This is a genomic window from Pyxidicoccus xibeiensis, assembly GCF_024198175.1.
Taxonomy (GTDB): Bacteria; Myxococcota; Myxococcia; order Myxococcales; family Myxococcaceae; genus Myxococcus; species Myxococcus xibeiensis.
In genome coordinates this window covers 1-922746 of the sequence record NZ_JAJVKV010000003.1, presented here as the reverse complement: position 1 = coordinate 922746, position 922746 = coordinate 1, and the positions used below count along the sequence as shown (strand labels likewise).

728 protein-coding genes, 32 tRNA genes, 2 other RNA genes and 8 pseudogenes (1 of these 770 only partly in view) are annotated in these 922746 nt (G+C 70.7%); 411 read left to right on the top strand and 359 right to left on the bottom strand.

All coding sequences use genetic code 11. The features are described from left to right. From LXT23_RS16635 to ggt, 3 genes are all read right to left on the bottom strand, one after another. Positions 1-286: the start of a M3 family metallopeptidase gene (locus LXT23_RS16635; RefSeq protein WP_253981398.1), read on the bottom strand. Its footprint begins 1751 nt before the window's first position; only the first 286 of its 2037 coding nucleotides appear in the window; its start codon is at positions 284-286; its stop codon lies off the left edge, out of view. 196 nt (positions 287-482) lie between these two features. After that, positions 483-1265, bottom strand: coding sequence for a TatD family hydrolase (locus LXT23_RS16630; RefSeq protein WP_253981138.1), 783 nt, complete (start codon positions 1263-1265; stop codon positions 483-485). Positions 1266-1268: 3 nt separating this feature from the next. Next, positions 1269-3053 (bottom strand): gamma-glutamyltransferase, encoded by a 1785-nt coding sequence (gene ggt / locus LXT23_RS16625; RefSeq protein ID WP_253981137.1) that lies wholly within the window; start codon positions 3051-3053, stop codon positions 1269-1271. A 467-nt stretch (positions 3054-3520) separates the two neighbouring features. On the opposite strand from ggt, the gene glmU reads away from it, so the two are divergent. Further along, complete coding sequence (gene glmU / locus LXT23_RS16620) at positions 3521-4915, top strand: bifunctional UDP-N-acetylglucosamine diphosphorylase/glucosamine-1-phosphate N-acetyltransferase GlmU (protein ID WP_253981136.1); 1395 nt, start codon at positions 3521-3523, stop codon at positions 4913-4915. A 113-nt stretch (positions 4916-5028) separates the two neighbouring features. Next, the gene (gene glmS, locus LXT23_RS16615; protein ID WP_253981135.1) at positions 5029-6864 is read left to right on the top strand and encodes a glutamine--fructose-6-phosphate transaminase (isomerizing); all 1836 of its coding nucleotides are present in this window, start codon (positions 5029-5031) and stop codon (positions 6862-6864) included. A gap of 77 nt (positions 6865-6941) precedes the next feature. Here the strand turns inward: glmS and LXT23_RS16610 are convergent, their stop codons facing one another. From LXT23_RS16610 to LXT23_RS16590, 5 genes are all read right to left on the bottom strand, one after another. Further along, positions 6942-7877, bottom strand: a complete 936-nt coding sequence (locus LXT23_RS16610) for a serine/threonine-protein kinase (RefSeq protein WP_253981134.1) — start codon at positions 7875-7877, stop codon at positions 6942-6944. A gap of 431 nt (positions 7878-8308) precedes the next feature. Further along, positions 8309-8833, bottom strand: coding sequence for a hypothetical protein (locus LXT23_RS16605; RefSeq protein WP_253981133.1), 525 nt, complete (start codon positions 8831-8833; stop codon positions 8309-8311). Positions 8834-8913: 80 nt separating this feature from the next. Then, entirely contained in the window at positions 8914-9402 is a 489-nt protein-coding gene (locus tag LXT23_RS16600; protein WP_253981132.1) for a DUF3106 domain-containing protein, read from the bottom strand. Next, positions 9399-9875, bottom strand: a complete 477-nt coding sequence (locus LXT23_RS16595) for an anti-sigma factor family protein (protein WP_253981131.1) — start codon at positions 9873-9875, stop codon at positions 9399-9401. The genes LXT23_RS16600 and LXT23_RS16595 overlap by 4 nt, the downstream gene beginning before the upstream one ends. Beyond that, entirely contained in the window at positions 9872-10483 is a 612-nt protein-coding gene (locus tag LXT23_RS16590) for an RNA polymerase sigma factor (RefSeq protein WP_253981130.1), read from the bottom strand. The genes LXT23_RS16595 and LXT23_RS16590 overlap by 4 nt, the downstream gene beginning before the upstream one ends. Before the next feature lie 58 nt (positions 10484-10541). Here LXT23_RS16590 and LXT23_RS16585 point away from each other — a divergent pair, with 58 nt between their 5' ends. The 4 genes from LXT23_RS16585 to LXT23_RS16570 all read left to right on the top strand — a co-directional run bounded on the left by LXT23_RS16585 (position 10542) and on the right by LXT23_RS16570 (position 15807). Continuing rightward, entirely contained in the window at positions 10542-11525 is a 984-nt protein-coding gene (locus LXT23_RS16585; protein ID WP_407692887.1) for a hypothetical protein, read from the top strand. 112 nt (positions 11526-11637) lie between these two features. Continuing rightward, positions 11638-12726, top strand: a complete 1089-nt coding sequence (recA, locus tag LXT23_RS16580) for a recombinase RecA (protein ID WP_253981128.1) — start codon at positions 11638-11640, stop codon at positions 12724-12726. 231 nt (positions 12727-12957) lie between these two features. After that, positions 12958-15111: an alkaline phosphatase D family protein gene (locus LXT23_RS16575; RefSeq protein ID WP_253981127.1), complete on the top strand. Its 2154-nt coding sequence runs from the start codon at positions 12958-12960 to the stop codon at positions 15109-15111. Positions 15112-15273: 162 nt separating this feature from the next. Continuing rightward, positions 15274-15807 (top strand): GNAT family N-acetyltransferase, encoded by a 534-nt coding sequence (locus LXT23_RS16570; protein WP_253981126.1) that lies wholly within the window; start codon positions 15274-15276, stop codon positions 15805-15807. A 43-nt stretch (positions 15808-15850) separates the two neighbouring features. On the opposite strand, the gene LXT23_RS16565 is transcribed toward LXT23_RS16570, so the two are convergent. Next, positions 15851-16582 (bottom strand): hypothetical protein, encoded by a 732-nt coding sequence (locus LXT23_RS16565; protein ID WP_253981125.1) that lies wholly within the window; start codon positions 16580-16582, stop codon positions 15851-15853. 284 nt (positions 16583-16866) lie between these two features. Between LXT23_RS16565 and LXT23_RS16560 the strand changes: the two genes are divergently transcribed. Together LXT23_RS16560 and LXT23_RS16555 are read left to right on the top strand one after the other, a co-directional pair. Beyond that, positions 16867-19236 carry a Tex family protein gene (locus tag LXT23_RS16560; protein ID WP_253981124.1) on the top strand — a complete coding sequence of 790 codons (2370 nt, stop codon included), beginning with the start codon at positions 16867-16869 and terminating at the stop codon, positions 19234-19236. A 113-nt stretch (positions 19237-19349) separates the two neighbouring features. Beyond that, on the top strand, positions 19350-19613 hold the full coding sequence (locus LXT23_RS16555) for a hypothetical protein (protein WP_253981123.1): 264 nt from the start codon (positions 19350-19352) through the stop codon (positions 19611-19613). A 25-nt stretch (positions 19614-19638) separates the two neighbouring features. On the opposite strand, the gene LXT23_RS16550 is transcribed toward LXT23_RS16555, so the two are convergent. After that, positions 19639-20754 carry a hypothetical protein gene (locus tag LXT23_RS16550; RefSeq protein ID WP_253981122.1) on the bottom strand — a complete coding sequence of 372 codons (1116 nt, stop codon included), beginning with the start codon at positions 20752-20754 and terminating at the stop codon, positions 19639-19641. Beyond that, positions 20754-22604 (bottom strand): HSP90 family protein, encoded by a 1851-nt coding sequence (locus tag LXT23_RS16545; protein WP_253981121.1) that lies wholly within the window; start codon positions 22602-22604, stop codon positions 20754-20756. Before LXT23_RS16545 ends, LXT23_RS16550 begins: the two co-directional genes overlap by 1 nt. Before the next feature lie 275 nt (positions 22605-22879). Here LXT23_RS16545 and LXT23_RS16540 point away from each other — a divergent pair, with 275 nt between their 5' ends. Next, a complete protein-coding gene (locus tag LXT23_RS16540) occupies positions 22880-23734 on the top strand; it encodes a metal-dependent hydrolase (protein WP_253981120.1) in 855 nt (284 codons plus the stop codon). A gap of 171 nt (positions 23735-23905) precedes the next feature. Beyond that, on the top strand, positions 23906-25285 hold the full coding sequence (locus LXT23_RS16535) for an LETM1 domain-containing protein (RefSeq protein WP_253981119.1): 1380 nt from the start codon (positions 23906-23908) through the stop codon (positions 25283-25285). Between the two features lie 46 nt (positions 25286-25331). Here LXT23_RS16535 and LXT23_RS16530 read toward each other — a convergent pair whose 3' ends face one another. Together LXT23_RS16530 and LXT23_RS16525 are read right to left on the bottom strand one after the other, a co-directional pair. Beyond that, on the bottom strand, positions 25332-26456 hold the full coding sequence (locus tag LXT23_RS16530; RefSeq protein ID WP_253981118.1) for a hypothetical protein: 1125 nt from the start codon (positions 26454-26456) through the stop codon (positions 25332-25334). A gap of 494 nt (positions 26457-26950) precedes the next feature. After that, complete coding sequence (locus LXT23_RS16525; protein ID WP_253981117.1) at positions 26951-27877, bottom strand: NmrA/HSCARG family protein; 927 nt, start codon at positions 27875-27877, stop codon at positions 26951-26953. A gap of 131 nt (positions 27878-28008) precedes the next feature. Between LXT23_RS16525 and LXT23_RS16520 the strand changes: the two genes are divergently transcribed. The 3 genes from LXT23_RS16520 to LXT23_RS16510 all read left to right on the top strand — a co-directional run bounded on the left by LXT23_RS16520 (position 28009) and on the right by LXT23_RS16510 (position 31752). Next, positions 28009-28635, top strand: coding sequence for a TetR/AcrR family transcriptional regulator (locus tag LXT23_RS16520; protein ID WP_253981116.1), 627 nt, complete (start codon positions 28009-28011; stop codon positions 28633-28635). A 247-nt stretch (positions 28636-28882) separates the two neighbouring features. Then, positions 28883-29587 (top strand): alpha/beta hydrolase, encoded by a 705-nt coding sequence (locus tag LXT23_RS16515; protein WP_253981115.1) that lies wholly within the window; start codon positions 28883-28885, stop codon positions 29585-29587. A gap of 23 nt (positions 29588-29610) precedes the next feature. Next, positions 29611-31752, top strand: a complete 2142-nt coding sequence (locus LXT23_RS16510) for an FUSC family protein (protein ID WP_253981114.1) — start codon at positions 29611-29613, stop codon at positions 31750-31752. 7 nt (positions 31753-31759) lie between these two features. Here the strand turns inward: LXT23_RS16510 and LXT23_RS16505 are convergent, their stop codons facing one another. Further along, positions 31760-33355, bottom strand: a complete 1596-nt coding sequence (locus tag LXT23_RS16505) for a HEAT repeat domain-containing protein (RefSeq protein WP_253981113.1) — start codon at positions 33353-33355, stop codon at positions 31760-31762. 103 nt (positions 33356-33458) lie between these two features. Between LXT23_RS16505 and LXT23_RS16500 the strand changes: the two genes are divergently transcribed. From LXT23_RS16500 to rsmB, 4 genes are read left to right on the top strand one after another with little or no spacing between them, the layout of a single operon-like run. Continuing rightward, positions 33459-34040: a signal protein gene (locus LXT23_RS16500; protein ID WP_253981112.1), complete on the top strand. Its 582-nt coding sequence runs from the start codon at positions 33459-33461 to the stop codon at positions 34038-34040. A gap of 30 nt (positions 34041-34070) precedes the next feature. Continuing rightward, positions 34071-35018, top strand: coding sequence for a methionyl-tRNA formyltransferase (fmt, locus tag LXT23_RS16495; protein ID WP_253981111.1), 948 nt, complete (start codon positions 34071-34073; stop codon positions 35016-35018). Positions 35019-35050: 32 nt separating this feature from the next. Beyond that, positions 35051-35998 (top strand): type II 3-dehydroquinate dehydratase, encoded by a 948-nt coding sequence (locus LXT23_RS16490; RefSeq protein WP_253981110.1) that lies wholly within the window; start codon positions 35051-35053, stop codon positions 35996-35998. Continuing rightward, positions 35998-37317: a 16S rRNA (cytosine(967)-C(5))-methyltransferase RsmB gene (gene rsmB, locus LXT23_RS16485; protein WP_253981109.1), complete on the top strand. Its 1320-nt coding sequence runs from the start codon at positions 35998-36000 to the stop codon at positions 37315-37317. The genes LXT23_RS16490 and rsmB overlap by 1 nt, the downstream gene beginning before the upstream one ends. A gap of 9 nt (positions 37318-37326) precedes the next feature. Here the strand turns inward: rsmB and LXT23_RS16480 are convergent, their stop codons facing one another. Together LXT23_RS16480 and LXT23_RS16475 are read right to left on the bottom strand one after the other, a co-directional pair. Continuing rightward, positions 37327-38232: a LysR family transcriptional regulator gene (locus tag LXT23_RS16480; RefSeq protein WP_253981108.1), complete on the bottom strand. Its 906-nt coding sequence runs from the start codon at positions 38230-38232 to the stop codon at positions 37327-37329. A gap of 130 nt (positions 38233-38362) precedes the next feature. Next, complete coding sequence (locus tag LXT23_RS16475; protein WP_253981107.1) at positions 38363-38674, bottom strand: hypothetical protein; 312 nt, start codon at positions 38672-38674, stop codon at positions 38363-38365. Between the two features lie 71 nt (positions 38675-38745). On the opposite strand from LXT23_RS16475, the gene LXT23_RS16470 reads away from it, so the two are divergent. Then, on the top strand, positions 38746-39843 hold the full coding sequence (locus LXT23_RS16470) for an MJ1255/VC2487 family glycosyltransferase (RefSeq protein ID WP_253981106.1): 1098 nt from the start codon (positions 38746-38748) through the stop codon (positions 39841-39843). Positions 39844-39856: 13 nt separating this feature from the next. Here the strand turns inward: LXT23_RS16470 and LXT23_RS16465 are convergent, their stop codons facing one another. Further along, positions 39857-40903 (bottom strand): SDR family NAD(P)-dependent oxidoreductase, encoded by a 1047-nt coding sequence (locus tag LXT23_RS16465; protein ID WP_253981105.1) that lies wholly within the window; start codon positions 40901-40903, stop codon positions 39857-39859. A 38-nt stretch (positions 40904-40941) separates the two neighbouring features. Beyond that, on the bottom strand, positions 40942-41415 hold the full coding sequence (locus tag LXT23_RS16460) for a peroxiredoxin family protein (RefSeq protein ID WP_253981104.1): 474 nt from the start codon (positions 41413-41415) through the stop codon (positions 40942-40944). Positions 41416-41575: 160 nt separating this feature from the next. Between LXT23_RS16460 and LXT23_RS16455 the strand changes: the two genes are divergently transcribed. The 3 genes from LXT23_RS16455 (at position 41576) to LXT23_RS16445 (ending at position 45114) form a co-directional block, all read left to right on the top strand. Next, entirely contained in the window at positions 41576-42697 is a 1122-nt protein-coding gene (locus LXT23_RS16455) for an aminotransferase class I/II-fold pyridoxal phosphate-dependent enzyme (protein ID WP_253981103.1), read from the top strand. A 194-nt stretch (positions 42698-42891) separates the two neighbouring features. After that, positions 42892-43776 (top strand): hypothetical protein, encoded by an 885-nt coding sequence (locus LXT23_RS16450; protein WP_253981102.1) that lies wholly within the window; start codon positions 42892-42894, stop codon positions 43774-43776. A gap of 21 nt (positions 43777-43797) precedes the next feature. Continuing rightward, positions 43798-45114 carry a choice-of-anchor X domain-containing protein gene (locus LXT23_RS16445; protein ID WP_253981101.1) on the top strand — a complete coding sequence of 439 codons (1317 nt, stop codon included), beginning with the start codon at positions 43798-43800 and terminating at the stop codon, positions 45112-45114. Positions 45115-45135: 21 nt separating this feature from the next. On the opposite strand, the gene LXT23_RS16440 is transcribed toward LXT23_RS16445, so the two are convergent. After that, complete coding sequence (locus LXT23_RS16440; protein ID WP_253981100.1) at positions 45136-46158, bottom strand: hypothetical protein; 1023 nt, start codon at positions 46156-46158, stop codon at positions 45136-45138. Between the two features lie 429 nt (positions 46159-46587). On the opposite strand from LXT23_RS16440, the gene LXT23_RS16435 reads away from it, so the two are divergent. Further along, entirely contained in the window at positions 46588-47331 is a 744-nt protein-coding gene (locus tag LXT23_RS16435) for a PP2C family protein-serine/threonine phosphatase (RefSeq protein WP_253981099.1), read from the top strand. A gap of 18 nt (positions 47332-47349) precedes the next feature. Here the strand turns inward: LXT23_RS16435 and LXT23_RS16430 are convergent, their stop codons facing one another. Beyond that, positions 47350-47949, bottom strand: coding sequence for a hypothetical protein (locus tag LXT23_RS16430; protein WP_253981098.1), 600 nt, complete (start codon positions 47947-47949; stop codon positions 47350-47352). Between the two features lie 276 nt (positions 47950-48225). Between LXT23_RS16430 and LXT23_RS16425 the strand changes: the two genes are divergently transcribed. Beyond that, on the top strand, positions 48226-50019 hold the full coding sequence (locus LXT23_RS16425; protein ID WP_253981097.1) for a methyl-accepting chemotaxis protein: 1794 nt from the start codon (positions 48226-48228) through the stop codon (positions 50017-50019). A gap of 20 nt (positions 50020-50039) precedes the next feature. Here the strand turns inward: LXT23_RS16425 and LXT23_RS16420 are convergent, their stop codons facing one another. From LXT23_RS16420 to LXT23_RS16405, 4 genes are all read right to left on the bottom strand, one after another. Beyond that, positions 50040-51587, bottom strand: coding sequence for a PQQ-like beta-propeller repeat protein (locus LXT23_RS16420; protein ID WP_253981096.1), 1548 nt, complete (start codon positions 51585-51587; stop codon positions 50040-50042). Between the two features lie 131 nt (positions 51588-51718). Next, positions 51719-52480 (bottom strand): SDR family NAD(P)-dependent oxidoreductase, encoded by a 762-nt coding sequence (locus tag LXT23_RS16415; protein WP_253981095.1) that lies wholly within the window; start codon positions 52478-52480, stop codon positions 51719-51721. A gap of 47 nt (positions 52481-52527) precedes the next feature. Then, positions 52528-53355, bottom strand: a complete 828-nt coding sequence (locus LXT23_RS16410; protein ID WP_253981094.1) for a sterol desaturase family protein — start codon at positions 53353-53355, stop codon at positions 52528-52530. 180 nt (positions 53356-53535) lie between these two features. Further along, positions 53536-54102, bottom strand: a complete 567-nt coding sequence (locus LXT23_RS16405; RefSeq protein ID WP_253981093.1) for a DUF2058 family protein — start codon at positions 54100-54102, stop codon at positions 53536-53538. A 465-nt stretch (positions 54103-54567) separates the two neighbouring features. On the opposite strand from LXT23_RS16405, the gene LXT23_RS16400 reads away from it, so the two are divergent. From LXT23_RS16400 to LXT23_RS16390, 3 genes are all read left to right on the top strand, one after another. Beyond that, positions 54568-55605, top strand: coding sequence for a hypothetical protein (locus LXT23_RS16400; RefSeq protein ID WP_253981092.1), 1038 nt, complete (start codon positions 54568-54570; stop codon positions 55603-55605). A 226-nt stretch (positions 55606-55831) separates the two neighbouring features. Beyond that, on the top strand, positions 55832-56359 hold the full coding sequence (locus tag LXT23_RS16395; protein WP_253981091.1) for a hypothetical protein: 528 nt from the start codon (positions 55832-55834) through the stop codon (positions 56357-56359). Positions 56360-56508: 149 nt separating this feature from the next. Continuing rightward, the gene (locus tag LXT23_RS16390) at positions 56509-56871 is read left to right on the top strand and encodes a hypothetical protein (RefSeq protein ID WP_253981090.1); all 363 of its coding nucleotides are present in this window, start codon (positions 56509-56511) and stop codon (positions 56869-56871) included. An 18-nt stretch (positions 56872-56889) separates the two neighbouring features. Here the strand turns inward: LXT23_RS16390 and LXT23_RS16385 are convergent, their stop codons facing one another. Continuing rightward, positions 56890-58410, bottom strand: a complete 1521-nt coding sequence (locus LXT23_RS16385) for a gluzincin family metallopeptidase (protein ID WP_253981089.1) — start codon at positions 58408-58410, stop codon at positions 56890-56892. Between the two features lie 209 nt (positions 58411-58619). Between LXT23_RS16385 and LXT23_RS16380 the strand changes: the two genes are divergently transcribed. Continuing rightward, entirely contained in the window at positions 58620-59582 is a 963-nt protein-coding gene (locus tag LXT23_RS16380; RefSeq protein ID WP_253981088.1) for an RluA family pseudouridine synthase, read from the top strand. Positions 59583-59657: 75 nt separating this feature from the next. Here LXT23_RS16380 and LXT23_RS16375 read toward each other — a convergent pair whose 3' ends face one another. Then, positions 59658-60677, bottom strand: coding sequence for a glycosyltransferase (locus LXT23_RS16375; RefSeq protein WP_253981087.1), 1020 nt, complete (start codon positions 60675-60677; stop codon positions 59658-59660). 22 nt (positions 60678-60699) lie between these two features. Here LXT23_RS16375 and LXT23_RS49695 point away from each other — a divergent pair, with 22 nt between their 5' ends. Further along, entirely contained in the window at positions 60700-65853 is a 5154-nt protein-coding gene (locus LXT23_RS49695; protein WP_256560823.1) for a hypothetical protein, read from the top strand. Positions 65854-65855: 2 nt separating this feature from the next. Here the strand turns inward: LXT23_RS49695 and LXT23_RS16365 are convergent, their stop codons facing one another. Next, positions 65856-66707 carry a hypothetical protein gene (locus LXT23_RS16365; protein WP_253981086.1) on the bottom strand — a complete coding sequence of 284 codons (852 nt, stop codon included), beginning with the start codon at positions 66705-66707 and terminating at the stop codon, positions 65856-65858. Positions 66708-66895: 188 nt separating this feature from the next. Between LXT23_RS16365 and LXT23_RS16360 the strand changes: the two genes are divergently transcribed. The 5 genes from LXT23_RS16360 (at position 66896) to def (ending at position 77378) form a co-directional block, all read left to right on the top strand. Next, positions 66896-67651, top strand: a complete 756-nt coding sequence (locus tag LXT23_RS16360; RefSeq protein WP_253981085.1) for a hypothetical protein — start codon at positions 66896-66898, stop codon at positions 67649-67651. 53 nt (positions 67652-67704) lie between these two features. Continuing rightward, a complete protein-coding gene (locus LXT23_RS16355) occupies positions 67705-68331 on the top strand; it encodes a glutathione S-transferase N-terminal domain-containing protein (protein WP_253981084.1) in 627 nt (208 codons plus the stop codon). A 211-nt stretch (positions 68332-68542) separates the two neighbouring features. Next, positions 68543-70930, top strand: a complete 2388-nt coding sequence (gene priA, locus LXT23_RS16350) for a replication restart helicase PriA (protein ID WP_253981083.1) — start codon at positions 68543-68545, stop codon at positions 70928-70930. A gap of 14 nt (positions 70931-70944) precedes the next feature. Continuing rightward, positions 70945-76794: a DnaJ domain-containing protein gene (locus LXT23_RS16345; protein ID WP_253981082.1), complete on the top strand. Its 5850-nt coding sequence runs from the start codon at positions 70945-70947 to the stop codon at positions 76792-76794. A 50-nt stretch (positions 76795-76844) separates the two neighbouring features. Continuing rightward, positions 76845-77378 (top strand): peptide deformylase, encoded by a 534-nt coding sequence (gene def / locus LXT23_RS16340; RefSeq protein WP_253981081.1) that lies wholly within the window; start codon positions 76845-76847, stop codon positions 77376-77378. On the opposite strand, the gene nth is transcribed toward def, so the two are convergent. Continuing rightward, positions 77332-78084: an endonuclease III gene (nth, locus tag LXT23_RS16335; RefSeq protein WP_323378981.1), complete on the bottom strand. Its 753-nt coding sequence runs from the start codon at positions 78082-78084 to the stop codon at positions 77332-77334. The genes def and nth overlap by 47 nt on opposite strands. A 69-nt stretch (positions 78085-78153) precedes the next feature. On the opposite strand from nth, the gene ltaE reads away from it, so the two are divergent. Together ltaE and LXT23_RS16325 are read left to right on the top strand one after the other, a co-directional pair. Beyond that, positions 78154-79179: a low-specificity L-threonine aldolase gene (ltaE, locus tag LXT23_RS16330; protein ID WP_253981079.1), complete on the top strand. Its 1026-nt coding sequence runs from the start codon at positions 78154-78156 to the stop codon at positions 79177-79179. A 121-nt stretch (positions 79180-79300) separates the two neighbouring features. Further along, a complete protein-coding gene (locus LXT23_RS16325) occupies positions 79301-80302 on the top strand; it encodes a M23 family metallopeptidase (RefSeq protein WP_253981078.1) in 1002 nt (333 codons plus the stop codon). A 60-nt stretch (positions 80303-80362) separates the two neighbouring features. On the opposite strand, the gene LXT23_RS16320 is transcribed toward LXT23_RS16325, so the two are convergent. Beyond that, a complete protein-coding gene (locus LXT23_RS16320; RefSeq protein WP_002635502.1) occupies positions 80363-80632 on the bottom strand; it encodes an HU family DNA-binding protein in 270 nt (89 codons plus the stop codon). Between the two features lie 419 nt (positions 80633-81051). Here LXT23_RS16320 and LXT23_RS16315 point away from each other — a divergent pair, with 419 nt between their 5' ends. Continuing rightward, entirely contained in the window at positions 81052-82659 is a 1608-nt protein-coding gene (locus LXT23_RS16315) for a hypothetical protein (RefSeq protein ID WP_253981077.1), read from the top strand. 21 nt (positions 82660-82680) lie between these two features. Here the strand turns inward: LXT23_RS16315 and LXT23_RS16310 are convergent, their stop codons facing one another. Next, positions 82681-83823 carry an alpha/beta fold hydrolase gene (locus LXT23_RS16310; protein WP_253981076.1) on the bottom strand — a complete coding sequence of 381 codons (1143 nt, stop codon included), beginning with the start codon at positions 83821-83823 and terminating at the stop codon, positions 82681-82683. A gap of 118 nt (positions 83824-83941) precedes the next feature. On the opposite strand from LXT23_RS16310, the gene pssA reads away from it, so the two are divergent. The 4 genes from pssA (at position 83942) to LXT23_RS16290 (ending at position 88461) form a co-directional block, all read left to right on the top strand. Further along, positions 83942-84811: a CDP-diacylglycerol--serine O-phosphatidyltransferase gene (gene pssA, locus LXT23_RS16305; RefSeq protein WP_253981075.1), complete on the top strand. Its 870-nt coding sequence runs from the start codon at positions 83942-83944 to the stop codon at positions 84809-84811. Positions 84812-84928: 117 nt separating this feature from the next. Beyond that, on the top strand, positions 84929-86194 hold the full coding sequence (locus tag LXT23_RS16300) for a CinA family nicotinamide mononucleotide deamidase-related protein (protein WP_253981074.1): 1266 nt from the start codon (positions 84929-84931) through the stop codon (positions 86192-86194). A 368-nt stretch (positions 86195-86562) separates the two neighbouring features. Then, the gene (locus tag LXT23_RS16295) at positions 86563-87900 is read left to right on the top strand and encodes a hypothetical protein (RefSeq protein ID WP_407692886.1); all 1338 of its coding nucleotides are present in this window, start codon (positions 86563-86565) and stop codon (positions 87898-87900) included. 57 nt (positions 87901-87957) lie between these two features. Further along, positions 87958-88461, top strand: a complete 504-nt coding sequence (locus LXT23_RS16290) for a DUF1285 domain-containing protein (protein ID WP_253981073.1) — start codon at positions 87958-87960, stop codon at positions 88459-88461. On the opposite strand, the gene recA (LXT23_RS16285) is transcribed toward LXT23_RS16290, so the two are convergent. Continuing rightward, positions 88458-89486, bottom strand: coding sequence for a recombinase RecA (gene recA, locus LXT23_RS16285; protein WP_253981072.1), 1029 nt, complete (start codon positions 89484-89486; stop codon positions 88458-88460). The two genes, LXT23_RS16290 and recA (LXT23_RS16285), sit on opposite strands and share 4 nt — an antisense overlap. 418 nt (positions 89487-89904) lie before the next feature. Here recA (LXT23_RS16285) and LXT23_RS16280 point away from each other — a divergent pair, with 418 nt between their 5' ends. Further along, positions 89905-91287: an NAD(P)/FAD-dependent oxidoreductase gene (locus LXT23_RS16280; protein WP_253981071.1), complete on the top strand. Its 1383-nt coding sequence runs from the start codon at positions 89905-89907 to the stop codon at positions 91285-91287. Positions 91288-91304: 17 nt separating this feature from the next. Here LXT23_RS16280 and LXT23_RS16275 read toward each other — a convergent pair whose 3' ends face one another. Beyond that, on the bottom strand, positions 91305-92936 hold the full coding sequence (locus tag LXT23_RS16275; RefSeq protein WP_253981070.1) for a YifB family Mg chelatase-like AAA ATPase: 1632 nt from the start codon (positions 92934-92936) through the stop codon (positions 91305-91307). 197 nt (positions 92937-93133) lie between these two features. On the opposite strand from LXT23_RS16275, the gene LXT23_RS16270 reads away from it, so the two are divergent. After that, positions 93134-93805 (top strand): hypothetical protein, encoded by a 672-nt coding sequence (locus LXT23_RS16270; protein WP_323378978.1) that lies wholly within the window; start codon positions 93134-93136, stop codon positions 93803-93805. Here the strand turns inward: LXT23_RS16270 and LXT23_RS16265 are convergent. From LXT23_RS16265 to LXT23_RS16245, 5 genes are all read right to left on the bottom strand, one after another. After that, positions 93706-94329 (bottom strand): DUF2378 family protein, encoded by a 624-nt coding sequence (locus tag LXT23_RS16265; protein WP_253981068.1) that lies wholly within the window; start codon positions 94327-94329, stop codon positions 93706-93708. The genes LXT23_RS16270 and LXT23_RS16265 overlap by 100 nt on opposite strands. A gap of 80 nt (positions 94330-94409) precedes the next feature. Continuing rightward, positions 94410-94919, bottom strand: coding sequence for an ExbD/TolR family protein (locus tag LXT23_RS16260; RefSeq protein WP_253981067.1), 510 nt, complete (start codon positions 94917-94919; stop codon positions 94410-94412). Next, positions 94919-95332, bottom strand: a complete 414-nt coding sequence (locus LXT23_RS16255; RefSeq protein WP_253981066.1) for an ExbD/TolR family protein — start codon at positions 95330-95332, stop codon at positions 94919-94921. The genes LXT23_RS16260 and LXT23_RS16255 overlap by 1 nt, the downstream gene beginning before the upstream one ends. 131 nt (positions 95333-95463) lie before the next feature. Beyond that, on the bottom strand, positions 95464-96147 hold the full coding sequence (locus tag LXT23_RS16250; protein ID WP_253981065.1) for a MotA/TolQ/ExbB proton channel family protein: 684 nt from the start codon (positions 96145-96147) through the stop codon (positions 95464-95466). A gap of 65 nt (positions 96148-96212) precedes the next feature. After that, positions 96213-96956, bottom strand: coding sequence for an energy transducer TonB (locus LXT23_RS16245; RefSeq protein WP_253981064.1), 744 nt, complete (start codon positions 96954-96956; stop codon positions 96213-96215). A 226-nt stretch (positions 96957-97182) separates the two neighbouring features. On the opposite strand from LXT23_RS16245, the gene LXT23_RS16240 reads away from it, so the two are divergent. The 4 genes from LXT23_RS16240 (at position 97183) to LXT23_RS16225 (ending at position 103941) form a co-directional block, all read left to right on the top strand. Beyond that, entirely contained in the window at positions 97183-100431 is a 3249-nt protein-coding gene (locus LXT23_RS16240; RefSeq protein ID WP_253981063.1) for a TonB-dependent receptor, read from the top strand. A gap of 36 nt (positions 100432-100467) precedes the next feature. Then, on the top strand, positions 100468-101262 hold the full coding sequence (locus LXT23_RS16235; protein ID WP_253981062.1) for a hypothetical protein: 795 nt from the start codon (positions 100468-100470) through the stop codon (positions 101260-101262). A gap of 115 nt (positions 101263-101377) precedes the next feature. Then, entirely contained in the window at positions 101378-102937 is a 1560-nt protein-coding gene (locus LXT23_RS16230) for a radical SAM protein (RefSeq protein ID WP_253981061.1), read from the top strand. A gap of 92 nt (positions 102938-103029) precedes the next feature. Then, the gene (locus LXT23_RS16225; RefSeq protein WP_253981060.1) at positions 103030-103941 is read left to right on the top strand and encodes a hypothetical protein; all 912 of its coding nucleotides are present in this window, start codon (positions 103030-103032) and stop codon (positions 103939-103941) included. Positions 103942-104006: 65 nt separating this feature from the next. Here LXT23_RS16225 and LXT23_RS16220 read toward each other — a convergent pair whose 3' ends face one another. Continuing rightward, entirely contained in the window at positions 104007-104615 is a 609-nt protein-coding gene (locus LXT23_RS16220; protein WP_253981059.1) for a hypothetical protein, read from the bottom strand. 4 nt (positions 104616-104619) lie between these two features. Then, the gene (locus LXT23_RS16215) at positions 104620-105258 is read right to left on the bottom strand and encodes a DUF4920 domain-containing protein (protein ID WP_253981058.1); all 639 of its coding nucleotides are present in this window, start codon (positions 105256-105258) and stop codon (positions 104620-104622) included. 89 nt (positions 105259-105347) lie between these two features. Between LXT23_RS16215 and LXT23_RS16210 the strand changes: the two genes are divergently transcribed. Both LXT23_RS16210 and plsY read left to right on the top strand, forming a co-directional pair. Then, the gene (locus LXT23_RS16210) at positions 105348-105779 is read left to right on the top strand and encodes a DUF2752 domain-containing protein (RefSeq protein ID WP_253981057.1); all 432 of its coding nucleotides are present in this window, start codon (positions 105348-105350) and stop codon (positions 105777-105779) included. 10 nt (positions 105780-105789) lie between these two features. Further along, the gene (gene plsY / locus LXT23_RS16205; protein WP_253981056.1) at positions 105790-106368 is read left to right on the top strand and encodes a glycerol-3-phosphate 1-O-acyltransferase PlsY; all 579 of its coding nucleotides are present in this window, start codon (positions 105790-105792) and stop codon (positions 106366-106368) included. Here plsY and LXT23_RS16200 read toward each other — a convergent pair. The 3 genes from LXT23_RS16200 to LXT23_RS16190 all read right to left on the bottom strand — a co-directional run bounded on the left by LXT23_RS16200 (position 106285) and on the right by LXT23_RS16190 (position 111103). Next, positions 106285-107541 (bottom strand): THUMP domain-containing class I SAM-dependent RNA methyltransferase, encoded by a 1257-nt coding sequence (locus LXT23_RS16200; RefSeq protein WP_253981055.1) that lies wholly within the window; start codon positions 107539-107541, stop codon positions 106285-106287. The two genes, plsY and LXT23_RS16200, sit on opposite strands and share 84 nt — an antisense overlap. 78 nt (positions 107542-107619) lie before the next feature. Continuing rightward, positions 107620-107904, bottom strand: coding sequence for an antibiotic biosynthesis monooxygenase family protein (locus LXT23_RS16195; protein ID WP_253981054.1), 285 nt, complete (start codon positions 107902-107904; stop codon positions 107620-107622). 106 nt (positions 107905-108010) lie between these two features. Beyond that, a complete protein-coding gene (locus tag LXT23_RS16190) occupies positions 108011-111103 on the bottom strand; it encodes an FtsK/SpoIIIE family DNA translocase (protein ID WP_253981053.1) in 3093 nt (1030 codons plus the stop codon). A gap of 259 nt (positions 111104-111362) precedes the next feature. Here LXT23_RS16190 and LXT23_RS16185 point away from each other — a divergent pair, with 259 nt between their 5' ends. The 4 genes from LXT23_RS16185 to gatB are packed head-to-tail and all read left to right on the top strand — an operon-like array spanning position 111363 to position 114955. Next, positions 111363-111698, top strand: a complete 336-nt coding sequence (locus tag LXT23_RS16185) for a TFIIB-type zinc ribbon-containing protein (protein WP_253981052.1) — start codon at positions 111363-111365, stop codon at positions 111696-111698. A gap of 12 nt (positions 111699-111710) precedes the next feature. Beyond that, positions 111711-111998 carry an Asp-tRNA(Asn)/Glu-tRNA(Gln) amidotransferase subunit GatC gene (gene gatC, locus LXT23_RS16180; RefSeq protein WP_253981051.1) on the top strand — a complete coding sequence of 96 codons (288 nt, stop codon included), beginning with the start codon at positions 111711-111713 and terminating at the stop codon, positions 111996-111998. A gap of 20 nt (positions 111999-112018) precedes the next feature. After that, complete coding sequence (gatA, locus tag LXT23_RS16175; RefSeq protein WP_253981050.1) at positions 112019-113488, top strand: Asp-tRNA(Asn)/Glu-tRNA(Gln) amidotransferase subunit GatA; 1470 nt, start codon at positions 112019-112021, stop codon at positions 113486-113488. Between the two features lie 24 nt (positions 113489-113512). After that, a complete protein-coding gene (gene gatB / locus LXT23_RS16170) occupies positions 113513-114955 on the top strand; it encodes an Asp-tRNA(Asn)/Glu-tRNA(Gln) amidotransferase subunit GatB (RefSeq protein WP_253981049.1) in 1443 nt (480 codons plus the stop codon). Here gatB and LXT23_RS16165 read toward each other — a convergent pair. The 3 genes from LXT23_RS16165 to LXT23_RS16155 all read right to left on the bottom strand — a co-directional run bounded on the left by LXT23_RS16165 (position 114930) and on the right by LXT23_RS16155 (position 117541). Then, positions 114930-116006, bottom strand: a complete 1077-nt coding sequence (locus LXT23_RS16165; protein WP_253981048.1) for a carbon-nitrogen hydrolase family protein — start codon at positions 116004-116006, stop codon at positions 114930-114932. The genes gatB and LXT23_RS16165 overlap by 26 nt on opposite strands. Positions 116007-116152: 146 nt before the next feature. Next, positions 116153-116533 (bottom strand): hypothetical protein, encoded by a 381-nt coding sequence (locus LXT23_RS16160; RefSeq protein WP_253981047.1) that lies wholly within the window; start codon positions 116531-116533, stop codon positions 116153-116155. Positions 116534-116578: 45 nt separating this feature from the next. After that, a complete protein-coding gene (locus LXT23_RS16155; protein ID WP_253981046.1) occupies positions 116579-117541 on the bottom strand; it encodes an isopenicillin N synthase family dioxygenase in 963 nt (320 codons plus the stop codon). Positions 117542-117718: 177 nt separating this feature from the next. Between LXT23_RS16155 and LXT23_RS16150 the strand changes: the two genes are divergently transcribed. Then, positions 117719-119941, top strand: a complete 2223-nt coding sequence (locus tag LXT23_RS16150; RefSeq protein ID WP_253981045.1) for a protein kinase domain-containing protein — start codon at positions 117719-117721, stop codon at positions 119939-119941. A 41-nt stretch (positions 119942-119982) separates the two neighbouring features. Here the strand turns inward: LXT23_RS16150 and LXT23_RS16145 are convergent, their stop codons facing one another. Next, positions 119983-120330 (bottom strand): hypothetical protein, encoded by a 348-nt coding sequence (locus LXT23_RS16145; protein ID WP_253981044.1) that lies wholly within the window; start codon positions 120328-120330, stop codon positions 119983-119985. A 256-nt stretch (positions 120331-120586) separates the two neighbouring features. Between LXT23_RS16145 and rplU the strand changes: the two genes are divergently transcribed. The 7 genes from rplU (at position 120587) to LXT23_RS16110 (ending at position 126882) form a co-directional block, all read left to right on the top strand. Then, positions 120587-120895, top strand: coding sequence for a 50S ribosomal protein L21 (rplU, locus tag LXT23_RS16140; RefSeq protein ID WP_164007355.1), 309 nt, complete (start codon positions 120587-120589; stop codon positions 120893-120895). Between the two features lie 38 nt (positions 120896-120933). Further along, a complete protein-coding gene (rpmA, locus tag LXT23_RS16135; RefSeq protein WP_253981043.1) occupies positions 120934-121206 on the top strand; it encodes a 50S ribosomal protein L27 in 273 nt (90 codons plus the stop codon). A gap of 127 nt (positions 121207-121333) precedes the next feature. After that, complete coding sequence (obgE, locus tag LXT23_RS16130; RefSeq protein WP_253981042.1) at positions 121334-122758, top strand: GTPase ObgE; 1425 nt, start codon at positions 121334-121336, stop codon at positions 122756-122758. Positions 122759-122762: 4 nt separating this feature from the next. Continuing rightward, on the top strand, positions 122763-123440 hold the full coding sequence (locus LXT23_RS16125) for a TrmH family RNA methyltransferase (RefSeq protein ID WP_253981041.1): 678 nt from the start codon (positions 122763-122765) through the stop codon (positions 123438-123440). Between the two features lie 79 nt (positions 123441-123519). Continuing rightward, on the top strand, positions 123520-124449 hold the full coding sequence (locus tag LXT23_RS50635) for a LolA family protein (protein WP_407692885.1): 930 nt from the start codon (positions 123520-123522) through the stop codon (positions 124447-124449). Further along, positions 124397-125896 (top strand): hypothetical protein, encoded by a 1500-nt coding sequence (locus tag LXT23_RS16115; RefSeq protein WP_253981040.1) that lies wholly within the window; start codon positions 124397-124399, stop codon positions 125894-125896. The genes LXT23_RS50635 and LXT23_RS16115 overlap by 53 nt, the downstream gene beginning before the upstream one ends. 11 nt (positions 125897-125907) lie before the next feature. Continuing rightward, positions 125908-126882, top strand: a complete 975-nt coding sequence (locus tag LXT23_RS16110) for a hypothetical protein (RefSeq protein WP_253981039.1) — start codon at positions 125908-125910, stop codon at positions 126880-126882. An 84-nt stretch (positions 126883-126966) separates the two neighbouring features. Here LXT23_RS16110 and rimO read toward each other — a convergent pair whose 3' ends face one another. Genes rimO through LXT23_RS16090 form a run of 4 tightly spaced genes read right to left on the bottom strand, consistent with a single transcriptional unit; the run spans position 126967 to position 131671 of the window. Then, positions 126967-128364, bottom strand: a complete 1398-nt coding sequence (gene rimO, locus LXT23_RS16105; RefSeq protein ID WP_253981395.1) for a 30S ribosomal protein S12 methylthiotransferase RimO — start codon at positions 128362-128364, stop codon at positions 126967-126969. A gap of 32 nt (positions 128365-128396) precedes the next feature. Then, a complete protein-coding gene (locus tag LXT23_RS16100) occupies positions 128397-129500 on the bottom strand; it encodes a hypothetical protein (protein ID WP_253981038.1) in 1104 nt (367 codons plus the stop codon). 11 nt (positions 129501-129511) lie between these two features. Continuing rightward, positions 129512-130009: a YajQ family cyclic di-GMP-binding protein gene (locus tag LXT23_RS16095; protein WP_253981037.1), complete on the bottom strand. Its 498-nt coding sequence runs from the start codon at positions 130007-130009 to the stop codon at positions 129512-129514. A gap of 21 nt (positions 130010-130030) precedes the next feature. Then, complete coding sequence (locus LXT23_RS16090; RefSeq protein ID WP_253981036.1) at positions 130031-131671, bottom strand: ribonuclease J; 1641 nt, start codon at positions 131669-131671, stop codon at positions 130031-130033. Positions 131672-131870: 199 nt separating this feature from the next. Between LXT23_RS16090 and LXT23_RS16085 the strand changes: the two genes are divergently transcribed. Then, a complete protein-coding gene (locus tag LXT23_RS16085) occupies positions 131871-132788 on the top strand; it encodes a MaoC/PaaZ C-terminal domain-containing protein (RefSeq protein WP_253981035.1) in 918 nt (305 codons plus the stop codon). 58 nt (positions 132789-132846) lie between these two features. Here LXT23_RS16085 and LXT23_RS16080 read toward each other — a convergent pair whose 3' ends face one another. After that, positions 132847-134058, bottom strand: coding sequence for a polysaccharide deacetylase family protein (locus tag LXT23_RS16080; protein ID WP_253981034.1), 1212 nt, complete (start codon positions 134056-134058; stop codon positions 132847-132849). Positions 134059-134272: 214 nt separating this feature from the next. Between LXT23_RS16080 and LXT23_RS16075 the strand changes: the two genes are divergently transcribed. Together LXT23_RS16075 and LXT23_RS16070 are read left to right on the top strand one after the other, a co-directional pair. After that, positions 134273-134845 (top strand): hypothetical protein, encoded by a 573-nt coding sequence (locus LXT23_RS16075; RefSeq protein ID WP_253981033.1) that lies wholly within the window; start codon positions 134273-134275, stop codon positions 134843-134845. A 238-nt stretch (positions 134846-135083) separates the two neighbouring features. Further along, positions 135084-140570 (top strand): CARDB domain-containing protein, encoded by a 5487-nt coding sequence (locus LXT23_RS16070; protein ID WP_253981032.1) that lies wholly within the window; start codon positions 135084-135086, stop codon positions 140568-140570. Between the two features lie 61 nt (positions 140571-140631). Here the strand turns inward: LXT23_RS16070 and LXT23_RS16065 are convergent, their stop codons facing one another. The 31 genes from LXT23_RS16065 to LXT23_RS15915 all read right to left on the bottom strand — a co-directional run bounded on the left by LXT23_RS16065 (position 140632) and on the right by LXT23_RS15915 (position 155938). Then, positions 140632-143454, bottom strand: a complete 2823-nt coding sequence (locus LXT23_RS16065) for an AAA family ATPase (RefSeq protein WP_253981031.1) — start codon at positions 143452-143454, stop codon at positions 140632-140634. A gap of 117 nt (positions 143455-143571) precedes the next feature. After that, on the bottom strand, positions 143572-144204 hold the full coding sequence (locus tag LXT23_RS16060; RefSeq protein ID WP_253981030.1) for a cytochrome C: 633 nt from the start codon (positions 144202-144204) through the stop codon (positions 143572-143574). 257 nt (positions 144205-144461) lie between these two features. After that, a tRNA-Ser gene (locus tag LXT23_RS16055) sits at positions 144462-144546 on the bottom strand. Positions 144547-144557: 11 nt separating this feature from the next. Further along, a tRNA-Ser gene (locus tag LXT23_RS16050) sits at positions 144558-144644 on the bottom strand. A gap of 161 nt (positions 144645-144805) precedes the next feature. Beyond that, the gene (locus LXT23_RS16045; RefSeq protein ID WP_253981029.1) at positions 144806-145348 is read right to left on the bottom strand and encodes an HNH endonuclease; all 543 of its coding nucleotides are present in this window, start codon (positions 145346-145348) and stop codon (positions 144806-144808) included. 21 nt (positions 145349-145369) lie between these two features. Then, positions 145370-145443, bottom strand: a tRNA-Leu gene (locus LXT23_RS16040). A gap of 62 nt (positions 145444-145505) precedes the next feature. Next, positions 145506-145579: transfer RNA gene (locus LXT23_RS16035), tRNA-Leu, on the bottom strand. A gap of 98 nt (positions 145580-145677) precedes the next feature. Next, positions 145678-145749: transfer RNA gene (locus tag LXT23_RS16030), tRNA-Met, on the bottom strand. Between the two features lie 16 nt (positions 145750-145765). Next, positions 145766-145840, bottom strand: a tRNA-Arg gene (locus tag LXT23_RS16025). Positions 145841-145853: 13 nt separating this feature from the next. Next, positions 145854-145927, bottom strand: a tRNA-Arg gene (locus tag LXT23_RS16020). A 6-nt stretch (positions 145928-145933) separates the two neighbouring features. Then, positions 145934-146004 (bottom strand) — tRNA-Ala (locus tag LXT23_RS16015). Between the two features lie 24 nt (positions 146005-146028). Continuing rightward, positions 146029-146102 (bottom strand) — tRNA-Thr (locus LXT23_RS16010). Positions 146103-146215: 113 nt separating this feature from the next. Beyond that, positions 146216-146288 (bottom strand) — tRNA-Phe (locus LXT23_RS16005). Positions 146289-146395: 107 nt separating this feature from the next. Further along, positions 146396-146468: transfer RNA gene (locus LXT23_RS16000), tRNA-Asn, on the bottom strand. Between the two features lie 18 nt (positions 146469-146486). Further along, positions 146487-146560: transfer RNA gene (locus tag LXT23_RS15995), tRNA-Gln, on the bottom strand. 8 nt (positions 146561-146568) lie between these two features. Beyond that, positions 146569-146639: transfer RNA gene (locus LXT23_RS15990), tRNA-Gly, on the bottom strand. A 5-nt stretch (positions 146640-146644) separates the two neighbouring features. Further along, positions 146645-146715, bottom strand: a tRNA-Lys gene (locus LXT23_RS15985). 77 nt (positions 146716-146792) lie between these two features. Then, a tRNA-His gene (locus LXT23_RS15980) sits at positions 146793-146863 on the bottom strand. A 7-nt stretch (positions 146864-146870) separates the two neighbouring features. Further along, positions 146871-146941 (bottom strand) — tRNA-Ile (locus LXT23_RS15975). Between the two features lie 17 nt (positions 146942-146958). Then, positions 146959-147033: transfer RNA gene (locus LXT23_RS15970), tRNA-Pro, on the bottom strand. Between the two features lie 32 nt (positions 147034-147065). Then, positions 147066-147151 (bottom strand) — tRNA-Tyr (locus LXT23_RS15965). A 95-nt stretch (positions 147152-147246) separates the two neighbouring features. Further along, positions 147247-147408, bottom strand: coding sequence for a hypothetical protein (locus LXT23_RS15960; protein ID WP_253981028.1), 162 nt, complete (start codon positions 147406-147408; stop codon positions 147247-147249). Between the two features lie 107 nt (positions 147409-147515). Next, entirely contained in the window at positions 147516-147881 is a 366-nt protein-coding gene (gene mnhG, locus LXT23_RS15955; RefSeq protein WP_253981027.1) for a monovalent cation/H(+) antiporter subunit G, read from the bottom strand. After that, the gene (locus LXT23_RS15950) at positions 147878-148156 is read right to left on the bottom strand and encodes a K+/H+ antiporter subunit F (protein WP_253981026.1); all 279 of its coding nucleotides are present in this window, start codon (positions 148154-148156) and stop codon (positions 147878-147880) included. The genes mnhG and LXT23_RS15950 overlap by 4 nt, the downstream gene beginning before the upstream one ends. Next, positions 148153-148641, bottom strand: coding sequence for a Na+/H+ antiporter subunit E (locus LXT23_RS15945; protein WP_253981025.1), 489 nt, complete (start codon positions 148639-148641; stop codon positions 148153-148155). Before LXT23_RS15945 ends, LXT23_RS15950 begins: the two co-directional genes overlap by 4 nt. Next, a complete protein-coding gene (locus LXT23_RS15940) occupies positions 148638-150293 on the bottom strand; it encodes a monovalent cation/H+ antiporter subunit D (RefSeq protein ID WP_253981024.1) in 1656 nt (551 codons plus the stop codon). Before LXT23_RS15940 ends, LXT23_RS15945 begins: the two co-directional genes overlap by 4 nt. Next, positions 150290-150625, bottom strand: coding sequence for a Na+/H+ antiporter subunit C (locus tag LXT23_RS15935; RefSeq protein ID WP_253981023.1), 336 nt, complete (start codon positions 150623-150625; stop codon positions 150290-150292). The genes LXT23_RS15940 and LXT23_RS15935 overlap by 4 nt, the downstream gene beginning before the upstream one ends. Next, positions 150625-153546 carry a monovalent cation/H+ antiporter subunit A gene (locus LXT23_RS15930; RefSeq protein ID WP_253981022.1) on the bottom strand — a complete coding sequence of 974 codons (2922 nt, stop codon included), beginning with the start codon at positions 153544-153546 and terminating at the stop codon, positions 150625-150627. The genes LXT23_RS15935 and LXT23_RS15930 overlap by 1 nt, the downstream gene beginning before the upstream one ends. Positions 153547-153625: 79 nt before the next feature. Continuing rightward, complete coding sequence (locus LXT23_RS15925; RefSeq protein WP_253981021.1) at positions 153626-154207, bottom strand: HesA/MoeB/ThiF family protein; 582 nt, start codon at positions 154205-154207, stop codon at positions 153626-153628. A gap of 9 nt (positions 154208-154216) precedes the next feature. Beyond that, on the bottom strand, positions 154217-154465 hold the full coding sequence (locus tag LXT23_RS15920; protein ID WP_253981020.1) for a type 1 periplasmic-binding domain-containing protein: 249 nt from the start codon (positions 154463-154465) through the stop codon (positions 154217-154219). A 183-nt stretch (positions 154466-154648) separates the two neighbouring features. Then, a complete protein-coding gene (locus LXT23_RS15915) occupies positions 154649-155938 on the bottom strand; it encodes a S8 family peptidase (RefSeq protein WP_253981019.1) in 1290 nt (429 codons plus the stop codon). A gap of 256 nt (positions 155939-156194) precedes the next feature. On the opposite strand from LXT23_RS15915, the gene LXT23_RS15910 reads away from it, so the two are divergent. After that, on the top strand, positions 156195-157034 hold the full coding sequence (locus LXT23_RS15910; protein WP_253981018.1) for a phytochelatin synthase family protein: 840 nt from the start codon (positions 156195-156197) through the stop codon (positions 157032-157034). A gap of 10 nt (positions 157035-157044) precedes the next feature. On the opposite strand, the gene LXT23_RS15905 is transcribed toward LXT23_RS15910, so the two are convergent. Together LXT23_RS15905 and LXT23_RS15900 are read right to left on the bottom strand one after the other, a co-directional pair. Beyond that, positions 157045-158403, bottom strand: coding sequence for a hypothetical protein (locus LXT23_RS15905; RefSeq protein ID WP_253981017.1), 1359 nt, complete (start codon positions 158401-158403; stop codon positions 157045-157047). A 37-nt stretch (positions 158404-158440) separates the two neighbouring features. Continuing rightward, on the bottom strand, positions 158441-159469 hold the full coding sequence (locus tag LXT23_RS15900; RefSeq protein ID WP_253981016.1) for a hypothetical protein: 1029 nt from the start codon (positions 159467-159469) through the stop codon (positions 158441-158443). A gap of 212 nt (positions 159470-159681) precedes the next feature. Between LXT23_RS15900 and nfi the strand changes: the two genes are divergently transcribed. The 4 genes from nfi (at position 159682) to LXT23_RS15880 (ending at position 164636) form a co-directional block, all read left to right on the top strand. After that, positions 159682-160383, top strand: a complete 702-nt coding sequence (gene nfi / locus LXT23_RS15895) for a deoxyribonuclease V (RefSeq protein WP_253981015.1) — start codon at positions 159682-159684, stop codon at positions 160381-160383. Positions 160384-160711: 328 nt separating this feature from the next. After that, positions 160712-163054 (top strand): GMC family oxidoreductase N-terminal domain-containing protein, encoded by a 2343-nt coding sequence (locus LXT23_RS15890; protein ID WP_253981014.1) that lies wholly within the window; start codon positions 160712-160714, stop codon positions 163052-163054. 107 nt (positions 163055-163161) lie between these two features. Further along, the gene (locus LXT23_RS15885) at positions 163162-163671 is read left to right on the top strand and encodes a DUF2267 domain-containing protein (RefSeq protein WP_253981013.1); all 510 of its coding nucleotides are present in this window, start codon (positions 163162-163164) and stop codon (positions 163669-163671) included. Between the two features lie 767 nt (positions 163672-164438). After that, on the top strand, positions 164439-164636 hold the full coding sequence (locus LXT23_RS15880) for a hypothetical protein (RefSeq protein ID WP_253981012.1): 198 nt from the start codon (positions 164439-164441) through the stop codon (positions 164634-164636). 174 nt (positions 164637-164810) lie between these two features. Here the strand turns inward: LXT23_RS15880 and LXT23_RS15875 are convergent, their stop codons facing one another. The 7 genes from LXT23_RS15875 to LXT23_RS15845 form a co-directional block, all read right to left on the bottom strand. Next, on the bottom strand, positions 164811-165257 hold the full coding sequence (locus LXT23_RS15875) for a hypothetical protein (protein ID WP_253981011.1): 447 nt from the start codon (positions 165255-165257) through the stop codon (positions 164811-164813). 165 nt (positions 165258-165422) lie between these two features. Beyond that, on the bottom strand, positions 165423-165794 hold the full coding sequence (locus LXT23_RS15870; RefSeq protein WP_253981010.1) for a hypothetical protein: 372 nt from the start codon (positions 165792-165794) through the stop codon (positions 165423-165425). 20 nt (positions 165795-165814) lie between these two features. Further along, positions 165815-167176 carry a hypothetical protein gene (locus LXT23_RS15865; RefSeq protein WP_253981009.1) on the bottom strand — a complete coding sequence of 454 codons (1362 nt, stop codon included), beginning with the start codon at positions 167174-167176 and terminating at the stop codon, positions 165815-165817. Positions 167177-167288: 112 nt separating this feature from the next. Next, positions 167289-169061, bottom strand: a complete 1773-nt coding sequence (locus LXT23_RS15860) for a VWA domain-containing protein (RefSeq protein WP_253981008.1) — start codon at positions 169059-169061, stop codon at positions 167289-167291. Positions 169062-169178: 117 nt separating this feature from the next. Continuing rightward, a tRNA-Lys gene (locus LXT23_RS15855) sits at positions 169179-169282 on the bottom strand. A 6-nt stretch (positions 169283-169288) separates the two neighbouring features. Further along, a tRNA-OTHER gene (locus tag LXT23_RS15850) sits at positions 169289-169410 on the bottom strand. Further along, a complete protein-coding gene (locus LXT23_RS15845) occupies positions 169366-170073 on the bottom strand; it encodes a metallophosphoesterase (protein WP_253981007.1) in 708 nt (235 codons plus the stop codon). Before LXT23_RS15845 ends, LXT23_RS15850 begins: the two co-directional genes overlap by 45 nt. A 437-nt stretch (positions 170074-170510) precedes the next feature. On the opposite strand from LXT23_RS15845, the gene LXT23_RS15840 reads away from it, so the two are divergent. Both LXT23_RS15840 and LXT23_RS15835 read left to right on the top strand, forming a co-directional pair. Then, a complete protein-coding gene (locus LXT23_RS15840; RefSeq protein ID WP_253981006.1) occupies positions 170511-171179 on the top strand; it encodes an RNA polymerase sigma factor in 669 nt (222 codons plus the stop codon). A gap of 46 nt (positions 171180-171225) precedes the next feature. Then, entirely contained in the window at positions 171226-172407 is a 1182-nt protein-coding gene (locus LXT23_RS15835; protein ID WP_253981005.1) for a hypothetical protein, read from the top strand. A 64-nt stretch (positions 172408-172471) separates the two neighbouring features. On the opposite strand, the gene LXT23_RS15830 is transcribed toward LXT23_RS15835, so the two are convergent. From LXT23_RS15830 to LXT23_RS15815, 4 genes are all read right to left on the bottom strand, one after another. After that, a complete protein-coding gene (locus LXT23_RS15830; protein WP_253981004.1) occupies positions 172472-173644 on the bottom strand; it encodes an AraC family transcriptional regulator in 1173 nt (390 codons plus the stop codon). 11 nt (positions 173645-173655) lie between these two features. Beyond that, complete coding sequence (locus LXT23_RS15825) at positions 173656-174201, bottom strand: zf-HC2 domain-containing protein (RefSeq protein ID WP_253981003.1); 546 nt, start codon at positions 174199-174201, stop codon at positions 173656-173658. After that, positions 174194-174835, bottom strand: a complete 642-nt coding sequence (locus tag LXT23_RS15820; RefSeq protein ID WP_253981002.1) for an RNA polymerase sigma factor — start codon at positions 174833-174835, stop codon at positions 174194-174196. The genes LXT23_RS15825 and LXT23_RS15820 overlap by 8 nt, the downstream gene beginning before the upstream one ends. Positions 174836-174958: 123 nt before the next feature. Next, entirely contained in the window at positions 174959-175444 is a 486-nt protein-coding gene (locus tag LXT23_RS15815; protein WP_253981001.1) for a PaaI family thioesterase, read from the bottom strand. Positions 175445-175569: 125 nt separating this feature from the next. Between LXT23_RS15815 and LXT23_RS15810 the strand changes: the two genes are divergently transcribed. The 6 genes from LXT23_RS15810 to LXT23_RS15785 all read left to right on the top strand — a co-directional run bounded on the left by LXT23_RS15810 (position 175570) and on the right by LXT23_RS15785 (position 181822). Beyond that, the gene (locus tag LXT23_RS15810; protein ID WP_323378974.1) at positions 175570-177879 is read left to right on the top strand and encodes an ATP-dependent helicase; all 2310 of its coding nucleotides are present in this window, start codon (positions 175570-175572) and stop codon (positions 177877-177879) included. A 185-nt stretch (positions 177880-178064) separates the two neighbouring features. Next, a complete protein-coding gene (locus LXT23_RS15805) occupies positions 178065-178523 on the top strand; it encodes a hypothetical protein (protein WP_253981000.1) in 459 nt (152 codons plus the stop codon). A 20-nt stretch (positions 178524-178543) separates the two neighbouring features. Then, positions 178544-179410, top strand: a complete 867-nt coding sequence (locus LXT23_RS50375) for an AraC family transcriptional regulator (RefSeq protein WP_253980999.1) — start codon at positions 178544-178546, stop codon at positions 179408-179410. A gap of 220 nt (positions 179411-179630) precedes the next feature. Further along, complete coding sequence (locus LXT23_RS15795; RefSeq protein WP_253980998.1) at positions 179631-179900, top strand: hypothetical protein; 270 nt, start codon at positions 179631-179633, stop codon at positions 179898-179900. After that, on the top strand, positions 179901-180503 hold the full coding sequence (locus LXT23_RS50370; RefSeq protein WP_253980997.1) for a helix-turn-helix domain-containing protein: 603 nt from the start codon (positions 179901-179903) through the stop codon (positions 180501-180503). A 113-nt stretch (positions 180504-180616) separates the two neighbouring features. Beyond that, positions 180617-181822 (top strand): FAD-dependent oxidoreductase, encoded by a 1206-nt coding sequence (locus LXT23_RS15785; RefSeq protein ID WP_253980996.1) that lies wholly within the window; start codon positions 180617-180619, stop codon positions 181820-181822. A 9-nt stretch (positions 181823-181831) separates the two neighbouring features. On the opposite strand, the gene LXT23_RS15780 is transcribed toward LXT23_RS15785, so the two are convergent. Continuing rightward, positions 181832-182908, bottom strand: coding sequence for an outer membrane protein assembly factor BamB family protein (locus LXT23_RS15780; protein WP_323378973.1), 1077 nt, complete (start codon positions 182906-182908; stop codon positions 181832-181834). Between the two features lie 59 nt (positions 182909-182967). On the opposite strand from LXT23_RS15780, the gene add reads away from it, so the two are divergent. From add to LXT23_RS15760, 4 genes are all read left to right on the top strand, one after another. After that, positions 182968-184128, top strand: a complete 1161-nt coding sequence (add, locus tag LXT23_RS15775; protein WP_253980994.1) for an adenosine deaminase — start codon at positions 182968-182970, stop codon at positions 184126-184128. 91 nt (positions 184129-184219) lie between these two features. Further along, a complete protein-coding gene (locus LXT23_RS15770; protein ID WP_253980993.1) occupies positions 184220-184999 on the top strand; it encodes an SDR family NAD(P)-dependent oxidoreductase in 780 nt (259 codons plus the stop codon). A gap of 163 nt (positions 185000-185162) precedes the next feature. After that, positions 185163-186590, top strand: coding sequence for an RtcB family protein (locus LXT23_RS15765; protein ID WP_253980992.1), 1428 nt, complete (start codon positions 185163-185165; stop codon positions 186588-186590). Positions 186591-186707: 117 nt separating this feature from the next. Next, entirely contained in the window at positions 186708-187163 is a 456-nt protein-coding gene (locus LXT23_RS15760) for a hypothetical protein (protein ID WP_253980991.1), read from the top strand. Here LXT23_RS15760 and LXT23_RS15755 read toward each other — a convergent pair. Both LXT23_RS15755 and glgC read right to left on the bottom strand, forming a co-directional pair. After that, positions 187156-187695, bottom strand: coding sequence for a GNAT family N-acetyltransferase (locus LXT23_RS15755; RefSeq protein ID WP_253980990.1), 540 nt, complete (start codon positions 187693-187695; stop codon positions 187156-187158). The two genes, LXT23_RS15760 and LXT23_RS15755, sit on opposite strands and share 8 nt — an antisense overlap. Positions 187696-187702: 7 nt before the next feature. Beyond that, the gene (glgC, locus tag LXT23_RS15750) at positions 187703-188932 is read right to left on the bottom strand and encodes a glucose-1-phosphate adenylyltransferase (RefSeq protein WP_253980989.1); all 1230 of its coding nucleotides are present in this window, start codon (positions 188930-188932) and stop codon (positions 187703-187705) included. 209 nt (positions 188933-189141) lie between these two features. Here glgC and LXT23_RS15745 point away from each other — a divergent pair, with 209 nt between their 5' ends. Together LXT23_RS15745 and LXT23_RS15740 are read left to right on the top strand one after the other, a co-directional pair. Continuing rightward, positions 189142-190023: a GGDEF domain-containing protein gene (locus tag LXT23_RS15745; protein WP_253980988.1), complete on the top strand. Its 882-nt coding sequence runs from the start codon at positions 189142-189144 to the stop codon at positions 190021-190023. Positions 190024-190026: 3 nt separating this feature from the next. Then, positions 190027-190179 (top strand): hypothetical protein, encoded by a 153-nt coding sequence (locus LXT23_RS15740; RefSeq protein ID WP_253980987.1) that lies wholly within the window; start codon positions 190027-190029, stop codon positions 190177-190179. Positions 190180-190209: 30 nt separating this feature from the next. Here the strand turns inward: LXT23_RS15740 and LXT23_RS15735 are convergent, their stop codons facing one another. The 5 genes from LXT23_RS15735 to LXT23_RS15715 are packed head-to-tail and all read right to left on the bottom strand — an operon-like array spanning position 190210 to position 198992. Beyond that, positions 190210-191238, bottom strand: a complete 1029-nt coding sequence (locus tag LXT23_RS15735) for an NAD-dependent epimerase/dehydratase family protein (RefSeq protein ID WP_253980986.1) — start codon at positions 191236-191238, stop codon at positions 190210-190212. After that, the gene (locus LXT23_RS15730) at positions 191235-195659 is read right to left on the bottom strand and encodes an AMP-binding protein (RefSeq protein WP_253980985.1); all 4425 of its coding nucleotides are present in this window, start codon (positions 195657-195659) and stop codon (positions 191235-191237) included. The genes LXT23_RS15735 and LXT23_RS15730 overlap by 4 nt, the downstream gene beginning before the upstream one ends. Positions 195660-195667: 8 nt before the next feature. Continuing rightward, positions 195668-197278 (bottom strand): lactate racemase domain-containing protein, encoded by a 1611-nt coding sequence (locus LXT23_RS15725; RefSeq protein ID WP_253980984.1) that lies wholly within the window; start codon positions 197276-197278, stop codon positions 195668-195670. 13 nt (positions 197279-197291) lie between these two features. Beyond that, the gene (locus tag LXT23_RS15720; protein ID WP_253980983.1) at positions 197292-197957 is read right to left on the bottom strand and encodes an HAD family hydrolase; all 666 of its coding nucleotides are present in this window, start codon (positions 197955-197957) and stop codon (positions 197292-197294) included. 54 nt (positions 197958-198011) lie between these two features. Continuing rightward, positions 198012-198992: an NAD-dependent epimerase/dehydratase family protein gene (locus LXT23_RS15715; RefSeq protein ID WP_253980982.1), complete on the bottom strand. Its 981-nt coding sequence runs from the start codon at positions 198990-198992 to the stop codon at positions 198012-198014. A 385-nt stretch (positions 198993-199377) separates the two neighbouring features. Here LXT23_RS15715 and LXT23_RS15710 point away from each other — a divergent pair, with 385 nt between their 5' ends. The 6 genes from LXT23_RS15710 to hemH all read left to right on the top strand — a co-directional run bounded on the left by LXT23_RS15710 (position 199378) and on the right by hemH (position 207764). Then, positions 199378-199698 (top strand): SWIB/MDM2 domain-containing protein, encoded by a 321-nt coding sequence (locus tag LXT23_RS15710; RefSeq protein ID WP_253980981.1) that lies wholly within the window; start codon positions 199378-199380, stop codon positions 199696-199698. Between the two features lie 190 nt (positions 199699-199888). Next, entirely contained in the window at positions 199889-202993 is a 3105-nt protein-coding gene (gene treY / locus LXT23_RS15705) for a malto-oligosyltrehalose synthase (RefSeq protein WP_253980980.1), read from the top strand. Then, positions 202990-205134, top strand: coding sequence for a glycogen debranching protein GlgX (gene glgX, locus LXT23_RS15700; protein WP_253980979.1), 2145 nt, complete (start codon positions 202990-202992; stop codon positions 205132-205134). The genes treY and glgX overlap by 4 nt, the downstream gene beginning before the upstream one ends. Before the next feature lie 124 nt (positions 205135-205258). Beyond that, positions 205259-206209, top strand: a complete 951-nt coding sequence (locus LXT23_RS15695) for a TerC family protein (protein WP_253980978.1) — start codon at positions 205259-205261, stop codon at positions 206207-206209. A gap of 74 nt (positions 206210-206283) precedes the next feature. Beyond that, positions 206284-206670, top strand: coding sequence for a Co2+/Mg2+ efflux protein ApaG (gene apaG / locus LXT23_RS15690; RefSeq protein WP_253980977.1), 387 nt, complete (start codon positions 206284-206286; stop codon positions 206668-206670). Then, positions 206670-207764 (top strand): ferrochelatase, encoded by a 1095-nt coding sequence (hemH, locus tag LXT23_RS15685; RefSeq protein ID WP_253980976.1) that lies wholly within the window; start codon positions 206670-206672, stop codon positions 207762-207764. The genes apaG and hemH overlap by 1 nt, the downstream gene beginning before the upstream one ends. On the opposite strand, the gene LXT23_RS15680 is transcribed toward hemH, so the two are convergent. From LXT23_RS15680 to LXT23_RS15670, 3 genes are all read right to left on the bottom strand, one after another. Then, on the bottom strand, positions 207709-208755 hold the full coding sequence (locus tag LXT23_RS15680) for a hypothetical protein (RefSeq protein WP_253980975.1): 1047 nt from the start codon (positions 208753-208755) through the stop codon (positions 207709-207711). The genes hemH and LXT23_RS15680 overlap by 56 nt on opposite strands. A gap of 81 nt (positions 208756-208836) precedes the next feature. Then, the gene (locus tag LXT23_RS15675; RefSeq protein WP_253980974.1) at positions 208837-209409 is read right to left on the bottom strand and encodes a hypothetical protein; all 573 of its coding nucleotides are present in this window, start codon (positions 209407-209409) and stop codon (positions 208837-208839) included. Between the two features lie 276 nt (positions 209410-209685). Continuing rightward, the gene (locus tag LXT23_RS15670; protein WP_253980973.1) at positions 209686-210648 is read right to left on the bottom strand and encodes an L-threonylcarbamoyladenylate synthase; all 963 of its coding nucleotides are present in this window, start codon (positions 210646-210648) and stop codon (positions 209686-209688) included. 31 nt (positions 210649-210679) lie between these two features. Between LXT23_RS15670 and LXT23_RS15665 the strand changes: the two genes are divergently transcribed. The 5 genes from LXT23_RS15665 (at position 210680) to LXT23_RS15645 (ending at position 216802) form a co-directional block, all read left to right on the top strand. Beyond that, positions 210680-212098, top strand: coding sequence for a TIGR01777 family oxidoreductase (locus tag LXT23_RS15665; protein ID WP_253980972.1), 1419 nt, complete (start codon positions 210680-210682; stop codon positions 212096-212098). Positions 212099-212170: 72 nt separating this feature from the next. Continuing rightward, complete coding sequence (locus LXT23_RS15660) at positions 212171-213100, top strand: ABC transporter ATP-binding protein (RefSeq protein WP_253980971.1); 930 nt, start codon at positions 212171-212173, stop codon at positions 213098-213100. Next, on the top strand, positions 213097-213819 hold the full coding sequence (locus tag LXT23_RS15655; protein ID WP_253980970.1) for an ABC transporter permease: 723 nt from the start codon (positions 213097-213099) through the stop codon (positions 213817-213819). The genes LXT23_RS15660 and LXT23_RS15655 overlap by 4 nt, the downstream gene beginning before the upstream one ends. Beyond that, on the top strand, positions 213816-215687 hold the full coding sequence (locus tag LXT23_RS15650) for a motility-associated ABC transporter substrate-binding family protein (protein ID WP_253980969.1): 1872 nt from the start codon (positions 213816-213818) through the stop codon (positions 215685-215687). Before LXT23_RS15655 ends, LXT23_RS15650 begins: the two co-directional genes overlap by 4 nt. Continuing rightward, positions 215684-216802: a DUF4340 domain-containing protein gene (locus tag LXT23_RS15645; protein ID WP_253980968.1), complete on the top strand. Its 1119-nt coding sequence runs from the start codon at positions 215684-215686 to the stop codon at positions 216800-216802. The genes LXT23_RS15650 and LXT23_RS15645 overlap by 4 nt, the downstream gene beginning before the upstream one ends. Positions 216803-216843: 41 nt before the next feature. On the opposite strand, the gene LXT23_RS15640 is transcribed toward LXT23_RS15645, so the two are convergent. Then, positions 216844-217404 carry a TetR/AcrR family transcriptional regulator gene (locus LXT23_RS15640; RefSeq protein ID WP_253980967.1) on the bottom strand — a complete coding sequence of 187 codons (561 nt, stop codon included), beginning with the start codon at positions 217402-217404 and terminating at the stop codon, positions 216844-216846. A gap of 136 nt (positions 217405-217540) precedes the next feature. On the opposite strand from LXT23_RS15640, the gene LXT23_RS15635 reads away from it, so the two are divergent. Further along, positions 217541-217984 (top strand): methyltransferase family protein, encoded by a 444-nt coding sequence (locus LXT23_RS15635; RefSeq protein WP_253980966.1) that lies wholly within the window; start codon positions 217541-217543, stop codon positions 217982-217984. Between the two features lie 13 nt (positions 217985-217997). Here LXT23_RS15635 and LXT23_RS15630 read toward each other — a convergent pair whose 3' ends face one another. The 4 genes from LXT23_RS15630 to LXT23_RS15615 all read right to left on the bottom strand — a co-directional run bounded on the left by LXT23_RS15630 (position 217998) and on the right by LXT23_RS15615 (position 221816). After that, on the bottom strand, positions 217998-218882 hold the full coding sequence (locus tag LXT23_RS15630) for a GvpL/GvpF family gas vesicle protein (protein WP_253980965.1): 885 nt from the start codon (positions 218880-218882) through the stop codon (positions 217998-218000). A 159-nt stretch (positions 218883-219041) separates the two neighbouring features. After that, a complete protein-coding gene (locus LXT23_RS15625; RefSeq protein WP_253980964.1) occupies positions 219042-219452 on the bottom strand; it encodes a response regulator in 411 nt (136 codons plus the stop codon). Continuing rightward, a complete protein-coding gene (locus LXT23_RS15620; protein ID WP_253980963.1) occupies positions 219449-221593 on the bottom strand; it encodes a PAS domain-containing sensor histidine kinase in 2145 nt (714 codons plus the stop codon). The genes LXT23_RS15625 and LXT23_RS15620 overlap by 4 nt, the downstream gene beginning before the upstream one ends. 4 nt (positions 221594-221597) lie before the next feature. Beyond that, the gene (locus LXT23_RS15615) at positions 221598-221816 is read right to left on the bottom strand and encodes a hypothetical protein (RefSeq protein ID WP_253980962.1); all 219 of its coding nucleotides are present in this window, start codon (positions 221814-221816) and stop codon (positions 221598-221600) included. 239 nt (positions 221817-222055) lie between these two features. Here LXT23_RS15615 and LXT23_RS15610 point away from each other — a divergent pair, with 239 nt between their 5' ends. The 5 genes from LXT23_RS15610 (at position 222056) to LXT23_RS15590 (ending at position 226099) form a co-directional block, all read left to right on the top strand. After that, positions 222056-223567, top strand: a complete 1512-nt coding sequence (locus tag LXT23_RS15610; protein ID WP_253980961.1) for an FAD-dependent oxidoreductase — start codon at positions 222056-222058, stop codon at positions 223565-223567. 56 nt (positions 223568-223623) lie between these two features. Further along, complete coding sequence (locus LXT23_RS15605; protein WP_253980960.1) at positions 223624-224112, top strand: hemerythrin domain-containing protein; 489 nt, start codon at positions 223624-223626, stop codon at positions 224110-224112. Between the two features lie 61 nt (positions 224113-224173). Next, the gene (locus tag LXT23_RS15600; protein ID WP_323378970.1) at positions 224174-224416 is read left to right on the top strand and encodes a hypothetical protein; all 243 of its coding nucleotides are present in this window, start codon (positions 224174-224176) and stop codon (positions 224414-224416) included. 100 nt (positions 224417-224516) lie between these two features. Next, positions 224517-225668, top strand: coding sequence for a zinc-dependent alcohol dehydrogenase (locus LXT23_RS15595; RefSeq protein ID WP_253980959.1), 1152 nt, complete (start codon positions 224517-224519; stop codon positions 225666-225668). Between the two features lie 38 nt (positions 225669-225706). Next, positions 225707-226099, top strand: coding sequence for a hypothetical protein (locus LXT23_RS15590; protein ID WP_253980958.1), 393 nt, complete (start codon positions 225707-225709; stop codon positions 226097-226099). Positions 226100-226180: 81 nt separating this feature from the next. Here LXT23_RS15590 and LXT23_RS15585 read toward each other — a convergent pair whose 3' ends face one another. Both LXT23_RS15585 and LXT23_RS15580 read right to left on the bottom strand, forming a co-directional pair. Then, positions 226181-226960, bottom strand: coding sequence for a hypothetical protein (locus tag LXT23_RS15585; protein WP_253980957.1), 780 nt, complete (start codon positions 226958-226960; stop codon positions 226181-226183). Between the two features lie 173 nt (positions 226961-227133). Then, on the bottom strand, positions 227134-228384 hold the full coding sequence (locus LXT23_RS15580; protein ID WP_253980956.1) for an MFS transporter: 1251 nt from the start codon (positions 228382-228384) through the stop codon (positions 227134-227136). 200 nt (positions 228385-228584) lie between these two features. Between LXT23_RS15580 and LXT23_RS15575 the strand changes: the two genes are divergently transcribed. From LXT23_RS15575 to LXT23_RS15565, 3 genes are all read left to right on the top strand, one after another. Further along, positions 228585-230021, top strand: coding sequence for an APC family permease (locus LXT23_RS15575; protein ID WP_253980955.1), 1437 nt, complete (start codon positions 228585-228587; stop codon positions 230019-230021). Then, the gene (locus tag LXT23_RS15570; RefSeq protein ID WP_253980954.1) at positions 230018-230617 is read left to right on the top strand and encodes an SAM-dependent methyltransferase; all 600 of its coding nucleotides are present in this window, start codon (positions 230018-230020) and stop codon (positions 230615-230617) included. Before LXT23_RS15575 ends, LXT23_RS15570 begins: the two co-directional genes overlap by 4 nt. A 311-nt stretch (positions 230618-230928) precedes the next feature. After that, positions 230929-231411, top strand: coding sequence for a hypothetical protein (locus LXT23_RS15565; RefSeq protein WP_253980953.1), 483 nt, complete (start codon positions 230929-230931; stop codon positions 231409-231411). A 65-nt stretch (positions 231412-231476) separates the two neighbouring features. Here LXT23_RS15565 and LXT23_RS15560 read toward each other — a convergent pair whose 3' ends face one another. Beyond that, a complete protein-coding gene (locus LXT23_RS15560; protein WP_253980952.1) occupies positions 231477-232769 on the bottom strand; it encodes a pyridoxal phosphate-dependent aminotransferase in 1293 nt (430 codons plus the stop codon). A 169-nt stretch (positions 232770-232938) separates the two neighbouring features. On the opposite strand from LXT23_RS15560, the gene LXT23_RS15555 reads away from it, so the two are divergent. From LXT23_RS15555 to LXT23_RS15545, 3 genes are read left to right on the top strand one after another with little or no spacing between them, the layout of a single operon-like run. Then, positions 232939-233370 carry a VOC family protein gene (locus LXT23_RS15555; protein ID WP_253980951.1) on the top strand — a complete coding sequence of 144 codons (432 nt, stop codon included), beginning with the start codon at positions 232939-232941 and terminating at the stop codon, positions 233368-233370. A gap of 14 nt (positions 233371-233384) precedes the next feature. Continuing rightward, positions 233385-233738: an ArsR/SmtB family transcription factor gene (locus LXT23_RS15550; RefSeq protein WP_253980950.1), complete on the top strand. Its 354-nt coding sequence runs from the start codon at positions 233385-233387 to the stop codon at positions 233736-233738. Then, entirely contained in the window at positions 233735-234247 is a 513-nt protein-coding gene (locus LXT23_RS15545; protein ID WP_253980949.1) for an SRPBCC domain-containing protein, read from the top strand. Before LXT23_RS15550 ends, LXT23_RS15545 begins: the two co-directional genes overlap by 4 nt. Here the strand turns inward: LXT23_RS15545 and LXT23_RS15540 are convergent. The 4 genes from LXT23_RS15540 to LXT23_RS15525 all read right to left on the bottom strand — a co-directional run bounded on the left by LXT23_RS15540 (position 234244) and on the right by LXT23_RS15525 (position 236946). Continuing rightward, positions 234244-235053: a hypothetical protein gene (locus LXT23_RS15540; protein WP_253980948.1), complete on the bottom strand. Its 810-nt coding sequence runs from the start codon at positions 235051-235053 to the stop codon at positions 234244-234246. The two genes, LXT23_RS15545 and LXT23_RS15540, sit on opposite strands and share 4 nt — an antisense overlap. A gap of 201 nt (positions 235054-235254) precedes the next feature. After that, on the bottom strand, positions 235255-235731 hold the full coding sequence (gene dps / locus LXT23_RS15535) for a DNA starvation/stationary phase protection protein Dps (RefSeq protein ID WP_253980947.1): 477 nt from the start codon (positions 235729-235731) through the stop codon (positions 235255-235257). A 129-nt stretch (positions 235732-235860) separates the two neighbouring features. Continuing rightward, the gene (locus tag LXT23_RS15530; RefSeq protein WP_253980946.1) at positions 235861-236385 is read right to left on the bottom strand and encodes a carboxymuconolactone decarboxylase family protein; all 525 of its coding nucleotides are present in this window, start codon (positions 236383-236385) and stop codon (positions 235861-235863) included. A 6-nt stretch (positions 236386-236391) separates the two neighbouring features. After that, complete coding sequence (locus LXT23_RS15525) at positions 236392-236946, bottom strand: peroxiredoxin (RefSeq protein ID WP_169348557.1); 555 nt, start codon at positions 236944-236946, stop codon at positions 236392-236394. 218 nt (positions 236947-237164) lie between these two features. Between LXT23_RS15525 and LXT23_RS15520 the strand changes: the two genes are divergently transcribed. Then, positions 237165-238772, top strand: coding sequence for a sigma 54-interacting transcriptional regulator (locus LXT23_RS15520; protein WP_253980945.1), 1608 nt, complete (start codon positions 237165-237167; stop codon positions 238770-238772). 15 nt (positions 238773-238787) lie between these two features. On the opposite strand, the gene LXT23_RS15515 is transcribed toward LXT23_RS15520, so the two are convergent. The 6 genes from LXT23_RS15515 to LXT23_RS15490 all read right to left on the bottom strand — a co-directional run bounded on the left by LXT23_RS15515 (position 238788) and on the right by LXT23_RS15490 (position 246356). After that, positions 238788-240101 carry a cation:proton antiporter gene (locus LXT23_RS15515; protein ID WP_253980944.1) on the bottom strand — a complete coding sequence of 438 codons (1314 nt, stop codon included), beginning with the start codon at positions 240099-240101 and terminating at the stop codon, positions 238788-238790. A gap of 80 nt (positions 240102-240181) precedes the next feature. After that, complete coding sequence (locus LXT23_RS15510; protein ID WP_253980943.1) at positions 240182-241543, bottom strand: hypothetical protein; 1362 nt, start codon at positions 241541-241543, stop codon at positions 240182-240184. 49 nt (positions 241544-241592) lie between these two features. Then, complete coding sequence (locus LXT23_RS15505) at positions 241593-244466, bottom strand: CHAT domain-containing protein (RefSeq protein ID WP_253980942.1); 2874 nt, start codon at positions 244464-244466, stop codon at positions 241593-241595. A 66-nt stretch (positions 244467-244532) separates the two neighbouring features. Next, complete coding sequence (locus LXT23_RS15500) at positions 244533-245084, bottom strand: hypothetical protein (protein ID WP_253980941.1); 552 nt, start codon at positions 245082-245084, stop codon at positions 244533-244535. Positions 245085-245121: 37 nt separating this feature from the next. Continuing rightward, complete coding sequence (locus LXT23_RS15495) at positions 245122-245862, bottom strand: hypothetical protein (RefSeq protein WP_253980940.1); 741 nt, start codon at positions 245860-245862, stop codon at positions 245122-245124. Continuing rightward, on the bottom strand, positions 245859-246356 hold the full coding sequence (locus LXT23_RS15490; RefSeq protein ID WP_253980939.1) for an RNA polymerase sigma factor: 498 nt from the start codon (positions 246354-246356) through the stop codon (positions 245859-245861). Before LXT23_RS15490 ends, LXT23_RS15495 begins: the two co-directional genes overlap by 4 nt. 382 nt (positions 246357-246738) lie before the next feature. Between LXT23_RS15490 and LXT23_RS15485 the strand changes: the two genes are divergently transcribed. Both LXT23_RS15485 and LXT23_RS15480 read left to right on the top strand, forming a co-directional pair. After that, positions 246739-248169 carry a flavin monoamine oxidase family protein gene (locus LXT23_RS15485; RefSeq protein ID WP_253980938.1) on the top strand — a complete coding sequence of 477 codons (1431 nt, stop codon included), beginning with the start codon at positions 246739-246741 and terminating at the stop codon, positions 248167-248169. Positions 248170-248294: 125 nt separating this feature from the next. Then, on the top strand, positions 248295-248870 hold the full coding sequence (locus tag LXT23_RS15480; protein ID WP_253980937.1) for a Uma2 family endonuclease: 576 nt from the start codon (positions 248295-248297) through the stop codon (positions 248868-248870). 5 nt (positions 248871-248875) lie between these two features. On the opposite strand, the gene LXT23_RS15475 is transcribed toward LXT23_RS15480, so the two are convergent. After that, positions 248876-249754, bottom strand: coding sequence for a 5-oxoprolinase subunit C family protein (locus LXT23_RS15475; protein WP_253980936.1), 879 nt, complete (start codon positions 249752-249754; stop codon positions 248876-248878). Further along, positions 249754-251040: a LamB/YcsF family protein gene (locus LXT23_RS50120; RefSeq protein ID WP_267146694.1), complete on the bottom strand. Its 1287-nt coding sequence runs from the start codon at positions 251038-251040 to the stop codon at positions 249754-249756. Before LXT23_RS50120 ends, LXT23_RS15475 begins: the two co-directional genes overlap by 1 nt. A gap of 385 nt (positions 251041-251425) precedes the next feature. On the opposite strand from LXT23_RS50120, the gene LXT23_RS15455 reads away from it, so the two are divergent. Further along, complete coding sequence (locus tag LXT23_RS15455; RefSeq protein WP_253980935.1) at positions 251426-252562, top strand: aminotransferase class V-fold PLP-dependent enzyme; 1137 nt, start codon at positions 251426-251428, stop codon at positions 252560-252562. Between the two features lie 3 nt (positions 252563-252565). Here LXT23_RS15455 and cysK read toward each other — a convergent pair whose 3' ends face one another. Together cysK and epsC are read right to left on the bottom strand one after the other, a co-directional pair. Beyond that, positions 252566-253489: a cysteine synthase A gene (gene cysK / locus LXT23_RS15450; protein WP_253980934.1), complete on the bottom strand. Its 924-nt coding sequence runs from the start codon at positions 253487-253489 to the stop codon at positions 252566-252568. Between the two features lie 48 nt (positions 253490-253537). Next, complete coding sequence (gene epsC, locus LXT23_RS15445) at positions 253538-254383, bottom strand: serine O-acetyltransferase EpsC (protein ID WP_253980933.1); 846 nt, start codon at positions 254381-254383, stop codon at positions 253538-253540. Between the two features lie 149 nt (positions 254384-254532). Between epsC and LXT23_RS15440 the strand changes: the two genes are divergently transcribed. Together LXT23_RS15440 and LXT23_RS15435 are read left to right on the top strand one after the other, a co-directional pair. Next, a complete protein-coding gene (locus LXT23_RS15440) occupies positions 254533-255426 on the top strand; it encodes an Fpg/Nei family DNA glycosylase (protein WP_253980932.1) in 894 nt (297 codons plus the stop codon). Positions 255427-255430: 4 nt separating this feature from the next. Further along, entirely contained in the window at positions 255431-257080 is a 1650-nt protein-coding gene (locus LXT23_RS15435) for an AMP-binding protein (protein WP_253980931.1), read from the top strand. A 41-nt stretch (positions 257081-257121) separates the two neighbouring features. On the opposite strand, the gene LXT23_RS15430 is transcribed toward LXT23_RS15435, so the two are convergent. Further along, positions 257122-258969 carry an AMP-dependent synthetase/ligase gene (locus LXT23_RS15430; protein ID WP_253980930.1) on the bottom strand — a complete coding sequence of 616 codons (1848 nt, stop codon included), beginning with the start codon at positions 258967-258969 and terminating at the stop codon, positions 257122-257124. A 64-nt stretch (positions 258970-259033) separates the two neighbouring features. On the opposite strand from LXT23_RS15430, the gene LXT23_RS15425 reads away from it, so the two are divergent. After that, positions 259034-259762: an AraC family transcriptional regulator gene (locus LXT23_RS15425; RefSeq protein ID WP_253980929.1), complete on the top strand. Its 729-nt coding sequence runs from the start codon at positions 259034-259036 to the stop codon at positions 259760-259762. A gap of 56 nt (positions 259763-259818) precedes the next feature. On the opposite strand, the gene LXT23_RS15420 is transcribed toward LXT23_RS15425, so the two are convergent. From LXT23_RS15420 to LXT23_RS15405, 4 genes are all read right to left on the bottom strand, one after another. After that, the gene (locus LXT23_RS15420) at positions 259819-260304 is read right to left on the bottom strand and encodes a TfoX/Sxy family protein (RefSeq protein WP_253980928.1); all 486 of its coding nucleotides are present in this window, start codon (positions 260302-260304) and stop codon (positions 259819-259821) included. A gap of 19 nt (positions 260305-260323) precedes the next feature. Then, the gene (locus LXT23_RS15415; RefSeq protein WP_253980927.1) at positions 260324-261112 is read right to left on the bottom strand and encodes an endonuclease/exonuclease/phosphatase family protein; all 789 of its coding nucleotides are present in this window, start codon (positions 261110-261112) and stop codon (positions 260324-260326) included. An 86-nt stretch (positions 261113-261198) separates the two neighbouring features. After that, entirely contained in the window at positions 261199-261561 is a 363-nt protein-coding gene (locus LXT23_RS15410) for a hypothetical protein (RefSeq protein ID WP_253980926.1), read from the bottom strand. A 142-nt stretch (positions 261562-261703) separates the two neighbouring features. Beyond that, positions 261704-262633: a LysR family transcriptional regulator gene (locus LXT23_RS15405; RefSeq protein WP_253980925.1), complete on the bottom strand. Its 930-nt coding sequence runs from the start codon at positions 262631-262633 to the stop codon at positions 261704-261706. Positions 262634-262704: 71 nt separating this feature from the next. On the opposite strand from LXT23_RS15405, the gene LXT23_RS15400 reads away from it, so the two are divergent. Next, positions 262705-264081 carry an MFS transporter gene (locus LXT23_RS15400; protein ID WP_323378968.1) on the top strand — a complete coding sequence of 459 codons (1377 nt, stop codon included), beginning with the start codon at positions 262705-262707 and terminating at the stop codon, positions 264079-264081. Positions 264082-264139: 58 nt separating this feature from the next. Here LXT23_RS15400 and LXT23_RS15395 read toward each other — a convergent pair whose 3' ends face one another. Then, positions 264140-265897 (bottom strand): hypothetical protein, encoded by a 1758-nt coding sequence (locus LXT23_RS15395; RefSeq protein WP_253980924.1) that lies wholly within the window; start codon positions 265895-265897, stop codon positions 264140-264142. Positions 265898-266045: 148 nt separating this feature from the next. Further along, the gene (locus LXT23_RS15390; protein WP_253980923.1) at positions 266046-267596 is read right to left on the bottom strand and encodes a hypothetical protein; all 1551 of its coding nucleotides are present in this window, start codon (positions 267594-267596) and stop codon (positions 266046-266048) included. Between the two features lie 305 nt (positions 267597-267901). Here LXT23_RS15390 and LXT23_RS15385 point away from each other — a divergent pair, with 305 nt between their 5' ends. Beyond that, the gene (locus tag LXT23_RS15385; RefSeq protein WP_253980922.1) at positions 267902-268612 is read left to right on the top strand and encodes a DUF2339 domain-containing protein; all 711 of its coding nucleotides are present in this window, start codon (positions 267902-267904) and stop codon (positions 268610-268612) included. 1 nt (position 268613) lies between these two features. Further along, on the top strand, positions 268614-269285 hold the full coding sequence (locus tag LXT23_RS15380; RefSeq protein ID WP_253980921.1) for a hypothetical protein: 672 nt from the start codon (positions 268614-268616) through the stop codon (positions 269283-269285). Here LXT23_RS15380 and LXT23_RS15375 read toward each other — a convergent pair. Then, positions 269269-270285: a serine/threonine-protein kinase gene (locus LXT23_RS15375; protein WP_256560819.1), complete on the bottom strand. Its 1017-nt coding sequence runs from the start codon at positions 270283-270285 to the stop codon at positions 269269-269271. The genes LXT23_RS15380 and LXT23_RS15375 overlap by 17 nt on opposite strands. A gap of 66 nt (positions 270286-270351) precedes the next feature. Beyond that, the gene (locus LXT23_RS15370; protein ID WP_253980919.1) at positions 270352-271512 is read right to left on the bottom strand and encodes an oxygen-binding di-iron domain-containing protein; all 1161 of its coding nucleotides are present in this window, start codon (positions 271510-271512) and stop codon (positions 270352-270354) included. A 402-nt stretch (positions 271513-271914) separates the two neighbouring features. Between LXT23_RS15370 and LXT23_RS15365 the strand changes: the two genes are divergently transcribed. Continuing rightward, complete coding sequence (locus LXT23_RS15365) at positions 271915-272385, top strand: YqaA family protein (RefSeq protein ID WP_253980918.1); 471 nt, start codon at positions 271915-271917, stop codon at positions 272383-272385. A 169-nt stretch (positions 272386-272554) separates the two neighbouring features. Continuing rightward, positions 272555-274267, top strand: coding sequence for a lamin tail domain-containing protein (locus LXT23_RS15360; protein WP_253981392.1), 1713 nt, complete (start codon positions 272555-272557; stop codon positions 274265-274267). 80 nt (positions 274268-274347) lie between these two features. Here LXT23_RS15360 and LXT23_RS15355 read toward each other — a convergent pair whose 3' ends face one another. Then, positions 274348-275529: an AI-2E family transporter gene (locus LXT23_RS15355; RefSeq protein ID WP_253980917.1), complete on the bottom strand. Its 1182-nt coding sequence runs from the start codon at positions 275527-275529 to the stop codon at positions 274348-274350. A 121-nt stretch (positions 275530-275650) separates the two neighbouring features. Here LXT23_RS15355 and LXT23_RS15350 point away from each other — a divergent pair, with 121 nt between their 5' ends. Next, positions 275651-276067, top strand: coding sequence for a DoxX family protein (locus LXT23_RS15350; protein ID WP_253980916.1), 417 nt, complete (start codon positions 275651-275653; stop codon positions 276065-276067). Positions 276068-276086: 19 nt separating this feature from the next. Here LXT23_RS15350 and LXT23_RS15345 read toward each other — a convergent pair whose 3' ends face one another. The 4 genes from LXT23_RS15345 to LXT23_RS15330 form a co-directional block, all read right to left on the bottom strand. Continuing rightward, entirely contained in the window at positions 276087-277343 is a 1257-nt protein-coding gene (locus LXT23_RS15345; protein ID WP_256560818.1) for a threonine/serine exporter family protein, read from the bottom strand. 92 nt (positions 277344-277435) lie between these two features. Next, entirely contained in the window at positions 277436-278758 is a 1323-nt protein-coding gene (locus tag LXT23_RS15340) for a hypothetical protein (RefSeq protein WP_253980914.1), read from the bottom strand. Beyond that, positions 278704-279204 carry a phage holin family protein gene (locus tag LXT23_RS15335; protein WP_253980913.1) on the bottom strand — a complete coding sequence of 167 codons (501 nt, stop codon included), beginning with the start codon at positions 279202-279204 and terminating at the stop codon, positions 278704-278706. Before LXT23_RS15335 ends, LXT23_RS15340 begins: the two co-directional genes overlap by 55 nt. A 14-nt stretch (positions 279205-279218) precedes the next feature. Next, a complete protein-coding gene (locus LXT23_RS15330) occupies positions 279219-279641 on the bottom strand; it encodes a hypothetical protein (protein ID WP_253980912.1) in 423 nt (140 codons plus the stop codon). A 187-nt stretch (positions 279642-279828) separates the two neighbouring features. On the opposite strand from LXT23_RS15330, the gene LXT23_RS15325 reads away from it, so the two are divergent. Then, positions 279829-280614, top strand: coding sequence for a pseudouridine synthase (locus LXT23_RS15325; protein WP_253980911.1), 786 nt, complete (start codon positions 279829-279831; stop codon positions 280612-280614). Between the two features lie 57 nt (positions 280615-280671). Here LXT23_RS15325 and LXT23_RS15320 read toward each other — a convergent pair whose 3' ends face one another. From LXT23_RS15320 to LXT23_RS15310, 3 genes are read right to left on the bottom strand one after another with little or no spacing between them, the layout of a single operon-like run. After that, positions 280672-281496: an aminotransferase class IV gene (locus LXT23_RS15320; RefSeq protein WP_253980910.1), complete on the bottom strand. Its 825-nt coding sequence runs from the start codon at positions 281494-281496 to the stop codon at positions 280672-280674. Positions 281497-281513: 17 nt separating this feature from the next. Beyond that, positions 281514-282083, bottom strand: a complete 570-nt coding sequence (locus tag LXT23_RS15315; RefSeq protein ID WP_253980909.1) for an anthranilate synthase component II — start codon at positions 282081-282083, stop codon at positions 281514-281516. Beyond that, on the bottom strand, positions 282080-283534 hold the full coding sequence (locus tag LXT23_RS15310; RefSeq protein ID WP_253980908.1) for an anthranilate synthase component I family protein: 1455 nt from the start codon (positions 283532-283534) through the stop codon (positions 282080-282082). The genes LXT23_RS15315 and LXT23_RS15310 overlap by 4 nt, the downstream gene beginning before the upstream one ends. Positions 283535-283673: 139 nt before the next feature. On the opposite strand from LXT23_RS15310, the gene LXT23_RS15305 reads away from it, so the two are divergent. Then, positions 283674-283958 (top strand): hypothetical protein, encoded by a 285-nt coding sequence (locus LXT23_RS15305; RefSeq protein ID WP_253980907.1) that lies wholly within the window; start codon positions 283674-283676, stop codon positions 283956-283958. A gap of 4 nt (positions 283959-283962) precedes the next feature. Here the strand turns inward: LXT23_RS15305 and LXT23_RS15300 are convergent, their stop codons facing one another. The 5 genes from LXT23_RS15300 to LXT23_RS15280 form a co-directional block, all read right to left on the bottom strand. After that, complete coding sequence (locus LXT23_RS15300; RefSeq protein ID WP_253980906.1) at positions 283963-287520, bottom strand: ATP-binding protein; 3558 nt, start codon at positions 287518-287520, stop codon at positions 283963-283965. 21 nt (positions 287521-287541) lie between these two features. Beyond that, positions 287542-288543: a hypothetical protein gene (locus tag LXT23_RS15295; protein ID WP_253980905.1), complete on the bottom strand. Its 1002-nt coding sequence runs from the start codon at positions 288541-288543 to the stop codon at positions 287542-287544. Continuing rightward, positions 288530-289732 (bottom strand): endonuclease domain-containing protein, encoded by a 1203-nt coding sequence (locus LXT23_RS15290; RefSeq protein WP_253980904.1) that lies wholly within the window; start codon positions 289730-289732, stop codon positions 288530-288532. Before LXT23_RS15290 ends, LXT23_RS15295 begins: the two co-directional genes overlap by 14 nt. A 216-nt stretch (positions 289733-289948) precedes the next feature. Continuing rightward, positions 289949-291532: a bifunctional 3-(3-hydroxy-phenyl)propionate/3-hydroxycinnamic acid hydroxylase MhpA gene (gene mhpA / locus LXT23_RS15285; protein WP_253980903.1), complete on the bottom strand. Its 1584-nt coding sequence runs from the start codon at positions 291530-291532 to the stop codon at positions 289949-289951. Between the two features lie 564 nt (positions 291533-292096). Next, positions 292097-292855, bottom strand: a complete 759-nt coding sequence (locus LXT23_RS15280; protein WP_253980902.1) for a hypothetical protein — start codon at positions 292853-292855, stop codon at positions 292097-292099. Positions 292856-293198: 343 nt separating this feature from the next. Between LXT23_RS15280 and LXT23_RS15275 the strand changes: the two genes are divergently transcribed. The 5 genes from LXT23_RS15275 to LXT23_RS15255 are packed head-to-tail and all read left to right on the top strand — an operon-like array spanning position 293199 to position 302678. Then, positions 293199-294881, top strand: coding sequence for a nuclease-related domain-containing DEAD/DEAH box helicase (locus tag LXT23_RS15275; RefSeq protein WP_253980901.1), 1683 nt, complete (start codon positions 293199-293201; stop codon positions 294879-294881). A 9-nt stretch (positions 294882-294890) separates the two neighbouring features. Further along, the gene (locus LXT23_RS15270) at positions 294891-298043 is read left to right on the top strand and encodes a helicase-related protein (protein ID WP_253980900.1); all 3153 of its coding nucleotides are present in this window, start codon (positions 294891-294893) and stop codon (positions 298041-298043) included. After that, complete coding sequence (gene drmB / locus LXT23_RS15265) at positions 298040-299908, top strand: DUF1998 domain-containing protein (RefSeq protein ID WP_253980899.1); 1869 nt, start codon at positions 298040-298042, stop codon at positions 299906-299908. The genes LXT23_RS15270 and drmB overlap by 4 nt, the downstream gene beginning before the upstream one ends. Continuing rightward, positions 299905-301002 (top strand): 3'-5' exonuclease, encoded by a 1098-nt coding sequence (locus tag LXT23_RS15260; RefSeq protein WP_253980898.1) that lies wholly within the window; start codon positions 299905-299907, stop codon positions 301000-301002. Before drmB ends, LXT23_RS15260 begins: the two co-directional genes overlap by 4 nt. After that, on the top strand, positions 300999-302678 hold the full coding sequence (locus LXT23_RS15255) for a hypothetical protein (RefSeq protein WP_253980897.1): 1680 nt from the start codon (positions 300999-301001) through the stop codon (positions 302676-302678). The genes LXT23_RS15260 and LXT23_RS15255 overlap by 4 nt, the downstream gene beginning before the upstream one ends. Positions 302679-302990: 312 nt before the next feature. Here the strand turns inward: LXT23_RS15255 and LXT23_RS15250 are convergent, their stop codons facing one another. From LXT23_RS15250 to LXT23_RS15235, 5 genes are all read right to left on the bottom strand, one after another. After that, positions 302991-304178, bottom strand: a complete 1188-nt coding sequence (locus tag LXT23_RS15250) for a DNA cytosine methyltransferase (protein ID WP_253980896.1) — start codon at positions 304176-304178, stop codon at positions 302991-302993. Then, entirely contained in the window at positions 304093-304590 is a 498-nt protein-coding gene (locus LXT23_RS50630) for a very short patch repair endonuclease (protein WP_407692890.1), read from the bottom strand. The genes LXT23_RS15250 and LXT23_RS50630 overlap by 86 nt, the downstream gene beginning before the upstream one ends. A gap of 460 nt (positions 304591-305050) precedes the next feature. Then, a complete protein-coding gene (locus LXT23_RS15245; RefSeq protein WP_253980895.1) occupies positions 305051-306208 on the bottom strand; it encodes a cupin-like domain-containing protein in 1158 nt (385 codons plus the stop codon). A 102-nt stretch (positions 306209-306310) separates the two neighbouring features. Continuing rightward, positions 306311-307255 (bottom strand): SDR family oxidoreductase, encoded by a 945-nt coding sequence (locus tag LXT23_RS15240; RefSeq protein ID WP_253980894.1) that lies wholly within the window; start codon positions 307253-307255, stop codon positions 306311-306313. After that, positions 307252-308073 (bottom strand): lysophospholipid acyltransferase family protein, encoded by an 822-nt coding sequence (locus tag LXT23_RS15235; RefSeq protein ID WP_253980893.1) that lies wholly within the window; start codon positions 308071-308073, stop codon positions 307252-307254. Before LXT23_RS15235 ends, LXT23_RS15240 begins: the two co-directional genes overlap by 4 nt. Positions 308074-308184: 111 nt before the next feature. Here LXT23_RS15235 and LXT23_RS15230 point away from each other — a divergent pair, with 111 nt between their 5' ends. The 4 genes from LXT23_RS15230 to LXT23_RS15215 are packed head-to-tail and all read left to right on the top strand — an operon-like array spanning position 308185 to position 312862. Next, positions 308185-309138: an ABC transporter ATP-binding protein gene (locus LXT23_RS15230; RefSeq protein WP_253980892.1), complete on the top strand. Its 954-nt coding sequence runs from the start codon at positions 308185-308187 to the stop codon at positions 309136-309138. Then, positions 309135-310163, top strand: a complete 1029-nt coding sequence (locus tag LXT23_RS15225) for an ABC transporter permease (protein WP_253980891.1) — start codon at positions 309135-309137, stop codon at positions 310161-310163. The genes LXT23_RS15230 and LXT23_RS15225 overlap by 4 nt, the downstream gene beginning before the upstream one ends. Positions 310164-310177: 14 nt before the next feature. Continuing rightward, entirely contained in the window at positions 310178-311677 is a 1500-nt protein-coding gene (locus LXT23_RS50115; RefSeq protein WP_323378965.1) for a methyltransferase family protein, read from the top strand. 18 nt (positions 311678-311695) lie between these two features. Further along, positions 311696-312862 carry a pyridoxal phosphate-dependent aminotransferase gene (locus LXT23_RS15215; protein WP_253980890.1) on the top strand — a complete coding sequence of 389 codons (1167 nt, stop codon included), beginning with the start codon at positions 311696-311698 and terminating at the stop codon, positions 312860-312862. A gap of 14 nt (positions 312863-312876) precedes the next feature. Here the strand turns inward: LXT23_RS15215 and LXT23_RS15210 are convergent, their stop codons facing one another. Further along, positions 312877-313848 (bottom strand): fatty acid desaturase family protein, encoded by a 972-nt coding sequence (locus tag LXT23_RS15210; protein WP_253980889.1) that lies wholly within the window; start codon positions 313846-313848, stop codon positions 312877-312879. A gap of 105 nt (positions 313849-313953) precedes the next feature. Further along, positions 313954-315525, bottom strand: a complete 1572-nt coding sequence (locus LXT23_RS50110) for a class I SAM-dependent methyltransferase (RefSeq protein WP_267146693.1) — start codon at positions 315523-315525, stop codon at positions 313954-313956. 154 nt (positions 315526-315679) lie between these two features. On the opposite strand from LXT23_RS50110, the gene LXT23_RS15200 reads away from it, so the two are divergent. The 3 genes from LXT23_RS15200 to LXT23_RS15190 are packed head-to-tail and all read left to right on the top strand — an operon-like array spanning position 315680 to position 319873. Then, entirely contained in the window at positions 315680-317746 is a 2067-nt protein-coding gene (locus tag LXT23_RS15200; protein ID WP_253980888.1) for an FtsX-like permease family protein, read from the top strand. Positions 317747-317750: 4 nt separating this feature from the next. After that, positions 317751-319064, top strand: a complete 1314-nt coding sequence (locus tag LXT23_RS15195; RefSeq protein WP_253980887.1) for an ABC transporter permease — start codon at positions 317751-317753, stop codon at positions 319062-319064. Next, positions 319064-319873 (top strand): outer membrane lipoprotein-sorting protein, encoded by an 810-nt coding sequence (locus tag LXT23_RS15190; protein WP_253980886.1) that lies wholly within the window; start codon positions 319064-319066, stop codon positions 319871-319873. Before LXT23_RS15195 ends, LXT23_RS15190 begins: the two co-directional genes overlap by 1 nt. Before the next feature lie 20 nt (positions 319874-319893). On the opposite strand, the gene LXT23_RS15185 is transcribed toward LXT23_RS15190, so the two are convergent. Together LXT23_RS15185 and LXT23_RS15180 are read right to left on the bottom strand one after the other, a co-directional pair. Next, the gene (locus LXT23_RS15185; protein ID WP_253980885.1) at positions 319894-335355 is read right to left on the bottom strand and encodes a non-ribosomal peptide synthetase; all 15462 of its coding nucleotides are present in this window, start codon (positions 335353-335355) and stop codon (positions 319894-319896) included. 18 nt (positions 335356-335373) lie between these two features. Continuing rightward, positions 335374-337383 carry a hypothetical protein gene (locus LXT23_RS15180; RefSeq protein WP_253980884.1) on the bottom strand — a complete coding sequence of 670 codons (2010 nt, stop codon included), beginning with the start codon at positions 337381-337383 and terminating at the stop codon, positions 335374-335376. 209 nt (positions 337384-337592) lie between these two features. On the opposite strand from LXT23_RS15180, the gene LXT23_RS15175 reads away from it, so the two are divergent. The 5 genes from LXT23_RS15175 (at position 337593) to LXT23_RS15155 (ending at position 342890) form a co-directional block, all read left to right on the top strand. Then, positions 337593-337769 (top strand): Xan family putative trans-acting RiPP leader peptide, encoded by a 177-nt coding sequence (locus LXT23_RS15175; RefSeq protein ID WP_253980883.1) that lies wholly within the window; start codon positions 337593-337595, stop codon positions 337767-337769. Continuing rightward, on the top strand, positions 337766-338782 hold the full coding sequence (locus LXT23_RS50365) for a Rieske 2Fe-2S domain-containing protein (RefSeq protein ID WP_253980882.1): 1017 nt from the start codon (positions 337766-337768) through the stop codon (positions 338780-338782). Before LXT23_RS15175 ends, LXT23_RS50365 begins: the two co-directional genes overlap by 4 nt. 11 nt (positions 338783-338793) lie before the next feature. After that, entirely contained in the window at positions 338794-339756 is a 963-nt protein-coding gene (locus LXT23_RS15165) for a c-type cytochrome (RefSeq protein WP_253980881.1), read from the top strand. Positions 339757-339864: 108 nt separating this feature from the next. After that, a complete protein-coding gene (locus tag LXT23_RS15160; protein WP_253980880.1) occupies positions 339865-341769 on the top strand; it encodes a hypothetical protein in 1905 nt (634 codons plus the stop codon). Positions 341770-341786: 17 nt separating this feature from the next. Further along, positions 341787-342890 (top strand): hypothetical protein, encoded by a 1104-nt coding sequence (locus LXT23_RS15155; RefSeq protein ID WP_253980879.1) that lies wholly within the window; start codon positions 341787-341789, stop codon positions 342888-342890. Positions 342891-342897: 7 nt separating this feature from the next. Here LXT23_RS15155 and LXT23_RS15150 read toward each other — a convergent pair whose 3' ends face one another. Further along, on the bottom strand, positions 342898-344175 hold the full coding sequence (locus tag LXT23_RS15150) for a TldD/PmbA family protein (protein ID WP_253980878.1): 1278 nt from the start codon (positions 344173-344175) through the stop codon (positions 342898-342900). 339 nt (positions 344176-344514) lie between these two features. Here LXT23_RS15150 and LXT23_RS15145 point away from each other — a divergent pair, with 339 nt between their 5' ends. After that, positions 344515-345873 (top strand): metallopeptidase TldD-related protein, encoded by a 1359-nt coding sequence (locus LXT23_RS15145; RefSeq protein ID WP_253980877.1) that lies wholly within the window; start codon positions 344515-344517, stop codon positions 345871-345873. Between the two features lie 20 nt (positions 345874-345893). On the opposite strand, the gene LXT23_RS15140 is transcribed toward LXT23_RS15145, so the two are convergent. Continuing rightward, positions 345894-347264: a cupin domain-containing protein gene (locus tag LXT23_RS15140; RefSeq protein ID WP_253980876.1), complete on the bottom strand. Its 1371-nt coding sequence runs from the start codon at positions 347262-347264 to the stop codon at positions 345894-345896. A 121-nt stretch (positions 347265-347385) separates the two neighbouring features. On the opposite strand from LXT23_RS15140, the gene LXT23_RS15135 reads away from it, so the two are divergent. After that, entirely contained in the window at positions 347386-348273 is an 888-nt protein-coding gene (locus tag LXT23_RS15135) for a pirin family protein (protein ID WP_253980875.1), read from the top strand. 168 nt (positions 348274-348441) lie between these two features. Then, positions 348442-349086 (top strand): hypothetical protein, encoded by a 645-nt coding sequence (locus LXT23_RS15130; RefSeq protein WP_253980874.1) that lies wholly within the window; start codon positions 348442-348444, stop codon positions 349084-349086. A 6-nt stretch (positions 349087-349092) separates the two neighbouring features. On the opposite strand, the gene LXT23_RS15125 is transcribed toward LXT23_RS15130, so the two are convergent. Both LXT23_RS15125 and pdxR read right to left on the bottom strand, forming a co-directional pair. Then, positions 349093-349560: a carboxymuconolactone decarboxylase family protein gene (locus tag LXT23_RS15125; protein ID WP_253980873.1), complete on the bottom strand. Its 468-nt coding sequence runs from the start codon at positions 349558-349560 to the stop codon at positions 349093-349095. A 118-nt stretch (positions 349561-349678) separates the two neighbouring features. Beyond that, complete coding sequence (gene pdxR / locus LXT23_RS15120; protein WP_253980872.1) at positions 349679-351157, bottom strand: MocR-like pyridoxine biosynthesis transcription factor PdxR; 1479 nt, start codon at positions 351155-351157, stop codon at positions 349679-349681. A 216-nt stretch (positions 351158-351373) separates the two neighbouring features. On the opposite strand from pdxR, the gene LXT23_RS15115 reads away from it, so the two are divergent. From LXT23_RS15115 to LXT23_RS15100, 4 genes are all read left to right on the top strand, one after another. Beyond that, complete coding sequence (locus LXT23_RS15115; protein ID WP_253980871.1) at positions 351374-351685, top strand: TetR/AcrR family transcriptional regulator; 312 nt, start codon at positions 351374-351376, stop codon at positions 351683-351685. Positions 351686-351932: 247 nt separating this feature from the next. Beyond that, positions 351933-352139 (top strand): cold-shock protein, encoded by a 207-nt coding sequence (locus LXT23_RS15110; RefSeq protein WP_253980870.1) that lies wholly within the window; start codon positions 351933-351935, stop codon positions 352137-352139. 77 nt (positions 352140-352216) lie between these two features. After that, positions 352217-352399, top strand: coding sequence for a hypothetical protein (locus LXT23_RS15105; protein ID WP_253980869.1), 183 nt, complete (start codon positions 352217-352219; stop codon positions 352397-352399). Between the two features lie 138 nt (positions 352400-352537). Continuing rightward, positions 352538-354217, top strand: a complete 1680-nt coding sequence (locus tag LXT23_RS15100; RefSeq protein ID WP_253980868.1) for a hypothetical protein — start codon at positions 352538-352540, stop codon at positions 354215-354217. A gap of 151 nt (positions 354218-354368) precedes the next feature. Here LXT23_RS15100 and LXT23_RS15095 read toward each other — a convergent pair whose 3' ends face one another. After that, a complete protein-coding gene (locus tag LXT23_RS15095) occupies positions 354369-355013 on the bottom strand; it encodes a helix-turn-helix transcriptional regulator (protein WP_253980867.1) in 645 nt (214 codons plus the stop codon). Positions 355014-355215: 202 nt separating this feature from the next. Here LXT23_RS15095 and LXT23_RS15090 point away from each other — a divergent pair, with 202 nt between their 5' ends. Both LXT23_RS15090 and LXT23_RS15085 read left to right on the top strand, forming a co-directional pair. After that, entirely contained in the window at positions 355216-357624 is a 2409-nt protein-coding gene (locus LXT23_RS15090; RefSeq protein WP_253981389.1) for a ribonuclease H-like domain-containing protein, read from the top strand. 14 nt (positions 357625-357638) lie between these two features. Continuing rightward, positions 357639-358565 carry a hypothetical protein gene (locus tag LXT23_RS15085; RefSeq protein WP_253980866.1) on the top strand — a complete coding sequence of 309 codons (927 nt, stop codon included), beginning with the start codon at positions 357639-357641 and terminating at the stop codon, positions 358563-358565. Positions 358566-358605: 40 nt separating this feature from the next. Here LXT23_RS15085 and LXT23_RS15080 read toward each other — a convergent pair whose 3' ends face one another. Next, on the bottom strand, positions 358606-359769 hold the full coding sequence (locus tag LXT23_RS15080; RefSeq protein ID WP_253980865.1) for an FIST signal transduction protein: 1164 nt from the start codon (positions 359767-359769) through the stop codon (positions 358606-358608). Between the two features lie 280 nt (positions 359770-360049). Between LXT23_RS15080 and LXT23_RS15075 the strand changes: the two genes are divergently transcribed. From LXT23_RS15075 to LXT23_RS15065, 3 genes are all read left to right on the top strand, one after another. Beyond that, on the top strand, positions 360050-360415 hold the full coding sequence (locus LXT23_RS15075; RefSeq protein ID WP_253980864.1) for a hypothetical protein: 366 nt from the start codon (positions 360050-360052) through the stop codon (positions 360413-360415). A 240-nt stretch (positions 360416-360655) separates the two neighbouring features. Beyond that, complete coding sequence (locus LXT23_RS15070; RefSeq protein ID WP_253980863.1) at positions 360656-361384, top strand: alpha/beta fold hydrolase; 729 nt, start codon at positions 360656-360658, stop codon at positions 361382-361384. Between the two features lie 101 nt (positions 361385-361485). Further along, positions 361486-362229 carry a hypothetical protein gene (locus LXT23_RS15065; RefSeq protein ID WP_253980862.1) on the top strand — a complete coding sequence of 248 codons (744 nt, stop codon included), beginning with the start codon at positions 361486-361488 and terminating at the stop codon, positions 362227-362229. 58 nt (positions 362230-362287) lie between these two features. Here the strand turns inward: LXT23_RS15065 and LXT23_RS15060 are convergent, their stop codons facing one another. Together LXT23_RS15060 and LXT23_RS15055 are read right to left on the bottom strand one after the other, a co-directional pair. Then, the gene (locus LXT23_RS15060) at positions 362288-362551 is read right to left on the bottom strand and encodes a hypothetical protein (protein WP_253980861.1); all 264 of its coding nucleotides are present in this window, start codon (positions 362549-362551) and stop codon (positions 362288-362290) included. A gap of 31 nt (positions 362552-362582) precedes the next feature. Continuing rightward, complete coding sequence (locus LXT23_RS15055; RefSeq protein ID WP_253980860.1) at positions 362583-363014, bottom strand: DUF2752 domain-containing protein; 432 nt, start codon at positions 363012-363014, stop codon at positions 362583-362585. Positions 363015-363250: 236 nt separating this feature from the next. On the opposite strand from LXT23_RS15055, the gene LXT23_RS15050 reads away from it, so the two are divergent. Then, positions 363251-363703 carry a GFA family protein gene (locus tag LXT23_RS15050; RefSeq protein WP_253980859.1) on the top strand — a complete coding sequence of 151 codons (453 nt, stop codon included), beginning with the start codon at positions 363251-363253 and terminating at the stop codon, positions 363701-363703. Between the two features lie 6 nt (positions 363704-363709). Here the strand turns inward: LXT23_RS15050 and LXT23_RS15045 are convergent. Next, a pseudogene (locus LXT23_RS15045) lies at positions 363710-363847 on the bottom strand (AraC family transcriptional regulator); the annotation flags it as partial. A 15-nt stretch (positions 363848-363862) separates the two neighbouring features. Further along, the gene (locus tag LXT23_RS15040; protein ID WP_253980857.1) at positions 363863-364528 is read right to left on the bottom strand and encodes a helix-turn-helix domain-containing protein; all 666 of its coding nucleotides are present in this window, start codon (positions 364526-364528) and stop codon (positions 363863-363865) included. Positions 364529-364734: 206 nt separating this feature from the next. On the opposite strand from LXT23_RS15040, the gene LXT23_RS15035 reads away from it, so the two are divergent. Then, entirely contained in the window at positions 364735-365133 is a 399-nt protein-coding gene (locus LXT23_RS15035; protein ID WP_253980856.1) for a DUF3224 domain-containing protein, read from the top strand. Positions 365134-365250: 117 nt separating this feature from the next. Then, entirely contained in the window at positions 365251-365916 is a 666-nt protein-coding gene (locus LXT23_RS15030) for a DUF4386 domain-containing protein (protein ID WP_253980855.1), read from the top strand. A gap of 54 nt (positions 365917-365970) precedes the next feature. Here the strand turns inward: LXT23_RS15030 and LXT23_RS15025 are convergent, their stop codons facing one another. From LXT23_RS15025 to LXT23_RS15015, 3 genes are all read right to left on the bottom strand, one after another. Beyond that, a complete protein-coding gene (locus LXT23_RS15025; RefSeq protein ID WP_323378961.1) occupies positions 365971-366951 on the bottom strand; it encodes a serine/threonine-protein kinase in 981 nt (326 codons plus the stop codon). 9 nt (positions 366952-366960) lie between these two features. Beyond that, positions 366961-369939 carry a serine/threonine-protein kinase gene (locus LXT23_RS15020; protein ID WP_253980853.1) on the bottom strand — a complete coding sequence of 993 codons (2979 nt, stop codon included), beginning with the start codon at positions 369937-369939 and terminating at the stop codon, positions 366961-366963. Between the two features lie 81 nt (positions 369940-370020). Continuing rightward, entirely contained in the window at positions 370021-373596 is a 3576-nt protein-coding gene (locus LXT23_RS15015; RefSeq protein WP_253980852.1) for a DUF4781 domain-containing protein, read from the bottom strand. Between the two features lie 171 nt (positions 373597-373767). Here LXT23_RS15015 and LXT23_RS15010 point away from each other — a divergent pair, with 171 nt between their 5' ends. Then, positions 373768-375090, top strand: a complete 1323-nt coding sequence (locus LXT23_RS15010) for a sigma 54-interacting transcriptional regulator (RefSeq protein WP_253980851.1) — start codon at positions 373768-373770, stop codon at positions 375088-375090. A 162-nt stretch (positions 375091-375252) separates the two neighbouring features. Here the strand turns inward: LXT23_RS15010 and LXT23_RS15005 are convergent, their stop codons facing one another. Beyond that, positions 375253-377046, bottom strand: a complete 1794-nt coding sequence (locus tag LXT23_RS15005) for a serine hydrolase domain-containing protein (protein WP_253980850.1) — start codon at positions 377044-377046, stop codon at positions 375253-375255. Positions 377047-377195: 149 nt separating this feature from the next. On the opposite strand from LXT23_RS15005, the gene LXT23_RS15000 reads away from it, so the two are divergent. Next, positions 377196-379184 (top strand): ankyrin repeat domain-containing protein, encoded by a 1989-nt coding sequence (locus LXT23_RS15000; RefSeq protein WP_253980849.1) that lies wholly within the window; start codon positions 377196-377198, stop codon positions 379182-379184. A 14-nt stretch (positions 379185-379198) separates the two neighbouring features. On the opposite strand, the gene LXT23_RS14995 is transcribed toward LXT23_RS15000, so the two are convergent. Further along, positions 379199-380056 (bottom strand): SDR family NAD(P)-dependent oxidoreductase, encoded by an 858-nt coding sequence (locus LXT23_RS14995; RefSeq protein WP_253980848.1) that lies wholly within the window; start codon positions 380054-380056, stop codon positions 379199-379201. A 139-nt stretch (positions 380057-380195) separates the two neighbouring features. On the opposite strand from LXT23_RS14995, the gene LXT23_RS14990 reads away from it, so the two are divergent. Beyond that, complete coding sequence (locus LXT23_RS14990; protein ID WP_253980847.1) at positions 380196-380783, top strand: TetR/AcrR family transcriptional regulator; 588 nt, start codon at positions 380196-380198, stop codon at positions 380781-380783. A gap of 149 nt (positions 380784-380932) precedes the next feature. On the opposite strand, the gene LXT23_RS14985 is transcribed toward LXT23_RS14990, so the two are convergent. Both LXT23_RS14985 and LXT23_RS14980 read right to left on the bottom strand, forming a co-directional pair. Then, a complete protein-coding gene (locus tag LXT23_RS14985; RefSeq protein WP_253980846.1) occupies positions 380933-382246 on the bottom strand; it encodes a glycosyltransferase in 1314 nt (437 codons plus the stop codon). Positions 382247-382378: 132 nt separating this feature from the next. Continuing rightward, entirely contained in the window at positions 382379-383350 is a 972-nt protein-coding gene (locus LXT23_RS14980; RefSeq protein WP_253980845.1) for a zinc-binding dehydrogenase, read from the bottom strand. A gap of 159 nt (positions 383351-383509) precedes the next feature. Between LXT23_RS14980 and soxR the strand changes: the two genes are divergently transcribed. The 11 genes from soxR (at position 383510) to LXT23_RS14925 (ending at position 395989) form a co-directional block, all read left to right on the top strand. Continuing rightward, positions 383510-383950 (top strand): redox-sensitive transcriptional activator SoxR, encoded by a 441-nt coding sequence (gene soxR, locus LXT23_RS14975; RefSeq protein ID WP_253980844.1) that lies wholly within the window; start codon positions 383510-383512, stop codon positions 383948-383950. Positions 383951-384054: 104 nt separating this feature from the next. Next, positions 384055-384897 carry an enoyl-CoA hydratase-related protein gene (locus LXT23_RS14970; RefSeq protein ID WP_253980843.1) on the top strand — a complete coding sequence of 281 codons (843 nt, stop codon included), beginning with the start codon at positions 384055-384057 and terminating at the stop codon, positions 384895-384897. Further along, complete coding sequence (locus tag LXT23_RS14965; RefSeq protein ID WP_253980842.1) at positions 384894-385562, top strand: TetR/AcrR family transcriptional regulator; 669 nt, start codon at positions 384894-384896, stop codon at positions 385560-385562. The genes LXT23_RS14970 and LXT23_RS14965 overlap by 4 nt, the downstream gene beginning before the upstream one ends. Continuing rightward, positions 385559-386386 carry an SDR family oxidoreductase gene (locus LXT23_RS14960; RefSeq protein WP_253980841.1) on the top strand — a complete coding sequence of 276 codons (828 nt, stop codon included), beginning with the start codon at positions 385559-385561 and terminating at the stop codon, positions 386384-386386. The genes LXT23_RS14965 and LXT23_RS14960 overlap by 4 nt, the downstream gene beginning before the upstream one ends. 48 nt (positions 386387-386434) lie before the next feature. Further along, positions 386435-388273, top strand: coding sequence for an AMP-dependent synthetase/ligase (locus tag LXT23_RS14955; protein WP_253980840.1), 1839 nt, complete (start codon positions 386435-386437; stop codon positions 388271-388273). Positions 388274-388303: 30 nt separating this feature from the next. Beyond that, entirely contained in the window at positions 388304-389443 is a 1140-nt protein-coding gene (locus tag LXT23_RS14950; RefSeq protein ID WP_253980839.1) for an acyl-CoA dehydrogenase family protein, read from the top strand. A 17-nt stretch (positions 389444-389460) separates the two neighbouring features. Beyond that, complete coding sequence (locus LXT23_RS14945; protein ID WP_253980838.1) at positions 389461-390609, top strand: acyl-CoA dehydrogenase family protein; 1149 nt, start codon at positions 389461-389463, stop codon at positions 390607-390609. A gap of 32 nt (positions 390610-390641) precedes the next feature. Further along, entirely contained in the window at positions 390642-391853 is a 1212-nt protein-coding gene (locus LXT23_RS14940; protein WP_253980837.1) for an acetyl-CoA C-acetyltransferase, read from the top strand. Between the two features lie 39 nt (positions 391854-391892). Then, positions 391893-394070 (top strand): 3-hydroxyacyl-CoA dehydrogenase NAD-binding domain-containing protein, encoded by a 2178-nt coding sequence (locus LXT23_RS14935; RefSeq protein ID WP_253980836.1) that lies wholly within the window; start codon positions 391893-391895, stop codon positions 394068-394070. A gap of 181 nt (positions 394071-394251) precedes the next feature. Further along, positions 394252-395049: a zinc-dependent metalloprotease gene (locus LXT23_RS14930; protein WP_253980835.1), complete on the top strand. Its 798-nt coding sequence runs from the start codon at positions 394252-394254 to the stop codon at positions 395047-395049. Between the two features lie 34 nt (positions 395050-395083). Further along, positions 395084-395989, top strand: coding sequence for an oxygenase MpaB family protein (locus tag LXT23_RS14925; protein ID WP_253980834.1), 906 nt, complete (start codon positions 395084-395086; stop codon positions 395987-395989). Between the two features lie 14 nt (positions 395990-396003). Here LXT23_RS14925 and LXT23_RS14920 read toward each other — a convergent pair whose 3' ends face one another. From LXT23_RS14920 to LXT23_RS14910, 3 genes are all read right to left on the bottom strand, one after another. Continuing rightward, on the bottom strand, positions 396004-396786 hold the full coding sequence (locus LXT23_RS14920; RefSeq protein ID WP_253980833.1) for a hypothetical protein: 783 nt from the start codon (positions 396784-396786) through the stop codon (positions 396004-396006). A 130-nt stretch (positions 396787-396916) separates the two neighbouring features. After that, positions 396917-397810: a hypothetical protein gene (locus LXT23_RS14915; protein ID WP_253980832.1), complete on the bottom strand. Its 894-nt coding sequence runs from the start codon at positions 397808-397810 to the stop codon at positions 396917-396919. Positions 397811-397883: 73 nt separating this feature from the next. Continuing rightward, positions 397884-399263: a serine/threonine protein kinase gene (locus LXT23_RS14910; protein ID WP_253980831.1), complete on the bottom strand. Its 1380-nt coding sequence runs from the start codon at positions 399261-399263 to the stop codon at positions 397884-397886. Positions 399264-399655: 392 nt separating this feature from the next. Here LXT23_RS14910 and LXT23_RS14905 point away from each other — a divergent pair, with 392 nt between their 5' ends. After that, on the top strand, positions 399656-401029 hold the full coding sequence (locus tag LXT23_RS14905; RefSeq protein ID WP_253980830.1) for a sensor histidine kinase: 1374 nt from the start codon (positions 399656-399658) through the stop codon (positions 401027-401029). Between the two features lie 111 nt (positions 401030-401140). Next, a complete protein-coding gene (locus LXT23_RS14900) occupies positions 401141-401668 on the top strand; it encodes a hypothetical protein (RefSeq protein ID WP_253980829.1) in 528 nt (175 codons plus the stop codon). A gap of 157 nt (positions 401669-401825) precedes the next feature. On the opposite strand, the gene LXT23_RS14895 is transcribed toward LXT23_RS14900, so the two are convergent. Then, positions 401826-402593, bottom strand: coding sequence for an MmyB family transcriptional regulator (locus tag LXT23_RS14895; RefSeq protein ID WP_253980828.1), 768 nt, complete (start codon positions 402591-402593; stop codon positions 401826-401828). A gap of 119 nt (positions 402594-402712) precedes the next feature. On the opposite strand from LXT23_RS14895, the gene LXT23_RS14890 reads away from it, so the two are divergent. Then, positions 402713-403099 (top strand): hypothetical protein, encoded by a 387-nt coding sequence (locus LXT23_RS14890; RefSeq protein WP_253980827.1) that lies wholly within the window; start codon positions 402713-402715, stop codon positions 403097-403099. A 160-nt stretch (positions 403100-403259) separates the two neighbouring features. On the opposite strand, the gene LXT23_RS14885 is transcribed toward LXT23_RS14890, so the two are convergent. Then, the gene (locus tag LXT23_RS14885) at positions 403260-403787 is read right to left on the bottom strand and encodes an alpha-ketoglutarate-dependent dioxygenase AlkB (RefSeq protein ID WP_253980826.1); all 528 of its coding nucleotides are present in this window, start codon (positions 403785-403787) and stop codon (positions 403260-403262) included. A gap of 85 nt (positions 403788-403872) precedes the next feature. Here LXT23_RS14885 and LXT23_RS14880 point away from each other — a divergent pair, with 85 nt between their 5' ends. Then, positions 403873-405468 (top strand): hypothetical protein, encoded by a 1596-nt coding sequence (locus tag LXT23_RS14880; protein ID WP_253980825.1) that lies wholly within the window; start codon positions 403873-403875, stop codon positions 405466-405468. A gap of 17 nt (positions 405469-405485) precedes the next feature. Here LXT23_RS14880 and LXT23_RS14875 read toward each other — a convergent pair whose 3' ends face one another. Both LXT23_RS14875 and LXT23_RS14870 read right to left on the bottom strand, forming a co-directional pair. After that, a complete protein-coding gene (locus LXT23_RS14875) occupies positions 405486-406682 on the bottom strand; it encodes an acyltransferase family protein (RefSeq protein ID WP_253980824.1) in 1197 nt (398 codons plus the stop codon). 80 nt (positions 406683-406762) lie between these two features. Then, on the bottom strand, positions 406763-406987 hold the full coding sequence (locus tag LXT23_RS14870) for a WG repeat-containing protein (protein WP_253980823.1): 225 nt from the start codon (positions 406985-406987) through the stop codon (positions 406763-406765). 68 nt (positions 406988-407055) lie between these two features. On the opposite strand from LXT23_RS14870, the gene LXT23_RS14865 reads away from it, so the two are divergent. From LXT23_RS14865 to LXT23_RS14840, 6 genes are all read left to right on the top strand, one after another. Next, the gene (locus LXT23_RS14865) at positions 407056-407613 is read left to right on the top strand and encodes a hypothetical protein (RefSeq protein ID WP_253980822.1); all 558 of its coding nucleotides are present in this window, start codon (positions 407056-407058) and stop codon (positions 407611-407613) included. Positions 407614-408111: 498 nt separating this feature from the next. Continuing rightward, positions 408112-410625, top strand: coding sequence for a M4 family metallopeptidase (locus LXT23_RS14860; RefSeq protein WP_253980821.1), 2514 nt, complete (start codon positions 408112-408114; stop codon positions 410623-410625). A gap of 221 nt (positions 410626-410846) precedes the next feature. Continuing rightward, positions 410847-411350, top strand: a complete 504-nt coding sequence (locus LXT23_RS14855; protein WP_253980820.1) for a hypothetical protein — start codon at positions 410847-410849, stop codon at positions 411348-411350. Between the two features lie 481 nt (positions 411351-411831). Then, entirely contained in the window at positions 411832-413226 is a 1395-nt protein-coding gene (locus LXT23_RS14850; RefSeq protein WP_253980819.1) for a DUF4082 domain-containing protein, read from the top strand. Positions 413227-413640: 414 nt separating this feature from the next. Further along, positions 413641-414876, top strand: coding sequence for a M12 family metallopeptidase (locus tag LXT23_RS14845; protein ID WP_253980818.1), 1236 nt, complete (start codon positions 413641-413643; stop codon positions 414874-414876). 240 nt (positions 414877-415116) lie between these two features. Beyond that, positions 415117-416529 (top strand): DUF2314 domain-containing protein, encoded by a 1413-nt coding sequence (locus LXT23_RS14840; protein WP_253980817.1) that lies wholly within the window; start codon positions 415117-415119, stop codon positions 416527-416529. Between the two features lie 4 nt (positions 416530-416533). On the opposite strand, the gene LXT23_RS14835 is transcribed toward LXT23_RS14840, so the two are convergent. The 5 genes from LXT23_RS14835 to LXT23_RS14815 form a co-directional block, all read right to left on the bottom strand. Next, the gene (locus tag LXT23_RS14835) at positions 416534-416692 is read right to left on the bottom strand and encodes a hypothetical protein (RefSeq protein WP_253980816.1); all 159 of its coding nucleotides are present in this window, start codon (positions 416690-416692) and stop codon (positions 416534-416536) included. A 114-nt stretch (positions 416693-416806) separates the two neighbouring features. Then, positions 416807-417073, bottom strand: a complete 267-nt coding sequence (locus LXT23_RS14830) for a hypothetical protein (RefSeq protein ID WP_253980815.1) — start codon at positions 417071-417073, stop codon at positions 416807-416809. A gap of 229 nt (positions 417074-417302) precedes the next feature. Then, positions 417303-419324 carry a rubber dioxygenase RoxA gene (gene roxA / locus LXT23_RS14825; RefSeq protein WP_253980814.1) on the bottom strand — a complete coding sequence of 674 codons (2022 nt, stop codon included), beginning with the start codon at positions 419322-419324 and terminating at the stop codon, positions 417303-417305. Between the two features lie 132 nt (positions 419325-419456). Continuing rightward, positions 419457-421460, bottom strand: a complete 2004-nt coding sequence (locus LXT23_RS14820) for a WD40 repeat domain-containing protein (RefSeq protein WP_253980813.1) — start codon at positions 421458-421460, stop codon at positions 419457-419459. 44 nt (positions 421461-421504) lie between these two features. Continuing rightward, positions 421505-422110, bottom strand: coding sequence for a LysE family translocator (locus LXT23_RS14815; protein WP_253980812.1), 606 nt, complete (start codon positions 422108-422110; stop codon positions 421505-421507). A gap of 123 nt (positions 422111-422233) precedes the next feature. Between LXT23_RS14815 and gcvA the strand changes: the two genes are divergently transcribed. Further along, entirely contained in the window at positions 422234-423115 is an 882-nt protein-coding gene (gene gcvA, locus LXT23_RS14810; protein WP_253980811.1) for a transcriptional regulator GcvA, read from the top strand. A gap of 4 nt (positions 423116-423119) precedes the next feature. On the opposite strand, the gene LXT23_RS14805 is transcribed toward gcvA, so the two are convergent. After that, entirely contained in the window at positions 423120-425372 is a 2253-nt protein-coding gene (locus LXT23_RS14805) for a S9 family peptidase (RefSeq protein ID WP_253980810.1), read from the bottom strand. Between the two features lie 53 nt (positions 425373-425425). On the opposite strand from LXT23_RS14805, the gene LXT23_RS14800 reads away from it, so the two are divergent. The 4 genes from LXT23_RS14800 to LXT23_RS14785 all read left to right on the top strand — a co-directional run bounded on the left by LXT23_RS14800 (position 425426) and on the right by LXT23_RS14785 (position 431868). After that, entirely contained in the window at positions 425426-426334 is a 909-nt protein-coding gene (locus LXT23_RS14800; RefSeq protein WP_253980809.1) for a LysR family transcriptional regulator, read from the top strand. 532 nt (positions 426335-426866) lie between these two features. Next, positions 426867-430211, top strand: a complete 3345-nt coding sequence (locus LXT23_RS14795) for a hypothetical protein (RefSeq protein WP_253980808.1) — start codon at positions 426867-426869, stop codon at positions 430209-430211. A gap of 56 nt (positions 430212-430267) precedes the next feature. Beyond that, a complete protein-coding gene (locus tag LXT23_RS14790; RefSeq protein ID WP_253980807.1) occupies positions 430268-430867 on the top strand; it encodes a dihydrofolate reductase family protein in 600 nt (199 codons plus the stop codon). Then, entirely contained in the window at positions 430864-431868 is a 1005-nt protein-coding gene (locus LXT23_RS14785) for an RNA polymerase sigma factor (RefSeq protein ID WP_253980806.1), read from the top strand. Before LXT23_RS14790 ends, LXT23_RS14785 begins: the two co-directional genes overlap by 4 nt. Before the next feature lie 21 nt (positions 431869-431889). Here the strand turns inward: LXT23_RS14785 and LXT23_RS14780 are convergent, their stop codons facing one another. Both LXT23_RS14780 and LXT23_RS14775 read right to left on the bottom strand, forming a co-directional pair. Further along, on the bottom strand, positions 431890-432489 hold the full coding sequence (locus LXT23_RS14780; RefSeq protein WP_253980805.1) for an aminotransferase-like domain-containing protein: 600 nt from the start codon (positions 432487-432489) through the stop codon (positions 431890-431892). 151 nt (positions 432490-432640) lie between these two features. Continuing rightward, entirely contained in the window at positions 432641-433012 is a 372-nt protein-coding gene (locus tag LXT23_RS14775; protein WP_253980804.1) for a winged helix-turn-helix transcriptional regulator, read from the bottom strand. Positions 433013-433150: 138 nt separating this feature from the next. Here LXT23_RS14775 and LXT23_RS14770 point away from each other — a divergent pair, with 138 nt between their 5' ends. The 6 genes and pseudogenes from LXT23_RS14770 (at position 433151) to LXT23_RS14750 (ending at position 440562) form a co-directional block, all read left to right on the top strand. Next, entirely contained in the window at positions 433151-433927 is a 777-nt protein-coding gene (locus tag LXT23_RS14770; protein ID WP_253980803.1) for an SDR family NAD(P)-dependent oxidoreductase, read from the top strand. Positions 433928-433949: 22 nt separating this feature from the next. Next, positions 433950-434027, top strand: a pseudogene (locus LXT23_RS50625) (TetR family transcriptional regulator); the annotation flags it as partial. Positions 434028-434031: 4 nt separating this feature from the next. Then, the gene (locus LXT23_RS14765) at positions 434032-435000 is read left to right on the top strand and encodes a WD40 repeat domain-containing protein (RefSeq protein ID WP_253980802.1); all 969 of its coding nucleotides are present in this window, start codon (positions 434032-434034) and stop codon (positions 434998-435000) included. Between the two features lie 66 nt (positions 435001-435066). Then, positions 435067-437208, top strand: coding sequence for a M28 family peptidase (locus tag LXT23_RS14760; protein WP_253980801.1), 2142 nt, complete (start codon positions 435067-435069; stop codon positions 437206-437208). A gap of 133 nt (positions 437209-437341) precedes the next feature. Then, positions 437342-438376, top strand: coding sequence for an NADP-dependent oxidoreductase (locus tag LXT23_RS14755; protein ID WP_253980800.1), 1035 nt, complete (start codon positions 437342-437344; stop codon positions 438374-438376). A 293-nt stretch (positions 438377-438669) separates the two neighbouring features. Next, a complete protein-coding gene (locus tag LXT23_RS14750; RefSeq protein WP_253980799.1) occupies positions 438670-440562 on the top strand; it encodes a golvesin C-terminal-like domain-containing protein in 1893 nt (630 codons plus the stop codon). A gap of 108 nt (positions 440563-440670) precedes the next feature. On the opposite strand, the gene LXT23_RS14745 is transcribed toward LXT23_RS14750, so the two are convergent. Beyond that, complete coding sequence (locus LXT23_RS14745; protein ID WP_253980798.1) at positions 440671-441879, bottom strand: hypothetical protein; 1209 nt, start codon at positions 441877-441879, stop codon at positions 440671-440673. Between the two features lie 147 nt (positions 441880-442026). Between LXT23_RS14745 and LXT23_RS14740 the strand changes: the two genes are divergently transcribed. The 9 genes from LXT23_RS14740 to LXT23_RS14700 all read left to right on the top strand — a co-directional run bounded on the left by LXT23_RS14740 (position 442027) and on the right by LXT23_RS14700 (position 451244). Then, the gene (locus tag LXT23_RS14740; RefSeq protein WP_253980797.1) at positions 442027-442719 is read left to right on the top strand and encodes a TetR/AcrR family transcriptional regulator; all 693 of its coding nucleotides are present in this window, start codon (positions 442027-442029) and stop codon (positions 442717-442719) included. Between the two features lie 420 nt (positions 442720-443139). Next, positions 443140-444807 carry a fatty acyl-AMP ligase gene (locus LXT23_RS14735; protein WP_253980796.1) on the top strand — a complete coding sequence of 556 codons (1668 nt, stop codon included), beginning with the start codon at positions 443140-443142 and terminating at the stop codon, positions 444805-444807. Beyond that, positions 444804-445715, top strand: coding sequence for an acyl-CoA desaturase (locus LXT23_RS14730; protein WP_253980795.1), 912 nt, complete (start codon positions 444804-444806; stop codon positions 445713-445715). The genes LXT23_RS14735 and LXT23_RS14730 overlap by 4 nt, the downstream gene beginning before the upstream one ends. A gap of 21 nt (positions 445716-445736) precedes the next feature. Further along, positions 445737-446729 (top strand): acyl-CoA desaturase, encoded by a 993-nt coding sequence (locus LXT23_RS14725; RefSeq protein WP_253980794.1) that lies wholly within the window; start codon positions 445737-445739, stop codon positions 446727-446729. Positions 446730-446792: 63 nt separating this feature from the next. Continuing rightward, positions 446793-447128, top strand: a complete 336-nt coding sequence (locus tag LXT23_RS14720; RefSeq protein WP_253980793.1) for an acyl carrier protein — start codon at positions 446793-446795, stop codon at positions 447126-447128. Positions 447129-447155: 27 nt separating this feature from the next. Beyond that, positions 447156-448262 carry a fatty acid desaturase gene (locus LXT23_RS14715; RefSeq protein ID WP_253980792.1) on the top strand — a complete coding sequence of 369 codons (1107 nt, stop codon included), beginning with the start codon at positions 447156-447158 and terminating at the stop codon, positions 448260-448262. A gap of 43 nt (positions 448263-448305) precedes the next feature. Then, entirely contained in the window at positions 448306-449154 is an 849-nt protein-coding gene (locus LXT23_RS14710; RefSeq protein WP_253980791.1) for an alpha/beta fold hydrolase, read from the top strand. 48 nt (positions 449155-449202) lie between these two features. After that, positions 449203-450954: a fatty acyl-AMP ligase gene (locus LXT23_RS14705; RefSeq protein ID WP_253980790.1), complete on the top strand. Its 1752-nt coding sequence runs from the start codon at positions 449203-449205 to the stop codon at positions 450952-450954. Further along, a complete protein-coding gene (locus tag LXT23_RS14700) occupies positions 450951-451244 on the top strand; it encodes an acyl carrier protein (protein WP_253980789.1) in 294 nt (97 codons plus the stop codon). The genes LXT23_RS14705 and LXT23_RS14700 overlap by 4 nt, the downstream gene beginning before the upstream one ends. Positions 451245-451248: 4 nt before the next feature. Here LXT23_RS14700 and LXT23_RS14695 read toward each other — a convergent pair whose 3' ends face one another. After that, complete coding sequence (locus tag LXT23_RS14695; protein ID WP_253980788.1) at positions 451249-452154, bottom strand: alpha/beta hydrolase; 906 nt, start codon at positions 452152-452154, stop codon at positions 451249-451251. A gap of 487 nt (positions 452155-452641) precedes the next feature. Here LXT23_RS14695 and LXT23_RS14690 point away from each other — a divergent pair, with 487 nt between their 5' ends. Beyond that, complete coding sequence (locus LXT23_RS14690) at positions 452642-453223, top strand: DUF2378 family protein (RefSeq protein ID WP_253980787.1); 582 nt, start codon at positions 452642-452644, stop codon at positions 453221-453223. A 115-nt stretch (positions 453224-453338) separates the two neighbouring features. Here the strand turns inward: LXT23_RS14690 and LXT23_RS14685 are convergent, their stop codons facing one another. From LXT23_RS14685 to LXT23_RS14670, 4 genes are all read right to left on the bottom strand, one after another. After that, complete coding sequence (locus LXT23_RS14685) at positions 453339-455792, bottom strand: ATP-binding cassette domain-containing protein (protein WP_253980786.1); 2454 nt, start codon at positions 455790-455792, stop codon at positions 453339-453341. Positions 455793-455837: 45 nt separating this feature from the next. Then, positions 455838-456272: a RidA family protein gene (locus LXT23_RS14680; RefSeq protein WP_253980785.1), complete on the bottom strand. Its 435-nt coding sequence runs from the start codon at positions 456270-456272 to the stop codon at positions 455838-455840. Between the two features lie 172 nt (positions 456273-456444). Beyond that, a complete protein-coding gene (locus LXT23_RS14675) occupies positions 456445-457515 on the bottom strand; it encodes a S41 family peptidase (protein ID WP_253980784.1) in 1071 nt (356 codons plus the stop codon). Positions 457516-457681: 166 nt separating this feature from the next. Further along, on the bottom strand, positions 457682-458587 hold the full coding sequence (locus LXT23_RS14670) for a LysR family transcriptional regulator (RefSeq protein WP_253980783.1): 906 nt from the start codon (positions 458585-458587) through the stop codon (positions 457682-457684). Between the two features lie 282 nt (positions 458588-458869). Between LXT23_RS14670 and LXT23_RS14665 the strand changes: the two genes are divergently transcribed. From LXT23_RS14665 to LXT23_RS14645, 5 genes are all read left to right on the top strand, one after another. Continuing rightward, positions 458870-460027 carry an aldo/keto reductase gene (locus LXT23_RS14665; protein ID WP_253980782.1) on the top strand — a complete coding sequence of 386 codons (1158 nt, stop codon included), beginning with the start codon at positions 458870-458872 and terminating at the stop codon, positions 460025-460027. A gap of 44 nt (positions 460028-460071) precedes the next feature. Beyond that, complete coding sequence (locus LXT23_RS14660) at positions 460072-460968, top strand: (R)-mandelonitrile lyase (RefSeq protein WP_253980781.1); 897 nt, start codon at positions 460072-460074, stop codon at positions 460966-460968. Next, complete coding sequence (locus tag LXT23_RS14655; RefSeq protein WP_253980780.1) at positions 460968-461258, top strand: alpha/beta hydrolase family protein; 291 nt, start codon at positions 460968-460970, stop codon at positions 461256-461258. Before LXT23_RS14660 ends, LXT23_RS14655 begins: the two co-directional genes overlap by 1 nt. A gap of 160 nt (positions 461259-461418) precedes the next feature. Beyond that, positions 461419-462015: a carboxymuconolactone decarboxylase family protein gene (locus tag LXT23_RS14650; RefSeq protein ID WP_253980779.1), complete on the top strand. Its 597-nt coding sequence runs from the start codon at positions 461419-461421 to the stop codon at positions 462013-462015. An 8-nt stretch (positions 462016-462023) separates the two neighbouring features. Beyond that, entirely contained in the window at positions 462024-462995 is a 972-nt protein-coding gene (locus LXT23_RS14645; RefSeq protein WP_253980778.1) for an RNA polymerase sigma-70 factor, read from the top strand. Positions 462996-463084: 89 nt separating this feature from the next. On the opposite strand, the gene LXT23_RS14640 is transcribed toward LXT23_RS14645, so the two are convergent. After that, positions 463085-463612, bottom strand: a complete 528-nt coding sequence (locus LXT23_RS14640) for a MarR family winged helix-turn-helix transcriptional regulator (RefSeq protein WP_253980777.1) — start codon at positions 463610-463612, stop codon at positions 463085-463087. Between the two features lie 110 nt (positions 463613-463722). Here LXT23_RS14640 and LXT23_RS14635 point away from each other — a divergent pair, with 110 nt between their 5' ends. After that, positions 463723-464064, top strand: a complete 342-nt coding sequence (locus tag LXT23_RS14635) for a hypothetical protein (RefSeq protein ID WP_253980776.1) — start codon at positions 463723-463725, stop codon at positions 464062-464064. Between the two features lie 211 nt (positions 464065-464275). Then, positions 464276-464455: a hypothetical protein gene (locus LXT23_RS14630; RefSeq protein ID WP_253980775.1), complete on the top strand. Its 180-nt coding sequence runs from the start codon at positions 464276-464278 to the stop codon at positions 464453-464455. A 159-nt stretch (positions 464456-464614) separates the two neighbouring features. Here the strand turns inward: LXT23_RS14630 and LXT23_RS14625 are convergent, their stop codons facing one another. Further along, positions 464615-465199, bottom strand: a complete 585-nt coding sequence (locus LXT23_RS14625; RefSeq protein WP_253980774.1) for a hypothetical protein — start codon at positions 465197-465199, stop codon at positions 464615-464617. Between the two features lie 95 nt (positions 465200-465294). On the opposite strand from LXT23_RS14625, the gene LXT23_RS14620 reads away from it, so the two are divergent. Next, the gene (locus LXT23_RS14620; RefSeq protein ID WP_253980773.1) at positions 465295-466959 is read left to right on the top strand and encodes a TIGR02996 domain-containing protein; all 1665 of its coding nucleotides are present in this window, start codon (positions 465295-465297) and stop codon (positions 466957-466959) included. Positions 466960-467022: 63 nt separating this feature from the next. Here LXT23_RS14620 and LXT23_RS14615 read toward each other — a convergent pair whose 3' ends face one another. Further along, positions 467023-468630 (bottom strand): DUF1552 domain-containing protein, encoded by a 1608-nt coding sequence (locus tag LXT23_RS14615; RefSeq protein ID WP_253980772.1) that lies wholly within the window; start codon positions 468628-468630, stop codon positions 467023-467025. After that, on the bottom strand, positions 468627-470192 hold the full coding sequence (locus LXT23_RS14610) for a DUF1592 domain-containing protein (protein ID WP_253980771.1): 1566 nt from the start codon (positions 470190-470192) through the stop codon (positions 468627-468629). Before LXT23_RS14610 ends, LXT23_RS14615 begins: the two co-directional genes overlap by 4 nt. 289 nt (positions 470193-470481) lie before the next feature. Between LXT23_RS14610 and LXT23_RS14605 the strand changes: the two genes are divergently transcribed. The 4 genes from LXT23_RS14605 (at position 470482) to LXT23_RS14590 (ending at position 473566) form a co-directional block, all read left to right on the top strand. Beyond that, the gene (locus LXT23_RS14605) at positions 470482-471384 is read left to right on the top strand and encodes a hypothetical protein (RefSeq protein WP_253980770.1); all 903 of its coding nucleotides are present in this window, start codon (positions 470482-470484) and stop codon (positions 471382-471384) included. A 49-nt stretch (positions 471385-471433) separates the two neighbouring features. After that, positions 471434-471994 carry an RNA polymerase sigma factor gene (locus LXT23_RS14600; protein ID WP_253980769.1) on the top strand — a complete coding sequence of 187 codons (561 nt, stop codon included), beginning with the start codon at positions 471434-471436 and terminating at the stop codon, positions 471992-471994. Positions 471995-472124: 130 nt separating this feature from the next. Next, positions 472125-473018 (top strand): FecR domain-containing protein, encoded by an 894-nt coding sequence (locus LXT23_RS14595; protein WP_253980768.1) that lies wholly within the window; start codon positions 472125-472127, stop codon positions 473016-473018. Continuing rightward, entirely contained in the window at positions 473015-473566 is a 552-nt protein-coding gene (locus LXT23_RS14590; protein WP_253980767.1) for a hypothetical protein, read from the top strand. The genes LXT23_RS14595 and LXT23_RS14590 overlap by 4 nt, the downstream gene beginning before the upstream one ends. 439 nt (positions 473567-474005) lie before the next feature. Here the strand turns inward: LXT23_RS14590 and LXT23_RS14585 are convergent, their stop codons facing one another. From LXT23_RS14585 to LXT23_RS14550, 8 genes are all read right to left on the bottom strand, one after another. After that, positions 474006-474905, bottom strand: a complete 900-nt coding sequence (locus tag LXT23_RS14585) for a hypothetical protein (RefSeq protein ID WP_253980766.1) — start codon at positions 474903-474905, stop codon at positions 474006-474008. Between the two features lie 4 nt (positions 474906-474909). Further along, positions 474910-476010: a PAAR-like domain-containing protein gene (locus tag LXT23_RS14580; RefSeq protein ID WP_253980765.1), complete on the bottom strand. Its 1101-nt coding sequence runs from the start codon at positions 476008-476010 to the stop codon at positions 474910-474912. After that, positions 476007-477074: a hypothetical protein gene (locus tag LXT23_RS14575; protein WP_253980764.1), complete on the bottom strand. Its 1068-nt coding sequence runs from the start codon at positions 477072-477074 to the stop codon at positions 476007-476009. The genes LXT23_RS14580 and LXT23_RS14575 overlap by 4 nt, the downstream gene beginning before the upstream one ends. Continuing rightward, positions 477071-478195, bottom strand: a complete 1125-nt coding sequence (locus tag LXT23_RS14570; RefSeq protein ID WP_253980763.1) for a DUF2169 family type VI secretion system accessory protein — start codon at positions 478193-478195, stop codon at positions 477071-477073. The genes LXT23_RS14575 and LXT23_RS14570 overlap by 4 nt, the downstream gene beginning before the upstream one ends. A 14-nt stretch (positions 478196-478209) precedes the next feature. Then, entirely contained in the window at positions 478210-479505 is a 1296-nt protein-coding gene (locus LXT23_RS14565) for a TIGR02270 family protein (protein ID WP_253980762.1), read from the bottom strand. Positions 479506-479516: 11 nt separating this feature from the next. Then, positions 479517-480212: a DUF6484 domain-containing protein gene (locus LXT23_RS14560; protein ID WP_253980761.1), complete on the bottom strand. Its 696-nt coding sequence runs from the start codon at positions 480210-480212 to the stop codon at positions 479517-479519. Between the two features lie 984 nt (positions 480213-481196). Then, on the bottom strand, positions 481197-481892 hold the full coding sequence (locus LXT23_RS14555) for a hypothetical protein (RefSeq protein ID WP_253980760.1): 696 nt from the start codon (positions 481890-481892) through the stop codon (positions 481197-481199). A 113-nt stretch (positions 481893-482005) separates the two neighbouring features. Further along, positions 482006-482078 (bottom strand) — tRNA-Asn (locus tag LXT23_RS14550). A gap of 163 nt (positions 482079-482241) precedes the next feature. Here LXT23_RS14550 and LXT23_RS14545 point away from each other — a divergent pair. From LXT23_RS14545 to LXT23_RS14520, 6 genes are all read left to right on the top strand, one after another. Continuing rightward, a complete protein-coding gene (locus LXT23_RS14545; protein WP_253980759.1) occupies positions 482242-483417 on the top strand; it encodes an RsmB/NOP family class I SAM-dependent RNA methyltransferase in 1176 nt (391 codons plus the stop codon). A gap of 108 nt (positions 483418-483525) precedes the next feature. After that, complete coding sequence (locus tag LXT23_RS14540; protein ID WP_253980758.1) at positions 483526-484437, top strand: S66 peptidase family protein; 912 nt, start codon at positions 483526-483528, stop codon at positions 484435-484437. Further along, complete coding sequence (locus LXT23_RS14535; RefSeq protein ID WP_253980757.1) at positions 484434-485615, top strand: serine hydrolase domain-containing protein; 1182 nt, start codon at positions 484434-484436, stop codon at positions 485613-485615. Before LXT23_RS14540 ends, LXT23_RS14535 begins: the two co-directional genes overlap by 4 nt. Then, positions 485608-487080 carry a UDP-N-acetylmuramate:L-alanyl-gamma-D-glutamyl-meso-diaminopimelate ligase gene (gene mpl / locus LXT23_RS14530; protein WP_253980756.1) on the top strand — a complete coding sequence of 491 codons (1473 nt, stop codon included), beginning with the start codon at positions 485608-485610 and terminating at the stop codon, positions 487078-487080. The genes LXT23_RS14535 and mpl overlap by 8 nt, the downstream gene beginning before the upstream one ends. Before the next feature lies 1 nt (position 487081). Further along, positions 487082-487657 carry a TlpA disulfide reductase family protein gene (locus LXT23_RS14525; protein ID WP_253980755.1) on the top strand — a complete coding sequence of 192 codons (576 nt, stop codon included), beginning with the start codon at positions 487082-487084 and terminating at the stop codon, positions 487655-487657. Between the two features lie 20 nt (positions 487658-487677). After that, a complete protein-coding gene (locus tag LXT23_RS14520; protein ID WP_253980754.1) occupies positions 487678-488493 on the top strand; it encodes an inositol monophosphatase family protein in 816 nt (271 codons plus the stop codon). Between the two features lie 26 nt (positions 488494-488519). Here the strand turns inward: LXT23_RS14520 and LXT23_RS14515 are convergent, their stop codons facing one another. The 12 genes from LXT23_RS14515 to mglB form a co-directional block, all read right to left on the bottom strand. Beyond that, entirely contained in the window at positions 488520-489131 is a 612-nt protein-coding gene (locus LXT23_RS14515; RefSeq protein WP_253980753.1) for a polysaccharide biosynthesis/export family protein, read from the bottom strand. 41 nt (positions 489132-489172) lie between these two features. Then, positions 489173-490438 carry a porin family protein gene (locus LXT23_RS14510; RefSeq protein WP_253980752.1) on the bottom strand — a complete coding sequence of 422 codons (1266 nt, stop codon included), beginning with the start codon at positions 490436-490438 and terminating at the stop codon, positions 489173-489175. A 153-nt stretch (positions 490439-490591) separates the two neighbouring features. After that, positions 490592-491155, bottom strand: a complete 564-nt coding sequence (locus LXT23_RS14505) for a hypothetical protein (RefSeq protein ID WP_253980751.1) — start codon at positions 491153-491155, stop codon at positions 490592-490594. A 71-nt stretch (positions 491156-491226) separates the two neighbouring features. Continuing rightward, positions 491227-491673: a cyclic nucleotide-binding domain-containing protein gene (locus LXT23_RS14500; RefSeq protein ID WP_253980750.1), complete on the bottom strand. Its 447-nt coding sequence runs from the start codon at positions 491671-491673 to the stop codon at positions 491227-491229. Positions 491674-491686: 13 nt separating this feature from the next. Then, positions 491687-493030 carry a TonB family protein gene (locus LXT23_RS14495; protein ID WP_253980749.1) on the bottom strand — a complete coding sequence of 448 codons (1344 nt, stop codon included), beginning with the start codon at positions 493028-493030 and terminating at the stop codon, positions 491687-491689. A gap of 4 nt (positions 493031-493034) precedes the next feature. After that, entirely contained in the window at positions 493035-493316 is a 282-nt protein-coding gene (locus LXT23_RS14490) for a hypothetical protein (RefSeq protein WP_253980748.1), read from the bottom strand. A gap of 7 nt (positions 493317-493323) precedes the next feature. Next, positions 493324-494718, bottom strand: coding sequence for a tetratricopeptide repeat protein (locus LXT23_RS14485; protein ID WP_253980747.1), 1395 nt, complete (start codon positions 494716-494718; stop codon positions 493324-493326). Further along, entirely contained in the window at positions 494715-498167 is a 3453-nt protein-coding gene (locus tag LXT23_RS14480) for a tetratricopeptide repeat protein (RefSeq protein WP_253980746.1), read from the bottom strand. Before LXT23_RS14480 ends, LXT23_RS14485 begins: the two co-directional genes overlap by 4 nt. Further along, complete coding sequence (locus LXT23_RS14475) at positions 498167-500593, bottom strand: tetratricopeptide repeat protein (RefSeq protein ID WP_253980745.1); 2427 nt, start codon at positions 500591-500593, stop codon at positions 498167-498169. Before LXT23_RS14475 ends, LXT23_RS14480 begins: the two co-directional genes overlap by 1 nt. Positions 500594-500603: 10 nt before the next feature. Beyond that, positions 500604-501350 (bottom strand): dihydrolipoamide acetyltransferase, encoded by a 747-nt coding sequence (locus LXT23_RS14470; protein WP_253980744.1) that lies wholly within the window; start codon positions 501348-501350, stop codon positions 500604-500606. A gap of 117 nt (positions 501351-501467) precedes the next feature. Further along, positions 501468-502055: a gliding-motility regulator Ras-like GTPase MglA gene (mglA, locus tag LXT23_RS14465; RefSeq protein ID WP_015347803.1), complete on the bottom strand. Its 588-nt coding sequence runs from the start codon at positions 502053-502055 to the stop codon at positions 501468-501470. A gap of 11 nt (positions 502056-502066) precedes the next feature. Beyond that, the gene (mglB, locus tag LXT23_RS14460) at positions 502067-502546 is read right to left on the bottom strand and encodes a gliding-motility regulator GTPase-activating protein MglB (RefSeq protein ID WP_002637270.1); all 480 of its coding nucleotides are present in this window, start codon (positions 502544-502546) and stop codon (positions 502067-502069) included. A gap of 234 nt (positions 502547-502780) precedes the next feature. Here mglB and LXT23_RS50105 point away from each other — a divergent pair, with 234 nt between their 5' ends. The 4 genes and pseudogenes from LXT23_RS50105 to LXT23_RS50620 form a co-directional block, all read left to right on the top strand. Beyond that, complete coding sequence (locus LXT23_RS50105) at positions 502781-504319, top strand: carboxypeptidase regulatory-like domain-containing protein (protein WP_407692884.1); 1539 nt, start codon at positions 502781-502783, stop codon at positions 504317-504319. Beyond that, positions 504316-506313, top strand: a complete 1998-nt coding sequence (locus LXT23_RS14450; RefSeq protein WP_253980743.1) for a FecR family protein — start codon at positions 504316-504318, stop codon at positions 506311-506313. Before LXT23_RS50105 ends, LXT23_RS14450 begins: the two co-directional genes overlap by 4 nt. Before the next feature lie 2 nt (positions 506314-506315). Beyond that, positions 506316-507588: pseudogene (locus tag LXT23_RS14445) on the top strand (serine/threonine-protein kinase); the annotation flags it as partial. A 332-nt stretch (positions 507589-507920) separates the two neighbouring features. Beyond that, positions 507921-508226, top strand: a pseudogene (locus tag LXT23_RS50620) (AgmX/PglI C-terminal domain-containing protein); the annotation flags it as partial. Positions 508227-508260: 34 nt separating this feature from the next. Here the strand turns inward: LXT23_RS50620 and recR are convergent. The 5 genes from recR to LXT23_RS14420 all read right to left on the bottom strand — a co-directional run bounded on the left by recR (position 508261) and on the right by LXT23_RS14420 (position 513663). Beyond that, complete coding sequence (recR, locus tag LXT23_RS14440) at positions 508261-508854, bottom strand: recombination mediator RecR (RefSeq protein ID WP_253980741.1); 594 nt, start codon at positions 508852-508854, stop codon at positions 508261-508263. Positions 508855-508860: 6 nt separating this feature from the next. After that, positions 508861-509178: a YbaB/EbfC family nucleoid-associated protein gene (locus tag LXT23_RS14435; RefSeq protein ID WP_253980740.1), complete on the bottom strand. Its 318-nt coding sequence runs from the start codon at positions 509176-509178 to the stop codon at positions 508861-508863. Positions 509179-509269: 91 nt separating this feature from the next. Beyond that, positions 509270-510466 carry a DNA polymerase III subunit gamma/tau gene (locus tag LXT23_RS14430; RefSeq protein ID WP_253980739.1) on the bottom strand — a complete coding sequence of 399 codons (1197 nt, stop codon included), beginning with the start codon at positions 510464-510466 and terminating at the stop codon, positions 509270-509272. Positions 510467-510842: 376 nt separating this feature from the next. Further along, positions 510843-512054, bottom strand: coding sequence for a DNA polymerase III subunit gamma/tau (gene dnaX, locus LXT23_RS14425; protein WP_253980738.1), 1212 nt, complete (start codon positions 512052-512054; stop codon positions 510843-510845). A 70-nt stretch (positions 512055-512124) separates the two neighbouring features. Then, positions 512125-513663, bottom strand: coding sequence for a phytoene desaturase family protein (locus LXT23_RS14420; RefSeq protein ID WP_253980737.1), 1539 nt, complete (start codon positions 513661-513663; stop codon positions 512125-512127). 108 nt (positions 513664-513771) lie between these two features. Here LXT23_RS14420 and LXT23_RS14415 point away from each other — a divergent pair, with 108 nt between their 5' ends. Then, a complete protein-coding gene (locus tag LXT23_RS14415; RefSeq protein ID WP_323378948.1) occupies positions 513772-515235 on the top strand; it encodes a glycosyltransferase family 39 protein in 1464 nt (487 codons plus the stop codon). Between the two features lie 72 nt (positions 515236-515307). Here LXT23_RS14415 and ffs read toward each other — a convergent pair. The 9 genes from ffs to LXT23_RS14370 form a co-directional block, all read right to left on the bottom strand. Then, positions 515308-515400, bottom strand: an RNA gene (gene ffs, locus LXT23_RS14410) — signal recognition particle sRNA small type. 31 nt (positions 515401-515431) lie between these two features. Next, a tRNA-Ser gene (locus LXT23_RS14405) sits at positions 515432-515518 on the bottom strand. 12 nt (positions 515519-515530) lie between these two features. Beyond that, positions 515531-515617, bottom strand: a tRNA-Ser gene (locus LXT23_RS14400). A gap of 5 nt (positions 515618-515622) precedes the next feature. Then, positions 515623-516090, bottom strand: a complete 468-nt coding sequence (tadA, locus tag LXT23_RS14395) for a tRNA adenosine(34) deaminase TadA (protein WP_253980736.1) — start codon at positions 516088-516090, stop codon at positions 515623-515625. A gap of 21 nt (positions 516091-516111) precedes the next feature. Next, positions 516112-516188: transfer RNA gene (locus LXT23_RS14390), tRNA-Arg, on the bottom strand. Between the two features lie 29 nt (positions 516189-516217). Beyond that, positions 516218-516307: transfer RNA gene (locus LXT23_RS14385), tRNA-Ser, on the bottom strand. Between the two features lie 42 nt (positions 516308-516349). Next, positions 516350-516436, bottom strand: a tRNA-Ser gene (locus LXT23_RS14380). A 94-nt stretch (positions 516437-516530) separates the two neighbouring features. After that, positions 516531-517811 carry a serine--tRNA ligase gene (gene serS / locus LXT23_RS14375; protein ID WP_253980735.1) on the bottom strand — a complete coding sequence of 427 codons (1281 nt, stop codon included), beginning with the start codon at positions 517809-517811 and terminating at the stop codon, positions 516531-516533. Positions 517812-517924: 113 nt separating this feature from the next. After that, positions 517925-522571, bottom strand: a complete 4647-nt coding sequence (locus LXT23_RS14370; RefSeq protein WP_253980734.1) for a tetratricopeptide repeat protein — start codon at positions 522569-522571, stop codon at positions 517925-517927. A 235-nt stretch (positions 522572-522806) separates the two neighbouring features. Here LXT23_RS14370 and LXT23_RS14365 point away from each other — a divergent pair, with 235 nt between their 5' ends. From LXT23_RS14365 to LXT23_RS14355, 3 genes are read left to right on the top strand one after another with little or no spacing between them, the layout of a single operon-like run. Further along, positions 522807-524120 (top strand): protoporphyrinogen/coproporphyrinogen oxidase, encoded by a 1314-nt coding sequence (locus tag LXT23_RS14365; protein WP_253980733.1) that lies wholly within the window; start codon positions 522807-522809, stop codon positions 524118-524120. A gap of 39 nt (positions 524121-524159) precedes the next feature. Further along, positions 524160-524870, top strand: coding sequence for a glycosyltransferase family 2 protein (locus LXT23_RS14360; RefSeq protein ID WP_253980732.1), 711 nt, complete (start codon positions 524160-524162; stop codon positions 524868-524870). Between the two features lie 20 nt (positions 524871-524890). Next, positions 524891-525829 carry a polysaccharide deacetylase family protein gene (locus LXT23_RS14355; protein WP_253980731.1) on the top strand — a complete coding sequence of 313 codons (939 nt, stop codon included), beginning with the start codon at positions 524891-524893 and terminating at the stop codon, positions 525827-525829. A 12-nt stretch (positions 525830-525841) separates the two neighbouring features. Here LXT23_RS14355 and LXT23_RS14350 read toward each other — a convergent pair whose 3' ends face one another. Then, positions 525842-526489, bottom strand: coding sequence for an esterase/lipase family protein (locus LXT23_RS14350; protein ID WP_253980730.1), 648 nt, complete (start codon positions 526487-526489; stop codon positions 525842-525844). Positions 526490-526690: 201 nt separating this feature from the next. On the opposite strand from LXT23_RS14350, the gene LXT23_RS14345 reads away from it, so the two are divergent. After that, positions 526691-527545, top strand: a complete 855-nt coding sequence (locus LXT23_RS14345; RefSeq protein WP_253980729.1) for a lysophospholipid acyltransferase family protein — start codon at positions 526691-526693, stop codon at positions 527543-527545. A 100-nt stretch (positions 527546-527645) separates the two neighbouring features. Next, positions 527646-528569, top strand: a complete 924-nt coding sequence (locus LXT23_RS14340) for an SDR family oxidoreductase (RefSeq protein WP_253980728.1) — start codon at positions 527646-527648, stop codon at positions 528567-528569. 413 nt (positions 528570-528982) lie between these two features. On the opposite strand, the gene LXT23_RS14335 is transcribed toward LXT23_RS14340, so the two are convergent. Then, positions 528983-529306 carry a hypothetical protein gene (locus LXT23_RS14335; RefSeq protein ID WP_253980727.1) on the bottom strand — a complete coding sequence of 108 codons (324 nt, stop codon included), beginning with the start codon at positions 529304-529306 and terminating at the stop codon, positions 528983-528985. Positions 529307-529494: 188 nt separating this feature from the next. Between LXT23_RS14335 and LXT23_RS14330 the strand changes: the two genes are divergently transcribed. Together LXT23_RS14330 and LXT23_RS14325 are read left to right on the top strand one after the other, a co-directional pair. Further along, positions 529495-533178, top strand: coding sequence for a tetratricopeptide repeat protein (locus tag LXT23_RS14330; protein WP_253980726.1), 3684 nt, complete (start codon positions 529495-529497; stop codon positions 533176-533178). A 1-nt stretch (position 533179) separates the two neighbouring features. After that, the gene (locus tag LXT23_RS14325; RefSeq protein WP_253980725.1) at positions 533180-533557 is read left to right on the top strand and encodes a hypothetical protein; all 378 of its coding nucleotides are present in this window, start codon (positions 533180-533182) and stop codon (positions 533555-533557) included. 16 nt (positions 533558-533573) lie between these two features. On the opposite strand, the gene LXT23_RS14320 is transcribed toward LXT23_RS14325, so the two are convergent. From LXT23_RS14320 to LXT23_RS14305, 4 genes are all read right to left on the bottom strand, one after another. Beyond that, positions 533574-535658 carry a RecQ family ATP-dependent DNA helicase gene (locus LXT23_RS14320; protein ID WP_253980724.1) on the bottom strand — a complete coding sequence of 695 codons (2085 nt, stop codon included), beginning with the start codon at positions 535656-535658 and terminating at the stop codon, positions 533574-533576. 46 nt (positions 535659-535704) lie between these two features. Further along, the gene (locus LXT23_RS14315) at positions 535705-535956 is read right to left on the bottom strand and encodes a DUF3006 domain-containing protein (RefSeq protein WP_253981386.1); all 252 of its coding nucleotides are present in this window, start codon (positions 535954-535956) and stop codon (positions 535705-535707) included. 2 nt (positions 535957-535958) lie between these two features. After that, positions 535959-536738: a RadC family protein gene (gene radC, locus LXT23_RS14310; protein WP_253980723.1), complete on the bottom strand. Its 780-nt coding sequence runs from the start codon at positions 536736-536738 to the stop codon at positions 535959-535961. A 151-nt stretch (positions 536739-536889) separates the two neighbouring features. Then, a complete protein-coding gene (locus LXT23_RS14305; protein ID WP_253980722.1) occupies positions 536890-537348 on the bottom strand; it encodes a Crp/Fnr family transcriptional regulator in 459 nt (152 codons plus the stop codon). Positions 537349-537420: 72 nt separating this feature from the next. Here LXT23_RS14305 and trxB point away from each other — a divergent pair, with 72 nt between their 5' ends. The 4 genes and pseudogenes from trxB to LXT23_RS14285 all read left to right on the top strand — a co-directional run bounded on the left by trxB (position 537421) and on the right by LXT23_RS14285 (position 541090). Continuing rightward, positions 537421-538383, top strand: coding sequence for a thioredoxin-disulfide reductase (gene trxB / locus LXT23_RS14300; RefSeq protein WP_253980721.1), 963 nt, complete (start codon positions 537421-537423; stop codon positions 538381-538383). Positions 538384-538484: 101 nt separating this feature from the next. Then, complete coding sequence (locus LXT23_RS14295; protein WP_253980720.1) at positions 538485-539669, top strand: trans-sulfuration enzyme family protein; 1185 nt, start codon at positions 538485-538487, stop codon at positions 539667-539669. Then, positions 539666-540133, top strand: a pseudogene (gene moaC, locus LXT23_RS14290) (cyclic pyranopterin monophosphate synthase MoaC); the annotation flags it as partial. The gene LXT23_RS14295 and the pseudogene moaC, both read left to right, overlap by 4 nt. A 699-nt stretch (positions 540134-540832) precedes the next feature. Further along, complete coding sequence (locus LXT23_RS14285) at positions 540833-541090, top strand: hypothetical protein (protein WP_253981385.1); 258 nt, start codon at positions 540833-540835, stop codon at positions 541088-541090. Positions 541091-541100: 10 nt separating this feature from the next. Here LXT23_RS14285 and LXT23_RS14280 read toward each other — a convergent pair whose 3' ends face one another. The 5 genes from LXT23_RS14280 to LXT23_RS14260 all read right to left on the bottom strand — a co-directional run bounded on the left by LXT23_RS14280 (position 541101) and on the right by LXT23_RS14260 (position 545232). After that, complete coding sequence (locus tag LXT23_RS14280; protein ID WP_253980719.1) at positions 541101-541682, bottom strand: DUF2378 family protein; 582 nt, start codon at positions 541680-541682, stop codon at positions 541101-541103. Between the two features lie 167 nt (positions 541683-541849). Continuing rightward, the gene (locus LXT23_RS14275) at positions 541850-542413 is read right to left on the bottom strand and encodes an NUDIX hydrolase (protein WP_253980718.1); all 564 of its coding nucleotides are present in this window, start codon (positions 542411-542413) and stop codon (positions 541850-541852) included. A 24-nt stretch (positions 542414-542437) separates the two neighbouring features. Continuing rightward, positions 542438-543262 carry a SirB1 family protein gene (locus tag LXT23_RS14270; protein ID WP_253981384.1) on the bottom strand — a complete coding sequence of 275 codons (825 nt, stop codon included), beginning with the start codon at positions 543260-543262 and terminating at the stop codon, positions 542438-542440. Positions 543263-543346: 84 nt separating this feature from the next. Next, a complete protein-coding gene (locus tag LXT23_RS14265; RefSeq protein ID WP_253980717.1) occupies positions 543347-543622 on the bottom strand; it encodes a hypothetical protein in 276 nt (91 codons plus the stop codon). 8 nt (positions 543623-543630) lie between these two features. Then, the gene (locus LXT23_RS14260; protein WP_253980716.1) at positions 543631-545232 is read right to left on the bottom strand and encodes a YiiX/YebB-like N1pC/P60 family cysteine hydrolase; all 1602 of its coding nucleotides are present in this window, start codon (positions 545230-545232) and stop codon (positions 543631-543633) included. A 197-nt stretch (positions 545233-545429) separates the two neighbouring features. Between LXT23_RS14260 and LXT23_RS14255 the strand changes: the two genes are divergently transcribed. The 3 genes from LXT23_RS14255 to LXT23_RS14245 all read left to right on the top strand — a co-directional run bounded on the left by LXT23_RS14255 (position 545430) and on the right by LXT23_RS14245 (position 547193). Further along, positions 545430-545747 (top strand): DUF2795 domain-containing protein, encoded by a 318-nt coding sequence (locus LXT23_RS14255; protein WP_253980715.1) that lies wholly within the window; start codon positions 545430-545432, stop codon positions 545745-545747. Positions 545748-545814: 67 nt separating this feature from the next. Then, positions 545815-546753, top strand: a complete 939-nt coding sequence (locus LXT23_RS14250; protein ID WP_253980714.1) for a hypothetical protein — start codon at positions 545815-545817, stop codon at positions 546751-546753. After that, positions 546750-547193 (top strand): CoA-binding protein, encoded by a 444-nt coding sequence (locus tag LXT23_RS14245; RefSeq protein WP_253980713.1) that lies wholly within the window; start codon positions 546750-546752, stop codon positions 547191-547193. The genes LXT23_RS14250 and LXT23_RS14245 overlap by 4 nt, the downstream gene beginning before the upstream one ends. A 330-nt stretch (positions 547194-547523) precedes the next feature. Here LXT23_RS14245 and LXT23_RS14240 read toward each other — a convergent pair whose 3' ends face one another. Together LXT23_RS14240 and LXT23_RS14235 are read right to left on the bottom strand one after the other, a co-directional pair. Continuing rightward, positions 547524-551522, bottom strand: a complete 3999-nt coding sequence (locus tag LXT23_RS14240; RefSeq protein ID WP_253980712.1) for a tetratricopeptide repeat protein — start codon at positions 551520-551522, stop codon at positions 547524-547526. 668 nt (positions 551523-552190) lie between these two features. Next, positions 552191-553798, bottom strand: a complete 1608-nt coding sequence (locus LXT23_RS14235; protein WP_253980711.1) for a S8 family peptidase — start codon at positions 553796-553798, stop codon at positions 552191-552193. 613 nt (positions 553799-554411) lie between these two features. Between LXT23_RS14235 and LXT23_RS14230 the strand changes: the two genes are divergently transcribed. Further along, the gene (locus tag LXT23_RS14230) at positions 554412-555278 is read left to right on the top strand and encodes a hypothetical protein (protein WP_253980710.1); all 867 of its coding nucleotides are present in this window, start codon (positions 554412-554414) and stop codon (positions 555276-555278) included. A gap of 581 nt (positions 555279-555859) precedes the next feature. After that, complete coding sequence (locus tag LXT23_RS14225) at positions 555860-557914, top strand: kelch repeat-containing protein (protein ID WP_253980709.1); 2055 nt, start codon at positions 555860-555862, stop codon at positions 557912-557914. 53 nt (positions 557915-557967) lie between these two features. On the opposite strand, the gene LXT23_RS14220 is transcribed toward LXT23_RS14225, so the two are convergent. Then, entirely contained in the window at positions 557968-558846 is an 879-nt protein-coding gene (locus tag LXT23_RS14220) for a patatin-like phospholipase family protein (RefSeq protein WP_253980708.1), read from the bottom strand. A gap of 97 nt (positions 558847-558943) precedes the next feature. On the opposite strand from LXT23_RS14220, the gene LXT23_RS14215 reads away from it, so the two are divergent. The 3 genes from LXT23_RS14215 (at position 558944) to LXT23_RS14205 (ending at position 564152) form a co-directional block, all read left to right on the top strand. After that, the gene (locus tag LXT23_RS14215; protein ID WP_253980707.1) at positions 558944-559840 is read left to right on the top strand and encodes an ArsR/SmtB family transcription factor; all 897 of its coding nucleotides are present in this window, start codon (positions 558944-558946) and stop codon (positions 559838-559840) included. Next, the gene (gene metH / locus LXT23_RS14210; RefSeq protein ID WP_253980706.1) at positions 559837-563352 is read left to right on the top strand and encodes a methionine synthase; all 3516 of its coding nucleotides are present in this window, start codon (positions 559837-559839) and stop codon (positions 563350-563352) included. Before LXT23_RS14215 ends, metH begins: the two co-directional genes overlap by 4 nt. Positions 563353-563459: 107 nt before the next feature. Continuing rightward, on the top strand, positions 563460-564152 hold the full coding sequence (locus tag LXT23_RS14205; RefSeq protein ID WP_253980705.1) for a hypothetical protein: 693 nt from the start codon (positions 563460-563462) through the stop codon (positions 564150-564152). A 6-nt stretch (positions 564153-564158) separates the two neighbouring features. Here the strand turns inward: LXT23_RS14205 and LXT23_RS14200 are convergent, their stop codons facing one another. Next, the gene (locus tag LXT23_RS14200; protein ID WP_253980704.1) at positions 564159-564713 is read right to left on the bottom strand and encodes a porin family protein; all 555 of its coding nucleotides are present in this window, start codon (positions 564711-564713) and stop codon (positions 564159-564161) included. Between the two features lie 143 nt (positions 564714-564856). On the opposite strand from LXT23_RS14200, the gene LXT23_RS14195 reads away from it, so the two are divergent. Continuing rightward, entirely contained in the window at positions 564857-565948 is a 1092-nt protein-coding gene (locus LXT23_RS14195) for a uroporphyrinogen decarboxylase/cobalamine-independent methonine synthase family protein (RefSeq protein WP_253980703.1), read from the top strand. 8 nt (positions 565949-565956) lie between these two features. Here the strand turns inward: LXT23_RS14195 and LXT23_RS14190 are convergent, their stop codons facing one another. The 3 genes from LXT23_RS14190 to LXT23_RS14180 form a co-directional block, all read right to left on the bottom strand. Next, positions 565957-566181, bottom strand: a complete 225-nt coding sequence (locus tag LXT23_RS14190; protein ID WP_253980702.1) for a DUF2934 domain-containing protein — start codon at positions 566179-566181, stop codon at positions 565957-565959. A 205-nt stretch (positions 566182-566386) separates the two neighbouring features. After that, positions 566387-567757, bottom strand: a complete 1371-nt coding sequence (gene mutY, locus LXT23_RS14185; protein ID WP_253980701.1) for an A/G-specific adenine glycosylase — start codon at positions 567755-567757, stop codon at positions 566387-566389. After that, a complete protein-coding gene (locus LXT23_RS14180) occupies positions 567754-568566 on the bottom strand; it encodes an SDR family oxidoreductase (protein ID WP_253980700.1) in 813 nt (270 codons plus the stop codon). The genes mutY and LXT23_RS14180 overlap by 4 nt, the downstream gene beginning before the upstream one ends. Before the next feature lie 123 nt (positions 568567-568689). Between LXT23_RS14180 and LXT23_RS14175 the strand changes: the two genes are divergently transcribed. Further along, positions 568690-569661: a PD-(D/E)XK nuclease family protein gene (locus LXT23_RS14175; RefSeq protein ID WP_253980699.1), complete on the top strand. Its 972-nt coding sequence runs from the start codon at positions 568690-568692 to the stop codon at positions 569659-569661. 13 nt (positions 569662-569674) lie between these two features. Here LXT23_RS14175 and LXT23_RS14170 read toward each other — a convergent pair whose 3' ends face one another. Then, the gene (locus LXT23_RS14170) at positions 569675-570568 is read right to left on the bottom strand and encodes a tRNA threonylcarbamoyladenosine dehydratase (RefSeq protein WP_253980698.1); all 894 of its coding nucleotides are present in this window, start codon (positions 570566-570568) and stop codon (positions 569675-569677) included. Between the two features lie 27 nt (positions 570569-570595). Further along, on the bottom strand, positions 570596-571393 hold the full coding sequence (locus tag LXT23_RS14165; RefSeq protein WP_253980697.1) for a TatD family hydrolase: 798 nt from the start codon (positions 571391-571393) through the stop codon (positions 570596-570598). Positions 571394-571515: 122 nt separating this feature from the next. On the opposite strand from LXT23_RS14165, the gene LXT23_RS14160 reads away from it, so the two are divergent. After that, a complete protein-coding gene (locus LXT23_RS14160; RefSeq protein ID WP_253980696.1) occupies positions 571516-573057 on the top strand; it encodes a TolB family protein in 1542 nt (513 codons plus the stop codon). Between the two features lie 188 nt (positions 573058-573245). Further along, positions 573246-573500 (top strand): hypothetical protein, encoded by a 255-nt coding sequence (locus LXT23_RS14155; RefSeq protein WP_253980695.1) that lies wholly within the window; start codon positions 573246-573248, stop codon positions 573498-573500. A gap of 79 nt (positions 573501-573579) precedes the next feature. Here LXT23_RS14155 and LXT23_RS14150 read toward each other — a convergent pair whose 3' ends face one another. Beyond that, positions 573580-573822, bottom strand: coding sequence for a hypothetical protein (locus LXT23_RS14150; RefSeq protein WP_253980694.1), 243 nt, complete (start codon positions 573820-573822; stop codon positions 573580-573582). A 528-nt stretch (positions 573823-574350) separates the two neighbouring features. On the opposite strand from LXT23_RS14150, the gene LXT23_RS14145 reads away from it, so the two are divergent. Beyond that, the gene (locus LXT23_RS14145) at positions 574351-575295 is read left to right on the top strand and encodes a zinc ribbon domain-containing protein (RefSeq protein ID WP_253980693.1); all 945 of its coding nucleotides are present in this window, start codon (positions 574351-574353) and stop codon (positions 575293-575295) included. A gap of 12 nt (positions 575296-575307) precedes the next feature. Continuing rightward, positions 575308-576270: a DHH family phosphoesterase gene (locus LXT23_RS14140; protein WP_253980692.1), complete on the top strand. Its 963-nt coding sequence runs from the start codon at positions 575308-575310 to the stop codon at positions 576268-576270. A gap of 8 nt (positions 576271-576278) precedes the next feature. Here LXT23_RS14140 and LXT23_RS14135 read toward each other — a convergent pair whose 3' ends face one another. Then, positions 576279-576860, bottom strand: a complete 582-nt coding sequence (locus LXT23_RS14135) for a Maf family protein (RefSeq protein ID WP_253980691.1) — start codon at positions 576858-576860, stop codon at positions 576279-576281. A 107-nt stretch (positions 576861-576967) separates the two neighbouring features. Here LXT23_RS14135 and LXT23_RS14130 point away from each other — a divergent pair, with 107 nt between their 5' ends. Continuing rightward, positions 576968-578200 carry a metallopeptidase family protein gene (locus LXT23_RS14130; protein ID WP_253980690.1) on the top strand — a complete coding sequence of 411 codons (1233 nt, stop codon included), beginning with the start codon at positions 576968-576970 and terminating at the stop codon, positions 578198-578200. A gap of 9 nt (positions 578201-578209) precedes the next feature. After that, entirely contained in the window at positions 578210-579397 is a 1188-nt protein-coding gene (locus tag LXT23_RS14125) for a class I SAM-dependent rRNA methyltransferase (RefSeq protein ID WP_253980689.1), read from the top strand. A gap of 27 nt (positions 579398-579424) precedes the next feature. On the opposite strand, the gene LXT23_RS14120 is transcribed toward LXT23_RS14125, so the two are convergent. Both LXT23_RS14120 and LXT23_RS14115 read right to left on the bottom strand, forming a co-directional pair. Further along, complete coding sequence (locus LXT23_RS14120; protein ID WP_253980688.1) at positions 579425-579922, bottom strand: caib/baif family protein; 498 nt, start codon at positions 579920-579922, stop codon at positions 579425-579427. A 30-nt stretch (positions 579923-579952) separates the two neighbouring features. Next, positions 579953-580423: a hypothetical protein gene (locus LXT23_RS14115; protein WP_253981383.1), complete on the bottom strand. Its 471-nt coding sequence runs from the start codon at positions 580421-580423 to the stop codon at positions 579953-579955. A 124-nt stretch (positions 580424-580547) separates the two neighbouring features. Between LXT23_RS14115 and LXT23_RS14110 the strand changes: the two genes are divergently transcribed. The 4 genes from LXT23_RS14110 to LXT23_RS14095 all read left to right on the top strand — a co-directional run bounded on the left by LXT23_RS14110 (position 580548) and on the right by LXT23_RS14095 (position 585224). Continuing rightward, positions 580548-582611, top strand: coding sequence for an ATP-dependent helicase (locus tag LXT23_RS14110; protein WP_253980687.1), 2064 nt, complete (start codon positions 580548-580550; stop codon positions 582609-582611). A gap of 215 nt (positions 582612-582826) precedes the next feature. Next, positions 582827-583273, top strand: a complete 447-nt coding sequence (gene rplM / locus LXT23_RS14105) for a 50S ribosomal protein L13 (protein ID WP_253980686.1) — start codon at positions 582827-582829, stop codon at positions 583271-583273. A 15-nt stretch (positions 583274-583288) separates the two neighbouring features. Next, complete coding sequence (rpsI, locus tag LXT23_RS14100; RefSeq protein ID WP_164006768.1) at positions 583289-583690, top strand: 30S ribosomal protein S9; 402 nt, start codon at positions 583289-583291, stop codon at positions 583688-583690. Positions 583691-583829: 139 nt separating this feature from the next. Next, positions 583830-585224 (top strand): type IV pilus twitching motility protein PilT, encoded by a 1395-nt coding sequence (locus LXT23_RS14095; protein ID WP_253980685.1) that lies wholly within the window; start codon positions 583830-583832, stop codon positions 585222-585224. A 130-nt stretch (positions 585225-585354) separates the two neighbouring features. Here the strand turns inward: LXT23_RS14095 and LXT23_RS14090 are convergent, their stop codons facing one another. Further along, a complete protein-coding gene (locus tag LXT23_RS14090; protein WP_253980684.1) occupies positions 585355-586092 on the bottom strand; it encodes a hypothetical protein in 738 nt (245 codons plus the stop codon). Between the two features lie 35 nt (positions 586093-586127). Here LXT23_RS14090 and LXT23_RS14085 point away from each other — a divergent pair, with 35 nt between their 5' ends. The 13 genes from LXT23_RS14085 (at position 586128) to LXT23_RS14025 (ending at position 593766) form a co-directional block, all read left to right on the top strand. Continuing rightward, complete coding sequence (locus LXT23_RS14085) at positions 586128-586667, top strand: regulatory protein RecX (protein WP_253980683.1); 540 nt, start codon at positions 586128-586130, stop codon at positions 586665-586667. A gap of 10 nt (positions 586668-586677) precedes the next feature. Next, positions 586678-587454 (top strand): outer membrane protein assembly factor BamD, encoded by a 777-nt coding sequence (locus LXT23_RS14080; protein ID WP_253981382.1) that lies wholly within the window; start codon positions 586678-586680, stop codon positions 587452-587454. After that, a complete protein-coding gene (locus LXT23_RS14075; RefSeq protein ID WP_253980682.1) occupies positions 587451-588155 on the top strand; it encodes a hypothetical protein in 705 nt (234 codons plus the stop codon). The genes LXT23_RS14080 and LXT23_RS14075 overlap by 4 nt, the downstream gene beginning before the upstream one ends. Positions 588156-588194: 39 nt before the next feature. Then, the gene (locus LXT23_RS14070; RefSeq protein WP_253980681.1) at positions 588195-588917 is read left to right on the top strand and encodes a tetratricopeptide repeat protein; all 723 of its coding nucleotides are present in this window, start codon (positions 588195-588197) and stop codon (positions 588915-588917) included. A 5-nt stretch (positions 588918-588922) separates the two neighbouring features. Then, a complete protein-coding gene (locus LXT23_RS14065) occupies positions 588923-589858 on the top strand; it encodes an FHA domain-containing protein (RefSeq protein ID WP_253980680.1) in 936 nt (311 codons plus the stop codon). Positions 589859-589903: 45 nt separating this feature from the next. Beyond that, entirely contained in the window at positions 589904-590968 is a 1065-nt protein-coding gene (gene selD / locus LXT23_RS14060; RefSeq protein WP_253980679.1) for a selenide, water dikinase SelD, read from the top strand. A gap of 60 nt (positions 590969-591028) precedes the next feature. Beyond that, positions 591029-591841 (top strand): N-acetylmuramoyl-L-alanine amidase family protein, encoded by an 813-nt coding sequence (locus tag LXT23_RS14055; protein WP_253980678.1) that lies wholly within the window; start codon positions 591029-591031, stop codon positions 591839-591841. Between the two features lie 83 nt (positions 591842-591924). Continuing rightward, positions 591925-592638, top strand: a complete 714-nt coding sequence (rph, locus tag LXT23_RS14050) for a ribonuclease PH (protein ID WP_253980677.1) — start codon at positions 591925-591927, stop codon at positions 592636-592638. Further along, on the top strand, positions 592635-593234 hold the full coding sequence (locus tag LXT23_RS14045; RefSeq protein WP_253980676.1) for an XTP/dITP diphosphatase: 600 nt from the start codon (positions 592635-592637) through the stop codon (positions 593232-593234). Before rph ends, LXT23_RS14045 begins: the two co-directional genes overlap by 4 nt. Before the next feature lie 85 nt (positions 593235-593319). Continuing rightward, positions 593320-593393, top strand: a tRNA-Pro gene (locus tag LXT23_RS14040). Between the two features lie 36 nt (positions 593394-593429). Continuing rightward, a tRNA-Arg gene (locus LXT23_RS14035) sits at positions 593430-593506 on the top strand. An 88-nt stretch (positions 593507-593594) separates the two neighbouring features. Then, positions 593595-593668: transfer RNA gene (locus LXT23_RS14030), tRNA-His, on the top strand. Between the two features lie 24 nt (positions 593669-593692). Continuing rightward, positions 593693-593766 (top strand) — tRNA-Arg (locus LXT23_RS14025). A 94-nt stretch (positions 593767-593860) separates the two neighbouring features. On the opposite strand, the gene bet is transcribed toward LXT23_RS14025, so the two are convergent. Then, entirely contained in the window at positions 593861-595033 is a 1173-nt protein-coding gene (gene bet, locus LXT23_RS14020; RefSeq protein ID WP_253980675.1) for a phage recombination protein Bet, read from the bottom strand. A gap of 383 nt (positions 595034-595416) precedes the next feature. Here bet and LXT23_RS14015 point away from each other — a divergent pair. From LXT23_RS14015 to LXT23_RS13940, 16 genes are all read left to right on the top strand, one after another. Next, positions 595417-595489, top strand: a tRNA-Lys gene (locus LXT23_RS14015). Positions 595490-595591: 102 nt separating this feature from the next. Beyond that, a tRNA-Leu gene (locus tag LXT23_RS14010) sits at positions 595592-595673 on the top strand. A 101-nt stretch (positions 595674-595774) separates the two neighbouring features. Continuing rightward, positions 595775-597052 (top strand): trigger factor, encoded by a 1278-nt coding sequence (gene tig, locus LXT23_RS14005; protein ID WP_253980674.1) that lies wholly within the window; start codon positions 595775-595777, stop codon positions 597050-597052. 48 nt (positions 597053-597100) lie between these two features. Continuing rightward, complete coding sequence (clpP, locus tag LXT23_RS14000; protein WP_253980673.1) at positions 597101-597721, top strand: ATP-dependent Clp endopeptidase proteolytic subunit ClpP; 621 nt, start codon at positions 597101-597103, stop codon at positions 597719-597721. A 215-nt stretch (positions 597722-597936) separates the two neighbouring features. Beyond that, a complete protein-coding gene (gene clpX, locus LXT23_RS13995) occupies positions 597937-599217 on the top strand; it encodes an ATP-dependent Clp protease ATP-binding subunit ClpX (RefSeq protein ID WP_253980672.1) in 1281 nt (426 codons plus the stop codon). A gap of 188 nt (positions 599218-599405) precedes the next feature. Beyond that, entirely contained in the window at positions 599406-601604 is a 2199-nt protein-coding gene (locus tag LXT23_RS13990) for a prolyl oligopeptidase family serine peptidase (RefSeq protein ID WP_253980671.1), read from the top strand. A gap of 197 nt (positions 601605-601801) precedes the next feature. Beyond that, complete coding sequence (gene lon / locus LXT23_RS13985) at positions 601802-604264, top strand: endopeptidase La (RefSeq protein WP_253980670.1); 2463 nt, start codon at positions 601802-601804, stop codon at positions 604262-604264. Between the two features lie 339 nt (positions 604265-604603). After that, positions 604604-606133, top strand: coding sequence for an RCC1 domain-containing protein (locus tag LXT23_RS50360; RefSeq protein ID WP_253980669.1), 1530 nt, complete (start codon positions 604604-604606; stop codon positions 606131-606133). A gap of 339 nt (positions 606134-606472) precedes the next feature. Continuing rightward, complete coding sequence (locus LXT23_RS13975; protein WP_253981381.1) at positions 606473-608059, top strand: peptide ABC transporter substrate-binding protein; 1587 nt, start codon at positions 606473-606475, stop codon at positions 608057-608059. Between the two features lie 67 nt (positions 608060-608126). Then, positions 608127-609011 carry an ABC transporter permease subunit gene (locus LXT23_RS13970; protein WP_253980668.1) on the top strand — a complete coding sequence of 295 codons (885 nt, stop codon included), beginning with the start codon at positions 608127-608129 and terminating at the stop codon, positions 609009-609011. Further along, positions 609008-609820, top strand: a complete 813-nt coding sequence (locus tag LXT23_RS13965) for an ABC transporter permease subunit (protein ID WP_253980667.1) — start codon at positions 609008-609010, stop codon at positions 609818-609820. Before LXT23_RS13970 ends, LXT23_RS13965 begins: the two co-directional genes overlap by 4 nt. A 100-nt stretch (positions 609821-609920) precedes the next feature. After that, positions 609921-610382: a response regulator gene (locus LXT23_RS13960; protein WP_253980666.1), complete on the top strand. Its 462-nt coding sequence runs from the start codon at positions 609921-609923 to the stop codon at positions 610380-610382. 90 nt (positions 610383-610472) lie between these two features. Further along, positions 610473-611018, top strand: a complete 546-nt coding sequence (locus tag LXT23_RS13955; protein WP_253980665.1) for a YqgE/AlgH family protein — start codon at positions 610473-610475, stop codon at positions 611016-611018. Beyond that, a complete protein-coding gene (locus tag LXT23_RS13950; protein WP_253980664.1) occupies positions 611018-611275 on the top strand; it encodes a BolA family protein in 258 nt (85 codons plus the stop codon). The genes LXT23_RS13955 and LXT23_RS13950 overlap by 1 nt, the downstream gene beginning before the upstream one ends. 14 nt (positions 611276-611289) lie before the next feature. Next, positions 611290-611610: a Grx4 family monothiol glutaredoxin gene (grxD, locus tag LXT23_RS13945; RefSeq protein WP_253980663.1), complete on the top strand. Its 321-nt coding sequence runs from the start codon at positions 611290-611292 to the stop codon at positions 611608-611610. A 120-nt stretch (positions 611611-611730) separates the two neighbouring features. Continuing rightward, positions 611731-613164 (top strand): DUF2914 domain-containing protein, encoded by a 1434-nt coding sequence (locus LXT23_RS13940; protein WP_253980662.1) that lies wholly within the window; start codon positions 611731-611733, stop codon positions 613162-613164. Between the two features lie 3 nt (positions 613165-613167). On the opposite strand, the gene LXT23_RS13935 is transcribed toward LXT23_RS13940, so the two are convergent. Both LXT23_RS13935 and LXT23_RS13930 read right to left on the bottom strand, forming a co-directional pair. Next, positions 613168-614706 (bottom strand): aminopeptidase P family protein, encoded by a 1539-nt coding sequence (locus tag LXT23_RS13935; RefSeq protein ID WP_253980661.1) that lies wholly within the window; start codon positions 614704-614706, stop codon positions 613168-613170. Positions 614707-614740: 34 nt separating this feature from the next. After that, entirely contained in the window at positions 614741-615505 is a 765-nt protein-coding gene (locus tag LXT23_RS13930; RefSeq protein WP_253980660.1) for a 16S rRNA (uracil(1498)-N(3))-methyltransferase, read from the bottom strand. Positions 615506-615667: 162 nt separating this feature from the next. Between LXT23_RS13930 and LXT23_RS13925 the strand changes: the two genes are divergently transcribed. Together LXT23_RS13925 and LXT23_RS13920 are read left to right on the top strand one after the other, a co-directional pair. Further along, positions 615668-617797 (top strand): DUF4114 domain-containing protein, encoded by a 2130-nt coding sequence (locus LXT23_RS13925; RefSeq protein ID WP_253980659.1) that lies wholly within the window; start codon positions 615668-615670, stop codon positions 617795-617797. Between the two features lie 138 nt (positions 617798-617935). Beyond that, positions 617936-619126, top strand: coding sequence for a tRNA-uridine aminocarboxypropyltransferase (locus LXT23_RS13920; protein WP_253980658.1), 1191 nt, complete (start codon positions 617936-617938; stop codon positions 619124-619126). Between the two features lie 320 nt (positions 619127-619446). Here the strand turns inward: LXT23_RS13920 and LXT23_RS50100 are convergent, their stop codons facing one another. Both LXT23_RS50100 and LXT23_RS13910 read right to left on the bottom strand, forming a co-directional pair. After that, positions 619447-621087 carry a FecR domain-containing protein gene (locus LXT23_RS50100; protein ID WP_267146692.1) on the bottom strand — a complete coding sequence of 547 codons (1641 nt, stop codon included), beginning with the start codon at positions 621085-621087 and terminating at the stop codon, positions 619447-619449. Then, positions 621074-621739 carry an RNA polymerase sigma factor gene (locus LXT23_RS13910; RefSeq protein ID WP_253980657.1) on the bottom strand — a complete coding sequence of 222 codons (666 nt, stop codon included), beginning with the start codon at positions 621737-621739 and terminating at the stop codon, positions 621074-621076. The genes LXT23_RS50100 and LXT23_RS13910 overlap by 14 nt, the downstream gene beginning before the upstream one ends. A 238-nt stretch (positions 621740-621977) precedes the next feature. Between LXT23_RS13910 and LXT23_RS13905 the strand changes: the two genes are divergently transcribed. Next, entirely contained in the window at positions 621978-623165 is a 1188-nt protein-coding gene (locus LXT23_RS13905) for an EB domain-containing protein (protein ID WP_253980656.1), read from the top strand. A 21-nt stretch (positions 623166-623186) separates the two neighbouring features. Here LXT23_RS13905 and LXT23_RS13900 read toward each other — a convergent pair whose 3' ends face one another. Beyond that, positions 623187-624176, bottom strand: a complete 990-nt coding sequence (locus tag LXT23_RS13900) for a class I SAM-dependent methyltransferase (RefSeq protein ID WP_253980655.1) — start codon at positions 624174-624176, stop codon at positions 623187-623189. A 20-nt stretch (positions 624177-624196) separates the two neighbouring features. On the opposite strand from LXT23_RS13900, the gene LXT23_RS13895 reads away from it, so the two are divergent. After that, the gene (locus LXT23_RS13895) at positions 624197-624340 is read left to right on the top strand and encodes a hypothetical protein (RefSeq protein WP_253980654.1); all 144 of its coding nucleotides are present in this window, start codon (positions 624197-624199) and stop codon (positions 624338-624340) included. Between the two features lie 56 nt (positions 624341-624396). Beyond that, positions 624397-624849, top strand: coding sequence for a DUF2147 domain-containing protein (locus tag LXT23_RS13890; protein ID WP_253980653.1), 453 nt, complete (start codon positions 624397-624399; stop codon positions 624847-624849). Positions 624850-624873: 24 nt separating this feature from the next. On the opposite strand, the gene LXT23_RS13885 is transcribed toward LXT23_RS13890, so the two are convergent. After that, the gene (locus LXT23_RS13885) at positions 624874-625659 is read right to left on the bottom strand and encodes a TetR/AcrR family transcriptional regulator (protein WP_253980652.1); all 786 of its coding nucleotides are present in this window, start codon (positions 625657-625659) and stop codon (positions 624874-624876) included. 58 nt (positions 625660-625717) lie between these two features. On the opposite strand from LXT23_RS13885, the gene LXT23_RS13880 reads away from it, so the two are divergent. From LXT23_RS13880 to LXT23_RS13845, 8 genes are all read left to right on the top strand, one after another. Next, positions 625718-626902: an epoxide hydrolase family protein gene (locus tag LXT23_RS13880; protein WP_253980651.1), complete on the top strand. Its 1185-nt coding sequence runs from the start codon at positions 625718-625720 to the stop codon at positions 626900-626902. A gap of 68 nt (positions 626903-626970) precedes the next feature. Next, positions 626971-627504 carry a hypothetical protein gene (locus LXT23_RS13875; protein WP_253980650.1) on the top strand — a complete coding sequence of 178 codons (534 nt, stop codon included), beginning with the start codon at positions 626971-626973 and terminating at the stop codon, positions 627502-627504. Between the two features lie 105 nt (positions 627505-627609). Then, entirely contained in the window at positions 627610-627906 is a 297-nt protein-coding gene (locus LXT23_RS13870) for a cupin domain-containing protein (RefSeq protein ID WP_253980649.1), read from the top strand. 32 nt (positions 627907-627938) lie between these two features. Beyond that, positions 627939-628700: a crotonase/enoyl-CoA hydratase family protein gene (locus tag LXT23_RS13865; RefSeq protein ID WP_253980648.1), complete on the top strand. Its 762-nt coding sequence runs from the start codon at positions 627939-627941 to the stop codon at positions 628698-628700. Positions 628701-628761: 61 nt separating this feature from the next. Next, positions 628762-629910, top strand: coding sequence for a cystathionine gamma-synthase (locus tag LXT23_RS13860; protein WP_253980647.1), 1149 nt, complete (start codon positions 628762-628764; stop codon positions 629908-629910). 179 nt (positions 629911-630089) lie between these two features. Then, positions 630090-631958, top strand: a complete 1869-nt coding sequence (locus LXT23_RS13855) for a metallophosphoesterase (protein ID WP_253980646.1) — start codon at positions 630090-630092, stop codon at positions 631956-631958. Positions 631959-632212: 254 nt separating this feature from the next. After that, positions 632213-634837: an FG-GAP repeat domain-containing protein gene (locus LXT23_RS13850; protein ID WP_253980645.1), complete on the top strand. Its 2625-nt coding sequence runs from the start codon at positions 632213-632215 to the stop codon at positions 634835-634837. Between the two features lie 97 nt (positions 634838-634934). Then, complete coding sequence (locus LXT23_RS13845) at positions 634935-635384, top strand: MaoC family dehydratase (RefSeq protein ID WP_253980644.1); 450 nt, start codon at positions 634935-634937, stop codon at positions 635382-635384. Between the two features lie 97 nt (positions 635385-635481). Here LXT23_RS13845 and LXT23_RS13840 read toward each other — a convergent pair whose 3' ends face one another. Continuing rightward, the gene (locus LXT23_RS13840) at positions 635482-636849 is read right to left on the bottom strand and encodes a pyridoxal-phosphate dependent enzyme (RefSeq protein WP_253980643.1); all 1368 of its coding nucleotides are present in this window, start codon (positions 636847-636849) and stop codon (positions 635482-635484) included. A gap of 338 nt (positions 636850-637187) precedes the next feature. Here LXT23_RS13840 and LXT23_RS13835 point away from each other — a divergent pair, with 338 nt between their 5' ends. Further along, positions 637188-638228 carry an aminoglycoside phosphotransferase family protein gene (locus LXT23_RS13835; protein ID WP_253980642.1) on the top strand — a complete coding sequence of 347 codons (1041 nt, stop codon included), beginning with the start codon at positions 637188-637190 and terminating at the stop codon, positions 638226-638228. 31 nt (positions 638229-638259) lie between these two features. Then, positions 638260-639291 carry a nucleotidyltransferase family protein gene (locus tag LXT23_RS13830; RefSeq protein ID WP_253980641.1) on the top strand — a complete coding sequence of 344 codons (1032 nt, stop codon included), beginning with the start codon at positions 638260-638262 and terminating at the stop codon, positions 639289-639291. A gap of 75 nt (positions 639292-639366) precedes the next feature. Here the strand turns inward: LXT23_RS13830 and LXT23_RS13825 are convergent, their stop codons facing one another. Together LXT23_RS13825 and LXT23_RS13820 are read right to left on the bottom strand one after the other, a co-directional pair. Beyond that, a complete protein-coding gene (locus tag LXT23_RS13825; protein WP_253980640.1) occupies positions 639367-640131 on the bottom strand; it encodes a Stp1/IreP family PP2C-type Ser/Thr phosphatase in 765 nt (254 codons plus the stop codon). A gap of 89 nt (positions 640132-640220) precedes the next feature. Continuing rightward, complete coding sequence (locus LXT23_RS13820; RefSeq protein ID WP_253980639.1) at positions 640221-640604, bottom strand: DUF192 domain-containing protein; 384 nt, start codon at positions 640602-640604, stop codon at positions 640221-640223. A 16-nt stretch (positions 640605-640620) separates the two neighbouring features. On the opposite strand from LXT23_RS13820, the gene LXT23_RS13815 reads away from it, so the two are divergent. The 5 genes from LXT23_RS13815 to rsmA all read left to right on the top strand — a co-directional run bounded on the left by LXT23_RS13815 (position 640621) and on the right by rsmA (position 651567). Further along, positions 640621-641124, top strand: a complete 504-nt coding sequence (locus LXT23_RS13815) for a tRNA (cytidine(34)-2'-O)-methyltransferase (protein ID WP_253980638.1) — start codon at positions 640621-640623, stop codon at positions 641122-641124. 33 nt (positions 641125-641157) lie between these two features. Further along, on the top strand, positions 641158-646713 hold the full coding sequence (locus LXT23_RS13810; RefSeq protein ID WP_253980637.1) for a J domain-containing protein: 5556 nt from the start codon (positions 641158-641160) through the stop codon (positions 646711-646713). A gap of 215 nt (positions 646714-646928) precedes the next feature. Beyond that, positions 646929-649655 carry a response regulator gene (locus LXT23_RS13805; protein ID WP_253980636.1) on the top strand — a complete coding sequence of 909 codons (2727 nt, stop codon included), beginning with the start codon at positions 646929-646931 and terminating at the stop codon, positions 649653-649655. Positions 649656-649700: 45 nt separating this feature from the next. After that, positions 649701-650696, top strand: coding sequence for a tRNA (adenosine(37)-N6)-threonylcarbamoyltransferase complex transferase subunit TsaD (gene tsaD / locus LXT23_RS13800; RefSeq protein WP_253980635.1), 996 nt, complete (start codon positions 649701-649703; stop codon positions 650694-650696). 10 nt (positions 650697-650706) lie between these two features. After that, entirely contained in the window at positions 650707-651567 is an 861-nt protein-coding gene (gene rsmA, locus LXT23_RS13795) for a 16S rRNA (adenine(1518)-N(6)/adenine(1519)-N(6))-dimethyltransferase RsmA (RefSeq protein ID WP_253980634.1), read from the top strand. A 4-nt stretch (positions 651568-651571) separates the two neighbouring features. Here the strand turns inward: rsmA and LXT23_RS13790 are convergent, their stop codons facing one another. Further along, positions 651572-651850, bottom strand: a complete 279-nt coding sequence (locus tag LXT23_RS13790) for a hypothetical protein (RefSeq protein WP_253980633.1) — start codon at positions 651848-651850, stop codon at positions 651572-651574. Positions 651851-652074: 224 nt separating this feature from the next. Here LXT23_RS13790 and LXT23_RS13785 point away from each other — a divergent pair, with 224 nt between their 5' ends. The 5 genes from LXT23_RS13785 to LXT23_RS13765 all read left to right on the top strand — a co-directional run bounded on the left by LXT23_RS13785 (position 652075) and on the right by LXT23_RS13765 (position 655716). Continuing rightward, entirely contained in the window at positions 652075-652719 is a 645-nt protein-coding gene (locus LXT23_RS13785; RefSeq protein WP_253980632.1) for a deoxynucleoside kinase, read from the top strand. 165 nt (positions 652720-652884) lie between these two features. After that, on the top strand, positions 652885-653805 hold the full coding sequence (gene panB, locus LXT23_RS13780; protein WP_253980631.1) for a 3-methyl-2-oxobutanoate hydroxymethyltransferase: 921 nt from the start codon (positions 652885-652887) through the stop codon (positions 653803-653805). A gap of 2 nt (positions 653806-653807) precedes the next feature. Further along, on the top strand, positions 653808-654665 hold the full coding sequence (gene panC, locus LXT23_RS13775) for a pantoate--beta-alanine ligase (protein WP_253980630.1): 858 nt from the start codon (positions 653808-653810) through the stop codon (positions 654663-654665). A 16-nt stretch (positions 654666-654681) separates the two neighbouring features. Continuing rightward, positions 654682-655170, top strand: a complete 489-nt coding sequence (smpB, locus tag LXT23_RS13770) for an SsrA-binding protein SmpB (RefSeq protein ID WP_253980629.1) — start codon at positions 654682-654684, stop codon at positions 655168-655170. A gap of 33 nt (positions 655171-655203) precedes the next feature. Then, on the top strand, positions 655204-655716 hold the full coding sequence (locus LXT23_RS13765; RefSeq protein WP_253980628.1) for a ClpXP protease specificity-enhancing factor SspB: 513 nt from the start codon (positions 655204-655206) through the stop codon (positions 655714-655716). A 27-nt stretch (positions 655717-655743) separates the two neighbouring features. On the opposite strand, the gene LXT23_RS13760 is transcribed toward LXT23_RS13765, so the two are convergent. From LXT23_RS13760 to LXT23_RS13735, 6 genes are all read right to left on the bottom strand, one after another. Next, positions 655744-657546, bottom strand: coding sequence for a serine/threonine-protein kinase (locus tag LXT23_RS13760; RefSeq protein WP_253980627.1), 1803 nt, complete (start codon positions 657544-657546; stop codon positions 655744-655746). A gap of 31 nt (positions 657547-657577) precedes the next feature. Next, complete coding sequence (locus LXT23_RS13755) at positions 657578-657931, bottom strand: DUF971 domain-containing protein (RefSeq protein ID WP_253980626.1); 354 nt, start codon at positions 657929-657931, stop codon at positions 657578-657580. A gap of 96 nt (positions 657932-658027) precedes the next feature. After that, positions 658028-659743 (bottom strand): HD domain-containing phosphohydrolase, encoded by a 1716-nt coding sequence (locus LXT23_RS13750; RefSeq protein WP_253980625.1) that lies wholly within the window; start codon positions 659741-659743, stop codon positions 658028-658030. A gap of 19 nt (positions 659744-659762) precedes the next feature. Then, complete coding sequence (locus LXT23_RS13745) at positions 659763-660647, bottom strand: LysM peptidoglycan-binding domain-containing protein (RefSeq protein WP_253980624.1); 885 nt, start codon at positions 660645-660647, stop codon at positions 659763-659765. After that, entirely contained in the window at positions 660644-661093 is a 450-nt protein-coding gene (locus LXT23_RS13740; RefSeq protein ID WP_253981380.1) for a FecR family protein, read from the bottom strand. Before LXT23_RS13740 ends, LXT23_RS13745 begins: the two co-directional genes overlap by 4 nt. Before the next feature lie 98 nt (positions 661094-661191). Next, complete coding sequence (locus LXT23_RS13735) at positions 661192-661995, bottom strand: carbon-nitrogen hydrolase family protein (protein WP_253980623.1); 804 nt, start codon at positions 661993-661995, stop codon at positions 661192-661194. A 207-nt stretch (positions 661996-662202) separates the two neighbouring features. Here LXT23_RS13735 and LXT23_RS13730 point away from each other — a divergent pair, with 207 nt between their 5' ends. From LXT23_RS13730 to purB, 16 genes are all read left to right on the top strand, one after another. Next, complete coding sequence (locus LXT23_RS13730) at positions 662203-662688, top strand: ribosome maturation factor RimP (protein WP_253980622.1); 486 nt, start codon at positions 662203-662205, stop codon at positions 662686-662688. Positions 662689-662750: 62 nt separating this feature from the next. Continuing rightward, positions 662751-664451, top strand: coding sequence for a transcription termination factor NusA (nusA, locus tag LXT23_RS13725; RefSeq protein WP_253980621.1), 1701 nt, complete (start codon positions 662751-662753; stop codon positions 664449-664451). An 82-nt stretch (positions 664452-664533) separates the two neighbouring features. After that, positions 664534-664779 (top strand): YlxR family protein, encoded by a 246-nt coding sequence (locus tag LXT23_RS13720; protein ID WP_253980620.1) that lies wholly within the window; start codon positions 664534-664536, stop codon positions 664777-664779. A 108-nt stretch (positions 664780-664887) separates the two neighbouring features. Further along, on the top strand, positions 664888-668112 hold the full coding sequence (infB, locus tag LXT23_RS13715; protein ID WP_253980619.1) for a translation initiation factor IF-2: 3225 nt from the start codon (positions 664888-664890) through the stop codon (positions 668110-668112). Between the two features lie 113 nt (positions 668113-668225). Beyond that, entirely contained in the window at positions 668226-668858 is a 633-nt protein-coding gene (locus LXT23_RS13710; RefSeq protein WP_253980618.1) for a DUF503 domain-containing protein, read from the top strand. Next, a complete protein-coding gene (rbfA, locus tag LXT23_RS13705) occupies positions 668855-669214 on the top strand; it encodes a 30S ribosome-binding factor RbfA (protein WP_253980617.1) in 360 nt (119 codons plus the stop codon). Before LXT23_RS13710 ends, rbfA begins: the two co-directional genes overlap by 4 nt. A 34-nt stretch (positions 669215-669248) precedes the next feature. Continuing rightward, on the top strand, positions 669249-670118 hold the full coding sequence (gene truB / locus LXT23_RS13700; protein ID WP_253980616.1) for a tRNA pseudouridine(55) synthase TruB: 870 nt from the start codon (positions 669249-669251) through the stop codon (positions 670116-670118). A 21-nt stretch (positions 670119-670139) separates the two neighbouring features. Continuing rightward, positions 670140-670463 (top strand): hypothetical protein, encoded by a 324-nt coding sequence (locus LXT23_RS13695; RefSeq protein ID WP_253980615.1) that lies wholly within the window; start codon positions 670140-670142, stop codon positions 670461-670463. A gap of 123 nt (positions 670464-670586) precedes the next feature. After that, the gene (gene rpsO, locus LXT23_RS13690) at positions 670587-670859 is read left to right on the top strand and encodes a 30S ribosomal protein S15 (RefSeq protein ID WP_223755689.1); all 273 of its coding nucleotides are present in this window, start codon (positions 670587-670589) and stop codon (positions 670857-670859) included. A 388-nt stretch (positions 670860-671247) separates the two neighbouring features. Then, positions 671248-673422, top strand: a complete 2175-nt coding sequence (gene pnp, locus LXT23_RS13685; protein ID WP_253980614.1) for a polyribonucleotide nucleotidyltransferase — start codon at positions 671248-671250, stop codon at positions 673420-673422. Positions 673423-673572: 150 nt separating this feature from the next. Further along, positions 673573-674370, top strand: a complete 798-nt coding sequence (locus LXT23_RS13680; protein ID WP_253980613.1) for a hypothetical protein — start codon at positions 673573-673575, stop codon at positions 674368-674370. A gap of 8 nt (positions 674371-674378) precedes the next feature. Beyond that, positions 674379-675392 carry a M23 family metallopeptidase gene (locus LXT23_RS13675; protein WP_253980612.1) on the top strand — a complete coding sequence of 338 codons (1014 nt, stop codon included), beginning with the start codon at positions 674379-674381 and terminating at the stop codon, positions 675390-675392. A 51-nt stretch (positions 675393-675443) separates the two neighbouring features. Then, positions 675444-675899 (top strand): dUTP diphosphatase, encoded by a 456-nt coding sequence (dut, locus tag LXT23_RS13670; protein ID WP_253980611.1) that lies wholly within the window; start codon positions 675444-675446, stop codon positions 675897-675899. A 108-nt stretch (positions 675900-676007) separates the two neighbouring features. Further along, positions 676008-678695 carry an SUMF1/EgtB/PvdO family nonheme iron enzyme gene (locus tag LXT23_RS13665; protein WP_253980610.1) on the top strand — a complete coding sequence of 896 codons (2688 nt, stop codon included), beginning with the start codon at positions 676008-676010 and terminating at the stop codon, positions 678693-678695. Continuing rightward, positions 678692-679636, top strand: a complete 945-nt coding sequence (locus LXT23_RS13660; RefSeq protein ID WP_253980609.1) for an ABC transporter substrate-binding protein — start codon at positions 678692-678694, stop codon at positions 679634-679636. Before LXT23_RS13665 ends, LXT23_RS13660 begins: the two co-directional genes overlap by 4 nt. Then, the gene (gene purB, locus LXT23_RS13655; RefSeq protein ID WP_253980608.1) at positions 679633-680946 is read left to right on the top strand and encodes an adenylosuccinate lyase; all 1314 of its coding nucleotides are present in this window, start codon (positions 679633-679635) and stop codon (positions 680944-680946) included. Before LXT23_RS13660 ends, purB begins: the two co-directional genes overlap by 4 nt. Before the next feature lie 59 nt (positions 680947-681005). On the opposite strand, the gene LXT23_RS13650 is transcribed toward purB, so the two are convergent. Together LXT23_RS13650 and LXT23_RS13645 are read right to left on the bottom strand one after the other, a co-directional pair. Continuing rightward, complete coding sequence (locus LXT23_RS13650; RefSeq protein WP_253980607.1) at positions 681006-681965, bottom strand: phosphoribosylaminoimidazolesuccinocarboxamide synthase; 960 nt, start codon at positions 681963-681965, stop codon at positions 681006-681008. Between the two features lie 74 nt (positions 681966-682039). After that, complete coding sequence (locus LXT23_RS13645; RefSeq protein WP_253980606.1) at positions 682040-682636, bottom strand: hypothetical protein; 597 nt, start codon at positions 682634-682636, stop codon at positions 682040-682042. A 53-nt stretch (positions 682637-682689) separates the two neighbouring features. Here LXT23_RS13645 and LXT23_RS13640 point away from each other — a divergent pair, with 53 nt between their 5' ends. Beyond that, positions 682690-683430, top strand: coding sequence for an RNA methyltransferase (locus LXT23_RS13640; protein WP_253980605.1), 741 nt, complete (start codon positions 682690-682692; stop codon positions 683428-683430). Between the two features lie 49 nt (positions 683431-683479). On the opposite strand, the gene LXT23_RS13635 is transcribed toward LXT23_RS13640, so the two are convergent. The 3 genes from LXT23_RS13635 to LXT23_RS13625 all read right to left on the bottom strand — a co-directional run bounded on the left by LXT23_RS13635 (position 683480) and on the right by LXT23_RS13625 (position 685508). After that, positions 683480-683746 (bottom strand): vegetative protein, encoded by a 267-nt coding sequence (locus LXT23_RS13635; protein ID WP_253980604.1) that lies wholly within the window; start codon positions 683744-683746, stop codon positions 683480-683482. A 142-nt stretch (positions 683747-683888) separates the two neighbouring features. Beyond that, the gene (locus LXT23_RS13630) at positions 683889-685148 is read right to left on the bottom strand and encodes a S1C family serine protease (protein WP_253980603.1); all 1260 of its coding nucleotides are present in this window, start codon (positions 685146-685148) and stop codon (positions 683889-683891) included. Positions 685149-685226: 78 nt separating this feature from the next. Next, positions 685227-685508 carry a hypothetical protein gene (locus LXT23_RS13625; RefSeq protein WP_253980602.1) on the bottom strand — a complete coding sequence of 94 codons (282 nt, stop codon included), beginning with the start codon at positions 685506-685508 and terminating at the stop codon, positions 685227-685229. Between the two features lie 102 nt (positions 685509-685610). On the opposite strand from LXT23_RS13625, the gene LXT23_RS13620 reads away from it, so the two are divergent. Then, on the top strand, positions 685611-686687 hold the full coding sequence (locus LXT23_RS13620) for a CFI-box-CTERM domain-containing protein (RefSeq protein WP_256560815.1): 1077 nt from the start codon (positions 685611-685613) through the stop codon (positions 686685-686687). 50 nt (positions 686688-686737) lie between these two features. Next, on the top strand, positions 686738-687262 hold the full coding sequence (locus tag LXT23_RS13615) for a TlpA family protein disulfide reductase (protein ID WP_253981379.1): 525 nt from the start codon (positions 686738-686740) through the stop codon (positions 687260-687262). 48 nt (positions 687263-687310) lie between these two features. Here LXT23_RS13615 and LXT23_RS13610 read toward each other — a convergent pair whose 3' ends face one another. From LXT23_RS13610 to LXT23_RS13600, 3 genes are all read right to left on the bottom strand, one after another. Next, positions 687311-689164, bottom strand: a complete 1854-nt coding sequence (locus LXT23_RS13610) for an OmpA family protein (RefSeq protein WP_253980600.1) — start codon at positions 689162-689164, stop codon at positions 687311-687313. A 76-nt stretch (positions 689165-689240) separates the two neighbouring features. Continuing rightward, entirely contained in the window at positions 689241-690869 is a 1629-nt protein-coding gene (locus LXT23_RS13605) for a M16 family metallopeptidase (RefSeq protein WP_253980599.1), read from the bottom strand. Then, positions 690869-692227: a M16 family metallopeptidase gene (locus tag LXT23_RS13600; RefSeq protein WP_253980598.1), complete on the bottom strand. Its 1359-nt coding sequence runs from the start codon at positions 692225-692227 to the stop codon at positions 690869-690871. Before LXT23_RS13600 ends, LXT23_RS13605 begins: the two co-directional genes overlap by 1 nt. Positions 692228-692451: 224 nt before the next feature. Between LXT23_RS13600 and ssrA the strand changes: the two genes are divergently transcribed. Next, positions 692452-692814: a transfer-messenger RNA gene (ssrA, locus tag LXT23_RS13595) on the top strand. A gap of 102 nt (positions 692815-692916) precedes the next feature. On the opposite strand, the gene LXT23_RS13590 is transcribed toward ssrA, so the two are convergent. From LXT23_RS13590 to LXT23_RS13580, 3 genes are all read right to left on the bottom strand, one after another. Beyond that, positions 692917-693159: a hypothetical protein gene (locus LXT23_RS13590; protein ID WP_253980597.1), complete on the bottom strand. Its 243-nt coding sequence runs from the start codon at positions 693157-693159 to the stop codon at positions 692917-692919. Between the two features lie 69 nt (positions 693160-693228). Beyond that, complete coding sequence (locus tag LXT23_RS13585; RefSeq protein WP_253980596.1) at positions 693229-693678, bottom strand: hypothetical protein; 450 nt, start codon at positions 693676-693678, stop codon at positions 693229-693231. 148 nt (positions 693679-693826) lie between these two features. After that, complete coding sequence (locus LXT23_RS13580) at positions 693827-693997, bottom strand: hypothetical protein (protein ID WP_253980595.1); 171 nt, start codon at positions 693995-693997, stop codon at positions 693827-693829. Between the two features lie 443 nt (positions 693998-694440). Between LXT23_RS13580 and LXT23_RS13575 the strand changes: the two genes are divergently transcribed. Beyond that, positions 694441-696867 (top strand): hypothetical protein, encoded by a 2427-nt coding sequence (locus LXT23_RS13575; protein WP_253980594.1) that lies wholly within the window; start codon positions 694441-694443, stop codon positions 696865-696867. 184 nt (positions 696868-697051) lie between these two features. Here LXT23_RS13575 and LXT23_RS13570 read toward each other — a convergent pair whose 3' ends face one another. Both LXT23_RS13570 and LXT23_RS13565 read right to left on the bottom strand, forming a co-directional pair. Then, positions 697052-697258 (bottom strand): hypothetical protein, encoded by a 207-nt coding sequence (locus LXT23_RS13570; RefSeq protein WP_253980593.1) that lies wholly within the window; start codon positions 697256-697258, stop codon positions 697052-697054. A 134-nt stretch (positions 697259-697392) separates the two neighbouring features. Then, positions 697393-697830, bottom strand: coding sequence for a hypothetical protein (locus LXT23_RS13565; RefSeq protein ID WP_253980592.1), 438 nt, complete (start codon positions 697828-697830; stop codon positions 697393-697395). Between the two features lie 134 nt (positions 697831-697964). Between LXT23_RS13565 and LXT23_RS13560 the strand changes: the two are divergent. Continuing rightward, a pseudogene (locus LXT23_RS13560) lies at positions 697965-698222 on the top strand (helicase C-terminal domain-containing protein); the annotation flags it as partial. Positions 698223-698287: 65 nt separating this feature from the next. Here LXT23_RS13560 and LXT23_RS13555 read toward each other — a convergent pair. Then, entirely contained in the window at positions 698288-701407 is a 3120-nt protein-coding gene (locus LXT23_RS13555) for a CARDB domain-containing protein (protein WP_253980591.1), read from the bottom strand. Between the two features lie 118 nt (positions 701408-701525). Here LXT23_RS13555 and LXT23_RS13550 point away from each other — a divergent pair. Next, positions 701526-701708 (top strand): annotated as a pseudogene (locus tag LXT23_RS13550) (double-CXXCG motif protein); the annotation flags it as partial. A 294-nt stretch (positions 701709-702002) separates the two neighbouring features. Here LXT23_RS13550 and LXT23_RS13545 read toward each other — a convergent pair. From LXT23_RS13545 to LXT23_RS13535, 3 genes and pseudogenes are all read right to left on the bottom strand, one after another. Beyond that, the gene (locus LXT23_RS13545) at positions 702003-702677 is read right to left on the bottom strand and encodes a hypothetical protein (protein ID WP_253980590.1); all 675 of its coding nucleotides are present in this window, start codon (positions 702675-702677) and stop codon (positions 702003-702005) included. 430 nt (positions 702678-703107) lie between these two features. Beyond that, complete coding sequence (locus tag LXT23_RS50355; RefSeq protein ID WP_253980589.1) at positions 703108-704619, bottom strand: DUF4253 domain-containing protein; 1512 nt, start codon at positions 704617-704619, stop codon at positions 703108-703110. 132 nt (positions 704620-704751) lie between these two features. Continuing rightward, positions 704752-705007, bottom strand: a pseudogene (locus LXT23_RS13535) (ISKra4-like element ISMfu2 family transposase); the annotation flags it as partial. A 240-nt stretch (positions 705008-705247) separates the two neighbouring features. On the opposite strand from LXT23_RS13535, the gene LXT23_RS13530 reads away from it, so the two are divergent. Next, complete coding sequence (locus LXT23_RS13530) at positions 705248-706222, top strand: hypothetical protein (protein WP_253980588.1); 975 nt, start codon at positions 705248-705250, stop codon at positions 706220-706222. Positions 706223-706434: 212 nt separating this feature from the next. Then, positions 706435-706878: a hypothetical protein gene (locus LXT23_RS13525; RefSeq protein WP_253980587.1), complete on the top strand. Its 444-nt coding sequence runs from the start codon at positions 706435-706437 to the stop codon at positions 706876-706878. A gap of 38 nt (positions 706879-706916) precedes the next feature. Here the strand turns inward: LXT23_RS13525 and LXT23_RS13520 are convergent, their stop codons facing one another. Next, positions 706917-708512: a serine hydrolase domain-containing protein gene (locus tag LXT23_RS13520; RefSeq protein ID WP_253980586.1), complete on the bottom strand. Its 1596-nt coding sequence runs from the start codon at positions 708510-708512 to the stop codon at positions 706917-706919. A gap of 320 nt (positions 708513-708832) precedes the next feature. Further along, complete coding sequence (locus LXT23_RS13515; protein WP_253980585.1) at positions 708833-710233, bottom strand: ELWxxDGT repeat protein; 1401 nt, start codon at positions 710231-710233, stop codon at positions 708833-708835. A 179-nt stretch (positions 710234-710412) separates the two neighbouring features. Here LXT23_RS13515 and LXT23_RS13510 point away from each other — a divergent pair, with 179 nt between their 5' ends. Then, on the top strand, positions 710413-711864 hold the full coding sequence (locus LXT23_RS13510) for a galactose oxidase-like domain-containing protein (RefSeq protein WP_253980584.1): 1452 nt from the start codon (positions 710413-710415) through the stop codon (positions 711862-711864). A gap of 6 nt (positions 711865-711870) precedes the next feature. Here the strand turns inward: LXT23_RS13510 and LXT23_RS13505 are convergent, their stop codons facing one another. Next, the gene (locus LXT23_RS13505) at positions 711871-712071 is read right to left on the bottom strand and encodes a hypothetical protein (RefSeq protein ID WP_253980583.1); all 201 of its coding nucleotides are present in this window, start codon (positions 712069-712071) and stop codon (positions 711871-711873) included. Positions 712072-712205: 134 nt separating this feature from the next. On the opposite strand from LXT23_RS13505, the gene LXT23_RS13500 reads away from it, so the two are divergent. Then, on the top strand, positions 712206-713330 hold the full coding sequence (locus tag LXT23_RS13500) for an SMI1/KNR4 family protein (protein WP_253981378.1): 1125 nt from the start codon (positions 712206-712208) through the stop codon (positions 713328-713330). 5 nt (positions 713331-713335) lie between these two features. Here the strand turns inward: LXT23_RS13500 and LXT23_RS13495 are convergent, their stop codons facing one another. Both LXT23_RS13495 and LXT23_RS13490 read right to left on the bottom strand, forming a co-directional pair. Next, positions 713336-714433 carry a glycosyltransferase family 4 protein gene (locus LXT23_RS13495; RefSeq protein WP_253980582.1) on the bottom strand — a complete coding sequence of 366 codons (1098 nt, stop codon included), beginning with the start codon at positions 714431-714433 and terminating at the stop codon, positions 713336-713338. 380 nt (positions 714434-714813) lie between these two features. Beyond that, positions 714814-715065 carry a hypothetical protein gene (locus LXT23_RS13490; protein WP_253980581.1) on the bottom strand — a complete coding sequence of 84 codons (252 nt, stop codon included), beginning with the start codon at positions 715063-715065 and terminating at the stop codon, positions 714814-714816. 831 nt (positions 715066-715896) lie between these two features. Here LXT23_RS13490 and LXT23_RS13485 point away from each other — a divergent pair. Further along, positions 715897-717300, top strand: coding sequence for a leucine-rich repeat domain-containing protein (locus LXT23_RS13485; RefSeq protein WP_253980580.1), 1404 nt, complete (start codon positions 715897-715899; stop codon positions 717298-717300). Between the two features lie 206 nt (positions 717301-717506). Next, positions 717507-719831: an FG-GAP-like repeat-containing protein gene (locus LXT23_RS13480; RefSeq protein ID WP_253980579.1), complete on the top strand. Its 2325-nt coding sequence runs from the start codon at positions 717507-717509 to the stop codon at positions 719829-719831. Positions 719832-719987: 156 nt separating this feature from the next. Here LXT23_RS13480 and pcaD read toward each other — a convergent pair whose 3' ends face one another. Then, positions 719988-720794: a 3-oxoadipate enol-lactonase gene (pcaD, locus tag LXT23_RS13475; protein WP_253980578.1), complete on the bottom strand. Its 807-nt coding sequence runs from the start codon at positions 720792-720794 to the stop codon at positions 719988-719990. A gap of 100 nt (positions 720795-720894) precedes the next feature. Between pcaD and LXT23_RS13470 the strand changes: the two genes are divergently transcribed. Continuing rightward, a complete protein-coding gene (locus LXT23_RS13470) occupies positions 720895-721836 on the top strand; it encodes a LysR family transcriptional regulator (RefSeq protein ID WP_253980577.1) in 942 nt (313 codons plus the stop codon). Between the two features lie 148 nt (positions 721837-721984). Here the strand turns inward: LXT23_RS13470 and LXT23_RS13465 are convergent, their stop codons facing one another. Beyond that, positions 721985-722743 carry a hypothetical protein gene (locus LXT23_RS13465; protein ID WP_253980576.1) on the bottom strand — a complete coding sequence of 253 codons (759 nt, stop codon included), beginning with the start codon at positions 722741-722743 and terminating at the stop codon, positions 721985-721987. A 202-nt stretch (positions 722744-722945) separates the two neighbouring features. On the opposite strand from LXT23_RS13465, the gene LXT23_RS13460 reads away from it, so the two are divergent. Continuing rightward, positions 722946-723326, top strand: coding sequence for a carboxymuconolactone decarboxylase family protein (locus LXT23_RS13460; protein WP_253980575.1), 381 nt, complete (start codon positions 722946-722948; stop codon positions 723324-723326). A gap of 347 nt (positions 723327-723673) precedes the next feature. Here the strand turns inward: LXT23_RS13460 and LXT23_RS13455 are convergent, their stop codons facing one another. Further along, positions 723674-724603, bottom strand: a complete 930-nt coding sequence (locus LXT23_RS13455) for an AraC family transcriptional regulator (protein WP_253980574.1) — start codon at positions 724601-724603, stop codon at positions 723674-723676. A gap of 139 nt (positions 724604-724742) precedes the next feature. Between LXT23_RS13455 and LXT23_RS13450 the strand changes: the two genes are divergently transcribed. From LXT23_RS13450 to LXT23_RS13440, 3 genes are all read left to right on the top strand, one after another. Beyond that, positions 724743-725162 (top strand): putative quinol monooxygenase, encoded by a 420-nt coding sequence (locus tag LXT23_RS13450; protein WP_253980573.1) that lies wholly within the window; start codon positions 724743-724745, stop codon positions 725160-725162. After that, on the top strand, positions 725159-725662 hold the full coding sequence (locus LXT23_RS13445) for a group II truncated hemoglobin (RefSeq protein ID WP_253980572.1): 504 nt from the start codon (positions 725159-725161) through the stop codon (positions 725660-725662). The genes LXT23_RS13450 and LXT23_RS13445 overlap by 4 nt, the downstream gene beginning before the upstream one ends. Positions 725663-726135: 473 nt before the next feature. Further along, positions 726136-727089: a C39 family peptidase gene (locus LXT23_RS13440; protein WP_253980571.1), complete on the top strand. Its 954-nt coding sequence runs from the start codon at positions 726136-726138 to the stop codon at positions 727087-727089. A 3-nt stretch (positions 727090-727092) separates the two neighbouring features. On the opposite strand, the gene LXT23_RS13435 is transcribed toward LXT23_RS13440, so the two are convergent. Both LXT23_RS13435 and LXT23_RS13430 read right to left on the bottom strand, forming a co-directional pair. Then, positions 727093-732207 carry a GAF domain-containing sensor histidine kinase gene (locus LXT23_RS13435; protein ID WP_253980570.1) on the bottom strand — a complete coding sequence of 1705 codons (5115 nt, stop codon included), beginning with the start codon at positions 732205-732207 and terminating at the stop codon, positions 727093-727095. 187 nt (positions 732208-732394) lie between these two features. Next, positions 732395-734395, bottom strand: coding sequence for a CBM96 family carbohydrate-binding protein (locus tag LXT23_RS13430; RefSeq protein WP_253980569.1), 2001 nt, complete (start codon positions 734393-734395; stop codon positions 732395-732397). 583 nt (positions 734396-734978) lie between these two features. Here LXT23_RS13430 and LXT23_RS13425 point away from each other — a divergent pair. The 3 genes from LXT23_RS13425 to LXT23_RS13415 all read left to right on the top strand — a co-directional run bounded on the left by LXT23_RS13425 (position 734979) and on the right by LXT23_RS13415 (position 743467). Further along, positions 734979-736118 (top strand): oxidoreductase, encoded by a 1140-nt coding sequence (locus LXT23_RS13425; RefSeq protein WP_253980568.1) that lies wholly within the window; start codon positions 734979-734981, stop codon positions 736116-736118. Positions 736119-736233: 115 nt separating this feature from the next. Beyond that, complete coding sequence (locus LXT23_RS13420; protein ID WP_253980567.1) at positions 736234-737142, top strand: endo alpha-1,4 polygalactosaminidase; 909 nt, start codon at positions 736234-736236, stop codon at positions 737140-737142. Between the two features lie 298 nt (positions 737143-737440). Beyond that, positions 737441-743467: an ATP-binding protein gene (locus tag LXT23_RS13415; RefSeq protein ID WP_253980566.1), complete on the top strand. Its 6027-nt coding sequence runs from the start codon at positions 737441-737443 to the stop codon at positions 743465-743467. 43 nt (positions 743468-743510) lie between these two features. Here the strand turns inward: LXT23_RS13415 and LXT23_RS13410 are convergent, their stop codons facing one another. The 3 genes from LXT23_RS13410 to LXT23_RS13400 form a co-directional block, all read right to left on the bottom strand. After that, entirely contained in the window at positions 743511-744965 is a 1455-nt protein-coding gene (locus LXT23_RS13410; RefSeq protein WP_253980565.1) for a carotenoid oxygenase family protein, read from the bottom strand. 9 nt (positions 744966-744974) lie between these two features. Then, positions 744975-745382 carry a DUF2141 domain-containing protein gene (locus LXT23_RS13405; RefSeq protein ID WP_253980564.1) on the bottom strand — a complete coding sequence of 136 codons (408 nt, stop codon included), beginning with the start codon at positions 745380-745382 and terminating at the stop codon, positions 744975-744977. 109 nt (positions 745383-745491) lie between these two features. After that, positions 745492-746481: a LysR family transcriptional regulator gene (locus tag LXT23_RS13400; RefSeq protein ID WP_253980563.1), complete on the bottom strand. Its 990-nt coding sequence runs from the start codon at positions 746479-746481 to the stop codon at positions 745492-745494. A 226-nt stretch (positions 746482-746707) separates the two neighbouring features. Here LXT23_RS13400 and LXT23_RS13395 point away from each other — a divergent pair, with 226 nt between their 5' ends. From LXT23_RS13395 to LXT23_RS13365, 7 genes are all read left to right on the top strand, one after another. Then, on the top strand, positions 746708-747880 hold the full coding sequence (locus LXT23_RS13395; RefSeq protein ID WP_323378934.1) for an MFS transporter: 1173 nt from the start codon (positions 746708-746710) through the stop codon (positions 747878-747880). A gap of 126 nt (positions 747881-748006) precedes the next feature. Next, positions 748007-748897 (top strand): alpha/beta fold hydrolase, encoded by an 891-nt coding sequence (locus LXT23_RS13390; protein ID WP_253980561.1) that lies wholly within the window; start codon positions 748007-748009, stop codon positions 748895-748897. A 69-nt stretch (positions 748898-748966) separates the two neighbouring features. Beyond that, on the top strand, positions 748967-751075 hold the full coding sequence (locus LXT23_RS13385) for a BTAD domain-containing putative transcriptional regulator (protein WP_253980560.1): 2109 nt from the start codon (positions 748967-748969) through the stop codon (positions 751073-751075). A 159-nt stretch (positions 751076-751234) separates the two neighbouring features. Beyond that, positions 751235-752116 carry an ADP-ribosylglycohydrolase family protein gene (locus tag LXT23_RS13380; protein ID WP_253980559.1) on the top strand — a complete coding sequence of 294 codons (882 nt, stop codon included), beginning with the start codon at positions 751235-751237 and terminating at the stop codon, positions 752114-752116. A gap of 195 nt (positions 752117-752311) precedes the next feature. After that, positions 752312-755065 carry a protein kinase domain-containing protein gene (locus LXT23_RS13375; protein WP_253980558.1) on the top strand — a complete coding sequence of 918 codons (2754 nt, stop codon included), beginning with the start codon at positions 752312-752314 and terminating at the stop codon, positions 755063-755065. Between the two features lie 49 nt (positions 755066-755114). Beyond that, a complete protein-coding gene (locus tag LXT23_RS13370) occupies positions 755115-756458 on the top strand; it encodes a sigma 54-interacting transcriptional regulator (RefSeq protein WP_407692889.1) in 1344 nt (447 codons plus the stop codon). Between the two features lie 88 nt (positions 756459-756546). Beyond that, positions 756547-757308, top strand: a complete 762-nt coding sequence (locus LXT23_RS13365) for a cysteine peptidase family C39 domain-containing protein (RefSeq protein ID WP_253980556.1) — start codon at positions 756547-756549, stop codon at positions 757306-757308. A gap of 121 nt (positions 757309-757429) precedes the next feature. Here the strand turns inward: LXT23_RS13365 and LXT23_RS13360 are convergent, their stop codons facing one another. Beyond that, on the bottom strand, positions 757430-758389 hold the full coding sequence (locus LXT23_RS13360) for a M91 family zinc metallopeptidase (RefSeq protein WP_253980555.1): 960 nt from the start codon (positions 758387-758389) through the stop codon (positions 757430-757432). Positions 758390-758623: 234 nt separating this feature from the next. Here LXT23_RS13360 and LXT23_RS13355 point away from each other — a divergent pair, with 234 nt between their 5' ends. Continuing rightward, the gene (locus LXT23_RS13355) at positions 758624-759934 is read left to right on the top strand and encodes a hypothetical protein (protein WP_253980554.1); all 1311 of its coding nucleotides are present in this window, start codon (positions 758624-758626) and stop codon (positions 759932-759934) included. A 217-nt stretch (positions 759935-760151) separates the two neighbouring features. Here LXT23_RS13355 and LXT23_RS13350 read toward each other — a convergent pair whose 3' ends face one another. Then, complete coding sequence (locus LXT23_RS13350) at positions 760152-761060, bottom strand: hypothetical protein (protein ID WP_253980553.1); 909 nt, start codon at positions 761058-761060, stop codon at positions 760152-760154. A gap of 176 nt (positions 761061-761236) precedes the next feature. Here LXT23_RS13350 and LXT23_RS13345 point away from each other — a divergent pair, with 176 nt between their 5' ends. The 3 genes from LXT23_RS13345 to LXT23_RS13335 all read left to right on the top strand — a co-directional run bounded on the left by LXT23_RS13345 (position 761237) and on the right by LXT23_RS13335 (position 764922). Then, entirely contained in the window at positions 761237-762499 is a 1263-nt protein-coding gene (locus LXT23_RS13345; RefSeq protein ID WP_253980552.1) for an MFS transporter, read from the top strand. Continuing rightward, complete coding sequence (locus LXT23_RS13340) at positions 762496-764004, top strand: pentapeptide repeat-containing protein (protein WP_253980551.1); 1509 nt, start codon at positions 762496-762498, stop codon at positions 764002-764004. Before LXT23_RS13345 ends, LXT23_RS13340 begins: the two co-directional genes overlap by 4 nt. Positions 764005-764151: 147 nt before the next feature. Beyond that, positions 764152-764922: a M57 family metalloprotease gene (locus LXT23_RS13335; protein WP_253980550.1), complete on the top strand. Its 771-nt coding sequence runs from the start codon at positions 764152-764154 to the stop codon at positions 764920-764922. Between the two features lie 75 nt (positions 764923-764997). Here the strand turns inward: LXT23_RS13335 and LXT23_RS13330 are convergent, their stop codons facing one another. From LXT23_RS13330 to LXT23_RS13315, 3 genes are all read right to left on the bottom strand, one after another. Continuing rightward, complete coding sequence (locus tag LXT23_RS13330) at positions 764998-766551, bottom strand: hypothetical protein (RefSeq protein WP_253980549.1); 1554 nt, start codon at positions 766549-766551, stop codon at positions 764998-765000. Positions 766552-767426: 875 nt separating this feature from the next. After that, positions 767427-768056, bottom strand: a complete 630-nt coding sequence (locus tag LXT23_RS13320; protein WP_253980548.1) for an MXAN_6652 family MXYO-CTERM-anchored protein — start codon at positions 768054-768056, stop codon at positions 767427-767429. 32 nt (positions 768057-768088) lie between these two features. Then, positions 768089-769300, bottom strand: coding sequence for an MxcI protein (locus LXT23_RS13315; RefSeq protein WP_253980547.1), 1212 nt, complete (start codon positions 769298-769300; stop codon positions 768089-768091). A 574-nt stretch (positions 769301-769874) separates the two neighbouring features. Between LXT23_RS13315 and LXT23_RS13310 the strand changes: the two genes are divergently transcribed. From LXT23_RS13310 to LXT23_RS13300, 3 genes are read left to right on the top strand one after another with little or no spacing between them, the layout of a single operon-like run. Continuing rightward, positions 769875-770966: a hypothetical protein gene (locus LXT23_RS13310; RefSeq protein WP_253980546.1), complete on the top strand. Its 1092-nt coding sequence runs from the start codon at positions 769875-769877 to the stop codon at positions 770964-770966. An 8-nt stretch (positions 770967-770974) separates the two neighbouring features. After that, entirely contained in the window at positions 770975-771412 is a 438-nt protein-coding gene (locus LXT23_RS13305) for a type 2 periplasmic-binding domain-containing protein (protein ID WP_253980545.1), read from the top strand. A gap of 18 nt (positions 771413-771430) precedes the next feature. After that, entirely contained in the window at positions 771431-773020 is a 1590-nt protein-coding gene (locus LXT23_RS13300; protein WP_253980544.1) for a methyl-accepting chemotaxis protein, read from the top strand. Positions 773021-773101: 81 nt separating this feature from the next. Here the strand turns inward: LXT23_RS13300 and LXT23_RS13295 are convergent, their stop codons facing one another. The 5 genes from LXT23_RS13295 to LXT23_RS13280 all read right to left on the bottom strand — a co-directional run bounded on the left by LXT23_RS13295 (position 773102) and on the right by LXT23_RS13280 (position 776349). Beyond that, complete coding sequence (locus LXT23_RS13295) at positions 773102-773590, bottom strand: SRPBCC family protein (RefSeq protein WP_253980543.1); 489 nt, start codon at positions 773588-773590, stop codon at positions 773102-773104. After that, positions 773587-773721, bottom strand: coding sequence for a hypothetical protein (locus LXT23_RS49660; protein WP_256560814.1), 135 nt, complete (start codon positions 773719-773721; stop codon positions 773587-773589). Before LXT23_RS49660 ends, LXT23_RS13295 begins: the two co-directional genes overlap by 4 nt. 64 nt (positions 773722-773785) lie before the next feature. Then, positions 773786-774685 (bottom strand): alpha/beta fold hydrolase, encoded by a 900-nt coding sequence (locus tag LXT23_RS13290; protein ID WP_253980542.1) that lies wholly within the window; start codon positions 774683-774685, stop codon positions 773786-773788. A gap of 110 nt (positions 774686-774795) precedes the next feature. Beyond that, a complete protein-coding gene (locus LXT23_RS13285; protein WP_253980541.1) occupies positions 774796-775566 on the bottom strand; it encodes a trypsin-like serine peptidase in 771 nt (256 codons plus the stop codon). 3 nt (positions 775567-775569) lie between these two features. Beyond that, positions 775570-776349: a zinc-dependent metalloprotease gene (locus LXT23_RS13280; protein ID WP_323378993.1), complete on the bottom strand. Its 780-nt coding sequence runs from the start codon at positions 776347-776349 to the stop codon at positions 775570-775572. Between the two features lie 469 nt (positions 776350-776818). On the opposite strand from LXT23_RS13280, the gene LXT23_RS13275 reads away from it, so the two are divergent. The 7 genes from LXT23_RS13275 (at position 776819) to LXT23_RS13245 (ending at position 783992) form a co-directional block, all read left to right on the top strand. Further along, complete coding sequence (locus LXT23_RS13275; protein WP_253980539.1) at positions 776819-778003, top strand: DUF6068 family protein; 1185 nt, start codon at positions 776819-776821, stop codon at positions 778001-778003. 126 nt (positions 778004-778129) lie between these two features. Then, entirely contained in the window at positions 778130-778747 is a 618-nt protein-coding gene (locus LXT23_RS13270; protein WP_253980538.1) for a hypothetical protein, read from the top strand. Continuing rightward, entirely contained in the window at positions 778744-780042 is a 1299-nt protein-coding gene (locus LXT23_RS13265) for a sigma 54-interacting transcriptional regulator (protein ID WP_253980537.1), read from the top strand. Before LXT23_RS13270 ends, LXT23_RS13265 begins: the two co-directional genes overlap by 4 nt. 17 nt (positions 780043-780059) lie before the next feature. Further along, positions 780060-780980 carry a tetratricopeptide repeat protein gene (locus tag LXT23_RS13260; protein ID WP_253980536.1) on the top strand — a complete coding sequence of 307 codons (921 nt, stop codon included), beginning with the start codon at positions 780060-780062 and terminating at the stop codon, positions 780978-780980. Further along, a complete protein-coding gene (locus LXT23_RS13255) occupies positions 780974-782656 on the top strand; it encodes a protein kinase domain-containing protein (protein ID WP_253980535.1) in 1683 nt (560 codons plus the stop codon). The genes LXT23_RS13260 and LXT23_RS13255 overlap by 7 nt, the downstream gene beginning before the upstream one ends. A gap of 231 nt (positions 782657-782887) precedes the next feature. Continuing rightward, positions 782888-783130 carry a hypothetical protein gene (locus LXT23_RS13250; RefSeq protein WP_253980534.1) on the top strand — a complete coding sequence of 81 codons (243 nt, stop codon included), beginning with the start codon at positions 782888-782890 and terminating at the stop codon, positions 783128-783130. 154 nt (positions 783131-783284) lie between these two features. Then, complete coding sequence (locus tag LXT23_RS13245; protein WP_253980533.1) at positions 783285-783992, top strand: outer membrane beta-barrel protein; 708 nt, start codon at positions 783285-783287, stop codon at positions 783990-783992. A gap of 73 nt (positions 783993-784065) precedes the next feature. Here the strand turns inward: LXT23_RS13245 and LXT23_RS13240 are convergent, their stop codons facing one another. Further along, a complete protein-coding gene (locus LXT23_RS13240) occupies positions 784066-784920 on the bottom strand; it encodes a LysR family transcriptional regulator (protein ID WP_253980532.1) in 855 nt (284 codons plus the stop codon). Between the two features lie 101 nt (positions 784921-785021). Here LXT23_RS13240 and LXT23_RS13235 point away from each other — a divergent pair, with 101 nt between their 5' ends. The 4 genes from LXT23_RS13235 (at position 785022) to LXT23_RS13220 (ending at position 788263) form a co-directional block, all read left to right on the top strand. Then, positions 785022-785672 (top strand): RNA 2'-phosphotransferase, encoded by a 651-nt coding sequence (locus LXT23_RS13235; protein ID WP_253980531.1) that lies wholly within the window; start codon positions 785022-785024, stop codon positions 785670-785672. A 123-nt stretch (positions 785673-785795) separates the two neighbouring features. Beyond that, positions 785796-786272 (top strand): AtaL-like protein, encoded by a 477-nt coding sequence (locus tag LXT23_RS13230; RefSeq protein WP_253980530.1) that lies wholly within the window; start codon positions 785796-785798, stop codon positions 786270-786272. A 90-nt stretch (positions 786273-786362) separates the two neighbouring features. Then, positions 786363-787430 (top strand): alpha/beta fold hydrolase, encoded by a 1068-nt coding sequence (locus LXT23_RS13225; RefSeq protein WP_253980529.1) that lies wholly within the window; start codon positions 786363-786365, stop codon positions 787428-787430. Next, on the top strand, positions 787427-788263 hold the full coding sequence (locus LXT23_RS13220) for a MerR family transcriptional regulator (protein ID WP_253980528.1): 837 nt from the start codon (positions 787427-787429) through the stop codon (positions 788261-788263). The genes LXT23_RS13225 and LXT23_RS13220 overlap by 4 nt, the downstream gene beginning before the upstream one ends. Before the next feature lie 45 nt (positions 788264-788308). Here LXT23_RS13220 and LXT23_RS13215 read toward each other — a convergent pair whose 3' ends face one another. The 9 genes from LXT23_RS13215 to LXT23_RS13180 all read right to left on the bottom strand — a co-directional run bounded on the left by LXT23_RS13215 (position 788309) and on the right by LXT23_RS13180 (position 798296). Next, positions 788309-788800, bottom strand: coding sequence for a hypothetical protein (locus LXT23_RS13215; RefSeq protein ID WP_253980527.1), 492 nt, complete (start codon positions 788798-788800; stop codon positions 788309-788311). 92 nt (positions 788801-788892) lie between these two features. Further along, positions 788893-790368, bottom strand: a complete 1476-nt coding sequence (locus tag LXT23_RS13210; RefSeq protein WP_253980526.1) for a di-heme oxidoreductase family protein — start codon at positions 790366-790368, stop codon at positions 788893-788895. Continuing rightward, a complete protein-coding gene (locus tag LXT23_RS13205) occupies positions 790365-792119 on the bottom strand; it encodes an RCC1 domain-containing protein (RefSeq protein WP_253980525.1) in 1755 nt (584 codons plus the stop codon). Before LXT23_RS13205 ends, LXT23_RS13210 begins: the two co-directional genes overlap by 4 nt. A gap of 155 nt (positions 792120-792274) precedes the next feature. Further along, a complete protein-coding gene (locus LXT23_RS13200; protein ID WP_253980524.1) occupies positions 792275-793897 on the bottom strand; it encodes a hypothetical protein in 1623 nt (540 codons plus the stop codon). A gap of 164 nt (positions 793898-794061) precedes the next feature. Further along, a complete protein-coding gene (locus LXT23_RS13195; RefSeq protein WP_253980523.1) occupies positions 794062-794886 on the bottom strand; it encodes a sulfurtransferase in 825 nt (274 codons plus the stop codon). Positions 794887-795005: 119 nt separating this feature from the next. Further along, the gene (locus LXT23_RS13190) at positions 795006-795476 is read right to left on the bottom strand and encodes a hypothetical protein (protein ID WP_253980522.1); all 471 of its coding nucleotides are present in this window, start codon (positions 795474-795476) and stop codon (positions 795006-795008) included. Between the two features lie 178 nt (positions 795477-795654). Further along, a complete protein-coding gene (locus tag LXT23_RS13185) occupies positions 795655-796107 on the bottom strand; it encodes a GNAT family N-acetyltransferase (protein WP_253981377.1) in 453 nt (150 codons plus the stop codon). A gap of 145 nt (positions 796108-796252) precedes the next feature. Then, positions 796253-796384: a hypothetical protein gene (locus LXT23_RS49655; protein WP_256560812.1), complete on the bottom strand. Its 132-nt coding sequence runs from the start codon at positions 796382-796384 to the stop codon at positions 796253-796255. Between the two features lie 169 nt (positions 796385-796553). Next, entirely contained in the window at positions 796554-798296 is a 1743-nt protein-coding gene (locus tag LXT23_RS13180; RefSeq protein ID WP_253980521.1) for an N-acyl-D-amino-acid deacylase family protein, read from the bottom strand. Positions 798297-798724: 428 nt separating this feature from the next. Here LXT23_RS13180 and LXT23_RS13175 point away from each other — a divergent pair, with 428 nt between their 5' ends. Both LXT23_RS13175 and LXT23_RS13170 read left to right on the top strand, forming a co-directional pair. Beyond that, on the top strand, positions 798725-800044 hold the full coding sequence (locus LXT23_RS13175; RefSeq protein ID WP_253980520.1) for a DnaA N-terminal domain-containing protein: 1320 nt from the start codon (positions 798725-798727) through the stop codon (positions 800042-800044). 82 nt (positions 800045-800126) lie between these two features. Next, positions 800127-802592, top strand: a complete 2466-nt coding sequence (locus LXT23_RS13170; protein WP_253980519.1) for a helicase-related protein — start codon at positions 800127-800129, stop codon at positions 802590-802592. 340 nt (positions 802593-802932) lie between these two features. Here the strand turns inward: LXT23_RS13170 and LXT23_RS13165 are convergent, their stop codons facing one another. Beyond that, entirely contained in the window at positions 802933-804552 is a 1620-nt protein-coding gene (locus tag LXT23_RS13165) for a bifunctional metallophosphatase/5'-nucleotidase (protein WP_253980518.1), read from the bottom strand. A gap of 375 nt (positions 804553-804927) precedes the next feature. Between LXT23_RS13165 and LXT23_RS13160 the strand changes: the two genes are divergently transcribed. The 4 genes from LXT23_RS13160 to LXT23_RS13145 are packed head-to-tail and all read left to right on the top strand — an operon-like array spanning position 804928 to position 815612. After that, entirely contained in the window at positions 804928-810009 is a 5082-nt protein-coding gene (locus tag LXT23_RS13160; RefSeq protein ID WP_253980517.1) for a non-ribosomal peptide synthetase, read from the top strand. Beyond that, positions 810006-813098, top strand: a complete 3093-nt coding sequence (locus LXT23_RS13155) for a type I polyketide synthase (RefSeq protein ID WP_253980516.1) — start codon at positions 810006-810008, stop codon at positions 813096-813098. Before LXT23_RS13160 ends, LXT23_RS13155 begins: the two co-directional genes overlap by 4 nt. After that, a complete protein-coding gene (locus LXT23_RS13150; RefSeq protein ID WP_253980515.1) occupies positions 813098-813865 on the top strand; it encodes a thioesterase II family protein in 768 nt (255 codons plus the stop codon). Before LXT23_RS13155 ends, LXT23_RS13150 begins: the two co-directional genes overlap by 1 nt. Positions 813866-813869: 4 nt before the next feature. Next, entirely contained in the window at positions 813870-815612 is a 1743-nt protein-coding gene (locus LXT23_RS13145; protein ID WP_253980514.1) for an acyl-CoA dehydrogenase family protein, read from the top strand. A gap of 9 nt (positions 815613-815621) precedes the next feature. Here LXT23_RS13145 and LXT23_RS13140 read toward each other — a convergent pair whose 3' ends face one another. Both LXT23_RS13140 and LXT23_RS13135 read right to left on the bottom strand, forming a co-directional pair. Further along, positions 815622-816941: a metal-dependent hydrolase family protein gene (locus tag LXT23_RS13140; protein WP_253980513.1), complete on the bottom strand. Its 1320-nt coding sequence runs from the start codon at positions 816939-816941 to the stop codon at positions 815622-815624. Positions 816942-817023: 82 nt separating this feature from the next. Continuing rightward, on the bottom strand, positions 817024-817599 hold the full coding sequence (locus tag LXT23_RS13135; RefSeq protein WP_253980512.1) for a GNAT family N-acetyltransferase: 576 nt from the start codon (positions 817597-817599) through the stop codon (positions 817024-817026). Positions 817600-817698: 99 nt separating this feature from the next. Here LXT23_RS13135 and LXT23_RS13130 point away from each other — a divergent pair, with 99 nt between their 5' ends. Beyond that, positions 817699-818247, top strand: coding sequence for a YceI family protein (locus LXT23_RS13130; RefSeq protein WP_253980511.1), 549 nt, complete (start codon positions 817699-817701; stop codon positions 818245-818247). Between the two features lie 43 nt (positions 818248-818290). Here the strand turns inward: LXT23_RS13130 and LXT23_RS13125 are convergent, their stop codons facing one another. Further along, positions 818291-819607: a DUF4082 domain-containing protein gene (locus LXT23_RS13125; RefSeq protein WP_253980510.1), complete on the bottom strand. Its 1317-nt coding sequence runs from the start codon at positions 819605-819607 to the stop codon at positions 818291-818293. A 93-nt stretch (positions 819608-819700) separates the two neighbouring features. Here LXT23_RS13125 and LXT23_RS13120 point away from each other — a divergent pair, with 93 nt between their 5' ends. Both LXT23_RS13120 and LXT23_RS13115 read left to right on the top strand, forming a co-directional pair. Continuing rightward, positions 819701-820333, top strand: coding sequence for a hypothetical protein (locus LXT23_RS13120; RefSeq protein WP_253980509.1), 633 nt, complete (start codon positions 819701-819703; stop codon positions 820331-820333). Between the two features lie 215 nt (positions 820334-820548). Continuing rightward, positions 820549-822240, top strand: a complete 1692-nt coding sequence (locus tag LXT23_RS13115; RefSeq protein ID WP_253980508.1) for a long-chain fatty acid--CoA ligase — start codon at positions 820549-820551, stop codon at positions 822238-822240. A 55-nt stretch (positions 822241-822295) separates the two neighbouring features. Here the strand turns inward: LXT23_RS13115 and LXT23_RS13110 are convergent, their stop codons facing one another. From LXT23_RS13110 to LXT23_RS13095, 4 genes are read right to left on the bottom strand one after another with little or no spacing between them, the layout of a single operon-like run. Beyond that, positions 822296-823438, bottom strand: a complete 1143-nt coding sequence (locus LXT23_RS13110; protein ID WP_253980507.1) for an acyl-CoA dehydrogenase family protein — start codon at positions 823436-823438, stop codon at positions 822296-822298. A gap of 11 nt (positions 823439-823449) precedes the next feature. Next, positions 823450-824655: an acyl-CoA dehydrogenase family protein gene (locus tag LXT23_RS13105; protein WP_253980506.1), complete on the bottom strand. Its 1206-nt coding sequence runs from the start codon at positions 824653-824655 to the stop codon at positions 823450-823452. Positions 824656-824657: 2 nt separating this feature from the next. Further along, on the bottom strand, positions 824658-825836 hold the full coding sequence (locus LXT23_RS13100; RefSeq protein ID WP_253980505.1) for an acetyl-CoA C-acyltransferase: 1179 nt from the start codon (positions 825834-825836) through the stop codon (positions 824658-824660). An 18-nt stretch (positions 825837-825854) separates the two neighbouring features. After that, entirely contained in the window at positions 825855-827945 is a 2091-nt protein-coding gene (locus LXT23_RS13095; RefSeq protein WP_253980504.1) for a 3-hydroxyacyl-CoA dehydrogenase NAD-binding domain-containing protein, read from the bottom strand. A 196-nt stretch (positions 827946-828141) separates the two neighbouring features. On the opposite strand from LXT23_RS13095, the gene LXT23_RS13090 reads away from it, so the two are divergent. Continuing rightward, entirely contained in the window at positions 828142-828699 is a 558-nt protein-coding gene (locus tag LXT23_RS13090) for a QsdR family transcriptional regulator (protein ID WP_253980503.1), read from the top strand. Between the two features lie 7 nt (positions 828700-828706). On the opposite strand, the gene LXT23_RS13085 is transcribed toward LXT23_RS13090, so the two are convergent. The 3 genes from LXT23_RS13085 to LXT23_RS13075 form a co-directional block, all read right to left on the bottom strand. Next, a complete protein-coding gene (locus LXT23_RS13085; protein ID WP_253980502.1) occupies positions 828707-830143 on the bottom strand; it encodes an aldehyde dehydrogenase family protein in 1437 nt (478 codons plus the stop codon). Continuing rightward, positions 830140-832128, bottom strand: coding sequence for a GMC family oxidoreductase (locus tag LXT23_RS13080; RefSeq protein WP_253980501.1), 1989 nt, complete (start codon positions 832126-832128; stop codon positions 830140-830142). The genes LXT23_RS13085 and LXT23_RS13080 overlap by 4 nt, the downstream gene beginning before the upstream one ends. Before the next feature lie 150 nt (positions 832129-832278). Beyond that, a complete protein-coding gene (locus tag LXT23_RS13075) occupies positions 832279-833889 on the bottom strand; it encodes a patatin-like phospholipase family protein (protein WP_253980500.1) in 1611 nt (536 codons plus the stop codon). Between the two features lie 279 nt (positions 833890-834168). Between LXT23_RS13075 and LXT23_RS13070 the strand changes: the two genes are divergently transcribed. Both LXT23_RS13070 and LXT23_RS13065 read left to right on the top strand, forming a co-directional pair. Then, positions 834169-834585: a hypothetical protein gene (locus LXT23_RS13070; RefSeq protein ID WP_253980499.1), complete on the top strand. Its 417-nt coding sequence runs from the start codon at positions 834169-834171 to the stop codon at positions 834583-834585. 209 nt (positions 834586-834794) lie between these two features. Continuing rightward, entirely contained in the window at positions 834795-836108 is a 1314-nt protein-coding gene (locus tag LXT23_RS13065; protein WP_253980498.1) for a hypothetical protein, read from the top strand. 87 nt (positions 836109-836195) lie between these two features. On the opposite strand, the gene LXT23_RS13060 is transcribed toward LXT23_RS13065, so the two are convergent. Both LXT23_RS13060 and LXT23_RS13055 read right to left on the bottom strand, forming a co-directional pair. Continuing rightward, positions 836196-836717, bottom strand: a complete 522-nt coding sequence (locus tag LXT23_RS13060; protein ID WP_253980497.1) for a hypothetical protein — start codon at positions 836715-836717, stop codon at positions 836196-836198. Between the two features lie 19 nt (positions 836718-836736). Next, on the bottom strand, positions 836737-837090 hold the full coding sequence (locus LXT23_RS13055) for a hypothetical protein (protein WP_253980496.1): 354 nt from the start codon (positions 837088-837090) through the stop codon (positions 836737-836739). 157 nt (positions 837091-837247) lie between these two features. Between LXT23_RS13055 and LXT23_RS13050 the strand changes: the two genes are divergently transcribed. After that, positions 837248-837904 carry a glutathione S-transferase family protein gene (locus LXT23_RS13050; protein WP_253980495.1) on the top strand — a complete coding sequence of 219 codons (657 nt, stop codon included), beginning with the start codon at positions 837248-837250 and terminating at the stop codon, positions 837902-837904. A gap of 12 nt (positions 837905-837916) precedes the next feature. On the opposite strand, the gene LXT23_RS13045 is transcribed toward LXT23_RS13050, so the two are convergent. Beyond that, positions 837917-838528: an MBL fold metallo-hydrolase gene (locus LXT23_RS13045; protein ID WP_253980494.1), complete on the bottom strand. Its 612-nt coding sequence runs from the start codon at positions 838526-838528 to the stop codon at positions 837917-837919. Between the two features lie 74 nt (positions 838529-838602). After that, a complete protein-coding gene (locus tag LXT23_RS13040) occupies positions 838603-839625 on the bottom strand; it encodes an aldo/keto reductase (RefSeq protein WP_253980493.1) in 1023 nt (340 codons plus the stop codon). A gap of 114 nt (positions 839626-839739) precedes the next feature. Between LXT23_RS13040 and LXT23_RS13035 the strand changes: the two genes are divergently transcribed. Beyond that, complete coding sequence (locus LXT23_RS13035; RefSeq protein ID WP_253980492.1) at positions 839740-840687, top strand: LysR family transcriptional regulator; 948 nt, start codon at positions 839740-839742, stop codon at positions 840685-840687. Positions 840688-840729: 42 nt separating this feature from the next. Beyond that, positions 840730-840870: a hypothetical protein gene (locus LXT23_RS13030; protein ID WP_253980491.1), complete on the top strand. Its 141-nt coding sequence runs from the start codon at positions 840730-840732 to the stop codon at positions 840868-840870. Positions 840871-840875: 5 nt separating this feature from the next. On the opposite strand, the gene LXT23_RS13025 is transcribed toward LXT23_RS13030, so the two are convergent. Next, on the bottom strand, positions 840876-842144 hold the full coding sequence (locus LXT23_RS13025) for a sigma 54-interacting transcriptional regulator (protein ID WP_253980490.1): 1269 nt from the start codon (positions 842142-842144) through the stop codon (positions 840876-840878). Positions 842145-842237: 93 nt separating this feature from the next. Next, the gene (locus LXT23_RS13020) at positions 842238-843860 is read right to left on the bottom strand and encodes a glycoside hydrolase family 16 protein (RefSeq protein WP_253980489.1); all 1623 of its coding nucleotides are present in this window, start codon (positions 843858-843860) and stop codon (positions 842238-842240) included. A gap of 203 nt (positions 843861-844063) precedes the next feature. Here LXT23_RS13020 and LXT23_RS13015 point away from each other — a divergent pair, with 203 nt between their 5' ends. Continuing rightward, positions 844064-847102 (top strand): serine/threonine-protein kinase, encoded by a 3039-nt coding sequence (locus LXT23_RS13015; RefSeq protein WP_253980488.1) that lies wholly within the window; start codon positions 844064-844066, stop codon positions 847100-847102. A gap of 138 nt (positions 847103-847240) precedes the next feature. After that, the gene (locus LXT23_RS13010; RefSeq protein WP_253980487.1) at positions 847241-849304 is read left to right on the top strand and encodes an alpha-amylase family glycosyl hydrolase; all 2064 of its coding nucleotides are present in this window, start codon (positions 847241-847243) and stop codon (positions 849302-849304) included. Positions 849305-849338: 34 nt separating this feature from the next. Here the strand turns inward: LXT23_RS13010 and LXT23_RS13005 are convergent, their stop codons facing one another. Beyond that, a complete protein-coding gene (locus LXT23_RS13005; protein ID WP_253980486.1) occupies positions 849339-850253 on the bottom strand; it encodes a helix-turn-helix domain-containing protein in 915 nt (304 codons plus the stop codon). Between the two features lie 91 nt (positions 850254-850344). On the opposite strand from LXT23_RS13005, the gene LXT23_RS13000 reads away from it, so the two are divergent. Then, complete coding sequence (locus LXT23_RS13000; RefSeq protein ID WP_253980485.1) at positions 850345-851337, top strand: alpha/beta fold hydrolase; 993 nt, start codon at positions 850345-850347, stop codon at positions 851335-851337. Positions 851338-851428: 91 nt separating this feature from the next. Beyond that, the gene (locus tag LXT23_RS12995) at positions 851429-852391 is read left to right on the top strand and encodes an alpha/beta fold hydrolase (RefSeq protein ID WP_253980484.1); all 963 of its coding nucleotides are present in this window, start codon (positions 851429-851431) and stop codon (positions 852389-852391) included. 356 nt (positions 852392-852747) lie between these two features. Here the strand turns inward: LXT23_RS12995 and LXT23_RS12990 are convergent, their stop codons facing one another. The 3 genes from LXT23_RS12990 to LXT23_RS12980 form a co-directional block, all read right to left on the bottom strand. Further along, positions 852748-852942: a hypothetical protein gene (locus LXT23_RS12990; protein ID WP_253980483.1), complete on the bottom strand. Its 195-nt coding sequence runs from the start codon at positions 852940-852942 to the stop codon at positions 852748-852750. After that, positions 852939-853529: a TetR/AcrR family transcriptional regulator gene (locus LXT23_RS12985; protein WP_253980482.1), complete on the bottom strand. Its 591-nt coding sequence runs from the start codon at positions 853527-853529 to the stop codon at positions 852939-852941. The genes LXT23_RS12990 and LXT23_RS12985 overlap by 4 nt, the downstream gene beginning before the upstream one ends. Positions 853530-853921: 392 nt before the next feature. Continuing rightward, positions 853922-855700 carry a serine/threonine-protein kinase gene (locus tag LXT23_RS12980; protein ID WP_253980481.1) on the bottom strand — a complete coding sequence of 593 codons (1779 nt, stop codon included), beginning with the start codon at positions 855698-855700 and terminating at the stop codon, positions 853922-853924. Between the two features lie 160 nt (positions 855701-855860). Between LXT23_RS12980 and LXT23_RS12975 the strand changes: the two genes are divergently transcribed. After that, complete coding sequence (locus tag LXT23_RS12975; protein WP_253980480.1) at positions 855861-856301, top strand: 2TM domain-containing protein; 441 nt, start codon at positions 855861-855863, stop codon at positions 856299-856301. 114 nt (positions 856302-856415) lie between these two features. On the opposite strand, the gene LXT23_RS12970 is transcribed toward LXT23_RS12975, so the two are convergent. Then, a complete protein-coding gene (locus LXT23_RS12970; protein ID WP_253980479.1) occupies positions 856416-856724 on the bottom strand; it encodes a hypothetical protein in 309 nt (102 codons plus the stop codon). Between the two features lie 396 nt (positions 856725-857120). On the opposite strand from LXT23_RS12970, the gene LXT23_RS12965 reads away from it, so the two are divergent. From LXT23_RS12965 to LXT23_RS12955, 3 genes are all read left to right on the top strand, one after another. Continuing rightward, the gene (locus LXT23_RS12965; RefSeq protein WP_253980478.1) at positions 857121-859352 is read left to right on the top strand and encodes a glycosyltransferase family 2 protein; all 2232 of its coding nucleotides are present in this window, start codon (positions 857121-857123) and stop codon (positions 859350-859352) included. 5 nt (positions 859353-859357) lie between these two features. Then, a complete protein-coding gene (locus LXT23_RS12960) occupies positions 859358-861625 on the top strand; it encodes a glycosyltransferase family 2 protein (RefSeq protein WP_253980477.1) in 2268 nt (755 codons plus the stop codon). A 142-nt stretch (positions 861626-861767) separates the two neighbouring features. Continuing rightward, on the top strand, positions 861768-865364 hold the full coding sequence (locus LXT23_RS12955; RefSeq protein ID WP_253980476.1) for a class I SAM-dependent methyltransferase: 3597 nt from the start codon (positions 861768-861770) through the stop codon (positions 865362-865364). Positions 865365-865478: 114 nt separating this feature from the next. On the opposite strand, the gene LXT23_RS12950 is transcribed toward LXT23_RS12955, so the two are convergent. Continuing rightward, positions 865479-866924, bottom strand: coding sequence for a DUF2142 domain-containing protein (locus tag LXT23_RS12950; RefSeq protein WP_253980475.1), 1446 nt, complete (start codon positions 866922-866924; stop codon positions 865479-865481). A gap of 291 nt (positions 866925-867215) precedes the next feature. Here LXT23_RS12950 and LXT23_RS12945 point away from each other — a divergent pair, with 291 nt between their 5' ends. The 4 genes from LXT23_RS12945 to LXT23_RS12930 are packed head-to-tail and all read left to right on the top strand — an operon-like array spanning position 867216 to position 870639. After that, positions 867216-868577 (top strand): DUF2142 domain-containing protein, encoded by a 1362-nt coding sequence (locus LXT23_RS12945; RefSeq protein WP_253980474.1) that lies wholly within the window; start codon positions 867216-867218, stop codon positions 868575-868577. Positions 868578-868580: 3 nt separating this feature from the next. Then, positions 868581-869588, top strand: coding sequence for a glycosyltransferase family 2 protein (locus LXT23_RS12940; protein ID WP_253980473.1), 1008 nt, complete (start codon positions 868581-868583; stop codon positions 869586-869588). 8 nt (positions 869589-869596) lie between these two features. Next, a complete protein-coding gene (locus LXT23_RS12935) occupies positions 869597-869986 on the top strand; it encodes a DMT family transporter (RefSeq protein WP_253980472.1) in 390 nt (129 codons plus the stop codon). Beyond that, positions 869983-870639: a hypothetical protein gene (locus LXT23_RS12930; protein WP_253980471.1), complete on the top strand. Its 657-nt coding sequence runs from the start codon at positions 869983-869985 to the stop codon at positions 870637-870639. The genes LXT23_RS12935 and LXT23_RS12930 overlap by 4 nt, the downstream gene beginning before the upstream one ends. On the opposite strand, the gene LXT23_RS12925 is transcribed toward LXT23_RS12930, so the two are convergent. From LXT23_RS12925 to LXT23_RS12915, 3 genes are all read right to left on the bottom strand, one after another. Beyond that, a complete protein-coding gene (locus LXT23_RS12925; RefSeq protein WP_253980470.1) occupies positions 870627-873146 on the bottom strand; it encodes a hypothetical protein in 2520 nt (839 codons plus the stop codon). The genes LXT23_RS12930 and LXT23_RS12925 overlap by 13 nt on opposite strands. A 155-nt stretch (positions 873147-873301) precedes the next feature. Continuing rightward, positions 873302-873706, bottom strand: coding sequence for a DUF2304 domain-containing protein (locus LXT23_RS12920; protein WP_253980469.1), 405 nt, complete (start codon positions 873704-873706; stop codon positions 873302-873304). 5 nt (positions 873707-873711) lie between these two features. Next, positions 873712-874410 carry a glycosyltransferase family 2 protein gene (locus LXT23_RS12915; RefSeq protein ID WP_253980468.1) on the bottom strand — a complete coding sequence of 233 codons (699 nt, stop codon included), beginning with the start codon at positions 874408-874410 and terminating at the stop codon, positions 873712-873714. A gap of 248 nt (positions 874411-874658) precedes the next feature. On the opposite strand from LXT23_RS12915, the gene rfbB reads away from it, so the two are divergent. The 8 genes from rfbB (at position 874659) to LXT23_RS12875 (ending at position 889826) form a co-directional block, all read left to right on the top strand. Continuing rightward, entirely contained in the window at positions 874659-875687 is a 1029-nt protein-coding gene (gene rfbB, locus LXT23_RS12910; RefSeq protein WP_253980467.1) for a dTDP-glucose 4,6-dehydratase, read from the top strand. Positions 875688-875694: 7 nt separating this feature from the next. Then, positions 875695-876594 (top strand): SDR family oxidoreductase, encoded by a 900-nt coding sequence (locus tag LXT23_RS12905; RefSeq protein WP_253980466.1) that lies wholly within the window; start codon positions 875695-875697, stop codon positions 876592-876594. A gap of 104 nt (positions 876595-876698) precedes the next feature. Beyond that, positions 876699-877580: a glucose-1-phosphate thymidylyltransferase RfbA gene (gene rfbA / locus LXT23_RS12900; RefSeq protein WP_253980465.1), complete on the top strand. Its 882-nt coding sequence runs from the start codon at positions 876699-876701 to the stop codon at positions 877578-877580. Continuing rightward, on the top strand, positions 877577-878125 hold the full coding sequence (gene rfbC / locus LXT23_RS12895; protein ID WP_253980464.1) for a dTDP-4-dehydrorhamnose 3,5-epimerase: 549 nt from the start codon (positions 877577-877579) through the stop codon (positions 878123-878125). Before rfbA ends, rfbC begins: the two co-directional genes overlap by 4 nt. Before the next feature lie 68 nt (positions 878126-878193). Further along, positions 878194-879453 carry an RNA polymerase sigma factor gene (locus LXT23_RS12890; RefSeq protein WP_253980463.1) on the top strand — a complete coding sequence of 420 codons (1260 nt, stop codon included), beginning with the start codon at positions 878194-878196 and terminating at the stop codon, positions 879451-879453. A 171-nt stretch (positions 879454-879624) separates the two neighbouring features. After that, positions 879625-886920, top strand: coding sequence for a type I polyketide synthase (locus LXT23_RS12885; protein ID WP_253980462.1), 7296 nt, complete (start codon positions 879625-879627; stop codon positions 886918-886920). 5 nt (positions 886921-886925) lie between these two features. Further along, positions 886926-888938, top strand: coding sequence for a c-type cytochrome (locus LXT23_RS12880; protein WP_253980461.1), 2013 nt, complete (start codon positions 886926-886928; stop codon positions 888936-888938). Positions 888939-889025: 87 nt separating this feature from the next. Continuing rightward, on the top strand, positions 889026-889826 hold the full coding sequence (locus LXT23_RS12875; protein WP_253980460.1) for a hypothetical protein: 801 nt from the start codon (positions 889026-889028) through the stop codon (positions 889824-889826). Between the two features lie 4 nt (positions 889827-889830). Here LXT23_RS12875 and LXT23_RS12870 read toward each other — a convergent pair whose 3' ends face one another. Then, positions 889831-891981: a S8 family peptidase gene (locus LXT23_RS12870; protein WP_253980459.1), complete on the bottom strand. Its 2151-nt coding sequence runs from the start codon at positions 891979-891981 to the stop codon at positions 889831-889833. Between the two features lie 198 nt (positions 891982-892179). On the opposite strand from LXT23_RS12870, the gene LXT23_RS12865 reads away from it, so the two are divergent. Further along, on the top strand, positions 892180-893079 hold the full coding sequence (locus tag LXT23_RS12865) for a transporter (RefSeq protein ID WP_253980458.1): 900 nt from the start codon (positions 892180-892182) through the stop codon (positions 893077-893079). 54 nt (positions 893080-893133) lie between these two features. On the opposite strand, the gene LXT23_RS12860 is transcribed toward LXT23_RS12865, so the two are convergent. Continuing rightward, complete coding sequence (locus LXT23_RS12860) at positions 893134-894978, bottom strand: DUF4215 domain-containing protein (protein ID WP_256560810.1); 1845 nt, start codon at positions 894976-894978, stop codon at positions 893134-893136. A gap of 280 nt (positions 894979-895258) precedes the next feature. On the opposite strand from LXT23_RS12860, the gene LXT23_RS12855 reads away from it, so the two are divergent. Further along, positions 895259-896323: an alpha/beta hydrolase gene (locus LXT23_RS12855; protein ID WP_253980456.1), complete on the top strand. Its 1065-nt coding sequence runs from the start codon at positions 895259-895261 to the stop codon at positions 896321-896323. On the opposite strand, the gene LXT23_RS12850 is transcribed toward LXT23_RS12855, so the two are convergent. The 3 genes from LXT23_RS12850 to LXT23_RS12840 form a co-directional block, all read right to left on the bottom strand. Beyond that, the gene (locus LXT23_RS12850) at positions 896286-897488 is read right to left on the bottom strand and encodes a peptidase C39 family protein (RefSeq protein ID WP_253980455.1); all 1203 of its coding nucleotides are present in this window, start codon (positions 897486-897488) and stop codon (positions 896286-896288) included. The two genes, LXT23_RS12855 and LXT23_RS12850, sit on opposite strands and share 38 nt — an antisense overlap. Before the next feature lie 115 nt (positions 897489-897603). Next, positions 897604-898644, bottom strand: coding sequence for an acyl-CoA desaturase (locus LXT23_RS12845; RefSeq protein ID WP_253980454.1), 1041 nt, complete (start codon positions 898642-898644; stop codon positions 897604-897606). Positions 898645-898694: 50 nt separating this feature from the next. Continuing rightward, positions 898695-899198, bottom strand: a complete 504-nt coding sequence (locus LXT23_RS12840; RefSeq protein WP_253980453.1) for a hypothetical protein — start codon at positions 899196-899198, stop codon at positions 898695-898697. Between the two features lie 548 nt (positions 899199-899746). On the opposite strand from LXT23_RS12840, the gene LXT23_RS12835 reads away from it, so the two are divergent. The 3 genes from LXT23_RS12835 to LXT23_RS12825 are packed head-to-tail and all read left to right on the top strand — an operon-like array spanning position 899747 to position 911524. Further along, complete coding sequence (locus LXT23_RS12835) at positions 899747-905980, top strand: type I polyketide synthase (RefSeq protein WP_253980452.1); 6234 nt, start codon at positions 899747-899749, stop codon at positions 905978-905980. Continuing rightward, positions 905977-906804 carry an alpha/beta hydrolase fold domain-containing protein gene (locus LXT23_RS12830; protein ID WP_253980451.1) on the top strand — a complete coding sequence of 276 codons (828 nt, stop codon included), beginning with the start codon at positions 905977-905979 and terminating at the stop codon, positions 906802-906804. Before LXT23_RS12835 ends, LXT23_RS12830 begins: the two co-directional genes overlap by 4 nt. Positions 906805-906844: 40 nt before the next feature. Beyond that, positions 906845-911524 (top strand): MupA/Atu3671 family FMN-dependent luciferase-like monooxygenase, encoded by a 4680-nt coding sequence (locus LXT23_RS12825; protein ID WP_253980450.1) that lies wholly within the window; start codon positions 906845-906847, stop codon positions 911522-911524. Positions 911525-911534: 10 nt separating this feature from the next. On the opposite strand, the gene LXT23_RS12820 is transcribed toward LXT23_RS12825, so the two are convergent. Continuing rightward, positions 911535-912080 (bottom strand): hypothetical protein, encoded by a 546-nt coding sequence (locus tag LXT23_RS12820; protein WP_253980449.1) that lies wholly within the window; start codon positions 912078-912080, stop codon positions 911535-911537. A 134-nt stretch (positions 912081-912214) separates the two neighbouring features. Between LXT23_RS12820 and LXT23_RS12815 the strand changes: the two genes are divergently transcribed. The 4 genes from LXT23_RS12815 to LXT23_RS12800 all read left to right on the top strand — a co-directional run bounded on the left by LXT23_RS12815 (position 912215) and on the right by LXT23_RS12800 (position 922295). Continuing rightward, positions 912215-913477 (top strand): saccharopine dehydrogenase family protein, encoded by a 1263-nt coding sequence (locus LXT23_RS12815; protein ID WP_253980448.1) that lies wholly within the window; start codon positions 912215-912217, stop codon positions 913475-913477. A gap of 75 nt (positions 913478-913552) precedes the next feature. Beyond that, the gene (phnD, locus tag LXT23_RS12810) at positions 913553-914530 is read left to right on the top strand and encodes a phosphate/phosphite/phosphonate ABC transporter substrate-binding protein (RefSeq protein ID WP_253980447.1); all 978 of its coding nucleotides are present in this window, start codon (positions 913553-913555) and stop codon (positions 914528-914530) included. Positions 914531-914538: 8 nt separating this feature from the next. Then, positions 914539-917247 carry an ATP-binding protein gene (locus LXT23_RS12805; protein WP_253980446.1) on the top strand — a complete coding sequence of 903 codons (2709 nt, stop codon included), beginning with the start codon at positions 914539-914541 and terminating at the stop codon, positions 917245-917247. A 50-nt stretch (positions 917248-917297) separates the two neighbouring features. Beyond that, the gene (locus LXT23_RS12800) at positions 917298-922295 is read left to right on the top strand and encodes a DUF3488 domain-containing protein (protein WP_253980445.1); all 4998 of its coding nucleotides are present in this window, start codon (positions 917298-917300) and stop codon (positions 922293-922295) included. Positions 922296-922746: the final 451 nt, after the last annotated feature.

Here is a 922746-nt window from a genome sequence, read left to right as displayed (position 1 = left end):
CGCGCGCGAGCGCGTCCTCCAGCAGCGCCACGGCGTCGTCATACGCGGCGAGGGCCGCCTCCGTGTCTCGCGGCGCGGGCAGCGCCACCAGCCGCTCCACCGCCTCGCGCGCCCGCGCGACGTCCCGCGCACAGGCGGCGAGGAAGCGCTCGGGGGTGGCGACCAGGTGGTGCGCCGCGTCAGGCTCGCCCGGCGTGGCGGCCGGGGGGCTCCGGGCGGGAGGGGCCTGACGGTTCGAGGTCGCGGCGCACCCCGACAGTGTGAGGGTGGCGAGGATGGCGAGCATGGGGCGCAAGTGCCCTCCCGGAGGGGGTAAGGGGCAACGGGCGGCGGTCCGGCCTATTTCCTTCCGCGGCATGCCCCATCGGAGATGACGGACGAAGACCCCGCTCCGTCGCAAGAATGCACACCGGGAGCGCGGGTTTCCGGGGCGACTCTTCGACTGTGAGAAGTTGGAGGGGCGCGCTGCGGGAGCGTGGGCTTCAGCCGGTTATCTGGAAGAAGCGGCCGGCGTTCTCGTGGGCGATGCGGCGGACGATGCGCTCGGAGAGGTTGGCCTTGGCCAGGAGGTTGGCGGTGCGCGCCAGGCCGAGGATGTCTCCGGCGCCGTCGCCCGCGTCCGAGTTGAGCATCAGCCGCTCGCTGCCCAGCCGCCGCACCACGGCCACCGCGCGCTCGGCCTTGAGGGCCTCCGGGTGCAGCGTCAGCCCGGCCCAGTGGCCCACCTCGAGGATGGTGCGCACCGTGCGCGCGTTGGCGTGGTCCACCAGCACGCGCGAGGGCAGCACGCCGGACTGGCGCAGCAGCGTGAGGATGCGCCGGGTGTGGCGCTCCTTGTCGACGGTGGGCGTGTGCACCACCACGCGCAGCTTGAGGCTGCGCGCCAGCGCGAGCTGCTCCAGGAAGGCCTCCTCCTCCTCTTCGCCGCCCGCGTGCAGCCCCGTCTCGCCCAGCGCCACCACGCGGCCACCCTGGAAGTAGTCCGGCAGCGCGGAGAGGACCTCGGACAGTCCGCGCCGGGGGATGCAGCGCGGGTGCACGCCCAGCGCGGCCCAGGCGCGGATGCCGGCCCGCTCCAGCCGGGGGAGCTGGCGCTCCACCAGGTCATCGAAGTGGCGCAGCAGCGCCTTGGACGTGGGCTCCGGGAAGTGGTGCGCCACGACGAGGGCCCGCTCCACCCCGAAGAAGCGCATGGACTCCAGGTCCTGGTCGCTCAGGCCCTCGGGGTGCAGGTGCGCGTCGAAGATGGAGAGGGGCGCCGGCACCGCTCAGTCCTGCCCCAGGGCCACGCCCTCGTTGCGCGGGTCGCTCGCGGAGTAGCGCAGGTTCGTCTTCGGGTCGCTGAACACCGCCTCCGCGTCTCCCCACTGCTCCACCCGGCGAAGCTTGTGGCCCTTCGCCTCCAGCGTGGACAGCGTGGCCGGCTCCAGGCCCCACCGGTCCACCCACAGCTCGTCCGGCAGGTACTGGTGGTGCACGCGCCCCTCGCCCACCGCGCGCGTCAGGTCCATGCCGCTGTCCACCACGTGGCTGATGACCTGGATGACGGTGGTCGGAATCGTCGAGCCGCCCGGGCTGCCCACCGCCAGCATCACCCGCCTGGGGTCCTCCTTGGAGAACACCAGCGTGGGCGACATGGAGGACTGCGGCACCTTGCCGGGCTGAATCGAGTTGGGCTCGCCCGTCACCAGGCCGTACGCGTTGGGCACGCCGGGCTGCGCCGAGAAGTCGTCCATCTCGTCGTTGAGCAGCACGCCCGTGCCCTTGGCCACCACGCACGAGCCGAAGCCGTAGTTCACCGTGGTCGTCATCGCCACCGCGTTGCCGTCCTTGTCGATGACCGAGACGTGCGTGGTGTTCTTCTTCTCCGGCGCGGGGACGGGCGGCGGCGCCGGCTGCTGCGGCAGCGTGGAGCCCTTCGCGCCGGCCACGGGCGCCAGCAGCGACGCGCTGGGCGTGGCCTTCTTCGGGTCGATGGAGCCCGCCAGGTCCGCGATGTGGCCGGGGGACACCAGCCGCGCGGTGGGCACGTCCGAGAAGTCCGGGTCGCCCAGGAACTTCGTCCGGTCCACGTACGCCCGTCGCACCGCCTCCACGTAGAGGTGCAGCGCGTCCGGGTCCCTGAACGCCAGGCCCTGCGGGCGCAGCTTCTCCAGGGCGCCCAGGACCTGGAGCACGGCCACGCCGCCCGCGCTGGGCGGGGGCATGGTGAGGATGCGGTGGCCGCGGTAGCTGCCCTCCAGCGCGGGCCGGGGGCGCGTCTTGTAGGTGGCCAGGTCCTCCAGCGTGAGGATGCCGCCGCCCGCCTGCACCGTGTCCACCATGGCCTTGGCCACCGGGCCCGCATAGAAGGCGCGGGGGCCGCTCTTCGCCATCGCGCTCAGCGTGCGCGCCAGGTCCGGCTGCTTCAGGAGGTAGCCCAGCGGCGGCACGTCCGGCACGCCCTGCTCGTTCTTCACCAGGAACACGCGCGAGGCTTCCGCGTCCTTGCGCAGGCACTCCAGCCGGCCCTTCACCGCCGTCTGGTAGCGCGGCGTCACCCAGAAGCCCTTGCGGGCCAGGTTGATGGCCGGCGCCAGCACCACGGCCGGGGGCAGCTTCCCGTGCTCCTTGAGCAGCTGGAGGTAGCCGGCCACCGCGCCCGGCACCGCCACGCTCAGCACGCCGTCCGTGGACAGGCCCGGCACCACCTGGCCGTCCTTGACGTACATGTCGCGCGTGGCCGCCTTGGGCGCCACCTCGCGGAAGTCGAGCACCTTCGTCTCGCCCGTCTTCCCGTCGTGCACCAGCGCGAAGCCGCCCCCGCCGATGCCCGAGTTGTACATGCCCACCACCGAGCCGACGAAGGCCGCCGCCACCGCCGCGTCCACGGAGTTGCCGCCCTTGTCCAGCATCTCCAGCGCCGCCGCGCTCGCCTGCGGGTACGCCGTGGCCACCGCGCCGCCCCGGTAGGGGCGCGCCGCCTGTGCCACACACGCCGCCAGCAGCACCGCGACTCCCACGGCCCTCGCACCCAGGCGCGAGGCTTCACTCCTGAAGCTCGTGTCCTTCACCGGTCCACCCCTCCTGGCGCCCGTGAATGTCCCTGCCCTCGCCTTCGTCCTGGGTGGTGTGTTACCCAGGAGACAGAAACCCACCCTGCGGGGTCGGGACTCGGGAGCGCCTGTCGGACTACAGGACTCCCGGTATGCACGAACGCGCCTCCCAGAACCAGGATTTCAACTCAGCAGCATTTTTCCTCTTGGATTGTTATCCCGGAGCGTGCATCCTTCAGTCATCATGAGCCGTATTCGGGGGAGCGTATGAGCACGCCTGCCACGCCCGAGCGAAAGACACCACCCGGGTCCGTCCCACCCTCGGGTCAGGTGACAGTCTTCCGGAGACCCTGTTTTGGCATCACCGTCCAGAGCAACGTGCTGGGGGTGGCCGTCAGTGCGGGAACCCAGCCCGTTGAAAACCCGGAGTCTTCGACGCCGGGTGCGGTTGACGAGTCGATTCCCTGTCCCTAATTCTCCGCCGCATGACAGCTCTGGCGGCGGTGGTGTTGTGCGCGGGCAAGGGCACGCGGATGAAGTCGGAGAAGGCGAAGGTCCTTCACCCCATCCTCGGGCGGCCCATCTGCGCCTATCCCCTCAAGCGGGCCCTCGAACTGGGTGCCTCGCACGTGGTGCCGGTGGTGGGACACCAGGCGGAGGCGGTGGAGAAGACGGTTCGCGCCCTCTTCCCGGACGCCCCGCTGCGCTTCGCCCTGCAGCGTGAGCAGCGCGGCACCGCGGACGCGGTGCGCTCCGCCGAGGAGGCCCTGAAGGGGTACTCGGGCCGCGTCCTCATCCTCTATGGCGACGTGCCGCTCTTGCGCCGCGAGACGCTGGAGGCGCTGCTGGCCGCGCACGACAGGACGGGCGGCCCCCTGGCGATGGTGTCCACCACACTCGAGGACCCCACCGGCTACGGCCGCGTCATCCGCGAGGGGGGCAAGGTGGCCCGCATCGTGGAGCACAAGGACTGCACCCCGGAGCAACTCAAGGTTCGCGAGTGCAACGCGGGCATCTACTCGGTGGACGCGGCCTTCCTCTGGAAGGCGCTGGCTCAAATCAAGCCGCAGAACGCGCAGGGCGAGTACTACCTCACGGACCTGGTGGAGATGGCCGCGAAGGTGGGCCCGGTGGGCTCGGTGGACGCGGACGCCACGGAGACCGCGGGCGTGAATGACCGCGTGGAGCTGGCCGCGCGCGCTCGCGTCCTCCAGCAGCGCATCAACGAGGCGCACATGCGCGCGGGGGTGTCCATCCAGGACCCGGCCACCACCTACATCGAAGAGGGCGTCGTGGTGGGCCCGGACACCGAGGTGGCCCCCATGGTGACGCTGGCCGCGGGCACCGTGGTGGGCCGGGGTGTCACCATCGGCCAGGGCAGCGTGCTGACGGCCTCCACCGTGGCGGACGGCACCATCATCAAGCCCTACTCCGTGCTGGAGGAGGCGAAGGTGGGCGAGCGGAACGTCATTGGCCCGTTCTCCCGCCTGCGGCCCGGCACGGAGCTGGCCGAAGATGTGCATCTGGGCAACTTCGTGGAAACGAAGAAGGCCAAGATCGGCAAGGGCTCCAAGGCCAACCACCTGACTTACCTGGGCGACGCGAGCATCGGCGCCGGTTGCAACGTCGGGGCGGGCACCATCACCTGTAACTATGACGGGGTGAACAAGCACGTCACGGAGCTGGGTGACGGGGTGTTCATCGGCTCGGACACGCAGCTCGTCGCCCCGGTGAAGGTGGGAGACGGCGCGTATGTCGGTGCGGGCACCACGGTGACGAAAAATGTGCCTCCTGGGAGCCTCGCCGTGTCACGGGCGCCGCAGGTCACCAAGGAGGGCTGGGTGGCCGCGAAGAAGGCTCGCAGGGCGCAGAAGGCCTAGCCGCGAGTAGGCGCGGCTCTTGCTTGGTGGGCAGGCAGAGAACTGCCCGGATGGTGTGTAGGGGAATGCCCCGGATTGCTCCGGTGGGCGCGGGCGTGAGAGAGAGGTCGGATATGTGCGGAATCGTTGGCTATGTCGGTGACAAGGAGTCGGCTCCCATCCTGGTGTCCGGGCTGAAGAAGCTCGAGTACCGGGGATATGACTCCGCGGGTGTCGCGGTGGTGAGCCGCAATCAGCTCAACGTGGTGCGTGCCACGGGCAAGCTGCGCAACCTGGAGAACCGGGTGGTGGCGGACCAGCCGCAGGGCACCATCGGCATCGGCCACACGCGGTGGGCCACGCATGGGCGGCCCTCGGACGAGAATGCCCACCCGCACACGTACAAGAACGTGGCGGTGGTCCACAACGGCATCATCGAGAACCACCTGGCGCTCAAGGAGCAGCTGCGCGCGCGCGGGCATGTCTTCTCCTCGGAGACGGACACGGAGGTCTTCGCCCACCTCATCTCGGAGGAGCTGGAGCGCGGCCTGGAGCTGCCGGACGCGGTGCGCGCGGCCATCGAGCACGTGAAGGGCACGTACGCGCTGGCGGTGGTGACGGGCAGCGACCCCAACCGCATCGTCTGCACCAAGAATGCGTCTCCCATGGTGCTGGGGCTCGGCCAGGGACAGAACTTCATCGCCAGCGACGTGCCGGCGGTGCTCGAGCACACGCGCGACATCGTCTACATGGAGGAGGGTGACCTGGCCATCGTCACCGCCGCCAAGGTGGACATCTACAACCGCCAGGGGCAGATGGTGAACCGCCCCACGCGCCGCATCGACTGGACGCCGATGATGGCGGAGAAGGGCGGCCACAAGCACTTCATGCACAAGGAGATCTGGGAGCAGCCTCGCGCGGTCGGCGACACGCTGCGCGGCCGGATGCTCCTGTCCGAGGGCGACGTCCACTTCGAGGGCTGGAACCTGTCCCCGGAGAAGGTCCGCTCGCTCACGAAGATTACCATCCTGGCCTGCGGCACCTCGTGGCACTCGGGTGTGGCCGGCAAGCACATGATCGAGTCGCTGGCGCGCATGCCCGTCGAGGTGGAGCTGGCGAGCGAGTTCCGCTACCGCGACCCCATCGTCGACAGCACGCACCTGGCCATCGCCATCAGCCAGTCCGGTGAGACGGCGGACACGCTGGCGGCCTTCAAGGAGGCCAAGGCGCGCGGGGCCACGGCCATGGCCATCTGCAACGTCATCGGCAGCGCGATGACGCGTGAGGCGGAGTTCTCCGTGCTCACCAACGCGGGCCCGGAGATTGGCGTCGCGTCCACCAAGGCCTTCACCACCCAGCTGGTCGCCCTGTACCTGCTGGCGGTGAAGCTGGGCCGGATGCGCGGCACCCTCACGGTGCAGGCGGCGCAGGAGCACCTGACGCACCTGACCGAGATTCCGAAGATGATCGAGGAAGTGCTCAAGTGCGAGCCGCAGGTGAAGCGCGTCGCGCGTGAGTTCATGAACGCGCAGGACTTCCTGTTCCTCGGCCGCGGCCCCATGCACCCGGTGGCGCTGGAGGGCGCGCTCAAGCTGAAGGAAATCTCGTACATCCACGCGGAGGGCTACGCCGGCGGTGAGATGAAGCACGGCCCCATCGCCCTCATCGACGAGAAGATGCCGGTGGTGGTGATTGCGCCGAAGCTGCCGCACGTCGCCTACGAGAAGATCATCGGCAACATCGAGGAGGTCCGCGCGCGCGGCGGCAAGGTCATTGCCGTCATCGACGAGGACGACAACCACGTCACCAGCCTGGCCGACCACGTCATCCGGATTCCCGCGGCCTGCGCGCTGCTGGCGCCGGTGGTGGCCACCATTCCGCTGCAGCTCCTCGCGTACCACGTGGCGGAGATGCGCGGGAATGACGTGGACCAGCCGCGCAACCTCGCCAAGAGCGTGACGGTGGAGTAGCCACCGGCTGATTGCGTGAAGTGACACAGAGCCCGGGTTCCCCAAGTGTGGGGGCCCGGGCTTCGTCATTTCTCCCGCTAGCCGATGAGGCCCAGCGACTCGGCGAGCCAGTGCCGCAGGTCCGCGCGCGTGGGGGACTCGCCGGTGTCCAGGGACCAGGTGAGGAGCGCGCCGGCCAGCTCGCCCGCGGTGCGGTAGCGGGTGGCCACGTCCGGCGCCAGCGCCTTGCGGAGGATGGCGGCCAGCGTCCGGTCCATCGTGAAGGGCAGGTGGAGGCGCGCCGCGCGGATGGCCGCCATCACGATGTCCGGGTCCGTCTGCTCTCGCTGGAAGGGGTGTGCGCCCACCAGCAGCTCGTGCAGGACGATGCCCACCGCGAAGACGTCGGAGGCGGGCGTGAGCGGCTCTCCGCGGGTCTGCTCGGGGGAGAGGTAGTGCAGCTTGCCCGCGGCCACGCCGTCCTCGGGGCCGATGTTCGCTCCCTGCGCCTTGGCCACGCCGAAGTCGCCGAGCTTCACGTCTCCGTCACCGGAGAAGAAGACGTTGGCGGGGTTGACGTCGCCGTGCACCAGCCCCAGCGGCCGGCCGCTGCGCGTACGCGCCTGGTGGAAGTAGGCCAGCCCGCGCAGCAGCTCCAGGCACACGTGCACGGCCATGCCTTGAGGGAAGGGCTGGCGCTGCTGCTTCAGCGTGCGCATCAGCCCGCCCAGGTCGCCGCCCACCAGCAGCTCCATGGCTATGAAGGGCCGGCCGAAGGCCTCACCGACCTCCAGGCGCTGCACGAGGTTGGGGTGCTCCAGCAGGCCCATCAGGTCCGCCTCGTCGGCGAACGCTTCCGCGGGCACGTCCCGGCGCATCAGCTTGAGGGCCACGCTGAAGGGCTGGCCGCGGTGATCCACCGCGTCCGCGAGGAACACCTCTGCCATGCCTCCCGAGCCGAGGCGCGTGCGCAGCAGGTACTGGCCGAAACGGCGAGAGGGCACCTCGACGGGGCGGGGGACCGCGACGAGCATGCCCGCAGTGTACCGCGCGGCCCGCTCCCGTCACCCCGCACACCCCGTGTTTTCACCCCGGCGGCCCCTGGCGCGCAGGCGGGACGCAGGATTCCACCTGACGTGGAAGGAGGCGGACCGAGCCTGCGGTTTGGAGTCCGGTTGCGACTCTGATGCCGGCTGACTCATGACGCGGATGAGGCCTTCAGGGCGTCGAGCCTCAGGCGGAATACACGTTCCTTCCCGGCTCCGAGGCAGGCCTCCGGGTGGAAGGAGCGTTCCTTCCACTCCTGCGGCCGAAGGCGGCTGCGCGGAAGGAGCGTTCCTTCCACCCCTGCGGCCGGAAGGCGGCTGCGCGGAGGGAGCATTCCTTCCACCCCCCTGCGGTCGGAAGGCGGCTGCGCGGAAGGAGTGTTCCTTCCGGCTTCCGCGGCGGCCGGGCCCGGCGGCGCTCACTCCTCCTGGCTCAGCTCCAGCAGCAGCTCCAGGTCCTCCGTCGCGTCCAGGTTCTCGAGCAGCTCCAGGTTCTCCACCACCTCGCGGTCCTCCTCGGACAGCTCGGTCCGCGCGCGCGGCGTGTCGCGCGGGAGCGGTGGCTGCGCGGGGACGGAGGGTGGAGGCACAGGCGGAGCCTCCTGCGCGGCGGCGGGCAGGGCTCCAAGCGCCAGCAGCAGCGCCAACGCACGGCCTCGCTGGGCGCGGCTCAGGGGCATCACCCGCGGCACGCGCACCAGGCCCATCAGGGTGCGGCTCAATGACGCCACCCGGAGCGCGAGGCCCATCAGGGCGCGGCTCAGGGGCATCACCCGCGGCACGCGCACCAGGCCCATCAGGGTGCGGCTCAATGACGCCACCCGGAGCGCGAGGCCCATCAGGGCGCGGCTCAGGGGCGTCACCCGCGACACGCACACCAGGCCCATCAAGGTGCGGCTCAATGACGCCACCCGGAGCGCGAGGCCCATCGGGGCTCGGCGCATCGGCACTACCCGCGATGCGAGCACGTGGACCATTGGAATACTGCGCATCGGCGCGGCCCTGCTTCGTATCGGGGCGGGGCTCACCGGCGCCGCCTCTCGCGCATGCGCTCGCGAACCTCCTGGCGCTGCTCGGGCGACAGCTGCCGCCAGCGGCGCATGTTCTCCAGCATCTGCTCCCGCTTGTCGGGGTTCTCCTTCAGGTACTGGCGCATGCGCTGGCGCATCTCGGCCCGCTGCTCGGGGTCCAGCTTCTTGAGCTCCCGGGCGCGCTCACGCAGCGCCTGTCGCTCGGTGGGGTTGAGCCGCTTCAGCTCACGGAGGTTGGCGCGCATGCGCTCGCGCTCCTCGGGCGGCAGCTTACGCCAGCGCTCCAGGTTGCCCCGGATGCGCTCCTGCTCGTCTTTCGGCATCGCCTTGAAGTCGCGCAGCTTCGCGCGCAGCTGCTCCTTCTGCTCGGGCGTCATGCGCTCGAAGCGCTCGGCCGCCGTCTTCGGCGCCTCCGTCTCCGCGCGCACGACGGTGCCCGCCAGCAGCGCCACCACCAGCCCCAGCGTCGCCAGGCCTCTCATTGCCCCACCTCCAGCTCGTGGAGGTTCGCGACGACCTCCAAATCTTCAGCGCTGTCGAGTCCCAGCACCTCGTAGTCCTCGACCAGCTCCAGGTTGGCGGCCAGCTCCAGCATCACCGGGTCCGCCAGCTCGGGCGGCGCGTCGGCGCCGGGGCCCACCAGCAGCAGCGCCACGCCCACCGCCGCGGCCAGGCCCACGGAGGGCACCAGCACGGCCGGACGCAGCAGCGCCTTCAGCCGCTCCCACCACGGCGCGGGCAGCGCATCCAGCTTCGCCATCACCGCGCGCCGCGTGTTCGCCGAGGGCTCGAAGGCCGGCAGCTCCGCCAGCCGCGCCACGGCATTGCGCAACAGCGCGTGTGTGGCGCGGCACCCGGCGCAGGCGCCCAGGTGGCCCTCCACCTCCGCGCGGCGGGCGGGGGGCAGCTCCCCGTCCACGTACGCCGTCAGGTCTTCCTCGAAACCACAGCTCATGCCCTGCTCCTCGCGGGCGCGGCGCCCGCCTGCAGCTCTTCGATTCTTCGCGCCACCGCCAGCGTCGCGCGGTGGATGAGGCTCTTCACGGCGGCCTCGCTCGCCTCGAGCGCCTCCGCGATGTCCCGGTATGCCATGCCCTCGAAGCGGCACATGGTGAAGGCCGCGCGCTCGCGCTCCGTCATGTCCCCCAGCGCCGCGCCCACCGCCCGCTCCAGCTCCCGTCCCGCCAGCGCCTGGTCCGGCCTGTCTCCCTCCGGGCCCGCCATCTCCACCGCTCCCGTCTCCTCGCCCTCCGGCGTCTCCGACGAGGTGTGCTCCACGCGGTACTCGCCGCGCCGCACCTCGTTGAGGCAGTGGTTGGTGGCCACCCGGAAGAGGAAGGTCTTGAACCGGGCCGTCGGCTTGTAGGCCCTGGCGTTCTTGTAGAGCTTCACGAAGATGTCCTGCGTCAGCTCCTCCGCCCGCTCCCGGTCCCCCACGAAGCGGAACGCGAAGCGCGCCACGCTCGCGTGGTAGCGGTCGAACAGCCAGGCAAACGCCTGGCGGTCTCCCGCGGCCACCTTCAGCATCGCCTGTGCGTCCGAATCCTCGTCCACGACCGACATCAACCCCGTTGCCCGCTGGAAGTTGCGGGGCCGTTCGCTTTGAACCCGGGCCTGCCCCGTGGCTACAGTTTCCTCCGTGCCGGACGCGACGACCCACACACATCCGCCTACGCCCCGGCTCGACGAAGAGGCCCGGGAGGTCCTGCTTCCCGACGTGGCGCCCTGGATTCCTCCGGAGCCTGGAGTGGAGTCCCCAGGCGGGGAGCTCCGGCGCGCGGCCGTGGCGCTGGAGGTTCCGGACAGGGCCGGAGTCGACGCCGAGGCGGCCCTGGCGCCTCCAGGGGAGGAGCTTCCGAGCGGGGCCGGGCAGGTGGCGTGGGAGGCCCCGCCGGCCGGGCCGGACTCCGAGGACACGCTGCCCCCGCGAGCCGACCTGGGCACGCGGCAGCGGCGAGCCCTGCCGGGCAAGCCCACTCCGCAGCTGGATTTGCCGCTGCCGCTGCTGGTGCTGACCGAGCAGGCCCGGCGTGCCTCCTCCATGCCGGAGCGCCAGGAACTGGCCTCGAAGCTGAACGCCCTGCTGGCGCAGATGGCGGCGGAGGGCGGAGACCGTCAGGTGGCGGACACCTTCCACCGGCTGCTGGGGTCCGGGAAGCTGGAGGGCCTGGTGGGCACGGAGGGCCGCACCTGTCGGGCCGCGGCGGTGGAGGCGCTCCTGTCCCTGGGCTTCCCCTATGCCCTGGAGGTGGAGCCGGAGGACCTGGAGTACCTGCGCGCCTCCGGGCAGGAGGGCCCATTGGCGCGCATCCAGCCCCTGGCCGTCCTGGTGACAGGGGTGGGCACCCAGCTCTTCCTGGAGCTGACGCGGTCGGGCGGGCCCGACGGCCTGGTCACCATCCAGGTAGGTCTCTCGGCGCTGGCGATGATGGCCTTGTGGCTTGCCCCGCCCCGGACCCCGGTGTACCGCCTGGGGCTCGGTCTGCTCGCCCTCGTCTCCGTCCTGGGGCTGCTGCTTCCACTCGTGGCGGGCGGCCCCCCGGGCGCCTTGCTGGGGGTGGCCGGGCTGGTGGCCGTCTTCCTGGCTGCCCTCCGCGAGAGCTGAGGACCAGGATGCAGTACGGATGTCAGAGGGGTGGACTAGGGTCTACCCATCGCGTACTAAAAGCGCGTTCAGGTGAGCCGGGGTGGCTCGCCAATACAAGGAGCTGAGAGAAATGGCCGGAAATCAGGAGAAGGAAAAGGCGATCGAACTGGCGATGTCCGCGGTGGAGCGCCAGTTCGGCAAGGGTTCCATCATGCGGCTCGGCAAGGACGAGCCGCTGCTGCGCGACGTTCAGGCCATTTCGACGGGCTCGATCTCCCTGGACATCGCCCTGGGCGTGGGTGGTGTGCCGAAGGGCCGCATCATCGAAATCTTCGGGCCGGAGTCCTCCGGCAAGACGACGCTGTGCCTCCACATCGTCGCCGAGGCCCAGAAGCGCGGCGGCGTCTGCGGCTACGTGGACGCGGAGCACGCGCTCGACGTGGGCTACGCCCGCAAGCTGGGCGTGCGCACCGATGACCTGCTGCTCAGCCAGCCGGACACCGGTGAGCAGGGCCTCGAAATCGCGGAGATGCTCGTGCGCTCGGGCGCCATCGACGTGCTGGTGGTGGACTCGGTCGCCGCGCTCGTGCCCAAGGCCGAGCTCGAGGGCGAGATGGGCGACGCCCACATGGGCGTGCAGGCCCGCCTCATGAGCCAGGCGCTCCGCAAGCTGACGGGCACCATCTCGAAGAGCCAGACGTGCGTCATCTTCATCAACCAGATCCGCATGAAGATTGGCGTGATGTTCGGCAACCCCGAGACGACGACGGGCGGCAACGCGCTGAAGTTCTACGCGTCGCAGCGCCTGGACATCCGCCGCATCGGCGCCATCAAGAACGGCGAGAACGTGGTGGGCAGCCGCACCCGCGTGAAGGTCGTGAAGAACAAGGTGGCCCCCCCGTTCAAGGAGGTCGAGTTCGACATCATGTACGGCACGGGCATCTCCCGTGAGGGCGACCTCATCGACCTGGCCTCCAACGACAACATCGTGGAGAAGAGCGGCAGCTGGTTCTCCTTCAACGGAGAGCGCATCGGCCAGGGCCGGGAGAACGCCAAGGACTACCTCAAGGAGCACCCCGAGGTGGCCAAGGAAATCGAAGCCCGCGTCTTCGAGAAGTACGGCATCAACAAGGCGCCAGTCGCCGCCGCGCCCGCCGCCGAGGAGCCCGCGGCCGAGGGTGGCAGCGAGAAGCGCGCTCGCGTGAAGGCCGTGAAGTAGGACGGCCACGGACCCTCACGGGTCCGCTGAAGCAAGTCATCACAGGAGGGCCGACCGCCAGCACGGGGTCGGCCCTCTGCTTTTTCCGCGGCGCCCGCCCCGGCCCATACCCCTGGTGGATGACACGCCGCGTTGAGAATTGGGGGTTGCTCGGGATGTTTCCAGACGGGCAGACGTGCGCCATAGACTCCGCGCTCCAGTTTCCCCAACCCACGTAGCCGGAGTCCTGCCTTGTTCGACAAATTCAAGCGTCGCAGTTTCCTTCAGGCCGTCGTCGCCGTCGCGGCGAGCACCGCGGTTGGTTGCTCGGACGAGGACGAGTCGGGCGTCGGGCCGTCGGACGAAAGCGCGAAGTACTTCCCGCAGTCGGTGGCGTCGGGAGACCCGCGTGCGGACAGCGTGGTGCTGTGGGTGCGCGCGGTGGACCCGGAGAGCCCCGGGGCCAACACGGCGCTGCGGCTGGAGGTCTCCCCCAACGAGGACTTCAGCGGCGCGGTGGTGAACACGCAGGTGACGGCGCTGGCGGCGAATGACCACTCCCTCAAGGTGAAGGTCACCCGCCTGGCGCCGCGCACCACGTACTACTACCGCTTCACCTTCGAGAAGGGCGGCCAGAAGTTCAGCACCGCGACGGGCCGCACCCGCACGGCGCCGGCGGCCGGTGACGACGTTCCGGTGAAGTTCGCCTTCGCCAGCTGCCAGGACTACATCGGCCGCTACTTCAACGCGTGGCAGCGCCTGCTGCAGATCAACGAGGACCTCGACTTCGTCGTGTTCCTCGGCGACTACATCTACGAGACGACGGGCGACGCGTCCTTCCAGTCCGCCAACGGCCAGCGCTCGGTGGTGTTCAGCCAGCCGGAGCAGGCGATGCGCATGGGCGTGGGGCTGACGGGGTTCTACGCCGCCAACTCGCTGTCCAACTACCGCGACCTCTACAAGAACCTGCGCTCGGACAAGCTCATCCAGCAGGTCCACGAGCGCTACCCGTTCATCGTCATGTGGGACGACCACGAGTTCTCCGACGACTGCTGGGGCCCCAACGCCACGTACACGGACGGGCGCGCGAACGAGCAGCAGGTGGACCGCCGCCGCAACGCGGAGCAGGCCTTCTTCGAGTACATCCCGCTGGACCAGACCAATGCGCCCGAGGGGGCCATCGACATCAACGCGGTGATGGGCCAGCCGACGAAGGTGTACCGGGACTTCGACTTCGGCAAGCACCTGAAGCTGATGGTGGCGGACTACCGCACCCACCGCCCGGACCACATCATCCCCGAGGACGCCTACCCGGGCACGGTGGTCATCGACGCGGCGACGCTCGCCTCCCTGCCGGCGCCGGTGCAGGCCGCCTTCGCGGGGGAGACGTTCGCGTACGTCAACATCGACGCCGCGCCGCTGGCGCCGTACAAGCCCGCGCTCATCGGCGCGTATGTGAACGAGGCCGTCAGGGCGGGCCTCACCCAGGAGCAGGCCGGCGCCAAGGCGACTGCCACCATCACCGGCAACCTGTCGCTGTTCTACGTCAACCAGGTCATCGCCGCGGTCAACCGCACGCTGCCAGCGGCCCAGCAGATTCCCGCCATCGCCATCACCGAGGCGACGCCGCGCGGCGTGGCGTACGTGCACATGGGCAAGAGCGCGCTCTTCAACATCCAGGGCTCGCGCTACATCGTCGTGAAGCCGGTGTTCGACCTGTACGCGGGTCTCAAGTACCGGGCCACGCAGGGTGCCAGCGAGAACGCGCTGGGCACCGAGCAGCAGGCGTGGTTCCAGAACACGGTGAAGGCGGCCAACACCTGGAAGGTGGTGGTGTCCTCCGTGTCGCTGACGTCCATGGTGTTCAACCTGGCGGACAAGACGGACATCCCGGAGGCCAACCTGCGCCAGGCCTTCTACTTCAGCGTGGACCAGTGGGACGGCTTCCCCACCAAGAAGCAGGAGCTGCTGAAGTACATCCGCGACAACCAGCTGGCGCAGAGCACCATCTTCATCTCCGGTGACATCCACGCGTCCTTCGCGTCGGTGGAGTCGGGCGTGCCCGCGCTGACGGCGCCGGCCATCTCCTCCGGCTCCATCAAGGAGCTGGCGGGCCTGGCGCTGCTGGGCGCCGGCTACGGCCAGGGCGCGGCGGTGCACCGCTACATCGTCCAGGAGCTGGAGAAGACGATGCAGGCGGCCAACCCCGGCCTGAAGTTCGCGGACGGCGACGGCCACGGCTTCGTGGTGATGGAGGTGAAGGCGGACGAGGCCATCGCCTCCTTCCACCTCATCCCCAGCACGGAAATCACCAAGGACTACACGCTGCGCCCGAGCACCGAGCTGGCCGCGCGCTTCTCCAACACGCGCTTCAGCATCAAGGGCGGCGCCATCACCGCGCTGTAGTCGCGGGGCGGCACAGTCACCCGAGGGCCGCGCCGGGAGCCTCGTGCTCTCCGGCCGCGGCCCTTGGCCTTTTCAGGGCAGGGCGAAGGTGGGGCACCAACCCGGTGGCTGGCGGGGCCACGGGAGCACCCGGCCTGTCTTCCGGGGGGTAGACTGCCGAGCATGAGCCCCTCCGAGGTGCGTCTCGTCCCCGCGCGGCCCGAGCACGTGGACTACTGGCTGGTGCTGCGGGCCGAGCCCGGCGCGCGGCGCTTCGTGGACACGGAGGACGACTCGCGCGAGCAGCTGCTCCGGCGCATCGCCGAGGCGGGCCGGCTGGGGGAGCCGCATGCGAAGGGCTTCCGCTGGTTCGTGGAGCACGAAGGCCGGCTCATCGGCACGGTGTCGGCGCGCGACGTGTCGCGCACGCACGGCCGGGCGCAGCTGGGCTACATGCTGTCGGACGCGTACCACGGCCGGGGCCTGGGCACGCGCGCGGTGGGGCTGATGCTGGAGCAGCTGTTCACGCTGCCCTTCCTCCAGCGCGTGTGGCTCACGACGCTGGAGGAGAATGTGGCGTCGCAGGCGGTGGCGCGCAAGCTGGGCTTCACGCGGGAAGGCACCCTGCGCGCGCACCTGGCCTTCCTGGGCGAGCGCCGGAGCCAGCAGCTCTGGGGCCTGCTGCGTCCCGAGTGGGAGGCGCGGCGGAGCGGGTAGGGGCTCGTGCTCCGCCACGCCAGGGCTTCAGCGGGACTTCACGCTACAGCGGGCAGAACGAGCCGTCCGAGCAGACGCCGGAGGACGGGCAGCAGGAGCCGTCGGGGCAGACGCTGCCGGAGCAGAAGCTGCAGTCGAACGGGCAGGTGACGGGCTCGTTGCCCTCGCAGATGCCGTTGCCGCACCACTCGGGGGGCGGCGGGGTGTAGCAGCGGTCCGCCTGGGTGGGCGCCGGGCACTTGGAGTTGCACTGGAAGTACTGGCCGTAGCAGATGGGGTTCTCCGCGCAGCCGGGGTGGTTGGTGAAGTAGCAGGGGTAGTCCTTCACCAGCTCCTCGCACACGGAGCAGCCCGTGCCGCGACAGCCGTTCCACTGGCCCGCCGTGCCGTTGCAGGCCGCGGGGTAGGTGCGGTCCGCCTCGGTGGGCGGCGGGCACGCGGAGTTGCACTGGAAGTACTGGCCGTAGCAGATGGTGTTGCGCTGGCACGACGGGTGGTTCTGGAAGTAGTAGGGGAAGTCCTTCACCAGCTCGGAGCAGACGGAGCAGCCGGTGCCCCGGCAGCCGTGCCACTCGCCCGCCGTGCCGTTACAGGCCATGGCGCTCACGGCGCCATCGCCTCCGGCCTCGCCGGGCTCGGTGGACATCATCGGCGTCTCGTCCGCGGGCCCCTGTGAGGCCTCCTCCGCCTTCGACGCGTCCGGTCCGCATGCGCTCCCCACCACGAGGAGCAGCGCCACCCACAGGTGCTTCGGTCCTACCAGGGATGTGTTCATGCAGCCTCCTGGCGTCACTCCCGGGGGAATGACGCCTTCATTCGCCGCTCATGCGGCGAAGTTCCAGAAGGGTTGAAGGCATACAGCGGTGCCTGGGCCTTTCGATGAAAGGCAATACAATCCAAGACGTAAACGGGATATCCCGGCGAAAGTCGCGATTAAAGTCTGCCCTTGCGCGGGCGGGCGTGGGACGGCCCTGGCATGGGGCGTGCTGTCCTACGGGATACCCCGGGGACGGCGGGTCTCTGGGAGCACCGTGGGGGCCGGGTTATAGAAGCCGGGCCATGCACGCCTACGCCGCTGAGCTTTCGAAGGAGCTGGGCCTCCGGCCCGAGCAGGTGGACCGGACCCTCGCGCTGCAGGAGGAGGGGGCGACAGTTCCCTTCATCGCGCGCTATCGCAAGGAAGTCACCGGAGGCCTGGACGAGGTCCAAATCCAGACCATCCTCGACCGGGCCGCCGAGCGCGGGGAGCTGGACTCGCGCCGCGACACCATCCTCCGGACCATCGAGGAGCAGGGGAAGCTGACGCCGGAGCTGGCCAAGGCGCTGAAGGCCGCGAAGACGCGCACCGAGCTGGAGGACCTGTACCTTCCGTACAAGCCCAAGCGCCGCACTCGGGCGGCCATCGCCAGGGAGCGCGGGCTGGAGCCGCTGGCGGACCTGCTCTGGAAGCAGGACGGAAAGCGCGGAGACGACCGGGACGCGAAGGTGCGGCCGTACGTGAATCCCGAGAAGGACGTGCCGGACCTGGACGCGGCGCTCGCGGGCGCGCGAGACATCTGCGCGGAGCGCGTGGCGGAGGACGCCGGCCTGCGACGCGAGGCGCGCGAGGTGTGCGCGAGGCGGGGCACGCTGCGCTCGGACGTGGTGCCCGCGAAGAAGGGCGAGCCCACCAAGTTCGAGAACTACTACGGCCACGAGGAGCCGCTGTCCCAGGCCCCGTCCCACCGCGTGCTGGCGCTGATGCGCGGCGAGGAGGAGGGCGTGCTGAAGGTGAAGCTCTCCATGCCGGACGACGAGGTGAAGGCCCTGCTCGCCGGGCGGGTGGTGACGCGGCCGCAGTCCCTCTTCGCGCCGGAGCTGCGCGCGGCGGTGGAGGACGGGTGGGAGCGGCTGATGGGGCCGTCGCTGGAGTCGGAGCTGCGCGCGGAGCTGAAGGAGCGCGCGGACCGGCAGGCCATTGGCGTCTTCGGTGAGAACCTGCGCCACCTGCTGCTCGCGCCTCCGGCCGGCGCGCGGGCGGTGCTGGCGCTGGACCCGGGCCTGCGCACGGGCGCCAAGCTGGCGATGATGGACGTCACCGGCAGCGTGGTGGAGACGGCGACGCTCTACACCGAGCGCAGCGCGGACGAGCGCGCCCGGGCGGCGAAGCTGCTGGAGGCGGTGCTGAAGAAGCACAAGCCGGAGCTGATTGCGGTGGGCAACGGCACGGGCAGCCGCGAGGCGGAGGTCTTCGTGCGGGACACGCTGAAGGCGCTGGGCTCGACGGTGCCGGTGGTGTCGGTGAGCGAGCAGGGCGCGTCGGTGTACTCGGCGTCGGAGGTGGCGCGCGAGGAGTTCCCGGAGCTGGACGTGAGCCTGCGAGGCGCGGTGTCCATCGGCCGGCGGCTGCAGGACCCGCTGGCGGAGCTGGTGAAGCTGGACCCCAAGAGCATCGGCGTGGGCCAGTACCAGCACGACGTGGACCAGGGCCTGCTGAAGAAGAAGCTGGGCGAGGTGGTGGACTCGTGTGTGAACGCGGTGGGCGTGGATGTGAACACCGCGTCGCCGCAGCTGCTGGAGCATGTGTCCGGCGTGGGGCCGTCGCTGGCGAAGAAGCTGGTGGCGCACCGGGCGGCGAAGGGGCGCTTCACCACGCGCCGTGAGCTGCTGAAGGTGAGCGGGCTGGGACCGAAGACGTTCGAGCAGGCGGCGGGCTTCCTGCGGGTGCGCGGCAAGGAGCCGCTGGACGCCAGCGCGGTGCACCCGGAGCGCTATGACGTCGTGGAGCGCATGGCGAAGGACCTGGGCGTGCAGGTCAGCGCCCTGGTCGGCAACGCGGAGCTGGTGCGCAAGATTGATGCGAAGCGCTACCTGGGCCCGGACCTGGGCGAGCTGACGTTGAAGGACATCCTGTCGGAGCTGGAGAAGCCCAGCAGAGACCCGCGTGGCGACTTCACGGCGCCGCAGCTACGCGATGACCTGCGCTCGCTGGAGGACGTGAAGGAGGGCATGGTGCTCCAGGGCGTGGTGACGAACGTCACCGCGTTCGGCGCCTTCGTGGACGTGGGCGTGCACCAGGACGGCCTGGTCCACGTGTCTCAAATCTCCACGAAGTTCGTGAAGGACCCCTCCGAGGTGGTGAAGGTGGGCGACCGGCTGACGGTGCGCGTGCTCACCGTGGACCTGGCGCGCAAGCGGCTGGCGCTGTCCGTGCGCGCGGTGCAGGAGGGTGGGGCGCCGCAGCCCTCGGGCCGGCCCGCGGTGGGCGGGGCCACGGGGCCGGGGCGGATGACGGAGCGCGGCGGCGGTGGGCCCCGGCAGGACTCGCGGCCTCCGGGCGGCAGACCGTCGTCAGGCCAGAGCGCCTCGGGTGGCAGGCCCGCTTCGAGCCCCGGGGACAAGAAGGGCCCGGAGCCTTTCAACAACCCCTTCAGCAAGCTCAAGCGCTGACGCCCACGGGTTGGACGTTGAACAGAATATCGAGAGAACCAGGGAAATCTTGACCAGAGCCCCGTGCGCGCTGCTCTACTCACCTGAGTACAACAGCAACGGGGTTTCCCATCATGGTTCTACGTGTTCTCGCGCTCGCAGCGTTCGTCTCGGTCGTCGGAGTGGGATGTGGCGGAGGAGAGCTTCCGGAGGGCGCCGAGAGCGGCGCTCCGGTCCAGGAGGAGACCTCTGCCTCCGCCGCCAGGACTTGTGAGTACTACCAGGGCAAGGCCTGCAATCCGGACCGGGAGATTGGCTGTACCTTCGCCAACGGCACCCCGGGCTACTGTTTCTGCCAGGCCATCCCCCATAACAACTGGGTCTGCCTGGCCGACTGAGTGAGGCCCGTCGTTCGCCCTGGCGTCAGTCCAGGGCGAATGGCCGGACCTCGTCCGCGAGCACCCGGTTGCGCGCCAGCAGCCGGGTGAAGCGGTCTGTCCCGTTGCGCGCGTCGAACCGGCCGGCGATGTCCGTCGCCTGCCCGTGTACCCACGCGTGCAGCGCCTTCACCTCGTAGCCGCAGTCCGCGCGGTACTCGGGAAACGCCTTCGTCAGCCGCAGGCTCACCACGTCCCGGCCGCCCTCCACCTGCACCCGCTCCAGGAGGAATGCCGCCGACGCGTAGAAGGCGAACCTGTCCCGGTGGCTCGGGTGGTCCAACGCCCAGCCCAGGTGCTTCTCCAGCAGCGTCAGCCCGCGCGACAGGTTGTCCGTCAGCGCCAGGAACTCCAGGTGCTCGCCCACCGTGGCCAGGAACTCGCGGTTCTTCGCCACCATCGCGTAGCCCCGCCGGTGGATGTCCCGCGCCTGCGCCAGCTCGCCCAGCTTGAACAGCGGATACAGCAGCGTGCCGAACGTCAGGTGCGGAATCTCCGCGCAGGCCTGCCGGCCTTCGAGTATCGGCCGCGCCTTCAGCAGCGCCTGCTCCCACTCGCCCTTGTCCACGTGGTGGTCCAGTTCGTCGTCCAGCTCGCACACGCGGCAGTCCGTGAGGTGGTCCCTTGGTGCCTGCAGCCACGCGGCCCACAGGCGCTCGGCCTCGGCGTCGTCGCCCATGTCCCGCGCCGCCTGGTAGCGCATCTTCAGCACCGCGCGCCGGCCCGCGTCCGCCGTCCGGAAGCACTGCTCCACGTCATCCAGCGCGTCCACGATCTGCTTCCGGGTGATGTGCGGGAACTCCTTGATGCGCCCCACCACCCACTTCTGCTTCCAGAACATCCCCTCCGGGTCGAAGCGCTTCGGGTCCTTCTTCTGCTGCCCCCGGCACCACGCGAAGGCCACCAGCGCCTTGTCCGGAAAGCCGCCGAAGGTCGCCGCGTCGATGAGCGCGTCGCGCAGCATGTACCCCAGGCCCGTGTCCGCGTGCGCGTCCGCCAGCCGCACCGCCTCCTCCAGGAGGCGCACCTTGCCCTCGCCCGCCTCCAGCCCGTCGGCGCGCTCCCACAGTCCCTGCGCCTGCTCGCGCCAGTCGCCGGACATCAGTGGAACCCCCTGGAGCCACCGCCCCCGTCGCCGCCGCCCTCGCCCCCGTCGCCGAGCTGCGCGGAGATGAGCCCCAGCAGGCCCTGGTTCAGCAGCGCCATCTCCTGCGCGTTCAGCGGGTGGTGTCCCAGCAGCAGCGCCTGCACGTAGAGCATCTCCACCGACAGCTTCAGCACCTCCCGGTCCGCCACCGCCGCCAGCCGCCGCACCACCGGGTTGTGCAGGTTGAAGCACAGCTGCGCGCGCTCCGCGCCCGCCGCCGCCATGAGCCCCTCCATCACCCCGGCATAGAGGTCGTCGGACTCGTCGCGCGCCCGCTCGGCGTCGCGGCGGAAGGCGCCCTCCTCGTCCGAGCTGTAGAGCGTGGGCACCTCCGCCGGGAAGAACTTCTTCACCACCACGCCGCAGCGGAACGGCGCCAGCACCCGCTCCGCCATGCGCAGCAGCGGGAAGACGGCCTCGCGCTCGTCCAGCGTCAGCTCCTCGAAGCTCTGCGGCAGGTCCGCCGCGGTGAAGGCCTTCACCTGCGCGTCCGGCACCACGTGCGGCAGCTTCTCCAGGAGCGCCGTGTCATGCGTGTACGCCGCGTTGATGACGCACAGCCCCTGCGCCCCCGCCACCCGCGCCACCTGCCGGAAGCCGTCCAGCGAGGGCGTGTAGCGCACCACCTCGTGCGCGCGCCGGTAGTCCGCCAGCGTCATCACCCCGAGCGACGTCTCGAAGGGCAGCCAGTTGATGACCAGCCGGTAGAAGTCGTCGTCGTCCAGCGCCAGCGCCTTCACGCTCAGCCCGTGCAGCGCAATCAGCCGCTGCAGCGCGCGCGGGTCCTCCTGCGCCAGCTCCACCAGGTACGTGCGCAGGCCCTGTCCCAGCGCCTCGCGGGCCAGCGCCAGGGACTCGTCCTCGTAGAAGGACTCGCGGCTGGCGGTGGGCCGCAGCGCGTTGGCGTTCACCACGCACTTCACGAAGAAGGCCCACTCGGGGAGCAGGTTCTCCGCGCTCTCCGACAGCAGCATGTGCTTGAGGTACACCCGGTGCTTCTGCCGCGCGTTGAAGTGCGGCGAGGCCGGCAGCACGAAGGCCACCCCGTCCACGTCCCCCGCCGTCGAGCGCAGGGGGATGTAGTCGATGAAGTCGGTGCCGAACACCTCGCGCCCGTAGGCCAGCATGGCCGAGCGCCGCTCCGTCGCGCTGTCGTACTCGCGGCGCCAGGGCGGGCCGTCCGGGTTGAGGCGCTCGGTGCGCCCGCCCGCGGTGAGCTGGATGGGGAAGGGGAGCAGGCCGCCGTAGTGCCGGGCCAGGTGGCGCAGGCGCTCGGCGGAGAACCACTCCAGCACGTCCGCGCGCGCCATCAGGAAGACCTGGGTGCCCGGGCGCTCGAGCGGGTGCTCGGACTCCCGCACGGCGTACGTGCCGTCATGCCGGCCGCGCCACTCCAGGGTGCGCCCGTCCCCGCGCGCCGAGCGCGTCACCACCAGCAGCTCGTCGCACACCATGAAGCACGACAGCAGGCCGATGCCGAACTGGCCGATGAAGTCGTTGCGCCGGTCGGCCAGGGCCTCGCGCTTGGAGGACTCGCCGATGGTGGCCAGGAAGCGGTGGATCTCCTCCTCCGTCAGCCCCACCCCATCGTCGCTGAAGAGGAGGGTGGGCGGGCTGCCGTCCTGCTTCTCCATCAGCTCCAGCCGCACGGTGCCGGCGTGGCCGGGCTCCAGCAGCTGGCGCGCGCGGATGGCGTCCGTGGCGTTCTGGAGCAGCTCGCGGACGTAGACCCCCGGCGAGCTGTACAGGTGGTGCGACAGGAGGTCGATGACCCCACGGAGGCTGACTTGGAATCGGTGGTCCACGGATGGCCGGGGACGTTAGCGCACGGGCCGCCCCGGGCGGGGAGGAACCTCAGGGCGTCCGTCGCACTCTGTCGACCGCCCGCGTGCCCCTCGGGTCGACGGTCGAATCGAGCTTGAGCCGTGCCGCCCGTCCGGGCATCTGTCCGCCCCGGAGCAGCCGGTGCTCCAGGCCCTTGAATGGTCGCCCGGGGAATGCAAAGCGGCGACCCGGCCGTGGGGTGCCCCCAGGCACCACGGCGGCGGTTCTATCCCTTCACGCAGAGGAGCGGACAGGTATGCGGACGAAGCTCATGGCAGTGGTCGCGGGTGCGATGCTGGCCTTCGCGGGCACGGCGGCGGCGCAGGGCACTCCGGCCCAGGGCACTCCCCCCACGCCCAAGGGGAGCAACGCCCCGGCGAGCGTGAAGACGCCGGTGGGCCGAGGGAAGACCGAGGTGACGTGGTGGGGCCACGCGGCCTTCGTGGTGCGCACCCCGGGCGGGGCGGTGATTGCCATCGACCCGTGGCTGTCCAACCCCCGCGCGCCCCAGGGCGCCGCGCAGCCGGAGGCGCTGGACGCCATCCTCGTCACCCACGGCCACTTCGACCACGTGGGCGAGACCAAGGCCCTGGCCCAGAAGACGGGCGCGAAGGTGTTCGGCTCCTTCGAGCTGGTCAACCTGCTCGGGCTGCCGGAGGCGCAGGCCGTGGGCGCCAACGCGGGCGGCACCTTCCAGGTGAAGGACGCCACCATCCACCTGGTGGAGGCGGTGCACTCCAGCAGCTACGCCGCGGATCCCAAGTCGCCTGCCCAGTACGCGGGCGCGCCGCTGGGCTTCGTGGTGGCCGTCGCCAACGGCCCCACGCTGTACCACGCGGGCGACACCGGGGCCTTCGAGTCCATGTCGCTCATCGGCACCCAGTTCAAGCCCTCCGTGGTGATGCTGCCCATCGGCGGGCACTTCACCATGGGCCCGGCGGAGGCGGCCCAGGCGGTGCGGATGCTGAACGCCAAGACGGTCGTCCCCATGCACTACGGCACCTTCCCGCTGCTCCAGGGCACGCCCGACGCACTGCGCGGTGAGCTGAAGAAGACGCGCAGCACGGCCCGCGTCATGGACCTGGAGGTTGGAAAGGCGACCTCCCTGTAGTCCTTTTCCCCAGGTCGGCGGGCCCGGACGGCGGGTAGAAGCGCCGGTTGTGGTGCCGCTGACCCGGGGAGGAGCGCCCGCCCGGAGGTCGGGTGGAAACCGCGGCGTGGCTGGGTTACATGGCTCCACCACTGCTCCGGACGCGCCGGCGGCGGGTCCGGGGGTGTTCCGGTGCTGGACTTCAGCAAGGCGGGGTGGCTGGTTCCCCTGCTGGACGAGACGATTGCCTCCGCGAGCGAGCCCTCGCTGCAGCCGTCCGACGTGCTGATGGACTCCGGCCGCGCGCGCGCCCGGGCGTACCTGCGCCGCACGCTGCGCGCCAGCGGGCTGCTGTATGGCACCCCGGCGGACCCGCCCACGCCGACGGACGTGGAGCCTCCCTCGGAGTTCGAGGCGCGGGCGCTGGAGGAGCAGCTCTTCCGCGCGGTGGTGAAGACACTGACGCGGCTGGCGCTGGACCTGGCGTACCTGGTGGGCGCGCCGGAGGGGCGTCGCCGGGAGCAGCTCCTGCTGCTGTTCGCGGTGCTCACCGGGGAGCTGGACCTGGCGGATGCGCTGGGCAAGCGCCTGACGGCTGGAGGGGAAGTCCCCAAGCGGCTGGTGGGCAAGGTGGAGGCCGCGCTGCGCAAGCGCGAGCCCACGCTGGCGGGAGACCCGGTGTACGGGCTGGTGCTGCACAACGGCGCGCAGTATGCGGACGCGCAGCTGTTCTGCCGGCAGGCCATCGAGTACTTCTCCAGCGGGCGGTTCCTGCGCGAGCGGGCGCAGCGGCGGCTGGACTTCGCGGCGAAGCAGAAGGCGCTGCTGGTGGACGTGCTGACGGGGCTGGCGTGCGTGGACCGCCTGCCGGGGGCGCCCGCGCGCCGGGCGATTCTCAAGCAGGTGGAGAACCTCGAGCTGCCGGACGCCATGGAGTCGGAGCTGAAGGCCGCGGTGAAGCAGTCCTTCGAGCGGCGGCGCTCCGTGCGGGACGTGGTGCGGCAGGTGCGCAGCGTGGACATGCGGCACTTCCTGCTGGAGCAGACGCTGCTGGCCGCACTGGTGGACGGCCGGCGCACGCGGCGCGAGCGCGTCTTCATCGGCGAGCTGGCGGACGCGCTGCATGTGCCCGCCGCGGAGCTGCACCGGCTGGAGCTGGAGATGGCCGAGTTCTATGCCCGCCATCGCTCCATCGTGGATGTCTTCACGGTGACGGACGCGGCGGGCGCCATGGGCGAGGACATGGTGTCCGGCATGCAGGAGACGCTGGAGAAGAACTTCCACCGGCTCATGCAGGAGGTCCGTGAGACGGGCGACCTGGCGGTGCTGCTGACCAAGGCGGCGCGGCGTCAGAAGCTGTCGAGTGAAGAGCGCAAGCGGATGCGCGCGCAGCTGCTCGACGTGGCGAAGGCGATTCCGGCGCTCGCCATCTTCGCGGCGCCCGGCGGAATCCTGCTGCTGGCCGCGCTCGCCAAGGTGCTGCCCTTCAGCCTGCTGCCCAGCTCGTTCCAGGACGCCGAGCCCACCGAGGCGGACAACGACGACGGGGTGCCGGAGCGCGAGGCAGGGTGAGGGCGGGCCACCGCGGGCCCGCCCCCGTGGGACGGTGAGCCCGAGCTCAGTTGCAGGTGCCGCCGGAGCAGTTGAAGCAGTTGCTGTCGCAGGTACTGCCCGCGCCGCCCGTGCAGAGCGACACGCCGAGGCCGTTGCAGGTCGGGGACGAGATGTCCGTCATGTCGTAGCGGGTGTAGATGTCGCCGCAGGCGATGATGCGGTCATCGGTGCCGCTGTTGTTCGCGACGGTGAGGATGTTGTCCTGGTAGCTCGTGCCGCTCGGCGGCTTGCCCGTCTTCCAGGCCCCATACGCGACGAAGGTCTGGGCGAGCCCGGGGACAATCGAGGTGCCCTGGGGGTAGTGGAGCATGCCTCCGACGGGCACCTGGACCGAGGTCACATTGTTGCCACGCTGGCGATTGAAGGTGACGGGGCCGTTGCCGGAGCAGACGGCCACGCCGAAGTGCGCCCAGTGTCCCTTGTGGTTGAGTGACGGGCTGCCCTGCGTCGTCGTGCGCAGCCGGATGACCTCCGCCGTTCCCCTCACGATGTTGCACGACTTGAGCGACGGGCTCTGGCAAGCCTCGCCCGGAGGGGCTCCGAGCGTGAAGTCGCAGCCGGAGCTGCAGTAGGTGTCGGACCGGTTGACCGAGTCGATGACGGCGAGGCCCGCCTGTCCGCAGCTGGCGTCCCCGAAGACAGCGCCGGCCCAGTCCCGGAACGAGTCCGTACAGCCGGCGGCGAGCGAAGAGGTCGCCGCGCCCGGGTCGAAGCTCAGCCGCGCCAGGGCCTCCTCATTCTCCTGCCGGAGCTCCGCGCGCAGCACCCGCTCGTTCACGAGGAGCGCCTCCGGTGAGCGCCGCGCGAGGGCGGCGGGCAGCGCGGTGCGCGGCGGGGCCACGGCGAGGAAGACCTCGGCCGGGGTCCGCTTCCGGATGAGCTCCGCCGCCACGAGCGGCCGGTTCGGGAAGGTCGCCGCCACGGCGACGTCCACCTCGCCCTCGGGAGTCTCCACCCATGCGACGTAGTTGCCCGGCTCTTCGCCGGTGACTCGGGCAATCTCGCGCATCTCCGAGGGAGCGCTGATGGCGGAAGCCGCGGACGTCGAAGTGGCCCAGGCGGGAGGGCTTCCCGCGAGGGACAACGCGGTGGCGAGGGACAGGGCGAAGGGACGCAATGAGACGGCCATGGCGGGACTCCAGCGTTCGAGAGAGCGTTGATTCGCCCTCGGGCCCAGGAACGCGTCCTTTCGCCCGACTCCCTCACCTCCATTTCGCGATTTCCTTTTTACGGCTCCCCTGACATGGCTGTGGGTCGCAGCTGAGGGGACGGGAGCTGCAGGAAGAGAAGGGACAGACACCACGCGCATGGCGCAGACTCCGGCTTGTCTAGGGACGAAGTCAGGACGCGGGCAGCCCTCACGCCCCGCCCGGCCCTGGCAACCCGCGCGCCTCCACCCGCGGGCTCCTTCCTGTCTTCAGCCCGGCGGGCCCTGCGCTGGAGCCAGCGGCGGCGCCCGCGTGGGCAGCGCCAAGTGAGCTACACCGCCGCAGTCGCAGCGCGGACATCGATAGGCCAACCGCTAGCCAGCCCCCTCTGGTGGGCCGCTCGACGCTGCGGAACCGTGTCCGCTTTCGGCCATAAGCGGACATCCGCGGACATGCGCGGAAGAGGTACCCAAGCTCAGCCGATGACGAACTTATCGCGGTGCTGCTTGATGAATTGGTCAAGCGTGGTCAGCGGCACGCCCCAGCTACGAACGGCATCGAGGTCCACCTTATAGCCCTCGACGTTGTTCCATACCTGGCTTCTGACGCTCAGCGCATGTTCGCCTCGAGCGAGCATCTCATCCTCTGACGAGGTAACGGCCGAAACCGGCTTTCTGGTGGCCTCTGTCAACTTGGCTGCGATCTCGACCAAAGTGACGGACTCTGCGGCGAGGTCAATCTCGTGACCGTGGAAACGCTCCGGGTCGGCGAAGGCGGCGGCTGCGAACGCGCCGATGTCCTGCGCCGCGATCCAGTCGAGGCGGGTATCCAGCTCAGTCGCAGTGTCGAGCTGGCCGCGGTCGACAAGCGAGGGGTACATGAAGTGCACCATCGGTGGCAGCAGGTTCTCCATGATCAAGGCGGGCTTCAGGATCACCCAGTGGCGGAAACCTTGCGCCTTGACCATCGCGTTCACTGCCGCCTTGTTCTTCCAATACAGCGGCTCCCAGCGCCCCTCATCCCAACCGATGAAGTTCTCATGATCACCCGCACGAGCGACAGAGGTGTGGACGATTACGCGTACGTCCGCGCGGTGAGCAGCCTCGACCAATGCCTTGCCGGTTCGGATCTCGGTCTCTGGGTCATCAGGATGCGATCCCATCTGCATCGAGAAAACGCCGTCCACCCCTACCAGTGCCGCATCGAGGCTGGCGGGATCATGAAAGTCGCCATTCACGACGTCCACGCCCTGGGCTGCGAGCGCCTGCCCTGCAGCCGAGCCCGGATCGCGCGTCAGCGCGCGCACGGAGCGCCCGGCTTGCAGCAGCGCACGGACGACAGCACCACCTTGTTTGCCGGTGGCACCCGTCACGAGGATGGGGCGGCTGACGGGGTTCGACATGGAAAGCCTCTCGTGGAGTGCACGGGCGCCTGGCACCGGGGTCGTTCTCCCCCCATCATGAGGCTGGCCAATACGAAACGCAACTGTTTCGGTACGGTCGCGTTTCGGATGCTTGGAGCTATAGGGTTGCCATGAACGATCAGGCTGAACGACATAAGCGTCGTCTGCCGCCGGCAGAACGGGGGCGCGCCCAAGACAAAAGCCGCGACGACCTCATCATCGGAGCCACGCTCGAGCTGCTCGGTGAGAACGGGTACCACGGGCTGACGATGACCGATGTGGCGGCGCGCGCAGGGGTATCGAAGGCGACGCTTTATCGGCGTTGGACGACCAAAGCGGACCTTGTGGCCGATGCCGTTGCCACACTGAATCCGATGGATCCGCCTCGCTATCCAGGCACATCGCTGCGAGACGATCTCCTGGCGTTGATGGAGCAAGCCGGCAACTGCGACGACCGCCCCGAGATCGTCATCGCGACGATGGAGATGGCGCGGATGCACCCGGACCTTTATCGAACCCTGGCCGAGCGTTTCGGCACGTTCGTTCGGGCAGAACTCGACAAGCTTGCCAGGCGAGCGGCTGATGCGGGACACGTGCCTATGTCGGAGGTTGAACTCGACGTCGTGGGTGACACGGTAGTTGCGCTCCTGGCCCATTACGCCGGACCGGCTGGTGAACCGGTCCCGCAGGAGCGGCTGGTCAGGCTAGTCGACCACGTACTAATGGTCTTGATAACGGGCGCACGTGCCGCGGAATAGGCGGTCTCACTCCAGCGCGGCAGCTTCTCGAGTTCGTGGCCTTCAGGCTGCCGGTCCGCAACCCACGAAACCGGTCATTCCCGAAGTAGCATCCTTTTCGGTGGGCAGGGCGGGGGCCCATCACGGCACCCGGCTGCCGGCTCGTCTTGCCTCCGGGGAGACGCTCCAGCCGGAAGCGCGGAGGAACACCACTTTGGCAGCAGGGTGTCCGGGCACGCGCCGTGCCCGCTCCAGGAGGAGTGTCTCGATGCGCGTACACGAGCGTGACGTGGAGGTGGGCGTCGCCGGGCGGTTGCTGGAAGGGCGGCTCTCGGTGCCTGAGCGGTCCGCGGGCCTCGTGGTGCTCGCCACGGACGGCGCGGGCCAGGACGGCCGCCGGAGCCACCACGTCACGCGGGTGCTCCATGAGGCCAAGCTGGCCACGCTGCTGCTCGGCCTGCGCACGGCCGAAGAGGAGCTGGCCCAGGAGTGGACGCTGCGCGAGGGCGCCAACGTGGAACTCGTCGCCCACCGGCTGGAGGTCGCGCGTGACTGGCTCCAGCGCGACGACACCCTGTCGCTGCTGCCCGTGGGCTACCTGGGCGCGGGCCTGGGCGCCGCAGCGGCGCTCGTGGCCGCCGCGCACCAGCCTCACGGCGTCCAGGCCGTGGTGACGCTGGGCGGCCGGCCCGACCTGGCCGGGGAGCTGCTGCACCACGTCCGCGCGCCCACGCTGCTGCTCGCCCCCGGCAACGACGCGGACCGCATCGCGCTGCACCGCCGTGTGAATGACGCGCTGGAGACGCGCAAGGCCGTCCAGATCGTCGAGGGCGCCAGCCGGGGCTTCCCCGAGGACGACCCGCTCGCCGCGGCCGCGCGGATGGCTGCGGCCTGGTTCTCCGACTGCTTCCTCGCCGCCGCCGGACCCGGGATGCTCGAGTGGACCCACGAGCAGCACACCGGACAGTCCTGAGCTGGAGGGAGTCCCCGCGTCCGATGAGCTCCCTGCGGCGACACCTCGTGTCCTTCCTCCACGTGGAGCCCGGCCGCCCCGCGCTGGGCGCCGGCCTGCGCGCCGCGCTCGCCGTCGGGGTGCCGATGGTGGCCGCCGCCGTGCTGCACCTGCCCGCCGCGACGTGGATGGGCATGGCAGGCCTCTTCGTCGCCCTGGTGGACCGGGGCGGCCCCTACCGCGAGCGCGCGCTCACAATGGGCACCCTCACGGTGCTCGGCGCGTGGGTGAGTCTCGGCTCCGCCTTCCTCCACCTGCCTTCGTGGGCCGCCGTCGTCGTCACGCTCTGCTGGGTGGCGGCCTGTGGCTTCCTGCGCAGCTACGGGGACACGCCCGGATTGATGGGCGTGGTGCTCGCCAACTACGGCGTGGTGTCGCTCGCGCTGCCCGCGAAGGACCTGTCGGAGGCCCTGGTGCGCGGAGGCCTCTTCCTCGTCGGCGGCGCGTGGGCCATGTTGCTCGCGCTGCTCCTGTGGCCGCTGCGGCCCTACCGGCCCGTGCGCCTTGCCATCGCCCGCTGCTACCGAGAGGTGGCGGCCCGCGCGGACGCCGTCAGCCGGTGGCCGCTGTCCGGGCCGGACGCGCAGGTACCTCATGAGAATGGCCCCGGCTCGCAGGGGCGCGTGCGCCAGCAGCTCGAGGCGGCGCGCGCCGCGCTGGCCTCCACGCGCCGGGGCAGGGCGGGGGAGAGTGGCCGGGGCGAGCACATGCTCGTGCTGCTCGAAGGCGCGGACGCGCTGCTCCCCGCGCTGACGGCGCTCACGGAGACGCTGGAGCTGGCGCCTCGCGAGCCGCGCTACCACGCTCTCCGCGCCGAGGTGCAGCGCGCCCTGGGGGACCTGGCGTCGGACGGAAGGCGCATCGCCCGCGCGCTGGAGAAGGAGTGGGACGCGCGCGAGTCGTCGTCATGGGACGTGGAGCGCGTCCACCGGGCCCTCTCGGCGCTGGACGCGGAGGGAGAAGTCCCCATGCAGGCCCGGGCCGCCTATGCCCATGCCGGGGGCCTGCTGCGGCGGCTGCGCGAGTACTCGCGGGCGCTGCTCGACGTCGCCGCGCGGCTGGAGGAGGGCGGGCCCATGCCGGCGGACCTGCCCGTGGTACCGGGGCCTGGCGTGGGCGCGGCCCCCAAGCGCTCCTGGCTGGGGCCGCTGCGGGACAACCTGGGCACCGGCTCGGTCATCTTCCGCCACGCGCTGCGGCTGGGCATCGCCGCCGCGCTCGCCACCGCGCTCATCCGGGGGCTCGGGCTGAACCATGGCTACTGGGTCATCATCACCGTCATCGTCGTCCTGCAGCCCTACTCGGGGCTCACCTTCCAGCGCGGCCTGCAGCGCGCCGCCGGGACGCTGCTGGGCGCGGCCCTGGCCGCGGGGCTCGTCGCGCTGGTGAAGGACCCCGGCATCATCCTGCTGGCCATCGTGGTGCTGTTCGCCATCGCCATCAGCGTGCAGCCGCTCAGCCTGTCCGCCTTCCAGGTTCTGCTCACCCCCGCGCTGGTGCTGCTGGCGGAGCTCCAGTCCGGTGACTGGGACCTGGCCGGGGTGCGCATCCTCAACACGCTGCTGGGCGGAGTGCTGGCGCTCGCCAGCGCCCGGCTGCTGTGGCCCAGCCCGGAGCACCTGCGCTTCCCGGAGCAGGTGGCCAGCGCGCTCCGGGCGGACCGCGACTACCTGCGCCAGGTGGCCACCGCGCGCTCCGACGCCGAGCCCGCCGTGCGCGAGGCCCGGCGCCGGCTGGGCCTGGAGCTGCTCTCCGCAGAGGCGTCCTTTCAGCGACTGCTCGCCGAGTGGCGCGGCCCCGCGCGGCAACTGGAGCCGGTGATGGCGCTGCTCACCTACGCGCGCCGCTTCGGCACGGCGGTGACGGCGCTGGCCGCCAGCCGGCGCATGGAGGACGTGCCGGACCTGTCACCCGTGACGCGCTACGCGGGTCGCGTGCTGGACGAGCTGGCCACGGCCGTGGAGCAGCGCCGCGTCCCGGCTCCACTGCCACCTGGGGCGCCGCTCGCGGAAGGTGCCTCGCCGGGAGCGGACGTGCTGTCCCGCACCCAGGTGGAGCGGCTGGTCCGCCAGCTCTCCGTGCTGCACCACGCGGCGGAGCGGCTGCCGCCCGGGCTGCTGGCGTGAGCGGTGCTCAGGTACGGTCGATGCGCGTCACCAGCCGGCGCAGGTCCTCGTTGACGGCGGCGAACTGCGTCATGCCCTGCTCCTCCTGGAGCTGTTTGCGCAGCGCGGGCAGTGATGCCTCGCGAATCTTCTTCGCCGCATCCTGCGAGTCCTCCAGCAGCCAGCCGGTGGCGAGGATGACGGCCAGGCGCGACTCGGTGTCACGCACGTTCAGCTTCGCCGCCAGCGCGCCCACGTGCTCCGCCGAGCGCGAGCGGCCCAGCTCCAGGGCCGCGCGCTCCAGCGTGAGCGGGTCCGCCTTCTCCAGCCGCTGCGCCCAGCAGGCCGCGTTGCCCGTGCACGCCTGCGCCGCCTCCAGCAGCTTCGTGTGCTTCGCCAGCGCGTCCGCCCGCTTCTTGCCCAGCGCCGCCGCGTCGTCGCAGCCCTCCTCGCCCGTCTTCTTGCAGTCGGCCGCGGTGCGCGCCGGCTCCCCCGCGATGAGCTTCTGCAGCACGGGCAGCTCGCGCGCATCACCCAGCATCGCCAGGCCCCGCACCGCGATTTCCCGCGAGTCGAAGTCGCCGGTGCCCGCCGCCTTCTCCAGCGCCGGCAGCGCGTCCCGGCTGCCCAGCCGCGTCAGGGCGCGCACGTAGGCGTCGCGCACCGTGGGGTCCGTCTCCGTGACGAGGCCCGCCAGCGGCTTGACGGCCTCCTGCGCGCGCATGCGCGCCAGCGCGTCCGCGGCCTGCATCCGCACCAGCGCCTGAATCTGCGGGTCCGAGTGCGTGAAGGACAGCTGCTTCAGCAGCCCCGCCACCGCGCGCTTCTCGCGCAGGTCACCCAGCACCGTGGCCGCCTTCATCGAGTAGCTGGCCGGGTTGACGCCGTTGGACTGCGCCCACTTCAGGAGCTCCGGGTCCTTGCCCTCCAGCGCCGGCAGCAGCGCGTCCGCCGCGGGCTGTCCCAGCTGGAACAGCGCGAAGGAGCTCTCCACGTAGAAGGACTTGCCCTTGCGCTCCTTGGTCAGCATCCGCACGAGCGCGGGCGCCGCGCGCGGGTCGCCGATGTTGCCCAGCGCCTCGATGGCCTTCTTGTTGAGGAACGGCTCCACCGTCTCGTCCGTGGCCAGGGTGATGAGCGCGTCCACCGCCTCCTTGGCCTTCATCGCCCCCAGCACCTGGACGGCCTCGATGCGCGTGTAGTTGTCCTTCGTGCGCAGCAGCGGCACCAGCGCCGGTACCGCCCGTGGGTCGCCGATGGCGCCCAGCGTCGTCACCATCGCCTTGTTGGCCAGCTGCGCGGACATGTCCGACGCCGCCGGGTCCAGCGCCGCCTTCAGCGGCTCCACCGACGAGACGTGCTTCACGTCCCCCAGCGCCCGCGCCAGCGCCGCACGGACCTCCGGCTTGCGCTCGGCGGCGAGCTTCTCGTGCAGCATGGGCAGGAAGGACTCGTTCAGCTTCCCGGATGCCCGCAGCGCCTCCACCATGCGGATGCGGTCCTCCGGGCGCCTCGAGCGCTGGATGTTCGACTCCCAGTACGCCGGAGACCCGGGGTCGTCCGAACAGCCGGTGAGGAACAGGAAGGTCAGAGCGACACACAACGCGGCGAGGGAGCGGAACATGCGGTCTCCTTTGCGTCTGCGGGGTTGTCTTGTCTTCCGAGTAAACCTCTTGTGACGAAGGAAGCAAACCGGGCGGGTCTCCTGGGGTACGCTGGTCAACGACATGTCCGACGACATTCAGAAGGTGACGCGCCCCGGCTATGGCCGCCGGACGTACATCCTGGACCGGGAGTTCCAGCTCAAATACATCCTGCTGCTCGGGGGCATCGGCGCGGGGAGCATCCTCGTGTTCGGGCTGCTGGCGCACCGGGTCCATGTGTCCTCGGTGGCCTCGGGCATGGACGGCGCGGAGACGCTGCTGTGGCTGACGGGCCTGGGGACGCTGGGCATGGCGGTGGCGCTGGGGCTGTTCGGCCTGCTCTTCACCCACCGGGTGGCCGGCCCCGTCCACGTCATGGGCCTCTACGTGGCGGCCCTGGCGGCGGGGCGGTACCCCCGGCTGCGGCCCCTTCGCAAGGGCGACGAGTTGAAGCGGTTCTTCGAGCGCTTCAGCGAGGCCTTCGACCGCATCCGCCAGCGCGAGGCGGAGGAGGCGCATGCCCTGGAGAGCGCCCTGGCCGCCCTCAAGGGCGTGGCCACCACCCCGGAGGCCCGTGAGGCGCTGGACACCCTGTCCGCCCTCCATCACCGCAAGCGTCAGGCGGTGGACAATCCGACTGGCGGCAACTTCAAGTCCGTGGCCTGAGCCGGCCCTCGCAGGAGAAGCGCACCCCCTATGAGTCGACCCCGCATCATCTTCATGGGCACGCCGGAGTTCGCCGTGTCCTCGCTCGCCGCCTGCTTCGAGCTGGGCGACGTGGTGGCCGTCGTCACCCAGCCGGACAAGCCCAAGGGCCGTGGCAACGCGCTGGCCGCGCCGCCGGTGAAGGAGCTGGCCCTGTCCCGGGGCGTGCCCGTCCTCCAGCCCGTGAAGCTGAAGACGCCGCCGTTCTCCGAGGAGCTGCGCAAGTACGCCCCGGACGTCTGCGTGGTGACGGCGTATGGCCGCATCCTCCCGAAGGACATCCTGGAGCTGCCCGTGAAGGGCTGCGTCAACGTCCACGCCTCGCTGCTGCCGCGCTTCCGGGGCGCCGCGCCGATTCAGTGGTCCATCGCCCACGGGGACGCGGAGACGGGCGTGTCGCTGATGGTGATGGACGAGGGCCTGGACACCGGCCCCGTGCTGGCGATGAAGCGGCTGCCGATCACGCCGGACGAGACGAGCGCGTCGCTGCACGTGAAGCTGGCCGCGCTGGGCGGCGAGGTGCTGCGCGAGTCCCTGCCGAAGTACCTCAGCGGCGAGCTGAAGCCCGTGCCGCAGCCTGGCGAGGGCGTGGTGCTGGCCCCCATCATCGAGAAGGACGAGGGCCGGCTGGACTTCACGAAGCCGGCGGTGGTGCTGGAGCGGCGGATGCGCGCCTTCACCCCGTGGCCGGGCGCCTTCACCACGATGGGCGGCAAGCTGCTCAAGGTGCACCGCGCGCGGGTGGGCGGGAGCACGGGCACGCCGGGCACGGTGCTGGCGGCGAACGCCGACGGCGTCGAGGTGGCGTGTGGCGAGGGCTCGCTCGTGCTGCTGGAGCTCCAGCCGGAGGGCAAGCGGGTGATGAGCGCGGGGGACTTCCTGTCGGGCCACAAGCTGGCGGCCGGCAGTCAGCCCTTCAGCGTGGGGCAGGCGGGATAGACGTTGTTGCAACTTCGAGGGTGGAACCGGGGATGGGCATGAAATTGCTGGTGCTGCACGGGCCGAACCTGAACCTGCTCGGCGTACGCGAGGGCACGTCCGGGGGCCGGCTGTCGGACCTGGACGCCGCGCTGAAGGAGCGGGCGGAGGAGCTGGGACTGGAACTCAAAATCTCCCAGTCCAACCATGAAGGCGTGCTGCTGGACACGCTCGCCGCGGAGCGCGAGGCGGTGGACGGCATCCTCATCAACCCCGCGGGCCTGTTCGCCTCGTACCCGCTGAAGGAGGCGCTGGAGGCGGTGGGCCTGCCCGCCATCGAGGTCCTCCTCAAGCCGCCCGCCCGCGAGTCCATCGTGGGCGAGGCCTGCGTCCTCCAGGTGCACGGCACCCAGTCGGGCTTCGAGCCCTACCTCCAGGCGCTGGACACGTTCGCCAGCGGCGTCTTCACGCCCGGCAAGCCGGAGTCGCCGAAGACGCTTGGCCGGAAGAAGGACCGGGAGAAGGAGGAGGCGCCCGCCCCCTCGAAGATAGCTCCGCTCGCGCTGGTGAAGTCCGGCGGGAAGGCCCGGGACAAGGACATCGAGCCCGCCAGGGCCCTGGCCCGCGCCGCCGAGGCGCTGGTGCCCACGAAGACGCTGGGCCGCAAGACGACCTCGGCGAAGGAGGAGGCCTCCGAGGCCGCCCGTCCGGGCAAGACGCTGGGGCGCGGCGCGAAGACGCCGGCTCCGACGGCGGACCTGCTGACGCGGGCGGTGGTGCGGCGGAAGATCTCCGACCGGCTGGCGGGGAAGCTCACCCCGGCCGAGCTGGCCTCCTGGGCCCGCACGCAGTGGCAGGCGGTGCAGCGCGGCGCTCCCGCCGAGAGCGGCCACCGGGACTTGCTGGAGGAGACCCTCCAGAACCTCACCCTCTCCACCCTGCCCGCGACGAAGCTCTCGGATGAGCAGCTCGTGGACATGCTGACCCGGCTCGACGAGTGATGAACGCCCGCGCACTCGCCATCCAGGTGCTCGCGCGCGTCCGCGCCACGGACGCGTACCTCAACGTGGTGCTGGACACGCTGCTGTCCGAGTCACCGCCGAAGGACCCGCGCGACGCCGGGCTCGTCACCGAGCTGGCCTACGGCACCACGCGCCGCCAGCTCGCGCTGGACTACGCCATCACCCGCTTCGCCGACCGCAAGCTGGACGCGCTGGAGGACAAGGTGCTCGCCGCGCTGCGCGTGGGCGCCTATCAAATCTTCCACACCCGCATCCCCGCGCGCGCCGCCGTGGCGGAGACGGTGCAGGCGCTGAAGGAGGTGGGGCTCTCCCGCGCCACCGGCTTCACCAACGCCATCCTCCGCAAGCTGGCGGAGCTGCCCGGGCCGCCGCTGCCTCCGGCGTCCAACACCCTGGAGCACCTGTCCGTCCGCGAGAGCCACCCGAAGTGGCTGGTGGAGCGGTGGATTCGCCAGTTCGGCCCCGAGCGCGCCGAGGCCATGCTGGTGGCCAACAACCTGTCCCCGGCGGTGGTGGTGCGCGCCAACACCGCGAAGGTGACGCGCGACGCGCTGCTCACCCAGCTCCAGGAAGCCGGCGTGGAGGCCAAGGCCACCACCGTGTCGCCATTGGGCATCATCCTGCCGCCCGTGGGCCGGGTGGAGGACGTGTACGGCTATTCAGAAGGGCTGTGGCAGGTGCAAGACGAGGCCGCGCAGCTCGTCGGCGTGTATGGCGCCATTCCGGAGACGGCGCGCGTGCTGGACGCGTGCGCCGCCCCGGGCGGCAAGGCCTGCCACCTGGCGCAGGAGCACGAGGAGGTGGTGGCGGTGGACCTCCACGCCAACAAGCTCCGCAAGATCGAGGCAGAGGCGAAGCGCCTGGGCCTCTCCGGGCGGCTGAAGGCGTACGCGCACGACGCCTCGGAGCCCTTCCCCGAAGCGTGGGGCGAGTTCCACGCCGTCCTCGTGGACGCGCCGTGCTCCGGGCTGGGCACGCTGCGCCGCCACCCGGAGCTGCGCTACCGCCGCAAGGAGGAGGACCTCTCCCGGCTGGCGACGCTGCAGCGGCGGATTCTGGAGAACTGCCAGGAGGCGGTGCCCGGCGGCGGGCTGCTGGTGTACGCGGTGTGCACCGTGGAGGCGCAGGAGGCGCAGGACCAGGTGGAGATGTTCCTGCGCAGCCACCCCGAGTGGACGGCGGAGCCCCCCGTGCTGCAGGGGCTCAAGCTCCCGCTCACCCAGGCGTACCTGCGCACGCTGCCGGGGCCGGAGGGCTTCGACGGGTTCTTCGCCGCGAGGCTTCGAAAGCTCTACTGACGCGGCGGCTCAGGTGTCGTCGGTCGCCGGCAGGTTGGCGGCGGCCTTGAACGCATCCAGGACGGCGGCGGACGCGCGGTCCAGGTACTTGCCCTTGCGGATGAGCAGGCCGATGGGGCGCGACACGGGCCCCTCGGCGAAGGGCTTGGCCACCAGCGAGCCGGCCTTCACCTCGCTGACCGAGGTGGCCATGGGGAGGATGGCCACGCCCAGGCCCATCTCCACCGCCCGCTTGATGGTCTCCACGTTGTCCATCTCCATCACCGGGTTGATGTCGATGTTCTTCTCGCGGAAGAGGCGGTCCAGCGCCTTGCGCGTGGGGGCCTCGCGGTCGAAGGCGATGAAGGGCACGCCGGACAGCGCGGTGAGGCTCACCTTCGCCTTGGTGGCGAAGGAGTGGTTGGGCGCGCAGACGACGGCCAGCTTGTCGTCGCGGAACGGGAGGATGTCCACGCCCGCGCGCGGCTGCGGGTAGGCGACGATGCCAATCTCCGCCGCGCCCAGGATGACGTCGTCGTACACCTGGTCGTTGCGGCGGTAGTTCAGCCGCATGTTCACCTTGGGGTGCGCCTTGAGCAGCTGCTTCTGCACCGCGTTCAGCTCGTGCAGACCCACCGAGTAGATGGTGGACACCGTGCTGGTGCCGGCGACCTCCGTCGCCTGCTCGCGAATCTCCTGCTCCACCTCCGCGAAGCGCGCGAGGATTTCCTTGCAGCCACGGAACAGCCGCTCCCCCGCGGGCGTCGGCGTCACCTGACGCGCGCTGCGCGATAAGAGCTTCTGCTCATAGCGGTTCTCCAGCGCGCGGATCTGCTGGCTGACCGCCGACTGCGTGACGTGGTTGAGCTGGGCAGCCCGGGAGAACGAGCCCGTCTCCACCACGTCGCAAAACATCTTCAGGGATTCGAGCTGCATAAGGCCGTCTCCTACCCTCAAACCCAATGATTAGGCCAGAATTAATTAGCTCGGCTACCGCGCGCCGAGAAATGACCTTACCCGGCGGGGGCCTGTCCGCCTGTTCAGCGCCGGGAGGAGGGAGCGGGCTTCAGGCGCTGGGTCCGGCGTCCTCGTCAGCGTCGGTGGGCTTCGAGCGCAGCAGGACGAAGAGGGAGGCGGCCAGGGCGGTGAGGGCGCCGCCGGAGACGAGCTGGAGGCGGGCGACCTCGCGGGTGGCCTGGGTGATGAGGTCGCACTCGGGGCCGGTGAGGCCGGCGCAGTCCACGGCGGCGAAGAGGCCCCGCAGGCCGGCGACGACGAGGCCGACGCCGCCCAGGAGCAGTCCGCCCGACAGGCCCAGCGCGGCGGAGCGGCCGACGGCAGGGCGCCTGGGGGGCGAGGGCTCGGAGGACGGGGACATGGGCGCGGGTATAGCCGTGCGGGGAGGGTGGGCTCAACGGTGGGGCGGCGGGCGGCATATGCTCCCGGGCCATGCGAATCCTCTACGGTGTCGTCGGCGAAGGCATGGGCCATGCGACGCGCTCGCGCGTGCTGCTCGAGGAGCTCACCAAGGAGCACGAGGTCCACATCGTCGTCTCCGGACGGGCCCAGGACTACCTCAAGAAGCGCTTCCAGAACGTCCACGGCATCTGGGGCCTGACGCTGGCGTACGAGGGCAACTCGGTGAAGAAGTGGCAGACGGTGCTCCAGAACGTCTCTGGCGCGCTGAAGGGCCTGCCGCAGAACATCCGCCAGTACTTCGACCTGGTGGACGACTTCAAACCGGACGTGGTGGTCAGCGACTTCGAGTCGTTCAGCTACCTGTTCGCGAAGACGCACCGGCTGCCCGTCATCAGCGTGGACAACATGCAGGTCATCAACCGCTGCCAGCACGAGCCGGAGCTGCTGGCCGGGTACGAGGACAGCTTCGAGACCTCGCGCGCCATCGTGAAGGCGAAGCTGCCGGGGGCCTTCCACTACCTCGTCACCACGTTCTTCTACCCGCCGGTGCGCAAGCGGCGCACCACGCTGGCGCCGTCCATCCTGCGGCCGGAAATCCTGGAGGCGAAGTCGGAGCCGGGCGAGCACCTGCTCGTGTACCAGACGTCGACGACGAACACCGCGCTGCCGGACATCCTCAAGGCCGCGGGCATCCCCTGCCGCGTGTACGGCCTGCGCCGCGACCTCACCGAGGACCTGGTGGACGGCAACCTCACGTACCGGCCGTTCAGCGAGAAGGGCTTCATCGACGACTTGCGCACCTCGCGCGGCGTGGTGGCCAGCGGCGGCTACACGCTGATGAGCGAGGCGGTGTACCTGCGCAAGCCCGTGCTGAGCGTGCCCCTGGTGGGGCAGTTCGAGCAGATCATCAACGCCCTGTACCTGGAGAAGCTGGGGTACGGGATGTACGTGAAGGAGCTGTCCGTGGACGCGCTGAAGGAGTTCCTCACGCGCATCCCGAAGTGCCAGCAGGCGCTCCAGGGCTACGAGCAGGACGGGAACACGAAGATGATTGCCGCCCTGCGCGAGCAGCTGGCCCTGGCCTACGAGCACCGCGGCCACTGGGCCATGGAGCGGGCCGAGTCGTAGGCCCGGGTGCCCGTCAGTGGATGGGCACCTCGTTCTCGTTGTTGCGCTCGGCGGCGCGGCGCGTGAGCTCGGTGAGCCAGGACTGGGTGAGCGGCGTCTCGCTCTGGCTGCCCGAGTAGCGGTCCTGGCTGCTGTCCTGGGGCAGGACGTGGTTCACCCAGGCGGCGATGGCGGCCGTCAGGTTGGGCGCCAGCGCCCGGCCCACCGCGCCCAGCTTCGCGGGCAGGCCCACCAGGGCCTCCGCGTCCCCGCGCCGGCAGGCCTCCAAAATCTTCCGCGCGGCCCGCTCGGCGTTCATGGACATGAGGGGCAGCGAGTCGCCCACGAGGAACCACGCGTACTCCGCCTCGTGGTTGCCCTTGAAGTGGGAGTTGCGCGGGCTGCCCGTGCGCAGCAGGCCCGGGCACACCGTGGTGACGAGGATGCCGTCCTGGCGCAGCTCCGCGCGCAGGCCGTCCGACAGGCCCACCAGCGCGAACTTGCTCGCCGCGTACGGCACCAGGTGGGGGATGCTCACCTTGCCGCCCACGGAGGAGATGTTGACGATGCGGCCGGCGCCGCGCCGCTTCATCTCCGGCAGCACCGCCAGCGTCGTGTACAGCGGCGCCCACAGGTGCGTGTCCAGGGCCTCGCGGAAGTCCTCCAGCGTCATGGACTCCAGCGGGCCCACCTGGATGACGCCCGCGTTGTTGATGAGCACGTCCACCGCGCCCCAGCGCTCGTGCACGGCGGCCACCATGGCCTCCACCTGCACCTGGTCTCTCACGTCGCACGGCACGGCCAGCACCTCGCCGCCCGCGCGCTCCAGCTCCTCGCGGGCGCGCTCCAGCGTCACCTCGTCGCGGCCGCAGATGGCCACCCGCGCGCCTTCCTTGAGGAGCTGGCGCGCCATCACCAGGCCCAGGCCTCGCGAGCCGCCGGTGATGAGCACCGTGCGTCCGGCGAACTGGAAGCGGGAGCGCAGCGCCTTGCGCAGCCCCAGGGCCGCGCCGACGCCGGCGGCGAGCAGGGTGCCAGGAGAGAAGCGGGAGTCGTCCTTGTCCTTGCGACGGTCTGCCATGAACGGGCCTCCGTGAGTCGGGGTGGATTCGCGTGCGCTCAGGGCGCGGGGGCCGCGGCCGAGGTGTCGTACCGGGTGAAGCGGTCCAGCACCTGCCGCGCGTGGTGCGCGCCGTTGCGGCCGGTGAAGTGGTGGCGCAGCCGGCCGGACTCCGCGTCGAACACCAGCCAGGCCGGCGTCTCCGTCACGCCGTAGGCCTGGGCCATGGAGCCGTCGTCCACGGCGATGGGGTGACGCAGCTCGTGCTTGCGCGCGAAGGCCTCCACCGCGTTGGTGTCTCGCAGCTCCTTCTCGGAGTGCGTGACGTCCACGCTGATGACGCGCAGGCCGCGCGGGGCGAACTCCGCGATGAAGCGCTTCAGCTCGTCGAAGTCCGCGGTGCCGTGCACCTGTTTCATGGAGAAGAAGTGGAGGAGGACGGGCAGCTCATCCAGCTCCGAGACATGGACGGGGGCGTTGACCCAACCGCCCGTCGGGTCCAGCAGTTTGATGGGGATGTCGAGCGTCGGCATGCGGGCTCCACGAGTGGCTTCAGTCAGGAGGACGCGACTCAAGCTATGCATCGCCCGGCGCCGTCCTCCCCCCACGAGCCCGCCGCGGCTGCTCGGCCGCCCGGGCGGCACGGCCTGCTCGGGCTGGACGCCCGCTTCCAAAGACGGCAGAGAGGCAGCCATGCGCATCCCCGACTTCAAGCTGGAGCGGTACTTCGCACGCTGGGAGTTCTCGGCGCCCTACCTCCTGTGCTCCTCGGACATCGAAGGGTGGCGGCAGAAGGACCTGCTGGCGCTCGCCGACGCGGACGCCCTGGCCCGCTGGGAGGGGCTGACGCTCGGCTACACCGAGGCGCCCGGCCTGCCTGCCCTGCGCGCCGAAATCGCCGCCCTGTACCCCGGCCTCTCCGCGGACGACGTGCTCACCTTCGCCGGCGCCGAGGAGGCCGTCTTCGTGCTGATGAACGTGCTGCTGGGGAAGGGGGACCACGCCATCGTCACCTGGCCGGGCTACCAGTCCCTGTACGAGGTGGCGCGCGCCACCGGCGCCGACGTCACGCTGCTGCCGCTGCGCGAGGAGGACGGCTGGGCGTTGGACCTGGACGCCCTGCGCCGCGCGCTCCGGCCCCAGACGCGCCTGCTGGTGGTGAACTTCCCGCACAACCCCACCGGCGCGCTGGCGGACCGCGCCACGTTCGACGCGCTGTGCGCGCTGGCCGAGGAGCGCGGCATCCAGCTGCTGTCCGACGAGGTGTACCGGCTGCTGGAGTACGACGCGCGCGACACGCTGCCCTCCGCCGTCGAGCACACGCCGCGCGGCATCAGCCTGGGCGTCATGTCCAAGGCCTTCGGCCTGGCGGGGCTGCGCGTGGGGTGGCTCGCCTGCCGCGACGCGGAGCTGCTGCGCCGCTGCATGGCCTTCAAGGACTACACGACCATCTGCAACAGCGCCCCCAGCGAGGTGCTCGCGCTCATCGCCCTGCGCGCGAAGGACGCCGTGCTCGCGCGCAGCCAGCGACTCCTCGCCTCGAACCTCGCGCTGCTGGATGCCTTCTTCGCGCGCCACGCGGACACCTTCCGCTGGGTGCGGCCGCGCGCCGGCAGCGTGGCCTTCCCGCGCCTGCTGCGCGACACGCCCGTGGCCCGCTTCGCCCAGGAGCTCGTCGAGCAGGAGGGAGTCCTGCTGCTGCCCGGCGACGTCTACGACTTCCCCGGCAACCACTTCCGGCTGGGCCTGGGCCGCGCCAACCTTCCCGACGCCCTGGGTCGGCTGGAGCGCTTCGTGACGCGCACCGCCAGCTGACGCTGACGCACGGAGACATGACGCGCCGCGTACCTGTTTTTGAGAGGGCGACGCGATGCGTCAGTTATTTCCCCTACTTCGAGATTTCCGTGTTCTCGACCTTTTACACCCCGAGACTCTAAAGTGTGCGCCTCCCTGCCCGGTTCCCCTCCGGGCTGGGAGTGTCCCCCCATCCCAGAGCCGGAGGCGCTCACATGAAGAAGCTGCTTGGAACGGCGGTTGCCGCGGTCACCCTGTTGGCCGGTACGGAGGCCGCCGCGACCAACTACTCCCTGTGGATCCACGGCAAGAACGGCAACACCACGCAGGGGGGCAACTACGCCGACTTCAGCTACTGGGGACCCGCGAGCACCGAGGCGGGGGTGAACAAGAAGGCGGTGAACTGGAACGGCACGCAGCGCATCGGCAGTCAGAACTACCGCGTGCGTGACGCGCTCGACTGTTTCTGCACCGGCACCAACTGGTGCTACATCGCCGTGCACAGCGCGGGGAACCTCCAGATTGGCTACGCGCTGTCGCTGTACGGCGGCTCGGCGCGCTACAAGAAGAACGCGGTGCCCAACGCCAGCGGCGTGTGCGGCAACACGGATGGCACCACGCAGGTGGGCTGGAACATCAAGTGGGTGGACGTGGCGTCCGGCGCCGCTGGCGGCAGCGAGCTGGCGGACGTGGGCGAGTGGGCGGTGAGCGACCCGCTGGTGAGCGACCTGGTCACCACCACCGCGCGCGCCATGTACAACCACAACGCCACGCGCAACCTCTGGTTCTACATGTTCGCGGGCGCCAAGGGCACGGCGTACTCGGGCATCCTCCCGGGCCAGGACGACGAGGCGGTGTCGTATCACTCCACCGGCGGCGTGTCCGGCAGCTCCGGCAGCTCGCAGTGCAACCCGGGTGACTGGTTCTGCGGCGGCACCCTCAACACCGGCACCGCCGCGTGCAGCGATGGCAAGGCGAAGTGGAGCTTCCACTCGGTGGACCTGCGCGATGACGGCGAGGCGTACAACCACTACGCCAACGGCAACTGGGGTGGCATCGTCGCCAAGGTCCGCGAGGACATGGTGACGTACGCTCGCTAGGCGCTGGAGCCCTGACGCCACATGACTCCGACCGGCACCGTCCCGCCTCCCGCCTCCCGCGCCCGCCGTGCCTGGTGGGCCGTCACACTCGTTCCCCTGGTGCTGGGCCTGCTGGGGTGGTGGAGCTGGAGCGGAGGTGCCGGCACGGAGGCGGCACCCGAGCCTCCTCCTCCCACGGAGGAGGCCGCGAGGGCCGGGGCGCCGCCAGCGGCACCGGGCCGGGGCCCCGCACAGGGCATGGCCGCGCGGGCCGCGCCTGGACCTGGACCTGGACCTGGACCTGGCGCCACCGCGCCGACGCCGGCCGTGGCGCGCACGCCCGAGGACGCGGCGCGCGAGGCCGAGCGCACGCTGTGGGAGAAGCGGCTGGAGCGGGCGAAGCGGACGCTGGAGACGTACGTGTCCGCCACGCGCTACCCGCCGCAGTCGCGCCCCAGCAGCGAGCAGGTGGACCAGATGGAGCTGCCCGAGCCGGAGCGCACGCGCCCGCTCAGCCGCGACAACGCGGACGTGCAGCTGCGGCTGAAGCAGGACCGCGTCTTCGTCGTCGGCAGCGAGGCGGTGCACTTCCTCGTCGGCTGCGAGGACGCGCAGCGCCAGGCCCGGCCCTGCCAGGTGGTGTCCGCCTCCGCGAGCGAGGCGGAGCACATGACGCGTGGGGCGGGCGCCGAAGGGGTGCCCCTGGCCTTCCTGGACGACGGCAGCGGAGGAGACCCGCTCGCGGGTGACGGCACGTACACCGGCCGCTTCCAGCCGTCCAAGCAGGGCTTCCCGATGTTCTCCGGCACGCTGCGGGTGGCGGTGCGCGTGCGCTCGGGCAAGGCGGAGGGCACCGCGTTCTTCGACATCCTCTACACGCCGTCACCTCCGGCCCAGTTCACCGGCAGGGTGCGCGAGGTGGTGGAGGGAGGCTCGCTCCAGCTGCTGCTCGGGGTCCATGTCCGGAAGGCGGGACGGTACGTGGTGGCGGGGCGCGTGGACGACGAGAGCGGCGTGCCCTTCGCGCACGTGTCCTTCAACGAGGAGCTGAGGGAGGGGACGCAGGAGGTGAAGCTCACCGTCGCCGGCAACCTCGTGCTGGACGAGTCGCCCACCTTCCCGCTCAAGCTGCGCGACGTGGAGGGCTTCCTCCTCAAGGAGTCCGGAGACCCGGACCGCGAGCTGATGACGACCCTGCGCGGGTACGTGCACACGACGAACGACTACCCCCCGACGGTCTTCTCGCCCACGGAGTGGCAGAGCGAGGAGCGCACGCGCTACGTGGAGGAGCTCACCCGGGACGTGAAGGAGGCCGAGGCCCACCTGGACGCCCTCACCGCCGACGTGACGCCTCCCTGAGCCGACGGGAGGGCGCGCGGCTCAGCCCTCGGATTTCTCCAGCAGGGACGGGTCCACCACGACGGAGCTGTCCTGCGCGGGCTCGACCTCCAGCGTCTCCGCCACCACGTCCACGCCCTGGGACGCGAGCGCCGCGGAGACGGGCACGCCGGCGGCGGCGGGGTTGGCGGCGAGCGGGCCGAGCACGCCGGCCAGGGCCGCGTCACCCATGGACGGCTCCTCGGGAAGCAGGGAGCCCAGGTCGCTCGTGTCCGCGAGGAACGCGTCCGCTCCGGCGGGGCTCACCGCGGGGTCCAGCAGCTCCTGCGCGGCGCGGCGCTCGGCGAGCCGGGCCGCGTACGCGTCTTCCATCGACACGTCGTCGATGCCGCCCACGCCCTCCGGCGTCTCCATCGAGGGCGCGCGCGTGTTGCCCGCGAGCGGCGCCTCCTCGAAGACGTCCTCGAGTCCCAGCTCCAGCGCGGCGTCCCCGGGGCCCGAGGTGCCGGGCGGGTCCAGCATGAAGAGCAGGTCCTCCGGCTCCACCACGCTGGGGGTGGAGGTGTCCAGGTTCTGCAGCTCCCACTCCGCCGCCTCGGGCGAGAGCAGGTCATTCATGTCGCGTCCACCCGAGCCGCGCTCCGCTCCGAGCGGCGCCACGCCACCTCCCGCCTCGCGGGGCGCGCCGAGCGACGACGGAAGCTGCGAGCCCAGCAGCTGCGCGTAGCGCGGCGTCGCGGACTCGAAGGAGCTCTCGAACGAGCTCTCACCGGAGAAGACGCGCAGCTGGGCGGGCGTGGGCGTGCCCGCCGCGCCCGGCGTCCCCGACAGGCCCGGTGCGGAGGCGGCGCCCGTCAGGTGGGGCGCGTGCGCCTCGAGCGACGTGCCCAGGTCATCCACGTCCGCCTGGAAGTCGCTCTCGTCGGAGAAGCCACGCCGCACCGGGGCCACGGGCTCCAGCGGCTCGCCCGGGGTGAGCGGCGTCACGGGCTCCACGTCCACGTTCATCCGGGCGCGGGCGATGGAGCTGGAGATGCCAGAGAGCACACGGCGGATGGAGGACATCGCGCACCTCGTGCGGCACGCAGTCCAGGCCGCATCGGAATTGTCGTCCGGTCCGCGGGAAAGTTGCCAGGAGCCCCCGCGCCGGCGCCGTTTTTCACGCGGGCCTGACGCGTCAGCGAGCAGGCCGCTCATTCCGTCGATGCTCGGAATATCGAAGTCCACGGCCTGGACTTCTCGCCGCCCGGGAGCCTGGATGGGTTTGTGGTTTCAGCTCATACGGAGTGTGGGGGGCACTCCACGCCCGGGCGGCTGAGTGGTTGCTGGAGGGCGGTCCCAGCGTCGTCCACTGGACGGGTGCGGCGGTGATGTCGGGGTCTCATGGCACTCACTCCCCTGGACCCCCCCTCTCAGGAGTATTCCATGGTGAGTGCCCACCGGGGGGCGGGCGCTGGCCTCACGCTTGCTGGGGAGAGGCCCGAGGAGGCAGTCATGAGAATGGACAGCGCGGGACAGAGCCACATCGGTCGGCGGCCGCACAACGAGGACGCATACTGCGTCCTGCCGGAACTGGGCCTGTTCGTGGTGGCGGACGGGCTCGGCGGGCAAGAGGGTGGCGAAGTCGCCAGCCGGTGTGTCGTGGATACCTTCGCGGGCTTCGGGCTGCGGCTCGGGCAGGACCGTGACTCGACGTGGCCCACGGTGCCGGACCCGGCGCGCAGCAGGGAAGAGAACCTGCTCTCCGCGTGCTCGGCGCTGGCGCAGCGCAACCTGCAGGCGCAGCGCGTGGGCCGGCTGCGGGAGATGGCCTCCACGGTGGTGGCACTGGCGGTGGGCGAGCACGGCGCGGCCGTGGCCCACGTGGGTGACAGCCGGCTGTACCGGCTGCGCGCGGGCACGCTGGAGTCGCTGACGCGGGACCACTCGCTCATCGAGGAGCTGCGCGACGCCGGCATGGAGCCGCCGGGTGGGGCGGGCAACTTCCGCCACCTCATCACCCGGGCCCTGGGCACGGACAACGCGGAGCCCACGGTGCAGCGGCTGCGCACGGAGCCCGGCGACGTGTTCCTGCTGTGCTCGGACGGGCTCTATGAGCCGCTGGGCGTGGAGGGGCTGCTGCGGCGCCTGACGCTGTCCTCCGCGCGCGAGGCGTGCGACGCGCTCGTCGCCGACGCGTACGAGGCCGGCGGCAAGGACAACATCACCGCGGTGGTGCTGCGCGTCGCCGACGCGTGAGGCGCACGGCGGCGGGCGCTAGAAGCCCACGCCGAGTGAGAGGCTGGCGGAAGGCAGCCACGTGTCCCCGGGCTTCACCAGGTCCGGGGCATGTGGCAGCCAGGCCATGCCCACGTTGAAGTCGCCCACCAGCTCGAAGCCGGAGGCCAGCGGCCGCAGGAAGCGCAGCCCCAGGCCCAGCTCCGGCCCCGCCGTGGACACGCGGCGCGCGTCCGTGCCGCCCAGCTGCAGGCCCAGGTCGTCCTCGCCCACCTGCGCCTCGGCGAGGCCCGCGGCCACGAAGGGCTGCAGGGTGCCCCAGCCCTCCACGTCGAAGGACAGCAGCCGCAGCTTCGTCCGGAAGTGCGCCACCTCCGGCTCCGGGTCGCCATGGAGGAATCCACTGCCCGTGCCACAGCCTTCCACGGAGAGGAAGGACACCGGAGACAGCTCAAGGCACAGCTCCGGCCGGCCGTTGTCGTTGGCCGTGGAGCCGCCGACGCGCAGGTTGCCGAAGTTGCGCGACGTGAAGGCCGGGTCCGCCTTCGCCCGGGCCTCGCCGACCTTCTCCTGGGCCCGGAGCACACTGGGAGCGAGGACGAGCAGGGCCAGGGCCGGCAGGAGCGTGGACGGGGGCATGGGAGGACGAAGACACGCGGCGGGGCCATCCCGTCAAGGCGGCCGCGCGGGCAGTGTCGACGGTCCGGCGCATGGCCCCACTCGAGCCGGGCCACCGTTCACATCGTGCGCGGGGGGACGACCTCACACATTCCACCTGGCGGCCGGGTCATCGACGCCACCGCTTCCCTGAAGTTGGAGATCGGTACTCCCCATTCAACAGGGCAGGCCCGTCAGGGTAGTGTACGGGTCTCCCCCGGGTTCCCCGACCCGCCATTCCCCCTGGCTTCGCCGCGAATGATGCACAGCCTTGCCGCACGTCTCTCCGCGGCCATCACCCTCGTCGTCCTGGGACTCACCCTCGTGGGCGTCACGCTCACGGGTCTCTCCCTGGGCTCCTGGTCGGATGAGTCCCTGAGCCACCTCCTCGAGCGGGATGAAGCCGCGTGGACCCGCCGCCTGGCGCAGGAGGACCGCCTGCTGGTGTCCCTCTCCCGCGCCGCCGTGCCCGGTCCGGTCGGCGACTCCCTCCAGGCCGCCGTCGACGCGCAGCGCGAGCTGCTCGGCGTGGACCTGCTCCTCTACGCCAGCCTGGAAGGGGGCGTGCGCGCGGTCAGCCCCGCGGCCCCCGTGGCCGGGCTGGACGCGCTGCTGCGGGGCTCGGCTCCTGGCGTGCTCGCCTTGGGAGATGTGCCCTACCGGGCCGTGTCGCGGCGCCTGGAGGTGGACGGGCGCGCCGTGGGCCACCTGGTGGTGGGCAACCGGCTGGGCCCGGTGCTGCTGGAGCTGCTGGCGCAGGAGCGCGGACTGCAGGGCCTGCTCGCCGTGGGAGCGCAGCCCGTGGCGCAGGCGCTGGACGCCGTGACGCCCGAGGCGCTGCAAGTCGCGGCGGACCGGGCGGACTCGGAGGGCGTGGTGACGGTGCAGGGCACGAAGCTCATGCTGCGCCGGCCGGAAGTGGCTCCGGGCTTGAGCCTGGTGCTGGTGCGAGACGTCCGGGCGGAGTCCGCGCGCTTCCGCTCCTCGCTGTGGCTCATCGTCGCGCTGGGCCTCCTGCTCGCGCTGGGCACGGGGGGCGCGGCCTTCCTGCTCGCGCGGTGGCTGCTGGCTCCGCTGCGCCAGCTCACCGCCACCACGGCCCGCATGGTGGCCGAGGGCGACTTTCGCGGCACGCTGGAGGTACGCTCGCAGGACGAGGTGGGCCAGCTCGCCGCGTCCTTCGTGGCGCTGATGTCGCGGCTGCGCGAGCTGCTGCTGGCGCTGCGCAACTCGGCCGAGCACCTCGAGTCCGCCTCCACGCAGCTCACCGACTCCGCGTCGGTGCAGAACGAGGCGGTGTCGCAGCAGGCGATTGCGCTGCACGAGACGCAGCTGGCGGCGCAGCAGCTCCAGGAGGCGTCACGGGCGGCGGCGAAGCGGGTGGAGGCCATCCAGCGCGAGGCGGAGAAGGCCAGCGGGTTCGGCGCGGCGGGCGAGGCCGCGGTGTCCGGCAGCGTGGGCGGGCTCACGCACATCCGCTCGCACGTGGAGACGATTGGCCGCACCATCGCCGAGCTGCACCAGCGCACGCGGCAGGTGGGCGACATCACCCGCACGGTGAAGGACCTGGCGGACCAGTCCAACGTGCTGGCCCTCAATGCCTCCATCGAGGCGGCGCGCAGCGGCGACGCGGGCCGCTCCTTCGCGGTGGTGGCGAGGCAGATGCGCTCGCTGGCGGACCAGTCCGCGGGCGCCACCACGCGGGTGCAGTCCATCCTCGGCGACATCGGCCGGGCCATCTCCGACGCCGTGCGCACCAGCGAGGGCGGTGCGCGCGAGGTGGAGGGGGGACTGGAGCAGGTGCGCGCGGCGGGAGAGAGCCTCCGCTCGCTGGCCGGCATCATCCAGAACAACGGTCAGACGGTGCGCAGCATCGCCGAGGCCGTCAGCCAGCAGGACGCCGGCATCGCGGAGCTGTTCATGGCCCTCAGCTCCATGGCCGACCTGGCGGACCAGATTGTCGACCGCATGGCCGCCACGGACCAGTCCGCCATCCAGCTCTCCGCCGCGTCCCAGGAGCTGAGCGCCATCATCAGCCAGTACCAGGTCTGAGCGCCCCGTCCGGGCGCTCGCTACCGGGCCCGAGCGCTCCGGGGTGGCACCTCGGCGCTGCCCGAGCGCGCATTGCCGCCGCCCGCGCACACCCAGCCGGAGGCGGCGGGCTCGGTGGGCACGGCCAGGTCGAACGCGCGGATGCTCAGCCGCTGCGTCCAGTCGTTGTCCGCGCTCCAGCTCGTCCACGCGCCCAGCACCACGCGGCCCCCGTGCAGCGCGGGCGGGGTGATGTAGGGCGCATCGCCGGGCAGCGCGCAGGCGGACAGCTCGCGCCCGTCCAGGTCCAGCTCGCGCAGGTACGAGCCGTAGTGCGAGTCGTCCCCGGTGCAGCCGTACAGCTCGCACTCCGCATCCACCGGGCGGTCCACCAGCAGCAGCGAGTCGCGCCGGGTGAGCAGCGGTGACATGGGCCAGGCGCCCACCGCGCGGTGCCAGCGCACGGAGCCGTCCACCGGGTCCAGCCCGTAGAGGAACGTGTCACCGGGATGGCGCTGCGTCGGACAGCCCTTCCCTTCGCACGGCAGGTCGGGAAGGACGAGCACGCGCCCCTCCTGGAAGGCCGCGCGGCCGAAGAGGGAGGTGGAGCGCCCCAGCGCGTACGGAGGAGGGGACGGCGTCGCCGTGGCCAGCGTGGCGAGCGGCGTGCCCCGAGACGCGTCCAGCAGCTCGGAGCGGTTCAGCAGCAGCGTCCCGCCATCCACCGCCGTGGGCCGCAGCACCCCGGCGCGGCGCGTGCTCCAGCGGAGCGCGCCGTCCGCCGAGTACGAGAAGAGCGTCGTCTCCGGGAGGGCCTCGTCGACGGAGCCGCCGTAGACGTTGCCCGCCGCGTCCACCACCAGGGGCGACTGCAGGGCCGGCGTCAGCGCCTTCCACGCCACCGCGCCCGTGTCCGCGTGCACGGCCACCAGCAGGTTCTTCCCGTCCGCGTCCGCGAGGGTGTGGCGCACCACCGCCAGCACATACGGCGGACTGAGCACGACGGAGTCGACGCGCAGCGAGTAGCGCTCCAGCGCGTCACCGGTGCGCAGCTCGCCGAGCGGGACGCTCCACAGCTGCCGGCCATCCGCGCGGGCGTGGGCGGACAGGGTGGCGTACCCCGCCGTCAGGTAGACGCGCTCGGCGTCCACCGCGTGCGTGGCCCGCTGGCCGGGCGGTGGCTGCGCGATGCGGTAGCGGATGGCGCCGTCGCGCGTGGCGGACACGAGCTGGCAGTCGAGCTGGCCCGGGTCCTCGTCCGACCAGTACGCGCTCTCACACTCCGTCCAGTACGTGTGGCCATCCGCGTCCATCGTCCCGCGGAAGTCCATGGTGACGTCCCACGCGGCCTCGTAGCTCCACGCCAGGCGCGCCGTGCCGTCCGGGCCCGAGCAGGTTCCGAGAGGGCCGGGCTCCTCGAGAGAGGGCTGCGGCTGCACGGGTTCATCGGATGAAGGAGCGTCCTCCGCGGGCAGCTCGGGGGCGGTGACGGCTGGCGCCTCCGCGTCCGTCGCGAGTGCTTCGCCACCGTCCTCCACCGCGCAGCCCCACAGCCCCACGCCCAGCACCACCGCCCACAGCTGCCTCACGCCCGCCTCCTGACCGCGAACCCCGCTGCCATTCGGGGATGGCGGACACTGTGAACGGGGGGCCTGGGGCGCAACCTGCCCGGCCGCGAGTGGCGGCCCGGCAGCCAGTCAGGCGGAATGGGAGTGAAGTCTCAGCCCAGCTCGCCGCCGTCGATGGCGTAGGCCGCGCCGGTGATGCCGCCGGCCGCCTCCGAGGCGAGGAAGAGGCAGAGCGCGGCGACCTCCTCGGGCTGGATGATGCGGCCCATGGCGTTCATGGACGCCAGCGCCTCGCGCGCCTGCTCCTCCGTGCGGCCCGTCGTCTTGGTGATGGCGCCGGTCGCCGAGGTGAACATGTCCGTCTCCACCCAGCCCGGGTTCACCACGTTCACCGTCACGTGCTTCTTCGCGTACTCCGCCGCCAGCGCGCGCGTCAGCCCCAGCAGCGCGTGCTTGGACGCGCAGTACGCCGACGTGTACTTCATGCCGCGCACCGAGGCCATGGAGCCGATGTTGATGACGCGGCCGCCACCGGCCTGGGCCATGGCGGGCATCAGCTCGCGGCAGAGGATGAAGGGCGCCGTGACGTTGACGGCCATCACCCGCGCCAGGTCCTCCGTGCGCGTCTTCGTCAGCGGCGCGGACACGGTGATGCCCGCGTTGTTCACCAGCACGCGGGGCGCGCCCTCCGCGAGGATGCTCTTGCTGACCGCGAGCAGGGCCGCCTCGTCCGCCACGTCCACCGCGTGCGGGCGGATGCGGTCGCCACCCTCGCTGCGCAGCGACGTCAGCGCATCCGCGTTGCGGGCCAGCGCCCACACGCCGTAGCCCTCACGGGCGAAAGCCAGCGCCAGGGCACGGCCGATACCCCGGCTCGCGCCAGTCACCACCACCGTCTTCTGGGTCGTCGTCATGGCCCGGCAGCCTAGCGCCGGGCTTCGGCGTCGGCATCAAGGCTCGCTCACGCCGTGCCGGTGGTGGACGTGGGCGTGGGGACCAGCGAGGCGGGCTGTTTCGCAGAGCGAACGCGCTCGCCGATTCGCTCCAGTCCCAGTCCGCGCCGGGCGAGGCCGTGGACCTCGGCGTAGTCGTCGAAGGCCGTGCCCAGCCACCGGTCCAGGATGGGAGTGAACAGGCCATAGTGGCCCTGGTAGCGCGCGTGGTGCAGGGCGTGGAACGTGGGCGTGAAGAAGAGGCGCCCGGCGGGGGAGGCGACGAAGCGCTCGGGCAGCCACTCCGTGTTGCCGTGCCCGAAGACGTTGAGCGCGTAGTTGGTGAGGATGTACGCCATGATGCCCACCTGCGTGACGGGCATCACCTGCATGGCCAGGATGACCAGGCCGAACCCGCCGCCCATCAGCACCAGCCGCTCCACCATGGAGAAGGACAGCGACGTGAGCGGGTCCGTCACCTGCGCCACGTGGTGCTGCGCGTGGAAGCGGTAGAGCGCGCGCGTGTGCAGCAGCCGGTGCGACACGTAGAACCACACCTCGAAGCCCACGAACATCCACGCGAAGGTGAGCAGCGACGCGCCCAGGCTGAAGGGCGCAATCTGGCGCTCGAAGGCGGCGCGGAACGCGGTGATGAGCAGCGCGTCGCACAGCACCACGCCCACGGCCGCGCGGGCCTCGCTGCGAAGCTGCCCCGGTGCCAGCGAGCGCCGGTAGACGCGAAAGCGCTCCGCCAGGCGGGTGCGCCCCAGCGCCCAGCCCACCGTCACGGGCACCGCCTTCACCAGCCCCGACACGACGAAGAAGACCGGCAGCATCTTCAGGTACAGAGAGTCCATGGCTGCCCGATGCTAACCCCCGTGCTGGCAGGGAGTTGAGCGGGGCTCTTCGACGGACCTGCTGGCGGCCATCAGCCGCACGCACGGTGCACGGTGTCAGCCAGGGCCCCGGTGTGGCCAGGGCCCACACCCTCCCCCGGACTCAGGCAGGGGAGGGTAGGGTGTTGCCGGGAGTCCCGGTCAGGTGTTGCCGCCCTCGGTGCCGCCCTCGGGCTTCTGCTCGGCGGCGGCTTCGGCGGGAGCCTCGGCCTCGGAGGCGCCTTCACCCTCGGAGGCGCCCTCACCCTCACCACCCTCGTCGCCCTCGGGCTCGTCGGACAGGTCGGGCGCGGTGCCGGCGGCCTCGGCGGCCTGCTGGGCCTTGAGGTCGTCCTCGTTCATGAAGCCGACGGGGTTGTCCTTGCGGTTGAAGAAGCGCACGGCCTTCTTCGACAGCGCGTACATCTGCTCCGCGGCCGCGGCGGGCACCAGCGAGTGCTCGATTTGAGCGGGCTCCGGGCGCTCCACCACGCCCAGCTCACCCTCCTCGAGCTGCTTCGCCTGCGCGGGGCTCAGCTCCAGCCGCCGCAGCTTGCCCTTGCGGGTCATGAAGTAGAACGTCGTCTCGCCCGGCTCGACGGGAATCTGCGACCCGAGCACCAGCTCGCGCAGCGCCCGGTCCAGCTCCACCTGCTTCTTGGACTCCGCGCGCTGGTAGGCCTTGGAGCCCGGCATCGGCGGCAGCTTGGGGATGGCCTTCTCCGCCACGGGCGCCGGGCGTCCCTGCGGGGGCCCTCCGCCGTAGCGCGGCGCACCGCCTCCGCCCGCTGGCCGGCCACCGCCGCCAGGACCGAAGCGTCCGCCACCACCACCCGGGCCGGAGCGACCGCCTCCGCCCGGAGGTGGCCGGCCACCGCCTTCTCGACGGCCACCCCCCTCGCGGGGGGGCGGGCCACCATGTGTCCGGTTCTCGTCACGCGGGGGGGCGGAACGGTTTCCGCCTGGACGACCGCCCTCCGGGGGAGCGGGCCGCCGGGCTTCCGCCTGGCTGGGCTTCGACTCCACCTTCTTGGTCTGTTCCTCGGTGACGAGGCCCGCCTTCAACAACTTGTCGCGCAGGTTCTGCATGAGTTGGGCGTTCTATCCCTTGCACGGCCGCACGCAAGCCACTGCTTGCCGCTCCTGTATGCCCCACGTAACTTGCCGACCCTGTCGTACCCCTCTGGAGGAGTCGTGAGCCGTCTGAAGAAGTCCGCCTTCACCCTCGCCCTGGCGCTGGCCGCCGTGGGCTGTTCCGACCCGGTCGACAAGGCGGCCAAGGCGCGCATCTTCTCGCCGGAGGACCCGCCCAAGGCCGTGGCGTCCGCCAAGGAGAAGCTGCCCCCCGAGGACGTCGCGAGCAACCCGCGGGTGGCCCGCCGCATCCTGGGCATGGACGCCGCCGAGGTGACCGAGCGGCTGGGGCCCCACCGCTTCCAGTCCACCCTGGGCTACGAGTGGTCCGCCGCCGAGTCCAACCCGGTGAAGCTCACCGAGACGCGCACCTTCCGCGCCGGCCCCGGTGGCGTCGCCGGTGACTTCCACGGCGTGCTGGAGAACTCGAGGGACCAGGGCCTGGAGGTCATGCGCGTGGGCGGCCAGGTGTTCGCCCGCAACCGCTACGGCCCGTTCCGCCAGCGCCTCCGCGACCGCGGCATGGCCGAGCGCACCCGCACGGAGCTCACGGGCGCCATCCGGGACTTCGACAACCTCTTCCAGGGGCGCCTCAAGCTCACCCCCAACGGCACCGTCACGTACGAGGGCCGCACCGCGTGGCGCTACGACGTGACGCTCGCCCCCGCCTCGGAGGGTGAGGCGTCCCGTCCGCTGCCCGCGATGATTGCCGCGAAGAGCGGCGCCGACGAGACGACCCGCCGCCGCGCCAACTTCTTCGCCCACCGCGTGCCGCGCTCGCTGGACGGCGAGGTGCTGGTGGACGCCGCCACCTCCGTGGTCCTCAAGGCCCGGCTGGACGGACGCATCGGCGTGCCCGCGGAGAAGACGCCGGAGGCCGCCGAGCTGCGCATGACGCTGGAGTCCGCCCTCACCGAGCTGGGCAATGACCCCAAGCTCCAGCCGCCCCAGGACTTCCTGCCGGACGCCGACAAGCCCCAGGGCATCGCCGACGCGCTGGACGCCTTCGGCATCGAGCGCAAGAAGCCCGAGGGCGCCGAGAAGGACAAGCCCGCCCAGGACGCCCCGCCCGAGCCCGAGGACGAAGAGGGCACCTGATTCGAGGACCCGACACGGCGGCCACGGGTGCGTCGCGCCCCTGGCCCTCGCGTCATGTGTGCGGCAGGCCCGCCCGGCGCGGGGCCCTGCACAGTCGTGAAGGAGGTTGCTCGCCTGCCCTGACGGGCGCGCCCGGACACGGGTGGCGGGCCCCCCTTCGAGCCTCGCAAGCGCCCGACTTCATTGGGCCCGGGGCGTGGCGTGTCCCTTGCTCAACGGTGGGGCCATGCGCCGTCCCGCCTTCCTCCTCAGCTGTCTGGCTGGCCTCTTCGCCCCCGTGGTGCGGGCGGAGCCGCCCCTGCGCAACCTGGGCGTCACCGTGGCGCCGGTGGGGGCGTACGTGATGACGGACACGGACGGGGCCCGGGAGTCGGGCTACAGCGCGGGGGTGGCCTGGGGCTACCGGCGGGGCTTCTCGGTGATGGAGGTGGGCGGCCACGTGGCCTCCAGCCGCCGGCGCACCGAGGCCACGCCCATGTCCATCCGCATCACCCCGTCCGGCCCCCTGCGCGTGCGGCCCTATCTGGGCGTGGGCGCCAGCCTGCTGATGGCCCACGACAAGGAGGACGTCGCCGCGTCTCGCGCCCTGCAGGTGGGGGCGGAGCTGTGCGGCGGGGTGGGGGTGGAGCTGGGAGGGCAGCTCTTCCTGTCCGCCGAGGCCCGGTACCAGAACTTCTCCGCCGGGGGAGACCCGTTCTCCGGTGAACGGCAGGCTCTGACTTCAGGGTACCTGGGGCTCGGTTTCCGCCTGTAGCGGGAGGGTCCTGGCGCTACATCCCGGCAGCGACCTGTTGGAAGAAAATTTGCGCTCACTCTTGCGTCCTCTACAATCCTCGACGGTTGCGGCTCGGACGCGTCCGACATGTACGGGCGTTCAGCGGGCGGCACAGCAAGGGAGCGGCGATGGAGCGCAAGGTCGGAAGTAGCACGGTGACGGCCAAGGAGGTCAAGGCGGCGTTGGAGAAGACGCGCACGCTGGCGGCCGAGGAGGAGAAGGTTCTGCGCATGCGGCACGGTGCCGGCGCTTCCAGCACCCGTGCTCCCCTTCCCCGCGCGGCGGGTGACAACGAGGAGCTTGGCGACGAGCTGCTCGTCATTGAGATGCAGCTGCTGAAGGCGATGCGGGCTCGCGCCGGTGGCAAGCCGGTGGCCAGCGGCAACAACAAGCAGGTGATGACGCCCGCGGCTCCGGCGCCCACCACCAAGGCCCCGGCGGCGAACGCGACGAAGGACAAGATCGTCAGGGCCCTGCGCAAGAAGAAGTAGTCCCGTTGCGCGGGACCCCTACCGGTTGAGGATGGCCACGAGGCGCTCCCCGGCCTCGGGCAATGCCAGCGGCGTGCCCGAGACCTCTGTGGCCAGTCCTTCCGCGTCGTCCGTTCCTCCGCGTGCGAACAGCCCCTTCAGCCAGGCGGCGGCCGCGGGGTTCCTCCAGTAGTCCTCGTTGAAGCGCTCGGTGAGGTGGGCGGTGAGCCGCGTCTCGAGCGCCCAGGCGCGCAGGTAGTGGGCCACGTAGAGCTGCGGGTCCACGTCCTGGAGGAAGAAGCCCGGGTGTGGCTCGACGAAGAGCGCGTGGCGCTGGCCGTCCGCGTACTCCTCCGCGCGCTCGGTGGACGGGCCGCGCGTGGTGAGGGACAGCTCGTAGGACAGCTTCGCGCAGTGGCGGCGGAGCACCGTGAGGGCCTGGAAGGCGGACAGCCGCACCGCGTCCCACGCGGGCAGGGTGGCCAGCTCCAGGTAGCGCTTGAGCCAGCCGGGAGCCAGGAGCAGCCGCTCGAAGACGGCCGCGTAGGCCTCCGTCACCGAGGCATCTCCGAGCCGGCGCAGCTCCATGGGCAGCGTGTCCGAGACATGGGCGCGGTGCTGCGCGTGGCCCATCTCGTGGAGGAGGCTGCCCAGCGCGTCCAGTCCGCCGCGCGGCTGGAGGACGAGGCGCACCTCGCCCGGCACGCGCACGGAGGCGACGAAGGGGCGGGAGGCCTTGCCGGGGCGGTCCTCGTCGTCGATGCGGATGCGGCCGTCGGCGTGGGGGGTGAGGCCCCACTCGCCCAGCCAGCGCACCACGGCGGGGAAGGCGTCCTCACGGCGGAAGAAGGCATCCATCCACGGGGCCTGGAGCGCGGCCTGGAGGTCGTGCCGGCGCGCCTCGCCGAAGGGCAGCGGGCGCAGCAGCGGGTCCACCTTCTTGAGGACGTAGGCGAGCACGTCGCGGTAGGCGTCCTCGGTGCGGCGCAGCGTCTCGGTGGCGGCCTCCGCGAGCTTGCCGAAGGCGATGCCGGTGACGTCCTCGCGCAGGGTGGGGTAGTCCTTCGCGCCCAGCCGCTCGGCGGTGTGGAGTGCGGCCTCGCGCCGGTCTCCGTAGGGGCCGCGGTTCTCCCAGAGGAAGTTGCCGACGGCGCGCTCGAGGAGGGCGCGGCGGCCCCGGGCGGGCTCGCGCGGAATCTGGGCCTGGGCCTCGGAGAAGGAGAGCGTCTGGTCGTCCACGGGCAGGCGCGCCTGGGCCTCCAGCGTGGCGACGACCTCGACGGGCCGGGCGGCGAGGGCTTCCTCCACGTGGGAGGCGACCAGCTCGCGGACGAGCTGGATGCGGCGGACGGCCTGGGGGTCGTCCTTGGTGCGCGCCTTGGCGAGGGCCTCGTTGGTGGCGGCGAAGGTGTCGGGAGCGGACAGCTCGGGGAAGGTGGCGAAGAGGCTGGAGACGGGGAGTTCCGTCGCGAGGCCCGCGCCGTGCCGGTAGTGGAGCGTGGCCAGGTCGGCGAGGAAATCGTCCAGCCGCGTACGGACGGAGTGCAGGGGACGGTCCATGGGGGCGCGGAAGGTAACAGGAAGCGGGCGGCGCGGCAGGCCGATGCGGGCGTAGAGTGCCGCCGCATGACATCTGGGCGTGGCACTGGAATGAACGTTCCTTCCGGCTCATGGCCGCGGGGCGGGGCGGAGGGGCGTGTCCGGGTGGAGGGCCGCGTCGGTGGTGGAATGAACGTTCCTTCCGGCTCGGGGTGGGGCGGAGGCGCATCGTGAAGCGGCGGACATTCCGCGCGGAGGGAGCCCTGGTGGGCCAGTCCGTGGCGAGCGCGGTGGCGTCCGAGCTGGGCGTTCCGGAAACGGAGGCGCGCAAGCTGGTGGACGTGGGCGCGGTGTACGTGGGCGGGAGGCGGAGCCGGGATGCGGCTGTGCGGCTGACGGCGGGGCAGGTGGTGATGGTGGTGCTGGAGGAGGGCGGCACGAGCCCGCTGGCGGAGGCCCCTCCGGCGCCAGTACTTCGCGTGCTGTACGAGGACGCGGAGGTCATCGCCGTGGACAAGCCGGCGGGGGTGACGGCGCAGCCCACGGAGGGGCGCGTGGGCGGGAGCCTCGTGGACCTGGTGGGCGCGCACCTGGGCCGCGAGGCGGGACTGGTGCACCGGCTGGACCGGGAGACCTCCGGCGTGACGGTCTTCGGCAAGACGGCGGACGCCACGTCGGCGCTGGCGGCGGAGTTCCGCGAGGGCCGGGCGCGCAAGCGGTACCTGGCGGCCACGGGCCCGGGGCTGCCGCCGTCGGGGTCGGTGGACCTGCCGCTGTCGAAGGACCCGTCACGCCCCGGGCGCTGGCGGGCAACGCGCGCGGCCAACGGCGTGCCCGCGCTGACGGACTTCCGCACGCTGTACGCAGGGGACGCATTCTGCGTGGTGGAGCTGCTGCCGCACACGGGGCGCACGCACCAGCTTCGCGCGCACCTGACGGCGCTCGGAGCGCCGATTCTCGGGGACTCGCGCTATGGCGGCGCGCCGAAGGCAGGAGGCGTGGAGGCCGCGCGGTGCCTGCTGCATGCGCAGGCGCTGGAGCTGGGGCATCCGCGCACGGGCAGGGTGTTGCGAGTGGAGGCGCCCGTTCCCGAAGACCTGCTGCGGTTCTTCACGGCGGCGGGCATCACGCCACCCCAGGGCCCCATCCCTGTGCCGGCGGACCGGACTGACAGGCCCGTCGGCGAGGACTGACGCGGCGCCGTCAGCAGCCCGCATGGAGTCGGGAGCCGCCTCGTCACGTCGAGTGGAGCCCGCACCCACGAGGCGTCACGCGGCGCAGGTGAAGTCCCGTCCCTCCACCCAGCCTCGCGAAGCGAGGTCCACGCGAATCTCTTCTCGCGCCCAGCGCACGCCCACGCAGACCAGCAGGTGTCCCCGTCCTGGTGGGCCCAGCTCTTCGGGAGACACCACGGGAATGCCCTGCAGGCGCGTGCCCACCTTGCGTGGGTGGACGTCCACGAAGCGCTCCACTTCCGCGCCCTCCTCGCGCAGGAAGCGGGTCAGCGTCTTGCCGCTCGGGCCGGAGCCCCACACGGTGCAGGGCCGTCCGTCCGCGAGGGGCCCACGGCCACGCACCAGGTAGCGGGCCTTCGTCCACGTGAAGCGCCGGACGGCGTAGCGCGGGTCCGTCCAGGTGAGCCGCTGGGAGCTGTCGCGCCAGCGCAGCAGCACCTCCGGGAGGTTCCTCATGCCCTGGCCCCGGTCCATCAGCTCCAGCCAGAGCGCGTAGTCCTCGGGAAAGTATCCGTGCCGCCAGCCGCCCGCGGCGACCACCGCGTCCCTGCGCAGGCAGACCGAGGGGTGGCACACCGGGCTCTCGATGAAGCGCTCGCGATAGAGGCGCTCGGCCGAGGTGAGCCCGTTGAGCCACGCCGCGTAGGCCTGGAGGGAGGGGCTGACGGGCTGGTCCTCGCGGAAGAGCTCCACGCCCGTGCCCACGCCGGCCAGGTCCGGCTCGGCGTCCAGCGCGGCCACGCTCGCCTCCAGCCGGCGGGGCAGGGCCTCGTCGTCCGCGTCCATGCGAGCCACGTAGGGAGAGGTGGCCCTCTCCAGCGCCAGGTTGAGCGCGGCCACCAGCCCCCGGCCTCCGCCGTCAAGGACTTCCACCCGGGCATCCCTGGCCGCCAGTCCCTCGAGCACGGCGCGCGTACCGTCCGTGGAGCCGTCATCCACGGCCAGCACGCGTAGCTCCCGGAGCGTGCCCTCCAGCAGGCTCTCCACGGCGCGCGCCACGGTGCCGGCTGCATTTCTTGCGGGGAGCAGGACGGTGACAACCGGGACGGGCATCGTTGTGTAGACTGCATCACCCATGGGTGGCGTGAGAAACGGCAAGAGCGCCGGCGCTCCGGAGCCCCCGGCCGCCCGACAGGACGCGCCGCGGACCGGTGTGCCCGACGTCGGGCCGGAGGAGGATGCGCAGGATGCGGTGGGCCGGCACCTCCGGTCCGCCATGCGCTTGTTGCGTGAAGGCTCCGCTGCACGCGCGTTCGGCGAGCTGGCCCGGGCCACCCGTACGCAACCCCTGACACCGCGCCTGGCCGCCGCGCTCGTGCGCTACGCGCTGCTCGCGGGGACCGAAGCCGCTGCCATCACCCTCCTCGACGCAGCGACGAGCCCGACGGGTGAAGTGCGCCGAGCGGTGCGACGTCAGCTCGCGAGGGTGCTGCGACGGGTGGGGCAGGTTCCCCGCGCCATCGCCGCGCTGGAGGCGGTGTTGGTCGAGTTCCCCGAGGACCGCCGGGCCCAGCGGGGGATTCAGCTCCTCCGGCGGAGGCTGGAGGGGCCCGAAGGGAAGGCGCCTGGCGACGCGCGAGGTGCCACGGAAGCGGCGGCCAGGAATGGAGAGCCTTCCGGCGGCGCGAGCGCCGTGCTGGCGAAGCTTCCGACCCGGAAGGCGGGAGTCCAGGCCGCCGCGGTCTGGGATGAGGACTCCGACTATCGCGAGGAGACGTTGGTGGAGTCCGGCGCGGGTGTGCCGGCGGAGCCCAGCTCGCCCGAGCCGCGCGAGAAGACCGCGGTGGCGTTCCCGGCAGAGGCAGCCGAGCCGCGTGAGAAGACGGCGGTGGCGTTCCCGGCAGAGGCAGCCGAGCCGCGCGAGAAGACGGCGGTGGCGTTTCCTTCCCTGCCGCCCGCGCAGGACGTGCCCTGGGGTGAGCCAGGAGGGAAGCAGCGGCCGCAGGCGGCATCAGAAGCCGCACCTTCCGAAGCACGGCCGACAGTCGTGGAGATGCCCGCGGTGGGCGCGGCATCGAGCTCGCCACCGCCGGAGGCCCGCCCGACGGTGGTGGAGATGCCTGCGGTGGGCGTGGCCTCGAGCACTCCCCGTCCCGAGCCGGCCAAGACCGCAGTGGGGATGCCCGCGGTGGGCGTGGTCTCGACCTCGCCCAGGTCCGAACCGGCCAGGACCGAGGTGGAGCTGCCTGCCGTGGGCGCGGCTTCGGGTCCAGTCTCGCCCCAGCCGCGCTCCGGCCCTGGGGTGAAGCAGGAGAACCTGTCAGTGCCCTGGCCCGAGCTGAGCACGGAGGGGGCTTTGCCGCCTCTCGCTCCGGCGCCCCGAGGCACCCAGGTGCGGCCTCCGCGCGAAGGCGCCTGGGACGCTGACGAGGACACGGGCGAGGTCACCTCCGAAGCCCAGCCACCCCTCCTGGGCGGATACGTGGCGGAGACACCTCCGCCGGCCGAAAGCGCCCCCCGTCCCGTGCGAGGGGACGCGAAGGCGGCCCTCCCCGCCGCGACTGCCTCCGAGAAGGACCGGCCCGACTCCACCACGGCGCCCCGCTCGGAGACCCAGGAGGTCCCACTGGCGGACCTCGTGGCCGCGCTCGGTGGTGCGGCCGTCCCGGGCGCATCCTCCCGTACGGAGCCACCGCGTCCGGGAGTGCCCGCCGCACCGGGCACGGCCTCTGCCGCCAGTGCCGAAGCCTCGACCGCCGTCCCCGGCCGCGCTCCGGGAGGTCGAGCGGAGCCGACGCCGGCCGAGGCCGAGGAGCTGGCGCGCTCGCAGAAGCTGGAGGCGCAGCTCATCGCGCGTCAGGCCTGGCGCGAGCTGGCCCAGCTCTACCTCAAGCGTGCCGACCGGGCGAAGGACCCGGCAGTGCGAGCGGAGGCCCTGACCCGTCTCGCGGAGGTGATGGAGACCGAGCTCCAGGACCCCGCGGGCGCGGCGCGCATGTACCGGGAAATCGTCGAGCTGACGGGAGACCGCGCCGCGCTCCGTGAGCAGGTGCGGCTGCTGTCCGCGCGCGGGGATGCATCGCTCGTACGTCGTGCGCTCGACGAGGCCATCCAGCGGGCTCGCACGGCCCGGGCCCGCGCGGGTGCGCTCCTCACGCGCGGGGAGCGCTGGCTCCACATGGGGGAGCCGGGCAAGGCCCGCTCGGACTTCGAGGCGGCGGATGCACTCTCGCCGGGGCTGCTGCCCGTGCTCGCCGGCCTCCTCCACTGCGTCACCGATGCCGAGCGCCCGGCCGCCGCCGAGCGGCTCCAGGTCGCGCTGTCGGCGGCCCCTCGTCGCGCGCCGGACCGTGTCGAAGGGCTTCGCGCACTCGCGCGGGCCGCCGAGGACCCGCTGGGTGACCTGCGCATGGCGCAGTGGGCCTGGACGGAGGTGCTCGCGGAGAGCCCAGAGAGTGAGCAGGCGCGCGGGCAGCTCGTGACGCTCGCGCGGAGGCTGGGGGACCCGAAGGCGCTCGGCCAGCTCCTGCGTGCGCAGCTGGCCCGGGAGTCGCGAGGCCCCGCGGCCCGTCAGGCCCGGCTGGAGCTGGTGTCCACGCTGGAGGCCCTGGGCGACACGGAGTCCGCGCTGAACGAGCTGCGCCAGGCGGTGCGCTACGAGCCGGGCCACAAGGAAGCCTGGCTGCTGCTGGTGGAGCGCCTCACCGCGGTCGGCAACATGGGCGAGGCCGCGTGGGCGCTGGAGCATGGCGCCACGGCGATGGAGGACGAGCTGGAGCGCGAGCAGGCCTGGGAGCGGCTCGCGCGGCTCTGGCGGGACGTGCTGCGCAATCCGGAGCGGGCGCAGGTCTATGCCCGTCGCGCCGAAGGACTGCGGCAGGCCCGTGAGGAGCGCGAGGCTCCACTTCCCCCCGAGCCTCCGAGAAGCGCCACACCTCGCCGCGAGCCGAGTGGCCCCCAGTCGCCCCTTGTTCCCGCTCCCTCCACGCTGTCCCTCACGCCCTCGGGCATCGAGGCGCTGGCGAACGAGACCACCTCCACCACGGACCCGGGAGCTCCGGCAGCGACTCTCGAAGCACCTGCCGTCGGCAAGGAAGGGGCGGTCGAGAAGGCACGCAAGGGCGATGAGCGTCCCGCGCCACGCGACGGGGCGGCGCAGGGCGCCGTGCCGGCTCCCGGGCTTCCGGAAGCCCGAGGCGAGAAGCCGTCGAACAGGCCCGCGCAGTCCGCGGGAGTGCGGTCGGAGCGGGCCCTCGGACCGTCGGCCAGTGAAGCGCCCGGTGCTTCCGCCGCCACGTCGAGGCAGGCGCAGAAGGCTCCCGCCCCGGCTTCGCCCGCGGCAGGTGCCGGGGCCAGCGCTCCTGCATCGCACTCCGCACGAACCGAGAGGCTTCCTTCCGTAGCGGGTGTCATCGCTCCGGAGCCGAAAGCGCCCGCCGCGCGCGACGAGAAGCGCTCTTCCGTAGCGGGTGTCACGGCGCCGGAGCCGAAGGCTCCTGCCGCGCGCGATGAGCATCGTCCTGCCGTGCCCGGTGCGACCGCTCCGGAGCCCAGGGCTGCCGCACGCGCTGACAAGCGTCCCTCCGTATCGGGCGTCACCGCTCCAGAGCCCAAAGCCCCCGTCCGCGACGACAAGCGTTCCTCGTTGTCGGGTACTCCCGCCCCGGAACCCAAGGCCCCCGCGCGCGACGACAAGCGCACCGCTGTCTTGGGTGTCAGCGCCCCAGAACCCAAGGCCCCCGCGCGCGAGGACAAGCGCACCGCTGTCCCGAGCGTCAGCGCTCCGGACCTCAAGTCCCCCGCGCGTGATGACAAGCGCCCCGCTGCCCCGGGAGTCAGCGCTCCGGAACCGAAGGCCCCCGCCGCACGTGCCGAGAAGCGTCCGCCCGGAGCCGGCGCCACCGCTCCGGAGCCCAAGGCCCCCGCCGCGCAGAGAGGCGCCGCGCCCCGAGACGAGAAGCCCGCCCCCGCCCCGCGCGGCCGCCAGGCCGTGAGCGATGGCGAGCCGTCCGTCGCCTCCACCCGTCCCCTCGCCGCCAGCGCTCGCGCCTCACAGGGGCGTGCAGGAGCAGGTGAAGCCGAAGCGCCGGCCCGGAGCCCGAGCGGCATGGACCTCATGGCGGGGCAGGAAGCGGACATGGAGCTGGGCTCCGCGCCCGTGGCGGACACCCGCGTCATCTCCTGGGAGGCCCCGCCCGGACGCTTCGAACCGGGGCGCCGTCTGTTCCGCTCGCGCCAGGAGGGCACCGCCGCCCCCGCCCCTGCGCCCGCCCCTGCGAAGCCCGCCGGCGTGAAGCCGCCCGAGCCCCCCGCAAGGGCTGCTCCCGGAGCGTCCGAGACGCGCGAAGCCCCCGCCGTCTCCGACCCCTCCCCGGACACCGAGCCCAACGCCTTCCGCTACCTCCGGGAGCACCCCCTCGAAGCGGCGACCTACCGCGAGCTGTCCGAGTACTTCGACGGCCGGGGCGACGCCGCGCGCGCCTCGCTCATGCGGGAGATTTCCGACGCCCTCCAGGGGAAGGAGACGCCCGCCCAGCGCCACCAGCGCCCGCCGCTCACCACCGAGGAGCGCGCCGGCCTGCGCCACCCGGGGCTCCGCACGCCGTCCGGCGAGCTGCTCGCGCTCACCGGCATTGCCCTCTGCCGCCTCTTCCCCGCGCAGGGCCGCGCCGCCGGCACCTCGGAGCCCCTGCGGGCCTCGTCCGGCCCCGGCGCTCCCGCCGTGCTCGACGCGCTCCACACCGCCGCGCGGCTGCTGGACGTCAACCTGCCGGAGCTGGTCCTCGCCGAGGACGACGGTCCGCCCTTCACCGCCGTCCATGCCGGCAACGCGCGCCTGCTCGTGGGCCGGCTCGCGCTGCGCCAGCCGCCCGCCGCCGCCGAGCTGCGCTTCCACGCCGGCCGCGCCCTCCTGTCGCTGTCCCCGGACCTGCTCGCGCTGCGCGCCCTCAAGGGCGGCCAGCTCCTGCGCGCCCTGGCCCTGCTGTCCACCGTGCTGAAGGACCCGCGCGCCTCGGGCCCCGAGGCCCGCGTGGTGCGCGACTCCCTCTCGCCCCGCGCCCTGGAGCGCGCCATCGTCCTGCTGGAGCCCGGCACCCGCGACTTCGACGCCTCCGCGCTCGCGGACGCCGCGCGGGACTCCGCCAACCGCGCGGGGCTCGTCGCCAGTGGGAGCGTGGGGCCGGCCCTGGCCGTCCTGCGCGCGCGCCGCAACCAGGACGCGGAGCTGGTGGAGCTGCTGCGCTTCGCCGCGTCCGAGCGCTACCTGGAGCTGCGCGCGCCGCGCTGACCTCAGTTCATCTGCAGTCGGAGGGTGAGCGCCAGCAGCCGGCCCTTCCTGCCGCCCAGGTCATGGCGGTAGGCCAGGTCCACGCCGCCGCCCGCCTGCGTCACGAAGCCGAGGCCCGTGCTCAGCTGGGAGACCTTCGCGAAGCCGTCATACGTGTAGCCCGCGCGCAGCGGCAGGACCTGTCCGAGCAGGTACTCCAGGCCTCCGCTGTACGTGAGCGTCGTCTTGTCGTCGGTGATGAGGTCCGCGCGCACGTCACCGGCCACCGTCAGCAGACCCGACAGCACGCCCACGTGCCCGGTGAAGTAGCGCGTCAGCTCCTCGTTGTCCGTGTCGATGAGGTTGTGCGCGGACACGCCCGCGATGAACGCCGGGGACAGCCGCAGCAACAGGCCCGTGTCCACGGTGACGGAGTTGACGTACCGCGACTGGCCGCTCAGCCGCAGGTAGCGGGCCGTCGCGCCCAGCAGGATGACCTGGTTCAGCGGCAGGCCCACCCCCAGCGAGCTGAAGTGGGCGCTCGAGCGCGCGCCGCCGCGGCCCAGGCTCACCCAGTGGTAGTCCACGCCCATGGCGAGCCGGCTGGTGGCCGCGTCCACCACGCTGATGCCCAGCAGGCCCTCCTTCAGCCCGACGTCCCAGGCGCCCGTGGCCTCCACGCGGTAGGCGGGGAACAGGGCCATGGCGGCGGGGTTGCCCAGCACCGCCTCCGTACCCAGGCCCAGGGCCCGGTAGGCCCCCCCCATGCCGTAGGCCCGCGCGCTCATGACGTCGCGCAGTTCCTCGGCGCGCTGGGCCAGGGCGGAGGTGGACACACTCAGGGCGAGCAGCAGGACGATGGGGCGGAGCGGCATGTCGTTCGCATCCTATCCAGCTTGAAGGGGGGGGAGGCCATCAATACATTGCCGGCCCCAACGCCCGCCCACATGACCACCTTCCCGAGGAAGTGTCGCACGGTCCACTGGGCTACATGTTCATGGGACGGCGCTACGTCGCGGTGACGAGGTGCGCTACCTCACAGGCCCATGAAGACGGAGAAACCGTGAAGCGCACCGCAGCCCTGCTGACAGTCCTGGTCTCCTTCGCCGCGGGCGCCTATGTGCTGCCCGGCAGCTCCATCCTCCGCCGCATGGCGGGCGAGCGCGACGAGCTCAAGCTGTCCTCGCTGCGCGTGGACGGCTCGCTCAGCTTCAGCGGCCCGGCCGTGCAGGAGGCGGGGGCGGCGCTGGGCACCCCCACCGACCGCCCCGAGGTCCAGGGCGACGGCACGCTCTACCTCAAGGTCCCCGGCCGCTGCCGCTTCGAGGCCTCCGTGCCGGACGGCAACGCCAAGGCCGCCGCGATTCTGGCGGGCGGCCGGCGCCGCTCGGAGGGCACCGAGATTCCCTCCATGTCGGTGCTCATCTCCCAGGTGTGCCCCATCCTCGCGGCCGGCGGCGGCTCCGTGCAGGACGTGAAGGAGTCGGTGCAGCAGTACCTCCAGGGCCTGGGCGTGGAGACGGGGCGCACCGGCCTGGCGCGCTTCGGCGGCGAGGTGGCGTACGTGCTCGGGGACATGGCCGAGGGCCGCCCGCAGTTCTGGGTGTACAAGGACTCCTTCCGCCCGGCGCGGCTGCGCTACACGGACAATGCGAAGGTGGCCTGGGACGTGCGCTTCCTGGACTACAACTCGCCGGCCACCGGCGAGTGGATGCCGCGCACCATCGAGGTCTGGCGCGGCGGCCAGCGCGCCCTGCGCTTCACCGCGCTCAAGGGCGACAACCGCGCCACCGTGGCGGACAAGCTCTTCACGCCGTAGCCTCCGCGAGTCGGCCGGGGCTCCACCCGGCCCTTCACGAGGAGGAGCAGTCCATGAAGGTCTACGGCCACCCGATGAGCACCTGTACGCGCAAGGTCCTCACCACGCTGGCGGAGAAGGGGCACGAGGCGCAGTTCGTCCTCGTGGACCTGATGAAGGGCGAGCACAAGCAGCCCGCGCACGTGGCCCGGCAGCCGTTCGGTGTCATCCCCGCCTTCGAGGACGACGACGGCTTCATGATTTACGAGTCGCGCGCCATCATTCGCTACCTGGACCGCAAGCTGCCGGGGCCCTCGCTCACGCCGTCCAACCCGCAGGCGTATGGGCGGATGGAGCAGTCCATCAGCGTGGAGCAGTCCTACTTCACGCCGGCGGCGATGAAGGTCATCTGGGAGCGGTTCTTCAAGCCGCACATGGGCGGAGGCACCGCGGACGAGGCCCGCATCGCGGAGGGGCTCCAGGGCGTGGAGAAGGTCTTCGCCATCATCGACCCGGTGCTGGGCAAGCAGCAGTACTTCGCGGGTGACAGCTTCTCGCTCGCCGAGGTGTCGTGGCTGCCGTACATGGAGTTCTTCGTCGCGTCCGGCGGGATGGAGCTCATCGGCAAGTACAAGAACGTGGCCGCCTGGTGGGAGCGCGTCAGCACCCGCCCGTCGTGGAAGAAGGTCACCGGCCGGTAGCGGCTCGCGCTGTCCTTCGCGGGGCCCCTCGTTTCCAGAGGGCCCCTTGCGTGGCACTCCACCCCTCCAGCGACGCCTGCCCGGCCGCAGGGCAGCCCGGGAGCCATGCTCCCGAGGCGCGCGCTTGCATCGGGACATGTCAGACCCTCCAGGCACTGTGGACCCCGGTAGCAGGACGGCCGGGGTCGGGGTGGCGGTTGAAGGGAGTGCCATGGAACAGCAGCCCTTGTGGGACGACACGCGCATGGAGCCGGAGGAGGCCTCCTCCACCCGGGGTTCCATGGCCGTGCGCACGTCCGGTGCGAGGAGCCGCCGGGAACTGTCCGAGCGCGAAGGCGCCGCTACAGTGGGCGCCGCAGTGAGCGCACCCGTCCTGGCCTCCATCGCCGTTGGCCGCCCCGTTCGGGGCGAGTTCACCTATGCCGTGCCGGCGGAGCTCGCCGGCAACCTGGCCCCGGGCCAGCGCGTGCTGGTGCCCTTCGGCCGGGGCACGGCGCTGGGCTTCTACCTGGGGCCCGCGTCTCCTCCCGCCGACGAGACGGTGAAGCTCAAGCCCATCCAGCGCGTGCTGGAGGACTCGCCGTCGCTGCCCAGGGACCTCATCGCCCTGCTGCGCTTCGCGGCCGTGCACTACCGCCATCCGCTGGGCGAGGTCATCCGCGGCGCCCTGCCGCCCGGGCTGTCCAAGGCGGTGGACGAGAAGGAAGCCAGGCCGGACGTGCAGCACTTCGCGGTGGCGCTCGTCTCCGAGGTGCCGCCCGCGCTCACCCGCGCCCCCGCCCAGTCCGCCGCGCTCGCCTACCTCCTCGCCGTGGGAGGCAGCGCGCCGCTGGAGGAGGTGTCCCACGCGATTCCGGGCGCACGCGAGACGCTGAAGAAGCTGGCCGCGCGCGGCCTGGCGCGCATCGAAGAGAAGCAGCTGGAGGCCGGCGTGAAGGAGGGCCTCATCCAGGGCCGTCCCGACCGCCTCACCTCCGAGCAGGACGCCGCGGGCCTCGAGCTGCGCGCGGCCCTGGACGCGGGCGCCTTCCAGCCCTTCCTCCTGCACGGCGTCACCGGCAGCGGGAAGACGGAGGTGTACCTGCGCGCGGCGGAGCACACGCTGGCGCTGGGCAAGGGCAGCCTCATCCTGGTGCCGGAAATCGCGCTGACGCCGCAGTTGGTGGGCCGCTTCCGCAGCCGCTTCGGCGCGGAGGTGGCGGTGCTGCACTCGGGGCTGAAGGACCGCGAGCGGCTCTTCCACTGGCAGGCGCTGCGCCGGGGCGACGTGAAGATTGCCGTCGGCGTGCGCTCGGCGGTGTTCGCCCCGGTGGACAACCTGGGCCTCATCGTCGTGGACGAGGAGCACGACCCGTCCTTCAAGCAGGAGGACAAGCTGCGCTATCAGGCCCGCGACCTCGCCGTGGTGCGCGGCAAGCAGGCCGGGGCGGTGGTGGTGCTGGGCTCGGCCACGCCGTCGCTGGAGACGCTGGAGAACGTCAAGCGCGGGCGCTACCGGCTGCTGGAGCTGAAGAACCGGGTGGATGACCGGCCCATGCCCACCATCGAAATGGTGGACCTGCGCGTGGAGCGTCCCCGCGAGGGGATGGTGACGGAGGAGGCGCCCATCCTCAGCCCGCCGCTGCTGGCGGCCATGGAGGAGACGATTGGCCGCGGGCAGCAGGTCATCCTCTTCCTCAACCGCCGGGGCCACAGCACCGTGCTGCTGTGCGAGGTGTGCGGCCTGTCGCTCAAGTGCAGCGAGTGCGACGTGTGCCTTACGCACCACCGCTCGCAGAACCGGGTGGTGTGCCACTACTGCGGCCTGTCCATGCCGCTGCCGGACCGGTGCCTGGAGTGCACCGGCCCCATGCTCAAGCTGGGCATCGGCACCGAGAAGGTGGAAGCCGAGGTGCTGGAGCGCATCCCCACGGCGCGCGTGGCGCGGCTGGACAGGGACTCGGCGACCAGCGCGGAGCGGCTGACGGAGATGCTGGCCTCGTTCGCCCGCCGGGAGCTGGACGTGCTGGTGGGCACGCAGATGGTGGCCAAGGGGCATGACTTCCCCGGCGTGACGCTGGTGTGCGTCGTCATGGCGGACACGTCGCTGGCCATTCCGGACTTCCGCGCCGCGGAGCGCACCTTCCACCTGCTGACCCAGGTGTCCGGGCGCGCGGGGCGGGGCAAGGACCCGGGCAAGGTGCTGGTGCAGACCTACAACCCGGATGCCGAGCCGGTGAAGCGGGTGCTGGCCCACGACTTCGACGGCTTCGCCAGCCGGGAGCTGGAGTGGCGCCGCGCGCTGGCGTACCCACCCTTCTCGCGCATGGCGGCCATCCGCCTGGAGGGTGAGCACCCCGAGCAGACGGCCAGCGTGGCGCGCTTCCTCGGCAACCTGGTGTCGAAGCACATGCCCCCGGCCTCGGCGGGGGTGCGCCTGTTGGGGCCGGCGCTGGCGCCCATCTCCCGCATCCGGGGGAAGACGCGCTGGCAGCTCCTCCTGAAGGGGCCTACACATGCGGCGCTCGCTCCGCTGCTCGGCAGGGTGGAGGCGGCCCTGGGGGACGTCCCGAACGCGGTGAAGGTCGTCATCGACGTGGATCCGGGAGCCATGCTGTAGACTCGGTGCCCCCCATGGGCGCACCCGTCCTCCTCGTCCACGACGACATCGCCACCATCGCCGCCGTGCGTCGCCTGCTCTCGCGAGCGGGGCATGAGGTCATCCTCGCGACCTCCGCGGCGGATGCCCTCATCGGCTTCGGGCACCACCTGCCCGCGCTCATCGTGCTCGCGCCGGGCGTGGAGGGAGGCCGTGGCCGGCTCGTGCTGGAGGAGTTGCTCCAGCACCCGGATGGCAAGACGGCGCGCGTGCTGCTGCTGGGCGAGGCGATTGAGGGCTTCAGCGCACCGGTGGCGCCGCTGCCCCTGGATGGGACGAGCTTCGTCGCGCTGGTGGACTCGCTCATCCGCGCGGAGGCGGACGCGTGGCACGTGGTGGAGAACCGCACCCTGCCCGCGGCCGGCCCCGACACCGGAGCCCCGGTGGGGGGCGAGGCCGAGGCCTGGCACGCCACCGCTCCGCACCCCGTGGGCGGAGACCCCACGCTGGCGAATGCGCTCTTCGGCGACCTGGCCCCGCTGCACCAGACGGACTGGGAGCTGGCGGCGATGACGCGCGAGGAGCGCACCGCGCACGAGGAGGATCAGCAGCGCGAGCGGCAGACGACGCTGGACATGAACACCGCGATGGAGCGGGCGCACCAGGAGGTCGAGGCGGCGGCGATGGCCTCCATCGACTCGGCGCTCTCCTCCGGGGACGGCTGGGATGACGGGACGCCAGCGGCTCCCGGTGACGATTGGGCCGCGGCCGTGGATGACGCGCGGCGCGATGAGGCGGTCTCGGAGCCGGCTGCTGCCGGCGGCGATGTGGATGGCGCGCGGGGCGATGAGGCAGTCGCGGAGCCGCCTCATGCCGGCGGCGATGTGGACGCGGAGGTGCGCGCGGAGGCCGAGCGGCTGGCGCAGCTCGAAATCGAAGAGGCCCTGGCGCGCGAGCAGGCGGAGCTGGCGGCCGCAGTCTCCCTGCCGGTGGGGAGGCTCGCGTGGACGGAGGAGCCCGTCGCGCAGCCCGTGCCACGAGCCGTGACTCCCGCGCCCCGGCTGGGGGACGAGGGGTTCTTCGACGTCGACACGCCCGTGGAGCCGGGACTGGCCCCGTCGCAGTCAGAGGCGCCCTTCGCCGCGGCGGAGACGCCGTCCTGGATGGAACTGCCCCCGGACCCGGAGATGGAGAACACCGCGCGGATGGCGGTGAGCTTCGCCGGAGCCGCGCCGGAAGCGGGCTGGACGCCGGACGCGTCCTCCCCCACGGCGGGCTCGGAGTGGGGGACGGAAGCCGACCTGGCTGAGGCCGTGTCCGCGTCGGGTGTTCCATCCGAGGCCGGCGACATGGACTGGAGCACCGTGGGCGACCCGGCCCCAGCGGCCGGGAGCACGTCGGGCGGCTGGGACGCCTCGGGAAGTGGAGCTTCGGCGGAAGCGTCGGACGGAGCCGCAACGGCCGGGTGGAACGCCGCGGGTGATGACTACGCCGAGGGCGGTACTCCGGCGGAAGCGTCGGACGGCGCCGCAGCGGCTGACTCGGGCGATGCGTACTTCGAGGCGGGGGCTTCGGGTGAAGCCGCCTCGGCTGACGGGAATGGCACGGGCGATGTGCCTGGTGAAGCGGCCTCCTCGGATTGGAATGCCGCCAACGGTGACGGTGCCTCGACGGCTGCGACTGACGCTTCCGCCACCTCGGCGCTCGAAGCCAGAGACGAGTCGGGGCAAGCCGATTCCGACTCCGAGGGAGCCGACGCCGAGACCGAGAGCGTGCCGTCGCACTGGGACGTGCTGGAGGCGGAGCTGCAAGCCGCGGTACGCGCCCGTGAGGCGGAGGAGGCCGCGGCGGGGCTTGCGAGCGATGGGGACACTGCCCCGTCCACGAGCACGGAGGAGGAGACATTCGACCCGGAGGCGACTTCGAGCACGGGTGAGGACTCGCCGGACCTCGCAGCGAGCCCGAGCTCAGGTGACGACGCGCTCGCTCCGGCCGCGGCCAACACCGTGGTGTCGAGCACGAGTACGGGCGCGGACTGGTTCGACACGGAGCCGGCCGCCACCTCCGAGCACGAGCCCGCCACAGCAGCCCCGCTGGACGAGGCATCAGCTGCTCCGCCCATGACCTCGGGCAGTGGGGCCGCCACCTTCGTGGGTGGCTCGGCGACTCCTGCACTGCTGGCCCAGTGGCAGGCGCAGCAGGAAGAGGCAGAGCGGCAGCTCGAGGAGGCCCACGAGCGGGTCCGCATCGTCCGCGCCGAGCTGGAGCAGGAAGCCGCGCTTCGCCGCGAGGTCGAGAAGCAGGCCGAGGAGGCACGTCAGCTCGGTGAGTCGCTGCGGGGCATCCTCGACCGGGAGGCCACGCTGCGAGTCGAAGCGGAGGCCGCCCGCGAGCAGGAGGCCTCACTCCGCCTCGTGGCCGAGGAGCTGGCCGAAGCGGCCCGGCTGAGGGAAGAGTCGCTGAAGGAGGAGCGCTCCCGGGAGCAGGAGCTGCGGCTCCAAGTGGAGCGCCAGCTCCAGGGGCTGCAGGACCGCGTCGCCGCGCTGGAAGAGGAGCACTCGCGAGAGGCGACGCTGCGCGCGGAGGCCGAGCAGCAGGCCGAGGAAGCCCGAGCGAAGGAAGCGGAGCTCGCGGCTGCCCACCAGCGCGAGGAGCGCCGCCGCCGCGAGGCCGAGGCGGAGCTGGAGGTCGTCCACCAGCGGGATGCCGAGCTGGAGCCCCAGCGCGCGGGAGAGGTGACGCGGCTCCGGGAGCAGGTGGCCTCGCTGCAGGAGCGGCTCGAAGAGGCGGAGTCCCGTGCCGGCACCGAGGCCCGTGCTCGAGCCACGGTGGATGCGGCCGCGAGGGCGGCGCTGGGACGCATCGAGGAGCGGGAGCAGGACTTCACCGACCTGCGAGCCCAGCTCGAGGCGCTGAAGGCCGAGGTCGAGGAATTGACCCGGCTCAGGGCCGAGGCGGAGACCCGTGCGCAGGAGGAAGCAGAGGCGCGCGCGGAGGCGGAGACGCGAGCCATCGACGCGGAGGCGCGAGCCGAGGCGGAGCTGGGCATCCGGATGCAGGCGGAGATTCGCGCGCGGGACGCCACCCTCGCCAGGGACGAAGCCCAGGTGCGCTCCGATGCGGAGGCGCTGGCGCGCAGCGAGACGCAGGTGCGCGCCGAGAAGCTCGAGGCGCGGCTGAGGGAGGAAGTGAAGGCCCGCACCACGGCGGAGACCCGTGCGGCCGCGGCCATGCAGGCGCTGAAGGAGGTCGAGGCCCGGCTCGAATCCGAGGCCGCCGGCCGCGTCGAGTCCGAGGGTCGTGCCGAGACGGAAGCGAAGGCGCGCCGGGACGCGGATGCGCGCGCCGAGGCGGCGGAGACGGCGACGTCGGCGGCGGAGGACCGCGCCGACGCGGAGATTCGCGCCCGGGAGGCGGCGGAGGAGCGCGCAGAGGCGGAGGCGGAGGCAAAGCTCGCGGCGGAAGCCCGTGCGTCCTCGGAGGCCAGGGCCCGCGCGGAGGCGGAAGCCCGCGCGGAGCTGGCGGCCCAGGCGCAGGCCGAAGCCGAAGAGCGCGCGGAGTCCGAGGCCAGGGCCCGTGCGGAGGCGGAGGCGCGCGCGGAGGCGGAAGCCCGCCGCCGTGCGGAAGCGGAAGCGCGAGGCGAAGCCGAAGCAAAGCAGCGCCACGAGGCGGAGGCGCGTGCCGAGGCCGAAGCGAAGCTGCGCATCGAAGCGGAAGCCCGCGCCGAAGCCGCAGAGAAGCTGCGCATCGAGGCGGAAGCCCGCGCCGAGGCTGAAGAGAAGCTGCGCATCGACGCAGAAGCCCGCGCGGACGCTGAAGAGAAACGGCGCATCGAGGCGGAAGCCCTCGCCGCGGCTGAAGCGAAGCACCGTGCCGAGGCAGCAGCGCGCGCGGAAGCGGAAGCGAAGCACCGTGCCGAGGCAGCAGCGCGCGCGGAAGCGGAAGCGAAGCACCGTTCCGAGGCGGAAGTCCGGGCCGAGGCCGAAGCCGAGAAGCGCTTCGACGCTGATGTCCGCGCCGACGCCGAGGCGAAGCAGCGCGCCGAAGCCGAAGCGAGAGCCGAGGCTGAAGCCCGGCTGCGCGCCGAAGCAGAGGCAAAGGCCGAAGCCGAGACGAAGCTCCGTGCCGAAGCCGAAGCGCGCGCCGGAGCCGAAATGAAGCTCCGTGCCGAAGCCGAGGCCCGAGTCGAAGCCGAGGCGAAGCAGCGCGCCGAAGCCGACGCCCGCGCCGAGGCAGGCGCCACGTCCAGCACCGAAGCCGACGCCCGGGCCGAAGCCGAAGCGAAGCTCCGTGCCGAAGCGGACGCGAAGGCCGAAGCCGAAGCGAAGCAGCGCGCCGAAGCCGACGCCCGAGCCGAAGCCGAAACGAAGCTCCGTGCCGAGGCCGAGGCCCGCGCGGAGTCCGAGGCGAAGGCCCGCGCTGAAGCCGAAGCCCGTGCACGCCAGTCCGCGCAGGCAGAAACCGAAGCCGCGGCCCGCGCGAAGACCGAGGGCCGTCACCGCACCGCGCTGGAGGTCCGCCTGGAGGCAGAGACCCACCAGCGGACGACCGCGGAGGCACGCGTCGAGGAAGCAGCCCAGGCCCGGAGCGCCCTCGAGTCCCGGCTCGCCGACGTCCAGGCGCAGGCCCAGCAGGTGCGTGACGAGCTGGCGCGCGAGCGCGAAGCGCGAGAAGCCGTCGAGAAGGCGCTGGAGGCCCTGCGCGCGGAGAAGGCCCAGCTCGAGGTGGAGTCCGCCGAGGAGCGGGCGAGGTCCGAGCGCGAGCGCGTGGAGCTCGAGGAGAAGGGGCGCCGCGAGGCCGAAGAGGCCGCCGCGCAGGCCCGGGCCGCGCTCCTCCCACTGGAGACGCCGCCAGGGCGGCCGGAGCTGGCCGTGTCCCGCAGCGGCAGCGTCACCCAGGATGGCCTGGCGAAGCTGGTGCTCCGGCTCTGCGAGGCGCGCATGGAGATGCGCCTGGAGCTGAAGGTCATCAACGCCCTGCGCGTCCTCTGGCTGCGCGACGGCGCGCTGGTGGGCGCGGTCTCCTCCGCGCCGGGAGAGTCGCTCGTCGACCGGGCCCGCGCGGATGGCCTCATCGACGCGCGGCAGGAGAGCGAGCTGCGCCTGGTGCGAAGCGCCACCACCGCCGCGCTGCTGGACGCGCTGCGCGGTCGCGGCTACCTGCGCGAGTCCGAGGCCGTGCCGCTGGTGCAGCGCTACACCGAGCAGGTCTTCCTCGACGCGCTCGCCGAGCCCTCCACGCTCTACCGGCTGGTGCCGGAGCCGGCGCCGCACGAGGTGGCGCTCGCCGCCGCCACGCGCCCGCCGCTGCACCTGCTGGCCGAGGCCCTGCGCAACACGCTCACCTCCGAGTCCCTGCTGGAGGCCGCCGGCAGCCTGCGCGCGCGCGTCACCCGCGGGGACCTGCACCTGGCCCCCGACGACTTCGGGCTGGCTCCCAGGGACCTGCAGCTCCTCTCCCAGGTGGACGGAGAGCACACGCTGGAGGCCCTGCTCCTGGGCGCGGGCCTGCCCCAGGACTCCGCCCTGAAGGCGCTCGCGGTGGCGCGGACGCTGGGCCTCATCACCCTCCAGGCCGCCAGCAACGAGGACACCGGCGAGCTGCCGCCGGAGCTCGACGTGCGCCGACTGGAGGCGAAGTTCGAGGAAATCCAGGACGCCGACTACTTCACCGTGCTGGGGCTGTCCCGCTCGGCGGGCGGTGAGGAGGTCAAGCGCGCGTACGAGCTGCTGGCCGCCGAGTTCCACCCGCTGCGCTTCGCCGGGCATCCCGACCCGGCCCTCCAGCACCGGGCCCAGCAGATTCGCAGCGTGCTCTCCGAGGCGGCCCAGGCGCTGGGGGATGACCGCCTGCGGGCCGAGTACGCCCGTAGCCTGCTCGACTGAGGCCGGGTTGGCGGTTGCCCGGGCCGTCCCGGTGGGATTATGACGGCCCCATGGTTCGTGAGATCCTCATCTGGCCCGACCCCATCCTCAAGCAGAAGGCCAGACCCGTGGCGAAGGTGGACGACACCCTCCGCACGCTGGTGAAGGACATGTTCGAGACGATGTACTCCGCCGAGGGCGTCGGCCTGGCCGGCCCGCAGGTGGGAGTCCTCCAGCGGGTCATCGTCCTGGACACCACGCCCAGCCAGCCCGACTCCAAGCCCATCGCGATGATCAACCCGGAGATCATCGGCATGGAGGGCGAGACGAGCTACACGGAGGGCTGCCTGTCCATCCCCGGCGAGTCCGAGGACATCGACCGCGCCGCCATCGTCACCGTGAAGTTCCTCGACGTGGACGGCCAGGAGCAGACGATGCGCTGCGACGGGCTGCTCGCCATCGCCGTGCAGCACGAGACGGACCACCTCAACGGCACCGTCTTCGTGGACCACGTCTCCACGCTGAAGCGGGAGCTCATCCGCGGCCGGATGAAGCGCTTCAAGGCCTCGCGCGAGCGGGAGCTGGGCGCGTCCGCTTCGCGGTAGCCGCGCCGGAAGCCTCCGCGAGCGCCGTCGCGGGGCCCTTCGCGCGAGCGGGGGCGCGCACGCCCTTCTTCGGGCACAGCTCCGCCACCACGCACCGCTCGCAGGCGGGCGAGCGGGCGAAGCACGTCCGCCGCCCATGCCACACGAGGAGCTGGTGGCCGAGCGTCCACCGCTCGGCCGGCAGCACGGCCTGCATGTCGGCCTCCACCTTGTCCGGGTCCTCCTGGGTGGTGAAGCCGAGCCGGTACGCCAGCCGCTTCACATGGGTGTCCACGGGGAAGGCCGCATCGCCGCCCAGGTGGATGCACACCACGCCGGCCGTCTTGCGGCCCACGCCGGGGAGCTTCTCCAGCAAGGCGCGCTGGAGGGGGACCTGCCCGGCGTGCTCCTCGACGAGCGCCTTCGCCGCGGCGACGATGTTCTTCGCCTTGGCGCGGTAGAGGCCGCAGGTGCGGATGAACGGCTCCACGTCCGTGGGTTCTGCTCCGGCGTAGGTGTGGGCGTCGGGGAAGCGCTGGAAGAGGGCGGGGGTCACCAGGTTCACCCGCTTGTCCGTGCACTGCGCGGAGAGGATGACCGCGACCAGCAGCTCCAGGGGAGTGCGATAGTCCAGCTCGATGCGGGCATCCGGCATGTCGGCCTCCAGCCGGTCCATCACCGCCAGTGCACGCTGCTTCTTCTCCACCACCGTCTCACGTCGAGGCACGCGGCCGTTGTATGTCACCCCTGACGCGAGCCCAAGCACCGGCTGGGACCAACCCTTTTCGAGAGACCCATGAAGCCCATCGACTTCCGCTCCGATACCGTCACGAAGCCCACGCCCGCCATGCGCCGCGCCATCGCCGAGGCCGAGGTCGCGGACGACGTCTATGGCGAGGACCCCACCGTGCTGCGCCTGGAGGCGGCGGTCGCCGCGCGGCTCGGGCTGGAGGCGGCCGTCTTCACGCCGTCGGGCACGCAGGCCAATCAAATCGCCATCGGCGCGCACTGCCGCCAGGGTGACGAGGTCCTCACCGAGGCGGGCAGCCACATCATCCAGTACGAGGGTGGCGCGGTGCCGGCGCTGTGGGGCGTGCAGCCGGCGCCGCTGCCGGGTGAGCGCGGGCTCCTGACGCCGGAGCAGGTGGAGGCGGCGGTGCGTCAGGAGAACATCCACTACCCGCGCACGCGCCTGCTCTCACTGGAGAACACGCACAACCGCGGGGGTGGCTCCATCTGGCCGGTGGAGCGCTTCCGCGCGGTGGTGGAGGTGGCGCGCAAGGCGGGGCTGGGCGTGCACCTGGACGGGGCGCGCCTGTTCAACGCCGAGGTGGCCGCGGGCGTGCCGGCGTCCTCGTGGTCGAAGCTGACGGACACCACGTCGGTGTGCTTCTCCAAGGGGCTGGGGGCGCCGGTGGGCTCGGTGCTGGCGGGCCGCGCGGACCTCATCCGCGAGGCGCGGCGGCTGCGCAAGCGGCTGGGCGGTGGCATGCGGCAGGCGGGCATCCTCGCGGCGGCGGCGCTGTACGCGCTGGAGCACCACGTGGCCCGGCTCGCCGAGGACCATGCGAATGCGCGCAAGCTGGCGGCGGGGCTGGCGGAGGTGCCGGGCGTGAAGGTGGACGCGGCGCAGGTGGAGACCAACATGGTCTTCGCCGAGTTCTCCCGGCCCGCGCTGGAGATGGTGGCGGAGCTGGCGAAGCACGGCATCCTGACCAACCCCGCGGGCGGCCCGCGCACGTTGCGGCTGGTGACCCACCTGGACCTGTCCGCCGCGGACATCGACGAGGCCGTCGCCCGCATCCGCCGCGTCGTGGCCTGAGCGACCACCGGGCCCGCTCTCCTACATGGGCAGGGGTGGAACGCGGACGCTCGGACACCCCTGGCCTCACTCCCGGCGCGTGAGGAGCGCTCCAGCCCGGGCGTGGTAGGCTCGCGGCGTCGTGCGCCGCCTCGGTCTCCTCGCCCTCACCACTGCCTGCGCCTGCGCTACCCCCCGCGCGGAGAAAATGAGCTTCGAGGAGCTCTATGGCTCCTCACGCTCCCATCCTCCGGAGCCCACGGCGCCTCCCGCTCCATTGGCCGGCGCGGGCCGGGCCGTGCCCCAGTCCTCCCAGGAGCTCCAGGCGGCGCTCGCGTCCTTCGCCGAGCGGGCCCGCGCCTACCGCCAGCAGGTGGAGCGGGGTGGGGCGATGCCGGCGTCACAGGCGGAGAACTGGGAGGCGATGAACCACGCGCTGGACGGCTTCCTGTCGCGGCCGGTGTCGCGCACGGACTCGCATGACGTGGTGCGGGCCCGGAGCGTGCTGGAGGCCGAGCTGGAGCTGGACGGCCGCACCTACGGCGACATGCCCGGGGCGCTGGCGGAGGCGGTGGTGCTGCGCGTGGGGCGGCTGGCCGTGCGCATGGCGGAGCTGCGCCGCCTGGAGCACCCGGCGCAGACGGACGGCCTCCCGCGCCTCGCCTGGCCGCTGGAGCCGGTCTCCATCACCAGCCTCTTCGGACACCGCTGGCACCCGGTGACGGGCCAGCACCGCCGGCACCTGGGCGTGGACCTGGCCGCGCGCCAGGGCCAGGTCATCTACACCGCCGAGAAGGGCGTGGTGCTGCGCGCGGGGTGGAACGGGGACCACGGCAACCAGGTGGAGGTGCAGCACGCGGGCCGCTGGGTGACCCGCTACAGCCACCTGTCGCGGGTGCTGGTGGAGCCGGGCGAAATCCTGGAGCGCGGCAACGCGGTGGGCCTGGCCGGCGAGACGGGGCTGGCCACGGGCGTCCACCTGCACTTCGAGCTCTGGCGTGACGGCCAGGCGATGGACCCGCTGGACGCGCTGGGCGCTGACGACGAGGCCCCGCTGGTGGAGGGGCCTCCCGTTGCCCGGGGCCGCACTGCGCTGGAGCCCGCAACGCATCAGGGGCGCCGCCCCGTGGGTCAGCGCCCCTGAACGTGAGGACCGGTCCGCCGCGCTGCCTCGGAGGCGCGCGGGCAGGACCGTCAGGTACGGCTACAGCGAGTTCTTCAGCTCCTTGGCCGGCCGGAAGCCGATGGTCTTCGACGCCTTCAGCTTCATCATCTCGTTGGTCTGCGGGTTGCGGATCTTCCGCGCCTTGCGCGAGCGCACCGACCACGTGCCGAAGCCGGGGTAGCTGAAGCGGGCGTCCTTCTTCACCGCCTTGCCGATGTTGGTGAAGACGATGTCGAGGATCTGCGCCGCGGACTTCTTGGTGAGACGTGTCTGCGCCGCCACCACCTCGACGAGCTCTGCCTTGGTCATTACGCCCCTCCGTCCATACGACGTTGTCTGGCCTTGAATGTGCTTAACCCGAACGGTGGTAACAAATCGCTCTTTTCCCTGTCAATGCTGGCCGTGCTCCGGGGCCGGAAAATCGGCCTCCGGATGAAAAGTTGGCTCTCTGAAACAGCGCGCGTACAGAGAGGGAGTCAGAGGCTCTTGTTACATCTGGACACTCCACCCACAGTGCAGCGCGAATGCGCTGTGTGTGATCGTGTTTGAAAGAAAGTCTTTGGAATAATGATCACTTGGCAGGTGGTGCTGATCGCATTCCCGGAGGCGACCTGCCGGGAGGCGCTAGAGTGCCCGTCCACGTGCGCTTCCGAACGTTCCTTCCGCTGATCCTGGCGCTGTGTACCTGCCGGGGCCCGGCGCCTCGTGAGGCGTCCCCACCCACCGGGGTGACCCGCACCCACGTGTGGGTGGACGCGGCCTGGTGGAGGCCCGGTGACGGCTCGCGCGAGCGCCCCCTGCGCTCCCTGGCCGAGGCCCTGACGCGGCCCGGGCCGCTGACGGTGCACCTGGCGATGGGCACGTACACGGGGCCCTTCAGCCTGCCCGAGGGTGTCCGCCTGGAGGGGCAGGGGCCCACCTCGGTGCTGGACGTGGAAGGGGCGGAGCCCCTGGTGCTGCGGGCAGGGCAGGGCGCCGAGCTGGCGGACCTCCTGGTGCAGGGGGGCAGTTGGGGGCTGGAGGTGACGGGCGGAGGCCGGGTGCGCCTGGAGCGGGTGGGCTTCCGAGGGCAGCGCACGGGGGCGGTGCGGGTGGTGGCCGGGAGGCTGGAGGCCGAGGGTGCGCGCTTCGACGCCGCCGTGTCGGAGACGACGGGCGTGCTGCTCGAAGGCGCCTTCGAGGAGGCCGAGGCCGGGCAGGCGGGGCCCGGACGGGTGCCCCAGGAGGTGGGAGCGCCCCTCCAGCGGGCGCCCCAGGACGTCGGGTCTCCCTTCCCGCCAGATGAGGCGGCGCCAGCGACGAACGGGGCCGGGCGCGTGGGGCAGGAGAGCGCCCCCCGGGAAGCCGCGACGCGAACCTCCGCGCAAGGAGCACCTGGGCTCTCGACGCAAGCTGCTGGTGCCGCACCATCCCAGCCCGTCGTGCCTTCGGAGGGCCCGACGGCGCGCATCACCGGCAGCTCCTTCACGGGCCCCTTCCGGCGCGCGGTGCGGGTGCGAGGTGTCAACGCCCGGGTGGAGTTGGAGGACGTGCGCTTCTCCGGCCCGGTGTCGGCGGTGGGGGTGGACGGCGGGCACGCGGAGGTCCGGCGCGCCGTGGCGGAAGGGGGGCGGGGCTCGGCCTTCTCGGTGGTGGAGGGCTCGATGCTGCTGGAGCACGTGCAGGTGACGGGGCACGAGTACGGGGTGTCCTCCATGCGGGCGCGGCGCATCGACGTACGGGACTTCACGTCGGTGCGTGCCGAGCGCGCGGGGCTGGGGCTCGCGCAGTCCCGCGGTGTGCTGGAGGGCGTGGTGGTGCGGGACAGCGGCGCCTTCGGAGGCATCCAGCTCGTGGGCGGCGACATGGAGGTGCGGCGCTTCACGGTGGAGGGCGCGGCCGAGTACGGGCTCACGGCGCTGCAGGGGAAGCTGCGGGTGCGTCAGGGCACCATCACCCGGGTCAGCTCGGCGGACGTCGCCGGTGATGGCCTGCACCTGCGTGAGATGGAAGCGGACGTGGAGGACGTGCGGGTGCGCGACGTGGCGGGAACGTGCGTGCTGGCCGCGCAGGACTCCCGCGTCCAGCTGAAGGACGTGGAGCTGGTGGGCTGCCGGCACGCGGGCATCCTGGTGGAAACGCTCGCGAGGGTGGAGGCCCGGAACGTGGACGTCCGCGGCGGAGGAACGGCGCTGGCCGCCCTGGACAACGGCAGGCTGCGGGTGGAGGGGCTCACCGCGCGGCAGCTGGTGGACGGGCTCGTCTGGGCCGAGTGCCAGGGCGACACGCAGGTGAGCCTGAAGCAGGTGCGCTCGGAGGACGTGCGCGGCCTGTCCGCCCCCTGCGTGGAGCGCTGAGCGCCCCCGGTCCGGCGCGCATCACGCCTGCCGCTGCAGGGAGATGGAGGGCTCGGAGGGCTCGGCGGGGGAAGACAGGCGGGTGGCGTGCTGCTCCAGCCACTCACGGATGACGGGATAGACCTCCGAGGGCGCGCCCGTGCCGAAGATGAGGTCCCCGTGTCCGTAGTCCATCTTGTCGCCGTGGTCCCTGCCGAACACGTGCAGCGTGCGGTCGGGCGCGCTGGCGAGCGCGAACTGGGACTGCACGTTCTCCGCGGTGGCCAGCCGGTCCGAGCTGCCGCCCATGACGAGCAGCGGGAGCCGCAGGCGGGTGATGCCCTCGCGCCAGTCCGTGGCGCGGTCGAAGGAGCGGAACGCGTCGTGCTCAATCCAGTCCTGGAACTGGAGCAGCACCTTGCGGCTCATCGACGACATCATGTTCGCGTAGACCTGCCGCTGGATGCGCGGAGGGATGTGCTCCGGGTTCACCAGCAGGTCCGAGAGGGGCAGGGTGACGTAGCCGAGGAAGGGCGCGAGGCTGGCGCTCATCCACTCCTGCCGGAAGCGCGCGGGCCACGCGGCGCGCACGCCCATGGAGATGAGCGCGCGCATCAGGGGCCCGGACTTGAAGTGCACGGGCGCGCCCAGGGTGAGCAGCCCCGCCAGCTTCTCTCCCTGGGGCCCCTGCGCCACGCCGTAGCCCACCAGCCCGCCCAGTGAGTGACCGAGCCAGAAGGCCCGCTTCGCGCCCGTCTCCTTCAGCGCCAGCTCCAGCAGCGCGGGCCCGTCCTGGAGGATGTGGTCGTCGATGGTGAAGTCCGTGTACCGCCGGCCCGGAGGCGGACTTCGCGAGTGGCCGGTGCCGCGCCACTCGACGCTGAAGCAGTCGAAGCCGGCCTCGGCCAGGTAGTGCGCCACGGAGTAGGGCGGCTCGAAGTCGAAGGTGAAGCGGTTGGCGGCCAGCCCGTGGCACAGCAGCACCGGCTCCTCGAAGCGGCGGACCGTGGCGCGCCGCGCGTGGACGGTCAGCTCCCAGCCGTCGGCGCACCGGGCGCGCAGCGTCTGCGGCAGCGTCGTCCGGGGGCGGTACCACCGCCGCACGGCCGCTACCCAGACGACGTTCCACAGAAACAGGGCGAGCATGGCGACCAGCACCCACACGCCCCACCGCCAGGCATCCATTTCGCCTCCTTATCGGACCTCGGGGTGACGATGACGCAAATAAAACCCTGCTAAGGTCGGTTGCACCCGCCGTCCTGCTGCCGGAACTCACGGGCATCAAAGGAAGTCGAGGGAATAGATGAAGCTGCGGAAACTGATGTTCGTGCTTCCGAACCTTTTCACTGTCACGTCCATCTTCTGTGGCTTCTATGCCATCACCCTCTGCACGGGTGAGGCAGGTCCCGTGCAGCTCTACCAGGCGGCCCTGTCCATCTTCTTCGCCATGTTCTTCGACGGGATGGACGGCCGGGTGGCCCGCCTGACGAAGACGCAGAGCGACTTTGGCGTGCAGCTCGACAGCCTGGCGGACGTGATGTCGTTCGGGGTGGCGCCTGGCCTCCTGGTCTACAAGTGGGCGCTCTCGCCGCTGGGCTTCGCGGGCCTGTTCGTCGCCTTCGCCTTCACCGCGTGCGGCGCGCTGCGGCTGGCGCGCTTCAATGTGCTGGCGGCGCGCAACCCGCACGGGGGCGGGGGGCGCTTCTTCGTGGGCCTGCCGATTCCCCTGGCGGCGGGCATGCTGGTGTCGGTCATCATCTCGCACCACGCGGCCGCCGGAGGGCAGCCGCTGCACGAGGCCGCCGCGGTGCCGGTGGCGGCGGCGGTGGTGGGCCTGTCGCTGCTGATGGTGTCGACGGTGCGCTACCGCACCTTCAAGGACGCGCGTCCCAGCCGCAAGAGCGCGCTGACCCTCATGCTGGTGGTGGTCGGCGGCGTGGCGATTGCCACCCGGTTCCACCCGGCCTGGGTGCTGGTGGCCTGCTGCGGGGCGTACCTGGTGCTGGGGCTGGTGGAGTCCGCGGTGCTGGTGCGCAGCCGGCTGGTGGCGCGCAAGGTGGCCCCGGGGGCCGCCGCCGCGGTGGCGGTCGCCGCCGTCATCGATGACGAGGACGAGGAAGAGGACGCCGACGAAGAGGCCGGCCCGGGCAACGACGGTCCCGCGTACCTCTGACGGTTCCTGCCCGGGAGGGTGCCTTCCGGGCCGCACCGTCGGGCTCCGGACCCGGGGGCCGGTGGACTTCCTTCAATCCGTGCCGGCTTCGCGCGGTGCCGCTAGGATGCGCGGCCCATGCGCGTCGAGCTGCTGTGTACCGGTGACGAGCTCGTCACCGGCCTCATCACGGACACCAACAGCACGTACCTGGAAGCCCGCCTCTTCGACCTGGGAGTGAAGGTCGAGCGCGTGGTGACTGTCGGCGACGTGAGGCCGCACATCACCCAGGCGCTCCGCGAGGCGGCCTCGCGGGCGGACGTGGTGGTGGTGTCCGGCGGGCTGGGGCCCACGGCGGACGACTTCACCCTCGAGTGCGCCGCCGAGGCCGCGGGGGTGTCGTTCGGCGAGGACGCCCGGGTGCTCGACTGGCTGCGCGAGCGGTATGCCGCGCGGGGGATGGCCCTCAACCCCGGTGCGCTGCGCATGGCGCGCATCCCCCACGGCGCCGAGCCCGTGCGCAACCCGCAGGGCTCCGCGCCCCTGGTCATCCTCACCCTGGGGCGGTGCCGTCTCTTCTTCCTCCCCGGCGTGCCGCGCGAGTTCAAGGCGCTGCTGGACGGTGAGGTCCTGCCTCGCCTCCGGACCTGGCTGGAGGCCGAGCCCGGCCGCACGTACCGCGCCTTCCGCCTGCTGCGCACGGTGGGCATCTACGAGTCGGAGCTCGACCAGGCGGTGATGCCGCTGGCCCCGAGCCACCCGCGCGTGGTGTTCGGCTTCCGCACACATGCGCCGGAGAACCACCTGAAGCTGATGGCCGAGGCGCCCTCGCAGGCCGAGGCTGACGCCGCGCTCGCCGCCGTGGAGGCGGAGTGCCGCCGGCTGCTGGGCGCGCACGTGTTCGGCGCGGACGCGAACGAGTACGCCCCGGTGCTCCTGGGCCTGCTCGGGCGCGTGGGAGCCACGCTGGCGACGGCGGAGAGCTGCACCGGCGGCCTCATCGCCCAGCAGCTCACCGCGGTGTCGGGGGCCAGCAGCGTCTTCATCGGCGGCGCGGTGGTGTACTCGGAGAAGATGAAGTCCGCGTGGGTGGGCGTCCCCGCCGAGGTGCTCGAGCGCCACACCGCCGTGTCGCGCGAGACGGCCATCGCCATGGCCGAGGGCGTGCGCGCCGCCTGTGGCACCACGTTTGGCCTGTCGGTGACGGGCTACGCGGGCCCGGGAGGCGGGACACCGGAGGACCCGGTGGGCACCGTGTATTGCGCGCTGGCCGGCGCGGGGATGACCACCCGCTGCGACCGCATGACCTTCTCCGGCGACCGCGACCGCGTGCGCCTGTTCGCCGCCTCCCACACGCTGGAGATGCTGCGGCAGCACCTGCTCGCCGCGCCCGCCACCCCATGAGCCGCTCCAAGTCCAAGCGCCCCCGTCCGTCTCCCGCCGCGCCCAAGGGGTCCGGTCCGGTCAACCCGGCGGCCCCCGGTGCCGAGACCCCCGCCGGAGCCTCCTCCTCGGGAATCTCCGCGTCCGGAGAAGCCCGCGCGGCCACCCCGGCGGCCCCCGGAACAGCGCCCATTGCAGGAACCACCGCGCCCGGAGACGCCCGCGCGGCCACCCCGGCGGCGCCCGGCACCTCGCCGGTCTCGGGAGCCTCTGCGCCCGGCGGTACCCACACTGCCGCGCCATCCGCAGTCGCCGACCCCGGCGCGCCCGGAGACAGGGGGACTGCGTCAGCTCCCGTCGCTCCGCCGGCCTCGCCGGAGACGCCGGCCGTGCCGAAGGGGCCCATGGGAGGCCTGCCGCTCAACATCCTGCGCGTGTGGCTGTCCGCCTACCGCGTGGAGGTGGGGCTGTTCCTGGTGGCCTTCGTGGTGCTGGCCAGCTTCAGCTCGCAGCGCTTCCTGCGCCAGAGCGCGGCGCCGCACTTCATCTACCAGTCCCAGTCCTGGCTCGACGGCCGGCTGGACCTGGACCCCCAACTGCTGCCGAACCTGGAGGACTGGGCCTGCGTGCGGGTGGTGGGCGGCGAGAAGGTCCGCTGCGAGGGCCGGCCGCTCCCGACGGACCGCTGGTTCGTGAGCTTCCCGCCGTTTCCCTCGGTGGTGATGCTGCCCTTCGTCGCGCTGCACGGCTACCAGTTCAACGACACCTCCTTCGGCGTCATCGTGGGCGCGCTGGCGGTGGCGCTCTTCTATTCGCTGCTGCGCTTCCTGGCGAAGGAGGGTGAATCGGCGCGCAACCGCGACGAGAACATCGCCCTGGCGCTCATCCTCTCCTTCGGCACCCTGTTCTTCTACTGCGCCATCCGCGGCGAGGTCTGGTTCAGCGCCGAGGTCATGGGCGTGGCCTTCACCTGCCTCTACGCGCGCAACGCGGTGCGCGCCCACCGGCCGCTGCTCGCGGGCCTGTTCTTCTCCATGGCCACGCTCACGCGCACGCCGCTGCTCTTCACGGGGCTCTTCTTCGTCCTGGAGGCGCTGTGCCCCGGGCCGGGCTCCCGGCTGGAGCAGCTCAAGTCCCTGGGGCGGGACTGGAAGCCCGCGGCGCGCAGGCTGGGCCTGTTCGCCCTGGGGGCCGCGCCGCTCGGGGGGCTCGCGGCGGTGTACAACGTCTACCGCTTTGGCCGCCTGGGCGAGTTCGGCCACTCGTTCCTCTTCAACAACCGCGTCAACGTGGACATCGACCGCACGGGCCTGTTCAGCCTGGCGTACCTGCCGCGCAACCTGGAGGCGGCCTTCCTCAAGCTGCCCCGGCTCTCGCTGGAGCCGCTGCGGCTCTCGTATGACCCGCACGGCCTGACGCTGCTGCTCACGCTGCCGCTGCTCGTCTTCCTGCTCATCCCGAAGACGCGCCCGCGTCTGCACTGGCCGCTGTGGCTCACCGTGGCCGTGTGCGCGCTGCCGGGCCTCTTCTACCAGAACACCGGCTACATGCAGTTCGGCTTCCGCTTCAGCCTCGACTACACGCCCTACCTCCTGCTGCTGTTCGCCATCGGTGGCTGGTCCCTGCGCAACCGCGCGGTGCTGGCCGCGGTAGCGCTCGGCGTGCTGGTGAACTTCTGGGGCGCCGCGGCCTTCCGCGGCTACACCGAGCTTGTCCGGAACTGGTAGGCGTCCGGAGTCTCCCGACTTGAATCCTCCGTCCCCCGGTCGCACATAAGAGAGGCCATGCAACCTCCCACCGGACAGCCCCCTCCCGGCAAGCGCTGGCATACCCGCGAGGACAGCGGCATCCGCCTCGACGCAGCGCTGCGCTGGTGGCACGACGACGAGCCCATCCAGCACCCGAAAATCATCGAGCTCTTCAACAGCTCCCTGGTGCTGGACGAGGCCGGCCGCTACCAGCTGCGCATCGGCAACGACTGGTGCTACGTCCAGGTGGAGGACGCCGCCTACGAGGTGCGCACCGTGGACGTCACCCAGGACGAGCGGGTCTCCATCCGCCTGAGTGACCGCACCGCCGAGGCCCTGGACACCGCCACCCTGCGCGTGGCGCCGGATGGCGTCCTCGCCTGCCACGTGAAGCAGGGCCGGGCCCGGGCGCGCTTCTCTCGCGACGCCCAGTACCAGCTGGGACAGCTGTTGGAGGAAGGTCCGGAAGGTGGGCTCGTGCTGTGCGCCGGTCAGCGCCGGCTGCCGTTCCCGGTGTCCCTGGACGCGCTGTCCCCCTAGGCCGCCGCCTCCACGGGAGCAGGAGGGCAGGGGAGCGCCGGCGTGCCCGTGAGCTCCCGGGCGAGCGCTTCCATGACGTCCGGGTGCTCGCGCAGCCACTCCATGGCGCGCTCCCGGCCCTGGCCGATGCGCTCGCCGCGCAGGCTGAAGTGGCTGCCCGACTTCTCGATGAGGCCGGTGGCCACGCCCAGGTCCAGCACCTCGGCCGCGCGGTGGATGCCCACGCCATACAGCAGGTCGAACTCCGTCTCCTGGAAGGGCGGGGCCACCTTGTTCTTCACCACCTTCACCCGCGCCCGCGAGCCCACCACCGCGTCCCCCTCCTTGAGGTTGCCCGTGCGGCGAATCTCCATCCGCACCGACGAGTAGAACTTCAGCGCGTTGCCGCCCGTGGTGGTCTCCGGGTTGCCGAACATCACGCCAATCTTCATGCGAATCTGGTTGATGAAGATGATGCAGGTGCCCGAGCGGCTCACCGCGCCCGTCAGCTTGCGCAGCGCCTGGCTCATCAGCCGCGCCTGCACGCCCATGTGCGCGTCCCCCATCTCTCCCTCGATTTCGGCCTTGGGCACCAGCGCCGCCACCGAGTCCACGACGATGAGGTCCACCGCTCCCGAGCGCACCAGGTGCTCGGTGATTTCCAGCGCCTGCTCACCGGTGTCCGGCTGCGACACCAGCAGCTCCTCCACGCGCACGCCCAGCTTGCGCGCGTAGGACACGTCCAGCGCGTGCTCCGCGTCGATGAAGGCCGCCACGCCGCCCACCGCCTGCACCTGCGCAATCGCATGCAGCGTCAGCGTCGTCTTGCCCGACGACTCGTTGCCGAACACCTCCACCACGCGCCCGCGCGGGTAGCCGCCCACGCCGAGCGCCCGGTCCAGGCCCACCGAGCCGGAGGGAATGACGGCCACCTTCTGCTCCCGCGCCTCTGAGCCCAGCGTCATCACCGAGCCCCGGCCGAACTGCTTCTCGATTGCCGCCACCGCCGCCGCCACCGCCTTCAGCTTCTCCGCAAGCTTGCTCATCGCGTCTCCGGCTCCCTCGCCGCCCTGCCTGTGAGTGGGTGCTGCGCCACGGCGGCTTCGTAGGGCCGCCGCGCGCATCGGCTGCGCACCTGAGCAACGCCCGTGCCGGGCCGTCCTCCCTGGAGCGTGCGAGGGCGTGCCGTCCATGAGCGTGGCCCGGCGTCCCGCGCCTCGGAGTCCACGGGGACGCAGCACCTCTCCGCGCGCCTCCACCGCACACCAGCCCTGACACCCTGGCGTACGGCCACGCTCAGCTCCCGCCTCGGTGCGGCGGAGTCGGTGCGGGTATGTCCTCCGACTCTCGGGAACCCCCGGGCTTCCCGCGCTAATGGGTGGGTGCAGAGGGGGGCTCGCCTGCCTGCTGGCAACATGGCGCTTCGCGTTGAAGTTCGAGGGGCTCGGCATGAACTTCCCTGGCGTGAGCCCGAAACGCGAAGACCTGCCCCATGTGGTCATCCTCGGCGGAGGTTTTGCCGGCCTCTATGCCGCGCGGCACCTCCAGAAGGCGCCGGTGCGCGTGACGCTGGTGGATCGGCACAACCACCACCTGTTCCAGCCCCTGCTGTACCAGGTGGCCACGGCCACGCTCAGCCCCAGCGAGATTGCCTCACCGCTGCGCTCGTTGCTGGGCCCTCGCGGAATCAACGTGCTGCTGGCGGACGTGACGGGCGTGGACACGGCCCAGAAGCGCGTGCAGCTGGCCGACGGTGAGCTGCAGTACGACTACCTCATCATCGCCACTGGCGCGACGCACTCCTACTTCGGCAATGACCAGTGGGCGAAGTTCGCCCCGGGGCTGAAGTCCATCGAGGACGCGGTGGAGATTCGCCGCCGCATCCTGATGGCCTTCGAACTGGCCGAGCGTGAGACGGACCCGGAGCGCCGCCGCGCGCTGCTCAACTTCGTCATCATCGGCGCGGGCCCCACGGGCGTGGAGCTCGCGGGCTCGCTGGCGGAGATCAGCCGCCACTCGCTGCCCGGAGACTTCCAGAACATCGACCCGCGTGACGCGCGCATCATCCTCATCGAGGGTGTGGACAAGGTGCTGCCCGTCTACCCGGACGACCTCTCGCAGAATGCCCGCCGCACGCTGGAGAAGCTGGGCGTGGAGGTCCGCACGGGCGCCCGCGTGACGAACATCGACGAGACGGGCGTCTTCATCGGCGCCGAGTTCATCCCCGCGCGCACGGTGCTCTGGGCAGCAGGGGTGGCCGCCTCGCCCGTGGCACGCTCGCTCGGCGTGGAGCTGGACCGGGCCGGGCGCGTCCAGGTGACGCCGGAGCTGACGGTGCCGGGCCATGACAACGTCTTCGTCGTCGGGGACCTGGCCTCCATCAAGGGCGCGGATGGGCAGCCCGTTCCCGGCCTCGCGCCCGCGGCGATGCAGGAGGGCAAGCACGCCGCGCTGAACCTCCGCCGCAAGCTCGAGGGCAAGCCGCTGGAGCCCTTCAAGTACTGGGACCGCGGCTCCTACGCGGTGATTGGCCGCGGGCACGCGGTGGGCATCGCCTTCCGCCGCTTCAAGCAGACCGGCTTCCCTGCGTGGATGGCCTGGCTCTTCATCCACATCGCCTTCCTCATCGGCTTCCGCAGCCGGCTGGCCGTGCTGCTCGACTGGGCCTACTCGTACCTGACGTTCGCCAAGTCGGCCCGCATCATCACCGGCCCCACGCCCCGACTGGAGGCGCGGCGGAAGGCTCCCGCGCTCGCCACGGATGGGAGCTCGCATCTTCTGGAGGCGGAGGCCACGGCCCGGGCCAGCGTCACCCATCCCGAGCCCACGACGCCGGCCCCCCACTGACGGCTGCGTCGGCGCCGTCAGTGGCCCTCGTGCGGGCTCGCCCGACCGGAGGGCGCCAACGCGCGAGGTGGGTCGTGCTGCCTGTCGGTGCGGGCCAACTGCGCGTTGCCGTGAAGGTAGTTGCGCCGGTCCAGCATCCGGCAGTCCACGGCGAGCTGCATGTCCACGGCCTCGATGCGGGAGTGCCCCTCCAGGTCCGCCCGGGTGAGGGCCAGCTTCAGGAGGCGGTCATGGGCGCGCGCGGACAGCGCGTGGTTCTGGACCGCCCGCGCCAGCATCTCCTCGGCACGCGCACTCATCACGCAGTGGCGGCGCAGCAGATGGGAGGGGAGCTGCGCGTTGCAGTAGATGCCAGGCTCGTCCCGGAAGCGCAGCCGCTGTCGCTCCCGCGCCGCCTGGACCCGCTCACGGTAGTAACGGCTGGTCGGCTCGCGCGCGTCGGCTCGCGCCAGCTCCTGGTACTCCACCGCCCGGGTCTGCATGCTGATGTCGATGCGGTCCATCAGGGGGCCGCTCACCCGCGTGTGGTAGTCGAACACGCGGCCCTGATGGCAGGTGCAGATGCGCCCCGGGACGTTGTAGTAGCCGCAGGGGCAGGGGTTCATCGCCGCCACCAGCATCACCCGGCACGGATAGGTGATGTGCTGGTTGGCCCGGGCCAGGTGGATGACGCCTTCCTCCATGGGCTGGCGCAGCACCTCCAGCACGTGCTTCCGGAACTCGGGCAGCTCGTCGAGGAACAGCACGCCATGGTGCGCCAGGGACAGCTCTCCAGGACGTGCCATCGGCCCGCCGCCCACCAGCCCCGCGTCCGACAGGGTGTGGTGCGGTGCCCGGAAGGGCCGCTCGCGCATCAACGCGTGTCCCTGCTCCAGCAGGCCCAGCACCGAGTAGACCTTCGTCACCTCCAGCGCCTCGGTGAAGGTCATCTCCGGGAGGATGCCGGGCAGCCGCCGCGCCAGCATGCTCTTCCCGGAGCCCGGGGGACCGCACATCAGCATGTTGTGTCCGCCGGCCGCCGCCAGCTCCAGGGCCAGCTTCAGCTCCGGCTGGCCCCGCACGTCCGCCATGTCCGGCTCACCCTGGCCCGGTGCCGACCTCGCCGGGCCACCGTCCCGGACATACGGCGTCACCCGCACGGCTCCCGTGAGGTGGTCCACCGCCTCGCGCAGGTGGGTCACGGGCAGGACCTGGAGCCCCTCCACGAGTGACGCCTCCGCCGCGTTGGCCGCCGGTACCATCACCCCCTCGAAGCCGCCGGCCCGCGCCGCCACCGCCAGCGGCAGCACGCCCTTGATGGGCCGGAGGGAGCCGTCGAGCGAGAGCTCCCCGCCGAAGAGCAGCCGCCCCAGCGGGGCTTCGTCGAGCTGCCGGGCCGCCACCAGCACCCCCAGGGCGATGGGCAGCTCGAAGGCCGCGCCTTCTTTCTTCAACTCCGCCGGCGCGAGATTCACCGTGATGCGCTTCTGCGGCAGCTCGAAGCCCGTGTTCTTCAGCGCGGAGATGACCCGCACCTTGGACTCCCGCACCGCCCCCTCCGCCTGCCCCACGACGTTGAAGTAGGGCAGGCCGAGCGCCATGTCGACCTCGCACTCCACCACCACCGCGTCGATGCCCATCAACGCCCCCGACCGCACCCTCGCCAGCATGTCCCGTCCTCTCCCGAAGCCCTCCGCCAGCCCTTCAGCAATGGCCGTACCGGGAGCCCACCCGGGGCGTAGGGCCACCCGCCCCAATCCGCGGCGACGGATGCCCATCCCACCCGTGAGAGCCTGATTCCAAGCGCACCGGATTAGTGAACCGGGGACTGGCGATGTCCGGTTGAGTCCTGTACGTTGCCGCCCACATGGGGGATGCCATGGGGGCAGAAGTCGCAGTGGAGGCGCAGGCTCGTCAACGCCGTCCGGTCCGCATCCGTCGCGCGGACATGAAGCGCGGCCAGCGCATGAAGCTGGCATTCGCGGTCTTCCGTTTCTGCCTCTACGGGATGATGGGGCTGAGCTCGGAGATCTTCTTCTACAACCTGGTGAGGATTGCCCGGAACGTGCCCCTGCTGGAGGCGCTCTTCCGGTTCCAGTGGCGGGTGGATGAGCGCCTGGGGCTCAATGCCATCTGGGACACGCCCATCTCCGCCGCCTACGGCCAGTGCTCGCTGTGGATGTTCGTCGTCTACGGCGTGGCGTGCTTCTTCTTCGTCGAGCCGCTGTACCGGTGGATGCTGTACCAGCACACCGCCCTGCGCGCCGCCATCTACGGCATCGTCATCCTGCTCTTCGAGGGCTTCTGCGGCGTCGTGCTGTACCGGCTCACCGGCTACCGCATCTGGTACTACGGGGACGCGGGCGCCATCCTCTGGGAGATGACGTCCCTCTACATCCTGCCCATCTGGATGGTGACGGGCCTCATCGCCGAGTTCATCTACAGGGAGATGATGGACCCGGACCTCTTGGCCGCGCTCGAGTCGCCGCTGCCCGCCACGCCCGAGGAGACCGAGGCGTCCCTCCAGCTGATGCGGTAGGTGCAGGCATGGCCGTCGTAGCCTGAGTTCTCGATGACGATGCCCTGCGCGCCGGACACCCGCAGGCCCGCGTGGATGATGCCCGCGGTGAAGGCCGGGTAGGCCCCCACCTCGTTCATCCACAGCTCGAACTGCGTCGGTCCCAGCTCCTTCAGCTTGGACTCGGTGTAGTTGTTGCCGGCGCGGAAGCTCTGGGTGGCCCGCATCAGCGCCCGCCGGGGCCCCAGCACGCGCAGCAGGGATAGCACCGCGCGCCCCAGCATCGTCTCGCGGAAGCCTTCAATGTAGGCCTCCCCCAGCTTCCAGGTGCCCTGCTCCAGGGGCTCCTGGGGGAACAGCTCCTCCGAGGTGATGCGGAGGAACGTCATCCACGACTGGAAGGGGTAGGCGGGCCGCAGCTTCTGGTCCACATCGAGCCCTGCCTGGCGCAGCCGGGCCTTGCATTCGGGCGTCAGCCGCCCCGCGAGTGCCCGGAGGAACAGAGCTTCGATGGTCTGCTCAAAGATGAGAAGCTCGTCGGCCATGAGCTTTTGACTCTAGCCGACGAGCTTCTCGATGTGAACCGCGACTCCAACCCGGAGCGTAGGCTCCGGCGAGGAGGCTCTCAGGGAGCGGGCGCGGGGGCTGGCGCGGGCGGCGCTGCGCCGGGGTCCGCTTCCGTTCCCTGGATGACGGCGTTCTGCGGGAGCTCGGTCGCCATGCCGAGCACCTTCGCTCCGGCGGCCCTTGCCCCGTCCAGGGCCACCACGAGGCGGCCGTAGTTCGTCGCGTCGTCCGCCATGAAGAAGACGATCTTCTCGTCCGGCTTCTTGGCCGCGAGCATGCGCTTGAGGCGGCTGACGTAGTCGGCGGGTTGGATCTTCTCCGTGTTGATGGAGTAGCCGCCGTCCTTGTCGAGCTGCACCACCAGCTGCTGGTCGTCCGGGTCCGGAGGCGGCTGCTCCTCGACCTCCGTGTCGGGGACTCGCACCAGGATGTCCTTCTCCAGGAGCGGCGTCACCACCATGAAGATGATGAGGAGCACCAACACCACGTCCACCAGCGGCGTGACGTTGATCTCGGAGTTCGGCGCGGAAGCGGGCTTCACCCACTGTCTCTGCTTGCGTCCGGCCATTACTTCTTCTCCTCTACGCCGAGCGCGATGGTCTTCGCCTTGGACTTGCGGGCCACGTCCAGCACCTTGCGCACGTCGCCGACGTTCAGGCTGTTGTCACCCTTGAGCAGGATCTTCTTGCCCGGATCCTTTCCCAGCTCCTCGGACAGCCGGTCCTGGAGTGCCTGATCATCCACCTGGTCATTCTCCACGAACACCTTCTTGTCCGGGGTAATGGAGAGGACGAGAGGGTCTGCGTCTTTGCCCCCCTCCTTCTCGATTTCGGTGGCCTTCGGCAGCTCCACGGACTTGCCGCGCTGGAGCATGGGGGTGACGACCATGAAGATGATGAGCAGCACCAACACCACGTCCACCAGGGGCGTGACGTTGATGTCGCTCTTGATGCCCCCCTTGGGGCCTGCTGACATTCCCATGCGTGTACCTGATTCCTGGATGGAGGAGGGCCCGCCCTCGGGCGGAGGCTCCGGCCCCGTCAGGAGCTGGAGCCGTACTCAGCTTGGAGGGCGGACCTCGGGTCGTCCCCGCGGGCTCGCCCCGGCCCTGCTCAGGCCGCGTGCGAGGAGTGCGCGCCGCCGCCCATGTGCCGGGCGACCACGTCCAGGAACTCGTTGGAGGACTCGGAGATGTCCACCGCGCGAGCATCCACCCAGCCCTGCAGGAAGTTGTACGCCATCACCGCGGGGATGGCCACGAGCAGACCGAAGGCCGTGGTGATGAGCGCCTCGGCGATACCGGCGGAGATGGTGCCCAGACCGCCGGAGCCGGAGGCCGCCATGAGCTGGAAGGCGGTGACGATACCCATCGTCGTGCCGAGCAGACCCACGAACGGGGCCGTGGAGCCGACCGTGGCCAGCAGGCCCAGGCCGCGCTTCATGCTCTGCACCTCACGCTGGGCCTGGCGCTCGAGCGCGCGCGCCACAGACTCCACCGCCACGTCCTTGTTGTTCGGGCTGATGCGGTACGCCGTCAGGCCGGCGTTGATGACGCGGCCCAGGTGGCCCACGTCCTTGCCGAGGTTGGTGTTGGCGGCCGTGTTCAGGTCGCCCTTAGCCAGGATGGCCCCCATCTTCGCCGCGAAGTTGCGGCTGTCGGCGCGCGTCTTCCGGAAGACGAGCATGCGCTCGGCCATCACGACCAGCGACGCAATCGACATGATGCCCAGCGTAAAGATGATGCAACGAGCGAAGAGGCCCGTGTGCGCCCAGATTCCAGCGATTGAAAAGTCCATGATTTGGAGCGCTCCTCCTCACGAGCGCGGGTGGTCTGCAGGTGCTTCTGTACAGCGCGCTGGAATCAGCGCGGCAGCTTGAAGTTCAGGGTGAAGGTGTAATCCACCTGGACCGGACGGCCCTGGAAGGTGACCGGCTTGTAACGTGACGAAGTCAGAGCGTCCAGGACGGCCTTCTCCATGTGGGGCAGGGGCTTGATGATCCGGCAGCGCTCCACTCGGCCTTCCACGGTGACGACGCACTTCACGATCATCGTGCCCGCCACACGGGCTTCCAGCGCCTCGCGCGTATACTCGGGCTGGGGACCGGAGACCTTCTCCGGGCGCGTCATGCCGGCGCCGAAGGGGAGCACGTCCGTGCCCGTTCCACCCAGCTGACCACCGACCACGCCACCAATCACTCCACCGACGACACCACCCACCACACCACCGGCGACGCCGCCCTCCACCCCGCCCTCGACCTCTTCCTCGGTGGCCTCTTCCGTGGGCTCCTCGGTAGGCTCCGCCTCCTTGGGAACCTCCTTAGGGACCTCCTTCGGCTGGACGATCTGATCCGGCTTCTTCGGCTTCTTCTGTTGCGTCTTCGGCTTGGAGGAAGACGCCGGAGGAGGCGGGGGGGGAGGCGGAGGCGGCGGGGCCATGGTGGCCTTCAGCGTGACCTCGATCTCCTTCTCTTCCTCGGGGGCCGGTCGCGTGGACAGCCAGAGCGCCAGGGCGAACAGGCCCACGTGGAGGATGACCGAGATGGTAGCCCCGACGCCGAACCGCGACTTGGGCCCCTGGCCACGGTCAAGGACTGAATCGAACATGTAGACTCCTCTTCACCAGTGGACAGCGCCACGCCCTGCCGGACGAAAGGGCGCGTCACCATACAGAAACCGGTTCGGCGTTCAAGCAGCCGTGTCAAACGGTCCGTGGCGTGATCGCGCAATTGCCCCACTGGTCACCAAAAAGCAACGGTCTATTGACAACTGCCCGACCTCGGATATTTTCCCGAGTCATTTTCGGTTGCAGCCCACCTTGGAGGGGTATGGTATGCACTTGAACCGAGTGCTCCGGGAAACCGGAGTTGTCCTGGCCGCAGGTCTGCTTTATGGATCGGCGGCTTTCGCGCAGTCGAGCACGATGATCGGTACGGTCATCGACGCTCAGAGCCGGCAGCCTGTTCCTGATGTCGTCGTCACCGCGACCTCGCCCAACCTTCAGGGTGAGCAGACCGTGGTTACGGACGGACAGGGCAACTACCGTATTCCCCAGCTTCCGCCGGGTGTGTACACCCTGCGGTTCGAGAAGGAGCAGTTCAAGCCGTACGCCCGTTCGGACGTGCAGCTGCGTCTGAACCGCACCATCCGCGTCAACGTGGAGCTCCTGCCGGAGTCCCTCGGTGAGGTGGTGGAGATCGTCGGCGCCCCGCCGACCATCGACGTCGGCTCCACGACCACGGGCGTCAACGTGGATCAGGAGTTCATCAAGCGCATCGCCGTCGCGCGTCCGGGCGGAAAGGGCGGCGCTGCCCGCTCCTTCGAGTCCCTGGCCGAGCTGGCGCCTGGCGCCCAGAACGACCAGTACGGCGTGTCCATCAACGGCGCGACGTCTCCTGAGAACGGCTACGTGGTGGACGGCCTGTCCACGAACGACCCGGCGTATGGCGTCAACGCCAGCCCGCTGAGCATCGAGTTCGTGCAGGACGTGAACATCATCACCGGCGGCTACATGCCGGAGTTCGGTCGCTCCACGGGCGGCGTGATCAACGCGGTGACCCGGTCGGGCTCCAACGAGTTCCACGGCTCCGTGTTCGCCAACTGGACGCCGGGTACGCTGGAGGGTGAGCGCAAGCTGGTCCGCGAGGAGGGTACGGTCATCACCGGCCGTAACGCCCTGCAGAACCTCGGCGACTTCGGCGCCACGCTCGGCGGTCCCATCCTCAAGGACAAGCTGTGGTTCTTCGCCGGCTTCGCGCCGTCGTTCACCCGCTACCAGCACACCCGCGCGCTCAACGCGCTCCAACTGGATGCGAACGGCGACCCGATCCGTGACGACGCCGGCTTCACGCAGGCGAACCTGATCCCCGGTTCCGAGCGTCAGTACTACGCGGACTCCCGCGCCCTGCAGTACATGGGCAAGCTGACGTACCTCATCAACCAGGACCACAACGTGTCGTTCGCGCTGAACGGCACCCCGTCCAGCACGGGCGGCCTGGGCAAGCTGACCCTGGATCCCCGTACGGGCCTGCTGCCGGGCGCGCTGACCTCGCGTCCTGGTGACTTCGGCCTGACGGAGAACACCGCCAACACCACGTCGCTCGGCCTGAAGTACGCCGGCGCGTTCATGGACAAGAAGGTCCTGGTCGACGCGAACCTCGGCTGGTTCCACCAGACGGCGTCCACCCTGCCGGGCGACGGTAGCAAGCTGGGCTCCACGACGGGCCTGGCCGGCTACTCGCGCATGTCCTACTTGAACGAGCGCAACCTCACGGTGTTCGAGGCCCTGCCCGCCGGGCAGGAGGGCGTGTGCGACCCGTACTTCCGGGAGAACGACCCGGCCACGGACGAGGACGATGAGGTCATCCAGCGCTGCCCGGTCACCGGGTACGCGGTGGGCGGCCCGGCCTTCATGAGCGACGCGAAGCTGGACCGTTACCAGATCAACGCGAAGGCCACCTACCTGCTGAACGCGCTCGGCACCCACGTGCTGAAGGCTGGCGTGGACACCGAGTTCCTGGTGTACGACCAGACGAAGGCCTACGGCGGCGGCGTCTTCTACCAGGAGGGCGTGGACTACCTCGGCAACCCCGGTGCCGTGACGGACTTCCGTCGCTACGGGTACCAGACGGGGCCGGACACGCCGATCACCCAGCTGACCCAGCAGGCGAAGTCCACCAGCACCACGGTGGGCGGCTTCGTGCAGGACTCCTGGTCCATCGCGAACCGCGTCACGCTGAACCTCGGCGTGCGCTACGACGTGCAGGCGATGTACGGCGGTGACGGCGAGCTGGCCCTCATCCTCGGCAACCAGTGGTCGCCCCGCCTGGGCGCCATCGTGGACCCGTTCGCCAACGGCCGCGCCAAGTTCTTCGTGAACTTCGCCCGGTACTACGAGCAGGTGCCGCTCAACCTCCTGGACCGCGCCTTCCCGGGTGAGCGCCGCTACAGCGCCCGCCGCGTGCTGGCCGAGCCGGGTGACCCCGAGGGGACGGGCGGTTGCGACCCGTCGAGCCGCGCGAGCCAGGAAGGCGCGTGCCGCGAGACCCGCAACGTCATCGAGAACCCGGAGAGCAGCCGCAGCCCGAACCGCTTCTACACCGGTGGCAAGGTGGAGAACGAGCCGGTGGACCCGGACATCGAGCCCCAGTCGTCCGACGAAGTGGTCGTCGGCGCTGAGTACGAGGTGCTGGCCAACACCCGCGTGGGTGCGAGCTACACCCACCGTGACATGGGTGCGGTCATCGAGGACATGAGCCGCGACGGTGGTAACTCGTACTTCCTCGGCAACCCGGGCAGCGGCTTCGCCAAGGAGTTCCCGACGCCGGAGCGTAACTACGACGCCGTCACCGTCTACCTGAACCGCACGTTCGCGGACGGGTGGCTGGCCCAGGGTAGCTACACCTGGTCGCGCCTGTACGGTAACTACCCCGGTCTGTTCCGCCCGGAGACGGCGCAGCTCGACCCGAACATCCTCTCGGACTTCGACCTCATCGAGCTGCTCGAGAACCGCACGGGTCTGCTGCCCTTCGACCGCACGCACGCCATCAAGGTGTTCGGCGCGAAGGAGTTCAACCTGACGAGCGCGCTGTCGGCGAGCGTCGGCGTGAGCTACCGCGGCAACTCCGGTACGCCCATCAACTACTACGGCGCGCATGACGCCTACGGCACGGACGAGTCCTTCGTCCTTCCCCGTGGCGCCGGTGGCCGGACCCCGTGGATCAACACCATCGACTCCAACATCGGTGTGAACTACCGGGTCAGCAAGGACAGCGTCGTCTCCTTCACCCTGGACGTCTTCAACCTGTTCAACTTCCAGGGCACGGACCAGGTGGACCAGACCTACACGGTCCTCAACGTGCGTCCCATCCCGAACGGTTCGCCGAGCCTGCTCGACAACCCGGTGGGCAACGTCGACTGGCAGGAGGGTTCTGAGCGCCGCATCGACACCGACGGCGACGAGGAGCCCGACACGGACGTGCCGTTCGGCACGGTCGAGGGCGACGTGAACCGGAACTTCAAGAACCCGAGCCGCTACCAGGCGCCGCGTCAGGTGCGCTTCGGTATCCGCTACACGTTCTAATCCCAGGTCATCCACAGAATCGGATCTCAAGCCACAATGACCAAGAACATCCTCAAGACCACGCTGGTGGTCCTCGCCGCCGGCAGCATGCTGGCCGGTTGCGACCTCGAGCAGCCCGAGGCTCCCTGCTTCGTGCAGGACGCGGGCAACTGGTACGCGAAGTACGACCTGGTTTCGGAGCCCCGGACCGCGGCGGGGGCGGCGTGCACCGTCGTTCCGCCCATCGCCGAGCGTCTGGGTATCTACAAGTTCGTCGATCCCGAGAAGCCGAACGAGCCGATCATCACCATCCGTCCGGCAGGCCTTGCCGGTCTGGGTGCTCGGGATTCGGGTCCTTCCACCCGTCAGACGGCCACCGGCCAGCTGGCGACGGAGCCCGATGCCGATGACTTCTGCTCGGGTAGCAACTTCTCGGTCGCCACGGTGGACGCCGCCGTGGTGCCTGCCGTGCCGGACAACCCGGCCACGACCGCGAACGAGGCTCGTCCGGCGGTGCCTGCGACGACCATCACCTACGAGTTCAGCAACGTCCGGGTGTACTCGGCTCCCAGCTCGCCGGGCACGCAGATGACGGGCGAGCTCAAGTACACGCGTGATGGCTGCACCTCGACGTACGTCATCCGGGCCATCTGGCCGGCGGCTGCCTGCATCCAGGGCACCACGGAGCCTGCGACGAACTGCGGCAACGGCTCTGGCCTGAACCCGGACTTCGCGGCCGAGTGCGCGCCCATCGCGAACTGCGGCCTCACGCAGCGCCAGATCGACGACGGCTACAACGGGTGCTGCGTCGCCTCGAAGACGATTCCGTCGTTCGTCGACGCTGCTGAGTAGTCCATAGCCGAGCACGCCACCTCCGGGTGGCTCATCGCGGCCCCGGCAGCCCTCCCTCATGGGAGTGGCGACCGGGGCCGCGGTGTTTACAGAGCTGTACCCTTACTGGAGGCGCATGGAGGGCCGTTACTCACTCGTTGACCACGTCCGGACGCTGCTGGCGGACGAGGAAGGCACGCTCTACAAGGCGGCGTCCTTCCGTGTGGCCCTCTGCTACCCGAGCCCCTACCACGTGGGCATGAGCTCGCTCGGCTACCAGGCCATCTACCGCGAGGTGCATGCGCACCCAGGCGCCACCGCAGAGCGCGTCTTCCTCCCGGATGACGTGGAGGCCTTCAAGCGCACGCGCACCCCGCTGTTCACCTGGGAGTCGCAGAACCCCGTCTCCAGCTTCGACATGCTGGCCTTCTCCGTGGCCTACGAGCTGGAGCTGACGGGGCTGTTCACCCTCCTGGAGATGGCTGGCTTCCCGCTGCTGGCCGAGGAGCGCCGCGAGGGCGGCTACCCGCTGGTGGTGGCCGGAGGGCCGCTGACGTTCTCCAATCCGGATCCGCTGGAGCCCTTCGTGGACGTGCTCGTCCAGGGCGAGGCGGAGGACCTCATCCACGTGCTGGTGGAGACGGCCTCCACCATGGAGCGCGAGGCGGCGCTGGCGCACCTGGCGCGCATCCCCGGCTTCCGGGTGCCTGGCAGGGGAGGTGCCCGCTACCACGTCGCCAAGGCGACGGACGGCCGGCTGCCGGCCCGCTCTCAAATCGTCACCCCGCACACCGAGCTGCGCTCGATGTTCCTCATCGAGCCGGAGCGGGGCTGCTCGCGGGGCTGCCACTACTGCGTCATGCGGCGCACCACCAACGGCGGCATGCGGACGGTGCCTCCGGAGCGCGTGCTGTCGCTCATCCCCGAGCATGCGCGGCGCGTGGGCCTGGTGGGGGCCGCGGTGACGGACCACCCGCGCATCGTCGAGCTGCTGCGCACCATCGTCGACTCGGGCCGTGAGGTGGGGGTGTCCTCGCTGCGCGCGGACCGGCTGACCCAGGAGTTGGTGGATCAGCTGCGGCGGGGCGGGGCCACCAACCTGACGGTGGCGGCGGACGGGCCCTCCCAGCGTCTGCGGGACATGGTGGACCGGAAGCACTCCGAGGAGCAGATCATCCGGGCCGCCGGCTTTGCCCGCACGGCCGGGATGAAGCAGCTCAAGGTCTACAACGTGGTGGGGCTGCCGACGGAAGAGGACGCCGACATCGACGAGCTGATCCGCTTCACCGCCGACCTGTCCCGCATCCTCCCGGTGGCGCTCGGCGTGGCCCCCTTCGTGGCCAAGCGCAACACGCCGCTGGACGGGGCCCCCTTCCTGGGCATCCGCGAGGTGGAGAACCGGCTGGAGCGCCTGCGAAAGGGCCTCAGGGGCCGCGCCGAGGTGCGGCCCACGTCCGCCCGGTGGGCCTGGGTGGAGTACATGCTGGCCCAGTGCGGCCCGGAAGGCGGACTGGCGGCCATGGACGCCTGGCGGGCGGGGGGCACCTTCGCCGCCTGGAAGCGCGCCTTCGAGGCCCGGGGCTGCGAGCCCTACCTCGCCCGCAGGGTGGAGGACGGGCGGCGCAACCCCGTCCTCTGGCCCACCGTCCCCAAGCTGGCTCCCCCGGAGGCCGCCCCTCCGGCGTCCGCCGCCTGACGCGGGGTGCGACACCGCGTGCACGTCCGCCCCCGCTTCCGCTAGAAGGCCGCTGGCGCCGATGGCCGGCGTCCAGGGCAGCGGAGAATCGTGTGAGCACGCAGCGAGTGGACAAGGCGTGGCAGCAGAAGGGCCTGAAGGAGTACTCGACGGAGGCCCTGCTCGGGACGCTCGGCCACTATGGGCTTCCCGTGAGCGAGGAGGACTTCCGCCAGCTGGCGGAGAAGTCCTTCCCGCTGGGCATCGCCCAGCAGTGGCGGGCGAAGTGGAAGGGCACGGGCCCCTTCAAGGACTTCGCGGTGGCGGCGGCCGTGGAGCTGTGGCGCCGCTGGCTGCCGGACCGCGTGGCCCCCATGGAGCTGACGGACACCCTGGGCGGGCTGATGCAGGCGCTGGCGCAACTGCTCAACGGCCAGACGGACGCGCCGGTGGGGCCGGCCTTCGAGAAGATGACCGCGCTGCGCGCCCGCATGCCGCTGGATGAGCGCGGCGCCCCGCAGGAGCTCTTCATGCGCGAGGCCCTGGCGCCCTTCACGGAGAAGCAGGCCGAGGTCTTCGACAGCCTCGCCGAGGCGCTGGCGTCCTCGGGCCACGTGGCCCACGCGGAGTCCTTCGCCGACGTGGAGGAGTTCTTCCTGCCGGACCGCAAGGGCATCTCCCGCGCCATGGTCCGCGCGGCCCGCGGCGAGCTGCGCGACGCCACGGACGACCTGGTGAAGCTCACCCAGGACACCTCTCGCACGCCCATTGCCCGCCTGCTGGCGGTGGATGGCCTCATCCACGTGAAGGCGAACGAGCAGGCCGGCATGGCCGCCCGCGCGCTGCTGGAGCAGGCGGAGCAGGGCGGTGACCTGCACCTCGCGCTGGACCTCGTCCCGCGTCTGGAGCACGTCTACAAGGCCACGAACGACCGCGTCGCGCTGCTGGACCTGATGCGCATCTCCGAGCGCCTGGAAGCGGCCCACGACAAGATCCACCCGGGCCACCGCCGCCACCGTCACTGAGGCCCGAGCGCCCTCCCTGCCGGGCGAAGGCGTGGCTCTGGAGACGTCCGCCCGGCGCGCGCCGTTCAGCCCAGCGCGTCGGGTCCTCCGCCTTCCTCCTTCGCGGTGGGAGGCGGGACGGCGGCCTCCAGCGCAGGCGCCTCCTCCGCGTCCTTCCCCGCGCTGGCCGTGCGCTTGAGCGGCACGCGGAGCACGCCGGGCACGCCCTCGGCCACGTCCCGCACCGGCACCACCGCGCCCACCGTCGTGTAGCGGATGGCGCCCGTCTGCGTGAAGGCGTGCTTGAGCGAGTACTCCTTCGCGCGGGGGAGGAACCACTCGCGCGCGGCCCGCATGGGCAGCACGTGCAGCTCGCCCTGCGAGAGGAAGACGTACACGAGCAGGTCCGCGCCGCTGTAGAGGAAGCAGCCCGGGGTGTCCTTCTCCAGGTTGGACACCAGCTCGAAGAAGTAGCGGCGGCGGGTGGCGTTGCGGTCGCCCTTCACCTCGATGCCGCGCACCTCTCCCGAGGGCAGCTCCCAGAGCAGGTCCACGCCCCGGTGCTGGAAGCGCGGGTCCGCCTGCACGTCGTGCACGCGAGAGCCCGGCTCCGTCTGCAGCAACCATGCGCGGGCGTGCTGGACGGCGCGGTCCGCCGCGCCCTGCACGCCCCGCATGCTGAAGCTTCGCGCCATGCAGTTACCGGCGCAGCTCGACGCCCGTGGCCACCAACTGCACCTCGCGCGGCTTGCCGTCCGTGCCGCGCGGGACGATGGCGCCCTCGGACTCGTAGTGCTTCGCGCGGCTGTCGCTCAGCTCGGCCAGCTTCAGCACGCCCTCCACCCGCGCCTGCGAGCCGGCCGAGTCCAGCGGGACGAAGAAGCCGTAGTCCTTGAACGTCACGCGCACGCCCGGGCCCTTGTCCTTGCCGCTGGCCGCCAGCTCCATCCAGCAGCCCTTGGCCTCGCACGCCTTGCGCACCGTGCCCTCGAGCAGCACCGTCTTGCCGTCGTGCGCCTGGGGCTTGGCCAGCACCTCGGTGAGCTTCACCGCCGGAGCGCCCTTGAGGGGCTCGCCCCGCGTGAGCTTCCAGCCGTCGTTGGCGGGCGCCGCCGCCGGAGCGGGCGTCGTCGCGGCCGGAGCAGGGGCCGCGTCCTTCTTGGTGGCCGCCGGCGCGGAGGCCAGGACGGGCTGCACCTCGGCCTTGGCGGCCTGGGGGGCAGGCGGGTGGTGACAGTCAGGCTCGGCCTTGGCGGCCTTGCCGGACGACTTGTCACCCGCGAGCGCGAGCATGGGAACAGCGACCAGCAGCATCAGGGACGTGCGGAGCGAGTTCATGACCCGTACGCTTAGCCAGAAGTCCTTGCCCCGGCAAGCCGGCACCCGTACTAGAGTGCACCTGTCTCCCAAACGCCGGTGAGGCGCGCATGAAGGTCATCGTCCCTCCCCGCAATCGTCGCTTCGGCACCGTGGATGCCCTCGGGCTGGCCGGCATCCTGGGCCTGCTGGTGGCCCGCTACATCCCGATTGCGCGAATCATCCCCTTCTGGGGCTGCGTGCTGCGCGAGCAGACGGGCTGGCCCTGCCTCGGCTGCGGGCTGACGCGGGTGGCGGACCGGGTGTCCCACCTCAACTTCGTGGGTGCCTGGGAGGCCAACCCGCTGGGGACGGTGGCCGCCATCCTGTTCGCCCTGGCGGGGGTGGCCATGGTGCTGCACCTGGTCTTCGCCGTCCCCATCCCCGAGGTCCGCCTGTCGCCCCGGGAGTGGAACGTGGTGCGGGTGGCGATGCCCATCCTCATCGTCGTCAACTACGCCTACGTGGTGGTGAAGACGCGCTTCCCCCACGTGCTGCTGTAGCCTGTCCTTCGTGTCATACGCGCTCGTCGTGCTGGGCTACCTCGCCGGCTCCATCCCCTTCGGTGTGTTGCTGACGCGGTGGCTGCGCGGCGTGGACGTCCGTCAGCAGGGCAGCGGCAACATCGGCGCCACCAACGTCACGCGCGTGGCGGGCAAGAAGCTGGGCGCGGTGGTGCTGCTGCTGGACGCCCTCAAGGGCGCGCTGCCGGTGGCGCTGGCGCTGCGGCTGCTCCCGGGACAGCCCGTGGTGCACGTGCTGGTGGGCCTGTCCGCGGTGCTGGGCCACGTCTACCCGGTGTGGCTGCGGCTGCAGGGCGGCAAGGGCGTGGCGACGGCACTTGGCGTGCTCGTGGTGCTGGTGCCCCTGGCGGCGCTGGCCGGGGCCGCCGTGTATGCCGTCATCTTCGCGGTGTGGCGGGTGAGCTCGCTCGGCTCGCTGGCGGCGGGCGCCACGGCGGTGGGCACGTCGGCCTTCACCGCTCGCGCCACGGAGTACGCCGGCCTCTCAGCCGTCCTCTTCGCCCTCATGCTGTGGACGCACCGGAGCAACATCGGCCGGCTCGTGCGGCAGACCGAGCGGCGCTTCTGAGCCTGCCCCGGTCCGCGGCTCGCCGCCGCCGCCCGGAGCCCGGTAGCCCAGCAGCGTGCAGGCGATGGGGCCATTCCACATGTCCCGCTTCGCCCAGGGGCGCGCATGGAAGGCGCTCTCGAAGGCCGGGTTGCCGGAGAGCACCCACACGCGCCAGCCCGGCACGCGCAGCGACTCACCCAGCTTGTAATAGAAGCTCTTCATGCCCTTCTGCCCGCCCGAGCCTCCAATCCGGTCTCCGTAGGGCGGGTTGGTGATGAGCAGGCCGCCACGCTCGGGCAGCGGCGGGAGCTTCGTCGCGTCGCCCTCGGCGAGCTGGATTTCCTCCGACAGCTTCGCCGCCCGCACGTTGCGGCTGGCGGCCTCCAGCGCCTCCGGGTCCTTGTCGAAGCCCAGCAGCGCCACCTCCACCTTGCGCTCGTTGCGCCGTGCATCCGCGCGCATGTCGGTGAGCAGCTCGCGCGCCCGCGTGCCCAGTCCCGGCCAGCGCTCCACCGCGAAGTCGCGGTTGAGGCCCGGGGCCCGCCGCCGGGCGATGAGGCCCGCCTCGATGAGCAGCGTGCCGGAGCCGCACATGGGGTCCACCACGGCCTCTTCCCCGGTGTAGCTGGCGGCGCGCAGCAGGGCCGCGGCCAGCGTCTCCTTGAGGGGCGCTTCCGTGGGGCGCACGCGGTAGCCCCGGCGGTGCAGGGGCTCGCCGCACAAGTCCAGGGAGAGTGACAGCGTCTCGCGCGCCAGGTGCGCCACCACGCGCACGTCCGGGTCTCGGGTGCTCACGTCCGGCCGGGCGCCCTCCACGTCGCGCATGCGGTCGACGATGGCGTCCTTCACCTTGAGGGCCACGAAGCCCGAGTGGCTGTGCTCGCTGTCCTTCAGCGTGGCATCCACCGCGAAGGTGGTGTCCGGCGTGAGGTGCTCCTCCCAGGGGATGCTGGCGGCGGCTTCGTAGAGGCCCTCCGCGCCGTGGGATTCGAAGGCGCCCAGCGGGTAGAGCACGCGCATGGCGATGCGCGACCAGAGGGCCACCATCAGGGCCTCGTCGAGCGTGGCCATGAAGCGCACGCCGCCGCGGTCCTGGCGGATGCGGCGCGCGCCGAGCTCCTTCAGCTCGTCGGCGAGGAGGTCCTCGGTGCCGCGAGCGGCGGTTGCGAAGAGGGCAATGCGTTCAGCCATGGGACACCGCCCTTAGACGACATGGGGCCGCTTGGGAACCGGCAACGCGCCTCATGTGCCCACAACCTCCCGGGCACCTCATGTGCCCACCACTTCATAGATGGCGAAGGTGGCGCCCTCCTGCTCGGCGCTCGCCGCCTTCGCGCGCTGGAAGTCCGCGGACTGGAAGTAGGCCCGCATGGACTCCCGGTCCCTCCAGCGCGTCACCAGCAGCAGCTCCGGCGAGCGCTCGAAGGAGCGCAGCACCTCCAGCCCCAGGAAGCCGTCGTAGGCATCCACCTGCCGGGTGCGCTCCTGGAAGCGGGCGACCAGGCGGTCCGCCTCCTCGGGGGCGGGGCGGAAGCGGGAGATGGCGACAATCATGGACACGCGCCTCGCGAAATGAGGCGGGGGCGCCCGGCCCGGACGACCGGAACCGGGGCGCCCCCGTGAGAAGAACCGCCAGGACGCCAGCCCCGTTCCCGGGGGGCTACATGGCTCCGGCGCCGGGCATGTCGCCCACGCCCCGGATGAGCACCTCGCGGGGCTTGGCGCCGTCGGCCGCGCCCACCACGCCGTCGCGCTCCATGCGCTCAATCATGCGCGCCGCGCGGTTGTAGCCGATGCGCATCTTGCGCTGGAGCATGGAGATGGAGACGGCACGCATCTCGCTGACCGTCGCGAGCGCCTGGTCGTACAGCTCGTCGGACAGCTCGTCCTCCTCGCCGCCGCCGCCTTCGCCTTCTTCGTCGCGCGGCTTGAGGATGGACTCGTCGTAGACGGGCTTGCCCTGGGCCTTGAGGTGGTCCACCGCCCGCTTGATTTCGTTCTCCGACACGAAGGCGCCGTGCACGCGCTGCAGGTGCGCGCTCGTGGGCGGCATGATGAGCATGTCGCCCATGCCCAGCAGGGCCTCGGCGCCCACCGTGCCCAGAATCGTCATCGAGTCCGGCTTCGAGCGCAGCATGAAGCTGACGCGCGTGGGGAAGTTGGCCTTGATGACGCCGGTGACGACGTCGGTGGACGGACGCTGCGTGGCGACCATCAGGTGGATGCCGGACGCACGCGCCATCTGCGCCAGGCGGGCCACGTACGTCTCCACCTCGCGGCTGGCCACCATCATGAGGTCCGCCAGCTCGTCGATGATGACCACGATGTACGGCAGCTTCTGGCGCTGCTTCTTCTCCTTCTCGCCAGCCGCGTCCGCGGCCAGGCCCTCCTCGGAGTCCTCCGGCTCGGCCTCCACCTCGGGCACCTCGGCGGCCTCCTCGGACACCACCGCCTCCCGCATGTCCTCGTCGTCGTCCCTCGGCGCGGCCACGCCCATGCCCTCGCCGCCGGAAGAGGCGGACCCGGGCGCATCCAGCACCAGCACGTTCTTGGGCTTGGACTTCTTCTTCGGCGCGGGCTCGGAGTCCTTCACCTCGACGGCGGTGCTCTCCACCAGCTTGTTGTAGCCGGCGATGTTGCGCACGCCGGCCTCGGACAGCAGCTGGTAGCGGCGCTCCATCTCCTCCACCGCCCAGCGCAGCGCGAGCGCCGCCTTCTTCGGGTCCGTCACCACCGGCAGCAGCAGGTGGGGGATGCCCTCGTAGACGGAGAGCTCCAGCATCTTCGGGTCCACCATGATGAAGCGGACCTCCTCCGGCGTGGCCTTGAGGAGGATGCTCATGATCATGGAGTTGACGGCCACCGACTTGCCGGAGCCCGTCGTACCGGCGATGAGCAGGTGGGGCGCCTTGGCCAGGTCGAGGACGTACGGCATGCCCTCGATGTCCTTGCCCACGCACATGGTCAGCTTGCTGGCGCCCTTGTTGAAGGCGTCCTGCTCGGCGATCTCCTTGAGGTAGACCGTCTCGCGGTCCTTGTTCGGGACTTCGATGCCCACCACGCCCTTGCCGGGGATGGGGGCGACGATGCGCACGCGCATGGCCTCCATGGCCATGGCCAGGTCGTCCGCGAGCGAGGCAATCTTGCTCACCTTGATGCCAGGGCCCGGCAGGAACTCGTACATGGTGACGACGGGGCCGGGGCGGATTTCCACCACCTCACCGACGATGCCGAAGTCCGCCAGCTTCGCGCGCAGCTTCTCCGCGGTGATGAGGAAGGCGTCCTTGTCCAGCGCGGTGCGCTCCTGCCGGTCGCACTCGAGCACGTCGAGCGGCGGCAGCGAGAAGCTCTTGCGGTCGCCCACGAACTCGAACTGGTCCTGGCTCTTCTTCGCTGTGGGCTTGGGCGGGGCCTTGGGCTCCACGATGAGCGGCATGCGCGCCAGCGCGGACGCGGGCGCCGGGACGATGGCCGCCGGGGCCGCGGCGGGGGCAGCGGGCGCCACCGGAGCGGCGGCGAGGGGGGCCGCCACCGCCGGAGCGGGCGGCTCGGTGTCCACGGAGCGCGAGGCGGCCAGCGCGGCGGCGGCCACCGGCGGTGTGGAGGCCGAAGGGCCGGTGACGATGTTCGGCTGACGGCGGCGCCCACGCGGCGCGAGCTCGGCGTCCTCCGTGCCCACGGGACGGGGCTCGGGGGCGAGGAAGGACGCGGCCCAGGCCGGGTCCGCGCCAGGGGCCGGACGCTTCTCCGCACGGACGGGCGGCTTCTCGGTGATGGCGATGGCCGCCCCGGGCGGCAGCGAGTCCTCCTCGCGAGGAGCGGGCAGCAGCCGCTTCTCCAGCTTCTCCGCCTTCTCGCGCTCGCGGGCCTCCTTCTGGGCCTGCTTCGCGGCGGCGGCCTGCTCCTTCTCGTTCTGCTTCGCCAGGCGCACGGCCTCCTCGGCCATGGCCTCCGCCTCGGCGGCCTCGGCCTCGGCGGCGAGCCGCTCGGCCTCGGCGAGCTCCTCCTCATCCGCCTCGATTTGCGCGAGGAAGGCGGCCTCCTCCTCCTTCTCCTGCGCGGCGCGCTCCTGGCGCTCCTTGTAGGCGACCTTCTGCGCCTCCCAGAAGACGTGGAAGGACTCGGACAGGCGGCGGCCCAGCACGCACAGCCCGGCCCAGGCCAGCGAGCACAGCTTGAGGAAGGTGTACTGCGTGCCGACGATGAGCGCGGCGGCGCTCACCGCGGTGACGAGGATGACGGTGCCGACGGTGGAGAACAGCCCCTCCAGCAGGCCGCCCAGCCCGGCGCCCAGCGCGCCTCCCGGCGGGTGTGCCCAGCCCTTGTCCCCGGCGAACATGAGCTGCGCCAGCACGGAGACGCTGACCGTCATCAGCACCAGGGCGACAACCTGCGCCCCCCGCTTGCGCTCGCGGTTGCCCACGAACAGCACCATGGCCGTGTAGAGGCCCCCCATCGGAATGAGGTAGGCACACACGCCCAGCAGTCCCCGCAGGGACTCCGCGATGAGGTGGCCCATCGGGCCCACCGCGTTGCGGAAGCCCGGACCCACCCTGTCCTTCGCATCGAACGTCGCGACGGACAGCAGGGCCAACAGGGATGTGGCCAGCAGGAACACGCCGGTGATGGCCCGCCCGGCGACACCCCCGCCCGAGCCAGCCTTCATCCGCTTGTCCGCCAGCTGCCTTCGCCGCGTCGCGATTTCCTGCCGGGACAGCACAGCCTTCTCCGCCCGACCCTTCTTCGCCGTCATGACCGTCTTCCCTCTGCGCGTCTCAGCCGCGTAGCGGGCTGTAGCAATGCCCGCCGCGAGTGTAGGGAGGGAGGGGGAGCGGTCAATTTTCCAGCAGTCCTCCCAGGGGAATCCCGAGGGGAGCGAGGGGAAGCGGAAGGCAGCGGACGGGGCGCCTACATTTCGGCTGCGCACCTTCCTGGAGCGGGTATGGTGCCCCCATCAGCGCCGCCCGGACGCGCCGCGTCGCGGGGTGGCTGGAATTCTGCGGAGGAGCACCATGGCTGACGCCCGTACCGACAAGCCGTCTTCCACCGAGGAGGAGTACTTCGCCCGGGAGGAGATTGAGAAGAAGCGCAAGCTGGCCCTGCAGCAGGCCGCCGAGACTGCGACGAAGCAGCGCGAGGAGCTGAAGCAGCTGCACTGGATGAAGTGCCCCAAGTGCGGCATGGACCTGCAGACGCTGAAGCAGGGCAACGTGGAAATCGACACCTGCTTCAACTGCCACGGCGTCTTCCTGGACGCGGGCGAGCTGGACCAGCTCGTGAAGCAGCACGGCCACGAGGGCAGCGGCAAGGTGATGGGCGCCGTCCTCAACCTGTTCAAGAAGAAGTAGCCCCCCTCGTCCATGGCCCTCACGCTCGAGCAGGTGCGCCACGTGGCCACGCTGGCGCGGCTGGCGCTGACTCCGGAGGAGGAGCAGCGCTTCGCCACGCGGCTGTCGGCGGTGCTGGACGCGGTGGCGCAGCTCCAGGCGCTCGACGTGGAGGCCGTGGAGCCCACCTCGCACGCGACGCTCGCGGCCTCGCTGCTTCGCGAGGACGCGACGCGGCCGTCGCTGCCGCCGGAGAAGTCCCTGGCCAACGCGCCGGCGAAGTCGGGCACCAGCTTCGCCGTGCCGAAAATCATCGAGTAGCCCCGGAGGCTTGCCGTTCCATGCAGCTCACGGACCTCACGATGCTGGAGCTGGCGGCGAAGCTGGCCGCGGGGGCGGTCTCCTCCGAGGAGGCCACCCGCGCGTGCCTGGAGCGCATCCGCCAGGTGGACCCGAAGGTGCGCGCCTTCCTGCGCGTGGACGAGGACGGCGCCCTCGCCGCCGCCCGGGCCAGCGATGCGCGCCGCAAGGCGGGCAGCCCCGCCAGCCCCCTGGACGGCGTGCCGGTGGGGCTCAAGGACCTCTTCCTCACCGAGGGCGTGGAGACCACCGCCGGCTCGCGCATCCTCGAGGGCTTCGTGCCGCCCCTGGATGCCACGGTGGTGCGGCTGCTCAAGGAGGCGGGCCTGCCGCTGGTGGGCAAGCTCAACCTGGACGAGTTCGCGATGGGCTCGTCCAACGAGTCCAGCGCGTACTTCCCCAGCCACAACCCGTGGGACGTGACGCGGACGCCGGGGGGCTCGTCGGGTGGCTCGGCCGCGGCGGTGGCGGCGCGCGAGGTGTTCGGCGCGCTGGGCACGGACACCGGCGGCTCCATCCGCCAGCCCGCGGCCTTCACCAACACCGTGGGCCTGAAGCCCACCTACGGCCGGGTGTCGCGGTACGGCGTCATCGCCTACGCCTCGTCGCTGGACCAGCCGGGCCCCATGACGCGCACGGTGGCGGACGCGGCGGCGCTGCTCCAGGTCATCGCCCGGCATGACGCGCAGGACTCCACGTCCGCGGCGGTGGAGGCGCCGGACTACTCGGCGGACCTGGAGGCCGGCGTGCGGGGCCTGAAGCTGGGCGTGCCGCGTGACTACTTCACCGAGGGCATGGACCCGGAGGTGGAGGCGTCCGTGCGCGCGGCGCTGGCCGAGTACGAGCGGCTGGGCGCGACGCTGGTGGACGTGTCGCTGCCCCACACGAAGTACGCGCTGGCCACGTACTACCTCCTCGCTCCGGCGGAGGCGTCCAGCAACCTGGCCCGCTACGACGGCATCCGCTACGGCCTGCGGGCCAGGGACGCGCGCGGGCTGAAGGAGCTGTATGCCCAGACGCGCGAGCGGGGCTTCGGGCCGGAGGTGAAGCTGCGCATCATGCTGGGGACATACGCGCTGTCCGCCGGCTACTACGACGCCTACTACCTGCGCGCGCAGAAGGTCCGCACCCTCATCCGCGAGGACTTCACGAAGGCCTTCCAGCAGGTGGATGCGCTGCTGTCGCCCACCTCGCCGGTGCCGCCCTTCAAGCTGGGCGAGAAGGTGGACGACCCGCTGTCCATGTACCTCATGGACGTCTACACCCTGCCGTGCAACCTGGCGGGCCTGCCCGGCCTGGCCGTGCCCTGTGGCTTCACGAAGGCGGGGCTGCCGGTGGGACTCCAGATTCTCGGGCGGCCCTTCGACGAGGCCCGCCTGCTGCGCATCGCCCGCGCCTTCGAGCGCGAGCACGACTTCTTCCGCCGCGCCGCGCCCCTCCAGGGTGCGTAGCGGTGCCGCACTGGTGACTCCGCCATGCCCGTGAGCGATTTCCAGCCCGTCATCGGCCTCGAGGTGCACGCGCAGCTCCTCACGAAGTCGAAGATCTTCTGCGGCTGCTCCACCGCCTTCGGCGCCGAGCCCAACCGCAACACGTGCCCGGTGTGCCTCGGCATGCCGGGCGTGCTGCCGGTGCTCAACCAGCGCGTGGTGGAGTTCGCCGTGCGCACCGGCCTGGCGCTGGAGTGCACCGTCAAGAAGACGAGCATCTGGAGCCGGAAGAACTACTTCTATCCGGACCTGCCCAAGGGCTACCAGATTACGCAGTACGACCAGCCCATCTGCGAGCACGGCCGGCTCGTCATCGACACGCCGCAGGGCGAGAAGGTCATCCGCGTCCGCCGCATCCACATGGAGGAGGACGCGGGGAAGAACGTGCACGACGCCGGCGGGGGCCAGAGCCTGGTGGACCTCAACCGCGCGGGCGTGCCGCTCTTGGAAATCGTCAGCGAGCCGGACCTGCGCGACGCGGACGAGGCGGTGGAGTACCTCAAGGCGCTGCGCGACGTGCTCGTGTACCTGGGCGTCAACGACGGCAACCTGGAGGAGGGCAGCTTCCGCTGCGACGCCAACGTGTCGGTGATGCCGAAGGGCTCGTCCACGTATGGCCAGCGCTGCGAGCTGAAGAACCTCAACTCGTTCCGCTTCGTGAAGCAGGCGGTGGAGTACGAGATTGCCCGGCAGGTGGACGTCATCGAGGGCGGCGGGAAGGTGGACCAGGAGACGCGCCTGTGGGACGTCAACAAGGGCGTCACCCGCTCCATGCGCAGCAAGGAGGATGCGCACGACTACCGGTACTTCCCGGAGCCGGACCTGCCGCCCCTGCACGTGAGCGACGCCGCCATCGACGCGGCCGCCCAGGCCCTGCCGGAGCTGCCCCGCGCGAAGCTGACGCGCTTCATCAGCCAGTACGGGCTGCCGGAGTACGACGCCCGCATCCTCACCGCCGAGCGCCCGCTGGCCGACTTCTTCGAGGCGTGCGCGGCGCACTACCCGGACGCGAAGAAGGTCTCCAACTGGTTCCTCGGCGAGCTGATGCGCCTGTTGAAGGAGGAGGGCACGCCGCTGTCCGCGCTGCGCTTCACCCCGGTGCAGCTGGCGGAGCTGCTGGGCGCGGTGGACAAGGGCACGGTGTCCGCCAACGCGGGCAAGGACGTGCTGGGCGAGATGTTCCGCACCGGCAAGGCCCCCGCGGACATCATCGCGGAGAAGGGCTTGGCGCAGGTGAGCGACACGGGCGCCATCGAGGCGGTGGTGGACGAGATTCTGGCGAAGAACGCTGGTGAGGCGGAGAAGTACCGCGCGGGCAAGACGCAGGTGTTCGGCTTCTTCGTGGGCCAGGTGATGCGGGCCATGAAGGGCAAGGGCAACCCCGCCCTGGTCAACGAGCTGCTCAAGAAGAAGCTGGGCGGGGCGTAGGCACCGGCACGGTGGCGAGGAGCACGTCCTCGCCCCGGGGATTCGCCGACTGCGCGAGCACGCGCACCTCTCCGGGGGCCGGGCGCTCCAGGATGAGCGAGGGGGCCTCGAACGTGTTGTCGAGGAAGCCGCCCACGAGCTGCGGATTCACCGCGTAGCGCACCCGGGTGAGCGCGCGGAGCTGGGTGTAGAGGCCCTCGTTGAACCACTGCTCGCGGCGCAGCTGGGACTCACCCGCGTCGTTGAAGGCCCAGGGCGCGTCCCAGGCCCAGGCGTTGGCGGAGGGCTGCGCGATGACGTCCACGCCGAGCGCGTCCAGGTACTGCGCGCAGGGGACGAACCACGGTTCGTTGGAAGTGTGCGGCTCGCGGAAGCCGTCGTAGCAGACGAGCGTCCCCAGCGTGCCGAAGGGCGTGGGCAGCACGGGCAGGTCCTCCGGGCGTCCCGGGCTGAGGTGCAGCACGTCCTCCTGCGTGGGCACCAGGTTCACCTTGCGCGTCACCGCCACGCAGCGCCCCTCTGGCGAGAAGGTGTAGCTGGTGTTGTAGGTGCGCGCGCCGTCAGGCTCGAAGTCCGGGGTGTCCGGCCCCAGGCGGCTCGCGGGGAGCAGCGCACTGCCCGCCACCACCCAGAGGCCGTAGTCCCTCGCGATGCCGGAGAAGGTCTCCCACATGGCCCGGTGGACCTTCGGCGAGAGCGCGGCGTAGAGGCACTCCTCCATGGAGGGTGGCCGGAAGCGGCGCCAGGTGCGCCACAGGGCGCGCCACTCGGCCAGGGCCACGCGCGTCATCGCACGGGTCGTCGTCCGACAGCGCCGCACCCGGGACAGGTGGCCCATGAGTCCCAGCGCCGCGCCCACCATCTCCGGCCATACCGCGAGGGCGGGGTAGAGGGGCCTGCCCGAGGCGTCCCGGGCCCGCAGCGCGTCCACCCGCGCGGCCAGGGCCCGGTGGCGCGCGGCGAAGGCCGCCGGGGAGGCATAGTCCTCCAGCGAGACACGGGGTTGGACGGCGAAGAGCTCGACGTGGGTGGCGGGTTGGAGGACGTCCACGGTGGGGACCCAGGATGGCACCGGCCCGGGAGTCGGTCGAGCTTGCCGCCGGCACGGCGAGCCCGCCAGGCGTGGGGCCTGCCCTCGCCGCCCGGGAGACGTGGCCCGGCGCTCCGACGGAGGAGCGCGGGCCTCGCGCCCGCGGGTCAGTCGTCGACGGTGAACCCGGCAAAGGTCAGGTGGCAGTCGGCGTTGTTCGAGTTGATCTTCCGCGAGGCGGTGTCGGAGCACTGCCTGGCGGCTGCCTTGATGGCATCGACACCCGCGCCGCAGCCGGGAAGGTCACGCAGGCAGTCCATGTAGTCGAACATGACGGCCTCGTCGTCATCCGTGCAGACGTCGTCGATGTGGTCGTTGCAGACGTCGGTGTCCCGCGTCGGGCTCAGGTTCTGCGTGGTGCCACCGCAGTCGCGGACGTGCGCCTGGTAGTCCTCATATGCGCTCTCCATGCCCGAGCACATCGACTCGTCACACCCGGTCAGCCCCAGCGTCAGGGCGGCCAGGGCCGCCGAAAATCCCAGCTTCATGTCACTTCCCCTACGTCGAAGGAGTGAGGCCGGCCCCTCCTCCGATTACTTCAACAGGCCAATCTCCCGCAGGCGCTGCTTGAGGAACGCATCCGCGGTGATGGGTGCATGGCGCGCCGGGTTGTCCGGCGTCTGCGTGCACGGCAGCGGCTCTAGCACACAGTCCGCATAAGGGTGCACGAAGAAGGGCATGGAGTAGCGCACCGTGTCCTCGGCCGTGGTGCGCGGGTTCACCACCCGGTGCGTGGTGGCGGGGATGACGTTGTTCGTCACCCGGCTGAGCATGTCGCCGGAGTCCACGACAATCTGCCCGCGCAGCGTGTCCACCGGCAGCCACTCGCCATCTCGCGTGAGCAGCTCCAGGCCGCCGGCGGTGCCCTCGCACAGCAGGGTGATGAGGTTGATGTCCTCGTGCTCGGCCGCGCGCACGCCACCGGGGATGAAGCGCTCCTTCAGCGGCGGGTAGTGGATGAGCCGCAGCACCGAGTTGCCGTCCGTGGCCATGGTGCTGAAGGTGTCGCGCTCGATTCCGAAGTACTCGGCCAGCGCCTGGAGCATCACCCCCGCCGCGCCGTCCAGCGCGCCGAACAGCGACAGGGTGTGCTCGCGGAAGGAGGGCACCTCCTCCGGCCACACGTTGGGGCCGTAGACGTCCCGGTAGCGGTGGCCGACGGGCAGCTCGCGGCCCACGTGCCAGAACTCCTTCAGGTCGCCCACCTTGCGGTTCTTCGCGTGCTCCTGGCCGTAGCCGATGTAGCCGCGCTGCCCGCCCCGCTCCAGGTCCGCGTAGCGCGCCTTCACCGCCTCCGGCTGGGCGAAGAAGCGCTCCACGTCCGAGTAGGTGCGGCGGATGAGCCCGTCGTCGACGCCGTGGCCCTCCACGGTGACGAAGCCGAACTCCTTGAGGCCGTCGCCGAAGACCTGCACGAAGCGGGCGCGCTCCCGGGGCGTGCCAGCGCGGTAGTGGGACAGGTTGACGACGGGGATGCGGCGTGCGGTTCCGGACATGGGGCCGCACTCTTACCAGCGTGATGGATTGTCGGCACGCGCGGCGTCCTCCGGTAGACCGTCCTCTCCGACCGTGGCTCCGGGTAGCTCGGTACTACGTGACATCCGCCCGCACCGCCAGTGGATGCCTGGGTTCCCCGGTGTCCAAGCTGTGCAGGCAGGCCCGGGGGAAGCGGTATGGCCGAGGTGAGCAACGGTGGTGTGTGCGCGGCGTGCGGCCGGTGGCATGGAGCGTCGGTGACTTGCTCGACGCTGGTGCGCGCGGACGGGGAGGGCGGGGAGCCGCCTCGCCGCAGGTGTGCCCCGGCAATGGAGGAGACGGACCCGCTGGTGGGCACGAGGCTCGGCAGCTTCCGCCTGATGCGCCGCCTGGGACGGGGTGGCATGGGGTCGGTGTACCTGGGCGAGCACGTGTCCATCGGCAGCCGGGTGGCGGTGAAGGTGCTGCACGAGCACCTGGCCATGTACCCGGAGCTGGTGCAGCGCTTCCACGCGGAGGCGCGCGCGGTGAACCTCATCGGCCACGAGAACATCGTCAGCATCTTCGACATGGATGCCGCGCCGCCGCGCCCGTACCTCATCATGGAGTACCTGGAGGGTGCGCCGCTGTCCGCGTGGGTGGGCACGCCGCTGCCGGCCGCGGGCGTGGTGTCCGTGCTGGCGCAGGTGTGCGACGCGCTCCAGGCCGCGCACGCGCGAGGCATCATCCACCGCGACCTCAAGCCGGACAACGTCTTCCTGGTGCGGCGCGGGCGCAGCATGCCCTTCGTCAAGGTGCTGGACTTCGGCATCGCCAAGCTGGCGGACGCGCGGATGCCGCAGACGCATGCGGGCATCATCGTGGGCACGCCCGAGTACATGGCCCCGGAGCAGTCCCTGGGCCGGCGCCTGGACGGGCGCGCGGACCTGTACGCGGTGGGCGTCATCGCCTACCAGCTCGTCACCGGGAAGCTGCCCTTCGACGACGAGGGGCTGACGGCGCAGCTCGTGGCCCACCAGATGCGGCCGCCTCCGCCTCCGCGCTCGGTGCATCCGGGGGTGCCCGCGGCCGTGGAGCGCGTCATCCTCCGCGCGCTGGCCAAGGCGCCCGAGGAGCGCTACCCGACCGCCTCCGCCCTGCGTGCCGCGCTGCAGGCCGCCCTGGCCGAGGAGAACCGGGCACCGGCGCCCGAGGCGAATGCCCTCGCCGCGACTCCACCCGTGTCCGCGGCGGGCCGGGGACCGGCTCCTGCTGACGGCGGGGGGACGGCGCCGTCCTCACGGCCCGGCTCTGCTCCTGCTGACGGTGGGGGGACGGCGCCGTCTTCACGGCCCGGCCCGGCCGCTCCCGGTGCGGAGGGTGGAGGAACGGCGCCGTCCTCTCGGCCCGGCCCGGCCGCTCCCGCCGTCGTGACGCCCCCCCCGGCCGTCGAGCCCGACGCCCCGGCCCCTGCGCCTTCAGCCTCCGGCGGCCCCCGGCCGGGAGGCGCCGCGGAAGCGCCGGCCCGGCCCCGGAGCGTGGAGCTGCCGGTGCAGGTGGTGCTGCGCCCGGGTGAGGGGCCCGTGCGGCTCACCGGCTCGGACCTGTCCCGGGGGGGCCTGTTCCTGCGCAGCGCGGGCGCGCTGCCGCCGCTGTGCGCGAGGCTGCCGGTGGTGCTGGAGCTGGAGTCCGGCCCGCTGTCGGTGCTCTGCGAGGTGGTGCGCCACGTCCCGCCCGAGCAGGCGCGCGTCTGGGGCATGCCCACCGGCTTCGGCGTCCAGTTCGTGGAGGCGAATGCCGCGCTCAAGGCCGCGGTGGATCAGCTCCTCAAGGGCGGGCCGGCCCGCCGTCCGTCCGTGGAGCCCCACGGGGACGACGCGGAAGCCGCCCGCGTGCTGGAGGCCTGGCGCCAGCGCTCCGCGGGGGACCACTACGCCGTGCTGGGCCTGACGCCGGACGCGGACATGGAGGCGGTGCGCGCCCGGACGCGCGAGGCGGCGAGCACCCTGGAGGCCCTGCGCCAGCGGCCGCTGTCCCCCTCCCAGCGGGCGTGGCTGGACGCGGCGCTCGTCCGGGTGCGCGAGGCGGGCGAGGCGCTGGGCGCCCCGGTGCAGCGGGCCCTGTACGACGCCTGGCGCGGCAACCACGCCGGGGTGGCGCGGTGCCTGGAAGGAGGGCTCACGGCCGAGCAGCTGGAGTCGCTGCGGCGGGAGTTCCTCGCCCGCAGGCCCCAGGCCGCGGGCACGGCACGCATCCACTTCCTGTCAGGTGGGGGACTGGAGCGGGACGGCCAGCTCGCGCGAGCGCTGGAGCACTACGAGCGCGGCCTGGCGCTGGACCCGCTGGAGCCGGGGCTGCTGCAGCGCTACCGCGTGGTGCGGCGGGCCCTGGCGGCCCGTTCCCCGCCCGTGCGCGGAAACGACAGGGCCCGGTCCCCTTGAGAGGGAGCCGGGCCTTGGGGTACTCGAGAGGCGGGAGGTGACTAGTTGCAGGTCACGTCGTCGCTCTTCTCGCTGCAGGCCTCGAACTTCTCGGCCCAGTCCGCCTCCTCGCCCGCCTCGCAGTCGGGGAGGTCGTTGATGCAGTCGATGGTGTCGTTGATCTTGTCCTTGTCATCGCCGGAGCAGTCCTCGGACTCCTCCTTGCACTCCTCGATGTCCTCGTCGGTGAAGGTGATCTGCCCGACGATGGCATTGACCTGGGGACAGTCCTCGGTCTTCTCGTCCAGGCCCTCATAGGCGTCCGCGATGTCCTCGCAGATGTCGCCGCCGCAGCCGGTGCTGAAAACGAGAGACGTCGCAGCCACCAGGCTGATCATGAACTTCTTCATTGTGGATTCCCCCTCGTGACGAGGTCGGTAGAACGGCGCCCGTTTTGGCGGCCGTAAGCCCGCTTCCCAGTTAACATCGGAGGCCGGGCTGAGTAAACCACCCCGGGGTGTGCGGGATGATCCTTCATCCGCCTTGACTCCCCAGGGCACATCCCGTAAATCCCGCCGCCTTTGGCGCGATTGGATGGACCACCGTCCGAAATGCGCGGTCGATTCCACGGGTTGACCCAACCCGACAGCTGACAGGGGTTAGACGATGTACGCAGTGATTCGCACGGGCGGGAAGCAGTACCGCGTCGCCGAGGGCGATGTGCTCCGGATCGAGAAGATCGCCGGCGACATTGGCGCCGAGGTGACCTTCACGGACATCCTCATGCTGGGTGGTACGGACAGCCCCAAGGTGGGCCGGCCGACTGTGTCCGGCGCTCGCGTGGTGGGCAAGGTCCTGGCCCAGGACAAGCACCGCCGCGTCCTCCACTTCCGCAAGGAGAAGGAGGGCTGGACGCGCCGCCGTGGTCATCGCCAGCCGTACACCGAGGTGAAGGTCACCTCCATCGCCGGCTAGTCCGGACGGTTTACCCCCAACTTCAGGAGCAAGGTGTCATGGCCCATAAAAAGGGACAGGGTTCTTCGCGCAACGGGCGTGATTCCAACCCGCAGTATCGTGGTGTGAAGGTGTACGCGGGTGAGACGGTTTCGGCCGGCAGCATCCTGGTTCGCCAGGTGGGCACGGTCATCCACGCGGGCACCAACGTGAAGCTCGGCCGCGACTTCACCCTCTACTCGGTGGTGGACGGCGTGGTGAAGTACGAGCGCCTGGGCCGCGACCGGAAGAAGGTCTCGGTCTACCCGGCCGCTGAGCAGGCGAGCGCCTGACGGTCCGCCGGCCCTCGAAGGCCGGCAGCCGCGCGGCACCCACGAGCGGGTCGCTTCTCCAGTCCACGCGCCCTTTCCGGCGGCGGGACGCGAGGGCGGCCCGCTCTGCGTTTTCCAGGAGTTCCAGATGAAGTTCGTCGATGAAGTCCGCATCTTCGTGAAGGGGGGCGACGGCGGCAACGGCTCCGTCTCCTTCCGGCGGGAGAAGTACATCGAGCGTGGAGGCCCCAACGGCGGGGACGGGGGCAATGGTGGCTCCGTCATCTTCGTGGCGGATCCGCAGCTCACCACGCTGCTCGACTACCGCTACCAGCAGCACCACTGGGCGAAGGGCGGCGAGCACGGCATGGGCAACGACTGCAACGGTCGTGGCGCCGAGGACATGATTCTCCGGGTGCCGGTGGGCACGCTGGTGAAGGACGCGGGCACCGAGGAGCTGCTGGTGGACCTGAGCGAGCCCGGCCAGCGCTGGGTGGCGGCGAAGGGCGGCCGGGGCGGCCTGGGCAACATGAACTTCGCCACGTCCACGCGGCAGACGCCGCGCTTCGCCCAGGACGGGACGAAGGGCGAGGAGCACACGCTGCGGCTGGAGCTGAAGCTGCTGGCCGACGTGGGCCTGCTGGGCTTCCCCAACGCGGGCAAGAGCACCTTCATCTCCCGCGTGAGCCGGGCGCGGCCGAAGGTGGCCGACTACCCGTTCACCACGCTGGTGCCCAACCTGGGCATGGTCCAGTACAAGGACGGCCTGTCCTTCGTGATGGCGGACATCCCCGGCATCATCGAGGGCGCCAGCGAGGGCGTGGGGCTGGGCCACCAGTTCCTGCGGCACGTGGAGCGCTGCAAGGTGCTCGTCCACCTCATCGACATGGGCGCGGAGGGCGAGGGGCGCGAGCCGCTGCACGACTTCGACGTGCTCAACCGCGAGCTGGAGAAGTACAGCCAGACGCTTTCGGGCAAGCCCCAGGTGGTGGCGGCCAACAAGCAGGACCTGCCGGATGCGCAGGCGAAGCTGGCGCCCTTCACCGAGGCCCTGCGCGAGCGCGGCATCCGCGTCTATCCCGTGTCCACCGCCACCGGCGAGGGCATGCAGCCGCTGATGGACGCGGTGGCGGAGGTGCTGTTCACCGGCCGCACGGACAAGCTCCGGGTGGAGCCGCCGGCGAAGGCCGCTGGGGCTCGCAAGAGCGCGGGTGCTCCCGCGGCGAAGAAGGCTCCGGCGCGCGAGGCCGTGGGCAATGGCCGGGCGGCGGCGAAGAAGGCTCCGGCGAAGAAGGCTCCGGCGGCGCGCAAGGCCCCGGGCAGGGCGGCCGTGAAGAAGGCTCCGGCGCGCAAGGCCACGGCCACGCGTGGGGCCGCCGTGAAGAACGCGTCCCCGGCGCGCAAGGCCACGGGGGCGGGCAGGGCGGCGGCGAAGAAGACGTCGGCGGTTCGCAAGGCCGCGGTGAAGAAGGTCGCGGCGCGCAAGGCTCCGGCGAAGCGCGCGGCGGCGGTGAAGCAGCGGCCGGCGGCGAAGAAGACGTCGGCGCGCAGGCCGGCCGGCAGGAGGGCCTGAGGCAATGTCCGGCGGCGGTGCTCGCTATGAGCCCTTCGAGAAGGAGCAGCTCGAGCCCGAGCAGTTCCTTCTCGACGTGCGCAAGGAGAAGATCGACCGCGTCGTCAGCCAGCGCACGCGCAACTTCACGGTCGTCCTGGACCGGCTGGAGGACAGCTTCAACATGGCCGCGGTGCTGCGCACCTGCGAGTCCATGGGCGTGCAGGAGGTGCACGTCGTCATCAACCCCGAGGCCCCCTTCGTCCCCAACTCGAGGGTGGCCCAGGGCTGTGACAAGTGGCTGGACGTGAAGCTGTACAAGACGTTCGCCGAGTGCCGGGAGCACCTGAAGTCGCGGGGCTTCCGCCTCTACGCCTCCGCCATCCAGGAGGGGGCCACCAGCCTCTACACGCTGCGCTTCGACGGGAAGATGGCGCTCGTCTTCGGCAACGAGCGCTACGGGGTGAGCACCGAGGTGCTGGAGTCCGTGGACGGCACCTTCTGGGTGCCCATGCGGGGCTTCAGCCAGAGCCTCAACATCTCCGCCGCCGCCTCGGCCTGCATCAGCCGGGCGGTCGCCTGGCGGGACGAGCACCTGGGGAGCTCGGGTGACCTGTCCCCCGAAGAGGCCCAGGCCCTGCGCGAGCGCTTCTACGTGCTGGCCATCAAACAGAGGAAGCGGCTCTTCAAGAAGCGCCCATGAATGCCGGGCCCCCGCTCCCCGTCGGTATGGGCTAGATGGACGCCGCTGGCCTACATGGGCCCGCCTGGAGACGCACGCCATGTTCCTGGAAACCCTGCTCGTCACGCTCCTGTCCGCGCCTGGCACCCAGGCCGCGCCCGGCTCCGAGGGCGTGAAGCCTGTCCTGGTGGCCCAGGCCGCCGCGCCCGCGCCCGTCGCGAAGCCCCCGGCCGACGCCGGCAAGCCCGCGGCCGCGACGCCTCCTCCCGCCGCGAAGCCCTCCGAGGCCGGCAAGCCCGCGGCCGCGACGCCTCCTCCCGCCGCGAAGCCCTCCGAGGCCGGCAAGCCCGCGGCCGCGCAGCCGGGGGCGACTGCTGAGACGAAGCCCGTGGAGACGAAGCCCGCGCAGCCTGCCGCGAAGCCGGCGGCGATGACGCCGGAGGTGAAGTCGCTGGTGGACCGGATGCAGGCCTTCTACGAGAAGACCGGCGACTTCCGGGCGGGCTTCCGGCAGGACTACAAGTACAAGACCTTCCGGCGCACGCAGACGTCCGAGGGCACCGTCACGTACAAGAAGCCGGGCCTGATGCGGTGGGAGTACCAGAAGCCGTCGGCGCGCACCTTCGTGCTGGCCGGCAACAAGGTGTACATGCACGACCCGAGCGCCCAGAGCCTGACGGTGGGCAGCATGGACACGAGCCAGCTCTCCGCGTCGGTGACGTTCCTCTTCGGCCAGGGCAAGCTGGCGGACGAGTTCGCCATCACCAAGGGCGCCTGCAAGGACTGCAAGGGCACGCTGCTGGTTCTGGACCCGCTGAAGGCCGAGCCCCGCTTCCGCCAGGTACGGCTGGAGGTGGACCCCGCCTCGGCCCAGGTGCTCAAGAGCACCGTGGTGGACCCGGACGGCAGCGAGAACACCATCGCCTTCCTGAACCTGAAGACGAACGTGGGTATCGCCGCGGACAGCTTCAAGCTGGATGTGCCGGACGACACGCGCGTGGACGACTTCACCAAGGGCAAGAAGCAGTAACCTGCGCGGCGTGCGCGGCGCGTTCCTGCTCGTAGGATTGATGTGTCTGGCCGGGGCCGGTTGCCGTCGGAGTACGGCTGCCGGCCCTTCGCGTTCCCAGGGCTTCGCGGGGCAGACGCTCCCGCTGCTGGCCTCGCCCGCGCTGCGGCTCACCGTGGCGGGCCGGCTGGGGACGCGTCCGGTGCCGGTGGTGCTCGACGTGGCGCGGCCTCTCTCGCTCGTGTCCCGGGGCTGCTTCCCGGGGGAGGCGCCCGCGCCCGAGGGCACCGTGCGCGCCCCGGAGCCGGCGGGCGGCTTCCGCTCCTGGCCCGTGGTGCCGCTGCCCGCCTTCTCCGTGGGGCCGGTCGTCTCGCCGGTACGCACTGCCGGCCTGTCCGGTGAGAAGGCCTGCGCAGTGACGCTGGGCGCGGACGTGCTGGAGCCGTATGCGCTCACCGTGGACCCGCTGCGGCGCGAGGTGACCTTCTCCGCCTCCCGTCCGCGCGAGGCATACGCCGCCGAGGCCGCCGCGGCCGACCCCGCGCGCGAGGTGTACGTGGTGGAACTCAGCCGCGAGCCCCTCGGCGACTGGCCGCTGTTGGCCGCGCGGGTGAGGCAGGGCGAGGCGGACCTGACCGGGCCGTTCGTCCTCGGCACGCGCGAGCCCTTCTCGAGGCTGGCGGTGGGGCCCGCGGAGGCGCAGGGGCTGCAGCCGCTGGAGACGGCCGCGAACCTGCCGGCGCGCACCTTCGCGGTGGACGCGGTGGAGGTGTCCGAAGGCGTGGGCGCCCGCCCGCTGGTGGTGGAGGCCGCGGGCCGGTGGGCCTCACCCAGCAGCCTGGGACGCCTGGGCCCCGATGTCTGGGGGCGCTTCACCGCGACGGTGGATGCGAAGGGTGGGGCGCTGGTGCTGCGCCGGCCCCGCGTGGGACCGCCGGCCCCAGCCTCGTCCCCTGGCGAGCGTCGGCAGTGCGCGTCCTCCGACGGCACCTACAGCGAGGAGGCGTGCTACGGCCTGCACGTCCGCCGCGAGCCGGACGGCAGCGTCTCCGTGAGCGGCGCCGTGTACCGCGACCTCCCCGAGGGTGGACGCCTGCACCTGGAGCCCGTGAGGCCGGATGGGACGCGCCTGGAGCCCGGCTGCGGCGTAGGCCTCAGCTTCCCCGCCACCAGCCGGGGGCTGACGACCCAGCACCGGGTGCCCTGGGCCTCTCTCTCGCAGGCCCTGCCCGCCTGCCACGCGGCCCTCGCGAGCGCGACTGGCTTCAAGCTGGCGTTGTTCGAGGAAGGCCGCCAGCCCGAGTGCCCCACGGCCTGCGCCTTCGTCACCGAGCAGGCCTCTCGCCGTACCGTGTGTGAATGCCAGCCCACGCCGCTGGGTGAGGGGGTGGGCGTGCCGTCGCGCACTTCACCCTCCCGCGAGCCTCCACCCGAGGAGCGTGAGCTGGAGCCCGAGGACCCGAGGTAGATTCCCCCCGAATGCGCCCGCCCCCGACCGAGTTCGACCGGCAGTACACAGAGCAGCGCCAATACATCGACCTGGCCCGCACCTACCTGGAGAAGGAGGGCTTCGCGCGCATGCAGCGCGTGCTCGTGAAGGACGTGGAGCGCGGCAAGGTGTCCAGGGAAGACGCGGCCGGCGCCGTCCGCTACGCCCTGCTCGCCGTCGTGGAGCGGGTGGCCGCGCGGGTGGGCTACACGCGCTACGTCGACCTCATGAAGGACCCGGAGCTGACGGACGCGCTCCGCTTCGCCATGGAGGACATCAGCGAGCGCCACCGCATCGAAGCGCCCGCCGCGCGCGAGCAGCTGCGCCAGTCCACCTTTCAGACGACGCTGCGCCACTGGCACCTCGTCGTCCACGAGCAGCGCGGCCGCCAGCGCTACGAAATCACGGAGCCGCTCGCCCGCCGCCTCCTGAAGGAGACTCCCGGCACCGTGCCCTGTGACGGGCTGCGGCTGCCCACGGACTCGCTGGTGCTGGTGGTGCCCGCCGAGGCCGGCCTCACCGGGCGCCTGCCCGAAGGCGGCACCGCGCCCATCACCGAAATCTACGCGGTGGAGTCCCCCTCGCCGCAGGGCGCCGGCGCCTACTGGTTCCTGTGGATGTGCATGCGCGAGCCCTCGGGGGCCTCGGCGTACTCCCTCGTCAACGTGGCCCTCGCGCCCGGCGCCACGCTGGAGCAGGCCATCGCCTTCTCCCGGAACGAGGGCGGCCCTGGACAGGACCCGGGCTGGGAGGACTGCTGCCGCCTGCTGGCGGGAGCCGCCCGCTACCTGTCGGAAGGCGGCCTCACGCGCCAGGAGTGGTACGACGAGAGCGCCCGCGAGCTGCACGAGAAGCTCGCGGCCATCCCGAAGGCCCAGAAGCAGGAGCGCGAGAAGCTGCGCGAGCGGCTGCACGCCGTCAGCCCGGGCCGCCGCATCATCCTCGACGACACGCCGTCCCCCTGAACGACAGCGGGCCCGCGCCAGCAAGGCCGCGGGCCCGTCGATGAACCTCCAGGCCGTGTCGCACCGCACGCGGCCCGGAAGCGGCTACTCCACCCGCGTCGCCTCGCGAGGCTTGGGCACGAGCGGCACGGGCGCGGGGTGCGCGTCGCGCGCGGTGTGCTTGCGCTGCTTCGGGTCCGGGCGCTCCACCACGCGGGCGACCAGGTCGTAGTCGTGGGCCTCCGTCACCTCCACCGTGACGAGCTCCCCCGGGTACGCCAGTCCATCGTTGATGTACACGAGCCCGTCGATGTCCGGCGCCTGGCCCTGGTGGCGGCCCACCAGCAGGTGCTCCGTCTCCGGCGCGGGGCCTTCCACCAGCACCTCCAGCCGCTTGCCCACCAGCTTCTTGTTCTGCTCGCGGTTGATGCGCTTCTGGATGGCCATCACCTCGCGCCACCGGCGCTCGATGAGCTTCTGGGGGACCTTGTCCGGCAGGTCGAAGGCCGCGGTGCCCTCCTCGTCCGAGTACTGGAAGACGCCCAGCCGCTCGAAGCGCTGAGCCTTCACGAACTCCTTCAGCATCTCGAAGTCCTCCTCCGTCTCGCCGGGCAGGCCGACGATGAGGGAGGTGCGCATCACCAGGCCCGGCACGCGCTCGCGCAGCTTCGCCAGCAGGCCCTTGAGGAACTCCGAGTTGCGGCCGCGCTTCATGGACAGGAGCAGCTTGTCGCTGACGTGCTGCACCGGCATGTCCAGGTAGCGGGCAATCTTCGGCTCCGAGGCCATCACCTCGATGAGCTCGTCCGGGAACACGCGCGGGTAGGCGTAGTGCAGGCGGATCCACTTCACGTCCACCTTCACCAGCTCCTTGAGCAAGTCGTGCAGCTTCGGCTTGCCCGGCAGGTCATGCCCGTACGCGGTGAGGTCCTGCGCGACGAGGTTCAGCTCCTGCACGCCGCTCTCCGCCAGCCGCTGGGCCTCCAGCATGATGTCGGCGATGGGGCGCGAGCGCTGCCCGCCGCGCAGCGTGGGGATGATGCAGAAGGCGCAGGCGTTGTCACAGCCCTCGGACACCTTGAGGTAGGCGGTGTACTTCGGCATCGAGTTGACGCGCGGCGTGTTGGCGTCGTGGATGTAGTCGGGGTCCGGAATCACCTGACGCGGCGACGCCTCGGCGGCCAGCAGGTCGCCAATCTGGGCGTAGGCGCTGGTGCCCAGGAAGTGGTCGACCTCCGGCATCTCCTTCGCCAGCTCCTCGCCGTAGCGCTGGGACAGACAGCCCGTCACCACCAGCGTGCTGCAGGTGCCCGACTTCTTGAGCTCGGCCATCTCCAGGATGGAGTCCACCGACTCCTGCTTGGCGGGACCGATGAAGGCGCACGTGTTGACGACGATGACCTGGGCCTCGGACGGCTCCTGCACCAGCTTGTAGCCCCGGTGCTGCAGCGTGCCCAGCATCACCTCGGAGTCCACCCGGTTCTTCGGGCAGCCGAGCGTCATCATGTACAGGCTCTTGGTCTCTTGCACCGCGTCTACCGCTTTCCGAGTTCGGTTCGCTCGAAGTGGTCTCCACTCCAGGCGAAGTTCATGGTTGCGCCGTTCGAGTAACCGATGGTCAGCGCTCCCTCTTCATCCAGTTCCATCGACACGGCCCGCCCCAGCGCGCAGGTGGCGGCCGGCCACTCGAGCACTCGAAGCGCCGTCTTCCCCGTCACCAGGTACAGCCCCACCCGCAGCTCGCTTTCGGAATCACACCGACCCGCGACGGCATAGGGATTCTTCCCCGACAGCACCGTGACGATCGGGCGCCCGTCCGGCAGGCTGAGGGTGTCCGGGACGATGACGCCCACCTTCGTGGCGTCCAGCGCGTCCGGCACCACCAGGGCGCGCAGCGAGGCGGGCACCAGGAGCTCGTCTCCCTGGGCCCAGGCCGGGAAGCTGTGCAGGTCCCACCCCAGCCAGCCGTCCTTCGCCGCCTCCAGCGCCGTCACCGTCTCCGGCGGCTTCAGCTTCAGGCCCTTGCGCGGGTCCTCCGGCAGCCGGAGCGCCTCGCCCACCATGGTGCCGCTCTGGCAGTTGGAGACGGGCACCGCCTTGCCGCCCGCTCCGTCCTGGTCCTCGTAGGTGAGGCACAGGTCCATCACCAGGGGGTCGCGCGCGGGGAAGCGGGGGAAGGCGCGCACGGGGATGGCCGCCATCAGCACCAGCGCGTTGCCCCGGCGCTGCACCGCCGCGTTCACCTTCTCCTGCGCGAACTGGGGCGTGCCGTGGTCCGTGCCCGACGCGCGCTTGCCGTCGAAGGCGAAGCGCCACGTGTAGCCGGTGGCGGTGGGGCCCGAGCCCGGGAAGTAGAGCGACAGGGTGAGCAGGTCGGCCGCCACCAGCTGGTCGTCGGTGGCCTCCACGCCCACGTAGAGGGTGTCCTTGCGCAGGCCCACCTTGGCGGTGAACGACGCGCTGGCCCCTTCCGCCGCGACGGGCTTGAGCACCAGCGGCGAGGCCAGGCCCTTGAGGCCGGCCTGGAAGCCCGGGGCCTTGGCGAGGGTCGGCACCGGCCGCGAGGCGCGCTCCTCCTGCGCGGAGGCGACGGCGGGGGCGCACAGCATCAGGAAGAGGAGCGGGGCGGCAGTGCGCATGAACGTCTTTTCTAATCGCGGAAGTTGGTGAACTGCATGTCCAGCTTCAGCCGGTCCTGCTCCTTGCGGAACAGGGCCATGGCGGCCTGCAGGTCGTCCCGGTTCTTCCCGGTGACGCGGAGCTGGTCCGCCTGGATGGAGCCCTGCACCTTCATCTTCGTTTCCTTCAGCAGCTTCACCAGCTCCTTGGACTTCTCCACGGGGATGCCCTGCTGGAGCTTGATGACCTGCTTCACGTTGTGCAGGCCCGTCTTCTCGATGTCGCCGTACTCCAGCGCATGGAGGCTGATGTTGCGCTTGGCCAGCTTGCCCAGGAGGACCTCCTTGGCGGCCTGGACGCGGTCCTCGCTGTTGGCCTTCACGGTGATGGCGGTGTTGTCCGGGGCCAGCACCACGTCCGCCTGGGTGCCCTGGAAGTCGTAGCGGGTGCTGAGCTCCTTCTTGGTCTGGTTGACCGCGTTGTCGAGCTCAGCGAGGTCGATTTTCGAGACGACGTCGAAGGATGGCATCGGCTGCGGCCCTTACCACACCTACACCCTGACGACCATGGGCACCACCAGGGGCCGCCGGGAGGTGTACAGCTTGAAGGCCCGGCGCACCGCCCGGGTGAGTTCCTCTCGCACCAGGGCGTCATCCCCCCGGAGCTGGGTGGACAGCTCCTCGAAGAGGGCACGGGCCTCCTGGGCCACCCGGGGCAGCATCACCTGCTCGTCCAGGTTCAGCCCCTGGCCGGACAGCTGCGGCCCGGCCACCAGCTTCTGGTTGTCCCGCTGGATGACGACCACCGCCGTGACGATGCCCGTCTCCGACAGCTTCACCCGCTCCTGGAGGGTGTCCGGCGTCACCACCCCGCTGCCGAAGCGGTCCTTGAAGACGCGGCCCGCCGGCACGCTGCCGCTGAAGCGCCCCCGGCCGTGCTCGAAGGTGACGACGTCCCCGTCCTGGGCCAGCAGGCACTGCGCCGGCTCCATTCCGGCCTCGCGCGCGGTGGCCAGGTGTCGGTGGAGGTGGCGGCCTTCCCCATGCACGGGGACGAAGTGCTTGGGGCGCACCAGGTCCAGCACCCGCCGCTGCTGGGGCCGGCTGGCGTGGCCGGAGACGTGGACGCCGGGCTCCAGCTGGGCATAGGCGACGCGCGCCCCCCGCCACAGGAGGTCGTCGATGAGGCCGCCCACGGAGCGCTCGTTGCCGGGGATGGGGCGCGAGCTGAGCACCACCAGGTCTCCCGGGTCCAACCGCACCGGCCCCTCCCCGGCGGCCAGCTGCGACAGCCCGGCGCGCGGCTCGCCCTGCGCCCCGGTGGTGATGACCAGCACGCGGTGCGCCGGCAGCTGCTGCACCGTGTCCAGGTGGATGAAGAGCGAGTCGGGCACGTCCAGGTAGCCCAGCTCGCGCGCCATCTCCACGTTGCGAATCATGCTGCGGCCCTGGAGGGCCACCTTGCGCCCCAGCCGCTCGGCCAGTGCGAGGAGATGTCGCACGCGGTGGAGGTTGGAGGAGAAGAGGGCGACGACGATGCGGCCGGTGGCGCCGGTGAAGAGGCGCTCGAAGGTCTGCTCCACCACGCGCTCGCTGCCCGTCTCCTCGGTGATTTCGGAGTTGGTGGAGTCCGACAGGAGGCACAGCACGCCCTCCTCGCCGGCCTCGCCCCAGCGCTCCAGGTCCGTGCGCAGCCCGTCGATGGGGTCCGGGTCCAGCTTGAAGTCCCCGGTGTGGATGACGGTGCCCTCGGGGGTGCGGACGATGAAGCCGACCGCGTCCGGCACCGTGTGCGTGACGCGGCTGGCCTCGACCTTGAAGGCAGTGCCCACGGGGAAGGGCTCGCGCGGCTCGATTTCGCGCAGGTCCGCCTTCAGCCCCAGCTCGCTCAGGCGGTGGCGGGCCATGGCCAGCGTGAAGCGCGTGCCGTAGACGGGGACGGGCACCTCGTTGAGCAGGTAGGGGAGCGCGCCCAGGTGGTCCTCGTGGCCGTGGGTGAGCACCACGCCCTTGAGCTGGGCGGCGTTCTGCTTCAGGTGGGTGAAGTCCGGGATGATGATGTCCACCCCGGGCATCCCCGCGGAGGGGAACATCAGCCCGGCGTCGATGAGCAGCATCTCCCCGCGACAGGCGATGACCATGGAGTTGAGGCCAATCTCGCCAAGGCCGCCCAGGGGAATGACATGAAGCATTTGGGGAAGTCTAAGGACTGAGGCTGTCGCGCGCGGCGGAAAGTTGCATGGAGGGCGTGCGGAAGGGCTGCCGGAGGCGAAAGGGGGTTTCCCTCCACCCGCCCGACGTTCGCCACCCCAGCAGGGGAGAAGGCGCTTCCCGCCGGCCACGACGCATGGTGCCATGCCAGGGCGTCCGTCCCCCTGCCAGGAGTCCTCCGTGTCCACCTCCCCACGTGTCCTCGAGCTTGCCGCGCCCCCACCGCTCGCCCGGGAGCTGCTGCGCGCCGCCGTGGCCCGCCGCCCCTCGCGACCCGGCGAGGTGCCCCGGCTGGAGGTGCGGGTGCGGCACTTCGCGCCGGAGGCCCTCCAGCTCGCGCGCTACCGGGAGGTGTGCGGCTTCGCGGCGGACGGGTACCTGCCGCTGCCCTTTCCCCAGGTGCTCGTCGCGCCGCTGCACATCGCGCTGCTCAACCACCCGGACTTCCCCTACCGGCTGCTCGGCATGATTCACGTGCGCAACCGCATCCATCAGCACCGGCGGCTGCCGGAGGGCACGCCGCTCTCCGTGCGCACGTGGGTGGAGGGCCAGCGCGAGGTGCGGCAGGGCCGTGAGCTGGACCTGCACACCCACGTGGAGGTGGAGGGCACGCTCGTCTGGAGCGCCTTCACCACCATGCTCCGCCGCCTGCCGGGCGCGGAGGAGCGCTCGCGCGAGGCGAAGCCGGCGGGCCCGAAGGCGCCTCCGGAGGAGGACGTCCGCTTCGCCCAGAGCCGCCCCGCGAGCTGGACGGTGCCCGAGGACACCGGCCGCCGGTACGCGAAGGCCTCCGGGGACTACAACCCCATCCACCTGTACGCGCTCACCGCGCGCTTCTTCGGCTTCCCCCGCGCCATCGCCCACGGCATGTGGACCGTGGGCCGCTGCGTGGCGGAGATGGGCGAAGCGGCCGAGGCCCCCGCGCTCACCCTCACCTCGGAGTTCCGCCGGCCGCTGCTGCTGCCCTCGCGCGTGCTGTTCCAGACGGCCCGGCAGGACGACGGCGTGGCCTACCGGGTGAGGGCCGAGGACGGCCAGCTCCACCTCCAGGGTCAGCTGACGCCCGGCGCGGAGCCCCCGGAGCCACGGCCCTCCTGACCCAGGCCGGGCCCCTTGGGCCTCCCGCCGCGAAGGCCCCGTTCGCGAGCGGAAGCCCCTACGGGACGAGCGCGATGTCGTCCAGGTACACCGCGGCCTGGTCCGCGCCCGAGACGTCCTGGACGTACAGGTCCACCAGCGTGCCGGCCGTCACGCCCATGCTGGCGAGGGGAATGGTGACCTTCTGCCACGTGCCCGCGGCGATGGGCGCACCCAGCGCCGTGTCCAGCGAGACGGCCCCGAGTGCCTGCGTGCCGTCGTGGAGCACCAGCTGCACGGCCTGTCCCCCCGTGGTGCCGCCGTGCACCCACAGCTCGAGCGACTGGTAGAGGGACAGGTCCACCCCGGAGTGGTGGAACATCAGCCCCGCCCACGCGTCCGGCTCGAAGCGGATGGAGGCGGAGCCCCCGTGCACCACGCCCGCCTCGTCGAGCGCGTGGTCCGCCCAGCTCCAGTCCGCGAAGCCGGTCTCCAGCCCGTCCGTGTAGATGGGCAGGCCCGCCGTCGGGTCCGGCTGGGTGCGGCCCTCCATCAGCGCCACGCCCTGCGCCAGCGTGACGGTGCGCAGGTTCTTCGTCTTGATGTAGTCGAGGATGGCCGCGAAGTTGGCCGTCTTGTACTGCGTGTCGCGCGTGGGCGTGCCGTCCACGAACTCGTGGAACACGAGGATGAGCCAGCTCTTCTCGGCGAGGGCCTGGTCCACCCACCCGCGCACGGTGCTCACCGTCACGGCGCGGTGCACGTCGTTGGCGCGCAGCTCGTAGACGATGGTGTCGCGGAAGTTGCGGCCGCCGCTCACCGTGCGGCTGCTGGCGTAGCTCTGGCGGATGGCCGTGAGCACGGTGCCGTTGTAGAGGCCGAACGGCACCACGAAGTGGGGCACCGCGGGCACGCTCAGGTTGCTCACCAGCCACGCCTGCGAGTCCTGCAGCTCGGAGGTGAGCTGGGTGGAGGACAGCGTCGTCAGGTCCGGATGGGTCAGCGTGTGGCTGGCGATGTCGTTGCCCTCGGCCACCAGCGTCCGCGCCTGCGCCGTCGTCATGTAGCCGCCCCAGCTCTGGGCGAGCGCCTGCGTGACGAGGGCGTAGGTGGCGTCGATGTTGCGCGAGTTGAGCGCCGGCCGCGCCTTCGTGTACTGCGTGGCCCAGCCGTCATCCAGGGTGATGGTGACCATCCCCTGCTCGAACGGATTGGCCGCCGAAGCCGGCACCGCCAGCACCGCCAGCATCAGCGAGACAATTCCTCTCAACCCCTTGCACGGTCGCGACATGAAGCCCCCTCGCGGGCGCCGCCTTCGTGGGGCGCTCGGCGGCGACGCGATAGCAGAGGTCCGGGATGCTGGGCAATCGACCAGGCGCGCCCCCGAGGCATGGCCCGGAGGACAGGAGCGCTTCACGTGAGGCGAAACTCACCCGGGGATTCTGCGAGTGGGCTCCTGGTGTTCGTGATGACTCTGGCAGTTCGTCACGAAAGGGATACGCCACATGAGGAAGTTCGCCGCGCTCGGATGTCTGCTGGCTCTGTTGGGGGCTCTCCCCGCCCAGGCCGCCGGGCTCGAAGACGTCTTCGGCAAGCAGGTACCCATCGGCCAGGGACGGCCGACGGTGGTGCTCTATGCCAACAAGGGCACCCGTGACGAGCTGCGTCAGCACGCGTACCAGTTCATCTATGACATCCGCGGCGAGAAGCCCATCGTGGTGGTCCGCGTCGACCTGCGCGACGTGCCCGGCCTCTTCAAGGGCATGGCGAAGGGCGAGATTCGCAAGAGCCACCGCGAGTCGCTCGAGCTGATGCGGGACGTGTTCAAGAAGCACGGGCAGCCGGTGCCGGCCGAGCTGGAGTCGTCGCTGTTCATGGTGGCGGACTCCAAGGGCGAGCCGCACAAGGCGGTGGGCCTGCAGAAGGGCTTCAAGCAGGTCTTCGCCAAGGTGCTGAGCCCCAGCGGGCAGGAGGTGGCGAGCGGTCCCTTCCCGCAGAGCGCGAGAAAGCTGGAGCAGTCCATGGCCTCGGCGCAGCGCGAGAGCCCACCAACCAGGGTGGCTGGTCGCATTCGCTGACACAATTTGTCAGCGGTGGGCACCCGCTGACGGAATTTGCTCCGGCGAGCTGCCGAAAAAGGGCTCGTCGCCTGACACACCGTGACCTTCCCGTGAGCTGTCTTCACCCGGCCTGAAGGTCGCGACCCGTGGCGTGCTTCTCCCCATTCCAGCCTGCCTGCTAGGAGGCTGGGCAAGCGTCAGGACTCAGCGCGCGCCGTCGTCGGCGTGCCCGTCTGACGCGGCAATCGGGAGAGACATGCAACGCAAGAAGCCGGTAGCGAGAGCCACGCCTCTGTGGCTGTTGATGGGATTGTTCACGGGCGCGGGGTGTGAAGGAGCAGGGAGCCCACCCGCCCAGGAGCCGCGACCCGCGTCGCGCTCCAGCTCCCTGGAAGCGTACGGACCGGACCTGGTGGTGACGGAGCTGCACGCTCCTCCGAGTATCCGGCCCGGCCAGTACTTCAAGGCCACGGTGACGGTGTGCAACCAGGGCACCCTGGCCTCGGAGACCTATGGCAGCTGGTCCTCGCTGGAGCTGTACCTCTCCACGGACCAGAGCCTCTCGTTCCCCGGGGCGGGGATGCCGCCTCCCACGGACCAGGTGATGCTCTACGGCACCGGCCTGCCCCCGCTGGACCCGGGGCAGTGCCTGACGCAGACGCTGGAGCTGTCGGCCGCGCTGCCGCCGGATGCGCAGGGCAATGGGGCGTACTACCTGGGCGCCATCGCCGACGCGTTCGAGTCGCTGACGGAGCTGCGCGAGGACAACAACGTCCTCGTCTCGGAGCCGGTGGGCGTGGGCTACGGCCCCGACCTGGTGGTGACGCAGGTGAAGGCCCCCGCCAGCGTGCGCCAGGGCCAGTCCTTCACCGCCACGGTGGAGGTCTGCAACCAGGGCACGGAGTCCTCGGGCTCCTACAGCCAGGCACAGCTGGAGCTGTACCTGTCCGTGGATGACAGCCTCACGGTGCAGCAGCCGGGCGGGCCCATGCCCACGGACCAGCGGCGGGTGGGCTCGCTGGGCCTGCCGTCGCTGAACCCCGGGCAGTGCGTGCTGCGGACGGTGAGCGCGAACGCGGAGCTGCCTCCGGACGCGCAGGGTGACGGGGCGTATCACGTCGGCGCCATCGTGGACCCGTACCAGTCCGAGCAGGAGCTGCGCGAGGACAACAACGTCCACGTCGCCGGGCTCGTGGGCGTGGGCCAGCGCGCCGACCTGGTGGTGACGCAGGTGACGGGGCCGGCCAGCGTGGGCTCCGGTGACGCCTTCACCGCCACGGTGACGGTGTGCAACCAGGGCACGGAGTCCTCGGGCTCCTTTGGCCAGTCGCAGGTGGACCTTTACCTGTCCCTGGACGACAGCCTCACGGCGCCGCAGCCCGGCATGCCGCTGCCCACGGACCAGCGGCTGATTGGCTCGCTGAGCGTGCAGTCGCTCAACGCGGGCCAGTGCATCACACGGACGCTGCCGGCCTCCGCGATGCTGCCTCCGGACGCGCAGGGCGACGGTGGCTACTTCCTGGGCGCCATCGTGGACCCGAACCAGTCCGAGCAGGAGCTGCGTGAGGACAACAACGTCCACGTCGCGGGCAGGCTCGGCGTCGGCTCCCGCGCCGACCTGGTGGTGACGGAGCTGAAGGGGCCGGCCAGCGCGGCTCCGGGCGACACCTTCACCGCCACGGTGACGGTGTGCAACCAGGGCACGGAGTCCGCCAATGGCTACAGCCAGCCCGTCGTGGAGCTGTACGTGTCCTCGGACACGGCGCTCACGCTTCCGTCCAGCTCGGGCCCCGGGATGCCGATGCCCGACGACCAGCAACTGCTGGGCTCGGTGAGCCTGCCCTGGCTGGACGCGGGGCAGTGCGTGACGCGCAGCGTGCAGGCCCATGCGGACCAGCCTCCGGCGGCGCAGGGGGACGGCGCCTTCTACCTGGCGGCCATCGTGGACCCGTACCAGTCCGAGCAGGAGCTGCGCGAGGACAACAACGTCCATGTCGCCGGCCTGATGGGCGTGGGCTACGGCCCTGACCTGGTGGTGAAGCGCGTGAGCGGCCCCGTCAGCGTGCGCAGCGGTGACTCCTTCCTGGCCACCGTGGAGGTGTGCAACCAGGGCACGGAGTCCACCGGGGGCTGGTACGGCCAGACGCTCCAGGTGGAGCTGTACCTGTCCCTGGATGCGACGCTCACGCACGCCCAGGCCTCGGGCCCGGCGCCGATGCCCACCGACCAGCGGACGATTGGCGTGGCGGACCTGCCCTCGCTGAGCGCGGGGCAGTGTGTGACGCGCACCCAGAACGTCTACGCCTCCGTGCCTCCCGACGCCATGGGCGGCGAGGGCGCGCTCTACCTGGGCGCCATCGTGGACGTGTTCCGTGAGGAGGAGGAGCTGCGCGAGGACAACAACGTCTTCATCGGCGGATTGATGGGCGTGGGCCACCGCTCCGACCTGGTCGTCACGGACGTGAAGGCGCCCGCCAACGTGCGCCCGGGCGACACCTTCACCGCCACGGTGACGGTGTGCAACCAGGGCACGGAGGCCACCGGCGGGTTCGGCCAGCCGCAGCTGGAGCTGTACGTCTCCATGGACACGGCGCTCACGTTCTCCACGCCGTCGGCCCCGGGCCCGCAGCAGGCCACGGACCAGCGGCTGCTCGCCTCGGTGGGCGTGCCGCACCTCTTCCCGACGCAGTGCGTGCCCCTGACGATGAACGCCTACGCCGGCTTCCCGCCGGACGCGATGGGAGAGGCGGGCGCCTTCTACCTGGGCGCCATCGTGGACGTCTCGCAGACGGAGCAGGAGCTGCGTGAGGACAACAACGTCTACCTCGCCGGGCTCATGGGGGTGGGCACCCACGCCGACCTGGTGGTGACGGAGCTGAAGGGCCCGCCGAGCGTGCGGCCCGGTGACACCTTCACCGCGACGGTGACGGTGTGCAACCAGGGCACGGACCCCTCTGGCGGCGGCTGGTCCGGCCAGGCGCAGCTGGAGCTGTACCTGTCCACCACGACGGCGCTGAAGTTCCACCCGACGTCGGGCCCGGGCACCAACCCGCTGGACCAGCGGATGGTGGCCTCCACCAGCGTGCGGACCCTGTACCCGGGAGAGTGCGAGTCGCAGACGCTCAACGCGAACGCGAGCCTGCCTCACGGCACGCAGCCCGACGGTGCCCTGTACCTGGGCGCCATCGTGGACGCCTTCCAGGTGGAGCAGGAGCTGCGCGAGGACAACAACGTCCACATCGCCGGGCTCATGGGCGTGGGTCACCGCGCCGACCTGGTGGTGACGGAGCTGAAGGGCCCGCCGAGCGTGCGGCCCGGTGACTTCTTCACCGCCACGGTGAAGGTCTGCAACCAGGGCACGGAGGCCACCAGCGGCTGGTATGGCCAGGCGCAGCTGGAGTTGTACCTGTCCCGGGACACGGTGCTCACGCCTCCCTCGACGTCGGGCCCGGGCACGATGCCCACCGACCAGCGGACGGTGGCGACGGTGCCCGTGCAGGAGCTGGGCGCGGGGAGGTGCACCAGCCTCACCGTGAATGCCTCGGCGCAGCGGCCGCAGGACGCCATGGCAGACGAGCCGCTCTACCTGGGCGCCTTCGTCGACGCGTTCCAGGCGCAGCAGGAGCTGCGCGAGGACAACAACCTCCACGTCGGTGGCCTGATGGGCGTGGGCCACCGGTCCGACCTGGTGGTGACGGAGGTGAGCGGCCCGGCCAGCGTGCGCCATGGCGACTCCTTCAACGCCACGGTGAAGGTCTGCAACCAGGGCACGGAGACCACCAGCGGCTGGTACTCGCAGCCGCGCGTGGAGCTGTACCTGTCTCGCGACACGACGGTGACGCCGCCGCCGATGGGCCCGAGCTACCCGGACAATGACCAGCGGCTGATTGGCTCGGTGGAGCTGCCGCCCATGGCCGCGGGCCAGTGTGTCACCCGGACGGTGAGCGCCAACGCGTCTCCGCCGTACCCTCAGGCCCCCGGCGGGCTGGAGACGGCCTTCTACCTGGGCGCCATCGTGGACCCGAACCAGTCCGAGCAGGAGCTGCGCGAGGACAACAACGTCACCGTGGGCACCCTCATCGGCGTGGGCAACCTGGCGGACCTGGTGGTGACGCAGGTGCAGGGCCCGCCGAGCGTGCGCCATGGTGACGCCTTCACCGCGACGGTGACGGTGTGCAACCAGGGCACGTACAGCTCCGGCGGCTGGTATGGCCAGAGCAGGCTGGCGCTGTACCTGTCCGCGGATGACACGCTCGCGGTGCCGTCGACCGGGGGCCCCAATCCGTACCCGACGACGGACGAGCAGGAGGTGGCCTCCGACTACCTGCCGTCGCTGCAGCCGGGCCAGTGCGTGACGCGCGTCCTGACGGCCAACGCCCAGCCGCCTCCGGGGCCATACTCGGACCGGGCCTGGTACCTGGGTGCCACCATCGACACCCAGGCGACGGAGCAGGAGCTGCGCGAGGACAACAACAGCCTCGTGGGCGGTCTGGTGGGCGTGGGCTTCCGCGCGGACCTGGTGGTGACGGAGGTGAGCGGCCCCGCCAGCGTGCGGCCCGGTGACTCCTTCAACGCCACCGTGCAGGTCTGCAACCAGGGCACGTACGGCTCCGGCGGTTGGTATGGGCAGACCCGGCTGGAGCTGTACCAGTCCCGGACTCCCGAGCTGGCCTTCCCTGAGCCGGGGCCGGGCTCCCAGAACCCGGACGTGCAGTGGCTCGTCGGCGGCATCGACGTGATGCCGCTCATGGAGGGGCAGTGCGTGACGCTCACCGTCCCGGCGTCTGCCCATGGCGGCTACGGCTCCAGTGCCCCCCGGGCCTGGTACCTGGGCGCCATCGTGGACGCCCACCAGGGCGAGCAGGAGCTGCGCGAGGACAACAACGTCACCGTGGGCGGCCTGATGGGCGTGGGCAACGACGCGGACCTCGTCGTGACCGCGGTGAGCGGCCCGCCTGCCGTTCAGCGGGGTGGGGCCTTCACGGCGGACGTGACGGTTTGCAACCAGGGCACGGAGCCCAGCAACCACCCGTACGTCAACGGGCACCTGGAGCTGTACCTGTCCCTGGACACGTCGGTGACGGTGCCGGTGCCCGGCGGCCCGGGCCCGATGTACCCGCCGAATGACCAGGTGCTGGTGGGCTCGCTGGACGTGGGGACGCTCGCGCCGGCGCAGTGCGTGACGGTGGCCGTGCCGGCCGCGGCGAACCTGCTCTCCGACCCGGCGTGGGATGACGGGGCCTTCTACCTGGCCGCCGCCATCGACACGGCGTCCACCATCTCCGAGCTGCGCGAGGACAACAACGTCACCGTCGGCGGCCTGATGGGCGTGGGCAGCCGGCCCGACCTGGTGGTGACGTCGGTGACGGCGCCCTCCAGCGTGCAGCATGGCGCGGTCTTCACCGCCTCGGTGGAGGTGTGCAACCAGGGCACGACGCCTGTCGACGGCACCTACGGCGGGCCCATGGTGGAGCTGTACATCTCGCTGGACACCACGCTCACCGCGGGAGGCCCGGGCCCGATGTCCATGGACCAGTACCCCGTCGGCTCCACGCAGCTGGGCGCACTGGCGGCGGGGCAGTGCACGACGCTGAGCCTGTCGGGCAATGCCCATGCGCCGCCGGCGGGGCAGGGCGCGGGCGCCTACTTCCTGGGCGCCATCATCGACCCGCACCACGGCCACGCCGAGCTGCGTGAGGACAACAACTCGAGGGCGGACCACGCCTTCGAGCTGACCTGGTAGCACGCCGCTTCGCCAGGAGGGCGGGGGCCCCACGAGGCTCCCGCCCTTCGCTTCTCCCGGCTCAGCTCCCCGTGGCGGGGGGCTCCGCGGGCGGGCGGGAAATCCACGCGGCGATGAACACGTCCAGCTCGCCGCGCATCACGTCCTTCACGCGCGGGCTGCCGGCGCCGGTGCGCGGGTCCTCCACGCGGGCGCTGCGGCCCACGTAGTAGCGGCGGGCCTCGTCCGTGGAGCCGCCCTGGCCGGCCACCACGCGCGCGGCGATGGTCTTCAGCTCGTCCAGCTCGCCCGCGCCGGTGAGCGTGAGGATGCGCCCGGTGCTCTCGTCCCGCACCGTCACCTCCGTGCGCACGCGCTGGAGGTAGGAGCCCTCGTGGCTCTTCACCGGCCGGCCCTGGACGTCCAGCAGCTCCCGCTCCTCTTCCGACAGCTCGCCGCCGCGGTGCACTCGCACGTAGGCGCGCTGGCGCTTCTCCTCCTCCAGGCGCCGGTGCATGCCGGCCTCGCCCGCCAGGAAGCCGTACGCGCCCGGGCCGATGATGCGCACCACCACGCGCGCGGGCTCCTCCGCCTCGGCCACGGCCACCGCGTCATAGCCGCGCCGCTGCGCCCAGCCCAGGTACATGGTGGCCAGCTCCTGCACCCACGCCTCCTGCAGCTCCGCCGAGTCGCTGGCGCAGATGTCCACCAGCGCCTCGTTGTCCTGCTGCGTGGACCCGGACGCGTGGAGCGCCTCCGCCATCTGCACCTCGCGGGCGACGTCCTCCACCTGCCTGGCCGCGGAGGCGAGCTGCACCTCGTTCTTCGCCTCGCGCACCAGCCGCCGCGCGAAGAGGCACGCGGCCTCCAGCCGCTCCAGCTCGTTGAGGTGCGCCTCCACCGTGCGGAAGGCCCGGATGACCTCGGCCGCGCGCGTGGGGTCGTCCCAGAGGTTGGGCGCCTGCGTCTCCGCCAGCAGCGCCGCGCGCCGCAGCTCCAGCTCCGGCCGGCCCGACGACACCGCCAGCGCGCGCGTCTTGCCCACCAGCCGGTCCATCTCGAACAGGAGCGACTTGCGGTCCAGCCGCCGCTTCACCGGGGCCGCGCGCGCGGACGGCAGCAACAGCTGCGCCGTGGGTGACGGCGCCGCCGCCGGAGGCTCGGCCACCGCCACCACCCGGCCATGGGGCCGCGCCTCCACCCGCACGGGCGTGCCCGGCGGCAGCGGCTTGCGCGCAATCTCCACCGCGAGCGCCGCGGTGAGCGTCTTCTCGATTTCGCGCTGCAGGTAGCGCGCGCCGAACTGCGGCGAGTAGCCGCGCTCCACCAGGAGGTCCACCACCTGGGGCGTCACCTCCACGTCCAGCGAGCGCGCGCGGATGCCCTCGCGCTCCAGGACGCGGCCCACCTCGCGCTGGGCAATCTTGCGGATGTCCACCTTGGACAGCGGCCGGAAGTGACAGATGGCGTCGAAGCGGTTGAGGAACTCCGGGCGGAAGGCCTCGCCGATGCGCCGGTCCACCTCGGAGACAATCTCCTCCGTGCGCTTGTGGATGGTGAAGCCCAGGCCGGACTCGCGGTACACCTCCGCGCCCACATTGGACGTGGCGACGATGAGCGTGTTGTTGCACGACACCGTCTCGCCCGCGCCGTTGACGAAGGTGCCCTCGTCGAAGAGCTGGAGGAAGCGGTCGTGCACGCTGCGCGCCGCCTTCTCGAACTCGTCGAGCAGCAGCACGGTGAACACCTTGCCGTCCAGGAGCGCGCTCAGCTCGCCGCGCCGCGTCTCTAGGGCCGGGGCCCACGCCGCGCCGAACGGGACGCTCTCGTCGCCGTCGTTGGGGTAGTCCGCCATGTTCAGGCGCACCAGCCTGTCCGCCGAGCCGAAGAGGTACTCCGCCAGGAGCTTCGCCAGCTGCGTCTTGCCCACGCCCGTGGGGCCCGCGAAGAGGAACACGCCCAGCGGCCGGCGCGGGTCGTTCAGGCCCGCCTTGAGCAGCGCCACCGAGCGCAGCACCGCGCCCACCGCGTCCGTCTGCCCCAGCAGCCGCTCGCCGAAGAAGCGCTCCGTCTCGTCCAAATCGAGCGGCATCGCGTCGTCCACCACGAAGCGTGGCAGGCGCGTGGCGGCGCAGAAGCGGGTGAGCACGTCCTCGGGACCCACGTGGTCCTTGGCCGCGCCCGCCGCCTCCGCCGCCGTCTCCTTGAGCAGCTCGATGGCCTTGCGCGGCATCCGCTGCGCGAGCAGGAACTTGGCCGACAGGCGCAGCGCGAGGTCACACGCCGCCGGGTCGATGGGCAGCCGCAGCTCCTTCTCGAGCTCCTCGGCCACGCGGCCCAGCACCCAGCGCGCCTTCTCCAGCGGAGGCTCGTGCAGGGGCAGCAGGTGGAGCCGCTCGGCCAGCGCCTCGTCCGAGCGCAGCAGCTCCTGGACGCGCTTGGGCTCCGTCTCGAAGATGAAGCGCAGGCCGCCGGTGCGCAGCGCGCGCACGGCCACGGGGGCCAGGGGCCCGCCCAGGGCCGCCGGGAGGTCACGGATGTAGACGATGGGGCAGGAGTGCCGGCCCAGGTGCGACAGCAGCTCCTCGAAGCTCTCGGCCGCCTGCCGCTGGGTGCTGCGCGCCAGGATGTTGGCGACGGACACCTCCACCAGCCGTGCCTGGGACAGCTCGGCGTCCACGCGCCCCTCGGCGATGCGGCGCGCCACCTCCTGCACGAGCGCGCTCTTTCCCACGCCGGGCTCGCCCGCCAGCAGGGGGTGCTTGCCGCCCCGCGTGAGCAGGCCGAGCACCTCCGTCACGGCCGCGTCGACCCCGTGCGCGGCCGGGAGCTTGCCCTCGCGGCCCAGCGCGGTGAGGTCGCGGTCGATGAGACGCTCCTGGTCCTCGCTCTTCCTCGTCGCCATGTCGTCGGACGCCCCCTCGCGGGCGCACTCTAACCTTGCTGAACCGCTGTGGTGAGCGCGCAATCCCGAAGAGGCTCCAGGCCCGGGGACACAGGGCCCGGCGGCGAGCGGCCTGCCTCAGGGGTAGGGGCCGGGTCCAGGCCCCGGCGTGGGCGGTGGCGTCGTCCCCGGCTGGGCCGGGGGGATGGCTCGCAGATATTCGTAGATGGCCCGCAGGTCCGCATCGCGCATCTTCGAGAAGACGGGCCACGGCATCACCTGGAGGATGCGCCCGCCCGGCGTGCGGCCGGTGCGCATCAGCGCCACGAAGGCCTCATAGGTGAGTCCCGCCGGCAGCCCCTCCGCGCCCGGCGTGAGGTTGGGGGACACGATGCCGGGGCCGAACGGCCGCCCACCCGCGAGGAAGTTCGCGCTGTTGGTCTGCTCCGGCTCTCCCAGGAAGGGGTCTCCCCCGGGGAGATAGGGTGGGTTGGTGTGGCAGTCACTGCACCCGCTCGTGGCGTTGACGAGGTAGCTGCCGAGCCCCACCAGGTCGCGGTCCAGTCCCGTCAGGTTCAGGGGCACCGGGGAGAGAATCAGGCCCCGCTCGATGCGCTCCCGGTCCTCGGTCCCCACGGGGACCTGGGCCTGCTCGTCATCACCGGTCCGCACCGGGGCGCCCTGCGACCCGCAGCCGAGCGCGACGCCGCCCATGACGGCGAGCCACGCCACCCCCGCCACCCACCCAGGGCCCATCCGCAAGTGCCTCATGTCTGTGCTTCCTTTCCCACGACCGGGAAGTCCCGGTGGTGGGGAGGCTAGGGACGGCGAGGCCCGCGGCCATGCTGCGTGGCGGGGTCAGCCCGCCGTCACCCGGCGCACACCCGGGCCATGGACATGGCCCTGGAGGGTGGGGAAGCGGAAGTCGGAGGACTCGAACCTCAAGCCGGAAGTCCGGCTCGCACCCGTTAGCAGCGGGGCCTGGCGCCATCACCAGTCCAACTTCCATGAAACGGACGAAGAGAGAGCGGAGCAGGGTGGAGTCGAACCACGAGCCCCGAAGGGCCCTCCTGGCTTCCAACCAGGCGGCCGGCCACCCGGCCCGCATGCTCCAAAAGAAAAAGAGGAAGGCAGGGGACTCGAACCCCGAGCGCGCCGAGGCGCCCGCACCGCTTTCGAGACGGGCCACCGACCTTCGGTGTCGACCTTCCAGGAAAATTGCCGGCAGCAGCGCTCCCGCCTGCCGGCGCGCGGGGAGGTAGCGCGGGGCGGGAGGCCGCCTCTGGCGGTACCCCCTACCCCCGACGTGCTCCGTCCCGGGACGGAGCGGGGGCGGGAGCCACCTCTGGCGGCCCCCCTTCCACCCGCGACCTCACTCCTCCAGCTCCACGTGCCAGTACGCCATGTCGCCCAGGAACTTCGCCCACGAGGTGGGCATGCCCTTCTCGAACATGAAGGTCAGGTGCAGGGCGTCCGAAACCTTCTTCGGCTTCACCGGCGTGCTGCGCAGCGCCATCTTCGCCACCGCCGGGGTGCGGTTGCCCTTCTTCTGGTTGCAGGGCACGCACGCGATGACGACGTTCTCCCAGCACGTCTTGCCACCCTGCGCGCGGGGGAGGACGTGGTCATACGTGGCCTCGGGCCGGGAGACCTTGAGGCCGCAGTACTGGCAGCGGCAGTTGTCGCGCAGGTAGACGTTCTCCCGGCTGAACTTCACACCCTTGGGGCCCTTGCGCAGCCCGCGGATGAACCGGATGACGGACGGCATGCGCACCGCCACCGTCACCGAGCGCACGAAGCGGTCCTCGTACTCCTCGACCACCTCGACCTTGCCCTGGAAGATCAACATCACCGCGCGCTGCCAGGGGACCCGCGCGACGGGCTCGTAGGACTGACTCAGTACCAGCGTCTCCATGACACGGCGCCTCTCGGGTTGTATCCGCGGCGAGATTCGAACTCGCACTTGGCCGGGTTTGAGCCGGCGGCCTCTCCCGTTTGGGCTACGCGGACGGACTTCGGGAGCTTCCTCTGACGAACCACTGACAACGCACTGCGGCTACGACGACTGCGAGTGCCGAAGGCGGGAGTCGAACCCGCAACCTCCAGGTTCTCGACCTGGCACCTCTACCAATTGGGCTACTCCGGCATGGAGTCCTTGAGAGTGCACGCCCCGGGGATCGAACCCGGCGAGGACGGTATGTGGGACCGTTGCCGTCTCCAGCTGGCTCGGCGTGCATGAGAGAGTTGCGGAGCAGGGAGTTGAACCCTGCAATCCAGGCTTATGAGACCCGGTGGAGCAGCCGGCTCCACTCCGCATGAAAGACGTGACGTGTGCTCCCGGCAGGACTCGAACCTGCGACCGTGCGCTTAGGACGCGCCCGCTCTGAATCCACTGAGCTACGGAAGCGTATGGACTGCAATGCCTCTGGCAGGAATTGAACCTGCGGCCTCACGGTTCGGAGCCGTGCGCTCTCATCCACTGAGCTACAGAGGCGATGAGTGGAACCACCGGGATTCGAACCCGGACGTCTCGGGTGCAAACCGAGCGCTCTCCCGTTGAGCCATGATCCCAGTACTGCACCGCGGTGCTACGAGTGCTCCCGGTCGGGTTCGAACCGACGACCCCCGGTTTACGAAACCGGTGCTGCTACCAGCTGAGCTACAGGAGCGGTTGAGACAGGCCGCCAGGGTGTTGATCCCCGCTGGCTTCGATTTGGAGTCGATGCTGCTCCCCGGAGCGCGGCCTATGAAGGTGCTGCGACTGCGTGCTGCGTGCTGCGAGTGCCGGCCCCCGGAATCGAACCGAGTCCTCCTGTGCTTCAGACAGGCGCGCGGACCACCTACGCCAGGCCGGCAGGTGCTGCGGTGTTGCGAGACAGAGAGGCCAGTGCGGGAGTCGAACCCGCCCCGAGCGGTTTTGCAGACCGCTGCCACCCCAGGTGGAACAGGCCATGTGAATCAGCTCCCCGGGAGGGATTCGAACCCCCAACCCCACGGTTAACAGCCGTGTGCTCTGCCAGTTGAGCTACCGAGGAATGTGCTGCGAGAAAGAGCACCAGGCGCAGGAATCGAACCTGCATCTACGGAGTCAGAGTCCGCCGTCTTGAGGCCATTGGACCAGCCTGGTATGTGTGAAGCGGGTGACGGGATTCGAACCCGTGTCGTCGGTATGGGAGACCGAAATCCTGCCGCTGGACGACACCCGCGTGAGTACCTCCGGAGGGATTCGAACCCTCACCGCCCGGGTAAGAGCCGGGTGCTCAGCCGTTGAGCTACGGAGGTGTATTGCGCGCCGCCCGTACTGAGCTGGGGCGGCGTGCTTCACCACAACGATTCAGTTGTCAGAGAGCTGCTGTCAGGTTGACCGGAGGGAATCGAACCCTCTTCCCCGGAGTCACAATCCGGTGGCTCACCAATCGCCTTCGGCCAACATGGAGTCGGGGCACCCGGACTCGAACCGGGACCGCCCGCTTATCAAGCGAGAGCTCTGCCTTTGAGCCATACCCCGTGCACTGCGACTGCGTATCTGGGTGACAGGATTTGAACCTGCGGCCTCACGGACCCGAACCGTGCGCTCTGGCCAGACTGAGCTACACCCAGAAAAGACACTGCTTCTGCTGACACCGCGGTGATGGGGACGCTGGGAGTTGCACCCAGCGGGCCCTCTCGGGCTCCGGCTCTACAGGCCGACGCGCCTCCTCTAACGCTCTACGTCCCCGAAGGAGGTGGGAGCCCGGAAAGACGAAAGGCCGGGTTCCCTGTTGGGAGCCCGGCCTCTGCGTGGCACTGCGTGTCGGAGACACGGCGGGTGCGTCAGCAGGAGTCGGGCGGGTGGCCGTGATACGAGCGGAATCCCACGGAAAAGCTCGGGGCGATGGCCGGCCGGATGCACGGAAGGGCAACGTTGATGCTGTGCCAGAGGTTGGTGTTCGGATACTGGGACTTCATCAGGCTCTTCTGCGTCGTCGTCGTCATGGCCACCGCTCCTTTCATGGGGGACTGACGCGGAGAAAATCCGTCCCTGACAGCGTGCTGATTTCTTTTCCAAAGGCAGGGGCAGCCGGGGGAGGGGCCCCCCCACCTCAAGCCTGCGGCGGGGGGGCGGGCTGCTCGGTGACGGAGGGGGGCACGTCCTGGCGGGCCAGGCGCATCCGGAACAGCGCCGCGCGCGACAGGAAGACGGTGGTGATGGGCGCCGTCAGGGTGATGAAGAGGGCGATGAGCAGCGCGTGTACGTAGAACTGCTCGCGCACGAAGGAGAACTGCAGCGCCGTGGACAGCGTCAGCAGCCAGCAGGCGCCGGTGGAGCCCAGCGTGGGCGCGTGGACGCGCTGGAAGAAGCCGCGCAGCCGCACCAGACCCAGCGAGCCGGTCAGCGCCAGCAGGGCGGCGGTCACCACCAGCACCGCCGTCACCACGTCCACCCAGGGCGGGAGCGAGGTCGTCATTCGATGACCTCGCCGCGCAGCAGGAACTTCGCCATCGCCATGGAGCCCACGAAGCCGAACACCGAGACGAGCAGCGCCGCCTCGAAGTAGGTGCTGCTGCGGTAGCTCAGCCCCAGCGTCAGCATCACCAGCATGGCGTTGACGAAGAGGTTGTCGAGCGCCATCACCCGGTCCTGCGCGGAGGGGCCGCGCAGCAGGCGCACCAGCCCCAGTCCCATGGCCAGCAGCAGACAGCCGACGGCGATGCGCAGCGCCCAGGCAAGCAGTGGACTCATTCGAAGATCTCCCGCAGGTGCCGCTCGTAGCGGCGCTTGATGGTCTCGATGACGACGGCCTTGTCGGGGACCTCGAGCACGTGGAGGAGCAGCACGCTGCGGTCCAGCGACAGCTCCGCCCACACGGTGCCCGGCGTCGCGGCGACAATCATCGCCAGCACCGCCAGCGCGTTGGGGTCCCTCACCTCCAGGGGGACGTGCACGAAGCCCGAGGGGATGTCCTTGACGCGTTTGGTGAGGATGGCGCGGGCCACCGCGAAGTTCGAGAGCACCACGTCCACGGCGACGTTCAGCACCAGCCGCGCGATGGCCACCGGCCGCCGCATCCGCACCGGCGCGGGCCGCAGCTCCGCGGTGAGCACGGGCCAGGCCAGGGCCTGCGCCACGCCCAGCAGCACCGTGCCCACGCTCACCGACTGGCTGAGCAGCAGCCAGAGCCCGAAGAGCGCGCAGGAGAGGACGGGGGAGGGGAGCAGCCGCTTCATGGCGCCACGCACCTTCCGCCGAGCCGCTGCCCCCGCGTCACGGTGGGCTCCTCGAGGACCGCGTCCACATAGGCCCTGGGCGCGTGCAGGGCCTGGGCCGTCTCGTTCATGTACGCCATCGCCGGGCCCGCCCCCGCCGTCAGCGCGAGGCAGGCCCCGAGCAGCGCCGCCACCGGCAGCCCCTCGGCGAGCCGCAGCCGGGGGGGCTCGCGCGGGGGCGCGGACCAGAAGAGGCGGATGCCCGTGCGAGTCATCGCGATGAGGCTCGCGAGGCCCCCTCCCAGCAGCAGCAGGACCAGGTTCCACGCCCGCCACGACACGCCGGCTCCGTCCCTCTCCACGCCGAGCGCTCCGGACAGCATCCCCAGCTTGCCCACGAAGCTGGACAGCGGTGGCAGCCCCGCCACCAGCAGGGTGCACGTCATGAAGCCCAGGCCCAGCAGCGCCGTGGACGCGGGGAAGGGCCGCCCCACCAGCCGCTCCTCGTCGTCGTCGAGGTTGAAGGCCTGGTCCCCCTGGAGGCTGGGGTTGAGGAAGGGCGCCACGTCATCCACCGTGGCACCGGAGTTGCGCCAGCGCTCCACCAGGTCGATGAGCAGGAAGAGGGCGGCCGCGGCCAGCGTGGAGCTCAGCAGGTAGAAGAGCGCCCCGCCGGTGAGCGCCCACCGCCCGAAGCTCATCGCCGCCACCAGCGTGCCCGCGGAGACCACCACGCTGTAGGCGGCCAGGTGCCCCAGCCGCTGCGAGCCCAGCATGCCCAGCGCCCCCAGCCCGCCGCTCACCAGCCCCAGCAGCAAGAGCCCGTCGGACCCCACTCCCGCGGAGGGCCCCTCGGAGAAGAGCAGGGTCCACATCCGCAGGAGCGCGTAGACGCCCACCTTGGTGAGCAGCGCGAAGAAGCCGGCCACGGGCGCGGTAGCCGCCGTGTAGGCGGGCACCAGCCAGAAGTTGAGGGGCCAGGCCGCCGCCTTGGCCAGGAAAGCCACCGCGAGGATGCCCGCCGCGGCGTGGAACAGGCCCCGGTCGCCCTCGGGGACCAGGGCGGCGCGCAGGGAGAGGTCCGCCATGTTGAGGGTGCCCGTCACGCCGTAGAGCATGGACGCGCCGATGAGGAACAGGGACGAGGCCGCCAGGTTGATGGCCACGTAGTGCACGCTGGCCCTCACCCGCGGCCGCCCCGAGCCATGCAGCAGCAGCCCGTAGGACGCGGCGAGCATGATTTCGAAGAACACGAAGAGGTTGAAGAGGTCCCCGGTGAGGAAGGCGCCCGACAGCCCCATCAGCTGCAGCTGCATGAGCGGGTAGAAGTGCACGCCCGCCTTGTCCCACCGCGCGGCGGCGAAGAGCAGCGCGCACAGCCCCACCAGGCTCGTCAGCACCAGCATCAGCACCGCCAGCCGGTCCGCCACCAGGGCGATGCCGAAGGGCGCAGGCCAGTTGCCCGGCAGGTACACCACGCGCCCGCACGTCTCCACCCACCCCAGCAGCTCCACCGACACCGCGAGCCCCAGCACCGCCGAGCCCACGCTGAGCGTGGCCTTCACGGGCCGCCGGCCCTCGCCCATCAGCAGCAGCACCGCCGCCGTCAGCATGGGCAGCAGGATGGGGGCCACCATCAGGTGCGGCATCATCCACGCGACCCACCCGCTCATGACTCACCGTCCACGTGGTCCGTGCCCGACAGCCCGCGCGAGGCGAGGAGGATGACCAGGAACAGCGCCGTCATGGCGAAGCTGATGACGATGGCCGTCAGCACCAGCGCCTGGGGCAGCGGGTCGTCATAGCTGCCCAGGTCCAGCGCCACCCCTTCGACGAGGATGGGCTCCTTGTCGATGGCCAGCCGCCCCATGCTGAAGATGAAGAGGTTCACCGCGTACGACAGCAGCGTCAGGCCCATGATGACCTGGAAGGTGCGCGGCCGCAGCAGCAGCCACACCCCCGAGCCCGTGAGCACGCCGATGGCCAGCGCCAGGACCAGCTCCATTACTCGCCCTCCGGCCGGCGGTGGGCCCGCACCGACTGGTGCGCCAGCGCCACGAGGATGAACAGCGTCGAGCCCACCACGAGCGAGAAGACGCCCAGGTCGAAGAAGAGGGCGCTCGCCAGGTGCAGCTCCCCCAGCACGGGCAGGTCCAGGTGCCACGTGTGCGAGGTGAGCAGCGGGTAGCCCGCCACGAAGGAGCCGGCGCCGGTGCCCAGCACCAGCAGGAGCCCCACCGCGATGAGCCGGCGCGGGCGGATGTGCAGGTGCGCCTCCACCCACTCCGTGCCGGAGACGATGTACTGCAGCACCACCCCCAGCGACATCACCAGCCCCGCGACGAAGCCTCCGCCGGGCTCGTTGTGCCCCCGCAGGAAGAAGTACACGGCCAGCACGCCCGTCACCGGCAGGAGCAGCCGCACCAGCACCGCCGGCACCATGAGGTAGCCCACGGCGGTGTCACGCGCGTGGCGGGGGTTGAGCAGGTCCGTCTGGAGGTCCGGGGGGAGCGCCTGCTGCTGGGGCGTCAGCGTCAGCGTCTCCGGCGCCGGCCGGAAGCGCCGCAGGAGCGCGTACACGGTGAGCGCCACCAGCGCCAGCACCACGCCCTCGCCGAACGTGTCGAAGCCCCGGAAGTCCACCAGCATCACGTTGACCACGTTGCGGCCACCGCCCTCCGGGAGGGAGCGCTCGAGGAAGAAGGGCGAGAGGCTCTGCGCGAAGTTCCGCGTGGCGACCGCATAGGCGAGCACGGCCATCCCACTGCCCGCGGCGACGGCCACGGCCAGGTCCCGGAGCCGCCGCACGCGGGCGCGCCGCAGCGTCCGGGGGTTGAAGACGCCGCGCACGGGCTCGCGCGCCGGCAGCCAGCGCAGCCCGAGCAGCAGCAGCACCGTCGTCACCACCTCCACCGTCAGCTGGGTGAGGGCGAGGTCCGGCGCGGAGAACCAGATGAAGGTGATGCAGCTGGCCATGCCGGACACCCCCGCCAGCATCAGCGCCGCCAGCCGGTGGTACTTCGCCTGCCAGGCCGCGCCCACCGCGCTCGCCCCGCCGATACACCACAGCACGGCGAAGGCCGGCGCGAACGGCAGCAGGGGCCGGTCGCCCGTGCCCACGCCCCCGCGCAGCGCGCTCCAGGCGAAGGCCAGCGTCACCAGCACCAGCGCCAGCAGCTGGAGCTGAAGGCCCGCGCCGAGCAGGTTCAGCCGCGTCCACCGGCCCGCCCGGGCGAGGCGGGCCAGGCCCCACTCGAAGAGGCGCTTGCCGTCCGCGCGCCCCACCAGCGGCGCCGTGAGCGCGCGGCCGCGCCCCTGCTGCCGGCGCAGCAGCAGGTAGAGCAGCGCGCCGCCCGCCAGGGCCACGAGGCTCATCAGCAGGGGCAGGTTGAAGCCGTGCCACACCGCGAGGCTGTAGGCGGGCAGCGTGCCGCCCACCACCGGCCGTGACGCGGCCTCCAGGAAGCGGCCCACCGAGGCCTCCGGGATGACGCCCACCACGATGCAGACGAGGACCAGCAGGTCCACCGGCACCCGCATCCACCGGGGCGGCTCGTGCGGCACGCGCGGCACCTCCCCCGCGCACGAGGGGCCGAAGAACACGTTCACCGTGAAGCGCAGCGAGTACGCCACGCTGAACACACCCGCCAGCGCCGCGGCCACCGGCAGCCCCCACTCCACCAGGGGGCTGGCCTGGAGGAACACCGTCTCGGCGAAGAACATCTCCTTGGACAGGAAGCCGTTGAGCAGCGGGACGCCGGCCATGGCCGCGCTGGCCACCATCGCCAGGGTGGCGGTGATGGGCATCAGGCGGAACAGCCCGGACAGCCGGCGGATGTCCCGCGTGCCGCTCTCGTGGTCGATGATGCCCGCGGCCATGAACAGCGACGCCTTGAAGGTGGCGTGGTTCATGATGTGGAACACCGCTGCCACCGCGGCCAGCGGGCTGTTGAGGCCCAGCAGCAGCGTGATGAGCCCCAGGTGCGAGAGCGTGGAGTACGCGAGCAGGCCCTTGAGGTCGTTCTGGAACAGCGCCAGGTAGCCGCACAGCAGCAGCGTGACGAGCCCCGCGCCGCCCACCAGCCAGAACCAGGACTCCGTCCCCGAGAGCACCGGCCACAGCCGCGCCAGGAGGAACACGCCCGCCTTCACCATCGTCGCCGAGTGCAGGTAGGCGGAGACGGGCGTGGGGGCCGCCATGGCGTGCGGCAGCCAGAAGTGGAACGGGAACTGCGCGCTCTTGGTGAAGGCCCCCAGCAGTATCAGCCCCAGCGCCACCGGATACAGGGCATGGGCCCGCACGCGCGCCCCGCTGGCGAGCACCGTGTCCAGGTCGTAGGTGCCCACGATGTGGCCGAGCACGAGCAGGCCCGCCAGCAGACACAGCCCGCCCGCGCCGGTGACGGTGAGCGCCATGCGCGCGCCGCGCTGCGCGTCCTTGCGGTGGTGCCAGTAGCCGATGAGGAGGAAGGAGAAGAGGGACGTCAGCTCCCAGAAGAAGGCGAGCTGGAGCAGGTTGCCCGCGAGCACCACGCCCACCATCGCCCCCATGAAGGCGAGGAAGAAGGCGAAGAAGCGGGGGGCCGGGTCCTCCGCGGACAGGTAGTAGCGCGCGTAGAGCACCACCAGCGTGCCGATGCCCAGCACCAGCATGCAGAACATCCACGCGAAGCCGTCCAGCCGCAGCTCCAGCGCGAGCCCCAGCGAGGGCACCCACTCGAAGCGCTGCCGGAGCACCTCGCCCCGGGCAATGGCGGGGAAGTGCAGGGTGGTGACCACCGCGCACGCGAGCGCGGTGAGGCCGGCCAGCAGCGCGCTCCAGTTGCGCGCGCGGGTCGGAACCGTTGCCGCGACGAGGCTCGCGAGGAAGGGGAGACTGAGCAGGACGAGCAGCGGCATGGCGGCCGCACCATAGTGGCGGCGCACGGGGCTCCGAAGGACTCCTTCGGAGACTCGTGAACCGTTCAACGTCCGGGCCCCGGCGGCCCGCCCCACCGCCGGAACCTCAGGTGCCCGAGGTGGGGATGACCGCCGTCAGGTTCACCAGGGCGTCACGCTTCACGCCGTGCTTCACGAAGTCCTGCACGGCGCGGGCGAGCGTCGCGGCGAGCAGCCCCAGCAGGGGCAGGTGCGCGCCGCCCTCGCAGGTGGCCTGGCCCGCCGTGTCCTCGGCGTCCGGGACGAAGCGCTCGTCCCAGCGCACCAGGCCGAACGTCCCATCCGCGCTCACCGCCCCGTGGACCAGCGGCTTGCCCGTCCTGCGCGCGTACTCGCTGAGCAGCAGGCGGCTGGCCTGGTTGTCGAAGCCGTCCACCAGCAGGTCCGCGCCGCCGCACAGCGCCTCCACGTTGTCGCGGGTGAGGCGGACGCCGAAGGACTCGGCCTTCACCCCGTGCAGGTTGAGCAGCTGCAGCTTGAGGGCCTCGGCCTTGTTCTTCCCCACCGAGGGCTTCACGTACGCCTGCGCGAGCAGGTTCTTGGACTCCACCCGGTCGAAGTCTACGAAGGCCAGCGTGGCCTCCAGGTTGCGGCACAGCATGGCCGCCGAGGAGCCGATGGCCCCCACGCCACAGAAGAGGATGCGCATGACGTCACCTCACCGGGCGCCGAACGGCACCTTGGGGCGCAGGTAGATGCGCTCGTCGCCGCGCGCGCCGCGGAACCGGTCCACCACGTAGTGCTGGAACGCGTCCTCGCGCATGTTGGACAGGTGCAGCCCGGGCACCCCGCCGGAGCGCACCAGCTCCGCGGCGATGCGACGCACGTCCGAGTCCGACACCGGCCGGTCCAGCTCCACCGGCACGTCCGCGGACATCCCGTCATAGGTGATGTTGAGCGTGGCCATGGGTCTTCGTGCCTCCTCACACCCCTGGCGGAACGCATGAGCGCGGCCGTCGGGGCACCCCGGCGGGACGCGCCCGGCCGGCACTTCCTGACGGCGTCAGGGGGACGGGGTGGCCCGGAAAAAGGCGGCGGCCCGGCCTCCTTGTCGGGAAGCCGGGCCGCCTGTGTCCGCGGTGAGAGGGGATTACCGCGGAGTCTCGGTGCTGACGGGCGTGGCAGCCGGGGCCTGCTCCTGCTTGACGGTGGGCATCAGCGGCACCGCGCCGATGAAGCCCGAGTAGGCCATCCGGTTGGGCGAGCACCAGCCGGGGTTGGCCACGATGTCGGTGGTGGAGTTGGCGAACAGCTCACCCGCCACGGTTTCGGGCGTGGCAGTGGGGTTGAGCTCCAGGAAGAGGGCGGCCACGCCCGCCACGTGGGGCGACGCCATGGAGGTGCCGCTGAGCTCGCGCGTCTCCTTGTCGCCGTAGTGCCACGAGGAGGTGATCTTGTTGCCGGGCGCGAAGACGTCCACGCAGTCACCCCAGTTGGAGAAGGAGGCCCGGCCGTCCTTGCTGTCGGTGGCGGCCACGGTGATGGCCTCCGGAGTGCGCGCCGGAGAGTGCTTGCACGCGTCCTTGTCCTCGTTGCCGGCGGCGACCACGTAGGTGACGCCCGCGGCGATGGAGCGGCGGACCGCGTCGTCCAGCGCCTGGTCCACGTCGCCGCCCAGGCTCATGTTGGCGACGGCCGGCGCCTGGTGGTTCTTCGTCACCCAGTCGATGCCCGAGATGACGCCGGAGATTGAGCCGGAGCCGTCGCAGCCCAGCACGCGCACCGAGTGGACGAAGGCATTCTTGGCGAGGCCGTAGGTGCTGCCCGCGACGGTGCCCGCCACGTGCGTGCCATGGCCGTTGCAGTCATTGCCCTTCATGCTGTCGCCGATGGCGTCGAAGCCGACGGAGGCCCGGCCGGCGAACTCCCGGTGCGAGAAGCGCACGCCGGTGTCGAGGATGTACACGTGCACGCCCAGGCCGGTGGCGTTGTACATGTAGAGCTTGTCGAGCGGCAGCTTCCGCTGGTCCACCCGGTCGATGCCCCAGGTGGGGCCCGGCTGGCTCTCGAAGAGGGAGACCACGCCGTTCTCCTGCACGTAGTCCACCGCGGGGTCGCCGGCCATGGCGCGCGCCTGGTCCTCGGTCATCTTGCTGGCGAAGCCGCGCAGCGCATGCTCGTACACGGAGAAGGCGCTGCCGCCGTACTTCATGGAGAGGCTCTGGGTCTGCTGGGCCACCTCGACCTGCTGGAGGCTCGCGGCCGGCGTCTTCAGCACGACGATGTACTCACCCGGCACCTTCTTGCGCGCGGTGAGGAACTTCCCGGTCCGCTTCTGGCTCAGCGTGGCCCTGAGCGCCGCCGGGTCCTTGCAGGGGACCTGCTGCGACGCGCACCCACCCAGCAACACCACCGCGCCCAGGCAGAGCGTCCACTTCATGCTGTTTCGAAACATGTTTCACCCATTGGAGGAGAGTTGTCAGGGTGAAACGGACCGACGCTAAATACGGTTTATCCCTGATTCAGCACTGCGGGATGAGACAGCGGTCGTTCAATGAACAGGCGCGGGTGTCCATGGCCGGAAGCGTCAGGGGTGGGGCGTATGGTTTTGTATTGGCGGGGGGCACATGCGGAGCAGCCAGGGGAGCACGGGACGCCAGCTTTCCGCTCCACCGAGGCCATGGCAGGCTGCATCCATGAAGACGCTCCGCACCACGTTGCTCGTCCTCGGTGGTGGGCTCGCCGCCCTCGCGCCGATGACGGCACCCGCCAGGGGCCCCACGCCCGCGGACCCGGGCCTCGTCACGTTCTCCGCCCCCGAGTCCATCAAGCGCATCGAGCGCAGCCGCCACAAGGTGGACTTCTTCCACCTGGCCAACCAGTTCGAGACCCAGGGCAACAAGGCCTTCTGCGGCCCCACCTCCTCCGTCATCGTCCTCAACGCCCTGCGCGTGGGGAATGACGCGGTGGCCAAGCCCCAGGACCCCTCGCTCGTCACCGCCGAGGACCGGAAGCTGCTCCCCGCCGGCGTGGACCCCCTCTTCAACCGCTACACCCAGAACAACTTCTTCGACGACAAAGTCCAGGAGGTGAAGACCCGCTCGGAGGTCTTCGGCCTGCCGCGTGGCGAGGGTGCCAAGCCCGACGGCGGCATCCAGCTGCGCCAGCTCGCCGGCATGCTCGCGGCCCAGGGCCTGGACGTGAAGCTGCGCGTGCTGGACGACTCGCTGAAGGACGCCACCCTCCGCGAGGAGCTCAAGCAGAACCTGAAGACCGAGGGCGACTACGTCATCGTCAACTACTTCCGTCCCGTGCTGGGGCAGAAGGGCGGCGGCCACATCTCCCCGCTGGCCGCGTACGACGTGAAGTCCGACTCGTTCCTCGTCATGGACGTCAACGCCACGGACCAGCGCTGGGTCTGGGTGAAGGCCGCCTCCCTCTTCACGTCCATGCGCACGCAGGACACCCAGGAGAACCGCGGCTACCTCCTGGTGAAGGAAGGCAAGACGGCCCAGGCGGCGCGGAGCACGCCGTAGGTTCCGGACGTCAGGGCGTGTCGCGCTTCACGTTGAGGTCGTCGAAGCGCCCCTCGCGCTCCAGGCGCCAGAGGTCCTCGTCGGTGACGTAGGGCTGGCCGAGCAGCTCCCGCGCCTTCTTCACCTTCGCCAGCAGCAGCGGGTCCGTCACCGGCGTGCTGTTGTCCCGGGTGGGCGCGGGCGGCGGGCGCATCAGGGAGAAGGTGCCCCGGGCCGGATGCCCGTCCAGGGTGTTTCCCTCCAGCGCGTAGGTGACCATGGCGACGTCCGGCTCGGCCTTCGAGTCCAGCGTCACCGTCACCTCCACGCCCCGGCCCTCGGGGACGGCGTCCACGCCCAGGGACACCTCGCTCGCGTCCTCCGGGAGGGGTGGCGCGCCCTGCTCCGGCGTCCGGGCGCGCAGGGCCGTCACCCGCGACAGCCGCACCGGGCCCTTCCAGGCGTGGGACAGGCGGAAGGTCTGCCGCACCACGCCGTCCTCGCCGCGCACGGGGAAGCGCGGGGTACCCCGGGCCATCAGGGTGATGACGCCCTTCTTGTCGAAGTTCTCGAAGGACGTGTTGAGCAGCTGCAGCGACGAGCGGCCCGTCAGCTTCCGGCCCTGCGCGTCGAACACGTCCACCCGGACCAGGTGCTGGAAGTACATGGCCCAGGGCCGCGCGCCCTCGGAGCCCATCGTGTGGCTCACCACCGGGGTGGCCGTCGTCACCGTGTGCTGGTCATCGAAGGTCCACACGTACTTCACCGGCGCGAAGCGCGGACGGGGCGGCGCCTCCCGCTTCGGCACCTCGACGATGCGGGCCAGGAACTCGTAGTCCTCGTCGGCGTTGGGGAGGCGCCGGGAGAAGACCTCCACCAGCCGCTCGGGCTCGCACGGCTTCACCGTGTAGCGGGGCACCGGCACCGAGGTGGCGACGTTGTCCCTGCCAAAGACTGTCACCACCGGCGGCTCGTACGTCCCATCCGGCTCCAGCCAGACGCGCAGGGGAACGCGCATGCCGGTGCCGGTGCCGATGGTGGTGTGCAGGTACGTGTCATTGCCATCCGGCGAGTGCGCGCGGACGCTGATGAGGTTGTCCTCGCCCGAGCACACCTCCTGCTTCTCCACCGTCACCGCGTCGATGACGGGCGGCGGCACCGGCGCCCTGCTGGCGGGGGCCACCACACGGGGAGGCGGAGCGGGAGGCACCGGCGCCTGGGCCCGTGCCGCGTCCCTGGCAGGCACCGGCGCCCGCGCGCCCGGTGGCGCGGGAGGCACGGGCGCCCCGGTGCCATGGGACAGCAGCCACCCGGCGACCAGCAACAGGGTTGCCAGCCCCAGCATCCAGGCCCAGCGTCGCTGCCAGAGGGGACGTTCCGCCGCGCTCATTCGAGGGCTCCTCTCGTCGCTTCGAGGGTGGCGGGGCTCACTGCCAGCAGCCGTAGACGTTGCCGCCCGAGTTCCACTGGAGCTGGTGCGAGTAGTCGCTCGCCCACAGCGTGGTGGAGATGGGGTGGACGCTCCAGCCGCCGACGCGGTCCGGGCTGACGGAGGTGGCGGTGGTGGAGGCGTTGTCGCGCACGCCCTTCCAGATGCTGCTGCTGCTCGTGTCGCAGCGGTTGGCGGACATGCAGTTGGCGACCTGGTTGCCGGCGTTGCCGCACACGTTCCAGAAGATGGGGCAGATGACGCTCAGCGCCGCGTTCTCGAACCACCCGAGCGACGCCTTGCAGTGGTTGTACACGCCCGAGTAGAGCGAGTTGGACGCACTGGCGATGCGCTCATGCGGGTACGTGTACGCGGAGACGAAGCCCCGGCCCGCGTAGTTGTGCGCGTAGGCGAGGAACGTGGAGCACACCATCCCGTTGTTCGCCGCGCTGCCGGGCATGTGGTGGACCGTCTGAAGGTCGCGGTACTGGAACAGCGAGTACGGCACGCGCGCCCCGTTCCACAGCGGCCGGTCGATGTACTGCGAGCCGTCGACGCGCGACACGTCGCTGACGTACGCGTGGTTGAACCAGAGGTTGTCGGCCACCTGGGCCGCGCCCATGGCATCGCCGAGCTGCCACGCCACCCACTCCGGGCCGTGCCCGTCCGGGTTGTACATGTAGTGGTAGATGCCGCCCTGGTTGACCTGCTCCAGGCCCGGGTAGCCGAACTGGAGCTGGTTGGCGTTGAGCGGGGTGCCACACACGGTGGGCCACCCGTTCTGGTCCGGGTCCTCCATGGTGGCGTGGGACACGGTGCCAATGGCGCCATGGGAGAGCATCGAGTGCGTGCGGTACTCGCCGATGGCGTCAATCACGTTGCGGATGGGGCCCTCTCCCCGGTCGAACACCACCGCGCCGTTGGGCGCATTCCAGCCAGCGGAGGTGTAGCCACACTCCGAGGCACCGGCGGGCCGGGCCACCACCAGCGTGGACACTGCGAGACAGCCTGCGAGGAATCGACGCATTCGCACCCCCTGGGAGTGCCCACCCTACGCCCGTCCTTCCCCCATTCCAGGCCGGGCCCCGCGGGGCCGTGAGACATGGAACAGGCGGCTGGCCCCGGGGGGCAGGTGACTCGTCCGGTAGTCCACGGTCGGGTGGGGCTGACATGACGTGCTGGGTTGCCTCGGGGCGCCGGGTCGTCAGATTGCCTCCGGGAGCGCGAGGAGGGTGGTGCATGGAGCTTCAGTCGGAGGTGGGCCGCTGGGACGTGACGCCCTCGGAGGCGGTGGCGCTGCAGCGCCGGCTGCGCGAGCACCTGGTGCTGCGGCCGCCGCCGGGGCTGAAGGTGGAGCGCGTGGCGGGCGCGGACATCTCCACGGAGAAGGGGCGGGACACGGGCTTCGGCGGCATCGTCGTGCTGGATGCGGGGACGCTGGCGCCGGTGGCGCAGGCGGGCGCGGCGGTGGAGCTGCGCTTCCCCTACGTGCCGGGGCTGCTGTCGTTCCGCGAGCTGCCCATCGTCGCCGCCGCATGGGCGCGGCTCACGGTGCGCCCGGACGTGCTCATCTTCGACGGGCAGGGGACGGCGCACCCGCGCCGCGTGGGCATCGCGTGTCACGGCGGGCTGCTGTTCGGCATCCCCTCCATCGGCTGCGCCAAGTCGCTGCTGGTGGGGACGTACGAGAAGCTGGGGGAGGCGCGCGGCTCGACGGCGCCCCTCATGCACAAGGGTGAGGTGGTCGGCATGGCGGTGCGCACGCGCAAGGGCGTGCAGCCGGTGTACGTGTCTCCGGGCCACCTGATGGACCTGCCCACGGCGGTGGAGCTGGTGCTGAAGGTGAGCCCGAAGTACCGCGAGCCGGAGACCACGCGTCACGCGCACCGGCTCGTCAATGCGCTGCGCCGCGCGGGAGGTGAGGCGGCGGAGCTGGAGTAGACGGTGGGACTGGCGCGGGCCGCCGCCGGGCGCTGCCGGTGCCCGTGAGGGGCGAGGCGTGGACCGCGCGCGCTCGCCGCACGGGAAAGGCGTACCCGGAGTGAATGCCGGCGGACGGATGCCGCCGCGCCGCGCGCCCCGCGCCGGATTTTGACCGCGGCCCCGACCCCTTCTATGTCCGAAAAGGGTTTCAGGGCCTCTCGTGCTCAAGGAACGGTGGCTCGGGCGTTTGACTCCCTGGTCGCCCTTCCCCCCGCACCTGCACTGGCGGTAGCACCAGGGCCGCGGGGAAGGGGAGCACGGGCGGGAGAAGCCATTGGGAGCGTCGATGCGGCGGTTGTCCTCACGTTGGAGCGAGCTGGAGGCCCACTACGAGGTCGTGGTGGTGGGGTCCGGGTATGGCGGGGCCATCTCGGCCAGCCGGCTGGCGCGGGCGGGCCGGCAGGTGTGCGTGCTGGAGCGGGGCCGGGAGCTGCTGCCCGGTGAGTACCCCCGCACCGAGGCCGAGTTCCTCAAGGAGCTGCAGATCCACTTCGACGCCGAGAGCGGCGTCGAGCTGGGCAAGCCCACCGGCCTGTTCGAGGTGCACCGGGGCGGTGACGTCTCCGTCGCCAACGGGTGCGGCCTGGGCGGCACGTCCCTCATCAACGCCAGCGTGACGATGCGGCCGGACCCGCGCGTGTTCCTGGACGCCCGCTGGCCGGAGGCCTTCCGCGAGGACGTGGACGCGCTCCTGGAGGACGGCTTCGCATGGGCGGAGCACATGCTGCGCCCCAGGGCGTACCCGGAGTCCTCGCCGCCGCTGGCCTCGCTGAAGGCGCTGGAGCTGGCCGCGAAGAAGCTGGGCGGCACCTTCCGCCGCACGCCGCTGGCCGTCACCTTCGAGGCGGGCGTCAACGCCGCCGGCGTGCGCCAGCCCGGGTGCACCCTCTGCGGCGACTGCATGACGGGGTGCAACGTCGGCGCGAAGAACTCTGTGCTGATGAACTACCTGCCGGATGCGCACCGCCACGGGGCGAAGCTCTTCACCGAGGTGGGCGTGCGCTACGTCGCGCGCGACGGCAACCGGTGGCGCATCTACTACCGGCCGATGAGCGTGGGCCGTGAGAACTTCGATGCCCCGGACCTCTGGGTGACCGCGGACCGCATCATCCTCGCGGCGGGCACCATGGGGACGGCGGAAATCCTGCTGCGCTCCAAGGCGCTGGGCCTGCCGCTGTCGGACCGGCTGGGGCACCGCTTCAGCAACAACGGCGACGTGATGGCGTTCGGCTACAACACGGACGTCCCGGTCAACGGCGTGGGGTTCGGCACGCACCCGCCCGGCTCGCGGGAGCCGGTGGGCCCCACCATCAGCGGCATCATCGACGACCGCGCCACGCCCCGGCAGGAAGACGGGATGATCATCGAGAACGGCGCGATTCCGGGGGCGCTGGGCCGGCCGGTGACGGCGCTGCTCACGGCGGCCGCGGCCCTCTCGGGAGAGGACACCGACCGGGGCCTCAAGGACCGCATGGAGGAGGTCGCGCGCGTGGCGGAGAGCGCGCTTCGCGGGCCGTACTACGGGGCCATGCGCAACACGCAGACGTTCCTCGTGATGTCGCACGACGACGGCGCCGGCGAGCTGCACCTGGTGGGAGACCGGGTGCGCGTGCGCTGGCCGGAGGCGGGAAGGCAGCCCGTCTACACGCGGGTGGACGAGCGGCTGCGCCGGGCCACCGAGGCGCTGGGCGGCACCTTCGTGCGCAACCCGCTGTGGAACAAGCTCACCGGCCACGAGCTGCTGTGCACGCACCCGCTGGGCGGCTGCGCCATGGGGGAGTCCTCGGACGAGGGCGTGGTGGACCACGAGGGCCGCGTCTTCTCGGAGACGTCGGGCACCGCCGTCCACGAGGGGCTCTATGTCAGCGACGGCTCGGTGATTCCGCGCCCGGTGGGCATCAACCCGCTGCTCACCATCTCCGCGGTAGCCGAGCGCTGTGTCGCGCTGATGGCGCGGCGCAACGGGTGGACGGTGGACTACTCACCCGTGCCGGAGGCTCCGTCCCCGCTGCCCGCGCGGCCGCCCGCCGTGCAATTCACGGAGACGATGTACGGGTACATCTCCGAGGCGGTGGACGAGGACTTCCTGCGTGCGGGAGACCGGAGCCGGGATGACACCTCGCCCCTGCGCTTCATCGTCACGGTGGAGGCGGCGGACGTGGAGGCGGTGCTCGCGAACCCGCTGCACCCGCTGAGCATGTCGGGCTGCGTGCTGGCGCCGGTGCTGTCCTCCCGCCCGCTCACGGTGGAGGGGGGCGAGCTGCACCTGATGACGCGCGAGCACGCCCGGCAGGGAGGCCGCCGGATGCGCTACCAGCTGCCGCTGGTCTCCGAGGCAGGCGAGCGCTTCTTCCTCGATGGGTACAAGGACGTCCACGACGACGTGGGGCTGGACCTGTGGGCGGACACGACGCGGCTGCTGGTGTCCATCCATGAGGGCGGGGACGCGACGGCACGGTGCGTGTACCGGGGCTACCTGGGGCTGAACGCGAAGGACTTCACCGTGCAGTTGTCCACGCTGCGGGTGCTGGACGCCCGGGACACGACGCACCGGCTCACGACGCTGGCTCGCTTCGGGCGCTTCTTCTTCGGGGCGCTCTTCGACACCTACGTGCGCAAGGCGGCGTAGCGGGCGGGGAGGCAGCGGTCCGCTTTTCGTGTCGGCGGAGGCGTGCTCCTCCGGGGTGGCGTGGGCACCGTGATGCCCACACAGCTACTTCCGGAGGAAGAACCCCCATGGCCGACAACCGTGAGCAGCAGGGGAAGGGCGCCCCGCAGGAGGGCGACCGGCCGGCCAGCCGCCGCGACGTCCCCATCGAGGTCCGACGCAAGCTTCGGCACGAGTCGCGCACCAGCCAGACGTACAAGGCGTTCCTCAACCACCTGTGCGAGCGCGGGGGGATGTCACCCGCCGTGGCCGAGCAGGCGGCGGTGTCCGTGTTGTGCGCGTTAGAGCAGCGCATCCTCGCCGACGAGGCGCTGGACATGGAGGCCCAGCTCCCCCGAAAGCTGACGGACCTGATTCACCGCTGTGAGAAGCACGAGGAGGAACTGCCGGAGAAGTTCGGCCGGGAGCACCTGCTCAAGCGCGTGGGCGAGGACCTGTCCCTCAACCCCGACGCGGTGGAGCCGGTGGTGCGCGCCGTGCTGGACGCCATCCGCCACCAGATTACCGAGGGCGAGGCCGAGGACGTGATGTCCCAGCTGCCGGAGGACCTGAGGGACCTCTGGGGCAGGGCCGTCTGAGGATTCACGCCGGGAAGCGTCCCGTGGCGTCCTGAGGCTCCAAGCCTGCCCGAAGCCATGGCTCGCGGGAACACGGGAGGAGCATGGGCTCCAGCGCACCGCTTGCCACAGCGTCGGCCAGCGGTCCTCCCGAGCATGTTGCGCGCGGCTCAGCGGCACCGCGTCGAAGACGACGACGGGCATTGGCGCACATGAAGCGGCCGGAGCCGCGAAACCTCCTGATGCTGTTGCCGGGGTACCACGCTCCGACATGGGGACCGAGCTCACAGATAGGTCCCCGGCGACCACGGCCGCGGGGAGTATCTGCTCCAGAATCCAAGGAATACAGTCGCCCTGGAGTCTTGAGTCAGCCATCCACAAGCGTTTCCCTGGCTCGCGTCGGCTGTCCCAGGTCGCGAGGGCTTGCACGGCATGGCGGCGCGGTGGTCGGTCCTCTCCTCATCCTGAGGCTGGAAGGAATCTTCATTCCACGGGAGGCTCGTCCTTCCCTCGGCGAGGGAAGACTCAGCCGCGTCTTGAATGCGTCCGCTCCGAAACCGAGGTGTGGCGCATCGCGACGGGTGTCGACTGAACCGCGCCGTGCCCGTCGAACACGGCGCGGTGGATTGCTGGAGCGTTCGCTACAGGGGTGGGCCAGCCCCATCCAGCTTCAACCTGCCGCTCTGGATGGCGCTGAAGAGCTCGCCGATGAGCTGGTCCTGCTGCGGGATGGACAGTTCGTGAAGGGTGCTACGGAACTGCTCGCGGGCCTCCTGTGACCAGGCGCCGTGGCGAACGGCATCCGCGAGAGCCCTGCTCGCCCGCTCGTGCGCCAGTTGTCGTCGCTGCTCGGCGTCTTCCCCGGGAACGCGTTCCTCGACCTCGTCGTTCGGGGACCGGTATGCCGCGAGCTCGGCTCGCAGTTCTTCACGGATGGCTGCCCGGATGTCCGCGAGCGAGGGGGCGTTGCCCTGCGCCGGGAGTGAGCCGAAGGGACCTGGGGCCGGGCATGAAGGCGCTCCGCGTGGAGTCCGCGACGAGACTTCAGGCGGCCCGGGCTGCTTGTTCGAGGGCATGTCTTCCCAGCCCAGCCCTATCAGGAGCCCCACCATGAGGCACGCGACGGAAGGCATGAGGGGTCGGACCCGCATGGCTCACACCTATCGGGCGCGACAGTAGATGAGGTGGTTGCTTCCAGCGCAGCCGTTGGAGCCGATGGCCTTGACGGCATTGTTTGAATCCAGGATCCAATACTGATGACGCCAGCTGCCTCCAGAGCAGGTGTCGTCGTCCGAGGCGAGCGTGCTGGTATAGAAGATGAAACCACCCCAGAGTGAACCCGTCTGGGGGTTGTCGCTCGCGATGATGTATGGATGCCTGTTGATGAGGCGCAGCCCGTAGTTCCAGTACGCGCAGTTGGTCACTTGTGGCTCGGCCGAGTTGTAGGCCACGCCGTACTCGTAGTGGCTGCTCGGGTAGCTCGGGAGCTGACAACTCCAGCCAATCTGCGTGAGGTTACCGCAAGCAAACCAGTTTCCTGCGTCGGCGGGAGTGGCCGCGAGCAGGGTGGCGGAAATCAATACAAACGAAGCGGCAGAGGCTTTCATGGTCCGTCCTGGGTGGGGATTCAGGGGCGCAAGGCGAGGAGGTCTGCAATGCGCGGGACCAAGGTGGAATTCGAGAGACGTGCCAGCAAGGCAGCCGCGAGTCTTGGCGATTGACTGACGTTCGCAAGGACTATGGACTGCGGGACGGGGCAGGATTGCCCCGGGTCACGCCAGGGCGCGCGGCTCGCGGCGCATGCCGGACACGCGCCGCAGCGGCTCCGCCCACCACGGCTCGTCGGACACGAGCACGTCGCGCCCGTCCACGCGCGCCACCATGCCCCCGGGCGCCACCACGGAGAACCGCAGTGGTCGCCCGAGCGCCGAGGTGAGCGCGGACATGGTGCTCTCGTCCTCGGCGGAGAAGCCGAGCGGGCCGTCGGGGTGGCTGTGCGCCACCTCCGCCAGCTCGTCCCGCAGACTCCAGATGGCCTCCCACCTCTCGCGGGAGTCCGGCAGCACGAAGGGACTGTCGGACTCGTCGCCCCACAGCACCTGACCGTCGCGGCCGATGAGCAGGCAGACCTCTCGCGTCGTCATGGCTTCCTCCTCCTCTTCCGCTACGCGTGCCGCGTAATCACCAGCACGCCCGTGTCGATGGCCTCGCGGATGACCGACGGCAGGCTCTCCAGCGTCACCTCGCCGTCCGCGCCCGCCAGGCACACTCCTGCGTCCACCACCTGGAGCGTGTCCGCGTCCACGATGGAGATGAAGCGCTCGTCCATGAACGAGTACGTCACCTCCAGCCGGTTGCCGCCCAGCCGGCGCATGTCCCGCAGCCGCGCGCCCGCACCGAGCAGCGCCCGCTCCGCCCGGTCCATGCCGTCCTCCCGCGCGGCCCTCCGCCCGTTGCGCCCCGCCCGCCGCTGCGCCTCGGCCACCAGGTTCGCCGTGCGCACCCGGTCCGCCGTGCCGTGCTCCACGGCCCGCCGCCAGGCCTCAGCCTCCCGGCCCGGCACGGCCCCGTGCCGCTCGGCCCGCCGCCGGGCCTCCACCTCCCGGCCCTCCGCGGCCCCGTGCTCCACGGCCCGCCGCCAGGCCTCCGCCTCCCGGCCCGGCACGGCCCCGCGCCCCTCGGCCCGACGCCACGCGTCCGGCGCCTGCCCCGCATGGGCCCCCTGGCCCTGCGCTCGCCGCCAAGACTCCGACTCCCGCCCTGGCACGGCGCCGCGCTCGTCGGCCCACCGGCCCGAGGCTCCGAGCTCCGCCACCCGCCGCTGTGCCTCCGACACGAGCCCCGCCGAGTACTCCCGCGCCTGCGCCGCCTCCCGCTCCTCGTGCGCCCTTGCATCCAGCGCCGCCGCCCGCACCGCCCGCTCGCGCAGGTGCGCCTCGCGCTCGGCCACCAGGTGCCGCAGGCAGGCCTCTGCCTCCGCGCGGCCTCCCTCCGCCACCGCCAGCACGCGGCCCCGCAGCTCCGCCGGCGCGAAGGGAATGCGCAGCGCCCGCGAGGCCGCCTCCAGCAGCGCGTAGCCGAACGCCGCCCGCAGCGGCGCGCTCACGCCCTTCGCGCCCGAGAGGGACTGGCCCTCCTCCAGCGCGCGGCGCGCCGCGTCCTCCGCCTCGCCCTCGAACTCCACGCCGTCGAACACCAGCGAGCCGTCATGCCACCGCCGCGCGCACACCGGCGCCAGCCGTGGCGGCTCCTCCTCCGGCATCAGCTCCAGGGGCTCGGCCACCGCGCCCTCGCGCACCAGCCGGCTGCCCCACACATGGCCCCGCACGCGCGGCAGCCCGTCCAGGCCCTCCGGCCCGGCCGGCTCGCGCGCCGTGGCGACCCGCCCCGACACCTCGAAGCGCCACCACCCCGGGCGGACCGGGGCGGCGACACGGAGGCGGCGCGAGGGGGCGTCCACGGTGCCGCCGCCAAAGTACGGCAGCACCGCCGACTCCACCTTCCCGAGGAACTTCCGGTAGTCCACGCCGCCTCCTCCTTCCTCACTGCAACCGCGGTTGCTTCACACTCACGCCACCTTCGGCCGCGGCGTGCGCATCACCCGCTCCACTCCCACCGCAACCGCGGTTGCTCCACACTCACGCCACCTTCAGCAGCGGCGTGCGCATCACCCGCTCCACCCACCCGGACTGCGTGGAAGGAGCCCCCGGCGCCGCCGGCGCGTCCAGCAGCGCCTTCAGCACCCGCGGCACCTGGTACGGGTCCGCGAACTGGTCCACGTCCACCTCGCTGAACGGCACCTTCAGCTGGCCCGCGCACGTGCGCACCGTGTTGCCGCGCGCACCCGCCACCGACACCAGCAACGCCATGGCCGACACCGTGTAGCCGAAGTCACGGAACGCCCGGGCGAACTGGTCACCCGCCTCGCCCGCCTCGTCTCCCACGACGATGACCACCAGCTTCGCCCCCTCCGGCACCCTCACGCCGTCCCGGTGCAGCGCCTGCACCGCGGCCGCGTGCGTCGTGCCACCCGCTGCCTTCAGCCCCGCCAGCATGTGCTGCACCGCCGTGCGGTTGGCCGCCTTCGGCTTCAGCACCGTGCCCATCGTGTCGAACGCCGCGACATGCAGCTTCTCCATCGGGAAGCCCGCGAGGATGCGCGCCAGCGCCTCCTTCGAGTTCTCGATGGCCCCCTCCATGGAGCCCGACTTGTCGATGAGGAACATCACCCTCACGTCGGTCTCCGCGGTCGCCTCCGCCACCGCCGTGCGCGCCGCGTTGTCGCTCGCCTCCTCCAGCTTCTGCCGCAGCACCTCGCTGCGGACGTTCTTCGCGATGTTCAGCGCCCGCTGGTCCGTCGCCGTCTGCACGGCCTTCTCCCAGCGCGCACGCACCGGGGCCTCCGCCAACAGCCCCAGCTCCTCCAGCGTCGGCGTCATCAGCCGCAAGTCCCGGTCCGACAGCGACGGGAGCAGGGCCGCCATGATGGCCGGCGTCAGGCCCACGTCCTTCGGCAGCCGGCCCACCACCTCCTTGTAGGAGAGGCGCTCCAGCTCGACCCACTCGCAGATCTCCGCCTCCGAGAGCCCGTCGAAGCGCTCCCGCTTGACCAGCGTCAGGCCCGTCAGGCCCACCGTCCGGTGGCCCGCCGTGGACTGCTTCTGCTTCCAGCCGAGCACCTCGAAGAAGGCCTGCGTGGTCGGCTTGTAGCCCGCCTTGCGCGCCAGCTTCTTCAGCGTCTCCTTGTACCCGGCCTTCACCAGTCCCTGGAGCATCGGCAGGTTCGCCTCACGCGCCGCCAGCCACTTGGACGCCACGCGCTTCCAGCGGCCCAGCGGCGCCTTGCGGGACGCGGGGTCACCGAAGCCCGCCTCGCGGTTGAGGCGCGCAATCTCCGGCTGCTCGAGCAGCTCCGCCACCCGCAGCACCGCCTTGGGCGCCAGCATGCGCGTGGACTTGCGCTCGTAGTGGAGCACCATGGCCTCGCCGATGGCCCGCCAGTCGTCGTCGTGGAACGCCACCTGGCCGGTGTCGTCGCGCACGGGCTGGCCCGCGTGCTCCTGCACCAGCATGAGCGCGCACGTGGCGACCTTCAGGTCACGCCAGTCCGTCTGCGTCAGCGCGTACGACGCGAAGTGCGCCATCAGCTCCGAGTTGAGCTGGTAGATGTCCAGCAGCTGCTTGTAGAGCTTCACCGCCGCCGGCACGAAGAGGCCCGGCTTCACCGCCCGCCCGCGCGCCTTCTGCGCCGGGCTGGCGTGCGCCGCCGCGTACCACGTGCCGTCCAGGTCCAGGCCGGGCCGGTTGTGCCACAGGTGCGCCGAGCCTCCGAGCACCAGGTCCAGCAGCCGCTCGGCCGGGCCGCGCTGCGCCTCCGGCAGCAGGTTCGTGTTCTGCGTCTGGGTCGTCATGGGTGTCCCCCTTTCGGGACGTGCCGCGTGTCAGGCGCGGGGCGGACCTCTCGCGTTGCGCGCAAGAGGAGTGCACCGCGCGTGGAGCGCACGGGTGGCCTTCACGGCAGCGAAGGCCGCCCGTGCGAAGTCGGAGTGAAGAAGGAAAAGACGCGCCCGAGTGACGAGGCCGGTTGTCCTCTGGATTAAGGGTCCAGCGCTCTACCGTTGAGCTACGGGGCCATGAGTGGCCCCGGCAGGATTCGAACCTGCACCTCTTTGCGTGTAGGACCCCGTCTGCCGGGCGCGAAAAGCTGTCAGGTGCTCACGAGTAGACGCACACGTCGCCGTGCACCGGGAACTTCGCCACGTCTTTGCCGCCCCGGTACGAGGACCGGGCTGGCACCGAGACGAGCTCCCAGGTGGGGAGCACCACCGCCGTCAGCGAGCGGCCATACACGCAGCCGGTGTCGATACCCACCGCGTGCTCGGTGACGAGCGGCTTGTCGAAGACGGTGTGGCCGAAGATGACCCGCTCCGGGCCCTTCCAGTGGTGCGTCCAGAAGGTCCACCCCTCTGGCGCCTTGGAGGGCCAGTAGCTCTTGGTGGCGGGCGGCTGGATGCACTGCGCGTGGAGCAGGTGGTAGGGGTCCTGGGCCTCGACGGGCCGTCCGGGCAGCATGCCGGCATGCACGACGACGGCGTTATGCTCCGGCAACCGGAGGTAGTGGGGCAGGGCCGCCATCCAGTCGTAGTGCTCCGGCGTCAGGGCCCGGCGCGTCGCGAGGTGGTCCGGCAGCAGCCGGTCGTCCGGCCGGTGGCGCTGCTGGAGGTGCTTCTCCTCGTGGTTGCCGAGGATGGCCTCGTGCCGCATCGCCAGCTCCACGCACTCGCGCTGCTTCGGGCCCCGGTCCACCAGGTCCCCCGCGAAGATGATGCGGTCGCTGGAGGTGGCCCCCACCTTGGCGAGCAGCTCCACGGCCTCGTCGTAGCAGCCGTGGAGGTCTCCGATGACGATGGTGCGGGGGGACATGACGCGAAGCTCCAAGAGAAGGAAGTGAGCGCCCGAGTGAAGCAGCCGGAACGGCTGACTTGAGAGGTCAGTGTCGGACCGCCGACGGGACATCTACCCCATGGGTAGGTGCGTGGAGTTGAACCACGAGCTTGTAGGGCCGCTTCGGCCGGGCGCTCGAAAGCAATGGAGCCAGGGACGCGCCTTTTCCGCGTTCCTGACGGGGGGATTTTCCCCCTTCCGGCCCCCGTCCTCTCTTTGGAGGCATTTTGTCAGGAAATTGGCGCCACCCCCGTCCGGCCTGGGAGGTTCCGACTGTCCGGTGTTCCGGGCGGTTCGGAGCCCCCTGCTCGTCTCGGAGGCTGCCTGCGGATGCCAACGTGGTACCTTGCCGCGCCACATCCCAGTAACCCCATCTCCCGGGGCGGTCTGCCCGGCGCAGCCCTCAGGTCCTTCCGGTGTACGAGCAGCTCACGGATGACGAATTGTTCGCGGAGGTGGTCCGCCGCCGCTCCGCTGGCGAGCCCGTCGGGGCCCCCCTCGGTTCCCTCGTGGACCGGTGGGGCCGCCCCGCGCGCTACGTCATCAGCAAGATTCAGGCGAGCTACGGCCGTGGGTCTCCCGCGGACGCCGATGAGCTCTTCCAGGACGCGGTCGGGAAGTTCCTCGACCGGGGTCTGGACCAGTTCCGGGGCGTCTCCGAGCAGATGCCGGGCCGCAGCGCGTCCCCAAAGACGTTCTTCCTGCGCATCGTCAAGCACGTGGCCATCGACTTCTACCGGCGGCACCGCGAGGAGCTCGCGGCGCCCCCGTCGGACCCCGATGAGGTCATGGAGGAGCCCCCTTCCGAGGTGGCTCGGGCGGTGGAAGCAGGGAAGCGACGTGAGGAGCGGGCCGAAGCCCAGGAGCTGTACTGGGCGGCGTTTGCCCGTCTGCAGGAGGAGCACCCGAAGGAGGCCTCAGCATGGGAGCTGTACCACCACGAGGACGTCGAGGATCACGAGGAATGTGCTCGGCGCCTGAATATCAGCGTGGTCAACTCCTACAAGCGCGTCAGCCGCGCGCAGGCCTACCTGAAGCTCTACCTGCTGGACCTCCAGCGCGAGTCGCAAGGGGAGGAAGCGTGAGCCTCCTTCCCGGCCACACCCCGGGGTACCCAGGAGGATTGAACCCATGATTGTTGACGCTCTGTCCCGCTATTCCGCCCGCCGCACCCAGCTGACCGCGGCGAAGTCTTCCCCCGGTGAAGTTCTCGAGGCCGCCGGCGACCTGATGCGTCGCTCCTCCCGGGTGGGGGTGGAAGGTGTGGAGGCCGCCCTGCGCGGCCTGGGTCGTCCGCAAGTCGAGGCCTGGCTGAAGGCCCAGAAGCCCCAGTCGCTGCAGCCGGTGCTGCTGAGGGCCGCGGAAGAAGCTGTCGAGGTGGCGCTGGACGGTGGTGAGGAGTCCGAGATGTGGCGGACCTCCGCGCTGGAAGGACTTGCCGCCCGGGACAGGGCCGCCTCCGCCGCATTTGCGCTGGCCGCCTGGGAGGGCCTTCATGGCGCGCTCGATGGCGAGGGGGCGCAGCTGCGAGACCGCTTTCTCTCCGCGCTCGGGACATTGGATTCGTCACTCCGCCCGAGAGCCCGCTGGTTCATCCCGTTGAATCCGCAGCGACGGCAGGAGCGCGACCTGCTCGACTCCGCCGAGCAGGACACGGCCTGGTGGTTCTCCGCCCGGGCCGGCTGCGATGACCTGGTGGCCACCTGGACGGGCCGGCCCCAGAACCTCACCTCCCACCTCCAGGGCTGCACCGAGTGCCGCGCGGACATGGCGGATGCCGCGCCGGTGGACGCGCCCCCGCGCCGTCACCTCACCGCGGACGACCTCTGGCGGCTCGACATGGGCCTGCTGTCCGAGGACGAGCGCTCGCGGCTGGACGCGCACACGGCCCGCTGCGGCGAGTGTGCCCAGGCCGTGCTGGCGCTGGACGAGGGCGACGAGGCCATCGACGAGGCGCTGGACATGGAGGAGGGCACGGTGGGCCGCTCCGCGCGCAGCTCCCGCGCGCCCGTGTCACACCGGCCGACGTCGGCCCGGCACCCGGAGCAGCGCGAGGTGCTGGACGAGCGACGCGACTTCCGCGTGGTGCTGGTGCGCGAGCGCCAGCGGGTGCGCCTGCTGGTGCAGCCCCTCTCCGGCCGCTCCGTCACGGCGGCGGTGTTCCTCAGTCCCGGCCGTCCCTCGCTCAAGCCCACCCACGGTCCGGAGGGCATCGCGTTTGACTTGACGTCCGCGTCCTCCACCGGCGCCCGCTCTGCCCACCTCTCGGTGCAGGCTGGCGGCGAGACGCTGGACCGGGACTTCTCCTTCTGACGCGCCGCACCTGCCTTGCGTGAGCCGGGGCCCGCTTTCACGGGCCCCCGGTGCTCACTTCAGTTCACGGCGTCATCGTGCTGTCCCGGGCGCGCTCCGTGTCGAGCGCCTGGCGGCTGCGCACGGGCGGCTGGGGAATGGGGAAGGTCTGCGGCGGCAGGGTGGGGCGGAAGCCGTTGGCCAGCAGGGCCACGACGAGCTGGGCATTCGGCGGGCGGATGCCGAGCGCCGCGCCGCACACGTCGAGCTGATCCGTCACGCGCGGCCCGTCGGAGACCTGGTAGCGGTTGCACGAGCTGTCCACCTGGGCGCTCTTGTCGCGCGGCAAATCCCGCGTGAGGCGGCCCCAGCGCATGGCGAGCCGCTCCGGCGAGATGACGATGTTGACGGGCTCGCCGCCCCACGTGCCCTCGATGGTGGTGCGCGGCCCGCCGGCCTTCACCTTCAGCGCAAGCTGGCGCTGGCCGTAGGTGCCCGTCACCTCGATGCCGTGCTCGTAGACCTCCTCGGAGAGGATGCTCACCCAGACGCCGTCCCCGCGCCGGGTGTACGGCTTGTCCGCGGCGACGCGGCCATGGTTGAACCAGACGTCGCCCACGCGGCCCAGCGGGAGCTGGTCGTTCCGGGCCACGGGCGCGGACTCCTCCAGGCTGGCGGGGCCGTTGGAGGCCACCACGGGCCGCGCGGCCAGCAGGTCCGTCACCGGCACCGAGGCATCCACCGGCTCGAAGCGCACGCCGCCCATCCACGCATGGCCGGTGCCGCTCATGATGAGGCCGGCCATGATGGTGGTGGCCTCCTTCGGCACGTCCAGCACCACCTCGTAGCGCTTGCAGCCCACCGAGCCCACCAGCGCGCGCGACTGCATGTTGTCGAAGGCGAGCGGCTGCTTCGGGTCCGGGCCCTCCACGCGCATCCACAGGCCGGCCCAGCCCTCCACGTCCTTCACACGCAGGGCGGCGGAGAAGCGCAGCCGCTTGCCGCGGAAGTCCTGCGCGCCGAAGGCCTGCATGAAGGTGCCGTAGCCGTTCTCGTCCGGCGTCAGCGAGCGCAGGTACGCGCTGCGGGTGCCCTCGCAGGGGGCGCTGCTGTCCACGCCCGCCTCGTAGCGCTTGGGCGCGCTCTCCGTGACGTACCAGCCGACCGGCAGCTTCTGGCTACCCCCCGACGGCTGCGCCCCGGCCGCGGTGGCGGCCAGCGCGAGCAGCAGGGTGGCGAGTTTCTTCCGGAAGTCCATGGCGGGCATCCTCACAGCGACACGGGACGGCGCGCGCTCAGCGCGCCCTCGGGGAGGCCGGTGCGGGCCTCGTAGCGCGGCACGTCGAGCGTGCCCCGCGGATTCTGGACGAGCAGCCCGCGGTCCTGCGCATCCCGCAGGCAGCTGTCCTGGGTGGCCAGGTCCGGGCAGTCCAGGAAGTTGTTCTGCTGCTCCGCCATCTCGAAGTCCACCACGGGCGACGTCACGCCAGGTGCGCCGGGGCCGGGGGAAGGCACGCCTCGGCCGCCGGGCAGCAGGATGAGCGCGAGCGAAGCCGCGGCGGCCAGGGCCGCGCCGACCGCGCCGGCCGCCACGCGCCGCGCGTGCCAGCGGGCGGGGCGGATGACGCGGTCCTCCCGAGGGAAAGCGCTGGCCACCTCTTCGAGCTGCTCGGACAGGACGGCCTCTTCCTGGAGGAGCAGGGCGCAGGGCTCGCACTCCAGCGTGTGGGCCTCCAGCGCCGCCGCCTTCTCGGGTGGCAGGGCCCCCAGGATGTATTGCTCCGCGGAGTCGCGGGTCAGGTGGGGCTTAAGCATGGGTCTCCTCCTCGAGCGCGGTCCGAAGCTTCTTCCGGACCTCGCACAGGATCTGTCGTACGCGCTGGACGGACAGGCCGACACGCGCGGCGACTTCGGCATGGGGTAGCTCCTGGCCGTCACAGGCCAGGAGGAAGACGCTGCGCGCGCTCGGCGACACCTGCGCCAGCGCGGCATGGGCACGGGAAAGCTGCTCCTCGGACAAGAGGCGCCGCTCCGCGGACACCGCCGGGTCCACCGGATGCTGACGCTCCGGAAGCTCGTCCACCGCACCGGAGATGGACTCCCGCCGGGAGCGGCGGGCATCGTCCGCGGCCAGGAAGGCCGCCTGGGTGAGGGCGAGGTTCGGCAGGCGCAGTTCCGTCAGCAGCCCACGCTGCTGTTGCTGGATGAGCCGCGCCCAGGTCTCCTGGGCCAGCTCATGCGCCCGGTCCACCCGGACGCCTTTGGCGAGCAGCGATACCACGACCCGGCGGTGGTGGCGCGCCACCAACGCATCCCAGGCCGTCCGGTCGCCCGCCAGTGCACGCCGCGACAGGGAGTCCTCATCCCCCCCTCGCGCGGCTTCCACTGGCTCGTCGGCTTCCCTAGGCATCCGAAGCGTCATCCGCAGGCCCTGCACGGCTGCACTCATGCCGTCTTCCCGTCGCTCTGTAGCGTCTCCGGGGCCCGACTCCTCCCCGGTGCCCGGGTAACGTGTGTCCGTGCCGGACATATCGGCGGGAGCCGGGAAGATGTGGGGAGGGGTGGCCAAAGGTCAGTTGACGGCGGGGCTTTCCCCGGACGGCCAGGGGAGGGTGGAGAGCTTCACGACGCCCTGGCAGCGGCCGCAGGCGCGGCCCTGGCTGTCGTACACCTGGGCGGAGGCGAAGAGGAGGGAGACGCTGCGGCTGGTCAGCTCCGCCTCCACGCGGATGGCGTCGCCGGTGACGGGGCGCTCGAAGCTCATGGACAGCTGCACGGTGGCGCAGCGGCGCGAGGGGTCCACCAGGGCGCCGCTGCAGCCGATGGCCAGGTCGAAGAGGGCGGCGAGAATCGCGCCGTTGACGGCGGAGGCGGTGCCCAGGCCGCCGCGGTGCTCGGGGCGGACCTCCGGCAGGGTGACGACGACCTTCTTTCCTTCGGGAAAGGACAGGTGCGCGCCGAAGTAGCGGAGGCTGAGGCTCTGGGTGAAGAGCGCGGCGTAGCGGTCCAGATCGGCCTGGGAGGGCCGGGCGGGGGGGCCGGACGGGGAGTCGGACATGGGTCTCCATCCTTATATATGACGCCTGGGTGGGCGGGGGACCGGGCAGGCATCAGGCCCTGGTGGAAGGGCGCCCACCGGAGGGGGAAAGACGTTAGAAGCAGGGGTTCTCTTTCGAGCCTCCCGTGAAGAATCCCCACGAATCCGCACTCCTCGAAGACCTGAACCCGCCTCAGATGGAGGCCGTGCTGCACGGCACTGGCCCGCTGCTCGTCCTGTCGGGCGCCGGCAGTGGCAAGACGCGCGTCATCACCCGCCGGGTGGCGTACCTGGTGAAGGTCCACGGCGTCTTCCCGTGGCGCATCCTCGCCGTGACGTTCACCAACAAGGCGGCCCGGGAGATGAGGGACCGCCTGACGCAGCTGCTCGGTGCCCAGGCGAACGACCTGGTGGTGAGCACCTTCCACTCGTCCGCGGCCATGATTCTGCGCCGCGAGGCGGAGCACGTGGGGCTCACCCGCTCGTTCGTCATCTACGACGACAGCGACCAGCTCAACGTGGTGAAGCGGGCCATGCGCGAGGCGGGCATCGACCAGCTCCAGCCGCGCGAGGTGCTGCACCGCATCGACCAGGAGAAGAACGCGGCGCGCCTGCCGGAGCACATGGTGGTGGAGCCGGGGGACGAGCGCGGCCTGCTCATCCGCAAGGTGTACGCGGCGTACCAGGAGCGGCTGCGCGCGGCCAACGCGGTGGACTTCGGCGACCTGCTGCTGCTCCTGGTGACGCTGTTCCGCACGCGGCCGGAGGTGCTGGACAACTACCGGCGCCGCTTCCACCACGTGCTGGTGGACGAGTTCCAGGACACCAACCCCGTGCAGTACGAGCTGCTCAAGCAGCTGGCGCCGCCCCCGTCGGCGAACCTGGTGGTGGTGGGCGACGACGACCAGTCCATCTACCGCTGGCGCGGCGCCAACGTGGACAACATCCTCAACTTCCCGGACCAGTACCCCGGCGCGAAGGTGGTGAAGTTGGAGCAGAACTACCGCTCCGACCAGAACATCCTCACGGCGGCGCACGAGGTCATCAGCAAGAACACGCGGCGCATGCCGAAGAAGCTCTGGTCCGACAGGCAGAAGGGCCAGACGCTGAACCTCCTGCTCAACCGGGACGAGCGCTCGGAGGCGCAGGAGGTGGCGCGGCAGATACTGGCGCTCCAGCGGGAGGGCTTCATCAAGTTCTCCAGCATGGCGGTGTTCTACCGGGTGAACGCGCAGAGCCGCGTGCTGGAAGAGGCGCTGCGGCTGGCGCGGGTGCCGTACACGCTGGTGAGCGGCCGCAGCTTCTATGACCGGGCGGAGGTGCGCGACGCCTCCGCATATCTGAGGTTGATGGTGAACCCCCGCTCGGACGCGGACCTGCTGCGCATCATCAACACGCCGGCGCGTGGCATCGGTGACACCACGGTGGAGCGGGTGACGGACTTCGCCAACTCGAAGGGCGTGAGCCTGTACGAGGCGCTGGCCGACCCGGGCCTCATCCCGATGCTCAACTCCGCGGCGGTGAAGCGGCTGAGGGGCTTCCACGCGCTGCTGTCCTCGCTGACGGCCTTCGCGCAGGAGGCGAAGGACGCGGCGGGCGCGGTGGACCAGATGCTGCGCGAGACGAAGCTGGTGGAGACGCTGCAGGCGGAGAGCAGCGACGAGTCCCAGACGCGCGCGGAGAACCTCAAGGAGTTCCTGGGCGCAGCGCAGGAGTTTGATTTGAACCGGGCGGCCGCGGCGGTGGCGGCGGCGCAGAACGCGCCCGCGGAGGTGCCTCCCGAGGTGGACGCGGCCCCGCTGTCCGCGGACGTGCCGCCCTTGCAGGCCTTCCTCGAGCAGATTTCGCTGGTGGGCGAGGCGGACGCGGAGGTGGGCGAGGGCCGCGTGGCGCTGATGACGCTGCACGCGGCGAAGGGCCTGGAGTTCGACGCGGTCTTCATGACGGGCCTGGAGGACAACGTCTTCCCGCATGCGCGTGCGCTCAAGGGCGAGGACCCGGACAACGGGGAGGAGATGGCCGAGGAGCGGCGCCTCTGCTACGTGGGCTTCACCCGCGCGCGCAAGCGGCTCTTCGTGAGCCTGGCGCAGTGCCGCTCGCTGTTCGGCGAGCTGCGCTACAACCCGCCCAGCCGCTTCCTGCAGGACGTGCCTCCGGCGCTCTTCGGCATCAGCGAGCAGGAGGTTGCGGCGCCGTCCCGCGCGGTGCCGGTGGCACCTCGCAAGCGCAACTGGGACGAGGATGATGGGCCGCGCGTCGACCGCTCGTACTCGCAGGCGTCGGACATGGACGGCGTCGGTGGGGACGTGCGCGGCATGCGCGTGCGCCACGAGCAGTTCGGCACCGGCCGCATCGTGTCCGCGGATGGCAGCGGCCCCAACGCGAAGGTGACGGTGGAGTTCGGCGGAACCGTGGGCCTCAAGCGCGTCATCGCCCGCTTCCTGATTCCGGGGTAGCCGGGCGGCGCGGAGGGCGGGGCCCGCGAGGCGCCCCGCCCGGGGGCCACGCACGGGTCGTCAGTGCTCCGCCGTCCCGTGGAAGTACGCGCGAATGCGGGCCAGGCGTGTGGGGCCTGCGGAAAGACGCAGCGGCGCGTGAGTGCCCGACACGCCGGCCCGGGTGCCATGGCAGAGTCGGGGCCGTGAGAAATTGCGTGCTGGTGTGGTTCCTCGTGTTGGGTGTCCTCGGGTGCTCGCGAGACTTCACCTCGTCGGCGCTCGGCGTCCGGTACAAGCCTCCGTCCGCCATGAAGCTGGAGTCGGAAGAGGTGGCCGGCGCGTCCGTGGTCGCTCGCTTCAAGCAGGGGCTGGAGCTGCGCTCGGTGAAGGCAGCGCCTCCCGCGCTCGATGCCGGCCCGGAGGCGGTGCTGGGCGCGGCGGGGCTGGCCGTCCCTGGCAGGTTGGTGGCGGACTCGCGAGGCACGCTGCCCGCGGGCCCGGTGTCCCGTTACGAGTTCGCCGACGGAGGGAAGCGGACCCTGGTGTACTTCCTGCCACGGGCGGGCAGCTTCCTGCTCGTCACCTTCACCGCGCCCGAGCGCGACTACGGCTCATTGTCCTCGCGCGTGGAGCTGTCGCTGTCCACGCTGGAGCTGCTGTGACGCGGACTGCTCGAACGCCCGTGCGCAGAGACAGCAAGCGTGACGCGGTGGGCGCGGAGCTCATGCGCGAGATTCCCCGGTTCCAGCTGGCCGCGGAGTTCGTGAACGACGCGGCGGCGGCGGTGCTCGCACTGGGCCGGACGGAGCTTCAGTACCTCGAGCTGCTGCAGCACGGGCCCGTCACGGAGGCGGAGCTGGCCGGTGCGGTGGCGCTGGGCCAGCGCGAGCATGCGGCGCTGCTGGACCGGCTGGAGCTGGCCGGATACGCCCGCGCGCTTCCCGCCCCCGCCGGGGAACAGGGGCGTCGCGTGGAGCTCACCCCGCACGCCCGCGAGTGGATCGAGAGCCTCTGGGGCCCGCTGCGAGACGAGGGCATCCGCCTCTTCTCCCAATGGAGCACCCGGGACCTCGCCGTGGTGACGCGCTACCTGGCCCAGGCGAGCGCGATGCAGGAGGCCCACGCCACGCGGCTCCGTGCGCTCGCGAGCGTGCCCGCGTCCAGCCGCTCGCGGCCGAACCGCTCCCGAGGTGGGGTCTCCCCCGCGGCGCTGCGGCGCGTCCACGTCTTCGCCGTCGCGCACCTGGACGGCCCGCTGCGGCTGGCCGACCTGGCGGCGCGCGCCCAGCTCAGCCCGTACCACTTCGCCCGGGCCTTCAAGTCCTCCACCGGGGAGACACCCCGGGCCTACGTGGAGCGACTGCGCGTGGAGAAGGCGACGGAGCTCATCCGGGACACGGAGCTGCCACTGGCGGACGTCGCCCTCGCCTGTGGCTTCAGCTCGCAGAGCCGCCTCACCACTGCGTTCCGTCGGGCCACGGGCTTCACGCCCGCGAGATACCGCCGCGGCACCGAAGCCCGGCTCGGGACCGCCACTGACGCGCGGTAGCCACCACGGCAGGACAGCTGCCGCGCGGGGCCGGTGAGCCAGGCGCGAGGCCTGTTCCCACCGTATTCCCGCGAGCCCGCCCCTCCGGCCCCTGACGGGGCAGGGCCGAGCACGTTCGGACGCGCGAGAGCACATTCGGACGAAAAAGGAGCCGGGCCGGCATGCGGCCGGAGCTCGCGCTCCGTGCACGGGCGAGAGTCCGGGATTAGCATCGTGAATCATGAGCCAGCGGGGACAGCTATCGGTCGTTCCGAGCCACCCTGACGTGGGCGCGCCTCCGGCGGCGCTGCTGGAGGCACGGCGCCCCCAGGCGGGCCTGCGCGTGGACTACCGCACCGGTGCGCGTGGCGTCGTCGAGGTGGCCCCCCGGTCCGACCACCGCCTCAGCGTCCATGCCGGTCCTCCCATCCGGGCCGTGTGCCACAACCATCGCTTCGAGACGACGCGCGGTGACGTGGACATCGTGCCGGCCGGGACGTCTGCCACGTAGGTGGAGGACGAGCCGGGCACCTCGCTGGTGCTGTGGATGCCCCCCGCGCTCCTGCGCCAGGCCGCGCAGGACATGGGGATGGACCCCGCGCGCGCGGGCCTGGAGCCGAAGTACATGCTCCGGGACGCGCGCATCGAGCACGTCGCCTGGGCGCTGGAGGCGGAGCACCGGGCAGGCTTCCCGAACGGGCGGCTCTACACGGACAGTCTGGGCATGGCCCTCGCGGTCCACCTGCTGCGCAGCTACTCGGCGCCTCTCGAAGCCCGCCACGGCCTGTCCAAGCAGCAGCTCCGCCGGCTGACGGACTACATCGAGGACCACCTGGACCAGGACCTCTCGCTGGAGAAGCTGGCGCTCGTCGCGGAGGTCAGCGCGTCGCACCTCAAGACGCTCTTCAAGCGCTCCATGGGCGTACCGGTCCACGCGTACGTCATCCAGCGCCGGGTGGAGCGGGCGAAGGCGCTGCTCATGAAGGGCCAGCGCTCCGTGGGAGAGGTGGCGCTGGAGGCGGGCTTCTCGCACCAGAGTCACCTGGCGCGGTGCATGCGGCGCGTCCTCGGGGTCACACCCATGTCCCTGGTGCGTGCCTCGCGCGGCGCCTGAGCGCCAGCACGGTGGATGTCCGCAAGAAGGAGCAATCGCCGGCAAGGGGCGGCAAGAAACGCCCCACGGGATGAGCGAAGACTCGTCGCATCAGGTTCCAGGAGGGAACACGGATGCGCACGAAGGACGGACACGCACTGATTGTGGGCTGTGGGATTGCCGGGCCGGTGGTGGCCATGGCGCTCCAGCGCGCGGGCTTCGAGCCCGTCATCTACGAGGCCCAGAGCGGGCCCATGGACGACGTGGGCGCATTCCTCAACCTCGCGCCCAACGGCGTCAACGCCCTCAAGACGCTGGGGCTCGATGGGCCCGTGCAGGCCGCGGGCTTCTCCAGCTCCGGCATCGCCTTCTGGAATGGCGCGGGTCGCCGCATCGCGGTGATGGACAACGGACCCGAGGAGCAGCGCTACGGCGCCACGACCACGGTCATCAAGCGGGGCGTGCTCCACCGGGTGCTGCGCGAAGAGGCCCTGCGCAGAGGCATCCGGGTGGAGACGGGGCGGAAGCTGGAGTCCTACGACTCCTCCGGAGGCACTGGTGTCGTGGCCCGCTTCACGGATGGGAGCTCCGCGCACGGGGACTTCCTCCTCGGCTGTGATGGGCTGAGCTCGCGCACGCGCCAGTTGCTGCTGCCGGACGCTCCAGGGCCGGTCTACACCGGGCAGCTGGGGTGGGGCGGCTTCTCGCGCTACCCGGTGCCGCCCTCGCCCGGAGGGATGATGCAGATGACCTTCGGCCGCCGGGGCTTCTTCGGCTACTGCGTGGCCCCCTCCGGCGAGGTGTATTGGTTCAGCAACGAGCCCCAGGCCCAGGAGCCGGCGCGGGGCTCACTGCGGTCCGTCCCGTCGGAAGTCTCGAAGGAGCGGCTGCTGGCGCTGCACGCCGATGACGCCTCGCCCATCGCCGGAATCATCCGAGCGACGGAGGGCGGCATCTCCTGCTCCCCCATCCACGACATCCCCTTCCTGCCTACGTGGCACCAGGGCCGGGTCTGCCTCGTGGGCGACGCCGCGCACGCCACGTCGCCCCATGTCGGCCAGGGCGCGTCCATGGCGATGGAGGATGCGCTCGTCCTGGCCCGCTGCCTGCGCGACCTCCCCGCGCCGGAGGCGGCCTTCGCCCGCTACCAATCGCTGCGCAAGGCCCGGGTGGAGAAGCTGACGCGAGCGGCCCGGCGCACCGGCAACACCAAGGGCGCGCCCGGCCCCGTCGGGGCCTGGTTCCGGGACCGGCTCCTGCCCCTCTTCATCAAGCGCGCGGCCGAGGCCAACGCCTGGGTCTACTCGTACAAGGTGGACTGGGAGGCCAGCGCGGCTTGAGCCCCCGGCTCATGGCTCGGGAGGCCGCAGCCGCCACGACAGCACGCGCCCGTCCAGCCCCAGCACGAACACCTGGTCTCCGAGCACCACGGGCCGGGTGCGCAGCGGCGTGTCCGTGCGCAGCGTGAAGGCCCGCTCCCAGCCCGGCTGCTTCAGCGCGACGAGCCGCCCCTCGCGGCCCCCGGTGGGCACCAGCAGCACCTCATCCCGGACCGACGCCACCCCGCTGACGAGCGGTGCCGGCAGCGGGACGCGGGCCACTTCCTTCCCATCCGCGAGGGCCAGACCCACGAGCCAGGCCGACTCGGGCCCCGAGGTCCCCACCCAGAGCGTCCCCAGCGCCACGGATGGAGGGCCGGTGACGGTGGCCGCGGGGGCTTGTTCCCACAGGGGGCTCCCATCCCGCAGGCTCAGCGCCAGGACGCCCCCCTTGCGCGTGCTCGCGTAGAGGGCGTCGCGCCACGACACCATTCCCACCATGTCCCGCACGTCCCGCTGCCAGGCCAGGGAGCCGTCAGCCGTGGAGAGGGCCAGGAGGAGCCCCGCGTCTCCCTGTGACACCACCAGCAGTCCTCCCGAGAGGACGGGGCTGGGAAGGGCCCGCGTCGCCTCCGGCGTGCCCCCTGGAGTCTTCGGGGCAGGGTACCGCCACCGGACCTTGCCGGTGTCCACCGCGTGCGCGCGCACGGCGCCGTCCGGGGCCACGAGGTACACGGAGGCCCCCTCCTCGTCCGCCACGATGGGGGTGAGGACGGGAGGCTCTCCCGTCAGCCGCCAGCGCTCCGCCCCGTCCGAGATGGAAAGCCGGACCAGGTCCCCCGCCACCGTGCCGACGATGACGCTGTCTCCGGCCAGTGCGGGCCGGGTGGCCACCTCCCGGCCGAGCGCCACCCGCCACACGGGGAGTCCCAGCCGGTCCAGCCGCACCACCGTGCCGGCCTCGTTGCCGGTGATGACGCCGTCCGCCAGGGCCACCAGCCCGGCGCGCGAGGAGGCGTCGGTGGAATACCGGAAGGCCGTCTCGGCCGGTTCCCGGCACCCCGCCATGGCCACCAGTGTCAGCGCCAGGGCGGGCAACAGGGGCATGCATGGACAGGCGCGGGGCGACATGGTTTGGAGGATGGCGCAAGGAAGGAACTTGGACCATGCCTACGATTCGTGAAGACGAGTTTCCCAACGCCACCGGCATCCCCTCCTCCGCCCGGCGGACGGACTTCACTCCGCCCCCCACGCTGGCGGTGACGGAGGAGCTGCTGCTCGCGTTGCCCAAGACGGACCTGCACTGCCACCTGGATGGCTCCATGCGGGTGAAGACGATTCTGGAGCTCGCCGAGCAGCAGAAGGTGAAGCTGCCCGCCGACACCGTGGAGGGCCTCGCCAAGGCCATCCACATGGGCGAGGTGTGCAAGAGCCTGGAGGAGTACCTCGTCGCCTTCGACGTGACGCTCTCCGTGCTCCAGACGGCGGACGCGCTCTACCGCGCCGCGTACGAGCTGGCGGTCGACGCCGCCGCGGAGAACGTGCGCTGGCTGGAGGTGCGCTACTCCCCCGCGCTCCACCTCCAGAAGGGCCTGAAGATGACCACCGTCATCGACTCGGTGCTCGAGGGCCTGCGCGCCGCGAAGAAGGAGACGGGCATCAAGTGCGGCGTCATCGTCTGCGGCATCCGCCACATCAACCCGCAGACGTCCATGCGGCTGGCGGAGCTGTCGGTGGCCTACAAGAACCGGGGCGTCATCGGCTTCGACCTCGCCGGCGCCGAGGCCAGCTTCCCGGCCAAGGACCACAAGGACGCCTTCCAGCTCATCCTCAAGAACAACGTCAACTGCACCGCCCACGCGGGTGAGGCCTACGGCCCCGAGTCCATCTCCCAGGCCATCCACAACCTGGGCGCGCACCGCATCGGCCACGGCACCCGGCTGCGCGAGGACGGCGACCTGCTCAACTACGTCAACGACCACCGGATTCCACTGGAGGTCTGCCCCACCTCCAACGTGCAGACGGGCGCGGTGTCCAGCCTGTCCGCGCACCCGCTGAAGTTCTACTTCGACTACGGCCTGCGGGTGACCATCAACACCGACAACCGCCTCATCACCGACACCACGGTGACGAAGGAGCTGTGGACCGCGCACAAGGAGCTGGGCCTCGCGCTGGAGGACCTGGCCACCATCATCGTCTCCGGCTTCAAGAGCGCCTTCCTCCCGTTCCGCGAGAAGCAGGACATGCTCCGGGCGGTGAACCAGGAAATCGCCACCACGCTGGCGGCCTTCGACAAGAAGCGTCAGCCGATGAAGCAGCCGGCGTGATGGCGTAGCCTCCGGCGCACGGCGGCCCGGCCCCCGGGTGGAGGCGTGGACCTGCCACCCGGGCGGTGGGCGCCCGTGAAGGAGGAAGCACGTGGACCTGGAGCTGGGTGGCAAGGTGGTGCTGGTGACGGGGGGCTCGGACGGGCTGGGCGCGGCGCTGGCCCGGAGGCTCGTGCGCGAGGGGGCGAAGGTCGCCCTCTGTGCCCGCGGCCCGGAGCGGCTGGAGGCCACCGCGGCCTCGCTGCGCGCCGAGGGTGGGGACGTGCTCACCATCCAGGCGGACGTGTCGAAGGCCTGGGAGGTGGAGCACTTCGTGGACGCGGCGCACGCGCGCTTCGGGCGGGTGGACGCGCTGGTGAACAACGCCGGCTCCGCGGCGGGGCGGCCCTTCCACTCGGTAACGGACGCGGAGTGGGAGGCGGACCTCCAGCTCAAGCTGTTCGCCGCCGTCCGGGCGTCGCGGCAGGCGATGCCCTTCCTGCGAGACGCCGGGGGCGGCTCCATCGTCAACGTGCTGGCGATTTCGGCGAAGACGCCCGGGGCCCACTCCACGCCCTCGTCGGTGTCGCGCGCGGCGGGGCTGGCGCTGACGAAGGCGCTGTCGAAGGAGCTGGGGCCGCACGGCATCCGCGTGAATGCCGTCCTGGTGGGCATCATCGAGAGCGGCCAGTGGGTGCGCCGGGCCCAGGAGGTGGGCAAGCCGGTGGAGTCGTTCCAGACGGAGATGGCGCGCCACGCCGGCATCCCCCTGGGCCGCGTGGGACGTGCGGACGAGTTCGCCGACCTCGTGGCCTTCCTGCTGTCCCCCCGGGGCGGCTACATCAGCGGCGCCGCCATCAACGTGGATGGCGGCCTGTCCGCCTCGGTGTAGCGCAGGGCCGTCAGGAACCGAACCGCCTGACGTCCGTGCACGGTGACGACGGCCTCGTGCCGTCTGGTGACCGCGGCTGCTGACCCGAAGGTCCCACCATCTCATCCGTCACGTCCCCCCGGTGGCCCGTACGCGGGCACCGGGGCCATTCAAGAGTTGGGTCATGCAGCCGAAACTGAATCGGCTCCTGCGGGCGCTTGCCCGTGAGGGGCTCGAGGTGACCTATGACGGTCGCCTCTACTCCGTGCGCCTCCTGAGCGACGCGAATGCGCCGCCCGCCGAGGTGCTCCTCCCGCCGGACCTGCCCGTGGAGGGCAAGGCCTTCCGGCAGCTCGCCAACCTCGCCGCACTGAAGCACCCCGGTGGTGGCCAGGTGCTGCGCGTGCGCGCCACCCCCGACTTCCACCCGGGTGACTCCGGCGTGGCCATCGGCTCGGTGCTGCACACGACGAAGGACCTGGTCGTCCCCGGCGCCATCGGCACCGACATCAACTGCGGCATGCGCCTGCATGTCGCGGACCTCTCCGTCGACGCCTTCCTGGCGAAGCGGGACGCCTTCGTCGAGCGGATGAAGGGCCACTACTTCTTCGGCACGCGGGACGTGGCCCTGTCCTCGCGCGCCTCGGAGGCGCTGCTGCGCGACGGCATCCCCGGCTGGCTGCTGGAGACGCTGGACACGCCGCTGGGCTGCGCGGGCCGGGCGGACCTGGCCCAGCTCGACGCGGAGGTGGGCCGCATCCACCTGGGCGGCGGGCTGAAGGGCGCGCCGGGCTGGGCGCCGGACGCCTTCACCCGCGAGGGCGTGGTGCGCGACGCGGGGCTGGCCACCATTGGCGGCGGCAACCACTTCGTGGAGGTGCAGCGGGTGGAGGCCGTGGAGGACCGGGCGCGGGCCTGGCAGTGGGGTGTGCGCGAGGGACAGCTCGCGTTCATGATTCACTCCGGCAGCCGCGACGTGGGCAAGCACGTGGGCGTGGCCTGGCAGGAGCGGGCGCGCAAGGCGTGGCCCGTGGGGGCGCCCTTCCCGGACAGCGGCATCCTCCCGCTGGGCGACGAGCGGCTGGTGGCCGAGTACCTGGAGGCCGAGGCGACGGCGGCCAACTACGCCTTCCTCAACCGGCTGCTGCTGGCGGAGCTGCTGCGCCAGACGCTGCGCGAGCTGTTCGGCGAGGTGGAGGCGCCGCTCGTGTACGACGTGCCGCACAACCTCACGCTGCCGTACGAGGGCGGGTGGCTGGCGCGCAAGGGCGCGTGCCCGGCGGGGCTGGAGCAGCCCGTCATCATCCCCGGCTCCATGGGGGCCACGTCCTTCCTCATGGTGGGGTGTGGCGACGCGCGCTCGCTGGAGTCCGCGTCCCACGGGGCGGGGCGGGCCCGCTCGCGCTTCTCCATGGCGCGCGGCGGGGCGGACCACAGCGAGGCGGCGCTGGGCCTCACCGGCGTGGACTGCATCAGCCTCCGGGCGGAGCGGCGCGTCGAGGAGGCCCCGGCGGCGTACAAGCCCATCCGCCCGGTGGTGGACTCGCAGGTGGAGGCCGGCATCGTCCGCGAGGTGGCGCGGCTGGCGCCCCTGCTGACCTTCAAGGCCTGAGCAACCCGTGCGGCGGGCACGTCATTTATCTTGGCGTGCTCGCCGTTCTCCGGGTGGAATGCGCGCAGTCCGGGCCGGTGCCCGCGGCATCACCCACGCAGCCCAGGGGAGGGGAACATGGAGAGCAACTACGGGTCACCGCTGCCGTCCGGCGGCTCCAGCGCGCAGGCGAAGGAGGCCGTGTCGCTGCCGGCCATCCTGCTGATGGTCATGGCCGGCCTGACGTTCCTGTACGGCCTCGTCAGCCTCCTGCAGCCCGTGAATCCGGAGCAGATGGCGCAGTTCGAGCAGATGATGGACAAGCCCGAGCTTGCGCAGATGCGGGGCATGATTGAATTCATGACGTCCACGGGCGGGCGCCTCGCGGTCAGCCTGCCCTACCTCCTCATCAACGCGCTCGTCTTCTTCGGCGCGCTGAAGATGAAGAGCCTCAAGAGCTACGGCCTGGCGATGACGGCTGGCATCCTCTCCCTCATTCCCTGCTGTGGCCCGTGTCTCTGCCTGGGCCTCCCCGTGGGCATCTGGGCCCTGGTGGTGCTGCGCAAGCCCGAGGTCCGCGCCGCCTTCACCTAGGCGTGTCCGCGTCGCCCGCCGCGGCCGGCTCCTGCCTCCGGGCGGACGCCGGCCGCCGCTTCTGCATCCGCACGCAGGCCAGCTGCACCTCCGGCGTCAGCGGGCGCCGCGCCGCGTGCATCCACACGTAGCCATGGCGCCGGTAGAAGCGCTCGGCGTTGAGGCTGGCATCCAGGCCCAGCAGCGGCACGTCCTCGTGCCACGCCGCGTCCTCCAGCGCCGCCAGCAGGGTGGAGCCCACGCCGTGGCCCACCTCGTCCGGCACCACGTACAGGGCCTCCAGCTCGCCCGCGCGGGTGTCCACCTGCCCGAAGCCCACCAGCCTCCGGCCCCGCTCGGCCACCAGCACCGTGCGCGGCCGGTCCGGCCGCAGGTAGCCCTCCGGCCGCAACAGCCGCACCCAGGTGCTCAGCTCGTGCGGCGCATACACCTCGCGGCACAGCGCCTCCACCGCCTGCACGTGGATGCGCCACAGGGTGCGCCGGTCCGACTCCCGCGCCGGCCTGAGGTGGAGGCCCCCCGCCGCACCCATGGCCGCCTCAGGTCACCTTCATGCCCTTGGGAATCACCACCACCCCGTCCGGCGTGACGTGGAAGCGCCGCTTGTCCTCCACCGGGTCGTAGCCAATCGTCATCCCCGGCGGAATCTCCACGTTCTTGTCGATGATGGCCTTCCGGATGCGGCAGCGCCGGCCGATGGTGACGTTCTCGAAGAGGATGGACGACTCCACCTCCGAGTACGAGTTGATGCGCACCTTCGGGGACAGCACCGAGCGATTCACGTGCCCGCCGGAGATGATGCACCCCTCCGCCACCAGCGAGTCCGTGGCGTGGCCCACCCGGCTGTTGTCCTTGTCCGCGAAGACGAACTTGGCCGGCGGGTAGTTGTTCGGCTGGGTGTGGATGGGCCAGCGGTCGTTGTAGAGGTTGAAGACGGGGTCCACCTCCACCAGCTCCATGTTGGACTGGTAGTACACGTCGATGTTCCCCACGTCCCGCCAGTAGCCGCGCTCCTTCGGCTCCTGGCCGCCAATCGTGTTCTGCGCGAAGTCGTACACGTACACCGGCGCCGTCTTGTACAGCTCGCTGATGATGGACTTGCCGAAGTCGTGGGCGCTCGTCTCGTTCGCCGCGTCCCGCACCACCTCCTGCACCAGCACGTCGGTGGAGAAGAGGTAGTTGCCCATGGACGCCAGGCACATCTTCGGGTTGCCCGGCATGGGCGGCGGGTCCTTCGGCTTCTCCAGGAACTGCCGCATCCGCCCGTCCGGCCCCACGTCGATGATGCCGAACTCGCGCCCCTGCTCAATCGGGACGGGGATGGCGGCCACCGTGCACGCGGCCTTCTTCGTCCTGTGGAAGTCCAGCATCTGCCGCGTGTCCATCCGGTACACGTGGTCCGCGCCGAAGACGAAGATGAAGTCGGGCTCCTCGTCGGTGATGATGTTGAGGTTCTGGTAGATGGCGTCGGCGCTGCCCTTGTACCAGTCCACGCCGGTCCGCATCTGCGCGGGCACCGACTCCACGTAGTGGCCCAGGAAGGCCGTCATCCGCCAGGCCCGGGACAGGTGGTTGTTGAGCGAGTCGCTCTTGTACTGCGTGAGCACCTTCATCCGGTACACGCCGGAGTTGGCGAAGTTGGAGAGGACGAAGTCGATGATGCGGTAGCGGCCGCCGAACGGCACCGCGGGCTTGGCCCGCTCGCGCGTGAGCGGCTCCAGGCGGGTACCCGCGCCTCCCGCCAGAATCATTGCCAGGACTTTGGACATAGGTGGGGGGACGTTTAACCGTTCGCCCCAGCCCGACAAGGGCGCACGTGCCCGCTCGGCTGCCTTCGTTGAATGCCGAACCGCCCGTTCAGGTACGCCCCCCGGCTGCCTCCCTCCTGGGACGGGCCGGATGTGGGAGGAAGGAAGCTCCTTTCCTGGCGGTTGCCTGGCTTCCCCGGAGGCGGATGGACTGCTAGCCTCGCGGGGCGATGTCCGGAGACGAAACCCGCGTCACCAAGATCTCCACGCTCAAGGACGTGCGCGCCGAGCGCAACGCCGAATGCTGCCTCGTGCAGATTCACGGTCCGGAGCTTGGCAAGAAGTACCTCATCGACTCCGAGCTCACCATCGGACGAGACCAGGGCAACCACATCTGGGTGGACCTGGACAACGTCTCCCGCCGGCACGCCCGTGTGCTCGGCCGCGGGGGCCGCATGTTCGTGGAGGACCTGGGCTCCACCAACGGGACCTACCTGAACGACCAGGAGGTCCTCCAGGCCTCGCCGCTGCGCAGCGGGGACCTCATCAAGGTGGGTGGCTCCATCTTCAAGTTCCTCGATGGCGACAACATCGAGACCCAGTACCACGAGACCATCTACACGCTGACCATCGCCGACGGCCTGACCGGCGTGAACAACAAGCGCTACTTCCTCGAGTACCTCGAGAAGGAGATGGGGCGCTCCAGCCGCTACCAGCGCTCGCTCACGCTGATGATGTTCGACATCGACCACTTCAAGCAGATCAACGACGTCCACGGCCATCTGGCCGGGGACGCGGTGCTGCGGGAGCTGGCCCAGTCCATCAAGCGCATGGTGCGCCGCGAGCAGTGCTTCGCCCGCTACGGCGGCGAGGAGTTCGCCCTCGTCATGCCCGAGGACGGGCCGGACAAGGCGCGCCTGTTCGCGGAGAAGATTCGCAAGCTCATCGAGGAGAAGTCCTTCGTCTACGACGAGAAGGAAATCCCCGTCACCATCTCCATCGGCGTGGCGGAGATGACACCGGACATGACGGAGCCCACCCACTTCATCAAGATTGCGGACGCCAACCTGTACAAGGCGAAGAAGACGGGCCGCAACCGGGTGGTGGGCTAACCCGTGGCGAAGGAGTCGGGGCCCTCGCTCTTCGCGCGGCTGTTGCTGGTGCTCATCGGCATCGGCTTCTTGGGCGCGGCCTGGGTGTGGAGCCGCCGCTCGGAGCCCTGGGCGGCGCGCCTGGTGGAAGAGGCGCGGCGCCCGCTGCAGCGGTAGTCACGGGCAGAGCGGGCCTGCCCGGACGCCTCAGGTGCCGTCGCGCAGGTCCGCCAGCCGGCCCTTGGTGCCCGGCAGGCTCTGGGGCGGCATCTTCCCGTAGATGTGCTGCACCGTCTCCGCCAGCGTCTCCTGCACGTCGCGCGCGCGGAAGCCCAGCTCTGCCTCCGCCTTGGAGGCGTCCAGCCAGAAGTAGTGCTCGCCAATCTCGACTTCCTGCGGATCCAACGTGGGCGTGGCGCCCCGCAGCTTCGCCCAGCGCTCCAGCAGCTTCCCGCCCAGGATGTTCACCTGGGACGGCAGGCGCAGGCGCGGGGCCGGCACGCCGGTGAGCCGCTCCAGGCGCCGGAAGAACTCCACCAGCGTCATGTTCACGCCCATCAGGTGGCGGCCGTACAGCTCGCCCCGGGTGAGCGCCTGGACGAAGGCGTCCGCCGCGTCGCGCGCGTCCACGAAGGAGATGCCGCCGCCCGGCATGGACGGAATCTCCTGGTTGAGGAACTTCACCACCGTCCACGTGGAGGACAGCCGGTCATCCCCCGGGCCCATCAGCAGGCTGGGGTTGAGCACCACCAGGGGAATGGCGTGCTTGCGGCAGTACTCCAGCGCCAGCTTCTCCTCGTAGATTTTCGACAGGTAGTACGGCCACCGGCCTACCACGGTAATCGGGTAGTCATCGTGCTCGGTGCCGACGCGCTCGTCCTTGGATACGGCGATGGTGCCGGAGGTGGAGGCGAGGACGACGCGCTTGATGCCCGCCTCGCGCACGTCGCGCAGCAGCTCGCGCGTGCTGTCCACGTGCAGCTCGAACATCTTCCGCGCGTCCTTCGGCTGGAAGGAGACGAGCCCCGCCAGGTGGTAGACGGCGTCCACGCCCTGCAGCGCGCGGCGCACCGCGTCCCTGTCCTTCAAGTCACCGGGGACGTACTCCGTGCCCGCGTACGGCGTGCCGGACGGCTTCGAGCGGCCGATGAGCCGCACCGAGTGCCCCGCCGCCGTCAGCCTCGGCACCAGGTGCGTGCCGAGAAACCCCGTGCCTCCCGTCACCAGCAGCTTCACGAGTCCTGCCCTTCGGTGGAGGCCTGCAGCGAGGCGCGCGAGGGGGCGCTCGCCTCCGGTCCACCCAGTCTTTCGAGGTTGAGCACGCCGCCGTCGCGCAGCGCCCGCATGGCGTCCTCCGCGATGCGGGTGACGTACCGGTAGCCCTCCGAGCGCGCCATGCCCTGCACGCGGGCGCGCAGCACCTCGTGCCCCAGCACCGGGCCGATGTGGACCTTCAGCTCCTTCTGCGTCTTGGGCAGCACGCTGCCCTTGGGCAGCGCGTCGAAGGCGCCATGGATGTAGAGCGGCAGCACGTCCATGTGGAAGGTGAGCGCCAGGTAGCCCAGCGTGGACTTGAACTCCATCAGCTCGCCGGTGGTGGAGCGCGTGCCCTCCGGGAAGATGAGGACGTTGTAGCCCTGGCGCAGCGCCTCGCCGGCGATGCGCAGCGACTCGCGCAGCGAGCCGTGCCGCTCAATCGGAATCAGGTTGGTGAAGTTCTCGAACCAGGCGCGCTTGAGCGGCGTGTTGAAGAAGTAGTCGCGCGCGGCCAGCGACACCAGCCGGTCGCCCTGCTCGCCCAGCGCCACGCGCACCAGCCCCGCGTCCAGGTGGCTGGCGTGGTTGGCGATGACGAGGAAGTTGCGGTTCATCGGGATGAAGGGCTTGCCCGTCACCTTCACGTCGAAGACGCCGCCGTAGAGCACCTTCTGCCCGAAGGACAGGAGCTGCCGGCCCACGTTGGCCACCACGTCGGGCACCGGAATCTCCACCTCCTCGGCCCGCTCGTTCTCCTTGGAGATGTCCTTCGCCCGCGTGTCCACGGAGGGGCGCTTGCCGGAAGAGGCCACCACCTTGCGAAGGTCCTCCACCGTCTGCACCTGCGTCAGGTCCTCCACCGCGGGCAGGGGCACGCCGGCCGCCTCCAGCGCGGAGGACAGCTCGGTGAGCATCAGCGAGTCGAAGCCCAGGTCCCCGCTGAGCAGCGAGTCCGGCCGCACGTCGGCGAGCGGCTTGTGGCAGACCTCGGCGATGAGCGGGTAGAGCCAGTCGCCCACGCCGCCGGTGGTGGGGTGGGCCACCTTCTCGCGCGCCTTGCTGGCGCTGGCCGCCATGCGCTCCAGGCGCAAGAGCTCCTCCACCACCTGCTTGCGCTTCACGCTGCGCTTGGCGGTACGCGGCAGCTCGCCGTCCCACAGTCGCAGCACCTTCACGCGCCGGTAGAAGGGCATGGCCGCGCTCACCTTGCGGAAGTGCTCCTCCAGCTCGCGCCGGACTTCCTCACGCGGGCGCTCGGCGTAGTCCGGCACGCACAGGCAGGCCACCTTCTCGCCGCCCGCCTCGTCCGGCAGGCCGACGATGGACAGCTCCTTGATGTGCGTGTGGTCCTGGTACAGCTCCTCGAGCTCGTCCGGGTAGATGTTCTTCCCGTTGTGGTCGATGATGACGTCCTTCGCGCGGCCGACGAGGTACAGCCTTCCTTCCGCGTCCAGACGTCCCAAATCACCGGTGTGGAGCCACCCGTCCTTGAGGACGGCCTCGGTGGCCTCGCGGTCCCCGAAGTAGCCGGGCATGACGTTGGGGCCCTTGGCCAGCACCTCGCCCAGCCCGTCGTTGTCCGGGTTGGCGATGCGCAGCTCGATGCCGGGCAGCGCGCGGCCCACCGTGCCGGGCTGGCGCTTGTTGCCGGGCTCCGTCACCGTCAGCACCGGCGCGGACTCCGTCAGGCCGTAGCCCTCGGTGATGTTGAAGCCCAGCTCGTGGAAGGCCTTGTGCACCTCGTCCGGCAGCGCCGAGCCGCCCGAGACGATGACCTTGATGCGCCCGCCGAACTTGCGGTGCACCGGCCAGAAGAGCAGCTTGCCCAGGTTGATGTTGCCCCGGTTGCGCAGCTCGCCGTGCGTGGCCATCAGCGCCTTCAGCGCCTGCTCGATGAAGGGCGGGCGGCTGGCGAACTCCTGCGTAATCTTCCGGTGCAACAGCTGCCACAGCGCCGGCACGCCCACCATGGCGGTGATGCGGCCCGTCTCGAACACCTCGCCCAGCCGGTCCGACGTCAGCTCGTCGATGTACGTGATTTCCGCGCCGCGCCAGAACGGGGTGAGGAAGCCGGCGGAGAACTCGAAGGTGTGGTGCAAGGGCAGCACGGACAGCACGCCGTCACCCACGCCCACGTCGAACGCGCCCGCCAGCTTCGCCACCAGCGAGGTGAAGTTGCGGTGCGTGAGCATGACGCCCTTGGGCGTGCCCGTGGTGCCGGAGGTGAAGATGACGCTGGCGAGGTCGTCCGCGGACGCCGACTTCTTCACCGGGCCGATGCGGTCCGGGAACGCCGGGTTGCCCGTCATCGCCTCCGCGAGGCTGGCGGTGGTGACGCCCTCGCCCAGCGCGGTGAGCAGGCCGGGGAAGTCCTTCGCCGCGTCCTCGGACAACAGGCACGCGCGCGCCTCGGCGCGGCGGCAGATGTTGACGACCTCGGCCTCGCTCAGGCCCGGGTCCACCGGCACGGCGGTGGCGCCCGCGCGGAGGATGCCGAAGTAGCAGATGCCCCACTCGGGCCGGTTCTCCGACACCAGCAGCACGCGGTCGCCCGCCTTGATGCCCTTGCCCAAAAGGAAGCTGCCCACGCGCGAGGCGTAGCGGTGCACCTCTCCGAAGGTGAAGCGCTCCTCGCGCTCGCCGGCCACCATGCGGAAGGCCACCCGGTGCCGGTACGCATGCACCGTGGCCTCGAGCAGCTCGAGCAAATCCCTGTGCGCGGGGATGACGGTGCGCTTCTCGCGCTCCTCCTCCAGGCCGGGGAACACCCACTTCTCCAGGCCGGGGAGGTGCGTCTCCATGAAGTACGCGCGCCAGTCGATGTGCTCAGGGTCCCAGGGCACCTTCATCCGGTCCGCGTGCGCCATGCGCGCATAGACGGAGCGCGTGTTGTCGCAGCGGAAGACGTACCGGTTCTCGTAGAGGAAGGGGAGGAACAGGTCCGTGAGGGCCATCAGCCCCTGGGCCGACTCCTCCGTCTCGTCCAGCGTCACCTTCGCCTTGTCCAGCAGGGCCTGCACGGCCGGGGCGCCCCACGCGGGCCGCACCTCGTCGATGGCCTTCTTCAGGAAGCGCGCGCCGCGCGACAGCATGGGCGCGCTGAACAGCTCGAACTCCTTCTTGCTGACCGGCTGCGGCTCCAGGCGCGAGCGCAGCGAGTTCATCAGCCGGTTGCCCGTCTCGCGGTTGCGGTAGTAGCGGCGGCGGTACAGGCCCACCAGCTCCACGGAGCGGCTGGCGTAGAACGGATTCACGTCGCCGGAGGCGAGCTGGTAGACGCGCCGCTCCTCCACTTCGATGGCGTGCGCGGTGATGCCGATGGTGGCGCCGGCCACCTGGTCCACCGGGATGATGTCCAGGATGGTGCTCTCCCCGGCGGGGATGCCACCCGGGCCCTTGATGCCGGCGAAGGCCAGCGGCGCGGACGTGGTGAAGCCCTCGTTCCAACCCGGGAAGGGGAAGTGCCGCGCGCTCTCGACGATGGACGGCCGGACGATGGAGTAGCGCAGGCCCGGGGTGGCCGCGAGCACCTGCTCGCCCAGGGACTTGGTGTACGTGTACGTGTTGGGCCAGCCCCAGTGGGCGGCGCGCTCCATGCCGGCGCGCACCAGCTCGCCGCTGAGCCACAGCTTGCGCTCGCGGCCCACGGCCAGGCGCAGCGTCTTCTCGTCGTTGACGTCGCGGCCTTCCTCAGCGAGCCGGTCCAGGGCCTTCTTGCGGAAGGTGGACGTGAGGGCCCGGTCATCCGCCTGCTCGCGCAGCCGGGCGACGATCTTCTCCGCGTCCTGCAGCTCCTGCTCCAGGCTGAAGTCGCGCCCGTCCAGCTCGTCCTTCTTGGGGAAGTAGCCCTTGACCTCCTCGTCCTCGAAGACGAGCCCGTCGCGGTTGCCCGCCACGAAGGCGGTGGACATGTGCACCAGGGGCACGCCCCACCGCACCGCCAGCGCCGCCGCGAACTTCAGGCCGTGGGTGTTGACGTTGAGGCCCACCTCCAGCGACGGGTTGAAGGAGACCAGGCCCGCGCAGTTGATGAAGGCGTGCACCTTCCCGGTGAGCGCCTCTACCTGCGACTCCTCCAGGCCCACCCACGGGTCGGTGATGTCGCCGTCCAGCACCTCGACCTTCTTGTGGATGAACTCCAGGGCGCCCGCGTCGCCGTACGCGTCGCGCAGCGGCTGGAAGGGCTCGCTGGTGGCCACCTTGTCGAAGAAGCGGCGCTCGGCGGAGGCCGCGCTGCCCTTGCGGACCAGCACGTACACCTTGTCCAGCTCCTGCCCGTAGCGGGTCAGCAGCATGGACAGCGTCACCTTGCCCACGAAGCCGGTGGCGCCGGCGAACAGCACGCGCCTGCCGGTGAAGACGCGCGAGACGTTGAGCTCGGGAAGCTGTGCCTGTTCCATGCCCGTCCTCACTTCACGTCCACCATCACCGTGGGGGCAATGCGCAGCAGGCTGATGGTGGCCGAGCGGCCCATGAACCCGCGGGCCTCCTCAATCGCCTCGGTGAGCGTGTCGGTGCGGTCCCACCCCATCAGGGCGGGGACGTGGTTGTTCTCCGCGCCCGCGACGATGACCTTGCCCACGTGCTGGCGGCCGTTCTCGCCCCAGTACCACATGTAGAAGGGGTGCACGCCGTGGTAGGCGTTGCCCTTGCGGTACAGGTGCACGTAGCTGGGGTTCTCCGCGAACTCGCGCTCGTACTTGTGCTCCAGCTTCATGGAGTCGCGCGTCTCCGGCAGCAGCCGGTTGAAGAACTCGATGTAGCTGGGGTGGTGCTCGGGGTCGAACTCGTCGTAGGCCGGGTGCAGGAGGATGAGCACGCCCCCCTTCTTCACCAGCGGCACGCCCCGGTTGAGGTTGTAGAAGTAGCCCAGCCCCATCACCTGCACGAGCAGCGGGTTGAGGATGGAGTTGACGCTGTACGGGGAGATGAAGGGGATGGGGAAGATGACGATGTCGCTCTGCCCCTCCACCGGCACCACGTACTGCTTCCAGCTCGTCTCCAGCGTCTTCTGGTGCGCGGGCTCGGTGGCCCCGGCGTACACGCCGGTGACTTCATAGGGCGCCGGAATCGCGCTGAGCACCTTGCGCGCCGCCGCGCGCGGCATCTTCGACAGGGTGTAGCGCAGGGCCTGGAACTTCAGCCTGTCCGCCTCCGTGTAGTCCTCCTCCTTCTTGGCGAGGAAGTCGGTGGGCCCGCCGAACATGCGGTTGTTCAGCGCCGTCTCGATGTGGAAGACCTTCAGGTGCTTGTCGATGTTGCGGCCGATGCGCTCGTTGCTCCGGTAGAGCGCGCTGGCCTTGGGCTCCATGTAGGAGTCCGACTCGCGGATGGTCTTCGGGTTGTGGTGGTGGCGCAGCGAGGCGTAGTTGGACACGCCGGTGCCCATGGACTTGTGCCCGCCGTTCATGGGCACGAAGTTCACGTTCACATAGATGATGAGGTCGCTCTCCGCGACGCGCCGGTTGACGGAGACCTCTTCACCGTGGGACGTGCGCTCCAGCGCGACGATGCCGTCCGGGTCCTCGGCGTCGTGGTTGTAGTACCGGTCCGGGTAGAACGCGTCGTAGATCTTCTGCCCCACCATCCGCCGCATCTCGCCTTCCGTCATGCGACGGTGCAGCGCGTTGGCGATGACCAGGTGGATGTCGTCCACGCCGCTGTCGGCGGCCAGCTCCAGCACCACCTCCAGGATGGACTGGCGCACGTCCGGCGTCACCATGGGGGGCAGCGGCACGCTGATGTCGTCGATGACGCACGTCAGCCGCATGCCGGGCCGCAGCAGGGCGTGCAGCGGCTCCATGCCCTCCGGGTGGTTGATGGCCCAGCGGATGGCGGCCTTGACGTTGGGGACGCCGGCCATGGGGGGACGCGGGAAGATGACCCGCGTGCCCACCGGCAGGTCCTCCTGCAGGAAGCCCTCGCCGTGGAAGAGCGCCCGCGGGGGGCTGCCCTTCTCGGTGATGACCACCTGGCTTTCCTCGTCGTACAGCTTCTGGAGCGTCTTGAACGGGCGCATGGATGAGGGGCTCTTACTTGAGGTCCAGGATGGGCCAGTTGTACGCGCGCGCGATGGAGCGCAGGCGCAGGTCCGGGTTCACCGCGGTGGGGCGTCCCACCACCGCGAGCATGGCGTAGTCAGAGGCGCTGTCGGAGTAACCGTGGCACTTGTCCAGCGCCAGGCCCTCCTTCACGCAGTAGGCGCGGATGGCGTTGGCCTTGTTCGCGCCCTCGATGATGGGCGGAATCACCTTGCCGGTGGCCTTGCCGCCCACGAACTGCATCTTGTTGGCGATGAGGTCGTCCGCGCCCAGGTGGCGGGCGAGCGGGCGCATGGTGAAGTCCAGCGCTCCGGTGACGAGCACCACCTTGCAGCCGCTGCGGCGCGCCTGGTCGATGAGGTCCTGGGACTGCTCGAAGAGGGCCGGCTCGAGCACGTCCTCGAACATGTCCTCCGCGATGGTGACCAGGCGGTCCTCGGTCAACCCCGCGTAGTAGCGGTAGAAGAACTCGTTGAACGTCTTGCGGTCGAGGGCGTCCATGACGCCAAAGAGGGGAACGCTGACGGCGGTACTCAGCGTCCTCCCCGCGATGCCCAGGACCGAGCCGCGGTTCATCGCGTAGTACGCGTAGACGTGGACGACGTTCGTCTTCACGAGCGTCCCGTCGACATCGAAAAAGGCAGCTTTCGAGGGCATGTGACAGCGGGCTTCCTGACACTCCTGGGGGGGTGAGGTCAACGACGGCGGGACTTACAACCAGCCCTGCTGTTGGTACCACTCCGCACTACGGCGGATGGAGTCCTTCAGATCGCGCTTTGGGTGAAAACCCAGCATGCGCTCGGCCTTGGCGCCGGAGCACGTCCAGGCGGGGGCCAAGAGCTGCCGCGCCAGCTTCCGGTTCAGCGGGAGCTTCCGGCCCGTCGCCCGGCTCACCCCGTCCGCCGCCGAGGCCATGGTGGTCAGCATCCAGGGGCTCAGACGCACCGTGCGGGGGTGCAGGCCCAGCGCGGCGGCCCCCATGTCCTGCACCTCCTCCAGGGAGAGGGGGGCGCCGGGGCCCGCGCAGAAGAAGGCCTCGCCCACGGCCTGGGGGTGGCCGGCCTGCAGCAGCATCAGGTCCACCACGTCCTCCACGTCCACCATCGTCAGGGGGCGGGGGCCACCGGCCAGCTCCAGCCGGATGCCGCGCTTGCCGAGCTTGAAGAAGGTGAGGTTCTCCCTGTCCCCGGGTCCGAGGATGCGCGGAGGCCGCGTCACCGTCACCGGCAGCCGGTCCGCATAGGAGAAGGCGATGCGCTCCGCCTCCGCCTTGCTCTCGCCGTACCACTCATGCGGATGGAAGGCGTCCTCCTCTACATGGGGACGGGTGGGGGAGGAGGGGCCCATGGCGGCCAGCGAGCCGGCCAGCACCAGCCGGGGACGGTGCCCGGCGGCGACCATGGCATCGCACAGGTGGCGGGTGCCCTCCGCGTTGACGCGCATGAAGTCCTCCCGCGTCGCGCCGCGTCGTACGCCGGCCAGGTGGAAGACGACGTCCTGGCCCACCACCGCCGGGGCCAGCGAGGCGGGGTTCGTCACGTCTCCGTCCACCCGGGTGTGGGCCACCCCCGCCAGCCCCGAGGCGTCTCCACCGGGGCGCAGCAGGCACGTCACGGCGTCCCCGCGCGCCGCCAGGGCACGCGCCAACCAGATTCCCAGGAAGCCTCCGGCACCGGTGATGAGAGCTCGCATGGAGGCGTTTCATCCGAAAAAACACATCACGTCCACAAGGAGAATCCCCGGGACTGTCGCCTTCCCCCCGAGGGGCCGTCGCCGCCGGGGCCGGATTGTCGGGCCTCGCACGCGATGGGAGGGTGGCTCCCCGAGGGAAGACGCGCTCCGGAGCCGAGTTTCCGGCCCCGCATGCGTCGGGAGGAGGACGCTCCCGAGGGAAAACAGCGCTCCGGAGCCGAGTTTTCGGCCCCGGATGCGTTCTTCCGAGCCTTCTCCGAGGGAAAAACGCAGGAGAGGGCTGTTTTTCGGGCTTGGGCGTGCTACTTCTACGCCGCATCGGCTCCAGCTTCACATAAGCAAAGCCGTATAACGTCCCCTTCGGAGGGGAGGAGACTCAAGACGAATGGCCGCCAAGAAAGCTGCTGCTGCGAAGAAGGCTCCCGCCGCCAAGAAGACCGCCGGCGCCGCGAAGCGCAAGCCGAACGCGTCGTTCATGAAGGAGATGACGCCGTCCGCCGCGCTCGCCGAGATCGTCGGTAACAAGCCGCTGCCCCGTACCGAGGTCGTCAAGAAGCTGTGGGCCTACATCAAGAAGCAGGGCCTCCAGGACGCCAAGAACAAGCGGCAGATCAACGCCGACGACAAGCTCAAGCCCATCTTCGGTGGCAAGAAGAACGTCACCATGTTCGAGATGACGGCGCTGGTGAACAAGCAGCTGAGCTGAGCCGCACCGCCGGGGCCACCCGGCTGATTCTTCGAGGGCTCGCCGTGTGCTGCGGCGGGCCCTCTGCTTTTTCCGGCAGGGCCCTCTGCGGCTCCCCTGTCCGCGAGCAGTCCCATGGAGCGTTGGATAGAGGGCGGACGGGCTTCTGCGTGCTGGCGGACGGAGCGCGGGGGACCTACCTCTGGGCCGCATGCTGCTCGACGGCTTGGATGAAGAGAGGACCGCCTCCACCCCGGGGGCGGAGGGCGCCATCATGACCGCGGAGGCCCTGGCGGAGGGCCTCTACACGCGTGTGCAGGCCGACCTGGAGGCCAGACCCCACACGCCGCTGTCCACGTACCGCGTCCAGCTCCACAAAGGGTTCACCTTCGAGCAGGCGCGCGCCGTGGTGCCCTACCTGGCCCGCCTGGGGGTCAGCGACCTGTACGCCTCCCCCTACCTGAAGGCGACGCCCGGCAGTACCCACGGCTACGACTGCACGGACCACCAGCGGCTCAACCCCGAGGTGGGCTCGCCCGAGGAGCATGCGGCCCTGTGCGCGGCCCTTCGCGAGCTGGGCATGGGACAGCTGCTGGACGTGGTGCCCAACCACATGGGCATCGAGCGGGACAACCGGCTCTGGTTCGACGTGCTGGAGAACGGCCCGTCCTCCATGTACGCCAAGTACTTCGATATCGACTGGGCGCCGGTGAAGGAGGAGCTGCGCGACAAGGTGCTCCTGCCGATTCTGGGCGACCAGTACGGCATCGTCCTGGAGCGGGGCGAGCTGAAGCTGTCCTACCGCGAGGGCGCCTTCTTCCTGCACTACTACGACCACCTGCTGCCGGTGGGGCCCCGCCAGTACGGCCGCATCCTCCGCCACGGGCTGGAGCGGCTGGAGGCGCGGCTCGGCGCCGAGCACCCCAGCATGGTGGAGCTGCTCTCCATCCTCACCGCCATCGAGCACCTGCCGGCGCGCACCGAGGTGGAGCGGGCCCGGGTGGTGGAGCGCCACCGCGAGAAGGAGGTCATCAAGCGCCGCCTGGCCGCGGTGGTGGCCTCCAGCCCGGACATCCTCACCTACATCGAGGACAACCTCCGCGTCTTCAACGGCGAGCCCGGCAACGCGCGCTCGTTCGACTTGCTCGACGCGGTGCTGTCCTCGTGCAGCTACCGGCTGGCGCACTGGCGCGTGGCGGGAGAGGAGATCAACTACCGCCGCTTCTTCGACATCAACGGCCTGGCCGCCATCCGCGAGGAGGACCCGGACGTCTTCCAGGAGGCGCACGCGCTCATCTTCCGCTGGCTGCGCGAGGGCTGCGTCACCGGGCTGCGCATCGACCACCCGGACGGCCTGTTCGACCCCACCGCCTACTTCCTGGACCTGCAGGAGCGCTACTTCGTGGAGCGGGCCCAGGCCCTGTTCCTCGAGGAGCACGGCGCGGAGGACACGCGCTGGCCCGCGGTGGAGCGGACGCTGCGCGAGCGCTGGCGCGCGGAGGTGACGGCCCACCCGGACAGCCCGCTGCGCAAGGCGCTGTACGTGGTGGTGGAGAAGATTCAAGGCGGCCGCGAGCGGATGCCCGAGTCCTGGGCCGTGCACGGCACCACCGGCTACCGCTTCGCCAACGCGGTCAGCGGCATCTTCGTGGACCCGGCGGCGGAGGCGTCGCTGACGGAGACGTACGAGCGCTTCGTCGGCGAGCGGAGCGACTTCGCCGAGCTCGTCTACCAGAAGAAGCTCCTCATCATGCGCGTGTCCATGGCCAGCGAAATCAACGTGCTGGCGCATGAGCTCAACCGCATCTCCGAGATGAACCGGCGCACGCGTGACTTCACGCTCAACGCGCTGCGCCGCGCGCTGGTGGAGTTCATCGCCCTGTTCCCGGTGTACCGCACCTACGTGGACGGCTGGCGCCCGGAGCTGGACGCGCGCGACGTGCAGTACGTCGAGTGGACCATCCGCCGCGCCAAGGAGCGCAACGCCACCACCAACGCGTCCATCTTCGACTTCCTGCGCGACATCCTCCTGCGCCGCTACCCGGAGCACACCCAGGAGAAGGAGCGCGCCGTCATGCTGCGCTTCGCCATGAAGCTGCAGCAGGTGACGGGCCCCGTCATGGCCAAGGGGCTCGAGGACACCGTCTTCTACATCTACAACCGGCTCGTCAGCCTCAACGAGGTGGGTGGGGAGCCGGAGCGCTTCGGGGTGCGCGCCAACACCTTCCACCTGCGCAACCAGGAGCGCGCGGAGCGCTGGCCGGCGAGCCAGCTCACCTCCAGCACCCACGACACCAAGCGCAGCGAGGACGTGCGCGCGCGCATCAACGTCCTGTCCGAGCTGCCCGAGGAGTGGCGCAACCGGGTGAAGAAGTGGGCCCGCCTCACGGAGAAGTTCGTCACGCCGCTGCCCTCCGGCCCCGCCCCCAGCCCCAACGACGTCTACCTCTTCTTCCAGACGGTGGTGGGCGCCTGGCCCATGGGCGCCTCGCACACCCAGCAGGAACTGGAGGACTTCCAGCGCCGGGTGCGCGAGTACATGAGCAAGGCCCTCAAGGAGGCCAAGGTCCGCACCTCGTGGACCAACCCGGACAGCGCCTATGACGAGGCGGTGGGCCGCTTCGTGGACACCTGCTTCGACCCGAAGGAGGGCGGCGCCTTCCTGGAGGACGTCCGCGCCTTCAAGCGCCACATCGAGCGCGCCGGGCAGCACAACGCCCTGGGCCAGCTGCTGCTCAAGCTCATGTCCCCCGGCGTGGTGGACACCTACCAGGGCTGCGAGCTGTGGGACTTGTCGCTGGTGGACCCGGACAACCGGCGGCCGGTGGACTTCCCCCTGCGCGCGCGGCTGCTGGAGGCGCTGGACGCCGAGGCCTCGGAGGACCGGCCGGGGCTGTGCGCCCGGCTGACGAAGGACCTGGATGACGGCCGGGTGAAGCTCTTCCTGCTCGCCGAGTCGCTGCGGCTGCGGCAGCGCCAGCCGGGGCTCTTCCGCTCGGGGGGCTACCGCGCCCTGACGCTCTCCGGCCCCCGGGCCGAGGCCGCGGTGGGCTTCGCCCGTGAGCACGGCGACACCGTCGTCATCACCTGCGCGCCGCGTTACACGTTGTCAGCACTGGAAACCCCGGAAGGGCTGTCCGGTGCGTACGGGAGCACGTTCCTGGACCTCCCGGAGGCATATGCGGGCATGATGTTCCGCAGTGTCTTCACCGGGCGGCAGGTGCGGCCGGAGCGAGGGCCAGGCGGCGTGGTGCTGCCCCTCGGGCCGCTCCTGGCGGAGTTCCCGGTGGTGTTGTTGGAGAGGAGCACGGGATGAGGAGGGCCGAGGTGCTTCCAGGGAAGCCGTTTCCCCTGGGCGCCACGTATGACGGGCAGGGGGTCAACTTCGCGGTCTTCAGCGAGCACGCGAAGAAGGTGGAGGTCTGCCTCTTCGACCCCAACGAGCCCTCGAAGGAGACCCGCCGCTTCCCGCTGCTGGAGACGACGCACCACGTGTGGCACGGCTACGCGCCGGGGCTGGCGCCCGGGACGCTCTACGGCCTGCGCGTCCACGGCCCGCACGAGCCGAAGAAGGGGCTGCGCTTCAACCCCCACAAGCTGCTGGTGGACCCGTACGCGCGGGCCATCTCCGGCAGGGTGGACTACAAGGCCCCCATCTACGGCTACCCGGCGCCCGCCACCGGCAAGGACGAGGACCTGGTCCAGGACACGCGCGACGACGCCGCGGGCGTGCCCAAGGCGGTGGTGCTGTCGGACGCCTTCGACTGGGAGGGGGACAGGGCGCCCCGCATCCCCTGGCCCGACACCGTCATCTACGAGCTGCACGTCAAGGGCTTCACCAAGCTGCACCCGCGCGTGCCGGAGGCCCTGCGCGGCACCTACGCGGGGCTGGCCCACCCGGCCAGCATCGAGCACCTCAAGAAAGTGGGCGTCACCGCGGTGGAGCTGCTGCCCATCCACCACATCGTGGACGAGCCCTTCCTCATCCAGCGCGGGAAGGTGAACTACTGGGGCTACAACACCCTGGGCTTCTTCGCGCCGGACGCGCGCTACGCCGCCACGGGCAGCCGCGGCGAGCAGGTGGACGAGTTCAAGGGCATGGTGAAGGCGCTGCACCGCGCCGGCATCGAGGTCATCCTCGACGTCGTCTACAACCACACCTGCGAGGGCAACCACCTGGGCCCCACGCTGTCCTTCAAGGGGCTGGACAACGGCGCGTACTACCGGCTCACGGAGAAGGAGCCGCGCTACTTCATGGACGTCACCGGGTGCGGCAACTCGTGGAACGCCACGCACCCGTACGCGCTGAAGCTCATCGCCGACTCCCTGCGCTACTGGGTGGAGGTCATGCACGTGGACGGGTTCCGCTTCGACCTGGCCACCACCCTGGGCCGCGACAGGCACGGCTACGACACGCGCGCGGCCTTCTTTCAGCTCATCCACCAGGACCCGGTGCTCAGCCGGGTGAAGCTCATCGCCGAGCCCTGGGACGTGGGCGACTTCGGCTACCAGGTGGGCAACTTCCCGGTGCTGTGGAGCGAGTGGAACGGCAAGTACCGCGACACCATCCGCCGCTACTGGAAGGGTGATGACCGGCAGGCGGCGGAGATTGGCTACCGGCTCACCGGCAGCTCGGACCTGTATGCGCTGTCCGGCCGCAAGCCGACGGCGAGTGTGAATTTCGTCACCGCCCATGACGGCTTCACGCTGCACGACCTGGTCACCTACAACGAGAAGCACAACGAGGCGAACGGCGAGGAGAACCGGGACGGCCACAACGACAACCACTCCTGGAACTGCGGGGTGGAGGGCGAGACGGCGGACCCGAAAATCAACGCCCTGCGCGAGCAGCAGAAGCGCAACTTCCTGGCCACGCTCTTCCTGTCCCAGGGCGTGCCCATGCTGGTGGCCGGCGACGAGATGGGCCGCACCCAGAAGGGCAACAACAACGCCTACTGCCAGGACAACGAGCTGTCCTGGGTGAACTGGGAGCTGAACGAGACGCAGCGCGCGCTGCTCGAGTTCACCAGCCGGCTGGCCCGGCTGCGGCGCGAGCAGCCGGTGCTCCACAAGCGGCGCTTCTTCCGCGGCGCCCACATGTGGGACAGCGAGCTGAAGGACCTGGCGTGGTTCCGGCCGGACGGCAAGGAGATGAAGAAGGACGACTGGGAGAAGCCCTACGTGCGCTCCCTGGGCTTCCTGCTGGGCGGGGACGCCATCGCCACGCCGGACGACGAGGGCAACCGGATTGTGGGGGACACGCTCCTGGTGCTGATGAACGCGCACCACGAGCCCATCACCTTCATGCTGCCGGCGATTGAGTGGGGTGCGGACTGGGAGCTGGTGGTGGACACGGCGGCGGCGGGCGAGTCGCAGCGCACGCACACGCCCGCGGGCGGCAAGGTGCAGGCGGCCGGCCGCTCCGTGGTGGTGCTGCGCCGGCCGGCGACGGAGTAGCTCAGGCGGGGCAGGGGGCGCGGGGACGGGGCGTGGCCGGAGTCTCCCCTTCACGGAGGGGTCGACGCCCGGACGCGCCGCCGCTAGGGTGCGCCGGCTTTACACCGCAACAGGATTCCGTCACGTGAATACGCAAGTCGCCCTCTGGGTGGGTTTCAACGTCTTCGTCCTCGCGATGCTCGCGGTGGACCTGGGGCTGTTCCACCGCAAGGACCACGCGGTGACGCCCAAGGAGGCGGGCATCTGGACGGTGGTGTGGATCACCATCAGCCTGGTGTTCTGCGCCGGCATCTGGCGCTTCTCGGGGGCCACGCCCGCGCTGCAGTGGCTGACGGCGTATGTCGTGGAGTACTCGCTCTCCGTCGACAACCTGTTCGTCTTCCTGATGGTGTTCAGCTACTTCCGGGTGGCGCCGGAGCACCAGCACCGGGTGCTCTTCTGGGGCATCATCGGCGCGTTCATCATGCGCGCGGTGCTCATCATCGCGGGCGCCGCGCTGGTGCAGCGCTTCCACTGGCTCATCTACCTGTTCGGTGCCTTCCTCGTCTTCACCGCGGTGAAGATGCTGGTGTCCAAGGACGAGGACATGGACCCGGAGCAGAAGGGCATCGTCAAGCTGGCCCGGCGCGTGCTCCCGGTGTCGCGGCTGGGCGACGGCAGCCGCTTCTTCGTCACCGAGGACGGGCGGCGCAAGGTGACGCCGCTGTTCATCGTCCTGCTGGTGGTGGAGGCCACCGACCTGCTCTTCGCCCTGGACTCCATCCCCGCGGTGCTCGGCATCAGCCAGGACGCCTTCATCATCTACACGTCCAACGTGTGCGCGATTCTGGGCCTGCGCTCGCTGTTCTTCGTGGTGGCCAGCCTGATGGACAAGTTCCACTTCCTGAAGCTGGGGCTGAGCGGAATCCTGGGCTTCGTGGGCGTGAAGATGCTCGTCACGTACTTCGACATCCACGTGCCCATCGGCATCTCCCTGGGCGTCATCGCCGGCATCCTGGTGGCCTCCATCGTCGCGTCGCTGGTGTGGCCCAAGACGCCCGAGCCGGGGCACGACCGCGAGAGCGCGAAGACCTGAGCCAGGGGTGGCCGGCAGCCACCCAACCCAGCGTTTTCCTTGCAACCGGGGGGCATAACCGCCAAATGTGAGGCATGTCCTCCAGCGCCACCACTGATGGCATCCGCGTCACCGTGAAGCCCGCCTTCTGGCCGGAGCGCAGCGCGCCCGAGTCCGGCCAGTTCGCCTTCATGTACACGGTGGAAATCGCCAACGAGGGAAGTGCCCCGGCGCAGCTCAAGGCGCGCCACTGGGTCATCACCGATGCCACCGGGAAGGTGGAAGAGGTGAAGGGCGAGGGCGTGGTGGGACGCCAGCCCAGCCTGGAGCCGGGGGAGCGCTTCGAGTACACGAGCTGGGCGATGCTGAAGACGCCCTTCGGCACCATGCGCGGCACCTACGACATGGTGCGGCCGGACGGCTCGCGCTTCGAGGCCCGCATCGCCGAGTTCGCGCTCACCCTTCCCAACTCCCTGCACTGATGACCCTGCCTGCCGCGAAGCGAGGCCTGCTGCTGCTCAACCTGGGGACGCCGGACGCGCCCGAGTCGGGACCGGTGCGCCGCTACCTGCGCGAGTTCCTCAGCGACGCGCGGGTGGTGGACATCCACCCGGTGGGCCGCTGGCTGCTGCTCAACCTCATCATCCTCCCGGTGCGCCCGGCCAAGAGCGCGGAGGCGTACCGCAAGGTGTGGATGAAGGAGGGCTCGCCGCTCATGGTGTACAGCCAGGCCCTCACGGCCGCGGTGACGGAGCGGCTCCAGGGCGAGTACGAGGTGGCGCTCGGCATGCGCTACGGCAACCCGTCCATTCCGGCGGCGGTGGCGTCGCTGCGCGCGCGGGGCGTGTCGGACTTCACGGTGCTGCCGCTGTACCCGCAGGAGGCCACGTCCTCGTCCGCGTCCTCGCTGGCGCGCACCTACGAGGTCATGACGGAGGGGTGGGACGTCCCCAACGTGCGCGCGGTGCCGGCCTTCCACGGCCACCCGGGCTTCCTGGACGCCTTCACCACGGTGGCGCGGCCGGTGATTGCCGAGGCGCGCGCGGACCACGTCCTGTTCAGCTTCCACGGCGTGCCGGAGCGGCACGTGCGCAAGACGGACACGTCGGGGACACACTGCCTGGCGTCCGCGGGGTGCTGTGACGCGCTGACGGAGGCCAACCGCCACTGCTACCGCGCGCAGTGCTACGCGACGGCGCGGGGGCTGGCCCAGCGGCTGGGGCTGGCGAAGGACGGGTGGACGGTGTCCTTCCAGTCGCGGCTGGGGCGCACGCCGTGGGTGAAGCCGTACACGGACCTGGTGCTGCCGGAGCTGGCGCAGCGGGGCGTGAAGCGGCTGGCGGTGATGTGCCCGTCCTTCGTCGCGGACTGCCTCGAGACGCTCGAAGAGGTGGGCATGCGCGCCCGCGAGCAGTTCGTCGAGGCGGGGGGCGAGTCGTTGACGCTCGTCCCCTCGCTGAATGCCCACCCGGAGTGGGTGGACACGGTGGTGCGGCTGGTGCGCGAGTCCGACCTGGCGCCTACTGCTGGGGCTTCGCGGTCGGCTGGGGTGCCGGAGGCGACTCGAGCTCGCTGAGGCGCAGCTTGAAGTTGCCCGTCGGGACCTGCACGGCGGTGGTGGGGAAGGGGCCGCGCGTCACGGCGGACAGCGTGCCCTCCCAGGAGCGCCAGCGGCCGGCCTTCACGAGGAACTCGCCCCGGCCGGTAATCTTCACCTCGGCGCCGGCATCCACCGCGGCGGCGGTGCTGGTGCCACGGGCGCGGGCCTCGTTCTCCGCGTCCTCGGCCTCCTCGACTTCGCGCGCGGGCACGGGGCCGGACTTGCGCGTGGGCCGCATCTTGCCGGCGTACTTCTCGTAGAGGTCGTACTCCACGATGGCCACCTGCTCGCCGCCCTCGCCGGCGTCGAGCGAGGTGAGCTTCACGCGGTTGCGCCGCTCGGGCGGAGGGCCCATGAAGGCGGGGCCGACCAGGTCGGGGGACACCAGCTCGGTGCCCAGCGCCCAGGTGTCGCCCTTGCCCACCGGGTCCCTGGGCAGCTCCAGCACCACCGTGGCGGTGTTGCGCGTCATGCCCTGGAGGCCGTCGAGCATGAAGCCGCGCTCGCTCATGGTGCCGTGGTCCTCTGCGGCGCTGCTGCCCTCGGGGATGACGCGCACGCGGTAGTCACCCGAGTTGGTGCGCTCCATGACGTAGGTGAGGGTGCCGGGAACGGCGGACGCCCTGGGGGCGGGCGCCTCCGCGGGGGCCTCCTCCTTGTCCTTGCCACGGCCCTTGCGGCCCCGAGGGGACGCCTCCTCCTCGGGCGCGGCGGCCTCCGGGGCGGCGCCGCTGGTGCGCTCCAGGTAGAGCCGGTAGGCCGTCGGGGCTCCGGCGGCGAGCTTCCAGCGCAACACCACCTTGCTGGGGTCAGCGGTGGGCCGGGCGGGCGCGCCGGTGGCGTCCCCCTCGGCGGGGGTGTCCTTCATCCCCGGTGGACGGGGAATGGGCTCCATCTTCCCACGGGGTTCTTCCTTGCAGGCGAACAGGGACAGGGCGACGACCAGGCCGGACAGGCTTCGCTTCACGCGGGGACGCTCCTCTGGAGTACCCAGCGGGATATCGGAGCATGAGAGGACATTTCAAGTACGTCACCCGGCCGCACCGCGTCAGCGCGCGCTTTGCGTGAGGTAAACGTCCACCTGCTGCTTGACGCGCCCGGCGAAGTCGGGGTTGACGCGCTCCATGATGGCCCACTCCAGCTCCAAATCCCGGCGGATGGCGGGCCGGGTGGAGTAGCGCCCCAGGACGGGCTCGGTGGCCAGGAGAACGGTGGGGGTGGTGTTGGGCTTATCCTCGGGCGACGACTCGCTCGAGGAGCTGAAGCCCGGCAGCAGCTGCGTCCGGGCGTGGACGTTGACGGCCATCCGGTAGGCGCGGACGACGAGGCGGCCGTCGGCGAGCTTGCGGCCCTCGACATAGACGCGGGACCAGTCTGTGAAGACGTCGTGGTTTCCCCGGACCTTCCATGGGGTGTGGAGGAACAGCGGGTCCGTGCTGGGCAGCAGGCTATAGCCGCGCTCGCTCAGCTCCTTCTCGGCGGCGTCCATCACCTGCTGGGAGGGCAGGTCGTAGACCACGTAGCTGCTGGTCCGCTCCAGGAGCTCCTTCTTGGGGCTGCTCGCGCAGCCCGTCACTGCCAGCGCTCCAACCACCACCATGAGCCATCGCATCGTGTTCATAGGAGTTCCGTCCTCGTCGCTACCCGGGGGGCCACGCGGAGGTGAGCCCGGAGGCTCGGCGCGCGCGGTATGTCTGGAGAACGGGAGACGCCGTGGCGCATATCGCCAGGGAGGAGATGGCCCCCACCGTGAAAGGACTGGGGCTGGCTCCGTCATCCGGAGCTCCGCGGGCAGCTGACGCCGGAAGGAACGCTCATTCCACGGAGCTGGCCGCTTCGGGCGTGCCCGGAAGGAACGTTCATTCCACCTCGCGGTGGCGCTTGCCCGTGGCCCTTCTCAGTCGCGCGGAGCGGCGGCTCGGGCCAGCCGGTCCCTCACGGCGATGCCCAGGCCGCTCGCCGCAGGCAGACACGCCACCAGCACGTCGTGGCCCTGCTCATCCGCCTCGCGCAGCCTCGCGTACAGCACGCGCGCGGCTCCGGCCGGGTCCTCCGGCACATCGAAGCGCGGCACGTCCGATGGCAGCACGAGGCTCGCGGGTCCGAGCACTCCCACCCGCAAGCCCTGGCTTCGAAGCTCCTGGACGCGGGAGGCCGCCTCACGAGGCTCCGCCAGTACCACCCCCGCACGCGGCGCGTAGTGCGACGCCAGCGAGCCCGACACGCGCACCTTCGACTGCGCCCGTACCGGCACCTCGTGCCCCAACACGCGCGACACCTCTTCTGCCGCAAGTCCTCCCGGCCGCAGAATCGCGGGCGCGTCCGAGCTCAGGTCCACGATGGTCGACTCCACGCCCACCGTGCACGGGCCTCCATCCAGCACCAGGTCCACGTCTCCGCCCAGGTCGCGCGCCACATGCTCCGCCGTGGTGGGACTCACCCGTCCGAAGCGGTTCGCGCTCGGCGCGGCCAGCCCACCACCCAGCCGCTGGAGCACCGCGAGCGCCACCGGGTGGTCCGGCACGCGCAGGGCCACCGTGTCCTGTCCTCCCGTGACGGCATCCGTGGCCCGTGCCGTCCGCGGCAGCACCAGTGTCAGCGGGCCCGGCCAGAAGGCACTCGCGAGCCGGCGCGCGGTGTCCGGGACTTCTCGCGCCCAGGAGGACAGGTGCTCCACCCCGGGGATGTGCACGATGAGCGGGTGTGTGGCCGGCCGGCCCTTGATGGCGAAGACGCGGCGCACCGCCAGCTCGTCCTCCGCGTTGGCCGCGAGGCCGTAGACGGTTTCCGTAGGCAGGGCGATGACGCCGCCGCGCCGCAGCAATTCCACTGCGCGCTCGAGGAGGTCCGGGTTAAGCATGCGCGGCCACACTGTCGCGCCGGGAGGGAACATGGGCAAGTCGCACGTCTTCGATGCGCGCAGTCGGATGCCGGTCTCCGCCACCGAGCTGTTCACCTGGCACACCCGCGAGGGGGCATTCGAGCGGCTGTCGCCCCCCTGGGAGCACGTCGAGGTCCTGGAGCGCACCGGCGACGGCATCCGCCAGGGCGCCCGCGCCACCGTCCGCCTCAAGGTGGGCCCCATCTCCCAGCGCTGGGTGGCCGAGCACACCGCCTACGTCGAGGGCTCCCTCTTCCAGGACGCCCAGGTGTCCGGCCCCTTCTCCAAGTGGGTCCACACCCACCGGATGTGGCCCGAGCCCGCCTCGGACTCCTCCATCCTCGAGGACGAAATCGAGTACGTCCTGCCCGTGGGCCCCCTGGGCAGCGCCTTCGGCAACGGCTTCACCCGGAAGAAGCTGTCGCGGATGTTCGCCTACAGGCACCGCGTCACCCGCGAGGACCTGCGCCGGCACGCCGCCTTCGCCGGGCAGGGGCCCCTCACGGTGGCCGTCACGGGGGCCTCGGGCCTGGTGGGCTCGTCCCTGACGCCCTTCCTCACCACGGGCGGCCACCGCGTGAAGCGGCTGGTGCGCGGCAAGGCGGACGCCGCTCGCGGCGAGGTGGCCTGGTCACCGGACAAGGGGCATGTGGACACCGCCGCGCTGGAGGGCGTGGACGCGGTGGTGCACCTGGCCGGAGCCAACGTCGCAGGCCAGCGCTGGACGCCCGCGTACAAGGACAGCATCCTCAAGAGCCGCACGGACGGCACCCGCACCCTTTGCGAGGCCCTGGCCCGGATGGAGCGCAAGCCGAAGGTGCTGGTGTGCGCCGTCGGCAGCGGCTTCTACGGCGACCGGGGCGACGAGCCCCTCACCGAGGAGAGCCCCCCGGGCACCGGCTTCCTCGCCGACGTGTGCCGCGCCTGGGAGGCGTCCACCGCCCCGGCCGAGGCCGCCGGCATCCGCGTGGTGCACCTGCGCATCGGCCCCGTGCTGGACGCCCGCGAGGGCGCGCTGGCGAAGATGCTGCCCGCGTTCAAGGCGGGCGGCGGTGGCCCCGTGGGCTCCGGCCGCCAGTGGTTCAGCTGGGTGTCCCTGGAGGACGTGCTCGGCCTCATCCACTTCTCCCTCTTCACCGAGGCGGCGCGCGGCCCCATCAACACGGTGGCGCCCGGCACGGTGCGGCAGGTGGACTTCGCCCGGACGCTGGGCAAGGTGCTGCGGCGGCCGTCCTTCTTCCCGGTGCCCGCCCCCGTCATCCGCACCCTCTTCGGGGAGATGGGCCAGGAGACGGTGCTGGTGGGGGCCCGGGTCCACCCCACCGGGGCGGAGCGGCTCGGCTACTCCTTCCTCCTCCCCGACCTGGAGGACGCCCTCCGCTTCACCCTGGGGCTGACCACGGAGGGGCCGGAATACCGCTACGGATAGCCCGCTGGTCGCTTGACTTTCCCCACGGCTGCGCCAGAAAAAACGCCGCTTCCGAAGGGGAGAGGACATCTGATGATCCAGGTCGAAGGGCTGACCAAGTATTACGGTGAGCACGCGGCCATCCGCGAGCTGGCCTTCACCATTGGCCAGGGCGAGGTCATCGGCTTCCTGGGCCTCAATGGCGCCGGGAAGTCGACCACGCTCAAAATCCTGGGCTGCGTGCTGCTGCCCACCGCCGGGCGCGTCGTCATCGACGGCCACGACGTGGTGAGCAACCCCCACGAGGTCCGCCAGCGCATCGGCTACCTGCCGGACGTGCCGCCCCTCTACGAGGAGATGACGGTGGGCGAGTACCTGGCCTACGTCTCGCGGCTGCGGGGCGTGACGGCCCGGGACACGGCGGCCCGCGTGGGCGAGGCGGAGGAGAAGACGGGGCTGCGCGAGGTGGACGGCGAGCTCATCTCCACGCTCAGCCACGGCTTCCGCCAGCGCGTGGGCGTGGCGCAGGCGCTGGTGCACAAGCCGGCGCTGCTCATCCTCGACGAGCCCACCAGCGGGCTGGACCCCCGGCAGATTGTCGAGATGCGCGACGTCATCCGCGGCCTCAAGGGCACGCACACGGTGCTCGTCTCCAGCCACATCCTCCCGGAGATTTCGCAGACCTGCGACCGGCTCCTCATCATCCACAAGGGGACGCTGGTGGCGCAGGGCACCGAGGAGGAGCTGGGCTCGAAGCTGGGCGGCGGAGGCACCATCGAGCTGGAGGTGCGCGGCGACAGGGCGCGCGCGGTGGAGGTGCTCCAGGGCTTCGGCGTGGTGGACGTGGTCCGCGTCGCGGACGGGGTGGTGGCGCTGTCGCTGCGGGCCTCGCCGGACCAGCGGCCCCAGGTGGCGCGGGCGGTGGTGGGCGCGGGCCTGGAGCTGCTGCGGCTGGACGTGGGCGCCGGGCAGCTGGAGTCCATCTTCCTGCGACTGACGCACGGTCAGGAGGTGCGCGCGTGAAGGCCCTGCTCATCGCCCGTCGCGAGCTGGCCGCCTACCTGCGCACGCTCAGCGGCTACGTCGTCATCGCCATCATCCTCGCGTTGAACGGGCTGTTCTTCAACGCGTACGCCCTGGGCGGCGCCAGCAAGCGCTCCGCCGAGGTGCTGTCACAGTTCTTCTACTACTCGAGCGGCTTCACCATCGTCGCCTCGGTGTTCATCTCCATGCGACTACTGGCCGAGGAGCGGCAGACGGGCACGCTGCCCCTGCTGTACTCGTCGCCGCTGCGAGACAGGGACATCGTCCTGGGCAAGTACCTGGCGGGCCTGACGTTCCTGGCGCTGTACGTGCTGTGCACGCTGTACATGCCGCTGCTGGTGCTGGTGAACGGCAAGGTGTCCTTCGGGCACGTGGCGGCCGGCTACCTGGGCTTGATGCTGCTGGGCAGCGCGTCGCTGGCGGTGGGCACGTTCGGCTCGGCGGTGGCGCGCAACCAGCTGCTCGCGGCGATTACGTCCGCGGTGCTGCTGGTGGGCCTCATCCTCTGCTGGCTGCTGGCGCGAATCACGGAGCAGCCGCTGGCGGCCGTCTTCAGCGCGATGTCGCTGTGGAACCAGCACTTCCCACCCTTCCAGTCGGGGCTCATCCACGTGCGCGACGTCGTCTACTACCTCGTGGTCACCTATGTGGCGCTGTTCGCGGCCACCCGGGTGCTCGAGGCCCGGAGGTGGCGATGAATCCGCGTCCTCTCGGCAGCGGGCTGCCCATGACGCTCATGTTCGTCGTGGGCCTGCTCGCGGTCTTCATCGGTGAGCGCATCCTCGGCGCCGGCACCGGCCGCACCGCCTTCTCGTGGCTGGGCGTGGCCCTGGCAGTAGGGGCGCTCGGCTGGCGCTTCACCCGTGCTCGCTCCGCCGCGCCGGACCGGCGCGCCGTGGAGGGCTGGGTGCTGGGCCTGTACGGCGTGGGCCTGCTGGCGCTGCTGCTCTACTTCCTCCAGTCGGACGCGGGCGCCTCCGTCTTCGGCGGGCCGCTGTCGCAGAAGGCGCCGAGGCTGGCGGTGGTGCTGGCGGCGCTCTTCCCGGCGCTGCTGCTGTGCTGCCTCCTGCCGCTGGCGCTGGTGGAGGTGGCCGCCGCGGCCATGGCCCGCGCGCCGGTGATGGAGACGGGCCGCGCCCGCAGCGCGCTCTACTCCGGGCTGGGGCTGGCCTTCGTCGTCGTGTTCGCCTTCGCGTCCATGTACGTGGCCACGCAGGCGGACGTGACCTGGGACTTGTCCTACTTCCGCACCGCGAAGCCTGGCGATGCCACGCGCAAGGTGATTCGCGGCCTCAACGAGCCGCTGCAGGTGTCGCTCTTCTTCCCGCCCGCCAACGAGGTGGGGGAGGCGGTGGCCCAGTACTTCAGGGATTTGTCGGTGGAGAGCCCGCAGCTGCTCACGGTGGAGCGGCTGGACCAGGCGGTGGAGCCGGCCCGTGCGCGCACGCTGGGCGTCCACAACAACGGCACCATCGTCCTGTCTCGCGGCGAGCGGAAGGAGCCGCTCACGGTGGGGCTGGAAATCGACCGGGCGCGCGGCCAGCTCCAGCGGCTGGACCAGGAGGTGCAGCGCCGGCTGCTCGCGGTGGCGCGGCCCCGCCGCATCGTCTACTTCACCACTGGCCATGGCGAGCGCGCCGAGTCGCGGCCCGTGCCGGGCGAGACGCCCCGCCCGTCGGCGTCGCGCATCCGGGAGCTGCTGCGCGCACAGAACGTGGACGTGCGGCCGCTGGGCGTGGCCGAGGGCCTGGGCTCCGAGGTGCCGCGCGACGCCTCCGTGGTGGTGGTGCTGGGCGCCATGCGCGAGTTCCTCCCCGAGGAGCTCAACGCCCTGCGCGAGTACGCGGACCGGGGCGGGCGCCTGTGGGTGGCGCTGGAGCCGGGTGGGCCGGACTTCAAGGCCCTGCTGGAGCCCATGGGCATCCAGTACGTCGGGACGCCGCTGGCCAACGACCAGCGCTTCTTCCGCACCACGCGCCAGCAGAGCGACCGCGCCAACCTGGGCTCGGACAGCTTCTCCTCGCACCCGTCCGTCACCTCGCTGGCGGCGATGGCGGGGCAGGCGCCGGTGGGCTTCATGGGCGCCGCCGCCATCGACCAGGTTCAGCCGCTGCCGGGTGGCATCATGCAGGACCTCTCCGTGCGCGCGCACGGCGCCACCTTCGCGGACCCCAACGGCAACTTCACGCTGGACGCGGGTGAGACGCGGCGCACCTGGCCGCTGGTGATTGCCGTGGAGAAGCCCGCCCCGGCCGGCAAGGAGGCGATGCGCGCCGTCGTCCTGGCGGACGCGGACGCGGTGAGCGATTTGCTGCTGGAGAACATGGGCAACGCGTACCTCGCGGTGGACACGCTGCGGTGGCTCACCGGCGAGGAGGCCATCGCCGGCACGGTGTCGTCCGAGGAGGACACGCCCATCCAGCACACGCGGGAGCAGGACGTGGCCTGGTTCTACGCCACCGTCTTCCTGGGGCCGGCCCTGGTGCTGGCGGTGGGCTTCGTGACGACGCGGCGGCGGGGCCGGCGCGCGCCCCGGGCCCCGGTGGCGGCGGGAGGTGAGCGATGAAGGTACGGGACCTGGCGGTGCAGGGCGGCCTCGCGCTGGTGGCGCTGGTGGCCGCGTTCTTCGTCTGGCAGCGGGAGCCCTCGGGCGCGCCCGGGGACGTGACGGTGGTGGAGGCCCCGGCCCGCGCGCTGGACGGCATCCGCTACGAGGACGAGGCGCGCTTCGTGGAGCTGTATCGCGACGCGCAGGACCGCGACCAGCTCTGGGTGCGCCTGGGCTTCAAGCCGCCGAAGCCGGTGCCCGCCGCGACGGGTGCTACGGACGGCGGCACCGCCGTCACGGCCTCCGCGGATGGTGGCACGGGCAGCGCCGACGCGGGCGCCCTGGCCGCGGCTCAAGTACGGGACGCCGGCACGCCGCCGATGGCCGCGCCCTCGGAGCCGCCGCCGCCTCCGCGCGAGCTGCGCGCGAACGAGACGGCGGAGAAGCTGTTCGCCCGCTTCGCCCCGCTGCGCGCCACGCGCTCCCTGGGCGAGCTGGACGCGAAGAAGCTGGAAGAGGTGGGCCTGGCCGGCACGCAGCGCAAGCTGACGGTGACGGTGGGCGGCAAGCCGCAGGCCTTCTCCCTGGCCTCGCCAGCGGGAGGCTGGGGCACGCCCTACCTGCGCCGCGAGGAGGATGGCCGCGTGTTCCTCCTGGGCCCGGCGCTGCTGCCGGACCTGGAGAACGCGAGCAGCCGGCTGGTGGACCGGCGGCTGCACACCTTCGACCTGGGAGACTTCGACACCGTGGTCGTCAACGCGGGCGGAACGTCCCGTACGTTCACCGCCAGCGGCCAGGCGCCCGGGCCCGTCAACCTGGTTCCGGAGGAGTCGCCGGACCGGCCGGACGAGTTCGCCCGCAACTGGCATGACCGTGTTTGGCGGCTGATGCCGCTCGACTTCCTGGGCCGCGGCGAGCTGCCGCCCGGGGGCGAGCCGGAGGTCTCCTTCCGCGTGGAGTACCGCAAGGGCAGCAAGCCGGTGGGCGAGGTGACGGTGGCGAAGGGGCAGGGCGGCTTCTTCGTCCGCACCGAGCACACCACCGGGTGGGCCCGGCTGCACGCGGGCGTGGACTCGCTGGCCAGCGAGGCGGCGAAGGTGTCCGCGCCGGTGTCCTCCGCCTCCGGGAAGTGAGCCGGGCGCTGAAGTGGCCCCGGGCTCGCGTCCCGGGGCCCTCAGCGCCGCAGCACGAGGTAGCCCTCCACCGCCGTCGAGATGGCCTCTTCGAGCGCCTCCTCGTTCGCGGTGGACGGCTCGAGCACCGCCGAGTGCACCAGCGACTCGACCATTCGCAGCACCATGTGCGTCGCGAGGTCGAGGTCGTCGCGCCCGAGCTGCGCGCGGTGCTCGCCCAGCAGCGTCCGGGCGCGTTCGAAGAGGCGCCGCGCCGACTCGCTCGCGCTGGCGGGCCGCTCGAAGTAGGGGAACTCCACGTGGAGCACGCGCTGCAGGCGCGGCTCGACGCGGTGGGCTCGCAGCACCGCCTTGACGATGCCGCGTATCGCCTCGCGCAGCGTCACGCCGTGCGTCGCCGCGAGGGCCTCGTCGACGATGGCCTGAATCTGCACGAAGTGCCGCTCATGCAGTGCGGTGAGCAGGGCGTCCTTGTTCGGGAAGTACTGGTACACCGAGCCGACGCTGACCCCGGCCGTCTCCGCGATGCGGTTGGTGGTGGCCCCCTCGTAGCCGTGGCGGTCGAAAACGCGAGCAGCCGCCTCCAGGATGGTGTCCACCATCACCTTCGAGCGCCCCTGGCGAGGCTCCTTCCGAGGGGATTCCGGCTGCCGCGCGGGCGCGCGGGAACGCGAGTTTCGGGCGCCAGACGCGGTTCCTACACTGCCGCGCATCGAACCCCTTTCACGGTTGCCCGCCATGCAAAAGCTCCTTCCGCCGCGTCTGTTCCTCATCTTCGCCGCCATGATGGTCGGCTTGGACAGGTTTCTCCCCGGACTCCAGTTCGTGCCTCCACCGGTCCACTGGTCGGGCCTGGGGCTGCTGGCCCTGGGCCTGGGCCTTACCCTCGCGGCGAAGGCCCAGTTCACCCGGGCTCGCACCAACATCTACACCTTCAGCGAGCCCGACCGCCTCGTGACGGATGGCCTGTTCCGGCTCACCCGCAACCCGATGTACCTGGGCTTCTCCGTCGCGCTGCTGGGGCTCGCCGTCTTCCTGGGCTCGCTCGTGCCCATGCTGCTGGCGCTGGCCTACGTCCTCATCTCCGACCGCTGGTACATCGCGTTCGAGGAGAACATGATGCGGGCCCGCTTCGGTGAGGACTACCGGCGGTATGCGCGGCGCACCCGCCGGTGGATTTGACGGCGGCCCAGGCTCAGGCCACCGCGCCGGACGCTCCTGGCTCCAGTCCCAGGTGCACGTCCACGAAGCTGTAGGGCGGCCAGGGGCCGGTGAAGCGGAAGGCGTAGGTGTCCGAGCGCGCCGCCAGCGACTTCACCTTCGCCTCGAAGGTCTCCACCCAGTCCCGCCCCACCAGGAAGGCGGCGTTGAGCAGCATCCGCTCCCCCAGGGGCGCCAGGGTGCGCGTGGCGAAGGACAGCGGGCGCAGGCCCTCCAGCAGGGACGCCATGTCCCGCTCGGCGCGGGCCTCCACGGCGGTGCCCAGCCGCCGCTCGTGCTCGGCCTCCGACTCGGTGTCGCGGCGGCACAGCTCCACGTCCTCCAGCTCCAGCCGCCGCGCCAGGTGCTCGCGGTGGTAGAGCACCTTCAGCCCCAGCTCCACCTTGCCCTCCAGCGCCGTCAGGCCGGAGGACAGCGCGTCGTGCGCCGTGCGCAGCAGGGCCCGCACCTGCGCCTCCGAGTGCAGCACCGTGCCGAAGGCCACCGGCAGCAGGGTGTGCTCGCTCAGCACCGCCTCGGTGACTCGCTGGTGGACGAGCAGGTGGGCCCGCGTCGGGTCCACCCTCAGCGCGGGCGTGTTGGACACCAGCGCGGCCAGGTCCCCCTCGCGCACCACGCGCACGTCCGCCGGCGGGACACCCAGGCCGATGAGGCCGAAGTCCAGGTTCCCCTCCGCCCGCACCACGCCGTAGAGGTACTGGGGCCCTTCCTCGGCCTCCAGCAGTCCCTCGTCGCCAAGCGCGGACTTCACGCTGGTGGCAACGGGCGCCGGCTCCAGGCGTGAGGCGGGGGGCGTGACGGGCAGGAGGGCCTCGGCGGCCGGCTCGGGCTCGGGAAGCCGCGAGGCGGTGGCGACCATCGCCTTCGTGGCCGTGGCCCGCTTCGCCGCACGGGGCTTCTTCGGAGCCGTCGGAGGCGCCGGAGGCGGCGCCGCCGTGGAGGTCCGCTTCCCAGCGGCGGGGCGCCGGGAGGGGGACGAGGTTCCTTTTCGGGGCCGTGACATCCGGGGCATCGGGTCTCACCCCGCGCGGGGGCCTCCACGCGTGGCGAGCACCCGGCGGACCTCGTCGACCAGCGCGTCCGGCAGGCACGGCTTGGTGACGAACGAGTCGCACCCCGCGCCCTTCGCCTCGTCGGACTGGCCCGTCATCGCGTGGCCGGTGAGCGCCACCACGGGGATGGTGCGCGTGCGGTCATCGTTCTTCAACCGCCGCGTCGCCTCCCACCCGTCGATGATGGGCAGCGACAGGTCCATCAGGATGATGTCCGGCCGCAGCTCGAACGCCTTGTCCAGCGCCTCCTGCCCGTTCTTCGCCTCGGCCACCCGGAAGCCGGAGAACTCCAGGTACTCGGCGTACATCTCCCGCGCGTCCTGGTAGTCGTCGACGACGAGCACGAGGGGCTTGGGAGTCGTTGAGGTGTTCGTCATGCACGCCTCGCGCGTCGTGGAAAGTGCAGGGTGAAGGTCGAGCCCTGACCGGGAGCGCTCTGGAGGGTGACGCGCCCCCCCAGCATGGTGGCCAGTCGACGGCAGATGGACAATCCCAGGCCCGTCCCTCCATAGGCCCGCGTTGGCGAGCTGTCTACCTGCTGGAAGTCCTCGAAGATTTTTTCCTGGTACGCAGGGTCGATGCCAATGCCCGTGTCCGACACGGAGATGGTGAGCGTGGAGGTGGCGGGCACGTAGTCCGCCGACACCTTCACCGAGCCCTCGTGGGTGAACTTCAGCGCGTTGGACAGGAGGTTGAGGACGACCTGCTTCACCTTCTGCCGGTCGCTGTGCACCGCCGGCACCCGGGGGCCCAGGTGCGTGCTCACCGCCAGCTTGCTGCGGGCGATGATGGGGTCCAGCTCCGCGAGCACCTCCTGGAGCAGCTCCGGTATCCCGAAGTCCGACAGGTGCAGCGGCATCCGCCCCGCTTCGATGCGGGTGATGTCCAGGATTTCGTTGATGACCTCCAGCAGGTGCCGCCCGTTGGAGTCGATGCGCGTGAGGTTGCGCTTCTGCGCCGGGCTCAGCTCCCCGGACACGCCCTGCAGCAGCATGTTGGTGTAGCCGAGGATGGCGTTGAGCGGCGTGCGGAACTCGTGGGACATGTTGGCGAGGAACTGCGACTTGGCCGCGCTCGCCTGCTCCAGCTGGATGGCCTGCCGGCGCAGCTTCTCGTTCTGCTCGGCCAGCTCGGCGGTGGCCACCTGCACGCGCGCCTCCAGCTGGCTGGACACCTCCTTGACCTGCTCCAGGAGCCGCACCTTCTCCAGCGTCTCGCTGCGGTCCCGGAAGAGGGTGACGATGCCCGTCAGCTCGCCGTTGTCTCCCACCACCTTGCTGGCCACCGCCTCCACGGGGATGGTGGTGCCCGTGGCGGGGTCCACCAGGCTGAGCTGGCCGCGCCAGCGCAGGCTGACCGCGGACTCCGTGCCCACCAGGTTGGCCAGGAACGAGGAGCAGCTCGCCGCGTTGGAGCGCACCCGGCGGTGCACGGCCTTGCCGCCGTCCAGCGGCAGGGCGAAGAGCTTCTCCGCCGGCGCATTCATCATCACCATGCCGCCGGACGGGTCCGACAGGATGATGGGGTCCGCCACCGAGTCCAGCACCCGGTCCAGCCGGTGGCGCTCGCTGCGCGCCTCGCGCTCGGTGGCCCGCAGGCGGCGGTAGCTCTCGCCCAGCGCCTGGGTGGCGCGGCCCAGGTCCGTCACGTTGCGCAGCACGCTCACCACCGCCGCGCGGCCGTCCGGCTCCTGCACCGGGGTGCTGATGAGCTCGAACAGCAGGTCCATGCCCTCCGACGGGTCCACCAGCGGCAGCTCGCGCCGGCGGAAGCCCGCGGCGCGCCAGGCCGCCTCGCCGCTGGCGGCGCTCGCCAGCGCGGTGGAGAACACGCGCCGGTTCAGCTCCACCGCCCGGCGGCGGCCCTCGCTCGCGTCGGGCGCGGCCACCAGCAGCGCCTCCGCGCGCGAGTTGGCGATGCGCGGCCGGCCCTCCAGGTCCGTCAGCAGCACGGGGTCCGCCACCGCGTCGATGATGCGGCGGAGCAGCCCGCTCCCCGCCACGTCGTCCCGGGGCCCGGTGGCGGAGGGGACGGACACCAGGCGCGCGAAGGCGGGCCCGGCGTGCGCCGCCAGCCAGGCCACCTCCGGCGGCAGCGTGGGCCCGCTCCCCGCGAGCAGGAGCAGCCCCACCGCGGGCGTGCCGGGGCGGCCGAGCGGCACCGCGAAGCAGCCTCCCGTCCCCACGGCCGGAAGCGGCGCCCGGGGCGCGGGGAAGTAGCGCGGCGCCGCGTGCGCCAGCACCCCGGCCAGCGGGTGGTCCAGGGTATCGGGCGTCCACTCCATCGCGGTCCGCTGCGCCTCGGACAGGCCCCGGGCCGCGAGGCACGCCAGCCGGCCTCCGGGCTCCTCGCGCGCCAGGCATGCGACCGCGCCGGCCTGCGCGTGATGGGCGAGCCAGTCCACCATCACCTCGGCGCACGGGCGGGCCGCGTCACAGGCGAGCAGCTGCTCGGCCAGGGCGAGGCGCGCTTCGGCGGCGGGCATGGAGGCGGTGGACAGCGGGACGGGAGAGGCCAACGCGTCAGGCTCCAGGAGAAGGGGGGCGGGGTGCGGCCTCACGGCCCGGGGGGTCGTCGGTCCGCACGTCCATGAATGTCACCACGATGCGTGCACCGCTCCAGTCCGGCGGGGGCTGGCCCGGCACCGCATGCGTGCCCGACTCCCAGCGCAGTCCCCGGTCCATCACCCGGTCCAGGACGTCGACGAGGCTGGTGCTTCCAGCCGTTCTTTCCACGGGCATCCGTGTGGCTCCCAGGCTCGCGGCGGGAGTGGGTCTCCGGCCCACGCCCACCTGCCTTGTAGCGCGCGGGCGCGGGTCTCCCCAGGAACACGTCCCAGGCACCGTGACTTGCCAACAACCCGGGGCCGCCATTGTCCGTTCGTGCACATCTCAAAGGCCCTGAAGCTAAGCAGGCGAGCAGGCGAGGGCTGTCGCCCCACTGGGTTATCCCACCCGGACCGCATTCCTACTTTGGGGCCATGACTGATGAGCGGACCCACAGGTCGCTTTGGACACTGACGACCCCTCCCCGTGACTTCCCCTCGCTGCCCGGGGACTTGACGGTGGACGTGGCCATCATCGGTGGCGGCATGGCGGGCCTCACCACGGCGTGGCTGCTCAAGCGGGCCGGCAAGCGGGTGGCGGTGCTGGAGATGCACCGCATCCTCTCTGGCCAGACGGGGCAGACCACCGCGCACCTCACGGAGCTGCTCGACACGCCCTACGCCACGCTGGCGCGGGACTTCGGCGACAAGGGGGCGCGCCTGGCCGCGTCCTCCAGCCGCGCCGCCATCGAGCGCATCGCCTCGCTCGCCACCGAGCTGGGCATCGACTGCGACTTCCAGCGCGTGCCCATGTACCGCTACGCGGAGACGGAGCGCGAGCTGGCGGAGCTGGAGCGGGAGGTGGCGGCCGCGCGCGAGGCGGGCCTGCTCGCCACCTTCACCCAGGACGTGCCGCTGCCCTTCCCGGTGAAGGGCGCCATGCGCGTGGAGGACCAGGCGCTGTTCCATCCGCGCAAGTACCTGCTTGGGCTGGCGGACGGGATTCCCGGCGACGGCAGCTACCTCTTCGAGAACACGCGGGTGACGGAAGTCCATGACGGCACACCGTGTCGCGTCGTCACCGAGCGCGGCACCGTCACCGCGGCGGCCGTGGTGGAGGCCACCACCACGCCCCTCAACCGCGTCTTCATGCATACCAAGTTGTATGCGTACCGCACCTACGCGGTGGCGGGGCCGCTGGAGGGGCCGCTGGAGCCGGGGCAGTACTACGACAGCCAGGACCCCTATCACTACATCCGCACGCAGCCGGTGGACGGCCGCACGTACCTCATCGTCGGCGGCGAGGACCACAAGGTCGGCTCCCAGGAGGACACGGACCGGTGCTTCGAGGCGCTGGAGCGCTTCACCCTGCGGCGCTTCCCGGTGAAGCAGCTCACCCACCGCTGGTCCGGCCAGGTCATCGAGCCCGCGGACGGGCTGGCCTATATCGGCCGCAACAGCGCCAGCCGCCACGTCTACGTGGCCACCGGCTTCTCCGGCACGGGGATGACGTTCGGCACGCTGTCCGGAATGATTCTCTCCGACCTCATCCTGGGCCGGGAGAACCCGTTCGCCGCGCTCTACGACGCCACGCGGGTGAAGCCCCAGGCGGGCGCGAAGGACTTCATCCAGGAGAACGCCGAGGTGGCCTTCCGCTGGGTCGCGGACCGGCTGGCGAAGCCGGACGGGCGCAAGCTGGCCGACGTGGCCCCGGGCGAGGCGAAGGTGCTGGAGGTGGACGGGAAGAAGGTCGCCGTCTACCGCGAGGAGAATGGCACCACACACGCCGTCTCACCGGTGTGCACGCACCTGGGCTGCCACGTCCACTGGAACGGCGCCGAGCGCTCCTGGGACTGCCCCTGCCACGGCGCCCGCTACAGCCCCACCGGCAAGGTGCTCAATGGTCCTGCAGTGAAGGATTTGCCCACACAGAAGCTCCCCGATTGAAGCACCGATGCGCACCCTACGCAGCGCTCACACACCTGGACCTGGAGACGGACACCATGAACGCACTGGACCTCCTGAAGCAGCAGCACGATGAGGTGAAGAAGCTCTTCAAGCAGTACGAGAAGCTGGCGGACCATGCGGACGAGAAGCGGCAGGAGCTGTTCGAGATGATTGCGGACCGGCTCAGCGCGCACGCCTCCATCGAGGAGCAGTACTTCTATCCGGCCGCCAAGGCCGAGGACACCGAGGACCTGCTGCGCGAGGCCGCCGAGGAGCACCTGTCCGCCAAGCGCATCATCGCCGACCTGCTGGAGCTGGAGGCGGATGACGAGGAGTTCGACGCGAAGATGCAGGTGCTCCAGGAGCAGATCGACCACCACGTGGAGGAGGAGGAGAGCGACCTCTTCAAGAAGGTCCGGAAGATTCTCTCCAAGGAGCAGCTCGAGGACCTGGGCGTGCAGATGCAGCAGGAGTTCGAGGAGCTGATGGAGGGCGAGCCCCGCATCCAGGTGCCCGCCCAGACGGACCAGGCCGCGCCGATTTAACGCGCCGCCACACGCTAGAATCGGGTTGCGCGGGCCGGCCGGGGCGGCAGCATGTTCCCCCATGCCGCGTCCCGCTCCCGCCGCCCCGCGCCTTCCCGATGCCTTCACGCCAGGGGTCCGCCGCACGCTCGTGCGCGCGGACCCGCCGCTTGGGGCACTGATGAAGCGGGTGGGCCCCTTCCGTCTCGAGCTCAGCCCGCTGCACAGCCCCTTCGCCGCGCTGGCGCCGTGGCGCACGGTGGCCAGCCGGTACCTGTGGCGCGCCACGGAGCTGCCCTGGCCCGGGACTGCCGCGGAAGGCTGAAGCAGGCAGGCGCGCTGTGCCGGGCGGGCGGGCGGCGGCCCGCCCCTTGCGACCCCGGACGCGCGTCCTCACCCGTATGGGACGGAGGAACCACCGCCCCATGCGCGCACTGACCTACCAGGGACCCTTCCGGGTCAAAGTGGAGAACAAGCCGGACCCCCGGCTGGAACACCCGCAGGACGTCATCCTCAAGGTGACACGTGCGGCCATCTGCGGCTCGGACCTGCACCTGCTGCACGGGCTCGTCCCCGACACCCGGGTGGGCTGCACCTTCGGCCACGAGTTCACCGGCGAGGTGGTGGAGACGGGTCGCGAGGTGGCCTCGCTCAAGAAGGGCGACCGGGTGGTGGTGCCCTTCAACATCTCCTGCGGCACCTGCTTCTACTGCCAGCGCGGGCTCACCGGGAACTGCGAGAACAGCAACCCGTCCAGCGACGTGGCCAGCGGCGTGTACGGGTACTCGCACACCACGGGCGGCTATGACGGCGGGCAGGCCGAGTACGTGCGCGTGCCCTTCGCGGACGTGGGGCCCATGAAGATTCCGGACGACATGGACGACGAGGCCGTCCTGTTCCTCAGCGACATCTTCCCCACCGGCTACCAGGGCGCGGAGATGGGGGAAATCAAGGGCGGGGAGACGGTGGTCGTCTTCGGCGCCGGCCCGGTGGGGCTGTTCGCCATGAAGTCCGCGTGGCTGATGGGCGCCGGGCGCGTGGTGGCGGTGGACCACGTGCCGGAGCGCCTCGCCTTCGCCGCGCACTACGCCAAGGCGGAGACGGTGAACTTCAAGGAGGTGGACGACATCGTCCTGCACCTCAAGGAGATGTTCGACGGCCGCGGCCCGGACGTCTGCATCGACGCGGTGGGCATGGAGGCCGAGGGCTCGCGCGCGCACCGCGTGCTGGGCCTGGGGCTGAAGGTGGAGGCCGGCGCGCCCACGGTGCTCACCTGGTGCATCAACACCGTGCGCAAGGGCGGCAACATCTCCATCATCGGCGTGTACGGCCCGCCGTGGAACTTCCTGCCCATCGGCACCGCGATGAACAAGGGCCTCACGCTGCGGATGAACCAGTGCAACGTGCGGCGCTACATGCCGCGCCTGCTGGAGCACATCCGCAGCGGGCGCGTGGACGCCAAGGCCATCATCACCCACCGGTTCTCCCTGGAGCAGGCACCGGAGGCGTACCACCTCTTCGCCCAGAAGCGGGACGGCTGCATCAAGTGCGTCCTCGCACCCCACGGTCACGCATGAAGACGACGACACAGAATCCGAAGAGGAGGCGCAAAGCCATGCCGGAGAGACCCATTCCCGGAGCCGGGGCGGACCTGGAGCCCTCCAGCCGCCCGGGCGTGCCGATGGAGACGGCGGCGCAGCCGCTGGCCGGCGCGCGCGCGCCCATCACCCCGCAGCACTCGGACGTGCCGGTGTTCAAGCACGCGGGCCGCAAGCAGATGCCGCCCGTGTATGGCACGGCGCAGCCGCCGAAGGGCCTGAGCGGGTTGCTCCGCAAGACGGCCTACAGCTACCCGGACCACCTGCCGCGGCACTGGATGGTGCTGCTGCTGGCGGACCGGGTGGACGTCTGGGAGCACAGACTCCGGAGGTCTCTTCGATGGAGCCTTCCGACTGCCCTGGCGCTCCTCGTCGCCGGGATGACCCGGCTGCGGCTGTCCCGGACGTGAGCGCGGCTTGAAGTCCGGAAGTCCGGCCGGAGGCGCGAGGGTGCGCCGTCCGGCCGGGTGCCGTGAAGCGTCGGGTTGCGCCTACTCCACCCAGGTGACGACCTTCACCACGCGCACGAAGCGCCGGTCGGTGCTCACCGCGGCGATGACGTAGCCGCCCACGTCGCCCTGGCAGCCGTAGAAGCACGCCCAGCTGGCCTTGTACAGGCGGTTGCTGTTGCGGGAGATGAACGTGATGAACGCCGTTGCGCCGTCCACCTCTTCCTGGGACGGGGTCTCCCAGTTGTAGCCGGCCGTGCCCGACAGCGTCTCGACGAGCTCATTCCGGGTGATGGGGAAGAAGTTCCCGGCCTCGCCGTAGCCGAGCTCCCGGGTGCCGTTGACCGTCGTGACGAGCGTGCGCTGGTTGGCCACGCCCTGGCCGTAGGGCACGAAGCCCTCGACGATGGTGGAGCCCTCGGCCAGCGGCCCGTCGGCGCCGTACAGCTCCGCCGGGGAGGAGTCCAGCCAGTACAGGGACAGCGGCGCCGCCGTGGTGGCCGCGTCGTTCAGCTCGTGGAAGTCGGTGAGGTACTTCTTCGCCGCGTCGTTGACGCCGGTGAGGAAGGTGGTGTTGCCCACCTTGGTGCTCAGGTACGCGCGCTCGGTGGCGTCCACCACGTCGTCATCATCGATGAACGTGTCGACCGCGGCCTTCATCTCCGCGTGGTTGATGGTGGCGCCGTTCGGGCTGCTCGCGCCACGGGCCGCGGCAATCTTCGTGTCGAAGGCGGGAATCGTCGTGGTGCTGCCGGCGAAGGCCGCGGGGGCAGCCAGGAGGACGACACCGCTCAGCAGTGACTTCAAGGATGGGGAGGACATGCGGCGGACCTTTCGCGGGCCGGGGGGCTCGCGGGTTGGGGGAGTGAAGCCCGCCTTCTTGCACACCCGGCTGACACCTTTCTCGCGACAGTCCTGTGTCGCGAGTTTTTACAGAGTCACTGTTGTCGCCAGGTCACGACAGGGTGACAGGTGTCACATGTATCGCCGCTGTCTCACCCCGTGGGCTGCGTGGAGGGCCCGGGGCTGCGTTGCCGCATGGGCAGCAGCAGGACGAGGAAGGCCACGGAGAGGATGAGGCCCAGCATGAAGACGTTGGCGTAGCCCAGGCCCAAGCCGTGCTTGGGGTCGGCGAGCCAGGCGGCGAGGGGGCCCGCGGGGGCCTTGCCCCAGACCTCCAGGCTGGCAAACAGCGTGAAGTGCGTGGCGCCGATGCGGCGGTCCGTGCGCGACATCATGAAGGCGAACATCGCCGTGGTGAGCGCGCCGCCGAAGAACTCCTCCGCCAGGGTGACGCCGATGACGCCCGGGTCGGTGACACCGCTCGTGGCCAGCAGCCACCGGCCCAGCAGGGGCACCACGCGCAGCGCGGCGGTGAGGCCCACCGCGCCCAGCATGGGCATGCGCACGGCCAGCACGCCTCCCGCCACGGAGCCCAGCAGCGAGGCCAGGGTGCCCCATGTGCCCGACCACAGGCCAATCTGTCCGGAGGTGATGCCCGCGTCGACGAGGAAGGGCTTGTAGAGGACGTCCGACATGCTCTCGCCCAGCTTGTACGTGGCGATGAAGAGCAGCAGCCAGCCGGTGCCCGGCAGCAGCAGGGCCTCCTTCAGGCGGGCCAGCACCTGCTTCAGCGTCGTCCGGGTGGCGGCGAGCTCCTCGCGCACCGGCGCCTCGCGCACGAAGAGCATCACCGCGAACGCGGCCAGGCACAGCACCGCCATGGCCACGAAGAGGGCCGACCAGCCGAGGCCGGTGCGCTCGGCGGCCCACAGCAGCAGGCCGCCGCCGGTGAGCTGCCCGAGCTTGTAGCCCACCACCTGCGCGGTGTTGCCCGGGCCCAGCTCGTCCGGCCGCAGCGTGTCCACGGCGAAGCCGTCCACCGCGATGTCCTGCGTGGCGGCGAAGAGGTTCATCAGGAAGATGAGCCCCAGCAGCACCGGCAGCAGCTCGGGCGCCGTCACCAGGCTCGCCGCGGCGCAGGTGGCGGCCAGCCCCGCCTGCATGGGGAGGATCCAGGACCTGCGCCGGCCCATGCGCGCCGAGCCATACCGGTCCACCGCGGGGGCCCAGAGCGCCTTGAGGCCCCATGGGAGCCACAGCACGCTGGCGAAGCCGATGACCGTCAGCGACACGCCCTGCTCGCGGAGGTAGACGGGCAGCGCGGTCGCTTGAAAGCCGAAGGGCAGGCCCTGCACGAAGTAGAGCATGCACAGCAGCGCGAGCCTGGACGACGGAAGTCTCATGTCCCGCGCAGCATAGGTTCTTCCCCGGGAGGCCGGGGGCCGGATGCCTGCCCGTGGTCCCCTGCCCACGTGCGCACGGCGGAGCCCCCCGGCGCACGGGCGGAGGCCGGGTGACCCCTGGGGCTGCGTCTCCCGGGAGCCATACCCCGGGTGCAGCTTCTGGCGAGCAACGGACACTCCGGCTCGTGGGGCACGCCATCATGCGGGAGCAGCAGGCAGTCGTGGACGGTCAGCCGGTGTCGGAGGCTTCAGGGCCCGGGGGCAGCCTGGCCGTGCCTTCGCCCTCGTTGCGCATCATCGACACGGTGGCGCTCACCGTGGGCGTCGTCCTGGGGGCCGGCATCTTCAAGGCGCCCTCGCTGGTGGCGGCGCAGACGGGGAGCGGCTCGGCCATGCTGCTGGCCTGGCTGCTCGGGGGTGTGGCCTCGCTGGTGGGCGCGCTCTGCTACGCGGAGCTGGCCAGCACCTGGCCGCATCCGGGCGGGGACTACCACTATCTCTACCGGGCGCTCGGGCGGGGGCCGGCGTTCCTCTTCGCGTGGGCCCGGCTGACGGTGATTCCCACCGGCTCCATCGCGCTGCTGGCCTTCGTCTTCGGAGACTACGCCTCGCAGCTGCTGTCGCTGGGGCCCTGGTCGTCCTCCGTGTACGCGGCGGGGGTGGTGGTGCTGCTGACGGCGGTGAACATCGCCGGGCTGCGGCAGGGCACGCGCGCGCAGAACCTGCTCACCGCCCTGGAGGTGCTGGGCGTGGGGGCCGTCATCGTCGCCGGGCTGCTGCTCGCCCCGGCGCCCGCGGGGGCCGTGGTGCCGGCCGCCGCGTCCCAGGGGACGTCCTGGGGTCTGGCCATGGTCTTCGTCCTGCTCACCTATGGGGGGTGGAACGAGGTGGCGTACCTGTCCGCCGAGGTGCGGGGCACGCGGCGCAGCCTCGCCTGGGCGCTGCTGGTGAGCATCGGCGTGGTGACGGCGCTGTACCTGCTCGTCAACGTGGCGTACCTGCGCGGGCTGGGGCACGCGGGCATGGCGGGCTCGGAGGCGGTGGCCGCGGACCTGATGAAGCGGGCGCTCGGCACCGCGGGCGCGCTGGGCATCAGCGTGCTCATCGCCATCTCCGCGCTCACGTCCGCCAACGCCACGGTGCTCACCGGCGCGCGCACCCACTATGCCTTCGGACGGGACAGCGTGCTGTTCAACGGGCTGGGGCGGTGGCACGCCAAGGCCAACACGCCCACCCGGGCGCTGCTCGTGCAGGGGGCGATTACGCTGGCGCTGGTGGGCCTGGGCACGCTGACGCGCCAGGGCTTCCAGACGATGGTGGAGTACACCGCGCCCGTCTTCTGGCTCTTCTTCCTGCTGACAGGTGTGTCGCTGATGGTGCTGCGCGTGCGCGAGCCGAACGTGCACCGGCCCTTCCGCGTGCCGCTGTACCCGCTCACGCCGCTGCTGTTCATCGGCATCTGCGCGTACGTCCTCTACTCCAGCCTGGCGTACACGGGGCTGGGGGCGCTGGCGGGGCTGGCCGTGCTCGGCACGGGCGCGCTGCTGCTCGTCGTGGAGCTGGCGCGGACCCCGCGGGGCGGCGCCCGCCGCGCGCCACTCGCTTCCAGGCTGCAGCGACCCAAGGAGGCCACATGAAGCGCGGAGTACTCATGCTGTCATTCGCGGTGGGGGCGGCGGCGTCCGCCCAGGGCGTGTCCGGAAACCCGCCGGGCCAGGTGCCGGAGCCGCCGGCGGTCGCCATCGAGGCCCCGGAGGTGCCCTATGTGCCCACGCCCGAGGCGGCGGTGGAGGGCATGCTGAAGCTGGCGGAGGTGAAGGCCGGAGACACCGTCTATGACCTGGGCAGCGGGGACGGCCGCATCGTCATCTCCGCGGTGAAGAACCACGGGGCGTCGCGAGCGGTGGGCGTGGACATCAACCCCGAGCGCATCACCGAGGCCAACGAGAACGCCCGCCGCGCGGGGGTGCAGGACAAGGTGGAGTTCCGCCAGGGCGACCTCTTCGACGCGGACATCGGCGACGCCACCGTGGTGACGCTGTACCTGCTGCCCTCCGTCAACGAGCGCCTGAAGCCGAAGCTGCTGGCGGAGCTGAAGCCCGGCACGCGCATCGTCTCGCACGGCTTCGACATGGGGGACTGGAAGCCCGAGAAGGAAATCCAGGAGGGCGGCCGCACCCTGTACCTCTGGGTCGTCCCCGAGCCCGGCGCGAGCGCCAGCATGCCGCGTTGAACGCGCGGCCTTTCGCCACATTCCCCTGAAACTCCAGACGCGAGGGTGTCACTCCTTCGCGTCCCACCCGCGCGACAGGTGTCCCACGTCCGGACGCTGGAAGTCGTGGCACCCCGTCGGGAATGTCTTCATGCGAAAAGCGTATCAATTCCACGCGGGCCGTCCGGGAATGGCCTTGCGGGTAAACAAAGACATTTCGCGCTCCGCGCGCCGGGAATGCCCTCACGCGGAAACGATGGGAAAAGGGTGAAAGGGATTGTCTGTATCGTGGCCTCCACGTCCTCACGAACGAGGGCGCAAAAGGGGTCACCATGCGAAGCATTGGCCGGATGCTGTTGGGTGTGACACTGCTGTTCACTGTTGCCGCGTGCGGGGCGGCGAGCCCGGGGGAACCGCTGGTGGAGGCGGTGGGGGACGAGGCGCCCGTCCTCGTCTCCGAGCTGCCGCGGCTGTCCGAGGCGGAGATTGACGCGCTGGTCGCCGAGGCCTCCCGGCACGACGAGGGAAGCGTGCAGGCCATGGCGGGCACCTGCCAGGCCTCCAACGTCAACAGCTGCGTCAACTCGGGCTTCAGCTCGTGCGGCACCTGGTCCGCGTTCGCCACCTGCAGCGCGGCCTGCACGGGCCGGGTGTGCAAGATCTGCGAGCCGGGCGGGGGCGGAGAGGGGCCCTACTGCGAGTTCGCCGGCTGGCAGCGCAAGGAGGAGCAGAACCGCTTCCGCGTCTGCTTCAACAACCGCGGCCAGTCCTGCACGGAGTACGAGCTGTCCTCGTTCCTCGACTGCGAGTGCTGAGGCGCCAGCCCCGAGCTGACGGCGCGGCCCGGCTCCCTGTCACCAGGGGCCGGGCCGTCGCCGCTTCAGGGCTTCGGCGGGGCGGAGTTCGGCGCGTGCGTGTAGTGCAGCACCATGGCCTCCAGCCGCGCCAGGGCCTTCTCCAGCGTCTCCAGGGAGGGGCCGAAGGACAGGCGCACGTAGTTGCGGAAGCGCGAGGGCCTCCGCGCGCGGCGCTTGCCCGGATTCACGTCGAAGAACTCGCCGGGCACGGTGATGATCTTCTGCTCCAGCGCGGCCCGGAAGAAGCCCATGCCCTCGTTGAGCGGCGCCGGCAGGCCGGACACGTTGCCCCAGACGTAGAACGTCCCGTCCGGCGCCCGGTCCGTGCGGATGCCCAGCCGCTCCAGCCGCGAGTGGAACTTGTCCCGCTTCTCGCGGAAGGCGTTGTGGATGGCCATCGTCTCCGCCACCACCATGTCCTCCTGGAGCAGGGGAATCGCCGCGCGCTGCAGCGGCCGGCTGCCGCCGCCGTCCAGGAAGCTGCCCGCGCTGGACACCGACTCGATGACCTGGCGCGGCCCCATCGTCCACGTCATGCGCCAGCCCGGGTAGCGCCAGTTCTTGGTGAAACCGTCGAAGAGCACCACCGGGTCGCGATTCACGTCCTCCACGTACCTGGCGGCGCTCTCCACCGGCAGGTGTCCCGGGCGGCCCGTCCAGATGTAGTGCGAGTAGAACTCGTCGATGAGCAGCGAGCACTCCTGCTCGCGGGCCACGCCCACCCAGCGCGCCAGCTCGTCGCCCTGCACCAGCTTGCCGGTGGGGTTGCAGGGGTTGGAGAAGAGCAGGGCGGACAGGCCGCGGCCCTGGATTTCCCGCCGCAGGTCCTCGTGCGTGAAGGCGTAGCCGCGCTCGCCCTCCAGGAGGATGGGGATGGCGGTGAACGCCTTGAAGACGTCCAGCAGCTCCTCGTAGGCGGTGTAGTCCGGCAGGAAGTGGCCCAGGTTGATGGCGCCCAGGCTCGCCGCGGCGCGGGTGAGGGCCGAGCGTCCGCCGCCGGACAGGCACACGTTCTCCGCGCTGTACTGGCTGGGCATGCCCCGGCGGTAGAGCCGGTTGTAGAGGCTGGCGATGACCTCGCGCACCTCCCACAGCCCCGCCACCGGCGCGTACTCCATGTCCGCCACGTCGATGTTCACCGTGGACAGCCGGGGCGGTGCGCCGGGCAGGTCTCCCGTCTCCGGTTGTCCCTGGCCCAGGTTGCACCAGTCCGGGTCGCTCGCCCGGTAGCCTCGGCGGCTCGCCTCGGCGGTGACGTAGATGACACCCGTGCGGGGCACGGTGCGGAAGGCTGGAATCGTGACGTCGTCGCTCACGGGCGGACACCCTAGCGGAACTCGGGCGCCCGCGCCCCGTCCCTGGAGGCAGCAGGGGCCCCGGCCCCCGGCAGGCCCGTGGCTTGACAGTGGTTAACGTCAGCGTTAACTATTGCCCGAATAGTTCATGAACTGGTTTCCCCGCGCACCGCGGGAAGGGAGTCGCGCCATGAGGAAAACGCCCGAGGGTTGGCCCCGAATCACACCCGGTGTCTTCTACGATGACGCCCACGCCGCCATTGAGTGGCTGGGCCGTGCTTTCGGCTTCGAGACGCGCCTGAAGATTGAAGGGGCGGCCGGAGAGGTCGTCCACTCCGAGCTGGTGTTCGGAGACGGCGTCATCATGGTGAACTCGGCCAACAAGCCGCCGCACCGCAGCCCGCGCTCGATGAGCGGGTCCAACACGAGCTACCTCCAGGTCTACGTGGACGACGTGGATGCGCACTGCGCCCGGGCCCGCACGGCCGGCGCGAAGGTGTGGCAGGAGCCGGAGACGAAGGACTACGGCGAGGACTGGGGCACCAACCGGAGCTACGGCGCCGAGGACCCCGAGGGCCACCGCTGGTGGTTCACCCAGCAGCTGACGGGCGCGAAGAAGTAGAAGCAGGCCACGCCATGCAGCCCTCCACCCCGACGAACCTGGACCGCACGCTCGCGGCGCTGGCCGACCCCACGCGCCGCGGCGTGGTCGACCTCTTGCGCAAGCAGCCGCGCCGCGCCGGCGAGCTGGCGGACGCCTTCGAGATGAGCCCTCCGGCGATGAGCCGGCACCTGCGCGTGCTGCGCAAGACGGGGCTCGTGGAGGAGGACTCGCTCGAGGACGACGCGCGCGTGCGCGTCTACCGCCTGTGCCCGGAGCCCTTCGCGGCGCTGCGCGTCTGGCTCGACGAGGTGGAGGCCTACTGGGAAGACCAGCTGGGCGCCTTCAAGGCCCATGCGGAGCGGACCCGGAAGGGGAAGCGTCCATGACGGCCCGGCAGCCCGGCATCGCGGACCGCGCCCGCGTCACCACCTTCGTCGCCGTGGAGCCCGACGACGCCTTCGAGGTCTTCACCCAGGAGACCGACCTCTGGTGGAAGCAGGGGCCGCGCTATCGCTTCGGCGGGGCGCGCAACGGCGTGCTGCGCTTCGAGGGCCGGGCGGGTGGCCGGCTCCTCGAGGTGTTCGACGACGCCACCGGGGACGCGTACGAAGTCGGGCGCGTGCTCGTCTGGGAGCCCGGCGCGCGCCTCGTCTTCGAGTGGCGCGCCCGGGCCTTCGTTCCCGGTGAAGTCACCGAGGTGGAGGTCCGCTTCGAGCCGGCCTCCGGTGGGACGCGCGTCGTCCTGGAGCACCGGGGCTGGGACGCGCTGGCGCCCACGCATCCCGTGCGTCATGGGCTGGAGGCGTCGGAGTTCATCGCGTGGATGGGGCGCTGGTGGGGCGAGCTCGCCACGTCCTACCGGCTGCACGCGGCGAAGGCCCGGGGGCCGTCCTAGCGGACGATGGGGACCGTCACCGGCTCCTTGTCGTCGATGGTGACCTCCACCTTGCCCACGCGCCACAGCACCTCCTGGAAGCGGGCCTCCATGCGGTGGCCGTCCGCCGTCTCCAGCACGGCGGTGCCCTCCTTGGGCAGGTACTGGCCCACGTCGTAGAGCAGCGAGGTGAGGGTGAGCCGGTCGGTGCCTTCGGGGCCCTTCAGCTCACCGGGGCCGTCCAGCACCAGCTCCGAGCCGCCAATCACCGGCACGCCGCCGCGCAGGCCCACCCGGCCGTCGATGTGGAAGGTGTGGCCGGCACGGCCCGGCACGCCGCCCTCCACCTCCGCGAACAGGCGCGTCTCGTCGCCACAGGTGCCGTAGCCCACCTCCGCCTGGAGCGTGTGCCCGTCCACCGCCAGCCCGCGCAGGTCCGCGTGCACCTCCATCAGGTCCTCGCCGCCGCGGTACTGGAAGGCCACCTGCCCGGTGAAGCGCAGGCCGTGAATCTCACAGCCACGCTGGTCGAAGGTGAGCACCACCGCGTCCGTCACGCTGTCCATCGTCTCCACTGTGGCGGTGGCGCACGCGTACTTCGCATGCACGCCCTCCGCCGCCCTGCCCACGAAGGAGCGCCGGGGCTCGCCGCACGTGTACACGGGGAACACGCCCAGCACCTCCAGCGCACCGCGCGCCAGGTGCGCGGCGGCCACCGCGCTCTCCACCTTGGCGCGGGCGGCGTCCACTTCTTCCTGCGTGGGCTTCTCCGCGCCACAGGCAGCGGCGAGGACGGCGGTGAGAGAGACAAGGGCGATGCGTCGCATGGGCGCTCCTCCAAGGTGAGGCCTCTCACCGCATCTTCGCGGCGGGCCCTGCCCCGGTGAAAGAGCAACCCCCATGCCCTCCCGCAACCCCGCGAGAAGAGGGGAAATGGCCCCTGACGGGCCACCCCAGGTGCGTGAAGGGCGCTGCACACTCCGGGCGGACGTGCCCGGGTGCGCGGCGCCCCACCCGTGCCGTGTCGCTCAGCCTTCCAGCGACGCGCGCAGGAACCAGGCGTGCTTCTCGAACTCGGTGATGATGCCGGTGACGAGGTCCACCGAGTCGGTGTCCTGGTGCTCCTCGAACGTCTTGCGGCTCTGGCGCAGGCCGTCGAGGTAGACCTCCAGCCGCTCGGCCAGGAGCTTCACGTGCTCCATGTCACGCGTGGTCTCCTGCGGATACTCCGGCAGGCGGCTCGTCTTTCCCACGTGGCGGCTGATGCCGTACGCCTTCGCGCCCAGCGTCACCGCGCGCTCGGCGATGGAGTCGTTGTGGTTGGCCAGGCTCACCGCGAACGTCTCGAACAGCGGGTGGAGCGCGGCGAACTGCGGGCCCTTGATGTTCCAGTGGGCGACCTTGATTTGCGAGTGCAGGTCCAGGCCGTCAGCCAGGCGCTGGTTGAGGGACTCGGCGATGGCGGAGCGGGCCTTCTCGGGAAGGGGGCTGGGGCTGCGGTACATGGTGATGTCCTTTCGTTCTCTCTTTGGCGTTTGCCAGTTCAGATGCCTGGAGCCCGCAAAAGGAGCGCCCCCCGGTGTTTCCACCGGAGGGCGTCTTGAATCTGCGGCAATGTCTCGCGACAGGAGGGCTTAAGACTCCAGGCCCACCGCCGCCGCGTGGATGACCGCGGCGACCCGGACGGCGTCGTGCACCTGGTCCTCGGAGAGGCCGCCCTCGAGGACGACCTTCTCGTGGGACTGCATGCACATCTCGCAGCCGTTGATGGCGCTGACCGCGAGGCAGACCAGCTCGAAGTCCACCTTGTTCGTCAGCACCTGCGCGAGCCTGTTCATCCGCAGTCCGGCGCGCTTGGTCGAGTAGGACTCCTTCCCGATCATGTGGCGGAAGCGGTAGTAGACGTTGTTCATCGCCATCAACGACGCCGCGGCGCGCGCGTCTTCGATGACCGGCTCCGGGTTCGCGAGGGCCTTCTTCGCCTCATTCAGCATCGCCTCCTTCAGCCGCTCGTTCCGAACGGCGTAGGCGGATGCCACGGCCACGCCCCAGCGCTGCTCCGGGGTGAGGCTGCCACCCTCCAGGACGGCCTGGAGGTTGAGGCGGGTGTCCTTGTGGGCGTCCGCGAGCTCGCTGCGGACGACTTCGAGCGAGGCCATGGTTGCTTACCCCGCCTTCGCCAGCTTCTGGGTCAGGGTCTCCTCACCCTTGGTCCAGTTGCAGGGGCACAGCTCGTCCGTCTGGAGCGCGTCCAGCGTGCGCACCGTCTCGGAGACGTTGCGGCCCACGGACAGGTCGTTCACCGTCACGTGGCGGATGATGCCCTCGGGGTCCGCGATGAACGTCGCGCGCAGCGCCACGCCCTCCTCCTTGTGGAGGATGCCCAGCGCGTTGCACAGCTCGTGCTTCAGGTCCGCCAGCATGGGGAAGGGCAGGCCCTTGAGGTCCGGGTGGTGCGTGCGCCACGCGTGGTGCACGAACTCGCTGTCCGTGCTCAGGCCCAGCACCTGCGCGTCGCGGTCGGCGAAGTCCTTGTTCTTCTTGCCGAACTCCGCGATCTCCGTCGGGCAGATGAAGGTGAAGTCCTTCGGCCAGGCAAACAGCACCAGCCACTTGCCCTTGTAGGTCTCGTTCGTGATGTCCGCGAACTCCTTGCCCTTCTCCAGGGACACGGTGGCCTTCACCTTGAAGTTCGGGATCTTGTCGCCAACGGTCAGCATTACGACTCCTTTGGGGGGTGGGGGCCGCCTGCTCGGCTGCCCCCTGGGAAGTGAGTTGTGCTTACTGGTAAAGCAGACCCCGTGCCAGTCAATGCCTTCTGTGATTCCAGGGGGTTGAGCCCATCCCCCGACTGGCCGGTGTCGCCGGGCCGGTGAATAACGAAATCTCGGTGACCCGCGCCACTGCAATTTCGGTGGAGCGCTATTATTCGTACGTCATGTCGGATGAACTTTCAGGCTCTATCGACGGCGCGAAGGATGCTCGGGACCTGGTCGAGCTGGCAACCTCGGAAGACGCGGTGGGTGAGCTGCTCCGTCGAGGACTGGACTGGCTGACGCGGGTGGTGCGCTTCGACCTGGCCACGCTCTTCCTCTTGAAGGACGGGCGGCTGGTGGCCGTGGCGGCGCGCGGTCCGCTGGCCAACGCGAAGGTGCGGCAGCATGCGCTGAACCTCACGGAGTTCCCCTCGCTGCGCCAGGCGCTGGAGACGCGGCGCGCGCGGGCCTTCACGGAGGAGGACCACGCGCACGGAGACGGGGACCCGTTCGACGGCGTGCTGGACTTGCCGCCCGGGCACTCGTGCATGGTGGTGCCGCTGTGCGCGGGCGAGCGCTGCTACGGCGTGCTGTCCCTGGACCGCGCCGAGTGTGAGACGTACCCGCAGCCGGTGGTGGACCTGGTGGAGGTGTACGGGCAGATGCTGGCCACGGCGCTGCAGGCCGCGGAGCAGCGCGCGACCTTCGAGCGGATGCACCGGCAGGACCACGAGCACGCGAAGCTGCTGGAGTCGCAGCTGGGCGGGGACTCGGAGGGCATCCTCGAGACGTCGCTCAGCCCGACGATGAGAGACCTCGCGCGGCGCGCGCGGCAGGTGGCGGAGACGGACACGCCGGTGCTGATTACGGGCGAGACGGGCACGGGCAAGGAGCGGCTGGCGCGGGCCATCCACCGGTGGAGCCCGCGCGCGGACCAGCCCTTCGTCACGCTCAACTGCGCGGCGATTCCGGCGGGGCTCCTGGAGAGCGAGCTGTTCGGCCACGTGAAGGGCGCCTTCACCGGCGCCACGAAGGACCGGGCGGGGCGCTTCCAGATGGCGCACGGGGGCACGCTGCTCCTGGACGAGGTGGGCGAGCTACCGGTGGAGCTGCAGGCGAAGCTGCTGCGCGCGCTGCAGGAGAAGACCTTCGAGCCGGTGGGCAGCGACAAGACGGTGCGCGCGGACGTGCGCATCCTCGCGGCCACGCACGTGGAGCTGCAGCAGGCCATTGCGCAGAAGCGCTTCCGCGAGGACCTCTACTACCGGCTGAGCGTCTTCCCGCTGCGGCTGCCGCCCCTGCGCGAGCGGCGCGAGGACTTGCCGCAGCTGTGCGCCTTCCTCCTGGAGGAGCAGGCGCGGCGCATGGGCCGGCGGGGCATGCGGGTGTCGCCGGCGGGGCTGGCACGGCTGGAGGCGTATGACTGGCCGGGCAACCTGCGCGAGCTGGCCAACGCGCTGGAGCGCGCCACCATCCTGACGAAGGGCACGGAGCTGGGGCCGGCCTCGTTCGACCTGCCGGTGCGCGGCGCGGCGCCCAGGCCCGCTCCGGTGGAGGGGGCGGCGGCGGAGGCGCCCGTGCCGGACGCGCCCTTGAAGCAGGGCGCGGTGCCCACGCTGGCGGCGGTGCAGCGCGAGCACATCATCCGGGTACTGGCGCTGACGCGGGGCCGCGTCTACGGGCCGGGCGGGGCCGCGGCGCTGCTGGGCCTCAAGCCGTCCACGTTGCAGAGCCGGATGAAGAAGCTGGGCATCGCCCGGCTGGAGCAGTTCGTCGTGGACGAGGTGTGAGCGGCGCCCGGCGCGTCACGAGGCGGCTTCCCGTTGCTTCTCGGGGCGCTGCTCGTAGCGCTTCATCAGCGGCGTGACGGAGATGCCGTGGACGATGATGGACACCGTCACCACCCAGAGGACGAGTGACACGAGCTTGCTGGCGAGCGCGCCCTCCACGCCGTGCTCGAGGACGTAATAGAGGTAGTAGAGCGAGCCGATGCCCCGCACGCCGAACCAGCCCATCAGCACCCGCTGGTGGCGGCTCGTCGGCGCTCCCGCCAGGGAGATGGCCACCGAGAGGGGCCGCAGGACGAAGAAGAGCAGGGGCGCCAGCCACAGCACCTCCTGGGGGAAGGGCGTCGAGGCCAGCAGCAGCCCCAGCACCACCACCACCGCCACCTCGCAGATGCGCTCCAGCGCCTGGTTGAAGCCGAGCACCGCGTTGGCCATGTAGGCCGGCGCATGCTCCGGGCTGGTGGCCGCCTCAATCTGGTCCTTGCTCCGGGCCGCGTCCTCCACCTCCTTCGCGGGGCGCGAGCCGGTGTGCTTCCGCTCGATGCGCCGCAGCGCCAGCCCGGCGGCGAACACCGCGAGGAAGCCGTAGCCCTTCACCAGCAGCGCCGCGCCATAGGAGAGCGCGATGAGCCCCAGGGCCAGCAGCTCGTCCAGCCCGGTGGCCTCGCGGTGGTGCTTGCGCAGGTAGAGCACCAGCCGGCCCACCTGGTTCCCCAGCAGGGTGCCCACGCCCAGCCCCGCCGCCGTGGCCCACAGCACGTCCAGCGCCACCCAGCGCCACAGCCCCGCCCCCACCTCGTGCAGGCCCAGCAGCCCCAGGCCGAGCATGACGAACGGAAAGGCGCTGCCGTCGTTGAGGCCTGCCTCGCCGGTGAGGCCGAAGCGCAGCCGGTCCGGGTCGTGCGTGTCGGACACCTGCACGTCCGAGGCGAGCACCGGGTCGGTGGGGGAGAGGATGGCGCCCAGCAGCACCGCCGCGCCCAGCGGAAGGCCCAGCGCGGTGACGCCCACCAGCGCCAGCAGGGCCACGGTCAGCACCATGGCGCCCAGGGCCAGCCGCAGGGACACGCGCCACTCGGAGTCCTTCAGCGGGCGGCGCAGCTTCAGCCCCGCGCTGAAGAGGGAGATGATGACGGCCACCTCGGTGAGCCGCTCCAGCAGGGCGGCGTGCTCCCGGGAGTCCAGGTGGCCCATCCCCAGCCGCCCCAGCCCGAAGCCCACGCCCAGGTACAGCAGGGACGTGGACAGCGGCAGCCGCTTGAGGACCGAGCCACCCAGCGCCATCGCGACCAGGAGCAGCCCGATGATGAGGAACCAGACGATGGCGTGCATGGGAGCGGCCCACGTTGGCCACTCCCATGACACCTACAAAGTCCTCCGTGCATCGTGAGACGCCTGGAGGACAGTTGTTTTCAGTTGCCGCGAGGCGCGTTCGGCAGCGGATAGGTGCCGGTGCGGCCGTACGGCGGGTCGAACAGGTGCGGGTCCGACTGGCGGGTGCGGAACAGGTCGATGATGTAGTCCATCCGCTGGTCCAGGCGGCTCCAGTCCTTCGCCCCCGTGCCCTTGAGGCTGTCGGCGCTGTGGTCCAGCTTGCCCAGCAGCGCCTTCAGCTCCGGGTTCTGGATGGAGCGCAGGTGCGGCGGGAACAGCGTGGACTCCATGCCCGCGGGCGGCGGCAAATCGTTGCCAATCTTCAGCGCGCCGCCGGGCACCGCCAGCTTCATCATGTGCTCGGTGGCGACGCGGCGGAACACGCCCGCGGCGGCGTCCACCACGGGATTCAGGGCGGCGTCCACCAGGCCCGTCTTCAGCGCGGCCTGGCCGGCGAGGTTGGCGGGGAAGGGCAGCGCGTTGATGGAGGCCTCGATGCTCTCCTTGAGCACCTTGCGCATGGTCTCCTTCACCGGGGCGTTCAGCGCCTTCTCGACGAAGGGCTGCAGCTGCGTCTGCTCGTGCAGGCCCACCTTGTCGTTGGCCATCAGCATCAGCTCGGCCTTCTTGTTCGGGTCCTTCTCGAACATGGCCTGCGCGTAGTGGCCGAAGGCCTCCTTCAGCAGCGGCTTGTCCTGGGGGAAGCCGTCCAGGTACTTCTGCACCTTGGCCGCGTCGTACTTCGTGTCGCCCTGGAAGGTGTCGATGAAGCGGGCGAACTCCTGGCCAATCTCGTTGAAGACGAACTGGTTGCCGTCGGCGATGGCCTTGCTGACGCCCTGGAGCGCCTCGTTGCCGGCCGCGCCGATGTCACCGATGGGCAGCGCGGGCAGGCCCACCTTGCGCAGCACGTCGTCCACCTTGGCCAGGGGGCCCAGCAGGTTGTCGGCGCCCTTGAGCGCGTCCGTGAGGAACTTGGGCATGTCCTCGCCGCGGATGCTCACGCCGGCCTGCTTCGAGGCCCAGGTGCCGAAGGTGGCCCAGTTGGCGTTGTCGTCACCCACCAGCTTGCCCATGGCGGCGGACAGGTCCGAGTAGCCCTGGGTGATGGCGTGGTTGCGCGCCACCGGGTCCTGCATGGCGGAGATGGACTTCACGTCCGCGACGGTGGGGAAGCTGCCCGGCGTGGGGACATTGCCGGGCGCCGGCGCCTTCACGGGCGCGTTCAGGGCGACGCCCGGGCCGCGACCCTTGCCGGTGTCGAAGCCGGACACGCCGCTGGTGTCGGCGCGCGCGGGGGGAGGGGGCGGCGGGGTCTTCAGCTCGTTGCGCGGGCGGACCGGCTCGGGCGTCTCGACGGGGCGGGTCTGGGGGCGGGAACCGCTGACGGGGGTCTTCATGACCTCAGTATCGGAGAAATCGGGTCTAGAGTTGCGTACCCGTCACTCTTCACTCTCCGTGACGCCGGGCCCGGACTCCCGGGCGTCCCCGGCGGAGCCAGATGAGCGCCACCACGAGGGCGGACAGCGCCGCCACGCCCCCCAGCGAGAGGTGCGGGCCCGTCAGCGCGGCGTGGACTTCCGCCGGCTCCCGGGGCTCCACCGCCACCAGCGAGGCATCCCCCAGCACGGCCAGCCCCGCCCATGCCGAGGCGGGCTGCCCGTCCTCGATGGCCTCGAGCTGGGCGGCCCGCAGCGCCGCCGAGGTCCCCACTCCCCGGGCCAGGTGCCGGTAGAAGCGGGCCACGAGCCAGGCCGCCTCGTCATCGCGCAGCGGCCACAGGCTGGCCACCACCGCGCGAGCGCCCGCCTCGAAGAAGGCGCGCGCCAGGCTCAGCACGCCTTCGCCCGGCAGCACCGCGCCGGACGCGCTGCGACAGGACGACAGCACCACCAGCGCGCCACCGAGCCGGAGCTCCGCGATTTCCCGCGGCTGGAGGATGCCGTCCTCCTCCTGGGCGCCCGGCGCCAGCACGAGCGCCGAGCGCTCGGGGGCCTCCGCATCCACGACGGCATGGGCCGCCAGGTGCAGCACGCGCACCCCGTCCAGGTGGGCCGTCTTCAGGGCCCGCTCGGACGCCGCCGCGCCCACGAGCAGCCGGGGGACCACCTTCGTGCCCTGGAGCACCTCCTCCACCTCGTGCCCCTCGCGCCGCGCCTCCGGCAGCGCGCCGAGCTGGGCCGCCTCCGCGAAGACTCCGGCGCGCTCGGCTCCCCGGGCCCGAGCCATCGTCGTGCCGCTGCCCCGGTCCGGGTCGGCCAGCAACAGGGCCCCGCCACCCGGCGCGAGCGGCGGCTGCTCCCGCCAGTAGCGCCACAGGCTGGCGGACGGCACCAGCGCCAGCTCGTAGCGCGCCACCAGCGGCGGGCCGTCCGGACGTTCTCGAAGCGCGGCGAAGGGTAGGTCGTGCAGTGGCCCATCCGGCACCAGCAGCAGGCGGCGCACACCGGGGGGCAGCGCGGCCAGGGCCGGGGCGAGCAGCTGCGCATGGAGCGCCGCGGCGGCGCCTGCCTCGGAGCCATCCCGGCGCTCGATGAGGCCGGAGAAGAGGGCCACGGCCGGCGTCAGCCTCGAGCGCTCGGGAATGCGATGGACCCGGGTTCCCTCGCGCGTCACCGCGAGCAGCCAGGCGCCCCCGGCGGGCACGCCATGCACGTCACGGTCGAAGCCCACGAGGAAGGCGAGCAGCGCCTCATCCGGGGCCAGTCCCCGCTCGACGGCTTCGAGCGAGGCGAACTCCGTGGCGCCATGGCGCGGGGCAGGGCGCAAATCCCGCTCGCTCCGCTCCAGCTCCTGCAGCTCGCGCAGGGCCGCCGCGCGCTCGGTGGCCGCGAGTCCGGGCTCCAGCAGGCGCCGCTGCACGGCCGTCAGGCGTCGCTGGACTTCGCTCCGGGCCGCGTGCCTGCCCGGCTCGCCCGTGGCGGCGGACAGCGCCTGGGACGCCACCAGGGCATCGAGCAGCGTCCGCGCGCGGAGGCGCTCACTCACCTTGAACGCGCGCTCGTGGGCCTCGCGCGGCGGCAGGCTGGGGGCCTTGCCCGCCGCGCCGCCGGCCTCCAGCGTCCAGCCCGCGAGGCGGTGGTAGTCGCTCACCCAGCCCGCGAACACCTCGGCCTGGCTGGACGCATCGTGCTGCAGCTCCCGCAGGGCCTCCGCCGCGTCGAGGGAGTTCTCGGCATGGTGGAGGGCCTCGGCCAGGGGCCGCGTGCGGAAGGCCACCGTCCCCCGTCCGCGCAGCGCCAGCGCGAGGTACACCGGGTTGCCGTGCTCGAGCGCCAGCAGCAGCGCCTCGTCCGAGTCGCGATTCGCTGCCACCGGGTCGCTCCCGGCCAGCCGCTCCGCGCGCGTCCACAGGCAGGCGATGCGCCGCTCGGGCCGCTTCAGCTCCTCGGCGAGGGCCAGACAGCGCCGCAGGTACTGGTCGGCCTCCTTCTGCTCCTCGGGTGAGTCGCCCAGCAGCTCGGCCACGAGTCGCAGCGAGCTCGCCTCCAGGGGCTTGCGGCCCGCGTGCTCGGCGGCGGCCAGCGCCTCGCGGGCCAGGGCCAGGAGGCGGGCCCGGCCGCCGGGCTCGGGCTGGCGCTCGTTGCGCTGCAGGGCGAGGTTGGCCAGCGCATAGCGGACGCGCGCCTCCAGTGGCGCGTCACGCGTGCGGCGCGCCAGCTCCGCCAGCCGGTGGTAGACGTCCACGGACTCGTCGAGCCTGCCGAGGTTGGCGGCGACCGTGGCCAGCGCGGAGAGGGTCTGCTTCTTCAGCCCATCGCTCCCGTCCGGGAAGGCCAGCATCTCCGCGCGCTTGAGCAGGCGGAACGCCCGGCCCAGGTCGTGCTCCACATCGGAGCGCTCGCTGGCCTCGACGATGAGGGCGCGCGTCTTCAGCTCCGGGTCGTCCGAGGCCTGGGCGACCTCGTTGATGCGCCGGGTCCACTCACGCGCCTCGTCGAGTCGCCCCGACTTGAGGAGGATGCCGCGCAGGTTGATGGCCGCCAGCACCTCGCCCTCCGCGTCCTGGAGGCGGCGGAAGGCCCGCGCCGCGCGACGGTAGGAGTCCTCGGCCTTCGCGGGCTCGGAGAGATGCTCCACGTTTCCGAGCACCAGGGTGAGCCAGGGGCGCTCCGGATGCTTCTCCGCGAGCGCCGCCAGCCGGCGCAGGCTGGCCTCCCGGCCCGCCGGCAGCTGTGCGCTTCGATAGAAGCACATCGCCGACTCCTGCTCGTCCGGCCGCTCGGCGAGGCGCGCCTCACACGCCGCCAGCGCGGAGGCGACCTCGCCGCCCGCGTCCGGCACGGAAGGCGTGGAGGCCAGGGCGAGGCCAGACAGGGCCATCCCCGCCAGGAAGGCAAGGAAGGTCGCAGCGCCCTGGAGGCCTCGCCGTGAGCAGAGCACGTGGGGTTACTGGGGAAGGAGGGGCTCCACTTTGCAAACGCAATCGGGAGCGGTGAAGCAGAGCGTCACCGGCTCGTCATCCTCATCCGGCCTGGAGATATAGGTTGGGCAGACCGCCGGAGGCGGGGGAGGCGGCGGTGGGGGAGGCGCGGCCAGGCGATTCCAGCGCTCGAGCGTCACCACGGGCGCGGAGAGCATCGCGCTTCCAATCGGGAACACGACCTCCGCGAAGATTCCATTGGCCGTGGTGGCCTTGTAGCTCAGCCGCAGCGGCAGGCCCTCGTTCACCGCGCCGGTCGTCTGGGCCAGCACGGCGCCAGCGCTGTCCCGCAGCCGCAGGGTCACCGTGACGGTCGCTCCCGTGCGGATGCCCGTGTCCACCACCGAGGCGACCACCGTGTCGCTGATGGCGCCCGTTCTCGCCGCGGTCTTCACCCGTGCCACCTGCGCCACCGGAGCCTGCTGGGCGTCGGCGGTCAGGCCGCACACCAGGACCATCAATGCCAGCGCCCTGCCCACCACGCCCGTCCCACCCGTCATCACACCTTCAGTCTTCATGGAAGCCCCCTCACCTGTTCCCAATGGAGTGACACCTTCACTCGATTCGATTCACGAACGTGGCGCTGCGCAGCACCTGTCCATCCGGCAGGCGCGCCTCGACCTGCCACAGCAGCTTCGTCCCCGGCTTCACGGCCGCGAGCACCTCGGCGGGCACCGCGTACTCGCTGCGCGTCAGCGAGTCCGCGCGGTGCACGAGGCTCAGGTCCTCCGAGGACACCTGCACCGACCAGCGGGTCCCCTCGGGCCCTCCGCTCCAGCGCAGGACGGCGCGCTCGCGCGGCAGCGGCGCGTCCTCGGGCACCTGGGAGGCGACGGCCACCGTGTCGCCGCCCCGTACGACGGGCGGGCCGTCCGTGCCCTGCTGGACGGAGACGCCCACGACGACGAGCACGAGCGCCGCCGTCGCCAGCGCGCCCCAGACGGGACGGCTCCAGGCGAAGTGGAAGCGACGTCCCTGGGGCCGCGGGCGCTCCGTGTCTCGGCGGGCCCTCGTGTCCGGCGGCGGCGCTCGCTCCGCCAGGGCCGTGGCCTCGGAGGCCGAGCGCGTCAGCTCGTGGGCCAGGCGCCAGGCCGCGGCCCAGGCCGGGTCCGCGGCCACGCGCGCGACCACCTCGCGGCGCTCCTCGGGGGGCAGCTCGCCGCTCACCGCGCGCCAGATGCGGTCCGCGTCCACGGGCTCTCCGCCCTGCGTCTCTGTCTCCCCGGCGCGAAAGGCCGCGCGCAGGCGCTCGACGGTGGCGTCATCGGGCGTGTCGTCCGGCGTGCGCTCGCTCACGGCTGGATTCCCTTCGTCGCGAGGCAGGCGCGCAGTCCGCTCAGCCCCCGGTAGACGAGGTTCTCGGTGCGCTTGCCCTCCCAGGCGAGCAGCTCCGCGGCCTCTGGAATGGTGTGCCCCTGCAGGTAGAGGGTCACCGCGAGCCTGCGGTCCTGGGCGAGCTTCGACAGGCAGTCGCGCACGGCCCGGCCAATCTGCGCGGCGCCGGCGGAGCGCTCGGGGTCGCCCGAGGCCACTGGCTGCTGGGGCAGCGCTTCCACCTCTTCGAGCGCCACTTCCTTGCGGCGGCCCTGGCTGCGCATCTCGTCGATGAGCGCGGTGTACGCGACGCGGTACAGGTACGCGGGCGTGAGGCGGTCCCGGTCCGGCTCGCGGCGCTGGAGCTCCACCACGCGAATCATCGCGTTCTGCACCACGTCGTCGCGGCGGTCGGCCAGGGCCGGCGGGCACACCTTGGCGACGGCGCGCTCCAGGTCCTTGCGAAGCTGCTCCAACCCCTCATCGGGAGGTGGCTTCGAGACCGCTGAGGGACCCTGTCGCGGCTCCACGTGAAAGCTCCTCCGGGAAACATCCATGCTCCGCGAAACGCCACTGCGAGAGCAAGGAGGTTGCGCCGTGCCGGTCTCTGCCCAGGCGAGCGGAAGTCGCCGTCCCAGGGTGGGGCTTCTGGGGGCCAGGGCCGGCAGTCGGTCGAGTGTGGGAGTGCGGTGGGACATGACGGCCCTGGAAGGAGGTCTGTCTCCTCAACGGTGGACGCCCCTGATTTCCCTCACCCCTATTTTCGGGGGAATTTTCCGCGTCCGGAGACGGGACGTGCGGGCGGGGTCCACGGCTATCCTCCGGACCGGAATTCCACCTGAGATGGGAGACCTGAGCATGAAGCTGAACCGCCGCGCGTTTCTGCAGTGGCTCGGGGTGGCGGGCGCTGGACTGGCTTTGCCCGCGTGTGTGCACGGGCGGGGTGGTGGCGGTGAGCGTCGGGTCGTCGTCGCGGGGGCGGGACTGGCTGGCCTCACGGCGGCGTACGAGCTGGTGAAGCTCGGCTACGACGTGACGGTGCTGGAGGCCCAGTCCCGGACAGGCGGGCGCGTGAGGACGCACCGGGACGGCTTCTCCGCGGGGCAGTACGCGGAGCTGGGCGCGGTGCGCATTCCGGACGTGCACGAGCACACGCTGGGCTACGCGAAGGAGCTGGACCTGCCGCTCGTGGAGTTCGCCTCGGGCGAGGCGCTCTACTACCTGAAGGGCCAGCGCTTCATGCACCGCGAGGGGCAGCCCTGGCCGCTGGAGCTGACGCCGCGTGAGCAGCAGCGGGGCCTGGGCATGGCGAGCGAGTACATCGCCGCCGCGATGGAGGAGTGCGGGGACCCGCGCGCGGGCACCTTCCCCCGGCCGGGAGCGCTGGCGAAGTACGACGGCATCACCTTGGACAGGTACCTCCTGTCCCGGGGCGCGAGCGCGGACTGGCTGCGGCTGTACATGGCGGAGCACAGCTCGGACATCCCGACGACGAGCGCCCTGGCGGGCATGGCCTACGAGGCGGCGGACCGGCACTGGGAGCGGACGTTCCACATTCGGGGCGGCAACGAGCAGCTTCCCCAGGCGCTGGCGCGAAGGCTGGGAGACCGGGTGCGGCTGGAGCACGTGGTGGTGCGCATCGAGCACGACGCGCGGGGCGTGCGCGTCTGGTACCGGCACGGAGGGAGGACAGAGTCGCTCCAGGCCGCGCACCTGGTGTGCGCGCTTCCGTTTCCGCTGCTGCGCGAGGTGGAGCTGCTGCCGGTGTTCTCCGAGGACAAGATGCGTGCGCTGCGCGAGCTGGTGATGGCGCCCTCGGCGCGGCTGTGGATGCAGACGCGCACGCGCTTCTGGAAGGCGGAGGGGATTGGCGGGCTGAAGATCGCGAAGACGGACACGCCGGTGGAGCGACTGTGGGACCTGAGCAGCGTCCAGGACGGCACACCGGGAATGGTGATGTCGTACATGGATGACGCGAACGCCCGGGCGTTCTCAGCGGTGCCGGAGGCCCAGCGGTCCGAGTACGTGCTGCGCCACGTGGAGCGGTTCTTCCCGAACATCCGCTCGGAGGCGGTGGCGTTCCACGGGAAGTCCTGGGCGGAGGACCCGTGGGTGAGAGGAGCGTGGCCCGCGATGCAGCCAGGACAGGCGTGGATGCTCCCGGTGGTGCGGCGGCCGGAGGGCCGGGTCCACTTCGCGGGTGAGCACACGTCGCTGTGGGCCGGGTGGATGCAGGGGGCCATCGAGTCCGGGAAGCGGGTAGTGCGGGAGATTCAAGGCATGGGGTGATCTGGCCGCCTGTCAGACCCTGGGAGTAGGAAGGAGTGGACACACCGTGGAGGGTGGGGTTTCACTCCTGGGAGGCAGGGTTGATGATGGACGGGTGGGACGTGGGTGGACTGGGGAGTTCCGGGATGAGCGAGAAGACGAAGCGTCCGGCGAACTTCGCGGACCTGGAGGCGGTGCCCGACCATCTGGTCGCGCAGCTCATCGACGGTGAGCTCATCGTCATGCCGAGGCCCGCGAGCCCGCATGCGGTGGCGCAGTCTGTACTCGGTGCGTTGCTGCTGACGACGTTCCAGCTTGGGCAGAGAGGTCCTGGCGGCTGGTGGATCGTCGACGAACCGGAACTGCACTTCGGCAATGACGCAGTGATTCCGGACCTCGCGGGCTGGCGTCGGGAGCGCCTGCCCCAGATGCCGCGCGTGCCGTACCACACGCTGGCGCCCGACTGGATTTGCGAGGTGCTCTCGCCGTCCACCGAGACGCTGGACCGCAAGCGCAAGCGGGAGCTCTACGCGCGTGAAGGTGTGGAACACGTGTGGCTCGTGGACCCGGACTCACGCACCCTGGAGGTGTTCCGGAGGCAGGGTGACACCTGGGAGCCGCGAGGCACGTACGCGGGCGAGACGCGCGTCCGCGCCGAGCCCTTCGAAGCCATGGAACTGGACCTCGGCGCCTTGTGGCCTCCGGAGCTCGAGGTTCCCTGAACGACTCAGCGAGCCACGGTGCGGACGCGGTCCACGTGCAGTCGCCACGCCTCGCGCGCCTCGTCGCCACTGACGGCCTGGAAGCGCACGGATGCACCCGGCCGGCGCGCGCACAGCCGGCCCCAGTCCGCGCGGATGACGGTGGCGATGAGCGGATAGCCGCCCGTCGTCGGATGGTCCGGCCCGAGCACGATGGCCTCGCCGGACAGCGTCACCTGGATGGCTCCGCGCACCATGGGCCGGGAGGTACCCGCGCCCTCGTCACCGTGCGCCAGTCGGGGTCCGCTCAGCCGCATCCCCACGCGGTCGCTCGTGGCGGAGACGGTGAAGGTGCCGGTCAGCAGTGAGGACCGCGTTGCCTCGCTGAAGCGCTCCGGGTCCGGGCCCATCGTCACGCGGATGGGCGCCTCCACCGACAGTGCCTCCCCCACGTCCAGCGGCTCCGCCGTGCCTCCCCCGTCCCCCAGGGGAACCGAGTCCCCGGGGCGCAGCATGCGGCCCTCCTGTCCACCCAGCCGCGCCACCAGCAGCGTGCCCCGGCCCCCCAGCACCTCCGGCACTGCGAGCCCACCGTCCACCGCCACGTACCGCACGCTCAGCTCCGACGGCGCGGGCACGGTGAAGGTCTCTCCCTCGGCCACGGCGAAGGCACGTCCGTCCACCGACACCCGTGCGCCCCGTCCGCGCGCCCGCACCTCCAGCCTTCCGATGCACTCCACCGCCGCCGTCCCCCACGCATTGCCCACCGCGCGGTTGGCCAGGGCCAGCAGCTCCGGCACCAGCGGTCCGCCGGGTGGCACGCCATGGTGCATCCGTCCCGGCCTCCCCGCGTCCTGCACGGTGGCCGGGCCTCCCACACTGACGATGTCGAGCCAGCCCGCCATCACTCCACCCGCTCGAAGCGGACCCGCTCTCCGAGCTGCAACACCGCGCCCTGGTCCGGAGTGAAGGCCGTGAAGTCCAGCGCCGTCCCGATGAGGTTCCACCCACCGGGCGAGGCGAACGGGTACACCCCCGTGCGCCCACCCGCGATTCCCACCGCCAGCGCCGGCACCCGCGTGCGGGGCGTAGCCAGCCGGGGCACGGCGATGCGCGGGTCCACCTCGCCCAGGTACGCGAAGCCCGGCAGGAAGCCCACGCACCGCACCGTGTAGTCGCGCGCCGCGTGCAGCCGCGCCACCTCGCCCGCCGCCAGCCCCGAGCGCGCCGCCACCGCCTCCAGGTCCAGCCCGTCGTAGCGCACGCGGATGGTGGTGGGCGGCCTCGCGTCCGGGGAGGCAGGCGCCCGCAGCAGCCGCGCCAGCGCCAGCCGGGGCTCCTCGGGCGGCGCGTCCGGGTCGAAGTACACGCAGGCGTGCTCCTCGGAGACGACGGCGTCCACCACGCGCGGCAGCGCCGCCAGCGCCTCGCGCACGGCCCGTCGCTCCAGGCCCTCGGGCAGCGCCAGCCGCAGCGCGCCGTCCCCCAGCGGCTCGGCGGGAAGGGCCAGCGCCTCCAGCGTGGCGCGCACCTCACCCGCCAGCTCCACCGCGCCCGGCGTGTCCCCATGCACACAGAGGGTGTCCACGGTGCCGCCGGTGACCAGCCGCACGGTGTTCTCCCGCGCGCGCGCCGGCTCGGTGAGCACCGCGCCGGGCTGTCCCCGGGGAATGAGCGAGCCATCCGGCCGCGTGCCCCGGTCCGCGAAGCCCTCGCGCGCATAGGCCAGTCCCGCCGCCCGCGCCGCGTCTCGCAGCGCCCCCGCACCCGGGCCGAGGAGGGTGACGTCACGGCCCATCGCCTCCACCACACCTGCCACCACCGCGCGCGCCAGGGCCGGGGACGCATTCGCCGCGTGGTAGAGGGCGCCATGCGGCTTGGCGTAGCGCACCGGCACGTGCTGCAGGGACGCCAGCCGGGCCAGCCGCGCGCACTGCCCGGCCACCTGTCCCCGCAGCACCTCCGGCGTGACGTCCAGGGCGCGCCGGCCGAAGCCCTCGCGGTCTTCATAGGAAGGGTGAGCCCCGGCGCGGGTGCCATGGCGGGCGCACAGCTCCAGCGCGCGGCGCATGGATGCGTCGTCCCCCGCATGGCCACCGCAGGCGATGTTGGCCACGTGGGCGAGCGTGTAGAGCTGCTCGTCCTCCCCGGGCAGCTCACCCAGGTCGATGTTGAGGAGGCACTCCGTCATGCGTCGCACGCTACGCGAGGCGCGTCCCAGGCGCAGCCTTCCCCACCAGGGAGTCCGCGCGGGCCGACAGTCAGCGCCGGTTGGAAGTCACACGCGCCACCCCGGGGCAGGGGCCGGATAGCACCGGGATGGCACGTGCCCCAATCGTGTAACCAAGGAACCACGACTGAGGAACTTCCAATGGAGATACGCCGGAGGGGTATTTTCCGGGCAATTTCACCGGTCACTTTTCGCTCACCCCGGGTCGCCCGCACACCCGAGCCCACCCGGCCGGCGGGCACCGCGACTCACCGTGAGGTGGAGGCCTGTGCCGGGGGTGTACGCCCGGAAACGCCTCGCTGAACGAGGACCGTCGGGGGCGGGACGCACGGCTACACTCGCCGGCATGACGCGCTCGCTCGAGTCCTACCGCGCCCTGTTCCCCGTGCTCCAGGAGCAGCTCTACCTCAACCATGCCGGCGTGGCGCCCACCAGCCTGCGAGCGGCCGAGGCCGTGCGCGGGTGGATGGACGACCTCGTCTACCACGGCATCAAGCACGAGCGTGGCTGGGAGGCCCACTGCGAGCGGGTGCGCGCGCTGGCCGCCCGGACGCTCAACGCCGAGCCGGGGGAAATCGCCTTCGTGCGCAACACCAGCCACGGCCTGGGGCTGGTGGCCGAGGGGCTGGACTGGAAGCCCGGCGACGAGGTGGCCGTGGCCTCCGCGCTGGAGTACCCGTCCAACGTCTACCCGTGGCTGCACCTGAAGGACCGCGGCGTCACGGTGCGCGAAATCGAGGCGTCCTTCGGCGGCGTCACGCCCGAGGCGGTGGCCGCGGCCCTCACCCCGCGCACGCGGCTGGTGGCGGTGTCCTCCGTGCAGTTCGCCACCGGCCACCGCACGGACCTGGATGCCATTGGCGCCCTGTGCGAGCGCGCCGGCGTCCTGCTCTGCGTGGACGGCATCCAGAGCGTGGGCTGCATCCCCGTGGACGTGAAGAAGAGCCGCATCCACTTCCTCAGCGCGGACAGCCACAAGTGGATGCTCGGCATCGCCGGCATCGGCGTGCTGTACGTCGCGAAGCAGGTGCTGCCCCGGCTGCGCCCGGTGCTGGTGGGCTGGCGCAGCACCACCGACGCGTGGAACTTCAACCGCAGCCACTTCGAGCTGCGCCCCGACGCCGGCAAGCTGGAGGAGGGCAGCGCCGCGTACACCGGCATCTACGCGCTGGGCACCGCGCTGGAGCTGCTGCAGGAGGTGGGGCTGGACGTCATCGAGGCGCGCATCCGCGAGCTGCTCGCCAGGCTGGAGGAAGGGCTGCGCGTCTTCGGCTGCGATGTGGGGCCCGCGCCGGAGCACCGTGCGGGCATCCTCACCTTCCTGCCGCCGCAGGGCGAGGCGCGCCCGCTCGGCGCCTGGCTCGCCGAGCGGAACGTCGCCCACTCCGTGCGCCGCGGCCGCATCCGCCTGTCGCCCCACTTCTACAACCTGCCCGAGGAGATGGACCGGCTGGTGGAGCTGGTGCGGACGTACCGCCGCTGACGGCTACTGCTGGGCGGGGAAGAGCGTCTCGATGGAGAGATAGCGCTCGCCCGTGTCGTAGCAGAAGCACAGCACGCGGCTGCCGTCCGGCATCTCGCCCAGCTTCTGACTCACGGCGGCCAGCGCGGCGCCGGAGGAGATGCCCACGAAGATGCCCTCCTCGCGCGCGGAGCGGCGGGTGAACTCGAAGGCGTCCTCCTCGTTCACCTGGATGGCGCCGTCGAGCGCCTCCTTGTGGAGGTTCTTCGGGATGAAGCCCGCGCCGATGCCCTGGATGGGGTGCGGGCCGGGCGCGCCGCCGCTGATGACGGGGGACTTCACCGGCTCCACCGCGAACACCTTCAGCTTCGGCCACTTCTTCTTCAGCTCCTCGGCGCACGCGGTGATGTGGCCGCCGGTGCCCACGCCGGTGATGAGGTAGTCCAGGCCGTCCGGGAAGTCCTTGAGGATTTCCTGCACGGTGGTGCGGCGGTGCACCTCGATGTTGGCCTCGTTCTCGAACTGCTGCGGCATCCACGCATTGGGGACCTGGGACACCAGCTCCTGGGCGCGGGCGATGGCGCCCTTCATGCCCTGGGCTCGCGGGGTGAGCTCGAAGGTGGCGCCGTAGGCGGCCATCAGGCGGCGGCGCTCGATGCTCATGGAGTCCGGCATGACGAGCACCAGCTTGTAGCCCTTCACCGCGGCCACCATGGCCAGGCCAATGCCAGTGTTCCCGGACGTCGGCTCGATGATGATGCTGTCCTTCTTGAGGATGCCGCGCTTCTCCGCGTCCTCGATCATGGACAGGGCGATGCGGTCCTTGATGCTGCCGCCCGGGTTGGCGCGCTCGAGCTTCATGTGCACCGTCACGCGGGACGGGAACAGCCGGTTGATGCGCACGTGCGGCGTATTACCGATGGTGTCGAGGATGCTGTTCGCCTTCATGTCATGGGCCTCGTCGGGTGGGGCTGCGCAGGGGTGTGGCGGTTCACATCAGATATGGAACTCGAGTGCGTCCAGGGTGCCATCCGCGCCGCGGGGACGCACTTCGCTGCGGCGGGTAACGACGGACTGCGAGGGGACGCTCTGCGTGAGCCAGGCGTTGCCGGCGATGATGCTGCCCCGGCCCACCACCGTCTCACCGCCGAGGATGGTGGCGTTGGCGTACACCACCACGTCGTCCTCGATGGTGGGGTGGCGCTTCTTGTCCGCCAGGCCCTTCTCCACCATCAGGGCGCCCAGCGTGACGCCCTGGTACAGCTTCACGTTGTCCCCGATGAGCGTCGTCTCGCCGATGACGACACCGGTGCCGTGGTCGATGACGAAGCGCCGGCCGATGGTGGCGCCGGGGTGGATGTCCACGCCGGTGCGCTGGTGGGCGTACTCGGTGAGCAGGCGCGGCAGCAGCGGGAAGCCCAGGGCCTGGAGGGCATTGGCCACGCGGTAGATGGCGATGGCGTAGAAGCCCGGGTACGTGAGGATGACCTCGTCCACCGTGCGGGCGGCGGGGTCGGCCTCGAAGATGGCCTGGGCGTCCTGGCGCAGCCACTCGTAGAGGCCCGGCAGCCGCTCCATGAAGCGCGCGGGCAGGGCCGGGTTGATTTCGGGGTACAGCGGGGCCAGCGTCTCGCGGATGCGGTGGAGGCTGGCCTCCACGGTGGTGACGTCACGGCGGACGGCGGCGGCCGTACACTCCAGTCGCTCGGCGAAGTGCGGGAAGAGCAGGCCGAGCACCTGCCCGACGAACTCGGGCGCGGCGCGGCGCACGTCTGGAGGGAAGCAGTGGCGCTGCCGCGCTTCGAGCAGGGCCGCGACCAGCCTGGCGTTGGAATCGTCCATGAGCCTCCTCATTTAACGCGTTGCATGTGCGGGGAGCACGGCTGGAATTTATTCCCGCGACCCAGGAGACACATGTAGGACAGGAGGCCGTCCGGGCAGCCGGCAGTGCCGAGGGTGGCGGGTGGGGACGCTTCACGTTACCTGGGGGGATGCCTGAAGGTCACAGCATCCACCGGGTTGCCCGCGTCCACCGCCGCTGGCTGGTTGGACGGCGCTTCACCGTGGACTCACCGCAGGGGCGCTTCGCGGAAGGGGCGCGTGTCCTGTCGGGCCGCGCGCTCACCGCCGTGGAGGCGCACGGCAAGCACCTGTTCCACACCTTCGAGGGCGGCGTCCGGCTGCACATCCACCTGGGCCTCTTCGGACGCATCCGCCACTTCCGGAGTGGGGCGCCCCCGGCCTCGGAGGCCTGCCGGCTGCGGCTGGCGTCTGCCTTCGCCACGCTGCACCTGTCCGGGCCTTCGGCGTGCGAGCTGCTGGAGCCCGACGAGGAGGCCGCCCTGCGCGCGAGGCTGGGCGAGGACCCGCTGCGCGCGGACGCTTCCCCCGAGCGGGCCCTGGCGCTGCTGCGGCGCTGCCGGGGGCCGCTGGCGCTGGCGCTGCTGGACCAGTCCCGCGTCTCCGGGGTGGGGAACATCCTTCGCGCGGAGGGGCTGTTCCTCGCGGGCCTGCCGCCGCTGATGCCGGCGTGTGAGCTGGACGAGGCCGGCTTCGTGCGACTGTGGGAGGCGCTGCGGCGGATGCTGGAGGACGGGGCGCGCGACGGCCTCGTCGTCACGCCCGGGGCACCGCCGTATGTGGCGGAAGCGCCCGGACGCAAGCGCGAGGAGCGCTTCTGCGTGTACAGCCGGGAGGGGCTGCCGTGCCCCCGGTGCGGCGCGAAGGTGCGGCGCCAGGAGCTGGGCGGGCGGGGCCTCTACTTCTGTGCGGGGTGTCAGGGCGTGGACGCTGCGCCGCGCGTGGGCCGTGGGCGCAAGGCGTCCCGGGCGGACACCTCCCGTGCCTCGGCGCTTGCCGCGCGGCGACCGACGGCGGGACGATGACGGCATGACCGACGCCCCGCTTCCTTCCTATCTCCACGGCACCAGCTCCACCCCGCTGCTCGGGGAGACGATTGGCGAGAACCTGCGCCGCACCGTCGAGCGCCATGGAGACCGGGAGGCGCTGGTGGTCGCCTCGCAGGGCTACCGGGCCACGTACCGTCAGCTCTGGGACACCACGACGCAGGCGGCGCGGGGCCTGCTGGCCCTGGGAGTCCAGAAGGGGGACCGGGTGGGGCTCTGGTCGCCCAACCGCTTCGAGTGGGTGGTGGTGCAGTACGCCACCGCGCGCCTCGGCGCCATCCTCGTCAACCTCAACCCCGCCTACCGCACCTCCGAGCTGGAGTACGCGCTCAACCAGGCCGGCGTCAGCGTGCTGCTGCTGGCTCGCGGCTTCCGGCAGACGGACTACAAGGCCATGGTGGAGGAGGTCCGCCCGCGCTGCGCCGGCCTGCGCAAGTCCCTGGTGCTGGAGGACGACTGGCAGCAACTGCTGTCGCTGGGCAAGGACGTGGGCGAAGCCACCCTGGCAGAGCGCGAGGCGTCGCTCCAGTTCGATGACGCCATCAACATCCAGTACACGTCAGGCACCACGGGCTTCCCGAAGGGCGCCACGCTGTCGCACCACAACGTGCTGAACAACGGGTTCTTCATCGGCGAGGCGCTGCGCTACGGCCCCGAGGACCGCGTGTGCATCCCCGTGCCCTTCTACCACTGCTTCGGCATGGTGATTGGCAACCTGGCCTGCACGAGCCACGGGGCCACGATGGTGATTCCGGGCGAGGCGTTCGACCCGCTGGCGGTGCTGGAAACGGTGCAGGCGGAGCGCTGCACCTCGCTGTACGGCGTGCCCACCATGTTCATCGCCGAGCTGGACCACCCGCGCTTCGGCGAGTTCGACCTGAAGTCGCTGCGCACGGGCGTCATGGCGGGCTCGCCGTGCCCCGTGGAGGTGATGAAGCAGGTGCAGTCGCGGATGCACATGCGCGAGGTGACCATCTGCTACGGCATGACGGAGACGTCGCCGGTGTCCACGCAGAGCGCGCTGGATGACCCGCTGGACAAGCGCGTGTCCACGGTGGGGCGCGTGCATCCGCACATCGAGGTGAAGATTGTCGACGCGGACACGGGCGCGGTGGTGCCACGCGGCGCGCCGGGCGAGCTGTGTACGCGCGGCTACAGCGTGATGCTGGGCTACTGGGAGAACCCGCAGGCCACCGCGAACGCCGTGGACGCGGCGGGGTGGATGCACACCGGCGACCTGGCCACGATGGACGCGGACGGGTACGTGAAGATTGTCGGCCGCATCAAGGACATGGTCATCCGGGGCGGCGAGAACATCTACCCGCGCGAGGTGGAGGAGTTCCTGCACACGCACCCGGGCGTGAGCGAGGCGCAGGTCATCGGCGTGCCCAGCAAGAAGTACGGCGAGGAGGTGATGGCCTGGGTGAAGCCGAAGCCGGGCGTGACGCTCACGCCGGAGGAGCTGACGAAGCACTGCGCGGGCCGCATCTCCACGTACAAGGTGCCGCGCTACTGGAAGTTCGTGGACGCGTTCCCGATGACGGTGACGGGCAAGGTACAGAAGTTCCGGATGCGCGAGCTGTCCGTGGCCGAGCTGGGCCTGGAGGACGCGGCGGCCATCAAGACAGCGTGAGTGGGGCTCGCGTCAGGCCAGCCCCGGTCCGAGGCACTCGTTCAGTGCGGCGACTCCGGGGCCCCGTACATCGACTCAATCAACGCCGCGTGCTTCCGAACGACCGTGTGGCGCTTGACCTTCAGCGACGCCGTGAGCTCGCCACCGTCCACCGTGAACGGACCGGGTGACACACGAAACGTCTTGATGCGCTCGAAGGACGCCAGGCCCGAGTTCGCTTCCGCGACGAGTGTCTGCAGGACCTCGTGGATTCGCGGGTGCGCCGGATCCGCGGGAATGCCCTCGCGCCGAGCCACCTCGGCGAGTATCTCCGCGTCGAGCGCAAACACGGCCGTACAGTAATTCCGCCCCTCGCCAATCACGACCGCCTCCTGGACGAGCGGGTGTCGCTTGAGCAGTGCCTCGACCTTCAGCGGCGCTACGTATTTTCCACCGCTCGTCTTGAGCAGCTCCTTCTTCCGCCCGGTAATCCGGACGAACCCCTCCGAGTCGATGGAGCCGAGGTCTCCCGTCCGGAACCAGCCGTCGTCATCGAAGGCTTCAGCCGTTGCATCCGGGCGATTCCAGTAGCCTCGGGAGATGTTCGGCCCGCGAGCAAGGAGCTCACCATCGGGCCCCACCTTGAGTTCGCACCGCTTGAACGGCCTCCCAACGGTCCCTGGACGCACGTTCTCTTTGCGATTGACGGTCAAGCCAGGGCACGTCTCCGTCAGTCCGTAGGCTTCCAGGACGGTCAGACCCAAAGAGAGAAAGAACATCTGTACGTCTACGCGGAGCGCAGCGGCTCCCGAGAGAAGAACGGAAGCGTTGTCCAGACCCAGGCGAGCGCGCAGCTTCGCCAGCACGAGGCGGTCCGCCAGCCTCCGCTGAGCTTCCAGCAACACCGGCAGCGACTTGCCGGCAGCGCGACGGGACGCGACCTGCCCCCCCACGCCCAGGGCCCAGTCCAAGACCCATCGTCGCAACCCCTGCTCGCTCTCGATGGCGCTCGTGATCTTCGCCATCATCTTCTCGAAGACACGCGGAGCCGCCGGGAAGAACCCCGGGCGCGCAGCGAGGAGATCCGCTGCCAGCGTGGGCACCGACGACATGACCAGCGGCGCGCCGAAGAACGGACCCGCGAACTCCACCATTCGCCCGAAGGAGTGCGCAGCGGGTAGGAAGAGAAGCAAGCCGTGCGTGAGCACGGTGTCATCCAACAGCCTCGCGTCGGCGACGTCTTCGAGCATCGCCAACATGTTGTCGTGGGTTTGAATCACCGCCTTCGGGGCTCCGGTGGTTCCCGAGGTATAGGTGAAGGTCGCGACGTGCTCGCGCCGGATCAGCGACGCTCTCCGACGCAGCTCATCCTCCAGCGCTGCTCGGCGGGCGCGACCCCGGGCCTCGAGGCTCTCCAGGCTCTCCCAATCGTCCGCGGGAGCGAGACCGGCCGGATGGATGACCACCACCCTCGCTCGGGCGCCGAGCTCGGCCGGCGAGTAGCGCCTTTCGAAGAACGTGAAGCCCTCTCGAAAGGCTCGCACCTTGGCGAGCTGACTCGCGTCATCCACGATGATGAGCTGTGCGGCGGTGTCCACGTGCATGTAGCCGACCTCTTCCGGCAGCAGGCTCGCGTAGACAGGGACCGTCTTGAGGCCGACGCTCAGTGCCGCGAAGTCGACGAGACACGACTCCATCGTGGTGTTGCCGACGATGGTGATGCACGCGCCGTCGTCCACCGGACCGGCGCTCAGCAGCCCCGACGCGATGGCTTCGATGCGCGGGAGCAGCTCCGACCAGGGGACATCGACATAGGCGTCGTCCCGTCGCACACGGAATGCGACGCGATGCGGCGACGCGAGCGCCCGGTCGAGAATCATCTGGGAAAGGGACGGGTGTTCATCGGCCATGGGGCCTCCTCTGAACGCACCAAGCTACGTGCGGCGCATCGTCCACGCTTGTATGATTCTGCATATGCAGAGCCACTTGTTGCTGGGCGGAGGCAGAGCGCTGTACGTCGGCCGCTTCCACGAGCTACCCAGGCATCGGTTCGCCGCCAACGCCGTGCTCGTGGGGCTCGATGATGCGTTTGACCTCGTCGAAGGCGACGGCCACGTCGAACAGCACGAAGCCGCCTTCGTGCGTGGGTGGCAGTGGCATGCGCTCGACTTTCATGGCGGACGCGCAGCAGTGTTGTTCCTGGAGCCGGGCGCGGGACTCAGCCAGCGGGTCGACGCAGGCGCGTTGCGCGCAGCAGTCGAAACGGCCCTCGCTACGCGAAGGTCAGAACCCTGGACCGAGCTCTTCCAGAACGCCCTGAATCTAGGACCCTGTCCGCTGACGGTCGACGCACGCATCGCTCGCGTCGCTGCGTTTCTTTCCACACCCGACGACGAACCCTCCGATGCGGTGGTGCTGGCGCAGCGGGTGGGGGCCTCCACTTCCCTCGTCGAACATCGCTTCAGAGAGCAGGTCGGCGTCCCGGTGGGCGCATTTCGCGCCTGGCACCGGATGCAGGCGGCCACCGCGCTCGCACTCAAAGGCCGAAGCCTCACCGAAGTCGCGCACGCCGCGGGCTTCTACGACTCGGCCCATTTCTCCCGACTGTTTCGCGGGATGTTCGGCCTGCCGCCCTCGAAGGTCTTCACCCATGGCCTCACGGGCGCCGTCTTCGAAGCACGAGGCTCCAAGCAGCATCGATGAATCGGCCGCTGCGTTCTGGTGACGTTCGACCCGTCCGCCGCGGAGACGGAGGAGCGTCAGCGGCGTGAAGCGGGCTTGCGTGCGGTCTTCTTCGCGGCGGTGCGCTTCTTCGCCGGAGCCGCCTTCTTCACCGCGGCCTTCTTCTTCACTGGAGCCGCCTTCTTCGCCGGAGCCGCCTTCTTCACCGCGGCCTTCTTCTTCGGCGCCTTCTTGAGCGCGGCGCGCTGGGCCGCGTCCACCGCCTTGCGCGCCCAGGGCAGCAGCGCATACGCGTCATCCGCCGTGTCCGCCGGCGGAGTCCAGTAGCTCGTCTCCAGCGGCTTGCCGTCGGTCTCGAAGACGAGGGGCCGGCCCCCACCGGCCTGGAAGTCCGCCTTGGTGACGTCGTCCGTCTTCAGGAACAGCTGCCCGTCCGAGACGACCGCGAACATCCGCCCGCCGAACCACAGCCCCCAGGCACCGAACATCCTCCGCGACTGCACGGGCCCCAGTTTCTCCAGCAACTCCACCGTGTACTCCACGAAGCTGTCCGTGCGGGCCATGGCCCCTCCTTCCGAAGAATCAGCGGAACGTCGCCACCAGCGGGTTGTGGTCGGACAGCTCGCCCACGTCAATGACCTCCGCCGAGACGAGCCGCTCCGCCATCCTCGGTGACGCGAAGACATAGTCCGTGCGGTAGTCAATCGTCACGCCGCCCCGGTTCCGCCTCGCCGTCACCCACTTCGACGAGGCCGGCCGCTCCGGCAGCGTGTCCACCCAGCCGTACTCCTCCACGTCGTCGATGACGTCGAAGCGCGGGGGATGGCTGAACTTGTCCGTTCCCGCCCGGCGCAGCCGGTCTCCCAGGTCCACGGGATACGGGTCCTTGCGCGACAGCGAGTTGAGGTCTCCGGCCAGCAGGTACTGCTTCTCGCGGAACTCCGTCGCGTCCAGCAGCGAGCGCAGGTAGCGCGCCTCCACGTACCGCAGCTTCTCGTGGTGCGCATCGAAGTGCGTCCCGAACAGCGTCACCGGGCCATTCGCCTCGATTTCACACTGCACGATGCAGTGCCCCAGGAAGTGCCGGTTGTTGTGCACATTCACGGAGCGCAGGGGCGGGCGGCTCACCACGGCCACGTGGTAGCAGCGTCCGCTTCCTCGCGAGCGGGACTGTCCCAGCACCTGGTGCGCGTCGTCCTGGGGCACCCCCAGCGCCTCGGCCACCCGGCGCAGGCGCCCGCCGTCGTCCCAGCCCAGGCACTCCTGGAGCACCAGCACGTCCGGAGACTGCCGGGCGAGGAAGTCGACGATGGCGTCGAATCGCTCCTCGCCCCCCTGCAGGACATTGAACGTCATCACCTTCAACGACATGGGGCCTCGCGTGGCTGTCGGCGCACGCACCATACCCGCGGGCGAAATGACGTGTGCACGTCATTCCGCGGCCCCACCCCCCGCGACTACGGCGTGGAGGACACCGAGTCGTCGCAGTCCGGCCCCTCGCACCGGCCGGCACAGAACGCCTGGCCGGGGTATGACATCGCGATGGTGCACTCGGTGCCACCCGTGCACGTGAGGAGCTCTCCACACAGGGTGCTCTCGTCCACACAGCGCGCCTGGGACACGCCATCCAGGGTGAACGAAATGCAGCTCAGGTCCTGGGCGCACTGGGGCAGGCCCACGCCGCACTCCTGCGCCTGGCCGAGCGACTGCCCGTCACGCAGGGCCAGCCGCCCCTGCCGCAGCGTGTCCTCCTCTTCCGAGCCACAGGCCGCCAGGGCCAGGACCGCCAGGCAACCCGCCACCGCGTTCTTCCAGTTCATCGGTGCTCCCTCGAGTGAGTGACGCCCTGGACCCACAGCAAGGCGCGGACCAGTCCGCCCTCGCCGATATTTCGCACCCTTGGAGTGGGGCCACGCCAACGCCCACTCGGAACTCCTCGGAATTCTGAGAGGAGCGACAGATTCACGACGGGCCCCCACCGCGCTTCTTCGCGCCCCAGGGCTCGGGCATGGCGCGGACGCTCTCCACGATGAAGGCCTTCATCGCCCGCGCCGCCGCAGTGAGGTAGCCCTCGCCTCGGTGCACCAGCGCCACCTGCCGCTTCAGGCTGCCTCGCACCAGCGGCACCACGTCGAAGCCCCGCGACTGGTGGTCTCGCGCCATCAGCTCCGGCACCAGCGCCACGCCCAGCCCGCGCTCCACCATGCGGCGGATGGCCTCCGCGTTGTCCGTCTCCAGCACCAGCTTCGGCGTCACCCCGCGCGCCTCACAGGCCGCCTCCAGCGCCCGCGTGCCGCTCATCCCCGGGATGACCACCCATGACTCCTCCACCACGTCCGCCAGCGCCACGGGCTTTCCCAGCCGCGTCAACCGGTGCCCGCGCGGCACCGCCAGCACCAGTCCCTCCTCCCACAGCTTCTGCGCCACCAGGTCCGCCCGGCGCACCGGCAGCGTGAGAATCGCCACGTCCAGCGCGCCCCGCGCCACGCCTTCCTCCAGCGCCGCGGCCATGCCCTCGCTCAGCCGGGGCCGCACCTCCGGGTAGCGCTGCGCGAAGGCGGGGATGATGTCCGGCATCAGGTACGCCCCCACCGTGTGCAGCGTCCCCAGGGACACCATGCCGCGGGGCGTGCTCGACAGCCGGTCCAGCTCCGAGGTGCCCGCGGAGAGCGCCTCCAGTGCCCGCCGGGCGTGGGGCAGGAAGCGCTCCCCCGCGTCCGTCAGCACTGCCCCGCCTGGGGTGCGGACGAGCAGGCGCGTGCCCAGCTCCGCCTCCAGGGACTGGAGCTGGCGCGACAGGCCGGACTGGGACAGGCCCAGTCCGAGTGCCGCGAGGGAGAGGCGGCCCTCCTGGGCCACCTGGAGGAAGGCCTTGAGCTGTTCGGTCGTCATGCGGTTTCCGCAAGCAGTCTATGCGGAAGATGCGGTTTCCGCATGGCCGGCAGGGGCGTACACGTAGAGGCATGGATGGAAGCGGCTTGACGGTGGAGCCCCTGGCCACCGCGCGCCCGGGCACGGCGCGGCGGATGGCCACCGGGGCGGTGTTGCTGGCCCTGGTGGTCAGCGCCTTCGAGGGCACGGTGGTGACGAGCGCCATGCCCACCATCACCCGGGAGCTGGGCGGCCAGCACCTCTACTCGTGGGTGTTCTCCGCCTTCCTCTTCGCCTCCACCGTGGGCGTCCTCATCTCCGGCAAGCTGGCGGACCGGCTGGGCCGCAGGCCCGTCTTCTTCGGCGGCATGGGGCTGTTCCTGGTGGGCTCGGCGCTGTGCGGCCTGGCGGACTCCGTCCCCGCGCTCATCGCCTTCCGCGTGGTGCAGGGCCTGGGCGCGGGCGCCCTCCAGCCCACCACGCTCACCATCAGCGCGGACCTCTACACCCTGCGCGAGCGCGCCGCCGTGCAGGGCCTGTTCACCGGCGCCTGGGGCGCGGGCAACGTCGTGGGCCCGCTCATCGGCGGCTGGCTGGTGATGCACGCCTCGTGGCGCTGGGTGTTCCTGGTCAACGTGCCCGTGGGCCTGTTCGCCGCCGCGCTCTTGTACCTGTCCTACCGCGACCCGCCGCGCCGCTCGGACGTGAAGCTGGACCGGTGGGGGCCGCTCCTGGCGGGCACATCCGCGGCGCTGCTCCTCTTCTCCCTGGAGCCCGGCCACGCGCAGGGCCGGTGGCTGTGCGTGCTGGGCGCGGTGGCCGTGGGCGCGGCGCTGGTGCGCCAGCAGCGCGCGTCCGCGTCGCCGCTGCTGCCCGTGGAATTGCTGAAGGACCGCACCGTGCTCAGCGGCGTGGCGGGCGGCATCGCCGGCGGCGCGCTCTTGTACAGCATGGCCGCGTGGGTGCCCCTGTGGATGACGGAGCAGGGCGGCCACTCGCCGCTGGGCGCGGGGCTGGCGCTGTTGCCCATGCTGCTGGGCTGGTCCGTGGGCTCCACCTTCGGCGTGAAGCTGCTGGTGCGCGGCGGCATGCGCCTGAGCGCGGGCGTGGGCTTCGCGGTGGCGGCGGCGGGCGCCGGAGTCCTCTCCCTGTCCGCCGCGCTCGGCTGGGGTGTGCCCGCCGCGCTCGTGGGGCTGGGCATCCTGGGCCTGGGGCTGGGGCCGGCCGCGAGCACCTCGCTGATTGGTCCCCAGTCCCGCGCACCCTGGCACCACCGGGGCATCGTCACGAGCAGCCTCTACGCCACGCGCCTTCTGGGAGGCTCGCTGACGGTGGCCCTGCTGGCGCTCGCGCGGGGCCACTTCGCCATCCAGTTCGCCATGGCGGGCGGCATCGCCGCCCTGGTGGCGCTCATGCTGGCGGTGGCGGCACCGGGCCGGATGGAAGGCATGGCGACCTCCGGCCGGTGAGCCGGAAGCGGGCAGGGCCGGCGGGACACGGTGCCCACCGGCCCTGGACGACGGTGGCTCAGGGCCCCGCGTCCGGAACGCTGAGCAGTCCGGAGACCGTCGGCGCCCGGGCGTTGACGTCCCGGTCGGTGAGCGTCAGCGGCCTGTCCGAGACGTCGTAGCCCGGCGAGTGGATGGCAGCCACGAGCAGGTAGTAGTGCTCGCCCGCGGTGAGGACGCTGGACGGCAGCCGCACGGAGGTGGCCCTGCCGTCCACGTAGAGGGAGGCCGCGTCCCGGGTGACGAACGACGTCTCGTCGACGCGAGCGAAGTACACCAGTCGCAGCACGTACGCGTCCGGTGTCCCGGTGGCCGGCGGCTGCCACGTCACGACATGGGGGCCGAGCGGAAGGGGGCGGTTCTCGTACGCATCCGTCCCATCCACCCTGAGCGCGCGGGGCGGCCGGATGCGCGGGGCCATCGGCCCCTCTGCCAGGCTGGAGGCCCGGTCGGCGACGAAGATGTTGGCCGAGAGGAGGACGGGATGCCCGGGGAACTGGAACGGCAGCTGGAAGGACGTGGACGCAAAGCCCACCAGGCCCCAGCTGGACGGGAAGGGGTTGCCGTAGAGCAGCGTCGCCTGGACATTGGACGTCTCCCCGCGGGGGCGGACGAGCGAGAGCAGCTCGCCCGAATACCCCACCCAGCCCTCGGGTGGGCCGTGCGCGGCGGGCCGGAGGTAGAAGCTGGACGAACGTGGGGTGGCGTCCGGATGCACCTCGGCGGCGAGCGCCGCGAACTCGGACACCCTCCAGTCGAACGGCAGCTCGTTCATGGGCAGCGCGGAGAGCGTTGCCTGGACGGACAGGGGCGCGGTGCCGTCATAGGAGAGCGGAGGCAGGTGCGCGGCACGCACGGCCGTGCTGTAGCGCTGGACGCCGCCGTCGGGCACCGGGCCCAGGTCAAGGTCCCGGGGAGACATCTGCAGCACCCAGGCCCGGTCCCCGCGCGCCGCCTCGAACACGGGCACCGGCCCCACCATCGCGTTGTCGAAGACCACGGTGTTCTCGCGCACCGTGACGTCTCCATCCTCGGCGTTACCGAGGGTGAGGTACGTCGCGAAGTCCACCTCACCGGAGACCAGCTGGATGCTCGTGGAGGGGTTCTCCTGGGTGACGGGCAGGGAGCTCCGCCAGGGCTCCAGCCCGCTCAGGTCCACGTTCGCCACGTGGCTCCCCCCATCCCTCAGGGTGACGGGGCCTGCATCGGCGCGGCCCAGGAAGTTGACGCTCAGGTCCAGGGTGCGCGCGTCGGTGACGATGAAGGAGGTGCCCACCCTCGCGTAGTAGGGGGTGTCCAGCGGCACGTCCGGGAAGGCGTACAGCCCCGGTCCGCTCTCGGCGCCCGGGACGGGGACGAAGCGGTCGCCGTCCACGACGAACAGCTCGACGGGGTCCTCGGTGAAGTCCGCCGGCACCTCCTCCACGCCGCTGGCGTTCCGGTAGCGGTAGAACCGCCGGATGCGCACCGTGTCGTCCGGAGGGCCCGCGTCGACGCCCGCATCTGTCCCCGCGTCCGTGCCCGCATCCGTGCCCGCATCGGAGCCCGCATCCGTCCCCGCATCGGAGCCCGCATCCGTCCCCGCGTCGGTGCCGGCATCCGTGCCCGCGTCCGTCCCGGAGTCCACCGGGCCCGTGCCCGAGTCGGTGCCCGCGTCCACCACCGTGCCGCCGTCCGGCTTCGGCTCGGGGTCGTCGGAGCAGCCCAGCCAGGTGGTGCACAGCAACAGCGAAAGCAATACCAGACGCCAACCCGGCAGGTGTGTCCCGGTGTTCATCGTTTCCCCTCCTGATTCGGTCCCCCCGCCCACGGCAGCTGCGGGCACGAAACCATAGCGGCCCGGGTTGCCTGTGAATACGGGGAGGTGTCTGACAATCCGAGGGCCGGTGGGAAGTGCTTCCCACCGGCGCCAGGGACTCCAGGTGTTACTGCGCGGGCACGGTGAGCAGGCCGGAGACGGTGGCGGCGGTGCTCTGGGTCACCACGTCGGAGATGAGGAACGGCTTCCCCGTCGGGTCGTAGCCCTCCGCCCGGATGGCCCCGACGTCGATGAAGTAGTACTGACCCGGCTGCAGCACGTCGGCGGGCAGGCGGACGGAGGTGGCGTCACCATCCAGGTAGAACCCGAAGGCCGTGACGGTGGTACGGAACTCCGCGTCCCCCCGCATCTGGCGGACCCTCACGCGATAGGCGTCCGGCGCCCCGGCCGCGGGGTGACGCCAGCCGATGACGTGAGCCCCGGTGGTGAAGGTGCGCGCGGTATAGCCCTCGGCTCCGTCCAGGGTCAGCTCCCGGGGAGGAAGGAGGCCCGGGCGGAGCGGTCGGCCCGTGAAGCGTGAGGCCTCGTCGGACACGTAGAGGCTCCCGGTGATGATCCGCTCGGGCTCCCCGGGGATGGTCGCCGGGACGGTGAAGGTGTGGGAGAGGCCGCCGACCAGGCCCCAGGTGGAGGGGGAGGGATTGCCGAAGGTCATCGGCACGGTCACGTCCGAGGCCGAATTCCGGGCCAGATAGACGTTCAGCAAGTCACCCGAGTACCCGACCCAGCCATTGCGTGTGCCATGGGCAGCGACGAAGACGGTGAAGCTCGAGGTCCGGAGGGTGGCCTGGGGGTGCACCTGGCTGGCGAGGTTGGCGAACTCGGAGACCTTCCAGTCGAGGGTGAGCTGCTGCTGGGGCAGCGGCTGGAGCGTGCCCTGGAGGACCAGCGGGGTGTCGCTGGACGTCGAGAAGGGAGGCAGGTGGAGGCCACGGCTCGCCCCGTGGTAGCGCTGGACCTGGCCCGCGGGCGGCGTCCCCCACTCCCGGGAGGATTGCTGCACCAGCCAGGCCCGGTCTCCCCGCTCCGCCTCGAACCGGGGCATCGACCCGATGGTGACGCTGGCGTAGTAGATGCCCTGCTCCCTCACCGAGGTCGCTCCACTGGTCATGTCGAGGCCGGGAGACACGTCCGCCACGTGGCCCCGCTCCTCGGAGATGAGCTGGAGCGCGTCGGAGGGGTTGTTCAGGCCGATGGGGCCCGACCGCTGGTACCAGGGCTCCAGCCCGTCCAGCTCGAGGTCCACCCTCGGTTCCACTTCCAGCTCCTGCCCGTCCGGCCGGCCCAGGGAGTTCGTGCTCACGTCCAGGTCGCGGTTGCGCGTGACGATGATGTTGGTGCCCCACCGCACGTAGTACGTGCCGTCGGGCACGTCGGTGAACAAGTATTCCCCCGCTGCGCCGGGCGCGCCCGTGAAGGGAACGAGCGCCTCTCCCTGCTCCACGAACAGCTGGACGGGCTCTTGCGTGAAGTCCTCCGGCCGGGGCTCGGTGAACCCGCTGGCCGTGAGGTTGCGGCGGAAGCCCTTGACGCGCACCTGGGTGTCCTCCACGCCGGCATCGGGCGTGGGGGTGGGCGTGGGCTCATCGTCGGAGCAGCCCAGCCAGGTGGTGGTGCAGAGCAGGAGTGGAATGAGACTCGAACGCCAGTTCAACATGAATTGCCTCTCAATTCAGCGAGACGGGGACGACGCCGGTCCCCTGTGCACTCAGCAGGCCAATGACAGATGCCACACGAGTGCATGACTCGCCGAGTCAGACGTTTTTTCCCGAAATGGAGCGCAAATCTTGGACACCCGCTGTGCAGTGATTGGGACATGCCTGTGCGCTCCGCTGCACACCCCTGCACAACCCCCCTGCACGACAAGTTGCGCAAACCCGCCTGCCGCCGTGCGTCATGGGTTGGCAGGGCGGCTGCAATCAGGGCTCCTCCACGCGCAGTCACAGGCGAGGGAGGACTCGGATGAACACGGTGTCGACGAAGTGGGACGTGCGGGTGCTGGGCAGCGTGGGGGCGGGGCTCTTGGCGCTGGCGGTGGTGTTCCTTTGGAGAGATTTGCAGGTCCCCCGGGAGCTGCTGCTCGCGGTGGCCGCGGCCGTGGCGGCGGGCGTGGCGCTGCTGGACGTGAGCCGGGTGCAGCGGCTGGCGGGCCCCGTCCTCGTGCTCGGCTGCGCGGTGGCCGGAGGCCTCTGGTATGCCGCGACGAAGGAGCCGATGCTGCTCGTGGGCCTCGCGGCGACGCTCGCCGTGGCCGCGGTGACGCTGCTGCGCTCGCGTCCCGGGGCGGACGGCCCCCGGGACCGCGTCCAGGACGCGCTCGTCTGGTTCGGCCTCAGCGCCGCGGTCATCGCCGGCTCCTGGGCCTTCTACTTCCACTTCCTCACGCTGGGCATCGCCGAGGACAACGTGGCCCGCCGGCTGGTGCTCACGCTGGGGTGGCTCGTCGTGGGCGTGGCCCTGGTGCTCACCGGCCGCCAGCGCGGCACGCCCGTCATCCGCGACGCGGGCTTCGCCTTCGTCGCCATCGCCGTGGGCAAGGCCCTGGTCTACGACACCATGCACCTGCACGGCTCGCTGCGCGTGGTGGGGCTGGCCGCCGCGGGCGCGCTGATGCTGGGCGCCGCCTGGCTGTCCTCCCGGGCTCCGGCTCCGGCCACCGTCCGGAGCCGCTGACATGGGGCCCCTGCTCTCCCTCTCCAGCGCCCTGTGGCTGGCCATGGCTCCCACGGGGACCTGCTGGGCGCCGTCGGACCAGACCGCGGGCTGGAAGCGCGTGGAGCTTCCCTCCGAGGCGCCCGCGCTCGCCGCACCCGAGGACGTGGACCAGTTCCGCGTGGGAGAGCCCGCGCGGCTGCGGGAGTCCGACCCCCGTGCGTACGTGGGCGCAACGAAGACGAGCCCCGGCCGCATGGCCTATACCTTCCGCGTGCCGCCCGGCACCACGCGGCTGGAGGTGGCCTTCCTGGAGCCCCTGCGTGGCGCCAAGGTGGACGCCACCGCATCCGCCGGGGCGCGCGCCTTCCCGCTGCTGAGCGAGCGTCGGCAGCCGGGCGCCTCGCTGGTGCTGGAGTGGTCCGCGGCGGACGTGGACGGCGTGGTGGTGGAGGTGCACCACCACCTGCGCGAGCGGCCCGTGGTGCGCGCGTGGAGCAGCGCCCGGAGCCTCTGGCCGGAGAGGGAGGCCTCCGTGCCCGCGGCCTTCAAGGAGCCGCGCGCGCTCTACTTCCTGCACCCGGGCGGCGGGCGCTACGTCACCCTCTGCCAGGCGCCAGGGCGCGGCCTCATGCTGTCGCGCTGGCCCTCGGAAGGGGCTCCCGCGCCGGTGGCCCTCACGCGGGTGCCTTGAGCACCCGGGGCCACAGCTTCGCGAGCGCGGAGCGCAGCGCCGTCGCGCTGGGGTAGCGGTCCTCGGGCCGCTTCTCCAGCAGCTTCAGCACCACGTGCTCGAACGGCTCGGGCACGCCGGGGCACAGCGTGCGCGGCGGGACGGGGGGCTGCTGCACGTGGAGGAACATCAGCGGCACCGGCTGCGAGTGGCGGAAGGGGAGCTGTCCGGTGAGCAGCTCGTAGGCCACCACGCCCAGGGCGTACAGGTCCGTGGCCGGTGACACCGGAGGGCTGCCCATCACCTGCTCGGGCGCCATGTACTCCGGCGTGCCGAGCACCGCGCCCTGGGCCGTGGTGCCCGCCACGTGCGTGCTCCGCGCCAGGCCGAAGTCCATCAGCTTCAGCACGCCCGTGCGGGTGATGAAGAGGTTGGCGGGCTTCACGTCCCGGTGCAGCACGCCGCGCCCGTGCGCGTGCTCCAGCGCCACGGTGGCGTGGGTCAGCCAGCGCAGGGACTCGGCCAGCGAGGGGCGCCGCGCCGCCAGCCGCTGGCGCAGGTCCATTCCCTCCAGCAGCTCCATCGTCAGGAAGTGCCGCTCCCCGTCCGCCCCCGCCTCGAAGACGCGGAGGATGTTGACGTGCTCCAGCCCCCGGACGTGCTCCACCTCCTGGCGGAAGCGCGCCACCAGTGCCGCATCCGCGTGCGGCACCGCCAGCAGCTTGAGCGCCACGCGCACGTCCCGCCGCAGGTCGGTGACTTCATAGACGGTGGAGCTGCCCCCGGCGCCCAGCCACTTCTCCACGCGGTAGCGGCTGGCCACCACCTGTCCTGGCACCAGCCCGCGCACCACCGCCGCCGGCAGCGGCGTGGCAATTCCCTGTAGGAGCGTGCCGTGCGGAGACACCGGGGTCAGCGGTCGAAGCGCCTCCGCCAGCAGCTCCTCCGGCGGAGGTGTCGAGGGCGGTGGCGCGGCCTGCCCGCGCACGGGCTCCACCGCGGCTCCCTCCAGCAACGCCAAGTCAGCGGTCTCATCCTCCGGCGAGCGCACCGCACCCTCCCTCCGTCACCTCGGGTGGACATGGCTTCACGTGTCCAGCAGGGACACGTGCGACATGGCCCCGGCGCCCTCGATGTCCAGGTGGGGGGTGGGCAGGTTGTATTCGGCGGCGGCGCTGGTGGCCTCCACCATGATGGGGCCGGCAATCTCCGGCGGCTCGCCATGGCACAGCAGGTCCACCACGTGCTCCAGCGTCCACTTGCCCAGCCGGCTCACCACCAGCCGCGTGCCGTCGAACTTCGACGTGTCCGACAGCTCCTGGCTGGCCGCGAGCTTCACCGCCACCGAGTCGCCCAGGTAGCCGCGCGCCAGCGACAGCACCCGCTCCAGCACCGCGTTCCAGGCCTGGAGGTGGGTGCGGTCCTGCGCCTCGTCCATGATGTCCAGGCCCACCTGCAGCCGCTCCATGCGCTCCAGGAACTGGTGCACCAGCGGGCCCCGGATGATGCGGCCGTGCTGGGGCGCAATCATCTCCACGGCCGGCGTCAGCTTGCGGATGGCGGCCACCGCGCGCACCAGCGCCGCGTTCACCGGCATGTAGATTTGATGGAAGGCGCGGATGCCGGCCCAGTCGGACTCGTCCGCCCACAGCCCCCGGGCGCTGGAGTCGGTGAGGCCGCCGAACAGGTCACCGGTGAAGAGCACCCGCGTCTGCGGGTCATAGAGCATCACCGCGCCCCGGAAGTGGCAGAAGGGCGAGGGCACCGGCAGCAGCGTGTGGCCGGTGGGGATGCTCAGCCCCTGGGCGAACTTCTCCGTGGGGATGAAGCGGTTGCGCGGCAGGTTGAAGTGGACGATGAGCCGCCAGGTGTCCTCCGAGCAGAGGATGCCGGCGCGGGGCGCATAGCGGGCGCTGATGATGCTCGAGGACGAGCCCACGTCCGGGTCCTGGTGGTTGATGAACATGGCGGACAGCCGGTCCATCCCGCCGATGAGCGTCGTCACCTTGGTGTGGATGGTGGAGAAGTCGCTGCTCGAGCCCGGGTCCACCAGGAGGTTGAACTCCGCGGGCCGCTGCGTCTTCGCATTCGTGCCGCGGAAGCGCCGCAGGTAGGGGTTGGCGTAGAAGATGCCGCCCGGCTCTCGCTTGCCCACCCAGAAAGTCTCTGGGGCAATCTCCACGGGCACCAGGCGGAGGTCGGGGGACTGCGGGCTCGGGCTGGTGGTGGGGGCTTCGGTGCTGCTCATGGGCTCGGCGTTCCTTCGCGCGGGGGGGATGTGGCCCGTCCGCCCTAGCAAGCCGCGCGCCGCCGGACACTGCCGCCCTCCGGTGGCGTGAGAGGGCCCCTGGCGCGCAATTCCTGCGTCCGCCCCGGGGCGGACGCAGTTCGTGCGGTCCACATGCCTCCAATCCCACCTGGCGGGCACTCCTGCGCGGGGGCCGGCTGCTCGGGAGCGAGCGGCCGACACGTCACGCCGCGTCCCGGCCCGCTCAGCCTGGGAGGGAGGGAAACGTCATGCCGTCGCCATCACCCGGACCCGCCAGGGGCCTGCAGCGGCCGTCCGAGCGGCCGGGCCCGCGCTCCCGGTGGGAAGTTCCCACCCGCGCGCGGCCAACGTGGCAGGCTCGCGTCACTTCCCGACTCCTTCATGCCCGACCCGTCCACGCTTTCCGCCTGGGGGCTCCCCGGCCTCTTCTTCGTCGCCATGATGGCGGGCTCCGTGGTGCCGGTGCCCTCGGAGGCGGTGCTCGCCGCGCTCATCTACGGAGGGACGGCTCCCGTCATGGCCGTGACGGTGGCCACCGTGGGCAACGTGCTGGGCGCGCTCACGCTGTATGCGCTGGGCCGGTGGGTGGCGGGCGGGGGAGGTGGGGCGCTGGGGCGGTGGTACACGCGCCGGCGCGCGAAGGAGGGCCCGCGCATGGAGCGTGTCGAGGCCCGGGTGCGCACCTGGGGCGCGCCCGCGCTGCTGATGTCGTGGATGCCGGTGGTGGGCGATGCCTTCGTCATCGCCGGCGGCATGCTGGGCGTCAGGCCGCTGCCCTTCGTCCTCTTCGTCACACTCGGCAAGGGGCTGCGCTACCTCTTCGTCGCGCTGTCCACGGCCGCGGCCCTGTAGCAGCCGATACAAAGTATTTTCATTCGGGGCTTACGCAACGCTCCCGCGCGCCGCCTCGATAGACGAGACTGCTGGTGCGCGTGTCTTTCGCGCGTGCTGTCTGTCGTTCAGGTGTCTTCCTCGACCCTCTCAAACAGCTCCCCCCGGAGCAGGACCGGACCTCGTGCGAATCAACAAGACTTCCCTGGCGCAGGTGCAGTCGGTATGGCGGCTGTGCGCCGTCGCGCTCTCCCTGGCACTCGCGGCCTGCGGAGGCGTGGAGCCTTCGGTGGAGCCCGCCGCGGACGGCGCCGCCGTCGAGACGCGCGAGGACGCGCTGGCCAGCGTGCGCGTGCGGCTGATGGCGGCCAACCTCAGCAGCGGCACGGGACAGGACTACGACCCGGGCCACGGCATCCGCATCTTCCAGGGCACGGACCCCGACGTGGTGATGATTCAGGAGTTCAACTACAGGACGAACTCCGCCACCGACCTGCGCGCCTTCGTGGACACCGCGTTCGGCCCGGGCTTCCACTACTCCATCGAGGCCGGCGCCCAGATTCCGAACGGAGTCATCAGCCGCTGGCCCATCATCGCCTCGGGCGAGTGGGATGACCCGCAGGTCTCCAACCGCGACTTCGCCTGGGCGCGCATCGACGTGCCGGGCCCGAAGGACCTGTGGGTGGTGAGCGTGCACCTGCTGACGACGAGCAGCAGCATTCGCAACACCGAGGCCTCCAGCCTGGTCAGCCGCATCAAGGCCAGCATCCCGGCCGGGGACTACCTGGCCATCGGCGGCGACTTCAACACCGGCAGCCGCACCGAGGCGTGCTTCAGCACCTTCGCCCAGGTGGTGACGACCGCCAGCCCGTACCCGGCGGACCGCAACGGCAACACCAACACCAACGCGGGCCGCAACTCGCCGTATGACCACGTGCTGGTGGACAGCGACCTGCGCCAGTACCAGACGGCGGTGGTCATCGGGAGCAGCTCCTACTCCAACGGGCTGGTGGTGGACACGCGCGTGCACTCGCCCATCTCCGAGATTTCCCCCGCCGTTTCAGGGGACAGCGGCGCGTCCGGCATGCAGCACATGGGCGTCATCAAGGACTTCCTCATCCCCAGCGACACGGGGACGGGCGGAATCACCGTGACGTCGCCCAACGGCGGCGAGAGCTGGACGGCGGGCAGCGCGCGGACGATTTCCTGGTCCGCCTCCGGCGTGACGAACGTGAGGGTGGAGTACACCCTGAATGGCTCCACCTGGAGCACGGTGTCCTCGAGCACCTCCGCGTCGGCCGGGAGCATCGCGTGGACGGTGCCTTCCACCGCCAGCACCGCGGCGCGCGTGCGCGTCAGCGACGCGGCCAACGCCAGCATCAGCGACACCAGCAACGGGGCCTTCACCATCACCACCGGCGGCGGCGGCGGGACGGGCAGGGTCATCGTCAACGAGGTGATGGTCAACGAGCCGGGCTCGGACACCGCCGGCGAGTTCGTGGAGCTGGTGAACGTGGGCACCGGCACGGTGGACCTGAGCGGCTGGACGGTGTCGGACGCGGCGCTGTCCCGGCACACCTTCCCGAGCGGCACCACCCTGGCGGCGGGCAAGGCGGTGGTGGTGTTCGGCGGGGCCGCTGGCATTCCCACGGGCACCCCGGGCGCGGTGGCCGCGTCCACGGGCACGCTGGGCCTGTCCAACAGCGGCGACACGGTGACGCTGACGAACGCGTCCGGCACGGCGGTGGACACCGCGACGGTGGGCTCGGGCGTGAGCGGCACGGACGGCGTGTCCGCCAACCGCAGCCCGGACACCACCGCCGGTGCGGCCTTCGTGCTGCACACCGGCGTGTCCAGCCTCACGTCGTCGCCGGGCCGTCGCGCCAGCGGCGCGGCGTTCTGAGCCGGTGAGGTGAAACACCGCGGCCCCGCTCCGGAAGGTGCCGGAGGCGGGGCCGTGGTTGCTTCAGGGAAGCGGGGCGCTCAGTGGCTCTCGCCCGAGGGGGAGAGCGGGACGTGCTCGCCCGTCGCCTCCGAGCGCACCATGGGAGCGCGGCCGCCGTCACCGGTGCTGCCCGGACCCGGCGTGGCCGGGTCTCCGGCGCGCGGGGTGGAGCGCCCGTAGTCGCGCTCCCAGATGCGGACCAGGGTGAGGAAGAAGGCGACGATGAGGGGCCCGAGCAGCAGGCCCACCGTGCCGAACGCGGCCAGGCCGCCGAGCAGCGCGAAGAAGACGATGGCGCCGTGCTGGTGCATGCCGCGCTTGGCCAGCAGCGGCTTCACCACGTTGTCCACCAGGCCCACCACCACCGTGCCCCAGATGGCGAGGAAGAGCGCGGCCCAGGGGTGCCCGCTGAAGAACATCAGCGCCGCGGCGACCAGCACCACGACGGCCGCGCCCACCATCGGGATGAGCGCCAGGAAGAAGGCCACGCCCGCGAAGAACAGCGGGGCGGGCACCCGGGCGATGAGGAAGCCGACGAGGGCCGCCACCGCCTGGACGCCTGCGGTGGCCACCGAGGAGAGGAGCACCGCGCCGGACACGCTGCGGAACTCGCGCATGATTTCGCGCGTCTGCCCGCGCCGCAGCGGTGACACGCTCTCCACCCAGTCCACCAGCTTCGCGCCGTCCGTGAAGAAGAAGAACAGCGCGATGAGCATCATGATGGTCTGGAAGGCGATGGAGCCCGTGGCCGCCACCGCCCCCGTCACGGCCTTCGCCGCGGTGCCACCCTGGCTGCTCACCTGCTCCTGGATGGTCTGGTCCAGGTTCTGCTCCCCCACCGGCAGCCGCTTCATCACGCTGTTGGCCGCCCCGCGCACGGGCCCGGGCAGCTTCTCCACCAGCCCGCTGACGCCCTCGCGCTGCACCGTCTGGGAGACGAACTGTGCGCCCTCCGACACCTCGGTGACGATGAATGCCGTCAGGCCGCCCAGGGGCAGCAGCAGGGCCAGGACCACGGTCGTGCAGAGGATGCCGGAAGACAGGTGGCTGCGGCCCCGCAGGCGCCGGGTCAGCCGCTTGTGCAGGCCGTAGAACGTCGCCGCCAGCACGGCAGCCAGGAAGAAGGCCTCCGCGAAGGGCCGGATGACGAGGGCCAGCAGGAAGATGGAGAGGAGGATCAGGCCGGTGAAGATCCGGCGGGCGGTCAGCTCGGAAGCCATGCCCGTCAAGGTAGGCACGCCCGGGCGGGAAGGCAGGGGAGCGCTGCTCTTTTGCCTGCCCGGCGGCTCTCCAGGCGAGAAGACTTGGGCCCGGGCGCCGGGCGGCTAGAGTGGGCGGGCCATGCCGTCCTTCGAATCGACCGAGTTCACCCTCTGGCTGCTGCAGGCGCTCTGCGCGGTCTTCCTCGCCATCCTCTTCCTCCAGTCCGGCCTGGACAAGGTGTTCGACTGGAAGGGCAACCTCGGCTGGCTCACCGGCCACTTCGCCAAGAGTCCCCTGCGAGGCATGGTGCCGCTGATGCTGGGCACCCTCACCGTGATGGAGGTGGCGGCTGGCGCGCTCAGCGCGGCGGGGCTGGTGGCCCTGGTGGCCACCGGGAGCGCGACGCTGGCCTTCTGGGGCGCGCTGCTGTCCGCGGTGTCGCTGGTGGCCCTCTTCTTCGGCCAGCGCATGGCCAAGGACTACGCGGGCGCCGGTGGGCTGGTGCACTACTTCCTGCTGACGCTGGTGGCGGTGTACGTCACCCGCCTGCACTGACGGGCGAAGCGGGCCGCCTTCAGAGCACCTTGCGCGAGGGCACCAGGGCGTTGGCGGACAGCAGGCCCGCCGCCAGCGCCACGGACACCATCAGCATGGTGAAGGCCGTGTCCACCCCGGCCACCACGTCCCGCTCCAGCAGGGAGGACAGGCTGTGGAAGCCGACGCTGCCGGGCACCAGCAGCATGAGGCCCGGCACCAGGGTGGTGACGGCGGGCAGGTTGCGCAAGCGCGCCAGGGCGTTGCTGGCGATGCCCAGGAGCAGCGCCCCCACGAAGGCGCCCAGCTGCGGCCCCAGCAGCAGGGCCCCCAGCCGCGAGCCCGCGAAGGCGAAGGTACACGCCGCGGCAATCCAGCCCCAGTCGCGCGGACGGGCGCGGAAGAGGATGCCCAGCGCCACGGTGGACAGGGCCAGCGCCACGAGCTGGGTCCACATGGGCAGCGCCGGGGGCAGCGGGATGGGGGCCGGCGGGGGCAGCAGCATCGCCAGCCGGCTTCCCAGCGCGACGCCGAAGCCCAGCTGCAGGAACACCAGCGCCGCCCCGGTGAGCCGGGAGGTGCCGGAGATGAGGTGGCGGGTGGCCAGCTCGTTGATGGCCACCGTCAGGGACAGGCCGGGCAGCAGGACGATGATGCCGGCCACGGTGGCCACCTTCACGGACAGCGGGCCCATCACGCTCGCGGCCAGCACGGCGAGGGCGGAGGAGAAGATGCCCGCCACCGGCTCCAGCACGCGCGCGGTGGTGGGCTGCCGGCGCGTCAGTGCGCCCAGCGTGCCGATGAGCAGGCTGCTCAGCGCCGCTACCGCCACCTCCCGCAGGCCGCCGCCGAACAGCCGCCCCGCGGCGCCGCCCGCCAGCGTCCAGCTCAGCAGCTGGAGCCCGGGGCCGTAGCGCTCCGGCAGCGCGAGGATGGCCTCGACCTTCGAGGCCCCTTCCACGGGCGTGAGCCGGCCCTGGATGACGTCGTCCGCCAGCACGTCCAGCAGCGTCAGCCGCTCCAGGTCCAGGTCCCCGGGCTCCACGCGGATGAGGCTGGTGCGCAGCGACTCCGGCGGGCCGAAGGAGGAGAAGAGGGAGGTGGGGGTGGAGAAGAAGCGGCCCTCCAGTCCCAGCCGCTCGGACACGCGCTGCATCAGCCCCTCCAGCCGGTGGGCGGGCGTGCCGTAGCGGTGCAGGGCCTGCGCCAGCCGGAGCGCGAAGGCCACGGCGGGCCCTGGAGGCGGGGGACTCAGGGAGGCGGAGAGCTCGGGAGGGACGGCCACGGCGGCGCACATGGCAGAGGCCCCGGGCCGAGTCAAACGGAAGGGGGCAACGGCGCCGTCACAGCCCCGTTGCCCCCTTTCATGTGTCACTGCTTACCGTGGACTCAATGCACCTTCGTCACGTCGTCCAGCGGCGGCAGCGGCGGGATGCGGGACGAGCCGGAGGGCGAGGACGCGAGGGCGTCCGCGTTGTCCTCGGTGCCGACCGCGCCGAGGCCGGAGCCGCTCGTCGGCGAGCCGCTGTAGCCCGGCGAGCCGCTGATGCTGCTGGCGCCGAAGCCGGTGTTGCTGGTGGAGGCAGGTGTCACGAGGTCCGACGACGCGGAGATGCCCGAGGCGGAGTAGCCCTGGCTGCCCGCGATGTCGGTCGACTGCTCCTCGCTGCCCTGGAGCTTCTGGTTGAGCTGGTCGCCCAGCTGGGAGATGCCCTCCTCGGCGCGGCGCTTGGCCGGCTCCATGAGCTGGCGCTCCTTGTTGGACACGGGGATGAGCGTGGAGGCGAGCATGCCGAGCGCGATGCCGCCCAGGGCCAGCAGGATGGGCTGCTCATCCACGGTGCGGTTGAACCAGTCCGTGGTGCGGTACTGCACCGTCTCGCGCGAGGGGATGCGCTCACGCAGGTGCGAGGCCTGCTCGCGGACCCGGCCCACCGCCCCCGCGGCGCGCTCACGCACCTCGGTGGCCTTGCCGAGCGCACGGTCCTTCACGTCGACGGCCCGGTCCTTCACCTGGTGCGCCGCCTCGGTGGCCCGGTCCTTCGCGTGGTGGACCGCGCCGCTCGCGCGCTCCTTCATGCCGACGCCGTTGTCGCTCTCGTCCAGGTTGCGGGCGGACACGTCGTCATAGCCCGCGGGGACGCCCTGGTAGCCGGAGGAGACGCCCTGGTAGTCACCGACGCTGGTGCCCGCGCCGTAGCCCAGGTCACTGCGCTCCGCGGTGGCGTAGCGGTCGTCGCTGGAGTAGCGCGTGTCCGCGCCCCGGGAGCGCAGCCCGTCGTAGCGCCACCGGTCCTCGTTACGCCAGCGGTCGTCGCTGTAGCGGTCATACCGGTGCTCCTCGCGCGTGGTGAAGGCCTTGCGCATCAGCGCCGACCCCACGCCCGCGCCGATGAGGGCGCCCAGCAGGCTCCACCCCTTCGGGGTGTCTGCACGTTCCTTCAGCTCCGTCGTCTTCTGCATCACCGTCTCCTTGGCGTGTGTCTTGAATTCCGTGGCTCTTTCCACGGCGGCATCCTTGGCGTGCTGCTTGAGCTCGACCGCCTTCTCCGTGGCGAACTCCTTCGCACGCACCTTCAGTTCCTCGGCCTTGTCGTGGGCCATCGCCTTCAGACGCTCCGGCTCGGCCTTGCGAGCCAGCTCGTCCGCCAGTTCGGTCAGGCGTGCCCGTGCATCTGCGATTTCATGGAGTGCGCGGTCCTGCTCGCCCATTGCCCATCCTCCTTGAGGGTTTGAATCGTCCGTTGAGGTCCGTGGACCCGCTTCAGCCGCCCGAGTCCGGCCCAGGCCACTGCGCCGCCCACTGCCAGCAGCAACACCGCCACGATGAGCGCCGACGCCCAGACCGGCATCAGCTCGGCCAGCGCGGCCACGAGGAAGGCGACGAAGGTGAAGGCTCCGAGGAGCAACACCACGGCGCCGCCCGCCATCAGGCCCGCGCCCGCCGACGCCTTCTTCGCTTCCGAGCGCAGCTCCGCCCGCGCGAGGGTGAACTCCGCGCGCATCAGGCGGCGGGCCTGCTCCATGAACTCGGAGAACAGCTCACCGAAGCCGCGTCCCCCGAAGCTCGTGTCGGGACTGACGCCTCGGGTGTCCGAGGCGTCATCGACGTGGGCTCTGAACCCGTCGCCGTTACTTCGTGGAATCGTTGGATCCATCCGCGTGCCCCCCGTCAGACCTTGATGAACCGGCCGAGCGCGAAGCCGACCGCGACGCAGCCGGCGATGAACAGACCGGGACGCTGCCGGACCTGGGCCTGGGCATCCGCGAGGAGCTCCTCGGTGGTGCCGTTCTCCAGCCGGTCCGACGTCTTGCGCAGCACGCCCACGGCGCTGGTGAGCAGCGGCCGCACCATGCCGGCCTCCTCGGCGCGCGACGCGGTCTCCAGCGTGGACACCAGCCCCTGGATGCCCTTGACCAGGTCTCCCTTGCGGCTGTCGACCTGCTCGTAGACGCGGCCCTTCGCGACGCCGCCCAGCTGCTTCACCTGCTCCTTCCCGGCCTGCGCGATGCCACCCATGGCGTGCCCGCCGTTGGAAGACTGTTGCGTGTAGTTGCTGCCCTGCAGATTGGCCCCTTCAAGTACGCTGCCCATGCAGTCTCCTCCAGTGTGAGTGATGACCTGTCGAGAGGGGGCTGCCCGTCGGCTTCGTGCCCGCGCCCCGTTGTTCCTCAAGGTAGGCACGCGGTGTCCAAAGCCCGACTCCACGGCAGCCTCGACGGGAGGGCAGGCGGGGAGGGGAGCGGATCAGACGGGGGGAATTGAGCAGGGAGGCGAGTGCATGGTTCGGAGGCAGAAGACCCCGAAATGGCTGGAAGCGGCGCGGCGCCGGGGGCCCGGAGAGGGCTCCGCGGACTGGCTGGCGCGGGCGCTGGGGCGAGCAGGCGTACTGCCTCGCGCGGAAGCGGAGGTGGCCCTGCGCGAGGGGCGCGTGGAGGTGGACGGGCGCGTGGAGCGTGAGCCGTTCGCTCCGGTGCGCCCCGGCCAGCAGGTGCGGGTGGACGGGCGCGTGTGCGCGCTGGAGGCGCCGGTGCTGGCGCTGATGTTCCACAAGCCCGCGGGGCCGGTGGTGCATGGCTCGGACCCCGAAGGGGTGGGCACCGTCTTCGAGCGCCTGCGAGCGGTGCTGCCCGAGACGCTGAGCGGCTACGAGTGGCTCGCGGTGGGCCGGTTGGACCGGGACACCACCGGCGTGTTGCTCTTCACCAACGACGAGCGGCTGGTGCGGCACGGGACTTCGCCCCAGACCCACCTGGCCAAGCGCTACGTGGCGCGGGTGGAGGGGCAGCCCGCGGAGGCCACGCTCCAGCGACTGCGCGAGGGACTGGTGCTGGAGGATGGCCCCACGCGGCCCGCCGGGGCGCGGCTGCGTGCGCCGGACGTGGTGGAGCTGACGCTCACGGAGGGGCGGCACCACCAGGTGAAGCGGATGCTCGCGGAGGTAGGGCACCCGGTGCTCGCACTGCACCGGGAGGCCGTGGGTGGCGTGGTGCTGGACGTGCCCGAGGGCGCCTGTCGGCTGCTGCGGGAGGAGGAGGTGCGGGAAGGGCTGGGGTTCCGGGCATGAGCGCTCAGCCCTCGCGTTGCGGCTTCGATGGGGCCGGGGTTCCTCCGGTGATGGCCATCAGCTCTCGCGCCGAGCCGCTGCTTCGATGAGGGCGCGGGCCTGCTCCGCCAGCGCGAGGCTCTGAGGCAGCTCGCGCCCGAGCAGGCGGGGTACGCCCGTGGCCAGCACGGCGGAGTTGGTGAAGAAGCAGGCGCTCGCGTCCGCGAGGCGTGCGAGGGGCACCGGCCGCTCCACGACGGGGAGCCCCGCTACGTGCCCGGCCTCCAGGAGCATGGCGCGGACGATGCCGGGCAGGCACGGCGCGTCCAGCGGCGGGGTGACGAGCGCGCCGTCCAGGTGGAAGAAGAGGTTGGCGGTGGGCAGCTCGCAGACCTCGCCGGCCTCGTTGCCCAGCAGGGGCAGGCGCTCCATCAGCGCGTACTGGCGGAAGTAGGAGAGGCCCTTGTGGTTCGGCGTGGACTCCGCGCGCCGGTAGGCGCCGTGCTCCACGGCGTCCAGGGCGCGGCCCTCGCGGCGGAGGCGCTCGGCGTCGGGCGCGGGTGGGCGCAGGGTGAGCAGCAGGTGGCCATCGCTCGCGGACAGCTTGCCGACGCCGGTGAAGCCCGGGCCGAGCGCGGCGTCGGACGCCAGGCAGCGGCGGAGCGTGTCGCGCACGGACGGCTCGGACAGGTGTTGCCTCGCGGGGGGACGGACGGCGCCGGGGAAGGCCGCGAGGCTCGCTTCGAGCCGGGCGAGGTGCCGCGCGAGGAACAGGGGCACGCCGCCGTCGATGCGGAAGGTGGTGAAGAAGCCCGCGCCGAAGAAGAAGCCCTGCGCGAAGTCCTGCAGGCGCAGGTCCTCCCAGCGCCGCACCTCTCCGTCCACCGCCACCGTGGAGAACATTCGGGACTCCCGCGCTGTCAGCGCGCTGACTCCAGGAAGTTGGCGAGCAGCCGGGGGCCCTCGGGCGTGAGGAAGGACTCGGGATGGAACTGCACGCCCTCCAGGCGCGGCAGCTCGCGGTGCCGCATGCCCATGATGAGCCCCTCGTGCCAGGCCGTCACCTCGAGGCACTCCGGCAGGCCCTCCCGCTCCACCACCAGCGAGTGGTAGCGCGCGGCGGTGAAGGGCTGGGGCAGGCCCTGGAAGACGCCCTGGTCCGTGTGCTCCACCTCCGCCGTCTTCCCGTGCACCGGCACGGGCGCCCGCACCACCCGCGCGCCGAAGACCTGGCCCAGGCACTGGTGCCCCAGGCATACCCCGAGCAGCGGTACCCGTCCTCCGAAGGCCCGGATGACGTCCAGGGAGATACCCGCCTCCATGGGAGTGCAGGGCCCGGGAGAGATGACGATGTGGGCGGGCCGGAGCGCTTCAATCTCCGGCACGGTGATGGCGTCGTTGCGCACCACCTTCAGCTCCGCGCCCAGCGCGCCGAGCGCCTGCACGAGGTTGAAGGTGAAGGAGTCGAAGTTGTCGATGAGGAGGATCATCCCGCGCTCCCGGCGGAGGACAGGGCGAGGAGCTGCGAGCGCGCCTTGTTGAGCGTCTCCTTGAACTCCTGGCGCGGCTGCGAGTCGTGGACGATGCCGCCGCCCACCTGCGCATAGGCGCGGCCGTCCTTCACCACCAGCGTGCGGATGACGATGTTCAGGTCCAGGTCCCCCGTGAAGGACAGGTAGCCGAGCGAGCCCGTGTAGAGCCCCCGCGCGTGAGGCTCCAGCTCGGTGATGAGCTCCATGGTGCGAATCTTCGGCACGCCCGTAATCGTGCCGCCGGGGAACAGGGCGCCCACCACGTCCAGCGGCTCCACGCCCGGCGCGAGCCGTCCCGTGACTTCCGACTCGATGTGGAGGACGTGTGCGTACTCGACGATTTCCATCAGCTTCGACACCTGCACGGTGCCGTAGACGCACACGCGGCCCAGGTCGTTGCGCTCCAGGTCCACGAGCATGGCGTGCTCGGCGCGCTCCTTCTCACTGGTGCGCAGCTCGTGGAGGAACCGCGCTTCCTCCTCCGGTGTACCCCTGCGCCGGGTGCCGGCGATGGGGCGGGTGAGGGCCCGGCCCTCCTCCACGCGCACCAGCCGCTCGGGTGAGGCGCTCACCACGTGGAACCCGTCCCCTTCGAGGTAGCTGGCGAAGTGGACGGGGTTCGTGGCCGACAGCAGCTCGTAGAGCGCGAGCGGCTCGCCAGGGAAGTCGACCTCCAGCCGCTGCGAGAGATTGACCTGGTAGGTGTCTCCCGCGCGGATGTACTCGCGCACGCGCTCCACCGCGTCCAGGTAGGCCTCTTGTGTGAAGTTGGAGCGGTACTCCACCGTGGGGGCCTGAAGAGGAAGGGGCACGGGCCGCTGCGTGGGGACGGCCCGGCGCACACGGGCCTCCAGCGAGTCCAGGCGCCGAACGCAGTCCTCCCACTCCGCACCGGTGGCGACGGCGAGCAGGTGGCCTTCCTGGTGGTCCACGGCCAGGAAGGTGTCCACGAAGGACAGGGCGATGTCCGGCAGCTTCAGGTCGTCGCGCGGATGCGAGGGCAGGGACTCGAAGTAGTGGTTCGCCTCGTAGGCGAAGAAGCCCACGGCGCCCCCCTGGAAGAGCGGCACGCCGGGGACGCGCACCCCGCGCCAGCGCCTCAGCAGGCCGCGCAGCACCTCCAGCGGCTCGCCCGGCTGGGGCACGTCGTCGAGGAAGCACTGCCCGCCCTTCGCGGAGAAGCGGAGGAAGGGGCGCGAGCCGAGGAAGGAGTAGCGCCCCTCGGCGCTGACGCGGGTGCTCTCCAGCAGGAAGCGGTGCCCCGCGGGCAGGGCGCGCAGCAGGTCCGTCGGGCGGAGGTCTCCGAGCGCCAGTTGGCGCACCACCGGCACCTGGTTGTAGCCGCGAGTCACGAGCGCGTCGAAGGCGGCCCGGTCGGGTGCGGAGGGTGGCGGGGTCGGGGCGTTCATGCCGGGGCGCTTCCTACCAGGAACCACCCCGTCCTGCTTCCGAGCGCGACTCTGTGCAGAAGCTTGCAGAGGGCAGTGCTGTCGGGTTTTGCGGCTTCAGGATTGATAATGCTCGCCATCCCTCAATGCAGGAGTGTCCATGAAGCTGCGTCAGCTGCTGTCCCTGTCCGCCGCTGTCGTCCTCTTCTCCGCCTGTGGCGGGGGCCTCGACGAGGCTCCGCCTTCCGAGCCGGAGGGCGCACCGAACGAGAGCGGCGAGGTCTCCGCGTTCATCTGCCCGCCGACGAACAAGTCCTGTACTCCGTGGGAGTACCAGTACGACACCGGCTGTGGCTCCGTCTACAAGCGCACCTGCGAGCGGACGACCTACACCACCGGCTGCGTGGAGGTCGTCACCACCTTTACCCAGCAGAAGTGCGAGTAGCGCTTCATCGCGCGCCGCCGGCCTTGGGAGTGCCGGCGGCCGTCCTGTTCTTTTCCAGGGTCTGCTTCGCGAGCTTGAGGATGTCCTCCTCGGAGAGCTGCTCGGTCCGCATCACGGAGCGGTCCGCCTTGAGCTGCTGCACCTGCCCGTCGCGCAGCACGTAGAAGTGGCCCGTCTTCTGGCCGGGGAGCTTCGCATCGGCGTCCACGCGGGCCTCGGTGAACATGGGCCGCAGCTTCTTGAGCGCGTTCTCCTCCTTCACCTTGCCCACGAACCAGGTGCGCACGTTCTCCCTGCACCGGTAGTCCAGGTCCCCGGGGCTCTGCGTGGCGAGCATCACCCCGACCCCCGCCGAGCGCGCCCGCTTGAGCAGGTCCTCCATGGGCTGCTTCGTCGCGGGCTTGCTCGTCGCCGGCAGGTACATGTCCGCCTCGTCGAACATGACCACCGCCTGGAGGTGGGAGGCCGGATGCTGGCTGGCCCAGCGGTTCGTCTCCAGCAGCAGCTGTGACACCCAGAAGAGGATGCGCGAGTTGTCGCCGAGGAACTTGGTGCTGATGATGCTCAGCCGCGTCTTGCCCGGGATGCCCGAGGCTCCGCGCCCCAGCAGCTCCTCCAGGTCCAGGCGCTCGCCACCGGCGGCCAGCAGGGGGCGGATGTTGAGGCGGAGCACCTCCAGGTCCTGCGCCAGCTTGGCGAAGGTCCTGGGTGGCAGGCCACCGACTTCCTGGAGGAGCGCCGCGTCCTGGTCGGCGACGAACTGCTGCACCATCTCCAGCGTCAGGTCTCGGCCGAGGGGGCGCTGCACCAACAGCCGGAGCGCCTGGGCCAGCAGCGCACGGGCCGCCTTGTCATTGGGGCTGCTCTTGTACTCGAGCATCCCAGCGATGGCGTCCGCGGCCTGCTGCACGCCCTGCTCACGTTCCTCGGACGGGAGTGTGTCCAGGCCCCGGGGAACGACGGGGATGGCCAGGGGCCTCCCGTCCGAGCGGCCCGGCGTGTAGAGCGCCACGTCGATGCGCTCGCGCAGCAGCCGGCGGCGCTCGATGAGCGAGGGCAGCTCCAGCTTCTCCTCCCAGGACAGGCCGCGTGCGTACGTGGCCAGGTCGCCCTTGCGGTCCACGAGGATGACGGGCACGCCCTGGAGCAGGAGCTGCTCCAGCACGTTGAGCGCCAGCGTCGTCTTCCCGCTGCCCGTACCCCCGAGGAAGGCGCTGTGCCTCGTCAGCTCGGAGGGCTCCAGGGAGACCGTCTGCGGGATGAAGCCTTCCGAGGCTCCGAGCCGCAGCGGCCCGGTGAGCACTTCCTTTGGAATCGGCGGAAGGGGCGTGGGCGTGACGGTGTGCCGGCGCGGCACGAGCCCGGTGGGGACGGGGGTGGGGGTGCCACCCGCGGGCGTCACCGTGCGCGACGATGACGACAGCATGGGCGCCACCGCGGTGAGCTCCAGGTGGGGCCCGTCCATGGAGGCTCCAGCGGTGGGCTTGCCCCCAGCGACTTCCGGTCGCGCGGAGGCGGAGCGTGACGGCGGGCTCTCCGGATTGGCGGTGGCTTCGACCCGTGCCGGAGTGCCCGTCTTGGCTCCCGAGGCCGGAGGCTCGCGAAGGGGCGTGCCATAAGCCACCGTACCGCTGCTCTCGAAGAGGCTCGACTGTCGCGCGGACGCGGCGCCTCGCGCTTCAGGACGCGCTGGCGCCTCCGCGTTCCTGGGCGCAGGCTCGGAGGTCGCGCGCGACGAAGGCGGAGGCCCGGACGGCGGCGGAGAAGCCCCCAGTCGCTCCAGTCCGAGGATGTCCCCCATGGACTTCAGCCGGGTGACGGGGCGGGTCGTGCGGCTCCACTCCGTGAGCGACGGCTGGCCGGAGTGCTTCTCGCGGAAGGCTCGGAGCATCACCAGCTCCCGGAGCTCACTGTCCTCCACCACCACGCGCCGGCCGCCCTGGCGAATCAGCAGGCCGAGGTTCTCCGCCACCACGGTGCCAGGTCTGGAGGGGAACTCGGAGGTCCGCACGAGGACGGGCGTCGTGCCCGCGGCCGCCTTGAGCGCGTCGGCCATCTGCCTCGCGAGCCCGCCGCCTCGCGGGTCCTTCTCGCAGAGCGCAACGTGGAGCTTGCTGCCTCCGGGCTGCACGCTGACATCCATCGTCTCTTCATCCCGAGGCTTGACGGCGAAGCGAGGCGTTCCTCCCAGCTCGTCACTGCCCACCTCGATGGCCCAGGCGAGCAGCATGGCGATGTCCGAGGCTTCGTCGGGCAGCTTCGGCTTGTACGCGGCGCGGAAGTCCGTCCAGGCCCGGTCCAGGTCGGGCCTTGGCTCAGGCTGAGGAATGGGGCCCTTCGGCGTACCCGGGCGGGGCAGGGGGAAGGCGTCCGGCAGGCGCTGGTCCTGGAGGGCTCGCTCGCGGAAGCGCCGGCACTCGTTCAGCACGTCACGCGCGCGCTGTCCTCCCAGGACTTCGAAGCCAGGGGCCGGGATGGGCCAGGTGGGGTCCGCCGGGTCGACGGCCACGCCACGCTGCTCGTACAGCGAGCGCAGTCGCTTCGCCGCGATGTCCCGGGCCGTGCTCGCCGTCACCGTCCGCTCCAGCTCCACCGGGTCCGGGTCGTTCTCGATGCGGTCCACCAGCGACTGGGTGAGGTGCGGCTTCATGCTCGTCCAGTAGTCGGAGAGGCAGCAGACGACCACCACCGCGCGAGGCACCCGGCTGACGATGGAGGAGAGGCTGCTCATCGCCCGCCGGAAGGAGCTCTCCATCTGCGGGCGCTGCTCGAAGTCGTTGAAGTCCTCCACCTGGTCCACGCACAGCACGAGCGCCTGACCGAGCGCCGCCATCAGCCGGCCCAGGTGCTCCACCATCCGCGCCGGGGCGTCATCCGCCGTGCGGGGGATGAGCTCTCCGATGACCTTCCGGTCCGCCGCGGACAGCTCTTCGCAGCGCAGCCAGTGGAAGATGCGGCGGTTGAGGCGCGGGTCCTTGCGCTGCAGGTAGATGAGCGCGCGGAGCAGGTCCACCTCCACGTTCTGGAAGCGAGCATCCTCCAGCAGCTCGTCCGCCACCGAGCTGACGGTGCCGTGCAGCTCGTCGTCCTCGAGCACGTTCTCGTCCGGGATGAGCGGCGCGAAGGCGCTGGTGCAGTGGGCCATCAGCGCGTCCGACAGCCGCATCAGCCCGCTGTCATCGCCCTTGGACACGTCGTAGGCGCGGTCCAGCGAGTCGATGAGGTTGGAGAGGACGTAGCGGTCGTAGTTGATGGCATCGACCGTCATCGGCATGTAGCCGACGTAGCCCTGGCGCTGGCCATGCGCGAGGTTGCGGAAGGCGCGCACCAGGTGCGTCTTGCCGCTGCCGGACTCGCCGAGCAGGAGCAGCAGCTTGCCCGAGTCCGGAGGGGGCTCGGCCGTGGCGCGCTCCAGCAGCCGCCGGAAGGCGCGGCGGGCCGGCGCGTTCAGGGCCTCCACGTCGAACGGGTCCACCTGCCAGAGGTGCTGTCCCTGCTGGACGCTGCTGAAGACTTCCCGGCCGTCGCTGAGGAAGGCCTCGAGTCTGGGGTCGATGGGCACGGGCGCTCCGGGGACGGCGGGCTAGACGACGACGAAGTGGAAGCTGGCGCCGTACGAGCGCACCTCGGACTCGGCCACGTCGCGCGGGTCCATGGCCGACACGAGGTCCGCGCGCGTCAGCGAGAGGCGGCGCGTGCGGTTGGCCTCCAGCAGCGCCACGTCGAAGGCCTCGCGGTTGCCCCACTCGGGCTGGAGGGCCTTCCACACGTGGGAGATGAACACCTTGTTCTGCCCGAAGCGGCCCGTGGGCAGGGTGCGGGCCACCGCGAGCACGCGCTCGGCGAAGCTCGCGATGGAGTCCTGCGGCTCGGAGTCGCGCTCCGGGGCGGGAGTGTCGGTGGGCTCGGGCGGAGTCTCCGTCTCGGGCATGGCCCAGCGCCGCAGCAGGGCCTGCCGCACGGCCTCCGCATCCACCCGCGTGGCCCCGGCCGCGCGCGCCGCGAGCTGTTCCACCGCCCGGCGCGGGTCCTTCGTCTCCGTGTCCAGCAGCTTGCCGAGCAGGTGCGCCTGTACGGCCTTCAGCGTGAAGGGCCGGTCCGTCTCCACGCCGAGCTGCCGCCACAGCAGCCTGTCGCGGGCCTGCGCCAGCGAGGGAGCCTCCGCATCCGCCAGGGCATGCTGCCGCTTCAGGAGGGCGGCGCGCACCCCGTCGGCATCCGCCAGCCGGGCCAGCACCGGCTTCGTCGGCGCCAGGTCCATGCCGCGCGCCAGCAGGTACGTCGCCTTCAGCTTCTTCCAGGGGAGCCCCCGCGGAAGCGCGTCCACATGGAGGAACGCGAGCGCCCGGGCGTGGCCGGCCGTCGTCAGCGCCAGGGCGCTGCGCCCATGCTCCGTCACCAGCCCGTCCGCCAGGAGCTTCTCCACCAGGGGCGCGCAGCGGGCCTTCCACTCGGCGCGGCTGAGCCGGTGCTCGACGAAGGGGCGCAGCGCGTCTTCCAGCTCCTTGCGCGTGCCAGGCTTCTTGCCTCGCGTGGTGAGCCAGGACAGGGCGAGCCCCTCCAGCCGGGTGTCAGTGCTTTCCATGAGGTGTCTCCTGCCGGCGGGCGGCAATCAGCGTGTCGAGGGTTTCGATGATTTCCTCCAGCCGCGCAACGACGTCGTCGGCGAGGAAGCGGACCACCCAGTAGCCCGCGCGTTGGAGCGCGACGTCCTTGCGGCGGTCCCTGCGGAAGGCGTCGGCGTCGCGGAAGTGGAAGTGTCCGTCCAGCTCGACGGCCAGCCTCAGCTTGCGGCAGAGCAGGTCCACCTCCAGCGGGCGGAGGCCCTCGCCCACCTCGACGCGGACGTTGAGGTCGAAGAGGCCCTGCGTGGACGGTCGGTGCTGGAGCAGGCCGAAGAGGAAGCGCTCGGCCTCACTGCGAGCGCGGTCCTCGGCTTCGCGGCGCGCGGTGGTGATGGCGCGGGCCGCCTCGGTGAAGCGCGCGACAAGGGGCTCGGGGGTGCCCTCCTGCTGGAGTCGGGCCAGGGTGGACACCATCGCACTGCCAGGCGCGGCAGGGGCCGTGGGGGGCGCTTCGGGGAGGTCGAGCTGGCCTTCTCGCAGCATGGCCTGGACGCGGGACTCTCCCCGGCGCAGGTGCTCGGCGAGGGCCTCGGGCGTGAGCACGCAGCCGAGGGTAAGCGTGGGGGCCGCGGCGCAGAGGGACACGGCGGTCCGGAGGATGCGGAAGTCAGAAGGCCCCGCGCGGACCCGCAGGGCTGGTGCGCGCCCGAAGGGCACCAGCGCCAGCAGGGCCTGAAGCGCCGAGAGCGGGTCCTGCTGGATGGCCCGGCTCACCGCGACGGGGAGCGCTCCGGGCGGGGGCGGAGAGGTGGACTCCAGCAGGCTTCGGTACAGCCCCCACGCCGCGCTGGCGGAGGGCGGAGGGGGCAGGCTGTCCATGAGGACGCGGCGCTCGTGGGCCGTCTTTCCCCGGAAGAGCAGCTCGCGGCGGGAACCGGTGGGCTGGGAGAGGACGACGAAGGCCTCGGCGTCGGAGGTCAGGTCGCGCTCGCGCGCCAACGCGGTGGCCCAGGTGGAGACCATCAGCCGAGGGTCATCGACCTCCACGACGACGACGCTGAGGCCCTGGCGGTGGATCCACTCGGTCCACAGCGCGAGCGCCTGCTCCTGCGGGCCGACGAGGGTGCTCAATGTGGGAATGCCGTCGTCACGCCGCCGGGCGTGTCGGTTCAGCGAGTCGAGCAGCGCGGTGTCCACCGGCGGCGGCAAGCAGCCTCCCCCCAAGGTCGCGCGGCGGTGACCTGTCGCGCTGGGGTGGAAGCCTGCGCCTCCTCGCGGCCCGCTGGCAAGCCGGGGGGAGGGGGCGCTTCATCCAGTTTCATACCACCCACGGGGGCGAGGTCGGCGGCTACAGCCCGAGTCAGCGAGACCCCACGTGGCGCGGCCCTTCGAGCGTTGGGCGTTGCCGCAGGGCCGCTGGGGCGCTCAGTCGCGTTGGAGGCCGAGCGCGGTGCGCAGCTCTGGCAGCCGTGCCAGCGGCACCGCGCCGAAGACGAAGCGGTCCGGACGTACTGCGGCCACGTCAACGGCGTGGCGGGTGAACCACTCCGCGAGTCTGCCCGTGTGGTCCTCCACGCTCCCGAAGTCCGTGCTCCTGACGCCCGCGGGGACCACGGTGACGGCCCTGCCTCCGAGTGCCTCCGCGAGTCCCCGTGCCGCCTCCGTCGCCGGGCCTCTGCTCCGGCTCAGCACGGCGAAGCCGGTGCCCAGCGCATCGTCCAACAGGCGCTCCTCACCGGAGGGGAGTCGCACCCGGGGCTGCGGGAAGTAGCTGCCCTCCGGCGCAGTGCGTCCGGAGCGGCGGCCTCCCAGGAGCCAGCCCTCCTCGATTGAGGGTGGAGGCTTGAACCGGAAACCCTCCACGAAGTGGCGCACGGTGGGGATGCGCGTGAGGCCGCGCAACAGGAGGTCTCGCAGCAGGGCGGTGGGGGTGTTGCGCGCCTGGAAGACATAGCCCAGGCGCACGGTGGCATCGAGCATGGCCCGCACGTGCGGCCGGCGCTCCTGGTCATACGTGTCCAGCAGGGCTTCCGTGGCGCGGCCCTGGAGGACTCGCGCGAGCTTCCAGGCGAGGTTCGCGGCGTCCCGCAGGCCGGAGACGAGGCCCTGGCCCATGAAGGGCGGCATCATGTGGGCGGCGTCGCCCGCGAGGAAGGTGCGGCCCTCGCGCCAGCGCGGCGCCACGAGGCAGCGGAAGGTGTAGAGCTGCGCGCGCTCCACCTGCACCTTGTCTGGATTCACGTAGGGAGCAATCAGCCGGCGGACCGCGTTGGGCTGCGTCATCTCCTCGCCCGTTTCTCCGGGCCGCAGTCGGAACTCCCAGCGGAACTGTCCCACGGGGCCTCGGCCCACGAAGCCGGGACGGTCGGGGTCGCAGACGATGCTGCACTCGGGTGGGGCGTCCTCTTCCGGCACGGTGCCTGAGATGGCAATCCAGGGTTCTTCGTAGCTGCGTCCCTCCATGGGGATGCCCAGCAGGCTGCGCACCGTGCTGCGGCCTCCGTCACAGCCCACGACGTATCGGGCTCGCACCGTGCTTCGCGTACCGGTGGCCACGTCGCGGAGGTGGACCGTGGCTCCCGCGCCGTCCTGTTCGAGTGACAGCAGCTCGGTGCCGAGACGCAGCGTGGTGTGGGCGAAGCGACTGAGGCCTTCGCGGAGCACCTTCTCGAGAAGGGGTTGGTAGAAGAACCAGATGGGGGTGTAGCCGAAGCCGAAGTCCACCTCGCTCAGGTGGAGCTCCGCGAAGGGCTTGCCTCCGACGCCCGTGTACGTGACGCGGCGGCTCTGGCGGAGGTCCGGCTTCAGCGCGTCGAGGAGCCCTGCGGACTGGTAGATGCGCAGGGCTTCGTCGTCGCACGAGAAGGCCCGTGGCTGGCCGTGGGGCGTGGACTCGCGCTCCACCACGAGCACCCGCACGCCGTGGAGGCCGAGCAGGTTGGCCGTGAGCACGCCGACAGGTCCACCGCCCGCGATGACCACGTCCACTTCCTCGGTGTTCACCGCCAAGGTCTTCCCCCACCAGAAGGTTTGCGTCTTCCAACACCGTATCCCGCATGGCCGCTGGCTTCCGGTGAACCCTCACTGCTGGAAGACACAAGAGGTCGTACCCGCGCCATCCTACTCCACACGGCCTTCATTGACTGTCACCCGGACACTCCACTGCTGGCATGGAGTCCGGACGCGCCTGGCTGGTGCTCTCCCCTGGGGGAAGAGCGCGAGTACGCAGGGAGTGCTGGTTACGCAGATGAGCTGGAGTCGGTCTATCGCTAAGACAGCTTCGTGCCAAACCATCGGCAGATGGTGTAAGGGGACCTGGTGATTCTCTGCAATAAGGAGCGAGTTCTCGTCCTCGCAAGTATCGCCTGACTTGAGTCTTCAAAGGGGACGAAGAAGCAGCTCAGGTGTCCAGACCCAAAGTGCGGGCGAATGGCCGATAATGCGTGTAAGCACAAGCGTCTATGCTACAGGTGAACGGAGAAACAGGAGTTTGACAATCCAGTCGTGACGGAGAAGAAATTCACTCATTTTGCAGCTTGGTTCGGCGGAGACCCTCTCTGCCAAGGTGAGTCGCTACCTGACCCAATCCGCGAGTGGTTCGAGCACGCACTGCCAGAACTCAGCGCCACTCCACGCGGAGCCGGCGCCAACGGGCGGCTCGGAGCCGTACGGTATCGCGCAGGAGACAAAGACGTTGATCCACGTCCAGGGCTCCTCGGTCGTGGCACGTGCAAGCCGCTCGCCGAGCTCGCGGAGCGACGTCACCTTGCCGATACACGGGAGTTTGTCGGGACGCGGGCGCTCCTCAATGAGCATGAGACCTCCGCCCTTGCTCACGACGAACCGATGATGCCCGAACGTCTCGTGCACCTTCGGTTCGTCAAGCGGAAAGCTCGGCTCGATCGTGAGTTCGACTGGCTCGTCAGAGCGGCTCGCCACCTCATCGAGCGCGGTTGCCATCAGTCCCGAACGAAGGTCCTCGACAAAGCCGAACCAAGCCCAATCCGGTGTCATGCCGAAGTACTTGCCCTTCCCTCCGCCGTATCCCTTCGCATTCTCCGGGGCGATGCCCTTTTCGATGTGGATGCCGGCACGCATGACCCCGCGCCCGGCGGGACGATCGAAGAAGAACTTGCCCAGCGAATACGCGGGCCAGTTGCCCCATTTCACGCTCGTGCGCCGGAATAGCCACCAGACGGTCCGATCCGGCTTGTCCCTGTCATAAGGGTGCGCCGCCAGAGTGCCGAAGCGTTCCTTGAACCCCGCCGTGCAGATCACCGCGCTCTCAAGATGGTCGGCCAGGAACAGTCGTGTCCACGCTTTACCGCTCATGGCACCTCCCCTTTGTGTGGCTGCGCGCTGGCTTCTCAATGCCGCCACCCGAACTTCTTCGACTCCACCGTGAGCATCCTCGCCTTTTCTCGGCAGTCCGCCAAACCGGGGAAGCGCAGTCGTGGTACCCTCGCTTCGGCTCCGATGTCGTCCCTGGGGGAGAAGAAGAGTTCGAGCACGTATATGTCCCACGCTTGGAGCCATTCCCTATCAGCACCGTCAGGACCGAAGGGTCCAATCGTCCCTAGGCGAAATGCACGCCTTTTGCCTGGGTCCACGGCGACTCAGGTCGGGGCTCAAAGGCACCAGTAATCCTCAAGCGTGGCGTAGGTGAACGTTGACCATGCGGATGATTCCCCCGGTCATCTCGAACGGAACTCCGAGCGCCGCAGAGCGCGAGGTGTTCTCGCGGCTCGCGCGGACGGACTTTGGACCAGGCGCCCGAGTCCTCCACTCGCTCAACCTCTCGGAGCACGACTACAAGAGGGTTGGAGAACTCGACTTCGTAGTCGTTTGTGAGCGTGGCGTGCTCGTTCTCGAGGTGAAGGGCGGCGGAGTGGCGTGCGGCGACGATGGGATTTGGACCTTCACCGACCGTCATGGAAAAACCTTCCGCAAGTCGGAGGGCCCATTCCAGCAGGCGCGCTCAGGGATGTTCTCGCTGAAGCGCCGCCTCGGCGAACTTCTCGGCGAGGAGAGAATCGCTCCCGTCCTCTTCGGATTTGGGGTTCTTTTCCCTGACTGCGAATTCTCCGAGCGTGGTGTCGAGTGGGCGCCCGAGTTCGTATTCGATGCGAGGCTTGGCGCGCGGGGGGAGGACCTCCGCGCCTACCTTAACAAAGTGTTCCAGTACTGGGAGTCGAAGGAACGCGTCTCCTTCACTGTTCCCGGTGAGCTGTCGAAGGACATTGCCCACGCGCTCCGGCCAAGCTTTGATCGCATTCCATCCCTGCGCGTCAAGTCACACCGACTCACTCAGATGATGGAAGAACTCACCGAGGAACAGTACGTCCAGCTCGATTGGATAGAGGAGAATCCTCGTAGCATCTGCATGGGAGGCGCCGGCACGGGCAAGACCTTTCTCGCCGCCGAACTCGCGCGTCGGCAGGCGGCACGGGGGAAGCGCGTGCTGGTCGTCTGCGCGAACCCAGTTCTCGCGGGTTTTCTGGGGTCCCGGCTGGGTGACTCCAATATATCCGTGGTCTCACTCGACCGCCTGCGAAGCGGCACGGGAGGCTCGCGTACTGCGGCGCGTCCACGGTTCGATGCGCTGATTGTGGACGAGGGGCAAGACCTGCTCAACATGGACGCCCTCGGCACCCTCGATGCGGAGCTCAGCGGGGGCTTGGCCCAAGGAGAGTGGTGCTTCCTCCTCGACGCGAACCGGCAAACGGGGCTGTCTGGTCGCTACGAGCGGGAGGCCCACGACCATCTCCTGGACCATCGGCCAGCCGTCGGCCGGCTGTCGCGCAACTGCCGGAACACCGAGCAGATCGTCACTCAGACCCGTCTGCTCACGGCATCGGATCTCGGAAAGCCCGTCGCCGGCGAGGGTCCTCCCGTGGTGTTCGAGTACTACGACTCCGACGAGCAACTTCCACGCGCCATCGACGGCTACCTGGGACGCCTTCGAGAGGAGGGCATCGCGACATCCGAGATCACCATTCTCCTGTCTCGCCCGCTCGCGAGTTCCTCACTTCAGCGCACTGAGGCCTGGCGCCGCCGGGCGATCACCGTCATTGACGCTGCGGTCGCCGCAGACTGGCCCGCGCGGGGATTGACGTGCGCGGGTGTGGCCGACTTCAAGGGCCTTGAGAACAAGTTCATCCTCCTCATCGACATCGAGCTCGAGGGTGCCCCCGACCGGGTCAACAACCTGATGTACGTCGGTATGAGCCGGGCGCAGGTCGGACTGTGGATGGCCGTGCCCCGGTCGGCCAAGGCCCGCCTCGCGAAGCTCGCGGAAGGGAACTCTCCAAAGGTGCTGCCCCCGCCTTCACGCTCCAACCGCTCCACCCCCGATTAGGATACCGCCATGAGCGACATCCGCGCCCAAGTCGTCGACTTCCTTCATGCGCACGTGGTGGGTCCCCTCAATGGGGTGAGCGACCCGCTTGAGGAGCCTCCCTACAAGCGCTACCTCATGGGGACGCTCTACCCCGCGAACGCTAGCAGCGGCGAGCTCCTCGCCGAGGAGGTCGACGACACGACTGGCGGTTCGGTTGGAGAAGAGCTGGCCGATGACCCTGTCACCCTGGCCAACTCATGGATGCCCAGCTCCATTGGCGTTAGCTTCTTCATCGTTGGCGCGCCCGTGCTCAAGTGCCAGGCGTGGGGCGCTCGTTACGAAGAAGCGCGCGTCAGGAAGAAGGGAGGCTTCCAGCGCGTGCCCATCGCGGAGCGCTCCACGCCCGAGGCCGTTACCCTCGCTCGTCCTAAAGGAAAACCTAAGGAGCACGTGCGGAGCAGCGAGGATGTGCTCGAAGGGCGCGCGCGCCTCGAGGTGCTCTGGCGGCCGGTGGGGGACGGGCAGCTCGTCACCGTGACGCTGCGCAACATCCAGGAGCAAGCGGATCCCGCCGTCGTGGATGCGTCCTTATGCCTCCACCAGGTGGGCCTCGAGTGCGCTCCCGTCGACGGGACGATTCGCGAGTACCCCTCGGTCGACTTCCTCAGTCGCGACCAGGAGGAAGCGGAGCTGCGTCTCCTGCACCGTCACGCGCGGGTCTTCGGGATCGGGCATGGCTGCGCGGCGGATTGGGTGCTCTCTAAGGACAAGCGGACCGCCCTAACCGTTCGAAGCGAACTCATGCCGTCCTTCACGGTGCCCGATGTCGTCACAGGCGGCGCCGATGACGATATCCTCCGGCTGGCGAAGCTCGCCGACCCCTCGCTCGGCACCGCGCGCCTTGAGTCCGAACTCAGCGCGTTCGCGGACAGGTACGGGCAGTGGATCGAGGGTCTGAAGGAGGCACATCCGGACATTCTTCCCTCGCTGCACGCCGCCCGGGACGCGCTCTTGAATCGCCTCCAGGGGACACTCGAGCGCATCCGCTGCGGCATCAAGGTCCTGACGGACGGTAATCATCCGGACGTGCTGCGGGCGTTTCGGCTAGCCAACCAGGCGATGCTCATGCAGATGCGCCACGGCAAGGAGGACCTCGCGGGCAAGCGGAGGCAGCGCGATCAGGTCCGTCTGCCGACCATCAACTACGCCTCGCTGGACTACAAGTGGCGCCCCTTCCAGCTCGCGTTCCAGTTGCTCGCCCTTCCCTCGGTGGTGGACCCCAGCGACAGGGACCGGGAGTTCGTCGATCTGCTCTGGTTTCCCACTGGCGGTGGAAAGACGGAGGCTTATCTCGCGCTCGCCGCGCTCTACATCTTCCATCGGCGCCTCACGAAGGGTGACTCGGGGGGAGGGACTGCGGTGCTCACCCGCTACACCCTGCGCCTGCTCACTGCTCAGCAGTTCCAGCGCGCCGCAGCGCTCATGTGCGCCTGCGAGCTGCTGCGGCGCGAGCACAGCACCATGATGGGGCAGGAGCCGATCTCCATCGGCCTGTGGGTGGGTGATGAAGTGGTGCCCAACCACTATGAGAAGGCGGCGGAGAAGTTCACGGATCTCCGCTCGGCGCCCCACCCCTCCAACCCCTTCCAGCTGGAGCAGTGCCCCTGGTGTGGCACCAGCATCATCCCCGAAAGCCATGACGAGGACGACGCGAGCTACGGCGTGCGGGCGGGCAACTCCTTCTTCGAGTTTCATTGTCCCACCGCGAAGTGCCCCTTCCACGACAGGCTCCCCGTCGGCGTCATCGATGCTGCCCTCTACGAGAACCCGCCGACGTTCCTCGTGGCAACTGTGGACAAGTTCGCGCGGCTCGCTTGGGAGCCGGGCGGGGGCGCCTTCTTTGGCGGAAGCGGCCGCCAGCCCCCGGGTCTCATCATCCAGGACGAGATGCACCTGCTCTCCGGCCCGCTGGGCACCACCATCGGCGTCTACGAGGGCGCGGTGGAGGCGCTGATGGCCTACCACGGCCCCCGCCCGAAAATCCTCGCGTCCACCGCGACCATCCGGAATGCGAAGGACCAGGTGCTGGGCCTGTTCGGCCGCCAAGTTCAGCTCTTTCCGCCCGCAGGGCTCACGGCGTCGGACTCCTACTTCGCGAGGACGGACGAGCGGAGGCCTGGGCGGCGCTACATCGGCCTGATGTCGCAGAGCCACACCCCGCACACGACCATCGTCCATACGGCTGCGGCCTTGCTGCAAGCACCGGTGGAGCTCGGCTTCAAGGCACAGGCGCTCGACGCGTACTGGACCCTCGTCGCCTACCACAACAGTATTCGGGAACTGGGGCGCACCGTGACCCTGGCGCATGACGACGTGCCCGCCCGCATCAAGGTCATCGCCCGGGACGGGTCCAGGATGCGCGAGCTTGAGGACCACCACGTGGTGGAGCTCACCAGTAACGTGGGGGGCGCCGACCTCCCCGGAATCCTTGAGCAGCTCAAGCAGTCCCAGGACAAGGACAACGCGGTCTCCATGCTGGCTACGACCAACATGCTCTCGGTGGGCGTCGACATCCAGCGACTGGGGCTCATGCTCATGAACGGGCAGCCCAAGACGACCGCCGAGTACATTCAGGCGAGCAGCCGCGTCGGGCGTGGCGAGGCCCCGGGCTTGGTCATCGCGCTCTACGTTTCCACCAAGCCGCGTGATCGATCGCATTACGAGGGCTTCATCCCCTACCACTCCGCGCTCTACCGGCACGTCGAGCCCACTAGTGTGACGCCCTTCTCCCTGCCCTCTCGGGAGCGCGCGCTCCACGCGGCGCTCGTCATTCTCGTTCGCCATGGCGTCGGGCTCTCAAAAAACGAGGACGCCTCGCGCTTCCGCCTGGACGACCCCGAGGTGCAACGCGCGCTGCGCACTCTTGAGGAACGCTCGCGCACCATCGACCCGGACGAGGCGGGGGCGACCTCCGAGCACCTGAGGATGCTCGCCGCGCAGTGGGCGGAGCTCGCCGAGGAGACCATGAAGAACCACCGGCCCCTGTACTACCGGGCGCCCTCGCCTCATACGGGCCTGCTCCGCGACTTCGGAGCCCAGGGGAAGGGGTGGGCCACGCTTCACTCGATGCGCAACGTCGACCGGCAGTGCCGGGTGCGGGTGCGAGGGGAAGATCGATGAGCCATCAACTGTCACGTGGAGTGCGCCTGTCGCAGACGCTTGCCCCCTTCGGCGTGGGGGCGATCTATGACCTGCGGGGCGAGAGCTTGATCGCCTGCGACACCTACCTATGGAAGAACCAGGGTCAGGTTATCCACAGCCGGCGCCTCGCCGAGGCACTCGGCGTGGAGGGCTTCCGGAGCGCTCCCGCGAGCACTTCGTTGTATGGAGCGGGGCACGCCCACCTTCCCTATCACCGCTTTCCCCAGTGGCTCTTCTGCCCCACCTGCCGGGCCCTAACGCGGTGGAGCATCTCCAAGGAGGTGAAGGACGAGCCGCCTCGATGTGCGAGCTGCGCTCGGCGTCCCCAGTTGGTCCCGATGCGCTTCGTCATGGCCTGCGAGCAAGGGCACCTGGGCGACGTTCCCTGGGCGTTCTGGGCGCACTTCGGGGCACGAGAGCCCAAGCAGAAGGGGTGCAAGGACCACGAGCACCTGCGGTTCATCGCCCTCGCTGGCTCCGGGGCGGGACTTCAGTCCCTGCGCATCGAGTGCAAGACGTGCGGGGTGAAGCGCGCGCTCGCGGGCATCACGAGCAAGGACACCGTCAAGGCGATGGGCCTTCGTTGCTCCGGGAAGCAGCCCTGGGAGTACCTCGAAGGCAACAAGGGTGCCTGCGACGAAACGCCGGTCATCCTTCAGCGCGGGGCGAGCAACGTCTACTTCTCCAGCATCCGCTCGGCACTCGACATCCCTCCCGAGTCGACATACCAGGAGTTTGGCCAGCTGACCCTCCAGGTGACTAATCACGACTTCTGGGTGGCGATTCGCTCCGCACCCAATGGGCCGATGGCGGAGCACGCGGTCCAGACCATCGCGGAAGACGTGGGCTGCTCCGAGGAGCAGGTCCGGCTCATCATGCGCCAGGAACTGGGCGAGAAGAAGCCGCCCAGGCAGTCCGCCGCAGGCAACGCGGACCTGGAGACGGATGAGTGGCTGGCCTTCATCACTCCCCAGGGGGAGCAGTCCGAGCGGAGCACATTCCTCACGCGTCACGTCCCGCTCTTCACCAAAGCCGAGCCTCCCAAGCCTGGCTCGGCACTCGGGCTTCTGGGACAGCTCATCGAGAAGGTCGTACTGGCCACCAAGCTGCGGGAGGTGCGGGCCCTGGTGGGGTTCAGCCGCTACAACGCGGCGGGCCCGCTGGTAAAGCCCGACCTCGGCCGCGGCGTGAAGTGGCTGCCCGCCATCGAGGTCTTTGGCGAGGGCATCTTCTTCTCGCTCAACGAGGAGCGCCTGCGCGAGTGGGAGGCGACTCCGAAGGTCGACACGCTGGGAAGAAAGCTCGAGCAGCGTCGGCAGAAGCACTTCATTGGAAGCAGGTTGAAGCCCGCCACGCCGCGTTTCGTGCTCCTCCACACGCTGGCCCACGTCCTCATCAGGCAGCTCTCCTTCCAGTGTGGCTACTCGTCCGCCTCGCTGCGGGAGCGCGTCTACGCAGGCAAAGGCGCGGATGGCGAGCCTCAGGCCGGCATCCTCATCTACACGGCGGCTGGGGATGTCGAGGGGACACTAGGTGGACTCGTCCGTCAGGGGACCTCGCCCCTCCTCGCCCACACGCTGCTGTCCGCCCTGGAGCGAGCCTCCTGGTGCTCGTCCGACCCCATATGCCGCGAGAGCCCGGGCCAGGGCTTCGGGGCGCTCAATCTCGGCGCTTGTCACGCGTGCGCCCTGGTGTCGGAGACGAGCTGCGAGAACGCGAACGTCCTGCTCGACCGCGGGCTGCTCGTGGGCATTCCAGGCGGGGTGCCTGGCTTCTTCGCGGAGATCCTCGCGGCGGCCCATCGGGACAGCGCGCGCGCTAACACCCTGGAGGCGGACGAATGAGACTCCCGGCCTACCAGGACCTCTCGCGCGAGCAAGACAGGGTGAACAACCTTCCTCTCGACGACTCCTACCTCGTCGTGGGGCCGCCCGGAACGGGCAAGACCGTCATGGCCCTGTACCGAGCCAAGATGCTCTCCGACAAGCACGTCAACGTATCCCTCCTGATGCTCTCGCGGCTCCTCTCCCAGTACACCGGGGATGCCGCCGAAAGCCTGGACATTGAGTCCGTGATCAGCACCTTCCACCGCTGGTTCTACGGTTTCTATCTCTCGACTTACCGGTGCAACTACCCGCAGGTGACCAAGTTCGTGCCCGACTGGACCGCCGTTCTCAAACGGGTGGCGACCGAACCCCCACCGGCAGGCTCGCTTCCACATCTTATCGTCGATGAAGGTCAAGACTTCGCGCCAGGGTTCTTCCTTGTCGCCGGCCACATCGCCAGGACCGTGACCGTCTTCGCGGATGAGAACCAACGCATCAACACGGAGAACTCCACTCTCGCAAAGATTCGCTCCGCCACTGGCATCAAGAAGGTTCACAAGGTCACCCGCAACTATCGCAACACCAGGGAGATCGCGGCGCTCGCTGCATGCTTCTACACGGGCTTGGAGAGCGGTATCCCGGCCCCTCCGAACCGGAGTGGTGACCTGCCAGTCCTGATCGGCCATCCCACCGCCCGGGAGACGGTCGAGTACATCCTGCGGTTCGAGCGCAATCATCCCGACCTTGAAATCGGGGTGCTGGTGCCCACCAAGCAGGTTCAGTCACGGCTCTGGTACCTCCTTGAGAAAAAAGCCCGCCACCCTGTCGTGCGCTACGTGGGGGGGAAGGGAGCGAAGAGCGAGCCCGTGAGTTTCGGACGTCCCGGAATCAAAATCATCTGTTACTCAAGCGCGAAGGGCCTCGAATTCGACGCGGTGTTCCTACCCGAACTTCAGGACTGCGCGCTGGATATGTCTCAGCCGGGAACCCAAATGATGTTCTATGTGCTGCTCGCACGGGCGAGGGACCACCTCTTCCTTTGTTACTCGGGAAAGGGCGCTCCCAAGTTGGTCAAGGCCTTCCCGAAGGAACTCTTGGAGTGGCGCTCATGAGCCCCGCCTTCCTAGTCACTAATCGATACAATCTGCTTGAGATCCTTTCCTCAGGACTCATCGTCCCGCGCGAGGGCATCGAGAAGTACTACCCCGACCTTCTTGAGCGAGCCCTAGGACGGCTTATCCTGGTTGGGGCGCCTTTCAACGAGGGGGTGCTCGCCCTAGCCAGCGATAAGACGGACCCAACGTCATTCCCGGTAGCTCTCGAACTCGACAACCATCGGCTCTCGGTTGGCAAGATCCCGAGCCTGGGGGGGGATGGTCATCCTATGGAGCAGGCTATCGGTGACCCCACCGCCATCGCTTGGGCTCCGGTGGGTGCGGTTCCGATCTCAGCCGTCAAATGCGTGCATTTCGCATCCGAAAGGGACCGTGAAGAGCACGAGGCGAGGCGGTACGAGAACATCCGCGTCGATGCGCTCCCAGGTCGAATTTCCCCCGAACTCTTCTCGAACGCTGAGTCCCGCGTTAGTCAGGAGGCGTTCCTGAAATGGCTCTCGTCGCTTCCCGTTCCCCAGGGGATAGACGCACGAGCATGGGGTACCCTCGATCGCGACGCGGGCGCATGGGCAGTCCTCGCGGCGGCGCTTCCCGCCAGTGCCAGCACCCTCGGGGCCTTCGCGGCGCTCCTCGCCGAGGCAACACAGAGCCGTCTGCCTGACAAAGGGACGAAGCGAAAGTCGAGGGCCACAGTGAGGCGTGTGGGCGGCCTTCCTGGCTGGATCGAGTTGACCCAGGCGGGAACGCGCTTGGACGACGCACCGCCCGCAAAGGTCGATCTAGATACTCGGCTCTTTATCGCGGCCTTGACCGTGTTTCGATCGAACGTGACGCAGGAGCGTTGGCGTCCACTGGAGGTCCTGGCCAGCATTGAGGCGTGTATGCGGGAGATGCACCTATCCGAGCAGGACGAAGCGGAACTCCTGAGGAACCTAGAGCCTATTCGGAGCATCCTCCGGAACGAGCGTGACTTCCATCCTCTCAATACGGGGAAGGGACTCCTCGTCGCGAAAGCGCTGCTGCTCGTGCTGCTCAGACCGGAGCCACAGCGACTTCTCGCGTGGGATCGCCAAGAGTCCGGCGCGAACGACGCAATGGTGATGACAGCAGCGGTCTTGTCCGGGCTGCTCTCCGGCCATAAGCGCCTGCCCATTTCGCTCCGGAGCGAAGGACTGGACACATTCCTCGCCGAACGCTCCGCTGGACTCCTTTTGCCACCGGAAGGGGCTTGGGCAACTCCCACCCACGCCGATCAGGATTTGTCCATTGTAGAGTTCACTCAGGAAGACGGCGGCGGCTCACTCGCACTTGTATGGCGTGGCGTTCAGATGATGAGCCGCGCCAAGCCGCATCCGACACTCGCGGAAACCATACTCTCCATGCGATTGGGCCATCCCTCCAAGAACGAGCTCGCACTTCGAATTGTCCGTGCGCTCGATTGGGTGGATTGCGTCAGGGCCATGGTGAGTCTGCCGGCAGGCGAGTACAACCTGAAGCGGGGCAAGGGGTCGAATCTCGTGCTGACGACCACCGGCTTTCCAACCATTACCCTCGCGTTGGACGAGGCGCGCTTCACCGAGCGGCTTGCCACAGAGGGGATCCCCTCGGATCGGGAGAATCAGCTTTGGGCACTCGTGAAGGGTGAATCGGCCGCGCCCCACGTTTCAGCGTGACTGGACGCTCACTCCTCTCCCAGGCTCTACACAAAACCTAGGGAGAGCCATGAAACCGGGGCAGATTCGCATGCTCTAAGCTTGGCAAGAGCGTCTCTCTGAACAGGCGGCTGTACGCAGAATGCGTGAAGCCCCTGGAGCCCACCGTTCGTATTGACTCGAGCTATGCTGCTGGGTTTGTCTCCCCGCGCGACGCGTACGCGAGGATGGATCAGTCGGACAGGCCTACCGCTCGGCAGCGGCGGGCTGTACGTCAGGTCAGTTCCGCATCCACACGCTTCGCAGTGGCAGCCGGCTGGGAGGGGACCTGCGTCACGCCGCCCTTACACCTCTCCCTCGCTTATCGACCTCGTGCAGGTGGTCAGCCACCGCACTGGCTATTTTTTTGACAAGACTAACGGGCACGGCGTTTCCCAGTTGTCGGATGTGAGCCGCCCAGGAGCCCTCGAAAATCCACTCATCTGGAAATGACTGAAGCCGCGCCGCCTCACGGATGGTGAAGTAGCGCACGCCTCCATTTGGTAGAACGAGTGTGTTCTCGCCGCCAGGAACACCATGCACACCCGCCTTGAGCGTCTTGGCTGGAAAATCCAGGTCACTTCCCGTATGCCCCGTGTACGAGCGAGCTCCTTCGACAAGCCTGTGGCCCGAGATGCCCTGGTCCGTGTTGGCTTTTGGTTTAGGAAGGCGTCGGAGGGCATCCCGCACAGTGGCCCAGGGCTCTAGGTCATGGAAAATATCCCGATTGAGTGTCTTCACCTGACCAGCTAACGTGGGAGCCGGTCCTGTGGGGCGCTTGAGTTTACGGCTCGTCCAATACGCCCCCGTCACCCATTGCGCGTGTAGCAGGGCCTCACGGGAATGAGTCGGCGGAGGAAAGGACCACTGCACGCCGAGTTTCTTTTGAAAACCGACAATGAACACGCGCTCGCGGCGTTGTGGCACTCCAAAGTCTGCGGCGTTTAGGGTCTTTGCCGCAACCGTGTACTCAAGGTCATGGTGGCCATTTGCGACGGCCTCCGCCTGAAGCCGTGAGCAATGAGTCATCCACTTTTCCTGCGGGCGCCTGGAAAACAGCGGAAACTGAAGCTGAAGCAGGATGTATGTGAAGTATTTCTGAAACCGTTCCCACATCAACCCCTTTACATTCTCGATGATGAAGGCCTGCGGCTGAATTTCACAGACTGCTTGAATGAACGCGGGGAACATATTGCGCTCGTCATCGCGTCCACGCCGCTTACCCCCGCTGCTGAAAGGCTGGCAGGGAACACCACCCGATAGCAGGTCCGCTCCCTTGTAGGGAGAGAAGTCCATCGTGCGCACATCCTGTTCAAGGACGTTCCAGTCGCCGATGCCAGATACAGACTCGTTCTGGGCATTGGTTCTCAGGGTGGCGCATGCATCCTTGTCGAACTCAACGAGTGCTTCGTGCTTGAAGTCCGCCGCGTGGACTCCGAGCGCCAATCCTCCGGCCCCCGCGAACAGTTCGACCGACTTCATGGGTTTCCTCCAAGAAAATACTGATACGCCGGGCAACTCGGGCCGTGTCCTTGAGCTGGCATTCCCAGATGACTAGGAGCTTCCATCCCGCGCGTCTGAGTTCTCGTGCCTTGGCGAGATCCCTCGTCCTGTTTGCCTCCAATTTGGGCAGCCAGAAGTCCAAACGGGACTTGGGAAGTCGTGCGAGTGGGCATGAGCGAGCGCGGTGTCTATGCCAGAAGCATCCGTGTATCTGGATGACCTTCCGGCGTTTTGGGAACGCAAAATCCGGACGGCCGGGCAGGTCATAATGCAGCTTGGCGCGGTAGCCGAGCGCGGAAACGATCTGGCGCAGCAGCAACTCGGGCTTCGTATCACGCCCTTTGATGAGCGCCATTCGGGCACTCCGCTCCTTGGGCGTGAGGGTGTCCATCATCCTAGGCCTTCCCCGCGACACTACGTGACACTGCTCCACTATATGCCCTTTATGCGAGTTGAGCAGCCCCATCGTCCAGACGGTCGCGGTAGGGACGGGCCTCGCGCCCCCCACCCCCGCGCAGATTCGGACAGACGGGAGTACTGCATCCGTCTCTTGCCTTGGGTGCTGAAGTCGAAGCGCTGCTCGGGCCATGGATGCTGCGTCTTAACAAGTGGGAGCCAAGGTCGAACGAAACGTCCCATCCGCACCCAGTTGGTCCGGTCTCGTTGTCCGCGCCACTGTAGCGTGCGGTGCCAGCGCGAGATGACCTTACACTGAAGGTCCACCTCCACCCGAAGGTGAAGGGTATGAGCTACGAAGACTGGGCAGGAACCTCGCTGGCGTGTGACGCGAAGTTGCTGAGCACGGAGGCCCTGGAGTCCCGCTGGAAGAAGTTCCAGTCGCGCTGACCTGACTAGCCCGGCTCGGCATCCCCCTGAGGCATCTCGAGCAGCTCCGGAACGACGGTCAGCACGTTCGCATTCGGGTAGAGGGTCGGCTGTCCCGCCTGGCGCTCCAGGAGCCCTTCGAGCCCTCCGGGTGACGCCGGGAACGGGTCTCCATGCACCTGGAAGGCGAACGCGTCCCACAGGCGCACCATGTGCTTGCGCCAGGAAGGAGTCAGTGCCGCGGCCGTGCGCCGCGCCTGCTCGAGGAGCGGCGAGCCTGCCTCCACCCCCGCGTTCTCGATGACCGCCCGATGGAAGCGCTCCCGCTCCTGCTGCCGCTCCGCGGGCGTGGCCCGGGCCAGCGTCCGGATGCCTTCCGAGAGGCTCTTCCAGAACTCCAGCGAGACGGAGAACGGAATCGTCATGATGAAGTTATTCACCATCACATGCAGCGGCGTGAACGACTCCACGTGGTGCCACCAGAAGGGCGGAATGAGCAGCGCATCCCCCGGCTCGAGCACCGCCACGCAGGCATGCTCCAGCGCCGTGCGGAACTTCGGGAAGCGCCCCAGGTCCGCCTTGAGCAGCTGGACATGCGTCGTGGGCGCGTAGCCGCACATCACGTCGAAGGCCGCGTGGTACATGTTCGGCAGCTGCTCCGGCGGGAACATCGTCACCCGCTTGGTGCCCTCGAACATGCAGATGTAGTTCACGAAGTCGTCGTAGTGCAGGTTGAACACCTGCCCATCCGAACCAATCCAGAACTTGCTCCGCACCCCGCGAGGATTGGTGCCCTGGAGGAAGTCGAACCGCAGCGACCCCCGGATGCGGTCCTGCTCCACCACGCCATCCTGCATGTACACGTACTCGCCCGACTCCGGCGCGGCCTTGAGGCGCCGCGCGAACTCCGCGAAGGGCACCTCGTCCGGTACCACCTCCGCGTCGTTGTCGAAGTCCACCACCGGGACGAGCGACGGAAGGTAGTGCCCCCCGGACTCCGGCGGCCGCACGTTGAAGACATGCTTGCGGTCACCCAGCTGCGCGTCGAGCACCGCGAGCTTGTCGTCCAGCGTCTTGGCCGAGCGCAGCTCCTTCAGCAGCCCGCTCTGCTCCAGCAACCCCCGGAGGATGACCGGCTCCCGGTACTGCAACCCGCGGAGCTCCTCGAGCGAGGGACGATCCATCCTGCGAACAGCCGTGGCGGAGAAGGGCAGGGGCGGCAGTGCCATGCCCCCGACGCTACCACGCCACGGCACGGGAACTCCCGGGGCCCCCGCCAGCCCCGACTACCGGCTGCCACCCGGAGTCGGCACCGGCGCGGCCTCCCGGTAGATGCGCAGCAGGTCCGCCACGCTGTGCCGGTACTCGAAGCCCGTGGCCTCCAGGAAGCGGCGGTTGTCCACGACGATGGGATAGCGCAGGTGGTCCAGCGCGCCCACGGACAGGCGTGGGAAGCCGCCCCGGCCCAGCAGCAGCTTCAGCACCGTCGTGGGCAGCGGCACCGGCGTGCGCCCCGTCTCGCGGACGATGACGGACAGCGGAATCGGCGGCGGGCCCGCCACGTTGAAGATGCCCCGCAGCGCCTTCTCCAGCGCCAGCTGTAGCGCCACCACCACGTCCTCTTCCTGGAGCACGTGGAACAGCGGGTCGAACCCCAGCACCAGCGGCACCCGCCGGCCCTTCAGGAAGGACGCCAGCGTGCCGGAGCCCGGCGCGCCCAGCGTGTACGGCAGCCGCAGCACCGCCGTCGTCACCTTCGGCAGCCGCCACAGCGCCGTGGCCGCGTACAGGTCCGCAGCCACCAGGTCCGCCAGCTCCGGAATGGCCTCCAGCGCGCGCGGGGGCTCGTCCTCCGAGTGGTACAGCGGCGAGTCCGGCGCCGCCCCGTAGAACGTGTGCCGTCCCACGAAGAGCACCTGCTTCACGCCGTGCGCCGCGCAGTGGTCGAACACCGCCTTGGTGCCGTCCAGGTTGATGCGGCCCCGCTCCGCCCCCGGCACGGTGAAGGCCGTCACGGTGGCCATGTGCACCACCGCCTCGGGATGCCAGCGCCGGAACACGTCCTCCGCCGCCCGCTTGCGCACGTCGCCGCGGAACACCTCGATGCCCGCCTCGGCCGCCTCCGGCCAGGGGCGGATGTCCACGCCCGCCACCTCGTGCCCCGCCTCCTTCAGCCGCAGGGCCAGCTTGCGCGCCATGCCTCCGGCGATGCCCGGGATGAGCACCCTCATGGCAGCAGCTTCCTTCCCGGCCGCCGGCTCTGACGCTCCGCCCGGCTCCGCTCGATGAGTCCCGCGATGCGCGCCTTCACCTTCGCCACATAGCCCTCGATGACGTGGTCCTCCTCGTCTCCCGTTCCGTGGAAGACGAGCGGCTCGCCGTAATGGATTTCGAGCTGCACCGGCAGGGGCAGCGGCAGCAGGTACGGCGTGAGCGGCACGTAGGGCACCCCCAGGAGCTTCCCCAGCGCGTACGCATTGAACACCGTCGGAATCGCCGCGCCACCCCCCAGGAAGGCAAACGGGATGATGGGCGTGCGCGTCTGCAGCGCCAGCCGGATGAAGCCCGTGCCGAAGTCCACCAGCGAGTACCGCTCGTGGTAGAGCTTGGCCGTCCCGCGGGCCCCCTCCGGGAAGATCATCAGCAGCCGGTCGTCCTCCAGGAGCCGCTTCGCGTGCTCGGGCAGCCCGGTGAACTGGCCGGTGCGGCTGGCCCACAGCGAGCTCACGGGGAACTTGTGGAGGAAGCGCTCCACCATGCCCTGCGCCAGCCGGGGCGGGTTCATCTCCAGCATGGTGGACGTCAGCACCATGGCCCCGTCCACCGCCACGCCGCCGGAGTGGTTGCCCACCAGCATCCCCCGGCCTCGCGCGGGGACGTGCTCGATGCCGTAGCAGCGCACCCGGAAGTAGTACCGGTAGATGGCCCCGAAGACCTGGAGCGCCTGCCGCAGGTGGCGCTTCGAGATGCCATAGGGGTCCACGCCGTACTCGTTGAACGGCAGCTCCAGCCGCTCCACCCGCGCTTCCAGTGAGTCGCTCTCGGACACGGGGAGCGACGGTAGCACCCCCCGCCGGAGGGCGCTGCTTTCCGGGAGGTGCCGGTTGGGAACCGTCTGTCCGTTGGGCCATACTGCCCGCGCACCCCCGCCCCCTCTTGCATGACATCCCCCACGGACGAGCTCGCCATCGAGGTGAAGGGCCTGGTCAAGCGCTTCGGCGACGTGGTGGCCGTGGACGGCATCGACCTGGACATCCGCCAGGGCGAGTGCCTGGGGCTGCTCGGCCCCAACGGCGCCGGCAAGACGACCACGGTGGAAATCCTCGAGGGCCTGCAGGAGCCCACCTCGGGCGAGGTGCGGCTGCTGGGCCTGGACTGGAAGAAGCACGGCAAGCAGCTGCGGCAGCGAATCGGCCTGACGCTCCAGGAGACGCGGCTGGTGGAGCAGCTCACCGTGGAGGAGACGGTGCGGCTGTTCGTCTCCTTCTATTCGAAGCCCATGCCGGTGGAGACGCTCATCGGGCTGGTGCAGCTGGGCGAGAAGCGCAAGGCCCAGGTGGGGAAGCTGTCCGGCGGGCAGCGGCAGCGGCTGGCGCTGGCGCTGGGGCTGGCGGGAGACCCGGAGGTCTTCTTCCTGGACGAGCCCACCACCGGGTTGGATCCGCAGTCGCGCCGCTCGCTGTGGGACGTGGTGGCCCAGCTCAAGGCGCGCGGGCGCACGGTGGTGCTGACCACCCACTACATGGACGAGGCCGAGGTGCTCTGCGACCGGCTGGTCATCATCGACCACGGCCGGGTGATTGCGAGGGGCACGCCCCGGGACATCATCGGCTCGCTGGGCGCCGAGCAGGTCATCGAGCTGGAGGGAGACCCGTCGCCGGACGTGGAGCGGCTGCGCGCGCTGCCGGCGGTGGTGTCGGCCCAGCGCCACGCCGACCGCATCACCCTGCGGGTGCGCGAGCTGCACCTGTCGCTGCCGGCGGTGCTGCACGAGGTGGAGGCCGGAGGCGGCACGCTGAAGCACCTGTCCACCCGCCGCCCGACCCTGGATGATGTCTTCATCGGGCTGACGGGCCGCTCGCTGCGCGAGGGCGAGGAAGGGAAGGCGGCATGATGGACTCCCTGCGCCAGCTCGTGCTGATGCGGCTGCGCCTCTTCTGGCGCCAGCCGGAGATCCTCTTCTGGACGTTCGTCTTCCCCGTCGTCACCACGCTGGTGCTGGGCCTGGCCTTCCGGAGCGACTCGCTGGAGCCGGTGCGGGTCGCTGTCGCGGACGGGCCCCAGGCCGAGGCGTTGCTGGCGCGGCTGGAGGGTGTGCCCGAGCTGAAGGCGGAGCGGCTGGCGGAGGGCGATGCCCGGCGCCAGCTCGCGCGCGGGCAGGTGGCGCTGGTGCTGCTGCACGGGTCTCCCCCGGAGGCGCTGGTGGACCCGAGCCAGCCGGATGGCCGCACCGCGCGGCTGCTCGTGGCCCGGGCGCTCGCCCCCGCGCAGGGCGACGCCGGTCCCCAGGTGCTGAAGGCCTCGGAGGTCTCCGAGCCTGGCAACCGCTACGTCGACTTCCTCATCCCCGGGCTGCTCGGCATGACGCTGATGACCGGCAGCCTGTGGGTGATGACCACCTCGGTGGTGAGCATGCGCGGAGGGAAGCTCCTCAAGCGGCTGTCGGCGTCGCCCATGCCCCGCTCCCACTTCTTCCTCTCCTTCCTGGTGGCGCGCGCCCTGTTCGCGCTGATGGAGGTGGCCTTCTTCTGCGCCTTCGCCCGCGGGCTCTTCGGCGTGCCCATGTTCGGCAGCTACCTGACGCTCACCTTCGTCAGCCTGCTGGCGTCCGCGGCCTTCGCCGCGCTGGGGCTGCTGGTGGCCAGCCGTGCGCGCAACGAGGAGGCCATGGGCGGGCTGGTCAACCTCGTCACGCTGCCCATGCTCTTCCTGTCCGGTGTCTTCTTCTCCTCGGGGAACTTCCCGGGCTGGCTCCGGCCCTTCATCGGGCTGCTCCCCCTGACGGCCATCAACGACTCGCTGCGGGCCATCATGCTGGAGGGCGCGGGCCTCATGTCGCTCGGTGCCCCCGTCGCCGTGCTCACCGTCTGGACGCTGGTGCCCCTGGCGCTGGCCCTCCGCTTCTTCCGCTGGGTGTGAAGGGAGCCGTTCCCGTGTCCGAAGCCGCCGCCACGTCGAGTCCCGCCTTCGTCCAGCAGCTCAACTTCCTGGCCCGTGATGCCAGCAACGAGTCCGCGGCGCTCCAGGCCGCGCTCGCGCTCGGCCTCCTGGAGCACCTGCCCGTCGCGGGCACCGCCGCGCCCGTGCCCCTGGCGGCGCTGGCCCACCGGGTGGCGGGAAATCCGCGCGGCGTCCGCTCCGTCATCGAGCCGCTGGTGGCGCTGGGCTTCGTCCACCTGGAGGAGGGGCGGGGGTATGCGCTCCCCGCGGCGACGGCGGCCTTCCTCGGCGATGCGGCCTTCACCGCCCGGCTCCATGACGCGCGGCGTGGCTGGCACGTGGCCGCGAAGCTGCCGGAGGCCGTGCGCACCGGCGCCGCCGTGCAGTGGCAGGGCGAGGCGTGGGACCTCCTCGGAAGGTACCGCGCGCTGTTCCTGGAGGCCCCCGTGCCGGCGCCGAGCGCGGTGGCCGCGGACTTCCATGACCGGCTCGCGCGCAACTTCCTCCGCACCCAGGCGCTGGTGACGGCCGCGGAGCTGGGCCTGCTGGCGCGGCTGGTGACGGGCCCGGCGCCGCTGGCGGAGCTGGCCCGGGCCGTGGGCGCCAGGCCCGAGGCGCTGGAGGTGCTGCTGGGCGTGCTGGAGACGATGGGCCTCACGCGGCGCGAGGGTGGGGCGTGGGGCTTCTCGGAGGCCGCGGGCCGGGCCCTGGACGCGCAGAGCCTGCCGTACTTCCAGCGGGCGCTGCCGGCCACCATGGCCTACTGGGAGGCCTTCGGGCACCTGGACGAGGCGGTGCGCGAGACGAAGTTCCGGTTGGACTTGCGAGACCCGGAGACGGCGCGCCGCATCTACCAGGAGAACGCCTCACGCATCTCCAGCATCTTCGCCTCGCACCTGCGGCTCAGCCGGAAGGCGGCGGAGCTGGTGCGCGGCATGCGCCCGCTGGCGGGAGCGCGGGTGCTGGACGTGGGCACCGGCTCGGGCGTGTGGGGCGCGGCCTTCGGGCTGGCGGACCCGTCCTCGCACGTCACCTTCCTGGACTCGCCGCACGTGCTGGATGCCGTGCGCCCCCACCTGGCGAAGCTGAAGCTGGAGCCCCGCTCCACGCTGTGGGCGGGAGACTGCCTCTCGGTGGACTATGGCGAGGCCGGCTACGACGTCATCCTCCTGCCGCAAATCATCCCCGCGCTGCCGCACACGGCGCTGCCGGACTTCTTCGCGAAGCTGGCCCGCGCGCTGAGGCCCGGCGGGGTGCTGCTCATCTCCGGGTACCTGCTGACGGACCGGCGCGACGGCCCGCTGGACGCGCTCTACTTCGCGCTGCGCCGGTACGTGTCCAACGAGGGGGACGTGCTGTCCCTGCCGGAGTTCCGCGCGCTGCTGTCGCCCGTGGGCCTCACCGCCGCGCGCGGCTTCGACATGCCCATCCAACAGGTCGTCGTCGCCCACCGGGGAGACGTTCCCTGGCCCGACGCCGCCACCGCCGCCTGACGCCCATCCGGGAGAGCCATGGACCCGCTGCGCCCATTCTTCATGGAGGACTACCTGGAGGGCTCGCGCTTCACCGCGCGCTACAACCTGGGTGAGTCCGGAGGCCGTCCCGTCACCGTGGGCGAGCTGCTGGGCGGCTCCGGCGTCAGCCCCGCGCAGGCCTCGGACGCCTTCCTCTCCACGCTGCTGCGCGACAGCCCCAACTGGGGGCGCGCGGACCTGAGAGACCTGGTCGCGGCCATGCACCCGGGTGCCACGCGGGAGAATGTCCTCATCACCACCGGCACCAGCGAGGCGCTGCTGCTGCTCTTCCGCCAGCTGCGCCCCCGCCGCGTGGCGCTGGCGTGGCCGGCCTTCCAGCTCCTCTACGAGCTGCCCCTGCGGCAGGGCGCGGAGGTGGTGCGGCTGCCCATCCGCTGGGATGCGCGCGGAGTGCCTTCCGTGGACACCCGGGAGTGGCTGGAGCGGCTGGAGCGCGAGCGCCCGGACGTCGTCATCATCAACAACCCCCACAACCCCACCGGCCTGGTGCTGGACGCGACGCTGCTGGACGCGGTGGCCCGGTGGGCCGACGCCAACGGCGCCACGGTGGTGGGGGACGAGCACTACCGCTTCCTCTCCTCGGACGACGCGGTGCTGGGCGCCACGGTGTACCGCCCGGACAAGCGCACCTTCGTCACCGGCTCGTTCATCAAGTGCCTGGGCTGTCCCGGCCTGCGCATCGGCTGGTGCGTGGGGGACACGGCCATGCTGGCCGGCATGCAGAACGAGAAGAACTACACGACGCACACGGTGAACCCGGTGACGGAGTGGATTTCCCACGAGGTGCTCAAGGACCTGGACAGCCCCGCGCTGCGCGGCGCACGCGAGGAGTGGCGTCGGAATCGCCGCACGCTGGCGGCCTTCCTGGAGCGCTCGCGCGGGGTGTACGGCGCCTCGCCCCAGGGCGGGCTCGTCACCAGCCTCGGCGTGCGGGGGGCTACCAACGCTCGGGACTTCGAGGCCCGGCTCGCCGCGCTGTCGGCGCAGGGCGTGTTCGTCCTGCCGCTGAGCGCCATGGAGGTCGGCGCACCGGAGGGCACGCACCCGCTGGAGCAGGGGCACGGCTTCCGCCTGGGCCTGGGCATTTCGGCGGAGCGCTTCCCGGAGGCGCTGGAGGCCATCGAGCGCGCCACGGCGGCGTAGGGCGGGAGGCGGCTCTAGCGCAGCAGCACGGTGAAGGCGTGCTCGCGCGCGGCGTAGTCCGGGTCGTGCATCAGCAGCTCATGCACGTGGCCCTGGAAGGCGGTGGGCACCGCGGGGAAGAGGTGGTGCGTCAGGTGGTACTGGTCATGCCGCGGGAAGAAGACGCGGTGGAGCGGAGCCCACGGGAGGAGGTGGTTGCGCGAGCGGTGGAACTCGTCCGCGGAGCCGATGATGCCCGCGTGGTCCACCGCGTCCGACCAGTAGCGGATGACCTGGTAGGGCACCAGGTAGGGCAGGGCGTAGAAGAGGAGGAACGCCCACCAGCCGATGCCCCACTGCGCCAGGGCCACCAGCCCCGCGACGAAGCCCCAGCGCGCCAGCGTCACCGTCCACGGGTCCGTGCGGTGGAAGAGCACGGGCCGGAGGAAGGCGGGCAGGTGCACCAGCAGCAGCGGGCGCAGCAGGTGGTGCCGGAGGAACGGGCGGCCGGGGTCCGCGAAGCCGAAGCGGCGGCGAGGCACGAAGTCCAGGTCCTTCACCGGGTCGCCCAGGTGGAGGTGGTGGGTGAAGTGCTCGCGGGTGTAGGGCTCCAGCGCGGTGAGGTCGATGATGGCCAGCACGTGCCCCAGCACGCGGTTGCGGCGCTTGCCGCGCACCAGCATGCCGTGACAGGCCTCGTGGAGCATGTTGCCCAGCGCCCGGAAGCGGGTGCCGATGAAGAAGGCCGCCAGCGGGTACAGCACCCAGCCCGCCACCGGCTGCCAGCGCATCACCGCGGCGGTGGCCAGCGCCGCCCCCACGCCGAGCGCCACGTGCAGGCCCAGGTGGGCCAGGGCCTCGGGCAGCGACTGGGGCTGGTAGCCGAGCGAGACGACGTGGCGTGCGTAGCGGGCCCGGAGCCTCGCGGCGATGGACCCCGGGCGCAGGCCGGCCTCGGGCGCGGTGCCGGAGTCGCCGGGGCTGTCCACCTGGGGCACGGCGCGCATCGGGACCTTCCGGGGGCAGGCCAGTACGCGGGGAAGAAGAGGACGCTACCGGGCGGGCGGGCGAGCGGCAAGGGCACGGCCCGGAATCCCGTCCCGGGCCGACGCTCAGGTGCCCGCTGTCTGACGCGGCACGTTGTCGGCGGGGGCCAATTCGGTCGGCAGTGACACCCCCGGGCGCGCGGCGAGGAGCATCTCCTGCGTGGGTAGGGGGATGCAGACGGAAGATGTGAGGCCCACGTCCGCCAGTAGCCGCGCGTACTCGGAGGCGGACAGCAGGTCGCCCTCGTTCGTCATGAAGCGGCGCAGCCCGAAGTAGAGGTGGTCCAGCGGGCCGTCGCGGCGCTCGCTCAGCACGTACTCGGCGATGAGCAGCACGCCGTCGGGCTTCAGGGCGCGCGCCACCCGGGCGAAGAGGCCCGGCAACGACTCCGGCAGGAGCACGTTGAGCACCTGCGGCAGGATGATGACGTCGAAGGCGGCGGTGCCGAAGTCGTGGGTGAACAGGTCGCCGGGCCAGAAGCGCGCCCGGTCCGCCACCTTGAGGCTCTCCGTGTTGCGGCGCACCTGCTCCAGCACCACCGCCTGGTCGAAGTAGGTGACGTGCGTGGTGGGCGTGGCCCGCGCGAAGGCCGCGCCCCACACGCCGGAGCCGGTGCCGATGTCCAGCACCTGGGCGCCCTCCAGCGGCCGGGCCCGGGCCAGCGTGGTGGCCGCCCGCCGGCTGAGCTGGAAGTGCGAGGCGAACACCGCCGTAATCTGGTTGGAGTTGTCCGCGTAGAAGCGCCGGCTCACCTCCGGGTCCTTCAGGTCCAGGATGAAGCGCTCGTGGCGCACCGTCTCGTCCAGCCGGCCCAGCGCCTCCCAGTACTGCGCGGACACCGACAGCGAGCGCACCAGGTACGCCAGCGCCTTGCCCTCCAGCAGCTGCCGCGCCTCCGGGGACAGGCTCCACGCGCCGCCGTCTTCCCGCGTCAGGCCGAGCTTCGCCAGCACCTCCAGCAGCACGCGCAGGCCCGCCGTCGTCAGGTACGTGGCCGCGCCCAGCTCCGGCAGCGTGCGGGGCGCGGCGGCGAGCAGCTCCAGCAGGCCCAGCCGCCCCACCGTGATGAGCAGCTGCGTGCGCGCCCCGCTCCGGGCGAAGCGGTCGAAGAAGTCTTCCGCGTCGGAAGGCGCGGCGGGCGTGTCCGCGAACAGCTCGCGGTAGTGGCCCAGCACGTCCCAGCGCTGGCCGCCGTGCTCCACGGGCTCGCCGCGCTTCACCGCCTCGTCCAGCATTCCCAGGGGCTCCCACCACGGCAGCTCGGCCTGGAGTCTCCCTATAAAGGAGGGGGTGCGCAGCAGGGCCGCCACCGGCCGCGCCAGCGCGAAGCGGCGCCCGTCGTCCTGGCCCTCCTGGTGCGCGAGGCCCAGGCACACCAGCAGCTCCAGCAGCGCGCGGGTGCCACGCGGGGACGTGCCCAGCGTACGGGTCAGCGCCTCCAGGGAGACGGGCGGGCCGTCGCCTTCCACCGGCAGTGCCTCGAAGAGGCCCACGCGCAGCGAGGCGCGCAGCAGCGCGGACTCGTTGGAGGCATTGCGGGCCCAGAAGTGGAGCGACTGCGCCAGGGAGGGGCTGGGCGACGCCGTCATCGTGCGGTCTCTCTCGAAGGGGGGAGCAGCAGGGGAGGGCAGCTTCATCCGGCCACCCCGGCGCGCGCAACCCGAGGGGGCGTGGCTTGCCTCCCCCGGGGGGCTTCTCTATCGTCACGGTCCCCCCATGGCCCGTCGAGCGGCGCGCTGGCAGCGCAACCGCCCGCCATCGCCGCCGTGCCCGCATCGCGAGGAGTCTCCGGTGACGTTGGTGTCGTTCGCCCTCCAGAGCGTGCTGGCCCGGCCCCGCAGCTGGGTGGTGGCCCTGCTGGCGGCCGGCAGCGCGGTGCTGCTCACCGTGGGCTCGGCCTTCGTGGAGGGCATCTCCGACGGCACGCAGCGCAGCCTCATCGAGAGCGGCACGGGGCACCTGCAGCTCTACAACTCCACCTCCCCGGGCGAGCCCGTGGTGGTGACGGACTCCAGCGGCGTGCCGGAGCTCAAGCCGCTGCCGGACTTCCCCGCCGTCGAGGCTCGCCTGAAGGCCCTAGAGGGCGTGCGGGAGGTGGTGCCGCTGGAGGTGGGCTGGACGTGGGTGGCCCGCGGCAACTACCTCGACGAGAAGCTGGCCTCGGCCCGGGCGGTGGCGCGCGAGCCGGCCTCCGCCTCGCGTGACGCGCGGCTGGCGCTGCTCGCGGAGGACCTGCAGCGCACGCTGCGCGACGTGGTGCGCGACGACGCCCGCCGCGCGGAGGCCTTCGCGTACCTGAAGGAGGAGGAGGCCCGGGAGGACCGGAGCGCGCTGGAGGAGGTGGGCACGCCGGCCTTCTGGGAGCGCTTCCGCGCCGAGCCGCTGGACACGCTGGAGTACCTGGAGAACCGCGTGGCCCGGCAGGTGGGCGAGGGCCAGGCCATCGACGTGGAGTACCTGGCCTCGGACCTGGAGCAGTTCCCCCGCGCCTTCCCCCGCTTCGAGCTCGTCACCGGGAGCCTTCCGCCAGCGGGCCAGCGGGGGCTGCTGCTGGGGCACGGCCTGTACGAGCAGGGCTTCAAGCTGCCCATCGCGGCGCTGCTGGACCAGGTGCAGCGGGAGCGCGAGCGGGGCGCCACCTTCGCCATGGACGAGTCGCTGACCACGCTGGCGGAGCGCTGCCGCGTGGAGCTGCCGGACCTGCTGGCCCGGCTCGACGGAGAGCGCTCGCGCGCGCTGACGCAGGTGCTGGAGAAGCTCTTGGGCCACCCGGGCGGGCTGGAGCCGCAGCTGCGCGAGTTCCTCACGCTGGACGACGCCAACTTCGACACGCGCTACGCGCAGTTCCAGCGCGAGCTGGCGCCCCACCTGCCGCTGTACCGGGTGAAGCCCGGGGACTCGCTGGTGCTGATGGGCGCCACCAGCGCGCTCGGCGCCAGCGGCGTGCCGGTGAAGGTGTGGGGCACGTTCCGCTTCAAGGGGCTCGGCGGGGACACCAGCCGGGTGAACACGCTGGGCCTGGTGGACCTGGTGACGGCGCGCTACCTCGCCGGCCGGCGCACCCAGGCCGAGGTGGAGCAGGCCCGCCGGGACATCGAGGCGCTCGGCATGGGCGGCCCCGTGACGGACCTCAGCAGCGCGCTGCGGCCGGCCACCATCCTCGAGGAGCAGGCGCCCGACAGCGCCGGGGGCCCGCCGCCGGAGCCTCCGCCCTTCGAGCGGCACGAGGCCTGGCCCGAGCGCTTCACCGCGGAGGAGCTGCGCGGGGGCAGCGTGCTGCAGGCGGCGCTGGTGCTGGCGCCGGAGGCGGACCCCGAGGCCGTGGCCGCGCGCATCGACGGGCTGGCGAAGGAGGCCGGCCTGCCGCTGGCCACCGTGGACTGGGAAGCGGCGGGCGGGCTGCTCGCCGGAATCGTGGGAATGACGCGGGTGGTGCTGCTGGCGTTCTCCGCGCTGCTGGCGCTGTTCGTGGTGCTGGTCTCCGCGAGCACGCTGCTGGTGCTGGCGCGAGAGCGCATCGGCGAGGTGGGCACGCTGCGCGCGGTGGGCATGCAGCGGCGGGAGGCCTTCGGCGTGCTCCTCCTGGAAGGGCTGGTGCTGGGCACCCTGGGGGCGGGGCTGGGGGCGGGGCTGGGCGTGGTGCTGCTGCGGGTGCTCGCGGGCGACGGCGTCTCCATCCAGGACGAGTCGCTCCAGTTCTTCATGGGCGGGGCGGTGCTGGAGCCGCAGCTGTCCGCCACGGCCGTGGTGGCGGTGGTGGTGGGCGTGCTCGCGGTGGTGGTGGCCGCGTCGCTGGTGCCCGCGTGGCGCGGCAGCTCGGTGGAGCCCATCGTCGCCATGCGCAAGAGGGAGGACTGACGCCATGCCCAACCTCCTTCGACTGGCCCTGCGCAACCTGTTCGCCCACTGGGAGCGGGCCCTGCTGCTGCTCACCGTCACGGCGGGCGCCAGCGCGGTGCTGGTGCTGTCGCTGGCGCTGTCCGCGGGCGTCGCCTCCGCGCAGCGCGAGGCCATCACCACCTTCCTGAGTGGCGAGCTCAACGTCGGCGGCTTCTTCAAGGTCCACCCGGACAGCATCGCCCCGGTGATGGGGGACGCGGGCCGGGTGCGCGAGGTGGTGGCGCCGCTCGTCCCGGCCGGCTGCCACCTGCGCGAGCGCGGGCGCAGCCGTGCCACCGCGGGCGTGGCCCTGCGCCGCTTCTCCTCCTACATGGTGTCGGTGGACGTGGCCGGCGAGCGCGGAGCGCTCGGAGCCTTCCGCGTGCGGGAAGGCGCCCTGGACGCGCTGGCCCGGCCGCGCACGGTGGCGCTCTCCGCCACGGTGGCCGAGGCGCTCCAGGTGGGCAGGGGAGGCGTGGCCACGCTCTTCGCGCAGCCGGTGGGGACGCTGCGGCGCAACGCGCTGGACGTGGAGGTGGTGGCCATCCTGGAGGACGCGGGGCTGCTGGGCGGGTCCGCGGGCATCCTCACCTCCAACGACACCCTGCGGGAGCTGGACGGCTACCGCGCCGGGGCCGCCGGGGTGCTGCAGCTCGTCTGTGACGGCGCCGAGGCGCAGGTGGAGGACCTGGACGCGCTGGGCGGCACGTGGCGCGAGGCGCTGCGAAAGGCGGGCTTCGAGGTGCTCCCAGCCCTGCACCAGGCCTACGGCGACAAGCTGGCCCCCATGCTGCGCGAGGGCTGGCGCGGCCAGCGCCTGGACGTCACCACGTGGCAGGACGAGTCCGCCTTCCTCTCCTTCGTGACGGACGGCCTGGGCGCGCTGACGCTGCTGCTGGGCCTGGTGGTGCTGGGCGTCGTCGTCGTGGGCCTCTTCACGGCGCTGAGCGTCGCGGTGCGCGAGCGGACGCGGGAGATTGGCACCCTGCGCGCCATGGGCATGCAGCGCCCGTCCGTGGTGGGGCTCTTCATGCTGGAGGGACTGCTGCTGGGCCTGCTGGGCTCGGCGGGTGGGGCCGTCTCGGCCCTGGCCCTGTGCACGCTGCTGCGGGACACCGTCTCGCTGCCCGGCCCCCTGGTCACCTTCTTCTTCAGCACCACGCTGCCGCTGGAGCCGGGCCTGGGCGCGGCCGTGCTCGCGGTGGGGCTCGTCACCGCTGCCGCGGGCCTGGCGGCGCTGGTGCCCGCGTTCCGCGCCGCCTCGCTGTCACCCCGTTCCGCCATGGAGTCCCTGTGATGCACCCGCTCGCGTCCACCCGCCGCTTCGTCGCCGTGCTCGCCGTGCTGCTGCCGCCCTTGCTGGCGGGCGCCGCGGACAAGGCCGCGAAGCCCGTGGCCGGCGGCGAGAAGCCGTCCGCGCAGGAGCTGCTGCGCCGCATCGACGAGCGCATGTCCTTCAAGAGTGACTACAAGGGCACCGTGCGGCTGCGGGAGCTGCGCAAGGACGGCACCGAGCAGCTGATGGAGGTGCAGGTCTACCGGCGGGACACGTCTCGCGACCTGCTCATCTACGTCACCAACCCCAAGCACCTGGCGGGCAGCGGCTACCTGCGCATCGGCCGCAACCTCTGGGAGTACGAGTCCTCCACCGGCCAGTGGCAGCGCACCACCCAGCGCGGCAACATCATCAACACCGTGGCCTGCGAGGAGGACTTCGACCGCTCCCGGCTGGCGGAGAACTACGACGTCAAGGACGAGGGCGAGGAGGTCGTCAACGGCACGGCCTTCCGGAAGCTGCACCTCACCATGAAGAGCGGCGTGGAGGTCTCCTTCGACCAGCTCCGGCTGTGGGTGGACCCGGGCTTCAACATCGTCAAGCGCATCGGCTATGCGTCCTCCGGCCGGGTGCTCCGCACCGACATCATCCGCAGCTACCAGCCCATCAAGGACCCCGCGGATGGGAAGGTGGCGTACCCCTACAAGGAAGTGGTGGAGAGCGAGGAGACGGGCGGCTCGCAGTTCACCGTGCGCTACGACGACGTGGTGCTGGGGCGCCTGAGCCCCAACATCTTCACCAAGACGTGGCTGGAAGGGCGCGTGCGCTAGGCACGGGCGCCCGGCCCGGCTCAGCGCACGAGCCGGGAGAGCAGCTGCCGGGCGAGCTCCTCCACGCGGGGCGGGTGCAGCAGGGTGGCGTGGTCCCCTGGCAGGGTCAGCAGCTCCAGCCGCGCTCGCGACAGGTGCCGCTCCCAGCCGAGCGTCTCGTCACGGACCTCCGCCAGCGTCGCCGCGCAGGAGATGAGCAGCGGGCGGACGTGCGCGGGCGGGGTGACGTTCCACGCCGCCGCCTGCGGCGTCAGCACCTCGCCCAGGATGCGCCACACGCGCGCCAGGTCCCTGCCCACGACGTGGGGGGACGCCATTCCCCGGACGCGGGCCCGCTCCGCCACCCGGTCCCACTTCGCCTCGGGCGCGAGCGGGGCCAGCTCCTGCACCAGCGCTTCGTCATACACGCCGTACTCGTCGGCGATGGCCAGCACCGGCTCCAGGCCCTGCGTGGGCATGGCCACGCGCAGCGTCTGCGAGGTGAGGGTGTCCACCATCGCCAGCAGCTCCACCTGCTCGCCCTGTGCCTCCAGCAGCGTGGCGACGCCCAGCGCCGGGTAGCCGCCGTACGAGAAGCCCACCAGCCGGTAGGGGCCGTGAGGCTGCACGGCGCGCACGTCCCGTGCGTACGCGGCCACGCGCTCGTCGAAGGAAGCCAGCGGCCGGTCCGGCGTCAGCGTCTCCGGCGCCTGGATGCCGAAGCAGCGGAAGCGCGGCTCCAGCAGGGGCACCAAATCCCTGTAGTGGTAGACCTCGCCGTCGCCGCCATGGAAGAGGAAGAGGGGCGCTGCCGTCTCGGGAAGGCCCCGGCTCGCCAGGCGCACCACGCTGCTGACGGGCGGCCCCTCGCGGAAGTGCTCCAGCAGGGCCTCCGCAGACTCCTTGAGCGTGGGGTTCTGGAAGATGACGGCCAGGGGCACGGGGATGCCGAACTCCTCCTCCAGGCGCGCCAGCAGGCGCATGGCGACGATGGAGTCGCCACCGAGCACGAAGAAGTCGTCCGTGACGCTGACCCCGGGGCGCTCCAGGATTTCCTGCCACAGCCGCTGGAGCGTCAGCTCGAGCGTGGTGCGGTAGGCCGTCTCCAGCTTCGCCGGGGCCGCGGTCGGCAGTGGCGCGGAGGGCGCCGCCGCCTCCAGAGCGGGGAGGGCGTTGCGGTCCACCTTGCCGTTGGCGTTGATGGGCAGCTTCTCCAGCACCACGAACGCGGCGGGCACCATGTACGCGGGGAGCTGCGCCGCCACGTGTTCGCGCAGTCCTTCCGCGCGCACGGCGGCCGGGGCCTGGACATAGGCGTACAGCGACTGGACTCCCGCCGCCGAGGCGCGGGCCACGACAACGGCCTCCTCCACCTGGGGCGCGCGGCGCAGGCAGGTCTCGATTTCCGACAGCTCGATGCGGAAGCCGCGAATCTTCACCTGGTGGTCCACCCGGCCGAGGAAGCGCAGCCGGCCGTCCGGCAGCAGCCGGGCCAGGTCTCCCGTCAGGTACATGCGCGCGCCGGGGACACCTGAGAACGGGTCGGGGATGAAGCGCTCGGCCGTCGCGTGCGGCGCGCCCAGGTAGCCGCGCGAGAGCGCCGCGCCACCGATATAGACGCTGCCGGGCAGCCCCGGCGGCACCGGCTCCAGGTGCTCGTCCAGCAGGTAGAAGCGCACGCGCGGAATGGGGCGGCCGATGGGGAAGGTGGGCGCCGTGCCCACGCCCTCCGCGCCGGGGATGTCGCAGGTGGCGGAGGTAATCGTGCACTCGGTGGGGCCGTAGACGTTGACCCACGGCGCATGTCCACCGCCCACGCGCACCCAGGCCTCGAAGGTCTCGCGCTTGAGCACGTCGCCGCCCGGGGCCAGCAGCTTCAGTCGCGCGGGTACGCGCTGGCCCAGCGTCTCCATCTGGCGAATCCACTCCTCGATGTACGTGGGAGGCAGGCTGATGAGGGTGATGCCCAGCTCCTCCAGGTACGGCGTCATCGTGTGCGCGGGGACCAGCCCGTTGCGCAGGACGACGGTGCCGCCCACCACCAGCGGCGGGTAGAGGTCCTCGGCCGCCGCGTCGAAGGTGAGCGGCGCGAAGTTGAGCATCCTGTCGCCCGCGCACAGGCCGAAGCGCTGGACGATGGCGAGGTTGTGGTTCACCACCGAGCGGTGCTCCACCATGACGCCCTTGGGCTCACCGGTGGAGCCGGAGGTGAAGACGATGTACGCGAGCTGCGCGTCCGGCACCTCGCGCGGGCCGGGCCCCAGGTCCTCCGGGAGCGACGCGGGCTGGGGCGGCACCTCCGCGAGGGGCACCAGCTCGTAGTGCTCGGCCAGCGCCTCCGCGTCCACCCACAGGCGGCGGATGCCCGCGCGCTCCAGCACCGCGAGCTTGCGCGGCTCGGGCCAGCCCGCGTCCATCGGGACGTACGCGCCACCCGCCTTGAGGATGCCCAGCAGCACCGCCAGGGCCTGCGCGGACGGCTCCATCACCACGCCCACGCGCTCCTCGGGACGCAGGCCCTGCGCCAGCAGCCGGCGCGCCAGGTGGTTGGCGCGGGCGTTGAGCTCCGCGTAGCTCCACGTGGTCTCCCCATGAGCCACCGCGGGCCACGTGGGCGTGCGGCGCACCTGGGCCTCGAAGAGGGTGTGGATGCACGCACCCGGGGGGATGGCCTGCGTGCCACCGTCCAGCGCGGCCAGCACCGCGGCCCGCTGCGGGCCGGACAGCAGGGGCAGGCGCGACAGCGGCGCGTCCGGAGCGCGCACGGCCGAGGCCACGAGCTGCTCGAAGGCCCGCGCCATGCGCTCGCCGGACTCCGGGGTGAAGAGGGCGCCATCGGCGGAGACGCTGCCCTCCAGCGCGCCGTGCGCATCCTCGACCAGGTTGACCACCACGTCGTAGGCGGGGATGACGCCCCCGGTCTCCAGCTCCGACACGGTGAGCCCGCCGAGGGACGGGGTGCCGGTCGCCTCCAGCAGCAGCAGTGCCTGGGCCAGGGGGGGCGCGGTGCGGGGCCCCTCCGGCAGCACGGCGTCCGAGATGCGCTTGAAGGGAACCTCCTGGTGGGTGGAGGCATGGGCCACCACGGCCTGGACGCGCTGGAGGAGCCCGCGGAAGGACGGGTTGCCGGACACGTCCGTGCACAGGGGCAGGACGTTGGCGAAGTAGCCGGCCATCCGCTCCGTCTCCGGCAGGGTGCGCCCGGAGAAGGGCGAGGCCACCACCACGTGGCCCTGTCCGCTCAGCCGGTGCAGCCAGGCCTGGGTGAGCGCCAGCACCGCGGTGAAGGAGGAGACGCCTTCACGCCGCGCCAGCTCCCGGAGCGCAGCCGCGTCCCCTGCGGACAGCGACACGCGCACCGCGCGCATGTTGTCGTTGAGCGCGGGCGCCCGGCGCGGGAAGTCCAGCGGCAGGTCCAGCACCGGAGGCGCGTTCGTCAGCGCCTGCTTCCAGGACGCGAGCCCCGCCTCGTCGCGCGCGGGGTCCTCGCCCCTGCGCCACGGCATCACGTCCGCATACTGGAGCTCGAGCGGCGGCAGGAGTGGAGCGTGGCCAGCGAGCGCGGCCTGGTACGCGGCGGCCAGCTCCTCCATGAGGGCCTGGAACCCCAGGGCGTCGATGACCAGGTGGCTGACGGAGAGCACGAGCACGTGACGGGTGCCCGCCGCGTCCAGGCGGAGCAGCTCGAAGCGATACAGCGGGCCGCGAGCCACGTCGAAGTGCAGGTGGTCGTGCCGCCCCTGGGCCGCCCGCGCCGCTTCGAGCGCCGCGTCGGGTGACAGGTGCGACAGGTCCGTGCGCGTCAGGAGCGGGAGGACGGGAGGACCCGTGCGCACGAAGACGGTGCCCTTCTCCAGGAAGAACACGGAGCGCAGCGTGTCGTTGCGCTCGACCACCGCAGCGAGCGCCGCCTCCAGCAGGTCGGGCCGGAGGTCACCCTCCAGCGCCAGTCCCAGGGTGAGCGAGAAGGGCGGCGCGTCCGGCAGCTGCAGCGCGTACCAGACGCCCTCCTGCACTCCGGAGGCGGGATGCGCTTCCTGTCTCGGCTGTGCCCGCCTCACTCGCGGCTCCCCGGTGCGCGGGGCCAGGGCGACGTTGCGCGCCAGCCCCGCCACGGTGGGCGAGGCGAAGAACGCACTCAGTGGAAGCTCCACGCCCAGCTCCTGCCGGACGCGGGCCACCAGCCGGGTGGCGCTCAGCGAGTGGCCACCCAGCGAGAAGAAGTCCGCGTCGCGCGATATCTCGTCGACGCCCAGCAACTGCCGGAAGAGGCCGGCCAGCAGCGCCTCCATCGGGCCCTGGGGCGGCTCGCCGCCCACGTCCTCTCGCGAGGGCACGGGGAGGGCCCGCGTGGCCAGGGCCTTCCGGTCCACCTTGCCGTTGGCATTGAGGGGAAGCGCGCCCAGCACCACCAGCCGCGAGGGCACCATGAACGCCGGCAGGCGCTGACCCAGGGCTTCGCGCAGGGAGGACTCGGACGTGGTGGCGTCCACGGGGACCACCCACGCCACCAGCTCCTTGTCGCCGGGGCGGCGCTCGCGCGCGGTCACCACGCAGGCGCGCACCGAGGGCAGCGCGGTGAGCGCGGCTTCCACCTCGCCCAGCTCGATGCGCATGCCGCGCACCTTCACCTGGAAGTCCGCGCGGGTGACGAACTCCAGGCCTCCGTCCGGCAGGCGGCGGCCCAGGTCTCCCGTGCGGTACAGCCGCGCGCCCGGCGTCTGCGCGAAGGGGTCTGGCACGAAGCGCTCCGCCGTCAGCTCGGGACGGTGGCGGTAGCCGCGGCCCACGCCGATGCCACCGATGTAGAGCTCACCCACGACGCCGAGGGGCACGGGGTGGAGGGCCTCATCCAGGACGTGCACCTCCATGCCGCGCTTGGGCCGGCCGATGGGCGTGCTGGTCCCGGCGGGCGGCGCCTGGAGGGGGTGGAGCGTCGCGGTGTCGGAGCACTCGGCGGGCCCGTAGGCGTTGACGAGCGTCACGCCCGGGTACCGCTCGAACCAGGCACGGCAGACGGCCGGCGGAAGGGCCTCACCGATGGTGGCCATGCACCGCAGCCGCGCGAAGGCGGGCGGAGCGTCGGCGGTGTCCTCCAGCAGGGCCTGGAGCACGGAGGGCACCAGCTCCACGACGGTGGCGCCACGCGAGTCCAGCTCGGTGGCCAGCCGCCGCGGCTCTCTCGAGACGTCGTCGGGGACCATCAGCGTCGTGGCGCCAAGCGTGAGCGCGCCGAGCATCTGCCACACGGAGATGTCGAAGCTGAGGGCCGCCGTCTGCGCGATGACGTCGCTCTCGCGAATGCCCAGGCCCTCGCACATCCCGAGGATGTGGTTGAGCATGCCCTGGTGGTGGACCATCACGCCCTTGGGCACGCCGGTGGAGCCCGAGGTGAAGAGCACGTAGGCGAGCGCCTCCGGCGAAGCGCGCCCCGTCAGGGGCTCGGCGCTCTCCGACTCCAACGCGTCGAGTGACAACCGCCTGGGGCGCGAAGCTGGAGGCATCAGGGCCAGGGCCTCGGAGACGAGCGCCTCGGTGGGCCCTGTCGCCAGGAGGAACGGCGCCTGGCTCTCCGCGAGCAACTGAGCCACGCGCGCCGGAGGCAGCTGGGCATCCAGCGGCAGGTGGGCGCCGCCGGCCGTGTGGACTGCGAGGACGCCGCGCACCAGCGCCTCGTCCCGGGGGCCGACCACCGCCACCAGTGCTTCGAGTTCCACGCCCTGGGCAGCCAGCCGCCTCGCGGCCCGGTTCGTCCACGTCGCCAGGGCACCATAGGTCCACTGGCCGCCGTCGAAGGACAGTGCGACGCGCTCTGGTGCGCGGCGGGCCTGCGCGGCGAAGACCTCGTGTACGCACGACGCCGGAGGCTCAACGGAGACGGGGCGGGCCTCGCGCAGCGCTGCGTCGCGCTCGTCCCGGGTCAGCAGCGGCAGGCGGGCGACGGGCGTCTGGGGTGCGAGGAGGGCACCCTCGAGGAGCTGGAGGTAGTGGGCCAGCATCCGCTCGGCGGTGGCTTCCTCGAACAGGTCGGTGCTGTGCTCGAGCGTGAAGGTGAAGCCGGCCTCGTCCTCGATGGCGTAGAGCGCCAGGTCGAGCTGGCTGGTGCGGGTGTCGATGGGCAACTGCCGCGCGTCCAGCCCCGGGAAGGCGCCCTCCAGCGACGCTTCCACCCGGTTGAACTCGAACATGACCTGCACGAGCGGGGAGTGGCTGGTGGCTCGCTCCACCTGGAGCTCCTGCACCACGCGCTCGAAGGGCGCCGCCTGATGGGAGAAGGCCTCCAGCGTGGTGGCGCGCACCTGGGACAGCAGGTCGGAGAAGCGCAGGTCCGGTGAGACCTGGGCGCGCAGCACCACGGTGTTGATGAACAGGCCCACCACCTCCTCGGTGGCGGGGTGCGAGCGGCCGGAGACGGGCGTGCCCACACACAGCTCGTGCTGTCCCGAGTACCGCTGCAACACCGCCATGAAGGCCGCGCACAGGGGCATGAAGGGCGTGACCTGATGCTGACGGCACAGCGAGGCCAGGGTGCGAGACAGCTCGGGTGACAGGCGACGCGCGCGGGTGAGTGCTCCGCTGTCTCCCCGTGCCGCCGGACGGGGCTTGTCGAGTGGCAGCGAGAGCAGGGTGGGCGCCCCCGCGAGCTGGCGCTTCCAGTAGTCGAGGTGAGCCTCCTCGTGAGCGCGCACGGCGGAGGTGCGCTGCCAGGCGGCCACGTCCAGCGTGTCCAGGGAAACGGGAGGCAGCACGGGCTCGAGCTGCTGGCTCAGGGCGGCATAGGCCTGGGCCAGCTCGCGCATGAGCACGTCCAGCGACAGGCCATCCACGAGGATGTGGTGCAGCACCAGCAGCAAGACATGGTGCTCGGCACCCAGCCGGAAGAGGTGGAAGTGATAGAGCGGCCCGCGCTCCATGGAGAAGTGGCGCGTGGACTCTTCACGCAGCCGCTCCCAGGGAACGGCTGCCCCGACGGCCTCCTCCACGTGCAGCACCTGGGAAGGCATCGGTTGGAGGCGAGGTGCCGGGCGCCCCTCGTCGGAGACGAAGGCGGTCCGCAGTGACGCGTGGCGCTCCAGCAACAGCCGCAGCGCGCCCTCCAGCGCGGCGAGGTCCAGCGCTCCCCTCAGCTCCACGGCCTCCGGAATGATGTACGCGCGCAGCTCTGGCTGGAGCTGGTGCAGGAACCACAAGCGCTCCTGCGCGAAGGTCGGCAGCGGAGGCTCGCTGGCAGGCCTGGACGTCGGCGCGGGCAGGGGCGGGACGCGCACCAGCTGCTGGGCGGACAGCGTCCGGGCCAGCGTCTCGACGGTGGGCGAGGTGAAGAGCGCCGCCAGGGGCAGCTCCACGCCGAAGGACTGACGGATGCGCGCCACCAGCCGGGTGGCGCTCAGCGAGTGGCCCCCCAGCGAGAAGAAGTCCGCATCGCGTGACACTTTCTCCCGGCCGAGCACTTGGCCGAAGAGCAGGGCCAACAACTCCTCCACAGGGCCACGAGGCGATTGCAACGCGGTCGCCTCGGCTCCCGAATCGGAGGTCTCCAACGGCAGCGCCGTGAGGGCCTTGCGGTCCACCTTGCCGCTGGTGGTGGTGGGCAGCGCGTCCAGCACGCGCATGCGCGAGGGCACCATGGCCTCGGGCAGCACGGAGGCCAGCGATCTGCGCAGGGCGCGCACGTCGTCGGCGGCCTTCTCCAGCACCAGGTACGCCACCAGCTCCGTGTCCTTCGCACCCTGTCGGGCCACGACGGCGGCCTGCCGCACGCCGGAAAGGCGCAGCAGCGCGGCCTCCACCTCTTCCAGCTCCACGCGCGCACCGCGCACCTTCAGCTGGAAGTCGGTGCGGCCCAGGAAGGTGAGCGTGCCGTCCTCATTCCACCGCGCCCGGTCTCCGACGCGATAGAGGCGCGCACCGGGCTCGGTGCTGAAGGGGTCCGGGATGAAGCGCTCGGCCGTCAGGTCCGCTCGGCCACGGTAGCCACGGCCCAGGCCGCTGCCGCCGATATACAGCTCACCGGGCACGCCCACGGGGAGCGGTCGCAGTGCTGCGTCCAGGACGTAGAGCTGGCTCCGGTCCGCGGGCCGGCCCAGGCTGACGGGCCGGTGGGCCACGCACACGTCCAGGGCGACCGCGACGCTGGTCTCGGTGGGGCCGTAGGCATTGACGATGCGAGTCGTCGTGAGGGCCAGCTGCCGCACCAGTGCATCGGGCAGCGCTTCGCCGCCGGTGACCATCACCGAGAGTCGGCGCAGCGCCTCGGGGGCCCCGGGCTCCTCGAAGGCGGCAGCCAGGGAGGAGGGCGTGATGACGATATGGGTGATGCCGTGCTGCACGATGTCGCGGCCCAGGCCCAGCGGCCCCACCTGGCGCAGCACCACGCGGGCGCCGCGAGTCAGGCTGAAGAGCAGCTCCTCCAGGTGCATGTCGAAGGAGAGGCTGCTGGAGGCAGCCCAGACATGGCCCGGAGCGGTGGCGTACAGCTCGTCGAACGCCGCGAAGCAGTGGACGAGGTTGCGCTGGGTGAGCTCCGCGCCTTTGGGCTCACCGGTGGAGCCGGAGGTGTAGAGGACGTAGGCGAGGTGCTCCGGCCGGGCGGGCACCGGAGGGGCGAGGACGGCACCGGAGCGTGACTCGTCGCCAGGCTCCACGTGAGTGAGTCCCGTCTCCACTCCGGCGAAGAAGGCTGGCCGGGAGACGACAAGGCGCGCACCGGACTGGCGCAGGAGGAAGGCACGGCGCACGGCAGGATGCGAAGGCTCCAGCGGGAGGCACGCGGCGCCGCTGAGGTGCACGGCAAGCAGGGCGATGACGTTGTCCGCGGAGCGCTCCAGGCACACGCCCACCACGCTCTCGGGTCGCGCGCCCAGGGCCGCCAGATGCGACGCCAGCCGCGAGGCGCGAGCGAGGAGCTGCGAGAAGGTGAGGGTGACTTCCGGCGTCACCAGCGCGACGGCGTCCGGGGTGCGCTCGGCGGAGGCGCGCAGGAGCGAGGCGAGGGTGGCTTCCTCGTCGAAGGGCCGGTGCGTCGCATTGAACTCGTGCACCACGCGCTGGCGCTCGGCGGGGCTCAGCAGGGACAGCGCGCCTACCGGCTGCTCCGGCGCTTCCAGGGCATGCTCCAGCAGGCGCACGTAGTGGCCCAGCATGCGCTCGGGCGTGGCCGCATCGAACAGCTCGGTCTGGTAGCGGAAGAAGAGCTCGTAGCCGTCACCGTCCTCGACAGCGGTGAGGACCAGGTCGAACAGGCTGGTGCCGTTGTCGATGAGGAGTGGCCGCGCGGAGAGCTCGGAGAACGCCGAGGCCAGTCCCTGCTCCACCCGGTTCAGGTCGAAGAGGACCTGGAACAGCGGGGCGTGGCTGAGGCTGCGCTCGACGTGCAGCGCTTCGACGACGCGCTCGAAGGGGGCCTGCTGGTGGGAGAAGGCTTCCAGCGCGGTGGCGCGCACCTGGGACAGCAGGTCCGCGAACGTCGCGCGGGTGTCCACCCGGGTGCGCAGCACCACGGTGTTGATGAACAGGCCCACCACGTCCTCGACCGCCGGGTGCGCGCGGCCGGACACGGGCGTGCCCACGCACAGCTCGTCCTGCCCCGAGTAACGCTGGAGCAGCATGGCGAACGCTGCATTCAGCGCCATAAACAGCGTGACCTGCTGCTGCCGGCAGACGGAGGCCAGCGCCCGTGAAAGCTGAGGCGACAGCCGATGTCGGCGGGTGAGCGCACCGCTGTCGCTCAGCACCGGCGGACGGGGCCTGTCCGTCGGGAGCGTGAGCAGGGCGGGGGCGCCGGCGAGCTGCTGCTTCCAGTACTCGAGGTGGGCCTCCTCGTGCGCGCGCACGGCGGGCGTGCGCTGCCACGCGGCCACGTCCGCCAGGACGAGCTGCACGGGTGGCAGGGTGGGCTGCTGGTGCTGGCTGAGGGCGGTGTACGCCTGGGCCAGCTCGCGCATGAGGATGTCCAGCGTCAGGCCATCCACGAGGATGTGGTGCAGCACCAGCAGCAGCACGTGGTGCTCGGCGCCCAGGCGGAAGAGGCGGAAGCGGTACAGGGGCCCTGCCTCCAGCGAGAAGGGGCGGGTGGACTCGTCCCTCAGCCGGGCCCATGGCACGTCTGCCTCGGCTGCGTCCTCCACCTGCAGCACCTGGGACGGGAGCGGACCGACGCGCAGCGCGGGGCGTCCTTCCTCGGGGACGAAGGTGGAGCGCAGTGACGCGTGGCGCTCCAGCAGCAACCGCAGCGCGCCCTCCAGCGCACGGATGTCCAGCGCTCCCCGCAGCTCCACGGCTTCGGGAACGAGGTAGGCGCGCAGCTCCGGGTGGAGCTGGTGGAGGAACCAGACGCGCTCCTGCGCGAAGGACGGAAGCGGAGGCTCGCCAGCGGGCCTCGGCGTCGGCGCGGGCAGGGGCGGGACGCGAGCGAGCTGATGGGCCGCGAGCACCTGGGCCAGCGACTCGACGGTGGGCGAAGTGAAGAGGGCCGCCAGCGGCAGCTCCACGCCGAAGGACTGGCGCACGCGGGCCACCAGCCGGGTGGCGCTCAGGGAGTGGCCCCCCAGCGAGAAGAAGTCCGCGTCGCGCGCCACCTTCTCCCGGCCCAGCACCTGGCCGAAGAGGAGGGCGAGCAGCTCCTCCACGGGGCCACGCGGAGGCTGCCACGCGGTCTCCCCGGTGTCGGAGAGGTCAGCGGCCGACTCCAGGGGAAGCGCGGCGAGGGCCTTGCGGTCCGCCTTGCCGCTGGTGGTGGTGGGCAGCGCGTCCAGCACGAGCATGCGCGAAGGCACCATGGCCTCGGGCAGCACGGAGGCCAGCGACTTGCGCAGGGCGCGCACGTCCGTGCCTGCACTCTCCAGCACGAGGTACGCCGCCAGCTCCGTGTCCTTCGCACCCTGCCGGGCCACGACGGCGGCCTGCCGCACGCCGGAAAGGCGAAGCAGCGCGGCTTCGATTTCCTCCAGCTCCACGCGCACGCCGCGCACCTTCAACTGGAAGTCGGTGCGGCCCAGGAAGGAGAGGGAACCGTCGTCATTCCAGCGGGCACGGTCACCCGTGCGGTAGAGGCGTGCACCCGGTTGGCCGCTGAAGGCGTCGGGGATGAAGCGCTCGGCCGTCAAATCCGCGCGGCCCTTGTAGCCCCGGCCCAGGCAGGTGCCGCCGATGAACACCTCACCGGGCACGCCGACGGGAAGCGGCTGCAGGGACTCGTCGAGGACGTAGAGCTGACACCTGTCCAGCGGCCGCCCCAGGCGCACGGGCTTCGTGGGCAGCGAGAGCTCTGCGGCGACGTTGATGCTCGTCTCGGTGGGGCCGTAGGTGTTGACGAGGCGGGTGGTGGTGAAGGCCAGCTGCCGCACCAGGGAATCGGGCAGCACTTCACCCCCGGCCACCAGCACCGACAGCCGACGCAGGGCCTCCGGAGCCCCGGGCTCCTCGAAGGCGGCGGCCAGGGAGGAGGGCGTGATGACGATATGGGTGATGCCGTGCTGCACGATGTCGCGGCCCAGGCCCAGCGGCCCCACCTGGCGCAGCACCACGCGAGCGCCGCGAGTCAGGCTGAAGAGCAGCTCCTCCAGATGGATGTCGAAGGAGAGGCTGCCGGAGGCAGCCCAGGTATGGCCGGGAGACGTCGCGTAGAAGTCGTCGAACGCGGCGAAGCAGTGGACGACGTTGCGCTGGGTCAGCTCCACGCCCTTGGGCTCGCCGGTGGAGCCGGAGGTGTAGAGCAGGTAGGCGAGGTTGTCGGGCCCGGCGGCCCGAGGCGTGGCGAGCACGGCATGAGGCAGGGACTCGTCACCGGGCTGCACCAGCGGCACACCGGCCCCGGCGCCCTCGAAGAAGGAAGGCCGCGAGACGACGAGTGACGCACCGGACTGGCGCAGCAGGAAGGCACGGCGCGCGGCAGGATGCGAAGGCTCCAGCGGCAGGCAGCCCGCACCACTCAGGTGCACGGCCAGCAGCGCGACGACGCAGTCGACGGAGCGCTCCAGGCACACGCCCACCACGGCCTCGGGACGAGCGCCGAGGCCCGCCAGGTGCGAGGCAAGCCGGGAGGCACGGGCGGCAAGCTGGGAGAAGGTGAGGGTGCCCTCGGGAGTCACCAGCGCCACGGCGTCCGGCGTGCGCGCGGCGGAGGCCAGGAAGAGCGAGGCGATGGTGGCATCGCTGTCGAACGGCCGCTGCGTCTCGTTGAACTCGCGCACCACCCGCTGCCGCTCCGCCTCCGCGAGCAGCGACAGCCGGGTCAGAGGCGCTTCGGGCGACTCCAGCGCATGGGCGAGGAGCTGGAAGTACTGCGCCCGCATCCGCTCGATGCTGGCCTCCTCGAAGAGCTCGGTGCGGTACTGGAGGAAGAGGTCGTAGTGCTCCCCGACCTTGTACACGGTGAGCGACAGCTCGAACGGGCTGGCGCCCGGGTCCAGATGCAGCGAGCGCGCGTCGAGCTCGGGGAACGCACCGGGGAGCGGGTGCTCCAGCCGGCTCAGGTCGAACATCACCTGGAACAGGGGCGAGTGGCTGAGGCTGCGCTCGACGTGCAGTGCTTCGACGACGCGCTCGAAGGGAGCCTGCTGGTGGGAGAAGGCCTCCAGCGCGGTGGCGCGCACCTGGGACAGCAGGTCCGCGAACGTCGCGCGAGTGTCCACCCGGGTGCGCAGCACCACGGTGTTGATGAACAGGCCCACCACGTCCTCGACCGCCGGGTGCGCGCGGCCGGACACGGGCGTGCCCACGCACAGCTCGTCCTGCCCCGAGTAGCGCTGGAGCAGCACGGCGAACGCGGCATACAGCGCCATGAACGGCGTGACCTGGTGCCGGCGGCAGACGGAGGCCAAGGCCCGGGTCAGCTCTGGAGGAAAGCGGTGGCGCTGCGTACTGGCGCCCCTGTCCCCAAGGACTGCGGGCCGGGGCCGGTCCGTGGGCAGCACGAGCCGGGATGGCGCTCCCGCGAGCTGCTGCTTCCAGTACGCGACGTCCGCTTCCTCGCGCGCCTCCACCGCGGGCGTGCGCTGCCAGGCCACGACATCCGCGTAGTCGAGCTCCGGCGCCGGCAGCGCGGGCGCGCGCCGCTCCCGCAGGGCGGCATGGGCCTCGCCCAGCTCACGGACGAGGATGTCCAGGGACATGCCGTCCATGACGATGTGGTGCATCACCAGCAGCAGCACATGGTGCTCGGCACCCAGCCGGTAGAGGCGGAAGCGGTACAGCGGCCCTCGCTCCAGGTCGAAGGCGCGCGCGGACTCCTCGCGCAGCCGGTGCCAGGGCACTTCCCCACCGGACGCGGTGCAGTCCTCCACGTGCAGGACGCGCTCCGGCACGGGCTGCGGCCGGGGCACCGGGCGGCCCTCGTGGACCACCAGGGGCGTGCGCAGTGTGGGGTGGCGCTCCAGCAGCAGCCGCAGCGCACCCTCCAGCGCGTCCACGTCCAGCGCGCCCCGCAGCTCCACGGCCTCCGGGAAGTTGTAGGCCCGCAGCTCCGGCTGGAGCTGGTGCAGGAACCACATGCGCTCCTGCGCGCCCGACGCGAGCGCCGGTGCACCCTCGGGCCGGGGCTCCGGCGCCGGTAGGGGCGGCACGCCAGCGCGGTTCCCCTCGGACAGCTCGCGCGCGAGGTCCGCGACGGTGTGCGCGGCGAACAGCGTGGCCAGCGGCAGCTCCACGTTGAAGGCCTGCCGCACCCGGGCCACCAGGCGCGACGCGCTCAGCGAGTGCCCACCCAGGTCGAAGAAGCTGGCGTCCCTCGCCACCACCTCCAGGCCCAGCACGTGGCAGAAGAACTGCGCCAGCACTTCCTCCACGGGGCCGCGCGGCTCCTGGCCGGGGGCCAGCGACTGGGGCGCGTAGGCCTGGGCCGGCAGCGGCAGGGCCGCGAGCGCCTTGCGGTCCACCTTCGCGTTGGCGGTGAGCGGCAGCGACTCCAGCACCACCACCACGGAGGGAACCATGAACTCGGGCAGCCGCTGCTTGAGGGCCGCGCGCAGCTCTCCCGCGTCCACCGTCCCGCCGGAGACGGGCACCACGTAGCCCACCAGGCGCTTGTCGCCGGGGGACTCCTCGCGCGCCACCACCACCGCCTCCAGCACGGACGGGTGCGCGAGCAGCGCGGACTCCACCTCGGGCAGCTCGATGCGGAAGCCGCGCACCTTCACCTGCGCGTCCGCGCGCCCCACGAAGTCCAGCACGCCGCCGTCCCGCCAGCGCACCAGGTCCCCCGTGCGGTACATGCGCGCCCCGGGAGTGCCGCTGAACGGGTCCGGCACGAAGCGCCCGGCCGTCAGCGCGGGCTGCCCCACGTACCCGCGCGCGAGCCCCTCACCGCCGATGAACAGCTCGCCGGTGACGCCCACGGGCACCGGCTCGCCGTGCTCGTCCAGCACGTAGGTGCGCAGGTTGTTGATGGGCCCGCCGATCGGCACCGTGCCCGTCACCTGCGACGCCGCCCGCGTCGTGAAGGCGGTGGCGAACACCGTCGTCTCCGTGGTGCCGTAGCAGGCGGTGACGGGCAGCCCCAGCGTCTCCACCACGCGGCGCACGTGGGCCGGAGGGATGACGTCGCCGCCGGTGAGCACCTGCCTCACGCCGCGCAGGACCTCCAGGTGCTCCTCCACCACCTGCGAGAACAGGCCGGTGGTCAGCCACAGCGTCGTCACGCCGGTGTCGCGCACCACCTGCGCCAGCTCTCGCAGGGACGGCGCCTGCGGCGGCATCACCACCAGCCGGGCGCCGTACAGCAGCGCGCCCCAGATTTCGAACGTCGACGCGTCGAAGGAGATGGGCGCCAGCAGCAGCAGCGTCTCGTCGGGGCCGAAGCGGGCGTAGTCCACGCCGAGCTGGTTGCGCAGCACGCCCTGGTGCGTGGTGCCCACGCCCTTGGGCCGCCCGGTGGAGCCGGACGTGAAGTCCACGTAGGCCAGCGTGTCGGGCAGGGCTCGCGAAGGGGGCGCGTGCGTGGGCTCGCCGGAGAGGGACAGCTCCTCCAGCAGCACCGTGCTCAGCCCCTCCGGGAGCTTCGACACGAAGGCGCGCGTGGTGACGAGCACGCGGGGGCGCGCGTCCTCCACCATGGCCGCCAGGCGCTCGCGCGGATACGTCGGGTCCAACGGGACGTACGCGCCGCCGGCCTTGAGGATGGCCACCAGGGCGACGACGAGCTCCAGCGAGCGCTCGACGGCGAGCGCCACGCACGTGTCCGCGTCCACGCCCAGCCGGCGCAGGTGCCACGCCAACTGGTTGGCGCGTGCGTCGAGCTGGCGGTAGGTGAGCCGCGCGTCCCCGAACTCGACGGCGACGTGGTCCGGGAAGCGGGCCACCACCTGCGAGAAGACCTCCGGCAGGGTGGACTCGCGCGGATAGTCGGAGGCGGTGGCGTTCCACTCCACCAGCACCCGCTGGCGCTCTGCGTCCGTGAGCCGGGTCGGTGCGATGACGGTGTTCCTCGGGAGCGGACGTGCGGCGGCGGGCTCCGGCGGCAGGCCCTCACCGGGCGTGGCGGAGTCGGAGTCGGAGGGCGCGGTCATGGTGGGCGGGGGAGGGCGTCACAGCTTGAAGCGGAGGCTCAGGCCGGCGCGGAAGAGACCCAGGTCCGTCGCGGGGACGCTCGCCACGGAGGGATCGGGTTGGAATCGGAACTCACCGCCCTTCGGGCCGAAGGGCACTTCCACGAAGCCCGCGATGCCCACCTCGTTCTTCGTATAGAAGTTGAAGTCCAGCCGGCCGAGGTACGACGGGACATCCACGTTGCCGAGCAGGGTGAGCGATACCGTTGGGATGGCGGGGCTGCGCTTTGTGACGGACAGCTGGGCCAGGCCGTAGTAGCGGCCGAAGAACAGCGGCTGGTAGTCCCCGGTCGACACCAGCCACGTGAGCAGCCCCGGGTCGCTGCCCCCGAGCTGGTTGTAGAAGCCCTCGAGCCGCACGACGGCCTGGTAGAGGTCGACGAGGCGCAGCCGCAGCGACACCCCGCCGCTGGCCTGGACCTGCGTCCCCTCAACCTCGCGGCGGACGAAGCCGTCCCCGGAGCGCCGCCAGAGCGGCAGGTCCGCATCGCGCAGCAGGGCGACTTCGGCGTTGAAGTCCAGCGGCCCGACGCCGAGCGAGTAGTCCAGGCCGTAGCGCGGCCGGCGCCGCTCCAGGAAGGACGCGGTGGCGATGAGCTCGCTTGCCCCCAGCGCCACCTCCGCGCGCACCGCGCCACCGTACCGGAGCCGGGGCGTCCCTTCCGTCGGCGAGTCCTCCATGTCAGCCGTGGCGAGCAGCCACAGGTTCGACGCGAGCGACTCCCAGGGGATGTTGACCTTCACCATGTCCACGCCCGAGCGCAGGTCGAAGACGCCGAGCGGGTCCGGATTGGGGTCTCTCAGGAAGTCGGTGGGGTTCCAGATGCGCGAGCTGCCCCACTTGATGTGCTGGCGCCCCGCGGTGACGAAGACCCGGTCGAGCACGCCGAAGTACAGCCACAGCTTGTCGACGCTCGCCCGGGGCGTGGACAGCTCCGGGTCCAGCGGGTCGTACGCCAGGCGCCCCACCACGTACGTGCGCAGGTTCTCCTGCGGCTTGAAGTCGAGGTAGACGTCCACGAGCCCGGGGAAGTACGGCTGCACCGCATTGGCGTCGTCCGAGGCGCGCCGGTTGAGGTCCACCTGGGCGCGCTGGAAGAACAGCGCTCCCAGGGTGAGCAGGTCGGTGCGCTCCCGGCTGGCAGACCCGGACGCGGGCACATCCTCCGGCTCGCTCAGCGGACGCGGCCCGGCCGGCACCTCTTCCCCAGGTCGCCCGGTGCCAGCGCCTTGCCCGGCGTCATCCACGATGCGCGCGGGGCGCAGCTCGTCATCCATGGCGGAGGCGGCTGCACCGGGCAGCTCCCCAATCTCCGCCACCGCGAGGTCCGAGCTCCCCGTCGTGGGGGCCTGCGCGACGGGAGTGAGCCCGGCAGGTGCCGGCACGGGGGCGGCCGGCTCCACAGGCACGGCTACATGGCTCGGAGCCACGCTGACGGAGGCCTCCTTCGGGAGGGACGGCTCCGTGGGGGACGCCTCCAGCGCCTCGGGAGGAGCGAGCTCGGCGGTGAGGGCCCGGCGCCCCCGCGCGGGCGCCAGATACGTCAGGACCCTCACCTCACCCTTCGAGAAAAACACTGCCAGGCCGCGAGAAGCGTAGTGGAAGTAGGGCTCGTTGAGGGGTGACAGCTTCACCTCGTGGCAGGGCTTCTTCGCACGGCCCGCGCGGGGGCAGGCGGGGCCGAACATCCGCTCCACGGTGTCTCGCGACGGAGCGCTCGCGGGATACACGTCGATGCGGCGCAGCCGCCCGTTTCGGGCCTCCACGCGGAAGTCCGCGCGAAGGGTTCCCGCGGGCGCGGCGTCCTCCTCGTAGGTGAGGACACGCTCGTCCTCCACGGTGCGCCGCTGGGTGGGCTCGCCGAAGAGGGCCAGCACCTGTCCCTCGGTGGAGGTGCCGGGTTTCGCCTTCTTCCAGGCCTCCGCGCTCGCCATGCCGCACTGGAAGAAGCACAGCACGGCCAGGGCACGGGCGAGGAGGGCTGGCATGGGGGAGCGGGAGTCTAACGTACCGTCACGGCGGGACAGCAAGGGGCCGGCCCCCTCCCCGGATGGGGCTTCCGGCAGGCTCCCCCACCCATCCAGGACGGTGCCGCGGCGCGTTCGGAGGCTCCCGAGCCTGGCCGCACGGCCAGCGTGTTGACAGGCGCCCCGGGTTGCCCCGAGCATCTCCTCTCATTCCGTAAGAAGGAGGAGTCATGGCGTCGGAAGAGCTGCCTCAGTCGTCCATTGCACCGGCTGTTGCCTCCACCACGCCCGAGGCCGCCGCCGCCCCGGTGGCCGCCGCTGCTCCGGAGAAGCTCGACGAGCTCGAGGAGATCGACTTCCTCCTCGAGGAGATTGAAAGCAAGATTGCCCCGCTCGCGCTCGCGTGAGCACGGCCCTCGGAGCGCGTGCGTACCCGGAGTCCTTCGCGGCCTTCTGGCACCCCGTCGCGTTCTCCAGTGAGCTGAAGGAGCGCCCGCTCCCGGCCCGGCTGCTGGACACGGACCTGGTCGTCTGGCGCACGGGCTCCGGCGTCGCCGCCACCCAGCGGTACTGCGCCCATCGCGGCGCGGACCTGTGCGGCGGTGCGCCCGTGGCCGAAGGGCTCCGCTGCGCCTTCCACGGCTGGACGTACGGGCAGGACGGGCGCTGCGTGCGGATTCCGTCGCAGCCGGCGGGCGCTCCCATTCCGGAGCGGGCCCGGCTCGCGTCGTATCCGGCGACGGAGCGCTACGGCCTCGTCTGGGTGTGCCTGGCCACCGGGCCCGCGGCGCCGCTGCCCGAGTGGCCGGAGCTGGAGGACGGCAGCCTCGCCACCGTGCCGCTGCCCCTGCTGGACTGGGACGTGTCCGCGGGCCGCATGGTGGAAATCGTCCTCGACGTGGCGCACCTGTCATGGGTGCACGACGGCACCTTCGGCAACCCGCAGCAGCAGGAGGTGCCCGCCTATGACGTGGAGCGGCTGCCTGGCGGGCTCCGGGCGCAAATCACCTATCCCGCCCTCTCGCCGAGCATCGGCGGCGCGCCGCCTCGCGTGGACCGGACCACGCTCACATACGAGGTGACGCTTCCCTTTACTGTGAGGCTCCATTTCAAGCCGACCCTCTTCTATACGCACACCGTGTACGCGGTGGCCTCGCCCTGCTCGGAAGAGAAGATGCGGTGCTTCTACTTCGCCTCGTACCATCCGAAGATTCGCAACTTCGCGGACATGTTCGTGAAGTCGGAGCTGGCCATCCTCGAGCAGGACCGGCGCATCGCCGAGGGGCAGCGCCCGAAGGCCCACCCCCTGGACTTCGCGGGTGAGGTCCATGTGAGGGCGGACCGGTTGCCCATCGAATACCGCCGCGCCGTCGCCGCCCTCCGTCTGGGACACCCCGTGGACGGCCCCGGCCTGGAGTGAAGGGAAGACACGTGGACCTGCCAAGGTGGAAGGCCCTCTGCGCGGCCGTGGTGCTGCTGCTCGCGGGCGGTGCATGCCGCCAGCGTGAGGAGGCTGCGAAGGCCGCGGCTCCTGAGGCGACGGCCGTGGCTCCGGAGCCGAAGGCCGTGGAGGCGAGCGCGTCGAACCCGGTGGCCCGCGGGCGCTACCTGGCGGAGGCCGTGCTCGGCTGCGTGTCCTGCCACACGGAGCGGGACGTCAGCCGCTACGCCGGGCCCCTTCGCGGCGCCGCGCTGGCCGGGGCCTGCTACGGCAAGGAGTGGGGGCTGCCGGGCCGCGTCTGCGCGCCCAACCTCACCTCGGACCCCGAGCACGGCATCGGCCGCTGGACGGACGCGGAGCTGCTGCGCGCCATCCGCGAGGGCTATGGCCGCGACGGCCGGACGCTGTTCCCCATGATGCCGTACACGGAGTGGAGGACCCTGTCCGACGAGGACGCCCGCGCCGTGGTGGCCTACCTGCGCCAGGTGCCGCCCGTCCCGCACTCCGTACCGCGCACCGAGCTTCCCGCCGAGGTCCTGGCAGGCATCGCGAGCCTGGCCTCTGCACTGCCGGGCCCCGTGCCGGCGCCGGGGAGCGGCGAGCTGGCGCGCGGCCGCTACCTGGCCACCGTGGCGCAGTGCGCTTTCTGTCATGGCGGCGCCGGCGAGCCCTCCGAGCCCTTCGCGGGCGGGCTTCCCGTGCCCACCCCGTACGGAGAGGAGAAGGCGCCGGGCCTGCTGCCCCATGGGGCCGTGCTGCGCGGAATGAGCGAGGACGCCTTCGTCGCGCGCTTCACTGCGTGGCGCGAGCCGGCCGCCGCCCCCAGCGTGCAGGGACGCATCAACAAGCTGGCCATGCCCTGGCTGTCTTTTGCCCGCATGCGCGATGAGGATTTGCGCGCGCTGTACCGCTATCTCCAGACCCTGCCGACCCCGGCGCGACAGGGTGGCTGATCCGGCCGGTCGCTGGCGTCCCTCCGGATTGGCCGGTAGGATTCCCGCGTTTCCTGTTTCCCACCGCCAGCCCCCGGGCGGTGACACCCCGACGGGCACGAACCCCCCATGAATCCGCCCCTCAAGAGACTCCTCTTGTCGCTCCTGGTGCTGGCGTGCGCCTCGGGCTGCAGCCTGCTGGACACGTCCGATGCGGAAGGCACGCGCGGCCGCGGCGCCAGGGCCTTCGACCCGTACTCGAGCTCCGCCTCCGGCGCCATCTCCCTGTCGCTGATGGCCTTCAAGGGCTGCTCCATCCTGCCCAACGGCTCACCGGTGACGAAGGGCAGCCTCGCGCTGCCCACGTACCCGGACCTCTGCTTCGACCTGAACGTCGACTTTCCCCTGCCGGCCGATCCTTCGCATGAGCCGCAGGCCCGGATGACCGTGTCCCCCGGCGAGCTGTACTTCCTGCGTGAGTTCTCCGCGGTGGACATCGTGGCGGGGGTGCACACGGACTACAACGACCGCAAGCGGCCGGCGGCGTGGGCCCGCCTGCAGTCGGACTTCAAGGACCTGGACTGGTCCGGGATGACCGTCGGCCCGGACAACTGGGTGCAGGAGCAGCCCGGCGTCTTCCTGCGCGAGACGCGCTACGAGAACGCGGCGTGGATGCTCTCCAACGATGACACCCTCCTGCTGGAGGTGCTCGACGCGGATGGCAATGTGCGCACCAGCCAGACGTACCTGCGCAGCGACTTCCTGGCGGAGAACGCCGAGGCCGGCCGCACGCACGTCGTCTTCGCCGTGAACGGCCTCGCCCGCCCCACCTTCCCGGACGACCCCGTCCCCGTGGCGTCTCCGGATGGGGACGGCCTCGAGTACAACACCGCGGTGAAGGTCTCCTTCGCCGGCTCCACCAACCCCTTCAAGTCCTTCACCATGCCGGAGCTCACCGGTGAGGGCGTCATCCGCGTCACCTGGAGCCTGCGGCCCCAGAAGCCCTTCCTCTTTCCGGTGTCCTTCGTCCCGGAGAAGGACCGGCCCGCCACCTGCTACGAGGTGGGCCCGGACGGACTGGCCACGGACACGCCCGTGCCCTGCGGCTTCGGCCTGACGCAGAAGGTGCAGGTGGGGCGCCCGCAGAATGGCCGCTACCACGCGCCGGGTGAGTCGGTGGACTTCGTCGTGTCCCTCCAGGACGGTGACGGGCACGCGCTGCACCCGCGCGACTCCATGCCCTCCTACCTGGACTACATGAGCGAGGCGTCCAACGGCCTGGCCTACTTCAACAGCTTCATGCTGCTGACCTGGCGGGACGGCAGCGCCTCCGAGTCCGGCTTCAAGGTCGTGGGCCCGCTGCAAGACCTGCAGGTGGTCAACGGCACCTACGACCCGCCGTACTTCGCGTACCCGCGGGACATCGAGCCCGAGTACTACGTCAGCCCGAACACGCCCTACGTCCCGGGCGGCATGGTCCACCGGCCGCCCACGCGCTTCACGGTGCCCCTGCCGGAGGATGCGAAGCCGGGCACCTACGCCATCCTCCTGAAGGGGCACCGCAACTTCATGGGCGAGCGCCTGAACCGGTTGGATCCGTTCTTCTTCCAGGTGGGCCAGACGCAGCCCACCACGTACCCCGGCCGCATCGGCAACTGCCAGGTGTGCCACAACGGGGTGAACTCGCTGAGCAACGTGCACCACGGCGTCTCGGTGGACCACGTGGAGACGTGCAAGACGTGCCACCACGACGAGTCCAAGGGGCACGTCTCGGACTTCATGCACCGCATCCACATCAACTCGCGCAAGTACGCCCAGAACAAGGGTGACTGCACGCTGTGCCACCTGACGCGTGAGAGCACCCTGCGGCCCAGCCTCATCGCCTGCGAGGGCTGCCACCCGGGCACCCACGGCAACGAGTACAAGGACCTGGAGTTCGAGCCGCTCTCCGCCGCCCCCAACATCTACGGCAATTGCGCCAATGCGTGCCACGTGACGACGCCTCCGTCGGAGCACGTGCTGCCTGCCCGGTGAACCCCATGAGGAATGCGATGAAGGCCAGCTCCCTCACAGCCTCCTTCCTGCTCGCCGCCGCCCTGGGCGGCTGCGGCGACTCCGAGCCCGTTCCCGTCGGCAGCGGCGTGGACGCCCCTGTCGTCGAGCTGCCAGCGCGCCAGGCCACGGTGTCCGGCATGGTGTTCGACCCGGAGGCGCTCTACGTCCAGTACATGTCCACGGAGGAGCCGGGTGATGACCCCGGCGTCTTCGACGGCATTCCGTACCTGGCCGCCTCGGTCGTCCCGGAGGCGCGGGTGCGCCTGTACGGGCCGGGCCTGACGGACGTGACGAGCGACGCCTCCTCCGGCGGAGGGCACTGGCAGGTGCAGGGCGTCCTGTCGAACGACACGGTGCCGTACGTGGCGGAGGCGATTCCGCCAGAAGGGGGCGTCGTCTTCCACTCCGACGAGTCCACGCCCTTCGAGATGCCGCCCGCGACGTACTACCCCACCACGCACCTGCGTCCCATCCAGGTCAGCCGCACGCAGTGCATCGCCCAGACGGCGCTGATGGTGGGCAGCGCGGGCGCGCTGGACGCGGTGGCCCAGCACCTGACGGCGCAGGGGACCGCGACGACGGTGGCGGACCTGGTCAACCCGGCCCGCACGGGTGGGGTGGTGCTCTTCTGGGTGCATACGCCCAGCTTCTTCTACGACTTCTACCTCGGCTCCCTGGACGAGGTGGCCGGCGAGGCGAGCGCGGGCACGCTGCTGGCGCTGGACTGGGCGGCGCCGGAAGGGCTGCCGGGCCAGTCCCCCCTGGGCTTCTCCGTGCTGCCGGACCCGGTGAGCCACATCGGCTACTTCGCGCTGGTGCTGCCGCCGGGCGCGACGCAGCCGGTGCAGGTGACCTTCACGGACACGCACCCGCCTCCGGCGCCGGAGGAGGAGATGGGCCCGTACGGCTTCCGGCCCCTTCCCATCGAGCCCTTCACCGTGACGCCCCGTCCCGGAATCTCCGTGCAGCGCGTCAGGGCGGGGTTCAACTACCCCCCGCATGAGCCGGACCCGCTGGAGGACCCGCATCCGCCGGAGGAGGACGTGAGCTGGCTGTGCCAGGCGCCGCCTCCCCCGGACGAGCACGCCGGGGAGGAGTAGCCCGCCTTCAGCTCCAGGGCCTCACGTGCAGCCCGCGGAAGCGCACCGCGGGCTGCCCGAAGGACACTGGCAGCGGTCCGTGGTCCAGCTTGCGGCAGCCGCGCGTGGCGAAGAGGTTGACCGCGCTGGCGCCCACCGCGTCGATGGAGGCGAGCGCCTCCAGGCCGTTGCCCTCCAGGATGCCGGGTGACACGCGCCGTCCCGGGCGCCCGTCCCGCACCTCGCGCGCCTCCACCACGTAGAAGCTGAAGTCTCCCGACAGGAGATTCATGTGCCGCGGGGTGAGGTGCTGCACGAGCAGCCCTTGCGGCAGCTCCGCCAGCAGCGACTCCAGGCTGCCTTCATGGGGCTCCACGCGGGTGTGGGCCATGCGGGGCAGGGGCGGGTGCCGGAAGTCCACGCGTCGGCCATGGCCATTGGGTGGGCGGCCCAGGGCGTCGGCACTGCGGGTGTCGAGCATCGGCGAGCCGACGATTCCGTTTCGGAGGAGCGGCACGGCCTGGGCGGCGTGGCCCTCGTCATCCCAGGCGAAGCCGAGCGCGCCGTGGCCATCGGTGGGGTCGTCCGACACGGAGAGCCAGGGGCCGGCGACGCGCTGTCCCAGCCGGCGCGCGAGGTACGAGCCTCCGCGCGCGACGACGTCTCCCTCCAGCGGGTGGCCGCAGACCTCGTGGAAGAAGCAGGCGGACGCCGCGCCGGGAGGGAAGACGATGGGCAGCGTCCCGGTGGGGAAGGGCACGCACGGCGTGGTCTCCCGCAGCTCGCGCACCAGGCCGTCCACCAGGGCCTCCAGTGAGGGCAGCGTCGCGCGCAGGTGCGCCACGTCCGGAAAGGCGGTGGCGCGCCAGAGGTCGGTGGTGGCGCCGCCGGCCGCATGGAAGGCCTTCACCTCCAGGATGGCGTAGCGGGCGTGGTTCTCCACCTGATGCCCGGCATCGGCGAAGAGCGTCCGGCGCTCCACCTCGCGCAGCAGCACGTCCAACTGCGCGGCGCCCGCGGCACGGGCCACATCCACCAGCCGCCGCACGGCCTCCGCGCCCGCTTCGCCGCCATCCCCCAGGACGGGGCCGGGGGCGAGCAGCGCGCGCGCGCGGGGTATCACCTCCGCTGGCAGGGCACCGGGCGGGAGGTCGTCTCCCGTCACCTCGCTCCAGGCATGCGCGGTGCCGCCCTCCACGGAGCGGCAGGTGGAGAGGCCTCGCTCGTCGGTGGACGGCTGGACGCGGAGCCCGGAGCGGGAGTGGATGACCTCCGCCATCTCGCGCCGCTCCACGAACCAGTTCAAGGCGATGGGCTCCTTCCCGTCTTCCGGGCCTGTGCCACCGAGCCACGGCAGGGGGACGGGGACGGTGCTTCTCCAGCATCGCACCGTTTTGAAGGCGATGGGCTCCTTGGCGCCCGGGAACGTGCCACCGAGCGGTGACTGGCACGGGTCGGTACCTCTCTTCAGCAACGCACCGTTTTTCTGGCCGTACTCAAGGCGTGCGAGGGCTCGCGCCGTGGGAGGGGCTTCCCAACCGTGCAAACGGCCTGTGGGGCCTCACGGCGTGGGGAGGGCGTTCCCAGCCAGGCGCGTATGGCGCACGAGGCCTCGCGGCGTCGGAATGGGGCATGATGGCGCCACGTGGGTGCGACGCGAGACAGCGGGTCGGGCGAGGGGCAGGCAGCACAGGCCATCCTGTCGGGCCCGCGTGCGCTGTCGGGAGCCGCGCGGGCCGCGCTGGAAGACTTCGGTCGTCAGCACACCCACTCGGACGCGGAGCTCTTCCTCTCCGCGAGCCAACGCCTGACGCTGGAGTACGAGCCGGGCACGCGCACCTCCGCCGCCAGCCACGGCCTTGCCGTCTCGGCGGCGGCGCGGGTGTGGGCAGGGGAGCGGTATGGCTTCGCGGCGGGGCCCGTGGGCGCCACGCCGGACCTCCGGAGGCTGCTGGAGCTCGCGCAAGGTCGCGCCGCCGCAGGAGCCGCGGGAGCGAGCCTCCCGCCTCCACCCGTGCCAGCTCCGGCGGGCCCGAGTCCCTCGGGGTTGCCCGACCTCTCGGTGCACGCGGCAAGACAACAGGCCGAGCGCCTTGCCCGCGAGGTGGTTCCGCCCGGCGTCATCGTGCAGGCGCTGGTGCTCACGTGGCGCGCCACGGAGTCCGCACTGCTGCGAAGCGGAGGAGGGGAGACCGCGCAGGTCGAGGTCGGCGGCGAGGCCTTCCTGCGCTGCGAGACGGCGCGTGGTGCCGTGGTGGATGCCGTGGCGCTGCCACCCGGAGAAGCCGACGCGGACCTGGCTCCGCTGCGTGCGCGACTGGCGGAGGCCGTCTCCGCGCTGGAGGGGCCCGCGGAAGCCGCGGACCTCACGCTTCCCCTGGTGCTGCGTCCGGCCGTGGCGGCTCCGCTCGTCGCGGGCCTGTCCTGGCTGCTCCAGGGCGACGTGGCCGCCGCGACTCCAGCCCTGGCACGTGCCGTGGGCCGCAAGGTGTTTCCCTCGGTGCTGTCCGTGGACGACGACCCGGTGCGCCCGCGAGGCGTCTCGAGCCGGCTGTTCGACGACGAGGGCCGGACCGTGCGCGCACTGCGGCTGGTCGACGAGGGCCGGCTGCTGGGCTTCCTCCACTCGGGCGAGACGGCGGCCCGGCTGGGGGCGGAGCCCAACGGCCGGGGCCTGCGCGACGGCGCCGCACCGCCCGCACCCTCGGCGCTCGGCTTCTTCGTCGTCCCGCGCGGCGACGCGCTGCCCGCGCACTACATGGAGCTGGTGGCACGCGTGGAGACCTTCACGACGATGCCCCGCCCCGGACGCGTCTGCCTCATCGCCGGTGGCTGGGAGGTGCGGGACGGGCAGCGGGTGCGGCGGGTGGCGCCGGTGGAGCTGGACCTGCCCGTGCTGGAGACCTTCCGCGCGCTCCTGGGCGTGGGGGCGGACCTGACGTTCTTCCCCACCGCGGGCGGCTGCGGAGCGCCGTCGCTCCTCCTGCCGCCTCGCGCAAGCTGAGCCGCGCGGCGCCCCGGCCTTCAGCCGCCCTGACCGGGCTCGCAGCGCCGCACGGCACGCCAGCGCAGCAGGTCGTTCATCAGCGCCTGGAAGGCGCTTCGCTTGAAGGTGCGCCCCTCCAGCTTCGTGAAGAAGGCCTCCTCCAGCTCCTTCACCCGCACCGGCCTGCCCGTGTTGAGCGTGGCCACGAGCTTCTCCAGCCGGCGGCGCACCACGACGCTGGGAGCCAGCGTGGACGAGTGCCCGTTGGCGGCGACCAGCAGGTGCCCCTCCGACAGCGCGGTGGTGACGATGGGGCGCAAGGGATGGGTCCGCACCCAGTCCTGGCCGGTGAGGGGCTGCGCGTCCCGGTCCTGTGGCGGCGACCCCTCCATGGCCCCGGTGGTGAGGAAGCGCACCCACGCGGCCGTGCTCTCGCGGTCTGCGGCCAGCACGTTGGGGCGACTGCCCCGCTTGCCGATGGAGCGCCTCACCGCCTCCGGCACCTTCCACTTCGAGCCGTCCGGCAGCTCCGCGTGGCGCAGCTTCCCGGGCCACTCGTGCTTCGGCGCGGCCCCTACGAACTCGGGCGGGCGGAAGCTGACGCCCAGCGATGCGGACACCGTCAGGTCCTTGCTCGGCTCCGCGCGGTGCCAGTAGGACGCCGGCCAGTAGTAGATGTCGCCGGCCTGGGCTTCCAGGAACTGCGCCTGCGAGAGCAACTGCTGCTCATCCTCCTTGTCGCGCAGGTGGATGATGGCGCCCTGCTCGGCCATCCCGGGGATGTTCTTGGGAACCTCCGGCCGGTCGGCCAGCATCTCGAAGGGCCACATGCTCATCACCTTGTGCCCCTCGATGATGAAGTTGAAGATGTGCAGGTCGTCCTTGTGCACCCCGAAGGGCGTGGACTGGTAGTTGCCCATGAAGAGCGCCGAGTCCGCGCCGGACATCGGCACGCCGAGGGCCTCGTAGAAGCCGGACAGGAAGCTCTTCATCTGCAGCCAGTGGTCCCACTGGTACGTCTGCAGGTTGTTGAGCACGATGCCGAAGCGCCGGCCCCGGAGCTGATGGGTGATGCGCGCCACGTAGGCGTCGAGCGTCCCGTCCCCGGCGACGGGCAGGTAGCGCGACAGCGAGAAGAGGGCGGAGTAGTCCGGCACCTGGCCGGGCTCCGGCTCGTGCTCGATGTAGAAGCGGATGAGCTGCTTGAAGTCACCGGCGCGGTAGCGCTCGCCGCAGGAGAGCAGCGCCTGGAAGATGTCCTGGCTGGTGGGGAAGTGCTGCGGGAACAGCCCCCTGAAGACGGTGGGCTTGCGGTTCCAGTACTCCTTGACGAACGTCTTCCAGAAGGAGCGGGGGAGGGCGAGCGTCGGCTCGGGGGGATGGGCGAGCGCGGAGGAGGCCTGGGCCATGGATGTTCCCTGGAGGCGATGACCGGGAAATGGGATGCGGCGATGCTAGCATCGGACCTCCTTCCATGCTGGTGGCGCGACGCGGCGGAGCGGGTTCCAGCCCGGGTACGAGGCGGGTGAGATGAAGAGTGAAGCCGGACTCATGGGTGGCCCGCGGGCCCTGCGGCGCGAGCGCGGGGTGGCGGCCCTCTGGCCCGCGAAGTCCACGGAGCTCGTCGGCGACTCCCGCGTGCTGCGCGCGCTGCCTCGCGTGGAGCTGCGCCGGGTGGGGCCCTTCGTCTTCTGCGACCACTTCGGTCCGTCACCCTCCGTGGCGGGCGTCATGGACGTGCCGCCGCACCCGCACGTGGGCCTGCAGACGGTGACGTATCTGTTCTCCGGCCAGCTGCGGCACCGCGACTCGCTCGGGACGGTGCAGGACATCCGCCCGGGGGACGTGAACTGGATGACCGCCGGGCGCGGCATCGTCCATGCCGAGGCCGTGTACACGGGCCCGGACGCCCAGCCCCTGCACGGCGTGCAGACCTGGGTGGCCCTGCCGCGCGAGCACCGCCACGGCGAGCCCGCCTTCGCCCACGTCCCGGCCGGGCAGCTGCCGCTCCTCGAGCGGGACGGCGCACGGGTGCGCGTCATCGCCGGCGCGCTGGAGGACGCCGTGTCGCCGGTGGCCACCTTCCAGCCGCTCACGTACCTGGACGTGGAGCTGTCCCCGGGCGCGCAGGTGTCGCTGCCCGTGGATGCCGCGCAGGCGCTCGCGGTGTACGGGGTTCAGGGCGACGTGGCGGTGGGCGGCACCGCCGTGGCCCAGGGCGTGCTGGCGCACCTGGAGGACGGCATGCCCCTGCTGACGCTGCGCTCGGAGCGGGGGGCGCGGCTGCTGGTGCTCGGAGGGACGCCGCTGCCGGACCCCCTGGTCATCTGGTGGAACTTCGTGGTGGACAGCGTGGCGGAGGGACGGGTGCGGCTGGCGGACTGGGAGGCCGGACGCTTCCCGGCGCTCGCGCCCTGACGGCGTCCCGGTAGCGGCGCGGGCGGGGGCTCTGTGCGCCTCCTGCCCGGCAGGCGGCCAGGGCAGCGCGCGTGTGACGGATTCGGTGCATGCTTCGCCCCTCGCGCCGCGCGAGGGTCCCCGGGGAGTGCCCGGGACGCCTCGACCGCGGCACCACGGAGGACATGGATGTCGGGTCAGTCACTGGCTGCGAAGCTGCTGGAGGGCGCGCGCGACTGGGCGAAGCGGCTGCCCGCGGCCCTGGCCGAGGACGTGGCGGTGGACGTGGGCCGCAAGCGGCTGCGGCTGTCGCACGCGCGGGTGGAGCCGCTGGTGCGCCAGCTGCTGCGCAAGGTGAAGCACCTGGAGCTGCGCGAGTGGACGGCGCGACCGGACGTCTATGAAGCGCGGCTGTCCGTGCAGGGCTGGAAGCTGCGCGTGGAGACGACGCTGGAGCGCGTGGAGCTGACCTCCGGGCGCTACAAGCTGTGGCTGCGCACGCCGGGTGTCGTGGAGCTGGAGGAGTCGCGCACCGCCTCGTCGCTGATGATGGGCGTGCTGCGCGCGGGCGCGGGGCGGGCGGCGCTGCGCGCGCTGGCCGAGCGGCTGCTCCCGCCCGGCATCCGCTGGGACGGCCAGGTCCTCCAGGTGGAGGGGAAGCTGCCCGCGGACGGCCCGCTGCCCGCGAAGCTCTTCGAGAACGCCTCGCTGGCGGTGTCCGCCGAGCACGTCCCCGAGGGGCTGTGGCTGGGCGCCGAGGCCTGGCCCGGGCTGATGGACCTGCTCCAGGTGCTGTTCGGCACGGAGCTGCCTCGCACGCCGCCGGGGCCGTGAGCCTTCCTACTTCGCGGCCGCGGGCGGCTTGTAGTCGCCCGCGGGCGTCCTGGCGGCGATGGCCAGGCGGTTCCACGCGTTGATGGTGGCCACGGCGACGGTGAGGTCGGCCAGCTCCTTCTCGGAGAAGTGGGGCTGCACCGCGCGGTACACGGCCTCCGGCACATGGCCCTCCGCGACGCGCGTGACGGCCTCCGTCCACGCCAGCGCCGCGCGCTCGCGCTCCGTGTAGTAGGTGCTCTCCTCCCACGCGTCGAGCCCGTAGAGCCGCTGCTCCGACTCTCCCGTGGCGCGCAGGTCCTTCCAGTGCATGTCGATGCAGTACGCGCAGCCATTGAGCTGCGACGCGCGCAGCTTGATGAGGTGCAGCAGGCCCACCTCCAGCCCGCACTCGTGCAGGTACCGCTCCAGCCCCAGCATCGCCTTGTACCCGCCCGCGGCCACCTTCCCCATGTCGAAACGCCGAGCTTCCATGTGTCCAACCTCCAGGATGGGCCGGTGGGGTTTGCCGTCCCCGGCCTTCGTGCACCTTGTGTAACCAGGGGCCTTACGGGACACGAGAGCCACTTGCACGTGGCCCCATGGGGCCACTTCAGCGCAGGGCCCGCGCGAGCCGCGCCACGCTGTCGTCCATCTGCTCCTCGGGGACGGGGGAATAGCCGAGCATCAGCGCGCCCCGTCCCCGGCTCTCGAGTCGGAATTGCGACAGGGGAAAGGCCAGCAGGCCCGCCTGGGCCGCGCGCGCGGAGGCGGCCCGGTCGTCCACGCCCTCGGGGAGCCAGCCCGTCAGGTGCATGCCGGTGTGGGTGGGCTCCACGTCCACCAGCCCCTTCAGCTCGCGGCGGGCGGCCTCGACGAGCGCGTCCTGCCGGGCGGCGTAGAGCACGCGCATGCGCCGCACATGGCGGTTGAAGTGGCCCTGCGTGAGGAAGTCCGCCAGCACCGCCTGCTCCAGCACGGGCGAGCTGAGCCCGGCGAACCCGCGCGCGGCGGCGAAGGCATCGACGAGCGCCTCGGGCACCACCAGGTAGCCCACGCGCAGTGAGGGCGCCACCACCTTGCTGAAGGTGCCGGTGTAGAGGACGCGCGCGTCGGGAATCCGCCCCTGGAGCGCCGGCAGGGGCCGGCCCACGTAGCGGAACTCGCTGTCGTAGTCGTCCTCCAGTACCCAGGCCTTCGCGCGCGCCGCCCACGCCAGGAGCGCCTGCCGGCGCCGGGGGCTCATCACGACGCCCAGCGGGAACTGGTGCGCGGGCGTGACGAAGGCGAGCTTCGCGTCCGGTCGCAGCCGCAGCCCCGCCTCCACGTCCAGCCCTTCCGCGTCCACCGGGACGGGCACGGCCGTGGCCCCCGCCGCGGTGAGCGCGCCGAGCGTGGCGAAGTAGCCCGGGTCCTCCACCCACGCCGCGTCACCGGGGTCCATCAGCACCTGCGCGGCCAGGCTCATGGCCTGCTGCGAGCCGCTGACGATGAGGACCTGCTCCGGCACGCACCTCACCCCGCGCGAGGTGGCCAGGTAGTCCGCGATGGCGCGGCGCAGGGGCGGGTGGCCCGCCGGGGGCGCCCAGGACAGCAGGTCTCCCCATGAGCGCCGCCAGCGCGTGTGGAGCAGCCGGCCCCACAGCTCGCTGGGAAAGGCATCCAGGGCGGGCACCCCCAGCCGGAAGGCCATGCGGCCCGGAGGAATGCCTCGCGCCAGGTCGAACGGGGCGGGCACCGCCGCCAGCGCGGCGCCGCGCCTGGACAGCGCCGGGGGCTCCGCCTCCAGGCCGCGCGCGGGCCCCCGCGAGGCCGCGCGCCGCACGGAGGCGTGCCGCTCCGGAAGCTCCCGGGCCACGTACGTCCCCGAGCCCGTGTGGCCGACGAGGTAGCCCTCCGCCAACAGCCGCGCATAGGCATTGAGCACGGTGTTGCGCGACAGGTCCAACTGCTCCGAAAGCGCGCGCGTGGACAGCAGCCGCGTGCCGGGGGCCAGCCGGCCCGCGAGGATGGCCCCGCGCAGCGCCTCGGCCAGCTGCTCCTGCAGGGGCGCGCCCGCGGGCCCGTCGAGCACGAGCGAGGTCGCCGCCATGACGGGCATCCGCTTCCTGCGTCTGTTCCGCGTCTCCACGTCTGATTTACCTCGGTGATGTGCGGCATCACCAACCATCACTGGGAATGACTCCAGCAAGCAGGCTAGGTCTACGTCGTAACCCTGAGTCAGGGAACACCCGCGTGGGCCGTAGGTGGGGCGGCCGGCGGGGAAGAGACGCGCCGGGAATCCCGGAAAGAAAAGGGGCTTGAACGCATGTACGGACTGCCGTGGTTCGACTTCATCGTCGCGCCGGTGCGCGCGAAGAACGAGGTGGGGACGCGCGACAGGTTGCTACGGGTGGCCAGCCGGCTCGTCCGCGAGGAGGGCCCCCAGGCCCTGACGCTCGAGGCCGTGGCCCGCCGCGCCCTCGTGGGAAGGGGCACGCTGCGCTACCACTTCGGCGGCAAGCAGGGCCTGGTGGAAGCCCTGGTGAGAGAGCACCGCGAGCACGTCTCCGCGCTGCTCGCGACACTGAGGTGGAGCAGGCGGGCCAGCCGTGTCAGGTCTCGAAAGGTTGCCGCATGAGGAGGCTGCCGGAATAAAGCACCACTCATACCTTCCCGTTACATCATGGCGGCTCTGGAAGCCGGCCCTGGCCGGGTAAGGGGCTGGAATTCTTCGGTTCTTGTACCCGTTTTCAGGGGGTGGCTGACAACCGGTGGATATTCGGGGCCTTCCACATTCGACATTGGCCCCCTGACAGGCTAGAGGCTGCCCCGTCCCACGTTGGGACCCAGGCGGCCTGGTTGCCGCATGCGGAAAGAAGAACAGTATGGCAACGGGTACCGTGAAGTGGTTCAACGACGCGAAGGGGTTCGGGTTCATTGCCCAGGACAATGGCGGCCCTGACGTGTTCTGCCACCACACCGCGATTCAGACGGATGGTTTCCGGTCCCTGGCTGAAGGCCAGAAGGTGGAGTTCGAGACCCGGAAGGGCCCCAAGGGCCTCCAGGCCGAGAACGTCCGCGTGGTTGGCTGAGAGCGTCGGCTCCAGCACCCGCAGCCCGGTCTCCTCAACAGTGAGGCCGGGCTTTTGTTTACTGTGAGGGAGGCTCAATGCAAGGAAGATCCACGAAGCGCCAGAAGGAGCAGGCGCGCAAGCAGCACCAGCAGGAGAAGGACGCGAAGCGCTCGGAGCGGAAGAAGGAGAAGTCGGACCGCCCCACCCGTCAGCCCGGTGACGTCGACCCGGACATCGCGGACATCGTCCCCGGCCCCCAGCCGCCGGTGGAGTACTGAAGTCGAAGTGGGCTTCGCCCGGGCCCGCCAGAGGGCGGGCCCCCGGGCTCCCCTTCCCGGGCCGTTGTTCCCTCATCGCTGACTCCCTTATATCCTTGTAAAACCTGCTTATTCCGGCAGCTTTGACAAGGAGTCGCGATGAAGAACGTTGCAGGTGGCATCCCGCGGGCGGCCCGGACCGCGCTCATGCCGGTGTTCCTCCCCTTGCTCGCACTGGGGACGGCATGTGGTGCCCCGTCCCTCGAGGACTCGGTGGAGGCGCCGCTGGCCTCCCAGTCCCAGGGGGCCGCCTCGGGTGCGAACCTCTACGACGCGTTCAGCCGGGCGAACAGCGCCACCACGCTGGGGAGCCTGGAATTGGGCGGCCAGCCCTGGAGCTACACCCCCTCCGGCACGGCGTGGGGCATCAGCTCGGGCCGGGCGTACCTGGCGACGGACGACGCCACCTGGAACGACCACTACGCCACGGTGAACGGCGCCGCCAACGTGCGGGTGATGGTGACGCTGGCCACGCCGGGCCAGCACTCCGGCCTGACGTTCCGCTTCGTGGACCGGGCCAACTGCTGGAAGCTTGCGACGGACGTGAGCGCGGGGAAGTACTTCCTGACGAAGTTCGTCGCGGGCACGCAGACCTTCCCGCTGCAGCTTGCGCAGGCGCCCGTCGCCGGTGACGTGCTGGAGGTCCGCACGTCCGGCACCCGCATCGACGTCTACATCAACGGTGTGCTGAAGGGCGGGGTGAACGACGCCAGCCACCAGACGGCCACCCGCGTGGGCCTGCTGTCGAGCCAGGACAACCTCGCCCGGTTCGACGAGTTCAAGGTCTACACGCAGCTGGGCACGCGTGACGCCACGCTGCAGCCGTTCCGCTCGGACTCCGTCTGGAACCTGCCCATCGGCCGGGGCGCGACGTACGCGGACACCACGGACCCGGCGACGCGCGACTTCATCGCCACCAGCATCGGCGGGATGAACATCAACGCCTGGGCCAACTGGGACCAGTACTCGCACCCCATCACCCTGGCCTACACCAGCAACCCGTGGGCGACGGTGACGGACTACAACGACTCCTCGCGCAGCGGCGCCTATTACATCCCCGCGGATGCCACCATCGCCCGGGGCAGTGACGCGCACATGCACGTCATCAACCCGGCGCGCACGTTCATCGACGAGGCGTGGGCCACCACGCGGCAGTCGCCCACGGCCTACCGGGCGGGGCGCCACCACACGATTGACCTCTATGGCACGGGCCTGGGGCCGCAGAACGGGGTGCGCGCCTACGGCGGCTCGGCGGTGGGCGGGCTCATCCGCGCGTGGGAGACCACGCCCACGCATCCGAAGTACACGGGGAAGATTCAGCATGCGCTGGCCGTCGCCATCGACCGCGTGCAGCTGTACTACTCCTCCGGCTGGAGCGGCTACGACGCCAATGGCTACGGCACGGCGAAGGGCTACGTCTGGCCCGCCACCGAGCAGGACTGGGGCAGCGAGTCGACCTACAAGGGCAAGGTGCCCATGGGCGCCTACTTCGCCATTCCCCCCACGGTGGACCTCAACGCGCAGGGCCTGACGGCGGAGGGGAAGCTGGTGGCGCAGGCGCTCCAGGACTTCGGCGCCTACGTCACGGACGCGACGGGGGCCACGTGGGCCTTCTACGTGGAGCCGACCGCGCCCTCCGCGTTCGTGGCGAACCTCCGCAAGGACGCGCCGCGCCTGCGCTCGCTGCTGCGGCGGGTGACGAACAACAGCGCCGCCACGCCCAATGGCCCCGGCGAGCGGCGCGTGCCCATGCTGCCCGCGCTGGCCCCGCCTCCGTGACGGCGCGCTACCTCCTGCGCGGGTCCTGAATCGCGACCTCGTCCACGCTCCGCGGTCGCGGAGCGTCGGGCCATGGCGGACGGCCGGCTCAGGGCACGCGGCTGACCGTCCAGCGTCCGAAGAGGCAGTCGAAGTCTCCACGCCCGTCGCTTCAGGCCCCGGACGGGCGCAGCACCTCGGCGTGGGTGATGCGGTCCAGGCGGAACGGGCGGCGCTCGTCCTTGTCGAGCTCGACGGCATCAATCCGCGTCTCGTGGCGGTCCATGATGACCGACATCACACGGATGTCGCGCGTCGTCTCCAGGTAGTTCCCATCCACGTAGGTGATGCGCACCGGCTGCTGCTCGAACCACGCGCGCTCGATGGCCTCCCGCACGGACTTCTTGGCGGGCAGCGCGGGCACCCCGAGGAACGACAGCTCCTTCAGCCGTGTGAGCAGCTCGCGCTGCGCGGACGTGGACAGCGCGGAGCGCACCTTGTCGAGCGCGGACTCCAGCGTGTCGGTGAACGGCAGCAGGCGCATGTCGATGGCGAAGCGCCCCAGCGCCACGATGAGCGCCGCCTCGCGCGCGGTGAAGTTCACCGGCGGCAGGCTGTAGCTGCGGTCCAGCGCATAGCCCCCGCCACGTCCCCGCTCGGCGGCGAGCGGCATGGCCGCGGCGCGCAGGGCATCCAGGTCCCGGTAGATGGTCCGGACGGTGACTCCGAAGCGCTCCGCGAGCGTCTCCGCCGTGACGCCCGTGCGGCGGCCTCTCAAATACTCGGCGAGGGCGAAGAGACGCTCGGTGCGCTGCATACGGAGAAACCTGACATACCACTGTCACACCGGGGTCTCAATATGACGTCATCCCACGCCCCCGCCCGGGAGTGGGGACGGCGTCGCCAACCCGTCAGGTCCCACCTTGCATCGCGCGGATGGAGCGGCTTGCATCATGCGGGTTCTCGACTGTCACCCCCGGAGGGGCACCGCCCCGGTCGCCGCCATGATGGCCAACCCCATGGAGGACGAGTGGCTCTGGGGCTGGGACCCGACGCCGGGCATCGTCTCGGTCTGGGCCGAGCCCGACGGTCGGGCCTTCGTCTGGCGGCGACTCCCCGGGGAGGGCACGCTGGTGCGCGAGGACGTGCGCTTCCGGCCGTGGCTGCTCCTGTCCTCGCTGGACGACCTGGCACACCTGGGCGCCAGGCTCCGCCCCGAGCGCGAGGGCCCCGCGCCGAACCGGGTGACGTGGCAGGAATTGGAGGGGCCCGGCGCGCTGCGCTTCCTGGTCCGCGCGGAGGACGGGCGCGCGCTGACGGCCGCCGTGCTCCAGGGGGCCGGGCGCCGCCTGGGGCGCACCCTCGGGCACGTGCGGGACCTGGACGAGGACACGGTGCTGTCGCTGCCCCCCGAGGAGCAGTACCTCTGCGCCTCGGGGCGCACGTACTTCCGAGACCTCGGGTTCGACGACCTGCGCCGGCTCCAGTTCGACCTGGAGACCACGGGGCTGAATCCGGACCGGGACCGCATCTTCCTCGTCGCGCTGCGAGATCCGGAGGGCAGGGCGGAGGTGCTCGACGTCCAGGGCGAGGGCGACGCCGCGGAGGCCGACCTGCTCCAGCGCCTGGTGGAGCGCATCCGGGTGCACGACCCCGACATCATCGAGAACCACAACCTGCATGGCTTCGACCTGCCCTTCCTCGCCCGGCGGGCGCGGGTGCTGGGCGTGACGCTCGGGCTGGGCCGCGCGGGCTCGCCCGGGCTGCGGCAGCGCCCGGCCGCACGCGGTGCCGCCATCGGTCGCGGGGGCGCGGCGGGGCGTGACGACTCCATGCGCCGCTCGCGCTACACGATGCCGGGGCGCGAGCTCATCGACACCATGGACGCGGTGCTGCGGCACGACTTCTCGGCGAGGGACTTGCCCGGCCACGGGCTCAAGGCCGTCGCGAGGCACCTGGGCCTGGCGGGGCCGGAGCGGGAGCACATCCCCGGGGCGAAGGTGTACGAGGTCTTCCAGCGAGACCCAGAGCGCGTGCGCCGCTACGCCCGCGACGACGTGAACGAAGCCGCCGGCCTCGCGCGCCTCATGGGGGGCGCGGCCTTCGCGCTCGCCCGCATGGCGCCGCGCCGCTACGAGCGGCTCGCGGACGCGGGGCCGGCCACGGGGGTGCTCGACCCGCTGCTGGTGCGTGCCTACCTCCGGGCCGGTGCGGCCCTGCCCGCGCGCGAGGCGGGCGACGGCACCTCTCACAGCGGCGCGGCGCTCCACCTGTTCGCCACGGGCGTGGCGCGGCACGTGGTGAAGGCGGACGTCGCCAGCCTGTACCCGTCGCTGATGCGCCAGTACCGCATCGGGCCGAAGCGGGACCGGCTGGGCGTGCTGCTCGCGCTGGTGGACCGGCTGGTGGACCAGCGGCTGGCGGCCAAGGGGCGGGCGAAGGCCGCGGCGCCCGGCTCGCCGGAGCGGCACACGAATGAGTCGCTCTCCGCGGCGATGAAGATTGTCGTCAACTCGGCCTACGGGTACCTGGGCGCGGTGGGGCTGACGCGCTTCTCGGACGTGCACGCCGCCAACGAGGTGACGCGGCGGGGGCGCGAGGTGCTGGGCCTGCTCTGCCGCGAGCTGGCGGCCCGGGGCGTCACGCTGCTGGAGGCCGACACGGACGGGGTCTACTTCGCCGTGCCGGACGACTGGCGCGAGGCCGACGAGCGCCGGGTGGTGTCCGAGGTCGCCGCCCTGCTGCCACCCCGCGTCCAGCTGGAGTTCGACGGGCGCTACGCCGCGATGCTGTCACACGAGCCGAAGAACTACGCGCTGCAGCCCTACGAAGGTCCGCTGGTGCTGCGCGGCGTGGCGTTCCGCTCCAGCCGGGCCGAGCCCTTCGGCGAGGACTTCCTGCGCCGGGCGCTGCGCTGTCTGCTGGCCGGTGACATCCCCGGGGTGCGGGAGGAGTACGTCGCCACGGTGATGGCGCTGCGCCGCAGGCAGGTCCCCACGCTGGCCGTGACGTCGCGGGTGCGGCTGACGAAGAGCGCCGCCCAGTACCTGGCCCTCCGCGAGCGCAGGCGCGAGCTGTCCTACGAGGCCATGCTGGCGGGTGGACGGACGGACTGGTCCGCCGGTGAGCGCGTCCGCGTCTACCGCGCGGTGCGGGGACGCGCGGGCCTGCTGCCCGACAACGACGAGGACGGCGAGGCCCCCACCAGCGACCCTCGCGACTATGACGTCGAGTACTACGTGCGGCTGCTGCGGGAGACCTTCGCGGCCCGGCTGGTGCGCGCCCTGACGCCCGAGGATTTCTCGACGGTGTTCGCCGACCCCGGGCAGCCGTCCCTCTTCGCTCCGCTGCTGGCGGACGCGCGGCCGGTGCTCACCGTGCTGCAGGACCCGCTGGGCGCCGAGCCCGCCCCGTCCCACTCCTCCTGAGCCAGGCAACCTCCATGACCGACATCGGGGACGCGGCCACCGTGTTCTTCTCGGATGGGGTGGCCCTGGACGCCGACACCCTCGTCGTCAGCGCGGGCTTCACGGAGACCCCCGACGCGGCCACCTCCCGCCTCTACCTGAAGTTCGGCGACACGTGGCTCGCGCACGAGGTGGCGCACGACTTCATCACCTCGGTGACGCACCGGAGCGGCGTCGTCTGCGCGCTGGGGAGGAATGGCCTGGTCAAGCAGGTGGGGGAGTGGGGCCGCCCGCTGACGCCCCGGCGCGTGAAGGGCAGATTTCGCGAGTACGTCATCACCGACGCCGAGTCGCGAGGCCCGCTGGAGCGCGTGCGCGCCGTCGGCGACGCGTTCTTCGCCTGCGGCTGGGGCGGGCAGCTCTATCGCCTGGAGTCGGGCGGGTGGCGCCGGCTGGAGACAGGCCTGGACCCCGGACGCGACAATGACTTCCTGGACCTGGATGGGTTCGCGAGCGACGACCTCTATGCCGTCGGCCTGGATGGCCTCGCCGCGCACTACGACGGCTCGCGCTGGGACTATCTGAAGCTGCCGAGCCGGGCGCACCTCCATGCGGTCCGGTGCCTGCCCGGCGGTGAGGTGGTGGTGGCGGGAGCGGATGGCGTGCTGCTCCAGGGGAGCCCGCGGGGATGGCATCTGCTGGAGACCGCCGGGCTTCGCGACGACGTCTGGGCCATCTGTCCCTTCGGCCGGAAGCTCTACCTCACGGCGGGGACTCGAGGGCTCCATGTGTATGACGGGGGCACCTGCTCGGAGGTGAAGGTCACCGGGGCGGAGAATCCACCGATGCATCGCCTGGACGCCTCGGGGGGCGTGCTGTGGTCGTTCGGCCCCCGGAACGTGCTGGCCTTCGACGGGCAGCACTGGTCGGAGGCGGTGTGTCCCGACAACGTGCCTGACTGACGGGCCCTGGCTGCACCCTGCTTGTGCGCCGTCACGCCGCTCAGCGCGTGGCTCCGAACACCAGCGCGGTGAGGGTGGTGTTGATGTGGAAGCCCGAGTACATCTCGAAGTGTACGTTGGAGCCCGCGGCCGTGGGCGCGTGCCGCAGCGTGGCGGCGAGCGCCGGGGCCACGCCCATGGACTGCGCCATCCACATGCGCCCGCCGCAGTGGAACAGCAGCGCGGCCTCGGGGTGGACGAGGCGGCGCGGAATCTCCTCGGTGAAGAAGCGCCGGGTGGACTCCACCATGTCGCCCAGCCGCATCAGCTCCAGCTCGGCGCCTTCGTCCAGGAGGTTGGCGAAGAGGATGGAGCCGTCCTCCAGGGGCTTCCAGGGCGAGCGGAGGAAGTACTCCCGCCCCACCTTCAGCGCGGTGGGGCGCAGGGAGAAGCCCCGGGGCTTGCCGAACTCCAGCTCGTCCAGGCCCACGCCGAGCAGCTCCGCGTACCGCCGGGCGGCGGGCTGCCCGTCGATTTCCAGCGCGCGCGTGTGCGTCTCGTCCACGCGGGTGATGCACAGGCGCTCTCCGGTGGGCACGTACCAGTGCGAGCGCATGGCCGCCCACGGTGCCTGGGTATGGATGAGCGCCACCCAGGCCGCGTCGCTGACGACCTCGCCGTCCACGTGCAGGAGGGCGGACTGCTTCGCCGGGTCTGGCTCGTGGTCGCTCGCGCCACCGCCGACGACCACCAGGCTCGGGTTGCGGTCCAGCAGGCCGAGCAGCAGCTCCTCCTTCTTGTAGCGGAACGCGTCGTCCATCACGATGCCCACGTGCTGCCGCGGGTCCAGGTCCTCCGGACGGACGCCGAGCTCACGGCAGGCGTGCTGCATGGCCTGCATGCCGGCGGAGAGGGCGTCATGTGACAGCCCCCGGCCCACGCCCAGGCCCACCTCGAAGTCGCCCGACAGCGCGCCCAGCACCACGCTGCCGGAGTGGATGCCGTGGTTGTCCAGCTCCCCCGCCGTCGTCGCCCCGACCAGCCGGGTGCCCTGGGGAAGCCGCTCGCGCACCGCGCGGTTGAGCGCGAGCTGGTCCCGCTCACGCGAGGCGAAGAGGGTGACGAGCTTCGGGGTAGGGCCGGACAGCTGGGAGACCAGCTCGTCCGCGGCGGCACGCGCGTCCTGCAGCGAGGACCGGGCCGTCCGCATCTGGATGCGAGGCATGAGAGGGGCACTCCTGAAGACAGGGGGAGGGTGCTCCGGATCGGTGCTGTCGATTGGGGGGGCTTCAGGTTTGACCCTGTGGGTCAGCTGAAACACTAAGAGCAAACACAGCAGCAATCAAGCGTGATTAAAATTTTACACCTGTCTGGTTTGACGGGCTCGTGGCCCTTCTCCGGGCTGAAGAGCCGGAGAAACAGGTTCCGGCTTCAACCGAGACATCGCCATGAAGTGGGGGAGCCATGATGCTGGCGCCTCTTGTTCACGGTTGCGGGGAGTCGCGATGAAGCTCGTTCCGATGTTCGTCGGAGTGCTGGTGGGGGCGGCGCTGACGCTGGGAGGTGTGGGCGCGCTCTGGCTGACACGCACGCCGGGCGCGCCCCTGGTGACGGTGCGGCTGGAGAACCGGACGGGGCAGGAGGTGCGCGAGGTGCGCATCGAGCACGAGGACGGTCAGGTCGTGCACCGGGGGCTGGGGCCCGGCGCGTCCATCCGGTTGCCCTTCGTGGCGGTGGGCGAGTCGTCGTACCGGCTCACCGCCGTGCTCGCGGACGGCGGGGTGCTCGAGGGCGGAGCCGGGTACGTGGAGGCGGGGGCCGAGACGCGGGAAGTCCTGGAGCCGGGCCGGGTGGTCTCCACCGAGCCGTGAGGGCGTGCGGCTGCGACAGCCAGTGGCGAGGACTGGACGATGCGCCAGCCCCGGTTCGGAGCGTCACCGGCCCCCTGCGATACACCGCCGGTAGAAGTGGGGCAGACTCCGGGGATGGCCCTGGCGCTTCGGACAGCGCGGTGGGCGGACGGGCAGCGCCCGTACCGGGGGCCGGGAGCCGAGCCGATGAAGCACAAAGAGCCGAAATCAGTAGGCGTCACGGGCCCCGTGGGACGCTTGATGGCGACAGTGGAGGGCGACAGCGGCATCCCCATCCTCTTCGTGCACGACCTCGCCGCGGACCGGACGCACTGGGCGGAGACGCAGCACGGCCTTTCGACGCTCAGCGTCTCCTTCGATTTGCGCGGCCTGGGGGAGAGCGGGGGCGCGCAGGGGCCCTTTGGGGTGGAGGCGGCGGTAGAGGATGTCGTCGCGGTGGCGGACGCGCTGGTGCCGCAGAAGTTCGTGCTGGCGGGGCACGGCTTCGGGGCCGCGGTGGCGGGCGCCTTCGCGGCGTACTACCCCGAGCGGCTCGCGGGGCTGCTCCTCGTGGAGCCGCCGGGAGACATGCGCCGGATGTCGAAGGCGGAGGCGGACGCCCTGCTGGAGAACTTCAGCCCGGCGAAGTACGGCGCCTTTCACGAGCACTGGCTCGCGTCGCAGCTGCTGGCGGCGAAGGAAGCCACGCGCGTGCAGGTGATGAAGACGATGCGCACCTCGCGGCGGGAGGCCATCGCGGGGAACCTGGAGTCGCTGCTCCACTTCGACCCGGGTGACGCCTTCGACAGCTTCACGGGACCCACGCACGCGCTGGTGGCGACCACCGGCCCGGAGACCCTGGTGGGGCAGCGGCCCACGCTGTCCCGCTCGGTGGCGCCGCATGCGAGTCACTGGGTGATGCTGGATGCGGCGCAGTGGTTCCACGCCGAGCTGGTCCGCTTCCTCGGCCAGTGCCGGCACGCCCTCTGAGCGGTTGCGGCCCACGGGCCGCACTTCCAGACGAAGCCGCGTGATTCCAGCCTGTTACGCGGCGGCCCGGCCCTGGTTCATGGGTTGCAATAAGGCAGGGCATGAGCCCATGCCTTCCGCTCCGAAGCCTGCTCGTCACCACGCTGTCCGCGCTCGTGCTGCTGACCGCCTCCGCCGCGCGCGCGGACCTGCCCTCCGAGAGGCTGTACCTCTCCCGCGTGGACGTCGCCGAAGACGCCCTCCGCAACGTCATCGGCGTGGCCTTCGTCCACACGGCCTTCGACGAGGAGCGGCGCCCGTCAGGAACGCTTCCGCGCTACCTGCCGAGCGGTGACGCCTTCGAGCTCGCTGGCACCCTCGCCGTGAAGGACCTCCAGGCGCTGAGCGGCTGGGACTACGACACGGCACTGCGCAAGTTCCCCGTCGTCGAGCAGCGGGGAAGCTACATCCACGTCGTCATCGACGTGCGCAAGAACACACGCGCCTGGCTCCGCGAGCTTCCGCGGGACTCCACTCGCGAGGGCCCGAGCCTCCAGTTCCTCCCGTTCGACTCGAAGGGCTGGCAGTGGACCGGCGTCGAGTACCTTGACCTCGCTCCCGGTGGGCAGGCGCGTCTCTACTTGGCCGCGAGGGAGGACGCTCGCTCCCATCCGCTGTCGGTGGCCCAGCCGCCCCGGCTGGAGGGTGAAGCCGTCGAGCTGCGCATCATCCGCACGAAGGGGAACTTCATGCAGGTCGGAGCCATGGTCGACCTGGACCAGCCCCTGGTTCCGATGGGCTGGCTGCGCATGACCGACGAAGAGGGCCTGCTGCTCGTGTGGCCCATCTTTGCTTCCATGTGCTGAAGCACGGGCCCGGAAGGGACGGGCCACCCTGGGCCCGCCCACCGTACGACTGCGACGACTACGAACCGGAGGACATCATGCCGCCGAGCACGTTGAACACGATGCCGGCCACGATGCTCGCCGTCCACGCGAGCATGATGTTCTTGTTGTTGTTCTGGTCCACGTTCATCCAGCCCCAGATGAAGGTGTAGAGGCCACAGATGATGCCCAGGATGCCGTGCAGCGGGCCCTTGGCCTGGAACAGCTTGATGACGACCATGATGAAGCAGGCCAGGTTGGCGATGCTGCAGAGGATTCCGAGCAGACCGAGGATCATTCCCATGTGCGTTTCTCCTTAAGGGGTGAGGCGTTCTTCAGCTGAGGGTTGAGGTGAGGAAGGTGTCGCGAAAGACGAGCAGCCGGATGAGCCAGTAGGCCACCAGGGCCACCAGCAGCAGGGCCGTCACCCGGGTGCGCCGCTCCACGCGGGCCACCGCGTCGATGCCCCGGCGCCGGGCTGCTTCCGGGAGGAAGGCCATCCCGATGATGAGCGCCAGCGCCGCCAGGATGACGGGGGCGAAGGCGTGCCACGACAGCGCGGCCCGCCAGTCACCGTGAAGCAGCGCCGCCGTGGCGCGGGACAGCCCGCAGCCGGGGCAGGGCAGTCCCACCGCGCTCTGGACGGGGCACGGCCACGTGGGCAGCCCGAAGTGCATCAGGCCCAGGTGGATGGCGGCCACCGCCCCCAGCACCTGGCCGGTGGTGCGGCGCTCCAGCAGTTGGGCCAGGACGGGGGTGGAGAACAAGGGTGCTGGGTGAGCGGATGCGGGCATCAATCGGTTCATGCCCACCCCCCCTCGGAAGCAGGTATCCGGCGTTACTACCACGACCACTGTTGGGAGTCGAACACCCCGACGTGCCAGGGCCTTGAGCCTTGTGGCCGGGCCCCACCGGGTGCCTCGGAGGAAACCTGACACAAGGCTGTCATCGCCGGGGCCTAGAACTCCCTGCATCAACTCACGATGTATCGGAGAGACCCGCGATGACTCCTGAGACCGAGACCAACTGGCAGCAGCTTCCGAACCCCGCCCACGTGAAGAAGTACGTCGGCGGCTGTCACTGCGGCGCCGTGCGCTTCGAGGCGGACCTGGACCTCACCGTGCCGGTGAACCGCTGCAACTGCACCATCTGCCTCAAGGCGGGAGGCTCCACCATCAACGTGAAGCCGCACGCCTTCCGGCTCGTGGCGGGCGCGGACAGCCTCGGCAGGTACGGCGTGGACGCGAGCCCCAACCACCGCGCCTTCTGCAAGCGCTGCGGCATCATGTGCTTCGGCGAGGGGGACGTGGCGGAGCTCGGCGGTGAGTTCCGCACAGTGCATGTCAACTGCCTGGAGGACGTGGACCTCTCCGGGCTGAACTTCCAGTACTGGGACGGCCGTCACGACAACTGGATGGCGGGACCGCGCTCGAAGCCGTGGCCCAACGTGCCCTGAGCGCCGTCAGGCCCGCCGGCTCGCGCGGGCCTCCTCGACGTAGCGGCCGGGGGAGCGGCCCACCACGGCCTTGAAGTCGCGGATGAAGTGCGACTGGTCGAAGTACCCCAGCCGCAGCGCGAGGTCCGCCATGTCCGGCGCGTCCGTCCGGGCGAGCTGCTAGGCGGCCTCGTGCAGGCGGTAGCGCTGGATGACCCACTTGGGGCTCACGCCGACGGCGGCGTCGAAGCGCCGCTGCAGCTTGCGCGGCTCCAGGCCCGTGAGCGCGACGACCTGCTCCACCCGGGTGATGTCCGGGTCCGAGGCCAGCCGCTCCACCACGTCCCGGAGCCGTGCGAGCGGCTCGGGCAGCGGTGGCAGTCGTCCTCGCAGGAAGTCCTCCGCGAGCGCCGCGCACCGCCTCGGGTCCGGCTCCCCGAGGATGGCGCGCCGGAGCGCATCGCTCCGTGCGCCGAACACCGTGCGCAGGCCGAGCATGCGGTCGGTGATGCTCGAGACGGGCGCCCGCAGGAGGGGCTGGAAGGTGGCCGGCCGGAACTTGATGCCGAAGACGCGGTCCTGGCCCTGCAGCCGCTGGCGGAACCTGCGCCTGGGCACCCCCACCACCCGGCCCTTGCCCTGCTCGAAGACCAGGTGGACGCACGGGTGAGACAGCGTCTCGGCGACCACGGGCGCCTCGTCGCGCAAATCCCAGCGCACGCTCCAGAAGTGCTGGACGTAGTGCTCCAGCTCGGGTGAGGGCGCGAAGCGCTCGTGGACAATCTTCCCCGCCGGGGCGGGGCGTGGAAGGACACCACGCGGCGCGTCGATTCGGGGGCGGCTCACCGCCCGGCATTCTGGGCAGGTGTCGCGTTTTTGCAATCCGGGCCCGGCCGGGTGGCGCTATCTGGCGGTCATCCACCCTGGCCGAGGAACAGCGGATGATGGAAGCGCGGATGAAGGTGTGGATGTTGGCGCTCTGTGCGCTGGTCCTTCAGGGTTGTGCTGGACCGCGAGCAGCGGCGCCCAGGCCCACCACAGGAGAGACGACCATGAAGAAGCATGCGAGCGGCCCCTTCGACGTCAAGCTGACCCCCATGCCTCCGGACCCGGGGGCCGCGGAGTCGCCGTTTGGCCGGATGCTCATCGACAAGACGTTTCACGGCGGGCTCGCGGCGACCAGCAAGGGACAGATGCTCGCCCTGAGGACGGCCGGGAATACGTCGGGAGGCTACGTGGCGATGGAGCGCGTCAGTGGAAGCCTGGATGGCCGCGAGGGCACCTTCTGCCTCCAGCACTCGGGCACGATGACGCGTGGGGCGCAGCAGCTGTCCCTCACCGTGGTGCCGGACTCCGGCACCGGCCAGCTGGAAGGGCTCACCGGGTCCATGGCCATCATCATCGAGGGGGGCAAGCACTCGTACGCGTTCGACTACACGCTGCCGGACTGAGGGTCTCGGGCGTCTCCGGATGCCATGAAGCCGATGTTGACTCTCGTCAATGCGGGCGAGGACGCCCCTCCCTACTCTCGAGGCCACAACGTCGCTGAACGTTCTGGAGCCCTCGCGATGAGCATCACCCGCCTTCACTCCCGCTCCCTGGGAGCCCTCTTCATCCTTCCGTTCTTCGCGTACGGCATCGGCACCGCGCTCGTCACCTCCGTCCTGAAGGAGCCGGAGCACCTGGCCGTATTGGCCGGTCAGCGGACGCTGTTCGTCGGGGGCACGCTGCTGCTCCTGTTGAACTCCCTCTTCGTCGTCGGGATTGGCGTGCTGTTCTTTCCCATCCTCCGTGAGCGCAGCCCGGGCATCGCCCTCGCGTACGTCTGCACGCGGGTGATGGAGGCGCTGCTCCTCCTCGTTGGAGTGGTATTCCTGCTGTCCATCCTCCAGCTCGGAGAGTCCGCGCAAGGGCAGGCGACGCCGGAGCTGGTGACGCTGTCCAACCTTCTCTCGAAGGGGAACTTCTGGGCCTACCAGCTCGCGATGCTCATCCTGGGGGCCGGCAGCGTGGCGTGCTTCCTGTCGCTGCACCGCTCCCGGCTTCTTCCCTCGTTGCTCCCGCTGGTGGGCGTGGTGGGCTACGGGCTTCTGGCGCTGGGGGCCGTGCTCGAGCTCTTCGGGCTGCCGTGGGGAATCCTCTTCTCCGGGCCCGGGGGCCTGTTCGAGCTGTTCCTGGGCGGCTGGCTCATCGCCAGGGGGTTCCGGACGCTCACGCCTTCCGTCGCGGCGTAGCCGGCTTGCCGCGCGTGGCGATGCGCTTTCGGATGCGGCTCAGCGACTCGGGCTTCACGCCGATGTAGCTGGCCAACACGTCGCGAGCAGCATCCCCAGGGCCGCCAGTCCGGCCGCCAGCAGCAGGGCCACCACGGCCTTCTTCGCGGGAGTCCGGCGGCGCGGGACGGCGGCGGCGGGTGGTTCGGGCGCGAGGATGCCCGTGGTGGTCGCCCCGGCGGATTCCTGTTGGCGCCGTGGCTCCGCCGCGAGCAGGTGGGTGATGACGCCACCGAGCCGGCCTGCCTCGAAGCCGGAAGCCAGCGGCGCGAGCGCGTCACGCAACTCCAGCGCTCCCGCGGGCCGTGCCGTCATGTCGGCGGTGAGCGCCCGGTGCGCCACCGGCTCCAGCGCCTCGGGGGCCTCGCTGAAGGCGGCCAGCTCCTCCAGCATCGCCCCCGCCGCGTAGAGGTCCGCGGGCTCCCGGGGCTCCCCGCCGGCGAGCACCTCGGGCGCCGTGTAGCCGCGCCGGGCGTGCCTCGGCGTGCCTTCGCTCCCGTGCAGCAGCCGCGCCACCCCGAAGTCCACCACCTTGACGTCTCCCTCCGGCGTGACGAGCACGTTGTCCGGTGCCAGGTCCGCATGGACGAGGCCGGCCTGGTGCGCATGGTGGAGCGCTTCACAGACACACACCAGGGCCCGGGCCACGAAGCCCACGGGCAGCCGCTGGTCCAGCGCCCGGGAGCGCTCGAGGACCCAGCGCAGCGAGGGGCCCGGCACGTGCTCCATCACCAGGATTGGGCCGGACTCCGTCTCCTCCAGCCCCCGCACGCGGACGATGCCCGGGTGGTCCAGCCGGGAGGCGCGCTCCGCCTCGTGCCGGAGCAGCTCCACGAAGCGCGGGTCTTCCGCCAGGTGGGGCAGCAGCAGCTTCACCGCCACCGTCGCGCCGGTGCCCGCGCCCGTGCTCTCCCGCGCGAGCCACACCTCACCCATGCCTCCGGCGCCCAGCCGGGTGTGCAGGAAGAAACGCCCTCGCCGGAAGCCCGAGACCACGGGCGGATGCTACCGGTCCGCCAGGAACCGCTCCACCTCCGCGAGCCGGGGACGTGCCGCCGCCCGGACGTAGGTGTCCCGCGCGAGCACCGCCAGCGCCCGTGCCTCCGCGTTGCGAGGCCCCAGGGCCCGGGCCAGCTCGAAGCGCGCCTCGGCGAGCGGGAGCACCCGGTCGGGCTGCTGCTCGCGGAGCTTCAGCGCCTCGCGCAGCAGCGCCAGGGCTTCCTCGCGCGCGCCGGAGTGCAGCCGTGCCAGCCCCAGCAGCAGCCGGTCCTCCGCGTGCTCCGGCGCTTCCGGCGGAAAGACGGCGAGGCACCCGGCGATGCGCCGTGCGAGCGCCGCCGCCTCCTCGAAGCGTCCCTCGGCCAGCGCCACCCGCGCGAGCACCCCCAGCGCGCTCGCGAGCTCGGGGTGGGTGGGCCCATGGTGATGCTCCCGGATGTCGAGGGCCCGCCGCACCAACGTCCGTGCCTGGCCCAGTCGCCCGTGCCGCAGGTGGAGCCGCGCCTGCCCCAGCCACGCGAGGGAGCCCTGGCTGGGATGGGCCCACCGCTCCGCCGCGAGCGCGGCGCGGCGGTAGCGCTCCAGGGCCGCGGCGTCCTCGCCCAGCAACTCGTGGAGCTCGCCCACGCCGTACTGCTCCAGGATGAGCAGGGAGCTGTCGGCTCCGTGGAGGGCCTCCAGGCGCTCCAAGGCCGTGAGCGCGGTGGCGAGTGCCTCGCGCCCATGTCCGAGCTGGTGCTGGAGCTGGGCGGTGGCGAGCAGCGCCACGGCCGCTTCGTGGTGGTGGGGGCCATGGGTCTGCTCCAGCAGCCGGGCGGCACGCTGCTGGTGCTCGAGTGCGCGTCGCGACGCGCCCTGGTTCTCGTAGGCGACGGCCATGTCCCAGTGCGCCCCGGCCACCCGGGGGTGCTCGGGCCCCAGCGCGCGCTCGAGGATGGCGAGGGCGCGCTGCTGCGCCTCCAGCTCCGCGGCCGGATGGCGCAGGTCCCGCTCGAGCTGGCCAAGCGTGCTCCAGGCCTCGGCCACTTCCGGGTGGTCCGGCCCGAGCGCGCGCTGCCTCAGCGCGAGGGCCCTCCGGGCAAGGCCGAGCGCCTCCTGCTCATGGCCCGTCCGAAGGTAGCGCGCGGCGCGGAGGAGTGGCTCGGCCAGGGCGGGGTGCTCCGGGCCGTGCAGTCCTTCGAGGAGGGCCAGCGCCCGGTGCGTCAGCTCGACGGCCTCCGGGTAGCGGTTGCTCGTCGCGTACATCATGGCGCGGCGGTTGAGCAGCAGGGCTTCCAGCCGCGCGTCCGTGCCCAGCCGGCGCAGCGTCGCCTCGGCGTGGCGCCACCACTCCTCGGCGCGGGCCCGCTCGCCCCGGCTCCAGAGGTGCGACGACAGGTGGACGGCCGTCTCGGCCGACAGCGCATCCAGCCGCGAGGCCTCGGTGGCGTAGCGCGCCTCCAGCAGCCTCGCCTCCGCGCCCGCCTCGCCGGCCTCGAGCTCCAGCCGGGCGAGCAGCGCCAGCACCTCGGCGTGGACCGGGGCGTGCGCCGCCTGCCGGGCTTCCACTTCCAGGGCTCGGGCCAGGGACACGCCCTCCGCATAGCGGCCCGCGCCCAGCAGTGCCCGGGCCTGGGCCAGCTGGCGGTGGACGGCGTCCACCCGGGCCCGGGCCTCGCCTCCCGCGGGCAGGGGCACCTGGCTCAGCAGCGCGGCCACGTCCGAGCACCCCTCCAGCGCGGTGAGGGCATGCACGGCGGACGGTGCGCGCGCCACCACCTCCCGGTCCGCCGCGGAGAGCACCTCCACCAGCGCGCCCAGCTCGCCCAGGCGCCGCTCCAGGCAGGCCATCCGCAGGGACAGCACCGCCTCCGGCTGCGCCTGCCGCTCGTGCGTGGCCAGACACGCCTCCGTGTACAGGCGGCTCCACCCCTGCGCGTACGCGTCCAGCTCCGTGCGGACGGTGGTGAGCACGTCACCCGCGAAGGGCAGGCCCGTGGAATGGAACGTCCGTTCCAGCCGCGCCGCGCTCCGGGGCCCCCACACCGACTCGACGCGGGCTGGCGCTCCGCTGCAGGGAGGGGCGGTGCGGGGCGCGACGACGAGCAGCACCGCCGTGAGCGCTCCCAGCCCGAGCGTCACGCCCAGCCCCAGGCCCCGGCGCCTCGAGGCCCGCTCGAGCGCCGCCACCAGGTCCTTCATGGATGCGAAGCGTCCGTCGGGCGAAGCGGACAGCCCCAGGAGCAGGGCGCGCCGCACGGCAGCCGGCACGCGGCGCTCCGGCGCGGGCCAGGTGGGACGCGAGTCCGCGGGCCCGCCGGACGCGAAGGGGCGCTGTCCGGCGAGGGCTTCCCACAGCGCGACGCAGAAGGCGAACTGGTCGGAGCGCGCGTCCGCGGGCTCGCCGCGCCATTGCTCGGGCGCCATGTACGCGGGCGTGCCCTGCACCTGGCCTTCCAGGGTCACCCGCCAGTGAGGCGCCGCGCCCGCGGCTCCGGGGGCCCCCGCCGCCGCGCGCGCCAGCCCGAAGTCCATCACCCGCGCCCGGCCGTCCGTCCCCACCAGGACGTTCTCCGGCTTGAAGTCCCGGTGCACGAGCCCCGCGGCATGGGCGGCCGACAGGCCCCGGGCTGCCTGGAGGTAGACGGCGAGCACCTGGGCCCAGGTGCGCGGCGCCTGCTCACGCCATTGCCGGGCGTCGCGGCCCTCCACCAGCTCCATGGCGACGAAGACGCGGTCGCCCACCACGCCCACGTCGAAGACGGGCAGCACGTGAGGGTGGGACAGCCGCGCCATGGCTTGCGCCTCGCGCAGCAGCCGCGCCTGTCCCTCCGCCGCGGCCCGGGCGTCCTCGGGACGGGAGCGCAAGAGCTTCACCGCCACCTTGCGCTCCAGCTCCGGGTCGAAGGCCGCGTACACCACGCCCATGCCCCCGGCCCCCAGCCGCTCCAGGAGGACGTAGCGGCCCAGCGCCGTTCCCCGGGGGAAGGCGGGCTCGGAAGGCATGGGTGGGTCGTCCAGGGTGTCCGTCACGCGCGCCGGCACAATCTAGCGGCCGGCGCGCCCGCGGTCTCCCAAGGGGTGTCTCTACGGCGAGCCGGCGCCGCGCGGACGCTCCTGGAAGATGCGCATCAGCCCCAGCGTCACCCCATCCAGGGCGTGGGCGACCTCGGACGCGGTGGCGGAGGCGGGCAGGGCGATGTGCAGGTCGAGCGTGTTGCCCGTCACCACGTCTCCCAGGGAGAGGCGACTCTGCTCGAAGCTGTTGGCCCGTCCCAGCTCCAGCCGCAGCGGATTGGCGCCGTTGGCTGACGGCGCGTGCACGTGCGCGGCGGCCGCGTCCACCAGCAGGGAGAAGGCCTCGTGGACCTCGGGGGTGGCCTGCCCCGTCCAGTCCAGCGCGACACTCACCCGGTTGCCCGCGATGACGTTGCCGACGGTGGTGTCGCTTCCGTCGAAGCGGTTGCCATGGCCGAACACGGCGGAGATGTCCGTGCGGACCACCGCGTCATCCGGCAGCACCGGCTCATACCCCGTGACAGGGGCACGGGAGGACGTCGCCCCGCGCTCCGGGGGCTTCCAGTTCACCGAGGCGGCCACCTGGTTGCCCACGGTGATGTCGCCCACGGTGACGTTCGAGTTCTGGAAGTCGCCGTGGGTGCCGAGGAAGTTGTTGCTGGAGTTGTAGATAGCGCCGTTCACGTAGGGCGCGGTCTCCACGTGGCTGACGGGGAGCGGGGAGGCCGCCGCGTCCGGGGCCGCCGCGAAGTCCAGCCGGAAGCGCCCCGCCGAGCCCGCGACGATGTCCGCGATGCGGAGGTCGATGTTGGTGAAGGTGTTGCCCTCGCCCAGCGAGAGGTCCACACCCCTGCCGTTGGCGGCCGGCGCGAGGAACTCCGCGTACTGCGCGCCCAGCGAGCGCGCCACCTGTCCGGCGATGACGTCGGAGGTGTGGCCCAGCGCGGGCAGCGACGCCTGGGCGGACACGTCGGCGCCTCCCACCACGGGGTTCGACTCGAGCCGCACGCCGGACAGCTGCTGGAAGGAGCCGAAGGGCTTCGAGGACTCCAGGGTGAGCGCCTGGACGTCAGCGGGGTCGGTGGAGACCGGGTCGGTGGAGGCCGGGGCGGCGGTGGCGTTCGCCGGAGCGGCGGCCTTCGCCGCGGCGGGCTTCGAGGCCGTCGTCATGCCCCAGAAGAGGAGCGTCTGGGAGTGGGCCAGGCGCTGCTCGGGCGGCAGGGAGTCCCACTTGAAGGCGAGCTGGTAGCCCGCGTCGGCGGCAGTGGCGGCGCTCGCCGCGTCTCCCACGGCCCCGAAGGCTCCGGCCACCTTGCCGGAAGCGCCCAGCGGACGCGCCAGCACGCCGCCCACGCCGGCCATGCCGCCGATGACGTTGAGCCAGTCGGCGCGGGCCTCCGAGGAGGTGAGCGGGTTGACGGAGTCGCCGTGCGTGGCGCGCGTGTAGAGCTTCTCGCCGGAGCGTCCCGCGCCATACGCGCCGATGACCACGCCCGCGACGGGCGCGGCGGCGCCGCCGGTGCCGAAGACCGCCATGCCCGTGAGGACGACGCCGCCCACCAGCGCCGCGTCGTCGAGGAAGGAGACGACCTTCTCTCCCGTCGTATCGACCACGGCGTGGGTGTTCTCCGTGACGAGGCGGGGCTTCTCTCCCGGCGCCTGGAGGTGGCCCCCGGCCGGATACGTCACCCGCCCGGGTGGCAGCTTGTTGTTCGCCTTCCAGTCCTCGATGCCCTGGTAGTAGGAGCCCGTGTTGTCCACGAAGTACTCCTTGCCGTCCTGGCCCTCCACGCGGAAGAGCGACAGCTGCACCATGCCCTGCTCGGGCGCGTTGTAGACGATGGGCACCACCGTCACCCGGGGCTCCGGGCCGCCCAGCGCCTCCAGCCGGTTCTGCACGGGCTTGATGATGGACTGGGCCTTCGTGTCGTAGCGGGGCCACTTGTCCACGTCGATGAGCGAGCGGAAGCCGCCCACCAGCGGCATCTTCGAGAGCTTGTCCAGCGTCTTCGCGTCGGGAGGCGCGCACGGCTTCTGCTGGAGGGCGTAGGCCAGGGTGTCGGTGAGCGTGTCGCCCGACAGGGGCCTGGGCGTGTCGCCCCGGAGCTCCGTGTAGCGCGTGAAGAGGGGCGCGAGCGCCACGTCCGCGTGCTTGTCGATGAAGTTGTACGTCTTGTTCAGCCCGGGCGCGCCGGACACGTTGACGCGCGAGCGCAGCGCGCCGGGAACGGGCGCGCCGGTGGCCAGGTGGTCCGCCCCGGTGGCGACGATGACGTCCTCGGGCTTCACCTCCACGCGCCGCAGCAGCCCGCCGTAGAGGACGCTGTCCGTCGTCCTGCCGTCCCGGCCGAGCTGGCGCAGGACGGCCACCTGCTCCGCGGGAGTCATGCGCAGCACGGGGTCGAAGGCGCTCTGGCCGCTGGCGTCCGCCGCGCGGTCGAAGGTGTCACTGGCGGAGTCGCTGGACTCGACGCCGCCGGGGAAGGCCCCTTCCGAATCCAGGGTGCGCGCCGCGGCCTGGTAGCTCCGGCCCAGCTCCGGCAGGGCCGGGTCGGAGACGGCGGCGCGGACGCGGGACAGCAGGGCGATGTCCCTGTCCCGCAGGCCCGAGGCATCCAGGGAGAAGTACTCGGTGGTGGGCCGGCCGTCGCGTCCCTTGTGCGTCATGGCGATGACGACGTCCGTCTCCGGGTCCCTCGAGTTGCCCGTGGGGTTTCGCGCGGCCACCAGCGCGAAGGTGGCGTCAGGGTGGTCCGCCTTCAGTGCCGTCATCGCGGGACGGTAGAGCTGCTCGGACCAGAGGCCTCCCTCCGGCGTGGAGGGGAGGGTGCTGGCGGTGGCGCGCACGCCGCTCGACACGGAGCGCGCCAGCGAGTCGAGCGTGTGCTGGTTGGTGGCCAGGTACGCGTCCAGCGCCTCGGGCTTGCCGGGGCCCACGAGCCCCTTCATGGACTTCGCCCAGGCCGCGCCGAGCTCGGCGGGCGGGCGGCGCGTGAGCACCATGCTCTGGTCGTCCGGGGGCAGCACCTTGTTGGCGAGCACCAGGGCGGCGACGTCCGCGGCCTCCACACGCTCCAGCCGCTGAGCGGTGGCGCGGGCGTCCAGCGCGTCGAGGCGCTCGAAGCGCTGCTCCCGGGTGGCGGTCAGCCGCTCCGTGGCGGCGGGTGCGGAGGTGGTGGGGGCCGCCTGCGTCTTCACCCGCTCGAAGCGGTCCGCCCGCGCGAGCGATGCGGCCACGGTGGCGGTGGCGGTGGTGGCCGAGCCCCGCGCGCTGGCCGCGGAGGCCTTCGCGTTGCCGAGCGACTGCTTCGCCTTCGCCAGCAGGTTGGCCTGGGTGGGGGTCGCCTTGACGCCCATCTTCGCCTGCTTGTCGAGCAGGCCCGTCATTTTCTCCACCGCGGCGCTGGCCTTGCGCGCCGCCGCCTCGGCGGACTCCGCCAGCTTCCGGGCCCGTGCCTCCAGCTCCTGCGCCGTCTTCGCGTCGCTGGCCTTCGCCGCCGCGGCAGCGGCTTCTGCTGCCTTGCGCGCCGCTTCCGCCGCGGCCTCGGCTGCCTTGCGTGCTGCCTCCGCCGCATCCCCCAATGCGTCGTTGCCGCCGCTGCTGGCCTGCGCCGGCTGACTTCCCTTCACCTCGTTGGTCACCATGATGTCGAAGCCCCCTCGTCGTGATTCATCGTGGCGCAAGGTGTCATGGCCGGATTCAGGCCCGGCATCGGGCGACAGTCCGATGAGACGGCGAGTCCACAGGTGAGGCCCGCGGGGTGTGACTCCCAGTCCACAGGTGGGCTCGGGAGGGGCCGTGGTAGCTTCACCGCCGTGTCATCGCCGCCCCCGCCCATCACCGACCTGCTGACTCCGGCGCCCGCACCTGCTCAGCGGCTCCGGCTGGTGGTGGTGGCGGGCCCGAGCGCGGGGCTCGAGCTGCCGCTGGAGCGAGGCACCTACCGGGTCGGCAAGGAAGCGGGAAACGAGCTGCGGCTCGCGGACTCCGCCGTGTCGCGGACGCACCTGCTGGTGGAGGTGCTGGCGCAGGGGGTGCGTGTCACCGACAACGATTCGAGCAATGGCAGCTTCTGCGAGGGGCTGCGCTTCCAGTCACTGGAGCTGCGGCCCGGCGCGGTGGTGCGCATCGGCCGCAGCGAGCTGCTGCTTGCACCCGCCAGCGGGGCCGATGCGCCACTGGCGGCCGCGGCCGTGACGCGGTGGGGATTCCTGTCGGGGCGCAGCCTCGTCATGCGCCAGCTCTTCGCGGTGCTGGAGCGGCTGGCCCGCGACACGTCGGACGTGCTGCTCGAAGGCGAGACGGGGACGGGGAAGGAGCTGTGTGCGGAGTCGCTGCACCAGGCCAGTCCCCGGGCGGCGGCCCCCTTCGTCGTCTGCGACCTGGCGGGGACGTCCCCGGCGCTGCTCGAGGCGGAGCTGTTCGGTCAGCTTCCGGGAGCGCTGGGCAGCGGCACGCCCGAGCGCACCGGCGCGTGTGCGCGGGCACAGGGAGGAACGCTGTTCCTCGACGAGGTGGGCGAGCTGCCACTGGACGTCCAGCCCCGCCTGCTGCGCTTCCTGGAGCGCCGCCAGTTCAAGCGGCTGGGCGAGGACGCCTACCGCACCGGAGAGGTGCGCGTGGTGGCCTCCAGCCAGAAGGACCTGGCCGTCGAGGTGGCGGAGGGGCGCTTCCGGCAGGACCTCTACCAGCGGCTCGCGGGGGTGCGGCTCCGGCTGCCGCCGCTGCGTGAGCGGCGAGAGGACATCTCGCCGCTCATCGACGAGGCGCTCACGCGGCTGGGGGAGTCACCCGCGCTGGTGTCCCCGGGCACGCGGGCGTTGCTCGTGGCCCATGACTGGCCCGGCAACGTGAGGGAGCTGCTGCGCGTCGTGGAGCGCGTGGTCCGGCTGGGCGTACCGGCGGCGCTCGTCCCGCTTCCCTCCGGCCCGGAGGCCCCGGCGCCGGCCCCTGCCGCGACGCTCGCCAGCGACGCGCCCTTCAAGGAAGCGCGCGAGCGGCTCCTCCAGGCCTTCGAGCGGGACTACGTGTGCGCGCTGCTCGAGCGCCACGGCAACAACGTCTCGGCCGCGGCTCGCGCCGCCGGCATCGACAGGGCGTACCTGCACCGCCTCATCAACCGGCACGGGCTCGGGTAGTCCCCGCGGGGCCGGGAGCCCACTCATGGCCGAGGGTGTGTCTGCTCACCGTGTCCGGAGGTCCCCGTACAGGTCCATCGACGTCAAGGTGCCTGACGGGCCCGGTAGCGAGAGGGTGGGCTTGCCCCGGTCATGCCTGGCGGCACCACGGCCTACGGCAAGTCAATCTCGCTGAGCCGCCTGGCTCCGTGCGGCGGCGAGGATGTAGCGCGGCAGCAGCTCCTCCCGGAACTTCTTCCATACTGCGAATTGACTGTAGTTGCCTCCGGTGAACATCACGGTGAGGTCGAGCTCCGGGACGACCATGATGTACTGCCCGCCGTTTCCGCCGGCCTCGTACTCCGCATAGACGCGGTCTCCGACTTTCAGCTCGTGTCGCCACCAGGCATAGCCGTAGGTCCGCTCGGGGCTCATGACGGAGTGGCGCGCGGTGGAGCGCTCCACCCAGCGCTTGCTGACGACGCGCCGCCCGTTCCACACGCCGCCCGCCAGGTAGAGCTGTCCCAGCTTCAGTGCGTCCCGCGGGCGCAGGTGGAAGCCGCCGCCCAGGTACGCCTCGCCCGAGGGCGTGAGGTTGAGGTGGTAGCCGCGCATCTGGAGCGGCGCCGCCAGTGAGCGCGCGAAGAGGTCCGGCAGCCACGTGCCCGTCGTGTTGCGCAGCACGCCGCCGAGCAGGTTCATGCCCGCCGAGCAGTACACGGCCTGCTCCGCGCCCGGCTCGCGCTCCATCGGAAGGTTCAGCGTGTATGTGTACCAGTCGGACTCCTGCTCCTGGAGCGTGTTCTCGTTGCCCGGGGACTCGGAGTTGTCGTCGTCGCATGCGAGCCCCGACGTCATCGTCATCAGGTGCTCCACCGTCAGGCGGGCCTTCCTCGGGTCGGGCGCGCCGGAGTCCTTGTGTTCGGGGAACAGCGGGTACACGGGCGTCTCCGGCCGCACGCGTGCGCCCTGCTCACTGGCGATGCCCACGAGCGCGGGCGCGAAGGTCTTCGCGGCGGAGCGGAGGTCGTGCGGGCGCTCCTTGTCGTAGCCGTGGAAGTACTCCTCGACGACGAGCTTCCCGTGGCGGGCGATGAGCAGCCCGTGGATGAGGGGCGCGGCCGGGTCCGCCGGTGGGGCGTCGAGGATGCGCTGCACCAGCTCCTGGATGGGGCCCGCCTCCATGCCCACGTCCGAGAGCGACGCGGTGGCCCAGCCATCCTCCTCCGCGACGGGCTTGCGGTAGGTGTACGGGCCCGGTGCCGGAGTGCGCGGGTAGAGGCTCACGGCCTGGTCTCGCTCCCGTCGGGTGAGGTCGAACGTGCCCAGGAACATGAAGGGCAGGGCCAGCCTCCCCGTCTTCGCGTCGTAGGTGCCCTGGAAGCGCGGGCCGCCGCCGCCACGCGGCTCGAGCCGGACGGTGTCCCCCGTCATCGCGACCGTGAACGAGGCCTGCCTCAGGAAGTTCTTCTCCGGGTTGCGGATGACGGCTTGGACGGTGCCATCGGCCGCTTCCTGGACGAGGAGGTACAGGGTGAAGCGGTCCTCCATCGGCTTCACGGTGCCTCGCCAGGCGTCCTTCTGGAGGGCGCGCAGCTCGACGGGCGTGGCGTAGCGGACGCCGCCCACGACAACGGCGGGCTGAATCCAGTGCCCCAGGAAGCGCTTGCCGTCCGGCGTCAGCGCGCCACGCAGCTCGCCCTGGCCTCCGGGGAGGCTGACGGAGAGCATCTTCTTTTCTTCCTTGCCCTGGGCCTCGAAGCCGCCCACTCGAAGGAGCCACGTACCGCGCTCTCGCAAGAGCGTGAGCTCACCTTGCACCTCGGGACCGAAGACACGCTCCCCGCCCCAGGTGCCAACGAGCTGCTTCGCGGAGTCCGGGCCCGGGAGAGCCGCGGGCTGGGCCACGCCCACCCCCTGCGCGAGTGACACCAATAGCAGTGGGAGCCCCAGTCGGGCGCGGGCTTGAGCGAGCATGGCGGATATCCTCGAGGGAGCAGTGCAGGGTGGTTGCCGCGGAAGCCCTACGCACCGCGCGGAGCGCGATTGCATGTGCAACCCGGGGAAGCGGCTCCGGGCCCTTCTTTCCGACCCGCGCGGCCGCGCGCTGTGGCAGCGTGCCGCGCATGCCCCGCACCCAGGCTCCGAAGAAGGTGAATGTCGCCGCGCTGATGAAGAAGGTGGACCGGCTGCTCGACGAGTCGTCGCTCGACTTCGATGAGGCCATTCCGCTCCTGCGTCAGGTGCTGGCGGCGGAGCCGGACCACCTCCGGGCGCTGCACGCCCTCAACTGGTCGCTGGACCCGTCGAGGCGGGTGGACCCCCTGCGCTGGGAGCGCGAGCTCAAGGCGGAGCACTGGCGGATTCGTGACCGCATCCTCGAGCTGACCCGGGGCACGAAGCCCGGCGGAAAGCTGAGTGATGCCCAGCGGGCCCGCTCCCTGGCCTTGAGTCAGTGGGCGGAAGAGGTGGTGAAGGGCCGGCCTGCGCCGGCCTCGCTCGACGCGGTGGAGTCCGCGCTGGAGGAGGCCCATGGCCTGCGGGAGCTCGTGGACCACGCCCGTGCTCTGCGGGGACTCGAGGCCTGGCGACTGCTGGCCCGAGGCAAGCAGGGGTACCAGGAGCTGCTCGCCCGGGTCGAGGCGGCGCCGGAGCTGCGGGCCTTCGACGCGGAGGGCGACGACGACCCGCTCAACTTCCAGGGCCTGGAGGGAGCGTTCTCCGACGAGGGCTTCGTCGCGTGGCTGCGCAGGAAGAAGCCCGCGGTCCGTCCCAAGGGACAGAAGGGCAAGGCGCTGGATGAGGGGCTCCTCCTCGCGGCGGGGCTGGATGCCAGGACCGGCGACTACGGCCCCGGTTTCCGCGATGCGGGGCGGGTGGGCCGGGTGCTGGCCCTGCGTGCGCTGGGGGCGAACCTGGAGGCGCGAGACAGCGGGAAGCAAGGCGCTCTCCACCTGGCCACGATGGTGGACGACGCGGCGCTGGTGAAGGAGCTGCTCCGCCTGGGACTCTCCCCAGGGGTCACCGCCGAAGGCAAGGCCACGGCCCTGCACGCCGCCGCCGAGTATGGGGCCGTGTCCTGCGTCCCCGTGCTCGCCCGGGGAGGGGTGCCGGTGGATGCGTTCGACAACAATGGCCGGACGGCGCTCTTCCTGGCACGACAGCCGGAGGTGGCCCGGGCGCTCCTCGACGCCGGCGCCGACCCCAACGCGGGGAAGGGCTGGACGCCGCTGCACGTGCACGCGCGCTTCCATGAGCGCGGGCCGGTCATCGAGGTCCTGCTCCAGGCGGGAGCGGATGCCAACCGCAAGGATGCGAACCGGCGGACTCCCGTGCAGGAAGCGCTGGACCACAACAACCCGCACCTCGCCGAGCTCATGGGGGCGAAGGCTCCCTCCGGCGGTGCCGGAGGTCTGGACGTGCAGTCCGTCCTGGATGAGCTGGCGCGCCGGAAGAAGGCGCTGCTCAAGGCCTGGTACTACGAGGACGAGGACGTGGAGGACGTGGAGCGCGTCCTCAAGAGCCTCGCGCTGGGAGGTGCGACCTCCTGGGACCAGGCCGCGACGGCGCTCCAGGGCGTGCCGGCGTGGACGGCCATGGCGGTGGTGGAGCTCGCCCGTGCCGTCCTGCCACCCGAGCAGAAGACTCCGTCCTTCTCCAAGGCGCCCCGCTTCGTGCGAGGCGACCTCACGGTGAAGAAGGACGTGAACCTCTCCGGCCCGCTGCTCGTGACGGGGAACCTGACGGTGGAAGGTGTGCTGCGCAACGCGGGCCCGGAAGGGCTCCTGGTGGTGGGCGGCTCGTTGCGCGCCACCGGGTTGGACACGAGCGGAGAGGTGGTGGTGGGCGAGGACCTGGTGGCCCAGGTCGTGTGGGGCCACTACAACGACCACTCGCTCCTGGTGGGGGGGACGCTGAAGGCGGACGTGGTCATCGAGGACGACCACAACGTGGTGGCCCGCGTGAAGGCCCGTCACCACTTCGAGCGCGAGGAGTTCGACGAGTCGGACGCCGCGCTGAAGAAGGTCTTCGCCCGTGCTGCCTTCTCCTCCGAAGGGCTCGACAGGTACAAGCTCTTCAACCTGCTGCGCAAGGGCAGGTCCGTGCTGGCCTGAGCGCGGCAGGTCGCTCAGGCTCGGGCGGGCCTCACGAACTCCCGCTCGTGGATGGCGCGCACACGGTCCAATACCTTTGCTCCCTGCTCGCGGAACCGGAGCTCCCGCGCCACGCCATTCCGGAGGTAGACCCCGGACCCCTTCTCTCGTGTGCCCAGGGCCCCTTCGTACAGCAGCGAGGCGCCCCGGCTCGGGTGGGGCATGAACAGCTTCATGAGGATGACCGCGTAGAAGGGGAGCCCCGACGTCTTCGGGCCCCGCAGCGTGTTGTTGCCGCCGGGGTCCACGCTGCGGAGGGTGATTCCGTCGGCGGCGGCCAGGGGCGCGACCTCGCGCGTCCAAAGCGCCATCGCCAGCTTGGTGGCGGCGTAGGGGCCCAGGAGCTTCTTGAAGGTGGGAGGCCGCTCCAGCGTGTCTGCGTCGAACCGCCTGATGAAGTCGAAGGCGTTGGTGGAGGTGTTGATGACCGTCCTCAAGCTGCCTTTGCGCAGCAGCTCCTTGAGCTCCATGAAGAGGATGTAGGGCACCACCGTCTGGACCTCGTAGTGCAGCTCGCGCCCCTGCTTGGAGAAGGTGAGCTCCGGGAAGCTGCCGCCCGCGTTGTTGAACAGCACGTCGAGCTTCGCCTCCCGGGCCTTTATCTGCGCCACCGCGGCCCTCAGGCTGTCGAAGTCGGAGAGGTCCGCCCGGTAGACGCGCAGCCGCCCCGTGCCCAGGCTGTCCCGGAGGAGCGGGTCGTCCTGGGGGAACTCCGAGCGGTTGAGCGCGACGACCTGCCAGCCCTCCGAGAGCATCCTGCGCGTCAGCTCGAGCCCGATGCCGGAGCTGGCCCCAGTGATGAGCGCCGTCCGATCCTGCCCCTGCGTTTCCATGGCAATGCCCTCCGTGGGCGCCAGCGAGGGCGCCCCGGCCGATGAAGCGGATGAGTTATCCACTTGGGCCGGTAATAAAGGCGGCGAAATGGATGCGCAATCCAATCGGATGGGGCATCCGGTTTGTTAGACTGTCGTCATGAAGAAACGGGAGGCACCACCGGAAGAGGGGCCGCTGCGGGCCGATGCCGCGCGCAACCGGGAGCGCGTGCTGGTCGTGGCGCGCGAGCAGCTCGCGAACGGTGACTCCTCGCTGCAGATGAACTTGATTGCGCGCGAGGCGGGCGTGGGCGTGGGCACGGTGTACCGCCACTTCCCCACACGACAGGACCTGCTGGAGGCGCTGGTGCGCGAGCACCTCCAGGCGCTGCTCGACACTGCGCGCGAGGCGGAGGAGGCGGACAACGCGCGCCAGGGCATCCAGCGTTTCCTGCATGCGCTGCTGGACCTGATGCTGGCGGACGTGGGGCTCGCGGAGGTCCTCAACGCGCCCCAGGACGCCAGCCCGCTGACGTCAAAGCTGAAGGTAGAACTCGGCGCGGCGACCCGGCGCCTGCTGGCCCGGGCCCACCGCTCGGGCGTCGTGCGGCCGGAGGTGGGCCCTGACGATGTCCGGCGGCTGATGTGCGGCGTCGCCCACGCGGTGAGCATCGGCGCCGACTCACGGGGCTCCGCCGAGCGCTACCTGACCATCCTGCTGGATGGTCTGCGGCCCGCGCTGAAGTGAGTGGAAGCAGGCGCCTCATTCGAGCCGCACCAGGGTCTTGCAACTCATCGAGGACTCGGCCCGGGCCGCCGCGGAGCCTGGAAGGAACGTTCATTCCGCCCGGGGCTCGACCCGTTGCTGGCGCATTCAGGACGCATCTGCGTCGCGAATCAGCCGCCCGAGCGGGTCAAGAGCACCGGCGCTCGCGTCTGGGCAAGCTGCTCCAGCAACTCTGCGGCGCGGGTGGGCGCATCGTGTGTGGCAATCTCCGCCTGGAGCCGCTGGGCGTTTTGGCGGAAGCCCGACGTGTCGAGCAGGGTCCGCACCGCGCGCCGCACCTGCTCGGGCGTCGGCGTCTTCGTCTTGAGGTTCACGCCCACGCCCGCCCAGGTGACGCGGTTGCCAATCTCGGGCTTCTCCTCCGAGGTGCCCGCACACACCAGGGGGACGCCCTGCGCCAGCGCGCACTGGACGCCGCCATAGCCGCCATTGGTCACCATCACCGAGACGTGCGGCATCAGGTGAGCGTAGGGGATGAATCGCTCCAGCCGCGCATTGGCGGGGAAGGGGCCCGCGCCCAGCCACTCCAGCGGCTGGCCTCCCGTGGCGGCAATCACCCAGACGTCCTCGTCCGCGAGCCCCCGGAGCGTGGCGAGGATAAGGTCGGGCGCCTCCGTCGCCAGGGTCCCCTGCGTGACATGGACCACGGGGCGCCGCGACTCCATCACCTCGCTCCACCATGACGGCGGTGTCCACCCGGCCGGGGACTCCGGCAGGAACGGGCCGATGAAGTGGACCTGCGGAGGCAAATCACTGCGCGGGTACTCGAAGGACGGCACCGTGCCCTGGAGGTAGAGGAAGGGAGACACGGGGACGTCGAAGATGGGCTTGTTCGAGGAGGGCAGGCCGAGCCCGGCGCGCATGCGGTTGTAGTGCGCATTGACGTCCCGGAACACGATGTGGCTCACGCCCCAGGCGAGCGCGCGGTTACGCAGCCGCATCAGCGGCGAGCTGCCCGGCCTCATCCCCAGGCCGAAGGGCGCGGTGTCCGCGCTGGCCACGGTCATCGCGGTGATGCCGAAGGCGGCCCACGGCAGCCCGCGCCGCTCCTGGAGGAGGGACGCACCGAGGAAGCCCGTGTCGCAGACGACGACATCCGCCGGGAAGTCCCGCAGCTCGGCCTCCAGGTCCGCGAGCTGTCCGGGCGCCGAGTCGATGAAGAAGCGCGTGAGGTCGAACTTCAGCTTCGCGAAGTCGCTCAGGCCCGCGCGCTCGGGGAACACCTCGCCGATGGTGGTGTCATGGAAGTCCTTCGTGGCCCGCATGGGCACATAGCGCGCCCCGGTGGCCTCCACCTTGGAGCGGAAGAGGCTGCCGGTGTACCAGCGCACCTCGTGCCCGCGCTCGACGAGCCTGCGCGCAATGGGTGCTCCAGGATTGAAATGACCGGTGAGGGGGATGGTGGCGAGGAGGAAGCGGGCCATGGGCGGGCAGGATACCGGCAGCGACCGGGTGGGCTCGTCCGACCGGAGGACGAGGCGGGCGCCGCTCCTATTGGATACGGAGCCGGGCCCGCTGTCAGGTCAACCTCCCTCCCTGCGCGGGTGGCCCTGGACTCAGGGCTCCAGCAGCGTCTTGCCCACGGTGTGCCGGCCCTCCAGCGCGGCGTGCGCGGCGGCGGCCTGCTCCAGCGGGAAGGACTGCCCGATGATGGGCCGGAGCCGGCCCGCCGCCGCCTCGGCGATGGCCCGCTCCGCCATCCGCTTCGCCTCCGCGGGGCCGAAGCGCACCTGCTCGATGCCTCGCACCGTCACGCCCCGCCGCTCCGCCTCCTCCGGGGAAGTCCGCGTGAAGCCGCCGCTGGGCGCACCGTGCGCCGAGAACCGGCCGCCGCGCGCCGTCACCTCGAACGCGGCCCGGCCCACCTCACCGCCAGCTCCGTCGAGCACGAGGTCGGGTCCCTTGCCTCCGGTCACCTCTCGCACCCGCTCGACCCATCCCGGCTCGGAGTAGTCCACCACGACCTCGGCGCCCTGCTCGCGGACCAGGCCCAGCTTCGCCTTGCCACGCGCGGCGCCGATGACGCGAGCACCCGCCGCGCGAGCCACCTGCACGAGCATCAGTCCAAGGCCGCCGCCCGCCGCGGTGATGAGCACCCACTCTCCGGCGCGCAGGCGCTGGGACTCGGCCAGCCCCATCACCGTGGTGCCGTCATGGATGAGCGCCGCCGCCTCGCGCAGGCCCAGCCCGTCCGGCACCGGAATCAGCTCCTCCACCGAGGCCAGAGCCCGCTCGGCATAGCCACCGTTCTCCAAGGTCCGGGTGACGACGCGCCGGCCCACCCAGCCCGGGTCCACGCCCGCGCCCACGGAGCGCACGTGCCCGGCCACGCCGTTTCCCGGCACGTACGGAGGCTGCACCGGGAACCACTGTCTCCCCCAGCCGCTCCGGACCTGCGTCTCCACGAACAGGACGGACGCGGCGGCCACGTCCACCACCACCTGGCCCGGCCCCGCCACGGGCTCCGGTGCCTCGCCCGTCACCAGCACCTCCGGTCCTCCGAACCGCGTCACCTGTGCCACACGCATGTCTGCCTCCCTGTCACCAGGCCATGGGCCTTCGTAAGAGGCGTCAATGGGTAAGGCTTCAAGTGCACTTGAGGTCAAGGGATTCATCGGCTCCGACAGGAGGACACCGGGCTTCAAGCAGGGTTGAAGTCCGGGGCGGGGCCTGTTCACCTTCCCCGCATGTTCGAGCCGCTGACGATTGGTGAGCTGTCACGGCGCACCGGGGTGGCCGCCTCCGCGCTGCGCTTCTACGAGGAGCAGGGGCTGCTGCGCTCGCTGCGGACTCCGGCCGGGCACCGCCGGTATGCGCGGTCGGTCATCCGACGGGTGGCCTTCATCGTCTTCGCCCAGCGCGTGGGCCTGAGCCTCCAGGAAATCCACACGGAGCTGGCGCGCCTGCCGGAGAACCGCGTCCCCACCGAGCAGGACTGGGCCCGGCTGTCGCGGACGTGGTCGGAGCGAATCGACGCGCGCATCGCCGAGCTGGAGCGCCTGAAGAAGGGCCTCACCTCGTGCATCGGCTGCGGCTGCCTCTCCATGGAGCGCTGCCGGCTCGCCAACCCCAATGACAGGGCCGCGCGCCTGGGCCCCGGACCGCGCTACTGGATGGAGCAGGGATGACGCAACATGTCGAAAGGACAGGCAGAAACTCAATGACTCACGCTGTTGACACTGTGCCAACAAGCTCCCATATTCACAGCCATCGCAGGACAGAGGCCCCCTCCATGAGCTACCAACACATCCGGTCGTCGGTCGCGGACCGGGTCGCCACGCTGGAGCTGCACCGCCCCGAGGCGCGCAACGGCTTCACCATCACCATGGCGGACGAGCTCAGCGCCGCGCTCGGTGAGGCCGACGCGAACGAGGACGTGCGCGTGGTGCTGCTCACCGGGGCGGGCAGGGACTTCTGCGTGGGGGCGGACCTGAGCGGCCGCTCCATCGAGGTGGCGGACCTCCCGCCCCAAGGGGCCAGCTGGGTGGAGCCGGCGACACGGGTGACGCGCCGGATGTTCGCGCTGAACAAGCCCGTCATCGCCGCCGTCCAGGGCGCCGCGGTGGGCGTGGGCTCCACCATGATTCTCCCCGCGGACTTCCGCCTCGCGGCGAAGGGCAGCCGCTTCGGCTTCGTCTTCAGCCGGCGGGGCATCTACCCGGAGGCCGGCTCCAGCTGGTTCTTGCCGCGCCTCGTGGGCATGGGGCGCGCGCTCGACTGGATGGTGAGCGGCCGGTTGATTCCCGCGGAGGAGGCGCTCGCCGCGGGGCTGGTCAACTCCCTCCATGAGCCCGAGGCGCTGCTCGATGCCGCCCATGCGCTCGCCCGCGAGCTGGTGGAGCACACCGCGCCGGTGTCCGTGGCCGTCATCCGCCAGGCCCTCTACCGGATGAGCGCGCTGCCGTCGCCCGAGCCCGCCTTCGAGCTCGACAGCCAGCTCATCGCGAGCCTGGGGCAGAGCGAGGACGCCATGGAAGGCGTGATGTCCTTCCTGCAGAAGCGGCCCGCGAAGTTCCCCCGGACGGTGTCGAAAGACATCCCGTCCTTCCTGCCGTGGCGGGAGCTCGAGTCATGAGCCAGGCCGCCCCACGCTGGAAGCGGCTGGAGCCGGACACGCGCCGGGAGCAGATCCTCGAGTGCGCCATGCGGCTGTTCGGTGAGCGCCCGTACGCGGACGTCTCCACCACGGACATCGCCCGCGAAGCGGGTGTCGCCCGTGGACTGCTCAACCACTACTTCGGGCAGAAGCGCGACCTGTACCTGAAGGTCGTCAAGCGGATGCTGCTCATGCCCGGCCTGGAAGAGAGCGTGCCCATGACCGGAACCCTGCGACAACGGGTCGAGCGCAGCGTCGAGTGGTACCTCGACACGGTGGCGACCCACGGAAAGACGTACGTGGCCGTCACCAGCGCGGGAGGCATCGGCGCGGACCCGGACGTCGAGCGCATCATCGCGGAGGCGGACGACGTGGCCGCCTCGAAGACGCTCGCGTTCCTGGGCCTCAAGGTGGAGGTCGGCAGCGACGCGCGGCACCGGGCCATGATGCGCTCCTACGCCGGGCTGGTGAAGGCGACCATCCGCGAGTGGATTCGCGGCGGAACGCTCTCCCGCGAGGACGCGCACCTGCTCCTGAGCGAGGCGCTCATCACCATCGTCCGCGACGTGTTCCCCCACCTCTCACAGCCGGGCGAGGAGCAGGCGCCAAAGTCCGGCACCAGGAAGGGAAGGGACGACACATGAGCGCAAGGCCGCTCGCGGGGCGCACGCTGCTGATGTCCGGAGGCAGCCGAGGCATCGGGCTGGCGATTGGCGTCGCCGCGGGGCGGCTGGGCGCCAACGTCGCGCTCCTGGCCAAGACGGACACGCCGGACCCGAGGTTGCCCGGGACGGTGCACACCGCCGCGGCCGAGATTGAAGCCGCGGGTGGCCGCGCGCTCGCGGTGGTCGGCGACGTGCGCGAGGAGGCAGACGTACAGCGGGCCGTGGATGAGACGGTGGCGCGCTTCGGCGGCATCGACTTCTGCGTCAACAACGCCAGCGCGCTCGCTCCGCTGAAGACGGACGAATTACCCCTCAAGCGCTTCGACCTGATGCAGCAGATTCAGCTGCGGGGCACGTTCCTGCTGACGCGCACCGCGCTGCCCCACCTGCGGCGCTCCTCCCACGCGCACATCCTGTCGCTGTCGCCGCCCATCAACCTGGCGCCGCACTGGCTGGGCCGGCACCCGGCCTACACGCTCGCCAAGTATGGAATGACGCTGCTCACGCTCGGCTGGGCGGCGGAGTTCGCGGAGGAAGGCATCGCCGCGAACGCGCTCTGGCCGAAGACGCTCATCGCCACCGCCGCCGTGAAGAACCTGCTCGGCGGGGACTCATCGATGGAGCGCGCCCGCGCGCCGGACATCATGGCGGACGCGGCCGTGGCCATCCTCCAGCGCCGGCCGCGCGACTGCACCGGCCAGACCTTCATCGACGAGGACGTCCTGCGCGCCGAAGGCGTCACCGACTTCACCCGCTACGGGGGCGGCCCGGACGTCCTGCTCGACCTCTACGTCGACCCCTGAAGAGGAACACCGCCGCACACCCTGTCCCCTGAACCGGAAGAGGTGCCCATGGGTTCGTCGCTCGCAGGCCTGGAAGCGCAATGTCGCTCCCAGGCGGAGTCGCTCACGCTGCCGCTGCTCCTCAAGCGCAACGCGGAAGAATACGCGGACGCTCCCGCCCTCACCGTAGGGGACAGGACGCTCACCTGGGCTCAGCTCCGCGAGCAGACCGCCGCGCTGTGCCGGGGGCTCGGCATGCTCGGGCTGAAGCGGGGCGAGCGGATGATGATCATGATGGCCAGCCGTCCCGAGCACTGGGTCATCGACTATGCCGCGGCCCACCTCGGGGCCATTCCCTGTACCGCCTACCAGACGCTGAGCACCGAGCAGATTGGCTACGTCGCGCGGCACAGCGGGGCCACGGTGGTGGTGCTGGAGGGCGCGGACGAGCTGTCGCGGTGGCGGCCGGTGTTCGAGTCGCTCCCGGCGCTCCGGCGGGTCATCGTCGTGGAGCCAGGGGCCCTCCCGCGCGGGGATTCGCGCTTCATCTCCTACGCGGACGTGGAGGCCGAAGGACGCCGGCTGCACCAGGCGGAGCCCGGTGTCTTCGAGGCCGGCTGGAAGGCCATCCGGCCGGAGGACCCCATCGCGATGATGTACACCTCTGGCACCACCGGCGAGCCCAAGGGCGTGGTGCTGAGCCACCGCAACGCCTTCTACGAGGCCATCGCGGTGGACCTCGCCGCGCCCGTCCCGATGCGCGTTCCCTCCATCGCCTACCTCCCGCTGGCCCACATCGGCGAGCGGGAGCTGGGGCTCTACCGCTCGCTCTACAAGGCGCTGCACGTGCATGTCTGCACGGACCCGACGGGCGTGGTGCCGCTGCTGGCCCGGGTGCGTCCCCCCGCGTTCTTCGGCGTGCCGCGCCTCTGGGAGAAGCTCGCTGGCGGTCTCAAGGCCAGGCTGGACGCGCTCGAGCCCGCCCGGCGCGAGCCCCTCCTCGCCGCCCATGCCACCGCGCTGGAGGCCTTCCGGCTGAAGGGCTCGGGACGGGCCGTGCCCGAGGAGCTCGCGCGGAAGGTCTTTGACGTGGAGGCCCGGGTCCTCGCACCCCTGCGGCAGACGCTCGGCCTGGACGCGATGAGGTGGGCGAGCAGCGGCTCGGCGCCCATTCCCGTGGAGGTCCTCGAGTACCTCGGCGGCTTCGGCATCGAGGTGCTCGAGGTCTGGGGCATGAGTGAGACCACCGGCTGCGCCACCATCAACACGCCCGACGACTTCCGGCTCGGCTCCGTGGGCCGGCCCATTCCCGGGGTGGAGCTCCGGCTGGCGGAGGACGGCGAAATCTTCGTCCGGGGGCCCGTGGTGTTCCTCGGCTACCTCTCCGAGGACGGCCAGATTGTCAGCCCCGCCGACGCCGACGGGTGGATGGCCACCGGCGACATCGGCACGCTCGACGCCGAGGGGTTCCTCTCCATCACCGACCGCAAGAAGGAGCTCATCATCACCTCGAGCGGGAAGAACATCGCCCCGTCGCGCATCGAGAACATGCTGCGGGCGCACCCGCTCGTCGGCCAGGCGATGGCGATTGGCGACCGCCAGCCCTACGTGACGGCGCTCGTCTCGCTGGACCCGGACGTCGCGCCGCTCTGGGCGAAGGCGCACGGCCTCGCGGCCGCGTCGCTCGCCGACCTCGCGAGCGACCCGCGAGTGCGCGCCGAGCTGGAGTCGCTCGTGGCCGCGACCAACTCCCGGCTCTCCCGGGCGGAGCAGATCAAGTGCTTCGACGTGGTGCCCGAGGCGTGGTCACCCGCGACGGGCGAAATCACGCTCACCCTCAAGCTCAAGCGCCGCGTCATCCTCCAGCACTACGCCGCGCGCATCGCCACGTTCTACGCGGACGCCTGACCTCCACCCGCCGCAACCCCCGAAGACCCCATGCATGTGAGAACACCGGAGCAGGCGTCGTTCGCCGACGCCATCGACGCCTTTTGCCGTGCGAAGACGGGGACACGCGCCCAGCGCGACGCCCTGACCGGGCACGGCGCCGAGGCCCACAGCCCCGCCCTCTACGCCCAGATGGCCGAGTTGGGCTGGCTCGGGGTGGGAATCTCCCCGAAGTACGGCGGCTCGGGCGGGGGCATGTCGGACATCTGTCTCTTCGCCGAGCGGACCTCGTACGGGCTCGCCCCGGTGGGGGGCTACGTCACCACGGCGGTCGCCGCCGGGCCCTACGCGAAGTTCGGGACCGAGGCCCAGCGCGAGAAGGTCCTCGGCGGCATCGTCCGGGGGAGGGTGGAGGCCATCTCCATCTCCGAGCCCGGCGCTGGCTCGGACGTCGCCGCGCTCACCTGCCGCGCCAGCCGCGTCTCCGGGGGCTTCGTCATCAACGGGCAGAAGACGTGGTGCTCGAACGCGCACTTCGCGGACCACCTGCTGCTCGTGGCGCGCACCCAGTCCTCGGGCTCGCGGCACGAGGGCCTCACCATGTTCTGCGTCCCCGCGGGCACGCCGGGAATGGAGCTTCGGGGCATCCCCACCATGGGGGGCAAGGAGGTCAATGACGTCTACTTCACCGACTGCTTCCTCCCCGAGAGCGCCGTCGTCGGCGCCATGGACCAGGCCTGGCCCCAGCTCATGTCGGGGCTCAACAGCGAGCGGCTCATCCTCGCCGCGTCCATGCTCGGCCGTGGCCGGCGCGCGTTCGACGACGCCCTCGCGTACGTGAAGGAGCGCAAGCAGTTCGGCCGGCCCGTGGGCTCGTTCCAGGCCCTCAAGCACCGCATCGCCGACCTCGCCACCGAGCTCGACTGCTGCGAGCTGCTCCTCTACCGCGTGGCGGAGATGGCGGACGCGGCCCCCGACAAGATTCTCCCCCGCGAGGCGTCGATGGCGAAGCTGAAGGCCACCGAGACGGCCAAGCGCGTGGCGCTCGAGGGCATGCAGATGATGGGCGGCTACGGCTACGCCACCGAATACGACATGGAGTCCCACCTGCGCGCCACGGTGATTTCCACCGTCTATGGCGGGACCAGCGAAATCCAGCGCGACATCATCGGCAAGACGTTCGGCCTCTAGGCCGGAAAGAGACAGACATGACGGCACGTTCCTCATGGAGCTCGGACGAGCTCGAGCAGGTGCGCGGGCTCGCGGCCAGCTACTTCTCGAAGGAAGTCCTCCCCAACGTGCCGAAGCACGTGGCCCAGGGGTATCCGGACAAGGCGCTCTACCGGCGGGCGGGCGAGCTCGGGCTGCTGTGCATGTCCATCCCGGAGGCCTATGGCGGCGGTGGCGGCACCTTCGCGCACGAGGCGGTGCTCATCGAGGAGCAGATTCGCGCCGGGGACCCCTCCATGGGCTTCGCGGTGCACTGCACCATCGTCGCGCACTACCTCCTCGCCTACGCGTCCGAGGCCCAGAAGCAGAAGTGGCTGCCCCGGCTCGCCAGCGGGGAGTGGGTGGGCGCCATCGCGATGACGGAGCCCGGGACGGGCTCGGACCTCCAGGCCATCTCCACCCGCGCGGTGCGTGATGGCGACTTCTACCGGGTGAGCGGGTCGAAGACGTTCATCTCCAACGGCCACGTCTGTGACTTCCTCATCATCGCGGCGCGTACGAGCGACGTGAAGGGCCACGCCGGAATCTCGCTGCTGTGTGCCGAGGTGTCCGACACCACTCCGGGCTTCCAGCGGGGCCGCATCCTCGACAAGCTGGGGGGCAAGGGCCAGGACACGACCGAGCTGTTCTTCGACGACCTGAAGCTTCCCGCCGTCAACCTGCTCGGAGGCGAGGAGGGCCGTGGCTTCGTCCAGCTGATGCAGCAGCTGCCCCAGGAGCGGCTGAGCACGGCGCTCATCGCCATGGCGAGCCTCGAGCGCGCCGTGGACGTCACCGTCGAGTACACCAAGCAGCGCCACGTCTTCGGCAAGCCCCTTTTCGCTCTGCAGAACACGCGCTTCGAGCTGGCGGAGTGTGCGACGCTCAGGCGGGTCTGTCGCACCTTCATCGACGACTGCATCTCCTCCCACCTGGCAGGCAGGCTGGACGTGACCACGGCGGCCATGGCGAAGTACTGGGTGACGGACCAGGCCTGCATCGTGGCGGACCGTTGCCTGCAGCTTTTTGGAGGCTATGGGTACATGAAGGAGTACCCCATTGCGCACCTGTTCGCCGATACCCGCGTCCTGCGGATTCTCGCTGGCGCGAACGAGGTCATGAAAGAGCTCGTCGCCCGTTCCCTGTAGACCCCTTCCACCATCTCCCAAGGAGGCTCCTGGTGAGCCAAGAAGCTTTCATCTTCGACGCCGTTCGCACCCCTCGTGGCAAGGGCAAGAAGGGCGCGCTGCACGGCACCAAGCCCGTCTCGCTGCTCGTCGGCCTGGTGGATGCGCTCAAGCAGCGCAACCCGAGCCTGGACCCGAAGCTCATCGACGACGTGGTGCTCGGCGTGGTCTCCCCGGTGGGGGACCAGGGCGCGGACATCGCCCGGACGCTGGTGCTCGCGGCCGGCCTGCCGGAGACCACCGGCGGGGTGCAGCTCAACCGCTTCTGTGCCTCGGGCCTGACGGCGGTCAACATGGCCGCCCAGCAGGTGCGCTCGGGCTGGGAGCAGCTCGTCATCGCCGGTGGCGTGGAGAGCATGTCGCGCGTCCCCATGGGCTCGGACGGCGGCGCCTGGGCCCTGGACCCCGCCACCAACTACGACACCTACTTCGTGCCCCAGGGCATCTCCGCGGACCTCATCGCGACCATGGAGGGCTTCACCCGCGAGGACGTGGACCGCTACGCCGCCCGCTCACAGCAGCTCGCGGCGAAGGCCTGGGCGGACGGCTACTTCAAGAAGTCCGTCGTCCCGGTGACGGACCAGAACGGCCTCACCGTGCTCGCCCATGACGAGCTGATGCGCCCGGACTCCACCGTGGCCTCGCTCGGCCAGCTCAACCCGTCCTTCGCGGCCATGGGCGAGATGGGCGGCTTCGACGCGGTGGCGCTCCAGAAGTACCACTTCGTGGAGAAGATCCACCACGTGCACACGCCGGGCAACTCCTCCGGCATCGTCGACGGCGCGGCGCTCGTGCTGGTGGGCTCGGAGAAGGCTGGCAAGGCGCTCGGCCTCACGCCGCGGGCGCGCATCGCCGCGGTCGCCACGTCCGGCTCGGACCCGACCATCATGCTCACCGGCCCGATTCCGGCCACCCGGAAGCTGCTCGACATTGCCGGCCTGTCCCTCGGGGACATCGACCTGTTCGAGCTCAACGAGGCCTTTGCCTCCGTGGTCCTCAAGTACCAGAAGGACCTCGGCATCCCGGACGAGAAGCTCAACGTCAACGGCGGCGCCATCGCCATGGGCCATCCGCTCGGGGCCACCGGCGCGATGATTCTCGGCACGGTGGTGGACGAGCTGGAGCGCCGCAAGGCGCGCCGCGCGGTCGTCACCCTCTGCGTCGGCGGCGGCATGGGCGTGGCCACCCTCGTCGAGCGCGTCTGAGCCCCTCCCACTTCCATTCGACAAGCATCGAGCGAACCCATGAGCGAACAGAACACCATCCGCTGGGACCAGGACGCCGACGGCATCGTCATCTTGACGTTGGATGACCCCGGCCAGTCCGCCAACACCATGAACGCCGCCTACGTGAAGTCCATGCGCGCGGCGGTGGACCGGCTGGTCAGGGAGAAGGACCGCATCACCGGCGTGGTCATCACCTCGGCGAAGAAGACGTTCTTCGCGGGCGGCGACCTGAACGACTTGCGCAGCGTGAAGAAGGAGGACGCGAAGCAGGTCTTCGAGCTCGGGCAGGAAATCAAGGCGCAGCTGCGCACGCTGGAGACGCTGGGCAAGCCCGTGGTCGCGGCCATCAACGGCGCGGCGATGGGCGGCGGGCTCGAGATTGCCCTCGCGTGTCACCGGCGCATCATCGCCGACGTGAAGGGCGCGCAGGTGGGCCTGCCGGAGGTGACGCTGGGCCTGCTCCCCGGCGGCGGCGGCGTGGTGCGCACGGTGCGGATGCTCGGCATCGTGGACGCGCTGATGAAGGTCCTGCTCCAGGGCCAGCGCTACCGGCCGCAGGAGGCGAAGGAGGCCGGCCTCGTCCACGAGGTGGTGGACTCCGTCGAGGCGCTGCTGCCCGCGGCCAAGGCCTGGGTGAAGGCGAACCCGAGCGCGCAGCAGCCGTGGGACCAGAAGGGCTACAAGATTCCGGGCGGCACGCCGTCGCATCCGGCCCTGGCGTCGAACCTGCCTGCCTTTCCCGCCAACCTGCGCAAGCAGCTCAAGGGCGCGAACATGCCGGCGCCGCGCGCCATCATGGCCGTGGCCGTCGAGAGCACGCAGGTGGACGTCGACACCGCGTTCACCATCGAGTCGCGCTACTTCACGGAGCTCGCCACCGGCCAGGTCGCGAAGAACATGATTCAGGCGTTCTTCTTCGACATGCAGCACATCAGCTCGGGCGGCGGCCGGCCCAAGGGCTACCCGCAGCACACGGCGAAGAAGGTGGGCATCCTCGGCGCGGGCATGATGGGCGCGGGCATCGCCTACGTCTGCGCCAAGGCCGGCATCGACGTGGTCATCAAGGACGTGAGCCTCGAGGCCGCCGAGAAGGGCAAGCAGTACTCCGTCAAGCTGGTGCAGAAGGGCCTCGAGAAGGGCAAGGTCACCAAGGAGAAGGGTGACGCGCTGCTGGCGCGCATCCTCCCCACCGCGGACGCGAAGGCGCTCGCCGGCTGCGACCTGGTCATCGAGGCCGTCTTCGAGAGCGTGGAGCTGAAGCACAGGGTGTTCCAGGAGGTGCAGGACGTCGTCGCTCCGGACGCGGTGCTGGCCTCCAACACGTCCACGCTGCCGATTACCCTGCTGGCCGAGGGCGTGAAGCGGCAGCCGGACTTCGTGGGCATGCACTTCTTCTCTCCGGTGGACAAGATGCCGCTGCTGGAGCTCATCGCCGGGAAGAAGACGAGCGACGCGACGCTGGCGAAGGCCATCGACATCGCGGTGCAGATTGGGAAGACGCCCATCGTCGTCAACGACAGCCGGGGCTTCTTCACCAGCCGCGTGATTGGCACCTTCCTCAACGAGGCCATCGCCATGGTGGGCGAGGGCATCGCGCCCGCGTCCGTCGAGCAGGCGGGCCTCCAGGCGGGCTACCCGGCGGCGCCGCTCCAGCTGATGGACGAACTCACGCTGACCCTGCCGCGCAAGATTCGCCAGGAGACGAAGGCCGCCGTCGAGGCCGAGGGCAAGCCGTGGATGGACCACGGCAGCTACGCCGTCGTGGACGCGCTCATCGACCAGCACCAGCGCAAGGGCCGCTCCACCGGGGGCGGCTTCTACGACTACGAGGACGGCAAGCGTACGGGGCTGTGGCCGGGGCTCGCGAAGCACTTCACGAAGCCCGGCCACACCATTCCCTTCGAGGACATGAAGGAGCGGATGCTCTTCGCCGAGGCCATCGACACGGTGCGCTGCTTCGACGAAGGCGTGCTGCGCTCCGTCGCGGATGCGAACGTGGGCTCCATCCTCGGCATCGGCTTCCCGGCCTGGACGGGTGGCGTGGTGCAGTACATCAACGGCTATGAGGGGCGCACCGGCACGGGGCCGCGCGGCTTCGTGCTGCGCGCGCGCGAGCTGGCGGAGCGCTACGGGAAGCACTTCCTGCCGCCCGCGTCGCTCGTCGAAAAGGCCGAGCGGGGCGAGCTCCTGAAGTAGCCGTCGCCGGCGCGCAGTCCATTGGGAGGAGGGGAGGGCCGGAAAGGTACGGCCCTCTCTTCCCCGGGCTGCAGCGGCGGGATTCCCTCGGTTATTGCTTAATCCTGAATTTGTTGGTCTTTGGAGGACCGGGTGTCTTAAGACAGTCTGCTGTCCGCTTCAGGACGAGGGAGGAACGAACATGCTCAAGAGAGCGGCAGTCCTCGCGGTGACCTGTGGAGCGTTGCTGGCTGGCTGCGGTACCGACACGCAGGCCGAGCCCTCGGACGAGACCCGGGAAATCATCGCCAACCTGATGGAGGCGGGCTTCCCGGCCGATGACATCGTGGCCGTCGACGGGGTCGTCTACGCGGGGCGCGACGCCGAAGTGTCCCTCCAGGCCTCCCGGGAGCTGCTCCAGCCCGGAGCGGGGAGTGAGGAGCAGTACCGGACGACCAACCTCATCGACCCCAGCATCAAGAAGATCTGCATCAACCCGACGGTGACGTTCAACAGCTCCGTCAAGCTCAGCCAGGGGCTCGACATGGCCATCGCCAACTACAATGGCCTGGGGCTCTGCTTTGGCTTCGCACGGGGGCCGACCACCGGCTGCGACGCGAACATCGTCATCCAGACGGTGACCGGCAGCGCTGGCTACGCGGGCTTCCCCTCGAATGGCCGTCCCTTTGGAACCATCAACATCGGCATCGGGGTGACCAGCTACAGCGCCGACGTCATCGAGCACATCATCACGCACGAGATTGGCCACACCATCGGGCTGCGTCACTCGGACTTCTTCTCCCGGGTCATCAGCTGTGGCACCAGCGGCGGCGGCAGCGAAGGCACCGCTGGCGTGGGGGCCATCCTCATTCCCGGCACGCCGGCCACCGCCACGGTGGGCGGGTCCATCATGAACGCCTGCTTCCGGACGACGGAGACCGGCGAGTTCACCAGCTCCGATATCACCGCGCTGAGGTACCTCTACGGCCGCGGTTGCTGAGCCCGCGGGAGCGCGGCTCGATGGGGGAAGAACGATGAATCGCTTCGCGCTCCGCGACAGCACCGACCGGCTCGATGCGCAGACGCAGTACGAGGACATCGTCCGCATCCTCACCACCCGGGAGTTTCCCTGGGACATCGAGCAGGCGCTCAGCTTCGCGCTGTTCCGCACCTACGCGGTGCCGAGCATCGGCGTGCTCCTGCACGAGACGGGCGAGTTCACCCAGCGCACGCAGAAGCGCTACGACGACACCGTGCTCATCCTCGACGCCATCCTCGAGCACGGCATGACCAGCCCGTCCGGCAGGAGTGCGTTGCGGCGCATGAACCAGATGCACGGCGCCTACGACATCTCCAATGACGACATGCGCTACGTGCTCTCCACCTTCGTGGTGATGCCGGTGCGCTGGCTCGCGGAGTTCGGCTGGCGGCCGCTCACCCCGCACGAGGTGAGCGCGTGGACGCACTACTACCGCGCGCTCGGTCGTCACATGGGCATCCGGGACATCCCGGAGACGTTCGAGGCGTTCGTCGGGCTGATGGACGGCTACGAGGCCACGCACTTCGCCTTCGATGCTCGCAGCAGGGCCGTCGCCGACGTCACGCTGGACCTGCTCACCACCTTCCCGCCGTCCCATCTCGCGCCGAAGGAGCTCGTCCGCCTGTTCGCCCGCACGCTCATGGAGGATGCGCTGCTCGACGCGTTCCACTACGCACGCCCGTCCGCACTCAGCCGGGCGGTATCCCGCCTGGCGCTCAAGGCCCGTGCGAAGTTCGTGCGCTACGTCCTGTCACCCCGCCGCGAGCCCCTCTTCGTACGCGGCCGGCCCAACATCCGCAGCTACCCGGACGGCTACACCGTCGAGCAGCTCGGCACCTTCCCGAAGACCTGCCCCGTGAATCACGGCGCCGCTCCGACAGGCACGCAGCGCCGGGAGTGACCGGCCTTGATGCTTCAGGCCCCGGACAGCGGACGGCCCGGCTGCCCGATGAGGTAGGTGATGGTCATCCCCTTCGCGCGATGGACTCCGCTGCTCCAGCGGTACCCGTTGGTCTCGAGCCCCGCTGTCAGCTTGTCGAGGTCCGCCGGAGCATAGGTCCGCAGCGACGACACCACGCCATCCCAGAGGATGAGCAGGGGAATGATGGGCACCAGGTAGGTGAGGGCCAGGCGCCACCAGCGCAGCGGGCGGATGAGCGGCGTGAAGCCCCACACGAGGGGGAGGACGAGCAGGAGCTGGCCGATGAGGTACGGCACCGAGCGCTGGGTGAGCTCGAAGGCGGCGAAGGGGACGCCGCGCGCGGTGGCGTCAGCGAGGAGGGCGCGGGCCTGCTCCGGAGGGAAGTGGTGCAGCGCCTCGAAGAGGGTCCGCATCCCCTTCAGCTCCTCGGGGATGCGCGTGACGTCGACCGGGGTGTCGCGGTAGTGCGCGCCGGGAGGCAGCTCCTGCCCCGGGGTGGGATGGAGGTCGGTGAGCACCACCTCGGCCCGGCCGTGTACCGCCTGCAGCGCCGGGAGCAGGGTGCGCCACGGGCCTCCCGTGCCGGAGCAGAGGTCGACGACCCGGTCCGTGCCCGACGTGCGGAGCAGCTCCGCAAGCTGCGGCGCCACGCTGTCGTAGGGGCGCATGCGGTCGAGGACGACGCGCAGGTAGTCGACCTCGCCGCGGCGCAACAGGGTGGGTAGCCACGGCTGGTCGAGGAATTCGAAGAGCTGGAGTCGAGGGAGCAGGGGCATTGACGCAGCTATAGTCCGCGCACGACTCTTTCAGCAGCGCTGCGGCCGTGCGGGCATTTCCCCTGATGACGCAATGATGCAGCCGGGCTCATACCCGCTCGCCCGGCTTCATGACCCTGTTGAAACGGGCTCAGGGCGTGGGCTGCGCCGTGGCCTGGTGGACCGCGGGAGGTGAAGCGGTTGCCGTGCCGACGGCGTAGACGCCGTCATACCCTTCGGGCGTGATGCCCTTCTGGACGACGATGCGCGGCGTCGCCGCGTGCTCCTCGTAGCGGGCCCGCTTCAGCGGATGGACCTTGCAGGTGTCCACCGTCATGCCAGTGCAGGCCCACATGCTCCCGCCCAGGTAGGCCATGTCGAGCGTGACCAGCCCGGGCTCCGCCTCGAGCAGGTGGTTGGACATGAAGCGCAGGTTCGGGTCCCACGGCGCGCCCTTGTCCCGACGGGCATGGAGGTTCCCGGTCAACACGATGAAGGTGTCACGGGAGGCCTGGGCACGCTCCTCGAGGAGCTTCGCCGCCATCTTGGCGTCGCGCTCCTTGCCGCCGCCCGCGTCGAAGGCGCGAACCTCCAGGGGAAGGCCCGCGCGCTTCAGCTCACGCAGCCGGACGAGGGCCTGGAGCATCGCCTTGCTGCTCCGGCCGTCCTGCATCGCATGTATCCAGAGCCCGGCCGCCGTGAGCGGCTCGATCGCGCCATCCTCGCTCGCGAGGAACGCGTCGATGCGCGGCTGCTCCTCCACGGGGAGCTCCAGCATCACCCGCACGGGCTGACCGGCCGCGGCCGCGTGACACGCCAGCTGCGTGGTGAAGAGCGGAGCTTCCTGCGTGCCGTGCATCTCCCCGAGGACGATGAACGCGGCGGGCTTCAGCACCGCCTCCATGCCCGGAATGGCGGGGCCACAGTCCGCCTTCGGGGCAGTCGCAGGACTCGTATCGGGGGACTGGACGGCGGGCGCGGCCGTCTTGCAACCTCCCAGCAGCGCGGCAGCGACCAGCAGATGACGCAGGGTGACTGTTGCCATTCGGTATGTGCCTCCTCGTAATCCGGATTCTGCCCGGGGCCATGGGGGGATGGATAGCTTCATGCCTTGCGCTTCATGGGGCTTTGTTCTCAGTGGACTCCGCGGGCCCAGACGTTGACGGGCGAGGCTTTGGCATTGCGGGGGCGTAACATTCGCCCTTGTACACGTAGTAATTGTAGTCCTCGTCGCAGTCCTTCTCGTCCCGGTTGAGCTTCTCCCAGCACCCACCGTTGATGGGAACATGCCCCCTTCCGGGACAACGGCCCTTCGCGTCTGGCCGGGCCTGTCCGGGTAGCGGGGCCCTGGGCGGTGGTTCCACGGCAATGATTGACCACGCGAAGGGCTCCCGAACGAGCGGCACCGGGGCTGTCAGCGCGGAGTCTCCAACCGCCACGCTGCCGCCATCCTTCGCATCGTCGGACGCTGAGACCTGACGCGGCTCGGCCTCTTCCGTGGGATGCGCGCTCAGCAGCCACCTGGCTCCGAGCGCCACGGCTCCTCCCAGGCAGGCTGCCACCAGCCAGGACTGTTTGAGACGCTCGGGCGCCCGGGGCACGACGTCTCGAAGGACGGCCTCTGTGTCTTCGGGCTGGGTCTCCTTCTTGTCGAAGAGCGGCACATCCGCCTGCGGCCCTGCCTTCCTCGCGGCGTGCTCCAGTGCCTGGGCCAGCTCGCGTGCACTGCCACGCGCTTCGGGGAGGATGGAGAGCATCCGGGACACCAGCTCGCTCAGCTCCGCGCAGCAGCGGACGTTGACGGCGCGGAGCGGCTGTGGGCCCGGGCCCTCCGGGCTCCAGATGCGCGATTCCGCGTCCATCGGTGCCGGCGTGGGAGGGTAGTCGCCGGTCACCAGCCGGTAGGCGGTCATCCCCAGCGCGAAGACATCATCCGCCGGGCCAGGGGCATAGGCCGTGGCCGAGGGCGGGAGGGGAAGTCGCATGGAGCGCCACGCCTCCGGCGAGCGGTAGGGCGGAGTCCCAGGAGGAAACGGTGGCGACGTCAGCGTGGCGGCGCCCACGAAGTGCCCGGAGCCGAAGTCGGTCAGGAAGACCTGACCATCCTCGGTGCGAACGAGCACGTTGTCGCCCTTCACGTCCCGGTGCACGCATCCAGCGGCATGCGTGGCCGCCAGGGCGCCCGCGAGGCTGGCGAGCGCGTGGAGCACCTGCCGGGACGTGGGGCACTGCACGCGCGCCCACTCGTACAGGGACACGCCCTCGACCCACTCCATGACGAGATAGGGATGCGGGAAGTCGCCCAGCTGTCGCCAGCTGCCCTGGTCCACGAGCCGGGGGACGCTCGGGTGGCGGATGCGGGAGAGCAGCTCCCCCTCTCGCGCGTAGCGCTCATCCAGGAAGTGCAGGGCGAGCTTGAGCGCCACGGGCCCGCCGCCCTGTACCCCGAAGGCGCGGTAGACGGCGCCGAAAGCTCCCAGGCCTCGGCGCTCCCGCACGCGCCATGGCCCCACCTTCGTCCCCGGAGGGAGGCGTGACGGTTCGAGGAGGCCAGGATGCATGAAGTGCTCCGCGAGGAGGGAAGGGTGCGCCGCGCTCGCGCCGAGCCTACCGTCTGCGTTGGCCGCTGTCTGCGCAATCCCTGGAGTGGGGCTCCTGCCTCCGCCCCGGCCTGCTCCTCGCGTCGCGACAGGGCCCCTGTTCTTCTGTCCCGAGGGCGCCAGGCAACACCGGGTCCAGGCCCACTCACCGCGGTGGGGCGGGAGCCGACACGGGACGGCGGTGTGACGACCCAGGTGGGGTGTGTGCGTGCGGGGTGAGCGCAGTGGGTGTTGGCCCCGGCCGGCCCCCACGGGGGCAACCGAGGACGGCTGTGCGATGATTGTATCAGATGAAGACAGTCACACCCCAATGGCTTCAGAGGCTGGGCGGGTCCGCTTCCGCTGGAGGAGGAGACGTTCCCGGCCGCTTCGACGCCATCCGCGCCGGGTACGTGCTCAGCGGAGTCCTGTGTGCCGCCTGCGTGGTCCTGGACTGGGCCATCCTGGGGCAGGTGAGTCTCACCACGCTGCCGGCCCGGTGCGTCTGGGGCGGCACGATGGTCCTGCTCGGGCTGCTCGGCCGGGCCCCGCCGGATGAGCACTCCTGGCATGCGACCGTCGTCGCGGTGGTGACGGCGTTCTGCTTCCCGGTGATTGTCCTTCAGACAGGAGGCTGGCAGAGCCCTCTCTTCTTCTGGAACATGGTCATCCCGCTGTGCTTCATGGCGATTGCGCATGGTGACCTGCGCGCGGTCGTCATCAGCACCGTCCTCAACACGGTCGGCGTCATGGTCATCGTCGGGAGCGGAGGCGGCAGCCTGGGCAAGGTCGCGCTCTGGGGCGGAATGAGCGCGGTCGCCGGCGTCATCGGGATGTACGGCACCTACGCGCACCGCCGGGTCCTCCAGGCCAAGCTGCGCCACGAGCGGGCGCGCGCGGAGACCCTGCGGCAGCTCGCCGAGAGCGAGCGGCGCCGTGGCCGCTTCGAGCGGCTCGCGCTGGTCGGGCAGCTCGCCGCGGGCGTGGCGCATGAAATCAACAACCCGCTCGCCTTCGTGAACTCGAACCTGCGCCATCTGGAGGAGCTGCGAGCGCGGGGTGAGGTGTGTCCTCCCGAGGAGCTCGAGGAGATTCACCGCGAGACGCTCGAAGGGGTGCGGCGCATCCACCAGATTGTCCGGGACCTGAATACCTTCGCGCGCGATGACTCGAGCGATGGCGATACCAGCACCGCCGCCGAGGTCATCGCGGAAGCGCTCCGGCTCGGGAGGACGAAGCTGAACGGAGGCGGCGCGCGCGTCATCGACGAGGTTTCCTCCCAGCTTGCGCCCGTGCGGTTCGGCAAGGGCCGCTTCGTTCAGGTGGTGCTGAACCTGCTGACGAACGCGGTGGACGCGACGGCCGCCACGGCAGCCCCCAACGGGCCGGAGCTTCGGCTCCGCGCGAAGGAGCTGGAGGACACGGTCGTCCTCTATGTCGAGGACAACGGGCCGGGCATTCCGGAGCACTTGCTGGAGCGCATGTTCGAGCCCTTCTTCACGACCAAGCCCCCAGGGGAGGGGACCGGGCTGGGGCTCGCGCTCTGCCGCGAGTATGTCGAGCGGGTGGGAGGCACCATCACCGCCGAGAATCGGGAGGGCGGTGGCGCCCGGTTCATCATCACGCTGCCGATGGAACGCCAGGCCCGCCAGGGCTCGACGAACGGCCCGGGCGTCGCGGCCTGAGAACCCCCCGCGAAGGCTTGCGTGCGAAGTGGCACCCCCTGCAGCGTGGCCCTTCCCATGGAAGGCATCGGGGTCGCGGACAGCCGAGCTTCCACCCGCTAGTCTTCCTCCATGCTCACGCCTCGGCGCTCCACCTCTGCCTTCCTCCTCGCGGTCGTTCTCTGCCTCGGCACTTCGGCGGCTCGCGCGGGAGCCCCCTCCGCCGAGCAGACCTTCGAGCACATGCGCGGCCTGGTCGGGACGTGGACCGCGCCTGTTTCCGAGGGGAAGGAAATCCGGGTGAGCTACTGGCTCGTCTCCGGCAACAGCACGCTCGTCGAGACGTACACGCTGCCTTCGGGCCGGGAGACGTTGACGCTCTACCATCTCGATGGCGCGCGCCTGCTGGCGACGCACTACTGCGCGCAGGGAAACCAGCCCCGCCTCCGCCTTGCCTCGGACTCCCACGCGACACGGTGGGTCTTCACCTTCGTGGATGTCACGAACCTCGAGACCCCTCGCGCATCGCACCTGCATCGCCTGGTGATGACGCTCGACGACCCGGACCACTTCACGAAGGTCGAGACCTACCGGAGCAACGGCAAGGATGAGGCGGAGACGCTGCGCTTCACCCGCGTCAAGGCGCCCACCGGCACCTGACGGTGCTGTCGGGGTGAGCTGCGGCCGGCAACCAGGCGTTCTACCTGGCCTTCCGCGAGGTGCCGTTGACGGCCTCAGCAGGGCCCCGGTCCTCGCGGGCTCAGCGAAAAGTCCGGGCGCGGCCCCGTCGTCACGCTCGCGCTGGCAGTAACACGGCTCAGCGCGGGTGGAACTGCTCGATGGTGATCTCCTCGGCCAGCGCGTGAAGGGGTGCTCCGAAGGTGGTGATGGTGGTGAACCAGTGCGTGGTGACGCCGTCGGCGGTGAAGGTCAACGGCACCAGCACGGACCCCGAGCCTCCGGGCATCGGAAGGTGGCGCGCGTCGGGAAAGGCGAGCACGCGTGCCAGCACGCGCGCGGACTCGGAGTGGGGGCCGCGCAGCCGGGCATTCTCCCGCAGCCGGTGGAGCAGGAAGCCCGCCACTTCCTGCCAGTTCCCAATGGCCGAGCGGACCCGTCCTGGCGAGAAGACCAGGTCCATCAGGTTCAGCTGCCCGAGCGCAGCTCGCCCCTCTCCCATCAGCGTGAGCGCGCCGACGTTCGCATCGAGCACCGTCGAGGCCGCGTCGAGCACCAGGGCCGGGTGCGGGTCGTGTGCCTTGAGAATCATCTCCGCCGCCTGGCGGAGCTCCTTCAGCTCTTCGCTGTTCCAGGCGCCTTCGCCGAACCGCGGCGCGTAGCCGGCCGCCACGAGCAGCACGTTGCGCTCTCTCAACCCGAGCATCAGCGCGTCGGCCAGCCGCAGCACCATGTCCTGGCTGGGCGCCGTCCGGCCCGACTCGATGAAGGCCAGGTGGCGGGGCGAGACGTCGGCGTCGAGCGCCAGGCTGAGCTGGCTCTTGCCACGCAATGCACGCCAGTCCTTCAACAGCGTGCCCAGCTCGCGTCTGGCGTCCATCGCATCCTTGCTATCGACGTCACGCACAGCAGGTCCTCCTCGCGGTTACCCGATGATGAACGACGCCGCACTTCCCTCCGAGGTCATTGCGGGGCGCCCCGGGCACATGGAGTCTTCAGGGCGAACCCCACACCGGATGTGCCCTCATGGATGACCGCCTTGTCTACCGTCTCGATGCTCTTGCCGCCATCTTCATGGGCGCCGTGTTGCTGGTATGGGCTACGCTCCTCACCACCCTCTCAGGCTGGCCGCTGTCCCCGGCCTTCCTGCTCGGCGTGGGGCTGTTCCTGGTGCCCTGGGCGGGGTTCAATGCGTGGGTGTCGGTCCAGCCAGCAGTTCCCCTGAGCGCCGCACGGGTACACCTCGCGGTCGACGCCTCGTGGGTGCTCGGCAGCGGAGCGCTGCTCGTGGCGTATGCGCCTCGGATGTCGGGCGTCGGCGTCGCGCTCGTGGTGGCCCAGGCCGTCGCCGTTCTTGGCGTCTTCGCGCTCAAGCTCGTGGGGGCCGCTCGCCTCCGTCCCGCGCGCGGGTGACCCAGGTGCGCTGCGGGGCTCGAGCTTCGTCACTCGCGTGCGCCTCACCCGCCTGGCTGCGCAAGCACGGCACGCCCCGCACCCGGGACGGGCTCGCGAAGCACGGCACGCTCGCCTACGTCCGCTCCGGGCGGGTGCGCGCCTGGCTCTTTGCAGGCGCTCAGATGATGCAGCGGAACGTCAGACTCATCCGGGGCGGTGCGTTGGGCTCAGGCGGTAGCGCGTGCAGCCACGTGTCCTGGATGTGTTGCTGCATCACCAGGAGCGAGCCACTGTCGAGGCGCACGTCGACGAGGTGCGCCTTCTGGTCCTTCTTCCGGAACCGGAGGGTCCGTGGCCCGCCCAGGCTGATGATGGACACCGTGGTGCCGGGCTCGAGGTGCTCGTAGGAGTCGGAGTGGAACCCCATCGAGGAGGTCCCTTCAGGGTAGAAGTTGATGAGGCAGTTGGTGATGCGATGGCGCACCACCTCTTCAACCGCCCGCGCCATCGCGTGGATGTCCGGTGGCATGGGAACGGGCGGGTAGGTGATACCGGAGTAGTCATAGGGGGCACCGAAGCTCGCGGTGAGCCGGGCCCGCATGCGGGTGTCCCAGGGGATGCCGCCCTGGAAGTGCTCCAGGCTTCGGGAGGGCTCGGGCGTGAAGCCCTCGATGAGCTCGACGCCTTCAATCGGTGAAGAGGGCATGGGGTTGACCTGTCGTCCACTAGCGTACGGGGGCGCGGAAGGCAGGCCCCGTCCCATCTGGCAGCAGTTAGAGCATATTGCGCGAATGGAGATTCCCTTCGACCGCTTCAATCGGGAGGAGCGCGCAGCCTGCTCGCACCTCTTTCGACTCCTCCATGAGGGGCTTGCCACCGCGCCCCAGGCGAGCGCGATGGCACGGGTGCTGGCCGCCCTCCGGAAGCGGGGCCTGGACGTTCCCGGCGAGGCCGCCGACGCCGTAGTCCTGAGCGAGGTCGCCCTCATCCGGGATGCGTATGAGATGTGGAAGAGCAGCGACGTCTCCGGCCGCATGGATGAGCTGGTCGGGCTCGTGGCTGGAGGACATCCGCACACTCCGTGGTCGCAGCTGGCGCCAGTCCTTCGCGACCCGAAGCAGACCCACCCGACCCAGGTGCGGACGAAGGCAGACCGCCTTTCCATCGGGGTCGGGCCCGAGGGCACCCTCCTGGGGAGTGCGCTGGACGTGCAGAACCGCAAGGTCTACGGCGCACTCCAGGACGTGTTCAACGCGAAGCCGGACCTCGCGCTCGTGCTGCCCTCGAAGCTCATCGTCTTCGAGGCGAAGCTGACCGAGGACTTCGATACCGAGCAACTCACGCGCACCGGGTTGCTCGCACGGCTGTGGGCCTCGCCTCTTCTCCACGGCTGCCTGGGGTACACGTCGCCGCCTCCTGCGCTCGTGGCCAGGCTCGGTGACGAGGGCACAGGGGCCGAGCTCACCTGGCAGGACCTCCATCACCTCGCGACGGAGTGCTACCCGCCGAATGACCGCACGTGCATCGCACTGGGCGCCGTCGTGGACCTCCTGCGCGCACGCCGCCCCACCCGGCCCCCCACGGGAGTCGCGACGACCCCCTCTGGTGGGCAGCCCAGGGCTTCGCCCGCGATGGGCATCACCCGGGCGGCGCTGGAGGACGTGAAGGCCCGCGTCGCTGAGCGGCTGCGGTCGGACACGGCCTTCGAGGACGGCAAGGTCGAAGCCCTGGACGGGTGGATGGAGCCACTCCCGCCCACCGCCGAGGAGTGGGCTCGCGAGCTGCGCCAGCGCAACGTGGAGCCCTGGGGCCTCTACGCCGCTGCGTGGCTGCTGCGCGAGGCGGCTTCTGCCCCAGGTCCCACGGAGGTCGTTTCAGGCGACCTGGAGGTGGAGCCCGGCGAGGTCCGTGTCATTCCTGGCGACCTCCGCGTCGAGGGCCACCTGCGCATCGTCGGCACCCTGCTCGTGCTCGGAGATGCCGAAGTCACCGGGCTCGTCCGGGACTGTGACCCGGACTCCCGGGTCGCCATCGCGGGGACGCTGCGCTGTGGGAGCCTCGTCACGGACGGGGCCTTCTTCGTTGGCGGGGACCTCGTCGTGAAGGACCTCATCCACGGCTTCCGCAATGACAAGTCCTTGATGGTCTCCGGCGGCATCCACGCGCGACTCTTTCTCGGCGAGGACCACGACATCCGCTTCGGCGGTGACCTGGAGACCGAGCTGGGCTCGGATGAGGACTTCTTCCGGAACGACGAGCTCCTCGCCCGCGTGCGGCTGTGGCTCGTGGACGAGGTCGTCGACGCAAAAGGGCTGCGCCGCGACGGGCTCATCGCGTGCCTCCGCGAGGGCCGCTCCATCTTCCGGAGGGGGCGGGTGACACCGTGAGGGTACGGGCTCGGCCGTCAGGTCGTGGGCGACACGGCCTTGGCGGGGGCATCCGTGTGGGTGAACCGGTCCTTGAGCCGCAGCAGGGGCTGCTCGAAGCAGCGCCATGACACGACGGTGAGCGCCAGCAGCACCGCGTACTCGAGCAGGAGGCCGAGCGCGGTGGCGCCGATGCTCCAGGGAATGAAGCGGTAGAACAGCGGCCTCGTGTAGTGGGCGCCGACAGGGAAGACGAGCGTGTGGAAGAGGTAGAGCCCGTAGCTCACCTGCCCCACGAAGCGCAGCGGCCGCCACTGCAGCACCGCCTGGAGCACCCGCACCCGCCCGGTGAGCACCCACCCCAGCAGGCTGACGAAGCCCACCGCCCACAGCGTGTACAGACCCGCCACCAGCAGCGCGCGGACAGTCGCGCCGCCCGGCCCCACGAGCGCCGTGGCCATGTGGATGGCGTGCCCATGGCTGAAGAAGACGAAGGAGAGTCCGAAGGCCACGAGCATCGCGGGCACCGCGAGCCGCCGGCCCCACTGCTCCAGGCGCTCCGCCGTGTAGCGGCCGTCCACCACGCCCAGCCCCAGCAGCCCCCCGAGCGCCAGCCCGTCCAGGCGGAACAGGGTGAAGGTGTAGACCTGGAAGGGCGTCGCGCCCTCATACAGCGCGGCGAAGCGCGCCACGGGAGAGAGCAGCACGCACGCCCACAGCACCGCGCGAAGCTGTCCGTTCCGCAGGAAGAACACGAGCAGCGGCCACACCAGGTAGAACTGCTCCTCGATGGCCAGGGACCACGTCACGCTGAGCGGCGAGGGGCCGAAGTCCGTCAGCCACAGGTTCTGGAGGTACAGCGCGTAGAGCTCCCACGGATACCGCTGGGTGTCGAAGGCCATCATCGGCAGCAGCCGTCCCATGGGGCCGAAGGCGAAGGCCAGCACCAGGAAGTACAGCGGCCAGATGCGCAGCGCGCGGCGCGCATAGAAAGTTCGGAAGTAGCCCCCGCGCTCGCGCGTCTGCACCAGGATGCGCGTAATCAGGAAGCCGGAGAGGACGAAGAAGAGGTCCACGCCCGCCCAGCCCACCTGGAAGAGCCTGCCCACCGACGCGGTCGTGAGCACGGTCAGCGAGTGGTAGGCAATCACCAGCAGCACCGCCACGCCCCGCAGGCCGTCCAGCGCGGGAAGGTGCGCGGGCAGGCGCAGGGGCTCCGAAGGCACGGTCTTCATCTCGGGCGGAGCATAGCGGGGAGTCTCCCGAGTGCCCCATCCACGTGCGTGGGTGTCGGCCGTCAGGGGAGCAGACGGGCTCAGTCGGGAAGCGACACGGCCGCGAGCCCGTGCGCGAACGGTTGGGCGGAAGTGAACCGCGGCGGAATGGCCCAGTTTCCGTCCGGGTGGATGTAGCCGAACAGCGCGTCCTCCTTCACCGGGGCCACGCCCTGCCAGAATCCCCCCACCACCGCCTTGAAGCGGGGAGCGATGACCTGGGTCCCCTTCCGGTCGATGAAGCCATACCGGCCCTTCACCTTCACCGGAGCCAGTCCTTCTGCTCGTACATGACAGGGAAGGCGCCAGTTGGCTGCGCAAGGCCTTTCGCACCGTGAACACGCACCTTGAGAAGGAAGGCCAGCCCGTCCATGAGGAGCCCGAGAGCTTCGGAAACATCAAGCCCCGCAAGCACGTCTCGAGCTTCCCCTACTCGTATCTGCACTCCCTGCGCCGCTACTACGCGCACGTGCGCGAAACGAACAAGCCGCCTCGCCCTCTCAAGCAGGGAGAAGACCCCGCCGGGGATCCGCTCGTCGACGAGCTGACGAGCATCCTGGACTCACACCTGCTCTGTCACTCCGACAGCGAGGGCTTCTATGTTCCCGTCGAGTTCTCGGACCCGATTTTTCAGGACAGCGGCCTGCCCCAGATGCCGGGCGAGATGCTCGGCTCCAGCCAGGGCCTGCTCCAGGAGCTCCGCCTGCTGGCCCCACACTTAGGGGTGAAGCTCGACGGGAACGGCGCGCTCTCGGACGCAGAGGCCAGCAGGCTCGACACCGCGGGCAAAGACTCGAAGGCTCCCTTCTCGATTGAGAAGCGTGTCTGGCTCGCGCTCTTCGAGAACGCCCGTGTCAGCGTCGAGGGAAAGACCGCGCTCTGCTTCTCGTGAGCCCGGGCGTCGGCTGCACCGCCGCGGCACTGGACGAAGCGGGGCTGGATGGCCAGGCGCCCCGGCGGGCTGTCGGCTCAATCCCTGGCTGTGGGCCGCCGGATACGGCTGTCACTTTCCTCGACGCACCTGCCTTGGTTGCGGACACGCGCGTCTTCGCCAATCACTGCGACTTCTATTCACTGAGCTGGAGCGATCATCGCGTGAGGAAAGTATCGGCGGCGTTGACACAACTGTAAGTCATGACGCAACAATGACTTGAAGAGGCCCTCGGGTCATCTCCATGCGGAGGGGCGGAGTGGGCTGGCGTCCTGGCGATGCGCGGTGGACGGGGGCCTCGCTCGCAGTGCACCCGCGGCACCGGAGCACGCTCTGATGACACGACGGACGCAGCCACGCTGGGCATTGTTGTGGGTCGTGATGTGCTGCACCCTGGTGCTCGGGGGCTGCGTGCGAGAAGCCCCTGGCGGGAGCGAGCCGGCCGCCGGGGAGGTCCCCATGGCCGAAGAGGCGGCGGCCGGGTGGCGCTCACCCGTCGAGGCGGTGGAGGTGGTGGGGAGGCACGCGGACGGGGTGCCCTTCTTCCTGAGGGGACCGCTGGGGCGGGTGGCGCCAGCGCGCGGCGCCACTCCGGAGCAGGCGGGCCACGCGCTGCGGGGCGTGCTGGCCCGCGTGGCCCCCGCCTTCCAGCTTCGCCCCGAGGACCTGGTGCCCACGCACGTCCGCACGGACGGGCTGGGCCACACCCACGTGCGCTTCGCGCAGCACAGGAACGGGCTGCCCGTCATCGGCGCGGAGCTCCTGCTGCACCTGGCTCCGGATGGCGCTGTCTACGCCGCCAACGGCTCGGCCCGGGACGGCGAGCCTCCGGCCGCACCCGCGCGCCTCACCGCCGAGGAGGCGGTCCAGGTGGCGGGCGCCGACCGGGAGCGGATGGTGGCCGGTGACGCGGTGGGGGTGCCGCGGCGCGTGTACGTGCGTCCCTCGGAGGAGTCCGCCCTGCGGCTGGCCTTCGAGGTGACCGTCTCGGGGCGGGTGGAGGGCGTGCCCGCGACCGAGCGCCTCTACGTGGATGCCGAGAATGGCACCGTGCTCGTGCGCGACCCGGACGTGCGCTTCGCGCGCAACCGCGTCGTCTACTCGGCCGACGGCGGCACGCAGCCTCCGGTCACCCCGGTGTGCACCGAGCCCTTCGGCTGCACCGACGCCGGCGACATCCAGGCCGTGGAGCACTTCTCCCACCTGGGCAAGACGTATGAGTGCTTCATGAAGGTCTTCGGCTACGACTCGTACAACGGCCTGGGCGCGCAGCTGCGCAGCGTCGTGGACGTCCACGCCCCGCCCACCGCCCCGTGCAACGCGTACTGGAATGGCAGCTACTTCTTCTTCTCGCGGGGCGACGGCATCCAGTGCAGCCCGCTGGGACGAGATTCGGACCTGGTGACCCACGAGTTCACCCACAAGGTGACGGACAGCACGTCCGGGCTCTCCTATTCGGGCGAGTCCGGCGCGCTGGACGAGGCCCTGTCGGACGTCCTCGCCGCCACGTGTGTGAGCCTGGACGGCGGCTGGGTGGCGGACACGTCCGTCTGGAAGATTGGCGAGTCCTCGTGGACGCCCGGTATCGCGGGGGACGCGCTCCGGTACATGCACGACCCCGGCCTGGACGTGCAGTCCAAGGACTTCTACCCGGAGCGCTATACCGGCTCGTCGAGCGTCGCCTTCCACGGCAACGCCGGCATCATCAACCTGGCGTTCAAGCTGCTGGCCACCGGCGGCACGCACCCGCGCGGCAAGAGCCAGCTGGCCGTCCCGAGCGTCGGCGTCGAGCGCGCGGCCCGCGTCTTCTTCTACGCCAACGCCAACCTGATGACGCCCAGCACCACGCTGGCGCAGGCGAAGAGCCTCACGCAGCAGGCGGCCCTCATCCTCTATGACGCCCAGGTGGCGAGCGCGGTGGATCTGGCGTGGCAGGCGGTGGGCCTCAACCCCAGCGCCGTGCTGCCGGTGTTTCCCCCGGAGTGCCAGGAGTGGACGGGACTGGCGGGGGATGCGGGCACGCAGCAGACGTACGCGTTCCCGGTGGAGCCGGGCGTGCGCACCCTGGAGGTGGGCATCGCGGGCGCGGGGAACGGGGACCTCTACGTGCGCCAGGGACAGTCGCCCACGACGAGCGCGTATGACTGCCGGCCCTTCCTCGACGGCGGCAGGGAGGCCTGCCTCATCGACGGGCCGGACGCGGGCACGTGGTACGCCATGGTGAGGGGCGGCAGTGCCTTCTCAGGCGTGACGCTGCGGGCCTGCCGCAGCCAGCCGGCCTGCGCGCTGGTGCCCGGCAACACGCGGTATGGGCTCGAGGGCAGCACCGGCTCCGAGTGGCACTGCGCGCTCGACGTGCCTCCAGGGGCCAGCAACCTGCGTGTCGAGCTACGCCCCGGGGACGGAGGCACGGGTGACGGCGACCTCTATGTCCGCTACGGCCAGCGGCCCACGCAGACCACCTACGGCTGCCGGCCCAACGTCCGGGGCAGCACGGAGACCTGCACCACGACCGCCCCGGGCGCGGGCACCTGGCATGTGATGCTCCATGGCTACGCGGGCGGCGGGGGCTACAGGAACCTCAACCTGCGTCCCTCGTTCACGGTTCCGGACGCGGGGGACACGACGCCCCCGGAGACCTCCTTCCTGGTGACACCTTCCCCCTCGGTGGGGACGCCGTACGTGACGGTCCACCCCACATCCGAGCCGGGCGCCCGGTTCGAGTGCCGCCTGGGCTCGGGCCCCATCGCCTTCAGCAGGTGCGACTCGCCCGTCACCGTGCCCCTGCTCACGGGGGGCAGCTACCGCCTGGAGGTGCGCGCTCGTGACGTGGCCGGCAACGTGGACCCCACTCCGGCCATTGCTACCTGGAGCGTGGACCTGACAGCCCCCGCGGTCTCCATCACTTCCGGGCCTCCAGCTCCAGGTGCAATACCGGGTCAACGGCTATCGCGACTGCCCGTGTGGCACTGAGCGCGGCGGCCGGGGAGCGTCAGACGAAGTGAGGAGCTGCTCCCCGCTCAGCCCGAGGGTCCGTCGCTGGCTCTCATCGATGCTCCTCTGCCTTGAGCGACTGGCATGTTTCCTCTCACTCCCAAGTCGTCCACTATCACCCCGGGAAGAATTATTCTTTACTTCAGGTGAAACAAGGATTGAACATGGCGACGTTGCACCTCTCCCGGTTGGAGGAGTCCATGTTCAAATGTCTTGTCTGGGCCGTCCTTGTGGTTGCTGCAATGAGCAACGGTTGTGCAGGGGAGCTGGAGGACCCAGGAGAACAGGTCTGGGAGGAACTGCCTGAGGGTGAGCCGAGCGGGCCACGTGCTCAAGATTACTACCCTCTTCCGGACGGGCCGCTGGAACCGGCGATGGCCAACAAGCCCTGCAAGATAAAGGAACTTGTCAATGGGACCTGGGTGGACAAGCGCTGGCCGAGCGGGAGCATCATGCACGGCACCCTCACCTACAGCAATGGTCTGTGCATGTTGAATGGCGGCTATGCCTGCAAGGTCGATAGCACCGCCAGCGGAATGTACTGCCAAGGCTCATATTTGAGAATTCACTGGACTCTGGTGCAGGCGCCACCGCCTATTCCAACAAACTGTCCTTGGCCGGAAATCAACTGCTGCCCGGCGTTCGAGCGCAAGTGCCGGAGCGGGAGCTGTTCCAGGAATGGGGTCTGCTTGGATGTTTACTGATCGATGAAGAACCCGGAGGGGGATTGAAGTGCCGCCTCCTCGCCGAGTCCGCCCAGCAGGTGGGGTTGATAACTGGTCAATGTGGAGGCGGCGGGAATCGAACCTGCGGACAAGGCGATAGGAAACCCCAGACAGGACACGCTGTTACCCGCTATCGCGTTGAACTCACGTCGGTTCGTTGTGTCGCCCCATCCGGGCTTGCTCTGTTCTCATCTCCGCTGGAGGGGCACATGCGGCCCCACAGGGTCAACCCGCGATCACGCCCCGTTCCTCTTCGAGGTCGGGCCGTAGCAAATCGCCCCGGCACCGGTCCTCTCGCGGGGACAGGTGTCGGCTCCCGTTGACAATGGATCGCGCCTGAACGAATTCCCATTTCGCGGGAAGATTGAATTGCGATGTTTGAATTTTGAAGGCATCGCCTGTGAGGGTGGGTATACGGCGCAAGTACCCCTGGCAGGAGTGCGGCATCTTGCAGACAGCCTTGATTCGTAACGGAGTTGTGGCGGCGCTCGCGGTCCTCGGGATTGCGTGCAATCAGGAGCCGGCTGGCGAGCCGAAGCCCACGGTCGACGCGGTTCGCGAGGCGGTGCTCGCCTCGAACGAGTGGACGGTGTTCCCGGCCTCGGCGGTCCCGGCGAACGCGACGGCCAACGACGGCAGCGCGGTGGAGCTCGGGGTGCAGTTCAGCCCGACGCTCGACGGCACGGTGAAGGGCGTTCGCTTCTACAAGGGCCCGGGCAACACCGGGACTCACGTCGGCAACCTCTGGGGTCCCACCGGCCAGCTGCTCGCGTCGGCCACCTTCGTCAACGAGACCAGCACCGGCTGGCAGGAGGTCCGCTTCGCGTCGCCGGTCGCGGTGAGCGCGAACGTCCAGTACGTCGCCTCATACCACGCGCCGGTGGGCCAGTACTCCTACACCTACGACGCGATGGTCTCCGGCGTCGAAGCTTCCCCGCTCGTCGTTCCGAGCGGCGGCGGCGTGTTTCAGTATGGCTCGACCTCGTCGTTCCCGAACAACGCCTGGCGTAACTCGGACTACGGCGTGGACGTAATCTACACCCCGACCACCAGCTACGCCTCGTGCGGCCTGCCCACCCGTCCTTCGAACCTCGAGGCCGCGCCGCTGGCGGCCTTCGCGGTCGACCTCTCGTGGTGGGGCGCCAGCGAGGGCTGCGGCGAGTCGCGCCACAACGTCACCCACCACCTCGTCTACCGGAACTCCGAGCTCGTCGCGGTGCTCGGCACCGGCGTGGCCTCGTTCCGCGACAACGGCGTCGCGCCGTCGACCACCTACCGCTACAGCGTTCGCGGTCGCGACGTGCACGGCAACGTCGGACCGTCGTCGGCGCCGGTCTCGGTCACCACCGGTTCCAACACCGGCTGCACCGGGTGCAGTCTGTGGACGGCCGCCAACGGGCCGGCGAACATCCTCTATGCCCCGTACGCGTCCGAGTACGGAGTGAAGTTCCGCTCCGACGTGGCCGGGCAGATCACCGCGGTTCGCTACTACAAGGGGCTGACCAACTCCGACGCGCATGTCGGCCACCTCTGGACCGCGAACGGCACGCTGATCGGCACCACCGCCACCAGCGCGGGTGAGCAGGCGTGGGGCTGGCGCGAGCTGGCGTTCGCCACGCCGGTGCAGATCGCCGCGAACACCCCCTACGTCGTCTCGTACTTCGCGCCCACCGGCTACCCGGCGTACACCGGCAACTACTTCGCCACCGCGGGCGTCGACGCGCCGCCGCTGCACGCGCCGTCCTCGCCTGCGGCGAATGGCAACGGGCTCCAGAAGACCACCGGCGGTGGTTTCCCGAACGAGGCCACCTCGGCGAACTACTGGGTCGACGTGGTCTTCGTTCCGGCCCCGTAGTCAGCCGGCCGTCGTTTCACTTCGAGGGGCCGACGTCTTTGTCGGTCATGCGCGCCTCGCTACCCCCGCGGAGAACCGGAGACGCGCGCCCGAAGCGTCCTGAGGTCCCCGTCGTCGAGCCCCAGGGCCTTCCGCTCCCGCACCAGGTGCTCGACCACGTCCAGGAGGACCTCCAGGCGCCGTCCCGTCAGGTGGACTCGGGTCGGGCACCTGGGCCTGTCGGGGCGGGACATGGCGAGGACTTCCGTCTTCCAAGGAACTGGAGTGAGTTCTCATGGAGCTCACGTGACAGCGACTGCTGCTGGCGTGAAGACGTAATCGCTTGGCACGTATTGCTAAACCCGAACGTGCGCCAACGGCTATTCAGCGCCAGCGCCTGAACGTTCTTTTGGCAAGCAACTGGAGGCACACAGCATGTCGACGCACGTTGTGAATACATGGATGAAGGGCCCGCATATCGCCTGGCTGGGATTGGCCGCCGGACTCACGTGGATGGGGTGTGGGCCAGAGGCCCCCACGCTGGAGCCCGTGGAGCAGGAGGTCGTCACGATGGGGCAAGACCTCTACGTCGCCTCGAACAAGGTGTGGTCCTCGCCCACCATCGCTGTCTGCTGGGAGAGCGGCGGCACGGCCCAGGAGCGCGAGTGGGTCATCGCGTCACTGCGAGACTCGTGGGAGGCTGTCAGCTCCGTTCGCTTCACCGGCTGGAATGCGTGCACCGGGTCGAGCAAGGGTCTTCGCGTACGGATGCAGGACGCGGGAGGCTTCACGAGTGGGCTCGGCACGAGCCTGAACGGCGTCGTCAACGGCGTCAACCTCAACACATGGGGAAGCGCGACCTCGCCCAAGACGTGTTCCTCTGGTTTCTCGCGCGAGGACTGCATCCGCTCCACCGCGGTTCACGAGTTCGGACACGCGCTCGGCTTTGCCCATGAACACAATCGCGACGACAAGCCGGCGGCGTGCACGGATGCGTCGCAAGGCAGCAACGGTGACACCGAGGTCGGCGAGTTCGACTGGGACTCGGTGATGAACTACTGCAACGCCGTTCGCAACGGGCGCGGAATCCTGTCGTGGACCGACATCGAGGGCGTGAACCGCTTCTACGGGAAGAACGGTCGATGGGTCGACCCGCTCGTCTTTGACGCCAACCTGTACCTCTCGATCCACACGGACCTGCACGCGGCCTTCGGCGACGACACCGAGCAGGCCCGGTTGCACTGGCTGAGCGCGGGGCTGCCGCGCGAAGGCCGGCGCGGCTCGCGTGAGTTCGATGCGCAGTTCTACCTCAACTTCCACACAGACCTCCGCAATGCCTACGGCACGGATGCGCGCAAGGCGGTCCACCACTTCGTGGCGCACGGCCTCCCCGGTGAGGGCCGACGCGGCTCGCGTGAGTTCGACGTCCAGTACTATCTGGGGCGGTACCAGGACCTCCGCGATGCCTACGGGACCGATTACCTGGCGGCGCTCGAGCACTGGCGCTACCAGGGCCTCCCCGCCGAGGGCCGGCGCGGCTCGACGGAGTTCGATGTGACCGCGTACCTCAACCGCTACTGGGACGTGCGCGAAGCCTACGGCACGGACTACCCTGCGGCCTTCGACCACTGGGTGCGCTCGGGAATCTCCGAGGGACGTCAGGGCACGTAGTTCTTCGCGGCGGAACCCTCTCCCGCGCTGTGTTTGGTGCCTGAACAACGAAAAGCAGCAACTCAGGTGTTGCTGCCAGGTGCACTGACCGTTCGAGGCACAGTCACAGGGGCCGGTGGTGGGCGACCTGGACCCGCGGAGCTCGACGTCGCAGTTGGCCCCAGTGGCGGTGACGAAGCGCCCTCTCCGGGTGGTAGGTTGCCGTCACCTACCTTCTTCGAACAGGGCGTGAGGATGAGCATGCGCGATGTGAGCGCCAGGCGGTTGGGCTTCGTGGGGTTCTGGGGAGCGGTGGCCTGTGCGCTCGTGCTCTCGGGCTGTGCCACCCGGGCGGCGGCTCTCCGGCAGATTCCCCCGCCGCTGCCTCCAGGCCCGCTCTTCTCTCCTCGTGCCACGTTTCGCTTCGCCGTCGTCCATACGCCGAAGCCCGGCATCCCAGTCCTCTCGAAGGTGGAGGAGCTGGTGCGCGAGCGCTTCACCGCGCTTCGGCTCGCTGGGGAGGGCCGGGGGGCGGCGCCCCTGCCCACCGTGCGCGCCTCGGAGCGGGCCCTGAAGGACCATCCTCTTCCCGAGCAGGGGATGCTGGAAATCGCCGCGCGCGGCCTCTCTCCCCAGGCGCAGGCGCAGCTCGCGGCCTCCGAGCGCGTCACCGTCCTGGAGTTCACCACCGAGCCCCCGGCTTTCGAGGCGGTGCGGCAGGCGCACGAGCTGGCGCTGGAGCTGGCCCGCGCCAGCGGCGGGCTGCTGTGGGACGAGCATGCCGGGGAGTTCTTCTCCGTGGAGGACTGGCACGAGCGCCGGCTCGAGGACTGGGACGGCGGCGAGCCGCTGCTGGCTCGCCACTTCAATACCCGTGTCTACGCGGAATGGGACGGCACCGTGCGGCTCGTCACCTCGGGCCTGGGCACCTTCGGCCTCCCGGACCTGGGGGTGCAGCAGGTCCCAGCGCCGCTCGCGGGCATGGTGGGCACGTTCATGAACCTCGCCGCCCAGCTCATGCTCGAAGGCACCGCCATCCGCGAGGATGGGGCCTTCCCCGTCGCCGTGGACGCGCTGAAGCTCGCCTCCTATCGCGAGGCCCTGCTGGGGCAGGTTGCGCCCGGGGCACCCCGGCGCACCTTGATGGGCCTGCTCCCCGTGGACCCGAGCGACGTGGACGGTGAGAACCGGCTGCTGGAAATCATCTTCCAGGCTCGGCCTGGCGACAGCCCCTCGGAGCGCCCCTACGCCGCCATCGCCGAGGTATTCGGCGCGCAAGCCGAGATTGTCCATGTCGAGGATGACCCGGAGCTGCTGGCCGCGAGCCGCCGCGCCGTGGAGGCCCTGCTCACGCGCATCAAGCCGCGCTTCCAGGAGGGACTGGAGCTGGAGTCGAAGCTGTTCGTGAAGGCCCGCTTCACCACGCGTGACGGGGGCCTCGAGTGGATGTGGGTCCACGTCACGCGGTGGGAGGGCGGCCTGCTCCATGGCCTGCTGACCAGCGAGCCGGCGGAGGTGCCGGGGCTGAAGGCGGGCTCGCCCGTGACGGTGGAGGAGGACTCGCTCTTCGACTACATCCTGGAGCGGGAAGGGGGCACCACCGAGGGCAACGAGACGCAGCGGCTCCTCCTCGAACGCTCGGGCAAGGCGCGCAATCCCCAGGGGCGAGAATAGCCGCTTACGCGGGGCGCGCTGAGCCACTTCGTGCCGCGCCCAGGGCGTCACCTGCCGCGGGCCCGGGCGGCTCCTCGCGCCGCTCGAGCGCGTCGAGCTCCGTCGCATGACGGCGGCCCCACTCACACAGCGCCGCGACGATGGGCTCGAGGCTGAGCCACACGGGTGCGAATCCCGTCGGGGACACTTCAATCGGGGCCGGAAGCCGATGGAATCGCAGCGGTCTCCGGCCCCGGTGCCTTCAGGCTCTCACGCGTCTCCTGAAGGTCTCTGCGTTTCAGGTCCCAGGCATGGGCTCGACTTGAATGCTGTATTCAGCCTTCACGTCAGCGTTGCGGAGGACGACCTCCACATGGCGGTGCGCCTCGGCCCTGGCTTCAGCCTCGCTGCCTGCCTCCAAGGTGAAGTACACCTCTTCGACGCTACCATTCTGGAGTCCTACGCACCCGCCAGAGGGAACGACCGCGTCGAGAGCCGCAGCGATGGCCGAGCGCTCCTCGGGGGAGAGTCCCCTGGAGAGGTCGGCGTAGATGGACCAATGCATGCCGAAGGCCTACCATCCTTCCCAGGCAGCATCTACATCCGGTCGCGTATCGAATCCAAGTCGCGCTGAAGACGCTCCCAGCTGTCGGATGAGGGCTGGTCGAGGTCGATGTATAGACGCAACACGGCTGGAAGGTGCTGCCAACCAGCCGTGATCACGACCTGAAATGTGGAGGCGGCGGGAATCGAACCCGCCGCCTCGCCCTTTCCCAGACGTCGAAGCCCGGTGCTCAGAGCGTCTTCATGTATTCGATGAGGGCCCAGCGCTCGCTGTCGGAGAGCGACTGGGTGAAGTCATGCCCCTCGTTGCCGAGCCCGTAGAGGTGCGAGTTGAAGATCATCCGCGAGCGGATCTGCTTCTGGGTGATGGGTGGCGGTGACTGGTAGGCAAGCGAGTTGTAGTTGGCGGCGAGGTTGGCGATGTTCGCGAAGAGCACGTCGACCGTCGCCATCTCCTGGCTGCAGGGGATGAACGGGTCATTGGCCGGGACGTCACCGCAGGCCAGGGGCGTCACCTTCCAGCCGAGCTTCGCGAAGTCATACGACGCAAAGCTCCCGTCATAGCCCGCGTTGGTCCCCAGCGAGTTGGCCGGAGACTGCTGACGCTTCCACACCGCCCGGCGGTCCGACGGCTTCAGCACCTCCCAGAGGGAGGGCACGCTGCCGTTGTGGAAGAAGGGGGCGGAGGCCCACGCGCCGTACAGTGGCGGCGCGACGTAGCCGAACGGCTCAATCCACTCGTTCGGGCCCACGGGAGAGAAGACGGGCCCGGTGCCGTTGTCGTACCTGCTGCGCGGCACTCGGCGCAGGGCGCTGGTGATGGGGTCGTCGTAGAAGGGGCCGTGGTCGGGGGCCTCGTCGTTGTAGCCGAGGAAGGAGGTGTTCCAGGCCCTGCGCTTGCGCTCGTCCGCCATCAACTGCACGCGCGCCGGGTCCGTCCGGATGGTCTCGATGGGGGTGATGACGCCGGCGATGCCCTTGAGGCGGGGGTCCGGTAGATACGCCGGGTTGGCGGCGTGGCGCGGCGAGTAGACGCCGTGGCAGCTCGCGCAGGAGCCGTTGCCCGGTGCCTTCGGGATGTTGGCATTGGCACCGTTCGCCCAGAGGTCCCGCTCGTGGAAGAGGATGGCGCCCTGCTCGGCGAGCGCGGTGTTGACCGTCTTGGGATAGACGGGCGGGGAGAGCGAGAGGAAGAAGTTGTCGTTGTCGTCGAACTCCGCCGTCAGCGCGCGGCGCTGCGCCGCCGTGCGGCCGAGGTTCGCGATGCCGAACGCCATCTCCGAGCGGACGTTGTCCGACGTGAGCGCGCCGTCCCAGAACTGACGCGTCTTGAACGCGCGGTACCACCAGTTGGGCGCCCGGGACATGCCTCCGGCGTGGGTCGGGAAGTACTCGAGCAGGCTCGGCACAAGGGCGAGCGAGTCCATGTCGAAGATGGCGGGCAGGAGGTCGACGATGCCGATGGCGTCACTCGTCCCGCGGCCCACGCTCCACGGCACCGGTGCGAGCAAGAGCGGCGTCTCCCAGATGACGGAGCGGAAGAAGTCGGACTGGATGAGGCCCGCATCAATCGCGTCGTTCGTGCGGCCCCACGCGAAGGGCGCCTCCTGGTCCGTCCCGAACCGCGAGTCGTGGCAGCCCGAGCAGTTGGACGCAATCTTGCCCGTGTAGCGCCCGTTGGCGTCCCGCTCCTGCACCATGCCCAGCGGCAACTGGCCGCTGCCGCCCTGGGTGAGGTTGGGGTTCTCCCAGGGCATGGGATAGGGATTGCGGAAGGGCGCCTTGGCGAGCCCGTAGCGCTTGATGACCTGCTCGTCGAAGTCCGCGGGGCGGAAGACATAGCCCCAGAGCCGGAAGAGGTTGTAGTAGCCGTTCGCGTCGCTGAACGGCTGGAAGTAGGCGCGAGTCTCCATGTTCGAGCGGCCCCGGGCCGCGCTCGCGCGGAACTCGCCGCACGTCTGCGGATTCGGAGCCAGCGTCGAGACGAACGGCGCCGGCGGGTCGTGGAGGTCCACCCACCAGGCGTTGAATTGCACCGCGGCCCCCGGCGTGTTGACGCCCGGCACCACCAGGGTGCGCGGGTCCACCGGCAGCGGAGTGGAGTCCGGCTTGCCCTGACACGCCGCCGTGAATGGCGAGCGGAGGGCTGTCGTGTCCAGCAATGGCAACGGGTCCGCGACTGCCTGGGATACCCCCAGGGCGACCATCAGGGAACTCGAGAACGCCCACTTCCGGTTCCATCGCAGGCTCATGCGCGCAACCCTCCATCGGTTATTGGCAAAGTGCCAATAGTGGCTTACCTAGGCCCCTGGAGGGGCGCGCACAATACGCAGCGCGTCAATCACAGCCAGGCTTCGACAAGGCGTGACGCTTTCGAGGCGCGCTCAGGCCCGAGGGTGTCCGGGCAGCTCTGCCTGGAACACCTTCCCCTGCTCATTGACCAACACCACGCTGTCGCCCACCACGCGGCCGGCACGCAGTTTCCCCTCGAAGGGCACGCTCGCGACCACCCTGGGCGCCTCGGTGACGTCCAGCACCACCGCTCCCGTCCGAGTTGGCAGCGCGACCCGTCCGTCCGCGGACAGGTGGGCCGGCTGCACCCAGCCACGAGGACCGTCGCTCTGGTGTGTGAACCGGCCCCACGCCGTCCGCCACAGCGCGCACACGTTCCGGATGCCGGCCCGTTGCGCGAGCTCACTCGAGGGGAGTTGTTCGTAGCGGGGAATGGGCGCCAGCCAGGTCTGGCGCTTCCCGGTGCTCAGCTCGATACGGACCACGCCGTTGCGCAGGCCCAGCGACAGCGTGTCGCCGTCCGGGCTGAGGCACCAGGGTGTCCGGTACTCGAAGGGAACCTCGAGCGCCTGTTCCTCGACAGGCCCACGGAAGACTCGCGCCCGCCCGTCATCGAGCACGAGCAGCCGGCCGTCGGGCAGGAACCGGATGGCGCTGCCGGCGCGCTTCACCTCCACCCGGAGCTCGACGCGGGGAGGGGAGGTGTCCAGCCGCCACACCACCACCTCATCTCCAATGCTGGCGAGCCTGTCCCCGTCCGGGGAGAAGTCGAGCGCGGCCACCTGCCAGGCGTGCTCCTCCAGCCGGTGGAGCAGCTTCGCGGTGGCCACCTCGTAGAGGTAGACGTGACGCGGGTACAGTCCACCCCCGTGGCCCGCCTCGCCCATGGCGATGAGGCGTCCGTCCGCGGAGAGGGCAAAGTCTCCCACGCTCCCCGGCGATGGGAAGGTCCGCAGGCACCGTCCGTCCTCCATGGACCACAGCTCGACCTCGTCGCTCCACCCCGAGAGCGCCACCGCGCCACCTCCCGGGACGAAGCGGGCCTTCACCAGGTGCGGCTTGCGTTGGACGACCATGCGCGCGCCGCCGGAGTGGATGGCCAGGCGGTTGCCGCTCTCCGGGTAATGGAGTCGCTCGCCGTCGAAGTCGAGCGTACGTGCGCTGTCGCTCCACCTGGCCGATACCGGCGTCCCGGGGCTGAAGAGGGGCGTGCAGGTGCCGTCGTGAGTCCAGTGCCGCACGCTGCCATCCGAGCCCCGCGTCAGGAACTCCCCGCCCCGAAGGGCCACCTCGCTCCAGTGCTCTCCGGTGGCCAGGACCTTGCGCAGCTCTGCTCCGGACCGGGCACACCACACGTCCCCCGCCGTGGTCGCCCAGCCGAACCGGTCCCCGTCGTCGAAGACGCCGAGGGTGTCCGCGGCGTGCTCCAGCGCCTCGAAGACGGACTCGCCCCCCGCCAGGTCCCAGATGCTCGCCGTCATGTCCACGCAACCGGCGAACACGAAGCGGTTGTCGGGCGATGCGGCGACGCTGCTCACCAGGGTGTCCCGGACGAAGGGGCGGCCCACCAGCCGCGCGGGCTCGGGAGGGCGGAGGAAGGCGACGGCGCGCTGCCCGTCGGTGGACCAGACGCCGACGCACCGGCCGCGGAAGCCCACGAGCGCGAGCGCTCCGTCCGGCGAGTACGCCACTGCCCGGATGACGCCCCACCCGGAGGCAGGCTGCTCGCCGGGAGGATGGAGCACCGCGAGCCGGGCCCCGTCGGAGACCTGGAAGACCCCCGCGGTTCCATCGTTGAGGCCCAGCAGCGCCAGGGTGCCGTCCGCACTCAGCGCGGCCGCCTCGATGAACACCTTGAACTCGGAGGCCACTGGAGCCTCACCCTTCGCGCCCTGCAGGGGGCTGGCGGGCCGGAGGAGGCCCACCCGGGCGCCGGATGCCAGCTCCCACACCTCCGCCGTGCCCACCTCCCGCACCGTCAGGACCCGACGGCCGTCTCCGGAGATGGCCGCCACCTCCACCTCCTTCCCGTACTCACCGAAGTTGAGCAGGAGTGTGCCGTCCTCGGCTCTTCGGAACTTGGGATGCTCGGTCATGGCTCATTCCACCACGATTGGCCGCCCCGCGCCGGGCCTGCTGCTCAGGCGAAGGCCACGTACCCTGCGACGAGAATCATGCACGTGCCGAACGTCCAGCCCTGGATGCGCATCGCGCGCTCGGAGTTGAAGCGCCCGAGGATGAGCTTTCCCCCATAAATCCACGGGAAGTGGCACACCACGCAGACGGCCAGGAAGGCCAGGGTGAGCTGCGCCGTCTGTGCGAGCATCGCGCGGGCCGGGTCGAGGAACTGGGAGAACATCACCACGATCATCGAGTGGATCTTCGGGTTGAGCCCGACGACGAGCAGCCCCTGGACGAACCCGAGCCGCGCCGGCTCCTCGCGCGCGCCCCCCGGAGCGGCGGACGAGCGGAAGAAGCCCCACGCGAGGTAGAGCAGGTACACGACGCTTCCCCAGCGCATCACCTGGTGGAGCGCGGGGACGTCATGCAGCACCCGTCCCAGCCCGAGCCCGTAGAGGAGGCAGAGCGCGACGTTGGCGACTTCGAAGCCCAGCCAGAAGGGGAGGGAGCCCCGGACGCCGAAGCGGCCCCCGGCGGTGGCGAGCACCGTGTTGCCGGGGCCGGGACTGAACACCATGGGCACCGTGTAGCCCACGAACAACAACCACACCTCAGCGGAGATCATGACCGGCGGCCCTCGCGCCCCCGCGCGTCCGTCGCGCTCCGGGGCTGTAGAGGACAAACACCGGTTCGGGATGCGGCCCCAGCGAGCTATCCTCGCGGGCTCGATAAAGGGAGTTCATCGAGCATGCGTCGCATTCCACCGCTCGGCGCGCTCCGGGCCTTCGAGGCAGGGGCGCGTCACCTGAGCTTCACCCGCGCCGCCACCGAGCTGCACGTCACGCAGGCGGCCATCAGCCACCAGGTGCGGCAGCTCGAGGACTGGCTCGGCGTCTCCCTGTTCGAGCGCCGCGGGCACGCGCTGACGCTCACCGCGAAGGGCGCCGCCTACCTGAAGGAGCTGACGCCGGCGTTCGACCGCCTGTCCGAGGCGACCACCCGGCTGTACGAGGCCGAGCAGGGGCCCCTGCGCCTCACCGTGCTGCCCTCGTTCGCCACGTGCTGGCTGGTGCCCCGGCTGGAGCGCTTCCGCAAGCTCCATCCGGACCTCGAGCTGCACCTGAGCAGCTCCGCCGAGCTGTGGGACTTCCTCGACGACCGCTTCGACGTGGGCATCCGCTCAGGGCTGGGGCGCTGGACGGGGCTCAAGGCGGAGCAGCTCGCGCCCGAGGCGCTCAGCCCGGTGTGCAGCCCGGCGCTCGCGAAGCGGCTTCGCTCACCCCCGGACCTGCGGAAGGTCCGGCTCCTCCATGACACGCCGAAGGACGCGTGGCGGCGCTGGCTGGAGGCCGCCGGAGTCGAAGGGGTGGATGCCGACGCCGGGCCCTCGTTCAACGATGCCGGGCTGGTGCTGCAGGCGGCGGTGCAGGGGCAGGGCGTGGCCCTCGGGCGGCTGCTGCTCGCCTCCGACGACCTGAAGGCCGGGCGCCTCATCCAGCCCTTCGAGAAGGTCCTCCCCAACGACTTCGGCTACTGGCTCGTCCACCCCCGGCCCCTGACGGGAAGGAGGGACGTGGCCGCGTTCAAGGCGTGGCTGCACTCCGAGGTGAAGGCCCGCACGGGCCCCTGAGCCCTCAGCGGGGCCCGCCCAGGGTGCGGAGGAAGAACAGGCCCACGTCGTCGAAGTAGTAGCGGTCCCCAGGGGGCTCGGGCGAGTGGGGCTGGCCCGGCATGATGAGCAGCTCGAAGTGCTTGCCCGCGCGTATCAGCGCGTCCGCCATGCGCATCGTCGTGGAGAGCGTGGCATTCACGTCGCTCGTGCCGTGCATCAGCTTCAGGTGCCCCTGGAGCCTTCCGGCGAGGGCCAGGTTGGAGCCGGCGGCGTAGCCCGCGGGATTGGCGCTCGGCACGTTGAGGTACGGCTCGTTGATGAGGGCCTCCTCCTCCAGCGCGCCCGGTGCGCCCGCGTAGCCCGCCTTGAAGAACTCCGGCGCCGTCAGCATGCCTCGCAGCGCGAAGTAGCCGCCCCACGAGTGGCCATGGATGCCGACGCGCTCCAAATCCATCCAGGGCCGCGTGGCGGCGGCCTGCTTCAGGCCCGCGACGTAGTCCGGAATCTCCGTCTGTCCCACGCGGCCGTAGTGCGCATCCTGGAACGCCTTGCTCCGCCCCGTGGTGCCCCTCGGGTCCAGCATCACCACCACGAAGCCCAGCTGTGCCAGCGCCACGCTGTCGAGCGACATGGCGTTGCCGATGTAGCTCCACGGCACGGTGCTCATGAAGGGCCCCGCGTAGATGTACGCGAGGACGGGATAGCGCCGCGCGGGGTCGAAGTCCCTGGGCGTGTAGAGCACTCCGTGCAGCGGCGTGACACCGTCGGCGGCCTGGACGACGAGCGCTTCCGGGGGCTTGTACCCCAGCGCCACGGCAGCACTGGCATCCGCCGCCGTGAGCCGCAAGCGCGTGCGGCCATCCGTGGACACCAGCTCCCGCAGCCGGGGCTGCGTCCGGGAGGACCACGCATCGACGTAGTACTTCCCCGAGGGCGCGAACGAGACGCGGTGCATGCCCGAGCCCGAGGACAGGCGCTTCAGGGCGCCGCCCTTCAGGCTGCCCCGATAGAGCAGCTGCTCGTAGGGCGCCCCCTTGTCGGCGGAGGCCAGCACGTAGAGGGCGTCCCCGCCGGGCTCCACACCCACCACCTCGTGGACGGGGAAGGCGCCCCGGGTGAGCTGCCGCACCGGCCGGCCCTCGCTGTCGTACAGATGGACGTGGCGCCAGCCGTCCCGCTCGGACATCCAGAGGAAGCCCCTGCCGCCCGGCAGCGGAGTCACCTGCTTCGCCCAGCCCTCCGCGGCGAGGTCCAGCCCCGCGACGAAGGTCTCCGGACGCTCCTCGCGCAGCACGCGCCTGCGCTTCCCCGACACCGGCTCCACCGCCGTCAGGTCCAGCCGCTTGCCGTCGCGCGACAGGTGGAGGAACAGCGCCTCGCCCCGGTCGGGCCACCAGCCGACGAACCAGTCGTGGGTCTCCCCCTCGACGGGAGCAATCTGCGACACCCGGCCCGTTGCCGCCTCCACCACATGGAGCTCGGTCCTGGGCAGCGGCGTCCCCGACTTCGTGTAGGGCACCAGCGTCACCTTCTCCAGTGCGTCGGAGTAGTCGACGACGGGCACCTTGTGGACCTGGCGCACGTCGTCCCGCCACACCACCAGGAAGCGCCCGTCCGGTGACCACGGCTTCTGCGGGATGCGCCAGTCGAGGTGTTCTTCTCCGGCACGCTCCACCACCGTGCCGCCGTCCGCGCCCAGCACCGCGAAGCCGCGCTCGCGCCGCACGGCGACCGCTCCTCCCCGGGGCGCCAGGAAATGCTCGCGGGACAGGGCCCAGGCCGTCCGGTCGTCCTGCTCCAGCGCGGTGACCTGGCCGCCCGTCAGCCCCAGCCTGAAGCTCCGCCCCTCCAGCCGGAACACGATGCCCTGCTCGTCCGGGGTGATGGCCACCTCGAAGAACCGGGGCGCCTGGACGGGCTTGCCCAGCAGCCGGGAGAGCTGCGCTCGCAGCTCCTCGCCGGACAGCAGGGGCTTCAGCTCACCCGTGCGCGCATGGGCCAGCACCCAGGTTCCGCCGTCCTTCCCCTCCCGCGCCCAGAAGACGACCCGGTCGCCGTCACGGAGCCAGCGCGGAGCAACCAGGCTGTCGTGGATATGGAACGGAAGGCGGCTGAACGCCTCCGCGACATCCAGTCGTTCCCGGAGCCGCGCATCCGGCGCGGCCCCGGAAGCCTCTGCCGCGAGCGCCTGGACGGGCAGGCCCACCCAGAGCGTCAGGACCAGGACGAGGGAGACAGGGGAGGGGAGCATGCACTGGATGGTAGGGAGTCCCATCCATCACCACCAATATATCTTTCGGCCCTCATCGAGACGGATATCGTCTGGATATGGAGTTTCGTCAGCTTCAGCTCTTCGTCGCGGTGGCGGAGGAGCTGCACTTCGGCCGGGCCGCCGCACGCGTGGGAATGGCGCAGCCGCCCTTCAGCCAGCAGATTCGCCGGCTGGAGGCCGAGCTGGGCGTCGAGCTGCTCACCCGCACGAGCCGGCGCGTGGCGCTCACCGCCGCGGGGAGCCGGCTGCTCGACGAGGCCCGCACCCTGCTGGCGCGTCGCGCGGACGTCATCAGGACCGTGCGGCGCGCGGCCCAGGGAGAGACGGGCACGCTGCGCGTGGGCTTCGCCGCGTCGTCCTCGGCCTTCGGCGTCCTGCCCGACATCGTGTCCCGCTTCCGGAAGCGGTTTCCGGAGGTGAAGCTCGAGCTCGATGACCGGGAGTCGTTGGACGTGGGCAGCGCGCTCTTCACCGGCGAGCTGGACCTGGCCATCGTCCGCGCACCCTTCCGCCGCGAGGGCATCACCGTCGAGCGGCTGCTCCGCGAGCCCTTCCTGCTCGCGCTGCCATCCCGGCATCCCCGCGCGCATCAGCCGGTCGTCGCGCTGGCCTCCCTGGCGAGCGAGCCCTTCGTGCTCTTCCCCCGTCACACGGCCCCGGGGCTGCACGACACGGTGACGAGCATGTGCCTGGCCGCGGGCTTCTCGCCCCGCATCGTCCAGGAGGCCAGCTCGTGGCCCTCCGTCGTCGGCATGGTGGAGGCGGGCCTGGGGCTCACCATCGCCCCTCGGTCCGCCCAGGCGCTGCGTCCCAGGGGCGTCGTCTTCAGGCGCCTGCGCGGAGCCTCCGGCTTCGCGGAGCTGGCCATTGCCCTCCCGGGACGGCAGCCGTCGCCCGCGGCAGTCCACTTCCGCGCCCTGGCTCATGAAGCGGTGGACGGGATGCGCGCCGACCCCTTGGACTGAGCCGCACTGGGCCGACCCGCGCAAATCCCAGCCAGGGCAGCTCAACCATCTGCACGGTGGCCGCGGGGTCTACTTCGACGACCCCGAATGCAACCACCTGGAGTGCATCACGGGGCCGTACGCGAAGGAGTAGCTGGACGGAAGTCCCGCCGGAATTCGGAGCGCATGCCCACCCCTCCTGGCGGTGGGCATGTCCCAACCCACCGGTTCCACAGGCTTCTTCCCTCCGGAACCTCCCGTGCGGTCGATTTCTGGGACGCACGCGCGCCAAGGGTGTCCCTGAAGTGACGGGCTCTGATCGCCCGGAACCTCACCCCCGGAGGCCCCCCCACGCCTACAGCGTCGCAGGACAATCCCTTGCACTTCCATGCAGTCACGACACGGGCGGCCTCGTCCCGGGCGTGAAACATTGTCTTGCGTATTCTGTATTCAGGTGGCGCCATTGCCGGTCTGCAAGGTTTTAAAAGCAGCCACGAAACAAGTTATTCGTGGTCGCGATGATGAATCATCAACCCTTACAAGGAGCGTAGTCATGGGCGGTCCCTCATCCGTAGGCAGTGGTGCGTCCACGTCTCACGCGAACCCGGCAGCCGAGGCGGCGCGGCGCGCCGAGGAAGCACGGCAGCGGGCAGAAGCAGCGAGACGGGCGGCGGAGGCGGCACGCAAGGCAGCGGAGGCGGCGCAGAAGGCAGCGGAGGCGGCGCAGAAGGCAGCAGAGGCCGCGCGCAAGGCGCAGGCGGATGCGCAGAAGGCCACGGCCGCGGCGAAGCAGAAGGCCGAGCAGCCCGGACAGTCACCGGAGGGCGTGAAGACCAGCAAGGCCGAGTACGAGGCCGCCAAGAAGGCCGAGCAGGCGGCCAGCGCCCAGGTGGCGCACGTGGACAAGGCGCTCCAGGCCGCCACCGAGAAGGCGGCCGACACGGCGAAGCAGGCCCAGGGCGCCATGCGCGAGGCGAACACCCAGGCCACCCGCGAGAGCAAGCCCGTCCCGTTCAGCCAGAAGGACCTCGACAGCCTCCTCCCCAAGGCCAACCCGCTCACGTCCAGCTTCGGAGGCACCCAGCGCGGCGGGGACTTCGACAAGCTCTTCGGCCCCACCCCCACGGGCCCGCAGGCGTCCTCGCTGATGACCGAGGACGCGAATGACGGCCAGGCGAACTGCCTGGACGTGGCCGCCGACTGGGTGAACAAGGCGTCGCCGGAGATTCGCGCGCGCTCGGAGATGGTCTTCCTGGAGGACCAGCGCCCCGGGAAGGAGAGCCAGACAGGCCACGTCGTCGTGCGCCAGGGCGAGAAGGTCTTCGACCCCACGACGCAGAAGAGCTACGCGTCGATGGGCGACTACCTGAAGGAGCAGCCCCACTACAAGGAAGCAGGCAGCCTCACCGCGAACAAGGCCCGCGCCATCTTCGACACGCCGCCCGGCTCTCCCGAGCGCGCGGATGCCCTGGCCAAGGCCAACGTGCCCCCGGGCCTCCAGAAGATGATGGTGGCGGACAACACCACCCAGCCGAAGACGCCCGAGCAGCGCTACGAGGACCTCGCCAAGGACCCGAAGACGCAGCAGACGCTCAAGGAGCTGGGCATCCAGAACGCCAACGACTTCAAGGCGTACACGGACAAGCTCGCCCAGAACGGCCCCGCGGACCTCGGCGGCGAGGCCTTCGACAACGTGAAGGACAAGAAGGCCGCGCAGACCATCATGTACGAGGCGCTCGCATCGAACGAGAAGACCGCCAAGGCGCTCGAGAAGTTCGAGATCAAGAACGGCGAGGACCTGGCGAAGTTCTCCAAGACGGTGGGCGACCAGACCAAGGGCGAGAAGACCGCGGACACGGAGAAGCTCAAGCTGGGCGAGTTCGAGGACAAGGACGCCCTGACGAAGCTGCTGCGCGGCGCGGGCGCCGTCAGCGAGGACTGGGAGCAGAACGCCATCCTCTCCAGCCCGGCCTTCACCAAGGCCATCTCCGAGGGAAAGAAGCCGGAGGAGGCCAAGGAGAACACGCTGGGCAAGTTCGAGCTGACCGAGGCGGAAATCACCAACCTCGGCAAGTACCAGGAAGGGCGCAAGGCGCTCCGCAAGCTCATGGAGCCGTGGCCGGACGACCCGGAGAAGAAGGCCGCGATGGCGGCCGAGAAGGCCACCGCGTTCTTCACGCTCGTGGAGCAGGGCAAGCACATCTTCACGCCGGACCAGCTCCAGAACAAGCTCGGAGCCATCGGCGCCAAGGCCTTCGAAAAGGCCCCTGGCGCCTTCAAGTCCACCGGCGAGCTGGTCGCCGCCTTCGCGGACCCGGAGGCCACGCCCGCGAAGAAGCTCAAGGCCATCGCCGGGTTCGCCAAGGACATGGGCGCGGCGGCCGTCGAGTTCCCCGCCCTGCGCGGCAAGTTCGCGGAGATGTTCAGCAAGGCGGAGGGACCGCTGCGCACCGCGGGCGCGGTCTTCACCCTCCTGGACTCCAAGGCCAAGTGGGACGAGAAGGTCCATGCGGGCCTCCAGCTGGCGGGGGAGTTCCCCGGTGCCGCGAAGGACATCAAGGAGCTGGCGCAGCTGCTCAGGAGCGCCGGTGTCCCCGACGCGGAGGGCATCCTGCAGGCCGGGCAGAACCTCACCATGCGGACGATGCGGGACCTGCCGCCGGAGGTCGCCAACAAGCTCACCGCCGAGCAGAAGACAGCCCTCTCCCGCGTCGTGGGCAAGGCGGACCCCGCCGAGCTCAGCAAGGTGCTCCAGAAGGTCTCGGACCCCGCCGCGCTCGACGGCGTCCTGAAGCAGATCGAGGCATCGCCGGACAAGGCGGCCGCCGACAAGTTCCTCAAGACGGCCGCCATGCTGGACCCGCAGGCCGCCAACGAGGCGCTCAAGAACGCCGACCTGAACAAGCAGCTGGCCAAGATTGGCACGGACCTGGGCGACAACGCGGACCTGCCCAAGCTGCTGGCGAACGTGAAGTCGGCCGACGGGCTCACCAGGCTCGCGACCAAGCTCACCTCGCTGGGCGAGGGCGAGGACGCCGGGCGGCTCCTCAAGGTGCTCGGCTCCGTGAAGGGCGACCAGCTCGACGAGGTGCTGAAGAACGCGGACACGCTGAAGCACCTGTCCAAGATGGCGAAGGACATCACGGACCCGAATGACCTGGCCGCCCTGGCCAAGACGATTGGGAACATGGACGCGAAGTCCCTGGACTCCTTCGCCAAGATTGCCGGCCAGATTCCCGCCGACGAGCTCTCCAAGGGGCTCAAGATGCTGGCCCCGGTGCTCGAGAAGCTCGACAGCCGGGTGATTGGCCAGGCCTTCGGGCTGCTGGAGAAGACGCTCGGCTTCTTCGGGAAGACCATCGACCCGGACATCGCGCTCAAGGTCTTCAAGGGGCTCGGGAAGATGATTCCGGGGCTCGGCGCCGTCCCGGGCATCTGGGATGCGGGCAAGCTGGCCAAGGAGTCCGCGGACCTCCATGGCAAGGACAAGGACCTGGGCTACCTGGCCCTCACCGGTGCGAAGCTCAACGGCCTGGACGCCATCGGCGGCGTCATCCTCGACCTGACGGGCGTGGGGGCGGCCGTGGACCTGGCCGCCGGCGCGGTGCTCGGCGTCGCCGAGCTGGCGCTCGACATCGGCCTGTCCAGCGAGAAGAAGAAGATGGAGGAGGCCAAGGCCCAGGGCAAGGACTACGACGCCCCGGACTGGGTGAAGGTGGTCAACCTGACGGCCGCCATCGCCACGGCCCCCGCGGGTATCGCGGAGCTGGTGACCTACTACGGGAAGGACAGCCTCGACCTGGTGAAGTGGGGCATCGAGAAGGGCGGCCAGCTCGCGGAGAAGCTCAAGGGCATCGTCGACGACGTCGCCAAGAAGGTGCTCAACCCCTTCGACTGACGTCCCCGTGAAAGAGGGCCCGTATCCTTTCGCGGGCCCCGTTCGTCTCCAGGGGTATGACCCCCCAAATCCCCCAGCCCCCGTCGCGGCGCCTGTTCGTCTCCATGATTGTGTCCCTCGATGGCTACATCGAGGGGCCGAACAAGGAGCTGGACTGGTTCCACGACGGGGACCCGCAGTTCGAGCAGTACTGCGAAGAGATGATCGACTCGGTCGGCGTCGCCCTCTACGGCAGGCGCTCCTACGAACTGATGGTGCAGTACTGGCCGGGAGCCGAGACGAACCCCCGGTCGGCGCAAGAGCTCGCCTTCGCCCGCAGGATGAACGCGCTGCCCAAGGTCGTCCTCTCCAGGACGCTGGAGCACGCCACCTGGCGCAACACCCGCATCGTCAGGGACCGCGTCCTGGAGACAATCACCGAGCTCAAGCGTGAGCCTGGAAAGCCGCTCGTCGCATGGGCGGGCGCCGGCCTGGTCGGCACCCTGACGCAATTGGGGCTGGTGGATGAGTACCGGCTCATCGTCCACCCGGTGCTCCTGGGCGGCGGGACGCCCTGGTTCAAGGACATCCCCGGCACCCACAAGCTGAGGCTCGTCCGCACCACGCAGCTCGGGAGGGACCTCACGGTGCTGTGCTATGAGCCGGCGCGCACATGAGCAAGCCGCGCAAGGAACAGCTGTCGGGCCTCGGCGAAGACGTGAAGACCTCCTGGCATCGGTTCCTCGATGTCTTCGAGCCGATGCGGCCGGAGCTGTACCGCTACTGCCGGTACCTGACGCGCAGCCCGTGGGCCGCGGAGGACCTGGCGCAGGACACCCTGGCGCGCGCGTTCGTGACGCTGGGGACGCTGTTCCACGAGGTCCCCAACCCGCGCGGCTGGCTGTTCCGGATTGCGTCCAACCTCTGGATTGACCGCTCGCGGCGAGCGCGTCACGAGGCGGTGCTCGAAGTCGAGCCTCCCGCCGAACCGGCGACGCAGGCCGACCCCCGGGAGCCCCGTGAGGCCGCCGGCACGCTGCTCGTCCGGCTGTCGCCGCAGGAGCGCGCCGCGGTGGTGCTCAAGGACGTCTTCGGGCTGTCGCTCGAGGAGATTGCCGATGCGCTCTCCACGACGGTGGGCGCGGTGAAGGCGGCGCTGCATCGCGGGCGCGGCCGGCTGGCGGCGCCCGAGGAGCCAATGGACCGCGCTCCGGCGCCGGGGGCGCTTGATGCGTTCTGCGAGGCGTTCAACGCGCGGGACCTGGAGCGGCTCACCGCCCTGCTGCTCGACAACGCAGTGGTGGAGATTGTCGGCGTCGTCACGGAGTACGGGAAGGACGCGCCCGCGGACCCGCGCACGGGCTCCTTCGCGGGGACGATTGCGCCCATCACCCACGACGAGCGCGGCGGCGTGCCGCCCGAGCTGCTGGAGGGCTACCTGGCGACGAGCCCGCGGTGCACGGTGCATCCGTACCGCGACACGCACCTCCTGCTGTTCTGGTACGAGCATGTCGACGGGCCGAAGGTCCGCACCGTGATGACGGTGGACGCGGAAGGGGACCGCATCCTGCGCGTCCGGAACTACTTCTTCACGCCCGACGTCATCCGGGAGGTGTGCGAGGAACTCCAGGTGCCGTACCGGGTCAACGGCTATCGCTACTGGCCCGTCCAGCACTGAGCGCGGCCGCTCACGCGGGAGTCAGGGAGCGCGCTTCTGCGGTGCCCGGCCGCTGGCGGAGCGGATGGCCCGCCTCACGAGCCCCAGGCCGGACCGCATGGCCGCGCGGGGCGCGCCCGCGAAGCCGAAGACGAGCCCGCCACGGCCGGTGGCGCCGTAGCGGGAGAGCGGATGGACCACGATGCCCAGGCGGGCGCACTCCTCGGCCACGGCGCGGTCGTCCATACCTCCCACCTTGAAGAGGCCGGTGACGTGCATCCCGGCCCTCGCCGGTCCGAAGTCCAGGCTGTCGGCGAGGACGCGTGCTTCCTCCAGGAAGGCCCGCCGCCGCTCGTCATAGAGCGCGCGCGTCTCGCGCAGGTGGCGGGCCAGGTGCCCTTCCTGGATGAACGCCGCGAGCACGCCCTGGGTGAGCAGGGCGGTGTGGCCATCGGCGACGTGCTTCGCGTCGACGAAGGCGCCGACGAGCGGCTCCGGGACGATGGCGTAGGCGAGCCTCAGGCCCGGGAACAGGAGCTTGTTGAAGCTGCCCAGGTAAGATGACGCGCCCCTTGCCCTTCGCCGGCACCTGGGGACCCGCGGCGCCGGAGACGCCCGCGAAGGAGAGGAGTGACAGCGCACCGGCGCCCGTGAGGGCCTGGGTCAGCAGCGTCCGGCGGGGAGGAGAGATGAGGCGAGACATGGGCACACTCGCTCGGCGATGGGAGACGCCGGGCAAGATGCGCGCAATCCCCAGGGGCGCGCTGAGCCACTTCGTGCCGCGCCCGGGGCGTCACCTGACGCAGGCCTGGGGCTTCTCCTCGTGCCGGTCGAGCGCGTCGAGCTCCGTCGCATGATGGCGGCCCCACTCGCACAGCGCCGCGACGATGGGCTTGAGGCTGAGCCCGAGCGGGGTGGCCGTGTAGTCCACGCGCGGAGGCACCTGCGCGAAGACCTCACGGTGGACGATGCCGTGCTCCTCCATCTCCCGGAGTTGCTGGACCAGCACCTTCTGGCTGGCGAGCGGCGCCAGCCGCCGGAGCTCGGAGAGTCGCTTCGGGCCTTCGAACAGGTAGTAGAGGATGACGACCTTCCAGCGGCCGCCAATCACCTTGAGTGCCCGCTCGGCGGGAAGCTCGGGGAGGTCCTTGATGAGCTGAGCCATGGTTACCTGGAGGTGCCTGATGCACCGGGACGTGCGTATTGCACGGAAGAGTGCCTAGCGACGCACCGGTCCGTACGCCACTCATTCGGCCCACCAGCGCAATCCCGCGCTGCGGACCGCATTCGCGGAAGGACCTCCATGAGCACCCAGAACCTCCCCGTCGCCACCCCCATTGCTCTCATCACCGGTGGAAGCCGCGGGCTCGGCAGGAGCATGGCCCTCAAGCTCGCCGAGCGCGGCGTCGACGTCATCCTCACGTACCGGACGGCGGAGCAGGAGGCGCGGGACGTCGCGGCGCAGCTCGAAGCCAGGGGGCGCAAGGCGTCCGTGCTCCCGCTCGACGTCGGCAGGAGCGACGGCTTCCCGGCCTTCGCGGAGGCGGTGAGGGCCGAGCTCGCACGGGTGTGGAAGCGCGACCGCTTCGACATCCTCGTGAACAATGCCGGGAGCGGCACCAGGGCCGCCTTCATCGAGACGACGGAGGCGCAGTTCGACGAGATGCTGAACGTGCACCTGAAGGGGCCGTTCTTCCTCACCCAGAAGCTGCTGCCCCTGATGGCGGACGGCGGGCGCATCCTCAACGTGTCGAGCGGTCTCGCGCGCTACACCTTCCCCGGCTCGTCGGCCTACGCCGTCATGAAGGGCGGCGTCGAGGTGCTCACCCGGTACCTGGCCCGGGAGCTGGGGCCCCGGCGCATCTCCGTCAACGTGGTCGCCCCGGGTGGCATCGAGACCGACTTCGGCGGCGGGGTGATGCGCGACGACACGCTGAAGCAGATGGTCGCCTCGCAGACCGCGCTGGGGCGGGTGGGGGTGCCCGACGACATCGGTGGCCTCGTGGCCGCGCTCCTCGCGCCGGAGAGCCAGTGGATGACCGGCCAGCGAATCGAGGCAACCGGCGGCTTCTTCCTCTGACGCCGGTGGCGGCGGGGCCCGTCGGGGGTACGAGGCGACCACCTTCAAGGACATCGCCGCCGAAGCGGGGATGTCGGTGGGCGCGGACGTTGTAGGTTGAAGGAATGTGGCGCCGCTATCGTCAGGAGCTCGGCCCGGAACACGACTTCGAGGACCCGCTGGGGCCGCCGCTGCTGTGGCCCGACGGGCGCCACGTCGCCGCCAACGGACGCGGTCGTATCTTCCTCTGGGACCTCGCGACCGGCGCGTGCTCGCGAGTGCTCCAGAGCAGCGCCATCTGTCGCGACGGTGACCCGTCGTTCCGTCTGGCGTGCGAGCCGGTGCTCGGGCGCGTGCTCGAGGCCCACAAGCTACGCGACTTCGCTGTCTGGGACTCGGTGGAGTGGCGTCGCATCCAGACCTTCGCCGGACACGGCGAGCCGGTGCAGGCCGCAACCTTCGTTACGGATGACCGCATTCTCTCCATCAGTGGCGACAGCACCGCGCAGCTGTGGGACGCGTGGACGGGGGAGCGCCTCCGTATGCTCGACACCCCGCCGCTCTACGCGCTCGCGAAGAAGCCAGCGAGCGGCCACGTCGCCGTCTGCGGAAGCGGCGGCGCCGTCATCGTGCTCGACGGACCCACGCTCGACGTCCGCGCCAGCTTCCACCTGCCGATGGTGGCCGCGCGGCACGGGCCGCTCTCCGAGGAGCGCAAGCGGCAGGTTGGAATCGTCTGGAATCGCCCGAGCAACACCCTCCAGGCGCTGGCCTGGCATCCCGATGGCGAGCACCTCATCTGCGGGGCCTGGGACTTCGTTCCCAGGATGTTTCACAGCGGGACCGGCCGCGTGGTGCGCGAGTGGCACGGCCACTCGCACTGGGTGGATGCCGTCGCGGTCGAGCCGTCGCGCGGGCTGCTGGTCACAGGCAGCTCCGACGGCACCGTGCGCGTCTGGTCGCTCCACTCGACCGAGTGTCTCGCCGTCCACGACGTCGGTCATGCCAACGTCGAAGGCCTGCTCCTGCATGACGGCGCCATCTACGTGACGTGCCAGGGAGAGCTCCTGGTGATTCCCCTGCCAGCGGAGTGAGCGGACGACAGGGGTTGCTGAGTCCCGTCGGGAGCGAGTACGGAGTGGGCCTCTCCGAGACACGTCATGACTGCCCGTCCGCGCTCCTTCACCGTCCTCGTCGTTCTCGCCGCGCTCAGCGCCGCCGCCCAACCTTCTCCGTCCCCGCTGGGGCCCGTGTCGCCCACAACCGGTCTGGTGCTGCGGGACGACGTGGTGCATGCCCTCATCCAGGAGAGCTCCGGCGACCGCATCCACGACGGCGTGCAGCGGCTGGCCCTCCTCGCCCGGGATACCGCAGGAGGCTACTCCGAGGCGGCCGAGTGGATGAGGGCCGCCGCCGTGGCCGCGGGGCTGCGGGACGTGCGGCTGGAGCCGATGAAGGAGGGTCCCCAGTGGCGCGCCACGCGCGGCGAGCTGTGGGTGGCCGGCCCCCACCGATACAGGATGACGTCCTTCGCCGACCTGCCCATGGCGCTGGCGCCAGGCAGCGGCAGCTTCGAGGGTGAGGGCCTGGAGCTGGTCGACGTGGGCAGCAGCACCCAGGACGCGGACTACGCGGGCAAGGACCTGAAGGGCAAGGTGGCGCTCACGCGAAGCCATCCCCGGGCCGTGCTGCGCAATGCCGTGGTGAAGCACGGCGCCGTGGGCGTCGTCACCTCCTACTCGACGCCGCCCTGGAACCTGCCCCACCGCATGGACGGAGACTTCCCGGACCAGGTGGGCTGGGCCGTCGTTCCGCCGGGGTTGGTGCCGCCGGGCGCGCGGGTGCCCTTCCTGTTCATGATTTCGGACCGCCAGGGGCGTGAGCTGCGAGCCCAGCTGCAGGAGGGCCCCGTCAAGGTGGACGTGAGCATTGCCGCCGAGACGTACGCGGGGCACTACAGCATCATCAGCGGCGTCATCCCCGGCACCCGCGCCGGAGAGGAGGTCGTCCTCACCGCGCACCTGGACCACTACAAGCCCGGCGCCAACGACAACGGCTCCGGGTCGGCCACCCTGCTGGAGCTGGTGCGCACCTACACCACGCTCATCCAGCGTGGCGTGCTGCCGCCGCCGGTGCGCACCCTGCGCGTGCTGTGGCTGCCGGAGTTCGAGGGCACCCGCGAGTGGTTCTCCCACCACGGCGCGGACCCGGTGCGGCGGGTGGCCCACTTCAACTTCGACATGCTCGGCGCGAGCCTGAGCCGCGCCCACTCGCGCTTCCTGGTGTCCTACACCCCGGACTGGAACGGCAGCTTCGTGAACGCCGTGTCCGAGTCCACGGTGGCCTTCATGAACCGCTTCAACGGGGTGGCCTACCCGCCGAGGAAGGACTTCCGCATCGGCTCGGTCACCGGCTCACGGGATCCGCTGGATGCGCACATGGAGCGCTACAGCCGCGGCTCGGACCACCAGCTCTTCAACGACCATGGCATCCCGGGCGTGGCCTTCTCCACCTGGCCCGACGACGGCTACCACACCAGCGGAGACCGGACGGAGAACGTGGACCCCACGCAGCTGCACCGCACCGCCTTCGCGGCTCTGGCCTCCATCACCGTCGCCGCCTGGGCGGAAGGCCCGGGGGCCCTGGAGCTGGCGCGACTGGTGGCGGTGCACGGGGGGCGGCGCGTGGCGGAGGACGAGTTCCGGGCCCGCCGCGACCTGGCCGCGACGCCCGCCGCGCAGGTGCCCGGCATCTACCGGCTGGCCCGCGCGGTGGTGCGCCTCGCCTACCAGCGCGAGCGCGACGCCCTGCGCTCCTGCGTGCCTCTGGGCGCTCCCGCGGCGCCGGTGCAGGCCCTCGCCCGGGTGCTGGAGAAGGCCGAGGCCCAGGCCCTGGACCGGCTGGAGGCGGAGGGCAAGGCGCGCGGCGTGTCCCTGAAAGAACCCGCCCCCAGCGAGGCCGAGCGCCGGGCCCGGGCCTTCGTCCCTCGCCGCGTGAAGGGCCAGGAGCTTGCGTCCTTCGATGACGTGGCGGGCAAGGTTGGCCCGGAGAGCCAGCCCCGGGTGGCCGCCGTGCAGGCCGCGTTGAGCGCGGCGAGCACCGCCCTGCGAGAGAGCGGGGAGAGCGAGCTGCGCTTCTACCAATTGCTGGATGCCATCGCGAGCTACGCCGACGGCAGGCGCTCCGTGGCGGACATCCGCGACGCGGCCTACGCCGAGTACGGCTACGTCTTCCCCGTGGAGGCGCTCCTGGACCTCTTCGGGCTGCTGGAGCAGGGCGGCATCATGACGCGGGCCCGCTGAGGAGCCGCGCGGCGATGCAGCAGAACGAGTAGCCGACCGGTCTGGTGACAATTATATCGGCGGCGTCCTGCACCACCGGAGTGCCGAAGCGCTCCGCCAGCACGTCTCCCACCTCAGCGATAGGAGTCAGCCCGTGCTTCGAAGCGGCACCGTCAATCGCCGTGTCGTCCTCGCCTCGCGTCCGCGTGGCCTGCCGACGCCGCGGGACTTCCGTATCGATGAGGCCGCCGTGCCGACGCCGGGCGAAGGACAGGTGCTGCTGCGCACCTTGTACCTCTCGCTCGACCCGTACATGCGCCAGGTGATGGACGAAATCCCACCGGTCTACGCACCGTCGGTGCGCCTGGGGGAACCCATGGTGGGCGGCACGGTCAACCGCGTCGTCGCTTCGAAGCACCCGGGATTCCGCCCCGGTGACCTGGTGCTCGGCAACGCCGGCTGGCAGGACTACGTGCTGTCAGAGGGGCAGGACCTGGTCTCGCTCGGCGAGCTGGCGCAGCCGTCGCAGGCGCTGGGCGTGCTCGGCATGCCCGCCTTCACCGCCTACGTCGGCCTGCTCGACATGGCCCAGCCCAAGCCGCGCGAGACCGTGGTCGTGGCCGCGGCGACGGGCGCGGTCGGCGCGGTGGTCGGGCAGCTCGCCAGACTCAAGGGCGCGCGCGTGGTCGGAATCGCCGGTGGCGCCGACAAGTGCCGCTACGCAGTCGAGGAGCTCGGGTTCGACGTCTGCCTCGACCGCCGGGACTCGCGGCTGGCCGAGCGCCTCGCTGCCGCCTGCCCGGGGGGCATCGACATCTATTTCGAGAACGTCGGCGGCGCGGTCTTCGACGCGGTGCTGCCGCTGCTCAACATCGGCGCGCGAGTGACGGTGTGTGGGCTGATTGCGCATTACAACGAAGAGACGCTGCCGCCCGGTCCGAACCGGCTGCCACAGCTGATGACAGCAGTGCTGCAGAAGCGCATCCGCATGCAAGGCGTGGTCATCCTCGACCACTACGCCGACCGCTTCGACGCCTTCCGCCGCGACATGGGTGAGTGGGTCGCCACTGGCAGGGTGAAGCTGCGCGAGGACCGGGTCGACGGGCTGGAGAACGCGCCGACGGCGTTCATCGGCCTGCTCGAGGGACACAACTTCGGCAAGCTCGTGGTGCGCGTCTCGGACGATTGACGCCGCCGTAGGTCCGGGTGCGCAAGTCACGGCAGCGCAGGGACCTCAAGGCGTGCTGCCGGGCACAGGCCCGGCGTCAGCCTGCCCGGCTCCTTGCCGCGGGTCCATCCCCGCGACGGTGCGCATGCTGCCGTGGCCGTACCGCACGCAGGCTGAAACGGCCAGATGCCGGGCAGGCGCAACTGGAAGCAGGGGGCCAGGCGGCGACCGGCGCCATGTGAACCACCAGGGATACTAATGTATCATGATGGCCTTTGGGCTTGTCCATTCAAGCCCCGGCCCCAAGGGACATCATGACTCCATCGACCTTCAACCTGAGCCGCGCCATGCGCCGAGGCGTCGCGCTCTCCATCAGCTTCGCCACCCTCGTCGCTCCCGGCTGGGTGGCGGCCGAAACCATCGGCGGTGGTACCATCACGACTCCGGCGGTCGGTCCCGCGCCGGCCTACGCGGTGGACGGCTCCGGCTTCGCGCTCGTGAAGAATTGGGACTTCGGCACGAGCGCCACCAGCACCGTCCGGGACATGGCGACCATGAACACCCATTTCCAGTATCACGACCAGCACGGGCTGGACGCGAACCCGGGATATGGCGCGAGCATGGTGGCCCCGAACGCAGCAACCGCCATCTCGGGCCAGCCCATTGAAGGCGTGGACACCACGTCGCCGGTTCGTGCGTTCTTCCCGGAGACCCTGCGCACCTATCTCGTGCCGCTGAATGGGGCCACCCTCCTCGACCCCTATCTGCTCAACACGGGGAGCGGTGCCTTCCAGCCCAGGTGGACCCTGTCGGGGGGTGGCACGAGACTCGAGCAGGACGTGCTCTGGGAAACCCGCGTGCGCTACGTCGTTCCACGCTACTTCTGGTTCGCCCTCTGGACCGACGGTGACTCCTGGGACGAGGGCGCGGAGTACGACCTGATAGAGAGCTTTGGTTATGACAACGCCGCGATTCGCGGAGGTAACAACTTCGACGGCCGGTACTGGCATTCAAGCGTGGTCGGAGGAAGCTCCGTCACCAACTATCACGTCAACTGGGCCAACGGGATGACCGCCAACGGCATCCCCGCGTATCTCGCGCCGGTCTACAACCCGACCGAGTGGCACGTCTGGACCTGGCTCTACCGCAAGGACAATACCTACGCCGCCTTCGTGGACGGCGTCCAGGTGCAGAGCGGCACCATCCATTGGACGTTCGGCGGTGGCGCGACGGATCGGCCCGTCAACATGAGCTTCCATTTCGATGGCACGTGGGGCAGTCGGAAGCCGGAGACGCGAAACGACTTCACCCTGCCTGCTTCCGAGCTGGCGGGTAAGTACTACGAATGGGATTACAGCCGCGTCTACCTGCGGACCGAGCCCGTGAAGGACAACACGGATACGACTGGCATCACCATCACAGCCGGCACCAGTGCCTGGGTGGCCAACTCCACACCCACGGGCTACGTCGGCACCAACTACCTGCACGACAACAACACGGACAAGGGCATCAAGTCCGTCCGGTATACGCCGACCCTGAGCGAGAGCGGCACCTACAATGTCTACATGCGGTGGCCCTCCGGCGGCAGTGGTCGGGCGGCCAGCGTCCCGGTCGACATCGTCAAGGCTGACGGAACGACCACCACGGTGCCCGTCAATCAGACGGTCAACGGTGGCACCTGGAACCTGCTCGGCACCTATGCGCTCTCCAAGCGGAATGCGTCGGTGACGATTCGCACGACTGGCACCCGGGGCACGGTCATCGCCGATGCCGTTCGCTTCACGCCCATCGCGAACGAGGTCATCGTGGACAACTCCAGGCTCAGCAGCAGCGACAAGACCGGCACCTGGGTCCACAGCAGGAGCACGCCCGGGTTCCACGGGTACAACTACGTCCACGACAACAACGACGGCAAGGGTTCGGCGACGGCCACGTTCACCCCCGACCTTCCCGTGGCAGGCACCTACAACGTGTATGCCCGCTGGACGGCCAGCGAGAGCCGCTCGAACAACGTCCCCTATCGCATCACCTCGAAGGCAGGCTCCGCGGTCGTGTATCGGAATCAGCGGGTGAACGGCGGCGCCTGGCAGTTGCTCGGCACCTACCCATTCAATGCCGGGACGGGTGGCAACGTGGTGATTTCAAACGCAGGGACCAGCGGTCACGTCGTTGCCGACGCCGTGCGCTTCGAGCTGGTACGGCCCTGACCGCGGCCCGCTGAAGGCGCGAGCGGAACGGCGCCTCCCGTTCCGCTCACGCCGCCGCGTTCCGGATGAGGCCCGCGAGTCCCGGGCAACCTCCAGATGCTGTGGCGCTCAGGGGTTCGTGAACCCGATGAGCTGGTGTCCCGCGACGACCCGGACGGTGTTGTCCGGCGGCATCGGGTTCTTCGTGAGCGCGGCGCCGTTCCGCATGAACGCGGTGCGGATGCGGGTGATGGGACTCGCGGCGTGGGCCTGGGCCAGCAGGGAGGACGCCTCGGCGGGGATGTCCACGATGCCGCTCGCCCCCGGCTGGATGCACGTGAGGACGACCTGCTTCGTCTTCGCCGGAGGGAGTGCATAGGGCGACAAGCCCGCCGTCGGCGCATCCGTCGTCTGGAGCTGGATGATGGTGAGCTCCGCGGCGCCGCAATGTCCTCCCTCGCCAGCACACCCGAGGCGGAAGGGGCGGCCGTCGAGGGGAACGTGGTCCAGCAGGCCCAGGGTGGCCGTGTCGGCGGTGAAGGCCGTGCCAATGGCCGCCACGGTCGTCTCCGGGAACTGGAAGGGCGAGTCGTTGCCAGGGGTGATGCGGACACGGACCTGGTCGGAGTCGCGGAGCGGATCTCCAGGAGCCTCATCCCCGGGAGTCCCTGGCACGGGCCCGGCGCCGGCGAGCACCTGGTAGGTGCCAGCAGCAGGAGCCGGGTTGGTGCCCGGCGCCTTGGCGACGCGCACCTCGGTGGCGCTCGTCACGGAGACGATGGGAAAGCTGCCGCTCGCGCCCGGTGCGCCTCGCAGCTGCAGGTAGCGGCCCGAGTCTTCCGGCCCGAAGGCCGCGCCGCCGATGGAGACCCGTGCGGTGTTGGGGGGCGCTCCCGTTCCCGCTACCGCGTGCTCCAGCACGACCTCGCCCTCGCCTGTCGCCGTCGGGCAGACGTACCCCGCGCCTTCCTGGAAGACGCATGCCGGACCCAGGCTCGCGCTCGTGCCCTCGATGGTCAGGGTTCCCACGTCACCGGCGGGGCGGGGCGGTGGGTCCGACGCGATGTCGTAGACCCAGACCTTGCAGCCGGTGAGCTGCCCCGGCGCCTCGTCGTAGTCGGGCGCTCGCGGCGCGGTGCTCATGTCGGCGAGCAGCGACAGCCCGTGCCCGAGGTGCGGGGCGCCGAGGAGCCTGCGGTCCTGGATGGAGATGGTGCCTGCGTGGGTGGAGACGGGAGTGCCCGAATCGGGCCCTCCGGGCCCTTCATCGGTGTCGTCCTTGGGACAACCGAACAGCGCCAGAAGGACAACGAGCCCCGGGATGCGTGATGCCGACATGCGGCCTCCTCAACTGGGTTGGAAGTAATCGGTGATTACATCGAGATGGATAGAAGGGCGCCCGGAGCCGCGCAACGAAATAAGCAGTGATTACATCCGGGGCCCTGCGTTGCGGTGCCCGGCGGTGGGGCCTATGCTCGCCGCACCATGTCCGCCGAGCGCCGACGGCCAATCCCCAAGAAGCCTCCGTCCTCGTACCACCACGGTCATCTGCGCGAGGCGCTCATCGCCGCCGCGCTTCGGCTCATTGGTGGCGGCCAGGACGTCAACCTGCGCGAGGCGGCACGGCTCGTGGGCGTGTCCCCGGGCGCCCCCTTCCGGCACTTCCGCGACAAGGCCGCGTTGCTGGCGGCCGTGGCCGAGGAGACGATGCTGCGCTTCCGCCGCGAGGTCTCCTCCGCGCTCGGCGCGGCGCCTCCCGCTCCGGCCGCGCAGATCCACGCGATGGCCATGGCGTATCTCCGGTTCGCGCTCGGCGAGCCGGCCCACTTCCGGGCGTTCGCGCGCGCAGGCGAGCTCGGGTTCTTCGACAGCGACTTCTTCAAGAAGGAGAACCAGGAGACCCTGGACGTGCTCGACAGGATGATTCGCGAAGGGCAGCGCCTGGGCGAGGTCGCGCCAGGTGACCAGAGAATCGTGCACCTGGCGGCGCGGGCCTTCGTCTATGGCCTGGGCCGCATGTACGTGGAGGGGCACTTCGCGCGCATGGGGCTCGGTGAGGAGGAGCCGCTCTCGGTGGCCGAGCAGGCGTTCGCTGTCTTCGAGCGAGGGCTCCTGCGCGCTGCACCTTCCCGCCCACGAGCGAAGTCTTCGCGTGCCCCCAAGGACCCGCTGCCCTGACGGACGTGTCGAGCGCGGCGGCCCCTCGCCACAGGTCCGCCAGCGCCTCGCCCTCACCGCGCTCCCCAGGCCCGTTTGCGCGCGGGACGCACGTCCTTTTCGCGGAACTGTGTGTCGCCTCACACTCCGGGTTTCACCCACACGCCCATCAGCGCCGAGGGGAGTGAGAAGGCACCCAGCCCTCTGCACACGCATCGAGCGGCAACGCCATGGAACCGAGGTGTCGGGGTCTGTGGGCTACTTGCCAGATTGTGTCCACCCGGACCATGCTTGGGATTCACGTCAGATGTGTAATCCAGGCCACGGGCACAGGCAGTCGAGGTTGGCCCTGGCACCGCATTGACCCTTTTGCAGGAGAGGCGCGGTGCGACCCACCGCTTTCATGCGGGCGTGAACGTCCACGAGACAACAGTCACCCTCTTGAGACGCCATGCCCGGGAGCGCCCGGAAGCCGTGGCCCTGCGCTTCCTCGCCGACGGCGAGGACGTCGTGACGGAGTGGTCCTACCGGCAGTTGATACAGCGTGTTTCAAGTATTTCACGCCGGCTGGCAGAGGCGGGGGCACGGGGCGAGCGGGTCATCCTCCTGTACGACTCGGGCCCCGAGTACATCGCCGCCTTCATGGGGGTGCTCCAGGCGGGAGGCATTGCCGTCCCGACCTATCCGCCCATGGGCCAGCGCCCGCTGTCGCGGTTGATTGGAATCATCCAGGACGCGGCGCCCCGGTTCGTGTTGAGCACCGCGCGCACGCGCGACACGCAGGCGCGGCGCGTGGCCGAGCTGAGCGGCCACGGCGCCCTGGAGTGGGTGGCGAGCGACGAGCTGCCGACCCGGGAGTCGTACGAGGACGTCCCGGTGGTGCAGGACCAGCCCCTGGCCATGCTCCAGTACACGTCGGGGTCCACCGGCTCGCCCAAGGGCGTCATGGTCACCCACGCCAACCTCCTGAGCAACTGCGAGACGATTGCCCGCTGGCTGGGGCCGTCCGAGGGCCGCCGCGGTGGCATGTGGCTGCCGCTGTTCCACGACATGGGGCTGCTGGGCGGGGTGATGCAGCCGCTCTACTCGGGGTTCCCGCTGCTGTTCATGGACCCCATGTACTTCATCCAGCGCCCGGTGCGCTGGCTGCGGGCCATCAGCAAGCACCGCCTCACCCTCAGCGGGGCGCCCAACTTCGCCTACGAGCTGTGCGCCACGCAGATTCCCGACGACGAGCTGCAGGGCCTGGACCTGTCGTGCTGGAGCGAGGCCTTCTGCGGCGCGGAGCCCGTGCGAAGCGAGACGATGCAGCGGTTCGCCGCGCGCTTCGCCCCCTACGGCTTCCGCGCCGAGGCCCTCAGCCCCTGCTACGGGCTGGCCGAGGCGACGCTGCTGGTGGCGGGCAAGCCCGCGGGGACCCGCCTTCGCACCTTCGTCTCCCCTCGCCAGGAGGACGGAGGCGAGGCCTCCCCGGAAGCCCCTCGTGAGCTGGTGAGCAGCGGCAGGGTGGTCCACGCGCACCGGGTGCGCATCATCGACCCGGACACGCTCGCCGAGTGCCCTCCGGGGAAGGTGGGGGAGGTCTGGGTCCACGGGCCCAGCGTGGCCATGGGCTACTGGGGCCGCGAGGAGGAGAGCCGGCAGACCTTCCAGGCGACGCTTCCGGACGGCCCGGCCGGATACCTGCGCACCGGCGACCTGGGCCTGCTGCACGAGGGCGAGCTCTTCATCTCCGGAAGGCGCAAGAACGTCATCATCATCGCGGGCCGCAACCACCATGCGGAGGACGTCGAGCAGACCGCCGAGGCGGCCCACGCCCAGGTGCGCAAGGGTGGGGTGGCCGCCTTCCCGGTGACGGCGGGGAACGAGGAGCGGCTCGTGCTCCTCGTGGAGCTGAAGCCCGACGGGCGGCGCACGGAGGCCGAGGTCGCGGCCGTGCGTGAGGGCATCATCCAGGCCGTGGTCGCGGCCCATGGGGTGAGGCCCCATGACATCTTCTTCGGTTCAGTGGGGGCCATCTCGCGGACCACCAGCGGTAAGCTTCAGAGACAGACAACCCGGCAGGCCTACCTGGGTGGCGTATTGCCCGCACTGAAGGTGGCTCCATGAGCGGTGGCTCCAAGGCTCGGCTCCAGAGGCGGTACGCGGCCCTGACGGTCGGCGTCCCCACGGTGGGCGCCGGAATCGCCATGTGGCAGTTGCTGCACTACGGCATCGGCTGGCTGGAGGTGAGCCTGCTGGTGGGCATGTACATCCCCACCGCGCTGGGCATCGAGGCGGGCTTCCACCGGTTCTTCGCCCACCGCTCCTTCCGCGCCGGCCGCCTGGTCACCGGGGCGCTGGCCATCTTCGGCTCCATGGCCGCCCAGGGCCCCATCCTGTTCTGGGCCGCCATCCACCGGAAGCACCACGCCTTCACGGACAAGGACGGGGACCCGCACTCGCCCGTGCCGCTCGCCGCCACGCCGACGCTGGCGGACCGGCTGCGCGCCTTCGTCCACGCGCACGTGGGCTGGCTCTTCAAGGTCGATGACACCGACTGGCTCCGCTACACCGCGGACCTGCTGCGCGACTCCTTCATCTTCCGCCTCAACTACCTCTACCCGCTGTGGGTGCTGCTGGGGCTGCTCATCCCCGCCGGCATCGCGGGCCTGGTGACGGAGTCCTGGGACGGCGCCTGGCGCGGCATGGTGTGGGGCGGCCTGCTGCGCATCTTCCTGCTCGACAACGTCACGTGGGGCGTCAACTCGCTGGGCCACCTCTTCGGTCCCCGGATGCACGCCTCGGGGGACCAGAGCCGCAACATGGCCTGGCTCGCCCTGCCGTCCGCCGGGGGCTCCTGGCACAACAACCACCACGCCTTCCCGGGCTCGGCCCGGAACGACCATCACTTCTGGCAGTTCGACCTCTCGGGTGCGTTCATCGAGGGGCTCGCCCTGGCGGGCCTCGTCTCGGAAGTGCACCGCGCGGGCCCCATCGTCGCACGGCGGAAGAACCGCCAGTCCGTCCTCCAGTAGCCCGGAAAGGAGAGCCGCCCCGTGCAAACCACCTCCGCTGTGTTTCACAAGGAGCCGCCCGCCGCCGAAGTCACCCCCCCGCCGGCCCGGCTTCCCAATGGCGTGGCCAAGGCGACGCCCGACGCGGTGCGCGCGCAGCGCATCGTCGCGCTGGGGGTGATGGTCCTCCCGCTGCTCGGCTTCATCGAGGCCATCCGCCTGGCGCTCGACGGCGCCTTCGGCGCCACCGAGCTGGTGCTGCTCCTGGTGATGTACTTCGTCCACATGGGCGGGGTGACGATGGGGCTGCACCGGCTGCTGGCGCACTGCACCTTCGAGACGAGCAGGGCCATGAAGGTCCTGCTCACCATCATGGGCTCCACGGCCGGGCAGGGGCCGGTCCTCTTCTGGGTGGCCACGCACCGGCGCCACCACGCGTACAGCGACGGCCCGGGGGACCCGCACTCGCCCAACCGCTTCGGCGACGACTGGAAGTCCCGGCTCAAGGGGCTGTGGTACGCGCACATGCCCTGGATGCTGTCGGACGAGGTCTCCAGCTGGGGCCACTTCGCGCGAGACACGCTGAAGGACCGCACGCTGTTCTTCGTGCACCAGACGTACTTCCTCTGGGTGTTCCTGGGGCTGGCCCTGCCGGCGGCGGTGGGCGGGCTGGTGCACGGCACGTGGATGGGCGCCTGGGCGGGCTTCGTCTTCGGCGGGCTGGCGCGCATGTTCCTGGCCAACCAGGCGGCCTGGTGCGTGGGCTCGGTGAGCCACATGTTCGGCCGCCGGCCGTTCCGCACGGGCGACCGGAGCGCCAACTCGCACTGGGTGGCCGTGGTGGCCTTCGGTGAAGGGCTGCAGAACAACCACCACGCCTTCCCGGGCTCGTACCGCCACGCCGTCGAGTGGTGGGAGCCGGACCTCAGCGGGTGGGTGCTGACGCTGATGGGCAAGCTGGGGCTGGTCTGGGATTTGCGCCAGCCCACCCCCGAGGCCATCGAGCGGATGCGGCTGAAGACGCCCGCGCGCTGACACCGCGGGCTGGCGACACACGGATTCGAAGCAGCAGGCACCTGAGACCTTGGAGGCAGCATCATGACGGACGGATTCTTCTCGGGGATTGCTCGAAAGCTGGGGTTCGCGAGCGAGGAGAAGCCCCACATCATCCCGGACGAGGCGGGCCTGCGCGCCTGGCTCGTGCAGTGGCTGGCGAAGCAGATCAAGGTGGAGCCCTCGCAGATAGACACCGCGAAGCGCTTCGACGAGTACGGCCTGGACTCACGCGTGGCGGTGCAGGTGTCGGGCGAGCTGGAGAAGATCATCGAGCGGCGGCTGTCACCGGCCCTGCTGTTCGAGTACCCCACCATCGACGAGCTGGCGAAGGCGCTCGCCAAGGACACGGCGGAGCAGAGCGACGCCGTCGAGGCCTGAGCGGCCCACTGCCCGAAGGGAGAGCCCATGCAAGCGCTTGCGACCGGTGTGCCGCAGCACCCCAAGGCCCGCTTCGACGAGCTGAGGGAGCAGATGACGACGCTCCAGGGCCAGTCCCTGGCCGCCGCCATTCCGAGGGAGCTGTACGAGCCCCGGCTGGGGCGGGGGCTGCTGGGCTTCTTCACCAGCTACCTCTTGTGGGCCGGCGGCATCGTCGGCGTGGCGCTGGCGCCCTCGGCGTGGCTGTACCTGCCGCTGTGGCTGGTGTCGGGGCTGGGCGGCTGGGGGCTGCACTGCATCGCGCATGACTGCGGCCACGGCTCGTTCTCGCGCTCGCAGCGGCTCAACTCCCTCATCGGCCACCTGGCGCTGCTGCCGCTGGTGTACCCGTTCCACGCGTGGAAGCACGTGCACAACCTGCATCACGCCAACACCAACAGCCTGGAGAAGGACACGGACTGGCGCCCGGTGGACGCGCTGACCTTCCAGCGGATGCCGCTGGTGGACAAGCTCGTCTACATGGGCACCCGCTCGGTGTTCTTCTGGCTGGGGACGGTGCACTACTGGCTGGTGTCGGGCTTCCGGCCGGGCTTCTTCCCCCAGGCCAAGGCCCGGGCCGAGGTGCGCCGCTCCATCGTCTACGTGGTGCTCTTCTCGGCCGTGTTCTTCCCGGCCCTGGTGTACGCGACGGGGTGGATGGGGCTGCTGCTGTACTTCGTGGCCCCCTGGGTGGCCATCCATGCGTGGTTCAGCACCACCACGTACATGCACCACACCACCGAGGACCTGCCCTTCCTGCGGCAGGGCGAGTGGTCGCTGGTAGGCAGCAAGCTGCTGCTGACGACGGACTACCGCTACCCGAAGGTGCTGTTGTTCCTGACGCACAACATCTCCATCCACGCCGCCCACCACGTGGCCCCCAAGGTGCCTTTCTACAACCTGCTCCAGGCGCAGGAGGCCCTCAAGACGGCCTTCCCGGGCATGCTGCGGGAGAAGGACTTCTCGAGCATCCCCCGGGAGCTGCTGCGGGCCGTGACGCGGTGCCATCTGTATGACCCGGAGACGGGGTACTACCACTCGTTCATCGAGAAGCCCGGCGGCTCCGTGGAGCCCCGGACGGCGGTATCCTCCTGACGCGCCCGAGCGCGGGTGGACCGCGCCGCGGTGAGAGACCTTCATGCAGCAGCTAGACCTGGTGAGGCTGGGGCTGTCCGTGCTGGCGGCGGTGGCTCCCTCCGTGGCGGGGCGCGTGGCCACGGACCTGTTCTCGCGCTCGCGCCACACCCAGAAGCCCGTCACCGCGGGAGCGCCGCTGGGCGCGCAGGTGCTGCCGCTGCGCAACGGCGCCTCGGTGGTGAAGCAGGCGTACGTCTGGGGCAAGGGCCCCACTGTCCTGCTCGTGCACGGGTGGGGCGCCGACAGCAGCAGCCTGTACAGCATGGCGCGCCCCCTGTCGCAGCAGGGCTTCCGCGTCGTCGCCTTCGACGCTCCGGCGCACGGTGCCTCGCCGGGGAACCTGACGACGATGACGGAGTTCGTCACCGCGGTGGGCGGGGTGATGGACGAGCTGGGCGAGCTGCATGCCGTCGTCAGCCACTCGCTGGGGGGCCTGGCCACGGTGGCGGCGCTCTCCCGGGACCTCGGGCGCCAGCCGCGGCACCTCATCCTGCTGTCGGTGCCCACCAACCTGCCGGAGCTGATGGAGGGCTTCGCCGCCAACCACCTGCGGCTCAAGCCGTCGGTGCTGCCCTACATGCGCGGCGAGCTGCTGCGCCGCAACGGCGTGCCGGTGGAGCACTGGGACATCCGCACCCTGGGGCCCGTGCTCCGGGTGCCCACGCTCATCATCCATGACGTGGAGGACTCCATGGTCTCCTTCCGGCAGGCGGAGCTCATCCACCAGGTCTTCGCGGGCCGCAGCCACGTGGAGCCCACGCGGGGCCTGGGCCACCGCAACATCCTGCTGGACGCGGAAGTGCGGAAGAGAATCCTCCACTTCGTGAGGGCCGCGGAGGCCGCGGCGTAGCGACGGACGTACTGCTCAGCACCCTTGACCGACACCATGAGGCAGCCCTTGAGACCCCTGCCCCCGACGTTCGTTGACCTGCTGCGCGCCAAGGCCGAGCAGGTGCCGGACCTGCGCGTGCTCACCTACCTGGTGGATGGCGAGGAGCAGGAGGAGCACGCCACCTACCGCGAGCTGGACCGGAGCGCGCGCGCCATCGCCGCGGAGCTGCAGCGGCGCGGCCTGTCCGGCGAGCGCGTGCTGCTGCTGTACCCGCCGGGACTGGACTTCATCCGGGCGCTGCTCGGCTGCTTCTACGCCAACGTGGTGGCGGTGCCCGCGTACCCGCCGGACCCGTCCCGCCTGGCGCGCACCCTGCCGCGCCTTCGCACCGTGCTGGCCAGCTCGCAATCCAAGGCCATCCTCTGCACGTCCTTCATCGTCCAGATGGCGGAGAGCCTCTTCGAGCTGGCGCCGGACCTGCGCGAGTCCAGCTGGGTGGCCACGGATGCCCTGGAGGCGGGGCTGGAGGACGCGTGGAGGGCGCCGGCGCTGACGCCGGAGAGCCTGGCCTTCTTCCAGTACACCTCCGGCTCCACCAGCGAGCCCAAGGGGGTGATGCTGAGCCACGCCAACCTCGTCCACAACTCGGAGCTCATCCGGCGCTCGTTCGCGCACGACGCGCAGAGCGTGGGCGTCATCTGGCTGCCGCCGTACCACGACATGGGGCTCATCGGCGGAATCCTCCAGCCGCTGTACGTGGGCTTCCACACGGTGCTGATGTCGCCGCTGGACTTCCTGCAGCAGCCCCTGCGCTGGCTGAAGGCCGTGACGAAGTACCGGGGGCGCACCAGCGGCGGTCCGAACTTCGCCTACGAGCTGTGCGTGCGCCGGGCGAAGCCGGAGGACGTGGAGCAGCTGGACCTGAGCAGCTGGACGCTGGCCTTCACCGGCGCGGAGCCGGTGCGCGCGCAGACGCTGCGGCGCTTCGTGGAGACCTTCTCGCCCGCCGGCTTCCGCGAGACGTCCTTCTACCCGTGCTACGGCCTGGCGGAGGCGACGCTCATCGTCACCGGCAAGGCCGACGTGAGTGGCAGGCCCCTGGTCAAGCGCGTCGACAAGACGGCGCTGGAGGTGGAGAGCCGGGCGGTGGAGGTGACGGACGCGACCGCGCCGGAGCTGGTGGGCTGTGGCCCGGCCGTCGCCGACACGGACGTGCGGGTGGTGGACCCGGACACGTGCCGCGAGGTGGCGCCGGGCCGGGTGGGGGAGGTCTGGGTGCGCGGCCGCAGCGTGTCCTCGGGGTACTGGGGCCGCGAGGACGAGACGGCCCGGGTGTTCCAGGGGTACCTGGCGGACGGAGGGGAGGGGCCCTTCCTGCGCACGGAGGACCTGGGACTGATGATGGACGGCGAGCTCTTCGTCACCGGCCGGCGCAAGGACCTCATCATCCTCCGCGGCCGCAACATCCACCCGCAGGACATCGAGCGTGTGGCGGAGGAGAGCCACCCGGCGCTGCGGCAGGGCGGGTGCGCGGCCTTCGCCATGGACGAGGACGGAGAGGAGCGGCTGGTGGTGGTCCAGGAGGTGGACGTGCGCAAGCAGCCGGACCTGGAGCAGGTGGCGAAGGACCTGCGGCGCGCCGTCCTCCAGCAGCAAGACGTCCCGGTGCACACCCTGGTGTTGCTCAAGCCGGGGCACATTCCCAAGACGTCCAGCGGCAAGCTGCAGCGCGCGCGCTGCCGCGCGGCCTTCCAGCAGGGCGAGCTGGAGACGCTGCTGGTCAGCCCCCTGGCCCCTGGCAAGCGGAGTCACACGTGAGTGGCGAGACGAACGGGCAGCTCTCCGAGGAGGCGCTGCAGTCCTTCATCAGCGAGCGCATCGCCCACTGGCTGGGCACCGCCCCGGAGGAGGTCGACCGCCGCGTCGACTTCACCGACTACCAGCTGGACTCGGTGGCCCTGGCGAGCATCTCGGGGGAGCTGGAGGTGCGCCTGGGCCGGCGGCTGTCGCCCAATCTGCTGTGGGAGTACCCCACCATCGAGCGGCTCTCGGCGTACCTGACCCGGCCTCCCGGCATGGAGCAGAAGCAGGCGCCCGGGCGCGGCTGACGGCTCAGGCCGTGCCGGTCTCCGCCCTCCGGTCCTCGGCGCGCACGAACTCGAGGATGGCCTTCAGGGCCTCCTCGTCGCTCAGGATGCGGCGGTGGCCGGGGCCCTCCAGGACCTTCAGCTTCGCGCCGGGCCACGCCCCCGAGTTGTCGTGGGTGTGCGAGATGGGCACCACCTCGTCGGCCGGGTCGTGCAGGAACAGCGCCGGCAGGTCCAGCTTGCGCAGCAGGGGCGGCAGGAAGAGGCTGTCCATGGGGCGGCCCGCGAGCCGCTCGATGGCCTGGGCCGTGAGGGCGAAGTGGGACTCGCCGAGGCCCAGCATCTGGATGACCTGACGGGCGAAGTGCGCCGGGTGGTTGGGCGAGGCGATGATGACGGCCTTGCGCGCCTGCAGCCCCAGCTCGGTCAGCGCCAGCATGGCGGCCGTGCCACCCAGCGAGTGGCCCACCACGGCCTCCACCGGCCCCAGCTTCGCGCCGACCGCGCCCACCGCGCGCGCCAGCAGCGGAATGGGCACCAGCTTGCCCGCGGAGGCGCCGTGGCCCGGCAGGTCCATGGCCACCACGCGGTAGCCGGCCCCGGTCAGCCGGTCGATGATGGGCGTCATCCGGCGGTGCTCGCCTTCCCAGCCATGCACCACCAGCACGGTAGGGCCCGTGCCCCAGCTCCAGGCGACGATGGGCCCGCCCGTGGTGGCCATGTCCGGCCCGTCGATGACGAGGCGGGTGGCCTCGCCCTGGGGCGTCACGAGGTTCTTCGGCGGGCCCTGCTGCGGCGAGAGGAAGAGGCGCGCGGCGCGCTCCGCGGTGCTTCCGGGCGCGAGCGCGAAGCCCAGGCGGAAGGCGACCCGCATGACACCCAGTTGCAGGAGCTGACCGACACTCGCCTGACTCTTCGACTTTCGTGCCATGGCCCGTCACTCCTAGCAGAGGCGAAGTCGGGAAAACAAGGAGACGCCTGGACCGGCCCGGTCGCAGGCCGTGCTCCCGCCGCCCTACCTCGAAGGTCCCGCCTCGATGATGACCAGGCCGTGGTTCCGGTCGACGGTGCACGCCTGGTTGCCGAGCATGGCCATCGGCTCCGGGGCCCTTTCCGGCTCCGCACTGCCCGCTGTGAAAGGCGGTACACTCGCTCGAAGGAGCGGACGCAGCGGCAGCCATGGTGAAGGGACCTGTCGCGTCGTGCTGTCCCGCGTCACGCCTCCAGCTCCACCGTGCCGAGGACGTGTAGCGGGAACCCCGCAGTGGCCCGAGGGCTCGTGTGCGCCGGGTAGGAGGCGCCCGGACACGAACGGGATTGTCGTTGCCATTGAGTTGCGATTGAGATGGGGGGGCATTGCCCGGGGGCCGCGCCTGAGGTAGAGAATGTTGCCGTCTAAGGAGAAGACTTTGAGCGGAGTGAACTGGAGCCTGGAGCTGGAACAGCGGCTGGCGTTGGCCACGCCGGACAAGACGACGCGCGGGATGTACCTCAAGGGCATCCTCCATGTGGTGAGCACCCTGGGAGACGAGGCCGCCGTGCAGCGCTGCATGGCCGCCATGGGTGAGAAGCGCATCACCGACTTCTTCAGCTATCCCGTCACGACGCAGCTGCGCCTGGTGTTCGCCGCGGCGGAGGCCCTTGGCGCGCGCCATGGTGGCTTCGAGGAAGGCCTGCGGCTGCTGGGGCGTCAGGGCACGGCGGACTTCTTCTCGTCGCTGGCCGGCAAGACGATGCTGGCGCTGGCGGGCAACAGCCCCACGCGGGTGCTCAACAACCTGCCGACCGCGTACCGCGCGTCCAGCAGCTACGGCGAGCACACGATTGAGTGGACGGGGCCCAACAGCGGCCGCTTCGTGCTCAAGGGCGAGTTCATGCCCGTGCCCTATCACTGCGGCGTCGTTGAGGCCGTCGTCGAGAAGGCGCAGGTGAAGGGCGGCAAGGTGACCGGCCGGCAGATCAGCATGACCGACTGCGAGTGCTCCTTCTCCTGGGACTGAGCGTCGGCCCCGCCTTTCCGGGCGGGGTGGCGCGGTCCTCCTGGGCGCAGCCGGAGGCGGAGCTCCGTGCATCACAGGCGTGATGCCCTCAGGCTGCATCAGGCACCTGGGGTCACTACGGACGACGAACCGCGCGAGCCCGTGACTTGCCGCTTCGCTCCAGCCGTGCGCGCCCGGCGCTCGCGCCAGAGACAGGTCCGCCGACGTACGCCGCGAGGTGCTTGCCGGTCAGCGTCGAGCGCGCCGCGACCAGGTCCGCCGGGGTGCCTTCGAACACGATTCGCCCGCCGTCGTGGCCGGCGCCCGGCCCGAGGTCGATGACCCAGTCGGCGTGCGCCATGACCGCCTGGTGGTGCTCGATGACGATGACCGACTTGCCGGAGTCGACCAGCCGGTCCAGCAGCCCGAGCAGCTGCTCGACGTCGGCCAGGTGCAGTCCGGTGGTCGGCTCGTCGAGCACGTAGACGCCGCCGTCAGCGGCCATGTGCGTCGCGAGCTTCAGCCGTTGCCGCTCGCCACCCGACAGCGTGGTGAGCGGCTGGCCGAGCCGAAGGTAGCCGAGCCCGACGTCGGCCATGCGCTTCAGGATTTCGTGCGCGGCCGGCGTCCGCGCCTCGCCGGTACCGAAGAAGGCGACCGCGTCATCGACGGGCAGGTCCAGCACTTCGGCGATGTTGAGCCCGCCGAGCCGGTAGTCCAGCACCGCCGCCTGGAACCGCCGGCCCTCGCATTCCTCGCAGAGCGTGGTGACGCCGGCCATCATCGCCAGGTCGGTGTAGATGACCCCGGCGCCGTTGCAGGTGGGGCAGGCGCCCTCGGAGTTGGCGCTGAACAGGGCGGGCTTCACGCCGTTGGCCTTCGCGAACGCCTTGCGGATCGGCTCCAGGAGGCCGGTGTACGTCGCCGGGTTGCTCCGCCGCGAGCCACGGATGGCGGTCTGGTCGACCGTCACCACTCCATCCCGGCCCGACACCGAGCCGTGGATGAGCGAGCTCTTTCCCGACCCGGCCACGCCCGTCACCACCACCAGCACGCCGAGCGGGATGTCGACATCGACCTTCCGCAGGTTGTGGGCGCTGGCGCCGCGCACCTTCAGGGCTCCCGACGGTGTCCGCACCGACGGCTTCAAGGAGGCCCGGTAGTCCAGGTGCCGCCCGGTGAGCGTGCCGCTGGCCCTCAGCGCGTCGATGGTGCCCTCGAACACCACCTCGCCACCCGCCGTGCCAGCGCGGGGGCCGAGGTCGACGACGTGGTCGGCAATCTCGATGACCTCCGGCTTGTGCTCGACGACCAGGACGGTGTTGCCCTTGTCGCGCAGCCGCAGCAGCAAGCCGTTCATCCGCTGGATGTCGTGCGGGTGCAGTCCGACTGTCGGCTCGTCGAACACGTAGGTCACGTCGGTGAGCGACGACCCGAGGTGGCGAATCATCTGGGTGCGCTGGGCCTCGCCGCCCGACAGCGTCCCCGACGGCCGGTCGAGGCTGAGATAGCCCAGTCCAATCTCCACGAACGAGTCGAGCGTCTGCCGAAGCGTCTCCAGCAGCGGCGCGACGGACGGCGCGTCCAGCCCGCGCACCCACTCGGCCAGGTCGTTGATCTGCATCGCACAGGCGTCGGCGATGTTGATTCCTTTTATCTTGGAGGACCGGGCGGCCTCGTTGAGCCGGCTGCCGCCGCAATCAGGGCAGGTGGTGAATGTCACCGCCCGCTCCACGAACTCACGGATGTGCGGCTGCAGCGCCTCCTTGTCCTTGGACAGGAACGACTTCTGGATGCGCGGAACCAGCCCCTCGTAGGTCAGGTTCATGTTCTCTATCTTCACCTTGGTCGGCTCGCGATAGAGGAAGTCGTGGCGCTCCTGCCTGGTGTACTTGCGGATGGGCTTGTTCGGGTCGAGGAAGCCCGAGGCCGTGAAGGTGCGCACATACCAGCCGTCGGCGGTGTAGCCAGGGACGGTGAGCGCGCCCTGGTTGAGTGACTTCGTGTCGTCGTACAGCTGGGACAGGTCGATGTCGGTCACCGAGCCCATGCCCTCGCACCGTGGGCACATGCCGCCGGTGATGGTGACGACCCGCTGCTCGGTCTTCCCGGCGCCCTTCTCGACCGAGAGCTCCCCGACGGCGCGGGCCGACGGGATGTTGAAGGAGAACGCGTTGGAGGAGCCGATGTACGGCTTGCCGAGGCGGCTGAACAGCACCCGCAGCATCGCGTTGGCGTCGGTCGCCGTGCCGACCGTCGAGCGCGAGTTGGCGCCCATCCGCTCCTGGTCGATGATGATGGCGGTCGTCAGCCCTTCCAGGACGTCGACCTCGGGCCGGGCCATTCTCGGCATGAAGCCCTGCACGAACGTGCTGTAGGTCTCGTTGATCATCCGCTGCGACTCCGCCGCGATGGTGCCGAACACCAGCGACGACTTGCCCGAGCCCGAGACGCCGGTGAACACCGTCAGCCGCCGCTTGGGGAGCTCGACGCTCACGTCCTTCAAGTTGTTCTCACGGGCACCCCGGACGCGAATCAGGTCGTGGCTGTCCGCGGGATGCTGGCTGGAGGAGGGCGTGTGCTTGGTCATGGCGTCGGGCACGAACGGCGAGGAGGGTGGCAGTCAACGCTGCTGTCAGGCAGGGAGGACCGCGACGGCTTCGACTTCGAAGAGCATCCCGTCCAGCGCCAGCCGAGGGACGGGAATCAGCGTACAGGTCGGCTTCATGCCGCCGTTCCAGGCCGCGTCCAGCTCGGGGCCGATGATCCTGAGCTTCTCCTCCGTGTGGTCCACCACGAGCATGGTGAGCTTCGCGACATGGCCGACGCCGGCTCCCACTGACTCCAGGGCGGTGCGGATGTTCTGGAATGCCTGTCGGACCTGGAGGCGGAAGTCGGGCTGCAGCGCCCCGGTCTCGCTCTCTCCACCTTGCCCCGCCAGGTAGATGAGCCGGGTGCCGGGCGCCACCTGCGCCACGTGCGAGAAGCCGTAGGGCGCCGGGTCGAACAGCCCCCTGGGATTCGTCAGGACCAGCGGCGACGTCTTCGAGGGCCCAGCGGTCTGTCCCATGATTCACCTGTATGGATTCTGGAGGCTGTGTATCCGGGTTCGGACCCGAATATGCGAGCAAGCAACCGACTCTTCAATTGAATCTGGACGAGGCCTCTCCGTGCTCGCGGTTGTGCGTGTCCGACCATTTCAAGGTGTTGCACGGGGCGAGATAGGCAGCCCAGCTCCCGCTCTACCGAAGACGCTGGAGCACTTCATCCAGCGCCTTGTCGGCGGGAACCTGGATGTCCGGGGCGATGCCAACGCCCTCCCAGTCCTTTCCCGTGTCGGGGTCCACGGTCCGCCCCACGGGAAGGACCACGGCCAGCGCGTCCCCGAGTTGCTGCGGACAGGAGAAGTGATTGGCCCCCGCCGTGGGCTCTCCCACCAGGGTGGCGCGCCCCGTGCGCTTGAGCGCCAGCGCCAGATGCTCGGCCGCGGACGCGGTCCGCTTCGAGACGAGGTAGAAGACCCGCGCGCCGAAGAGGCGTGACTCGGCCGCATGGGGACGCACCCGGTGCTCCCGACGGTGGATTCCCTCCGGGCCCTCGCTCTCGCGCAGCATGGGGTCGTCGGGCGGTCCGCACCCGAGCTCGAGGTTGCGCCGTGGGGTGTCCATGTACGCCAGGAGCGTCTCCTCTTCGAAGAGATAGGACAGCAGGACGTTCATCTCCCTGGGCCCTCCGCCGCGATGGGTCCGGGCATCGATGATGAGCGCCCTGGCCGTCGCGTGCTCCTTCATGAACTGGTCCACCGCCTGGACCGTCCTCTCGTCGCCGGGGAAGCCATTGATACGGATGTAGGCGATGCCTTCAGCGAGCCACCGGGCCTCCGAGATGGGCTCGGGGCCCGGAGGACCGCCCGGCCCCGGAGGACCGCCCGGCCCCCGAGGACCTCCCGGCCCCGGAGGACCGCCCGGCCCCCGAGGACCGCCCGGCCCTGGCCTCCATGGCCCCGCATCCGATGGAATGACTCGCAAGTGCCCGTCGGCGGAGACGGCCTGGAGGTCCGCCGTCAAGCGCGTGGCCAGCTCGGCCTGGTTCACGTACTCGCGATAGACGCCCCGCGCGAGGTTGTCTCTCAGCATGGCGGCGTACTTCCTGCCTGTCTCGGGATGGACGTAGCCCGCCTCCAGCATCGCCGCGAGGGCCTCGACAGGCTGGGCAAAGCCTCCGGAGTCCGGGGCCTGTTCCGCCGTCTTGCATCCCAGTCCCACGGCACCACTCATCCACAGCGCGAGCAGCCACGTCACCCCGACTCTCATGGGAAAGACCTCCTGGACACCATGTGTGTCAACGAGGACGCGCGAGGCAGGCAGGCGGCATACACCCGCCTGCGAATTCCCCGGCCTCGCGGCCGAAGTGCCTGTCGTCGGGGGTGACGAGTCGAATGGCGAACCGGTCAGCGGGTTCGCGGGCCTGGAGGCGGAGTCACAACGTCCTGGCGGCCAGCTCCCTGGCCACCTCGATGAAGAGCCGCAGCGGCCCAGAGCGCTGCGCCCTGCTGGGAAAGTAGAGGAAGAAGCCGGGCACGGTGGGCGCGTACTCCTCGAGCACACGCACGAGCCTCCCGGAGCGCAGCTGCCCCTTCACGGCCGGCTCGAAGGCGTACGCCAGGCCCAGGCCCTGCTCGACCAAGGCCCGCGTCAGCTCGCGGTGGTTGGTGACGATGCTGCCACGCACCGGCACCCGCCAGCTGCGCTTCCCGCGCTCCAGCTCCCAGGCGTAGAGCGCCCCGCTCGAGGGGACGCGCAGGGTGAAGCACTCGTGGCGCAGCAGGTCCTCGGGCTTCTGGGGAGTGCCGTGTCGCTCCAGGTACGAAGGGGCCGCCACCACGACGAAGCGGAAGGCATCTGTCAGGCGCACCTGCACCATGTCGCGCTCGATGGCCTCGTGCAGGCGGACGCCCGCGTCGTAGCCCTCCGCGACGATGTCCACGAAGCGGTTCTCGACGGCGACCTCCACCTCCACACGCGGGTGGCGCGCGCGGAAGGCCGGCAGCACCGGCGTGACGACGTAGGGCACCGCAACCTCCGGCACCGTCAGCTTCAGCCGCCCCACCGCCTCGCCCGGCTGGGCGGACACCTCTTGCAGGGAGGCGAGGGCCTGGCCGAGGCCCGGCCCCGCGCCCTCGAGCAGCCGGCGCCCTGCCGCCGTGAGCGCCATGCTGCGGGTGGTGCGGGTGAAGAGCACCACCCGCAGCTGCTCCTCGAGCTGGCGCACCGACTGGCTCACCGCCGCCGGAGAGACGCCGAGCTCGCGGGCGGCAGCGCTGAAGCTCCGCAGGCGCGCCGCCACGAGAAACGTCTGCAGGTGCGGCAGGAGGTGGGTCTTCATCGAGAGCGTCCGTTCGGGCACCTCTGGAGCGCCACGCTGGCGCATTGCGCCCTGAGGTGCCGGTGCTCCACAGTCTTGGCAGCAGGCATCTTAAACCACAGCTTCAAGGCCCTTTGTCCTACCGCCACCTAGTCCGGTGCGCCCAGGAGGGCTACTTCTCTTCGCATCGGCGCCGAGCCCCGAGGCGGGGTCCGCCAGAGCGCCGCGCGGCGGACGCGCAGGAAAGAGAAGGCCTTGAGCCCCAAGAGCCCCTCCATCCCCGCGTTGAGGAGAGGCTTGCACATGGCATCGGAACGCAAGAACAAGATGGGACGCCGCTCCTTCGTGCTGTCGGCGGGAGCTCTGGCCGCGACGCCGCTGCTGGGCGGTGCGGCCGCACAGGCCGCTGCGAAGCCGGAGGCATCGCGCAGGCCGCCTGCACCCAAGGCACTTGGACGCAGAAGGCTGGGCGCACTGGAGGTCTCCAGCGTCGGGCTCGGCGTCCAGAACATGAGCCGGACCTACCAGACCACGGTCCCGAGCCGGGTCGAGATGCTCAACATCATCCGGACCGCCTTCGACCGGGGCGTCACCTTCTTCGACACAGCCGAGGCGTACGGTCCTCACGAGGTCGAGCGCATTCTCGGCGAGGGCGTCGCCCCCTTCCGGGACAAGGTCGTCATCGCCTCCAAGTTCGGATGGAACATCGACCAGGAGACCGGCGAGCGTCGCCCGGGACTCAACAGCCGCCCGGCCCACATCAAGCGGGTCGTCGAGGGCATGCTCAAGCGCCTCCGCACCGACCGCATCGACCTCCTCTACCAGCATCGCGTCGACCCTGAGGTCCCGATCGAGGACGTCGCCGGGGCAGTCAAGGAGCTGATGGCCCAGGGCAAGGTCCTGCACTGGGGCCTGTCCGAGATGGGGCCGAACACGCTGCGACGCGCTCATGCCGCGCTGCCCGTGAGCGCCGTCCAGAACGAGTATTCGATGCTGTGGCGTGGCCCCGAAGCGGTGATCATCCCGCTCTGCCAGGAGCTGGGCATCGGCTTCGTACCGTGGAGCCCGCTCGGCGTGGGGTTCCTCACGGGAGCCATCGACGCGAATACGCGTTTCGCTCCGGGGGACATTCGCGGCGTCGAGTCCCGCTTCTCTCCCGAGAACCTGCGGCACAACCTGGCGCTCGTCGAGTGCGTCAAGCGCTGGGCCGAACGGAAGGGTGCCACGCCCGCCCAGCTCGCGCTGGCCTGGCTGATGGCGCAGAAGCCCTGGCTCGTCCCCATCCCGGGAACGACGCAGATGGCGCACATGCTCGAGAACATCGGAGCGGCTGACGTGCGATTCACGGCGGCTGAGCTCGCCGAACTGAACGGCGCCGTCTCAGCGGTCGAGATCCGCGGCGCCCGGCTCCCGGAACAGGTGCTGGTCTTCTCGGGGGTCGAGGCGCCCCCGAAGAAGTGAGTCAGGGATGGCAGGGTGCAAGAGCGATTTCGAAAGGACCCCACATGAAGCTGCTGCCCCTGACCGCAACGGTGCTCCCACTCCTGGTAGCGGCCTGCGCCCACACGAACACGGCGGGCGCTGGCTCGGGTGCCGAGGTGCCCGCGGCCACCCCGGGCGACGGCGCGCAAGCGCTGCAGCTCGCCCGCAGCGGCTCGCAGCCCTCACGCCAGGGGCCTGCCGAGAACTTCACGGGGGCGGTGCGCGTCGACCCACTGTTCCAGGCGAAGGCCCCGGCACGTGCCTCGGGCGCCGCTGTCACGTTCGAGCCCGGCGCGCGGTCTGCCTGGCACTCGCATCCCCTGGGCCAGGCCCTGCTCGTGACCGAGGGCGTGGGACGCGTGCAGCGCTGGGGCGACCCCATCGAGGAGATTCACAAGGGGGACGTCGTCTGGATTCCGCCCGGGCAGAAGCACTGGCACGGCGCCTCGCCCGAGAGTCGGCTGACGCACATCGCAGTCTCGGAGCACCTCGACGGCAAGTCCGTCGACTGGATGGAGAAGGTCAGCGACGAGCAGTATGGCGCGCCCGCCACGAGTCGCGGGGCCACCTCCGCTGCACCCGCGCGCCTCGGCGTCGGAGCAGACGGCCAGCCCACCACGGCGCAGCGGCTGTTCGGCGACATCTCGCCGAAGATGGTCGAGCTCACGGACGGCGTGCTCTTCGGCGACATCTGGGAGCGCCCAGCGCTCTCCAAGCGCGACCGCAGCCTGGTGACCGTCAGCGCCCTCATCGCGATGAACCGTCCTGACCAGCTCCGGTCCCACTTCGCCCGTGCGCGCGACAACGGGGTGACGCGGGAGGAGCTCATCGAGACCATCACCCACCTGGCCTTCTACGCGGGCTGGCCCAGCGCCGTCACGGCGCTCGGCGTCGCGAAGGAAGTCTTCGAGGGCAAGTGATGCGTCGACGAAGCCCTGAGGAGGTAACCCGGATACCTGTCGTCATCTACTTCGGGGACAACGTTCCGGAGGAGCCGTCGCCGAATCCGGGGCAGGACAACTGGCGCGTTCGAATCGCGATGGCGCGGCTCTGGCGCGACGCGGTCAATCGCCATGGCGGGGACGTCACGCTCGTCCACCTGCCAGCGCTCGGAATCCGAGGGAACACCCACTTCCCGTTCTCGGACACCAACAATGTCCAGATCGCGGATCTGCTGTCGCGGTTTCTTGCCGACAAGAACCTGGACTGAGAGCTCCGCTCACACGCGCAGTTCGAGACCTACAGCGGAGCAGAGGACCTCAGCGTCAGCCACGGGTGACGAGGATTCCGGCCCGGATGTCACATCCCGCGGGGGCCCGGTGTCTCCATGTCGATTTCGACGGAACTCGATACGGACACCAGGAGAAGACATGACCTCGACCAGGATTCCCCCGAAGGAGATCACCGGGCTCTACGGCGCGCTGGTGAAGAAGTTCGCCAGCAGGACGTTCGGCCAGGTGCCCGAGTCGCTCGGGGTGATGTGGCACCACCTGCCGGTGCTCAAAGCCAGCATGGGCTTCGGGCAGAAGCTACAGAAATGGGACCAGTGCGAAGAGAGCCTGAAGTCGTACGCGCACATGGCGGTGGCGTCGCTGGTGGGCTGCTCGTGGTGCCTGGACTTCAACTACTTCATGGCCCACAACCGTGGGTTGGACGTGAACAAGGCCCGGGAGATTCCGCGGTGGCGGGAGTCGAACGTGTTCACCTCGCTGGAGCGTGAGGTGCTGGGGTATGCCGAGGCGATGAGCCAGACTCCCCCCACGGTGACCGACGAGCTGGTCGCGAGCCTGAGGAAGCAGCTCGGTGCAGCGGCGCTCATCGAGCTGACCACTGTCATCGGGTTCGCCAACCTGACGACCCGCTCCAACACCGCCCTGGGCATCGAGTCGGAGGGCTTCTCCGCCTCGTGCGGGCTGAAGCCGATGGCCCAGCCGAGCGCACGGCCGGCGGGAGCGGCCGCGTCATGACGGCCTCGATGCGCCCGACGTCACCGTCAGGCGAGGCTTCCGGCGACGGGGCTGACCCGGCCTCCTCGCCTGACGCGGCCGGCGCTTCGCACGAACCGCCAGGCGCGGAGGCCCCCTTCGTCACCCACCGCAGCGTGCTCTTCACGGTTGCCTACGAGATGCTCGGCTCCGCGGCCGACGCCGAGGACGTGGTGCAGGAGGCCTGGCTGCGGTGGGCGGACCTCGGTGACGCAGGGCGGGCCGAGGTGCGCGACCCGCGCGTCTACCTGGTCCGCATCGTCACGCGGCAGGCCCTCAACCGGCTGCGCACGCTCGCCCGCCGCAAGGAGGAGTACGTCGGCGAGTGGCTGCCGGAGCCGCTGCTCACCAGCCCCGACGTCGCCGAGGACGTCGAGCTCGCGGAGAGCGTCTCGATAGCGATGCTCACCGTGCTGGAGACCCTCACCCCGGCCGAGCGGGCGGTGTTCGTGCTCCGGGAGGTCTTCGACATGCCGTACGAAGAGATCGCCCCGGCGCTCGACAAGACGCCAGCCGCCGTCCGGCAGATTGCCCACCGGGCGCGGGAGCACGTGGCCGCACGCCGGCCCCGGATGCAGGTCGACCGGGCGGAGCAGCAGACCGTCCTGGAGCGGTTCCTGGCCGCGGTCAACTCCGGCGACCTGCAGGGCCTGCTCGACGTGCTCGCTCCCGACGTGGTGCTGGTCGCCGACGGCGGCGGCGTAGCGACGGCGGCCCGGCACCCGATTGTCGGCGGCAACCGCGTGGCCGGGTTCCTGTCCCGCTTCCCGACGCTTGCGCCTGACGCTCGGATCGCGACCGTGTGGATCAACGGCGCGCCCGCGCTCCGGATCGACGCCGCCGGCAACTTCGACACCGCGGTCAGCGTCGTCGTCGAGAGCGGCCGCATCACCCGCATCTATGCCATGCGCAACCCGCACAAGATGGCCCGGCTCGACAAGCAGGTGACGCTGAGCCGGTAGCGGGCATGGCTCGGCTGCGCCCGAGCAGGGAAATCTGGAGCTGGCGCAACGGCACATCGGGGGAGCGGGTGAGTGCGCTGGCTCGTCGGTCAGGAGCGCGCCTGCCTGCTCTTTCGGGCAGGTCTGGCCCGAGACAGGCGCTTGGATTCGCGCTGCGGTCCAGATGTCATGGACGCTTCGGCAGAGGGGCTGTCGAGGGCAGCGATGAGCTTCTTCGCGATGCGGTCGAAGTCGACGAGGTCGCGTGTGTCGAGCGGGGCGGACACCTGCTGCACGAGCTTTGCGTTGGCCTCGTTCACTCGTGCCAGCAGCGTGGCCCCACGAGGCCCCAGCTCGATGATGAATGCGCGCCGGTCGTGGTTGCTGCGCTTGCGCCGAAGCACCCCACGGTCGAGCAGCCCTCGTAGAGCGCGGCCCGTGAGCGCGGGGTCGGTCTCGGTCGCGCGCGCCAGCTCCGCTTGGGACACGCCAGGACTCGCCGCTACGTGCCGCAGGAGCTTCATCTGGGCCTCGCCGAGCCCGAGGTCCCCATAGGCATTGGCGGTTGCCGCACGAAGGCAGCGCTTGAGGGCACCGAGGTTCTCCAGCGCTGCGCGAAGCTCGGGTGTCCAGTCCATGGCCGCGAACGTAGTCTGCGCCTCAAGCCCGCCACAAGCCTGCATTGATGTTGGTAGACCCGTCCACTAATATTCGTGGACGGGTCTACTAACATCATCGGGAGCCCGCCATGACAAGCTCTGAGTCTCCTGCCAGCCGTCCGCTCCACGTCGTCGCCTATGTCGTTGGTGGCCTTTTCCTCGCCAACTTCATCCCGCACTTCATGGCGGGCATTGCCGGGAGGCCATTTCAAAGTCCCTTCGCTTCGCCTCCCGGTGTGGGACTCTCGTCGTCGGCATCGAACGTGCTGTGGGGACTCATCAACCTCACGGTGGCGTATGCGTTGCTTGGACGTGTCGGTCATTTCGACCATCGCAGGTGGCCTCATCTCCTGGCGGTTGCCGCGGGATTTACGGTGGCGTCCTTTCTGCTCGCCCGATACTTCGGCCGCCTTCACGGGGGACTGCTGTAGAGATGCAGCCGTGAGCGGCAGGCTCGAAGCTGTTGCCGCGCACCTTTGTTGATGGTCGTGTGAGCCGACTGGTTGATGGCCATCGCTGAATGACGGGGTGCGATTCTTCCGGGGCCGGGGAGTAGTTTGCCCGCCGATGCGTTACAGGTCTCCAGGGGAGCCCCCCCTGGACATCGAGTCGACAGCATCGCGTTGGAAGTGGGGCTGGCCGTTGCTTCTCGCCGTCATCGTCGGGCCCCCGGCGGTGGCGGCACCCGCGGAGGCCGCGCACAAGGCGGGCGACGTCGTCCTCGAGACGGGTGACAGCCAGAAGCTGCCGGTGACGGTGTCCTTGCCGGTTCCCGACTTCCTGGTTCCACCCTTTCCCGTCCCCACCGCACAGGTCCCGTGACCCGGAGCCCGCGTTTCGTCGTCTCCTTGCCTCAACCCGGCATTGCAGGAGATGCAGCGCAGCGGCTGAGCTCTCTCACGCGATACCTACGTTGACGCTCACCGCTTCTCGGGCCAGACCGAGCAGTCCGCCTGTAGCAACAGCAACACACCTGGGTTTCTACTCGGCGAGCTTCAACAGCGCGTCGAACAGCGGATCCTCGATGCGGTGCGCCTGCGCTGTGTGTGCCAAGGCCCGCATTCCCGACCACGCACCGAGCAACTGATAGGGCACGACCCAGGTCGTACCCCCCGCGTGTTCGAGCGCCACCGCGCCGACCAGTCCCCGTCCATGGTTCAGGTTGGTGCGCACCACCCGGAGCGTGCCGGAGGACTGGTCGCCCAGGAGTTCGCCGCTCGCATCGCGCAGCGTGGCCCCGTGCTCGAAGCACTCGATGTGCTGAAACGGGAGCTTGAGGAAGGTGGACCCGGGCGCATCGACCTGGACGATCAACGACAACAGGGTGATGAGGCCGACGATGAAGCCTGTGATGACCATCGAGATCACGAAGGTCGTGACGCTGAAGGCTGGCCAGAACAGCCACGCTCCGAAGACTCCCGAGATGACGGCGCTTGTCGGAAGGGTGATGGCCACCAGCGCCAGCGAGAAGCGGGAGGTGTGGGTCTTCCACAGCGTGCCTGCGGCTACCGCGCGAGCACCCCCACGGCCAGAAGATTTCGGGATACGGGCGGGCCTTGAATCCATGTCGCTACCATGACCGAATCCTGAGTCGAGGCGAAGCCCCGGGTACCCCAGGACGCCCAGACCCCTGGCGCCGAGAGCCTCTGACGGAGATCTCCATGTCGGACACCGACGGCAAGACTCCCAACGAGAGCGCACATGACAGGCTCGCCCGGCAAGCCGCGACTCTGCTCTGGCGGGCCGGGGACGAGCCCGAGAGGGTCATGCCTTCAAAGGGGTGCGATGACCTCACCCAGCAGCTCCTCGACGCGATTGCCGCCAATCCCGACGACGATGCACCGAGGCTCGTCTATGCCGACCACCTGCAGCGGCAGGGAGACCCCCGAGGCGAGTTCATCGCGGTGCAGGTGGCCCTGGCGGCGGAGCCCGACTCCCCGCGGCGTGGCGAGCTGGGGGCTCGGGCCCGGGAGCTGCTGCGCCTGCACGAGAATCAGTGGCTCGAGGAGCTGGGGCTCCATTGGTCGCAGGCTCGGCACTTCGAGCGAGGGTTCATCGAGACGGTCTCCCTGATGAGGAGGTCCGCCCTCCTCTTCGGCGAGGGGCTCCTGGCCAGGACGCCCCTCCGGAGGCTTGAGCTCACGGGGGTAGGTGACGCCGAGATGCAAGAGCTCGTCAGCGGCACGCTGTTCTCCCGCATCACGAGCCTGCGGTTGGACTCCATGCGCATCAGCGACGAGGGTGCCTTGCTGCTCGCGAGCACTCCCCACCTCTCGCGCCTCCAGCACCTGGAGTTGCACGGCACCGAGGTCAGTGGCGAGGGCGCCCGCGGTCTCATCAACTCTCCCCACCGTCCCCGCCTGAAGAGGCTGGAGCTGCTCGGCACCCCCCTCGGCATCGAGGACATGCGCGCGCTCTCCGGCGCCACGGGGCTGCCACGCCTCACGACATTGCGACTCTCACGCAACGAAGTGGGTGACGAAGGGCTCCGCGTGCTCGCCGCCTCCCCCTATTTGAGCCGCCTGGAGAAGCTGGCCGTCGCAGACAATGACCTCGGCGCCGATGGGGTCGAGGCGCTGGCCCGGACTGGACAGCTCGCGGCGCTCACCTCGCTTGACCTGTCCGGGAACCCTCTGCGCCCCGAGGGCGCACGGACGCTCGCCACCGCAGCCTGGCTGGCAAATTTGAAGAAGCTCAAACTGGTCGTCACCTTGATTGGCGGAGAGGGAGTCGAAGCGCTCGCCAGCAGTCCCCACCTCGCGCGCCTCGAGGAGCTGTCCCTGGCGGCCAATGGCCTCGGAGACACAGGCGCGCTGGCCCTGGCCGGAGCTGCCTCCGCCACGCGTCTCAGGGTGCTGGCCCTGGGGAGCAATGGCATCGGGCCCGAGGGGGTCAGCGCGCTTGCTCGCTCATGGGTCCTGGCCTCCGTCGAGCACCTCGGCCTGAAGGGCAACAGCCTCGGGCCCGAGGGTGCCCGCGCGCTCGCGGACGCTCCCTGCCGCCGTCTCCAGTCGCTGGACCTGGAGAACTGTGGCATCGGCGCCGAGGGTGCGCTCGCGCTGGTCCGCTCTCCCCTTGTCGCGCACCTCAAGTCGTTGGACCTGGATTCCAACGGAATCGGCGACGCGGGCGCACGCGCCATCGCCGGCTCGCCCCTGCTCTCCGGCCTCGAGCGGCTGATGCTGGGAAGGAACGGCATCGGTCCGGAGGGTGCCCGCGCTCTCGTCGAGTCGCCCTACCTGCCCAGGTTCATGCTGCTGGGCTTCAAGCAGAATCCGCTGGATGGCGAGGCCCTGAGCATCTTCAAGGGCCGCTTCGACCTCTAGGTGCACCGCTGTCGCCCGCGTCTCCTGGCAGGTGCGGCGGCCATCCCAGGCCTCCCGAGTCTGTCAGGGCGCGAGGAATGGCAGCAGCTCTCCGGTCTTCTGCCACATCGACGCCGGATAGGCCTGCGCCGAGGTGAAGCCGTTGTTCGTGAAGAAGTACTCGTAGGTCGACTGGTACGACGCCTTCCAGCCGTAGCCGGGGTGGTCGGGTTCGCCCCATTCCGATTTCGGAATGCCCATCGCCATGAGCGCCGTGCCGAGCCACTGGTTGTAGAGGAGGCCCGACCACAGGAAGTTGCCCTCGCTGCCCGTGCTCGAGTCTCCGCTCACCTTGTGCGTGATGTTCCGGTAGTCGCAGTAGCTGCCCGTCTTGAGGGCGCCCCCCGCGCTCCCGGCGGTCACGACCGGGACGGAGAAGGAGAAGTGGGGCGTGTTGCCGTTCTCCTGCCCCCACGCGAGCAGCGAATCATCCAGCAGGGTTCCCCCCGCGCCGTTCGAGAACCGCTCGAAGCGAGAGACGAGGTCGAGGAACACTTGCGAGAAGAAGACCTGGTTGAACTGGACCACCAGGTCCTGGTTCGCCCCGGCCACGGTCGCTGGATGAACGACGTTGTTGTGCCAGTCTTCTCCCTGGGGTGCGCGGGGGGTGAACGTCAGGTTCTGGTTGTTCTCGTCGATGCTGAGGGTGGCGATGCGACAGACGCCGCAGTTCATCGCCACGGCGAGCACCTCGTTGATGAGCCGGAAGTACTCGACGTTCTTCGCGGGGTCCCCCGCGAAGGAACCGGAGCTTCGCAGCGACAGGTTGTCGGTGGTGGGACGGGGCGGCACCTGGCAGCCGGTGCTGGTGGTCTCCAGCCGGCGCTGCAGCTCCGCGACCGCGTCGATGTGCTGGTCCAGCCGCATCCTGTCCTCGGCCGAGAGCCGACCGTTGCCGTTGCGCAGCCGCCGGTAGCTTTCGAGGACCCTGTCCACCACGGGAGCCCGGGTGGGGTCGGGGCTGCTGGTGCCGGCCAGCAAGGTGTCGAAGAGGGCGAGTGAGCTCTCAGTGCCGCTGATGGAACTCGAAGCGACCCCGGAGGAGCGGACTCCGGGGGTGTTGTACCCCCAGCTGCCGCTCGAGGTGCCGGAGGCGGCAATGGCGACGCTTCGCTTCCGGACGGAGGCGACGCTCGGGTAGAAGGCCGGTGAGTAGGCCATCACCTGATCGATGGTCGCTCGGGGTGAGCCGGGCGTCTGCTTGTCGAAGTCGTAGTAGCCCAGCGCGGCGCCGAAGTTGTGACCCATGTAGAGGGGGAAGTCGAGTCCCCGCAGGATGTTCATCTTCGAGACGAGCGTGGGCGTGAGCACGGACGACTTCGCGGTCAGCACCCGGCTGATGACCGCATCACCGCTCGCGTGAGGCACCGCGGCCAGGACTCCCCGCCGGACGTCGTGGTCCGCGTAGAACAGGGACTGCGTCAGCGCCGGGTCCGCCGGCCACATGCTCGCGCCAAAGATGGCTCCGTGGGGGGTACGGAAATGCACGAAGCACTTCGGGCGCCAGGCGGCCTGGGCTTTCGCTTCGCGGGGGCTCAAGAGCGATGGGAGCAGCGGCAACGCCAGCACGGCTCCGCCCGCGCCGCGCAGGAACATGCGGCGGTCCCATCGGAAGACAGGTGTGTTGCTCACTGGAAGCTCCTCTGCTTGAACGTGGGATGATGGGCGACGGTCTTCAGCAGGTCGGCCATCGGTGCGCCGCTGCGCGCGACCGCCTCCAGCTCCGAGAGCAGGCAGCCATCGCGGGAGGTGGACTCCACGCGAGCGTGCGCGAAGCGGAAGTAGTGTTGCGCAACGCATGACTCGAAGAGCTGGCTGTCATCAATCATCCGCGAGAGCTCCGCGGCGTTGGAGATGACTCGTTGCTCGGAGTCGTAGAGCCACACGTCCGCCGAGGTGTCCACGGGGGGCGTGGCGGTCTCGTGGCCCTGCGGGCTGTACAGCCGCTCCACGCTGCGCTCCCGTCCGAGCGCATCGAACCCTTCCAGCACGAAGCCCGGTGGATTGATGATGTTGTTGTGACATCCGCCGCAGCTGCCTCCGGAGGTGAGCTGGGCCACCACCTGTCGCGTCGTCATGTGCTCCGTCGGCGCGGGAGGCCTGTCGCTGGCATTGGGCGGAGGGGCCCCGACTTGCTGGCAGAGCAGGGCGTTTCGCACCAGGTAGCCCTTGTGGATGGGACGTGTCGACGCGGTCCCCGTGGCCAGCAACGCCGCGCGGGTCAGCAGGCCGCTGCGGTTCCGGGACGGGATGACCGGCGCCGGACCAGAGCCATTCCAGACGGGGACACCGTAGATGGCGGCCAGGAATGGGTCCGCCGTGTAGGACCTCCGGTCATGAAGGAAGTCGCTCACCGAGCCACCGGACACGACGGTGTTCCAGGCGGAGAGCTGGACGTCCTCGAACATCGCGGTGCGCGCGGCGTCCGTGGGCATCTCCGCTCCGACGAAGGCCTGGTAGACCGGGTCGTTCCGGAGCGCCACCAGCGACGGCAGCTCCTCGAGCCGCAGCCACTCGCTGACGAACTCGTCCAGCGAGCTTCGCAGCTGGGGGCTCTTCATCATCCGGTCGAGCTGGGCGTTGAAGCCGCTCGCGGTCAGGAGCGAGCCATCGGCCGCCGCGGCCCAGAGCGAGTCGTCCGGAGGCGCCTGCCAGAGTTGGTAGGACAGCTTCGCGGCCAGCTCGAACGCGGAGAGGGGGCTCACCGGCTGGCCGGCGGTGGTGCCATGCTCGACCCGGTAGAGGAACCAGGGCGAGTTCAAGAGGGTGGTGATGACGTCTGCCACCGCCGCCCTGTCCACCGGAGTGGCCCCGGCGATGTCGGCGAAGGCGGTGACCTCCGCCGGCGGCAGTGGGTAGCGCAGGACGCGGGAGCCCCATCCCCGGACGAAGGTCTCCAGGCAGGCCCGGTCGTTGGCGGTCTGGCTGTCGCTCGCGCAGCTTCCCAGGAGCGCGTTGCGGCGCGCGTCGGTGCTGGTGAGCTCCTGGGCTACGGCCTTGCCCAGGTCATACATGACGTCGACCTGGGTCTGCTGGATGGATTGGTCCAGCCGGCTGAAGCCGCCCTTCAAGTCACCGGGCGCGGGAGTGCGCCGGTCCGTGGGGTACCGGGCAAGGATGGGCGTGAGCTTCGCCCAGAGGGCGTCGGCCTCGTTCGGCAGCGCACGGGCAATGGCGAAGCGAAGCGAGTTCATCAGCTGCGTCCGGGACAGCCGGGGAAACGGAAGGTCCGCGGGGACGGCGTTCGCGTCGCAGGAGAAGCTCGCTGGCGCCGGACGGACGGAATCGGACGCGGACGGCGGATCGGGTTCGCCTCCTCCGGTGTGAGGGTTGTGCCCGATGGAACCCTCACAGGCGACCGCGCCAGCGCAAAGAAGCAGGAGGCTCACGGAACGAGGAAGCGTCATGTCCCTGGCTACGCGCGTGGCCGAAAATACTTTCCTGCCCGGAGGCCACGGGCGACGGTACTCTCGCCATCACCGCATGATTGCTCTGCTCTGCGCGCTCTCCCTCGTCGTCCTGACCCAGGCCCCGGTGGTGTCGGTATCGTTCGACCTTCGCGCTCTTCCCGAGCAGGACTATCGGCGGTGGGACGGAGTGGAGCTGGAGCGAAAGGTGGCCCTGCGGCTGATCCAGGAGGGCTTCGCGGTCGTCTCCCCACAGAGTCCGGCCCAGCTTCGACTGCGCGCAAGCCGCACTCCTGAAGGGCTGTGGCTCGAGGCCGCCGGGCCGCGGCAACGGGTCGAACAGGGCGTCCGGGTGGGAAGGGGTTCAATCGCGGAGCTTCATCTGGAAGTCGCACAGAAGCTCTCCGAGATGACGCGGGCGGTGCAGCCCGAGCCCGAGCCGCCTCTGCCCGAGTCCGTGCTCCAGCCTCCCGTGGAGCTGGCTGCCGCCCCAGGGCGCCCCGAACTGGACCTGAGCTTGGGGCTGGGGACGCTCTGGCACCGACCCGGAGTCGAGCCACACCTCCTGCTCTCCGTCAGGCGGGGCCTGGGGGCCTTCGGCCTGGAAGCGGAGGCGGGGCTCGGGGTGTCCCGCGAAGCGGCGCTGACCGTGTTCGAGGCGCAAGGTGGCGCCTTCTTCAGTTATCGGCTCTCCGTGGCGGAGCGCCTGCAGCTCGAACCGGGTGCGGGCGCGGGCCTCGTCCTCCACACGTTCCGGTTTGAGGACGCCTGGGTGTCGGGCCAGACCGGTACCCAGGTCTCTCCCGCGGGCTGGGCCCGGATGAAGCTCCGGTGGCGGTTCACCGAGCGGTTCGCGGCGGAGTTGCGCGTGGCCCTGGGGCTGCTACGGCCCGTGACGCATGTGAGCGAGGGCGAGACACTCTGGTCTCGGGGAGGCGCGAGGCTCGAAACCGGCGCCCAGCTTTCCTGGGGGCAGTAGCCTCCGGGGAAAGTTTCTCCAGCTTCATTCGTAGGTCCGCAGGTGATGGATGTCGCGTGCTCTCCACTCCAAGGCCCCGCCCGCCCTGCCTGCCCGGCCTGTGTCATTCGACACGCTCTACGAGGAGCACGCCGAGGACGTCTACGTCTGGGCCATGCGGTATGCGGCCGGTCGTTCAGGCTGGGCCGAAGACGTCACACATGACGTCTTCCTCAAGGCCTGGGAGCACCAGGCCTGGCTGCGCGAGGAGGATGTGAGGGGCTGGCTCTTTCGCGTCACGCAGAACGTGGCGTTCTCCGCCCTGCGGCGCGAGAAGACCTTCCGACAGCGCGTCGCCGACCTCTTGTTTCCGGTGCACCCCGCGGAGACGGAGTCCACGCCGGAGGCGGCCCTCGTGCGGCGAGAGGCGGTGCGCAGCGCCACGGCGACGTTGGACCGCTTGCCGGGGCAGGAGCGGGTGGTGATGGCATTGAAGCTTCTGGACGACCTGAGCCAGCGCGAGATTGCCCAGCTCCTCTCGCTGTCAGAGGGCTACGTGTCGAAGTTGATCACCCGCGCACAGGGCCGTCTGACGGCCTGGGGATGGAAGGTGGATGATGGCTCCCCGTGACTTCCGCGCAGAGCTCCGGCGTGAAGACCCGCTCCGCCGCGAGCAAGGGATGCCACCTGCCGTCCGGGCCCGACTGTGGTCGCGGCTGCGGGACGCACGCGAGCCGAAGCCCGCATGGCACAGACGTCCTGTGTCCTGGGGACTCGCCGCGTCGTCGGCGGCGGCGCTGGCCCTCGTGGTGTTCTTCATGCGGGCTCCCTCCGCACGCGCTCTCGGGGGACTCGAGGTCGCGCGGGCCAGCGCCGACCTCATGGTGCGGGAAGACGCCGCGGGTGTGGTGATTCAAGGGGGCGAGGCCGCCCTGATGGACGCGGCCCGAGGCATCACTCTCCGGAACCAGGGGCCGCTCGTCGTTCGTCGTGAACCCTCCGGGGTGCGACTGGTCCGCGGTCGCGCGGAGTTCTCGGTGAATCACCGCCAGCCTGGTGCGCCCCCTGCCGTCGTGCTCGTGTCAGGCGGGGCCATCGAGGTCATGGGCACGCGCTTCACGGTGGAGGAGAGGGAAGGGGGAGGCACGGTCACCTTGCACGAGGGTGCCATTGTCTTTCGTCGGCTCAGCGGAGAGGTGGTTCCAGTGAGGTTGGGGCAGACGTTGGAGTGGCCGGTGGCCAAACCCGCCGAGCCAGCCCTTCGCGAGCCAGCGCCTCCCGAGCCGGAACGGCCCCAGCCGCTGGCGACGCCCAGCCCGAAGGCTGCTTCCTCCCGCGTTCCCTCCACGCCGGTTCGTGCTCCGAGTGCGGAGGACGTCCTGCGAGAGCTGGAGGTCCTTCGCGGTCGGCACGAGTTCGAGCAAGCGGCGCGGTACCTCGAGGAGGCGATGCGCAAGCAGCCGGTGGCGACGCGGGAGCGCCTCAGCTTCGAGCTGGGCTCGTTGCTGACGTACCAGCTCAAGGACGCGCAGCGCGCCTGCTCCCACTGGGCCCGGCACGAACAACAGTTCCGGCGCGGGCACTACGCGGAGGCGGTCCAGCGTGCCCGTGGGACGCTGTCCTGCGAGGGCTTGGACCGGGAGACTGGGCGATGAAACGGGGGCGCTGGAGCCTGCTGTGGCTGGCAGCGGCGCTGACCGCCTGCGAGCCCGTCATCATCGACCATTCCCCGACCTCCAATCTGCTCGATGCCGAGACGGCTTCCCTGGAGACGGGGCTTGGAGCCTGGATTGCGTGGTACTCGGTCACCGTTTCGAGAGCGTCCACCGCCGCGAGAGAGGGTGAAGCAGGCCTGCGCGTGGAGGTGGCCGAGCCGTATGGCTGGGGCGTGCACCTCGACAACTGGCCGGGGTTCGCGGCCTCGCCAGGGGCTCACCGCGCTTCTTTCTGGGCACGGGGGACGCCGGGGCGCTCACGGGTCGCCGAGATGAGGGTCATCTGGCGCGACTCAGGCGGCCGGGAGCTGCAGGCGGAGACGCTCTCCAGCCCCGTGCTCTCCGGGCAGTGGGTGCGGACCGCTCGCGAGCTGACGGCTCCGGAGGGAACGGAACGGGTGTCCGTGGAAGTGACTGGCGCCGAAGGTGCCCCAGGCGATGTCATCGAGCTGGATGCCCTGGTCGTCCAGGCCTTGGGCGCACCTTGACGTGCGCCTCGCTCACTCGCATTGACGCACTCATGGAGTTACACCGGTGTGGCTACCGGATATTCGGGTCCGGCGAGACGCGTGCGGCTCGGCAAGACAAAAGGATGCGTTATCTCCTCAGCGGCCGATGGAAATACCTCCTGCCACTGTGACACGCGACACGTCCCGTGGCTCCGGGGCGCAGCGCGCGAGTGTGCGCTTCCACCCATTCCTCGCCGCTACAGCCTCACGGACGAGCTCCACCACCTCGGCGACCGACACCCGCTCGTCAGACGGCGCTGCGGATGCCGCGTACTCCTCGGCAAGGGCCACGCGCTCTCGGGGGCTGCGGCCGGCCTCGAGGATGCGGCTGTACGCCTCGCACGCGTATTCGACGGCTTTTCGCTTCCCGAATTCGATGTCGGGGTGCCCACCGTGCGGCGCTCGCAAACAGGCGCACTCAATCTGGAATTCGATGGCCGAAGAAGTAACGGACGCCTGGCTGATACCTGTCGGCGTCTCCCCGTTCTAAAAACTCCTCGACGATAGCCGCCGCAGTGAGGTTTTTTAGCCGGCCGGAATCGTCGAAAAACGCACGGCAATTCAGTCCGGTGGTTGACTCAAGAAGCATCCTTCCCATTGCGATGCGGTCCAGTCGCTCGCCGGTTTGCACCCGCGTCAACAGGCGTTGAGCGACGTCTCGGATGTTCAGTCGCCCTCCTTCGATGATTGTCTCTCCCTCGCGGAGCCTCTGGCTGGAGACGAGGCGCTGGAACGTGCTCTCGAGGAGTGCGAGATACTCCTCGTTTAGATAGACCGGCGTGGACTCTTCGAAGGGCGGAGGCAGCCCATTTGATTCCCATAATACTCGGGGGCCGTTCGCGATCGGACCCGGCTCTGCCTCGAGCACCTGCGAGATGTAATATTCAACTTCGGCCTCGACCTTCCGGTCCTTGAGTTCCTGATAATGGCGTATCAGATGCGGCACACCCCAGACGCCGGCCGAGCACGAGAGGATTTCGCAGAAATAGCGCCGGGTATATGGGCTGCGCTTCGGTTCAAGAAGCGTCTCAGACGCCGCCTCCAGCTCACGAATGACGGAGTAGGGTGTAGCGTAGGACAGCAGCGTGGCGCAGGCGTTCCAGACATCTGCGTCCCGAGTCTCATGCATCAGCCGTACAAGTCTCCGGGAAACGTCGAACCTGCCTTGCTGGAGATTGGCTAGGATGCAAGGAATGACTTGCCATGGATTGTGGCTGGCGAGGTGGCGCAGGTCTGCCACATCAGGGGGAGGAGGGGCAGTGAAATGCATGCCGGCCCCCAGTTCAATCAGGCTGTTGTCAAAATATGCTGGCCGCATGGGTTCATTGAAACAGCATGTTGCGCTCGTCACGCTTGGGAGGGTTCATATTCTGAATGCGAGTCTGGATGTTCTCGATCTCCCGACAGTCGCCACTGAGAACCGAGTCGGGCACAAGGTTCGACAGTGAGTACGGGCACCCACCGGCATCGGCCGGGGTCATATGATTGATCTGGTCCTCGTCGTCGATCGAGTATCCCTTCTTCCGCCATTCTTTGATTGATTTCTGGCGTGCCGTTCTCCAAGCACCGCCGCTCTTGACGTCACCTGCCAATCCGGGCTCCACGACTTTGAAGTGGACACCGCATCCCTGATCCCGAGGCTCGTGCACGTTGGGGCAGTTGGGGTGCTTCTGCCGGAGTTCCTGGAGCTTTTTGAAGTCGCGCTCGCACTCGTCCCCCATGCGGATGATGTTGTCCTTGACGGGCAGGCCGGACTTCGGGTCGGGCTTGTTCGCCCAGGAGGGCATCGGCATCTTGCCCTCCGCAACCTTCTGGAGAATGCCCTGCATCTCCGCACGTCGATTCATCCGGTATTGCGCGATACGCCCGTAGAACTCCATCTCCGGAATGGTCTCGAAGGGTTGCCCCGTCACCGGATCCTTCTGATTCTCGTGCAGGGGCCCGTTGCAGCACGGGCAGGCATTGAAGGTGACCTGGCCTGGACTGCTGGTGGCGCTCTTCGCGAGGTTGGGGGTGGGGACGGCGTTGTTCGCGTTGCTTCCGTGGTTGGAAGTCGTAAGGTCGATATGCCTCGGGACATTCTTGCCCTCGACATGGACATCCATCGACCAGGAGATGAAGTGCGTCTTCCCAGTAATCTGATGGGAGATGATGCCCGCTCCGAAGTTGCGGGTAGCGGCCTCATTCCCCAGCGGAGACGTGGCGTAATACGACTGGTCCCTCAGCATGACGGGCTTGCCGTTGATGGTGACGCGCTTGCTGCCCTGCTTCATGTCCCGGGAGAAGGAGGTGTTCGGGTAGGGCACCGGTACCGGCCCCGCGGGTGGTGGGGGAGGACTCATGCACACGTCCGGGAAGGCCGCCACCACCTTCCCGTCCCCGTCGGCGCAGGCCACCTCGTTGCCATTGGCAAAGACCTTCATCCGGGCATCCCTCGTGGAGTGTACGTGTCAGGACCGCGCAAGAGTACCGCTGCTCTCCCCCCGGCCGAGTCGGACGTGGAGATGAGGGCCCGGGGTCCGGGCGCATAGCCATGGCGCAGGGCCATTGAGGCCCAGGCCAGGGCCACCAGGCCCGACGCCGCCCCTGTCTCCCCCAGGGACTCCGCCGGGAGCCACAGCGGCGTGGACTCCCTGCGCGTGTGCAGCAGCCGAGAGAGGGCCAGGGAGAGCTCCTTGAAGCCATAGCCCTCGCCGGAGGCGTCAGCGACGCGGAAGTCCACCTCAGCGACGTCCACACCGCCCTCAGCCAGGGCTTCCCGGTAGGCCTGCGCAAGGCCCAGCCCGCGCAGCGGCTCGTCCGAATGCAGCGTGGCCCGCTCCTGGCCGAAGCCGAGCCCCGCCAGTCGCAGGGGGCATGCGTCGTCGCGACGCGGCCTGCGCGTCACCAGGAGGCAGGCGGCGGCCTCGCCGGGAATGACTCCATCCGAGTTGTCCGGGCGCAGCAGCCTCCCCTGCCGCAGCAGTCCATTGAGACTCGAGGCGTTGATGAAGCTGTCCACCGCGGCCACCAGGCAGCCGGGAAGCCGCGGGTGACGGGCCAGCAGGAGCCGGGCTTCGGCCAGTGACCGGAGTCCCGCCGTATTCCCCTGGGCCAGACTTCGAGACAAGGTGCCCTCCAGGCGAAGCCCATGGGCATGCTGAAGGTGCTCGAGTGCCCGGGGGAATACCTCCGGGACGCCGCCTGGACGCTCCGGCGTTGACGTGCCCACCAGCAGGGGCAGGTGGGCGAGCTCGGCTTCCTCCAGGCCCCGCACGGCGCCAGCCACCGCCATGCCCAGCAGCCCCAGGACGCGTTCCTCGCGCCGCAACTCGGGTGCGAGCGTCGACAACTCCGAGAGGACCATGGGCGCCCCGTCGTCGTCGTGGTAGCCGCTCCGCTTGAAGCGATTCATCCGCGCACGCAGGGCGGCACCGGCCGACTCGGCGTTTAGTCCCAGCGGGCAGGCCATGCCCGCGGCGGAGACGTATAGGGGCGTGGCGCTCATGACGCCCCTCCCGTCCGCCGCGTGCGCTGCCTCCAGGAGACCAGCGCGCCCAGCCCTCGGAAGTAGGGCTTGCCGCGCAGGTACCGCACCGGCCCTTCCTTCGCGCTCGGGCGTGGCAAGCCCACTTGCACCTCGCGAAGGTGGGCGAGCTTCTTGCCCAGCGGCACGGAGGCCCGCCACGTCACCACCACCTCGCGCACGTCCGCGTCGAGCAGCACCGTGTCTATTCTTGCCTCGGCGCTGACGTCGGACTCGCGGAAGCGGAAGGCCACAGGCACCTGGAGGCGCGGCAGCGTCACCGTCCAGGGGCCGGACTCGGTCAGGCCCAGGCAGCGGAACACGTCGCCGCCGCGCAGGGCCGGTAGCTGCTGGTCCTCGGGCGCGCACTGGAAGTAGCGCGGGCTGAAGTCCCGGGGAAGGAAGGGGTAGTCTTCCGCCAGCCAGCGCTCGTCGTAGGTGCCGGCGTGGGCGAGGCGAGGCTGCCAGCCACGGCCCACCGGGCCGAAGCCCACCGGCACTGTCTTTCCATCCCACCTGTCCAGGAAGTGCCGGGGGTGCTCCAGGTTGGGCAGTGGCGTCCCCACCGCATCCGCGGCGCGAGGGTTCTGCCGGAAGCCCCGGCCCACCGGGTTGCGCAGCTCCGCACCGTGGTGCTTCGGCTCCGGGTGGGAGGTATCCACTCCGCCGAAGGCGAGCTCGTAGCGCAGGGGCATGCGGACAAAGAGCTTGGGAGGCGTGGGCTTCACGCCCATCAGCCCCTTGTCCCAATGGCGGTCTCCCATAACGCGGAGGTCCTTGTGCCGGCCCGGCATCTCCACGCGCACCAACATCGCCTCCGTCGCGCGCCCGTGGGGTGCGACGGCGTGGCCCTGCACGAGGACGTCCACCCGGGGCTTCGTCAATGCGAAGTCATTCTCCCGGAGGAGGCTCGTCGTTTCGGGGGCCCCATGGTGCTCGTCCGTGTAGGCCACCGGACGTTGCACGTCCGCCAGTTGGGGTTCGCCGGAGCCGTTCATGCGGAAGGTGCCCTTGACGGCGACGACGCAGTGCTCTCGGGCCCCGGCGTCCGTCGCCACGGTGAGGCCCGCGGACATCCCCGTCGTGTTCTCGCTGATTTGCATGGCGTCTCCTCGCGTCAGCGCAGCGTGCGCTCCAGGGGCAGAAGGCTCAGGTGTGCGCAGCCCGCCCGGGCCTGGGCCAACGCCGTCCCCTGGCGCTGGGTGAAGGCCCGGGTAGGAATGCGGTGCTGGCCCTTGCTGCGAATGGCCAACTCGCGTGCCAGCACGTGCCGGCGCCGCATGGGGCCGTGCGTGAGGGCCTCCAGCAGCACGGGCCCCTCAAGGGGCTGGCCATTCAGGTAGCGTCCTGCTGCCTGGAAGCGAGGACGGGCCTCCTTCCACCAGTACCTCACCGCCCCAATGCACGGCCAGGGCAGGTCATCCTCGGGTTTGGGCACCAGGTCGGCATCCAGGCCCTCCTGGAGCTCCGGAGGCAGTGGCGCTCCTTCGGGCTGCTCCCCGGCAGGGAGGGCATAGAGGCCCTCCACCTGGAGGCCTGTCATGGCGGAGAAGGCTTCCCCCGCCAGCCGTGCCGCCAGGGGGTCCTCCAGAAGCGCGAGACAGGCCTCCATGGCGACGAGGCGCCCACTGAAGCCCAGGGCCCAGAGGGCATGCGGGCGCATCTCCCGAGTCCCCAACATGTCCACCAGCAGGGCCGTGTCCGCGTCGGTGCCGAAGAGGGCGAGCAGCACCATGGCCTGGGGCGAGTGGGTGTTGCACGCGCGCACGGCCTGACGGCAGGCCTCCCAGGCCATGCGCGCGCCCGAAGTGAGGCCGGCCTCCATGGCCGCGGCGCGAATCCCTGGGTGCCCGGACTCCAGGAGTCCCGGGAGGAGCCGGCGCGCGGTGGCCTCGGGAAGGGGCGGGCTGGCGCGTAACGCCGCCATCCTCGCCTGCGGCTCCTCATGCAGGAAGGACTCCGCAAGCAATTCCGCAGGCGCTTCGTGGCGGAAGGCCAGCGCCTCCAGAAGCTGGGCCTGAAGGGCGGCGTCATCCCGCTTCAGCAATGGGAGCAGGTGCTCACCCAGGCTGGGGGCTGCACTCAACTCCACCGCGCGTCGGACCGCCGCTACCGCCTCGAGCGCGTCACCGGCCATGAAGTTGAGGAGGGATTCGACGTGCCCCTGGGCCAGCAGTGCATAGGCGGCGGCGGTGATTCGCGTTGCTTCTCCGGAGTCCAAAGCGGGCCAGAGCAAGGACTCGGCGCCTTCCGCGCCGCCCAGCACCAGCCCGTGCAGGTGCGCTGCCAGCTGCTCTTCCTGTCTCGCCACGTCCGCGAGGCTGAAGTCAGGCGCCTCCAGGGACCGCTCCCATTGCAGCCACCGGAAAGCCGCCTCGTCCAGGTGCTCTTCCATCACGTCCTCCAACACCATGTGCCTTCCCCCTAATTGATTCGGACGGAGCCGCCCTGGAGGCGGACGACGCCCTCGGCGCACGTCTCCACGTACGTCCCCTCCAGTAGGATTCGCCCGTTGCGCAGGAGCGTCAGGCGCGCCTTGCCACACCGCAGGACGAGGCTCTCCTTGCCCTGGATGACCTGGATGTCGGCCGCGTCGTCGCTCGGGTGGTGGCCCGCTGCAGGATGACCTTCTGCTTCTGCCTGGCGCCCTCGGGCGCCCTGCGCACCCGGCGGGTGGACCTGCACCGCCATGCCCTTGATGCGCACGGTGCCCTCCGCCGAAGTCTCGACGGACGTCCCCTTCAAGGAGACCTTCCCATTGCGCAGCAGGGTGACGGCAGCGTCCCCACAGCGCAGCACGAGTCCGTCCCGGCCCTGGATGACGTGAGCGGGCGACTCGGCGGCCTCGACCCACGCACCCGGAATTGCATCCGATGGAGTGCGTCGCTGAACGACGGGGAGTAGGGCCATGATGATGGGCCGGTATGGGTCCCCATCCTCGAAGCGGAGCTCCACCGGTTGCTGCACTGTGACGGCGGCCCGAATCCCCTCGACGTCCAGCCGCACGGCCTTGCGTGCCACGCGAGGGCCCACCGGATTGCCGTCGAAGTCCACGACGGGCCGGCCCTCGCCGTCCGTCCCGACGATGCGCCCTAGGCGGCTCTCCCAAATGGGTTCCAACGTCACCTCGAATGAGGTGGCGCGCAAAGGCAATAGGTGACTCATGAAGACTCCCCCTCTTCGAAACGTAACGACAGAGCGCTGAATGGAGAATCTGAATGGGGAAGGCCACCGGCCCTCGCGGAGGCTCGGCTACCCCATGGCGCGCAGCGATTCAAACCGCCTCACTTGTCTCTACCGGAAAACCCTACCGGCCCGGGCTGACTCGCAATGCATGAGGCGTGCTCGGAATGAAGAGCCACACCCAAAGTGCAACCGAGCTGAATGTCCGAAGCGAGGCGAAGGTGGCCGGCTGCATGTAGACGCTCGGCACACTCCCTGCTCTCCACCTCGAGCCATGGACATGAAGAAGCGGAGGGCGCTCGCTTAGCGCCTGGGGCGGGCATAGGTGGAGTTGCAGCGGGCGTACGCCGGGCTGGACGGGAGTACCGAATCCCGGATGCACCTGACCCGGGCGAAGGCGGAGTGCCGCGCGGCGGAGTCGGCTGCGATGGCTGCACTGGGAGTCCGCGATGTGCTGGCACTTACGGAGTGCGAGCTCGCAGCCGCTGCGGTGAGCGCCGCGGAGCAACTGCCCTCGGAGGTGTACGCGTCGAATGGACTCGGCCCGGCAGCACGGGGTAGCCAGGGCGCCAATGACGGACCAGGAACTCGAAGAACTCGAGGAGCGCTACCTACGCCTATTGAAGGACGACGTCCTGCCGCAGGAGGAGCCACTGCAGCGGGCCGCTGAGGAGTGGCCGCTACGGCATCTTTCACTGGTGCTGCGACTATCCCAAGTTGCCGCCGGACAAGAAGGAGGACGAGCGGAAGAGATGGGAGAACTGAGGAAGGCCGCCACTGAGGCCGGGTCCTCTCCCTTCTCGATGGCCCAGGTGGCGACGGAGTGCCGGAACCGTCCCGGGGTGAAGGCCGGGATACCCGCCGCCGTGCAGGCCCCCTTGATGGCCAGGGTGTACTTCTCGAAGCTGAATGAGCCCCGCTCTAGCAGCCGCTTCCCGGCCTCCAGCACCTCGGCGGAAACGGCGGTGAGCAAGGGCTCGCCGCTCTTTTCTGCGGGCATACCAGCACGCCCGCGATTCCCTCGGCCTCGCCCCGGTACGGCTCCACGCTGCCCATCTTGGCGAAGCGCACCAGCTCCGAGACGTGCCAGCCGGTGCCGGCCTGCACGTCCATCCCGTCACGCCAGTGAGGCGCAAGGTGCTCGCGTGCGAGCAGGTAGTGCTCCTGGGGGATGACCTTCGTGCGGTTCCACTGCTCCGGCCTGGCCTGGAGCACGGTGAGCTGTCCGAACGTCGGGTCCTCGGCCACGGAGAGGACGTGCTTCACCTTGCGCAGCCAGGAGTAGAGGCGCTTGAGGACCGCGATCCGATGCCCCCGGGCCGTCGCCTTCTCCAGCGCCGGGAGGATGTCGTCCAGGAGCGTGACCTTCCGCGGGTCGCGGCCCTTGAGCTGGTCGGCCCACCACGCGAGGTAGCCCTGCTGCTTCTTCACCCAGGTGGAGCTGTTCTTGTCCACGTCGCGCGAGCAGGCGAGGAATTCAGCCGCGAGCGGCGCATCGAGGTAGATGGGCGCCTCGTGTACCGAGCCCGCCGGGTTGTAGTGCTCCGGGTCGATCTCGAAGCGCTCGAGCTGCTCCATGGCCGCCCGGAGCTGGCTCTTGCACGTGCACTCGCCCATGCGCCCGCGCGCTCCACTGTGGAGAACGGCCAGGGAGCCCGTGTTTTGCTCACGAGCAGGGTAGGGCAAATGAAAAGGGCCTTGGACTTTCGCCCAAGGCCCTGCATTTCTTGCTCCCCGACGAGGACTCGAACCTCGGACCTAGTGATTAACAGTCACCCGCTCTACCGGCTGAGCTATCGGGGAATATGTCCGTCACGGCGCAGCTGCGCTGCCGTGATGACGCGCTTTGTAGAGAACGGAGCCCGCCCTGTCAACAGTCCCGTTTGATCCGCTCTCCCGGCTTCACGCCCAGCCCTGGGCCGCCCTCGCCGGCCTGGTCTCCGTCGCCTCGGAGGCCATCGCCCAGGTGCTCGCCGGCTCTCCCGCCGAGCGCGTGCTGGACCGCACCCTCCGTGACCACCGCCACCTCTCCCGGGAGCAGCGCCAGGCCCTCAAGGAGGCCGTCTACAACGTGGGTCTCTGGCGCCGCCGCCTGGGCTTTCTCCTCGGCCGCGACGACGCCACGCCTCCCTTCCTCCTCTACGCCCTCCTGCACGGCCTGGCCGGCGTCCCCGCGCCCGAAGCTGCTGCCCTGGCCGGGCTGGGGGAGGGCGGGGGGCCCGCGCTCAACCCCGCTCCCGCCCCCACGCTCGCCCTGCGGGCCTCCCTGCCGGACTGGCTCGCCGACCACTTTGCCCGCGAGTTCGGCCCCGAGGCCGAGGACTTCTGCGCCCACCTCAACGTCCCCGGCCCCATCACCCTCCGTGCCACCCCCCTGCGCACCACCCGAGACGCCCTGGCCGAGCGCCTGCGCTCCGAGGGCGTCCAGACCCGCCCCGGCCCCTGGAGCCCGCTCGCGCTCCATGTCGAGGGCCCCCGCCCCAACCTCTACGGCCTGGACTCCCTTCGCGAGGGGCTCTTCGAGGTCCAGGACGAGGGCAGCCAGCTCCTCGGGCTCGTCCTGGATGCCCAGCCGGGTGAGACGGTGCTCGACCTGTGCGCCGGGGCCGGGGGCAAGACGCTCCTGCTGGGCGCCCAGATGAAGGACTCCGGCCGGCTGCTGGCCTACGACCCCGACCCCGAGCGGCTGGACCGGCTCCTCCAGCGCAGCGCCCGCGCCGGCCTCTCCCGCGTGCAGGTGCTCCGGACGCCTCCCACCCCGGGGCTCGGCGCCGACCGCGTCCTCGTGGACGCCCCGTGCTCGGAGCTGGGCTCGCTGCGGCGCGGCCCCGACCTGCGCTTCCGCATCGAGCCGGACGTGCTCACCCACTTCCCGCCGCTCCAGGCCGACATCCTCCAGCACGCCGCCGACCTCGTGCGCCCCGGCGGTCGGCTCGTCTACGCCACCTGCACGGTGAACCGCGCGGAGAACCAGGACCTCGTCACCGCCTTCCTCGCCGCGCGGCCCGACTTCAGCCCCGTGCGCCCCGGCCAGGGCTGGCTCCCGGAAGCCTGCGTGCACGAGGGCTTCCTCCTCGTCGCCCCCCACCGCCACGGCACGGACGCCTTCTTCGCCGCGGTGATGGAGCGCTCGGCCGGGTAGGGGAGGGGGCGCCGAGCGTCCGCAGTGTCCTCGTGCCGACGGACGGGGGTACTCAACGCTTCCCGGCGCCGCGTCTGGAAACGGCGTGCCCCCCGTGCCCCCGGTGCTATGAAGCGCCACGTGCGCTGGCTCAAGCCCCTTCCGCTGCGTCCCCGCGACACCGTCCAGGTCGTCGCCCCCGCGAGCTCCTTCGACCCCCCAGGCTTCGACGTGGGCCTGGCCGTCCTCCGCGAGCGCTACAACCCCGTCCACCGGCCCGACATCTTCGCCTCCCACCGCTACCTCGCGGGAGACGATACGCGCCGGGGTGAGGAGCTCGCCCGCGCCCTGCTGGACCGCGAGGCCCGCGCCATCTTCTGCGCCCGCGGCGGCTATGGCGCCGCCCGGCTGCTGCCGGACCTCCCGCTCGCGGACGCCGCGCCGAGCGCCTTCTGCGGCTTCTCCGACCTCACCTCCGTCCACGGCGCCCTGCAGGCCCTCGGCCGCGTCACCATCCACGCGCCCGTCCTCACTCAGCTCGGCAAGCAGCCCCCGGAGGTACACGAGTACCTCTTCCGCCTCCTCGAGTCCCCCGAGGCCCCGCCGCCGCTGACGGGCTCGGACACCTACGTGCCGGGCATGGCGGAGGGCACCCTCGTCGGCGGCAACCTCTCCGTCCTCACCCGGCTCATCGGGACCCCGTACATGCCGCCGCTCGACGGCGCGGTGCTCCTGCTGGAGGACGTCACCGAGCGCCCCTACCGCCTGGACCGCATGTGGACGCACCTGCGCCTGGCGGGCGTCTTCTCTCGCGTGCGCGGCATCGTCCTGGGTGACTTCACCTCGTGCGAGGAGCGCAACGCGGACTACACCAGCGCGGACGTGCTCCGGGAGCTCGCGAGGGACGTGGGGCTGCCCTGCGCGGCCGGCTTCCCCATCGGCCACGGTGCCCTCAACTACCCGGTGGCCCTGGGCACCCAGGTGCGGTTGGAGGCGGACGCGGCGCGCCTCACCTTCCTCGAAGGAGCCGTGCGCGCATGAGCGGCAGTCCCCACCCCATCGCCATCCTCCAGACGGTCCTCGACGACGCCTGCAAGATTGGCGTCTTCCCGGCGGCCCAGGCCATCGTCCTCCACCGGGGCATCCAGGTCTTCGGCGGGGTGACGGGCAACGTCACCGGCGATACCCGCTTCGACCTCGCCTCCGTCACCAAGGTGATGAGCACCACCGCCCTGTTCCTCCGCCTGTGGACGGAGGGCAAGGTGGGCCCGGACACGCTCGTGTCCCGCTTCTTCCCCGGCTCGCCCGTGGGCGACGCGGGCGCCACCGTGGCGGACTTGCTCTACCACCGCTCGGGCCTGCCGCCCTTCGTGCCCTTCTTCGCCCAGGCGCTCACCGCGCACCCGGAGCTGCTCGCCGCCACCTGCCCCTCCGCCGTGCGCGCCCGCGCCCGCGAGGAGGTCGTCCAGGCCGCCGCCGCCACGCCGCTCGCCGCCGCGCCGCGCGCCCGCACGGCCTACAGCGACGTGGGCTTCATCCTCCTGGGCGAAATCCTCTCCCGCGTCGCGGGCGCCCCGCTGGACACGCTCTTCTCTCGCTACGTCGCCGAGCCCCTGGGCCTGGGCGCGCGCTTCCACCGCCTCACCGACTTCCCCGCGGATGCCACGCCCGCGCCCACCGGTGCCACCCGCCCGCGCGAGCCCGCGCCCGGCCAGGAGGGGCTGTGGAAGGACGTGCCCTCCGCGCCCACGCGCCCCGGCGAGGTGGATGACGACAACGCCTGGGTGATGGATGGCGTGGCCGGCCATGCGGGCCTCTTCGGCACCGCCGTGGACGTGGCCCGCTTCGGCCAGGCCGTGCTGGACGGGTGCGCGGGCGGGGCGGCGCTTGCCCCCGGCCCGCTGTGGCACCGGCTGCTGGCCACGGATGCGCTCGTGGAGGGCAGCACGCGCTCCATGGGCTTCGACTCGCCGTCGCGGCTCCACTCCAGCGCGGGCCACTACATCGGCAACACGCCTCCGGGCGCGGTGGGGCACCTGGGCTTCACCGGCACCAGCCTCTGGGTGGACCTGCGCCGCGCGCTGGTGGTGGCGCTCGTCACCAACCGCGTGGCCCAGGGCCGCCAGGAGCTGCGCATCCGCGACTTCCGACCCGTCTTCCACGACCTCGTCGTGGAGGCACTCGCGCTCACCGACCTCCAGCAGGGAAAGCATGGCTGACGACAACGGAAACGTCCTCGACACCCTCGAACCCGGCAGCGTGCGCCGCATCCACCTGGTGGGCGTGGCCGGCACCGGCATGGGCTCCTTCGCCGGCATGCTCAAGGCCGCGGGCTACGAAGTCACCGGCAGCGACGAGAATGTCTACCCGCCCATGAGCGACATGCTCAAGGCGTGGGGCATCCCCGCCGCCTCGCCCTACCGTCCGGAGAACCTGGACGCGGCGAAGCCGGACCTCGTCATCATCGGCAACGTCATCCGCCGGGTGAACCCGGAGGCCACCGCCGTGCGCGAGCGCGGCCTCAAGCAGATGAGCTTCCCGGCCGCCCTGGGCTCGCTCTTCCTGGACCGCGCGCACTCGGTGGTGGTGGCCGGCACGCACGGGAAGACGACGACGTCCTCCATGATGGCGCACGTGCTGGTGGAGGCCGGGAAGGACCCGTCCTTCCTCGTGGGCGGCGTCACCCAGAACTACTCGGGCAACTACCGCGTGGGGAAGGGCCCGCACTTCGTCGTCGAGGGCGACGAGTACGACACGGCCTACTGGGACAAGGGCTCCAAGTTCCTCCACTACCGGCCGCGCACCGCCATCCTCACCAGCGTGGAGTTCGACCACGCGGACATCTTCCGAGACTTGCCCCACTACGAGGCCACCTTCGAGAAGTTCGTCCGGCTGATTCCGCAGGACGGGCAGCTCATCGTCTGCGCCGCGTACCCCAACGCGGTGAAGCTGTCGCGCGAGGGCTGCAAGGGCCGCGTGGTGACGTACGTGGCGAAGGAGGGCGCGGACGCGGACTACACGCCGCGCAACCTGTCCTTCAGCCCCGCCGGCGCGCGCTTCGACGTGGTGGAGCGCGGCCAGTCGCTGGGCACGGTGGACCTGCCCATGGGCGGCGCGCACAACGTGGAGAACGCGCTGAGCGTCATCGCCGCCGCGCGCGGCCTGGGCCTGTCCTTCGACGAGATTCGCAAGGGCCTGGCGACGTTCTCCGGCGTGAAGCGGCGCCAGGAGATTCGCGGCGAGCCGGGCGGCATCATGGTGGTGGACGACTTCGCGCACCACCCCACCGCGGTGCGGGAGACCATTGCCGCCGTGCACAACCGGTACCCGGAGCGCCGGCTGTGGGCCATCTTCGAGCCGCGCTCCAACACCAGCCGCCGCAACATCCACCAGGAGGACTACGCCCACGCCTTCACCGGAGCGACGCGCGCCAGCCTCAAGGTGCCCGAGCGCCACGACAAGGTGCCCGTGGGCGAGGAGCTGGACGTGCGCAAGCTGGTGGAGGACCTCAAGGCCCAGGGCATCGCCGCGGAGGGCGCCACCGACGTGCAGACGCTGGTGGACCTGGCCGCGCGCGAGGCCCGCGCCGGGGACATCCTGCTCGTCATGAGCAACGGCGCCTTCGGGGGCTTCATCGACAAGGTGCTCGCGGCGCTCAAGGCCCGGGCGGAGGCGGGGGGCTGACATGCGCACGGCTCTCTCTCTTGCCGCGCTCATCGGCACGCTGTCGCTCGCGGGCTGTGCGAAGGCGCCTCCCATGCCGCCGCTGACGGGGTCCGGCCCGGGCAATGGGGCTGGCGGTACGGCGCCGGCCTCGGACGCCGAGGCCCCGCGCCCGCTGGACTTCAAGGTGAAGCGCTACCCCGGCGGCGAGCCGTATGACCTCGCCAGTGACAGGGGCAGCGTGGTGGTGCTGGACGTGTGGGCCACCTGGTGCGAGCCGTGCCGGGACGCGCTGCCCTTCTACGAGAACCTGGCCCTCCAGTACGCCGACAAGGGGCTGAAGGTGTACGCGCTCAACGTGGACGAGGACGCGCGCGCCGTGCCGCCCTTCCTGGCGGAGACGAAGGTGAAGCTGCCCATCCTCATGGACGAGAATGCGCAGGTGGCCGAGCGCACCCTCAAGGTCCGGGGCATGCCCACCACCTATTACATCGACCGGCGCGGCGTGGTGCGCCACTCGGAGGAGGGCTTCTCCGAGGAGTTCTACGCCCGGTACCTGTCGCACGTGGAGGCGCTGCTCGCCGAGCCCGCGCCCTGAGCAGCAGCCGAGGAGACGTCATGGCCCAGGACACCCCCGCCACCTTGCGCCGCACCGCGGAGGAGGGGGCCCGTCTGGCGGGCCGCATCCTCGCGGACCGCTTCATGGGCGAGCGGACGATTGAGTACAAGGGCGGCATCGACCTGGTGACGGATGCGGACCGGGCCTCGGAGGAGGCGCTGCTGGCCTTCATCCGCGAGCGCCACCCAGCCCACGCCATCCTCGCCGAGGAGAGCGGCGCCTCGCAGGGCACCAACAGCCTGCGCTGGCTGGTGGACCCGCTGGACGGCACCACCAACTACTCGCACCGCGTGCCCCACTTCTGCGTCAGCGTGGCGGTGGAGGGCCCCGGCGGCGTGCTGGCCGGCGCCGTCTATGACCCCATGCTGGACGAGCTCTTCTCCGCCGCGCGCGGGGAGGGCGCCACCCTCAATGGCCGCCCGCTGCGCGCCAGCACCGTCGCCTCGCTCCACAGGGCGCTGCTGTGCACAGGCTTCCCCTACGACGTGCGCGAGCGCCCGGAGGGGCCCGTGGGCCTCTTCACGCGCTTCATCCTGCGCGCCCAGGGCATGCGCCGCACCGGCAGCGCCGCCATGGACCTGGCCTACGTGGCCGCGGGCCGCTTCGACGGCTTCTTCGAGTTCGGCCTCAAGCCGTGGGACATCGCCGCGGGCTCGCTGCTGGTGGAGGAGGCCGGGGGCGTCATCCGCCACGTCACCGGCGCGCCCTTCGACGTGCTGCGCGGGGACGTGATTGCGTCCGCGCCCGCGCTGGCCCCGGAGCTGCTGGCCGAGGCGAAGCGCTTCATCGAGGACATGGGCTGGACGCCGCGCTGAGGCGCCGAGCCTCCAAGCCGCCGAGTCTAGAAGAAGCTCTCCGGCACGAAGACGATGTCGCCGGGCTGGAGCATGAAGTTCTTCTCCCGCCCCACGCCGATGTCCTCCACGGGCACGCGAATCTTGCGCTCCTGCCCGTCCACCACGCGCGTCACCAGCGTGTTGTTCTTCGCCGCCAGCTTGGTGAAGCCGCCGGCCAGCGTAATCGCCTGGACGATGGACATGTCCCCGTCCACCGGGAAGGTGCCGGGCTTCTGCACCTCGCCGAAGACGAAGACCTTCTGCGAGTTGTACTCGCGAATCAGCACCGACACCTGCGGCCGGCGCACGTAGCGCGCCAGGCACGTCTGCAGCGCGTCCGCCGCCCCGCTGGGCGTCTGTCCCGACAGCGGCACCTTGCCGCACAGCGGGTAGTCGATGGTGCCCTCGGGGGACACGCGCCAGGTGCCGGAGTGCTCGGGCTCCTGGAAGACGCGCACCTCCACCACGTCGCCGGGGCCCAGCGTGCCGCCACCCGCGCGAGCCTCACCTGCCTCGGCGGCCGGCGTGGGCGTCGGCGGGGGAGGGCGGGCGGTGCCGAAGCACGCGGGAAGCGCCGCGAGGAGCAGCACGGCGAGGGCGGAGCGGAAGGTCTTCATCCAGGGTTGTGCGCCGTCCGGGCGTCGCCGGGCAGCAGGGCTCAGTACGTCACGGAGAGGCGAGCATACCCCTCGTGACGCGAGTAGTTGAGCCCGCCGCCCGTCACCGAGGACGACCGGGAGCCCAGCATGTAGCCGGCCGCGCCGGTGAGCCATGGGCGGAACTGGTACTCGGGCCCGATGTCCAGGTTGATGACGGTGTCGCTGCGCTCGGCGGTGAAGCTCAGGAAGTCCACCGAGCCGCCCGCGCGCATCGTCAGCTTGCCGCCGAACAGGGCGCGGACCTCGCCGTAGCCGCGGTTGTCGGTGAAGACGCCGTAGGCCGCCACCGGCTCCATGGTGCGCAGGTAGCCGGCCTTGAAGCTCAGCGTGGGGCTGTAGAGGTACGTGCCCTCCAACTGCGCGAGGAAGGTGCCACTGCCCCCAGCCGCGAAGTTCTGGCCCCAGCCCGCCTTGGCCGTCACGGCAATCTTGGGCGACACCAGGCCCGCCACGCCCGCCAGGGCGCGCAGCACCGTGGCGTCCGGGCTGCCGCCGTTGAAGTAGCTGCGCAGGTCCACACCGGTGTCCAGCACCACCGCCGTCTTCGGCAGGAAGCGCCAGCGGCCCTCGAGGCCGAAGTGCAGGTTGCCGTAGTCGAACTGGTCCGCGGTGAGCGGGTTGCACGTGCCGTCCGTGCAGTCCACCGGGCTCAGCGCGCCCAGGGGCTCGAAGAACTCCACCGCGTAGGCCGCGCTGGGCGCGAGCTCAATCGCGCCGCCGCCCGGCTTCCAGGGCACCTTCACACGGGCCTCGTTGAAGAGGCTGAGCACGCCGGCGCCAATGGCCACGGTGCGCGTGCGGTCCGAGCGCGCGAACTGGTCCGACAGCTCCAGCGACAGCGGCGCGTCCGGGTTGAGGCGCGCCAGCAGGTCCGCCGCGCCCTCCAGGTGGGACGCGGTGCCGGAGTTGGACGTCATCAGGCCCGTGTACAGCACGTAGTCCAGGTTGCCGGCCAGGTTGAGGGCCAGCTTGGACGAGGGAACCTCCAGCCGGAAGCCCGGCCGGAAGTGCATGGCGAACTCGCCCGACAGGTCCGGGGACACGCCGCCCGTCGCGGGGTCCACGCCGGGGCCGGCGAAGTAGCCCACGCCGCTGTCCAGCCGCGTCTCCAGCTCGAAGTACGGGTGCAGCCGGCCGCTGCCGACCTTGAAGCCATTACCGCCCGTGGACGGTGCCGCCGCTGGTTCCTGGGCCATGGCGGTGCCACCCAGCGCCAGCAGCGCCAGCACACTCCACCCCCCCCAGAATTTCCCAGACTGCTTCATGGCTCAGAAGGACTTCCCTGATGGCGGGAGGACGTGCTCCCACCTTTCATGCGTTCGGCCCGGGGCGTCATAGCACGCGCATTCCTCGGGGCCGAATTGATTGTTGGACACGGGCGGGAGACTCGCCCGGTGGGTCGGTGGGCACACGGCGCGCTAGCGGATGGGGCTGGCGGGAGGAGGGCGGACGACGACGTCCTCCGGAGGCGGCGGCCGGGTGGGGTCTCCACCTGGCAGGTTCTCCGGCTCCTCCACCTCCACGAAGAGGTTCTCATCGGTGCGGAAGGCGAGCTGGCCGATGCACTCCTCGGCCTCCGAGCGCAGCTGCCCGACCTTCTGCTGGGCGATCATGACCTTGGTGTACTCGTGCTCGCTGGAGGAGGCCTCGCGACGCGAGAGCGCCTCCTGGAGCGACACGTCGGCCTGCTCGGAGATGCGCAGCAGGCCCTTGATCTGCGTGAGCTTCTCGTTGGCGCAGTTGAGCTTCACCACGTCCTTGGTGCGCCGGGCCTCCTCCACCTTGCCGAGCACCTGCCGGAGCACCTCGCGCATCAGGCCCAGGGCCTGGGTGCTGCGCTGGAGCTTGTCCGCGTCCGGCACGTCGCTGGCCTTCTCCAGCGCAGCGGTGGCGGCGGGCGGCTGCGGGGGGCCCGCGGGCTGGGCCGGCACGGAGGCCGGACCCTGCGCGATCGCCACCCCGGAGGCGAGTACCACCAGCATTCCCACAGTCCGCATGTTCAAGAGCGTAGAGGCAGGGGGGTGGGGTGTCAAACCCACTACTGGCGGGGTTTTCAAGCCTTGCCAGCGAGGCGGGCATTGGCCTCGCGCAGGCGAGCAGACAGGCTTCGGGCGATGTTGACGACGACGAAGGTGAAGCCATCGCCGTGGGCCTGACGGAAGGCGCGGAGGTCCTGCGCGGTGAGCTGCAGGAGGTCGGCGTCCGTCTTCGCTCGCACGGTGGCCGAGCGGTAGTCCTTGTCGATGAGGCCCATCTCCCCGAAGAACTCGGGGGCGGACAGGACGATGAGGGAGTGGACGTCACCGCCGGGCAGCCGGCGCATCACCTCCACCTGGCCGTCGACGATGACGAAGAGGCTGTCGCCCAGGTCGCCTTCCTCGAAGACGACCTCCCCGGCCCCGAAGCGCCGCACCCGGGCCAGCTCCGCGAGGCGCGCGAGCTCCCCGGGGGAGAGCATCTCGAAGAGGGGAGAGGAGGCGATGACGGACAGCTTCTCCATGGTCCCCCGGAGCCTACCCCGCCGGAGAGAAGACGAAGGGGTAGGAAACGCCGGTATCGGAGTCGGGCTTGAAGGGGAACGTCCAGCCGCGGATGGTGGTGCGGATGCAGCTGCCCACCGCCTCGTTGCCCAGGGTGTTCTCCTCGATTTCGAAGTCGCCGACGCGGCCGTTCGTCTTGATGGTGAAGCGCACCACCACCTTGCCCTTGAGGTTGGGGTTGCGCTTGAGCTCCTTCTCGTAGCAGCTCTGGATGGACTTCAGGCGCGAGCGCACGTAGCGGGCCAGGGCGTTGCGGTCCACGTCCGAGCTCTCCACGTCGGGCGTGGAGTCCTGCACCCGGCCCTGCACCGCGGCTTCCTTCTTGGTGCCCAGGTCGACCTTGCCGCCGCCCTGGGTGCCCACCTCGCCGATGCCCGTCACCTTGCCGGCGCCGCCGCCGCGCGGGCCGGTGCCGCCGCCCACGGAGGCCTCGGTGGCCACGCCCACGCCGCCCGCGCCCGCGAGCGCCGCCGCGATGTCCCCACCGCCGCTGGCGCCGCCGAGCACGTCCGCGAAGGCCCCCTGGCCGCCGCCGCTGTTGGAGCCGAGAATCTTGAGCAGGCCCTTGCCGGAGACCTTCTTCACCACCTCGGCGCGCTGCTCCGAGGCACTCCCCGCGGGCTTGTCCGCCGCGGGCTTGTCCGCCGCCTTCGGCTCGTCCGCCTTCGCGTCCTCCTTGGGGGCCTCGGCGGGGCCGGTGTCCGCGGGCTTCGCGGCCTCGGGCGGGCGCTGGGGGATGATGGCGCGCACGAAGCGGTCATCCAGCTCGTCCAGCGCCAGCTCGGCCTCCTTGGGGGCCTCGGCGGAAATGATGAGCGCGGCGCCGGAGAAGTGGATGAACAGCGAGGCGGCGAGGATGCCGAAGAAGACGCGGTCCATCGTCTTCCACCGGCTGACCATGACGTCCGCGGGCAGCACCGGCTTCGCCTCCTCCGGGGGAGGCGTGACGAACTGGAAGAAGAGGGTGACGTCCCCCAGGTCCACCTTGCCGCGGGCGCTCTCCTGCAGCGGCAGGACGTAGAGGTCGCCCCGGCGGGTGGCCAGGCCCTGCGCGCGCAGGGCGTCGAAGTCCACGTCCGAGGAGCCGAGGTTGACGCGGCCCTGCATGGACTCGTCGATGACGAGCTGGAACTGCTGGCCCTGGTTCTCCAGCAGCGAGAAGCGGGCCGGCCGTTCCTCGGAGGAGGGCAGGACGATGGTGTTCCGGGCGTCGTGACCGATGGTCACGCTGTCGCGACGGACGTGGTGCTCCTCGACGATGCGGCCGTTCTGGATGACACCGACGCGGAGCAGCTTGGTCTGCGGAGTGGCTGCCATGGCTTTAGAAGGGGTCCTGCTCCACGCTCTTCACGACCTTGGGCACGAAGCTCTCCGTGCGGCCGAGGTCGTCGAAGCTCAGGTTGGAGCGTGGAAGGATGTAGAAGGCCTGGGGCTTCTGGATGCGCCCCTCGACGGTGATGGCGTCCAGGCGGATGACCTTGCGCGGCGCCTTCTTGCCCTGGGCCGTGCCGGTGGCGGACGCAGACGTGGCGCTGGACGCGGAGTCCTGCGCGAGCGCGGGCGCGGCGGCGAGCAGCATGAGGAGGGTGAGGGCGGGGCGCATGGCGACCTTACTTGGAATCGGTGGCGAGCTTACCCGAGCCGGCCGGCGCGGGGGCAGGGGTGGTGGGAGCAGCACTCCCAGGCTGGGACACCGCACCCGGGGGAGGGGTTCCATCGACCTTCTTCTGGGCGGCCTGGGCCTGCTCCTGCTCGGCGGCCTTGCGCAGCTGGTCCTTGCGCTCGCGCTCCAGCCGGCGCTCCTCGCGGTCGATGCCCTTCTTCGCGTCCTTCACGTACTGGTCGATGCGCTCGTCCCGGCCGCCCTTGCCCTGGTACTGCTCGAAGTAGGCGATGGCCGTCTTGTAGCGCGTCAGCGTGTCGACGCCGGGCGGCTCCACGTCCAGGTAGAGGATGGCGAGGTTGAAGTACGGGTCGGCGGAGGCCGGCAGCAGCTTCAGCACCTGCTCGTACTCGGCCCGGGCGCGGGCGAAGTCCCCCTGGCCCCGGTACGCGTTGCCCAGGTTGAGGCGGGCGGAGGCGAAGTCCGGGGCGGAGCGGACGGCAGCCTCCAGCTCCGTGACGGCGGCGGGGTAGTCCTGCGCCTCGTTGAGCAGCGCGCCGAAGTTGTTGCGGGCCTCGGCGAAGTCCGGCCGCAGCCGCGCGGCCTCCTTGAACTCCTCCAGCGCCTGCGGGCGCGCCTTGAGGGCCAGGTACACCAGGCCCAGCGCGTTGTGCGTGGCCGCGTCCGTGGCGTCGATGGCGCGGGCGTTCTCCAGCACCATGCGCGCCAGCTCGTGCTTGCCCTCGCGGTAGTAGACCTGCGCCAGCACCTGCATGGCGCGCACGTGGCGCTCGTCGCCCTTGAGCGCGCGCTTGGCCTCGGTGGCGGCGGACTCGTGCTTCTTCTGCTGGAGCAGGGTGATGGCCAGCGCGGTGCGCAGCGGCACCGAGTCCTGCCGGGACTCGAGCAGCCCGCGCAGCTCCGCCTCCAGCTTCACCGACCGGCCCGTGCGGCCGTACAGGCGCGCGAGGCAGTCCCACGCGGCCTCCTGCTCGGGCGCCACCGCGAGCGCCCGGCGGTAGGAGCGCTCGGCCTCCTCGGGCTTGCCCAGGCGCTCCTGGACGATGCCCAGGTTGGTCCACGCGTAGTCGAGCTTCGGGTCCTGTTCCGTCAGCGAGCGCAGCGCCGCCTCGGCCGCGGTGAGCTCGCCCCGGTGGGCAACCTCCACCGCGCGCGCGAAGTCCTTCGCCGGGCCCTTGAGCTGTGCGGGGCGGGGCTCCGTGGCCACGGGCTTCGAGGCCTGTGCGTCCGCGGTGCCCGCGTCCGGCGCGGCGCCGGTGCTGTCGGCGGCGGTGGAGCCCGTCGCCGGGTCCGGGCGCGTCTCCGGGCCGGAGGCGCAGGCGGACAGCAGGAGCCCGGAGGCCACGAGCGCGAGCACGCGGGTGCGTGACGTGGAGCTCACTTGTCACCTCCGCCCGTCAGCCGGGGCTCATTTCCGGAGCCGGAAGGGGAGCCAGAGGGAGGGCGCGCCGGCCCCTCCACGCTGCCCACCAGCCCGTCCGGGTAGGCGGCGTCCGAGGCCAGGGCCTGCTTGGGCTCCTTCAGCACCGGGTACTCCTTGGGACGGAAGCGGTTGAGCGCCTCCAGAGTGCGCCGCGTCCACTCGTTGGAGATGCGATTCTTGCGCGCCTCCGCGAGCGTGGCCGCGTAGCTCTCCACGGCCGCTTCTTCCAGGGCCGTCGTCTGCTGCGCGAGCTGGTCCTGGTAGACGACGACGGCCTCGTCCCCCAGCCGCTTCACCTCGGCGGGCACCGGCGTCTCGATGATGGTGTTGGCGAAGCGCTCGAGCGCATGGCCGCGGCGGTACAGCGCCGCCAGCGTCCACTCCAGCCGCTTGTACGGGTAGACGCGCGCGTACGCCTCGTTCACCGACTTCACCGCGTTGCGCTTGGCCGTGAAGCTGCGCTCCAGCGCCTTGCCCTTGCCACCAATCTTCAGCTTGTCGAACTTGCGCAGCTCCGCCTCGGCCACCTGGAAGCGGCCATAGGCGGCGGCGTCCGCCGCCAGCGGGTTCGCGTCCGCCTGGAGCTTGCGCCGGTCGAACTCGCTCGCGGCCTGGGCCCAGGAGCGCTGCGCCTCGCGCTCGTTGCCCAGCTTCTGGTGCGCGTCGCCCATGCGGCGGTGGGCGTCCACCACCAGCTCCACCTGGCCGGGCTTGGTGGCGAACTTGCGCACGAACTCCTGGAGCGCGCGCACCGTGCCGCGGGCGTCTCCCTGCTTCTCGTAGATGAGGGCGGCGCGGTACTGGTTCTTCGGCGCGTCCTCCGCGTTGGGGAACAGGTCCGCGTAGCGCAGGAAGGTCGCCGCCGCCTCGGGGTAGCGCTGCTGGCCCTCCAGCAGGCGGCCGGTGTTGAAGAGCGCCGCCTCGCGGTCCTTCGACGCCGGGTAGTCCTTCACCAGCCTCTGGTAGCTGGCCACCGCCTTGTCGAAGTCGTACGAGTTCTCCGCGTTCACCGCCACGCGGAACAGCGCCGCGTCCGCCAGCGGCGAGGACGGGTACTCGCGGTAGATGCGCTCGTACAGCTTCAGCGCGGAGTCGAAGCGGCGCGTGTTCTCGTACGCCACGGCGGCGTTGTTGAGCGCCTTGTCCGCGAACTCGTGGCGGGGCTCCTCGTCCACCAGCTGGGTGTACTTCTTCGCGGCCTCGTCGTGCTTGCCCGCGGCCATCAGCTCGTCGGCCAGCTTGAAGCGGCCGGCCAGCTTGAACTTCACCAGGTCCTTGTAGAGGTCGCTGGACGGGTCGATGACCTGCTTGTTGCTGGCCAGCCGCGCGCTGACCTCCTCGACGCTGCGCCAGTCCTTGTCGATGAGGAACGTCTCGACGATGAGGTTGGTGGAGTACTTCGCCACCTCGTGCTTGGGGTACGTCTGGACGATGGCCTCGAAGCGCCGGCGGGCCTCGGGGAAGTCGTTGTGCGCGTAGTGCAGCTCCGCCGCCTTGTAGGCGATGCCCGGCGCCTTCTCCGTCTTCGGCAGCATCGCCAGGTACTTGTCCGACGCGGCGACGAGCTTCTGCTCGGTGGGGGCCAGGGGGATGGGCTTCACCACCTCACCCTCGGGGCGCTCGGTGGAGCGCAGCGGCTTGAGGTCCTGCGCGCTGCCCGCCTTCACGTCCAGGGCGAGCTGCTGCTGCCACGCGAGCACGGCGTTGAGGGTGGCGTCTTCGCGGTGCTTGTCCGCCACGCCCGTGTCGCGCACCAGCTCGTAGCCCTTCGCGGCGGCGGCGAACTGGAAGGAGTTGTAGAGGCACTCCGCGTGGTAGAAGCGCATCTCGCCCGCGCTCTTGCTGCGGGGGAAGCGCTCCAGGTAGGCGCCGTACGCGCGCGCGGCCACCTGGAAGCCCGCGTTGGCCTGCTCGAACTTCCCCTCCTGCTTGAACACCAGCGCCTGCTGGTGGTGGTACGTGGCGGTGCTGTACAGGCTGCGCTCGGTGAGCGCGTTGGCCTGGGCGAGCGCGTCCGGGTCGTCCTTGTTCTTCTCGTACCAGGCGGTGCCCGGCTGGTAGAGGGTGGCCAGCTTCTCGGACTCGGCGAAGGACTCGGCCATCAGCCGGTCGCCCGTGTACGCCTGGACGATGCGCTGCTGGAGCTGCGGCGCGTCCGGGGCCAGCGGGTCCTTCTGCAGCACCAGCCGGTACGCCTCGATGGCGGCGGGGTACTTCGTCTGGTCGAAGTACACGTTGCCCAGGCGCCGGTACACCTCCGCCTCGTACGGGCGGGCGCCGCGCTTCGCGAAGAGCGCCTGCGCCTTGGGCAGGCCGCCCCACGTCTCGTCGGCCAGGGAGATGGCGACGTACTGGAGGGCCTCCGCGCGCAGGTCGCCGGTGGCCTTCTCCTCGCCCTTGGCCTTCGCCTGGGCCTCGTAGAAGTCCGCGAGCGTGAGGAAGGACGCTACCGCCTCGTCGAAGCGGTCCATCCGGTAGTACGTCCACCCCAGCTTGTAGACGGCCTTGTCGTAGAGGGGGTGCTTCGGGTCCTTGCTCGCCGCCTCGAAGGCGACGGCCGCCTTGGTCAGCGCCTCCGGGTCCTCGTACTCCTCGAACCAGTACTCGCCGATGCGCACCCACGCCTCGGTGGCGAAGCGGCTCTTCGGGTAGCGCGCGATGAGCTGCTCGTAGGTGCCGAGGCTCTCGTCGAACTGCTTCTGCTGCTCCAGGCAGTAGCCCAGCAGGTAGAAGGCGCCGTCGTTGAGGCGGTAGTCCGGGAACTCCTTCAGCAGCCGGCGGTACAGCGCGATGGAGTCCGAGAAGTCCACCGCCGGCTCGGTGGGGGCCTCCGCGTCGGGGTTCTCATCGAGCGCGGCGAGCCGCTGCTTGTACTCGCTGTCCGCCTGGTTGTGCTCGTCCGCGGAGCGCTCGTAGTAGAGCTCGGCCAGGCGGAACATCACGTCCGGCGTGTAGCGCGGCTCCCCGGGATAGCGGCGGAGGAACTCCTCGAAGCGGGCGATGGCGTCCTTGCGCTCCGTGCGCTCCTGCGCCTCCAGCTCGCGGATGACCTTCTCGTACGAGGCGGCCAGCGCGCCGCGCTTCTGCTCGTACTTGTGCTCCACGAGCAGCTGCACCTCGCGGTTGAACTCGCGCGACTCCTCCTCGTACGTCCGCAGCGCGCGGCTCACCTCTTCGAGCAGCGCCTCCTGCTCGGGCGTGCGGCCCATGCCCTTCAGGTACTCGCGGGGCACAGGGGCGGGGGCCGCGGTGTCCAGGTCCTCGGGGGCGACAGCGGGGGCTGCTTCCGCGTCCGGAGCGGGGGCCGCCTGGGTGGTGGGCGCGGCCGCGGCCTTGCGCGCCGCCTGCGCGGAGGCGGCGGGCAGCGGGGCGAGGGCGAGCAGGGCGGCGAGCAGTTCGCGGCGCATCACTCCTTGCCCTCCGTCCGCACGTCCTGGAACTCGGTGTCCAGCTCGCGCAGGGCCTCGTCCTTCTGCGCGGACAGCTTCTGCATCTCCGTCGTCTTGTCCTGCTTCTTCGTGAAGGCCACGTCCACCACGCCCACGTCCGCCTTGAGCACCAGGTCGTAGAACTGCTGCCGCACGCGGCGGAAGCTGTCGTAGGCGATGCGGCCCACCAGGTTGCGCGCGTCACCGGACACCGAGGCCACCTCGGCCGCGTAGCGCTCGAGGAGCTTCTGCTCCGCCAGCACCTTGTCGCGGATGATGCGGCCCCGCGTCTCCAGCCGGCCGCGCAGCACGCCCTTGGCCGCCACCACGCGGGTGTGCAGCGCGCTCGCCGAGTCCCGCACCGCGTGGGCTCGCAGCAGCGTGCGCGCGGCGTCCTGGGGCAGGCGGCCCTCCGCCAGGGCCAGCACCTCGTGCTCGCGGCGCAGCGACTCGGCGTACTCCGTGCGGATGGTCTGCTCGCCGGCCAGCGACGTGTCCGCGGAGTTGCGCTCGTCCGCCAGCCGCGCGCGGGTGCCGTCCAGCTCCGCCTGCAGGTCCGTCAGCGTCTGGATTTCCGCCTGGAGCTGCACCAGGAACTCCTGCTCCTCGGCCGGGTCCGTCTTGCGCTCGGCGCGCGTGTCGTCAATCCACTTGCGCACCGCGGTGGCGATGGCGTTCAGGCTCTGCAGCTCGTAGCCCAGGCGGAAGGCCTCGCGGTCCACCTCGTCCACGCGCGCCTGCATGCGCCGGCGCCGCTCCTCCAGCTCCTTCTGCGTGGTGGGCAGCGCGGAGAAGCGCAGCCCCAGCGACTCGCGCTCCTTGCGGGCCGACTCCAGCCGTGCGCGCTCCTCGGGGGTGAGCACCGTCTCCAGCACCGAGGACTCCACCCGCACCAGTGACGCCTCGGCGTGGGTGAGGGCCGTCTCCACCGCGTCCGCGCGGGTGTAGCCCTCCTGCAGCTCCGGGAAGGTCTCCAGCCCGCGTGTGTCCAGCGCCTGGAGGATGCGCTCGGCCAGCGTCCGCGCGTCCTCCGAGCCCTTGCGGCCGCTGTCCAGGTCCCCCACCATCCGCACCGCGTCGGCCACCTCGCGCTGCGTGGAGGCGTACTTCAGCGCCAGCGGGGGCAGCAGCGTCGTCACGTCCTGCGGGCCGTCCGTGCGTCCCAGCAGCCGGTCGAAGTACGCCACCGGGTCCTGGTTCACACGCAGCAGCGTGTCCACCGAGTCGCGCACCGGCCGGAAGGTGTCGATGACGCCGGTGTACGTGGCAATCGCCTCGTCGTACTTGCGCAGCTTCTGCAGCAGGTTGCCCTGGAGGATTCGGGCCTCGGACGCGAGCTGCGAGTCCGGCGCCACGAGCAGCAGGATGTCGATGGCGTTCTTCGCCTGCTGGTGGTTGCCCGTCTTCACGTGGACCCAGGCGATTTCGTAGAGCGAGTCCGGGAAGGAGTCGCTGTCGCGCGGGACCTGGCCGTAGCGGTCCAGCGCCTCGTCGTAGCGGCCGGTCTCGTACAGCAGGCGGCCCAGCGACATCAGGGCCAGCTCGCGAATCCGGCGCGCGTCCGACTCCGGGGAGTGGACCGCGGGCGGCTGCTGCCCGGGGACGGACGGGGCCACCTGCGCGGCCTGCGCGGACGGCGGCGTGGCGAGCTGCCGGAACTGCTCGATGGCGGCGGGCAGCTCCCCGGCCTGCACGGACAGCACGCCCAGGTGGTACGCGGCCTGGAGGCGGAAGTTGCCGTCCGGGGCCTGGGCCAGCGGGGTGAAGGCGGCGCGCGCGCGGGCGAGGCGCTCCGAGGGCGGCAGGTCCGTGCGGCGGAAGAGCCACTTGGCGTAGACGTAGGCCATCTCCGGCGGGAGCTGGCCGCCCGACAGCGAGCGGGCCTTCTCCACGTACTCGTCGATGCCGTCGAACTGGTTGAGCCGCCCGGCCACCGCCAGGTAGCGCGACAGCGCGTCGCGGTAGCGCGTGGCGGAGGAGGGCAGCGAGAGCAGCTCCCGCAGGTACAGCCGCGCGCCGATATAGTTCTTCTGCTGGAAGAGCGAGTCCGACAGGTAGAAGAGCGCGTCCCCATAGCGCGGGTGGGCGCGGAACTGCGGGTCGCTCACCAGGTCGTAGAAGAGGACGGACGCCGCCGGCCAGTCGCCCAGCAGGTACTGGATTTCGCCGTCGGAGAAGCGGCGCACCCGCGAGTCCTCGTCGCTGGGCTCGGGGCGCTGCGTGTACTGCGTCTCCACGAAGCGCAGGTTCTCCTCGGCGCCCTTGAGCCCCTTCTCCACGGCGTCGAGCTGCATCCCCAGCTCACGCGCGGACGCGCGCGGCGCCGGCGTCGGCTCGGCGGCGGGGGAGGGCGCGGCGCCCAGCAGGGCTGCCGCGAGGGCGAGGGCGCGGAGCGACGCGTTCACCGGCGGGTCCCTACTTCGGCTCGGCGGAGGTGGTGGCCGGCGCAGGCGTGGCGGCAGCGGGCTCCGCCTTGCGGCCCGCGTCGCGCGACACCTCGATGTCGTAGCGCACCGCCGGCCGGTCCTTCAGGTCCGTGGTGAGGCCGCCCTGCTCGAAGCCCACCACGCGCACGGTGGACACCTTCCCGGGCTCGGCGTTGAAGGTGTAGCTGGACTGCACCTTGAACTTGTAGCCCTCCAGGTAGCTGAACACGCCGTAGCCGTTGCCGCGGTACACCAGCCGCACGGCAATCTGGTGCTGTCCGGGGACGATGCGGCCGTTGAAGATTTCGAGCTCCTCGCGCTTGCCGAGGTCCCCCTCGTTGTCCACCTGCGTGAAGATGGGCGCGCCGTCCAGCGCGTACGCCACCGACTCGAGGAGGAACGAGCCGCCCATCTCGTTCTTGTGGACGATGACCGCGCGCGAGCCGGTGGAGACGTCACCGCCGAGCACCGTCTCCTGCAGCAGGAGCAGCCGCGCCTTGGAGCGGTAGATCTTCTCCTTCAGGTCGACGACCTGCTCCTCCAGGGTCTTCACGCGGGTGTTGAAGGCCTCGTCCGCCGTCTGCGGCCCGGCACTCCCCGCGGCGGCCGGAGCCTGCTCCGCGGCGGGGGCGGTGGCCGCGGACGGGGCCGCGGAGGACTCCTGCGCGAGCGCCGGCAGACAGACGGTGGCGCTCAGGAGCGCGAGGAGGTGGAAGGTTGCGGCAGCGACACGCACGGTGCGACCTCAAGAAGGCAGACGGCCCGACCCGACGGCACGAGGTCATACCACCCTTCCCCGTGGGCCGTCTTGTCACGCTCGGTACGAGGGCGGGGCGCCAGGCGTGACGCCTGCCTACCCGCCCTTCTTGAGCTCGGTCAGCACCAGCTTGGCGACGGCCTTGAGCGTGTCGAACACGCCCACGCCGGTCGGCGCCACCGCCTGGTACTCGGGGATGTTGCGGGGATTGAGCGCCTTGCGCATCTCCTCCACCGTCACGGCGTTGGGCAGGTCCCGCTTGTTGTACTGGACCACGTACGGAATCTTGTTCAGGTCGTAGCCCTGCTCGGCGAGGTTCACACGGAGGTTCTCAATCGACTCCATGTTGGCCTCCATGCGCTCGATCTGACTGTCGGCGACGAAGACCACGCCATCCACGCCCTTGAGGATGAGCTTGCGGCTGGCGTCGTAGAAGACCTGACCGGGCACCGTGTACAGGTGGAAGCGGGTCTTGAAGCCGCGAATCTCTCCGAGCGACAGCGGGAGGAAGTCGAAGAAGAGCGTGCGGTCCGTCTCCGTGGAGAGCGAGATGAGCTTGCCCTTCGTCTCGGCTGCGGTCTTGTTGTAGATGTACTGGAGGTTGGTCGTCTTCCCGCAGAGACCGGGGCCGTAATAGACAATCTTGCAGTTGATTTCGCGGGATGAGTAGTTGATGAAGGACATGGCTTCCCGGCTTACTCGCTGAAGAGGTTGTCGATATCGTCGTCGGAGATCTCGGCGAAGGGCGACCCGGCACCCGGGCTGTCCGTCTTCTTCACCAGGCTCTCGAAGATCTTCGTGAGCTCGTCGCTGGCCTTCTTGATGCGAAGGCGGACGAGGCCCAGGCTGGTGCGGTTGTCGAAGATGACGACCAGCACGACCCGGCTCCCGACGATGGTCATGTAGAGCGAGTCCTTGGCCCCCTCGTGGAACTGGTTGGGGAACTCGTTCTCACCGATCAGCTTGGCCAGGCCACCCATCGCGGCCACGTTGCCGGCCGTCAGCGAGGCCAGCGAGGTCGTGTCGATGTTCTGCGTCTGACCGGCCGAGGAGATGAGCTGACCGTTCTTGTCGACGAGGAAGACCACCTTCGCGTTCGCGTCCTTGGTGAGCCGGTCGCAAACGGCGTTGATCTTGGTGAACTCCTCTTCGTACATCACCAGTTGCGTGCCCATGGGCGTATGCGCTCCTCAGCGTTCGCTCGCCCCGCTCACGGCGGCGCTCCGATTGTTTCTGGAGTGAATCCCGGAGGTTAGACGAGGCGCTACCGACCGTCAGGATGCTTAGCAAAGCGCTTCCACTCCAGCAAGAAGCCATCCACGTCTCCGGGTGCAATCGGCGTCCGTCCCCATGCCACCCGGACGACCTGTTTGGGGGCGTTCGCGGGTTTCTCTATACTCCGCCGGGCTTTGCCGCCCCCCTCCCCCCTCCGTCTGTTGGCGCGTCTGGCGCCGGTGCTCCTGGTGCTGGCCGCCCTCCCATCCGCCCATGCGGAAGAGGTGGCGGAGCAGGCCACGCTGCGCGTGCGCTATGGCGTGGCCCTGCGTGATGGTCGGCAGGTGGATGTAGGGCCGGGGCTCACCTATGAGGGGCTGACGCCGAACGACCTGGCGGCGGTGGGGACGGTGTGGGTGGGGCCGTGGCTGGGGGCATGGGCGAGGGTGCAGCGCGAGGCGTTCGACCTGAAGGAGGGGACGTTGAGGATCACCGGCGGCAGCCTGGTGCGTGCTTCGGTGGGGCCGCGAGCGCGGGCGTTGCTCGGGCCGGTGCGGGCGGAGGTGGGGGCGGGCTACGGCTTCGCGCAGCTCCCGCTCTTCGGCAGCTCGTCGGAGCCGGTGCTGGCGCGAGGCGTGCGGCACGCGGCGCTGGTGAACGGGCGCGTGCTGGTGCCGCTGTTCGCGGGGCTGAAGCTGGAGGCGCGCGGAGAGCTGCCGGTGGCGCTGTCGGTGCGCGACGCGGCCGGCGAGAAGGCGGAGGCGACGGGCTTCTCGGCGGGAGGCGCGCTGCTGGTGCCGCTGAAGTCGGCGTCGCGCTGGGCGGGCACGCTGGTGCTGGACTTCCAGCACGTGCAGGACACGGTGACGCTGGCGGACGGCACGCGCTCGGAGCAGCGGCTGCGCCGGGTGGGCGCGGCGCTGGAGCTGGCGTGGCGTGATGCCGCTCCCGCACCGGCGCTGGCGCCCGCGCCCCGCCTGCCGGTGGGCACGCTGGCCCTCCAGATAAAGGACGCGGAGACGGGCGCGCCGCTGCCGGGTGCGCGGGTGGTGCTGGGCGACGTGGAGCGCGTGGCGGACGCACAGGGCCTGGTGGAAGCGGAGCTGCCCGCGGGCGAGGTGGCCGCGCGGGTGAGCGCGGAGGGCTACGCGCCGTCCGAGGCGCGGGCGTCGGTGGAGGAGGGCGGGCGCGCGGCGCTGGAGGTGAAGGCGCGCCGGCTGCCTCCGCCCACGGGCACGCTGCGGGTGACGGTGGTGAAGGGGGAGAACGGGGTGCCGCTGCCGGGCGTGCGCGTGGCGGTGGGCGCGGTGGAGGTGCGCACGGACTTGATGGGGCATGCGCGGGTGAAGGACCTGGCTCCCGGGCCGGTGGCGGTGGTGGTGAAGTCCCCCGGCTTCCGTGTGGCGGAGGAGGCCGCCGTGGTGGTCGCCGGGCAGGAGGCGGAGCTGTCCGTGCCGCTCGCCACCGAGCGCAAGGGCGACCCCGCCACCCTCAGCGGCCAGGTGCGCAGCACGCGCGGCGGCAAGCCGGTGTCCGCCACGCTCCTCATTCCCCAGGCGAAGGTGCGCACGCGCACGGACGCGAAGGGCGCCTTCACCGTCCGGGTGAAGGGCGGTACCTACCGCATCACCATCTCCGCTCGCGGGCACCTGCCGCAGACCAAGGTCGTCACCTTGCGCGACGGCGAGCAGGCCATCTTCAACGTCGATCTCTTCCCGAGGCAGAGACGGTGAGCTCCACGCGCCCCTGGTTCCTGGCCCTCCTGCTCCTCGCCTCGGGCTGTGACGAGGACGCGGCCACGCCGCCCGTGGCTCCCACGGCGGCACCGGTACAGGCGCAGGCCCCGGACGCGGGCGTGGAGCTGGGGCGGCTGGAGGGGCTGTCCGGCGACGTGCGCCTGGAGCGGGGCGGCAAGGTGGTGCCCGCCACCGAGGGGCCTCTCTATGGAGGGGACGCGCTGGAGACGGGCGCGGGCGGCGCGGCGACGGTGCGCTTCCCGGATGGGCGCTCGGTCGAGGTGGGCAACGGCGCGCGCTTCGCCCTGAGCGAGGACTCGGGCGGCATCGTCCTCACGGTGGAGCGCGGCATCCTGCTGTCCCGCGTGCCCGCGGCGGCGGCGCGGCCCGGTGGCGGCGGCAAGGGCGCGAAGGTGACGCTGAGCATCCTCACGCCCTTCGGTCTCACCCGCGTGGGCTCGGACGCGCCCAGCGAGGTGAGCGTGCAGGTGGAGAAGGACGCGGGCCGCGTGGAGGTGCGGCTGGGCGCCATCGAGTTCGTCTCCAAGGATGGCCAGCAGCTGAGCGCCGCCGAGGGCCAGGCGGTGGCGGCGACGGGTGGGAAGGTGGAGCTGGTGGCGCGCACGCCGCGCGTGGTGGAGCTGGCGCCCATCGCGGTGACGGTGCGCCTGGACACGGGCCGCGCGGAGCTGCGCCCCAAGGGTGACGTGCGCTGGCGTCCGGTGAAGAAGCAGGGCGAGGTGCTGGCGCCCGGAGATGGCGTGCGCACGCGCGCGGGAGGCTCGGCGATGCTGGCGCTGGAGGGCTCGGCCTCCGTGCTGTCACTGGGCTCGGCGTCGGAGCTGGTGCTGGAGTCGGCGGGGCAGGGGGGCAGCACGGACGAGGCGCGGGTGGACCTGCGGCAGGGCGAGCTGGGGCTGCAGCTGGCGCAGGGCCGCACCAGCCGCGTGGTGCTGCCGGGGCTGAACCTGGAGGGCAGCGGGGCGGCGCGGCTGGAGGTGCGGCGCACGGGGAAGGGCTACCTCGTGGACGCCTTCACCGGGCAGGTGACGCTGGTGCGCGGCGGGGCGCGACAGGCGCTGCGCGCGGGAGAGCGGGCCACCGTGGAGGGCGAGGCCGGGGCTCCGCGGGTGGCACCGCTCGCGCCGGCGCCGCTGGTCCTGGGTGAGGGCGTGGCCGAGGGCGCGGAGGTCTATCACCAGGGACTGCCCGAGGTGGCGTTCACCTGGGAGGGCGAGGGCGAGGCGGTGGTGGAGGTGGCCTCGGACGCGGGCTTCACGCGCCCGGTGCTGACGGGCACGGTGTACAAGCCCTTCGTCAACGTGCCGGCCCCGGCGCGCGGGGCCCTCTATTGGCGCGTGCGCCGCGCGGACGGGACGGAGGTGGCGAAGGGCCACGCGCTCTTCGCGCCGGAGCGCCCGTCGAAGCAGCTGGACCGGGTGCGCAACGTGGTGCCCGAGGGGCCGGAGAAGACGACCATCTTCTACCAGGACAAGCCTCCGGCGGTGACGTTCACCTACGGCGAGGAGGCCTCGGCGGCGCGCTACCGCGTGGCGGTGTACCGGGCCGGCGCGCTGGGCACGCCGGTGGCGGAGCGCACCGTGGCGGAGACGCGCGCCGCGCTGGACGCAGGCGCGCTGGAGGAGGGCAGCTACCTCTGGTCCGTCACCCCGCTCTCCGCGTCGGGCGCACAGCTCAAGGGCGGGCGGATGAACAAGCTGGAGTTGGTGTACGATAACTCGGTGCCGGTGCTGGTGGTTTCCACTCCGCGTAACGGTCAGCGAGCAGGCGAGCGGGTGCGAGCCTCCGGCGTGGCGCCGGTGGACGCCCGCCTGTCCATCAATGGACGTCCGGTGGCGCTGGATGGCAAACACCGTTTCAGTACCTGGGTGGAGCCGGTGGGCTCGCCCCCCCTCCTGGTGTTTAAGATGACTCGTTCCGGTGCCCCGGAAGTCCACACGGTGCGCACCCTGAGACCCCGAGGGCCGTGAGGATGTCATCCCCCCAGACGACCCGACCTGTCCCCGAGGTCGCCTCCGCGCCCCTGCTCCGCCCCTATGGCCAGTACGTGCTGGTGCGGAAGCTGGCCGAAGGCGGCATGGCGGAGATCTTCCTGGCCAAGCTGCTGGGCGCCGACAACTTCGAGCGCAACGTCGTCATCAAGCGGATGCTGCCGCACCTGTCGAACATCCCCGACTTCGTGGAGATGTTCCGCGAGGAGGCGCGGCTGGCGGCGAAGCTGTCGCACCCCAACATCGTGCAGATTCAAGAGCTCGGCTTCACCGAGGGCTGCTACTACATCTGCATGGAGTACCTCGCGGGCGAGGACTTCTCCACGACGCTGCGGCTGGCGGGACGGCGGCGGCAGTACGTGCCCTTCCCCGTGGTGCTGCGGGTGCTCATCGACGCGGCGCGGGGGCTGCACTTCGCCCACGAGTTCTGCAACGAGGCGGGGCAGCCGCTCAACATCGTCCACCGCGACATCTCTCCCTCCAACCTGTACCTGACGTACCAGGGACAGGTGAAGGTGCTGGACTTCGGCATCGCCAAGGCCGAGTCGAGGCTCGTCAACACGCGCACCGGCGTGGTGAAGGGCAAGTACATGTACATGGCGCCGGAGCAGGCGCAGGGCAAGGAGGTGGACCGGCGCTCTGACGTCTTCGCGCTGGGCGTGAGCCTGTACGAGGCGCTCACCCACGTGCGGCCCTTCTCGCGGGAGAATGACCTGGCGGTGCTCAACGCGCTGATGCAGGGCGACTTCAAGCGCCCGCGCGAGCTGCGGCCCGACCTGCCCGAGGAGCTGGAGGCCATCGTCCTCAAGGCCATGGCCTTCAAGCCGGAGGACCGCTACCCCAGCGCGGAGGCCTTCGCGGAAGGCCTGGAGGCGTTCCTGGGCGAGCACCTGAGCGCCTCGGGCACCGCGCAGCTCGGCGCCTTCCTGCGCGGGCACTTCGGCGAGGAGCGCTTCACGGAGCGCACCCGCATCCCCACGCTGGCCACCCTCACCGCCACCTACGGCACCGAGGGCTCTCCTGTGCAGGCGCCCGGCGCGGAGGGGCCGCTCAACGGGACGGACGTGTACGGCGGCCGTCCGGTTCCGAGCGCCGAGGCCCAGGCCCGGACCGCCGCCGTGCCACCTCCGGTCCGGACTTCTCCCGTGCCTTCGGAGCCGGCTTCCAGGCCCGCGGCTCGCAGCTGGCGCACCGCCGCCCTCGGGCTCGCGGGAGGGCTGCTGCTGGCCGGCGTGGGCATCGTCGGGTACGTCGGCGTGCAGAAGGTCCAGGCGCATCCGTCCATCGTCCAGGACCTGCCACCGCAGGGCGCGATGGGACAGCCAGTCGCGGCTCCGGGCACGGGCGAGGCCCCTGCCGCCGCGACGGCTCCCGCGCAGCCCGGGGTACCGGTGGGCGACACGGCGATGGCGGCTGCTGCACAGCAGGGGACGGCGGTGGGTGACACGGCGGCAGCCGCGGCTCCGGGCGCGGAGGTCGCGGTGGCTCCGGCGGACGGCACGGAGACGGAAGAGGCGGCCATCGCCGCGCCGACGAGTGCCAGGACGAAGGACGTGCCCTCGAAGGCCCCACCGGAGGCGCGCCACGCCAGCACGAAGAAGGCGGTGACGCTGCGCGTGGAGGACATCGAGCGCGTGGTGTCGCGCGGGCAGGCCCGCATCACCGCGTGCTTCGAGCGCTACAAGACGGACCTGTCGGCGAGCCAGGGCAAGGTGCAGGTGCAGCTCACCATCGCCTCGTCGGGCAAGGTGAAGGCGGGGACGAAGGGGGCGCTGGCCTCGTCAGGAGTGGGCCGCTGCCTGGAGGCCCAGATAGAGCGGCTGCGCTTCCCGGCGCACCGCGACCAGGAAGTCACCGTGGTGATGCCCTTCGAGTGGCGGGTGACGCAGTAGCGGCACCGGGGCGTCCGGTGCCGCCTTCCGGCGCTTACAGGTCGCGGCGGGCGGACAGCGCCTTCGCCAGCGTGGCCTGGTCCGCGAACTCCAGGTCGCCGCCCATGGGCAGGCCCTGGGCGATGCGGGTGACGCGCAGGCCCATGGGCTTGAGCAGGCGCGTGAGGTAGAGCGCGGTGGCCTCGCCCTCGACGTCCGGGTTGGTGGCGACGATGAGCTCCTCCACGCGGCTGTCGTTGAGGCGCTCCAGCAGCTCCTTGATGCGCAGCTGCTCCGGGCCCACGCCCTCGAGCGGGGACAGCACGCCGTGCAGCACGTGGTAGCGGCCCTTGAACTCGCGGGTGCGCTCCAGCGCCATCAGGTCGGCGTACGTCTCCACCACGCACAGGACGCGCTCATCCCGGCGGGAGTCCCGGCAGAAGCCGCAGGTCTCCGAGTCGGTGAGGGAGAAGCAGCGCACGCACAGGTGCACCTTCTCCTTCACCTCGCGGATGGCCTGGGACAGGTCCGAGGCGTACTCGCCCGGCGCCCGCAGGATATGGAATGCGAGGCGCTGCGCGGTCTTCTCGCCGATGCCTGGCAGCTTCGCGAGCTGGGCGACGAGTCGATTGAGCGGATCGGGGGTCATCCGGTATCAGGTAACGCCGGGGATCTTCACGCCGCCGGAGATTTTCGCGAGCTCGCGCTGCATGTGCTGACGGCTGCTCGTCAGGGCAGCATTCACGGCGGCGGTGATGAGGTCCTCGAGCATCGACGTGTCGTTCGGGTCGATGGCGGACTTGTCGATCTTGATGCTGCGGATCTCCTGGACGCCGTTGGCGACGACGGTGACACGGCCCTCGCCGGCCTTCGCCTCGACGGTCTCATCCGCCAGCTGCTGCTTCCGCTCTTCAATCTTCTCCGTCAGCTTGTTCGCCTGCCGGATGAAGTAGTTCAGGTCGACGCCAGGCATGTGCTTCCTCGGTACTCGTGGGAGCGGGCTCCGTGATTGGACCCGCCCGGGCGTGGAACGACGCGCACCCTACCGTTGCCGGCGCGCCTTGTCAGGCGCTGTCGTCCGGAGTGTCGGTCGGAGGGACGGCGGAGGGGCGCTCGGGCTCGTAGACCTGGATGTGCTCGATTTCGCCCCCCAGGAACTTGAGAACGGCCCGGACGGCGGGATGGGTCCGGACCTTGCTGTCCGTGCTCTTCTCGTGGGCGGCGCGGCTCTGGGCATCCTGCTCGGCGATGCTGAGCCCCATCCGGGTGTCATCCGCGGCGATGTCCTGGATGGTGAGCTTCACCGGGCGACCGAAGTGCTCGGCCAGGGCCTTGTCGACGGCGGCCTTGCCTCCGGGGGAGCTCACGGCCGTCTTGTGGAAGCCGGCCGTGGGCAGGAAGCCCAGGACGATTTCTCCTGCCCGCATGGAGACGAGGCGACCGTTCGCCAGCGCGGCACCGTGCCGGGGCGAGGCGCCCTTCACGGTCTCCACGGCGGCCCGCCACCGGTCGATGAGGGGCAGGTTGGGGTTGTCCCGGGCGCGGAGGCTCGGGGCCGGTGCCGCCACGGGCTCGGGCTCGGGGTCCGGCTCCGGGGCGAAGGTCGCGGGCGCGGGGGGCGTGAAGGGCTGGGGGCGCGCGGGGGCGGAGGGCGTCTGCGCCGGGGCCGCGGCCATGGGGCCCCGAGCGCCGGTGGCGTGCGCGCCGTGGGTGGGCGCGGGCATGAGGGCCTGGGCGCCGATGGCGTGCGCGCCGTTGGTGGGCGCGGGCATGGCGGCGAGCGGCGCGGGGCCGTCGATGGGCGCGGCGTCGGGGATGCACTCTCCGGAGGCGCAGCCCTCGGGCGAGTTCTCCTCGGGATAGAAGCGCGCGTCCTCATCTTCGTACGGCGGTGGCTCGGGCGGAGCGGACGGTGGCTCCGGCCGGCGCACGTTGGTGACGCGCACGGAGGGCGCGGGCTCGGTGGTGCGGGAGAGCGGGGTGGCCCCGACGGGCACTGGCGCGGGCGGCTGGGCGCCGCCTCCGTTGCGCAGGAAGGAGAGCGGGCGGGCCGCGGACGGAGGCAGTCCGTCCATCACCGGGCCGGAAGGAGTGATGCTCTCGGCGGAGTAGGCGGGGCCACCTGATGGCGACGGTGCTGCCATCGCATGGCCGGCGGCGCCGCCTCCGTTGCGGAGGAACGAGAGCGGCCGGGCCGCGGAAGGCGGCAGGTCGTCGAAGACCGGGCCCGACGGCATGGGGGGCGTGGCCTGAGTCGCCATGACGGGGCGAGGCGGCTCGACGGGGTAGAGCGGTGCGGACGGGCGCGACGGCTCCGGATGCCGAAGGGGCTCTGCCGCGCGCATCGACTCCACAGGGTACGGAGCACCCGAGTCGCGTGAATGTGCCGCCGTGCGCATGGCCTCGGCGGGGCGTGGCGCCTCCGGGGCGCGAGCTGGCTCCGCGTGGCGCACGAGCTCGGCGACGCGAGGTGCCTCCTCGTGAAGCATGGGCTCGGCCGCGCGCGGTGCCTCCGCGTGGCGGACAGGCTCCGCCGGAGAGGGCGGCGCGGACTGTGCCACGGGCGCGGGCGCACCCCGAGCGTCCCACGGACGCGGGGCGGGAGTGGAGACAGGAGCGGCTGAGTCGTGCCGTGACTCAGGCGCGAAAGTTCGCGGAGCTGGAGCGACCTCCTGGCGCTCCAGCGGTGTTCTTGGCGGAACCGTCCTGGGACAGCCCGGCCGCGAGCCGGTCCACGCGGGCCAGCAGCTCCGGAATCGAGCCACCCGGCGACAGCTGGATGGCCTTCAGCAGCGCCATCTCCAGCGCGAGCCTCGGCTGGGCCGCGCGCGACACGTCCCAGATGCAGCCATGCACCACGTCGAACAGGCGGGTGAGCTGCGCGACCTCCGCCTCCTTCGCCAGCGCGATGAGCGCCTTCTGCTCGGACTCGGCCAGCTCGCCCGGGGCCTCGTTCAGCGTCTTGGTGACGAAGAGGTGCCGCAGCTGCAGGGCCAGCTCCTCCGCCAGCCGCTTCAGGTCCAGCCCGCGGTTGAAGACCTCCTCCACGCGCTCCAGCACGCGCTTCGCGTCCTTGCGCACCAGCGCCTCGGCGAAGTCCTGCACCATCGTGCGGTCGATGGCACCCAGCGCCTCGGCCACCTCTTCATCCGTGGGGTTGGCGCCGCACGACGCGAGAATCTGGTCCAGCAGGCTCAGCGCGTCGCGCATGCCGCCCTCGGACTGGCGCACCACCAGCGACAGGGAGCGGTCCGAGATGCCCGCGCCCTCCGCCTTGCAGATCTCCTGGAGCCGCTGGAGCATCCGCGCCGCCGGAATCCGCCGGAAGTTGTGGCGCTGGCACCGCGAGAGAATCGTGTCCGGGAGCTTGTGCGCCTCGGTGGTCGCGAAGATGAACTTCACGTGCCCGGGCGGCTCCTCCAGCGTCTTGAGCAGCGCGTTGAACGCCGCCCCCGACAGCATGTGGACCTCGTCGATGATGTAGATCTTGTGCCGGTCCCGCTGCGGCAGGTACTTCGCGTTCTCGCGAATCTCGCGGACGTTCTCCACGCCGTTGTTGGAGGCACCGTCGATCTCCGCCACGTCCACGCTGGTGCCCGCGGCGATTTCCGTGCAGGCCTTGCACTCGCCGCACGGGTTCGCCGTGGGGCCCTTCTCACAGTTGAGGGCCTTGGCGAGCAGGCGGGCGGCCGTCGTCTTGCCCACCCCACGAGGACCACAGAACAGGTACGCGTGAGCGACCCGGTCCATCTTGATGGCGTTCGCGACGGTCCGGACCACGTGCTCCTGGCCGGTCATGTCATCGAACTTCTGCGGACGCCATTTACGCGCGAGGACGAGGTAGCTCATGGGGTTGGTCATCTAAACACGACGGCGTGAATGATCCATCTCGTTGCCTGCCCACCAGGTGGGATTGCACTCACCGTCCCAGCGCCTGTAGCACCACGTTGGCCGCGTTGTGTCCGGCCGCGCCGATGACGCTGCCCGCGGGGTGGCACCCGGCACTACAGAAGTAGAGCCCCTGCACCGGCGTCTCGTAGGGCAGCCGGTCCGAGAAGCCCAGCTTGTTGTCCACATGATGGATGTGGCCCCCCGTGATTCCGAAGTGGCTCTCGATTTTCGGGGGCGTGAGCGCGAAGTACTCCTGCACCTTGTCGCTGGTGCCGGGCGCGAAGCGGTCGCAGATGGACAGGAGGTGCTTCACGTAGCGCGCCTCCTCCTGCTCCCACGTGGTGCCCTTCAGCGCGTACGGCACCCACTCCACGAAGAGGGCGGAGTTGTGGTGGCCCTCCGCGTCGCGCAGCGACGGGTCCACCGTGGTGTGGATGTACCACTCGATGGAGGGGAACTCCGACAGCCGGCCCTCCTGCGTGTCCCGGTACCCGCGCGCCAGCGCGCCGAGCACGTCGTCCTCTTCGGGCAGCAGGTGGATGGTGGGCCCCAACTGGCCGCGGTTCTCCGGGAGGCAGGTGAAGGTGGGCAGCTCCTTCAGGCACAGGTTCACCTTCAGCGTGGTGCCCCCCACGGCCATGGCGTTCACCTTCGTCCGGTAGTCCGCGGGCAGCGCGTCCTGCTCCAGCAGCTTCAGCGTGCGGAACGGGTCCCCGTTGGACACCACCACGGAGGCCTTCATCTCCTCGCCGTTGGCCAGCACCACGCCCTTCACCACGCCCCGGTCCACGCGCACGGACGCCACCTTCGCGCCGGTGCGGATGGTGGCGCCGTACTTGCGCGCCACGTTGGCGATGGACTGGGTGACGGTGCCCATGCCTCCGCCGACAATCATCCACGTGCCGCCGCTGCCGGGCAGCCGGCACATGTTGTGGACGAGCAGGTTCATGCCCGTGCCCGGCGTGTCGTAGCCGCCGTCCAGGCCGGAGAAGGCGTCCGTCACCGCGTACATCGCCTTCACCAGGTCGGACTTGAAGCCGAAGCGCTCCAGGTACTCGCGCGCCGTACCGCGGCACAGCCGGACGAAGGCGTCGCGCAGGGCAGGGCGGATGTAGCGCTCGGCGGACTCCTCCAGGGACAAGGGCGGCTTGAGCCACGCGGGGGCGATGTCGTCGCGCAGCGCCGCCAGCTCCGCGTTCATCGCCACGTGCGCGTCGTAGTCCTGCTGGGAGAAGAACTCGAGGAACTGGCGCTTCAGCTCGCGCTCGTCCGAGCCGAACAGGAGGTAGCGCTTGCCGGTGGTGGGCAGGAAATAGTGCGGGTCCCTGCGCTTGAGGGGCAGGTCCAGCTCCAGCTCGCGCAAGAGCTCCGGCGGCATCAGGCCCAGCAGGTACGCGCCGGTGGACACGCCCAGCCTGGGCGCGGTGCGGAACGGGTACTCCGTCCGGCACGCGCCGCCAATCACGTCCTTCTCCTCCAGGACGGTGACGGAGAGTCCGCGGCGCGCGAGCAGCGCCGCTGTCACGAGTCCGTTGTGGCCCGCGCCCACCACGATGACGTCTGGCATGTCTGGTCTCCTCACAGGGTTGGTCGTTCCTAGTCGAGTGGGGGGCGAACGGACAAACGTCACGTACCTTGCACCCGGGCCCGGGGGCGGGGAGAGTCGGCCACGACCGTGTCCGTGCCCGCGCCCCAGCCTCCGGCTCCCAACGTTCCCGATTCAACGTCCGAGCCGACCCCGGACCTCCCCAGCCCCGCCCCAGGCCATGGCCAGCGCTGGCACGTCCTCCTGCTGTCGGGGGTGGCGCTGCTGCCGGCCGTCATCGCCGTGCTGCAGCTCGGCCGCATCCACCCGGACGAGGTGTACCAGGCGCTGGAGCCGGCCTTCTGGCGCGTCCACGGCTATGGCGTGCTGGCCTGGGAGTGGAAGGATGGCATCCGCAACTGGGCGCTGCCCGGGGTGCTGGCCGGCTTCCTGAAGCTGGCGGACCTGCTCGGCATCACCCACCCCCAGGGCTACCGCGCGGTGGTGGCGATTCCCCAGGCCCTGCTGCACGGGTGGAGCGTCTGGGCCGCGTACCGCTTCGCCGAGCGCCGCGCGGGCCCCACGGGCGGGTGGCTGGCCGCCCTCCTGGTGGGCCTCTACGGGCCGGTGCTCGTCTTCGCCGGCCGCACGCTGGGCGAGTCCTTCTCCGCCTCGTTCCTGGTGGTGGCCATGGAGGCGCTCGACAGGCGCGAGCGCCCCGCGCGCGCGGGCCTGGTCGGCGGCATGGCGCTGGGCCTGGCCGTGGTGGTCCGCTACCCCTCCGCCATCTTCGTTCTCGCCGCCCTGGCGTGGCTTGCGGGCACGCGGCGCTGGCGGCTGCTGGCCTTCACCTGCGTGGGGGGGCTGGGCGTGGCCGCGGGCCTGGGCGTCCTCGACTGGACCACCTGGGGCTCGCCCTTCCACTCGTTCTTCGCCTACGCGCGCTTCAACGTCTTCTCCGGCGAGGCCGCGGCCCGCTTCGGCTCCGCGTCCGCCGACTTCTACGTGGCACCGCTCCTCTGGGCCGTGCCCGCATGGGCCTGGGGCGGCGCGCTGCTGGGGCTGGCGTCCCTGCGCCAGCGGCCCGGGCTGTCCCTGCCGCTGTGGTGCGCGGCCGTGTATACGGGCGTGCTGCTGACCACCGCGCACAAGGAGGAGCGCTTCCTCTACCCGGGCCTGGTGCTGGCCGTGCTGGCCGCGGCGCCTCCGGTGGCGGCCTTCCTCACCGCCGAGGGGCGGCCCCGCCTCCGGTGGGTCCTCGCGGCGCTCTCCCTGGCGACGGGGCTGGGCGCGGCGGCCTTCTACCCTCCGCACGACCTGCGGGCGGACCAGTTCCGCGCCATCGTCGCCGCCACGGAGGGGGGAGGGGCGCGCGGCCTGCTCATCGTCAACGAGGGGCTGTGGGGCGCCGGCGGCTACTTCTACCTGGGCCGGGACATTCCCTGGCTCACCTGCGACTGGCCCCATGACGGCGCCTTCCAGCACGCCATGCGCGACAGGCGCTTCAACCGCGCCGTCTCCTTCGAGGACCGCGCGCTGAAGGAGCTCCAGGCCGGCGGCTTCCGCGTGGTGCGGAAGATAGGGCGCGAGACACTGCTCACCCGCGACGAGTAGCCGGCGGCGCGCCCGGCGCCATGCCCGCAAAGGCGAAGAGCCGGCACCCGGAAACAGGGTGCCGGCTCTTCAAAAAGAACGGCCGGGACACACGCGGAAGTACGCTACCGTTGCTTCCTTCCGGACCTGGCGGAGTTCACGCCTCCACGTTGTCCCGACCACAAAGGAATGTAACCACTGACGACAGAAACGACAACGGAGAGGGTGGGATTCGAACCCACGATACCCTTTCAGATATACACGCGTTCCAGGCGTGCGCCTTCAACCGCTCGGCCACCTCTCCAGAAATCTGGAGCGGAGAGCGTAGGATTCGAACCTACGGTACCGTTACCGGTACGCCTGATTTCGAGTCAGGTGCCTTCGACCACTCGGCCAGCTCTCCAGTATTCAGTTTTCACGTTTCCGCGCGCGCAAGCGCTCGAAGAACGTCTTCAAAAGCAGGCGGCTGTCTTCCGCCAGGATGCCACTCACGACCTGGAGCCGGTGGTTGTGCCGGGGTTCCTCGGCGAGGTTGTAGAGCGAGCCGACGGCGCCCGCTTTCGGGTCTGGAGCTCCGAATACGAGCCGTGTCACCCGGGACTGGACCAACGCTCCGGCGCACATCGCGCAGGGCTCCAGCGTCACGTACAGGGTGACACCAGAGAGCCGCCAGACACCCAGCTGCCTGGCCGCTGCATCCATGGCCAGCATCTCTGCGTGAGCGAGCGGATGTCGGTCCACCTCGCGGCGATTGAAGCCGGTGCCAATGACCTTTCCGTCATGCACCGCCACCGCACCTACGGGGACTTCTCCGAGTGTCGCTGCTTCCCGCGCGAGCGCGAGCGCCTGCTGCATGAAAGCTTCGTCGTCACTCATGGAGATCAACGCGGAAGGAAGTGGCGCTCCCTGGAGGATTCGAACCTCCGGCCTTCGGATTCGTAGTCCGACGCTCTATCCAGCTGAGCTAAGGGAGCTTTTCTTCCGGCGCTGCTACAACGACAAGTGGCGGAGAGAGAGGGATTCGAACCCTCGATACCCTTTCGAGTATGCAGGTTTAGCAAACCTGTGCCTTCAGCCTCTCGGCCATCTCTCCATCTGTTCTCTGTCAAAGAACCGCAAAACTCAAGGACAAAAACGGAGGCGGTAGGATTCGAACCTACGGAGAGCTTGCACCCTCTGCGGTTTTCAAGACCGCTGCCTTCAACCGCTCGGCCACGCCTCCATGCTTCAGAGCCGACGGTGTCCCGCGGTCCGACGGCGACCGTGGGGCCGCCCTTCTACAACATCCGGCGCCCGTTGCAAGTTGGATTCAGGGCTCAAAGTGGCTTCAGCTCCTTCAGCCCCCCCATGTACGGCCACAACGCCTCGGGGAGGGCGACGCTTCCGTCCTCTCGCTGGTAGTTCTCGAGGATGGCGACGGTCGTCCGCCCCACCGCCAGGCCACTGCCGTTGAGCGTGTGGAGGAGCTGGGGCTTGTCCCCCTTCTGGGCGCGGTAGCGAATCTTGGCCCGGCGGGCCTGGAAGTCGCCGAAGTCCGAGCAGGAGGAAATCTCGCGGTAGGTGTCCTGGCCGGGCAGCCAGACCTCGATGTCGTACGTCTTGCGGGAGCCGAAGCCCATGTCCCCGGTGCACAGGAGCATCACCCGGTGGTGCAGCCCCAGGCGGCGGAGGATGTCGCAGGCGTCGTCCGTCAGCGCCTCCAGCTCGTCCAGGCTCTTGTCCGGCGTGGCGAACTTCACCAGCTCCACCTTGTGGAACTGGTGCTGGCGGATGAGGCCGCGCGTGTCCTTGCCCGCCGAGCCAGCTTCCGCCCGGAAGCACGGGCTGAAGGCGCAGTAGCGCAGGGGCAGCTGCTCGCCCCCGAGGATTTCGTCGGCGTGGTAGTTGGTGACGGGCACCTCGGCGGTGGGGATGAGGAAGCGCTCCGGCTCTCCCACCGTCTTGAAGGCGTCGTCCTCGAACTTGGGCAGCTGCCCGGTGCCCATCATGGACTCGCGCAGCACCAGGTAGGGCGGGAGCATCTCCAGGTAGCCCTTCTGGGTGTGCACGTCGAGCATGAACGAGGCGAGCGCCCGCTCCAGCCGCGCCAGCGCGCCCTTGTAGTAGGCGAAGCGGCTGCCGGACACCTTGGCGGCCCGCTCGAAGTCGAGCATGCCCAGCTTCTCGCCCAGCTCGAAGTGCTGCTTCGGCGTGAAGAGGAGGTTGGGCTTCTCACCCCAGGCGCGCACCTGGACGTTCTCCTCGGCGCCGGCGCCCACGGGCACCGACTCGTGCGGCACGTTGGGGATGAGCAGGAGGATGCGGCTGAGCTCCTCCTCGACTTCCTTGAGGCGGGCCTCCTTCTCCTTGATTTCCTGCGACACGGCGCGAAGGCTGCCACGCAGCGCGTCCAGCGCCTTGGGGTCCTCCTTGGCCTTGACCTTCATCTCCTCGTTGGCCGCGTTGCGACGCGCGGACAGCGACTCCATGGAGACGTACAGGTCGCGCCGCTCGGAGAACAGGCGCTGGAGGGGACCCAGGTCCAGGCTGCCGCCCCGCGTCTTCAGGCGGGCGACAACGGCATCGAAGTTCATCGCAACGTTCCGGAGGTCCAGCATGGGGCACGCCTTGTAGTCACGCCGGGCAGGGGCCACAAGGTCCTCGTGCCCGGGGTGCTCAGGGGCGGACGCCGTGGCCCGGTCAGGCCTGACGTCCGCCATGCCCGGAGCCGCTAGTTCGACAGGTCGTAGATCTCGTCCTCGATGTCCTTCTTGTCCGTCGCGTCCGGCTTGCGGGAGAGGTAGTCCTTGAACGCCTGGACGGCCTCCCGGCGCTTGTTGCGCTCCTTATAGGCGAACCCCAGGTAGTAGTAGGACATGGGGTTCTCCGGGTCGACGGAGGTGGCCTTCCTGTACCAGTCGATGGCCTTGGCGTGCTGGGCCTGCTCCGTGAAGGCGCGGGCGACCTTGTAATAGACGTACGTCAGCTTGGTGTCGGCCTTGAGGGCCGTCTGGTAGCGCTTCACCGCGTCGTTCCAGCGGGCGGCGCTGAAGTACGCGTCGCCGATGGAGCCCAGCACGCGGGTGCGGCGCGGGTCGGCCTTGAGGCTGGCCTCGAAGGCGGTGATGGCCTCGTCGAAGGCGCCGGACTCCAGGTGCGCATGGCCGAGCGCCTCGTGGGCGTCCGCGTGCTGCGGGTCCAGCTCCACGGCCTTCTCCCACTCCTTCATGGCGTCCGGCAGGTTCTTCGCGTCGCGCAGGATGACGCCGTAGGCGTAGTGGTAGTCCGGGCGCTGGGGCGCGCGCTCCACCGCCTTGCGCATGTTGTCCACGGCGCCGGTGAACTCCAGCCGCTTCGCCTTGACGAGGCCCAGGTAGTAGAGCGCCTCGTGGTTGGAGGGCTCGTTGCTCAGCGCCAGGCCCAGGTTGCTCTCCGCGCCGGCCAGGTCGCCCTTCTCCAGCAGCACCGCGCCGAGCGTAATCGGCGTGGTGGTGGAGCGGGGGTCCTCGACCTTGGCCTTCTCCAGCTCGGCCACGGCCTCCTCGAGCTGGCCCAGCCGCCACAGGACGATGCCGCGCTGCAGCCGGCCGTCCTTGAGCAGGTGCGGGTCCAGCTCCAGGGCGAGGTTGGCCTCCGTCTTCGCCTTCTCCAGCTCACCGGACAGGAGCGCCACGCGGGACAGGCCCAGGTGCGCGTCGGCGAGGTTGGGGTCCAGCTGGATGGCGCGCTCGAACTCCTGCTGGCCCAGCAGCGCGTTGTTCTCCGCCAGGGCCAGCTCGCCCAGGCCGGAGCGCACGCCGGCGTGGTCCGCGGCCTTGGCCGCCGCCTGCTCCAGGTACGTGCGGGCCTCGGCGTTGCGGCGCTGCCGCAGGTAGAAGCGGCCCAGGTACAGGTGGGCCTCCACCAGGTTGGCGTCCGCGGCGATGGCGCGCTTGTAGTGGCCCTCGGCCTCGGAGAGCTTGTCGAGCGCGTCCTCGATGCGGCCGTAGAGGTAGGCGATGCGCGCCTCACTGGGGAAGCGCTCGCTCGCCTTCTGTACGGCATCGAGGGCGGCCTGCATCTTCCCCGTCATCACCAGGGCGGTGATGTGGCCGTCGGCATACTCCAGGCTGTCGCCCTCCTTGCCGGCCAGCTCCGTGTAGAGGGGCAGGGCGCCTTCGTAGTTGCGCTGGGCGCGCAGCACCCGGGCGAGCTGGGCCTTGAGGAAGGAGGACTCCGGGTCCTTCTCCAGGGCGGCCTTCAGCTCGGCCTCGGCCTCCTTCGGCTTGTGCTGCTGGAAGAGGGCCACGCCCTTGAGGCCCCGGGCGCGGGCCAGCTCCGCCGGGCCGAGCGCGGACTGGACGTCCTCGGCCAGGGCGCGCTCCACGGCCTCGGAGCCCTTCTTCTCGTCCTTGCGCACCAGCAGCTCCACCGCGGCCAGCTCCACCGCGGAGGAGACGTGCTTGGGGTCCGCGTCCAGCGCGGCGGCGTACGCGGCGGCGGCCTCGTCCGCGCGGCCCCCGGCCTGGTGCAGGTTGCCCAGGGCATGGTGGGCCTTGGCGGACTTCGCGTCCCGGCCGAGCACCTTCTTCAGCGTCTCGATGGCGCGCACCTCGTCGCGCTTCTGGGAGTAGGCCTCGGCCAGCAGGAAGGCCAGCTCCAGGTCGCCCTGGTTGGCCTCGCGGCTGTAGGCGTCCGTCAGCGCGGCGAGCACCGTGTCCACCTGGCGCGAGGTGAGGGCCATGGCGGCGGAGGCCTTGACGAAGTCCACGTCCTTTTCGCCCAGCAGCGCGATGTCCTCCATCACCACGCGGCAGCGCGTCAGCTCGTTGGGGTCGGCGGCGGCGTAGCGGCGCTGCAGGTAGTGGACGGACTGGCACCACAGGGAGCGGACCGCGGGGTACTCACCCGTCTGGAGCACCTGGGCGCTGAGGCCGTGGGCCCGCTTGTAGCTCTCGAAGGTGTCCTGCAGGAGCGCCTGGCTGGCGTCCGCCACCAGCTTCGCCTGGGGCGAGCCGGAGGAGACCCGGGCGGGGAAGAGCACGCGGCGGCCATAGGCGCCGTAGCGCGAGCCGAACTCCATGCCCACGCCGACGCCCAGCAGCACGACACCGACGCCGGCCGCCACCATCAGGGGGATGCGCTTCTTCCACTTCTCCGTGGCGCCGCTGCGGTCCACCACCGCCACGCCGGCCATGCGGCCTTCGTACAGCTGCTCCAGCCGCTTCATGTTGGCCTGCGGGCTGGCGGCATCCACCCGGGGCGCTTCGGAGGTGGCCACGGCCGGAGCCGCGGTGGGCGTCACCACCTTGGCGGGGCCCTCCATCAGCCGCTGGATGGCGCCGGCGAAGGTGGGCACCGTGCCGATGGGCGACCAGCTCTCCGAGTCGGTGGAGACGTCCTCGTTGCCCAGCAACTGCCCGTCCTCAAGCATCTTGACGATGACGCCCTCGTCGAACGGGCCGAACACCTTCCCCGAGCGGCGGCGGACGTGGAAGCGGCGCACCTTCGCACCCGCCTGCGCGCCGGCCTCCCTGCTGGCGGCGTCGTCGATGAACGACAGCATCTCCAGGCCGTCCGTGGGGCCCGCGTTGGGCGGGGGCGGCAGCGGCTCGGAGAGGTCCGCCTCCAGGTCGTCGGCGGGCCTCGCGGTGGGGTCGAACTCGAGCGCGTCGGGGATGCCGCCGGCCGCGGCGGACGGGGGCGGCGAGCCGAAGTCCACGTCGCCGAAGTCCACCGACGGGTTGACGGGCGCGGCGGGCGGCGGGTCGGCGAAGTCGAGGTTGAAGTCGGGCGCGGGCGCTGCGGCCGGCGCGGACGAGAAGTCCACGGCGAACGGGTCCGACCCGGGCGCCTGCGGGTCGGCGAAGTCGAAGGACACGCCCGGCGGCGGGGCGGCCGGCGAGGGCAGGTCCGCGAAGTCCAGCGCCTGCGGCGCGGCCGGCGAGGGCAGGTCCGAGTAGTCCATGGCGCCCGGCGCGGGCGGCGGCGGCAGCGCGAACGGGTCCCCGTCCACCGGGGACGGCAGCTCGCCGAAGTCGAACGACGGGGCCGTGCTGGCCGCGGGGGGCGGCAGGGCGAACGGGTCGTCCGCGGGCACCGGCTGCGCGTACGCGTCCGGCGGGGGCAGGGCGAACGGGTTGGCCTCGGGGGCCATGTCCATGGCGGGCGGGGGCAGGGCGAACGGGTCGTCCGAGGGCGCCGGCTGCGCGTACGCGTCCGGCGGGGGCAGGGCGAACGGGTTGGCCTCGGCGGGCGCGGCGCCGAAGTCGACGTCCTGGGCGCGGCCAGGCGTGGGCGGCAGGGCGTAGGCCTGGGCCTCGCTGCCCGGCGGCTCGATGTCGAAGGCGAACGGGTCCGCCGCGGCCTGGGGCTGCGAGGGAACCGGCAGCGCCTCCTCGGAGAAGTCGAAGTCACGCGCGGTGCCGCGCACGTCGTCCGTCGTGCCGTAGCCCTGCGGCTCCGCCTCGGCGAGGGCCACGGGCTCCTCGGCGAAGTCGAAGTCGCGCGCGGTGCCACGCACCTCGTCCGTCGTGCCGTAGGAATGCGCGGCGGGAGGCGGCTCGCGGTACGCGTCGCTGGGCAGGGGGATGCGGACGACGCGCGTCACGTCCCGGTTCTCGGGAGGTGCCGGCGGGCTGTCGTCGTACTCGCTGAAGGCATCCATCGGCGAGGCCGCGCCCGGCAGGGGGATGGCGTCGGAGTAGGACGGCGCGGGTGCGGCCGAGCCGGGCAGCGGGATGGCGGCGGCCGTGGCCTCCGTCGATGCGCCCATGTCATACGCGAACGGGTCCTGCTCCTCCGGCGCGGATGCGGCCGAGCCGGGCAGGGGGATGGCGTCGGAGTACGACGGCGCGGCCCCCGGCAACGGAATGGCGTCGGAGTACGACGGCGCGGCACCGGGCAGCGGAATGGCGGCCGAGTACGACGGCGCGGGTGCGGCCGAGCCGGGCAGCGGGATGGCGGCGGACCGGGGCGCGGCGCTGCCCGGCAGCGGGATGGCGGCGGACGCGGCATGGCCCGGCAGCGGGATGGCGGAGGCGCCCATGTCGAGCGGAATGCCGCCGCCGGGCAGGGTGATGGCGTTGCCCGCGTCGTCGTCGAACCCGTCCGACTGCGGCGCGGATGCGGCCGAACCGGGCAGGGGGATGGCGTCGGCGTACGACGGCGCGGCACCGGGCAGCGGAATGGCGGCCTGCGGCGCGGCATTGCCGGGCAGCGGAATGGCGGCGGCCTGCGGCACCGGCGCTGGAGCGGCGGGCGCGGGTGCGCCTACCGCTTCGAGCTTGATGGGGAAGGTGGTCTGGCACCGGGCGCACTTGAGCTTCGCGCCGCCCGGCGGGATCCGCTTGTCATCGATGTTGTAGTTCGTCTGGCAAGACGGGCAGGAGACTTTCATTGGGTTCCTTCGAGACCGACTGGCGCGAGTGCTCGCGAGCAGGCTTCGGAGCGCCTTCGCGGTGCGCGCAGGCTAGCAGAGCCGTTTCCAGCCCGGAAAGAACGCGCACGTCGATGATTCCCCGCTCCCTCCCTTCGCCTCCCGGACAGGCGGGCAAGGGCTCTGTCCACCCGCCGGGGGGCACCTGGAGTTCGTTTCCCCTCTGGAGGAGCGGAGGTGGTAGACCCGGCCTGTCATGGAACCCATCGTCATCCTTGGCGCGGGACTCGCGGGCCTGTCCACCGCCCACTTCCTCCAGAGGCCCTGGCGCCTCATCGAGAAGTCCGAGCGCGTCGGAGGCCTCATCAAGACCGAGGTCATCGATGGGTGTTACTTCGACCCCACCGGCCACTGGCTGCACCTGAGGGACCCGGAGATCCAGGAGCTGGTGAACACCGTCTGGCTGCCGGGGCAGATGGTCCGCATCCAGCGCAAGGCGGGCATCTTCTCGCGCGGGGTCTTCACGCGCTTCCCGTACCAGGTCAACACGCACGGCCTGCCGCCGGAGGTGGTGGCGGAGAACCTCGTCGGCTTCGTGGAGGCCGTCTACGGCGAGAAGGGCCGCGCCCTGCGCGAGCGCGAGCCGGCCAACTTCGAGGAGTTCATCCTCCGCTACATGGGCGAGGGCTTCGCGAAGAACTTCATGGTGCCCTACAACCAGAAGCTGTGGACGGTGCACCCGCGCGAGCTGTCCGCCGCCTGGGTGGGGCGCTTCGTCCCCCGGCCCAACCTCAAGGAGGTCGTCGACGGAGCGCTGGGCGCCGGCAGCGACGCGGTGGGCTACAACGCCTCCTTCCTCTACCCGCGTGAGGGCGGCATCGAGAGCCTCGCCCGCGCCATGCTGCGCCACCTCCAGGGCGGCGAGCTGAGTGTGAAGACCGAGCCCACCTCCATCGACTGGAAGGCCCGGAAGGTGACGCTGTCGGACGGCCGCGTGCTGGCCTACTCGGGGCTGGTGTCCAGCATCTCCCTGCCGGGGCTGGTGCAACTGCTGGCGAAGGGCGGCGCGGGCGTGCCCGCCGAAGTCGTGGCCGCGGCGAAGCGGCTGCGGGCCACCACCGTCACCTACGTGGCCGTGGGTGCGCGCGGGGCCAACCGCCAGCCCTGGCATTGGATCTACCTGCCGGAGCCGGAGTTCCACACGTACCGCATCGGCTCGCCCTCGGCGGTGTACGCGCCGCTGGCGCCGCCGGACACCTCCAGCTTCTACGTGGAGTACAGCCACCACGGCGAGCTGTCCCCCGCCACCGCGGAGAAGTACGCGGTGGAGGACCTGGTGCGCTCGCAGATGATCCACTCGGCGGACGACGTGCTCTTCGCCCGGGCCACCGAGATTCCGCACGCGTACGTCCTGTATGACGACGCCTACGGGCCGGCCAAGGCGGAGATCCTCCGCTTCCTGGAGCACGCGGGCATCCTCATCGCCGGGCGGTATGGGCAGTGGGAGTACTCGTCCATGGAAGACGCCATTCTCGCGGGCCGGGCCTGTGCGAGGGCGCTGAACGGTTGACGTCCGGGCCCCCGGGCCCATATCTCACGGACCCCATCCATGGCCCCGCACCTCTCCGTCGTCATTCCGGTCTACAACGAGGAGTCCATCATCGCCTCGGCGGCGGAGGAGCTGCGCCAGGGGTTGGATGCTCGCGGGCTCGACTACGAAATCATCTTCGCGGAGAACGGCTCGCGTGACGCCACGCCGCGCCTCCTCGAGGAGATGTGCGCGAAGAACCCGCGCCTGCGCTGGTTCCACTCGGAGCGGCCCAACTACGGCTCCGCGCTCAAGGCCGGCATCCTCATGGCCCGGGGCACCTACGTCGTCTGCGACGAAATAGACCTGTGCGACCTCACCTTCTACGACGCCGCGCTGCCCCGGCTGGAGCGGCGCGAGGCGGACATGGTGGTGGGCTCCAAGGCGGCCAAGGGCGCCAGTGACCAGCGGCCGCTGGTGCGCCGGGCGGCCACGCGCGTGCACAACAAGCTCCTGAAGGTGGCGCTGGGCTTCAAGGGCACGGACACGCACGGGCTGAAGGCGTTCCGCCGCGAGGCGCTGCTGCCCGTCATCGACAAGTGCGTGGTGGACATGGACGTGTTCGCCAGCGAGTTCGTCATCCGCGCGTGGCGCGAGGGGCTGAGGGTGATGGAGATTCCCATCCAGCTCCACGAGAAGCGCCAGCCTTCCATCCACCTCTTCAAGCGCGTGCCCAACGTGCTGAAGAACGTGGGCAAGCTGTTCTACGTCATCCGCATCCGCGGGACGTGAAGTCCGGGAGGGCGCGCACCGTGCGGCTGGCGTCCATCTCCGTCGACCTCGACTCGCTGCCCCACTACTGCCGCATCCACGGCCTGCCGGAGTCGCTGCTGGACGCGCGCGCCCGCACCCTGGTGCACGCGGTGGCGGTGCCCCGCTTCCGCGAGCTGCTGGATGGGCTGGGCATCCCCGGCACCTTCTTCGCCATCGGCGAGGACCTGGAGTCGGACCCGGGCGCCGCGGCGGGGATGCGCGCGGCGCACGAGGCCGGCATCGAGGTGGCCAGCCATAGCCACGCGCACGACTATGCGCTCACCCGCCGGGGCCCCGCCGCCATCCGCGAAGATTTAGCGCGGGCGGACGCGGCCATCCTCGCGGCCACCGGCGCGCGGCCGGAGGGCTTCCGCGCCCCGGGCTACACGCTGAACGCGGACCTCTACGCGGCCACGGCGGCGCAGGGCTACCGGTACGGCTCGTCCGCGTTCCCCGCCGCGCCGTACTACGCGGCCAAGGCGGCGGTGATGGGGGCGCTGGCGCTGGTGGGGCGGCCGTCCCGCTCGGTGCTGGACTCGCCCCGGGTGCTGCTGGCGCCGCGGGTGCCCTACCGTCCCGACCCGGCGCACCCCTACCGGCGGGGGACGGGGCCGGTGCTGGAGCTGCCCATGGCGGTGACGCCGGGCGCGCGCTTCCCGTTCATCGGCACCTTCGCCACCACGCTGCCGCTGCCCGCCCTGCGCGCGGCCTGGCGCGCGTGCCGGAAGGACGCCTTCTTCAACTTCGAGCTCCACGGCGTGGACGTGCTGGACGCGACGGACGGGATTCCGCCGGAGCTGGTGCGCCAGCAGAGAGACTTGCGCGTGAGCGCCGGACAGAAGCTGGAGCGGCTGCGCGAGGTGTTCGGCTGGCTGAAGGCGGAGTGCGACGTCGTCACGCTGCGCGACGCGGCCGGGCGGCTCGCCGGCACGCTGTAGCGGCCGGGGCCCTCAGCGAGCCACGGCGGGCGAGCCGAGGACCTCCACCACCGCGTCGATGACGCGCGCGTCGGTGAGCATCCACGGGTGCAGCAACACCGGGAAGGTGCGCTCGCAGGCGCCCGGCAGCCTCGAGCTGGAGGCGGGGAGAATCGTCAAATCCCACGGCGTCCAGAAGCTGTGGACCTCCGTCTCGCCCCAGGGGCGCCGGGCTTCCTGGAGGTGGCGCAGCAGCCGGCTGCCGGGGCGCATCTGCCGCACGCCCTTGCCCCGGCGCAGCCAGGCCAGCTGGGTGCCCGCGTGGGGGCCGGAGATGGAGACGAAGCGCCGCACCACCAGCCGCCCGCCCTGCAACTGCACCCAGTAGCGCGTGACGAGCGCCCCCATGCTGAAGCCCACCACGTCCACCCGGCGGGCCCCCGTGCTCGCGCGCAGCGCCTCCGCCTCGCGCGCCACCTGCCGGGCCAGCACCGGCAGCCCCTCCGAGCCGTCATTCGGCGTCAGGCTGATGGCGCGCACGTGGGCCCAGCCCTCGTGCTCCAGCCGCTCGCGCATGACGTCGAAGGCGCTCGCGTCGTCGTCGATGCCATGGACGAGCAGCACCGGGGCCCGCTGTTCCACGGGCGCGAGGAGCGGCGCTGTCGCCACGGCAGTCGTCACCGCACAACCTCCTGACAGCCACGCCACCCACAGCAGGACGCACATCACACGCATGCGCGGTGTCAGATAGCGCCACCGCCATTGTTCCGCGGGGCCGGTGCGTCTCCACCGTCCACGAGTGGAAGTGGAGTGCCCTCCTGTGTCGCCCAGCGTACCCCAGCCCTCCCGGCGGAGGGGCCGGTGGTGTAAAGAACCCTCCATATGCTGGAGAGCCTCACCGACCGAGTGAAGAAGGGCCTGCGCGACTGGACCGACAGGCTGGCCAACGACGAGCAGAAGGACCGGCTCCAGGCCCTGGCCCGCCCGGAGAACGAGTACGGGGTGGACCCGTTCGGCTTCAACCTCGACTACAGCCTGTCCGCGCTGGCTCCCTTTCTGTGGCTGTACCGCAACTACTTCCGCGTGGAGACCTACGGAATCGAGAAGGTGCCCGCCGGCCGGGTGCTGCTGGTGTCCAACCACTCCGGCCAGATTCCCATGGACGGGGCCATGATTGGCGTCTCCATGATGCTGGAGGCCAGCCCGCCCCGCGCCATCCGCAGCATGGTGGAGAAGTGGGTGCCGTCGCTGCCGTACGTGTCCACCTTCATGGCGCGCGTGGGGCAGATTGTGGGCACGCCGGAGAACTGCCGCCGCCTGCTGGAGTCCGAGGAGGCCATCCTCGTCTTCCCGGAGGGCACCCGCGGCGTCAACAAGCTGTGGCCCCAGCGCTACCAGCTCCAGGAGTTCGGCCTGGGCTTCATGCGGCTGGCGCTGGAGACGCGCACGCCCATCGTCCCCATCGCCGTCGTGGGCGCCGAGGAGCAGGCCCCCGCGCTGATGGACCTCAAGCCCGTGGCGAAGCTCTTGGGCTTCCCGTCCTTCCCCGTCACGCCCACCGGGCTGCCGATTCCGCTGCCCACCAAGTACCGCATCTACTACGGCGACCCGCTGCGCTTCACCGGCCGCCCGGACGACGAGGACAGCGAGCTGGACAAGAAGGTCCGCACCGTGAAGGCGGCGATTCAATCCATGCTGCACCAGGGCCTCAAGGAGCGACGCGGGGTGTTCTGGTGAGCGGCGCTCGAAGAGCGACGCGGGGTGTTCTGGTGAGCGCCGCTCGAAGAGCGACGCGGGGTTTTCTGGTGCCCGCTCCCGGTGTTAGGAGGCTCGGTTCATGAGACCGGCCGTCGTCGTCACGGGCATCAGCGGCAACCTCGGGCGCACCCTCGCCAAGCTCCTCCACAAGCACGAGCGCATCATCGGCATCGACCGGCGCCCCTTCGTGGGCCGGCCGAAAGACGTGGAGATGTACGAGCTGGACCTGCGCAAGAAGAAGGCGGAGGACGTCTTCCGCAAGAATGAAATCCGCGCGGTCATCCACATGGGCATCATGCATGACCCGCGCATGAGCGAGGAGGAGCACCACTCCTTCAACGTGGTGGGCACCACGCGCCTCTTGGAATACTGCGCGAAGTACGGCGTGAAGAAGGTGGTCGTCCTCTCCTCGGCCAACGTCTACGGCCCCAGCCCGGACAACTCCAACTTCCTCACCGAGGACGCGCCGCTGATGGCGGCCAGCCGCTTCTCCGGCGTGAGGGACCTCATCGAAGTGGACATGCTCGCGCATGGCTTCTTCTGGAAGCACCCCCACATCGAGACGGTCATCCTCCGCCCCGTCCACATCGTCGGGCCCACCATCAAGAACGCGCCCTCCAACTACCTGCGCCTGCGCTACCCGTGGGTGATGGCCGGCTTCGACCCCATGGTGCAGCTCATCCACGTGGAGGACGTGGCGCGCGCCATGGTGGAGGCCCTCCGCCCGGAGCCCAAGGGCGTCTACAACGTGGTGGGCCCCGGCGAGGTGCCCCTGTCCGCGGTGATGCGCGAGCTGGGCCACTCGCCCATCCCCGTGCCGCACCCGGTGGCCCGCCCCCTCCTCAAGACGCTGTTCAAGTACCGGCTCGCCAGCTTCCCGCCTCCGGAGCTGGACCACATCCAGTTCCTGTGCGCCGTGGATGGCAGCCGCTGGGTGAAGGACGTGAGCTGGAAGCCCCGCCACTCCATGCGGGACACCATCCGCTCAGTGCTGGGCGAGTAGCCGACCCCCGACGGGAAAGTCCGAGGGTCCCCTGACATGGGTGTCGCGCCTGGCGTGGCGCCTTGTCCCGGGGGCCCTGACAGCGATGTCAGGACCGTGCTGGGAGGGCAGGCAGGCGGACGGGCAGCTGGGATTGCAAGTCCTTGAATCTCCAATGGCCCGGCCGCCGTCAAAGCCTCGCGCGGCGGCTGGCACTCGCATTGCTCTAGAGCAGCCACGAAACGGCGCGACGACGCGGGCCTGGGTATCAGCGTCGTCACGGCCATCCTGTAGGGCACTCCATTGGGGAGTTCCCGACGCCTACCGTCTCGGCCGGCCCCGAGACGGTGGGCGGATTCTTGTAGGGCGCTCCATTGGGGAGCTCCCGACGCCCACCGCCTCGGCCGGCCCCGAGACGGTGGGCGGTTTCTTTTCTACGGCAGCTCGCCCTCGAAGGGCCCTTCGAGCTGCCGCTCCAGCAACCACACCCCGTCCCGGAAGACGAACTCCGAGGTGACGAGGGCGGTCTGCTCGGTGGCGGAGGGCAGGCGCATCCACTGGATGCGGCTCTGCACCGTGGCACGCATCCCGTCCTCGGACAGCTTCACGTCCTCGATTTCGTAGTCCGTGATGGACAAGTCCCTGTCGTCCTTCAGCTCCACGCGGGCCTTGGAGAAGTCAGAGCGCTTCTCCGGGACGATGATGCGGGCGGCCGCCCGGTAGTCCTTCCAGCGGATGAGCTGGTGGAACTGCTCCACGGTGGGTTTGAGTGCCTCCAGGTTGGATTTCTTGGATGTGGTTGCGCACGCCCCAAGGAGGAGCACGAGGAGGAGGGCAGCAGGCAGGCGATTCACGGCCGGGACGGTAGCATCCGCCAGCAGCCCGGGACGAGGGCGCGGTGGTATGGTTCCCCCTCCCCTCCCGAGCACCGGAGTCGTGAGCGCACATGGCCAAGTCGATGGTGGAGCGATACGAGCAGCTCCTCCGGCAGGACCCCACCTCCTCAGTTTTCGTCGAGCTCGCCAAGGCCCTGCTGGAAAAGGGGGACGCGGCGCGCGCCATCGAAGTCTGCGGGCAGGGCATCTCCAACCACCCCACCTCCACCGTGGGGCGCGTCCTCTGGGGAAAGGCGCTCATCCAGCTGGGCCGCCCCGCCGAGGCCATGGAGCAGTTCGACCAGGCCATCGGCATCGAGAAGGACAACCCCTACGCCTACAACCTGATCGGCGAGGTGTTGCTGCAGCGCGGGCTGTACCGCTCCGCGCTGCCCATCCTCCGCAAGGCCGTGGCGCTGCAGCCCAATGACGGCCGCGTGAAGCTGTGGCTGGAGCAGGCCCAGCAGGCCCTGGCCGGTGGCCCCGCGCCCGTGTTCGCGGACCTGATGGGGTTGGAGAAGGCCAAGGCGTCGGAGAGCGAGGCTGACGACGGGGCACCCGGGGAAGAGGGGCGCGCGTCGGAGGAGTCGCCGGGCGCCGGGGCGGCACCGATGGCGGCGGCGAGGCTGCGGGCCGCCGCGCTCGGCGACACCGGGAAGTCGAAGCCCGTGGCCGCGGCGGCGGGTGAGCGCAAGGCGACGGGCCCGGCTGACGCGGCGGGCGAAGGCGCCGTGGCGACGGAGGGCGCTGTCGTGGCCGTGGGCACCGCGGGCCGCGCGGCCACGGGGGAGCATCCCCGCGTGGGCGCGGAGTCGGACGCGGGAGCCGGTGACTCCTCGCTGGGGCTGATGAACCGGCAGGTGCCGGTGCTGCGTCCCGTGCCCGGCACGGAGCTGCCGGGCCTGGACCTGTCGCTCGACGACGAGGACTCCGAGAAGGCCGCCGGTGACGGCCAGGAGGCTGCCGGTGCGTCCGGGACGGACTCCGCCGCCGGAGGGCCATCCGCGAACACCGCGGGTGACGCGCCCGCCGGGACGGACGAGACGTCATCGGATTCGGGCAGCGCCGACCTGCTCCAGGCGGCGCCCGGAGAGGACACCAGCCAGCTGCCGCTGCTGCGCTCCGGCGAGTTCACCACGGCGAAGCCCACGATTGCCGCCTCGGGCGGACTGCTGGGCGACCTGCCGCCGCCCGAGCCCACGGGACAGGCCCCCGTCGTGGCGCGCACGCCGGCGCCGGTGCGTGCGTCCGGCGGCAAGCGCTCGCTGCTCGATGACATCCCGGAGGCCACGTCGACCGCGGCGCCGGTCACCACCGCGAAGAGCCAGGTCAGCAAGCCGGACACCGAGGCGCTCACCGCCGCCTACGAGAAGGAGCTGCGGGCGAAGCTGGAGCGCGAGGCCGCCAAGACGTCGTTCATCGCCCGGCATGGCGTGAAGCTCGCCGGCGCGGCGGTGGCGGTGGTGGTGCTGGCCATCGTCGTCATCGGCTTCATCAAGATTCGCTCGAACCAGGGCGGGCAGACGCTGAGCGAGACGCTGGCCCGGGCCGAGGACCTCATCACCCAGGACACGCGCGCCTCGCTGGACGCGGCGCTCGCACAGCTGCAGCTCGCGCGGGAGATGGACGACACCAGCAGCCGGGCCTGGGCGCTGACGGCCTGGACGCACGCGCTGCTCTTCTCGGACCACGGCCTGTCCCCGGACGACCGGCGCCAGGCGCTGGAGGCGCTGGAGAAGCCGGGCGTGAAGGAGGGCTCGTCCTCGCTGGCGCTCGTCACCAACGTGCTGGTGGCGGACGACCGCGGCCGTGAGCCCGCCCGACGGGCGCTGCTCGCCGCGCAGGACGACACCTCGGAGGTGCACGCGCTCGCGGGCAGCCTGCTGCTGGCGTCGAAGGACGAGAAGAAGGCGCTGGAGCGCTTCGACCGCGCGCTGCGCGCGTCGGGCGGCAACGTGCGCGCGCTGGTGGCGCTGGGCGGCTACTACCTGGCCTCCGAGGACTTCGCGCAGGCCGTGGAGATTTTCGAGCGGGCGCGCAAGAAGTCGCCCGAGCACCCCGCGACCCGCATCGGCCTGGCGGAGGCGCGGCTCGCGCTGGACCAGGAGACGGACGCGGCGCTGGCGGACATGGCGGCGCTCGCGGACGACGCGAAGCTGCCCGCCGCGCTGAAGCCGCGCCAGCAGCTGGTGCACGGCCAGCTGCTGTCCGCCCGGGGCAAGCACGACGAGGCCCGGGCCCTGCTGGCCAAGGGCTCGCAGGGGCCGCTGGCCTTCGACTTCCAGCTCGCGCTGGGGGCCGCCAGCCGCGCCGCCGGGAAGCTGGACGTGGCGCAGGCCGCCTACGAGGCCGCGCTCAAGGCACAGCCCAAGAGCGACGAGGCCCGCGAGGGGCTGGGCCGCACGCTGCTGGACCGGGACCGCGAGCGCGAGGTGTTGACGCGGCTGGAGGCGGACGGTGGCCGCAAGGTGTCGCTGGTGCGCGGCGCCGCCTATGCGCGGCTGGGGGACTGGAAGCGCGCCCGCGCGGAGCTGGCGCGCACGCGGGTGAACGACCGCTACCCGCCCGAGGCCGTGTCCTGGCTGGCCCTGGCGGACGCCGCCGAGGGCAACGCCACCCAGGCGCGCGAGCTGCTGGAGAAGGCGCTGGCGGCCTCGAAGCGGCCGCGCAACGACATGCGGCTGGCGCTGGGGCAGGTGTACTGGCGCGAGCGCGCCTTCGACAAGGCGCAGGCCCAGTTCGAGGAGGCGCAGAAGGACCCGCGCGACTACGAGGGCTCCTGCTCGCTGGGCCGGCTGCTGCTGGAGCGCGGGCTGCCGGACATGGCCCTCAAGCCGCTGACGCAGGCGGTGGAGCGCAACGGCGCGCACGGTGAGGCCCGGGACTCGCTGGGCCGCACGCTGCTGGCCCTGGGGCGCACCCCGGAGGCCCTCAAGCAGTTCGAGGCGTGGCAGCTCGACAACCCGGGCAGCGCGGGGGCCCACAAGGGCTTCGCGCTGGCCCTCTTCCACGCGGGCCGCCGCAAGGACGCCGAGGCCGCCGCCGGCCGCGCGGCGAAGCTGACGCCGGACGACGCGGAGGCGCACCGGCTGCGCGCCGCCATCCTCTTCGCCGCGGGCGACGCGCGCGGGGGCTTCTCCGCGCTGGAGCGCGCCAACCGGTTGGACCCGAAGGACCCGAACACCTTCTGCGAGATTGCCCACGCCTTCCTGCGCCAGGGCAACGTGGACAACGCGGACGCGGCCTTCGCCGCGGCCCGGCGCGAGGGGCCGGACGCCACGTGCGGCCGGGTAGGGGAGCTCTATGCGCAGTTGCCCGGGGGCGGACGTCCCGCGGCGCGGACGCTGCAGGACCTGGCGGCCCGGGCGCCCACCGTCTGGGACAAGGCCTTCGCGCACGCCACCATGGCGCGGGTGCTGCTGGGCGCCGGCGTGCTGAAGGAGGCGCGCACGGCGGCGGACGAGGCCGTGCGGCTGGCGCCGTATGACGGGCGCTCGCACCTGGCGCTGGGGCTGGTGGCGCTCAAGCAGCGGCAGGAGGCGGCGGCGAAGACGGAGCTGGCCAAGGCCGTGGAGCTGGAGCCCACGGACGGCCTGGCGCACCTGGCCCTGGCGGACGTGCTGGTGCGTGAGTCCGCCGAGCTGCCTCGCGCGGTGGAGTCGTACGAGTCCTTCCTGCGGCTGGCGGGGGGCTCTCCGGAAGCGGCGCGCGTGAAGAAGGCGCTTCCCAACCTCAAGAAGAAGGCGGCCCGGTAGCGTGACGTCCTTCCCCTCGCGGCCCGAGGCCCCACTGCTGCGAATCATGTGGGGCAACGCGTTCCTGCTGTCGCTGCTCTACCTGCTGGTGGGCGTGGGCGTGGAGGTGGCGCTGCGCGTGTACCCCTCGCGCTTCCTGCAGCGGCTGTCACTGTCGCTGGACTCGCTCCCGGCGAAGGCGCTGGAGCTGACGGGCATCATGGAGCCGCTGCGCGAGGCCTACTTCTCCGGCCGCATCTCCGAGTTCGGCGTGCGCATCGTCTTCGGCGCCACCACCGTGGCGGTCATCTTCGTGCTCGCCCTGGTGGTGGGCACGCTGATGGGCGCGGTGCGGCTCTTCGTGGCGCGCCGGGCGTGGCGCCGCGCGGGCGGGCGCTAAGCCATCCGGTACCGCGTCAGGCGATGCGCCGGACGCGGGCCTTCCTCACCCGGGGCGGCGTCGCGGCCACGGCCTGCGGCTCATGGCCGGCGGCGCGCGCCATGAGGCAGATCTCCACCACCTTGGGCCCGAAGCGCTCCCAGCGGCTCTCTCCCGTCCCCTTCACGGAGAGAAAGCCGTCCCGGTCGACGGGCAGCGCCGCGGACAGCCCCAGCAGCGTGGCGTCGTTGAAGATGATGAAGGGCGCGACGCCCAGGTCCTTCGCCAGGTCCTTGCGCCACCGGCGCAGCTCCGTGGAGGCCAGCTCGCTGTAGCTCGTCACCGGCGGGGCCCCCATGGAAGCGGCGCGCGGGCGCGACGCGGCGGGCGCCCCGGCCAGCAGCGGCGGCAGCTTCTCCGGCGCGCACACGTCGCAGTTGCCGCACGAGGCCCCCGCGTCCTGCTGCCCGAAGTACCGCAGAATCGCCGAGCGCCGGCACCGCTTCTCCCGGTCCGTGTACGCGTACTCCGTCATCCGCCGCAGCAGCTGCAGGTTCTGCCGCTCCTGCTCGCGCACGCGGCTCAAGTCCAGCCCCAGCTCCCGGAAGGGCACCCGCTCCAGCGCGCGGATGGAGCGCCCGGAGAAGGGCCGCCGCACCCGCGCCGCGCCGGACTTCTCCAGCAGGCCCAGCGCGTGCCGCACCTCGTCCACCGACAGCCCCGTGCGCCGGGCCAGGATCGGCAGCTCCGTGGTGGCCTGCCGCCCCACGGGGAACGTCTCCAGCAGGGACTTCAGGAGCCGCTGGGCGTCCGCCGCATGCGGGTGCGCCGCGAGCGCCTTCTCCGTCAGGGTGATTCCGTGCTCGCCCTCGCCCCGGCCGCCGCGCTCGATTTTTCCCTCGCGCTCCAGGATGCGCAGCGCCGCGGAGACCTCGAACTCGCTGGCATTCACCGTGCCGGCCAGCGCGTACACGCCCCGCTCGAACTCCTCCACCGACTGGAGCACGTTCCACATGTCCCCGAAGACGGCCTCCGAGGGGTGGCTGCTCTGGATGAGGCGCTCCTGCGTGTACACGTCCGAGTGGTTGAACAGCAGCACCGCCCGCGCGTCGCCGCCGTCCCGGCCCGCGCGGCCAATCTCCTGGTAGTACGCCTCCACCGCGCGGGGGATGTTGGCGTGGGCCACGAAGCGGATGTCCGGCTTGTCGATGCCCATGCCGAAGGCATTGGTGGCCACCACCACCGCATCCTTCCCGGCCATGAACGTATCCTGGGCCCGGCGGCGCGCGTCCTCCTCCATGCCCGCGTGGTACAGCACCGCCTTCAGCCCCCGGCCGTGCAGCTCGGAGAAGATGCCCTCCGCCGCCCGCCGCGTGGAGCAGTAGATGATGCCGCTGCCGCCCAGCGCCGCCAGCCGCGCGCACGCCTCGTGCCGGTCCGAGTCCCCGCCCACCTCCTGCTTGCCCAGGTAGAGGTTGGGCCTGTCGAACCCCATGGCGAACTTCGCCGGGTCCTTCATCAGCAGCACGCGGATGATGTCCTCGCGCACCTCGGGCGTGGCCGTGGCGGTGAGCGCCACGGTGCGCGGCGGGCGCAGCCGCTTGCGCACCTGGCCCAGCAGCGCGTAGTCCGGCCGGAAGTCGTGGCCCCACTGGGAGATGCAGTGCGCCTCGTCCACGGCGAGCAGGTCCACGCCCAGCTCGGACACCGTCTGCAGGAAGCTCTGGCTGCGGAAGCGCTCGGGCGCCACGTACAGCAGCTTGTACTCCCCCGCGCGCAGCCGGCGCATCCGCTCCGCCCGCTCCAGGTCCGACAGCGACGAGTTGATGAAGGTGGCCGGAATGCCGCGCGCGGTGAGCGCCTCCACCTGGTCCTTCATCAGCGCAATCAGCGGTGACACCACCAGCGTCAGCCCCGGCAGCAGCGTGGCGGGCAGCTGGTAGCACAGGCTCTTGCCCGCGCCGGTGGGCATCACCACCACCGTGTTGCGCCCGCTCATCACCGAGGAGATGACCTCGGCCTGCCCCGGACGGAACTCGGTGAGGCGGAAGTGGCGGACCAGTCCCTGCTGGGCTTCCTCGAAGTAGGGCAGGTCCACCGGCATCGCGCGCATGTTCACCATCCTGGTCCGGCCGTCAACGGAAACGTCTCCGGCGTGCCACCCCACCTCACAGGTCGAGCCCCGGCGGGACGGGAACAGCCAGCAGCGCCCGCTTCCGTGCCACTTCCTGGAGGCGCCGTGCCGTCCGCTCCGGCTCCAGCCGGCCGTCAACCACCACGTCCCCCTCACGCACTCCCACCGGCAGCCGCGCGCGCTCCACCGTGCACGCCTGCCCGGTGTCCAGCCGCACCACCTGCGCCCGCTCCTCCTCCAGCAGCTCCACGTGCACCGGGCCCCACAGCCCCACCGCGCCCACCATCATCAGCCCCCTCCAGCCGCGGTCCACCCGCGCCTCGTTTCCCGCTCGCCATCCGGCAACAGCCCGCGCTCCACCATGGACACGTAGCTGCCGTCTCCCACCACCACGTGGTCCAGCACCTTGATGTTGAGCAGCTGCCCCCCGGACACGAGGTGCCGCGTCAGCCCCATGTCCTGCACGCTGGGCTCCGGGTCTCCCGAAGGGTGGTTGTGCGCGAGGACGATGGCCGTGGCGCGAGCGGTGAGCGCCGCGGCGAAGACTTCCCGCGGGTCCACCGGGCACGCATTCATGGTGCCCTCCGCCACGCGCGCGTCATGCACCAGCACGTTGCGCGCGTTGAAGCACAGCACGTGGAACACCTCGCGCCGCAGTCCACCCAGCCCGGGCGCCAGGTACGCGTGAATCTCCTTCGGGGTGCGCAGCCGGGGCCGCCGCTCCACCGAGCGCTGCGCCCGCCGGCCCAGCTCCAGCGCCGCCAGCACCTGCGCGGCCTTCACCGGCCCCACCCCGGGCAGCAGGCTGAGCGCCAGGGGCTCCTCCTGCACCAGCGCCTTCAGGCCGCCGCTGCGCGACAGCAGCGAGCCCGCCAGCTCCAGGGCCCCGGGCGCGCGCTGCCCCGGGCCCCATACGACGTGCAACAGCTCCGGGTCGGTGAGGGCCGCCGCCCCCAACCGGAAGAGCCGCTCGCGCGACTCCTCCACGCCCCCAGCCCCACGCGCCCTCACCGACCCCGCGCCAGTGGATTCCCCGCCCCCCCACACTCCTCCCGCCGCCTGCTCCATCCCGCCTCCTTCCACGAGGCCCGGACAAAGCAATGGCTGTGCCTGCCTGCTCTACCTGGGGAGTCGGCTGCCTACCCGTCCCGACATGCGCGCAACGGCCCGTTTTCCGGACGGACATCCGCGCACCACCCGACGTCTCGGGGCGTGAGAGTCAGAAGCGGGAGATGGCGAAGAAGGACTTTATCTTGTCGTTCGTCTCGCGGAGCCGCTCACTCAGCGTCCGGACGAACGTCCAGAGCAGCACGTACGCCAGGTCCTTGTCGGTGAACATGAGCTGGTCCAGCTTGGAGCGCTCGATGACCCAGACGGTGCAGCCGATGTGGGCGATGGCGTCCGCGGAGCGCGGCGAGTCCTCGATGACCGCCATCTCGCCGAAATATTGCCCTGTCTCGAGGATGGCGAGAGCCTCCTCGCCGATGCCGGGCACCGTCTTGGAGATGCGGACCTTGCCCGACTCGATTACGAACATCTCCTGGCCGGCCTCTCCCTCACGAAAGAGGAAGGCGCCCGCCGGGTAGTCCCGGGAGTGGCCGATTTGCGCCACCTTGGCGAGCTGGCCCTGGGTCAAACCCTCGAACAGCGCAACCTTCTTGAGGACAGCGGCATCCATGAGGGCAGCTTCGTACCACGCGCCCGAGGGGCTCTGGTACCTTCGCGGCATCAACAGGACTGGGAGGACCAGGTGGCGGAGGAGAAGATCAACAAGGTGACCATCATCGGCTCGGGGCCGGCGGGCTACACCGCGGCCATCTACGCCGCGCGTGCCAACCTGCAGCCCGTCGTTTTCGCCGGAGGCCCCACGCTGGACCACCCGCAGCGGGTGCCGGGCGGGCAGCTCATGGTGACGACCGACGTGGAGAACTACCCGGGCTTCCCGGAGGCCATCACCGGCCCGGAGCTCATGGACCGCTTCCAGAAGCAGGCGGAGCGCTTCGGCACCGTCATCCACATGGAGAACGTGGTGAAGGTGGACTTCTCCCAGCGCCCCTTCCTCATCCAGGGGGAGAGCGTGAGCTACCGCTCGGAGACGGTCATCATCTCCACCGGCGCCACGGCGAAGTGGCTGGGCGTCAAGGGCGAGGACGCCTACAAGAACCGGGGCGTGTCCGCGTGCGCCACGTGTGACGGCGCCTTCTTCAAGAAGCAGGACGTCCTCGTGGTCGGCGGTGGCGACACGGCCATGGAAGAGGCCACGTACCTGGCGAAAATCGTCAACCACGTCACCGTCGTCCACCGCCGCGACTCGCTGCGCGCCTCCAAGGTGATGCAGGAGCGCGCGCTGCAGAACCCGAAGATCTCCTTCCTGTGGAACTCCGCGGTGGAAGAGGTCGTCGGCGGCCCCAAGGGCATGACGGGCGCGGTGGTGCGCAACCTCAAGACGGGCGACAGCCAGCTCATGAACGTCACTGGCCTGTTCGTGGCCATCGGCCACACGCCGAACACGGAGCTGTTCCAGGGCATCCTGGAGACGCACCAGGGCGGCTACCTCAAGACGATTCCGGGCAGCACCCGCACCAACATCGAAGGCGTGTTCGCCTGCGGTGACGTGCAGGACAGCTACTACCGCCAGGCCATCACCGCCGCCGGTACCGGCTGCATGGCGGCCATCGACGCCGAGCGCTGGCTCATCGAGCACGGCGAGTAGCCCGCTCCGCCGCGCGGACAGTCGGCGAGCACCCTCCAGGCCGGCCCGCACCCCCGGGCCGGCCTTTCCATTCCAGCTCCAGCCAGGACTGAAGGACTTCCATGAGCACGAAGCAGAAGACGGTGGCGGTGCATGCCGGAACACGGCTGACCGGCAGCAAGGCGGTGCCCGTCTCCCCGCCCATCTACCCGTCGGCGGTGAACTGGTTCGACAGCAGCGATGACCTGGACGGCGCGCTGGACGGAAAGGACTACGCCTACGCCCGCATCAGCGCTCCCAACACCACGCTGCTGGAGGAGGCGGTGGCCGCGCTGGAGGGCGCCGAGGCGTGCGTGGCGTACGCCAGCGGCATGGCCGCCCTCCGCTCCGTCTTCGAGGCGCAGGGCTTCAAGCAGGGCGACTCGCTGGTGATGCCGGCGGACGGGTACGGCGTCACGCGCCTGCTCTACAAGAACCTGTGCGCCACGCTGGGCGTGACGCTGCACGCCCTGATGATGACGGATGCCCGCACGCCCGAGCGCATCCGCGAGCTGCGGCCGCGCCTGGTGCTGGCCGAGAGCATCTCCAACCCGCTCCTGCGCGTGCCGGACCTGCGCGCGCTGGCGAAGGCGAGCCACGACGTGGGCGCCGTCTTCGTGGTGGATGGGACGTTCCCTTCGCCCGCGGGCCAGCGCTCGCTGGAGTTCGGCGCGGACTACGCGGTGCAGTCCACCAGCAAGTGGCTCAACGGCCACAGCGACGCGCTGGGCGGCACGGTGAGCGGCTCGAATGCGCGGGTGGCGCCGCTGCGCTCCGCGCGCATCCTCGCCGGGGACGTGCTGGGTCCGTTTGAAGCGTGGCTCACGCTGCGCGGGCTGCGCACCCTGCCGGTGCGGATGAAGGCCCATGGCGAGCACGCAGCGCACGTGGCCCGGCGGCTGGCGGAGTCGCCGCTGCTCGAGCGGGTCATCTACCCGGGCCTGCCCTCGCACCCGGACCATGCCGTGGCGCGCGAGCTGCTGCTGGGCGGCGGCCCCATGGTGGCCTTCGAAATCAAGGGCGCCGGGCGGCCGGAGGGCATGCGCTTCCTGGAGGGCCTGCGCATCTGCAAGCCGGGCCCGTCGCTGGGAGACGTGGGCACGCTGGTGATGCACGCGGCCAGCGCCAGCGCGCGGCGGATGACGCCCGAGGAGCGCGCCGCCGCCGGCATCCAGGAGAGCCTCATCCGCGTGTCCGTCGGACTGGAGGACCCGGACGACCTGGTGGAGGACCTGCTCGGCGCGGTGGCGAAGGTGGTGCGCAAGTGAAGATGGTCGACGTGGGTGACAAGCCGAAGACGGGCAGGGTGGCCGTGGCCACCGCGCTCTTGCGGATGCTGCCGGCCACCCGTGAGCGCATCCTCGCGGGGAAGGTGGAGAAGGGCGACGTGCTCGCCGCCGCGCGGCTGGCGGGCATCATGGCCGCCAAGCGCACTCCGGACTTCGTTCCGCTCTGCCACCCCATTGCACTGTCCGCCGTGGAGGTGACGCTCACGCCCCAGGCGGAGGGGCTGTCCGTCCGCGCCCAGGTGAAGACGGTGGACCGCACGGGCGTGGAGATGGAGGCCCTCACCGCGGCGTGCGCGGCGGCGCTCACCGTCTATGACATGTGCAAGAGCGTGGACCGCGGCATGGTGCTCGAGGCCGTCCAGCTGGAGCACAAGTCCGGCGGGCGCTCCGGCACCTGGGACCGGGACGCGGAAGCCGTGCCCCCGACGCCCCGGGGCCGGAAAGGCGGAACGGACGTTCCATTCCAGGCTCCGGCCTCCGAGGGGCGGCGCGGGGCAGGGAAGCGTGGAACGGAAGCTTCATTCCGCTCCGAAAGCTCCGGGAGGTCCGCCTCCAAGACGCGGCGGGGCGGAACGGAAGCTCCATTCCAGGCTCCGGCCTCCGAGGCCCCGGCCTCCGGGACGCGGAAGGGCGGAACGGAAGCTCCATTCCAGGCTCCGGCCTCCGAGGCCCCGGCCTCCGGGACGCGGAAGGGCGGAACGGAACTTCCATTCCGCGCGCCGGCCGCCGGGGCGCGGGGTGGGAAGCATCGCGGTGTCGCGGAGGCTCCCGCGTCCCCGGCGCGGAGCGGGAAGCGCAAGGAGGGCACGAAGAGCACGCGGCGGTCCCCGGCGCCGGTGCCCCGAACCGGCGGGCGGCCCAAGGCCTTTGGCGAGCCCGAGGGCCTGCGCGTGGCCCTCGCCACCGTCGTGCAGGCCGGAAAGCGCGCGAAGCGGGGCGCGTAACGCGGTGCGCCGGGACTCCCCAACTCAGGACAATTGTCCGGCTGTCCATCCCGCTACGCTTCGAGTGTGGCACTCCGCACTTGCGGTGAAGGCGCTCGCACTCCGGGGCTTCCCGGTGTCGCGAGCGCTCCCAGATTGAGCCCCGTCGTCCGGGCCCGCGTGGCGCGGGCGTCATTGCGAGGTGGACGGGTGTTGAACGTGAAGGTCGCGCTGTCGTCACTGACGGTGCTCACCGCGCTGGCGGGCATGGGGTGTGGAGTCGTCTCGGACGAGGGTGCGGCCTCGCAGTCGCGCGAGTCGACGTTGGAGGCAGGCAAGAAGCCGTGCGACAAGAAGGACCCGACGCGGCGCTACGTGTCCACGGACCCGGACGAGTGCGCGCTCATCTTCTTCGTCTGCAACCCGGGCGAGACGCCCTTCTTCAACGCGTGTGGCTGCGGCTGCATCCTGCCGTGAGCCTCACGCGCTAGCGCCAGGACAGCGAGAAGGTGGCCCCCGTCCCCTCTCGGGACAGCACCTCCACGCGAGCGTCGCGGGCTCCGGCCAGGTCGAGGCAGGACTCGAGGATGCCCTGGTAGTACCCGGGCTGGTCCATCACCTCGTTTATCCACAGCTCGCAGTGCGTGGCGGTGTGCTCCGTGAAGCGCGACTCCACGTAGTTGTCCGCGCTGCGGAACGTCTCGTCGATTCTGCGCATGGCGCGCAGCGGTCCGAGCAGGCGGCCCAGGCTCACCATGGCGCGCCCCATCGCCGTGCGCTCCACGCCCCGCACCAGCATGCGGCCCAGCAGCCGGTACGCGTCCGTCGTCGGCACGGCGGGGTACAGGTCCGCCACGACGATGGCCAGGGTGCGCTGCCACGTGTCGAAGGAGTAGGCCGGGAGCAGCCGCTCCGTCACGTCCAGCCCCACGTCCTTCAGCGCGGCACAGGCGGCCGGTGACAGGCGCAGGCGCAGCGACGGCTGGAGGAGCCACTCCACGGTGTGCTCGAAGACGATGCGCTGCTTCGGCGCGGGCGCGGCCCGGACCTTCTCGCCCAACGCCTCCATGACGAAGCTCCTGGCCCGGGCGCGGCAGGTGGGGTGCGCCGGGGAGCCAGGATAGGTGCGGGAGGCGCTGCTGCTCCCGAGAACCTCGGACGAGGTGCTGGCTCCAGGACGCTGGGGCCACGCACTGTTCAGCTCGCGACGGCGCTGTTGTCCGAAGAGCGCAGGCGCTACCGGGGGCCGGTGGCGTCCGCGCGCAGCCGCTCCAGGAAGAAGGCCACCACCACGAGCGAGTGGGTGATGTGGCCCTCCAGGATGAGCCGGGGCACGTCCGCGCGCGGGTGCAGCTCCACGGCGATGTCCTCGCCCTCGTCCTGCTTGCCCGTGTGCTGCTTCACGCAGTCCAGCGCCAGGTAGCTGAAGCACTGGTTGGCCTGGAGCGCGGGGTTGGGGTGCACCGTGCCGAGCGGCACCACCCGCCCGGCCACGTAGCCCGTCTCCTCCTCCAGCTCGCGCGCGGCGGCCACCGCCGGGTCCTCGCCCGGCTCCACCATGCCGCCCGGAACCTCCAGGGTGGTCGTCCCGGTGCCGCAGCGGAACTGCCGCACCAGGACGAGCTGGTCGTCCGGCGTCACCGCGATGACGTTCACCCAGTCCGTGCAGTCCACGAGCACGCGCGAGTGCTCGTGCTGGGTGCGCGGGTCCGCCCACCGGTCCTCGCGCACCTTGATGACGCGGTAGTCATGCTCCAGCCCGCGGCGCAGTCGCAGCCAGGGCTTCACCGTCTGGGACACGGAATCTCCTCCCGGGGCTTCACGTCAGTTGAGCAGCGACGCGCGCTCGCGCAGCTCGCGGGCCGTCAGCTCCAGCCTGTCCCGGTCCGGCGCCTCGGGGGACAGCTCGAGGCAGCGCTCCACGTCCTTGAGCGCCGCGCGGTACGCCCCCAGGTTGGCCAGCAGCGCCGCGCGCGTGCGCAGCTCTCCCGGGTGGTCCGGCGCCAGCAGGAGCAGCAGGTCCACCACGGCCAGCCCGCGCTCGCAGTCCTCGCGGCCCAGGTACACGCGCCGCAGGTTGGACAGCATGCGGTAGGTAATCAGCTCCACCGGCGCCGGGGCCAGCATGGCCCGGTCGAACTTGAGCTGGGGCGCCACGCGCTTGAGCAGCTCCTCGCAGCCGTGCTCGGTGAGGATGTCGCCCTGGTGGAACGGGTCCATCACCAGCTTGTGGTCCCCCGCGTCGTGCGCCACCAGGAAGTGGCCGGGGAAGGGCACGCCGTACAGGGCGATGCCCGCGCGCCGCGCCACCTCCAGGTAGACGACGGACAGCGTTATCGGCAGGCCCACCTTCCGCTCCAGGACCTGGTCCAGGAAGCTGTTCTCCGGCGAGTGGTAGTCGTCCTCGTTGCCGCGGAAGCCCTCGATGTCCGCCAGCACATGGCGCAGGGCACGCAGGGGAGCGAGTGCCTCGCCCTTCTCCTTGAGGCGCTCGGTCTCCACCTGGACCCGGCACGCCAGCACGTCCAGCATGTGGAGGCAGCCGGGAGCGTCCAGCGTGGGATGGTCCAGCGTGGCGATGGCGAGGGCTGCCAGGTCCAACCGGGGCGGCTCCGCCGCGAGCGCGGACACCAGGCGCTCGCGGGCCAGCGGCGGACTGAATGCTGAGGGGATGCTCACGGCGGGAACCAGTAACCCAGGGCGGCCCGGACGGCAAAGGCAGGCAGCCGACCGTCAGATTGCAGGGGGAGCAAGCGGCAGCCGTCCCTTGATTTCCGCCCGCATGGCCACATGGGCCGAAATGAGCCCGGACAGGATTCCATCCTCGAACTCGAATGTAGGGTGTTCCTTGAGTTGAGGGAAGTCGTGGGAATTGCGGACCTCCTCGGGGGAGATGTTGGGCACGGCCTCGCGGGCGAGCCGCAGCACCTTCGCCTGTTGCTGGGAAATCATCCGCTCGAAGAGCTGGGCGGACAGCTCCAGCATCTCCTGGGCCAACTGCTCCGTCATGGTGGTGCCTACTCCTGGGCGATGTCCCACTTTGCCCGGCGATAGCTGTAACGGAATGCGGACGCGTCCGCCTCCATTGCGGCGCCCTCTGCCTCCCGGCCGTCCAGGAAGGCCACGAAGTCCAGCTGCCGGTCGGGCCGGCCATACTCCGCGTCGAAGAGGCGGACCAGCTCGTTGGCGGGGAGGGTGCGGCGGCCGGCCACGTCCACCAGGGGCACGCGCAGGCCCTTCATCTCCTGGGAGGGGGCGTAGGACTTCCACACCAGCTCCGTGCACACCAGGCTCTGGTCGGAGAAGAAGTCGAAGTTGAAGTCGTAGGGCCGGCCCTGGAAGGTGAAGGCGCGCAGCACGGCCTGGGCCTTCTCCAGCCTGGACACGCGGGGGCGCATGACGCCCAGGTAGTCCACGCGCATGCCGTGCTCCAGGCCGGTGAAGGACACGCCCTCGCTGATGGACTCGATGATGCGGATGGGGTCCCCGTGCGAGTCCCTGCTGGTGTACTCGGCCCACTTGGCGGGGAAGGCGCGGGCCAGGTGCTGGCTGAACGACGCGGGGCCGCCGGGCAGGGTGGAGACCCAGGCCTTCACGGCGGCGTCCGAGTCGAAGTAGGCCGCGAGCTCCTCGGGAGTTCCCACGAACAGCTCCGCGTGCGGCCAGAAGCCCGGCAGGCCGACATTGGAGAGGTACCAGTTCTGGCGGGCCACCATGATGTCGCCGGGCTCCATGCGCTTGAGGACGGCGAGCACCTGCTCGCGGGCGATGAGCGGCTGGCCGATGCGGTGCACGCGGGTGTCACCCATCCACTCGGCCACGGAGCGCTGCACGGGGAAGAAGGCGCGCTGCGCGCCGTCCACGGTGAGGTCCGCCGCCGCCTTGGCGAAGAGGGTGGCACCGCGCTTGACGAGCAGCCCCTTCGCCACCTTGCTGTTCTCCTTCATCTCGTTGAGCACCCAGGGCACGCGGGGCGCGTCCAGCGCGCTGGCCTTCACCAGCAGGGGGCGCAGCTGCTCCTTGTAGCCATCCCCCGTCATCAGCTGGGTGGAGGTGGAGACGTGGATGACCTTCTCCTTGAAGCGGGCGAAGGCGCGCGCGGGCAGGCCGTACTCGGGGGCGGGCTCGTCCAGCAGGACTTCCAGCTGCTTGCGGCCTCCGGCGAGCTCCGCGTAGGTCAGCCCGTGGGCCAGCTCCGTGGTGAGCGCGCCGTGGGTGAGGAGGAAGCCCCAGGCGTGCTTCTTCGGCTGGGTGAGGGAGGGCACCTTCACGAAGTCCCAGTACCGCTGGCGGATGACCTCGGTGGAGACGAAGTAGTCGAAGAAGGCCGCCCACGTGGTGAGCAGCAGGTGCTTCTGGTCCGGCGTGTACGGCTCGCTCTGCTTCTGCAGGTAGACGCCGCGCGACTTCTTCACCGTCTCCTGGAGGCCTCGCAGGCCCTGGGCATAGCGCTCCAGCTGCGCCAGGTCCCGCTGGGCCTGGGCAACGAAGGCGTCATCGTCCAGCGCGTAGACGCTCTTGAGGGGCGCGGGCGCGGAAGCGGACGTGGGGCTGGCTGGCGGCACGGTGGGCGTGCTGGCGAGCGTGAGCCAGGCGAGCAACAGGGGAGCAGCGGACATGGGGCGTGGGACTCCGGACGGGAGACAGGTTGCGCAGAGCACTCTACCTCGGGAGGGGCGGAGGCGGCTGGCCCCCTGGCCGGGCAGGTGTGGAGGCAGGGGGGTTCCGGGTGGTCCCGTGCGCATTTCATCCCCACGTTGTCTCTACCAATGCACGGCGCCCGGGCCTGGTGTCCGGGCAGAAAGGCAAGAGCACGATGGCTTACGGCATCGCGGAGGACCCGGGGCTCTCCATCACCTCGCACCTCGACTCGGTGGACTACCCGGCGGAGCGAGAGCAGATCGTGCAGGCGGCGGAGGACAATGGCGCTCCCGTGGACATCATCAACGTCCTCAAGTCGCTGCCTGAGACGGAGTACGCATCACGCGAGCATGTGATGCGGGACCTGGCGGAGGCGGCGCGGCGGTTCGGCGCTCCGTGGCTCAAGGACGATGACGGGGCAGTGCGAGACCGGCGAAACATCGGGCGTGACGCGGTGGAGAACGCGCCCAACGGGCACACCCGGCACCCGTGAAGTACCGGGCCCTCGGATGAGGAAGCGCTCGCGGGCGCTGGCGCTTTCTGCCAGCGTGCGCGGGCGCATGCGTCCAGGCCCTCTGCTGAGCTGTCTCATGCTGTTGCTGTCCGCCGCCGCCTGTCGGAAGGCGCCGCCGCCGCTGATTCCCACGGCCGTGCGGCCCCCACCGGTGCGGCTCGACTTCCAGCCTCCCGTCGACCGCGTCCTCACCGAGTCCGTGCGAGCCACCCGCGTGGTGGAGCGCGGCGGCACGGCCCTGCGCGAGGCGGCGGAGCTGACCACCGAGACGCGCTTCACCCCGGCGGAGGGAGGGTGGCTGCTGGCGCAGGTGGTGACGCGCTCGCGGCTGGTGCGCGGGGGGACGGCGGGTGACCCGCCGGCCAGTTCCGTGCAGGAGACCGAGGTGGACACCCTGGTGGACGACGTGCTGTCGCGCTTCACGCTGCGGGTGCGGCTGGCGGCGGACGGCACCTTCGTGAAGCTGGTGGCGCCGGAGGCCGCCCAGGAAGCCCTCCGGCAGGTGGTGCCGGCCGGGACGGACGCGGCGCCGCTGGAGCGCTTCTTCTCGCCAGAAGCCCTGGAGGCGAGGACGCGCCGCGAGTGGGAGGCGAAGTACGCGGGCCTCTTCCAGCGCAACCTGACGGAGGGGCAGCGCATCTGGTCCGTGGACGCGTTGCCCGCCGGAAACGCGCAGGTGGCCTACGTCCTGGAGCGCACGGTGCAGGGCACGCGGGACACGGACCATGGCGACGCGCTGGTGCTGAGCCTGCGGTGCCTGGATGCGCTGCCGGCGGATGCGCCCGCCGAGCTGACGGATGCGTGGGAGGCAGCGGGCAGGCCCGCGCTCACCCCGGGCGTGACGTGCGAGGGCGAGCAGCTGGTGACGCGGGGCCGGTTCATCCCGGTGAGCCGGATGCTGACGGTGAAGGCGGCGGTGGCGGGCGAGACGTGGACTCTCACGACGGAGTCGCGAGCACAGGGACTTCAGGAGGAGGCGCGATGAGCTGGGAACAGAACCTCGTCGAGGATGAAGCGGGCGTGGAGCGCGTGGTGCAGGGCGCGCGGCGGGTGGCGGTGCTGGGCATCAAGACCGAGCAGCAGTCGGGCCAGCCGGCCTTCTACGTACCGGACTACCTGGCGCGGGCCGGCGTGGACGTGGTGCCCGTGCCCGTCTACTACCCGGACGTGACGCACATCCTCGGCAAGCCGGTGTTCCGGCGGCTGGCGGACGTGCCCGGCGATGTGGACCTGGTGGACGTGTTCCGGCGGCCCCAGGACATCGACGCGCACGTGGACGACATCATCGCCAAGAGGCCGAAGGCGGTGTGGTTCCAGTCCGGCATCCGCAACGACGCCGCGGCGGAGAAGCTGGCGAAGGCGGGCATCCAGGTGGTGCAGGACCGCTGCCTGATGGTGGACCACCGGCGCTACGGCAAGCGCTGAGCGCAAAATAATTGTCGGCGATCAGGGCGGAACACCAAGAGCATGCTTTTGGTGTCTGTCGATGAGTAGTCTTTTTTTCGTGCCGAAACCACGAGGGGTCGGTCCAATTCCGACCGCAGCCAAAGCTGTTGCCCTACCGCTGATGGCGCGCCCCAGATGCCGGGGTGCGACGCAATGAATTGGTGAACTCAAGACTGCTTTTTGGGAAATGAATGATCGGGCCACCCTCTTCGTCGTAGGGGAATACGCGTTTGACAAAAGAGAAACGTGATTGCATGGACAGGTGCGAACCAGAGCTGCCCTGCTGCCATCCAATGCACTGAAGTTCAATTAACTTCCGTCGCGGGTGAGTTGATGGAACATGGAAATGCGTTCTCTGAGCTTTTGGGGGAAAGGGCGCTTCAGGGAGTTGTGGAGGTGTAATAATTGAATAAGCACCCTTCCGGCATTGTCTCCGTGAATATATGGCAGCCGTTCGAAGAATGGCCAGATTTTCTCAATACTCTCCTCTGCCGAAACGAGTGCTTCGTCTGTGCGCCCTAGTGAGTTCAGGACGAAGCTTCTATTGTTGAAGGCCGCTGCAAGAGTGGGGAGGAAGACATTGGAGTTGTGTTTCGCAAGGTTTTGATAGAGCGAGATGGCCTCCTCGGTAGTCTCAAGTGCCTCTTGGTGTCGCCCCAGTTCGGTCAGAGGGAGACCCATGCTTGTGATGCTGGCAGCAAGATTGGGTAGGAAAGCTCTGGGATTCTTCTGTGCGAGGGAACGCCAGAGCGAAACGGCTCCAATCATGGCTTCTAGCGCCTCTTTGTAAGACCCTGATACACTTGAACTGTTGCCTAGCTTGTGGAGACTGTTGGCGAGGCCAGGCAGAAAGAGTTCCGGATTGCTTTGAGCAAGCGAAGCGTAGATCGAGACAGCTTTACGAGAAGCCTCTTGTGCATCCTTGTGGCGGCCTAATGTGCTGAGTATGGCACACAGGCTGATGAGGCTTCCAGCGAGGTCAGGCAGACATGCCTCTGGGTTGTGCTGAGCGATGGCTTGATAAATCGAGATGGCCTCATCTATGGCTGAAAGCGCTTCGTCATGGTGCCCTAGTTCACTTAACGTTGTGCCCAGATTGTGGAGGCTCGCGGCAAATTTTTCTCGAAATGTATCAGGAGCGCGTTGGCTTAGGGTTCTATAGAGTGAGACGGAATCGGAGGACGCTTTTATTGCTTCATCCAGCTGGCCTAGATCGTATAGTGAGATGCCTATGTTGTTGAGAGCCATGGCTAGATGAGCCATGAAGGCGTCGGGACTACGCAGAACAAGTGCGCGGTAAATGGAGATTGCCTCGAAGGTGCTTTCAAGTGCCTCCTTATGGCGACCTTGCTCTCTTAGTCTGACTCCAAAGCCTATGAGGCTGTTGGCGAGGTCAGGCAGAAATGCATCGGGAGCGCGCTGCGCAAGAGCACGGCGGAGAGAGACGGACTCGTGCGTTGCCTTTAACGCGTCTTCGTGGCGGCCCAAGTCACCGAGCCTGTTGCCCAAGTTACTGAGGCCAGTCGCAAGAGCGCCTAGTAATCCGTCTGGGTTGTTTTGTGCAAGGGCTCGATAGAGTGAAACGGCTTCATGAGTGGTGTCTAAAGCTGTCTCGTGGCTGCCAATCGCGCTCTGGAGCGAGCCTAGATTGTTAAGGCTGAGGGCGAGGTCGTGTAGGAATGCACTGGGGTAGCGCCGGATAAGGGACCGATAAATCGTGACCGCCTCGTAGTTTGCGTCTAGGGCTTCATGGTGGCGACCCAAATCACTAAATTTGGCACCTAGGTTTGTGAGGCTCATTGCGAGGTGATGCTCAAACGCATCCGGATCGCGCTGAGCAAGGTCTCGGCGGAGAGCGACGGCCTCAGTCATAGCCTTAAGCGCTTCTTCTCGTCGGCCTATATTTCCTAGCATATTGCCCAAATTATTAAGGCTCGTAGCCAGATTCGGAATTAGATTGTCGGGACTTGATTGAGTAAGGCATCGATACTGCCAGACAGCTTCTTGTGTAACTTTTAGCGCCTCGTCTCTCCGGCCAAGGTCGCTCAGGATTACACCTAAGACGGTAAGGTGGTTCGCGCGCTGTATGGAAAGTTCTGTTTCTTCGGTAGCTGAAAGTGCCGCCAATTGAGTCCGAATGAGCCACTCGGTAACTTTGCCAATCGATACGCTAGGGTAAGGGACCCCAGTTGCAGTCAATTCATTTGCCAGCGCAAGATCTCCACTTGTATTGAGCTTGGACGCCAATATGTCTCCGAGCACAGAGAAGGCCGTGCGCAGCCCGATGGCCTTTGCAGCTTCTAATGCGGATGTCGCTCGAAATCGGAGTAACGGGCCGTCTAGGAGCCTTTCAATCCAAGGGCTCACTGCACTTGGGAACGTGGCAGAAATTCGGCCCAGTAATTGTAGTCCCGTACTTACTGACGAACCTGACTCATCTGGAACAAAAACTCGATCGATCCAATCGAAAGGGGGGCGATCTTCGCTCAATGTCGGGACAGCAATGCGGCGTACAATTCCCTCACCGAGCAGGTCTGGTTCCAGGGGAGGGAGGAACACTTCAGAGTCCTCATCGCTGCGTTGATAGATACGATGAAGCAGAAAGAGCAGTCGTGTATCGACGGAATGCAAGGGGCCCAGCACTCGCTTGGCTACTTCAGCTGCGACATTGAAGGTAGGGAGCCCGCCTCGGAGCGTACTGGCTGCGACGATTTGTCGAGCGTGAGAACGTTGCACAGAGAACGCCACATCATCATACTCAGCACGTATCGCCCAGAACTGCTCTTCGTGGTCGAGAATTACATCCATCAATGTGCTTGCGTCAAAAGGCAGGCCGCTCACTGTTGCGAGCGCCGCCATGTGTAGATAGAGAACTCGGTCGAAGCGCTGATCGGTAAGTGCTACGACTGGAGCCTGCCGAAAATACGGCTTCCCCAATTTCTTGGCAAAATGCTCTGCGGCCTCGTGGAAGAGTGTTTCTCGCTCGGCGGAGTCTGATGTTAGTGGAGGAACTTCTCGCGGGGAGGTTGAATCAAGCCAAGAGCACAACTGAATGTCAGATTGTCGTAGTGCTTGCCACCAGTCGCCGTCGTTGCGGGCGAGCAGTAGAATTCGTACTCGACGAAGCGCTCTTGATCCATCTTGGAGTGTATAGCGCAATGCTCGCGATAGTAGTTCGCGCAGATCAGTGCGACTCTCCGCATAGTCGAGAATAACGAGCACTGGCTGACCGAGCGCGCATAGTCTGTTGAACCAGTCCTTGGGCACGGCTTTCGCTAGAAACCCAGCTGCCCATCCCATAGCCCGACGACGTTTGACCCATTCGATTGCAAGGCGGGTCTTGCCAACGCCACCCTCGGCATGCAGTAGTCGCGTCATTACTGGTGATGCGTCGTCACACCATTTGTCTAAATCTGCGAAAATGGTCCCGCGCCCTTGCTCGTGGAAGGGAACGATTTCATAGCGAGCACTCAAGAGTGCTGATGGAGGTGGATTCTCTGTCGCCGTCGAGATCTTCCCTGATACAAGAATGTCATCGATGTCTGGGACCGCCGTTAGAACAAGGTGCTCGCGAAGGAAGGCGATCAGACACTCAGCTGAAGCACGGGCGGCAAATTCTTTAAAGTGATCGTCGCGACCATTGTTGGCGAAATCCATTACGCCCTTCATCACGAGCGCGTCGAGCTTGTGGTCACGCTGTGCATGAGCTGCGGCACCAATTACGGCAGCCTCCATTTCCAAGCCTAGTGTCTTACGCATCGATGATAGAACGATGCCCCAGTATGATTTGTTCTCGATGACCTTGTTGCCGCTACCAATTGGTGCGACATGGAGCTTGAAAGGGAGCAATTCTCCTGAAGGGGAGAGATTGGGGAGCCGATTTTGATGCAGAATTAAGGCTCGGCTGATGCGTTCTTGGCCCTTCGGGGTGATTTGCAGGCGGCCTTTTTGGAGGTGTCGAGACTTCCAGAGATGCTCAATGACTTCCTTCCAATTGGGACAGGCTTCGTTGACCTCAGGCAAGATTGATGGATCCGGCACTCCTTCATGGAGCTTCATCAAAACCCAATTCTCTTGCCACTCGATAGGTCGAGGCCTGTTTTTCCACCAAGCTTCATTGCGAAAGCGCGAGATATAGTCGAATCGCTCCAGCGCCGTCTTCCAGTCGTCGCGAAGATTGTATGTTTTCAGGTCGTGCTGCGTACCTGCAGGAAGCATCTTTCCTGTGTCGTGGAAGAAGAGACGTTCTGCCGCGATGACGTCGCCGAGATTTGTTTTGTTCGGGCGCCCAGCGCAGACTCCTGCCATTGCTATGCACGTGGGGTTAGTCTCTCGGATTAAAGGAAGCAGGGCATTGGCCGAAGCCGTCGGGCCCATGTCTCCGGCCACCGTAAGCGCTACGCGCAGGGGTTGCCCTCCCTTGCCGCGAAACGTACGGAAAGATACGGATAGCCCATTGGGGCCCGGTTGCTCTTCCCAGTGGCTTCCAGTCCAGGCGCCTGCCTCCACTTTCAGCACTGCCTCGTATTCAAGTGGAATCGCAGTGAGGATGACTACATCTGCTTTGAGCATATGCCCCTCGCGCTTGGACATGGGCCAGTGTACGTGGAGGGCATCCGCTCGTGCTAGGGCTGGAGGTGGGCGTGGTTTGCTCGGTGGTGGTGCGTTGTGCTGACATGGTCGGTCGTGTTCAAGAGGGCTTGAGCAGAGCCGCTTTCGGTAGGGTTCTCTGAATGCTCCTTGTATGCGGCGTAGGTTGCCAGGAATAGGTCCTTCCTAGATGGGCTCTCAGGAGCCACCAAAGCAGGCTTGAAGCGCGGTTGACGCACTGGTGTTGGATGCTGCGGACGTGCCGCGAGTTCGCTTTGCCCGTTTGACCGCAGTCGGATTCCGCAGAGTTTCTTGTAATGAAAGCCCCCACCCCGCTCCTCGAGTGAGGAGACAGGATGGGGGCCGGTGTCACGTCGGGACGGGACTCAGTACTGGCCGGCGATGACCTTGGGCAGCGCCTTGCGCAGGTCCGGCAGCGGGCCAATCTGCCGCGCGTCGGCGGCCTGAGCGGTGCCGTTGTTGCGCAGCAGGCCGCGCATCTGGATGCTCGTCAGGCGACGGCCGTTGGCCAGGGCCACGCCCTGCGCACTGGCGGCGGCGCCCACGACGATGGGCGAGGCGCTCGACGTGCCGCTGAAGGACGACGTGTAGTACTGGTCCTCGCCGTTGGCGGAGCCGAACACGTTGCCGTAGCCCATGGAGTAGACGCGCTCACCCCAGCCGTGCACGTCCACGCGGCTGCCGTAGTTCGTCCAGCACATGGGCGCGCGCGTCGTCGCGGTGCTGCCTCCCACGAGGATGGCGCCCGAGTCCCGTACGGTGCGGTTGAAGGCATTGCCGTACGCGGCCGCGTCCAGGTTGGCGCTGCCGTTGCCCGCCGCCTCCACCACGATGACGCCGTTGGCCGTCGCCGTGCGGATGGCGTCGTAGTTGGCCGTCCAGTACTCCATGGCGATGTAGTTGCACTGGCTGGTGTTGCACGTGCACGCCGTGCCGTCCGACGGGCCGCCCGCGTGCAGCTCGATGAGGACGATGCCGCCCGCGCCCACGGCCGTGGCCGCCCGGGAGATGGCGCTCGCCGTGCTCTGGCCGCCGATGCCCTCCACGCCGGCCCGCGCCGCGTTGGCGATGCCCGTCACGCCGTACGCGTTGGCCGTGCCGACAATCTCACCCAGCACGGCAGTGCCGTGGTTGCGCCAGCCGATGTCGTTGATCTGCGTGCCGCCCTGGTAGAAGAGGGCCGGCATGTCCTCGTGGGTGATGCGCCAGCCGCCCTCGATGTCCACCACCTTCACGTTGGTGCCCCGGCCGCCGCCCACCGTCCACGCGTAGTTCGCGTCCACGCCGCCAGGCGCCACGTTGAGGTAGCCCTGGTTGCCCTGGTACTGCGGCGTGGTGGGCGGGATGTCCGCCGCGGCCAGCAGCGCGCGCGCCGCCGCGTCCATGCCGAAGTTCACCATGGCCGGCTCGGGGGGCGGCTCGGCGTAGGCCACCTCCACGCCCTCCAGGCGGTTCAGCTCGCCCACCAGGTCCGCCACGCTCCCGGCGGTGGTGCCCGGCAGCAGCGGGACTTCGTAGTAGAGGTTGAGGTCCGCCAGCTGGATGCCGCTCTGCTCCTCACCGGAGGCCTTGCGCGCCTCCAGCACGGGCTCGGCCTCGTCGAAGAGGCGCGAGGGGGCGCCGATGCGCGGCGCGCGCTCCAGCAGGGCCTGCACCGCGGCGGTGTCCGCCTTCAGGCGGTCATCGCTCAGCCGGCGCTCGGCCAGCAGCGAGCGCTCCGCCTCGCCGCGCTCGGCGGCGAGCGGCACCAGGCGGTTGTCACGCAGGCGCACGCGGCTGCCCTCGTGGAACTTCACCACGATGCGCTCCACGTACATGTCACCGGGCAGCTCGCGGCCGGTGTGCTTCGCCGCGAGGCCACGCGGCTCCAGCGACTTCGGGGCGGCCTCGGCGGCGGGGGCCAGCGCCAGCAGGGACAGGGACAGCAGCGCGCCACGCAGGGGGCGCATCGACAGGAAGGACGACGTCGGCATGATGACTGCCTCCACTTCGAGAAGGGGACGGCTGTGGCTCGCGGCCTCCGGGCTTGTTGCCTGGAGGTCCGTGAATCACGCGGACATCATGCATTTCCGGTCTGTCACCAAATCCTGGGCGTCATGTGAGGGGTGTCCACTGGTGGACAGGCGCTCGGGTCATGTCCGGCAGGGACTTCGACTCGGCGGGAGGCAAAGCGGCCTCCATCGAGCGGGTCCGCACGCGCGGCCGGGCGGCGTCCCATGGTGAAGTCGCGCGGAGTGCTACCGGCGTCGTGGAGGCGGTGGCTCGCGCCGTGGTCCGACTGTCATGAACTCCCCCTCTGCCCTGTCCGGCGGCTGACGAAGGGACAAGGGATTGCTGCTGACAATCGGGTTGCATCTCAGGCCCGGAGCGTGTCGAAAAATTACCCGACAAGGGCGATGGCGGTGCCATTCGAGCCCGCCTTGTGGCCTGGCGCGTGTTCAGAACCTTTTCAAAGCCGGCACTCGGGCGTTGTTCCACGTGACTCGCCACGTTCGTGCCGCCTCGAAAGCGCAACTTTCCCCGACCTGAGCGTGATGTGTAGGAGGTGGGCCAGTTCGGGGGGAGTGCATGCGTTCTGGTCAAGCGTTGGGAAAGGTCCTGTGCTGGGGTCTCCTCGTCATCTTGCCTGTGGGGGGATTCGCGGCACCTGGGCCAGAGATGCGGTCCTATCTGCTCTCCGTAGGTCACCTCTATGAGGACCTGGAGTTCGAGCGAGCACTCGAGCAGCTCGTCACAGCCCGGCGACTGTCACGCGGTATCGAGGACGACGTGGCTCTGTCGCTCTGGGAGGGAATCATCCTGGCGGAGCTGAGCCAGGCGGAGCAGGCCGCCGCGGCCTTCAAGGCCGCCCTGTTCCTCCAGCCAGAGGCGCGGCTCCCGGTGAATGTGTCGCCCAAGCTGTTGACCCAGTTCGAAACGCTGCGCCGGGAGGTAAAGAACAGTCTCGCCAGGAGGACCCGCGCTCAGGCGGTGGTGCCTGCGCTGGTCTCCGGGGTAGACGCTCCGCGCCAGGAACCTGTGAAGTCTTCCGTGGCCGAACCTCCGCCCCCAGCCAGGCCGGGCGCCACGGATGCCTCGCTGGCACGTGCTGAGTCACCGCTTCCACGGAGCTCGGAGGCGCGGGCGGAGCGCTCGCTGCGTTCCAGAGCCCATGTTCCCGCCATCATCGGCGGCGCGCTCGCTGCCGCCGGTGGCGTGTCCTGGGCTCTTTCCCGAGGAGAGCTCTCGAAGCTTCGGAGCTCGGACCCTTCCCTGGGCACGTCGCCCGATATCGAGCGGAGCGTGTCGCGCGGTCGCAGCTTGCAGACCGTGGGTGTAGGCCTGCTAAGCGCGGGCGCGGTTGGACTGGGGGTTGCCGCCGGGATGTACTTCCTGGGGGCTCCCACGGAGCGTGTCTCGGTGAGCGTGGGGACGGATGGGGGCACTGCCTTCGTGTCGGGGAGGTGGCCATGAGCACGCCCTCTCGGATGGCCATGCTGATGGCATCACTGTTGTTGCTGTCGGGCACGGGATGCGCCGACTTCGAGCTGGAGGGGCAGAGGCTCTGCGAGCGGTCCCCAGAGCGGTGCGAGGTTGAGGGCGAAGAGCTCCCGGATGCGGGGGCTGGGCCCAGCACAGCGGATGCTGGCACCACGCCAGACTCGGGCACGACACCAGACTCGGGCGTCACGCCGGATGGAGGCAGCCAGGATGGAGGCCCCCCGCCGGACGCAGGGGGCCCGCCGCGCGTGATGGACACCCGGCCTCGGGCTCCCATGACGCAACCGGGAGGCACGCTCTCCCTTCAGCTCACCGTGGAAGCTCCCCCGGCGGGGAGTCTGAGCTACGCATGGTCCGCCACCGCAGGCACGCTGGGGGCCCAGCACGACAGCACGACCACCAGCGACGTCTCCTGGACGGCGCCGGAGTGTCTCCCCGGCGGAGCGCCCCCCTTCATCACGGTCACCATCACCAACTCGCTAGGGCCGTCGACCTCGGTCCGGTTCCTCGTCGGTGGGTTGCCGGACTGCCCGACGTGGGAGCCAGCCGGGGCCTTGGCCGCCAGACGTGGCGACTTCACCGCCACCATGCTGATCAGCGGCAGGATATTGGTGGTCGGCGGCCGGGACGGGCAGACCACCCTGGCCTCCGCGGACCTCCATGACCCCGTGACAGGGACTGTCTCTCCCACCGGCAGCATGGTGGTGGCTCGCTGGGGGCATAGCGCGACCCTGCTGGCCAACGGTCAGGTGCTGGTCGCAGGCGGTAGGGACGCCGACGGTGCCGTGGTGACCTCCGCGGAGCTCTACAACCCGAGCACGGGAACCTGGTCCTCGACGGGGAGCATGGCCAATGCCCGGTACTTCCATGCTGCCGTCCGGTTGCTCTCGGGCAGGGTCCTGGTGGCGGGGGGCTCGGATGCCCTCGTCTCGCTGAACACAGCGGAGCTCTACGACCCGAGCACCGGCACCTGGTCCGCCACGGCCTCGCTGCTCCAGTCTCGTCACGGCCACACGTTGACCGTGTTGCCAGGTTCGAGCCGTGTCCTGGCCGTGGGGGGAACCCGTACGTACTTCGGCAGCGGGGGATCGCTTGCGCACGAGTATCTGGCCTCCGCGGAGCTGTATGACTCGCTCTCCGCGAGCAGCTGGTCCTTCACTGGCGCCATGTCCCAGGCTCGGCGCGCGGGCCACTCGGCCACCGTGCTGGGCTCCGGCAAGGTGCTGGTGCTCGCGGGCACCGGCGCAACCGCGCCACTGACCACGGGAGAGTTGTATGACCCGTCGACGGGGAGCTGGTCGCCCATCCGTGGAATGGCACCGCCGGGGCGCACCGGACACGGTGCCTGCCTCCTGGTCTCAGGGAAGGTGCTGGTCACCGGCGGCAGTTATGGCGCCCCGCTGCAGACCACGGAGCTGTATGACCCGGAACGCGACGCGTGGAGCTCCGCGCTGGGAATGTCCGCGCCGCGTACAGGACACGCGGCCATCGCGCTTCCCCAGGGAGATGCAGTGGTTCTTGGCGGAGGCACGACGAGCGTGGAGCGCTACGCGGCCGGCACCGGCATCTGGAAGTCCACGGACGATATCAGCGCGGCGCGCAAGCGCCATACGATGACGCTGCTGCCCTCCGGCCAGATCCTGGTCACCGGTGGAGTGGATGCCACCGGAGCACGGCTCGCCACCTCGGAGCTGTTCGACCCGCTCACCGGGCGATGGAGTCGCACGGGTGACATGACCACTCCTCGTGCCAGTCATACGGCCACGTTGCTGTCATCGGGACAAGTGCTCGTGACAGGAGGCACGGAGCAGAATGCCCCAGCGGAGCTGTACGACCCGGGCTCAGGAGCCTGGACCGCGAGTGGTTCCATGAACCTGAACCGGAGCAGTCATACGGCCACGCTGCTGTCCTCGGGGCGGGTGCTCGTCACCGGGGGAACAGGAGGCTTCGCGTCGGCGGAGCTGTACGACTCGGGCTCCAGGACCTGGGCCTATACGGCGAGCCTGGCCGAGGGACGGACTGCCCATACGGCCACCCTGCTTCTCTCGGGCAGGGTGTTGGTCACCGGTGGCCTGAGCGGGTCTACCTACCTCGCGACCGCGGAGCTTTTTGACGAGGCGAGTGGGGCCTGGGCTCCCGCGAACGCCATGCGTGTGAGTCGGAGCGCCCACACGGCCACATTGCTGCCTTCGGGGCGGGTCCTGGTGGTGGGAGGGTTCCGCATCCTGCCTGGCTCGAGCAACACCACGCTCGCCTCCACGTCGCTCGAGACTGTCGACTCCTACGACCCGGTGAGTGGCCAGTGGACCACCGAGGGCAACATGAACGCCGGAGGCCCCATGCGCTCGGGACGCCATGACCACGCCGCGGTGCTCCTTCCGGATGGAAGGGTGTTGGTGACAGGAGGAACCACCAAGGTCGGCGGAAGCATCAACATCTTCACCAACGTCTCATCGGAGCTCTATGACCCCGCCACGGGGCGCTGGACTCCCACGAGCAGGCCCTCGGGAGAGCGAGGGAGTGGCCACCGGGCGCAGCTGCTTCCCACGGGCAGGGTGCTGGTGACGGGAGGCACCAACGACAATGGCGCGGAGCTCTACGTCCCTTGAGGGCCGCTTCCGCCGGTAGCCAGCCGCGATGTGTCCGAGGCCAGGCGCTCGCCTCACCACTCCGCCTGAGCGAAGGGCACCGGGGGCCGCGCCAGCGCGCGCTCCGCGGACTGGCGCGCCTGGTCCAGGGCGTCGAAGCCGCGCTCCATGGTGGTGGGCGTCACCGGCGGCAGGTTGGACACGACGACGTAGACGGGCACCTGCCGCTGCTCCAGCACGGTGAGCTGCAGCCGGAAGTGGTCCCTGCGCAGCGCCGCCGAGCCCGACGCCAGCCCCTGCGCGTACGCCATGGGCCCGCCCACCACCTTGCGCGTCCGGCTGGGCAGGAAGTGCACGAGGATGGCATCCAGCTCCTTGCCCACCGCGCTCTCGTTGAGCGACAGCGCGGGCGCCTTGTCCACCAGCCCGCCGTCCCAGTACAGGTTGCCCTCCAGCGGCACCGCGCGGAACAGGCCCGGATAGGCGCAGGTGGCATGGACGCGCGGGGCCAGCTCGCCCGAGGTGAAGACCTCGTGGCGGCCCAGCGTGAGGTTGGAGCCCACCAGCAGCAGCGGGTGCGGCAGCTCCTCGAAGGTGCGCACCGCCAGCGTGTCCTCCAGCAGCCGCCGGAAGCGCTCGCCCTTGAGCAGGCCCGTCAGCCCATGCCCCGCCGCGTCCGCGTTCAGCACCGCGCCAATCGGGTCCGGGTCCCAGAAGTTGGCCCGCGTCTGCCGCAGCACCAGCTCTTCAATCGCATGCACCGGCGTGCCCGCCGCCGCGTACGCCGCCACCATGCCGCCCGCGGACGTGCCCGCATAGGCGCGGGGCCTGAGCCCCGAGGCCGCCAGCCCCTTGAGGAAGCCGGCGTGCCCATAGAAGCCGAAGTAGCCCGCGGAGAGGACCAGGCCGAACCGCTTGCCGTCGAGGAGCTGGTGCAGGGTGGGAGAGGCCATTGCCTACCATGTACGCCACTGTCCGGAAGCAGGCAACGCGATGCGTCTAAAGAGTGCTGGCCAGCCCTGGGGTATCGACGTATGTTGATGCGGCGATATGGAAGAGCTGTCCCAGTCATTCCGGGCCCTGGGAGACCCGACGCGCTTGCGCATCCTCCGGCTGGTGGCCGAGGCCCCGTTGAACGTGACGGAGCTGGTGTCGCTGGTGGGGGTGGCTCAGTCGTCCGTCTCGCACCACCTGGGGAAGCTGAAGAACCTGGGCCTGCTGCGCGAGGAGCGGCAGGCGGGCTTCAGCTACTACTCGCTGGCGCTGGAGCAGCAGGACGCCCGCTGGCCGCTCATCCGCATGGCGCGCGAGGCCGAGGACGCGGCGGGTGACTCGGCCCGGCTGAAAGACTTGCTCCGCGCGCGCGAGGACCGGCAGGCGCTGAACGAGCGGCTCCTGGAGCCGGGGCAGTCCTGGTTCCTGTGGGCCGGGGCGCTGGCGTCGCTGCTTCCTCCGCTGGACGTGGTGGACTTCGGTTGTGGCACCGGCGTGCTGAGCGTGGCCATCGCCCGGTGGGCGCGGCACGTGTGGGCCATCGACCAGAACGCGGAGGCGCTGGAGCAGGCCCGCGAGCGCGCCGGCCGCGAGGGCCGCGCCAACATCACCTTCCTGCGCGAGGACCTGCACCGCCTGTCGCTGAAGGCCGGGCGCATGGACCTGGTGGTGATTTCGCAGAGCCTCCACCACGTGGAGGCCCCCGCCGCGGTGCTGGCCGAGGCCGCCCGCCTGCTCAAGCCGGGCGGCCGGCTGGTGCTGCTGGAGCTGATGCCGCACGAGGAGCGCTGGGTGCTGGAGCGGCTGGGCCACCGGCACCTGGGCTTCGCGCCCGAGTCCCTCGAAGCCGCCCTGCGCGAGGCCGGCTTCGCTTCCCTCACCCGCGAGACGCATGCGCGCGACGGGGCCAGTCCCTTCCGCGTCTTCCTGCTCACCGGAGTCAAGCCATCATGACGACCCACCTGCCCACCGCCCTGCCGCCCCCCGCCGGTGAGAATGGCCGCCGCGTGGAGGCCCTGCGCGCCACCCTGCGCGAGCGCGTGCTGGTGCTCGACGGCGCCATGGGCACGCTGCTCCAGAACCACGACCTCAAGGCGGCGGACTTCGGCGGCGCGGAGTACGAGGGCTGCAACGAGAACCTCGTGCTCACCCGGCCGGACATCATCGAGGCCATCCACGCGCGCTACTTCGCGGCGGGCGCGGACGTGACGGAGACCGACACCTTCGGCGGCACGCCCCTGGTGCTCAACGAGTTCGGCCTGGGGCACAAGGCGCTCGAAATCAACGAGGTGGCCTCGCGGCTGGCACGCAACGCGGCCCAAGCCGCCGAGGCGAGGGACGGGCGGATGCGCTGGGTGGCGGGCTCCATCGGCCCCACCACCAAGGCCATCAGCGTCACCGGCGGCATCACCTTCGAGGAGCTGGTGGAGAACTTCACCGTGCAGGCGGAGGGGCTCGCGCGCGGCGGCTCGGACTACCTGCTGGTGGAGACGGCGCAGGACACCCGCAACGTGAAGGCGGCGCTGCTGGGCATCCAGCAGGCCTTCCAGAAGCTCGGCTACGCGCTGCCGGTGGCCGTCTCCGGGACGATTGAGCCCATGGGCACCATGCTGGCCGGGCAGAGCGTGGAGAGCCTGGCCGCGTCGCTGGAGCACGCAGAGCTCCTCTACCTGGGGCTCAACTGCGCCACCGGTCCGGACTTCATGACGGACCACCTGCGCTCGCTGTCCGCCATGAGCCTCTTCCCGGTGTCGTGCGTGCCCAACGCGGGCCTGCCGGACGAGAACGGCCACTATCTGGAGTCGCCGGAGATGATTGCGCGCTCCCTGCGGCGCTTCTGTGAGCAGGGCTGGCTCAACGTGGTGGGCGGCTGTTGCGGCACGCACGCGGGCCACATCGAGACGCTGGCGAAGGCGGTGGAGGGGCTGAAGCCACGGACGGCCACGCCGCGCCCGCGCGCCACGCTGTCCGGCGTGGACTACCTGGAGGTGACGGACGAGCAGCGCCCGCTCATCGTCGGCGAGCGCACCAACGTCATCGGCAGCAAGAAGTTCAAGGAGCTCATCGTCGCGGGGAAGCTTGACGACGCGTCGGAGATTGCGCGCGCGCAGGTGAAGCGGGGCGCGCAGGTCATCGACATCTGCCTGGCCAACCCGGACCGGGACGAGATGGAGGACATGCGGAGCTTCCTGGACGTGGTCATCAAGAAGGTGCGCGTGCCCTTGATGATTGACTCCACGGACGAGCGCGTCATCGAGATGGCGCTCACCTACAGCCAGGGCAAGGCCATCATCAACTCGGTCAACCTGGAGGACGGCGAGGAGCGCTTCGAGAAGGTGGTGCCGCTGGCGCGCCGCTTCGGCGCGGCGCTGGTGGTGGGCTGCATCGACGAGGTGGGCATGGCCGTGCCACGCCAGCGCAAGCTGGAGGTGGCGGAGCGCTCGTTCGAGCTCTTGACGAAGAAGTACGGCATGAAGCCCGAGGACCTGTACTTCGACCCGCTCGTCTTCCCGTGCGCGTCCGGCGATGCGCAGTACACCGGCAGCGGCGTGGAGACGATTGAGGGCGTGCGCCTCATCAAGCAGCGCTTCCCGCGGTGCAAGACGGTGCTGGGCATCTCCAACGTGTCCTTCGGCCTGCCCACCGCGGGCCGCGAGGTGCTCAACTCCGTCTTCCTGTACCACTGCGTGCAGGCGGGCCTGGACATGGCGCTCGTCAACTCGGAGAAGCTGGAGCGCTACGCGTCGCTGCCCGAGGAGGAGCGCAAGCTGGCGGAGGACCTGCTCTACAACCGGGGCACGGACCCGGTGACGCCCTTCGCCGCGCACTTCCGCGAGCGCAAGCCGGCACGCGCGGCCGTGAGCACCCTGCCGCTGGAGGAGCGGCTGCAGCGCTATATCATCGAGGGCACCCGCGACGGCCTCGTCGCGGACCTCGAAGAGGCGATGAAGAAGTACGCGCCGCTCGACATCATCAACGGGCCGCTGATGAAGGGCATGGACGAGGTGGGGCGCCTGTTCGCCGCCAACGAGCTGATTGTCGCGGAGGTGCTCCAGAGCGCCGAGTCGATGAAGGCGGCGGTGGGCTTCCTGGAGCCACACATGAGCAAGGCCCAGGCGGCCATGCGCGGAAAAATCGTGCTCGCCACGGTGAAGGGCGACGTGCACGACATCGGGAAGAACCTGGTGGAGATCATCCTCGCCAACAACGGCTTCCAGGTGGTGAACCTGGGCATCAAGGTGCCGCCCGAGCAGCTGGTGCAGGCGGTGCGTGAGCACCGGCCGGACATCCTCGGCCTGTCGGGGCTCTTGGTGAAGAGCGCGCACCAGATGGTGGCCACGGCGGAGGACCTCAAGCGCGCCGGCGTGGACGTGCCAATCCTGGTGGGCGGCGCGGCGCTGAGCCGCAACTTCGTGGACCGCAACATCGCCCCGGCCTACGGCGGCGGCACGGTGGCCTACGCGCAGGACGCGATGAGCGGTCTGGACCTGGCGAAGCAGATTGTGGACCCGGGCTCGCACGAGAAGCTGCGCGGCGAGCTGACCGTGCGCCGCGAGAAGCTGGCGCAGGAGGTGAAGGAGCGCCCCGCCACCACGGCCCCGGTGACGCGGCCGCGCAGCGCGGAGGTTCGCGTGCTGGACACGGTGCCCGCCGCGCCGGACTTCGAGCGGCACGTGCTGACGAACACGCCGCTGGACCACATCTGGAAGTTCATCAACCCGGTGATGCTGTACGGGCGGCACCTGGGCCTGCGCGGCTCGGCGCGCGCGCTGGGCACGGCGGCCGAGGCGGAGCTGGCGAAGACGGAGGAGGGGCGCAAGGCGCTCGCCCTCAAAGAGGCGGTGGAGGAGCTGAAGGGCATGCTGCGCGGGGGCCTCATGCACGCGCGCGCCGTCTTCCAGTTCTTCAAGGCCGGCAGCGACGGCAACCGCGTGGTGCTCTTCGACGGCGGCACCGGGCGTGAGGCGGCGTCCTTCGACTTCCCCCGGCAGGACAGGGACGGCGGGCTGTGCCTCGCGGACTACCTGAGGCCGCTGCAGGGCGGAGCGCCTGACGACAACGTCGCCATGTTCGTCGTCACCGCCGGCTCGGGCATCCGCGAGCTGGCGGAGGAGCTGAAGGCGAAGGGCGAGTTCCTGAAGATGCACGCCGTGCAGGCGCTCGCGCTGGAGACGGCGGAGGGCTACGCGGAGCTGCTGCACACGCAGCTGCGCAGCATGTGGGGCACGCCGGACAAGCCCGACATGACGATGCTGGAGCGCTTCCGCGCGGAGTACTCGGGCAAGCGCTACTCCTTCGGCTACCCCGCATGTCCTCGGCTGGAGGACCAGTCGAAGCTGTTCGCCGCGCTGCGCCCGGAGGAAATCGGCGTGCAGCTCACCGACGGCTGCATGATGGAGCCGGAGGCCTCCGTGTCGGCCATCGTCTTCCACCATCCGCAGGCCTCGTACTTCTCCGTGACGTGAGCGGGGGCGGGTAGCAGCGGCCCCAGGCGTGAGGCATGGCGTGGATGCTGCACAGCGTCCGCGCCAGGTTCCTCTCCGAGAGGGACCGCCCTTCAGGAGAAGCCCCGGTGCCTGACATCCGTGTCGTGCTGCTCATGCTCGTGCTGTCGCCGGGGCTGGTGCGTGCCCAGGCCCTGGAACCTGTGTCCGTACCGCCGCCGCTCGTGGCGGTGGAGGACGCGCCCGAGCTCGAGGTCGCTCCGGTGGCCCCGGAGGCGATGTCTTCCATGGAGGTCGCGCAGGTTCAGTGGCAGCCGGACCCTCCCGGGCGCATCGTGGGCCGCGTGCTCTTCGAGAGCATGGGTGGAACGCTGGCGGGGGTGGGAGGCGCCTTCGTGGGCCTGCTGGGCTCGCTGATGATGGGCGGCCTGAGCTGGGACTGCACGGGCGACTCCTGCGACGGACGCGGGCTGGTGGGCGGGGCGCTCGTGGGCTGGTCGCTGGGCGCGGCGACCGGGGTGTATGGCGGGGGGGCGTTGCTGGATGGGCGGGGACGCTTCCTGCCCACCGTGGGGATGGGGCTGCTGTCGGGAGGCGTGGCCGCGGGCCTCTACGTGTCGAGGACCGCCGACGACGAGCTGGTGCCCCTGCTCATCGCGCTCCCGCTGGTGACCTCCATCGTGACGTACGAAATCACCTCGGCGCGGACCGCACCGGCGCCGCGCCCGCTGGCGGACTCGCGGGGCACCGGGGCCTGGTGGACGCCCACGGTGGGCGTCTCGGAGCGCGGCGGCTCGCTGGGGCTCATCGGGCGGTTCTGAGCGCGGCTAGAAGCGCCCGCCCAGGCTCAGGCCCGCGGTGAAGAGGTCGCCCTCGTCGACGTTGCCGGGGGCGAAGTCCTCACCCGCGACGATGCGGTAGGTGGCGCGCGCGCCCGCCGTCACGCCGCTGAACCGGTACTCGATTCCGGCCGCGAGCGGCACCTCGGCGACGACGTCGTCGTCGAAGATGTTGGCGCCGGCCTCGCCCGTCGGGTCCAGGTAGCTGACGCCCAGGCCCGCGCCAACGAAGGGCTGCCAGCGGTCGTCGACGATGGGGCCCAGCTTCGCCAGCGCGCCCACGTTGTGCCGCCACAGGGTGCCGCTGTCATTCTCCTCGAAGCCGTTGGCGGAGCCCTCGTAGCCCAGCTCCAGGCCGACGGCCGGGAAGAGCCGGCCTTCCGCCTGGATGCCCAGGAAGCCGCCCACGTCCGTCCCGCCTCCCAGGTCCCCGGTGTAGGCCGACACGCCGCTTCGCACCGACAGCCCCCGCTCCTGCGCCAGCGCGGGTCCTGCCAGCAGCACCGCCGCCAGGATGCCTGCACGCCATGGTTGAAGGTTCATTGCCGCGTCCCTCCTCTGCCCGCCGGGGGTGGCCCAGCGGGCTTCACGTAGGAACGATGGGGCCGGGCGGGAAGGTCGGCTAGACGGCGGTCCCCGGGCCGCGAGGTGCCCTGGGAGCGGAGGGAGCGGCTAGACTCGGGAATATGAGCGCGCCGAACATCCGCCGAGCCGTCCAGCTGCTGCCTGCCTGCGCCACCACCGGAATCGGAAGCCTGCCGCACACCCAGGTGGAGCTGGGGCTCCAGGCCGCGCTGGCCCAGGACATCCCCTTCCTCCCGCAGCTGCCCGTGGGCAAGCCGTCGGAGCTGATGATTCCCGCAGCCCTGGAGGGACTGCCGGGGCTGGCCTTCGACGACGAGGGCCTGTGCACGGTGGACCTGGCGGCATGGGAGGCGGGCCGCGCGGACTTCGAGGCGCGGCTGGAGGCGGCGCTGTCCGCCGGGAAGCTGGAGGCCTACGAGCCCTCGCCGGAGGCCTGCCGCGCGTGGCGTCCCTTCCTGTGGGAGGTGGAGACGCGGAAGCTGGCCTTCGCCAAGGCGCAGCTGGCGGGGCCCTTCACGGTGCGCTCGGTGGCGCGCACGTCGTCGGGCCAGCCCGCGCTGGACGTGCCGGGGCTGGACCAGGCGATGTTCCGGCTGGTGCTGGCGCGCTCGCTGGCCATGGTGAAGGCGCTGCGGCGCGCGGGCACCACGCCGCTGTTCTTCCTGGACGAGCCCGGGCTCTACGCCTTCCAGCGCACCCAGGCCCGACATCTCCTGGCGCTTCAAGAGCTGAAGCTGCTGGTGGTGGCGCTGCAGCGCGAGGGCGCGCTGGTGGGCGTGCACTGCTGCGGCAACACGGACTGGGGCGCGCTGCTGGACGTGCAGCCGGACCTGCTGTCGCTGGACGTGCGGCTGTCGCTGGACGCCATGGTGGAGGAGCGCGAGGCGCTGGAGCGCTTCCTGACGTCCGGCGCGACGCTCAGCCTGGGCATCGTCCCCACCGACCTCGCGTCCACGTACGAGGTGACGGAGCTGGTGGACTCGGTGGAGGCGTCACTGAAGGCGGCGCTGCCGCGAGGCTTCAGCTTCGCGCAGGCGGTGTCCACCGTGGTGCTGACGCCCGCATGCGGGCTGGCCATGCGCTCGGTGGTGGACGCCGAGCGCATCCTCGAGGAGCTGAAGGCCGCGCAGCGCCGCCTGCGGGGGGCGCTCGAGGCCGAGCGTCCCGTGCTCCAGGCGCCGCATCCCCACTGAGGCGCGGGCTACTGGCGGCCGAGCTTCAGCTCGCGCTCGGCCTGGAACCAGTCATGCTCGGGGTTGCCGTGGGCGCTGCCCCGGGCGAGGAAGATTTCGTAGGCGCGCCGGGCAATCTGCTCGTGGCTGAGGGTGTTCCGGGACGCCGACGCCCTGGGCTCCGGGTCCGAGGTCCGGGCCGGCATGCTCCCGGGCGTTTGGGGGGTCTGCTTGTTGGCGGTGTGACGTGCCATGGGAGGCCTCCTCCGGTGGTTTGACGCAGGGAGTGTGGGCTCCGGTGGTCACGAGCGAAATCGACCCCCAGGGTCAGGGGTTCTAGGAGCAACAGGACGTCCCGGTGTCTGTCCAGCCGTGGACAGCCGCACGCTGGAGACCGGCCGGTGGGTGCAGGCGGGCCCGGACCCGTGGAGTAGGGCGGCGGTGGGCGGGCGTCGTGGCTCAGCCGCCGCGCAGCACGCCGGAGGCGAGCGCGGACTCCAGGGCGCGCTGCATGGCGGTGCTCATTCCGAGCGCGGCGGCCTCGGCGGGGGTGCACCAGCGCAGCTCCTGGAAGGCGGGGGCGCGCGTGGGGCGCCGCGCGCCGGACACGCGGAGCAGGCGCAGCGTGAGGTCGCGGTGGGTGAGCTGCCGCTTCACGGTGCCGAGCGCGGTCTCCAGCGTCACCTCCGCATCCAGCGCGGTGGCGAGCCGCGAGGTGGCGTCGGCGTCGGGAAGGTCCTCGTCCACCTCCGCGGCGGGCAGCTCCCACAGGCCTCCGAAGAGTCCCGCGTCCGCGCGGCGGGCGAAGAGGAGGGTGCCCGCGTGGGGCCACACGGCGAGGGCCAGCGTCAGCTTCTTGGGGGCCGCGCGCACCTTGGCGGGAGGCAGCTCGTCCACGCGGCCCTTGCGGAAGGCGACGCATGCGCCGCGCACGGGGCACAGCAGGCACAGCGGGCTCTCCGGCCGGCAGGTGGTGGCGCCGTGCTCCATGAGGGCCTGGTTGAAGTCACCGGGGCGCTCGCCCTTCACCAGCGCGGTGGCGAGGGCCCAGAGGGTGGCCTCGCGCGCGCGGTCTCCGGGCAGGCCCTCCACCTCGAAGAGTCGCGACAGCACGCGAGCGACGTTGCCGTCCACCAGCGGGGCTTCCTCGCCAAAGGCGATGGAGGCCACCGCGCCCGCGGTGTAGCGGCCGAAGCCGGGCAGGGTGAGCAGCTCCGCGGCGGTGGAGGGCAGCCTTCCGGCGAAGCGCGCGACGACTTCCTGCGCCGCGCGGTGCAGGTTGCGCGCGCGGCTGTAGTAGCCCAGGCCCTTCCACCCGGCGAGCACGTCGTCCAGCGGCGCGGCGGCCAGCGCGAGTGCGGTGGGAAAGCGCTTGAGGAAGCGCTCCCAGTAGGGAATCACCGTCGAGACCTGCGTCTGCTGGAGCATCACCTCGCTCAGCCAGATGGCATACGGGTCTCTCGTGCGACGCCAGGGCAGGTCCCGCTTGTTGCGGTCGTACCAGGCGAGCAGCGGCCCGCGCACGGCGGCCAGGTGCTCGGGGCCTGGCGACACGGTGGGAGCGGCCGTGGAGGCGGTGCGCTTCGCGCGAGGTGCTGGGGCCGCGGTAGCGAGCTGCGCGACAGTCGCGGTAGGAGCGGCGTCGCGCTTCGCACGACGTGCAGGGGCAATGGCTTCAGGCTCCGCGACATCGTCGGGGGCAGTCGGAGACGAGGGCGCCTTGGCGACGAACTCCTCCACGGTGCTGACGCCGCGCTTCGTGCGAGGCGCCGGAGGCCGGGCGGAGTCCGCCCGCTTCGCGCGAGGAGCGCGGGGACCGCGAGTGCTCATGCGTCCTTCTTCTTCGGGGAGACCGCCATGCGACGGGCCACGAGGTCGAACAGTCCGGGCACCAGCCGGTTGGCCATCACCATGGCGCGGCCGGGCAGCGTGAGGACGGTGTCGCGGCGCCCGCGCAGGCTCGCGCGCACCATGGCGTTGGCGACCTCCTCGGCGGACATCGCCTTCAGCGGAATGGCCTCCTGCCTCCAGCCCTCCGCATGGAGGCGGTTCTCCCGGAACTCGCTCTCGGTGAGGCCCGGAGAGACGAGCAGCACGCGGATGCCCTCGGCGGCGAGCTCGGCGCGCAGCGACTCGGTCATCGCATTCACGGCCGCCTTGGACGCGCAGTAGCCGCCCAGCAGGGGCAGGCCCCGGTGGCCCAGCACGGAGCTGACGTTGACCACCTGCGCGCCCGGGCGCTTGCGCAGCAGCGGCAGAGCGGCGCGCGTCATCCGCCACAGGCCGAACACGTTCAGCTCGAACACCTGCCGGAGCTGCTCCTCGCTGATGGCCTCCAGCGGCCCGTAGAGCCCCTGGCCGGCGTTGTTGACGAGCACGTCCAGCCCCCCGAAGGCGGCCTCCGTCTCGCGCACGAGGCCTTCCACGTCCTCGCTCCGGGTCAGGTCGCACCGCACTGGCAGTGCCCTCACGCCCAGTGACGTCACTTCACGGGCCGCGTCCTCCACCTGTGCCAGCCGCCGGGCGGCGAGCACGATATCGGCGCCTGCCTCCGCGTACCGTTTCGCCGCCGCGCGCCCGATGCCTCCGGAAGCCCCTGTGATCAGGACCACCCGGCCCTTGAAGGGTTGGGTCTTCATGCGGCGCGCACCATACCCGCACGGTAACGTGGGCAAAGTGTCTTTCAACCTGCGGCATGCGCTCGTTTCCTTGCTCGCCCCCCTTCTGGCAGGACGGGCGAACGCCTAGGATGCGCCGCCTCCATGCGGCGTGCCCCCCTCAGCAACGACTTCTCCTGGTCCAAGAGCCGTCACGAGAAGTTCTCCGAGTGCCTTCGCGCGTACTACCTCTACTACTACCGCTCCTGGGGCGGGTGGGAGGCGGACGCACCGAAGGACGTGCGGGAGTTGTACGTGCTGAAGAAGCTGGCCAACCGTTTCAGTTGGGCCGGCAGCATGGTGCACGAGTGCATCAAGGACGTGCTGCTCGACTGGCGCGCGGGGCGGGTGGTGGACCCGGCGGCGGTGGAGGCCAAGGCGCGCAAGCTGATGCAGGACGACTTCCGGCACTCGCGCGGCAAGGCGTACTGGACGCAGAAGTACCGCAAGCAGTTCACCGGCCTGGTGGAGCACGAGTACGGCGACGCGGTGCCGGACGACGCGTGGAAGCAGAACTGGGAGACGGTGCGCTCGGCGCTGGCGTGGTTCTTCGCGTCGCGCTGGCCCCAGCTCGCCCAGGGGCTGAAGCCCGAGCAGTGGCTGGAGGTGGACGCCGGCTTCGACTTCGCCCACTTCACGCTGGAGGGGCTGAAGGTCTTCGCCATCCCCGACTTCGCCTTCGTCGACGCGGACGGGATGACGGTGGTGGTGGACTGGAAGACGGGCAAGTCGCGCGAGGGCTACGACGAGCAGGTGCTCGGGTACGCGCTCTACGTGTCGCAGCGCTATCGCGTCCCGCTGGAGAAGATTCGCGCCTCGCTGGTGTACCTCAACGAGGGGCTGGAGCAGGACGTCACGGTGGACCCGTCCGCCATGGAGTCCTTCCACAAGCACTTCTCGCAGAGCGTGGCGAACATGCGCGCGCTGCTGAAGGACCCGGCCACCAACACGCCGCTGGACGTGTCGGCCTTCCCGCCCACGGACACGCTGACGTCCTGCGCGCGCTGCGTCTTCCGCCGTCCCTGTGGGCGCGAGGCCGCCGTCCTGCAGCTGCAGCGGCCCCAGCAGGTGGCCTGAGGCCCGGGCGCGGCTACCGCGCCGACGCCAGCCGCCGCACCACCACGCCGGCCGCGTTCATCCCGAAGCACGACGTGACGAACGCCACGCTGCCGTCAATCTGGGTGCGGTGGTCGCACGTGTGGAACTCGTTGTCCTGCGGGCACACGCACAGGAAGCCGTCGGTGGCGTCGTCGTACTGGAGCGTCACCGGCATCCGCCGCGCTTCAATGGAGTAGACGGCGGTGATGCCGGTGTGCCGGTCCGTCTCCACGCCGTACTTGCGCTTGAGCAGCTTGCGGACGTCCTTGGCGAACGGGTCCATGTGCGTCTCGGACAGGTCCTCCACGCGGATGGCCGTGGGGTCCAGCCGGCCCGCGGCGCCCATGGAGCTGACCACGGGAATCCCCAGTGACACGCAGCGGTGCAGCAGGTGCAGCTTCGCCTTCACGTTGTCGATGGCGTCCACCACGAAGTCGTACTGGCCCGCCTGGAGCATCTGCTCGGCGACCTCCTCGCGGTAGAACTCGCGCACCGGCTCGATCTTCGCCGCCGGGTTGATCTCCTGGCAGCGCTGCCCCATCAGCTCCGCCTTGGGCTTGCCCACGTTCTTCACCGTCGCGTGGAGCTGGCGGTTGGTGTTGGTGACGCACACGTCGTCATGGTCCACCAGCGTCAGGTGGCCAATGCCGCTGCGCACCAGGCCCTCGGCCGCGTAGCTGCCCACGCCGCCCAGGCCGAACACCACCACGCGCGCGTTGGCCAGCCGCTCCATCGCGTTGTCGCCCAGCAGCCGGCCGGTCCTGTCGAAGCGCCGGGAGAGCTTGAAGGGGCGGGCGAGCGAGTTCTCCGCCGTCACCGGTGCGGCCGGCGTGGCGGGCGGGGTCTCACTCGGGGGAGCGGTCTGGGGGAGCGGCTGCGGGTTCATGGAGGTCCTCTATAACGCGACGCTCGCCTACCGCGAAGCTGGGGGGAAAGCTTCCCGGAAGAACCTGCGGGCGTTCTCGGTCGTCTGCCGGGCAACCACCTCGACGGGCTCTCCCCGCACGTGGGCCATGCCCTCGAGGATGCGGGGCAGGTAGCCCGGCTCCGAGCGCTGGCCCCGGTGGGGCGTGGGCGCCTGGTCCGGCGCGTCCGTCTCCGCCATCAGCCGCTCCAGCGGGATGGCCCGCAGCGCATCCAGCGGCTTGCGGGCCTCCGCCCAGGTGACGGGGCCGGCGAAGGAGAAGTGGCAGCCCTTCTGGAGATAGAAGCGCGCCAGCTCCACGCCGCCGCTGTAGCTGTGCATGAGGATGCCAGCCTCGGGCATGGGCTCCTGCTTGAGCAGGTCGATGAGCGCGGGGTGCAGGCGGTGGCAGTGCATCAGCACGGGAAGCCCGTGCTTGCGCGCCAGCGCCAGGTGTCGCCGCAGCACCGCCACCTGCCGCTCCAGCGGGGCGCCGGGGACGGAGGGGCCATCCAGCCCACACTCGCCCACGGCCGCCGCGCCGCCCTTCGTCAGCAGCGCGTCGAGGTGCTCGAGGACGGCGTCGTCCTGCTCCGGTGGCATCTGTGGCAGCAGCTGCGGGTGGATGCCCAGGCCCACCTGGAGGCGCGCGTCCTGGCGGGACAGCTCCAGCAGTGGCTCCCAGTCATGGGGGCCGACGCCGGGGATGACGATGCCCTGGAGGCCCGCGGCCCAGGCGCGCTCGAGGACGTCGGGCCGGTCCGGGTCGAAGCGTGTCGCGTCCAGGTGGCAGTGGGTGTCTATCATTGAGCACGCAGCGAGAGGTCGCCGTTCAATCAGGAACACGGCTCCCGGTTCTGCCCGACGAGCCGAGCACGGTCGGGTTTTCGCGAAGCTATACGCGCCCTTCGGTTCTTCGGAGGGTCTTTATGACCAAGCGTGTCGTTGTCAGCGCGTTGTGCTGCGCGCTGTGGGTGCTTGCAACGGGGTGTGGGGATGAGTGTACCGATGCGTCCGACTGCCGTAACGACAACGGACAGCCTGCCGAGGGGCAGGAGTGGACCTGCAACGCGGATGACGAGTGCGAGCAGCGGCCGGTGACGCAGCCTCCGCCTCCTCCCGAGGATGCGGGCACGGACGCGGGCGTCGTCGACGCGGGCACGGATGCGGGCGTCGATGCCGGCACCGACGCTGGAACCGACGCGGGCACCGAGGATGCGGGCACTGACGCCGGCACGGACGCGGGCGTCGATGCGGGCAGCGGGACGGTCATCAAGGGCGGCGCCTGCGTCTCGTCGGCGGACTGCATTCCCGGCCTGCGCTGCGAGGGCACTCCTTCCCAGTGCCAGGCGATGCACGTGGCGGTCACCGCCCGCCAGGACAGCGACGGCGGCCTCCAGGCGCTGGTGATGCGCTACGACACCCCGGGAATGTTCCCGCTGACCGATGGCGGCACGAGCAGCCTCTACCCGCGCTGGGGCCCGGGTGGCACGAAGGTCGCCTTCGCACAGGGCGGCGTGGAGACGGCAGGGGCCCTGGTGGCGGGGGACCTCGTGATTCGCGACATCCCGCTCGTTGAAGGTCAGGGCACCATCGTCGCGGATGGGGGCACGGGCAACACGGAGAGCTTCCGCTACATGGAGTGGGAGCCGGGCTCCCATATCGCCTACGTCCGGAGGCTGGGAGGCAGCACGTCGGGCATCTCGCTGGTTCCGACGGATGGCGGCGCCGTGTTCTCGGCGGCCAGCGCGGGCACGTTCCCCGACTGGAAGGACGCCACCACCTTCGCGTTCAGCACGGCGACGCTGGGGATTTCGACCTCCACCGTGGGGGGCACGCCCATGGCCCTCACCGCCGCGGGAACCACCGCGGAGCAGCCCCACTACAACCGGGCCAATGACCAGCTGCTCTTCCTCGCCAATCCCGACAACGTGTCGGTCACGTTCACGGGGGATACGAGCCCGACGCCGCTGCCCAAGCTGTACAACATCCAGGTGACGGGGGGCGGGCAACCCCAGGAGCTCGCCGGGCGCACGTCGACGCCGTCCACCGACGGCACGGTCGACTCGTACATCGCGAATCCCAACTGGGCTCCCGACGGAACCTGGGTGGCCTACGTCCGTGCCTACTTCTTCCGGCCGACGACGGGCACCGCGGTGCTCTGCGGAAGCGGCACCTCACCCTGCTCGGGCGACCCCGGCAACGTCGTCGTCCTCCGTCGGGTCACCCCGGCGACTGGCGCGGCGTCGGGCGAGGAAGTCCCCCTCGTCCCCCGCGGCACGCTCCCGTCCTTCTCCCCGGATGGCCGCTTCCTCGCGTACATCCAGGGCGGTGAGCTCTTCGTCCAGGAAATCAACCCGACCACTGGCGCCACGGTGGGCAACGCCATCCGCCATCCGAAGGGCGCGACCGGCTACACCCTCCAGACGGGCGCTGGAGACGACCACCGCCCGCGCTGGCAGCCCAGGTAGTCCCGGGCGCCTGACGTCCTGACGTCCTGACGTCCTGACGTCCCAGGCCCGTGTCCCGCAACCGAGCGGGGCGCGGGCCTTCGTCTGTTCACTGGCGAAGCACGGAGTCTTGCCTCCCGAAAAGCAGTGGCGTAGGCAGGGGGCCTGTTTTCCGCCCCGCCCACGGGGCCCCTTCCTGGAGGACACGCATGAGGCTCCACGTCGCGCTTGGCTTCCTGCTCTTCGCCGGCTGCGCCACCGTCCCGACCCGCGAGTCCGCGGAGGACGGCAGCGGCGGCACCGTGGCCGGAGGGCCGCACGAGCTGGCCGAGCCCGTGCGCCTGGAGACGCGCTCGGGCACCTTCCTGGTGCACCCGAACAACGCCCAGGACCTCCAGAAGCTGCTCGCGGGAGAGCCCACCCAGCAGCGCTACAGCGCCGGCATCCTGCTGGCGGGCGACTGACGGCGGACGGTACGGAACGTGACGACCCTCCCGCCCGCGTCCCATCATCCGGGAGCGGCAGGAGGGGGAAGGGGAGGGCTCAGCCCTCCACGACGATGCGGCGCCCCAGCGCCCGGGTCATCTGCGGCGACGTCATCAAATCCAGCACCTCGTCCAGCTCACCGCCCGAGGTGTCGAAAGCCGCCGCGATGACCTCACCCACCGTCAGGTGGGCCTTTTCCGCCACTGCCCGGGCGCGCTGCGCCGTCCGCCGCAGTGCCGGCATGACCCGCCGACCCTGCCTCGGAACGGTGCTGCCCTTGCGTGTCGTCCTCTTGGCCATGTGTTCCTCCCACCGCGCCGAACCGCACGGGTGAGTACACCGAGGGTCTGACACATGCAGGCGGGGTGCCAGCCTGCTGCCTACCTGGCTGGTGTGACGACGCCCACGTTTCCCCAGTCGAATAGGGGGTTTCCGCAGCACGCTCCGTGAAAAGCCCGACAGGGCTCTGGGGTCACTCACCGTTCTGTCGAGTTTTTTCGTTCAGGGCAGGGCGCAATCTCGACGTTTCGTTCAACAGTCAAGGTTCTGTGTCGGACTCACAATTCTTGGCAGTCAGGTCCAAAGCGACCTCGCTGTCAGGTGCGCGCCCCTCCCCGCAGGGCGATACGCGCGAGAGGAAACCGCGAGCGCCCTGACATCGGAGTCGTGCCCTCGTGGGCGGCGCGGGCGGTGCGGTATACGCCGGAGGCCATGCCCCAGACCCTGTGCCCCAGCTGCGGCCATAGCCCCATCCCCCGGGGCGCTGACGCCTGTCCCGCCTGTCGAGAGCCTTTCGACCACCTGCAGTCGTACAAGAAGGTGGGGAGGATGCGGCTGGACAGGCCCATCCAGGAAGTGGACGACGACGCCACGGTGTTCGGCGGTGACCTCGTCACCAGCGCCGTGTCCGCCCACCCGGGCCCGGCGGCGGCGGTGCTGCTGGCGGGGGCGGTGGCCTGGTTCGTGCGCGCGGGCGGGATGCTGGGCACGCTGAGCGACCCGCCCTGGACGTACGGGCTGGTGTTCCTGGACGCGGTGCTCGCGCTGGTGCTGGTGCTCAACCGGGGCCCGGCGAAGACGCTCGTCCAGCTGGGACTGGTGCTCCAACTGCTCGCCACGGTGTGGCTGGCGCGCGCGTCGCCGCTGTCCCCGGTGCACTGGGCCTATGCCGCCCACGCGGTGGTGGCCCTGACGATGGTGGTGGGCGAGCCCGACCAGGTCCGGCGCTTCACGGGGCTGGGGCTGGGGCTGGGCGCGGCGGTCGCCTCGGTGGCGCTGCTGGCGCTGCCCATGGCCGGGAGCTTCTCGGCCGGCTCGCGGCAGTCACTGGTGGGCAGCGAGCTGGGCTACCGGCTGGAGCTGCCCGCGGGCTGGGGACAGCTGACGCGCGAGCAGCTCGTGCCCCACCTGGCCCTGCCCGCGTCCACGCTGAGCGGCGGTGGCGTGGGCTTCGGGACCGAGGCCCAGGGCCGCTACGGGCTGCTGTGGGTGGAGCGCTCCCCGGGCGTCACGGCCGCCGGCGGGTGCAAGGCGCTGCTCCAGTCCCTGGGCGGCGTGCCGGGCCCGCCGCGGACGCGTCCGGCGCCGCCGTCGCTCGGGAGCCGGGCGCTCGTCTACGCGCTGCGCACGCCGGGCGGCGCGCAGGGCTCGCTGGGGTGCGGGGTGCTGCCGGACGGGCGGCTCGTGGGGCTGGCGGTGGTCGCCTCCCAGGATGGGGAGGCACAGGGCGAGGCGGCCTTCGCGGCGGTGGGCGAGGGGCTCGCGTTGCAGTAGAGGGAGTGCGTCATGAACGTCCAGGTCCTCTTCCACGACAGCTGCTTCGACGGCGCCGCCAGCGCGGCGGTGTTCTCCCGCTTCTACCGGGAGCGCATCCGCCCGGACGCGGACTTCCGGTACCTCGGGCTGGCGCACAAGCCGGGCGCCGAGGGCATCGACCCGGCGGTGTTCTCCGGCGAGGAGAACGTCATCGTCGACTTCCGCTACAGCCAGGACGCGCGGCTGACCTGGTGGTTCGACCACCACGTCTCCGCCTTCCAGCAGCCCGGTGACGAGGCGCACTTCCGCGCGGACACCAGCGGCCGCAAGTTCCACGACGCGCACCGCAAGAGCTGCACGAAGTACCTCGCGGACGTGGCGCGCGAGCGCTTCGGCTGGGACGCCGCGCCCCTGGCGGACCTCATCCACTGGGCGGAAATCATCGACGGCGCCCAGTTCCCCTCGCCGCGCATGGCGGTGGCGCTCGAGGAGCCCGCGCTGCGCATCATGACGGTGCTCGAGGCCAACAAGGACCCGGCCCTCATCCCCGAGGTCATCCGCCGCATGCAGTCCGAGTCGCTGGCGGCCATCGCCGCCTCGCCCCTCATCGCCACGCCGCTGGCCCCGCTGCTGGAGCGCCACCGCGCCCACATCGACCTGGTGCGCTCGCGCGCCCGCTACGAGCGCGGCGTCGTCTTCTTCGACCTGGTGGAGGAGGGCGTGGACAGCCTCAACAAGTTCATCGCCTACGACCTCTACCCGGACGCGCGCTACACGCTGTGGGTGGGCAGGGGCGCGTCGCGGGCCAAGGTGTCCCTGGGCTCCAACCCGTGGAAGCCGGAGCTGCGCAAGCACGACCTGGCCGCCATCGCCGGGCGGTACGGCGGCGGCGGGCACCCGGTGGTGGCCGCGGCCAGCTTCAAGGCGGACCAGGCGGACAAGGCCCGCGCCGCGTACGCGGAAATCCTCGCGGAGCTGTCCACCGCGGGCTGAAGGGCGCGCTACCGGCGCTCGAAGAAGGGGAAGCCGGCCTGCCGCAGCAGCCGCACCACGGCGACCATGGGCAGGCCCTGCACGTTGGAGCGGTCTCCCTCGAGCCGCGCCAGCAGGGCCTGGCCGGCGCCCTCCACCCGGTAGCTGCCGCAGCAGCCGCGCCATTCCTCCAGGTCCAGGTAGCGCTCCAGCTCGTCCGGCTCCACGCGGTAGAAGGTGAGGCGGGCGCGCTCCACCGCCTCGGTGATGTGGCCGCCCGGCCCCATCAGGCACACACCGGTGTGGATGTCATGGGTGCGCCCCAGCAGCCTGCTCAGCTGCCCACGCGCGGCGTCCCGGTCCGCGGGCTTGGTGAGGATGTCGCCGCCCACCTCCACGAGCTGGTCCGCGCCCAGGACCCAGGCGCCCGGGTTCCGGTCCTTCACCACGCGGGCCTTGCGCGCGGCCAGCTCCAGCACGGCCTCCTCCGCCGACAGGTGGGAGGCCACCGCCTCGTCCACGCCCGGAGCCTCGGTGCGGTAGGGGATGCCCAGCCCGTCCATCAGGGCCCGCCGGGCGCTCGACGTCGACGCCAGAATCAGGTCTCTCATGGGGCCTGAAGGTAATGCACCCCGCCCTCACGGGGGATGGCGGCGACCGGGCGGGCGTGAACGTCCCCGCTTCCCGCCCACCGGGTGATGCCGTACCCTGGCGGCCCATGTCGCGGCGCGGTCTGCTCGCCCTCTGCCTCCTATTCGCTGCCTGCAAGCGGACCGCTCCGGCCCCGGTGACGCCGGACGCGGGCGCTCCCTCCGTGTCCGCGGTCGGCGCTCCCGCCACGCCGGGCCCCGGCGCCGGTGACGCTCCCGTCATGTCCCCGGGGGACGCCACGCACCGGGTGCAGCCTCTGGCCGTGTGTCGCACGGATGGCGCGGCCCCGCTGGACGCGGCACGCCGCTACTTCGACGAGGGCCGGCTGGAGGAGGCCCTCTCCTGTGCCGCGCAGGCCGCGGCGCTGGAGCCGGACCTGGCCGCCGCCCATGCCGAGCGCGGCGTGGCGCTGGCCGCCCTGGGCCGCGAGGCGGAGGCGCAGCTGGCCTACGCACGCGCGCTCGCCATCGACCCGGGAGACCCGGACGCGCTGCTGGGCTCGGCCCACCTGTACGCGGTGCAGCTGCCCTCCTCGCGCGAGCGCGACGAGCTGGGCGCCCTCTACGCCGAGCGCGGCCTGTCCCAGCGCGGCACGCCCCCGGAGCTGGTGCCCCACCTGGCCCTGGTGGCGGCCATGGCCTTCAATGATTTGGGCCAGGCCGAGGAGGCCCTGGCGCGCGCCGCCATCGTCCTGGCCCGCGAGCCGGGCAGCCGCGAGGCCCTCTACGAGCGCGCCCTGGCCCTCTTCGAGCTGTGCCGCTTCGACGAGGCCCGCGCGGCCTTCTCCGGCCTGCTGGACGACCCGGAGCGCGCCGCACACGGCCACCAGCACCTGGGGTTGCTGCTCGAGCGCCAGGGCAAGTGGAGGGCGGCGCAGGTCCACTTCGACAAGGCCCGGCAGCTGGCGCCCGAGGACTTCCCCGCGCCGCCGCTGCCCTCCGTGGAGGAGTTCCGCGCCGAGGTGGCCCGCGCCGTGGCCGCGCTGCCCGAGGACATGCGCGGCGACCTGGACGGCGTGCCCGTCAGCGCGGAGGAGCTGCCCGCGGACGGAGATCTGCTGGCCAACCAGCCGCCGCTGTCGCCCACCATCCTCGGCCTCTTCCGCGGCCCGCCGCTGGGAGAGCCGTGTGACGGCTCGGAGGAGCCGTGCCGCTCCGTGGTGCTCTACCGGCGCAACCTCGCGCGCGCGGTTCGCACGACGGAGGAGCTGCGCGAGCAGATTCGAGTGACACTCCTGCACGAAATCGGGCACCTTCGCGGCGAGGATGACGAAGAGCTGGCCGCGCGCGGCCTGGAGTGAGTGAGCCCGATGCCCCCCAAACCCGTGTTGCCCGTCGCCCGCGCCACGCTGAAGGGCGCGAAGTCCCTGCGCCATGGCAACCCGTGGCTGTACCGCACCGAGCTGGCCGCCCCGCCCGACGTGAAGGGGCCCGGCGCGGTGGTGCTGGTGGTGGACCCGCAGGGCAACCCCATCGGCCAGGCCCTGTACGCCCGCCGCTCTCCGCTGGCGCTGCGCCTGCTGACGCGCCGGGAGCCCGCCGGGGAGCCGGTGGACGACGCCTTCTTCCGCCGCCGGCTGGAGGCCGCGCTGAAGCGCCGCGCGCCGCTGTCCGGCCGTGACGGGCTGCGGCTGGTGCACGGCGAGTCGGACCTGCTGCCCGGCCTCTTCGTGGACCGCTACGGCAAGGGCCTCACCGTGCAGACGCTCTCCGAGGGCATGGACGCGCGCAAGGAGTCGCTGGCGCGCATGCTGGTGGAGCTGACCGGGGCCACCCACGTGGTGTGCCGGGACGACGGCTCCGGCCGCGACTTCGAGGGCCTGCCGCGCGAGACGCGCCTGCTCCACGGCGAGGGCGAGGCGCGCTTCACCTACCACGAGGGGGAGAACCGCTTCGACGTGGACCTGCTGGGCGACATGAAGACGGGCGCCTTCCTGGACCAGGTGGACAACCACCTGCGCGCCGGCGAGCTGGCCCGCGGCGAGGGGCTGGACCTCTTCAGCTACCACGGCGGCTTCGCGCTCTCCCTGGCGCGCAACTGCACGTCCGTGCTCGCGGTGGAGCAGGACGCGAAGGCCGCGGCGCGCGCCAAGGCCAACGCGGAGGCCAACGGCCGGACGAATGTCTCCGTGGAGAACGCCAACGCCTTCGACGTGCTCAAGCGCTTCGACACGGAGGGGCGCCGCTTCGACACCATCGTGTTGGACCCGCCCGGCCTGGCCAAGCGCCGCGAGGGGCTGGCCACCGCGCTGCGCGCCTACCACGAGCTGAACCTGCGCGCCCTGCGCTGCCTCAAGCCGGACGGCCTGCTCGTCACCTGCTCCTGCTCCGGCAAGCTGGACCGCGCCGGCTTCGAGGAGATGGTGCTCGGCGCCGTCGCGGACGCGAAGCGGCCGGTGCAGATTCTCGAGCGCCGCGGCGCCGGGCTGGACCACCCGGTGCTCGGCGGCCTGCTGGAGACCGAGTACCTCAAGGCCCTCTACGTGCGCGCCCTGTAGCCCGGGGCCCGAGCGCGCACGGACGGCCTACGGCAGGCCCAGCTCCTTCTTCAGCCTGCCCACGACCTTGAAGTACTCCGTCCTCGGGAAGGGGACGTTGAGGATGTGGAAGTCCTTCTTGGCCAGGCCCACGCAGCCGAAGCAGTAGTTGCAGTCCTGCAGGTTGCGGCACAGCACCAGGTACGCGCTGGTGGTGCAGTTCTCGCTCTGCTGGCAGTAGGCGCATGCGTGGCAGCTCTTGCAGTCCACGCAGTGCGAGCAGTTGTTGCACAGCTCGCACCGGGTGCAGTGGGTGCACTGGAAGCAGCTGTCGCAGTCCTTGCAGAACATGCAGTTGGCGCAGCGCTGGCAGCCCTCGCACGCATAGGAGCCGGGGTTGCCCGGGTCCTGCGCGTAGCTCTTGGTCAGCTTCTGGAACTGCTCCAGGAACTCACGCTTGCCCAGGGCCGCGACGACGGCGCGCGCCGCCTTCTCGCTCGCGAGCGGGTCCACCGCCTCGGGCCGCGTTCCTTTGTCCTTCACCACCAGGGACACTCCTTGCCCATGTCTTCAGGCTCACTGCAGCCGGGCGAGCCCGGCCAGGTCGATGCCGCGTGCCACCCGGCGCACCTCCACGGTGCCCGGGAAGCCTCGGCTGGTGACGGCCACCACGAAGCGGTCTCCCACCAGGAGGTTCGCCTCGGCCAGCGATTCCTCCGAGTCGTATCGCACGAAGCCCACGGCGTCCTGCCAATGAATCGGGGCTGATGGGTCGCTCGGGTCCCTGCTCTTGCCCCGGGCGGCGGCCTCGCGGATGGCGTGGCCAATCTTCTCGCCCATCGTGGTGTCCACGATGCGCACCTTCACCTCTCGGCCCTCACCTCGCGTGAAGAGCCGCTCGGCCTCGGAGACGGACACCTCGCCGTACTTCCCCGTGGAGCCCTGGGTGCGCGCCACGGTGAAGCCGTCCAGCTGCTCCGGCAGGAAGGGCGCCAGCTCCTTGAAGTACACACAGGGAGCGCTCGCCGCCGACACCGTCGGTGCCACCTGCCGCGCGGTGCTTTCGTCGTCGATGCAACCCGGGGCCACGCCGAGCGCGAGGAAAACGGCGGAGAGCCGGAGGAAGAAGTCGCGCACGGCCGAATCAAAGGGTATCCCTGGCCGGCGCGCAATGGACCTCTCGAAGCTCAACCCTCCGCAGCGCGAGGCAGTGACGACCCTCCAGGGGCCACTGCTCGTGCTGGCCGGCGCAGGCAGCGGCAAGACGCGAGTCATCACCCACCGCATCGTCCACCTGCTCGACGAGCGGCCGGGCCACCTGCAGGCCCGCAACATCCTCGCCGTGACGTTCACCAACAAGGCGGCCACGGAGATGAAGGAGCGCCTGGTCCACATGGCCGGGCCGCGCGCGCAGGGCGTGCTGGTGTGCACCTTCCACGCCTTCGGCGCGGAGATGCTCCGCGAGGACATCTATCGCCTGGGCTGGCCGAAGAAGTTCGCCATCGCCGACATGGGCGACCAGCTCGCCAACATCCGGCGCGCCATGCGCGAGCACAAGATCGACGACCGCTCCTTCGACGCGCGCAAGGTGCTCACGCTCATCTCCAAGGCGAAGAACTCCGGCAAGGTGCCCGAGCCCAAGCCGGAGGGCATCGGCGACGACTACGACCTCATCACCCACCTGGTGTACCCGGACTACCAGCGCGCGCTGAAGGCGCAGGGCTCGGTGGACTTCGACGACCTGCTGCTGCTGCCCACGCGCCTGTTGCGTGAGCACCCGGACCTGTACGCCAAGTACACCCGGCGCTTCCGCTACCTGCTGGTGGACGAGTTCCAGGACACCAACACCGCGCAACTGGAGCTGCTCAAGCTGATGGCCGGCGAGTCGCGCAACGTGTGCGCGGTGGGCGACGACGACCAGTGCATCTACTCGTGGCGCGGCGCCGAGGTGCGCAACATCCTCGACTTCGACCGCTTCTTCCCCGGCGGCAAGGAGGTCCGCCTGGAGCAGAACTACCGCTCCGTCCAGACGGTGTTGGACGCGGCCAACGCCGTCATCGCCAGGAACCCCGAGCGCAAGGCCAAGCAGATGTGGACCGACCGCAAGGGGGGGCAGACGGTGAAGGTGGTGTGCTGCCCCAACGACGAGGAGGAGGCCCGCTTCGTCGCGCACGAAATCCAGAAGCACCTCTCCCTGGGCGTGGCGCTGGACGACATCGCGGTGCTCTACCGCACCAACGGCCAGTCCCGCCCGGTGGAGGAGCTGCTGCGCGAGAAGGGCATCCCCTACGAAGTCGTGGGCGGCAGCGAGTTCTTCGACCGGCGCGAGGTGAAGGACGTCATCGCGTACTTCAAGGTCATCGTGAACAAGCTGGATGAAATCTCGCTCATGCGCATCGTCAACGTGCCCGCGCGCGGCATTGGCGACGTGACGATGGAGCGGCTGCACATCCACGCACGGGGGCAGGGCGTCACGCTGTGGACGGCGATGCAGCGCGCCCGCGAGTACGAGGACCTGCCGCCCGGGGCGGGGGAGAAGGTCGCGGAGTTCGTGGACCTCGTCGAGCGCTACCGGGCCGCGTACGAGCACGGCCAGCTGGCGAACGTGACGCGCAAGCTGCTGGAGGAGACGGGCTTCCGGGAGGCCATCCGCGGGCTGGCCAGCACGGCCACCATCGCCGAGAAGAAGCTCAAGGGCGTGGACGGCGTCCTCAACTCGCTGGAGAACTTCGAGAAGCGCGAGGGCCCCAAGGCCAGCCTCCCCACCTACCTGAACCGGCTCAGCCTGGACACGCGCCAGGAAGAGGAGGAAGTCCCCGGCGGCAACAAGCGCGTCACCCTGATGACGGTGCACGCCTCCAAGGGCCTGGAGTACCGGCTCGTCTTCTTCATCGGCATGGAGGAGGACCTGATGCCCCACGGCGGCATGCAGGGCGAGCCGCAGAACCTCGAGGAGGAGCGACGCCTGTGCTACGTGGGCATCACCCGCGCCAAGGAGCTGCTGTACCTCACCCGCGCCGCCGTCCGGACCAAGCGCGGCAAGGAAGTGCCCCGCACCCCCTCCCGCTTCCTGGAGGACCTCCCCCCGGAGGTGGTGGAGAAGATAGACCTGGACGCGCCGCGTCAGGGGCCGCCCACCACCGAGGAGAAGAACTTCTTCGCCAACCTCAAGGAGCGCTTCAAGCGCCCGGGGCTGCCGGGGGGCGCAGGCCCTTCGGGCGGAGCGGGCGGGTAGGGGAGCGGCGCCAAGGCCGGCCTGCCCAACCGGTGTGGGCAGGGAATCCGGACGGCAGGTGCGCGGCGACCTTGACTTGATCCTCCGCACCCACTAGGACGGTCGGCCTTTCCGGGCCTCCGTGGAGTTTTCACGGCGGACCCGCGGTTGGTTTGGCACGAGCAGCGGTCCCTGGCATGCACACGGCGACCGCGAGAAGTCTGGAGTGCAAAGAAATGTCGCAGAAGACCTACAGCGCGAAGGCTGGGGACATCAAGCGCCAGTGGCACGTCATTGACGTGTCCGACAAGGTGCTGGGCCGCGCGGCGAGCCAGATTGCCACCCTGCTGAAGGGCAAGCACAAGGCCATCTACACGCCGTCCATCGACACGGGCGACCACGTGGTCGTCATCAACGCCGACAAGGTGAAGGTGACGGGCACGAAGGAGAAGGACAAGATGTACTACCGGCACCCGCGAGCGGGTTTCCCGGGCGCCCTGAAGATCACCAACCTGGAGAAGCTCCGCCAGCGTCATCCCGAGGACATCATCATCAACGCCGTGCGCCGCATGCTGCCCCGCAACGCGCTCGGTCGGCAGATGATGACGAAGCTGAAGGTCTATGCGGGTGACACCCATCCTCACGCGGCCCAGAAGCCGTCCGCGTTCGAGGTCGAGGCGTAAAGGGAGATATCGTCCATGGCCATTCACCAAGAACTCGGTTTCTACGCCACCGGCCGCCGCAAGGAGGCCACCGCCCGTGTCTGGATTCGTCCCGGCACCGGTCAGGTCACCGTCAACGGTCGCGAGCTCAACGCCTACTTCGGTCGTGAGACCTCGAAGATGGTGCTCAACCAGCCCCTCGACATCCTCGAGCAGAAGGGCAAGCTGGACATCACGGTCAACGTGAAGGGCGGCGGTCTCTCCGGCCAGGCCGGCGCCATCCGTCACGGCATCGCCCGGGCGCTGTGCTCCTTCAACCCGGAGTTCCGTCCGGCGCTGAAGAAGGCCGGCTTCCTCACCCGTGATGCCCGCGCCGTCGAGCGCAAGAAGTACGGTCAGCCGGGCGCGCGTCGCCGGTTCCAGTTCTCCAAGCGCTAAGCCTCGAGCTCGGTTGCTTGGTTGTTCCACGCGGCGGGGGTCCTCTCACGAGGGCCTCCGCCGTCGTGTTTCCGGCGCCTGGCGAGCAGGCACGGCCATCGCTTCGCTCCGTGGGCCTCTGCTACCATTCGCGTCGCCCATGGAACTGAACGAGATTCTCCAGATCGCCCTGCGTGGCGGTGCCTCCGACATTCATCTCAAGGCCGGCCTCCCGCCGATGTTTCGCGTGGACGGCTCGCTGGTGCCGCTGAAGGACGGTCGCCGCCTCCCCCCGGAGGAGGTGGCGCGCATGGCCTTCGGCATCATGAACGAGTTCCAGAAGGAGAAGTTCAAGTCGAGCAACGAGGTGGACCTGGCGTACGGCGTGCCCGGCCTGGGCCGCTTCCGCGTCAACGTCTTCCAGCAGCGCGGCACCGTGGGCGCGGTGCTCCGGGTCATCCCCTTCAAGGTGATGACGATGCAGGACCTGCTGCTGCCCCAGGTGCTCGCCAAGATTTGCGGTGAGGAGCGCGGCCTCGTCCTGGTGACGGGCACCACGGGCTCCGGCAAGTCCACCACGCTGGCGGCGATGATCGACCACATCAACGCCAACGAGACCAGCCACATCATGACGATTGAGGACCCCATCGAGTTCCTCATTCGCGACAAGCGCTCCATCGTGAACCAGCGCGAGGTGGGCGTGGACACGATGAGCTTCGCGCAGGCGCTCAAGAGCGCGCTGCGGCAGGACCCGGACGTCATCCTCGTGGGCGAAATGCGAGACCACGAGACGATTGAGACGGCGCTCCACGCGGCGGAGACGGGTCACCTGGTGATGTCCACGCTGCACACGCTGGACGCGACGGAGACCATCAACCGCATCGTCTCCGCCTTCCCTCCGCACCAGCAGAAGCAGGTGCGCCTGCAGCTCGCGAGCGTGCTCAAGGGCGTGGTGAGCCAGCGGCTCGTGCCGCGCGCGGACGGCAAGGGTCGTGTGGCCGCGGTGGAGGTGCTGCGCGTCACCGCCCGCGTGCGCGAGCTCATCGAGGACAAGGACCGCACGAAGGAGATCCACGACGCGATTGCGCAGGGTACGGACTCGTACGGGATGCAGACCTTCGACCAGTCGCTGATGAGCCTGGTGCGCCAGGGGCTCGTCACCTACGAGGAGGCCCACCGCCAGGCGACCAACCCGGACGACTTCGCGCTGCGCTTCTCCGGCATCAGCGGCACGTCCGACTCCAAGTGGGACAACTTCGACGCGAAGCCCGGCGAGGCGCGTCCCATCCCCGGCTCCGCGTCCTTCGCGCAGAAGGGTGCGCCGGCCTCGGCGACTCCGACGCCTCCGGCGCCCACGCCGACTCCGGCGCCCGTGGCCCAGGCCATGCGTCCCGGGGCTCCCGGCGCTCCGGCCGCGCGCCCCGCCGGGCCTCCTCCGGCGGCCGCCGCCGCGCGTCCCGCTGCTCCGGCCGCGCGTCCTCCGCCGCCGACGCCCGCACCGGCGCCCGCTCCGGCCGCGGGCGGTGACGACGACTTCCAGATCGAACGCTTCTGACGACGTGCAGGGGCCGGGTGTCCGCCCGGCCCTCGCGTCAGCGTCGCCACGTGTCGGCGCTCGTGCTGCGAGCTCGAGCGCTTCGGACTGAATGCCGGGCTGGATGTCCGCCCGGCCCTCGCGCCGCCGCCTACGCGTCCTCTTCGCCGAGCAGGGCCCGCAGCCGCGACAGGCGGATGGGCCCCACGAGGCCTTCCTTCGACAGGGCCTGGAGCAGCTGCGCGGTGGCCTGCACCTTGGCCTCCTGCTCCTCCTCGGGCCGGTCCACCACCTCCGCGTCGAGCACGGCCTCCATGTGCTCGGGGTTGATGGGGGCGGGCCCCTCGGACCAGGCGATGTCGAAGAGGGCGCGCGCCATGCCCTCACGCACCTTGCGCTCGGCGTCGTTGGCGGCGCCCTTCACGAAGGCGAGGAAGAGCGCGTCCACGGCCTCCTTGGTGAGCGCGGCCAGCGCGGGCACCTCGCCCAGCGCCTCCTTCACGTACTCGGCGTCGAAGGCGTCCACGTCCTGCTCGTAGCCGAAGGCCTCCTCCAGCAGGATGGAGGCGATGAAGGCGTCGGCCTCCTCGGCGCTGGCGCCCTCCTCGGACAGGGCCTCCTGGGCCTTGCGCGTGGGCTCGGCCAGCACCGCGTCTTCCTTCAAGGCCCGGGCCGCGGCATGGGCGGCCAGCAGCACCAGCGACGCCTGCGCGTCCGACGAGAGGACGCGCCCGCCCACGCCGAGCAGCACGCCCTTGTGGCGGGGGTGCGCGGTGGCGGCGTCGGCGAAGGCCTGCTCCTCCGGGGACAGGGCTTCTCCGGTCTGCTGCTTGCGCAGCGTCTCCCGAGCGACATCGGCGGCGAGGTAGCGGGCGAGGACGGGGTGCATGGTTGGGCCTGTTACCACATGCTAGGTATCCCGCCATGCATCCGGAGGACGAAGGCCCACCCGAAGACGCCGGTGGCTCCGACGAGGGCCCCGACGCCGTCCGCCGCGCCACGGACGTCTGCCTCAAGCTGCTGTCCATGCGGGCCCGCAGCCGCCACGAGCTGGACGCGGCGCTGACGCGCAAGGGCTTCACCGCCAAGGTCCGCGACGAGGCGCTCTCCCGGGTCCAGGGCTGGGGCTACCTCGACGACGCGCGCTTCGCCCAGGAGCGCGCGGCCTCCCTGCTGCGCAAGGGCCGGCTGGGCCCCCAGGCCGTCCTCCAGCGCCTGGAGGCCCACGGGCTGGGAGAGGCGGCCGCCCGGGAGGCCCTGGCACGGGCCACCCACGTCGAGGCGTTCGACGCGCTGGCCGCCGCGCGCGCGGTACTGGAAGGAAAGGGCCTGCTCGGCCGCCCGCTTTCGGCGAAGGAGCGGGCTCGCGCGGGACGGCTCCTCGACAGCCGGGGCTTCTCCGAAGACGTCGTCCACCGACTGCTGGGTGAACCTTCGCTGGACCCCTCAGGCCCGGACGAATAGCGTGGTGGAGATGCGTTCCGCCGTCGCCTTCCTGACTTCCGTTCTGCTGCTGACCTCCGGCTGCGCGGCCCTGACCCAGGGCCAGGCCGGCGAGCCCGACTACGCCACCGCCGCCGAGGAGAACCTTCGGCTCGGCACGGAGGCCCTGGAGAACAAGGACCTCTTCCGGGCGCAGAAGTACTTCGAGTACGTGCGCACCAAGTTCCCCTACCAGGACGCCGCCCGCGAGGCGGAGCTGAAGCTGGCGGACGTGGAGTTCACCCGCGAGGCCTGGCCGGAGGCGCGAGACCAGTACCAGAACTTCATCAAGCTCCACCCCACGCACCCCCTGGTGGACTACGCGGCCTACCGCTCGGCCCTCACCCACGTGGAGGACTACCCCTCGGAGTTCTTCGCCCTGCCGCCCTCGGAGGAGAAGGACCAGGGGGAAATCCAGGCCGCGCTGGTCACCATGGAGGAGTTCCGCCGCAACTACCCCCAGTCGCAGTACGCCGACGAGGCCAAGGCCCACGCCGACGACGCGCGCAAGCGCCTGGCCGAGCACGAGCTGTACGTGGCCCGCTTCTACGAGAAGCGCGAGCGCTACAAGGCCGTGGCCCAGCGCCTGGAGAACCTCCTCAAGCGCTACCCGGGCACGCCCCATGACGAGGAGGCCCTCTTCACCCTGCACTCGGCCTACGTGAAGCTGAACGACACCCAGCGCGCGCAGGACACGCTGAAGCAGGTGCTGCGCCGCCTGCCCGGGACGCCCGCCGCGGAGCGTGCCCAGCGAATGCTGGGGACGTGAGGACGACGCAGGAGTGGAGCCGGCTGGGCGGGGCCCTCATCCTCCTGCTGGCGGTGGGGGCGACCCTGGCGGTGTTCGCTCCCCGACTCCTGGGCGCCGCCGCCGGGCCCGAGGCGGAAATCATCACCGCCCTCAAGGAGGTGGAGGTGGACGGGCTGCGGCTCGCCATCCCCGGCGCGGACGCGCCCCTGAAGTCCCAGAAGCTCTTCTATGCCCGCATCACCGTGGCGGTGGCGCCCGGGGGGCAGCGCGCGGAGGCCTTCGCCACCCTCGACTTCGACGGCACCCTGGGCTCCACGCAGGTGGGGACGGCCGGGGTGGAGCGGGTGCCCTTCGTCCGCCGGGACGGGGACTGGGTGCCCGAGGGCTCGCCGGCGCCCCGGCTGCTGGCGGTGGTGACGGCGCTGGAGGCCCGGCGCCGGGCGCTGCAGGCCGCGGACGCGGCGGCCCTGGGGCGGCTGGCGGGGCCGGGCACCCCCGGAGTGGGCGGGCCCGAGTGGGAGGAGCTCCAGCGGATGCGCCCGCGTGGCTACCGGGTGGAGGCGTGGTACGTGCGGCTGGAGCGGGATGACGCCATCGTCACGGAACACTGGCGCCTGCAGGGGGCGCTCCCGGCGCGGCCGGTGGACACCCGGGGGCAGCGCCAGCTGTCCCTCACGCTTCATGGTGATGAATTCTTGTTTTCCCCCACGCTCATGTAGGCTAGCGGCCTCGGAGGCAGAGCCCGGAAGGGCCGATTCATGGACGAGCCCCTCAAGCAGCTACTGACCCTCGGGCGCGGCTACTTCGAGAAGAAGCAGTACGCCCAGGCCGAGCAGTACCTCGCGAAGATTGTCGAGCAGAACCCGACCTTCGCGGACGTGTTCAACATGCTCGGCATCATCTACCACGACCAGGGCCAGTTCGCCCGGGCGCAGCGCGCCTTCGAGTCCGCGCTGAAGCTCAACCCCGCGTACACCGAGGCGGCGCTGAACCTGGCCGTCATCTACAACGACATGGGGAAGTACGCCGAGGCGAAGGAGGTCTACCAGACCGCCCTCTCCCAGCAGAAGTCCGGCCCCGGCGAGCTGGACCCCTACGTCGAGAAGAAGATCGCCAACATGTACGGCGAGATTGGCGACGTCTTCGCCTCCAGCGGCGCGTGGGCGAAGGCCATCGAGGAGTACCGGCGCGCGCTCGGACTTTGCCCGCAGTTCGTGGACATCCGCCTCAAGCTGGGCAATGCCTTGCGCGACGCGGGCGACAACGACGCGGCCATCGTCGAGTACGAGCAGGTCATCGCACAGAACCCGGCTTTCATCCCGGGCCGTATCCAGTATGGGGTCGCGCTTTATTCGGCGGGGCGGAGGGCGGAGGCGGTCAAGGTCTGGGAGGACGTGCTGGTGCGCAGCCCGGATAACAAGAGCGCCCAGATGTACCTCAACCTGGTGAAGGACCCCGGCAAGGCGGAGCAGGCAGGTTGACGACCATGGACACGCAAAAGACCTACGCCCTCAAGTTCATCTCCGGGAAGTACCAGGGCGGCGAGTTCCCCCTGAAGGTGGACAAGCAGATCGTCATCGGGCGCTCGAGCGAGCTGGACATGGTGCTCGTCGAGGACATGGTTTCTCGCAAGCACGCGAAGATCAGCTTCGCCGATGGGAAGATCACCATCGAGGACCTGGGCTCCACCAACGGGACCTTCGTCAACGGCGAGAAGGTGAAGCAGGCCCGGCTGAAGGAGGGGGACCGCATCCTCATCGGCACCTCCATCCTCAAGCTCGTCCACCAGGGGGCCGAGGCCGCCAACGTCGACGAGAGCATGGTGAAGCAGAAGCTGGAGGAGGTCGCCGCCGTCCAGGCCGCGCGGACCACCAACAAGGCCAGCTCCATGACGGGGAAGATTGAAGAGATTCCCCTGCCGGACCTGCTCCAGCTCTTCCACACGTCCAAGAAGAACGGCGTGCTGGTGGTGAACAGCGACCAGGAGGGCCGCATCTACCTGCGCCAGGGCCGCGTGTACTACGCCGTCATCGGCGACAACCACAACCTGGGCCCGCAGAAGAGCTTCAACCGCATCATCACCTGGGAGCAGGGCGACTTCGAGCTGCGCCCGGCGGACACCCAGGAGTTCATGGTGGAGCTGGACTCGTCCACCGAGGCGCTGCTGATGGACTCGCTCCGTCAGCTGGACGAGATGAAGCGCCTGCAGCCCAGCCTGCCGGCCCTGGACGCCCCCATGGCCCTGGCCATGCCGCTGACGCCTCCGCTCAAGGAGCTGTCGCCGGAGATGCTGGACGTGCTGCAGCTGGTGCACAACTACGGCACGCTGGGCGCGGTGCTGGACCGCGCGGACGCGGACGACGTGGTGACGGCGGAAGCGGTGGCGCAGCTGCTGAAGCGCGATTACGTGCGCAAGGTCTGACAGATGCCCGGCCGGGACACGGCCGGGGCGGGGAAGGGGAGCACCATGGCGGACGAGCAGACGGGCAGCCCGAAGCCGAAGCGTCTCACCGAACTGAGTCACTGCGCGGGCTGAGCGGCCAAACTGCGACCCGCGGACTTGGCGCAGGTCCTGCGCCGTTTGAAGACTGCCGGTGGTCCCCAGGCGCTGGTGGGTTTCTCCACCAACGACGACGCGGCCGTCTATCGCCTCACGCCCGGCCTGGCCGTGGTGGAGACGGTGGACTTCTTCCCGCCCGTGGTGGACGACCCGTTCCAGTTCGGGGCCATCGCCGCGGCGAACGCCCTGTCGGACATCTACGCCATGGGGGCCCGGCCCCTCTTCGCCCTCAACCTGGTGGGCTTCCCGGACGGCCAGCCCCTCAAGGTCCTCTCGAAGATTCTCGCGGGCGGCCAGTCCAAGGCGGACGAGGCGGGCATCCCCATCCTCGGCGGCCACAGCGTGAGGGACCCGGAGCCGAAGTACGGCATGGCCGTCACCGGCGTGGTGCACCCGAAGAAGGTCCTCACCAACGCGGGCGCGAAGCCCGGCGACGTGCTCTTCCTCACCAAGCCCCTGGGCTCGGGCATCGCCACCACCGCCATCAAACGGGGCGTGGCCTCGAAGCAGCTCTCCAAGCGCGTGGTGGCGGTGATGTCCGCCCTCAACCGCGCCGCCGGTGAGGTCTTCGCCTCGGGGAAGTTCAAGGTCCACGCCCTCACGGACGTGACGGGCTACGGCCTCTTGGGCCACCTGCTGGAGATGATGACCGGGGCGAAGGCGCGCGCCGTGCTGGACCTGGAGCGCATCCCCCTCATCTCGGACGTGCCCGCGCTGGCGGAGGCCGGCGTGGTGCCCGGCGGGACGAAGGCCAACCTCCTCCACGTGAAGAAGAAGGTCCGCTTCCCGGACGGGCTGCCCGAGCACATCCAGTGGGTGCTCGCGGACGCGCAGACCAACGGCGGCCTGCTGGCCAGCGTGCCCGCGCGCCACGCCCTGAAGGCGCTGAAGGCGCTGGAGGCCGCCGGCGTGGAGGCGGCCCTCATCGGTGAGGTCCGGGCGGGCAAGCCCGGCATCGACGTCGTCGGCTGAAGCACCGGCCGGCCCGGAGTTCGCCCCCGGAGGGCGGCTCCGGTAGCATGGTGTCCCGTCATGCCGCCGTCGCAACGCCCCCTCGCCCCCGTCCTGTGCCTGCTGCTGCTCCTGCCCGTCCTGGCCGGGGCGGCGGAGCGTCCCGCGCGCATCGTCATCGACCCGGGACACGGCGGGGCCAAGGAGGGCGCGAAGGGCCCGGGCGAGCTGCGGGAGAAGGACGTGGCCCTCCAGGTGGCGCAGCGCCTGCGGGCGCGGCTGGAGGCGGCCGGCGGCGAGGTGTACCTCACGCGGGAGCGCGACTCGCTGGTGTCACTGACCGAGCGCGTGTCCCTGACGAACGACCACGGCGCGGACCTCTTCATCTCCATCCACGCCAACTCCATGCCCACCAAGAAGATGCGCGCGCGCACCGAGGGCATCGAGACGTACTTCATGTCCGCCAACGCCTCCGGCGAGGCCGCGCGCGCGGTGGCGGACCGGGAGAACGCGGAGGCGCCGGTGGCCCGCGCCGCCCGGGGCGACTCCACGCTGGCCTTCATCCTCGAGGACCTGGTGCGCACGGAGGCGCACACGGACTCGTCCCGGCTGGCCTATGCCATCCACCCGCGCCTCATCGCCCGCACCCGCGCGGCGGACCGGGGCGTGCAGCAGGCGCCCTTCTTCGTCCTCTCGGGCGTGGAGTGTCCGGCCGTGCTCGTGGAGGTGGGCTACATCTCCCATCCCCAGGAGGGGCTGAAGCTGGGCCGCGCGGACTACCAGGAGAAGCTGGCCGAGGCGATTTCCGAGGGCGTGCTGACCTTCCTGAAGGAGACGCGCCGCCGCGACGCGGACCGGAGCCCCCAGCAGGTGGCCGGCCCGGTGTCTCCGTGAGTGCACGGGCCCCGAGGTAGACGGCGCGGCGCTGGCGCGGCTCTGGTAGACAGGGGCGGACCTCCCTACCCCAGGAGCCCGCCGTGCGTTCCTTCCAACGTGGTGCGCTGGACCTTCGCCCCGTCATCCTCACTCCCGGTGTCTCCCGCTACGCGGAAGGCTCCGTCCAGGTGGAGTTCGGCCACACCAAGGTGCTCGTCACCTGCTCCACGGAGGAGCGCGTTCCGCCGCACCTGATGGGCAAGGGCACCGGCTGGGTGACGGCCGAGTACGGCATGCTGCCGCGCGCCACGCACTCGCGGAACCAGCGCGAGTCCGCCAAGGGCAAGCAGACGGGCCGCACCATGGAAATCCAGCGCCTCATCGGCCGCTCGCTGCGCGCGGCGGTGGACCTGTCCACCCTGGGCCCCCGCACCCTCACCCTGGACTGCGACGTGCTCCAGGCCGACGGCGGCACGCGCACCGCCTCCATCACCGGGGCCTACGTGGCGCTGGTGCTCGCGCTGCGCCAGCTCCAGAAGGCCGGCACCCTCACCAAGCCGCCCAAGCTGACGCCGCTGGCCGCCGTGTCCGTGGGCGTGGTGAAGGGCGAGGTGCGGGTGGACCTGGACTACGACGAGGACTCCACCGCGGACGTGGACCTGAACCTCGTGGCCACCGCGGACGGCCGCATGGTGGAGCTGCAGGGCACCGCCGAGCACCAGCTCTTCGACCGCAAGACGCTGGATGCCATGGTGGACGGCGGGCTGGCCGCGATTCAGCAGCTCACCGCCGCGCAGGCCAAGGTGCTGGGATGACGCAGAAGCCCCGGCTGCTCTTCGCCACCTCCAACAAGGGGAAGCTGCGCGAATTGCGAGAGCTCGTCGGGGACGCGGTGGAGGTCGTGTCCCTCGCGGACCTGCCCCCCGTGCCCGAGCCCGAGGAGGATGCCGCCACCTTCGAGGGGAACGCGGTGAAGAAGGCCCGCGAGTACGCCCGGGCCACGGGGCTGCCCGCGCTGGCGGACGACTCGGGGCTGTGTGTGGACGCGCTGGACGGCAGGCCCGGGGTGCACTCGGCGCGCTATGCGCCGGGCGACGACAGGGCCCGCTACGAGAAGCTGCTGGCCGAGCTGGCCGGGGTGCCGGACGCGCGGCGCACCGCCGCGTTCCAGTGTGCGCTGGCGCTGGTGCTGCCCGGGGGCGAGACGAAGGTGGAGGTGGGCCGGTGCGAGGGCCGCATCGGCCACGCGCCACGGGGCACCCACGGCTTCGGCTATGACCCGGTGTTCGTCTTCCCGGACAAGGGCCGGACGATGGCGGAGCTCACCCCGGAGGAGAAGGCGGCGGTGTCGCACCGGGGGGCGGCCTTCCGGAAGATGCGGCCCCACCTGCTGAGCCTGCTGGCAGGCTGAGGACGCGGGCTGATTGCGCAGCCGTCAGGCAAGTCGGCCTTGCGCGTCCGTCCGGGATGGTTCAACAATGCCGGACCTTACTTCTCGGGGCGTAGCGCAGCCTGGTAGCGCACCTGCCTTGGGCGCAGGGGGTCGGAGGTTCGAATCCTCTCGCCCCGACTTGAAGTGAAGCAGTGGAAGCAGGCGGCCCGGCCAGCTCCAGTAGCTCAGCTGGATAGAGCACCGGCCTTCTAAGCCGGGGGTCGCAGGTTCGAGTCCTGCCTGGGGCGCCAACCTGCCTGCCGTTTTATTTGGGCCTTGTCAGGGCCCCGGCTTCCACGGTAGGGAAGCCGCCGCTTCAAAGCTGTGAAGTGCTGCACGGCGGCCATAGCTCAACTGGTTAGAGCGCAGGACTGTGACTCCTGAGGTTACCGGTTCGATCCCGGTTGGCCGCCCACCTTTTCCCGACCCGTTTCGTTGCGCTCGTAGCTCAACTGGATAGAGCACCGGGCTTCGAACCCGGGGGTTGGGGGTTCAAGTCCCTCCGAGCGCGCTCTTCCCGCCGCAAGGGTTGAACGGAAGACGCCCCCGCCACTCTTCGCAGCGGGGGCGCCCCCAGGTTCCTCTTCGGCTGTTGCTTCCGACGCTCAGGCCTCGTGGGCCACGCCGCTGCCGTTCTTCCCGGAGGCCGGGACGCGGCAGCGCAGCTCCGTCTCCGCCTCCAGCGCGGCCAGGTTCTCCCGCATCGCCTTGGCCCAGCGCGCCTTCGGCTGCTCCATCAGCTTCTCGTTGGCCATGTCGATGGTCTCACTGAGCTCCTCGTCGGAGAGCTCAGAGGCCGTCTTCCCCTTGTACGGGCCGAACGCCACCACCACCGCGCTCGCCTTGGGACGCGGCGCCGCCTCGACGGCGGCCTGCTTCTCCTCGGGCTCGGCCTCCACCGCCGCCTTGCCCTGACGGCGGGTGGGGGCGGCCGGGGCGGGCACGGCCTCCACCGGCACCGCGGCCTCGCGAGCGGGCACCGGTGCCAGCGGCACGTCGATGTCCAGCCTCGGCGCGGCCTCGCGCGGCTTCTCCTCCTTGACGACCGGCGCGGGCGCCAGGGTGGGGAAGGAGGCCTTCATGGGGCCGGGCTTCGAGCCCAGGACTTCGTAGGGGCCGCTGGCGCCCGGGGTGGGCTCCTCGTGATGCTGCTGGGGCTCGTAGTCCTCCGCCGGCATCTCCTCGCGCACGTACAGGCCGCCGAAGGCCTCCGGGTACGCCTTGCGCAGGGCCGCCACGCGGGCGCACTTCTCTATCATCGTCGTGGGAATCTTGGCCCACAGCGGCGTCTGCTGGACGTAGCCGCTGAAGTCCAGCCACACGACGACGGGCAGCTTCCCGTCCCGCACCACGCGCGCCCAGGCGCCCACCAGCGCGCCCTTGCGCTTGGCCGGGTTGAAGCGGTGCACCACCTCGCCCTTGCCCTGGTCCACGACGATTTCGTCCTCGGCGAACACCGCGCTCGCCTGGATGCCCCTGAAATCCGGGAAGCGCTCCGCCCGGGCGAGCATCCCCGCCTCGGAGGGCTGGAACTCGTACTTCGTCACCCAGTTGGGGCGCTCGCGGTTGCCGGTGTTCTGCCGGCGCGCCACGCAGAAGGCCTCCTTGAGGAGGGGGTCCAGACCGCTGCGCTTGCACTGCTCGATGAAGAGGGCGAACTCGTCCTCGCTGATGCCCTTGGGGCAGATGGTGCGCCGCACGAGCTCCGAGCGCTCACGGCTCCACGTACCCTGGGTGTTCGCTCCATCCGTCTTCTGGTGGGGGTTGGCTTCACTCACTGTCGTCTCCTGCTACGCCTGCGCGAAAAGGGCGGACGACCTCCGTCCGCCCGCCTGGTTGCTCCGGCGGCTGGCCCTGCTTCCAAGTTGTGGCTGCCCGCGTTCGACTCGCGCGCCCTCGCCCGGATGACCTGGGACGAAAAGCGTGCCGAGGCCATGTTGAACATCCACACCGCCCGCATGCTTCATGCGGCGGTGGAGCCGTTCCGGGGGCTGGCCGGCGGGCGGGCGGAGCGGCGTCAGGTGCTGGCTGAGCCGTGCGTCAGATCCACCGCTGGCGGGAATGAAGGGGGGCCCGAAAATACTTTTTGACAGAGCGGTCGGGCTTCTGTAGTTACCGCCGCCACTTGGACGCCGCGCAGGCGGCGGACCAGGGCAGTGCCGGGAGCGTAGCTCAATTGGCAGAGCAATGGACTCTTAATCCATAGGTTGTGGGTTCGATTCCCTCCGCTCTCACTCCGGGGCCCCTCCAGAAATGGAGGGGCCCCGTTTCTTTTTGGGCCCTCTGCCGTCCACCGGACGTTTCACGGTAAGACGGCCGCGCGCGCAACGCACCCTGGGCGGGTGGCGAAACTGGTAGACGCGCCAGACTTAGGATCTGGTACCGCAAGGTGTGAGGGTTCGAGTCCCTCCTCGCCCATTTCGCGTTGACCCGTTCGTGCCTATCCCCTAAAGGCGCACGTCCCACTTTTCCGGCGCCGCCCGGGACGGATGCCCGGGGCGGCGGCGAGCGAGGCCCGTATGAAGGTCCAGGTCGAGGAGCTCTCTCCCGTCGAGAAGAAGCTCTCCATCGAGGTCGAGAACGCCCGCGTGGCGGAGGAGCTCAACCGCGCGTACTCCAGGCTCGGCCAGCAGGTGCGTCTGCCTGGCTTCCGTCAGGGCAAGGTCCCCCGCCGCATCCTGGAGCAGCGCTTCAAGGATCAGGTCGAGGACGAGGTCATCCAGCGCGTCGTGCAGACGGCGTACGTGGAGGCCATCCGCGAGCACAACGTGGACGTCGTCGCCAACCCCCAGGTGACCAACTCCGGCATCAAGCCGGACGCGCCCTTCACCTTCGAGGCCCGGGTGGAGGTGAAGCCCAAGGTCGAGGCGAAGGACTACGTCGAGCTGCCCCTGACGAAGTCGGAGACGGCCGTCACCGACGAGCAGCTCAACGAGCAGCTGGAGCGCATGCGCCAGTCCATGGGCCGGCTGGAGCCGGTGACGGACCGTGACACCGCCGCCGCCGGTGACAACGTCACCGCGGACTTCGAGGCCACCGTGGACGGCCAGCCGTTCCCCGGCAGCAAGGGCGAGGGCGTGGGCTTCCAGGTGCAGCCCGGCGAGCTGATGGAGGGCAAGGCCGCTGCCCTGGAGGGCGTCAAGGTCGGCGAGTCCAAGGACATCGACTACGCCTTCGCCCAGGACTACCGCGTCGAAGAGGTCCGCGGGAAGACGGCGCGCTTCCATGTCACCGTGAAGAGCCTCCAGAAGGAGATCGTCCCCGAGCTCAACGACGAGTTCGCCAAGAGCTCGGGCATCGCCCAGTCCCTGGACGAGCTGCGCACCAAGCTGCGCACCGACATGGAGCGCTCGCGCAAGTCCCAGGTGGAGGGCGAGGAGCGCGAGGCCCTGATGAAGGCCGTCATCGAGCGCAACCCCTTCGAGGTGCCCCGCGCCATGGTGGAGCGCGCCATGGACTCCATGCTGCGCGGCGCCCTGCAGCAGCTGCAGCGCCAGGGCGTGGACCCCAGCCGCCTCAACCTGGACTTCAACCGCCTGCGCGAGGAGATGCGCGAGAAGGCCCTCCAGGAAGTGAAGGGCACGCTGCTGTTCGAGGCCATCGCCCAGAAGGAGGGCATCCAGGCCTCCGACGCGGACGTGGACGCGCGCATCGAACAGCTCGCCACCGAGGCCGGTCAGCCGGTCGCCGTGGTGAAGAAGTACTTCAAGGGCCCGGACGAGCGGCTCGGGTTGGCTCTCCGACTGAGGGAGGAAAAGACGATTGAATTCCTGAGGTCGCGGGCGAAGTATTCGTAAGGTTCATCTTCCGAGCTTGCGAGCTTCCGAGTCTCCCTAGAGGTCGACATGCCCTTCATGCCCGTTCCCTACGTCATCGAGCAGACCCACCGTGGTGAGCGCTCGTACGACATCTACAGCCGGCTCCTGAAGGACCGCATCGTCATGCTGGGCACGGAAATCGACGACGACGTGGCCAACGTCATCGTCGCCCAGCTCCTGTTCCTCGAGTCCGAGGACCCGGACAAGGACATCAACCTCTACGTCAACTCGCCTGGTGGCTCGGTGACGGCCGGCCTGGCCATCTACGACACCATGCAGTACCTGAAGTGTCCGGTGTCCACCATCTGCGTGGGGCAGGCGGCCTCCATGGGGGCCGTCCTCCTGCTCGCCGGTGCCAAGGGCAAGCGCTACTCCCTGCCCTCCAGCCGCATCATGATTCACCAGCCGCTCGGCGGCGTGCGCGGCCAGGCGACGGACATCGAAATCCAGGCCCGGGAAATCCTCCGGATGAAGGCCAAGCTCAACGAGCTCATCGTCAAGCACACCGGCCAGTCCATCGAGCGGGTGGAGAAGGACACGGACCGCGACTACTTCATGGGCGCGACCGAGGCGAAGGCCTACGGCATCATCGATGAAATCCAGACCCCCCGGAAGGTCGTGGGGCTGGGCAAGGAAGAGAAGAAGTAGGCGGGTATCCGGGGCCCCAGGCCTCGGTGGGCGGCCGGAGTCGCGGGAATGCGTCCCCGCGTCTCCGGCTTTCTGCTTTCTGCGTCACGGGCCTCCCCCTGTTAAGTACCCGGAAGGCGCGTGGACGTTCCGGACAGGGGCTGACTAGATTGGACCCGAGCCAGGGGTTGGGGCGTTTTCCGGGGTGGGGCCTTTCAGGCGCAGCGAGGGACTAAATGGCGGGCAAGAACGTGGAGAAGCGAGACAACCAGACCCTCTGCTGCTCCTTCTGCGGAAAGTCGCAGAAGGAAGTGAAGAAGCTCATCGCGGGGCCGACGGTCTACATCTGCGACGAGTGCATCGGGCTCTGCAACGACATCATCGCGGAGGAGATAGACCGCGAGGAGACCAAGGACACCAAGCTGCGCATCCCCCGGCCTTCCGAAATCAAGGCCGTGCTGGACGAGTACGTCATCGGCCAGGAGCGCGCGAAGAAGACGCTCTCGGTGGCGGTGCACAACCACTACAAGCGCATCGAGTCCAAGGTCGCGATGGAGGACGTGGAGCTCCAGAAGAGCAACATCCTCCTCTTGGGCCCCACCGGTAGCGGCAAGACGCTGCTGGCGCAGACGCTGGCGCGCATCCTCAACGTCCCCTTCACCATCGCCGACGCCACCTGCCTCACCGAGGCCGGCTACGTGGGCGAGGACGTGGAGAACATCATCGTCAACCTGCTCCAGGCCGCCGACCACGACATCGAGCGCGCCCAGCGGGGCATCGTCTACATCGACGAAATCGACAAGATTGCCCGCAAGTCGGAGAACCCCTCCATCACCCGCGACGTCAGCGGCGAGGGCGTGCAGCAGGCCCTGCTCAAGATCATCGAAGGCACGGTGGCCAACGTTCCGCCCAAGGGCGGCCGCAAGCACCCCCAGCAGGAGTTCCTGCAGGTGGACACCACCAACATCCTCTTCATCTGCGGCGGCGCCTTCGGCGGGCTGGACCAGGTGATTGAGCGGCGCCTGGGCGGGCGCAGCCTGGGCTTCGGCGCGGACATCCAGTCCAAGAAGCAGCGCAACCTCTCGGAGCTGCTCAAGCACGTGGAGCCGGAAGACTTGCTCAAGTTCGGCATGATTCCGGAGTTCATTGGCCGCCTGCCCATCATCACCGCGCTGGAGGAGCTGGACGAGCCCGCGCTCATCAACATCCTCAACCAGCCGAAGAACGCGCTCACCAAGCAGTACCGCAAGCTCTTCGAGCTGGACGGCGTCGCCCTGAAGTTCACCGACGGCGCGCTCAAGGCCATCGCCAGCGAGGCCATCCGCCGTAAGGCGGGCGCCCGCGGCCTGCGCTCCATCCTCGAGTCGGCCATGCTGGACGTGATGTACGAAATCCCGTCCCGCAAGACGGCCCGCGAGGTGCTCATCTCCGAGGAGGTCATCCTCAAGAAGAGCGAGCCGGTGGTGCTCCACTCCCAGGAGAAGGAGCCCGCCGAGCCCAAGAAGGAATCCGCCTAGCGTCCCTCCCTGGCCCCCGCGCGAGTCCGGCGGGGGCGGGCAGCGGGCAGGTGGTGCATGACGGGGCGCGTCACGGGGCCGGAAGGTGGCTCCGGCGCGCCCCGGGCGTCAGGAGGGGCCGGGCCTTTCCGGCCCCACCGCACTTTTTGTGGGACGGGCGGGGGCCTTTCTGTATGTGCTTGGGCCCCATGAGAAAGCTGCTCGTTCCCGCCCTCTTGTCCCTCGTCGCGTGTGCCAGCCAGAAGGAGGCGGCGCGCGAGGAGCTTCCGGCGGCCGCGTCCGCGGCACCGCCGTCCCAGAAGCAGGAGACCCCTCGAATGGCCTACCCCGCGACGCGGGCCGAGCAGCTCGTGGACACGCTGCATGGCGTGCAGGTGGCGGACCCGTACCGCTGGCTGGAGGACGAGAAGTCCCCCGAGGTGCAGGAGTGGATGAAGGCGCAGGACGCGCTGGCGCGCGAGGCCCTGGCGAAGATGCCGGGCCGGGACGCGCTCACCGCGCGCTTCAAGGAGCTCTTCTACTCGGACTCCATCTCCATCCCCGTGCGCCGCGCGGGCCGCTACTTCTACATCCGCACGCACAAGGACAAGGAGAAGGCCGTCCTCTACTGGCGTGACGGGGAGAAGGGGCAGGAGAAGGTCCTGTTGGACCCGAACACCTGGAGCAAGGACGGCACCGTCTCCATGGGCACGTGGGTGCCCTCGTGGGACGGCAAGAAGCTGGCCTTCGCCCAGAAGCCCAACGCCGCGGACGAGGCGGTGCTCCACGTGGTGGACGTGGACACCGGCGAGTGGTCCAAGGTGGACGTCATCGAGGGCGGCAAGTACGCCTCGCCCCGGTGGACGCCGGACAACAAGGGCTTCTATTACGAGTGGCTGCCCACCGACCCGAGCATCCCGGTGGACGCGCGGCCCGGCTACACCACCATCCGCTTCCACAAGGTCGGCACGGACCCGAAGACGGACACGCTGGTGCACCCGCGCACGGGCGACCCCACCACGTTCCTCCAGAGCGACTTGAGCACGGACGGCAAGTACCTCTTCGTCTACATCCTGCGCGGCTGGAGCGAGAACGACATCTACTGGAAGCGGCCGGGCGAGAAGGACTTCCGCCTGCTGGTGAAGGGGAAGGGCGCGAAGTACGGCGTGCAGGCGTGGAAGGACCGCTTCTACGTCACCACGGACGAGGGCGCCCCGCGCCAGCGCGTCTTCGAGGTGGACCCGGCGAAGACGGAGCGCGCCGCGTGGAAGGAAATCGTCCCCGAGGACCCGGTGGCGGCCCTCAAGGGCGTCAACATCGTCGGCGGGCACCTGGCGCTGGAGTACCTCAAGGACGCCACGTCGGAGCTGCGCGTGACGACGCTGAAGGGCCAGCCGGTGCGCACCGTGCAGTTGCCGGGGGTGGGCGCGTCGTCCAACCTGGTGGGCCTGGAGGACCAGGACGAGGCGTACTTCTCCTTCACGTCCTTCACCACGCCGCGGCTCGTCTACAAGACGTCCGTCAGCAGCGGGAAGGCCGAGCTGTGGGCGAAGGTGGAGCTGCCCATGGACCCGTCCGCCTACGTGGTGGAGCAGGTCTTCTACAAGTCGAAGGACGGCACCCGGGTGCCCATGTTCGTGGTGTACCGCAAGGGCCTGAACCGCGAGGGCAACGCGCCCACGCTGCTGTACGGGTACGGCGGCTTCAACGTGAGCATGGAGCCCACCTTCCGCTCCAGCATCCTCCCCTGGCTGGACGCCGGCGGCGTCTACGCGGTGGCCAACCTGCGCGGGGGCGGCGAGTACGGCACGGCATGGCACGAGGCCGGGCGCATGGAGCGCAAGCAGAACGTCTTCGACGACTTCCACGCGGCGGCCGAGTTCCTCGTCCGGGAGAAGTACACGCAGCCGAAGCGGCTGGCCGTCTACGGCGGCAGCAATGGCGGCCTGCTGGTGGGCGCGGTGATGACGCAGCGCCCGGAGCTGTACGGCGCGGTGGTGTGCGCGGTGCCGCTGCTGGACATGGTGCGCTACCACCTCTTCGGCAGTGGCCGGACGTGGATTCCGGAGTACGGCACTGCGGAGAAGCCCGAGGACTTCAAGACGCTGCACGCCTACTCGCCCTACCACCACGTGCGGCCGGACGTGCGCTACCCGGCCCTCCTGATGATGGCCGCGGACCACGACGACCGGGTGGACCCCATGCACGCGCGCAAGTTCGTGGCGGCGGTGCAGAACTCGCCAGGTAACCAGGCGCCCGTGCTCCTGCGCATCGAAATGAACGCGGGCCACGGTGGCGCGGACCAGGTGGCCAAGACGATTGAGTCCAATGCGGACCTCTACGCGTTTCTCTTCCACGCCCTGGGCGTACAAGGGCTCCAGGGTGGGGTGGCTGCGCAGGGCCGCTGACATACCGGGCGGACACCCGACGCGGCACGGGTGTTCCCTTGATGGCAGCACTGCGTTCCCCAATCTTGTGGCGGGGAACGTCGTGCGAAATCGCCGTGTTATAGACGTGCTTCACCCCGTGTGCGCGCCAGGTGGGCGTGCGGACGGGCAACTCTTCAATGGCCTGCCTCCCCGGCAGGCCAGCAGGTGGCGGATACATGTTCTTCGGACGTGACGACAAGAAGGAAGCCCAGAAGCGGGGACTGACGGTCCCGCTCTTGCCCCTTCGGGACATCATCGTGTTCCCTCACATGGTGGTGCCGCTGTTCGTCGGCCGGGAGAAGTCCATCGCGGCGCTCAAGGACGCGATGGCGCACAAGGGGCCGGACGACAAGGCCGTCATCCTGCTGGCCGCGCAGAAGAAGGCCAAGACCAACGACCCCACTCCGGACGACATCTTCCACTTCGGCACGCTGGGCCACGTCATCCAGCTCCTCCCGCTGCCCGACGGCACGGTGAAGGTGCTGGTGGAAGGCGTGCGCAGGGCCAAGGTGAAGAAGTTCCACCCCAACGACGCCTTCTTCATGGTGGAGGTGGAGGAGGTCGAGGAGCAGACGGAGAAGAGCGTGGAGCTGGAGGCGCTGGTCCGCAGCGTCCACTCCGTGTTCGAGGCCTTCGTCAAGCTCAACAAGCGCATCCCGCCCGAGATGCTCATGCAGGTGGCGAGCATCGACGACCCGGCGCGCCTGGCCGACACCATCGTCGCGCACCTCTCCCTCAAGCTGAACGACAAGCAGGCCCTGCTCGAGACGGAGTCCCCGGCCAAGCGCCTGGAGAAGCTCTACGAGCTGATGCAGGGTGAGATCGAGATTCTCCAGGTTGAGAAGAAGATCCGCACGCGCGTCAAGAAGCAGATGGAGAAGACCCAGAAGGAGTACTACCTGAATGAGCAGATGCAGGCCATTCAGAAGGAGCTGGGTGAGCGCGACGAGTTCAAGAACGAGATTCAGGAGATTGAAGAGAAGCTGAAGAACAAGCGGATGAGCAAGGAGGCCACGCTCAAGGTCAAGAAGGAGCTGAAGAAGCTCCGGATGATGAGCCCGATGAGCGCGGAGGCCACCGTCGTCCGCAACTACATCGACTGGATCATCAGCCTCCCCTGGTACGACGAGACCCAGGACCGCCTGGACGTCACCGAGGCGGAGCGGGTGCTCAACGAGGACCACTACGGCCTGAAGAAGCCGAAGGAGCGCATCCTCGAGTACCTGGCCGTGCAGCAGCTGGTGAAGAAGCTCAAGGGCCCCGTGCTGTGCTTCGTCGGTCCTCCGGGCGTGGGCAAGACGTCGCTGGCGCGCTCGATTGCTCGGGCCACCGGCCGCAAGTTCGTGCGCCTGTCCCTGGGCGGCGTGCGTGACGAGGCGGAGATTCGCGGCCACCGGCGCACGTACATCGGCGCGATGCCGGGCAAGCTCATCCAGTCGCTGAAGAAGGCGGGCAGCAACAACCCCGTCTTCCTGCTCGACGAAATCGACAAGATGTCCACCGACTTCCGTGGCGACCCGAGCGCGGCGCTGCTGGAGGTGCTGGACCCCGAGCAGAACCACAACTTCAACGACCACTACCTGGACCTCGACTACGACCTGTCCAAGGTGATGTTCATCTGCACCGCGAACACGATGCACAACATCCCCGGTCCCCTCCAGGACCGCATGGAGGTGATTCGCATCGCGGGGTACACCGAGCCGGAGAAGCTCTCCATCGCCCGGCGCTACCTCATCCCGAAGGAGCAGGAGGCCAACGGGCTGACGGAGCTGAAGGTGGACTTCACCAACCAGGCGCTGCGGACCATCATCCACCGCTACACGCGTGAGTCCGGTGTGCGCTCGCTCGAGCGTGAGATTGGCGGCGTGTTCCGGAAGATTGCCCGCGACGTGCTGAAGAACGGCAAGCGGGACGTCATCGACGTGGACCGCAAGACGGCGATGAAGTTCCTGGGCACGCCCCGGTTCCGCTACGGCGTGGCGGAGCAGGAGGACCAGGTGGGCATCGTCACGGGCCTGGCGTGGACGGAGCTCGGCGGTGAGATTCTGACCACCGAGGCGACGATGATGCCGGGCAAGGGCAAGCTCATCATCACCGGCAAGCTCGGTGAGGTGATGCAGGAGTCCGCGCAGGCGGCCATGTCGTACGTGCGCAGCCGGGCGGACCGCTTCGGCATCGACCGCAAGGTGTTCGAGAACTACGACATCCACGTCCACCTGCCGGAGGGCGCCATTCCGAAGGACGGCCCCTCGGCCGGCGTCACCATCTGCACGGCGCTGGTGAGCGCGCTGACGCGCACCCTGATTCGCCGCGACGTGGCGATGACGGGCGAAATCACGCTGCGCGGGCGGGTGCTCCCCATCGGCGGCCTGAAGGAGAAGACGCTGGCCGCGCACCGGGCGGGCATCAAGACGGTCCTGATTCCGAAGGCCAACAAGAAGGACCTGAAGGACATCCCGCTGAAGATTCGCAAGCAGCTGCGCATCGTCCCCGTGGAGTTCGTGGACGACGTGCTGCGCGAGGCGCTGGTGCTGGACAAGCCCGAGGAGTTCGGCCGCAAGCCGCTCTCCACCGACGGGACCCGGACGGGCGCGGGCCCGGAGCTGCCGGCCTCGGCGCCGGTGGGCGCTCCGGCGTAGCAGTCGGAAACCTCAGCGCGAAGTGACGAGAAGCCAGGACGCCGGATGACTCAGGTCACCGGTCTCCTGGCTTCTCTCTTTTCTGACGTGGTGCGGCGGCGCCCGGTGGGTCCGTCAATTTCAAGAGTCTTTCGAGTCCTGTAGATTCTCGCGGCTTCCACTCGGAGTAGCCGGACGCGGTCGGGCGTCCCGTATTTGGAGTGCAGCACTCTCACTCCAAGCTGGAACGAGGACTCCATGACGCGAGAAGCCCGACTGTGGTGGGCATGGGTAGTACTGTCCCTCTGCATCCCGGTGGCTGGATGTGAAGTCCAGCGGGCTCCGGGTGCAGTGCAAGAGGTGAATGCGCCCGCGCCATTCGCGAATGAGGCGCCGGCGATTACCTCGGTGGTGGCGAGCCGGGCGACGGTGGAGGTGGGAGAGGCCACTGCGGTGGTGGCCAGTGCCAGCGACAACGACGGTGACAGCCTGGGCTACCAGTGGTCAGCGGGGTGCGAGGGGACGTGGACCCATGCCACCCAGGCCGCCGCCAGCTTCACGCCGACGGCGCAGCCGCCCGCGGGCAGTCCGTGCGCCCGGTGCGCGCTGACGGTGACGGTGACGGACGGGAGAGGCGGGCAGACGACGGGGATACTCGGCATCTGCGTGGAGCCGAAGCCGACGGCGTGCTTTCCACCTGAAATCGTGGAGTCCTACCAGTCGAGCCCCACCGTGCCGGCGTCGGGCGGGACGGTGGACTTCCGGGTGGAGGCGAGTGACGCGCAGGGCAGTGCGCTGACGTTCTCGTGGCAGACGAACGTAGGGACCCTGTCGCCTGCGACCCGTGGAGCGGCAACGAGCGAGGTCGTCTGGACTGCGCCCGCGTGCGTGGCGGAAGGTACGACGCCCACGGTGACGGTGACGGTGAGCAACGCGCTGGGCCTGTCCACTGGCAACTCCTTCACCTTGCAGGGTGGCTCGCCGTGCGTGGCTTCCACGTGGACTCGCGTTGCTGCTGGCGACACTCACACGGTGGCGATGAGGCAGGACGGCACCGTCTGGGCCTGGGGTGACAACTTCGAGGGCCAACTGGGGGACGGGACGACTACGACTCGGTTGGCGCCGGTGCAGGTGCCGGGCCTGACGGGCGTCACCGCCATTGCTGCTGACTATAGGCACTCGGTGGCGTTGAGGGAGGATGGCACCGTCTGGGCCTGGGGATTCAACACCTACGGCCAACTGGGGGATGGGACGAATACGCGTCGGCCGACGCCGGTGCAGGTGACGGGCCTGACGGGCGTCACCGCCATCGCTGCTGGCGGCAGGCACACGTTGGCGTTGAAGTCGGACGGCACCGTCTGGGCCTGGGGATACAACGCCGATGGCCAACTGGGGGACAGGACGCGTACGACTCGGTGGACGCCGGTGCAGGTGACGGGCCTGACGGGCGCCACCGCCCTCGCTGCTGGCGACGTGCACACGGTGGCGATGAGGGCGGACGGCACCGTCTGGGCCTGGGGACACAACATCGGCCAACTGGGAGACGGGACGAGTACGCATCGGCCGACGCCGGTGCAGGTGACGGGCCTGACGGGCGCCACCGCTATCACTGCTGGCGTGAAGTCCACGTTGGCGCTGAGGGCGGACGGCACCGTCTGGGCCTGGGGATACAACTACCACGAACAGCTGGGGAGCGCGGCGGGTCTGACTCAGATGACGCCGGTGCAGGTGCCGGGCCTGACGGGCGTGACCGCTATCGCTGGTGGCGACAGTCACACGGTGGCAAGGAGGGAGGACGGCACCGTCTGGGCCTTGGGAGACAACTTCTTCGGTCAACTGGGAGATGGAACGGCCGGCTACCACATGACTCCGGTGCAGGTGACTCCGTGATGAATGGGGTGCGGACGTGGTTGATGTGGATGGCACTGGCCCTTCCTCGTGACGGCGCAGGGCGAGGACAACGCAGCCCGTCCGTAGCGCGGTGAAGGCTCCTCTGCTCGACGAGGGGCCGGCCCGCTGAAGTGACGAGAGGCCAGGACGCCGGACGACCGAGGTCGCCGGTCTCCTGGCTTCTCTTTTTCTGACGTGGCGCGCTTCGGGGTACAACCCGGTCCGGTGGCTGCGCGCGCTCGACTCCGGTGGTGGTGTCTCCTGGTGGCCCTGGTGGCTGGGGCCTGTGGGCCCTGTGGCTTCCAGCAGGACCCGGGCGTGAAGGTGGTGGTGCCGGCGATGCCCACCACGCTGGACTGGAGCCACTCGGACCCGGAGAGCTGGGCCAACTATCCCATCATGCTGGCCACCCAGCGCGGCCTCACGCAGCTGGGGGCGGACTACTCCGTGCAGCCCGGCCTGGCCGAGCGGTGGGAGCGCACCACCGACGGGCAGGGACGCGAGGTGTACACGTTCCACCTGCGGCGGGACGTGCGCTGGTCCGACGGCTCGCCGCTCACCGCGCGCGACTTCGTTGTCGGCTGGCGGCGCGCGTTGCGGGGACGCGAGCGTGGAGAGATGGCCGACCTGGAGGGCGCGGCGGAAGCGCTGGCGCTGCAGGAGCGCGGTGCTCCGGACGCGGAGGTGCGCGCGGCGCTGGAGCGCGTCGGTGTGCAGGCCGTGGACGCGCACACGCTGCGGGTGACGCTGGCCCGGCCGCGCAGCTACTTCCTGGCTCGCGTCGCCAACGTCTACATCTTCTATCCCGCGCCCGCGGCGGACCTGGAGGGCAAGCCGGACGAGGCGGTCCGCGACTACTTCGACCGGCCACGCGACGGCCGGCCGCTGGCGCTGGGGCCCTACCGGGTGGAGCGCTGGGACCGCGCGGGAGAGCGCGTGCGGCTCGTCTACAACCCGGCCACGGCGTTTCCTCCGCCGCTGCAGCCCGGTGAGACGCCCGCGCCCGTCATCACGCTGATGAAGTCGGAGATTGGCGCGGCGCTGTACGAGCGCGGCCGGGTGGACTTCGTCTTCATGGACAGCGCCGCGTCGCTGCGCCTGCGCCGGCCCGAGGACCTTCAGCGCGAGCCGCTGCTGTCCACGTACTACCTCGCCTTCAACACCGAGCGGGCGCCGCTGGACCGGCCCGAGGTGCGGCGCGCCCTGTCCATGGCGCTGGACCGCGAGGCGCTGATGGCGGGACTGCTGCCGGCGGCACGTCCGACGAACGTGCTGCTCCCGCCGGAGCTGCCCGGCGCCGCCACCGCCGAGGAGGCCGCTCGCCTGCCTCGCTACGCGCCCGAGGCCGCGAGGGCGGCGCTGAAGGGCGTGCCGGGCCTGGACCGGCCGCTGAGGCTCATCTACCGGCAGGGTGATGGCTTCGTGCCGGAGGTGGCCATCGCCGAGCGTATCGCGGCGCAGCTGGCCCGGATGGGCGTGCAGGTGGTGCTCGAGGCGCGCTCGGACTTCACCGCGGAGGTCGCCCGGCGCACGGCTCAGGGGCCTCGTGGGTATGACCTGTACATGCGGCGCCTGGGCGGCGACTACGCGCACCCCAACACGTTCTTCACGCTCTTCGAGCGCGAGGGCAATCACCAGACGGGCTGGGAGACGCAGGCGGGCGGCGAGCCCATGGCCCGCTTCGAGCGGCTGCTGGAGGCGGGAGACGGGGAGCCGGATGAGGCGCGTGCTCGCTCTCTGTACGCGCAGGCCCAGGAGGTGCTCGTGGGCGAGCAGGCGGTGATTGCGCCCATCTACCACCCGGACCGGTACTTCCGGGCCCGCGCACGGCTGCGCGGGCTGGACGTGGACCCCTTCAACTTCCTCGCCCTGCGCTCGATGCGACTGGGGCCCGCCGGGGACCTCAAGGCCGGGGTGTCCCCATGATGCTGACGGCGGCGCGGCTGCTGCGGCGGTCTACCGATGCTGAATCCGCCCGGGCCGAGGTGTCCTCATGATGGCGATAGCGCGGAAGCTGTCGCGTCAGCTCGTGCTGGTGCCCATCGTTGCCGTCGTCTCCTACTTCCTCATGGCGGCGCTGCCGCTCACCACGGAGACGGAGTCCAAGCGCCAGGTCTCCAAGGAGCTGTCCGCTTCGTACCAGCGCGACCTCGGCATCGGTGAGCCGCTGGGGTTCCTTCGCCCCTGGCAGAAGCTCTTCCGCGGCGAGCGCCTCGGTACCAGCGCGCAGGGCATCACCGGCGACGAGCTGCTGCTCAAGCTCTCCGGCAGCGTGGGCGTGGGACTGATGGCGCTGCCGCTCGCGCTGGTGTGGGCGCTGGGCTTCGCGCTGCTGCGCACCCGGTGGCGCCGGGGCCGGTGGGCCGCGCTCGGTGACGCGGTGCCGGCCGTCGCCTTCGGCACGCCCGTCTTCATCCCCGCGCTGCTGCTGGCGCCTGCTGTCGTGGAGCGCGGCAACATGCTCCCCGAGCTGTGCGCGGCGCTCGTCACGTCCATCTGGCCCGGCATCTTCCTGGGCACGCTCGTCGGTGACTCGCTGGAGACCGAGCTGTCCCGCGACTACGTGCGCACCGCGCTGAGCAAGGGGCTGGCCCAGGCCACCGTGCTGCGCCGCCACGTGCTCCCCAACGTGTGGCCTGCCCTCCTGGACGCCGTGGGCCCGGTGGCCACGTCGCTGCTTGCCGGCTCCTTCGCCGCGGAGCGCGTCTTCGGCCTGCCTTACTTCGGCCAGCTCTACGTCCTCGCCGTGCTCAACAAGCAGGTCGCCGTCGTCGTGGTGGCCACCACCACCTTCGCATCGCTGCTCGTCGTCGTGAGCCTCGCGGTGGAGGCGCTCCGCTACGTCGTGGACCCGCGCTCGCGGGAGGCCTCCACATGAGCCGCGTTCCTCCTCGCGCCCGCTTCGGCCTGACGCTCCTCATCGGCCTGGGCCTGCTCAGCCTCGTCGCGGGCCGCCTCTTCCCGGAGGCGCTCGCCAGCACCTGTCCGCTGGGCATGGACCCGACACGCCCCGACCGCACCGTGTGCGAGCTGGCCTTCGGTGGGCTCTGGGTCTCCCTCGCCGTGGGCCTCGCCGCCGGGGCGCTGTCCACGCTCATCGGCCTCACCGTGGCCGCCGTGGCGCGCCTGTCCGGCGGCGCCGTGGAGCAGGCCCTGCTGCGCGCCGTGGACGCCGTCTTCGCGCTCCCCGACGTGCTCGTGGTCATGGTGCTCCAGCTCGCGGGCCAGTCGCTCGCGGACGCGGGGCAGAGTGGGGGGCTGGGCCCCTTCGGGCTGATGGTCGCCTCCCTCGCCCTGGTGGGCTGGGCGGGCCCGGCGCGCATGTTCCGCAACCGGCTGGCCACCCTTGAGTCCCAGGAGTACGTGGCGGCCGCCCGGGCGCTCGGCGGCGGGGGCGCGCATGTGCTGCGCGTCCACCTGTGGCCCGCGCTGCGCCCCTTCGCGCTGGCGGTGTTCCTCAGCCGCCTGCCCGCCGCCATCCTCACCGAGTCCACCGTGAGCTTCTTCGGCATCGCCCGCATGGAGCCCATGTCCCTGGGCCGCTACCTGGGCACCAGCTACGCGGCCCTCATCGACGAGGGCGGTGGCCGCGTGGTGCTGCCTGCCTGGGCGCTGCTCGTGCTGCTGGTGCTCGGCGCCTCGCTCGCCTCCCAGGCGCTCTCGGCGAGCCCCCGCCGCGCCGTCTGAGGGTACATCGGGGGTGGGGGAGGCACCCGGGACGTGGAATTCCCAACGTTGGGGGGTGGGTTTCCATCACACGGAAACCTTTTGCCCAACCGGTGAACTCATGTCCCTCCCCACCACCGAAGAGCTCTCCCTCTCCACCGGACTCGACACCAACGAGCGCAAGGAGCGCAGTGACGAGCTGCGTGTAGAGGCCGTCCGTGGCGCGGTGCTCGTGGTGGAGGACGACCCGACGCACCGGGAGATTCTCGTGGAGATGCTGGCGGGCTGGGGCTACGAGCCGCTCCCCGTCGGCAGCGCCGAGGAGGCGGAGTTCGCCGTGCGCAACAAGCGCATGGACGCCGCCATCGTCGACGTCTTCCTGCCCGGCCGCAGCGGCGCCACGCTGATGTCCCGGCTGCGCGAGCGCTTCCCGCAGTCCGTCCTCATCGGCGTGAGCGCGATGAGCGACGCGGCCATGGCGCGCAAGTGCAAGGGCCTGGGCGCGGACCTCTTCATCGGCAAGCCCCTGAGCCCCGAGCGGCTTGCCGAGGCGCTCCAGTCCAAGCACACGAGCTGGCACTGACGCCGACCCCGTTTCGCGAGGTGGACGGCCCCGGAACCCACGGGTCGGGTTCCGGTTGCGCCGCCCCCGCGAACGGTTGATGCTTCTCCTGTGAAGAACCTCGCTCCCGGACTTCTGCTGGCCATGCCCCAGCTCGGGGACCCGAACTTCTACCGCTCGGTCATCCTCATGATCGAGCACGGGGAGACGGGCTCCATGGGGCTCGTCATCAACCGGGGTGCGCCCCTGACGCTCGGCGAGCTGGCGAGCGGGCAGAACCTGGGCATCTCCTCCGTGCGCGCCAGCCAGCCCGTCTTCGTGGGCGGCCCGGTGGAGCCGCAGCGGGGCTTCGTCCTCCATGACTTCGCGGAGCTGACGGAGAAGCACCCGGTGATGCCCGGCCTGTACCTGAGCGTGACGCTGGACGCGCTGGGGCCCCTGCTGGAGAACCCGTCGCCGCGCCTGCGCTTCTGCCTGGGCTACGCCGGCTGGGGCCCCAAGCAACTGGAGAGCGAGATTGCGGCCGGTTCCTGGCTCTTCGCCGAGGCCACCGCCGACGCGGTGCTGGAGCTGGAGCCCGGTAAATTGTGGGAGACCACGTTGCGTGGCATGGGCGTGGACCCGGCCATGCTGGTGATGGGAAGGGGAATGAACTGATGCTCGACGCCGAGTTCGTCCGTGGCCGCATCCTGGATGCCCTGCCGGGCTCCGAGGTGGAGGTTAGAGATACCACCGGGACGGGGGACCACTTCGAGGCCCGGGTGGTGAGCCCCGACTTCGCGGGCAAGCCCATGGTGCAGCAGCATCAACTGGTGTACGCGCCCCTCCAGCAGTGGCTGAAGTCGGGCGAGCTGCATGCGCTCGCGCTCAAGACCTATTCGCCCGAGCAGTGGAAGAAGCTCGGGCCTCGCTAGAAGGAGACGGACGAATGACCCCCGAGCTCAAGACGCGGTTGGAGCAGGAGACGAAGTCGCACAAGATCGTCCTGTTCATGAAGGGCAACGCCCTGTTCCCGCAGTGCGGCTTCTCCGCGCGGGCGCTGCAGATCCTCCAGCCGTACGGCGAGGTCCACACCGTGGACGTCCTGGCCGACCCGGAGGTGCGCCAGGGCATCAAGGACCTCACCAACTGGCCCACCATTCCGCAGATCTTCATCAACGGGCAGTTCGTCGGCGGCTCCGACATCCTGATGGAGCTGGCCGAGCGCGGCGAGCTGGCGGACCTGGTCGCCGGCAAGTCCCCGGCCTGAGTCGTCCCGCGGGCTTGGGGGAGCGGGAGAGGCTACCTCTCCCGACAGGGGGAAGAGGCGGGGGAGACCGCCTCCCCCGACAGCGGCTAGACTGGCGTCGCCGCTGCCCCGAGGAATCCCGTGGTCACCGCAACACAGCCCAACTCCCCTGAGAAGCAGGACGAGTCCGCCGACGTGCCGGGAGTCCCGGCCGCCCAGGCGAACGTCCCCGTCGCTGGAACCAACGCCGCCGTCGCCCTGACGGACACCGTGCTCCCGGCCAACGCGCCCGGCGTGGCGGTGGACCCGGACGACCTGGTGTCCACCGTCAAGACGCCCACCCTCATGGAGAAGGTGCAGGAGTTCCGCACCCGCCATGAGAAGTGGGAGATGGCCGCCTTCTTCTTCGGCGGCTTCCTCTACGACATCGTCTCGCTCAGCCGCATCGACGACACGCTGACGCTCGTGCAGAGCTTCGCGTACCTCGTCATCCTGTCCACGCTGCTGCTCCTGGAGCAGCGCTTCCCTGAAGGCTCCGAGCCGCCGAAGTTCCTGGTGAAGGTGTGGCGCTGGCGCGAAGACGCCGTGCACTTCTTCTTCGGCAGCCTGCTCAGCGTCTTCATGCTGCTGCTCTTCAAGAGCACGTCCGGCTTCACGCCCTACCTCTTCGTCGTGGGCCTGTTCGCGCTGCTGGTGGCCAACGAATTGCCCCAGTTCCGCAAGGTGGGCCCCATCATCCGCGTGGTGCTGCTCAGCCTGTGCGTGACGCTCTACTTCGCCTGCCTGCTGCCGGTGGTGTTCGGCCGCATGGGCCTCTGGGTGTTCCTGCTGGCGCTGGCCCTGGGCAGCGCGAGCGTCTTCGGGCTGATGCGCCTGATTGAGCGCTGGCGCCCGGACGTGGAGTTCCTCATCCGCAACGTGGCCATTCCGGGCTTTGGCGTGCAGGCCGCGCTGCTCGTCTGCTACCTGGTGGGCGTGATTCCGCCGCTGCCGGTGGCCGTGCAGTTCGCGGACATCTACCACGACGTGAAGCGGGTCAGCCCGGGCGTGTACCACCTGTCCACCGTGGACCTGAGCGTCTGGTACAAGCCGTGGACGTGGTTCGGCCCGGACTTCGTGATGAAGCCCGGCGACAAGCCCTACTACTTCTACCGTGTCTTCGCGCCCAAGGGCTTCGCGCCCTACAAGGTCCGCGTCCGCTGGTACTACGACCACCCGGAGAAGGGCTGGACGACGAACGGCAACGGCTTCCTGATGACCGTCAACAGCAACGGGACGGACGGCGGGTACCGCTCCTTCGCGTACACGTCCAACGTGAAGCCCGGCGACTGGCGCGTGGTGCTGGAGACGGAGGACGGGCACGAAATCCACCGCATCAACTTCTCCGCCGGCCTGGACGAGCGCACCGAGCCGCGCCAGTTCGACGTGGAGGTCTCCACGCTGAAGGAAGTGGCGCCGCTGTCCCTGGAGGACTGGCAGAAGACGCTCAAGCCGGGGACGAAGCCGGCGGTGGCCGCACCCGCGGCCGGCGGGACGGGCACGGAGCCCGCCGCGCCGGAAGCCGCGGCGCCGTAGCGGCTACTTCTTCGCGGCCTTCCACACGGACTTCATCCACGCCTCCACGTCCTTCGCGGTGCGCGGAATCTTCGAGGAGAGGACCTTGCAGCCGCGCGCGGTGACGACGACGTCGTCCTCGATGCGCACGCCGATGCCGCGGTAGCGCCGCGGCACGGTGAGGTCGTCCGTCTGGAAGTACAGGCCGGGCTCCACCGTCAGCACCATGCCGGCCTGGAGCTTGCCGTACTTGTACGCCTCCTGCCGCGCCTGGGCGCAGTCGTGCACGTCCAGGCCCAGCATGTGGCTGACGTTGTGGAGCGAGTAGCGCTTGTAGAACTGGTGCTCGTCCTTGAGCGCCTCCTTCGCGTCCTCGAGGATGCCCAGCGACTCCAGGCCCTCGGCCAGCACGCGCATGGCCGCGCGGTTGGGCTCCATGAAGTCGTTGCCCGGCTTCACCGCGGCGATGGCAGCGTCCTGCGCCGCCAGCACCAGCTCGTACACCTCGCGCTGCTCCTTGGAGAACTTCCCGGACAGCGGCAGCGTGCGGGTGATGTCCGCGGTGTAGAGCGTGTGGCCCTCCACGCCCGCGTCCAGCAGGAGCAAATCTCCCGGCACCAGCGGGCCGTCGTTGCGCGTCCAGTGCAGCACGCAGGCGTGGGAGCCGCTGGCGGCGATGGTGCCGTAGCCCACGTCGTTGCCCTCCACGCGGGCCCGGAGGTTGAAGATGCCCTCCACGTAGCGCTCCGTCTTCGCCGTCTTCAGGCCGCGGATGACGTCCTCGAAGCCGCGCTGGGTGGAGTCGATGGAGGCCTGCAGCTCGCGCAGCTCCTGCTCGTCCTTGAGCAGCCGCAGCTCCGACAGCGCCTGGGCCAGGGCCTTGTCGCGCGCGCCGCCCTCGGGCACCGCGGTGTCCACCTGGGGCGAGTACCCGCGCAGCACGCGCGTGGCCTGGCTCGCCGCGCCGCCCAGCCCGGCGAGGACGTCCTTCAGCGTGTCGAGCCCGCGCGCCTCGTCCACGCCGAAGCGGGCCTGGCTCTCCTTCACGCCCAGCCGGGGGCCCACCCACAGCTCGCCCTTCACGCGGTCCGTGAAGAACGTCGCGTCGCTGCGGCCCGGGTTGGGCTCCACGAAGAGGACGTCGGTGTGGCCGCCACCTTCTTTGGGCAGGAGGATGAGGACGCAGTCCGGCTCGGTGTTGCCGGTGAGGTAGTAGAAGTCGCTGCCCGGCCGGAAGCGGTAGTGGGTGTCGTTGGCGCGCACCTTCTCGTGGCCGGTGGGGATGACGAGCGTCTCCCCGGGGAACAGCTTGGAGAGCGCCTTGCGGCGGGCGCGGAAGGCGTCGGCCCCCTTGAGCTTCGGCGGCAGCTTCTTCGCGCCGGGCTTCCAGCGCTTCACCATGAAGTCGAGCAGCGCCGGCGGGGGCACCGTGTCGTGGCTGGCGGGCTTCGCGGGCGCGGCCTGCGGCTCGGAGGTGACGAGGGGCTGCTGCTCACCCACGGCGGGCTGCGCGGTGCCGTCGGCGGCGGGGGAGGAGGAGGCGGAAGGGATGGACGTGGCCATGGCGTACGACTCTTGAACAGCGGCCCGCGGCCCTTCAAGTCCGAGTTGGCTCCTGCCCTGGCGCAGTGTCCTCCCGGAGAAGGGCCACCTGCCCCAGGAGGACGGGCACGGCCGTCTCCACGCGCAGGATTCGGGGGCCCAGGGAGAAGGGGCGGAAGCCATGGGCCTCCAGGAGCTCCGCCTCGAAGGGCACCCAGCCTCCGTCCGGGCCAATGGCCAGCACCACCCGCTCGGCCGTGTCCGCCCCGGCCGCGCGCAGGGGCTGCCTCGCGGGCGGGTGGGGGAGCAGGCGGACGCTCCGGACGCCAAAGACGCTGTCGAGCTCGTCCTCCACGAAGGGGCGGAAGCGCTCGCGCACGAGGACCTCGGGGAGGTGGGTGTCCCGGGCCTGCTCCAGGCCCTGGAGGAGCAGCTCGTGGATGAAGGCGGGGTCCAGCACCTTGGAGTCGAAGTAGCTCTTCTCCACCCGCGCCGCATTGACGAGCACCACGCGGTCCACGCCGAGCGAGGCCACCGCGGGCAGCACCTTCTTGAGCGCCTTGGGGCGGGGAATGGCGAGCAGCAGGTCCACGCCCGCGCGCGGGGGCGGGGGCTCGGTGAGGCAGACGCGCAGGTGCAGCACGCCGGGGGTGTTCTCCAGCACCTCGCCGGTGCCGGTGAGGCCTCCGAGGCGGCCCACGCGGAGGGACTCGCCAGGCTCCGCGCGCAGCACCTCGCGCGCGTGCTGGGCCCGCCGTCCGGTGAGGCGGGCGGTGCCGTCAGGGAGGAAGTCCTCGTCGAGGAGCAGCAGCAGGTTCACGACGCTTCTGTACTCCGGCTGCCGGGCGGGTGGGGACATCTTCGACCCAGGCGTCGAGTGGAATGTGACTCGCGGGGCGACGCTGGCGGCGTCAGGGGGCGAGGTCAGGATGCGCGCCCTGCCCCGTGAGTCCCCCGGGAGGAGATTGCATTGCTGCCACGTATGAATCGATTGCCGTCGTTGCTGTCCACCGTCGTATGTCTGTCCATCCCCGCTTCCCGGAGCGAGGCCCAGCTCCCGCCGGAGCTCGTCAGCGTCTCGCAGTCCGCCTCGCAGGTGCGCCCGGAGGGCTCCGCCCTGTTCGGCGCTGTCGCGAGCGACCCGCAGGGCAGTCCGCTCACCTTCACCTGGTCCGCCAGCGCCGGCTGGCTGGGGACCCCGACGCAGGGTGCGGACACGAGTGAGGTCTCGTGGAGTCCGCCGCTGTGTCTCGCCTCGGGCAGCGCCCCGGTGAGCGTCACGGCCACCAACGCGCTCGGGCTCTCCGCCACGGCGTCGTTCGCCATCGACGTGCAGCGGGACCTGGGAGAGGACCGCCAGCGCGACTTCCACCCGATGGAGCTCAGTCTCGACGACAACGTGATGCTCACCGCGGACTCTCCGCCGAAGCTGCGCCTCAACCACAACCTGACCCCGCTGAGCATGGAGCGCATCATGTTCCCGACCGCGCGGCAGCTCTCCGTGTCGTTCGTGAGCGAGCAGTCGGAGGCGAGCCACTCGCTCGGCTGGCTCTACTACGACGACCTCGTCTCGCTCGGGTACATCGACACGCGGTATACGCCGTGGGACTCCTCGGATGACGTCCTGCGGGATGCCAATGCCAACGGCATCGCGGACCTGCACGAGGACCTCTACAACCTGGCGCCGCCCTCCGGCCCCCAGGCTCGCCCGTACATCGGCAATGCCCGCCGCTGCTCGCAGCGGACGTTCGTCTCCGGGGGCTTCCAGTACAGCCAGCCCGAGCTGGCCCTGAACAGCATCTGCAACAACGCCTTCGCTCCGGCGCAGTCCCTGGCGGATGCCCGGCCAGGGAGGAGCCACCTCTTCCACACGGTGGACGTGGTGGGCGCCTTCTCGACGACCACTCCCGGGACTGGCTTCTCGGATGGTGGGCTCTACCCGCGCATCCCCAACCTGCTGGAGCCCGCCGCCGCCGCCAACGGCTTCAAGGGAGTGGGGCGGCTGAGCTTCCTGCTGGCGGACGATGACGACGACATGACCGTCTTCAACCGGCTGGCTCCCGTGACGGACGCGAGCTACCTGTGGGACGGCATCCCCGACTACGACGTGTCCGCCTACGACGGCACGGGTCTGCTGCGGGCCACCAACCCGGACCCGGGCATCAGCGACCTGGACCGCACGGTGGACCTCGGGTGGGTCGAAGCCTACCGGGAGATTGTCTTCTTCCTCGTCGTTCAGAACTCGATTCCGCACGACCCGGAGTACGGCGAGGTGTACCCGTGCCTCCGCAAGGCGGCGGATGGGCGATGCACCCTGCACCTGAAGACGTCCACCTCGGTGTTCTTCTCGAAGTCGCGGTGGAACCTGGACCCGGACGTCATCGGTACGCAGGTGCCCCAGCGCAACATGGGCTGCGGGTTCAACCCGGGGTGCAATCCGGCGGCGCCTGGGGCCTATAGCTGCACCCTGAACGGGAGCACGCAGCGGAGGTGTGGCTGGCTGGAGCCGATGACCCTGGGCCAGCTCGGTTCGCCGGACCACGGGCAGCTCGTACTGCCGAAGGAGGCGACGGCGGCTCCGGTGCCCGTCAGCGGTGGCACCCCGCACCTGATGCTGGGCGCTCCGAGCACGGCTCACGGCCAGTGGATTCTCGGCTTCGAGGACGTCAGTGGCGGTGGTGACCGGGACTTCAACGACGTCGTCTTCCGCCTCCAGGCCACGGCCTCCGGAGGCACGGTGCGCTCCTCGTCCCTCAATGCGGAGTCGCCCTACGTCGCGGACCTCTGCCACGTGTCCCGCGTGCGCTTCCGCGCGCTGGATTTCGCGATGGAGTACGTCCCGTCGGCCTGCGGCACCCCGGCGTCGCCGCTCATCACCTACTTCGTCGCCTCGGACTGCCGGGTGTGCCTCCAGGACGTCTGCACCGTGAATCCCACGCCGACCTGGGTCCAGGTTCCGCTCACGGCGGGCCAGAACGAGGCGGTGGTGGACCTCACCTCGCACCAGGGCTCCCAGCTCTGCTGGCGGGCGGACCTGCGCAGCCCGAGCGAGTTCTGCGCTCCGACCATCCTCGACGTGGACATCGGCTACGCGCTGACCCCGGCGCCCTGAGCCGGGCGGGCTGGATAAGGCCGGGTGTCAGTGGGCCATGCGCCCTGCTGGCACCCGGCCCCTCGGCCTCCCGGTCGCCCCGGGGGCTTCCCGACGGCAGTGCTTGCCCCTGCTGTAACCCTGCCGTAAAGGCGGACTGTGCGTAACCTGTGCCTTCGCTGCCGCCGTCCCGAGAGTGCGTGCTACTGCGCCCAACTGCCGCCCCGGCTGGAGACCAAGACCCGCGTCGTCTTCCTCCAGCACCCGCGTGAGCGGCGCGTCGCCATCGGCACCGCGCGCATGGCGCACCTGGCGCTGAGCAACTCCGAGCTGTACGAGGGCGTGGACTTCACCGGCCACGCCCGGCTGGAGGCGCTGGCCGCCCGGCCCGAGTCAGTGGCGGTGCTCTTCCCCGGTGAGGACGCCATCTCCGTGGAGGAGGCATGTCTGAATCCGCCGGAGACGCTCATCGTCGTGGACGGCACCTGGCCGCAGGCGAAGAAGGTCGTCTCGCGCAACCCGCTGCTCGCCGGGCTGCCGCGCATCGGCTTCGTGCCGCGCCGGCCGAGCAACTACCGCATCCGCTCCGAGCCCGCGGACCACTGCGTCTCCACCATCGAGGCAGTGGTGGAGATGCTGGGCATCCTCGAGGGCGACCCGCAGCGCTTCGACACCATGCTGCGCGCCTTCGAGTACATGGTGGACACGCAGCTGGAGCGGCAGTCGCAGCGGACCTCGCCCAACCGCCGCCGCATCTACTTCGGCCCGTGGCGTCCGCCGCTGGAGCTGCGCTCGCTGGCCGACAGCTTCGAGAACCTCGTCGTCTTCTATGGCGAGGCCAACGCGCACCCGGAGGGGACGGAGGCAATCCCCACGGAGCTGGTGCACGCGGTGGCGTGCCGCGTGGCCACGGGGGAGCGCTTCGAGGCCATCATCGCCCCGGAGCAGCCGCTGGCCCGCAGCACCCCGCTGCACGTGGAGCTGTCCGAGGAGACGCTGCTCGCGGGCGAGCCCCGGGCCCAGGCACTGGCACGGTTCGAGGCGTTCCTCCGGCCGGGGGACGAGCTGGCGGTGTGGACGACCTTCGCGCTGGACCTGCTGTGGGCGGGAGGTGTCTCGAAGCGGCCGGCGCGCAACGTGCGGATGGCCACGGCGCGCGCTCTCAAGGGCAAGGCGGGTGGGGTGGAGCAGGCCATGGAGCTGCTGCGCGGACCGGAGGTGCCCGCGTGGGCCCCCGGGCGCGCGGGTCGGCGCATCCGCGCGCTGGAGTCCGTGGTGCGTGAGCTGGTGGCGCGGGGCAATGCCACGGAGCCGCCCGCGAAGCTGCCGCGCACGGGCTCGGACGGCTGATTCAGGACGCAGGCCGGAAGGCGGCTCGCCCCTCCTGGCCGCGACGCCCGGAAGGAACGTTCATTCCGCGAGGGTGACGAGGCCCGGGGGCGGGGGAGTGCCACCGCCACGCTTCGCGGTGGCGGGCTCCGTGCCGCGAAACCCGGAAGGAACGTTCATTCCGCGGGTGGCGCAGCCCGAGGCCGGGGCATGCCACCGCCACGCTTCGAAGTGGCGGGGCTTCGTGCTGCGCGGCCTGGAAGGAACGTTCATTCCGCGCGGGTGGCGAGGCCCGGGGCGTGCCACCGCCGCGTCTGGCGGTGGCGGCACTCCTTCACGACTCAGGGCAGCAACGCGGTGTTGGCCTCGCGCACGTAGCGGCCCCGGGGGAACTCGTTGAGGTACTGTCGGTACTCCCCCTGCGCCGCGCCGGGCTGGAGCTTCTCCTCGAAGCAGCGGGCGCGCAGGTAGCGCGCCTGCTCGCGATGCGTCTCACGCGGGCTCTTCCGGGCAATTTCCTCCAGTCCCACCAGGAAGCTCTCGCACGTCCGGGGGCTGAGCTGCAGCCGCGCGTACCCGAGGAACCGCTCGTCCGAGTCCTTCGACATCAGCGCCATCGGAATCAGCGCCTCCTTCTGCTTCTTCGGCTGCGGCCGCTCCGCCACCACCTCCGCGGGCGGAGGAAGGGGCGCCTGGGCCGTCTTCGGCGGCAGGTGCTCCGTCACCGACGCGGCCGGGTAGGGCGCGAACTCCTGGGACGGGTCCTCCAGGGACACCGTCGCCGGCGCGGACTGCGCGGCGGCCACGGCCACCGACGCCTGCACGGGAGCCGGAGCTTCCGCCACCTCGGGGGCAGGCTCCGCGACTCGCGGCGGCTCCCTGCCTCCGGTGCGCAGCGACGCGGACGCCACCTGCGAGCGGCCGTCCTTCGCGACCGCCTGCGTCGCCACCGCCGGCTTCACCGCGGAGGGCGCCTGGGGCGCACGCGCCACCGCCGGCACCGCACCCGTCCGGGACTCAGGCTCCATGGCGGCAATGGGCACCGTCTCCAGTGGGACTGGCGCGTTCAGCTCCTCGAAGGCCCGCTGGTCCGGCTCCGACACCGGCTGCTGCTTCAGCGTCCGCTCCTCCGAGTGCAGCTCCACGCGCTCCCCCGCGCTCACCAGCCGCGCGGGCTGGCCGTCCACCTCCACGCGCACGCGCCCTTCCGCCACGGCCACCGCCGCGCCGTGCGGCGTGCGCTCCACCGTGAACACGGTGCCCACCACGGACACGCGCAGGCCCGCCGCCTCCACCAGGAACCCGCGCCGCTCCGCGTGCGAGGCCTGGACCGACAGCCGGCCCTCCTTCACCTTGAGGTGCACGTCCCGCGTCTCCGCGCGGGAGAGCTCCACCTCCGAGCCCGCCGACAGCCGCACCCGGCTCGCGTCCGGCAGCCGCAAGAGCGCCGTGGAGCGCTTCGGCGTCCGGACCGCCACTCCCGAGCGCAGCTGCACGCCCGGCTGCAGTGCCCGCTCCTCGCCGCCCGCCTCTCGCAGCATGGCGCCCGACGTGCTCTCCGCCCGCGCGGTCACCATCGCCTCGGGAGCCCCGCTCACCGGCGTCGCCCCCTCCGGCTCCACCCGCGTCGCCACGACCTCCGTCGGCGCGGTCGGCACCACCTGCACCGGCCGCAGCATCCACAGGCCGAGCATCGCCGCGCAGGCCCCCGCGAACGCCATCACCCACGGGATTCGGGCCCGGGGCGGCGCCGCCAGCCGCTGCGCCGCGGCGGCCCGGAGCCCCGCGCCCACCGCGTCCCAGCGCACCTCGGGCGTCACGTCGCGCGTCGCATGCAGCACCGCGCGCGACTGCTTCACCTGCTCCAGCTCCCGCGCGCAGGCCGGGCAGCCGGCCACGTGCGCTTCCACCCGCGCCCGGTCCGCCGCCTCCAGCTCCTCCGCGGCCAGCGCCCACAGGGCCTGGGCCTCATGGCGAGCCATGGGGACCTCCCGGGCGGCGGGTTGCGAGCAGACGCTGCATGGCCTCGTTGAACTCCAGCCGCGCGTGGTGGAGGCGGCTGCGGACGGTGTTGGCCGAGCTTCCCACGGCCTCGGCAATCTCGTCAGGGCTCATCCCACACAGCTCGTAGTACACGAAGACGATGCGCTTCTTCGGCTTGAGCTTCTCCAGCGCCAGCTCCACCAGCCGGGCTGCCTGGCGCCGCGCCGCGGCATGCTCCGGGTCCTCTCCGTGCGCCACCATCTCCGGCGGCTCCGCGAAGGAGTCCTCCGGCCGCCGCCGCTTCCAGCGCAGGTGGGACAGGGCCACGTTGGAGCACACCCGGTAGAAGAACGTCCGGAACTTCGACTCGCCGCGGTACCCCTTCACCGCCGTCAGCAGCCTCAGGTAGGTCTCCTGGAGCAGGTCCTCCACCTCCACGCGGTTGCCCACCAGGTGCCGCAAGGTGCGAGCGGCATCCAGCCGCGTCAGCTGGTAGAGCTGCTCGAAGGCGGTGAGGTCCCCCTCCTGGACCCGGCGCACCAGCAGGTGGAGCTGCGGCTCGTCCGAGGCGGGCGGCGCGGGCACACCCCGGCCCAGCCGCTCTCCGTGCGCGCTGACCTCCATCAATGAACGCGCACCACGGAAGAACACCGGGGGCTCTCTCTCGGGGACACGTAACGAGTCCGCCCCCTGCAAGAGCGTCCCGCCGTCCATGTGAAAGGTCCAGGCCAGCACACTACCTCCGTGCCCCTGGGTCGCCGCAGCGACGAGGTCCGATCAAAATATATTTTTTGATCAGGCGGCAGCGCCCCGGCGTCCAACGCGGCTGAAACCGGACAACCCACCCGGTGGCCGGACCGGTCCCCCAGTTTTCTCGGAGTCCCCACTCATGAGGAACACCCCCGCAAGCGGCATGCTGCTGCCGCTATTCGTGTTGCTTGGCACCCTTCTCCCGGGCTGCATCGTCCACGACAACAACGACGACTGGTTCGACGACGATTTCGCCGACTGCTACTGCTCCACCGACTCGGACTGTGACGACGACCAGACCTGCCGCGCCGGCATGTGTCGCGACGTCGACCCGAGCGCCCGGCACTGTTCCACCTCGTACGACTGCGAGCAGGACGACGTCTGCGTCAACACCCGGTGCATCACCCCCTGCACCCGTGACGCGGACTGCGCCTCCGGCGCGCGGTGCGACGACAACTTCTGCGTGCCGACTGGTGGCTCGGATGGCGGGACGCGGCCGGACGGCGGGCCCCGGCCGGATGGCGGGCCCCGGCCCGATGGTGGGCCTCGCCCGGATGGCGGCCCGGATGCAGGGCCTCGGCCGGATGGCGGCCCGGGCGTGTGCCGGGTGAACGCGGACTGCGGCTCCGGCAACTACTGCATCAACAACGAGTGCCTCCAGGGCTGCTCCAGGGACACGCAGTGCTCCAGCACGGAGGCGTGCGTCCAGGGCGTGTGCCGCCAGCGCCCGCCGGACCCGAACGCCTGCACCTCCGCCTCGCAGTGCCAGAACGGGAAGGACTGCGTGGACGGCCAGTGCCGCGCCGCCTGCGAGTCCACCACCCAGTGCCCGGCCGAGTACACCTGCCAGATTGGCTACTGCCTGCCGATTCCCAACGGCGGCGAGTGCCGCGCCAACTGCGACTGCCCCTCCGGGCAGGTCTGCTACAACGGCCAGTGCAAGTCGACGCAGCCGGACCCGGGCCAGTCGTGCGTGGCCAACTGTGACTGCCCCTCCGGCCAGGTCTGCAACAACGGCTACTGCAAGGCCCCCACGCCGCCGCCCCCGCCGCCGGACGCGGGCTCGGGCCCGGCGTGCACCGCCAACTGCGACTGCCCCTCCGGCCAGGTCTGCAGCAACGGCGCCTGCCGGACGCCCACGCCTCCGCCGGGGCCGGACGCGGGCAGCACGTCCCCGGTGTGCCGCGCCAACTGCGAGTGCCCCGCCGGCCAGGTCTGCGCGCAGGGCCTCTGCAAGCCCGTCAACCAGGGCAGCGGCAGGGCGTGCGTGGCCAACTGCGAGTGCCCCGCCGGCGAGCGCTGCCTCGACAACGTCTGCTGGCTGTAGCGCGGCCAGACGACGCCCGCGTCAGGGCGCCACCATGCGCCAGCAGCGGTGGATCTCCTTGCGCTGGAAGTCCTCGGGGATGGAGTCGGGGGTGAGCTCCTCCACCTCCATCCCCCGCGTCGCGGCGGGGTCGAGCTCGAAGCCCAGGAAGTTGGTGGAGAAGTAGAGGACGCCGCCGGGCGTGAGCAGCGCCCGGATGGCGGCCAGCAGGCGCGGGTGGTCGCGCTGCACGTTCCAGCTGCCCGACATCTTCTTCGACGTGGAGAAGGACGGCGGGTCGCACACCACCAGGTCGTACCGCGCTTCGCCTTCCTCTGCCTGCGCCTCCACCCACGCCTTGGCGTCCGCGCGGATGAGCACGTGCCGCGCGTCCGCCAGCCCGTTCAGCTCCAGGTTGTCCTCGGCCCAGTCGAGGTAGGTGTTGGACAGGTCCACCGTCGTGGTGCTCGCGGCGCCTCCCGCGGCGGCGTAGACGGTGAAGGCCCCCGTGTAGGCGAAGAGGTTGAGGAAGTGCTTCCCCTTCGCCTCGCCGCGCACGCGCGCGCGGGTGTTGCGGTGGTCCATGAAGAGGCCGGTGTCGAGGTAGTCGCCCAGGTTCACCCAGAACTTCAGGCCCTGCTCCTCCACCACCACGCGCCCGCTGTCCTGGCCTACCCGGCCGTACTGCGAGCGGCCCCACGGCTGGGGCGTGTGCGTCTTCACGAAGAGGCGCTCGGGCGGCACGGCCAGGACTTCCGAGACGGCGGCCAGCACCTCCTCGCGCTGCGTCTCGGCGGTGCCGGACTTGAGGGCGCGGCGGCGCGGGTACTCCACCACGTGGGCGCAGTCGCCATAGACGTCCACGGCGTAGGGGTACTCGGGAATGTCCCTGTCGTAGACGCGGAAGGCCGTCAGGCCCTGCGTCTTCGCCCACTTGCGGAAGCGCTTCGTGCCCTTGCGCAGGCGGTTGACGAAGCTACCCGCCGGGTCGGGAGCCCCTTGCGCGTCGTGGTTCCCTTCTGAATCAGCCATGCCCCAGCGTCACCAATACGGTGACGCACTTCAAGTGGACCGGCCAGGGCAGGCGCCGCAAGCTGGAGGCCTTCATCGACGACCTGCGCACGGTGGCGCGGCTCATCCACGACCGCGGCGCGGAGGATGTGAGCCGGGGCTTCTTCTCCGATTCCGTCACCTGACGGGGTAGGCTCCTGCGCCGAGCGCAGACATGTTCCCCGCGCCGGAGGACATCACGATGACTGCAAGCCGTTGGTTGGGACTGGCCACGTTGACGGTTCTGTTCGCTACGAATGCCCTGGCTCAGGACCTGAGTCCGGTGGGGCGCTGGACCACCATCGATGACGAGACGAAGAAGCCGAAGTCCGTCATCGCCATCTACGAGGAGGGCGGCAAGCTGTTCGGGAAGATCGAGAAGATCTTCCCCGAGCCCAACGAGAAGCCGGACCCCGTCTGTGACAAGTGCGAGGGGAAGCTGAAGGGCCAGCCCATCATCGGGATGGTCATCATGCGCGACCTCAAGAAGGACGACGACGAGTGGACGGGGGGCACCATCCTCGACCCGTCCAACGGCAAGACCTACAAGTGCAAGATTGCCGTGGAGGACAAGGGCAAGAAGCTGAAGGTCCGCGGCTTCGTCGGCATGTCCATGTTCGGGCGCACCCAGCACTGGGTCCGCGCTCAGGAGTAGTCCAGCGCCGTTCCCGGCCCGGAGCTACTTCCTCCGGCCGGGCTTCGCCGCTCGCCGCTCGATGAGCATCTCGATGCCGTCGAGCACCCGCTGGAGCCCGAACTCGAAGGCATGTTCGGGCTCGTGGGCGGCGCCGTAGGCCTCCCCCGCGGCGGCACCGACCCGGGCCGCGGTGGGGTAGCGGCTGGCGTCGAAGACCTTCTCCAGCAGCGGGGCGTGGGCGCTCCACCACTGCTCGTGGCTCATGCCCGTCTGCTGCTCGGCCTGGGCGGACTCCAGCGCCCGGCGGGCCGCGCCCTCGACGTGCCCCAGTACGAGGCTGACCACGGAGTCCATCTCCACGTCCGTGAGGCCGATGCCGGCGACGGCGCGCAGCTCGTAGTCGTACTTCGCGATGGTGTTGGGCCCCATCACCGGGCGGCTGGTGGCAATCTGCAGCATCCACGGGTGCCGGTGGTACAGCGCCCAGTTCTGCCGGGCCACCTGCTCCAGCCGGGCCCTCCAGCCCGCGGACGCGTCCTCGGGCCGCTCCACCTCTGCGTAGACCGCGTCCAGCATCACGTCGATGAGCTCGGCCTTGCCGGGCACGTACGTGTACAGCGACATGGTGCCGACCTTGAGCGCGTCGGCCACCCGCCGCATGGACACCGCGGCGAGCCCTTCCGCGTCGGCGACCTCGAGGGCCACGCGGACGATGCGGTCCACGCTCAGCTCGGGCTTGCCCTTGCGGCTCGAGGGCTCCTGCGTCCTCGTCCTCCACAACAGCGCGAGGCTGCGCGCCGGGTCTCCGCGTCCGCTGTACTCCGTCATCGTGCCGGCATCCTAGTGAGCTTGACGATTCCGTACGATGTACGGTACGGCGTACGGAATGAACCCGTCCCTGGATGAGACGAAGACGCTCCGGCCGTTCCGCATCGACATTCCGCAGGCCGACCTGGACGACCTGCGGGGCCGCCTCGCGAGGACGCGCTGGCCGGACGAGGTGCCCGGCCTCGGCTGGTCCCATGGCCCGCCGCTCGGCTACCTGAAGGAGCTGGTCGAGTACTGGCGCACGGCCTACGACTGGCGCGCGCAGGAGGCGCGGCTCAACGCGCATCCGCAGTTCACCACGACGATTGACGGGCAGGACGTCCACTTCCTCCACGTGCGCTCGCCCGAGCCGCACGCGGTGCCGCTGCTCATCACCCACGGCTGGCCCAGCTCCCCGGCGGAGTACCTGGACGTCATCGGGCCGCTCACGAATCCGCGCGCGCATGGAGCCAGCTCCGCGGACGCGTTCCACCTGGTGATTCCGTCCCTGCCGGGGTTCGGCCTGTCCGGACCCACGCGGGAGCTGGGCTGGGGTGCGACGCGCATCGCCCGGGCCTGGGCGGAGCTGATGCGCCGGCTCGGCTACGAGCGGTATGGCGCGCAGGGCGGCGACTGGGGCACGTGGATTTCGCGCGAGCTCAGCCTGGTGGCGCCCAGGCAGGTCATCGGCCTGCACACCAACGGGATGATTACGTTTCCGTCCGGTGACCCCGCGGAGCTGGAGGGACTGAGCGACGTGGAGCAGCAGCGGCTGGGCTTCATGGGCCACTACATGAAGGAGCTGTACGGCTACAAGCTCATCCAGTCCTCGCGGCCGCAGGCGCTGGGCTATTCGCTGGCGGACTCGCCGGTGGGGCAGCTCGCGTGGTTCGTCGGCGTGTTCAAGGAGTGGACCGACTGCGCGCACGGGCCGGACGAAGCAATGGGGAGGGACGGCATCCTCACGCAGGTGATGCTGTACTGGCTGACGAACACGGCGAACTCGGCGGCGCGCTCCTTCGTGGAGACGCCGGACACGCACGAGGAGGAGGGCGCGAAGGAGGGCGTGGTGACGGCCCCGGTGCCCACCGGCGTGGCGGTGTTCCCCAAGGACATCCTCCGGCCCATCCGCCGGTTCGGCGAGCGCATCAACCCGAACCTTGTGCACTGGGCGGAGTACGAGCGCGGCGGCACCTTCGCCGCCACGGAGGTGCCGGACCTCTTCATCGGCGACGTGCGCACCTTCTTCCGCCGGTTCCGCTGACGGGAACCAGGGGCTGCGGCGCCCCGTCCCTGGCGCCGCGCCCGCGGTGCTGCTCAACTCCTCGACGAATGGCTGAAGAAGACGACGACGACCGGAAGTGGCACCGCCGCTTCAACGTGCGGCGCTACGCCACCGTGGGGGCACGCGACCTCGTTCACGTCCATGCGTACCGGCATGACGGGCGGTACGACGGTTCCTCGGAGACCCTGCTGCAGGGGTGGGCGTGGCGCAGCCCGGAAGAGGGCACGGACGAGCTCTTCGATACCCTGGACGAGCTGCTGGCAACGCTCGAACCGGAGACACTCCGTGCCGCCGCGACAGCCAACCCGGCGGACCTCGCCCAGGCCTTCGCCAGCGAGCACAGGCTCGGCCGGGTGGTCTGCCCGGGCGATGTCGGCACGTCGGTGCTGCAGGACAGGGGACTGGAGGCCACGCTCCGCTACCCGGCCTTCGATGGACGGACGCTCACGTTCCAGGTCATCCAGGTGCCGCCGCTGAGCGGGGGCGACCGGATCTGGCGGCTCGCCTCGGTTCGCGCCTCGCTGGATGGGCAGACTCCGGCGCAGGAGCTCGTCATGAAGCTGGAGCCCCGCTCGAAGTGAGCGAGTCCTGAACGCGATACAGAAGCGGCCCATGCGCACCGGCACAGCGCGGAAAGTGCCGCTGCGCGTCTTGCCCCGGAGGCGCGGCGCGGATACCGAGCGTCCATGCCCCTGTTGAACCTGCTGTCGGAAGCCGCCGCGCTGCCCCAGGCGTGGCGCTCGCGCGTGCTGGGCCATGTCGGTCAGGCGAACGTGAAGGTGCTGCGCATGGACGCGCTGCCCGTTGAAGAGGAGCGCCATCCGTACGACGAGGCCCTGCTGGTGCTGGAGGGCTTGATGGAGCTGACCGTCTCCGGCACCCCCGTCACCGTGCGCCCGGGCGAGCTGTACCTCGTGGAGGCCCACGCCCCGCACACCGTGCGGGCGGGCAGCCAGGGAACACTGCTCATCGTCGACCTGTAGCGCCCCGGTGCCCCGGGTGACAGGCTCGCTCCATGAGCGTGCGCATCGCGAAGAACGGCCCCGTCACCACCGTCACCCTCCACCGTCCCGAGGTGCGTAACGCCGTGGACGGCCCCACCGCGCAGGAGCTGTCGGCCGCCTTCCGCGCCTTCGACGCGGACCCCGACTCGCGCGTGGGCGTGCTGTACGGCGCGGGCGGCACCTTCTGCTCGGGCGCGGACCTCAAGGCCGTTGCCGAGGGGCGGCTGCCCCGGCTCGCCGTGGAGGGGGACGGCCCCATGGGCCCCTCGCGCATGGTGCTGGGCAAGCCCGTCATCGCCGCCATCTCCGGGCACGCGGTGGCCGGCGGGCTGGAGCTGGCGCTGTGGTGTGACTTGCGCGTGGCCGAGGAGGACGCCGTGCTGGGCGTCTTCTGCCGGCGCTGGGGCGTGCCGCTCATCGACGGTGGGACGGTGCGGCTGCCCAGGCTCATCGGCCTGTCGCGCGCCATGGACCTCATCCTCACCGGACGGCCCGTGCACGCGCAGGAGGCGCTGGCCATGGGCCTGGTCAACCGCGTGGTGCCGAAGGGGCAGGCCCTGGAAGCAGCCGAGGCCCTGGCCCGTGAAGTCGCCGCCTTCCCCCAGGCCTGCATGAACGCGGACCGGGCCTCGGCCTACCTGCAGGCCGGCCTGGGAATCGAGGAAGCACTGCGTCAGGAGTTCGAGCGGGGCGTCCAGGTGGTGCAGACGGAGTCCATCGGCGGCGCCACCCGCTTCGCCATGGGAGCGGGCCGGCACGGGAAGTTCGAGTAGCCGGGGAGGGGGCACGGCGGTCCTGGTGCGTGGCCCGAGGGGCTGTGTTAGTTCCCCGCCCATGCGCTTCGACACGCTTGCCATTCATGCCGGCCAGGAGCCGGACCCCACGACGGGCGCCATCATGACCCCCGTCTACCTGACCTCCACCTACGTCCAGGACGGCCCCGGGGAGCACAAGGGCTACGAGTACAGCCGGACGCAGAACCCCACCCGCAAGGCGCTCCAGGACTGCCTGGCCGCGCTCGAGGGGGCGAAGTACGGCGCTGCCTTCGCGTCCGGTCTGGCGGGCACGGACATGCTGATGCACATGCTGGACGCCGGCGACCACGTCGTCGTCTCGGATGACGTGTACGGCGGCACCTTCCGCCTCTTCGACAAGGTCTTCAAGCGCTCCGGCCTCAACTTCTCCTTCGTCGACCTGTCGAAGCCGGAGAGCTTCGAGGCGGCGATTACGCCGAAGACGAAGATGGTGTGGGTGGAGTCGCCCACCAACCCGATGCTCAAGCTCATCGACCTGGCGCGCATCGCCGAGGTCGCCAAGAAGCGCAACATCCTCTCCGTCGCCGACAACACCTTCATGACGCCGTACTTCCAGCGCCCGCTGGACCTCGGCTTCGACGTGGTGGCGCACTCCACCACCAAGTACCTCAACGGCCACAGCGACGTGGTGGGCGGCTTCGTCTGCACCAGCCGCGATGACGTCGCCGAGCGGATGTACTTCCTCCAGAACGCGGTGGGCGGCGTGTCCGGCGCCTTCGACAGCTTCCTCGTGCTGCGCGGCGTGAAGACGCTCCACGTCCGCATGGACCGCCACGCGCAGAACGCGATGAAGGTGTCGCAGTTCCTCGCCACCCACCCGAAGGTGAAGAAGGTCACCTACCCGGGCCTGGAGACGCACCCGCAGCACCAGCTCGCGCGCCAGCAGATGAAGGGCTTCGGCGGCATGCTGACCTTCGACATCCACGGCGGCCTGGAGGCCGCGCGCACCTTCCTCAAGACGGTGAAGGTGTTCGCCTGCGCCGAGTCGCTCGGTGGCGTGGAGTCGCTCATCGAGCACCCGGCCATCATGACCCACGCCTCCGTGCCGAAGGAGACGCGCGAGAAGCTCGGCATCGCCGACGGCTTCATCCGCCTGTCCGTGGGCATCGAGGACGCGCAGGACCTCATCGACGACCTCGCGCAGGCGCTCGACACGGTGAAGAAGTAGCCGCACCGCCGGCCGGCCAGTCCAGGGCCTCCCCGCTCTCCTGCTCTCAGGGGGGCGTGGAGGCCCTTCGTCTTTCTGGAGCCGCGGGTCGTGCTCCCTCGCCAGGAGGGCGGCCTGGCGAGGCGGGCCTGACTCACAGAAAGGAATGTCGGCTGGTAAACACCGTTTGGGCTCCCACCATGCGCAACCGCTTCCTCCCTTCTTCGTTTCTGTTGGGTGCGCTGCTCGCCGCCGCTGCTGGCTGCGATGCGCCACCCACCCCTCTCGACCAGGACTTTCCCGTCGACCTGCCCGCGCCCGATTTCCGTGGCGCCGCGGCCGCGCTGACGGCCCCCGGCTGCCGCATCCTCACCACCGCGTCCGTCACGGCCAGCGGTGATGACGGTGCCGGCAGCGTCGCCGCCAACTCCCAGGACGACAACCTGGACACCCGCTGGAGCGGACCCGGCAAGGGCGCCTGGCTCAACATGGACCTGGGCTCGTCCCAGTCGATTGCCGGCACCACCGTGGTGTGGCACCGCGCCAACGAGCGGCAGAACCACTTCGTCATCTCCACCTCGGTGGATGGCACCACCTTCACCCAGGCGTACGCGGCGACGAGCGCCCTGAACACGGCGGCGCAGACGTACGCCTTCAGCGCGCGGCAGGCCCGCTACGTGCGCATCACCGTCAACGGCAACACGGTGAATGACTGGGCCTCCATCACCGAGTCGCGGGCCTGCGGTGAGCAGACCACGACGCCTCCGCCCACGGTGCCCACGTCGGACTCGGGGCCGGTGCTGCCCCGCCTGCCGTACCTCCAGAGCGTGAGCGGCACGAGCGCCATCGTCGCCTTCCGCTCGGGCGTGTCCTGCACGCCCTTCGTGCGCTTCGGCGAGGGCACCACCCTGTCGCGCACCGCCACCGCCACCGTCGCGGGCTGGCGGCACGCGGTGAAGCTGGACGGCCTGCTGCCGGGCCGCACGTACGGCTACAGCGTGGAGGCGTGCGGCTCCGTCACCGGCCTGCGCAGCTTCCGCACCGCGTCCGTGCCGGGCACGCCGCGCGTGCGCTTCACCACCATGGGTGACTTCGGCACCGGCGGCTCCTCGCAGAAGGCCGTCATGGCGATGATGAACAGGCCGGAGTGGCGCGGCGAGTTCCTGGTGGCGCTGGGGGACAACGCCTACTCCTCCGGCACCGAGCAGGAGTTCCAGGACCGCATGTTCACCCCCATGGCGAGCCTGCTGCGCGAGGTGCCGGTGTTCCCCTCGCTGGGCAACCACGAGTACGTGACGGACCAGGGGCAGCCGTACCTGGACAACTTCTACCTGCCCACCAACAACCCCGCGAAGACCGAGCGCTACTACTCGTTCGACTGGGGCAACGTGCACTTCGTGGCACTCGACTCCAACTGCGCCATCGGCCTGGCCACCGCCGACCGCTGCACCACGGTGGCGCAGAAGGCGTGGCTGGAGCAGGACTTGGCGGCCACCACCCAGCCCTGGAAGGTCGTCTTCTTCCACCATCCGCCCTGGTCCAGCGGCGAGCACGGCTCGCAGCTCTCCATGCGGCGCAACTACGGCCCCATCCTCGAGAAGTACAACGTGGACCTCGTGCTCACCGGGCATGACCACAACTACGAGCGCAGCAAGCCCATGAAGGGCGACGCCGTGGCCCCCGCCGGCACGCGTGGCATTCCCTACGTGGTGGTGGGCAGCGGCGGCGCCACGCTGCGCGCCTTCCCGGCCTCGCAGCCCTCGTGGACGGCCTTCCGCGACAACACCGTGTACGGCTTCATGGACGTGGTGGTGGACGGCGGCACGCTGACCGCGAAGCTCATCTCCTCCACCGGCGCGGTGCGTGACACGCTCACGCTGACCAAGACGCTGGCGACGGCGGCCACCACGGCGTCGACGTCGGCCCTGAAGGCCCAGGCGATGGAGACCGCGCCCGGCCCCGTGGACGACCCGACGCGGGCCCCCGAGGGGCTGCTGCGCTCGACGACGCTGCCTCCCGCGGACCGCCTGGAGGACGTGGCGGACCATGACGAGCCCGCGAAGCAGTAGCGCCTCGCTCCGCTAGCCGTGGAGCACGCAGGGCCTCCCGTCCTCTTCCCCGAGGATGTGGAGGCCCTTCGTGTTTCCAGCGGGGGCAGGGAAGGGAAGTGCCCAGCCAGGGCAGGCCCGCACCGCGGCGCGTAGGTGCGGGGGCGTGAGTTGGGAAGTGGCAACGGACGGGTGGGCGAGCTTGCTGTCAGCGCTTGCACAGCTGGTGGCACGTGCACACCTGCTGCACGGGGCCGGTCGAGAGGGAGTGGCAGATGAAGTGGGCAGGGGTGTGGAGGCGCGTGGCGCGCGTGTATGCGTGCTCGCTGGGGTTGGTGCTGTCGGTGGGCTGCGGCGAGGGTGGGGAGAAGACGACAGAAGAGCCCCCCGCGCCGGACCCGGCTCCTTCGCAGGTGCCCGACTCGGGAACCGGGGCTCCCGACTCGGGGCAGGTCGTCGTGGAGCCGCCTCCCGATGCCGGCCCCCCGCCAGTCGTGGACTCGGGCGTGCCGGACGGCGGCGGCGGCAACCCTCCCGGCGAGGACGGTGGAACGGACGCGGGCACCCCGGGCAACGACGGCGGCACCCCGGGCACGGGCGGCGGCACGGATGGAGGGACCTCCACGCCGGATGCCGGCCAGCCTCCGGTGTCGTCAGGTGGGCCCGCGCAGCGCAGCCCGCAGTGGCGGGCCTCGTTCTACGCGGGGGTTGCCCCCGGCGGCCTGTCGGTGGCGGACTTCAATGGCGACGGCGCGCCGGACGTGGCCGTCAACGCCATGGGCCGGGCCTTCGAGAGCCGGTACAAGGCGAAGCCCGGCCGGTTCCTCGTGCTGCTCAACGATGGCAAGGGCGTGCTCGGAAAGCCGAGCTGGAATCAGCGCCTGGGCACCTCCTCGGGCCGGATTGCCGCGGGCGACGCGAACCAGGACGGGTTGGTCGACCTGCTCCTGGGCACGCGGTACGGGGCGCAGCTGTTCCCCGGCCTCGGTGGGGCGCGGTTCGCAACCCAGCCCAGCGTGTTCTCCAAGGGCGTCATCTCCAGCCTGGGCATCTGGCCCGCCGCGGAGGGCTCCGCCCCGCGCATCTGGGCAGTGGGGAGCTATGAGCGCTCCAATTCCGGCCCCACCACGGAAGGAGGTTTCCACCTGCTGGTCCCCGACGCGACGGGCACGTTCGAGTCCCGGAGCGCCAGCACCGGGTCGGGCGCCCCGGTGGTCGCCATGCTGGACACGAAGGCCGCGGCCGCCGTCGCGGACTTCAACGAGGACGGCCTCATGGACGTGGTCCTCTCCTCGAGCCGCTGGAGCCTGACCGGCTTCTTCGGAACCACGGACCCCTCCGGGACGCAGTTCACCGCCGTGGGCCTCATGGAGACGAGCCCGGTGCTGCCGCAGCCGTCGCTGCTGGAGACGCCGGACCTCGACGGCGACGGCCATGCGGACCTCGTGACGGTGGAGGGGGAGCGGCTCCGGACGTACCTGGGCCGGGGCGATGGTCACTTCGACGAGGGCATCGACGCGCCCCTTCCCGCGCAGGCGCTGGCGAGCCGCCTCGTGGTGGCGGACGCGGACGCGGATGGCTGGCAGGACGTGCTGCTCGTGCACCGCGACGCGGGCCTGGTGTCGTTCTGGCGGGGCCTCGGCCAGGGCGGCCTCCAGATGGCGGAGACGCTGGCCACGGGCCGCGCGCCGCACGACGTCGTGGTGGTCGACCTGGATGGAGACGGGACGCGGGAGCTGCTGGTGGCGGAGGCGGGTGACAACGCGGTCTCCGTCTACGCGGTGCCCAGGGTCGGGAACATCGAGCCCCCCCTCACGCCCCGCTGCCCCATGGTCCTGAGGGATGGCGTGGCACCTGGCACGGCGCCCAGGCCCCTCAAGACGCATCCGGTCAGGCCGGGCACCCAGGCCGTGACGGTGGCGGACTTCGACAGGAATGGCTACGAGGACCTCGCCCTGGCGTCTCCGAGCGTCGGCGTGCAGCTGGTGCTGGCCCAGACGGACGGGTCGCTGCGGACGGTGGACACGCTCCGGGACGGGTCGGCGTCCCAGCTCGCGGCGGGAGACTTCAACAGGGACGGGCAGCAGGACCTCGCCGTCTTCACCGCGGACACGGACCGCCGGCTGCGCATCTGGTGGAACTACGGCCAGGGTGACTTCGTGAACTACTACGACTACGGCTACCTGGTGGAGGGAGGCGCGGGCCTCCTGGCGGCGGACGTCAATGGCGACAGCAACGTGGACCTGGTGGCCACCCGCCACACGTCCTGCACGCTGGCCGGGGTGCTCCTGAAGAACGAGGGCGGGGGCATGCTGACGCGCACGGCGCTGGTGGACCACAACTCCGAGCCGGATGACTCGTGTGGGGGCGGCGGCCCGCCCCTCGCCGCGGACTTCAACGGGGATGGCACGCTGGACCTCGTCCACCAGACGCTGGGGGTCAACCTTGACTACGTCTCGTGGGCGGGGACGCTGGCGGACGGTGAGGGCTTCAGTGACTTCTCCCCGCGCTACGTCTCGCACAGCGCCGGTGACGTGGACGGCGACGGCTCCATGGACCTGCTGCTGTCGGGCGAGCAGGGGACGATGACCGTCCTGCGGGGTGACGGGGGCGGCGGCCTCCAGGCCCCGCTGTCGTGCTCGCTGAAGGCGGCCGGCGCGGTGCTGGAGGCGAAGGACGTCAACGGGGACGGCCTCATGGACCTGTACGGCAGGGACACCGTCAACCCCGCGGTGGTGGTGGTGCCCGGTGAAGGGCAGGGCCGCTACCGCACCGTGAAGCGCTACCCCCTGGAGGCGAAGCCCGTCTGGGTGGGGCCCGCCAACATGCTGGGCGACGCGCGCCCGGAGCTCGTCGTGGTGCTGGAGTCGGGTGTGGTGAAGGTGTTCCCCGCGCTCTGAAGCGCGCCAGTGTTCCCCGCCGGGGCCCCCGCCTGCATCCGTGCTGGCGGCGGGCCCCGCGCGGCTTTATGAGGGCCGGGCACAGCCGAGGGAACACATGCGCTATTTCGAGGACTTCCAGCCGGGAGACGCCAGCGAGCACGGGCCATACGTGGTGTCGCGCGAGGAGATCATCGCCTTCGCGAAGCAGTTCGACCCGCAGCCCTTCCACCTGAGCGACGAGGGCGGCCGCGAGGGCATCTTCGGCGGCCTCATCGCCAGCGGCTGGCACACCGCGTCCATCTGCCACCGGCTCATCGTGGAGGGCCTGCTGGGCAAGGCCGCGAGCCTCGGCTCCCCCGGCCTGGACGAGCTGCGCTGGCTCAAGCCCGTGCGCCCCGGCGACGCCCTCTCGGTGCGCACGGAGGTCGTCTCCACCACCCCGTCGCGCAGCAAGCAGGACCGCGGAGCCATCAAGTTCCGCTTCGAGGTCCGCAACCAGCACGGCGAGGTGGTGATGACGGAAATCGCCAACGCGCTCTTCTCCCGGCGGCCGGCGGCCCCGTAGCCGTCCGTCGTCCCGTGGAAACACCGAGGGCCTCCCGCTCCCGACAAGGGAACGTGGAGGCCCTCCGTGCGCTTCCGGTGCCCGAGCGGGCGGGGGACTACGCCGCCGTGCGGTGCAGGTAGTCGATGAGGTCGATCTTCGAGACGATGGCGACGACCTTCTCGCCCTCCTTCACCACCGCCACGTTGTCCTGGGCGAAGACCTCACGCAGGCGGGCGATGCTGGTGTCGGGCGACAGCGCGCCCTGGAGCGGCGCGACGATGGCGTCGATGGCGTCGCTGAACTTCACCTTCCCGGCGACCAGGGCGTTGAGCAGGTCGTACTCGTGCACCATGCCCACCGCGCGGCCGTCCTCGGACACCACGGGCATCTGGCTGATGCCGTGGCCGCGCATGGTCTCCACCACCTGGTCCACCTTGTCGCCCTTGCGCGCCGTCTTCACGTCCTTGCGCTTGTCGCCAATGATGTCGCGCACGGTGCCGGCGCCCTTCTCCTCCAGGAAGCCGTTGTCACGCATCCACTCGTCCGAGTGGAACTTGCTGATGTAGCTGCTGCCCGAGTCGGGGAGCACCACGACAATCGTCTTGCCCTTGCCCACTTCCTTCGCCAGCTGCACCGCGACGTGCACCGCGGCGCCGGACGAGCCGCCCGCGAAGATGCCCTCCTCGCGCGCCAGGCGCCTGGCGGCGGCGAAGCACTGGCGGTCATCCACCTGCCGCACGTCGTCCACGACCTTGAAGTCCATGGCGCCGCACAGCATGTCCTCGCCGATACCTTCGACCTTGTAGACGTGCGGCTCGGTCAGCTTGCCCGTCTTGAAGTAGCCCTCGTAGACGGAGCCCACCGGGTCCACGCCCACGTTCTTCAGGCCGGGAATCTTCTCCTTGAGGAACTTGCCGGCGCCGCTCATCGTGCCGCCGGTGCCCAGGCCGGAGACGAAGTAGTCGAACTTCCCCTCGGTCTGCTCGTAGATCTCCGGGCCGGTGAGCTTGTAGTGCGCCTCGATGTTGTCGGGGTTGTGGTACTGGTTCAGCATGAAGGCGCCCGGCGTCTCGCGGTGCAGGCGCTTGGCCGTCTCGTAGTAGCTGCGCGGGTCCTCGGCCGGCACGTTGGTCGGCGTCACCACCACCTGCGCGCCCAGGGCCTTCAGGCGGTTGATCTTCTCCAAGGACATCTTGTCCGGCATGGTGAAGATGCACTTGTAGCCCTTCACCGCCGCCGCCAGCGCCACGCCCATGCCGGTGTTGCCGGACGTGTTCTCCACGATGGTGCCGCCGGGCTTGAGCTTCCCCTCCTTCTCGGCCTTTTCGATGATGTAGAGCGCCATGCGGTCCTTGATGGACGCGCCCGGGTTCATGAACTCGCACTTGACCAGCACGGTCGCGTCGTTCGGCCCTACGAGCTTGTTGAGCTTGACCAGCGGCGTGTGACCGATGGCGGAGAGGATGGTGTCGTGGATGTCCATGCGGCTTCCGGAAAAGAGGGTTCGCGGCGCGTCTTATATGCCGCCGTCCGGGCCCGGTCGACAGCACGCGACCTCCTGGCCCCTCGGGGAGCAACAGGCGCCCCCCCGGCGTCCTTCCGGACCCCGGTGACGCCGCCCGTGGCCGCCCGCCCTGCCGGGTGGGGCTTTGGCGCTCCGACGCGGCGCGACGCGCCTGGTGGAAACCCGGGTGTCCGCGTCGCGTACGTGACAGCCCGGGGGGCTTGCGGCCATTCACGACGCGTGGGCTTTGACCCGGGGGTGGGCGCCTCCCATACTCGGGAGCGGCTGCACAACCCCCTCCGGAGAACCCCGTCGATATGGAACTCGAGGCCGCCCTGCGCGACCAGGTGGGACAGGCCATTGGCCGTCCCGTTCCCCACGCACCCATCAAGAAGCTGAAGGGCGACGCGAGCAACCGCTCGTACTACCGCGTTGGCGCGGCCCCGGACAGCTGGGTGGTGATGGTGATGCCTCCCGACGCGACGAAGAAGAGCGAGGAGGCCACCAAGGGCGAGCCGCCGAAGGAGCTGCCCTTCGTCAACGTGCACCGGTATCTAGAGAAGCTGGGCGTGCGCGTGCCGCGCATCCTCCGCTACGACGAGCCGGCGGGGATGATGGTGCTGGAGGACCTGAGCGACATCACCTTCGAGGCCGCGCTGGAGGGCGGCAAGCACCGCGACGCGCTCTACACCCGCGCGGTTGACCTGCTGGCGCGCCTGCGCGCCAAGGCGGAGAAGCACCAGGACCCGGACTGCCTGGCCTTCACCCGGGCCTTCGACGAAGACCTCTACGACTGGGAGCTGCACCACTTCCGCGAGTGGGGCCTGGAGGCGTGGAGCGGCAAGAAGCCCACCGACGCCGAGCGCGCGGAGCTGGACCGCACCTTCCGGGACATCGCGAAGCAGCTGGCCGCCGCGCCCCGGGGCTTCACCCACCGCGACTACCAGAGCCGCAACATCATGGTGAAGGAGGGGGAGCTGGTCGTCATCGACTTCCAGGACGCCCTCCAGGGCCCGCGCCAGTACGACCTCGTCGCCCTGCTGCGCGACAGCTACGTGGAGCTGGACCGCGGCTTCGTCGACACGATGCTGGACCGCTACATCGCCACCTTCCAGGAGGCGAGCGGCGAGCGCATCGACGCGGCGTCGTTCAAGTCGTTCTTCGACCTGCTGACGATTCAGCGCAAGCTGAAGGACGCGGGCCGCTTCGAGTTCATCAACCGCGTGAAGGGCAACCCGGGCTTCCTGGTGTCCATCCCCGCGTCGCTGCGCTACGTGCGCGACGCCTTCGCGCGCAAGCCGGAGCTGCGGAAGCTGCAGGAGCTGGTGGCGAAGTACGTCCCCGAACTGGCCGCCTGAGGCAGCCAACGTCCGGGAAGGGGAGGCGACAATGAAGGCGATGGTCCTCTGCGCGGGCCTGGGTACGCGCCTGCGTCCGCTCACCGAGCGCTGGCCCAAGCCGGCGATGCCGCTGCTCGGGCAGCCGCTGTTGCGCTATCACCTGGCGGTGCTGAAGGCCGCGGGGGTGACGGCGGTGGGCATCAACACGCACCACCTGCCGGACACCATGGCGGAGGTGGCCCGCGCCGAGTGCGAGCGCGCGAAGCTGCCGCTGCACGTGGTGCACGAGCCCGTCATCCAGGGCACTGGCGGCGGCATCCGCGGCCTGCGCGAGTTCCTGGCGGACGACGACTTCTTCGTCTTCAACGGGGACATCCTCTACCCGGTGGACCTGCGGCCGGTGGCGGCCATGCACCGCGCGTCCGGCGCGGTGGCCACCATGGTGCTGCAGCCCATGCCGGAGGCGGAGAAGTACGCGGCGGTGGAGATGGACGCCGCGGGCCGCGTGCGGCGCATCGCCAGCCACGGCCCCGGAGGCGAGGGGCTGTCCCCGTGGCACTTCACCGGCGTGCACGTGATGTCCCCGCGCATCTTCGACTTCATGTCGAAGGAGGGCCCCGAGGACATCAACCGCGAGGTCTACGTGCGCGCCATGGAGGCGGGCCAGACGGTGCGCGGGGTGCGGGTGGACGGGTACTGGTCCGATTTGGGCACGCCGTCGCGCTACCTGGCCACGGTGCTGGACGTGCTCGCCGGCCGCGTGCGGCTGGAGTGGCTGGGCGCGGACTCGCCGCTGGCGGGCACGGTGCGCGGCCCGGGCGCGGCCTGGGCCCAGCCGGACGCCCGCGTGGGCACGGCTGCCGTGGAGGGCCCGGTGTACTTCGGCCGCGGCGTCACCGTGGCGGACGGGGCCTCCGTGGGCCCCGGCGTGTCCGTGGGCGCGGGGGCGAAGGTGGGCGCGGGCGCGCGCGTCGAGCGGGCCGCCATCTTCGAGGGCACCGAGGTGGGCCCCGGCGAGGCGCTCTCCGAGGTGCTCGCCTGGGAGCAGCACCGGATTGCCGCGCCGCTCACGGGGCGGTGAGCGGAGACTCGAGACGGGGCCCCGCTCAGCGGGGACACAAGACGGGGGCCCCGCTCGGCGGGGCCCCGGTGCGGCTCAGGCCTGGTGGTAGCGGGCCAGCACGCAGGTGACGTTGTCGTTGCCGCCGGCGGCGTTGGCCATGTCGATGAGCTGCGAGCAGGCCTTGTCCAGCTCTGGGGTGCGCAGCAGGATTTCCTGCATCTGCGGGTCCGTCACCATGCCGCTCAGGCCGTCCGAGCAGAGCAGGAAGACGTCGCCGTCCTTCGGCTCCACGCGAGACACGTCCACCTGGACGTTCTCCTTCATGCCGAGCGCGCGGACGATGACGTTCTTGTGGGGGAAGTTCTCGATTTCCTCCGGCGAGAGCTTCTTCGCCTTGAGGTAGTCGTTGAGCAGCGAGTGGTCCTCGGTGACCTGCTTGAGGACGCCCTCGCGGAAGAAGTAGACGCGGCTGTCACCCACGTGCCCCACGTAGGCCACGTCGCTGGCGAAGTGCACGCTGACGATGGTCGTCCCCATGCCCTTGAACTTGGACTCGAGGCTGGCCTTCTCGTAGATGCGCGCGTTGGCGAGCTTGATGCCGGTGGCGAGCCGGTTCTCGTCGTAGTTGCGGGCCTTGTCCATCTTGAAGGGCCAGGTGCTGTCCTGGTCCTTGGACGTCATCCGGTAGAACTCCCCGAGCTCGTCCACCGCGATGCGGCTGGCAATCTCGCCCGACGAATGGCCACCCATGCCATCGGCCACGCAGAAGAGGTTCTCTTCCGGGAGCATCAGGAAGTTGTCCTCGTTGTGATTGCGCTTCATCCCAACGTGGGTGCTGCCGGCTACCTCGATGCGCATGCGTGGGGACTCTTCCGGAGGGCGGTGAAGACGCGCCCGAGGTTAACAAAGCGCTCGGAAAACGGTCAAAAGACGTGCTCCCCGAGCAATCAGGCAGGGGGATTCAAGGCCGGGGCCTGAGAGACCGGCTCGAAGGCCAGTTGGTCACCCTCCTGGGTGCCACTGGCCGCGAGGACGCCGGCGGGCAGCTCCAGCACGGAGCGTGATTGAAAGTAGACGGAGGTGGCCCGCCAGGGGGGCAGGGCGGGCATCAATTTGACGATGCGGCCCTGGGCGTCCAGGAACACGACGTCGATGGCGATGCGCATGAAGAAGGTATGGATGGAGTTGCAGGGGAGGATATGAAGCCCCTCGCCCACGGCGAGCGAGCGGCGCCCCATGAGCCCCTTGAACCGCTCCATGAACCCGGTGGCCCGCTCGGCCCGGTCCGCCAGCAGTCGCTGACGCGTCTCGTTGTTCACCCTCCAGCGCATTAGCGCGTTCTACCCCATGCTCGAACCCCTGGCGCGTCCTCTGCATCTGGTCCTGGTCTCCCCCCAGATTCCCCCCAACACAGGCAACGTGGCCCGGCTGTGCGCGGTGACGGGCTGCCGGCTCATCCTGGTGGAGCCGCTGGGGTTCTCCATCGACGACAGGCACCTGAAGCGGGCGGGCCTGGACTACTGGGACAAGGTGTTCCTCCGGCTGTATCCCACCTATGACGCCTATGTGACGGACTACCCCGACTCCCGTCGGTGGCTGTTCTCCGCCCGGGCGGAGACGTCGCTGTACGAGGCCCGCTTCCAGGAGGGGGACCACCTGGTGTTCGGCTCGGAGGTGACGGGGCTTCTGCCAGAGGTGATGGAGGGGGGCTCGGGGACGGCGGTGACGATTCCGATGCTACAGGAGCGTCGCAGCCTGAATCTGTCCACGGCGGTGGGGATTGGGGCCTACGAGGCGCTGCGGCAGGTCCGTTTCGCCGGAGCGGGCAGGCAGGCGCCCCCGGCAAGTTGAGGGGCGGTGCAGAGGGACTAGACTGCGGCGAGGATGACCCCGTCGCAGGCCGCCGAAGCGCTGTACTCCGCCCACAAGTCCCGAGCCACCGGGTGGCTGACGCTTTCCGCGGGAGGGCGTGAGTCCCGACTCCTGCTGCGCGAGGGGAACCTCGTGGGAACGCGGCTGGGGTTTGGCTACCAGAGTCCCGCGCAGGCGCTGCTGCAGAGCGGGATGCTGGGCGCGGAGGCGCTGGACGCGCTGTGGGCGCGGGGTGGGGCGGGGGCTCCGGACGAGGAGCTGCTGGAGGAGTACGGGCTGGAGCCGGACGCGGTGGTGGAGCAGCAGGTGCTCGCCCACGTGCGGAGGCTGAGCGCGCTGGCGGAGCTGGCCGCGTTCGAGCCGGGGGTGGTGGAGGAGGAGTTCCGGCCGATTTCCGGTGCGCGCGTGGTGCGCGCGGCGCTGGAGGGGCCGCGGGGCGGGGCGACGGTGGAGCGGGTGTTCCGCTGCGAGCAGGTGGCGGCGTGTGCACCGTGGCTCACGGATGCGGCGGAGCGGGAGTTCCTGGAGACGCTCGCGGAGTTCCGGCGGCCGGAGGGACTCACGGCCGCGCAGGAGGCACTGCTGCTCGTGCTGGAGCGCGAGGGGTGCGTCCAGGCGCTGTCGGTGGAGGAGTGGGAGGCCCTCGAGCAGGCCCGGCGTGAGGAGGAGGCCCGGCTCGCTGAGGAGGCTCGGCTCGCTGAGGAGGCTCGGCTTCGGGCGGTGGAAGAGGCTCGGCTGGCGGAGGAGGCTCGACTCGCGGAAGAGCGTCGACTCGCGGAAGAGGCTCGGCTGGCGGAGGAGGCCCGACGGGCTGAAGAGGCTCGGCTGGCGGAGGAGGCCCGACGGGCTGAAGAGGCTCGGCTGGCGGAGGAGGCTCGACGGGCTGAAGAGGCTCGACTCGCTGAAGAGGCTCGGCTCGCTGAAGAGGCTCGGCTGGCTGAGGAGGCTCGGCTGGCTGAGGAGGCTCGGCTTGCTGAGGAGGCTCGGCTCGCGGAAGAGGCTCGGCTCGCGGAAGAGGCTCGGCTCGCGGAAGAGGCTCGGCTCGCGGAAGAGGCTCGGCTCGCGGAAGAGGCTCGGCTCGCGGAAGAGGCTCGGCTCGCTGAGGAAGTGCGACGGGCTGAAGAGGCTCGGCTCGCTGAGGAGGCTCGTCTCGCTGAGGAAGTACGACGGGCTGAAGAGGCTCGGCTCGCCGAAGAGGCGCGACGGGCTGAAGAGGCTCGACTCGCGGAAGAGGCTCGCCTCGCTGAGGAGGCCCGGGTCGCCGAGGAGGAGGCGCGACTCGCGGAAGAGGCCCGCTTGGCCGAAGAGGCTCGACTGGCCGAAGAGGCCCGCCTCGCGGAAGAAGTCCGGCTAGCCGAAGAGGCTCGACTCGCGGAAGAGCGTCGCCTCGCCGAACAAGCTCGCCTTGCCGAGGAGGCTCGCCTCGCGGCCGAAGAGGCCCGTCGGGCAGAAGAAGCTCGCCTCGCTGAAGAGGCTCGCCTCGAAGAAGAGCGCCGCCTCGCGGAAGAAGCTCGGCTGGCCGAAGAGGCTCGCTTCGCGGAAGAAGCTCGTATCGCCGAGGAGGCACGCCTCGCTGAGGAAGAGCGCCTCCTCGCCGAAGAGGCGCGCCTGGTCGAAGAGGCTCGTCTCGCGGAGGAGGCTCGTCTCGCGGAGGAGGCTCGCCTCGCGGAGGAAGCGCGACGGGCTGAGGAAGAGCGACTCGCCGAAGAGGCTCGTCTCGCTGAAGAGGCCCGGCTGGCCGAAGAAGTACGACGGGCTGAAGGGGCTCGGCTCGCCGAAGAGGCGCGACTCGCCGAAGAGGCGCGACTCGCTGAAGAGGCTCGGCTTGAGGCAGAGCGACTTCGTGCGGAAGAGGAGGCACGACTCGCTGAGGAAGTTCGTATCGCTGAAGAGCGACTTCGCGCGGAAGAGGAAGCACGACTCGCGGAAGCAGCGCGCTTGGCAGAGGAAGCTCGGCTTGCTGAAGAGGCGCGACTGGAAGAAGAGCGTCGTCTCGCTGAGGAGGCTCGCCTCCGCGCCGAGGAAGAACGACGAGTAGAAGAGGAACGTCGCAAGGCCGAGGAGGAAGCTCGTCTCGCTGAGGAGGCTCGCCTGGCAGAAGAGGCGCGTCTCGCAGAGGTGGCACGACGGGAGGAAGGGGCTCGCCTCGCTGAAGAGGCTCGGCTGGCGGAAGAGGCCCGACTCGCTGAAGAAGAGCGCCGGCTCGCCGAAGAGGCTCGACTGGCCGAGGAAGCACGTCTCGCTGAGGAAGCTCGGCTGGCGGAAGAGGCCCGCCTCGCCGAGGAGGCTCGACTGGCTGAAGAAGCGCGCGTTGCTGAGCAGCGCCGCATCGAAGAGGAAGCCCGTCGCGCAGAGGAGCAGCGCCTCGCGGAAGAGGCGCGCCTGGCCGAAGAGGCTCGGCTCGCTGAAGAGACTCGGCTGGCGGAGGAAGCTCGCCTCAGAGCCGAAGAAGAGCGCCGTCGTGCCGAAGAGGCTCGGTTGGCTGAAGAGGCACGCCTCGCCGAGGAGGCGCGTCTCGCCGAGGAAGCTCGCCTCGAAGAAGAGCGTCGCCTTGCTGAAGAGGCGCGCCTCGCCGAGGAGGCCCGCCTCGCGGAAGAGGCCCGCCTCGCTGAGGAAGCGCGTCTCGCGGAAGAGGCCCGCCTCGCGGAAGAGGCCCGCCTCGCTGAGGAAGCGCGTCTCGCGGAAGAGGCCCGCCTCGCGGAAGAGGCTCGGCTGGCTGAGGAGGCTCGGCTCGCGGAAGAGGCTCGGCTGGCTGAGGAAGCTCGTCTCGCGGAGGAGGTGCGTCAGGCGGAAGAGGCTCGGCTGGCTGAGGAGGCTCGACGGGCAGAAGAGGCTCGGCTCGCAGAAGAGGCTCGGCTCGCGGAAGAGGCTCGGCTCGCGGAAGAGCGTCGCCTCGCCGAAGAGGCTCGACTGGCCGAAGAGGCTCGACTGGCCGAAGAGGCTCGACTGGCCGAAGAGGCTCGCCTCGAAGAAGAGCGCCGCCTCGCGGAAGAAGCTCGGCTGGCCGAAGAAGCTCGTCTCGCGGAAGAAGCTCGTCTCGCCGAGGAGGCCCGCCTCGCCGAAGAGGCTCGACTCGTAGAGGAAGAGCGCCGCCTCGCAGAGGAGGCGCAACGGGCTGAAGAGGCCCGTCTCGTTGAAGAGGCTCGGCTCGCTGAAGAGGCCCGGCTGGCCGAAGATGCGCGGCTCGCTGAAGAGGCGCGTCAGGCTGAAGAGGCACGCCTCGCAGAAGAGGCACGCTTCGCAGAAGAGGCACGCCTCGCCGAAGAGGCCCGTCTCGCGGAGGAGGCTCGTCTCGCCGAAGAGGCCCGTCTCGCGGAGGAGGCTCGTCTCGCCGAAGAGGCTCGGCTGGCCGAAGAGGCCCGCCTCGCAGAAGAGGCCCGCCTCGCGGAGGAGGTGCGTCTCGAGGTGGAGCGTCGCCGCGCCGAAGCGGTACGCCGTGCCAAGGAAGCACGCCTCGCCGAGCAGGCCCGGTTGGCCGAAGAGGCTCGCCTCGCTGAAGAGGCGCGACTCGCGGAAGAGGCCCGGCTCGCCGAAGAGGCGCGCCAGGCCAATGAGGCTCGCCTCGCCGAAGAGGCGCGTCAGGCCGAAGAAGCCCGTCAGGCCGAAGAAGCCCGTCAGGCCGAGGCCGCCGCGCTGGCCAGCGCGGCCCCATCGCCCACGGTGGAGGACGCCGAGGCGCTCACCCTCGATGTCGGTGACATCATCTCCACCGATGCCGAGCCGCCGCAGGCTCCGGTCCCTGAATCATGGGCGGATGCCATCCCTCCCTCGGTCTCCCCCTCGCTGGAGCTCCCGCCCCAGCCCGAGAGTCCCGACGCCCTGCGCGCCGCGCGTCAGCAGGCCCAGGCCGCGCTCCTCCACGACATGGAGGAGGCCCTCCGTCGCTCGCGGACGCAGCCGCTGGAGCCCTGGCTCGCCGAGGAGCCTCCCCGCACCACTCCGCCCACCCGCACCAAGGACCTCGTCCCCGTCCAGGACGAGCCGTGGCAGGCCCAGGAGCGCGCGCTCTCCACCTCGACCGAGCCCGAGTTCGAGCTCGAGCCCGAGGAACTGCCCCTGCTCGAGGCCGAGCCCGAGGCGATGGACGACGCCATCGCCGCCTCCGACCGGCTCCCCATGCCCCAGGAGCCCGCCTCCTCGGGACCTCCGGTGCTGGCCCCGTCCGCGGTTCCTCCTCGCTCCGGTCCTCCCGTCCTCTCCCCCATCGCCGCCTCCCAGGGCTCGGAGGAGTCCGAGGACGCCAGCCTGTGGGCCACCCGCCCGGCCCCGCTCGCGGCCCCGCCGCCCCTGCGCCTGGGCCCCGCTGCTCCCAAGGCGGGCGAGGAAGACCTGTGGCGCATCGTCGCCTTCGACAAGGACGAGGGCGCCGCCAACCTCACGGCTTCCTTCGAGGCGGCGCTCCTCCAGGTGGACTCCCATCTGGAGACGCTCGTCCGCTCGAATGTCAATCAGCCAAACGTCGATTTCGACGAGGTCCCGGTCGAGGCCATTGTTGAAGCGACGATCGAACCGGATGCCCTCATGGGTCCGGGGGCCTTCCCCGGTGACAACACCGGTGCAACTGGACAGACTGCATGGGCCGAGCCGTCCGGTGACCTGGACGACTGGGACTTCGACGAGGACGACGTGGCGGCAGATCCCTCAAACCCCGACGAGGCAGCCAAGCTCCGGCGCCAGCGCCTGCTGCGCCGCGCGATGGAGAACATGGGCGTCCTCGGCGCACGTGCTCCCGCCGTGGTGGGTGCCACACCCACGACCGAGCCCGCCGCGCCCGCGCCTACACCGGCCCCGGTCTCCGAGCCGCCCAAGCCGGACGAGGCGCGGCTCGCCCAGCAGATCGAGCAGCGCTACGCCGACATCCAGGCCAAGCGGGACCACTTCTTCGTGCTTGGGGTCCCTCAGGACGCCCCGCGCGACCAGGTGAAGTCCGCCTTCCTCAGCCTCGCCAAGCTCTTCCACCCGGACCGCCTGCCGCCGACCATGCCGCACCTGGCGCCGAAGATGACCTCCGTCTTCGAGGCCATCCGCGAGGCCTACGAGGTCCTCTACGACGACGCCCGGCGCAAGGCCTATCTCCAGAACCTCCAGGCCCAGCAGTCCCTGCCGAAGACGCCCGCGCCGACCTCCTCCTCCGCGTCCCCGTCGTCCCGCCCCGCGGGCCGGCCCGACAGCAGCCCGGACGACCTCTACAAGATGGGCGAGGTCTTCTTCCGCAAGCGCGACTTCACCACCGCGTCGGACCACTACGACCGCGCCTGGTCCCTGGACGCCAAGCCCCTGTACCTGGCCGCTCGCGCCTGGGCCATCTACATGGACCCGGCCCGCAAGGCGGACATGGCCAAGGCCAAGCAGATGATGGCGGAGGCCGTGCGCACCGACCCCAACTGCGACCGCGCCCACTACCAGCTCGGCGTCATCGCCCGTGTCGAGGGCGACATGGACCGCGCCGAGCGCCACTTCCGTGAAGCAGTGCGCGCCAACTCCAAGCACCTGGAGGCCAATCAGGAGCTGCGCCTCATCGAAATGCGCAAGAAGAACCCGCCCAAGAAAGGCGGCTTCTTCCGCTGATGACCGCCCCGGCACCCCGCGTCCTCACGCGGGGTGTGGGTGTCTCGCAACAGGCACTCCAGGCTCTTCGATGAAACCCGGCGCGGCGACGCCTGTCCGCCTGGGGGACAGCCAGATTCCCCCTCGCCGCAAGCCATTGACATGCCTGGAAAGCGGGCAGGATGCTCCCGCGTCAGGCTCTCTGTAGAAGTCCGCAGTGACGAAAGGCATGTAACGTGGCCAAGCAGCACCTGCTCCTGGTCGATGGTGACGCAAAGAGCCTCCGCGTGATGGAGGTCAGCCTGAAGAAGGCTGGCTTCTCCGTGACGACGGCCATCCACGGCAAGGATGCGCTCGAGAAGGTTCAGATCAGCCCACCGGACCTCGTGCTGGCGGACACGAAGATGCCGGAGATGGACGGCTTCGAGCTGTGCAAGGCGCTCAAGTCCGACGAGCGCTTCAAGTTCATCCCGTACGTCTTCCTGACGAACCAGAAGTCCGTCGAGTTCAAGGTGCGCGGCCTGGAGCTCGGTGGCGACGACTACCTGACGAAGCCGATCTACATCAAAGAGATCGTCACCCGCGTGAAGATGATCCTCCAGAAGGCGGAGAAGGAGAGGATCGAGAAGCGGGAGACGACGAAGGGCGGCTTCGCCGGCAGCCTCGCCGACATGGGCGTGGTGGACCTGGTGCAGACGTTCGAGATTGGCCGCAAGACGGGCCTCATCAACATCCAGGGCGAGCGCACCGGCACCGTCTACTTCAAGGACGGACGGGTCATCGACGCGGAGCTGGGGCGGCTGAAGGGGGAGAACGCCTTCTACCGCATGCTGAATACCTTCGAGGGTCAGTTCGAGGTGCAGTTCAGCGCGCTGGACAGGCCGGAGCGCATCGAGATCTCCACCCAGGGCCTGCTGATGGAGGGCATGCGCCGCCTGGACGAGTGGGGGCGCATGCTCGAGCAGCTCCCGCCGCTGGAGACGGTGTTCGAGATTGACTACCACCAGCTCGCCGACCGCCTCTCGGAGATTCCGGACGAGGTGAACGGGTTGCTGCGCCTCTTCGACGGCAAGCGCACCCTGAGCCGCGTGGTGGAGGACTCGGACTTCGAGGACCTGGCCGCGCTGGGCATCATCAGCAAGCTGTACTTCGAGGGCCTCATCCGCGAGCTGGGCAATGCCCCGCTGGAGCCGGTGCAGAGCAGCAAGCCCGGCATCGAGCAGTGGCTCAACGCGGCCCCGCCGCCTGAAGCGCCCGTGGAGCCCGCGCCGCCCGCGCCCGTGGCGGCGGCCCCCGTGGAGCCCCTGGCTCCCGAAGTCCCCGTGGCGGTCGAGCCGCCCGCCGCCGTGGAGCCGCCGCCCGCCGTGGCGCCCGTGCCGACGCCGGCCCCGCGCACCATGCCGCCGAGCGTGCTCTCGCCGCCCGCGGGCGTGGAGGACGAGGCGGCCACGTCCCCTGGCGCCGCGGCCCAGCCCGCGAATGTCGTCGTCTTCCCCGCGAGGCCCCGGCGTGGCCCCGCGGACGAGGAGCCGGTGGAGGCGCCGCCGCTGGCGCCGGTGGAGGAGGGCTCGGCCTTCCTGGTGGAGCCCCCGCCGGCCCACCGCGCCGTGGAGCACGCGCACCGCAGCCTCCTGCTGGACTGGAGCCGCGTGGACACGGAGGGCATCGGCTCGGCCTCCACGTGGGGCCCGGGCTCCGTCTGGTCTCCCGCGCCACGGTCCCTCGGGGCCTCCAGCAGCTCGGGCTCCGCGTTCTCCCAGGGGGCCCCGGCCCCGGAGCCCACGTCCCCGCCGCGCGCGCCCATCTTCGGCGGCGCGGCCGTGGGGCCCAATCCCTTCCCACCCGTGCCTCCTCCCGCGCCGGCGCCGCCGTCGTCCGAGGTGACGCTGGTGAGCGGCAGGGGCTCCGCGCCGCCGGTGGCGCCCGTGTCGCTGGACCTCGGGCCCATCGCGGACATCGAGGAGACGCCCGCCCCGCAGCAGCTCGCGCTGCCGCCGTACCCGGGCCATGGTGCTCCCGCGCCCGCCGTGCCCCCGGTGGCGCCGGACATCTCCGAGGAGCCGCGGACGCCGACCTCGGTGCCGCCGCCCGTCTCCGTCGCGCCGGCCGCGGTGCAGCCCGCCGAGCCGAAGCCCCCGGCGCACCCGCCCGCCGCCGAGGTGAAGCCCGCGCCCGTGGCGGCTGCGAAGCCCGCCGAGGTGAAGCCCGCCCCGGTGGCGGAGTCGGATGATGCGGCGCTCGCCGCGGCCGTGCGCCCCAAGCGCACCGGCCTCTACGTGGGCCTCGGCCTGGCGCTCATCGGCGCCGTCGCCGCGGTGGTGCTGGGCGGGAGCTCCGGGAAGGGGCAGGACCCCGTTCCGAAGCCGCCGGTGGAGACGCCGAAGCCCGTCCAGGCGGTGAAGCCGCCGGAGACGGACCCCCTCCCGACGCCCGCCGTCGAGGACGCGGGGACGGCCACGGCCACCGCGCCCACGCCGCCGCCCGCCGCCACGCCGGATGCGGGGACGGCCGTCGCGGAGACGCCGCCGCCGGACACCGGCGAGACGCCTCCCACGCCGCCGGAGCCGAGCGCGCCGCCGGTGGACCCGGAGGTGGAGTACGCCACCCTCGTGAAGCAGGCGCGGGCGGCCATCGTCTCCAACCGCCACAAGTCGGCCGTGGCCAGCTACCGCAAGGCGCTGGCCCTCAAGCCCGCGTCCCTGGAGGCGAAGGCCGGCCTGGGCACGGCGCTGGTCAACGGCTTCGGGACGGAGGCGGCCTGCCGCGAGGCCTCCAAGCTGCTTCAGGACGTCGTCCGGGAGGAGGAGCGGAATGCCCGCGCCTGGCTGACGCTCGGCATGGCGTACCAGTTCAGCAAGCGAAATACCCAGGCGGTCGAGGCCTACAAGAGGTACTTGTTCCTCGAACCGACGGGGTCCTCGGCCAACGAGGTCCGCATGATGCTCAAGGAACTGGGCAACTGAGCGGGCTGGCGGCCCACCTCGTCCGCTTTCGGAGAAGTCGCCGCCTTGCTCGTCCTCGGCCTGGAAACCTCCTGTGATGAGACCGCCGCCGCCGTCGTGGAGGACGGCCGGCGCGTGCTCTCCGACGTCGTCTCCACCCAGGTGGACATCCACCGGCGCTGGGGTGGGGTGGTGCCGGAGCTGGCCAGCCGCAACCACATCGTCCAGGTGATGCCCGTCGTCCACGAGGCCCTCACCCGCGCGCAGAAGACGCTCGACGACGTGGACCTCATCGCCGTGACGTCCGGCCCCGGCCTCATCGGCGCGCTGCTGGTGGGCCTGCAGGTGGCCAAGGGGCTGAGCCTCGCCACCGGCAAGCCCTTCGTCGGCGCCAACCACCTGGAGGGCCACCTGCTGGCCATCCGCCTCATCGAGGAGGCCCCCGAGCCGCCGTTCCTCGGGCTCGTCGTCTCCGGCGGCCACACCAGCCTCTACGAGGTCCAGGACTACGGCCGCTACCGGCTGGTGGGCAGCACCCGCGACGACGCGGCCGGCGAGGCGTACGACAAGACGGCGCGCATCCTCGGACTGCCGTACCCGGGCGGGCTGCCCATCGACCAGCTCGCGCAGAAGGGAGACCCCGCGGCCATCCGCTTCCCGCGCGCGCTGCCCGGCGACAACTTCGACGTGTCCTTCTCCGGGCTGAAGACGGCCGTGCTGCACCACGTGCAGAAGCACGGCCTTCCCGAGGGCCAGGCGCTGGCGGACCTGTGCGCGTCCTTCCAGGAGGCGGTGGCGGACGTGCTGTCGAAGAAGCTGGTGGCCGCCGCGCGCCGGCTGGGCCACAAACAACTGGTGCTGTGCGGAGGCGTGGCGGCCAACTCGCGGCTGCGCGCGCTGTGCCGCGAGCGCGCACAGGAGCGGGGGCTGGACATGTTCCTGCCGCCGGTGCGGCTGTGCACGGATAACGGCGCCATGATTGCCGTGGCGGGGTATGAGGCGTACCGCCGCGGACTGCGCGGAGACTTCCGCCTGGCGGCAGACCCGGCCTGGCGCATGTAAAGGAGACCGGGTGGAATCACCGCGAGACATCCTCAAACGACATGGCCTGCGCCCCAAGCACAGCTGGGGACAGAACTTCCTGGGCGACGAGGAGGCCCTGGAGACCATCGCCGACGCGCTCGCGCTGCGCGAGGGCGAGCCGGTGGTGGAGCTGGGCCCCGGCCTGGGCCACCTGACGCGCTTCCTCGCCGCGACGAAGGCGCGCGTCACCGCGGTGGAGCGGGACCGCGACATGGTGACGGTGCTGGAGAAGGAGGCCATCCCCGGCGTGCGCGTGGTGTCCGGCAACGCCGCCACCGTGGACTTCGCGGAGGTGGCCGGCGCCCCCGAGGTGGCCGTGGTGGGCAACCTGCCGTACCACCTGTCCAGCTCCATCCTCTTCCGCGTGCTGGAGCAGCGTTCCCGCGTGACGCGCGCCGTCTTCACCCTCCAGAAGGAAGTCGTCGAGCGGCTGGCCGCCGAGCCCGGCAACCGCGACTACGGGCTGCTCACCGTGCTGCTCGGCCTGCACTTCGACGCGGAGAACATCCTCACGCTGGAGTCGTGGCGCTTCCACCCGCCGCCGAAGGTGGACTCCGCGGTGCTGCGCCTCACGCGCCTCAAGGCCCCGCGCGCGCCCATCGTCGACGACGCCCGCTTCATCCGGGTGGTGAAGGCGTCGTTCGCCCACCGGCGCAAGACGCTGCTCAACTCGCTCAAGTCGGACCCCACGCTGGGCACGCCCGAGGTGCTCGCCGCCGCGCTGGCCACGGCCGGCATCGACCCGCAGCGCCGCGCGGAGACGCTGGCGCCCGAGGAGTTCGCCGCGATTGAGCGCGCGCTGGGGCCCGTCGTCACGCCGGTGCCGGCGCCCGAGAAGCTGTCGGAGTAGGGCGCTACCGCTGCCGCATTCCCAGCGCCTGGAGCAGGCCGCCCTGCTGCTCCAGGAAGGCGCGGAACTCGGCCTCGGGAATGCGCATGCGCGCCAGCACGTCGCGGAGGATTTCCTCCACGGTGCCGTCCTGCCGGCGCTTGAGCTCCAGGGCCGTCTTCAGCAGCACCACGCCATAGAGCGGGTCCGGCTCCACCGGCGGTGCGGGTGTCGTCCTGGGGGTCGCGCTCTGACGGGCCTCTTCCAGCACCACCACCGTCTTCGCCCGCTGCCTGCCGCTCATGTCCGGAGACCGTCCCGCGCGCTCGCCATGAAGTCGCGCGGACCGTAGGGGATGCTCTCCGGAGCGTCAAGCGAGCCGGGCATCCCGGACACCGGGTGCGGCCGCGGAAAATTGCCGGATTCGGCCGGGCATGTTGTGTTATCCGCCCGGATGCGTGGCCGTGCCCTCGCGAGTGGTGGGCGCGCGGCCTCACTGTGCATTCCGCGGTCGGGAGGCCTCGGCGGATGGACTACCGGTACATCGTGGTCGAGGGGCCCATTGGCGTGGGCAAGACGAGCCTGTCCAACATCCTCGCGGAGCGCCTGTCCGGCCGGCGCATCCTCGAAATCGTGGAGGAGAATCCCTTCCTCTCCAGCTTCTATACGGACCGGCAGAAGTTCGCGTTCCAGACGCAGATCTTCTTCCTGCTGTCGCGCTTCCGGCAGCAGCAGGAGCTGTTCCAGCAGGACCTCTTCAGCTCGATGACGGTCAGCGACTACCTGTTCGCCAAGGACCGCATCTTCGCGCACCTCAACCTGGACGCCCACGAGCTGGCCCTCTACGAGCGCGTCTTCGAGGCGCTCGGGCCCCGCGTGGCCAAGCCGGACCTCGTCATCTACCTCCAGGCCCGCCTGGACGTGCTGCTGCATCGCATCAAGAAGCGCGGCCGCGAGTTCGAACGGAAGTTCGACTCCGGGTACCTGGAGGGGCTGGTCCACTCCTACAACACCTTCTTCTTCCACTACACGGAGACGCCACTGTTGGTGGTGGACACCTCGGACATCGACTTCGTCAACAACGAGGCGGACCGGGAGGACCTGCTGGCCACCATCCGGAAGGCGAAACCGGGCACCCAGCATTACCTTCCGAAGGCATCCCGACGGGCCTGAAGCCGGGCTCCCGCCAGGACGCTCGTCCTCCGGGCCCCACGGCCGCCCGAAGGGCGTTAGAGTGCGGTGACGGGCCCTGGGCTTCCGGCGATCTCCATTGGGGACGGCGAGGGGCGAAGGGGTCCGGCAGTGGCCGTCCCACCCGTCGACACAAGGAGGTGAACCGTGAAGGACAAGGTCACCATCCACACGCTGAAGCGCTTCAAGCAGATCGGCCAGAAGATCTGCATGGTTACCGCCTACGACGCCACGTTCGCCCACATCCTGGACCAGGCGGGAGCGGACGTGCTGCTCGTCGGTGACTCGCTGGGCATGGTCGTCCAGGGGCATGACTCCACGCTGCCCGTGACGATGGACCAGATGGTCTATCACTCCAAAGCGGTGACTCGCGGTGCGCGCCGGGCCCACGTGGTGGGGGATTTGCCCTTCATGAGCTACCAGGTGTCTCCCCAGGAGGCGGTGCGCAACGCCGGCCGGCTGGTGTCCGAGGGGGGCGTGGGCAGCGTCAAGCTGGAGGGTGGCGCCGAGTTCGCGGAGACGGTGCGCGCGATTACCCGCGCCAGCATCCCCGTCATGGGCCACCTGGGGCTGACGCCGCAGTCCGTGCACAAGATGGGCGGCTATGTCGTGCAGGGCCGCGACGAGGACCAAGCCCGCAAGATTCTCGACGACGCGCTGGCGCTGGAGCAGGCCGGGGCGTACGCGCTGGTGCTCGAGGGCGTGCCGCTGGAGCTGGCGCGCACGATTACCCAGAGCCTCACCATCCCCACCATCGGCATCGGCGCGGGCGTCGACTGTGACGGCCAGGTGCTGGTCTGCTACGACCTGTTGGGGATGAACCCGGACTTCAAGCCGAAGTTCGTCAAGCGCTACGCCAACCTGCACGGCTCCATCACCGAGGCGGCCGGCGCGTTCTTCTCCGAGGTGCGCAAGGGCGCCTTCCCGGACGAGGACCACTCCTTCAAGTCCAGCAAGAACATCCGCCTGGTGGCCGGCAGCCCGACCCCGACGAGGGCGGAGCTGCCCGCGACGACGACCGCCGAGGGCGGGGAGAAGATTGGCCCTGTCTACGGGGTGCCAGTCTAGCCATGGCTCCCGCCGTCCTGCGGACTCTGGCGGAAGTGAGGGCCTGGACGGCGGGGCTGCGCCGTGAGGGGCGCCGGCTCGCGCTGGTGCCCACCATGGGCTTTTTGCATGAAGGCCACCTCTCGCTCATGCGCGAGGGGCGGCGCCGCGCCGACGTGGTGGCCACCTCCATCTTCGTCAACCCCACCCAGTTCGGTCCCCGCGAGGACCTGTCGCGCTACCCGCGGGACTTGCAGGGGGACCTGGCGAAGTGCGCCAGCGCGGGGGCGGACGTCGTCTTCGCGCCGGAGGACCCGAACGTCATGTACCCGCCGGGGTACCAGACGTACGTGGAGGTGACGGACGTCAGCAAGGGCCTGTGCGGCGAGCGGCGACCGGGTCACTTCCGTGGCGTGGCGACCATCGTCACCCAGTTGCTGTGCCTGTTCCGGCCGGAGGTGGCCCTCTTCGGAGAGAAGGACTACCAGCAGCTCCAGGTCATCCAGGCGCTGAACCGGGATTTGCACCTGGGCGTGGACATTGTCGGCATGCCGACGGTGCGCGAGGCGGACGGACTGGCCATGAGCAGCCGGAACGCCTACCTGTCCCCCGAGGAGCGGCAGCGGGCGCTCTCCCTCTCGAGGGGACTGAGGGCGGCCCAGGCGCTGCTGCGCGAGGGCACGCGCGAGTCAGGTGCGCTGGTGGGCGCCGTCCGTCGCGAGCTGGAGGCAGCGGGGCTCCGGGAGGACTACGTGGAGCTGGTGGATGCGGAGCGGCTCACACCCCTGGAGCGGGTGATGCCCGGACAGAACGCCCGCCTGCTCGTCGCCGCGTTCAGTGGTACGACGCGCCTCATCGACAACATGCCGCTGGGCGGTTAGGAGACGCGGGACGCGTATGACATCCGGAGGCAAGTCGAAGGGACCTGGCGCGGAGGCCGGGGTGAAGGTCATCGCCGAGAATCGGCGTGCGCGCTTCGACTACACGGTAGACGAGAAGCTGGAGGCCGGCCTGGAGCTGACCGGCAGCGAGGTGAAGTCGCTGAGGGAAGGTATCGCCAACCTGTCGGACGCCTACGCGCTTCCCAAGGGCAGCGAGCTCTTCCTGCTCAACGCCAACATCGGCTCCTACAAGGCGGCGAGCGTCTTCGACCACCTGCCCACCCGGGGCCGGAAGCTGTTGCTGCACCGGACGGAGATTGACCGCTGGACGGCGAAGGTGCGTGAGCGGGGTTATTCCATCATCCCGCTTGTGCTGTACTTCAAGAAGGGGCGGGCCAAGGTGGAGCTGGGGCTCTGCCGCGGCAAGACGCACGAAGACAGGCGCCACGACATCAAGGAGCGGGAGACGAAGCGGGAGATGGACCGGGCGATGCGCCGACGTTGAGAGGGGCGCCCGAATTTCTCTCGCCGTACACCGATGGACGAAAAGAAGGGTCTCGACAAGAAGGAGCGGCTGCTGGCCGCGCTCGACCAGGGGATGGTGATGATCCACCTGGACGCGCGCCGCCCCGGTGTGCTCGTCCCCGCCTCCATCAAGGGTGAGGCCCATCTGCGCCTCAACCTCTCCTACCGCTTCGACCCCCCGGACCTCACGGTGGGCGAGTGGGGCGTGCGCTGCACGCTGAGCTTCTCCGGCTCGCGCTTCACGGTGGCCGTGCCCTGGTCGGCGCTGTTCGCCATCGCCAGCCACGTGACGAAGGAGTTCTGGATGTACCCGGACGACATGCCGCCGGAGCTGCTCCAGCAGCCCGCGTCGGCGCGTCCGCAGCAGCCCGTGCCGGTGGTGCCCGTGGCAGCGGAGCGCCCGCGCGCCTTCCTGCGCGAAGTCCCCAGCGAGCGCTCCGAAGAGCCGCCGCCGGAAGTCCCGCCCGAGGGGCCGAAGGACGAGCCGCCGTCTCCGCGTCGGGGCCACCTGCGCCTGGTGAAGTGAGGGGCGCGGCTTGCCGCGCCTCGCCGCTCAGCGGTCGTCCAGCGTCACCTGGAAGTCCACGGGCTGTCCGCCGCGGAAGGTGCCCTTCCACGTGCGGTAGCCCTTGTGCCGCACCTGCACGGAGAGCACCCGGTCCGGGTAGACGTTGTCCACCACCAGGGGCGTCGTCCCCACCTCCTTGCCCTCCACCCACACCGAGGCCCCCGCGGGCTGGCTGCGGACGCTGAGCACGGGCGAGGCCAGGCGGATGCCCGTCGCCGACAGCAGCTCCCGGGACACCGTGCCGCGCCAGGCCCACAGCGCGGCGCCGAGGGCCAGCACGGCCAGCCCGCCCAGCGCCAGCAACAGCCGCCTGCGGCTCCGGCCCCGCGCGGCGAGGGTGTCCTCCTGCCAGTCACTCACCGGGCGCGGCGCGCGCTCGACCAGCTCCAGCGCCTCGGCGGGCGTCTGCAGCACGCTCCGGGCGGGGAAGGGCGTGGGCGCGGGCTCCATGCTCTCCGCCAGCGTGCGGGTAGGTGACTGCTCCAGCAGGGGCGCCACCCGCGTCGTGCCGGCCGTGGCGTGGGGCCGCGCCGGGGGCAGGGCTCCCGCTCCGGCGCGGGGGGGAGTGGAGGCCCCGGGGTGGGCCGGCGGCACCCGGGGAGTGCTCATCGGCGTCGTGCCCGTGGGGCCCGCGCGGGGCGGAGTCCTCGCGGTGGGCGCGGGCGTGAAGACCGGGGAGGGCGGAGCGAGCTCCTCCGCGCAGCGGTCGCAGGGCGCGTGAGGGCTCGACAGCGGCTGGTCACAGCGGGTGCAGCGGTGCACCACCCTCCCGCTGACGCTGAGCGCCGCGCCTCCAGGGAGGGGCTCGTCGGCGTACTCCGGCCCGAAGTCGGGGGCGGGCACCGGGCCTGGGCTCCCGGCCGGTGCGTCCGAGGACTCGGCCAGCTCTCGCAGGGTGGGCGGCAGCGGCAGCTCCCTCATGAAGGCGGCGAGCGCGTGCGACGTGGCGGGCTCGCCGGCCTGGGCCAGCCACCGCGCGAGCGCCTCGGACAGCGCCTCGGGCGTCGGGAAGCGCTCCTCGGGGGTGCGGGCCAGCATGCGCAGGAGCACGTCGGCCAGCGGCGCGGGCACGTGCGGGGGACGCGGCACCTCGCGGGTGATGATGGCGTACGTCACCGCGACCGGCTCCGTCAGGGAGTGGAACGGATGGTGGCCCGTGAGCAGCTCGTGGAAGACGATGCCCAGCGAGAACTGGTCGCTCGCGGCCGTCGCGGGTGCGCCCTGGAGCACCTCGGGTGCGCTGTACGCCTCCTTGCCCTTGAAGACTCCGGGGGCCGTGAGGGACGGGCCCTCGAACCGGGCGATGCCGAAGTCCGTCACCTTCACCTCGCCCTCGCGCGACACGAGGACGTTGGAGGGAGACACGTCCCGGTGGGCGACGATGACGGGGCGCCCGGCGTGCAGCTTCCGGTACGCGTGGGACAGGCCGGCCAGGACCTGGAGCAGCACGAAGGCCGCCAGGTGCGGCGGGAAGCGCACGCCCTGGCGCGTGGCGGTGCGCAGCAGCACGCCCAAATCCCAGCCGTCCACCAGCTCCATCACCAGGAAGAGGCCATTGGGGCCCTGGCCCACGTCGTACACGGTGGCGATGTTCTGGTGCTGCAACTGCGTGGCCAGCCGCGCCTCGGCCAGGAACATGCGCGCGATGTCCGGCTCGCGTGCGAGGTATGGCAGCACGCGCTTGATGGCCACCGTGCGCTCGAAGCCCTCCGAGCGCGACACGCCCAGGAAGAGCTCCGCCATGCCTCCCACTGCCAGGGGCCGCACGAGCCGGTAGCGTTCGTTCACGGACGGCCTCCAGGGGTGACGGGGCCCGCGCTCAGGCCGTGGGCCCGCTGTCCGGCCCGGCGGTGATGTCTCGCAGCAGCTTCCAGGGGTAGATGCCGGTGGTGTGGCCGTCGCTGAAGACGAAGGCCAGCGCGTAGTTGCCCACCGGCTGCACTTCCTTGATGCGCAGGTCCGCGGGCACCTTCGCCGCGTCCAGGGTGCGCTGGTTCGTCCACTCGTCCACGCACCCGGCACAGGGGCACTGCTGGCGCAGCACCTGCGCGGAGGCGGCCGTCCTCGCCCCGTCGTCCCAGCCCAGCTCCAGCCGGGCGCCGTCCGGCGACACGCGGACGTCCGTCCCGGTGACGGGCTTTGCGGCGGGCTTGATGCGGTCCCAGAAACTCAAGGTTCCACCTTCCGAAGTCTCAACAGCGACGGGCCCTGCCTACCATCCTTCCGGCGCGGTGGCGCGGGGCGCGAGCACGCCCGCTCCACGCGGCCTTCAGGACGCGAGCTTGACCGGCAGCCGGTGGCCTTCCAGGCGCACGCCCTGCTGCGCCAGCACCCGCCGCAGCGCCAGCACCACCTGCGGGTCCAGCTGCGCGCCGCTGAGGTTGTCCAGGATTTCCATCGCCTTCTCCAGCGGCATGGCCTTCTGGTATGGGCGGGTGGAGGTGCACGCGTCGAAGGTGTCCGCGCAGGCGACGATGCGGGCCAGCAGGGGGATGTCCTCGCCCTTGAGGCGGTCCGGGTAGCCGGTGCCGTCCCAGCGCTCGTGGTGGTGGCGCACGCACGCGCGCACCGCACCCAGGAAGCTCACCGGGCCGATGATGGCGTCACCGATGGCCGGGTGCTCGCGCATGATGGCCATCTCCTGGTCCGTCAGCCGCGACTGCTTGCAGAGGATGGACTCGACGATGCCAATCTTGCCGATGTCGTGGAGGATGCCGCCGTACTGCAGCTGCCGCAGCTCGCGCTCGGTGAGGCTCAGCTCGCGCCCAATCTGCACCGCCACGTCGCCCACGCGCTGGCTGTGGCCGCGCGTGTACGCGTCCTTCGAGTCGATGGAGTTGGCCAGCGCGACGATGGTCTCCAGGTAGCCCTTCTCCAGGCTCTCGTAGAGGCCGCGGTTCTCCATGTCGTACGCGAGCAGCTGCTTGCTCATGTAGTTGAACGTCTGGGCCAGCTCGCCCAGCTCGTTCTTCTGCGGGATGTTCACCTCCACGCCGAACTTGCCGCGCGCCAGCTCCAGCGCGCCGGAGATGAAGCCCTTGAGGGGCCGCGTCAGGTTGCGGGAGAAGAGCGCCGCCAGCACCACGGCCACCAGGATGGCCGCGCCCAGGCCCAGGAGGATGCGCCGCTCCATGGCCTCCACCTGGCGGTAGGCGTGCTCCACCGGCTGCTCGGAGAGGATGGCCCAGCCGGCCTCCGGCAGCACCGTGTACGCGGCCACCACCGCGTCCCGGCCCTCGCCGAAGTTGCCCACGTGGAACAGCTCCAGCGGCTCGGCTTCCGGCCGGCCCTCCAGCTGCTTCAGCAGATGCGCCACGGGCGTGCGCTTCGACACGTCCTCGCCCAGCCCCGCCACGCCGCCGCCCCCGACGACGAGGTGCCCGTGCCGGTCCGCCAGGTACGCGAAGCCCGTGCTGCCCACGCGCTCCTGCTCCAGCATCCGCCGCAGCCCGGCCAGGGACAGGTCCGCCGCGACGTAGCCCTTCACGGGCTCGCCCACGGGGAAGGCCAGGGTCAGCACCGGCTCGCCCCGGCCCGGCTCCATCACCGCGTCCGCGTAGCGCAGCCCCTCCATGCCCTCCAGCAGCGCGCGGGCACGCTCCTCGTGCGCGGCCAGCGCGGTGGGGGACACGTCGTGCCTGGAGAAGGCCTGCAGCCCCGGCAGCCGCTTGCGGTCCGGGCCGAAGATGGTGAGGGCCAGCACCTCGCGCCGCTGCGTGAGCACCGACGCCAGGTGCGTCTGCTGCGCCTCCATCGGCAGCCCGAAGAAGCCGGGCACGCGGGCCAGGCCCAGCACCGTGTCGGTGGGCTCGTTGAGGAAGACCTCCGCCTTGAGGCGAAGCTGCTTCACCCGCTCCTGCGCCAGCTCCTGGGCGTCGCGCACCAGCAGCTCGCGCGTATGGGACACGGAGAGCCAGCCCACCATCAGCGTGGGCACGAAGCTGACCACCAGCATCAACAGGAGGATGGCTTTGAAAAGGCGCACGGTGCTGCTCCTCCGGTGGCTACTGCCACTGACCCTTCTGCACTTCGAGCTTCAGCCGCTCCGACACCAGCTCGAAGCGCCGGGCGGCGCTCGGCTCCGAGCGGCCCGTCGCGCCCACCGCCCGCACCGTCCACCGGTAGCGGCCCGCCGGCAGCACGGGCAGCTTCGCCTCCGGGGCGGAGACGGTCTGGACGAAGACAGCGGTTCCATCGGTGTCGCTCAGCACTTCCACCTCGTAGCGGTCGGCCTCGGGGACGGCCGCCCAGGCCAGCTTCACCGGGCCCAGCCGGCCTGCCTTGTCCGGGCGCCGCTTCAGCGTCTCCCCATCCTCCGGCAACCCGGGGCGCGGCGCCACCAGGGGGGGCGGGGGCGCGGGGGGCGGGCGGCCGCGCTCCACGCGCACGGACTCACCCATGGCGACCGGCTGGGTGACGCCCTCGGCCTCCACGCGCACCGCGGGCCCCTTGCTCACGCTGACGGTGGTGGAGCCTCCATCCGCGCCCACCTCCACGGAGAACGCGGACGGCTGCGGCGACGGCGCGTCCGCCACCTGCTTGCCGGCCGCGTTGGCCGCCTCGGAGGCCTGGGCATAGCGGGCGGCGCGGAAGTGCGCCTCCGCCTCCTTGAGCCGGGCCGTGGCCCCGGGCGAGCGCATGCCCGCCACCAGCGTGCGCGCCGTCTCCAGCGCCTTGAGCGCCAGCGCGCGGTCCGGGCCGGGCACCTTCAGCCGCGTGCCCGCGGCCACCGTGTCCGACTTCAGCCCGTTGAGCGCCTGGATTTCCTCGGCGGCGCTCGGGTCCCCCACCGTGCGCTCCGCCACCTGGCGCAGCGTCTCGTTGGGGCCCACCACCGCCGTGTCCACCGACGCGGCGCCCAGCCATGCGAGCAGGAACAGGGCCTTCATTGGAAGACAATCTCCCTTCCTGCCTGGATGGTGGCCGCGGGGGTGGTGACGGAGAGGGACTGCGTGGAGGGCTGCTCCAGCTCGGCGTCGATGCGGCCGCGCAGCACCGTCAGGTCCGTGCGCTGCTGGCCCGGCCGGGGGCGCGTCTCCGCCACGCCGATGAGCGAGTCCGCGCCCAGGTGCACCGTGCCGCCGTCATTGGCGAAGACGAGGTCCGCGAGGGCATTGGCCTCGGTGCGCACCTTGTCGTTCTCGAACAGGGGGAGCCCCTCGTGCGCGGCGCTCCAGTCGTCGGCGGTGGCGCGCTTTATCTGCACGTCACCCTTCAGCCCGCGCAGGTGCGCGCGCGGCTGCGGCGTGGGACGCGAGGGCGCCACGGGCGCTGGCGGCGTCTCGTCGTCGGTGCAGCCGAGCGGCGAGGCCGAGAGCGCGAGCGCGAGCAGCATGGGGGGCCAACGTCGTCCGTTCACGTAGGGGGCATTCCGGGAGGCTGCAGTGTAGCGGGGGAGGGGACCCGTGGGTAACGGGCCCGGCCACCCACACGCTAGTCCAACCGCCGGTGCTGCAGGCAGGGCAGGTTGCGGCGGATGCGCGCCTGGAGTTCCGGGTCTACGGGCGCCAGCGCCAGCCCCTCTCCCTCCGACGCCCGCGCCGTCACCAGCCCCCACGGGTCCACCACCATGGCGTGGCCATAGGTAAGGCGGTTGGCGGAGTGGCGCCCACCCTGGGCAGGTGCGAGCACGTAGGCCTGGTTTTCGATGGCCCGCGCCCGCAGGAGCACCTCCCAGTGGTCCTTGCCCGTCATCAGCGTGAAGGCCGCCGGCACGGCGAGCAGGGTGGCGCCGTCTTTCGACAGCCGCCGGTACAGCTCCGGGAAGCGCAGGTCGTAGCAGACGGACAGGCCCAGCCGCCCCACCTGTGTGTCCGCCGCCACCACCTCCGTCCCCGGCGCCACCGCCGCGGACTCCTGGTAGGTGGCCCCGTCTCCCACCTCCACGTCGAACAGGTGCATCTTCCGGTACACCGCCAGCCGATCACCGTCAGGGCCGAAGAGGACGCTGGTGTTGTACAGGCGGCCCCCCGGCGCTCCGGCCTCCAGGACGCTGCCGGCCAGCAGGGTGAGCCTCAGCTCGCGGGCCAGGGCGGCCATCCGGGAGAGCGTCGGGCCGTCCAGGGCCTCGGCGGCACCCTGGCGCTCCGGCTCCGGGCCCATCCAGGAGAAGTTCTCCGGCAGGCCCACCAGGCGGGCCCCCAGCCCGGCCGCCTGCCGCACGAGGCGGGTGGCGACCTCCAGGTTGTGGCTCTTGTCCGCGGTGGACACCATCTGCGCGGCGGCGATGAGGTGCATGGGCCCGTTATAACGCCCGTCCGGGTCGTGGAACCCCTGGGAATTCCTTGCCCTGTCGGGCAGGTTTCACCCGGAGCAGGAGGGTGCGTCCTTCCTTTACACCCCGACGGGGCGTGTGCTACGGACGCCCCCACATTTTTCGATGTCGAACCTCGAAAAGTGGGCCGCGTGCCCGCTTTTCGCGTTTTTGGAGACCTGTTTCCCGGTATGACGGAGAAGACCCTCAAGCAGACGGTGGAGGAGAAGGCCGCCAGCCTGCTCGAGCCCATCGTCGCGGGTGAAGGCCTCGAGCTTCTGGAAGTGGAGTTCGTCCGGGAGCGCGAGGGCTGGGTGCTTCGGCTGTTCATCGACAAGCCGGGTGGCAGGGTGGGGCTGGAGGAGTGCAGCCAGGTGTCGCGCGCGGTGGACCCGTCGCTCGACGTGGAGGACTTCATCCCCCACGAGTACAGCCTGGAGGTCTCCAGTCCCGGGGTGAACCGGCCGCTGAAGAAGCCGGCGCACTTCGAGCGGGTGAAGGGACAGAAGGTGAAGGTGAAGAGCTTCGGGCCGGTGGGAGACCCCCCGCGCAAGAACTTCACCGGCACGCTGACCGAGGTGGCAGGCGACGGCATCTCGGTGGAGGTGGAAGGGGCCGGAACCTTCCACATCCTCTTCAAGGACATCGCCAAGGCGAACCTGGAGTTCGAGTTCTAGACGTCGACATACAGGGTGCCCCTCCGTGCGAGGGCGCCCGTGGACCCTTTTAGGAGAAGACCATGCCCACGCAGCAAGCCAACCCGAGCGTCAACCTCAACCTCGTCCTGGACCAGGTCGCCAAGGACAAGGGCATCGACCGGGCTGTGCTGATTGCCACCCTCGAGGACGCGATGAAGACCGCGGCCAAGAAGCACTTTGGCCAGGACCGCGAGCTCGAGGCCAAGTACGACGCCGACAAGGGCGTGGTGGAGCTGTTCCAGGCCATCACCGTGGTCGAGGAAATCGTCGACCCGGTCCAGGCCGTCAATCAGATCACCATCGCCGAGGCGCACCGCAAGGGCATGGAAGTGGAGTCGGGCGACGAGCTCGTCTTCCAGATCTTCTACCGGGACGAGGACGCGGCCGAGGCGAAGGCCCAGGACGACCAGTACGGCGACATCCTCCGCCTGAAGACCTTCCGCCGCGGCTTCGGCCGCATCGCGGCGCAGACGGCCAAGCAGGTCATCCTGCAGCGCACGCGCGACGCGGAGCGGGAGAACGTCTTCAACGAGTACCGCGACCGGAAGAACGAAATCGTCACCGGCATCGCCCGCCGGTTCGAGCGCGGCAACATCATCGTGGACCTGGGCCGCGCCGAGGCCGTGCTGCCGGTGCGCGAGCAGGTGCCGCGCGAGACGTACCGCCCCGGCGACCGCGTCCAGGCCTACGTGCTGGACGTGCTGCGCGAGTCCAAGGGCCCGCAGATCGTCCTCAGCCGCGCCTCCGTCAACCTGCTCACCAAGCTGTTCGAGATGGAGGTGCCGGAAATCGCCGAGGGCATCGTCGTCATCGAGGCGGCGGCGCGAGAGCCGGGCGGCCGGGCGAAGATTGCCGTGTCCAGCCGCGACTCGGACGTGGACCCGGTGGGCGCGTGCGTGGGCATGAAGGGCAGCCGCGTGCAGGCGGTGGTGCAGGAGCTGCGCGGAGAGAAGATCGACATCGTCCCCTTCGACGAGGACCCGGCGCGCTTCGTGTGCTCGGCCCTGGCCCCCGCGGAGGTCAGCCGCGTCATCATCGACGAGGCCAACCACGCCATGGAGCTCATCGTCCCGGACGACCAGCTCAGCCTCGCCATCGGCCGGCGCGGGCAGAACGTGCGCCTGGCCGCCCAGCTCACCGGCTGGAAGCTGGACATCAACAGCGAGAGCCGGGTGCGCGAGCTGCGCGAGTTCGCCAACCGCTCGCTGGGCTCGCTGCCGGGCGTCAACGAGATGCTGGTGGAGACGCTCTACGCGCACGGCTTCCGCCAGGCGCGCGACATCGCCGACGCCAACGCGGAGATGCTGGCGCAACTGCCCGGCATCGACCCCGCCCGCATCCCCGCCATGCAGGAGGCCGCGCGCAAGCGCATGGTCGAGGACCAGGCGGAGCTGTCGCGCATGGATTATGAAAGGGAGCAGGCCCGGATTGCCGAGGCCCGGCGCCACCCGGACGAGCTCAACCAGTCCGAGCGCATGGCCCGCGTGCGCGGCGTCGGCGAGAAGACCATCGAGCAGCTCATCCTCGCCGGCTACAAGTCGGTGGAGGACATCGCCAACGAGAAGGACCTGGCGAAGCTGGGCGACGTGCCGGGTGTGGGAATCAAGAAGGCCCGCCAGCTGAAGAGCGCGGCGGAGAACTACCTCGTGGAGGAGGCCAAGCTGCGCGCGGAGCTGAATGCCGAGCGTGGCGTCATGGCGGTGACCCTGGACGGTGGCGCGGAAGCCACCAAGTCACCGTAAGCTAGGAAAGGGAGGGGACGTGGGGCGCCCGACCGGTCGTTCAGTGCCGGGGGAGCAGAGCGCGGAGTCAGGTCCGGTCCGGATGTGCGTCGGATGCGGGTCGAAGCGACCGCAAGCGGAGCTCACCCGGTTCGTGGTAGGGCCCGGGGGCGCCATCGAGGTGGACAGGGCACGGCGGCTCCCAGGGCGGGGCGCCTACCTGTGCGGTGCCGGTTGTCTGACGGCGGCGCTGAAGCGGAAGGCCTTCGGAAGGGCCTTCCGCGGCAAGGCGGGGCAGGTTGACCCGTCGCAGCTCGGGCAGGCATGGGAGCCGGGGACGGGGAGCTAAGGGGTGCAGGGGGGGAGTGGGTGTTAAGGACCACTCGCACACATTTTCGGGTTTGGACTAGGGTGCTGCGCCCCGGAGTCGGCGGAGCAGAAGGCCAACAAGGGCAATATGTCGAAGAAGCGCGTCCACGAAATCGCCAAAGAGCTCAAGGGCCACGGAATTGAGCTCGACAACAAGGAGGTCGTAACCGAGCTTTCTGCGCTCGGGTACGACGTCAAGAGCCACTCGTCTTCTCTCGATGACGACCAGGCGACAGCCGCGGTCCAGAAGATCCTGGACAAGCGCAAGCCGAAGCAGGCCACTCCGCCGGTGACGGCGAAGGGGTTCGTCGTCCGCCGCAAGGTGGGCGCGCCTTCGGGTGGTGCGTCCTCCGACATGGGGGGCGAGGCCTCGCAGGGCGACTACGCCCAGGCCAACCACGAGCAGTCCTACGAGGCGACGGCATCCGCCGCCCCGACGCATTACGAGGAGCCGCCGTCGGCTCCGGTCGCCGAGGCCCCCCAGGCCCAGGCTCCAGTCGAAGCGCCCCGCGCGGCGGAGCCGCAGCGGGTGGAGGCCGCCCCGGAGACTCCGGCGGCCCCCGCCGTCACCACCAGTCCCCAGCCCCCGCCGGTCGCCGAGGCCCCCCAGGCCCCTGCTTCCGTCGCGGCCCAGACCCCGCCAGTGACCGAGGCCCCCAGGGCCCCGGTCGAGGCTCCCCGCGCCGCTTCCGCCCAACCGGCGGCCGCCGCGCAGCCCAATCCCCCAGCTCAGGAGCGCACCACCTTGCCCCAACCCCCCCCCCGCTCAGCGGTCCCGCCGACCGTCCGGACGCCTTCGAGTACGTCTACGTCCGCGACCGTCGTGTCCCGGGGTCCTGGTTACGTCCAGCGCGGTGGTCCCGGTGGGGGTCGTCCTGGCGGGCCGGGTGGCCCGGGTGGGCGTCCGGGTGGACCGGGTGGTCCTGGCGGCCGTCCGGGTGGACCGGGTGGCCCTGGCGGCCGTCCGGGTGGGCCCGGTGGTCCGGGTGGGCGTCCGGGTGGACCGGGCGGTCGTCCCAGCTATCAGGGGCAGTCGCCCTCGTATCAGGGTCCGGGCGCGCGTCCGGGTCAGGGGCCGGTGCGCCCCACCGCGGCGCCGGGCACGGGTGCCCAGCCCTCGGCCTCGGCGGCTCCCTCGGGTCCCACCATCATGGTGGGCGGTGTGCCGCACGCCCAGGTCTCCCCCACGGGTGGCCAGGCGCGGCCCACGGCGACGCAGGCCGTCGTCATCTCGCGTCCGCTCATCCAGGTCCGCCGGGTGACCCCGACGGCCGGCCAGGCCAAGCAGTACCCCATGGCGCCGGGCCGCGCGGGCATCCCCGAGCGGCGTGAGTACAAGGTCGTCCCCGACCACCTCGGTCGTGGCCGCGAGCTGGTGGACGTCTCCAAGAACAAGGAGCGGGGCCAGCGCAAGCGCACCAGCGGCGATACGACGAGCGTGTCCAAGCAGGAACTGACGGACATGGTCTGGGGCCGCGTCACCATCCCCATCCGTGGCAAGAAGAAGAAGCCCACGAAGAAGGGCGCCAAGACGCAGATCACCCAGATGGCCGAGGAGAAGAAGGTCATCAAGCTGCAGGAGGGCATCAGCGTGTCCGACCTGGGCCAGCGCATGGGTGTGCGCAGCGCGGACATCATCAAGAAGCTGATGGGCCTGGGGAAGATGGCCACGGCCAACCAGCTCGTCGACGCGGACACCGCGGAGATGCTCGCCGCCGACTACGGCTGGAAGATCGAGCGCGTCGGCTTCGAGGTGGAGGACTACCTGCCCGAGGTGGAGGCCCGTCCCGAGGACGAGCGTCCCCGTCCGCCGGTGGTCACCATCATGGGCCACGTCGACCACGGCAAGACGAGCCTCCTGGACGCCATCCGCAAGGCGAACGTGGCGGCGGGCGAGGCCGGCGGCATCACCCAGCACATCGGCGCGTACAGCATCTCCACGTCGCGCGGCGACGTGACGTTCCTCGACACGCCGGGCCACGAGGCCTTCACGTCCATGCGCGCCCGTGGCGCCGACGTGACGGACATCGTGGTGCTGGTGGTGGCCGCGGATGACGGCGTGATGCCCCAGACGGTGGAGGCCATCAAGCACGCCAAGGCGGCCGAGGTGCCCATCGTCGTCGCCATCAACAAGATGGACGTGCCGGGCGCCAACCTGGACCGCGTGAAGAAGGACCTGGCCACCCACGAGCTCGTCCCCGAGGAGTGGGGCGGCGACACCATCATGGTGCCCGTCTCCGCGAAGACGAAGGAGAACCTGGACCTGCTGCTGGAGAACCTGGCCCTGCAGGCCGAGGTGCTCGAGCTCACGTCCAACCCGAGCCGCCCGTCGGTGGGTGCCATCATCGAGGCCAAGCTGGACCGCGGCCGCGGGCCGGTGGCCACCGTGCTGGTGCAGGAGGGCACGCTGAAGCTGGGCGACGCCATCGTCACCGGGACGCACTACGGCCGTGTCCGTGCGATGACGAACAGCCGCGGCGAGGCGGTGAAGGAAGTGAAGCCCGGCTACTGCGCCGAGGTCATCGGCCTGTCCGGTGTGCCGAGCGCGGGCGACGCCATCAACGTGGTGGCGGACGAGAAGGCGGCCAAGCAGATCGCCGAGCACCGCAACATGAAGGAGCGGCAGACCGAGCTCACCAAGGTCAACCGCGAGTCGCTGGAGCAGCTCTTCGCCAAGACGAAGGCCGGCGGCGGTCCCAAGGAGCTGCGCGTCGTCATCAAGGCGGACGTGCAGGGCTCGGCCGAGGCCGTCAAGCAGGCCGTCCAGAAGCTCTCCACCCACAAGGTCAAGGTGGAGGTCATCCACTCGGGTGTGGGTGCCATCACCGAGGGCGACGTGATGCGGGCGGCCGCCTCCAAGGGCGTGGTGCTCGGCTTCAACGTCAACCCGGAGTCCGGCGCCGAGGCCGCGGCCAAGGCGCAGCAGGTGGTGCTGCAGAGCTACTCCATCATCTACGAGCTCATCGACGGGGTGAGGACGGAGATGGAGGGGCTGCTGGAGCCCATCCGCACGGAGCGCAAGCTGGGCCGGGCGGAGGTGCGCAACACCTTCAACGTGCCCCGCCTGGGCACCATCGCCGGTGCGGCGGTGCTGGATGGCGTCATCAAGCGCGGCTCGTTCGTCCGCCTCATGCGGGAGAACAAGCAGCTCTTCTCCGGGAAGATGGCGTCGCTGCGGCGCTTCAAGGACGACGTCAAGGAGGTCGCGCAGGGCTTCGAGTGCGGTATCGGCATCGAGAACTTCAACGACCTCAAGCCCGGTGACATCATCGAGGCGTACGAGATTGAAGAGACCCGGCAGAGCCTCAGCTAGCCGGCAAGCCTGAGTGCCCTCCCTGAAACCCTGGGAAGACCCCATCTTCCCAGGGTGCTGATGCCCCGGTGGCCGCCCTTGCTGGCGCGGCCGCCGGAGGCTGGGGGACTTCTATGTTCGTTGGTGTCGCACGCCTCACCCTCCAGATTCCGGACAGCGGCTCGCTCAAGTCCAAGCGGCAGGTGCTCCGCCGGGTGACGGACCGGGTGAAGGCACGGTTCAACGTGGCCGTGGCCGAGGTCGATGACCAGGATCTCTGGCAGAAGGCCGCGGTTGCACTCGCCGTGGTGGGCAATGACCGCCGCCACGTGGACGAGCAGATGGAGAAGATCATCCACTTCGTCGAGGAGATGTACATCGCCCCGCTGATGGCGCGGGAGACGGAGATCCTCGGCTTCGGCGACCAGCTCTTCTCCGGGGGGCAGGGCCGCCCGCCTTCCCGGGGCCCGGCCGCCGCGCGGGGCCGCGACGACGAGGACGATGACTCCGACGATGACGAGGACGCCTCACCCGAGGACGCGGCGGCGCAGAGCGAGGCCGCCATTGCCCGCTTCCTGAGGGGTGAGAAGGCGTCGCTGGCGGAGGCGGAGGGGCTGGGTGACTGGGAGCGCCGGCATGAAGGCGACAATGATGGCGGCGTCAGCACGGGCCGCCCGTCTCCGTCGGGCGGTGGACGGATGACGATGGACGAGGCGCGGGCCCGGGCCCGCACCCTGCGCAACCCGCGAGACTGGGAGAAGAAATGACGACGCATTCCCGACCGGAGCGCGTGGGGCAGGAAATCCAGGCGGCCATCGGCGACCTGCTCGCCCGAGGCATGCTGAGGGACCCGCGCATCGGCTACATCACCATCACCGGCGTGAAGGTCTCCCCCGACCTGCGCGTGGCGCGTGTCTTCTATTCGATGATTGGCACCGAGCAGGAGCGGGCGGACACGCAGAAGGGACTGGAGGCCGCCAAGGGCTTCGTGCGCCGGGAGGTGACGTCCACCGTCAACCTGCGCGTGTCGCCGGAGATCTTCTTCTCCTTCGACGAGTCCGTGGGAGAGGGAGACAAGATTGACCGTCTCCTCCGCGAGGTCCGGAGCAAGGAAGGCTGGTAGTTCCAGCCCCGGGCCCACAATATTGGCGTGAGACATGGACGGCGTCCTGGTCATCGACAAGCCCTCGGGCCCCACGTCTTTTGACGTGGTGCGACAGGTGCGTTCGCTGCTGAAGCTGAAGAAGGTGGGCCACACGGGGACGCTGGACCCGATGGCCACCGGCGTGCTGCCGCTCTGCCTGGGCGAGGCCACCAAGGTGGCGGGCTTCATCACGGAAGGCGACAAGGCCTACGACGCCACGGTGCGCCTGGGGGCCGAGACGGACACCCAGGACGCGCAGGGGCAGGTGACGGCGCAGGCCCCGGTGCCCCCGCTGACGCCCGCGCTGCTGGAGGCCGCGCTGGCGCGCTTCCGGGGCTCCTTCGAGCAGGTGCCGCCCATGTACTCGGCGGTGAAGGTGGCGGGCAAGCGCCTGTACGAGCTGGCCCGCGCCGGCGAGGAGGTGGAGCGCGCTGCCCGCCAGGTGACGGTATACGAGCTGGTGCTGCGGGACTTCTCCGCGGACCGGCTGCAGCTGTCGGTGCGCTGCTCCAAGGGCTTCTTCGTGCGCACGCTGGCCCACGAGCTGGGGCGCGCGCTCGGCTGTGGCGCCCACCTGGAAGCCCTGCGGCGCACCCACAGCGGCGCGTTCAGCCTGGCCCAGGCGCTGCCGCTGGCGGACGTGCCGGCCCTGGCGAGGGAGGGGACGCTGGCCGGAAGGCTGGTGCCCATCTCCGACGCGCTGGTGGAGCTGCCCGCGGTGCGGGTGGGCGCGGCGGAGGCCGAGCGGGTCTCCCATGGCGTGCCGGTGGAGGTCCCCGCGGGGCCTCCGGGCCGCGTGCGCGTGGTGGGGCCGGACGGCACGCTGCTGGCGGTGGCTGAAGTCGTGGCCGGCCGGCTGCGCTACCTGCGGGTGCTCGTCTAGCGAGCGGAGCTGCCTCCCACCGTGTCCGGAACCCATGAAGTCACGGTGGTGGTGGCCCCCGCGCTGCGCGGCGCCTTTGAGGGCCGTCGCCTCGTGAGCCTGGGCGTGCCCGACGGCGCCGGGGTGGGCGAGGTGCTGGAGTCCCTCTTCAAGCTCTACCCCCGGGCGCGGCAGTACCTGCTGGGGGAGCGGGGCGGCTCGGGCCCCTTCCTCCACGTCGCCATGGACGAGCGCTCGGCCGAGGAGCTGGCCCGGGGCGGCGGGGGGCTGTCCGCCGGCCTGAAGCTGTACGTCTTCGCACTGTCCGGCCCCCCGAGGGGGCGTCAGGCAGGCGGCGAAGGTTGACCCTTGTGGGGGCGAAGCTTATAAGCCCCCCGCTCGTTAGTAGGACGAAACCCGGTCTGTACCCCTCCGCGGACCGTGGTGGTTTCGAGCAGTCACCCCGGAGCGGGCGAAGGAAGAGCCTCAATGTCGGCATTGCATCAGGAGCGCAAGTCGGAGCTGGTCTCCAAGTTCCGTACGCACGAGACGGACACGGGTTCCCCCGAGGTGCAGGTGGCGCTGCTGTCCGAGCGCATCAACATGCTCACCGAGCACTTCAAGACCCACAAGAAGGACCACCACTCCCGGCGCGGTCTGCTGAAGCTGGTCGGTCAGCGGCGCCGGCTGCTGGACTACCTCAAGTCCAAGGACGTCACCCGGTACAAGAAGCTCATCGAGGGCCTCGGCATCCGCAAGTAGGCACCTGAGCAGCACCCGGGGCGCTGGTGGCAACCAGCGCCCCGCGCGTTTAAGACGTACGCGGTAGGAAGAGTCGTCGTCGTGAAGCAGTTGAAGCGCGGCGGGTGATGGCGGGCAAGGGAGTGGTGCCGACGGAGGTTTTGGTTTCCGTTCGGACCGGCTGACAGCGGTCAGCCGGTGCGATCAGGGATCAAAAGTTCCGAGACATCCCTCCGGCGCTCCGCAAGCGCCCTCCGCAGTACAGGCATGCGGTTGCCTGACATGCGCCTGTCCCAGGCCCTGGCGACCGCTCAAACACCCCGAGGGCCCTCCCGGGGTGCCTGGCCCCTTTTGCGGGCCGGGTGCGTGCGGTGGGGTCCTCGCCCCTGAAGTACCCAGAGGCACGGACATGCAGAAGAAGAGCGTCAAGATTGGTGAGAGCGAGCTGAGCATCGAAGTGGGCCGCATGGCCAAGCAGGCCGACGGCGCCGTGGTGGTTCGCTATGGCGACACCATGCTGCTGGTGACGGCCGTCAGCGCGCGGGAGAAGAAGGACATCGACTTCCTCCCCCTCACGGTGGAGTACCAGGAGAAGCTGTACTCGGCGGGTCGCATCCCCGGCAGCTACTTCAAGCGCGAGGGCCGGCTGACGGAGAAGGAGACGCTGGCCAGCCGTCTGGTGGACCGCTCCCTGCGTCCCCTGTTCCCGGAAGGCTACGCGTACGAGACGCAGGTCATCTCCAGCGTCATCTCCTCGGACCCGGACAACGAGGGCGACATTCACGGCATCACCGGCGCCTCCGCGGCGCTGTGGGTGTCGGACATCCCGTTCAACGGTCCCCTCGCCGGCATCCGCGTGGGCCGCGTGGGCGGACAGTTCGTGGCCAACCCCACCGCGAAGCAGCGCGAGCAGAGCGACCTGGACCTGGTCATGGCCGTGAGCCGTGAGGCCATCGTCATGGTCGAGGGCGGCGCGGAAGAGGTGGTCGAGGCGGACATGGTGGCCGCGCTCGAGTTCGGCTTCAAGACGGCGCAGCCCGTGCTGGACCTGCAGGACGAGCTGCGGCGCGAGCTGAAGAAGCAGGTCCGCGCGTACGACAAGGCCGCCTCGGTGGACGAGGGCCTGCGCGCCAAGGTGCGCGAGCTGGCCATGGACTCCATCAAGGCGGGCTACGGCATCAAGGAGAAGGGCGCCCGCTACGACGCGCTCTCCAAGGCCAAGAAGGAGACGCTGGCGAAGCTCAAGGAGCAGCTCGGCGACGGCTTCACCCCGCTGGTGGAGAAGCACGCCAAGTCGGTGGTGGAGGACCTGAAGTACGAGCACATGCGCGAGATGACGGTCAACGGCGGCCGCATCGGTGGCCGTGGCCACGACGTGGTGCGCGCGATTACCTCCGAGGTCGGCGTGCTGCCCCGCACGCACGGCAGCGCGCTGTTCACCCGCGGCGAGACGCAGGCGCTCGTGGTGGCCACGCTGGGCACCAGCGACGACGAGCAGCGCCTGGAGATGCTGGGCGGCATGGCGTTCAAGCGCTTCATGCTGCACTACAACTTCCCGCCGTTCAGCGTGAACGAGACCAAGCCGCTGCGCGGCCCGGGCCGGCGTGAAGTCGGCCACGGCGCGCTGGCGGAGCGGGCGCTGCGCAACATGGTGCCCAAGAGCGAGAGCTTCCCGTACACGGTCCGCCTGGTGTCGGACATCCTGGAGTCCAACGGCTCCTCGTCCATGGCCTCCGTCTGCGGCGGCACGCTGGCGCTGATGGACGCGGGCGTCCCCCTGACGTCTCCGGTCGCCGGCATCGCCATGGGCCTGGTGAAGGAGGGCGAGAAGGTCGCCATCCTCTCGGACATCCTCGGTGACGAGGACCACCTGGGCGACATGGACTTCAAGGTGTGCGGCACCACGAAGGGCATCACGTCCATCCAGATGGACATCAAGATCACCGGCCTCACCACGGAGATCATGAGCCGCGCGCTGGAGCAGGCGCGTCAGGGCCGCATCCACATCCTGAACGAGATGCTCAAGACGCTGGCCCAGCCCCGCAAGGAGATCAGCCAGTACGCGCCGCGCATCACCACCATCCAGATTCGTCCCGAGTTCATCAAGAACGTCATCGGGCCGGGCGGCAAGGTCATCAAGGACATCATCGCCCGCACCGGCGCCGCGATTAACATCGAGGACACCGGCCGCGTGGACATCGCCAGCGCCAACGGCGACGCGGTGAAGGCCGCCATCGCCATGATTCAGGCGCTCACCCGCGAGGCGGAGATCGGGAAGATCTACACGGGCACGGTGCGGAAGATCGCCGAGTTCGGCGCCTTCGTGGAGCTGTTCCCGGGCACCGACGGCCTCATCCACATCTCGGAGCTGTCCGACAAGCGCGTCAAGAGCGTCTCCGACGTGCTGAACGAAGGCGACGAGGTGCTGGTGAAGGTGGTCAGCATCGACAAGACCGGGAAGATCCGCCTGTCCCGCAAGGAGGCGATGGCGGAGCGCGCGGCCTCGCAGCAGGGCGGCGCCACCGGCGACGGGCTCCCCGCGCAGCCGGCAGCCCCGGCCACGCAGCCTGACGCCAAGGCCTAGTCCTGGCTGACTCCGGCCCCCTGGGCTGAAGTTCGAAGTGCCCCCTGTCGCCACCGTGCGGCGGGGGGCGTTTTCGTTTCTGGCGGGAATGACTTAGACCGGGGGAAGGGGGTCGTGCGTTGGAGGTGCGAGCCCCGTTCCGGAGGCCCCGTGCCGCCCCGCCCGCCTGCCGCCTCGCCGCCGTCCTCGAGCTTCGTCGCCGACGTCTCCCGCTTCCTCGGCGGCCTGCGCTGGGCCTTCATGCCGCTGGGGCTGCTGGCGCTGGTGGCGGTGGGCGTCCACGCGGCGGCGGACACGCTGGATGACCGGCTGATGGCGGTGGTGGACCGGGCGGACGCGGCCTTCGACTCGCTGGTGGGGCGCTACGAGCTCACCGCGCCCATGGTGGAGTGGCTGTCGCTGGAGCTGCGCACCCGGCTGGCGCGCATGCTGGCGCTGGCGTGGGAGCTGGCGGCGGACCTGGTGCTGGCGCTCCCCGCGCTGGGCTACCGGGAGGCGCGCGAGGCCCGTCCGGCGGAGGCGTGGAAGGCGGCGCTGGGGACGGAGCCGGCGCGGCCCTCGTGGAAGGTGCTGTGGACGCGGTGCCTGCGGCGGCCCACGCCCATGCGGTGGCTGCGGCCGCTGGCCACGGCGGCGGTGGTGCTGGCGGGCGCGTGCGCGGTGGCGCGGCTCATCCAGGGCACGGTGTACCTGTCCTGGCGCGAGCTGTTCGGTGACGGCGCGGCGGACGTGGCGGCGCGGGGGCTGGCGCTGGGCGCGCTGGTGGGCGTGCTGGCCACGCTGGGGTGGCGCGCGGTGCTGCGCAACCTGCAGCACGCGGACGCGGCCTGTGAGGTGGACGGTGGCAAGGGCGCCTTCCGGCGCGGGTGGGTGGGGTGCGCGGTGGTGGTGCCGCTGGCGCTGGCCGCCCTGGTGGATGCGACTCCCGTGCTGTCCTTCCTGCGCTGAGAGGCCCCATGTTTCCACGCCGCGCACGGGGGTTGCTGGACTTCTGCATGGCCGTGCTGTGCCTGTGGGCGGCGTACCACCACACGCCCGCGGGCGCGCTGGTGCGCCGGGGCACGGCGTGGGTGACGGGGACGAAGAGCAGCGCGCGCCCGCTGCTGGCGTACTACGACGGGGTGAGCGGCACGTCGCTGTCGGAGCCGCTGGTGGCCCCCGAAGTCGCGCTGGCGCGGCCGCTCACGGACGCGGAGGCGCTGGCCTGGGGCACGCACCTGGCCTTCAAGGGCCTGGAGCTCCGTGCGCGCCGGCCGCTGCTGGAGCTGGCCGCGGAGGTGGGCGTGTCCTCCACCGCGCTGCTGGACTCGACGGAGGGGCCCGTCGCCGCGCGGAAGCTGCATGCCGCGCTGGCGGCGGACTTCCCCGAGGACGAGGCGCGGCTGGCGGCGCTGTTCGCCGGTCGGGTGCCCGCGCGCTACGCGCTGGAGCGGGTGCGGGCGGAGGGTGGGGCGCCCACGCTGGAGCGGCTCGCCCAGCAGCTGCCTCCCGGCTTCGAGGGCTCGTCCGTGGGCGCGGCGCAGGCGCTGGCCCTGTCCACGGCCTTCGGCCTGGCCTGGCCGGTCCACGAGGGCGCGCGCGTGACGAGCCCCTTCGGCGAGCGCATCCACCCCGTGCTGGGCACCCGGAAGATGCACACGGGCGTGGACCTGGGCGTGCCCACGGGGACGGCGGTGGTGGCGGTGGCCGAGGGCGTGGTGCGGCGCGCGAGCGAGGACGCCGTGAATGGCCGCGTCCTCGTGCTGGACCATGGGCGGGGCGTGACGACGGCGTACTGCCACAACTCGGAGCTGGTCGTACAAGTCGGGCAGCGGGTGGAGCGCGGGCAGCTCGTCGCGCGCTCGGGCAACACCGGCCGCTCCACCGGGCCCCACCTGCACTACCAGCTGGAGCTGGCCGCGCGGCCCATGGACCCGCTGAAGTTCCGCACCGCCCTTCGCTCCTCCGTGGCGAAGGACTCGACGCCCTGAGCCGGCGGGCGGGAAGTGGACTTGGTGGGGCCCTGTGTCATGAATGCACACATGGCTCCTCCGCTGACTGTGAAGGTGCGTCGCGTGCGCGCCTGGCCGGACCCGCTGCCGCTGCCCCGCTACGAGACGGAGCTGGCCGCCGGCCTGGATTTGCGCGCCGACATCGAGGGCGAGCTCGTGCTGCGGCCGATGGAGCGCCTGGCGGTGCCCACGGGCCTCGCGCTGACGCTGCCGCCCGGCTACGAGGGACAGGTGCGGCCGCGCTCGGGGCTGGCGCTCCGGCATGGCGTCACCCTGCTCAACGCGCCGGGGACGGTGGACGCGGACTACCGGGGCGAGGTGCAGGTCATCCTCGTCAACCTCTCCAGCGAGCCCTTCACCCTGCGTCGGGGTGACCGCGTGGCGCAGCTGGTGGTGGCGCCCGTCACGTCGGTGGCGCTGCACGAGGTGGAGGTGCTGGACGCGACGTCACGGGGCGCCAACGGCTTCGGCTCCACCGGCCGCTAGGCCGGAGACCCTGCTCGTCGTTCCTTGCTGACAGGGGAGCGTGCAGAATATGAGGTCGGGCCGCCCCCCCTGGCGGTCTCCCCGACGGGCCCCTGGAGTCCCACTGCTTTGCTTTGCCACCGCTGCGGCAGCCACGTCCCACCTACGACCGACACCTGTCCCACCTGCGGGCTGAAGTACGACGCGGCGGCGCGCCAGGCGGCCGGCCCCGCTCGGAGACGGGGACTGGACGGCGCTCCCTACAAGCCGGGAGACGTCGTCGCGGGCCGTTACGCCATCCAGGAAGTGGTGGGCGCCGGCCCCATGGGCTTCGTCTTCAAGGCCCAGGACCAGGAAATCGACGTCGAGCTGGCCCTCAAGGTCGTGCACCCGCGCCTGGTGCAGCAGCCCGAGGAGCGCACCCAGTTCTCGTTCTCCCTGCGCACGGGCAAGAAGCTCAACCACCCGAACCTGCTGCGCGTGTACGAGGAGGGCGTGGACGGGGACCGCCCCTTCTTCACCATGCAGCTGCTGGAGGGGATGACGCTGCGGCGGATGCTGGAGCAGCGCGTCCAGCGCGGGCAGCTGTTCTCGCTGAAGGAGGCGGAGCCGCTGCTGGGGCAGATGGCCGCCGCGCTGGATGCGGCGCACCGCTTCGGGCCGCACTCCGACCTCAAGCCGGAGAACGTCATCGTCCTGCCGGACCTGCTGAAGGTGACGGACTACGGGCTGGGGCTGGCCGTGCCGCACCTGCCCTTCGTCCAGGCCCAGAAGGGCCACCGCGCGGACGCCTACATCGCTCCGGAGTACATCAGCGGTGGCGAGCTGGACACGCGCATGGACGTGTTCTCGCTCGCGGTCATCATGGGCGAGATGGTGACGGGGCTCGTTCCGGAGGACGGTGTCACGCCCGGGCTGACGATGCACCACCCGGACCTGCCCACCTCGTTCGAGGCGCTCTACCGGCGCGCGCTCAACCCCAATCCCCTGGCCCGGCCGAAGACCGCGGGGGAGCTGCACGCCGAGTACAGCAGCATCCTCGCCCGCTCCCCGCCCGCCGTGGTGACGCGCCAGCGCGGGATGCCACCGCCCGCGGGCTCACCGGCCGCCGCCGCGCGCCAGAGCGCCAGGCCGCCCCCGCCGGTCCCCACCGGCATGCTGCCGATTCCCACCGGCCTGCACCCGGTGCAGAGCGCGTCGCCCGGGGTGGCGGCGCCGAACACTCCCGCGCCTGCCGAAGAGGAGCCGCCTCCGCCGGATGCCACGCAGCCCCTGGATGCGGCGACGCTGGCCGCCATCATCGGCGGCAACCCCGGCGCCCTGGCCGGTGCGGGGCATCCTTCGCAGCGACTGACGGAGCAGGCCCTTCCATTCATCGCGCCGCCCCCGGCGAAGGCGCCGGGCACACCCCGGGCGTCGGGGCCCGTAGCCTTGGTGCCATCGCCCCGTCCCTCGGGGCCTGTGGCCGCCCTGCAGCCTCGCGGTGCGCAGCGCCCGGAGTCCGAGGCGTCTTCTTCGACCTCGGGGCCACCTCGTGGCGCATCGCGTACCGAGGCCGAGGCGTCTCCTTCGCCATCACGTGGCGCGTCGCGCGCGGAGGCCGAGGCGTCTTCTTCGGCCCCAACGCTTCCTCGTAGCGCGCCGCGTGTGGAGCCCTTGGAGCCGTCTCTCGCGGCACCCGCACAGCCTCGCGGTGCCCCTCGCGTGGAAGCCTCGGCCCCCGCCCGCTCGGCGCCGCGCGGGGAAGCGTCCGAGCTGTCTCCCTCGGACTCCGGCGCCCGCTCCACCGCGAGGACCCTGGAGGCGTCGCCCGCGGTCTCCGGTGCCCGTGCCCGCACGCTGGAGTCCTCACCGGCCGTGTCCGGCGCCCGCTCCGGACCTCGCGCGCTGGACGCCGCGTCCGCGGGAGCGGGGGCCCGCTCGGGGGCTCGGAGTCCGGACTCGCCGGCCACGTCCGCTGCCCGCTCGGCGCCGCGCATTGGCGCCCTGCCCACGCAGCCCGTCATGCGGGCCTCGAAGTCGAAGGCCCGCTCCATCGTGGGGTTGATTCTCCTCACCCTCGGAGGCCTGGCCCTGGGCGGTGGCGGCGGCTACCTGCTGCTGCGGGCCCTGCGCCCCCGGTACAAGGTGGCGCCACTGCCGCTGGAGCCCGGCAAGCAGGTGCCCCCGCGACAGGAGCAGGTGGCCGCGCCGCCTGCCGGGGACAGCGCGCCCGTCGTGGCGGCGGTGGGAGGCTGTCCCGCGGGGATGCGGCTGGTGAGTGGTGGCGCCTTCAAGATGGGAACGGCGGCGGACGACTCGATGAGCTTCATCGACGAGCGCCCGCTCGCCAGCGTGCAGGTGTCCTCCTTCTGCGTGGATGAATACGAGTACCCCAACCAGGGCGGCGCGAAGCCGAAGGTGAAGGTGAGCTGGGAGGAGGCCCGGGCCCTGTGCGAAGGCGCGGGGAAGCGGCTGTGCACGGAGGAGGAGTGGGAGAAGGCATGCAAGGGTCCGGGCAACACGCGCTTCCCGTATGGCAACGGGTACAACGCCGACACCTGCAACACGGAGACGGCTTCGGGCGACGACCGGATGCTGGCGCCCACCGGGAACTTCAAGCGCTGCAAGTCCGGCTACGGCGTGCTGGACCTGTCCGGCAACGCGGCGGAGTGGACGGCCACCCACTTCGACAAGGCCCGGGTGGACTTCACGCTGAAGGGCGGCGCGTTCAACCTGCCGGACTACACGTCGCGCTGCTCGGCCCGGAAGAACGCCGCCCCCACGGAGCGCTCGGACTCGGTGGGCTTCCGCTGCTGCTCGGGCGTGCGTCCATGAGGCGGCTGGCCCTCGCGCTCCTCGTCGCGGTGCTCCCGTCGACCGCGGGAGCGCAGGGGCCTGCCCGTCCACGCGTGGTGGCGGTGAAGTCCGCCAACCTCGCCCCCTACGCTTCCGTCATCGCCGGCTTCGCCGCGGAGGCCCGCGCCGAGGTGCAGGAGGTCATGCTGGACGAGAGCGCCGGCGCGGCCGCCCGCGCCTTCAAGAAGCTCGCGGTGCAGAAGCCCGCCCTGGTACTGGCGCTGGGGCCGCTGGCGGCCAACGCCGCGCGCCGCTCGCTGGGCGAGGACGTGCCCGTCCTCTTCGCCATGGTGCCCTACTACGAGAAGTACGGGCTGGAGGGCCCCAACGTCACCGGCATCTCCCTCACCAGCGACCTGGGCCCGGAAGTCGAGGCGCTGCTGGCGGTGGCGCCCCGGGCGAAACGCGTGGGCATCCTCCATGACCCGCGCTTCTCCGCGAGCACGCTGGCGCGCGCGCAGGCGGCGGCCTCGCCCCGGGGGCTGACCATCGTCCCGCTGGAGGTGGACTCACTGGCCCGGGTGGACAAGGTGCTGGAGGGCGCGGCGGGCCGCATTGACGCGCTGCTGATGGTGGCGGACAAGACGGTGGGCAACGCCGCCGTCGTCCAGTCGCTCATCGCCTTCGCGGCGGCGCGGAAGCTCCCGCTCGTCGCGCTCACGCCCAGCCAGGTGAAGGAGGGCGCCACGCTGGCGCTGTCGCCTGGCCCCACGGCCATCGGCCAGCAGGCGGGGCGGCTCGCCAACCGCATCATCCACGAGAAGGTCGACCCGGGTGCGCTGGCGGTGGCGCAGCCGGAGGGCATGGACTTGTCCCTCAACCTCACCGCCACCAGGAAGTTGGGTCCGTCCTCCGATGCCGTGCTGGAGCTGCTCCGGCTGGCGGCGCGGCGGGACTTTGCCGTGAAGGTCTACGAGTGATTCCTCGATACAGCCGACAGGAGATGTCCTCCCTCTGGTCCGACGAGGCCCGCTACCGCCGCTGGCGCGACGTGGAGCTCGCCGCGCTGGAGGGAATGGTGGAAGCGGGGCTCGCCCCGCGCGAGGCGCTGCAGGACTGCCGCCAGCGCGCCGGGGACTTCACGGCCCAGGACGCCGCGAAGATTGAAGAAATCGAGCGCACCACCAAGCACGACGTCATCGCCTTCCTCACGTTCATGGAGGAGCGGGTGGGGCCCAGCGCGCGCTGGCTGCACCTGGGCATGACGTCCTCGGACGTGCTGGACACGTCCCTGGCGCTCACCCTGCGCGATGCGCTCGACCTCATCCTGAAGGACCTGGAGCGGGTGATGGCGGCGGTGGAGAAGCGCGCCTTCGAGCACAAGCACACGCTGCAGATGGGCCGCAGCCACGGCATCCACGCCGAGCCGATTACGTTCGGCCACAAGCTGGCCATCTGGTTCGACGAGCTGCGCCGCGGCCGCGAGCGCCTGCTGCACGCGCGCGAGAGCATCGCCGTGGGCAAGATTTCCGGCGCGGTGGGCACCTTCGCGCACCTGCCTCCGGCGGTGGAGGAGCACGTGTGCCGCACGCTGGGGCTGAAGCCGGCGCCGGCCTCCAGCCAGGTGGTGCAGCGCGACAGGCACGCGGAGTTCTTCACCGCGCTGGCGCTGCTGGGCTCGAGCATCGAGAAGTTCGCGGTGGAGATTCGCCACCTCCAGCGCACCGAGGTGCGCGAGGCGGAGGAGCCCTTCACCGCAGGGCAGAAGGGCTCCAGCGCGATGCCGCACAAGCGCAACCCGATTCTGTCGGAGAACCTCACCGGCCTGGCGCGGCTGCTGCGCGGCTACGCGGTGAGCGCCATGGAGGACGTGGCGCTGTGGCACGAGCGGGACATCTCGCACTCCTCCGTGGAGCGCGTCATCGGCCCGGACGCCACCATCCTCATGGACTTCATGCTCATCCGCTTCGCGCGGCTGATGGAGGACCTGCGCGTCTACCCGGAGCAGATGAAGAAGAACCTGGAGCTGCTCGGCGGCGTGGTGAACTCGCAGCGGCTCTTGCTGGAGCTGGCGCGCAAGGGCATGGACCGGCAGGCCGCGTACGTCATCGTCCAGCGCAACGCGATGAAGCTTTACGAGGAGGGCGTGGACTTCAAGAAGGCCCTGCTCGCGGACGCGGACCTGGCGAAGATGATGACGCCCGAGGAGATTTCCGACTGCTTCTCCCCCGGCTACCACACGCGCCACATGGACGACGTCTTCCAGCGCGTGTTCGGCCGGAAGCAGTAGGCCGGGGCTGTCAGGACGGGCCGGAGCCCTCGAGCCCCGGCCGTCCGCCCGCGGAAGCGCTACTTCAGGTAGCCCTTCGCCCGCAGGTTGCGCTCGATGCGCGCGTGCACGTCCCCCGGCTCCAGCGCCAGCGGCGCGCCGGTAATCCGCTCGTAGGCGGCCAGGTACTTGGTGGCCAGGTCCTCACGGACGGAGTCGGGGATGACGGGCGGGGTGCCCTGGCCGGAGAAGTTCCGCTCGCGGATGAGCCACTGGCGGATGTTCTCCTTGTCCAGCATGCGCTGGTCCTCGCCCCTGGCGAAGCGCTCCTCGTACTCGTCCGCCACCCAGTAACGGCTGGAGTCGGGCGTGTGCATCTCGTCGATGACGAGCAGCTCGTCGCCCACCTTCCCGAACTCGTACTTGGTGTCCACCAGGATGAGGCCGCGCGTCCGCGCCAGGCGCTGGCCCTCCCGGAAGAGCCCCTTCGCGGCCTCGGTGATGCGGGCCCAGTCGCGGGGACTGGCCAGCCCTCGCGCGAGGATTTCCTTCTCCGAGATGGGCTCGTCGTGCTGGCCGTACTCGGCCTTGGTGGACGGGGTGATGATGGGCTCGGGGAAGGCCTCGTCCTTGCGCAGGCCGGCGGGGAAGGGCAGCCCGTAGGCGGTGTGCGTGCCCTTCTGGTAGTCGCGCCACAGGCTGCCCGTGAGGTAGCCGCGGACCACCACCTCCACCGCGAAGGGCTGGCAGGCCCGCGCCACGGTGACGTTGGGGTCCGGCACGTCCACCACGTGGTTGGGGCAGATGTGCTTGGTGCGCTCGAACCAGAAGGCGGACAGCCGGTTGAGCACCTCGCCCTTGAAGGGCAGGGTCGTCAAGACGTGGTCGAACGCGGACAGCCGGTCCGTCGTCACCAGGATGAGCCTGTCGCCCTGCCGGTACGTCTCGCGGACCTTCCCGCGATAGTGCTGGCCGAGCGACGGCAGGTCCGTCTGCTTGAGCGTGAGGGACAGCTGGGCTTGAAGTGCGGAGGGATTCACAGGCGCCTCGCGGCCCCGCCTCCTCGCTGGAAGCGGCGAGTCAAAGGTGGGCCTTCTGCGGGAGGCGCGCGACTCTACTGGAGCGGAGCCGGCATGGAAGCGGGACCGTACGCCGCCGCCAGGTACAGGAAAGCCGGATTGATGCGGAGGATTCCGTCCACGTAGGCCACCGCGTACGGCGCGCCCGACGCCCGGTCCACCTGCACCGCGACCACCGGACGGATGCCCCAGTGCGACAGCAGCGTGCGGGCCAGCAGCTCCGCCGCCTCGCGCTCGGACAGGCCCTGCAGGCCGTCCCGCCGGTCCTCCGGCCACCGCTCACCGGCGCGCGCGTCGAACACCAGCTGGAGTCCGCCACCCGCATCCGGGAACTGGAAGAGGTCCATCTTCGCGTCGAAGCCCGGCGCCGCCAGCAGCTCGCCTTCCTGGCTGATGGGGAAGAGCACGAGGGCCTGCGCCTGCGCCGCCTGGCCCGCCTCGATGGCCGACTGCCGGGCCACCTCGCGGAACAGCTCCAGCCGCGTCGCCTGGGACTCGAACTCCAGGAACTCCGGCGGGTTGGTGAGGGCCTGCCGCGCGCTCATCGTGGCGCGCACGGGCGCGCCGGCCTCGCCGCAAGCGGTGAGGACGGTGACGAGACAGAGGAGCAGCCCAGGGAGCCAGCGACGCATACGAGCGGGAATATACCGATCTCCTCCCGGATCAACCAGCTAAACTCGGCGGCATGCGTCCAGGGGAGTATCTCACCGTTGTCCTGCACCAGACGCGCTCGCCGGACAACCTCGGGGCCGCGGCGCGGGTCATGGCCAACTTCGGGTTTTCACGGCTGATTCTGTCGGACCCCGTCATGCAGTCCACCCAGGGCGCCGAGCGCCTGGCGGTGCACAGCGAGAGCGTCCTCGAGAAGGTGGTGGTGGCGAAGGACCTGCGCGAGGCCCTCACGGACTGCGTGTATGCCGTCGGCACCACGTCTCGCACCCAGCTCAAGGGGCGCACGGCGCTCACGCCGGAGGACGCGGTGCGGCGGCTGGCCGAGGAGAGCGTGCGCGGGCGGGTGGCGCTGGTGTTCGGGGGTGAGCAGCGGGGCATGTCCGACGAGGACCTGGCGCGCTGCACGGACGTGCTCGTCATCCCCACCTCGGACGTGCAGCCGTCCATGAACCTGGCCCAGTCCACGGCGGTGCTGCTCTACCTCTGCCACCGGCAGGGGCTGATGGAGACGCAGGCGCCCGCCGCGCAGGCACCGGAGCCCGGCGCGCGGCAGGGCACCCTCAACGCGCTGGCGGCGCGGATGAAGGAGGTCATGCTCAAGGCGGACTTCCTGAACCCCCAGGCGCCGGAGCACGTGCTGAACGAGCTGGAGCTGACGTTGATGCGGGCGCGGCTCACCCAGCGCGAGGCGGAGCTGTGGCTCACGGCCTTCAAGCACCTGGGGCGCGCGGTGGCGCGGGGCGACTCCCCCTGAGGGAAGAAGGCGCCCCGGCGCCGCGAGGTACGGCGGGAAGCAACGGCCCTTAGGCCGCCGCCTCCTTCTTGTACGTCTCGTTGAAGTGCTTCTCGCACAGGCCGGCCTTGAGCGTCTTCACGCGGCACTCCGGCTTGGAGCAGGTGCGGTAACGGGAGTGGGGCAGGTCACCCTGGCGCCACTTCTTGAAGTGGAAGAAGCAGTAGCTCTTGGCGCGGTAGGGGCGCTTGCAGCCCTCCACGGTGCACGCCTTCTTGCCACTGCCCTTGGCGATACGCGGCCAGTGGGTGAGCTTCTGGGTCTGGGCCTCGGCCATCTGGAACTCTCCTGCGAAGCGTTGCGGAATCGCGGCGCCACACCGAGGTGGACCCGCCGCCGGGTACGGAAAAAGGCGCACTGTCTAGCGCCCATGCAACCCGAACGCAAGGAGCCCGAGGATCAGCCTCCGGGTATGCCCATCAGCGCGCGGGTGCGCTGTCCTCTGAACCCGGGCTGTCGGCCTCGACTTCCGCCTCAAGGGGCGGGGCTGCCGGGCGGGGCTTCGAGCGGGGGACCGGCGACAGCAGGTCCTCCAGCACGGACTGCCCCCGGGTGGGCGTCTGGCCCGGACTGCTGGCGGCCAGCGTGGGGGCGGGCGCCTCCTCGGCCGGCATCTCCTCCAGCTTCACCGTCACCTTCATCGGCCGGCCCAGCCGGTTCACGCGCAGCTTCACGTCGCGCCCCACGCCCCGCGCGGCCACCTGCCAGCGCAGCGTATGGGCCCGCTGCACGCGCCGGGCATCCAGGCCGACGATGACGTCGCCGGTCTGAAGGCCGGCCCGCTCGCCCGGTCCACCCTCCGTCACGTCCGTCACCACCACGCCCCGGCCTCGCGGCAGGTTGAAGGCCTCCGCCACCTCGGGCGAGAAGTCCTGCACGCTGATGCCCAGCCACCCGCGGCGCACGCGGCCGTGGGCCTTCAGGTGCGGAATCACCGTCTTCGCGATGTCGATGGGGATGGCGAAGCCGATGCCCTGGCCCGCCACGTTGACGGCGTTGGCCACGGCCACCACGTCGCCGTGCAGGTCCAGCACCGGGCCACCCGAGTTGCCCGGGTTGATGGACGCGTCCATCTGGATGTAGTCGAAGTCACCGTCGCGGCCGTTGGGCGTCACGTCGGTGCGGCCCATGTAGCTCACCACGCCCACCGTCACCGAGTGGGCCAGGCCGAACGGATTGCCGATGACGACAATCCAGTCCGCCGAGCGCACGTGCGACGCGGACGCCAGCTTCAGCACCGGCAGCTTGCGCGGGACGTCGATTTTAAGCAGGGCGCAGTCGGTGCGCGGGTCCTCGCCCACCACGCGGGCGGGGTACTCCTCCACGCCGCCGCGCGGGTGCAGCACGGAGATGATGACCTCCGAGGCACCCTCCACCACGTGCGCGCTGGTGAGGATGTAGCCGTCCGAGCGGATGATGAAGCCCGAGCCGATGCCCTTCTGCGGCTCCTCGCCGGACACCGCCGTCTCCGCGGTGAGCTGCTTCGTGGTGATGGACACCACCGCGGGCATCGCTCGCCGCGCCACCTCGCTCAGCGTGGCGCGTTGGTTGTGCAGTGAGCGATTCTGGGCTTCCAGCCACAGCCGCTCACGGCCGCGACCGGCGGCCTGCGCTGGAAACACCAGCGCGCACACCAGTGCGGCGAGAAATACGACGCTCCCAACTCGAGCCCTGCCCATGGCCCCGCCTCCGCCCCTACCGCCTTGGCGCAAGCTAAGGAGTGGGGGATTCCAGCGGAAGCGGGCTTGTCGTGCGTCCTACTTCTTCTGAGCGATGATGCGGTTCACCGCCGCACGGTCCTCGGCGCTGATGCGCTCCCGGGGCGGGGCATCCGTCGTCCGGGAGACAGCGTCCTTCGCGTCCTCGTACGCGTCCTCCAGGCCGTCCTTCACCCGGTCCACGGCGGACGGCTTCACGGTGCGCTTCCAGGCCTTCTCCATGTGCTCCAGCGGTGTGCGGCCGTCGATCTCCCCCGTGGCCAGGAAGATGCCGAGTCCCACCGCGCAGGCCGTCCAGACGATGAACTTCAATGCTCCCATTTCTCACAGCCTCCTACCTTTTTGTACACCGGCCACGTGCGGCTGGCCAGTTTCCGACCAGGGGTGGGTACAAGTCGCTGACAGGGCGGGGTGGGGCCCTTAATGTCCGCGGGCTTGCAACCCGAAGAGCTCTTCCAATCAGCCCGTGAGCGGGCAGCGCAGCTGGATGTGGGACGTGGGGCCGCGGCGGTGGAGCGCGTGCGCGCGGCGGCGTCCGCGCTGTTCGCCCGCATCCCCGAGCCGCCGGTGTACCGCCGCGCGGAGGACCCCTCGCGCAAGGCGGCGCAGGACCTGCTCCCGGAGCTGGAGCGCGTCCTGGCCGAGGCGCTGGCGGCCGGCAGGGACCCCGCGGCGTTGCCCGCGCTGGAGAAGCTGGTGTCGGCCCTGCTGGCCCACGGCGAAGCGCTGTGCCACACGGCGGACGGCCGGCTGGAGGCGGCGGAGACGGCATGGCGGCGCGCGCAGGAGCTGGAGCGCGCGGCCCACCCCACGCGGCACCTGGTGACGGCGCCTCCGCGCCCGCCGCCGGTGTTCGACAAGGGCTCGGGCGGCTCGCGCTATGACCCGCGCCCCGCGCCGCAGGCGACGGTGAAGCTGGTGTGTCCCAACACCGGCTGCAAGCGGGTGAACGACTTCGCCTTCCTCACGAGCCACCCCTACAACCGCTTCGTCTGCCCGGTGTGCCACACGCCCTTCCTGGGTTACTTCGGCGAGCTGCGCGGGCTGGAGGTGGAGGTCCGCCGCAGCTCCAAGCGCTACTTCTTCACGGTGGACGAGGTGGGCCCCGCGAGCACCACGCGCATCGAGTTCGAGGAGGCGAGCGGCCAGGAGTTCCCCGCCGCGCGCCGCGACTTGCTGGCCTTCCTCTACACGGAGGCGCGCGAGCTGAAGGCGGTGGTGAACCTCACCAACCAGAAGCTCATGTGGGTGAGCCCGGCGTCCTCGTGCTTCGTGGCCACGGTGGCCTTCGGCGAGGGCGCGCCGGAGCTGGTCGCCTTCCGCGCGTACCGGGACGACGTGCTGCGGAAGAGCGCGCCCGGCCGGGTGTTCATCCGTGGCTACTATCGCTGGGGCCCCGGGGTGGCGGCGTGGGTGTCGCGCAAGCCGGCGGTTCGCACCGGGGTGCGGTGGGCGCTGCGGCGGGTGCACCACCGCCTGACGAGGAGTGGATTCGAGTGACGCAGGAACCGATTGGGGCACCCCCGCCGCCGCCGAAGACGCGCGGAGGGATGAAGGCGGTGCTGGGGTTGGTGGCGGGCCTGGGGCTGGCGGGCGTGGTGTACCTCGGGGTGACGGAGGCGCAGCGCTCGCGGCTGGTCCCGGACGGCATGGCCGCTCCAGCCATGGAGATGGAGCGCCTGGGCGGTGGGACGCTGAAGCTGGAGGAGCTCCGCGGCCAGGTGGTGATGCTGGACTTCTGGGCCACGTGGTGCCCGCCGTGCCGTGAGGAGATGCCCGCGCTGGTGAAGCTGGCCAAGGAGTACGAGCCCCAGGGGCTGGTCTTCGTGGCGGCCAGCCGCGACGACGGCCCGAGAGCGCCCCGGCTGGTGGAGGCGTTCGTGAAGCGGAACCTCCCGGACCTGCGGCCCTACGTCGTCTACGCGAGCGACGAGGTGGCACGGGCCTTCCAGGTGACGGCCCTGCCGACGCTCTACTTCCTGGACCGCGAGGGCAAGGTGATGGACGCCCAGCGCGGCGCCCTGTCCGAGGATGCCCTGCGCCGCCGCATCGAGCGTGCGCTGAAGCAGCAGTGAGCCGGCGGGGCGGACGCCTCGACGGCGTCCCGGCCCCACCCTCCACCGCTACTTCTTCTTGTCCTTGTCCGGTGCCGCGCCGCCGGGAGCCGGCGTGGCTCCGGCGGGAGGCTGCTGCCCGGCCGGGACGACGGTCTCCTTCTTCTCGGTCTCCACCTCGGAGCGGACGAGGCGGAAGTCGACGCGGCGGTTCTTCGCGCGGCCCAGCGCGGTGTCGTTGGTGGAGATGGGCCGGTCGAACCCGAAGCCCGCCGAGCTGAGGCGCTTCTTGTCGATGCCGCGGCTCACCAGGTACTCGAGCACCGAGCGGGCGCGCTTGTCGGACAGGCCCATGTTGAGGGCGCGCGAGCCACGGTTGTCCGTGTGGCCCTCGATGAGGACGGGGCCCAGCGTGGGGTTCTTCCGCAGCACCGTGGCGACCTCATCCAGCAGCGGGTACGAGCGCTTCTGGATGACGGCGGAGCCCGTCTCGAAGAGCACGTTGCCCTTGATGCGGATGCGGTCCGACTCCACGAAGACGTAGGGCGGCGAGTCGAACGGGCAGCCGTTGTTCTCCGGCGGGCCGAACACGTCGGGGCAGTCGTCCTCGGCGTCGGGCACCTCGTCGCCGTCGGTGTCCGGGCAGCCGTCGTATTCCTTCGGGCCGGGCTTGTCCGGGCACTTGTCGAACTCGTCCATGATTCCGTCGCCGTCGCTGTCGCGCTCCGGGCAGCCCTTGCGCTCCTTGGTGCCCTTCTCCTCGGGGCAGCCGTCCTCGCCGTCGACGATGCCGTCCCCGTCGTTGTCCGGGTCCATGCAGCCGTCGTTGTCCTGGAAGCCGTCCTTGTCCTCGGCCTCCATGGGGCAGCGGTCCCTCACGTCGGGCACGCCGTCGCCGTCCGAGTCGAGGAACTTCTCGTCGTAGCGCAGCGCGAACATGACGCGCAGGGCCTCGCGCCCGTAGCCGCTGGAGAGGTTGAGACCGCGGCCCACGTTCAGCTCCAGGCCCCAGTTGCCCCACACCTTCGCGCGGGCGCCCACCAGCAGCTCCCACGGCGACTTGAGCGAGTCGGCCTGGTCGAAGTTGAAGGGGCGCACCAGCGGCGTGCCCAGGTGCATCTCCGCCACGCCCTCCACGTCGGTGAAGCGGCCCAGGTTGGGCAGCTCCGCCACCGCGCCGGCGCCCAGCGTCAGCTCGTCGTCCACCAGGAGGTTGAGGTACTGCGCGTGGGGACGGATGCGCACGCCCACGTTGCCCAGGACGCGGAAGGGGATGGGCAGGAACTCGAAGCGCTGCTCCACCGCCAGGCGCGGGGCCCAGAGCACGCCGCGCTCACCGGTGAAGCTGGACGCGCTGCCGGTGGGCAGCCGCACCTCGGCCACCAGCGACACGCCTACGGGGAACTTCTCGCGGTCCAGCAGGTGGACGCGCGGCAGCAGGCGGATGTCTCCAATCGTGGTGCGGCTCACGCCCGCGGCGCCGGGGAAGTCCGGGGCGTCGAGCGCGTCTCGCAGCAGGTTGAAGTTGTCGCCCTGCAGCAGGGTGAAGGGCAGGTCCACGGCCAGCTCCAGCCGCTCGTGGAGCTGGTACGCGAAGAGCAGGTGCGCATCGAGCCGGTAGGGCAGCAAATCCCCCAGCTTCTCGTCACCCAGCTTCAGCGCGAGGATGCGCCAGTTGAAGTCGAAGAGGAGCGCGCCTCGGAAGCTGCCGACGGGCTGGCCGCTGGCGGTGCCCTCCAGCGCGATGCCGCTGTGCTGCGCGGCGGTGGCCTTCACCGGAACGGCGTCGAACCCTCGGGAGAAGGGGTCGTGGTCCGCGCGGGCCGCCACCGTGACCAGCAGCACGGCCAGGGTCGCGAGTCGGATGGCTGCGCCGCGCAGGGGCCGCCAGAAAGGTAGGAGCCCGGAGCTGATGCCTCGCATGTCTCAAGCTCTTACCATCCGGCCATGGGGGGTGGAAGGAAATGACCCACCCGCCAGGGCCGAATCCAGCACTGCTCTATTTCTCCATCACCGTCTGCACGGGAACGACTTGGATGGCGTCCGCGCGCACGGGCAGCTTGAAGGAGGAGATGGCCTCGTCCTGCTTCAGCAGCTCCGGCGTCTTGGGTGACGCGTAGCTGATGGGCGTGGGCTGGCCGGAGCGCAGCGCCTGGGCGAGCCCCTCCGCGTCCTGGGTGACGAAGGCGAAGTTGAGCGCGTCCGGGTGCACGTGGCGGCGCAGGGCCTCGTGGAGGGACTGGGGCGTCATCTTCGTGAGCGCCTGGCGGTACTGCTCCAGGAAGCTCGGCGTGCCGTGGAACATGCCGTCGATGGCGTAACCCAGGCGGCGCTGGTCGGTCTGCTCCCAGAGGCGGGTGTAGCCCTGGAGGTAGCCGCGCATCAGCTCGAAGCGCTCCTGGGGGATGCCCTCCTTCACCAGCCGGTCCAGGAAGTACACCGCGCCCCGGGTGGCGAAGGCGCCGTTGGTGGGGACGACGGGGCGAATCCACACGGTGTGGTCCTGCTGCGTGCGGGCGATGTTGGTGCGGTTGTACGTGGAGCCCGGGTCCTCGATGAAGTGCTCCGCGTACGCGTAGTTGCCGTAGTTGAGGCCGCGCTGCTCGCGCAGTTCGTTGAAGAGCACGCCGAGGAACTGGCGGTGCTCGCCCAGGTGCGAGAAGGCGAGCGCCAGCGGGAAGAAGTCCGGGTCCCCGCGCCGCACCGGGGTGACGTAGCCCATGCTGATGGCGGTGGAGAGCGTGGACTTCTGGACGATGACGGCGCGGCCCGCCGTGGTGGGCACGGGGGGCAGCTCCACGCGCGGAGCGCCCTGCGCGGGCAGCGCGGCCAGGCGCGAGGTGACGGCCCCCTTCAGCGCGTCGTCCACCGGGCCGGCCAGGCCGATGACCAGCCGGTCCTGCGTGAAGACGCGGCGGGCGTGGGCCTTCACGTCGTCGAGCGTAATCGCCTTCAGCCCCTGCACGGTGCCGCCGACGTAGTGCGCGTACGGGTGGCCCTGGTAGAGGAGCGCGTCGAGCGCCACCTTGCCGAGCGCCTCGTCATTGGCGCTGCGCAGGCCGTTCTCCACGTCGGAGATGGCGTTGGCGCGCAGGCGCTCAAGCTCGGCCGCGTCCAGGCGCGGGTTGAGGAGCACGTCGGTGAAGAGCTCCAGGAAGCGCGGCAGGAAGTCCTTGTGGACGCGGCCGGAGAAGGCCGTGAACTCCTTGTCCGTGTAGGAGCCCAGCTCCGCGGCCATGGGGTAGAGCGCCTCCAGCAGCTGCGCGGAGGTGAGCTTCTGCGTTCCGCCCTGGGCCATCAGCGTGGCGGTGAGGTCGGTGAGGCCCTCCTTGCCCTTCGGGTCGTCCACCGAGCCCGTGTGGAACACGAGCCGGAAGCTGACGATGGGCGTGTCCGGGCGGGCCAGGACGACCAGCTCCATGGGCTTGGGGCGCTTCAGCGGCACGGCGGGCACGGCCTCCGGGCGCGCGGGCGGTGGCGGCTGCGCGGGCGGCGGCGCCTGCTCCAGCGCGGAGGACGCGGGCACCGCGGGAGGCGGCGCGTTCGGGTCCACGGGCGGCTTCGGGGTGGAGGCGCAGCCGGCGAGCCCGAGCAGGGCGGCGAGGGACACGAGAGCACGGGTCTTCATCACTTCGTCCCTCCGGTGCTGGCCGTCTTGGGGGTGAGGCTGAGCAGGATGAGCCGGTTGGCGGTGAGGTACTTCTTGGTGAAGTCCTGGAGCTGGCCGGGCGTCACCTTGGACAGGTTCTGCAGGTGGCGCTGGAGTCCGTCGGGCGTGCCGAGGATGCCGGCGTACCAGGCGAGGCGGATGCCCAGGTCGCGCGGCGTCTCCAGCGACATCAGGGTGCCGTAGCGCGCGTTGTCCTGGATGGCCTTCACGCGCGCGGCGTCCACGCGGCCGGCGGCGAGGTTGCTGACCTCCTTGAGGAGGGCCAGCCGCACCGGGTCGCGGTGGCGCTCGTCCTTGAGGGTGGCGGTGAGGGTGAAGAGGTGCGGGTCCCGGTGCTCGGTGTAGTCGCTGCCGATGGACTCCACGAGCTGCTTGTCCAGCACCAGCGACTTGTACGCGGGGCTGGTGGGGCCGGTGAGGTAGTCGACGAGGACCGTCTGGAGCGCGGCGTCGGGTGTGGTGGTGGACGCGGCGGGGGTGCGCCAGGCGAGGACCTGCCGGGGCTGGGTGGGCTGCGGCCAGTCGATGTGCGCGGTGCGCGGGCCGGCCTGGGGCGGCTCGGCGGGGACGGCGACGGGCGTGGCCTTGCGGTTCCACGGGCCGTAGTGCTCGCGCACGAGCTTCATCACCTGCGCATCGTCGAAGTCGCCGACGATGAAGAGCATGGTGTTGTCGGGGGTGTACCAGCGCTCGAAGAAGGTGCGGCTGTACTCATAGGCCTGGGGCATCGCCTTGATGTCCTCGTAGAAGCCCATGGTGGTGTGCCGGTAGGTGTGCCTGGTGAACGCGGTGGCGTTGAGCTCCTCCTCCATCTTCAGGAAGGGGGCAGCGGCGTTCTTGTGGTACTCGCCGAGCACGGCGAGCGCCTCGGTCTGGAAGGTGGGCTCGGCGTACTCGAGGTTCCGGAAGCGGTCCGCCTCGATTTCGATGAGCTGGGGCAGGCCGGCGGCGGGACCGTAGGAGTAGTAGACGGTGACGTCGTCGGCGGTGAACGCGTTGTCGTCGTAGCCGAAGGTCCCCATGATGCGCTCGCGGGTGCCCTCGGGGTTGTTCTTCGTGCCCTTGAACATCATGTGCTCGAAGAAGTGGGCGAAGCCCGTCCTGCCGGGCTCCACCTCGTTGCGCGAGCCCACGCGCACCAGGGTGACGTAGGCGATGATTCCCTGGGACGGGTAGGGGACGCGCACCACGGTGAGGCCGTTGGGCAGCTTCTCGGTGGCGAGGGTGTAGGGGAAGGAGGCGGTGGGCCCGGACTGGGCGGCCGCCGGGAGGGCGGCCCCCAGCAGGAGCAGCAGGAGGGGAAGCAGTCGTCTCATTCGCGGTCCTCGTGGCCAGGCTCGGGTAGGGCAGCCTGGCGAGGGGGCGACCCTACGACGCCACGGTCGTTGGAGGAGCAGGTTGTGCGGGAAGTGTCCGCGGGCGTGCGCGAAGGTGCGGCGCGGGGTGGTCAGGAGGATTGACGGCCCCCCGTCAGCGGTTAATGTGAGGTGGCGCGGCTGAGACTTGGCCGCGCGGCAGTCGCAGTGGCAGTGAACCTACCGGGGGCGACCTGGTTTCGACGGGGGCAACGAAGTCCGAGACGCGTGCCGAGCTTGTCTGGTAGCTCGTAAATCCAACCTGGCAGAGACACAAAAGCCAACGACAACGTTGAGCTCGCGCTGGCTGCCTAACAACAGCTCTTAGTGCGCGGTCCCCTCGCTCTCGGCCTGTGGGGTGGGGTCGGACCGTCATAATGCAGGCTGGCTGCCGAGGGTGCCTGGGCCCGAGGTGGCGAGATCTTCCAGGACCGGCTCGGAGTATCCCGTCCGTGGGAGCCTCCGGGACGTAGCAAATCGCGGACTACGCACGTAGGGTCGAAGGACAGAGGGCTTTCGGACGCGGGTTCGATTCCCGCCGCCTCCAAGCAGCAAAGAACCCCGTGGCGCCGGAAGGTGCCACGGGGTTTTGTTTTCCCTGAGGCCGCCACGGGCAACCGGGCGAGCTGGCCGAGCTCTTGGCCCTTCAACTAGGGCGAGGTCGTCACGCGGTCCGCGAGGTAGGCGTCCTGGTGGAGCGCCTTGAGCACCCCGTAGATGTTGTGGACGGTTTTCGGCGCGATGGCGCCCTGGACGCAGCGCTGGCGGAAGAGGTCGACGAGGTGCTGGGGGCGGGACTCATCCGTCCTCAAGTCCGCGACGAGTCCCTCGCGTTGCTCCAGCCAAGGCCGGACGTAGCGGGCCAGGGTGATGGAGCGGTGTCGGGTGAGCAATGGGCTCCAGCGTCCCGGGGCTGGGTCGCCAGCGCTGTGCGCTCGAGACTTCAGGCCCCGGGACGCTCGTCACCACTCTTCTGGCGCACAGCCTCCGCAACTCTGCACGGTGATGAGCTCGTACTTCGTGCAGGATTGCTGGAGCTGGTTGAAGCAGACTTGGTAGCGGTACCGGCTCTGATACTTCCTGGGCATGACGTCACACGTGGAGCAAAGCCTGCACCCGGGGTCGGCAATGCACCCCACGGCGCCACAGTTCGCGAAGGAAGACCAGGTGCCACAGGAGTCATACCCGACACAGCTGTTGCTCGCTGGGCAGATGGCGGTCGCATACGCGAGGACCTCGTCGGAGGGGCGGTGCCTGTCCGCGAGCAACTCAACGAGCTCCGGCGACAGCGATGGCTCCACCGATGCCTCACCCGAGGTATCGATGGGTTCCAATTCATCGGATGCCACGGGGCCACATCCCGCCAACAGTCCCAACACGAGAACGCCAGCCAATACCTTCACGGGCTTCATGTTGACTCCGGTGCGCCCGCCTCGAGGGCGAATGGTGTGACAGCAATTGAGGCAGGCGCATCAATGCAGCACGCACGATTTGTGCGAGCACGCTCACACAAAGGGCAGTGTCTGTTTTCGAACCTCTCGGACTGCGGGGGATGCCAGCTCAGGCCACCGCGCCCGGCTCCGCTGCGAGCGACTTCACGCTCGACTCGAAGGATTCCATCCAGCCGCGCGCCACCAGGGAAGGCGGCGTCGAGCAGCATCCGGTCTCCCAGCGGGAGAAGGTACGGGTGGCGAAGGCGAGCGGACGCAGGCCAGCCAGCAGCAGGACCATGTCCCGCTCCACGTGAGCCTGCAACGCGGTGCCCAGCCGCTGCTCGTGCTCGGACTCGAAGGATAGGACGGAGGGGGGCCCTTTTGAGGGCGGCGGGCGGGTGTGCTGTGAGGGATGCCAGCACCCGGCGACGGCCTCCACACCGAGGGCATGCGAAGACGTCCAGCGCGAACGTTCGTTGCTGGGGACGGTGCAGTCGGCTTCCTGCCTGGGCGCGGGTGGAGCAGGCGCCGGCTTCTGGGGCGCAGGGGCCGCGGGCTCACCTCTGCGCTCACAGCCGCAGAGGAGCGCGAGTGACAGCAGGAGCGGAGGAAGTGCGCATGGAAGGGTGTGACCTCTCCAGGGCACGTCAGCCGAAGGTTTTCAGCCGGCTCCGTTGTGAGTGCGCCAATTTTCCCTGAAAGGGCCGGCGCGTGCATCCTCGTCTGACACCTCGACTCCCCTTGCTGGCACTCCTCGTGGCCCTGGCGGCCTGCTCGAACACTGGCGGCGGCGGTGGCGACCCCAAGGACCCCGATGGGGGCTCCGACAACGCGAAGGTGGCCAGCATCGTCGTCACCCCGGACCAGAGCTTCCTGTGGGTGGGCGAGCGACTGACGCCCGCGGCGTACGCCTACGACGAGCGCGGCAAGCTGCTGGAGGACGTGAGCTTCACCTGGTCCGGCACCGACGCCACGGTGGCGCGCATCGAGGACGGACGCGTCCACGGTGCTTCCAGCGGCGTGTCCCTGGTGACGGCTTCCGCCGGAAGCGTCAAGAGCTCGGCGGTGACGGTGCTGGTCGCCGACCCCCCGGAGGGCCTGAAGACCTCCGACGAGCTTCTCGCCATGGCCGCCGAGGCGGGGCTCCTGGCGCCGCACGAGGTGCTCACGTACCGCGTCTTTGCCGCCTTCAATGACCCGCGCCTGCCGCTCCAGTACAAGGGCCGCGCGACGGGCGCCTACGAGACGGCCGCGCTCCAGGACGTCATCGACCAGTACGACACGCTGTCCGCGCAGACGAAGGCCCTGGTGGACCCGTACCTGGTTCCGCCCGCGGACGGTGCGAGCTGGCTGGCGCCTCCCGGGAGCGGCCAGGGGCTCGGCAACAGCCGCCCCACCTGCAAGGGCACCACCGACGGGTGGAGCCTCGTCAACGCTCCCACCGCGAATGTCAACGTCTGGTACCAGACCACGGTGTCCGGGCAGAAGAAGAAGGCCGCCGTGGTGTCGGATGCCATTGAGAAGGACATCTGGCCCAAGCTCTTCGGGGCGCTCGGCTTCCCCACGCCCCTTCCAGACTCCACCGCGTTCTGCTCGCTCGGCAGCCCGAAGCTCGACGTGTTCCTCGTGACCACCAGCGCCTTCCACGGCCTCACCGTTCCCGAGTTTGGCGCGCCCTACCAGTCCTCCGTGTTCATCATGCTGAACGAGGCCCTGTCGGACGACGAGCTGAGGGGGGCCGCCGCGCATGAGCTGATGCATGCCAGCCACTGGGCGTTCCGGACGAAGTCGTTCCAGGCGAGCTACGGCTGGCTTCGCGACGCGGTCGCCAACTGGGCCATCGACGCCGTGTACGGCAAGAGCCTCCAGCTCGAGCAGAACTACGCGAACTGCTACCTGAGCTCGGTGGAGCTTCCGCTGCAGGACCGCTCCACGGGCCACTGCCTCAAGATGGGCAGCGACGTGGCGCGTGACTACGGCGCGTACCTCTGGATCCAATACATCGCCAACACGCTCAGCCCGGCCACGGTGAAGAGCATCCTCGCGGCGACGGGGAGCGTGGACACCGGCGTGGAGGCCATCAATGCGGTGATTCCGGGAGGCTTCCAGAAGCACTGGCCCCTCTTCGGGAAGATGCTGTGGAACCAGGCCCCGGTGGACTCGAAGCCCGCGTCCTTCACGACGTGGGACGCCCTGAGCGAGGCGGTGAAGAGCGATGACCGGAAGGGGGACCTGTCCGGCGCGCCGACGCTCAGGGACTTCCTGGAGGCGGAGCTGAAGAGCCTGTCGCACCGTGTCTACTACTTCGACTTCACGGACCCGCAGACCCGCTCGATGCTCTTCTACAACGGCTTCTTCGAGCAGAAGAAGGCGGGCAAGCACGTCAAGGTGCAGGCGCTGTGGATGGACGGCTCGAACGGATGGCAGGAGGAGGACTGGTCCGACTACGAGTTCGTCGGGCTCTGCCGCGACATGAAGAACCAGCGCGCGCAGCACCTGGTCATCATCCTCAGCAACGCGGAGACGGAGGTGGGCGGCAGGGTGACGGCCTCCGAGGCGCCCTACCTGAGGCGCAACAACGTGGGCTGCTGGAAGCTCCAGGGGACGGCGAACGTCCTCGAGAAGCAGCCGAACTGGACGGGGCTCGGACGCAAGGGCGTGACGAACGTGACCTACGAGGTGGACGCCGCGTCGATGCTGCTCGACTACAAGAGCCCGCTCTTCCCGGACACGCTCCGGGTCGGCGCGAGCCTGCTCATGTTCCCGAGTGGCTCGTTCTCCTTCGAGGCGGGCTATGGCAGCGGCCCCTGCTCGTACAGCTTCGGCCCCGCCAACTTCACGGTGCTCCCGCTCTCCGGCGTCGTGATGACGAACCACTTCCCCGAGCTGCACAGCCCCGACGAGACGGTGACGAAGTGGCTGAGTACGCCGGCGCGCTCATACGCCGCCTCGTTGGCGGACGCCTCGGGCATCCAGGAGCGGGTGGCGGGCAAGGACTGCCAGAGCCCCCACTACACCATCACGGGCAACCTCCTCCTCACCAATGAAGCTCACGGCGAGGTGCACGTGAATCCTCCCACCGTGCTGCCGGATGGGCGGTTCTTGAAGACGTACACCGACCTGGGCTTCACCTTCGATTGGAGTTTCACACCCCAGTCGGAGCCGTGACAGCGGCCAAGGAGGCTGGGCCGAAGTGCGACTACCTGTTCGGCCACGTCAAGGGGCATCCGGGTCGCAAGGGCTGGGTCCTGGCCTCACAGCTTCCGAAGTCCTCGCGAGCCCCCACGGACGCCGAGCGCGGTAGGCCCACCTCCAAGGACTTCGACCTGCGAGAGAAGGCGGGAGGCCTCGACTACCTCAACGGCAAGGACAAGAAGGTGTTGCAGGTCCTCCAGCAGGACCTGACGTTGAACCCGGAGAAGTTCAGCCCGGCCTCCATGATGGTGATGCGGCAGGACTGGCCTTCCAGGGTGTCGCACTCGGGCAGATTCGAGTCGAGCGCCTGCGATGCCTCGGCCTCGGAGCTGGGAGCCTTCGCTGCGCCTGCGGCGGGCTCCATGGGCCCACAGGCAAGGAACAATGCGTTCATCGAAACCAGACTGCGTGGACCGAATGGGCGGCCTTCGAAGCGCCCGGAACTCGCTGCTGCCGAGCCGCGAGGACTTCGGCGATCGACTTGTTCATCTCCGGGCCCTATGCGGCGGGCCCGACGAGCGTGAACGGATCGTGGACGACGACGCGGATCGCCGCGGCGAGCTCGGGCTCGAGCCGCGACCGCCTGGTGTCCTCGACCGTCCGAAAGGCGACGCGCAGCCGCTGGTAGAGCCGCACGAAGTAGAATGGCAACGAACCATTGACGTACATGCCGCCGCGATTGCGGCTCATCGTGTGTGCTGTGACCCGCATGGGCTCGAAGAACGACAGCGCGGTCGCCAGCTCGAGGCACTTCTCCTCTGCGCGCCGGGGATGCAGCGCGGCGAGCAGGAGCAGCATCGCCAGCGGATCGTCGCTCGCGAGCCAGGCGCCCGAGACCGTCGCGCGATCGGAGCCGAGGTCCTGCGGCGATGACCAGTCGCGGTTGCGGCCGGCCACCTCGTCCATCAGGTCGGTGAGCGTGCGCCGCGTCGTCATGCAACGATGATACAGCACGGCGCGCCGTTGTTCGGCAACGAGCTGGCGGCCGGCCGGGGTCCGCTCGCCCGCAGCGACAGTCGGGCCAGCGGTCGCTGGCGGCAGCACAGGCGGTTCGATTCCCGCCCAACCCGTTGCTGCAGCGGGGCGAGGAGCCCTTCGACGCGTACCCGCTGCCGCAGGCGGCGCTGGCGCTGCGGCAGGGCTTCGGGCGGCTCATCCGCACGCAGGCGGACCGGGGCATCGTGGCCATGCTGGACCGGCGCATCGTGACGAAGGCGTACGGCCGGGTGTTCCTCTCCAGCCTGCCGCCCGCGCGCCGCATCGACGATGGGGTGGAGCTGAGCCGCTGGTTCAACGGCCCGGTGCGGCCGGTGCGCACGCTTCGCTGAAGAGGCCCGGCACACGCCGCGCCCCGGGACAGCGGGACGCGGCGGGCCGGCTCTTACGACTCAGCTCAAGGCGTAACGGACACGGTGAAGATCGCCATGGCGTTGTTGTCCTCGAAGAGCTCCTGACGCGCTCCTGCCGCGTCCGCCACGGCGCCCACGTAGTACGCGCCCGGGGTCATCACGTTGGCGTTCACCGTGCGCGAGCGGGTGGTGCACTGGCCCACGTCGAGCCACACCCCCGTCACCGTGCCCAGGTAGAGGTCCTCCGGCGGCAGCGAGCCCGCTGGCGGGCGGATGATGCTGTCCGCGGAGAGGAACAGGTCCACGTCCGTGGTGCTCGGGGACTGCCCCCGGTTGCAGACCAGGACGCTCACCGCGAACGCGGCGCCCTGCCGCACGCTGGCGGGTGCGAAGACCCCCATGAGGACGAAGTCCGGCCTCAGGCCCACGCCGATGCGGCTGCCCGTGTGGATGTTGTTGTCCTCGATGAGCTCCGTGCGCTGCAGCCGTGGGTCCGCCACCGCACCCAGGAAGTACCCGCCCTCCGGCAGCGACGACGGCGCCGTCAGGCCCAGTGCGTGGCTGGCGCACTGGCCCGCGTTGAGGGGCACCCCCGCCACCGTGCCCAGCAGGAAGTCCTCCACGAACCGGGGCGGTGACGCCGGACGGATGACCGTGTCCGCGGACAGGTACACGTCCACGTCCACCGTGGCCGCCTGCTGTCCCCGGTTGCACACCGTGACGCTGGCGCTGAAGGGACTCCCCGGCTTCACGCTGCTCGGACCCGAGACGGCCGTGACGACGAAGTCCGGCTGGTTGCCCAGCCCCAGGCGGTAGCCGGACGCGGTGTTGTTGTCCTCCCGCAGCTCCAGGTGCTGGCCGCGCGGGTCCACCACCGCGCCGAGGTAGTACGCCCCCGGACTGCCCGGAGGCGGCGGGCTCGCGAGGCCCGTCACCGGCACGGTGGCGCACCGGCCCGGCTGGAGGACGTCCACCAGGGCCTCACCCACGCGCAGGTCCTCCACCATTCCCCCGCTCGCGGTGGACCGGAGGATGGCGTCCTCGGACAGGAGCAGCGCCACCTCGGTGCCACCCGGCTCGGTGCCCTGGTTGCACACCGTCACCTGCGCCGTCAGGGCCTGGCCGGTCTGTACGCTCGCGGGGCCCTTCACGGCGGTGATGATGAAGTCGGGCTCCTCGCCCACGCCGATGCGGTAGCCGGACGCGATGTTGTTGTCCTCGCGCAGCTCCGTGCGCTGGTTGCGCAGGTCCACCACCGCGCCCAGGTGGTACGCGCCCGGAGTGCCCGGGGAGGGCAGCCACGCCGAGCCTGGCACCGCCAGCGTGGTGCACTGTCCCGGCGCCAGGGTGTCCGTCGGGGCCCCGCCCACGAAGCGGTCGTCCGAGGAAGCGGGTCCGGTGTTGGGGCGGATGACCTCATCGGCGGACATGTACAGCTCCACCTCCGTCCCGCCCCACTGGGTGCCCTGGTTGCAGACCGTCACCTGCGCGCCGTGCGGCTGGCCCTCCCGCACGCTGGCGGGGCCCTTCACGGCGGTGACGACGAAGTCAGGCCCGTCACCCACTCCCAGGCCCCGGCTCGCCGAGGTGTTGTTGTCCTCGCGAAGCTCCGTCACCCACTGACGCGGGTCCACCACCGCGCCCAGGTAGTACGCGCCCGGAGTGCCCGGGTAGGGCAGCCACGCCGGCTCCGGCATCGCCAGCGTGGTGCACTGGCGCGGAGCGAGGAGGCCCGAGGACCCTCGACCCACCAGGCGGTCCTCGGAGGGGGCTTGTCCGGTGTGGGGGTGGATGACCTCATCGACGGACATGTACAGCTCCACCTCCGTATCGCCCCACTGGGTGCCCTGGTTGCAGACCGTCACCTGCGCGCCGTGCGGCTCGCCCTCCCGCACGCTGGCGGGGGCCTTCACGGCGGTGACGACGAAGTCCGGTCGCTGGCCCACGCCGAGGCGATGGCCCGACGAGGTGTTGTTGTCCTCCAGGAGCTCGGAGACGTTGCCATTCGGGTCCACCACCGCGCCCAGGTGGTACGGACCCTCCACACCCTGAGGAGGCAGCTGGGCGTAGGCCTGGACCGGGAGCGTGGAGCACTGGCCGGGGACGAGGAGGTTCACCGAGGCCTGGCCCGCCGGTGAGTCCTCCATGGGCCCCGGGCCGGTGTTGGGGCGGATGACCGCGTCGGCGGACATGAAGAGCCCCACCTGCGCGCCGCCGGCTTGCGTCCCCTGGTTGCAGACCGTCACCTGCACGGGGAACGGCTGGAAGGGCTGCACGCTCTCGGGGCCGGTGACAGAGGTGACGATGAAGTCCGGCGCGTCGCCCACGCCGATGCGGAAGGCGGCGTGGATGTTGTTGTCCTCGCGCAGCTCGGGGCGCGAGGCCCGCGGGTCCACCACCGCGCCCACGTAGTAGGCACCTGGGCTGCCCGGGCTGGGCGTGGAGACCCGGCCCTGCACCGGGAGGGTGCGGCACTGGCCGGGCATCAGCATGTCGGAGTGCGCGATGCCGAGGGGCGCATCCTCCAGCGGGACGCTGCCGGGACGGATGACGGTGTCCGTTGACAGGTACAGCTCGACGGGGGCTTCACCGGGCTCGGTGCCCTGGTTGCAGACCGTGGCGTGGAAGCTCAGGAGCTGGCCGTCCCTCGCGCTGGGGGGGCCGTCCACCCGCGTGACGACGAAGTCGGGGCCGTACCCCACGCTCATCGGACCGTGCAGCCGCGTGTTGTTGCTCTCGTTGGACTCGAGCTCGCGGCCGTAGGGGTCCACGAGCGCGCCCACGTACCACGCGCCCACCGACGGCGCGGAGTCGACCTGCAGCGAGCGCGTCTCGCAGGCTCCTGCCCGTAGGTAGCCCAGGGACACCCTCCCACCAAAGACATCTGTCGAGATGGAGAGGCCGGTGTCATCCGACAGCACCAGCGCCACCTCCGCTGCGCGCTCCACGTCCCCCTGGTTGCAGACCGTCACCGTCGCTTCGAACGGGCTGTCAGGAGGCGTGCTGGGCGGCGCGCGCAGCGCCGTCACCACGAAGTCGGGTCCTCCCAGCCCCTGCCTCGTGTCCTTCAGTGACTCTTCGGAGGTGTCATTCGAGGTACACCCCGCCGCTACGCTCGCCAGCGCAAGCGCGCCGACGAACGTTCGTCCGATGTTTCGTTGCATGTGTGTGTCTGCTCCCTGCTGGCCTGGTGCTACGCGCCGGCTTTACAAGTCGCCGAGCGGCCCGACGAAAGCAGCGAGGGTGGATTTCTATTTTCTCAGGGGATGCCGCGCAGCCTCAGGCCGACGCGGGTTCCAGCGACCCGACGAGCCCATCCTCGACGCGGCCTCACTCCCCACGGACCTGGACCTGTTCCGGGTGGGCAACTTCGCGACGATGAGCATCGGCACCGAGCGCTTCATGGAGGCGGTGCGCCGGCTGGAACTGGACGGCATCACCTTCCGCGAGTTGCCCACGCGCTGAGCGGCGCCGGAGAGCCGGGCTCAGCGTCGGTTGAGCAGCCGCTCTGACGCCGGGGCCTCGTCCTCGAAAACCTTGCCCCCGCTCGGGCTCGGCCACTGCGTGGGCCTGTTGCAGGTGCATGGCAGGATGGAGGCCAGGTGGAGGGTGAGTGCTGGAGCGGAGGTGCCGAGGAGGGCCGCTGACGGGAGCCCCCGAGCTGTGCGCCAGCCGCACACGCCTGGATGCTCGCCAAGGGATGCGAGCCAGCAGAAAGCGAATGCCGGCTCACACCTCGAGACGGCATGCTAGCTCAGCTCAGGGCCGGTACTTGCACTTCATTCCGTCGCCGAAGATGTTGTTCCAGGGATACGCGCCGCGCGGACCGCAAATGTTGTACTCGTCCTGCGCGGCGATGCGACCGGTCGATTGGGCTTCGGTGTACGAGGAGCCTGCGGAGATCTGGAAATTCGCGCGGAAGCAGGCGTCCTTGGAGCCGTAGCCATCGTAGTTGGTGGACGCCAGGCAACCGTTGTTGCTGTTGTACTGAGCAACCCACCACTCGAGTCCGCCGGAATCCGCGCAGCGCTTGAGAGCGGCCACGTACCAGCCGATCCACTTGCTCCGCACGGGGTCCGAGTGGGAGCACACCATGGTGTGCCCCGTGGCGACCGTGGTGTTGACGACCTTGCCGTCGCAGGTGCCGCTCACCCACAGCCACGTGCCATTGCTGCAGCGAAGCTGGGCTGTGCCGCTGCGCTCACCGCCTGCCGCCATGACGGAAACGTTGGAACCATCACTGGTCGCGAAAACATTCCCGCTGCAGGAGTAGGTCCCCACAGTGTTCACATTGGAGTTCCAGGCCGCCCACTGCTGCTGGCTCCAACTCGCGGTGCCGCTCGGACAGGACAGGCCTGCCGCGTGAACGCCTTGCTCCGGCGACTGCCCGAAGTCTCCCGGGGCGTCAGTGGATGGCGAGAAGCCTTCGAACACAGCCTCGGATGCCGATTCCGACGACTTCAGTTCCTCACGGTTGGCGTCAGTCTCGCCCCCGCACCGTCCCGGCCAGGGCCGCACTCCACACGCTACGAAACACCAATGCACGAATTCGCATCTTTCCCCTCCAGTGATTGTGAGTACCCGACGTGCCAGACTCGACGGAACCGGGCCCAGCCGCGCATCGGCTGCGCGGCGGAGCCCGACCGTCGAAAGTGATGAGCCGGCGCGGCCGAAAGTCATGCGTTTAATTCGCGGGCAGCTCGTCAGACCTGATTGTTTGTCGAGGCAAATCTCCAGCACCGGGCCGCGAGGACCTCGCGGAGCAGGCGGCGCGGGACATCGCCAAGGGGCTGACGAAGGCCCTCTTCGCGAACCACCACGTCACCCCTGGCGGTGCTGGGGCTGGCCCTCTCCGCCGCGCGCCTCAGTCCCACCAGAGGTGCCAGGTGGTCGACTCCAGCAGCGCGGCAGCCTCCTGCTCGGCCGTGCCCAGATTCGAGGGCACCAGCGCCAGGTGCTCGTACGCGAGGGCCAGCGCGGCGTCCCGGTCCTTCGGAAGCCGGTCCACCACCCACTCGACGGTGCCGGGAGTGACGGAGGCGACGCGGGCGCCGTAGCGCTCCTCCCAGCGACGCGCCATCGCCGTCACCTTCACCAGGGACGGAGTGGACTCTCCGGCCTGCAGGAGGATGGGCAGGAAGGCCACCGTCTTCCACGCCGCATCCGTGGGCACGAGCGCGATGCGCACCCTCCCGTAGGGCTTGCGGGACAGCGGCTCCACCACCGCACCGAGCGACGTGCGGACACCTTGCGCCTCGTCCTCGTCTTCGCCCATGTCGCTCCGCGGCGCGGCGCGGGCCTTCGCAATCAGGGCCTCCACGTCCACGCGCTCGGCGAGCGCCACATTCGAGGGAGGGTCCTCCACCGGGTCCGCCCACATGGGCAGGCCGATGTGGTTGTCGGGCCGGGGCAGCTTCGGGCGATTCTTCCGCTCCTCCGACCAGGCGAGGTGCGCCTCCCTCAATTTGCCTTCGTCCCCGCCGAGGAGCACGGGGCGGTAGCCGGTGCGGGAGGCCTGGGCATCCAGCGTGCGCCACAGCCGCTCCGCCTTCTCGCCGGGCACGTCCGCGTAGAGGACGCCGTAGCCCTCTGGATAGAGCGCATGCAGCGGCCCCAGGTCCAGCCCCTTCAGCGGCTCGGGCGTGGGCACCTCGGGGACAATCCCGCGCAGGCCCTCGAAGCGCTCGACGTCCAGCGAGGGCTGGTAGAAGCGCGGCCGCAACGCCTGGGGAGGCAGGTCCTCGAGGATGTCGCTGAGCGCCTCCTCGGTGTCCGGCATCTCCACCTCGGCCCCCACCGTGAGCGACGGGTCCAGCAGCCGGGCCTCGCGCAGCGACAATTGCAGGCGCGGGTCCTTGACTGTCTCCACCACCTTCACGCTCGTCCACGACCTGTCCCGCGCTATCGGCATCCGGGTCCACGGGTGGCGCTTCAGCGTGCGCGCCTCCAGGTCCAGGCCGGAGCGCCGGAGCGCCGTGCGCAGCTCGGCCTCGTCCACGCCCACGACGGCGGCCGCGCGCGACAGCACCCGGGCCTCCGGGTCCGCGAGGCGGACGAGCAGGTGCGGCAGGCGCGCGACGTCCACGATGAGCTCCACAGGGTCGCCGGGCGCGAAGTACGTCAGCTCCAGCATCCACTCGGCCTCCCACGTGGAGATTGCCTCGGGGCCCTCGCCCCCTAGCGTGTAGCGCCGGAGCAGCGCGAGCTCGTTGTACGGGACTGCCAGCCGGTGCCGGGCCAGGAGCTCTTCATCGGACCCCTGCGCCGGGCCCAGCGCGGCGAGGATGAGCGCCGCCTCGATGGCGGCCTCCACCCCCTGCGGGTACCGCGGGGCTTCAGGGGGACTGCCGGACGTCTTCGAACCCTGGGTGCTCACGATGGTGCATCCGAAAAGGAGGAGGCTCAACCCCACCGCGAGCGCGGCGGCCGTGTGCCTCCGGAGGAATGTCCGCATGCTGTTCCACTCAAGCATGACGGATACACCTGCAACAACCCTCAGAAGGCTTGACGCAGCCCGGTAGACCTGAGCGCGCAGGGAGGGCGAGCGTGAGGTCCATGGCGGCGTCCCAGCGCTCGGAGAGCACCAGGGAATGGAGGTCGAGCACCTCCTGACCGGACTGCTCCTTCCAGCGGCTGCCGGGGCGCTTCATGCGCAGCGTCCCGAGCGACTTGCAGGTGGCCTCCACGTTGCCGCTGCCGATAGGCAGACCGGCGGCACGGGCGTCGGCGTAGTGCATTCGTTCGCCGTGGTTCTCCAGGAAAGACGACGAGCCACCCGGGCCGACGCCCTTCCTTCGGCCAAATCAAACAGGCGCGAGGCTTCCGGCAACTGCTGCTGCGCGGGCTGCAGAAGGCGCGCGGGGAGTGGGCGCCCGTGGAACGAACATTCCTTCCACGGGTGCCCACCTCCGGCCCGGCCCGTCTGCGCTCTCAGGCGGGGCGCGGCACGGGGAACACCGGCAGACGCTTGAGCCACGGCTCCGGGCGTCGTCAGGATGCGGGCCATGCGCTCCCTCCTGCCGCTCGTCGCATTGCTGTTGTCCTCCATCACCCAGGCCCAGCCTGGCCCTTCCTCCGTCCTCATCCTGACGGGAGATGCCGATGCGGCCCGAGGCCCCACGCTGTTGAAGGAGGCTCAGGCGAAGCTCTCGGCCGCGCCGTACGGGCTGACCTTCGCGCCCGGGTTTCCCCAGGTGGTGCGCAGTGACGCCTACCCGGGGCTCCGCCCCGGCTTCACCATCCTCATCGCCGGCTTCTGTGCGCCGGACGCGGCGGTCGGAGTCCTCGAGGAGCTGAAAAAGGTCTTCCCCGGCGCCTACGAGCGCAAGGTCACCGGCGTGGAGCCCACCAGCTGCCCGAAGCGCACGGCCACGGCGGCGGCACCGGCCCTTCCGAATTTCGATGACGCCCTGGACAAGGGAGGAGCACCCGCGTGCGAGTACAACTGGAAGGGGCGGGTCACCTCGAGCGAATGCACGGACCATGACAGGGAAGGTGTCGACTGGCTCCTCGACAAGAACGACGTCCTCATCATGGCCCAGACGCGCGCGTGCGAGCGGGAGCGCGCCACCAAGAAGCTCATCCTGTCGATGTGCCCCGGGAACGGGCCCGAAATCACCGACAAGATTTCCTGTGAGAAGAGCGACACGACGTGCGTGCATGCGCTCGGCCCGGGCCTCATCGCCGTGGAGCACAGCTACTCGGAGGAGGGGTCGACCAACGTCTCCCTCCGCGTCTACGACGTCGTGAAGCAGAAGCGGCTCACGACCGAGGAGTGGAGCAACGGGTGCGCCATCGGCTTCTGCGAGATGGGCAGCGTGAAGGACGTGGATGGCGACTCCATTCCGGAAATCGTCTTCGGCAACAGTCGGGACCGTCCGGAGCGGCCGGAGCGCATCCTGAAGTGGAAGAACGGCAGATTCAGGGACGTGGGTCCGTTCCTGTGGAAGGGCCAGCCGGACACGCCCAGGCCGGAGTGAGCGCCGCGCGCCTGTTCGGGCGGGGACCTCGAGCTCCCACCCTCCGAGCTGCATGAGCGGGACGGCAGCCCCGTGGAGCCATAGGACCTCCAAGACCTCCTCACCGGGTGGGGAGTCGAATCCCTGGGAGCAGGTATGAGACATTCCGACCCTGGCAGCCCGCATGGCCGCCACGCCGCCGTGTTCCGCCGTTCCCCCCAGGAGAACCCACCATGGTGAAGGCCGTGTCCCGTCAGTCCCGCAAGACGCTCCTCTTCGTGTTCAGTGCGTCGCTGCTCGCGTGCGGTGCTCCGCAGCTGGAGGAGGGGTCCGCCCCCGAGTACGGCGCCACAGAGCAGTCGCTGACGTCCTCCCTGTCGCTCCCCATCCGTGACTCCATCACGGGAGACACCTCCGTCACGAACACCGTCAGCGCCGGCACTCCGCCGTTCACGTACTACTGGCAGAGCACCGAGCAGCGCGCCTGGGACGGCACCACCATCGTCAGCGGTTGGTATGCAGGCTCCAGCACCGAGTGGTTCTACTGCCCCCGCACCGGAAGCCGTGGGCAGGAGTACTTCTGGTCTCTCAAGATGGAGGCCTACGCGGTGGATGCCAACGGCGCCGTCTCCGCCGTCACCTACCGCGGACTCCCCTGCAGCCTCCCGATGGAGTGAGCAGGGGCGTCCCTGGCGAGACCGCGTCCGCTCCGAATCTACTGCGTCACCACGGGCCCGGCCTCGCGGCGGAAGTAGAGCCTCCCTCCGCCGCGCTCCACCACCAGCGCGCTCACCGTGCCACGGGCGTTGCGAAGGAACTCGCAGCGCAGCTGGCCGAAGTCTCCCGGGCCGATGAAGCGGGTCGGCGTCAGCGGTTGGAGTGTCAGCGGGTCTCCCTTGGCCTCGCTCGCCGTCAGCCGTCCGTCGGCGATGCGGACGTCGAGCGTGTCGGATTCGAAGTGGCCCGCGAGGTTGCCGGCCACCTCGCTCGGCACGCTCTTGTCCAGGCGATAGGTCCCGGTGTAGCCGGACATCACTGCAGGGGGCAGGGTCACCGTGCGCACCAACGGATTGACGCCACGGCCGAGCGCGTCCGACAGCGCGTTGCGGATCTCCATCCTCAGCATGTTGCCGTTGGTACCGTTGGTGAGGATGACCATTCCGTCGCCGCTCTCCAGGTAGCCTTCTATCCACGCGCGGTAGCTGTCGTTGGTCCCGGCGTGGTGGAAGACGCGGCTCTGCCCTTCACCCTCCAGGCGGGGCCCGAGGCCGTGAAAGCTCGGCGACACCTCCGTCATCATCTGGATGGCGAGTGGCCGCGGAAGGAACGGGCTCCTGCCCTGGTAGCTGCCAATCAACGCGGCGACAAAGGCCCCCAGGTCATTGGCGCTGGTCCACAGGCCCGACGCCGCCTGCTCCGGGAAGGCCTCCCAGCCGCGAGGCAACGCGGCGCGCGCGCCGTCCTTGTCGTGCGCCTTGGCGATGTTGCCTGGCCTGGCCGGCAGCGGATTGACGAAGGTGCTGCGGCGCATCCCGATGGGCTGGAACACCTCGGCGCGGGCGAGCGCCTCCAGGGGCTTGCGCGTGGCGTTCTCCAGCACCAGCTGCTCGACGGTGATGCCACCTCCGGAGTAGCGCATGCGGGTGCCGGGCTCGAAGTCGATGCGGACGGGCTCGTTCTTGGCCGGCTTCACGCCGTCGAGGGTCTGCACGAGGGTCGGCAGCTTCTCTCCAGGCTGGTAGTCCTCGAAGCCCCACACCGTCAGGCCGGAGGTGTGCGACAGCAGCATGCGCAAGGTGAGCGTGTCCTGGGCGAGCGTGGGCGCCCCGGGCACTCGCCACGAGGTCAGGTACGTGTTGACGTCGCGATCCAGGTCCAGCTTGCCCGCGGCGACCTGGCGCAGCGTGGTGGCGGCCGCGACCATCTTGCTGACCGAGCCCACCGAGAAGAGCGTGTCGCCGTCCACCGCATCCTGGGTACCGGCCTCGCGCACGCCGAAGCCGGCGGCCTGCAAGACCTTGCCGTCCTGGATGATGGCGATGGCGACGCCGGGGACGTGGTAGTGCTCCATGCGCTCCTTCAGGGACCAACCCGGCAATGGCTGGCCTGCCTCGAGCGTGGACGGGCGCAGCCCGTGGTCGAGCGCGGCCAGCACGTTCGGCGGCCGCGTGTTGGCGGCGAAGGCGCTGCTGGAGACCAGCATGACGGCCCACATGGCGGCGCGATACCGCGGGAGCTTCTGGCGAGGCCCGGCGACGGTGGCGTCCGTCCTGGTGCTGCGCATACCCCGGCAGTGCATCACGACGTCCATGCTTGCTCCTCATTGGAGGCGAACTTCCCCTGAGCTGACGACTTGCGCGGCACGAGGGCCTTCGGGACACAGTGGCTGCGGGAGACACAGTGCCCGCGCGCGCACTGCGCGGGAGGAGTTTTCAGCCGGTGGGGACGCACGTGCAGCGAACGGGCACCAGCGAGCAGCGAGCGGGCCGGCTCAGGACGCACGGGACGAGGCCGGCGAGTCATTGCCGGGTGGGGCCCTGAAAGAGCGCCTGGAGCGAAGACGCTGTGGAACCTCGTGAGGTTTGTCCGAGGCGGAGGTCCCCGGGATGCCGCACGTCGTAGAAGTTCCAGCTACTTCGGCGACGTGCCGCAGGGGCCCTCGGGCCGCACCGGCAGGGCCCACAGCGCCCGGGCGCCGGTGCCATCCCCGGCGGTGAAGAAGACCTCCCCGGCGGCGTGGACGAAGCCTTTCGGGTCCGAGGCCCGGTCGCCGGGCGCCAATTCGTCGAGCGCCACCGTTCCCCTTGCCGTGCCGTTGCTCACCCAGGCCTCACGGCCTCGCCCCGGCGTTTCGGCGCTGAAGAACAGGTGGCCCTGGAGCGCCGTCAGCGCCTCGGGGGCCGCGCTGGCCGCGCCGGGGGCGAGGTCCGCGAAGAGGTGGGTGCCCGCGTCCGTGCCATCACTCACCCACAATTCGCGCCCGTGCGTGCCATCGTCCGCGGTGAAGAAGAGGCGGGAGCCCAGGACGGTGAAGTCGCCGGGCAGGGAGCCCGCTTCGCCCGGCCGGAGGTCCTTCACCCGCCGCGTCCCCTCCCGCGTGCCGTCACTGCGCCACAACTCCGCGTCGGTGCCCTCATGGCCGGAGGTGGCGCTGAAGTAGAGCTGCCCGCCCAGGGCCACGCCTCCGTGCACCTGCGCGAACTCACCCACGAGCACGGGGGCACCGCCGTCCGTCACCATCAGGTGGACCATCGGGTCATGCAGGTGGCCCATGACGAAGAACAGGCGGCGGCCCACCGGCGCCAGCGGGTCCAGGATGCCGCCTTCGGCCGGGACACGGGAGAGCTCGACGGCCCGGGCCCCTTCGTTGCTCCGCATCAGCACGGTGGAGAGCCCCTGCAGGTGCGCGAGGAAGTAGAGCGCGCCCTCTTCACCTCGGGTCATCCGGTCGGGCGAGGTGCCCTCGGCGCCCGGGTCGAAGTCCTGGACCAGGACGGTGCCTTCGGGCGTGCCATCGCTGCGCCACAGCTCGCGCCCGTGCTCCGGGTCGCTCGCGGCGAAGTAGAGCCGGCCTCCGGACTCGAAGAGCGACTGCGGCTCCGAGCCGGTGGTGCCGGGCCAGAGGTCCTTCACCTGTCGGGTGCCCTCCGCGGTGCCGTCGCTCACCCACAGCTCGCGGCCATGCTCCGGGTCCTCGGCCGCGAAGAAGACCCTGTCGCCCACCGGGATGGGCTCCGCCGGGCCCATCCCCGTCGGTCCGGGAGGGAAGTCCCGCACGACGCAGCACCCCGGCTTCCGGGTGCCGGTGGTGGCCCAGAGGCTCGTGCCCGGCTCCGCGATGAAGAAGAGGGCGCGGTCGCCGGGCGCCACCTCCAGCGTCCCCGTGTCGGACTGCGCGGGGGCGGGGCCCACCCGGAGCGCGGTGCGCCCGCAGGGGGCCGGGGGCGGCTCCTGGGGCGGAGGCTGGGGACCGGGCGTGGCGCAACCGGAGAGCAGCGCGAGCACCAGGGTGAGTGGACGCCAGTGCCTCATGAGAGCCTCCTCGGCCCGAACGTGGGAGGCTCCTCGCCTATCCGTGCGGGAGTGCGGTGTCTGTCGTCTGCCGGTGACAGTCCCACCCCGGAAATACGACGCTTTCCCAGCCCTGGGGCCGATTGGCTCGCACGGCCTGTCACCTAGGTTCTGGCCCCTGCAACCGGCAGGAGGCCGCCATGGCGTTGAGAGTCGTCTTCCCCTGGCCGAGGGTGCTCGCGGCGTGGCTCGTCGTGGCCTGGGCGTTCCCGGTCCGGGCGCAGACTCCCGCCGAGGTGGGGCAGTGGTCGAGCGTCATGTCCTGGCCCCTCTCGGCCACGCACACGAGCCTGCAACCGGATGGCCGGGTGATGTTCATCGGGGAGTTCGACGAGGGGAACCTGCCTCCCCGGCGCTGGGACCCGGTGACGAACACCGTCACCGCGCTGCCGCACCCCGGCTACAACATCTTCTGCGCCGGCCACTCGTACCTCGCGGACGGCAAGCTGCTCTTCACCGGCGGGCACGTGACGAGCAACGTGGGGCTCAATGACGGGAGCCTCTATGACGCCTTCACGGCCTCGTGGATTCGCCTGCCGGACATGAACGCCGGGCGCTGGTACCCCACCAACACCACGCTCTCCAACGGGGACGTGCTGGTGGTGTCCGGAGACATGAATGGCAGTGGCAACGTCAACACGCTCCCGCAGCGCTTCCTGGCGAGCACCCGGACGTGGAGGAACATGACCACGGCCCGGCTGGCGCTGCCGCTGTACCCGAAGATGTTCCTCGCGCCCAGTGGCCGGCTCTTCTACGCGGGGCCGTCGCGGGCCAGCCGCTGGTTGAGCACGGCGGGCACGGGCACCTGGAGCACGGGGCCGTCCAGCAACTACGGCACGCGCAGCTACGGGCCCGCCGTCTACCTGGACGCGAAGGTGTACATCATCGGGGGAGGGGACCCGCCGACGGCCACCACCGAGGTCATCGACCTCGACGTGAGCGCCCCCAGCTGGCGGTACGTGTCCTCGATGAGCACGCGCCGGCGCCAGCACAATGCGACGCTGCTTCCCGACGGCACGGTGCTCGTCACGGGGGGCAGCTCCGGCAGTGGCTTCGACAATGCGGGCACGCCGGTCTTCCATGCCGAGCTGTACGACCCCGCCGCGAACACCTGGAGGCGGCTGGCGAGCAACACCGTGTACCGGGGCTACCACGCCACCGCGCTGCTGCTGCCGGACGGGCGGGTGCTGAGCGCGGGAGGCCGCAACCGGCGCACCGCGGAAATCTACTCGCCACCCTACCTCTTCAAGGGCGCGCGGCCGACGGTGAGCGCGGCGCCGGACACGGTGATGCCCGGAACGACCTTCACCGTGACGACGCCCGACGCGGCGCGGATTCGCAAGGTGACGCTCATCGCCCTGGGCTCGGTGACGCACACGTTCGATGAGAATCAGCGGCTGGTCACCCTGCCGTTCACCGCCGGCAGCGGAAGCCTCACCGTCACGGCGCCCACCTTCAACAGCCGGGCGCCGCCAGGCTACCACCAGCTCTTCCTGGTGAACGACGCCGGGGTGCCCTCGGTAGGGCGGATGGTGAGGGTGCTGCGCAGGCCCACCGTCGCCGCCGCCGGAGCCTCGGGGGAGGAGCAGTAGCCAGGGCTACATTCCGGGTTCGTACTCGAGCGTGGCGGTGACGCCCTGGGCGTCCACCCCGTTGCCAGCGCCATCCCGGATGGTGACTGTCGCCGTGTAGCTGCCGGGGAAGACCTGGATGGCGCACCAGGCGGGGCCACCTCCCGAGCAGGTCACGCCGCTCCACGGGTACGTGTAGCCGGAGACCGGGCTGAGCATGTCGAACACGAGGGTCTTTCGCCGTGAGCGGCCCGCGGACATTGATTGACGTCATCCGGACCAAGCCACTTAGCGCTGAATCATGGAATATTCCATCCACGTGTCCGGAGGCGAAGGATAGGAATGATGCGGAGGCGACCGTGATGGAGATGACCGAGCTCTGGCGGCGGCTGAAGGCCTGGTTCCAGGATTACGCCCCGGAGGTGGTCGCCAGCCTGAATCCTGGCGCCACGGAGGCGCAGTTGGTGCAACTCGAGGAGCGGCTCGGGCGCCGCCTGCCCGAGGACTTCCGCGAGTCGTACCTGCTCCACAACGGGCAGGACGACGACGCGACCGGGCTCGTCTTCGGCATGGAAATCCAGCCCCTGGACTGGAGCATGGAGCAGATGAACTGGCTCGAGGAGTTCCCCAGGATGGCTCCCGACCTGCTGCACAACGAGGGGGCGAGGCCCGCGGAGGCCGTCCATTCCCTCCGCGCGCACCCCGCCTGGGTCCCCGTCACCTGGGATTCCGGTGGCAACTACATGGGGCTCGACATGGCTCCGGGCCCCAGGGGTCAGGTCGGCCAGGTCATCATCTTTGGCTCGCGCGAGAACACCAACTACGTGGTGGCCTCGAGCTGGAGGGCATTGCTCGAGCTGGTGCTTCACATGCTGGAGAACGGGAACGTGGACCTGGGCGACAAGGAAAGGTCCACGCGGCCGATGGACCCGCTGGTTCCTCCGTCCTCGCACTTCCACGACTACATCGCACACCTCTACAAGAGGGCCGGAGCGGCGCGGGACCGCCCACCCTCGCTGGAGGACGTGACCCTCACGGCCGCGTCGGAGTTCATCCGCCCGTTTGGGGCGGACCGCGAGGCGCGGCTCCGGCGGTGGGCCACCGGGCTCGAGTTCTTTCGCCTCTACCTGCAGGAGGGCAGGGACGGGGACGCGTTCGTGGTCTCGCTCCGGTGCTCGACGGGGCAGGAGCTGCGCGAGACCCAGCAGTCCCTGGAGGCGGTGTTGCGGGAGCTCCAGCTCAACGAGGACATCGCGCGCTTCACGTCCGAAGGGGAGGTGCTCTCCCTGCTGCTCTCGGGCACCGAAGGAGAGTCCTGGAACGTCACCGACGCGGACTTCGAGCAGGCCCGGCGCGTGGAGGAGGCACTCCAGCCCTACCGGGCGCGAATCCTCAGCCCACCCCGGGCCAGCCCCAGGTGCATCTGTCCGGAGTACTACCCCGGGTTCTGGGGTCTGGCTGCTCACGTTCCGCTCCGGGAGCCGTGAGCGGCTCAGACGCCGGTCACCCCGCGGATGAAGGCGAGCATCCGGTCGCACATCGTGTGCAGGTCCATCCGCTCCACGGCCATGCGGCGGGCCTCCTGGCCCATGGCACGCAGCGTGTCCGGGCTCGCCACCAGCGTGTCCAACGTGCTCGCGAGCGCCGCGTAGTCCCCCACCGGTACGAGCTGCCCGTCCACGCCGTCGCGCACCAGCTCTCCCACGCCACCGGTGGGCGTCGTCACCACCGCGAGGCCCGCGGCCTTCGCCTCGGCAATCGCCCAGGACGACATGTCCGCCATCGTCGGTAGCACGAACAGGTCCGCGGCCTGGGCGAGGCCAATCAGCTCGGGCGAGTTGGGCTGCACGCCGACATGGACACGAACGCCGGGAGGCGCCTCGAAGGTGGTGGACGTCACCAGGTCCAACTGCCAGCCGCGCAGGCGTGTCTCCCGGGCCCAGCGCAGCAGCAGCTCGCCGCCCTTGCGCCCCAGGTCACCTCCCACGAAGAGCAGCCGCACCACCCCGTCGCGAGGCTTGCCCTCCGGCTTCGGGCACCACAGCCCCGTGTCGACGCTGGGCCAGACGACATGGATGCGCGCGTCGGGGACGCCGTACTCCTTCACCAGCGAGCCCTTGGTGAACTCCGAGAAGGACAGCATCCCCTTCGCCACGGCGTACGTGCGGCGGTGCAGCGCGTTCTTCGCCCGGCCCACCCAGCCCGCATGCTGGGAGCGCAACCCGTAGTACCGCAGGTAGTCCTCCAGGCCGCTGGGAGTGGCGTCCGTCGAAATCACGCTCGGCACACGGCTCATGAAGTCATGGGCCAGGTGCGCCATCCGCTGCGTGTGGACGACAGCGGCCCGCACCGGCACCTGCGCGACGGCCCGTCGCAGGGCCGCGCGTGTCCGCAAGCCCCCTCTGAGGGACAGGCGCGAGCGCACGAGGGGCAGCTGTTCCCAGAGGTCGTCGGCGTGTTCGTCGATGGGCAGCCACACCGGCAGGATGTCGTTGCGCCGGGCCATCGCGTTCTTGAGGTTCTGGAGGAAGACCGCGTTACCGAGAGTCGTCTCGATGGCGAAGGCGATGCATGGGGGCGACGTCGACATCTCTGGACCCTCCCGCGGTCACTTCTCGCGGCGACATGCCGCCCCCCTCCCGGCTCGTAGGTGTTGTTGAATCCTGATTCATTTTACACCTACGAAAATCCTCCTCCGCATCTTTCTGCAGGCGCGCCTCCAGCCGCATCTCCTGAGAAGACGAGAGGGTTCCATGGCGCCCCCGCTGTACTGGCAATGAACCACCCGCGCGACGAGGCAGGGTTGAGCATGGGCAACCAGCGCCACCTTGAAAGCTCTTGTGTCACAACCCGCTCGCGCACGTAAGAGCCGCGAGAACGAGCAACGTCACGACAAATGAACACTTCACATCCAAGAACAAATGCTCTGCCTGCTGCGTGAGCACCGGCTTTGGCGGCCACCGCCACCGGTCAACGCCGGGAGAGCAGCCGCGCGGTGCCTTCCTTCGACCCGCCTCCCACGTTGACGGTGCGTCCCGAGTCGACGTCGTACAGCACGAGCCCCTCGGTATATGTGAACAGCAGGAGCGTCCGCCCATCGGGGCTGATGTCGAGCATCCCGTACAGGCTGTGGACGTCCAGCTCGCGCGTCGTGTCGGAATCGAGGGCGTACTCGAACAGCCGCTCGCCGGGAACCACCCGGTTGCTGGTGATGTCGGTCACTCAGGGTTGCAGCACGCGAAGGCCGTCGGGCCTGGGGCCAGAGCTCCAACTCCACCACTGAACCGCCTTCGAGTCGGACGTGGCGACGAGCACGCCGCGCCGTCCTCGGTGAATACCGCGGGATGCTGGCCGCGGTACACCCCGTTGGTCGTCCACGGCCGTCACCGCCCAGCGCCCCGTCGTCGGGTGCACGGCGAGCCCCGAGAGGTAGCAGGGTTCCCACGTCTGCAGGACCTTGCCCCTGTCGGGCTCCATGAGCAGCCGTGTCTCATCGAGGTATCGACAGTCGGCGAGGGTTCGTGAGCCGTCGTTGTCGACGAGGGAGATGTCCCCCTTTGTGACGACAATCATCGGCACGGGTGACACGTGGGTATCAATCCGGTGTCAGGTGCTACCGGGTTGCACCAGGTGACACGGGCGCGCTCACCGGCACTCCGCGGGCCTCGGCGGGCAGCGGGCCCCGCCTCCGCCAGCTTCACGTGCTTCACCCAGCTGAAGTGGGGGTTGTTCCACAGGTTGACTTGCAGCGGCTGCGGCTCGATAGCACCGGGATGATGCCATGGCGATGGCCGTTCCGGCACATCCAGCCACGCTCGGGTTCGGCGCGTACCTGCCGCGCACCTCGCGGGCCCGGGCTCGCGGATGCGCTGATGCAACCGTCCGGGAGGGAGTTGCTGACAGAGACCGCCGCCCCCTACGCTCGCGTCGAGTGGGATTGAGCGATGACCGCGGCCTGCGCAACAGGGTGACCGCGGGGCGAGCAACCGCCCGCGCGGGTACACTGCTTCCGGTGGAGGACTTGCGATGTGGAAAGTCGGCAAATGGACGGGAATGACCGACGAGCTGATGTTCCGGACGGTTCGCTACGCGCCCCCGCCATTCACCGGCCTGCGGAGCAGGGACGGTCTGCTTTGTGCCGGAGATCTATTGTTCGAGGGGGAGCCCCAGCTGCAGAGGGACGTGCACGCGCTGCGTGTCATCGAGGTGGTGCGTGCCCTCCGCGTCGCGACCGGGCCGAGGGCCGCCGCCCTTCGGAGCGAGATCCGCACACTGGCCGTGGAATGTCCGCGTGTCGTCGGCGAGTCGTTCGATGTTCGCTGGCTCACGGGCTTGACGGCACTCGAGGGTCTCCGGGTGTACTCGTTCACCGGCATCATCGGCGCGGGGGCTCTCGCCGAGCTGCCCTTGCTGCGCCATGCCGAGCTCTTCGCGAGCCGCCAGGAGGAGCCCTCCGCGGACAGGTATGACCGGGATAGGCATCTGGCGAGAGGGATTCTCGACCTCGAAGGAATCGCACGCAGTCGGAGCCTGGAGGTCCTCCACTTCCGCGGGGGGGGCCTCGGCGACCTCCGTGCGCTGTCGGGCCTGGCAACGCTCCGGCGGCTGGCCGTCCACGAGCACCAACCCCTCTCCACCACGGGCCTCGAAGACCTTCCCCTCGAATCGCTGGAGCTCGCGCTTCCCGAAGAGGGCAACGACCTCACGGCGCTCACGACGCTCCGCGCGCTGCGTTCACTCTCCTTCTCCGGGCGCCTCTCCGCCACGGCCGCCAGGGTCATCGCGAGGTGCCGGGTCCCCATTCTGAGCCTGTCCGGCACTGAGGACGACGCGGACCCCGCCCTCGTCACGGCGCTTCCCGACGCCGAGGAGTTGCGGCTCAAGCTCCCCTCGCTGGACAGGTACAGCCAGACCTCGCGACTTTCCGTGACCTCGCTCGAGGTGGGCTCCGTCGACGACGCGGCGCTTCGCCTGCTGGCGCGCGCGCCACGACTGCGCACCCTCGACATCACGTGGCTGACCGCGACCGATCTCGCGCCCATCGCGGACCTTCCGAAATTGTGCGCGCTCGGCTTCGTCTACGCCCGGCAGCTTCGTTCGCTCGACCGGGTGCCCACTGCCGTCTTCCTGGGGTACCGAAGTCCGACGGACGTCCCCATCGAGCTGGTGCTGAAGGACAGCCCGCTCGCCTCCATCCGGCAGTTGGGCCACCTCCGAGGCGTGGAGCACCTGGACCTCAGTGGCTGCACCCAGCTCACGTCCCTGTGGGGGCTGGAGGGAATGGACGAGCTGCGGTCCATCGACCTCCGCGGGTGCTCCAGGCTCGTGGACATGAGCTCGCTCGAAGCGCTTCCCGCGCTGCGCAAGGTCTTGGCTGACAAACAGGGCCCGCTCGAGCCGTTTCCGCCAAGCCTCTGGTCGCGGGTGGATTGGTCGAATCGGCGCAAGCGTCGCTAGTGACAGCTCGTGGTCGCCTGGGTGCGGTTCTGCGATGGGACCCGCGTCACCAGCTGGACTGCCTGTTCCTGCACCAGGCTCGCTCCAGTCGCCAGCAAGGTGTCACGGGGCTTCGCTTTTCGCGCTGACAGCCCAGCCAGTTGCGCCCCGTCCCTTCGTATGGAAGGTGACTCGATGAGTCAGCCGCCCCTACGAAATCGACATCCATGAAAATCACACAGCATCGCTGGGCACACCCTCTGCAGGCGAGTACCGCCCTCATGGCCATGGGCCAGTTTCGCCCTCGCCCCATTCTTGCTTGCGCCTCTCTGTTGCTGTCCCTGTTCGTGATGGCAGGCTCGGCTGAAGCGGCCGCGACACCCAAGGCGACGAAGCAGAGGGCTGGCACCCAATCGCTCGCATACCCCACCTCGGCCAACAAGTTCGTTGGCGTCAGCTTCCATACAAAGGCTGACTTCTGGCACTTCTGGGACTTCCGGACTAGCGTTAACATCTTCCACGATACCTGCCTCATGGACGACCCAGAGCCGTGCGGCGCGGGGCGGTTTCACTGGAGCCTGCCCCTGTGGGGGAATCCCGACGGCACCCGCGAAGCCGTCGTGAAGTACCGATATCTGCTTTATCAAGATGCCAACGGCACGCTCATCGATGGGACCCTGTCGGACGCGGAGCGGCAGCAGTTGACGCCCGAGCAACAGGCGGCGCTCCTGACGGGGCGCGGCGACAAACTGTATTACGGCAGTGACAAGAAGCTGCTCTGTTTCAACAAGGACGACCCAAACAAACCCTTTGAGCTCTGTAGAAATGCAGCAACTGGCCCCGTCGCAGACATCGACTACAACGGAGAGGTCAAGCCGAGCCCGATGGTTCCCAACCGGCCCCTCATCCACGACCATGCCGACCGCCTCGCTGCGGCAGGCGTGGACTTCATCATCCTTGATTTCACCAACGCCGAGCTTCGCTACAACCTGTTCAAGCAGCCGACGCATGCACTGCTGAAGGTCTTCGAGGAGCGAATCCATGCTGGGAAGGCCACTCCTCGTGTCGTCTTCCACGGGCCAGCCTGCGACAACGCTTTTACGACGCCTGAAACAATCTGGGCCGAGTTCTATGGACGCTATGACCCGGCGGTATTCTTTCGCTTCGGCGGCCGTCCGCTCTACCTCTATGGCAGCGGCAATGTTACACAACCTTCAGTTTGCACGACAAGCCGTTTCACGGTCCGGAGAATGGAAGGCCTGAAAGAATCCGGCAGATTCTGGTCGTACAAGGATGTCACACGTCCCGGCAGTGAGCGCCGTTTTGCCTTCCAGAACGGATGGCCGGAGGAAGTGTCCGTGACTCCGGCGGTGGGCAGCTGCGCCATGAATATGGCCCAGGGGACCTACCACAACCCGGTAACTGATTCGGACTTTGATTGCGACGCGCAGCTCTGGCGCAATAACGGGCAGACCTTCGGCATGCAGGCACGCGAGGCGCTGGACGTTCAACCGACGTTCGCCATCATCTGGTCCTGGAATGAGGGAGGCGCACAGAACTGCTCGACGGTGCCTGACCTGCCGGCGTGTAAAGGCGTCGATGCGCATGGCAACGCATCCTGGGCCTATCCATACTCGCACATGGCGGACGCCTTTCGATGGGAGGGCTCAGCTGACCTCGAGCCTACATTCCACCCAGACCCTGCGCAGCGTGACTTGTACGTTGGCCTTCTGAAGAACTTTGTCACGGCATTTCGTCGGAACAAGCCCATCTTCACCTTCCGCCACGCAGCGTCTGGAGAATGGAGGCTGAAATTCTACCGAGGAAGGTCCGACCTGGCGGGCCACTCCAACTTCAACGAGTCGTTCAGCTGGGCTTCCGGGGCACATTACCAGTCTGCGGTCGCCGACTTTTCGGGTGACGGCCAACTGGACCTCGCCATGAGGGACACGACCACCGGGCGCTGGAGCTTCATGCGCCATGTCGCTCCAGGCGCCTACGCGGGAGAGGGCCCATACGATTGGTCGCCCGGCGCCCATTACCAGCCCCTGGTTGCGGACTTCTCGGGGGATGGGCTTGTGGACCTCGCCTTGCGCGACACCACTACGGGCACGTGGCACTTCACGCGAAACCTCGGCAACTACCAGTTCGCGGGGCACTGTTCGTTCGCCTGGGCGCAAGGCGCGCACTACCAGCCCCTGGTCGCGGACTTCTCGGGGGATGGGCTTGTGGACCTCGCCTTGCGCGACACCACTACGGGCACGTGGCACTTCATGCGCAACCTCGGCAACTGCACCTTTGCTGGCGAGCCTGCATTCGCAGGGACTGTCGGCGCGCACTACCAGCCCCTTGCCGCGGACGTAGACGGTGATGGCCTGATGGATATTGCCTTGCGCGACCCAACAGTCATGCAAGTCAATGACCCGAGTGACCCGAACGCCCCGAGCTACAGCCTCATCCATCTCAGCAATGGTGTCGCACCCTTCCAGTTCCGGAGCACTGAGGCATACCGGGGCCCGCCTGGTGCTGGCTGGTCGGTCCAGATGCACTGAGATTGAGAGTGTAGTCTCACCTCGTTGAAGTCCCTGGCGGGTGCCCGGAAGCGGGCACCCGCCTTCTTCAGAAGCCGGCTCGCTGATGGCCGCGCGATTCGGGCGAGTCGTGGCGCGTCGACCAGAATGCCTCACGCACAGCGGTGGGGGGCGTCGTCAGGTCCGTTCCGTGAGGAAGGTCACCACGGCGTCCAGGAATTCCGCCGGCCGTTCGACGTTCGACAAGTGCACCGCGGGCAGGACCTTGAGCCGCGCGCCGGGAATGGCGGAGGCAATCTCTTCGCCGTGGCGGGCGGAGGTGACGGTGTCGTGCGCTCCCGCGATGACCAGCGTCGGGTTGCGGACCAGCGCGACGGTGCGGCGCAGGTCGGCGTCGCGCACCGCGGCCCAGCTGCCGGCCACACCCTCGAGCTGCATGGCGAGCAGCGTGCGGCGGAACGCCTCGACGACCCTGTCGTTCGCCTGCAGCATGCGGGCCGGGAACCAGTTGCGCAGGAACATCTCCGCGGTGGCCTGCATGTCGGGGGCTGCCAGCAGCTCGGCAATGGCGTGGTCCCATTGCCGGGCCGGGCCGAGGTAGGCGGCGGTGTGGGCCAGCACCAGGCGGTCGACGCGCTCCGGCGCATGGATTCCCAGCCACTGCGCGACGAATCCGCCGAGGGACAGGCCCAGCACGTGCACCCGTTGCAGGCCCAGCACGTCCAGCAGCTCCACCGCGTCGCGCCCCAACCGGTCCAGCGAATACGGCCCGGTGGGGACGTCGGACGCGCCGTGGCCGCGTGCGTCGTAGCGCAGCAGCCGGAAGTGTCCGGTGAGCGTCGGCACCTGGGCGTCCCACATGTGGAGGTCGGTACCGATGGAGTTCGAGAGCAACAACACCGGCTTGTCCGGCGCGCCGTCGAAGCGGTACGCGATGCGCACGCCATCGCCGGTGGAGATGAAGGCGGGGGGCTGGGATTCCATGTCGGCTCCAGGAATGGGGTGAGGACCGCTTCATCTCTAGGAGCCGGGGCGGTGGAGGGACACTACAAAGTCTGGAAAGACCTTGTAGGGTGCTTCGACAATGTCCGGCTTCACGCTTCATGAGTTGCAGTGCTTCGACGCCGTCGTGAGCGGCGGCAGCTTCCAGGCCGCGGGCGAGCGGCTGCACCGCTCGCATCCTTCCGTGTTCGCCGCGGTGGCCAAGCTGGAGCACCAGCTGGGCCTGAGCCTGCTGGACCGTTCGGGCTACCGCGTGCGCCTCACCGAGGCCGGGCGGGCCTTCCATCGCAAGGCCCGCTCCCTGCTACGTGAGGCCGAAGAGCTGCACACGCACGCCAGGCAGCTGGCGATGGGGGAGGAGGCCGAGCTGCGCGTGGTGCTCGGGGACCTGTGTCCGCTAGCGCCGGTGCTGGAGCTGGTCAGCCGCTTCTTCGCGCAATGTCCGCAGACGCGGCTGCATCTACAGTTCGAGGCGGTGAGCGGTCCCTGGGAGCGGCTGCTGGAGGACGAGACCGACCTCATCGTGCACCGTGTTCCCAAGGGCGACGTACGGATGGAGTGGATTGACCTGGGCCGCGTCGCCATGGTGCCGGTGGTGGCGCCGGGTTTCCTGCCCTTCCAGCCGACAACCGCCATCTCGCCGCAGCAGATGCAAGCCTTCACCCAGTGCGTGATTCGGGACTCGGCGAGGCATCCTGCCGAACAGGGCCATTTCCTGGTGGAAGGCGCGCCTCAGTGTTCCGTGCCGGACCAGCTCATGAAGAAGGAGCTGATTCTGCACGGCATGGCGTGGGGACACCTGCCGCGGTTCATGATCGAGTCCGAGCTGCGGGACGGACGCCTGCTGTCCATCGCCGGACGGCACTTTCCCGGTGTGACCGAGGAGCTCGTGGCAGCGCGCCGGCGCGACCGGCCGCACGGGCCGGTTGCCAGCCGGCTGTGGGACTTTCTGGCCCGCCATGCACCGGTGCTGCGGCCGGCGCTGGGCCGCATGCCCCGGGGGAAGGGCGTCTCGGGAGGTTAGCCCCGTCCTGGCGAAGCCCTGCGACGGCTCCATCGCCGAGGCTCGCCAGCAGCCCCAGGGCACCACCGTGACGGTGGTAGGGGTGGCGACGTCATTCACGGGAGCCTTCTTCCCCAATGACAACGGCTTCGCCATCCAGACCATCGGCCTACGCCAGCTTCACGTGCTTCACCCAGCTGAAGTGGGAGTTGTTCCACAGGTTGATTTGCAGCGGCTGCGGCTCGATGCCGCGGTGTGCGAGCACGGGGTGCAGCGACAGCTGGTCCATCATCCCGAAGCGCAGGTTCTGGTCCCACCAGTCGTCCCACGCGCTCCGGAGCAGCTCCGAGTTCTCCATCATCCAGATGGTGCCGCACCACAGCGGAGACTGGAGGCTCCACCCGCGCGCGCGGAAGTCCTCCATCTGCTCGCGCATCTTCTCCTCGGCGTAGCGCACGCGCAGGTACTCGTCGCCCTTGCTCATCTGCGACTCGATGAAGTCGAACTCCTCCTGGATGGTGCGGCGGTCCGGGTGGGGGACGAGCAGGACCCGCTTGTGGGGCGGAAGCTTCGCGAGGCGCTTCGCGCCCTCGCGGAGGAAGTCGAGGTCGTGGAGGGCGAGCGAGGCATCCGCCCACACCAGGAAGCGGTGTCCCCGCACCTCGTCGAGCCGGTGGATCTGGTGCTTGAAGTACCGGCCGCGCAGCCGTGGACTGAAGTCGAAGCGCGGGTAGTTGGGGACCAGGATTCGCGTCCACGTGCGTCGGGCCTCTACGGAGGTCGCGTCCCGCGTCGCCTCGTCCGTGTAGTAGAATGCGTCGATTCCGAATCGCGGCGGCAGCGGCTTGACGACGTCCAGGCCGCCGAAGTTGGCGGTGACGAGTGCGAGCCCCTTCTTCGAATCACGACGCAGCAGATACTTGAGCATGAGGCGCGGAGCTTGTCCGCAGCAGTCACCCGCCGCAAGCACGGAGCGCCGTGGGTTGGGGCTCAGCCGGCACCTTCCGGCTCGCCGGGCGTCGCGGCCTGCACACCTGGGGAAGGCAGAACGGTACAGATGTGGACGGCTCCGGCGCTGCCGTCGGGGCGACGACGCGGTCGAGGGAGCGGCCTGTGTTAGAGCCCCGGCCATGGCCGAGACTCGTGAGAAAGACCACATGAAGCTCCCGGACACCTTCCGGGGAGTCACCGCGCGCTACCCGCAGGTGGCCAGCGCCTTCCAGGCACTCGGGGATGCCATCCACGCGGCAGGCCCGCTGTCCGAGCGCGAGCGGCGCCTGGTGAAGCTCGCCATCGCCGTCGGCGCGCGACTCGAGGGCGGTGTCCACAGCAACGCGCGCAAGTGCCTCTACACGGGCATGCAGCCGGACGAGGTCCGGCAGGTGGCGCTGCTCGCGCTCACCACCATCGGCTTTCCGTCCATGGTGGCGGCGCTCACCTGGGTTGAGGACGTCATCGGGTCCGCGAAGACGGGCGACCAGGACGCAGCCGCCGCCCCCGAGGAACCCTGACGCCGGCTTCCATCGCCGGCCCCCGCTTCCTCGGACGGCTGCTGTGGATGAGCACCGACGGGAGCTGGCGCTTCTACGTGTGGATGACGGCGCTGACCGCGCGTGCGCGCCCTCATCGACGCCGTGGTCGCCGCGTTCGAAGCGGAGCGGGAGCGGCTCGGGCCTGGCGGCCCATGACGGCAGGTGGTTCGTCCGAGGGGTCGGGCTTGCGCAGCTGGCCGCGGACCCGGGCCGCTTTGTCGTTCTTGTTCAAGAGCGCTCCGGGGGGCACATCGACGTCCGGCACGCCGCGCCGCACGGAGACGTTACACCAGGTCTCCATCCCCAGGAGCAGGTCCCATTCCGGCTCATGCGCCTCCCCGGGTGGCGCGACGGAAGGCCGAGGGCGGCTGGTGGAAGCGACGGCGAAACGCACGGTTCAGACCCGTCTGGCTCGCGAAGCCAGCCGCGTGTGCAATCTCGGCGATGGACTCCTCGCTGTCCCGCAGCCGTTGCGCGACCAGCTCCAGGCGGAGGTTCGCCAGGTAGGTCATCGGGGGCTGCCCGATGCGCTGCTGGAAGAGCGTGGCGAAGCGCGTGCGGGACATCCCCACCTGGGTGGCCAGCTCCGCGACAGACCAGGCCCGCGCCGGCTCCGTGTGAAGCCGATGAAGCGCTTCCGCCAGTCGAGGCTCCCGCAGCCCGGCCAGCCAGCCCGGTGGAGCCTCCCCCGAGTCGAGCACCAGGGCGCGCAGCACCTGCACGAAGAGCGCGTCGGTGATGCGCGCGGCGGCCGTGGCGGCTCCGGGGGCGGTGGACGACGCTTCATGGGCGAGTGAGGTGAGCAGCGCGCGAAGCGTGGGAAGAGACGCCAGCTGCTCGCGCCTCAGGTGAACGAACGGGGGAAGCCCGCGCAGCATGCGGAGGTCCTGGCCACCCTCCGGGGCGAACTTGCCGCACACCAGGCGGGCCAGCTCTCCCGCGCCTCCGGCGCGATGAACGCCCGCCACGGGCGCGTGCCGCGCGAGCAGGCGCCCCAGCGGGACGGCGGGGGAGGTCCTCGTGGCGGTCAGCTGGTGGGCCTGGCCCCTGAAGAGCACCACCAGCTCGCCGGCCTCCAGCCGGTGGACGTCGCGACCGAGCCGCAACCAGCCACCCCCCTCTTCCACCAGATGAAACGCGGCGAAGGGGCCGCCAGGCAGGTCCATGCCCCAAGGCGCGCGCAGCTCCCAGGTGGCGTAGATGCTTCCGCTCAGGTGCATCCCGCGAAGCACCGCCGACAGTGGGTCCATCGTCATCCTCTCCTCGCGGAACGCCAGGCCAACAAATCGGAACGCATGACGAAGCAGGTGGGTCCCGCCCGTCAGTACTCTGTCACCCCCGGACGGGAACACACGCTCGAATCCCCGGCCCATGTCCTCTCCCTGGAGCTCGCCAGTGCACCTCGACGTCCGTCGTCTGACCCTGCTAATCCTCGTGGCCGCCGTGGCCACGACGGGAATCGCCGCCTCGACACCTCAGCCCAAGCCCACCTCGAACAAGGAGCGGAACATGGTCGTGGAGTACATCCGATACGAAGTCCCCGCCGAGCGCGCGCAGGCCTTTCTCGATGCCTATCGCGAGGCGGGCGAGCACCTGAAAGCCTCGCCGCACTGCCTGCGCTACGAGGTGAGCCGGGGCGTCGAGGAGCCCAGCAACTTCATCGTCCGCATCGAGTGGGACTCCGTCGAGGGCCACATGAAGGGGTTTCGCGGAAGCGCCCAGTTCCAGAAGTTCTTCGCGCTCGTCAAGCCCTTCTTCTCCGACATCAAGGAGATGAAGCACTACAACGTCGAGAGCGCCGGGAGCCGTCCGTGAGCGATTCCGGAGTCAAGGGCGATGGGGCCACGAGCCCTGACTCCGTGCCGTCGCTGTATGCGTGGGCCGGAGGTGCCGAGGCGCTCGCGCGGCTGACGGCCCGGTTCTACGAGCGCGTGCGCGATGACGCGCTCCTGGGCCCCGTCTTCGCTCAGATGTCCGCGGCGCATCCGGCCCACGTCGCCCTGTTCCTGGGCGAGGTGTTGGGCGGGCCCGCGCGCTACAGCGCCGAAAAGGGTGGCCATCCCGAGATGATTCGTCATCACCTCGACCGCCATCTGACGGAGGCGCAGCGTCGGCGCTGGTCGGAGCTGCTCCTGGACACCGCGGATGAGCTGGGGCTTCCAGCGGACCCCGAGTTCCGCTCGGCCTTCGTTGCCTACATCGAGTGGGGCTCTCGGCTCGCGGTCATCAACTCCCAGGCCGGAGCGACCGTCGCCTCCGATGCGCCCATGCCCGTGTGGGGGTGGGGAGTTCCCGGCGGTCCCTACCGTCCCTGATGCGCTCGAACGTCTCCGTCGGGCGGCAGCACAAGTAATCCAAGTCCCCGGGCCGGACGCCGCTGTCTCCAGCGACGTCCGGCTCCGAGGGCGGGCGCGGGAAAAAAGGTGGCGAAATCCACTTTTCTGGGACGCCCTCCCGCTCAGCCCGTCATCGCATTGAAGGCCGTCCGTCCGCACCCGCCATGGAGCGGCGCAGTCGCTTGCGCCATTCATGGGGCGTGTCCGTGGATGCTGCAATCACTTTCGCCATTTCGGGAATGTGTCTGCGAAACGCCCTGGCGCGCGTTCATCCCTCCCATTCTCCCTCTGGAAGTCCGGGGCGCTCCGCTCCTGGATGATGCATTGATACGCCTCCGAGACGCGGCCGGGAGCGGTGTCTGGGAAATCAATGGCGACAGGAAACAAAAATAAATGGCTGGCGATGATGTCTTCAAGCGCAGCTCAGCCCCCCGCAGCCACCCGAGGTCGCCATGTCGTTCTCCCCCGTGTCGTCGCGTCGTTTCGGTTTCCCCTCCGTCGCCTCGCCCCTCGCCCCCGCCCGGCCGGCCACCGCCTCGCCCGTGGCGGAGCAGGGCCGCGGCCCGCGCGCCCAGCCGCTCGACCTGTCCCGGGACAGCTTCACGCCCGCGGGCGCCGCACCGGGCCTGGAGCAACTCCAGGCGCTGATTGGCAGGAGCCTGCGCGAGATTACGCAGGAGCTCCGCACCCTGGTCGACAAGGCCGCCCAGAGCCCCGACGCGTCGAGCTTCACGCCCGTGAGCTCCCAGCGGGCGCCGGTGAGCTTGGACCCGGCGGCGCAGCAGGTGGAGGCCCCCGCGGAGGCGAGCGACGGCATGGGGCCGGGCACCCTCTCCGAGAAGGAGAGCGTCGATACACTCCACGACGAGGGGGTGGGCCACAAGCCCTTCGGCGAGGTCCCGTACATCAACCAGTACCATCCCGCCGGGGAGGAGAACGGCTACAGCAACGGCAAGGCCAACTGCGGCCCCACCTCGATGGCGATGATTGCCCGCTCCCTCGGGTACGGGAGTGAGATGACGGATGCCGAGCTCATCACCCACCTGAACGAGGTCGACGGCAAGATGACGGGCGGCACGGACGTCGAGGCCATCGGCAAGATGGCGGAGAAGATGGGCCTGGAGTCGGAGCAGCGCGGGCCGCGCGCGGACGTGGACTGGATTGCCGACCAGCTCAAGCAGGGCAAGCTGGTGGTGGCCAACGGCGACGTCCACTCCCTGGGCCCCAACAAGGACCCCAACGTGAAGCCCTCCGGCCATTACGTGGTGGTGACGGGCATGGACGAGCAGGGCAACTTCCTCGTGAAGGACCCGGCGCAGCCCGAGGTCAACACCGTCCCGCCGGAGGAGCTGGAGACGTTCATCAACAAGAACCCCAACGGTGGCTACCAGTTCGCCATCGGGTAGTCATCAAGCGGCGGGGCCACGTCCAGCCGGCCCCGGAGGACTCAGGGGCAGGTCCACCACGAACGTGGCGCCGGCGCCGAGCGCGCTCTCCACGGAGATGGTGCCGCCGTGGGCGCGCACCGTCTCACGTGCGAGATAGAGCCCCAGGCCCAGCCCGCCATAGTGGTGCGCGGGTGCCGCCTGCTCGAACCGCTCGAAGATGCGCGCCTGGTCGGCACGGTCCACCCCGCCTCCGCGGTCCTGCACCTCGAGACGCGCGAAGTCGCCAGTCCTGCGTGTGCGCACGGTGATGGGACAGCCCGCGCCGAACTTCATGGCATTGAGGAGCAGGCTGCTGACGAGCCGCCCCAGGCGGATGCGGTCCCACCGCCCCACGACCGTCTCCTCCAATTCGAGCTCCACGGGACACCCCACGGCCTTCAGGCGCTCCGCCACGGTGTCCACCTGCTCCCGCACCAGGCGGGACAGGTCGAGCTCCTCCAGCGCCAGCGCCAGCGTGCCCGCCTTGATTCGTGACACCTCGAGCATCTCGTCGGCCAGATAGGCCAGGCGGCTGACATGGCGCTCGAAGGCCTTGAGCAGGGGGACGAGCCGGTCCTCCGTGTGCGCTCCATTCTCCCGCGTGTCCATCGCCCGTCGGATGGACTGCACCTGGAGCTTCATGGCGGTGATGGGGGTCTTGAGCTCGTGGGAGGCGATGGCCAGGAAGTCGTCGCGCACGCGGACGGCCTCCTCGGCCGCCTGGTAGAGGCGGGCGTTCTCGAGGGAGATGGCGGCCTGTGCGGCCAGCACCTCCAGGGTGAGGATCCGCTCGGACGTGAACGCCCCCGCGAGCTGGTTGTTCTCCAGGTACAGCATGCCGGCGAGGTCGGCCTGCCGGACGAGTGGAATGCAGAGCACCGAGTGCACACGCAGCGAGGCGAAGTAGGGGTCCGAAGAGAAGGGGCTCGGCTGTGAGGCATCGTCGAGCAACACTGGCTGCCGCATCCTCTGTACGTGCGACAGGAGCGAGCCCGGGAGCTCGGCGCCGGGGGCGGCGGGCTCGCCGAAGACGGAGACCTGGATTCCGGACTCCGTCAGCTGCGCTGCCACCCGCACGAGGGGACGGCCTGCTTCGAGCGTCAGCAGGTAGCCCCGCTCCGCGCCCGCCTGCTCGAGCGCGCTCCGCAGGAGCTTCTCCAGCAGCCGCGGCAGGACGATCTCCTGGGAGAGGACCTGTGATGCGTGCACCATCGCGCGCGCGTCGAGCTGCGCGGGCTCCGCGTACCGGTGGTGGGGGAGCACGCGCGACAGGCGCTCTTCCAGGCGGGGGTGCAGCTGCTCGAGCTGGCGCAGCTTGGCCTCGGCGCCCCACTCCTGGTAGGCGCGCCAGGCCTCCTCCAGGTAGGCCTCGGCGATGGTGCGCAGGCCGCGTGAACGGTAGAAGCTCGCGGCGAGCTCGCCTGCCAGCGCCGCATAGTGGACGTAGCCGCTCGCAAGCGCGGCCCGGAGCGCCCGCTCGTAGTTCTCCCCGGCTTCCTCCGCACGTCCGTGCAGCCGCGCGACCTCTGCCGTCACCAGCGCCTCGAAGGCGAGGAAGTTGGCTGGACAGAAAGCCGCCAGGTTCTTGAGGAAGGCGTGATGGCCGTCGAGCTCGGCCCTCAACTGTGCCTGCTCCTCCGCGGGGGCCTCCTCGCCATGGGCCGCCAGGGCCAGGGCGACCATGAAGACGGCATGGGCCTCAGGGTACTGGCCCCGTTGGGAGACGATGAGGCCGGAGAGCTGTCGCGCCTCGGCGAGCGCTGCGGCGCGGTTGCCCAGGACGAGATGGAGCTCGAGCCGGTGGAAGCGGTACCAGAAGCTGACGAACAGCGGGTTGCGCCTCACGCGCTCGGCGAGGGCCGCCTCCTCGAGCCGCTCGAGAGGGAGCGCCGGAGAGCGGCCGCGCAGCGCCTGGGTGAAGTGCTGGTCGATTTCGGCACAGATGAGCAGCGGCTCGTTCCCGACGCCGCGGGTGAAATCGGCGGCGGCCCGCGCCGCGCGCTCGACCTCTTCGAGCCGTTCGCCCGCGGCCAGCGCCAGCAGGCAGCGGTGGAAGAGCCCGAGGCAGACGAAGAACACGTCTCCCGCACGCCTTCCCGCGCGAAGGCACCGCTCGAGGAAGGTGTAGAGGGAGCGCGCCGGCTCGACCCAGGGGAGGAGGGTCACGCCCACGAGCAGGCACACCTTCGCCTCATCCGCGACCAGGCCGTGCCGCTCCACCAGCGCGAGCGCCACGCGGGCGAAGCTGGCGGCCCTGGCGTACTGCTTGTGGGTGATGACCAGCTCGAAGCCGTAGGCGGTGAGCCCCACCGCGGAGGCGGACGTCAGTCCATGCCGGAGGGTGAGGAGCATCATCTGGCACGCCACCAGGTGGTGCAGCTGGGGGTTGTAGAAGTAGGCCGTCGGCAGGAAGGCGGCCAGCACGCTCATGGCGGCCTCCGTGTCCGCATCTCGCATGGGGGCCAGGCCGAGCAGCGCTTCGATGGCCTGCTCCCCGAGGAGCTGCTCCACGGTGCGATCCATCTCCCCAAGCTGCTCGAGCGTGGGATGGGGGCTCAGCTCGATGCCGTACTGGCGGAGGCAGGCGCTGGCGCTGTCGATGGCCGGGCCCAGGGCGCCCCGGGTGGTGTGCAGGTCGATCTGCGCCCGGTAGGCGCTGGCGCGCTCGGCGGGAGTGCGCGCATGGGAAAGCAGGAGCGTCAGGACGCGCTCGGCCGTGTCCAGATTGCCGGCGCACAGCTCGCTCTCGGCCTCTTCCAGGTAGAGGCTCTGAGCAATGTCATGCTCGGTCGTCCATGGCTCGGGAGCCAGCAGCGCCAGGCCCGCCTGGATGTAGCGGAGCGCCGCGCCATAGGCGGAGGCGGCCTTGGCGCGCCTGGCGGCGAGCAGGTCGAGCCGAGCGATGGCAATGCGCTCGTCCGGCGCTTCAATCAGATGCGCGCCCTGGTTGAGCTGGCTCACCAGGGTGAACACCCGCTCGGACAGCAGCTGCGGTGAGGTGTGCGCGAGCAGCCGGCGGCCGATGCGCAGGTGCGTGGCGGCACGCGCCTCGGGCTCGAGCAGCGCGTAGGCGGCCTGCTGCACGCGGTCGTGCAAGAAGCGATAGCTGCCGTCGAGGCGCAGGAGCAGCCCCTCGCGCACGGCCAGGTCCAGCGCGGTGCGCAGGGCCTCCTCCGAGAAGCCGCTCGTCACGATGAGCGGCTCGAGCTCGACAGTCGCCCCCAGGCAGGCCGCGAGCCTGAGCGCTTCCTGCGTGACGGCTGGGAGGCGTCGCAGCTTGTCGAGCATCAGCTCGAGGACGTCTTCGCTCAGCTCCAGCGCGAGGATGCGGTGGGCGCTCCACCGCCAGGCGCTCCGCTCCCGGTCGAATGTGACCAGGCCGGCGCGATGGAGCGCGAAGAGCAGCTGGACGGTGAAGAAGGGGTTGCCGTGGCTCTTGTCGCAGACCAACGCCGCCAGCGGCGCGAGGGTCCGTGGGTCGGCGCCGAGCGCCTCTCCGATGAGGTGCGCGCAGTCCTCGAACGACAGCGGGAGCAGGGTGAGCTCCGTCACCCGCGTCTGACCCTTCTCGAGCTGGTCGAGGGTGACCGCCAGCGGGTCGGACGGCGCCCTGTCACGGTCGCGGCAGGCCCCGAGGATGAGGAGGGGGTGGGGCGCGGGGTGTGACACCAGGTGCTGGAGCAGCCGCAGGCTGGCCTCGTCGGCCCAATGCAGGTCGTCGAGGAAGAGCGTCACCGGGTGCTCCTCGGTGAGCGCTTCCAGGAGCTGTCGAAACACCTGGAGGAAGCGGCTCTGGGCCTCGACGGGAGGCAGCGGCGCGACCTCCGGCAGCCGCCCGGTCACCAGGCGCAGCTCGGGGATGAGGTCGGCAATCAGCTGCCCGCTCGCACCGAGCGCCGCATCCAGCCGCTCTCGCCAGCGGGCCTTGAGGGGCGCTTCCTCCTCGGCAAGCTGCTGGAAGAGGGCCTGGAACGCGTAGGCAAAGGCCGCGTAGGGCGCCTCCTGCTGCTGGTCGAACTTGCCCGTCAGGAAGAGGCCGCCCTTGTCGAGGACCGTGGACCTGAGCTGGACCATCAGGGACGACTTGCCGACGCCCGCCTCTCCCATCACCAAGAACAGCTCCGGGTGCTTCGTGGCCACCACCCGCTCGAAGGCGGAGCGCAGCTGCTCGAGCTCGGCCTCTCGAAGCTTGATGAGCTGAGGTGCTCGCAGCTGTCCGAGCGCGTCGCCGGTGACGAGGGCGAACGGCTCGATTCGCTGGTTCGAGGTCCACTGCTGGCGGCAGTTCAGGAGGTCGATGAGCAGCGCGTGCGCTGTCGGGTAGCGGTCCTCGGGCGCCTTGGCCAGGAGGCGCAGCACCAGCTCCGACACGACGGCCGGCAGGTGGGGCTGAAGCTCCACGGGCGGGCGGGGCATGCGGGCGAGGTGGCTGTGAATCCACCCGAGCGGGTCCTCGGCGTGGAAGGGCAGCTGACCGGTGAACACCTGGTACAGCACGACACCCGCCGAGTAGAGGTCCGTGCGCGCGTCGATGGGACGGTGCATGCGACCCGTCTGCTCGGGCGAGAGGTACGGGAGGCTCCCCACCACCTGTCTGGACATGGGGAGCAGCGCCGAGCGCTCGCTCCCACTGCGAGAGGCGAGGGCGAAGTCGGTCAGCTGGACGTGGCCCGGCCCAGGGCCGACGACCAGGTTCTCCGGGCAGACGTCCTTGTGGATGAGGCCGTGGCCGTGGAGGTCGGCGAGCGCTTCGGCGATGCCGACGGCCAGGTCGAGCGCGCGGCCGACCTCCATCGGAGCCCCGAGCAGCTCGTCGAGGAAGCGTCCTCCCGTATCCTCGAACACCAGGGCGAAGCGCTCGCCAGACGCTTCCAGGGACAGCGTGCGCACCGCGGCTGGAGAGTCGAGCTCACGCCCGAGCTCGAACGCATGGCGGAGCTCCGCGAGCTCTCTCGGAGAGGGCTGCTGGGAGCGCAGCAGCTTGACGATGACCCGGCGACCGGTAGCGGACACTCCCCTGTAGACAGCTGCGCTCTCCCCCTGACGCACGAGCGCGTCCAGGGTGTAGCCGGGAAGCACGTCCATCTTTTCGTCCATCCTCACCTTCGTCTTATCAGGGTGTTGGATGAGCGCCGCATCCCATAAAGCCCAGGCACCTCCAGGGGAGCAACAATCCAACGATGTGGACGGTCCTGGTCACGAACGCCTCAAAGGCCCGGCGCCCGGTCACAGGAGCCGAGAGGCTCCTGCCCGGACGCCAGGCCCGTGGACGCGGCCGTGAGGACTACGGGGCGAGCTTCAGGAACAGCAGCTCGTCGTTGCCACCGGGGGCGGGGTACGTCGTGCTGTCCACGGTGACGGGGCGGTCGAATACGCCGCCCAGCACCGTCCCGCCGTCAGGCGAGGTCTCCAGTCCCATCGGGATGAGCTCCGGGGCCAGCACGCGAGACCAGCGGTGCGCACCCGAGGAGGTGAAGCGCGCCAGGAAGTAGCCGCTCTGCGTGGGGTGGCTCAGCACGCCGCCCCCCAGGTCCACCTGGCCGTTGGTGTGCAGCGCGAAGGAGAGGTTCCCGGAAGGGTCCGCGTCGAGGCGGTGGATGATGTCATAGCTGGAGCTGCCCAGCGCCTTCGCCCAGGTGTCGGCGCCCGTCGGCGACAGCACGCCGAGCAGGCCGTCCATGGTGGACCAGCCCGCCGAGTCCGGGAGGCTGGTGAGCGTGGTGCCCGCGAAGCTGAAGGAGCCCTGGAAGGCGCCGGCGAAGGCCACGCCGCCGTCGGGCATGACCGCGAGCGACTCCACGTGCCCGTTCGCGTCGTAGAGCGCGCGGGACCACAGCAGCGTCCCCTCCGGACTGTAGGCGGCGACGAACGGCGTCGAGTCACTGATGGCGCCGAGGCGGCCGGTGCCCGCCTGGCCGCCGACGTAGATGCGCCCCTCCGCGTTGGTCACCACCTCCCGGCCCAGGGTGCTGTCACTCCAGGGGTTGCTGGTGCCCGCGGGGACCGCCAGCGACCACAGGTGCGCGCCCTCCCAGGAGAACTTCGCGAGGAACATGCCGTACTGGGAGAAGGACTCCCCGGACTCGAGCTCCGCACCGCCCAGGTTCAGCCAGCCCGTGAAGTCACCGGTGACGATGAGGCTGCCGTTGGCATCGGTGGCCACCGAGGCCGCATAGGCCCGGATGTTGTTTCCCTCTCCGGACGCAGCGAAGCCGTGGGACCAAACGGGGTCGCCATCGGGCGCGAACTTGGCGACGAAGAACCCCCAGTTGGAGCCGTTGATGTAGGGCAGGGGGCCCGCGCCGAAGTCGGGAGCGCCCTGGTAGGCGCCCACCACGAGGATGTTTCCCAGCGGGGTGAGGGTGATGTCGGTGGCGGCAAGCTGGCTGTCCAGGTTGGACTGGACGTAGACGCGCGACCACTGGTGCGCCCCGCTCGCGGCGTACTTCACCAGGGCGAACCCGTAGGGCGACGTCAGGGGCTGCCCGCCGAAGTTGCCGCTGTGGAAGTAGTCGGCGGCGGCCACGAAGCCGCCCTGCGGGTCCATGGCCATGGCCCGCAGGTACTGGTCGTTCTCACCGCCGCGGGAGTGGCCCCAGGTGACGTCCCCTCCCGTGCCCCGGCGCGCGCAGTAGGTGCGGGCGACGGTCAGGATGAGCTGCGGTTGGCTGGCGAAGGACTCCAGCGACTGGAAGTCCACGCCATTGCCCCCTGTCGGCACCAGCGCGAAGTCGTAGGTGCCCGCGCTCGAGATGGCCGAGGTCACGTCGTACTCGACATAGGTGTTGTTGGCGACGGTGCCCAGGTCGCCCAGGGCGCTGCCCACGCGCGCGGGGCGGGTGTTCCACGTCAGGGTGCTCGCGTCCCAGCTCCCGCTGGTGCGGTAGAGCGCCGGCCCGTCGCTGCTGCCATCCGTGGCAAACAGCTGCAGCCGCGCCTGCGTGAGTGTGACGTCCTGGAGGAGGTAGGGGTCGACCTGGAAGCGCAGGTACGCCTCCAGCTGGGGCGCCCCGTCCACCAGCAGCAGCTGCTCGCTTCCATGCGTGGCGTCCGGCTGGGACGCCGTCGCGTACGTATCCTCCGTCGCTCTCACCCAGATGTCCGAGTGCCGGACCACCGGCTGGCAGGCGTCCGAGCTGGCCGCCTGCTTCGAGGACTCCGCCTCCTGGGGCTGCGCCTGCGCTCCCGTCTGCTCCTCCGCTCCGCCGCAATGGGTCAGCAACATCAACCCCGCCGTCGCGCCCACCACCTTGCCCACCCGCTGCCACACCTTCCACCCAGACATTTCCCGCTCCTCGCCCGTTGCCACTGCATCTTCGTTGCAGATGTCGCCTGCCCGCCGCCCCGGCCCCCGGCCGCTGCGCCTCGGGAGGTGACTGCACTCAACCAATACAAACGTCGTACCAACGTCCCAGACAGTGATTGATGCCGCATCCAGCGCGTGCCCTCACTCATGACGGACTCACCGCTCCGAAGAGGATTGCGCACGAACGCCGTCCCAGGATTCGCGCGCGGAGTCAGGACATGGCCGCCGGAGTTGCCGGGGCGGACTCCAGCTGCAACTGAAAGACAACAGTCCCGAGCGGGTGGATGCCTCCGAGGTCATCCGCGCTGGAGACTTCCCGCCCGGCGGTACCCTGCTGGCCGCCGGCTTCCGCGGCGGAGGGAGGGAGGGGGCTTCCTCGCCGGGGCTCTTCTTGGCGGCCGCCTTCGGGGCGCGGCTTCCTGCGTGGAACGCCAGGGGCGCGCGAAGCCCTTCGCGCGCTCACATTGGGCAATGTATTCGTCGACGCCCGCCTCCTGCCCATGCCGGGCTTCGCAACGAGGCCATGCGGGCCGATGCAGCGGTGTGCTCCAATCCACTGCCAATGACTCCTCCCCCTTCAGGACGTGCCCCCCTCCGCGTCGCGCTGCTGGGCTTCGGCTTCGCGGGCAGGACCTTTCATGCCCCGCTGATTCAGGCCACCGAGGGATTGGAGCTGCGCGTCGTCGCCTCCAGCCAGCCCGAGGCCGTCCGGGCCCGGCTACCGGAAGCCACCTTGGTGTCGTCCGCGCAGGAGGCGGCCACGCATCCAGACGTGGACCTCGTGGTCATCGCCACGCCCAACGCGAGCCACGCCCCCCTGGCGGAGACCGCGCTGCGGGCAGGCAAGCACGTCGTCGTCGACAAGCCCTTCACCGTCACGCTGGCGGAGGCCCGCGCGCTGCGGGCGCTCGCCCATGAGCGCGGGCGCACGCTGTCCGTCTTCCACAACCGGCGCTGGGACAGCGACTTCCTCGCGCTGCGGGCCGTGGTGTCCGCGGGCCTGCTGGGGGACGTCACGCATGTGGAGTCGCGGTTCGACCGCTTCCGCCCGGAGGTCCGCCAGCGCTGGCGTGAGCAGGCGCTGCCGGGCGCGGGCGTCTGGCAGGACCTGGGCCCGCACCTCGTGGACCAGGCGCTGCAGCTGTTCGGCCTGCCGGACAGGGTCCACGCCCTGCTGGCCCGGCACCGCGATGGGGCACAGGTGGATGACTGGTGCCAGGTCACCCTCGTGTATCCGCGCCGGCACGTCGTGCTCCAGGCGTCCATGCTCGTGGCGGGCGGACTGCCCCGGTTCGCCGTCCATGGGACGAAGGGCTCGTGGCTCAAGTACGGGATGGACTCGCAGGAGGAGCAGCTGCGCGCGGGAAGGCGTCCGGGCTCCGAGGGCTGGGGCGTGGACCCCGCGCCCGGGCTGCTGCTGACCGGGGACTCGCGGAACGGGACGCCCACGGTGGCGCCCCGGGGAGACTACCTCCGGTACTACAGCGCACTGCGGGAGGGGCTGTCGGGCTCCGGGGCCAGTCCGGTGACGGCCACGCAGGCGCTGGCCGTGGTCTCGGTCATGGAGGCGGCGGTCCTCGCCGCGCAGAGCGGGCGCGAGCAGCCGCCCGACCTCACGCCGGAGGAGCGCTCCGAGTTCACCGCGGACTTCGACGTGTCCGTGCCACAGCGGTCCGTCCCAGGACCTCCGGGTCACAATTGAAACCCGATGACAGATGACTCATATGTGGCGACCGTGCCGCGGCCCGGGGCCGGACGCGCCGGGCACGCTCAGGGAGATAACTGTGTCGAAACTTTCGATGGTCGCCGCTCTCGTCTTGGGTCCCATTCTTGGTTGCGGTGGTCAGGGCGCTCCGTCCGATTCTCTCTCCGCCGGGAGCGTCAACACGGCGCTCGTGGACGCGGGAACACCGCCCGCGGATGCGGGGACCTCCGTCACCGATGCCGGAACTCCGACGGGCTGGTGGCGCCCCACGCCCGCGCAGCCCATCCACTGGCACTGGCAGCTCTCCCAGGACTTCGTCTTCCCGCGCGACGTGCTGCCCCACAAGAAGGTGTATGACCTCGACGGGGAGCTGACGTCGGCTGAGACGGTCGCGCAGCTTCATGCCCTCGGACCGGACGTCATCGTCATCTGCTACTTCGATGCGGGCGTCTACGAGGACTACCGCTCGGACAAGGCGCGCTTCCCGGCGTCCGTCATCGGCAACGCGGATGAGGGCTGGGACGGCTCGTACTGGCTCGACATCCGCCAGATGGACATCCTCCTGCCCATCATGCGGGACCGGATGCTCCACTGGTGCAAGAACAAGGGCTTCGACGCCGTCGAGCCGGATGAGACGGAGGTCTGGAGCAACGACTCGGGCTTCCCCATCACCAAGGCTCAGAACAATGCCTACAACAAGGCCATCGCGGACATGGCCCACTCGCTCGGCCTGTCGGTGGGACTCAAGGGCAACAACACCGAAGCGCCGGAGCTGGTGGACCACTTCGACTGGGCCCTGACCGAGCAGTGCTGGCAGTACGACGAGTGCGAGCTCTTCAAGGACAGCTTCATCGCGAAGGGCAAGGCTGTCTTCAGCGTGGAGTACAACACCCACCCGGACTGCACCCTCTCGAATCAGTGGCACATCAACTCGAGTCGCCGCGACCTCAACCTCGTGGGGCCCACTTCACGGCGTTACCGCTACCAACCATGTGTCCCAGACGGCCAGGCCACCTGGTGAGGTAGCAGGGACACGCGCGGCATGACCGTCCGGCAAGCACCCGGGCGGGCAAGCGCCCCCCCGGCCCCACCACCCCCACGGGCAAGGCGCTCGCGGGGGATTCGGAGCGAGGGGCCGGGCGTTGAGGTTCCAACCTTCTGCCTCATCCGGCTTGGACCCGAAACGGTGTGTGGTAGCGAAAGTTCCGATGAGTCACTCGACGGATTCGCGCAGGGCCCCCCCAGCGGCTGCTTCGGCTGTCGAGCGCTCCTCCGAGACGGAGCGCACGGCAGACGAGGTCCTCAGGGGTGGGGGGGAGATGGGCGCGCTCATCCGCTCCACGGACTGGTCGATGACGGCCATCGGTCCCGTGGAGCGCTGGCCCCAGAGCCTTCGCACCGCGGTCAGCATCCTGCTCGAGTCGCGCTTCCCCATGTACATCGCGTGGGGGCCGGACTTCGTCCAGCTCTACAACGACGGCTACCGCCCCATCCTGGGCTCGACGAAGCACCCCGCCGCCATGGGGCGCAGCACGCGCGAGACGTTCGCGGAAATCTGGCACATCATCGGTCCGATGTTCGAAGGGGTGATGGAGGGAAAGGCCGTCGGCATGACGGACTTCCTGCTGCCCCTGGACCGTCATGGGTTCACCGAGGAGTGCTACTTCATCTGCTCCTACAGCCCCATCCGTGACGAGAGCGCGGGCGTCGGGGGTGTCCTCGTCACGGTGATGGAGACCACCGTCCGCGTCCTCGGGGAGCGGCGGCTGCGGACGCTGAGGGACCTCGCGTCACGCGCGGGGGATGTGAAGCGGGAGGAGGCCGCCTGGCAGGAAGCCGCACAGGCGCTGGAGGGCAACCCCTTCGACCTTCCGTTCGTCCTGCTCTACCGGCTGGATGACACGAGCGCGCAGCCCCACCTGGTGGCCACGGCGGGGTGGGGCGCGGACACCGCCGCCTCCGCGGGATTCGACTCGGGCCCGGCCCGCCCCGCGTGGCCCTTTGCCGAGGCGATGGCCACCCAGCGCGCCCAGCTCGTCTCCGACGTGCGCGCGCGCCTCGGCGAGCTGCCCCGCGGCACCTGGCCCGAGGCGCCCCACTCGGCCTGGGTGCTGCCCATCTCCCGTCGGGGGGCAGAGCGTCCCCACGGCTTTCTCGTCGCGGGCCTGAGCGCGCGGCGCCCGCTGGACGACGACTACCGGGGGTTTCTGGGGCTGGTGGCGGACCACATCGCCACGGCCGTCAGCAACGCCCGCGCCTACGAGGAGGAGCAGAAGCGGGCGGAGGCCCTCGCCGAGCTGGACCGGGCCAAGACGACCTTCTTCAGCAACGTCAGCCACGAGTTCCGCACCCCCCTCACCCTGATGCTGGGGCCCGTCGAGGACGGCCTCGCGGATGTCCGGGAGCCGCTCCCTCCCGGACAACGCGAGCGCCAGGAGCTGGTGCGCCGCAGCGGCCTGCGGCTCCAGAAGCTCGTCAACACGCTCCTGGACTTTGCCCGCATCGAGGCGGGGCGCGCCCAGGTCTCCTTCGTCCCCACGGACCTCGCCGCGCTCACCCGGGACCTCGCGAGCAGCTTCGACTCGGCGACCGCGAACGCCGACCTCGAGCTGGTGGTGGAGTGTCCGCCGCTGCCGGAGGCCGTCCATGTCGACCCGGAGATGTGGGAGAAGATTGTCCTCAACCTCCTCTCCAACGCCTTCAAGTTCACCTTCGAGGGCGAAATCCGTGTCGCGCTGAAGTGGCTGGGCGGGCACGTGGAGCTCACCGTCCAGGATACGGGCACGGGCATCCCCGAGGCGGAGCTGACGCGCATCTTCGAGCGCTTCCACCGGGTGGAGGGCGCGCAGGGGCGGAGCCACGAGGGCACGGGCATCGGCCTGTCGCTCGTGCGGGAGCTGGTGAAGCTGCACGGCGGGACGGTGGCGGTGAGGAGCGTCCTCGGGAAGGGAACGACCTTCACCGTGAGCCTCCCGGTGGGCACCTCGCACCTGCCCAGGGAGCAGCTCGGTGCCCCCCGGCCGAGACCCTCCACCGGGCTGGCACCTGTCGCGTTCCTCGCCGAGGCCTCCCAGTGGAACGACGCCCCGACCTCCGCCCGGCTCGCGCCGCCGCCCACGGCTCCGGCGCCCCCCTCCACGCGCCAGGAGGGGGCGCACATCCTGGTGGCGGACGACAACGCCGACATGCGCACCTACCTCACGCGCCTGCTGTCGCCACACGGGAAGGTGGAGGCCGTGAGCGATGGTGCGCGGGCGCTCGCCGCGGCACAGGCGGACCCTCCGGACCTCATCCTGTCCGACGTGATGATGCCAGGCATGACGGGCCTCGAGCTGGTCCGTGCGCTGCGTGGGAACCCGCGCACCCAGACCATCCCGGTGGTGCTCCTCTCCGCGCGGGCCGGGGAAGAGGCCACCATCGAGGGCTTGAAGAGCGGCGCCGACGAATACCTCGTCAAGCCCTTCTCCGCCAACGAGCTCCTCGCCCGCGTCAACGCTCAGTTGATGGTGTCCCACCTGCGCCGGCAGGCCGTCCAGTCCGAGCGCGCCCATGCGGAGCAGGCCACCCGGCTGCTCGCGGAAGCCGAGCGTGCGACGCGCTCACGCGAGGAGACGCTGGCCATCGTCAGCCACGACCTGCGCGCTCCCTTGAGCAGCATCAGCGCCGCCACGGAGCTCCTCCAGCGCTCACTGGGGCAGGACGAGCGCGATGCCAGCAGACGCAAGCACGCGGACGCCATCTTGCGCTCCGTGGGCCGGATGAACCGGCTCGTGGGAGACCTGCTGGACCTGGCGAGCATCGACGCCGGCAGCCTCTCCCTCGAGCCCCGGCCCCATGCGGCGGAGGCCCTGGTCCAGGAGGTCCGGGAGGCCTTCGAAGCGCAGGCAGCGGAGAAGGGCATCTCGCTCCGGTTGGAGGTCTCCCCCGGCCTTCCGCCCGTGCCCTGCGACAAGGAGCGCATCCTCCAGGTCCTCGGAAACCTCCTTTCCAACGCGCTCAAGTTCACGCCCCCGGGCGGCAGCGTGCGGGTGCGGGTCATGTCGGAGCCGGGCACCGGGGACGTCCGCTTCAGTGTGACGGACACCGGCCCCGGAATCCCTCCCGAGGCGCGACCCCACATCTTCGACCGCTACTGGCACGCGGCCCAGAAGCGGCGGGAGGGCCATGGGCTGGGGCTCTCCATCGCGAAGGGCATCGTGGAAGGCCATGGTGGACGCATCCAGCTGGAGCGCCTCCCTGGCGCGGGCAGTACCTTCTCCTTCTCACTGCCGCTGACCCAGCAGGCGAAGGCGGCCCTGTCCGCGGTCCCGTCCGCTCACCGCCCGGCGCCGCCGCCCGTGGCGCGGCCAGCCTCCGAGGAGCGCTTCCTCCAGGGCGGTGGCGAGATGGGCGCCCTGATGCGCTCCAACGACTGGTCCCAGAACCCGCTGGGGCCGCCCGAGCGCTGGCCGCAGTCGCTGCGCACGTCCGTCAGCACGATGCTCCGCTCCCCCTATCCCATCATCCTCTTCTGGGGGCCCGAGCTCATCATGCTGTACAACGACCCGTTCCGGCCCATCCTGGGCGCGAAGCATCCGCAGACGCTGGGGGCGCGCGGGAACGAGGCGCTGGCCGAGGAGTGGACCCTCCTGGGCCCCCTGATGAAGCGGGTACACGAGACGGGCGAGCCCCTGTTCATCGAGAACGGGAACGTCAACTTCGCGCGCCGCCCCGGCGGCCTGAGGGAAGAGGCCTACTTCACCTGGTCCTACAATCCGACCATCGGCGAGTCGGGGGACATCGCGGGCCTCTTCGCCATCTCGAGCGAGACGACGCGGCAGGTGGTGGGTGACCGGCGGCTGGCGATACTCCGGGAGCTGTCCATCCGGACGGCCCTCGACAAGAAGGTCGAGGACATCTACCGCTCGCTGGGGGACGTCCTCTCGCAGGCCGGCCATGACGTGCCCTTTGCCCTCCTCTACGCCGTCCACGCGGGCAGGGCCCGCCTGGTCAGCTGCGCCGGCCTGACGCAGGGAGCGCGCGCCGCGCCCACCGAGCTGAAGCTGGGCGACAGCGCCTCCTGGCCGCTCGAGAGCGTTGCCCGCTCGGGGCAGGAGGTCCTGCTCGAAGACCTCCACTCGAAGTTCGGCCCCCTTCCGGGCGGGCCCTGGCCCGAGCCCGCGACGCGCGCCCTCGTGCTCCCGGTGGCGATGGGCGCGGATGCGGACTCGACGGGCGTGCTCGTCGTCGGGCTCAGCCCGCTGCGCGCGCTGGATGACGAGTACCGGGGCTTCCTGCAACTGCTGGCACGCCAGCTGGCCGCCAGCATCTCCAGCGCGCGCGCCTATGAGCAGGAGCGCAAGCGGGCGGAGGAGCTCGCCCAACTGGACCAGGCCAAGACCGCCTTCTTCAGCAACGTGAGCCACGAGTTCCGGACTCCGCTGACGCTGATTCTCGGCCCCATCGAGGATGCGCTGTCGAAGACGCAGCGGGCCCTGGAAGGAGAGCCGCTCGAGCTGGTCCGCCGCAATGCCCTGCGGCTCTACAAGCTGGTCAACACCCTCCTCGACTTCTCGCGGATGGAGGCGGGCCGCGCGCAGGCAACCTTCTCCCCGACGGACCTCTCGACCTTCACATGCAGCCTGGCCAGCGCCTTCGAGTCCGCCGCGCGAAGCGCGGGCCTGGACCTGGTGGTGGATTGCCCACCGCTGCCCGAGGCCATCTACGTAGACCCGGACATGTGGGAGCAGATCGTCCTGAACCTGCTCTCGAATGCCGTGAAGTACACCCACCAGGGAGAAATCCGTGTCACCCTCGGGTGGGCGGACATGCAGGCCGTGCTCACCGTCCAGGACACGGGCGTGGGCATCCCCGAAGAAGAGCTCCCGCGAATCTTCGAGCGCTTCTATCGCGCGCGCGCCCCTCAAGGACGAAGCCATGAGGGCACCGGCATCGGCCTCGCGCTGGTGCAGGAGCTGGTGAAGCTGCATGGCGGAACCATCACGGTGACGAGCAGGCAGGGGGAGGGGAGCACCTTCACCGTGCGCCTGTCGCGGGGCTCGGCGCACCTTCCCAGGGAGCGGGTCGAGCAGACGCTCAGGACGCGCGCGTCCCCGAGTGGAGCCGCGCCCTTCCTGGAGGAGGCCCAGCGCTGGTCCTCGAGCACCGGGGCCGAGGCGGACACCGCCAGCTCCGACACGCTCGCGGTGCCACCGGAGGACCTGCAGGCCCGCATCCTCCTCGTGGACGACAACGCGGACCTGCGCACCTATGTCGCCGGGCTGCTTCGGCGCAGCTTCCCCAACGTCCAGACGGCGACAGACGGAATCCAGGCGCTGGAGGCGGCCCGCACCCAGCCGCCGGACCTCATTCTGTCCGATGTGATGATGCCCGGGCTGGACGGCTTCGGCCTGGTGCAGGCGCTGCGGGCCGACGAGCGCACCCGCGCCATCCCCATCATCCTGCTGTCCGCCCGGGCGGGCAATGAGGCCACGGTGGAGGGGCTGCACAGCGGCGCGGACGACTACCTGGTGAAGCCCTTCTCGGCGCGGGAGCTGCTGGCCCGTGTCCGCACCCAGCTGGAGATGGCGCGCGTGCGCCGGGACGTGGCGCGCCACGAGCTCGCCGAGGAGCAGCTCCGCGCCAAGGTGCAGGCGCGCGACGAGTGGCTCGCCGTCGTGAGCCACGAGCTGCGCACGCCCCTGAGCGCGCTGGCGCTGAGCGTCCATTCGCTGATTCGCGGCATCACCTCCGCGGAGCGGGCCACGCAGCCTCTCGAGGAGGTGCGCACCCGGGTGCCTGCCGTGGAGCGGCACCTCCACCGGCTGACGCGCCAGGTGGAGCAGCTCGTCGACGTCGCGGAGCTCGTCTCGGGGCGCCTGGAGCTCACCCTTGAGCCGCTCGACCTCGCGACAGTCGTTGGCAACGTCGTCGAGGAGACGCGCGAGAAGGCCGCGCGCGCGGGCTGCCCCCTCACCTTCAGCGCGAGCGCGCCCGTCGAGGGCCTCTATGACCGTGCGCGGTTGCGCCAACTGGTCGAGAGCCTCCTCGACAACGCCCTCAAGTTCGGGATGGGCCAGCCCGTGGAGGTCGCCGTGGCGGAGGACGCGGGCCGTGCGTCGATTCGCATCACGGACCATGGCGCAGGTGTCCCGTCCGGTGACGAGGAGCGCATCTTCGGCCGCTTCGAGCGCGCCGCGCCCGTCACGAACTACGGGGGCTTCGGGCTGGGCCTGTGGATGGCTCGCCACATCGCGGAAGCCCACGCCGGAACCCTCCAGCTGACGAGAACGCAGGAGGGAGGGGCCACCTTCACGGTGGTGCTCCCGAGGAACGCACCCGCGGGAGGGCCCACGGCGCCGCGTTGACGCCGCGGCCTTCGAGCGGCGGCACGAGGCGCGCTGTTCCGGCTCACCCCTTCCGGAACGTGCCGTGGAAGCCCAGCGGCAGCGCGCGCGGCAGCGTGGCGAGCGCCACGGGCCCATCGTCGAGGTGCTCCGCGTCGAACGCCGCCAGGCGCGTCTGGCCGCGCACGCAGTCCAGTGACGTGCCCAGCAGCCAGCCCTGGCCCTCGCGCGGTCCCCCGGGCACGAAGAGGTGCTCCTCGGCGATGATGCCCGGGCCGTAGTCGAAGTGCTGCACCTTGCCGCGCTCGACGTCGATGCGCGCGATGGCGCCGCTGTGCGGGAGCTTCGGGTCCGCGGTCTCGAGCGTGACGAAGTGCGCGCTCCCGCGCCGGCTCGGGACGCGCGGGTCCACGACAGGGAATTCCGCGCCGTGGGGGCTGCGCGTGACGCGGCCCTGGCCCGCGCCCAGGGGAATCTCCAGCTGTGCCAGCAGCGCCGGCTGGAGACCCTTCACCCGTCCCTGGACGTTCTGGTCCAGCGTCAGGTGCATGAAGTGCGCGTCCTCGTACCAGCACGCGTACGCGCGCAGCCGGTCCCCGTCCTCCCACGCGTGGCCGAAGTGGAAGGCGAAGCCCGCGGGCAGCTCCCGTCGCACCACACGCGTCAGGTCCGCCTTCTCCACCACGAGCACCGTCGTGCCCAGCGACGGCTGCCAGGCCTCCGCGTCGAACCACGTCACCCCGCGCTCCTGCTCCCACAGCAGCGGCGCGAGCACCACGACGAGGTGGCGCTCCGTCTGCGCGAAGGCGTGTGCGTAGCCGGGGAAGGGCATGGGCAGGTGTGAGGACTGAAGCAGCCGCCCGTCGGCGCTGAAGTGGTACAGCACCATCAGGCCGTGCTCGTCCGCGTAGGGGGCGAGGCCGAAGTTCCAGTAGCTGCCGTCGCGCTCGGGCAGCGGGTGCGCGGAGAAGGGCACGCCGGTGAGCTCCGGTGACCAGTCCTTCGTGCCGCGCGTCTCGAGCGTCTCGGGGTCCAGCCGGTAGGCGGAGCCCGCTTCCCAGAGCGCGAGCAGCTCGCCGCCCACCATGAGCACCGACGTGTTGGCCGTGTTGTGCGCATCGTTGCCGCGCGCGGGCAGCTCGGCGGTGCCCAGCGCGTAGTGGCCCAGTCGCTCCTCGTGCTGGTACTTGAAGGTCGACACGAAGCGCCCGTGGTGGGTGACGCCGCGGGGCGAGACGCCGAACGCCTGCACCATGCCGTCGCCGTTGAACCAGTGGCTCACGCGCTGGCCCGCGCGCTCCATGCGGCCGGGGCCATTGCGGTACAGCGTGCCGTGCAGCGCGTCCGGGAAGCGGCCTTGCACGCGTGCTTCCACGGGCGCCAGCGCGTCCGTCGTCAGGGAGCGCCAGCCCAGGGCCCAGTCGGGAGCCCGGGACGGCGCGGCGGCGGGACGCAGGCCCGAGGTGCAGCCGGCGAGCAGCGCGGCGCCCATCCCCTGCAGCAGTGTGCGGCGGTCCATGGCGTCGCCTCAGAACACGTTGAGGGTGAGCGTCGTGCCGTCGGCGCCCAGCGTGAACTTCGCCTCGTCGAACGCGGGCCTTCCGCGCGCGCCCACGTTGTTGCTGAAGGCGTAGCCCTCCTTGGGGATGCCGATGAGGTTGGTGTCCAGCTTGTTGTTGCCGTTGGCGTCGTGGAACAGGCTCACGGCGTAGTCCCCCGGCGCGAGGTCCGGGAGGGTGATGGTCAGCTTCGTGTCGGTCACCTCCACGCGGCGCACGGCCGCGGGCTCGCCCTTGCCGTTGAACGACGCAGCGCTGGAGTGCACGGCGATGAAGACGTGGCCGGACTTCTGGGTCAGACCCTTGAGCTCCAGGGTGAGCGTTGCGGCATGGACGTTGGCGGCCAGCAGCAGGGCGGCGGCGAGCAGGAGCTTCATGGTGTGCCTCGGGGTGCGGCGAGTGGATGCGAGGCAATATGAAGGGCCCTGCCCATGGCCACATGTGCCGGAAGTCACGTGTGGGCTCTTTTTTCACGCGGCCGTCAGCTCATCCCTCGCGTGTGGCCACCGCCAGGGCCGCCGGGATGGTCTTCCGCATCAGCTCCACGAACCTGCGCAGCCTCACCGGATGGAACCGCGCCGCCGGGTAGAGCAGGTACATCGGCAAGGGCGCGGCCCGCCAGTGCGGCACCAGGTGCAGGAGCCGGCCGCCCACGATGTCCTCGTGGAGGACCCAGGACGAGCCCACGCAGACGCCGAGGCCGTTCACCGCGGCGCTGCGCAGGGCATAGAGGCTGTCGGTGCTCAGGCGTGGATGGAAGCTGATGGGCTGGACCTCGCCGGTGTCCACGTGGGTCAGCGATATCTCGTTGCGGTAGAACGTGCGCAGTGACAGCCAGGGCAGCCGTGCGAGCTCGTCGGGATGGGTCGGCACGGTCAGGCCCGCGAGCACCGACGGCGCGGCCGCGACGATGCGTGGCACCTCGGCCACGCGGATTGCCACCACGCTGGGGTCATGCACCTCGCCGACGTGAATCGCGCAATCGATGGCGTCCCCGATGAAATCCACCGCCCGGTCGTGCAGCAGCCATTCGACGGAGACCCGCGCGTGGCGATTCAGGTATTCCGTCAGCGGCTCCACCAGCAGTTGCTGCCCGAACGCATGGGGCACCACGACGCGCAGCGTGCCCTCCGGTTCGTTGTTCGCGCCACGCAGGTCGGCCTCGAACATCTCCCAGCTGGCCAGCAGCTCCTTCGCGCGTTCGTAGCAGCGCGCGCCGTCTTCGGTGAGCTTCATCGCATGCGTGGAGCGCTGGAGAAGCCGCAACCCCAGCGAGCGCTCCAGCGCCTGGAGCCGCCGGCTCACGGTCGGCTGCGTGGTGCCCAGCTGCGCGGCGGCGGAGGACAGGCTCCCCGCGTCGACGATGCGGATGAAGGTCTGCATCAACTCGAGCCGGTCGGCGGTGGCTGGCGCGGTAGGGGGGCGGACCCGCCGCTGGGAGACACGCGGCCGGGCCGGCTTCGAAGGGTGGGGCATGAGGGCGCACTCCAGGGCGGCTCATACGCTTGCCGTATAACCGCTGTGCGGAGCACGCTACTACCGATGCCTCCTCCTCTGGCGCACTGTTGCTTCGACTCGCAGCGCCAGGGTGAATCACATGTCCTTCATTCGTGCCGTACATGAAACCGCCGGAACCGGCCCCGGGCCCGCAGCAGCCTCGGCCGCCACGGCCCCGACCGCCGGCCATGGTGGCAGCGGGCACTTGTCGAGCGGCCTGCGCCTGCTGCTGGCCGCGAGCGCCGGGCTGTCGGTGGCGTCCATCTACTACAGCCAGCCGATGCTGGGGGTGATGGGGGCCGCCCTCGGAGCCTCGGACACCGCGGTGGGCCTCGTGCCCACGCTCACGCAGCTGGGGTACGCGCTGGGCATCCTGCTGCTGACGCCGCTCGGCGACCGCTTCGACCGGCGCCGCATCATCGTCGTCAAGGCCGTGCTGCTGAGTGTGGCGCTGCTGCTGGGCGGCCTCGCCCCGGACATCCGCCTGTTGCTGATGGTGAGCTTCGCCGTCGGCCTGACGGCGACCCTGGCGCAGGACATCGTGCCGGCCGCCGCGACCCTTGCCCCCGAGCGCGAGCGCGGGAAGGTGGTCGGCACGGTGATGACCGGGCTGCTGCTCGGCATCCTGTTGTCCCGCGTCATCAGCGGTGGGGTCGCCGAGCACTTCGGCTGGCGCGCCATGTACGTGGCTGCCGCCGCCAGCGTGGCGCTGGTGGGCGTGGCGGCCTGGCGCGGCCTGCCCCGCTTCCAGCCGACGAGCACGCTCTCGTACGGCGCCCTGCTGGGCTCACTCGCGGGACTGTGGAACAGGCACGGTGCCCTGCGCCGGGCCGCGCTGGCCCAGGGCCTGCTCTCGGTGGGCTTCAGCGCGTTCTGGTCCACCCTTGCCGTGATGCTGCATGGCGCCCCCTTCCACCTGGGCAGCGCGGCCGCCGGTGCCTTCGGCCTGGCCGGCGCGGCCGGTGCGTTCGGCGCGCCGGTGGCGGGCCGCCTCGCGGATCGCTTCGGCCCCGAGGTGGTCACCCGCCTGGGCGCTGGACTGACGGTCCTCTCGTTCGCCTCGATGTTCGCGTCGCCGTGGCTCGAACCGCACACCCGGCTGTGGCTGATTGCCGCCAGTGCCATCGGCTTCGACCTCGGCGCCCAGATGACGCTCGTGGCGCATCAGACCATCGTCTTCGGCATCGACCCCGCCGCCCGCAGCCGGCTCAACGCGGTGCTGTTCGTCTGGATGTTCATCGGCATGTCCATCGGCTCGGCGAGCGGAAGCTTCGTGCTGGCCCGGTGGGGATGGATGGCCGTGACGCTGCTGGCGACCGCCTCGGCGCTGGCGGCCTTGCTCGTCCGCCTGGTTCCGGGAGCACGGCTGGCCCGCTGAGCCACTCCAATCATGTCCCACACCGCGGCGTGCCGCCCGTCATCCTCCTGTCATCCACCCCCTGCGAGGACGCGCTGCGAATCCCCGGGGCATGCGCGCCCCGGGTAAGACGCACGGAGCCAGGCGATGAACCGCAGAGAGACAGTGGTGCTGGAGGACGTGACCCTCGCGTGCCGGGTGGTGGGCGAGGGGCCCGTGGTGATGGCGGTGCACGGCTTTCCGGACACCCCGGAGACGTTCCGCAAGCAGGTGCCCGCCCTGGTGGAGGCCGGCTACCAGGTGGTGCTGCCCACGCTGCGGGGGTACGCGCCGAGCGGGGTGGCGCGCAGCGGGCGCTACGACGCGGTCTCGGTGGTCGGCGACCTGCTGCAGCTCGCCGAGCGCTACTCGCCGGGCCGGCCGGTCCGCTGGCTGGGCCATGACGTGGGCGGGGTGATGGGCTACGTCGCGGCGGGCATGGCGCCCGAGCGCATCTCCCACTTCGCCTCGCTCGCCATCCCCCACGTGCGTGCCTCGCTGCCGGCCTCGCTGGTGCCGGCGCAGGCGCGGCGGGCCTCGCACGTCTTCCTCTTCCAGGTGCCCTTCCTGGGGGAGGCGCGGCTGCGCGCGAGCAACTTCGCACTGGTGGAGCGCCTGTGGCGCAAGTGGTCCCCTGGCTACCAGGAGGACGCGGCGCACCTGGCCGCGGTGAAGGAGGCGCTGCGGGGGCGCGAGCGCGAGGTCCTCTCCTACTACCGCGCGCTGTCCTCCCTCACCTTCGGACGCGCGCGGCGCTGGGCGATGGCCAACGTGGAGGTGCCGACCCTCCACCTGCACGGCGCGCAGGACGGGACGGCAGGCCCGGAGACGTACCTCGGCCAGGAGCGCTTCTTCAGCGGTCCGTTCTCCTTCCGACTCCTCGAGGGGGCAGGGCACTTCCTCCACCTGGAGCGCCCACGGGAGGTGAACGCAGCGCTGCTGGAGTTCTTCGGCAAGCGCTTCGAGGCTCACGGGCCCACCGCGGCGACCGCGAGCTGAGCAGGGAGGGGAGGCGGGCAGGCGCGGAGACCTCCGTTCCGGGGGACAGCGGCGCTATACAGGTGCCCCATGGCGCGCTCCTCCAGCGGCCCTGGCCCCTGGCACCTGCGCCTGCTCGGGCCGGCCCCCATGCTCGAAGGACCCTCGGGCCCGGTCCCCCTCCAGCCGCGCCCGCTGCTGCTGCTCGCCTATCTCGCGCTGGAGGGGCCGACCGCGCGCGCTCGGGCCGCAGCGCTCCTCTGGCCCGACAGCCCGGCCCGCACCGCACGCAACAACCTCGTCCAACTGCTGCGCCGCCTCCGGGCGCTGGCGGGCGAGGCGGCGCTGGTGGAGGGCGAGAGCGTCCTGATGCCGGCGGCCTCGCTGGCGGTGGACGTGGCCCGCGTGCGCGAAGCGGCCCGGGCGGGAGACGCTGCCGAGGTGGTGCGCCACCCGGGCGGGCTGCTCGAGGGAGTGGTGACGCCCGACAGCCCGGAGCTGGAGCGCTGGCTCGAAGGGGCGCGCCTGGCGCTCGAGGCGTGGCGACAGCGTGCACGCGTCGAGGTGCTCGCGCAGCTCGAGGCGGAGGGGGACCTGCGCGCCGCGCAGGCGGTGGCCGAGGGTTGGCTGCAGCAGGACCCCTCCTCCGAGGAGGCTGGCCGCCACCTCATGCGCCTGCTCTACCTGCAGGGGCAGCGCTCCGCGGCGCTCGAGGTGTATGGGGTGCTGAGGCGCACGCTGGCACAGGCCCTGGACGCCCAGCCGTTGCCGGAGACGGAGGCGCTCGGGCGCGTCATCACGCAGGGGGCGCCGCTGCCGGTGCGCGTGCCCGGCGGAGTGCGCCGGCCCCTCGCTCCAGGCCTGCTGCGACCGCCGGTGCTGGCCGGGCGCGAGGAGGCGTGGCGCGCGCTCGAGGAGGGCTGGGAGGCGGGCCAGTTCCTCTTCCTCGTGGGGCCCGCGGGCGTCGGCAAGAGCCGCCTGGCCACCGACTTCGCCGAGTCGCGTGGCCGCTGGGCACTGCTGCCCGGACGTGTGGGTGACCGCGACGTGCCCTACTCCAGCCTGGCGCGCTCATTGCGCGGCTGGATGGCGCAGCAGCCCCAGGTGACCCTCCCCGGATGGGTGCGCCGCGAGCTGCTGCGCATCCTCCCCGAGCTGGGCGAGCCCGGCGAGCGCCCCTCGCCCCTGGTGGACGAGGCGGGCCGCCTGCGCTTCTACGACGCAGCCGCGGAGGCCATGGCGCTGCTGCTCGAAGGCTGCGACGTGATGGTGGCGGAAGACGCGCACGAGAACGACACGGCCAGCGCGGCGGTGGGACGGTACGCGTACGCCAGGCACCGCGCCCGTCCTTCCTCCGCGCGCCCAGGGCCCGGCGTCGCCCGCTGGCTGGTGACGACCCGGCCCGGCCCGGAGTCCGGGGCGGACTGGCACCCCCTCATGCACGCCATGGTGGAGGCGGGGGAGGCGCGCCTGGTGGAGCTCGGGCCGCTGACCCCGGACGCAGTGCGCGCGCTGCTCGAGGGGCTCGGCCTGCCCGGGGTGGAGCGGCACGCGGAGGCGCTGGCGGGCTACACGGGCGGCAACCCGCTCTTCGTGGTGGAGACGGTGAAGCACCTGGTGGAGACGGGCGCGTGGGAGGGCGGGTGGCCCGAGCGGCTGCCGCCTCCCGGCCGCGTGGGCCCGCTCCTCCAGCGGCGCCTCGAGCAGCTCTCGCCGCGGGCACTCGCGCTCGCGCGGGTGGCGGCGCTCGCGGGTACGGCCTTCTCGCTCGAGGTCGCCGCGCGCGTGCTCGAGGAGCGGCCGCTCCCGCTGAGCGAGGCGGCCGCGGAGCTCGAGGCGGCGGGGGTGCTGCGGGAGGAGGGCTTCAGCCACGACCTCCTGCGCGAGGCCGTGGTCGCGGCGGTGCCGCCCGCGCTCGGGCGCATGCTGCACGGCCGGCTCGCGGAGGTGCTCGCCACGCGGCGGGTGGCGCCCGGGGTGGTGGCGCAGCACTTCATGGAGGCCGGCCTTCCCGGGCACGCGGTGCCCCTGCTGTTACGGGCCGCGGAGGCGGACGTGGAGGCGCTGCTGCCGGGCCGGGCCGCGGACCTCTACGCGCGCGCCGCCGCGCTGCTGGAGGCCGCGGGGCAGGGCGCGGCGGCGGCCACGGCGCGCGAGCATGAGGCCGCGTGTCGGCGGCGGGCCACTGTGCGGGAATGAGCTCCCGACAGTCTGGCTGCACCGGAGAGGTTGGCGCACCGTCCGTCAGGCCCCTGGCACCTGGCTTCCAGGTAGCGATGCACCGCGGCTGCCAATAAGGTCTGGATGATGCCTCTCGAGCCACGTCCTGGAGCTGCTGCCACTGACTCCGCTGCGCGGATGGCACGGGCGCTCGTCTCGCTGGAGGGCCTCTCCATCGGGGACGCGTTCGGCGAGCGCTTCTTCGGCCCGCACGAGGTGATGCAGCCGCTGGTGGAGCAGCGTGACCTTCCCCGCGCACCCTGGAAGTACACCGACGACACGGAGATGGCCCTGGCCGTCGTCCAGGTCCTGGAAGACCACGGCCGTGTCGACCAGGACGTGCTGGCGCGCCTCTTCGCGACTCGCTACCGCCGCGACAGGAATCGCGGCTATGGCGGTACGGCGCATGACATCCTGCAGAAGATAGGGCTCGGTGTGCCATGGCGTGAGGTGGCCTCGGAGGTGTTCGACGGCCAGGGCTCCATGGGCAACGGCGGGGCCATGCGAGTCGCGCCCCTGGGGGCCTACTTCGCGGGCGACCTGAGCCAGGTGGTGTCCGAGGCGCGCGCCTCCGCCGAGGTGACACACATGCACCCCGAGGGACAGGCGGGGGCGATTGCCATTGCGGTTGCCGCGGCGTGGGCCTGCCAGTGGCCGGAATCCCGAGCCTCCGCGAGGGAACTGTTCGAGGCGGTGCTGGACGCCACGCCAACAGGCGCGACACGCCAGGGGCTGGAGAAGGCCAGGGCCTGGTCACCCGATGCCAGTCCTTCCTCGGCCGCGCGTGAGCTGGGCAGTGGGCAGAAGGTCATCTCCGAGGACACCGTGCCCTTCGCCGTGTGGTGCGCGGCGAGACACCTCGACTCCTTCGAGGAGGCCCTCTGGACCACCGTGGCCGGCTTCGGAGACAGGGACACCACCTGCGCCATCGTGGGCGGAATCGTCGCGTTGAGCGCGGGGAACTCGTCCATCCCCGCGACGTGGCGCGCGGCGCGGGAACCCCTGCGCCGGCGGGTGTGACGCTGGCGCTTCCGCTCCGGAAGACGGGCTTCCGGGAAACAGGGACCCTGGGCAGGGCGGCAGGCGCTCATCCCACCCTGGCTCACCCGAGGCGGGTGACCGCTGACACCGGGTCTGTCAGCGAGCAGCCAGACGTCGGACCAGAACATGGAGGCCCGGCGGGGCGCGGCTAGAGTCGGGCCGGGTGCATCCGACATGAGCATGAGAGACAGCGGCAGGGGGCGAGCAGGCACGGGGAATCGCGAGTCCGACGCGTCGGGCCCACGTGCGCACCGCGACGACAGGCCTCCCGTGTCCCAGGTGGGGCGTTACCTCCTGCTCAAGCAGCTGGGCCAGGGCGGCATGGGCGTGGTGTACGCCGCCTATGACCCGGACCTGGACCGCAAGGTGGCGCTCAAGCTGCTGCACGCGGACCGCCGGACGGACACGGAAGAGGCCCGGGCGCGGCTGCTGCGCGAGGCGCAGGCCATGGCGCGCGTCTCGCACCCCAACGTCATCCCCATCTTCGACGTGGACGTGTGGGGCGACCGCGTCTTCCTCGCCATGGAGCTGGTGGACGGCGGCACCCTGGGCTCCTGGGTGAAGCAGGGGCAGCGCTCCTGGCGCGAGGTGCTGGAGACCTTCCTCGCCGCGGGCCGGGGGCTCCAGGCCGCGCACGAGGCCGGGCTGGTGCACCGCGACTTCAAGCCCGCCAACGTGCTGGTGGGCCGCACCGGCCGCGTCTTCGTCACCGACTTCGGCCTGGCGCGGCCGGTGGGGGCACTGCCGCGCGAGGAGCCGCCCGCGGGGGATGAGCCCTCGCTCCCCTCGGAGCGGCGCATGCTGGAGACGCCGCTCACCGAGGCGGGCCGCATCATCGGCACGCCCAGCTACATGTCCCCGGAGCAGTTCCGCGGGGACGAGCTGGACCCGCGCTCGGACCAGTTCAGCTTCTGCGTGGCGCTGTACTGGGCGCTCTACCGCCAGCGCCCCTTCGAGCCCGAGAAGATGGAGGCCCATGCCTCCTCCCTGAAGCCCCGGGCGCCGGCCGGCGCGGAGTTCACCGAGCCCCTCCGGGTGACGGCGCCCCTGGTGCGCGAGGCCCCCAAGGCCCCGCCGCCGCCCGCCCTCATCCAGGAGCCGCCGCGCGACGTGAAGGTGCCCGCCTGGGTGCGGCAGGCGGTGATGCGCGGGCTGTCGCTGGACCCGGCCGAGCGCTTCGCCTCCATGACGGAGCTGCTGGGCGCCCTCTCCCAGGAGCACCGCGTGGCCCGGCGCCGCCGCTGGCTGTCGGCCGCGGGCGCCACGGCGGTGGGCGTGGCCCTGGTGGGCGGCGTCCTCTACCAGCAGTCGCGGGTGTGCGCGGCCGCTGGCGCGCGCATGGACGAGGCCTGGAGCCCCCAGGCGCGCCAGCGGGTGGAGGCGGCCTTCCTCGCCACCGGCAAGCCCTACGCACAGGAGCTGGCGGACAAGGCCAGCCAGGTGCTGGACGGCTACGCGGCCGCGTGGAAGCGGCAGAGCACGGAGGCATGCGAGGCCACCCACGTGCAGGGCGTGCAGACCGAGGAGCTGCTGACGCGGCGGACGGGGTGCCTGGCGCGGCGGCAGAAGGACGTGCGCGCCACGGTGGAGCTGCTGGCCAGCGCGGACGCGGCGCTGGTGGAGAAGTCGCTGGACGCGGTGCACGCGCTGCCCTCGCTGCATGAGTGCGAGGACGAGGAGTCGCTCGCCGAGCAGCAGCGGCTGCCCACGGACGCGGCGAAGCGCGCCGACATCGAGCGGCTGGAGGAGCGGCTCGCGGGCGTGAAGGCCCTGGTGGACGCCGGCCGCTACCCGCTGGCGCTGACGGCGGTGCGCGAGCTGGAGGCCGCCGTGCTGGCCACCGGCCACCTTCCGCTCATCGCCGAGCTGCGCTTCCACCTGGGCTGGCTCCAGGAGCAGAACGGCCAGTCCCCCGAGGCCGCGAAGCTGCTCTTCTCCGCCATGCGGGACGCCGAGGCGGGGCGCGCGGACCGGCTGAAGGTCGCCATCCTCAACAAGCTGCTCTACGTGGAGGACGGGCAGCAGCACTTCGAGCCGGCCGCCGGCTGGGGCGAGCTGGCGCTGGCCACCCTCCAGCGGCTGGGCGGCGAGCCGGTGCTCGAGGCCGACGTGCGGGTGAACCAGTCCAACCTCGCCCTGTCCCAGCAGCGCTACGAGGACGCCCGCGCGTTGCTGGAGCAGGCCCGGGCGCTCCAGGCCCAGGCCCTGCCGCCGGGCCACCCCAAGCGCGCGCGGACCACCTTCATGCTGGGCGGCGCCCTGCTGGACTCGGGCGAGCCCCAGAAGGCGGTGGCGCTGCTGGAGGAGGCGCTGGCCCAGACGGAGGCCTCGGTGGGCCCCTGGCACCCGGACATGGCCCAGCGCCACGGCATGCTGTCGCTGACGCTGCGGGAGCTGAAGCAGGACGCGAAGGCGCTGGAGCACGCGAGCGCGGCGGCCCGCATCCGCAAGGCGACGCGGGGCGACACGAGCGTCGCCTACGCGGAGGCGCTGGACGAGGTGGGCATGTGCCTGCACGCGCTGGGGCGCTACGACGAGGCCCTGAAGGCCTACGAGGAGGCGCTGGCCATCAAGCAGCGGGCGCTGCCCGCCGACGACGAGCGGCTCCAGTACTCCCATGACGGCGTGGGCCAGGCCCTGCTGGGGCTGGGCAGGGCGCGCGAGTCGGTGGAGTCGCTGCGGCAGGCCGTCTCCTTCGCCTCGGCGCCGCCGGACGTGCTGGCGGAGTCCGGCTTCGCCCTGGCGAGGGCGCTGTGGCAGCTCCGGCAGCCGCCAGAGGCTCGCGGGCAGGCGGTGCAGGCCCGCGAGCGCTTCAGCGAGGCCGGCCTGAAGGAGCGCGCGGCGGACGTGGACGCCTGGCTGGCGACGCTTCCTCCCGAGCCGCCGCCCCGGCCTGCTCGGAAGCCTGCTCGCAAGGCCCGGCGCTGAAGTCCCGGCAAGGTGGCGCACCGAGGCGGGCGTGTTAGCGTCCCGCCCCGTGGCCCCGTCGAAGGAAGAGGAACGTTTGCTGGAGCCGACGCAGACGCTGAACCGCGCGCGGCAGGGCAGTGTCCGGCTGAAGCTGCTGGTGCTGTCAGGCCCCGAAGCAGGCCAGAGCCATTCGCTCACCCGGCCCGAGTACCTGCTGGGCAAGGCCCCCACGTGTGACATCGTCCTCAGCGACAAGACGATTTCCCGCGAGCACCTGCGGCTGAAGGTCCACGAAGAGCACGTGGTGGCCACCGACCTGGGCTCGCGCAACGGCTCCTCCTGCGACGGCCGCCGCTTCTCCGAGCTGGAGCTGCACCCGGGCACCATCATCACCCTGGGCACCACCGAGCTGAAGCTGGTGCCGGAGGAGACGGCGAAGCGCACCCTGCTGCTCTCCAACCGGGAGCGCTTCGGGGCGCTGGTGGGCACCAGCCGCCGCATGCGCGAGGTGTTCACCCTGCTGGAGCGCCTGTCCCCGGGCGGCGCGGACGTGCTCATCCACGGCGAGACGGGCACCGGCAAGGACTTGTGCGCCGAGGCCATCCACCAGGCCAGCCGCCGCGCCAGCGGGCCCTTCGTCGTCGTGGACCTGGCGGGCGTGGCCCCCTCGCTCATCGAGTCCGAGCTGTTCGGCCATGTGAAGGGGGCCTTCACCAACGCCCAGAGCGACCGTGCCGGCGCCTTCGAGCGGGCCCACAACGGCACCGTCTTCCTGGACGAGGTCGGCGAGCTGCCGCTGGAGCTCCAGCCCCGCCTGCTGCGCGTGCTGGAGCGCCGCCAGGTGAAGCGGGTGGGCGCCAATGACTACATCACCGTCAACATGCGGGTGGTGACGGCCACCCACCAGGACCTCGAGAAGGCGGTCAGCAAGGGCAAGTTCCGCCGGGACCTCTACCACCGGCTGGCCGTCCTCCGCGTGACGATGCCCGCCCTGCGCGAGCGGCCCGAGGACATCCCCCTGCTCATCGACACCATGCTCACGCAGACGGGCCGGCCTCCCAGCGCCCTGTCGGACCAGACGCGCGCGCTGCTCACCCAGTACCCCTGGCCCGGCAACGTGCGCGAGCTGCGCAACGTGGTGGAGCAGGTGGTGAACCTGGGCGAGGAGGCCCTGCAGGACCTGGAGTCTCCCGACACTGAGCGGCGCCCGGGCGCCGTCGACCTGGACCTCCCCTTCAAGGAGGCCAAGGAGCAGCTCGTGGAGGGCTTCGAGCGGGACTACCTGCGAAACCTCCTGGAGCGTTGCGAGGGCAACATCTCCCGCGCCTCCCGCGAGGCCAACATCGACCGCGTCTACCTCCGCAAGCTCCTGCGAAAGCACGGAATCGAACCCGGCGGCGCTGCCGGATGACGCACGTTGGCAACTTTCTCCGGAAAGTGGAGATAAACTGGGGCTGAAGCCATCGTGGCTTCCCCCCCCAATTCTCAGGAAGACCCCCATGCGAGTGAACCGCTTCCAGTCCACCGCCAGGCCCTCGGAGACCCGTGCGCAGCAGGAGGTCCGGCCCTCCGCGCCCACTCCGGCCGCGGACTCCCTTCCGACCGAGCTGGACTGCCTGAAGGGCTACTTCGCCGACAGCTTCGAGCCGGCGGGAGCGCCGGAGGTGCTCCGGCAGACGAAGGAAGTCAACTGCGGCGCCGCGGTGGTCACCATGCTGTCGCAGAAGGCGGGCAAGGACCCGGTGTCCGCGGCGCAGCACATGGACACGCTGGAGTCGCGCTTCACCGACGGCCGGGGCACCGACCCGAAGGAGCTCGCCCGGATGCTCGCGTTCGAGGGCATCGAGGTGAAGAAGGGCACCGCCAACTTCGACATGTCGTCGGTGAACGACGCGCTCGCGCGCGGTGAGAAGGCCGTCGTCCAGGTGGACACGAACCGGCTCGCCACTGGCGTGGACACGAAGGTGGCCGGCGACTCCCACTGGATTGTCGTCGACGGCAAGGACGACCAGGGCAACTACGTGGTGAAGGACACGGGCAACGGCTCCAAGTACGCCGTGTCGGGCCAGCAGCTCGCCGACTCCGTGGGCTCCGCGTGGGAGCTGCACCGCGGCGGCGGCATGCTCGTCGTCGGCGACGCGGCGAAGGACGCGGACGCCAACGCGCTGGCCGAGCAGAGCGCCCAGCGCACCGAGGCGCTGGGCAACACCGATGGTGGCGGCTCGCGGGCGCGTCTCAGCTTCGGCCGCGAGTCCTCCTGAGCCCTTCGCCGCTGCTGCCGGCGGCTTCGCCTACGCCGGCAGCTCGCCCTGGCCGGTGGCCAGGGGGAGTGCTCCGTGGAAACGGCTTCAGCTATCAGCGGGTTGCGTCCCTCGTGCCGGCCTACCCCTCCAGGTCGTTCAGGATGCGGCCGAAGGGCGTGGGCTGGCCGCCCAGCTTCTGGAAGAAGTTGCGGTTGTCGGAGCCCGCGTCGTAGTTGCTCAGGTTGGCGTCGTTCTGGTTCCCGGTGGGGCGCATGCCCGAGTAGTCCAGGCGCGACGGCAGGCCGTGCTCCGCGCGAAGCTTGTTCTCGCTGGGCGCCCAGCCCGCGGGCGTGTGCGGCGTGGGGCGCAGGCCCACCGTCTCGAACTCCTCCGTCAGCCGCAGGCGCGTCTCGAGCGTGTCCTTCATGTCCGCCGAGTGCGACGGGAAACGCTGGAACACGTCCGCGTTGTCGTGCTTGCTGATGGCCAGGGGGCTCACCTGGAGGCCGTTGGCCGCGCGCCAGGCGTGGACGGACTCGTGGCCCAGGCTGTTGAAGCGCGGCCCCGTGTCCAGCTCGTTGTACTTGATGTTGCTGGGCCGGCCCGCGCCGGGCTGGCCGTCGTAGCGGTACGCCGGGCGCATCGAGGAGAAGGTGTTCTCGTGGCGGGGCGCGTGCGACATCGGCATGCGCGCGTCGTTCCGGCCCGAGGCGATGTCAGCCACCGTCACCGGCTTGTTCAGGGTGCCCGTCACGCCGGGGTTCACCGCCTGCGTGCGGCCGTTGAGCTCCGTCATCAGCCGGTGGCCCTCGGGCTTGCCCATCAGCTTGTGCGTGGAGTTGCGCACGTCCGACGTGAAGTCCGCGAAGTCCGCGCCCGACTGGCCGCTGTCACGGCGCGTCCGGATGCCCTGCAGGTCCGGGTGCGCCACACCGTAGTCCGTCGGCTTGAGCTTGCTCTTGCCCGTCTGGAGCTCGCTGTCCGTCAGCTTCGGAGCAGTGGGCTTCGCGGACGTGTCAGGGCTCCGGGGCCGTGAGGAGGACGACGAGGAGGAGGGGGACTTGGGGAGGGAGAAGGAGGGCTTGGTGCGGAGCTTCATGGGGGAGCCTCTGGAGTAGGAGGTAGGCGACGTCCTGACATCAGAGCATGTCTCGTGCCAGCCCTCCCGCGTCCGGCCTCCCGCCCGAGGTCCTGTGATTTCAACAGGTTCCACGAACCCTGGCGTGGGCCAAGGCGGTGCACCCGGTGACGGCGCTCACCGGCTGGTGACTGGCGTCACCAGTCACCGCCCGGCGCTGTGCGAGGCTGACGCGTCCCCCGCCAAGGAGAACGCATGGCTGCCCGCCGTCCTGTCCAAGGTCTCGTGCTGACGCTGGCGCTGGCGTCCACGGCGTCAGCCCACGCGGCGGCGCCCGGGCCCGAGGTCGGGGCGGCCACCCGCGCCTTCAAGGAGCTCGAGCGCACGTGCCGCGCTGACGCGGGCGCCCTCTGGGGCGGCTCGCTCTGCGCGCCCGTGCTGGTGGTGGACGACCAGAGCCGGCGCTTCATCGCGAGCGAGGCGCCGAAGCAGGGCAGGTACCCGGGCCCGCCCTTCACCGGCGAGCTGCCGCCACAGGTGACGGTCGCCAACACCGCCATGGAGTGGGCGGGAACCCTCTGGGTGCAGCTGCTCTGGCCCCTGCCGGAGGACCCGACGGCCCTGCGCGTGATGCTCGCGCACGAGGCCTTCCACCACTTCCAGCGCCGCCAGGGGCTCACCACGGGCGACAGGGCCAATGCGCACCTCGACTCGGCCCGGGGCAGGACCCTCCTGCAGCTCGAATGGCGGGCGCTCGCGCGGGCGCTGGAGTCGCGCGGAGCCACACGCCGCGCCGCGGTGCAGGACGCGCTCGGCTTCCGCACGGCCCGCCGCGCCCTCTTCCCGAAGGCCACGGAGGAGGAGCGCGCGCTCGAGCAGAACGAGGGGCTCGCCGAGTACACCGGTGTGCGGCTGGGTGCCCCGACTGCCGCCGCGCGCCTGGCGCTCGCGAAGACCGCGCTGGCGGAGACCCCCAAGCAGCCCACGCTGGTGCGCTCCCTCGGGCAGGCCTCCGGCCCCGCGTACGGGCTGCTCCTCGACGACGCGGCCGGCGCACGCTGGCGACGCGAGGCCCTGGCGCGGGCGGACCTGGGCGAGCTGCTGGCCCGCGCGCTGTCCCTCGACACGAAGCCTCCGTCGGAGGAGCTGCTCGCCAGTCGCGGCAAGGCCTACGGTGCGCCGGAGCTGGAGCAGCGGGAGGCCGAGCGCGAGCGCGTGGCCCAGGCCCGGCTCGTGACGCTGCGCAAGCGCTTCGTGGAGGGGCCGGTGCTGCGGCTGCCATTCGAGCGCATGAACATCCAGTTCAAGCCCGGGGAGCTGGTGCCCATCGAAGGTGCGGGCACGGTGTACCCGAGCGGGCGCATCGTGGACGCGTGGGGGAGCCTGACGGTGCGCGCGGGCGTGCTGGTGGATGAGCCGTGGAAGAGCGCCACCGTGCCCCTTCCCCTGGAGACCCACGGCAACAAGCTCTCCGGGGACGGCTGGGAGCTCGAGCTGGCCCCGGGCTGGGAGCAGGCGCCGGGCGCGCGCACGGGCGATGTCACCGTGCGCAAGACTCCGGGCTGAAGCGTCCTCACGGAGAACTGCTTTCTCAGCCCCGGGTTTGCGCGACAATGTTTCGCGAGCAGCTCGTCCCCACGCCGCTCACGCAGTACGCAACGCCGCAGGTCCTCGTCATCCCGAGCCTCGGGCTCGAAGTGGGCGTGCCGGTGCAGGTGCTGCCCGAAGGCCGCCCTCTCCCGGTCGCGGAAGAGGGCGGTCCAAGGCCGGAGCCGGCCGCGGCTCAACGCCGGCAGTAGCTCGGCATGGTGCTCGGCAGTCCCCCCGCGTAGGGCGACGGGACGGTGCCGAACGGATGGGCCTGGAGGAACTGCCAGACCGCCGCGCGCGCGTCCGTGGGGATGGTGTGCCCCCTGCCGTGGTTGCACAGCATGGCGAACTGGTTCTTGGACCTCAGGTCGTTGTAGTAGTTCGTGCTCACCGTCTGGAAGTTGATGACGACCTGGTCGTTCGGGCCTCCGTGGAAGATCATGGCGGCGAACCTGTTCGTCGGGTCCTGCGTCGGAATCGTGGAGCTCCTTCCACCCGAGTAGGTCGCCACGCTGGCGATGTAGCCCGAGCGGCGGTAGCTCATCTGCGTGGTGTTCAGGCCTCCCGCGCTCATGCCCATGCTGTGGATGCGGCTCACATTGATGCCAATCTTCTGGATGGCGCAGGCCAGGACCTCGTCGGCCACGCGGAAGTCATCGTCGCGTGACGTGGACGAGACGTAGAACCAGGGGAAGGTGCCCGCGGCGGGGTCGCGCGCCGGCGCCGCGACGATTCCACCCTGGGCCTTGATGGCTTCAATCTGCGCCGCGCCGATGCCCGTGGTGGCCTCGGTCGGCGAGCTGCCCGTGCCGTGCCAGTAGAAGACGAGCGGGCCATCCAGCGTCCTCGCCGCGTCCGACATCCAGATGCGCACCGAGCGGGCCGGGATTCCCGCCGGCCGGAAGGTGAGCGTCCCGTCCTGGAACTCGGGGCAGACGCCGGTGGGCCTGGGAATGAAGGTGGGAGAGGGCTGGGCCAGACTGGCGCTCGTTTCCACCAGCGCCCCGGCAGCGCTGTCCTCCGCGCTGTTCCACGAACCTCCCTCTTCACCCCCACATGCGGACACAGTCACGACAAGAGCGGCGGCAAGGACTCTCTTCATGGCAGACACCCTCCCGGCAAGACACCGGTCAATGGGAAGACATCACTTGAGCACCTCTTGAACTGGAAATAAAAGTAAATCAGTACAGACGTAAAAATCGAGAAAAAGCCGACGCTGGTCGTCCTGGACAGGGCCTGAGATAAGGGGGACCTCCCACTGCCCGTGCGTGAACACCCATGACCTCCACCGTGGCCGCCCCTCCTGCTGGAACGAGCGCGCTCCGCATCCCCGGATACCGGACGTTTCTCATCACGTTCATGTTGGCGATGATGGCCGACAACATCGAGCACGTGATCAGCTACTGGGTGGCGTTCCAGAAGTTCCACTCGCCGGCGCTGGGTGGGTTCGCGGTGGTGTCTCACTGGCTGCCCTTCCTGATGTTCTCGGTGCCGGTGGGCGCGCTCAATGACCGGTTCGACTCCAGGCGCCTCATCCAGGCCGGCATGGTGCTCTTCATCGCCGCGTCGGTCGGGTGGGGCTACTTCTTCGTCACGGACTCCCTGCAGATGTGGCACGCGATGGTGCTGCTCACGCTCCATGGCTGCGCGGGAGTCCTCTGGAGCACCTCCAGCCAGATGTTGCTCTACGACATCGTGGGCACGAGCTCCCTGGCCAGCGCGGTGCGCCTGAACGCGACGGCGCGCTACCTCGGCGTCCTGGTGGGCCCCGGAGTGGGCAGCATCATCATGCGGACGCTCGGGCCGACCCGGGGCATCTTCGTCAACACGCTGTTCTATCTGCCCCTCCTGCTCTGGCTGGTGAGCGCCCCCTATGGCCGGCACTTCCGCCAGGGCACGACGGGCCCCAAGCGTGCCGTCCGAGGCTTCGCCGACATCGTCCAGACGCTCCGTGACGTGCGCGGGCTGCCCGTGGTCGCGTCCATGGTGGTGCTGGCGGGGGCCGCCTCCTTCTTCATCGGCAACAGCTACCAGGCGCAGATGCCGGGCTTCGCCCATGAGCTGGGCCATGGAGACCCCGGCCTGACCTATACGCTCCTGCTGGGAGCGGATGCGGCCGGTGCGCTGCTCGCGGGCGTCCTGCTCGAGACGCGCGGGACCTGGCTGACGACGACGGCGGCCTCCGCGTTGAAGCTTGCGTTCCTGTGGGGCTGCTCGCTCTTCGCGTTCTCGTTCATGAGCTGGTATCCGGCGGCCATCTGCGTGCTGTTCCTGGCCGGGTTCCTCGAGCTGTCCTTCAGCAGCATGACCCAGGCCCTCGTGCAGCTGAACGCGCCGGACGCCATCCGGGGCCGCGTCCTGGGGCTCTTCAGCATGTCGGCCATGGGCCTGCGGGCCTTCAGCGGCGTGACGGTGGGCCTGCTGGGGAGTGTGACCAACATCCACCTCTCGCTCGCCCTGTCCGCCCTGGCCTTCGTGGTGGTGGCCGGCCTGCTGCTGCTCCGCAAGCCAGGGAGACCTTCCACGGACCGGTCCCCATGAGCGACGACGCCGACGACCTCCTGCGCAAGAGCCAGCGGCTTGCCCGGGAGCTGCTCGAGGCGATGCAGCGGCCCGCCGGGGACGCCGAGCAGGCCGAGCGCGCCGCCTCCGAAGCGCAGAAGGCACGCACGGATGCCGCCGCGCTCGAGGACTACTACCAGCGCACAGGGCAGGCCGAGCCCGACCGGACGCCGCGCGCGCGGACGACGCAGGAGATGCGGTTCGCGGCCTCGCTCGTGCCGTGCCCGGGTTGCGGCAGCCGGCAGCCGGCGAAGTATGAGCTGACGCGCGGCGGTTCCATGTCCACGCTGACGGGGCCGTGCCCGCAGTGCGGTACGCGGCGCGCCCACGCGTGGGCGACCGAGGGCGACCCGCTGAAGGGCGCGGCGGCGGTGTACGAGCTCGGGGACAGCCGGCCGTCGCAGCTCATCTCGGTCGGCCAGTTCATGGCCGAGTACGACCGGGTCCTGCCATTCCTGCGCGAGGACCCCGAAGCGCTCGCCCCGGTCGACTGGAAGGCCACCGTGAGTCAGCTCCATCACGCGCTGACGTGCGTGCTCGAGCTGCGCAAGTTCGTCCCGGCGAACATGAAGGTGATTCCGGATACCCGGCTCGACGAGGCGACCCGCGGGGACCGCGTCGCGCGGCGCGCGCGCTACACGGCCGCATGGCTTGATGCCGAGGTCGCGCGGATTCGCGAGCTCCTCGCGCGCTACGCGGCGGACGCGCCGCGAATCTGGGCGCTCGACAGTGAGGCCAACCCTCCGCCCGTCCAGCACGGCGCCATCGACCGCAACAGCTTGCGCGCACACGAGGCCTGGCTCAGGCGGGGCCGCACGGGGGAGGGGCGGCTGGACGTGGCAGGCTTCAACGCCAAGGGGCTGCGGCTCGGCGGTGCGCTGTTCTCGGAGGCCCTGCTCGCGCGCGTGACGTTCGACCAGGCGAACCTCGGCGCGGCGCGCTTCGGCCGCAGCGAGCTCACGGAGGTGTCGATGGACCGCGCCGCGGCGACGTCAATCGACCTGAAGGGCGCGAAGCTCACTCGCGGCACCTGGAAGCAGACCGACCTGCGGCTCGCGACGTTCGACGGAGCGGTGATTGAGGAGACCGCGTTTCCGCACTGCGACTTCGACCGCAGCACCTGGTCGGGCGCACGCATCACAGCAGCGAGCTTCGAGCACGCGCGCTTCGGGAACGCCCGCCTCGATGGCGCGGTGTTCGCGGGCTGCGTGTTCCGCGACGCGTGGTTTGCCCCGACGACGGACAGGCCGTACCCGACGACCGCGGGCGCGAAGTTCGAGGACTGCGATTTGCGGCGCACGCTGTGGACCGGGCGCGACCTCTCGGGCGCGACCTTCCTCCGGTGCAAGCTCGGCGGTGCGCGCGGCGAGCCCGCGTCGCTCGAGGGTGCGGTGTTCCTCGAGACCGACCTGTCGCCCGACGGCGACGGGTCCGACCGGGTCTCCGATGTCGCCAGCGTCCTCGCCCGGCTGCGAGGCGGGTAGCGTCGCCCGTCGCTTCCGCGCGGACCTCGGCGTGGGAAGCAGCGGAGGGGCAGGTAGGATGTCCTGGAGCCCCGGGGCGCCGCCCCGGCAATCCCAGCCGGGGGGACCGTGGGGAGAACCGCTTCAGGACAAGAGGGAGAAAGACCGATGCTCAAGAGAGCAGCAGTCCTCGTGGTGAGCTGTGGCGCGTTGCTGGCCGGCTGCGGTGCCGACGTGCAGGCCGAGAACCAGGAGATCATCTCCAACCTCATCGAGGCGGGGATTCCGGCCGGCGACATCACGGTCGTCGATGAGGCCGTGTACATGGGGCGCGACACCCACGTGAGCCTGGAGGCCTCCCGGGAGCTGCTCCAGCGTGGTGAGGGGAGCCAGGAGCACTACAGGAGCACCAATCTCGTCAGCACCGCCGTGACGAAGATCTGCATCAACCCCACGGCCTCGTTCAACAGCTACTCCGTGCTCAGCCAGGGGCTCAACCTGGCCATCGTCAATTACAACAGCCTGGCGCTCAGGATTACCTTCGCGCGCGGTCCGACCACCGGCTGCACCGCGAACATCACCGCGAAGACCCTGGCCGGCACCAGCGTCTCGTCGGGGCTTCCCTCGGGCGGACTTCCCTACAACACCATCGGCATCGGCACCGGGCTGAACAACGTCGGCACTGACGTGGTCGAGCACGTCATCACCCACGAGCTGGGCCACACCATCGGCCTGCTCCACACGGACGCCTACAATCCGTCCATCAGCTGCGGCCCCGGCGGCGGCGGCTCCCCGGGCCCTGGCGTGGGGGGAATCCTCATTCCCGGGACGCCGACCACCGCCACGCCGGGCGGCTCCATCATGAACACCTGCATGTCGCCCGATACGGACGGCGAGTTCACCAGCTCTGACCGCACGGCGTTGAACTACCTCTACTGATAGAAGCGGCAGAGCGCTACGAACGACACCCGAGGGCGCCGGGGCGCCCTCGGGTGTTTCCAGCACGCCGCGGGACTACTTCACCGCGCCCGCCGGAATCTCGACCACGTACGTGTCGACATCGAAGTCGTTGCTCGAGTTCCAGTTGGAGCTGAACGCCACCCGCGTGAAGTCGAGGTTGACGCTGGCGTGCGGCTCGGGCCAGTAGTCGGTCTCGTCGACGTTACCTTTGCTGCGGTGGTGGGCCAGCGTGTAGATGGTCGGGTTGGCCTTCAGCTGCACGGCCATCACCTTGCGGTGCAGCCACTGCAGGGAGCCGCCGTAGTCGCCATAGGTGCTGACCACCACCCAGCCGGGCTTGGCAAAGGCCTTGCCCGAGATGTGCAGCGCCGTCGCGGTGCCAGCGACGTACGTCGGGAACAGATCCGTGCGCACGCCGGTGCGCAGGTTCACCATGAACACGGGCCCGCCGGTGCCCTGATAGTCGACAGCCACATAGATGTCGTCGCCGTTGACGTCCAATGCGATGTCCGAGTGCTCGGACTTGTGGTGCAGCCGGGTCTGCTTGGTGAAGTCCAGCGAGAACGCCGTCGTGCCCAGGGCCCCATCGGTGGACACCACGCAGCTCTTGCCGCTGGGGGCCATGCTCACATGGTCGGGCCGCTCGCCGTGGGTGTCGTACATGCCCAGGATGGTGTTGGTGTCGCGGTCCCAGGTGAACACGCCCAGGCTGCCCCAGTTGGCGTCGTCGACCATGAAGCACCAGTAGCGCCGGTCCGCCGAGGGCGAGCCCTCATTCCGCGTCGAGGCATAGAGCGCGGTCGGCCACCGGGCCTTCAGCCGTGTGCCGAAGTCGCCCACGGTGCGGGTGTCGCCTGTCTTGACATTCAGCTCGATGAGCTTCATGCCGACGCCATTGGTGGGCAGGTAGTAGATGAGGTCCGGATTCGTCGGGTGCCACTGCGGCTCCGCGTCCGAGGCAGGGCCCGACAGCTGCTTCAGGCGCACCCGGGTGTTGGCGTCATACACATGCCAGGTCCCAAGGTTGTAGCCGTAGACCAGCTGCTTCGTGCTGTCCGCGTTGAAGGCCTGGCGGCGCGAATAGTCGTTGCGGGCAAAACCCGAGACGCCGTCCGCCTTGTAGTCGGTGGCGCGCACGAAGCACGTCTTGTACGTGGGCTCCGAGAGGGCCACGCCCTTGGCGGGCTTCGCCCACGTGGGAACCGGGGTCGCCTGGCGGGCGGTGGAGAGCGCGAAGTCGGGCGAGTAGAACGCGGCGCAGGCCGGGCTGAGCGGCCCGCCTGCCGGGGGGGCCGTCGGCGTGCTGCGCTCGCACGTCTTGAACTGGCCAGGCGCGGGGTCCGGGCTGAAGAAGCAATACACGCGGCCCGCCGGCAGCTCCCGGGTGAGCCACTTGTCACCCGCACCGAACCGGACCGTCGAAGGCTTGTCCAGCGTGAAGTACTGATACTGATTCGCTACGGTCTCCCAGCCCGCTGGGGCGAGCGCGGACTCGGCTGACGCCGGCTCGTGCGCGGTTTCCACTCCCTCGCCGCCACAACCCACCAGGGCCAGAGACATCATTGCTGCCTTCCACACCACCACGTCGAACTTCCAGCCACGACTCATGTCAAACGCTCCTCGTTGGGGGGGCCGACCGCGAAAAACACAGTCAGGCTATACGCGCTTTGATTGGCTTTGCAATAGACGCGATTAACCGTCAAAACATGAGAAAACGTTTCGCATGTCCTATGTGAGAAATGGGGTCTCCATACTCCACGTTGTTGTCTTCACCCTGCACTGTGGGGGCTCCCCCCTGCAGAGTGGGGGCTTCACCCTGCACATTGGGGTCACCGCACTACAGGCGGGGTTCCAGGTCGGCGCCCACGTAGAGGCGGCTGCATCCAGGAGGGGAGCTGTGTCGCGTCGGCGCGACACCGAAAAGCCTGTCTGGCTATTGCGTTGCCCGCCCAGACGTCTCGGCTTCCAGGCGTCTGGAGCGCGTCCGTGCTCCTGGATGGAGAGGCTTTGAGTTGCATTTGAGCACCATCAATTGGGTGCTTCTCGACCGGCTGTCGCAGGCATCGGTCCTCGAGCGGCACCTCTGCAAGCCTCGGGCGGACGCTCCGCGCACGGTGGCTGCTGGCGCTCGTAGATACGGACGTAGTCCACGTACACGCGCTGCGGGAACCGGCTCAGGTCCACGCCCTGCTGACCGCCCCAGGAGCCGATGCGGTCCGGGAACCACTCGATGGCGTACAGGTGGTAGTAGAACGGCGTGTGGACGGTGCCGTGGAGGGGGCGGGTCGAAGCCGACGTACTCCATGATGTCGATTTCGCCGCACGAGGGCCCGCCGACCTGGTCGATGTCGGTGCCCAGCATCCAGAAGGCCGGCCAGGTGCCCTTGCCGGTGGGCAGCTTCGCTCGCACTATTCGAGCCCCGGTGCAACCGCCCGCCGCGCCCGTGGGGAGGGGCGCGGCGAGCGACGTTGCCTCCCGGGCATCAGCTCCGGCGGCGGCGCAGGAGGGCCCACGAAGCCCCTGCCGCCATGAGGCCCCAGCCGGGCCCACCACCAGCGGCGGCGCATCCACCACCGCCGTCCTCACCGCCCCCCGGGGCCGGTTCCTCGACGGGGGTTCCGTTCCCCACCTTCACGGTCAGCTTCGCCGACGCGGCCCTGTCTCCCTCGCTGCTCTGGTCCGCATTGGAGGAGTTGCCAGCGCCGAAGAGCGTGAGCGTGACGTCGGTCGCAGGCGCGACGAGCGAGAAGTCGAAGCGCACCTCATTGCCCGTGAAGGGGCGTGGCGCGGAGTGGGTCAGCTCGCTGCCCAGCTTCTTCAGCCCGGCCCCTCCCTGAAGGCTGGCCTGCGTGTTGTCCACGGCGATATCCGCGCCTCCCGTCTTCGCCGGACCGCCACGGATGATGAAGGTGTACTGGCCGGTCGCTCCAGGCGCGAGTGACGCAGGGCCCTCGAACTCGACCGTGGGAAGCTGACCGCCCTGATGACACACACTGCAGGCCGCCCCGTCCTTGCCGGACTGGCCGGCAATGCCAGTGCTGGTGGCGAAGGCGGGAGTTGACCACGACAGGGTAATGGCAAACATGCCGACGATTCGGAATGGGATTCGCATCGGATTTCCAGGAGTGGGTGAAGCGAGGAGCGCTACCGCAGCTGGAGGAAGGAGAAGGACAGCCCCTGATAGGTCAGCGTGGGCTTGCCGCTGTCTTCCAGCACATGCAACGTCGTGGACGAGGCGCCCGCCCCGAACTCCGTGTAGAGCGTCTGGTTCTCCGACTCGAAGAGGAAGACGCTGCCCGAGGTCGACGGGAAGTCCGCCTTGCGCGTCGCCGTCAGCGAGTCGAGCTTCAGCTCCCACCACTGCCAGCCCGTCCCGCTCGCCACGGTGCGCGGATGGGTGCCCTCGAGGACCGGAGCGATGCTCTCGTCGAGCACCCGCACGTACGCCGTGCCCTGCGCTCCCGGGATGAGTGCGCCCGCGGTTCCGCCTCCCACCAGGTCCTCGAGCGAGCGGTAGAAGGTCGGGTCGAAGGCGCGCGTCCGGGGATTGAACCGGAGCAGGCACGGCTCGGGGACCTCTTCGCCGACCACGCGGCGCACCGCGGCCCCGTAGGCTTCCGTCGCGACATAGGCCTGCCCATCGGCGCCCAGGGCGATGTCGTGCGTGTAGCCACAGCGGTCATCCGTGGCGATGGTGGCCACGTCCGTCGCCGTGTCGATGGAGACCACGCCCGCCTTCGGGGTGATTCCCACGCCCGTCACGGGACGCCAGCCCACGGGCATGAGGAGCTGCCCACCGGTCTGCGCGACGACGCCCGAGAAGGCGAGAATCGTCTCCGGGATGGTGAGCGCGTCGAGCGGAATGGTGCCCGTGACAGTCATCGCCGTCGGGTTCCAGATGACGACCTGCGCGGTGGCCCCGTCGAAGTAGTACGCCTTCGTCTCCGAGATGAACTGGAAGCTGGCCTGGTACTCTCCCAGCTCCGTCACGCCCAGGCTCGCGAAGCTCACGGTGCCGGACGGCTCCAGCCGCTCGGCGTCGTTCAGCGAGTAGCGGGTCACCGTCGCGCTCGCGTCGCTCACCACGTAGAGCGAGCCCGACTTCGGAATGCCGACGCCGAGCGCGCGGCCCGGCACCTTGATGGCGTTGTCCAGCGGGAGCGACGCGGCCCGCTCGGCCTCGGTCGTCACGACGACGTAGCTCTCGACCGGGTCCGCCACGAGCTGCTGCGTCGTGATGGCATACAGCGCAGGGGCGGCGTCCTTCTCGTCCGAGTCACCACACCCGGCGAACAGCGACAGCGCGAGCAGCGCGGTGGAGACACGCAGGGAAGAAGAGACAACAGGCTGCTGCATTGAAACGGCCTTTCTGCGAGGGGGGGATGGGATGCGCCATTTCACGGGGCTCGCGGGCCGCTCAGATGGAAATGATACGCATTCTCAATATCAGCGAATAAACCGGCGAAGCCTCCATGTCAAGAAGGTGGCGCGCAACCTTCAAAGCCTGTTCGACGGCGGAGGAGGGCCGTCCAGCCGCCCCGTCCAGAACCCCCTCCCTGGGTGCCGCAGGACCGGCACTGCCCGCATGGGTTCGGTTCAGCCCCGGCACCGGACGCGAATCGTCGGTCCCGCAACGAGCAGCGTGCCTCCCGTCTCAGGACGCCCCAGGCAGGCTCCGTACAACCCCGCCAGGCCGCTCTGGCCTGGGTGCGGGCCCACCCTGGCAGTCGGAGCAGATACACACGTTTTACGTGTCTCAGGCACCTCCCTGCTCTGGATGGCTTTACCCGCCCCAGGGGAAGAAGAGGCCGCCTGCCCTCGACAACGAAATGTGACTGGAATTATACAGAACGGGTCCTTCACGTAATCGAGCGCGTTATCGCGCGGAGCGAGCAGCGGCATCCCCTGGATGTCCCTGAAAGGCCCCTTCATGTCTGCCGTCCGTGGTCTCGTCCTGTGTACCGCCCTCTTCGCAGCGGGTGCCGCCTCCGGCATGCCGCTCGAGGACGGGAAGTTCTTCATCAATGGCTACGGGCGTCTGGCCACCGGCAAGAGCTGGGGCAACAACTACCTGGGCACGAATCAAGACGTCGGGCTGCACGACATGGGCTCGACGCTCATGTTCCGCGCCCTGCCCGTGGAGCGGCTGACGCTCAACACCCAGTTCTCCTTCGAGAAGATCTCCACCAGCGCCGACTTCAAGCCGAGCGTGGACTACGCCTTCGCCGAGTGGGCCTTCTCCGACAAGCTGCGCCTGCGCGCCGGCCGCAACCAGCTGCCCCTGGGGCTGTACTCCGAAATCTACGACGTCGGCACCCTGCGCCCCTTCAACCAGCTGCCCCAGGGCACCTATGGCGGCACGTCGATTGGCGTGGAGAACTACGACGGCGTGGGGCTCACCGGCCGCGTCAGCGTCACCGGTGAGTGGATGGTGGAGTACGACGCCTACGGCGGCTTCCTGGACCTGAAGGACCCGCTCTCCGCGGCCTGCGGCACGTCCGGGCAGTGTGAGCGCCCGGCGCAGGTGCTGGGTGGGCGCCTGTCGCTGTGGACGCCGGTGGAGGGCCTGCGCTTCACCACGTCCGGCTACGCGTCGAGAGACCCCGAGAAGCTGCAGGGGGAGCACCAGGTGCGCGGCGTGGTGGGGCTGGGCGCCGAGTACCTCGGCGAGTCATTCTGGGCCCGCGCGGAGTTCTTCAACCTGTTCTCCGAGGCGGCCGACACGCGGGCCGGCTACCTGGAGCTGGCGTACTTCCTCACCCAGCACTGGCAGGTGGCCGGACGCCTGGAAAGCTCGCGCAGCTGGCTGCCCGGGTTCCCCGCCTCCGCCCTCACGCTGCTCCGCCACCGCGAGGCCGCGGTGGGCGTGAACTTCTGGGTCACCCCCCAGTTCGTCTTCAAGCTCTCGTTCCACAACGTCATCGGCAACCGCTTCGCACGGCCCGCTGACCCGGCCACGCCCATCGCCAGCCTCGAGCCCCACACGCGCACCGTGTCGCTCGGCACGCAGTTCAGCTTCTGAAGACCGCCATGAAAAAGCTCCTCTTCCTCGTGTCCTGCCTCACCCTGACGCTCTGGGCACAGCCCACCGTGGGCGCCGAAACGGCGGTCTTCCAGGTGGTGGTCCATCCCTCCAACCCGCTGACGGAGGTGAAGCGCTCGCAGCTGGCGCAGCTGTTCTTCAAGAAGAGCACGCAGTGGGCTTCGGGCAAGACGGCGATGCCGGTGGACCTGGCCGAGGACTCCACGGTGCGCGCTGCCTTCTGTGAGCAGGTGCTGAAGCGCTCGCTGCCCGCCGTGCGAGCCTACTGGCAGCAGCGCATCTTCTCCGGGCGGGACGTGCCGCCCCCCGAGAAGCCCTCCGAGGCCGAGGTCCTCGCCTACGTTCGCGCCAACCCCGGCGCGGTGGGCTACGTGGCCGCGGGCACCTCCACCCCCGGGGTGAAGGTGCTCAACATCGTCGACTGAGAGGGTTGGCACGGCTCCATGCGATTCAAGCACAAGGTCCTGCTGCTCCCCGTCCTCGCCGCCATCTTCCTGCTGGCCATCATCACCCTGTCCGAGCTGCTCGGCCGCAGCACGCGTGGGTACCTGGAGCAGATTGAGCAGGGCTATGTCCCCGCGGTGATGCTCAGCCGGGACCTGGACGTGCTCCTCGAGCAGTTGCAGCGGGGGCTCCAGGACGCGGTGGCGGCCGAGGACCCGGAGCAGCTGGCCGAGGCGGACGCCACCGCCGAGCAGTTCCTGAAGCGGCTGGCGGAGGGGCGTGCCAACGCCGCCATCGACCCGGTGCGCCTGAACACGCTGGAGACCCAGCTGCGCGACTACATGCGCATCGCCCGCGAGACGAGCGAGCGGATGATTCAGAAGGATGCACAGGCCGCCGCCCAGCTGCCGGAGCTGGCCAGGCGCTACGGCGTCGTGCGGGATGCGCTGAAGCAGGCCATGGAAGAGGACCAGCGGAAGATGCGGGAGTCCTTCGCCCTCACGCTGGAGGCGCACAAGGGCTCCCAGCAGCGGCTGGTGCTGCTGGGGCTCGTCATGCTGGGCGTGCTCGTGGGGCTCTCCGTGTGGCTCGTCGCGCAGGTGGCCCAGCCGCTGCTGCGCCTGACGGAGGTGGCCTCGCGCATCGCCAAGGAAGGCGACCTCACCCAGGAGATCCGCATCCACTCCCAGGATGAAATCGGGCTGCTGGCCCAGAGCATCAACAGCCTGGTGGTCCGCCTGCGGACCATCCCCCTCACGCTCCGGGAGTCGCTGAAGGAGCTGGCGGGGAGCGTGGACGGGCTGTCGCACATCAGCCGCGAGCAGTCGCAGCACCTGGCGCGCCAGGCCTCGAGCCTGGAAGAGGCCACCGTGGCCATGCGGGATATCGGGGCCAGCTCCCGCGAGGCCTCACGGCAGGCGGGCACGGTGATGGCGGTGGCCAGCCGCGCCGAGGCGACGAGCCTGTCGGGGCAGGCCCGCCTGCGGCAGAGCGGCGAGGCGCTGGAGCACCTGCGCGCCCAGGTGGGCGAGCTGATGCCCACCATCGGCCGGCTCACGGAGAGCTCGAAGAAGGCGTCCGCCATCGTGGAGACGGTGAAGGACCTGGCGGACCAGTCCAACGTGCTGGCCATCAACGCCGCCATCGAGGCGGCGCGCTCCGGCGAGCATGGCCGGGGCTTCTCGGTGGTGGCCCGGGAGATGCGCTCGCTGTCCCAGCAGTCCATGCGCAGCACGCAGAGCATCGGCACCCTGCTGATGGAGATGAACGCCACGGTGCGCGCCGTCACGGAGTCCGTGGACGCCAGCCACCGGAAGATGGCGGATGGGATTGCCGAGGCCCTCTCCTCCGGCCAGAGCCTGCAGGAGCTGACCGAGGCCGTGCGCGACAGCAGCAGCTCCGCCCAGGACATCGTCAGCTCCGTCACCCAGCAGAACGCGGGCATCATGCAGATGACCTCGGTGGTGACGGACTTCTCGAAGATGATGAAGGAGAGCGTGCAGGCCAACCGGGACGTGGAGTCCGCCATCGAGCGGCTGAACCTCGCGTTCCAGGGCATCCAGGGGGTCGTCGGCGGCTTCCGGGTGTAGCCGCCCGCCCGGCGTCATCGGGTGGGGGCACCACCAGTTCCCGCTACACCGGGGCCGTCGCGGGCGGCCTGCCGCGTGGAATCAGCGCTTCGCGAGCACGGCCTCCAGGGCGCGGTAGCTCTGCTCGAGGCCCTCGGTCATCCCGGAGTCGAGCATTCCGTCGCGCTCCTCGGTGGTGTGGAACAGCGACGTCGTCACGAGCTTCGTCCGGCCGTCGCCCAGGTCCTCGAGCGTCATGCTGCTGATGACGACGTAGCCGGGCATCCCGTCCCACTCGAACGTCTGGACCAGCCGCTCGGGCGGCGTGACTTCCCGGAACCGTCCCTCGAAGCCGTGGACTCCGTCGGGCGCATGCTCGACGAAGCGCCAGTGTCCGCCACGCACGACTTCCAGGCGCTCGATGACGAGGCGGTTGCCGCGCCCCCACCACTGCGCGACGAGGGCCGGGTCCGTCATCGCCCGCCAGATGCGCTCCCTCGAGGCGTTGAACACCCGCTCCGTGCGGACCTCCCGGTCCGAGGGCGTGGTGACGGTGAGGGCAGGGGAGGGCTTCAGCGAGGGGCTGCTCATGGCTGCTTCTCCTTCGTCCGTTCGAGGAATTCACCGAGGCTGTCGAGCCGCGCTTCCAGCATCTGGCGGTAGGAGGCCACCCACGCCGCCACGTCCTCCAGCCGGTGCGGCCCGAGCCTGCACGTCCGCACGCGGCCGAGCTTCTCCGCTCCGGCAGCCGGGCCCGCGGGCCCTGCCTCCGTCGAGGGCTTCCGGTCAGCGGGGTGGGGCGGAAGGCGCGACAGGCCAGGGGTACACCCGCTCGAGGAAGCGCCGCGCCAGCGTCACTACCTCGTCGAGGTTCGTCTCCAGCGCCCAGTGTCCGCCGTCCAGCAGGTGGAGCTCCGCGTCAGGCAGGTCCCGCAGGTAGGCGCGGGCCGCTGCCTCGGGCATGAAGCCGTCCTGGGGCCCCCAGACGATGAGGGTGGGAGGGCGGTGCTCGCGCAGCCAGGCCTGGTAGCGGGGAAACCAGCCGAGGTTCTCTTTCAGCCCCTCCATCAGGCCGACCATGATTTCGCGGCGCTGGGGCGTCCGCATGAGAGGCCACGACAGGTTCCACAGGTCCGGAGGGATTCGCTCGACGAGGTGCTCGGCCACTTCACCGATGAACTCGTCCTGGAAGCCCTCCTCGCTGACCGCCTCGCTCAGCTTGCGGCGCCCCGCCGGTGACGGCTTCGCCCAGTACTCCTGGAGCGTCCTGTACCTGGGGCCCAGCGTGTCCTCGTAGATGTCCCCGTTCTGGATGATGAGCGCGGCCACCCGCTCGGGGGCCTTGATGGCCAGGCGCAGCCCGATTTGCGACCCGTAGTCGTGCAGGTAGAGCGCGTAGCGCGTGAGCCCCAGCGCTTGCGCGAACCGGTCCAGCAGGTCGGCGTAGCCGTCGAACGTGTAGTCGAAGTCGCTGGGCGGCGGCGTGTCGCTGTAGCCGAAGCCCGGGTAGTCCGGGGCGAGCAGGCGCCAGCGGTCCGCGAGCGCGGGCATGAAGGCGCGGAACTGGAAGGAGGAGCAGGGGTAGCCGTGCGGCAGCAAAATGACGGGCGCCCCTGGCGGGCCTGCCTCCCGATAGAAGACGCGGACCCCGTCGAGGTCGAGGCTCTTGTGCAGGACGGCTGGCATCGGGCACCTCCGCGAGTCCGGCGCCAAGTTATGGAGCCCTCGCGTCCCGGTCTCCGGCTGCGCGCATGGGGCCGCGCGCCCGGCTGTCCACCGACCGGCCGGCCCGCCCCTCAGCGGTCGGCGATGTCGTCGCTCTGCAGGTAGGGGGACGCCTCGACGAGCACGTCCGCCATCCAGCCCCTGTTGGCTCCGCGGCCGCTCTCGTCGCAGTCGCCGTCGGTGTGGATGCCCAGCAGGTAGCCCTGGCGGTTGAGCACGCCCGCGCCGGAGCTGCCGACCAGGGTGTCCAGGTCCGAGTAGTAGACGAGCCGGTTGCAGGCATCCAGGTACCTGCCTTCGGCGATGACCTTGGGCCGGCCCCGGGGATGCTGGATGATGGCCAGCTGCTCGGTGGCCCGGTTCGTCAGCCGCACGGGCGTGACGGCCGGAAGCGTGTCGAGCTCGATGAGCGCATAGTCGGGGTCGAGCGACTGCTCGATGACGGTGCCCTCGGTGACCAGCGGGTCGCCGTCGGGCGAGTCCTCGAAGTTGAAGACCAGCAGCGACCGGTCTCCGAGCCCGACGCAGTGGCCGGCGGTCAGCACCACCGGTCCTGCGCCCGCTTCAATCAGCGTTCCGGTACAGCGCCCGTCTATCAGGACGACTGCGTCTTCCCTGTCCTGGACGTCGGCGAAGCCGCCCCGGTAGCTGTTGATGGGGGTGAAGTCGAGCGTCGGGCCGCACTGCCACTGGCCGCGAACCTCCGCCGTCTGCGGCGTGCCGCAGACGGGGGGCTCCTCGGGCACCGCATCATCTCCACAGGCCAGGATGCCCAGGAGCGCGGTGCCCGCGAGAAACGGGCCCCACAGCGTCAGGAATGGACCGGGGGGCTGTCGTGCCATCTCTTAGTAGAGGTAGTTCAGCGCCGTGCGGTCGCTGCTGGTCCACTCGCCCGTCTCGGACGAGCGGAAGCAGGAGTTCATGATGGAGCCGCCCACGGTGGCCGTGCTCGGCGTGCCGGGGATGAGGATGGCGCCCACGCCCGCGGTGCCCTCGCTGCCACCGGAGCCGCAGCTGATGTTGCGGTTGTAGTAGTCCGAGTGACGGAAGCCGATGGCGTGGCCGAGCTCGTGGGTGATGACGTGCTCGTTCACGTCAGCGCTGTAGCTCTGCAGGCCGGTGCCGATGTTGATGGTGCCGTAGGGACGGCCACCCGACGGGAAGCCCGCGGAGCCGCCGGCGCCGGACATGGTCGTCGCGGTGATGTTCGCCGTGCAGCCGCTGCCGCCGCGCTGGAAGGTGATGCGCAGGCCCAGCGAGTTGTAGTTGGCGATGGCCGCGTCCAGGCCCGCGCTCAGGCGCGAGTAGCTGTTGAACGAGGACGTGGGGTTGACGCAGATGCGCGTCACGCTCGTGCCGACCGTGTTGGTCGTCCGGTACTGCTCCTGCGTCTCCACGGGAGACTGGAGCATCTCCTGCGACGCCTCGAGCGTCACGTGGGCGTCGAGGCCCACGTACACGTTGCCGTCGGCAACCATGATGTCGTTCTCCGGGAACCCGGCCTCGACCAGGTTGGAGATGATCTGCTCGTTCTCCGCATCCTTGGACTCGGCCTGCCCATCGGTACCGCAGCCGGCCAGCACCGCGCCACAGCTCACCGCGAGGACAGCCGCTCCCTTGAACATCTTCTGGAACTTGAGCATTGGAGATTTCCTCGTACAACCGACTGCGGGGGGATGCGCCGTCCGCCTGGCCTGCACCAGCCGCGGCACGACGCACCCTGGCCCTTGAGCAATTGATGGGCCAATCAACCCCACAAAGGGAAAAAACCGAACTCGATGCTTTGCCTGGAGTGTCGGCAGTCCAGGTTTCAGATCCGCCCCTGTAAATGAATATTACATTCAACTCCGCAAGCCAGCGTCACCGCTACGGATTCCTCCTGGAGCGGCGGGGCGTTGCGGAACCGCACAGTGATGTCTGGTTATCGGACACCGGCCCTGGGGTCTGAGCTACCCCCCGAAGCGGAGTGCGTCGACTTCCCCACAACGCACCGCGGCCGGATGAATTCATTCTCGGCGCAGCGCGCCAGGAGTTTCCTGGGAAACGTACGCGGCGGCGCGGGGCGTGAATACACTCCTGGTTTTCCAGGTCTCCATGCCAATGCGCCACTCCACCCTCCCCCTTGCCGCGCTGCTGGGCGCGGCCCTGTCGTTCCTCCCGGGCTGCGAGAGCACGAAGTCGAGCAGCCCTTCACCTTCTGACGCCCAGACGCGGGAGTCCGCCGTCATGCAGGACGCTGACGCCTGGAGGCGCGCCCGCGTGGGTGACCGGGTCACCTACGCCTTCTCGGCGACGCAGGGCCCCGAGCCCCGAGGCGGCGGCACCGCGCGCACCCTCGGCGGTCAGCTGACGCTGGAGGTGGTGGCCGTGCGGCAGCCCTGGGTCTGGGTGCGCGTGGCCTTCACCGATGAGGCCGGCAAGCCCCTGACGCAGCCGCGGCTCGCCCAGGACCTCCTGGTCCCCGTGCGCGCGGACACGACGCGCCCGCTCGACGTGCCCCATGGGGGCGAGGCCACCGCCGAGACGCCCTCCAGCGCGGGCCGCACCTGGGAGGCCATGCGCTACGTCAGCGACCAGCGCCCCGTGGACGGCCCCCTGCGCACGCGCGTCTACGCCAACGCGCCGGGCCCGCTCTACCTCACCCGCGGCCTGCTCGAGGCGAGCACGGAGGCGGCGGGCTTCCACATCCCGGGCGGCTTCAAGCTGACGCTGCGCGAGTTCCGCGAGGGCTCGGCCGACGCCAACGCCCCCGTGCCCGCGATGGACAGGCCCCTGGGACCGGGCGCGTACTACGAGCGGTTCGTGAACGTGGACTCCACGCCCGGTGTGCACCGCGTGTGCTTCACCGCCGAGCGCGGCTACCTCCTGCGCGCCGAGGGCCCCGTCGACGCCAACGCGGCTCCCTGCTCGGACTTCTCCCAGGCCGAGCCGGAGCCCCTCGAGGAGCTGCTGATGGGGCTGCCCTGGGAGGCGCTGGCCTCGGAGAAATCGCCTCCCAGCGCGGCCGCGTCTGCCATTCGTGGCACCTTCACCGCGGAGGGCCGCGGCGTGCCCGCCCTCACCGAGCAGAGCACGGAGAATGTGGAGGGCGTCCCGCGCGTCTTCTCGCAGACCTACGCGGCCGAGCCGTGGGCCCCGGCGCTCGCCGGCCTGCCCTACGAGGCGCGCTTCATGCCGCTCGCCAGCGGCACCGAGCGCGTGGTCGCCGGTGGCAAGCGTGAGTCCGAGGGCGGCACGCGGCTCGTGCGGTGGGGTGCGTGGCTCGCGGGGCCGCAGTGACGAGGTGAAGCGGCTGCGCGCGGAGGGAGCCGGCCTGTCCCGCCCGAGGTGGGCGCGGGCACGCTGGCCGCGTGCGGGGTGAGCCGGTAGTGTCCGCGCCGTGCTGGGAAGCTCAGGAGACACGCCGTGCTGACGTACCGACAGGGCCTGCTGTTCGTGCTCGGAGTCGTCGCCCTGTCGGGCTGCATTCCCGATGCCGTCGACGTCACGGGCAAGCTGTGCGGCCTGGAGCAGTCCTGCGGGCCGGGCTTCCACTGTCAGGCGGGACGCTGCGCGGAAGGTGACGAGCCGGCGCGCCCCACCAACCTCGTGCGCAACTCCGGCTTCGAGGGGGGCACGGACGGCTGGGAGACGACGGGGGTGCTGTCCACCGAGCCGCCGGGCTTCGCGGGCGCCCTCGCGGCGCGGCTCGTGGCGCGAGGGGGGGCGACACCGGTGACGCTCACCCCGCGCTCGCCGCCGCTCCTCGACTCCGAGGAGGACTTCTACTGCGCCTCGGCCTGGGTGCGCGGAGGCCCGGGGCGCACCGCCGTGCTCGAAATCCTCGATGGCTCCGACGTCGCGGACTCCGAGGAGCTCCCGCTGGACGACACCTGGCAGCAGGTGACGGTCTCCTCGCTGTTCCTGGAGAACAGCGTGGGGACCCTGCGCCTCGTCGTCCCCGCGGAGGGGGAGGCGCCCGTGTGGGTGGACGAGGTCGCGCTCTGGCGCACGGCCACCGTCGACTGTGAGAACGGCCCGTGAGCACGCCCCGCACCTCGCCGCTCACCGAGAAGACGGACCCCGATGCCCCGCCCCGGGCGCGGCTGTTCGTCATGGAGGGGCCGGACCGGGGGCGCACCGTCCTCGTCGAGGGCGGCACCGTGGTGGTGGGGACGCTGCCGTCCTGCCAGCTCGTGCTCTCGGACGACACCGTGTCCCGCCAGCACCTGAGCCTCGAGCTGCTCGGGACGCGCGCGCGGGTGAGGGACCTCGGCAGCCGCAACGGGACGCGCTACCTGGGCGCCCGGGTGGAGGTGGTGGAAGTGCCCCTGGGCGCCATCGTCTCCCTGGGCAGGACGCAGCTCGCGCTGCTCCCCGCGGACGCCAGTCCCGAGCGGCTCAGCGAGCGGACGGAGCTGGCGGGGCTGCTCGGGCGCTCGCTCGCGATGCGCCGGCTGTTCGCGGAGGTCGAGCGGGTCGCCCCCGTGGACGTGCCCGTCCTCATCCAGGGAGAGACGGGGTCGGGCAAGGAGGGCATCGCCAGGGCGCTGCATGTCCTGTCCGGGAGGACCGGGGCGCTGCACGCGTTCGACTGCGGCTCCGTCCCCCCGGCGCTGCTGCCGGGCCTGCTGTTCGGGCATGTGCGCGGCGCCTTCACGGGCGCGGTGGCCGACACGCCCGGCGCGCTCGAGGCCGCGCACGAAGGGACGCTCTTCCTCGACGAGGTGGCGGAGCTGCCGCTGGAGCTCCAGCCCGTCTTCCTGCGCGTGCTGGAGACGGGGCGCTTCTGCCGGCTGGGGGAGACGCGGGAGCGGAGCGTCCGCTTCCGGCTCGTCGCCGCCACGCACCGGGACCTCGCGGCGGCCATGAAGAAGGGCACCTTCCGGCCGGACCTCTACCACCGGCTGGCGAGCATCGTGCTGCGCGCGCCGCCCCTGAGAGACCGGCTGGACGACATCCCGCTGCTGGCCGAGCACTTCGCCCGCACCCTCGGCGCCTCGCTCCCGCTGTCACCCGCGAGCCTCGCCACGCTGAGCGCCTACTCCTGGCCCGGCAACGTGCGGGAGCTGCGCAACGCGGTGGAGCGGACCCTGACGCTGGGCGCGGAGGCCGCGTTGCCGGAGCTGGCGCCCGGCGTGGGCGTGGGCGTGAAGGAGGACTTCCACGCGACGCGGGAGCGGGTCCTCCAGGCCTTCGAGCGCAGCTACCTGGAGGCGCTGCTCGCCCGGCATCGCGGCTCGGCCTCCGCGGCCGCGCGGGAGGCGGGCCTCGCGCGCTCCTACTTCTATCGGCTGCTCAAGACGCACGGGCTCGCGCCCGGGCGCGGCAGGGGCTGAGCTAGGATGCGTGCGCCATGTGGCTTGCCGTGACACTGCTGGTGGTCCTGGGACAGGCCGCGCCGGCGAACCCCTATCTCGACCAGGCGCGGGCACGGTACGAGGCGCTGGACTTCTCCGAGACGCTGGCGCTGCTCCAGCTCGCCGAGCAGGTCCCCTCCAACACGCGCGCCCAGCGGCTGGACATCCTGGAGCTGAAGGCCCGCTGTGAGCTGGCGGAGGGACGACGCGCGGAGGCGGAGGCCAGCTACACGCGGATGCTCACGCTGGACCCGCGCGCCGAGCCTCCGGGAGACCTCTCGCCCAAGATTCTCGAGGCCTTCCAGGCCGTGAAGGCCCGGCTCTTCCCGGCGGACTACCTCGCCCTCAAGCAGCTCCCCTCGGCGGAGGGGCTGGTGCGCGTGGAGGTGGTGGACCCGTGGCGGCGCGTGGAGGCCGTGGTGCTGCGCTGGCGCGGCCCGCGCGAGACCGACTGGCGGCAGCTGCGCGCCGTTCCCGAGGAGGGGCTCTGCGTCTTCCAGCTCCCCGGAGACGGGCCGGGACCGGTGCGCTGGTATGTCGAGGCGCGAGGCCCGGAGGGAAGTGGGCTGGCCCGGCTCGGTGCTCCGGACGCACCCCACGTCTGGAACCGGGGGGGCGTCGTCGCGGAGTCCCTCCTCGCGCCCGTGCCCCCTCCGGAGGCCGAGCCCGCCACCTCGCCGGGCCTCCGCCGGAGGCTGGGCTGGGTGTCGCTGGGTGTGGCGGTCGCCGCGGGCCTGGGGGGCACCTGGCTGCAGGTGCGGTCCGGCGAGTCCCATGACGCCGCGGTGCGCGAGGCGTGGGCGGGGGACTCGCGGCGGCACTCGGAGCGGGCGCGCACGCAGGCGGGCTGGGCCACGGGGCTCTTCATCGGCGGCGGGGCGGCGGCGCTCGGCGGCGGTTATCTCCTCATATGGTGATGGCCGGACCCGCCATGCGGGGGCTGCGCGTGGGCCCCTATGAGCTGCTCTCGCGCATCGCGGCGGGAGGGATGGGCGAGGTGTTCATCGCCCGGCGAACGGGCCTGGCGAGCTTCGAGAAGCGCGTCGCGCTCAAGCTGCTGCTGCCCCACCTCTCCGAAGAGCCGGCGCTGGTGGAGCGCTTCCTGGAGGAAGCCCGCATCGCCGCGCGGATGGAGCACCCCCACGTCGTGCAGCTCTTCGACGCGGGTGAAGCGGACGGCCGCTACTACCTGGCGATGGCGCTCGTGGAGGGCGTGAGCCTGTCGCAGCTCCTCCGCGCGTGCCGTCGCGAGGGACGGCAGCTTCCGCTTCCCGTGGTGAGGGCGGTGGCCACCGGACTGTGCGAGGCGCTCGACTACGCGCACCAGCTCCGGGGGCCGGCGGGCGAGGACTTCCGCGTCGTCCACCGCGACGTCAGCCCGTCCAACGTCATGGTGTCCGCGCGGGGCAGCGTGCTGCTCGGTGACTTCGGCATCGCCCGGGTCCTCTCCAGTGCGGCGACGCGCAGCAGCCGCCCCTGGGGCAAGTACGCGTACATGCCTCCGGAGCAGCTGGACGCGACCATGCCCCTGGATGCGCGGGCGGACGTGTTCGCGGCGGCCGTCACGCTCTACCAGGCCTTCACCCTGAGCTCGCCGTTCCAGCGCGCGACGGATGCGGCCACCATGGACGCCATCCGCCACGAGACGCTGCCGGACGCCATGCTCCTCCGGCCGGACCTCACGGAGCGCATCCGCGACACGCTCCAGCAGGGGGCCTCCCGGGAGCGGGACTCGCGGCTGCCCTCGGCGCGGGCGCTCCTCGCGGGCTTGATGGATGGGCCGGTGGCCTCCCCAGCCGAGCTGGGCGCGCTCGTCGAGTCGCTGTGTGCCGCCGAGCTGGCCGTCTTCCGGCCGGCCGCGCTGACGTCGGGCACCCGCCCGACCCGGACCGGGCCTCCCGTCCAGGAGGCCGCGAATGATGGAGCCAGGGGCGTTGCCCCCCTGCCTGTGAAGGCGGAGCTGCGCCCCTCCCGACGCGCGAGGAGGAGGGTGCTCGCGCTGGCGGGCAGCGTGGCCGTGGGGGGCCTCGCGCTCGGGCTCTGGTCGCGCTTCTCGCAAGAGGCGGACGGGGAGCTCGCTCCTCCGGCGTCCTCCACGGCCGCTTCGCGCATCCCTCATGAAGGGGGCGCTGCTTCACCCGTGCCGGCTCCCACCGCGCCGCTCTCCCATCTGCACGAGTCGGGCGCTGCTTCACCCGCGCCGGTTTCCACCGGGTCGCTCCCCCCTCCGCCTGACGCCCAGGCGCGGGACCTGGCTCCGCTGAATCCCTCTTCCCCGCAGCCGGCCTCCGGGGACGACCGCGGGCGCTCACGGGCCACGGGTGCCCCTGGAAGGCGAGGACTCGCGCGGGCCGAGGCCCCCCAGCCGCTGTCGGGCACCGGCTTCCTGACGGTGGACGCGCGGCCGTGGGCGGTCATCTCGGTGGACGGCCGCGAGGTGGACCGGACGCCGCTGGCCCGCTACCCCCTTCCGGCGGGCCGGCACAGCGTCGTCTTCCACAACCCCGTCCTCGGGCGGACCGAGCAGCGCACGGTCCACATCGAGCCGGGAGGCGTCGTCACCCTGAGGGTGGACTTCGAGGCTGCGCGCTGAGGACGGGGCCCGAAGTGTCGTCAGCCGGGACAGTTGTCCCCTGGCAGGGGACAGTCCTCCCGGGTGCGTCCCGGAGGCCCGCGCGCCAACTCCGCGAGATGAGGCGCGTGTGGCGCCCAAGGGGATGCCGCCGACGGTGAGGGCACGGGGGCTGCACTGCGTTCCCGCACGTGCGCGCTGAAACGGCGTGCCACACCCAACGCAGCACCACCTCAACGGAGTTACCTCTTCATGAAGACGACGCTCATTGTCCTGTTCGCCGCGATGTCGCTCGCCCTGGGCCTCACCGCTTGTGGAGATGGCGATGCAGCCTGCTCGGCCGAGGAGTCGACGACGTGCACGAACAAGCAGATCGCGTGCGTTGACTCCTGTGGCTCCGGTGTCGAGGCGGGCTATTCCGCCTGCGTCGCGAGCTGCAATGTCAAGCTCTGCGACTGCCTCGATTCCTGCGGCAGCACCTGCGACAAGGACTAGCCAGAACCCTGGAGCACCCGGTGGGCCCCTGCCGGACCGGCGGGGGCCCGTCTCTTCGGGGCGGCAGGCGTGAATACTGCGGGGGAGCGGCCGTCAGGAGGCGCATCCACGACGATGTGGAGCCACTCCAACGCAGCACGCACATCCCATGACCATGTCCACCCTTCCCAAGCTCGCCGCGCTGTCGCTCGTCCTGTCCGCCCCCGCCGCCCTTGCCGATGATTCCGAGAAGGGCCCCGGGTTCTCCCTGGGGCTTCGCGCGGGTTACGGCGTGCCCTTCGGCAGCGCCGTCGGCGCGGAGAATGAGGGGAGCGAAGCCCCGGAGCTGAGCGACTCGGTGTCCGGCATGGTGCCGGTCCAGCTGGACGTGGGCTACTTCATCAACTCCAACCTCTACCTGGGTGGCTCGTTCCAATATGGCTTCGGGTTCCTGGCCGAGGACGAGGACTGCGATGGCGACAACGTGAGCTGCGGCGTGAGCCAGATGCGCTTCGGTGTGAACCTGGCCTACCACTTCGCCCCGCAGGCGAAGATCAACCCCTGGCTGGGCGTGGGCGCGGGCTACGAGACCCTCACCCTGTCCATCTCCGGTGAGGAGAATGGCGTGTCCGCCGAGGCCAGCAGCACCGCCAAGGGCTTCGAGTTCGTCAACGCCCAGGGCGGTGTCGACTTCAACGTCAGCGACACCGTCTCCGTGGGCCCCTTCGTCACGTACACCGTGGCGCAGTACTCGTCGACCACCATGCGCATCGACATCGAGGGCCTCCCCGGCGACGGCGAGGAAGAGGAGACGGAGGACATCGAGAACACGGCCATCCACTCCTGGCTGTACGGCGGCGTGCGGATGCAGGTGCGCTTCTAGTCGCTGAAAGTGCTGCCCGCGGCCCGCTCCGGACTTTCCGGGGCGGGCCGCTTCGCTTGTGCGCGACGAGGCGTCAGCCGAGCAGGCTGCGCACCACCTCTTCGGCGAGCCGCGTGCCGCGCCCACGGCGCATCAGCAGCCGGTAGGTCACCGGGGGCAGGCCGCGCACGGCGAGGCGTGCGAGGTCCGGGGTGGCCACCACGTCGTTGATGATGCCCACCCCCACGCCCAGGGCCGCGAGCCGGCAGACCGCCTCCCAGCCCGTCACCTCCGCCGCGACCTCGAGTGCCCGGCCCCGCGCCGCGGCGGCATCCTCCAGCGTGGCGCGCAGGGCGCGGCCGAGTGGAGGCACCAGGAGCCGGTGCTCGAGCAGGGCCCCCACCTCCACCGCCCGCCCCGCCCGCGCCAGCTGGTGCTGCCGCGAGGCCACGGCCAGCAGCGCGGCGGTGACGAGGGGTTGCGAGCGCAGGCCCGGAGGGCTGGATGCGGGGCCGGCCACCACCGCGAGGTGCGCCGAGCCGCGCTCCACCGCGGCGACCGCGGCGGGCCCATCCAGCACGAGGAAGGAGAGCGTCCCGGCCCGCTCGCGGAGGAATGGGGCGATGCGCTCGGCCACCACGTGCACCAGCGCTCCCTCGCCACAGGCGAGCACCACCCGCTCCTCCGCCTGGCCCTGTCGCAGCTCCACGCGCAGGGCCCGCTCCCGCTCGAGCACATCGCGCGCCCAGGCGAGCACGCGCGCTCCATCCGGGGTGAGCTGGAGGCGCCGGCCCTGGCGCTCGTAGAGGGCGGTCTCCAGCGCCTTCGCCACCCCCTGCAGCCGCGCATGCATCGCCGGCTGGGACAGCCCGATGGTGCGCCCCGCGAGCGTCAGGTTGCAGCCAGCCTCCGCGAACGCCACCAGGGCGCGAAGCCCATCCGTGTCCATGAGTGGAACTATCCATGGGTTCGATAGTTGGAGGGAAGTACCGATTCGTGCTCGGGGACGGTGCCGGGTAGTGTTCCTCGCGTCAGAAAGGAAGAACACTCATGGCCACCGCACGCCGCTCGGAGAAGGAACTCCAGGCACTCGCCAAGAAGTCGAAGAAGCTGTCCTGGTTGCTGCGTCATGGCGCCCGGGAGATGGGCCTTGCCATGGACACCGCGGGCTTCGCCCACATCGGCGAGGTGCTGCGGATGACGGGGCTGTCTCGCGACGAGCTCGACGAGGTGGTCGCGGAGAACAACAAGTCCCGCTTCGAGGTGCGGGGCAAGCAGGTGCGCGCCGTGCAGGGCCACTCGCAGGAGGGCACCCCCGTGACGCTCGACGGGCTGGAGCGCAGCTGGGACGAGGTGTCCGGAGACGCCACCCTCTACCACGGCACGTCCGTGGCCGCCGCGCGCGCCATCCTCTCCGGGGAGGGCGTTCATTCCGCGGCGCGCACCCACGTCCACCTGGCCGCCACGGTGGACTCGAAGGTGGGCAAGCGGGCCGGCGTGGACGTGCTGCTGGTCATCTCCCCCGAGCGCCTCCGGGCCTCCGGGCTGCGCGTCTTCCGGGCCCCCAACGGAGTCCTGCTCGCGCGCTCCATCCCCGCCGCCGCCATCGTGGACGTGGTGGCGTGCAATGGCCCGGGGCGCTCCGCGCTGGCGGAGCTGAAGGGCCGGGTGGAGAAGGAGGCGGGAGCCTTCACCGCTTGAAGCCCTGGGCTTTCCAACATCAACTTCCGTGAAGGCCGGGGCCCGCCTATTCATGACCCATGCCCGCTGGCCCGGTAGCAGCGGGGCTGTCCACACCCGCAGCTCGAGACAGGAACGCCGACCATGATCTATTCAACCGCGACCGTGCCCGTGAACCCCGCGGGCGAGCTCCCGCTCACCCGCGACCAGCTCTGGCGGGGACTCGTCCTCAAGGCGCGTGATGCGAGGCTGTTCCTGCCGCCCGGCGTCTGCACGAGGTGCGAGGTGGTCGCCGACGGTGAGGAGGTCATCATCCGCGAGGCCACCATCCTGGGCGACGACGTGAAGGAGATCATCACCTTCGAGCCCCGGACCAAGGTGTCCTTCCACCAGTTCAAGGGGCCGCGCGAGGGCGTCATCGTCAACGAGGTGCTCGAAGCCGCCGATGGCTCGCTGCACCTGAAGTTCTACTGCCTGCTGGGCCTGAGGAACGCGGAGCCGGGGAGCGAGCAGGAGCGGAAGGAGCAGGCCACGATGGACAGCGAGGAGCGCGGCTACAAGCAGGCCCTGCTCTCGACGCTGGCGCGGACCCGGGCGCTCGTGCAGGAAGGCCGCATCTGAGCACTGCCACCCGGGGCGCTTGACTCTCCCCCAGGGGGAGACCGCCACCCTCCGCGCATGTCATCCAGACAGCGGTCGCGGAGGAACATCATGGTGGTGGCACTGGGCGCACTCGTCCTGCTCGTGGGCGTGGCAGCGGGGGCGTGGTGGTGGATGGGGCGCGGGCTCTTCCAGCCGGGCACGGTGGAGCAGACGCTGGCCTCGCGAGGGGAGACGCTGGAGGTGCCCTCCGGACAGCGGCCCGACGCACCCCGCTGGCAGGTGGCGCCGGGCGTGGAGCTGCACCATGTGGCCGTGGGCCAGGGCCGGGACGTCGTCGTCGTGCATGGCGGCCCGGGAGTGCCTCCCGCGGCACCGTGGCGCGCGGCCGCCCTCACCGGTGATGCGCTGCGCTGGCACTTCTATGACCAGCGCGGCTGCGGCGCGTCCTCCCGTCCTCTCACCCGCGCTCCAGCGGACGGAACGTGGAAGGCCATGCAGGAAGTGGAGGCGCGACTGGGGCTCGCCGAGCAGCTGGCGGACCTGGAGCGCATCCGGCGCCTGCTCGGCAAGGAGCGCCTGACGCTGGTGGGGCACTCGTTCGGGGCGCTGGTGGCCGCGCTCTATGCGGCCGAGTGGCCGGAGCGGGTGGAGGCCCTCGTGCTCGTGGCGCCCGCGCCCCTGGTGACGATGCCCGCGGGGGACGGAGACCTCTTCACCCAGGTCGGTGCGCGGTTGGACCCGGAGGGACGGCGAGCGATGGAGGCGTGGCTGGCGCACACCCTGGACTTCGCCGCGCGCCTGAAGGAGGACGAGGCCACGCTGGCCGGGCACTTCGAGCGCTTCGGTCTCCTCTACACCCAGGCCGTGCGCAAGGAGCGCCCCGGTGCACGGCTGCCCGAGTCCGGCAGGCCGGGAGGGCTGCTGTCCCTGGGGCTCTACCTCAGCCTGGGACGCCACCACGACTGGAGCGCCTGGCTCGGCCGGGTGCGTGCGCCCACCCTCGTCATCCACGGCGCCGAGGACCTGCAGCCGCGTGCCGCCACCGCGCGCGTGGTAGAAGCCCTGCCTCACGCGCAGTTGGTGGAGCTGGCGGGCACCGGGCACTTCCCCTTCGAGGAGCAGCCCGAGGCCTTCGCCACCACCTTGCGCGCCTTTCTCGATGAGGTGAAGCCGTGAGCGGATTGCTGTACGCCATCGGCGAGGTGTCGCGAATCACCGGCCTGAGCGTGAAGGCGCTGCGCCTCTACCAGGAGAAGGGGCTGCTGTTGCCCTCGCGCGTGGACTCCTCCTCGGGCTACCGCTACTACACCGAGCGCGATATCGCCCAGGCCCATACCCTGCGCGCGCTGCGCGACCTGCTGCTGTCGCTGGAGGAGATTCGCGGGGTGCTCGAGGAGCTGGAGCAGGGCGCGGCCCTGGTCGAGCAGCTCGCGAGGGTGCGCGCCCGGCTCGCCGATGAAGCGGCCAGCGCTCAGCGGTCGGTGCTGGCGCTGGACACGCTGCTGCGGCATCAGCAACAGGCGGAGGCGTACCTGCGCGCGCCTCCGCCACTGCAGGAGCGGTGGCTTCCCGGAGTGCGGGCCGCCGTGCACCGGGCCCGGGGGCGCTACTCGGACGCGTCGGTGTTCTTCCCGCGCCTGTTCGCCGCGTGCGGCCCGCACGTGGCCGGTGCGCCCTTCTGCCTCTACCACGAGGCGGAGTACCGCGAGGACGATGCGGATATCTCCTGGTGCGTGCCCCTGGCTCCCGGAGCCCGGCCCGAGGGCGTCCACGTGGAGGAGCTGCCGGAAGTACAGGCGGCCACGCTCGTCCATACCGGGCCACCCGACTCGGTGGGCCCCTCCTGGGCGCGGCTCTTCGCCCACCTCCATGCGCACGAGCGCGTCGCGGCCGTGCCCCTGCGCGAGACCTTCCTGCGCGTGGGCACGACGGACGCGGCCTCCTCCTCCACCTGGCTCACCGAGCTCGCGCTGGCCTGGGAAGAGCCGGGGGCACGGCCGCGCCCTTGATGGCGGGTGGATGCAAAGATGGCGCGACGCCAGCGACTCCTGGCGTCACTTCGCGCGTTCGGCCTTCAGCTCCGCCTTCTCGTCCACGACCTCGCCGACCTTGAGCACCTCGTATTGAGGGAGGTCGTCGGGGAATGGCGGCGTCTCGCCGTAGCGCCCCTCGAGCCAGAGCGCGCAGCGCCTCGCCTCCCGGCCGCACTTCTGCGCGATTCGCTCGTCCAGGGGTACGCCCAGTGCCAGGTCCGTCACCCGCAGCTCGACGTCCCCGACGCGTGAGCGCTCGAAGCGGTGGCCCGGCTCCCCGAGCTCGATGACGACAGGCAGCCGGAGACGCTCACCCCGGTGGGCCTCGAGCCAGGTCTTGAGGCCCGGCGTGTCGGTGACCGGCGGCCCCGGCTCGAACTCGAAGACCGGCTCCGGGTCACCCTTGCGCAGGGGGCGTCGTCCTTCAGGAGTCCCGTCGTTTCCCATCCTCAGTCCCTCACTGGAAGTCGCGCAGCTGCACAGCAACAAGGCGAGCGTGGCGGCTCGAATCATGGATTGCCTCCGAGCCGCATCCTCTCACCGTTCGTCCTCGGGTGCTGACGATACGCTCGGGACTCAGTCGCGGCATGGGCTGCATGCCCGCGTCAGAGGGAGTCGAGGAAGGCCACCAGCGCATCGCGCTCCGCTTGCGTCAGGTGCCGCACGGCCTCACGCGCGGCCTCGGCCTCACCGCCGTGCCAGAGGATGGCCTCCAGGGGTGAGCGTGCCCGGCCATCATGCAGCAGGCGGGTGTGCCCGTTCACCGCCCGCGTGCGGCCCAGGCCCCACAGCGGCGGCGTGCGCCACTCCCGGCCGGTGGCGAGGAAGTCCTCGCGCCCGTCCGCCAGGGCCTCGCCCAGGTCGTGCAGCAGCCCGTCCGTGTACGGCCAGATGCGCTGGCCGGAAAGCTCCGGGTAGCCGGCCAGCGTGCCCGTGGTGAGCGACGGCCGATGACAGCGCGCGCAGCCCACGCGGTGGAAGACGGCCTTGCCCGCGAGGACCTCCGGTGCGTCCACTCGCTCGCGCCCGGGAACCGCCAGCGTGTGCGAGTAGAAGTCCAGCGCGCGGGACTGCCGCTCGCTCACCTCGGGGGCGCCGCCCGTGGGCGCCGCCCGGCACGCGGCCTGGACCTCCATGCAGCCTTCGTCCGCGAACAGCGGCGAGGTGAGGCCCATGTCGCCCAGCAGCGCGGCGGAGTTCTGGTGCTCCAGGTCCGGCTGGTTGGCCTTCCACCCGAAGCGCCCCAGCACCGCGCGGCCCTCACGCCGGCTCCAGACGCGGTTGGGCCGGCCGGAGATGCCATCGCCATCGGCGTCGTCCGGGTCCGCCCACTCCAGCCAGGTCGACTCGGGCACGGCCGCCAGGAGGCCCAGGCCCATCATGGGCTGGGCGACGCGGGCCGACGTGCGCGTGCCCGGTGCCAGCGGGCCGTGTGCCAGTTCCGTGAGCAGCAGCTCCGGCGCGGCGAGCGAGTAGGGCACGCCGTCCGCGAAGGTGCCGGGGACCTCCGTCCACCGCATGCGCGCCTGGCCCTCGGCGGGCACACCGGGGATGCCGCGGGGCTGGAGCTGGTCTCCGTACGTGGGCTCGGGGACGGGTGCGCCGTGCGCGTCCACACCGGGCACGGACAGGCGCACCAGCAGGGTGTCGGCGACCTCTCCCTCCTCGGGTGGGCGGCCCCGGCCGCTGCCCACGTGGCAGGCGACGCAGGAGACGGAGTGGAACAGCGGGCCCAGCCCGTCCCGCTCCGCACGGGAGGCGCTGGGGGCCGGCAGCCAGTCCGCCTCGAAGACGGCCTCGCCGATGAAGAACTCCGCGCGGCGCTCCAGCGTGAGGTTGGCGGCCGGGCGCTTGAAGGCGGTGACAGCGCCCGGGGTGGCCACGGTGGTGGCGCCGCCGGGACGGTCCTCGCCGTCCTCCACCACGTCATGGCGCGGCGGAGGGGGAGGGGGCGGCGGTGGTGCTTCGGGGCCGGCGTCGGGAGTCGGTGGCTCGACGAAGGGCGGTGTGCCCTCCGCGCCACTGCACGCGGCGAGGCCGAGCGACCAGAGCAGGGCGGTCAGGGCGCGACGCTGCCTCACGGCAAGGGCACCGAGATGGGATTCGTGTACGACCACCGGTCGATGACGGCGTCGGGGCCCAGCGAGCCGTTGAGGTTCCACCCCCACCCGTACAGCGAGCCGTCACCGCGCAGGGCGAGCACGTGCGTGGCGCCCATGCCCATGGTGGCCACGGGGTTCACCTGGGTGGAGACGGGTGTGGGCTCGGACCGGTCGACGTTGTCACCGACGCACAGCTGCCCGTTGAAGTTCTGCCCCCAGCCCACCAGCGAGCCGTCCGCTCGCCGGGCGAAGCTGAAGTTGCCGTTGGCGAAGACGGCCTGCGCGTCCGTGAGGCCCTTCACCTTCGCCGGCGTCGCCACGGGGTCGCCCTTCTCGCCCGTGCCGAGCTGCCCGCTGCCGTTCAGCCCCCACGAGGAGACGCTGCCGTCCGCATGCAGCGCCAGCACATGGTCCCTCCCGTTGGCGAGGTCGACGACGTCCACCAGCCCGGGCACCTGCGCGGGCGTGGCGTGGGCATCCGGGTCCACGCTCCCCGCGCCCAGGTTGCCGTAGGTGTTGCGGCCCCAGAGCCAGACGGTGCCGTCGCGCTTCAGCGCCGCCGAGTGCATCGAGCCGGCGATGAGCTTCACCACGTCCGTCAGCCCCTGCACGGCCACCGGGTAGTCCCGCGACTCGACGGTGCCGTCGCCGAGCTGCCCGTTGGTGTTGTCACCGAAGGCGCGCACCGAGCCGTCCTCCAGCAGCACCAGCGAGTGCCGGTAGCCGGGCGCCACGGCCACCACGCCCTCCAGTCCGGGCACCCGGGAAGGCGCGCGGCGCGGGGTGACGTCCGGGGTGTGCGGCTCGCCCGTGACGGGAGGCGTGCCCAGGCCGAGCTGCCCGTCCGCGTTCTCCCCCCACGTCCACACCGTGCCGTCCGAGCGCAGCGCCACCGCGAAGTTCTGGTTGAAGGCGATGGAGGCCACACCCTCGAGGCCGGGCACGGGCTGGGGCGCCTTCTGGTCCGCCGTCACCGCGTCGCCCAGGCCCAGCTGTCCGCGGTTGTTGCGGCCCCACGCGTAGACGCGCCCGCCGCGCAGCACGCCGCTGTGCAGCCCGCCCGCGGACGCGAGCCCTCCGAAGTGGAAGGCCACCGTGCTCACGCCCTCGTTGCCGCGCGCGTCCCGGGCGCGCAGCACGATTTGGTTGGGCCCGGGACGGGGCGTCAGCTCGAAGGCGAGGCTGCCGGTGGCATCCAGCCTGGAGGGCACCGGCTGCTCCTCGCCGCCGTTGTGCGCGTAGGACATGGACACCACGCCCTTGTCGTCCGTGACGAGGGCGTCCACGCGGACGCGGCGCACGCTCAGGGCCTGTCCCGCCACCGGCGACCGCACCAGCACCTGGGGCGCGGTGACATCCGGCGTGTAGCGCAGGCGCACCGTGCGCCAGTCGCGTCCTCCCACCGTGTCCTCCGCCTCCAGCCGCACCTCGCTCTCACCCTCGGGCAGGGTGACGTCCACGGTGAAGGCGTACTGGCCCCGCTGCGTCTCCGTGAAGGTGGCGACGTGCGGCTCACCCCCGCTCACCCGTGCCGTCAGCGAGGCCAGCCCCCCCGCGGTGCCCACCGTGCCGGACAGCCGCACCGAGGGCGCTTCGAAAGAGGCACCGGCCACCGGTGACAGCACCTGGATGGCCGGGGGCGCGGGCACGCCCGGCGAGGGCGTCACGTCCGTACCACAGGCGACGAGCCACAGCGCGAGCAGCGCAGGGCCGAGACGAAGGCATTTCATGGAACTCCCGGGGAATCTGAGATTGATTTGCAGATTCAGTTGGGCTGCGTCTTACCGTCCCGGGTGTAAGCATGCAAGGAGGGCGAGGCCTGCTGCGGCTTCGCCCAGGTCCAGGGACACGCGACCACGGGCCAGGCCCGTGGTGCCCGGGCGGCTCAAGGCGCCTGCGCGGGAACGCTGAGCAGTCCGCTCAAGGTCGGCGCACGACTGATGATGTAGCGACTGCCAATCGACTGGGGCCTCTTCGAGGGCGAGAACCCCTCCGAGACGATGGCCTCCACGCTGAAACGGTGGTGCCATCCTCGCTGCAGGCCTCCCGGCGGCACACGGACGGAGGTGGCACTGCCGTCCAGGTAGATGGACATGATGGAGCCGGGAATCACGTTCAGCACCCCTGGCTCGAACCACAGCAGCCTGACCAGATAGGCATCCGGAGCTCCGCTCCGAGGCGGCTGCCACGCGAGGACATGCGTGCCGGCTGCGAGCGTGCGCGGGCTGTAGGCCTCGGTCCCGTCCAGGGTGAGGGCGCGCGGAGGCTCGACGCGAGGTGTGAGCGGCCCGCTCGCAAGCTGGGAAGGCCGCTCCTGGATGGTGATGGTGGCCCACATGTTGAAGGGTGCTTCACCGGGAAGCTCGACGGGGACGTCGAAGCTCAGGGTGATCACGGCCAGCGCGCCCGGGAGGCGGCTCGAAGGATTTCCATAGACGAGCGTTCCCGAGACATCGGCGAACCCATCTGCGGCCATTCCCAGGGTAGCCAGCTCGCTTGAGGGACCCCGCTGACCCTCGATGGCCGGCTCGGGCGAAGCCGCCCGGAGGCCAAGATGGGCCGAGTTGGGGCTGGCCGTGGGGTGCACGGCTGCAGCGAGGGGCTCGAAGGCCGGGCGCCGCCAATCCAACGCGACTTCCTGCATGGGCAGCGGCAGGAGCTCCCCGGAGATGTTCAGGGGTTGGGAGCCGTCATGGGAGACCGGGGCCAGGTGATGGGCGCGGACCGCCGCGAGGTAGCGCTGGACGCCCCCGTCGGGCAATGGGCCCAGCTCGCGCGGAGAAGACTGCACCACGCGCATCCGGTCCCCGCGGGCCGCCTCGACCTGGGGCATGGTGGCGACGTCTGTCTCCTGGTACACGTGAGTGTCTCCCTCCCTCATGGAGAGGAACAAGAAGCTCGAACGGCTGCCCAGTTCATCGGAGATGAGGTCGAGCCGGGAGTACGGAGGGAGCCTTTGTGGCCCCTGAGGCGTGTCACTCCGCGCATGCCAGGGCTCGAGGCCGCCCAGGCTCAGCCGGGCCCACGACCCGTTCTCCGGATACTCGATGTCGTCCCGGAAGGTCTTGTTGTAACCCAGGTCCACCTGGCGTTCGCTGGTGACGACCCAGGTGAGCCCCTCCCTGAGGTAGTAGGTGACGCGGGGCACGTCCGGGAACACGTACTCGCCGGGCGCACCGGGCGCGCCGGGGATTTCGACGAAGGACTCGCCCTCCACCACGAAGAGCTCGAGGGAGTCCGGGGGAAAGACCCAGGGTTGCTCCTGGGGCGCGTCCCCCGTGAGGTCGCGGATGAGCCGCGTGACGCGCACCGCGTTGGGGCCCGGTGTTCCGCCGTCCGTCCCAGACGGGCCGCCGTCATTCCCGGCATCGACCGGCTCCGTCCCCGAGTCGCTGCCCGCATCCTCCACCCCTCCCGCGTCCGGTGCGGGTGCGGGCTCGGAGCCGGAGCAGCCCTGCACGGCGATGCACACGCACAGCGCGGTCAATATCAAACGCCAGGTCGGCATGGTTCCCCCTGTATGTCCTTACGCCCCGGCGCGAATGGGCCGCGGGTGCTTGGCTTCCTCAAGAGAAACGATACAGATTTCCTCCTCCGAGGTTTCAGGCAATCCGAATGGCATGCACGCCTCGCCCCTGGGGCTGGACGCACCCCCTCCATGCCTGTCCCGGGCTACGCGCGTGGACGGGGCTGGCGGCACCACTCGCTCCAGCTGCCCACGTACAGCGCCGCCCCGGGGAGGCCCGCGACCTCCATGGCCAGCAAGGTGTGGCAGGCGGTGACGCCCGAGCCGCAGTGCACGACGAGTCGCTCCGGCGCCACGTCTCCGAGCAGGGCCAGGTACTGGGCGCGCAGTGCCTCGGGCGACTTGAAGCGGCTTCCCTCCAGGTTCTCGGTGAAGGGCAGGTTCACCGCGCCCGGGATGTGGCCCGCGATGGGGTCCAGCGGCTCCGTCTCTCCCCGGTACCTCGGGCCGGCACGCACATCGACGACCCGCGCGTGGGGCTGGGAGCGCAGCGCGTCCACCGCGGTCGCATCCACGGTGGGCAGCTGCCAGGCGTCGGCGGGGTAGGGCCTCACTGCCATGGGCCGAGCCACCTCGGTGGACAGCTCCCAGCCCGCCGCCACCGCGGCCTGGAGTCCGCCGTCCAGCACCCGGACCGCGCGGTGGCCCAGGGCCCGGAGCATCCACCAGACCCGTGCCGCGGCATTGGCTCCCGACTTGTCGTCGTAGACCACCACCGGTGTCTCGGGGCCGATGCCCCAGGCGCCCACCTGGGCACGCCAGCGCTCCAGCGGCGGAAGGGGATGCCGGCCACCTCGGGCCGGGTCGGTGCCCGGCTCACTGGCGGTGCTCAGGTGGCGCTCGAGGTCGGCATGCAGCGCGCCTCGCAGGTGCCCGGCCGCGTAGACGTCGGCACCGGTGCGGGCATCGAGGAGGACGGCGCCTGGCAGGGCGTCGGGCCCGGCATGCGGGTCGAGAAGGGGAGGGTGCATGTCCCCAGCATCGCGCAGCTCCCCTCCGGGTGGACGCGGATTTGGAGGTTCGCCGCGGACACCTGAGCGGTGCCGCTACGACGCTGGCGGCACCGCGGGCCTGAGCCGGGAGAGGTTCCTCACCACGAGGTAGGCGAGGAAGGGCAGCAGGCTGAACAGCGGGGCAGGTCGCCACCGTGGGCGAAGAGGGCGAACGCCGCATCGAACCGGGCCTCCCCCGTGCGCACGCGCGGCACGGGGGGCAGCGGCCCCAGGAGCGGCTCGACGAGGTCGGAGGGCACCACCAGCAGCCCGTCACCGGGGAGCGGCACCCTCAGCAGGGAGATGCTCCCGGTCCCCACCTGCTCGGGGTCCGCGCCGGGAGGATTCCCGTCCTCGACGAAGCCCCGCAGCTCCGCGTCCGAGTCTTCAAGCGGCCGCGCGACCCAGCGGAACGTCTCGCTGTCCTCGAGCTTGACGCCATGCCGGGCGAACACCGCCCGGGTGTCGCGCAGCCAGTCGCGCCACCGTCCCTGCCGGAGCACCGCCACGACCAGCAGCGCGCCGATGAGGATGAAACACCCGACTCGCGTCAGTTCGACCGCATCCATGCCTGATTCCATGTCCGGGGGCGCACCCTAACAAGGACGTCCCACCCTGCCTGGGAGCGCGTGGACCTCGCGCCTGCTCAGGTCCGAGCATAGGGTGCCGGGCATGACGGAGGTGGTGCGAATGAACTCCACCAGGAGTCAATCGGAGCGCGGGGATGCCATGGAGGGCGCCGTCTTCCTATTTCGGACCAAGCGCCATGAGTACCTCAGCAACTCCGTCCGCGTGCTGCGGGTTCTCCTGGGCCACCGTGCGGAAGCCACACTTCTCGAGGACGCGGGTCGACCCGACGTTGTGGACAGCGACCCACGCATGGAGCGGACGAATCGGCTCGAGCACGAGGAACTCCGAGAGCGCCCGTGTCGCGATGCCCTTGCCCCAGTGCTCGCGACCCATCCAATAGGCGACGAGGCGCTGGCCGTCCTGTTCCCAACTGCCGATGTACCCAGCGACCAGGCCGCCAACAACGATGGTGCGGGTCACGTTCTCGGGGCGGAGAACCTTCGTGCGCCAGTGGGTCAGGAAGGCATCGCGTTCCCGCGACGGGAATGCGGCCATGCGCAGCGCGACTGCGTCCCGTTGGTGCTCGAAGAAGATCGGGAGGTCTTCATCTGTAACGTTGCGCAGGATCACCAAGAGAGCCGTCTCCGCGAGCCGAGTGACGAGCCGACTCTAGCCCGCGTCCCACGCCGAGGTCGATGCTGCCACGACGCACACCTCGGCTGGGAACCGGCCTGCGTCCTGCGGGCCTGGCCTTGACGGACCTACCGGAAGCAGGTCAGGGCGCCAGCTTCAGCAGCAGCAGGTCCGTGCTTCCTTGCGACGTGTAGAGCGTTCCGTCCACCTGGCAGCTTCCTTCGAGGCGGTTGACTGCATCCGGAATGCCGGGCGTGTGGTGTCGGACGGTCAACTGCGCCCGCGGTCCCAGGCGCAGCCGAGGCGAAACCCGTTCACTGGTTGTGAAGCGCGGCGCTCCTTCAAGTCGCAAGAGACTCCCTGCGTTATCGATTCGCCGTCACCGTTGCAGCCGAGCGACCGGGCCGCGCCCCTGCTCGCCGCGCGGGGGGGGGGGCGGCCCCTCAGGCCCGGGCCCGCAGCAGCTTCCCGAAGCCGCGCTCGCGGCCCAGCGCTGGCGACACCGCGCCCTCGCTCACCGCCTCGCGCCCGGAGATGAGCACCGCCTTCACCGCGGCGTCATTGCGACGCACCAGCCGGACGAAGCCTCCGAAGTTCTCCATGGGCGCCTCGGCGATTTCATCCAGCTTCGCATCGAGCCCCTCGGGGTTGATGACGGTGAGGTCCGCGCGGCGCCCCTCGGCGAGCACTCCGGCATCCAGGCCGAACCACTCGCCAATCTCCCCGGTGAGCCGGTGCACGGCACGCTCCACGGACATGAAGGGCTCGCCGCGCTTCTCCGCCTCGCGCACCAGCCGCAGCAGCCGCAGCGGGAAGTTGTAGTGGGCCATGTTGCGAAGGTGCGCGCCGGCGTCGGAGAAGCCCACGAGGATGTCCGGGTGCTGGCAGATGCGCTCCAGCTCCTCGCGCCGGTCATTGGCCATCACCGTGTACCAGCGCAGCGCGTCTCCATGCGTGGCGGCCAGGTCCAGGAAGACATCCACCGCGTGCCGGCCCTGCTCGCGCGCCACCTGCGCGAAGGACTTCCCCACCACGCTGGCGTCCGGGCACTGGAGGATGAGCGACTCGTTGAAGTCGCGGTGGAAGGCGCGCGGGAGGAAGCGGTTGGTCCACTGGCTCCGGAAGCGCTCACGGTACGCCGCGTCCTTCAGCAGCTCCGAGCGTGACACGGCATCCTGGAGGTGCAGGGCCGCCGCGCCCGCGCCGAACTCCTCGAAGACGACCAGGTCGATGCCTTCCGCCCACAGGTCGAACACCTCCGGCAGCGCCTGCCACCGGAAGTCCGCGCCCAGCAGCGTGTTGGCGAAGCGCGACATGGCGCCGATGAGGCGGTGGATGCCCCGGCTGGAGCGCGCGTCCATCATCGAGATGACCGACGTCTTCAGCGCCCGCCGCCCCAGGCCCGCGCTCTCCAGGAGGAAGAGCAGCACGTTCACCTTGGTGCTGACGTTGGGCACGCCCTGGAAGATGCGACCGCGCTCGCGCAGCAGCCGCGTGAGGCGGCGGTACTCGCTCCACCGCGCATAGGTGGAGGGCAGGGGACGGCTGCGGACATCGCGCGAGCCGCCCATCTTGTCCCACTTGAGCGTCATCACCGACAGGCCCAGGTAGCCCAGGTCCAGGCCCTCGCGGACCAGCGCCTCCATGCGGCGCAGCTCGTCCTCACCGGGACGGACGCTGTGCTCGAGGCTGCGGTGCAGGCCCATGACGTGCGCGCGCAGCGCCGAGTGCCCCAGGAACGACGCGACATGGGGCCCGAGCGGCAGCCCCTCGAGGTGCTCCATGTAGCCGCCCAGCGAGTCCCACTGCTTGCGCTCCTCCAGCAGCGCGCGCACGGTGTCGTAGGGAATGGCCTCCACGCGGCAGAACATGTCCGCCAGGTCTTCCGGAGTGCCCAGCGCGAGGCTGAGCGAGCAGCTGCCCATGACCACGGTGGTGACGCCGTGGCGGACGGACTCGGAGAGCGACGGCGCCAGCTCCACCTCCGCGTCGTAGTGCGTGTGGAAGTCGATGAAGCCTGGCGTCACCCAATGGCCGGTGGCGTCGATGACGCGCGTGTGGGGCGCGCGCGGAATGAGCGCCTCGGACAGCGTGGCCACGGTGCCCTCGCGGATGCCCACGTGGCAGCGGCGCGGCGCAGTCCCCAGCCCATCGAACACCAGTCCGTTCTCGACGATGAGGTCCATGGCCTCGAAGCCTACGCCCGTCGCCGCTCCTGCTTCCAACCCGGGGCCTCGCCACCCGACGCCGTAGGTCTCGTGCCCACCTGCTCGCGTGCTCCAGCTCGCTGCAGCTCTGTCGCGCTCTGTAGTGTCCTGATCAGCCCCGTGATTTCGCGTGGATCAGCGGACCCGGGGAGTAGACGGTTGCCTGAACGCGACACAGATCGCGCCGGCCTGGATCACCCACACAGCTCTGTCGTAGTGGAGGGCCGCGATCAGCTCACGCGCCCGACGCCCTTCCGTTCCTGGAAGGACGACAGGGCGCAACAGGCATGGGCAGTGCGTGACCTGGGTGTCTCGCGCACTGGCAAGCAGGGGATGCGGACACCCGAGAGCACCGGAAGTACGCAACGGGCCCGCGCCTCACGCGCGGGCCCATGGAGGCAGGGACCGTGAGCGGGTTGGACTGGGTTCAGGTCGACGTGGGCTTTCCCCTGAGCCTCGCCGTGGTGGGTGCCGCGCGCCTGCTGGGCATGGACCGGCGTGCATTCCTGGGCGCCATCGTGGAGCTGCAGATCTGGGCCGTGCAGGCCCTGCCCTCCGGACGCTTCGAACCCTTCGCCGCGTCCGCCGGACGTCCGCTGGACGCGTCCGCGGACACGTCCAGGGACACGTCCACGGACGAGGCCATCTGGCGTGAGGCGGTCGAGGGCGCCGTACGGTGGACGGGCGCCCCCGGAGCCTTCTGGGACACGCTGCTGCGCACCGGCATCCTCGTGCGTGAAGGGGACTCCGTCCGGCTCACGCTCTGCGACCGCTACGTGCAAGTCCTCGAAAAGAGGAGGAAGGAAGCCGAGCGAAAGCGCCGGGAGCGCGCCAACAAGGCCGCCGCCGCGTCCGGCGGACGTCCCGCGGACGCACCCGGGACATCCGCCGCTAGAAGGAAGAGGGAGAGGGAGAACGAGAAGAAGACTCTTTCTTCTGCAGCAGCAGCGATGGAGATCGAGCTCGGCATGTCCCCGGGACATCTCGCGCCCGTTCCCCCGCCACCTCCGGCGGACGAGGCACCGTCGGTGGACGGCGACCCCATCCAGCTCTCCCTCCACGGCACACATCTGGTGCCGGTGTCCCAGCCCTCCGTCGAGTCGGAGCCGGAAGCCCCGGCAGCGGCGGTGTCCCCCGGACAGGCGGAGGCCTTCTTCGAGCGCTTCCAGACCGAGCGCGCCCAGTCCTTCCGGGGCGTTCCTCGCGAGGACATGCCGGTGGTCTGGAAGGACTGGTACCGGCACGCCCTGGCGAAGGTGGGCGGCGACGAGGGCCGGCTGCTGTCGGCCTGCCGCGGCTACCTCCAGTCCGACTGGGGCCGCTCCCGCCAGCCGGCGGGCACGGCCGTGGCCTTCTGCTCACCGAAGGTGTGGGTGCGCTACGTCCCGCACGAGGCGAACGAGGCGCGTGAGGTCTCGGAGGGGGCCTCGCCGCCGTCCGTGGACGTGTCCACCCCGGCGGGACGCACGTGGCAGCAGTGCCTCATGCGGCTTCATGACCAGGGCAAGCGCTACGCGCTGCTGTGGCTCCAGAAGGCGCGTCCGGTGGATGTGCAGGACGGCTGTCTGATCCTGGCCGCGCCCGACGTCTACTTCCGCCAATGGGTGGAAGAGAACTACGGCCCGGTGGTGGAACAGCTCGTTCGCGACTGCGGCCTGCGGGGCGTGACCTGGCGCGTGGGCACGGGCGAGGAGCTGCCGCAGGCGGCGATGGGGCTCCCACGGTAGCCCGGCGTGGGAGACAGGCCGGGCCTCCAGGTGGGGCTGCCCTCACGGGGCGGAAGGCACCTCGCGAGGTTAAACTCCGCCAATGAACTCCAGCCCATCCAGCCGCTCGTCCGTCGTCGTGGCGGAGCTGGGGCCCACGAACACGGGGAAGACCTACCGTGCCATCGAGCGCATGCTCGAGCACGACTCGGGCATCATCGGCTTGCCGCTGCGCCTGCTCGCTCGTGAGGTGTACGACCGGGTGACCGCCCGGGTGGGGGAGGGGCGCGTCGCGCTGATGACGGGCGAGGAGAAGCGCCTGCCGCCGCGTCCCGACTACTGGATATGTACGGTCGAGGCGATGCCGACCGACAAGCAGGTCGACTTCCTCGCCGTGGATGAAATCCAGCTCGCGGCCCACCGGGAGCGCGGGCACGTCTTCACCGACCGGCTGCTCCATGCGCGGGGACGCCGGGAGACCTGGTTCCTGGGCGCGGACACGATGCGGCCGATGGTGCAGTCGCTCATCCCGCAGGTCTCGCTGAAGCGGGCCACGCGCCTGTCCCAGCTGCGCTATGCGGGGACGCGCTCCTTGAAGAGCCTGCCTCCGCGCTCGGCCGTGGTCGCGTTCTCCGCGGACCGCGTGTACGAGCTCGCCGAGTCGCTGCGCCGCCTCCGGGGCGGGGTGGCCGTGGTGCTGGGCGCGCTGTCCCCGAGGACGCGCAACGCCCAGGTGGCGATGTATCAGTCCGGCGAGGTCCAGTACCTCGTGGCCACCGACGCCATCGGCATGGGGCTGAACCTCGACCTCAACCACGTGGCCTTCGCGGCGCTCTCCAAGTACGACGGCGCCGAGCAGCGGGACCTCTTCCCGGACGAGCTGGCGCAGATCGCCGGCCGCGCGGGGCGCCACCTGAATGACGGCAGCTTCGGCACCCTGAACACGCTGCCCGAGCTGCATCCCCGGACGATTTCCGCCATCGAGTCACACCGGTTCCCTGCAGTGCGCAGCCTCATCTGGCGCAATGCCGCGCTCGACTTCTCCAGCCCGGAGGCCCTGCTGGACTCGCTGTCGCGGGCCCCGGGACACAGTGCCTTCGTCCGGGTGGAGCGCGCGGACGACTTCGACGCGCTCAAGGACCTCTCGCACGTCCCCGCCGTTCGGGACGTCGCCACCCACCGGGCCACGGTCGAGCTGCTGTGGCAGGTCTGCCAGATTCCGGACTTCCGCAAGGGGCTCTTCGGTCAGCACGTCGCGCTGCTGCGGGAGACCTTCCTCCAGCTCACCGCGGGGGACGGGAGGCTGGACGCTGACTGGCTGGCGAAGCAGGTGTCGCCGCTCGACGATGTCTCGGGAGACATCCACACGCTGATGGACCGGCTGGCGGCCATCCGCATCTGGACGTACATCAGCCATCGCTCGGGCTGGCTGCACGACGCGGAGCATTGGCAGGCGCGCACCCGCGGCATCGAGGACGCGCTGGGCGATGCCCTTCATGAGCGGCTGGTGGAGCGCTTCGTGCAGCGGGCGGCACGCAAGAGCGCCCGCCGCTTCGTGAGGGCCACGGCCCACCCGCCGCCCACGTCGGACAGTCCCTTCGCCAAGCTGGGGCTCCTGCTGGGAGAGGCGCCGCTCGGTGATGGCGGCACGATGACGGAGGAGCAGTTCGTCCAGCAGGTGGTCGACGCGACGCACGAGGCCTTCGAGGTGGATGCGTTGGGACGCATCTCGTTCGAGGGGCAGCCGCTGGCCCGGCTGGTTCGCGGCAAGGACCGGCGCTCGCCGCAGCTCGCGCTGGCTGAGCCGGAGGTGTGGACGGGAGGCGCGCGGCAGCGGCTCGAGCGCCGGCTGCTGGCACTGGCGAGAGACCTGGTCACCGAGGCGATGGGCGGCTTTCCGGCCGAGGCGCTCGCTGGCGCGGGGCGCTCCGCGGCGACGCGGGGGCTCGCCTACCGCCTCGCGGAGGGGCTGGGTGTGATTTCCCAGGGTGAGGCCCGCGAGCAGTGGCGGCTCCTGGACGAGGAGTCCCGGGAGCGCTTGAGGGCGCAAGGTGTCCGCGAGGGGCAGCGCTTCCTCTATGTCGCCGAAGCGCTCGCGCCGCATGCCCTGGAGAGGCGCTGCATGCTGACGGCGCTGTTCCACCAGAGACCTTCCCCCCAGGGGGTTCCGGGGGCGCCGGTGCTCGACGCCGTGGCGCTGGGCGGCCGGGAGGCGCGTGCCTTCGGCTACGAGGTGCTCGGTCCCGTGGCGCTGCGAATCGATATCGTCGAGCGGCTCAGCGAGGCGCTGCGCCACCCGCAGGGGGCGCGGCAGGCGCATGCGCTCATGCAGGAGCTGCAGCTGGAGAGCGGCGTTCGCACGCGCGTGCTGCGAGAGCTCGGGGGGCAGTCCGGCGGCGCTGCGTCGAAGAGGCGGCGGCGGAGAAGGCGGGGCGGGAATCCGCCGGGGACGGCGCCTGACAAGAGTGGAGCCGCGGCGCCACAGGCTCACGCTGGCGCGCACCCGAACCCGCGGAGGAGCGGCGCCGGGGAAGGCGGGCGCACCGGGGGCGGGCTGAAGCCTGAGTGAAGGGCTCCCTGAGCTGGAGGCTGCCCGGAAACAGCCGTCGACGGGCGATGCTCCGCCCGTCGACAGCAGCGAAGTGAATCAGGCGAGCACGGGCGCGGGGCCACAGCTACGGGGACCGCCGCGAACCTTGGTCTTGATCTTCATGTGTGTACTCCTGGTGTGTACTGCGTGAGCTCCTGCGCGCGCACAGGCAAGCCGGTCCGCGCGAGGAGTGCGAAAAGTAGAAGCACGACAGGTGGCCCGGTCAAGCACCGAGGCAGCAGGCCCCGTTCAATTGAATACGCCGCGACGCGTTGGCGTGTAGCGTCGCAGTGCTGGACGTCGTGCGCTCTGTTGACGACTACAGCCCGGTCACCCGGTCCGGAGGCGGCGAGAGCAGGCCCACCGCGCCGAGGTAGGCGGCGAGGTTCTCGAGGTCCTCCGGTCCGCCCAGGCGGTTCTGCCCCTGCGTGAACGTGGTGAAGAGGTCACCGCCGTCCGCGAGGAAGTTCAGCGTCCCGACCCGGTAGGTGGCCGCGAGGTCGAGCGGCACGCCATGCAGCTTCATGGAGCCCGGCACCACACGGCTGCCCTGGGGCCGGGTGGCGTCCCACTCATACGTGAAGCCGTGCGACACCCCCAGCGCCAGCATGGGGCGCGCGCCGCGCGCCGGCACCGGCTGGTACTGCTCCTCCAGAATCTGCCGAATCTGGTCGCCCGTCAGGTCCAGGCTTACCAGGAGGTTGCCGAACGGCAGCACCAGGTACGCCTCCTCGTAGGTGACCTCTCCCGGCTGCTCGCCATTGGTGATGGTGCCGGCGCGGAGGCTGGCCCGCACGCCGCCCACGTTGGTGAGGGCGAGCTGCGCGCCCCCCTTCGCCCCCTCGGTCCCGAACAGAATCGAGTCCGCGACGACATCCGCCATGGGCGTCTCGATGCCACGGTTGCCGCTCGCATCCCCGGTGATGTCGGCGCTGATGCGTCCCAGCACGCGCGCGGCGCGCGGCGCGGCCATGGCATTCCATTTGGTGATGATGGCGGTCTGGACCGGGTCCTTCGCCACCGTGCGCGTGACCAGGTGGTTGAACGCGGTGGTCCGCTCCGGGATGACGTTTCCGGAGGAGCGGTTGAGGACGAGGTTGAGCTCCGTCACGACCCGGCCGTACGAGGCCGCGCTCGTCACGGGGCGCGGCTGGCCGTCCGGACCGGGGATGCTGCAGATGTACGGCTCATGGGTGTGCCCGGTGATGAGTGCGTCAATCTCCGGGTCCAGCCGCGCGGCGATGTCAGCGACCGGCCCGGAGATGCCAGCGCATTCGTTGTAGGCCCCGGTCTGGAGCCCGCCCTCGTGCAGGAGGACGATGATGCTCTTCACGCCCTGGCGGACCAGCGCGCGCGCATAGAGATTGGCCGTCTCCACTTCGTCCAGGAAGTCCACCGTGGACACGCCGGCAGGCGAAACGAGCGTGTTCGTCGCCTCGAGCGTCATCCCGATGAACCCGACCTTGACCCCCTGGACGTCGCGCACCTCGTAGGCGGGCAGGAGCGTCATCCCATCGCGCTTCTGGACGACATTGGCCGAGAGCCAGCGGAACCGGGCACCGGGATAGGTGACGCCGGGCAGGAAGCATCCGGCCACGGGGTGGCAGCCGCCGTACTGCATCCGCAGCAGCTCCGTCGTCCCCTCGTCGAACTCGTGGTTGCCCACGCTGGACACATCCAGCTTCAGCGCGTCGAGCGCCTCCACCGCGGGCTCGTCCTGGAAGAGGCCGGAGATGAAGGTGGAGCCACCGATGAGGTCGCCCGCCGCCACCGTCAACGTGGAGCCCGGCGCGGACGCGCGCAGCTGCTGAAGCGTCGTCGCGAGGTACTCGACGCCGCCCACCGGGGTCTGGCTCGGGTCCTGCCTCCGGGACAGCGGCGGGTCGTCCGCCTTCAGGTGGCCGTGAAAGTCATTGAGCCCGAGCAGGCGCAATTGCACGTGTTTGTTTTGCGGTTGCTTGTGCTGCTCTTGCGCGTCGGCGCTCGGAACTCCCGCTGCGACGAGGAGGGATAGGGGGAGGCACCAACGCACGTAGGACCGACCGGAGGCGGGCATCAAGAGTCTCGTGGAGAGCAGGGAATGCGAATTTCTATTCGAGACGCCAAAGAAAAGTCAATGTGCAGGGTGGGAATGACAGGCATTGCTGAGGCATGTGCCACGGAGTGATGAGCACAGCCAGGCTGCCCTCGCACGTAGGGTGGGGCAGGGGGGCTTGGGCTTCCTGGCTGCTGCTGATAAAGCATCTTGTTTCATAGCCCCAACCCGCCTGTGCGGGCGCGTCGCACTCCACGTGCGGCGCCGGCCGGAGGCCTCTTGCTGCTGCCCCTCGTGCACCAGCTCGTCGAGCGACGAGCGACCGAACTTCCCTCCCATGTCGCGGTGAGCCAGGCAGGCAGCTCCCTTACCTATGCCGCCCTGAATGAGCGCGCGAACCGGCTGTCACATGCGTTGCTCGCGCGGGGCGTCGGGCCGGAATCCATCGTCGGCATCTGCCTCCCACGCAGCGTGGAGCTCGTGGTGTCCGTCCTGGGGGTTCTCAAGGCCGGAGCGGCCTGGCTTCCGCTGGAGCCGTCCACTCCGCCCGAGCGCCTGCGATACATGGCGACTTCCGCGGCGGTGGGCTGTGTCATCGGCACGGGGCCTGCCGTGGAGCGGCTCGCGTCGGCTGGCCTCCAGGTCCTCTCTCCCATGGGAGTGGAGCTCTCGTCGTTCCCGGCCGTGAATCCGGACGTGCGCGTCCTGCCGGAACACCTCGCCTACGTCATCCACACCTCGGGCTCCACGGGGCTGCCCAAGGGAGTCATGATCCCCCACCGCGCCCTGTCCGCCTTCACGCGGTATCACTGCGACACGTTCGCTTTGTCGCCCGAGGATTGCGTCGGGGTGATGGCCTCGCTCGGCTTCGACGCGTCGGTCATGTCCATCCTGCCCTCCCTGGCCGCGGGCGCGCGGCTGGAGCTGCCGGCGGACGAGGAGACCCGCCTGTCGCCCCGGACGCTGCAGGAGTGGCTGCTGGCCCGGGGCGTCACCTTCGTCTTCCTGCCCACCCCGCTCGCGGAGCGCGTGCTCCCGCTTCCCTGGCCCGAGGCCTGCGCCCTGCGCCTGTTGCTCACCGGCGGAGACCGGCTGCACGTGCGCCCCAGGCCCGGGCTGCCATTCCAGCTAGTGAATGGCTACGGCCCCGCCGAGTGCACCATCTACTGCACCTCGGGCATCGTCCCGCCTGGAGGCGCGTCGGGGGAGGAGCGCCTGCCGTCCATTGGCCGCCCCATCGACGGCACGGAGGTCCATGTCCTCGACCCGGAGCTGCGGCCCGTGGGCGCTGGGGAAACAGGGGAAGTCTTCATCGGAGGTCCGGGGCTCGCGCGTGGTTACGCGGGCGTACCGGACCTCACCGCCGAGCGCTTCATCCCCCATCCCTTCGCCCGCACCGGCGGCGAGCGCCTGTATCGCACGGGCGACCTCGGCCGCTGGTTGCCGGACGGCTCGCTCGAGTTCCACGGCCGTGCGGACCGGCAGGTGAAGGTCCGTGGCATCCGCGTCGAGCCCGCGGAAATCACCGCCGCGCTGCTGACCCATTCACACGTGGGGGCCGCGCATGTCCTGGCGCGGAGCACCGGAACCGGGGAGGAGGCTCGGGACGTCTCCTTCGTGGCGTGGTTCGCGCCCCGGGATGCGCGCGCTGTGCCCGGGACGGAGCAGCTCCGCGAGCACCTCCGGGCCTGGCTTCCCGAGGCCATGATGCCGCGGACGTTCGTCGTTGTGGACGCGCTCCCGCTCGGCCCCACCGGCAAGGTGGATGTCCAGGCGCTTCCCGCTCCGGCCGCCCACGCGCCCCGGAGCCGCCCCTACGTCGCGCCCCGCACGGAGCTGGAGCAGGGGCTCGCGCGGGTGTGGCAGGAGGTGCTGCGGCTGGAGCAGGTCGGCATCGAGGACGACTTCTTCGAGCTGGGAGGTCACTCCCTCCTCGCCACGCAGATCACCACCCGGATTGAAGACGCGCTGCACCTCTCCCTGTCCCTGCGGGAGCTCTTCGCCCACCCCCGTATCGCTTCGCTCTCCGAGGTGCTGGAGGCGAGACGTGCCGCTCCCGCGAAGGCTGCGCTGCCGCCCGTGGTCCGTGTCGCCGACCGCCAGCGGGCGCCGCTCTCCGTGCAGCAGGAGCAGGTCTGGTTCCTCCAGAAGCTGTCCCCCGACAGCATCTCCTATCAGGCCCAGACGACCCTCCGGGTGCTGGGCAGGCTGGACCTGGCGGTGCTCGAACGCGCGCTGACGGAAATCACCCGGCGCCACGAGCTGCTGCGGACCACCTACGAGGAGGCCGACGGCCGGCCGTGGCAGCGCGTCCTGCCGGTGACGCCGGTGCGGGTCCCCCTGCTGGACTTGAGCGGGCTGCCCGGGGACGCGCGCGAGCGCCAGCGGGAGGAGGCCATCCGCGAGGAGCTGCGGCGGCCCATCTCCCTCTTCGAGCCGCCGTTGGTCCGCTGGAGCGCCATCCGCCTGGCCCCGGACGAGCACGAGCTCGTCCTCGTCGAGCACCACGTCGTCCACGACGGTGCGTCCTTCTCCGTGCTGATGCGGGAGCTGGACGCGCTCTACAACGCCTATCTGCGAGGAGAGGAATCGCCGCTGCCGGAGCTGCCGGTGCAGTACGGCGACTTCGCCGCGTGGCAGCGCGCGGCGCTCGACTCACCGGCGATGAAGGCCCAGCTCACCTGGTGGCGCGAGCGGCTGGCCGGCGCGCCCGAGGTGCTTCCACTGCGCACGGACCGTCCGCGACCGCGCGTGCAGACCTTCAACGGTGACCTCCTCCGGCTGGAGCTTCCGCCCGCGCTGCCCGGCGCGCTGCGCACCTTCTGCCAGCAGGAAGGCGTCACCCTCTTCAACGCCCTCTTCGCCGCCTTCGCCACGCTGCTGCACCGCTACACCGGGGAGCGGGACCTGTGCATCGGCTCGGCCTTCGCCGCGAGGGCCGGCATCCGGAACGTCGAGAGCCTCATCGGCATGTTCGTCAATGCCGTCGTCCTGCGGTGTGACGTCTCCGGCGCGCCGTCGTTCCGGGAGCTGGTCCGCCAGGTGCGAGACCTCACCACGGCGGCGGCGGAGCACCAGGCGTATCCCTTCCTCAAGCTGGTCGAGGCCCTGGGCGTGAAGCGCGACCCCGGCCGCAACCCGCTCGTCCAGGCCATGTTCAGCTTCCACGACTCGGCCGTGCCCAGCCCCCAGCTCGGCGGCGCGTCCTGCACCATCTTCGAGCGCGGCAACGGCTCCTCGAAGGTGGACCTGGACGTCGTCGCCATTCCACATGCCGGACGGCACCTGGGAGACCCGGCGCGAGGCGATGCCCGCATCTCGCTCATCTGGGAATACAACCGGGACCTCTTCGACCGCGCGACGATGGAGCGGATGTCCACGCACTTCCTGCGGCTGCTCGAGGCGGCGGTGGCCAGCCCCGGCACGCCGGTGTCGCGCCTGCCGATGCTCACGGACGTGGAACGCCATGGCCTCCTGGTCGGGTGGAATGGCCCCGCCACGTCCACCACCGAGCCGCTGGTGCCCCAGCAGGTCCTGGAGCAGGCCCTGCGAACGCCCGACACGGTGGCCGTCCGTGACGACGCGGGGGCACTCACCTACGCGGAGCTGGTCCGGCGCGCGACGCTGCTGGCCGAGCACCTGCGCCAGCAGGAGGCGGACTCGGTCGTCGGCGTTTGCGCGCCCCGGGGCGCCGAGCTGGTGACGGCCGAGCTGGGCGTGATGCTGGCCGGCGCCGCCTTCCTGCCCCTGGACCCGGAGCACCCGGCGGAGCGGCTGGCGCTCATCCTCGCCGATGCCGGCGTCCGCCAGGTGGTCACCACCGGAGCGCTCTCCTCGCGGCTCCCCGCCACGCTGGCGCGGGTGTGCATCGAGGACTTCCGCGCTCCTGGTACGCCACGCGGCCACCTCTCCACCGCCGTGCGGCCCGACCAGCTGGCGTACGTCATGTACACCTCCGGCTCCACGGGCCGGCCCAAGGGGGTGATGGTGGAGCACGGCTCGCTGGCCCGGCTCGTCGGCTGGCATCGCCGCGCCTTCGGCCTGGAGGCGGGCAGTCGCACCACGCTCCTCTACTCTCCGGCCTTCGACCCGTCCGTGGCGGAGGTCTGGCCCGCGCTGACCGCCGGCGCCACGCTGCATGTCCCCGGACAGGACGTGCGCCTGTCTCCGGAGCGGCTCCAGGCCTGGCTCCTCTCCGAGCGCATCACCTTCACGGACCTGCCCACCGCGCTCGCCGAGCGACTGCTGGCCCTGCCATGGCCTGCTGCGTGTGAGCTGCGCACGGTGCTCGCGGGCGGAGACCGGCTCCATGTGCGTCCGGCGCCCGGGCTGCCCTGGCGGCTGTTCAACCAGTACGGCCCCACCGAGACCACCGTGACGGCCACCTCCGGCGAGGTCCTCCCCGGCGGCCCGGACGCGGCGCTGCCCGCCATCGGCCGGCCCATCGACGGGGCCACGGCGTATGTCCTGGATGCGGAGCTGCAGCCGGTGCCCCCAGGTGTCGCGGGCGAGCTGTACATCGGCGGCGCCGGGGTGACGCGGGGCTATCTGAACCGCCCCGACCTCACCGCCGCGTGCTTCATCCCCGACCCGTTCTCCTCGCGCCCGGGGGCGCGCCTGTACCGCACGGGCGACCGTGTCTGCTCCCGGCCGGACGGTGCGCTCGAGTTCCTGGGGCGCGTGGATGCGCAGGTGAAGCTGCGCGGCTTCCGCATCGAGCCGGCGGAGGTCTCCGCGCTGCTGCGCACGTCTCCCTGGCTCGCCGAGGCCCACGTCCGCGCCTGGAGTCCTCCGGGCGGAGAGCCGCGGCTGGTCGGCTACGTCGTCCCCCTTGCCGGCCAGGCCATGCCTTCTCCCGCGCGGCTGCGCGAGCACCTCGCCCGCGCGCTGCCGGCCTACATGATTCCCTCCGCCTGGGTGGAGCTGACGGCGCTGCCGCTCACCCACGGCGGCAAGGTGGATGAGCGGGCCCTGCCCGAGCCTGCCCCCGCGACGCAGGCCCCCCAGGTCCCGCTCGCGAGCGAGCTGGAGCGCCAGCTCGCCGGCCTCTGGTGCGAGACGTTGCGCCTGGAGCGGGTGGGCGCGGAGGACAACTTCTTCGACCTCGGCGGACACTCGCTGCTGCTGGCGCAGGTGCAGTACCTGCTCAAACGCCACCTGGGCCATGACGTGCCCATGGTGAAGCTGTTCGAGTTCCCCACCGTCCGGGCCCTCGCCGCGCATCTGCAGGGGCAGGACGATGGCGGAGAGGCGGCGGCCGCACAGGCGCAGCGCCAGGAGCAGCGGCGCAGTGGACGCGAGCGCCTGCTGAGCCGCCGGGAACGGCTGGCCACGAGCAGCACCCGGGAGGAAGCGGAATGAGTGCCTCCCTGGAACTGGAGGAGGAGGACCGCTCCGCGCACCTCGCCGTGGTGGGCCTGGCGTGCCGGTTCCCCGGTGCCGCCAACGCCGCGGAGTTCTGGTCCAACCTGGCGCGCGGCGTCGAGTCCATCACCTTCTTCGGCCCGGATGGCCTTCCCTGCGAGCAGCCGCCTGGTGAGCGCACCGTGGGTGAGGAGGTGCCCGCCTTCGGCCTGGTGGCGGAGGCGGACGGATTCGACGCGGCGGCCTTCGGCTGCTCGCCGCTGGAAGCCCTCATGCTGGACCCGCAGCACCGCGTGTTCCTGGAGTGCGCGCGGGAGGCGCTGGAGGATGCCGGGTATGACCCCGCGCGCTACCGGGGCGCCATTGGCCTCTACGCTGGAGGGAGCGAGACGTCCTATCTGTCCGCGCTCCGTTCCCGCCGGGAGCTGCTGGCAGGGGCCAGTGATTGGCAGCTGCGGCTGGCCACGGGCGTGGACTTCCTCACCAGCCGGGTGGCCTACAAGCTCGGGCTGCGCGGCCCCGCCGTCACCGTGCAGACGGCCTGCTCCACGTCCCTGGTCGCCATCCACCTGGCCGCCCAGGCGCTGCTCGCGGGGGACTGCGACCTGGCCCTGGCCGGAGGCGCGTCGGTGCACGTGCCGCCGCGCTTCGGCCACTACAGCGAGGGTGGGCCCCTGTCTCCGGATGGCCGCTGCCGTGCGTTCGACGCGCGCGCGCAGGGCACCGTAGGCAGCAATGGCGCCGGGCTCGTGGTGCTCAAGCGGCTCGCGGATGCCCTGGTGGACGGGGACACCATCCGCGCCGTCCTGCGAGGGTCCGCCATCAACAATGACGCGGCCGGGAAGATGGGCTTCACCGCGCCGAGCGTGGAGGGACAGGCCCGCGTCATCGAGACCGCGCAACGCGCAGCCGGGGTGGTGCCCGAGAGCATCACCTTCATCGAAGCCCACGGCACGGGCACGCGGCTGGGAGACCCCATCGAGCTCGCCGCGCTGACGAAGGCGTTCGACACGCGCCAGCGGCACTTCTGCTGGATTGGCTCAGTGAAGACGAACATCGGCCATACGGACGCGGCGGCGGGGGTGGCGGGCTTCATCAAGACGGTCCTCTCGCTGGAGCACCGGAAGCTTCCTCCCAGCCTGAACTTCGAGCAGCCCAACCCGGAGGTGGACTTCGAGCACAGCCCCTTCCGGGTGAACACGGAGCTGCGGGCCTGGGACACCGGTGGCCTTCCCCGGCGGGCCGGCGTCAGCTCGCTGGGCATCGGCGGCACCAATGCCCACGTCGTGCTGGAGGAGGCCCCCGCGTCAATCACCTCCGAGCGCTCGCGGGCCCCACAGCTGCTGGTGTGGTCGGCCCATGGCCCCGCCGCGCTGGCGCGGGCCGTGGACCGGCTCGGTGGCCACTTGCGCGAGCACCCGGAGGTGCCCCTCGGTGATGTCGCCTGGACGCTCCAGGTGGGACGTCCCGCGCTCGCGCATCGCGGGTTCGTCGTGGGGCACGACACGCCCGAGGTCCTCCGTGCGCTGGCGGAACAGGAGGGCGCACCAGGCGTGGTGCCCGGAGAGCGCCCGGTGGTGTTCATGTTCCCCGGCCACGGTGGCCAGCACGTGGGCATGGGCCGCGAGCTGTATGCCTCGCAGCCGGCCTTCCGCGAGGCCGTGGACGAGTGCCGAGCGCGCCTGACACCCCTGCTGGGCTTCGATCTCCGCACGGTGCTCCACCCCGAGCCCTCGGACTCCGCCGCGCTCGAGCGGGCCTCCGCGCGGATGGGGGACTTCGTCACCGGCCAGCTCTCCGTCTTCGTCATCGAGTACGCAGCGGCGCGCCTGTGGAAGCGCTGGGGCGTGAAGCCCGCCGCGGTGGTGGGGCACAGCCTGGGGGCCTATGCCGCGGCCACGGTGGCCGGCGTGTTCTCCCTGGCGGATGCCCTGCACCTGGTGCTGGAGCGCTCGCGCATCCTCGCGAGCCTGCCCGCGGGCGCCATGCTGGCCGTGCCGCTGCCCGAGTCCGAGCTCACGCCCCTGCTCCAGGACGGGCTCTCCCTGGCGGCGGTGAATGGCCCCGCGCAGTGCACGGTGTCCGGAGCGGTGGCCGACATCGAAGCCCTCCAGGCCCAGCTGACGGTGCGCGGCGTGGAGTCGCGCCTGCTGCGCATCCCGGGGGCAGGCCACTCCCACCTCGTGGAGCCGTCGCTCGCCGCGTTCACCGCCTGCGTCCAGCGCGTCGAGCGGCGTCCTCCCCAGCTCCCGTGGGTCTCCGACCTCACCGGTGCCGTCGTCTCCGCGGAGCAGGCGGTGGACCCGGCGTACTGGGCCGCGCACCTGCGCCACACCGTCCGCTTCGGCGATGCGCTGGGCACGCTGCTCGCCGGCCCGACCAGCATCTTCCTGGAGGTGGGCCCCGGGCGGACGCTGGCGACGCTGGCGCGCCAGCATCCCGGTGCGGGCACGCACCTCGCGGTGGCCACCCTCCCTCACCCGGCGGACGATACGTCCGACCTGGTCAGCGCACTCACCGCGGCCGGGCGCCTGTGGACCGCGGGCGTGTCGCTCTCCTGGCAGGGTCTGCACGCGGGCGCGCCGCGCCGACGGGTGCCCCTGCCGACGTACCCCTTCGAGCGTCAGCGCTACCTGGTGGAAGCATCGGCCGCAGGCGAGGGACGTCTGCCCGGCGCACCCCGGAACGATACGGCCTCCGTATCTCCCGCCGAGCGTCAGCGCTACCTGGTCGAGGCGCCGGACGCTGGCGAGGGACGTCTGCCCGGCGCACCCCGGAACGACACGGCCACCGTGCCTCCATCCGCCGCGCCGGGGCTGCCGGCGAGCGAAGACGAGACGGTGCACCGCATCGCCACCGCCTTCGCGGAGGTCCTCGGACTGCCTCGGGTCGGCCTCCACGACAACTTCTTCGAGCTGGGAGGCGACTCGCTGATGGCGGCGCAGCTCATCGTGCGGCTGCGTCCGCATATCGCCACGCCCCTGCGCGTGAAGGCCATCTTCCGCGCTCCCACCGTGGCCCGGCTGGCCCGCCACATCGCAGAGGCGGCGTCCTCTAGCCCACCCGCACGCCCTCCTTCGAGCTGATGATGACCCTGTCTTCTCCCTGGCTCGCCTGCCGCCTGCGGCGCCCCGAGGCCCCCGTGCGCCTCTTCTGCTTCCCCCACAGCGGCGGCTCCGTGGGCGAGTACGTGCGCTGGGCGGACACGCTCCGGGACGTCGAGGTGTGGGGCGTGCAGCTCCCCGGCCGTGGCTCGCGTGCGGAGGAGCCGCCCTTCACCCGGCTGCACGCGCTGGTGGACACCCTGGTGGACGCGGTGGACTTCGGGACGTCCTTCGCCTTCTTCGGGCACAGCCTGGGCGCGCTCGTGGCCTTCGAGACGGCCCGGCGGCTGCGCGGCCTGGGCCGGGCGCTGCCTCGCTGGCTGTTCCTCTCCGCGGCTCCCGCTCCACAGCAGCCCGCCCGGGGCATCCCCGCGAGTCACCTGGACGAGGACGGGCTGCTCACCGCGCTCGAGCCCACCTACGGCGAGCTGGCCGTGGAGCTCCGCGAAGACCCCGAGCTGCGCGAGCTCATCCTGCCGGGCCTGCGCGCGGACCTGCTGCTCGTGGAGTCCTACCGGCACGAGGCCCGCGAGCCGCTGGACTGCGCGATGTCCGTCATCGGCGGCACCCAGGACGACCTCACCCGAGAGGACCTGGAGCCGTGGCGGGCCCACACCACCGGCCCGTTCGAGCTGCGCCTGCTCTCCGGCGGCCACTTCTACCTGCGGGAGCAGAAGGACACGCTCCTGCACCTCCTGGGTGAGAGGCTGCGGCAGGGCCACCCCCCACCGTCTCCCGCAAGGACCTGAAGCCATGAGCGAACCACTCCATCCCGCCACCCGCAGCCGCGAGGGCTTCCTGGGCCAGCTCTTCGCGGGAAGGCTCCGCTGGGACCTGGTCCGCGCGTTCCCCGAGCAGGACCCGGAGGAGCGTCGGCAGGGAGATGCCGTCCTCGCCGAGGTCGAGCAGTTCCTGAAGGAGCACGTGGACCCCGACGAGGTGGAGCGCACGGGGAGGATTTCCCACGAGCTGCGCGAGGCCCTGCGCGCGCGGGGCTACTACAAGCTGCAGGTGGAGCGGGAGCTGGGGGGCCGGGGGCTCTCCATGCTGAACACCTTCCGGGTCATCGAGGCGGTGATGAGCGTGTGCCTCCCGGTGGGCTACACGCTGGCCATCCACAGTGGCCTGGGCGCGGGCGCCATCATCGAGGCGGTCCAGGCAGGTCCCCTCCGGGACTATGTCCGCGCCCGGATTGCCGAGGGGGCCATCTCCGGCTGGGCCGACACCGAGCCCATCGGTGCCTCCGTGCGACGTGCGTCCACCACCGCCACGCCCACGGAGGACGGGACGGCCTACGTCCTCAACGGCGAGAAGGTCTACATCGGCAACGGCTCCATCGCGGACCTGCTCAACGTCACCGCCACCCTCTGCGAGGACGGCAAGGAGCAGATCAGCCTCTTCGTCGTGGAGACGACGAGCCCCGGCTTCCGCGTCCGGGCCGAGCACGGGCTGATGGGCCTGCGCGGACTGCCCATCGCCGCGCTGAGCTTCGAGAACGTGCGGGTGCCGAAGGAGCGGGTGCTTGCGATGTCGCAGGAGCACTGGCGGAACACGCCGCTGCTGGAGCCGCTCAGCGCCCTGGGCCGCATGTACATCATCGTGGCGGCCTCCATGGCGCTCTCCAAGAAGTGCCTCCAGTGGTCGCGCGAGTTCCTCCACCGGCGGCTCGCCCAGGGGCGCGCGCTCGGTGACTTCGATGAAATCCAGCGGCTCGTCTCCACCACCGCGGCCGAGGTCTTCGCCATGGAGAGCGTGGCCCGGTGGAGCCTCACGGGCGTGACGGCGGACAACCTTCCCGTGCGCTGGTTCGAGCAGGTGGCGGCGAAGAACATCGCCTCCCTGGCGTGCGCGCGCATCACGGACCGGACCGTGTCGCTGCTCGCCGCCGAGGGCTACGAGACGGCGGAGAGCAAGGCGGCACGGGGCGCGGTACCGGTTCCGCTGGAGCGCGCCCTGCGCGACGCGCGGGCCTTCCGCGTGGCGGGCGGCGTGGACTTCCTCGTGGACCACAAGGCCGCGCGGGAGGGGCTGTTCTCCCTCTACTACCCGTCGCCCGCGCAGGCCGGCGAGCTGGAGTCGCCTCCCACGCCGCTTCCGGTGGACGAGCACCTGTCTGCCCGCAACCGCGAGCACCTCCAGCACACGGCCCGGGAGGTACACCGGCTCGCCCGGAAGTGCCTGGAGCTGTCGCGCCGCTATCCGGACTCCCGCGTGCTCCATGCGCGCGAGCGGACGCTCATCCTGCTGAACCAGGTCTGCAACGAGCTGTTCACCTTGTCCGTCACGCTGGCCCACGCCTCGGCCCTGGCCTCGCGAGGCCAGCCGCAGGCCGGCGACCTGGCGGACGTCTACTGCACCGCCGCGCGCTACCGCCTGGACGACCTCTGGCGGCAGGTTGAAGTAGAGGCGGAGCCGGACTTCACGGGGGTGAGCGCCCGCTGGCTCTCCGGAGACGAGCTCGACTTCCTGCTGTGCGACGTCTTCACCCGGCGGTGACGGCGGCGCTCAGCGCGAGGGCGCAGGGGAGGGCGGCGTGTCGTGGCGGTGGATGACGCCCTCCTTCATCACGAAGAAGACCTTCTGGGTGGCGCGGATGTCCTGGAGCGGGTTGCCGGACACGGCGACGACGTCCGCCAGCTTCCCGGGCTCCAGCGTCCCCAGCCGGTCCGACACGCCGAGCAGCTCCGCTGCGTTCACCGTGGCGGCGCGCAGGGCCTCGGCGGGGGACATGCCCGCCGCGACCAGCAGCGCGAACTCCTCCGCGTTGCGTCCGTGGACGAACACGCCCGCGTCCGTGCCGAAGGCGATGCGCACCTTCATGGCAATGGCCTTGCGCAGCACCTGCTCCCGCCGCTGGTTCACCGCGCGCAGCTTGACGACGGTGTCCGGTGGCAGGTTTCCCTTGTCCGCCAGCTCCTGCACGCCGTGGAAGGCGAAGGCGGTGGGCACGTACCAGGTGCCCTTGCGCTTCATCAGCTCCAGGGCCTCGTCGTCCAGCAGGGTGCCGTGCTCCACGGAGTCCACGCCCGCGCGGATGGCGCGCTTCGCCCCTTCCGCGCCGTGGGCATGCGCGGCCACCTTGCGCTTGCGCGCGTGGGCCTCGTCCACCACCGCGTCCAGCTCCGCCTGGGTGAGCTGCGGCGCGTCGGGCTCCGCGTTGAAGCTCATCACGCCCCCGGTGGCGCACACCTTGATGAGGTCCGCGCCGTACTTGAGCGTCTCGCGCACGCGGGCGCGCAGCGCGTCCGGGCCATCCGCCACGCCGGGGCTGGCATCCCTGGCCATCAGCCCCTTGCGCCACGAGTTGCCGAAGTCGCAGTGCCCGCCCGTGGAGCTCAGACTCGACCCTGACGAGAGGATGCGCGGCCCCACCACGTTGCCGCGCGCAATCGAGTTGCGCAGGCCCACGTCGATGAAGTCCTCCGCGCCCAGGTTGCGCACCGTGGTGAAGCCCGCCATCAGCGTGGTGCGCGCCCAGGGCAGCGTGTCCAGCGTCTGCTCGGGAATGGTGCGCTGGAAGCTGTCGATGACGTCCTTGCGCCAGTCGGGCCCGGGCTCCACCGTCAGGTGCGTGTGCGCGTCCATGAAGCCCGGCAGCAGCGTGGCGTCGCCCAGCTCCACGACCTTCGCCCCTTGCGGCACGGGCGCCTTCGGTCCCACCCCCACCACCTTCCCCTCCGCCACCACCACCACGCCCGGGGTGACGACCTTCCCCGTCGTGGCATCGAAGAGGCGCGCGGCCCTGAGGACCTGTGCCTGTGAGGGCTCGGCGGCGGGAGCGGAGAGGGACAGCAGGAGGGAACCCAGGAGGAGCGCGCGTCGCATGATGCCGGCATAGCCGCCCGCCCCGGTTCCGAGTCAAGCCACCCGCACGGCCCGTGCACCCCTGCGCGAGTGGTGGCCGACGTTATCGAGAGAGGGTGGGGCGCCAGTCCTCGCGGCACAGGGCCCAGCGCTCGTGGTCTCGCCACCGGCCCGCGACCTTGAGATAGCGCGGGGAGAACCCCTCCATCCGGAACCCGGCCCGGAGCACCAGGGCCCTGGAGGCGGCATTGCCCGGCTGGATGTTGGCCTCCACGCGGTGCAGCTTCAGGGTCCGGAAGGTGTACCCGAGCACGAGCTGCAGCGCTTCGGACATGAGTCCCCGTCCCTGGAAGCCGTGGACGGCCCAGTAGCCCAGGTACGCGTTCTGGAAGCCGCCCCGGAAGATCTGGCTCAGGTTGAAGGCGCCGATGATGCTGTCGGACTCGCGCTCACAGGCCAGCAGCGCCTCGAAGTCGTCGCCTTCGTTGCGCCGCAGGTACGCCCGGAACGCCTCGGGCGTGGTCGCTGGGGCCACCCATGGCCGGTGGAAGCGTCGGCTCGCCCGGGTGGCCGCCAGGAAGGCCTCTTGGTCCTCCGCGCGAGGAGCCCGCAGGACGACGCGTGGCCCCCGGGCGAGGAGGTGCTGGTTGACGGGTGCCAATTTCCGCATTTGTTCCATGGGTGGAACAGTCCTTCCGGCCGTGCCCATCTAATCAGGGGGCACGTCCACCGCTACCTTTCACTCATCGAACAACGAAACACGAAAGGGAGCACGCACATGACGACCACGACCTGGAACATCGACACCACCCACTCCGGCATCCACTTCTCCGTCCGCCACATGGTCATCGCGAAGGTTCGCGGCAACTTCCAGAAGTTCAGCGGCACGGTGGCGCTGGACGAGCAGGACGTCACGAAGTCCTCCGTCTCCGTCAGCATCGACACGGCGAGCATCTCCACCGGAGTCGAGCAGCGTGACAACCACCTGCGCTCGGCCGACTTCTTCGAGGTGGAGAAGTTCCCCGCCATCACCTTCCAGAGCACGAAGGTGGAGAAGACGTCCGGCAACGGGCTGCGCGTCACCGGCAACCTGACCATCCGCGACATCACCCGCGAGGTGGTGCTGGACGCCGAGCAGCTCGGCGTGGGCAAGGACCCGTGGGGCAACGTCAAGGCGGCCTTCGAGGCGAAGACCTCCGTCGACCGGCGCGACTTCGGCCTCAAGTGGAACCAGGCGCTGGAGACCGGCGGCGTCCTCGTGGGCGAGAAGATTGAAATCGCCCTCGAGGTCCAGGCGGTGAAGGCGCAGGCCGTGCAGGCCGCCTGATGCACCGCGCCCCGAGCCCTGGCGACACCTCGTCGCCAGGCCATCAGGGGGCGGGGACGAAGCGCACGTCCACCCAGTAGTTCGTGTCCTTGTAGCTGCCTGCCGGGAAGCCGCCCGCGCCATAGGCGTACACGCCGTTGCCGCCCACGCTCGCGCTGGCGGGTGCGGTGAGGTTGCCGCTGGTGACGGCGCTGGCGAGCCCGGAGGGGTCTCGCGCGAAGCGGCCGTTGGACGTGTGGTACGAGGCCACGTAGAGCGTGTTGGCGCTGATGGAGACGGGCGAGGGGAGGAGGACCTCCTGCCAGCCCGGGATGCGGCCGTCGCTGACGGGCACCTGGGCCAGCAGGGTGCCGGTGCCGCTCCAGAGGCGGGCGACATAGCCTGCGGCGTTGCCGGTGCCCCGGTAGAAGCGCAGCGCGGTGATGGTGCCGGGGACGTTGCTGCGGAAGCGCACGCCCACCTCCACGGCGCGGGTGTCCGCCTCCTCCACCGTGTTGGCGGGCACGCGGTCACCGAAGAGCGACTGGCTCCAGGGGAGGATGAGCGTGGCCACCACCGGCCGGTGGTCCGACTGGGACGACGCGCCGACGACGGCCGCCGTCACGGGCGACGTCCAGGCCGAGCCGAGCATCAGGTAGTCGATGCGGCGCGTGGGGAAGCTCGCGCTCTGGGTGTAGCCATTGCCCGAGCCGCCGCGCGTCCACGCGTCGGACAGCATCGCCTTCAGGCTGGTGATGCTGGACTCCGTGGGGGTGGCATTGAGGTCGCCGCCGAGCAGCGCCCACGGCCTGCCCGCGAGGGCTGCCTTCACGTCCTCGGCCTGGTTGAGGCGCTCCGCGGCGCCGGTGGTGCCGAAGTGGGTGACGGCCACGGGAATCACATGCGCCGCGTCCAGCTCCACCTCCACCACGCCGAGCGCCCGCTGCTCCGCGGCGGAGCGCAGGGCGAAGCGCTGCACGGAGCGGATGGGGTAGCGCGACAGCACCGCGAGGCCGTACTGCCCGCCGTCGTAGCTGAGCAGCGCGGGAATGAAGGCATGGTGCAGGCCCGTGAGCTGCCCCAGCCGCGCGGCCTGGTCCACCTTGCCGGAGCGGTGGGTGAGGACATCCACCTCCTGGAGCGCGACGACATCCGGCGCCTGGCCGTTGATGACGCTGGCGATGCTCTCCAGGCTGCTTACCTCCCCGTGCTTGATGTTGTACGTCATGAACCGCAGCCCGCCGCCGGGCGTGAGCGCCTGGACGGCCTCGGTCGGCGCGAGGGGCTGTCCCTCGCTGGCCGTGTCTGGCGGCGCGCACACGGGCAGGATGGTGAGGAGCAGGACAGCCAGGATGGATGCAAGGGGTTGGCGGAGGCGCATGCTCTGGGCTCTCTCTGGGCTTGGGGGTGGCCTTGCGACGAGGTCACTGTAGTCTCGCCCCCGGAACAAGATGTGACTCGTGCGGAGGATGCGATGACACGCGGCTGGATGGTGGTGGCGGTGCTGCTGGGCGGAGCCCTGGGGGGCGGGGCGCTCGCGTTGGAGCCCTCCTCGCCCGCGACGCCGCCCGAGCCCTCCAATTGTGACTTCCGGCTGGAGTGCCAGCTCGGCAGTCACACGTTCTCGGTGAGCTTCGACTCCCCTTCCGGAGAGTGCACCGAGGACGACATGCGGGCCTTCGTGGAGGGGCAGGGGAGAAAGGCCGAACTCCCGTTGGAGCAGGGCTGGTACCGCCCCATCCCGAACCTCGCCAACGGCAGGTCGCTCTGTCACGTCGCGGGAGCCGCTTCCTCCCCCGTGTCCGCCTTCGCGGTGGACGGGCAGCGCGTGCTCGTGTTCTTCGAGCGGGATGGCCGCCCCGGGTATGACTTCGTGGGCGTGGCCCTCATCGAGGCGGCGACAGGGAAGCTCCTCGACGTGCGGCAGAGCCTGGGGCAGTCGAAGGACGGCACGGTGGCCATCCTGACGACGCCGCGCGGCTACAAGCTCCGCCTGGTTCGGGAGCACCTGAAGGAGGTCCCGTGTGATTGCCCGGCCGCCTACACGGATGACTGGATGGCCGTCGAGGTCGTCAACGGCAGGATTCGTACACGCTGGATGAAGTGAGCCCGCGTCGGAACCCCCGAAAGCGCGCTGCGTCAATCAATGGCATACGTTCCGGGTGACAGCCTCCGCTGCGATGTTCCGCACTGCGAAACGTCGTGAGAGCGGTGTTGCTCTCGACGGTCGTGGACGCCTTCCTTGACTCTGCTTCGAGCGGCGCCGGACACTCGATGTCAGCCATTTCCTCGTCCACCGCCCCTCAGGAGGATGTCGAGTCCATGATGATTCCAAGCTCGGAGTCGAAGGCGATGAACACCGCCCACTACGCTCACTGGCCGGTGGGCCTGCCGTATTCCATCTCCATTCCAGACACCAGTCTCTATGTGAATCTTCAGGTGTCCGCGCTGCGCTACCCGAAGAGGCCCGCGGTCGTCTTCTACGACACGGTGCTGAGCTACGCGCAGGTCCACGAGGAGGTGCTCGCGCTCGCCGGCTATCTCCAGAAGGAATGTGGCGTGCAGCGTGGAGACCGGGTGCTGCTGGACATGCAGAACAGCCCGCAGTTCCTCATCGCGTTCTACGCCATCCTCCGGGCCGACGCGATGGCCGTCCCGGTCAACCCGATGCTGCTGACCGAGGAGCTGCGACACTACGTCACGGACAGCGGCGCGAAGGTGGCCCTCGTCTCGCAGGAGATCTTCTCCCGCGTCGCCCCGCTGATTGGCAGCAGTGCTCTCTCGAAGGTAGTGGTCGCGGCCTACTCCGACTCTCTGCTCGCGCCCACCGAGCTGAACGTGCCTGACTTCGTGCGCGCGCCATATGCCGTGCCTGCCCTGCCGGGCGTGGTGCCCTGGAAGGAGGCGCTGGCGGCGAAGCATGCACCGCGCGAGCACCTGGCCGGCCCGGATGACCTCGCCTGCATGCCCTATACGTCCGGCACCACGGGGAAACCCAAGGGCTGTGTGCACACGCACCGCTCGGTGATGTTCAACGCGGTGGCGACGCCGACCTGGTCCGGCCCGGTGGCGCCCGACCATGTCGCGCTGGCGGTGCTGCCGGCCTTCCACGTGACGGGCATGCAGTCGGTGATGAACGCCACCCTCTACATCGGCGGCGCGGTCGTCATGCTGCCGCGCTGGGACCGCGATGTGGCCGGTCAGCTCATCACCCGCTACAAGGTGACGACCTGGACGCTGATTCCCACCATGCTGATCGACTTCCTCTCGAATCCGCGCCTGGGGGAATACGACATCTCCGGCATCAAGCTCGTCTCGGGGGGCGGCGCGGCCATGCCGGCGGCCGTCGCGCAGAAGCTGCTGGAGCTCACTGGCCAGCAGTACATGGAAGGCTATGGCCTGTCCGAGACGATGGCCGCCTCACACATCAACCCGCGCCAGCGCATGAAGCAGCAATGCCTGGGTGTGCCCTACCTGAACGTCGACTCGCGCATCGTGGACCCCATCACCTTCAAGGAGCTGCCGCGAGGCGAGGTGGGGGAGATCTGGATTCACGGGCCCCAGGTGTTCAAGGGCTACTGGAATGACCCGCGGAAGACGGAGGAGGCCTTCGCCGAGCTCGACGGCAAGCGGTTCTTCCGCTCGGGTGACCTGGGCTACATGGACCCGGAGGGGTTCTTCTTCTTCACCGACCGCCTGAAGCGGATGATCAACGCCAGCGGCTTCAAGGTCTGGCCCGCCGAGGTGGAGTCCATGATGTACCAGCACCCGGCGGTGCAGGAGTGCTGCATCATCGCGGCGAAGGACGGCTACCGCGGCGAGACGGTGAAGGCCGTCGTCGTGAAGCGGGCCGGTGCGACGGCGGCGGCCGAGGACATCATCCACTGGGCCCAGGAGAAGATGGCCGCCTACAAGGTCCCCAGGGTGGTGGAGTTCGTGGAGACGCTGCCGAAGACGGCGACCGGCAAGGTGATGTGGAAGGTCCTGCAGGACCAGGAGCTGGCGAGGCCGTAGCCGCCGTGGCCGTGCTCCGACAGCCCGGACGTCGGAGCACGGCCCTCGGGGAAGCTCACGCCACCAGCAGCCCGTCGCTCACCAGCGCGAGGTGGTGGTCCGCGTCACCGAACAGGGTGTTGATGACCGTCAGCCGCTTGAACAGGTGGGCGGCGCTCAGCTCGTCCGTGACGCCCATGCCGCCGTGGAGCTGCACGGCCTGCTGTCCCACGTAGCGCGCGGACTGCCCCACGAGCGCCTTGGCCGAGGACACCATGCGCCTGCGCTCGGCGGCGTCCTCGGACTGCACCTTCACCGCGGCGACCATGGCCATGGACCGGGCCTGCTCGGTGGCAATCAGCATGTCCGCCATCCGGTGCTGGAGCACCTGGAACTTGCCGATGGGCACGCCGAACTGCTTGCGCGTCTTCAGGTACTCACGCGTCGTCTCGAGCAGCGCGTCCATGGCGCCCACGGCCTCGGCGCAGAGCGCCGCGATGGCCAGGTCCACCGCGCGCTCGATGACCGGCAGCGCGGCGCCTTCCTGCCCGAGCAGGGCGTCCGCGCCCACGCGCACGTTGGACAGCTTCACCTCCGCGGCGCGCCCTCCGTCCTGCGTCACGTAGCCGTGGTGGCTCACACCCGGGGCCCCGCGGTCCACGAGGAAGAGCGACACACCCGTCCTGTCGCGCGCTCCTCCGGACGTCCGGGCGGAGACGATGAGCTTGCCGGCCTGCGCCCCGGACAGGACCAGGGACTTGGCCCCGCTCAGCACGTAGCCGTCCCCGTCCCGCTTCGCCGTGGTGGCGACGTGCTCCAGGGCATACCGGCTGCCCTGCTCGTAGTGGGCAAAGGCCATGAGCAGCTCGCCCATGGCGATGGGCGTCAGCAGGGCCTGCTTCTGCGCCTCCGAGCCCACGTCGCGCACCAGCCCCGCACCCAGCACCACGGTGGGCAGGTACGGCTCCAGCACCAGGGCGCGACCGAAGCTCTCCATGATGAGCATCGTGTCCACGGGGCTGCCGTTCATCCCGCCGTAGGCCTCGGGGATGCCGAGCCCGAGCACGCCCATCTCCGCGAGCTGCTTCCAGTGGTCGGCGCTGTGGCCCACGGCGGAGCGGGAGATGTGCTTGCGCTTCTCGAAGTCGTACTCCTTCGTGAGGAAGCGGCGGAGCGAGTCCTGGAGGGCCTGCTGTTCCTCGGTGTAGCTGAAGTCCATGTCCGGTCGCCTCACAGGCCCAGGAGCATCTGGGAGATGATGTTGCGCTGAATCTCGTTGGAACCGCCGAAGATGCTCAGCTTGCGCATGTTGAAGTAGTCACCTGCCGCCGCCGCCGCGTGCTCGCCTCCGACCCGCGGGCCCGAGTAGCCCGGCTCGAGCGCCTCGGGCAGATACGCCAGGGCGTCATGCCCGCAGGCCTGCATGGTCAGCTCGAAGATGGCCTGGCCAATCTCGGTGCCCTTGATCTTCAGCACCGAGGCGACGGGCCCCAGCCCCTTCTTCGCGTCCTTCGCCTCCGCCGACAGCACGCGCAGGAGCGTCACCTCCAGCGCGAGCAGGTCCACCTTCAGCTGGGCGAGCTTGTCGCGGAAGCGCGCGTCCTCGATGAGCGGGCGGCCGCTGGAGGCCGTCTCGCGGCGGGCCACCTGCTCCAGCCGCTTGAGCAGCCGCTTCCACTGGCCCACGTTGGCCAGGCCGGTGCGCTCGTGGCCGAGGAGGAACTTGGCGTACGTCCAGCCGCGGTTCTCCTCGCCCACCAGGTTCTCGACGGGGACCTCGACGTCATCGAAGTACGTCTCGTTCACCTCGTGCTCGCCGTCCAGCATGATGGTGGGGCGCACGGTGATGCCCGGGCTCTTCATGTCGATGAGCAGGAAGGAGATGCCCTCCTGGGGCCGCCCCTCCGTGCTGGTGCGCACCAGGCAGAAAATCCAGTCCGCGTGCTGCCCGAGCGTTGTCCAGGCCTTCTGGCCGTTGACGACGTAGTGCTGCCCCTTGCGCTCGGCGCGCGTGCGCAGCGAGGCCAGGTCCGAGCCCGCGCCCGGCTCGGAGTAGCCCTGGCACCACCAGTCCTCCCCGCTGAGGATGCGCGGCAGGAAGCGCTCCTGCTGCGCCTTGTTGCCGAAGGCCATGATGACCGGCGCCACCATCCGCAGCCCGAAGTCGAGCTGCCGGGGTGCGCCCGCGTCCGCGGCCTCCTCCTCGAAGATGTGCTGCTCGATGGCGCTCCAGCCCGTGCCGCCGAAGGACTTCGGCCACCCGGGGGCTCCCCACCCACGCTTGTGGAGGATGCCCTGCCAGAGAATCGTGTCCTCCTTGCCCAGCCGCTGCCGGTGCTGGACCTTGTGGCTCAGCGCCGGGGGAAGCTCGGCGGCGAGGAAGGCGCGGACCTCGCGCCGGAATGCCTGCTGCTCGGCGGTGTCGTTCAGGTCCATGTTCAGGCCACCTCGAAGAGTCCAGCGGCGCCCATGCCGGTGCCGACGCACATGGTGACGACCACGTGCTTCACGCCTCGGCGCTTCCCCTCGATGAGGGCGTGCCCCACCAGGCGCGAGCCCGTCATGCCATAGGGGTGCCCCACGGCGATGGCGCCGCCATTCACGTTGAGCCGCTCGTCCGGGATGCCCAGCCTGTCGCGGCAGTAGAGCACCTGGACGGCGAACGCCTCGTTCAGCTCCCACAGGCCGATGTCGTCGACTTTGAGTCCGGCCCGCTTCAGCAGCTTCGGCACGGCGAACACGGGGCCGATGCCCATCTCGTCCGGCTCGCACCCGGCCACCGCGAAGCCACGGAAGTAGCCCAGCGGCTTCAGGTTGCGCTTCTGAGCGTCCTTCGCGTTCATCAGCACGCAGGCGGAGGCGCCGTCGGAGAACTGGCTGGCATTGCCCGCCGTCACCACACCGCCGGGGACGGCGGAGCGGATGCCCGACACCCCGGCAATCGTCGTGTCCGGGCGGATGCCCTCGTCGGCGGCCACGGTGACTTCACGGGTGCCCAGCGCGCCCGTGGCCTTGTCCGCGGTGCCCATCAGCGTGGTGAGCGGGACGATTTCGTCGTTGAACTTCCCCGCGGCCTGCGCCGCCGCCGCGCGCTGCTGGCTGCGCACGCCGTACTCGTCCTGGGCCTCCTTGGGAATCTTGTAGCGGGCCGCCACCGTCTCCGCCGTCTGGAGCATGGTCCAGTACAGCTCGGGCTTGTTCCGGGCCAGCCACTCCTCCTTGAGGTACGTGGTGTTGAGGTTCGCCTGCACGGTGGAGATGGACTCCACGCCGCCGGCCACCATCACCCCGGCCCCGTCCACGAGGATGTGCTGGGCCGCCATGGCGATGGCCTGCAGCCCCGAGGAGCAGAAGCGGTTGACGGTGACGCCGGCGACGCTCACCGGCAGGCCGGCGCGGATGGCCGCCATGCGCGCCACGTCATTGCCGGTGGTGCCCTCGGGCAGGGCGCAGCCGAAGATGACGTCCTCCACCTCGGCCGGGTCCACGCCGGCACGCTGCACGGCGTGCTGGATGACGTGGCCGGACAGCGTGGCGCCGTGGGTCATGTTGAAGCCGCCGCGCCAGGACTTGGCCAGCGCGGTGCGGGCGGTCGATACGATTGCGACGTCGGTCATGGATTTCTCCCGCGAGAATCAGGTGAAGGACTTGCCCTCGGCGGCGAGCCGGGCGAGCAGGGGGGCGGGCTGCCAGAACGCGCGGTGGCCACGAGGGTTGGCCGCGAAGCCCTCCATCGTGCGCACCACGTTCATCAGCCCCACGGTGTCGGCATAGAGCATCGGGCCGCCCCGGAAGACCGGGAAGCCGTAGCCCGACAGGTAGACTAGGTCGATGTCCGAGGCGCGCTGGGCGATGCCCTCCTCCAGGATGCGCGCCCCCTCGTTCACCAGCGCGTAGACGCACCGCTGGACGATTTCGTCGTCGCTCAGCGTGCGCGGCGTGACGCCCAGCTCCTTGCGGCTCGCGTCGATGACCTCGTCCACCTGGGGGTCGTGCAGGGCGTCGCGGCGGCCGGGCTCGTAGCGGTAGAAGCCGGAGCCCGTCTTCTGGCCGAAGCGCCCCATCTCACAGAGCCGGTCGGCGATGAGCACCCGCCGCATGTCCGGCCGCTCCGCGTACTGGCGCTTGCGGATGGCCCAGCCGATGTCGCCGCCCGCCAGGTCCGCCATCTTCAGCGGCCCCATCGCGAAGCCGAACGCCTCGATGGCGCCGTCCACCTGCTGCGGGGAGGCCCCCTCCTCGAGCATCAGCAGCGCCTCGCGCTGGTACATGGCAATCATGCGGTTGCCGATGAAGCCGTCGCAGACGCCCGACACCACGGCGGTCTTCTTGATGGTCTTCGCCAGCTGCATGACGGTGGCGAGCACGTCGCTGCCGGTCTTCTCGCCCCGGATGACCTCCAGCAGCTTCATCACGTTGGCGGGGCTGAAGAAGTGTGCACCCACGACGTCCTGGGGCCGCCGGGTGAAGCCGGCAATCCGGTTCAGGTCGAGCGTGGAGGTGTTGCTCGCGAGGATTGCCCCGGGCTTGCAGACCTCGTCCAGCTTGCGGAACACCGCCTCCTTGACGGACATCTCCTCGAAGACCGCCTCGATGACGAGGTCCACGTGGCGGAAGTCGTCATAGGTCAGGGTGGGCTTGAGCAGCGCGAGCCGCTGCTCGGCCTTGTCGGGCTTCAGCTTCCCCTTGGCGACCTGGCCCTCGTAGACCTTGCGGATGGAGCCGAGCCCGCGGTCCAGCGCCTCCTGCTTCATCTCCAGGAGCACCACGGGGATGCCGGCGTTGAGGAAGTTGATGGCGATGCCAGTGCCCATGGTGCCGGCGCCGATGATGCCCACCGTCTGGATGGGACGGCCCGGCGTGTCCTCCGCCACCCCGGCCACCTTCGAGGCGGCGCGCTCGGCGAAGAACGCGTGCCGCAGGGAGCGCGACTCGGACGTCTGGATGAGGTGGACGAAGGCCTCGCGCTCCACCGCCAGGCCCTCCGCGAAGCCCTGGGTGGCGGCGGCCTCCACCGCGTCCACGCACTTGAGCGGCGCCGGGAAGTTCTTGGACGCCGCCCCCACGGCCGTGCGGGCGTACAGGAAGAACGCCTCCGGCTTCGGGTGCGTCACCGTGAGGTCCCGCACCCGCTTGAGCGGCCGGCCTTCTTCAATGACGACCTGTGCGAAGGCGAGCGCGCCCGCGAGCAGGTCCCCCTCCACGAAGTGGTCGAAGAGGGCCGTGCCCTTGAGCTGCTCGGAGGGCACGGTGGCGCCGGACACAATCATGTTGAGGGCGGCCTCCACGCCGATGAGGCGCGGCAGCCGCTGCGTGCCGCCCGCGCCGGGCAGGAGGCCCAGCTTCACCTCGGGAAGGGCAATCTGCGCCCCGGGCTGCACCACGCGGTAGTGACAGCCGAGCGCCAGCTCCAGCCCTCCGCCCATGCACGCGCCGCCGATGGCGGCGATGACCGGCTTGGTGGAGGTCTCCACGTGGTGGATGACGGTGCCCAGGTTGGGCTCGGCCAGCGCCTTGGGCGTGTTGAACTCCTTGATGTCGGCGCCGCCGGAGAAGGCCCGCTCCGAGCCGATGAGGATGAGCGCCTTGATGGCCGCGTCCGCCTCGGCCTTCCGCAAGCCCTCGACGATGCCGGCGCGGACCGCGTGACCGAGGCCGTTCACCGGTGGGTTGTCCAGACGGATGACCGCCACACTGCCGTGCTGCGCGTAGTGCGTGCTGCTCATGCCAGCTCCTCTCTCGCAGCCTCGGGCCGCGAGCCGGGTGAGTCACGTTGGCAGAGTGAATCACGTTGAGTTTTGGTGTCAATGTGGCTATTGCCGATGCATGAAGTCATCTCGACCCAAGCGGGCGGGCACAAGGAGGGCCTCCGCTCCCAAGGCAACACGCCTGTCACGTGAGCTGGCGGGGCAGGGGGCGAAGGTGAAGGCCACGCCCCTGGATGCATTCCAGCTGGCACGGAAGAAGTGGCTCGCCGGAGAACGCATCGACATCGGCGCGCTGGCTCGGGAGCTGGGGGTGGGCCGGGCAACGCTGTTCCGCTGGGTGGGCAGCCGAGAGCTGCTGCTGGGCGAAATCATCTGGTCCATCCAGCAGCCGTTCAGCGAGCGGGCCCGGACCGAGGTGAAGGCACGCGGCGCGGCCTTCATCGCGGGGACGTGCGAGCGGACGATGCGGGCCACCCTCGCCTTCGCTCCGCTGCGCCGCTTCATCGAGAGCGACCCGGAGTTCGCGCTCCGCGTCCTCACCTCGAAGAGCAGCACGGTGCAGAGCCGCAACGTGGAGCTGGTGCGCGCGGCGCTGGAGCGGGAGGCGGCGCTGGGACACCTGGTGCCGCCGCTGCCGCTGGACACGCTCGCCTACGTCATCGTGCGCATCTGCGAGGCGTTCGTGTACGCGGACGTCATCAGCGGCCGGGAGCCCGCCATCGACCAGGCCGCCGCCGCCATCCTCGTGCTGCTCGGCGGCAAGGTGAAGTAGCGAGGGACTACAGCTGCACCGCCTTGACCTGGGTGAACTCGAGGACGCCGTACGGGCCCAGCTCGCGGCCATGTCCGGACTGCTTGTAGCCGCCGAAGGGAGCCAGCGGGTTGAAGGCCGCGCCGTTGAGCTCCACCTGGCCGGTGCGCAGCCTCCGGGCGACTCGCAGCGCGCGCTCGGTGTCCGACGACCACACGCCTCCGTAGAGGCCGTACATCGAGTCGTTGGCGATGCGGACGGCGTCGTCCTCGGTGTCGTAGGGCATGATGGCCAGGACGGGGCCGAAGATCTCCTCCCGCGCAATCGTCATCCCGGGCGTCACCTCGCTGAAGACGGTGGGCGCCACGAAGTAGCCGCGCTCCAGGCCCGGAGGCGGCTGGGCACCGCCGCACACGAGCTTCGCGCCCTCGGCGATTCCACGTGAGATGTACTCGCGCACCCGCGTCCGCTGGGCGTCGGAGACGAGCGGACCCAGGGCCGTCTCCGGGTCGAGCGGGTTGCCCACCTTGAAGTGGGGCACGGTGGCCGCCGCGATGGCCTCCACCAGGCCGAGCCTGTCCCGGGGCACGAGCATCCGCGTCAGCGCCGAGCACGTCTGGCCCGAGTTGAGGTAGCACTTCTTCAGCCCGTCCACGACGGCGGTCTGCAAGTCCGCGTCGTCGAGGATGACGTTCGCGGACTTCCCACCGAGCTCCAGCGCCACCTTCTTCACCGTCGCCGCGGCCACCTCGCTCACCCGCCGTCCCGCGCGCGTCGAGCCGGTGAAGGACACCATGTCCACGTCGGGGTGCGCGGCGATGGCCTCCCCCACCACCGGCCCGTAGCCGGTGACGAGGTTGAACACGCCCGGCGGCACGCCGACCTCTTCCATGATGCTGGCGAGGAGGAAGGCGTTGAGCGGCGCCACCTCGCTGGGCTTCACCACGACGGTGCAGCCGGCGAGCATCGCGGGAGCCACCTTGGCCGCAAGCTGGTGCAGCGGGTAGTTCCACGGGGTGATGGCACCCACCACACCGACGGGCTCGCGGACGACCAGCGAGTTGCCGAGGCGCTGCTCCCAGGGCAACTGCTCCACCAGGTGCTCCATGGAGCCGAAGGTGATGGCCGGCAGCGCGGCCTGCACCATCATCGACACCTTGATGGGCGTGCCCATCTCCTGGGCAATCAGCACGGCGATCTCCTGCTGACGCTCCTGGAGCTTGCGCGCAACCGCGCTGCACAGCTCCACGCGAGCCTGGAGCGGGGTGGCGGCCCAGCCGTCGAACGCGGCCCGGGCGGCGGTGACCGCCCGGTGGACGTCCTCGGCCGTGCCCGCCGGCACGCGGCCCATCACCTCCTCGGTGGCGGCGTTGATGACCTCGAGGGTCTCCGTGCCGGCGGGGTCCACCCACCTGCCGCCGATGAAGAACCGCAGGTGCTTGTTCTGGGGCGAGGTGCTCGTCATGCCGATACCCTCTCGGTGAGCGTGGTCCGCACTCCGGCCGTCTGCGCGATGTGGTCGGCGGTCCGCGAGGCCAGGGCCATGATGGAGATCATCGGGTTGGTGCCGGAGGAGGTGGGGAACGCCGAGGCGTCCCCAATCCAGACTCCCGGGGTGTCGTGCAGCTCGCCGCGCGGGGTCGCCACGCTCGTCGTGGGGTCCGTTCCCATCCGGCAGGTCCCCATCTGGTGGGCCGCGAAGAGGCGGGCGCCACCAGCCCTCAGCGGGACGCGCTGCAGGCGGGCCACGAACGCGTCCAGGTCATCACCGATGCGCCACGTGGGCAGCCCCTGCGCCAGCATCAGGATGCGCCGGGCCCCCGCGGCGTGGTGCAGGCGGGCCTGCGCCTCCAGCGCACGCCGCGTATTGAGCACGTCGACCGGGTCGGTCAGGTCGTACCAGGGCACCGTCATCCCGTTCGCGTCCAGGGTCACCCGCCCGTGGCCGTGGTCGCGGATGATGCCGATGAAGGTGGCCACGTCCCGGTAGTCGGCCATCAGTTGCTTGTGCTCCAGGCCCGTCGTGAAGGGCACGGCCGAGGCGCCGAGCGCCGTGGTGTACTGCACGCCCTCCACGAGGAAGCCGTAGCCGTCCTGGACGTTGGCGAAGTGGTCGACCAGTCCGGCCTGCGGGGCGCCCCACCAGGACTGCATGTCCGTGCCGTAGTCCCCCATCACGGCGGTGCACGGGTGCAGGCGCAGGTACTTGCCGACCGCCGGCCCGCCGATTCCCGACCGCAGCAGGATGCCGGGCGACTCCAGCGCTCCCGCCGCGACGACGACTCGCGGCGCGCGCACGGTGATGCGGGCGCTCCGGCTGCCGTCGGCGGCCGTCCAGCGGGCCTGCACGCCCGCGGCGCGGCCCTGCTCCACCACCACCCGCTCCACGAAGCAGCCGACGAGGATTTCCGCTCCATGGTCGGCCGCCTGCCGCAGGTAGGTCTTCGCGGTGGAGCGCTTGGCTCCCGAGGCGTCGCCGAAGCCCATGTGACCGGCGCGGGCGGGGTCATGCCGGGCCGGGTCCCAGTTGCGGTGGGCCTTCGAGAAGGCCCAGCCCAGCGCCTGGGCGCCGCGCTGCATCGCCTCCTGGGGCCGGTTCAGCTCCGAGCAGCGGTCGTTGACGCCGAGCTCACGCCACACCGCGTCGAGGTGCCGGTCGAAGGCCTCCGTGGCGACGTCTTCGAGGCCGAACTCCGTCGCCCATTGTTGTCGCACCCAGGGCCTGGTGCGCAGACAGTTGGTCCAGTTCACGACGGTACCGCCGCCCAGGCACGCGCCCGCCATCAGCGACACGTTCAGGTCCGCCGTCGGCGTAGGGCCCCCGCGCCAGTAGAGGTGCTGGTAGGCGGGCACCTCCAGCTGCTGGAAGTCCGCCTCGCTCAGGTAGCGGCCCGCCTCGAGCACGATGACCTTCAGCCCGGCCCGCGCCAGCCGGCCGGCGATGAGCCCGCCGCCAGCTCCCGAGCCGACCACCACCACGTCTGCCTGGAGCATGGCGTCTGCAACGGGCGTCAGCGGCTGGAGCGGCTTGGGCTCCGGGACTGCCGCCGAGGTGGGACCCGGATAGCCGAACGTCTTCCAGGCAGGATTGCGCCCGGCGGCATCCGGCAGGCCGTAGGTGAAGAAGATGGCAAGGGTGACGAGCACCCCCACGCCAGCGCCCGCCTCGCGTGAGGCCAATGAGAGGTTGGTCAGGAGCTGCTCGCGTGACGGCTGCGACATCCTGACGAAGTCTTGCTCGGCCAGCACGTCGAGCAGCTGCAGCATCCCGGTGCGCTGCTCGGGCGGCATGCCGTCGAGCACCCCGCACAGCGCCTGGTCGGCGCCGACGTCCGTGGCGCGGCGCCCCCAGAAGCCGTCCGGGTCGTCCTTGCGTTCGATGCGCGGTACGGCGGTGTCACAGATTGCGCGCAGCGTCATCCGCTGCGTGTCGCTCAATGGAATGGGCATGACTGTGCACACGCTCCCTGGACCCACGCGGGGGCCGTGACGGCGGGACTGCCCCGGACACGGAGAGAGGCGACATTGCACGGATGTGACGGCAAAAGACCCCTCCGAAAGGAGGGGAATGACAGGCATTGAAAAGAGCGGGCGCCCCGCTCAGGCCGCCACGGAGGTGCGCTGGGCCTCGGGCTGGCGGCTGGCCTGGTTGAAGACCGCCCACTCCTTCCGCAGCCGCTGGAAGAGGCCGTACAGCGGCTGGCCCTCTGACTCGTACTGTCCCTGCCGGCGCTCGACGATGTGGCGCAGCAGCACGAAGCAGACGGTGGCCTCTCCGGCGGACGCCAGGGTGTTGAACTGACGGGCATCCGTGAACCAGAGCGTGGTGGGCATCTGGCAGGCCTGCTGGGACAGCGCCACCAGGTGCGGTCCGGGCTGAAGCCACGGGTGCTCGGCGAACAGGCGGGGGCGGTTCACCGTGAGCGCGTAGATGAGGTTCGACATCCGCCGGCCCGCGAACCGGGAGTCCTTGTACACGCGGCTGAAGACCAGCCCCCGCACCCGCTTCATGAACACGCTGGAGGTCAGCGCCAGCAGCGAGGTGCCTCGCAGCACCACCATCTGCACGAACTCCAGCACCGTGAGCTTCTGGAACGACGGCCAGGCATCGAGGTCCAACTGCTCCTGGAGCAGCACGTTGACGTCCGCCAGGCGGCGGTGGGCCCAGACCAGCGCCGCCGTCACCGCCGCGGTCAGCAAGCCGGGGACCAGGTACAGGAAGGAGTCCTCCAGCTCCCACGTGCCCGCGCGAGCAGTCTTGAACCCGTGCCATGCCAGGATGGCCGCGGACGCCAGGGTCAGGAAGAACAGCCCCCATCCCATCCAGGAGACGCCGTTCAGCGTCACCCAGCCGCGCTTCGTCGGGTTCTCGGGGACGTTGTACATCTCGGTGTCCTGCGTGCTGACGTCCGAGATGAGCAGGGTGGGCGGGGGCTGGGAGTCGTCGAAGGCCAGCAGCAGGCTGTCCACGCCCTGGTTGTCGTAGATGCCGCCATCCATCAGCGGCAGCCCTCCGTTGAAGCCCGGCCCCAGCTCATCCAGCGCGGCGGCGAGCGGGAACTCCGAGGTCCAGTGGAACTGCTGCGGGAAGACCAGCGGCTCGAAGCCGCCCGGGAAGCAGGACGACGCGGCCGCGATGTCCGCCAGCCGGACGTGCTGGGCCACGGAGCGCGGGAGCGGGTAGTTCTGGTTGCCCAGCAGCGCGCCCGGGTTGTTGCTTCGCCGGAAGCGGAAGTCCAGGCCCGTGTGGAACTCGGTGGAGTTGAAGATGGCCTCCTGGAGCTGCAGCCCGCCCGCGCCCAGGACCTCGCCCAGGTTGCGCTCACCGAGGAAGTCGGGCCGTGCATAGACATCCGCGGCGGAGCGGATGAGGCTGGCCCAGTTGTGGCTGTCGTGCTCGCGGTCCGTGGTCAGCACGGTCAGCGCCTCGCCAATCACGTTCGTCCGCTTCAGGTACGCCGAGTAGGCGTCGAAGAACTCGGGGAATGGCTTGCCGTCAATCTGGCTCACCACCCAGGCCAGTCCGGTGAGGGTACCGCCGGACACGGTGGACAGGCCCACCACGTCGGGCAGCAGGCCCACGCCGTCCAGGAACCGCAGCGTTCCCAGGTGGAACGCCGCCGCGCGATAGCCACCGCCCGAGAGTGAGAGGGCGAGCGGCCCGAGCGGCCCGTGCTGCCGGGAGGCGGGAAGGGTGGATTCAGGGTTCATGCAGGTGCTCGGGGACGGTGGGGAAGACGTTCGGAGCCGGGGACATCTTGGGGCCACGGCCCGCCGGGCTCCAAACCCGGGCCTGCCTGCGCACGGGACGCGGTGCGTCCTGGTCGCACGTGTCACCTGCCAGGAGAGGTCGAGTGCGCGCCGGGCGAGTAGGCAGGCTCCCGGGGCGGTGGAGACCCGTTGGAACGGTGCAGCGTGGCCTCTACCATGGTGCCCGACGTCAGCGTTCGAGCAGCCCCCGCTGCTTGCGCGCCGTCCTGGAGCCTGAACGTGACGCCTGAGCAGCATCTGGAAAGTTTCTACCGAGCGAATCGCGACCAAGCCGTCGAGTACTTCTACGGCAGTCTTTGCAACGCCAACATCAAGTCGTACGTCGAGGCGCCGCGTGGGCCCACGCTGGCGGCCGTGGGGCAGTCCTTCGACAACCTCATCAGCGGGCTCGTGAACCGGACGCCCGAGCTGTACGTCCAGAGCCAGACCGAGATGTTCAAGAAGCGCATCGCGGCAGGCGTCGCGCCGAGGGACCTCCTCGCGGGGCTCAAGTCGGCGGAGGCGTCCATTGCGTGGCTCATCGAGCAGGCGAGCCTGGAGCGCCCCGAGTTCGAACCGCAGCTGCGGCGCATGGGCCAGCAGTACCTGCTCATGGCGCAGATGACGGCGCTCTCGGTCCGCGCGTACCAGCCCTGAGGGCGTGGGGCCGGCGCAGCGGGGCGGCTGCCGCCGAATGCGGCCTCCGCCCCGGCTCCGAGCTCGGGAGCGACCTGGCTCAGTGTCCGAGCACGTAGGTGAAGATGAGTGGCGCGACGATGGACGCGTCGCTCTCCACCCCCCAGCGTCGAGGGCTCGACGTGGGGGCTGCGGGTTGGCCGGAGTCGTGCGAGCGGGTAGAAGCGCCCATGTCCAACTGGAAACGTCTCGAGAAGCTCAATGGCGGCGAGCCAATCTGGTACTCGGACCCCGTGCTCGACACGAAGGATGAGGTCTGGTTCTTCGCGCCCAATACCCGGATGCGGGAGCTGTGCGTGTGGAGCCAGGGCGTCCGCGACAAGCACGACCCGGAGGCGGAGCAGTTCGGCGCCCCCGTCACCGGGCGCGTCACGCTGTACGACCTGCGCGGCAGCCAGCTCTACGTCGACGTGGAGTTCCGAGGAGACCAGGCGGTGCTGCGCCGGGGGGTGCTGAATGGCGCCAGTCTCTACCGGCTCGTCCCAGCCGGGGACATCGAGGCCCTCCTCGCGCGTTACCGGGCGCTGGGCTTCCGTGAGGGCACCCCATGGAACGTGACGAAGAATCGCGTGACGGTTCGCCAGTACCTCAAGGGCACGTCGACCGGCTGGAGTGTCCATGTCGACGGGGCCAGCATGTTCGAGGGCTTCCGGAACGAAACGCCCGCCGCGAGCCGTGAGGCCGCCATCGCAGGGACGGAGAAGTGCATCCGTGCCAGGGAGAAGGCCGGCTTCAGACTCTACAACATCGAGCTCACCAGCGCCGCACACCCCAATCCAGAGCCCAAGCCCGCGAAGGGCACGCCCACCCGGGCCGCTCCACCCAAGGGGCCCACCTTCGCGAAGCCGAAGAACGCATATGAGGCCGTCGACACGGCCATCGCGATGCTGAGGGACCTCCACGAGCGCATCCCCACGGGACACTTCGTCGCGGAGCTCATCGACGTGAAGAAGGAGCGGAAGCGGGTGGCCTCGGTCGAGCCGGAGGTGGCCTTCTTCACCCGCATGCACAAGCAGCGCCTCGGGCGCTGGAAGGACGTGAAGGCGGCAAAGCCGGGGAAGAAGGAGTCGAGCTGGAGCTACTTCCTGCGAGTCTACGGCTCCATCACCTGGATTCTCGACAGCGCCGTCGACGATGAGCTGCCCTCGTTCCTGTGCGGCAACATCGCGGGAGGCGGCTGGAGCTGTCTGGAGATTGCCGACGAGCTCTACGACACCGACTCGCTGGTCGAGGCGACCGGCAACACCGACCTGGAAGACCTCCAGGTGTTCCATGGCGGGTGGCACACCCACCGGTCCTTCGCGTTCGACCCGCGCGCGGTGTCCCCGACGGGCGAGCGGCCCATCATCCCGTTCGACGAGAGCCTCCAGAAGCTCCCGAGGGCAACGAAGGCCGAGCGCATCCAGCCCTTCGGCCTCTGGCTCCACAAGCACGTCTCGCGCCTGGTACGCACGGCGGAGCGCAACCTGCGCGAGGTGCTCTGACGCTCGACGGGGCCCATCCACCCGGCGGGCCCCACGCCCGGAGTCATGTGCTCCGGACGTGGGGTGCAAGCCGGTGGGGGCGGGCGGTCAGCGCCTCACGCAGGTCTTCCGGTCCGCGCTCTGCGCCCAGAGGGCGGTCGGGATCACGCTGCACCTGCTGTAGCCGTTGAAGGTGGAGGCATCCCGGAACGGAGGGCCGACGGTTCCGCCAGTCAGGAGCGGATCATTCTCGCCCAGGACGCCGTCCTTGCAGAACAGGGCCAGGTCGAGTCCCCCATCGGGGAAGTCGTAGCAGTCGGAGGGACACGACACCGGGTAGAGCGTCTTGCTCGAACCGCTGGCGATGACGTACCCATCGCCGAGCACACAGCTCGCCCCCAGCGATGCTGACGCGGACTCGATGGAGGGGGCGTCACCCGTGTCGCCAGCATGAGCGGCCTTTTCCGGGATGTCGCCACCGCAGCCGAGCAACGCCACCGCACCGGCCACGACCGCTCCCGCGAACCGCTGATTCAACGACGTTCTGACAGACAAGATGATGCTCCACTCGTAGGGGTGATGGCCCGTGAGCTGGCGGCCGGGACGCATCCTGCTCGGCGTGTCTGACACGTCCCCTCGCGGTGACTCCTCAGTGGGTGATGCCCAGCTTGACTCCTCCGCTCTGGAGCAGGAGGAACAGCGGCACTCCGACGAGCCCGAGGACCCCGAGGAGCAGCGAGCCGCAGCCCCACACGAGCGCCAGCCCGAGACCCATCTCCTGCTGCTTGCGCGCCTGCACGGTGCTGATGAGCCCCCGGAAGCCCGCGACCGTCTGGATGGCCGCGAGCAGCGCAAGCGGCAGGAAGAAGGCCCTGTCTCCGGCGCTGGCGGACGCCGCAATGGCGACCCACACCCAGCCGAGGTTGAACATCCCGAAGGCCACGCCACCGGAGATGAGGGCCTTGCGCTGGAGCGAGTCCGCGCCCGTCGCGAGAGCAGTCATGGCCACGAGTCTACCGCTCCCGGGGCCACGGCAGCAGGCAAGGGCGCGCATCACCGCCTTGACTCAGGGGGCGCGCCGGAATAGTTAAGCAACTGCCTTACTATTCTTCTGACGCCCGGCGGCGTGTAGAGCCGGCGAGTCACGGCCAGGGTGAGTCATGTCGCTGAAGCTCTATCTCCATCCATTCGCGTCCTTCTGCCAGAAGGCCATCATCGCCTTCTACGAGAACGGCACGCCGTTCGAGCCGCACCTCGTCGACTTCGGCAACGAGGCCTCACGTGCCGAGTTCCTGCAGCTGTGGCCCGTTGGGAAGATCCCCGTGCTGCGCGACGAGGCGCGGGACCGCACGCTCCCGGAGTCGAGCATCATCATCGAGTACCTGGACCAGCAGTACCCGGGCCGGGTGCGGTTGCTTCCCGAGGAGCCGGAGCTCGCACTGCGGACGCGGCTGAGTGACCGCTTCTACGACCACTATGTCCAAGAGCCGATGCAGAAGATCGTCACCGACAATCTGCGTCCGGAAGGGCGGGGAGATCCGCACGGAGTGGAGCTGGCCAGGGAGGCGCTGCGGACCGCCTATGCCATCATCGAGCGCGAGATGGCCACGAAGCCCTGGGCCATGGGCGACGTCTTCACCCTGGCCGACTGTGCCGCGGCGCCCGCCTTGTTCTATGCCAACAAGGTGGTGCCCTTCGGCGAGGTCTACCGGAACACCGCGGCCTATCTCGCCCGGCTGATGGAGCGCCCTTCCTTCGCCCGGGTGGTCGAGGAGGCAAGGCCGTACCTCCATCTGTTCCCGGTGAAGAACGCCTGAGCCGGGTGAGGCTCAGGTGTCGTGTGGCAGCGCGGCCACCAGTTCCTCCAGTGCCGCGCGTCCGCCTCGGAACACCGGCCAGCCGTCCCCCACCAACACCGCGTCGATGCGCGTCCTGGCCAGCAGGCCGCGGACGGAGGCCCGCGCACGGGCGGCGTCCTTCAGCTTCGCGTCCGGGAGAAGGTTGAGCCGGCCGCCCAGGTGGCCGCGAATGAGGTCCCCCGTCAGCAGCGTCGTGTCCTCCAGGAGGAAGGCCAGCTCGCCGGGCGTCTTGGAGCCGTGGAACTCCAGGGCCACCAAGCCTGGGACGAGCGTCTCGCCATCGGCGAGCCACCGGTCGCATTTCAGCGGAAAGGTCTCGGACTCGGCGCGGGGGCCGGCCACCTTCGCACCGAAGTCCGCGACCAGCTCCCGGGTGGCGCGCACGTGCTCCGAGTTGGTCAGCACTGCCCAGGCCACTCCACCCAGCGAGCGCAGGTGCGCGGCATCATGCGTGGACAGCGGGAGCGGGTCGAAGACCACGTTTCCCTCCGGGCGGACCCAGAGGACGCTGTGGAAGTCCAGGTTGCGCGACTCGTCGAAGCGGGACCAGCCATAGAGGTCTTTGCGGTGCAGGGCTTTCATGGCGCCCAGCCTGCCTGCAATGGCATGCCGCCGGGAAGCGCCAGGCGAGCCGGCGCCTCCTGACGGACGCTTCATCACGGAAGGCGCTGCTGGTCGACCCAGTACTCCAACATCCAGCCGGGATACTCCGCCGGGAGGGCGCTGACCGCGTTCAGCGCCTCCAGCTCGGCAGTCGAGAGCTTCAGCTTCGTCGCCGCGATGTTGTCGTCGAGCTGCTCCACCCGCTTCGCGCCGACGATGACCGAGGTCACATGGCCCTGGTGTAGCAGCCACGCGAGCGCGACCTGCGCGACCGACACCTCATGGGCCGCGGCAATCGGCCTCATGGCGTCGATGCAGTCGAAGGCCCGGGCCTCGTTGACCGGCGGGAAGTTCAGGCTGACGCGGCGTGCACCCTCGGGAGCGGCCTGGTCGCGTCCGAACTTGCCGGAGAGCAGGCCACCCGCCAGCGGGCTCCACACCAGCAGACCGACCTTCTGGTCCTTCAGCATCGAGACGGTGTCGCGCTCGAGGTCACGCCCGGCCAGGGTGTAGTAGGCCTGCAGGCTCTCGAACCGTGCCCAGCCGAACTTCTCCGCGATGCCAATCGCCTTCATCACCTGCCAGGCACGCGCATTGGAGCAGCCGACGTAGCGCACCAGTCCCTGGCGGACGAGGTCGTCGAGCGCCCGCACCGTCTCCTCCACGGGCGTCACGGAGTCGAACCCGTGCATCTGGTAGAGGTCGATGTAGTCGGTGCCGAGCCGCTGCAGGCTCGCCTTGACCGCGTCCATGATGTGGGCACGCGAGGCGCCCCGGTCGTTGGGCCCCGGCCCGGTCGCACCGTAGGCCTTGGTCGCCAGGACGACATCCGTCCGCTTGACGCCGAGGTTCTTCAGGGCCGCCCCGGTGATGAGCTCGGACTTGCCGGCGGAATAGACGTCCGCCGTGTCGATGAAGTTGATGCCTGCTTCCAGGGAGCGGGCGACGAGCCGCTCCGCCTCTGCCTGCTGGAGCTGTCCGATGCTGCTCCAGACGTCGCCGCCTCCGAAGGTCATCGTGCCGAGGCACAGCTCGGACACGAGCAGGCCGGTGTTGCCAAGTTGTCTATAGCGCATCTGTCTTTCTTCCTTTTGGTGAGCCAGGACGGCTGACACGCGACACAGATAGACCTTGGGCGGTCTGCTGATTAGACGGAACAATCCGCATGGACTTGTGAGATATGTGCAGCAATGAAGCGCGACGAGCTGAATGACCTGGCGGCCTTCGTGGCGATTGCGGAGGAGAGGAGCTTCACGCGCGCCGCGTCGAAGCTGGGCATGTCTCCGTCCGCCTTGAGCCACGCGATGAAGGCGCTCGAAGGCCGGCTGGGGGTGCGACTGCTGGCGCGGACGACCCGAAGCGTGGCGACGACCGCGGCGGGCGAGCAGCTGCTGAAGACCCTGCGCCCCGCGTTCGAGGAGATCAGTGCCGGGCTCACCCACCTGGACCGACTGCGCGACAAGCCCGCCGGCACGGTACGCATCACCACGTTCAAGCACGCGGCGGCCACGGTGATATGGCCCGTGCTCCCCGGCTTCATGCGTGAGTACCCGGACATCCGCGTCGAGGTCAGCATCGATGACCGCCTGACCGACATCGTCGAGAGCCGCTTCGACGCGGGCATCCGCTTCAGCGAGAAGGTCGCCAGGGACATGGTCGCGGTGCGCGTCGGCCCGGACGTGCGGTTCGCCGTCGTGGGGACACCTTCCTACTTCGCGGAGCACCCGGTGCCGAAGACACCGCGGGCGCTCGTCGAGCATCGCTGCATCAACTACCGGATGCCGACCTCTGGAGCGCTCGGTTCGTGGGAGTTCGAGAGGAGCGGTCGGACGTTCCAGGTCCGGGTCGATGGGCCGCTCATCGTCAATGACGTCGATCTGGTGGTGGCCGCCGCCCTGACGGGGCAGGGTCTGGCGTTCATCTATGAGGACATGGTGGCCAACCATATTGCCGCAGGCCGGCTCATCCGGGTCCTGGGGGAGTGGTGTCCGTCCTTCCCCGCCTACTTCCTCTACTACCCGAGCCGCCGCCAGGTGCCGCCGGCCCTCGCCGCGTTCGTCGAGGCAGTGCGCTCCACCGCACCCCGGAGGCGGTCCGGTCGTGGAGCGTCGACGACTTCGACGGAGGGCGGTGGATGAAAGGGCCTGATTGGGAGCCAGAGGTGTCGGGCGAAGACATGTGTGTCATCGCGTGCTGGGGTGGAGGGGGCGCTGTCCTTCGACCGGGCGGAGCCACTGGCCGTGGTCCTCCCGGAAGAGGCCGGGGATGAGGTCTCATACGCGGCCGCGGACGTCGCGACCATCGTGACCCACTACTACTGACGCGCCTACGGCGTCCCCAGCCCCCAGCGCTGCATCAGCCGGTAGAGCTGGGTGCGGTGCAGGCCGAGCGCCCGTGCCGCCGCGCTGACGTTGCCGCCGTGCTCGGCCAGCGTGGCCTCCAGCGCGGCCCGGTCCAGCTGTGGTGCCGCGGTGGCCGGCGGCGGCGGGGAGGCCAGCGCCACGCCCGCCTCCGCGTCCAGGTGCTCGGCCCGCAGCGAGCGGCTCCCCGAGGCAGCAGCGGCACGCGCCGCGCTCCGCGTCTCTCCCAGCAGCTCACGCACGTTGCCGGGCCACGGGCGCGACAGGCAGGCCTCCACGTAGGTGGCGTGCAGCGCCGGCGCGGCGGAGCCCTTCAGCGCGTGCACCAGCAGCCAGGGCACGTCCTCCAGTCGCTCTCGCAGCGGAGGCAGGTGCACCTCGGCCTGGGCCAGCCGGTAGTAGAGGTCCGCGCGGAACTGGCCGGCGGCCGCCGCGGCACGCAGGTCCTTGTGCGTGGCGGAGCAGACGCGCACGTCCACCGGCTGGGCCCGGAACGCCCCGAGCGCCAGCACCTCCCGCGTTTCCAGCACCCGCAGCAGCTTGGCCTGGACCTCCGACGGCAGCTCCGCCACCTCGTCGAGGAAGAGCACGCCCTTGTCGGCGGCCTGCAGGTAGCCGTCCGTGTCCGCATCGGCGCCCGAGTAGGCGCCCCGCCGCGAGCCGAAGAGGAGCCGCTCCGCCACGCTGGCGGGCACGGCCGCGCAGTTGACGGCGACGAAGCGCCCCCGCGCGTTGGGGCCCGACTGGTGGTAGGCCCGCGCCGCCAGCTCCTTGCCGGTGCCACTCTCGCCGGTGATGAGCAGCGTCTCCCCGGCCAGGGCCGCCGGGGCCACCCGCTCCAGCACGGCACCGAAGGTGGGGCCGCGCACCGCGTCCGGGCTCACGACGACGTCCGCGCCGGCCAGCCGCCGCACGTCCTCATGGAACACGGCCAGCGTGTTGCCCAGCCGCAGCACCCGGGGCGCTGGGAAGGCACGGCTGCCCACCACCTGCTCCCCGTCCACGTACGTGCCGTTGCGGCTGCCCAGGTCCTCCACGCGCCAGCCCGAGCCCTCTCGACGGACCTCGGCGTGCTGGCGTGAGAGGCGCTCGTCCGGCAGCGGCTGGCCGCCCGCGTCCTCACGGCCCAGCACCAGAGGGCTTCCGTCGAGCGGCACCGACCGGAACAGGGGGGCACCCCCCGAGAAGATGAAGACGAGGCCGGGGCGCGGCGGCTCCGGCGTTGCCTGGTTCAAGCGGCTGTCTTCCTGTGTGTCCAGTCCCGTCCGCATCGCGCCCCAGGCGACCCCGCCCCGGGGTGGGGCGGGGGCCTGCTTCCGGGCGACAGGTTACTTGAAGCGCCAGGCGCGGACGTACTTCACCTCGAACGAGTTGCCCTCGCCCGTGGGGGTGCTGCCGTCGGGCGTGCCGCTCGCGCTGCCGAACCAGAGGTCCAGCAGGATGTACATGGGCCGGTTGTAGTAGCCGGCGGTGTCCTGGTACTTCGGCCCCAGCTGCTGCCCGTCGAAGTAGAAGGTGATGCCGGACGGCTCCCACTTCACCGCGTACGTGTGGAAGGCGGCGGACAGGTCCACACCGTTGGTGTAGGGCGCGAAGTCCCGCAGCTTCGTCTCGTACGGCTTCTCGTGGTACGTGTAGTCCGCGTTGGCCTTGTGCAGCGTGAGCCCGTAGTTCACCGGGTGCAGGTTGGCGTCACCCCACCAGGAGCCGGGGCCGCCGCCGGGGTAGGCCTCCATGATGTCGATTTCGGGGCGGTCATTGCCGGGGTGGGCATACAGCCAGAACGCGGGCCAGACGCCCTTGCCGATGGGCAGCTTCGCCTCCATCTCGAAGTACCCGTACGTCTGGGAGAACTTGCCGTCCGTGTCGATGGTGCGGTTGAAGAAGTTCCCGCTCGCGTCGCGCTGCGGCCAGATCTTCAGCGAGCTGTTGCTGACCTTGTAGTTGATGGTCGGGTTCGGGGACTCGTACCAGATGTGGTCGTTCCACTTGCTGGTGTTGAAGCCGCTGTCGAACTCGTCGGAGAAGGTCAGCACGTACTGGTTCGCGTCCTGCCCGCGAGGCCCGCCGGACGTGGTGGTGCCGCCCGACACGGTGAGCGTGCCGACGGTGTAGCGCGTCTCACCATCCACGGTGACGCCGCTGCCGGCGATGAGCGGGATGCGGTTGAGCGGGGCGGCCATGGAGTAGAGCCCCACGCGGATGGTGTACGTGCCCGTCGCGAGGTTGGAAGGCAGCGTCCGGGTGACGTTGTAGGCCACCGCGCCGCTCCACTGCGAGGTGCCCACCGGGGGCTGGTGGTCGGCGTTGAGCGAGGAGTGCTGCACGCCGCTGGCGTCCACGAAGTGCACGAAGACGTAGTAGTTCTCCGGCATGGGGATGGCGTTGAACCGCATGCCCAGCGTCACCGTCTGCCCCGGCTGCGCGGACAGGCTCGGGTTGGAGAGCTGGAGCACCGTGGACGTGGTGGGCTGGGGGTTGCCCACGGTGAGCGTGCCGACGGTGTAGCGCCTCTCACCATCCACGGTGACGCCGGTGCCGGCGGAGAGGGCAATCCGGTTGAGCGGGGCGGCCATGGAGTAGAGCCCCACGCGAATCGTGTACGTGCCGTGCGCGAGGTTGGAGGGCAGCGTCTTGGTGACGTTGTAGGCCACCGCGCCGCTCCACTGCGACGTACCCACCGGAGGGAGGTGGTCGGCGTTGAGCGTGGAGTGCTGCACGCCGTTGGCGTCCACGAAGTGCACGAAGACGTAATAGTTCTCCGGCATCGGCACGGCGTTGAACCGCATTCCGAGCGTCACCGTCTGGCCCGGCTGGGCGGACAGCGAGGGCGTCCCGAGCCGCTGCACCGTGGTCTGCTGGGCGGCGGCCTGTGACGGGGCCAGGGCAAGGAACAGCATTGCGAGAACGAGCGCGTAGCCCGCGCCAGGGCGGGGTTTCCAGGTGCGCATGCAACCTCCGGGGTTGAGGGGACGGTGTGACGCCCGCTGCCTTGGCAACCGACATGCCAGCCGAAGTGACCTTCCCGTTAAACGCGTATGCCAGGAGTTACGCCAGTTTGCGTGGAGAACCCCGTGCGCACGGGTTCCCCGGGCTGTCACGTGATGACACACCCGTGTCAGCCTTCGGGGTGGGACTCAGGAGGAAGGGACACATGCACTGCCCGGACGTCGAGACCTGGAGGGCCTGGCGCATGGGGACGCTGCCCCCGGAGCAGCAGCGGGAGCTCGCGGCGCACCGGGAGACGTGTGAGCGATGCCGCAGCCACACCTCCTCCGGGAGCCCGACGGTGACGGATGCGTCGGAGGCGTCAGCCCCGTCGGCCACGCCGGTGTCGCCCCGCCCGTTGATGCGGGGCTCGAGCGTGGGGCGCTACGTGGTGCTGGAGCCGGTGGGCTCGGGTGGGATGGGCGTGGTGTACGCGGCGTATGACCCGAAGCTCGACCGCAAGGTGGCGCTCAAGCTGGTGCGCACGGACGTGGAGGGCCGGGGCACCGGGCCCGCATGGCAGCAGCGCCTGCTCGAGGAGGCGCAGGCACTGGCGCGCATCTCCCACCCGCACGTCGTCTCCGTGCACGACACCGGCGGCTACCAGGACCAGGTGTTCCTGGCGATGGAGCTCGTGGAGGGAGGCACTCTGCGCGACTGGCTGAAGGCGGCCCCGCGTGCGTGGCGCGACACGCTCCAGGTGCTGCTCCAGGCGGGGCGGGGGCTGGCGGCCGCGCACGCCTCGGGGCTGGTGCACCGGGACTTCAAGCCCGACAACGTCCTGATGGGCACGGATGGGCGGGTGCGGGTGACGGACTTCGGCCTCGCCCTGCGGGAGGCGGAGCCCGAAGCACGGGGCCCCCGCCGGAGCGGGGTGGCGGGCACGCGCGGCTATCAGGCCCCGGAGGTGCTGGCCGGGGCGCCGGCCGACGCGCGCTCCGACCAGTTCGCCTTCTGTGTGTCGCTGCACGAGGCCCTCTTCGGGCGCCGGCCCTTCGACGAGGGCTTCGGCGAGCCGCTTCCCCCTCCCAGGGACGTGCGGGTCCCCGCGGGAGTCCGCCGCGCGTTGCTGCGCGGGCTCGCCCTGGAGTCCCAGGCGCGCCACCCCTCCATGGACGCGCTGCTCCAGGCGCTGGAAGCGGAGCTGGGAGTCGCGCGCACGCGCTGGCTCGCCGTGGCCGGCGTCGCGCTGGCCGTGCTCGCCGGGGGCGGCCTCTTCTCCTACGTGAGCGGGCGCGAGCAGCGTGCGTGCGCCGAGGCCGCGAGCCTGGAGGGCCTGTGGGACGGGGCCCGCCAGGCCGAGGCCGCCCGGGCCTTCGCCGCGCTCTCCACGCCCTTCGCGGCGGATGCCTGGACACGCGTGAAGCCGCTGTTGAACGCGTACTCCAGCGCCTGGTCGTCGCAGACGCGGGACAACTGCGAGGCCACGCGCGTGCGGGCCGAGCAGCCCGAGGAGCGCTACCGCCAGAGAAGCCTCTGCCTGGAGCGGCGGCGCGACGAGCTGCGCGCCCTGGGGGACTTGTTCGGGCAGGCAGACGAGGAGGTGGCCCGCATGGCGGTGCAGTCCGTGCGCACGCTCATCCCCGTCACGCAGTGTGGCCCGGGCGAAGCCGGTCTCCTCGACGAGGAGGCAGCCGCGCCCTCTGCCCTGCGTGCGCAGGTGGCGCGGGCCCGGGTGCTGCGCAGCGCGGGCCGGTACGCCCAGGGCGCGGAGCTGGCGCGGGAGGCCGCCGAGCGCGCACCGCCCGGCTCCGCGTTGCAGGCGGAGGCCCTGCTGTGGCTCGGCACGCTGAAGGGGCTGGCAGGGGACTTGCGGGAAGCCGAGAAGCGCCTTCACGAGGCCCTGCTGGCGGCGGAGCGCTCCCGGCAGCGCGAGCTGGTGGCCATGGCGTGGATACAGCTCGTCAACACGGTGGGCGTCCAGCAGGGCCGCGTCGAGGACGGCCAGCGCCACGCGAGCCATGCCGAGGCGGTGGTGGCCTCGCTCGACAGGCCGGCCCGGCTGGAGCAGGCGCTGTCGATGCACGTGGGCAACCTCTTCTGGCGCGCGGGGAAGCCGGCGGAGGCCGTCCGACACCTGCGGCGCGCCCTGGAGCTGCAGGAGCAGGAGCTGGGCTCCGAGCACGTGGACGTGGCCCTGACGCTCCACACCCTGTCCGGCGTCCTGCGGGGGCAGGCCCGCTTCGCCGAGGCGCGCGACGTGTCCCAGCGGGGGCTTGATTTGCGCAAGAAGCTGCTGGGGCCGGAGCACCCGGACGTGGCCGCCTCGCTGCACATGCTGGGCACGCTGGCCCGTGAGATGGATGACCTGCCCAATGCGCTCGCGCTGCAGCAGCAGTCCCTGTCCCTGCGCGAGCGGGTGCTGGGGCCGGAGCATCCGGACGTGGCCGCCTCCGCCAACCACCTGGCGATTGCCCTGACGGAGATGGGGCGCCTGGAGGAGTCCCGGCCGTACCTGCAGCGGGCCCTGGCCATCCGCGAGAAGGCGCTGGGGCCGGAGCACGCGGAGGTGGGGCTCACGCTCAACGGGCTGGGCGTGCTCGCCTTCCTGCGCCACCAGAACGAGGACGCGCTGCGCTTCTTCGAGCGCTCCCTGGTCATCAAGGAGAAGGCGCTGGGGAAGGAGCATCCGAGCGTCGCGTTCGCCACCTGCAACATCGGCATCGTGCTCCACCGGCTCGGGCGGCAGAAGGAGGCCTGGGAGTGGCACCAGCGCGCGCTGGCGGTGCGGCTGAAGACCTACGGCGAGCGGCATGACGACGTGGCCTACTCGCTCACGGAGATGGGGGAGGTGCTGCGGGCCCTGGGCCGGCTGGACGAGGCGTGGGCCCATCACGAGCGCGCCCTGCGCATCTACCGCGAGCTGGGAAGAGACCACGTCTCCAGCGCGAGCGGCCCGCTGAAGGGAATGGCGGAGGTGCACCTGGCGCGCGGGCAGGGCGCCGAGGCGGCAACGCTCTTCGCGCAGGCGTTGAAGCTGCTGGAGTCCGTCCCGACGTCTCCCGTGGACCTGGCGGAGACGCGCTTCGCGCTGGCCCGCGCCCTGATGGTGCAGGGCCGGCGTGAGGAGGCGCTCACCGGGGCCCGCCGGGCCCGCACGGAGCTGGAGGCCACGGGAGAGGCCGGCCAGCATTCACTCGGGGAGGTGCGCCAGTGGCTGACGCGGCATGAGCCGCGCGCCGCGACAGCGGGCCGGAGGCCGTAAGACCGGCTTGATACACAGGGAATACATGTTTCACAGCAGGCGTCGTTCATCAGGGAACAAGGAATGAGCCCGCACGACGCAACCCGACTCCCTCCGCGGGCGATACTGCGGATGGACCCCCACCTCCACGGCCGAGTCATGTCATCCCGGATCCATCAGCCGAGCCGTCCCTCCACCTCCAGTTCGTCCTCCACCCCGGCCGCGAAGGAGCCGCGTGCGAAGGACCCGCAGGCGCCCGCGAAGGCCGCCACCGCCACGCCCCCGCGCGCGCCGGTGAAGGACTTCTTCGACGATGTCCGCCAGCAGCGCAGCGCCGAGCTGCAGCGTCAGAAGCCCTCGCCGGCGGATCGGGGCCCCGCTGCACGGGCGCTGCCCCAGGCGGAAGCCCGCCGCCCCCTCCCGACGGCGCGGACCGGGCTCACGGCACCGGCCCAGCCCTCCAGCCGCCCCGGCATGGGCGCGGTTCCCTATGACGGAGGCACCACCTTCCGGGTGTGGGCACCGAATGCCCAGCGCGTGCAGGTGGCGGGCGACTTCAGCAACTGGCAGCCGGTGGAGCTGCAGCGCGAGCCGAGCGGCAACTTCTCGCTCGACGTCGCCGGTGCCCACCATGGCCAGCAGTACCAGTACGTCGTCCAGGGCAAGTACGGCGACTGGCGCTGGAAGGGGGACCCGCGCGCCAACGACGTCACCAACTCCACGGGCAACTCGGTCATCGTCGACCACAAGGCCTACCAGTGGAAGCACGACTGGGAGTTCCAGATGCCGCCGTGGAACGAGGCGGTCGTCTACGAGATGCACGTGGGCACCTTCAACGACTCGCCCGGCTGGGGCCCCGGCAACTGGCAGAGCGCCATCGACAAGCTGGACCACCTGAAGGACCTGGGCATCAACGTCGTCGAGCTGATGCCCTCGGCCGAGTTCGCCGCCGACTTCAGCTGGGGCTACAACCCCGCCTTCCTCAACGCGCCCGAGAGCGCCTACGGCAGCCCGGATGACCTGAAGCGCTTCGTCGACGAGGCGCACAAGCGCGGCATCGGCGTGGTGATGGACGTCGTCTACAACCACCTGGGCCCGAGCGACGTGCCGCACTGGGACTTCGACGGCGAGACGTACGGCAAGGGCGGCAGCTACTTCTACACGGACTCGCGCGCCAGCACGCCCTGGGGCGACACCCGTCCGGACTACGGCCGCCACGAGGTGCGCGACTACCTGCGCGACAACGCGATGATGTGGCTGCGCGACTACCACATGGACGGCCTGCGGCTGGACGCCACCAAGGAGATCCGCAACGCGAATGGCGAGGTCAACCCGCAGGGCTGGCAGCTCCTCAAGGAAATCAACGACGCGGTGAACCGCGAGTTCCCCCAGAAGCTCATCATCGCCGAGGACCTGGGGAACGAGCCGGGCGTCACCCATCCGCAGGGCGCGGGCTTCGACAGCCAGTGGGACAGCAACTTCGTGCACCCGGTGCGCGCCGCCCTCACCGCCTTCTCCGACAGCGAGCGGGACATGGACGCGGTCGCCCGGGCCATCGGCTTCAAGTACAACGGCCAGGCCACCCAGCGCGTCATCTACACGGAGAGCCACGACGAGGTGGCCAATGGCAAGCAGCGCCTGCCCAGTGAGGTGGGCGGCTGGGACGCGGGCGGCTACCACGCCAAGAAGCGCTCGCTCATCGGCGCGGCGCTCACCATGACGAGCCCCGGCATCCCCATGCTCTTCCAGGGGCAGGAGTTCCTCGAGGACGGCCACTTCCAGGACGGCGACCCGCTCGACTGGCAGAAGAAGCAGACCTTCGCCGGCATCAACCAGGCCTATGGCGACCTCATCAAGCTGCGGCGCAACTGGAACGACAACACCGCGGGCCTGCGTGGGGAGAACGTCAACGTCCACCACGTGAACAACAACGACAAGGTCGTCGCCTTCCACCGCTGGGACAAGGGCGGGCCGGGGGACGACACCATCGTCGTCGTCAACTTCGGTGGGAAGCAGCTCTCCAACTACGAGCTGGGCCTGCCCTCGGACGGCACCTGGAAGGTGCGCTTCAACAGCGACTGGCAGGGCTACTCCGGCGACTTCGGCAACGCGAAGAGCTTCGACGTGGGCGGCCGCTGGAGCGGCAAGGACGGCCTGCCCGCGAGCGGGACGCTCAGCGAGCTCGGTCCCTACAGCGTGGTCGTCCTCTCGCGCGACAAGTAGTCCGGCCCGGCCCGGTCCGCCAGGCGTGTGGGCTTCACACGCGCCTGGCGCCGGAGGCCTCGCCCGCGTCCTCGCGTGCCAGTTGCTGGCACGTCTCCGCCGTGGCCTCGTCCTCCGGGAAGCAGCACTCGATGTGCAGCTCGTCGATGGTGACGTCCCTCGGTGTCCCGAAGGTCGTCAGGGTGGAGAAGAAGCGCAGCTCCCGGCCGTCCCGGCGGAACACCGTCGTCAGCAGCGGTGAGGACGTGGCCCCCAGCTCGCGCGTGCGCCAGCGGGTGGGCACGCCGGGATAGGCGAGCACCTCGTCGAGCAGGGCGCGGGCGGTGTCATCCGTGGGGGCCGCCGCCACCGCGTTGTGGAGGTGGCGGATGAGGTCCCCGGCCACCTCCTCCCAGTTCGCCAGGGCCGGCCGCAGGTCCTTCGGGTCGAAGAGCTGCCGCAGCATGTTCCCGTGGGCGCTGGCCCTGCCGCCCAGGAGGAAGCGGTTGACCCGGGCCGCGGCGCCGTTGGCCATCAGCACGTCCCAGTGCCGGTTGAGGAGGAACGCTGGATAGGGCTCCTGGTGGGCGAGGGTGGCCTCGATGGCGCGGCGGACCTGCGCCAGCTGCGGGGTGCCCAGCCCCGTCTCCGGGTACTTCGGCGCATACCCCGCGGCCACGAGCAGCGCATTGCGCTCGCGCAGCGGCACTTCGAGCGCATCGGCGAGCCGCGCAATCAGCTCGCGGCTGGGCTGCGCCTTTCCTGTCTCGACGCAGCTGAGGTGGCGGGCCGACAGCCCCGCCGTCAGCGCCAGGTCGAGCTGGCTCAGGCGCCGCGTCGCGCGCCATTCCCGGAGCAGCTCTCCCACGTGCGCGGCGGCAGCAGCGGGACGCGGCGAGCGGGAGGCGGAGGAGTCCATCCCCGGCATGATACGGCCTCGCGACATGGGCGCTATGACCTCGGAGGTCATGAAGTCATGACTCCCGAGGTCGTAGCTTCCAGGCCCTCACGCGTCCATGAATGCCGCCCATCGAACGGGTGAACCCTTCCAGGGAGGCAGCATGCGTCGCAGGGAGTTCATGGAGTTGACGGCCGGTGCGCTGATGGCTGGCGCGCTCGCCGGGTGCACGTCCCGCGTGGCGGGCGGCGGCACGTCACCGCGAGGCGCGGGCACTGTCAGCCCGCTGGATGCCGCGGCCTTCCGTGCGGAGCGAAGGTTCGCCCGGACGGACTTCGGCAGAATCGCCTACGTCGAGCGGGGCGCCGGGGACGCCGCGCTCTTCCTGCATGGCTTCCCCCTCAACAGCTTCCAGTGGCGGGGCGCGCTGGAGCGCCTGTCCCCCCACCGCCGGTGCGTCGCGCCCGACTTCCTAAGCATGGGCTACACGGAGGTCGCCGACGGGCAGAGCGTCGCGCCCGACGCCCAGGTGGCCATGCTCGTGGCGCTGCTGGACACCCTCTCGATACGGACGGTCGACCTGGTCGCGAACGACAGCGGTGGCGCGGTTGCCCAGCTCCTGGTCACCCGGCATCCCGAGCGCGTCCGCACGCTGCTGCTGACGAACTGCGACGAGGAGCACGACAGCCCTCCGCCCGCGCTGATGCCCGTCATCGAGCTGGCGAAGGCCGGGAAGTGGGTGGACGAGTGGCTCGTGCCCTGGCGTGCGGACAAGGCCCTCGCGCGCTCGGCGCAGGGCATCGGAGGGATGTGCTACGCGGACCCGGCGCATCCGACCGACGAGGCCATCGAGTATTACTTCGCACCGCTGGTGGGCTCGCCCCGCGGCAAGGCCCTGGCGCATGCCTATGCCGCCGCGCTCGAGCGCAATCCGCTGGAGGGCATCGCTCCGGCGCTCGCGCGCTGCAAGGTGCCGGCGCGGATTGTCTGGGGCACGGGGGATACCCTCTTCTCGCCGGACAGCCCTGGCTACCTCGACCGGGCCTTCGGGAACTCGCGCGGCGTGCGGCGGCTGGAGGGCAGCAAGCTGTTCTGGCCGGAGGAGCGTCCGGACGTCATCGCCGAGGAGGCGCGACGGCTGTGGGGCGTGGGTTAGGGCCGCCGTGGCGCCCTCGCTTGCCTGCCCGGGCGCCGTGCGGGGGCGCCGGGGCCCTCCCACGGCGCCTGGGTGAGCCCTACCCTCGCGCATGGCCCCCACGCACGTCACCTCGCGCTTCCTGGAGCTGCCCTCCCTGCGCCTGCACCTGTTGGAAGCGGGGCCCTCGCGCGGCCCGCTCGTCCTGCTGCTGCACGGCTTCCCCGAGCTCGCGGAGAGCTGGCGCGAGGTGATGACCGTGCTGGCCTCCGCGGGGCTGCGCTGCGTGGCGCCCGACCTGCGCGGCTACGGCGGCTCGGACATTCCGGACGACGGCTATGACCTGGACACCCTCACCGACGACGTGGTGCGGCTCGCCGAGCGCCTGCGCCCGGGTGAGCGCGTGCACGTGGTGGGGCATGACTGGGGTGGCGTCATCGCCTATCACCTGGCGATGCACCACCCGGAGCGGGTGGACCGGCTCGCGGTGGTGAACGCGCCGCACCCCGCGGTGATGTCGCGGCGCGTCTGGCGGCCGGACCAACTCCTGCGCAGCAGCTACGTGGGCTTCTTCCAACTGCCCTGGCTGCCCGAGCGCCTGCTCACCTCGCGCGGGGGGCGGTGGGTGCCGCACGCCATCCGCGCCGCCATGGTGCATCCGGAGCGCGTGCCGCCGGAGAAGCTCGCTCCCTACGCGGCCAACTTCGCGAGGCCGGCGGCTGCTCGCGCCGCGCTCGCCTACTACCGCTGCGCCGTGCGTGGCCGGCTCGCCCCGCGTGCCCTGAAGCGCATCTTCTCCCCGCCTCCGCCCATCCGCGCTCCCTTCCGCCTGGTCTGGGCGGAGCGCGACATCGCGCTGGGTCGCCACCTCGCGCGCGGCCTGGAGCGCTATTTCCTGGGGCCGTGCGAGGTGCGCTACCTGCCCGACGTGGGCCACTTCGCGCCGCTGGAGGCGCCCGAGGCCGTCGCGGCGCTGCTGCTCGAGCACCTCGCGCCGGAGCGTGCCGCGCAGTCGGCGGTCCCCGCCTCCCACGCCGGAGCGTCCACCACGCCAGGTGCGTCGCCGACGCCGTAGGCCCGGAGCGTCCTCACGCGGATGGCGCGGAGGGCCAACGCATTGCGGCGTTTGATGAGTGACACTTGTGTCGGCGTTGCTTTGGCGGCGACAGAGCCTGTTCTTCTCTACTGCCGCACTCCTCGCGCGCGGGAAGGGTTCCCTCGCGTGCTGGAGAGCTCACGCAGTCCTCACACCAGGAGCACCCAATGAAGATCAAGACCAAGCTTCGTGGCGGTCCCCGCAGCTGCACCGTCTACATCGACGAGGCGGGCTGAGTCGAAGCAGCGTTGGCGGGCGGAGCATCGCCCGCCAACGGCTGTGCCCGGCCGACAGGCCGTCCGGGCGTGCCAGCATCGAGCGGGAGCGGCTCCCCGTCAGGCCGCAGCCGCCGTCGACCCCGCGAGCGACTCCAGCTCCTCGACGGCGAGGTCGCTCGCGCGCTCCAGCCGCAGCACCCGGTCCGCGAGCACCCGCACCGCATGGCCGCGCGCGGCGAGGCGGCGGACGATGCCGAGCTGCGGCGGCACGTTGCCTCCGGCGTCCATCATCACGAACAGGAAACGCCTCATGTCCCCTCCTTCACGAGCGCTGCCACCGGGTCCTGGATGAGCCGCTCCGTCTCGGCGCGGGAGAGCGCCAGGTCGATGCGGAACAGCTTCCACTGGTAGAAGTCGTCCGCCGCGAAGAGTCGCAGCACGCGCCGCTCCCGCTCGGCCCCGCGTCGTGGCAGCAGCGGGGCGAAGGCTTCCTCGACCCAGGCGCGGTGCATCGCACGCGCTCCCACGAGCAGCTCGCGAAGGACGGGAATCCGGTGCTCCTGGCGCAGCATCCGCCAGTTCATCAGGCCCATCTCCTCATAGCTGCCGACGAGGTTGCGCACGGCCTCCGCGACGTCCCCCGGCGTCGTCACCGCGCGCGCTCGCGCGATTCGCGGCCCCATCACCTCCGCGACCTCGCTCACCAGCCCCTCCTTCGAGGAGAAGCGGCGCAGCACCGTCTGGAGCGTCACCTCCGCGCGGTCGGCCACTGCCTGCAGCGTCACGTCCTCGTAGTCCTGGGTGAGGAACAACTCGGAAGCCGCGGCAAGGATGCGACGGCCCGTCTCGGCCGCGGCGTCCGCCCGCGCGGTCATCCGATAGGGGCGCGTCGCTTTCATGTGATAACGACTGATGTGAAATTGGGACGCACGTCGAGTGCACCCTCGAGGCCCACCAGGTCGAGGGCCTCGGGCTTCTCCGCGCGGAACGCCGCCCGTGGTGTGTGGGCGCGTTCCGGGCATCTCTCGCCGGGAGCGTACCCTCCACGACCTGCCCGGCGTCCTGCGCGAGCACGTTGCCGTTCCCGTCGAGCGCGGTAGGGTGGGGTCCTCCGCTGTCGAGCGCAAGGAGCCGCACCGTGCCCAAGGGTCAAGAGAAGGCGAAGAAGGACAACAAGCCGAAGCTGACGACGAAGGAGAAGCAGAAGAAGAAGAAGGAGAAGGAAGAGAAGAAGAAGTAGGCCGGACGTACAGGCCCGGAGGCCGGAGGCTCGATGCGCGCCTGCCGGACCTCAGCGGGGGCGCTGGAGGAGGGTCGTTGCCTCCTGCTCCCCGACGGCTGGCGCGGCTCGCGGTCCGACGAGCCGCGTGGCCTCCGGGTCTCCGCTGGGAGGCGCGGGCAGCTGCCGTGTGAGCAGCGCCTCCACTTCGGTGGGCGTGGGGTCGCCGAGCTCCGAGAGGGCCCGCTCGCGCAGCCAGCGCTCCTCGAAGTTCTCCCTCAGCCAGCGGGCGAGGTCGACCGCCGGAAGGGTGTGCCGGATGGGCTCCAGCGCGCGCTGGAAGGCCCAGGCGTCCGTGAAGCGTTGCTCCGGCAGCGGGCGGAGCGCGACGTCGACCACGTCCCGGAGCATGCGATACGCGGCGGGCGCGTCGGGGCGCTCCAGGTCCGGCAGCCGGGGCGCCCCCGAGGAAGCACCGGGGAGGCCGCCGAACAGCAGCTCGTGGAGGACGCAGCCGAAGGCGAAGAGGTCGCCGGACGCGGTGGCCGCGGCACCCTCGCGGCGCTCGGGCGGCATGTACGCGAGCTTCCCGATGATGCCGCCGACCTCCGTGAGCCGCGTCACCGAGGGCACCGTCACCGTCGCCGAGACGCGCTCCTGCTCCTCGCTGGAGCCATGGGCGATGCCGAAGTCGACAATCTTCACCACGCCGTCGAACGACACGACGAGGTTGTCCGCGCTGATGTCGCGATGAACCACGCCGCGCTCGTGTGCGTAGGCCAGCCCACGCAGCGCCTGCTGACAGATTTCGACGACGACCTCGAGCGGCAGCGTGCCGCCCTTCCGGCCGCGCCGGACGAGCTCGAGCACATTCACGCCGCTCAGGTACTCCATGACGATGAACCACCCGCCGTCCACCTGCCCGAGGTCATAGACGGACACGATGTGCGGATGGTGGAGGCGCGCGGCGGTGCGGGCCTCTCCGATGAAGCGGTGGAGCCGCACGGCGGGGTCCTCGCCGCCGCCCTCGTCCAGCATCCGCTTGAGGACGACGAGCCGATGGAACCCCGCGCGGCCCGTCCTCACCGCGAGCCACACCTCGCCCATGCCTCCGCGCCCGAGCCGGACGAGCCGGCGGTAGCGGTGGATGCCCGTCCCCAGGTCCGCGCCCCGCAGCGAGCGCGCGGTGAGGATGGCGAGCGCGGTGGAGGCGAGCAGGAGGAATGGAATCCCCACGAGCGCGAAGAGCGGAGGCCCCGTGCTCCAGCCGACGTCGATGGCGAGCTCCCGGCCCAGGAGCGCGAGCGCGCAGAGCGACGCGACGAACACGGCCGCCGCCATCGCTCCCCGGCGCTTCAGCAGCCGCGTCGACTCGAATGCCCACGTGCCGGCCACGCACGTGGCCAGCAGCCAGAACAGCGGGAGGCTCAGGCCCGTCGCGCGGACGAGCTCCTCCGAGGTCATCCCGCTCACCGGCAGCGTGAGCACGGCCCTGGAGACGTCGACCACCCGCACCACGCCGAGCGAGAGGGTGACGCCCAGCATCACCCGCCGCCAGGGCGTGAGCGGCACGTCCAGCAGCGACCACGCGACGCGCAGGAGGGGGTAGGGGAGGAGGACTGACGTGAGGGCGCCGAAGAGCAGCCAGGGCCGCGTGTCGGCGAACACCGCGCTGGCCTCGCGGCTGGTGAGCCCCGAGGTGATGCTGAGCACCGCGAACGCCAGGAAGCTCGACGCCAGCCAGAGCTGGACGCGCTGGGAGCGCACCGCGGCCCAGGTCGCGAAGTGCACCAGCGCGAGCACGAGACACGCTCCGGCGAGCGCCAGGTGCAGCATCGTGTAGGGCGTCACGAGGTGGGAGCGTAGTCGAGCGCTCCGCTTTTCGCGAATGGCGGCGAAAGCAGGGTAACGGTGAGCGCCATGGCCGCGCGCTCCCGTTCGACGCGGAGCGCCGCGGTGTGACTTCCGGCATATCGACGCGGCCGGCGGTCCGTCCTAGCTTCCGTGGACCATGGCGGACACCCGGCAGCAACCTCCCACGCGCTTCTCGCAGGAAGAGGCGGCGGACATCATCCGCGAGGCCACCACGCGCTCGCTGGCGGGGGACGCGGAGCGGCCGCTCACCCGCGAGGACGTGCACGCGATGGCCCGGGAGATGGGGCTGAGCGAGGCCGCAGTGGAGGCCGCGCTCGCCGCCCGCGCCCGGAAGCAGGAGGACCGGCAGCGGGTGCGCAAGGCCATCATCGACTTCGCGACGCACGGCCTCAGCTACACCATCGTCATGGGCGGGCTCACCATCATGGACCTGCTCGGCGGTCCGGGCTGGTGGGTGCAGTGGCCTGCCATCGGCTGGGGGATGGGGCTGGCCTTCCACGCCAAGGCCGCGCTGCTCAACGTCCTCAACAAGGATGCGCCGCCTGATGGAAAGCCGGGCACTCCGCCAGGTTCATGAAGCGACCTCCCCGATGCGGACCGGGCTGACCCGGTGGCAGCGCGGGGGCCTGGCTGCTGCCGACCCGCGCGAATCCCCGTGTCCGTCTACGTGCCATGACGCTGTCGCAGGCGCTCACTCCTCGTCGGGCTTCTGGCCGGGGTAGGCCGCCCAGTAGACGTCGGGCAGGGGGTTGGTGCCGGCATCGCTGCGCGGGCCGTCACCATCGGGCAACTCGTCCAGGATGGCGCCCGGCGTGCGCTCCGTCGGGTCGATGGTGTGCGGGTGCAGCTCCTGCTGCCGGTCCTCTCCTGGCGCGGGAGTCCGCGTCCCGGCCCGCCGCTGGCCGTCCTTCTCCTGCGCCTGGTGCCGGGGGCCCGCCCCGCTGCGGTAGTAGTCCTGCGGGTCCTGGATGCCTGCCTGCTTCCTGTCGCGCTCGGCCATGGTGGAATTCTCCGTCCCACTACGGTCATGCCGGGCCTCGCGCGCCGCAATGGGACCTTCCGCCCGCGCCGCGCTCGCCTGCATCCGCCAGGCATGAGGTCCGGGAGGCGTAACTGGCTGGAAGTCCAACGGAAACCGCGCTCGGCCGTCCGGCGGGACTCTCGCCGGAGGTCTCCGGACGGGGCCGCCGTGCTCGCGGCGCTGGATGCCGGGTCTGCTCCCCCGTTATGGAGGGCCTCCCCGGGAGGCGAGGTGTAGAGTCGATGGGAATGCCCTGTTCGAGCGTCCAGGTTCCGTCTTCGCCCGGCGACCGGTTGGCGCGGGGGAGCTTGCTGCAGGCCCCTCCCGCCGGACCGCCGCCGGATGCCTTCGTGCGCCGCGAGCCCTGACCGCGCCATGGCGAGTCCCATCGATGGTGGTCCTGCCCCCGTGCCGCTGGCCGCGCTCGCGGACGTGATGGGCTTCGACGTGCCCCCGTCCCATCGCGCGCGCTGGGGCGGCGCCATCACCCGGCTCAAGCGGCTGGCGGTGGCGGGACTCGGGCCGGTGCAGCATGCGCTGCTGGCCCGTCAGGCGCAGTTCGATGCGCTGCTCGCGGAGCTGCTGCAGGCGCCAGGGCCGCGGCTGCCGGCCCGGGTCCGCGCGGAGCTGGCGCCGCTGGCGGACCCGGCCGTGCTTCGAGCCTCCGGGCGCGACGTGGCCCGGTGGCTGCGGGAGCCGTGGGTGCGCGCCCAGCGCGCCTGGAACCTCGCAGTCGTCGAGCTGCTGTCCGGCCCGTCCTGGCCGCTGCGCACGGACGGCGCGCGAGCGAGGCTGGACGCACTGGAGGCGCGCTGTGACGTGCTGGCGGACGTCCGGGCACCGCGCGCGCTGCTGCCACTGTGGCGCGAGGTGTGGCGGCGGCAGGTGGCCTTCAACCACGCCTGTGTCCTGAGGCTGCGCCACCTGCTGGGCGTGGCCCGGCCCGTCCTGGCCCTGCCCGCGCCGGAGGTGCATGCGCGGTGGTGTCGCGAGCAGGAGGCGCGCGAAGTCCCTGCCGCCGCCGCCGCGGTGGAGCGGCTGGAGCGGCGGCCCCGGTTCAGCCTCGTCACGCCCGCCTGGGAGACGCCGGGCCCCGTGCTGCGGGCATGCATCGACTCCGTGCGGGCGCAGGTATATCCGCACTGGGAGCTGTGCATCGTGGATGACGGCTCGCGCTCCGCCGGGGTGGAGGCCACCGTCCGGCGGCTCGCCGAGGAGGACCCGCGCATCCGCTTCACCCGGCTCTCCGCGAACCAGGGCATTGCCCGTGCGACCAATGCCGCGCTGGCGCTGGCCACGGGGGACTTCATCGGCTTCCTCGACCACGACGACCTGCTGGCGCCGCACGCGCTCGCCGAGGTGGCGCTGCGGCTGGAGGCCGCGCCGGACACGGACGTCCTCTACTCGGACGAGGACAAGGTGGACGGGGAGGGGCGGCGCTTCGCGCCCTACCTGAAGCCGGCGCTGTCACCCGAGCTGCTGCGGGCGGTGAACTACGTCTGCCACTTCCTCGTGGTGCGCGCGTCCCTGGTGCGCGAGGTGGGCGGCATCCGCCCCGGCTTCGAGGGCGCGCAGGACCACGACCTGGTGCTGCGCCTGCTGGAGCGGACGCGGCGCTTCGTCCACATCCCCCAGGTGCTCTACCACTGGCGCACGCTGCCGGGCTCCACCGCCACGGACGCCAGCGCCAAGCCCGCGGCCTCCGAGGCCGGCCGCCGCGCGGTGGCCGAGCACCTCGCGAGGCTGGGCGAGGCCGGCGAGGTCGAGACGCACGCGCCCGGCCTCTACCGCATCTGCCATCCGCTGCCGCCAAGGCCGCGCGTGTCCGTGCTGCTCGCGCTCGGTGAAGGGGCGCCCGCGCCCGAGCTGGCGGCGCTGCTGGACACCTCGGACGACGTGGAGCTGGAGGTCCTGCTGCCGTGGCCGGGCGGCACGGCGGGCACGCCCGGCGCCGGGGGCGACTCGCGCGTGCGGCGCGTGGCACTTCCCGAAGGGCTGACGCCGGGGGCCGTGGCCAACCGCCTGCTGCGGGAGGCGCGCGGCGCGCTGGTGCTGCGCCTGGACGCGGGCACGGTGCCCACGGAGCGGGGCTGGCTGTCAGAGCTGGCCTCGCAGGCGCTGCGCCCGGACGTGGGCGTGGTGGGCGCCCGCCTCGTGACGCCGGCGGGGGAGGTGGTGCACGCGGGCCTGGGCGTGGCGGCGGACGGAAGCGTGGTGCGCCTCTTCTCCGGGCTGCCGGACCCGGCGCTGGCCGCGTTCGGTGGCTCACACTGGCCTCGCGAGCTGCTCGCCGTGTCGGGCGCCTGTGCCATGAGCCGGCGCGAGGTGCTGGAGGGGCTCGGGGGCATGGACGAGGCGCTCGGGTCGGCGGAGGCCTGCGCGGTGGACCTGTGCCTTCGCGCGGTGGGCGGGGGGCTGCGAGTGGTGTACACGCCCCATGCACGGCTGGTGAGCACGGAGGGGGCGCCAGCCGCGTGGGTGGCGGCGGACTCCGAGAAGCTGCGCGCACGGGTGGGGCCGTTGCTGAGCGCGGGGCGGGGTGACCCCTTCTGCAATCCCCACTTCGGGGCCGATGGACGCGGCGGCGACGTGCCGCGGAGGGGCTGAGGCGAATGGCGGAGCAGGAAGGCGGCAAGGTGCGGCGGGTGTGGTCCCGCGTGGCGAAGGGGCCATTGCGCCAGATGCGTCGGGGGCTGGTGCGTCGGCAGGTGGGCCTGGCCGCGGTGCCGGGCCAGGGCACGTCGCGGGTGGAGGGCGGGCGCTACGGCTGGGAGGCGGACGGGCCCGACGCCGTGCTGGAGCTGAGGCCGGAGGCCGGGGCGCTGCCCTCGGGCTGGACGGAGCTGTCCCTCACGCTGGAGACGGAGTCCGCGGACGCCGCCTCCCCCGTGCTGCTGGTGGACGCGGGCGGGGAGGGGGCGGCGGTGAGCATCCGCCTTCCCGAGGCGAGCGGTGGCCGGGTGCGCGCGCTCGTGCGCCTGCCGGAAGCGGCGCGCGCGCTGCGGCTGGGGCCGGTGAACCGGCGCACGCGCTTCCACCTGGCGGACGCGCGCGCGGTGGAGCTGGGGCAGGCGGAGGCGACGCTGCGCATGGCGTGGCCGCTGGCCCTGCGCCTGCTGCGCGAGCCGGAGCGCATTCCCCAGGTGGCGCGCCGCTACCTCGGCACCCTGCGTGCGGGCGGGCTGCGCGGCCTGGACGGGGTGCTCGGCGAGAAGTCCCGCGGCCTGCTGTCGCTGGAGAGCTACGAGGACTGGATACGCCAGTACGGGACGCTCACCGACACGGACCGCGAGGAGCTGCGCCGCACGGTGGACGCGCTGCCCTTCAAGCCGCTCGTGTCCGTGGTGATGCCCACCTACGACACGCCCGAGGTGTGGCTGCGCCGGGCGCTCGACTCGGTGCGGGCCCAGCTCTACCCGCACTGGGAGCTGTGCATCGCGGACGACGCGTCCCCGCGTCCCGAGGTGCGCCGGGTGCTGGAGGAGTATGCGGCGCGGGACGCGCGCATCCGCTTCACCGTCCGGGCCACCAACGGGCACATCTCCGCGGCCTCCAACTCCGCGCTGGAGCTGGCCCGGGGCGAGTTCGTCGCCCTGCTGGACCATGACGACGAGCTGCCGGAGGACGCGCTGGTCCGCGTGGTGGAGGAGCTCAACGCGCACCCGGACGCGGACATCGTCTTCAGCGACGAGGACAAGCTGGACGGCCAGGGCCGCCGCTACGACCCGTACTTCAAGCCGGAGTGGAACCTGGACCTGTTCCGCTCACAGAACCTCATCAGCCACCTGGGCGTGTACCGCACCGCGCGCCTGCGTGAGATTGGGGGCTTCCGCCTGGGCTTCGAGGGCAGCCAGGACTACGACCTGGCCCTGCGCGTGGTGGAGCGCACCACGCCGGAGCGCATCCGCCACGTGCCGCGCGTGCTGTACCACTGGCGCGCCATTCCCGGCTCCACGGCGCTCGACGTGGGGGAGAAGGACTACGCCAGCACCGCCGCGCGCCGCGCCCTGCAGGAGCACCTGGACCGCACCGCGAGCGGCGCGCGCATCGAGCCGGGCGGTGCCGCCGCCCTGCACCGCGTGCGCTACCCGCTGCCGTCCCCGCCGCCCTCCGTCAGTGTCATCCTCCACGCACCCGCGGGCGAGGACCCCGAGGCCCTCCGCGAAGCGCTGGGCCGGGCGACGGACTACCCGGAGGTGGAGTGGCTCGCCGCGTCGGGTGCCGCCGGGGGGGCCTCCGCCGCCTCCAACCAGGCCGCGCGCAAGGCGCGTGGCGACGTGCTCGTCTTCCTGGATGCGCGCCTGGAGCCCCACGCGCCCGGCTGGCTCGCGGAGCTGGTGGCCCACGCGCTGCGGCCGGAGGTGGGGGCGGTGGGCGCGAAGCTCTGCGCACCGGACGGCACCGTGGAGCACGCGGGGCTGGTGCTGGGGATGGGCGCCGAGGGCATCGCGGGCCACCCGCACCGGGGGCTGGTTCGCGCGGCGCCCGGCCACGTCGGGCGGGCGACGGTCATCCAGCAGTTCTCCGCGGTGAGCGCGGCCTGCTTGGCGGTGCGCCGCGCCGTGTTCGAGGCGGCGGGAGGTTTCGACGCCGAGCACCTGCCGGACGCGTGGCGCGACGTGGACCTGTGCCTGCGGCTGCGGGAGCGAGGCCTGCGCACCGTGTGGACGCCGTACGCGGAGCTGACCTGGCGCGCGCACGCGGCCGGGAGCGAAGCCGGGGACTCGCGGGCCGCCGCGGCCTCCTGGCTCCGGACGCGCTGGGGCGACGCGCTGCGGGCCGACCCTTTCCACAGCCCGAACCACGCGCTGGACTGGGAGGACCTGCGGCTCGCCTGGCCTCCTCGTACGATGCCGCCCCGCCGCACGATGCCCCCCTGAGCGGCCAGGGGAGTGGAGGGTGACTCCACTCCCTGCCCAGGAGGGGAGCCACCACCTTGACGCTCCCCACGCCAGATGCCATGGAGAAGCGGCCGTGGCAGCCTCCGGCCGGGCTGCTCGCACCCTTCGACGAACATCGACCATGCATCAACTGCTCAATCCGCTGGACCATCCTCTTTGTCTGTCCACGCCCAGGCGGCTGCTGGCCTCCTCCGCGTGGGTCGAGCACGTCCCCTTCGGGATGTTCATCATCGACCTCGTGCGGCCACGGGTCCTCGTGGAGCTCGGGGCGCACTCGGGGGTGTCCTACTGCGCCTTCTGCCAGGCCGTGTCCGAGCTGAAGCTCGACACGCGCTGCCATGCGGTGGACACGTGGACGGGCGACGTGCACGCGGGCGCCTACGGCCCCGAGGTGCTGGCGGACCTGCGCGCACACCATGACCCGCGGTATGGCGGCTTCTCCCGGCTGATGCAGATGACGTTCGTGGAGGCCCTCTCGAGCTTCGAGGACGGCTCCATCGACCTGCTGCACATCGATGGCTGCCACGAGTACGAGCAGGTCAAGGCGGACTTCGAGCAGTGGCTGCCCAAGCTGAGCCGCACCGGCGTCATCCTCTTCCACGACACCCAGGTCCGCGAGCGGAACTTCGGCGTCTGGCGGCTGTGGGAGGAGCTGCGCGGCCGCTACCCGTCCTTCGAGTTCGAGCACGGCCACGGCCTGGGCGTGCTCGCGGTGGGCGCCGAGCCGCCCGAGGGCGTGCGCGCCATGGCGGAGCTGTCCGTGGAGGACGCGGCCCGCTTCCGCTCCCTCTTCGCCGAGCTGGGCTCTCGGATGTCGCTGCGCGTGCGCTGCGAGCTGCTGGACGCGGAGGTGGCCCGGCTGGAGCGGGAGCGCGTGGCCGTGGCCACACGCCACGCGGAGGCCAGCCGTGATGTCGCCGCGCTGCAGGAGGAGCTGGCCGCGGCCTCGCGGCGGGCGCAGGCGGACGCGCTGATGCTGCGCGAGCGTGAGGCGGGCCTGGAGCGGGCCGAGGCCGCCCAGCGCGTGCTCCGCTCGGAGCTGGACCAGCGCGACGCACACGTGGCCCACCTGGACAAGGAGCTGGCCCGCCAGCGCGACGAGCTCGCCCATATCTCCGGCAGCCTGGGCTGGAAGCTCGTCAACCGCTACTGGGCCATGCGTGAGCGCGTGCTGCCGCCAGGCACGAAGCGCGGCCACTACTACCAGCTGGGCAAGCGCACCCTGCAGAAGGTGGGCTCCGGCCTGGTGAAGCTGCCGAAGCAGGGCTGGCGCCGCGCGCGCGCCGTCCCGGCCCAGGCGCCCACCGAGACCCTCACCGTCCCGGCCCAGTCGCAGGCCCAGGCCGTTCGCGCTCCCGACCCGCGCCTGCCCTGGTCGGCGCCCCTGACGGAGCGCTCCCGGGCGAGCTTCGGGCGGCGCATCCTCATCATCGCAGAGCTGTCGCTGCCCCAGTGCAAGCGCTACCGCGTGGACCAGAAGGTGGAGATGCTCCACCGGCTGGGCTACGAGGTCACCGTCCTGCGGTGGAACGACCACGCCGACTGCAAGACGGCGCTGCAGTTCCACGGCCTGGTCATCTTCTACCGCGTGCCGGCCTTCCCCGCGGTCGAGGAGATGATTGGCGAGGCGAAGCGGCTGGGGCTCCACACCTTCTTCGACGTCGACGACCTCATCTTCGACGTGGACGAGTACCGGCGGAACACCAACGTGCAGCGCCTGCCGGACCAGGAGCGCGACCTGCTGCTGGACGGCGCACGCCTCTACCGCAAGGCGCTCAGCCTCTGCGAGCACGCCATCGCGAGCACGCCCACCATCGCCGAGCGCATGGCCCAGGTCGTCCCGGGCAAGGTCTACGTCGTCGAGAACTGCCTGGACCAGGGCATCCTCGCCCTGGCCGCGGAGCTGGAGCGGCGTCCCGTGGGCGTGGACACGCACACGGTCACCATCGGCTATGGCAGCGGCACCCGGACGCACGACGCCGACTTCGCCATGGCGGCGGACGCCATCCTGAAGGTCATGGAGCGCCACGCGCACGTGCGGCTCGCCATCCATGGCTACCTGGAGCTGCCGGAGGGCTTCGAGCGCGTCGCCAGCCGCGTGTTCCGCATCCCCTTCCTGGAGGCGGACGACTACCTGCGCGCGCTGGCGTCATGGCAGATCAGCATCGCGCCGCTGGAGCACACCGTCTTCAACGACGCCAAGAGCAACATCAAGTTCATCGAGGCCTCCGTCTTCCGGGTGCCCACGGTGTGTTCCGGCTCGGGGCCCTTCCGGGAAATCGTCGAGCACGGCCGCAACGGGATGATTGCCACCACTGCCGCGGAGTGGGAGGCGGCGCTGTCGGCGCTGGTGGAGGATGCGGGGCTGCGCGAGCGGATGGGCGAAGAGGCCCACCGGGCCGTCATGGCGCGCTATGACCCCGCGGTGGTGGCGACCGAGCGGCTGATGCCCGTCGTGCGGCACCTGCCGGCGCCGGCCCCGCCGCGCCTCAAGGTGATGGAGGTGAACGTCCTCTTCGCGCCGCTGAGCTTCGGTGGCGCCACCATCGTCGCGGAGCAGTTGGCCCACCGGCTCCAGGCCGAGGGCTGTGACGTCACCGTCTTCACCGGCATCATGGACTCGCCGCTGGAGCCGTACAGCGTGGTGCGCTACGAGACGCAGGGGCTGCCCGTCATCGCGGCGCAGCTGCCGCGGGGAGGGGACCGCGCGCAGGACTACGAGAACCCGAAGATGGCGGAGCTCTTCGCCCAGGCGCTCAAGGCCGCGCGGCCGGACGTGGTGCACTTCCACTCCATCCAGATGCTGAGCGCGTCGATGGCCTCCGCGTGTGTCGCGGAGCGAATCCCCTACACCATCACCGTGCACGACGCGTGGTGGCTGTGCGAGCGGCAGTTCATGGTCCGCGGCGACAACCAGGCCTGCCACCAGAAGACCATCGACCTGCGCGTGTGCTCCAAGTGCGTGCCGGACCTGCGCTTCACCTTCAAGCGCACCTTCGCCCTGCGCAAGGTGCTGGATGGCGCGGCCCTGCTGTTCGCCCCGAGCGAGTTCCAGCGCCAGCTCTACATCGCCAACGGCGTGGCGCCGGAGCGCATCGTGGTCAACACGAACGGGGTGCTGCTGCCCGAGCGCCCGCGCGCGCCCCGGCCCGAGGGGGCGCCGGTGCGCTTCGCGTACCTGGGCGGGAACGCGGTGCACAAGGGCTACTCCTGGCTCAAGGACGTCTTCGAGACGCTGCCCGAGGACAACTACGTCCTCAAGATGACCGACATCATGCTGCGCATGGGCCGGACCTCCATCGACGCGAAGGACTGGAAGCTGAAGGGCCGCGTCGAGGTCGTCCCGCCGTATGACCAGGAGCGGATGGACGACTTCTTCGATGGCGTCGACGTGCTGCTGTTGCCCTCGCAGTGCAAGGAGAGCTTCGGCCTGTCGGTGCGCGAGGCGCTCGCCCGGGATGTCTGGGTCATCACCACCGCGGCCGGCGGCGTGGTGGAGGCCATCGTGGAGGGCGTGAATGGCAACGTCGTGGAGATGAGCGACGTGGAGGGCTTCCGCCGCGCGGTGCGCGAGCTGCTGGCCCACCCGGAGCGGCTCGCCCACTACCGCAACCCGAAGCGGGAGGCCGTGCGCGACTACGTGGCGCAGGGCGCGGAGCTGCGCGGGCTGCTCGCCGGTGTGGTGGCGCCGACCGCGCGCGAGCTCGCCACCGGCTGAGGCACCGCTGCCGCGGGGCGCCAGCGCCCCGCGGCGTGTTCCAGGGCCCGGGCCCTCAGGAGGCGTGCCGCCGCTGGCGGTGCCTTCCCCGCGCCCGCTCCACCGCGGGCGGGCTCACACCGCGCCGTAGTAGCGCTGGTACAGGACGGTGAGCGTCAGGCCCACGGAGAGACCCCCGAAGACGACGGCGAGCGCTGGCTTGAGCCAGGCCGGGGTCCGGGACATCCGGAGGCTTGGGGCGATGGCCACGACGAGGAGCGGGAAGAAGGGCAGCAGGTAGCGGCCCTGCACGCCCTGCACCTGCTCGGCTGCCACGGGCGTCCAGGCGACATAGAGCATGGCGTGCACGAGCAGGAAGCCCCCCAGCGCGATGGCCAGCGACAGCAGGCGCACCCGCCAGCCCACGCGCTCCTCCGTGGGGCCGTCCAGCAGGGCCACGGCGAGGACGAGGATGACCAGCGCCACCAGCCCCGCATCCGGCAGCGGGGTGTCGAGCCACCCGAACTTGCCGATGGACTCGCGAGACAGCCGGGGGAGGTCCGCCCAGAAGCTCGTCACGAGGTAGCCCAGTACCTTGAAGGGGTTCTGGAGGACGAAGGCAATCTGCGCGGAGACCGCCCCCGGGCGGTACGCGGCCTTGGCCGTGGCGGACCAGGCCAGCTGGAGCAGCGTGGGCACCGCGACGACGACCGCCAGCGCCATCGCATAGCGGCGCAGGGAGCCCAGCCGGGCCACGGGCAGCAGCAGGAACAGCAGCGTCAGGGGGAGGTACGCCTGCTTGCAGAGCGCCACGAACACGGCGCACCCCAGCAACAGGCCCAGCTGGGCCGGACGCAGCCGTTCCCGGTGGACGAAGGTGAGGTGGAAGGCGACGGCCATCAGCAGCACGCAGGCGCTGAAGGTGAGCGGGTCTCCGGAGACGGAGGTGCGCTGGAAGAGCACCATGGGGGTGAGCGCCAGCAGGGCGAAGGTCCACCGATGGAAGGGCAGCAGCCTCAGCGCGAGGGCGATGAGGACCACGGACGCCAGCAGGTTTCCGAGCCGCCCGGCCCACAACAACACCACGGGCGCGGGCTCGAACAGGCGCGCGGGCAGCATCCCCAGGGCCTGCGGGAAATAGACGAGCGGGAAGTAGACGGACGCGGCCGCGAAGCCGTACGGGACGCGGTCGCCGGGCGCCAGCGGCAGGTCCAGGGCCTTGCGCATCCGCTCCCGGTCCACCTTCACATGCGCGTTGAAGGGGATGTCGCGCATGGTGATGTCCACCGTCTCAATCATGCTGCGAGGCAGCATGCCGCCGACGGACTCCGCATCGTTGCCCACCTTCTCCGCGACGAGGTGGCCCTCGGAGATGTGGAACGCACGGTAGTAGTGCACCGGCTCGTCCGGCACCTGGAAGGGCGGGGTGAGGAACGTCGTCACGAGCCCCACCAGGGACGCCACCGCGACGAAGAAGAGGACGGGCGCGCGCGCGGAGGAGCGCGCGGCGGGGGGCGGCAGTGGGGCGGGGGGCGCGGACGGCAGCGCGGGACTGGATGACGGAAGCGGGGACGGAAGCATGGTCGAGGTAGGTGAGGGTAGCCCCTCGGGGCCCTCAGGCTGCGTGGGTTTCGTGCATGGCTCCGGCCGTGGCGAGCTCCCGCCGGGTGGCGGCAGGCCTCAGACGTCCTGGGGAGGCATGCGTGCCCATTGAAAGTCCAACGCGCCTTCTACGCGTTTCCCTGGGGAGGGTAAAGGCAACCACAGGCTGGCGGCCAGGCGGCTGGCGGCGTGTTCCGGTCAGGGGCCGGGGCTCGCTCGACATTGCAGGGGGCCTGACATAAGGGGAGGCGCCTGACGGGAGCATTCGCAGTGGAAGAGGGAAAGGCAAAGTGGCTTGCCGCGGCGCTGGTGGTGGGCGTCGTCCTCGTGCGAGGGACGCTCCTGGCCGGGCTCATCCCTCCGTTCCATGGCCCGGACGAGCCCGCGCACTTCAACTACGTGCAGCGCCTGGGGGAGGAGGGGACGCTCCCCGTCCCCGACATCTACTGCGCGCCCCACAGCGCGGAGGCCCACACGTTGATTCGCGGCGTGCTGGAGGGGGCCATCAACCCCCCGCGGGCCGTGCCGTCCGTGGAGCAGCTGCCGGTGCTGCCAGTGGGTGACCGGGCGGCGCGGGCAACCACGGGGTGCGGGCCTGCCGCGACGTACCCACCCGCCTACTACGCGAGCGCCGCCGTGGGCTACGCGGTCTCCTCCGAGGCTTCGCTGATGCAGCGGCTGTTTGCCAGCCGGATGGTGTCGGTGCTCTGGGCCTGTGTCACGGCGCTCGGCCTGTTCGTGCTGGGCGTCTCGTTCTTTGGCCGGGTCTGGGACGGGGTGCTGCTCGCGCTGCTCGGGGCCACCCAGCCGATGATTGGCTTCATGTCCGCCGTGGTGAACAACGACGCGTGCCTCTTCGCGTGCAGTGCCTGTGTGCTCGCGGCCCTCTCCAGCGCTTCCCGGCCGGCCGTTCCCCCCGGTCGCGCGCTGCTGGCCGCGTCGCTGTTCGCGCTGGTGGGCGTGCTGTCGAAGGCCACGTTCGTCTTGTGCCTCCCGGTCTTCTTCGTCGTCTGTGGGGCCGCGCTGGGCCCGCGGCAGCGTCGCTCCTGGGCCCTGGCGGGCCTCACGTTCGCCCCGGCGGTGGTGGTGGCGGTGGCATGGACGCTCCTCTGGCCGGCGTCCACCGGCGCCGTCCTCTCCGCTCCGGTGATGGCGCTGTCGGTTCGGGAGTACGTGGAGCGCTACGTGTTGGACCTGCCGCGCTTCCAGTGGCTCTGGGTCCAGATGTACTGGATGGTCTGGGGCTGGGTGGATACCTATGTGCGAGCCGGGTACTTCAAGGTGTTGATGTACCTGCTGGCGCTGGGGGCGGCGGGCCTGGCCCTGGGCTGGGGCAGGGCGACCGCGAAGGAGCGGGGCGTCGTCCTCCTGGGGCTCGGCGGCACGGCGGGGTTGATGGTCGCCCTCCATGCGCTGGAGCTCGTCGTGATGCGGAAGACGGGCATGCCATTCATCCAGGGGCGCTACCTGCTCCCGCTCTTCCCGCTCCATGCAGTGGCGTGGGTGCTGGGCCTGCGCTGGCTCTCCCACGCGCTGCGCTCGCCGCTTGACGCGGCATGGCTGCTGGTGCCCACGCTCCTCGTCCTCGACGTGTCAGCCATCCTCCGGACGCTCGCTCGTTACTACGCCTGAGTCATGCCCACCGTCTCCGTCATCATCGTGAACTTCAACGGCGAGAAGCTGCTCGCTGACTGTCTCGGCTCGCTGGCCCGCCAGACGTACCGGGACTTCGAGGTCATCTTCGTCGACAACGGCTCGGTGGACGGCTCGCTGGCTCGCGCCCGGGAGCTCATGCCCGAGGCGCACTTCATCCCCCTGCAGGAGAACACCGGCTTCGCCCGGGGCAACAACATCGGCATCGCCGTGGCGCGGGGCACCCACATCGTGCTGCTCAACAACGACACCGAGGCGGAGCCGCGCTTCCTCGAGGAGCTGGTGCGCGCCGCCGAGAGTCACCCGAAGGCCGGGATGGTGGCGCCGAAGATCCTCAACTTCTTCGACCGCGCGCTCATCGACTCGGTGGGCGGGCTGGTGATGTGCGCGGATGGAATCGCCCAGGGGCGCGGGCGCGGCGAGCAGGACACGGGGCAGTACGACGCGCTGGAGGAGGTGCTGCTGCCCAGCGGCTGCGCCGCGCTCTACCGCAAGGCGATGCTGGACGAGGTGGGCCTCTTCGCGGAGGACTTCTTCGCGTACTGCGAGGACTCGGACCTGGGGCTGCGCTGCCGCTGGGCCGGGTATGGGGCCGTCTCCGCGCCGCGGGCCGTGGTCTTCCACAAGTACTCGGCCTCGAGCAGCACCTACTCTCCCTGGAAGCTGCGGCTGGTGGAGCGCAACCACTACCTGCTCACGCTTCGCAACTTCCCCGCGCCGATGCTCGCCCTGGTGCCGGCCTGGAGCCTCTACCGCCATGGGCTGATGGCCTGGGCGTTCTTCAACGGGCGGGGCAAGGGCCAGGCGGCGGACGGGAACCCGCGCTGGGCGCTGTTCAAGGCCTTCGTCCAGGGCCACTGGGAGGCCCTGCGCGCCAGCCCGGCCCATCTTCGCCGGAGCCGCCCTCCCCGCAGGCTGTCTCCCGCCGAGTTCTGGCGCCTGCTGCGCAACCACCGCATCTCGCTGCGCGACATGATCTTCAACGCCTGAGCCGCCTCATGCCCCAAGCCTCCATCCTGCTCTACTTCGTCATCACCCTGGGCCTCTCCCTGTCGGGGCAGGTCCTGCTCAAGAAGGGCGTCATGCTGCGGCTGGCGGGCGCCACGCCCTCCATGCCGGACTTCCTGCGCCACCATCTGCTCCCGCTCGCGCTCTCCGTGCATGTCATCGCGGGGGTGGTGCTGTGCGGGCTGGGGGTCATCAGCTGGGTCTACGTGCTGTCCCGTTTCGAGCTTTCGCGTGCGCTGCCCCTGCTGGGCGGGCTGGCCTACATCAGCCTCTTCTTCATCGGGCGCGTGTTCCTGCGCGAGCCCACGAGCTGGGTGAACTTCGGGGGCATCCTCCTCATCACCCTGGGCCTGTACCTGGTGAGCCTGAGGACGACGTGACGCACGCGGCGAGGCTCGCACTCGGTGGCGCGGCCCTCCTGTTGTTCACCCTGCCGGTGGCGGGCGCCTGCGTCCTCCTGTCCCGCGATGTCCGGGAAGCTCCCCTGAAGGTCACCGTGAAGGCCGACGCGCGGCCCCGTGAGCCCATCGGGCCGCTCACCTCCGGTGCGCGCCACGTGCTGAGGTTGCCGGAGAGCGTCGAGCCCATCGGAGGGCTCCTCATCCATCCGGCGACCTATCTCACCCGGCCGCGGGTCCGCTTCGAGGTCTGTGCCGGCGAGCGGTGCGAGGCGAGTGAGACGGTGGTGGTGGACAACGAGCCCCTGTTGCTCAAGCTGCCCCCGGACGTCCACGGTGGCGAGGTGGCCCTGGTCGTCAGCTCCCTCCACGACGGCGCGCTCGCGTACTGGGGGCGCGAGGGGCAGCCCCTCTTCCAGCCCCTCTCCGAGCGCAGCTGGACCCGCCCGCTCGCCAGGGCCCGGGGCTACTTCGAGGTCGCCGTGGGCGCGGGCAGCTTCGCGTGGGTGCTGGGCCTCAACGGGGTGCTCACCGGGGCGCTCTTCGTGCTGGCCTGCTGGCGCGCGTGGCGAGGGCCCCGAAGGGCCCTGCCGGTGGAACGAAGCGCGCGGCCCGACGTCCGTCAGAAGTCGTAGACGAACAGTCCCTGCGATTGAGGGCCTTCCCTCCAGTAGCCGCCCACCTCGTAGACGGAGCCCCGGAACTGGACGGCCGTGGGGTAGCGGCGCCCCTGGACCTCGCGGTGCTGAATGTCGGAGTCGAGCGGTTGGGGCTCTCCACCAAAAGCCCCGGCCGCGCAGACCGCCGCGGTCCCATCGCGGCTGCAGACCGGGCTGGCCTCGAGCACGTAGTCATCCGCCGTGTGCCCCATGGAGACGAGGCGGTTGCCCACCACCTCGGCCCAGCCCTCGGTGCGCGGGGCGAGCGCGTACGCCGCCGGAGAGAAGGAGAGGGTGGGGGCCGGGCCGGAGGCCGCATGCGCCCGGGCCACCTCCACCACGGGCGAGGCAACGAGGGTGCCACCGGCGTCACCGCCCACGGCGAGCAGCCACGCCTCGCTGCCGTCCGGAATGTGGGCCGGAGCGGTGCGGGCGTCGGCCAGCGCGAGCGAGAAGCGGGCGCGAGGCTGGAGCATGGCGCCCGCGGAGGTGAAGGGGCCGAGCTCGCCGCTGCCCGGTGCGAAGGAGGCCTTCTCCACGGAGGACAGGGGGGTGGCGGTGGGGCAGGCGGAGGAGCCGCCGGTGCACTCGCCTCCGGCGACGTAGACGGTGTCGCCCACGAGGCGGGCGGCCGCGTCGGCGCGCTCCACCGTCAGCGCCACGCCAGGCAGGTTCGTCCAGCGGCTGAGGGCCCCCGGTATCAACGGCTGCTCGTCTGACGGGGTGGCGCTGCCCGTGTCCTCGAAGGTGACGCCGGAGGAAGGCTGCGTCCCGCAGGAGGCGGGTGCGTCGATTTCGGCCAGGAGCCCGCTGGCGCTGGGCGCATCCGCGAGACGGTAGACGCGGTAGCGGTCGGCGCCGGGCACGCAGGCCCACTGCATCCGGACCTGGCCGCCGTCCTCGCCCAGCGAAACCGACAGCGCCGGCGACGCCAGCGATTCGCCGCCAGGGTTGGAGGCATGGGCGGCAGGGAAGAGGGCGGAGACGCGGTAGCGGAGCGTTCCCGCGGACAGCGTGCCTCCACCCCCGTAGCGCGCGAGCAGTCCCTGGACCCGGGGAGCGTCCGCGGTGCGCAGGACGTGGGCCCGGGCAACGTCGCTCAGGGCCTTGCCCTGGCTGTCGGTACCTCCCATCACGTAGATGTAAGAGGTGTCTCCCGGGACGAGCCGGGCGATGGCCGTCGCTCCATGGCGTGCGACCGGCAGCGGCGAGCGACCCAGGTGCGGGGTCTCGCAAACGTAGGTGGGCCCCTGACGCCTGCATTTCCCCAGGGACTGGGGCTCATGGGTGGAGGAGATTCCCACGACTCGCACCACGTCCGTCGCCGTGAGGTCATTCGGGGTGGCAAAGTCGGAGTCACCGCCCAGGGTGTAGAGGTACGGGTGGCCCTGGTCGTCGGTCGCCACGACGGCTGCGTACCTGTCCGCTCTGTGGAGGTCACTCCAGATGATGCCTCCGGAGATGCGCACGGAGTTCAGGGCTCCGTGGACGGTCAGCCCGGAGAAGCTCGCGGCATCAGACGTGCCCGTGCGCTCCACGCGGACCAGGTAGAAGTCGAGCGTCAGCGCACAGTCGCCGGTGGGGTTCGGAGGCAGCGTCGCCACCAGCCGCGTCTCGGAGAGGCGCGTCGTCTCGAGGGCGCAGCTCCACTCGGGGGGCGTCCCTGGCTCGGATGCGCGGAGCCGGACGGTGTCGTCCGTCGTGAAGTCACGCCCCTCCACGGTGAGCGTCAGGCCCGCGGCGATCTGCTCGCGCGTCACCTCCGCCGGCGTCACGCTCGTGATGGCGGGAGGCCCGCCGGCCCGCATGGTCAGGGCCGTCCCCTCCAGCGCGCCGAAGCCCAGCGGGTCCTCCACGCGCACCGGGTACGGGCCGCCGGGCACCAGCGCGTCCTCGCATGGGGCGGTGCAGCCCGGCACCGCGACGACGACCTCCTGGTTCTGCACGCGCAGCACGCGCAGGGGCACTTCCACGGCGCGGCCCGGCTCGTTGCGGCGCGGCGCGAGCAGCACCACCCGGGGGACCGAGGAGAACGCGCCCTCGGCGCTGTCCGGCACGCGCAGCGTCACCACCTGCTCGCGCAGCTCCCAGGCCGTGGCGGGCTCCGCGACGAGGACGCCCAGGTCCGGATAGGACACCTCCAGGCCGGCCTTCAGCTCGGAGCGGTGGCCGTCGGAGGAGAGCACCACGTCATACGTCCCCTCGGGTGTGTCCGGGGGAAACACGGCGGACAGCTGCGTGCCGGAGACGTAGGTGACCTCCAGCAGCGCGCGGGTGGAGCCGTCCGCCGCGACCAGCAGGGCGAGGTTCGAGGATGCCTCGGCGTCGAAGTCCCGGCCCTCCAGGCGCAGCGGGACGACGCGGTCGGCATGGAAGCCCCCGGGCGCGGTGATGCGGCTCAGTGAGGGAGTGGGGTCCTCGTCACAGGCCGAGAGGCCCAGCAGTGCGACGGAGAGAACGATTCGGAAAGCGGATGTACGCATGTGGCCAGCCGAAGTGGAGCTTCGGACCGGCCCGCCAATTCCGTCTCCATCCAGCTGGAAGTCTCGCATGAACATCATACGAGGTCATGCGGTGCCCCTGGTCGTGAGGGACGCCCGGAGCGACGCGCTGCCCGTCAGGACCGCGGGGCGGAATGTCAGGCAGCGTACGTGTCTTGCGGGGACGTGGCGGGAGCCCGCTCGGACTCGGTCCGGGGCTTGCCGCTGCGGACCTGCTCCGCGGCGGCGAGGATGGCCACCTCCTGCGCCAGGCGCGTGAGCTGCTTGCGCTGCTCGGCCACCTGCAGGCTCAGCCGGTACACCAGCCACATGAGGGCCGTGCACGCGAGGAAGAAGAGGGCGGAGGGCGGGTAGTAGATGCCCATCGCCCGGGCGAGCGCGTCCACGCCGTCGCGCCACAGGGACAGGCCCGCGACGGCGGCGGCCACCATCAGCCAGGCGAAGGTATGGCGCTCGTTGGTGCGCCGCGTCCGGGCGGACAGCAGCACGGCGAGCGCGAAGAGGGCCGCGAAGGCCACACCGACAAGACTCGAGCGGAACATGGGATTCAGACCGGGCGCACCCGCTCCATGAGCAATGCGAAGGAGACCTTCGCCATGTAGAAGGCCGACTTCCAGGGCGTCAGCGAGCTGGTGCCGGTGCGGCGCGGGCGCATGCGCGCCGGGACCTCGGTGATGGGGAAGCCCTGCCGCGAGGCCATCAGGACGCTCTCGGGCTCCGGGTAGTCATGCGGGTGGGTGCGCCCGAAGAAGGCGATGGCGCGGGGGCCGAACCCCCGGAAGCCGGAGGTGGGGTCGGTGATGCGCTGCTGGGTGAGCGTGGACAGCAGCCGGGACAGGAACTGGTTGCCGAAGCGGCGCAGCCAGGTGGAGCGGAACGTGGTGACGCCCGCGAACCGGCTGCCGATGACCAGCTCCTTCCCCGCGTCCAGCGCCTCCAGCAGCATGGGCACTGACGCCGGGTCGTGCTGGCCGTCGCCGTCCATGCGCAGCACCCGCTGGTAGCCCTGGCGGGACGCGTAGAGCAGCCCGGTGGCCTCGCCCGCGGCGACGCCCAGGTTGAAGGGGTGGGTGAGCACGTGTGCTCCCGCCTCCCGGGCGCGCGCGGCCGTCTGGTCCGCCGAGCCATCATCCACCACGAGCACGTCCATCCCCGGCAGGGCTTCACGCAGCTCCGCCACGGTGGAACCGATACACTCCTCTTCGTTGTAGGCGAGCAGCACGATGAGGCCGCGACGGTTTTCCATGCTTTCCCCTTGGACGTGCGGGGCCTTCTAGCCGGTTTCGGAACAGGGGAAAAGTCGAGCGCCTTCCAGGAGGGCGTCGCGTCGTCCCCCTGCCTGTCCGGCGGGAGGCGACCCTGCTGGTAGCCTCTATACCCTGGTAGGTCCAACGCTTACGCGGCCGTTGCCTTACCTTGACGCGCCTCCCCCCGCTCCGATACGGAGGCGCCTTTCAGATTTCGGCTTCCAAATCCCGTGTGGTGAGTACGTCAATGAATGTCCTGGTGACAGGTGGTTGCGGTTTCATCGGTTCGAACCTCGTGAAGTACCTGCGGCGCGAGCGGCCGGACTGGAAGATCGTCAACCTCGACAAGCTCACGTACGCGGGCAACCTCGAGAACCTCTCCGAGCTGGAGGGTGACCCGAAGCACGTCTTCGTCCGGGGCGACATCGGCAACCGCGAGCTGGTGGAGCACCTGATGGCGGTGCACTCCATCGATGCGGTGATGCACCTGGCCGCCGAGAGCCACGTGGACCGCTCCATCCTCGGTCCCGAGGTCTTCATCACCACCAACGTGCTGGGCACCCAGCAGCTGCTGGAGGCGTCCCGCGCGCGCGGCATCAAGCGCTTCCTGATGGTCTCCACCGACGAGGTCTACGGCTCGCTGGGCCCCACCGGCGCCTTCACGGAGACCTCGCCGCTGCAGCCCTCCAGCCCGTACTCGGCCAGCAAGACGAGCTCCGACCTGGTGGCGCTGGCCTACCACCACACCTTCAAGCTGGACGTGGTGGTGACGCGCTGCTCGAACAACTACGGGCGCTATCAGTTCCCCGAGAAGCTGATTCCGCTGATGGTGGTCAACGCGCTGCACGACAAGCCGCTGCCCGTCTACGGCGACGGCGCCAACGTGCGCGACTGGCTCCACGTGGAGGACCACTGCCAGGGGCTGCTGCTGGCGCTGGAGAAGGGCAAGGCCGGCGAGGTCTACAACCTGGGCGGCGGCGCGGAGCGCAAGAACATCGAAATCGTGAAGGGCATCCTCGGCCTGCTGGGCAAGCCGGAGTCGCTCATCAAGTATGTGGCGGACCGGCCGGGGCATGACCGGCGCTATGCCATCGACCCGTCGAAGAGCCGCGCGGAGCTGGGCTGGAAGGCCGCGCACACCTTCGAGCAGGGCCTGGCGGACACGGTGAAGTGGTACGTCGAGCACCCCTCCTGGTGGGAGCGGGTGATGAGCGGCGCGTACCGCCAGTACTTCGACACCCAATACAAGACCCGGCTGCACGGCCGGGCGGCGTAGGCCCGCCATGCGCTTTCTCGTCACCGGTTCCAATGGACTCGTCGGCAGCCGCGTCTGCGCGCTGCTGGAGCGGCAGGGGCACGAAGTGGTGGGCCTGGGCCGCGGCCCGCGCCGCACCGGCGGGACTTACCGCTACGTGGAGGTGGACCTGACGCGCGAGGCGGACGTGGCCGCCGCGCTGGCGTCCGCCGCCCCCGAGGTGGTCATCCACCCCGCCTCCATGACGGAGGTGGACGCGTGCGAGAAGGACCCCGAGGCCGCCTTCGCCGCCAACGTCACCGCCACCGCGGCGGTGGCCCGGGGCGCGCGCCAGGCCGGGGCGCACCTGGTGCACGTGTCCACGGACTACGTCTTCGACGGCGACGCCGGCCCGTATGACGAGCAGGCGCTGCCCAACCCGCGCGGCGTCTATGCCCTCACCAAGCACATGGGCGAGCAGGCCGCGCGCACCTTCGTGCCCGGCTGCGCCATTGCCCGCACGGCGGTGGTGTACGGCTGGCCCGCGGCGGGGCGCCCCAACTTCGGCGCGTGGCTGGTGGGCTCGCTGGAGAAGGGCCAGCCCGTGAAGCTCTTCGAGGACCAGGTGGTGTCCCCCAGCTTCGCGGACAGCGTGGCCGCCATGCTGGTGGAGCTGGGCGAGCGGCGGCTGGGCGGCGTGTGGAACACCTGCGGCGGTACCGTCATCGACCGCGTGGGCTTCGGCCGGGCGCTGTGCGAGGTGTTCGGCTTCGACGTGAAGCTCATCACCCCCACGCGCATGGCGGACCTGAAGCTGGCCAGCCCCCGGCCGCTGAAGAGCGGCCTGAAGACGGACAAGGTGCGCACCCAGCTGGCCGCCAGGCCGCTGGAGCTGGCCGAATCGCTGGCGCGCTTCCACGCGGCCTGGAAGGCCGCGCAGGGCGCCTGACATTTCCCGCGTGGCCCCCAGGGGCCGCGCATCCTCCGCGAGTCCGGTGGGCCCACGGCCGGAAGGCCCGGCCGGGACGCGGAGGCATGACACGAGGTGTACGTATGAAGGGAATCGTCCTCGCCGGTGGCTCTGGCACGCGGCTGTACCCGCTGACGCGCGTCGTCAGCAAGCAGCTGCTGCCCGTCTATGACAAGCCGATGATCTACTACCCCGTGACGACGCTGATGCTGGCGGGCATCCGGGAGCTGCTCATCATCTCCACGCCGCAGGACCTGCCGCGCTTCCGGGAGCTCTTGGGCAACGGCGACCAGTGGGGCGTGCGCTTCGAGTACGCCGAGCAGCCGCGCCCCGAGGGGCTGGCCCAGGCGTTCGTCATCGGCCGCGAGTTCGTGGGGAAGGACCCGGTGTCGCTCATCCTCGGCGACAACATCTTCTACGGCCACGGCATGAGCGAGCTGACGCAGCGGGCGGCGCGCCGGGACAAGGGCGCCACCGTGTTCGGCTACTACGTGAAGGACCCGGAGCGCTACGGCGTGGTGGAGCTGGACGCGGACAAGCGCGCCATCTCCATCGAAGAGAAGCCCGCGCAGCCGAAGTCCCACTACGCCGTCACCGGCCTGTACTTCTACGACAACCAGGTGGTGGACATCGCCGCCAACCTCAAGCCGGGCCGGCGCGGTGAGTACGAAATCACCGACGTGAATGCCGAGTACCTGCGCCGCGGGCAGCTCAACGTGGAGCTGATGGGGCGCGGCTACGCGTGGCTGGACACCGGCACGCACGAGTCGCTGGTGCAGGCGTCCAACTACATCGAGATCATCGAGCGCCGGCAGGGCCTCAAGGTGGCGTGCCCGGAGGAGATTGCCTTCCGCATGGGCTACATCGACGAGAAGCAGCTGGCGGCGCTGGCGGAGCCGATGCGCAAGAACGAGTACGGCCAGTACCTGCTGGACCTCGTCGCGAACCGGGGCGCGGTGTCATGAAGGTCATCGCGACGGAGCTTCCGGGCGTCCTCATCCTGGAGCCGAAGGTGTTCGGCGACGACCGCGGCTTCTTCATGGAGATGTTCCACGAGAAGCGCTACGCGGACGCCGGCATCTCCGGGCCCTTCGTGCAGGACAACTACTCGCGCTCGGCGCGGGGCACGCTGCGCGGGCTGCACTTCCAGGAGCCGCAGGCGCAGGGCAAGCTGGTGCAGGTGCTGGCGGGCGCGGTGTACGACGTGGCGGTGGACATCCGGAAGGGCTCGCCCACGTTCGGCCGGTGGGTGGGCGTGGAGCTGTCCGTGGAGAACCGCCGCCAGCTCTGGGTGCCGCCGGGCTTCGCGCACGGCTTCTGCGTGGTGAGCGAGTCCGCGGACTTCCACTACAAGTGCACCGCGCTGTACTCGCCGGAGACGGAGCGCGGCATCCTCTGGAACGACCCCGACCTGGCCATTCCGTGGCCGGTGAAGGAGCCGCTGCTGTCCGGCAAGGACGCGAAGGCCTCGCGGCTCAAGGACGCGCCGGTGTTGCCGGCGTATCCGTAGCCCGCCCCACGGAACCGTTGCATCGACGGAGGAAGCTGCTCTAGTCCCGCCCCGTGACGGCTACGGGGATGCATCGCGAAATCGACGCGGTCTGGCGGATTGAGTCCGCCAGGCTCATCGCGGGGCTCGTGCGGATGGTGCGAGACGTCAGCCTCGCCGAGGAGCTCGCGCAGGACGCACTCGTCGCCGCGCTGGAGAAGTGGCCGCAGTCGGGCGTCCCGGACAACCCGGGCGCCTGGCTGATGGCCACCGCGAAGCGCCGGGCCATCGACGTGATGCGCCGGGGTCACCTGCTCGCGCGCAAGCACGAGGAGCTGGGCCACGAGCTCGAGGAGCAGCAGGACGCGTCGGTGAAGGACCTCGACGCCGCGCTCGACGACACCGTGGGCGACGACCTGCTGCGGCTCATGTTCATCTCCTGCCATCCGGTGCTGTCGACGGAGGGGCGCGTGGCGCTCACGCTGCGTCTGCTCGGCGGCCTGACGACCGAGGAGATTGCGCGCGCGTTCCTCGTCCCGGCGCCCACCGTGGCGCAGCGCATCGTCCGGGCCAAGCGCACGCTCGCCGAGGAGAAGGTCGCCTTCGAAGTCCCAAGGGGCGAGGAGCTGGCCGCCCGGCTGGCCTCGGTGCTGGAGGTCATCTACCTCGTCTTCAACGAGGGCTACTCGGCCACCGCCGGTGACGACTGGATGCGGCCGGAGCTCTGCGCGGACGCGCTGCGGCTGGGCCGCATCCTGGCCGAGCTCGCCCCGGGGGAGCCCGAGGTCCATGGCCTCGTCGCGCTGATGGAAATCCAGGCGTCGCGCTCCCGGGCGCGGGTGGGGCCGTCCGGAGAGCCGGTGCTGCTGCTCGAGCAGAACCGCGCGCTCTGGGACCAGCTCCTCATCCGCCGGGGCCTCACGGCGCTCGCGCGCGCGGAGGCGCTCGGCGGCGCGCAGGGCCCCTACGCGCTGCAGGCGGCCATCGCCGCGTGCCACGCGCGGGCACGGACCGCGGACGAGACGGACTGGGCCCGTATCGCCGCGCTCTACGCGGTGCTGGCCCGCGTCATCCCCTCACCCGTCGTGGAGCTGAACCGCGCGGTCGCCGTGACGATGGCCTTCGGCCCCGCCGAGGGGCTCGCGCTGGTGGAGGCGCTCACCTCGGAGCCGTCGCTCCGCAGCTACCACCTGCTGCCGAGCGTGCGCGGCGACTTCCTCCAGAAGCTGGGCCGCTTCGAGGAGGCCCGCACCGAGTTCGAGCGCGCGGCCTCGCTCACTCGGAATGCCCGGGAGCGCGAGCTGCTCCAGGAGCGCGCCGCGGCGTGCGCCCGCGCCATGGCGCATTGAGAGTACAAGTCACCGGGTTGCAAGAGTCCCACAGTCCTTGTCGCACCGCGCCACGTCTGTCTTTGCGGGGGGTGAGCCCGTCCGCACGCCTTGCCGTCAGCCGGTTCCCCGGGAGGCTTTGGACAGTAATTTCCAGAATACGCTAATTTTACAGCATCTTCTGGAGCGGCGATGAATACGACGAACGTCGAGAACTACATCCCTGGCGGTTCTTCCCGAGAGCCCGTTGCCATTGTTGGAATCGGGTGTCGCTTCCCGGGAGGGGCGCACAGCGGGGAGGCGTTCTGGAAGCTGCTCTGCGAAGGCTTCGATGCGATTGGCGAGGTGCCTTCGGACCGCTGGTCTCCGACGAACTTCTATGACCCGGACCCGCGCACGCCGGGGAAGACGGCGGTGCGGCTGGGCGGCTACGTGCAGCAGCGCATCCAGCTCTTCGACGCGGCGTTCTTCGGAATCTCACCGCGAGAGGCCGCATGTCTGGACCCGCAGCAGCGCCTGCTGCTGGAGGTCACCTGGGAGGCCTTCGAGGACGCGGGCATCGTCCCCGAGAAGCTGGCGGGCGGAGACACGGGCGTGTTCGCCGGTGGCTTCATGCAGGACAGCGCCAGCGTGCAGATGGGGTACCTGAACCGGGACCTCATCGGCCAGCACACGAGCGTGGGCGCGTCCCTCACCATGCTGTCCGCGCGGCTCTCCTACGTGTTCGACCTTCGCGGTCCCTGCATCAGCGTGGACACCGCGTGTTCCTCGTCGCTCGTCGCCACGCACTACGCCTGCAACGCCATCTGGAATGGCGAGTGCTCCCAGGCGCTGGTCGCCGGGGTGAACGTGATGCTGAACCCCTCGGTGCCCATCGCCCTCACCAAGGCGGGCTTCCTCTCGCCGGACGGGCGGTGCAAGGCCTTCGACGCGAGCGCCAACGGCTATGTGCGCAGCGAGGGCGCGGGCGTGGTCATCCTCAAGCCGCTGTCCGCCGCGCTCCGGGACAAGGACCGCGTCTACGCGCTCATCCGTGGCAGCGCCGTCAACCAGGACGGGCGCTCCAATGGCATCACCCAGCCCAACCAGGACGCGCAGGAGGCGCTGCTGCGCGAGGCCTACTCGCGCGCGGGAATCACGCCGCGCGCGGTGCAGTATGTCGAGGCGCACGGCACGGGCACGCCCGTGGGCGACAAGACCGAGGCCAGCGCCATCGCCACGGTGGTGAGCGAGGGCCGTGAGGCGGGCTCGCCGTGCATCGTCGGCTCGGTGAAGACGAACCTGGGCCACATGGAGGGGGCCGCCGGCGTCGGCGGGCTCATCAAGGCGGCGCTGGCCCTCAAGCACCGCCAGATTCCGCCGCACCTGCACCTCCACAACCCTTCGCCACACATCCCCTTCGAGAAGTTCAACATCCGCGTCCCGAAGGCGCTGGAGTCGTGGCCCGCGACGCAGGGGCCGCTGCTCGCATCCGTGAACTCCTTCGGCTACGGCGGCACCAATGCCCACGTGGTGCTGGAGGGGGCTCCGACGGGAGCGCCGCACACCGCCGGGGACGCGGCGCCGTCGGAGTGGCTCATCCCCCTCTCCGCGAGGAAGCCGGAGGCGCTGCGGGCCTATGCAGCCTCCCTGGCCTCGTGGGTGCGCGAGCGGCGCGACGCCGAGGGGCTGACGCTGGCGGACCTGGCGTACTCGGCCGGGGTCCGGCGCAGCCACCACGAGCACCGCGGCGCGCTGCTGGTGAAGTCACTGGACGAAGTCACGGCGAAGCTGGAGGCCTATGTCGGCGGCGATGACAGCGCGCTCGTCGCGGCGGGGCGCGCGGTGCCGGGCAAGGCCCACAAGGTCGTCTTCGTCTTCACGGGCATGGGCCCCCAGTGGTGGGGCATGGGGCGCGAGCTGTACGAGACGCACCCCACGTTCCGCGCCACGGCCGAGGCGTGTGAGCGCGAGTTCCAGCAGCAGGGCGCGGGCGGCGTGCTGGCCTCGCTGCTGGCCGGCGAGGCCGAGTCGCGCATGGAGGACCCGTACGTCGCGCAGACGACCAACTTCCTCCTCCAGGTGTCGCTCGCCGCGACGTGGCGGGAGCTCGGCGTGCAGCCGGACGTCATCGTCGGCCACAGCGCCGGTGAGGCGGCCGCCGCGTACTGCGCGGGGGCGCTGACGCTGGAGGACGCCGTGCGCGTGTGCCAGCACCGCTCGCGGCAGCAGGCGAAGACGGCGGGGCAGGGCCGGATGCTGGCCGTGGGGCTGTCGGCCGCGGACGCCACCACGCTCATCGCGTCCCATCCGGAGGTCTGCGTGGGCGCCATCAACGCGCCCGCCTCCGTCGCGCTGTCCGGCGCCACGGCGGCGCTGGAGGAGCTGGGCCGCATCCTGGAGCAGCGGCAGGTGTTCCACCGGTTCGTGCCGGGGAGCGTGCCGTACCACAGCGCGAAGATGGACCCGCTGGAGGCGGAGCTGCGCGAGGCGCTTTCCCCCCTGCGCCCGCGCGAGGCGGCGGTGCCCCTGTACTCCACCGTGCTCGGTACACGCGTCCGGGGGGACGAGCTGGAGGCCGGGTACTGGTGGCGCAACGTCCGCGACCCGGTCCAGTTCGAGGCCGCCGTCGGCCAGATTCTGGAGGCGGGTGGGGACTCGCACCTCTTCGTGGAGGTGGGCCCCCATCCGGTGCTCTCGGCCGCGCTCGGCGCCTGCCTCAAGAGCCGCAAGCGCTCCGGCGAGGCGGTGCCGTCCCTCCACCGCGAGAAGCGCGAGCGGACCACCCTCTTCACCTCGCTCGGCCGCCTCTTCGCCGCGGGCGCGAAGGTGGACTTCGCGCGGCAGTGCCCGGAGAGCGCCTGCTTCTTCGCGCTCCCGGCCTACCCCTGGCAGCGCGAGCACTACTGGCTGGAGTCGGCGGCGTCGCTCCAGGACCGGCTCGGCACGCCGGGGCACCCGCTGCTGCGCCGGAAGGTGGCGGCCGCCACGCCGACGTGGGAGGCGGAGCTGGGCACGGGCCTGCTCCCGTTCATGCCAGACCACAAGGTGCAGGGCGAGGTCGTCCTCCCGGGCGCCGCCTATGTCGACGCCGCGATGGCGATGCAGAAGGCGGTGTCCGGCACCACGGGCTTCACGCTGGAGCGGCTGGACATCCGCAACGCGCTCGTGATTCCCGCGGGGCAGGGCGCCGTCCTCCGGCTCTCCTTCGACCCGGAAACGGGCATGTTCCACATCCACTCGTACCAGCGCAATGACGAGCGCTCCTGGGCGCTCCACGCGACGGGCCGGATGCTCCCGCAGGCCATTGCCCCGAAGCGGGCCCGGTTCGAGCTGGAGGCGCTCCAGGCCGCGTGCCGCACGAAGCTGGAGGCGGGCTGGGTCTATGCCTCGCTGGAGCGCAGCGGCTTCCAGTACGGGCCGTGGTTCCAGGGCATCCAGGAGATCTCCTGCAACACGAACGGGGAGGCGCTCGCCCGCATCGAGCTGCGCACGAAGCCCGACGCGGATGCCGAGCACTACGTCCTGCACCCGGCGCTCCTGGACGCGTGCTTCCAGACGCTCGTCACCACCATCTCCGAGGGCGGACACAACGTCGACCCTTCGGCGACGTACCTCCCCGTCGGCATCAACGAGATTCGCGTCACCCGGCCCGCGCCCGCGCGGCTCTGGGCATACGGGCGCTTCAGCACGCGGACGGAGAGCGAGATCTGCGCCGACCTCTGGATGCTCGACGAAGCCGGCGAGGTCATCGCCGAGCTGCGAGGTGTCCGTGCCCGCGCGCTGCCGAAGTCCGTGCGGCAGGTCAACACGACGGACGACTGGTTCTACCACCTGACCTGGGAGCCGAAGCCGCTGCTCCCCGCCGAGCGGCCCGCGTCCGCCGAGCAGGAGCGGTGGGTGCTCTTCTCGGATGGCTCTCCGCTCGCGAAGGCGCTCGACGTGGCGCTCACCGAGTCCGGACGGGCGCCGACGCTGGTGACGCAGGGCGAGACGAAGGCCCGCCTGGACGAGCGTCACTTCCAGGTCCGCCCGGACGTGTCCGAGGACCTGCGCGAGCTCATCGGCGAGCTGGCAACGGACCGGCGCTCGCTGCACGTGGCCTACCTGTGGTCCATGGAGGCCCCGGTGCCGTCGCGGCCGACGAGCATCACCGGCATCGACGCGTGCGGCCGGCTGCTGCCCGTGCTCCAGGCACTGGTGGCGACCTCGAGCGCCGCCAACCACCAGTTCTGGATGGTCACCGAGGGCTCGCAGCGCGTGGGTGACGAGCGCATGGAGCACGGCGCGGCCGCGCCCCTGTGGGCCATGGCGCGGATGTCCAACGTCGAGCACCGGCAGCTCCGCTGCGTGTGCGTGGACCTGGACGCGTCGCGGCCCGCCGCCTCCGCCCGGCTGCCCGCGCTGCTCAACGAGCTGGTGAACGGCAACGAGGAGACGGAGGTCGCCTACCGCGGAGACGTCCGCTACGGCGTGCGGCTGGAGCGCATCGCCCCGAGCGCCCCGGCCCGCCGGGAGCCCGTGTCGCTCGACCAGGTGCCCGTCATCCTCAAGGCACCCGCCCAGCGGGGCAACCTCGCCGGCCTGGCCTTCGAGCGCACCACCCGTGTCCGTCCTGGGCCGGGGCAGGTGGAAATCGAGGTGCGCGCCGCGGGCCTCAACTTCAAGGACATCGCCAAGCTGCGGGGCCTGCTGTCGGACACGGACCTGGATGGGAGCTTCTTCGGCCGGAAGCTCGGCATGGACTGCTCCGGCGTGGTGACGGCGGTGGGCGAGGGCGTCACGAACGTGCGCGTGGGGGACGGCGTCATCGCCGTGGCGCCGGGGTGCCTCGCCTCGCACGTCATCGCCCGTGCCATCGACGTGTGGCCCAAGCCGGACGCGCTGGGCTTCGAGGAGGCCACGGGCATCAGCCCCTTCGTCTATGCCATCCACGCGCTCTCCCATGTCGCGCGGCTCCGCGCGAAGGAGACGGTGCTCATCCACTCGGCCGCCGGGGGCACGGGCCTCGCGGCGGTGCACTGGGCCCGGCACCTGGGCGCCGAGGTGCTGGCCACCGCCGGCACTCCCGAGAAGCGCGCGCTCCTCGAGTCGCTGGGCGTGAAGCGGGTGATGGACTCGCGCTCGCTGTCCTTCGCGGACGAGGTGCTGGAGTACACCCAGGGGCGTGGCGTGGACGTCGTGCTGAACACGCTGGTGGGCGAGGGGCTGCGCCGGAGCCTGTCGGTGCTCGCGCCGCATGGCCGGTTCGTGGACCTGACGTACTTCGGCAACCAGCGCTTCGAGCTGACGCCGCACACCTACCCGAGGAACCTCTCCCTGCTGGGCGTGGATGTCGACTCGCTCTTCGTGCACCGCCCCCAGGACACGGCGGAGCTGCTGGCCGAGGTGTCGCGGGCCTGGCATGAGGGCGCCATCCGCCCGCTGCCCGTCACCGTCTTCCCGCCGTCGCAGGTGGCGGAGGCCTTCAGTCACCTGGCGGAGCGGAGGAACATCGGCCGCGCCACGGTGAGCATGCGCGCGGGGGAGGTCCGCGTCCCTCCGTCCAGCAACCCGGGGCTCCGTCCCGATGGCACCTACCTCGTCACCGGCGGCCTGGGGGGCTTCGGCCTCGCGACGGCGCAGTGGCTGGTGGAGCAGGGGGCCCGCCACCTGCTGCTCGTGGGCCGCGGCGGCGCGGCCACGGACGAGGCGAAGCGGGGGGTGGCCGCCCTGGAGCAGCGTGGCGCGGCGGTGAAGGTCCTCCGCGTGGACGTGTCGGTGGAGGCAGAGGTCGCGCGGATGTTGGAGGAGGCGCGGCGGACGATGCCCCCGCTCCGGGGCGTCATGCACGCGGCCGCGGGCTTCGGCGGTGAGTTCCTGGCCGAGTCCACGGCGGAGAAGATGCGCAAGGACATGTCGCCCAAGATGCTGGGCGCGTGGCACCTGCACACTCACACGCGCGAGCTGCCGCTGGACTTCTTCGTGCTCTTCTCGTCGGTGGCGGGGACGCTGGGTGAGACAGGAACGGGTTCCTACTCGGCCGCGAACAACTTTCTCGACGCGCTGGCCCATGTCCGCCGCAGCCAGGGCCTGCCCTGCATCAGCATCGGCTGGGGCCTGCTGGCGGACGTCGGCATCGGCGTGAAGGACGCGCGCATCGGCGCGCTGGTCCAGTCCGTCGGCCACAAGCCCATGCCCGTGAAGGAGCTGCTCGGCGTGCTCGGCGAGGCGCTGGTGACGAAGCCCACGCACATCTTCGTCTCCGACACGGACTGGGCCCGGTGGGCGCTCACGCACCCGCTGCTCAAGCCGGTGCCCCGCCTGTCCCTGGTCATCCCGAAGGACTCGGAGCTGGGCATCAGCGCCATCGAGGGCCAGAACCTGAAGGAGGCCGTGAGAGAGCTCGAGGGCCCGGAGCGCGAGAGCCTGGTGCGGGCCCGCCTCACCGAGCAGCTCGCCACCGTGCTGCGGATGAGCCCGGACCGCATCGACGACACGACGCCGCTGGGCGACTACGGCATGGACTCGCTGATGGCCTCCGAGCTGTCCGTCCGGCTGGAGCGCGACACCGGAATGCTGATTCCGATGATGATGCTCATGCGGCGCGCCAGCGTGCACGACGTCGTCCAGCGACTGCTGGAGATGCTCGCGGCCCCCGACGCGGGCGCGGCAGCTTCGGCCGCTCCGAAGCCCGTGCAGCACACCTTCACCAGCGCCGACGGACTCACGCTCTACGGCCACCTGAGCCTGCCGCCCGGGCCGGGGCCGCACCCGGCGGTGGTGGTCCACACCATGGACCCGGGGGGCGCCCTGAATGCCGAGGGGCAGTACGTGCGGCTCGCCGAGCACGCTCCGCTGCTGGCCCGGGGCTACGCGGTCTTCACCGTGGACCAGCGGGGGGCGCCCGGCCACGGTGAGGAGTACATGGCCTTGACGGACCTGGGCGGCGACGAGGTGAACGACATCTCGGCGGCGGCGCGGTACCTGGGGACGCTGCCGGAAATCGACTCGCGGCGCCTGGCGCTGATGGGCACCAGCCGCGGGGCCTATGTCGCGTTGCTCGCGGCCTGCCGGACGCCGGAGCTGTGGAAGGCGGCGGTGCTGTCCATGGGCTTCTACGACCCGGTGGTCTTCGTCCACGAGGAGCGGCGCCTGCGCCCGGACTCGACGCCGCTGCGCCAGCACGGCCACTCGTGGGAGGAGATCGAGCAGTACTTCACCGACGAGTCGCGCCATCCGCTCCTGCAGCTCGGCCAGGTCCGGGCGCCGCTGCTGGTCATCCACGGCGACGCGGACGGCCGCAACGCCGTGGACCACGCGCTGCGGCTGCAGCAGGCCGCACAGGCGAAGGGCCTCACCGCGGCCTTCCAGCTCGTTCCCGGCATGGACCATGATGTCGAGCAGCGGCATCCGGCGTGGCCGCACCTGTGGGGAACGATGGGTGACTTCCTGGACAGCCACCTGGGCGTGAAGGCCTCCGAGCCGGAAGCGGGCTCCGGCGCCCCGCCGCTGGCGCGGGTGGGCTGAGCCACGTGCGGGGGCTCCTGCGCTCGCGGGGCGCGTTCCTGCTCTTCGCGGCCCTGCTCTGGCTGGGCCTCGATGCGGGGCGCTCCTGGAATGGCCACCGGGCCTACCGGGCGCCCGCTAGCACCTGGCACCACGCGCCCTCCGCCGCCCTGGCGTGGCCGCCCGGGGTGGACCTGACGCCCGACGTTCCGCTCGGGCGCCGGGTCTTCGTGCAGCGCTGCGCCGTCTGTCACGGACAGGACGGGCGCGGAGGCGGCCCCGCCGCCTCTTCGATGCGCCCGAGGCCCCCGGATTTGACGACGGGTGAGCTCAAGGTGCGGTCCACGCCCGCGGAGGCCCCGGCTTCCACAGAGGACCTGACGCGGACCGTCCGCGACGGCCTGGCGAACAGCGCGATGCCCTCCTTCCGGGATGTGCTCACGGACGAGGAGCTGCGCGCGGTGGTCCGCTACGTCCAGGAATTGTCCGGCACCGCCGCCGTGCCGCCGGCCGCGAAGCTGGAGGTGCCTCCGCCTCCGTCCTTCACACCGGAGGTGGTGGAGCGGGGCAGGGCCACGTACGCGCGGCTCCAGTGCGGCGTGTGCCATGGAGCCGACGGTGGACTGCGGCGGCGCTTCGACGGCGCGGATGGGCAGGTCGTCATCGCGCCGGACCTCCGCCAGCCCTGGACGTTCAAGGGCGGCCGTGAGCCGGAGCAGGTGTGGCTGCGCCTCTCCACGGGCATGCTGCCGGGGCCCATGCCTTCGTACGCGGACGCGTCGACGCCCGCGGAGCGCTGGGACGTCGTCGCGTGGCTGGACTCCATTGCGCTGCCAGCACCCTGGGAGCCGGGAGGAAGGCTGCGCGGGCTGGGAACGGAGCCGGACCTGCTGCTCCGGGGGGACTACCTGAGCCGCGCGCAGCTGTGCCAGCTCTGCCACACCTCGATGAGCCCCACCGGTGTCTACAACACCGACGCGCTGCGCCTCGCGGGTGGCATGCGTATCGATGCGTATCCTCACGGCACGCAGGTGAGCCGCAACCTGACGGACGTGCGGTACCGCTCGGAGGACGAGCTGATGGCCATCATCCGGGAGGGCCGGATGCCCGACCGGCAGCTCAGCATCTGGGCGATGACGTGGTCGCTGTTCAACGCGATGACGGATGACGACGCCCGGGCGCTCGCGCGCTACCTGCGCTCGCTGACGCCCGTCCGCAGGGAGATTCCGGACGTCGTCCACTACGGTGTGCTGGAGATGCTGGTGCGGAAGGTGTTCCTCGGGCTGCCGGGGGCCTTCCCGAACCGGCTGGTCTACGGCGAGGGGGATGCCTCGGGGCTGCCCTCGGCCGCGCCGGTGGAGCGGGCCCTCTCCTGGGCCCAGTGGCTCATCGGCGGACTGGCGCTGCTGCGCTTCCTGGTGCCGCTGCGCGGCGAGCGCCGTGACGCGCGCGCGTGGGCGATGACGCTGGGCACCGCGGCCGGGGCGGTGGGACTGGTCTATGGCGGCTGGGTGGCCCACCAACTGCCGGGGCTCGCGGGCGTCGCGCCGGAGCAGGCCGTCGAAGGCACCGTGGGCGCCCTGCCGCCCGTGGACCCGGCGAAGGCGCGCACTCCGGAGGCGCGGGCCATGGCGGAGCGGGGCCGCTACCTGTTCAACATCGCGTCATGTGTCATGTGCCACGGCGAGCGGGGGGAGGGCGGCGCGATGTTCTCGTGGACGTCCTTCGGGACGCTCTACGCGCGCAACCTCACGTCCCATCCGGAGCACGGGCTCGGGCAGTGGACGGATGCGGAGCTGGCCCGGGCCATCCGCAGCGGCATCTCTCGCAGTGGCCGCCCGCTGCACTGGCAGGGAATGCCCTGGGACATGTTCTCCAACCTCGAGGAGGAGGATGTCCGCGCGCTCATCGCCTACCTGCGGATGCTCCCGCCCGTGGCCCTGAAGGTGAATGCACCGCAGCCCCCAGCGCCCCACGACTGTGGCAGCTATTCGGTGTTCCTGCGGCCGGTGAATCAGCCGCCTGGCTGTCATGACTGAGCGGAGCCGACGTGACAGGGGCGGTGACTTGCTTCAACATCCCGGGCACGGAAGAGGCCGGGCTTCCGGACAGGGGAGGAATCGACCATGGTGCGCCTGAAGAAGCTTGGACGCCTGGCAGTGCGGCTCATGAGTGGAGCGCTGGCGCTGGGAGCAGTGGCCTGTGACGCTCCGGACCGGCAGGAACTGCGCCTGGCGGACCTGAAGTCCGCGACGATGCACGTGACGTGGCAGCTCGAAGTCGTGGATGACGAAGGCGAGGGGAGGTACTTCCGCGGGGTGAAGGTGTCCTTCCAGGGCGCCCCTGCTGACTGCCCCACCTTCGCGCCCGACGTTCGCGCCACCCTGAACGGGCATGAGATGACGCTCGTTCCCAGCGCGCAGACGGAGGGCACGTGTGAATTGCCGGCCTTCGTGCTCGACATGAGCGACGTGTCGACCATCACGAGACCCGCCTCGGGAGAGGACCTCGTGGAGCTGAGCGACGGGCGGGACGTGTTTCGCGCCACGCTCCAGAACCTCGCCCAGTACCATGGCCTGTCCCGCCTGGAGACCCGGGAGTACCCGACCCAGCTCTCCGCCGGCTCGACGCTGACGTACGACTGGTCTCCCGCGACGGACTTCTTCGAGGAGGAGGGGGACGGCGCTCCCGCGGCCGCCTTCACGCTGCGCGAGCGGTGGGGCTTCCCGCTCTACTTCGAGCACGCCGAGCACGTGCTGTCGCAGGACCTGAAGTTCGAGGTGCCCCTGCCGGCCTGGCTGCGCGCCGACGAGGTGCTGGCCCAACTGGAGGGACGGTCGCGAATCCCCGTGCTCACCTGCGAGGGGCCGGCGGCCTGCGAGGGACGGTCCCGCTTCTCCCGTCCCTTCCATGCCACGGTGAGGTGAGCCGCTACGGCGCGGTCTCCACGGGGATGTAGGGGATGAGGTCGAAGTCGATGCGGTCCACGACCTCGCCCGCCCGGACCTCGATGGGCTCCACGCTGTCGGTGTTGCGCCAGAAGCCGATGCGCTCGCCGTCCTCGAAGTACACGCCGTTCTGGTTGTCGTCGATGGCCGCCGTCGCGAAGTAGACCCTGGGCGGCAAATCAATGGCATACCGGTAGCCGTTCGCCGCCAGGGCGACGGTGGCCAGCTCCGGGGCCGTCTGCCAGTTGCCCTGCTCATCCAGGTAGACGAAGGCGACGAGCGCATCCCTCGCGGAGGGCACGCCCACCCGCAGCAGCAGCTCCACCGGGACGGTACCGCTCGCGCTGGTGAGGGTGATGGTCGCCAGGTAGTCCCCCGGCTCCAGTCCCGCGGTGGTCACCGCTATCTGCAGCGGCCGGGCGCCGAGCGTGGGCACGGACACCGTGGCCCCAGCCGGGAAGGTCACCAGGCCGGGCGGCAGTCCATCCGCGCTGGCCGTCACCACCAGCTCACCGCCGCCCTCGTTGAAGAGGAGCAGCGGGAGCGTGCCGTCTCCGGCGAAGAAGAGGCGCGGCGTGTTCACCGTGAGCCGTGGCGGCTCCAGGACGGGCACCCCCTGCAGCGCCCGCAGCGCGGCCTGGGCATTGACGAGCCCCGCGCCACAGCCCTCGGGACACTGGCTGGAGGGGATGGCGGTCTCCTTCAGGATGCGCTCGGCCTCCGCGGACACCAGCTCCGGCCTCAGCGCGAGCATCAATGCCAGCACGCCCGCGACATGGGGCGCGGCCATGCTGGTGCCTTCATAGAAGAGGTAGGCCGGCAGGCCCGCTGCGTCGAGCGCGGTGGACAGCACGCCGTCCGGGTACCCGTCCCCGTTGAAGTCCTGGCGCAGCTCGCCTCCGGGCGCCATCACGTCCACGGGGGCGCCGAAGTTGGAGAAGCCGCTGCGCCGGCCCACCAGCGTCGTGGAGCCCACGCAGAGCACATTCTGCTGGTTGCAGGGAGAGACGCCCGTCGCGTCCAGGGACTCGTTGCCCGCGGCGATGACGAAGATGGCCCCCGCGGCGTTCACCCGGTCGTCAATGACCTCCTGGTAGGCCTGCTGCGGAGGGGCGCTTCCGCCGAGGCTCAGGTTGATGACCCGGGCCGGCGTGGGGTTGGGTGGCAACCCCGGGATGCTGCCGCCCGCGGCCCAGTACATGGCCGCCGCGAGGTCGAAGCTGGAGGCGCCCTGCTGGCCCAGGACGCGCACGGGCAGGATTTGCGACGCCCACGACACGCCCGCCACGCCCGCGCCGTTGTTCGACAGCGCGCCGATGGTGCCCGCCACGTGCGTGCCATGCCAGGACGAGCCTCCTCCGGGCAGGTCGCCGCCCGGGTCCGTCGGGTCGCCGTCGCGGCCATCCCCGTCTCCCGAGTTGGCCAGGTCGGAGACCATGTCGATGCCGGGCAGCACCCGCGCGGCGAGGTCGGGGTGGAACACGATGCCCGTGTCGAGCACGGCCACCACCACGCCCGGGGCTTCCACCTGCACGTCCCAGGCAGCAGGGAGGTTGAGCGTGGCGTAGTGCCACTGGAAGGGAAAGCCGAAGTCGTTGGGAACGGCGTGCGAGCGCACCCGCCGGTTCGGCTCCGCGAAGCGCACGCCGGGCCGGGCCGCGAGCTGCGACACCAGCTGGCCCGTCATCGCCGGGGTGGCCTTCCGGTGGCTCCTGCCCTCCGGCTCGAAGGCCACCAGGTGCAGGTACTCGCTCGCGTAGCCCCGGTGCACCGCGCGGTAGCCGGGCAGCTCCACCCGCTGGAGGGCCTGCTCGGCGGAGAGGCCGGGCTCGGCGAAGCGGACGATGACCTCGCCGGGGAGGGCGTCTTCCTCCGCGCTGGCTCCGCCGAGTGGACCAGGCAGGGGGGCTGGCGCCGTCGCCCGCGACACGAGGCGGGACCACTCCTGGAGGGAAGGGCCTCCGGAGGGAAGGACGTGTCCGCGCGTGGACTGCTGCCCCGCGCCCTGGAACGGGGTGAGCTGTCCCTGCACCCGCCCGGTGGCCTGCTGCTGGGGTTCGGTCCTGAGCGGCGGCTCGTCGCCGCTGGAACACGCGGCAAGGGCCAGCAGCCCCACGGCGAGAAGTCTGCGCATCGGTGGTCCCCCTGCCGGGCACGATGCGCATTCGCCGCGGGGGAACAGACCGGAACGCCGGTCGGAGGCAACGTCGGGCCGTGGACCTCCTGGCGGCGTGCACCCGGTTTCCGTTCGTGTTGCAGAAGTGCAGGCGCGGGGCGTGGTGGGACAACGCGCACGTTTTTGGCCGTCACGTCACCGGCTAGGGTCCGCGGCATGCACACCCGATTGGCCACCTTCGTCCTCCTCACCACGTGCCTCATGGCGTCCAGCGCGGCGGCCCGCCCGTACCGCGCCATGGTGACGCGCACCGCGGCGACCACGAAAAGCGGCAACCTGGAGCTGGGCCTGCGCTACCAGGGCTTCTTCTCGCTCGACTTCGACGAGTCGCAGCCCTACCAGCAGATCTCCCCCAGCCTGCGCTTCGGCTTCCTCGACAACCTGGAGGCGAACATCTACCTGGAGGTGCTCGCGCTGGGGCTGCCCGGCGAGGACGACTTCGAGTTTGCCTTCGGAGACATCCCCCTGGGGCTGCAGTGGACCTTCATCGACACGCCGAAGGCGGCGCTCGGCGTCTACGGGCGCGTGACGCTGCCCACGGGGCCCAGCGACGAGGACGGCATCATCCCCAGCCTGTCGGATGGCACCTGGGACTGGGAGGGCACGCTCGTCGGTGAGTTCCGGGCGACCAAGGACCTGCGCTTCATGCTCAATGGCGGCTACCTGCACCAGGGCACGCGAGACAGGGACGCGCTGCCCGACTTCGACGTCCCGGACGCGGTGCAGTTCGCGCTGGCCGGTACCTACAACCTCGACAAGTTCACGATGCTGGGGCTCGAGGTGGTGGGCCGCCACTACTTCGAGGACGTCATCACCCCGGTCTGGCGGGACAACGCCACCCAGGTGGAGATCATCCCGGTGATTCGCCACGAGGCGTTTCCCGGCCTGGTGCTGGAGGCCGTGGCCGGCGTGGCGGTGACGCCGGGCCTGAGTGAGATCTACCAGTTCCGCGTCCTGCTCGGCGGTACCTACGAGTTCGACCTCGCCACCGGCCCCAAGCTGCCTACGAAGAAAGAGGACCTGCGGCGGCCCAAGACTCCGTCGCGCCGTAAGTGAGCGCGGGCCGCCGCGCGCGCCCTGGGAGGTGAAGCCCAGGGCGCGCGGTGAAGGTCAGGGAAGCTCCACCTTGCAGGTGGCGTCGCAGCCGTCGTTGCTGGTGGTGTTGCCGTCGTCGCACTCCTCGCCGTCTCCAGTCTGGAGGACGGCGTCCCCGCACCGAGGCCCCAGCAGGCAGCCGGGGAAGCACTGGCCGTAGCCACCGTCGTTCATGCCGTCGTCGCACTCCTCGCCCCGGTCGACAATGGCGTTGCCGCACAGGCGCACGCACTCGGTGCGCCGGGTCTCGAAGTTGTTGAGCGTGAGCCGGTAGGAGGAGCCGGTGGTGTGGCGCTCAGCCTGGAACACCGCGGCCTCGTAGATGCCGCCGGGGGTGAGGCCGAACTGGGTGGCCCGCTGAGACAGGGTGACGCTGCCATCCTCCGGGCTGTGGACGCCGCCCAGGTCCAGCGCGAGGCGGCCGTTGATGAACACCCACACGTCGTCGTCGCCGCGGAAGGTGAGCACCTCGGTGCCCTTGTACTCGAACCAGTAACGGGTCTCGCTGGTGAAGCTGAAGTTGTGGTTCCCATCGCGCCGGGGCTCCTGGCCCGTGGCCACCCAGCCCTGGTTGTCGAGAGGGAAGAACTCCGGGTCGTCGAACAGGTAGGAGCCGTTCGGCTGGCGCGTCAGGTCGAGCGTGCCGACGAAGGGCTTGTTGACGTCCACCACGTCCCGGTACCACTGGTCGAACGCCCACCTGCCGTGGGTGGTGTCGGAGGACACGCCCTCCTTCGCGTAGACGGGCTTGCCGTCCCGGCCCAGCGTCGCGGTGAGGATGCCCCGCTCGATGCCGTTCTTGTTCTCGAAGTCGATGTGGCCGCGAGGCAGGGTGGTCGTGGCCGCAAGGTCATAGCCACGGAAGTCGCGGTAGACGATGGGGATGGACACCTTCAGGGGCGGGGCCTGCGTGATGACCTGGCAGGCGAAGCCATCCTCGAGGCGGCACGTCGACGAGCAGCCGTCGTTGGCGCGCGTGTTGCCGTCGTCGCACTGCTCGGCGGTGCTGTTGGGCAGAATCACGCCGTCGCCGCAGCGCTCCTGGCAGATGCCGTTGCTGCACGCCGGCTCGCGCACGCACAGCGGCGAGCAGCCGTCACCCAGGTCGTAGTTGCCGTCGTCGCACTGCTCGGTGCCCTCGACGACCTTGTCACCGCAGGTGGTGCGCAGGCAGCGCTGGCCGACGTTGGGGCATTTGTAGCCGTTCTCCAGGCGGCACGACGCGCTGCAGCCGTCGTTGTTGGCGGCATTGCCGTCCTCGCACTCCTCCTCGCCGGCAATGATGTTGTCACCGCACGCCGCGGCATGGCAGCGGCCGCCGGTGGACGCGCAGTTCCACCCGGGCTCCACGGCGCACGTGGCGCTGCAGCCGTCCCCGGCGGCCGTGTTTCCATCGTCGCAGGTCTCCGGGGGCTGGAGCTGGCCATTGCCACACACGGGCACCCGGGTGCAGGGCTGGCCTTCCTGGTCGCAGACCCAGCCCGACTCCACTTCTCCACAGGTCGCCGAGCAGCCGTCAGCGCTCACCGTGTTGCCGTCGTCGCAGGCCTCCGGTGCCTGCTTCACGCCGTCGCCACAGCGCGCGGTGCCCGCGTCGCTTCCAGCATCGGTGCCCGCATCCGTGCCTGCGTCTGTCGTCCCGGCGTCATCGCCCGCATCGGTCGCCCCGGCGTCGGAGCCGGCGTCACCGCCCGCGTCGGCCGTCCCCGCGTCGGTGCCGCTGTCCTGCGCGGACGCATCCGGAACGCCAGGGCCCGCGTCCCGGTCGCCGGGGTCGTCATCCCCGCAGGCCGCCAGGGAGAGGAAGAGGGAGGTGAGCAACACGTGGACGAGTCGAGAGTGAAGAGGCCGGGGTGTCATATGGGACTCAGGGTGAAGGAGTTTCGCGCAGGATGCCAATTGTAACTTTGTTACTGACAGCCCGAGGGCACCGTCCGCTCGCGGAAGGGCCAGAGCCGCTCGCAGGGAGTTCCGGACCGGTCGGCCCCGGCGGCCCCTTCAAGCGCGTTCCCCGTCGCAATCTCGGACCATGTCCCACGCCTCTTCCCCGAGCGCAACGCGGCACCTGTCCCACTTCGGCGCACCGGCTCCTGCCTCCAGGCGCAGGCCCTGGTCCGCGTTCATCCTGGGACTCGTCCTGATGCCGGTGGCCTTGCTGGTGCTGGCCGCCGCCGCCCGCATCGGCGCCTCGCCCTCCGGTTGGGGCTACGCGGTGGGACTTCTGCTCGTGACGCTGGGCCTGCTCTCCCGGCCCTGGCGACGGCGGCGGGGACTGACGCGGGTGGGGCTGGGGCTCGTGCTGCTCGTCGCCGGGGTGCGCCTGGGGCTCGCCGGTGGTGGCCCGGTGGAGACCGTGCTCATCCCGGACGGAGGCAGCCGGTGGGTGAACGGCCTCGTCGCCGAGCGGGACGGCACCCTGCTCGCGGCGCATGCGCTGATGCTCTCCAGCGGCCTGCCGCGCTCGGACTCGCACGACTTCGTTGCCGCGCTGGAAGGCGCCTTCGACCGGCTGGACGCCGCCGCGGGCACGATGGCCACGCCCGCCGTCGCCACGTACCTGGGCCTCCAGTCTCCGGAGTCCTTCGACGCCGTGGTCATCCCTCCTGCGAGCAGCGCCAATCCGGAGACGGCCGTCGTCTTCCTCCACGGCTACGCGGGCAACTTCTCCGTGTACTGCTGGCAGCTGGCCCGGGCCGCCCAGGCCATCTCCGCGCTCACCGTCTGCCCGTCGGTGGGGCCCGCTGGAGACTGGTGGTCCTCCCGGGGCGAGCAGACGCTGGAGCAGACGCTGGCGTGGCTTGCCGACCGGGGCGTGCGCCGCGTCTACCTGAGCGGCCTCTCCAACGGCGGCGCGGGCGCCAGCGTCCTCGTCAATCGCGTCTCACATCCCCGCATCGAGCTGCGCGGGCTGGTGCTCGTCTCCGGCGCCATGTCCCACGCGGCCAGCCCGACCGTCCCCACGCTGCTGGTGCAGGGACGGCACGACTCGATGATGCCCACGCGCGCCATGCGGGACTTCGCCGAGCGCATGGGCAAGCTCGCCACCTACGTGGAGGTGGACAGCGGCCACTTCGCCTTCCTCGACCGCCATGCCGAGTGCGAGCGCGCCATCGCCTCGTGGCTGCGCAAGCGCGAGGGCGAGGGCGCCCGGAAGGCGAGCGGCACCGCTACAGCGCGGGCACGGTCCACCCGCGCGGATGGATGAGGTAGGCCGTGCCGCCGGAGCGCGAGAGCCACAGCGGCTCCAGCTCCGAGCGGAGGTAGGTGCGCCGCACGGCCGTGTCGCTGGCGCCGGCCGGGTCGTTCACCACGGGGTTGCCGGAAGCATCGAAGCCCGAGAGCACGAGGAGGTGGCCCGCGGTGGAGGGGATGGGCGCGCCCGTCAGCTCGCCCTTGCCCCACGCGACGCTGAGGATGGCCGGCACTCCGGCGGAGAGCCACGGCTCCAGCTGGGCGAAGCTGGTGAAGCGCGCCACATGGGCCTGGAAGCCCTGCGTGGCCGCATACGCCGTGTTGAAGGGCCAGTTGCCGTGCCCGCCGTAGAACCAGTCGTACACGCCGCTGACGGCCGCGCGCACCGCCGGCTCGCAGGCGCTGGTGTCTTGCGTCCAGTACTTCAGCACCATGGCCGTGGACGTGGGACTGCACCAGACCTCGCCGCCGTCCGGGTAGACCATCTGCGAGCACCGGGGCACCGCGAGCACCGTGTTCCAGCGCGCGGGGTTGCCGGCGGGAATGGTGGGCCGGGACTCCGGTGAGGTGGAGACGGTGACGGCGCTGGCATGCAGCGTGGGCGAGGCCACGCCATCCGCGCTGAACAGGCGCGTCTTCACCTGCCAGGCGCTCGCGGCCGCCTTCTTGGAGGTGACGACCAGCGTGTCGATGGCGACCCTCGCCACGGTGTCCGACTGGGAGTCCACCGAGTGCCGCCGCACCGGGGCGCTGCCCGAGGCCCAGACACCCAGGCTGTACCACTTCGTCCAGGTGCCACCCACCTGCACGCGCAGGAGCGTCTCCACCCAGGTGCCCGTGGGCGTGGTGGCCTCCCAGGAGGCGATGGCCTCGCGGAAGGCGAACGCGCTGGTGAGGATGGGGCTGGTGGCCTCGCCCTGAACGAAGGTGCCGCCGTTGTAGTAGGTGCCGCCGTAGTAGCCGCCCGGGCCGTAGGGGTCCGTGCCGGACCAGGACTGGCCGGGAAGCAGTTGGAGCGTGCCATCCGCCGCGCGGCCCACGCCGCTGAGCTGCCAGGAGGCGAAGTCGCCCCGGCTCGCCGCCCAGCGGGTGGAGGCGCTCTGGCCCGCCACGGCCAGCGCCGGGACGAGCGCGAGGGTGAGCAGCAGCGTGCACGCGGCCAACCTGGACTGCCTCATGATGCCTCCGGGGTATTCAGGTCCGGCCTTTATTGCGTGTTCGAGGCCCGGACGCTGCGCTCCCGTGGCGGGCGCCGTCGGATTCGCGCGCTGGAGAACGTCCCGGACGCCCGCCTCACCGGCGCAGGCGCGCGGCGATGGCCTCGGGCGAGGGCGCGCGAACGTCCCAGACCCAGCCGAGCCGGGCCAGCAGCCGGAGGAGCAGGCCCAGCGGGTCCACCTGCCACCAGCGCAAGCCGGTGAAGGCCGAGCCCGGGAAGGCATGGTGGTTGTTGTGCCACCCGGCGCCGAGCGTGAGCACCGCCATCACCGCGTTGTTGCGGCTGTCGTCCCGCGTCTCCAGCGGGCGCGTTCCCACCGTGTGCGTCACCGAGTTGATGGCGAAGGTGACCTGCTGCACGAGGAAGAAGCGGACGAAGCCGCCCCACACCAGGCCGCCCAGCGCGCCGTCCCAGGTGCCGGTGGCCAGGCCCCCCACCGCCGCGGGCAGCGCGAAGCCGAGCAGCACCCACAGCCCGTAGCGTTGGTTCAGCCGCACGAGCCAGGCGTCGCGCAGCAGGTCCGGCAGGGTGCGCGCGAGCCGGGACTCCTGGGAGTCCTCCGCCGAGGCCAGCAGCGTCTCCGGCGACGCGCGGTGGGCGTCCAGGAAGCGGCCGAAGCGTGCAATGGCCGGCGCGTCCAGATACCAGAGGAACTGCGACCAGAAGAAGCCGCGCACGCGCTGCCACGCGCCCTGCCGGCCCAGCGTGGGCGAGTGCAGGTCTCCCGGCACGTCCGTGTGCGCATGGTGCCAGCGGTGCACGCCGCTCCACAGCAGCGCGGAGCCCTGGCCCGCCATGGAGCCGAGGACGAGGAGGCCGGCCCGCAGCGGCCGCGTCGTCTCGAAGGTGCGGTGCGAGAAGTAGCGGTGGAAGCCCAGCTCCACGCCCGTCATGGTGAGCAGGTACATGCCCACCAGCAGGCCCACCTCCAGCCCGCTGATGCCCGTATGGTGGAGGCGCCACAGGCCATGGCCCAGCCCGAGCAGCGGAAGCCCCTGGAGCACGAAGAGCACCAGCGCCCGTCTGGCTCCGCGCAGGGGTGGGGTGGCGCCCCCGGGACGTGCCTCCGGGGAGGGCAGGGCGGAGGGCGTCTCGGACAGCGCGGGACTCACCATTCACCGCGAGGCTACGCCAGTGTTCCCCTGGCGCGGCAGTGGGTCACCGGCTACGCGCAGCTGTCGTTCGCCGAGGGGTAGGCCGTGTTGAGGATCCACACGCCCTTGTCATTCTTGGCGTAGCGGAAGGCCACCTTCGACGGCGTGAAGTTGTACCCCTTCGTGCACATGCCGTTCTTGTCGACCTCCTGGCAGACGTAGCCCTTGTTCGTCCCCAGGCCGACGAGGTCCGCCGGGACGCAGTCCATCATCGTGCCTCCGCCGCCGCCACACACCTTGGGCGTGGGGCCCTTGGGGCCCGTGTAGTTCACCCACGCGGTCCACGCGCTCTTGTAGTCCGCCTCGGACTGGAACTGGGACTTGCCGGCCTCCGTCTTGTTGCCCTTGACGTGGATGGAGACATGGCCACCCGCGGCCGTGTTGGCCGAGACGCTGGCGGCGCTGTCCTTGACGGACTTCGTTGCGCGGCAATCCGCCGCGAACGCGCTCGTCGTGCCGACCAGGGTGGACACCGTGAGCGCCAGCGTCAGGGACCGCAGAAGCTGCTTCCGCATGAGGACCTCCCAGCAAAGAGTTGCAGGGTGGCATCAGCAATCGCTGTACCAGCACGGCCCCTTCGGGGCGCCAGAGTGGGGCACCCTGGAGAGGCCACCCGGGCCACGTCCCCGCGGAACGCGCGTGCGTCCTTGGTGAACACGACCCAGGGCCCGCGGCAGCTGGGCTGGACCTGGGACCCGAACGTCGAGCACTGAAGGCCTGGCTGGCGCGGAGGGGGACGTCCTCCTCCCGCCTGTCTCTGCCGCCGTTCAAGCCCTGGGTCTAAAGGAACACCCGCACACGGCGTGGCAGGGGCAGGTCCCCGAGGCCGGGTGAATCACACCCTGAGTCCCTTTTCATGCCACCGTCACGCGAAAAGTATCCCCTTCCTTCAAGGAATCTGTTGGCATCCGTCTTCTTCAGGACCGCCCAGGGGGGGCCGGATGAACAGCCGTCTGGTGAGCAGGCCAGGAAGTCCGGGCCCGGACGCCGGGGTCCTATGATCCTCCCCGTAAGTGTATTGGAACGACCTTCCTTCAAAACGGTTGGTTGAAGAGCGATTGCCATGACGGACGAAGCCGAGGGGTTTGCTGATTCTCCAGACATCGCGGTGGTGGGGATGGCCGCGCGACTGCCTGGGGCGAGGGACGTAGACACCTTCTGGCGCCGCGTGCGGGATGGCGTGGGCTCCATCACCTGGTTCACGGACGCGCAGCTGCTGAGCGCGGGCGTGGACCCCTCGGTGCTGCAGGACCCGAACTACGTGAAGGCCGGCATGGTGTACGAGGGGCTGGAGGACTTCGACGCCGGCTTCTTCGGGTTCAGCGCGCGCGAGGCGTCCCTCATGGACCCCCAGCACCGGCACTTCCTGGAGGTGTGCTGGGAGGCGCTGGAGCACTGCGGGCACCCGCCCGAGAGCTTCAAGGGCCCCGTCGGCGTGTTCGGCGGCTCCGGCATGAACGCGTACATGCCGTACAACCTCTTCACCAACCCGAAGCTGATGGAGCAGGTAGGCCTGTTCCTGGTGCGGCACACGGGCAACGACAAGGACTTCCTCACCACCCGCGTCTCGTATTGCCTGGACCTGCGCGGCCCCAGCCTCAACGTGCAGACGGCGTGCTCCACGTCGCTGGTGGCCATCCACTCGGCGGTGCAGAGCCTGCTGGCGCGCGAGTGTGACCTGGCGCTCGCGGGCGGCGTCACCCTGGAGCTGCCGCACTACCGGGGCTACCTGTACACGGAAGGGGAGATTCTCTCCCCCGACGGGCACTGCCGCGCCTTCGACCACCGCAGCCAGGGGACGCTGTTCGGCAGCGGCGTGGGCGTGGTGGCCCTGCGCCGGCTGGAGGACGCGCTGGCGGATGGCGACACCATCTACGCGGTGGTGAAGGGCAGCGCGGTGAACAACGACGGCGCGCGCAAGGTGGGCTACCTGGCGCCGTCCGTGGATGGGCAGGCGGACGCGGTGGTGGAGGCGCTCAACGTCTCCGGCGTGACGGCCGACACCATCGACTACATCGAGTGCCATGGCACCGGCACGCCGGTGGGCGACCCGATTGAAATCACCGCGCTCACCCAGGCCTTCCGCACGCAGACGCAGAAGACGGGGTTCTGCCGCATCGGCTCGGTGAAGACGAACATCGGCCACCTGGACACCGCGGCCGGCGTGGCGAGCTTCATCAAGGTCGTCCAGATGCTGCGCCACCGGCAGATGGCGCCGACGCTCAACTACGAGAAGCCGAACCCGCAAATCGACTTCGGCCGCACCCCGTTCACGGTGAACGCCGCCCTTCGCGACTGGGCGGTGAAGGGCCGTCCGCGCCGCGCGGCGGTGAACTCGCTGGGCGTGGGCGGCACCAACGCGCACGTCATCCTGGAGGAGGCCCCGGCGCAGCCGCAGACGTCCGCCGCGCGCCCCTTCGAGACGCTCTGGCTGTCCGCCCGCACCCCCGCCGCGCTCGAGCGCGCCAGCCGTCGGCTGGCCCAGCGGCTGGGCGAGGAGGGCGCCCCCAACCTGGGAGACGTGTCCTTCACGCTGCTGGCCGGCCGCCGCCGCTTCGCGCACCGGCGCGCGGTAGTGGCTTCGTCCCGGGAAGAAGCCGTCCGCCTGCTGGAGCAGCCCGAGGCGGCCCGCACCGCGCAGGCCCAGACGGAGGCGGAGGGCCGCTCGGTGGTGTTCCTCTTCCCCGGCGGCGGCGCGCAGTACCCGGGCATGGCGAAGGGGCTCTACGAGCAGGAGCCCGTCTTCCGCCGCATGCTGGACGAGTGCCTCACGATTCTGGAGCAGCACGAGTCGCTGAAGCTGCGCCCGCTGCTGTTCCCGGAAGCCGGCGCCGAGGCCGCGGCCCGCACCCAGCTGGAGCAGGCCACGTACGCGCTGCCCGCGCTGCTGTCCGTGGAGCTGTCGCTCGCCGCGCTGTGGAAGGCGCGCGGGCTGACGCCCCAGGCCTGCATGGGCCACAGCATGGGCGAGTACGCCTGCGCGCAGCTCTTGGGCGTCTTCTCCGTGAAGGACGCGCTGGGCATCGTCGCCTGCCGCGGCCGCCTCTTCGACCAGCTCCCCGCGGGCGCCATGCTCAGCGTGGAGCTGCCCGAGGAGGAGCTGAAGCCCCTGCTGGGGCCCGGCCTGGACCTGGGCGCGCACAACGCGCCGGGCCTGTGCCTCGTGTCCGGCGAGGTGGCCGCCATCGAAGCGCTGGAGGCGCAGCTCAAGGCCCGTGAGGTGGAGGCGCGCCGGCTGCACATCCGCGTCGCCGCGCACTCGCGGATGCTGGAGCCCATCCTCCCGCTGTTCCGCGAGTACCTGTCGAAGGTGCGCTTCTCCGCGCCCACCGGAAAGTGGATAAGCAACGTCACCGGCACCTGGGTGACGCCCGAGGAGGCCACCAGCCCCGAGTACTGGGTGCGCCACCTGCGCAACCCGGTGCGCTTCGCCGAGGGCGCCAGCGTGCTGCTGGCGGAGAAGTCCCGCGTCTACCTGGAGGTGGGCCCCGGCCAGACGCTGACGCAGCTGCTGCGCGCCCAGGTGGACAAGCCCCAGGCCGAGCAGCTCGTGCCGTCGCTGCGCCACCCCAACGACACCGTCCCCGACCTGGCCTTCTTCCAGCTCGCGCTCGGCCGGCTGTGGGCGGCGGGCGTCAACCTGGATGCGGCGGCCCTCTTTGACGGCCAGAAGCGGCGGCGCGTGGCGCTGCCGACGTATGCCTTCGAGCGGGAGCGTCACTGGGTGGAGCCGGGCGAGGGCTCCTTCATGGCCCGGCGCCAGGGCGAGCGCCCGCTGGTGCGCGAGGAGGACGTGGCGCGCTGGGGCTACGCGCCCCGGTTCCGGGAGCAGCCGGGCTCGCCGCCGGAGCTGCCCGCCGCGAACGAGCGCTGGATGCTGCTCGCCGAGACGTCGCCGCTCGCCGAGGAGCTGTCTCGCGAGCTGGCCGCCCGGGGCGCGCAGCTCGTGCGCGTGCAGCCGGGAGACGCCTTCGCCCGCGGGGACGATGGCCGCTTCACGGTGCGCCCCGACGCACGCGAGGACTGGGAGGCGCTGTGGGACGCGCTGGGCTCCGAGGGCCGCGTGCCCCCGAGGCTGGTGGACCTGCCCGAGGCCGGTGGCGCCGGGACGGGCTGGGAGCGCGCGGTGTCGCGCCACTTCCTCACGCCGCTGGCGCTGATGCAGTCCCTCACGGCCGAGTCGCTGCCGAAGGGCCTGCGCTATGTGCGCGTGATGCGCGGAGGCATGTCCGCGGAAGGGCCCGCGAAGGCCCCGGAGCAGGCGCTCGCCCTCGGCCCGGTGCTCGTCGCGCCCAAGGAGCTGCCCGAGCTGTCGGCGCGCGCGGTGGACCTGGACGTGGAGGGCGAGCCGGCCGCGCAGGCCCGCCAGCTCGCGGACGAGCTGCTGCGTGCCGACGTGGAGGGCGCGGTGGCGCTGCGCGGCGGCCGCCGCCTGGCGCAGGTGGTGGAGCGCGTCACCCTGGACGAGGCGAAGACGCCGCTGCGCGAGCAGGGCGTGTACCTCATCACCGGTGGCCTCGGCGGCATCGGACGGACCCTCGCCGAGCTGTTCGCGCGCAAGGCCAAAGCCCGGCTCGCGCTCGTCTCGCGGTCGGCCGCCAGCGCCTCGCACGCCGAGCTCCAGCGCACGCTGGAGGGACTCGGCGCGCAGGTGCTGCTGCTCAAGGCGGACACCTCGGACGCCGGCCAGCTCCGGGCAGCCGTCGCCGAGGTGAAGGCGCGCTTCGGGGCCCTGCACGGCGTGGTGCACGCGGCGGGCACCCTCGAGGATGGTCCGCTGGAGGCGAAGACGCGCGACTCCGCGCTGCGCGTCCTGTCGCCCAAGGCGCTCGGCGCGCTCGCGCTCGAGGAGGCGCTGCAGGGCGCCAGCCTGGACTTCTTCGTCAGCTTCTCGTCGACGAGCGCGTACCTCGGGCCCCCGGGGCAGGTGGACTACGTCGCGGCCAACTCCTTCCTGCTGGCCCAGGCGGCCCGGCTGGAGGCGACGGGCACCGCGAAGCGCGCGCTCGCGCTGGCGTGGGGCGTCTGGCAGGAGGTGGGCATGGCCGCGGCGCAGCTCGCGCCGCAGCTGCCTCCGGGCGAGCCGGTGGCGCACCCGCTGCTCCAGCGCCGCGTGGACGCGCCCTCGGGCCACGTCTTCCGCGCCATCTACGACGCGAAGCACCTGTGGGTGCTGGACGAGCACCGCATGCGTGGCGGCGGGCCCGTCCTCCCCGGCACGGGCTACGTGGAGCTGGCCCGCGCGGCGTGGGAGACGGTGCACCCCGGTGTCCCGCTCGAGGTCTCCCACCTCTCGTTCGTGGCGCCGCTGGACGTCCCGGACGGCGAGGTGCGCGAGGTGGAGGTCGGGCTGACGCCCGAGGGTGACGGCTTCTCCTTCCGCGTGCTGAGCCGCGCGGCAGGAAGCGCCTGGGTGGAGCACGCCACGGCGCGCCTCGGCCCGGTGGCGGGCGAGGCCCCGGCGCCGCTCGACGTGCCCGCGGCGCGCTCGCGCTGCGCGGAGCGTCCGCTCGACTTCGGCGAGGGCCAGCAGGCCCTTCCGCAGGACGCCACCCTGGCCTTCGGGCCGCGCTGGAAGGTGCTGCGCCACGCGGGCTTCGGGGCCTCCGAGGCCCTGGGCCGGCTGGAGCTGCCGCGCGCGTTCCGCGAGGACCTGGCGACGTACAAGCTGCCGCCCGGGCTGCTGGACATCGCCTCCGGCTTCGCCTTCTCGCTGCTGCCCGACGCGGGCCAGCCCGGCAAGCTGCACGTGCCCGTCTCCTACCGCCACCTGCGCGTGTGGGGCCCCTGGCCCGAGGTGGCGCTGAGCCACGTGCGCGTGCGCCAGGAGGAGGGCCGCGGGGCGCTGCTGGACGTGACGCTCACCGACGCGGATGGCCGCGTCTTCTGCGCCATCGAGGGCTACCTCGTCGCCGCCGTCGAGGCGCGGCGGTTCGGCCGCCCGACGCAGAAGAAGGGCTCGCTGCTCGAGTCGTGGCTGCCCCTGGGCATCAAGCCGGCGGAGGGCCAGGAGGCCTTCCTGCGCGCGCTGTCCCTCACGGGGACGAACGCGCTGTTCGTCAGCTCCATGGACCTGCACGGGCTGGCGGCGCGCATGCGCCCCAAGCCGGAGGAGAAGCCCGCGGCGGCGGCGGTGTCCCAGGAGGGCGCGGCCAGCGGCCCGGCGGCGGCGGACGCGCCTCGCGACGACGTGGAGCGGAAGCTGGCCGAGCTGTGGCAGCAGCTGCTCGGCGCTCCGAAGGTGGGGCTCAAGGACAACTTCTTCGAGCTGGGCGGACACTCGCTCATCGCGGTGCGCCTGTTCGCGCGCATCAAGAAGACGCTGGGCGCGGACCTGACGCTGGCCACGCTGTTCGAGGCGCCCACGCTGGAGCAGTGCGCGGCCCTGGTGCGCGAGGCCGCGGGCATCCCCTTCACGCCGGACGCCGCTCCGGGCGGGGCGGCGCAGGCCGCGGCTCCGGTCACGGCCGGCAAGGCACAGCCCCGGGAGTGGACGCCGCTGGTCACCATCCAGAAGGGCAGCTCCGGCACGCCCTTCTTCTGCGTGCACGGCGCGGGCGGCAACGTCCTCAACTTCCGCGAGCTGGCGGGGACGCTGGGCAAGGACCAGCCCTTCTACGGCCTGCAGGCGCGGGGCGTGGACGGCAAGCTGCCCCCGGCGGACAGCATCGAGGAGATGGCCAGCATCTACCTGGAGAGCATCCGCCAGGTCCGGCCGAAGGGGCCGTACCTCCTCGGCGGCTACTCCGGCGGCGGCGTGGTGGCCTACGAGATGGCGCAGCGGCTCAAGGAACTGGGCGAGGAGGTGCGGCTCGTCGCGTTCCTGGACACCTTCCACCCCCGCACCCAGGAGCGCCGGCTGTCGCTGGGCGAGCGACTGAAGGGGCTGCGCGAGGAGGGCACCACCTACGTCACGCGCAAGCTGCGCAGCCGGGTGGAGCGCGACGGCAACCGGCTGGTGAACCAGCTCAAGATGCGCTGGTACGAGCAGCGCGGTGAGGCGCTCCCCATCGAGCTGCGCGACGTGCAGCTCACCGAGCGCTTCCAGAACCTGGCGAGCCGCTACAGCCCGCGCCCCTACACGGGGCCGGTGACGCTGTTCCGCGCGCAGGAGATCAGCCCCGTCTACTCGCACATGGGCACCAGCCTGGGCTGGGAGCCGCTCGTGCCCACCCTGCGCATCCGCGAGGTGCCGGGGGACCACGACAGCCTGGTGCGGGAGCCCAACGTGCAGATCCTGGGGCGCTACCTGCGCGCGGCCCTGGACGAGGCGCAGCAGCCGGGTGGAAAGAAGTGAAGCGGAGGAAGTGGCTGCTCGTCGTCGTGGCGCTCGTGGGCGCCCTGGGGGTGGTCTCGGTGAAGCTCGGCGGGCAGGGCAGGTCGAAGGCACCGGGACCGTTCCCCTATGACGGCACGCCCCTGTCCGCCGAGGCGGGCGCCGCGCTGGCCACGGGAGGGTGGAGCCTCTCGGAGGTCCAGGGCCCCCCGCTCCAGCGGGCGCTGACGCGGCCTCCCGCGCCGGGGCAGTCACGCTGGGTGGTCTTCTTCGGCGGCAACGGGCCGGGCTACCTCGCGGAGGCGCGCAGCGTCCTCGAGTCGCTGGACGCAGGCCGGGGGCTCGGGCTGGCCGCGGTGGCGCCGCCGGGCTTCGACAGCTCTCCCGGGAAGCCCTCGCCGGAGGCGCTCCAGGCCGGCGCCCGGGCCGCGGTGCGCTGGCTGGTGGCCACCCACAAGGTGGACCCGGCCTCGCTCCACCTCGTGGGCTTCTCCATGGGAAGCCAGGCGGCGCTCGCGGCGGCCCACGCCCTCGAGCAGGACGGGACGCCCGCGCGGGGCCTGGTGCTGATGGCGCCCTTCACCGAGATGGACGTGACGGACAAGGGGCTCTGGGGCCGGCTGTGGACTCCGGACCGGTACGACAACCTCTCCCTCGCCGCCGCGGGCCTGCCACCCGTCCGGGTGCTGCACGGGCTGGCGGACGGGGCCCTGCCTCCTGCCCATGGGGAGGAGCTTGCCCGCCGGCTGGGGGGCTCCTTCCAGTCGTTCCCGGGCGTAGGGCACTCTGAGCTTCTGAAACATCCAGCCGCCCTCGCCGAGGCCCGGGCCGGGTTGGACCCCTGAGACATGGGACCCTCGAACTTTCCTGGAATCGGAGACACGCATGACCGCGGCTGCTGAGTCGCCCACCTGCTTCATCATCGGCGAGGGCACCCTCGTCGTTCCCTGCGCCCAGGCGCTGCAAGAGCGGGGCGTCCGGATTCTCGGGCTCGTCACGCGCGAGCCTTCCCTCCAGAAATGGGCGGAGGAGCAGGCCATTCCCCACGTGCCGCCCGGGGAGCAGGTACTGCCCTTCCTGTCGAAGGCGCCCTTCGACTGGCTCTTCAGCATCGTCAACCTGAGCCTGGTGAAGGACGAGGTGCTGCGGCTGCCCCGCCGCATGGCCATCAACTTCCACGACGGTCCGCTGCCGCGCTACGCCGGCCTCAACGTCACGTCCTGGGCGCTGCTGCACCGCGAGCCCCAGCACGGCGTCACCTGGCACGAGATGACGTCGGGCGCGGACAAGGGCCGCATCCTCAAGCAGCGCCTCTTCGACGTCGCCCCCAACGAGACGGCCTTCAGCCTCAACGCGCGCTGCTACACGCTGGGCATGGAGACGTTCGCCGAGCTGGCCGAGGAGCTCGTCGAGGGCCGCGCCACGCCCGTCGAGCAGGACTTCTCCCAGCGCAGCTACTTCGGCATGGCGCAGCGCCCGGACGCGGCGTCGCTGCTGGACACCCACGGCGACGTGGAGGACGCGCGCGCGCTGGTGGCGGCGCTGGACTACGGCGGCTATCCCAACCCGCTCGCGTTCGCCAAGCTGTGGCTGGGCAGCGCGCCCGTCGCCATCTCCGAGTCGCGCCGCGTGGAGGAGGGCTCCGACTCCGCGCCGGGCACCATCGTCGCCATCGAGGGTGACGCGCTGACGCTGGCCTTCGGCGGCGGAGACCTCACGCTCAAGGGCCCCAAGGGCCTGTGCGGCGCGCCCCTGACGTGGGCGGACCTGCTGGGGCCTCGCGGGCTCGCGGTGGGCGACGTCCTCCCGGCGGCCCCCGCGGAGCTCCGCGCGCGGCTGTCCGAGGTGGGCCCCATCGCCGGCAAGGCGGAGGCGTTCTTCCTCCACCGGCTGGAGACGCTCGCGCCGCCGGACCTCCCGTTCCTGGGCGGCAGCTCGAAGGAGGAGGGGACGCACGCGCTGACGCTCTCCGCCAGTGACGTGGCCCCGGGCTGGGCCACGGACCTGCCGGCCGACGAGCGGCTGCTGTTCACCGCCGCCGCCTTCCTGTCGCGCCTGTCCCCGGAGCCGCGCTTCGACGTGGGCTTCAGCGACGCCGGCACGCGTGGTCGCATCCGGGACGTGGAGGGCTTCTTCGCCTCGCAGCTCCCGCTGCGCCTGGAGCTGCCCCTGCAGGACGCGCCGGAGCTGGCGGCCGCCGCCTTCCGCAAGGCGCTGACGCAGCTGCGCGACAAGGGCGCGCTCGCGAGGGACGTGCTCGGCCGCTCCCCGCAGCTGTCCGGCCTGCAGCGCCACGGCGGCGAGGTGGCCTACCCGGTCGCCCTGCGCATCGCGGGCGCCGGCGAGCCGGCCCACCTCGTCCCCGGCGCGGCCCTGACCGTCGCGGTGGACGCGGACGGAAGCCAGGCGCGCTTCGTCTTCGACGCCACGCGCGTGGAGAAGGGCCGCGTGGACGACGTGGCCCGCCAGCTCGCCGCGTTCCTCGCGTCGCTCAAGGAGGCCCCGAGCCGGCCTGTCGGCGCGCACGACCTGCTGGGCGCGGAGGAGCGGCTGCTGCTGGGCAAGTGGAACGACACCCGCCGCGACTTCCCGGCCGACGCCACCGTCCACTCGCTCTTCCAGACGCAGGCCCGCCGCACCCCGGACGCGGTCGCCCTGGTCTGCCGCGGCGCCACGCTGACCTACCGCGAGCTGGATGCGCGCAGCGACGTGCTCGCGCGCCACCTGCGCGGCGCCGGCGTGGGCCGGGACGTGCGCGTGGGCATCTTCATGGAGCGCTCGCTGGAGATGATGGTGGGCGTGCTGGCCACCCACAAGGCGGGCGGCTGCTACGTCCCTCTGGACCCGGCCTACCCGCCCGAGCGCATCGCCTTCATGGTGGAGGACGCGGGGTGCCACCTGGTGCTCACCCAGGAGCGGCTGCTCAAGCGCGTGCCCCCCGCCGCGAAGCAGGTCCTCGCGGTGGACGAGGCGTGGGAGCGAATCTCGGCCTCGGCGGACGTCCAGACGCCTCCGGGCGACGCCAGCAGCCTCGCGTACGTCATCTACACCTCGGGCAGCACCGGCAAGCCCAAGGGCGTGATGATTGAGCACCGCAACGTCGTGAACTTCGGCGTCGGCATGGACGAGCGGCTGGGCACCGAGCGCGGCACGTGGCTCGCCGTCACCAGCCTCAACTTCGACATCTCCGTGCTGGAGCTGCTGTGGACGCTCACCCGGGGCTTCACGGTGGTCATCCACGCGGAGCGGCACGGCGCCGCGCAGGAGGGCCAGCACGCCTCGCGCGCCATGGACTTCAGCCTCTTCTACTTCTCCAGCGACGAGGGGGAGCGGCCCGAGGGGCGCTACGATTTGCTGATGGACAGCGTGCGCTTCGCGGACACCCACGGCTTCAAGGCCGTCTGGACGCCGGAGCGGCACTTCCACGCGTTCGGCGGCCTGTTCCCGAACCCGGCCCTCACCTCGGCCGCGCTCGCGGCGATTACGCGCAACGTGCACCTGCGCGCGGGCAGCCTCGTGTCGCCCCTGCACCCGACGCTGCGCATCGCCGAGGACTGGTCCGTGGTGGACAACATCTCCCACGGCCGCGTGGGCGTGTCCTTCGCGGCGGGCTGGCAGCCCAATGACTTCGCGCTGAAGCCGGAGAACTTCCCGGACCGCAAGAAGGTCATGTTCCAGCAGATTGAAGACGTGCGCCGGCTGTGGCGCGGCGAGACTCTGGAGGCGAAGAGCGGCTCGGGCCAGACGGTGAAGCTGAAGACGCTTCCCCGGCCGGTGCAGAAGGAGCTGCCCATCTGGGTCACCACCGCCGGCAACCCGGAGACCTTCGAGGAGGCGGCGCGCGCGGGCTGCCACGTGCTCACGCACCTCCTGGGCCAGTCTCCCGAGGAGGTGGCGCAGAAGATCGCCATCTACCGCGAGGCGTGGGCCAAGGCGGGCCACCCGGGCAAGGGCACCGTGACGCTGATGCTGCACACCTTCGTCGGTGACTCGGAGGCCGCCGTGAAGGAGGTCGTCCGCGGCCCGATGAAGTCGTACCTCAAGTCCTCGGTGAGCCTCATCAAGGAGGCGGCCTGGAGCTTCCCGGCGTTCAAGGCGCAGACCACCCTGGCCAACGGGAACTTCGGCACCGACAACCTCTCCCCCGAGGAGATGGACGCGCTGCTGGACTTCTCCTTCGAGCGCTACTTCCAGACGTCCGGCCTCTTCGGCAGCGTGGAGAACTGCGTTGCCTTCGTGGACAGGATGAAGGGCATCGACGTGGACGAGGTGGCCTGCCTCGTGGACTTCGGCGTCCCCACGGAGCTGGTGATGAAGCACCTGCCGCTCCTGGCCCAGGTGCTCCAGCGCTCCAACGCCAGCGTCGGGGTGAAGCCCGCCGCCGGCGAGGTGGAGGTGGACGGCTCGGTCCCCGCGCTGATGGAGCGCCACCAGGTGACGCACCTGCAGTGCACGCCGTCCCAGGCGAGCATGCTGCTGGCCGAGGAGCGCGCGCGTGAGGGCCTCAAGCGCCTGAAGAAGATGATGGTGGGCGGCGAGGCCTTCCCCGTGCCGCTGGCGCGCCAGCTGTCGGAGACGGTCTCCGGCGACGTCATCAACATGTACGGGCCGACGGAGACGACCATCTGGTCCTCCACGTACCCGGTGAAGAACGTGGGAGACGGGGTGCCCATCGGCACGCCCATCGCCAACACGCAGCTGTACGTGCTGGACGCCCAGAAGCGCCCGCTGCCCATCGGCGCCACGGGGGAGCTGTACATCGGCGGCGCGGGCGTGGTGCGCGGCTACCACCAGCGGCCGGAGCTGGACCGCGAGCGCTTCGTGGCGGACCCGTTCTCGAAGCAGCCGGGCGCGCGGATGTACCGCACGGGTGACGCCGCGCGCTGGCGGCAGGACGGCCTGGTGGAGTTCATCGGCCGCCTGGACCACCAGGTGAAGGTGCGCGGCTTCCGCATCGAGCTGGGCGAAATCGAGTCCCGGCTCGGTGAGCACCCCGCGGTGCGCGAGACAGTCGTCGTCGTCCGCGAGGACACGCCGGGCGACAAGCGGCTGGTGGCCTACCTCATCGCGAAGCCGGGCGAGCCGCCCGCGGCCGACGCGCTGCGCGACTTCCTGCGCGCGCGGCTGCCGGAGTACATGGTGCCGGCCGCCTTCGTCACGCTGACCACCTTCCCCCAGACGCCCAACAAGAAGGTGGACCGCAAGGCCCTGCCGCCCCCCGAGGCGGCCCAGGCGCGCGCCGTCTTCACCAACCCCGAGAGCGAGACGGAGACGCTCCTGGCCGGCATCTGGCAGGACGTCCTCAAGCTCGACAAGGTGGGCGTGGAGGACAAGTTCGTGGACCTCGGCGGCCACTCGCTGCTGATGGTCCAGGTGCTCGACAAGCTGAAGGCCAAGGTGGACAAGCCGCTGACGCTGGTGGACCTGTTCCGCTACCCCACCATCCGCGCCCTCTCCAACTTCCTCTCCGGCGACAGCGGTGAGGAGGAGGCCCTCAAGGAAGTCGCCGCGCGCGGTGAGGCGCGAGCGGCCGCCCGGCGGAACCTGCAGCGCCGCCGCCGGTAGGCGTCGCGCGCTAGGCATCCCGCTGGGAAGAGGCCCCAGGTTCTTCGCGGACCTGGGGCTTCGTGCTTTCGGACGCCTTCCCGCACCGGTGCCAGCCCAGCGCCAGGGCGACGAGCAGCGAGGGGAGCGTCAAGAGGTCGGTGACGTCCACCACGTGCTCGACGGGGAGCACGGACGGAACCCGGTGGCCCTGGGCCAGCGCCCAGACGCACCGGAAGGGCCACTGCAGCAGGCCCAGCGACCACTGCCAGGCCCCGCCCGCGAGCGCCGACGTCTTCACCGCGGTGAAGCACAGCCCCGTCAGGACGACACACGCCACCAGCACCGCGCGCGAGGCCTGGAACCGCCGCCCGCCGCGCGTGGCCGCCACCTCCCAGAGGGCCTGGAGCAGCAGCGGGAACATCACGAGCCCCGCCAGGTCGGACAGCTTTCCCGTCCACCAGGACGGCCAGCGGGCCTTCAGGACGTGGTCGTTGAGGATGAGCAGCCCCACCGCGCCGAGCACCACCGGGTGCAGCAGGGCACTGCCGGGAAAGGGCTCGGGGGCTCGGCTCATGGCGCGCGCCTTCGAGCAACCCGTGTGCCATGGACGCCCCGACGGACGCACGCGGCGGTGCAGTGTGAAACCGTGACTTTCATGTCAGTCCACCTATTGCCTCCTCCGGGGGGCGGGTCCAGAGTGCCGCGCCCATGAGCAAGTCCACCGCCGAGTTCGACGTCATCGTGTGGGGTGCCACCGGCTTCACCGGGCGCCTCGTGGCCGAGTACCTCGCCCGCAACCAGGACGCCCACCGTGTCCGGTGGGCCCTGGCGGGGAGGGACCGGACGAAGCTGGAGGAGGTGCGCCGGGGCCTGGCCACGCTGGCGCCCGGGAGCGCGGAGCTGCCGCTGCTGGTGGCGGATGCGCGGGACGCGGCGTCGCTGGATGCCCTGGTGTCGCGCACGCGAGTCGTCTGCACCACCGTGGGCCCCTACGCGCGCCACGGCAGCGAGCTGGTGGCGGCGTGCGTGCGCGCCCGCACGGACTACGTGGACCTGACGGGCGAGGTGCAGTGGATGCGGCGCATGATTGACGCCCACCACGAGCAGGCCCGGGCCAGCGGCGCGCGCATCGTCCACACCTGCGGCTTCGACTCGATTCCGTCGGACCTGGGCGTGCTGATGATGCAGGAGCACATGCGCGAGAAGCACGGCGGGCACCTGGGCTCCGTGCGCCTCTACATGGGCCCCATGCGCGCGGGGGCCAGCGGCGGCACGGTGGCCAGCATGCTGCAGGCCGTGGACGAGATGGCGAAGGACCCGTCGGTGCGGCGAATCCTCGCCAACCCGCACGCGCTGGACCCGGACCCGAAGCAGCGCGGTGGCGCCGACGAGCGCGACTCCATGCGCGTGCGCTACAGCGAGGAGGCGGGCCAGTGGACGGGGCCTTTCGTCATGGCCATGGTGAACTCGCGCGTGGTGCGGCGCAGCCATGCGCTGCTCGGCTACCCGTGGGGACGCGACTTCCGCTACACGGAGGTGGCTGGCTACGGCCCGGGGCCCAGGGGGCTGGCGCGCGCCGCGAGCATGACGGCGGGCCTGGGCGGCTTCCTCGGGCTGGTGTCGGTGAAGCCGCTGCGCAAGCTGCTGGAGACGAAGGTGCTGCCGGCGCCCGGCGAGGGGCCCTCGCCGGAGCAGCGCGAGAAGGGCTTCTTCGTGGCGCGCCTGCTGGGTGAGGGGAAGTCGCCGCGCACGGGGCGCGAGGTGCGGCTGAAGGGCAAGGTGGCGGCGCAGGGGGACCCGGGCTACGCGGCCACCTCTCGCATGCTCGCCGAGGCGGCCCTGTGCCTCGCCTCCGACAAGGTGCCGGTCCAGGGCGGGGTGCTCACTCCGGCCTCGTCCATGGGCATGCTGCTGGTGGAGCGGCTGCGCAAGGCCGGCATGACGTTCGACGTGGAAGAACAGGCCACGTGAGCGGCCGGCCGCTCCCTTCGTCCTCGGCAGAAGTCTCCGCTGTGACGATGTTTCCCCAGATACCGGGGGAATGTGATGTCGCGATTCGTCGTGGGGCGGCTGGCCCTGGGCCTGCTCGGGCTCGTCCTGCTGCTGCCGGGGTGTACCGGGAGGGATGAGGCGGGGGACCCGCCCACGGTCGGGCAGACGACCGCTTCCGTGCAGGGGGAGGCGTCTCGTGAGCCGCAGCGCTCCGGGCCGCCCATCCGCATCGCGATGAGCGCGGCCTTCGTGTCCGAGTCGGGCACCGGCGTCTACGCGAAGCTCGCCGACTGGCTGGCGCGGGAGCTTGGCCGGCAGGTCGAGTTCGTGAGCGGCTTCTCGTACGGCACCATCGACGAGATGATCGACGACGGCGCCGTGGACGTGGGCTTCATCTGCGGCTACCCCTACGTGCTCAAGCACGACCGGCCCGAGCCCGTCGTCGACGTGCTCGCCGCTCCGGTGGTGAAGTCCCCCCGCTACAAGGACCAGCCCCTCTACTTCTCCGACCTCATCGTCCGGGAGGGCAGCCGCTTCCAGCGGTTCGAGGACCTCGAGGGCGCGACGCTCGTCTACAACGAGGAGAAGTCGAACTCCGGCTACAACATGCCCCGCTCCTTCCTCATCGAGCGTGGGCTCACGAAGGGCTTCTTCGGCAAGGTCATCCGGTCCGGCTCGCATGAGGAGTCCATCCGCATGGTGGCGGAGGGAGAGGCCGATGCGAGCTTCGTCGACAGCCTGGTGCTCGACTACGACCGGGAGAAGGGCCTCGGCTCCGCCGGCCAGGTCCGCGTGCTGATGTCGCTGGGACCCGAGGCCATTCCCCCGGTGGTGGTCTCCACGCAGATGGCTCCCGAGCTGCGGGAGCGCATGCGCGCCGCGCTGACCCACATGCACGAGGACCCGGAGGGCCGCCGGATTCTCGATGAGGCGCTGCTCAGCCGCTTCGCGCCCGTGGAGGACGCCCACTACGATGGAATCCGGCGGCGCCATGCGCTCGCACAGCGGACCGGGTTCATGAGCCTCAGGTGAGGAACGCCATGCGGTTCGGGGGAGACCTGGCACGCCTGCGGTCCGGACTGATGTTGCGGATTGGCCTGCTGCTCTCCCTGTTCCTGCTGTTCCTGGGGGCGTCGCAAGGCCTCATGGCGGAGGTGGCCCGCGCCAAGCGCGCGGATGCCGCGATGCTCAACGTCGCGGGCTCGCTCCGGATGCTGGCCGAGCGGTACACGCGCGAGACGAACCTGGCCCTGGTGGGGCTGTCCCAGCGGGACTGGCCCCTCCTCATGGAGGAGCGCTCGGCGGCGCAGCAGACCGTCCGCCTGTTCCACGAGCGCGTGCGGGCTCTGCTCATGGGAGGCACGGTGGAGCTGGGCGGCCAGCCCGTCACGATTCCCGCGATGCAGGCCGAGGAGCTCCACGGGCCGCTGAGGAACATCGAGGAGGGCTTCCGTGAGCTGGAGCACGCGGGCGTCATGGCGCTCCGCGCGGAGCGCAGCGAGCTGACGAACAACCCGCACATCGACCGCATCCAGGAGAAGTCCGCCGAGCTCGTCGAGCAGACCGACGAGTACGTGGCCCTGCTCCAGCGGGGAAGCGACCAGACGCTGGGGCGGCTGCGCTGGCTGCAGGGTGGGACGCTGCTGGCGGGCCTGGGGCTGTTCGCCGTGCTCCTCCTGTTCGTGTACCACCGCGTGGTCGTGCCGCTCGACGCGTCGGTGCGGGCCGTCCGGCGCAGCGAGCAGATGCACCGGGCCCTGTTCGAGGGCGCGCTCGTGGGGCTGTGGCAGGTGTCCGCGGGCCGGTTCGCCCGCGCCAACCGGCTGGCGGCGGACCTGTTCGGCAAGACAGCGCCGGCCGCGCTCGAGGGGAAGACCCTGGACGACGTGCTCGGCGGGGCGGCGGCTCCGCTCCGCGAGCGGCTTGCCGGCGGCGGCGTGGTCGAGGAGTACGAGCTCGAGCTGGCCGACGGGAAGGGCGGACTGCGCTGCCTGGCGCTGTCGGCATGCCTGGACGCGGAGCGGGACCTGCTCGAGGGCACGGTGGTCGACATCACCCCCCGCAGGCGGGCCGAGGCGGCGCTGCGCAAGACGCAGGCGCGGCTGCTCGAGTCGGCACACCGTGCGGGCCAGCTCCAGATTGTCAGCTCGCTCGTGGAGTACTCGCAGGCCCTCATCTTCGTGAAGGACACGCGGGGGCGGTACCTGACCGTCAACCGCAGGCTCGTGGAGCTGCTCGGGGCAGGCGAGCGACGGGAGCTGATTGGCCGGACCGACGCGGACCTCTTCCCGCCGGAGCTGGCGGAGCACTTCCTCGAGTCGGACCGCCAGGTGATGGAGGCGGATGCCACCTGTGACTACGAGCAGGTCTACCCCGGGGCCGACGGTCCACACACCTACCTGGTGCAGAAGTTCCCGCTGAGGGACACGACGGGCGCCATCCATGCGGTGTGTGGAATCGCCACCGACATCACCGAGCGCAAGCACGCCGAAGAGTCGCTGCGGCTGCTGTCGGACACCAGCCGCCGGCTGGCTTCCTCGTTGGACTTCGAGGTGACACTCGACACGGTGGCGCACCTGCTGGTGCCCGCGCTGGCGCGGACGTGCGTGCTCCTGGTCCAGGAGCCCGGTGACGGTGACGCCCCCCGCTGGCGGCAGGTGGTCGCTGACGCCGAGGCGTGCCGGGAGCGGCGCCAGCGGGCGCTGGAGCAGGAGGTCTCCCCCGAGCAGCTCTCGCGGTGGCTCGCGGCGGTGCGGGATGCGAGCGGCGCGTGTACTCCCGTCAGGGACTCCCCGCCGCAAGCCCCTCCCGCCTGGGTGACGCCGCTGCGCGTCAGGGGCGAGGTGCTGGGCCTGTACGTGCTCTTCCCGGAGCCCGGACGCGGGCCCTATTCCGAGGCGGAGCTCGCGCTCATCGAGGAGGTCTCCCAGCGCGGAGGACTGGCCATCGACGCGGCGAGGCTCTACCGCCGCTCGCGCGAGGCAACCCAGGCGCGGGAGGAGTTCCTCTCCATCGCCTCCCACGAGCTGAAGACGCCGCTCACGTCGCTCAAGCTGCACCTGCAGTCCCTGGAGCGCGAGGCGCGGCGTCCCCGGCCGGGGACGGAGTCCGTGCGAATCACCCGGCTGCTCCACCTGGCGGACCGCCAGCTGAACCGGCTGCGGGAGCACATCGACAACCTGCTCGACGTGTCGCGCATCCTCACCGGGCGGATGGAGCTGCACTTCGGGGACGTGGAGCTGTCGGAGGTGGTGGGGGAGGTGCTCGCGGGGCTCAACGAGGAGCTCAGCCGGGGCCGCATCCCCGTCCAGTTCGAGCATGACGGGCCCATCCATGCGCGGTGGGACCGTCCCCGCATCGAGCAGGTGGTCTCGAACCTGGTGGGAAACGCCATCAAGTATGGCGAGCAGAAGCCGGTGCGCGTGTCCGCGCGGGCCCAGGCGGGCCGGGTGTGGCTGAGGGTGCAGGACCAGGGGCCGGGCATCGCTCCCAAGGACCGGGAGCGCATCTTCCAGGTGTTCGAGCGCGCGGTGCGAGGGACGAACATCTCCGGCTTCGGCCTGGGGCTCTACGTCACGCGGCAGATCGTCCAGGCGCATGGGGGCACCATCCAGGTGGAGGACACGCCCGGCGGAGGCACGACCTTCGTCGTCGAGCTGCCCGTCGACCCGGAGTCACCAGCGGAGCCGGTGGGCACGCGGCATCCACCGGGGCTGGAGGCGGGCGCGGAGAGCCAGGCGATGTGCTGAGGGGAGGCCCCCCTCCGCAGTCGGGAGGCTCGCGCTATGCTGTGGCGCTCATGATCTGCCCAGCCTGTGCGCGGCTCCGCGCTGATGAATCGGGTGCCCCGTGCCCCGAGTGCGGCGGTGCCCTTGTCTCCCCCTCGGAGGCGCACCTGGAGGCGCTCGTCCAGGCCACGCTGAAACGGAACCTCCAGCGCTGGCACTCCGATGGGCTCCTCGATGGCGCCACGGCGGCCCGGCTGGAGGCGTCGCTCGGTGCGGCAGCGGAAGGGCCCGAGCCCGTGCCGCCCGAGCCCGCGACGCCCGCTCCGGCGGACTCCGCGCTCCGCCTGGAGGCCTGGGCGGATGAGGTGGCCGAGTCACTGCGCCGGGCGGCGGGGTGGCGGCCAGGCTGGGGCTCGCAGCTCGCCCGCTCTCTGGAAGAGACGGCGCAGGCGGAGCGGGAGCAGGCGGCACGTCGCCGCGAGGCGCGGGGCTCCCGGGGAGAGGGCAGCGAGGACGACCTCGGCTCCGCGCTGGGCTCGGGGCAGGCGCTCTTCTCTCAGGGACAGACGGGGGCGCTCGGCGGCGGGCTGGAGGCCGTGGTCGCGCTCGATGACGTGCAGGCGGGCTCGCCCCGGCTCCACGAGTACATCTGGTGGTTCCTCGGCGCGGTGCTGGTGCTCGGCGGCTCGCTGATGGGCGTGCGCGAGGCGTGGCGGGCCCTGGGCGGCGTGCCCCGGCAGCTCCTCGTCACGGGCGCGCTCTTCGGCTACCACGCGGCCTTCATCGGGCTGGGGGTGTTCCTGTCCCGGCGCTCGCTGTCGGCCGGCCGGGTGCTGGCCGGCATCGGCGTCGCGCTGCTGCCGGTGGTGTTCGTCGCGCTGTCCGCGCTGGTGGCGCTGTCACCCATGCTCGGGGGCGCCGTGGCGCTCGGCGTCGCGGGGCTGGGGCTGCTGCCCCTGAGGGCGGCGGGGAGGCTGCTGCACGGGACGTCGGTGGCGTCGCTCGCGGTGGCGCTGTGGCCCTCGCTCCTGGCCGGGCTTCCCCTGATGGGCTTCGAGGAGGCGCCCTGGCTGCGCGCGCTCTGTGCGTCCGCGGGCGTGGTGGCGCTCGGCGCCTCGGTGTGGCGGGCCCGGACGGCGAAGGAGAAGGCCCCGCTCGCCCCGCTCGTCAGCGCGGGCGCGGCGCTGTACGGGGCGCTCTGCCTGGCCCTCTTCTGCGTGGCCAGCGCACCCGGCGGCTTCGATGCCCTGGAGCCGGGCAATGCCCTGTTCACGGGCATGGCCGCGTGGGCGATGGCGCTCGCGGCGGTGGTGGCCTTCGCGGCGACGTCCGACTCCGTGCGGGAGGCGTATCCGCGCGCGGGCGCGGTGGTGGAGACCCTGGCGCACGCGATGGTGGCCAGCGGCGCGCTCGCGGGCGCCCTGGGCGCGTTCTCGGCCGTCCCCGGCGAGGACACGTGGGTGGACCTCGGGACGGCGCTCGCGCCCGCCGCGGCCGCGCTGGTCTTCTTCGTGCTGGAGCCCCGGCGCCGGGCGCTCGTCCATCTGGGCGTCATCGCCGCGATGCTGGCCGGCGTGCTGGGCGCACGCACGCTGGCGCCGGGTGAGCCGGCCTGGTGGGTCTTCGGCTCCGCGGCGGTGTCCGCCGGGTTGTTGCTGGTCGCCCGGGTGACCGCGGCTCCCGGCCCGCGCGCCCGGCTGCTGGCGTGGGGCGTCGTCGGCTCGCTGCTGGCGATGCCCGCCGTCCTGGTGGACTGGGGCGGGGTGGTGGCCGAGGTGTGGCCGAAGGTCTCCACGGGGCTGCTCATCGCGCTGGCCGCGCACGTGGCGGGAGGCTGGAAGTGGCGGGGCCTCCATTACGTGGCGGGCCTCGCCGCGCTCTTCGGTGGGCTCGTGTTCGTGTCGGGGATGCCCGCGCTGTCCGGCAGTGCGTCGAGCCTCGCCGTCTTCGCGCTGGCGGGAGCGCTCTACGGGCTCGCCGGGCTCGCGCAGGACGCCTGGGCCCGCCGCACCGGGCGGAGCGACGACCTGCTGCCCCTGGATGACCTGTCGCTGGTGATGGCTTCGCTCGGCGTGGTGCTGGCCGTGGGCGTCATGCCGGCACTGCCCGGGGCGCTCGTTGCCTTCGGGCTGCAGGGCGTGCTGCTCGCCTGCGCGCCGACGGCGGTGGCGACGGGCGTGTTGCTGCTGCGGGTGCGGAGGGATGCGAGCACGCTGGTGGGCTTCCTCGCGGCCTGTGGGCTCGCGCTCGTCGTGTCCCAGGTGACCGGCACCGTCTCCGACTTCACGTCGCCGCGAGCCGCCCTCGTCGCCGCATCGCTGATGCTCGGCTTCGTCGCCTTCGCGGCGCTGCGGGGCCCGCGTCCCGAGCCGGCCGTGCCGCCCGCGGCCGCTTCGCCCCTCCTCCGGGGACGGAAGGTGCTCGGCGCTCTCCGTCTGCCGTTCTCGCCGCGGGGCCTGCCGCTGTTCACGGAGGGCTTCGCCGTGGTGGCGCTCGTGCAGGCCGTCATCGCCACCGGGACGCTCGTCCAGTGGATTCCCGTGCCTGTCGACGCCGAGCGCCCGGGCTTCCTGCTCGCGGGCGGGCTGCTCACGGCCGGCGCGCTCGGGGTCTTCGTGTCGCGCGGCTTCGTGTCGTGGCGCCTGCGCGGCTCGGTGGTGACGCTGGCCGCCAGCGGCGGGTTCATCGCGCTCACCGCCATCATCAACCGCGCGGGCCGCCCACTGCCGCCCGACGTCACGGCGTGGCGGACGCCGCTCATCGGCCTGGCGCTCTGGGGTGTGGCCCTGGCGACGCGGCGCTTCGGGCCCGCGCTCGGCCGGCTGCTGGAGAACCCCCGTCACGGCCCCCTCTACCATGCGGTGCCGCATGTGGGCGTGGCGGCCCTGGGGCTGGTCCTCCTGCGGGGCGCGGTGAGCGTCGGCATGCCGGACCCGTCGCGGGCGCTGGGCGTGGTGCCGCCGCTCCTGCTCTTGGGCGCGGCGCTGCTCGCGCTGCTGCTGGCGTACTCCTTCCGCTCGGTGTGGCTCGTCCACGCGGGGCTGGTGCTGGGGTTGCCGGGCGCCGCGCTCTGGGCGGCCCGGCAGTCGCTGCTCGGCCCGGGCCTGGTCGCGCTGCTGCCTCCCGACGGGCAGTGGGTGTACGCCGAGGCGGTCCGTCACTGGGGCTCGGCACTCGACTGGCTCCAGCCGGAGGCGTGGCTCACCCTCGGGGACTCGGTGTTCCTGCTGTGGCAGCGCGCGCTCGCGGGTGTCGCGGCGGCGGGGCTCGTCTACGCGGGCGCGGTCTTCGGCCTGCCGTATGAGCCGCTGCGGCAGGCGCTGCGCCGCCAGGCCGTCACGGCCTTGTGGCTGGTCTGCGCCGCGGCGTTCTTCCAGCCGGGGGTGACCTCGGCGGCGCTCGTGTTCGCCACGGGCGCGCTGCTGTTCCTGGGAGGTGCCCAGAGGCAGGGGCGCGGTGCCCTGGGCGTCGGGGGGCTCCTGCTCGTCCATGCCTTCGCGCACCGGAGCCCCGTCTTCGAGTCCTGGCCGGGGCCGCTCCTCGCGGCCGCGGGGCTCGCGGTGGTGGTGCTGGCCCCATGGGTGGCGCGGCGGCGGGGCGCGGATGTGGGCGAGGCGCGGGTGCGCGGGCATCGGGCCGCGCTGCTCTGCCTGACGGTGGCGACGGTGTACGCGCTGGCGGTGGGTGGGGACACCTCTTCGGTGATGGCCGTCCCGAACCTCGTCGCGAAGATGTTCACCGGACTGGGTGGCGATTGGATGGTCTCCGCCGCGCTCCCGGTGACGCTGGCCCTCTTCGCCACGGCGCTGTTCGTGGCGGCATTCCAGTGGAAGGGCGCATTCGCGGGCTTCGTCGCAGGGTGGGGCTCGGGGGTGGCGGGCAGTGCCGTCGTCTCCGCGCTCATGGCGGCCATCGCGCATCGCGCGCTCCAGAGCGGTTCGTGGGTCTCGTACGCGGACCTGCTCACCGTGCACGGGGCGGCGCTGGCCCTGGCCGCCGCGGGCAGTGCCCTGGCCCTGCACGTGGGCCAGCAGGTGACGCGGGGCCGCCGGAGCGACGTGGCGGGCGGGCTGGGGGGAGGACGGGACTCGTGGCTGGTGGTGACCGGAGTGCTGCTCGCCGTGGTGGCGGTGGGAGGCCAGGCCCTGGAGGGGGCGCTTCCGCTGGCCATCTCCGCCATTGGCGTGGCGGTGCTGGTGTCGCTGCACTGCGCCTGGCGCGAGCACACGGGCCGGCACGTCTACTACGTGCAGGTGGCGGTGGTGGGCGTCTACGCGCTGGTGCGCGGCCTGTACGCGCCGGGGCTGCGGCGCGAGCACGATGCGCTCTTCGCGCTGGCGCTGGGCTTCGTGCTGGTGGGCGTGACGGTGCTGGCGCGCCGGGCCGGCGTGCAGCCGGTGGAGGCGGCGACGCGACGGTTCGCTGCGCTGCTGCCGGTGGGGGTGGCGCTGGTGTTGCCCGGGGACGCGACGGGAGAGGCGGCGCTGCTCGCGGGTGGCTCGGGGCTGCTGTACGCGGCGCTGGGCGCGGTGGAGCGCAGCCGGATGTTCGGTGCGTTCTCGGCGGCGGCGTGCAACCTGGCGCTGCTCATCGCCGCCCTTGCGTACGGCCTGGAGGGGCTGGAGGTGTACCTGGCGCCGCTCGGCCTGTTGCTGCTGATGCTGGGGCAGCTCTTCACGTCGAGCCTGCCGCATGCGGCGCGCAATGCCGTGCGCATCCTCGGCGGCCTGCTGCTGTATGTGCCCGCGGCCGCGAAGCTGACGATGCGGGTGGGTGCCTCCGAGGACGGGACGTACGCGCTCGTCTTCGGCGGCGTCTGCCTGCTGGGCGTGGCGGTGGGGATGGCGCTCCAGATTCGCGCCTACCTGGCGCTGGGGACGCTCTTCCTCACGCTGGACGTGGTGGCGAACCTGCTCGACGCCGGACTGAGGGACCACCGCATCGGCTTCCTGGTGATGACGCTCACCGGGCTCTCCATCGTGGGCGCGCGGGTCCTCGCTACCTTGCGACGTCAGGAATTGGACCTTCTCGTGCAGCGCGTGCGCGTCCAGCTCCGTGGTTGGGATTGACCCTCACCGGAGGCCGAGGAGAGCACCCGATTTCTTACCGGTTCTTGCAGCTACTCCGCGCGGTGTTTCCGCCAAGTGCTTGGAACTGCTTGGGTTTGTCCACGTCTCAGGGTCGGCACGCGCCCTGCTATGGATACGGGCAGCAGGACGGGGCGGTTCGGTGGGGCGGCGGGCAGGACGGGCGGGACGGGGCGGCGGGCAGCACGGGTGGTGGCGGGTTGGGGCAGTAAGGGCGGCGGGCAGGTCGGGGCAGTACGGGCGGCGGGTTGGTCGGGGCAGCACGGGGCAGTACGGCGGAGCGGGTAGCAAGGGCGGCGGGTCGGGCGGGGTAGCACGGGGCAGCACGGCGGGATCGGGCAGCAAGGGCGGCGGGTAGGGCGGGGCAGCACGGGGCAGTACGGCGGATCGGGGTAGCAAGGGCGGCGGGTCGGGCGGGCAGCAAGGGCGGCGG

Excerpts from the sequence above, each read along its gene's own strand:
- glmU (WP_253981136.1), top strand. The coding sequence starts at position 3,521 with ATGACAGCTCTGGCGGCGGTGGTGTTGTGCGCGGGCAAGGGCACGCGG.
- glmS (WP_253981135.1), top strand. The coding sequence starts at position 5,029 with ATGTGCGGAATCGTTGGCTATGTCGGTGACAAGGAGTCGGCTCCCATC.
- LXT23_RS16610 (WP_253981134.1), bottom strand. The coding sequence starts at position 7,877 with ATGCTCGTCGCGGTCCCCCGCCCCGTCGAGGTGCCCTCTCGCCGTTTC.
- LXT23_RS16605 (WP_253981133.1), bottom strand. The coding sequence starts at position 8,833 with ATGCGCCGAGCCCCGATGGGCCTCGCGCTCCGGGTGGCGTCATTGAGC.
- LXT23_RS16600 (WP_253981132.1), bottom strand. The coding sequence starts at position 9,402 with ATGAGAGGCCTGGCGACGCTGGGGCTGGTGGTGGCGCTGCTGGCGGGC.
- LXT23_RS16595 (WP_253981131.1), bottom strand. The coding sequence starts at position 9,875 with ATGAGCTGTGGTTTCGAGGAAGACCTGACGGCGTACGTGGACGGGGAG.
- LXT23_RS16590 (WP_253981130.1), bottom strand. The coding sequence starts at position 10,483 with ATGTCGGTCGTGGACGAGGATTCGGACGCACAGGCGATGCTGAAGGTG.
- recA (WP_253981128.1), top strand. The coding sequence starts at position 11,638 with ATGGCCGGAAATCAGGAGAAGGAAAAGGCGATCGAACTGGCGATGTCC.
- LXT23_RS16570 (WP_253981126.1), top strand. The coding sequence starts at position 15,274 with ATGAGCCCCTCCGAGGTGCGTCTCGTCCCCGCGCGGCCCGAGCACGTG.
- LXT23_RS16565 (WP_253981125.1), bottom strand. The coding sequence starts at position 16,582 with ATGAACACATCCCTGGTAGGACCGAAGCACCTGTGGGTGGCGCTGCTC.
- LXT23_RS16560 (WP_253981124.1), top strand. The coding sequence starts at position 16,867 with ATGCACGCCTACGCCGCTGAGCTTTCGAAGGAGCTGGGCCTCCGGCCC.
- LXT23_RS16555 (WP_253981123.1), top strand. The coding sequence starts at position 19,350 with ATGGTTCTACGTGTTCTCGCGCTCGCAGCGTTCGTCTCGGTCGTCGGA.
- LXT23_RS16550 (WP_253981122.1), bottom strand. The coding sequence starts at position 20,754 with ATGTCCGGCGACTGGCGCGAGCAGGCGCAGGGACTGTGGGAGCGCGCC.
- LXT23_RS16540 (WP_253981120.1), top strand. The coding sequence starts at position 22,880 with ATGCGGACGAAGCTCATGGCAGTGGTCGCGGGTGCGATGCTGGCCTTC.
- LXT23_RS16530 (WP_253981118.1), bottom strand. The coding sequence starts at position 26,456 with ATGGCCGTCTCATTGCGTCCCTTCGCCCTGTCCCTCGCCACCGCGTTG.
- LXT23_RS16525 (WP_253981117.1), bottom strand. The coding sequence starts at position 27,877 with ATGTCGAACCCCGTCAGCCGCCCCATCCTCGTGACGGGTGCCACCGGC.
- LXT23_RS16520 (WP_253981116.1), top strand. The coding sequence starts at position 28,009 with ATGAACGATCAGGCTGAACGACATAAGCGTCGTCTGCCGCCGGCAGAA.
- LXT23_RS16515 (WP_253981115.1), top strand. The coding sequence starts at position 28,883 with ATGCGCGTACACGAGCGTGACGTGGAGGTGGGCGTCGCCGGGCGGTTG.
- LXT23_RS16510 (WP_253981114.1), top strand. The coding sequence starts at position 29,611 with ATGAGCTCCCTGCGGCGACACCTCGTGTCCTTCCTCCACGTGGAGCCC.
- LXT23_RS16505 (WP_253981113.1), bottom strand. The coding sequence starts at position 33,355 with ATGTTCCGCTCCCTCGCCGCGTTGTGTGTCGCTCTGACCTTCCTGTTC.
- LXT23_RS16500 (WP_253981112.1), top strand. The coding sequence starts at position 33,459 with ATGTCCGACGACATTCAGAAGGTGACGCGCCCCGGCTATGGCCGCCGG.
- fmt (WP_253981111.1), top strand. The coding sequence starts at position 34,071 with ATGAGTCGACCCCGCATCATCTTCATGGGCACGCCGGAGTTCGCCGTG.
- LXT23_RS16490 (WP_253981110.1), top strand. The coding sequence starts at position 35,051 with ATGGGCATGAAATTGCTGGTGCTGCACGGGCCGAACCTGAACCTGCTC.
- rsmB (WP_253981109.1), top strand. The coding sequence starts at position 35,998 with ATGAACGCCCGCGCACTCGCCATCCAGGTGCTCGCGCGCGTCCGCGCC.
- LXT23_RS16480 (WP_253981108.1), bottom strand. The coding sequence starts at position 38,232 with ATGCAGCTCGAATCCCTGAAGATGTTTTGCGACGTGGTGGAGACGGGC.
- LXT23_RS16475 (WP_253981107.1), bottom strand. The coding sequence starts at position 38,674 with ATGTCCCCGTCCTCCGAGCCCTCGCCCCCCAGGCGCCCTGCCGTCGGC.
- LXT23_RS16470 (WP_253981106.1), top strand. The coding sequence starts at position 38,746 with ATGCGAATCCTCTACGGTGTCGTCGGCGAAGGCATGGGCCATGCGACG.
- LXT23_RS16465 (WP_253981105.1), bottom strand. The coding sequence starts at position 40,903 with ATGGCAGACCGTCGCAAGGACAAGGACGACTCCCGCTTCTCTCCTGGC.
- LXT23_RS16460 (WP_253981104.1), bottom strand. The coding sequence starts at position 41,415 with ATGCCGACGCTCGACATCCCCATCAAACTGCTGGACCCGACGGGCGGT.
- LXT23_RS16455 (WP_253981103.1), top strand. The coding sequence starts at position 41,576 with ATGCGCATCCCCGACTTCAAGCTGGAGCGGTACTTCGCACGCTGGGAG.
- LXT23_RS16450 (WP_253981102.1), top strand. The coding sequence starts at position 42,892 with ATGAAGAAGCTGCTTGGAACGGCGGTTGCCGCGGTCACCCTGTTGGCC.
- LXT23_RS16445 (WP_253981101.1), top strand. The coding sequence starts at position 43,798 with ATGACTCCGACCGGCACCGTCCCGCCTCCCGCCTCCCGCGCCCGCCGT.
- LXT23_RS16440 (WP_253981100.1), bottom strand. The coding sequence starts at position 46,158 with ATGTCCTCCATCCGCCGTGTGCTCTCTGGCATCTCCAGCTCCATCGCC.
- LXT23_RS16435 (WP_253981099.1), top strand. The coding sequence starts at position 46,588 with ATGAGAATGGACAGCGCGGGACAGAGCCACATCGGTCGGCGGCCGCAC.
- LXT23_RS16430 (WP_253981098.1), bottom strand. The coding sequence starts at position 47,949 with ATGCCCCCGTCCACGCTCCTGCCGGCCCTGGCCCTGCTCGTCCTCGCT.
- LXT23_RS16425 (WP_253981097.1), top strand. The coding sequence starts at position 48,226 with ATGATGCACAGCCTTGCCGCACGTCTCTCCGCGGCCATCACCCTCGTC.
- LXT23_RS16415 (WP_253981095.1), bottom strand. The coding sequence starts at position 52,480 with ATGACGACGACCCAGAAGACGGTGGTGGTGACTGGCGCGAGCCGGGGT.
- LXT23_RS16410 (WP_253981094.1), bottom strand. The coding sequence starts at position 53,355 with ATGGACTCTCTGTACCTGAAGATGCTGCCGGTCTTCTTCGTCGTGTCG.
- LXT23_RS16395 (WP_253981091.1), top strand. The coding sequence starts at position 55,832 with ATGCGCCGTCCCGCCTTCCTCCTCAGCTGTCTGGCTGGCCTCTTCGCC.
- LXT23_RS16390 (WP_253981090.1), top strand. The coding sequence starts at position 56,509 with ATGGAGCGCAAGGTCGGAAGTAGCACGGTGACGGCCAAGGAGGTCAAG.
- LXT23_RS16385 (WP_253981089.1), bottom strand. The coding sequence starts at position 58,410 with ATGGACCGTCCCCTGCACTCCGTCCGTACGCGGCTGGACGATTTCCTC.
- LXT23_RS16375 (WP_253981087.1), bottom strand. The coding sequence starts at position 60,677 with ATGCCCGTCCCGGTTGTCACCGTCCTGCTCCCCGCAAGAAATGCAGCC.
- LXT23_RS49695 (WP_256560823.1), top strand. The coding sequence starts at position 60,700 with ATGGGTGGCGTGAGAAACGGCAAGAGCGCCGGCGCTCCGGAGCCCCCG.
- LXT23_RS16365 (WP_253981086.1), bottom strand. The coding sequence starts at position 66,707 with ATGCCGCTCCGCCCCATCGTCCTGCTGCTCGCCCTGAGTGTGTCCACC.
- LXT23_RS16355 (WP_253981084.1), top strand. The coding sequence starts at position 67,705 with ATGAAGGTCTACGGCCACCCGATGAGCACCTGTACGCGCAAGGTCCTC.
- priA (WP_253981083.1), top strand. The coding sequence starts at position 68,543 with ATGGAACAGCAGCCCTTGTGGGACGACACGCGCATGGAGCCGGAGGAG.
- LXT23_RS16345 (WP_253981082.1), top strand. The coding sequence starts at position 70,945 with ATGGGCGCACCCGTCCTCCTCGTCCACGACGACATCGCCACCATCGCC.
- def (WP_253981081.1), top strand. The coding sequence starts at position 76,845 with ATGGTTCGTGAGATCCTCATCTGGCCCGACCCCATCCTCAAGCAGAAG.
- ltaE (WP_253981079.1), top strand. The coding sequence starts at position 78,154 with ATGAAGCCCATCGACTTCCGCTCCGATACCGTCACGAAGCCCACGCCC.
- LXT23_RS16320 (WP_002635502.1), bottom strand. The coding sequence starts at position 80,632 with ATGACCAAGGCAGAGCTCGTCGAGGTGGTGGCGGCGCAGACACGTCTC.
- LXT23_RS16310 (WP_253981076.1), bottom strand. The coding sequence starts at position 83,823 with ATGGATGCCTGGCGGTGGGGCGTGTGGGTGCTGGTCGCCATGCTCGCC.
- pssA (WP_253981075.1), top strand. The coding sequence starts at position 83,942 with ATGAAGCTGCGGAAACTGATGTTCGTGCTTCCGAACCTTTTCACTGTC.
- LXT23_RS16300 (WP_253981074.1), top strand. The coding sequence starts at position 84,929 with ATGCGCGTCGAGCTGCTGTGTACCGGTGACGAGCTCGTCACCGGCCTC.
- LXT23_RS16290 (WP_253981073.1), top strand. The coding sequence starts at position 87,958 with ATGCAACCTCCCACCGGACAGCCCCCTCCCGGCAAGCGCTGGCATACC.
- recA (WP_253981072.1), bottom strand. The coding sequence starts at position 89,486 with ATGAGCAAGCTTGCGGAGAAGCTGAAGGCGGTGGCGGCGGCGGTGGCG.
- LXT23_RS16275 (WP_253981070.1), bottom strand. The coding sequence starts at position 92,936 with ATGCTGGCGAGGGTGCGGTCGGGGGCGTTGATGGGCATCGACGCGGTG.
- LXT23_RS16270 (WP_323378978.1), top strand. The coding sequence starts at position 93,134 with ATGGGGGATGCCATGGGGGCAGAAGTCGCAGTGGAGGCGCAGGCTCGT.
- LXT23_RS16265 (WP_253981068.1), bottom strand. The coding sequence starts at position 94,329 with ATGGCCGACGAGCTTCTCATCTTTGAGCAGACCATCGAAGCTCTGTTC.
- LXT23_RS16260 (WP_253981067.1), bottom strand. The coding sequence starts at position 94,919 with ATGGCCGGACGCAAGCAGAGACAGTGGGTGAAGCCCGCTTCCGCGCCG.
- LXT23_RS16255 (WP_253981066.1), bottom strand. The coding sequence starts at position 95,332 with ATGGGAATGTCAGCAGGCCCCAAGGGGGGCATCAAGAGCGACATCAAC.
- LXT23_RS16250 (WP_253981065.1), bottom strand. The coding sequence starts at position 96,147 with ATGGACTTTTCAATCGCTGGAATCTGGGCGCACACGGGCCTCTTCGCT.
- LXT23_RS16245 (WP_253981064.1), bottom strand. The coding sequence starts at position 96,956 with ATGTTCGATTCAGTCCTTGACCGTGGCCAGGGGCCCAAGTCGCGGTTC.
- LXT23_RS16240 (WP_253981063.1), top strand. The coding sequence starts at position 97,183 with ATGCACTTGAACCGAGTGCTCCGGGAAACCGGAGTTGTCCTGGCCGCA.
- LXT23_RS16235 (WP_253981062.1), top strand. The coding sequence starts at position 100,468 with ATGACCAAGAACATCCTCAAGACCACGCTGGTGGTCCTCGCCGCCGGC.
- LXT23_RS16230 (WP_253981061.1), top strand. The coding sequence starts at position 101,378 with ATGGAGGGCCGTTACTCACTCGTTGACCACGTCCGGACGCTGCTGGCG.
- LXT23_RS16220 (WP_253981059.1), bottom strand. The coding sequence starts at position 104,615 with ATGGCGCGAAGCTTCAGCATGCGGGGCGTGCAGGGCGCGGCGGACCGC.
- LXT23_RS16215 (WP_253981058.1), bottom strand. The coding sequence starts at position 105,258 with ATGAACTCGCTCCGCACGTCCCTGATGCTGCTGGTCGCTGTTCCCATG.
- LXT23_RS16210 (WP_253981057.1), top strand. The coding sequence starts at position 105,348 with ATGAAGGTCATCGTCCCTCCCCGCAATCGTCGCTTCGGCACCGTGGAT.
- LXT23_RS16200 (WP_253981055.1), bottom strand. The coding sequence starts at position 107,541 with ATGGCTGAACGCATTGCCCTCTTCGCAACCGCCGCTCGCGGCACCGAG.
- LXT23_RS16195 (WP_253981054.1), bottom strand. The coding sequence starts at position 107,904 with ATGATTGTCGCCATCTCCCGCTTCCGCCCCGCCCCCGAGGAGGCGGAC.
- LXT23_RS16190 (WP_253981053.1), bottom strand. The coding sequence starts at position 111,103 with ATGACGGCGAAGAAGGGTCGGGCGGAGAAGGCTGTGCTGTCCCGGCAG.
- LXT23_RS16185 (WP_253981052.1), top strand. The coding sequence starts at position 111,363 with ATGGCTGACGCCCGTACCGACAAGCCGTCTTCCACCGAGGAGGAGTAC.
- gatC (WP_253981051.1), top strand. The coding sequence starts at position 111,711 with ATGGCCCTCACGCTCGAGCAGGTGCGCCACGTGGCCACGCTGGCGCGG.
- gatA (WP_253981050.1), top strand. The coding sequence starts at position 112,019 with ATGCAGCTCACGGACCTCACGATGCTGGAGCTGGCGGCGAAGCTGGCC.
- gatB (WP_253981049.1), top strand. The coding sequence starts at position 113,513 with ATGCCCGTGAGCGATTTCCAGCCCGTCATCGGCCTCGAGGTGCACGCG.
- LXT23_RS16160 (WP_253981047.1), bottom strand. The coding sequence starts at position 116,533 with ATGAAGCTGGGATTTTCGGCGGCCCTGGCCGCCCTGACGCTGGGGCTG.
- LXT23_RS16155 (WP_253981046.1), bottom strand. The coding sequence starts at position 117,541 with ATGTCCGGAACCGCACGCCGCATCCCCGTCGTCAACCTGTCCCACTAC.
- LXT23_RS16150 (WP_253981045.1), top strand. The coding sequence starts at position 117,719 with ATGGCCGAGGTGAGCAACGGTGGTGTGTGCGCGGCGTGCGGCCGGTGG.
- LXT23_RS16145 (WP_253981044.1), bottom strand. The coding sequence starts at position 120,330 with ATGAAGAAGTTCATGATCAGCCTGGTGGCTGCGACGTCTCTCGTTTTC.
- rplU (WP_164007355.1), top strand. The coding sequence starts at position 120,587 with ATGTACGCAGTGATTCGCACGGGCGGGAAGCAGTACCGCGTCGCCGAG.
- rpmA (WP_253981043.1), top strand. The coding sequence starts at position 120,934 with ATGGCCCATAAAAAGGGACAGGGTTCTTCGCGCAACGGGCGTGATTCC.
- obgE (WP_253981042.1), top strand. The coding sequence starts at position 121,334 with ATGAAGTTCGTCGATGAAGTCCGCATCTTCGTGAAGGGGGGCGACGGC.
- LXT23_RS16125 (WP_253981041.1), top strand. The coding sequence starts at position 122,763 with ATGTCCGGCGGCGGTGCTCGCTATGAGCCCTTCGAGAAGGAGCAGCTC.
- LXT23_RS50635 (WP_407692885.1), top strand. The coding sequence starts at position 123,520 with ATGTTCCTGGAAACCCTGCTCGTCACGCTCCTGTCCGCGCCTGGCACC.
- LXT23_RS16115 (WP_253981040.1), top strand. The coding sequence starts at position 124,397 with ATGTGCCGGACGACACGCGCGTGGACGACTTCACCAAGGGCAAGAAGC.
- LXT23_RS16110 (WP_253981039.1), top strand. The coding sequence starts at position 125,908 with ATGCGCCCGCCCCCGACCGAGTTCGACCGGCAGTACACAGAGCAGCGC.
- rimO (WP_253981395.1), bottom strand. The coding sequence starts at position 128,364 with ATGACGCTCGGCTGCCCGAAGAACCGGGTGGACTCCGAGGTGATGCTG.
- LXT23_RS16100 (WP_253981038.1), bottom strand. The coding sequence starts at position 129,500 with ATGCGCACTGCCGCCCCGCTCCTCTTCCTGATGCTGTGCGCCCCCGCC.
- LXT23_RS16095 (WP_253981037.1), bottom strand. The coding sequence starts at position 130,009 with ATGCCATCCTTCGACGTCGTCTCGAAAATCGACCTCGCTGAGCTCGAC.
- LXT23_RS16090 (WP_253981036.1), bottom strand. The coding sequence starts at position 131,671 with ATGCTTCATGTCATTCCCCTGGGCGGCCTTGGCGAGATTGGCCTCAAC.
- LXT23_RS16080 (WP_253981034.1), bottom strand. The coding sequence starts at position 134,058 with ATGTCGCGACCGTGCAAGGGGTTGAGAGGAATTGTCTCGCTGATGCTG.
- LXT23_RS16075 (WP_253981033.1), top strand. The coding sequence starts at position 134,273 with ATGAGGAAGTTCGCCGCGCTCGGATGTCTGCTGGCTCTGTTGGGGGCT.
- LXT23_RS16070 (WP_253981032.1), top strand. The coding sequence starts at position 135,084 with ATGCAACGCAAGAAGCCGGTAGCGAGAGCCACGCCTCTGTGGCTGTTG.
- LXT23_RS16065 (WP_253981031.1), bottom strand. The coding sequence starts at position 143,454 with ATGGCGACGAGGAAGAGCGAGGACCAGGAGCGTCTCATCGACCGCGAC.
- LXT23_RS16060 (WP_253981030.1), bottom strand. The coding sequence starts at position 144,204 with ATGAGGCACTTGCGGATGGGCCCTGGGTGGGTGGCGGGGGTGGCGTGG.
- LXT23_RS16045 (WP_253981029.1), bottom strand. The coding sequence starts at position 145,348 with ATGGAGACGCTGGTACTGAGTCAGTCCTACGAGCCCGTCGCGCGGGTC.
- LXT23_RS15960 (WP_253981028.1), bottom strand. The coding sequence starts at position 147,408 with ATGACGACGACGACGCAGAAGAGCCTGATGAAGTCCCAGTATCCGAAC.
- mnhG (WP_253981027.1), bottom strand. The coding sequence starts at position 147,881 with ATGACGACCTCGCTCCCGCCCTGGGTGGACGTGGTGACGGCGGTGCTG.
- LXT23_RS15950 (WP_253981026.1), bottom strand. The coding sequence starts at position 148,156 with ATGAGTCCACTGCTTGCCTGGGCGCTGCGCATCGCCGTCGGCTGTCTG.
- LXT23_RS15945 (WP_253981025.1), bottom strand. The coding sequence starts at position 148,641 with ATGAAGCGGCTGCTCCCCTCCCCCGTCCTCTCCTGCGCGCTCTTCGGG.
- LXT23_RS15940 (WP_253981024.1), bottom strand. The coding sequence starts at position 150,293 with ATGAGCGGGTGGGTCGCGTGGATGATGCCGCACCTGATGGTGGCCCCC.
- LXT23_RS15935 (WP_253981023.1), bottom strand. The coding sequence starts at position 150,625 with ATGGAGCTGGTCCTGGCGCTGGCCATCGGCGTGCTCACGGGCTCGGGG.
- LXT23_RS15925 (WP_253981021.1), bottom strand. The coding sequence starts at position 154,207 with ATGCGCATCCTCTTCTGTGGCGTGGGGGCCATCGGCTCCTCGGCGGCC.
- LXT23_RS15920 (WP_253981020.1), bottom strand. The coding sequence starts at position 154,465 with ATGGCCACGCTCAACATCACCTATGACGGGATGTCCGCGGACGTGCCG.
- LXT23_RS15915 (WP_253981019.1), bottom strand. The coding sequence starts at position 155,938 with ATGAAGTGGACGCTCTGCCTGGGCGCGGTGGTGTTGCTGGGTGGGTGC.
- LXT23_RS15910 (WP_253981018.1), top strand. The coding sequence starts at position 156,195 with ATGAAGACGCTCCGCACCACGTTGCTCGTCCTCGGTGGTGGGCTCGCC.
- LXT23_RS15905 (WP_253981017.1), bottom strand. The coding sequence starts at position 158,403 with ATGAGCGCGGCGGAACGTCCCCTCTGGCAGCGACGCTGGGCCTGGATG.
- LXT23_RS15900 (WP_253981016.1), bottom strand. The coding sequence starts at position 159,469 with ATGCGTCGATTCCTCGCAGGCTGTCTCGCAGTGTCCACGCTGGTGGTG.
- nfi (WP_253981015.1), top strand. The coding sequence starts at position 159,682 with ATGGAGCTTCAGTCGGAGGTGGGCCGCTGGGACGTGACGCCCTCGGAG.
- LXT23_RS15890 (WP_253981014.1), top strand. The coding sequence starts at position 160,712 with ATGCGGCGGTTGTCCTCACGTTGGAGCGAGCTGGAGGCCCACTACGAG.
- LXT23_RS15885 (WP_253981013.1), top strand. The coding sequence starts at position 163,162 with ATGGCCGACAACCGTGAGCAGCAGGGGAAGGGCGCCCCGCAGGAGGGC.
- LXT23_RS15875 (WP_253981011.1), bottom strand. The coding sequence starts at position 165,257 with ATGAAAGCCTCTGCCGCTTCGTTTGTATTGATTTCCGCCACCCTGCTC.
- LXT23_RS15870 (WP_253981010.1), bottom strand. The coding sequence starts at position 165,794 with ATGACGACGCGAGAGGTCTGCCTGCTCATCGGCCGCGACGGTCAGGTG.
- LXT23_RS15860 (WP_253981008.1), bottom strand. The coding sequence starts at position 169,061 with ATGACGACCCAGACGCAGAACACGAACCTGCTGCCGGAGGCGCAGCGC.
- LXT23_RS15845 (WP_253981007.1), bottom strand. The coding sequence starts at position 170,073 with ATGTCCCCCCGCACCATCGTCATCGGAGACCTCCACGGCTGCTACGAC.
- LXT23_RS15835 (WP_253981005.1), top strand. The coding sequence starts at position 171,226 with ATGATTGTTGACGCTCTGTCCCGCTATTCCGCCCGCCGCACCCAGCTG.
- LXT23_RS15830 (WP_253981004.1), bottom strand. The coding sequence starts at position 173,644 with ATGGACTTCCGGAAGAAACTCGCCACCCTGCTGCTCGCGCTGGCCGCC.
- LXT23_RS15825 (WP_253981003.1), bottom strand. The coding sequence starts at position 174,201 with ATGCTTAAGCCCCACCTGACCCGCGACTCCGCGGAGCAATACATCCTG.
- LXT23_RS15820 (WP_253981002.1), bottom strand. The coding sequence starts at position 174,835 with ATGAGTGCAGCCGTGCAGGGCCTGCGGATGACGCTTCGGATGCCTAGG.
- LXT23_RS15815 (WP_253981001.1), bottom strand. The coding sequence starts at position 175,444 with ATGTCCGACTCCCCGTCCGGCCCCCCCGCCCGGCCCTCCCAGGCCGAT.
- LXT23_RS15795 (WP_253980998.1), top strand. The coding sequence starts at position 179,631 with ATGAGCCAGCGGGGACAGCTATCGGTCGTTCCGAGCCACCCTGACGTG.
- LXT23_RS15785 (WP_253980996.1), top strand. The coding sequence starts at position 180,617 with ATGCGCACGAAGGACGGACACGCACTGATTGTGGGCTGTGGGATTGCC.
- LXT23_RS15780 (WP_323378973.1), bottom strand. The coding sequence starts at position 182,908 with ATGCCCCTGTTGCCCGCCCTGGCGCTGACACTGGTGGCCATGGCGGGG.
- add (WP_253980994.1), top strand. The coding sequence starts at position 182,968 with ATGCCTACGATTCGTGAAGACGAGTTTCCCAACGCCACCGGCATCCCC.
- LXT23_RS15765 (WP_253980992.1), top strand. The coding sequence starts at position 185,163 with ATGCAGCCGAAACTGAATCGGCTCCTGCGGGCGCTTGCCCGTGAGGGG.
- LXT23_RS15760 (WP_253980991.1), top strand. The coding sequence starts at position 186,708 with ATGGAGAGCAACTACGGGTCACCGCTGCCGTCCGGCGGCTCCAGCGCG.
- LXT23_RS15755 (WP_253980990.1), bottom strand. The coding sequence starts at position 187,695 with ATGGGTGCGGCGGGGGGCCTCCACCTCAGGCCGGCGCGGGAGTCGGAC.
- glgC (WP_253980989.1), bottom strand. The coding sequence starts at position 188,932 with ATGTCCAAAGTCCTGGCAATGATTCTGGCGGGAGGCGCGGGTACCCGC.
- LXT23_RS15745 (WP_253980988.1), top strand. The coding sequence starts at position 189,142 with ATGTCCGGAGACGAAACCCGCGTCACCAAGATCTCCACGCTCAAGGAC.
- LXT23_RS15730 (WP_253980985.1), bottom strand. The coding sequence starts at position 195,659 with ATGGAACAGGCACAGCTTCCCGAGCTCAACGTCTCGCGCGTCTTCACC.
- LXT23_RS15725 (WP_253980984.1), bottom strand. The coding sequence starts at position 197,278 with ATGCGCCCGTTCAAGACGCTCCAGAAGCTGTACGACGAGGAAAGCCAG.
- LXT23_RS15720 (WP_253980983.1), bottom strand. The coding sequence starts at position 197,957 with ATGCCCTCGAAAGCTGCCTTTTTCGATGTCGACGGGACGCTCGTGAAG.
- LXT23_RS15715 (WP_253980982.1), bottom strand. The coding sequence starts at position 198,992 with ATGCGAGCTCTCATCACCGGTGCCGGAGGCTTCCTGGGAATCTGGTTG.
- LXT23_RS15710 (WP_253980981.1), top strand. The coding sequence starts at position 199,378 with ATGGCCGCCAAGAAAGCTGCTGCTGCGAAGAAGGCTCCCGCCGCCAAG.
- treY (WP_253980980.1), top strand. The coding sequence starts at position 199,889 with ATGCTGCTCGACGGCTTGGATGAAGAGAGGACCGCCTCCACCCCGGGG.
- glgX (WP_253980979.1), top strand. The coding sequence starts at position 202,990 with ATGAGGAGGGCCGAGGTGCTTCCAGGGAAGCCGTTTCCCCTGGGCGCC.
- apaG (WP_253980977.1), top strand. The coding sequence starts at position 206,284 with ATGTCCTCCAGCGCCACCACTGATGGCATCCGCGTCACCGTGAAGCCC.
- hemH (WP_253980976.1), top strand. The coding sequence starts at position 206,670 with ATGACCCTGCCTGCCGCGAAGCGAGGCCTGCTGCTGCTCAACCTGGGG.
- LXT23_RS15675 (WP_253980974.1), bottom strand. The coding sequence starts at position 209,409 with ATGAACACGATGCGATGGCTCATGGTGGTGGTTGGAGCGCTGGCAGTG.
- LXT23_RS15670 (WP_253980973.1), bottom strand. The coding sequence starts at position 210,648 with ATGCTTAACCCGGACCTCCTCGAGCGCGCAGTGGAATTGCTGCGGCGC.
- LXT23_RS15665 (WP_253980972.1), top strand. The coding sequence starts at position 210,680 with ATGGGCAAGTCGCACGTCTTCGATGCGCGCAGTCGGATGCCGGTCTCC.
- LXT23_RS15660 (WP_253980971.1), top strand. The coding sequence starts at position 212,171 with ATGATCCAGGTCGAAGGGCTGACCAAGTATTACGGTGAGCACGCGGCC.
- LXT23_RS15650 (WP_253980969.1), top strand. The coding sequence starts at position 213,816 with ATGAATCCGCGTCCTCTCGGCAGCGGGCTGCCCATGACGCTCATGTTC.
- LXT23_RS15645 (WP_253980968.1), top strand. The coding sequence starts at position 215,684 with ATGAAGGTACGGGACCTGGCGGTGCAGGGCGGCCTCGCGCTGGTGGCG.
- LXT23_RS15640 (WP_253980967.1), bottom strand. The coding sequence starts at position 217,404 with ATGGTGGACACCATCCTGGAGGCGGCTGCTCGCGTTTTCGACCGCCAC.
- LXT23_RS15635 (WP_253980966.1), top strand. The coding sequence starts at position 217,541 with ATGCAAAAGCTCCTTCCGCCGCGTCTGTTCCTCATCTTCGCCGCCATG.
- LXT23_RS15630 (WP_253980965.1), bottom strand. The coding sequence starts at position 218,882 with ATGGTCGCCACCGCCTCGCGGCTTCCCGAGCCCGAGCCGGCCGCCGAG.
- LXT23_RS15625 (WP_253980964.1), bottom strand. The coding sequence starts at position 219,452 with ATGACGAACACCTCAACGACTCCCAAGCCCCTCGTGCTCGTCGTCGAC.
- LXT23_RS15615 (WP_253980962.1), bottom strand. The coding sequence starts at position 221,816 with ATGCCCGTGGAAAGAACGGCTGGAAGCACCAGCCTCGTCGACGTCCTG.
- LXT23_RS15610 (WP_253980961.1), top strand. The coding sequence starts at position 222,056 with ATGACTGATGAGCGGACCCACAGGTCGCTTTGGACACTGACGACCCCT.
- LXT23_RS15605 (WP_253980960.1), top strand. The coding sequence starts at position 223,624 with ATGAACGCACTGGACCTCCTGAAGCAGCAGCACGATGAGGTGAAGAAG.
- LXT23_RS15600 (WP_323378970.1), top strand. The coding sequence starts at position 224,174 with ATGCCGCGTCCCGCTCCCGCCGCCCCGCGCCTTCCCGATGCCTTCACG.
- LXT23_RS15595 (WP_253980959.1), top strand. The coding sequence starts at position 224,517 with ATGCGCGCACTGACCTACCAGGGACCCTTCCGGGTCAAAGTGGAGAAC.
- LXT23_RS15590 (WP_253980958.1), top strand. The coding sequence starts at position 225,707 with ATGCCGGAGAGACCCATTCCCGGAGCCGGGGCGGACCTGGAGCCCTCC.
- LXT23_RS15585 (WP_253980957.1), bottom strand. The coding sequence starts at position 226,960 with ATGTCCTCCCCATCCTTGAAGTCACTGCTGAGCGGTGTCGTCCTCCTG.
- LXT23_RS15580 (WP_253980956.1), bottom strand. The coding sequence starts at position 228,384 with ATGAGACTTCCGTCGTCCAGGCTCGCGCTGCTGTGCATGCTCTACTTC.
- LXT23_RS15575 (WP_253980955.1), top strand. The coding sequence starts at position 228,585 with ATGCGGGAGCAGCAGGCAGTCGTGGACGGTCAGCCGGTGTCGGAGGCT.
- LXT23_RS15570 (WP_253980954.1), top strand. The coding sequence starts at position 230,018 with ATGAAGCGCGGAGTACTCATGCTGTCATTCGCGGTGGGGGCGGCGGCG.
- LXT23_RS15565 (WP_253980953.1), top strand. The coding sequence starts at position 230,929 with ATGCGAAGCATTGGCCGGATGCTGTTGGGTGTGACACTGCTGTTCACT.
- LXT23_RS15555 (WP_253980951.1), top strand. The coding sequence starts at position 232,939 with ATGAGGAAAACGCCCGAGGGTTGGCCCCGAATCACACCCGGTGTCTTC.
- LXT23_RS15550 (WP_253980950.1), top strand. The coding sequence starts at position 233,385 with ATGCAGCCCTCCACCCCGACGAACCTGGACCGCACGCTCGCGGCGCTG.
- LXT23_RS15545 (WP_253980949.1), top strand. The coding sequence starts at position 233,735 with ATGACGGCCCGGCAGCCCGGCATCGCGGACCGCGCCCGCGTCACCACC.
- LXT23_RS15540 (WP_253980948.1), bottom strand. The coding sequence starts at position 235,053 with ATGCGACGCATCGCCCTTGTCTCTCTCACCGCCGTCCTCGCCGCTGCC.
- dps (WP_253980947.1), bottom strand. The coding sequence starts at position 235,731 with ATGTACCGCAGCCCCAGCCCCCTTCCCGAGAAGGCCCGCTCCGCCATC.
- LXT23_RS15530 (WP_253980946.1), bottom strand. The coding sequence starts at position 236,385 with ATGGCCTCGCTCGAAGTCGTCCGCAGCGAGCTCGCGGACGCCCACAAG.
- LXT23_RS15525 (WP_169348557.1), bottom strand. The coding sequence starts at position 236,946 with ATGCTGACCGTTGGCGACAAGATCCCGAACTTCAAGGTGAAGGCCACC.
- LXT23_RS15520 (WP_253980945.1), top strand. The coding sequence starts at position 237,165 with ATGTCGGATGAACTTTCAGGCTCTATCGACGGCGCGAAGGATGCTCGG.
- LXT23_RS15515 (WP_253980944.1), bottom strand. The coding sequence starts at position 240,101 with ATGCACGCCATCGTCTGGTTCCTCATCATCGGGCTGCTCCTGGTCGCG.
- LXT23_RS15510 (WP_253980943.1), bottom strand. The coding sequence starts at position 241,543 with ATGAAGACCCCCGTCAGCGGTTCCCGCCCCCAGACCCGCCCCGTCGAG.
- LXT23_RS15505 (WP_253980942.1), bottom strand. The coding sequence starts at position 244,466 with ATGGCCCTGTCTGGCCTCGCCCTGGCCTCCACGCCTTCCGTGCCGGAC.
- LXT23_RS15500 (WP_253980941.1), bottom strand. The coding sequence starts at position 245,084 with ATGAAGACTGAAGGTGTGATGACGGGTGGGACGGGCGTGGTGGGCAGG.
- LXT23_RS15485 (WP_253980938.1), top strand. The coding sequence starts at position 246,739 with ATGAAGCTGAACCGCCGCGCGTTTCTGCAGTGGCTCGGGGTGGCGGGC.
- LXT23_RS15480 (WP_253980937.1), top strand. The coding sequence starts at position 248,295 with ATGAGCGAGAAGACGAAGCGTCCGGCGAACTTCGCGGACCTGGAGGCG.
- LXT23_RS15475 (WP_253980936.1), bottom strand. The coding sequence starts at position 249,754 with ATGGCGGGCTGGCTCGACATCGTCAGTGTGGGAGGCCCGGCCACCGTG.
- LXT23_RS50120 (WP_267146694.1), bottom strand. The coding sequence starts at position 251,040 with ATGACGGAGTGCCTCCTCAACATCGACCTGGGTGAGCTGCCCGGGGAG.
- LXT23_RS15455 (WP_253980935.1), top strand. The coding sequence starts at position 251,426 with ATGACGCGCTCGCTCGAGTCCTACCGCGCCCTGTTCCCCGTGCTCCAG.
- cysK (WP_253980934.1), bottom strand. The coding sequence starts at position 253,489 with ATGAAGGCGAACAGCATCCTCGACACCATCGGTAATACGCCGCACGTG.
- epsC (WP_253980933.1), bottom strand. The coding sequence starts at position 254,383 with ATGGACGATTCCAACGCCAGGCTGGTCGCGGCCCTGCTCGAAGCGCGG.
- LXT23_RS15440 (WP_253980932.1), top strand. The coding sequence starts at position 254,533 with ATGCCTGAAGGTCACAGCATCCACCGGGTTGCCCGCGTCCACCGCCGC.
- LXT23_RS15435 (WP_253980931.1), top strand. The coding sequence starts at position 255,431 with ATGACCGACGCCCCGCTTCCTTCCTATCTCCACGGCACCAGCTCCACC.
- LXT23_RS15430 (WP_253980930.1), bottom strand. The coding sequence starts at position 258,969 with ATGGCCGATGAACACCCGTCCCTTTCCCAGATGATTCTCGACCGGGCG.
- LXT23_RS15425 (WP_253980929.1), top strand. The coding sequence starts at position 259,034 with ATGCAGAGCCACTTGTTGCTGGGCGGAGGCAGAGCGCTGTACGTCGGC.
- LXT23_RS15420 (WP_253980928.1), bottom strand. The coding sequence starts at position 260,304 with ATGGCCCGCACGGACAGCTTCGTGGAGTACACGGTGGAGTTGCTGGAG.
- LXT23_RS15415 (WP_253980927.1), bottom strand. The coding sequence starts at position 261,112 with ATGTCGTTGAAGGTGATGACGTTCAATGTCCTGCAGGGGGGCGAGGAG.
- LXT23_RS15410 (WP_253980926.1), bottom strand. The coding sequence starts at position 261,561 with ATGAACTGGAAGAACGCGGTGGCGGGTTGCCTGGCGGTCCTGGCCCTG.
- LXT23_RS15405 (WP_253980925.1), bottom strand. The coding sequence starts at position 262,633 with ATGACGACCGAACAGCTCAAGGCCTTCCTCCAGGTGGCCCAGGAGGGC.
- LXT23_RS15400 (WP_323378968.1), top strand. The coding sequence starts at position 262,705 with ATGGATGGAAGCGGCTTGACGGTGGAGCCCCTGGCCACCGCGCGCCCG.
- LXT23_RS15395 (WP_253980924.1), bottom strand. The coding sequence starts at position 265,897 with ATGAACACCGGGACACACCTGCCGGGTTGGCGTCTGGTATTGCTTTCG.
- LXT23_RS15390 (WP_253980923.1), bottom strand. The coding sequence starts at position 267,596 with ATGTTGAACTGGCGTTCGAGTCTCATTCCACTCCTGCTCTGCACCACC.
- LXT23_RS15385 (WP_253980922.1), top strand. The coding sequence starts at position 267,902 with ATGAACACGGTGTCGACGAAGTGGGACGTGCGGGTGCTGGGCAGCGTG.
- LXT23_RS15380 (WP_253980921.1), top strand. The coding sequence starts at position 268,614 with ATGGGGCCCCTGCTCTCCCTCTCCAGCGCCCTGTGGCTGGCCATGGCT.
- LXT23_RS15370 (WP_253980919.1), bottom strand. The coding sequence starts at position 271,512 with ATGAGCAGCACCGAAGCCCCCACCACCAGCCCGAGCCCGCAGTCCCCC.
- LXT23_RS15365 (WP_253980918.1), top strand. The coding sequence starts at position 271,915 with ATGCCCGACCCGTCCACGCTTTCCGCCTGGGGGCTCCCCGGCCTCTTC.
- LXT23_RS15355 (WP_253980917.1), bottom strand. The coding sequence starts at position 275,529 with ATGGCTTCCGAGCTGACCGCCCGCCGGATCTTCACCGGCCTGATCCTC.
- LXT23_RS15350 (WP_253980916.1), top strand. The coding sequence starts at position 275,651 with ATGCCGTCCTTCGAATCGACCGAGTTCACCCTCTGGCTGCTGCAGGCG.
- LXT23_RS15345 (WP_256560818.1), bottom strand. The coding sequence starts at position 277,343 with ATGTGCGCCGCCGTGGCCGTCCCTCCCGAGCTCTCCGCCTCCCTGAGT.
- LXT23_RS15340 (WP_253980914.1), bottom strand. The coding sequence starts at position 278,758 with ATGGGCGAGCAGGACCGCGCACTCCATGAAATCGCAGATGCACGGGCA.
- LXT23_RS15335 (WP_253980913.1), bottom strand. The coding sequence starts at position 279,204 with ATGGATCCAACGATTCCACGAAGTAACGGCGACGGGTTCAGAGCCCAC.
- LXT23_RS15330 (WP_253980912.1), bottom strand. The coding sequence starts at position 279,641 with ATGGGCAGCGTACTTGAAGGGGCCAATCTGCAGGGCAGCAACTACACG.
- LXT23_RS15325 (WP_253980911.1), top strand. The coding sequence starts at position 279,829 with ATGGTTCGGAGGCAGAAGACCCCGAAATGGCTGGAAGCGGCGCGGCGC.
- LXT23_RS15320 (WP_253980910.1), bottom strand. The coding sequence starts at position 281,496 with ATGTTCTCCACGGTGGCGGTGGACGGAGAGGTGCGGCGCTGGGAGGAC.
- LXT23_RS15315 (WP_253980909.1), bottom strand. The coding sequence starts at position 282,083 with ATGATCCTCCTCATCGACAACTTCGACTCCTTCACCTTCAACCTCGTG.
- LXT23_RS15310 (WP_253980908.1), bottom strand. The coding sequence starts at position 283,534 with ATGAACGCCCCGACCCCGCCACCCTCCGCACCCGACCGGGCCGCCTTC.
- LXT23_RS15305 (WP_253980907.1), top strand. The coding sequence starts at position 283,674 with ATGAAGCTGCGTCAGCTGCTGTCCCTGTCCGCCGCTGTCGTCCTCTTC.
- LXT23_RS15295 (WP_253980905.1), bottom strand. The coding sequence starts at position 288,543 with ATGGAAAGCACTGACACCCGGCTGGAGGGGCTCGCCCTGTCCTGGCTC.
- LXT23_RS15280 (WP_253980902.1), bottom strand. The coding sequence starts at position 292,855 with ATGAGCGGTAAAGCGTGGACACGACTGTTCCTGGCCGACCATCTTGAG.
- LXT23_RS15275 (WP_253980901.1), top strand. The coding sequence starts at position 293,199 with ATGCGGATGATTCCCCCGGTCATCTCGAACGGAACTCCGAGCGCCGCA.
- LXT23_RS15270 (WP_253980900.1), top strand. The coding sequence starts at position 294,891 with ATGAGCGACATCCGCGCCCAAGTCGTCGACTTCCTTCATGCGCACGTG.
- drmB (WP_253980899.1), top strand. The coding sequence starts at position 298,040 with ATGAGCCATCAACTGTCACGTGGAGTGCGCCTGTCGCAGACGCTTGCC.
- LXT23_RS15260 (WP_253980898.1), top strand. The coding sequence starts at position 299,905 with ATGAGACTCCCGGCCTACCAGGACCTCTCGCGCGAGCAAGACAGGGTG.
- LXT23_RS15255 (WP_253980897.1), top strand. The coding sequence starts at position 300,999 with ATGAGCCCCGCCTTCCTAGTCACTAATCGATACAATCTGCTTGAGATC.
- LXT23_RS15250 (WP_253980896.1), bottom strand. The coding sequence starts at position 304,178 with ATGAAGTCGGTCGAACTGTTCGCGGGGGCCGGAGGATTGGCGCTCGGA.
- LXT23_RS50630 (WP_407692890.1), bottom strand. The coding sequence starts at position 304,590 with ATGGACACCCTCACGCCCAAGGAGCGGAGTGCCCGAATGGCGCTCATC.
- LXT23_RS15245 (WP_253980895.1), bottom strand. The coding sequence starts at position 306,208 with ATGGATCGTCCCTCGCTCGAGGAGCTCCGCGGGTTGCAGTACCGGGAG.
- LXT23_RS15240 (WP_253980894.1), bottom strand. The coding sequence starts at position 307,255 with ATGAGGGTGCTCATCCCGGGCATCGCCGGAGGCATGGCGCGCAAGCTG.
- LXT23_RS15230 (WP_253980892.1), top strand. The coding sequence starts at position 308,185 with ATGACATCCCCCACGGACGAGCTCGCCATCGAGGTGAAGGGCCTGGTC.
- LXT23_RS15225 (WP_253980891.1), top strand. The coding sequence starts at position 309,135 with ATGATGGACTCCCTGCGCCAGCTCGTGCTGATGCGGCTGCGCCTCTTC.
- LXT23_RS15215 (WP_253980890.1), top strand. The coding sequence starts at position 311,696 with ATGGACCCGCTGCGCCCATTCTTCATGGAGGACTACCTGGAGGGCTCG.
- LXT23_RS15210 (WP_253980889.1), bottom strand. The coding sequence starts at position 313,848 with ATGCGCGCCGTGCCCCAGGTGGACAGCCCCGGCGACTCCGGCACCGCG.
- LXT23_RS50110 (WP_267146693.1), bottom strand. The coding sequence starts at position 315,525 with ATGAAGCTGCCCTCCCCTGCTGCTCCCCCCTTCGAGAGAGACCGCACG.
- LXT23_RS15195 (WP_253980887.1), top strand. The coding sequence starts at position 317,751 with ATGCCCAACCTCCTTCGACTGGCCCTGCGCAACCTGTTCGCCCACTGG.
- LXT23_RS15190 (WP_253980886.1), top strand. The coding sequence starts at position 319,064 with ATGCACCCGCTCGCGTCCACCCGCCGCTTCGTCGCCGTGCTCGCCGTG.
- LXT23_RS15185 (WP_253980885.1), bottom strand. The coding sequence starts at position 335,355 with ATGACCGCGCCCTCCGACTCCGACTCCGCCACGCCCGGTGAGGGCCTG.
- LXT23_RS15180 (WP_253980884.1), bottom strand. The coding sequence starts at position 337,383 with ATGCCAGCCCTCCTCGCCCGTGCCCTGGCCGTGCTGTGCTTCTTCCAG.
- LXT23_RS15175 (WP_253980883.1), top strand. The coding sequence starts at position 337,593 with ATGGCGTCGGAAGAGCTGCCTCAGTCGTCCATTGCACCGGCTGTTGCC.
- LXT23_RS15160 (WP_253980880.1), top strand. The coding sequence starts at position 339,865 with ATGAATCCGCCCCTCAAGAGACTCCTCTTGTCGCTCCTGGTGCTGGCG.
- LXT23_RS15155 (WP_253980879.1), top strand. The coding sequence starts at position 341,787 with ATGAAGGCCAGCTCCCTCACAGCCTCCTTCCTGCTCGCCGCCGCCCTG.
- LXT23_RS15140 (WP_253980876.1), bottom strand. The coding sequence starts at position 347,264 with ATGGCCCAGGCCTCCTCCGCGCTCGCCCATCCCCCCGAGCCGACGCTC.
- LXT23_RS15135 (WP_253980875.1), top strand. The coding sequence starts at position 347,386 with ATGAAGAGTGAAGCCGGACTCATGGGTGGCCCGCGGGCCCTGCGGCGC.
- LXT23_RS15130 (WP_253980874.1), top strand. The coding sequence starts at position 348,442 with ATGTCGGGTCAGTCACTGGCTGCGAAGCTGCTGGAGGGCGCGCGCGAC.
- LXT23_RS15125 (WP_253980873.1), bottom strand. The coding sequence starts at position 349,560 with ATGGAAGCTCGGCGTTTCGACATGGGGAAGGTGGCCGCGGGCGGGTAC.
- pdxR (WP_253980872.1), bottom strand. The coding sequence starts at position 351,157 with ATGGCGGCGACCTCGCTCGTGCTCGACGGGCCCGCGGGCGCGCCCCTG.
- LXT23_RS15115 (WP_253980871.1), top strand. The coding sequence starts at position 351,374 with ATGTACGGACTGCCGTGGTTCGACTTCATCGTCGCGCCGGTGCGCGCG.
- LXT23_RS15110 (WP_253980870.1), top strand. The coding sequence starts at position 351,933 with ATGGCAACGGGTACCGTGAAGTGGTTCAACGACGCGAAGGGGTTCGGG.
- LXT23_RS15105 (WP_253980869.1), top strand. The coding sequence starts at position 352,217 with ATGCAAGGAAGATCCACGAAGCGCCAGAAGGAGCAGGCGCGCAAGCAG.
- LXT23_RS15100 (WP_253980868.1), top strand. The coding sequence starts at position 352,538 with ATGAAGAACGTTGCAGGTGGCATCCCGCGGGCGGCCCGGACCGCGCTC.
- LXT23_RS15095 (WP_253980867.1), bottom strand. The coding sequence starts at position 355,013 with ATGCAGCGCACCGAGCGTCTCTTCGCCCTCGCCGAGTATTTGAGAGGC.
- LXT23_RS15090 (WP_253981389.1), top strand. The coding sequence starts at position 355,216 with ATGGAGGACGAGTGGCTCTGGGGCTGGGACCCGACGCCGGGCATCGTC.
- LXT23_RS15085 (WP_253980866.1), top strand. The coding sequence starts at position 357,639 with ATGACCGACATCGGGGACGCGGCCACCGTGTTCTTCTCGGATGGGGTG.
- LXT23_RS15080 (WP_253980865.1), bottom strand. The coding sequence starts at position 359,769 with ATGCCTCGCATCCAGATGCGGACGGCCCGGTCCTCGCTGCAGGACGCG.
- LXT23_RS15075 (WP_253980864.1), top strand. The coding sequence starts at position 360,050 with ATGAAGCTCGTTCCGATGTTCGTCGGAGTGCTGGTGGGGGCGGCGCTG.
- LXT23_RS15070 (WP_253980863.1), top strand. The coding sequence starts at position 360,656 with ATGGCGACAGTGGAGGGCGACAGCGGCATCCCCATCCTCTTCGTGCAC.
- LXT23_RS15065 (WP_253980862.1), top strand. The coding sequence starts at position 361,486 with ATGAGCCCATGCCTTCCGCTCCGAAGCCTGCTCGTCACCACGCTGTCC.
- LXT23_RS15060 (WP_253980861.1), bottom strand. The coding sequence starts at position 362,551 with ATGGGAATGATCCTCGGTCTGCTCGGAATCCTCTGCAGCATCGCCAAC.
- LXT23_RS15050 (WP_253980859.1), top strand. The coding sequence starts at position 363,251 with ATGACTCCTGAGACCGAGACCAACTGGCAGCAGCTTCCGAACCCCGCC.
- LXT23_RS15035 (WP_253980856.1), top strand. The coding sequence starts at position 364,735 with ATGAAGAAGCATGCGAGCGGCCCCTTCGACGTCAAGCTGACCCCCATG.
- LXT23_RS15030 (WP_253980855.1), top strand. The coding sequence starts at position 365,251 with ATGAGCATCACCCGCCTTCACTCCCGCTCCCTGGGAGCCCTCTTCATC.
- LXT23_RS15020 (WP_253980853.1), bottom strand. The coding sequence starts at position 369,939 with ATGCCTTCCGAGCCCGCCTTCCCCCGGGGAACGGCGCTGGGCCGCTAC.
- LXT23_RS15015 (WP_253980852.1), bottom strand. The coding sequence starts at position 373,596 with ATGGTGACCAACGAGGTGAAGGGAAGTCAGCCGGCGCAGGCCAGCAGC.
- LXT23_RS15005 (WP_253980850.1), bottom strand. The coding sequence starts at position 377,046 with ATGCTCGCTCAAGCCCGCGCCCGACTGGGGCTCCCACTGCTATTGGTG.
- LXT23_RS15000 (WP_253980849.1), top strand. The coding sequence starts at position 377,196 with ATGCCCCGCACCCAGGCTCCGAAGAAGGTGAATGTCGCCGCGCTGATG.
- LXT23_RS14995 (WP_253980848.1), bottom strand. The coding sequence starts at position 380,056 with ATGGAAACGCAGGGGCAGGATCGGACGGCGCTCATCACTGGGGCCAGC.
- LXT23_RS14990 (WP_253980847.1), top strand. The coding sequence starts at position 380,196 with ATGAAGAAACGGGAGGCACCACCGGAAGAGGGGCCGCTGCGGGCCGAT.
- LXT23_RS14985 (WP_253980846.1), bottom strand. The coding sequence starts at position 382,246 with ATGGCCCGCTTCCTCCTCGCCACCATCCCCCTCACCGGTCATTTCAAT.
- LXT23_RS14980 (WP_253980845.1), bottom strand. The coding sequence starts at position 383,350 with ATGCGTGTGGCACAGGTGACGCGGTTCGGAGGACCGGAGGTGCTGGTG.
- soxR (WP_253980844.1), top strand. The coding sequence starts at position 383,510 with ATGTTCGAGCCGCTGACGATTGGTGAGCTGTCACGGCGCACCGGGGTG.
- LXT23_RS14970 (WP_253980843.1), top strand. The coding sequence starts at position 384,055 with ATGAGCTACCAACACATCCGGTCGTCGGTCGCGGACCGGGTCGCCACG.
- LXT23_RS14965 (WP_253980842.1), top strand. The coding sequence starts at position 384,894 with ATGAGCCAGGCCGCCCCACGCTGGAAGCGGCTGGAGCCGGACACGCGC.
- LXT23_RS14960 (WP_253980841.1), top strand. The coding sequence starts at position 385,559 with ATGAGCGCAAGGCCGCTCGCGGGGCGCACGCTGCTGATGTCCGGAGGC.
- LXT23_RS14955 (WP_253980840.1), top strand. The coding sequence starts at position 386,435 with ATGGGTTCGTCGCTCGCAGGCCTGGAAGCGCAATGTCGCTCCCAGGCG.
- LXT23_RS14950 (WP_253980839.1), top strand. The coding sequence starts at position 388,304 with ATGCATGTGAGAACACCGGAGCAGGCGTCGTTCGCCGACGCCATCGAC.
- LXT23_RS14945 (WP_253980838.1), top strand. The coding sequence starts at position 389,461 with ATGACGGCACGTTCCTCATGGAGCTCGGACGAGCTCGAGCAGGTGCGC.
- LXT23_RS14935 (WP_253980836.1), top strand. The coding sequence starts at position 391,893 with ATGAGCGAACAGAACACCATCCGCTGGGACCAGGACGCCGACGGCATC.
- LXT23_RS14930 (WP_253980835.1), top strand. The coding sequence starts at position 394,252 with ATGCTCAAGAGAGCGGCAGTCCTCGCGGTGACCTGTGGAGCGTTGCTG.
- LXT23_RS14925 (WP_253980834.1), top strand. The coding sequence starts at position 395,084 with ATGAATCGCTTCGCGCTCCGCGACAGCACCGACCGGCTCGATGCGCAG.
- LXT23_RS14920 (WP_253980833.1), bottom strand. The coding sequence starts at position 396,786 with ATGCCCCTGCTCCCTCGACTCCAGCTCTTCGAATTCCTCGACCAGCCG.
- LXT23_RS14915 (WP_253980832.1), bottom strand. The coding sequence starts at position 397,810 with ATGGCAACAGTCACCCTGCGTCATCTGCTGGTCGCTGCCGCGCTGCTG.
- LXT23_RS14905 (WP_253980830.1), top strand. The coding sequence starts at position 399,656 with ATGAAGACAGTCACACCCCAATGGCTTCAGAGGCTGGGCGGGTCCGCT.
- LXT23_RS14900 (WP_253980829.1), top strand. The coding sequence starts at position 401,141 with ATGCTCACGCCTCGGCGCTCCACCTCTGCCTTCCTCCTCGCGGTCGTT.
- LXT23_RS14890 (WP_253980827.1), top strand. The coding sequence starts at position 402,713 with ATGGATGACCGCCTTGTCTACCGTCTCGATGCTCTTGCCGCCATCTTC.
- LXT23_RS14885 (WP_253980826.1), bottom strand. The coding sequence starts at position 403,787 with ATGCCCTCTTCACCGATTGAAGGCGTCGAGCTCATCGAGGGCTTCACG.
- LXT23_RS14880 (WP_253980825.1), top strand. The coding sequence starts at position 403,873 with ATGGAGATTCCCTTCGACCGCTTCAATCGGGAGGAGCGCGCAGCCTGC.
- LXT23_RS14875 (WP_253980824.1), bottom strand. The coding sequence starts at position 406,682 with ATGAAGACCGTGCCTTCGGAGCCCCTGCGCCTGCCCGCGCACCTTCCC.
- LXT23_RS14860 (WP_253980821.1), top strand. The coding sequence starts at position 408,112 with ATGGCCGAAGAGGCGGCGGCCGGGTGGCGCTCACCCGTCGAGGCGGTG.
- LXT23_RS14855 (WP_253980820.1), top strand. The coding sequence starts at position 410,847 with ATGTTCAAATGTCTTGTCTGGGCCGTCCTTGTGGTTGCTGCAATGAGC.
- LXT23_RS14845 (WP_253980818.1), top strand. The coding sequence starts at position 413,641 with ATGTCGACGCACGTTGTGAATACATGGATGAAGGGCCCGCATATCGCC.
- LXT23_RS14840 (WP_253980817.1), top strand. The coding sequence starts at position 415,117 with ATGCGCGATGTGAGCGCCAGGCGGTTGGGCTTCGTGGGGTTCTGGGGA.
- LXT23_RS14830 (WP_253980815.1), bottom strand. The coding sequence starts at position 417,073 with ATGCATTGGTCCATCTACGCCGACCTCTCCAGGGGACTCTCCCCCGAG.
- roxA (WP_253980814.1), bottom strand. The coding sequence starts at position 419,324 with ATGAGCCTGCGATGGAACCGGAAGTGGGCGTTCTCGAGTTCCCTGATG.
- LXT23_RS14820 (WP_253980813.1), bottom strand. The coding sequence starts at position 421,460 with ATGACCGAGCATCCCAAGTTCCGAAGAGCCGAGGACGGCACACTCCTG.
- LXT23_RS14815 (WP_253980812.1), bottom strand. The coding sequence starts at position 422,110 with ATGATCTCCGCTGAGGTGTGGTTGTTGTTCGTGGGCTACACGGTGCCC.
- gcvA (WP_253980811.1), top strand. The coding sequence starts at position 422,234 with ATGCGTCGCATTCCACCGCTCGGCGCGCTCCGGGCCTTCGAGGCAGGG.
- LXT23_RS14805 (WP_253980810.1), bottom strand. The coding sequence starts at position 425,372 with ATGGGACTCCCTACCATCCAGTGCATGCTCCCCTCCCCTGTCTCCCTC.
- LXT23_RS14800 (WP_253980809.1), top strand. The coding sequence starts at position 425,426 with ATGGAGTTTCGTCAGCTTCAGCTCTTCGTCGCGGTGGCGGAGGAGCTG.
- LXT23_RS14795 (WP_253980808.1), top strand. The coding sequence starts at position 426,867 with ATGGGCGGTCCCTCATCCGTAGGCAGTGGTGCGTCCACGTCTCACGCG.
- LXT23_RS14790 (WP_253980807.1), top strand. The coding sequence starts at position 430,268 with ATGACCCCCCAAATCCCCCAGCCCCCGTCGCGGCGCCTGTTCGTCTCC.
- LXT23_RS14785 (WP_253980806.1), top strand. The coding sequence starts at position 430,864 with ATGAGCAAGCCGCGCAAGGAACAGCTGTCGGGCCTCGGCGAAGACGTG.
- LXT23_RS14775 (WP_253980804.1), bottom strand. The coding sequence starts at position 433,012 with ATGGCTCAGCTCATCAAGGACCTCCCCGAGCTTCCCGCCGAGCGGGCA.
- LXT23_RS14770 (WP_253980803.1), top strand. The coding sequence starts at position 433,151 with ATGAGCACCCAGAACCTCCCCGTCGCCACCCCCATTGCTCTCATCACC.
- LXT23_RS14765 (WP_253980802.1), top strand. The coding sequence starts at position 434,032 with ATGTGGCGCCGCTATCGTCAGGAGCTCGGCCCGGAACACGACTTCGAG.
- LXT23_RS14760 (WP_253980801.1), top strand. The coding sequence starts at position 435,067 with ATGACTGCCCGTCCGCGCTCCTTCACCGTCCTCGTCGTTCTCGCCGCG.
- LXT23_RS14750 (WP_253980799.1), top strand. The coding sequence starts at position 438,670 with ATGACTCCATCGACCTTCAACCTGAGCCGCGCCATGCGCCGAGGCGTC.
- LXT23_RS14745 (WP_253980798.1), bottom strand. The coding sequence starts at position 441,879 with ATGTCGGCATCACGCATCCCGGGGCTCGTTGTCCTTCTGGCGCTGTTC.
- LXT23_RS14740 (WP_253980797.1), top strand. The coding sequence starts at position 442,027 with ATGTCCGCCGAGCGCCGACGGCCAATCCCCAAGAAGCCTCCGTCCTCG.
- LXT23_RS14730 (WP_253980795.1), top strand. The coding sequence starts at position 444,804 with ATGAGCGGTGGCTCCAAGGCTCGGCTCCAGAGGCGGTACGCGGCCCTG.
- LXT23_RS14720 (WP_253980793.1), top strand. The coding sequence starts at position 446,793 with ATGACGGACGGATTCTTCTCGGGGATTGCTCGAAAGCTGGGGTTCGCG.
- LXT23_RS14715 (WP_253980792.1), top strand. The coding sequence starts at position 447,156 with ATGCAAGCGCTTGCGACCGGTGTGCCGCAGCACCCCAAGGCCCGCTTC.
- LXT23_RS14710 (WP_253980791.1), top strand. The coding sequence starts at position 448,306 with ATGCAGCAGCTAGACCTGGTGAGGCTGGGGCTGTCCGTGCTGGCGGCG.
- LXT23_RS14695 (WP_253980788.1), bottom strand. The coding sequence starts at position 452,154 with ATGGCACGAAAGTCGAAGAGTCAGGCGAGTGTCGGTCAGCTCCTGCAA.
- LXT23_RS14685 (WP_253980786.1), bottom strand. The coding sequence starts at position 455,792 with ATGACCAAGCACACGCCCTCCTCCAGCCAGCATCCCGCGGACAGCCAC.
- LXT23_RS14680 (WP_253980785.1), bottom strand. The coding sequence starts at position 456,272 with ATGGGACAGACCGCTGGGCCCTCGAAGACGTCGCCGCTGGTCCTGACG.
- LXT23_RS14675 (WP_253980784.1), bottom strand. The coding sequence starts at position 457,515 with ATGAGAGTCGGGGTGACGTGGCTGCTCGCGCTGTGGATGAGTGGTGCC.
- LXT23_RS14670 (WP_253980783.1), bottom strand. The coding sequence starts at position 458,587 with ATGAAGACCCACCTCCTGCCGCACCTGCAGACGTTTCTCGTGGCGGCG.
- LXT23_RS14665 (WP_253980782.1), top strand. The coding sequence starts at position 458,870 with ATGGCATCGGAACGCAAGAACAAGATGGGACGCCGCTCCTTCGTGCTG.
- LXT23_RS14660 (WP_253980781.1), top strand. The coding sequence starts at position 460,072 with ATGAAGCTGCTGCCCCTGACCGCAACGGTGCTCCCACTCCTGGTAGCG.
- LXT23_RS14655 (WP_253980780.1), top strand. The coding sequence starts at position 460,968 with ATGCGTCGACGAAGCCCTGAGGAGGTAACCCGGATACCTGTCGTCATC.
- LXT23_RS14650 (WP_253980779.1), top strand. The coding sequence starts at position 461,419 with ATGACCTCGACCAGGATTCCCCCGAAGGAGATCACCGGGCTCTACGGC.
- LXT23_RS14645 (WP_253980778.1), top strand. The coding sequence starts at position 462,024 with ATGCGCCCGACGTCACCGTCAGGCGAGGCTTCCGGCGACGGGGCTGAC.
- LXT23_RS14640 (WP_253980777.1), bottom strand. The coding sequence starts at position 463,612 with ATGGACTGGACACCCGAGCTTCGCGCAGCGCTGGAGAACCTCGGTGCC.
- LXT23_RS14635 (WP_253980776.1), top strand. The coding sequence starts at position 463,723 with ATGACAAGCTCTGAGTCTCCTGCCAGCCGTCCGCTCCACGTCGTCGCC.
- LXT23_RS14625 (WP_253980774.1), bottom strand. The coding sequence starts at position 465,199 with ATGGATTCAAGGCCCGCCCGTATCCCGAAATCTTCTGGCCGTGGGGGT.
- LXT23_RS14620 (WP_253980773.1), top strand. The coding sequence starts at position 465,295 with ATGTCGGACACCGACGGCAAGACTCCCAACGAGAGCGCACATGACAGG.
- LXT23_RS14610 (WP_253980771.1), bottom strand. The coding sequence starts at position 470,192 with ATGAACTCGCTTCGCTTCGCCATTGCCCGTGCGCTGCCGAACGAGGCC.
- LXT23_RS14605 (WP_253980770.1), top strand. The coding sequence starts at position 470,482 with ATGATTGCTCTGCTCTGCGCGCTCTCCCTCGTCGTCCTGACCCAGGCC.
- LXT23_RS14600 (WP_253980769.1), top strand. The coding sequence starts at position 471,434 with ATGTCGCGTGCTCTCCACTCCAAGGCCCCGCCCGCCCTGCCTGCCCGG.
- LXT23_RS14590 (WP_253980767.1), top strand. The coding sequence starts at position 473,015 with ATGAAACGGGGGCGCTGGAGCCTGCTGTGGCTGGCAGCGGCGCTGACC.
- LXT23_RS14585 (WP_253980766.1), bottom strand. The coding sequence starts at position 474,905 with ATGCGGCCAGCATATTTTGACAACAGCCTGATTGAACTGGGGGCCGGC.
- LXT23_RS14580 (WP_253980765.1), bottom strand. The coding sequence starts at position 476,010 with ATGAAGGTCTTTGCCAATGGCAACGAGGTGGCCTGCGCCGACGGGGAC.
- LXT23_RS14575 (WP_253980764.1), bottom strand. The coding sequence starts at position 477,074 with ATGAGCGCCACGCCCCTATACGTCTCCGCCGCGGGCATGGCCTGCCCG.
- LXT23_RS14570 (WP_253980763.1), bottom strand. The coding sequence starts at position 478,195 with ATGCAAATCAGCGAGAACACGACGGGGATGTCCGCGGGCCTCACCGTG.
- LXT23_RS14565 (WP_253980762.1), bottom strand. The coding sequence starts at position 479,505 with ATGGTGTTGGAGGACGTGATGGAAGAGCACCTGGACGAGGCGGCTTTC.
- LXT23_RS14555 (WP_253980760.1), bottom strand. The coding sequence starts at position 481,892 with ATGGGCGAGTGCACGTGCAAGAGCCAGCTCCGGGCGGCCATGGAGCAG.
- LXT23_RS14540 (WP_253980758.1), top strand. The coding sequence starts at position 483,526 with ATGAAGCGCCACGTGCGCTGGCTCAAGCCCCTTCCGCTGCGTCCCCGC.
- LXT23_RS14535 (WP_253980757.1), top strand. The coding sequence starts at position 484,434 with ATGAGCGGCAGTCCCCACCCCATCGCCATCCTCCAGACGGTCCTCGAC.
- mpl (WP_253980756.1), top strand. The coding sequence starts at position 485,608 with ATGGCTGACGACAACGGAAACGTCCTCGACACCCTCGAACCCGGCAGC.
- LXT23_RS14525 (WP_253980755.1), top strand. The coding sequence starts at position 487,082 with ATGCGCACGGCTCTCTCTCTTGCCGCGCTCATCGGCACGCTGTCGCTC.
- LXT23_RS14520 (WP_253980754.1), top strand. The coding sequence starts at position 487,678 with ATGGCCCAGGACACCCCCGCCACCTTGCGCCGCACCGCGGAGGAGGGG.
- LXT23_RS14515 (WP_253980753.1), bottom strand. The coding sequence starts at position 489,131 with ATGAAGACCTTCCGCTCCGCCCTCGCCGTGCTGCTCCTCGCGGCGCTT.
- LXT23_RS14510 (WP_253980752.1), bottom strand. The coding sequence starts at position 490,438 with ATGAAGCAGTCTGGGAAATTCTGGGGGGGGTGGAGTGTGCTGGCGCTG.
- LXT23_RS14505 (WP_253980751.1), bottom strand. The coding sequence starts at position 491,155 with ATGCTGGTGGTACTCGCCTCCGGGGTGGCGATCGCGCAGGGTCCGGCC.
- LXT23_RS14500 (WP_253980750.1), bottom strand. The coding sequence starts at position 491,673 with ATGGAGAAGCTGTCCGTCATCGCCTCCTCTCCCCTCTTCGAGATGCTC.
- LXT23_RS14495 (WP_253980749.1), bottom strand. The coding sequence starts at position 493,030 with ATGGCAGCCACTCCGCAGACCAAGCTGCTCCGCGTCGGTGTCATCCAG.
- LXT23_RS14490 (WP_253980748.1), bottom strand. The coding sequence starts at position 493,316 with ATGCGCCCCGCCCTCACCCTCCTCATGCTGCTCGCCGCCGCGCCCGCG.
- LXT23_RS14480 (WP_253980746.1), bottom strand. The coding sequence starts at position 498,167 with ATGCGCCGCGAACTGCTCGCCGCCCTGCTCGCCCTCGCCCCGCTGCCC.
- mglA (WP_015347803.1), bottom strand. The coding sequence starts at position 502,055 with ATGTCCTTCATCAACTACTCATCCCGCGAAATCAACTGCAAGATTGTC.
- mglB (WP_002637270.1), bottom strand. The coding sequence starts at position 502,546 with ATGGGCACGCAACTGGTGATGTACGAAGAGGAGTTCACCAAGATCAAC.
- recR (WP_253980741.1), bottom strand. The coding sequence starts at position 508,854 with ATGACCCCCGATCCGCTCAATCGACTCGTCGCCCAGCTCGCGAAGCTG.
- LXT23_RS14435 (WP_253980740.1), bottom strand. The coding sequence starts at position 509,178 with ATGCCTGGCGTCGACCTGAACTACTTCATCCGGCAGGCGAACAAGCTG.
- LXT23_RS14430 (WP_253980739.1), bottom strand. The coding sequence starts at position 510,466 with ATGGCGACTCAGGCCACGCCCCCCATGCCGTCGGGCCCGGTCTTCGAC.
- dnaX (WP_253980738.1), bottom strand. The coding sequence starts at position 512,054 with ATGAGCTACCTCGTCCTCGCGCGTAAATGGCGTCCGCAGAAGTTCGAT.
- LXT23_RS14420 (WP_253980737.1), bottom strand. The coding sequence starts at position 513,663 with ATGCCAGACGTCATCGTGGTGGGCGCGGGCCACAACGGACTCGTGACA.
- tadA (WP_253980736.1), bottom strand. The coding sequence starts at position 516,090 with ATGAGTGACGACGAAGCTTTCATGCAGCAGGCGCTCGCGCTCGCGCGG.
- serS (WP_253980735.1), bottom strand. The coding sequence starts at position 517,811 with ATGCTGGACCTCCGGAACGTTGCGATGAACTTCGATGCCGTTGTCGCC.
- LXT23_RS14370 (WP_253980734.1), bottom strand. The coding sequence starts at position 522,571 with ATGAAAGTCTCCTGCCCGTCTTGCCAGACGAACTACAACATCGATGAC.
- LXT23_RS14365 (WP_253980733.1), top strand. The coding sequence starts at position 522,807 with ATGGAACCCATCGTCATCCTTGGCGCGGGACTCGCGGGCCTGTCCACC.
- LXT23_RS14360 (WP_253980732.1), top strand. The coding sequence starts at position 524,160 with ATGGCCCCGCACCTCTCCGTCGTCATTCCGGTCTACAACGAGGAGTCC.
- LXT23_RS14345 (WP_253980729.1), top strand. The coding sequence starts at position 526,691 with ATGCTGGAGAGCCTCACCGACCGAGTGAAGAAGGGCCTGCGCGACTGG.
- LXT23_RS14340 (WP_253980728.1), top strand. The coding sequence starts at position 527,646 with ATGAGACCGGCCGTCGTCGTCACGGGCATCAGCGGCAACCTCGGGCGC.
- LXT23_RS14330 (WP_253980726.1), top strand. The coding sequence starts at position 529,495 with ATGGCCAAGTCGATGGTGGAGCGATACGAGCAGCTCCTCCGGCAGGAC.
- LXT23_RS14320 (WP_253980724.1), bottom strand. The coding sequence starts at position 535,658 with ATGGTGAACATGCGCGCGATGCCGGTGGACCTGCCCTACTTCGAGGAA.
- LXT23_RS14315 (WP_253981386.1), bottom strand. The coding sequence starts at position 535,956 with ATGGTGGGCGCGGTGGGGCTGTGGGGCCCGGTGCACGTGGAGCTGCTG.
- radC (WP_253980723.1), bottom strand. The coding sequence starts at position 536,738 with ATGGAGCAGGCGGCGGGAGGAGTGTGGGGGGGCGGGGAATCCACTGGC.
- LXT23_RS14305 (WP_253980722.1), bottom strand. The coding sequence starts at position 537,348 with ATGGATGCCGCTGTCCTCAAGAAGGTTGCGCTGTTCGAGGGTTTGACC.
- LXT23_RS14295 (WP_253980720.1), top strand. The coding sequence starts at position 538,485 with ATGAGCACGAAGCAGAAGACGGTGGCGGTGCATGCCGGAACACGGCTG.
- LXT23_RS14280 (WP_253980719.1), bottom strand. The coding sequence starts at position 541,682 with ATGGAGGCGTTGGGCGAGAAGGTCCGGGCCGCGCCCGCGCCGAAGCAG.
- LXT23_RS14265 (WP_253980717.1), bottom strand. The coding sequence starts at position 543,622 with ATGACGGAGCAGTTGGCCCAGGAGATGCTGGAGCTGTCCGCCCAGCTC.
- LXT23_RS14260 (WP_253980716.1), bottom strand. The coding sequence starts at position 545,232 with ATGTCCGCTGCTCCCCTGTTGCTCGCCTGGCTCACGCTCGCCAGCACG.
- LXT23_RS14255 (WP_253980715.1), top strand. The coding sequence starts at position 545,430 with ATGGCTTACGGCATCGCGGAGGACCCGGGGCTCTCCATCACCTCGCAC.
- LXT23_RS14250 (WP_253980714.1), top strand. The coding sequence starts at position 545,815 with ATGCGTCCAGGCCCTCTGCTGAGCTGTCTCATGCTGTTGCTGTCCGCC.
- LXT23_RS14245 (WP_253980713.1), top strand. The coding sequence starts at position 546,750 with ATGAGCTGGGAACAGAACCTCGTCGAGGATGAAGCGGGCGTGGAGCGC.
- LXT23_RS14240 (WP_253980712.1), bottom strand. The coding sequence starts at position 551,522 with ATGGCAGGAGTCTGCGCTGGGCGCCCGAACAAAACAAATCTCGGCGAC.
- LXT23_RS14235 (WP_253980711.1), bottom strand. The coding sequence starts at position 553,798 with ATGCCGACGTCGTCCTTCCTGTCGATGCGCCCCCTGCGTGGCGCGCTG.
- LXT23_RS14220 (WP_253980708.1), bottom strand. The coding sequence starts at position 558,846 with ATGGCCTCTCCCACCCTGCACCAGCTCCTCGACGGCAAGCGGTTCGGC.
- LXT23_RS14215 (WP_253980707.1), top strand. The coding sequence starts at position 558,944 with ATGGAAGAGCTGTCCCAGTCATTCCGGGCCCTGGGAGACCCGACGCGC.
- metH (WP_253980706.1), top strand. The coding sequence starts at position 559,837 with ATGACGACCCACCTGCCCACCGCCCTGCCGCCCCCCGCCGGTGAGAAT.
- LXT23_RS14200 (WP_253980704.1), bottom strand. The coding sequence starts at position 564,713 with ATGAACCTTCAACCATGGCGTGCAGGCATCCTGGCGGCGGTGCTGCTG.
- LXT23_RS14195 (WP_253980703.1), top strand. The coding sequence starts at position 564,857 with ATGAGCGCGCCGAACATCCGCCGAGCCGTCCAGCTGCTGCCTGCCTGC.
- LXT23_RS14190 (WP_253980702.1), bottom strand. The coding sequence starts at position 566,181 with ATGGCACGTCACACCGCCAACAAGCAGACCCCCCAAACGCCCGGGAGC.
- mutY (WP_253980701.1), bottom strand. The coding sequence starts at position 567,757 with ATGAGCACTCGCGGTCCCCGCGCTCCTCGCGCGAAGCGGGCGGACTCC.
- LXT23_RS14180 (WP_253980700.1), bottom strand. The coding sequence starts at position 568,566 with ATGAAGACCCAACCCTTCAAGGGCCGGGTGGTCCTGATCACAGGGGCT.
- LXT23_RS14175 (WP_253980699.1), top strand. The coding sequence starts at position 568,690 with ATGCGGCGTGCCCCCCTCAGCAACGACTTCTCCTGGTCCAAGAGCCGT.
- LXT23_RS14170 (WP_253980698.1), bottom strand. The coding sequence starts at position 570,568 with ATGAACCCGCAGCCGCTCCCCCAGACCGCTCCCCCGAGTGAGACCCCG.
- LXT23_RS14165 (WP_253980697.1), bottom strand. The coding sequence starts at position 571,393 with ATGATAGACACCCACTGCCACCTGGACGCGACACGCTTCGACCCGGAC.
- LXT23_RS14160 (WP_253980696.1), top strand. The coding sequence starts at position 571,516 with ATGACCAAGCGTGTCGTTGTCAGCGCGTTGTGCTGCGCGCTGTGGGTG.
- LXT23_RS14155 (WP_253980695.1), top strand. The coding sequence starts at position 573,246 with ATGAGGCTCCACGTCGCGCTTGGCTTCCTGCTCTTCGCCGGCTGCGCC.
- LXT23_RS14150 (WP_253980694.1), bottom strand. The coding sequence starts at position 573,822 with ATGGCCAAGAGGACGACACGCAAGGGCAGCACCGTTCCGAGGCAGGGT.
- LXT23_RS14145 (WP_253980693.1), top strand. The coding sequence starts at position 574,351 with ATGCGGCTGGACAGGCCCATCCAGGAAGTGGACGACGACGCCACGGTG.
- LXT23_RS14140 (WP_253980692.1), top strand. The coding sequence starts at position 575,308 with ATGAACGTCCAGGTCCTCTTCCACGACAGCTGCTTCGACGGCGCCGCC.
- LXT23_RS14135 (WP_253980691.1), bottom strand. The coding sequence starts at position 576,860 with ATGAGAGACCTGATTCTGGCGTCGACGTCGAGCGCCCGGCGGGCCCTG.
- LXT23_RS14130 (WP_253980690.1), top strand. The coding sequence starts at position 576,968 with ATGTCGCGGCGCGGTCTGCTCGCCCTCTGCCTCCTATTCGCTGCCTGC.
- LXT23_RS14125 (WP_253980689.1), top strand. The coding sequence starts at position 578,210 with ATGCCCCCCAAACCCGTGTTGCCCGTCGCCCGCGCCACGCTGAAGGGC.
- LXT23_RS14110 (WP_253980687.1), top strand. The coding sequence starts at position 580,548 with ATGGACCTCTCGAAGCTCAACCCTCCGCAGCGCGAGGCAGTGACGACC.
- rplM (WP_253980686.1), top strand. The coding sequence starts at position 582,827 with ATGTCGCAGAAGACCTACAGCGCGAAGGCTGGGGACATCAAGCGCCAG.
- rpsI (WP_164006768.1), top strand. The coding sequence starts at position 583,289 with ATGGCCATTCACCAAGAACTCGGTTTCTACGCCACCGGCCGCCGCAAG.
- LXT23_RS14095 (WP_253980685.1), top strand. The coding sequence starts at position 583,830 with ATGGAACTGAACGAGATTCTCCAGATCGCCCTGCGTGGCGGTGCCTCC.
- LXT23_RS14090 (WP_253980684.1), bottom strand. The coding sequence starts at position 586,092 with ATGCACCCCGTCCTCGCCCGCTACCTCGCCGCCGATGTCGCTCGGGAG.
- LXT23_RS14085 (WP_253980683.1), top strand. The coding sequence starts at position 586,128 with ATGCATCCGGAGGACGAAGGCCCACCCGAAGACGCCGGTGGCTCCGAC.
- LXT23_RS14080 (WP_253981382.1), top strand. The coding sequence starts at position 586,678 with ATGCGTTCCGCCGTCGCCTTCCTGACTTCCGTTCTGCTGCTGACCTCC.
- LXT23_RS14070 (WP_253980681.1), top strand. The coding sequence starts at position 588,195 with ATGGACGAGCCCCTCAAGCAGCTACTGACCCTCGGGCGCGGCTACTTC.
- LXT23_RS14065 (WP_253980680.1), top strand. The coding sequence starts at position 588,923 with ATGGACACGCAAAAGACCTACGCCCTCAAGTTCATCTCCGGGAAGTAC.
- LXT23_RS14055 (WP_253980678.1), top strand. The coding sequence starts at position 591,029 with ATGCCGCCGTCGCAACGCCCCCTCGCCCCCGTCCTGTGCCTGCTGCTG.
- LXT23_RS14045 (WP_253980676.1), top strand. The coding sequence starts at position 592,635 with ATGACGCAGAAGCCCCGGCTGCTCTTCGCCACCTCCAACAAGGGGAAG.
- tig (WP_253980674.1), top strand. The coding sequence starts at position 595,775 with ATGAAGGTCCAGGTCGAGGAGCTCTCTCCCGTCGAGAAGAAGCTCTCC.
- clpP (WP_253980673.1), top strand. The coding sequence starts at position 597,101 with ATGCCCTTCATGCCCGTTCCCTACGTCATCGAGCAGACCCACCGTGGT.
- clpX (WP_253980672.1), top strand. The coding sequence starts at position 597,937 with ATGGCGGGCAAGAACGTGGAGAAGCGAGACAACCAGACCCTCTGCTGC.
- LXT23_RS13990 (WP_253980671.1), top strand. The coding sequence starts at position 599,406 with ATGAGAAAGCTGCTCGTTCCCGCCCTCTTGTCCCTCGTCGCGTGTGCC.
- lon (WP_253980670.1), top strand. The coding sequence starts at position 601,802 with ATGTTCTTCGGACGTGACGACAAGAAGGAAGCCCAGAAGCGGGGACTG.
- LXT23_RS13975 (WP_253981381.1), top strand. The coding sequence starts at position 606,473 with ATGCCCACCACGCTGGACTGGAGCCACTCGGACCCGGAGAGCTGGGCC.
- LXT23_RS13970 (WP_253980668.1), top strand. The coding sequence starts at position 608,127 with ATGATGGCGATAGCGCGGAAGCTGTCGCGTCAGCTCGTGCTGGTGCCC.
- LXT23_RS13965 (WP_253980667.1), top strand. The coding sequence starts at position 609,008 with ATGAGCCGCGTTCCTCCTCGCGCCCGCTTCGGCCTGACGCTCCTCATC.
- LXT23_RS13960 (WP_253980666.1), top strand. The coding sequence starts at position 609,921 with ATGTCCCTCCCCACCACCGAAGAGCTCTCCCTCTCCACCGGACTCGAC.
- LXT23_RS13950 (WP_253980664.1), top strand. The coding sequence starts at position 611,018 with ATGCTCGACGCCGAGTTCGTCCGTGGCCGCATCCTGGATGCCCTGCCG.
- grxD (WP_253980663.1), top strand. The coding sequence starts at position 611,290 with ATGACCCCCGAGCTCAAGACGCGGTTGGAGCAGGAGACGAAGTCGCAC.
- LXT23_RS13935 (WP_253980661.1), bottom strand. The coding sequence starts at position 614,706 with ATGGCCACGTCCATCCCTTCCGCCTCCTCCTCCCCCGCCGCCGACGGC.
- LXT23_RS13925 (WP_253980659.1), top strand. The coding sequence starts at position 615,668 with ATGAATCGATTGCCGTCGTTGCTGTCCACCGTCGTATGTCTGTCCATC.
- LXT23_RS50100 (WP_267146692.1), bottom strand. The coding sequence starts at position 621,087 with ATGGCTCGCCATGAGGCCCAGGCCCTGTGGGCGCTGGCCGCGGAGGAG.
- LXT23_RS13905 (WP_253980656.1), top strand. The coding sequence starts at position 621,978 with ATGAGGAACACCCCCGCAAGCGGCATGCTGCTGCCGCTATTCGTGTTG.
- LXT23_RS13900 (WP_253980655.1), bottom strand. The coding sequence starts at position 624,176 with ATGGCTGATTCAGAAGGGAACCACGACGCGCAAGGGGCTCCCGACCCG.
- LXT23_RS13890 (WP_253980653.1), top strand. The coding sequence starts at position 624,397 with ATGACTGCAAGCCGTTGGTTGGGACTGGCCACGTTGACGGTTCTGTTC.
- LXT23_RS13885 (WP_253980652.1), bottom strand. The coding sequence starts at position 625,659 with ATGACGGAGTACAGCGGACGCGGAGACCCGGCGCGCAGCCTCGCGCTG.
- LXT23_RS13880 (WP_253980651.1), top strand. The coding sequence starts at position 625,718 with ATGAACCCGTCCCTGGATGAGACGAAGACGCTCCGGCCGTTCCGCATC.
- LXT23_RS13875 (WP_253980650.1), top strand. The coding sequence starts at position 626,971 with ATGGCTGAAGAAGACGACGACGACCGGAAGTGGCACCGCCGCTTCAAC.
- LXT23_RS13870 (WP_253980649.1), top strand. The coding sequence starts at position 627,610 with ATGCCCCTGTTGAACCTGCTGTCGGAAGCCGCCGCGCTGCCCCAGGCG.
- LXT23_RS13865 (WP_253980648.1), top strand. The coding sequence starts at position 627,939 with ATGAGCGTGCGCATCGCGAAGAACGGCCCCGTCACCACCGTCACCCTC.
- LXT23_RS13860 (WP_253980647.1), top strand. The coding sequence starts at position 628,762 with ATGCGCTTCGACACGCTTGCCATTCATGCCGGCCAGGAGCCGGACCCC.
- LXT23_RS13855 (WP_253980646.1), top strand. The coding sequence starts at position 630,090 with ATGCGCAACCGCTTCCTCCCTTCTTCGTTTCTGTTGGGTGCGCTGCTC.
- LXT23_RS13850 (WP_253980645.1), top strand. The coding sequence starts at position 632,213 with ATGAAGTGGGCAGGGGTGTGGAGGCGCGTGGCGCGCGTGTATGCGTGC.
- LXT23_RS13845 (WP_253980644.1), top strand. The coding sequence starts at position 634,935 with ATGCGCTATTTCGAGGACTTCCAGCCGGGAGACGCCAGCGAGCACGGG.
- LXT23_RS13840 (WP_253980643.1), bottom strand. The coding sequence starts at position 636,849 with ATGGACATCCACGACACCATCCTCTCCGCCATCGGTCACACGCCGCTG.
- LXT23_RS13835 (WP_253980642.1), top strand. The coding sequence starts at position 637,188 with ATGGAACTCGAGGCCGCCCTGCGCGACCAGGTGGGACAGGCCATTGGC.
- LXT23_RS13830 (WP_253980641.1), top strand. The coding sequence starts at position 638,260 with ATGAAGGCGATGGTCCTCTGCGCGGGCCTGGGTACGCGCCTGCGTCCG.
- LXT23_RS13825 (WP_253980640.1), bottom strand. The coding sequence starts at position 640,131 with ATGCGCATCGAGGTAGCCGGCAGCACCCACGTTGGGATGAAGCGCAAT.
- LXT23_RS13820 (WP_253980639.1), bottom strand. The coding sequence starts at position 640,604 with ATGCGCTGGAGGGTGAACAACGAGACGCGTCAGCGACTGCTGGCGGAC.
- LXT23_RS13815 (WP_253980638.1), top strand. The coding sequence starts at position 640,621 with ATGCTCGAACCCCTGGCGCGTCCTCTGCATCTGGTCCTGGTCTCCCCC.
- LXT23_RS13810 (WP_253980637.1), top strand. The coding sequence starts at position 641,158 with ATGACCCCGTCGCAGGCCGCCGAAGCGCTGTACTCCGCCCACAAGTCC.
- LXT23_RS13790 (WP_253980633.1), bottom strand. The coding sequence starts at position 651,850 with ATGAGCGGCAGGCAGCGGGCGAAGACGGTGGTGGTGCTGGAAGAGGCC.
- LXT23_RS13785 (WP_253980632.1), top strand. The coding sequence starts at position 652,075 with ATGGACTACCGGTACATCGTGGTCGAGGGGCCCATTGGCGTGGGCAAG.
- panC (WP_253980630.1), top strand. The coding sequence starts at position 653,808 with ATGGCTCCCGCCGTCCTGCGGACTCTGGCGGAAGTGAGGGCCTGGACG.
- smpB (WP_253980629.1), top strand. The coding sequence starts at position 654,682 with ATGACATCCGGAGGCAAGTCGAAGGGACCTGGCGCGGAGGCCGGGGTG.
- LXT23_RS13765 (WP_253980628.1), top strand. The coding sequence starts at position 655,204 with ATGGACGAAAAGAAGGGTCTCGACAAGAAGGAGCGGCTGCTGGCCGCG.
- LXT23_RS13745 (WP_253980624.1), bottom strand. The coding sequence starts at position 660,647 with ATGAAGGCCCTGTTCCTGCTCGCATGGCTGGGCGCCGCGTCGGTGGAC.
- LXT23_RS13740 (WP_253981380.1), bottom strand. The coding sequence starts at position 661,093 with ATGCTGCTCGCGCTCGCGCTCTCGGCCTCGCCGCTCGGCTGCACCGAC.
- LXT23_RS13735 (WP_253980623.1), bottom strand. The coding sequence starts at position 661,995 with ATGCACCTCATCGCCGCCGCGCAGATGGTGTCCACCGCGGACAAGAGC.
- LXT23_RS13730 (WP_253980622.1), top strand. The coding sequence starts at position 662,203 with ATGACGGAGAAGACCCTCAAGCAGACGGTGGAGGAGAAGGCCGCCAGC.
- nusA (WP_253980621.1), top strand. The coding sequence starts at position 662,751 with ATGCCCACGCAGCAAGCCAACCCGAGCGTCAACCTCAACCTCGTCCTG.
- LXT23_RS13720 (WP_253980620.1), top strand. The coding sequence starts at position 664,534 with ATGTGCGTCGGATGCGGGTCGAAGCGACCGCAAGCGGAGCTCACCCGG.
- infB (WP_253980619.1), top strand. The coding sequence starts at position 664,888 with ATGTCGAAGAAGCGCGTCCACGAAATCGCCAAAGAGCTCAAGGGCCAC.
- LXT23_RS13710 (WP_253980618.1), top strand. The coding sequence starts at position 668,226 with ATGTTCGTTGGTGTCGCACGCCTCACCCTCCAGATTCCGGACAGCGGC.
- rbfA (WP_253980617.1), top strand. The coding sequence starts at position 668,855 with ATGACGACGCATTCCCGACCGGAGCGCGTGGGGCAGGAAATCCAGGCG.
- truB (WP_253980616.1), top strand. The coding sequence starts at position 669,249 with ATGGACGGCGTCCTGGTCATCGACAAGCCCTCGGGCCCCACGTCTTTT.
- rpsO (WP_223755689.1), top strand. The coding sequence starts at position 670,587 with ATGTCGGCATTGCATCAGGAGCGCAAGTCGGAGCTGGTCTCCAAGTTC.
- pnp (WP_253980614.1), top strand. The coding sequence starts at position 671,248 with ATGCAGAAGAAGAGCGTCAAGATTGGTGAGAGCGAGCTGAGCATCGAA.
- LXT23_RS13675 (WP_253980612.1), top strand. The coding sequence starts at position 674,379 with ATGTTTCCACGCCGCGCACGGGGGTTGCTGGACTTCTGCATGGCCGTG.
- dut (WP_253980611.1), top strand. The coding sequence starts at position 675,444 with ATGGCTCCTCCGCTGACTGTGAAGGTGCGTCGCGTGCGCGCCTGGCCG.
- LXT23_RS13660 (WP_253980609.1), top strand. The coding sequence starts at position 678,692 with ATGAGGCGGCTGGCCCTCGCGCTCCTCGTCGCGGTGCTCCCGTCGACC.
- LXT23_RS13645 (WP_253980606.1), bottom strand. The coding sequence starts at position 682,636 with ATGCGTCGCTGGCTCCCTGGGCTGCTCCTCTGTCTCGTCACCGTCCTC.
- LXT23_RS13640 (WP_253980605.1), top strand. The coding sequence starts at position 682,690 with ATGCGTCCAGGGGAGTATCTCACCGTTGTCCTGCACCAGACGCGCTCG.
- LXT23_RS13635 (WP_253980604.1), bottom strand. The coding sequence starts at position 683,746 with ATGGCCGAGGCCCAGACCCAGAAGCTCACCCACTGGCCGCGTATCGCC.
- LXT23_RS13630 (WP_253980603.1), bottom strand. The coding sequence starts at position 685,148 with ATGGGCAGGGCTCGAGTTGGGAGCGTCGTATTTCTCGCCGCACTGGTG.
- LXT23_RS13625 (WP_253980602.1), bottom strand. The coding sequence starts at position 685,508 with ATGGGAGCATTGAAGTTCATCGTCTGGACGGCCTGCGCGGTGGGACTC.
- LXT23_RS13620 (WP_256560815.1), top strand. The coding sequence starts at position 685,611 with ATGTCCGCGGGCTTGCAACCCGAAGAGCTCTTCCAATCAGCCCGTGAG.
- LXT23_RS13615 (WP_253981379.1), top strand. The coding sequence starts at position 686,738 with ATGAAGGCGGTGCTGGGGTTGGTGGCGGGCCTGGGGCTGGCGGGCGTG.
- LXT23_RS13610 (WP_253980600.1), bottom strand. The coding sequence starts at position 689,164 with ATGCGAGGCATCAGCTCCGGGCTCCTACCTTTCTGGCGGCCCCTGCGC.
- LXT23_RS13605 (WP_253980599.1), bottom strand. The coding sequence starts at position 690,869 with ATGAAGACCCGTGCTCTCGTGTCCCTCGCCGCCCTGCTCGGGCTCGCC.
- LXT23_RS13600 (WP_253980598.1), bottom strand. The coding sequence starts at position 692,227 with ATGAGACGACTGCTTCCCCTCCTGCTGCTCCTGCTGGGGGCCGCCCTC.
- LXT23_RS13585 (WP_253980596.1), bottom strand. The coding sequence starts at position 693,678 with ATGAAGCCCGTGAAGGTATTGGCTGGCGTTCTCGTGTTGGGACTGTTG.
- LXT23_RS13580 (WP_253980595.1), bottom strand. The coding sequence starts at position 693,997 with ATGGTCCTGCTGCTGGCTGGCCTGCGTCCGCTCGCCTTCGCCACCCGT.
- LXT23_RS13570 (WP_253980593.1), bottom strand. The coding sequence starts at position 697,258 with ATGGAGCCCGCCGCAGGCGCAGCGAAGGCTCCCAGCTCCGAGGCCGAG.
- LXT23_RS13565 (WP_253980592.1), bottom strand. The coding sequence starts at position 697,830 with ATGACGACGCGGCGCACGCTCACCGACCTGATGGACGAGGTGGCCGGC.
- LXT23_RS13555 (WP_253980591.1), bottom strand. The coding sequence starts at position 701,407 with ATGCAACGAAACATCGGACGAACGTTCGTCGGCGCGCTTGCGCTGGCG.
- LXT23_RS13530 (WP_253980588.1), top strand. The coding sequence starts at position 705,248 with ATGCGCTCCCTCCTGCCGCTCGTCGCATTGCTGTTGTCCTCCATCACC.
- LXT23_RS13525 (WP_253980587.1), top strand. The coding sequence starts at position 706,435 with ATGGTGAAGGCCGTGTCCCGTCAGTCCCGCAAGACGCTCCTCTTCGTG.
- LXT23_RS13520 (WP_253980586.1), bottom strand. The coding sequence starts at position 708,512 with ATGGACGTCGTGATGCACTGCCGGGGTATGCGCAGCACCAGGACGGAC.
- LXT23_RS13515 (WP_253980585.1), bottom strand. The coding sequence starts at position 710,233 with ATGAGGCACTGGCGTCCACTCACCCTGGTGCTCGCGCTGCTCTCCGGT.
- LXT23_RS13510 (WP_253980584.1), top strand. The coding sequence starts at position 710,413 with ATGGCGTTGAGAGTCGTCTTCCCCTGGCCGAGGGTGCTCGCGGCGTGG.
- LXT23_RS13500 (WP_253981378.1), top strand. The coding sequence starts at position 712,206 with ATGGAGATGACCGAGCTCTGGCGGCGGCTGAAGGCCTGGTTCCAGGAT.
- LXT23_RS13495 (WP_253980582.1), bottom strand. The coding sequence starts at position 714,433 with ATGTCGACGTCGCCCCCATGCATCGCCTTCGCCATCGAGACGACTCTC.
- LXT23_RS13485 (WP_253980580.1), top strand. The coding sequence starts at position 715,897 with ATGACCGACGAGCTGATGTTCCGGACGGTTCGCTACGCGCCCCCGCCA.
- LXT23_RS13480 (WP_253980579.1), top strand. The coding sequence starts at position 717,507 with ATGAAAATCACACAGCATCGCTGGGCACACCCTCTGCAGGCGAGTACC.
- pcaD (WP_253980578.1), bottom strand. The coding sequence starts at position 720,794 with ATGGAATCCCAGCCCCCCGCCTTCATCTCCACCGGCGATGGCGTGCGC.
- LXT23_RS13470 (WP_253980577.1), top strand. The coding sequence starts at position 720,895 with ATGTCCGGCTTCACGCTTCATGAGTTGCAGTGCTTCGACGCCGTCGTG.
- LXT23_RS13465 (WP_253980576.1), bottom strand. The coding sequence starts at position 722,743 with ATGCTCAAGTATCTGCTGCGTCGTGATTCGAAGAAGGGGCTCGCACTC.
- LXT23_RS13460 (WP_253980575.1), top strand. The coding sequence starts at position 722,946 with ATGGCCGAGACTCGTGAGAAAGACCACATGAAGCTCCCGGACACCTTC.
- LXT23_RS13455 (WP_253980574.1), bottom strand. The coding sequence starts at position 724,603 with ATGACGATGGACCCACTGTCGGCGGTGCTTCGCGGGATGCACCTGAGC.
- LXT23_RS13440 (WP_253980571.1), top strand. The coding sequence starts at position 726,136 with ATGTCGTTCTCCCCCGTGTCGTCGCGTCGTTTCGGTTTCCCCTCCGTC.
- LXT23_RS13435 (WP_253980570.1), bottom strand. The coding sequence starts at position 732,207 with ATGGACGAAAAGATGGACGTGCTTCCCGGCTACACCCTGGACGCGCTC.
- LXT23_RS13430 (WP_253980569.1), bottom strand. The coding sequence starts at position 734,395 with ATGTCTGGGTGGAAGGTGTGGCAGCGGGTGGGCAAGGTGGTGGGCGCG.
- LXT23_RS13425 (WP_253980568.1), top strand. The coding sequence starts at position 734,979 with ATGACTCCTCCCCCTTCAGGACGTGCCCCCCTCCGCGTCGCGCTGCTG.
- LXT23_RS13415 (WP_253980566.1), top strand. The coding sequence starts at position 737,441 with ATGGGCGCGCTCATCCGCTCCACGGACTGGTCGATGACGGCCATCGGT.
- LXT23_RS13410 (WP_253980565.1), bottom strand. The coding sequence starts at position 744,965 with ATGGACCGCCGCACACTGCTGCAGGGGATGGGCGCCGCGCTGCTCGCC.
- LXT23_RS13405 (WP_253980564.1), bottom strand. The coding sequence starts at position 745,382 with ATGAAGCTCCTGCTCGCCGCCGCCCTGCTGCTGGCCGCCAACGTCCAT.
- LXT23_RS13400 (WP_253980563.1), bottom strand. The coding sequence starts at position 746,481 with ATGCCCCACCCTTCGAAGCCGGCCCGGCCGCGTGTCTCCCAGCGGCGG.
- LXT23_RS13390 (WP_253980561.1), top strand. The coding sequence starts at position 748,007 with ATGAACCGCAGAGAGACAGTGGTGCTGGAGGACGTGACCCTCGCGTGC.
- LXT23_RS13385 (WP_253980560.1), top strand. The coding sequence starts at position 748,967 with ATGGCGCGCTCCTCCAGCGGCCCTGGCCCCTGGCACCTGCGCCTGCTC.
- LXT23_RS13380 (WP_253980559.1), top strand. The coding sequence starts at position 751,235 with ATGGCACGGGCGCTCGTCTCGCTGGAGGGCCTCTCCATCGGGGACGCG.
- LXT23_RS13375 (WP_253980558.1), top strand. The coding sequence starts at position 752,312 with ATGAGCATGAGAGACAGCGGCAGGGGGCGAGCAGGCACGGGGAATCGC.
- LXT23_RS13365 (WP_253980556.1), top strand. The coding sequence starts at position 756,547 with ATGCGAGTGAACCGCTTCCAGTCCACCGCCAGGCCCTCGGAGACCCGT.
- LXT23_RS13360 (WP_253980555.1), bottom strand. The coding sequence starts at position 758,389 with ATGAAGCTCCGCACCAAGCCCTCCTTCTCCCTCCCCAAGTCCCCCTCC.
- LXT23_RS13355 (WP_253980554.1), top strand. The coding sequence starts at position 758,624 with ATGGCTGCCCGCCGTCCTGTCCAAGGTCTCGTGCTGACGCTGGCGCTG.
- LXT23_RS13350 (WP_253980553.1), bottom strand. The coding sequence starts at position 761,060 with ATGAAGAGAGTCCTTGCCGCCGCTCTTGTCGTGACTGTGTCCGCATGT.
- LXT23_RS13345 (WP_253980552.1), top strand. The coding sequence starts at position 761,237 with ATGACCTCCACCGTGGCCGCCCCTCCTGCTGGAACGAGCGCGCTCCGC.
- LXT23_RS13340 (WP_253980551.1), top strand. The coding sequence starts at position 762,496 with ATGAGCGACGACGCCGACGACCTCCTGCGCAAGAGCCAGCGGCTTGCC.
- LXT23_RS13335 (WP_253980550.1), top strand. The coding sequence starts at position 764,152 with ATGCTCAAGAGAGCAGCAGTCCTCGTGGTGAGCTGTGGCGCGTTGCTG.
- LXT23_RS13330 (WP_253980549.1), bottom strand. The coding sequence starts at position 766,551 with ATGAGTCGTGGCTGGAAGTTCGACGTGGTGGTGTGGAAGGCAGCAATG.
- LXT23_RS13320 (WP_253980548.1), bottom strand. The coding sequence starts at position 768,056 with ATGCGAATCCCATTCCGAATCGTCGGCATGTTTGCCATTACCCTGTCG.
- LXT23_RS13315 (WP_253980547.1), bottom strand. The coding sequence starts at position 769,300 with ATGCAGCAGCCTGTTGTCTCTTCTTCCCTGCGTGTCTCCACCGCGCTG.
- LXT23_RS13310 (WP_253980546.1), top strand. The coding sequence starts at position 769,875 with ATGTCTGCCGTCCGTGGTCTCGTCCTGTGTACCGCCCTCTTCGCAGCG.
- LXT23_RS13305 (WP_253980545.1), top strand. The coding sequence starts at position 770,975 with ATGAAAAAGCTCCTCTTCCTCGTGTCCTGCCTCACCCTGACGCTCTGG.
- LXT23_RS13300 (WP_253980544.1), top strand. The coding sequence starts at position 771,431 with ATGCGATTCAAGCACAAGGTCCTGCTGCTCCCCGTCCTCGCCGCCATC.
- LXT23_RS13295 (WP_253980543.1), bottom strand. The coding sequence starts at position 773,590 with ATGAGCAGCCCCTCGCTGAAGCCCTCCCCTGCCCTCACCGTCACCACG.
- LXT23_RS13290 (WP_253980542.1), bottom strand. The coding sequence starts at position 774,685 with ATGCCAGCCGTCCTGCACAAGAGCCTCGACCTCGACGGGGTCCGCGTC.
- LXT23_RS13285 (WP_253980541.1), bottom strand. The coding sequence starts at position 775,566 with ATGGCACGACAGCCCCCCGGTCCATTCCTGACGCTGTGGGGCCCGTTT.
- LXT23_RS13280 (WP_323378993.1), bottom strand. The coding sequence starts at position 776,349 with ATGTTCAAGGGAGCGGCTGTCCTCGCGGTGAGCTGTGGCGCGGTGCTG.
- LXT23_RS13275 (WP_253980539.1), top strand. The coding sequence starts at position 776,819 with ATGCCAATGCGCCACTCCACCCTCCCCCTTGCCGCGCTGCTGGGCGCG.
- LXT23_RS13260 (WP_253980536.1), top strand. The coding sequence starts at position 780,060 with ATGTGGCTTGCCGTGACACTGCTGGTGGTCCTGGGACAGGCCGCGCCG.
- LXT23_RS13255 (WP_253980535.1), top strand. The coding sequence starts at position 780,974 with ATGGTGATGGCCGGACCCGCCATGCGGGGGCTGCGCGTGGGCCCCTAT.
- LXT23_RS13250 (WP_253980534.1), top strand. The coding sequence starts at position 782,888 with ATGAAGACGACGCTCATTGTCCTGTTCGCCGCGATGTCGCTCGCCCTG.
- LXT23_RS13245 (WP_253980533.1), top strand. The coding sequence starts at position 783,285 with ATGTCCACCCTTCCCAAGCTCGCCGCGCTGTCGCTCGTCCTGTCCGCC.
- LXT23_RS13240 (WP_253980532.1), bottom strand. The coding sequence starts at position 784,920 with ATGGACACGGATGGGCTTCGCGCCCTGGTGGCGTTCGCGGAGGCTGGC.
- LXT23_RS13235 (WP_253980531.1), top strand. The coding sequence starts at position 785,022 with ATGGCCACCGCACGCCGCTCGGAGAAGGAACTCCAGGCACTCGCCAAG.
- LXT23_RS13230 (WP_253980530.1), top strand. The coding sequence starts at position 785,796 with ATGATCTATTCAACCGCGACCGTGCCCGTGAACCCCGCGGGCGAGCTC.
- LXT23_RS13225 (WP_253980529.1), top strand. The coding sequence starts at position 786,363 with ATGGTGGTGGCACTGGGCGCACTCGTCCTGCTCGTGGGCGTGGCAGCG.
- LXT23_RS13215 (WP_253980527.1), bottom strand. The coding sequence starts at position 788,800 with ATGATTCGAGCCGCCACGCTCGCCTTGTTGCTGTGCAGCTGCGCGACT.
- LXT23_RS13205 (WP_253980525.1), bottom strand. The coding sequence starts at position 792,119 with ATGAAATGCCTTCGTCTCGGCCCTGCGCTGCTCGCGCTGTGGCTCGTC.
- LXT23_RS13200 (WP_253980524.1), bottom strand. The coding sequence starts at position 793,897 with ATGCCGACCTGGCGTTTGATATTGACCGCGCTGTGCGTGTGCATCGCC.
- LXT23_RS13195 (WP_253980523.1), bottom strand. The coding sequence starts at position 794,886 with ATGCACCCTCCCCTTCTCGACCCGCATGCCGGGCCCGACGCCCTGCCA.
- LXT23_RS13190 (WP_253980522.1), bottom strand. The coding sequence starts at position 795,476 with ATGGATGCGGTCGAACTGACGCGAGTCGGGTGTTTCATCCTCATCGGC.
- LXT23_RS13180 (WP_253980521.1), bottom strand. The coding sequence starts at position 798,296 with ATGGACCTCATCGTCGAGAACGGACTGGTGTTCGATGGGCTGGGGACT.
- LXT23_RS13170 (WP_253980519.1), top strand. The coding sequence starts at position 800,127 with ATGAACTCCAGCCCATCCAGCCGCTCGTCCGTCGTCGTGGCGGAGCTG.
- LXT23_RS13155 (WP_253980516.1), top strand. The coding sequence starts at position 810,006 with ATGAGTGCCTCCCTGGAACTGGAGGAGGAGGACCGCTCCGCGCACCTC.
- LXT23_RS13150 (WP_253980515.1), top strand. The coding sequence starts at position 813,098 with ATGATGACCCTGTCTTCTCCCTGGCTCGCCTGCCGCCTGCGGCGCCCC.
- LXT23_RS13145 (WP_253980514.1), top strand. The coding sequence starts at position 813,870 with ATGAGCGAACCACTCCATCCCGCCACCCGCAGCCGCGAGGGCTTCCTG.
- LXT23_RS13140 (WP_253980513.1), bottom strand. The coding sequence starts at position 816,941 with ATGCGACGCGCGCTCCTCCTGGGTTCCCTCCTGCTGTCCCTCTCCGCT.
- LXT23_RS13135 (WP_253980512.1), bottom strand. The coding sequence starts at position 817,599 with ATGGAACAAATGCGGAAATTGGCACCCGTCAACCAGCACCTCCTCGCC.
- LXT23_RS13130 (WP_253980511.1), top strand. The coding sequence starts at position 817,699 with ATGACGACCACGACCTGGAACATCGACACCACCCACTCCGGCATCCAC.
- LXT23_RS13125 (WP_253980510.1), bottom strand. The coding sequence starts at position 819,607 with ATGCGCCTCCGCCAACCCCTTGCATCCATCCTGGCTGTCCTGCTCCTC.
- LXT23_RS13120 (WP_253980509.1), top strand. The coding sequence starts at position 819,701 with ATGACACGCGGCTGGATGGTGGTGGCGGTGCTGCTGGGCGGAGCCCTG.
- LXT23_RS13115 (WP_253980508.1), top strand. The coding sequence starts at position 820,549 with ATGATGATTCCAAGCTCGGAGTCGAAGGCGATGAACACCGCCCACTAC.
- LXT23_RS13110 (WP_253980507.1), bottom strand. The coding sequence starts at position 823,438 with ATGGACTTCAGCTACACCGAGGAACAGCAGGCCCTCCAGGACTCGCTC.
- LXT23_RS13105 (WP_253980506.1), bottom strand. The coding sequence starts at position 824,655 with ATGGACCTGAACGACACCGCCGAGCAGCAGGCATTCCGGCGCGAGGTC.
- LXT23_RS13100 (WP_253980505.1), bottom strand. The coding sequence starts at position 825,836 with ATGACCGACGTCGCAATCGTATCGACCGCCCGCACCGCGCTGGCCAAG.
- LXT23_RS13095 (WP_253980504.1), bottom strand. The coding sequence starts at position 827,945 with ATGAGCAGCACGCACTACGCGCAGCACGGCAGTGTGGCGGTCATCCGT.
- LXT23_RS13085 (WP_253980502.1), bottom strand. The coding sequence starts at position 830,143 with ATGACGAGCACCTCGCCCCAGAACAAGCACCTGCGGTTCTTCATCGGC.
- LXT23_RS13080 (WP_253980501.1), bottom strand. The coding sequence starts at position 832,128 with ATGCCCATTCCATTGAGCGACACGCAGCGGATGACGCTGCGCGCAATC.
- LXT23_RS13075 (WP_253980500.1), bottom strand. The coding sequence starts at position 833,889 with ATGAACCCTGAATCCACCCTTCCCGCCTCCCGGCAGCACGGGCCGCTC.
- LXT23_RS13065 (WP_253980498.1), top strand. The coding sequence starts at position 834,795 with ATGTCCAACTGGAAACGTCTCGAGAAGCTCAATGGCGGCGAGCCAATC.
- LXT23_RS13055 (WP_253980496.1), bottom strand. The coding sequence starts at position 837,090 with ATGACTGCTCTCGCGACGGGCGCGGACTCGCTCCAGCGCAAGGCCCTC.
- LXT23_RS13050 (WP_253980495.1), top strand. The coding sequence starts at position 837,248 with ATGTCGCTGAAGCTCTATCTCCATCCATTCGCGTCCTTCTGCCAGAAG.
- LXT23_RS13045 (WP_253980494.1), bottom strand. The coding sequence starts at position 838,528 with ATGAAAGCCCTGCACCGCAAAGACCTCTATGGCTGGTCCCGCTTCGAC.
- LXT23_RS13040 (WP_253980493.1), bottom strand. The coding sequence starts at position 839,625 with ATGCGCTATAGACAACTTGGCAACACCGGCCTGCTCGTGTCCGAGCTG.
- LXT23_RS13035 (WP_253980492.1), top strand. The coding sequence starts at position 839,740 with ATGAAGCGCGACGAGCTGAATGACCTGGCGGCCTTCGTGGCGATTGCG.
- LXT23_RS13020 (WP_253980489.1), bottom strand. The coding sequence starts at position 843,860 with ATGCGCACCTGGAAACCCCGCCCTGGCGCGGGCTACGCGCTCGTTCTC.
- LXT23_RS13015 (WP_253980488.1), top strand. The coding sequence starts at position 844,064 with ATGCACTGCCCGGACGTCGAGACCTGGAGGGCCTGGCGCATGGGGACG.
- LXT23_RS13010 (WP_253980487.1), top strand. The coding sequence starts at position 847,241 with ATGTCATCCCGGATCCATCAGCCGAGCCGTCCCTCCACCTCCAGTTCG.
- LXT23_RS13005 (WP_253980486.1), bottom strand. The coding sequence starts at position 850,253 with ATGACCTCCGAGGTCATAGCGCCCATGTCGCGAGGCCGTATCATGCCG.
- LXT23_RS13000 (WP_253980485.1), top strand. The coding sequence starts at position 850,345 with ATGCGTCGCAGGGAGTTCATGGAGTTGACGGCCGGTGCGCTGATGGCT.
- LXT23_RS12995 (WP_253980484.1), top strand. The coding sequence starts at position 851,429 with ATGGCCCCCACGCACGTCACCTCGCGCTTCCTGGAGCTGCCCTCCCTG.
- LXT23_RS12990 (WP_253980483.1), bottom strand. The coding sequence starts at position 852,942 with ATGAGGCGTTTCCTGTTCGTGATGATGGACGCCGGAGGCAACGTGCCG.
- LXT23_RS12985 (WP_253980482.1), bottom strand. The coding sequence starts at position 853,529 with ATGAAAGCGACGCGCCCCTATCGGATGACCGCGCGGGCGGACGCCGCG.
- LXT23_RS12975 (WP_253980480.1), top strand. The coding sequence starts at position 855,861 with ATGGCGGACACCCGGCAGCAACCTCCCACGCGCTTCTCGCAGGAAGAG.
- LXT23_RS12970 (WP_253980479.1), bottom strand. The coding sequence starts at position 856,724 with ATGGCCGAGCGCGACAGGAAGCAGGCAGGCATCCAGGACCCGCAGGAC.
- LXT23_RS12965 (WP_253980478.1), top strand. The coding sequence starts at position 857,121 with ATGGCGAGTCCCATCGATGGTGGTCCTGCCCCCGTGCCGCTGGCCGCG.
- LXT23_RS12960 (WP_253980477.1), top strand. The coding sequence starts at position 859,358 with ATGGCGGAGCAGGAAGGCGGCAAGGTGCGGCGGGTGTGGTCCCGCGTG.
- LXT23_RS12955 (WP_253980476.1), top strand. The coding sequence starts at position 861,768 with ATGCATCAACTGCTCAATCCGCTGGACCATCCTCTTTGTCTGTCCACG.
- LXT23_RS12950 (WP_253980475.1), bottom strand. The coding sequence starts at position 866,924 with ATGCTTCCGTCCCCGCTTCCGTCATCCAGTCCCGCGCTGCCGTCCGCG.
- LXT23_RS12940 (WP_253980473.1), top strand. The coding sequence starts at position 868,581 with ATGCCCACCGTCTCCGTCATCATCGTGAACTTCAACGGCGAGAAGCTG.
- LXT23_RS12935 (WP_253980472.1), top strand. The coding sequence starts at position 869,597 with ATGCCCCAAGCCTCCATCCTGCTCTACTTCGTCATCACCCTGGGCCTC.
- LXT23_RS12925 (WP_253980470.1), bottom strand. The coding sequence starts at position 873,146 with ATGCGTACATCCGCTTTCCGAATCGTTCTCTCCGTCGCACTGCTGGGC.
- LXT23_RS12920 (WP_253980469.1), bottom strand. The coding sequence starts at position 873,706 with ATGTTCCGCTCGAGTCTTGTCGGTGTGGCCTTCGCGGCCCTCTTCGCG.
- LXT23_RS12915 (WP_253980468.1), bottom strand. The coding sequence starts at position 874,410 with ATGGAAAACCGTCGCGGCCTCATCGTGCTGCTCGCCTACAACGAAGAG.
- rfbB (WP_253980467.1), top strand. The coding sequence starts at position 874,659 with ATGAATGTCCTGGTGACAGGTGGTTGCGGTTTCATCGGTTCGAACCTC.
- LXT23_RS12905 (WP_253980466.1), top strand. The coding sequence starts at position 875,695 with ATGCGCTTTCTCGTCACCGGTTCCAATGGACTCGTCGGCAGCCGCGTC.
- rfbA (WP_253980465.1), top strand. The coding sequence starts at position 876,699 with ATGAAGGGAATCGTCCTCGCCGGTGGCTCTGGCACGCGGCTGTACCCG.
- rfbC (WP_253980464.1), top strand. The coding sequence starts at position 877,577 with ATGAAGGTCATCGCGACGGAGCTTCCGGGCGTCCTCATCCTGGAGCCG.
- LXT23_RS12890 (WP_253980463.1), top strand. The coding sequence starts at position 878,194 with ATGCATCGCGAAATCGACGCGGTCTGGCGGATTGAGTCCGCCAGGCTC.
- LXT23_RS12885 (WP_253980462.1), top strand. The coding sequence starts at position 879,625 with ATGAATACGACGAACGTCGAGAACTACATCCCTGGCGGTTCTTCCCGA.
- LXT23_RS12875 (WP_253980460.1), top strand. The coding sequence starts at position 889,026 with ATGGTGCGCCTGAAGAAGCTTGGACGCCTGGCAGTGCGGCTCATGAGT.
- LXT23_RS12870 (WP_253980459.1), bottom strand. The coding sequence starts at position 891,981 with ATGCGCAGACTTCTCGCCGTGGGGCTGCTGGCCCTTGCCGCGTGTTCC.
- LXT23_RS12865 (WP_253980458.1), top strand. The coding sequence starts at position 892,180 with ATGCACACCCGATTGGCCACCTTCGTCCTCCTCACCACGTGCCTCATG.
- LXT23_RS12860 (WP_256560810.1), bottom strand. The coding sequence starts at position 894,978 with ATGACACCCCGGCCTCTTCACTCTCGACTCGTCCACGTGTTGCTCACC.
- LXT23_RS12855 (WP_253980456.1), top strand. The coding sequence starts at position 895,259 with ATGCCGGTGGCCTTGCTGGTGCTGGCCGCCGCCGCCCGCATCGGCGCC.
- LXT23_RS12850 (WP_253980455.1), bottom strand. The coding sequence starts at position 897,488 with ATGAGGCAGTCCAGGTTGGCCGCGTGCACGCTGCTGCTCACCCTCGCG.
- LXT23_RS12845 (WP_253980454.1), bottom strand. The coding sequence starts at position 898,644 with ATGGTGAGTCCCGCGCTGTCCGAGACGCCCTCCGCCCTGCCCTCCCCG.
- LXT23_RS12840 (WP_253980453.1), bottom strand. The coding sequence starts at position 899,198 with ATGCGGAAGCAGCTTCTGCGGTCCCTGACGCTGGCGCTCACGGTGTCC.
- LXT23_RS12835 (WP_253980452.1), top strand. The coding sequence starts at position 899,747 with ATGACGGACGAAGCCGAGGGGTTTGCTGATTCTCCAGACATCGCGGTG.
- LXT23_RS12825 (WP_253980450.1), top strand. The coding sequence starts at position 906,845 with ATGACCGCGGCTGCTGAGTCGCCCACCTGCTTCATCATCGGCGAGGGC.
- LXT23_RS12820 (WP_253980449.1), bottom strand. The coding sequence starts at position 912,080 with ATGAGCCGAGCCCCCGAGCCCTTTCCCGGCAGTGCCCTGCTGCACCCG.
- LXT23_RS12815 (WP_253980448.1), top strand. The coding sequence starts at position 912,215 with ATGAGCAAGTCCACCGCCGAGTTCGACGTCATCGTGTGGGGTGCCACC.
- phnD (WP_253980447.1), top strand. The coding sequence starts at position 913,553 with ATGTCGCGATTCGTCGTGGGGCGGCTGGCCCTGGGCCTGCTCGGGCTC.
- LXT23_RS12805 (WP_253980446.1), top strand. The coding sequence starts at position 914,539 with ATGCGGTTCGGGGGAGACCTGGCACGCCTGCGGTCCGGACTGATGTTG.
- LXT23_RS12800 (WP_253980445.1), top strand. The coding sequence starts at position 917,298 with ATGATCTGCCCAGCCTGTGCGCGGCTCCGCGCTGATGAATCGGGTGCC.